At 45.3% G+C, this 922,746-nt stretch carries 937 protein-coding genes, 18 tRNA genes, 3 rRNA genes, 2 other RNA genes, 22 pseudogenes, 3 CRISPR repeat arrays, 4 riboswitches and 2 other annotated features (2 of these 991 only partly in view); of the genes and pseudogenes, 372 read left to right on the top strand and 610 right to left on the bottom strand.

Annotated features, from left to right (window positions below; translation table 11 throughout):
• Positions 1 to 679, top strand: the 3' portion of a protein-coding gene (queG, locus tag TOCE_RS07390) for a tRNA epoxyqueuosine(34) reductase QueG (protein ID WP_245523177.1). 338 nt of this gene lie to the left of the window's left edge; the window shows 679 of its 1,017 coding nt (coding positions 339–1,017); the start codon falls outside the window, past its left edge; it ends in the stop codon at positions 677 to 679.
• A 46-nt stretch (positions 680 to 725) separates the two neighbouring features.
• Here queG and TOCE_RS07385 read toward each other — a convergent pair whose 3' ends face one another.
• From TOCE_RS07385 to TOCE_RS07375, 3 genes are all read right to left on the bottom strand, one after another.
• On the bottom strand, positions 726 to 2,186 hold the full coding sequence (locus tag TOCE_RS07385; RefSeq protein ID WP_148218400.1) for an IS1182 family transposase: 1,461 nt from the start codon (positions 2,184 to 2,186) through the stop codon (positions 726 to 728).
• A 149-nt stretch (positions 2,187 to 2,335) separates the two neighbouring features.
• Positions 2,336 to 2,554: a spore coat protein gene (locus tag TOCE_RS07380; RefSeq protein ID WP_041423908.1), complete on the bottom strand. Its 219-nt coding sequence runs from the start codon at positions 2,552 to 2,554 to the stop codon at positions 2,336 to 2,338.
• Between the two features lie 23 nt (positions 2,555 to 2,577).
• Positions 2,578 to 2,787 (bottom strand): ferritin-like domain-containing protein, encoded by a 210-nt coding sequence (locus tag TOCE_RS07375; RefSeq protein ID WP_041423907.1) that lies wholly within the window; start codon positions 2,785 to 2,787, stop codon positions 2,578 to 2,580.
• Positions 2,788 to 2,980: 193 nt separating this feature from the next.
• Between TOCE_RS07375 and TOCE_RS07370 the strand changes: the two genes are divergently transcribed.
• Genes TOCE_RS07370 through TOCE_RS07350 form a run of 5 tightly spaced genes read left to right on the top strand, consistent with a single transcriptional unit; the run spans position 2,981 to position 8,273 of the window.
• On the top strand, positions 2,981 to 3,304 hold the full coding sequence (locus TOCE_RS07370) for a winged helix-turn-helix domain-containing protein (protein WP_013276248.1): 324 nt from the start codon (positions 2,981 to 2,983) through the stop codon (positions 3,302 to 3,304).
• Between the two features lie 19 nt (positions 3,305 to 3,323).
• Positions 3,324 to 4,484, top strand: coding sequence for a cysteine desulfurase family protein (locus tag TOCE_RS07365; RefSeq protein WP_013276247.1), 1,161 nt, complete (start codon positions 3,324 to 3,326; stop codon positions 4,482 to 4,484).
• A 3-nt stretch (positions 4,485 to 4,487) separates the two neighbouring features.
• On the top strand, positions 4,488 to 5,657 hold the full coding sequence (thiI, locus tag TOCE_RS07360; RefSeq protein ID WP_013276246.1) for a tRNA uracil 4-sulfurtransferase ThiI: 1,170 nt from the start codon (positions 4,488 to 4,490) through the stop codon (positions 5,655 to 5,657).
• A 39-nt stretch (positions 5,658 to 5,696) separates the two neighbouring features.
• Positions 5,697 to 6,563 (top strand): shikimate dehydrogenase, encoded by an 867-nt coding sequence (locus TOCE_RS07355; RefSeq protein WP_013276245.1) that lies wholly within the window; start codon positions 5,697 to 5,699, stop codon positions 6,561 to 6,563.
• Between the two features lie 18 nt (positions 6,564 to 6,581).
• Positions 6,582 to 8,273 carry a B12-binding domain-containing radical SAM protein gene (locus tag TOCE_RS07350; RefSeq protein WP_013276244.1) on the top strand — a complete coding sequence of 564 codons (1,692 nt, stop codon included), beginning with the start codon at positions 6,582 to 6,584 and terminating at the stop codon, positions 8,271 to 8,273.
• A gap of 7 nt (positions 8,274 to 8,280) precedes the next feature.
• On the opposite strand, the gene TOCE_RS07345 is transcribed toward TOCE_RS07350, so the two are convergent.
• Positions 8,281 to 8,982 carry a ZIP family metal transporter gene (locus tag TOCE_RS07345; RefSeq protein WP_013276243.1) on the bottom strand — a complete coding sequence of 234 codons (702 nt, stop codon included), beginning with the start codon at positions 8,980 to 8,982 and terminating at the stop codon, positions 8,281 to 8,283.
• Between the two features lie 117 nt (positions 8,983 to 9,099).
• On the opposite strand from TOCE_RS07345, the gene TOCE_RS12125 reads away from it, so the two are divergent.
• Entirely contained in the window at positions 9,100 to 9,249 is a 150-nt protein-coding gene (locus TOCE_RS12125; RefSeq protein WP_187286565.1) for a hypothetical protein, read from the top strand.
• A gap of 50 nt (positions 9,250 to 9,299) precedes the next feature.
• Here TOCE_RS12125 and TOCE_RS07340 read toward each other — a convergent pair whose 3' ends face one another.
• From TOCE_RS07340 to TOCE_RS07330, 3 genes are all read right to left on the bottom strand, one after another.
• Entirely contained in the window at positions 9,300 to 10,931 is a 1,632-nt protein-coding gene (locus TOCE_RS07340; RefSeq protein ID WP_013276242.1) for a Na/Pi cotransporter family protein, read from the bottom strand.
• Between the two features lie 62 nt (positions 10,932 to 10,993).
• Entirely contained in the window at positions 10,994 to 11,269 is a 276-nt protein-coding gene (locus TOCE_RS07335; protein ID WP_013276241.1) for a TMEM165/GDT1 family protein, read from the bottom strand.
• A 2-nt stretch (positions 11,270 to 11,271) separates the two neighbouring features.
• The gene (locus TOCE_RS07330) at positions 11,272 to 11,571 is read right to left on the bottom strand and encodes a hypothetical protein (protein ID WP_013276240.1); all 300 of its coding nucleotides are present in this window, start codon (positions 11,569 to 11,571) and stop codon (positions 11,272 to 11,274) included.
• 130 nt (positions 11,572 to 11,701) lie between these two features.
• Between TOCE_RS07330 and TOCE_RS11945 the strand changes: the two genes are divergently transcribed.
• The 4 genes from TOCE_RS11945 (at position 11,702) to TOCE_RS07315 (ending at position 15,792) form a co-directional block, all read left to right on the top strand.
• The gene (locus tag TOCE_RS11945; protein ID WP_083768490.1) at positions 11,702 to 11,986 is read left to right on the top strand and encodes a polysaccharide deacetylase family protein; all 285 of its coding nucleotides are present in this window, start codon (positions 11,702 to 11,704) and stop codon (positions 11,984 to 11,986) included.
• A 501-nt stretch (positions 11,987 to 12,487) separates the two neighbouring features.
• The gene (locus tag TOCE_RS07325; RefSeq protein ID WP_013276239.1) at positions 12,488 to 13,252 is read left to right on the top strand and encodes a polysaccharide deacetylase family protein; all 765 of its coding nucleotides are present in this window, start codon (positions 12,488 to 12,490) and stop codon (positions 13,250 to 13,252) included.
• A gap of 99 nt (positions 13,253 to 13,351) precedes the next feature.
• A complete protein-coding gene (locus TOCE_RS07320; protein WP_013276238.1) occupies positions 13,352 to 14,035 on the top strand; it encodes a response regulator transcription factor in 684 nt (227 codons plus the stop codon).
• On the top strand, positions 14,032 to 15,792 hold the full coding sequence (locus tag TOCE_RS07315) for an ATP-binding protein (RefSeq protein ID WP_013276237.1): 1,761 nt from the start codon (positions 14,032 to 14,034) through the stop codon (positions 15,790 to 15,792). The genes TOCE_RS07320 and TOCE_RS07315 overlap by 4 nt, the downstream gene beginning before the upstream one ends.
• 16 nt (positions 15,793 to 15,808) lie before the next feature.
• Here TOCE_RS07315 and ald read toward each other — a convergent pair whose 3' ends face one another.
• A complete protein-coding gene (gene ald / locus TOCE_RS07310) occupies positions 15,809 to 16,933 on the bottom strand; it encodes an alanine dehydrogenase (protein WP_013276236.1) in 1,125 nt (374 codons plus the stop codon).
• 139 nt (positions 16,934 to 17,072) lie between these two features.
• Complete coding sequence (locus TOCE_RS07305) at positions 17,073 to 18,620, bottom strand: sigma 54-interacting transcriptional regulator (protein ID WP_013276235.1); 1,548 nt, start codon at positions 18,618 to 18,620, stop codon at positions 17,073 to 17,075.
• Between the two features lie 284 nt (positions 18,621 to 18,904).
• Here TOCE_RS07305 and TOCE_RS07300 point away from each other — a divergent pair, with 284 nt between their 5' ends.
• The 10 genes and pseudogenes from TOCE_RS07300 to TOCE_RS07255 all read left to right on the top strand — a co-directional run bounded on the left by TOCE_RS07300 (position 18,905) and on the right by TOCE_RS07255 (position 30,943).
• A complete protein-coding gene (locus TOCE_RS07300) occupies positions 18,905 to 20,293 on the top strand; it encodes an alanine/glycine:cation symporter family protein (RefSeq protein ID WP_013276234.1) in 1,389 nt (462 codons plus the stop codon).
• A 151-nt stretch (positions 20,294 to 20,444) separates the two neighbouring features.
• On the top strand, positions 20,445 to 21,014 hold the full coding sequence (gene mobB, locus TOCE_RS07295) for a molybdopterin-guanine dinucleotide biosynthesis protein B (RefSeq protein WP_013276233.1): 570 nt from the start codon (positions 20,445 to 20,447) through the stop codon (positions 21,012 to 21,014).
• A gap of 86 nt (positions 21,015 to 21,100) precedes the next feature.
• Positions 21,101 to 21,475 carry an ArsR/SmtB family transcription factor gene (locus tag TOCE_RS07290; protein ID WP_013276232.1) on the top strand — a complete coding sequence of 125 codons (375 nt, stop codon included), beginning with the start codon at positions 21,101 to 21,103 and terminating at the stop codon, positions 21,473 to 21,475.
• A gap of 42 nt (positions 21,476 to 21,517) precedes the next feature.
• On the top strand, positions 21,518 to 23,338 hold the full coding sequence (uvrC, locus tag TOCE_RS07285) for an excinuclease ABC subunit UvrC (protein WP_013276231.1): 1,821 nt from the start codon (positions 21,518 to 21,520) through the stop codon (positions 23,336 to 23,338).
• 167 nt (positions 23,339 to 23,505) lie between these two features.
• Positions 23,506 to 26,466 carry a sigma 54-interacting transcriptional regulator gene (locus TOCE_RS07280; RefSeq protein ID WP_013276230.1) on the top strand — a complete coding sequence of 987 codons (2,961 nt, stop codon included), beginning with the start codon at positions 23,506 to 23,508 and terminating at the stop codon, positions 26,464 to 26,466.
• Between the two features lie 82 nt (positions 26,467 to 26,548).
• Positions 26,549 to 27,022, top strand: a complete 474-nt coding sequence (locus TOCE_RS07275) for a PTS sugar transporter subunit IIA (RefSeq protein WP_013276229.1) — start codon at positions 26,549 to 26,551, stop codon at positions 27,020 to 27,022.
• A 56-nt stretch (positions 27,023 to 27,078) separates the two neighbouring features.
• Positions 27,079 to 27,341: pseudogene (locus TOCE_RS12825) on the top strand (PTS sugar transporter subunit IIB).
• An 11-nt stretch (positions 27,342 to 27,352) separates the two neighbouring features.
• Complete coding sequence (locus TOCE_RS07265; RefSeq protein ID WP_013276228.1) at positions 27,353 to 28,693, top strand: PTS galactitol transporter subunit IIC; 1,341 nt, start codon at positions 27,353 to 27,355, stop codon at positions 28,691 to 28,693.
• A gap of 162 nt (positions 28,694 to 28,855) precedes the next feature.
• Entirely contained in the window at positions 28,856 to 29,893 is a 1,038-nt protein-coding gene (locus TOCE_RS07260; RefSeq protein WP_013276227.1) for a galactitol-1-phosphate 5-dehydrogenase, read from the top strand.
• Between the two features lie 18 nt (positions 29,894 to 29,911).
• Positions 29,912 to 30,943, top strand: a complete 1,032-nt coding sequence (locus TOCE_RS07255; protein ID WP_013276226.1) for a zinc-binding dehydrogenase — start codon at positions 29,912 to 29,914, stop codon at positions 30,941 to 30,943.
• 63 nt (positions 30,944 to 31,006) lie between these two features.
• Here TOCE_RS07255 and TOCE_RS07250 read toward each other — a convergent pair whose 3' ends face one another.
• Complete coding sequence (locus TOCE_RS07250) at positions 31,007 to 31,948, bottom strand: L-lactate dehydrogenase (RefSeq protein ID WP_013276225.1); 942 nt, start codon at positions 31,946 to 31,948, stop codon at positions 31,007 to 31,009.
• A gap of 173 nt (positions 31,949 to 32,121) precedes the next feature.
• On the opposite strand from TOCE_RS07250, the gene fsa reads away from it, so the two are divergent.
• A complete protein-coding gene (gene fsa / locus TOCE_RS07245; RefSeq protein WP_013276224.1) occupies positions 32,122 to 32,769 on the top strand; it encodes a fructose-6-phosphate aldolase in 648 nt (215 codons plus the stop codon).
• A gap of 31 nt (positions 32,770 to 32,800) precedes the next feature.
• On the opposite strand, the gene TOCE_RS12315 is transcribed toward fsa, so the two are convergent.
• Positions 32,801 to 32,968, bottom strand: coding sequence for a hypothetical protein (locus TOCE_RS12315; protein WP_013276223.1), 168 nt, complete (start codon positions 32,966 to 32,968; stop codon positions 32,801 to 32,803).
• A 165-nt stretch (positions 32,969 to 33,133) separates the two neighbouring features.
• On the opposite strand from TOCE_RS12315, the gene TOCE_RS07240 reads away from it, so the two are divergent.
• The 21 genes from TOCE_RS07240 to TOCE_RS07140 all read left to right on the top strand — a co-directional run bounded on the left by TOCE_RS07240 (position 33,134) and on the right by TOCE_RS07140 (position 54,116).
• Positions 33,134 to 34,090 carry a sugar-binding transcriptional regulator gene (locus TOCE_RS07240; RefSeq protein WP_013276222.1) on the top strand — a complete coding sequence of 319 codons (957 nt, stop codon included), beginning with the start codon at positions 33,134 to 33,136 and terminating at the stop codon, positions 34,088 to 34,090.
• A gap of 126 nt (positions 34,091 to 34,216) precedes the next feature.
• Entirely contained in the window at positions 34,217 to 34,582 is a 366-nt protein-coding gene (locus tag TOCE_RS07235) for a transcriptional regulator GutM (RefSeq protein WP_013276221.1), read from the top strand.
• A 60-nt stretch (positions 34,583 to 34,642) separates the two neighbouring features.
• Positions 34,643 to 35,167, top strand: a complete 525-nt coding sequence (srlA, locus tag TOCE_RS07230; RefSeq protein WP_013276220.1) for a PTS glucitol/sorbitol transporter subunit IIC — start codon at positions 34,643 to 34,645, stop codon at positions 35,165 to 35,167.
• A gap of 12 nt (positions 35,168 to 35,179) precedes the next feature.
• A complete protein-coding gene (gene srlE / locus TOCE_RS07225; RefSeq protein ID WP_013276219.1) occupies positions 35,180 to 36,175 on the top strand; it encodes a PTS glucitol/sorbitol transporter subunit IIB in 996 nt (331 codons plus the stop codon).
• A gap of 64 nt (positions 36,176 to 36,239) precedes the next feature.
• Positions 36,240 to 36,602 carry a PTS glucitol/sorbitol transporter subunit IIA gene (locus TOCE_RS07220; protein ID WP_013276218.1) on the top strand — a complete coding sequence of 121 codons (363 nt, stop codon included), beginning with the start codon at positions 36,240 to 36,242 and terminating at the stop codon, positions 36,600 to 36,602.
• A 63-nt stretch (positions 36,603 to 36,665) separates the two neighbouring features.
• Positions 36,666 to 37,958 (top strand): NAD(P)H-dependent oxidoreductase, encoded by a 1,293-nt coding sequence (locus tag TOCE_RS07215; RefSeq protein WP_013276217.1) that lies wholly within the window; start codon positions 36,666 to 36,668, stop codon positions 37,956 to 37,958.
• Positions 37,959 to 38,132: 174 nt separating this feature from the next.
• Complete coding sequence (pdhA, locus tag TOCE_RS07210; RefSeq protein WP_013276216.1) at positions 38,133 to 39,092, top strand: pyruvate dehydrogenase (acetyl-transferring) E1 component subunit alpha; 960 nt, start codon at positions 38,133 to 38,135, stop codon at positions 39,090 to 39,092.
• A gap of 29 nt (positions 39,093 to 39,121) precedes the next feature.
• A complete protein-coding gene (locus TOCE_RS07205) occupies positions 39,122 to 40,099 on the top strand; it encodes an alpha-ketoacid dehydrogenase subunit beta (RefSeq protein WP_013276215.1) in 978 nt (325 codons plus the stop codon).
• A 20-nt stretch (positions 40,100 to 40,119) separates the two neighbouring features.
• Entirely contained in the window at positions 40,120 to 41,418 is a 1,299-nt protein-coding gene (locus tag TOCE_RS07200; protein WP_013276214.1) for a dihydrolipoamide acetyltransferase family protein, read from the top strand.
• Positions 41,419 to 41,447: 29 nt separating this feature from the next.
• Complete coding sequence (gene lpdA, locus TOCE_RS07195; protein ID WP_013276213.1) at positions 41,448 to 42,830, top strand: dihydrolipoyl dehydrogenase; 1,383 nt, start codon at positions 41,448 to 41,450, stop codon at positions 42,828 to 42,830.
• A gap of 105 nt (positions 42,831 to 42,935) precedes the next feature.
• Positions 42,936 to 43,250 carry a hypothetical protein gene (locus TOCE_RS07190; RefSeq protein WP_013276212.1) on the top strand — a complete coding sequence of 105 codons (315 nt, stop codon included), beginning with the start codon at positions 42,936 to 42,938 and terminating at the stop codon, positions 43,248 to 43,250.
• A 28-nt stretch (positions 43,251 to 43,278) separates the two neighbouring features.
• Positions 43,279 to 45,006 (top strand): phosphoenolpyruvate--protein phosphotransferase, encoded by a 1,728-nt coding sequence (gene ptsP, locus TOCE_RS07185; protein ID WP_013276211.1) that lies wholly within the window; start codon positions 43,279 to 43,281, stop codon positions 45,004 to 45,006.
• A 53-nt stretch (positions 45,007 to 45,059) separates the two neighbouring features.
• Positions 45,060 to 45,233: riboswitch (cobalamin riboswitch) on the top strand.
• A gap of 101 nt (positions 45,234 to 45,334) precedes the next feature.
• Entirely contained in the window at positions 45,335 to 46,285 is a 951-nt protein-coding gene (locus TOCE_RS07180) for an ABC transporter substrate-binding protein (RefSeq protein ID WP_013276210.1), read from the top strand.
• Between the two features lie 13 nt (positions 46,286 to 46,298).
• A complete protein-coding gene (locus tag TOCE_RS07175; RefSeq protein ID WP_013276209.1) occupies positions 46,299 to 47,345 on the top strand; it encodes a FecCD family ABC transporter permease in 1,047 nt (348 codons plus the stop codon).
• Positions 47,346 to 47,370: 25 nt separating this feature from the next.
• Positions 47,371 to 47,928, top strand: a complete 558-nt coding sequence (gene cobU, locus TOCE_RS07170) for a bifunctional adenosylcobinamide kinase/adenosylcobinamide-phosphate guanylyltransferase (RefSeq protein ID WP_013276208.1) — start codon at positions 47,371 to 47,373, stop codon at positions 47,926 to 47,928.
• Positions 47,929 to 47,956: 28 nt separating this feature from the next.
• Positions 47,957 to 48,859 carry a GHMP family kinase ATP-binding protein gene (locus tag TOCE_RS07165; RefSeq protein WP_013276207.1) on the top strand — a complete coding sequence of 301 codons (903 nt, stop codon included), beginning with the start codon at positions 47,957 to 47,959 and terminating at the stop codon, positions 48,857 to 48,859.
• Between the two features lie 17 nt (positions 48,860 to 48,876).
• Positions 48,877 to 49,971, top strand: coding sequence for a threonine-phosphate decarboxylase CobD (cobD, locus tag TOCE_RS07160; protein WP_041424146.1), 1,095 nt, complete (start codon positions 48,877 to 48,879; stop codon positions 49,969 to 49,971).
• 13 nt (positions 49,972 to 49,984) lie between these two features.
• Positions 49,985 to 50,947, top strand: coding sequence for an adenosylcobinamide-phosphate synthase CbiB (gene cbiB / locus TOCE_RS07155; protein ID WP_013276205.1), 963 nt, complete (start codon positions 49,985 to 49,987; stop codon positions 50,945 to 50,947).
• 86 nt (positions 50,948 to 51,033) lie between these two features.
• Positions 51,034 to 51,771, top strand: coding sequence for an adenosylcobinamide-GDP ribazoletransferase (cobS, locus tag TOCE_RS07150; protein WP_013276204.1), 738 nt, complete (start codon positions 51,034 to 51,036; stop codon positions 51,769 to 51,771).
• Positions 51,772 to 51,898: 127 nt separating this feature from the next.
• Positions 51,899 to 52,522, top strand: a complete 624-nt coding sequence (gene cobC, locus TOCE_RS07145; RefSeq protein ID WP_013276203.1) for an alpha-ribazole phosphatase — start codon at positions 51,899 to 51,901, stop codon at positions 52,520 to 52,522.
• Between the two features lie 136 nt (positions 52,523 to 52,658).
• Complete coding sequence (locus TOCE_RS07140; RefSeq protein WP_041423906.1) at positions 52,659 to 54,116, top strand: IS1182 family transposase; 1,458 nt, start codon at positions 52,659 to 52,661, stop codon at positions 54,114 to 54,116.
• A gap of 47 nt (positions 54,117 to 54,163) precedes the next feature.
• Here TOCE_RS07140 and TOCE_RS07135 read toward each other — a convergent pair whose 3' ends face one another.
• A complete protein-coding gene (locus TOCE_RS07135; protein WP_013276201.1) occupies positions 54,164 to 54,388 on the bottom strand; it encodes a NifU family protein in 225 nt (74 codons plus the stop codon).
• A gap of 173 nt (positions 54,389 to 54,561) precedes the next feature.
• Between TOCE_RS07135 and hisC the strand changes: the two genes are divergently transcribed.
• The 32 genes and pseudogenes from hisC (at position 54,562) to TOCE_RS06975 (ending at position 83,581) form a co-directional block, all read left to right on the top strand.
• A complete protein-coding gene (gene hisC, locus TOCE_RS07130) occupies positions 54,562 to 55,653 on the top strand; it encodes a histidinol-phosphate transaminase (protein WP_013276200.1) in 1,092 nt (363 codons plus the stop codon).
• Positions 55,654 to 55,785: 132 nt separating this feature from the next.
• Positions 55,786 to 56,040, top strand: coding sequence for an alpha/beta-type small acid-soluble spore protein (locus TOCE_RS07125; protein ID WP_013276199.1), 255 nt, complete (start codon positions 55,786 to 55,788; stop codon positions 56,038 to 56,040).
• 118 nt (positions 56,041 to 56,158) lie between these two features.
• A tRNA-Val gene (locus TOCE_RS07120) sits at positions 56,159 to 56,234 on the top strand.
• An 11-nt stretch (positions 56,235 to 56,245) separates the two neighbouring features.
• Positions 56,246 to 56,322 (top strand) — tRNA-Asp (locus tag TOCE_RS07115).
• Positions 56,323 to 56,332: 10 nt separating this feature from the next.
• A tRNA-Phe gene (locus tag TOCE_RS07110) sits at positions 56,333 to 56,408 on the top strand.
• Between the two features lie 7 nt (positions 56,409 to 56,415).
• Positions 56,416 to 56,490: transfer RNA gene (locus tag TOCE_RS07105), tRNA-Gly, on the top strand.
• A 14-nt stretch (positions 56,491 to 56,504) separates the two neighbouring features.
• A tRNA-Cys gene (locus tag TOCE_RS07100) sits at positions 56,505 to 56,578 on the top strand.
• Between the two features lie 28 nt (positions 56,579 to 56,606).
• Positions 56,607 to 56,695: transfer RNA gene (locus TOCE_RS07095), tRNA-Leu, on the top strand.
• Positions 56,696 to 57,556: 861 nt separating this feature from the next.
• The gene (locus tag TOCE_RS07090; RefSeq protein WP_013276197.1) at positions 57,557 to 58,570 is read left to right on the top strand and encodes a hypothetical protein; all 1,014 of its coding nucleotides are present in this window, start codon (positions 57,557 to 57,559) and stop codon (positions 58,568 to 58,570) included.
• Between the two features lie 143 nt (positions 58,571 to 58,713).
• Positions 58,714 to 59,250 (top strand): hypothetical protein, encoded by a 537-nt coding sequence (locus TOCE_RS07085; protein WP_013276196.1) that lies wholly within the window; start codon positions 58,714 to 58,716, stop codon positions 59,248 to 59,250.
• A 304-nt stretch (positions 59,251 to 59,554) separates the two neighbouring features.
• A tRNA-Val gene (locus TOCE_RS07080) sits at positions 59,555 to 59,629 on the top strand.
• Positions 59,630 to 59,753: 124 nt separating this feature from the next.
• Positions 59,754 to 60,611 (top strand): putative sporulation protein YtxC, encoded by an 858-nt coding sequence (gene ytxC / locus TOCE_RS07075; RefSeq protein WP_013276195.1) that lies wholly within the window; start codon positions 59,754 to 59,756, stop codon positions 60,609 to 60,611.
• A gap of 134 nt (positions 60,612 to 60,745) precedes the next feature.
• Positions 60,746 to 61,036: pseudogene (locus TOCE_RS07070) on the top strand (transposase); the annotation flags it as partial.
• Positions 61,037 to 61,200: 164 nt separating this feature from the next.
• Positions 61,201 to 62,715, top strand: a complete 1,515-nt coding sequence (gene istA, locus TOCE_RS07065; protein ID WP_083768520.1) for an IS21 family transposase — start codon at positions 61,201 to 61,203, stop codon at positions 62,713 to 62,715.
• A pseudogene (istB, locus tag TOCE_RS07060) lies at positions 62,709 to 63,439 on the top strand (IS21-like element helper ATPase IstB). Before istA (TOCE_RS07065) ends, istB (TOCE_RS07060) begins: the two are co-directional and overlap by 7 nt.
• Position 63,440: 1 nt before the next feature.
• A complete protein-coding gene (locus TOCE_RS07055) occupies positions 63,441 to 64,688 on the top strand; it encodes an IS1182 family transposase (RefSeq protein ID WP_187286598.1) in 1,248 nt (415 codons plus the stop codon).
• A 119-nt stretch (positions 64,689 to 64,807) separates the two neighbouring features.
• Positions 64,808 to 65,431: a DUF445 domain-containing protein gene (locus tag TOCE_RS07050; RefSeq protein ID WP_245523111.1), complete on the top strand. Its 624-nt coding sequence runs from the start codon at positions 64,808 to 64,810 to the stop codon at positions 65,429 to 65,431.
• A 276-nt stretch (positions 65,432 to 65,707) separates the two neighbouring features.
• The gene (thrS, locus tag TOCE_RS07045; protein WP_013276192.1) at positions 65,708 to 67,621 is read left to right on the top strand and encodes a threonine--tRNA ligase; all 1,914 of its coding nucleotides are present in this window, start codon (positions 65,708 to 65,710) and stop codon (positions 67,619 to 67,621) included.
• 196 nt (positions 67,622 to 67,817) lie between these two features.
• The gene (gene infC / locus TOCE_RS07040; RefSeq protein WP_049817954.1) at positions 67,818 to 68,348 is read left to right on the top strand and encodes a translation initiation factor IF-3; all 531 of its coding nucleotides are present in this window, start codon (positions 67,818 to 67,820) and stop codon (positions 68,346 to 68,348) included.
• 6 nt (positions 68,349 to 68,354) lie between these two features.
• Entirely contained in the window at positions 68,355 to 68,552 is a 198-nt protein-coding gene (gene rpmI, locus TOCE_RS07035) for a 50S ribosomal protein L35 (protein WP_013276190.1), read from the top strand.
• Positions 68,553 to 68,571: 19 nt separating this feature from the next.
• On the top strand, positions 68,572 to 68,928 hold the full coding sequence (rplT, locus tag TOCE_RS07030) for a 50S ribosomal protein L20 (RefSeq protein WP_013276189.1): 357 nt from the start codon (positions 68,572 to 68,574) through the stop codon (positions 68,926 to 68,928).
• A 72-nt stretch (positions 68,929 to 69,000) separates the two neighbouring features.
• Complete coding sequence (locus tag TOCE_RS07025) at positions 69,001 to 70,320, top strand: TrkH family potassium uptake protein (protein ID WP_013276188.1); 1,320 nt, start codon at positions 69,001 to 69,003, stop codon at positions 70,318 to 70,320.
• A gap of 18 nt (positions 70,321 to 70,338) precedes the next feature.
• Positions 70,339 to 70,989 carry a potassium channel family protein gene (locus TOCE_RS07020; RefSeq protein ID WP_013276187.1) on the top strand — a complete coding sequence of 217 codons (651 nt, stop codon included), beginning with the start codon at positions 70,339 to 70,341 and terminating at the stop codon, positions 70,987 to 70,989.
• A 14-nt stretch (positions 70,990 to 71,003) separates the two neighbouring features.
• Positions 71,004 to 71,654 carry a potassium channel family protein gene (locus TOCE_RS07015; RefSeq protein ID WP_013276186.1) on the top strand — a complete coding sequence of 217 codons (651 nt, stop codon included), beginning with the start codon at positions 71,004 to 71,006 and terminating at the stop codon, positions 71,652 to 71,654.
• Positions 71,651 to 72,448, top strand: a complete 798-nt coding sequence (locus TOCE_RS07010) for a TrmH family RNA methyltransferase (RefSeq protein ID WP_013276185.1) — start codon at positions 71,651 to 71,653, stop codon at positions 72,446 to 72,448. The genes TOCE_RS07015 and TOCE_RS07010 overlap by 4 nt, the downstream gene beginning before the upstream one ends.
• Before the next feature lie 142 nt (positions 72,449 to 72,590).
• Positions 72,591 to 72,813 (top strand) — a binding site (T-box leader).
• Positions 72,814 to 72,887: 74 nt separating this feature from the next.
• Positions 72,888 to 73,883, top strand: a complete 996-nt coding sequence (gene pheS, locus TOCE_RS07005) for a phenylalanine--tRNA ligase subunit alpha (RefSeq protein ID WP_425358479.1) — start codon at positions 72,888 to 72,890, stop codon at positions 73,881 to 73,883.
• A gap of 17 nt (positions 73,884 to 73,900) precedes the next feature.
• Entirely contained in the window at positions 73,901 to 76,300 is a 2,400-nt protein-coding gene (gene pheT / locus TOCE_RS07000; protein ID WP_013276183.1) for a phenylalanine--tRNA ligase subunit beta, read from the top strand.
• A 20-nt stretch (positions 76,301 to 76,320) separates the two neighbouring features.
• The gene (zapA, locus tag TOCE_RS06995) at positions 76,321 to 76,584 is read left to right on the top strand and encodes a cell division protein ZapA (RefSeq protein WP_013276182.1); all 264 of its coding nucleotides are present in this window, start codon (positions 76,321 to 76,323) and stop codon (positions 76,582 to 76,584) included.
• A 19-nt stretch (positions 76,585 to 76,603) separates the two neighbouring features.
• On the top strand, positions 76,604 to 78,322 hold the full coding sequence (polX, locus tag TOCE_RS06990; RefSeq protein WP_013276181.1) for a DNA polymerase/3'-5' exonuclease PolX: 1,719 nt from the start codon (positions 76,604 to 76,606) through the stop codon (positions 78,320 to 78,322).
• Complete coding sequence (locus TOCE_RS06985; RefSeq protein WP_041423901.1) at positions 78,319 to 80,739, top strand: U32 family peptidase; 2,421 nt, start codon at positions 78,319 to 78,321, stop codon at positions 80,737 to 80,739. Before polX ends, TOCE_RS06985 begins: the two co-directional genes overlap by 4 nt.
• Positions 80,740 to 80,753: 14 nt before the next feature.
• The gene (locus tag TOCE_RS06980) at positions 80,754 to 83,126 is read left to right on the top strand and encodes an endonuclease MutS2 (protein ID WP_013276179.1); all 2,373 of its coding nucleotides are present in this window, start codon (positions 80,754 to 80,756) and stop codon (positions 83,124 to 83,126) included.
• A complete protein-coding gene (locus TOCE_RS06975; protein WP_013276178.1) occupies positions 83,123 to 83,581 on the top strand; it encodes a 2-thiouracil desulfurase family protein in 459 nt (152 codons plus the stop codon). Before TOCE_RS06980 ends, TOCE_RS06975 begins: the two co-directional genes overlap by 4 nt.
• A 51-nt stretch (positions 83,582 to 83,632) precedes the next feature.
• Here TOCE_RS06975 and TOCE_RS06970 read toward each other — a convergent pair whose 3' ends face one another.
• Positions 83,633 to 86,113: a transglycosylase domain-containing protein gene (locus TOCE_RS06970; protein WP_013276177.1), complete on the bottom strand. Its 2,481-nt coding sequence runs from the start codon at positions 86,111 to 86,113 to the stop codon at positions 83,633 to 83,635.
• A 162-nt stretch (positions 86,114 to 86,275) separates the two neighbouring features.
• Here TOCE_RS06970 and tyrS point away from each other — a divergent pair, with 162 nt between their 5' ends.
• The 35 genes from tyrS (at position 86,276) to TOCE_RS06800 (ending at position 118,720) form a co-directional block, all read left to right on the top strand.
• Complete coding sequence (gene tyrS / locus TOCE_RS06965) at positions 86,276 to 87,478, top strand: tyrosine--tRNA ligase (protein WP_013276176.1); 1,203 nt, start codon at positions 86,276 to 86,278, stop codon at positions 87,476 to 87,478.
• 56 nt (positions 87,479 to 87,534) lie between these two features.
• Complete coding sequence (yunB, locus tag TOCE_RS06960; RefSeq protein WP_013276175.1) at positions 87,535 to 88,188, top strand: sporulation protein YunB; 654 nt, start codon at positions 87,535 to 87,537, stop codon at positions 88,186 to 88,188.
• Positions 88,189 to 88,569: 381 nt separating this feature from the next.
• Positions 88,570 to 90,089 (top strand): 16S ribosomal RNA (locus tag TOCE_RS06955).
• A gap of 57 nt (positions 90,090 to 90,146) precedes the next feature.
• Positions 90,147 to 90,222, top strand: a tRNA-Ala gene (locus tag TOCE_RS06950).
• A gap of 28 nt (positions 90,223 to 90,250) precedes the next feature.
• Positions 90,251 to 90,327 (top strand) — tRNA-Ile (locus tag TOCE_RS06945).
• A 59-nt stretch (positions 90,328 to 90,386) separates the two neighbouring features.
• Positions 90,387 to 93,351, top strand: a 23S ribosomal RNA gene (locus tag TOCE_RS06940).
• A gap of 117 nt (positions 93,352 to 93,468) precedes the next feature.
• Positions 93,469 to 93,583 (top strand): 5S ribosomal RNA (gene rrf, locus TOCE_RS06935).
• Together the 16S, 23S and 5S rRNA genes with 3 tRNA genes alongside form the textbook arrangement of a ribosomal RNA operon.
• Positions 93,584 to 93,616: 33 nt before the next feature.
• Positions 93,617 to 93,691: transfer RNA gene (locus tag TOCE_RS06930), tRNA-Asn, on the top strand.
• Between the two features lie 343 nt (positions 93,692 to 94,034).
• Positions 94,035 to 94,721: a spore cortex-lytic enzyme gene (sleB, locus tag TOCE_RS06925; RefSeq protein WP_013276174.1), complete on the top strand. Its 687-nt coding sequence runs from the start codon at positions 94,035 to 94,037 to the stop codon at positions 94,719 to 94,721.
• A 134-nt stretch (positions 94,722 to 94,855) separates the two neighbouring features.
• Positions 94,856 to 95,494, top strand: a complete 639-nt coding sequence (locus tag TOCE_RS06920) for a YigZ family protein (RefSeq protein ID WP_041423900.1) — start codon at positions 94,856 to 94,858, stop codon at positions 95,492 to 95,494.
• A 19-nt stretch (positions 95,495 to 95,513) separates the two neighbouring features.
• Complete coding sequence (locus TOCE_RS06915) at positions 95,514 to 96,227, top strand: NAD+ synthase (RefSeq protein ID WP_013276172.1); 714 nt, start codon at positions 95,514 to 95,516, stop codon at positions 96,225 to 96,227.
• Between the two features lie 99 nt (positions 96,228 to 96,326).
• The gene (locus TOCE_RS06910) at positions 96,327 to 97,055 is read left to right on the top strand and encodes a YebC/PmpR family DNA-binding transcriptional regulator (RefSeq protein WP_013276171.1); all 729 of its coding nucleotides are present in this window, start codon (positions 96,327 to 96,329) and stop codon (positions 97,053 to 97,055) included.
• A 65-nt stretch (positions 97,056 to 97,120) separates the two neighbouring features.
• Positions 97,121 to 97,675, top strand: a complete 555-nt coding sequence (locus TOCE_RS06905) for a BofC C-terminal domain-containing protein (protein WP_013276170.1) — start codon at positions 97,121 to 97,123, stop codon at positions 97,673 to 97,675.
• Between the two features lie 95 nt (positions 97,676 to 97,770).
• Positions 97,771 to 98,274 carry a crossover junction endodeoxyribonuclease RuvC gene (gene ruvC, locus TOCE_RS06900; RefSeq protein ID WP_041423899.1) on the top strand — a complete coding sequence of 168 codons (504 nt, stop codon included), beginning with the start codon at positions 97,771 to 97,773 and terminating at the stop codon, positions 98,272 to 98,274.
• A gap of 12 nt (positions 98,275 to 98,286) precedes the next feature.
• Positions 98,287 to 98,865 (top strand): Holliday junction branch migration protein RuvA, encoded by a 579-nt coding sequence (gene ruvA, locus TOCE_RS06895; RefSeq protein ID WP_013276168.1) that lies wholly within the window; start codon positions 98,287 to 98,289, stop codon positions 98,863 to 98,865.
• 13 nt (positions 98,866 to 98,878) lie between these two features.
• Complete coding sequence (gene ruvB / locus TOCE_RS06890) at positions 98,879 to 99,895, top strand: Holliday junction branch migration DNA helicase RuvB (RefSeq protein WP_013276167.1); 1,017 nt, start codon at positions 98,879 to 98,881, stop codon at positions 99,893 to 99,895.
• Between the two features lies 1 nt (position 99,896).
• Positions 99,897 to 100,109: a DUF2905 domain-containing protein gene (locus tag TOCE_RS06885; RefSeq protein ID WP_013276166.1), complete on the top strand. Its 213-nt coding sequence runs from the start codon at positions 99,897 to 99,899 to the stop codon at positions 100,107 to 100,109.
• A gap of 13 nt (positions 100,110 to 100,122) precedes the next feature.
• Positions 100,123 to 101,493 carry a SpoIID/LytB domain-containing protein gene (locus TOCE_RS06880; protein WP_013276165.1) on the top strand — a complete coding sequence of 457 codons (1,371 nt, stop codon included), beginning with the start codon at positions 100,123 to 100,125 and terminating at the stop codon, positions 101,491 to 101,493.
• A 20-nt stretch (positions 101,494 to 101,513) separates the two neighbouring features.
• Positions 101,514 to 102,539, top strand: a complete 1,026-nt coding sequence (gene queA, locus TOCE_RS06875) for a tRNA preQ1(34) S-adenosylmethionine ribosyltransferase-isomerase QueA (RefSeq protein WP_013276164.1) — start codon at positions 101,514 to 101,516, stop codon at positions 102,537 to 102,539.
• A gap of 11 nt (positions 102,540 to 102,550) precedes the next feature.
• Positions 102,551 to 102,997 (top strand): hypothetical protein, encoded by a 447-nt coding sequence (locus TOCE_RS06870; RefSeq protein WP_013276163.1) that lies wholly within the window; start codon positions 102,551 to 102,553, stop codon positions 102,995 to 102,997.
• The gene (gene tgt / locus TOCE_RS06865) at positions 102,994 to 104,109 is read left to right on the top strand and encodes a tRNA guanosine(34) transglycosylase Tgt (RefSeq protein ID WP_013276162.1); all 1,116 of its coding nucleotides are present in this window, start codon (positions 102,994 to 102,996) and stop codon (positions 104,107 to 104,109) included. Before TOCE_RS06870 ends, tgt begins: the two co-directional genes overlap by 4 nt.
• A gap of 77 nt (positions 104,110 to 104,186) precedes the next feature.
• Positions 104,187 to 104,471 carry a preprotein translocase subunit YajC gene (gene yajC / locus TOCE_RS06860; protein ID WP_013276161.1) on the top strand — a complete coding sequence of 95 codons (285 nt, stop codon included), beginning with the start codon at positions 104,187 to 104,189 and terminating at the stop codon, positions 104,469 to 104,471.
• A 74-nt stretch (positions 104,472 to 104,545) separates the two neighbouring features.
• Complete coding sequence (locus TOCE_RS06855; protein WP_013276160.1) at positions 104,546 to 104,929, top strand: TIGR04086 family membrane protein; 384 nt, start codon at positions 104,546 to 104,548, stop codon at positions 104,927 to 104,929.
• Between the two features lie 81 nt (positions 104,930 to 105,010).
• Positions 105,011 to 105,163, top strand: a complete 153-nt coding sequence (gene scfA, locus TOCE_RS11940) for a six-cysteine ranthipeptide SCIFF (RefSeq protein ID WP_013276159.1) — start codon at positions 105,011 to 105,013, stop codon at positions 105,161 to 105,163.
• Positions 105,164 to 105,269: 106 nt separating this feature from the next.
• The gene (secD, locus tag TOCE_RS06850; RefSeq protein WP_013276158.1) at positions 105,270 to 106,511 is read left to right on the top strand and encodes a protein translocase subunit SecD; all 1,242 of its coding nucleotides are present in this window, start codon (positions 105,270 to 105,272) and stop codon (positions 106,509 to 106,511) included.
• 12 nt (positions 106,512 to 106,523) lie between these two features.
• On the top strand, positions 106,524 to 107,396 hold the full coding sequence (secF, locus tag TOCE_RS06845; protein ID WP_049817908.1) for a protein translocase subunit SecF: 873 nt from the start codon (positions 106,524 to 106,526) through the stop codon (positions 107,394 to 107,396).
• Between the two features lie 134 nt (positions 107,397 to 107,530).
• Positions 107,531 to 108,991 carry an IS1182 family transposase gene (locus tag TOCE_RS06840; protein WP_425358462.1) on the top strand — a complete coding sequence of 487 codons (1,461 nt, stop codon included), beginning with the start codon at positions 107,531 to 107,533 and terminating at the stop codon, positions 108,989 to 108,991.
• Positions 108,992 to 109,095: 104 nt separating this feature from the next.
• Positions 109,096 to 110,379 (top strand): magnesium chelatase ATPase subunit I, encoded by a 1,284-nt coding sequence (locus TOCE_RS06835; protein WP_013276156.1) that lies wholly within the window; start codon positions 109,096 to 109,098, stop codon positions 110,377 to 110,379.
• The gene (locus TOCE_RS06830) at positions 110,376 to 112,022 is read left to right on the top strand and encodes a vWA domain-containing protein (protein WP_013276155.1); all 1,647 of its coding nucleotides are present in this window, start codon (positions 110,376 to 110,378) and stop codon (positions 112,020 to 112,022) included. Before TOCE_RS06835 ends, TOCE_RS06830 begins: the two co-directional genes overlap by 4 nt.
• Before the next feature lie 71 nt (positions 112,023 to 112,093).
• Positions 112,094 to 114,658 (top strand): single-stranded-DNA-specific exonuclease RecJ, encoded by a 2,565-nt coding sequence (gene recJ / locus TOCE_RS06825; protein WP_013276154.1) that lies wholly within the window; start codon positions 112,094 to 112,096, stop codon positions 114,656 to 114,658.
• Positions 114,658 to 115,170 carry an adenine phosphoribosyltransferase gene (locus TOCE_RS06820; RefSeq protein ID WP_013276153.1) on the top strand — a complete coding sequence of 171 codons (513 nt, stop codon included), beginning with the start codon at positions 114,658 to 114,660 and terminating at the stop codon, positions 115,168 to 115,170. The genes recJ and TOCE_RS06820 overlap by 1 nt, the downstream gene beginning before the upstream one ends.
• A 24-nt stretch (positions 115,171 to 115,194) precedes the next feature.
• Positions 115,195 to 117,360: a RelA/SpoT family protein gene (locus TOCE_RS06815; protein WP_013276152.1), complete on the top strand. Its 2,166-nt coding sequence runs from the start codon at positions 115,195 to 115,197 to the stop codon at positions 117,358 to 117,360.
• 10 nt (positions 117,361 to 117,370) lie between these two features.
• A complete protein-coding gene (gene dtd / locus TOCE_RS06810; RefSeq protein ID WP_013276151.1) occupies positions 117,371 to 117,820 on the top strand; it encodes a D-aminoacyl-tRNA deacylase in 450 nt (149 codons plus the stop codon).
• An 11-nt stretch (positions 117,821 to 117,831) separates the two neighbouring features.
• Positions 117,832 to 118,452 (top strand): MBL fold metallo-hydrolase, encoded by a 621-nt coding sequence (locus TOCE_RS06805; protein ID WP_013276150.1) that lies wholly within the window; start codon positions 117,832 to 117,834, stop codon positions 118,450 to 118,452.
• Between the two features lie 52 nt (positions 118,453 to 118,504).
• On the top strand, positions 118,505 to 118,720 hold the full coding sequence (locus TOCE_RS06800; RefSeq protein ID WP_013276149.1) for a hypothetical protein: 216 nt from the start codon (positions 118,505 to 118,507) through the stop codon (positions 118,718 to 118,720).
• A 15-nt stretch (positions 118,721 to 118,735) separates the two neighbouring features.
• On the opposite strand, the gene TOCE_RS06795 is transcribed toward TOCE_RS06800, so the two are convergent.
• Complete coding sequence (locus TOCE_RS06795) at positions 118,736 to 119,908, bottom strand: S1C family serine protease (RefSeq protein ID WP_013276148.1); 1,173 nt, start codon at positions 119,906 to 119,908, stop codon at positions 118,736 to 118,738.
• Between the two features lie 207 nt (positions 119,909 to 120,115).
• On the opposite strand from TOCE_RS06795, the gene hisS reads away from it, so the two are divergent.
• The 18 genes from hisS to TOCE_RS06710 all read left to right on the top strand — a co-directional run bounded on the left by hisS (position 120,116) and on the right by TOCE_RS06710 (position 136,951).
• Entirely contained in the window at positions 120,116 to 121,387 is a 1,272-nt protein-coding gene (hisS, locus tag TOCE_RS06790; protein WP_013276147.1) for a histidine--tRNA ligase, read from the top strand.
• Positions 121,388 to 121,389: 2 nt separating this feature from the next.
• Entirely contained in the window at positions 121,390 to 123,165 is a 1,776-nt protein-coding gene (aspS, locus tag TOCE_RS06785) for an aspartate--tRNA ligase (protein WP_013276146.1), read from the top strand.
• A gap of 54 nt (positions 123,166 to 123,219) precedes the next feature.
• A non-coding RNA gene (gene ssrS / locus TOCE_RS11935) (6S RNA) lies at positions 123,220 to 123,403 on the top strand.
• A gap of 80 nt (positions 123,404 to 123,483) precedes the next feature.
• Entirely contained in the window at positions 123,484 to 123,771 is a 288-nt protein-coding gene (locus TOCE_RS06780; RefSeq protein WP_013276145.1) for a metal-sensitive transcriptional regulator, read from the top strand.
• 16 nt (positions 123,772 to 123,787) lie between these two features.
• Positions 123,788 to 124,228, top strand: coding sequence for a SoxR reducing system RseC family protein (locus tag TOCE_RS06775; protein ID WP_013276144.1), 441 nt, complete (start codon positions 123,788 to 123,790; stop codon positions 124,226 to 124,228).
• A 63-nt stretch (positions 124,229 to 124,291) separates the two neighbouring features.
• On the top strand, positions 124,292 to 126,934 hold the full coding sequence (gene alaS / locus TOCE_RS06770) for an alanine--tRNA ligase (RefSeq protein ID WP_013276143.1): 2,643 nt from the start codon (positions 124,292 to 124,294) through the stop codon (positions 126,932 to 126,934).
• Between the two features lie 85 nt (positions 126,935 to 127,019).
• A complete protein-coding gene (locus tag TOCE_RS06765) occupies positions 127,020 to 127,280 on the top strand; it encodes an IreB family regulatory phosphoprotein (protein ID WP_013276142.1) in 261 nt (86 codons plus the stop codon).
• A gap of 30 nt (positions 127,281 to 127,310) precedes the next feature.
• Entirely contained in the window at positions 127,311 to 128,258 is a 948-nt protein-coding gene (locus tag TOCE_RS06760; protein ID WP_013276141.1) for an aldo/keto reductase, read from the top strand.
• 16 nt (positions 128,259 to 128,274) lie between these two features.
• Positions 128,275 to 128,712, top strand: coding sequence for a Holliday junction resolvase RuvX (ruvX, locus tag TOCE_RS06755; RefSeq protein ID WP_013276140.1), 438 nt, complete (start codon positions 128,275 to 128,277; stop codon positions 128,710 to 128,712).
• Between the two features lie 37 nt (positions 128,713 to 128,749).
• Positions 128,750 to 129,046, top strand: a complete 297-nt coding sequence (locus TOCE_RS06750; RefSeq protein ID WP_013276139.1) for a DUF1292 domain-containing protein — start codon at positions 128,750 to 128,752, stop codon at positions 129,044 to 129,046.
• Between the two features lie 174 nt (positions 129,047 to 129,220).
• Positions 129,221 to 130,681 (top strand): IS1182 family transposase, encoded by a 1,461-nt coding sequence (locus tag TOCE_RS06745; RefSeq protein ID WP_425358462.1) that lies wholly within the window; start codon positions 129,221 to 129,223, stop codon positions 130,679 to 130,681.
• A 243-nt stretch (positions 130,682 to 130,924) separates the two neighbouring features.
• Positions 130,925 to 132,358: a menaquinone biosynthesis decarboxylase gene (locus TOCE_RS06740; RefSeq protein ID WP_013276138.1), complete on the top strand. Its 1,434-nt coding sequence runs from the start codon at positions 130,925 to 130,927 to the stop codon at positions 132,356 to 132,358.
• Complete coding sequence (locus tag TOCE_RS06735) at positions 132,348 to 133,244, top strand: UbiA-like polyprenyltransferase (protein WP_013276137.1); 897 nt, start codon at positions 132,348 to 132,350, stop codon at positions 133,242 to 133,244. The genes TOCE_RS06740 and TOCE_RS06735 overlap by 11 nt, the downstream gene beginning before the upstream one ends.
• Positions 133,245 to 133,248: 4 nt before the next feature.
• Positions 133,249 to 133,857, top strand: coding sequence for a UbiX family flavin prenyltransferase (locus tag TOCE_RS06730; protein ID WP_013276136.1), 609 nt, complete (start codon positions 133,249 to 133,251; stop codon positions 133,855 to 133,857).
• A complete protein-coding gene (locus tag TOCE_RS06725; RefSeq protein ID WP_013276135.1) occupies positions 133,841 to 134,812 on the top strand; it encodes an ABC transporter substrate-binding protein in 972 nt (323 codons plus the stop codon). The genes TOCE_RS06730 and TOCE_RS06725 overlap by 17 nt, the downstream gene beginning before the upstream one ends.
• 19 nt (positions 134,813 to 134,831) lie before the next feature.
• A complete protein-coding gene (locus TOCE_RS06720; protein WP_013276134.1) occupies positions 134,832 to 135,581 on the top strand; it encodes an ABC transporter ATP-binding protein in 750 nt (249 codons plus the stop codon).
• A complete protein-coding gene (locus tag TOCE_RS06715; protein ID WP_013276133.1) occupies positions 135,578 to 136,318 on the top strand; it encodes an ABC transporter permease in 741 nt (246 codons plus the stop codon). The genes TOCE_RS06720 and TOCE_RS06715 overlap by 4 nt, the downstream gene beginning before the upstream one ends.
• Positions 136,319 to 136,483: 165 nt before the next feature.
• Entirely contained in the window at positions 136,484 to 136,951 is a 468-nt protein-coding gene (locus TOCE_RS06710) for a Fur family transcriptional regulator (protein WP_013276132.1), read from the top strand.
• Positions 136,952 to 136,990: 39 nt separating this feature from the next.
• On the opposite strand, the gene TOCE_RS06705 is transcribed toward TOCE_RS06710, so the two are convergent.
• Entirely contained in the window at positions 136,991 to 139,720 is a 2,730-nt protein-coding gene (locus TOCE_RS06705) for a calcium-transporting P-type ATPase, PMR1-type (RefSeq protein ID WP_187286564.1), read from the bottom strand.
• 463 nt (positions 139,721 to 140,183) lie between these two features.
• Between TOCE_RS06705 and TOCE_RS06700 the strand changes: the two genes are divergently transcribed.
• From TOCE_RS06700 to TOCE_RS06475, 45 genes are all read left to right on the top strand, one after another.
• Positions 140,184 to 140,660, top strand: coding sequence for a QueT transporter family protein (locus TOCE_RS06700; RefSeq protein WP_013276130.1), 477 nt, complete (start codon positions 140,184 to 140,186; stop codon positions 140,658 to 140,660).
• Positions 140,661 to 140,674: 14 nt separating this feature from the next.
• On the top strand, positions 140,675 to 141,751 hold the full coding sequence (gene mltG / locus TOCE_RS06695) for an endolytic transglycosylase MltG (protein ID WP_013276129.1): 1,077 nt from the start codon (positions 140,675 to 140,677) through the stop codon (positions 141,749 to 141,751).
• A gap of 120 nt (positions 141,752 to 141,871) precedes the next feature.
• Positions 141,872 to 143,467 (top strand): peptidoglycan D,D-transpeptidase FtsI family protein, encoded by a 1,596-nt coding sequence (locus tag TOCE_RS06690; protein ID WP_245523110.1) that lies wholly within the window; start codon positions 141,872 to 141,874, stop codon positions 143,465 to 143,467.
• A 62-nt stretch (positions 143,468 to 143,529) separates the two neighbouring features.
• Positions 143,530 to 144,249 carry an RNA polymerase sporulation sigma factor SigK gene (sigK, locus tag TOCE_RS06685; RefSeq protein WP_013276127.1) on the top strand — a complete coding sequence of 240 codons (720 nt, stop codon included), beginning with the start codon at positions 143,530 to 143,532 and terminating at the stop codon, positions 144,247 to 144,249.
• A gap of 57 nt (positions 144,250 to 144,306) precedes the next feature.
• Positions 144,307 to 144,813 carry a YqeG family HAD IIIA-type phosphatase gene (locus TOCE_RS06680; RefSeq protein ID WP_013276126.1) on the top strand — a complete coding sequence of 169 codons (507 nt, stop codon included), beginning with the start codon at positions 144,307 to 144,309 and terminating at the stop codon, positions 144,811 to 144,813.
• A gap of 113 nt (positions 144,814 to 144,926) precedes the next feature.
• Positions 144,927 to 146,585, top strand: a complete 1,659-nt coding sequence (locus tag TOCE_RS06675) for a GspE/PulE family protein (protein ID WP_041424133.1) — start codon at positions 144,927 to 144,929, stop codon at positions 146,583 to 146,585.
• Between the two features lie 92 nt (positions 146,586 to 146,677).
• Positions 146,678 to 147,811, top strand: a complete 1,134-nt coding sequence (locus TOCE_RS06670; protein WP_013276124.1) for a type II secretion system F family protein — start codon at positions 146,678 to 146,680, stop codon at positions 147,809 to 147,811.
• A gap of 18 nt (positions 147,812 to 147,829) precedes the next feature.
• Entirely contained in the window at positions 147,830 to 148,180 is a 351-nt protein-coding gene (locus TOCE_RS06665; RefSeq protein WP_013276123.1) for a type II secretion system protein, read from the top strand.
• A 34-nt stretch (positions 148,181 to 148,214) separates the two neighbouring features.
• A complete protein-coding gene (locus TOCE_RS06660; protein WP_013276122.1) occupies positions 148,215 to 148,664 on the top strand; it encodes a GspH/FimT family pseudopilin in 450 nt (149 codons plus the stop codon).
• Positions 148,648 to 149,025 (top strand): type IV pilus modification PilV family protein, encoded by a 378-nt coding sequence (locus TOCE_RS06655; RefSeq protein ID WP_013276121.1) that lies wholly within the window; start codon positions 148,648 to 148,650, stop codon positions 149,023 to 149,025. The genes TOCE_RS06660 and TOCE_RS06655 overlap by 17 nt, the downstream gene beginning before the upstream one ends.
• Entirely contained in the window at positions 148,988 to 149,470 is a 483-nt protein-coding gene (locus TOCE_RS11930) for a prepilin-type N-terminal cleavage/methylation domain-containing protein (RefSeq protein ID WP_083768485.1), read from the top strand. The genes TOCE_RS06655 and TOCE_RS11930 overlap by 38 nt, the downstream gene beginning before the upstream one ends.
• A 22-nt stretch (positions 149,471 to 149,492) precedes the next feature.
• Positions 149,493 to 149,765: a late competence development ComFB family protein gene (locus TOCE_RS06645; protein WP_013276119.1), complete on the top strand. Its 273-nt coding sequence runs from the start codon at positions 149,493 to 149,495 to the stop codon at positions 149,763 to 149,765.
• On the top strand, positions 149,765 to 150,784 hold the full coding sequence (gene pilM / locus TOCE_RS06640) for a type IV pilus assembly protein PilM (RefSeq protein WP_013276118.1): 1,020 nt from the start codon (positions 149,765 to 149,767) through the stop codon (positions 150,782 to 150,784). Before TOCE_RS06645 ends, pilM begins: the two co-directional genes overlap by 1 nt.
• A complete protein-coding gene (locus TOCE_RS06635; RefSeq protein ID WP_041423896.1) occupies positions 150,784 to 151,335 on the top strand; it encodes a PilN domain-containing protein in 552 nt (183 codons plus the stop codon). Before pilM ends, TOCE_RS06635 begins: the two co-directional genes overlap by 1 nt.
• On the top strand, positions 151,325 to 151,852 hold the full coding sequence (pilO, locus tag TOCE_RS06630) for a type 4a pilus biogenesis protein PilO (RefSeq protein ID WP_041423895.1): 528 nt from the start codon (positions 151,325 to 151,327) through the stop codon (positions 151,850 to 151,852). Before TOCE_RS06635 ends, pilO begins: the two co-directional genes overlap by 11 nt.
• Positions 151,849 to 152,889, top strand: a complete 1,041-nt coding sequence (gene aroQ / locus TOCE_RS11925) for a type II 3-dehydroquinate dehydratase (protein WP_013276115.1) — start codon at positions 151,849 to 151,851, stop codon at positions 152,887 to 152,889. Before pilO ends, aroQ begins: the two co-directional genes overlap by 4 nt.
• Positions 152,870 to 153,940 (top strand): M24 family metallopeptidase, encoded by a 1,071-nt coding sequence (locus tag TOCE_RS06620; protein ID WP_013276114.1) that lies wholly within the window; start codon positions 152,870 to 152,872, stop codon positions 153,938 to 153,940. Before aroQ ends, TOCE_RS06620 begins: the two co-directional genes overlap by 20 nt.
• A gap of 39 nt (positions 153,941 to 153,979) precedes the next feature.
• A complete protein-coding gene (gene efp, locus TOCE_RS06615) occupies positions 153,980 to 154,537 on the top strand; it encodes an elongation factor P (RefSeq protein WP_013276113.1) in 558 nt (185 codons plus the stop codon).
• A gap of 21 nt (positions 154,538 to 154,558) precedes the next feature.
• Positions 154,559 to 154,993 (top strand): CD1247 N-terminal domain-containing protein, encoded by a 435-nt coding sequence (locus TOCE_RS06610; RefSeq protein ID WP_013276112.1) that lies wholly within the window; start codon positions 154,559 to 154,561, stop codon positions 154,991 to 154,993.
• A gap of 105 nt (positions 154,994 to 155,098) precedes the next feature.
• Complete coding sequence (spoIIIAA, locus tag TOCE_RS06605) at positions 155,099 to 156,124, top strand: stage III sporulation protein AA (protein ID WP_013276111.1); 1,026 nt, start codon at positions 155,099 to 155,101, stop codon at positions 156,122 to 156,124.
• The gene (gene spoIIIAB / locus TOCE_RS06600; protein ID WP_013276110.1) at positions 156,114 to 156,635 is read left to right on the top strand and encodes a stage III sporulation protein SpoIIIAB; all 522 of its coding nucleotides are present in this window, start codon (positions 156,114 to 156,116) and stop codon (positions 156,633 to 156,635) included. Before spoIIIAA ends, spoIIIAB begins: the two co-directional genes overlap by 11 nt.
• Positions 156,636 to 156,652: 17 nt before the next feature.
• Positions 156,653 to 156,850, top strand: coding sequence for a stage III sporulation protein AC (gene spoIIIAC, locus TOCE_RS06595; RefSeq protein WP_013276109.1), 198 nt, complete (start codon positions 156,653 to 156,655; stop codon positions 156,848 to 156,850).
• 11 nt (positions 156,851 to 156,861) lie between these two features.
• Positions 156,862 to 157,248: a stage III sporulation protein AD gene (gene spoIIIAD, locus TOCE_RS06590; protein ID WP_013276108.1), complete on the top strand. Its 387-nt coding sequence runs from the start codon at positions 156,862 to 156,864 to the stop codon at positions 157,246 to 157,248.
• A gap of 3 nt (positions 157,249 to 157,251) precedes the next feature.
• On the top strand, positions 157,252 to 158,409 hold the full coding sequence (gene spoIIIAE, locus TOCE_RS06585) for a stage III sporulation protein AE (protein WP_049817905.1): 1,158 nt from the start codon (positions 157,252 to 157,254) through the stop codon (positions 158,407 to 158,409).
• 4 nt (positions 158,410 to 158,413) lie between these two features.
• Positions 158,414 to 159,025, top strand: coding sequence for a stage III sporulation protein AF (gene spoIIIAF, locus TOCE_RS06580; RefSeq protein ID WP_013276106.1), 612 nt, complete (start codon positions 158,414 to 158,416; stop codon positions 159,023 to 159,025).
• Positions 159,004 to 159,600 carry a stage III sporulation protein AG gene (locus TOCE_RS06575; RefSeq protein WP_013276105.1) on the top strand — a complete coding sequence of 199 codons (597 nt, stop codon included), beginning with the start codon at positions 159,004 to 159,006 and terminating at the stop codon, positions 159,598 to 159,600. The genes spoIIIAF and TOCE_RS06575 overlap by 22 nt, the downstream gene beginning before the upstream one ends.
• Positions 159,601 to 159,615: 15 nt before the next feature.
• Positions 159,616 to 160,155 carry a SpoIIIAH-like family protein gene (locus TOCE_RS06570; protein WP_013276104.1) on the top strand — a complete coding sequence of 180 codons (540 nt, stop codon included), beginning with the start codon at positions 159,616 to 159,618 and terminating at the stop codon, positions 160,153 to 160,155.
• A gap of 97 nt (positions 160,156 to 160,252) precedes the next feature.
• Entirely contained in the window at positions 160,253 to 160,630 is a 378-nt protein-coding gene (locus tag TOCE_RS06565) for an Asp23/Gls24 family envelope stress response protein (protein ID WP_013276103.1), read from the top strand.
• 52 nt (positions 160,631 to 160,682) lie between these two features.
• Positions 160,683 to 161,216, top strand: coding sequence for an alkaline shock response membrane anchor protein AmaP (gene amaP / locus TOCE_RS06560; RefSeq protein ID WP_013276102.1), 534 nt, complete (start codon positions 160,683 to 160,685; stop codon positions 161,214 to 161,216).
• 11 nt (positions 161,217 to 161,227) lie between these two features.
• Positions 161,228 to 161,443 (top strand): DUF2273 domain-containing protein, encoded by a 216-nt coding sequence (locus TOCE_RS06555; RefSeq protein ID WP_013276101.1) that lies wholly within the window; start codon positions 161,228 to 161,230, stop codon positions 161,441 to 161,443.
• Between the two features lie 4 nt (positions 161,444 to 161,447).
• Positions 161,448 to 161,879: a transcription antitermination factor NusB gene (gene nusB / locus TOCE_RS06550; protein WP_425358478.1), complete on the top strand. Its 432-nt coding sequence runs from the start codon at positions 161,448 to 161,450 to the stop codon at positions 161,877 to 161,879.
• Positions 161,880 to 161,896: 17 nt separating this feature from the next.
• Entirely contained in the window at positions 161,897 to 163,129 is a 1,233-nt protein-coding gene (gene xseA / locus TOCE_RS06545; RefSeq protein ID WP_013276099.1) for an exodeoxyribonuclease VII large subunit, read from the top strand.
• Positions 163,116 to 163,346, top strand: a complete 231-nt coding sequence (locus tag TOCE_RS06540; protein ID WP_013276098.1) for an exodeoxyribonuclease VII small subunit — start codon at positions 163,116 to 163,118, stop codon at positions 163,344 to 163,346. Before xseA ends, TOCE_RS06540 begins: the two co-directional genes overlap by 14 nt.
• A gap of 2 nt (positions 163,347 to 163,348) precedes the next feature.
• On the top strand, positions 163,349 to 164,239 hold the full coding sequence (locus TOCE_RS06535) for a polyprenyl synthetase family protein (protein ID WP_013276097.1): 891 nt from the start codon (positions 163,349 to 163,351) through the stop codon (positions 164,237 to 164,239).
• A gap of 800 nt (positions 164,240 to 165,039) precedes the next feature.
• Positions 165,040 to 165,564 (top strand): hypothetical protein, encoded by a 525-nt coding sequence (locus tag TOCE_RS06525; protein ID WP_049817951.1) that lies wholly within the window; start codon positions 165,040 to 165,042, stop codon positions 165,562 to 165,564.
• An 18-nt stretch (positions 165,565 to 165,582) separates the two neighbouring features.
• Positions 165,583 to 166,377 (top strand): TlyA family RNA methyltransferase, encoded by a 795-nt coding sequence (locus tag TOCE_RS06520; RefSeq protein ID WP_013276095.1) that lies wholly within the window; start codon positions 165,583 to 165,585, stop codon positions 166,375 to 166,377.
• Between the two features lie 22 nt (positions 166,378 to 166,399).
• Positions 166,400 to 166,915 carry a PD-(D/E)XK nuclease family protein gene (locus TOCE_RS06515; protein ID WP_013276094.1) on the top strand — a complete coding sequence of 172 codons (516 nt, stop codon included), beginning with the start codon at positions 166,400 to 166,402 and terminating at the stop codon, positions 166,913 to 166,915.
• A 1-nt stretch (position 166,916) separates the two neighbouring features.
• Positions 166,917 to 167,777, top strand: a complete 861-nt coding sequence (locus tag TOCE_RS06510) for an NAD(+)/NADH kinase (protein ID WP_013276093.1) — start codon at positions 166,917 to 166,919, stop codon at positions 167,775 to 167,777.
• A gap of 20 nt (positions 167,778 to 167,797) precedes the next feature.
• Positions 167,798 to 168,250: an arginine repressor gene (locus TOCE_RS06505; protein WP_013276092.1), complete on the top strand. Its 453-nt coding sequence runs from the start codon at positions 167,798 to 167,800 to the stop codon at positions 168,248 to 168,250.
• A 17-nt stretch (positions 168,251 to 168,267) separates the two neighbouring features.
• Positions 168,268 to 169,998, top strand: coding sequence for a DNA repair protein RecN (gene recN / locus TOCE_RS06500; protein ID WP_013276091.1), 1,731 nt, complete (start codon positions 168,268 to 168,270; stop codon positions 169,996 to 169,998).
• Between the two features lie 104 nt (positions 169,999 to 170,102).
• Positions 170,103 to 171,419 carry a SpoIVB peptidase gene (gene spoIVB, locus TOCE_RS06495; RefSeq protein ID WP_245523108.1) on the top strand — a complete coding sequence of 439 codons (1,317 nt, stop codon included), beginning with the start codon at positions 170,103 to 170,105 and terminating at the stop codon, positions 171,417 to 171,419.
• 83 nt (positions 171,420 to 171,502) lie between these two features.
• The gene (spo0A, locus tag TOCE_RS06490) at positions 171,503 to 172,288 is read left to right on the top strand and encodes a sporulation transcription factor Spo0A (RefSeq protein ID WP_013276089.1); all 786 of its coding nucleotides are present in this window, start codon (positions 171,503 to 171,505) and stop codon (positions 172,286 to 172,288) included.
• A gap of 134 nt (positions 172,289 to 172,422) precedes the next feature.
• Complete coding sequence (locus TOCE_RS06485) at positions 172,423 to 173,394, top strand: tyrosine-type recombinase/integrase (protein WP_013276088.1); 972 nt, start codon at positions 172,423 to 172,425, stop codon at positions 173,392 to 173,394.
• Positions 173,395 to 173,433: 39 nt separating this feature from the next.
• Positions 173,434 to 173,661 (top strand): hypothetical protein, encoded by a 228-nt coding sequence (locus TOCE_RS06480; protein WP_013276087.1) that lies wholly within the window; start codon positions 173,434 to 173,436, stop codon positions 173,659 to 173,661.
• A gap of 326 nt (positions 173,662 to 173,987) precedes the next feature.
• Positions 173,988 to 174,248: a hypothetical protein gene (locus TOCE_RS06475; protein WP_041423892.1), complete on the top strand. Its 261-nt coding sequence runs from the start codon at positions 173,988 to 173,990 to the stop codon at positions 174,246 to 174,248.
• 123 nt (positions 174,249 to 174,371) lie between these two features.
• Here TOCE_RS06475 and istB (TOCE_RS06470) read toward each other — a convergent pair whose 3' ends face one another.
• Both istB (TOCE_RS06470) and istA (TOCE_RS06465) read right to left on the bottom strand, forming a co-directional pair.
• Positions 174,372 to 175,103 (bottom strand): IS21-like element helper ATPase IstB, encoded by a 732-nt coding sequence (gene istB / locus TOCE_RS06470; protein ID WP_013275115.1) that lies wholly within the window; start codon positions 175,101 to 175,103, stop codon positions 174,372 to 174,374.
• Complete coding sequence (gene istA / locus TOCE_RS06465; protein WP_083768520.1) at positions 175,097 to 176,611, bottom strand: IS21 family transposase; 1,515 nt, start codon at positions 176,609 to 176,611, stop codon at positions 175,097 to 175,099. The genes istB (TOCE_RS06470) and istA (TOCE_RS06465) overlap by 7 nt, the downstream gene beginning before the upstream one ends.
• A gap of 407 nt (positions 176,612 to 177,018) precedes the next feature.
• On the opposite strand from istA (TOCE_RS06465), the gene TOCE_RS06460 reads away from it, so the two are divergent.
• The 6 genes from TOCE_RS06460 (at position 177,019) to TOCE_RS06445 (ending at position 180,981) form a co-directional block, all read left to right on the top strand.
• Positions 177,019 to 178,191, top strand: a complete 1,173-nt coding sequence (locus TOCE_RS06460; protein ID WP_187286563.1) for a hypothetical protein — start codon at positions 177,019 to 177,021, stop codon at positions 178,189 to 178,191.
• A gap of 191 nt (positions 178,192 to 178,382) precedes the next feature.
• The gene (locus TOCE_RS06455; RefSeq protein WP_013276085.1) at positions 178,383 to 178,574 is read left to right on the top strand and encodes a helix-turn-helix domain-containing protein; all 192 of its coding nucleotides are present in this window, start codon (positions 178,383 to 178,385) and stop codon (positions 178,572 to 178,574) included.
• Entirely contained in the window at positions 178,561 to 178,725 is a 165-nt protein-coding gene (locus TOCE_RS12310; RefSeq protein WP_187286562.1) for a hypothetical protein, read from the top strand. The genes TOCE_RS06455 and TOCE_RS12310 overlap by 14 nt, the downstream gene beginning before the upstream one ends.
• A gap of 161 nt (positions 178,726 to 178,886) precedes the next feature.
• Entirely contained in the window at positions 178,887 to 179,342 is a 456-nt protein-coding gene (locus TOCE_RS06450) for a hypothetical protein (RefSeq protein WP_013276083.1), read from the top strand.
• 48 nt (positions 179,343 to 179,390) lie between these two features.
• On the top strand, positions 179,391 to 179,561 hold the full coding sequence (locus TOCE_RS12305) for a DUF5659 domain-containing protein (RefSeq protein WP_013276082.1): 171 nt from the start codon (positions 179,391 to 179,393) through the stop codon (positions 179,559 to 179,561).
• A gap of 46 nt (positions 179,562 to 179,607) precedes the next feature.
• A complete protein-coding gene (locus tag TOCE_RS06445; RefSeq protein ID WP_041423890.1) occupies positions 179,608 to 180,981 on the top strand; it encodes a CHC2 zinc finger domain-containing protein in 1,374 nt (457 codons plus the stop codon).
• A gap of 27 nt (positions 180,982 to 181,008) precedes the next feature.
• On the opposite strand, the gene istB (TOCE_RS06440) is transcribed toward TOCE_RS06445, so the two are convergent.
• Both istB (TOCE_RS06440) and istA (TOCE_RS06435) read right to left on the bottom strand, forming a co-directional pair.
• Positions 181,009 to 181,779 carry an IS21-like element helper ATPase IstB gene (gene istB, locus TOCE_RS06440; protein ID WP_013275028.1) on the bottom strand — a complete coding sequence of 257 codons (771 nt, stop codon included), beginning with the start codon at positions 181,777 to 181,779 and terminating at the stop codon, positions 181,009 to 181,011.
• The gene (gene istA / locus TOCE_RS06435; protein WP_013275027.1) at positions 181,776 to 183,005 is read right to left on the bottom strand and encodes an IS21 family transposase; all 1,230 of its coding nucleotides are present in this window, start codon (positions 183,003 to 183,005) and stop codon (positions 181,776 to 181,778) included. The genes istB (TOCE_RS06440) and istA (TOCE_RS06435) overlap by 4 nt, the downstream gene beginning before the upstream one ends.
• A 98-nt stretch (positions 183,006 to 183,103) precedes the next feature.
• Here istA (TOCE_RS06435) and TOCE_RS06430 point away from each other — a divergent pair, with 98 nt between their 5' ends.
• The 78 genes from TOCE_RS06430 (at position 183,104) to TOCE_RS06040 (ending at position 256,329) form a co-directional block, all read left to right on the top strand.
• A complete protein-coding gene (locus tag TOCE_RS06430) occupies positions 183,104 to 183,649 on the top strand; it encodes a hypothetical protein (RefSeq protein WP_148218395.1) in 546 nt (181 codons plus the stop codon).
• A gap of 68 nt (positions 183,650 to 183,717) precedes the next feature.
• Positions 183,718 to 184,497 (top strand): hypothetical protein, encoded by a 780-nt coding sequence (locus TOCE_RS06425; protein WP_013276081.1) that lies wholly within the window; start codon positions 183,718 to 183,720, stop codon positions 184,495 to 184,497.
• A gap of 69 nt (positions 184,498 to 184,566) precedes the next feature.
• Entirely contained in the window at positions 184,567 to 184,773 is a 207-nt protein-coding gene (locus TOCE_RS06420) for a hypothetical protein (protein WP_013276080.1), read from the top strand.
• Positions 184,774 to 185,039: 266 nt separating this feature from the next.
• The gene (locus tag TOCE_RS06415) at positions 185,040 to 185,432 is read left to right on the top strand and encodes a helix-turn-helix domain-containing protein (RefSeq protein ID WP_013276079.1); all 393 of its coding nucleotides are present in this window, start codon (positions 185,040 to 185,042) and stop codon (positions 185,430 to 185,432) included.
• 543 nt (positions 185,433 to 185,975) lie between these two features.
• Positions 185,976 to 187,763, top strand: a complete 1,788-nt coding sequence (locus tag TOCE_RS06410; protein WP_013276078.1) for a phage protein — start codon at positions 185,976 to 185,978, stop codon at positions 187,761 to 187,763.
• 17 nt (positions 187,764 to 187,780) lie between these two features.
• Positions 187,781 to 189,058, top strand: a complete 1,278-nt coding sequence (locus TOCE_RS06405) for a phage portal protein (RefSeq protein ID WP_013276077.1) — start codon at positions 187,781 to 187,783, stop codon at positions 189,056 to 189,058.
• Positions 189,051 to 189,932, top strand: a complete 882-nt coding sequence (locus TOCE_RS06400) for a minor capsid protein (RefSeq protein WP_013276076.1) — start codon at positions 189,051 to 189,053, stop codon at positions 189,930 to 189,932. The genes TOCE_RS06405 and TOCE_RS06400 overlap by 8 nt, the downstream gene beginning before the upstream one ends.
• Before the next feature lie 177 nt (positions 189,933 to 190,109).
• Entirely contained in the window at positions 190,110 to 190,712 is a 603-nt protein-coding gene (locus TOCE_RS06395; RefSeq protein WP_013276075.1) for a DUF4355 domain-containing protein, read from the top strand.
• A gap of 23 nt (positions 190,713 to 190,735) precedes the next feature.
• The gene (locus TOCE_RS06390; RefSeq protein WP_013276074.1) at positions 190,736 to 191,566 is read left to right on the top strand and encodes a phage major capsid protein; all 831 of its coding nucleotides are present in this window, start codon (positions 190,736 to 190,738) and stop codon (positions 191,564 to 191,566) included.
• A 138-nt stretch (positions 191,567 to 191,704) separates the two neighbouring features.
• Complete coding sequence (locus tag TOCE_RS06385; RefSeq protein ID WP_425358461.1) at positions 191,705 to 193,165, top strand: IS1182 family transposase; 1,461 nt, start codon at positions 191,705 to 191,707, stop codon at positions 193,163 to 193,165.
• A gap of 126 nt (positions 193,166 to 193,291) precedes the next feature.
• On the top strand, positions 193,292 to 194,419 hold the full coding sequence (gene steA / locus TOCE_RS06380) for a putative cytokinetic ring protein SteA (protein ID WP_013276073.1): 1,128 nt from the start codon (positions 193,292 to 193,294) through the stop codon (positions 194,417 to 194,419).
• 11 nt (positions 194,420 to 194,430) lie between these two features.
• Positions 194,431 to 195,144 (top strand): copper transporter, encoded by a 714-nt coding sequence (locus tag TOCE_RS06375; RefSeq protein WP_013276072.1) that lies wholly within the window; start codon positions 194,431 to 194,433, stop codon positions 195,142 to 195,144.
• Between the two features lie 10 nt (positions 195,145 to 195,154).
• On the top strand, positions 195,155 to 195,943 hold the full coding sequence (locus tag TOCE_RS06370; RefSeq protein WP_013276071.1) for an MraY family glycosyltransferase: 789 nt from the start codon (positions 195,155 to 195,157) through the stop codon (positions 195,941 to 195,943).
• A 21-nt stretch (positions 195,944 to 195,964) separates the two neighbouring features.
• The gene (locus TOCE_RS06365) at positions 195,965 to 197,116 is read left to right on the top strand and encodes a DUF3866 family protein (RefSeq protein ID WP_013276070.1); all 1,152 of its coding nucleotides are present in this window, start codon (positions 195,965 to 195,967) and stop codon (positions 197,114 to 197,116) included.
• Entirely contained in the window at positions 197,059 to 197,601 is a 543-nt protein-coding gene (locus tag TOCE_RS06360) for an NUDIX domain-containing protein (protein ID WP_013276069.1), read from the top strand. The genes TOCE_RS06365 and TOCE_RS06360 overlap by 58 nt, the downstream gene beginning before the upstream one ends.
• Positions 197,601 to 198,773, top strand: a complete 1,173-nt coding sequence (locus TOCE_RS06355) for an endonuclease Q family protein (RefSeq protein WP_013276068.1) — start codon at positions 197,601 to 197,603, stop codon at positions 198,771 to 198,773. Before TOCE_RS06360 ends, TOCE_RS06355 begins: the two co-directional genes overlap by 1 nt.
• A 60-nt stretch (positions 198,774 to 198,833) precedes the next feature.
• Positions 198,834 to 199,460 (top strand): stage II sporulation protein M, encoded by a 627-nt coding sequence (gene spoIIM / locus TOCE_RS06350; RefSeq protein ID WP_013276067.1) that lies wholly within the window; start codon positions 198,834 to 198,836, stop codon positions 199,458 to 199,460.
• A 58-nt stretch (positions 199,461 to 199,518) separates the two neighbouring features.
• Positions 199,519 to 200,406, top strand: a complete 888-nt coding sequence (gene xerD / locus TOCE_RS06345; RefSeq protein ID WP_041424123.1) for a site-specific tyrosine recombinase XerD — start codon at positions 199,519 to 199,521, stop codon at positions 200,404 to 200,406.
• 59 nt (positions 200,407 to 200,465) lie between these two features.
• Positions 200,466 to 201,638 (top strand): D-alanyl-D-alanine carboxypeptidase family protein, encoded by a 1,173-nt coding sequence (locus tag TOCE_RS06340; RefSeq protein ID WP_013276065.1) that lies wholly within the window; start codon positions 200,466 to 200,468, stop codon positions 201,636 to 201,638.
• Positions 201,639 to 201,750: 112 nt separating this feature from the next.
• On the top strand, positions 201,751 to 202,086 hold the full coding sequence (gene spoIIAA, locus TOCE_RS06335; protein ID WP_041423888.1) for an anti-sigma F factor antagonist: 336 nt from the start codon (positions 201,751 to 201,753) through the stop codon (positions 202,084 to 202,086).
• A gap of 15 nt (positions 202,087 to 202,101) precedes the next feature.
• A complete protein-coding gene (gene spoIIAB, locus TOCE_RS06330; protein ID WP_013276063.1) occupies positions 202,102 to 202,533 on the top strand; it encodes an anti-sigma F factor in 432 nt (143 codons plus the stop codon).
• A gap of 21 nt (positions 202,534 to 202,554) precedes the next feature.
• A complete protein-coding gene (gene sigF, locus TOCE_RS06325; protein ID WP_013276062.1) occupies positions 202,555 to 203,280 on the top strand; it encodes an RNA polymerase sporulation sigma factor SigF in 726 nt (241 codons plus the stop codon).
• Between the two features lie 87 nt (positions 203,281 to 203,367).
• Positions 203,368 to 203,556, top strand: a complete 189-nt coding sequence (locus tag TOCE_RS06320) for a hypothetical protein (RefSeq protein ID WP_013276061.1) — start codon at positions 203,368 to 203,370, stop codon at positions 203,554 to 203,556.
• Entirely contained in the window at positions 203,553 to 203,765 is a 213-nt protein-coding gene (locus TOCE_RS06315; protein ID WP_013276060.1) for a dodecin family protein, read from the top strand. Before TOCE_RS06320 ends, TOCE_RS06315 begins: the two co-directional genes overlap by 4 nt.
• 14 nt (positions 203,766 to 203,779) lie before the next feature.
• Positions 203,780 to 204,232 (top strand): stage V sporulation protein AC, encoded by a 453-nt coding sequence (gene spoVAC / locus TOCE_RS06310; RefSeq protein WP_013276059.1) that lies wholly within the window; start codon positions 203,780 to 203,782, stop codon positions 204,230 to 204,232.
• 10 nt (positions 204,233 to 204,242) lie between these two features.
• Positions 204,243 to 205,253, top strand: coding sequence for a stage V sporulation protein AD (gene spoVAD / locus TOCE_RS06305; protein ID WP_013276058.1), 1,011 nt, complete (start codon positions 204,243 to 204,245; stop codon positions 205,251 to 205,253).
• A gap of 22 nt (positions 205,254 to 205,275) precedes the next feature.
• A complete protein-coding gene (gene spoVAE, locus TOCE_RS06300) occupies positions 205,276 to 205,629 on the top strand; it encodes a stage V sporulation protein AE (protein WP_013276057.1) in 354 nt (117 codons plus the stop codon).
• 12 nt (positions 205,630 to 205,641) lie between these two features.
• Entirely contained in the window at positions 205,642 to 206,013 is a 372-nt protein-coding gene (locus TOCE_RS06295; protein WP_013276056.1) for a hypothetical protein, read from the top strand.
• 65 nt (positions 206,014 to 206,078) lie between these two features.
• Positions 206,079 to 207,089, top strand: coding sequence for an acyl-CoA dehydratase activase-related protein (locus tag TOCE_RS06290; protein ID WP_013276055.1), 1,011 nt, complete (start codon positions 206,079 to 206,081; stop codon positions 207,087 to 207,089).
• The gene (locus TOCE_RS06285) at positions 207,061 to 208,170 is read left to right on the top strand and encodes an acyl-CoA dehydratase activase-related protein (RefSeq protein ID WP_013276054.1); all 1,110 of its coding nucleotides are present in this window, start codon (positions 207,061 to 207,063) and stop codon (positions 208,168 to 208,170) included. The genes TOCE_RS06290 and TOCE_RS06285 overlap by 29 nt, the downstream gene beginning before the upstream one ends.
• Entirely contained in the window at positions 208,145 to 209,116 is a 972-nt protein-coding gene (locus TOCE_RS06280; RefSeq protein WP_013276053.1) for an acyl-CoA dehydratase activase, read from the top strand. Before TOCE_RS06285 ends, TOCE_RS06280 begins: the two co-directional genes overlap by 26 nt.
• 142 nt (positions 209,117 to 209,258) lie before the next feature.
• Complete coding sequence (rpsB, locus tag TOCE_RS06275; protein WP_013276052.1) at positions 209,259 to 209,960, top strand: 30S ribosomal protein S2; 702 nt, start codon at positions 209,259 to 209,261, stop codon at positions 209,958 to 209,960.
• Positions 209,961 to 210,037: 77 nt separating this feature from the next.
• Positions 210,038 to 210,652 (top strand): translation elongation factor Ts, encoded by a 615-nt coding sequence (tsf, locus tag TOCE_RS06270; protein ID WP_013276051.1) that lies wholly within the window; start codon positions 210,038 to 210,040, stop codon positions 210,650 to 210,652.
• 112 nt (positions 210,653 to 210,764) lie between these two features.
• Positions 210,765 to 211,478: a UMP kinase gene (gene pyrH / locus TOCE_RS06265; protein ID WP_013276050.1), complete on the top strand. Its 714-nt coding sequence runs from the start codon at positions 210,765 to 210,767 to the stop codon at positions 211,476 to 211,478.
• Positions 211,479 to 211,518: 40 nt separating this feature from the next.
• Complete coding sequence (gene frr / locus TOCE_RS06260) at positions 211,519 to 212,040, top strand: ribosome recycling factor (protein ID WP_041424121.1); 522 nt, start codon at positions 211,519 to 211,521, stop codon at positions 212,038 to 212,040.
• A 262-nt stretch (positions 212,041 to 212,302) separates the two neighbouring features.
• A complete protein-coding gene (locus tag TOCE_RS06255) occupies positions 212,303 to 213,049 on the top strand; it encodes an undecaprenyl pyrophosphate synthase (RefSeq protein WP_013276048.1) in 747 nt (248 codons plus the stop codon).
• Positions 213,050 to 213,874: a phosphatidate cytidylyltransferase gene (locus TOCE_RS06250; protein WP_013276047.1), complete on the top strand. Its 825-nt coding sequence runs from the start codon at positions 213,050 to 213,052 to the stop codon at positions 213,872 to 213,874.
• The gene (gene ytvI, locus TOCE_RS06245) at positions 213,865 to 214,923 is read left to right on the top strand and encodes a sporulation integral membrane protein YtvI (RefSeq protein ID WP_013276046.1); all 1,059 of its coding nucleotides are present in this window, start codon (positions 213,865 to 213,867) and stop codon (positions 214,921 to 214,923) included. The genes TOCE_RS06250 and ytvI overlap by 10 nt, the downstream gene beginning before the upstream one ends.
• 21 nt (positions 214,924 to 214,944) lie before the next feature.
• Entirely contained in the window at positions 214,945 to 215,946 is a 1,002-nt protein-coding gene (gene rseP, locus TOCE_RS06240; protein ID WP_013276045.1) for an RIP metalloprotease RseP, read from the top strand.
• Positions 215,947 to 215,978: 32 nt separating this feature from the next.
• Positions 215,979 to 217,061 carry a flavodoxin-dependent (E)-4-hydroxy-3-methylbut-2-enyl-diphosphate synthase gene (gene ispG / locus TOCE_RS06235; protein ID WP_013276044.1) on the top strand — a complete coding sequence of 361 codons (1,083 nt, stop codon included), beginning with the start codon at positions 215,979 to 215,981 and terminating at the stop codon, positions 217,059 to 217,061.
• Positions 217,062 to 217,291: 230 nt separating this feature from the next.
• Complete coding sequence (locus tag TOCE_RS06230; protein WP_013276043.1) at positions 217,292 to 217,762, top strand: hypothetical protein; 471 nt, start codon at positions 217,292 to 217,294, stop codon at positions 217,760 to 217,762.
• Complete coding sequence (locus tag TOCE_RS06225; protein ID WP_013276042.1) at positions 217,752 to 218,081, top strand: hypothetical protein; 330 nt, start codon at positions 217,752 to 217,754, stop codon at positions 218,079 to 218,081. The genes TOCE_RS06230 and TOCE_RS06225 overlap by 11 nt, the downstream gene beginning before the upstream one ends.
• Before the next feature lie 356 nt (positions 218,082 to 218,437).
• Positions 218,438 to 219,877 carry a proline--tRNA ligase gene (gene proS, locus TOCE_RS06220; RefSeq protein ID WP_013276041.1) on the top strand — a complete coding sequence of 480 codons (1,440 nt, stop codon included), beginning with the start codon at positions 218,438 to 218,440 and terminating at the stop codon, positions 219,875 to 219,877.
• 17 nt (positions 219,878 to 219,894) lie between these two features.
• Positions 219,895 to 221,364 (top strand): proline--tRNA ligase, encoded by a 1,470-nt coding sequence (locus TOCE_RS11660; RefSeq protein WP_013276040.1) that lies wholly within the window; start codon positions 219,895 to 219,897, stop codon positions 221,362 to 221,364.
• 58 nt (positions 221,365 to 221,422) lie between these two features.
• Positions 221,423 to 222,067, top strand: a complete 645-nt coding sequence (locus tag TOCE_RS06210) for a glycosyltransferase family 2 protein (protein WP_013276039.1) — start codon at positions 221,423 to 221,425, stop codon at positions 222,065 to 222,067.
• Positions 222,068 to 222,730 (top strand): MgtC/SapB family protein, encoded by a 663-nt coding sequence (locus tag TOCE_RS06205; protein WP_013276038.1) that lies wholly within the window; start codon positions 222,068 to 222,070, stop codon positions 222,728 to 222,730.
• 14 nt (positions 222,731 to 222,744) lie between these two features.
• Positions 222,745 to 226,992, top strand: coding sequence for a PolC-type DNA polymerase III (locus TOCE_RS06200; RefSeq protein ID WP_013276037.1), 4,248 nt, complete (start codon positions 222,745 to 222,747; stop codon positions 226,990 to 226,992).
• A gap of 122 nt (positions 226,993 to 227,114) precedes the next feature.
• Entirely contained in the window at positions 227,115 to 227,603 is a 489-nt protein-coding gene (locus TOCE_RS06195; RefSeq protein WP_013276036.1) for a ribosome maturation factor RimP, read from the top strand.
• Positions 227,600 to 228,655 (top strand): transcription termination factor NusA, encoded by a 1,056-nt coding sequence (gene nusA / locus TOCE_RS06190; RefSeq protein ID WP_013276035.1) that lies wholly within the window; start codon positions 227,600 to 227,602, stop codon positions 228,653 to 228,655. Before TOCE_RS06195 ends, nusA begins: the two co-directional genes overlap by 4 nt.
• Complete coding sequence (gene rnpM / locus TOCE_RS06185) at positions 228,645 to 228,920, top strand: RNase P modulator RnpM (RefSeq protein ID WP_013276034.1); 276 nt, start codon at positions 228,645 to 228,647, stop codon at positions 228,918 to 228,920. Before nusA ends, rnpM begins: the two co-directional genes overlap by 11 nt.
• Positions 228,907 to 229,248, top strand: coding sequence for a L7Ae/L30e/S12e/Gadd45 family ribosomal protein (locus TOCE_RS06180; protein WP_013276033.1), 342 nt, complete (start codon positions 228,907 to 228,909; stop codon positions 229,246 to 229,248). Before rnpM ends, TOCE_RS06180 begins: the two co-directional genes overlap by 14 nt.
• On the top strand, positions 229,235 to 231,247 hold the full coding sequence (gene infB, locus TOCE_RS06175; protein ID WP_013276032.1) for a translation initiation factor IF-2: 2,013 nt from the start codon (positions 229,235 to 229,237) through the stop codon (positions 231,245 to 231,247). The genes TOCE_RS06180 and infB overlap by 14 nt, the downstream gene beginning before the upstream one ends.
• Before the next feature lie 18 nt (positions 231,248 to 231,265).
• Positions 231,266 to 231,625, top strand: a complete 360-nt coding sequence (rbfA, locus tag TOCE_RS06170) for a 30S ribosome-binding factor RbfA (RefSeq protein WP_013276031.1) — start codon at positions 231,266 to 231,268, stop codon at positions 231,623 to 231,625.
• 4 nt (positions 231,626 to 231,629) lie between these two features.
• Entirely contained in the window at positions 231,630 to 232,601 is a 972-nt protein-coding gene (locus TOCE_RS06165; protein WP_013276030.1) for a DHH family phosphoesterase, read from the top strand.
• Positions 232,598 to 233,491 (top strand): tRNA pseudouridine(55) synthase TruB, encoded by an 894-nt coding sequence (gene truB / locus TOCE_RS06160; RefSeq protein ID WP_013276029.1) that lies wholly within the window; start codon positions 232,598 to 232,600, stop codon positions 233,489 to 233,491. The genes TOCE_RS06165 and truB overlap by 4 nt, the downstream gene beginning before the upstream one ends.
• Before the next feature lie 13 nt (positions 233,492 to 233,504).
• Positions 233,505 to 234,482 (top strand): bifunctional riboflavin kinase/FAD synthetase, encoded by a 978-nt coding sequence (locus TOCE_RS06155; protein WP_013276028.1) that lies wholly within the window; start codon positions 233,505 to 233,507, stop codon positions 234,480 to 234,482.
• 122 nt (positions 234,483 to 234,604) lie between these two features.
• Entirely contained in the window at positions 234,605 to 234,874 is a 270-nt protein-coding gene (rpsO, locus tag TOCE_RS06150; protein ID WP_013276027.1) for a 30S ribosomal protein S15, read from the top strand.
• A gap of 115 nt (positions 234,875 to 234,989) precedes the next feature.
• Positions 234,990 to 237,098: a polyribonucleotide nucleotidyltransferase gene (locus TOCE_RS06145; RefSeq protein WP_013276026.1), complete on the top strand. Its 2,109-nt coding sequence runs from the start codon at positions 234,990 to 234,992 to the stop codon at positions 237,096 to 237,098.
• A gap of 96 nt (positions 237,099 to 237,194) precedes the next feature.
• Positions 237,195 to 237,914 carry a polysaccharide deacetylase family protein gene (locus TOCE_RS06140; RefSeq protein ID WP_013276025.1) on the top strand — a complete coding sequence of 240 codons (720 nt, stop codon included), beginning with the start codon at positions 237,195 to 237,197 and terminating at the stop codon, positions 237,912 to 237,914.
• A gap of 100 nt (positions 237,915 to 238,014) precedes the next feature.
• Complete coding sequence (gene dut, locus TOCE_RS06135) at positions 238,015 to 238,464, top strand: dUTP diphosphatase (RefSeq protein WP_013276024.1); 450 nt, start codon at positions 238,015 to 238,017, stop codon at positions 238,462 to 238,464.
• A 60-nt stretch (positions 238,465 to 238,524) separates the two neighbouring features.
• Positions 238,525 to 238,785: a YlmC/YmxH family sporulation protein gene (locus TOCE_RS06130; protein WP_013276023.1), complete on the top strand. Its 261-nt coding sequence runs from the start codon at positions 238,525 to 238,527 to the stop codon at positions 238,783 to 238,785.
• A 45-nt stretch (positions 238,786 to 238,830) separates the two neighbouring features.
• A complete protein-coding gene (locus TOCE_RS06125; protein WP_013276022.1) occupies positions 238,831 to 240,498 on the top strand; it encodes a ribonuclease J in 1,668 nt (555 codons plus the stop codon).
• 520 nt (positions 240,499 to 241,018) lie between these two features.
• The gene (locus TOCE_RS06110) at positions 241,019 to 241,843 is read left to right on the top strand and encodes a M56 family metallopeptidase (RefSeq protein WP_083768482.1); all 825 of its coding nucleotides are present in this window, start codon (positions 241,019 to 241,021) and stop codon (positions 241,841 to 241,843) included.
• 212 nt (positions 241,844 to 242,055) lie between these two features.
• Entirely contained in the window at positions 242,056 to 242,751 is a 696-nt protein-coding gene (locus TOCE_RS06105) for a ClpP family protease (protein ID WP_049817950.1), read from the top strand.
• A gap of 17 nt (positions 242,752 to 242,768) precedes the next feature.
• Positions 242,769 to 242,984, top strand: coding sequence for a YlzJ-like family protein (locus TOCE_RS06100; protein WP_013276020.1), 216 nt, complete (start codon positions 242,769 to 242,771; stop codon positions 242,982 to 242,984).
• Positions 242,985 to 243,067: 83 nt separating this feature from the next.
• Positions 243,068 to 245,245 carry a DNA translocase FtsK gene (locus TOCE_RS12760; protein ID WP_013276019.1) on the top strand — a complete coding sequence of 726 codons (2,178 nt, stop codon included), beginning with the start codon at positions 243,068 to 243,070 and terminating at the stop codon, positions 245,243 to 245,245.
• Positions 245,246 to 245,330: 85 nt separating this feature from the next.
• Complete coding sequence (locus tag TOCE_RS06090; protein ID WP_013276018.1) at positions 245,331 to 246,194, top strand: helix-turn-helix domain-containing protein; 864 nt, start codon at positions 245,331 to 245,333, stop codon at positions 246,192 to 246,194.
• Positions 246,195 to 246,317: 123 nt separating this feature from the next.
• Complete coding sequence (gene rimO / locus TOCE_RS06085) at positions 246,318 to 247,643, top strand: 30S ribosomal protein S12 methylthiotransferase RimO (RefSeq protein ID WP_013276017.1); 1,326 nt, start codon at positions 246,318 to 246,320, stop codon at positions 247,641 to 247,643.
• Positions 247,644 to 247,749: 106 nt separating this feature from the next.
• Positions 247,750 to 248,262 (top strand): hypothetical protein, encoded by a 513-nt coding sequence (locus TOCE_RS06080; RefSeq protein WP_148218394.1) that lies wholly within the window; start codon positions 247,750 to 247,752, stop codon positions 248,260 to 248,262.
• A 21-nt stretch (positions 248,263 to 248,283) separates the two neighbouring features.
• Positions 248,284 to 249,771 (top strand): AAA family ATPase, encoded by a 1,488-nt coding sequence (locus tag TOCE_RS06075; protein WP_013276015.1) that lies wholly within the window; start codon positions 248,284 to 248,286, stop codon positions 249,769 to 249,771.
• A 52-nt stretch (positions 249,772 to 249,823) separates the two neighbouring features.
• Positions 249,824 to 251,056, top strand: coding sequence for a competence/damage-inducible protein A (locus tag TOCE_RS06070; RefSeq protein ID WP_013276014.1), 1,233 nt, complete (start codon positions 249,824 to 249,826; stop codon positions 251,054 to 251,056).
• A gap of 9 nt (positions 251,057 to 251,065) precedes the next feature.
• Positions 251,066 to 251,191, top strand: coding sequence for a hypothetical protein (locus tag TOCE_RS12755; RefSeq protein WP_013276013.1), 126 nt, complete (start codon positions 251,066 to 251,068; stop codon positions 251,189 to 251,191).
• A 107-nt stretch (positions 251,192 to 251,298) separates the two neighbouring features.
• The gene (gene thpR / locus TOCE_RS06065) at positions 251,299 to 251,853 is read left to right on the top strand and encodes an RNA 2',3'-cyclic phosphodiesterase (RefSeq protein ID WP_013276012.1); all 555 of its coding nucleotides are present in this window, start codon (positions 251,299 to 251,301) and stop codon (positions 251,851 to 251,853) included.
• A gap of 58 nt (positions 251,854 to 251,911) precedes the next feature.
• On the top strand, positions 251,912 to 252,943 hold the full coding sequence (gene recA, locus TOCE_RS06060; RefSeq protein WP_013276011.1) for a recombinase RecA: 1,032 nt from the start codon (positions 251,912 to 251,914) through the stop codon (positions 252,941 to 252,943).
• A 1-nt stretch (position 252,944) separates the two neighbouring features.
• Positions 252,945 to 253,949, top strand: a complete 1,005-nt coding sequence (locus TOCE_RS06055; RefSeq protein ID WP_013276010.1) for a metallophosphoesterase family protein — start codon at positions 252,945 to 252,947, stop codon at positions 253,947 to 253,949.
• On the top strand, positions 253,950 to 255,401 hold the full coding sequence (locus TOCE_RS06050) for an AAA family ATPase (RefSeq protein WP_013276009.1): 1,452 nt from the start codon (positions 253,950 to 253,952) through the stop codon (positions 255,399 to 255,401).
• A 3-nt stretch (positions 255,402 to 255,404) separates the two neighbouring features.
• Positions 255,405 to 255,641, top strand: a complete 237-nt coding sequence (locus TOCE_RS06045; RefSeq protein WP_013276008.1) for a hypothetical protein — start codon at positions 255,405 to 255,407, stop codon at positions 255,639 to 255,641.
• Between the two features lie 13 nt (positions 255,642 to 255,654).
• Entirely contained in the window at positions 255,655 to 256,329 is a 675-nt protein-coding gene (locus tag TOCE_RS06040; RefSeq protein WP_013276007.1) for an AAA family ATPase, read from the top strand.
• On the opposite strand, the pseudogene TOCE_RS12925 reads toward TOCE_RS06040, so the two are convergent.
• Positions 256,323 to 257,356: pseudogene (locus TOCE_RS12925) on the bottom strand (transposase family protein); the annotation flags it as partial. The gene TOCE_RS06040 and the pseudogene TOCE_RS12925 overlap by 7 nt on opposite strands.
• A gap of 329 nt (positions 257,357 to 257,685) precedes the next feature.
• On the opposite strand from TOCE_RS12925, the gene rny reads away from it, so the two are divergent.
• The 28 genes from rny (at position 257,686) to TOCE_RS05895 (ending at position 286,244) form a co-directional block, all read left to right on the top strand.
• Positions 257,686 to 259,218, top strand: coding sequence for a ribonuclease Y (rny, locus tag TOCE_RS06030; protein ID WP_013276006.1), 1,533 nt, complete (start codon positions 257,686 to 257,688; stop codon positions 259,216 to 259,218).
• Between the two features lie 54 nt (positions 259,219 to 259,272).
• Positions 259,273 to 260,049: a TIGR00282 family metallophosphoesterase gene (locus TOCE_RS06025; RefSeq protein WP_013276005.1), complete on the top strand. Its 777-nt coding sequence runs from the start codon at positions 259,273 to 259,275 to the stop codon at positions 260,047 to 260,049.
• Positions 260,050 to 260,133: 84 nt separating this feature from the next.
• Positions 260,134 to 260,394 (top strand): stage V sporulation protein S, encoded by a 261-nt coding sequence (locus tag TOCE_RS06020; RefSeq protein ID WP_013276004.1) that lies wholly within the window; start codon positions 260,134 to 260,136, stop codon positions 260,392 to 260,394.
• A gap of 94 nt (positions 260,395 to 260,488) precedes the next feature.
• Complete coding sequence (locus TOCE_RS06015) at positions 260,489 to 261,295, top strand: PHP domain-containing protein (protein WP_013276003.1); 807 nt, start codon at positions 260,489 to 260,491, stop codon at positions 261,293 to 261,295.
• Positions 261,296 to 261,408: 113 nt separating this feature from the next.
• Positions 261,409 to 261,651, top strand: coding sequence for a 4Fe-4S dicluster domain-containing protein (locus tag TOCE_RS06010; RefSeq protein WP_049817902.1), 243 nt, complete (start codon positions 261,409 to 261,411; stop codon positions 261,649 to 261,651).
• A complete protein-coding gene (locus TOCE_RS06005) occupies positions 261,641 to 262,789 on the top strand; it encodes a 2-oxoacid:acceptor oxidoreductase subunit alpha (protein WP_041423883.1) in 1,149 nt (382 codons plus the stop codon). Before TOCE_RS06010 ends, TOCE_RS06005 begins: the two co-directional genes overlap by 11 nt.
• Positions 262,782 to 263,600 carry a 2-oxoacid:ferredoxin oxidoreductase subunit beta gene (locus TOCE_RS06000; RefSeq protein WP_013276000.1) on the top strand — a complete coding sequence of 273 codons (819 nt, stop codon included), beginning with the start codon at positions 262,782 to 262,784 and terminating at the stop codon, positions 263,598 to 263,600. The genes TOCE_RS06005 and TOCE_RS06000 overlap by 8 nt, the downstream gene beginning before the upstream one ends.
• A gap of 3 nt (positions 263,601 to 263,603) precedes the next feature.
• The gene (locus tag TOCE_RS05995; protein WP_013275999.1) at positions 263,604 to 264,140 is read left to right on the top strand and encodes a 2-oxoacid:acceptor oxidoreductase family protein; all 537 of its coding nucleotides are present in this window, start codon (positions 263,604 to 263,606) and stop codon (positions 264,138 to 264,140) included.
• A 75-nt stretch (positions 264,141 to 264,215) separates the two neighbouring features.
• Positions 264,216 to 265,463, top strand: a complete 1,248-nt coding sequence (locus tag TOCE_RS05990; protein WP_013275998.1) for a Glu/Leu/Phe/Val family dehydrogenase — start codon at positions 264,216 to 264,218, stop codon at positions 265,461 to 265,463.
• A gap of 123 nt (positions 265,464 to 265,586) precedes the next feature.
• Positions 265,587 to 267,266 (top strand): acyl-CoA mutase large subunit family protein, encoded by a 1,680-nt coding sequence (locus tag TOCE_RS05985; protein WP_013275997.1) that lies wholly within the window; start codon positions 265,587 to 265,589, stop codon positions 267,264 to 267,266.
• A 15-nt stretch (positions 267,267 to 267,281) separates the two neighbouring features.
• Positions 267,282 to 267,683 carry a coenzyme B12-dependent isobutyryl CoA mutase small subunit gene (gene icmB, locus TOCE_RS05980; RefSeq protein ID WP_013275996.1) on the top strand — a complete coding sequence of 134 codons (402 nt, stop codon included), beginning with the start codon at positions 267,282 to 267,284 and terminating at the stop codon, positions 267,681 to 267,683.
• A gap of 15 nt (positions 267,684 to 267,698) precedes the next feature.
• Positions 267,699 to 268,628, top strand: a complete 930-nt coding sequence (gene meaB / locus TOCE_RS05975) for a methylmalonyl Co-A mutase-associated GTPase MeaB (RefSeq protein WP_013275995.1) — start codon at positions 267,699 to 267,701, stop codon at positions 268,626 to 268,628.
• A gap of 12 nt (positions 268,629 to 268,640) precedes the next feature.
• Positions 268,641 to 269,042, top strand: coding sequence for a methylmalonyl-CoA epimerase (gene mce, locus TOCE_RS05970; protein ID WP_013275994.1), 402 nt, complete (start codon positions 268,641 to 268,643; stop codon positions 269,040 to 269,042).
• Positions 269,043 to 269,060: 18 nt separating this feature from the next.
• On the top strand, positions 269,061 to 270,614 hold the full coding sequence (locus TOCE_RS05965) for an acyl-CoA carboxylase subunit beta (protein ID WP_013275993.1): 1,554 nt from the start codon (positions 269,061 to 269,063) through the stop codon (positions 270,612 to 270,614).
• 11 nt (positions 270,615 to 270,625) lie between these two features.
• Positions 270,626 to 270,967, top strand: a complete 342-nt coding sequence (locus TOCE_RS05960) for an OadG family protein (RefSeq protein ID WP_245523104.1) — start codon at positions 270,626 to 270,628, stop codon at positions 270,965 to 270,967.
• A 24-nt stretch (positions 270,968 to 270,991) separates the two neighbouring features.
• On the top strand, positions 270,992 to 271,402 hold the full coding sequence (locus TOCE_RS05955; protein WP_013275991.1) for a biotin/lipoyl-containing protein: 411 nt from the start codon (positions 270,992 to 270,994) through the stop codon (positions 271,400 to 271,402).
• A gap of 179 nt (positions 271,403 to 271,581) precedes the next feature.
• Complete coding sequence (locus TOCE_RS05950; RefSeq protein WP_013275990.1) at positions 271,582 to 272,982, top strand: oxaloacetate decarboxylase subunit alpha; 1,401 nt, start codon at positions 271,582 to 271,584, stop codon at positions 272,980 to 272,982.
• Positions 272,983 to 273,083: 101 nt separating this feature from the next.
• Positions 273,084 to 274,505 (top strand): VanW family protein, encoded by a 1,422-nt coding sequence (locus TOCE_RS05945; protein ID WP_013275989.1) that lies wholly within the window; start codon positions 273,084 to 273,086, stop codon positions 274,503 to 274,505.
• Positions 274,506 to 274,598: 93 nt separating this feature from the next.
• Positions 274,599 to 275,357, top strand: coding sequence for a uracil-DNA glycosylase (locus tag TOCE_RS05940; protein WP_013275988.1), 759 nt, complete (start codon positions 274,599 to 274,601; stop codon positions 275,355 to 275,357).
• Between the two features lie 86 nt (positions 275,358 to 275,443).
• A complete protein-coding gene (gene miaB / locus TOCE_RS05935; RefSeq protein WP_013275987.1) occupies positions 275,444 to 276,763 on the top strand; it encodes a tRNA (N6-isopentenyl adenosine(37)-C2)-methylthiotransferase MiaB in 1,320 nt (439 codons plus the stop codon).
• 28 nt (positions 276,764 to 276,791) lie between these two features.
• Positions 276,792 to 279,383 carry a DNA mismatch repair protein MutS gene (gene mutS, locus TOCE_RS05930; RefSeq protein ID WP_013275986.1) on the top strand — a complete coding sequence of 864 codons (2,592 nt, stop codon included), beginning with the start codon at positions 276,792 to 276,794 and terminating at the stop codon, positions 279,381 to 279,383.
• Between the two features lie 12 nt (positions 279,384 to 279,395).
• A complete protein-coding gene (gene mutL / locus TOCE_RS05925; protein ID WP_013275985.1) occupies positions 279,396 to 281,177 on the top strand; it encodes a DNA mismatch repair endonuclease MutL in 1,782 nt (593 codons plus the stop codon).
• Positions 281,170 to 282,114, top strand: coding sequence for a tRNA (adenosine(37)-N6)-dimethylallyltransferase MiaA (gene miaA, locus TOCE_RS05920; RefSeq protein WP_013275984.1), 945 nt, complete (start codon positions 281,170 to 281,172; stop codon positions 282,112 to 282,114). The genes mutL and miaA overlap by 8 nt, the downstream gene beginning before the upstream one ends.
• Before the next feature lie 40 nt (positions 282,115 to 282,154).
• Positions 282,155 to 282,412 carry an RNA chaperone Hfq gene (gene hfq / locus TOCE_RS05915; RefSeq protein WP_013275983.1) on the top strand — a complete coding sequence of 86 codons (258 nt, stop codon included), beginning with the start codon at positions 282,155 to 282,157 and terminating at the stop codon, positions 282,410 to 282,412.
• Between the two features lie 110 nt (positions 282,413 to 282,522).
• Positions 282,523 to 283,488: a stage V sporulation protein K gene (gene spoVK / locus TOCE_RS05910; protein WP_041423882.1), complete on the top strand. Its 966-nt coding sequence runs from the start codon at positions 282,523 to 282,525 to the stop codon at positions 283,486 to 283,488.
• 130 nt (positions 283,489 to 283,618) lie between these two features.
• Positions 283,619 to 284,140: a GTPase gene (locus TOCE_RS05905; protein ID WP_013275981.1), complete on the top strand. Its 522-nt coding sequence runs from the start codon at positions 283,619 to 283,621 to the stop codon at positions 284,138 to 284,140.
• Positions 284,121 to 284,726 (top strand): UbiA prenyltransferase family protein, encoded by a 606-nt coding sequence (locus TOCE_RS05900; protein ID WP_013275980.1) that lies wholly within the window; start codon positions 284,121 to 284,123, stop codon positions 284,724 to 284,726. Before TOCE_RS05905 ends, TOCE_RS05900 begins: the two co-directional genes overlap by 20 nt.
• Positions 284,727 to 284,978: 252 nt before the next feature.
• On the top strand, positions 284,979 to 286,244 hold the full coding sequence (locus TOCE_RS05895) for a methionine gamma-lyase family protein (protein WP_041424111.1): 1,266 nt from the start codon (positions 284,979 to 284,981) through the stop codon (positions 286,242 to 286,244).
• Between the two features lies 1 nt (position 286,245).
• Here the strand turns inward: TOCE_RS05895 and lexA are convergent, their stop codons facing one another.
• Positions 286,246 to 286,851: a transcriptional repressor LexA gene (gene lexA, locus TOCE_RS05890; RefSeq protein WP_013275978.1), complete on the bottom strand. Its 606-nt coding sequence runs from the start codon at positions 286,849 to 286,851 to the stop codon at positions 286,246 to 286,248.
• A 683-nt stretch (positions 286,852 to 287,534) separates the two neighbouring features.
• A pseudogene (locus tag TOCE_RS05880) lies at positions 287,535 to 288,677 on the bottom strand (transposase family protein); the annotation flags it as partial.
• A gap of 185 nt (positions 288,678 to 288,862) precedes the next feature.
• Here TOCE_RS05880 and TOCE_RS05875 point away from each other — a divergent pair.
• Positions 288,863 to 288,938: transfer RNA gene (locus tag TOCE_RS05875), tRNA-Trp, on the top strand.
• Between the two features lie 31 nt (positions 288,939 to 288,969).
• Here the strand turns inward: TOCE_RS05875 and TOCE_RS05870 are convergent.
• The 15 genes from TOCE_RS05870 to TOCE_RS05810 all read right to left on the bottom strand — a co-directional run bounded on the left by TOCE_RS05870 (position 288,970) and on the right by TOCE_RS05810 (position 301,562).
• Positions 288,970 to 290,106: a DUF362 domain-containing protein gene (locus TOCE_RS05870; protein WP_013275975.1), complete on the bottom strand. Its 1,137-nt coding sequence runs from the start codon at positions 290,104 to 290,106 to the stop codon at positions 288,970 to 288,972.
• 106 nt (positions 290,107 to 290,212) lie between these two features.
• Positions 290,213 to 290,419: a hypothetical protein gene (locus tag TOCE_RS12110; RefSeq protein WP_148218392.1), complete on the bottom strand. Its 207-nt coding sequence runs from the start codon at positions 290,417 to 290,419 to the stop codon at positions 290,213 to 290,215.
• A 58-nt stretch (positions 290,420 to 290,477) separates the two neighbouring features.
• Entirely contained in the window at positions 290,478 to 290,687 is a 210-nt protein-coding gene (locus tag TOCE_RS11915; RefSeq protein ID WP_013275973.1) for an FmdB family zinc ribbon protein, read from the bottom strand.
• Positions 290,688 to 290,802: 115 nt separating this feature from the next.
• Positions 290,803 to 291,048, bottom strand: a complete 246-nt coding sequence (locus tag TOCE_RS05860) for a hypothetical protein (protein WP_013275972.1) — start codon at positions 291,046 to 291,048, stop codon at positions 290,803 to 290,805.
• 87 nt (positions 291,049 to 291,135) lie between these two features.
• Positions 291,136 to 292,563, bottom strand: a complete 1,428-nt coding sequence (gene purB, locus TOCE_RS05855) for an adenylosuccinate lyase (protein WP_013275971.1) — start codon at positions 292,561 to 292,563, stop codon at positions 291,136 to 291,138.
• Between the two features lie 48 nt (positions 292,564 to 292,611).
• Entirely contained in the window at positions 292,612 to 293,811 is a 1,200-nt protein-coding gene (locus TOCE_RS05850; RefSeq protein WP_013275970.1) for a pyridoxal phosphate-dependent aminotransferase, read from the bottom strand.
• A 43-nt stretch (positions 293,812 to 293,854) separates the two neighbouring features.
• Complete coding sequence (locus TOCE_RS05845) at positions 293,855 to 294,583, bottom strand: DUF6612 family protein (RefSeq protein ID WP_013275969.1); 729 nt, start codon at positions 294,581 to 294,583, stop codon at positions 293,855 to 293,857.
• A gap of 101 nt (positions 294,584 to 294,684) precedes the next feature.
• Positions 294,685 to 295,797 (bottom strand): PRK06851 family protein, encoded by a 1,113-nt coding sequence (locus TOCE_RS05840; RefSeq protein WP_013275968.1) that lies wholly within the window; start codon positions 295,795 to 295,797, stop codon positions 294,685 to 294,687.
• A 65-nt stretch (positions 295,798 to 295,862) separates the two neighbouring features.
• Positions 295,863 to 296,024, bottom strand: a complete 162-nt coding sequence (locus tag TOCE_RS11910) for a YpmA family protein (RefSeq protein ID WP_013275967.1) — start codon at positions 296,022 to 296,024, stop codon at positions 295,863 to 295,865.
• Between the two features lie 23 nt (positions 296,025 to 296,047).
• Complete coding sequence (gene surE / locus TOCE_RS05835; protein ID WP_013275966.1) at positions 296,048 to 296,809, bottom strand: 5'/3'-nucleotidase SurE; 762 nt, start codon at positions 296,807 to 296,809, stop codon at positions 296,048 to 296,050.
• Positions 296,810 to 296,825: 16 nt separating this feature from the next.
• Positions 296,826 to 297,989: a tetratricopeptide repeat protein gene (locus TOCE_RS05830; RefSeq protein ID WP_013275965.1), complete on the bottom strand. Its 1,164-nt coding sequence runs from the start codon at positions 297,987 to 297,989 to the stop codon at positions 296,826 to 296,828.
• Between the two features lie 115 nt (positions 297,990 to 298,104).
• Positions 298,105 to 298,272: a hypothetical protein gene (locus tag TOCE_RS12300; RefSeq protein WP_187286561.1), complete on the bottom strand. Its 168-nt coding sequence runs from the start codon at positions 298,270 to 298,272 to the stop codon at positions 298,105 to 298,107.
• A 256-nt stretch (positions 298,273 to 298,528) separates the two neighbouring features.
• Positions 298,529 to 299,506, bottom strand: coding sequence for a M42 family metallopeptidase (locus tag TOCE_RS05820; RefSeq protein ID WP_041423881.1), 978 nt, complete (start codon positions 299,504 to 299,506; stop codon positions 298,529 to 298,531).
• A gap of 2 nt (positions 299,507 to 299,508) precedes the next feature.
• On the bottom strand, positions 299,509 to 300,522 hold the full coding sequence (locus TOCE_RS05815; RefSeq protein WP_013275962.1) for a M42 family metallopeptidase: 1,014 nt from the start codon (positions 300,520 to 300,522) through the stop codon (positions 299,509 to 299,511).
• Positions 300,513 to 301,562, bottom strand: a complete 1,050-nt coding sequence (locus tag TOCE_RS05810; protein ID WP_013275961.1) for a M42 family metallopeptidase — start codon at positions 301,560 to 301,562, stop codon at positions 300,513 to 300,515. Before TOCE_RS05810 ends, TOCE_RS05815 begins: the two co-directional genes overlap by 10 nt.
• Positions 301,563 to 301,875: 313 nt before the next feature.
• On the opposite strand from TOCE_RS05810, the pseudogene TOCE_RS05805 reads away from it, so the two are divergent.
• Positions 301,876 to 302,379 (top strand): annotated as a pseudogene (locus tag TOCE_RS05805) (transposase); the annotation flags it as partial.
• Positions 302,380 to 302,961: 582 nt separating this feature from the next.
• Here the strand turns inward: TOCE_RS05805 and TOCE_RS12920 are convergent.
• Positions 302,962 to 303,165 (bottom strand): annotated as a pseudogene (locus TOCE_RS12920) (hypothetical protein); the annotation flags it as partial.
• A 241-nt stretch (positions 303,166 to 303,406) separates the two neighbouring features.
• Here TOCE_RS12920 and TOCE_RS05800 point away from each other — a divergent pair.
• The 4 genes from TOCE_RS05800 (at position 303,407) to TOCE_RS05785 (ending at position 303,745) form a co-directional block, all read left to right on the top strand.
• A tRNA-Ile gene (locus tag TOCE_RS05800) sits at positions 303,407 to 303,483 on the top strand.
• A 5-nt stretch (positions 303,484 to 303,488) separates the two neighbouring features.
• Positions 303,489 to 303,564 (top strand) — tRNA-Thr (locus tag TOCE_RS05795).
• 9 nt (positions 303,565 to 303,573) lie between these two features.
• A tRNA-Tyr gene (locus TOCE_RS05790) sits at positions 303,574 to 303,659 on the top strand.
• A 10-nt stretch (positions 303,660 to 303,669) separates the two neighbouring features.
• Positions 303,670 to 303,745 (top strand) — tRNA-Lys (locus TOCE_RS05785).
• A gap of 176 nt (positions 303,746 to 303,921) precedes the next feature.
• Here the strand turns inward: TOCE_RS05785 and TOCE_RS12430 are convergent.
• The 69 genes and pseudogenes from TOCE_RS12430 to flgB all read right to left on the bottom strand — a co-directional run bounded on the left by TOCE_RS12430 (position 303,922) and on the right by flgB (position 365,958).
• Positions 303,922 to 304,176: an IS3 family transposase gene (locus TOCE_RS12430; RefSeq protein WP_281054645.1), complete on the bottom strand. Its 255-nt coding sequence runs from the start codon at positions 304,174 to 304,176 to the stop codon at positions 303,922 to 303,924.
• Positions 304,177 to 304,366: 190 nt separating this feature from the next.
• A pseudogene (gene istB / locus TOCE_RS05775) lies at positions 304,367 to 304,851 on the bottom strand (IS21-like element helper ATPase IstB); the annotation flags it as partial.
• Positions 304,852 to 305,441: 590 nt separating this feature from the next.
• On the bottom strand, positions 305,442 to 306,215 hold the full coding sequence (locus TOCE_RS05770; RefSeq protein ID WP_013275959.1) for a CheR family methyltransferase: 774 nt from the start codon (positions 306,213 to 306,215) through the stop codon (positions 305,442 to 305,444).
• A gap of 271 nt (positions 306,216 to 306,486) precedes the next feature.
• Positions 306,487 to 306,861 (bottom strand): adenosylmethionine decarboxylase, encoded by a 375-nt coding sequence (gene speD, locus TOCE_RS05765; protein WP_013275958.1) that lies wholly within the window; start codon positions 306,859 to 306,861, stop codon positions 306,487 to 306,489.
• 118 nt (positions 306,862 to 306,979) lie between these two features.
• The gene (gene fni, locus TOCE_RS05760) at positions 306,980 to 308,029 is read right to left on the bottom strand and encodes a type 2 isopentenyl-diphosphate Delta-isomerase (RefSeq protein ID WP_013275957.1); all 1,050 of its coding nucleotides are present in this window, start codon (positions 308,027 to 308,029) and stop codon (positions 306,980 to 306,982) included.
• A gap of 52 nt (positions 308,030 to 308,081) precedes the next feature.
• Entirely contained in the window at positions 308,082 to 310,100 is a 2,019-nt protein-coding gene (locus TOCE_RS05755) for a bifunctional 4-hydroxy-3-methylbut-2-enyl diphosphate reductase/30S ribosomal protein S1 (protein WP_013275956.1), read from the bottom strand.
• An 84-nt stretch (positions 310,101 to 310,184) separates the two neighbouring features.
• Positions 310,185 to 310,769 (bottom strand): lysophospholipid acyltransferase family protein, encoded by a 585-nt coding sequence (locus TOCE_RS05750; RefSeq protein ID WP_013275955.1) that lies wholly within the window; start codon positions 310,767 to 310,769, stop codon positions 310,185 to 310,187.
• Complete coding sequence (gene cmk / locus TOCE_RS11900) at positions 310,759 to 311,769, bottom strand: (d)CMP kinase (protein ID WP_245523151.1); 1,011 nt, start codon at positions 311,767 to 311,769, stop codon at positions 310,759 to 310,761. Before cmk ends, TOCE_RS05750 begins: the two co-directional genes overlap by 11 nt.
• Positions 311,770 to 311,773: 4 nt before the next feature.
• Positions 311,774 to 313,021, bottom strand: coding sequence for a BaiN/RdsA family NAD(P)/FAD-dependent oxidoreductase (locus TOCE_RS05740; protein ID WP_013275953.1), 1,248 nt, complete (start codon positions 313,019 to 313,021; stop codon positions 311,774 to 311,776).
• A 20-nt stretch (positions 313,022 to 313,041) separates the two neighbouring features.
• Entirely contained in the window at positions 313,042 to 313,503 is a 462-nt protein-coding gene (locus TOCE_RS05735) for a hypothetical protein (protein WP_013275952.1), read from the bottom strand.
• A 17-nt stretch (positions 313,504 to 313,520) separates the two neighbouring features.
• Complete coding sequence (locus tag TOCE_RS05730; RefSeq protein ID WP_013275951.1) at positions 313,521 to 314,768, bottom strand: ABC transporter ATP-binding protein; 1,248 nt, start codon at positions 314,766 to 314,768, stop codon at positions 313,521 to 313,523.
• Between the two features lie 16 nt (positions 314,769 to 314,784).
• Positions 314,785 to 315,648 carry an agmatinase gene (gene speB, locus TOCE_RS05725; RefSeq protein WP_013275950.1) on the bottom strand — a complete coding sequence of 288 codons (864 nt, stop codon included), beginning with the start codon at positions 315,646 to 315,648 and terminating at the stop codon, positions 314,785 to 314,787.
• 13 nt (positions 315,649 to 315,661) lie between these two features.
• On the bottom strand, positions 315,662 to 316,489 hold the full coding sequence (speE, locus tag TOCE_RS05720) for a polyamine aminopropyltransferase (RefSeq protein ID WP_013275949.1): 828 nt from the start codon (positions 316,487 to 316,489) through the stop codon (positions 315,662 to 315,664).
• A 385-nt stretch (positions 316,490 to 316,874) separates the two neighbouring features.
• The gene (locus tag TOCE_RS05715; protein ID WP_013275948.1) at positions 316,875 to 317,588 is read right to left on the bottom strand and encodes a pseudouridine synthase; all 714 of its coding nucleotides are present in this window, start codon (positions 317,586 to 317,588) and stop codon (positions 316,875 to 316,877) included.
• Between the two features lie 45 nt (positions 317,589 to 317,633).
• Positions 317,634 to 318,932 (bottom strand): FAD-dependent oxidoreductase, encoded by a 1,299-nt coding sequence (locus tag TOCE_RS05710; RefSeq protein WP_013275947.1) that lies wholly within the window; start codon positions 318,930 to 318,932, stop codon positions 317,634 to 317,636.
• Entirely contained in the window at positions 318,925 to 319,890 is a 966-nt protein-coding gene (locus TOCE_RS05705) for a sulfide/dihydroorotate dehydrogenase-like FAD/NAD-binding protein (RefSeq protein WP_013275946.1), read from the bottom strand. Before TOCE_RS05705 ends, TOCE_RS05710 begins: the two co-directional genes overlap by 8 nt.
• 212 nt (positions 319,891 to 320,102) lie before the next feature.
• The gene (locus TOCE_RS05700; RefSeq protein ID WP_013275945.1) at positions 320,103 to 321,386 is read right to left on the bottom strand and encodes an FAD-dependent oxidoreductase; all 1,284 of its coding nucleotides are present in this window, start codon (positions 321,384 to 321,386) and stop codon (positions 320,103 to 320,105) included.
• Positions 321,387 to 321,605: 219 nt separating this feature from the next.
• Complete coding sequence (locus TOCE_RS05695) at positions 321,606 to 322,739, bottom strand: D-alanyl-D-alanine carboxypeptidase family protein (RefSeq protein WP_013275944.1); 1,134 nt, start codon at positions 322,737 to 322,739, stop codon at positions 321,606 to 321,608.
• Between the two features lie 81 nt (positions 322,740 to 322,820).
• Positions 322,821 to 323,225, bottom strand: coding sequence for a hypothetical protein (locus TOCE_RS05690; RefSeq protein WP_013275943.1), 405 nt, complete (start codon positions 323,223 to 323,225; stop codon positions 322,821 to 322,823).
• Between the two features lie 69 nt (positions 323,226 to 323,294).
• A complete protein-coding gene (gene ytfJ / locus TOCE_RS05685) occupies positions 323,295 to 323,714 on the bottom strand; it encodes a GerW family sporulation protein (RefSeq protein WP_013275942.1) in 420 nt (139 codons plus the stop codon).
• A complete protein-coding gene (locus TOCE_RS12915) occupies positions 323,684 to 323,980 on the bottom strand; it encodes a DUF2953 domain-containing protein (RefSeq protein WP_425358477.1) in 297 nt (98 codons plus the stop codon). The genes ytfJ and TOCE_RS12915 overlap by 31 nt, the downstream gene beginning before the upstream one ends.
• A 284-nt stretch (positions 323,981 to 324,264) precedes the next feature.
• Entirely contained in the window at positions 324,265 to 324,783 is a 519-nt protein-coding gene (gene scpB / locus TOCE_RS05675; protein WP_013275940.1) for an SMC-Scp complex subunit ScpB, read from the bottom strand.
• Positions 324,783 to 325,529 carry a segregation and condensation protein A gene (locus TOCE_RS05670; RefSeq protein WP_013275939.1) on the bottom strand — a complete coding sequence of 249 codons (747 nt, stop codon included), beginning with the start codon at positions 325,527 to 325,529 and terminating at the stop codon, positions 324,783 to 324,785. The genes scpB and TOCE_RS05670 overlap by 1 nt, the downstream gene beginning before the upstream one ends.
• 22 nt (positions 325,530 to 325,551) lie before the next feature.
• The gene (locus TOCE_RS05665; RefSeq protein WP_013275938.1) at positions 325,552 to 326,166 is read right to left on the bottom strand and encodes a site-2 protease family protein; all 615 of its coding nucleotides are present in this window, start codon (positions 326,164 to 326,166) and stop codon (positions 325,552 to 325,554) included.
• Positions 326,167 to 326,252: 86 nt separating this feature from the next.
• Positions 326,253 to 327,581, bottom strand: a complete 1,329-nt coding sequence (lysA, locus tag TOCE_RS05660; protein ID WP_013275937.1) for a diaminopimelate decarboxylase — start codon at positions 327,579 to 327,581, stop codon at positions 326,253 to 326,255.
• Positions 327,582 to 327,712: 131 nt separating this feature from the next.
• Positions 327,713 to 327,902: riboswitch (Lysine riboswitch) on the bottom strand.
• 80 nt (positions 327,903 to 327,982) lie between these two features.
• The gene (locus TOCE_RS05650) at positions 327,983 to 329,032 is read right to left on the bottom strand and encodes an AI-2E family transporter (RefSeq protein WP_013275936.1); all 1,050 of its coding nucleotides are present in this window, start codon (positions 329,030 to 329,032) and stop codon (positions 327,983 to 327,985) included.
• Between the two features lie 6 nt (positions 329,033 to 329,038).
• Positions 329,039 to 329,212, bottom strand: coding sequence for a YtxH domain-containing protein (locus TOCE_RS12100; RefSeq protein WP_013275935.1), 174 nt, complete (start codon positions 329,210 to 329,212; stop codon positions 329,039 to 329,041).
• Positions 329,213 to 329,452: 240 nt separating this feature from the next.
• Positions 329,453 to 331,393, bottom strand: coding sequence for an oxidoreductase (locus TOCE_RS05645; protein ID WP_013275934.1), 1,941 nt, complete (start codon positions 331,391 to 331,393; stop codon positions 329,453 to 329,455).
• 506 nt (positions 331,394 to 331,899) lie between these two features.
• Positions 331,900 to 332,988 (bottom strand): tRNA 2-thiouridine(34) synthase MnmA, encoded by a 1,089-nt coding sequence (gene mnmA / locus TOCE_RS05640; RefSeq protein WP_187286595.1) that lies wholly within the window; start codon positions 332,986 to 332,988, stop codon positions 331,900 to 331,902.
• Positions 332,975 to 333,367 (bottom strand): Fe-S cluster assembly scaffold protein NifU, encoded by a 393-nt coding sequence (gene nifU, locus TOCE_RS05635; protein ID WP_013275931.1) that lies wholly within the window; start codon positions 333,365 to 333,367, stop codon positions 332,975 to 332,977. Before nifU (TOCE_RS05635) ends, mnmA begins: the two co-directional genes overlap by 14 nt.
• A gap of 6 nt (positions 333,368 to 333,373) precedes the next feature.
• Positions 333,374 to 334,549 carry a cysteine desulfurase NifS gene (nifS, locus tag TOCE_RS05630; protein WP_013275930.1) on the bottom strand — a complete coding sequence of 392 codons (1,176 nt, stop codon included), beginning with the start codon at positions 334,547 to 334,549 and terminating at the stop codon, positions 333,374 to 333,376.
• 26 nt (positions 334,550 to 334,575) lie between these two features.
• Positions 334,576 to 335,028 (bottom strand): RrF2 family transcriptional regulator, encoded by a 453-nt coding sequence (locus TOCE_RS05625; protein WP_013275929.1) that lies wholly within the window; start codon positions 335,026 to 335,028, stop codon positions 334,576 to 334,578.
• A 153-nt stretch (positions 335,029 to 335,181) separates the two neighbouring features.
• On the bottom strand, positions 335,182 to 336,642 hold the full coding sequence (locus TOCE_RS05620; RefSeq protein ID WP_425358462.1) for an IS1182 family transposase: 1,461 nt from the start codon (positions 336,640 to 336,642) through the stop codon (positions 335,182 to 335,184).
• A 145-nt stretch (positions 336,643 to 336,787) separates the two neighbouring features.
• Complete coding sequence (locus tag TOCE_RS05615; RefSeq protein ID WP_013275928.1) at positions 336,788 to 337,057, bottom strand: hypothetical protein; 270 nt, start codon at positions 337,055 to 337,057, stop codon at positions 336,788 to 336,790.
• Positions 337,058 to 337,067: 10 nt separating this feature from the next.
• Positions 337,068 to 338,507: a flagellar assembly protein A gene (locus TOCE_RS05610; RefSeq protein WP_013275927.1), complete on the bottom strand. Its 1,440-nt coding sequence runs from the start codon at positions 338,505 to 338,507 to the stop codon at positions 337,068 to 337,070.
• Positions 338,508 to 338,523: 16 nt separating this feature from the next.
• Entirely contained in the window at positions 338,524 to 339,261 is a 738-nt protein-coding gene (locus tag TOCE_RS05605; RefSeq protein WP_013275926.1) for a FliA/WhiG family RNA polymerase sigma factor, read from the bottom strand.
• Between the two features lie 15 nt (positions 339,262 to 339,276).
• A complete protein-coding gene (locus TOCE_RS05600; protein WP_013275925.1) occupies positions 339,277 to 339,762 on the bottom strand; it encodes a chemotaxis protein CheD in 486 nt (161 codons plus the stop codon).
• Positions 339,728 to 340,366, bottom strand: a complete 639-nt coding sequence (locus TOCE_RS05595) for a chemotaxis protein CheC (protein ID WP_013275924.1) — start codon at positions 340,364 to 340,366, stop codon at positions 339,728 to 339,730. The genes TOCE_RS05600 and TOCE_RS05595 overlap by 35 nt, the downstream gene beginning before the upstream one ends.
• 12 nt (positions 340,367 to 340,378) lie before the next feature.
• On the bottom strand, positions 340,379 to 340,831 hold the full coding sequence (locus TOCE_RS05590) for a chemotaxis protein CheW (protein WP_013275923.1): 453 nt from the start codon (positions 340,829 to 340,831) through the stop codon (positions 340,379 to 340,381).
• Between the two features lie 14 nt (positions 340,832 to 340,845).
• Positions 340,846 to 342,813 carry a chemotaxis protein CheA gene (locus tag TOCE_RS05585; RefSeq protein ID WP_013275922.1) on the bottom strand — a complete coding sequence of 656 codons (1,968 nt, stop codon included), beginning with the start codon at positions 342,811 to 342,813 and terminating at the stop codon, positions 340,846 to 340,848.
• Positions 342,814 to 342,846: 33 nt separating this feature from the next.
• The gene (locus TOCE_RS05580; RefSeq protein ID WP_013275921.1) at positions 342,847 to 343,485 is read right to left on the bottom strand and encodes a flagellar brake protein; all 639 of its coding nucleotides are present in this window, start codon (positions 343,483 to 343,485) and stop codon (positions 342,847 to 342,849) included.
• A gap of 21 nt (positions 343,486 to 343,506) precedes the next feature.
• The gene (locus TOCE_RS05575; RefSeq protein WP_013275920.1) at positions 343,507 to 344,379 is read right to left on the bottom strand and encodes a MinD/ParA family protein; all 873 of its coding nucleotides are present in this window, start codon (positions 344,377 to 344,379) and stop codon (positions 343,507 to 343,509) included.
• Positions 344,376 to 345,500, bottom strand: coding sequence for a flagellar biosynthesis GTPase FlhF (gene flhF / locus TOCE_RS05570; RefSeq protein WP_013275919.1), 1,125 nt, complete (start codon positions 345,498 to 345,500; stop codon positions 344,376 to 344,378). The genes TOCE_RS05575 and flhF overlap by 4 nt, the downstream gene beginning before the upstream one ends.
• Entirely contained in the window at positions 345,501 to 347,531 is a 2,031-nt protein-coding gene (flhA, locus tag TOCE_RS05565) for a flagellar biosynthesis protein FlhA (RefSeq protein WP_013275918.1), read from the bottom strand.
• 3 nt (positions 347,532 to 347,534) lie between these two features.
• A complete protein-coding gene (flhB, locus tag TOCE_RS05560; RefSeq protein WP_013275917.1) occupies positions 347,535 to 348,608 on the bottom strand; it encodes a flagellar biosynthesis protein FlhB in 1,074 nt (357 codons plus the stop codon).
• A complete protein-coding gene (fliR, locus tag TOCE_RS05555) occupies positions 348,605 to 349,369 on the bottom strand; it encodes a flagellar biosynthetic protein FliR (protein WP_013275916.1) in 765 nt (254 codons plus the stop codon). The genes flhB and fliR overlap by 4 nt, the downstream gene beginning before the upstream one ends.
• A 16-nt stretch (positions 349,370 to 349,385) precedes the next feature.
• Complete coding sequence (gene fliQ, locus TOCE_RS05550) at positions 349,386 to 349,655, bottom strand: flagellar biosynthesis protein FliQ (protein ID WP_013275915.1); 270 nt, start codon at positions 349,653 to 349,655, stop codon at positions 349,386 to 349,388.
• A 24-nt stretch (positions 349,656 to 349,679) separates the two neighbouring features.
• On the bottom strand, positions 349,680 to 350,444 hold the full coding sequence (gene fliP, locus TOCE_RS05545) for a flagellar type III secretion system pore protein FliP (RefSeq protein WP_013275914.1): 765 nt from the start codon (positions 350,442 to 350,444) through the stop codon (positions 349,680 to 349,682).
• Positions 350,441 to 350,992, bottom strand: a complete 552-nt coding sequence (locus TOCE_RS05540; RefSeq protein ID WP_013275913.1) for a flagellar biosynthetic protein FliO — start codon at positions 350,990 to 350,992, stop codon at positions 350,441 to 350,443. The genes fliP and TOCE_RS05540 overlap by 4 nt, the downstream gene beginning before the upstream one ends.
• A gap of 13 nt (positions 350,993 to 351,005) precedes the next feature.
• Positions 351,006 to 351,365, bottom strand: coding sequence for a response regulator (locus TOCE_RS05535; RefSeq protein ID WP_013275912.1), 360 nt, complete (start codon positions 351,363 to 351,365; stop codon positions 351,006 to 351,008).
• Positions 351,366 to 351,383: 18 nt separating this feature from the next.
• Entirely contained in the window at positions 351,384 to 352,472 is a 1,089-nt protein-coding gene (gene fliY, locus TOCE_RS05530; protein ID WP_013275911.1) for a flagellar motor switch phosphatase FliY, read from the bottom strand.
• Positions 352,465 to 353,460: a flagellar motor switch protein FliM gene (gene fliM / locus TOCE_RS05525; RefSeq protein ID WP_013275910.1), complete on the bottom strand. Its 996-nt coding sequence runs from the start codon at positions 353,458 to 353,460 to the stop codon at positions 352,465 to 352,467. The genes fliY and fliM overlap by 8 nt, the downstream gene beginning before the upstream one ends.
• Before the next feature lie 17 nt (positions 353,461 to 353,477).
• Entirely contained in the window at positions 353,478 to 353,927 is a 450-nt protein-coding gene (locus tag TOCE_RS05520) for a flagellar basal body-associated FliL family protein (protein ID WP_041423878.1), read from the bottom strand.
• A gap of 14 nt (positions 353,928 to 353,941) precedes the next feature.
• Complete coding sequence (locus TOCE_RS05515; protein WP_148218389.1) at positions 353,942 to 354,697, bottom strand: OmpA family protein; 756 nt, start codon at positions 354,695 to 354,697, stop codon at positions 353,942 to 353,944.
• Entirely contained in the window at positions 354,675 to 355,481 is an 807-nt protein-coding gene (locus TOCE_RS05510) for a flagellar motor protein (RefSeq protein ID WP_013275907.1), read from the bottom strand. The genes TOCE_RS05515 and TOCE_RS05510 overlap by 23 nt, the downstream gene beginning before the upstream one ends.
• Positions 355,481 to 355,675, bottom strand: coding sequence for a flagellar FlbD family protein (locus TOCE_RS05505; RefSeq protein ID WP_013275906.1), 195 nt, complete (start codon positions 355,673 to 355,675; stop codon positions 355,481 to 355,483). Before TOCE_RS05505 ends, TOCE_RS05510 begins: the two co-directional genes overlap by 1 nt.
• A gap of 52 nt (positions 355,676 to 355,727) precedes the next feature.
• The gene (locus TOCE_RS05500) at positions 355,728 to 356,942 is read right to left on the bottom strand and encodes a flagellar hook protein FlgE (RefSeq protein ID WP_013275905.1); all 1,215 of its coding nucleotides are present in this window, start codon (positions 356,940 to 356,942) and stop codon (positions 355,728 to 355,730) included.
• Positions 356,943 to 357,031: 89 nt separating this feature from the next.
• Positions 357,032 to 357,421 carry a TIGR02530 family flagellar biosynthesis protein gene (locus tag TOCE_RS05495; protein ID WP_013275904.1) on the bottom strand — a complete coding sequence of 130 codons (390 nt, stop codon included), beginning with the start codon at positions 357,419 to 357,421 and terminating at the stop codon, positions 357,032 to 357,034.
• Between the two features lie 24 nt (positions 357,422 to 357,445).
• Positions 357,446 to 357,835 (bottom strand): flagellar hook capping FlgD N-terminal domain-containing protein, encoded by a 390-nt coding sequence (locus TOCE_RS05490; protein ID WP_013275903.1) that lies wholly within the window; start codon positions 357,833 to 357,835, stop codon positions 357,446 to 357,448.
• Between the two features lie 15 nt (positions 357,836 to 357,850).
• Positions 357,851 to 359,074, bottom strand: a complete 1,224-nt coding sequence (locus tag TOCE_RS05485) for a flagellar hook-length control protein FliK (RefSeq protein ID WP_013275902.1) — start codon at positions 359,072 to 359,074, stop codon at positions 357,851 to 357,853.
• Positions 359,075 to 359,108: 34 nt separating this feature from the next.
• A complete protein-coding gene (locus TOCE_RS05480) occupies positions 359,109 to 359,666 on the bottom strand; it encodes a MotE family protein (protein WP_041424105.1) in 558 nt (185 codons plus the stop codon).
• Positions 359,667 to 359,668: 2 nt separating this feature from the next.
• Positions 359,669 to 360,127: a flagellar export protein FliJ gene (gene fliJ / locus TOCE_RS05475; RefSeq protein ID WP_013275900.1), complete on the bottom strand. Its 459-nt coding sequence runs from the start codon at positions 360,125 to 360,127 to the stop codon at positions 359,669 to 359,671.
• A 9-nt stretch (positions 360,128 to 360,136) separates the two neighbouring features.
• Complete coding sequence (gene fliI, locus TOCE_RS05470) at positions 360,137 to 361,456, bottom strand: flagellar protein export ATPase FliI (RefSeq protein WP_013275899.1); 1,320 nt, start codon at positions 361,454 to 361,456, stop codon at positions 360,137 to 360,139.
• Positions 361,449 to 362,216 carry a FliH/SctL family protein gene (locus TOCE_RS05465; RefSeq protein WP_013275898.1) on the bottom strand — a complete coding sequence of 256 codons (768 nt, stop codon included), beginning with the start codon at positions 362,214 to 362,216 and terminating at the stop codon, positions 361,449 to 361,451. Before TOCE_RS05465 ends, fliI begins: the two co-directional genes overlap by 8 nt.
• Complete coding sequence (gene fliG, locus TOCE_RS05460; protein ID WP_013275897.1) at positions 362,209 to 363,216, bottom strand: flagellar motor switch protein FliG; 1,008 nt, start codon at positions 363,214 to 363,216, stop codon at positions 362,209 to 362,211. The genes TOCE_RS05465 and fliG overlap by 8 nt, the downstream gene beginning before the upstream one ends.
• Positions 363,217 to 363,227: 11 nt before the next feature.
• The gene (gene fliF / locus TOCE_RS05455) at positions 363,228 to 364,781 is read right to left on the bottom strand and encodes a flagellar basal-body MS-ring/collar protein FliF (RefSeq protein ID WP_013275896.1); all 1,554 of its coding nucleotides are present in this window, start codon (positions 364,779 to 364,781) and stop codon (positions 363,228 to 363,230) included.
• A 20-nt stretch (positions 364,782 to 364,801) separates the two neighbouring features.
• A complete protein-coding gene (gene fliE / locus TOCE_RS05450) occupies positions 364,802 to 365,086 on the bottom strand; it encodes a flagellar hook-basal body complex protein FliE (protein ID WP_013275895.1) in 285 nt (94 codons plus the stop codon).
• Positions 365,087 to 365,101: 15 nt separating this feature from the next.
• Positions 365,102 to 365,545, bottom strand: coding sequence for a flagellar basal body rod protein FlgC (flgC, locus tag TOCE_RS05445; RefSeq protein WP_013275894.1), 444 nt, complete (start codon positions 365,543 to 365,545; stop codon positions 365,102 to 365,104).
• Positions 365,546 to 365,547: 2 nt separating this feature from the next.
• Positions 365,548 to 365,958 carry a flagellar basal body rod protein FlgB gene (flgB, locus tag TOCE_RS05440; RefSeq protein ID WP_013275893.1) on the bottom strand — a complete coding sequence of 137 codons (411 nt, stop codon included), beginning with the start codon at positions 365,956 to 365,958 and terminating at the stop codon, positions 365,548 to 365,550.
• A gap of 445 nt (positions 365,959 to 366,403) precedes the next feature.
• Between flgB and TOCE_RS05435 the strand changes: the two genes are divergently transcribed.
• Positions 366,404 to 367,864, top strand: a complete 1,461-nt coding sequence (locus TOCE_RS05435) for an IS1182 family transposase (protein ID WP_041423877.1) — start codon at positions 366,404 to 366,406, stop codon at positions 367,862 to 367,864.
• A 46-nt stretch (positions 367,865 to 367,910) separates the two neighbouring features.
• Here TOCE_RS05435 and codY read toward each other — a convergent pair whose 3' ends face one another.
• From codY to TOCE_RS05360, 15 genes are all read right to left on the bottom strand, one after another.
• Positions 367,911 to 368,696: a GTP-sensing pleiotropic transcriptional regulator CodY gene (gene codY, locus TOCE_RS05430; RefSeq protein WP_013275891.1), complete on the bottom strand. Its 786-nt coding sequence runs from the start codon at positions 368,694 to 368,696 to the stop codon at positions 367,911 to 367,913.
• 50 nt (positions 368,697 to 368,746) lie between these two features.
• Complete coding sequence (hslU, locus tag TOCE_RS05425) at positions 368,747 to 370,156, bottom strand: ATP-dependent protease ATPase subunit HslU (RefSeq protein WP_013275890.1); 1,410 nt, start codon at positions 370,154 to 370,156, stop codon at positions 368,747 to 368,749.
• Between the two features lie 14 nt (positions 370,157 to 370,170).
• On the bottom strand, positions 370,171 to 370,701 hold the full coding sequence (gene hslV, locus TOCE_RS05420) for an ATP-dependent protease subunit HslV (protein ID WP_013275889.1): 531 nt from the start codon (positions 370,699 to 370,701) through the stop codon (positions 370,171 to 370,173).
• Between the two features lie 16 nt (positions 370,702 to 370,717).
• A complete protein-coding gene (xerC, locus tag TOCE_RS05415) occupies positions 370,718 to 371,614 on the bottom strand; it encodes a tyrosine recombinase XerC (protein WP_013275888.1) in 897 nt (298 codons plus the stop codon).
• Between the two features lie 113 nt (positions 371,615 to 371,727).
• The gene (gene trmFO, locus TOCE_RS05410; RefSeq protein ID WP_013275887.1) at positions 371,728 to 373,041 is read right to left on the bottom strand and encodes a methylenetetrahydrofolate--tRNA-(uracil(54)-C(5))-methyltransferase (FADH(2)-oxidizing) TrmFO; all 1,314 of its coding nucleotides are present in this window, start codon (positions 373,039 to 373,041) and stop codon (positions 371,728 to 371,730) included.
• A gap of 4 nt (positions 373,042 to 373,045) precedes the next feature.
• Positions 373,046 to 375,130, bottom strand: coding sequence for a type I DNA topoisomerase (topA, locus tag TOCE_RS05405; RefSeq protein WP_013275886.1), 2,085 nt, complete (start codon positions 375,128 to 375,130; stop codon positions 373,046 to 373,048).
• A 9-nt stretch (positions 375,131 to 375,139) separates the two neighbouring features.
• Positions 375,140 to 376,219 carry a DNA-processing protein DprA gene (dprA, locus tag TOCE_RS05400; RefSeq protein ID WP_013275885.1) on the bottom strand — a complete coding sequence of 360 codons (1,080 nt, stop codon included), beginning with the start codon at positions 376,217 to 376,219 and terminating at the stop codon, positions 375,140 to 375,142.
• Positions 376,220 to 376,264: 45 nt separating this feature from the next.
• The gene (cobO, locus tag TOCE_RS05395) at positions 376,265 to 376,792 is read right to left on the bottom strand and encodes a cob(I)yrinic acid a,c-diamide adenosyltransferase (protein ID WP_013275884.1); all 528 of its coding nucleotides are present in this window, start codon (positions 376,790 to 376,792) and stop codon (positions 376,265 to 376,267) included.
• 122 nt (positions 376,793 to 376,914) lie between these two features.
• Positions 376,915 to 378,447 (bottom strand): YifB family Mg chelatase-like AAA ATPase, encoded by a 1,533-nt coding sequence (locus tag TOCE_RS05390; protein WP_013275883.1) that lies wholly within the window; start codon positions 378,445 to 378,447, stop codon positions 376,915 to 376,917.
• A 370-nt stretch (positions 378,448 to 378,817) separates the two neighbouring features.
• Positions 378,818 to 380,383, bottom strand: a complete 1,566-nt coding sequence (locus tag TOCE_RS05385; protein WP_013275882.1) for a methylenetetrahydrofolate reductase C-terminal domain-containing protein — start codon at positions 380,381 to 380,383, stop codon at positions 378,818 to 378,820.
• A gap of 368 nt (positions 380,384 to 380,751) precedes the next feature.
• Positions 380,752 to 381,552, bottom strand: a complete 801-nt coding sequence (locus TOCE_RS05380) for a methyltetrahydrofolate cobalamin methyltransferase (protein WP_013275881.1) — start codon at positions 381,550 to 381,552, stop codon at positions 380,752 to 380,754.
• A 28-nt stretch (positions 381,553 to 381,580) separates the two neighbouring features.
• Complete coding sequence (locus TOCE_RS05375) at positions 381,581 to 382,201, bottom strand: methyltransferase MtaB domain-containing protein (RefSeq protein WP_013275880.1); 621 nt, start codon at positions 382,199 to 382,201, stop codon at positions 381,581 to 381,583.
• A 102-nt stretch (positions 382,202 to 382,303) separates the two neighbouring features.
• Positions 382,304 to 382,942 (bottom strand): cobalamin B12-binding domain-containing protein, encoded by a 639-nt coding sequence (locus TOCE_RS05370; RefSeq protein ID WP_013275879.1) that lies wholly within the window; start codon positions 382,940 to 382,942, stop codon positions 382,304 to 382,306.
• 546 nt (positions 382,943 to 383,488) lie between these two features.
• Positions 383,489 to 384,889: an MATE family efflux transporter gene (locus tag TOCE_RS05365; RefSeq protein WP_013275878.1), complete on the bottom strand. Its 1,401-nt coding sequence runs from the start codon at positions 384,887 to 384,889 to the stop codon at positions 383,489 to 383,491.
• A gap of 154 nt (positions 384,890 to 385,043) precedes the next feature.
• Positions 385,044 to 385,904, bottom strand: a complete 861-nt coding sequence (locus TOCE_RS05360; protein ID WP_245523147.1) for a foldase protein PrsA — start codon at positions 385,902 to 385,904, stop codon at positions 385,044 to 385,046.
• Between the two features lie 610 nt (positions 385,905 to 386,514).
• Here TOCE_RS05360 and TOCE_RS05350 point away from each other — a divergent pair.
• Positions 386,515 to 387,185: pseudogene (locus TOCE_RS05350) on the top strand (IS256 family transposase); the annotation flags it as partial.
• 202 nt (positions 387,186 to 387,387) lie between these two features.
• On the opposite strand, the gene TOCE_RS05345 reads toward TOCE_RS05350, so the two are convergent.
• The 27 genes from TOCE_RS05345 to pta form a co-directional block, all read right to left on the bottom strand.
• The gene (locus TOCE_RS05345) at positions 387,388 to 387,741 is read right to left on the bottom strand and encodes a YraN family protein (RefSeq protein WP_013275875.1); all 354 of its coding nucleotides are present in this window, start codon (positions 387,739 to 387,741) and stop codon (positions 387,388 to 387,390) included.
• Positions 387,731 to 388,444: a ribonuclease HII gene (locus TOCE_RS05340; protein WP_013275874.1), complete on the bottom strand. Its 714-nt coding sequence runs from the start codon at positions 388,442 to 388,444 to the stop codon at positions 387,731 to 387,733. The genes TOCE_RS05345 and TOCE_RS05340 overlap by 11 nt, the downstream gene beginning before the upstream one ends.
• Positions 388,413 to 389,252 (bottom strand): ribosome biogenesis GTPase YlqF, encoded by an 840-nt coding sequence (ylqF, locus tag TOCE_RS05335; protein WP_013275873.1) that lies wholly within the window; start codon positions 389,250 to 389,252, stop codon positions 388,413 to 388,415. Before ylqF ends, TOCE_RS05340 begins: the two co-directional genes overlap by 32 nt.
• Positions 389,253 to 389,291: 39 nt before the next feature.
• Positions 389,292 to 389,633 (bottom strand): 50S ribosomal protein L19, encoded by a 342-nt coding sequence (gene rplS / locus TOCE_RS05330; protein ID WP_013275872.1) that lies wholly within the window; start codon positions 389,631 to 389,633, stop codon positions 389,292 to 389,294.
• Positions 389,634 to 389,682: 49 nt separating this feature from the next.
• A complete protein-coding gene (gene trmD / locus TOCE_RS05325; protein WP_013275871.1) occupies positions 389,683 to 390,426 on the bottom strand; it encodes a tRNA (guanosine(37)-N1)-methyltransferase TrmD in 744 nt (247 codons plus the stop codon).
• Entirely contained in the window at positions 390,426 to 390,938 is a 513-nt protein-coding gene (rimM, locus tag TOCE_RS05320) for a ribosome maturation factor RimM (protein WP_013275870.1), read from the bottom strand. The genes trmD and rimM overlap by 1 nt, the downstream gene beginning before the upstream one ends.
• A 53-nt stretch (positions 390,939 to 390,991) precedes the next feature.
• On the bottom strand, positions 390,992 to 391,219 hold the full coding sequence (locus TOCE_RS05315; RefSeq protein WP_013275869.1) for a KH domain-containing protein: 228 nt from the start codon (positions 391,217 to 391,219) through the stop codon (positions 390,992 to 390,994).
• A gap of 3 nt (positions 391,220 to 391,222) precedes the next feature.
• The gene (gene rpsP / locus TOCE_RS05310; protein ID WP_013275868.1) at positions 391,223 to 391,522 is read right to left on the bottom strand and encodes a 30S ribosomal protein S16; all 300 of its coding nucleotides are present in this window, start codon (positions 391,520 to 391,522) and stop codon (positions 391,223 to 391,225) included.
• Between the two features lie 14 nt (positions 391,523 to 391,536).
• A complete protein-coding gene (ffh, locus tag TOCE_RS05305) occupies positions 391,537 to 392,877 on the bottom strand; it encodes a signal recognition particle protein (RefSeq protein WP_013275867.1) in 1,341 nt (446 codons plus the stop codon).
• Position 392,878: 1 nt separating this feature from the next.
• On the bottom strand, positions 392,879 to 393,238 hold the full coding sequence (gene ylxM / locus TOCE_RS05300) for a YlxM family DNA-binding protein (protein WP_013275866.1): 360 nt from the start codon (positions 393,236 to 393,238) through the stop codon (positions 392,879 to 392,881).
• 73 nt (positions 393,239 to 393,311) lie between these two features.
• Positions 393,312 to 394,208, bottom strand: a complete 897-nt coding sequence (gene ftsY, locus TOCE_RS05295) for a signal recognition particle-docking protein FtsY (protein WP_013275865.1) — start codon at positions 394,206 to 394,208, stop codon at positions 393,312 to 393,314.
• 22 nt (positions 394,209 to 394,230) lie between these two features.
• Complete coding sequence (smc, locus tag TOCE_RS05290) at positions 394,231 to 397,788, bottom strand: chromosome segregation protein SMC (protein WP_013275864.1); 3,558 nt, start codon at positions 397,786 to 397,788, stop codon at positions 394,231 to 394,233.
• Positions 397,789 to 397,895: 107 nt separating this feature from the next.
• Positions 397,896 to 398,156 (bottom strand): stage V sporulation protein S, encoded by a 261-nt coding sequence (locus TOCE_RS05285; RefSeq protein ID WP_013275863.1) that lies wholly within the window; start codon positions 398,154 to 398,156, stop codon positions 397,896 to 397,898.
• A 76-nt stretch (positions 398,157 to 398,232) separates the two neighbouring features.
• Entirely contained in the window at positions 398,233 to 398,958 is a 726-nt protein-coding gene (rnc, locus tag TOCE_RS05280; protein WP_013275862.1) for a ribonuclease III, read from the bottom strand.
• Positions 398,959 to 398,973: 15 nt separating this feature from the next.
• Positions 398,974 to 400,218 carry a beta-ketoacyl-ACP synthase II gene (fabF, locus tag TOCE_RS05275; protein ID WP_013275861.1) on the bottom strand — a complete coding sequence of 415 codons (1,245 nt, stop codon included), beginning with the start codon at positions 400,216 to 400,218 and terminating at the stop codon, positions 398,974 to 398,976.
• A 71-nt stretch (positions 400,219 to 400,289) separates the two neighbouring features.
• The gene (gene acpP / locus TOCE_RS05270; protein WP_013275860.1) at positions 400,290 to 400,523 is read right to left on the bottom strand and encodes an acyl carrier protein; all 234 of its coding nucleotides are present in this window, start codon (positions 400,521 to 400,523) and stop codon (positions 400,290 to 400,292) included.
• Positions 400,524 to 400,591: 68 nt separating this feature from the next.
• Entirely contained in the window at positions 400,592 to 401,338 is a 747-nt protein-coding gene (fabG, locus tag TOCE_RS05265; protein WP_013275859.1) for a 3-oxoacyl-[acyl-carrier-protein] reductase, read from the bottom strand.
• Complete coding sequence (gene fabD, locus TOCE_RS05260; protein ID WP_013275858.1) at positions 401,338 to 402,279, bottom strand: ACP S-malonyltransferase; 942 nt, start codon at positions 402,277 to 402,279, stop codon at positions 401,338 to 401,340. The genes fabG and fabD overlap by 1 nt, the downstream gene beginning before the upstream one ends.
• 5 nt (positions 402,280 to 402,284) lie before the next feature.
• Positions 402,285 to 403,232, bottom strand: coding sequence for an enoyl-[acyl-carrier-protein] reductase FabK (fabK, locus tag TOCE_RS05255; protein WP_013275857.1), 948 nt, complete (start codon positions 403,230 to 403,232; stop codon positions 402,285 to 402,287).
• A gap of 17 nt (positions 403,233 to 403,249) precedes the next feature.
• Positions 403,250 to 404,086: a DegV family protein gene (locus TOCE_RS05250; protein ID WP_013275856.1), complete on the bottom strand. Its 837-nt coding sequence runs from the start codon at positions 404,084 to 404,086 to the stop codon at positions 403,250 to 403,252.
• 21 nt (positions 404,087 to 404,107) lie between these two features.
• Positions 404,108 to 405,094 carry a beta-ketoacyl-ACP synthase III gene (locus TOCE_RS05245; RefSeq protein WP_013275855.1) on the bottom strand — a complete coding sequence of 329 codons (987 nt, stop codon included), beginning with the start codon at positions 405,092 to 405,094 and terminating at the stop codon, positions 404,108 to 404,110.
• Positions 405,091 to 406,092 (bottom strand): phosphate acyltransferase PlsX, encoded by a 1,002-nt coding sequence (gene plsX, locus TOCE_RS05240; RefSeq protein WP_013275854.1) that lies wholly within the window; start codon positions 406,090 to 406,092, stop codon positions 405,091 to 405,093. Before plsX ends, TOCE_RS05245 begins: the two co-directional genes overlap by 4 nt.
• On the bottom strand, positions 406,089 to 406,664 hold the full coding sequence (fapR, locus tag TOCE_RS05235; protein WP_013275853.1) for a transcription factor FapR: 576 nt from the start codon (positions 406,662 to 406,664) through the stop codon (positions 406,089 to 406,091). The genes plsX and fapR overlap by 4 nt, the downstream gene beginning before the upstream one ends.
• A 153-nt stretch (positions 406,665 to 406,817) precedes the next feature.
• Positions 406,818 to 407,000: a 50S ribosomal protein L32 gene (gene rpmF / locus TOCE_RS05230; RefSeq protein ID WP_013275852.1), complete on the bottom strand. Its 183-nt coding sequence runs from the start codon at positions 406,998 to 407,000 to the stop codon at positions 406,818 to 406,820.
• Between the two features lie 11 nt (positions 407,001 to 407,011).
• On the bottom strand, positions 407,012 to 407,530 hold the full coding sequence (locus tag TOCE_RS05225; RefSeq protein ID WP_013275851.1) for a YceD family protein: 519 nt from the start codon (positions 407,528 to 407,530) through the stop codon (positions 407,012 to 407,014).
• Between the two features lie 69 nt (positions 407,531 to 407,599).
• Complete coding sequence (locus TOCE_RS05220) at positions 407,600 to 408,790, bottom strand: acetate/propionate family kinase (protein WP_013275850.1); 1,191 nt, start codon at positions 408,788 to 408,790, stop codon at positions 407,600 to 407,602.
• A 26-nt stretch (positions 408,791 to 408,816) separates the two neighbouring features.
• Positions 408,817 to 409,815, bottom strand: coding sequence for a phosphate acetyltransferase (gene pta / locus TOCE_RS05215; protein ID WP_013275849.1), 999 nt, complete (start codon positions 409,813 to 409,815; stop codon positions 408,817 to 408,819).
• A gap of 177 nt (positions 409,816 to 409,992) precedes the next feature.
• Here pta and TOCE_RS05210 point away from each other — a divergent pair, with 177 nt between their 5' ends.
• A complete protein-coding gene (locus TOCE_RS05210; RefSeq protein WP_013275848.1) occupies positions 409,993 to 411,255 on the top strand; it encodes a nucleotidyltransferase in 1,263 nt (420 codons plus the stop codon).
• Here TOCE_RS05210 and TOCE_RS05205 read toward each other — a convergent pair.
• Together TOCE_RS05205 and TOCE_RS05200 are read right to left on the bottom strand one after the other, a co-directional pair.
• On the bottom strand, positions 411,237 to 412,241 hold the full coding sequence (locus tag TOCE_RS05205) for a YlbL family protein (protein ID WP_013275847.1): 1,005 nt from the start codon (positions 412,239 to 412,241) through the stop codon (positions 411,237 to 411,239). The genes TOCE_RS05210 and TOCE_RS05205 overlap by 19 nt on opposite strands.
• Positions 412,238 to 413,023, bottom strand: coding sequence for a patatin-like phospholipase family protein (locus tag TOCE_RS05200; protein ID WP_013275846.1), 786 nt, complete (start codon positions 413,021 to 413,023; stop codon positions 412,238 to 412,240). The genes TOCE_RS05205 and TOCE_RS05200 overlap by 4 nt, the downstream gene beginning before the upstream one ends.
• Positions 413,024 to 413,119: 96 nt before the next feature.
• On the opposite strand from TOCE_RS05200, the gene ylbJ reads away from it, so the two are divergent.
• Positions 413,120 to 414,379: a sporulation integral membrane protein YlbJ gene (gene ylbJ / locus TOCE_RS05195; protein ID WP_013275845.1), complete on the top strand. Its 1,260-nt coding sequence runs from the start codon at positions 413,120 to 413,122 to the stop codon at positions 414,377 to 414,379.
• Positions 414,380 to 414,382: 3 nt separating this feature from the next.
• Here the strand turns inward: ylbJ and TOCE_RS05190 are convergent, their stop codons facing one another.
• From TOCE_RS05190 to TOCE_RS05160, 7 genes are all read right to left on the bottom strand, one after another.
• Entirely contained in the window at positions 414,383 to 414,829 is a 447-nt protein-coding gene (locus TOCE_RS05190) for an ATPase (protein ID WP_013275844.1), read from the bottom strand.
• 24 nt (positions 414,830 to 414,853) lie between these two features.
• Positions 414,854 to 415,333: a pantetheine-phosphate adenylyltransferase gene (gene coaD, locus TOCE_RS05185; RefSeq protein WP_013275843.1), complete on the bottom strand. Its 480-nt coding sequence runs from the start codon at positions 415,331 to 415,333 to the stop codon at positions 414,854 to 414,856.
• Positions 415,333 to 415,887, bottom strand: coding sequence for a 16S rRNA (guanine(966)-N(2))-methyltransferase RsmD (gene rsmD / locus TOCE_RS05180; RefSeq protein ID WP_013275842.1), 555 nt, complete (start codon positions 415,885 to 415,887; stop codon positions 415,333 to 415,335). The genes coaD and rsmD overlap by 1 nt, the downstream gene beginning before the upstream one ends.
• A 261-nt stretch (positions 415,888 to 416,148) precedes the next feature.
• Positions 416,149 to 416,373, bottom strand: a complete 225-nt coding sequence (locus TOCE_RS05175) for an alpha/beta-type small acid-soluble spore protein (protein WP_013275841.1) — start codon at positions 416,371 to 416,373, stop codon at positions 416,149 to 416,151.
• Between the two features lie 128 nt (positions 416,374 to 416,501).
• Positions 416,502 to 418,526 (bottom strand): ATP-dependent DNA helicase RecG, encoded by a 2,025-nt coding sequence (gene recG / locus TOCE_RS05170; RefSeq protein ID WP_013275840.1) that lies wholly within the window; start codon positions 418,524 to 418,526, stop codon positions 416,502 to 416,504.
• 16 nt (positions 418,527 to 418,542) lie between these two features.
• The gene (locus tag TOCE_RS05165; RefSeq protein ID WP_013275839.1) at positions 418,543 to 420,171 is read right to left on the bottom strand and encodes a DAK2 domain-containing protein; all 1,629 of its coding nucleotides are present in this window, start codon (positions 420,169 to 420,171) and stop codon (positions 418,543 to 418,545) included.
• Positions 420,172 to 420,193: 22 nt separating this feature from the next.
• Positions 420,194 to 420,547, bottom strand: coding sequence for an Asp23/Gls24 family envelope stress response protein (locus TOCE_RS05160; RefSeq protein ID WP_013275838.1), 354 nt, complete (start codon positions 420,545 to 420,547; stop codon positions 420,194 to 420,196).
• Between the two features lie 193 nt (positions 420,548 to 420,740).
• Here TOCE_RS05160 and rpmB point away from each other — a divergent pair, with 193 nt between their 5' ends.
• A complete protein-coding gene (rpmB, locus tag TOCE_RS05155) occupies positions 420,741 to 420,929 on the top strand; it encodes a 50S ribosomal protein L28 (protein ID WP_013275837.1) in 189 nt (62 codons plus the stop codon).
• 29 nt (positions 420,930 to 420,958) lie between these two features.
• Here the strand turns inward: rpmB and spoVM are convergent, their stop codons facing one another.
• From spoVM to dapF, 18 genes are all read right to left on the bottom strand, one after another.
• On the bottom strand, positions 420,959 to 421,051 hold the full coding sequence (gene spoVM / locus TOCE_RS12095) for a stage V sporulation protein SpoVM (protein WP_013275836.1): 93 nt from the start codon (positions 421,049 to 421,051) through the stop codon (positions 420,959 to 420,961).
• A gap of 16 nt (positions 421,052 to 421,067) precedes the next feature.
• Positions 421,068 to 421,226 carry a membrane protein gene (locus TOCE_RS12295; RefSeq protein WP_041423874.1) on the bottom strand — a complete coding sequence of 53 codons (159 nt, stop codon included), beginning with the start codon at positions 421,224 to 421,226 and terminating at the stop codon, positions 421,068 to 421,070.
• A gap of 78 nt (positions 421,227 to 421,304) precedes the next feature.
• A complete protein-coding gene (rpe, locus tag TOCE_RS05145) occupies positions 421,305 to 421,961 on the bottom strand; it encodes a ribulose-phosphate 3-epimerase (RefSeq protein WP_013275835.1) in 657 nt (218 codons plus the stop codon).
• 12 nt (positions 421,962 to 421,973) lie between these two features.
• Entirely contained in the window at positions 421,974 to 423,830 is a 1,857-nt protein-coding gene (gene pknB / locus TOCE_RS05140) for a Stk1 family PASTA domain-containing Ser/Thr kinase (RefSeq protein WP_013275834.1), read from the bottom strand.
• 18 nt (positions 423,831 to 423,848) lie between these two features.
• Positions 423,849 to 424,610 carry a Stp1/IreP family PP2C-type Ser/Thr phosphatase gene (locus TOCE_RS05135; protein WP_013275833.1) on the bottom strand — a complete coding sequence of 254 codons (762 nt, stop codon included), beginning with the start codon at positions 424,608 to 424,610 and terminating at the stop codon, positions 423,849 to 423,851.
• Positions 424,607 to 425,647 (bottom strand): dual-specificity RNA methyltransferase RlmN, encoded by a 1,041-nt coding sequence (rlmN, locus tag TOCE_RS05130; protein WP_013275832.1) that lies wholly within the window; start codon positions 425,645 to 425,647, stop codon positions 424,607 to 424,609. The genes TOCE_RS05135 and rlmN overlap by 4 nt, the downstream gene beginning before the upstream one ends.
• Before the next feature lie 13 nt (positions 425,648 to 425,660).
• Entirely contained in the window at positions 425,661 to 427,013 is a 1,353-nt protein-coding gene (rsmB, locus tag TOCE_RS05125; RefSeq protein ID WP_013275831.1) for a 16S rRNA (cytosine(967)-C(5))-methyltransferase RsmB, read from the bottom strand.
• Positions 426,994 to 427,800, bottom strand: coding sequence for a DUF116 domain-containing protein (locus TOCE_RS05120; protein WP_083768476.1), 807 nt, complete (start codon positions 427,798 to 427,800; stop codon positions 426,994 to 426,996). The genes rsmB and TOCE_RS05120 overlap by 20 nt, the downstream gene beginning before the upstream one ends.
• Entirely contained in the window at positions 427,790 to 428,731 is a 942-nt protein-coding gene (gene fmt, locus TOCE_RS05115; protein ID WP_013275829.1) for a methionyl-tRNA formyltransferase, read from the bottom strand. The genes TOCE_RS05120 and fmt overlap by 11 nt, the downstream gene beginning before the upstream one ends.
• A 4-nt stretch (positions 428,732 to 428,735) precedes the next feature.
• The gene (def, locus tag TOCE_RS05110; RefSeq protein ID WP_013275828.1) at positions 428,736 to 429,203 is read right to left on the bottom strand and encodes a peptide deformylase; all 468 of its coding nucleotides are present in this window, start codon (positions 429,201 to 429,203) and stop codon (positions 428,736 to 428,738) included.
• Between the two features lie 14 nt (positions 429,204 to 429,217).
• Positions 429,218 to 431,416: a replication restart helicase PriA gene (gene priA / locus TOCE_RS05105; RefSeq protein WP_013275827.1), complete on the bottom strand. Its 2,199-nt coding sequence runs from the start codon at positions 431,414 to 431,416 to the stop codon at positions 429,218 to 429,220.
• Positions 431,417 to 431,477: 61 nt separating this feature from the next.
• Complete coding sequence (gene coaBC, locus TOCE_RS05100) at positions 431,478 to 432,683, bottom strand: bifunctional phosphopantothenoylcysteine decarboxylase/phosphopantothenate--cysteine ligase CoaBC (protein WP_013275826.1); 1,206 nt, start codon at positions 432,681 to 432,683, stop codon at positions 431,478 to 431,480.
• Between the two features lie 13 nt (positions 432,684 to 432,696).
• On the bottom strand, positions 432,697 to 432,903 hold the full coding sequence (gene rpoZ, locus TOCE_RS05095; protein ID WP_013275825.1) for a DNA-directed RNA polymerase subunit omega: 207 nt from the start codon (positions 432,901 to 432,903) through the stop codon (positions 432,697 to 432,699).
• Positions 432,904 to 432,906: 3 nt separating this feature from the next.
• Entirely contained in the window at positions 432,907 to 433,521 is a 615-nt protein-coding gene (gmk, locus tag TOCE_RS05090) for a guanylate kinase (RefSeq protein ID WP_013275824.1), read from the bottom strand.
• Positions 433,522 to 433,533: 12 nt separating this feature from the next.
• A complete protein-coding gene (remA, locus tag TOCE_RS05085) occupies positions 433,534 to 433,803 on the bottom strand; it encodes an extracellular matrix/biofilm regulator RemA (RefSeq protein ID WP_013275823.1) in 270 nt (89 codons plus the stop codon).
• Positions 433,804 to 433,822: 19 nt separating this feature from the next.
• A complete protein-coding gene (locus TOCE_RS05080; RefSeq protein WP_013275822.1) occupies positions 433,823 to 434,692 on the bottom strand; it encodes a YicC/YloC family endoribonuclease in 870 nt (289 codons plus the stop codon).
• Between the two features lie 23 nt (positions 434,693 to 434,715).
• Entirely contained in the window at positions 434,716 to 435,879 is a 1,164-nt protein-coding gene (locus TOCE_RS05075; RefSeq protein WP_013275821.1) for an LL-diaminopimelate aminotransferase, read from the bottom strand.
• A 33-nt stretch (positions 435,880 to 435,912) separates the two neighbouring features.
• Complete coding sequence (gene dapF / locus TOCE_RS05070; RefSeq protein ID WP_041423872.1) at positions 435,913 to 436,755, bottom strand: diaminopimelate epimerase; 843 nt, start codon at positions 436,753 to 436,755, stop codon at positions 435,913 to 435,915.
• Between the two features lie 126 nt (positions 436,756 to 436,881).
• Between dapF and TOCE_RS05065 the strand changes: the two genes are divergently transcribed.
• Positions 436,882 to 438,636 (top strand): Rqc2 family fibronectin-binding protein, encoded by a 1,755-nt coding sequence (locus TOCE_RS05065; RefSeq protein ID WP_013275819.1) that lies wholly within the window; start codon positions 436,882 to 436,884, stop codon positions 438,634 to 438,636.
• Between the two features lie 16 nt (positions 438,637 to 438,652).
• On the opposite strand, the gene pyrR is transcribed toward TOCE_RS05065, so the two are convergent.
• The 76 genes from pyrR to yfmF all read right to left on the bottom strand — a co-directional run bounded on the left by pyrR (position 438,653) and on the right by yfmF (position 506,881).
• Complete coding sequence (gene pyrR / locus TOCE_RS05060) at positions 438,653 to 439,189, bottom strand: bifunctional pyr operon transcriptional regulator/uracil phosphoribosyltransferase PyrR (protein ID WP_013275818.1); 537 nt, start codon at positions 439,187 to 439,189, stop codon at positions 438,653 to 438,655.
• Complete coding sequence (locus TOCE_RS05055; protein WP_013275817.1) at positions 439,190 to 440,113, bottom strand: RluA family pseudouridine synthase; 924 nt, start codon at positions 440,111 to 440,113, stop codon at positions 439,190 to 439,192.
• 20 nt (positions 440,114 to 440,133) lie between these two features.
• Positions 440,134 to 440,586, bottom strand: a complete 453-nt coding sequence (lspA, locus tag TOCE_RS05050; RefSeq protein ID WP_013275816.1) for a signal peptidase II — start codon at positions 440,584 to 440,586, stop codon at positions 440,134 to 440,136.
• A 95-nt stretch (positions 440,587 to 440,681) separates the two neighbouring features.
• Positions 440,682 to 441,323 carry a TraR/DksA C4-type zinc finger protein gene (locus tag TOCE_RS05045; protein ID WP_013275815.1) on the bottom strand — a complete coding sequence of 214 codons (642 nt, stop codon included), beginning with the start codon at positions 441,321 to 441,323 and terminating at the stop codon, positions 440,682 to 440,684.
• 18 nt (positions 441,324 to 441,341) lie between these two features.
• Positions 441,342 to 441,638 (bottom strand): DUF5665 domain-containing protein, encoded by a 297-nt coding sequence (locus tag TOCE_RS05040; protein WP_013275814.1) that lies wholly within the window; start codon positions 441,636 to 441,638, stop codon positions 441,342 to 441,344.
• Between the two features lie 40 nt (positions 441,639 to 441,678).
• Positions 441,679 to 442,386: a 5'-methylthioadenosine/adenosylhomocysteine nucleosidase gene (locus tag TOCE_RS05035; RefSeq protein ID WP_013275813.1), complete on the bottom strand. Its 708-nt coding sequence runs from the start codon at positions 442,384 to 442,386 to the stop codon at positions 441,679 to 441,681.
• A 27-nt stretch (positions 442,387 to 442,413) separates the two neighbouring features.
• Positions 442,414 to 442,668, bottom strand: coding sequence for a TM1266 family iron-only hydrogenase system putative regulator (locus tag TOCE_RS05030; protein ID WP_013275812.1), 255 nt, complete (start codon positions 442,666 to 442,668; stop codon positions 442,414 to 442,416).
• Positions 442,619 to 443,257: a DivIVA domain-containing protein gene (locus tag TOCE_RS05025; protein WP_013275811.1), complete on the bottom strand. Its 639-nt coding sequence runs from the start codon at positions 443,255 to 443,257 to the stop codon at positions 442,619 to 442,621. The genes TOCE_RS05030 and TOCE_RS05025 overlap by 50 nt, the downstream gene beginning before the upstream one ends.
• A 23-nt stretch (positions 443,258 to 443,280) precedes the next feature.
• Entirely contained in the window at positions 443,281 to 443,547 is a 267-nt protein-coding gene (locus tag TOCE_RS12910; protein WP_041424096.1) for a YggT family protein, read from the bottom strand.
• 35 nt (positions 443,548 to 443,582) lie between these two features.
• The gene (locus TOCE_RS05015; RefSeq protein ID WP_013275809.1) at positions 443,583 to 444,029 is read right to left on the bottom strand and encodes a cell division protein SepF; all 447 of its coding nucleotides are present in this window, start codon (positions 444,027 to 444,029) and stop codon (positions 443,583 to 443,585) included.
• Positions 444,030 to 444,049: 20 nt separating this feature from the next.
• Positions 444,050 to 444,739, bottom strand: coding sequence for a YggS family pyridoxal phosphate-dependent enzyme (locus TOCE_RS05010; RefSeq protein ID WP_013275808.1), 690 nt, complete (start codon positions 444,737 to 444,739; stop codon positions 444,050 to 444,052).
• Positions 444,715 to 445,923: a biotin/lipoyl attachment domain-containing protein gene (locus TOCE_RS05005; RefSeq protein WP_041423871.1), complete on the bottom strand. Its 1,209-nt coding sequence runs from the start codon at positions 445,921 to 445,923 to the stop codon at positions 444,715 to 444,717. The genes TOCE_RS05010 and TOCE_RS05005 overlap by 25 nt, the downstream gene beginning before the upstream one ends.
• An 84-nt stretch (positions 445,924 to 446,007) precedes the next feature.
• The gene (locus TOCE_RS05000) at positions 446,008 to 447,432 is read right to left on the bottom strand and encodes an MATE family efflux transporter (protein WP_148218387.1); all 1,425 of its coding nucleotides are present in this window, start codon (positions 447,430 to 447,432) and stop codon (positions 446,008 to 446,010) included.
• Between the two features lie 719 nt (positions 447,433 to 448,151).
• The gene (locus tag TOCE_RS04995; RefSeq protein WP_013275805.1) at positions 448,152 to 448,724 is read right to left on the bottom strand and encodes a hypothetical protein; all 573 of its coding nucleotides are present in this window, start codon (positions 448,722 to 448,724) and stop codon (positions 448,152 to 448,154) included.
• 11 nt (positions 448,725 to 448,735) lie between these two features.
• Positions 448,736 to 449,065 (bottom strand): DUF6706 family protein, encoded by a 330-nt coding sequence (locus TOCE_RS04990; RefSeq protein WP_013275804.1) that lies wholly within the window; start codon positions 449,063 to 449,065, stop codon positions 448,736 to 448,738.
• Between the two features lie 591 nt (positions 449,066 to 449,656).
• Positions 449,657 to 450,967, bottom strand: a complete 1,311-nt coding sequence (locus TOCE_RS04980) for a phage portal protein (protein WP_013275803.1) — start codon at positions 450,965 to 450,967, stop codon at positions 449,657 to 449,659.
• A gap of 111 nt (positions 450,968 to 451,078) precedes the next feature.
• Positions 451,079 to 452,662 carry a terminase large subunit gene (locus TOCE_RS04975; RefSeq protein WP_013275802.1) on the bottom strand — a complete coding sequence of 528 codons (1,584 nt, stop codon included), beginning with the start codon at positions 452,660 to 452,662 and terminating at the stop codon, positions 451,079 to 451,081.
• A gap of 37 nt (positions 452,663 to 452,699) precedes the next feature.
• Positions 452,700 to 453,131, bottom strand: coding sequence for a hypothetical protein (locus TOCE_RS04970; RefSeq protein WP_013275801.1), 432 nt, complete (start codon positions 453,129 to 453,131; stop codon positions 452,700 to 452,702).
• 111 nt (positions 453,132 to 453,242) lie between these two features.
• Entirely contained in the window at positions 453,243 to 454,022 is a 780-nt protein-coding gene (locus tag TOCE_RS04965; protein WP_013275800.1) for a hypothetical protein, read from the bottom strand.
• A 66-nt stretch (positions 454,023 to 454,088) separates the two neighbouring features.
• Positions 454,089 to 454,901, bottom strand: coding sequence for a helix-turn-helix domain-containing protein (locus TOCE_RS04960; RefSeq protein WP_013275799.1), 813 nt, complete (start codon positions 454,899 to 454,901; stop codon positions 454,089 to 454,091).
• A 253-nt stretch (positions 454,902 to 455,154) separates the two neighbouring features.
• Positions 455,155 to 455,352, bottom strand: coding sequence for a DUF5659 domain-containing protein (locus TOCE_RS04955; protein WP_013275798.1), 198 nt, complete (start codon positions 455,350 to 455,352; stop codon positions 455,155 to 455,157).
• A gap of 766 nt (positions 455,353 to 456,118) precedes the next feature.
• Positions 456,119 to 456,352, bottom strand: coding sequence for a DUF5659 domain-containing protein (locus TOCE_RS04950; protein ID WP_013275796.1), 234 nt, complete (start codon positions 456,350 to 456,352; stop codon positions 456,119 to 456,121).
• The gene (locus TOCE_RS04945) at positions 456,342 to 456,530 is read right to left on the bottom strand and encodes a helix-turn-helix domain-containing protein (protein WP_013275795.1); all 189 of its coding nucleotides are present in this window, start codon (positions 456,528 to 456,530) and stop codon (positions 456,342 to 456,344) included. The genes TOCE_RS04950 and TOCE_RS04945 overlap by 11 nt, the downstream gene beginning before the upstream one ends.
• Before the next feature lie 124 nt (positions 456,531 to 456,654).
• The gene (locus tag TOCE_RS04940; protein ID WP_013275794.1) at positions 456,655 to 457,539 is read right to left on the bottom strand and encodes a DUF5309 domain-containing protein; all 885 of its coding nucleotides are present in this window, start codon (positions 457,537 to 457,539) and stop codon (positions 456,655 to 456,657) included.
• A 14-nt stretch (positions 457,540 to 457,553) separates the two neighbouring features.
• Positions 457,554 to 458,033: a hypothetical protein gene (locus tag TOCE_RS12290; protein ID WP_013275793.1), complete on the bottom strand. Its 480-nt coding sequence runs from the start codon at positions 458,031 to 458,033 to the stop codon at positions 457,554 to 457,556.
• Positions 458,034 to 458,090: 57 nt separating this feature from the next.
• Positions 458,091 to 458,366 carry a hypothetical protein gene (locus tag TOCE_RS04930; RefSeq protein WP_013275792.1) on the bottom strand — a complete coding sequence of 92 codons (276 nt, stop codon included), beginning with the start codon at positions 458,364 to 458,366 and terminating at the stop codon, positions 458,091 to 458,093.
• Positions 458,366 to 459,610, bottom strand: coding sequence for a GLUG motif-containing protein (locus tag TOCE_RS04925; RefSeq protein ID WP_013275791.1), 1,245 nt, complete (start codon positions 459,608 to 459,610; stop codon positions 458,366 to 458,368). Before TOCE_RS04925 ends, TOCE_RS04930 begins: the two co-directional genes overlap by 1 nt.
• 14 nt (positions 459,611 to 459,624) lie before the next feature.
• Entirely contained in the window at positions 459,625 to 459,978 is a 354-nt protein-coding gene (locus TOCE_RS04920) for a hypothetical protein (protein ID WP_013275790.1), read from the bottom strand.
• A 565-nt stretch (positions 459,979 to 460,543) separates the two neighbouring features.
• Positions 460,544 to 461,275: an IS21-like element helper ATPase IstB gene (gene istB, locus TOCE_RS04915; protein ID WP_013275115.1), complete on the bottom strand. Its 732-nt coding sequence runs from the start codon at positions 461,273 to 461,275 to the stop codon at positions 460,544 to 460,546.
• Positions 461,269 to 462,783, bottom strand: coding sequence for an IS21 family transposase (istA, locus tag TOCE_RS04910; RefSeq protein ID WP_083768520.1), 1,515 nt, complete (start codon positions 462,781 to 462,783; stop codon positions 461,269 to 461,271). The genes istB (TOCE_RS04915) and istA (TOCE_RS04910) overlap by 7 nt, the downstream gene beginning before the upstream one ends.
• Positions 462,784 to 462,933: 150 nt before the next feature.
• Positions 462,934 to 463,077 carry a hypothetical protein gene (locus tag TOCE_RS12285; RefSeq protein ID WP_013275789.1) on the bottom strand — a complete coding sequence of 48 codons (144 nt, stop codon included), beginning with the start codon at positions 463,075 to 463,077 and terminating at the stop codon, positions 462,934 to 462,936.
• A 12-nt stretch (positions 463,078 to 463,089) separates the two neighbouring features.
• Positions 463,090 to 463,314, bottom strand: coding sequence for a hypothetical protein (locus TOCE_RS04905; protein ID WP_041423869.1), 225 nt, complete (start codon positions 463,312 to 463,314; stop codon positions 463,090 to 463,092).
• Complete coding sequence (locus TOCE_RS11650) at positions 463,308 to 464,153, bottom strand: replication initiator protein A (RefSeq protein ID WP_013275787.1); 846 nt, start codon at positions 464,151 to 464,153, stop codon at positions 463,308 to 463,310. Before TOCE_RS11650 ends, TOCE_RS04905 begins: the two co-directional genes overlap by 7 nt.
• A 13-nt stretch (positions 464,154 to 464,166) precedes the next feature.
• Positions 464,167 to 465,090 (bottom strand): tyrosine-type recombinase/integrase, encoded by a 924-nt coding sequence (locus TOCE_RS04895; RefSeq protein ID WP_041424092.1) that lies wholly within the window; start codon positions 465,088 to 465,090, stop codon positions 464,167 to 464,169.
• Positions 465,091 to 465,224: 134 nt separating this feature from the next.
• Positions 465,225 to 465,301, bottom strand: a tRNA-Pro gene (locus TOCE_RS04890).
• 72 nt (positions 465,302 to 465,373) lie between these two features.
• The gene (locus tag TOCE_RS04885) at positions 465,374 to 466,237 is read right to left on the bottom strand and encodes a putative RNA methyltransferase (RefSeq protein ID WP_013275785.1); all 864 of its coding nucleotides are present in this window, start codon (positions 466,235 to 466,237) and stop codon (positions 465,374 to 465,376) included.
• Positions 466,238 to 466,416: 179 nt separating this feature from the next.
• Positions 466,417 to 467,895 carry a stage IV sporulation protein A gene (gene spoIVA, locus TOCE_RS04880; protein ID WP_013275784.1) on the bottom strand — a complete coding sequence of 493 codons (1,479 nt, stop codon included), beginning with the start codon at positions 467,893 to 467,895 and terminating at the stop codon, positions 466,417 to 466,419.
• 158 nt (positions 467,896 to 468,053) lie between these two features.
• Positions 468,054 to 469,100: an NAD(P)H-dependent glycerol-3-phosphate dehydrogenase gene (locus TOCE_RS04875; RefSeq protein ID WP_013275783.1), complete on the bottom strand. Its 1,047-nt coding sequence runs from the start codon at positions 469,098 to 469,100 to the stop codon at positions 468,054 to 468,056.
• 25 nt (positions 469,101 to 469,125) lie between these two features.
• Positions 469,126 to 470,436 (bottom strand): ribosome biogenesis GTPase Der, encoded by a 1,311-nt coding sequence (gene der / locus TOCE_RS04870; RefSeq protein WP_013275782.1) that lies wholly within the window; start codon positions 470,434 to 470,436, stop codon positions 469,126 to 469,128.
• Positions 470,433 to 471,755 (bottom strand): DUF512 domain-containing protein, encoded by a 1,323-nt coding sequence (locus TOCE_RS04865; RefSeq protein ID WP_013275781.1) that lies wholly within the window; start codon positions 471,753 to 471,755, stop codon positions 470,433 to 470,435. The genes der and TOCE_RS04865 overlap by 4 nt, the downstream gene beginning before the upstream one ends.
• Before the next feature lie 86 nt (positions 471,756 to 471,841).
• Positions 471,842 to 472,312, bottom strand: coding sequence for a DUF3189 family protein (locus TOCE_RS04860; RefSeq protein WP_013275780.1), 471 nt, complete (start codon positions 472,310 to 472,312; stop codon positions 471,842 to 471,844).
• A gap of 12 nt (positions 472,313 to 472,324) precedes the next feature.
• On the bottom strand, positions 472,325 to 472,771 hold the full coding sequence (locus tag TOCE_RS04855) for a DUF3189 family protein (protein WP_013275779.1): 447 nt from the start codon (positions 472,769 to 472,771) through the stop codon (positions 472,325 to 472,327).
• Positions 472,772 to 472,784: 13 nt separating this feature from the next.
• A complete protein-coding gene (locus TOCE_RS04850; protein WP_013275778.1) occupies positions 472,785 to 472,979 on the bottom strand; it encodes a capping complex subunit for YIEGIA in 195 nt (64 codons plus the stop codon).
• A 9-nt stretch (positions 472,980 to 472,988) separates the two neighbouring features.
• On the bottom strand, positions 472,989 to 473,882 hold the full coding sequence (locus TOCE_RS04845) for a YIEGIA family protein (protein WP_013275777.1): 894 nt from the start codon (positions 473,880 to 473,882) through the stop codon (positions 472,989 to 472,991).
• Between the two features lie 3 nt (positions 473,883 to 473,885).
• On the bottom strand, positions 473,886 to 475,055 hold the full coding sequence (spoIIP, locus tag TOCE_RS04840; RefSeq protein ID WP_013275776.1) for a stage II sporulation protein P: 1,170 nt from the start codon (positions 475,053 to 475,055) through the stop codon (positions 473,886 to 473,888).
• The gene (locus tag TOCE_RS04835) at positions 475,042 to 475,689 is read right to left on the bottom strand and encodes a DUF1614 domain-containing protein (protein ID WP_013275775.1); all 648 of its coding nucleotides are present in this window, start codon (positions 475,687 to 475,689) and stop codon (positions 475,042 to 475,044) included. Before TOCE_RS04835 ends, spoIIP (TOCE_RS04840) begins: the two co-directional genes overlap by 14 nt.
• Before the next feature lie 100 nt (positions 475,690 to 475,789).
• On the bottom strand, positions 475,790 to 476,452 hold the full coding sequence (phoU, locus tag TOCE_RS04830) for a phosphate signaling complex protein PhoU (protein ID WP_013275774.1): 663 nt from the start codon (positions 476,450 to 476,452) through the stop codon (positions 475,790 to 475,792).
• 14 nt (positions 476,453 to 476,466) lie between these two features.
• Positions 476,467 to 477,222 (bottom strand): phosphate ABC transporter ATP-binding protein PstB, encoded by a 756-nt coding sequence (pstB, locus tag TOCE_RS04825; RefSeq protein WP_041424089.1) that lies wholly within the window; start codon positions 477,220 to 477,222, stop codon positions 476,467 to 476,469.
• 97 nt (positions 477,223 to 477,319) lie between these two features.
• Entirely contained in the window at positions 477,320 to 479,050 is a 1,731-nt protein-coding gene (gene pnpS / locus TOCE_RS04820; protein WP_013275772.1) for a two-component system histidine kinase PnpS, read from the bottom strand.
• A 5-nt stretch (positions 479,051 to 479,055) separates the two neighbouring features.
• Positions 479,056 to 479,754, bottom strand: a complete 699-nt coding sequence (locus TOCE_RS04815; RefSeq protein WP_013275771.1) for a response regulator transcription factor — start codon at positions 479,752 to 479,754, stop codon at positions 479,056 to 479,058.
• 19 nt (positions 479,755 to 479,773) lie between these two features.
• Positions 479,774 to 480,592: a peptidoglycan editing factor PgeF gene (gene pgeF / locus TOCE_RS04810; protein ID WP_223156840.1), complete on the bottom strand. Its 819-nt coding sequence runs from the start codon at positions 480,590 to 480,592 to the stop codon at positions 479,774 to 479,776.
• Positions 480,593 to 480,601: 9 nt separating this feature from the next.
• Positions 480,602 to 482,302: a B12-binding domain-containing radical SAM protein gene (locus TOCE_RS04805; protein ID WP_013275769.1), complete on the bottom strand. Its 1,701-nt coding sequence runs from the start codon at positions 482,300 to 482,302 to the stop codon at positions 480,602 to 480,604.
• Positions 482,303 to 482,379: 77 nt separating this feature from the next.
• On the bottom strand, positions 482,380 to 482,640 hold the full coding sequence (locus TOCE_RS04800) for a YlmC/YmxH family sporulation protein (RefSeq protein ID WP_013275768.1): 261 nt from the start codon (positions 482,638 to 482,640) through the stop codon (positions 482,380 to 482,382).
• A 139-nt stretch (positions 482,641 to 482,779) separates the two neighbouring features.
• The gene (locus TOCE_RS04795) at positions 482,780 to 482,965 is read right to left on the bottom strand and encodes a hypothetical protein (protein ID WP_013275767.1); all 186 of its coding nucleotides are present in this window, start codon (positions 482,963 to 482,965) and stop codon (positions 482,780 to 482,782) included.
• A gap of 16 nt (positions 482,966 to 482,981) precedes the next feature.
• Positions 482,982 to 483,755 (bottom strand): RNA polymerase sporulation sigma factor SigG, encoded by a 774-nt coding sequence (gene sigG, locus TOCE_RS04790; RefSeq protein WP_013275766.1) that lies wholly within the window; start codon positions 483,753 to 483,755, stop codon positions 482,982 to 482,984.
• Positions 483,756 to 483,831: 76 nt separating this feature from the next.
• Positions 483,832 to 484,551, bottom strand: a complete 720-nt coding sequence (gene sigE / locus TOCE_RS04785) for an RNA polymerase sporulation sigma factor SigE (RefSeq protein WP_013275765.1) — start codon at positions 484,549 to 484,551, stop codon at positions 483,832 to 483,834.
• A gap of 24 nt (positions 484,552 to 484,575) precedes the next feature.
• The gene (gene spoIIGA / locus TOCE_RS04780; protein ID WP_013275764.1) at positions 484,576 to 485,469 is read right to left on the bottom strand and encodes a sigma-E processing peptidase SpoIIGA; all 894 of its coding nucleotides are present in this window, start codon (positions 485,467 to 485,469) and stop codon (positions 484,576 to 484,578) included.
• Between the two features lie 143 nt (positions 485,470 to 485,612).
• Positions 485,613 to 486,644, bottom strand: a complete 1,032-nt coding sequence (gene ftsZ / locus TOCE_RS04775) for a cell division protein FtsZ (protein ID WP_342606909.1) — start codon at positions 486,642 to 486,644, stop codon at positions 485,613 to 485,615.
• Positions 486,645 to 486,687: 43 nt separating this feature from the next.
• Positions 486,688 to 487,905 carry a cell division protein FtsA gene (gene ftsA / locus TOCE_RS04770; RefSeq protein WP_013275762.1) on the bottom strand — a complete coding sequence of 406 codons (1,218 nt, stop codon included), beginning with the start codon at positions 487,903 to 487,905 and terminating at the stop codon, positions 486,688 to 486,690.
• An 87-nt stretch (positions 487,906 to 487,992) separates the two neighbouring features.
• Positions 487,993 to 488,337: a small basic family protein gene (locus tag TOCE_RS04765; protein ID WP_013275761.1), complete on the bottom strand. Its 345-nt coding sequence runs from the start codon at positions 488,335 to 488,337 to the stop codon at positions 487,993 to 487,995.
• Position 488,338: 1 nt separating this feature from the next.
• Positions 488,339 to 489,067, bottom strand: a complete 729-nt coding sequence (locus TOCE_RS04760) for a DUF881 domain-containing protein (protein WP_013275760.1) — start codon at positions 489,065 to 489,067, stop codon at positions 488,339 to 488,341.
• Positions 489,064 to 489,759: a cell division protein FtsQ/DivIB gene (locus tag TOCE_RS04755; protein WP_187286589.1), complete on the bottom strand. Its 696-nt coding sequence runs from the start codon at positions 489,757 to 489,759 to the stop codon at positions 489,064 to 489,066. The genes TOCE_RS04760 and TOCE_RS04755 overlap by 4 nt, the downstream gene beginning before the upstream one ends.
• 153 nt (positions 489,760 to 489,912) lie before the next feature.
• The gene (murA, locus tag TOCE_RS04750) at positions 489,913 to 491,175 is read right to left on the bottom strand and encodes a UDP-N-acetylglucosamine 1-carboxyvinyltransferase (protein ID WP_013275758.1); all 1,263 of its coding nucleotides are present in this window, start codon (positions 491,173 to 491,175) and stop codon (positions 489,913 to 489,915) included.
• Positions 491,176 to 491,193: 18 nt separating this feature from the next.
• Entirely contained in the window at positions 491,194 to 492,579 is a 1,386-nt protein-coding gene (gene murC, locus TOCE_RS04745; RefSeq protein WP_013275757.1) for a UDP-N-acetylmuramate--L-alanine ligase, read from the bottom strand.
• A gap of 169 nt (positions 492,580 to 492,748) precedes the next feature.
• Positions 492,749 to 493,861 (bottom strand): undecaprenyldiphospho-muramoylpentapeptide beta-N-acetylglucosaminyltransferase, encoded by a 1,113-nt coding sequence (murG, locus tag TOCE_RS04740; protein WP_013275756.1) that lies wholly within the window; start codon positions 493,859 to 493,861, stop codon positions 492,749 to 492,751.
• Position 493,862: 1 nt separating this feature from the next.
• Positions 493,863 to 494,963: a stage V sporulation protein E gene (gene spoVE / locus TOCE_RS04735; RefSeq protein ID WP_013275755.1), complete on the bottom strand. Its 1,101-nt coding sequence runs from the start codon at positions 494,961 to 494,963 to the stop codon at positions 493,863 to 493,865.
• 15 nt (positions 494,964 to 494,978) lie between these two features.
• On the bottom strand, positions 494,979 to 496,337 hold the full coding sequence (gene murD / locus TOCE_RS04730; RefSeq protein WP_013275754.1) for a UDP-N-acetylmuramoyl-L-alanine--D-glutamate ligase: 1,359 nt from the start codon (positions 496,335 to 496,337) through the stop codon (positions 494,979 to 494,981).
• Positions 496,338 to 496,354: 17 nt separating this feature from the next.
• Entirely contained in the window at positions 496,355 to 497,323 is a 969-nt protein-coding gene (gene mraY, locus TOCE_RS04725; RefSeq protein ID WP_013275753.1) for a phospho-N-acetylmuramoyl-pentapeptide-transferase, read from the bottom strand.
• A gap of 2 nt (positions 497,324 to 497,325) precedes the next feature.
• A complete protein-coding gene (locus TOCE_RS04720) occupies positions 497,326 to 498,711 on the bottom strand; it encodes a UDP-N-acetylmuramoyl-tripeptide--D-alanyl-D-alanine ligase (RefSeq protein ID WP_013275752.1) in 1,386 nt (461 codons plus the stop codon).
• Positions 498,708 to 500,165, bottom strand: coding sequence for a UDP-N-acetylmuramoyl-L-alanyl-D-glutamate--2,6-diaminopimelate ligase (locus TOCE_RS04715; RefSeq protein WP_013275751.1), 1,458 nt, complete (start codon positions 500,163 to 500,165; stop codon positions 498,708 to 498,710). Before TOCE_RS04715 ends, TOCE_RS04720 begins: the two co-directional genes overlap by 4 nt.
• A gap of 121 nt (positions 500,166 to 500,286) precedes the next feature.
• Complete coding sequence (locus TOCE_RS04710) at positions 500,287 to 502,371, bottom strand: stage V sporulation protein D (protein ID WP_013275750.1); 2,085 nt, start codon at positions 502,369 to 502,371, stop codon at positions 500,287 to 500,289.
• Positions 502,372 to 502,397: 26 nt separating this feature from the next.
• Positions 502,398 to 502,766, bottom strand: coding sequence for a cell division protein FtsL (locus tag TOCE_RS04705; protein WP_187286588.1), 369 nt, complete (start codon positions 502,764 to 502,766; stop codon positions 502,398 to 502,400).
• A gap of 8 nt (positions 502,767 to 502,774) precedes the next feature.
• Positions 502,775 to 503,716, bottom strand: a complete 942-nt coding sequence (rsmH, locus tag TOCE_RS04700) for a 16S rRNA (cytosine(1402)-N(4))-methyltransferase RsmH (protein ID WP_013275748.1) — start codon at positions 503,714 to 503,716, stop codon at positions 502,775 to 502,777.
• A gap of 10 nt (positions 503,717 to 503,726) precedes the next feature.
• A complete protein-coding gene (gene mraZ, locus TOCE_RS04695) occupies positions 503,727 to 504,158 on the bottom strand; it encodes a division/cell wall cluster transcriptional repressor MraZ (RefSeq protein ID WP_013275747.1) in 432 nt (143 codons plus the stop codon).
• A 165-nt stretch (positions 504,159 to 504,323) separates the two neighbouring features.
• Complete coding sequence (gene yfmH, locus TOCE_RS04690) at positions 504,324 to 505,601, bottom strand: EF-P 5-aminopentanol modification-associated protein YfmH (RefSeq protein WP_013275746.1); 1,278 nt, start codon at positions 505,599 to 505,601, stop codon at positions 504,324 to 504,326.
• An 11-nt stretch (positions 505,602 to 505,612) separates the two neighbouring features.
• On the bottom strand, positions 505,613 to 506,881 hold the full coding sequence (yfmF, locus tag TOCE_RS04685; RefSeq protein WP_041423867.1) for an EF-P 5-aminopentanol modification-associated protein YfmF: 1,269 nt from the start codon (positions 506,879 to 506,881) through the stop codon (positions 505,613 to 505,615).
• A gap of 176 nt (positions 506,882 to 507,057) precedes the next feature.
• Here yfmF and TOCE_RS04680 point away from each other — a divergent pair.
• Positions 507,058 to 507,134, top strand: a tRNA-Pro gene (locus TOCE_RS04680).
• A 268-nt stretch (positions 507,135 to 507,402) separates the two neighbouring features.
• On the opposite strand, the gene TOCE_RS04675 is transcribed toward TOCE_RS04680, so the two are convergent.
• The 3 genes from TOCE_RS04675 to scfB form a co-directional block, all read right to left on the bottom strand.
• Positions 507,403 to 508,785, bottom strand: a complete 1,383-nt coding sequence (locus tag TOCE_RS04675) for an aspartate aminotransferase family protein (RefSeq protein WP_013275744.1) — start codon at positions 508,783 to 508,785, stop codon at positions 507,403 to 507,405.
• A gap of 112 nt (positions 508,786 to 508,897) precedes the next feature.
• Positions 508,898 to 509,068, bottom strand: coding sequence for an aspartyl-phosphate phosphatase Spo0E family protein (locus tag TOCE_RS11885; RefSeq protein ID WP_013275743.1), 171 nt, complete (start codon positions 509,066 to 509,068; stop codon positions 508,898 to 508,900).
• Positions 509,069 to 509,283: 215 nt separating this feature from the next.
• Entirely contained in the window at positions 509,284 to 510,675 is a 1,392-nt protein-coding gene (scfB, locus tag TOCE_RS04670) for a thioether cross-link-forming SCIFF peptide maturase (RefSeq protein WP_013275742.1), read from the bottom strand.
• A 123-nt stretch (positions 510,676 to 510,798) separates the two neighbouring features.
• Between scfB and TOCE_RS04665 the strand changes: the two genes are divergently transcribed.
• On the top strand, positions 510,799 to 511,035 hold the full coding sequence (locus TOCE_RS04665; RefSeq protein ID WP_041423865.1) for an FmdB family zinc ribbon protein: 237 nt from the start codon (positions 510,799 to 510,801) through the stop codon (positions 511,033 to 511,035).
• 97 nt (positions 511,036 to 511,132) lie between these two features.
• Here the strand turns inward: TOCE_RS04665 and rnpB are convergent.
• From rnpB to TOCE_RS04635, 8 genes are all read right to left on the bottom strand, one after another.
• An RNA gene (rnpB, locus tag TOCE_RS11790) (RNase P RNA component class A) lies at positions 511,133 to 511,484 on the bottom strand.
• A gap of 39 nt (positions 511,485 to 511,523) precedes the next feature.
• Positions 511,524 to 511,952, bottom strand: a complete 429-nt coding sequence (locus TOCE_RS04660; RefSeq protein ID WP_013275740.1) for a ribonuclease HI family protein — start codon at positions 511,950 to 511,952, stop codon at positions 511,524 to 511,526.
• A 241-nt stretch (positions 511,953 to 512,193) separates the two neighbouring features.
• Complete coding sequence (locus TOCE_RS04655) at positions 512,194 to 513,306, bottom strand: Nif3-like dinuclear metal center hexameric protein (protein WP_013275739.1); 1,113 nt, start codon at positions 513,304 to 513,306, stop codon at positions 512,194 to 512,196.
• Positions 513,233 to 513,988: a tRNA (adenine(22)-N(1))-methyltransferase gene (locus TOCE_RS04650; protein ID WP_013275738.1), complete on the bottom strand. Its 756-nt coding sequence runs from the start codon at positions 513,986 to 513,988 to the stop codon at positions 513,233 to 513,235. Before TOCE_RS04650 ends, TOCE_RS04655 begins: the two co-directional genes overlap by 74 nt.
• A gap of 50 nt (positions 513,989 to 514,038) precedes the next feature.
• Entirely contained in the window at positions 514,039 to 515,103 is a 1,065-nt protein-coding gene (rpoD, locus tag TOCE_RS04645; RefSeq protein ID WP_041423864.1) for an RNA polymerase sigma factor RpoD, read from the bottom strand.
• A gap of 1 nt (position 515,104) precedes the next feature.
• Complete coding sequence (locus tag TOCE_RS12750) at positions 515,105 to 515,236, bottom strand: hypothetical protein (protein ID WP_013275736.1); 132 nt, start codon at positions 515,234 to 515,236, stop codon at positions 515,105 to 515,107.
• Entirely contained in the window at positions 515,236 to 517,068 is a 1,833-nt protein-coding gene (gene dnaG / locus TOCE_RS04640) for a DNA primase (protein WP_013275735.1), read from the bottom strand. Before dnaG ends, TOCE_RS12750 begins: the two co-directional genes overlap by 1 nt.
• 171 nt (positions 517,069 to 517,239) lie before the next feature.
• The gene (locus TOCE_RS04635; protein ID WP_013275734.1) at positions 517,240 to 518,247 is read right to left on the bottom strand and encodes a deoxyguanosinetriphosphate triphosphohydrolase; all 1,008 of its coding nucleotides are present in this window, start codon (positions 518,245 to 518,247) and stop codon (positions 517,240 to 517,242) included.
• A gap of 213 nt (positions 518,248 to 518,460) precedes the next feature.
• On the opposite strand from TOCE_RS04635, the gene TOCE_RS04630 reads away from it, so the two are divergent.
• Positions 518,461 to 519,921 (top strand): IS1182 family transposase, encoded by a 1,461-nt coding sequence (locus tag TOCE_RS04630; RefSeq protein WP_425358462.1) that lies wholly within the window; start codon positions 518,461 to 518,463, stop codon positions 519,919 to 519,921.
• A 46-nt stretch (positions 519,922 to 519,967) separates the two neighbouring features.
• Here the strand turns inward: TOCE_RS04630 and ppdK are convergent, their stop codons facing one another.
• The 30 genes from ppdK to TOCE_RS04480 all read right to left on the bottom strand — a co-directional run bounded on the left by ppdK (position 519,968) and on the right by TOCE_RS04480 (position 549,635).
• Complete coding sequence (gene ppdK / locus TOCE_RS04625) at positions 519,968 to 522,613, bottom strand: pyruvate, phosphate dikinase (protein ID WP_013275733.1); 2,646 nt, start codon at positions 522,611 to 522,613, stop codon at positions 519,968 to 519,970.
• The gene (locus TOCE_RS04620) at positions 522,613 to 523,434 is read right to left on the bottom strand and encodes a pyruvate, water dikinase regulatory protein (RefSeq protein ID WP_013275732.1); all 822 of its coding nucleotides are present in this window, start codon (positions 523,432 to 523,434) and stop codon (positions 522,613 to 522,615) included. Before TOCE_RS04620 ends, ppdK begins: the two co-directional genes overlap by 1 nt.
• A 14-nt stretch (positions 523,435 to 523,448) precedes the next feature.
• Complete coding sequence (ccpN, locus tag TOCE_RS04615; RefSeq protein WP_013275731.1) at positions 523,449 to 524,060, bottom strand: transcriptional regulator CcpN; 612 nt, start codon at positions 524,058 to 524,060, stop codon at positions 523,449 to 523,451.
• Between the two features lie 121 nt (positions 524,061 to 524,181).
• On the bottom strand, positions 524,182 to 524,778 hold the full coding sequence (locus TOCE_RS04610; RefSeq protein WP_013275730.1) for a stage II sporulation protein M: 597 nt from the start codon (positions 524,776 to 524,778) through the stop codon (positions 524,182 to 524,184).
• A 13-nt stretch (positions 524,779 to 524,791) separates the two neighbouring features.
• Positions 524,792 to 525,547: a DNA repair protein RecO gene (recO, locus tag TOCE_RS04605; protein ID WP_013275729.1), complete on the bottom strand. Its 756-nt coding sequence runs from the start codon at positions 525,545 to 525,547 to the stop codon at positions 524,792 to 524,794.
• Positions 525,548 to 525,592: 45 nt separating this feature from the next.
• Positions 525,593 to 526,633 carry a DUF3048 domain-containing protein gene (locus TOCE_RS04600; RefSeq protein ID WP_013275728.1) on the bottom strand — a complete coding sequence of 347 codons (1,041 nt, stop codon included), beginning with the start codon at positions 526,631 to 526,633 and terminating at the stop codon, positions 525,593 to 525,595.
• 34 nt (positions 526,634 to 526,667) lie between these two features.
• Complete coding sequence (locus tag TOCE_RS04595; protein ID WP_013275727.1) at positions 526,668 to 527,063, bottom strand: diacylglycerol kinase; 396 nt, start codon at positions 527,061 to 527,063, stop codon at positions 526,668 to 526,670.
• A complete protein-coding gene (gene ybeY, locus TOCE_RS04590) occupies positions 527,060 to 527,548 on the bottom strand; it encodes an rRNA maturation RNase YbeY (protein ID WP_013275726.1) in 489 nt (162 codons plus the stop codon). Before ybeY ends, TOCE_RS04595 begins: the two co-directional genes overlap by 4 nt.
• A 2-nt stretch (positions 527,549 to 527,550) precedes the next feature.
• Positions 527,551 to 529,536, bottom strand: coding sequence for an HD family phosphohydrolase (locus TOCE_RS04585; protein WP_245523143.1), 1,986 nt, complete (start codon positions 529,534 to 529,536; stop codon positions 527,551 to 527,553).
• A gap of 117 nt (positions 529,537 to 529,653) precedes the next feature.
• On the bottom strand, positions 529,654 to 530,631 hold the full coding sequence (locus tag TOCE_RS04580) for a PhoH family protein (RefSeq protein ID WP_013275724.1): 978 nt from the start codon (positions 530,629 to 530,631) through the stop codon (positions 529,654 to 529,656).
• 18 nt (positions 530,632 to 530,649) lie between these two features.
• Positions 530,650 to 531,840 carry a sporulation protein YqfD gene (gene yqfD / locus TOCE_RS04575; protein ID WP_013275723.1) on the bottom strand — a complete coding sequence of 397 codons (1,191 nt, stop codon included), beginning with the start codon at positions 531,838 to 531,840 and terminating at the stop codon, positions 530,650 to 530,652.
• A 16-nt stretch (positions 531,841 to 531,856) separates the two neighbouring features.
• Positions 531,857 to 532,138 carry a sporulation protein YqfC gene (gene yqfC, locus TOCE_RS04570; RefSeq protein WP_013275722.1) on the bottom strand — a complete coding sequence of 94 codons (282 nt, stop codon included), beginning with the start codon at positions 532,136 to 532,138 and terminating at the stop codon, positions 531,857 to 531,859.
• A 112-nt stretch (positions 532,139 to 532,250) separates the two neighbouring features.
• A complete protein-coding gene (locus TOCE_RS04565) occupies positions 532,251 to 532,694 on the bottom strand; it encodes a GatB/YqeY domain-containing protein (protein WP_013275721.1) in 444 nt (147 codons plus the stop codon).
• Positions 532,695 to 532,717: 23 nt separating this feature from the next.
• Positions 532,718 to 532,894, bottom strand: coding sequence for a 30S ribosomal protein S21 (gene rpsU / locus TOCE_RS04560; protein ID WP_013275720.1), 177 nt, complete (start codon positions 532,892 to 532,894; stop codon positions 532,718 to 532,720).
• A 69-nt stretch (positions 532,895 to 532,963) separates the two neighbouring features.
• The gene (locus TOCE_RS04555) at positions 532,964 to 533,305 is read right to left on the bottom strand and encodes a histidine triad nucleotide-binding protein (protein WP_013275719.1); all 342 of its coding nucleotides are present in this window, start codon (positions 533,303 to 533,305) and stop codon (positions 532,964 to 532,966) included.
• 88 nt (positions 533,306 to 533,393) lie between these two features.
• Entirely contained in the window at positions 533,394 to 534,701 is a 1,308-nt protein-coding gene (gene mtaB, locus TOCE_RS04550) for a tRNA (N(6)-L-threonylcarbamoyladenosine(37)-C(2))-methylthiotransferase MtaB (protein ID WP_041423861.1), read from the bottom strand.
• Positions 534,694 to 535,464, bottom strand: coding sequence for an RsmE family RNA methyltransferase (locus tag TOCE_RS04545; RefSeq protein WP_013275717.1), 771 nt, complete (start codon positions 535,462 to 535,464; stop codon positions 534,694 to 534,696). Before TOCE_RS04545 ends, mtaB begins: the two co-directional genes overlap by 8 nt.
• Before the next feature lie 12 nt (positions 535,465 to 535,476).
• On the bottom strand, positions 535,477 to 536,421 hold the full coding sequence (gene prmA / locus TOCE_RS04540) for a 50S ribosomal protein L11 methyltransferase (RefSeq protein ID WP_013275716.1): 945 nt from the start codon (positions 536,419 to 536,421) through the stop codon (positions 535,477 to 535,479).
• Positions 536,422 to 536,438: 17 nt separating this feature from the next.
• Positions 536,439 to 537,587, bottom strand: coding sequence for a molecular chaperone DnaJ (gene dnaJ / locus TOCE_RS04535; protein ID WP_013275715.1), 1,149 nt, complete (start codon positions 537,585 to 537,587; stop codon positions 536,439 to 536,441).
• Between the two features lie 45 nt (positions 537,588 to 537,632).
• Positions 537,633 to 539,489: a molecular chaperone DnaK gene (gene dnaK / locus TOCE_RS04530; protein ID WP_013275714.1), complete on the bottom strand. Its 1,857-nt coding sequence runs from the start codon at positions 539,487 to 539,489 to the stop codon at positions 537,633 to 537,635.
• 15 nt (positions 539,490 to 539,504) lie between these two features.
• Entirely contained in the window at positions 539,505 to 540,083 is a 579-nt protein-coding gene (gene grpE, locus TOCE_RS04525) for a nucleotide exchange factor GrpE (RefSeq protein WP_425358473.1), read from the bottom strand.
• A gap of 6 nt (positions 540,084 to 540,089) precedes the next feature.
• On the bottom strand, positions 540,090 to 541,676 hold the full coding sequence (locus TOCE_RS04520; protein ID WP_013275712.1) for a TCP-1/cpn60 chaperonin family protein: 1,587 nt from the start codon (positions 541,674 to 541,676) through the stop codon (positions 540,090 to 540,092).
• 17 nt (positions 541,677 to 541,693) lie between these two features.
• On the bottom strand, positions 541,694 to 542,725 hold the full coding sequence (gene hrcA, locus TOCE_RS04515) for a heat-inducible transcriptional repressor HrcA (RefSeq protein WP_013275711.1): 1,032 nt from the start codon (positions 542,723 to 542,725) through the stop codon (positions 541,694 to 541,696).
• An 85-nt stretch (positions 542,726 to 542,810) separates the two neighbouring features.
• Positions 542,811 to 543,686: an RluA family pseudouridine synthase gene (locus tag TOCE_RS04510; RefSeq protein WP_013275710.1), complete on the bottom strand. Its 876-nt coding sequence runs from the start codon at positions 543,684 to 543,686 to the stop codon at positions 542,811 to 542,813.
• Positions 543,687 to 543,696: 10 nt separating this feature from the next.
• Positions 543,697 to 544,821, bottom strand: coding sequence for a radical SAM family heme chaperone HemW (gene hemW, locus TOCE_RS04505; RefSeq protein ID WP_013275709.1), 1,125 nt, complete (start codon positions 544,819 to 544,821; stop codon positions 543,697 to 543,699).
• 5 nt (positions 544,822 to 544,826) lie between these two features.
• Positions 544,827 to 546,629, bottom strand: a complete 1,803-nt coding sequence (gene lepA, locus TOCE_RS04500) for a translation elongation factor 4 (protein ID WP_013275708.1) — start codon at positions 546,627 to 546,629, stop codon at positions 544,827 to 544,829.
• 41 nt (positions 546,630 to 546,670) lie between these two features.
• Positions 546,671 to 547,039, bottom strand: coding sequence for a hypothetical protein (locus TOCE_RS04495; RefSeq protein WP_013275707.1), 369 nt, complete (start codon positions 547,037 to 547,039; stop codon positions 546,671 to 546,673).
• A 77-nt stretch (positions 547,040 to 547,116) separates the two neighbouring features.
• Entirely contained in the window at positions 547,117 to 548,265 is a 1,149-nt protein-coding gene (spoIIP, locus tag TOCE_RS04490) for a stage II sporulation protein P (RefSeq protein ID WP_013275706.1), read from the bottom strand.
• A gap of 62 nt (positions 548,266 to 548,327) precedes the next feature.
• Entirely contained in the window at positions 548,328 to 549,299 is a 972-nt protein-coding gene (gpr, locus tag TOCE_RS04485) for a GPR endopeptidase (RefSeq protein WP_041423860.1), read from the bottom strand.
• 9 nt (positions 549,300 to 549,308) lie between these two features.
• A complete protein-coding gene (locus TOCE_RS04480) occupies positions 549,309 to 549,635 on the bottom strand; it encodes a phage holin family protein (RefSeq protein ID WP_013275704.1) in 327 nt (108 codons plus the stop codon).
• 122 nt (positions 549,636 to 549,757) lie between these two features.
• Here TOCE_RS04480 and rpsT point away from each other — a divergent pair, with 122 nt between their 5' ends.
• Together rpsT and TOCE_RS04470 are read left to right on the top strand one after the other, a co-directional pair.
• Positions 549,758 to 550,030 (top strand): 30S ribosomal protein S20, encoded by a 273-nt coding sequence (gene rpsT, locus TOCE_RS04475; protein WP_013275703.1) that lies wholly within the window; start codon positions 549,758 to 549,760, stop codon positions 550,028 to 550,030.
• A gap of 110 nt (positions 550,031 to 550,140) precedes the next feature.
• A complete protein-coding gene (locus TOCE_RS04470) occupies positions 550,141 to 550,824 on the top strand; it encodes a hypothetical protein (RefSeq protein ID WP_013275702.1) in 684 nt (227 codons plus the stop codon).
• A 21-nt stretch (positions 550,825 to 550,845) separates the two neighbouring features.
• On the opposite strand, the gene holA is transcribed toward TOCE_RS04470, so the two are convergent.
• From holA to TOCE_RS04445, 5 genes are all read right to left on the bottom strand, one after another.
• Positions 550,846 to 551,856: a DNA polymerase III subunit delta gene (gene holA, locus TOCE_RS04465; RefSeq protein WP_013275701.1), complete on the bottom strand. Its 1,011-nt coding sequence runs from the start codon at positions 551,854 to 551,856 to the stop codon at positions 550,846 to 550,848.
• An 87-nt stretch (positions 551,857 to 551,943) separates the two neighbouring features.
• Positions 551,944 to 554,262 carry a DNA internalization-related competence protein ComEC/Rec2 gene (locus TOCE_RS04460; RefSeq protein ID WP_013275700.1) on the bottom strand — a complete coding sequence of 773 codons (2,319 nt, stop codon included), beginning with the start codon at positions 554,260 to 554,262 and terminating at the stop codon, positions 551,944 to 551,946.
• A 184-nt stretch (positions 554,263 to 554,446) separates the two neighbouring features.
• Positions 554,447 to 554,935, bottom strand: coding sequence for an ADP-ribosylglycohydrolase family protein (locus tag TOCE_RS04455; protein ID WP_013275699.1), 489 nt, complete (start codon positions 554,933 to 554,935; stop codon positions 554,447 to 554,449).
• A gap of 81 nt (positions 554,936 to 555,016) precedes the next feature.
• The gene (locus TOCE_RS04450) at positions 555,017 to 555,811 is read right to left on the bottom strand and encodes a sugar phosphate isomerase/epimerase family protein (RefSeq protein ID WP_013275698.1); all 795 of its coding nucleotides are present in this window, start codon (positions 555,809 to 555,811) and stop codon (positions 555,017 to 555,019) included.
• 37 nt (positions 555,812 to 555,848) lie between these two features.
• Positions 555,849 to 556,562: a DNA alkylation repair protein gene (locus TOCE_RS04445; RefSeq protein ID WP_013275697.1), complete on the bottom strand. Its 714-nt coding sequence runs from the start codon at positions 556,560 to 556,562 to the stop codon at positions 555,849 to 555,851.
• Between the two features lie 301 nt (positions 556,563 to 556,863).
• Between TOCE_RS04445 and TOCE_RS04440 the strand changes: the two genes are divergently transcribed.
• Entirely contained in the window at positions 556,864 to 557,400 is a 537-nt protein-coding gene (locus tag TOCE_RS04440; protein ID WP_013275696.1) for a hypothetical protein, read from the top strand.
• Positions 557,401 to 557,504: 104 nt separating this feature from the next.
• Entirely contained in the window at positions 557,505 to 557,867 is a 363-nt protein-coding gene (locus TOCE_RS04435) for a zinc ribbon domain-containing protein (RefSeq protein WP_013275695.1), read from the top strand.
• Here the strand turns inward: TOCE_RS04435 and dapB are convergent.
• From dapB to ilvE, 17 genes are all read right to left on the bottom strand, one after another.
• A complete protein-coding gene (gene dapB / locus TOCE_RS04430; RefSeq protein ID WP_013275694.1) occupies positions 557,864 to 558,619 on the bottom strand; it encodes a 4-hydroxy-tetrahydrodipicolinate reductase in 756 nt (251 codons plus the stop codon). The two genes, TOCE_RS04435 and dapB, sit on opposite strands and share 4 nt — an antisense overlap.
• A 118-nt stretch (positions 558,620 to 558,737) precedes the next feature.
• Positions 558,738 to 558,941, bottom strand: coding sequence for a hypothetical protein (locus TOCE_RS04425; RefSeq protein WP_013275693.1), 204 nt, complete (start codon positions 558,939 to 558,941; stop codon positions 558,738 to 558,740).
• 44 nt (positions 558,942 to 558,985) lie between these two features.
• The gene (locus TOCE_RS04420; RefSeq protein WP_013275692.1) at positions 558,986 to 559,969 is read right to left on the bottom strand and encodes a biotin--[acetyl-CoA-carboxylase] ligase; all 984 of its coding nucleotides are present in this window, start codon (positions 559,967 to 559,969) and stop codon (positions 558,986 to 558,988) included.
• Positions 559,970 to 560,095: 126 nt separating this feature from the next.
• The gene (locus tag TOCE_RS04415; RefSeq protein WP_013275691.1) at positions 560,096 to 560,536 is read right to left on the bottom strand and encodes an OsmC family protein; all 441 of its coding nucleotides are present in this window, start codon (positions 560,534 to 560,536) and stop codon (positions 560,096 to 560,098) included.
• 139 nt (positions 560,537 to 560,675) lie between these two features.
• Complete coding sequence (locus TOCE_RS04410) at positions 560,676 to 560,966, bottom strand: hypothetical protein (protein WP_013275690.1); 291 nt, start codon at positions 560,964 to 560,966, stop codon at positions 560,676 to 560,678.
• A gap of 19 nt (positions 560,967 to 560,985) precedes the next feature.
• A complete protein-coding gene (locus TOCE_RS04405) occupies positions 560,986 to 561,192 on the bottom strand; it encodes a hypothetical protein (protein WP_013275689.1) in 207 nt (68 codons plus the stop codon).
• 111 nt (positions 561,193 to 561,303) lie between these two features.
• Positions 561,304 to 561,780: a macro domain-containing protein gene (locus TOCE_RS04400; protein WP_013275688.1), complete on the bottom strand. Its 477-nt coding sequence runs from the start codon at positions 561,778 to 561,780 to the stop codon at positions 561,304 to 561,306.
• A 19-nt stretch (positions 561,781 to 561,799) separates the two neighbouring features.
• Complete coding sequence (locus TOCE_RS04395; protein WP_013275687.1) at positions 561,800 to 562,108, bottom strand: hypothetical protein; 309 nt, start codon at positions 562,106 to 562,108, stop codon at positions 561,800 to 561,802.
• A gap of 90 nt (positions 562,109 to 562,198) precedes the next feature.
• Positions 562,199 to 564,838, bottom strand: coding sequence for a cation-translocating P-type ATPase (locus TOCE_RS04390; protein WP_013275686.1), 2,640 nt, complete (start codon positions 564,836 to 564,838; stop codon positions 562,199 to 562,201).
• 87 nt (positions 564,839 to 564,925) lie between these two features.
• Positions 564,926 to 565,456: a spore maturation protein gene (locus TOCE_RS04385; RefSeq protein WP_013275685.1), complete on the bottom strand. Its 531-nt coding sequence runs from the start codon at positions 565,454 to 565,456 to the stop codon at positions 564,926 to 564,928.
• A 5-nt stretch (positions 565,457 to 565,461) separates the two neighbouring features.
• Positions 565,462 to 566,055, bottom strand: coding sequence for a nucleoside recognition domain-containing protein (locus TOCE_RS04380; protein ID WP_013275684.1), 594 nt, complete (start codon positions 566,053 to 566,055; stop codon positions 565,462 to 565,464).
• Positions 566,056 to 566,081: 26 nt separating this feature from the next.
• On the bottom strand, positions 566,082 to 567,392 hold the full coding sequence (locus TOCE_RS11645; RefSeq protein ID WP_013275683.1) for a L,D-transpeptidase family protein: 1,311 nt from the start codon (positions 567,390 to 567,392) through the stop codon (positions 566,082 to 566,084).
• Positions 567,393 to 567,505: 113 nt separating this feature from the next.
• Entirely contained in the window at positions 567,506 to 568,348 is an 843-nt protein-coding gene (locus TOCE_RS04370; protein WP_013275682.1) for an ABC transporter permease, read from the bottom strand.
• Positions 568,320 to 569,246 carry an ABC transporter ATP-binding protein gene (locus TOCE_RS04365; RefSeq protein ID WP_013275681.1) on the bottom strand — a complete coding sequence of 309 codons (927 nt, stop codon included), beginning with the start codon at positions 569,244 to 569,246 and terminating at the stop codon, positions 568,320 to 568,322. Before TOCE_RS04365 ends, TOCE_RS04370 begins: the two co-directional genes overlap by 29 nt.
• Before the next feature lie 4 nt (positions 569,247 to 569,250).
• On the bottom strand, positions 569,251 to 570,357 hold the full coding sequence (locus TOCE_RS04360) for a DUF4367 domain-containing protein (protein ID WP_013275680.1): 1,107 nt from the start codon (positions 570,355 to 570,357) through the stop codon (positions 569,251 to 569,253).
• A gap of 3 nt (positions 570,358 to 570,360) precedes the next feature.
• Complete coding sequence (locus TOCE_RS04355) at positions 570,361 to 570,843, bottom strand: RNA polymerase sigma factor SigX (RefSeq protein WP_041423859.1); 483 nt, start codon at positions 570,841 to 570,843, stop codon at positions 570,361 to 570,363.
• A gap of 186 nt (positions 570,844 to 571,029) precedes the next feature.
• Positions 571,030 to 571,914 (bottom strand): branched-chain-amino-acid transaminase, encoded by an 885-nt coding sequence (gene ilvE, locus TOCE_RS04350; RefSeq protein WP_013275678.1) that lies wholly within the window; start codon positions 571,912 to 571,914, stop codon positions 571,030 to 571,032.
• A gap of 659 nt (positions 571,915 to 572,573) precedes the next feature.
• Between ilvE and TOCE_RS04345 the strand changes: the two genes are divergently transcribed.
• On the top strand, positions 572,574 to 573,722 hold the full coding sequence (locus TOCE_RS04345) for an integrase core domain-containing protein (protein ID WP_013275677.1): 1,149 nt from the start codon (positions 572,574 to 572,576) through the stop codon (positions 573,720 to 573,722).
• Between the two features lie 188 nt (positions 573,723 to 573,910).
• Here the strand turns inward: TOCE_RS04345 and pyk are convergent, their stop codons facing one another.
• From pyk to TOCE_RS04295, 10 genes are read right to left on the bottom strand one after another with little or no spacing between them, the layout of a single operon-like run.
• Entirely contained in the window at positions 573,911 to 575,659 is a 1,749-nt protein-coding gene (gene pyk, locus TOCE_RS04340) for a pyruvate kinase (protein ID WP_041424078.1), read from the bottom strand.
• Positions 575,660 to 575,677: 18 nt separating this feature from the next.
• Positions 575,678 to 576,637 carry a 6-phosphofructokinase gene (gene pfkA, locus TOCE_RS04335; RefSeq protein ID WP_013275675.1) on the bottom strand — a complete coding sequence of 320 codons (960 nt, stop codon included), beginning with the start codon at positions 576,635 to 576,637 and terminating at the stop codon, positions 575,678 to 575,680.
• A 14-nt stretch (positions 576,638 to 576,651) separates the two neighbouring features.
• Entirely contained in the window at positions 576,652 to 576,846 is a 195-nt protein-coding gene (locus tag TOCE_RS04330) for a putative signal transducing protein (protein ID WP_013275674.1), read from the bottom strand.
• Between the two features lie 39 nt (positions 576,847 to 576,885).
• Positions 576,886 to 580,323 (bottom strand): DNA polymerase III subunit alpha, encoded by a 3,438-nt coding sequence (locus TOCE_RS04325; RefSeq protein ID WP_013275673.1) that lies wholly within the window; start codon positions 580,321 to 580,323, stop codon positions 576,886 to 576,888.
• Between the two features lie 9 nt (positions 580,324 to 580,332).
• On the bottom strand, positions 580,333 to 581,634 hold the full coding sequence (locus tag TOCE_RS04320; RefSeq protein ID WP_041423858.1) for a DRTGG domain-containing protein: 1,302 nt from the start codon (positions 581,632 to 581,634) through the stop codon (positions 580,333 to 580,335).
• 45 nt (positions 581,635 to 581,679) lie between these two features.
• Complete coding sequence (locus tag TOCE_RS04315) at positions 581,680 to 581,946, bottom strand: HPr family phosphocarrier protein (RefSeq protein WP_013275671.1); 267 nt, start codon at positions 581,944 to 581,946, stop codon at positions 581,680 to 581,682.
• Positions 581,939 to 582,907: a DNA-binding protein WhiA gene (gene whiA / locus TOCE_RS04310; RefSeq protein WP_013275670.1), complete on the bottom strand. Its 969-nt coding sequence runs from the start codon at positions 582,905 to 582,907 to the stop codon at positions 581,939 to 581,941. Before whiA ends, TOCE_RS04315 begins: the two co-directional genes overlap by 8 nt.
• Before the next feature lie 36 nt (positions 582,908 to 582,943).
• Positions 582,944 to 583,882 carry a gluconeogenesis factor YvcK family protein gene (locus tag TOCE_RS04305; protein WP_013275669.1) on the bottom strand — a complete coding sequence of 313 codons (939 nt, stop codon included), beginning with the start codon at positions 583,880 to 583,882 and terminating at the stop codon, positions 582,944 to 582,946.
• Positions 583,872 to 584,750, bottom strand: coding sequence for an RNase adapter RapZ (gene rapZ / locus TOCE_RS04300; protein ID WP_041424076.1), 879 nt, complete (start codon positions 584,748 to 584,750; stop codon positions 583,872 to 583,874). The genes TOCE_RS04305 and rapZ overlap by 11 nt, the downstream gene beginning before the upstream one ends.
• Positions 584,738 to 585,508 carry a PHP domain-containing protein gene (locus TOCE_RS04295; protein ID WP_013275667.1) on the bottom strand — a complete coding sequence of 257 codons (771 nt, stop codon included), beginning with the start codon at positions 585,506 to 585,508 and terminating at the stop codon, positions 584,738 to 584,740. The genes rapZ and TOCE_RS04295 overlap by 13 nt, the downstream gene beginning before the upstream one ends.
• Positions 585,509 to 585,654: 146 nt before the next feature.
• Between TOCE_RS04295 and TOCE_RS04290 the strand changes: the two genes are divergently transcribed.
• From TOCE_RS04290 to TOCE_RS04280, 3 genes are read left to right on the top strand one after another with little or no spacing between them, the layout of a single operon-like run.
• Positions 585,655 to 586,371 carry an HAD family hydrolase gene (locus TOCE_RS04290; protein WP_013275666.1) on the top strand — a complete coding sequence of 239 codons (717 nt, stop codon included), beginning with the start codon at positions 585,655 to 585,657 and terminating at the stop codon, positions 586,369 to 586,371.
• Positions 586,368 to 586,703: a YlbF/YmcA family competence regulator gene (locus tag TOCE_RS04285; RefSeq protein ID WP_013275665.1), complete on the top strand. Its 336-nt coding sequence runs from the start codon at positions 586,368 to 586,370 to the stop codon at positions 586,701 to 586,703. The genes TOCE_RS04290 and TOCE_RS04285 overlap by 4 nt, the downstream gene beginning before the upstream one ends.
• A 7-nt stretch (positions 586,704 to 586,710) precedes the next feature.
• The gene (locus TOCE_RS04280; protein ID WP_013275664.1) at positions 586,711 to 587,883 is read left to right on the top strand and encodes a class I SAM-dependent rRNA methyltransferase; all 1,173 of its coding nucleotides are present in this window, start codon (positions 586,711 to 586,713) and stop codon (positions 587,881 to 587,883) included.
• Positions 587,884 to 587,924: 41 nt separating this feature from the next.
• Here the strand turns inward: TOCE_RS04280 and mgtE (TOCE_RS04275) are convergent, their stop codons facing one another.
• The 13 genes from mgtE (TOCE_RS04275) to hprK all read right to left on the bottom strand — a co-directional run bounded on the left by mgtE (TOCE_RS04275) (position 587,925) and on the right by hprK (position 601,647).
• Positions 587,925 to 589,268 carry a magnesium transporter gene (gene mgtE, locus TOCE_RS04275; protein WP_013275663.1) on the bottom strand — a complete coding sequence of 448 codons (1,344 nt, stop codon included), beginning with the start codon at positions 589,266 to 589,268 and terminating at the stop codon, positions 587,925 to 587,927.
• Between the two features lie 13 nt (positions 589,269 to 589,281).
• Positions 589,282 to 590,640, bottom strand: a complete 1,359-nt coding sequence (gene mgtE / locus TOCE_RS04270; protein ID WP_013275662.1) for a magnesium transporter — start codon at positions 590,638 to 590,640, stop codon at positions 589,282 to 589,284.
• A gap of 288 nt (positions 590,641 to 590,928) precedes the next feature.
• A complete protein-coding gene (locus TOCE_RS04265; RefSeq protein ID WP_013275660.1) occupies positions 590,929 to 591,429 on the bottom strand; it encodes a hypothetical protein in 501 nt (166 codons plus the stop codon).
• A gap of 75 nt (positions 591,430 to 591,504) precedes the next feature.
• Positions 591,505 to 592,092 (bottom strand): hypothetical protein, encoded by a 588-nt coding sequence (locus TOCE_RS04260; RefSeq protein ID WP_013275659.1) that lies wholly within the window; start codon positions 592,090 to 592,092, stop codon positions 591,505 to 591,507.
• 98 nt (positions 592,093 to 592,190) lie between these two features.
• The gene (locus tag TOCE_RS04255; RefSeq protein WP_013275658.1) at positions 592,191 to 593,504 is read right to left on the bottom strand and encodes a histone deacetylase family protein; all 1,314 of its coding nucleotides are present in this window, start codon (positions 593,502 to 593,504) and stop codon (positions 592,191 to 592,193) included.
• Positions 593,485 to 595,173: a hydantoinase/oxoprolinase family protein gene (locus TOCE_RS04250; protein WP_013275657.1), complete on the bottom strand. Its 1,689-nt coding sequence runs from the start codon at positions 595,171 to 595,173 to the stop codon at positions 593,485 to 593,487. The genes TOCE_RS04255 and TOCE_RS04250 overlap by 20 nt, the downstream gene beginning before the upstream one ends.
• Before the next feature lie 12 nt (positions 595,174 to 595,185).
• Positions 595,186 to 596,100 (bottom strand): UDP-N-acetylmuramate dehydrogenase, encoded by a 915-nt coding sequence (gene murB / locus TOCE_RS04245; RefSeq protein ID WP_013275656.1) that lies wholly within the window; start codon positions 596,098 to 596,100, stop codon positions 595,186 to 595,188.
• A 189-nt stretch (positions 596,101 to 596,289) separates the two neighbouring features.
• A complete protein-coding gene (locus tag TOCE_RS04240; RefSeq protein ID WP_013275655.1) occupies positions 596,290 to 596,529 on the bottom strand; it encodes a hypothetical protein in 240 nt (79 codons plus the stop codon).
• Between the two features lie 5 nt (positions 596,530 to 596,534).
• Positions 596,535 to 597,932, bottom strand: a complete 1,398-nt coding sequence (locus TOCE_RS04235; protein WP_013275654.1) for an ABC transporter substrate-binding protein — start codon at positions 597,930 to 597,932, stop codon at positions 596,535 to 596,537.
• Between the two features lie 74 nt (positions 597,933 to 598,006).
• Entirely contained in the window at positions 598,007 to 598,858 is an 852-nt protein-coding gene (gene dat / locus TOCE_RS04230; RefSeq protein ID WP_013275653.1) for a D-amino-acid transaminase, read from the bottom strand.
• A 17-nt stretch (positions 598,859 to 598,875) separates the two neighbouring features.
• A complete protein-coding gene (locus TOCE_RS04225) occupies positions 598,876 to 599,625 on the bottom strand; it encodes a phosphatase (protein ID WP_013275652.1) in 750 nt (249 codons plus the stop codon).
• A 21-nt stretch (positions 599,626 to 599,646) separates the two neighbouring features.
• Positions 599,647 to 600,702: a bifunctional phosphoglucose/phosphomannose isomerase gene (locus tag TOCE_RS04220; protein ID WP_013275651.1), complete on the bottom strand. Its 1,056-nt coding sequence runs from the start codon at positions 600,700 to 600,702 to the stop codon at positions 599,647 to 599,649.
• Positions 600,703 to 600,720: 18 nt separating this feature from the next.
• A complete protein-coding gene (gene hprK / locus TOCE_RS04215; RefSeq protein WP_013275650.1) occupies positions 600,721 to 601,647 on the bottom strand; it encodes an HPr(Ser) kinase/phosphatase in 927 nt (308 codons plus the stop codon).
• Between the two features lie 96 nt (positions 601,648 to 601,743).
• Between hprK and TOCE_RS04210 the strand changes: the two genes are divergently transcribed.
• The 3 genes from TOCE_RS04210 (at position 601,744) to TOCE_RS04200 (ending at position 603,381) form a co-directional block, all read left to right on the top strand.
• Entirely contained in the window at positions 601,744 to 601,941 is a 198-nt protein-coding gene (locus tag TOCE_RS04210; protein WP_013275649.1) for a DUF1540 domain-containing protein, read from the top strand.
• Positions 601,942 to 602,259: 318 nt separating this feature from the next.
• Complete coding sequence (locus tag TOCE_RS04205; RefSeq protein ID WP_013275648.1) at positions 602,260 to 603,147, top strand: ComEC/Rec2 family competence protein; 888 nt, start codon at positions 602,260 to 602,262, stop codon at positions 603,145 to 603,147.
• Between the two features lie 12 nt (positions 603,148 to 603,159).
• On the top strand, positions 603,160 to 603,381 hold the full coding sequence (locus TOCE_RS04200; protein WP_013275647.1) for a DUF3006 domain-containing protein: 222 nt from the start codon (positions 603,160 to 603,162) through the stop codon (positions 603,379 to 603,381).
• Here TOCE_RS04200 and TOCE_RS04195 read toward each other — a convergent pair.
• From TOCE_RS04195 to TOCE_RS12905, 15 genes are all read right to left on the bottom strand, one after another.
• Positions 603,378 to 604,493: an aminopeptidase gene (locus tag TOCE_RS04195; RefSeq protein WP_013275646.1), complete on the bottom strand. Its 1,116-nt coding sequence runs from the start codon at positions 604,491 to 604,493 to the stop codon at positions 603,378 to 603,380. The genes TOCE_RS04200 and TOCE_RS04195 overlap by 4 nt on opposite strands.
• 26 nt (positions 604,494 to 604,519) lie before the next feature.
• Complete coding sequence (locus TOCE_RS04190; RefSeq protein ID WP_013275645.1) at positions 604,520 to 605,422, bottom strand: radical SAM protein; 903 nt, start codon at positions 605,420 to 605,422, stop codon at positions 604,520 to 604,522.
• A gap of 2 nt (positions 605,423 to 605,424) precedes the next feature.
• On the bottom strand, positions 605,425 to 606,153 hold the full coding sequence (locus tag TOCE_RS04185) for a Fe-S cluster domain-containing protein (RefSeq protein ID WP_013275644.1): 729 nt from the start codon (positions 606,151 to 606,153) through the stop codon (positions 605,425 to 605,427).
• A gap of 170 nt (positions 606,154 to 606,323) precedes the next feature.
• Complete coding sequence (locus tag TOCE_RS11640; RefSeq protein WP_013275643.1) at positions 606,324 to 606,908, bottom strand: LysM peptidoglycan-binding domain-containing protein; 585 nt, start codon at positions 606,906 to 606,908, stop codon at positions 606,324 to 606,326.
• 193 nt (positions 606,909 to 607,101) lie between these two features.
• Positions 607,102 to 607,641, bottom strand: a complete 540-nt coding sequence (locus TOCE_RS04170) for a 2-oxoacid:ferredoxin oxidoreductase subunit gamma family protein (protein WP_013275641.1) — start codon at positions 607,639 to 607,641, stop codon at positions 607,102 to 607,104.
• Entirely contained in the window at positions 607,638 to 608,387 is a 750-nt protein-coding gene (locus TOCE_RS04165) for a thiamine pyrophosphate-dependent enzyme (protein WP_013275640.1), read from the bottom strand. The genes TOCE_RS04170 and TOCE_RS04165 overlap by 4 nt, the downstream gene beginning before the upstream one ends.
• Positions 608,387 to 609,445, bottom strand: a complete 1,059-nt coding sequence (locus tag TOCE_RS04160; protein WP_013275639.1) for a 3-methyl-2-oxobutanoate dehydrogenase subunit VorB — start codon at positions 609,443 to 609,445, stop codon at positions 608,387 to 608,389. The genes TOCE_RS04165 and TOCE_RS04160 overlap by 1 nt, the downstream gene beginning before the upstream one ends.
• A 1-nt stretch (position 609,446) precedes the next feature.
• Positions 609,447 to 609,665 carry a 4Fe-4S dicluster domain-containing protein gene (locus tag TOCE_RS04155; RefSeq protein WP_013275638.1) on the bottom strand — a complete coding sequence of 73 codons (219 nt, stop codon included), beginning with the start codon at positions 609,663 to 609,665 and terminating at the stop codon, positions 609,447 to 609,449.
• A gap of 29 nt (positions 609,666 to 609,694) precedes the next feature.
• Positions 609,695 to 610,768 (bottom strand): butyrate kinase, encoded by a 1,074-nt coding sequence (buk, locus tag TOCE_RS04150; protein ID WP_013275637.1) that lies wholly within the window; start codon positions 610,766 to 610,768, stop codon positions 609,695 to 609,697.
• 147 nt (positions 610,769 to 610,915) lie between these two features.
• Complete coding sequence (locus TOCE_RS04145) at positions 610,916 to 611,953, bottom strand: Glu/Leu/Phe/Val family dehydrogenase (RefSeq protein WP_013275636.1); 1,038 nt, start codon at positions 611,951 to 611,953, stop codon at positions 610,916 to 610,918.
• 81 nt (positions 611,954 to 612,034) lie between these two features.
• Positions 612,035 to 612,925, bottom strand: coding sequence for a bifunctional enoyl-CoA hydratase/phosphate acetyltransferase (locus tag TOCE_RS04140; RefSeq protein ID WP_013275635.1), 891 nt, complete (start codon positions 612,923 to 612,925; stop codon positions 612,035 to 612,037).
• Between the two features lie 152 nt (positions 612,926 to 613,077).
• Complete coding sequence (locus tag TOCE_RS04135) at positions 613,078 to 614,787, bottom strand: sigma-54 interaction domain-containing protein (protein ID WP_013275634.1); 1,710 nt, start codon at positions 614,785 to 614,787, stop codon at positions 613,078 to 613,080.
• Between the two features lie 57 nt (positions 614,788 to 614,844).
• Positions 614,845 to 615,483: a thiamine diphosphokinase gene (locus tag TOCE_RS04130; RefSeq protein WP_013275633.1), complete on the bottom strand. Its 639-nt coding sequence runs from the start codon at positions 615,481 to 615,483 to the stop codon at positions 614,845 to 614,847.
• A gap of 106 nt (positions 615,484 to 615,589) precedes the next feature.
• Positions 615,590 to 615,757, bottom strand: a complete 168-nt coding sequence (locus tag TOCE_RS12280) for a hypothetical protein (RefSeq protein WP_187286586.1) — start codon at positions 615,755 to 615,757, stop codon at positions 615,590 to 615,592.
• Positions 615,690 to 615,833 carry a 4Fe-4S binding protein gene (locus TOCE_RS12905; protein ID WP_083768468.1) on the bottom strand — a complete coding sequence of 48 codons (144 nt, stop codon included), beginning with the start codon at positions 615,831 to 615,833 and terminating at the stop codon, positions 615,690 to 615,692. Before TOCE_RS12905 ends, TOCE_RS12280 begins: the two co-directional genes overlap by 68 nt.
• A 147-nt stretch (positions 615,834 to 615,980) precedes the next feature.
• On the opposite strand from TOCE_RS12905, the gene TOCE_RS04125 reads away from it, so the two are divergent.
• The 3 genes from TOCE_RS04125 to TOCE_RS04115 all read left to right on the top strand — a co-directional run bounded on the left by TOCE_RS04125 (position 615,981) and on the right by TOCE_RS04115 (position 619,788).
• Positions 615,981 to 616,811: an RMD1 family protein gene (locus TOCE_RS04125; protein WP_013275632.1), complete on the top strand. Its 831-nt coding sequence runs from the start codon at positions 615,981 to 615,983 to the stop codon at positions 616,809 to 616,811.
• 20 nt (positions 616,812 to 616,831) lie between these two features.
• A complete protein-coding gene (locus tag TOCE_RS04120; protein WP_013275631.1) occupies positions 616,832 to 618,190 on the top strand; it encodes a phosphomannomutase/phosphoglucomutase in 1,359 nt (452 codons plus the stop codon).
• 137 nt (positions 618,191 to 618,327) lie between these two features.
• A complete protein-coding gene (locus tag TOCE_RS04115) occupies positions 618,328 to 619,788 on the top strand; it encodes an IS1182 family transposase (RefSeq protein ID WP_425358462.1) in 1,461 nt (486 codons plus the stop codon).
• Positions 619,789 to 620,000: 212 nt separating this feature from the next.
• Here TOCE_RS04115 and TOCE_RS04110 read toward each other — a convergent pair whose 3' ends face one another.
• The 5 genes from TOCE_RS04110 to TOCE_RS04090 form a co-directional block, all read right to left on the bottom strand.
• Positions 620,001 to 620,246, bottom strand: coding sequence for a hypothetical protein (locus TOCE_RS04110; RefSeq protein WP_013275630.1), 246 nt, complete (start codon positions 620,244 to 620,246; stop codon positions 620,001 to 620,003).
• 55 nt (positions 620,247 to 620,301) lie between these two features.
• Positions 620,302 to 621,684 carry a glycine--tRNA ligase gene (locus TOCE_RS04105; RefSeq protein ID WP_013275629.1) on the bottom strand — a complete coding sequence of 461 codons (1,383 nt, stop codon included), beginning with the start codon at positions 621,682 to 621,684 and terminating at the stop codon, positions 620,302 to 620,304.
• A 326-nt stretch (positions 621,685 to 622,010) separates the two neighbouring features.
• On the bottom strand, positions 622,011 to 623,273 hold the full coding sequence (locus TOCE_RS04100) for a ribonuclease H-like domain-containing protein (RefSeq protein WP_013275628.1): 1,263 nt from the start codon (positions 623,271 to 623,273) through the stop codon (positions 622,011 to 622,013).
• Positions 623,270 to 625,531 carry a DEAD/DEAH box helicase gene (locus TOCE_RS04095; protein WP_013275627.1) on the bottom strand — a complete coding sequence of 754 codons (2,262 nt, stop codon included), beginning with the start codon at positions 625,529 to 625,531 and terminating at the stop codon, positions 623,270 to 623,272. The genes TOCE_RS04100 and TOCE_RS04095 overlap by 4 nt, the downstream gene beginning before the upstream one ends.
• 118 nt (positions 625,532 to 625,649) lie before the next feature.
• Positions 625,650 to 625,859 carry an FmdB family zinc ribbon protein gene (locus tag TOCE_RS04090; protein ID WP_013275626.1) on the bottom strand — a complete coding sequence of 70 codons (210 nt, stop codon included), beginning with the start codon at positions 625,857 to 625,859 and terminating at the stop codon, positions 625,650 to 625,652.
• Between the two features lie 147 nt (positions 625,860 to 626,006).
• Here TOCE_RS04090 and TOCE_RS04085 point away from each other — a divergent pair, with 147 nt between their 5' ends.
• Both TOCE_RS04085 and TOCE_RS04080 read left to right on the top strand, forming a co-directional pair.
• The gene (locus tag TOCE_RS04085; protein WP_013275625.1) at positions 626,007 to 626,201 is read left to right on the top strand and encodes a hypothetical protein; all 195 of its coding nucleotides are present in this window, start codon (positions 626,007 to 626,009) and stop codon (positions 626,199 to 626,201) included.
• A 12-nt stretch (positions 626,202 to 626,213) separates the two neighbouring features.
• A complete protein-coding gene (locus TOCE_RS04080) occupies positions 626,214 to 626,402 on the top strand; it encodes a hypothetical protein (protein WP_013275624.1) in 189 nt (62 codons plus the stop codon).
• Positions 626,403 to 626,495: 93 nt separating this feature from the next.
• Here TOCE_RS04080 and TOCE_RS04075 read toward each other — a convergent pair whose 3' ends face one another.
• From TOCE_RS04075 to TOCE_RS03985, 19 genes are all read right to left on the bottom strand, one after another.
• Positions 626,496 to 626,681, bottom strand: a complete 186-nt coding sequence (locus tag TOCE_RS04075) for a CooT family nickel-binding protein (RefSeq protein ID WP_013275623.1) — start codon at positions 626,679 to 626,681, stop codon at positions 626,496 to 626,498.
• A gap of 47 nt (positions 626,682 to 626,728) precedes the next feature.
• Positions 626,729 to 628,675 carry a corrinoid activation/regeneration protein AcsV gene (acsV, locus tag TOCE_RS04070; protein WP_013275622.1) on the bottom strand — a complete coding sequence of 649 codons (1,947 nt, stop codon included), beginning with the start codon at positions 628,673 to 628,675 and terminating at the stop codon, positions 626,729 to 626,731.
• 169 nt (positions 628,676 to 628,844) lie between these two features.
• Positions 628,845 to 629,222: a glycine cleavage system protein GcvH gene (gene gcvH / locus TOCE_RS04065; protein WP_013275621.1), complete on the bottom strand. Its 378-nt coding sequence runs from the start codon at positions 629,220 to 629,222 to the stop codon at positions 628,845 to 628,847.
• Positions 629,223 to 629,238: 16 nt separating this feature from the next.
• A complete protein-coding gene (gene acsB, locus TOCE_RS04060) occupies positions 629,239 to 631,362 on the bottom strand; it encodes an acetyl-CoA decarbonylase/synthase complex subunit alpha/beta (protein WP_013275620.1) in 2,124 nt (707 codons plus the stop codon).
• Between the two features lie 26 nt (positions 631,363 to 631,388).
• On the bottom strand, positions 631,389 to 632,174 hold the full coding sequence (gene acsE / locus TOCE_RS04055) for a carbon monoxide dehydrogenase/acetyl-CoA synthase methytransferase subunit (RefSeq protein ID WP_013275619.1): 786 nt from the start codon (positions 632,172 to 632,174) through the stop codon (positions 631,389 to 631,391).
• A gap of 18 nt (positions 632,175 to 632,192) precedes the next feature.
• Positions 632,193 to 633,554 (bottom strand): acetyl-CoA decarbonylase/synthase complex subunit gamma, encoded by a 1,362-nt coding sequence (gene acsC / locus TOCE_RS04050; RefSeq protein WP_013275618.1) that lies wholly within the window; start codon positions 633,552 to 633,554, stop codon positions 632,193 to 632,195.
• A gap of 23 nt (positions 633,555 to 633,577) precedes the next feature.
• Positions 633,578 to 634,513, bottom strand: a complete 936-nt coding sequence (gene acsD / locus TOCE_RS04045; RefSeq protein ID WP_013275617.1) for an acetyl-CoA decarbonylase/synthase complex subunit delta — start codon at positions 634,511 to 634,513, stop codon at positions 633,578 to 633,580.
• A gap of 25 nt (positions 634,514 to 634,538) precedes the next feature.
• On the bottom strand, positions 634,539 to 635,333 hold the full coding sequence (locus TOCE_RS04040; RefSeq protein WP_013275616.1) for an ATP-binding protein: 795 nt from the start codon (positions 635,331 to 635,333) through the stop codon (positions 634,539 to 634,541).
• Between the two features lie 13 nt (positions 635,334 to 635,346).
• Positions 635,347 to 636,729 carry a dihydrolipoyl dehydrogenase gene (gene lpdA, locus TOCE_RS04035; RefSeq protein WP_041424070.1) on the bottom strand — a complete coding sequence of 461 codons (1,383 nt, stop codon included), beginning with the start codon at positions 636,727 to 636,729 and terminating at the stop codon, positions 635,347 to 635,349.
• Between the two features lie 45 nt (positions 636,730 to 636,774).
• The gene (locus tag TOCE_RS04030) at positions 636,775 to 637,647 is read right to left on the bottom strand and encodes a methylenetetrahydrofolate reductase (RefSeq protein WP_013275614.1); all 873 of its coding nucleotides are present in this window, start codon (positions 637,645 to 637,647) and stop codon (positions 636,775 to 636,777) included.
• Between the two features lies 1 nt (position 637,648).
• Positions 637,649 to 638,311: a methylenetetrahydrofolate reductase C-terminal domain-containing protein gene (locus TOCE_RS04025; protein WP_013275613.1), complete on the bottom strand. Its 663-nt coding sequence runs from the start codon at positions 638,309 to 638,311 to the stop codon at positions 637,649 to 637,651.
• A 2-nt stretch (positions 638,312 to 638,313) separates the two neighbouring features.
• Positions 638,314 to 639,174, bottom strand: coding sequence for a bifunctional 5,10-methylenetetrahydrofolate dehydrogenase/5,10-methenyltetrahydrofolate cyclohydrolase (locus tag TOCE_RS04020; protein WP_013275612.1), 861 nt, complete (start codon positions 639,172 to 639,174; stop codon positions 638,314 to 638,316).
• Positions 639,175 to 639,243: 69 nt separating this feature from the next.
• A complete protein-coding gene (locus TOCE_RS04015) occupies positions 639,244 to 639,876 on the bottom strand; it encodes a cyclodeaminase/cyclohydrolase family protein (RefSeq protein WP_013275611.1) in 633 nt (210 codons plus the stop codon).
• Positions 639,867 to 640,700, bottom strand: a complete 834-nt coding sequence (locus TOCE_RS04010) for a DUF166 domain-containing protein (RefSeq protein WP_013275610.1) — start codon at positions 640,698 to 640,700, stop codon at positions 639,867 to 639,869. Before TOCE_RS04010 ends, TOCE_RS04015 begins: the two co-directional genes overlap by 10 nt.
• 50 nt (positions 640,701 to 640,750) lie before the next feature.
• Positions 640,751 to 642,430 (bottom strand): formate--tetrahydrofolate ligase, encoded by a 1,680-nt coding sequence (locus TOCE_RS04005; RefSeq protein WP_013275609.1) that lies wholly within the window; start codon positions 642,428 to 642,430, stop codon positions 640,751 to 640,753.
• Between the two features lie 186 nt (positions 642,431 to 642,616).
• On the bottom strand, positions 642,617 to 643,399 hold the full coding sequence (locus TOCE_RS04000; RefSeq protein WP_013275608.1) for an ATP-binding protein: 783 nt from the start codon (positions 643,397 to 643,399) through the stop codon (positions 642,617 to 642,619).
• A 15-nt stretch (positions 643,400 to 643,414) separates the two neighbouring features.
• Positions 643,415 to 645,301 (bottom strand): anaerobic carbon-monoxide dehydrogenase catalytic subunit, encoded by a 1,887-nt coding sequence (gene cooS / locus TOCE_RS03995; RefSeq protein ID WP_013275607.1) that lies wholly within the window; start codon positions 645,299 to 645,301, stop codon positions 643,415 to 643,417.
• 12 nt (positions 645,302 to 645,313) lie between these two features.
• The gene (locus TOCE_RS03990; RefSeq protein WP_013275606.1) at positions 645,314 to 645,730 is read right to left on the bottom strand and encodes a 4Fe-4S binding protein; all 417 of its coding nucleotides are present in this window, start codon (positions 645,728 to 645,730) and stop codon (positions 645,314 to 645,316) included.
• A gap of 228 nt (positions 645,731 to 645,958) precedes the next feature.
• Positions 645,959 to 646,861, bottom strand: a complete 903-nt coding sequence (locus TOCE_RS03985) for an amidohydrolase family protein (RefSeq protein WP_013275605.1) — start codon at positions 646,859 to 646,861, stop codon at positions 645,959 to 645,961.
• A 453-nt stretch (positions 646,862 to 647,314) separates the two neighbouring features.
• On the opposite strand from TOCE_RS03985, the gene TOCE_RS03980 reads away from it, so the two are divergent.
• Positions 647,315 to 649,075, top strand: a complete 1,761-nt coding sequence (locus tag TOCE_RS03980) for an ASKHA domain-containing protein (RefSeq protein ID WP_013275604.1) — start codon at positions 647,315 to 647,317, stop codon at positions 649,073 to 649,075.
• A gap of 266 nt (positions 649,076 to 649,341) precedes the next feature.
• On the opposite strand, the gene TOCE_RS03975 is transcribed toward TOCE_RS03980, so the two are convergent.
• Positions 649,342 to 650,157 (bottom strand): methyltetrahydrofolate cobalamin methyltransferase, encoded by an 816-nt coding sequence (locus TOCE_RS03975; RefSeq protein ID WP_013275603.1) that lies wholly within the window; start codon positions 650,155 to 650,157, stop codon positions 649,342 to 649,344.
• A gap of 464 nt (positions 650,158 to 650,621) precedes the next feature.
• Here TOCE_RS03975 and TOCE_RS03970 point away from each other — a divergent pair, with 464 nt between their 5' ends.
• Positions 650,622 to 652,394 carry an ASKHA domain-containing protein gene (locus TOCE_RS03970; RefSeq protein WP_013275602.1) on the top strand — a complete coding sequence of 591 codons (1,773 nt, stop codon included), beginning with the start codon at positions 650,622 to 650,624 and terminating at the stop codon, positions 652,392 to 652,394.
• Between the two features lie 22 nt (positions 652,395 to 652,416).
• Here the strand turns inward: TOCE_RS03970 and TOCE_RS03965 are convergent, their stop codons facing one another.
• From TOCE_RS03965 to TOCE_RS03945, 5 genes are all read right to left on the bottom strand, one after another.
• Positions 652,417 to 653,163 (bottom strand): GntR family transcriptional regulator, encoded by a 747-nt coding sequence (locus TOCE_RS03965; RefSeq protein WP_013275601.1) that lies wholly within the window; start codon positions 653,161 to 653,163, stop codon positions 652,417 to 652,419.
• Between the two features lie 19 nt (positions 653,164 to 653,182).
• On the bottom strand, positions 653,183 to 653,836 hold the full coding sequence (locus TOCE_RS03960; protein WP_013275600.1) for a cobalamin B12-binding domain-containing protein: 654 nt from the start codon (positions 653,834 to 653,836) through the stop codon (positions 653,183 to 653,185).
• A gap of 174 nt (positions 653,837 to 654,010) precedes the next feature.
• The gene (locus tag TOCE_RS03955; RefSeq protein WP_013275599.1) at positions 654,011 to 655,240 is read right to left on the bottom strand and encodes an MFS transporter; all 1,230 of its coding nucleotides are present in this window, start codon (positions 655,238 to 655,240) and stop codon (positions 654,011 to 654,013) included.
• Between the two features lie 147 nt (positions 655,241 to 655,387).
• On the bottom strand, positions 655,388 to 656,743 hold the full coding sequence (locus tag TOCE_RS03950) for a uroporphyrinogen decarboxylase family protein (protein ID WP_013275598.1): 1,356 nt from the start codon (positions 656,741 to 656,743) through the stop codon (positions 655,388 to 655,390).
• Positions 656,744 to 657,382, bottom strand: a complete 639-nt coding sequence (locus TOCE_RS03945) for a cobalamin B12-binding domain-containing protein (protein WP_013275597.1) — start codon at positions 657,380 to 657,382, stop codon at positions 656,744 to 656,746.
• Between the two features lie 597 nt (positions 657,383 to 657,979).
• Here TOCE_RS03945 and TOCE_RS12900 point away from each other — a divergent pair.
• From TOCE_RS12900 to TOCE_RS03940, 3 genes and pseudogenes are all read left to right on the top strand, one after another.
• A complete protein-coding gene (locus TOCE_RS12900) occupies positions 657,980 to 658,228 on the top strand; it encodes an IS110 family transposase (protein WP_223156857.1) in 249 nt (82 codons plus the stop codon).
• A 238-nt stretch (positions 658,229 to 658,466) separates the two neighbouring features.
• A pseudogene (locus TOCE_RS12895) lies at positions 658,467 to 658,595 on the top strand (IS110 family transposase); the annotation flags it as partial.
• A gap of 796 nt (positions 658,596 to 659,391) precedes the next feature.
• The gene (locus tag TOCE_RS03940) at positions 659,392 to 660,084 is read left to right on the top strand and encodes a DUF1638 domain-containing protein (RefSeq protein WP_013275596.1); all 693 of its coding nucleotides are present in this window, start codon (positions 659,392 to 659,394) and stop codon (positions 660,082 to 660,084) included.
• Between the two features lie 93 nt (positions 660,085 to 660,177).
• On the opposite strand, the gene TOCE_RS03935 is transcribed toward TOCE_RS03940, so the two are convergent.
• From TOCE_RS03935 to TOCE_RS03900, 7 genes and pseudogenes are all read right to left on the bottom strand, one after another.
• Positions 660,178 to 660,711 carry a folate family ECF transporter S component gene (locus tag TOCE_RS03935; protein ID WP_013275595.1) on the bottom strand — a complete coding sequence of 178 codons (534 nt, stop codon included), beginning with the start codon at positions 660,709 to 660,711 and terminating at the stop codon, positions 660,178 to 660,180.
• A gap of 20 nt (positions 660,712 to 660,731) precedes the next feature.
• Positions 660,732 to 662,012: a [FeFe] hydrogenase, group A gene (locus TOCE_RS03930; protein ID WP_013275594.1), complete on the bottom strand. Its 1,281-nt coding sequence runs from the start codon at positions 662,010 to 662,012 to the stop codon at positions 660,732 to 660,734.
• On the bottom strand, positions 661,999 to 664,050 hold the full coding sequence (locus TOCE_RS03925; protein ID WP_013275593.1) for a formate dehydrogenase H subunit alpha, selenocysteine-containing: 2,052 nt from the start codon (positions 664,048 to 664,050) through the stop codon (positions 661,999 to 662,001). The genes TOCE_RS03930 and TOCE_RS03925 overlap by 14 nt, the downstream gene beginning before the upstream one ends.
• Positions 664,043 to 664,258, bottom strand: coding sequence for a 4Fe-4S dicluster domain-containing protein (locus tag TOCE_RS03915; RefSeq protein ID WP_041423851.1), 216 nt, complete (start codon positions 664,256 to 664,258; stop codon positions 664,043 to 664,045). The genes TOCE_RS03925 and TOCE_RS03915 overlap by 8 nt, the downstream gene beginning before the upstream one ends.
• Positions 664,259 to 664,367: 109 nt before the next feature.
• Positions 664,368 to 665,895: pseudogene (locus TOCE_RS03910) on the bottom strand (IS1182 family transposase).
• Positions 665,896 to 666,051: 156 nt separating this feature from the next.
• Positions 666,052 to 666,993 carry a YetF domain-containing protein gene (locus TOCE_RS03905; protein WP_013275592.1) on the bottom strand — a complete coding sequence of 314 codons (942 nt, stop codon included), beginning with the start codon at positions 666,991 to 666,993 and terminating at the stop codon, positions 666,052 to 666,054.
• Positions 666,990 to 667,406 carry a hypothetical protein gene (locus tag TOCE_RS03900; protein WP_013275591.1) on the bottom strand — a complete coding sequence of 139 codons (417 nt, stop codon included), beginning with the start codon at positions 667,404 to 667,406 and terminating at the stop codon, positions 666,990 to 666,992. Before TOCE_RS03900 ends, TOCE_RS03905 begins: the two co-directional genes overlap by 4 nt.
• A gap of 141 nt (positions 667,407 to 667,547) precedes the next feature.
• Here TOCE_RS03900 and TOCE_RS03895 point away from each other — a divergent pair, with 141 nt between their 5' ends.
• Positions 667,548 to 668,780, top strand: a complete 1,233-nt coding sequence (locus tag TOCE_RS03895; RefSeq protein ID WP_013275590.1) for a D-alanyl-D-alanine carboxypeptidase family protein — start codon at positions 667,548 to 667,550, stop codon at positions 668,778 to 668,780.
• Between the two features lie 36 nt (positions 668,781 to 668,816).
• On the opposite strand, the gene TOCE_RS03890 is transcribed toward TOCE_RS03895, so the two are convergent.
• On the bottom strand, positions 668,817 to 669,776 hold the full coding sequence (locus TOCE_RS03890; protein WP_013275589.1) for a resuscitation-promoting factor: 960 nt from the start codon (positions 669,774 to 669,776) through the stop codon (positions 668,817 to 668,819).
• 100 nt (positions 669,777 to 669,876) lie between these two features.
• Here TOCE_RS03890 and TOCE_RS03885 point away from each other — a divergent pair.
• Positions 669,877 to 670,363, top strand: a pseudogene (locus TOCE_RS03885) (IS30 family transposase); the annotation flags it as partial.
• A 170-nt stretch (positions 670,364 to 670,533) separates the two neighbouring features.
• Here TOCE_RS03885 and TOCE_RS03880 read toward each other — a convergent pair.
• The 18 genes from TOCE_RS03880 to cooS (TOCE_RS03795) all read right to left on the bottom strand — a co-directional run bounded on the left by TOCE_RS03880 (position 670,534) and on the right by cooS (TOCE_RS03795) (position 688,934).
• On the bottom strand, positions 670,534 to 671,337 hold the full coding sequence (locus TOCE_RS03880; RefSeq protein WP_013275588.1) for a formate/nitrite transporter family protein: 804 nt from the start codon (positions 671,335 to 671,337) through the stop codon (positions 670,534 to 670,536).
• Between the two features lie 240 nt (positions 671,338 to 671,577).
• A complete protein-coding gene (locus TOCE_RS03875) occupies positions 671,578 to 672,933 on the bottom strand; it encodes an MATE family efflux transporter (protein ID WP_013275587.1) in 1,356 nt (451 codons plus the stop codon).
• Between the two features lie 76 nt (positions 672,934 to 673,009).
• Positions 673,010 to 673,104 (bottom strand) — tRNA-Sec (locus TOCE_RS03870).
• A gap of 87 nt (positions 673,105 to 673,191) precedes the next feature.
• Positions 673,192 to 675,111, bottom strand: coding sequence for a selenocysteine-specific translation elongation factor (gene selB / locus TOCE_RS03865; protein WP_013275586.1), 1,920 nt, complete (start codon positions 675,109 to 675,111; stop codon positions 673,192 to 673,194).
• Positions 675,108 to 676,514, bottom strand: coding sequence for an L-seryl-tRNA(Sec) selenium transferase (selA, locus tag TOCE_RS03860; RefSeq protein ID WP_013275585.1), 1,407 nt, complete (start codon positions 676,512 to 676,514; stop codon positions 675,108 to 675,110). Before selA ends, selB begins: the two co-directional genes overlap by 4 nt.
• Before the next feature lie 19 nt (positions 676,515 to 676,533).
• Positions 676,534 to 677,169, bottom strand: a complete 636-nt coding sequence (locus TOCE_RS03855; protein ID WP_013275584.1) for a helix-hairpin-helix domain-containing protein — start codon at positions 677,167 to 677,169, stop codon at positions 676,534 to 676,536.
• Positions 677,170 to 677,293: 124 nt separating this feature from the next.
• On the bottom strand, positions 677,294 to 679,747 hold the full coding sequence (leuS, locus tag TOCE_RS03850; protein ID WP_013275583.1) for a leucine--tRNA ligase: 2,454 nt from the start codon (positions 679,745 to 679,747) through the stop codon (positions 677,294 to 677,296).
• Between the two features lie 237 nt (positions 679,748 to 679,984).
• Positions 679,985 to 680,362 (bottom strand): ribosome silencing factor, encoded by a 378-nt coding sequence (gene rsfS / locus TOCE_RS03845; RefSeq protein ID WP_013275582.1) that lies wholly within the window; start codon positions 680,360 to 680,362, stop codon positions 679,985 to 679,987.
• Positions 680,363 to 680,376: 14 nt separating this feature from the next.
• Positions 680,377 to 681,555 carry an LCP family protein gene (locus tag TOCE_RS03840; RefSeq protein ID WP_013275581.1) on the bottom strand — a complete coding sequence of 393 codons (1,179 nt, stop codon included), beginning with the start codon at positions 681,553 to 681,555 and terminating at the stop codon, positions 680,377 to 680,379.
• A complete protein-coding gene (yqeK, locus tag TOCE_RS03835) occupies positions 681,552 to 682,139 on the bottom strand; it encodes a bis(5'-nucleosyl)-tetraphosphatase (symmetrical) YqeK (protein ID WP_013275580.1) in 588 nt (195 codons plus the stop codon). The genes TOCE_RS03840 and yqeK overlap by 4 nt, the downstream gene beginning before the upstream one ends.
• Positions 682,140 to 682,145: 6 nt before the next feature.
• The gene (gene nadD / locus TOCE_RS03830) at positions 682,146 to 682,760 is read right to left on the bottom strand and encodes a nicotinate-nucleotide adenylyltransferase (RefSeq protein ID WP_013275579.1); all 615 of its coding nucleotides are present in this window, start codon (positions 682,758 to 682,760) and stop codon (positions 682,146 to 682,148) included.
• Between the two features lie 59 nt (positions 682,761 to 682,819).
• Complete coding sequence (gene obgE / locus TOCE_RS03825) at positions 682,820 to 684,088, bottom strand: GTPase ObgE (RefSeq protein WP_013275578.1); 1,269 nt, start codon at positions 684,086 to 684,088, stop codon at positions 682,820 to 682,822.
• Between the two features lie 58 nt (positions 684,089 to 684,146).
• Positions 684,147 to 684,770, bottom strand: a complete 624-nt coding sequence (locus TOCE_RS03820; RefSeq protein WP_223156837.1) for a Spo0B domain-containing protein — start codon at positions 684,768 to 684,770, stop codon at positions 684,147 to 684,149.
• Positions 684,771 to 684,854: 84 nt separating this feature from the next.
• On the bottom strand, positions 684,855 to 685,139 hold the full coding sequence (gene rpmA / locus TOCE_RS03815) for a 50S ribosomal protein L27 (RefSeq protein ID WP_013275576.1): 285 nt from the start codon (positions 685,137 to 685,139) through the stop codon (positions 684,855 to 684,857).
• 1 nt (position 685,140) lies between these two features.
• The gene (locus TOCE_RS03810) at positions 685,141 to 685,479 is read right to left on the bottom strand and encodes a ribosomal-processing cysteine protease Prp (RefSeq protein ID WP_013275575.1); all 339 of its coding nucleotides are present in this window, start codon (positions 685,477 to 685,479) and stop codon (positions 685,141 to 685,143) included.
• Positions 685,476 to 685,790, bottom strand: coding sequence for a 50S ribosomal protein L21 (gene rplU, locus TOCE_RS03805; RefSeq protein ID WP_013275574.1), 315 nt, complete (start codon positions 685,788 to 685,790; stop codon positions 685,476 to 685,478). Before rplU ends, TOCE_RS03810 begins: the two co-directional genes overlap by 4 nt.
• A 145-nt stretch (positions 685,791 to 685,935) precedes the next feature.
• Entirely contained in the window at positions 685,936 to 686,364 is a 429-nt protein-coding gene (locus tag TOCE_RS03800) for an NUDIX domain-containing protein (RefSeq protein ID WP_013275573.1), read from the bottom strand.
• A gap of 656 nt (positions 686,365 to 687,020) precedes the next feature.
• Positions 687,021 to 688,934 (bottom strand): anaerobic carbon-monoxide dehydrogenase catalytic subunit, encoded by a 1,914-nt coding sequence (gene cooS, locus TOCE_RS03795; protein ID WP_013275572.1) that lies wholly within the window; start codon positions 688,932 to 688,934, stop codon positions 687,021 to 687,023.
• A 323-nt stretch (positions 688,935 to 689,257) separates the two neighbouring features.
• Between cooS (TOCE_RS03795) and TOCE_RS03790 the strand changes: the two genes are divergently transcribed.
• A complete protein-coding gene (locus tag TOCE_RS03790) occupies positions 689,258 to 689,893 on the top strand; it encodes a DUF3786 domain-containing protein (protein ID WP_013275571.1) in 636 nt (211 codons plus the stop codon).
• 165 nt (positions 689,894 to 690,058) lie between these two features.
• On the opposite strand, the gene TOCE_RS03785 is transcribed toward TOCE_RS03790, so the two are convergent.
• From TOCE_RS03785 to TOCE_RS03775, 3 genes are all read right to left on the bottom strand, one after another.
• Entirely contained in the window at positions 690,059 to 690,406 is a 348-nt protein-coding gene (locus tag TOCE_RS03785; RefSeq protein ID WP_013275570.1) for a hypothetical protein, read from the bottom strand.
• A 254-nt stretch (positions 690,407 to 690,660) separates the two neighbouring features.
• Positions 690,661 to 692,019, bottom strand: a complete 1,359-nt coding sequence (gene ypeB, locus TOCE_RS03780; RefSeq protein WP_083768467.1) for a germination protein YpeB — start codon at positions 692,017 to 692,019, stop codon at positions 690,661 to 690,663.
• Positions 692,020 to 692,032: 13 nt separating this feature from the next.
• A complete protein-coding gene (locus TOCE_RS03775) occupies positions 692,033 to 692,527 on the bottom strand; it encodes a cell wall hydrolase (protein WP_013275568.1) in 495 nt (164 codons plus the stop codon).
• A 132-nt stretch (positions 692,528 to 692,659) separates the two neighbouring features.
• Between TOCE_RS03775 and TOCE_RS03770 the strand changes: the two genes are divergently transcribed.
• From TOCE_RS03770 to TOCE_RS03760, 3 genes are all read left to right on the top strand, one after another.
• Positions 692,660 to 692,869 carry a hypothetical protein gene (locus tag TOCE_RS03770; protein ID WP_013275567.1) on the top strand — a complete coding sequence of 70 codons (210 nt, stop codon included), beginning with the start codon at positions 692,660 to 692,662 and terminating at the stop codon, positions 692,867 to 692,869.
• Complete coding sequence (locus tag TOCE_RS03765; RefSeq protein WP_013275566.1) at positions 692,866 to 693,204, top strand: hypothetical protein; 339 nt, start codon at positions 692,866 to 692,868, stop codon at positions 693,202 to 693,204. Before TOCE_RS03770 ends, TOCE_RS03765 begins: the two co-directional genes overlap by 4 nt.
• Before the next feature lie 130 nt (positions 693,205 to 693,334).
• Positions 693,335 to 693,709: a hypothetical protein gene (locus tag TOCE_RS03760; protein ID WP_013275565.1), complete on the top strand. Its 375-nt coding sequence runs from the start codon at positions 693,335 to 693,337 to the stop codon at positions 693,707 to 693,709.
• Positions 693,710 to 693,754: 45 nt separating this feature from the next.
• Here TOCE_RS03760 and TOCE_RS03755 read toward each other — a convergent pair whose 3' ends face one another.
• From TOCE_RS03755 to copZ, 20 genes are all read right to left on the bottom strand, one after another.
• Positions 693,755 to 695,215, bottom strand: coding sequence for an IS1182 family transposase (locus TOCE_RS03755; protein WP_425358462.1), 1,461 nt, complete (start codon positions 695,213 to 695,215; stop codon positions 693,755 to 693,757).
• Positions 695,216 to 695,351: 136 nt separating this feature from the next.
• Positions 695,352 to 697,043, bottom strand: coding sequence for an Rne/Rng family ribonuclease (locus tag TOCE_RS03750; protein WP_013275564.1), 1,692 nt, complete (start codon positions 697,041 to 697,043; stop codon positions 695,352 to 695,354).
• Between the two features lie 25 nt (positions 697,044 to 697,068).
• A complete protein-coding gene (locus TOCE_RS03745) occupies positions 697,069 to 697,743 on the bottom strand; it encodes a TIGR03936 family radical SAM-associated protein (protein WP_013275563.1) in 675 nt (224 codons plus the stop codon).
• Positions 697,721 to 699,577, bottom strand: a complete 1,857-nt coding sequence (locus tag TOCE_RS03740; protein ID WP_013275562.1) for a TIGR03960 family B12-binding radical SAM protein — start codon at positions 699,575 to 699,577, stop codon at positions 697,721 to 697,723. Before TOCE_RS03740 ends, TOCE_RS03745 begins: the two co-directional genes overlap by 23 nt.
• A 36-nt stretch (positions 699,578 to 699,613) precedes the next feature.
• A complete protein-coding gene (locus TOCE_RS03735) occupies positions 699,614 to 700,480 on the bottom strand; it encodes a site-2 protease family protein (protein ID WP_013275561.1) in 867 nt (288 codons plus the stop codon).
• 10 nt (positions 700,481 to 700,490) lie between these two features.
• Positions 700,491 to 701,204, bottom strand: a complete 714-nt coding sequence (locus TOCE_RS11635; protein WP_013275560.1) for a M23 family metallopeptidase — start codon at positions 701,202 to 701,204, stop codon at positions 700,491 to 700,493.
• 127 nt (positions 701,205 to 701,331) lie between these two features.
• Positions 701,332 to 702,429, bottom strand: coding sequence for a rod shape-determining protein RodA (gene rodA, locus TOCE_RS03725; protein ID WP_013275559.1), 1,098 nt, complete (start codon positions 702,427 to 702,429; stop codon positions 701,332 to 701,334).
• Between the two features lie 114 nt (positions 702,430 to 702,543).
• On the bottom strand, positions 702,544 to 702,825 hold the full coding sequence (gene minE / locus TOCE_RS03720) for a cell division topological specificity factor MinE (RefSeq protein ID WP_013275558.1): 282 nt from the start codon (positions 702,823 to 702,825) through the stop codon (positions 702,544 to 702,546).
• A 13-nt stretch (positions 702,826 to 702,838) separates the two neighbouring features.
• Complete coding sequence (gene minD / locus TOCE_RS03715) at positions 702,839 to 703,645, bottom strand: septum site-determining protein MinD (RefSeq protein WP_013275557.1); 807 nt, start codon at positions 703,643 to 703,645, stop codon at positions 702,839 to 702,841.
• A gap of 33 nt (positions 703,646 to 703,678) precedes the next feature.
• The gene (minC, locus tag TOCE_RS03710) at positions 703,679 to 704,287 is read right to left on the bottom strand and encodes a septum site-determining protein MinC (protein ID WP_013275556.1); all 609 of its coding nucleotides are present in this window, start codon (positions 704,285 to 704,287) and stop codon (positions 703,679 to 703,681) included.
• 107 nt (positions 704,288 to 704,394) lie between these two features.
• Complete coding sequence (gene mrdA, locus TOCE_RS03705) at positions 704,395 to 706,482, bottom strand: penicillin-binding protein 2 (RefSeq protein ID WP_013275555.1); 2,088 nt, start codon at positions 706,480 to 706,482, stop codon at positions 704,395 to 704,397.
• A gap of 18 nt (positions 706,483 to 706,500) precedes the next feature.
• The gene (gene mreD, locus TOCE_RS03700; protein WP_013275554.1) at positions 706,501 to 707,001 is read right to left on the bottom strand and encodes a rod shape-determining protein MreD; all 501 of its coding nucleotides are present in this window, start codon (positions 706,999 to 707,001) and stop codon (positions 706,501 to 706,503) included.
• Between the two features lie 3 nt (positions 707,002 to 707,004).
• Complete coding sequence (mreC, locus tag TOCE_RS03695; RefSeq protein ID WP_013275553.1) at positions 707,005 to 707,853, bottom strand: rod shape-determining protein MreC; 849 nt, start codon at positions 707,851 to 707,853, stop codon at positions 707,005 to 707,007.
• Between the two features lie 15 nt (positions 707,854 to 707,868).
• Positions 707,869 to 708,903 (bottom strand): rod shape-determining protein, encoded by a 1,035-nt coding sequence (locus TOCE_RS03690; RefSeq protein WP_013275552.1) that lies wholly within the window; start codon positions 708,901 to 708,903, stop codon positions 707,869 to 707,871.
• Between the two features lie 38 nt (positions 708,904 to 708,941).
• Positions 708,942 to 709,634 (bottom strand): RadC family protein, encoded by a 693-nt coding sequence (radC, locus tag TOCE_RS03685; protein WP_041423849.1) that lies wholly within the window; start codon positions 709,632 to 709,634, stop codon positions 708,942 to 708,944.
• A 17-nt stretch (positions 709,635 to 709,651) separates the two neighbouring features.
• Positions 709,652 to 710,230 (bottom strand): Maf family protein, encoded by a 579-nt coding sequence (locus TOCE_RS03680; RefSeq protein WP_013275550.1) that lies wholly within the window; start codon positions 710,228 to 710,230, stop codon positions 709,652 to 709,654.
• Positions 710,231 to 710,242: 12 nt separating this feature from the next.
• Entirely contained in the window at positions 710,243 to 710,491 is a 249-nt protein-coding gene (locus TOCE_RS03675; protein ID WP_013275549.1) for a DUF4321 domain-containing protein, read from the bottom strand.
• 4 nt (positions 710,492 to 710,495) lie between these two features.
• Positions 710,496 to 711,026: a Gx transporter family protein gene (locus TOCE_RS03670; RefSeq protein WP_013275548.1), complete on the bottom strand. Its 531-nt coding sequence runs from the start codon at positions 711,024 to 711,026 to the stop codon at positions 710,496 to 710,498.
• A gap of 26 nt (positions 711,027 to 711,052) precedes the next feature.
• Positions 711,053 to 711,436 carry a NusG domain II-containing protein gene (locus TOCE_RS03665; protein ID WP_013275547.1) on the bottom strand — a complete coding sequence of 128 codons (384 nt, stop codon included), beginning with the start codon at positions 711,434 to 711,436 and terminating at the stop codon, positions 711,053 to 711,055.
• Positions 711,437 to 711,574: 138 nt separating this feature from the next.
• Positions 711,575 to 711,814, bottom strand: a complete 240-nt coding sequence (copZ, locus tag TOCE_RS03660) for a copper chaperone CopZ (RefSeq protein ID WP_013275546.1) — start codon at positions 711,812 to 711,814, stop codon at positions 711,575 to 711,577.
• Positions 711,815 to 712,012: 198 nt separating this feature from the next.
• Here copZ and TOCE_RS03655 point away from each other — a divergent pair, with 198 nt between their 5' ends.
• The 3 genes from TOCE_RS03655 (at position 712,013) to cysK (TOCE_RS03645) (ending at position 715,062) form a co-directional block, all read left to right on the top strand.
• Positions 712,013 to 712,567 (top strand): biotin transporter BioY, encoded by a 555-nt coding sequence (locus TOCE_RS03655; protein WP_013275545.1) that lies wholly within the window; start codon positions 712,013 to 712,015, stop codon positions 712,565 to 712,567.
• 132 nt (positions 712,568 to 712,699) lie between these two features.
• On the top strand, positions 712,700 to 714,103 hold the full coding sequence (locus TOCE_RS12085; RefSeq protein WP_013275544.1) for a HesA/MoeB/ThiF family protein: 1,404 nt from the start codon (positions 712,700 to 712,702) through the stop codon (positions 714,101 to 714,103).
• Positions 714,104 to 714,120: 17 nt separating this feature from the next.
• Positions 714,121 to 715,062 carry a cysteine synthase A gene (gene cysK / locus TOCE_RS03645; RefSeq protein ID WP_013275543.1) on the top strand — a complete coding sequence of 314 codons (942 nt, stop codon included), beginning with the start codon at positions 714,121 to 714,123 and terminating at the stop codon, positions 715,060 to 715,062.
• A gap of 27 nt (positions 715,063 to 715,089) precedes the next feature.
• On the opposite strand, the gene TOCE_RS03640 is transcribed toward cysK (TOCE_RS03645), so the two are convergent.
• The gene (locus tag TOCE_RS03640; protein ID WP_013275542.1) at positions 715,090 to 716,310 is read right to left on the bottom strand and encodes an MFS transporter; all 1,221 of its coding nucleotides are present in this window, start codon (positions 716,308 to 716,310) and stop codon (positions 715,090 to 715,092) included.
• A gap of 194 nt (positions 716,311 to 716,504) precedes the next feature.
• On the opposite strand from TOCE_RS03640, the gene TOCE_RS12745 reads away from it, so the two are divergent.
• The 4 genes from TOCE_RS12745 (at position 716,505) to TOCE_RS03630 (ending at position 717,819) form a co-directional block, all read left to right on the top strand.
• Complete coding sequence (locus TOCE_RS12745) at positions 716,505 to 716,636, top strand: hypothetical protein (protein WP_013275541.1); 132 nt, start codon at positions 716,505 to 716,507, stop codon at positions 716,634 to 716,636.
• Between the two features lie 126 nt (positions 716,637 to 716,762).
• Positions 716,763 to 716,939: a spore coat associated protein CotJA gene (locus tag TOCE_RS11870; protein WP_013275540.1), complete on the top strand. Its 177-nt coding sequence runs from the start codon at positions 716,763 to 716,765 to the stop codon at positions 716,937 to 716,939.
• 25 nt (positions 716,940 to 716,964) lie between these two features.
• Positions 716,965 to 717,225 (top strand): spore coat protein CotJB, encoded by a 261-nt coding sequence (locus tag TOCE_RS03635; RefSeq protein ID WP_013275539.1) that lies wholly within the window; start codon positions 716,965 to 716,967, stop codon positions 717,223 to 717,225.
• A gap of 18 nt (positions 717,226 to 717,243) precedes the next feature.
• Positions 717,244 to 717,819, top strand: coding sequence for a manganese catalase family protein (locus tag TOCE_RS03630; RefSeq protein ID WP_013275538.1), 576 nt, complete (start codon positions 717,244 to 717,246; stop codon positions 717,817 to 717,819).
• 56 nt (positions 717,820 to 717,875) lie between these two features.
• Here the strand turns inward: TOCE_RS03630 and TOCE_RS03625 are convergent, their stop codons facing one another.
• The 4 genes and pseudogenes from TOCE_RS03625 to TOCE_RS03615 form a co-directional block, all read right to left on the bottom strand.
• Positions 717,876 to 718,229, bottom strand: coding sequence for a DUF2512 family protein (locus TOCE_RS03625; protein WP_013275537.1), 354 nt, complete (start codon positions 718,227 to 718,229; stop codon positions 717,876 to 717,878).
• Positions 718,230 to 718,360: 131 nt separating this feature from the next.
• Positions 718,361 to 719,822: pseudogene (locus tag TOCE_RS11865) on the bottom strand (IS1182 family transposase).
• A 193-nt stretch (positions 719,823 to 720,015) separates the two neighbouring features.
• Complete coding sequence (locus TOCE_RS12275) at positions 720,016 to 720,159, bottom strand: LDCC motif putative metal-binding protein (RefSeq protein ID WP_013275536.1); 144 nt, start codon at positions 720,157 to 720,159, stop codon at positions 720,016 to 720,018.
• Positions 720,160 to 720,173: 14 nt separating this feature from the next.
• Entirely contained in the window at positions 720,174 to 722,585 is a 2,412-nt protein-coding gene (locus TOCE_RS03615; RefSeq protein ID WP_013275535.1) for a heavy metal translocating P-type ATPase, read from the bottom strand.
• A 551-nt stretch (positions 722,586 to 723,136) separates the two neighbouring features.
• Between TOCE_RS03615 and TOCE_RS03610 the strand changes: the two genes are divergently transcribed.
• Positions 723,137 to 723,316 (top strand): YHS domain-containing protein, encoded by a 180-nt coding sequence (locus TOCE_RS03610; RefSeq protein WP_013275534.1) that lies wholly within the window; start codon positions 723,137 to 723,139, stop codon positions 723,314 to 723,316.
• Positions 723,317 to 723,493: 177 nt separating this feature from the next.
• Here the strand turns inward: TOCE_RS03610 and TOCE_RS03605 are convergent, their stop codons facing one another.
• Positions 723,494 to 724,954, bottom strand: a complete 1,461-nt coding sequence (locus TOCE_RS03605; protein ID WP_425358462.1) for an IS1182 family transposase — start codon at positions 724,952 to 724,954, stop codon at positions 723,494 to 723,496.
• 51 nt (positions 724,955 to 725,005) lie between these two features.
• Between TOCE_RS03605 and TOCE_RS12890 the strand changes: the two genes are divergently transcribed.
• Positions 725,006 to 725,212 (top strand): four-helix bundle copper-binding protein, encoded by a 207-nt coding sequence (locus TOCE_RS12890; RefSeq protein WP_083768465.1) that lies wholly within the window; start codon positions 725,006 to 725,008, stop codon positions 725,210 to 725,212.
• Positions 725,213 to 725,263: 51 nt separating this feature from the next.
• On the opposite strand, the gene TOCE_RS11855 is transcribed toward TOCE_RS12890, so the two are convergent.
• The 13 genes from TOCE_RS11855 to TOCE_RS03540 all read right to left on the bottom strand — a co-directional run bounded on the left by TOCE_RS11855 (position 725,264) and on the right by TOCE_RS03540 (position 735,980).
• Entirely contained in the window at positions 725,264 to 725,521 is a 258-nt protein-coding gene (locus TOCE_RS11855) for an SHOCT domain-containing protein (RefSeq protein WP_013275533.1), read from the bottom strand.
• 268 nt (positions 725,522 to 725,789) lie between these two features.
• On the bottom strand, positions 725,790 to 726,059 hold the full coding sequence (locus TOCE_RS03595; RefSeq protein WP_223156836.1) for a YHS domain-containing protein: 270 nt from the start codon (positions 726,057 to 726,059) through the stop codon (positions 725,790 to 725,792).
• 21 nt (positions 726,060 to 726,080) lie between these two features.
• Positions 726,081 to 726,806, bottom strand: a complete 726-nt coding sequence (lgt, locus tag TOCE_RS03590) for a prolipoprotein diacylglyceryl transferase (RefSeq protein WP_013275532.1) — start codon at positions 726,804 to 726,806, stop codon at positions 726,081 to 726,083.
• Positions 726,807 to 726,820: 14 nt separating this feature from the next.
• Positions 726,821 to 727,561 (bottom strand): cytochrome c biogenesis CcdA family protein, encoded by a 741-nt coding sequence (locus TOCE_RS03585; RefSeq protein ID WP_013275531.1) that lies wholly within the window; start codon positions 727,559 to 727,561, stop codon positions 726,821 to 726,823.
• Between the two features lie 8 nt (positions 727,562 to 727,569).
• Positions 727,570 to 728,130: a hypothetical protein gene (locus TOCE_RS03580; protein WP_013275530.1), complete on the bottom strand. Its 561-nt coding sequence runs from the start codon at positions 728,128 to 728,130 to the stop codon at positions 727,570 to 727,572.
• The gene (locus TOCE_RS03575; RefSeq protein ID WP_049817896.1) at positions 728,123 to 728,377 is read right to left on the bottom strand and encodes a DUF2933 domain-containing protein; all 255 of its coding nucleotides are present in this window, start codon (positions 728,375 to 728,377) and stop codon (positions 728,123 to 728,125) included. The genes TOCE_RS03580 and TOCE_RS03575 overlap by 8 nt, the downstream gene beginning before the upstream one ends.
• Before the next feature lie 125 nt (positions 728,378 to 728,502).
• Entirely contained in the window at positions 728,503 to 729,636 is a 1,134-nt protein-coding gene (locus tag TOCE_RS03570) for a bifunctional cystathionine gamma-lyase/homocysteine desulfhydrase (RefSeq protein WP_013275528.1), read from the bottom strand.
• Positions 729,637 to 729,638: 2 nt separating this feature from the next.
• The gene (cysK, locus tag TOCE_RS03565; RefSeq protein WP_013275527.1) at positions 729,639 to 730,568 is read right to left on the bottom strand and encodes a cysteine synthase A; all 930 of its coding nucleotides are present in this window, start codon (positions 730,566 to 730,568) and stop codon (positions 729,639 to 729,641) included.
• Complete coding sequence (locus TOCE_RS03560) at positions 730,546 to 731,610, bottom strand: uroporphyrinogen decarboxylase family protein (protein WP_013275526.1); 1,065 nt, start codon at positions 731,608 to 731,610, stop codon at positions 730,546 to 730,548. Before TOCE_RS03560 ends, cysK (TOCE_RS03565) begins: the two co-directional genes overlap by 23 nt.
• Positions 731,586 to 733,430, bottom strand: coding sequence for an ASKHA domain-containing protein (locus TOCE_RS03555; RefSeq protein WP_013275525.1), 1,845 nt, complete (start codon positions 733,428 to 733,430; stop codon positions 731,586 to 731,588). The genes TOCE_RS03560 and TOCE_RS03555 overlap by 25 nt, the downstream gene beginning before the upstream one ends.
• Positions 733,399 to 734,283, bottom strand: a complete 885-nt coding sequence (locus tag TOCE_RS03550) for a uroporphyrinogen decarboxylase family protein (protein ID WP_013275524.1) — start codon at positions 734,281 to 734,283, stop codon at positions 733,399 to 733,401. Before TOCE_RS03550 ends, TOCE_RS03555 begins: the two co-directional genes overlap by 32 nt.
• Positions 734,284 to 735,306 (bottom strand): methylcobamide:CoM methyltransferase MtbA, encoded by a 1,023-nt coding sequence (locus TOCE_RS03545; RefSeq protein ID WP_013275523.1) that lies wholly within the window; start codon positions 735,304 to 735,306, stop codon positions 734,284 to 734,286. It abuts the gene before it with no gap.
• Between the two features lie 11 nt (positions 735,307 to 735,317).
• The gene (locus TOCE_RS03540) at positions 735,318 to 735,980 is read right to left on the bottom strand and encodes a corrinoid protein (protein ID WP_013275522.1); all 663 of its coding nucleotides are present in this window, start codon (positions 735,978 to 735,980) and stop codon (positions 735,318 to 735,320) included.
• Positions 735,981 to 736,144: 164 nt separating this feature from the next.
• Between TOCE_RS03540 and TOCE_RS12270 the strand changes: the two genes are divergently transcribed.
• Together TOCE_RS12270 and TOCE_RS03535 are read left to right on the top strand one after the other, a co-directional pair.
• Positions 736,145 to 736,315, top strand: a complete 171-nt coding sequence (locus tag TOCE_RS12270) for a hypothetical protein (RefSeq protein WP_013275521.1) — start codon at positions 736,145 to 736,147, stop codon at positions 736,313 to 736,315.
• 93 nt (positions 736,316 to 736,408) lie between these two features.
• Positions 736,409 to 737,868: pseudogene (locus tag TOCE_RS03535) on the top strand (IS1182 family transposase).
• 55 nt (positions 737,869 to 737,923) lie between these two features.
• Here TOCE_RS03535 and TOCE_RS03530 read toward each other — a convergent pair.
• The 30 genes from TOCE_RS03530 to TOCE_RS03395 all read right to left on the bottom strand — a co-directional run bounded on the left by TOCE_RS03530 (position 737,924) and on the right by TOCE_RS03395 (position 762,265).
• The gene (locus TOCE_RS03530; RefSeq protein ID WP_013275519.1) at positions 737,924 to 738,961 is read right to left on the bottom strand and encodes an RnfABCDGE type electron transport complex subunit B; all 1,038 of its coding nucleotides are present in this window, start codon (positions 738,959 to 738,961) and stop codon (positions 737,924 to 737,926) included.
• 24 nt (positions 738,962 to 738,985) lie between these two features.
• Complete coding sequence (gene rsxA, locus TOCE_RS03525; protein ID WP_013275518.1) at positions 738,986 to 739,570, bottom strand: electron transport complex subunit RsxA; 585 nt, start codon at positions 739,568 to 739,570, stop codon at positions 738,986 to 738,988.
• 15 nt (positions 739,571 to 739,585) lie between these two features.
• Entirely contained in the window at positions 739,586 to 740,200 is a 615-nt protein-coding gene (rsxE, locus tag TOCE_RS03520; protein WP_013275517.1) for an electron transport complex subunit RsxE, read from the bottom strand.
• Positions 740,200 to 740,742 (bottom strand): RnfABCDGE type electron transport complex subunit G, encoded by a 543-nt coding sequence (locus TOCE_RS03515; RefSeq protein WP_013275516.1) that lies wholly within the window; start codon positions 740,740 to 740,742, stop codon positions 740,200 to 740,202. The genes rsxE and TOCE_RS03515 overlap by 1 nt, the downstream gene beginning before the upstream one ends.
• Entirely contained in the window at positions 740,739 to 741,662 is a 924-nt protein-coding gene (locus TOCE_RS03510; RefSeq protein WP_013275515.1) for an RnfABCDGE type electron transport complex subunit D, read from the bottom strand. The genes TOCE_RS03515 and TOCE_RS03510 overlap by 4 nt, the downstream gene beginning before the upstream one ends.
• Positions 741,663 to 741,753: 91 nt before the next feature.
• On the bottom strand, positions 741,754 to 743,070 hold the full coding sequence (gene rsxC / locus TOCE_RS03505) for an electron transport complex subunit RsxC (RefSeq protein ID WP_013275514.1): 1,317 nt from the start codon (positions 743,068 to 743,070) through the stop codon (positions 741,754 to 741,756).
• Positions 743,071 to 743,329: 259 nt separating this feature from the next.
• The gene (locus TOCE_RS03500; protein ID WP_013275513.1) at positions 743,330 to 745,105 is read right to left on the bottom strand and encodes an NADH-dependent [FeFe] hydrogenase, group A6; all 1,776 of its coding nucleotides are present in this window, start codon (positions 745,103 to 745,105) and stop codon (positions 743,330 to 743,332) included.
• 22 nt (positions 745,106 to 745,127) lie between these two features.
• The gene (gene nuoF / locus TOCE_RS03495; protein WP_013275512.1) at positions 745,128 to 746,921 is read right to left on the bottom strand and encodes an NADH-quinone oxidoreductase subunit NuoF; all 1,794 of its coding nucleotides are present in this window, start codon (positions 746,919 to 746,921) and stop codon (positions 745,128 to 745,130) included.
• A gap of 30 nt (positions 746,922 to 746,951) precedes the next feature.
• Positions 746,952 to 747,317, bottom strand: coding sequence for a (2Fe-2S) ferredoxin domain-containing protein (locus TOCE_RS03490; protein WP_041424055.1), 366 nt, complete (start codon positions 747,315 to 747,317; stop codon positions 746,952 to 746,954).
• Positions 747,317 to 747,877: an ATP-binding protein gene (locus tag TOCE_RS03485; RefSeq protein ID WP_013275510.1), complete on the bottom strand. Its 561-nt coding sequence runs from the start codon at positions 747,875 to 747,877 to the stop codon at positions 747,317 to 747,319. The genes TOCE_RS03490 and TOCE_RS03485 overlap by 1 nt, the downstream gene beginning before the upstream one ends.
• Before the next feature lie 5 nt (positions 747,878 to 747,882).
• Positions 747,883 to 748,371, bottom strand: coding sequence for an NADH-quinone oxidoreductase subunit NuoE (gene nuoE, locus TOCE_RS03480; RefSeq protein ID WP_013275509.1), 489 nt, complete (start codon positions 748,369 to 748,371; stop codon positions 747,883 to 747,885).
• 204 nt (positions 748,372 to 748,575) lie between these two features.
• Positions 748,576 to 748,845 (bottom strand): PHP domain-containing protein, encoded by a 270-nt coding sequence (locus TOCE_RS12580; RefSeq protein WP_049817895.1) that lies wholly within the window; start codon positions 748,843 to 748,845, stop codon positions 748,576 to 748,578.
• A gap of 30 nt (positions 748,846 to 748,875) precedes the next feature.
• A complete protein-coding gene (locus TOCE_RS12575; protein WP_245523142.1) occupies positions 748,876 to 749,016 on the bottom strand; it encodes a PHP domain-containing protein in 141 nt (46 codons plus the stop codon).
• Positions 749,010 to 749,360: a DRTGG domain-containing protein gene (locus TOCE_RS03470; protein ID WP_041423847.1), complete on the bottom strand. Its 351-nt coding sequence runs from the start codon at positions 749,358 to 749,360 to the stop codon at positions 749,010 to 749,012. The genes TOCE_RS12575 and TOCE_RS03470 overlap by 7 nt, the downstream gene beginning before the upstream one ends.
• Positions 749,361 to 749,375: 15 nt before the next feature.
• A complete protein-coding gene (locus TOCE_RS12570) occupies positions 749,376 to 749,585 on the bottom strand; it encodes a (Fe-S)-binding protein (RefSeq protein WP_049817894.1) in 210 nt (69 codons plus the stop codon).
• Positions 749,586 to 749,602: 17 nt separating this feature from the next.
• Entirely contained in the window at positions 749,603 to 749,845 is a 243-nt protein-coding gene (locus TOCE_RS12565; RefSeq protein ID WP_049817893.1) for a hypothetical protein, read from the bottom strand.
• A 79-nt stretch (positions 749,846 to 749,924) separates the two neighbouring features.
• Entirely contained in the window at positions 749,925 to 750,338 is a 414-nt protein-coding gene (locus TOCE_RS03460) for a DRTGG domain-containing protein (RefSeq protein WP_013275507.1), read from the bottom strand.
• A complete protein-coding gene (locus TOCE_RS03455; protein ID WP_049817892.1) occupies positions 750,335 to 750,988 on the bottom strand; it encodes a redox-sensing transcriptional repressor Rex in 654 nt (217 codons plus the stop codon). Before TOCE_RS03455 ends, TOCE_RS03460 begins: the two co-directional genes overlap by 4 nt.
• Before the next feature lie 98 nt (positions 750,989 to 751,086).
• The gene (locus TOCE_RS03450) at positions 751,087 to 752,121 is read right to left on the bottom strand and encodes an FAD:protein FMN transferase (RefSeq protein WP_013275505.1); all 1,035 of its coding nucleotides are present in this window, start codon (positions 752,119 to 752,121) and stop codon (positions 751,087 to 751,089) included.
• Between the two features lie 119 nt (positions 752,122 to 752,240).
• On the bottom strand, positions 752,241 to 752,492 hold the full coding sequence (locus TOCE_RS03445; RefSeq protein WP_013275504.1) for a DUF2508 family protein: 252 nt from the start codon (positions 752,490 to 752,492) through the stop codon (positions 752,241 to 752,243).
• 53 nt (positions 752,493 to 752,545) lie between these two features.
• Positions 752,546 to 753,850, bottom strand: a complete 1,305-nt coding sequence (locus TOCE_RS03440) for a bifunctional folylpolyglutamate synthase/dihydrofolate synthase (RefSeq protein WP_013275503.1) — start codon at positions 753,848 to 753,850, stop codon at positions 752,546 to 752,548.
• A gap of 39 nt (positions 753,851 to 753,889) precedes the next feature.
• On the bottom strand, positions 753,890 to 756,538 hold the full coding sequence (locus tag TOCE_RS03435) for a valine--tRNA ligase (RefSeq protein WP_013275502.1): 2,649 nt from the start codon (positions 756,536 to 756,538) through the stop codon (positions 753,890 to 753,892).
• Between the two features lie 51 nt (positions 756,539 to 756,589).
• Positions 756,590 to 756,807 (bottom strand) — a binding site (T-box leader).
• Between the two features lie 167 nt (positions 756,808 to 756,974).
• Complete coding sequence (locus TOCE_RS03430) at positions 756,975 to 757,394, bottom strand: HEPN domain-containing protein (RefSeq protein WP_013275501.1); 420 nt, start codon at positions 757,392 to 757,394, stop codon at positions 756,975 to 756,977.
• Positions 757,366 to 757,719: a nucleotidyltransferase domain-containing protein gene (locus tag TOCE_RS03425; RefSeq protein ID WP_013275500.1), complete on the bottom strand. Its 354-nt coding sequence runs from the start codon at positions 757,717 to 757,719 to the stop codon at positions 757,366 to 757,368. Before TOCE_RS03425 ends, TOCE_RS03430 begins: the two co-directional genes overlap by 29 nt.
• 110 nt (positions 757,720 to 757,829) lie before the next feature.
• The gene (locus TOCE_RS12265) at positions 757,830 to 758,327 is read right to left on the bottom strand and encodes a hypothetical protein (protein ID WP_187286584.1); all 498 of its coding nucleotides are present in this window, start codon (positions 758,325 to 758,327) and stop codon (positions 757,830 to 757,832) included.
• Between the two features lie 191 nt (positions 758,328 to 758,518).
• Positions 758,519 to 758,707, bottom strand: a complete 189-nt coding sequence (locus TOCE_RS03420) for a hypothetical protein (RefSeq protein ID WP_013275498.1) — start codon at positions 758,705 to 758,707, stop codon at positions 758,519 to 758,521.
• 883 nt (positions 758,708 to 759,590) lie between these two features.
• Positions 759,591 to 760,076, bottom strand: a complete 486-nt coding sequence (locus TOCE_RS03410; protein ID WP_223156835.1) for an MFS transporter — start codon at positions 760,074 to 760,076, stop codon at positions 759,591 to 759,593.
• Positions 760,077 to 760,450: 374 nt separating this feature from the next.
• A complete protein-coding gene (locus tag TOCE_RS11600; protein ID WP_049817891.1) occupies positions 760,451 to 761,179 on the bottom strand; it encodes a CPBP family intramembrane glutamic endopeptidase in 729 nt (242 codons plus the stop codon).
• Positions 761,160 to 761,372 carry a hypothetical protein gene (locus TOCE_RS03400; RefSeq protein WP_013275493.1) on the bottom strand — a complete coding sequence of 71 codons (213 nt, stop codon included), beginning with the start codon at positions 761,370 to 761,372 and terminating at the stop codon, positions 761,160 to 761,162. Before TOCE_RS03400 ends, TOCE_RS11600 begins: the two co-directional genes overlap by 20 nt.
• A 302-nt stretch (positions 761,373 to 761,674) precedes the next feature.
• Entirely contained in the window at positions 761,675 to 762,265 is a 591-nt protein-coding gene (locus TOCE_RS03395; protein ID WP_013275492.1) for a hypothetical protein, read from the bottom strand.
• A gap of 99 nt (positions 762,266 to 762,364) precedes the next feature.
• Between TOCE_RS03395 and TOCE_RS03390 the strand changes: the two genes are divergently transcribed.
• Positions 762,365 to 762,676: a transposase gene (locus TOCE_RS03390; protein ID WP_013275491.1), complete on the top strand. Its 312-nt coding sequence runs from the start codon at positions 762,365 to 762,367 to the stop codon at positions 762,674 to 762,676.
• A gap of 212 nt (positions 762,677 to 762,888) precedes the next feature.
• Here the strand turns inward: TOCE_RS03390 and istB (TOCE_RS03385) are convergent.
• The 8 genes and pseudogenes from istB (TOCE_RS03385) to TOCE_RS03350 all read right to left on the bottom strand — a co-directional run.
• Positions 762,889 to 763,342: pseudogene (istB, locus tag TOCE_RS03385) on the bottom strand (IS21-like element helper ATPase IstB); the annotation flags it as partial.
• Positions 763,342 to 764,145: pseudogene (gene istA, locus TOCE_RS03380) on the bottom strand (IS21 family transposase); the annotation flags it as partial. The pseudogenes istA (TOCE_RS03380) and istB (TOCE_RS03385), both read right to left, overlap by 1 nt.
• 124 nt (positions 764,146 to 764,269) lie before the next feature.
• The gene (locus TOCE_RS03375; RefSeq protein WP_013275489.1) at positions 764,270 to 764,584 is read right to left on the bottom strand and encodes a hypothetical protein; all 315 of its coding nucleotides are present in this window, start codon (positions 764,582 to 764,584) and stop codon (positions 764,270 to 764,272) included.
• A 75-nt stretch (positions 764,585 to 764,659) separates the two neighbouring features.
• Complete coding sequence (locus TOCE_RS03370) at positions 764,660 to 765,070, bottom strand: secondary thiamine-phosphate synthase enzyme YjbQ (protein ID WP_013275488.1); 411 nt, start codon at positions 765,068 to 765,070, stop codon at positions 764,660 to 764,662.
• 116 nt (positions 765,071 to 765,186) lie between these two features.
• Positions 765,187 to 766,041 (bottom strand): DUF4349 domain-containing protein, encoded by an 855-nt coding sequence (locus TOCE_RS11595; RefSeq protein WP_013275487.1) that lies wholly within the window; start codon positions 766,039 to 766,041, stop codon positions 765,187 to 765,189.
• Between the two features lie 201 nt (positions 766,042 to 766,242).
• The gene (locus TOCE_RS03360; protein ID WP_013275486.1) at positions 766,243 to 767,949 is read right to left on the bottom strand and encodes an ABC-ATPase domain-containing protein; all 1,707 of its coding nucleotides are present in this window, start codon (positions 767,947 to 767,949) and stop codon (positions 766,243 to 766,245) included.
• Positions 767,946 to 769,286 (bottom strand): replication-associated recombination protein A, encoded by a 1,341-nt coding sequence (locus TOCE_RS03355; protein ID WP_013275485.1) that lies wholly within the window; start codon positions 769,284 to 769,286, stop codon positions 767,946 to 767,948. The genes TOCE_RS03360 and TOCE_RS03355 overlap by 4 nt, the downstream gene beginning before the upstream one ends.
• A 16-nt stretch (positions 769,287 to 769,302) precedes the next feature.
• Complete coding sequence (locus TOCE_RS03350; RefSeq protein ID WP_013275484.1) at positions 769,303 to 769,578, bottom strand: acylphosphatase; 276 nt, start codon at positions 769,576 to 769,578, stop codon at positions 769,303 to 769,305.
• Positions 769,579 to 769,706: 128 nt separating this feature from the next.
• On the opposite strand from TOCE_RS03350, the gene ltaE reads away from it, so the two are divergent.
• Positions 769,707 to 770,750 (top strand): low-specificity L-threonine aldolase, encoded by a 1,044-nt coding sequence (ltaE, locus tag TOCE_RS03345; protein ID WP_013275483.1) that lies wholly within the window; start codon positions 769,707 to 769,709, stop codon positions 770,748 to 770,750.
• 25 nt (positions 770,751 to 770,775) lie between these two features.
• A complete protein-coding gene (locus TOCE_RS03340) occupies positions 770,776 to 771,519 on the top strand; it encodes a tRNA lysidine(34) synthetase (protein ID WP_013275482.1) in 744 nt (247 codons plus the stop codon).
• A gap of 49 nt (positions 771,520 to 771,568) precedes the next feature.
• Here TOCE_RS03340 and TOCE_RS03335 read toward each other — a convergent pair whose 3' ends face one another.
• From TOCE_RS03335 to TOCE_RS03255, 17 genes are all read right to left on the bottom strand, one after another.
• Entirely contained in the window at positions 771,569 to 772,531 is a 963-nt protein-coding gene (locus tag TOCE_RS03335) for an ABC transporter ATP-binding protein (protein ID WP_013275481.1), read from the bottom strand.
• A complete protein-coding gene (locus TOCE_RS03330) occupies positions 772,528 to 773,547 on the bottom strand; it encodes an ABC transporter ATP-binding protein (RefSeq protein WP_013275480.1) in 1,020 nt (339 codons plus the stop codon). The genes TOCE_RS03335 and TOCE_RS03330 overlap by 4 nt, the downstream gene beginning before the upstream one ends.
• Before the next feature lie 13 nt (positions 773,548 to 773,560).
• Positions 773,561 to 774,493: an ABC transporter permease gene (locus TOCE_RS03325; protein ID WP_013275479.1), complete on the bottom strand. Its 933-nt coding sequence runs from the start codon at positions 774,491 to 774,493 to the stop codon at positions 773,561 to 773,563.
• A 9-nt stretch (positions 774,494 to 774,502) separates the two neighbouring features.
• On the bottom strand, positions 774,503 to 775,423 hold the full coding sequence (locus tag TOCE_RS03320; protein WP_013275478.1) for an ABC transporter permease: 921 nt from the start codon (positions 775,421 to 775,423) through the stop codon (positions 774,503 to 774,505).
• Between the two features lie 128 nt (positions 775,424 to 775,551).
• Positions 775,552 to 777,201: a peptide ABC transporter substrate-binding protein gene (locus tag TOCE_RS03315; protein WP_013275477.1), complete on the bottom strand. Its 1,650-nt coding sequence runs from the start codon at positions 777,199 to 777,201 to the stop codon at positions 775,552 to 775,554.
• 322 nt (positions 777,202 to 777,523) lie between these two features.
• Positions 777,524 to 778,951 (bottom strand): Asp-tRNA(Asn)/Glu-tRNA(Gln) amidotransferase subunit GatB, encoded by a 1,428-nt coding sequence (gene gatB, locus TOCE_RS03310; protein WP_013275476.1) that lies wholly within the window; start codon positions 778,949 to 778,951, stop codon positions 777,524 to 777,526.
• A 16-nt stretch (positions 778,952 to 778,967) separates the two neighbouring features.
• The gene (gene gatA / locus TOCE_RS03305) at positions 778,968 to 780,416 is read right to left on the bottom strand and encodes an Asp-tRNA(Asn)/Glu-tRNA(Gln) amidotransferase subunit GatA (protein ID WP_013275475.1); all 1,449 of its coding nucleotides are present in this window, start codon (positions 780,414 to 780,416) and stop codon (positions 778,968 to 778,970) included.
• Between the two features lie 19 nt (positions 780,417 to 780,435).
• Positions 780,436 to 780,726, bottom strand: coding sequence for an Asp-tRNA(Asn)/Glu-tRNA(Gln) amidotransferase subunit GatC (gatC, locus tag TOCE_RS03300; protein ID WP_013275474.1), 291 nt, complete (start codon positions 780,724 to 780,726; stop codon positions 780,436 to 780,438).
• A gap of 226 nt (positions 780,727 to 780,952) precedes the next feature.
• On the bottom strand, positions 780,953 to 781,933 hold the full coding sequence (gene pdxA / locus TOCE_RS03295) for a 4-hydroxythreonine-4-phosphate dehydrogenase PdxA (RefSeq protein WP_013275473.1): 981 nt from the start codon (positions 781,931 to 781,933) through the stop codon (positions 780,953 to 780,955).
• Positions 781,930 to 783,189, bottom strand: coding sequence for a four-carbon acid sugar kinase family protein (locus TOCE_RS03290; protein WP_013275472.1), 1,260 nt, complete (start codon positions 783,187 to 783,189; stop codon positions 781,930 to 781,932). Before TOCE_RS03290 ends, pdxA begins: the two co-directional genes overlap by 4 nt.
• The gene (locus TOCE_RS03285; protein WP_013275471.1) at positions 783,182 to 784,147 is read right to left on the bottom strand and encodes a 2-keto-3-deoxygluconate permease; all 966 of its coding nucleotides are present in this window, start codon (positions 784,145 to 784,147) and stop codon (positions 783,182 to 783,184) included. The genes TOCE_RS03290 and TOCE_RS03285 overlap by 8 nt, the downstream gene beginning before the upstream one ends.
• Positions 784,148 to 784,164: 17 nt before the next feature.
• Positions 784,165 to 785,322, bottom strand: coding sequence for a UxaA family hydrolase (locus TOCE_RS03280; protein WP_013275470.1), 1,158 nt, complete (start codon positions 785,320 to 785,322; stop codon positions 784,165 to 784,167).
• Positions 785,319 to 785,621, bottom strand: a complete 303-nt coding sequence (locus tag TOCE_RS03275) for a UxaA family hydrolase (protein ID WP_013275469.1) — start codon at positions 785,619 to 785,621, stop codon at positions 785,319 to 785,321. Before TOCE_RS03275 ends, TOCE_RS03280 begins: the two co-directional genes overlap by 4 nt.
• Positions 785,622 to 785,790: 169 nt before the next feature.
• Positions 785,791 to 787,677, bottom strand: coding sequence for a sigma-54-dependent Fis family transcriptional regulator (locus TOCE_RS03270; protein WP_049817890.1), 1,887 nt, complete (start codon positions 787,675 to 787,677; stop codon positions 785,791 to 785,793).
• A 96-nt stretch (positions 787,678 to 787,773) separates the two neighbouring features.
• Positions 787,774 to 788,952, bottom strand: a complete 1,179-nt coding sequence (locus tag TOCE_RS03265) for a CdaR family transcriptional regulator (protein ID WP_013275467.1) — start codon at positions 788,950 to 788,952, stop codon at positions 787,774 to 787,776.
• A gap of 149 nt (positions 788,953 to 789,101) precedes the next feature.
• The gene (locus TOCE_RS03260) at positions 789,102 to 790,487 is read right to left on the bottom strand and encodes a GntP family permease (protein ID WP_013275466.1); all 1,386 of its coding nucleotides are present in this window, start codon (positions 790,485 to 790,487) and stop codon (positions 789,102 to 789,104) included.
• On the bottom strand, positions 790,488 to 791,636 hold the full coding sequence (locus TOCE_RS03255) for a glycerate kinase (RefSeq protein ID WP_013275465.1): 1,149 nt from the start codon (positions 791,634 to 791,636) through the stop codon (positions 790,488 to 790,490).
• Positions 791,637 to 791,824: 188 nt separating this feature from the next.
• Here TOCE_RS03255 and TOCE_RS12885 point away from each other — a divergent pair.
• Positions 791,825 to 792,295, top strand: a pseudogene (locus TOCE_RS12885) (stalk domain-containing protein); the annotation flags it as partial.
• Positions 792,272 to 792,985: pseudogene (locus TOCE_RS12880) on the top strand (M15 family metallopeptidase); the annotation flags it as partial. The pseudogenes TOCE_RS12885 and TOCE_RS12880, both read left to right, overlap by 24 nt.
• 196 nt (positions 792,986 to 793,181) lie before the next feature.
• On the opposite strand, the gene TOCE_RS03245 reads toward TOCE_RS12880, so the two are convergent.
• The 3 genes from TOCE_RS03245 to TOCE_RS03235 form a co-directional block, all read right to left on the bottom strand.
• Positions 793,182 to 793,511, bottom strand: a complete 330-nt coding sequence (locus TOCE_RS03245) for a hypothetical protein (protein WP_013275463.1) — start codon at positions 793,509 to 793,511, stop codon at positions 793,182 to 793,184.
• A gap of 664 nt (positions 793,512 to 794,175) precedes the next feature.
• Positions 794,176 to 794,970 carry a hydroxyethylthiazole kinase gene (thiM, locus tag TOCE_RS03240; RefSeq protein ID WP_041423846.1) on the bottom strand — a complete coding sequence of 265 codons (795 nt, stop codon included), beginning with the start codon at positions 794,968 to 794,970 and terminating at the stop codon, positions 794,176 to 794,178.
• Positions 794,971 to 795,098: 128 nt separating this feature from the next.
• Positions 795,099 to 795,203: riboswitch (TPP riboswitch) on the bottom strand.
• 81 nt (positions 795,204 to 795,284) lie between these two features.
• On the bottom strand, positions 795,285 to 795,623 hold the full coding sequence (locus TOCE_RS03235) for a hypothetical protein (protein ID WP_013275460.1): 339 nt from the start codon (positions 795,621 to 795,623) through the stop codon (positions 795,285 to 795,287).
• A gap of 739 nt (positions 795,624 to 796,362) precedes the next feature.
• Here TOCE_RS03235 and TOCE_RS03230 point away from each other — a divergent pair.
• Both TOCE_RS03230 and TOCE_RS03225 read left to right on the top strand, forming a co-directional pair.
• On the top strand, positions 796,363 to 796,764 hold the full coding sequence (locus tag TOCE_RS03230) for a hypothetical protein (protein ID WP_013275457.1): 402 nt from the start codon (positions 796,363 to 796,365) through the stop codon (positions 796,762 to 796,764).
• A gap of 176 nt (positions 796,765 to 796,940) precedes the next feature.
• A complete protein-coding gene (locus TOCE_RS03225) occupies positions 796,941 to 797,672 on the top strand; it encodes a pseudouridine synthase (RefSeq protein ID WP_013275456.1) in 732 nt (243 codons plus the stop codon).
• 5 nt (positions 797,673 to 797,677) lie between these two features.
• On the opposite strand, the gene TOCE_RS03220 is transcribed toward TOCE_RS03225, so the two are convergent.
• On the bottom strand, positions 797,678 to 798,475 hold the full coding sequence (locus TOCE_RS03220; RefSeq protein ID WP_013275455.1) for a Cof-type HAD-IIB family hydrolase: 798 nt from the start codon (positions 798,473 to 798,475) through the stop codon (positions 797,678 to 797,680).
• Positions 798,476 to 798,643: 168 nt separating this feature from the next.
• Here TOCE_RS03220 and ychF point away from each other — a divergent pair, with 168 nt between their 5' ends.
• Complete coding sequence (gene ychF, locus TOCE_RS03215) at positions 798,644 to 799,738, top strand: redox-regulated ATPase YchF (RefSeq protein WP_013275454.1); 1,095 nt, start codon at positions 798,644 to 798,646, stop codon at positions 799,736 to 799,738.
• A 46-nt stretch (positions 799,739 to 799,784) separates the two neighbouring features.
• Here ychF and TOCE_RS03210 read toward each other — a convergent pair whose 3' ends face one another.
• The 3 genes from TOCE_RS03210 to TOCE_RS03200 all read right to left on the bottom strand — a co-directional run bounded on the left by TOCE_RS03210 (position 799,785) and on the right by TOCE_RS03200 (position 803,193).
• On the bottom strand, positions 799,785 to 801,167 hold the full coding sequence (locus TOCE_RS03210; RefSeq protein WP_013275453.1) for a tryptophanase: 1,383 nt from the start codon (positions 801,165 to 801,167) through the stop codon (positions 799,785 to 799,787).
• 73 nt (positions 801,168 to 801,240) lie between these two features.
• Positions 801,241 to 802,263, bottom strand: coding sequence for an alpha-hydroxy-acid oxidizing protein (locus tag TOCE_RS03205; RefSeq protein ID WP_013275452.1), 1,023 nt, complete (start codon positions 802,261 to 802,263; stop codon positions 801,241 to 801,243).
• Positions 802,264 to 802,281: 18 nt separating this feature from the next.
• Complete coding sequence (locus tag TOCE_RS03200; RefSeq protein WP_013275451.1) at positions 802,282 to 803,193, bottom strand: DMT family transporter; 912 nt, start codon at positions 803,191 to 803,193, stop codon at positions 802,282 to 802,284.
• Between the two features lie 152 nt (positions 803,194 to 803,345).
• Between TOCE_RS03200 and TOCE_RS03195 the strand changes: the two genes are divergently transcribed.
• Positions 803,346 to 804,434 carry a coiled-coil domain-containing protein gene (locus TOCE_RS03195; protein ID WP_013275450.1) on the top strand — a complete coding sequence of 363 codons (1,089 nt, stop codon included), beginning with the start codon at positions 803,346 to 803,348 and terminating at the stop codon, positions 804,432 to 804,434.
• A gap of 41 nt (positions 804,435 to 804,475) precedes the next feature.
• Here the strand turns inward: TOCE_RS03195 and TOCE_RS03190 are convergent, their stop codons facing one another.
• Positions 804,476 to 805,159, bottom strand: a complete 684-nt coding sequence (locus tag TOCE_RS03190; RefSeq protein WP_013275449.1) for a copper amine oxidase N-terminal domain-containing protein — start codon at positions 805,157 to 805,159, stop codon at positions 804,476 to 804,478.
• 195 nt (positions 805,160 to 805,354) lie between these two features.
• Between TOCE_RS03190 and TOCE_RS11840 the strand changes: the two genes are divergently transcribed.
• The 3 genes from TOCE_RS11840 (at position 805,355) to TOCE_RS03170 (ending at position 808,053) form a co-directional block, all read left to right on the top strand.
• Complete coding sequence (locus TOCE_RS11840) at positions 805,355 to 805,990, top strand: cytochrome c biogenesis CcdA family protein (RefSeq protein WP_013275448.1); 636 nt, start codon at positions 805,355 to 805,357, stop codon at positions 805,988 to 805,990.
• Positions 805,991 to 806,108: 118 nt separating this feature from the next.
• Entirely contained in the window at positions 806,109 to 806,639 is a 531-nt protein-coding gene (locus tag TOCE_RS03175) for a TlpA family protein disulfide reductase (RefSeq protein ID WP_013275447.1), read from the top strand.
• A gap of 187 nt (positions 806,640 to 806,826) precedes the next feature.
• Entirely contained in the window at positions 806,827 to 808,053 is a 1,227-nt protein-coding gene (locus tag TOCE_RS03170) for a dicarboxylate/amino acid:cation symporter (protein ID WP_013275446.1), read from the top strand.
• A 45-nt stretch (positions 808,054 to 808,098) separates the two neighbouring features.
• On the opposite strand, the gene TOCE_RS03165 is transcribed toward TOCE_RS03170, so the two are convergent.
• The 7 genes from TOCE_RS03165 to TOCE_RS03135 all read right to left on the bottom strand — a co-directional run bounded on the left by TOCE_RS03165 (position 808,099) and on the right by TOCE_RS03135 (position 815,643).
• Complete coding sequence (locus TOCE_RS03165; RefSeq protein WP_013275445.1) at positions 808,099 to 808,662, bottom strand: pyruvate kinase alpha/beta domain-containing protein; 564 nt, start codon at positions 808,660 to 808,662, stop codon at positions 808,099 to 808,101.
• Between the two features lie 41 nt (positions 808,663 to 808,703).
• Complete coding sequence (gene dapG, locus TOCE_RS03160) at positions 808,704 to 809,885, bottom strand: aspartate kinase (protein WP_013275444.1); 1,182 nt, start codon at positions 809,883 to 809,885, stop codon at positions 808,704 to 808,706.
• A gap of 12 nt (positions 809,886 to 809,897) precedes the next feature.
• The gene (locus TOCE_RS03155; protein WP_013275443.1) at positions 809,898 to 810,911 is read right to left on the bottom strand and encodes an aspartate-semialdehyde dehydrogenase; all 1,014 of its coding nucleotides are present in this window, start codon (positions 810,909 to 810,911) and stop codon (positions 809,898 to 809,900) included.
• A 196-nt stretch (positions 810,912 to 811,107) separates the two neighbouring features.
• A complete protein-coding gene (gene aroA, locus TOCE_RS03150) occupies positions 811,108 to 812,394 on the bottom strand; it encodes a 3-phosphoshikimate 1-carboxyvinyltransferase (RefSeq protein WP_013275442.1) in 1,287 nt (428 codons plus the stop codon).
• A complete protein-coding gene (locus TOCE_RS03145) occupies positions 812,372 to 813,268 on the bottom strand; it encodes a prephenate dehydrogenase (protein ID WP_013275441.1) in 897 nt (298 codons plus the stop codon). Before TOCE_RS03145 ends, aroA begins: the two co-directional genes overlap by 23 nt.
• A complete protein-coding gene (gene aroF, locus TOCE_RS03140) occupies positions 813,269 to 814,282 on the bottom strand; it encodes a 3-deoxy-7-phosphoheptulonate synthase (RefSeq protein ID WP_013275440.1) in 1,014 nt (337 codons plus the stop codon). It abuts the gene before it with no gap.
• A 401-nt stretch (positions 814,283 to 814,683) separates the two neighbouring features.
• Positions 814,684 to 815,643, bottom strand: coding sequence for a DUF2935 domain-containing protein (locus tag TOCE_RS03135; RefSeq protein ID WP_013275439.1), 960 nt, complete (start codon positions 815,641 to 815,643; stop codon positions 814,684 to 814,686).
• Between the two features lie 169 nt (positions 815,644 to 815,812).
• Between TOCE_RS03135 and TOCE_RS03130 the strand changes: the two genes are divergently transcribed.
• Positions 815,813 to 816,496: a rhomboid family intramembrane serine protease gene (locus TOCE_RS03130; protein ID WP_013275438.1), complete on the top strand. Its 684-nt coding sequence runs from the start codon at positions 815,813 to 815,815 to the stop codon at positions 816,494 to 816,496.
• Here the strand turns inward: TOCE_RS03130 and TOCE_RS03125 are convergent, their stop codons facing one another.
• Genes TOCE_RS03125 through TOCE_RS03100 form a run of 6 tightly spaced genes read right to left on the bottom strand, consistent with a single transcriptional unit; the run spans position 816,497 to position 823,140 of the window.
• On the bottom strand, positions 816,497 to 817,471 hold the full coding sequence (locus TOCE_RS03125; protein ID WP_013275437.1) for an ABC transporter ATP-binding protein: 975 nt from the start codon (positions 817,469 to 817,471) through the stop codon (positions 816,497 to 816,499).
• Positions 817,472 to 817,475: 4 nt separating this feature from the next.
• Positions 817,476 to 818,465, bottom strand: coding sequence for an ABC transporter ATP-binding protein (locus tag TOCE_RS03120; protein WP_013275436.1), 990 nt, complete (start codon positions 818,463 to 818,465; stop codon positions 817,476 to 817,478).
• 15 nt (positions 818,466 to 818,480) lie between these two features.
• Complete coding sequence (locus TOCE_RS03115) at positions 818,481 to 819,632, bottom strand: C40 family peptidase (RefSeq protein ID WP_013275435.1); 1,152 nt, start codon at positions 819,630 to 819,632, stop codon at positions 818,481 to 818,483.
• 20 nt (positions 819,633 to 819,652) lie between these two features.
• Positions 819,653 to 820,549 (bottom strand): ABC transporter permease, encoded by an 897-nt coding sequence (locus TOCE_RS03110; protein ID WP_049817888.1) that lies wholly within the window; start codon positions 820,547 to 820,549, stop codon positions 819,653 to 819,655.
• A gap of 6 nt (positions 820,550 to 820,555) precedes the next feature.
• The gene (locus TOCE_RS03105; protein WP_041423843.1) at positions 820,556 to 821,476 is read right to left on the bottom strand and encodes an ABC transporter permease; all 921 of its coding nucleotides are present in this window, start codon (positions 821,474 to 821,476) and stop codon (positions 820,556 to 820,558) included.
• 59 nt (positions 821,477 to 821,535) lie between these two features.
• Positions 821,536 to 823,140, bottom strand: a complete 1,605-nt coding sequence (locus TOCE_RS03100; RefSeq protein WP_013275432.1) for an ABC transporter substrate-binding protein — start codon at positions 823,138 to 823,140, stop codon at positions 821,536 to 821,538.
• A 239-nt stretch (positions 823,141 to 823,379) separates the two neighbouring features.
• Between TOCE_RS03100 and TOCE_RS03095 the strand changes: the two genes are divergently transcribed.
• Positions 823,380 to 824,060, top strand: coding sequence for an epoxyqueuosine reductase (locus tag TOCE_RS03095; RefSeq protein WP_013275431.1), 681 nt, complete (start codon positions 823,380 to 823,382; stop codon positions 824,058 to 824,060).
• Positions 824,061 to 824,077: 17 nt separating this feature from the next.
• Here TOCE_RS03095 and lipA read toward each other — a convergent pair whose 3' ends face one another.
• Positions 824,078 to 824,938: a lipoyl synthase gene (gene lipA, locus TOCE_RS03090; RefSeq protein WP_041424041.1), complete on the bottom strand. Its 861-nt coding sequence runs from the start codon at positions 824,936 to 824,938 to the stop codon at positions 824,078 to 824,080.
• Entirely contained in the window at positions 824,938 to 825,618 is a 681-nt protein-coding gene (lipB, locus tag TOCE_RS03085) for a lipoyl(octanoyl) transferase LipB (protein ID WP_013275429.1), read from the bottom strand. The genes lipA and lipB overlap by 1 nt, the downstream gene beginning before the upstream one ends.
• Before the next feature lie 120 nt (positions 825,619 to 825,738).
• On the opposite strand from lipB, the pseudogene TOCE_RS12875 reads away from it, so the two are divergent.
• A pseudogene (locus TOCE_RS12875) lies at positions 825,739 to 826,147 on the top strand (type II toxin-antitoxin system HicB family antitoxin).
• Positions 826,148 to 826,352: 205 nt separating this feature from the next.
• Here TOCE_RS12875 and TOCE_RS03075 read toward each other — a convergent pair.
• The 29 genes and pseudogenes from TOCE_RS03075 to TOCE_RS02930 form a co-directional block, all read right to left on the bottom strand.
• A complete protein-coding gene (locus TOCE_RS03075; RefSeq protein WP_013275428.1) occupies positions 826,353 to 826,847 on the bottom strand; it encodes an arsinothricin resistance N-acetyltransferase ArsN1 family A in 495 nt (164 codons plus the stop codon).
• A 12-nt stretch (positions 826,848 to 826,859) separates the two neighbouring features.
• On the bottom strand, positions 826,860 to 827,678 hold the full coding sequence (gene arsM, locus TOCE_RS03070; protein WP_013275427.1) for an arsenite methyltransferase: 819 nt from the start codon (positions 827,676 to 827,678) through the stop codon (positions 826,860 to 826,862).
• Positions 827,679 to 828,100: 422 nt separating this feature from the next.
• Entirely contained in the window at positions 828,101 to 828,550 is a 450-nt protein-coding gene (locus TOCE_RS03065) for a hypothetical protein (protein ID WP_013275426.1), read from the bottom strand.
• 219 nt (positions 828,551 to 828,769) lie between these two features.
• Positions 828,770 to 830,266, bottom strand: coding sequence for an asparagine synthase B (gene asnB, locus TOCE_RS03060; protein WP_013275425.1), 1,497 nt, complete (start codon positions 830,264 to 830,266; stop codon positions 828,770 to 828,772).
• Positions 830,267 to 830,339: 73 nt separating this feature from the next.
• A riboswitch (cyclic di-AMP (ydaO/yuaA leader) is annotated at positions 830,340 to 830,512 on the bottom strand.
• A gap of 63 nt (positions 830,513 to 830,575) precedes the next feature.
• Positions 830,576 to 830,914 carry a P-II family nitrogen regulator gene (locus TOCE_RS12400; protein WP_013275424.1) on the bottom strand — a complete coding sequence of 113 codons (339 nt, stop codon included), beginning with the start codon at positions 830,912 to 830,914 and terminating at the stop codon, positions 830,576 to 830,578.
• The gene (locus TOCE_RS12395) at positions 830,898 to 831,269 is read right to left on the bottom strand and encodes a P-II family nitrogen regulator (RefSeq protein ID WP_013275423.1); all 372 of its coding nucleotides are present in this window, start codon (positions 831,267 to 831,269) and stop codon (positions 830,898 to 830,900) included. The genes TOCE_RS12400 and TOCE_RS12395 overlap by 17 nt, the downstream gene beginning before the upstream one ends.
• The gene (locus TOCE_RS03045) at positions 831,235 to 831,993 is read right to left on the bottom strand and encodes a DUF1538 domain-containing protein (RefSeq protein WP_013275422.1); all 759 of its coding nucleotides are present in this window, start codon (positions 831,991 to 831,993) and stop codon (positions 831,235 to 831,237) included. The genes TOCE_RS12395 and TOCE_RS03045 overlap by 35 nt, the downstream gene beginning before the upstream one ends.
• A pseudogene (locus tag TOCE_RS03040) lies at positions 831,990 to 832,397 on the bottom strand (DUF1538 domain-containing protein); the annotation flags it as partial. The pseudogene TOCE_RS03040 and the gene TOCE_RS03045, both read right to left, overlap by 4 nt.
• Before the next feature lie 71 nt (positions 832,398 to 832,468).
• Complete coding sequence (gene istB, locus TOCE_RS03035; protein ID WP_013275115.1) at positions 832,469 to 833,200, bottom strand: IS21-like element helper ATPase IstB; 732 nt, start codon at positions 833,198 to 833,200, stop codon at positions 832,469 to 832,471.
• Positions 833,194 to 834,708 carry an IS21 family transposase gene (gene istA / locus TOCE_RS03030; RefSeq protein WP_083768520.1) on the bottom strand — a complete coding sequence of 505 codons (1,515 nt, stop codon included), beginning with the start codon at positions 834,706 to 834,708 and terminating at the stop codon, positions 833,194 to 833,196. The genes istB (TOCE_RS03035) and istA (TOCE_RS03030) overlap by 7 nt, the downstream gene beginning before the upstream one ends.
• Positions 834,709 to 834,858: 150 nt before the next feature.
• Positions 834,859 to 835,161, bottom strand: a complete 303-nt coding sequence (locus tag TOCE_RS03025; RefSeq protein ID WP_013275420.1) for a DUF1538 family protein — start codon at positions 835,159 to 835,161, stop codon at positions 834,859 to 834,861.
• Positions 835,162 to 835,700: 539 nt separating this feature from the next.
• Positions 835,701 to 836,270 carry a hypothetical protein gene (locus tag TOCE_RS03015; protein WP_013275418.1) on the bottom strand — a complete coding sequence of 190 codons (570 nt, stop codon included), beginning with the start codon at positions 836,268 to 836,270 and terminating at the stop codon, positions 835,701 to 835,703.
• Positions 836,271 to 836,516: 246 nt separating this feature from the next.
• The gene (locus TOCE_RS03010; protein ID WP_013275417.1) at positions 836,517 to 837,338 is read right to left on the bottom strand and encodes a purine-nucleoside phosphorylase; all 822 of its coding nucleotides are present in this window, start codon (positions 837,336 to 837,338) and stop codon (positions 836,517 to 836,519) included.
• 55 nt (positions 837,339 to 837,393) lie between these two features.
• Entirely contained in the window at positions 837,394 to 838,569 is a 1,176-nt protein-coding gene (locus TOCE_RS03005) for a phosphopentomutase (protein WP_013275416.1), read from the bottom strand.
• Positions 838,570 to 838,587: 18 nt separating this feature from the next.
• Complete coding sequence (locus TOCE_RS03000; protein WP_013275415.1) at positions 838,588 to 839,916, bottom strand: pyrimidine-nucleoside phosphorylase; 1,329 nt, start codon at positions 839,914 to 839,916, stop codon at positions 838,588 to 838,590.
• A gap of 24 nt (positions 839,917 to 839,940) precedes the next feature.
• On the bottom strand, positions 839,941 to 840,327 hold the full coding sequence (locus TOCE_RS02995) for a cytidine deaminase (RefSeq protein WP_013275414.1): 387 nt from the start codon (positions 840,325 to 840,327) through the stop codon (positions 839,941 to 839,943).
• 12 nt (positions 840,328 to 840,339) lie between these two features.
• On the bottom strand, positions 840,340 to 841,059 hold the full coding sequence (locus TOCE_RS02990; RefSeq protein ID WP_013275413.1) for a GntR family transcriptional regulator: 720 nt from the start codon (positions 841,057 to 841,059) through the stop codon (positions 840,340 to 840,342).
• Between the two features lie 38 nt (positions 841,060 to 841,097).
• Positions 841,098 to 842,012, bottom strand: a complete 915-nt coding sequence (locus TOCE_RS02985; RefSeq protein ID WP_013275412.1) for an ABC transporter permease — start codon at positions 842,010 to 842,012, stop codon at positions 841,098 to 841,100.
• Positions 841,979 to 843,127 carry an ABC transporter permease gene (locus TOCE_RS02980; protein ID WP_013275411.1) on the bottom strand — a complete coding sequence of 383 codons (1,149 nt, stop codon included), beginning with the start codon at positions 843,125 to 843,127 and terminating at the stop codon, positions 841,979 to 841,981. Before TOCE_RS02980 ends, TOCE_RS02985 begins: the two co-directional genes overlap by 34 nt.
• Entirely contained in the window at positions 843,124 to 844,650 is a 1,527-nt protein-coding gene (locus TOCE_RS02975; protein ID WP_013275410.1) for an ABC transporter ATP-binding protein, read from the bottom strand. The genes TOCE_RS02980 and TOCE_RS02975 overlap by 4 nt, the downstream gene beginning before the upstream one ends.
• Before the next feature lie 65 nt (positions 844,651 to 844,715).
• Positions 844,716 to 845,819, bottom strand: a complete 1,104-nt coding sequence (locus TOCE_RS02970; protein WP_013275409.1) for a BMP family lipoprotein — start codon at positions 845,817 to 845,819, stop codon at positions 844,716 to 844,718.
• Positions 845,820 to 845,942: 123 nt separating this feature from the next.
• Positions 845,943 to 846,776: an ATP-binding cassette domain-containing protein gene (locus tag TOCE_RS02965; protein ID WP_013275408.1), complete on the bottom strand. Its 834-nt coding sequence runs from the start codon at positions 846,774 to 846,776 to the stop codon at positions 845,943 to 845,945.
• The gene (gene cbiQ, locus TOCE_RS02960) at positions 846,755 to 847,579 is read right to left on the bottom strand and encodes a cobalt ECF transporter T component CbiQ (RefSeq protein WP_281054648.1); all 825 of its coding nucleotides are present in this window, start codon (positions 847,577 to 847,579) and stop codon (positions 846,755 to 846,757) included. Before cbiQ ends, TOCE_RS02965 begins: the two co-directional genes overlap by 22 nt.
• Before the next feature lie 22 nt (positions 847,580 to 847,601).
• Positions 847,602 to 847,907, bottom strand: a complete 306-nt coding sequence (locus tag TOCE_RS02955; RefSeq protein ID WP_013275406.1) for a PDGLE domain-containing protein — start codon at positions 847,905 to 847,907, stop codon at positions 847,602 to 847,604.
• Positions 847,904 to 848,539, bottom strand: coding sequence for an energy-coupling factor ABC transporter permease (locus TOCE_RS02950; protein ID WP_013275405.1), 636 nt, complete (start codon positions 848,537 to 848,539; stop codon positions 847,904 to 847,906). The genes TOCE_RS02955 and TOCE_RS02950 overlap by 4 nt, the downstream gene beginning before the upstream one ends.
• Positions 848,540 to 848,630: 91 nt before the next feature.
• A complete protein-coding gene (locus TOCE_RS02945; RefSeq protein ID WP_013275404.1) occupies positions 848,631 to 848,822 on the bottom strand; it encodes a CooT family nickel-binding protein in 192 nt (63 codons plus the stop codon).
• A 15-nt stretch (positions 848,823 to 848,837) separates the two neighbouring features.
• On the bottom strand, positions 848,838 to 849,278 hold the full coding sequence (locus TOCE_RS02940) for a DUF3842 family protein (protein ID WP_013275403.1): 441 nt from the start codon (positions 849,276 to 849,278) through the stop codon (positions 848,838 to 848,840).
• 177 nt (positions 849,279 to 849,455) lie between these two features.
• Positions 849,456 to 849,962 carry a gamma carbonic anhydrase family protein gene (locus TOCE_RS02935; protein WP_013275402.1) on the bottom strand — a complete coding sequence of 169 codons (507 nt, stop codon included), beginning with the start codon at positions 849,960 to 849,962 and terminating at the stop codon, positions 849,456 to 849,458.
• A gap of 29 nt (positions 849,963 to 849,991) precedes the next feature.
• Positions 849,992 to 850,567, bottom strand: coding sequence for a Uma2 family endonuclease (locus TOCE_RS02930; protein ID WP_013275401.1), 576 nt, complete (start codon positions 850,565 to 850,567; stop codon positions 849,992 to 849,994).
• Between the two features lie 103 nt (positions 850,568 to 850,670).
• Here TOCE_RS02930 and TOCE_RS02925 point away from each other — a divergent pair, with 103 nt between their 5' ends.
• Complete coding sequence (locus TOCE_RS02925) at positions 850,671 to 851,018, top strand: cupin domain-containing protein (protein WP_013275400.1); 348 nt, start codon at positions 850,671 to 850,673, stop codon at positions 851,016 to 851,018.
• A 40-nt stretch (positions 851,019 to 851,058) separates the two neighbouring features.
• Positions 851,059 to 852,288 carry a DUF438 domain-containing protein gene (locus TOCE_RS02920; RefSeq protein WP_013275399.1) on the top strand — a complete coding sequence of 410 codons (1,230 nt, stop codon included), beginning with the start codon at positions 851,059 to 851,061 and terminating at the stop codon, positions 852,286 to 852,288.
• A 40-nt stretch (positions 852,289 to 852,328) separates the two neighbouring features.
• Here TOCE_RS02920 and TOCE_RS02915 read toward each other — a convergent pair whose 3' ends face one another.
• From TOCE_RS02915 to TOCE_RS02855, 13 genes are all read right to left on the bottom strand, one after another.
• On the bottom strand, positions 852,329 to 853,177 hold the full coding sequence (locus TOCE_RS02915; RefSeq protein WP_013275398.1) for a DegV family protein: 849 nt from the start codon (positions 853,175 to 853,177) through the stop codon (positions 852,329 to 852,331).
• Between the two features lie 14 nt (positions 853,178 to 853,191).
• The gene (locus tag TOCE_RS02910) at positions 853,192 to 853,611 is read right to left on the bottom strand and encodes an arsenate reductase ArsC (RefSeq protein WP_013275397.1); all 420 of its coding nucleotides are present in this window, start codon (positions 853,609 to 853,611) and stop codon (positions 853,192 to 853,194) included.
• A 52-nt stretch (positions 853,612 to 853,663) separates the two neighbouring features.
• A complete protein-coding gene (locus TOCE_RS02905) occupies positions 853,664 to 854,584 on the bottom strand; it encodes a polysaccharide deacetylase family protein (protein WP_013275396.1) in 921 nt (306 codons plus the stop codon).
• Positions 854,585 to 854,687: 103 nt separating this feature from the next.
• Positions 854,688 to 855,143: a 2-amino-4-hydroxy-6-hydroxymethyldihydropteridine diphosphokinase gene (folK, locus tag TOCE_RS02900; protein WP_013275395.1), complete on the bottom strand. Its 456-nt coding sequence runs from the start codon at positions 855,141 to 855,143 to the stop codon at positions 854,688 to 854,690.
• Positions 855,125 to 856,321 (bottom strand): dihydropteroate synthase, encoded by a 1,197-nt coding sequence (folP, locus tag TOCE_RS02895; RefSeq protein ID WP_013275394.1) that lies wholly within the window; start codon positions 856,319 to 856,321, stop codon positions 855,125 to 855,127. Before folP ends, folK begins: the two co-directional genes overlap by 19 nt.
• On the bottom strand, positions 856,305 to 857,090 hold the full coding sequence (gene folE2 / locus TOCE_RS02890; protein WP_013275393.1) for a GTP cyclohydrolase FolE2: 786 nt from the start codon (positions 857,088 to 857,090) through the stop codon (positions 856,305 to 856,307). Before folE2 ends, folP begins: the two co-directional genes overlap by 17 nt.
• Positions 857,071 to 857,448: a 6-carboxytetrahydropterin synthase QueD gene (queD, locus tag TOCE_RS02885; protein WP_013275392.1), complete on the bottom strand. Its 378-nt coding sequence runs from the start codon at positions 857,446 to 857,448 to the stop codon at positions 857,071 to 857,073. The genes folE2 and queD overlap by 20 nt, the downstream gene beginning before the upstream one ends.
• A gap of 69 nt (positions 857,449 to 857,517) precedes the next feature.
• Positions 857,518 to 857,934 (bottom strand): putative ABC transporter permease, encoded by a 417-nt coding sequence (locus TOCE_RS02880; RefSeq protein WP_041423840.1) that lies wholly within the window; start codon positions 857,932 to 857,934, stop codon positions 857,518 to 857,520.
• A gap of 74 nt (positions 857,935 to 858,008) precedes the next feature.
• Positions 858,009 to 858,980, bottom strand: a complete 972-nt coding sequence (galE, locus tag TOCE_RS02875) for a UDP-glucose 4-epimerase GalE (protein ID WP_013275390.1) — start codon at positions 858,978 to 858,980, stop codon at positions 858,009 to 858,011.
• Positions 858,981 to 859,045: 65 nt separating this feature from the next.
• Positions 859,046 to 859,480 carry a ribonuclease toxin HepT-like protein gene (locus TOCE_RS02870; protein WP_013275389.1) on the bottom strand — a complete coding sequence of 145 codons (435 nt, stop codon included), beginning with the start codon at positions 859,478 to 859,480 and terminating at the stop codon, positions 859,046 to 859,048.
• The gene (locus TOCE_RS02865) at positions 859,477 to 859,860 is read right to left on the bottom strand and encodes a nucleotidyltransferase family protein (RefSeq protein ID WP_013275388.1); all 384 of its coding nucleotides are present in this window, start codon (positions 859,858 to 859,860) and stop codon (positions 859,477 to 859,479) included. The genes TOCE_RS02870 and TOCE_RS02865 overlap by 4 nt, the downstream gene beginning before the upstream one ends.
• 64 nt (positions 859,861 to 859,924) lie before the next feature.
• The gene (locus tag TOCE_RS02860) at positions 859,925 to 860,821 is read right to left on the bottom strand and encodes a DUF1848 domain-containing protein (RefSeq protein WP_013275387.1); all 897 of its coding nucleotides are present in this window, start codon (positions 860,819 to 860,821) and stop codon (positions 859,925 to 859,927) included.
• A 71-nt stretch (positions 860,822 to 860,892) separates the two neighbouring features.
• A complete protein-coding gene (locus TOCE_RS02855; RefSeq protein WP_013275386.1) occupies positions 860,893 to 861,303 on the bottom strand; it encodes a PTS sugar transporter subunit IIA in 411 nt (136 codons plus the stop codon).
• A gap of 259 nt (positions 861,304 to 861,562) precedes the next feature.
• Here TOCE_RS02855 and TOCE_RS02850 point away from each other — a divergent pair, with 259 nt between their 5' ends.
• A complete protein-coding gene (locus TOCE_RS02850) occupies positions 861,563 to 861,931 on the top strand; it encodes a helix-turn-helix domain-containing protein (RefSeq protein WP_013275385.1) in 369 nt (122 codons plus the stop codon).
• 171 nt (positions 861,932 to 862,102) lie between these two features.
• Here the strand turns inward: TOCE_RS02850 and TOCE_RS02845 are convergent, their stop codons facing one another.
• The 18 genes from TOCE_RS02845 to TOCE_RS02760 form a co-directional block, all read right to left on the bottom strand.
• Positions 862,103 to 862,648 (bottom strand): BMC domain-containing protein, encoded by a 546-nt coding sequence (locus TOCE_RS02845; RefSeq protein WP_013275384.1) that lies wholly within the window; start codon positions 862,646 to 862,648, stop codon positions 862,103 to 862,105.
• A gap of 11 nt (positions 862,649 to 862,659) precedes the next feature.
• Positions 862,660 to 863,985 carry a 4Fe-4S dicluster domain-containing protein gene (locus TOCE_RS02840; protein WP_013275383.1) on the bottom strand — a complete coding sequence of 442 codons (1,326 nt, stop codon included), beginning with the start codon at positions 863,983 to 863,985 and terminating at the stop codon, positions 862,660 to 862,662.
• Positions 863,986 to 864,004: 19 nt separating this feature from the next.
• Positions 864,005 to 865,408, bottom strand: a complete 1,404-nt coding sequence (locus TOCE_RS02835; protein WP_013275382.1) for an aldehyde dehydrogenase family protein — start codon at positions 865,406 to 865,408, stop codon at positions 864,005 to 864,007.
• A 5-nt stretch (positions 865,409 to 865,413) separates the two neighbouring features.
• Positions 865,414 to 866,409 (bottom strand): cob(I)yrinic acid a,c-diamide adenosyltransferase, encoded by a 996-nt coding sequence (locus tag TOCE_RS02830; RefSeq protein ID WP_013275381.1) that lies wholly within the window; start codon positions 866,407 to 866,409, stop codon positions 865,414 to 865,416.
• A 16-nt stretch (positions 866,410 to 866,425) separates the two neighbouring features.
• Positions 866,426 to 866,710 (bottom strand): EutN/CcmL family microcompartment protein, encoded by a 285-nt coding sequence (locus TOCE_RS02825; protein WP_013275380.1) that lies wholly within the window; start codon positions 866,708 to 866,710, stop codon positions 866,426 to 866,428.
• Positions 866,711 to 866,719: 9 nt separating this feature from the next.
• Complete coding sequence (locus TOCE_RS02820) at positions 866,720 to 867,502, bottom strand: flavoprotein (protein WP_013275379.1); 783 nt, start codon at positions 867,500 to 867,502, stop codon at positions 866,720 to 866,722.
• 12 nt (positions 867,503 to 867,514) lie between these two features.
• Complete coding sequence (gene eutJ / locus TOCE_RS02815) at positions 867,515 to 868,327, bottom strand: ethanolamine utilization protein EutJ (RefSeq protein WP_013275378.1); 813 nt, start codon at positions 868,325 to 868,327, stop codon at positions 867,515 to 867,517.
• A 39-nt stretch (positions 868,328 to 868,366) separates the two neighbouring features.
• Positions 868,367 to 868,948, bottom strand: a complete 582-nt coding sequence (gene pduL / locus TOCE_RS02810; RefSeq protein ID WP_049817936.1) for a phosphate propanoyltransferase — start codon at positions 868,946 to 868,948, stop codon at positions 868,367 to 868,369.
• 96 nt (positions 868,949 to 869,044) lie between these two features.
• Complete coding sequence (locus TOCE_RS12870) at positions 869,045 to 869,500, bottom strand: BMC domain-containing protein (RefSeq protein WP_013275376.1); 456 nt, start codon at positions 869,498 to 869,500, stop codon at positions 869,045 to 869,047.
• 20 nt (positions 869,501 to 869,520) lie between these two features.
• Entirely contained in the window at positions 869,521 to 869,877 is a 357-nt protein-coding gene (locus tag TOCE_RS02800; protein ID WP_013275375.1) for a glycerol dehydratase reactivase beta/small subunit family protein, read from the bottom strand.
• Positions 869,874 to 871,691: a diol dehydratase reactivase subunit alpha gene (locus TOCE_RS02795; RefSeq protein ID WP_013275374.1), complete on the bottom strand. Its 1,818-nt coding sequence runs from the start codon at positions 871,689 to 871,691 to the stop codon at positions 869,874 to 869,876. Before TOCE_RS02795 ends, TOCE_RS02800 begins: the two co-directional genes overlap by 4 nt.
• A gap of 34 nt (positions 871,692 to 871,725) precedes the next feature.
• A complete protein-coding gene (locus tag TOCE_RS02790; RefSeq protein WP_013275373.1) occupies positions 871,726 to 872,241 on the bottom strand; it encodes a diol dehydratase small subunit in 516 nt (171 codons plus the stop codon).
• The gene (locus TOCE_RS02785) at positions 872,241 to 872,915 is read right to left on the bottom strand and encodes a propanediol/glycerol family dehydratase medium subunit (RefSeq protein ID WP_013275372.1); all 675 of its coding nucleotides are present in this window, start codon (positions 872,913 to 872,915) and stop codon (positions 872,241 to 872,243) included. The genes TOCE_RS02790 and TOCE_RS02785 overlap by 1 nt, the downstream gene beginning before the upstream one ends.
• A gap of 30 nt (positions 872,916 to 872,945) precedes the next feature.
• Positions 872,946 to 874,613 (bottom strand): propanediol/glycerol family dehydratase large subunit, encoded by a 1,668-nt coding sequence (locus tag TOCE_RS02780; RefSeq protein ID WP_013275371.1) that lies wholly within the window; start codon positions 874,611 to 874,613, stop codon positions 872,946 to 872,948.
• A 24-nt stretch (positions 874,614 to 874,637) separates the two neighbouring features.
• On the bottom strand, positions 874,638 to 875,417 hold the full coding sequence (gene pduB / locus TOCE_RS02775; protein WP_013275370.1) for a propanediol utilization microcompartment protein PduB: 780 nt from the start codon (positions 875,415 to 875,417) through the stop codon (positions 874,638 to 874,640).
• A gap of 32 nt (positions 875,418 to 875,449) precedes the next feature.
• Positions 875,450 to 875,728, bottom strand: a complete 279-nt coding sequence (gene eutM / locus TOCE_RS02770; RefSeq protein ID WP_013275369.1) for an ethanolamine utilization microcompartment protein EutM — start codon at positions 875,726 to 875,728, stop codon at positions 875,450 to 875,452.
• 202 nt (positions 875,729 to 875,930) lie between these two features.
• Positions 875,931 to 877,529 (bottom strand): response regulator transcription factor, encoded by a 1,599-nt coding sequence (locus TOCE_RS02765; RefSeq protein ID WP_013275368.1) that lies wholly within the window; start codon positions 877,527 to 877,529, stop codon positions 875,931 to 875,933.
• Complete coding sequence (locus tag TOCE_RS02760; protein ID WP_425358472.1) at positions 877,519 to 878,754, bottom strand: sensor histidine kinase; 1,236 nt, start codon at positions 878,752 to 878,754, stop codon at positions 877,519 to 877,521. The genes TOCE_RS02765 and TOCE_RS02760 overlap by 11 nt, the downstream gene beginning before the upstream one ends.
• Positions 878,755 to 878,940: 186 nt before the next feature.
• Between TOCE_RS02760 and TOCE_RS02755 the strand changes: the two genes are divergently transcribed.
• The 9 genes from TOCE_RS02755 (at position 878,941) to nifU (TOCE_RS02715) (ending at position 888,011) form a co-directional block, all read left to right on the top strand.
• Complete coding sequence (locus TOCE_RS02755; protein WP_041424030.1) at positions 878,941 to 880,203, top strand: stalk domain-containing protein; 1,263 nt, start codon at positions 878,941 to 878,943, stop codon at positions 880,201 to 880,203.
• Positions 880,204 to 880,356: 153 nt separating this feature from the next.
• Positions 880,357 to 880,680, top strand: a complete 324-nt coding sequence (locus tag TOCE_RS12865; RefSeq protein WP_425358476.1) for a HEPN domain-containing protein — start codon at positions 880,357 to 880,359, stop codon at positions 880,678 to 880,680.
• On the top strand, positions 880,656 to 880,985 hold the full coding sequence (locus tag TOCE_RS02745) for a nucleotidyltransferase domain-containing protein (RefSeq protein WP_013275364.1): 330 nt from the start codon (positions 880,656 to 880,658) through the stop codon (positions 880,983 to 880,985). Before TOCE_RS12865 ends, TOCE_RS02745 begins: the two co-directional genes overlap by 25 nt.
• 137 nt (positions 880,986 to 881,122) lie before the next feature.
• On the top strand, positions 881,123 to 883,090 hold the full coding sequence (locus TOCE_RS02740) for a BglG family transcription antiterminator (RefSeq protein WP_013275363.1): 1,968 nt from the start codon (positions 881,123 to 881,125) through the stop codon (positions 883,088 to 883,090).
• Entirely contained in the window at positions 883,080 to 883,550 is a 471-nt protein-coding gene (locus TOCE_RS02735) for a PTS sugar transporter subunit IIA (RefSeq protein ID WP_041423839.1), read from the top strand. Before TOCE_RS02740 ends, TOCE_RS02735 begins: the two co-directional genes overlap by 11 nt.
• Complete coding sequence (locus TOCE_RS02730; RefSeq protein ID WP_041423838.1) at positions 883,547 to 883,858, top strand: PTS fructose transporter subunit IIB; 312 nt, start codon at positions 883,547 to 883,549, stop codon at positions 883,856 to 883,858. The genes TOCE_RS02735 and TOCE_RS02730 overlap by 4 nt, the downstream gene beginning before the upstream one ends.
• A 21-nt stretch (positions 883,859 to 883,879) precedes the next feature.
• Positions 883,880 to 884,911: a PTS fructose transporter subunit IIC gene (locus TOCE_RS02725; RefSeq protein WP_041423837.1), complete on the top strand. Its 1,032-nt coding sequence runs from the start codon at positions 883,880 to 883,882 to the stop codon at positions 884,909 to 884,911.
• 51 nt (positions 884,912 to 884,962) lie between these two features.
• Positions 884,963 to 887,593: a glycoside hydrolase family 38 N-terminal domain-containing protein gene (locus TOCE_RS02720; RefSeq protein ID WP_013275362.1), complete on the top strand. Its 2,631-nt coding sequence runs from the start codon at positions 884,963 to 884,965 to the stop codon at positions 887,591 to 887,593.
• 46 nt (positions 887,594 to 887,639) lie between these two features.
• Entirely contained in the window at positions 887,640 to 888,011 is a 372-nt protein-coding gene (nifU, locus tag TOCE_RS02715) for a Fe-S cluster assembly scaffold protein NifU (protein WP_013275361.1), read from the top strand.
• A gap of 72 nt (positions 888,012 to 888,083) precedes the next feature.
• Here nifU (TOCE_RS02715) and TOCE_RS02710 read toward each other — a convergent pair whose 3' ends face one another.
• From TOCE_RS02710 to nuoE (TOCE_RS02700), 3 genes are read right to left on the bottom strand one after another with little or no spacing between them, the layout of a single operon-like run.
• The gene (locus TOCE_RS02710; protein ID WP_013275360.1) at positions 888,084 to 889,784 is read right to left on the bottom strand and encodes an NADH-dependent [FeFe] hydrogenase, group A6; all 1,701 of its coding nucleotides are present in this window, start codon (positions 889,782 to 889,784) and stop codon (positions 888,084 to 888,086) included.
• On the bottom strand, positions 889,785 to 891,662 hold the full coding sequence (locus TOCE_RS02705; RefSeq protein ID WP_013275359.1) for an NADH-quinone oxidoreductase subunit NuoF: 1,878 nt from the start codon (positions 891,660 to 891,662) through the stop codon (positions 889,785 to 889,787).
• The gene (gene nuoE / locus TOCE_RS02700; RefSeq protein WP_013275358.1) at positions 891,646 to 892,158 is read right to left on the bottom strand and encodes an NADH-quinone oxidoreductase subunit NuoE; all 513 of its coding nucleotides are present in this window, start codon (positions 892,156 to 892,158) and stop codon (positions 891,646 to 891,648) included. Before nuoE (TOCE_RS02700) ends, TOCE_RS02705 begins: the two co-directional genes overlap by 17 nt.
• 277 nt (positions 892,159 to 892,435) lie before the next feature.
• Between nuoE (TOCE_RS02700) and TOCE_RS02695 the strand changes: the two are divergent.
• A pseudogene (locus TOCE_RS02695) lies at positions 892,436 to 893,104 on the top strand (IS110 family RNA-guided transposase); the annotation flags it as partial.
• Positions 893,105 to 893,265: 161 nt separating this feature from the next.
• A CRISPR array of direct repeats spans positions 893,266 to 893,634; the repeat unit is 31 nt; unit sequence TGTTTCAATCCCTTATAGGTAGGCTAAAAAC.
• A 73-nt stretch (positions 893,635 to 893,707) separates the two neighbouring features.
• On the opposite strand, the gene TOCE_RS02690 reads toward TOCE_RS02695, so the two are convergent.
• From TOCE_RS02690 to TOCE_RS02635, 11 genes are all read right to left on the bottom strand, one after another.
• A protein-coding gene (locus TOCE_RS02690) for an IS3 family transposase (protein ID WP_148218371.1) occupies positions 893,708 to 894,972 on the bottom strand; the annotation gives its coding sequence in 2 pieces (ribosomal slippage) (positions 893,708 to 894,666 and positions 894,666 to 894,972; 1,266 coding nt in all).
• 97 nt (positions 894,973 to 895,069) lie between these two features.
• A CRISPR array of direct repeats spans positions 895,070 to 896,779; the repeat unit is 30 nt; unit sequence GTTTCAATCCCTTATAGGTAGGCTAAAAAC.
• A 221-nt stretch (positions 896,780 to 897,000) separates the two neighbouring features.
• Positions 897,001 to 897,285, bottom strand: a complete 285-nt coding sequence (gene crn3, locus TOCE_RS02680) for a CRISPR-associated ring nuclease Crn3/Csx3 (protein WP_013275355.1) — start codon at positions 897,283 to 897,285, stop codon at positions 897,001 to 897,003.
• 39 nt (positions 897,286 to 897,324) lie between these two features.
• Complete coding sequence (gene csx1, locus TOCE_RS02675) at positions 897,325 to 898,689, bottom strand: CRISPR-associated CARF protein Csx1 (RefSeq protein WP_013275354.1); 1,365 nt, start codon at positions 898,687 to 898,689, stop codon at positions 897,325 to 897,327.
• Positions 898,690 to 899,370 carry a CRISPR-associated endoribonuclease Cas6 gene (gene cas6, locus TOCE_RS11585; protein WP_013275353.1) on the bottom strand — a complete coding sequence of 227 codons (681 nt, stop codon included), beginning with the start codon at positions 899,368 to 899,370 and terminating at the stop codon, positions 898,690 to 898,692.
• A 5-nt stretch (positions 899,371 to 899,375) separates the two neighbouring features.
• Positions 899,376 to 900,497, bottom strand: coding sequence for a type III-A CRISPR-associated RAMP protein Csm5 (csm5, locus tag TOCE_RS02665; protein WP_013275352.1), 1,122 nt, complete (start codon positions 900,495 to 900,497; stop codon positions 899,376 to 899,378).
• A 12-nt stretch (positions 900,498 to 900,509) separates the two neighbouring features.
• On the bottom strand, positions 900,510 to 901,469 hold the full coding sequence (gene csm4, locus TOCE_RS02660; protein ID WP_013275351.1) for a type III-A CRISPR-associated RAMP protein Csm4: 960 nt from the start codon (positions 901,467 to 901,469) through the stop codon (positions 900,510 to 900,512).
• Between the two features lie 6 nt (positions 901,470 to 901,475).
• The gene (gene csm3, locus TOCE_RS02655; protein WP_013275350.1) at positions 901,476 to 902,294 is read right to left on the bottom strand and encodes a type III-A CRISPR-associated RAMP protein Csm3; all 819 of its coding nucleotides are present in this window, start codon (positions 902,292 to 902,294) and stop codon (positions 901,476 to 901,478) included.
• 15 nt (positions 902,295 to 902,309) lie between these two features.
• The gene (gene csm2 / locus TOCE_RS02650) at positions 902,310 to 902,732 is read right to left on the bottom strand and encodes a type III-A CRISPR-associated protein Csm2 (RefSeq protein WP_013275349.1); all 423 of its coding nucleotides are present in this window, start codon (positions 902,730 to 902,732) and stop codon (positions 902,310 to 902,312) included.
• A gap of 13 nt (positions 902,733 to 902,745) precedes the next feature.
• Positions 902,746 to 905,112, bottom strand: a complete 2,367-nt coding sequence (cas10, locus tag TOCE_RS02645; protein WP_013275348.1) for a type III-A CRISPR-associated protein Cas10/Csm1 — start codon at positions 905,110 to 905,112, stop codon at positions 902,746 to 902,748.
• Positions 905,113 to 905,323: 211 nt separating this feature from the next.
• Positions 905,324 to 905,686, bottom strand: a complete 363-nt coding sequence (locus tag TOCE_RS02640) for a nucleotidyltransferase domain-containing protein (protein WP_013275347.1) — start codon at positions 905,684 to 905,686, stop codon at positions 905,324 to 905,326.
• Entirely contained in the window at positions 905,640 to 906,032 is a 393-nt protein-coding gene (locus TOCE_RS02635) for a HEPN domain-containing protein (RefSeq protein ID WP_013275346.1), read from the bottom strand. The genes TOCE_RS02640 and TOCE_RS02635 overlap by 47 nt, the downstream gene beginning before the upstream one ends.
• Before the next feature lie 212 nt (positions 906,033 to 906,244).
• Here TOCE_RS02635 and TOCE_RS02630 point away from each other — a divergent pair, with 212 nt between their 5' ends.
• The gene (locus TOCE_RS02630; RefSeq protein WP_013275345.1) at positions 906,245 to 906,514 is read left to right on the top strand and encodes an AbrB/MazE/SpoVT family DNA-binding domain-containing protein; all 270 of its coding nucleotides are present in this window, start codon (positions 906,245 to 906,247) and stop codon (positions 906,512 to 906,514) included.
• Positions 906,514 to 906,843, top strand: a complete 330-nt coding sequence (locus TOCE_RS02625) for a type II toxin-antitoxin system PemK/MazF family toxin (RefSeq protein WP_013275344.1) — start codon at positions 906,514 to 906,516, stop codon at positions 906,841 to 906,843. Before TOCE_RS02630 ends, TOCE_RS02625 begins: the two co-directional genes overlap by 1 nt.
• A 56-nt stretch (positions 906,844 to 906,899) precedes the next feature.
• On the opposite strand, the gene TOCE_RS02620 is transcribed toward TOCE_RS02625, so the two are convergent.
• Positions 906,900 to 907,982: a DmpA family aminopeptidase gene (locus TOCE_RS02620; RefSeq protein ID WP_013275343.1), complete on the bottom strand. Its 1,083-nt coding sequence runs from the start codon at positions 907,980 to 907,982 to the stop codon at positions 906,900 to 906,902.
• A gap of 150 nt (positions 907,983 to 908,132) precedes the next feature.
• Here TOCE_RS02620 and TOCE_RS02615 point away from each other — a divergent pair.
• The 3 genes and pseudogenes from TOCE_RS02615 to TOCE_RS12860 form a co-directional block, all read left to right on the top strand.
• Positions 908,133 to 909,179, top strand: a pseudogene (locus TOCE_RS02615) (IS110 family RNA-guided transposase); the annotation flags it as partial.
• A 166-nt stretch (positions 909,180 to 909,345) separates the two neighbouring features.
• A CRISPR array of direct repeats spans positions 909,346 to 912,056; the repeat unit is 30 nt; unit sequence GTTTCAATCCCTCATAGGTAAGCTAAAAAC.
• Positions 912,057 to 912,525: 469 nt separating this feature from the next.
• Positions 912,526 to 913,917, top strand: coding sequence for an MATE family efflux transporter (locus TOCE_RS02610; RefSeq protein WP_013275341.1), 1,392 nt, complete (start codon positions 912,526 to 912,528; stop codon positions 913,915 to 913,917).
• A 52-nt stretch (positions 913,918 to 913,969) separates the two neighbouring features.
• Positions 913,970 to 914,161, top strand: coding sequence for an IS3 family transposase (locus TOCE_RS12860; RefSeq protein WP_083768521.1), 192 nt, complete (start codon positions 913,970 to 913,972; stop codon positions 914,159 to 914,161).
• Between the two features lie 133 nt (positions 914,162 to 914,294).
• Here the strand turns inward: TOCE_RS12860 and TOCE_RS02605 are convergent, their stop codons facing one another.
• Complete coding sequence (locus TOCE_RS02605) at positions 914,295 to 915,401, bottom strand: glycerol dehydrogenase (RefSeq protein ID WP_041424025.1); 1,107 nt, start codon at positions 915,399 to 915,401, stop codon at positions 914,295 to 914,297.
• Between the two features lie 514 nt (positions 915,402 to 915,915).
• On the opposite strand from TOCE_RS02605, the gene TOCE_RS02600 reads away from it, so the two are divergent.
• A complete protein-coding gene (locus TOCE_RS02600) occupies positions 915,916 to 916,872 on the top strand; it encodes an aldo/keto reductase (RefSeq protein WP_013275339.1) in 957 nt (318 codons plus the stop codon).
• Positions 916,873 to 917,091: 219 nt separating this feature from the next.
• Here TOCE_RS02600 and dgt read toward each other — a convergent pair whose 3' ends face one another.
• The 5 genes from dgt to TOCE_RS02575 form a co-directional block, all read right to left on the bottom strand.
• Entirely contained in the window at positions 917,092 to 918,429 is a 1,338-nt protein-coding gene (gene dgt / locus TOCE_RS02595; RefSeq protein WP_013275337.1) for a dGTP triphosphohydrolase, read from the bottom strand.
• A 109-nt stretch (positions 918,430 to 918,538) separates the two neighbouring features.
• Entirely contained in the window at positions 918,539 to 919,468 is a 930-nt protein-coding gene (gene fcl / locus TOCE_RS02590) for a GDP-L-fucose synthase (RefSeq protein WP_013275336.1), read from the bottom strand.
• A complete protein-coding gene (gmd, locus tag TOCE_RS02585) occupies positions 919,461 to 920,513 on the bottom strand; it encodes a GDP-mannose 4,6-dehydratase (RefSeq protein ID WP_013275335.1) in 1,053 nt (350 codons plus the stop codon). Before gmd ends, fcl begins: the two co-directional genes overlap by 8 nt.
• Positions 920,510 to 921,784 carry a WcaI family glycosyltransferase gene (locus TOCE_RS02580; protein ID WP_041423835.1) on the bottom strand — a complete coding sequence of 425 codons (1,275 nt, stop codon included), beginning with the start codon at positions 921,782 to 921,784 and terminating at the stop codon, positions 920,510 to 920,512. The genes gmd and TOCE_RS02580 overlap by 4 nt, the downstream gene beginning before the upstream one ends.
• Positions 921,785 to 921,882: 98 nt before the next feature.
• Positions 921,883 to 922,746: the 3' portion of a glycosyltransferase family 4 protein gene (locus TOCE_RS02575; RefSeq protein ID WP_013275333.1), read on the bottom strand. It continues 315 nt past the right edge of the window; 864 of the gene's 1,179 nt are visible here — the last part of the coding sequence; the start codon falls outside the window, past its right edge; its stop codon occupies positions 921,883 to 921,885.

Below are 922,746 nucleotides of genomic sequence, written 5' to 3'. Positions count from 1 at the left end.
GAGGTTGGTGGCGGATTATATTTTTTCGAACTGGGGCGGTAATTTCAGGATATTGGTAGATACGGGCGGACTTATGGACAGGGCCGCTGCCCGAAGGGCCGGGTTGGGCTGGATCGGCCAAAATACCTGCCTTTTTACCGAGGAATACGGTTCATGGGTCTTCCTGGGGGAGATCATCACCGACCTTGAGGTAGAGCCGGATGAACCTTCCGCAAACCGGTGCGATAATTGCGGAAGGTGTGTTAGAGCATGCCCGACGGGAGCTCTCGAAGCCCCGTACCGCATTAACCCGTTCCGTTGTCTTTCGTACGTGACGCAGATGAGGGGCTCGATCCCTGAAGAATTCAGGCCCCTGCTCGGTGTGAGGTTATTTGGCTGCGATACCTGTCAGGAGGCGTGCCCGAAAAACAAAAATGTGGGCATTCCTTCCCATGAAGAATTTATCCCCGATTTTTCCCTGGAAAGGCGCCTTATCAGGTTAATAAATATCGACAGCCGTGAATTCGAGAAGATTTTTAAGCCTACTCCCATTGGCTGGCGGGGGAAGAATGTTTTAAGAAGAAATGCCATTTTGGCGCTATCCAATGCCGGTCCCGGGCATAAAGAACACTTTGAAAAGCTCCTGGAAGATCCTTCGCCCGTCATAAGGGAACATGCACTGTGGGCGCTGAAAAGATAAGAGGCAGTCTGATGACTGCCTCTTCAGCTTGTAGACAAAGCCGCTTTTAGGATGCATAACCTAAAAGCGGCTTTTTGTTGAAGGCGAAGAAAATTTTTAAGAAAAACGAATGTAAAGCGGGGACTGTTGGCGGAAACGTTCCCCGTCTTTTCTTCCATAAAGCCAGCTTTTTTAAATTCATGCATGCGAAAAGAAGCGTGAGGTAATGTCCAACTTTCCTCAAGCCTCGTAGATTTGTATAGCGCATGCCATGCTTTTCCTTCGCATCGGCAAATACCCGCTCGATGGTCTGGCCGCGCATTTTGTATAGTTCTTTACCCCATTGGGTGTGTCTTATATCTTCCGCTATTTCTATGTAATGCTCCCATATATGCCGAGTTATGATTTTTGTGTAATTTTTACTTTTGGTGCACTGTAGGCGCATGGGACATTTACAGCATATTTGGGGGTTGCTCCTATATTCCCGGTATCCCGCCCGGTTGGTGGTGCTGTATTCTAATATTTGGTTGTTGGGGCATATGTAACAATCATAATATTCGTCATAGACGTATTCGCGTTTTTTAAAGTAGCCATCTTTGGTCATCGGCCTCTTGTAGGGCATAACGGGAAGCGCTCCTGCCTCAATGATTTCTCTGCATATCCCGGGGGTTTTGTAGCCTGCATCAACCACTACCGCCTCTATTTTAGAAAATTTATCGTTTACTTCTTGAAATAAATGGGAGAATACCTGGCTGTCATGAACATTTCCAGGTGCTATTTTGACACCAAGGACAAAGTTGTTCCGGTCACAGGCTACAGAAGCTGTGTAGGCAAAGCAGCGCTCTTTTTCCCCTTTTTGAAACATCCCACTTTCAGGATCTGTGGTGCTTACCCTGACTTTTTTAGAGCTATTTTCTCCTTTGTTGTTATCGTCATCATCATCTTCTTCTTCAAAGGGCTTTTTACCGTTTGCTTCCCGTTCGGCGTTGATTTCTTTTAAAAGTTCTTCCTTATATTTTTGAGTCCGTTGCTTAGCGACTTTCTCGATATATTTATTCTTATTGGCACTGGCTTTTATGTGAGTAGCATCGATAAATACTGCATCTGTTTTAACAAACCCGCATTCTATTGCTTCCATCAACACCCGCTCGAATATCTTTTCAAATAGATCACTTTCCTTAAACCGCCGTTCATAGTTTTTTCCAAAAGTTGAAAAGTGAGGTATTTTTTCTTGTAATCCATAGCCTAAAAACCAACGGTAAGCTACATTGACTTCTACTTCTCTGATGGTTTGGCGCATGGAGCGGATTCCATACAATGCTTGGAGCATGAGTAGCTTAATTAACACTACCGGGTCAATACTAGGTCTTCCTGTATTTTCGCTATATAGGTCTTTTACTTCATCATAAATGAAATTAAAGTCGATGCTTTCTTCTACTGCCCTAAGGAGATGGTCTTGAGGTACTAAGCTATCGATGCTTACTAATTCTACCTGCTCTATTATTTCTCGATTTTTCTTCGTTAACATTTCATCGCCCCACAATATTTTTGTATCTTCTTTAATTTTACTAAAAAGCTGATGATTTTTGTACTAGCTTTTGCAAAAAAAGACTGTCGACAGTTACTTTGTCGACAGTCTGAAGAGGCAGTCTGATGACTGCCTCTTATCTTCTTATATTATTGAGGTTTGTACCAGCCTTTCTGAACCATGAAATCGAAAATCATTTTGGCGTTCTGTTGCTCCTCATCCTGGATCTGGCGAAGGGCGTTTCTCACCGCCTCATTGGTGCATTCCATTATCGCGGTTTCGTATACTCCGGAAAGGTATTTCATCGTCATAAGTATGTCGTTCATCATATCCTTGTCGGCTATGGTGGCGGTAGCGGCCTGCTGCATATCACCAATACCTCCTCTCAGTTTTAATGGGCAGGGGGCTGTACTCCGGCCTGCTGGAGCAGGTTTGTTATCGTATCTATATGCTGCTGTTCTCTGTTTGCCAGGTTCCGCAGCATATTTGCTACTTGAGGATCCTGAGCCTGACTGGCATAATAGTTGCATTTTGTGACGCTGACCCTCTCATGGCTTAGAGTATCCTGCAGGTATAGTTTTTCTTTTTGCGTTAACTGCAAGCTGACCACCTCCACCTTTATTTTTTCCTTTAGTATTTTTTGTATTCCTGGTTAACAAATAACTTCGAAAAAAAGAGGAATATTAAATGTGAGTTCCAAAGAAGCGACGAGGCTGGTTTTGCCGGGGAAGTGTATTAAGATAGTGTTGTTAATTGAATTTCAATGTATTAAAATTGACTTAGGGTGAAAATAGATGGAAATTAAATATAAAATATGGATAGAACACGAGGGCAAGCAGGTTTTCGGCGACGGGATCTATAGGCTTTTACAGCTTGTTGAAAAATACGGCTCTATCAATCAGGCTGCTGCTGCTCAGAAGATGTCCTACCGGCAGGCATGGGGGAAGATCAAGAAGATAGAAAAAAGGCTGGGAGTTAAGCTGCTGGAGAGACATAGAGGAGGAGAAAACGGCGGAGGAGCAGTGCTGACCGAGACGGGTAAGGCTATGATGAGCCGGTATGGAGAACTGGTGGACAAAATAGAAAGCCTCCTGGCGTCTCAGATTTCGTGGAAATAAATTTTCCGAGGTGGTATTTATGGAAGAAATAAGGGAGGTATATCTGGATAACAGCGCTACTACAAAAGTGGCCAAAGAAGCGGTTGATGCAATGGTGCAGGCAATGACTTTGGCGTTCGGAAATCCATCTTCTCTTCACAGAAAAGGGATGGAAGCCGAGAGAATAGTTAGTAAAAGCCGCGAAACCCTGGCCGCCTTTCTGGGGGCAAAGTCGCGGGAGATTTATTTTACATCCGGCGGCACCGAATCCAATAATCTGGCGATAAAAGGCGCTGCCTACGCAAGGAAGCGCTACGGAAGGCACCTGATAACAACGGCCATTGAGCACCCTTCCGTACTCGACGTTTTCAAAAGCCTCGAAGAAGAGGGTTTTTCCGTCACTTACCTGGGAGTGGACGATTCCGGGCATATAAATTTGGAGGAGTTGGAGCGGGCGCTTAAACCTGATACAATTCTAGTAAGCATCATGTACGTCAACAATGAGGTGGGTTCCATCCAGCCCATTGAAGCTGCGGCGGAGATTATCGCGAAAAATAAAAATACGCTTTTCCACGTAGATGCGGTCCAGGCTTTCGGCAAAATTCCGCTTATTCCCCACCTCAAGGGTATACATCTTATGTCATTGAGCGCCCACAAGATATATGGCCCAAAGGGTGTCGGAGCGCTGTACGTCAGGGACGGAATCAAAATAATGCCGCTTTTTAACGGCGGCGGCCAGGAGGAAGGATTGCGTTCGGGGACGGAAAACGTGCCCGGCATAGCGGGCTTTAGCGCCGCTTCGGAACTCGCCTTTAAAAATATGGCCGCCTGGCAGGCGAGGATGCGGGAACTCAAGGAGAGACTAAAAGACAGGATACTGGAAGAAATACCAGATGCAGTTTTGAACGGCTCTGAAAACGGTGCACCTCACATCCTGAACATATCTTTTCTGGGCACCAGAGCGGAAGTGTTGCTCCATGCCCTTGAGTCCCACGGTATCTATGTGTCTACGGGTTCTGCCTGTTCTTCTTATAAAAAGGGCAAAAGTCACGTGCTGGCCGCCATGGGAAAGACGGCTGAAGAGATAGACAGTGCCCTGCGCTTCAGCTTTTCGCCCTTCCTTTCTCTGGAAGACATAGACTATACCGTTGAGATACTAAAGAAAGAAGTGACCGAGTTAAGAAAATTTATACGGAGGTAGACGATGGAAAATATTTACCTTTTGAGCTTCGGCGAAATCGGATTGAAAGGGGAAAACCGACCTTATTTCGAGCGCATTTTAGTAAAAAGGATAAAGCAGGCTTTGGCCGGTTTTGAAGGTGTTGACGTCAGGAAAACCCACGGGAGAATATACGTTAAAGCCGTGGGTCCTCAGGAAGAGGTGGTGGAGAGGCTGAAAAGGGTTTTTGGCGTCGTTGCCATAAGCCCTGCAAAAAGCTGTGACCTCAACATCGATTCTATAAAAGAAGCGGCCCTTTCGGCGATGCGCGAAGTGGATTACATGGGTAAGACCTTCAAGGTAGAAAGCCGGAGGACCAACAAATCTTTTCCGATAAAGTCCCCTGATATAAGTCGCCTTGTAGGGGCGCATATACTCAAGAACCTGCGAGGGTTGAGCGTTGATGTTCATAATCCTGATATAGAAGTAAACGTGGAGGTAAGGGAGAAAGGGTTTGTGTACTGCAAGAGAATTCCGGGCCCCGGCGGTCTGCCGCTGGGTTGTAACGGAAAGGCGGTACTTTTGCTCTCCGGCGGAATCGACAGTCCGGTAGCCGGCTATATGGTAATGAAACGGGGGGTCGAAATAGAGCCGGTTTACTTTCACAGCTTCCCTTTTACCAGCGATAGGGCCAAAGAAAAAGTGGTGGAACTCTGCCGCGTACTTTCAGGTTATTCCGGCAAAATACGCCTTCACGTAGTGAACTTTACCGATGTACTTAAAGAGCTGGGGGAAAAGGGTCCCAATGAACTGCTCACAATTCTCATGAGGCGCATGATGGTTAGGATTTCCCAGGAAATAGCGAAAAAAATCGGCGCTAAAGCTCTGGTAACGGGTGAAAGCATAGGGCAGGTGGCCAGTCAGACCATGGAAGCGCTGATGGCTACCAATGAAGTTGCGGAGCTACCGGTTTATAGACCCCTTATAGGATTTGACAAGGTTGAGATCATCGAGCTGGCAAAGAGGATAGGTACTTATGACATTTCAATAGAGCCGTATGCCGATTGTTGTTCGATATTCGTGCCTGAACACCCGAAGACCAGACCGAAACTTACCGATGTCCACAAGGCGGAAGAGAGGTTTGATATAGCCAAGTTCACCCAGTGGGGTTTGGAGAACATCGAAATCATTGAGGTTACGCCAGGAATCGTTTGAAGAATGTGGGCGAGCTTTTAGTCACGGAAGGGGATTTTCATGGAAATCAAAGGTGATACTAAGGTCTTAGGCATTATAGGGTACCCTGTAGATCATTCGCTCTCGCCGGTAATCCACAACGCTGCTTTTGAGGAACTAAAGCTGAGCTGCGTTTACGTACCCTTTCCGGTAAAGCCTGAAAATCTAAAAGAGGCTATTGAGGGTATAAGAGCGCTAAATGTAGGTGGAGTCAACGTAACGATACCTCACAAGGTTAAAGTGATGAATTACCTGGATGAAATATCTAAAGAAGCTGCTGTAATCGGGGCGGTAAATACCATAGTAAATAAAGGCGGCCGGTTGGTGGGTTTTAATACCGACGCTTCCGGATTTAAAGATGCGCTTTACAGGATAGCCGGAGTGGATCTAACCGGCAAGAGGGTTCTGGTGCTGGGAGCCGGTGGTGCCGCCAGGGCTGTTGTAGGCCAGTGCCTTTTATCCGGAGCGTCCTCGATTATAGTCTCAAATAGGACGAAGACCAGAGCTAAAGAGCTCGAGTTCCACTTTAAAAAGGCCGGCATGGGCTCGAAAATTTCCATCATAGAATGGGGAAAACAGCCCTGGCGCCGGGTCGCGAGCCGGGTCGACATAATAGCAAATACGGCGGGTGCGGGACAAAAAGATGACCTCGGCCTGGAGCTGGAAATACCCTGGGATGACCTGGATAAGAATACCGTTTTCTTCGATGCTGTATACGGCTCCGGGTCGACGCGTCTTTTAAAGGAAGCGCAATCCAGGGGGCATCTTACTGTTCCGGGTAAATACATGCTGCTTTACCAGGGGGTTGAGGCGTTTAAACTTTGGACGGGCCTGGATGCACCCCTTGAAGTCATGGAGGCTGCTCTGGACCGTTTTTTGAAAGGATGATGATTCGGGAGGACAAAAATGAAGGTACTGCTGGTGGGGCTAAATTCCAAGTATATTCACACAAACCTGGCCATCAGGAATCTGGCAGCGTACTGCCGGTCGGACGACGTAAAGATTTTCGAGGCCACCATAAATGACAGCATTGATGACGTGCTGGAGGAGATAATCCTCAACTCTCCTCAAATGGTGGCTTTTTCTTGTTATATATGGAATATCGACTATGTGCTATACCTTGCCGAGAATTTAAAGAAAGTAAGTCCAAAGATAACCGTGGTACTTGGAGGGCCGGAGGTTTCGCACGATGCTGGCGAAATCCTGAAAAGGTGCGATTATGTGGATTATGTCATTATCGGGGAAGGGGAATATACTTTTAAGGCGTTTCTTGACGCCTTTCGGGGTAACGGGCTTTTTTCGGAAATCCCGGGGATTGCGTACCGCCGGGACGGTAGACTTTACGTAAATCCGCAGGCAGGCTATGTGGATTTAAACGAGGTACCCTTCTCTTACGATGAGCAGGAAGACCTGAGCCACAGGCTGGTGTATTACGAGACGTCAAGGGGGTGTCCCTTCAATTGCGCCTTCTGTCTTTCCTCCCTGGATAAAGCCGTGAGAACAGCCAGCCTTGAAAAGGTGGAGCGGGACCTTTCTTTTTTCGTGAGGAAGGGGGTTGACACGGTCAAATTAGTAGACCGCTCCTTTAACTGCGATACCGAAAGAGCCATAGCAATTCTGGATATAATCCGGCGTTTAGGGGGGAATACCGTTTTCCACTGCGAAATAAATCCGGAGCTTGTAAACGACAGATTTTTAAAAGGGCTGGAGGGTATCGAAGACAGGCTCAGGTTTGAGGTGGGTATCCAGACCACCAACCCCGAAAGCCTGAAAGAAATATCCAGGAATCCGGATGTTGAAAGGGCGCTGAGGGGCATCGAACGTTTAAAGGCAGCCGGAGTGAAACTCCACGTTGACCTGATCGCCGGCCTCCCCTATGATGACTTTGAAAGTTTTAGCCGGGCCTTCGACGATGTCTACCGGCTTGAGCCGGATGAAATACAACTAGGGTTTTTAAAACTTTTAAAAGGCACCCGCTTAAGGGATAAGTCGGAAAAATACGGTATGGTATACCGCTCCAGGGCTCCCTACGAAATACTATACAACCGGTGGATAGGTTACGAAGAGCTGGCCGTGTTGAAGGGTATAGCAAAACTGCTGGACAAATACTACAATACCGGCAGGTTTAAGTATAGCCTGGCTCATCTGGGAGGCACCTTCAAAAGGCCCTTCGAGTTTTACCTTTCTTTGTACAACTACTGGAGGCAAAAAGGGCTTTTGAGAAAAGAACTTTCCCTGAAATCTCTGTACGATCATCTTTACCGTTATGCCGTTACATTGAATCTTGAGCCGGGACTTGTAAAAGATCTGATCAAGTTCGATTACATGTACTCCGGCTGCAAGGGATCTCCTCCCGATTGTATAAATCGCGAAAAGGACAGGCATCTTAAAGACAAAGTCAAAGCCCTGGCAGGTAATCAAGAATGGCTGAAGCAAAATTTACCCGGGGTCAAGGAATTATCGAACGGCAATATATGGAACAAGATTTCTTACGGGTATTTCAGCCACGACGTAACATCCGATTTTCGCAAAAGGGAGATAGGCGTGATTTTCCTGTATACCGCTAACGGAACGCATTTTGCTAAATTCGACCCGTGAGGCATCCTTACATGAGCCTGCTGAGCAGAAAGGCTGCCAGGAATCCGGCAAGGAGACCGATGTTTTCGATCTTTTCGCCTATTTTGTGAGCTTTCGGTATCATGTCGGTGCCGGTCATGAAAAGTATCGATCCGCCGGAAAAAGCCATTATTATTCCGAGCCAGGTTCTGCCTATATTTCGAAGCAGGTAATACCCGGTTAAAGCAGCGAAGGGGGTCAAAAGGGCGATTAGGAATGCCAGAGTCACCGCAGACTTGGGCGAAAATCTGCCTTCTTCGATCAGTTCGGTGGTAGAAGAAATCCCCTCAGGAATGTTGTGCAGGAAGATAGAAAGCGCAAGAACTATACCTAACTTCCCGGTATCGCTGGCAAAACCGATGCCCATGCTTAATGCCTCGGGCAAATCGTCCAGGGCGGTGCCCAACATCATCCCGATACCGGGAGCAATTTTCCTTATTAGCAGTCCTTCTATGGCGTAAAATACAAAGCCTCCCGCCATAAAAGCAACCGATGTGAAGACGGGGCCCGAGTGCCGGTATGCTTCGTGCATTAACGAGTAGGACAGAACCGAAATAAGCACTCCCGAACCGAAGGTCAGGACGAAGGCAAAAATTTTATTAGGAATCTTTTTCGTACCTAGATACCCGCCTAGAATCACCGCCAGGCCTGAAAGAGAGCTGTATAAAAAAATCTTCATAAAATTATCCATAAAATGCAATCCTTTCTGGAAGGATTTAAAGGAAAAATGGTGAAATTTAATTATTGAAGCGAAGCGAAGCGTTTTATTTAAGTTATGAGGGCTATAAGAAAGTTTGGGGGGTTTGTGTTGCCGTACTCTATATGTCCTTATTGTTCTAAGAGATCTTACTCCGCCGCAGATTTAAAAGTATGGATATGCCCCTACTGCGGTAAAGAGATAATAGAAGGGGAAAGGGCAGAGGAAAAAGAAAATGCAAAAGAAGAGCAAGGCAATTAACCTTGCTCTTCTTATTATAACCTAAAGGTAGCGATCTAAATCGCTACCTTTTACCACACAATAGGTCTTTTATAATTCTTGTCCACTTTTAGTATATATGATGCCAGGTTGAAAGCATGATCACCAATGCGTTCAAGATTGCTGATTATATCGAGGTATATCACCCCGGAACTGGGATTGCATTTTCCCCCGTTGATTCTCTTTATATGGTTGTCCCTGAGTTTGAGGTCCATTTGGTCTATCCTGTCCTCGTTCTGGATTACCCTAGCTGCAAGGTTCATATCGGATTCAACAAAGGCCTTCACTGCGAGAGAAAAACTTTCTTCCACCTCGGATGCCATTTCCGACAGCTCTTTTAACGCTTCTTTGCTGAAGGGGAGGCGGTGGTCATCTTTGTATTCTGCCAGCTCCAGCAAGTTTATGTCGTGGTCCCCCACTCTTTCAATGTCGTTGATGGCGTTGATCATATCAGCCAGCGCCCGCGACTCGTCGGATCCTAGGGGTTTCTGGGACAGCAGTGATAAGTATCTGATGTTTTCTCTAGCAAGCTCGTTTATAACCACTTCTCTTTCTCGTAAAGTTTGTGCTTCTTTTTCATTATAATTCATAAAGAGTTTGATGGATTCCTTCAGGTTTTCCAGGGCCAGCTCACCCATGCGCCCGATTTCCTTTTTAGCCTGGGAAAGGGCTATCGACGGTCTATCCAGTAGCCTATCGTCAATGTACTTTGTGCCCCGCTCGACTACGTCGGGTTTACCGGGTATTAGGAAGATCACCAGATTGACCAGCAGTACTGCAAAAGGTAATTGAATTATCGTATTTATTACATTGAAAAAAGTATGAGCATTGGCTATCTGCCTCACGGGATCGGATGATGTATGGACAATAAACGTTTGGAAAAGAGGCAGTATTAACATGAATATTACCGTGCCTATTACATTAAAGGTCAGGTGAAGAAGAGCTGCCCGGCGGGCGGTGACGTTGGTGCCTATGCTGGCCAGCATGGCGGTTACACATGTGCCGATGTTGTCACCGAAAAGTATGGGCAATGCAATTGAGATATCGACTATCCCCTGGCCGGCCAGAGCTTGGAGGATGCCTATCGTGGCGCTGCTGCTCTGGACTATGCCCGTTGTTAAAAATCCGGCTAAAACGCCAAGTACGGGGGTTTTACCGAAGTTTGCCATAAAATTGATGAATTCGGGCATTGCGGCAAGGGGCTTTAACGCCACCTCCATGGTCTGCATGCCGAAAAACAAAAGGCCGAATCCCAGAACTACCTGACCGAGGAATTTCTGTTTTTTGCTTTTGGAGAAAAGATGTAACGCTGTGCCCACCCCTATTGCCGGGAGAGCAGCTTTAGTGAGCCTAAAAGCTATGAGCTGGGCGGTGACGGTGGTACCTATGTTGGCGCCCATTATTACACCGATGGCCTGCAGGAGGTCCATGAGTCCCGCGTTGACGAGGCCGATGACCATTACTGTAGTGGCGCTGCTGCTCTGGATGATAGAAGTAACCAGCGTTCCCGTCAGGACTCCCAGTATCCTGTTTCTGGTAAATAGTTCCAGGATAGCCCTAAGCCTGTCTCCTGCGGCCCTTTCCAGTCCCTCTCCCATAAGCTTCATGCCATAGATGAAAAGCCCCAGGCCCCCAATTAAAGTCAATGAACTATCTAAAGTCAAAAACACCCTCCTCTACTTTAATGTAATTTGCCGAAAATATTATAGCATACCCGGTTATTTTTTTAAAACTTCTGAGCTAAGAGTAATATTCCGATAATTATGAAGCTGATCCCCGCGGCAGAGTGAATGAGGCTTTCCGGAAGGAACCTGGACATATACCCACCCAGGCATACGCCTATGAAACTGCTTGCAATGAGAGCAAGCGATGCACCCAAAAAGACGCTTTTTAAAGATTCATTGTGAGCAGCCATCAAAAGAGTTGTGAGCTGGGTCTTATCCCCCAGCTCGGCTAGAAATACCATTAAAAAAGTTGTAAAAAAGGTTTTTAAGTGGGACAATATTACAACCCCCTCCCATATAGTTTCTTCTTTTTACGAGGGAAAAGGCCTACAATTTTTATTCCGTTCCTGGCAAAATCCGCAATGCTGCCAATTACAAATCCCATGCCCGCCCCCAAAAGAATGCTGTAAGCGAAGGAATCGCCCCTGTTCAGTGCCAGCTCCAGATTTAACCCCAGAGCAGCAGGAATACCTATAATTCCTCGCACGGACCCTAGATAATCGGTATAATAAGGAATCCAGGCTAAGAGGCTCCAGATAATTCCCATTACAACCCCTTTTCTCTGAATGTTTGATATCATTTTACATCTCTCCCGCCCAATATTTTTTAATAAATTTTATTCTTAAAAGACCTTGCATATTCAGAGAAATATCATAAGTATCGGGATACGGGAATAAAGATAAGTAATCCATTCTGTAACCTGCCTACGAATGGGGAGCCTCTCCAAACAGGATATAATTAAGGAGATTAAAGCCATCCATGACAAGATAAAAGAGCTTACCGGTCAGGAATGCAAGGTGTCTCGACTGCCCTTTGGAGATTACAGTAACACTGATTATCACTGCCAACGAACTAGGGTATTATGTTATTCGGTGGGATTTAGATACAATTACATAAATTTTGCTACACAAAGGAACGTAAGGATAAGCAACAATGAGTGGGTATGCAGACTTAAGGTAAAAGTTGGGATAATTCAAAAAGACCCAGGGCTATGACATTTCCCATAGCCCTGGCTTTATATACAAGTACAATAAAGGTAGGGCATGGATAAGCCGGGGTATCATCAGAGATAGCTCTGTCGCCAAAGTACTATTTGATGGTAAGGAGGCAACGATTGTAGAAGCTAAAGGTCTGCGGATTTGTTATATTACAGGCAAAAAAGACCCTGACCTGGTTTGGGAACTCCTTGATGTGCAAGGTCAAACTATTAAAAGCTACGGCAAGTAACTTTATTATTCCGTAAAAGTTTAGTTATGTGTCTACAAGCTGTCCCACCTTACGGTGGTTTTTTTATTTTCTTACATTACTTAAAAATGCGCTTAGGATGCACCTGCGGAAGTCCAGCATACTGCTAATGCAAGTTTGAAGCTAATTAAGTGGCTTCCAAAATATAAGTCTGCAAACGTTAAATTTATTAGGCACAAATCAAAAATATCATAAACAACATAATGCTGGAATAAAGATAAGATGAAGTTTAAGTAAGGCGGTGGTGTTATGTGAAAATAGATAAAAAATACTTTACGACATTTTTCTGTTTGCTGACCATTTTTGCTATTATTTTGGCCTCTCACGCGACAGTTTTCAAAAGGGTTATTTACGTTTTTGCTGGGCGGGATAGATTGGTACCTATCTACAGGGTTCAGACTGAAGAAAAGAGGATTGCCATTTCCTTTGATGCGGCCTGGGGTTCGGACAAAACTCCGAAATTACTCGAAATCTTGAAGAAATATAATGTTAAAACTACCTTTTTCCTCGTAAAGATGTGGATGGACAAATACCCGGACATGACGAAATTAATCGCTCAGGAAGGCCATGAAATAGGAAATCATTCCGCCACTCATCCGCAGATGGGGAATCTTTCGAAACAGCAGATAATCGAGGAGATAAAATCCACCCATGAAAAAATAAAGGAACTCACCGGTCAGGAATGTAAAGTCTTTCGGCCACCTTTTGGAGATTACAGCAATACACTGATCGAAACAGCCAATGAGTTGGGATACTATGTAATTCAGTGGGATGTGGATTCTCTCGATTGGAAGGATTTGAGTGCAGGAGCCATATACAGCAGGGTCGTCAACCAGGTAAAACCGGGATCTATAGTCTTATTCCACAACAACGGAAAGTATACCGCAGAAGCACTAGAACCGATATTAAAAGAATTGATAGGAAGAGGATATGAAATAGTTCCCGTGTCACAGCTCCTCATAAAGGGAGACTATTACGTTGACAGAAATACGGGAGAAATGCGGAAAAAGCAGTGAAAAGAGCTGTTGACGCAAAAATCGTAAAAATTTATAATGATGTTATGGATTAAGGGTCAAGTTCGCTTGGCCTTTTTTTGCAGATAAGGAGGACGTGCATTGTCGGAAATAAGGATTCTCGTAGTTGACGACGAAGAGAAAATAGTGGATCTGGTGAAGCTCTATCTGGAAAAAGAAGGGTTTAAAGTCGACGAAGCCCATGATGGCCAGCAGGCCCTTGACATGATAGCAAAGGGAGAATACAACCTGATTATTCTAGACCTTATGCTGCCCGTCATTGACGGGTGGACTGTATGTAAGGAGGTCAGGAAAAAATCCGATATACCCATTATAATGCTGACTGCCAGAGGTGAAGAATTTGATAAAGTCCTGGGATTTGAGCTGGGTGCCGACGATTACGTAGTGAAACCCTTCAGTCCGAGGGAGTTAGTAGCCAGGGTAAAGGCTCTCCTGAGGCGCCTCGGCCCTAAAGGCCCGGAGCAGACGCTGGAATTTCCGGGGCTTGTCATAGAGCCTGAGTCCCGGACGGTGAGAGCGGACGGCAAAGAAGTGGCTCTCACCCCAAAGGAATTTGATCTTTTATACTTCCTTGCGAAAAACAAGGAGAAGGTATTTACAAGGGAAAAGCTACTGGAAGAGGTGTGGGGATACGACTTTTTTGGAAGCCTGAGGACTGTAGACACGCACATTAAGCAGCTCAGGGAAAAACTGGGGAGGAGCAAAGCCGCCTCGTATATCACTACGGTCTGGGGAGTTGGGTATAAATTCGAGGTGGTAAAGTGAACTTTCGAAAGACCATAACGGGAAAACTGTGGCTTTATATGACGCTTTTGACCATTGTAACCCTTGTTTCCTCAGGGTTCATCCTGTCCAGCTTTTTTGAAGATTTTTACATCAAAATAAAACAGAACGAGATGATAAACGAGGGCCAACAGCTTGTGGCCCTTATTATTCGCGGTATTGAGCCGGCGGAGCTCATAGATATCAGCAAGTTTATAAACGCCCACGCGGTTGTGGTAGACCGCCGGGGGCTCATCACGGCATGCTCTAATATGTTTCAATACGGCTATAGGGTGCCGATAGACGGCGGCAGGCTTGCGGACGTGCTGAAAGGCGACGTGGTGGTTTATAAAGGCTATTTGCCGCAGTTCGACACTTCAATGCTCATGGTTGCTCTTCCGATTACCCGCGATGGAAGCGTTGTCGGGGGACTTATCCTCTTCTCTCCAATGGCATCCATCCAGGAATCCATATGGCAGATAAGGCGGGGAATACTTTTTGTGGCCGCGGGAGCTGTGCTGATATCCACCGCTTTGAGTTTCGGACTCTCGGAAAATATAACAAGACCTCTGGTCAAAATGAAAAAAGTTGCGGAAGGTATGGCGAGAGGGGAGTTTGGGGACAAAGTGGAGCCCGAAACCGACGACGAAATCGGGACTCTCGCAAGGACCCTGAACTTTCTTTCCGATGCTTTAAAGAAGAATATAACCGAACTTTCGCAGGAGAAAAATCAGCTGAGAAACGTTCTCCTGAGTATGACCGACGGAGTCATAACCTTAGATTCTTCAGGCCGGGTGCTCATGGCCAATCCGCAGGCGGAGGAATTGCTGGGAAATGGGCCTCAAGGCAGCTTTGATTTAGAGCTTACGGTAGAGCAGGTGCTCGGAGAACTGGTCCAAAGGGTGAAACATAATAAAAAATCCTTGCAGGATGAAGTAAAGGTTGAAGGAAGAATTCTGAGTGTAAGGCTTGCACCGCTTCTAAACGATGAATCGGAAGTATGGGGCGTTGTTGCGGTGCTGCAGGATGTGACACGGGAAAAAAAGCTGGAGTCACTAAGAAGGGAATTCGTGGCAAATGTATCCCACGAGTTGAGGACCCCACTGACGTATCTTCAGGGGTACACCGAAGCTCTTATCGACGGTATGGTAAAACAGCCGGAAGAAAAGAAAAAATACCTGAACATTATATTGGAAGAAACTTTAAGGCTTCGCCGCCTTGTGAATGACCTACTGGACCTTTCCCTTATGGAAACCGGGCATTTAACCCTTAAAAAAGACAACATTTCTCTAAACAAACTGATAGAGAGAGTAATAAAAAAAGTTAACCCCGTTGCAGAAAAAAAGCGCGTCAATATTACTGCCGAATTAAAAGAACTGCCTTTAATCTATGCTGACGAGGACAGAATGGAGCAGGTTTTAATAAATCTCATAGACAATGCGTTGAGGTACACGGAAAACGGTGGAGAGATAATAATCGAAGCCTCGGCGGGTACCGAAAGCGTAACGGTATGCGTAAAAGACCGGGGCCCCGGCATACCCGAAGACGAATTACCATTTATATGGGAGCGCTTCTATAAAGTAGACAAGGCTAGAACAAGGGATAACGGCGGCACCGGTATCGGCCTTGCCATAGTAAAGAACATCATTGAGGCTCACGGCGGGAAGGTTTGGGCTAAAAATTTGAGAGACAGTGGAGCCGTATTTTGCTTTAACATACCGTTCGGGAAGAGATTAGACAATAAAGCCCTTCCGGAATGACCGGAAGGGCTTTTGGCTACATTTCCGAGAGGACTTCTTCCAGCGGATGGTAGGGCAGTTTATGAGCTTCGGCCACAGCCTTATAGGTAATCTTCCCGCTTACCACGTTTACGCCGAGGGCGAGAGCCTTGTTTTCCATAACAGCCTTTTTCCAGCCTTTATTCGCGAGCTCCACAGTATACGGTAGCGTTGCGTTGGTGAGGGCGAAGGTGGAAGTGCGCGGTACCGAGCCGGGTATATTGGCAACGGCATAATGGATTACTCCGTGTTTCACGAATACGGGATCGGCGTGGGTTGTGGGGTGATCGATAGTTTCCACGCAGCCGCCCTGATCTATAGCGACATCAACTATGACGCTACCGGGTTCCATGGCTTTGACCATATCTTCAGTGATCAGGCGCGGCGTCTTGGCACCGGGGATTAATACTGCACCTATGACAAGGTCCGCCTTGCTCACGGCTTTCATCAGGTTGAAGCGGTTAGAGTAGAGGGTCTCGATCCGCCCCTGGTAAATGTCGTCCAGGTAACGCAATCTGTTTACGTTAACGTCGAGGACGGTAACCCTTGCCCCCATGCCAACGGCTCTTTTAAGGGCGTTCATGCCGACGGTTCCTGCACCCACGATAACGATAGAGGCTGGAGGAACGCCGGGCACGCCGGAGAGCAGAACACCTTTTCCACCTCTAAATTTTAAAAGGTAATTGGCACCTTCCTGAATTGCGAGCCTTCCTGCAACTTCGCTCATCGGTGTAAGCAGGGGGAGGCTTCCGTCTTCCTTCTGGACGGTTTCATAGGCTATTGCGACCACTTTGTTATTCATGAGGGCTTTTGTCAGCTCGGGTTCTGGAGCCAGGTGCAAGTATGTAAATATCACCTGTCCCTCTCTAAAATACTTGTATTCATTGGGCAGGGGTTCCTTTACTTTCACGATCATTTCGCTGTTTTGCCAGACGCTTTCCGCAGTGGGCATTATTTCCGCCCCGGCGAGCTTGTAATCTTCGTCTGAAATTCCGCTGCCCTCTCCGGCACCTTTCTCGATTAATACCTTGTGGCCCGCCGCTACGAGGGCGTCCACGCCAGCTGGCGTCATGGCAACCCGGTTTTCCTGTGGCTTTATCTCCTTTGGCACGCCAATGATCATTTTTTAACCTCCCTGTCTTGTTTTTAATGTAGAATAATATCAACTAAAATACAAATGCAAGATTCATACCATTATGTTACCGGAACAACAGACGGACCTCAGCGATCAAAGGGTGGAAACATAAAGTTCCACTATGGAATCAGTCAGGAGTAAGACCATATTTTTTTAATTTTTTGATGACCGTAGTATGGGACACTCCCAGAATCTTTGCCGCTTTTCTCGCACTGCCTCCCTGGGCTAGAGCCCTAAGCAGTGCCTCTTTTTCCGTTTCCTGGACAATTTCCTTTAAATGAAAATATTTTTCTCCGGGTGAAACCAGGATCGAAGGCGTATTTATGATAATATCTTTGACTTTTATAATGTGGTCTTTGCAAAGGTTCATAGCCCTTTCCATGACGTTTTCCAGTTCCCTGATATTGCCCGGCCAGTGGTAGTTGAGAAGAAGTTCAAGAGCATCAGGAGAAATACCCTGAACCGATTTGCTGAACTTCTGGTTGAATTTTTTTATGAAGTAATCCACAAGTACGGGTATGTCTTCCTTGTGATCTCTTAAAGGAGGCAGGTAAATTGGTATGACATTTAGGCGGTAAAAAAGGTCCTCTCTAAAATCTCCTCTAACTACCATTTCTTCGAGGGGACGGTTGGTGGCGGCTATAATCCTAACGTCTACCCTTATCTCTTCCATTTCACCGAGCCGGCGGACGTTTCCTTCCTGCAATACTCTGAGCAGCTTTGCCTGTATATGGGGCGGGAGTTCTGCTATTTCGTCGAGGAAGATGGTGCCGTGATGGGCAAATTCAAAAAGACCGGGTCGTCCTCCGCGCCTGGCTCCCGTAAACGTGCCGTCGGCGTAGCCGAACAGCTCACTTTCCAGCAGCGTATCGGGGATTGCGGCGCAGTTTACGGCGACAAAGGGGCAGTCCCTCCGGGGGCTCTCCATGTGAATCGCCCTCGCAAAAAGTTCCTTACCGGTGCCGCTTTCGCCCCTCAAAAGGACCGTGGAATCCCCGGCCGCTACAGTCTTTGCCATATCCACTATTTCTTTTATTTTTTTACTTTTATAAATGATATCATCAAAGGTAACCATTACTGGTCGCGTCAGGGAGTGGGCGAGCCGCCTTATTTCCGACATCTTCATCAAAGTTATTACTGCCCCCGCCGTTTCTCCCCGATCGTCGAAAATCGGTTTTGAGTTGATCATAAAACGAGAAGGTCCCTTGGACGTCCTGATAATGACTTCTTTCTGTTCCACGGGTTTGCCTTTTTCAATTCGCTCCAAAATATCCTTCGGCAAATCCATTACATCGTAAAGGGCTTTTCCTATCGGCAGCTGATCGAACTTGAGGATCTGCATGGCGCGGACATTGCATGTGGATATGATAAAATTCCTGTTTATAGAAAGTATACCTTCGTGGACTGAATTTATTACCGTTCTCAAGTGCTGCTCTGCAAGTTCATGGGGCATCCATTCCACGGGAGTTAACTCGTAGACGTCCGGGATGCTCGAAATATCCCTGAGTATAGAATGGAGCTTGTCTTCAGGCATGGATTCTATCTGAAGGTAAATTTCGCCCTGTTTTACCGCGAGAGACGATATATTCGCTCCTCCTTTTGCCACGATTTCCGAAATATCCCTTACCATCCCCACCCGATCGTTGAATCGTATCCTGTACCTGAATTTTTTCACAGCAAACCCTCCGGAATAAGCGTTTTATCATTATATTTATTATTCTCTGTCAAAGTAAAAAAACCTTTTAAAAGTGGAAACCGTGGAATAAAAAGTTTCCACTACATAATGATAATATTGATTACTTTAAAATTTAGCCCTTTGCAGTATTTGGTTAAAAAATAGTTTTTGTAATATAATAGTGATAGAATAATCGGAAATTATAAATACATTTTGAAAGGAGGGATATGGGGTTAAATTTCGAATATAATAAGAAATTAATATGACTGTTTAGGAGGAGTCGTATGTCAGAAAAATTAACACAAATTTTAGACAAGTTATTAGAAATCAATGGTATTGTCAATGGCATAGTATGGGGTCCACCTATGCTTATTCTGATCGTTGGAACGGGCCTTATCCTTACCATAGGCCTGGGATTCATACAGCTTAGAAAATTCTCTTATGTAATGAAAAATACGTTGTTTAAAATGTTTGAAAAACAGCAGAGGGGAGAAGGAGAAGTAACCCCCTTTCAGGCTCTGGCAACGGCTCTAGCGGCGACGGTTGGAACCGGCAATATAGCGGGTGTTGCTACGGCCATTGCAACTGGCGGACCGGGAGCTGTTTTCTGGATGCTCGTCTCCGCTTTTGTGGGCATGGCAACCAAATTCGGTGAAGTCGTACTAGCGGTTCATTTCAGGGAGAGAAAACCTGACGGAAGTTTTGCCGGTGGGCCTATGTATTATCTGGAGAAGGGGCTAAAAATCAAGGTGCTAGCGGTGCTTTTTGCCCTGTTCGGTGCAATAGCTGCCTTCGGTATAGGCAATATGGTTCAGGCCAATTCGGTAGCTGCTTCCCTTGATGCGACTTTCGGGATCCCGAAGTTATATACCGGTATAGCTCTTGCAATGATGACCGCCCTTGTAATCCTCGGAGGTTTAAAGAGGCTGGCTACGGTTACTGAAAAACTGGTGCCCTTTATGGCCGCATTTTATATAGTTGGATCTGTCATAATACTTCTATTGAATATATCGCGACTGCCTTCCGCCATCGCTATGATTATAAGTCAAGCCTTCACAGGATCGGCTGCCATCGGCGGATTCGCCGGATCTACAGTTATGATGGCGATGAAATACGGTGTGGCCAGAGGTGTTTTTTCCAACGAAGCCGGTTTGGGCAGCGCACCCATAGCCCATGCTGCGGCCACCACCGACCATCCAGTCCGCCAGGGTTTGTGGGGGATTTTCGAGGTTTTCATGGATACTATCGTTATATGCTCGCTAACCTCCTTTACAATACTTACCACCGGTGTATGGACCCAGGTGGATGCTACTGGCAAGCAGCTTACCGGCGCTGCGTTGACCACCGCTGCATTTAACCAGGGGCTCCCGGGAGTGGGCGGGATTATAGTAGCCATAGGTATACTGCTTTTCGCGTACTCAACTCTGCTCAGCTGGTCCTATTACGGGGAAAAGTGTATCGAGTACCTCTTCGGCGTAGGCGCAAAGATTATTTACAGAATCATATTTATACCTTTTGTGGTAATAGGTGCAATCGGTGGACTCGAGGAACTGTGGCACCTGGCGGATACTTTAAACGGCCTTATGGCAGTACCGAACCTCATAGGCCTTTTAGGTTTGAGCGGAACAATCTTTAAATTAACCAGGGAGTTTTTCGAGAAAGAGGGCGCGTAGTTCGATCTTAACATAGCCGAAGGATATTATTTTCCCGCCCTGAAATCTCTCTCAATAAGAGAGGGGACTAGGGCGGGTATTGTTTTTTTAGAATTATTTAAGTATAATGCTTCTATACACTATCTCATTATTTATATCGCGGGTGGTGCTGTTGTCCAGCGTTGTGGGATTTGTAGGTTTTTCCGACAGCGGTAAAACCACACTGATAGCGTGGGCTGTAAGGGAATTAAAAAAGCGAGGAATTAAAGTTGGAGTTATAAAACATACTCCGCATGGTTTTGATTCGGGGGAAAAGGATACGGGCAGATTTTTCGACGCAGGGGCCGATACCGTAATCGCATCGTCGGGTAAAGAATTGCTCAAGGTAGAGCGATGCGATCGTGAGAGATCTCTTTTCGAGATTTTAGACCAACTAAAAAGTATGGACGTAGTCCTGGTCGAGGGGTATAAGGGAGAGGATATCCCTCAGATTGTCGTTTTCGGAAAGCGAATATCGCGAGATCACATAGCATTGCTTGACAATGATAAAGTTCTGGCACTGGCAATAGAGGATGCAGGAGTGCTGGATTTTTTAAGAAAACATCTCTACGGAAGCGTTGTAGAAGAAAGCGAAAGGGGAAATATCAGAATCCGGCTGAAAGATCGTGGGGAGATACCCGTTATCGGTTTTTATGATAACAAATTGTTGGATATCCTCATCCGGGGAGGTTCCCGAGTGTGAGCTCATAGGCAAAAATTTAAACGGGTGACAAATTGCCGAAAATAAGTTATAATTAGCAAAAAGAAATTATTAACAGGTGAAAGCCGATGAATGAAAGGAAAAATTCAAGCGCGGATTTATGCGATGTATTTTGTATCGACGAAGAAAAGGTAAGAACCCTGATGGGGACCGTACCCGATATGGGGGATTTGGCGGAACTGTTTAAAGTACTGGCTGATGAAACCAGAGCTAAAATCGTGTATCTACTTTCAAAGGAAGAACTTTGCGTATGCGATATTGCGGCAATACTGGGGATGACCGTATCCAACGTCTCCCATCACCTCCGGGTTCTCCGGGTGGCGCACCTTGTTAAATTCCGGCGGGACGGGAAACAGGTGTATTATTCGCTGGATGACGATCACGTAATTCAAATCATTAAAGAAGGCTTCGAACACGTCAACCATACGAGAAAGCAGCGGTGATACCCTCTCGCTTATGGTATAATAAAAGCGGAGGGATTTTTTATGTTCAATCCCGAAAGAATAGAATCATTTCCCGAAAAACCCGGAGTCTATATAATGAAGGATAAAAACGGGAAAGTCATATACGTGGGAAAAGCCGTTTCATTGAAAAACCGGGTTCGATCTTATTTCAAGGCAGGGGATAGCCTCCCTCCCAAAGTGAGTTCAATGGTTTCCCACATTGACGACATAGAGTATATCGTTACCGACTCCGAAGTGGAAGCGCTTATCCTGGAATGCAACCTCATAAAATTTTACAAACCAAAGTACAACATCCTTTTAAAGGATGACAAGCAGTATCCTTACATCAAGATCACTTTAAACGAACCTTTCCCAAGAATTGAGGTCGTGCGTAAAATAAAAAAAGACGGGGCGAGGTATTTTGGACCTTACGTAAACGCGGGTGCTATGAGGGAAGCAATAGACGTTTTGAGAAAAATTTTTCCGGTGAGGAGCTGTAAAAAGGATTTAAGCCGGGTTCCGTTAAAAGAGCGGCCCTGCCTCAATTACCACATAAACCGCTGCCTTGCCCCCTGTCAGGGAAATCTGCAAAAAGAAGAATATGGTGAATTAATTAAAAACGTTGTGATGTTTCTAGAGGGTAGGCAGGAAGCGCTTCTCAACCACCTGAGGGAAAAAATGGAACAGGCCGCCCAGTCCCTCGATTTCGAAACAGCGGCGGTTTATCGGAACCAGATTCAAGCCCTGCAAAAACTGCTGGAAAAACAAAAGATTGTGTCCACAGACATGGTCGACCAGGACGTCATAGCAATGGCCCGCGGCTTTGATACAGCCTGCGTGATGGTGTTTTTTGTGCGGGAAGGAAAGCTTACAGAACGGGAGCCCTTTATTTTAAAAAACACCGACGGTGCAGAAAGAAAGGAAATACTGACGTCTTTCATCAAACAGTTTTACGATACCGCCTCCTTTATACCAAAGGAAATCATCTTAGAAGAAGAAATAGATGACAGGGATACCATCGAAAGTTGGCTGTCCGGGAAAAAAGGCTCAAAAGTGAAGATAACAATACCCAAGCGGGGAGAGAAAAAGCAGCTCGCCGAAATGGTGGCGGAAAATGCCAGGGCCTATCTGGAACAGAGGGAAAGCGCCGAAGAGAGGGAAAGGATCAGAAACCAAAAAGCGATGGAAGAATTGAAAATAAGCCTTGGCTTAGAAGATATTCCTCGGCGTATAGAAGCCTTTGACATTTCGAATACACAAGGGTCCGAGTCAGTGGCCTCTATGGTGGTCTTCGAAGAAGGCATACCGAAAAAGGAGGACTACAGGAAGTTCAGGATTAAGACGGTAGAGGGCCCTAATGACTTTGAAAGTATGAAAGAGGCCGTTTACAGGAGGTTCAAAAGAGGGCTTGAAGGCGACGAAAAGTTCAGAGATTTTCCCGACCTGCTCGTTATAGACGGTGGTAAGGGTCAATTGAGATACGCCCGGGAGGCCTTAAGGGAATTGAACCTGGATTATATTCCGACTATAGGCCTCGCGAAAGAGTTTGAGCATATATTTATCGAAGGAAGGGACGAGCCTTTAATTCTGCCCCGAGATTCACAGGCTCTCTACCTGCTTCAGAGGGTAAGAGACGAAGCTCACCGCTTTGCTGTCACTTATCACAGAAAACTGCGCACCAGGAGGAACCTGAAATCCGTCCTCGAAGATATACCCGGCATAGGGGAAGCGCGAAGAAAAGCTCTGCTAAAAGCCTTCGGTAGCCTGGAGGCTATAAAAAAGGCGACCCCGGAGGAGCTATCGAAGGTGCCCGGGATGAATAAAAAAGCGGCTGTGGCCGTATACGAGTATTTTCATAAATAACAAGGAATATATATCGGAGCTAAGAGCCTGACGCTGCTGTCAGGCTTTTTTACAACTATGTTGAATAAGCGGCATGTTTTGTGGAAAGATGGTACCGGAATTCCGTATCAGAATGGAAATGGTACAGTTATTGCATAAAATGTGAAACTGGCGAGAGGTGTTCGGATATGAAAGAACGTCTGATGGAGCTCATCAAAAACGAAGACAAGAAAAACCCTTATACCGACGAACAGCTGGCCGGTATGCTGGGGGCAAGGCGTGACGAAGTCACAATTCTGAGAGGAGAGCTTAACATCCCCGATTCTCGCGAAAGGCGCAAACCTTACCTGATGAAGGCTATGGAAGAAGAGATGGTGAAAAACCCCAATGTATCAGACAGGGAGCTTACAAGACTCATTCAGAAACGCGGCTTTAACGTGTCCAGGTTTATAATTTCCCAGCTACGCAAGGAATTGTCCGCAAGACCTCAAAAACAACTACAGGAAACGCCTGAAAAAAAATATAAAGCCGGCTCCGAAAGTTCAACCGCTTTCGAGAGAATCATCGGTTACGATGGAAGTTTAAAGCCCCAGATCCAGCAGGCCAAAGCCGCCGTGCTTTATCCTCCCCACGGCCTTCACACAATGATTCTGGGGCCTACGGGCGTTGGAAAGAGCATACTGGCGGAAGCTATGTACCAATTTGCCATCGAGACCGGGAAACTTCCTCCTAACGCTCCCTTTGTGGTATTTAATTGCGCTGACTACGCCGAAAATCCGCAGCTTCTCCTGTCCCAGCTCTTTGGTCACGTAAAAGGGGCATATACCGGTGCGGATTCATCGAAGGATGGACTGGTGGAAAAAGCCAACGGCGGGATACTATTCCTGGACGAAGTACACCGTCTTCCTCCGGAAGGGCAGGAAATACTGTTCTACCTCATAGATAAGGGGAAGTTCAGGCGCCTTGGCGAGACGGAAGCTTATCGCTCGGCCAACGTCATGATTATAGCCGCTACGACGGAAGATATCGAGTCTTCCTTGCTTTTGACTTTCAGGCGCAGGATACCGATGATAATCGAACTACCTCCTCTTTCGGCCAGACCCATATCCGAAAGATACGAGATAATAAAGGATTTTTTCAGGAAAGAGTCGGACCGGATAGGAGTAAAAATAAAAATCAAACAGGAAGCCCTGAGGGCTCTGCTGATGTATGATTGCCCGGGAAACATAGGTCAGCTCAGGAGCGATATACAGGTAGCGTGTGCAAGAGGGTTTTTGTCGTATATAGGAAATCAGCAAGATTTTATTGAAGTGGATCTGATAGACCTGCCGGTACACGCCAGGAGGGGAATGTTGAAGGTTCAGAATCGGATCCCGGAAATTGAAACGATCCTTAAAGGGGATCTAATGGTAAACCCCGGCGAATCCGGCATTACTTTTTTACCGAAGGAAGACCTGTATATTTTGCCCGAGGAGATATACAGGTACATCGAAGAGAAATACCAGGAACTTCAGAATCAGGGCTTGAGCCAGGATGTTATAAACAGGGTTATAGGAGGGGAACTCGAGGTAAAATTCCAACAATTGGTTAAACAATTTGAGACGAAGCAAAAAATGCTGGACAAAAAGGACTTAGAGGGCATCGTAGGTTCCCATGTCGTCAATCTGGCAGAGCAGATGATGAGGGTTGCCGAAAGAAAGCTGGGCAAGGTGGACAACCACCTTTTTTACTGTCTAGCCATACACCTGAGCGCGACACTGGACCGCATCCGGCAGGGCAAACCCATAATCAACCCCCAGCTTGAAAAGGTTAAGAATGAATATACGCTAGAATACAGGCTCGCAAAGGAAATGCTGAATGTAGTCGAGTTGGCTACGGGATATAAGATACCTGAAGATGAGGTGGCTTTCGTAGCCATGTATCTTCGGACTGCTACTCGCCCTATTGATTTAAAAACGGGGAGAGTCGGGGTGGTAGTGCTAACTCACGGACATGTAGCTAAGGGTATGGTGGAAGTTGCCAACCGTCTCCTGGGGGTTGATCACGCAGTAGGCATAGAGATGGGTTTGGATGAAAAACCCGAGTCGGCTCTTAATAAAACTATGGAAGTTGTTAAAAATATTGATGAGGGCAAAGGTGTGTTACTTTTAGTGGATATGGGTTCTCTTATGACTTTTGGGGAAATAATCACCCAAAAAACCGGAATACCAACGCGGACCGTATGGCGGGTTGATACCGTAATGGTTCTTGAGGCCGTTAGGAGAGCAATTTTGCCTGATACTAATTTAGATGATATTGTAGAAAACATTCAAAAAGACGAATTAGAAATAGGTAGATTTGCGTTTAATGAGATACGTCAAGATAATGACAAAGAGTGGGTTATTTTAACTGTTTGTATAACTGGAAAAGGAGCAGCGATTAAATTAAAAGAGCTTATTAAAGAAGTGGCACCGGATATTTTTGATAAAGCTGAAATAATTCCTATTGGTGCTATGATGGATGAAGATATAAAATTGCAGGTAAAGAAAATAAAGATGGAAAAAAAGGTGGCAGCAATAGTTGGTACTGTAAATCCTGAGGATGAAGATATACCTTTTATTTCGCTAGAAGAATTAGTAAGTGGTGAAGCCTTTAACACGATAAGACAAATCATGGGGGTAACCGAAAAAGTTAAAACCTTTGATAATAAACTTTCTGGAATTTTACCTTTTACAGATCTTTTCCATGAAGATTTAATTGTTATTAATGGCGATTTTCAAATGAAAAATGATGTTCTCGATCAGCTGGGAAATCTGTTAATAAAGAATAATTTCGTCAATGAAAGGTACTTGTTAGATGTTTATCGTAGAGAACTTATGGGGCCTACCCTTTTGAAAAATAAGGTAGCCATCCCTCATGGAACCCCAGAAAATGTGTTAAAATCCGCTATAGCCCTAGCGATACTAAAAAACCCCATAAAGTGGACGCATGAAGATGAGGCAGAAATTGTGGTTATGTTGGCATTAAAAGAAAATTCGGTAGAGATTTTTAGGAGGTTATATAAGGTACTCCAAGATGTTAATTTTATAGATAAAGTTAAGTCGTTAAAGGATGTCGGTATCGTTAAAAAAGTGCTTTTAGAATATATACTGAGTTTTAATAGGAATTAATACGCCACAAAACATGGCAAAATAATGGCATGGTTTTTGCAAAAGAAATTATTGACCGTTAACTAAGAGGAGGTTCCATGCAGTGAAAATATCGGACCTTATTCGTAAAGAATTGGTAGTTACAAATTTAGAAGTAAAAACTCAAGAAGAAGTATTTAAAATTTTATTCGAAAAATTGCTCGAAAATGGTTATGTTAAGGAAACTTTCTTAGATGCAATTATTAATAGAGAAAAAACCTTTCCCACAGGTCTACTCCTTGGTAATTATAACGTGGCTATACCGCATACTGATGCGGAACATGTATTAAAGCCGGCAATCGCCTTGGCTACCCTTGCCAAACCGGTGATATTTCAAAATATGGCCAATCCTCAAGAAGATGTACCGGTTAATATAGTTTTTATGTTGGCCTTAAATTCACCACACAGTCAGGTTGAGATGCTCCAGCAATTAGTAAACCTGATTCAAAATGAAGACTTTTTGAAACGCATTCTGAACGTAGAAGGTGGTGATGAGGTAATAAAAATTATAAAAAATCATACGCTAAAAGAAGATTAAATAGGAAAAAGGAGGAATAACAACATGGATAAAAAAGCGGAAGAAAGGTTGTTTTAGTGGCTTGTGGCACAGGTATTGCTACATCTACTGTAGTAGCGGAAAGAGTAAAAAAATTATTGAGGAAAATGGGATTAATGCAGATGTTATACAATGCAAGATGTCAGAGGTGGCTTCAAAGGAGAATGAAGCCGATTTATTAGTTACAACTTCAATATTACCAAAAACTTATTCTATCCCCGTGGTCAATGCGATGGGGTATTTAACCGGGATAGGGACTGAAAATATCGACAATGAAATTTTGAAAAATCTAAAAGATTAGGAGGGAACAAAATGGATAATTTGCTAAACATTGTCCAATATATTTTAAACCTTGGCCCAAGTGTAATGCTTCCGTTAGCACTAACAATAATAGGTTTGTTTTTTGGACAAGGTTTCAGCAAAGCATTCAGATCGGGTATTACTATAGGTATTGGTTTTGTAGGTATAAACCTTGTAATAGGTCTTCTTGTAAACAATTTAGGACCAGCAGCGCAAGCAATGGTAGATAGATTTGGGTTGCAGTTACAGGTAATAGATGTGGGGTGGCCTGCAGCTGCCGCTATAAGCTGGGCTTCTCCAGTAGCAGCTTTCATAATACCTTTAGCTTTAATTGTAAACTTGATAATGTTAGTTACGCGGACGACAAAAACCATGGATATCGATATCTGGAATTATTGGCATTTTGCAGCAACGGCAGCTTTTGTATATGTCATTACGGGTGGAAATGTGGCCCTTGCACTTGTTGCTGCCATTATCCGTGAAGTTATAGTTTTGAAAATAGCCGACTGGACAGCCCCAATGGTTCAGAACTTCTTTAAGTTAGAGGGTATTTCATTGCCTACGGGTTCTACAGTCGCTTATGCTGTGCTCGGAATACCGCTAGGAAAACTCATTGGTAGAATTCCCGGGTTAAAAGATATAAAAGCTGATCCAGAAACAATTCAAAAAAGGTTTGGTATATTTGGCGAGCCGATGATGATGGGATTGATACTGGGATTAGCGTTAGGTATTTTAGCTGGTTATGATTTTGCTAAAATAACTCAAATCGGAATATCAATGGCAGCCGTTATGCTTCTCATGCCAAGAATGGTTAGAATTTTGATGGAAGGCCTTATACCGTTTTCCGAATCAGTAAGAGAATTTTTGCAGAAGAGATTTAAAAATGCCAGCGATCTTTATATAGGCTTGGATGCTGCAGTTGTAGTAGGACATCCTTCTGTAATAGCGACAGCTTTAATACTCATTCCTATTACCGTATTTTTAGCAGTAATTCTTCCGGGGAATAAAGTGCTGCCTTTTGGTGACCTTGCAACAATAGTGTTTTATATAGCATTTATAGTTGGGTCTACTAACGGAAATATAATCCATTCCGTCCTTACTGGTACAGTATTAATGGCTACGGCTTTGTATATGGCTACTGACTTAGCGCCTCTTCACACAATGATGGCGCAGCAAGCTAAATTTGCAATTCCAGAAGGAACATCTTTAATATCAAGTTTAGATGAAGGCGGTAACTTACTGAACTGGCTCATTATTAAAATCTTTGAACTGCCATGGGGTTGGGCAATATTTGGTGCAATAGTTGTTTTAGTATTATTATTTAATAGAAATAAAAAGGCCGTAGAAAGGTAAGGCTAATAATTAGATGTAAATATAATTTGACAATACAATAAAATGTTAAGCGGTACCTCCTGATACTCAATTTAAATTTGAGTTCAGGAGGTGCCTATATTTTCTTGAGGATGGAAAAAGGTTCATGAATAAAAATTCTTCTTTGGAAGGAGTATTGGTCTGATGAAAGCCGGTGTTTTATTTGGTGTTAACGATATTAGATATGTGGATTTTCCTGATCCCGAATACGGGGAAGATGATGTAATTGTTGAGGTTAAGGCTTGCGGTGTTTGCGGATCAGATCCACCAAGAATATTAAAAAAGTGGAAGTACAATTTGCCTGCCATTCCAGGTCACGAAATTTCAGGTGTCATAGTAGAAAAGGGACCAAAAGTTAAAAATATAGAAATTGGAGATAGAGTAGCAGTCGTTCCTTTTATTCCATGTGGTAAATGCGATAATTGTTTGAGAGGAAATTTTTCATTGTGTGATGACTATGATATGCTTGGTGCCAATTTGTACGGCGGTTTTGCAGAATACGTAAAAGTACCTTCATCTAACGTGCTGAATATTGGAGACATTGATTTTGAAATTGCAGCCATGATAGAACCGTTGGCAGTAGCATTACATGGAGTTTTGGGTATTAGACCTACTCTTGGTGATACAGTTGCTATAATGGGAAGTGGAATACTAGGGCAGCTTGTTTTGCTGTGGTTAAAAATTTGCGGTGTGGGAGATATTATTGCTGTTGATATTTCCGATAAAAAACTTGCCGAAGCGAAAATGCTTGGTGCTACAACTTGCATCAATGCAAAAGAAAAAGACCCGGTAGAGGAAATTTTAAAATTAACGTCTAATAAGGGCGTAGATATTGCTTTTGAATGTGCCGGCTCAACAATAACTCAAGAACAATGTTTGTTAATCACCAGAAAAAAAGGTAAAATAGCTTACCTTGGTATTGCATATTCTGATATTCACTTGTCGGAAAAGGCTTTTGAGAGCATTTTTAGAAAAGAACTCACTCTCAAAGGGTTTTGGAATTCTTATTCAGCGCCATTTCCGGGGCAAGAATGGTATAAAAGCATTAGTTATTTAAAAAATAAGTCCATTAACTTAGAATCAATGATTACCCATCGATTTGAGTTAAGTAAAATAAAAGAAGCCTTCGATATGATCGCAAATAAAAGGGAAGAATACAACAAAATTATTATTATTCCTTAAGTAATGGAGGTATTATCAATGAAGGCTCTATTAAAGAAAGAAAATGGATACGGAAATATGGAATTGGTAGAAATTGATGAACCAACCATTAATGATGATCAGGTAAAAATAAAAGTAGCGTATTCGGGTATTTGTGGTTCCGATATTCATTCATACAAAGGAGAATATAAAAATCTAAGACCGCCGGTAGTCTTAGGACATGAATTTTCAGGTGTAGTTGTTGAAGTTGGGAAAAACGTGAAAGGGATTAAAGTTGGAGATAAAGTGACTAGTGAGACTACATTTTACATTTGCGGAGAATGCGATTACTGTAAAAGCGTAGATTATAATCTGTGCCCTGACAGGAAGGGCATAGGTACGCAGGTAAATGGAAGTTTTGCTGAATATGTTGTAGCAAGGAAAGAAAGTATTCACGTTCTACCGGATAATGTTGATTTGTTGTCGGCTTCAATTACGGAAGCGCTGGCTTGTGCTGTCCATGCTGTTTTAGAAAAGACAAATGTTGAATTAGGCGATGTGGTTTTGATATTTGGACCAGGGCCTATTGGTTTATTAACTGCTCAAATAGTTAAAGCAAGGGGAGGATATGTAATTCTAGCTGGACTTACTAAGGATGAAGATAGATTCAAAGTAGCTCGTGAATTAGGCATTGACAAGACTGTAGATATAGAAAAAGAAAACTTAGAAGAAATAGTGAGCACTCTTACTAACGGGTACGGTGTGGATAAGGTATTTGAATGTTCCGGGTCTGTTAAAGCCTTGAATTCAGGAATTTCACTGGTTAGAAAAAAAGGTACAATAGTACAGGTTGGAATATTTGCGAAAGCATACAATGAGGTAGATCTTGAGAAAATAGTCCAAAAAGAAATATGTTACATTGGTTCCCGGAGTCAAAAGCCAAGCTCCTGGAAATTGGCTTTATATTTGCTGGAAACTGGAAAAGTAAATGCAAAAGCAATAATTAGCGACATTTATGATCTTGAGGATTGGTCTGAGGCTTTTGAAAAGGTAATGAAGGGTGAAGGGCTTAAAGCTGTTTTGAAACCTTAAAAAATAACTCACCGAATAATAGCGGTGAAAATGCCTTAGAGCAATGGCAGAGAATGGTAATAATTAAACCTTTGATGACATCAATTGGTCAATATAGCTCTTTATAACTTCAGCTGAATTCCGTAAAGCTCCTTTCTCTGCAGGTAAAAGAGGTGGTAGAAGCACTTTGTCAACTCCGTTTCTGTTGACCACACACGGGAGGCTTAGAAAGACGTCCTCAATTTCGTACAGGCTCCGCACGTACGTCGAGACCGTGAGTATCGAATTTTCATCCCGTAAAATGCTTTTTACTATTTTTGCAATCGCCAAGGCAACGGCAAAGCTCGTTGCACCTTTTTTTTCTATAACTTTATAAGCCGAATATTTTACTTCACGCTCTATTTCCTGTTTAATGGCTGGATCAAAGTTTTTTATATAAGTCGCGCAGAACTCGTCGAATTTTATTCCCATGATGTTGGTTAGGCTCCAGGCGGCGACCTGGGAATCCCCGTGTTCACCTATTATATAGGCATGGATGTTGCGAGCATCGACGTTAAGTTTCTTGCTCAACGCAGCTCTGAATCTCGAACTGTCAAGGACTGTTCCGGATCCTATGACCCTGTTTTCCGGAAAGCCCGAGAGTTTTAAAGTGACGTAGGAGAGGACGTCCACCGGGTTCGTGACCACCAGCAGTATGCAGTTTTCGTTGTTTTCTACAATCTTGGGCACTATTTTCCTGAATACTTTATAATTCTTACTGGCGAGGTCGAGTCTGGTTTCACCCTTTGAAATGCTCGGCCCTGCCGAGATTATGACTACACTGGCATCTTTAAGATCGCGGTAGTCACCGGCGTAAATCTCTATAGGGTTCACAAAGGACATGGAGTGAATGAGGTCTAGGGCTTCGCCTTCGGCCTTATCCCTGTTTACGTCTATCAGTACCATTTCCGATACAATTCCCTGTAGCATGAGGGCAAAAGCGGTGGTTGAACCCACGTATCCCGTTCCAATAATACCTATTTTCATAGTTATCCCCCTTTCGTCAGATCCTAGACTTAATTTTTCCGAAATCATGGTAAATTATTAATATGAAAGGGTTTTCTCCCATGAGCGTTAAAACAACGGCAGAACCCCGTATTGACTGGCCCCTGCGAGTGAAATATAATAGTGCCGAATAAAAGCTTACGGAGGTATGAAGTATGAAGTTGTTCCTGGACACGGCCAACGTGACTGAAATTCGAGAAGCCGCGGCTTTAGGAGTTATCTCAGGTGTTACAACCAACCCCACCCTAATTGCAAAAGAGGGAAGGGATTTTAAAGAAACTATTTTAGAAATAACAAAAATCGTGGATGGGCCGATAAGTGCAGAAGTTGTTAGCCTTGATGCCCAAGGAATGATAAAAGAAGCTATAGAGATAGCTTCCTGGCACCCAAATATAGTAATCAAAATTCCAATGATTTGGGAAGGTTTAAAGGCGGTAAAAGAATTAAGCAATAAAGGCATTAAAACCAACGTTACTCTGGTATTTTCTCCGAGTCAGGCCCTTTTGGCGGCTCAGGCTGGTGCAACATATGTGAGCCCCTTTATCGGAAGGTTTACCGATATAAGTCAGGATGGAATTGCTCTTATCTCGGACATAGTTGATATTTTTACTCTTCACGATATAAAAACTAAAATTATTGCCGCCAGTATCAGAACGCCTATGGATGTGGTTAACGCTGCAAAAGCGGGAGCGGATATTGCCACAGTGCCCTATAAAGTCCTGGAACAGATGGTGAAGCACCCCATGACCGATATCGGGGTGCAGAGGTTCCTCGAGGATTGGAAAAAGGTACCGAAAAAATAGTAAGGTTTAAAAGAATAAGCCCGTATTCCGATTAAGAATGCGGGCTTTTTTTGTTTTCCGGTCCTCGCTCGGGGTCCACCACCTTTCTAAGTCCGCGGATCCTGTTAAGATCCTCTTTTCGAACAGCGAGCTCCGGAGCTATCTCCTCCTTTACTCTGCCTTTTTCTTTTTTACCCGTATCTTTGTTTTGAATGGCCATTGGAAAACGACCTCCTTTAAGGTGAATTTTTATTATTATTGGTTTCTTACTAAAAAATTATTGAGTCATTTTCTGCCTATTATTGACATACCAAAATAAAAGTGGTTATAATAAATTGCACATATTCTTAAGATGTAAACAATCGATTAAAAGAGGGTGACTTTTTTGAACGTCACGAAAGATAGAAGGCTTTTGATCAAAATAGCTCATATGTACTACGATGAGAATAAAACCCAGCAAGAGATAGCCGACAAGCTCGGTATATCAAGACCCTCGGTTTCAAGGTTATTGCAAAAGGCTCGGGAAGAGGGAATAGTTGAGATAAAGATAAATTACGAAGGGAGTTTCGCCAAGCTTGAGGATACCCTCGAGAAATGTTTTAATTTAAAGGAGGTAATTATAACCCCTTACGATGAAGGAGAGGGACTTAAAAGATACCTGGCAGAAGCGGCGGCTGGCTTTCTGGTTAGGACTCTAAAGGATAAAAGTCTTGTAGGTGTTTCGTGGGGGACTACGCTGGCTTATGTGCCCGAATATATCAAAAACGCCCCCGAGCTGGATGCCACTTTTATTCCCCTGGTCGGAGGGGTAGGCCAGACCAGAATCGACCTTCATTCTAACCAAATAGTGATGAATTTAGCCCGATGTTTTAGCGGCCGCTGGCAACTCCTTCACGCCCCAGCATTGGTAGATAGTGTGGAAGTTAAAAACACCCTTCTTTCCGACAGCAATATAAGGCAGGTTCTGGAAATGGCCGAACGGGTCGATATAGCACTGATTGGGATAGGGTCTCCTTTTGGCGCCGAGTCCACCATGCTGGAAACGGGTTACTTTTCGGAAAGAGAGCTCGAAGATCTAAAAAGGTCCGGTGTCTGTTGTGACCTATGCTCGCGCTTTATAGACGAACATGGGAATCCGTGCTGTCCGGAATTAAACGAGAGGGTAATAGCCATATCTCTGAAAAAATTGAAAGAGATTCCCCTTGTGATCGGGGTTGCGGGAGGTCATGAAAAACGTAAAGCAATTCTTGCAGCTTTAAGGGGTCATTATCTGGATGTTCTCATTACCGACGAAAAAACCGGGCAGTTTTTAATGGTGAATTCAAAAAAGACTCAAATTTAGAGTCTTTTTTTTATATGCTTTAAGATATGTGACAATTATCACAATTATTGACATTAAAATTTATTTATGCTATCTTAAATTAAGAACATATGATAAAATATTGAACAAATGATTAAGAGGTTGTGTATGTGGGTTAAGATATTGGGAATAATAGGATTAATGTGGATACTACAGGGAATTTTTACCTATTTTCAGATTAAAAACCTGCAGGAGAAAATAAAACAACTAAAAAAAGTTGGCCGGGTAGGAATCGGCAGTGCTAAAGGTAAGATGACACCCGGGAACATCGTGCTGATTGCAGCCGACAAAACAGGAAAGATCCTTGAGGCTTACAGGATGAGCGGGATGACTGTCTTCGCAAGGTTTAAAGAAATTAAGGAAATGAAAGGCCTGTATTTACAGGAAGTGCCTTACGTGCTGAATGACAAGGATGAGGGTTTCAAAAAAGCCGTTGAAAATGCAGTCAAAATGCTGCAAGAGAAAAATCTATGAAAAAACATCGGAGGTGATATTTTTTTTAATCCGATTTAATCTTATGGAGGTGAATATTTCGTGGACGTTTTGGCCAACTTTGCCCAGAGTTTTATAGGTCTTTTCCAGGAAGGCGGTAAGGTGTTTTTAAGCCTTGCCGGCGGCATTTTACCCACGCTGATTACTTTGATGACCGCCGTAAATGCTTTTATTAAACTCGTAGGCCAGGAGAGGATAAACCGTCTTGCTCAGGCTGCAGGGAAATACACCCTGCTCAGATATACTGTAATGCCGGTAATGGCCGTGTTCTTCCTCACCAATCCCATGGCTTATACCTTCGGGAGATTTCTCCCGGAAAAATACAAACCTGCCTTTTACGATGCGGCGGTTTCCTTCGTTCACCCTATTACCGGTCTTTTCCCTCACGCCAATCCGGCGGAGCTTTTCGTATACATGGGCATTGCCCAGGGAATTCAGCAACTCGGATTACCACTTGGGGAGCTGGCCGTCAGATACTTTCTAGTTGGTGTCATAGTGATCTTTATACGCGGCTTAGTGACGGAGAGGCTGACCGTCAGGATGATGCGACAGAGAGAGCGTGCATAGGAGGGCTGTGGAATGAGTTATAGGGCTGTAAAAGTTGAAAAGGGCCCCGGGGGATGGGGCGGGCCTTTGATAATAAAGCCCGAAGAAGGCCGGGACAAGATTGTATCCATAACCGGGGGTGGTATCGATCCGGTAACGCGAAAAATTGCGGAGCTTACCGGCGGCGTGGCGGTGGACGGCTTCAAATCTTCGGTACCCGAACAGCAGATCTGCTGCGTGGTCATCGACTGCGGCGGTACCGCCCGATGCGGCGTTTATCCCAAAAAACGGATTCCCACTATAAACCTCACCCCGGTGGGACAGGCAGGTCCCCTGGCGCAGTATATTTCAGCAGATATATACGTCTCCGGGGTTAAGGTGGAAAATATAACCACGGTTTCCGATGAAGCGACGGGTTATGTGCCCCGCCGTGAAACCGCACCTGAATCTACCGGAGCCGGTGCAGAAAAACCCCAGAAAACCAGCAGCAACAGTAGGCAAATTGGCTTCATTGAAAAAATAGGCCGGGGAATGGGCGGAGTTGTAGGCGTCATGTATCAGGCCGGCCGCGAGACCATAGAGCAGATAATCAAGAACATTCTCCCCTTTATGGCTTTTGTGGCTACCCTGATCGGAATAATCCTGAAGTCGGGGGTAGGAAACTGGATAGCCAACGTAATCTCTCCGATGGCCGGTACCCTGCCAGGGCTTCTCATCATTTCGGTTATATGTGCTCTACCTGTGCTTTCACCTCTGCTGGGGCCGGGTGCCGTAATAGCTCAAGTTGTCGGCGTGCTGGTGGGTGTGGAAATTGGAAAGGGCAATGTACCTCCTCAGTACGCGCTTCCGGCGCTATTTGCCATCAATCCTCAGGTAGGATGCGATTTCATACCCGTAGGCCTGAGCCTTGGGGAGGCAGAACCCGAGACAGTTGAGATAGGCGTAGGCGCCATCCTGATTTCCCGGCTGATTACAGGTCCCATAGCGGTCTTAATAGCATACCTCTTTAGTTTCGGACTTTACGTATAATTAATAGTTTATGCAAAATGGCGCCTTCAGGCGCCATAGTCTCTGTCAGAAAGGAAGGATAATGATGAAAAAATTCGAAGCGGTGGTCACTGCAATAGGGGATATGGTAGAAGAATTCATAGAGCAGAAGATGATCATATTATTTGACGAGAGCGCCCCGCAGGAATTGCGGGAAATATCGGTGGTTCACAGGGGCAGGAAACTGATGGAAGATGTGGTGCCCGGCGACGTACTTTATCTTGGGCGGGTAAGTTTCAAAGTGACGGCCGTCGGTGATGTAGCCAATAAAAATTTGGCAAAAATCGGTCACGTCTGCCTCAAATTCGACGGCAAGACGACTCCGGAACTGCCGGGGAATATCCACCTGGAGGAAAAACAGATACCTATGCCCAAAGTGGGAGAGGAAATATTGATACAAGGTTATTGATGGTGATCTTGATAAATGTTAACATAATGAAGGAAAGATTTGTAAAAAAGAAAGGGGATGGCTATGCTTAATTTGAATTCAAAGCTGAGGGAATTAGATGCTAGCGGGAAAAAAATCAACGTAGGCTTAATAGGTGCCGGTCAGATGGGCCGTGGAATGGTAAGCCAGATATTTTGTATGAAAGGTATCAGGGTGGCGGCAATCTGTGACAGAAAGCTAGAGGAAGCCAGGAGAGCATATACCCTGGCCGGCGTAGCCCCCGACGACATCCTTACGGCCAAAACCCCCTCGGAGGTGGAAGAAGCTCTGGGACGGGGTAAATACGCAGTAACCGAAGATTTTGGCGCAATAACGAAAGCTATACCCATCGATGTGGTGATTGATGCCACGGGAGTGCCGGAGGCCGGTGCCCATATCGCTCTCGATTCGATATACAACGGCAAGCATATTGTCATGTTAAACGTGGAAACCGACGTAACGGTTGGACCGATATTAAAGAAGATGGCAGATAGTGCGGGAGTGGTATACACTGTTTCTGCCGGCGATGAACCCGGGGCAATAAAGGAACTTTACGATTTTGCCGATGCAATGGGGTTTGAGATATTAGTTGCCGGTAAGGGAAAAAACAATCCCCTGGATCTGGAAGCCAATCCCGACTCTGTAATGGAAGAAGCCATGAAAAAGAATATGAATCCGAAAATGCTGGCGTCTTTCAAAGACGGCACCAAGACTATGGTGGAGCTTACCGCCGTGTCCAACGCCACCGGTTTCCTTCCCACCAGGCGGGGGTTAATCGGCCCGAAAGCCACCGTGAAAGAATTACCAGAGATCTTCAGACTTAAAGAAGAAGGAGGAATTCTGGACAGATACCAGGTCGTGGAATACGTAAACGGTGTTGCGCCCGGCGTTTTCGTGATAGTTACCACTAAGCTGGAAGCCGTCCGGGAAGAAATGGCCTATCTTTCCATGGGCGAAGGCCCCAACTACGTATTTTACCGTCCCTACCACCTGACGAGCATAGAGACGCCCCTTTCCGCAGCTAGGGCGTACATTTACGGAGAGCCAACTATAGCTCCAAAGGGTGCTCCGGTGTCCGAGACTATAGCGGTAGCAAAGAAAGATTTGAAAGCTGGGGAACATCTTGATGGTATAGGTGGTTTTACGGTTTACGGCGTAATAGATACCTATGAAAATGCTAAAAGAGAGAACGCCCTGCCCATAGGGCTTGTAAATAATAATGTAGTTATGACGAAGGATGTGAAAAAGGGCGAGGTAATAACCTACGACGCGGTGAAGCTAGATGAAAATTCACTCATTTTACAGCTGCGGAGAATGCAGGAAAAGTTGATAGGCTGATATAAAATGTAGATCGGTACTGAGGGGGCTAAAGCCCCTTCATATTATCCCCAAAAGAGGCGGCATAAAAATTGCATAATATAAGCATATGATATAATCATATAACATTTGTAAATACAGAACCCGGTTACCTGCTAAACGGAATTATTAAAATAAACGAGAGGTGGTAATGTGATGGATTTAACAAAAGAAAAGAGGCTATGGATGTACAGGAAAATGTACGAGATAAGGCGTTTTGAGCTGGAAGTCGACAGGCTGTTCAAGGCCAATATGATCTGGGGTACATGCCATCTTTCTGTTGGTGAAGAAGCTACTGCTGTGGGAGCGATTGCAGCGCTGGAAGCTGACGATATGATTACCAGTACCCATAGGGGTCACGGTCACTGCATCGCGAAAGGAGGCAGGCTCCCCCAGATGTTTGCCGAGCTCCTGGGAAGAGAAACCGGATACTGCAGGGGCAGAGGCGGTTCCATGCATATAGCCGATATCGAGACCGGCAATCTTGGGGCTAACGGTATAGTTGGAGGTGGGGTACCCATAGCGACGGGTGCGGCGCTGGCATCCAAGATGAAAAAAGACGGCAAAGTTACACTGTGCTTTTTTGGCGATGGGGCCAACAACCAGGGAGTTTTCCATGAGTCTTTAAATATAGCCTCCCTGTGGAGACTTCCTGTGGTGTATTTATGCGAGAACAATCTTTACGGCATGTCCGTAGCTTTCAGCAGGTCTACCGCGGTAAAAAATGTTGCCGACCGGGCGGCAGCGTACGACATGCCCGGGGAAATTGTTGACGGCAACGACGTGGAAGCGGTCTACCACGTGGTAAAAAAGGCGGTGGAAAGGGCCAGAAGGGGCGAAGGGCCTTCTCTTATAGAAGCCAAAACTTACCGGTGGCTAGGACATTCCAAGAGCGATGCCAATGTTTACAGGACAAAAGAGGAAATAGAAGAGTGGAAGCAAAAATGCCCCATCAAACGTTACAGGCTAAAACTGGTGGAGGAAAAAATAGCCACCGAAGAAGAACTCGATAGAATAGAAAAAGAAGTGGAAAGGGAGATTCAGGACGCGATAGAATACGCCAAGAACAGCCCGGAACCTTCTTTAGAAGATATTGCCGACGGAGTATACGCATGAATTTTATGGAGAAAGGGAGGAGACATGTAATGGCTGAAAAACTTTATATAGACGCCCTGCGGGAAGGCTTAAGGGAAGAGATGCAGAGGGACGAGAGCGTATTCCTGCTCGGAGAAGATATAGGTATCTACGGTGGAGCCTTCGGGGTTACCAGGGGGCTGATAGACGAATTCGGTGAAGAACGAGTTATAGATACACCCATATCGGAGCAGGCGATCGTCGGTATGGCGGTTGGGGCAGCCTTATCCGGCATGAGGCCTATTGCTGAAATCATGTTTTTCGACTTTTTAACCCTTGCCATGGATCAGCTGATCAACCAGGGTGCTAAAATTCGGTATATGTTCGGCGGCAAGGCTAAAGTGCCGATGGTGGTACGTGCTCCGATGGGCAGCGGTACCGGTGCGGCCGCTCAGCACTCCCAGAGTTTTCCGGGTGTGTTCGCCCATTTCCCGGGTTTGAAAGTGGTTATACCTTCCACACCCTACGACGTAAAAGGGCTCATTAAGGCCGCAATAAGGGATGACAACCCCGTGGTATTTGCCGAGCACAAATTGCTATACAGGGTAAAGGGCGAGGTACCCGATGAAGATTATGTACTGCCCCTCGGTAAAGCTGATGTAAAGCGAAAAGGGCGGGACATCACTATAGTTGCCGGTTCCATAATGGTTATTAGAGCCCTCGAGGCGGCTAAGGAGCTGGAAAAGGAAGGAATAGACGTGGAGGTTATAGATCCCAGAACATTAAAACCCCTGGATATGCGCACTATAATCGATTCGGTCAAAAAGACCGGCAGGGTTTTGATAGTGGAGGATGACCCCATGAGCTTCGGTTGGGGTGCAGAAGTAGCGGCAGGCATAGCGGGAAGCGAGGCTTTCGATTACCTGGATGCACCGGTCAAGAGACTGGCGGGACTTGATATTCCAATACCCTATAACCCAAATCTGGAAAGACATGCTGTTCCTCAGGTGGAAAACATTGTTGAAGCAGTTAGAGAATTGTTGAGATAATTCGATCAAGGAGTGATAAAATGGCTGAGATAGTAAGAATGCCCAAACTGGGTCTTACAATGACGGAAGGTACGATAGTAAAATGGCTGAAAAAAGAGGGGGAAGAGGTAAAGCAGGGTGAACCCCTGCTGGAAATACAGACCGACAAGGTGAACCTGGAGGAAGAGGCGCCGGCCTCGGGGATTTTAAGGAAGATCTTGGCCCCGGAAGGGTCGGTAGTGGCTGTGGGTCAAGAAATAGCGATAATCGGCGCAGAAACCGAGCCCCTTCCGGAAATAGGGAAGAACACAGGGGTTGAGGTAAAACAAGCTGGTGTGGAACCTGAACGCCCGGCACCCGCACCGCCACCCAGCGAAAAAGTAAAAGCATCTCCAGCGGCAAAAAGGGTAGCTAGAGAATACGGCATAGATTTGAAATCGGTAACCCCCACCGGGCCGGATGGCCGCGTAGTTGAAAGGGATGTACTAGAATATATAGAATCCAGGAAGGTTAAGGCAACACCAGTAGCCAGAAAAATTGCAGAAGAAAAGGGAGTAGACCTGTCCCGAATCGGCAAGCTGGAAGGCGAGAGAATCACAAAGCAGGACGTTTTGGAAGCCCTGAAGCTGGCTTCGGTTGAACCGCGGGAAGAATACAGAGTAATTCCCTGGGCCGGAATGAGAAAGATAATTTCCGACAAAATGGTAAAGACCAAGGCACAAGTTCCTCACTTTTACCTCACACTGGAAGTTGACATGGGTAAGGCTCTGGAACTCCGGGAAAAACTTGCGCCGAAGATTCAGGAACTAAACGGTGTGAAATTATCGATAAACGACATTCTCATAAAGGCGGCCGCCAGGGCTTTAGTGGAGCATCCTCTGGTAAACAGCAGCGCGGGGGAAGAGGGAATTGTCGTAAAAAACCGCATAAATATCGGATTGGCGGTGGCCCTGGATGATGGGCTGATAGTCCCTGTGATAAGGGATGCCGATAAAAAGGGTCTTGTTCAGATATCCAAAGAGACGGCGGAATTAATAAAGAAAGCCAGAGAAGGCAAGCTGATGCCCGATGATTACCTCGATGGAACTTTCACCATCTCAAATCTCGGAATGTTCGATATAGAAGAATTTTCAGCTATAATAAATGCACCGGAAAGTGCAATTTTGGCAGTAGGCAAGATCGTGAAAAAGCCTGTGGTAGTAGAAGACGAAATAGTCGTGAGGCCCATGATGAAGCTAACCCTGTCCTGCGACCACAGGGTGATAGACGGTGCCCTGGGGGCTAAATTCCTGCGCAGGATAAAACAACTGCTGGAGGACCCTGTTGAAATGTTACTATAATACCAAGTTTACAAGAGGAGCTGGTTGTCGTGCACTACGATATTGTTGTCATTGGGGGAGGCCCCGGGGGTTATGTGTCTGCTATATACGCTGCTAAAAAAGGGGCAAGAGTGGGGCTTGTAGAGAAAAGGGACCTGGGTGGGACCTGTCTTAACCGAGGTTGCATACCCACCAAAGCTCTAAGCCACTGCGCCCAAATTTATCAAAGTCTGGGAAATGCTAAGAATTTCGGTATTCTGGCCGAAAACGTTAAGATTGACTGGCAGCTTGCCCAGGGCCAAAAAGACTCTATAGTAAGAACCCTCGGCAAGGGCGTTGAAAACCTGTTAAAAGCCAACGGCGTATCGGTTTTCAGAGGCGAGGCGAAGCTAGAAGATGAGAGGAGAATAAGAATATATTACTCCGGAGGTCAACAGGTGATAACGGCGGAAAACATAATCCTGGCTACCGGTTCAAAACCGGCTGTTATTCCTTTTCCAGGGCACGACCTTCCGGGTGTTATCACCAGTGAAGAAGCCCTCGCCTTAAGCAAAATACCCGATTCAATGCTCGTAATCGGCGGGGGAGTAATAGGCGTCGAAATGGCGTGCATATACGGTTCCATTGGTTCCAACGTAACCGTCGTGGAACTCCTTCCGCGGATACTGCCCCGGGCAGACGAAGAAATTTCCTCCGAAATCAAAAAGGTTTTGCAAAGCAAAGGGATAAAGGTCCTCACCGGAACCCGCGTGGAGTCCGTCGAAAAGGAAAAAGACCTTTTAAAAGTGAACATAATTACGCCTGACGGGCCCCGTTCCATTGCAGTGGAAAAGGTGCTGGTTGCCGTCGGAAGGAAACCGGACCTGGAAGCTTTTGAGGATTTGAATATAGACCTAGACAAAAGCGGGGTCATTGTAGATGATTTTATGAGGACCAGCCTGAAAAATGTGTATGCCGTTGGGGATATTACGGGGAAATTTCAGCTGGCTCATGTGGCGGCTCATCAGGGTATCGTAGCAGCTTCCAACGCCCTCGGTGAAAATAAAAGAATGGACTACAGAGCAGTACCCAGCTGTATTTTTACAAACCCCGAAATAGCCTATGTAGGGCTGACGGAGTCGGAGGCAAGGGAAATTTACGGGGATGACATCAGGGTAGGCAGGTTTCCGTTTGTTGCCAGCGGAAGGGCTTTGACATTGGGAGAAAGCCTCGGGTTCGTTAAAATTGTCGCCGATTCCAGGTGGAACGAGATACTGGGGGTCCACATTATAGGGCCGGGAGCCACCGAGTTAATCGCTGAAGCTGCGCTGGCTATAAGACTTGAATGCACCGCACAAGAGCTGGCGGATACCATTCATGCCCATCCGACCCTGTCCGAGACCATTATGGAAGCTGCTATGGACCTTTTGGGAACGCCGATTCACAAGATGTGATTGAAATCAATGATGTGATTGAAATCAATATTGATATTTTTTAATTTTCGAGGTATAGTATAAAAAAACTGCTTAGTATTAAAATCTGAGGGAAGGAGTTGCCCCATGACCTCTAAGATGGAGGCCGAACTCTTTTGCCTTCATTGCAATAAGGACACGCCCCACGTGGTCACTTACGTGGGGAAAATCTTAAAAAGTATTAAATGCGAAGAGTGCGGGAACGAAATCGAGATTAAGCGGGAAAAACTCCTAGAAAATTATGCAGCCGAATTTATTGAGAGAATCCTCACCAAACCCTACCGCATGACTAGAGAACTGGAAAAGGATATAACCAAGTTTATACTTTCGCTGCCGATAAGGATAATTACAAAGCCATACAGGATTGTCAAAGAAGTAGAGGATATATTAAAAAAAGATTAAAATTAAATATATTAAACGGAGGGGTAAAATGTATCAAGGCATCGCGGCTTCGCCAGGTATCGAAATCGGAAAAGCTTTTGTGCTCAAAGAGAGCGAGATAGTCATAAGGGTCACTAGTATCACCGAAGATGATATACCCGCAGAAATAGACAGGTTGGAGGGAGCGCTGGCAAAATCGAGAGAACAGCTGCTGAGGGTAAAGGAAAAGGCTGAAAAAGAGCTCGGACCGGATAAAGCGCAGATTTTCGAGGCCCACATCATGGTACTGGACGATCCGATTTTTCTCGATGAGATAAGAGAGAAAATAAAAAGCGAGAGGATAACCGCGGATAACGCGGTACACCAAGTGGTTGAAAAGTACGTGGGCATGTTTGAAAACATGGAGGACGAATATCTTAAGGAGCGGGCTGCAGATATAAAAGATGTGGGTGACAGGATTTTAAAAAATATACTGGGCGTTCCGATCCAATCCCTTGCGGATTTAAGCGAAGATGTAATTGTGGTTGCGAAGGATCTAACTCCCTCTGATACCGCCCAGATGGATAAAGAAAAGGTGAAGGCCTTTGCGACTGATATGGGAGGCAGAACGTCTCATACGGCGATCATGGCAAGGTCGTTAGAGATACCGGCTGTCGTCGGCCTGGGATTCCTTTCGAAAGAGGTCAATGACGGTGATACTGTAATAATCGACGGCAACAAGGGCATTGTCTACGTGAACCCCGATGAGGAGACCCTGCGGCGGTATCATGCCCTGAGATTAGATTACATCAGATACAGGGAAGAACTGAAAAAGCTAAGGGATCTTCCGGCTGAGACCAGAGACGGTGCTAGAAGGGTCGAACTTTCAGCAAATATCGGAACTCCGAAGGATGTCAGGGGCGCGCTGGAAAACGGAGCTGAGGGTATAGGCCTTTACCGGACAGAATTTCTGTATATGGACAGGGAAAACCTCCCCGATGAGGAGGAGCAATTCCAGGCTTACAAACAGGTAGCCGAGGCGATGAACCCCAGGCCTGTTATAATAAGGACCCTTGACATCGGCGGAGATAAAAAGCTGCCCAGCCTTGACATGCCGGAAGAACTGAACCCCTTCCTGGGATGGCGTGCGATCCGGATGTGCCTGGATAGACCTCACATCCTAAAAATCCAGTTGAGGGCTATCCTAAGGGCCAGCCATTACGGTAATATCAAAATTATGTACCCTATGATATCGGGTATTGATGAGATAAGAAAAGCTAACGCGATTTTAGAAGAGGCTAAAAACGAGCTCAGGCAGGAGGGTGTGCCGTTCGATGAAAACCTGGAAGTCGGCATAATGGTCGAGATTCCTTCGGCCGCCGTTATCGCTGATATACTTGCTAAGGAAGTGGATTTCTTCAGCATAGGCACCAATGATCTGATTCAGTACACCCTTGCGGTGGACAGGATGAACGAGAAAATAGCCCACCTTTACGAACCCTTCCACCCTGCCGTGCTTAGGCTGATAAAAAACGTCATCGACGCATCCCATAAGGCGGGAAAATGGACGGGCATGTGCGGAGAAATGGCGGGAGACCCCCTCGCCGCTCCTATCCTGCTAGGTCTGGGCCTTGACGAATTTTCCATGAGCGCCACTTCGATATCGCAGGTTAAGAAAGTAATAAGGTCATTGACGTACGACCAGGCAAAGCAAATCGCAGCGAAAGCCCTTGAGATGGAAAGCGCCGATGAAATCAAGAAAATGCTGCATGAGGTCCTTGAAGAAAAAGAAAATTAATAGCTTGTCTAGGCTAAAATTTTAAAGTATAATATTAATAAGAAAGTAAAAAAAAGTTTATACCGCCGACAGGTACCCTTGGGGTTTAATAGGGAATCAGGTGCAAATCCTGAGCGGTCCCGCCACTGTAACCGGGGATAAACTGCTGAGCCACTGGGAGAAATCCTGGGAAGGCGCAGGGAAGATGATCCGGTAGCCAGGAGACCTGCCCGTCGGCCGCGGTACGAAGCCTTCGAGGAAGGGGTGAGTACTTTACGAAGGTAGTTTGCCCAGCCTTAAGTGATGAAGGCTGGGTTATAGTTTTTTTAAAATAAAAGGAGGTTTCAAAATGAAACTAAAATTCAAAAGAATAATTCCCGCGATCCTCATTGTGGTGATACTAGCTTCATTAACCGCGTGCGGTGCGAAAAACCAAGCGGACCCCAATCATAACGACCAAAATACATACCCGGTAAAAATAAAGGACCAGATGGGAAGAGAGGTTGTCATTGAAAAGGAACCGGAACGAATCGTGTCGCTCGCTCCGAGCAATACCGAAATCCTTTTTGCCCTGAGCTTAGGCGATAAAGTCGTTGGCGTTACCGATTACTGTGATTATCCCGAAGAGGCAAAGAAAAAGGAAAAAATAGGCGGTTTTGCCGACCCGAATATGGAAAAGGTTATATCACTCAAACCCGACCTGGTTATCGCTACCAGCATGCATGAAAAACCGGTAACAAAACTGGAAGAACTAAACATCCCGGTAATTGTTCTAAATCCTAAGAACATCGACGAGATCTTTGGCGCCATAGAGCTTATCGGAAGAGCGACGAACAAGGTCCAGCAGGCCGAGGAACTGGTGTCCGGTCTTAAAAATAGAATAAAAGCCGTTGAGGACCGGGTCTCTTCAATCCCTACCGATAAAAGGCCTCAAGTCTTTTACGAACTATGGCATTCGCCCATCACAACTGCAGGGCCCGGAACTTTCGTGCACGATCTTATAGAGAAAGCCGGGGGGCGGAATATTGCCGCTGATGCGGAGAAAGAATATCCCGAGTACAGCCAGGAAATGGTAATCGCTAAAAATCCGGATATAATTATATATTCCTATCATGGCAATAACGGTCAATCATCAGAACAAGATATAAGTAACCGCCCCGGTTGGAAAAATATAAAAGCCGTCAAAGAAGGCAAAGTTTTTTACGTGGATGAAGACATACTCCAGCTCCCCACCCCAAGGCTCGTCGACGGTCTGGAGCAGCTTGCTAAGATAATTCACCCCGAAATTTTTAAAGATTGACGGTGGTTATAGGATGGACCTAAAAAACAAGACTACGAAAATATACGCCCTGCTGCTGGTATTGATACTTCTCGCAAGTTTCGTATCGCTGGGAACGGGAGCGGTAAACGTACCGCTGTCAAAGATCTTAAAGATAATAGCGAGTCAAATTCCCGGTATCGGTGCCGGAGTGGTTTCCGACTGGTCGTCTTCTCAGGAAGTAATAATTTTGAACCTGCGGCTTCCGAGGATAATACTGGCTTTTCTCATAGGAGCGGAACTTTCCGCAGCCGGGGTCATCTATCAGGGCATATTTCGCAACCCTTTAGCCGACCCTTATATTATCGGCGCTTCCGCCGGTGCTTCACTGGGTGCATCCCTTGCCATTTTGCTGTTTCAGGGAGTGAAGGTTATGGGCATGGGGTCCGTGCCCGCTTTTGCCTTCCTCGGGGCCTTCTTAACTGTAATCATCGTCTACGTCATTGCCGGGATCGGCGGAAGGACCAGTTCTCACACCCTCCTGCTTGCCGGTATCGCGATAAGCAGTTTCATTTCCGCCGTGGTGTCCTTTCTGATGTATTTCAGCGGCCAAAAGCTCCAGCATATTTATTTCTGGATGCTTGGGAGTTTTTCCTCTCAGGGATGGAAGGAGGTTTACATGAATCTTCCCTACGGCATTCTGGGATTTCTCCTGGGCATGTGGAATTTAAGGTCGCTCAACATACTTCAGCTGGGCGAGGACACGGCCTTTTTCACCGGGGTCGACGTAGAACTGCTTAAAAAATTGAGCCTAGCCGCCGGATCGTTGTTGACCGCTTCCGCCGTTGCAGTGTGCGGCATCATCGGTTTCGTGGGACTCATTATCCCTCATATAATAAGAATGCTGGTAGGCCCCGATCACCGTAAGCTCTATCCGATGTCGGCCCTGGCCGGCGGGCTGTACCTGATGCTCGCCGATACGGCTTCAAGGATCGTTATAGCGCCTACAGAGCTGCCCGTGGGGATTCTAACGGCCCTCTTTGGTGGGCCGTTTTTCCTACACCTGCTTTTGAAAAAAAACCAAAGAGATTACAGGCTGTAAAGTAGATATCGGGGGATGATCGAACTTGAGTATCGTTTTTATCACCGGAGGAGCCCGCAGTGGGAAAAGCCGTTTTGCAGAAAAACTAGCCCGCGAGGCGGGGATTAGAGTTGTCTACATAGCTACCGCCCAGGCGCTGGATGAAGAAATGGCCCATCGAATATCCATACACAGGCAAAGAAGACCCGAAACCTGGAAGACTATCGAAGAACCCCTGCATCTATCCAAGGTTTTAAGTGAGATATGCGGGGATGCGGATTTTTCAAAATACGATGCCGTGCTCGTAGATTGTATGGCTCTTTTCACATCCAATTGGATCTGTTCTGCAGAAATCGAAGGAATAGAACAGCAGGAGTCTTTAAGGAAAGCTCTGCTTCAGGAGATTGAAAACGCGATAAGTGCCGCCAGGGTTTTGGAAAAGAAAGTGATTATCGTGTCCAACGAAGTAGGGATGGGTCTGGTGCCGGAGTATCCGCTGGGAAGAATTTACAGGGACCTTCTCGGTGAAATAAATCAGATGCTTGCGGCGGCAGCCGATGAGGTATATTTTCTCGTTTCGGGCATACCTATGAAGTTGAAGTGATTCTCACAAGTTATCAGGAGGGAGAGAATTGGTAGGCGAAGCCCGCTGTCCCGCAAGCTGCGGCGAGATAGTCCAGGGGGCTATAGGCGGCCGCAATTTTCTTATTACCTGCCCGATATCCCTGTACTCAACGGTCAGGGTAGAATTGATACGGGGCTCTGGCGAAAAAAAACATACTGCAAATTCTACCGACGGAGCGGGGGACTGGCAAAAAGCCCGCGAAGCTATAAGAAAGCTGTTGGATTATTTTGGTTTTCACGAACTCGATTTTGATATCCGCATCGTATCTCAAATACCGGTGGGGAAGGGGCTATCCTCCAGTACGGCGGATATCACCGCCGCGTGCCTTGCCGCTGCCAGAGCGCTGGCTAAATCTATATCGCCCGATCTGATTGCAGACATTGCTCTGTCCATAGAGCCGAGCGATGGAGTAATGTACAGAGGGTCTGTAATTTTCGACCACCTGCACGGAACCTGGAGGGAGAGCCTGGGAGAATTGCCCGATATGAACGTTTACATAATCGATCCGGAAGAAGTAGTGGATACTGAGTCGTTTAACAGCCGGCGGGATTTGGAAGAATTGAACAGGAAAAAAGAAAATATGGTGGAAGAGGCTTTATACATGACTCGAGAGGCTTTTAGAAAAAAGGATATCGGGCTGTTGGGAAGGGCTATGATAAAAAGCGCTATAGCTCACCAGGAGATCCTTTACAAGCCTCATCTGGAGCATATCATAAACTTGAGTCTGAAGTGCGGGGCCGTCGGCGTTAATGTAGCCCACAGCGGGTCGGCGGTAGGAGTATTTTTCGAAAAGGGTCGTACTCCAGAAAGCAGTTTTTTTGAAGGCTTGAGGCGAATCATGGTCGGCTTCGGAAAAGAATACAGGGTTATAAAAACCGCTATTGACAACTCCGGGCCGCGGATTTTATGAAACTGGGGGGTGAAAAAGTGGAAAAGAGAAGCCATGGCGGCAATGTTTATGAGGTGAGTAAAAAGTTTAAATTGGATCTACGGGAGATACTGGACTTCAGTGCCAACATCAATCCCCTCGGTTTTCCTAATTCAGTAAGGCAAATTATATGGGAAAAAATTGATGAAATAGTCCATTATCCCGACCCGGGGCAGGTAGAGCTCAGAGAAGCCGCCGCCATTTATTACGGTGTAGAACCCGAAAACATCCTTCCCGGTAACGGTTCCGTGGAATTGATAAATCTAACCCTGGAAGCCCTGAGACCGTCAAAGGTGATTATTCCATCGCCGACGTTTACAGAATACGCGTTTGCATCCCGAAACAGGCGGATAGAAACCGAACTGGTGGATATGACAAAAAATGATTTTTGCTGGGACTATGATTTTATCGAATCTATAAAAGACAGGATATGCCCCGGCGCGCTGGTGATAGTATGCAACCCCAACAACCCTACCGGTTACCTTGTCGTAAAAGATGTTATAAAACCCCTTATTGAGGAAACGGAAAGAGCAAAGGCCTTCTTGCTCCTGGACGAAGCCTTTATGGACTTCGTAGGGGAAAGCCAGAGCCTTTGCGCTGAAGTTGTGAGCCGTTCGAATGTCATCGTGCTCAGGTCCCTGACAAAGTTTTTTGCGCTGCCGGGCCTGAGGATAGGTTTTGCCATAGGCAATGAGGAATTAATTAAGAAAATAGAAAAACTTAAAGACCCGTGGAACGTAAATACTTTTGCCGGAGCTGTGGGGTCCGAGGTATTAAAGGATAAGGCCTACATAGAAAAAACAAGAGAATATATTTCCCGGGAAAGGGAATTTCTGTGGGATGGTTTAAGGCAGTTTTCCTGTTTTACCCCCTTTAGATCCTCGGCCAATTTCATCCTTGTAAAAATAACGGCTGAATTCGGAGCCGGATTTCTGGCACGAGAGCTGCTAAGAAGGGGTATCGCGATCAGGGAATGCGGCGATTTTGCGTTCCTGGACGATTCTTACTTTAGAGTGGCCGTAAAGGACCGGAGGGCAAACGAAATCCTGCTGGAAGCACTAAGACAAGCAACCAAAGAAATCGGGTTAGAGTAGAGGACGGATTATCATGGATAAATACCACACGGCTATAATTATACTTTGTGCCTTCGTCCTGGACCTGCTCCTGGGTGATCCCCGGCGGCCGACGCATCCCGTCGTGCTTACGGGAAAACTTATTGCCTATTTGGAAAAGATCCTTTACGGCGCTTTTAAAACCCCGGCGGGCTTAAAGGCAGCGGGAGTTATCCTATGGCTGATCACTGTACCTACTGTATATATTTCCTCTTACGCGATAATAGCTTTGTCTTATAAATTAAATTACTGGCTGGGATTTTTCTGCTCCACATGGCTCATATACACATCGCTGGCGACAAAAAATCTGGCGGATGAAGCTTTTGCAATACTGGCAAAATTGCGGTCGGGGGATCTACAAGAAGCCAGAGCGCGACTCGGAGGCATAGTCGGCAGGGATACCCAAGATCTCCCTGTGGAAGAGATATGCAGAGCTACCGTCGAGACGGTTGCTGAAAACACCGTTGACGGAATCATTTCCCCTATATTTTACGCCTTTCTCGGTGGTGGGCCCCTGGCTTTAGCTTTTAAAGCCGCGAGTACCCTTGATTCAATGGTAGGATATAAAAACGAGAGGTATATTCACTTCGGGTGGTTCTCGGCCAGGATGGACGACCTTTTAAACTTCATTCCCGCAAGACTGGGGGGGCTTTTAATCCTCACCGCATCGTTGCTCCTTGGTCTCGATGCAAAAAGAGGGTTTAAGACGGTACTTTCTGACGCCGGAAATCATGAAAGCCCTAATGCGGGAATTCCCGAAGCGGCTGTAGCGGGTGCTCTGGGTATCCGCCTGGGAGGCTGGAACTCTTATTCCGGCAGTTTGCACTTCAGTCCTTATATGGGTCAGAAGTTGAGGGATATAAAGCCGGAAGACATAAAGGTTACGGTGGCGCTCAGTATAATCTCCGCTTTTCTGGCGCTGGTCACTGGCGAAATAATTATTTTGATATTAGCTTAAAAAGTTTTATTTGCGGTACAAACTTTTTTAACGGGGATTTTTAAAGGAAATGAATTAAGATTTTAGAAAAGGTGTGAAAGTTACTTATGGGATTATACGCTGCGTTTTTGTTTCTGACAAGAATACCGTTGCCTTATTTCGAATTGGATCAAAAACATATAGCCCGATCCCTGCCTTTTTTCCCGTTTGTTGGAGCTGTTATAGGTGTCCTCTTGGCGGGCGTTGATTTGATTCTAAAAAAGGCCGTTCCGGCTCCCGCGCTGGCTGCTTTGCTCGTAACCCTTGAAATGATAGTTACCGGCGGGTTGCACGTGGACGGTTTTGCGGATACTATGGACGGCCTTTTTTGCGGGAAGGAGAGGGAGAAAAAGCTTGAAGTGATGAAAGACAGCCGCCTGGGGGCCTACGGTGCGATTGGTGTGGTACTCCTCCTTTTACTAAAGTATTCGGCCATGCTTTCGATACTTCCGGAGTTTAGGACCAGGTTATTAATTATATTTCCGGTGATTTCAAGATGGATGATGACCTATAGCATCACCTTTTTTCCCTACCTTCGGGAAAAGGGGATCGGTAGAGTCTTCAATGAAGACAAATCATCAATGATGTTTTTTTTATCCACCTTATTCACTCTAACGATCGTTTTTATAGCAGCAGGAATTGAAGGTATAAAAATCGCGTTTTTAACTTTTGTTTCGGGCCTTTTATTTTCGCTATACATATTCAGGCAGCTTGGAGGAATGACCGGAGATACTTACGGCGCCGTCAACGAATTCTGTGAAATTGCAGCCCTCTACATTTATTTGATTTATTTTGGAAGACTATAAACTTGTGATGGGTATAGGAGTGCCTAAATACCGCCGGCTGGGAGTGGGCACTCCTGAAAGGGCGGAATACAAATAGCCCAGCCTCAAACCGCTGCATTTTTGCACAGTTTGGGTTAAAAGGATTGGCTTGGCCAGGATATTTCTGGTGAGACATGGTGAAACCCTCTGGAATAGAAATTTTTTGTACCAGGGACAGAAGGATATCCCTCTTAACGAAAAGGGGAGGCAGCAGGCAGCAAGGCTTTCACAGGTTTTAAAGCGGGAAACCTTCGATGCTGTGTATTCCAGCGACCTTGAAAGAGCTCTCGAGACTGCAAAAATCATCGCAGCACCTCACGGGCTTCCCGTAATTTCCACAAAGGATATGAGAGAGCTCAGTTTCGGGGAATGGGAAGGGCATTCATATCAGGAGCTTGAAGAAAAATACCCCGAAGAATTCCACCGGTGGCGGTGTAATCCGAGCGAAAACAGGCCACCGGGTGGTGAGAGCCTGAAGGACCTGGTGGAAAGGGTTTCAAGTTTTGTAAAGCTTGCAGCAAAAAATCATCCTGACGGCAATATTTTGATTGTTACCCACGCTGGCCCTATAAGGGTGATATTAACGGCCGTCCTCGGCCTGGATTTCAGGTATTTTTGGAAGTTTAAAATAAGCAATGGTTCCATTACCGTATTACATTACGACGGCAGCGGTGAATTGAATGATGACAATACTTTTATAGTGAAGGTAAACGAGACCCAGCATCTGGAATAAAAAAAACAGCCTGAAAGGCTGTTTCAGACTGTCGACAAAGTAACTGTCGACAGTCTTTTTTTGCAAAAGCTAGTACAAAAATCATCAGCTTTTTAGTAAAATTAAAGAAGATACAAATATATTGTGGGGCGATGAAATGTTAACGAAGAAAAATCGAGAAATAATAGAGCAGGTAGAATTAGTAAGCATCGATAGCTTAGTACCTCAAGACCATCTCCTTAGGGCAGTAGAAGAAAGCATCGACTTTAATTTCATTTATGATGAAGTAAAAGACCTATATAGCGAAAATACAGGAAGACCTAGTATTGACCCGGTAGTGTTAATTAAGCTACTCATGCTCCAAGCATTGTATGGAATCCGCTCCATGCGCCAAACCATCAAAGAAGTAGAAGTCAATGTAGCTTACCGTTGGTTTTTAGGCTATGGATTACAAGAAAAAATACCTCACTTTTCGACTTTTGGAAAAAACTATGAACGGCGGTTTAAGGAAAGTGATCTATTTGAAAAGATATTCGAGCGGGTGTTGATGGAAGCAATAGAATGCGGGTTTGTTAAAACAGATGCAGTATTTATCGATGCTACTCACATAAAAGCCAGTGCCAATAAGAATAAATATATCGAGAAAGTCGCTAAGCAACGGACTCAAAAATATAAGAAAGAACTTTTAAAAGAAATCAACGCCGAACGGGAAGCAAACGGTAAAAAGCCCTTTGAAGAAGATGATGATGACGATAACAACAAAGGAGAAAATAGCTCTAAAAAAGTCAGGGTAAGCACCACAGATCCTGAAAGTGGGATGTTTCAAAAAGGGGAAAAAGAGCGCTGCTTTGCCTACACAGCTTCTGTAGCCTGTGACCGGAACAACTTTGTCCTTGGTGTCAAAATAGCACCTGGAAATGTTCATGACAGCCAGGTATTCTTCGATTTATTTCAAGAAGTAAACGATAAATTTTCTAAAATAGAGGCGGTAGTGGTTGATGCAGGCTACAAAACTCCCGGGATATGCAGAGAAATCATTGAGGCAGGAGCGCTTCCCGTTATGCCCTACAAGAGGCCGATGACCAAAGATGGCTACTTTAAAAAACGCGAATACGTCTATGACGAATATTATGATTGCTACATTTGCCCCAATAACCAGGTATTAGAATACAGTACCACCAACCGGGCGGGATACCGGGAATATAAGAGCAATCCCCGAGTATGCTGTGAATGTCCCATGCGCTTGCAGTGCACCCAAAGTAAAAATTACACAAAAATCATAACTCGGCATATATGGGAGCATTACGTGGAAAAAGCGGAAGATATAAGACACACCCAATGGGGTAAAGAACTATACAAAATGCGCGGCCAGACCATCGAGCGGGTATTTGCCGATGCGAAGGAAAAGCATGGCATGCGCTATACAAATCTACGAGGCTTGAGGAAAGTCGGACATTACCTCACGCTTCTTTTCGCATGCATGAATTTAAAAAAGCTGGCTTTATGGAAGAAAAGACGGGGAACGTTTCCGCCAACAGTCCCCGCTTTACATTCGTTTTTCTTAAAAATTTTCTTCGCCTTCAACAAAAAGCCGCTTTTAGGATGCATAACCTAAAAGCGGCTTTGTCTACAAGCTGAAACAGCCTGAAAGGCTGTTTTTTTTTAAACCGATTGTACTTCCTTTACACCGGGCACCTCTTCTTTTAGTACCTGTTCGATTCCGTTTTTGAGGGTCAATGTTGAGAATGGGCATCCAAAACAGCTACCCGTCAGTCTCACCTTGACAATGCCCTTTTCTTCGTCGACATCTACCAGCTCCACATCGCCACCGTCGGCCTGAAGCGATGGACGGATCTTGTTTAATACCTCTTGTACCTTTTCTTTCAAGATACCGCACTTCCTTTCCAGAAGAATATATTTGAAGTTGATTTAATTATATCAGAATTAATCTTCGTTATCAATTTGAACGATAGAATAAACTCAATCCATTGACTTTCCGAACCGTTATATGTTATAGTCTCTATTAATTTAAAATAATAAATCTTCAGGGGGTATGCTCCTTGAAATCGACGTCGAAATACTTGCGAGAGGACCTTTTGAAACTATCGCCATACAAACCTGCTAAAGAACCGTGCCAGATAAAACTCAATTCCAATGAAAGTCCTTACGATCTACCCGAAGACTTGAAGATGCGCATCTGGGAGAGAGTAAAGAAAGAAAGTTTTAATTGTTATTATGACCCCAGCTGCGATGAGGTGAGACAGGCATTAGCCGGATATCTGGGGATTGAGCCCGACAAGATTTTTGTCGGAAGTGGTGCCGACGAGATAATATACGACATTGTTTTGGCTTTTGCCGGGCCTGGCAGAGAGGTTATAATACCGGTTCCCGCCTTCCCGAGCTATGAGACTTTTTCGATCATATCCGGTGCCCGCGTTATTAATATTCCTCTCCTGCTAGAAAAGTATGCGACAGGTTGGAAGTGGAGCCTGGATGTATTAAAGATAAAAAAATACTTTAAAAAAGATACACCTCAGGTGATGTTTATCTGTTACCCCAACAACCCCACAGGAGATTATTTCGAAGAGGAAGATATTATTGAATTGATCGATGGCTTCAACGGAATAGTTGCGATCGATGAAGCGTACTATGAATTTGGAGGTAGGACCTTTATAAACAGGCTTTCCGATTACCCCAATCTGGTTATAATCAGGACCTTTTCCAAGGTATTCTCTCTGGCCGGCTTGAGAATCGGTTATGCCGTAGCCAATGAAGCGCTGATAGAAGAATTTTATAAAGTCAAGCCCCCTTACAACGTGAGCCTATTTTCCCAGATAGCTGCAGTGGAAGTTTTAAAGAACATGGACTGGGTAGAGAAAGTCAGGCGAAAAATAATAAGCGCGAGGGAAAATTTGAAGACCAAGCTTGAAGGTATCCCAGGGATAACCGTATACCCGAGCAGTGCAAATTTTTTCCTGTGCAGGTTTGAAATCTCCAGGGATTACGTTTATCAAAAACTTTTGGAGAAAGGTATACTCACGAAAAAACCGGAAGGAGAAGGTGTGGAGAATACACTCCGCTTCAGCGTCGGTACCCCGAAGCAAAACGAAGTGCTGATCAGGTCGCTAAAGGAAATTCTGAAAGGATCCTAGAGCTTCCCGATAGTGTCTTGCTTCCAGCATACTGAATCCATATCTACAATACCACCCCGATTATGTATATTAATGAAAATATTGTTTATACTCTATAATAAAGTATTTGAATCGGAATTGGAGGGTTCAGGTATGTCCCGACGCAAAAATCAGGCAAATTCCGAACCTGAAAAGGAACTCGAGAAATTAAAGGAAGAAGTTGCAAAGGAACTGCATCTCGACGACGACATAAGGGAACGCGGATGGGAAAACTTGACCACACGGGAAGCGGGTAAAATAGGCGGGCATATGGTGAAAAAGATGATAAATCTTGCTAAGAGGGAAATTGACAGGGAAGACGGGAAAATAGATATTGAAGATAAAAACGATGAGTCTGGAAATAGATGAACTAGATATTTAAAGAAATAAGGCGATAATTTGTGCATATACTGCATAAACGCTTATAATAGAAGTTCATTATTTTTGACATCGGCTAAATTATCATGTATACTATGAATTGTCGCAAGGGCGGATAGCTCAGCTGGGAGAGCACGTGCCTTACAAGCACGGGGTCACAGGTTCGAGCCCTGTTTCGCCCACCAAAAAAATATGCGGCCCAGTAGTTCAGTTGGTTAGAACGCCAGCCTGTCACGCTGGAGGCCGAGGGTTCAAGTCCCTTCTGGGTCGCCATATTTTACCAGCCTTGGTAGCTCAGTTGGTAGAGCAGAGGACTGAAAATCCTCGTGTCGGTGGTTCGATTCCGCCCCAAGGCACCAGATATGTGCGGAAGTGGCTCAGGGGTAGAGCATCGCCTTGCCAAGGCGAGGGTCGCGGGTTCAAATCCCGTCTTCCGCTCCATTTTTTATTTAAATGGCGGCATAGCCAAGTGGTAAGGCAGAGGTCTGCAAAACCTTCATCCCCAGTTCGAATCTGGGTGCCGCCTCCAATTAAATAGCCTCCAATTAAATAAAAGAGCCGGGATGGCGGAACTGGCAGACGCACAGGACTTAAAATCCTGCGGGTAGCAATACCCATACCGGTTCGATTCCGGTTCCCGGCACCATCGAAAATCATAAAATTTTCAATAGAAGATGACGATGAACCGTCATCTTTATTATTTTGCTCTTTTTCACTCCTTTCGGTTTTGAGCAATTTTAAGCGTTTTATATACCGTCCTGTGGGATCCTGCCAGAAATAAATGTATAATTCACCTGTATCGGGGTTAAGTCGTAATTGACGTATAAAATTTACTGCCATTCTTTTTTCTCTATTAGAGGCCGTATAGGACGTTAAAACCGATTCTAAATTATGCAACCTCTCAAGTATTGTAGCTTCATCAATTCTTTTTGCCTCCGGTGATTCTTTCTACATTTTTTGTAATTCCTCCTCTAGAGACAGTTTTTTTTTAAGCTGATCTAAAAGTATAGGGATAATTGGTGCCCAAATGGTGCCCAAAAAGTTTATTTTTAAAGTATGGTATTAATTAGAACGGATGTTTTTGGTAATGAAAGCCTTAATTTTCATGATATATACGGAATACACTACATTAAAAAATATTATTATCAGGCTCTCATAATGCGCAGGTCAGGTTCAAATTCCACTATTAGCTTCAGAGAACAAAAGGTTTCCGGAATTTTCTCGGAAGCCTTTTTATTTAGTTCCCGTTCTTCCATAAATACTCCAGGGATACCCACCCTTTGCAATGTCTTTTTCACTTTAATTAAGTAGTGTGAACGAAACTGTGACTTATCATAATTTTAGAAAATATATACTTAACAAAAATATACATAATGATATAATTTTTACAGGAATGGAAAAATTTAATATACTATTTGGGGAGGGAATCCATATAAAATAGAATGCTAAAACCCTCTTTTTCTGAGGGTTTCAGCAACTTATTAAATTAAGAAAGGAGAGATGGTAAATGAAAAGAAAAATCTTATCACTACTCATGATCGTGGCAATGTTATTGATAAATGTAACTGCTCTGGCTGCTGAAAATGATCGTGTTCCGCTCACGGCTGAGGTGATATCTCCGGAATTCCCTGATGCCTATATCATGGTAGAAAAGGTCGCGGCAAAAGATATTGAGGTTACGATTGATGGAAATGATATTAACGTTAGAGGTACTACAAAGGAAGCGCAAGATTTTGTGCGTAAGTATATTGCCAATAATACTGAATTGAAGAAAAAGCTTGCTTCGAATAAAGGAAAACTCGTTGGTATAGTATCAGCCACAGCTTTCGTTGAAGAGACGTACGAGATAGTAGACGACAAGGTTGTCGTTACAAACAGCAGGCTCCTTTCAAAAAACGAAGTAGATGTTATCGGCATTGAAAACTTCAAGCCATTGGAGACACCAATGGTACCGCAGGCCACTTTTACTCCCAAAACCAGTCAGAGGGGCACTTTGACAATTACATTCGAATGCTTCGATCTCTCGTATGGTAGCACTGCCCACTATGAGCTCTTTGGTGATGCACATTGGGATGGATTCTACTTCTTCTACGATCCTAAGAATAATCCCGCCATTGGTGAGGATTTCTTCGGCTTCGCATGGGGAGGCGACTTTGATTATGACGATACAGATATATCCGCTACTGCTTGGTGGGATAACGGCCAGCGCCAGACTGTATACCTAGCTAATGCCGAACCTAATGCAGGTATCGTGTGGTCATTTGAGGAGTACCTGTATGTGCCTAACCTTTTTACATTGTATGTAGAAGATGTATATATACATACTTCCATCATTAAGAATAAAAAGACTGGCGACGGCAACACGACCGCGGCAATTCTCAAATATATTCACACATATCAAGACGTTACCGGCACCATTGATATTAGCGCTGGCCCTGACGGTGTAGGTGCAGGCTTCACCCTTAGTGGGACTCCTAATCAATGGAGCCTCGTTGCTACTATAAGCGGTCTTTACTACTAAAACGTTTTAATGTAATAAGTTTGCCATTTGTTTGGCAAGCAACCGTAATGATTACAGTGGCTTGCTACTTACGAAATTTAGTAACCTACAGCCTCCGAAAAATATATAATAGAAGGAGGTAATTAATAGAGGGAGGTAATGATTTGAAAAAGGGCACATTAATTTTAGTCATCGCAATCGTATGCGTTTTTGCTATTAGTATTATTTCTATATTTATAGTTAGAAATAATAATCTTTCACCATATGATTTCTTAGTGAAAAAATTGGAATATGAACATGGTAAACCAACTGAAATGCTTTATCAAGCAAATATAGATGAAGGGGAATATCTTATTTTCTATAAAGATCAAAGAGGAATTGTTGCCTGTGCCATTATTAAAAAAAAGCTTTTCTCATATAGTTTATTGACAATCAGTTCGGGAATATGGCCGACAAACAGTGAAAATCCTGCCAATTTTAGATTCACCTCATACAAGTACAATAAAGGTAGGGCATGGATAAGTTGGGGTATCATCAGAAATAGCTCTGTCGCCAAAGTACTATTTGACGGTCAGGAGGCGACGATTGTAGAAGCTAAAGGTCTGCGGATTTGTTATATTACAGGCAAAGGAGAGCCTGATGACTTGGTTTGGGAACTCCTTGATGGGCAAGGTCAAACTATCAAAAGCTACGGCAAGTAACTCCATTAGCATTCGCAATGCGCAGGTCGTGGGTTCGAATTTCACTATCAACAGAGAACATATAATGTATCAGGAAATGAATCGAGGATCATAAAAACTCCACACAAATGGCGAAAAAAGCCATTAAAGGGAGGTTTATCTTTACTAATTGTTGTTCACTTCGGTTCATTGGTCAATATTTTTTACTTTAACCTCTTGCATAAAACGAGGATAGATGCTATAATAACATCTGCAAGTTAAATTTTTGAACTTATGAGACAATCTTATAGCTTCGGGACGATTCCGGTTCCCGGCACCAGGTAGTGGGCGCTTAGCTCAGTGGGAGAGCGCTTCCTTGACGCGGAAGAGGTCGTAAGTTCAATCCTTACAGCGCCCACCATTTTTATGCCTGAAAAAAGGCTCTTTTTTTATGCCAGAATTTAGGTCAGCTCCCTTCTTTTTGTTGTATAAGGGTTCGTGGCAGGGACATATAATATTTATAAGTTAGTAAGGGAGTGACCTCAATGCGTTTTATAACCATTGGAGTTATAGAACCGATCGACGGTTTTGAACATAGATTGCGCGCGGAATTTGAGACTCTAAAGGAAAAGGGAATGGAGGCGATTCTGCGCAGGGAAAAGGTAGGAACTTCGATTTTTTATCACTGCGCAATAGAAGATGATTTATTTACTTATATCGCCGAAATGCTGGCAGACCTAGTAATCGACTTTTGGGAGCCCAAGCTTTTAAAAAGAATTATCAGGAAATATTTTTATTTTGATAAGAACGAACAAACAGCGATTTTTAATTTTGCCAGGAGGATATTAAATTTTTCTTATGGCAAGGATAAAAGCTCGCAAAATCTCTCAAAACGAAAGACGATTGTGATACATAAAATTCTGGATCACTTGAATAACTGCAACACGATAATTCTGGACGGATTTATAAATTTCAGGTTAAAAGAGTACATCGAGCATCTAGAAGAAGTCGTCGACAAGGCCATCGACGAGTACCTGATGGAAAAAGAATACCGGGAATTTATAAATTTACTCAGGTTTTTTGTGGACCTTCATGAGCCAAAAGAAGAATTGGTGCATATTCTGGTCAAAAACGGTCAATTTCTCCTACTGGATAGAGATATGAAGCCAGTGGACAAAGATAAAGGTATAGACACCATAGCAAAGGAAAACCCCGATCTTAGCCTTGACGATATCGCATTGAGCATCCTTATTAATCTGGCCCCCCGAAAGATCATAATTCACGGTTATACCGGCCTGGAAAAAAGTGAAGTTATAAGTATAATTTATAACATTTTTGAGGGCCGGGTTTATTTTTGCAATAACTGCGAAATCTGCCTGGCTTCGAAACCAAAGCAAAAGTGAAATTTTGAGCCCTACGGGCTCTCAGACTGTCGACAAAGTAACTGTCGACAGTCTTTTTTTGCAAAAGGTAGTACAAAAATCATCAGCTTTTTAGTAAAATTAAAGAAGATACAAAAATATTGTGGGGCGATGAAATGTTAACGAAGAAAAATAGAGAAATAATAAAGCAAGTAGAATTAGTAAGCATCGATAGCCTGGTGCCTCAAGACCATCTCCTTAGAGCTGTAGAAGAAAGCATCGACTTTAGTTTCATATATGAAGAAGTAAAAGACCTATATAGCGAAAATACAGGAAGACCTAGTATTGACCCGGTAGTGTTAATTAAGCTACTCATGCTCCAAGCATTGTATGGAATCCGCTCCATGCGCCAAACCATCAGAGAAGTAGAAGTCAATGTAGCTTACCGTTGGTTTTTAGGCTATGGATGTTTATTGCATAATTAAAATGGACAGAGTTGCAAAATAAAATCCCCACTTTTGCAACTCAAAAATCCCCAAATTTGCAAAGGTCATTGCAGGCACCCCTAAAAACCTTTACCCTTGTAGTTAGGGAAATCTTAACTGCAAGGGAGGATTGGAGGATGCTCACAATGACCCATATTGATAATATCAGAAAAGCGTTCTTTATGAAAGGGCAAAATATCAGCGAGATAGCCCGGGAATTCCAAAAAGACCGAAAAACTATACGCAAGTATATTTATCAAGAAGACTGGAACACCAGGGTTAAAGTTGAAGAAGTTAAACATACCTTCCCAAAACTCGACCCTTTCAAGGCGGATATAGATCAGTGGCTTGAAGAAGATAAAAAAGCTCGCAAAAAGCAGAGGCATACCGCCAAAAGGATTTATGACAGGCTCTGTGAAAAATACCAAGATAAGTTTAACTGTTCTTACCGCACCGTAGCAGGCTACGTAGCCATGAGAAAAAAAGAATTGTACCAGGACAACTCATGTCGTCTGCCGCTGGAACATATCCCGGGTGAAGCGCAGGTGGATTTCGGTGAGGCAGACTTTTACGAAAACGGGACGCTGCATCACGGATTTTATCTGAACCTGTCGTTTCCCTACAGTAACGTAGGATATACCCAGCTTTTCAAGGGAGAAAACCAGGAATGCCTGTTTCAGGGACTTAAGGACATATTTGAACACTTGGGGGGAGTACCCCGTAAGCTATGGTTTGATAACGCCAGCACTATCGTGAAACTCTCGAAAAATGGAGAGCGCAAACTAACCGACGCCTTCCTGAGGTTCAAGCAGCACTATGGTTTTGAAGCGGTATTCTGTAACCCTGCTTCCGGCCATGAAAAGGGTAATGTGGAAAACAAGGTGGGATACCACCGGCGCAACTTCCTTGTCCCGGTCCCCAGGTTTGAAAAGCTGGAGGATTTTAACCGCGAACTTTTACGATTGTGCGACCGGGACATGCACCGCGAACACTACCGGAAGGAGGCATCCATAGCCGAACTTTTTAATGAAGACCGTAAGGCTCTGCTTGAGCTGCCTACCGTTCCTTACGAGGTAGCCGGTTACATAACAGTCAAAACCAACGCCTACGCCAAATTCAGCTTGAACGGTGGAAAGCACCTATACTCTACCGCCCCCAAATACGCCAACAGCCGGGTGCTTGTAAAGATAACAGCCCATGAGGTCATACCGCTGGATGAGAGCCACCGGGAAATCGTGCGCCACCGGCGGCTTTACGGGGACAACAAGCAAGAAAGCATGGACTGGCTGCCATATCTTACCCAGCTTTCCCGCTGTCCGGGAGCCCTTAAGTATTCGGGAATATACAGCATGCTGCCGGACCCACTCCGGGAATACCTCGACGGCTTAAGCAAAAGTGAGCGCGGCAAAGCGCTCAAGGCTTTGGCTGTGCTTTGTACCAAAAGCAGTTTTGAACAGGCTGTGAACGCTGTAGCCGAGGCTCTCCTTTACGGAGTGCAGGATTTAGACAGCCTCGTAGCCATCCATAACAGGATAACGGGTATAACCCCGCAGTTGGAGCCGGTAAAGATTCCGGAAGGGGTTCCTGAACTCACTGCATTCCGCTTCAATGCAGAAGACTATGACAAAGCCTTTCTGAAAGGCGGTGCCAATTTATGCTGAAGGACGAAATCGCCGCCTGCTGTAAAGCATTAAAACTCAGCCGCAATCTAGTGGAAAACTGCGACAAGATCGAGGCTCAAAGCCATGAAGAATACCTGCTGAAGCTGCTAAGATTAGAACTGGAGCACAGAGACGCAAGCCGAAAGGACAGGCTTTTGAAAAATGCGGGCTTTTACACGATAAAGACCTTTGCCGGCTACATATTCGATGAAATCAAACTCCCGCAGGGGCTTACACCGCAGGACCTAAAAGATTGCAAATTTCTCGAAGAAAAGAAAAACCTGATCCTTTACGGCAACGTGGGAACCGGCAAAACCCATCTTGCCACCGCCATCGGTGTGGAGGCCTGTAAAAAAGGCTACAACGTAAAGTTTTTCCGCACTGCAGCGCTGGTAAACCGGCTGGTGGAAGCCCGGAAGGGAGGTGAACTTTCCGGGTTACTGAAACAGCTTTCCAAACCAGATCTTCTGATCTGCGACGAATGGGGCTATGTTCCTTTGGACCGCGAAGGAGCGCAGCTACTTTTCAGGTGATTTCGGACTGCTATGAACGTCGCAGTGTAGTAATTACCACTAACCTGGAATTCAGCCGCTGGGCGAGCATTTTCTACGATGAGCAGATGACAGCAGCAATGATTGACCGGCTAATACACCACAGTTACCTATTGATCTTTGATGGTCAAAGCTACCGGATGAGGCAATCACTCATGAGGCAATTAAGTTAACATAAAAATTCCCCACCGGTGCCTGGGGAAAAACCTTTGCAAAAATGGGGAATTTCCTCTTGCAAAAAACAGCTATGGATTACAAGAAAAAATACCTCACTTTTCAACTTTTGGAAAAAACTATGAACGGCGGTTTAAGGAAAGTGATCTATTTGAAAAGATATTCGAGCGGGTGTTGATGGAAGCAATAGAATGCGGGTTTGTTAAAACAGATGCAGTATTTATCGATGCTACTCACATAAAAGCCAGTGCCAATAAGAATAAATATATCGAGAAAGTCGCTAAGCAACGGACTCAAAAATATAAGGAAGAACTTTTAAAAGAAATCAACGCCGAACGGGAAGCAAACGGTAAAAAGCCCTTTGAAGAAGAAGATGATGATGACGATAACAACAAAGGAGAAAATAGCTCTAAAAAAGTCAGGGTAAGCACCACAGATCCTGAAAGTGGGATGTTTCAAAAAGGGGAAAAAGAGCGCTGCTTTGCCTACACAGCTTCTGTAGCCTGTGACCGGAACAACTTTGTCCTTGGTGTCAAAATAGCACCTGGAAATGTTCATGACAGCCAGGTATTCTCCGATTTATTTCAAGAAGTAAACGATAAATTTTCTAAAATAGAGGCGGTAGTGGTTGATGCAGGCTACAAAACCCCCGGGATATGCAGAGAAATCATTGAGGCAGGAGCGCTTCCCGTTATGCCCTACAAGAGGCCGATGACCAAAGATGGCTACTTTAAAAAACGCGAATACGTCTATGACGAATATTATGATTGTTACATATGCCCCAACAACCAAATATTAGAATACAGCACCACCAACCGGGCGGGATACCGGGAATATAGGAGCAACCCCCAAATATGCTGTAAATGTCCCATGCGCCTACAGTGCACCAAAAGTAAAAATTACACAAAAATCATAACTCGGCATATATGGGAGCATTACATAGAAATAGCGGAAGATATAAGACACACCCAATGGGGTAAAGAACTATACAAAATGCGCGGCCAGACCATCGAGCGGGTATTTGCCGATGCGAAGGAAAAGCATGGCATGCGCTATACAAATCTACGAGGCTTGAGGAAAGTTGGACATTACCTCACGCTTCTTTTCGCATGCATGAATTTAAAAAAGCTGGCTTTATGGAAGAAAAGACGGGGAACGTTTCCGCCAACAGTCCCCGCTTTACATTCGTTTTTCTTAAAAATTTTCTTCGCCTTCAACAAAAAGCCGCTTTTAGGTTATGCATCCTAAAAGCGGCTTTGTCTACAAGCTGTGAGCCCTACGGGCTCTTTTTTTACTGGCTATTTGACGGTATATATGTTATATTATTTTTCGAAACCAATTCTAAGGGAACAAAATGCGGGGTAGAAATGATGAATTACAACTACTTAATACTGCAGTTAATACTGATGCCTTTTATCGGAGCTTTTATAGGCTGGGAGACTAATGTGCTCGCAATTAAGCTCATATTCCGGCCATTAAAACCGGTGAGAATCCTCGGGTTTCAGATGCAGGGCCTTATTCCCAAGAGGAGAGCTGAGATTTCAAAAAATATAGGTGAAACCCTTGAAAAAGAAGTCCTGTCTTCCGACGACATAGTGGAGCGGTTGACCTCGGATAATATAAAGCGGCAGATACTAAGCAACCTTAAAAATATTGTGGAGGAAAAAGCTAATGAGAAACTGCCGGCTTTCATACCCCAGCCTTTAAGAACAGGAATAACGGCTTACTTGAAGGAAACCGTAGACCGTCACGGAGAAGATATCTTCGATGAATTGAAAGTAAACTTAGCAGCGAAGATCAGAGAAGAGGTAAAGCTCGGTCGGATGGTGGAGGAGAAAATCAATGCCCTCGACCTGGAGCAGTTGGAAAATCTGATAATAAAACTTTCCAGGAAAGAACTCAGACAGATCGAGATCCTCGGCGGAGTCATAGGATTTTTCATAGGGGTGGTGCAGGCGGTGTTCTCATACTATGTAAATTTTTTGAGGTAAAACTTGACTTTAACTTTTCATGAGTTTATAATAGATAAAAATCAAAAATATGCGGACGGTGAAGAGAAGAGTAGGCTTATGATTTCTCCCAGAGAGGGGCCGGTAGCTGGAAAAGCCCTGAGAATAGTAAGCTGAAGACCACCTCGGAGTCCTAAGACGGCATCTTTATGCCATAAAGAGTTTCAATTAGGGTGGAACCACGGGAGCAACCTCTCGTCCCTTTCGGGGCGAGAGGTTTTTCGATTTTGACCAATTAATCGGAAAGAGGGGGAAACGATGCAGGAAACGGTTAAAGTCGTGTTGAAAGGAAATGAGGAGAGGGTTTATCCTAAAGGGGTCACAGTGATGGATATAGCCCAAGACTTGGGGCCGAGGCTTGCGAAGGAGGCCCTCGTGGCTAAGGTTAACGGCGTTATCGTGGACCTGAACCATCGGATAGAAGAAGATTCAAGTGTTGAAATACTTACCTTTGAAGACGAAGAGGGAAAGGATGCGTTCAGACACAGTACATCTCACGTTATGGCCCAGGCCGTGAAGAGGCTTTTCCCGAATGTAAAGCTCGCTATCGGACCTTCTATTGAAGAGGGTTTTTACTACGATTTTGACAGAGATGAGAGTTTTACTCCGGAAGACCTGGAGAGAATCGAAAAGGAAATGGAGAAGATAGTAGCCGAAGACCAGCCCTTTATCCGGATGGAAGTATCTAGGGAAGAGGCCGTTAAAATATTAAAGGAGATGGGAGAACCGTACAAGGTCGAATTGGTTGAAAATCTGCCCGATGATGCTAAGATAAGTTTTTATAAAAACGGTGAATTCATCGACCTGTGTGCCGGTCCTCATATACCTTCCACGGGGAGAATAAAGGCCTTCAAGTTGACAAGCCTTGCGGGAGCCTACTGGAAGGGCGACTCGCGCAACAAGATGCTCCAGAGGATTTACGGCACATCGTTCCCCAAAAAATCCATGCTGGATGAGTACCTCAAGAAACTGGAAGAAGCTAAAAAGAGGGACCACAGAAAGCTCGGAAAGGAGCTAGGGCTCTTCAGCATGCACGAAGAAGGGCCGGGATTTCCGTTCTTCCATCCCAAGGGTATGGTGCTGTGGAACACGTTGATAGATTTCTGGAGAAAGGAGCACCAAAAGAGGGGATACCAGGAAATCAAAACACCCATCATATTAAACGAGGAGTTGTGGAAGCGCTCTGGGCACTGGGACCACTATAAGACCAATATGTACTTTACGCAGATTGACGGTGAAGGCTACGCCATAAAGCCCATGAATTGTCCCGGAGGTATACTGGTTTACAAGAGTGATGTTCACAGCTACAGGGAGCTCCCGCTGAAATTGGCGGAATTGGGTCTGGTTCACAGGCACGAACTTTCCGGCGTGCTGCACGGCCTCATGAGGGTAAGGAGCTTTACCCAGGATGATGCCCACATATATATGATGCCTTCGCAGATCGAACAAGAGATTTTAGAGGTAATAAATCTGGCCGACCATATATACAGAATCTTCGGTTTCGACTACCATGTGGAGCTGTCCACCAGACCCGAAAATTCCATGGGCCCCGATGAACTATGGGAAAGGGCTACTGCCGCCTTGAAGAACGCTCTGGACAAAAAAGGGCTTCCTTATAGGATAAATGAAGGTGATGGAGCTTTTTACGGGCCAAAAATAGACTTTCATTTAAAGGATAGCATAGGGCGTACCTGGCAGTGCGGTACGATACAGCTGGATTTCATGATGCCGGAGCGCTTCGACCTTACATACATCGGTCCGGATGGAGAAAAGCACAGGCCTGTGATGATTCACCGCACCATTTTCGGCAGTCTGGAACGCTTTATCGGAATACTTATAGAACACTACGCAGGAGCTTTTCCGGTATGGCTCGCACCGATTCAGGTCAAAGTGCTCCCCATAAGCGAAAAATTCATGGACTACGCCCGTAAGGTAACAGCTGAACTGGAGAACAGTGATATCAGGGTGGAACTGGACGAAAGAAACGAGAAGATCGGCTATAAGATCAGAGAAGCCCAATTGCAGAAGATACCTTACATGCTGATTGTGGGCGAGAAGGAAGCTGCCGAAGGCACGGTTTCGGTGAGGGTCCGCGAAAAGGGCGATGTGGGGATGAAGAGCTTGAAAGATTTCATCGAAGAGGTAACAACACGGATTAAAAATAAGGAATAAATACAAAATAATTGACATAGTTAAATACCGTGTGATATATTAAATAACGTGATATTAAAAACGAAATAAAGAGTACTTGAAAAGCAGAAGAATTCATCTTCTCACCTTATGGCGAAAGCCTATAAGGTCTCTATGGCAATTAGGGCAGGTGGATTCTTCCTGCCCTTTTATTTATTTATCTTTGGAGGTGAACAGTATTACCAAAGAAAAAGAACTGGAGGTCAATTACGAAATAAAGGCCCGGGAGGTTAGGGTTATCGACGTCGACGGGAAACAGCTGGGTATAATGCCGCTGAAAGAAGCCTTAAAGATCGCGCAGGAAAGACAGCTTGATCTGGTTAAGGTGGCTCCCCAGGCGAAACCGCCTGTCTGCAAGATAATGGACTACGGCAAGTACAAGTACGAGCAGAGCAAGAGGGAAAAAGAAGCCAGGAAGAATCAGAAGGTCATCAGCATAAAGGAAATCCGTATGAGCCCCAATATAGAGGAGCACGACTTCCAGGTCAGGGTTAAAAATGCCCTCAGGTTTCTAGATGACGGCAACAAGGTGAAGGTCACTATAAGATTCAGGGGTAGGGAGATCACTCACACACAGCTGGGGGAGGAAGTCCTCAAAAGGCTAGCGGATAGCGTCAAGGAAAAGGGTATAGTAGAAAAACCCCCGGTTATCGAGGGGAGAAACATGGTTATGATACTTTCTCCAAAACAAAATACGTCTAAGGAGTGAAGATACATGCCAAAAATAAAGACTCACAGGGGTGCTGCCAAGAGATTTGATCTTACGAAAAAGGGGAAAATTAAAAGAGCCAAGGCAAATAAAAGCCACCTTCTGGCTCACAAGTCCCAAAAGAGGAAGAGGCACTTGAGAAAACCTGCCTTTGTAAGCAAAGCCGACTACAAGCGCATCAAACAGCTCATTCCATACAAGTAAACTTTGGAGGGGATAGGATATGGCAAGAGTAAAAAAGGGTGTTACAGCGCGCAGAAGGCATAAAAAGATTTTAAAGCTCGCGAAAGGGTATTATGGGGCAAAAAGTAAGCGGTTTAAAATAGCCAATCAGGCGGTTTTAAAATCCCTGATGTATGCTTATGTGGGCCGTAAGCTGAAAAAGCGCGATTTCAGGAAGCTCTGGATTACGAGAATAAATGCAGCCGCCAGAGCCAACGGCCTGTCTTACAGCAAATTTATAAATGGCCTCAAAAAAGCGGGTGTCCAGATAAACCGTAAAATGTTAGCCGAAATGGCCATACACGATCAAGGTGGATTTACACAACTCGTAGAAATTGCTAAAGCTAACATAAAATAAAAAGCGGCTTCGGTCGCTTTTTAAACTTTTAGGAGGCGATCGAAAATCAAAGCGATCTCAGTTGGCCTTCGGTTGAAATTAAGACCCGCTCAAATACTCGTTCTGGGATTTGCTACGGTTATCCTTGTAGGTACCGTTCTACTTTCGCTGCCCGTGGCCTCTAGAAACGGTGAGACTGTGGGATTTTTAAACGCTCTTTTTACAGCTACATCAGCTGTGTGCGTGACCGGGCTCGTGGTGGTAGATACCTATACTCAGTATTCTCTGTTCGGACAAATCGTAATAATGCTTCTCATACAAATAGGCGGCCTGGGATTCATGACGATGACCACGTTAATATTTCTAATCCTGGGCAAGAGGATCACTTTGAGAGAGCGCTTGGTCATGCAGGAAGCGTTAAATCAGCTGACTCTCGCCGGGGTAGTGAAGCTAACCAGGTACATCATTTTTACAACCCTGATATTCGAGGCTGTTGGAGCCCTGCTCCTTTCTCTGCGTTTTTCTAGGATTTACGGAGTACCTAGGGGGATATATTACGGAATATTCCACGGGGTGTCGGCGTTTAACAACGCAGGATTTGACCTTATAGGGGACTTCAAAAGTCTTACTCCCTTTGTCGAGGATCCATTAGTAAATATCGTGATAATGGCCCTGATTATTTTTGGAGGTCTGGGGTTCTCGGTAATATACGACGTATTTACCACAAGAAATATTTACAAGCTGAGCCTTCATTCAAAAGTGGTACTAACCATGACGGGGCTTCTTCTGGTGGTAGGTTTTCTGGTTATATATGCCCTTGAGCACACAAACCCCAAGACCCTCGGTAGTCTTTCGCCGGCAGGAAAAATACTGGCAGCAGCTTTTCAGTCGGTAACACCAAGGACCGCAGGATTTAATACAATAAGTTTGTCTGATATGTCGCTGGCCGCCAAATACTTTACGATTTTCCTCATGTTCATCGGTGCTTCTCCGGGTTCTACAGGCGGCGGTGTAAAAACTTCCACTTTTGCTTTAGTTTTAATGATGATATATTCGGTAATTACATCTAAGGAAAATGTTGAAATATATAAAAGGCGCATTCCCATGGATAACCTGTTTAAGGCTGTCGTAATAATGTTAATAGCGCTTTTACTAGTCCTTACCGTTTCGTTTTTGCTCACGATTACAGAGAGGGCCGATTTTATGTCTATACTATTCGAAACTGTGTCGGCCTTTGGAACTGTAGGTTTAACCCTGGGGATCACACCGCACCTGAGCGATGCCGGGAAAGTGCTTATTATCTTAACTATGTTCAGCGGGAGGGTAGGTCCGCTCACGATCGCGCTGGCCCTGGCCAGCAAAAAGAAAACGGCTATAATGAAATATCCTGAAGAGAGAATATTGGTTGGCTAATAACAGGAGGCGACTGATTTGAAACAGTTTGTAGTAATAGGCTTGGGGAGATTCGGATCGAGTGTTGCGAGAACGCTTTACAAACTCGGCTATGATGTATTGGGGATAGACAGCAATGAGGAAATAGTACAGTCTCTGGCTGATAGTATCACGCATGCGGTCCAGGCCGATGCAACCGATGAGAATACGCTAAAAGCCCTCGGGATCAGAAACTTCGATGTCGGCATAGTTAGCATAGGCGACGATATTCAGGCTAGCATATTAATTACCCTGATTCTAAAGGAGATGGGATTGAAATACGTCGTGGCTAAAGCCCAGAACGATTTACACGGGAAGGTGCTGTATAAAATCGGAGCCGATCGGGTGGTATTCCCCGAGAGGGATATGGGTATACGGGTTGCTCATAATTTGGTTTCTTCCAATATATTGGACTATATAGAACTTTCTCCTGATTTTTCCATAGTGGAGATTAAAGTCCTGCCCGAATGGTACGATAAGACCCTGAGGGAATTAAATATGAGGGTAAAGCATGGATTGAACGTGATGGCCATCAAGCGCAATGAAGATGTTATCGTATCTCCCGGGGCCGAGGATTTTATAAAAAAGGGAGATATTCTGGTAGTGGTCGGCAAGAACAAGGATATAGAAAAGCTTGAAAGATACATTTAGCTGGTGATACTCTGATGAAAAAATTTGTGGTGATAGGCCTCAGCACATTCGGGATCAGTATAATAGCAACCCTGATGAAGCTGGGGTATGAGGTTCTGGCGGTTGATAAAGACGAAGACCGGGTGAAGGATTTATCAGAAATCATAAATAATGTCGTCATCGCCGATGCGACCAAGGAAGAGACCCTGAAGGCCCTCGGAATAAAAAATTACGACGCAGTAATAGTAAGTATCGGCCAAAACTTTCAGGCGAGCGTCTTAATCACCATGATGCTGAACGAGATGGGTGTAAAAAAGATAATCGTCAAGACCGACAACGAACTTTACAGCAGGGCTTTAAAAAAAGTCGGTGCCAACGTAGTCATCTTCCCCGAAGGCGATATGGGTTCCAGGATCGCAAAAAGCCTGCCGTATGATAATATACGGAATTTTGTAGAACTGGCCGAAAATGCCTGCCTTGCGGAAATCGGTGTTACCAGGGATATGAGAGGAAAGACCCTTAGAGAGCTGAATCTATCGCAGAGCTCCAGGATTAACGTCCTCGGTATAAAAAAGAACGGCTGGATTGAAATTATGCCTTCTCCCGACGAAGTTCTTTCGGAGGAAGATACGTTGTTAGTTCTGGGCCCCGGAGAGAATTTATGCATTCTGGGTGACCGAATATGATGCTTGAATTGCCTTCAAAAAGGCAAATTAAAATGATTCGGGCACTGGCCCAGCTTAAAAATTACAGGAAAAGGCACGGGCTTTTTTTGGTGGAAGGGCTCAGGGCAACGGAAGAAGCGTTGAATTCCGATTACTTGGTTGAATTTCTGGTGGTATCCGATGACTTTTTAGAGCGGCACAGAGAAAAAATAAAAGAATACGAAAATATAAAGGTCTATGAGGTGCCGCGAAAGGTATATGATACTCTGTCGGATACGGAAGCCCCACAGGGCATAATGGCTGTAGTCAGGATGAAAAACCATGAACTGACAAGCATTTATGAAGATAACTTCCTGATTGTGGCGTTGGATGGAATTAAGGATCCGGGCAATATAGGTACCATTATCCGGACGGCTGACGCTGCAGGTGCCAGCGGCATCCTGGCAGGCAAGGGCTGTGTCGATATATACAACCCCAAGGTAGTAAGGTCTACCATGGGTTCCATATTTCACCTGCCGGTCATTGAAGGAGTAGACCTTCCGGTAGTACTACACGAGTTATCCCAAAAAAGGGCGAAGATAGTGGTTACCCACCTCGGTGCAGAAAAAAGCTATTTTGACGCGGATTTAACAGGCCCTGTGGTGCTGGTGTTCGGCAGTGAAGCCGAGGGCGTTTCACCTGAAATCCTGAAAATCTCCACCGAAGTGGTGAAAATTCCCATGCCTGGAAAGGCGGAATCTCTCAATGTTGCAGTAGCCGGCGGAATCGTGCTGTTTGAAGCGGTGCGCCAAAGAAACCACCCCTTTCCCTTGTAAAACTAAAGCAGCTGTGTTATAATTATCGTAAACGAAGAGAAAGGGCGTGGTCTTGTGCTGACCGCCGACTTTTTTTGGAGTATTTTTGAAGCCACGGGTTCGGTAGTGGCTTACCTGATATATAGAAGGCTAATTCTGCAATAGAAAGGCTATGAAGGAGAGAGTAGGCAGGGGAACCTTTCAGGGAGAAAGAGCCGTAGACTGGAAGCTCTTTTAAGGTGAAGCTGCCCAAGTTCACTCTGGAGCCGGGAGGTTGAATCTAAGTAATCCTCTCCGGTTTTCCCCGTTAAAGGAAGAAGAGGGTTTATTGCGGATATAAACTGAAAAAGGGTGGTACCACGGGAGCGTGAGCTTTCGTCCCTGAGTGGGGGCGAAAGCTTTTTTAGTATATAATTATATTTCAGAGGAGGTAGAGGCGGTGAAGCAAGAACTTATAAATTTGCAGGAAGAAGCTCTTCGTGCTCTTGAAAGGGTAGGTAATCTGGAAGAGTTGAACGATTTGAAAATAAAATTCCTGGGCAAAAAAGGAAAGCTTACCGTTATCTTGAGGGGAATGGCAGACCTAAAACCTGAAGAAAGACCGGCGATAGGTAAACTGGCCAACGAAATAAAAGAGATGCTTGAAGAAAAATTCTCCCGAAAATCCCTTGAACTAAAAGAGGCCTTAAAGCAGGAACGGCTAATGAGAGAGACCATTGACGTAACGATCCCCTCGAAAGTGGCACTAGGGCATAAACATCCCCTTACCCTGGTATTGGACGAAATAAAAGAAATTTTCATGGGGCTGGGGTATGAGATAGTGGAAGGGCCGGAAATAGAGCTGGATTATTACAACTTTGAAGCCCTTAACATACCTAAAGACCACCCGGCCAGAGACATGCAGGATACCTTCTATATAACGGAAGATATTCTGCTGAGAACACACACATCGCCTGTACAGGTCAGGACTATGGAAAACAGAAAGCCCCCGATTAAAGTCATAGTCCCGGGTAGGGTTTACCGCTCCGACGAGGTTGATGCGACGCATTCGCCCGTCTTTCATCAGGTGGAAGGGCTTCTGGTCGGGAAAAACGTGACCATGGCCGACCTAAAGGGGACGTTGATAACCTTTGCCAAATTATTCTATGGCGAAGAGAGGATGGTGAGGTTCAGGCCCAGCTATTTTCCTTTTACAGAGCCCAGTGCCGAGATGGATATATCCTGCATAGCCTGCAATGGAAAAGGATGCAGGGTGTGCTCCTATACGGGTTGGCTGGAGATACTGGGTTGCGGGATGGTTCATCCCAATGTGTTGAAAAACGCGGGCTATGACCCGGAAGAATTGACGGGATTTGCCTTCGGAATGGGGATAGAGAGGATCGCCATGCTAAAATACGAAATTAACGATATGAGGTTGTTTTTCGAAAACGACCTGCGCTTTTTAGAACAGTTTTAGGTCAGGGAGGGAAGACCATGAAGGTATCTCTAAAATGGATGAGAGAATATGTAAATTACGACGGCAGGCCGGAGGAACTGGCGAGAAGGCTCACCATGTCGGGCTCAAATGCAGAAAGTATAGAATATCCGGGGCGTGACATAAAAAGCGTGGTGGTCGGCGAGATAATAAAAATCGGAAAGCACCCCGATTCCGATAAGTTGCTTGTCACAAAGGTTAATGTCGGGCATCGGGTGCTTCAGATAGTTACGGGAGCCCGGAACATCAAAGAAGGCGATAGGGTTGCGGTTGCCCTGCCGGGAGCAGTTATTGAAGGCGGCATAGAGATCAAAGTTCAAAGTATAAAAGGGCTGGAATCGCAGGGAATGCTATGTTCCGCGAAGGAACTGGGGCTTGATGACAGCGGATTGCCTGAAGACGTGAAAAACGGACTTTTGATCCTGCCCGAGGATGCGCCGGTAGGAAATGATATTAAGGATTACATAGGGCTGGAGGACGTCGTTATAGACTTTGAAATAACTCCCAACAGGCCCGATTGTTTGAGCATCGTCGGAATGGCAAGAGAAGCCGCCGCTACCTTCAATATTCCTTTAAATCCGCTTTCAATTAATCTGAAAGAAGAATCGGTCGAAAAGGTTCCAGACATAGTAAACGTGACGGTGGAAGCCGGGGACCTGTGCAAACGTTATATCGCGAGGATAATAAAAGATGTGAAAATAAAGCCCTCGCCTCTCTGGATGCAGAGGAGGTTGCAGGTATGCGGAATACGCCCGATAAACAACATCGTGGATATTACCAATTATGTGATGCTGGAACTGGGTCAGCCCCTTCACGCTTTTGACTATGACAAACTGGCGGGTTGTTCAATAATAGTGCGCAGGGGCAAAAAGGGCGAGACGATAACCACCCTGGACGGCAAGCTGAGGGAAATTTGCGAAGACACACTGGTAATAGCCGATAAAAAAGGCCCTGTAGCCTTAGCGGGGATTATGGGGGGAGCGGAAACCGAAGTTACGTCGGAAACCAGGACCGTACTCCTGGAATCAGCCAATTTCTGGGGGCCTAACATCCGGCGGACATCAAGAAAAATGGGCTTGAGGACCGAAGCATCCCAGCGCTTTGAGAAAGGTCTTGACCCGAATCTGGCAGCGGTAGCTGCTGAAAGAGCCTGCGAGCTGATTGAAAGGCTGGGGGCCGGTAGGGTATTGAAAGGGTGTGTCGACGTATATCCGGAACCCGTGCTTCCCAGAAAACTACCTCTGCGGGTTGACAGGATAAATGCCCTTTTGGGCACCGAGATTTCAAGACACCAAATGATCGACATACTGGAACGGCTGGGAATTAAATCTCTTGAAGAATCCGATCAAACCTTTGTCGTCATTCCGACGTTCCGCGCTGACATTACCCAGGAGGCGGATCTGGCGGAGGAAATCGCCAGAATTTACGGATACGACAACCTTCCTTCGACTCTGCCGGGTAGCATAGCTACCTGCGGTAAATTGAACCGCAATCAGAAACTTACGAACGAGATAAAGCAAACCTTGATGGGTTGCGGCTTTTCGGAGATTTACACCTATTCTTTTATAAGCCCTAGCGCTTTCGACGCTTTGAGAGCACCGGAAGACCATGAAGTCCGCAGGGCTGTCAAAATAATAAACCCTCTTGGCGAGGAGCACAGCATAATGAGAACCACACTGCTGCCCGGCATTCTGGAAGTGATAAAGCTTAATCTTAACCAGAAACGGGAAAGCATCAGGATTTTTGAATTAGGAACTGTCTACATTCCCAGGCAAATACCTTTAAAGGAATTGCCTGTTGAGAAGAAAAAGCTGGGTGTGGCTATATGCGATGAGAATTTGGATTTTTACTACCTGAAAGGTGTAATTGAAACTCTTTTGCTTAAATTAAAAATACGCGGAGCTGTTTTTTATCCCGGCGAGCATTTTTCCCTGCATCCGGGAAGGACTGCGACAATCTCCATCGACGGCGAAATCGCAGGTTTTATAGGAGAGGTTCACCCCGACGTAATGGAAAATTACGGTATGGAAGACAAGCGGGCTTATGTAGCGGAGCTGGATCTGGACCTTTTACTCGATAGATCCCAAACGGAGGTTAAATTCAAACCGTTGCCAAGATTCCCGGCAGCGGACAGGGATGTGGCTATAGTTGTAGAAGAAGGCGTAACCGCCGGTAGCATAATGGAAGCAATAAAGGAGGCCGGCGGAGAAGTGCTGGAAAATGTTGAGCTGTTTGACGTATACAGAGGAAATCAGATACCGGAAGGATATAAGAGCCTTGCTTTTTCTTTGACGTACAGGGCAAAGGACAGGACGCTGACTGATGAAGAAATAAACCGGTTGCACGGCAATATTACGGAATGCATCTTGAAGAAATTCAACGGCCGCCTGAGAGAGTAGAGTACGGGGAGGACAAACCGATGGAAAGGGAGTCCGATATAACAAGGGTAAAAGTTGAAATTAACGGGGAGAATTATTATATAAAAGGCGCTGCTTCGGAAGAGCATATTAAACAAATAGCAGCCTATGTGGACCAAAAAATGAGATCCCTTTCAAAAGCGAATCCGAGGTTGAACCGGATTAATCTGGCGGTCCTGACAGCCATCAACATCGCCGATGAATTTTTGAGGCTGAAAGCCGAGTACGACGAATTTCTAGAACTTCTGGAAGATGAAAAATCCTGAGAATCGAGGTTGTGGCGTTATGAAGAATTTCCTCGTATCGTATATATTTTCCGATATCGCCGATATGATGGAAATCAAGGGAGAAAACTTTTTTAAAATAAGAGCATACCGCAAAGCTTCTCAGGTAATTGCCAACCTGCCGGAAGATATAGAAGAAATCATGAAAACCTCATCCCTCGGCAGTATAGAAGGGATCGGGAAAGCGCTGGAGGGCAAGATAAAAGAAATTATCGAGACAGGTACATGCAGGCATTACGAAGAACTGAAAAAGGACATCCCCAGAGGCCTGGTTGAAATGCTCAAAATCCCCGGGCTTGGCGCTAAAAGGATTAAAACAATTTACGATGCTCTTAATATAACCACGATCGATGAGTTGGAACAAGCTGCAAAAAGTCATAAATTGAGGGGATTGCCGGGAATAGGCGTTAAGACGGAGCAGGCTATTTTAAAAGGAATACAAATGCTGAAGGGAAAGGCGGGCAAGATGCTTTTATCTACTGCCCTTTATCTGGCGGAGGAGATAAAGGATATGCTTAAGTTTCTGCCCGCCGTAGAAAAAGTGGAAGAGGCGGGTAGCCTTCGCAGGAGAAAGGAACTCATCGGCAATATCTATTTAGTTGTCTCATCGCAAAGTCCCGCCGAGGTCTTGGAAGGATTCCTGGATTATCCCAGGATAACCGAAGTCGTGGCCCGGGATACGGATAAAACAAGCGTAGTGCTGGATCTAGGGGTACAGGTGGATCTTCGGGTTGTCGAACCCCGATCTTTTTGGGCTGCCTTACATCATTATACCGGTAACGAGGATCATAACGTCAAACTGAAGGAGATCGCCCGAACAAGAGGTCTTGATATTAATGAAAACGGCGTTTTCAAAGAAAAAAACAATGAGGTCATCTATCCCGGGAACGAAGAGGAAGTCTACAAATTACTCGATATGCCATATATAATTCCCGAACTGAGAGAAGACAAAGGCGAGATAGAAGCTGCCATAGAGGACCGGCTACCCGATCCTGTAAAGTTGGCTGACATAAAAGGGGACCTTCACGTTCACAGCAATTGGAGCGACGGAATAAATTCGATAGAAGAAATTGCTATCAGAGCTAGGGAAATGGGGTACGAATACGTGGCCATAACGGATCACTCGAAATCTCTTAAAGTCGCCCGGGGCCTTGATGAGGAACGCTTGATGCGTCAGATAGAGCTTATAAAAAAGCTAAATGAAGAGATAACAGGCATAAGAATTCTAACGGGTATCGAGGTGGACATCTTAACAAACGAACTTTTAGATTTCGATGACGAAATACTGAAGGAACTGGATGTAGTAATTGCATCCGTTCACAGCGGCTTTAAACAGGACCGGGAAAAAATAACCCGCCGGATTGTAGCGGCTATGGAAAATCCCTTTGTGAATATAATTGCTCACCCAACCGGTAGAATACTCGGCAAGCGGGATTCCTATGACGTGGATATTGATGTGATTTTGAAGACGGCTGCCGAAACAAATACCATACTTGAGATCAATTCTACACCGGATCGATTGGATCTGAACGACCATTTGGCCATGAAGGCGAAAGAGATGGGAGTAAAAATGGTTATAAACACCGACACCCATGAGTTGGAAGGATTGAAAGACATAAGATACGGTATATGGGTTGCCCGGAGGGGTTGGCTCGAAAAGGGAGATGTAATAAATACCCTTCCGCTTTCCCAGCTGTTGGAGGTGCTGGACAAAAAGTGAAAAGACCGGAATTGTTGTCGCCGGCGGGTAATATGGAGGCACTACGGGCTGCAGTAGAGAATGGAGCCGATGCGGTATATCTGGGCGGCAAGGAATTTAACGCCAGAAGATCTGCCGCCAATTTTTCCAGAGAAGAACTGAAGGAGGCTACTTACTACACCCACCTAAAAGGCGTAAACCTCTACGTTACCGTCAATATATTGATATCCGACGAAGAGATGGAGAAAGCTGCGGATTTCGTAGATTTTCTTTACTCCATCGGTGTTGACGGAATAATAGTTCAGGACCTGGGCTTCGGAGCTTTTATAAAGAGAAATTTCCCGCATATGGAGGTTCACGGTAGCACCCAGATGACTATCCACAATGCGGAGAGTGTTAAAGCACTGGAAAATCTGAAATTTGATAGGGTCGTCCTTGCCCGGGAACTGTCTCTCGACGAAATCAGGCGTATAAAATCCAGCACTTCAATGAAGATCGAGACCTTCATCCACGGAGCTCTGTGCTTTTGCTACTCGGGACAATGCCTCATGAGCAGTTTCATAGGTTCGAGGAGCGGCAACAGGGGCCAGTGCGCCCAACCGTGCCGCTTACCTTATGCTTTAGTCGATGAAAAAGGAAACAAACTTACCGAAAAACTTCATCTGCTCAGTCCCAGGGATTTGAAATTGATAGACCACCTGCCACGGTTAATCGAAGCGGGCATTGATTCATTCAAGATAGAGGGCAGGTTGAAGAGACCGGAATACGTGGCTCTGGTCACCTCCGTTTACAGACAGGCCATGGACCGTTACCTCGAAGCCCCGGAACGTTACAATGTACCTCCTGAGGATGAGAGTAAACTTGCCAGGATTTTCAACAGAGATTTTACGACCGGATATTACTTTGGCAACCCCGGGGCCAAATTGATGAGTGTGGATTGCCCGCGAAATAAAGGTGTCTTCCTTGGAAAAGTTACAGGTTACGATAGGAAACGGGGTTTTGTAAAGATACTGCTGGAAGATCACTTGCACGTGGGGGATGGCGTGGACTTCAGGGGAAAAGAGGGATTCGGTTACGTCGTTACGGAATTTTTCGTAAACGGCCGGAAGAGGTCCCAGGCAGGGCCCGGGGAAATCGTGGAATTGAGGACCAGGGAGCCAATTCCCCGGGGCACCCCCATTTACAAGACATCGGATACCGCACTCCTCAGTGAAGTAAGAAAAACTTACACTGACCCCAAACTTGCAAGAAAAGTTCCGGTGGATGTAGAGGTGTCGCTGGAAATAGGTAAGCCCATGATGGTGAAAATGACCGACCCCGAAGGAAGTGAAGCTTTAGCGTATTCAGAAAAATTGGTGCAGCAGGCCGAAAAGCATCCTCTTGACGAACGCACTGTCAGGGGTCAGATAGACCGGTTGGGCAATACGATATTTTTCCTCAGGAACTTTACCGCCCGCATTGAAAAAGGTGCGATGCTGCCTTTCAGCTCGATGAACGATACCAGGCGTAAAGCAGTGGCGCAACTCGGACAACTGAGGCTCGCGAGACACATTAAGCCGCCGGTGGAAAAATCGTGGAGAGATTTTATAGAAGAAGTCTACCGGCATCCCGGAATCGGGAAGTCCTCAGCGCTCAAGTTGAGCGCCAGGGTTGATAACGTAGAATCCGCCCGCGCTGCTATTTTCTCCGGAGTAGACATAATTTATTTCGGCGGAGAAAATTTCTCGGAGACGAAAAAGCATTACAAAGAAGTGCGTCGTCTGGCTGATGGATGTGGATGCGAATTTTACCTGGCTCTTCCGCGGATAGTAGACAGAAAAACGATGGGGGAGTTTGAAAATTTACTGGACGAAACAAAATTGGTGCACGGGGAGGGTGTACTGGCCGGGAACCTCGGAGTCATAATCTCGGCCGTTAAAAGAGGTATAAAGGCGGTGGCCGATTTTTCGCTTAATACCTTCAACTCGGTGAGTCTCAAGGTCTTAAATGAACTGGGAGTATCAAGAGTAGTCCTTTCGCCGGAACTTTCGTTGAACCAGATCGGGCAGCTTGCAGCACCGCTACCGATTGAATGTCTTGTCCACGGTAGATTACCGTTAATGGTAAGCGAACATAATTTGATTAAAGCAAATATCGATTCAAATGAAAGAAAGGTCGGACTGAAAGACCGTATAGGGAAAGTGTTTCCGGTGGTGGTAGACGAGCGGGGGAGATCCCATATTTACAACTGTTATGAACTATGTATGATCAACCACCTGGAAGGAATACGGAATGCGGGCGTCAACGTAGGCCAGCTCTACCTGATAGGCAAAGAGGCCGGGGAGGTGGAGCGTCTTGTTAAAGCCTATAAAAACGCCCTGGTCGTCAAAGAAAAAATCGATGAGAAGACCCTGACCGGCGCCCATACTTACGGGCATTTCTTTCGAGGGGTCAAATAGAAGAGGGTGATCCTATGAACGAACGGGCTCAAAAAATTTTGGAGTTTGACAAGGTAAAACGGATATTGAGCCGATACGCCGTATCCGATGTAGCGAAAGGTCGCCTCCTGGAGTTGAAACCTGCCGCCGATGAACAGCTGATAAAGAGCATGCAGCGGGAGACCAGCGAGGGCGTCACTATCCTGAGGTCGGGGATTAATATACCCTTAAACGAACTGCCCGATATACGTACTTCTTTGAAAAGAGCAACCATGGGAGCTGTGCTCACGACCGGGGAACTGCTTTCAATAGCATCGGTTATGAAAACTTCCCGCCTTGTAAAGAATACCTGGTCTGAAAAGGGGATTGCGGAGTGCAGGATTATAGGCAGCATAATAGAGGAGATTCACATTTTTTCGTCCCTTGAAGATAAGATCCATAAAGCCATAATAAGCGAAAATGAAATAGCCGACGGGGCAAGCCCTAGATTGTCGGCCATAAGGAAAGAGAAAAGGATTCTGTTCCAGAGGGCGAAGGAAAAGCTGGAATTATATATAAGTTCGCCTCAGTATCAAAAATTTCTTCAGGAACCGATAATTACTATTAGGAACAGTAGGTATGTAATCCCCGTAAAGCAGGAATTCAGATCCAGTATTCCGGGAGTGATACACGACCAGTCGGCGAGCGGGGCCACGCTTTACCTGGAGCCCATGCCCGTCCTTCAGATCAACAACGAGCTGAGAAGGTTAGAAATTGAGGAACAAAAAGAAATGGAGCAGATATTAAGGGAGTTTTCAGAAAAGATCGCCGAAAACAGAGAATACCTGGAAGTGACCTTTGAGGGACTTGTCCGCCTGGATTTTATTCTGGCAAAGGCCAAATACAGCATGGATATTAAAGGGGTTGAGCCCGGCTTAAATTCGAGAGGTTATATTAATATAAGAAAGGGCAGACACCCTTTATTGAGAGGCGAAGTGGTCCCCATCGATATTTATCTGGGAGACGAGTTCACAGTGTTAGTTATAACCGGTCCTAATACCGGCGGAAAAACCGTCTCCCTGAAAACCGTAGGTCTTTTCGCCCTTATGGCGCAGGCCGGCCTGCACCTGCCCGCCGAAGAAGGCACTGAACTTTCCGTGTTCAATGAAGTATTTGCCGATATAGGGGATGAACAGAGCATAGAACAGTCTCTCAGCACTTTCTCATCCCACATGAAAAACATAAAGGACATTGTCGATAAAGCCGACTCGAGGAGCTTGGTGTTGCTGGATGAACTAGGCGCGGGCACCGATCCCACCGAAGGCGCAGCCCTCGCTATGGCCATATTGGATTACTTTTGCGAAAAGGGAACTCGGGTAGTGGCGACGACCCATTACAGTGAACTTAAAGCTTTTGCCTATTCCATGGAGAGAATGGAAAACGCCAGCGTGGAGTTCGATGTAGAAACGCTGAGTCCGACCTACAGGCTAACGATAGGCATTCCGGGTAAGAGCAACGCTTTTGAAATAGCTAAAAGGCTCGGATTAAAAAGAGAAATAATAGAACTTGCCAGAAGTTTCTTGAACAGAGAAAACATCCAGTTGGAGGACCTGCTCAAAGGCCTTGAACAGGAAAGAGAAAGGGCTAAACGGGAGAAAGAGGAAATTCAGGAACTAAAGAAGCAGTACATGATGAGGTTGAAGGAGCTGGAGGATGAAAAGGAAAAGTTAAGAAACCGGGAGGAAAAAATACTGGCAAAAGCCCGGGAAAAAGCAAGGAGTATTATCGAAAAGGTCAATAAAGAAGCTGAAAAGATATTGGAAAGGTTAAAAGAGGTAGAGGCTCAGGATACAAGGCAGGTTAGGGACCGAATTATCGAGGAGGTAAGAAGGCGGCTAAAGAAAGCGTCAGACGATTATTCCCCAAAGGAACCCTTAATAAAAAAAGCCGGTGCTAAAGTTGTAGCTGGTCCAATAAATCCTGGAGATAAAGTCCGGGTGGAAAGCTTAAATCAGGAAGGGTATATAGTGTCGGTTGACGAAAGGGAAAAAACGGCACAGGTACAGATAGGAATCATGAAGGTGAATTTACCGTTATCCAGCTTGGTGAAAATACAAGAGGAAGAGGATAAAGCCGATAGCGGTAACGTGAAGTATTCATCCTTAGCCATGGAGAAAACCAGAGAGATTTCAAGAGAAATAGACCTGAGGGGCCTTACTCTGGACGAGGCCTTGTTAAAAGTCGACAAATACCTAGACGATGCCAGCCTTGCCGGTTTGCCCAGTGTGGTGATCATACACGGCAAGGGAACGGGAATACTCCGCAAAGGCATACAGGACATGCTGAAAACTCGAAAAGACATAAAGTCTTTCAGGCCCGGTAACATGAATGAGGGAGGATTAGGGGTCACGGTGGTGGAATTCAGGTGATATATATAATAAGTGCATGTCTTGCAGGCTTTAATACCAGATACGACGGGAAAAATAGTTTTTCTGAGGTTTTTGAAGAGCTGGTGAGAAGGGGAAAAGCGATCCCGTTTTGCCCCGAGCAAGCTGGAGGTCTGCCCACACCCAGGGAGCCGTCTGAAATTATAGGCAAAGACGGTTTTGAAGTGATTGAAGGAAAGGCACGGGTCCTCACCCGTGATGGTAAGGATGTGACGGAACAATTTTTAAAAGGTGCCAGAGAAACCCTGAAACTTGCAAACATTACCGGTGCCGAAGCCGCCATATTAAAATCTAAAAGCCCATCCTGCGGTTGCAAAAAAATATATGACGGCAGTTTTCGCGGCGTGCTTAAAGACGGGCTGGGTGTGACCGCCGCCTACCTGAAGTCCCACGGGATCGAAGTAATAGACTCCGATGATTACCTGGAGCGGCATTGATAACAAAAAATTTATAGTAACGATAAAAGGGGAGCATTATGCGCTCCCCTTTTATTGTAAAAGCCGGTTTATTAAGTTTTCTACGTCACTTCTTCTGCGGTTGTTGTTTATGTTATCATCTTTATTTTGTTTTCGATCCTCATCCCGAGTCTGCCCTTGATCTTGATCTTGGTTTTGATCTTGGCCTTGATCTTGGTCTTGACTATTTCCTGGAGAATTATTGCCGCCGCCATTACCGTTGCCGGGGTTATTTTGGTCGACCGGTGGCACAATTACTCCTCCGGGAAGACCACCTTCATTAATGGATCCCGGGCCGTGAACATTACAGTATTCTGTAGGCGGCTGGTATTTTGCATCAAGCGGTATTTTGCCGCTTGCAGAAGCTTTATAGGGGGGGCGAACCAGGAAAACCTTACTCTGTACCTGGTCGGGAGGACAGTAAGGTGTCGCCAGCAGCCCTGTTGAGACATCAATTAATTTTTCCACGTGTACATCACAGAATTCGGTAGGTTCAGTGCCTTTTATAAAATATTCCCCTCTTATCCTTGGCCCTCTGGGGTCCCTATAACACAGTTCTGTTGGAATCTTACCCGAATCCTCGCATACAGCGATGGGACCCACTATGTTGCTGGGTTTCGGGAAGTTGACCCTGGGGAGATTTTTATGGGCGACGGTCATGATTTGCTTCCATATCAGTGCCGGCTGATAACCTCCCGCAACCCCTCTCATCGGTGCTGGTTCGTCATGTCCCATCCAGACGGCTGCGACCAGGTGAGGAGTATATCCCACAAACCAGACATCCTTATTGTCGGAAGTCGTACCGGTCTTACCGGCCACGGGAAACGGCAAACCGGCAAGTCTTGTTGCGGTTCCCTCGGTAATAACGCTTCGCATCATGTCCGTTACTATAAAGGCGACCTGGGGACTTACGGCCGCCCACCTGTCGGGATTATTTTCCAGGAGGGTTCTACCGTTTTTATCGACAACTTTTAATATGGCAGTCGGCTCCACGTAAGTGCCCTGATTTGCCAGCGTTCCGTAAGCCGATGCTAGTTCAAGGGGGGTGACGCCTTTTGTTAAGCCCCCTAAAGCTATAGAAAGTTGCCTGTCGTTTTTACGCCCCTCCAGCACCAGGCTTTTTATTCCCAATTTTTGGGCGTATTCTATTCCACGGTCGATGCCGATATCCTTCAGGACCTTGACTGCCACTACGTTGACGGAGTCGGCGATTGCTTCTCTTATAGTTGTAAGGCCGTTAAAATTATGGGTATAGTTTTGAGGCGACCAGGAGCCGTACGAAACCGGGGAATCGTCTACGACGGTAGCGGCTGTATAACCCATGTCTATGGCAGCTGTGTAGACTACTATCGGTTTGAAAGCTGATCCCGGCTGCCTGTAAGATTGAGAGGCCCTGTTCAGGCCGAGTCTTTTATAATGTTCTCGCCCTCCTACCAAAGCCTTTATATAGCCCGTATGCGGATCTATTACTACAGCAGCAGCCTGGGGTTGGGGAAGGCCGTTCTTGTCCTCCTTTGTATACGGGTAATTTTTCGGGTTGGCCAGGGCCTTCTCGGCCGCTTCCTGGATCTCCATATCAACGGTGGTGTAAATCTTCAATCCGCCGTTATATATTTTTTTGTAAGCTTCATCTTCGGTCATCCCGAGTTCCTTCTGAAAATACTGCGCTAGCTGGGTCACTACGTAATCCGTAAAATAAGGGGCTTTGTAATCGGCTTTTGCATTTTTAAGGCCGATAAGATTTATTTTTTCCTTCTTTGCATTTTCTGCTTCTTCTTTGGTGATGAATCCCATCTCGACCATAGCATTTAAAATGACGGCTTGTCTCTCTTTTGCCCTATCGAAATTGAGGTATGGCGAATAGAGTGAAGGGCCTTTCGTTATACCCGCCAGCATAGCGCTTTCCGCCAGGGTCAGGTCTTTCACACTTTTGCCGAAATAGGTTTGAGCAGCCGCTTCCACACCGTAAGCCGAATGGCCGAAATATATTTGATTGAGATAGAATTCGAGTATCTGGTCTTTAGTAAAATGGCGCTCTAACTGTATTGCCAGCCAGGCTTCCTGCGCCTTGCGTTTCAAGGTCTTTTCGTGGGTGAGGAAAGCGTTTTTTACCAGCTGCTGGGTTATAGTACTTGCTCCCCTGTGATACTCTCTGCGAATAATATCGGTCCACAGTGCACCTATAAGTGAACGAAAGTTGATACCTTTATGCTCGTAAAAGTACTGGTCTTCAATGGCTATGAAAGCTTGCTTTAGGTGTTCGGGAATTTCGCTTAAAGGGACGGGGATGCGGTTCTGCTCTCCATGAAGCTCTGCAATTACTTTGCCCTTTGTATCGTAAACAATTGAAGTTTCGCTGGGTTTTAATTTTTGAGGATCAAAAGGCGGGGTATCCTTTACGTAGTAAATGAACAACCCGAGTGCGACTCCGGAGGATGCGAGCACAAAAAATAATGCTAAAAATAACAAACTCCTATAAAGAGAGAGTTTTCTTTTTCCGGTATTATTACTCATAACTAACCTCCTTGATTTGCCATATATGTTACCCCTCGAACCGTTATGCAAAAATAATTATACCACAATATAAATCTTAATGGAAATACAAATGTTTGAACATATACTCAGACTGTGCTATAATTATGAAAATAAAAACATGCTGACGGAAGAGGGATAACATTGAGACCTGAAGAACAACTTGAAATCTTAAAACAAAATGCGGTTGAGATCATATTCGAAGAAGAATTGCTTAACAAATTAAAAAGGTCTTATGAAACCAAAAAACCTCTGAGGGTCAAACTTGGTTTAGACCCTACAGCGCCGGACGTTCACCTGGGCCACGCTGTTGTACTGAAAAAAATGCGCCAGTTTCAGGATCTGGGGCATGAGGTTATATTGCTGATCGGTGATTTTACCGGAATGATAGGAGATCCTACGGGTAAATCGGAAACCAGAAAACAGCTTTCCAGAGAAGAAATAATGGAAAACGCCAGGACCTACAAGGAACAGGTTTTTAAAATCCTCGATCCCGGTAAGACCAGAATAGCATTCAACAGCGAATGGCTGGGACGTATGAGTTTTGAAGATGTCTTAAAGCTAGCATCTAAGTATACCGTAGCCCGTATGCTCGAAAGGGAGGACTTCAGCCAGAGATTTAAGGAAGGCAGGCCTATATCAATTCACGAATTTTTTTACCCGCTGATGCAAGGTTACGACTCGGTCGCTTTAGAAGCCGACGTAGAACTGGGTGCCACCGAACAGAAATTTAATATACTGATGGGTAGGACATTGCAAAAAGAGTACGGACAGGAACCGCAAGTGGCTATGCTCATGCCCATCCTCGTGGGGATTGACGGCAAGAGGAAAATGAGTAAAAGCCTTGGAAATTACATAGGTGTCAGTGAACCACCCGACGAGATGTATGGGAAGGTTATGTCGATTCCCGACGAGGTCATGATGGAATACTATAGGCTGGCAACATACGTCGATCCTGAAGAGATAGACAAAATAGAGAAAGGCATTAAAGAAGGGAATATTAACCCTAGAGACGCAAAGATGAGGCTGGCAAGGGAAATTGTAAAGATATACCACGGAGACGAGGAAGCATTAAGAGCCGAGGAAAACTTCGTGAGAGTATTTCAGAAAAAGGATTTACCCGACGAAATCCCTGAGTTCAAAATCGATGAAGGCAAGGTATGGTTACCAAAATTGATGACCCTTTCAGGTTTATGTTCTTCTAACAGTGAAGCTTTAAGGATGATAAAGCAGGGAGCAGTAAAAATAAACGGAGAAAAAATTTCCGATGCTATGGATCTCGAAATCTCATCTCCTGTAGTCCTTCAGGTGGGAAAAAGAAAGTTCGTGAGGGTAGTCAGATCATAAAATAGATAAGGAACAAATTGATCCCCTCCTGCATATTCTAATAGGAGGGGTTTTTTATGTTTGGCCGGCCCAGGTGGTACAGACGAATCTTTACATATAAATTGATTAACTTGTACGCCATTTTGATCACCATAGCTTTAATCACTTTTCTCATGTTAATCTTCATAGAAAGACAGATAGCACCTACCGTTTTTGCCATAGCCGAGGCCCGAACTCGGATATTGGCCACGGAAGCCATAAACCGGGCGGTTAAAGAGAAGATAGCCAAGAATGTCCAGTACAAAGATCTTATCACAATCCACAAAGACGTAAGCGGGCAGATTACTCTAATTCAAATAAATACTATTGAAATTAACAGGATTGAAACCGAAACGACTTTGGAAGTAGTGAAGGCACTTAAAGAAATAACGATGGACGGTATACAGATTCCTCTTGGGTCAGTAACAGGCAGCAAAATATTTGCAAATCTGGGTCCTCCCATAAATGTATCGCTTTATCCTGTAGGGACGGCGCATGTGCATACTTCGGAAGCTTTCGAGGAAGCGGGTATTAACCAAACGAGACACAAAATCATTCTGGATATAACCGCCCAGGTAAGGGTGGTTCGGCCATTTCTGAGTTCCAGCGTGGAGGTAAAGACCAACGTACCCATAGCCGAAACTATAATAGTTGGGAATGTTCCGCAGACCATACTGGATTTCAAACAATAAGGTAATCCGGTGAAAAAAAGAGAATAACCGAGGGATAGTTGGGATTAGCCGGTAAAAATAGCAAAATTTCATGGCTTTTAAAATTGAACCCGTATCCGGCTTGTGGTATAGTATTAAACGCTGACGGTTGAACTGCTCAAAAAAAATTAACAATTGGTGTTGACAGACTCCGACACATGATGTATAATAAAAAATCGTCAGCCACATAAAGTGAATGACAGAATCGACCAAACAAACTTGACACAAGCACAGAAAGATGTTATAATGAAATTCCTGACGCAATGATCCTTGAAAACTGAACAGTGTCACGCCTGAGAGTTTCAACGGACAAAAGGTGTGTAATTGAGAAAAGGAAAGCCGAAAGGCTTAATTGGAAGGATTTAACCTGAGAGTTTGATCCTGGCTCAGGACGAACGCTGGCGGCGTGCCTAACACATGCAAGTCGAGCGGGGTAAATTGAGTGGTTTTCCACGAGATTTACCCAGCGGCGGACGGGTGAGTAACACGTAGGCAACCTACCCACCACACGGGGATAGCCCTGGGAAACCGGGGGTAATACCCGATATCTTTACTGGCTGCATGGCTGGTAAAGAAAGCGATTTAGCGGTGGTGGATGGGCCTGCGGCCCATCAGCTAGTTGGCGGGGTAACGGCCCACCAAGGCGACGACGGGTAGCCGGCCTGAGAGGGTGGACGGCCACACTGGGACTGGGACACGGCCCAGACTCCTACGGGAGGCAGCAGTGGGGAATCTTGGGCAATGGGGGAAACCCTGACCCAGCGACGCCGCGTGGAGGAAGAAGGCCTTCGGGTTGTAAACTCCTGTCACCGGGGACGAAGAGGACGGTACCCGGGGAGGAAGCCCCGGCTAACTACGTGCCAGCAGCCGCGGTAATACGTAGGGGGCGAGCGTTGTCCGGAATCACTGGGCGTAAAGGGCGTGTAGGCGGGTCTGCAAGTTGCGGGTAAAAAGCCAGGGCTCAACCCTGGAGGTGCCTGCAAAACTGCGGATCTTGAGGGCGGGAGAGGAGAGTGGAATTCCCGGAGTAGCGGTGAAATGCGTAGATACCGGGAGGAACACCAGTGGCGAAGGCGGCTCTCTGGACCGACCCTGACGCTGAGGCGCGAAAGCTAGGGGAGCGAACGGGATTAGATACCCCGGTAGTCCTAGCCGTAAACGATGGTCACTAGGTGTGGGCAGTTGTCAAGCTGTCCGTGCCGGAGCTAACGCAATAAGTGACCCGCCTGGGGAGTACGGCCGCAAGGTTGAAACTCAAAGGAATTGACGGGGGCCCGCACAAGCGGTGGAGCATGTGGTTTAATTCGAAGCAACGCGAAGAACCTTACCAGGCCTTGACATGCAGGTAGTAGCGAACCGAAAGGGGAGCGACCCGAGGGAAACCGAGGGAGCCTGCACAGGTGGTGCATGGTTGTCGTCAGCTCGTGTCGTGAGATGTTGGGTTAAGTCCCGCAACGAGCGCAACCCCTACCTCTAGTTGCCAGCGGGTAAAGCCGGGCACTCTAGAGGAACTGCCGCCGACAAGGCGGAGGAAGGTGGGGATGACGTCAAATCATCATGCCCTTTATGGCCTGGGCCACACACGTGCTACAATGGCCGGTACAGCGGGAAGCGAAGGCGCGAGCTGGAGCGAATCCCTAAAAACCGGTCTCAGTTCAGATTGCAGGCTGCAACTCGCCTGCATGAAGGCGGAATCGCTAGTAATCGCGGATCAGCATGCCGCGGTGAATACGTTCCCGGGCCTTGTACACACCGCCCGTCACACCATGGGAGTTGGCAACACCCGAAGCCGGCATAAGATGCCGTCGAAGGTGGGGCCAGCGACTGGGGTGAAGTCGTAACAAGGTAGCCGTACCGGAAGGTGCGGCTGGATCACCTCCTTTCTAAGGAGCTTGACCGGGTGTGGCACTGTTTGGTTTTGAGGGATCATGTGTTAGCGTGGGGGTGTAGCTCAGTTGGGAGAGCACCTGCTTTGCACGCAGGGGGTCAGGAGTTCGAATCTCCTCATCTCCACCAGATAAAATTGATTCCTCTAATGTGGTAAGGGCTTATAGCTCAGTTGGTGAGAGCGCACGCCTGATAAGCGTGAGGTCGGTGGTTCGAGTCCACCTAAGCCCACCATAATCTCCTGCACCTTGAAAATTACACAGTGGGTATGAAAATGAGCGTCTGAGGCTTTTGGTCAAGCTACTAAGGGCACACGGTGGATGCCTTGGCGCGAGGGGGCGAAGAAGGGCGCGGCAAGCGGCGAAACGCCCCGGGGAGCTGCAAGCAAGCGTTGATCCGGGGGTACCCGAATGGGGGAACCCACCGCAGGAGAACCTGCGGTATCCCATGCTGAACACATAGGCATGGGAGGCGAACCGGGGGAACTGAAACATCTAAGTACCCCGAGGAAAAGAAAGCAACAGCGATTCCCTGAGTAGCGGCGAGCGAAAGGGGAAGAGCCCAAACCCATCATGTGTAAAAGGCCGCCACCGTTGCATGATGGGGGTTGAGGGAGTGCCGGGCCTGACTGGCGGTAAGGCGAGGCGAGCTGAAGGGGTAGCCGAACACCGCTGGAAAGCGGGGCCGCAGAAGGTGACAGCCCTGTAGGCGAAACTCTGACAGCCGTCTGGCACATCCCGAGTACCACGGGACACGTGGAACCCCGTGGGAAGCAGGGAGGACCATCTTCCAAGGCTAAATACCACCTTGCGACCGATAGCGCATAGTACCGTGAGGGAAAGGTGAAAAGAACCCCGGGAGGGGAGTGAAATAGAACCTGAAACCGTGTGTCTACAAGCAGAGGGAGCGGAAGCGACCTCGTACTTTTTGCAGAACGGACCGGCGAGTTACTGTGCCAAGCGAGGTTAAGGTGCTAGAGCACCGGAGCCGAAGCGAAAGCGAGTCTGAAGAGGGCGATAGTTTGGCGCAGTAGACCCGAAACCGCGTGATCTACCCATGGCCAGGGTGAAGCGGAACTAACCTTCCGTGGAGGCCCGAACCACGTTGACGTTGAAAAGTCATGGGATGAGCTGTGGGTAGGGGTGAAATGCCAATCGAACGCGGAGATAGCTGGTTCTCCCCGAAATAGCTTTAGGGCTAGCCTCAACTGGACCTGCTCGGAGGTAGAGCACTGAATGGGCTAGGGGCCGAGAGGTTACCGAACCCTATCAAACTCCGAATGCCGGGCAGAGGATAGTTGGGAGTCAGACTATGGGGGATAAGCTTCATAGTCGAGAGGGGAACAGCCCAGACCGTCAGCTAAGGTCCCGAAGTAAGCCTAAGTGGGGAAGGATGTGGCACTGCTGAGACAACCAGGATGTTGGCTTAGAAGCAGCCATCATTTAAAGAGTGCGTAATAGCTCACTGGTCAAGCGGTGCTGCGCCGAAAATGTAACGGGGCTGAAGGCTTACACCGAAGCTGCGGATGATGGCCGTAAGGTCATCGTGGTAGGGGAGCGTTCCTACTGGGCCGAAGCTTAACCGGAAGGTTAGGTGGACTGGTAGGAAGTGAGAATGTCGGTATAAGTAGCGAGAGGCAGGTGAGAATCCTGCCCGCCGAAAGCCTAAGGATTCCTGAGGAAGGCTCGTCCGCTCAGGGTTAGCCGGGGCCTAAGCCGAGGCATGGAATGCGTAGGCGATGGACAACGGGTTGACAATCCCGTGCCACCCGAGACCGTTTGAGCGAAGGGGTGACGCAGGAGGGTAGGCCGAGCGCGCGGTTGGTAGAGCGCGTCCAAACCCAAAGGCTAGCCAGATAGGCAAAACCGTCTGGCGGTGCTGAAGGGTGACGGGGAGGGAAAAAAAGTACCGAAGCGGCTGAACCCACACTGCCAAGAAAAGCCTCTAGCGAGGTTGAGGGTGCCCGTACTGCAAACCGACACAGGTAGGCGAGGAGAGAATCCTAAGGCGAACGGGAGAACCCTCGTTAAGGAACTCGGCAAACTGACCCCGTAACTTCGGGAGAAGGGGTGCCCGAGTAGCTGGTAGGAAACTGCTGGTGAAAGGGCCGCAGAGAATAGGCCCAAGCGACTGTTTAGCAAAAACACAGGTCTCTGCTAAGGAGGAATCCGACGTATAGGGGCTGACGCCTGCCCGGTGCTGGAAGGTTAAGGGGAGGGGTTAGCGGGAAACCGCGAAGCCTCGAACCGAAGCCCCAGTGAACGGCGGCCGTAACTATAACGGTCCTAAGGTAGCGAAATTCCTTGTCGGGTAAGTTCCGACCCGCACGAAAGGCGTAACGACTTGGGCGCTGTCTTGACGAGGGGCCCGGCGAAATTGTAGTATGAGTGAAGATGCTCATTACCCGCAGCTGGACGGAAAGACCCCGTGGAGCTTTACTGTAGCCTGATATTGGATTTCGGCATTGGATGTACAGGATAGGTGGGAGGCAGAGAACCTGGCTCGTCAGGGCCAGGGGAGCCGCCGGTGGGATACCACTCTTCCAATGCTGAAGTTCTAACCACGAGCCGTAAGCCGGCGGTGGGACAGTGTCAGGTGGGCAGTTTGACTGGGGCGGTCGCCTCCTAAAGGGTAACGGAGGCGCCCAAAGGTCACCTCAGCGCGGTTAGGAATCGCGCGATGAGTGCAAAGGCATAAGGTGGCCTAACTGCGAGAGAGACGTCTCGAGCAGTGTCGAAAGACGGGCTTAGTGATCCGGCGGTACTGAATGGGAAGGCCGTCGCTCAACGGATAAAAGCTACCCCGGGGATAACAGGCTGATCTCCCCCAAGAGTCCACATCGACGGGGAGGTTTGGCACCTCGATGTCGGCTCGTCGCATCCTGGGGCCGGAGCAGGTCCCAAGGGTTGGGCTGTTCGCCCATTAAAGCGGCACGCGAGCTGGGTTCAGAACGTCGTGAGACAGTTCGGTCCCTATCCGCTGCGGGCGCAGGATACTTGAGGGGATCCGCCCCTAGTACGAGAGGACCGGGGTGGACGGACCGATGGTGTACCAGTTGTCTCGCCAGGGGCACAGCTGGGTAGCCAAGTCCGGAAGGGATAAGCACTGAAAGCATCTAAGTGCGAAGCCCACCCCAAGATAAGGTATCCCACCCGAAAGGGGTAAGACACCGGGGAGACGACCCGGTAGATAGGCCAGGGGTGTAAGGGTCGTGAGGCCTTGAGCCGACTGGTACTAATCAGTCGAGGGCTTGACCAAGAAAAGCATACCCACTGTGTGATTTTGAGGGTGCAGTGTTGATGCACTGAAAAAAGCAGTATTGACAAACAAAAAAAGATGTATTAAAATATGTAATGTGTGAAGCGAAAGAAAGATTTCGGTGGCCATAGCGGAGGGGAAACACCGGTTCCCATTCCGAACACACAGGTTAAGCCCTCCAGCGCCGATGGTACTGGGGGAGGTCCCCTGGGAGAGTAGGTCGCCGCCGAAGTTGAAAAAATAATATATATCACTTAAATGGTGTTCCTCGATAGCTCAGCGGTAGAGCATCCGGCTGTTAACCGGAGGGTCGTAGGTTCGAATCCTACTCGAGGAGCCATTTTATTTTTTTATTTAAAAACTTGTTTGCCCATCAAGTGTTAACTGGATTCGTGCGTGGAAAAGAGCAAATTAAAAAATTCTTTGAGGATGAGAGTCCGGTAAACGGACTTTTTTTATTGCTATTATACAGGTTTTTCTTTATATGACAGTACAAACCATAGCCGTATCACGACGAAAAAAAGATAGTATATCTTTGATATACTATCATAGAGACATAATATAGTTATTGTAAACAATATAGTAAAAGATATGATCATATATCGATTTTGCCGGAAGTCCATTGCTCATGGTATACTTTTAACGACTCTTCTTCGGTCTCTCAAAGGAAAGGAGGGGTAACCATGAAAAAAGCGGTAGTGAAAATTTTGCTGTTAACTGTTTTATGCTTATTACTCGTGATACCGCCTGTCATGGCGGCTACCCTGGGAGACCGGATACTTAAACAGGGCAGCAGGGGAGACGATGTTGCTCAGCTGCAGTACAGACTAAACACTCTTGGATTCTGGTGCGGTAAAGTAGACGGCATATTCGGACCGAAGACAAAGTCTGCTGTAATGAAGTTCCAGAGTGCAAAAGGAATCAAGGTTGACGGTATCGTCGGTCCACAAACTCTTAGTGCCATGGGGGTATACAAGGCCTCCAGATCTAGTACTGGAAGGTTCTCGGCCCGGGACATAGAATTGCTCGCAAAACTGGTTTACGCCGAAGCGAGAGGAGAGCCGTACATCGGACAGGTGGCTGTAGCTGCCACGGTCCTGAACAGGGTTAAAAGCCCTGACTACCCGAATACTATTCCCGGTGTGATCTATCAGAAGGTCAATGGATATTACCAGTACTGTACTGTACAAGATGGGCAGATATACTTAACTCCCAACGAGACCGCAAGAAGAGCAGTTCAGGATGCACTGGCAGGTTGGGACCCGACAGGGGGGGCTATTGGATTTTATAATCCTGCCAAGACTAACAACGCATGGGTGAAGTCCCGCCAATACATGACAACTATAGGAAATCACGTTTTTTATAAATAAGAAAGGTGCATCAAAGGAGGGTCTATAATAGGACCCTCTTTCTATTTTAATATATTGACTTTATACGAATAATCTATGATAATACAAATGTATTAACTACCGTTAGTTTGACGCACATAGGGGTGCCCGCGCTAATGAGCATAAATGAGTTTCTTACGGTAGAAAAAGAAGCTGAATCCGTTATTATAATAAAAAAATCGAAATTCATCGCCAGCGTTAAACCGGTTTCAACCGTTGGGGAAGCGGAAGAATTTATAAATTCCGTAAGAAAAAACCGATGGGATGCAACCCATAACGTCTATGCCTACTGTGTAGGTTTGGGCAATGAAGAAATCCAGAAATCCAGCGACGACGGCGAGCCCAGTGGGACTGCGGGCAGGCCTACACTGGAAGTTATAAGATCTATGGGACTTAAGAATGTGGTAGTAGTTGTAAGCAGGTATTTCGGGGGCATACTCCTGGGGGCTGGCGGGCTGGTGAGAGCCTACAGCAAGAGTGCGAAGGTGGGAATCGAAAAGGCTGGTATAATAAAAATGATAAAGTGCAACGAATACCTTTTAACATTTGATTACGCCCTGCTGGGAAGGCTGGAGACTGTCATGAGAAATAATAATTTTTTGATCGGAGATGTTAATTACGGAGAAAAGGTAAAGATGCGTGTCTACGTCCCGGTAGGCGAAGTCGGCAGATTCGAAAACTGTGTTAAAGAGCTTGGCGTTAATCCGGCGATGATAGATCATGTGAAAACCTGTTTTGTGAAATTTCATCCTTGAAACAAGGAGGTAAATCATTATGGAAGTAGCAAAGCTGTGCGACGCTCTTGTGGATTGGCTGAAAGAAAGAATTAACGAGGCTGGAGCAAGAGGAGCGGTTTTCGGCCTTAGTGGCGGGATCGATTCGGCTGTAGTAGGGGCGCTGTGCAAAAGGGCTTTCCCCGAAAACTGCCTTGGCTTGATTATGCCGTGCTACAGCAACAGTAAAGACGAAGAGGATGCAGTAAAGGTGGCTGAAAAGTTTGGCATTCCGCACAAAAAAATTGTGTTGGACGGGGTTTACGATGAGTTTTTAAATATTCTCGATAAAACCGACAATAGAGTGGCTGTTGCCAATATTAAGCCCCGACTGCGCATGATAACACTGTATTACTACGCTACTTTAAACAATTATCTGGTGGTGGGGACGGGGAATAAAAGCGAGCTGACGGTGGGATATTTCACGAAATACGGGGACGGAGGAGTGGATCTGCTGCCGTTGGGCAATCTGGTTAAAAAGCAGGTCCGGGAACTGGCCGTTTATCTTGGAATTCCGCGCGATATTATAGAAAAACCTCCAACAGGGGGTCTATGGGAAGGCCAGACGGATGAAGGTGAAATGGGCATAACTTACGAAGAACTGGACAACTTTATCCTGACCGGTAAGGCGAGACCCGAAATTGCAGAGAAAATAAAAAATATGAATCGGAAAAGTGAGCATAAGAGAAATTTACCTCCAATACCTGCTTTTTAGCTGGAGCTTAAAAGAATCGGAGACTATATGCCCGTATTTTAAATAAAATACTTTTATGCTAAAATATTTGAGGAATTTTTTTGCAAGGGGGAAATTCTAATGTCAGGACACTCTAAGTGGGCCAATATAAAGCACAAAAAAGCGAAAATGGATGCTCAAAAGGGCAAACTATATACAAAATTGAGCAAGATGATAATAGTGGCCGTGCGGGAGGGAGGTCCGGACCCCAACGCTAATTCCAAGCTGAGAGACATAATAGAAAAAGCAAGGGAAGCTAACATGCCCAATGAAAACATAATGAGAGCGATCAAAAGAGGTAGCGGCGAACTTGGCGGCGCAAATATGGAAGAGGTACTGTATGAAGGCTACGGACCGGGCGGTGCGGCGGTTCTTCTGGAAGTGATGACGGACAACCGAAATAGAACCGCAGGAGAGCTCCGCCATATTTTTGACAAATACGGAGGCAATTTAGGTGAAGCCGGGTGCGTTGCGTGGATGTTTGAAAAAAAGGGGCTAATAATAATAGAAAAAAGCGACGGCATAGATGTAGACGGGGTTATGATGTTGGCGATAGAAGCAGGTGCCGATGATGTGGAAGAACAGGATGATTCGATAGAAATAACGACATCTACCGAACGATTTGAAGATGTGAGGAAATTCCTGCAAGAAAAAGGCGTAAAACTGTCTTCGGCGGAGATAACTTACCTACCCAAAACCACTTTAAGCCTCTCAGAAAAAGATAGCGAGATGATGGAAAAATTGCTCGAAGCCCTGGAAGACCACGATGACGTTCAAAACGTGTATACGAATTACGAATCAGCTGAGTAAAGAAGTATAATTTTACCGATAAAGAGGCATACTATTCCTTCGAAGAGTTGCAAGGAGGAATAAGTATGCCTAAAAAAGTGCCTTTGTATACCCTTTTGATTCTGCTTGTTATCGTAATGGGGATAGGATACGGTTTTTTAGGAATGTTTCTGGATTATAAAAAAACGCAGGACATGGATAGGTCTTCCGGTAACACCGAAACCATCAAACTACCCGAAGAAAGGCTGAGCCCTGGCGCAAAGATCGTTTTCGTAACCCGCTATAGGGATTGTGGTCACGAGTTACAAAAAGAACACCCGGTAGATGACAAGTTTCTAGGGTATACTCGATCACGGCTGGAAGAGGAATTTAAGGAGTGGAAGATCGAGAGCTTCTCAAGCAGTCAGGTGATATTGAAAAGAGAAGTGGATGGTATATGCGACAATCACTACTATATTGGTATTGAAGACGGATACGTAGTCCTTTTCCAGGGAGAGCCGGGAAAAAATTCAAAGGTCCTTGAAAAAACTGATATACCGGCAGAGATTTTGAAGGAAGAGGACCGCAAGCTGCTCGAGAACGGTATAATTGTAAATAACAGGGATGAATTTTTAAAGATACGCGAAGGTCTTACTCATTAATTTCATATTTCCTTGAGATCACTTCTCGAGGAAATGTTTTTTTATTTTAGAGGAAATTGTAAGGCTTGTGTCGAAATAGACAATCGGGTGATTTTATGATTATAATGGGTATAGATCCGGGAATAGCAATCAGCGGCTACGGAGTAGTTTGCTGTAACGGGACGGAGTTTGAAGTTTTGGATTTCGGAGTTCTGAAGACTGAATCGAGCCTTTCCGTTCCGGAAAGACTAAAAGCTATTTATGAGGGTTATTTAAATTTAATTGAAAATTATAAGCCCGCAGCCATCGCTGTAGAGGAGCTTTTTTTTAATAAAAACGCCAAGACCGCCATTGCGGTGGGACAGGCGAGAGGAGTTGCCTTGCTTGCAGCGGCATCAAGAAATGTAAAGGTATACGAGTACACGCCACTGCAGGTGAAGCAGGCCGTCGTTGGTTACGGTCGTGCCGAAAAGATGCAGGTTCAGGAAATGGTCAGGGTGCTTTTAAATTTAAAAACCATCCCAAAGCCGGACGATGCCGCCGATGCGCTGGCAGTAGCCCTGTGCCATATAAATTCGTTAAATCTACAACGTTACATAACAACGGAATGCAGGTTTTAGAGAGGTTGAAAAATGCTGGACTACATTAGAGGAAGGTTAAGGGATATAGGCCCAAACTTTGCGATATTGGATGTGGCTGGGTTGGGGTTCCGCTGTTTTATATCGCTTAATACGTACAATAAAATAAAGCTTTTAAAGAATTCAAAAGTATTGCTCTTTACGTGTCTGCATGTAAAAGAAGAGGGAGCCGAACTTTTCGGGTTTTCAGAACTTCACGAGCGGGAAGCCTTTATACTGTTGAACAAGGTATCCGGCGTGGGTCCGAGGGTGGCTCTTTCGATTCTCTCATGGCTGGAACCGAAGCGATTGAAATCCGTCATAATGTCCGAGGATGTAAAAACCCTCACATCGGTACCGGGCATAGGCAATAAAACGGCCCAGAAAATTATATTTGAATTAAAGGATAAGATAAAAAACCTGCCGGTAGAAACGGTATCGCAGACCGAACAGGCAGCGTTATGTGAAGCCAGGGATGCGCTTTTAGCCCTTGGATTTAGTATCGGCGAGGTTCAGAGGGTTTTAAATGAAATCGGAACAGCTACAACCGTTGAAGAGATAATTTCCAATGCTTTGAGGCTCATTGCGAGATAGGGGTGAGGTCAACTTGAAGGAAAGACTCGTAACACCGGTGCTGAAAGGAACGGATGAATCCGAATTCGAGGTCGGGCTTCGCCCCGTAAGTTTTGATGATTATATAGGCCAGGATCAGGTTAAGGAGAGCTTGAAAATTTTCGTAAAAGCAGCCCTCAAGCGAGGTGAGCCGTTGGACCATGTCCTCCTGTACGGCCCTCCGGGCCTCGGGAAAACGACATTAGCTTACATAATCGCGAGGGAACTCGGCGTGAATATAAAAATAACGTCGGGCCCTGCAATAGAAAGGCCGGGAGATCTGGCAGCCGTTCTCACGAACCTTGGAGAGAGAGACCTACTGTTTATCGATGAAATCCACCGCCTTCATCCCGCCGTAGAAGAAATATTATACCCTGCGATGGAAGATTTTGCGCTGGATATAATGATCGGCAAGGGCCCCGGAGCCCGGTCCATCAGGTTAAATCTCAGACCCTTTACTCTTGTGGGTGCTACCACCAGGGCGGGCGCATTGACATCTCCCCTGAGGGACCGGTTCGGCATTCGCTGCCACCTGGATTTTTATAAAAAAGAGGACCTGGTCAGGATACTGCTGAGGTCAGCCAGAATCCTGAACATCGTCTTGGACGAAAAGGCAGCCGAAAGGATCGCCGCCTGTTCCAGGGGTACCCCCAGGATAGCAAACAGGCTGCTCAAACGCATACGGGATTACGCTCAGGTAAAGGCGGAGGGCGTCATAACCGAGGAAGTAGCAGTAGAAGGACTCAAACTGCTCAAGGTGGATTCTTGCGGACTCGACCAGGATGACAGGCGGCTCCTTGAGACAATAATAGAAAAGTTCGGCGGAGGGCCTGTAGGTATAGATTCGTTAGCCGCGGCTCTGAACGAAGAAGCATCCACAATCGAAGACATTTATGAACCCTATCTCATCCAGGAAGGATATATTCTTCGCACGGCAAGAGGAAGAATAGCGTCGGACAAAGCCTACGAACACCTGGGAATAGAAAGGAAAAGACCCCAAAGTGAGGAATAGGATGTTCAGCTCTTTTGGTAAAATTCTCATATTAACCGGGTTATTGATAATAGTAACGGGCGGCGTTTTTTTGCTGATTTCAAGTATGGGACTTGGAAAGCTCCCGGGAGACATAGTCGTCAGGAGGGGTAATTTCATCTTTTACTTTCCCCTCGCGACGGGTCTTATAGTAAGTCTTATCCTCACCTTGATTATGAACATTATCAGAATATGAACGGGGGTCCAGCATGAGGAAACTGTTGTTACCGTTGCTTGCTTTTTTGATGATTGTTACCAGCGTGTCGTACGACCGGGTAAGAGCCGAGACAAAATTGCCCAGCACTATCCGGGTTGGGCTATTTTACGATAAAACGGCCGGTACTTCTTATATGCTGGCGTCATCCAGCGGGTTTGTAGTCGGCATAAAAAAACATGAATCTTTTATCCCCTTGTATAGCGTACTCGATAAAAAATTAAACGTAAAGATTGTAAACGGCCAGCCCGGACCGGTGCCTGCCCCGAGCGTTATGAACGGATTAAAGATGACGGGCAAGTTTCTGGAATTTAAAGGCGACTCTGCTTCTCAGGGGTTTGTTCTACCTCTTCCGGCGGAAAGTCCTCTATATGTCGCCAGTGCCGGTGAAAACGGAATAATTTCGTTGAACGGCAGGAATTACAGGGGAAAAATAGAATTTCTGCCGGCGTCCAACGGCGGTATAACAGCAGTCAATGAATTGGGCTTGGAAGAATACCTTTACGGCGTGCTGCCCAATGAAATGCCGCCTTCATGGCCCATGGAGGCCCTGAAGGCCCAGGCTGTGGCCTCGAGGACTTATGCAGTCCACAATATATTGAAAAAACGTTATGTTTGGTTCGATGTAACTGGTAGCTTAAACGATCAAGTTTACGGCGGGTACGATTCTGAAAACGCCAGGACCAATGAAGCTGTGAATCAGACAAAAGGGCAGGTCTTGGTATACCAGGACGAGCCCATTCTGGCCTTATATCATTCGAACAGCGGAGGTATTACCGAAGACTGCAGCGAGGTCTTCGGCGGAGAGTTACCCTACTTGAAGTCTGTAAAAGATGAATTCAGTCTGCAGAGTCCTAACAGCACCTGGACGGTCAAGATTCCCAGAATTCAGGCGGGGGGTTTTGGGACGATATACGATTTGGCAATAATAGAAAAAAGCCAGTCAGGCCGCGTCAAAAAAATGCTCGTAAGAGGGAGTTCCGGAGACAGGGTGCTATCGGCAAACGATGTAAGGACTGCTTTTCAATTGAAGAGCAACCTTTTTGAAATCAAGACCGATGCGATGGTATATATAACAGGTGATGGTAAGGAGAAAAAGCCTTTGTTCCAGCTTGAAGGCAGGACAATAGTTTCCGGCGGGGACAAAGCCGTTATATATGCCGGCGGTGCAGTTCATATAGCTGGTTCCGACGGGTCCAGAAAGGTACCGGTTACTTTTCAGCATTATGAGTTCCAGGGCAGAGGTTACGGACACGGTGTTGGCATGAGCCAGTGGGGGGCCAAAGTTATGGCTGAACGGGGATACAATTACAGGGACATACTGCTTTACTATTATAAAAACGTGGATTTAGCTGCAGATTTTTAATAAGGAGAAGTGGATGGGCTATGGATGTAAAGGATTTTTACTACGAGCTCCCGGAAGAGTTGATTGCCCAGGAGCCGCTGGAAAAAAGGGATACATCGCGGCTGATGGTGGTAAAAAGAGATACCCGCATCTTCGAGCACAGGATCTTTGAGAATATAACGGAATACCTGGAAGAGGGGGATTGTCTTGTTTTAAATGATACCCGGGTTATGCCTGCAAGGCTTTTGGGTGTAAAAGAGGATACGGGCGGAAAGATTGAATTCGTGCTTTTGAAAAGGATCAAGGAAAATACCTGGGAAGTGCTGGTAAAGCCTGGCAGGAGGGCTCGAATAGGATCGGTATTTGTATTCGGAGACGGGCGATTGCGGGCAAAAGTGCTGGATTTTACCGATGCGGGTGGGCGCATAGTGGAGTTTTACTACGACGGTATATTTGAACAGGTGCTGGATGAGCTCGGCCAGATGCCGGTTCCACCTTATATAAAAAAAGAGTTAAAGGACAAAGAAAGATACCAGACCGTGTACGCGCGCAACCCGGGTTCTGCTGCCGCACCCACGGCAGGATTGCACTTTACCGAAGAACTGTTGAGAAAAATAGAGCAAAACGGCGTAAAAATCTGCTACATTACCCTCCATGTGGGTCTAGGGACCTTCAGGCCTGTTAAGGTAAGGAACATCGAAGAGCATAAGATGCACCATGAATACTTCGAGGTCGGTAGCCATGCCGCTGAAACGATAAATAGGGCAAAGGAAAGCGGCAAGAGGGTCATTGCGGTGGGGACCACTTCCACCAGAACTTTAGAAACCGTTGCCGATCAAAATGGATTCGTAAAGAGCGGTAGCGGGTGGACGGACCTTTTCATTTATCCCGGTTACCGATTTAAAGTGGTGGACGGTATGGTAACCAATTTTCACCTGCCGGAATCCACACTGCTTATGTTGGTCTCGGCCTTTGCAGGCCGGGATTTAATCATGGCAGCGTACCGTGAGGCTATCGATAAAAGGTATAGATTCTATAGTTTTGGCGATGCCATGCTCATAATTTAGGAGGCGGATAAATGAAAGATAAAGCCGGCAAATATATAGTTAAAGGTGTTTTTCTTTTAGAAGTAGCACTCGCAATATTTATCGTCTTTGGGGTAATAGTTGGTTCTGTAGATCTTTTCAGGTATATTAAAATGATATATTTAACACCTCCGTTACAAACGTTTCCACTGTTTAAAACTTTTCTAGACCACGCACTTTTGCTGGTAATAGGTCTTGAGCTGGTTATAATGCTGGTTCAGCACACACCGTCAAGCATAATCGAAGTTTTGCTTTTTGCAACGGCCAGGAAGATGATTATAGAAGCTACAACAATGTTCGATATACTTATGGGAATAGTATCAATAGGTGGATTGTTTGCCATTAATAAATTTTTTGCTCTCGGAAAGATTGAAGGAGGCATATGGTCCAGGAGTAAGCTAAAAGGTAAAGAGTACAAACTAGAGGATGGTGTGAAATGAAATTCAAAGTATTAAAATGGGCTGAAGACTGCAAGGCTAGAACAGGTCTTCTCGAAACACCGCACGGTATAATAGAAACACCGGTGTTTATGCCCGTTGGAACCCAGGCTACGGTCAAAACCTTAACTCCCGATGAACTGGAACAAATAGGTGCAAAAATCATCCTCAGCAACACCTATCACCTTTACCTTCGCCCGGGCCACAGGATAATTGAAGAAGCTGGAGGGCTGCACAGATTTATGAACTGGGAGGGCTCCATCCTTACCGACAGCGGTGGATACCAGGTATTCAGTTTGGGCGAGCTGAGAGAGATAAGAGAAGAAGGTGTAACCTTCAGGTCGCACATCGACGGCTCCCTACACTTTATAAGCCCTGAAACATCGATAGAAATCCAAAATTCCCTTGGAGCCGACATCATAATGGCTTTCGACGAATGCATTCCCTACCCCGCTACCTATGAGTACGTAAAAAACTCAGTAGAGCGGACGACGCGGTGGGCGGAAAGGTGCAAAAAGCACCACAAAAACGAAAAGCAAACTCTTTTCGGCATAGTACAGGGAGGTCTTTATAAAGACCTAAGGGAAAAAAGTGCCAGAGACCTGGTTTCTATGGACTTTAAAGGCTATGCAGTGGGTGGATTGAGCGTTGGAGAGCCGAAAGAGCATATGTACGAGGTACTGGACTATACGGTTCCCCTGCTGCCGGAAGATAAACCCCGGTACCTTATGGGAGTTGGTTCTCCCGATGCGATATTTGAAGGTATAATAAGGGGAATCGATATGTTCGACTGTGTCCTACCTACCAGAATAGCCCGACATGGAACAGTTTTTACGGCCAGGGGAAGACTGGTAGTCAAAAATGCCGCCTATGCAAGAGATTTCTCACCCCTGGATCCCGAGTGTGATTGTTACGTCTGTAAAAATTACACCAGAGCCTATATAAGGCACCTCATCAACGCCAACGAGGTTCTCGGTATAAGGCTGACCACCATCCACAATCTGTACTTCTTACTTTCGCTAATGGAAAAGATACGCCGGGCGATCGAAGGAGGTTACCTTTTAGAATTCAAGCAGGAATTCTTTAAGAAATTCGGTTACGATCAAGGTTCTTGATGGCTTCCGAGAGGATTTTTAAATTCTGTATAGAAATTAAGTATTAGATTATCTTGAAAGAAGGGTGTGGTTGAAAGTTGAATACGACGATTTTTTTACAGCAGTTCGGGCCAATTATACTGATATTCGCGATCTTTTACTTTATGATCATAAGGCCCCAGCAGAAGAGGGAAAAAGAACGCAGGAACATGCTAGACAGCTTAAAAGAAGGCGACGAAATAATTACAATAGGAGGCATTTTCGGGCGCATTTTGAACATTAAAGACGATGTGGTGACCTTAGAGGTTGGAGATAAAGTTAAAATCAAGGTGACCAGGTCCGCCATTGGAAACGTAATCAAAAGAGCTGAAAAAGAAAAGTAATAAAATTCGGGTTCCTGTCATATTCAACCTCCTACTCTAAATAAAGTAGTAATAGAAAGGGAGGTTGAATTTTTATGAAAACTCTTTCCGGTCAAAAAAAGTTATATGTTTTTAGGGTATGCAGTGGAATATTCAACGCCTACCTGCTCACCGTATTTTTCTTCCTTGCGTTGAGCGGAGTGTTGTATTTTACTACGATCTCTGAAGACATAATACCGAAAGCCGTTATTGTGATAGGTGCGTTGAGTATAGCCATTGGCAGCCTGAATGCCACAAGGGACCTGGATCACTCCGGATGGCTTCACGGGGGGCTCATTGGCCTGTTTTACGTAGGAATTCTTATGATTTTGAGGTTTTTTATCGCTCGGGAAGCAGGTTACGATGCTGGAACGTTCGTTGATTTGCTTATGGGATTCCTAATCGGAGCTCTGGCCGGAGCGATAGGAGTCAATCTTTAAGTGCCTTTTCACGGATTAAAGTTTGTGTTATAATTTATAGAGACATTTAAGGCTTATAATCAAAAAGGGAGGGAACTTGAATTGAAACACATAAAAGTAATACATAGGGGAGATCTTTGTCACGAGGATGCTCTAAGAAAAAGCGGATGCGGGGAGTGCCAGGCATCCTGTCAGTCGGCATGCAAAACCTCGTGCACTGTGGCAAATCAGGTTTGCCAGAGGGAAAAAGAGTAAGGCCTTTTCAAAAGGCCTTTTTAAATTTATTGTTTGTTGACAAGCTTATCCATCGAGGGATATAATAAAATTTGCAGTACATGACGGATTGGAGGAGAATTTTTAAATGAGTTTAAGGGCCAGAAGCTTATTAAAAATCGCAGTAATTTTGTTAATAGGCTTTTTTTTAGCTTACATGCTGTATTTCGGTATAAAGATAGGCCCCTATCAGGTAGCACCTGCTAAAAAAGCCATTAAACTGGGGTTGGACCTCCAGGGAGGAATCTACGTTCTGCTTGAAGCAAAACCAAAACCCGGCGAGACGATCACCGATGAAAAGATGAACGCAGCGAAAGAAGTTATAGCAAGAAGAGTGGACCAGCTGGGAGTGGCGGAGCCTGTCGTTGTGAGGCAGGGAGAAAACAGGATAAGAGTGGAACTCCCCGGCGTAAAGGACTCCCAGAAGGCTCTTGAAGTAATAGGGAAAACCGCTTCCTTGCAGTTTATCGGCCCCGACCAAAAGGTTATACTGACCGGCGACAACGTGAGTGACGCAAAGGCGGTATACGACAATTTAAACAGGCCTCTGGTAAGCCTTAAGCTGGATTCGGAGGGTGCGAAGAAATTTGAAGAAGCCACCAAAAAGTTTCTCAATAAGCCCATAGCTATAGTTCTGGACGGCGAAATCATTTCGGCTCCTGTTGTTATGGCTGTTATCACCAACGGTGAAGCTGTCATAGAAGGTATTTCAAGCATAGACGAAGCAGCACAACTTGCCGCGCTCATCAGGGGTGGTGCTCTGCCGATAGATCTGGAGCAGAGAGAGATAAGGTCGGTAGGTCCGACACTTGGAGCGGATTCTCTGGCTAAAAGCCTTAGAGCGGGTATAGTAGGTGTTTTTTTAGTCATGGCCTTTATGATCCTTTATTACAGGATACCGGGACTTATAGCAGATATAGCGCTGATGTTTTATATAATGCTTACACTGATAGTATTTATTATGCTCGATGCTACCTTGACGTTACCGGGTATTGCGGGCTTTATACTCTCGGTGGGTATGGCCGTTGATGCTAATGTACTTATTTTCGAGAGATTTAAAGAAGAACTGCGAAGCGGCAAGACATTAAGAGCAGCCATGGATTCGGGCTTTTACAGAGCTCTGACAACCATAATTGATTCAAATTTAACCACAATCATTGCGGCGCTGGTGCTATTTTATTTCGGTACTGGTCCTATAAAAGGATTTGCAGTAACGTTAATCATCGGTAACATCGCCAGCCTGTTTACCGCAATAGTAGTTACAAGGATCCTGCTGGTCAACCTGATAAATACCAGGCTTATCACCAACAAAAAACTTTTCAGCGCATAAGGGGTGAAGACGGTGAGAGTATACCGGATAATGGAAAGAAAATGGCTATGGTTCGGCATATCACTGGCAGTGATCGCCCTGGGACTGTTTTACCTCGTCACTCGCGGCTTAAACTGGGGTATAGATTTTACCGGAGGAGATATACTGCATTACAATATAGGCCAGCCTTACAGCCTTGACGAAGCAAAAAAGCTCATGGAAAGCTTTAATTTAAGGACTGTTGAAGTAAGAGAGGCTGGGGATGACCGCCAGGAATTAATCGTCAGAACTGTCGTGCTGACGGCCGACCAGCAGAAAAAGATAACTGAAGCCATAAGGCAAAAATGGCCTCAGGCTCAATTGATCCGGGCGGAAAGGGTAGACGCGGTTATAGGTAAAGAGCTTCAACGGCAGGCTTTGATAGCCCTTATAATCGCAAATATCGGAGTGTTGATTTACGTAGCATTTCGCTTCGAATTCAAGTCGGGTGTGGCGGCGATCCTCGCCCTTGTTCATGATGTCCTCGTAATGATAAGCTTTTACGCCATATTCTATATACCCGTCGACACCACGTTTATAGCAGCCATACTCACGGTAGTGGGTTATTCTATAAACGATACGATAGTAATATTTGACAGGATCCGCGAAAACCTGAAAATTATGGGCAAAGCATCTTTCAATGAGATAGCCAATACGAGTATAGTTCAAACATTGGCCAGGTCGATAAACACATCCATAACAACTCTTCTTTCCATAATAGCGCTCTACTTTTTGGGCGGTGAAACCATAAAAGATTTCACGCTGGCGCTCATCGTAGGAATCATGAGCGGCGTCTATTCTACAATATTTATAGCAAGCCCCCTGTGGAGTATGTTTAGGGGCCAACACAGAACTGCTCGGGCTTAAAGAGGGTTTTAAAAAACCCTCTCAGACTGTCGACAAAGTAACTGTCGACAGTCTTTTTTTGCAAAAGCTAGTACAAAAATCATCAGCTTTTTAGTAAAATTAAAGAAGATACAAAAATATTGTGGGGCGATGAAATGTTAACGAAGAAAAATCGAGAAATAATAGAGCAGGTAGAATTAGTAAGCATCGATAGCTTAGTACCTCAAGACCATCTCCTTAGGGCAGTAGAAGAAAGCATCGACTTTAATTTCATTTATGATGAAGTAAAAGACCTATATAGCGAAAATACAGGAAGACCTAGTATTGACCCGGTAGTGTTAATTAAGCTACTCATGCTCCAAGCATTGTATGGAATCCGCTCCATGCGCCAAACCATCAGAGAAGTAGAAGTCAATGTAGCTTACCGTTGGTTTTTAGGCTATGGATTACAAGAAAAAATACCTCACTTTTCAACTTTTGGAAAAAACTATGAACGGCGGTTTAAGGAAAGTGATCTATTTGAAAAGATATTCGAGCGGGTGTTGATGGAAGCAATAGAATGCGGGTTTGTTAAAACAGATGCAGTATTTATCGATGCTACTCACATAAAAGCCAGTGCCAATAAGAATAAATATATCGAGAAAGTCGCTAAGCAACGGACTCAAAAATATAAGGAAGAACTTTTAAAAGAAATCAACGCCGAACGGGAAGCAAACGGTAAAAAGCCCTTTGAAGAAGAAGATGATGATGACGATAACAACAAAGGAGAAAATAGCTCTAAAAAAGTCAGGGTAAGCACCACAGATCCTGAAAGTGGGATGTTTCAAAAAGGGGAAAAAGAGCGCTGCTTTGCCTACACAGCTTCTGTAGCCTGTGACCGGAACAACTTTGTCCTTGGTGTCAAAATAGCACCTGGAAATGTTCATGACAGCCAGGTATTCTCCGATTTATTTCAAGAAGTAAACGATAAATTTTCTAAAATAGAGGCGGTAGTGGTTGATGCAGGCTACAAAACCCCCGGGATATGCAGAGAAATCATTGAGGCAGGAGCGCTTCCCGTTATGCCCTACAAGAGGCCGATGACCAAAGATGGCTACTTTAAAAAACGCGAATACGTCTATGACGAATATTATGATTGTTACATATGCCCCAACAACCAAATATTAGAATACAGCACCACCAACCGGGCGGGATACCGGGAATATAGGAGCAACCCCCAAATATGCTGTAAATGTCCCATGCGCCTACAGTGCACCAAAAGTAAAAATTACACAAAAATCATAACTCGGCATATATGGGAGCATTACATAGAAATAGCGGAAGATATAAGACACACCCAATGGGGTAAAGAACTATACAAAATGCGCGGCCAGACCATCGAGCGGGTATTTGCCGATGCGAAGGAAAAGCATGGCATGCGCTATACAAATCTACGAGGCTTGAGGAAAGTTGGACATTACCTCACGCTTCTTTTCGCATGCATGAATTTAAAAAAGCTGGCTTTATGGAAGAAAAGACGGGGAACGTTTCCGCCAACAGTCCCCGCTTTACATTCGTTTTTCTTAAAAATTTTCTTCGCCTTCAACAAAAAGCCGCTTTTAGGTTATGCATCCTAAAAGCGGCTTTGTCTACAAGCTGAGAGGGTTTTAAAAAACCCTCTTTTTTTTTTTAATTAAAAGGCTTTTTTAGTGGGAAAATATTGTCGTAAGGAGGGATTTGGGTGAAAAGGTACTCGCAGTTAATAAGGCACGAAGGAAACAGCGGGCTTTTCGACATTATAGATGTGGCCATCCTTGCGACCCTTTCCGGGATTCCAATTCATATTCATGCTGAGGGTTTGAGGGGTACCGGGAAAACTACCATAATAAGAGCCTCCCGCAATATTTTCCCAAAAATCGAACGAATAAAAGGATGCGAGTTCAACTGCGATCCGAAAAAACCGCACTGTCCGCTTCATCGCGATCTTTCCCCTGAAGAAATAGAAAAGCTTGGCGTAGAAAAGGTCGATATGCCTTTTCTTGAAATATCAGCTTCCGCCAAAAAGGGCACCGTTGTAGGGAGTATTGACCTTGAGAAACTATCGTCCAGGGAAAACCCTCAGGCTGCACTTCTCCTCGGTACAATACCCAGGGCTCACCGCGGCGTTATATTCGTCGACGAGATAAACCGCTTGGCGGACACCGCCCCGGATATTGTTGATATTTTACTGGATGTCATGGGAACCAAACCCGGAAGGATACAGATAGAAGAAGTGGGACTCCCGGTCGTGGAATTGCCCGTGCAAGTCAGCGTATGGGCTGCATCCAACCCGGACGAAGAACCGGGGCCCTTAGAGGATATCCGCCGCCAGCTTTCCGACAGATTTGATTTTGTCGTCAATGTGGAAAGGCCAAAAGACATAGGTATAGTCCGCAGAATTCTCGAAGGCTCTGACCTGGAAGAAGACATAGATTTGGAAATGAAAAAAGTAACGGGGTTTATCGAAGCACAAAAAAGGCTAAACGAATTTCATCTTTCCGACGCTTTAAAAACCACCCTGGCATCGATATACGTTAATTTTGGACTGGAGAGCATAAGAGGTATAGAATCAATACTCCTCGGAGCCCGGTTAAGGGGAGCGCTTCTGGGGAGAAGTCCAGATATTAAGGATATAATGTATTTGACCAGGTACGCTTTGAAGCACAGGACCGATGAAAAAAATCTGGCTGAAATATTGAAAAACCTGGAAAATAATAATTCAAGAGTGACTGAACCGATACAAAAAACCTTGGCCGAACATTCCGACAGGAGTACCCAGTCGAGAGGTCTTGAGGTAAGCGCTGGCAAAGACAAGTTGAGCGCTTTACGGAGAATTTTTTCGTTTTTTCCCAGAGCTCTGGGCGGGAAAGCTTCGACCGCAACTGACCCTAAATGTATAGAGGTCAAAGCACCACCCCATAAGGCCGTCACGCTGAAGCAGCTGGATTTTAGTGAATGTGTCAAGACGGAGGATGAACTTCGGTGAATTCACCAGTTGAAAAAATGAAAATAGAATTTTCTAAAGGTAGGGGGGTCAGAATCGGCGAGGCGGCTGTAGCCAGCAGAAAAGTCCACGTTATTTCCCCGTACCGACCCCAGGTGGTACACATAATAACCAATTCCGATGCAGGGAAAGTCTTCTACAACAGATTAAATGAGGGAGAAATTTTACACGTGGACTTGTTTCACGAAATCAAAGCCGTAGACGTAAAACTTATTGCTAGGGACTTAATTAATGCTCTGGCCAAAGATAATATGGAGTTTATGGCCGATCGTATAGATATTCAAACGGGCAGCGGTGGAGGCAGGCTTTCAGGCAGCCTGAACTACGGCAAAACTGAAAGCCTTTTGAAGGACCATTTGAATCACGTGCACATTTCAATTTTGCTTGCCGACGATAAACTGGATTTCTTACTTTTTTTAATAGAGAACCTTGAGGAATCCCTGATCAGGCAAAAGGTGGAACTCAGGAGAATTGACAGAATTGTAAACGAAGTGGGTAACACACCCATCGATATGTCCCCTTATGCTACGGACTCGGATTCGTATTTAAAGCAGAGCAACTATAGTGGAAATATACTTCGCAGTAAAAAATATCAGCAGGCGCTTGAACTTTGCGAGTATATGGGCAGCTTGAGGGAACTGGAAGAGATCCTCGAGTTTTTCAATTCCACAAAACGCAGGGATCTTTATGAACTGGAAAAAAAGTACGGGGATCTGGAGCAGATCGTCGAACGCCTCGAAAAGGACAACCTAGTGTTCAGGAATTCGAGAAGCTACGCATTGACGCCTGAAGGAAAACAAATGATAGATTTTATCAGGGCAAACCGGAAAGAACTGGAATCGGGCCTGAAAAAGATCATAAAAAAGATACCTGAAAACAGAGGAGGGTTCATTAAAACCATCAATTCAGGGAGAAAGAATGTCCGGGATACGAAGGGAAGGGCTGTACAAATACCTTATACGAAAACCGATTGGCTGGAGGAAATCGAAGTTGTAGAAACTATCAAGAAAGCCCTTGTCAGGTCCTACTTTGTTGGAGAAAAATTCTCAATTCGGCGCGAAGACTTAGTAACTGTGAAAAGATATCCGGGAAGAGGACAGGACATATGCCTGATCATCGACGCCAGTGCGAGTATGGCCGGAGAGCGCTTGAGAAGTGCAAAAATTTTGGCGAAACATATTGTATTGAAATCCAACAGAAGGGTCAGCGTCCTGGCGTTTAAGGAAAGGAATGTCAGCCTTCACGTACCCTTTACAAAAAATTTCAGTACAATTGATGCAGGTGTGAGCAGTATAACATCTTCCGGGCTTACACCGCTGGCTCTCGCCTTGGATCAAGGCCTTTCATACATGTGCTCCAGGCACATGAAAAACCCCTTGATCATGTTGATTACCGACGGCATCCCCACAGTCCCTATGTGGAGCACAGATCCGGTAAAGGATGCTATCACTGCAGCAGAGAAAATCGGGAAGAAAAAAATAGACTTTTGCTGTATCGGACTGAAACCAAATAGGGACTGCCTTACGAAAATCACCCAGGCCGCCAGAGGCAAACTTTTTGTCGTGGATGAACTGAACCGAGATGTTTTGGTGAACGTTATAAACAAGAGCGGGCAACTGGTATAGTAAAAAATTCATTGATATAAAACCGCCGTTGGTTTATAATTATATGTGTTTTCAAGGATGGGGGTGCCTTAGTGATAGACGGAAACTATGTCTGGGAATTGAATCCTCCGGTAATTCCATCCTTTAGCGCCGAAAATCTCCATCCCGTGATTTTAAAGCTTTTAAAAAGCAGGGGAATAGATAGAAAAGAAGATGTGGTTCGATTCTTAAGAGCATCGCTGGAAGACATGTACAACCCGATGTTACTTAAGGATATGGACAAAGCTGTGCAAAGGGTAAAAAAAGGCCTGGCCGCAGGAGAAAAAATAACCGTATACGGCGACTACGATGTGGATGGAATTACCGGTTGCTGCCTGATGGTAAGGGCGCTTAGGGAAATGGGAGGCAATGTCGATTTTTATATCCCTTCGCGCCTGGACGAGGGTTACGGTCTGAACAAAGAAGCATTAGAAAAAATCGCAAGGGAAGGCACTACTCTGATAATAACAGTTGATAACGGGATTGCGTCCCATGACGAGGTAAGATATGCCAAAGAACTGGGCGTTGACGTCATAATTACGGATCACCACGAACCTCATGAGGTCGTTCCCGATGCCGCAGCCGTGATCAACCCGAAACAGAAAGATTGCCCTTATCCATTTAAAAACCTAGCGGGAGTAGGGGTGGCCTTCAAATTTATCCAGGCCCTTGCGGGTTCTGACGATGAAATATTACTAAAATACCTAGATCTGGCTGCCCTCGGCACCATCGCCGATATGGTTCCCTTAGTAGACGAAAATAGGATAATAGCAAAGCACGGTCTTAACGCACTAAAGAATACCGATAAACCGGGATTATCAGCTTTAATGTCGCAGTCAAGACTCGATGATGCGGAACTAAACGCAGAAAAAATAAGTTACATACTGGCGCCAAGGTTAAACGCAGCCGGGCGGCTATCCGATGCAACGACTGCGGTCCAGCTTCTGCTCACCGATGATACTGAGGAAGCCAGGGAACTCGCAATGGCTTTGGAGGACTTAAATAGAGAAAGGCAGGCTCTCGAAAACAAAATCTACAATGAAGTCAGAGAATACGTAGAAAAAAATATCGATCTTGAAAATGTAAGAGTTATAGTAGCTTCGAGTTCCCGATGGCACCCTGGAGTCATAGGAATCGTGGCTTCAAAGCTGGTACAATGTTACTGCATGCCGTGTATATTGATAGCAGAAGAGGGCGAAGAGGGAAAAGGCTCGGCAAGGAGTATACCGGGGTTCAACATATTTGAAGCTTTAGATAAACTGTCGTATATGCTCGATAAATTTGGAGGTCACGACCAGGCTGCTGGTTTTACCATCAAAGTGAGAGAGATAGGAACATTTCGTTCAAAGATCAATGAACTGGCAAGAGAGATTTCTCGAGAAAAATGGGATATCAGGCTGAATATAGACCTGGAGTTAAAGTCCGAAGACATAAACATGGAGCTGGCCGAACAACTTAAAATCCTGGAACCCTTTGGATTCGGCAATCCAAAACCGCTATTTATATGTAAAAACCTGTCTGTGGAACGGGTCCGTGCGGTGGGGGAAGGAGAAAAACATTTAAAAATATTCCTAAAAAAAAGAAGAAAAGAATTCAGCGCCATAGGCTTTAACCTTGGGGCTTATAAGGATAAATTAGAAATGGCTCCTTTCATCGATGCAGCCTTCTACCTGGAACTCAACGAATGGGAAGGAGTTAGGGAACCTCAGCTCAATCTTAAGGATATCAAAGTGCCCTATCTCAGGGACGAACTTATGATAAAGCTTGAAGAAGAGTATTATAAAAGATTTTTCAATAAAAGCGCAATGTTTGCTGAAAGTTTGTGTTCACCTCCGGATAAGGTAGCTGGTCAAAAAGATAATGCGCGGATGCTAAAATTGGTGAAGGCCAAAGACAAGCGCCAGTACGTCAAGGATTTAATTGAATCGGACAAAAGGGCTATGGTTAAGGTTAACACCCCTTATCAAGCCTGGCGCTTACTGGTTTATCTGAAGAGGTTCGATCACATAAAGTCGAACCTGGGCGTTTTTTTTAATTGGGATGAAGCTGATATAAAAAATAAAAAAAATATCATTTTGATAAATCCCCAAGCGGTGTTTCACCGGCAGGCATTGGACTTTGTTGATGAGATAGTTTTTTATGACACGCCTTTCAGTGTTGAGCTGATGGAGGCTCATATTTTTAATACTTCTTCACTCAGAGCACATTTGATTTTCAACCGGGACGATTTGAGGTATAATTATATGGTGTGCGAGAAACTGCTGCCGCATAAGGACCTTTTTACAGCGGTCTTCGAATTCCTGTACAGGACGTTGGGGAAAGGGCCGGCCAGATTTAGACTCAAAGATATAGGAGGTTTTCTGGGTAAGCCAGACTTTCGGAAAGTGAATTATATAGGGATAATCAATGTGCTAAACATTTTTGAGGAGTTGGGTATACTAAAATACACTCTGGAAGGCGACACAGTACATATAATACAATTTAACGGGCACGTTAAGGGTTTGAGTTGCCGGGTTTCACCTACATACCAAATGCTTTCAAACCTCCGTGCCAAAGTAATAGAATTTTATAACAATTTTTATAAAATACAAGAAATATTGAAACAGGAGGAGATTTAATGGACCTGAAAGAGAAAATTCGCATAATAATGGACTTCCCCAAAAAGGGAATAAGCTTTAAAGACATAACAACGCTCCTAAAGGATGGAGAAGCTTTTAGGACTGCAATTAAGAGCCTGGCGGACCTGGTTAGGGATAAGGATTTCGACCTGGTGGCCGGTCCTGAAGCCAGAGGATTTATCATAGGAGCACCTCTGGCGTATGAGCTCGGAAAAGGTTTTGTTCCCGCAAGAAAGAGGGGAAAGCTGCCTGGGGAAACGATAAAAGCTGAATACAAGCTGGAATACGGCACTGATGTGCTGGAAATGCATAAGGACGCTATTGAGAAGGGACAAAAGGTACTGGTTGTGGATGATCTTTTAGCTACCGGAGGCACAATATTCTCTACAATAGAATTGGTGGAAAAACTGGGCGGGATCGTTACCGCTGTAGCTTTCTTGATAGAATTGACCGAATTAAAGGGACGGGAATGTCTGTCTAATTACGAAGTGGTTTCGCTCATCAAATACTAGGCATGAAAAAAGGGGTGGATCCGTTTGGCAACATTCGACTCCCTGGAAGAACGCATAAAGTCGTATAACCCCTCGGCAGACCTGGAGCTGGTCAGAAGGGCTTACGAGTTTGCGAAAAATGCCCATGACGGCCAGCACAGAGTTTCAGGAGAACTTTTTATTTTCCACCCCTTAGAAGTCGCCATGATCCTTGCGGATCTTGAGCTGGATACCATCACAATCGCAGCTAGTCTCCTTCACGATGTGGTCGAAGATACTAATTATTCTCTTGAGGATATAGCAAAAAACTTCGGTTCAGAGATAGCTCTACTTGTAGACGGTGTAACAAAGTTGAGCAAATTAGAATATAAAACAAAAGAAGAGCAGCAGGCAGAGAATCTTCGAAAAATGTTCCTGGCCATGGCCAAAGATATACGGGTCATCCTCATTAAACTGGCTGACAGGCTGCACAATATGAGGACTTTAAAGTATCTACCCGAGAAAAAACAGAAGGAGATAGCCGTAGAAACCCTTGAGATCTTTGCACCCCTTGCTCACCGTCTGGGTATTTCCAAAATAAAATGGGAATTGGAAGACCTGGCTTTTAGATACCTGGAACCCAATCATTACTACGAGCTGGTGGACAAAGTCGCCAAAAAGAGAAGAGAAAGGGAAGAACATATAAACAACATGATCGCCCTTTTAAGGGAGCGCCTGACAGCCGCAGGTATAAAAGCCGAAATCCAGGGGAGACCGAAACATTTTTACAGTATATATAAAAAGATGAAGGAACAGAACAAATCCTTTGAGCAGATTTTTGACTTGACGGCCGTAAGAGTTATTGTGGATACCGTTAGAGATTGTTACGCTGCACTCGGAGTCGTGCACACCCTCTGGAAACCTATACCCGGCAGGTTTAAAGATTATATAGCAATGCCAAAGCCCAATATGTACCAATCCCTCCATACGACAGTCATTGATTCCTCAGGAGAACCCCTGGAGATACAGATAAGGACCTACGAGATGCATAAGACGGCCGAATACGGTATTGCAGCTCACTGGCGATATAAAGAGGGGAACAAAGAGGACGATTTTGACAAAAAATTATCATGGCTCAGGGAAATCCTGGACTGGCAGAGGGACCTACGCGACGCTAGGGAATTCATGGAATCCTTGAAAATAGATTTATTTGCAGATGAAGTATACGTTTTTACTCCCAAGGGCGATGTAATAGATTTACCTGCAGGCTCTTGTCCAATAGACTTTGCCTACAGAATACACACCGATATAGGCAACCGGTGTGTGGGTGCCAAAGTGAACGGTAAAATGGTTCCCCTGGACTATAAGCTGACAAACGGAGATATTGTTGAAATAATTACGTCATCGCACAGCAACGGACCCAGCTGGGACTGGCTTCAATTCGTCAAATCAACCCAGGCAAAGAATAAGATAAGGCAGTGGTTTAAAAAGGAACGCCGCGAAGAAAATATAGCTCGCGGCAAGGAAATGCTGGAAAAAGAGGCAAAAAGACAGGGGTACGATATCTACCAGCTTATAAAACAGGATTTTATGGATAACCTGTTAAGGCGGCTAAGTTTCCAGAGTATGGATGACCTTTACGCTTCGATAGGCTACGGAGGTATTACGGCAGGACAGGTTTTCCAAAAAATCCTGGAGGAATATAAAAAGAACGTAAAACCGGATAAACCGGTTCTGGAAGCGGTTAGAATCGATTCCAGAGCAAAGCCGAAAAAAGGGGTCAATGAAGGTATTAAAGTAGATGGGGTAGACAACCTGCTGGTTAAATTCTCTAGGTGCTGCAATCCTGTGCCCGGAGATAAAATTGTGGGATATATCACCAGGGGACGAGGTGTTTCGATTCACAGGCAGGACTGCCCCAATGTGCTGAACAACATGTATGACAGGGAACGCCTTATAGAGGTCAAGTGGGATGGTTTTAAAGAAACATCGTATCCGGTAGAAATTGAGGCTTCCGCTTACGATAGGCCGGGAGTGCTTTCGGATGTATTGAATACCTTAGGTGATATGAAGACCACTATAGATTCGGTTAATGCCAGATCTTCCAAAAACGGCATAGCAGTAATAGATCTAGTTCTGGAAATTACCGATAAGCAGCATCTGGAAAATATTATGCAAAAATTGAAAAAGATCAACGGTATTTTTGAAGTAAAAAGGGTGATGAATCAATAGGAGGTAGGATATGCGGGCTGTTGTTCAGCGGGTTAAGAAAGCTTCCGTCACCGTTGATGGTGAAGTCATCAGCGAGATAGGACCCGGGCTTATGGTCCTGGTAGGAGTGGGCCATGACGACACTCCGGAGGATGCGGAATATCTCGCCGACAAAGTAGCGTCACTGAGAGTTTTTGAAGACGGGGAAGGGAAAATGAATCTTTCGGTCGCCGATACCGGTGGAGAAATTCTTATAGTATCCCAGTTTACGTTAATGGGCGACGTTAGGAAAGGGCGAAGGCCGAGCTTTTCGCTTGCGGCTCCCCAGGATAAAGCCCGCGAATTATACGAAAGGTTTGTGGAATATTGCAGGCGAAAAATATCCAAAGTTAAAACCGGGCAGTTCCAGGCTCATATGCTGGTAACTATTTTAAACGACGGGCCTGTGACCATATTGCTCGATTCGAAAAAAGTGTTTTGAGGAGGTGTGCGATGTTTGTTAAGCGCTTACAGGTAGGGCCGCTTGCTTCTAACTGTTATGTTTTGGCTGACGAACACTGCAAAAAGGCAGCAATAATCGATCCCGGGGCGAATCCGGAAATTATTCTGGAAGTAGTCAATAAAGAGGGTTTTGAAGTGGATTATATCATCCTTACCCACGGGCATGCGGACCATATAGGAGCGGTCAGGGAAATTAAACAATCCACCGGTTCGAAGGTTGCCATTCACGAAAAAGACGCAAAAATGCTGCTTTCCCCTGAAGAAAACCTGTCAAGCTATATGGGGTGTGGCTTCACCCAGCCTGCCGCTGATGTGGAGCTAAGAGGAGATGAAAACCTCCAAATAGGCGATATAATACTGGAGGTAATATGGACCCCGGGACACACTCCGGGAAGTATTTGTGTAAAAGCGGGGAATCTCCTTTTTACCGGCGATACTCTTTTTGCAGGTTCTGTAGGTAGAACCGATTTTCCGGGAGGATCTTACAGGGAATTGTTAAACTCCATTAAGACAAAACTCTTGGTATTTGACGACGACGTTCGAGTTCTCCCGGGTCACGGTCCTGAATCGACTATCGGTGGTGAGAGGGCAACCAACCCGTTTTTGCGCTAAATATTTTTAGGGGCTACGGGGCATAATAGACCTGGGGATTGGAGGGATTCGCATGAAAAAGAAAAGTAAGGCCCCCAGGATGCTATTACGGCCTGAAGAAAGCCTGACGGATTATCTAGAACTGTTTGATGAGGATGTTCACGACGAGGATATCGCCAGAGCGATGAACGTGGATATAGAAACGGTCAGGAGCATTAGAGGCGAGCTGGATGATGAAAATACAAGCCCGAAGCGGATATTTTTTAAAAAAACTCGAGGGAAAAACTGATCCCTCGAGTTTTTATCAGCTGGGCTTTTTATCTACTTTTACCGGAACATAAAGTGTTCTACCGTTCCTGTAAATTACCAGAACTATTTTTTCGCCTACTTTTGTCTTACTTATTATTTCCGATACGTCGCTGGATTTTTTGATGGGGTTGTCGTTGACCTTTAGGATTATATCGCCCTGCTGAAGACCGGCTTTTTCTGCGGGGCTACCCGGAAGGACGTAACTTATCAGGGCACCATCGGTGCTGTTAAGCTGAAAATAGTCAGCCAGGTCTTTTGTAATGTCCTGTAGGTAGACGCCTATGTAGGGCCTGGTGACTCCCCCGCTCTTGATAAGTTCATCCAGGACTTCTTTAGCGGTATTAATGGGGATGGCAAAGCCGATACCCTGGGCTTCTGCATTGACGGCCGTATTTATGCCGATAACTTCTCCGCTCAAAGATATCAACGGTCCGCCGCTGTTCCCGGGATTGATGGCCGCATCGGTCTGAATTAGGTCCTTAAAAACCCTGGTCTTGCCGGTTGAACGGTCGGTTATGGACAGCGGCCTGCCCTTTGCGCTTATTACTCCGACAGTTACCGTGTGATCGAGACGGTAGGGGTTGCCGATAGCTATCACCCAATCGCCGACCCGCATCTTATCCGAATCGCCCAAAGTAAGAGAGGGGAGTTTAGTTTCGGAATTTATCTTTAACACAGCTAGGTCCAGCTCGAAATCCTTTCCAACGACGGTGGCTTTAAAAGGTTTGGCGAATCCCTTTACTGTTACGTTAACTTCACTGGCACCTTCTATTACGTGATCATTAGTCAAGATGTACCCGTCGGGACTGATGATGAAACCCGATCCGATACCTCTGCTCACCCTGTTTGGAATGCGAAAGGCGTCGCCGAAAAATTCTCTGAAAAAGGGGTCATCGAAAAAAGGATCGGGTGCAGTCCTGCTTTCTACGGTGGTCTCAATAAAAACTACCGCGTTGCTCACCCTTTCTACAATACCCGGAATGTCTGCCGGACCAATTTGAACCGGCAGGGTCGAGTTTAGGGTCGTTTGAGTTCCAACGTCCGCATTGGCGGATTTGGAAGGGAAAAAGAAATGATAGGTAAATATTCCTCCAGCCACTACGGCCGCCCCTAGAGTGAATCCCAGGAGTACAGCTATCAGGTATTTATACCTGAGAAAGATCTTCAAGCTTGTACACCTCCTCGTTATACCTAATTTTCCCCATTTCTGTACTTAATATTTTAATACACGATTTTTTAAAGTCTATGTAAAATCTGTTATGAAATTGTGAAAAAATACCTTGACATCAAAAATTAATTTTTCTATATTGATTTATAAAGACTCTACCCCGGCGTTAGCGTTTTAATTCGCTTAAATGACGAAGGAGCTGATTTGATGCTTACCAAAGCACCGAGGGGAACCCGTGATTTACTTCCCGAAGAATGTACCAAATGGGTATTCCTAGAGAATATCTTCAGAGAAATTTGTGGACAGTTTGGGTACCGAGAAATAAGGACTCCGACTTTTGAACATACCGAACTATTCCAAAGAGGTATCGGGGAAACTACGGATATAGTGGAAAAGGAGATGTACACTTTTTCAGATAAATCCGGCAGGAGCATCACGTTAAAACCCGAAGGCACCGCTCCGGTAGCCAGGGCGTACATAGAGCACAAACTTTATAATAAACCCATGCCGGTGAAACTTTTTTATATAACGCCCTGTTTCAGATACGAGAGACCTCAAGCCGGGAGACAGAGGGAGTTTCATCAATTCGGGATAGAGGCATTTGGATCGCCGAGTCCGTTAATAGATGTAGAAGTCATAACATTAGCTGTGTTTTTTTTGAAAAGGCTGGGGCTTGATTCTCTGGAAGTGCGCATCAATTCCATCGGATGCGAAAGGTGCCGTGAAGATTACAAAAAAGCCTTGGAGGATTTTCTTTTTGAGAAGGCAAACTCATTATGCGACACCTGTAAAGTGAGGCTCGGTAGGAACACTCTCCGTATCCTCGATTGTAAGGATCCCGGATGTCAAAAACTCCTAGTAGAAGCACCGGTAATCCTGGAATATCTTTGCGATAATTGTAGAGGGCACTTTGACGAAGTAAAAAAGGGCCTTTCAGCATTGGATGTTAAATATTCGGTGGACCCGGGTATAGTCAGAGGATTAGACTATTACACAAAAACGGTTTTTGAGATCATTTCCAAAGACCTGGGAGCCCAGAGCACCGTTTGCGGCGGAGGGCGGTACGATCATCTGGTGGAAGAATGCGGGGGGCCTCCAACGCCAGCCGCCGGTTTCGGCATAGGTATTGAGAGGCTGATAATGGTACTGGAGGCCAACGGCTTACTCGACATACCGCCCATACAGATGGATGTGTTTATAGCCGTATTGGATGAGACCTACAGAGATTACGGGTTAAAGTTGCTTTACAGGTTGAGGATGGCGGGATTTTCTGCTGAAACGGATTATGTGGGCAGAAGTCTTAAAGCCCAGATGAAGTATGCCGATAAAATTCCCTCCAAGTATGCCTTTATAATCGGCGAAGACGAGGTAAAAACCGGAATAATAACTGTAAAAGATTTGACCACCGGTGAGCAGGAAAAGGTGCCTTGCGAAGAAGTTGAGACATATTTAAAAAACAAGATTAGGAAGGGTTGTTAGTTATGAGCAAAAAGATAAAAAGAACGCATCATTGTGGATTATTGACCTCGGAAAATACCGGCCAGGACGTTGTCCTGGCCGGATGGGTGCAGACCCGGAGGGACCTCGGAGGCCTTATATTTGTCGACCTACGGGACAGGAGCGGAGTGGTCCAAGTTGTGTTCAGCCCCGAGTATAACCGGCAGGCTTTTGAAAAAGCAGATGAATTAAGGAGCGAATTTGTGATTGCGGTTAAGGGTAAGGTTTTTAAGCGCCCCGAGGAAAACGTGAACCCGAAGATCCCCACCGGGGAAATAGAGGTATTTGTAGAAGAACTTGAGGTCCTAAATAAGGCCAAGACTCCGCCTTTCCCAATAGAGGATGATATAAAGGTCGACGAGAGCTTGAGGTTGAAGTACAGGTATCTTGATCTTCGAAGGCCCTCTATGCTGCACAATATGACCTTCAGGCATAAGGTAAATAAGGCTATAAGGGACTTTCTGGATGAAAATGGTTTTATTGAAGTAGAAACTCCGATGCTTACCCGCAGCACACCCGAAGGGGCCAGAGATTTTCTCGTTCCCAGCCGCCTTAATCCCGGCACCTTCTACGCACTACCTCAGTCACCCCAGCTCTTCAAGCAAATTCTAATGGTGGCGGGAATGGAAAGATATTACCAGATAACCAGATGTTTCAGGGATGAAGATCTGAGAGCAGACAGGCAGCCTGAGTTTACCCAGCTCGACATAGAGATGTCCTTCGTCGATGTGGATGATGTAATTTCATTGAACGAAAAGCTCGTTAAATATGTAGTAGAGAAAACGACGGGAAGGACAGTGGAGATTCCATTCCGAAGGATCACTTACAGGGATGCTATGGAGATTTACGGTTCGGATAAACCGGATACCCGCTTCGGTCTTGAAATGGTTGATGTGACCGATATTGCTGAAAAAACCGAATTTAAGGTGTTTTCCGAGGCGGCCAAGTCCGGCGGGAAGGTAAAGGGAATTAACATCAAAAACTCGGCCGAACAATTCAGCCGCCGGCAGATCGACGAACTCGTGGAAAAAGCCAAGGAATTCGGCGCTAAAGGACTGGCGTGGATTAGCCTTTCCAGCGAAGGAATTAAATCACCAATAGCAAAATTCTTTGCCCGGGAAGTCATGGATGAACTTCTGGAGCGCATGGGAGCCCAGCCCGGAGACCTTCTCATTTTTGTGGCGGACAGCGATTCAAAGCTGGTCGTGACATCTCTAGGGCAGCTCAGGCTGCACCTAGGCCGGCAGCTGAATTTGATCGATAAAAATAAGCTCAATTTCCTGTGGGTGGTCGAATTCCCCCTCCTTGAATGGGATGAGGAAGAGAAAAGATATGTTGCCATGCATCATCCCTTCACCTCACCTATGGATGAAGATTTGGACCTGCTGGAAGAAGACCCGGGCAGGGTCCGAGCCAAGGCTTACGACCTGGTTCTTAACGGTACCGAACTGGGAGGGGGCAGTATAAGGATTCACAGGACCGAAATTCAAGAGAGGATGTTTAAAGTCCTGGGATTTACGAAAGAAAGGGCATGGAACAATTTCGGCTTTCTTCTCAGGGCGTTCGAGTACGGCACGCCTCCTCACGGCGGTATAGCGTACGGTCTTGACCGTATGGTAATGCTCCTTTTGGGGCTCAACAGCATCCGCGATTGCATCGCCTTTCCCAAAACCCAGAATGCGTCATGCCTCCTGACGGAAGCTCCGGCGCAAGTGGAACCAAGGCAGTTGAAAGAGCTGTACATCCAGGTTACCATTTAAAAACAATTGATTAAAAGCAGCTTGTGTGGTATCATTAGAATAAAGAAAAGATAAATCTCCCTGCTGTGCGCGTGGACCTGACAGAGGAAAGAGCCAACACCACGACATAGGGAGTCCGGCCTCTGGATGTGGATTGTAGGCCCTCCTTGGAGAGGGAAACATGAATCATCCAGGAGGACACCCACCTTTGAGGGCCGGGTCTCTGTTCCTTGTCAGTACACGGCATGGCGGGGTTTTTTTATATTCATTTGACGAGTATCCTACCAGGTTCTATAATGAAAGTAGATACCCCTAAAAGGTATGATGGAGGTGCTCACGATGGAGCATGAAAACAGTTGTTCCTATTGTGCAAGCAAAGAAGATATAAAAAGGCGCCTGAAAAAAATTGAAGGTCAGATAAAAGGTATACAGAAAATGGTGGAAGATGAAAAATACTGCGTGGACATACTTATACAGATCGCCGCGGTTAGGGCGGCTCTAAACAAGGTGGGACTGATCCTTTTTAAAGACCATACCCGTGGATGCGTTGCTAGAGCTATGAACACTGACCGACAGGAAGAAATGATTGAAGAACTGGTGGAGATCATACTCAAATTTATCAGATAGAAGGGGGGAATTTTCGGTGAGAGAAAGGGCTGTTGTCATTTCAAAGAAAGGCGATCAAGCTGAAGTTGAAATAATACGCACGTCTGCCTGTTCGAAGTGCAAGGGTTGCAGCCTAAGTTCTGATAATAGGACCTTGAAAGTTTGGGCTCAAAATGAAGTGGATGCAGAAGTGGGCCAGGTAGTGGAAATCGAGATGGAGTCCAAGGCGCTGCTTTCGGCTACCTTTATAGTATACGTAATTCCGCTGGTAGGTTTTCTTTTGGGAGTGGCCCTGGGAGTGGAGCTGGCGGATATCCTGAGTATAGGGTGGAAGGAGCTTTTTTCGTTCATAACGGGACTTCTTTTTACCGCGCTGGCTTTCACAGGCATATACGTTAACAACAGGTTTTTTGAAAAGAACCCCATGTTCACTTCGAAAATAGTGAATATTTTGGACGAGCACAGTAGAAAACATTGACAATGAATTATATTTTCTATATAATTCATGACAAATGTTATATAATTTTGGAGGTTTTTCGCAATGATGACCAGCAGCGAGATACGAGAAAAATTTTTGAGTTTTTTCGAAAGCAAGGGACATGTCCGTGTTCCCAGCTCATCTTTGGTACCTTATAACGATCCCACACTGCTTTTTACCAACGCAGGAATGAATCAGTTCAAAGACGTCTTCCTCGGCCTTAAGAAGTTGCCCTTCACCCGGGCTACAACCGCACAGAAATGCGTACGAGCCGGGGGGAAACACAACGACCTGGACAGCGTCGGAAGAACGGCTCGTCATCATACGTTTTTCGAAATGCTCGGCAATTTCTCCTTTGGGGACTATTTCAAGAGAGATGCCATCGCATACGCTTGGGAATTCCTTACAGAGGTTTTGCAGCTTCCAAAAGAACGGTTATGGGTCAGCATATACGAAAACGATGACGAGGCTTTTTATTTATGGCAGGAAGTTGCAAATATTCCTCCGGAGAAAATAATCCGCCTGGGTGAAAAAGACAATTTCTGGGCTATGGGTGATACCGGACCTTGCGGTCCGTGCAGCGAGATATATATCGACAGGGGAGAAGAACATCGATGCAATTCACCGGAGTGTAAAATAGGAGTATGCGACTGCGACAGGTGGCGGGAGCTTTGGAATCTGGTATTCATGCAGTACAACCGTGATGAACACGGAAACCTGACTCCCCTACCGAGACCCAGCATCGACACCGGTATGGGGCTTGAACGCATAGCTACCGTGATGCAGAACGTCTACAGCAATTACGATACCGATCTTCTCCGTCCGATCATAGCCTTTGTAGAAAATATGACAGGAAAGAAGTACTATGGGGATGAGCGGGGTTTCCCATTTAGGGTAATAGCGGATCACATAAGAGCCATCACATTTCTTATTTCAGACGGCGTTTTACCGGGTAACGAAGGAAGAAGTTATGTCCTGAGGCGTATACTGAGAAGGGCTGCAAGATTCGGTAAGGAGCTCGATCTTAACAGGCCGTTTTTATATAAGATCGTTCCGGTAGTGGTATCGCTGATGGGAGATGCCTATCCGGAAATAAAGAAAAATCAGGATTATATTCAGAGGGTAACTAAATTTGAGGAAGAACGTTTTCACGAGACTTTAAATGATGGATTAAAATTGCTCTTTGAAGGCATGGCCGAACTTGAAGAAAAAAACCAAAAAGTAATTCCCGGGGAAATGGCTTTTATGCTCTACGATACTTATGGTTTTCCCCTAGACCTAACCGAAGACGTGGCCAGGGAAAAAGGCTTTAATATAGATAGAGAAGCCTTTGAGGAACTCATGGAAAGGCAGAGAAAAAAAGCTAAAGCCGCACGAAAAGAGGAGTATCCGGTCAACGAGCTATACGAGATACTGGCGCCTATGGAGCCCACTATTTTTGTGGGTTATGATTGTCTCTCCACCGAAGCTCAGGTTGAATTGATCATATCGGGTAAAGAGCCCGTTGTTGAGGCAGATGAAAAAGCCGGAGAGATTATACTGGTGCTCGACAGGACTCCTTTTTACGGCGAAGCCGGTGGACAGGTGGGGGATACTGGTATAATCGAAAATGAAAATTTTACTTTCAGGGTAAGGGATACCCAGCGCACACCGGATGGAAAAATATACCATATAGGAAAAGTAGAGAAGGGATTCATCAGGTTAAAAGAGAGGGTAACGGCCAGTGTTGATGAAGCCCGGAGAAGGGATATAGCGAGAAATCACAGCGCCACCCATCTGCTGCATAGGGCGTTAAAGGACGTGCTTGGAGAGCATGTAAATCAGGCCGGATCCTTAGTGGCTCACGATAGATTGAGGTTCGATTTCAGCCATTTTGCGGCGTTAACCGAGGACGAGATTAAGAAAATCGAAGATCTGGTAAATAAAGCAATACTCGACGACCTACCGGTAGTCGTTGAAGAAACTACGGTGGAGGAAGCCCAGAAAGCCGGCGCGATAGCCCTTTTTGGAGAAAAGTATGGTGAAAAGGTTCGCATGGTCAGTATGGGCAACTACTCGAAAGAACTGTGCGGCGGTACCCATGTGAGTTCCACGTCAAAGATAGGCCTTTTCAAGATAATATCCGAAAGCAGTGTCGGCGCAGGCGTGAGGCGCATAGAAGCGGTAACCGGTTGGAATCTTTTGAATTACACCAGGGAGAACCTGGCTATAATAAGCGACCTGGTCTCGCTTTTAAAGTCGAAACCCCAGGATTTAACCGCCAAAGTTGAAGAATTGTTTGAAACGATAAAAAGAAACGAGCGGCAGGTTGAATCTCTCAGGCAGCGCCTGATAAATACTCGAGTGGAAGAGATAGCCGCTGGTAAAATATTGCTGGGCGATATCAACGTTATTTCTGCCAAAGTTGACGATGCATCTATGGATGACCTGAGGAATATTAGCGATGTCCTGCGCCAAAAAATAAAATCCGGCATAGTGGTGTTGGGTTCCACTTCGGGCGATAGGGTGTTTCTTGTGTGCTCGGTTACAAAAGACCTGGTTGAAAAAGGGTACCATGCCGGCAAAATAGTAAAACAGGCTGCTGAAGTTGCAGGAGGGAGCGGAGGAGGTAGGCCTGACTTTGCTCAAGCAGGAGGCAAGTATCCCGATAAGCTGGAGCAAGCTCTTAAGGTCGCCGTAGATGTAATAAAAAACTGGACTGCATAGAATTTTCCTTATTTGGTATAATAAAGGAGCACGGGAAAATCCCGTGCTCCTTGACCTCAATTTTTGAACAGCAGGGGGAAGATTAATGGTAGGAAACATGCAGGATACAATGATGTTTAAAAAAATGGAAAAGGAAGATTTAAAACCTGCAAAACAGATTTTAACAGAAGTTTATAATGCATTGAAAGAAAAAGGTTATAATCCGATTAGTCAAATCGTAGGGTATCTTTTATCGGGGGATCCCGCTTACATAACGAGTTTTAAGAACGCCCGCAACATTATAAGGAAAATCGAGCGGGACGAATTACTGGAAGAACTTGTAAAAAGTTATCTTGAGAAACAGTGATCTTGGGTATTTAAAATAGAGGGTTGCATAATGCAATATACTAACCTGGGAAAAACTGGAATTAAGGTATCACGTCTTTGTTTTGGTACGCTTACCCTCGGGCCCCTTCAGGCGAATTTTTCCGCGGAGAAAGGGGCTGATTTAATTTGTAAGGCTGTGGATCTGGGTGTCAATTTCCTGGATACCGCTGAATTTTACCAGAATTACCCGCATATATGTCTTGCGATCAAAAAGTCAGGGCGCGATCTGGTGGTTGCAACTAAATCTTACGCCTATACTTATCAGGGAATGAGAGAAAGCGTTGAAAAAGCACGTAAAGCACTGGACAGGGATGTAATAGATATTTTCATGCTCCACGAACAGGAATCCCGGTTAACACTCAAAGGGCATCGCGAAGCCCTGGAATATCTAATTGATGCAAAAGAAAAGGGAATAATAAGAGCAACGGGTGTTTCCACTCATACTGTCGAGGTTGTGCTGGCAGCAGCCGGAATGGACGAAATCGATGTTATACATCCAATAGTAAATTACAAGGGCATAGGGATCAAAGATGGAACGGTAAATGACATGATAGAAGCCATAAAAAAGGCATATGAAAACGGCAAAGGGATTTACGGTATGAAATGCCTTGGAGGGGGCAATCTTGTAGGTGTAAAAAAGGAGGCTTTCAAATTTATACTTGGGCTACCGTACCTTCATTCGGTAGCAGTAGGCATGAAGTCTGAGCATGAGATAGTGGCTAATATCCTGACTTTCGAAGGGAAGGACGTTCCTGAAGAATTGGAAAGGCTCATTTCTTCCGAAAAGAGGCGGTTATTAATTGAGGATTGGTGTGAGGGTTGCGGCCGCTGTGTGGAAAAGTGCGGATTCAATGCCCTTTCCCTTGAAGAAGGTAGAGCCGTGGTTAATTCAGAACGCTGTACATTATGCGGTTACTGTGGCGGGGTTTGTCCTGAGTTCTGTATAAAAATCGTATAAAAGGGGCATCTTTAAAATGCGTATTCTGGGTTTAGATGTAGGCAATAAGAGGATAGGGGTGGCCGTTTCCGACGAACTCGGAATAACAGCTCAGGGAGTAGGAGTGATCGAGCGCGGGGATGTAAAGAGAGATATCGAAAGAATATCGGAAATTGTAAAAAGGTATCAGGTCAAAAAGGTAATCATCGGATTGCCCCTCAATATGAACGGCACCTTGGGGCCCCAAGGCCAGTTGGTTAAAGACTTCGGGGAAAAGTTGAGACATTCCTTGAATTTAGATGTCGAGTACTGGGATGAAAGGTTATCTACCGTAACTGCCGAAAAGGTACTGATTGATGCCGATATTTCGAGGAGAAAGAGAAAGGGAGTGATAGACAAGTTATCGGCAATAGTCATACTTCAGAGCTTTCTTGATAGTAGGTCAAATATTGACACAGGTTCAAAATTACTATAAAATGGAGCTAATTCAAAAGGATTGGAGTGATTCTTTAATGATGGATGAAAGGGAAACGATAACACTGTATGATGAAGAAGGAAAAGCATCGGAATTCGAGGTTCTCGGAGTAGTCACTGTGGAAGACAATGATTACGCCATTCTCATCCCAATGGATGAAGAGGATGAGGAAACAGCCTATATTTTTAGAATCGATACTGACGAAGATGGCGATGAGGTTTTGACCGTGGTAGAGGATGACGAGGAATTTGAAAAGGTGAAAGAGGCCTGGGAAGCTTTATGTGAAGAAGATTTTGAAGAAGACTATGATGAAGAAAATCTTGAAGACGATTAAAAAACCTAGGCTTATTGAATATAAAATTCTTTGACAAAAACCGCCCTTTTATTAGGGCGGTTCAGACTGTCGACAAAGTAACTGTCGACAGTCTTTTTTTGCAAAAGCTAGTACAAAAATCATCAGCTTTTTAGTAAAATTAAAGAAGATACAAAAATATTGTGGGGCGATGAAATGTTAACGAAGAAAAATCGAGAAATAATAGAGCAGGTAGAATTAGTAAGCATCGATAGCTTAGTACCTCAAGACCATCTCCTTAGGGCAGTAGAAGAAAGCATCGACTTTAATTTCATTTATGATGAAGTAAAAGACCTATATAGCGAAAATACAGGAAGACCTAGTATTGACCCGGTAGTGTTAATTAAGCTACTCATGCTCCAAGCATTGTATGGAATCCGCTCCATGCGCCAAACCATCAGAGAAGTAGAAGTCAATGTAGCTTACCGTTGGTTTTTAGGCTATGGATTACAAGAAAAAATACCTCACTTTTCAACTTTTGGAAAAAACTATGAACGGCGGTTTAAGGAAAGTGATCTATTTGAAAAGATATTCGAGCGGGTGTTGATGGAAGCAATAGAATGCGGGTTTGTTAAAACAGATGCAGTATTTATCGATGCTACTCACATAAAAGCCAGTGCCAATAAGAATAAATATATCGAGAAAGTCGCTAAGCAACGGACTCAAAAATATAAGGAAGAACTTTTAAAAGAAATCAACGCCGAACGGGAAGCAAACGGTAAAAAGCCCTTTGAAGAAGAAGATGATGATGACGATAACAACAAAGGAGAAAATAGCTCTAAAAAAGTCAGGGTAAGCACCACAGATCCTGAAAGTGGGATGTTTCAAAAAGGGGAAAAAGAGCGCTGCTTTGCCTACACAGCTTCTGTAGCCTGTGACCGGAACAACTTTGTCCTTGGTGTCAAAATAGCACCTGGAAATGTTCATGACAGCCAGGTATTCTCCGATTTATTTCAAGAAGTAAACGATAAATTTTCTAAAATAGAGGCGGTAGTGGTTGATGCAGGCTACAAAACCCCCGGGATATGCAGAGAAATCATTGAGGCAGGAGCGCTTCCCGTTATGCCCTACAAGAGGCCGATGACCAAAGATGGTTACTTTAAAAAACGCGAATACGTCTATGACGAATATTATGATTGTTACATATGCCCCAACAACCAAATATTAGAATACAGCACCACCAACCGGGCGGGATACCGGGAATATAGGAGCAACCCCCAAATATGCTGTAAATGTCCCATGCGCCTACAGTGCACCAAAAGTAAAAATTACACAAAAATCATAACTCGGCATATATGGGAGCATTACATAGAAATAGCGGAAGATATAAGACACACCCAATGGGGTAAAGAACTATACAAAATGCGCGGCCAGACCATCGAGCGGGTATTTGCCGATGCGAAGGAAAAGCATGGCATGCGCTATACAAATCTACGAGGCTTGAGGAAAGTTGGACATTACCTCACGCTTCTTTTCGCATGCATGAATTTAAAAAAGCTGGCTTTATGGAAGAAAAGACGGGGAACGTTTCCGCCAACAGTCCCCGCTTTACATTCGTTTTTCTTAAAAATTTTCTTCGCCTTCAACAAAAAGCCGCTTTTAGGTTATGCATCCTAAAAGCGGCTTTGTCTACAAGCTGAACCGCCCTTTTATTAGGGCGGTTTTTTAAATGGATTTCCGGGGTCAATAGATAGACCCTTGTGATAAACGGCAACGTGTGCTATAATAACGAAGGTAGTTTTTTGTATGTTTGAGCAATTCCATCAGAAACCTGATTTTTGTATGTCGAAAAAATTAAAAACAATATGAAAAAAGGCGCAGGGACTCGACGAAAAGGTACAAAAGGCAGGGTGTCAAGATATGTATAAAGATTTGCAGGATTTTGTAAGGGTACTGGAACAAAAAAGTTTGCTCAAGAGAATAAAGGTAGAGGTTGACAGCGAACTGGAAGTAACCGAAATAGTAGACAGGGTGGTAAAATCGGGAGGCCCCGCACTGCTTTTTGAAAATGTAAAAGGTTCGGAGTTTCCCCTATTGGTCAATGCCTTCGGAACTTACGAGCGGATGAACCTGGCATTGGAAGTTGAAAGCCTTGATGATGTTGCAAAAGAAATAGAAGACCTGATAGATATATCTAATTACATAGGGTTGTTTAATAAAATAAGATCCGCCACAAGACTTGCTAAAATTGCAAAAATATTTCCCAAAAAAGTTAAGCAGGGCGCCTGTCAAGAAATCGTTGAAGAACCGGATCTTTCTAGACTGCCGATTTTAAAATGCTGGCCCGGTGATGGAGGAAAATTTATAACCCTCCCTCTGGTAATTACGAAGGACCCCGAGACGGGCACACAGAATATGGGCATGTACAGGCTCCAGGTTTACGACGAAAAAACTACGGGTATACACTGGCACCTCCATAAAGACGGCAGTGAAATATATGAAAAATATAAAAAGCTTGGAAAGAAAATGCCCGTTTCGGTGGCGCTTGGCTGCGATCCAGCCACGATATATGCTTCCACCGCCCCTCTCCCCAAAGAAATCGATGAAATGATATTTGCGGGGTTTTTGCGGAAGGCTCCCCTTGAATTAGTCAAGTGTAAGACCAACGATATTTACGTACCCGCCAATGCGGAATTTATACTGGAAGGATACGTGGATATCGATGAATTAAGGGAAGAAGGTCCCTTTGGCGACCATACGGGATACTATTCGATTAAAGACCTTTATCCCGTCTTTCACCTGACGTGCATGACGCGCAAGAAAAATCCAATATATCCGGCCACGGTTGTAGGGAAACCTCCTATGGAGGATTGTTTCTTGGGAAAAGCTACTGAACGGATATTTTTACCGCTTTTAAAAATACAATGCCCCGAAATCGTAGATATAAATTTTCCGCTTGAAGGTGTATTCCATAACTGCGTAATAGTGTCGATAAAAAAGAGATATCCCGGCCACGCAAAAAAGGTGATGCACGCCCTGTGGGGAATGGGGCAGATGATGTATACAAAACTTATAATTGTAGTGGACGAGCATGTAGACCCGAAAGACCTTTCGACAGTGGCATGGAAGGTATTCAACAATATAGATGCCAGAAGGGATGTAGTCATAGTCGACGGGCCGCTGGATGCTCTGGATCACGCTTCTCCTTTGAAGCATTACGGCAGCAAGATGGGAATCGATGCGACGAAAAAGTGGAAGGAAGAAGGGTACGAAAGGGAATGGCCTGACGATATTGTAATGGACCCGAAAATAAAGGAATTGGTCGACAGAAGGTGGAAAGAATATGGATTCTAAAGGCCATGCAGCTTTGCTGTTTGGCGCTATGATGAGGCGGTTGAAGACTTACGGGGATTTGGTCATGTTTTCTCATACGTTATTTTCACTGCCTTTTTCGCTCATCGCCATGTTCTGGGCCGCTGGAGGATTTCCGCCAGCAAAGGTGTTTTTCTGGGCCATGGTGGCCCTTTTCGGGGCAAGAAACGGTGCTAATGCGTTGAACCGGCTGGTGGACAGGGATATTGATGCCAAAAACCCAAGGACTGCCGGAAGGCATATACCTATGGGCATAGTTAAAGAATATGAGGCTTTCGTAATTGTTGTGTTTTGCTTTGCAGCCCTGGTGTTAGCCGCATTTGAACTAAATCCCCTTTGCGTCAAATTGCTGCCTGTGGCAATTTTTTTATTCGTAATATATTCGTACACCAAGCGGTTTACGTGGTTGTGTCATGTGATATTGGGTCTTGCCTGCGGGGGAGCTCCGGTGGGAGCATGGATTGCGGTCACCGGCCAAATACAATGGCCCGCCGTTGTTCTCGGCGCCGCGGTAATGTTATGGGTTGCGGGGTTCGACATAATCTACGGTTCGCAGGATGTGGATTTTGACACAAGCCACGGCCTTTATTCGATACCGGTAAAATTCGGCATAAAAAACGCACTTAAGATATCTGCTGCTTTTCATGGGATTTCTATGGGGCTGTTATTTTACCTGTACTTTTTGATGAATATGGGTTACCTCTATTTGCTGGGCCTTGTTATTATCTCGTGTTTTCTATACGCGGAGCACAAACTGGTTTCCCCCACGAACTTAAAGCACGTAACCATAGCTTCTTATGACATCAATCAGATAGTAAGCGTGGTCTTTTTTATATTTTCTACTATGGACATTTTTATTTTGAGGTGATTGGATGGCAAGGTTCGTAGTCGGCATAACGGGCGCAAGCGGCTGCGTATACGGAGTAAGATTAATAGAAGAGCTTTTAAAGGGGAAACACGAAGTTTACCTTTTGATTACTGAAAACGGGAGCAAAGTTTTAAAACATGAATTGGGGGTGGATACGGAGACTTTAATTTCAGATTTTGGCAAACTCGAAAAATATGGAGGTGCTCTCAAATATTATGACATAAATAATATTTTCGCTCCAATAGCTAGTGGTTCCTTTAAGGCGGATGGAATGGTAATAATTCCGTGTTCTATGTCGACCCTAGCATTTATAGCTCACGGATTGTCACACAATTTACTGCAGAGAACCGCTGATGTATTTTTGAAGGAAAAAAGAAAAATTGTCATAGTCCCCCGGGAGACTCCGCTGAATTCAATACACCTCGAAAACATGCTGACACTTAGTAAAATGGGAGCTCATATACTACCGGCTATGCCTGCCTTTTATCAAAGTCCAAAAACTATTGACGACATGGTCAATTTCATAGTGGGAAGGGTTTTAGACACCTTGAACATCCCAAATCAACTATATGACAGGTGGAAAGGAGTTGAAGATCATGAGCAAAAAAATTAAAAAGATAGCGGTGATTTTTGCGTTGCTTTCCCTGATATTTTTACTGAGCGCGTGTTCTGACAATTCAGTGCAGGAAAGCAAAGAGGAGACTGAAAGTAAAGAAGGCAGCCCCTTGGTAATCGGTGTGCTTCCCGATGTGGATTCTATACCTTTGATCATTGCTGAGGCGCAGGGATATTTCCAAGAACAAGGGGTTGAAGTGCGCCTTGAACATTTTAAAAGCGCCATGGAAAGGGACAGTGCCCTTCAAAGCGGCAAAATAGATGGAGCGGTATCGGACATTCTAGCGGCTGCTTTTGCCAACGATGGGGGTTTCAATGTTAAGATTACCTCCCTCACCAACGGGACTTACAAACTGCTTACAGGAAAAGAAAAAAATATCAATGAGGTTGCCAAGATAAAAGGCAGGGACATAGCATTATCAAAAAATACCATCATTGAATATGCTACCGATAAAATATTAGAAAAATACGGCATAGATCCAAGCGACGTAAACAAGGTAGTAGTGCCCCAAATTCCAGCAAGGCTTGAGATGCTCCAAAACGGGAAGATAGACGCCGCAACACTTCCGGACCCTCTGGCAACGCTTGCTATAAAAAATGGCGCAAAGGTTATTGAGAGCACCGATAAATTGGGGATTAATCCGGGGGTATTGCTGTTTACTCCGGAGGCATTAGAAAGAAAAGAGGATGAAATAAAGGCCTTTTATAAGGCGTATAACAAGGCTGTCGAATATCTTAAACAAAATGAAAAGTCAGCTTATATTGATGTTGTGATTGAAAAGGCCGGGTTCCCTGAAGAAGTTAAAGACACCATAGTCCTGCCGGAATACACGAAGGCGGAACTTCCGTCTAAAGAGGATTTTGACGGGGTGATGGACTGGCTGGTAAAAAAAGGCCTGATAAAGAAGGCGTATTCTTTTGACGAACTGGTGGACGGTAGATTCATAGAGTAAAGTAAAGCGGGCGTTATATATGATTACGGTTCGAAACCTCGAAGTCTTTTACAAGTCTTCACGAGGAAAATTTAGGGCTCTGGCCGGGGTAAACCTGGATGTGGAAAAAGGCGGAATCGTTGCCGTAATTGGCCCGTCGGGATGTGGAAAATCCACACTGCTTTACACGCTGGCCGGGATTATAAAGGAATTTAAAGGAGAAGTTCTTATAGATAAAACTCCTATCGATGCCAGGAAGCATCGAATAGGCCTCGTCCTTCAGGATTACGGGCTTTTGCCCTGGAAAAACGTAATTGAAAATTCGCTGCTGGGGTTAAGAGTAAAGAAAAAAATAACCAAAACAGATAGAGATTATGCCGAATACATATTGTCCCGAATGGGCCTTTCCGGCCTTTTTACTAGGTACCCCGGGGAGTTAAGTGGAGGCCAGAGACAAAGAGTAGCAATAGCAAGAGCGTTTATTTTAAAGCCAGATATTTTGCTGATGGATGAACCTTTCTCCGCCCTCGACGCAATAACTAGAGAAGAAATGCAGGACCTTTTTTTAGATGTATGGGAAAGCGATTCTATCTCAACGGTGTTTGTGACCCACAGCACCGAAGAAGCTATGTATCTGGGGAAGAAAATAGCCGTCATGACGGGACCTCCCGGTCGAATCGTTAAAACGTTCGATAACCCCTTCTTTGGTGCCCGTGAAATTAAGGACCTGGGTCTTTACAGCAGCATTAAATCTAAATTAAAAGACTTGATAAAGGGTAGACAAAAGTGAAGGTAAAAAACACCAGCCAATATATCTTTATTTTCTTTCTAATTGTTATATTATGGCATATTGCGTCCGCTGTGGTGAAAAGTCCCTTGCTTCCGCCGCCGGCTGCCGTCTTTTACAACTTGAGGGAAGTATTTTTTTCAAAAATCGCTCCTCACGCTGCCCTAAGCATATACAGGATTATCGCAGGCCTTATCTTTTCGGTACTAATAGGTTCTATTTTAGGGCTTTTAATGGGATTTTATCATTCTGTAGACAGAGTTTTGTCGCCGGTAATATATTTTATATATCCCATACCGAAAATCGCTTTATTGCCTATTGTAATGATTTTATTCGGCCTGGGTGAATTGTCCAAGATCACGATGATAGTTATTATAACGGTGTTTCAAATCATTATCACAATGCGTGACACGGTAAAAAACATACCAAAAGAAATGTTTTATTCCCTTACATCATTGGGTGCCGGCGATATAGTTGTTTTCAAGGAGATTATACTGCCCGCAGCTGCGCCGGAATTGCTGACCGCCCTGAGGCTGGGTACAGGCACGGCTATTTCGGTTTTGTTTTTTACAGAGAACTTTGGAACAGTACAAGGCATAGGATATTTTATTATGGATGCTTGGATGAGGGTAAATTACATCGACATGTATTCGGGAATTCTGGTTCTCGGCGGGATAGGATTGATTTTATTTTCATTTGTAGACGCTCTGGATAGGATATTTTGCCGGTGGAAAAAGTAGATCGTAAAGCTTGACTTTCGCCCTATAATGGCGATACTGGATGGTAGCCGAAGTGTTCTTGCATAGAGACTCCACTACTCGGAGGAGCGTGGGCTAAAGCTTGCACTGGCATTAATGCGGGTGTATAATTAACTTGGCGCATCCGTTGTGCGGGAGGGGAAAATTTTGGAAAAGACAAAAGATGAAGATAAAGTAAGGAGGCTGAAATTGCTGGAAGAAAAGTTAAAAGACAGGGAGTTGAAGCTCACGCCCCAGAGGAGAGCAACCCTGGATGTGCTTTTAGAGAATCCTTCGAAGCATATGAGCACCGAAGAAATTTACGCCCTAGTGAAAAAGAAGTTTCCAGATGTGGGGCTGGCTACTATTTATAGGACTTTACAGCTTTTTGACGAATGCGATATTATAAAGAAGTTAAACTTCGGCGATGGCTGCTACAGGTATGAACTAAGTGAGGAAGAAAAACATCAGCATCACCATCTGGTTTGCCTGAAATGCGGGCAGGTTTATGAGTTTGACGACGATCTTCTGGACGACCTGGAAGATCAGATTGAAGCCAAAAACGAATTTAAAATTATTGACCATGTTGTTAAATTTCTGGGATACTGCAAGAAATGCCAGGAAGGCAAAGAGTAAAGAAGAGCTTGTCTTGAAAGACAAGCTCTTCTTTTTTTACTATCTCTTTCTCAGGAATATTTTGCTTATCTCCGCAGCTACAAAGGGTATCCAACCAAATAATACCACGAGATCCATTTCGTAGAAAGATAAGTAGGTTGTATCGAAGATGGCCCTCAAGAACGGCACATAGATTACAGCCAGCAGCAAACTCAGCGAGATAAATGATGCTATTACCATAAAGCGGTTGGAGAAAAATCCGATTTTGAATACTGAATGGGTTTCGGAGCGGGTAGAGTAAGCCCACAAGACTTCGCAGAAAATCAGCGTAGCAAAAGCAAGAGTCCTTGCCTTTTCGATACTGGCACTATTTTTCAAAGCAAGAACGAATACTCCCAATGTAGAAAGGGCCATGAAAATGCTATTTATCGCAATTTGCCACCGCATGCGGGCATCTATTATGGGTTCTTCCGGCCTTCTAGGCGGCCGTTGCATGATATCCGGCTCTTTCTTTTCAATACCAAGAGCTAGAGCCGGGAATGCGTCTGTAAGCACGTTTATCCACAAAAGCTGAATAGGCTTCAGCGGTATGGGCAATCCAGCTAGCATGGAGGCGAATATAATGAGGATCTCCGAGATGTTACAAGAGAGCAGGAAGAATATGAATTTGCGTATGTTGGAGTAAATAACCCTGCCTTCTTCCACTGCCGAAACTATGCTAGCAAAATTGTCGTCGACCAGGATCATGTCGGCGGTTTCCTTGGCGACGTCGGTGCCGGTAATGCCCATTGCCACGCCTATATCGGCCTTCTTTAGTGCTGGCGCGTCATTGACTCCGTCCCCGGTCATTGCGACGATATGGCCATTATTTTTTATAGCCTCTACTATCCTTAGTTTATGAGTTGGTGATACTCTAGCGTAAACCGATACTTCCTTAGATTTATGGAACAGATCGTCGTCGCTCATGGAGTCCAGTTCAGAGCCTGTTAGTACACCTGCTTCGTTTTCAATCATGCCTAGATCCTTCGCTATAGCTACCGCCGTGTCTCTGTGATCGCCGGTAATCATTACAGGCCTTATACCTGCCTGTTTACATACCTTTATCGCCTCTATGGCTTCAGGCCGCGGAGGGTCAATCATGCCTATCAAACCGACAAATACGAAATCTTTTTCAATGTCTTCTGATTTCGGTTCATCCGGGAGGGTGTCAAGGGGCCTGTAAGCCAGGGCAAGTACCCTGAGAGCCTGAGACGCCATTGCTTTATTGGCCTCAATTATTGCTTTTCTGTCTTCCTGTGTTAAAGGTACCTCCTGACCGTCTTTGTAAATATAATTTGAAAGACCTAAAAGGACATCCGGTGCCCCTTTTGCATATGCTATATATTTTCCGTCAAAAGGATGAATTGTGGTCATCAGCTTTCTATCCGAATCAAAGGGAATTTCGTTAACGCGGGGCTGCGTCTTCTCTAGGTCTTCGACGAATATTCCGGCTTTAGCAGCAGCAACCACAAGTGCTCCTTCGGTGGGGTCACCGAGAATTCTCCATGTTTTTTGATCTTCTTTTTCTGTACCGCTTTCTTCCAGCTTTGAATCGTTGCAGAGAGCTCCAATTTTCAGGAGCAGTTCAAGACTCGTATCGGATTTGGGGTCGATGATTCTGGAGCCGTCAAGGTAAAATTCTCCTTCAGGCCTGTAGCCTTCTCCGGTGATTGAAATAAATCGGCCATTTGTAAAAATTTTTGTTGCAGTCATCTGGTTCTGAGTTAGGGTACCGGTTTTATCGGAGCATATAACAGTAGTACTTCCTAGAGTTTCTACAGCGTGCAATTTTTTTATAATCGCATTCCGCTTTACCATGCGCTGCAGGCCGAGTGCCAAGACTATTGTCAATATTGCGGGGAGACCTTCGGGTATAGCCGCTACCGCAAGGCTGACAGAAATCATGAACATCTCTAAAAATGGGATGTCTCTCAATAGCCCCACTAAAAAGACAATGCCGCATATGACGAGGCAGGCGATTCCAAGCGTTTTTCCCGTTTCCTCCAATTTTTTCTGGAGAGGCGTAACTTCATCCTGGTAAGACTCGAGCATTTTGGCGATCATACCTATTTCAGTCTTCATGCCCGTCGATACTACTATGCCTTTGCCCCTGCCGTAAGTAACCACAGTGCCCATAAAAGCAGAATTTGTCCTGTCTCCGAGGGGCCTCTCTTCGTTGAATACTATATCGGCGTTTTTTTCGACAGGGACCGATTCTCCGGTAAGTGCTGATTCGTCGATTTTCAAATTCACACTTTCCACCAGTCGCAGATCCGCCGGCACGTAGTTTCCGGCTTCCAGCAAGACTATATCCCCCGGAACCAGTTCACGAGCAGGGATAACCTGGACCGTGCCGTCTCTAATAACTCGCGCCTCAGGAGCTGCCATTTTCTTCAAAGCATCCAGAGCCTTACTCGCTCTATATTCCTGCACTACACCCAGTATCGCATTTAAAACTACTATCATAATAATTACAGCCGAATCTACTACTTCGCCTACCAGCATGGATATCAGGCTAGCAACGATAAGTATTAATACCAGGAAGTCCTTGAATTGACTCAAAAACATTTCAAACAAAGTCGGCCCTCTTTTACCCACAAGCTCGTTATAGCCGTGGTCCTTAAGCCTTTGTTGGGCGACTTCGGATGAAAGTCCCTTTGACAGGTGAGTACTAAAAATTTCGGCAACATTCTTTGCATGTAGAGCGTACCACTTTTTTTCCTCCACCAGCGACCCTCCATTATTATACATTAATTTATTATTTTTTTAATTATCGCTATTTATTGCTGATTTTTGTCCACTTCACCTCCCGTGTACCAAGAGAGATAAAAATGACCTTTGGCCGAAATTCCGAAAGGAATTAAGCCAAAGGTCTCGCCCTCCAGAAATAATAATCCAGAGGATAAAGCCAGGTAATCGCAATGGATTACCGAGATGATGGCTTTATCTTTCGGCTACTCCCCTTCAACGTAGAAGATAAACTAGTCTTATTTTCAATTGCGATTATATAATAAAAATTTCTATTTGTAAAGGCCGGCTCCAGTGTGGGATGTAGATTTGAGTTGACGTAGAGTGTTCTTAGCGATAAACTTAAAATGAAATTCTAATATAAATCTCGTATTAGGTGTCGGAAATCGGATATTAACTTACCGCTACTGGTTCCCCTGATTATTTTATTATATCATCTTTGTACAAGAATTGGGGAGGGAAAAATATGAAATCTATCCGGTATATCATTAGAGCGGCGATTATTGCGGGTCTTTATACTGTATTAACTTACTTTTTAAAGCCTATAAGTTACGGTCCAGTGCAGGTGCGAGTCTCCGAGGCTCTAACTCTTCTGCCACTCATAGAAAGCTCAGCCGTACCCGGGCTTTTCGTCGGATGCTTCCTGGCAAACCTGCTTGGAGGTCTGGGCCCATGGGATGTATATGGCGGAAGCCTCATAACGCTATTGGCGGCATACATAACGAGCAAAATGCCGAACCCATTTCTGGGAGCTCTGCCGCCCATCGTACTTAATGCGCTGGGAGTATCCTACTATCTAAGCCTATTGTACGGAATGCCTTACGCCATCACTGCTGCCTATATCGGACTGGGGGAATTCATCGCCGTGGGCTTACTGGGAATACCGCTAGTGTTTTTTATTAAGAGGACGGGCCTTATAAGATACTTTGATAAAACCGACTGAAAGTGGGGGTTTATGTGTTTAATGTAAAAGCATTGTGGCAGAATTTTAAAGACAGCGGGTTAATTCAGAAACTCAAGCGCTGGAAAAAAATCCTGCTTTTTGCGCCTCTTCTCCTAGTGATTTTATCAGGAGCTTTATGGTACCGGGCCATGTCGGCTCCTGTGAAGCCCGAAGAAAAAGGCAGTGTATTTTTTGACCTGGAAAAGGGAATGACGGCGAAGGTCGTGGCAAAAAATTTAGAAAGCCGGGGATTAATAAGGAATTCGCTGGCTTTTAATATATACGTCAAGGTCAACGGCCTGGATACGGAGTTTAAGAGCGGCATTTACGAGTTAAGTCCGGCCATGTCTTTGCATGACATTGTCCGTAAACTTGTACGGGGAGATGTTGTAGTTGAAAAGGTGACAATTCCCGAGGGTATAACTATTGAAAAGATTGCGGAGATATTCGAAGCTAGGAAACTCACCACCAAAGAAGAATTTTTAAAGTCGGCCGTGGCATCAAATTTTAAGGATAAATACCCTTTTCTGAAAATGTTACCACAAGGGGCTACCCTAGAAGGGTTTTTATATCCCGATACTTATTACCTGTCTAAAAATAAACCGGCCAGCTATTACGTGGATTCCATGCTGAAAAGGTTTTATGATGTATATTACAATAGCGCTGAATTTCTTGAACGAGAAAGGGATCTGGGATTAAACACATATCAGGTGATCACCCTGGCATCGATAATAGAAAAAGAGGCAAAATTGAATACGGAAAAGCCAATAATCGCCGCCGTTTTTTTGAACAGGTTGAAAAAAGGTATACCGCTTCAGTCGTGTGCTACTGTGGAATACGCTTTAAAAGAGCATAAAGAGGTGCTCACGCTGGAGGATCTGAAAATACAATCCCCTTATAACACGTATATTAATGCCGGACTGCCGCCGGGTCCTATTTCGGCTCCTGGAATAGAGTCCATAAAGGCTGTCTTAAACCCGGCTTCGGTTGATTATCTATACTTTGTGGCTAACGGAGATGGGACCCATACTTTCAGTAGGACTTACGAGGAACATCTAAAGGCGAAAAGTAAAAGCAGCCTCGCTAGATAACCCCACTATATAATATGTTCACCATCCCTATAGTCAAATACACTATCAGTCGAATCCTTCAATAAAACCCCAAGGCATAATTTGAACTAAAAATGGAAAACCTAACCTTGGGTGATTTTTGTGGGCAAAGGTACAAGGCTGGATTACTTTTTCGCCATCGTATTTTTTTTAATTATCTTAATGATTATACGTCTTTTCGACATCCAGGTTCTGTCCCATACTTATCTTTACAGGCGAGCCCTTAGTCAGTGGCAAGGCTCTTCCCGGGAGGAAATCAGAGGAGGGGTTTTTGATAGAGACGGTCGGTCCCTTCTGGATTCGCAAAAAGTAAATTACGCCTTGATTTCGCCGCGCTGGTTAAAAGAAAGCGAAATTGAATATTTGAAAAAAAATAATATACTTTCATTTGAAGACCCTTATAAGCCGCAAAGCGTAAGATTATCCCCGGAAAATATAGCAGTTATAAAAAAACTGCTCGGCAGAACTCCGGGGGTTTTCGTTTACCAGAAGGAAAAGCGCTACGGTCAGAATGCACTTGCAACCCATGTAGTAGGCTATAAGGGGAAGGCCGGAATCGAGAAAACCTTCGACAAATTTCTGAACGGAGGTAGGATAAAAACGGGTATAATATACGACGGTTTTGGACAGCCGATACCCGGGGCTTCAAAGGAAAATCTATTTACCGAAAAATGGGGCGTATGGCTGACGATTGATAGGGAAATACAGGCAGCTGTAGAAGAGGTTATGGACACGGAAATTCAAAGAGGAGCGGTTGTAGTACTGGACGCTAAAACGGGAGAGATACTGGCAATGGCAAGCAGACCCAATTATAAGCAGAGCGACCTTGATGCTTACCTTAATCAAAAGGATGCGCCCCTGATAAACCGTGCAGTAGAAGCATATATACCGGGTTCAATTTTTAAAATCGTTGTTCTCGCTGCAGCTCTCGAAGAAAAAGTCACCGATCTTGATGAGGAATTTCACTGTTCCGGGGCTATCAGGGTTGGGGGTAATGTTATCAAGTGCTATAGTCACGAAAAGGGTGGACATGGTCGGTTAACGCTTAAAGATGCCTTGGCATATTCGTGTAATTCGGTATTTATAGAGCTCGGCATGAGATTGGGAAAAGAAAGGGTTTTAGAGTATGCCGAAAAATTCGGCTTAGGAGAGAGAGTATTAAGTGATCTTAGCGAAGAAAAGACAGGGTTTATTCCTGCTTCCCGTGACGTCTACCGGGAAGATTTAGGTAATCTGTCAATAGGACAGGGAAAACTTCAGGTTACGCCATTGCAAGCTGCTCAAATGCTGTTGATAATAGCGAATGACGGGATAAAAATAAAACCTTATTTAGTGAAAAAAGTGGTCGATTCCACGGGTTCAACCGTAACGGCTGATACTCCGGCGACCCGCTTTTCGGAAAGAGTGATATCTAAAGATACCGCCAGAAAAGTGAAGGAAGCTCTGAGAGCTGTAACCCAATACGGAACAGGGATGTTAGCGGCGCCATCGAAGGTGCATGTGGAGGTGGCGGGCAAGACCGGAACCGCTGAACTCGGAGACGGGAACAATCACGCATGGTTTGTGGGGTATTATCCCGCGGAAGATCCGCGTTACATCGTTACCGTTTTTGTAGAAAAAGGGCAGTCGGGCCCCTTTAAGGCAGCTCCGATTTTCGGAAAAATAGTCGAAAAAATTTATTACCTTAAGGGTAGGTAAAACATGCACATATTCTAGCCCAAAGTCATATATTATAGGTACGCACGGGGAGGGGGATTTAAATGGGAAGTGCTTTGTCGGTACTGATGACTTTGGGCTTTTTGTTTTTTAAAGAGCTACTCACATGGATGGGATATATTATTAACAATAATACTTTCCCGCAGCCATTGACGCCCGAAGAGGAGGAAAAATACCTGGAGCTTTACAGAAATGGCGATGAGGAGGCAAGAAACATACTGATAGAAAGAAACCTGAGGTTGGTGGCTCACATAGTAAAGAAATTTGCCAATACCGGTGAAGACATGGACGACCTGATATCTATCGGGACCATAGGATTAATAAAGGCCATTACAACCTTTAATAAGACCAAGGGAAACCGCCTCGCTACCTATGCGGCCCGCTGTATAGAAAACGAGATATTGATGAATCTTCGCACGACGAAAAAAATTAAAGCGGAGGTTTCTCTGCAGGATCCAATAGGAGTGGATAAAGAAGGTAATGAGATATCCCTTATGGATATTTTAGGAACCGAATCTGATGCCATAATCGAAGAAATATCGAATAAATTTCAGCAAAAGAAACTTTACGATAAGATCCGCACTGTTCTGAAAGGTCGCGAGAAAAAAGTAATAGAATTGAGATACGGCCTTCTAAACGGCAAGGCCAGGACTCAAAGAGAGATAGCCAAATTACTGGGAATTTCGAGGTCGTATGTTTCCAGAATAGAGAAAAGGGCAATAAAAAAACTGTTCGACGAATTACATCCCGAAGGCTGCAACTAAAAAATTTATATGCTATAATATACAACGCAGATTTTATTTTTTTAATGGAGGCAGGGTATGTGGAAATTGTTTCGGCCTGATCTATATGTACAAGATATCTTCCAAATAGATTTTAAATATCTAAAACAAAAGGGCATTAAAGGTATACTGATCGACCTTGACAATACGCTTTTGCCCTGGAACTCATGTGAAATTGACGATAAGTTGATCGAGTGGATCCGGCGAGGGAGGGAGGAAGGTTTCACGTTCTGTATTGTGTCGAATAACATGGCTCGCCGGATAAAGACCTGCTCCGAAAAACTGGGGATACCTGCAGTAACCAGTGGTGCGTTCAAGCCCGGTAAAAGAGTCTTTTTAAAAGGAATGGAGATTATCGGTACATCGGTAAACGAAACGGTTTTTATAGGCGATCAGCTTTTTACCGACGTTCTGGGGGCCAAACGCCTCGGGATGATGGTTATACTGGTAAAACCTTTAGATGAGAGCGAATTCTTCTGGACTAAGATAATTCGCCGACTGGAGCGAAAAATAATAAATTTTATGAAAAGAAAGGCCTTATTTTGAATTAAGGCTTTTTTTGTTTAAAGATGACGTTACTTGAAGGAAATTGGAATAATTTGTTGAATATTAATATACGGAAAAATTTTCTACACTTAAAGTGCGGCGATGATGAGGCTGTGGAAAAGAGATTGGGCGATATATTGTTGGAACAAAACATCATAACGAAATCTCAGCTGGAAAAAGCGCTGGATATTCAGAAAAAAACCGGGAAACTGATCGGAGAAATCATGGTGGATATGGGTATTATCAGAGAAAAAATGCTGATGGAGGCTCTGGAATTTCAGCTGGGAATCCCTCACGTTGACTTAAATGTATATGACATCGATCCACAGGTCGTTAAATTTTTACCTGAAAGCCTGGCTAGGAAGTACGGTGTTTTCCCGTTAAAATATAAAGACGGCATACTTACGGTAGTCTTTAGTGATCCGTTGGATGTTTTTGCTGTAAACGACGTAAGGGTAATAACGGGGTTGGACATTCAGGTGGCCATAGCTTCAAGAGGGCAAATAGAAAGGGCAATAGATATATTTTACTCTGCAAAAGACTCTATAGAAGAGGTTTTGCGGGAAATAGGAAGCGAAATCTACGAAGAACCGCTTATTGACACTTCTTACGATGAAGACAGCGCCCCAATAATAAAGCTTGTAAATACTGTCCTGTTCAGGGCGATCAATGAAGGTGCGAGCGATATTCATATAGAACCTCAGGAAAGGGATATAAGGGTAAGATACCGCATTGATGGGGAGCTGTTCGAAATTATAAGATGGCCCAAAAAGCTTCTTGCTTCGGTCATTACGAGGATAAAAATAATGGCCGGTATGGATATAGCTCAAAAGAGGGTGGCGCAAGATGGCCGCATAGAACTTTCTGTAAACGATTCGATTATTGACATTAGGGTGTCAACAATGCCAACGATTCACGGTGAGAAGGTTGTTTTGAGAATTTTTAATCGCCACCGCATGCACCTCGACTTAAAGCACCTGGGTTTTGATGAGCGCGAGCTTGATTCGATCTCTAAGATGCTTAAATTTCCTTGCGGGATGATCCTGGTTACGGGCCCCACCGGTAGCGGCAAAACAACTACTCTTTACTCAATGTTGAATTCCATAAATACACCGGCGAAAAACATTGTGACCCTGGAAGATCCGGTAGAATACGTATTGGACGGTATTAACCAACTTCAGATTAATCCAAAGGCGGGAATTACATTTGCTGCAGGGCTTCGCTCTGTTTTGAGGCAGGATCCGAACGTGATAATGGTAGGTGAGATAAGAGACCGCGAAACGGCGGAAATAGCTGTGAGGGCTGCGCTTACGGGCCACCTGGTCTTCTCAACTTTACATACAGGTGATGCGGTAGGATCCATCACAAGATTGCTAGACATGGGCATAGAACCCTATCTTGTGGCTTCCAGTTTAATAGGTGTGGTATCCCAGAGATTGGTAAGAAAAATATGCCCGTATTGTAAAGAAGAATACCAGCCAGAAGATAGAGACCTTATAGCTCTCGGCATTAATAACCCAACAAGACTTTATCGAGGTAGAGGCTGTAAATTTTGTAACCAATCGGGGTTTAAAGGGCGTACAGTCGTGGCTGAAATACTTCTCATATCACAAGAACACCGAGAATTAATTATCAAGGGAGCCTCTACTGAACAACTTTTAAAGGTTTCTTCGAGGTTGGGTTTTAAGAATATGAAAGAAAGTGCTCTAAGGCTTGTCATGAAGGGTATAACTACTCCACATGAAATAATTAAGGTTATATTTTCCGATTGAAAAGAGGTGCCTGCTGAACATTGGCTGTTTTTTATTACCGCGGTATAAATTTTGACGGAGAAGTAATACAGGGAATACATGAGGCTCAAAATATGCAAGATGTGGCCAATTTGTTGAAAAATAAGGGATTTTTCCCTGTACGGATCCGGAAGGAGCCGCTTTACACTTTATTTTTTCTTTACAGAGATTTTATGCTCAAAAGGGGATTTAGAGAATTGGCGGTTTTTTGCCGTCAAATGGCCAGCATGCTAGAAAGTGGTATTCCTGTGATAGAGTGCCTTTCTGTAATGTGCCAGCAGAACTCCCATCCGGGATTAACAAGAGCTCTGCGCAGGGTGATCCGGGATTTAAAACGAGGTTTTACGCTGTCGGAAGCCTTCAGAAATCAACCGGGTATCTTTCCAGAAATTTTAATCTATACGGTTGAGACCGGAGAAATAGCGGGATGTCTGGAAGATATTCTTAAAAAGCTGGCCGTGCATTTTGAGACCATGGCAAAATACCGGGAAAGGCTGAAAACCTCAATGACTTACCCGGCTATTCTTGGCGCTGTGGCACTGGTTGTCTTTTATTACACTTCGAACAATATACTGCCCGTATATTCTAATATGTTTGAGGAATCGGGCGTATATCTCCCCGTTATAACGAGAATCTTTATGTCTGTCAGTACAAACATGGGGCGATATGTGCTTTATTCGTTGTCTGCATTTTTTCTTCTCTTATTAGGCCTCTATAAGCTTAAGCGTGATCCCGAAAAGGCCTATGCAATCGATAAATTCTGGCTTTCGACGCCAGTTTTAGGACCTTTGCAGAAAAAGAGCACTTCAGCTATACTCTGCAGAGTTCTTGCTATCCTTATTTCCTGCGGTATACCTCTGGTAAAGGCCATTGAAATTGTGGAGAGTGCTCAGAAAAACCAGGTTTTTAAAAGGGATCTGCAGGTAGCCCTGGAAAACCTCAGGATAGGGAAAAACCTGGCGGTATCTCTTCGGGATTCGAGCTTTCCGCCCTTGATGTTGAAAATGCTGCAGGTCGGTATAGAATCGGGAAAGCTTGAAGAGATGTTGTTTAAAACTGCCGATTTTTATGATAGCGAGGTAGAAGACATGCAGAGCAGGCTTTTATCAATAGCTGGACCGGCTGCGCTGATTTTGATGTCACTTATTATCGGTTTTGCAGTGATTTCTATAGTTCTTCCTATGTTCAACATTTATAGTTCTTTCTGAAAAAAAGGAGGGGGCTAAATGATAATTAAAGAAAATCCTGATAGGGCGAGGGGTTTTACTCTGCTGGAGTTAATTATCGTTATTGCCATAATTACATTTGTAGGAGCAATTGCAATTCCCAGCGTGTCCAAGTTAGTGGATGATTCTAAAACAAAAATAGGCGAAGCCAATGAGACCGTACTGAAAAATGCCCTTGAAATGTATTATACCGACAATGGCAAATATCCTCAAGACAACTTGGGTGGTTCCCTTGTACCGAAATATATCGACGAAAAAAGCTGGGAAAAGATGACCGAGAAATTTAACATTGATTATAGTTCTTTGGATGGTAAAAATTATACTTTAACCGTCAGTCCAAAAAATAATTAAAGCTTTCTTGGGAAACGATTTTGAGGTGCACTTCATGAGAGGGACAGTATACCGGCGAGGTTTTACTCTAATCGAGACAATAGCAGTAACCGCAATTCTGGGTATCCTGTGTATGATAACGGTGCCAAGCATCAGGACTGTATTGGACAACTTCAAATTGCAGGTTGCCACACAAAAGCTGGTACAAGACATGCGAACCGTACAGCAGCAGGCCATGGCCGAAGGCGAAAGTTATAAAATTCTGTTTGACACGCACCGATGCGATAATTATCAGATACTGCACGGTTACCGTGCATCAAGAGTGTATCTGCCTGAGGGCGTTTCACTTTCGTGGACAAATTTCCCTAAAAATACTCTGATATTTACACCTTCGGGGGCCCCGGAACAGGGGGGTACTGTTGCGATAAAAGGAGCTAAGGACAGGCTTTATGTAATCGTAACCGTTGCTACAGGTCGGGTGAGGATAAGTGAAACAGCTCCGTAACTGTGAAAACGGTTCTAGAGGCTTTACTTTAATCGAAATAACCGTCGCTGTTGCGATTATAGCAATAGTTTCTATTTCTTTCGCTGGCCTTTTCGTCCGGAGCCTCCAGTCCAGCCGGCTGAGCGGCGAACTTACCGCGGCCACCATGCTGGCTCAGGAAAAAATAGAGGAATTAAAAAGCCGTTCTTTTGAAAGCCTTTATAAAAACGATTCTTGGAATGAACAGGTACTATTAAATGGTATGGAATTTACAAGGCATACGACTCTCGAAATTCTGGATGAAGACCTGGTAAAGATTACCGTGGAGGTAAAGGGAAAAGGTGATGCCGTCGCAATCGTCACGCTTCGGGGGAAAATTTAAAACAACACAGGGGCTGACCCTTATTGAGCTGGTTTTATCTATAGCTCTGCTGTCAGTATTACTTGCAGCGGCTTTTGGACTATGCAACTCCGGGATAAAGGTGTACAAGCGTTGCCTGGAAGAGCTATCAAACATGCAAAATGCCCGTTATGCTGTCAATAAGCTTTCGACGTCAATAAGGCAGGCAAGGGAAGTCAGATTGATATCTGACAACAAAATAGAAATTAGGGCGTCGGACGGATCAAAGGTATATTATTACCTGGAATACGGGATCCTCTACAGAGAAAAAAACGGCGGAAAAAATCCGGTGGCTGAACTCAAATCCCTTGAATTTTCCCGCTCCATAGGTTCCGATTTCATTAAGATTACGGCCAAAGCAGGGGAAGAAAAATATTTTATTCTAGAAACGGCGGCTACTCCCTTTGGTTATTCCTTGATTGATTAAGCTTAAATGCGGAGGTGTCTTTGTGGAACAAAAGTTTAAGCTAAAAAACTATATGGAAGATGTGGTGTTCTCATTTCTAGACGAACTAATAAGACAAAAACAGGTTTGCACATGCGAGCGCTGCAGGTACGATATTGCCGCAATAGCTTTAAATCATCTACCAGCCAAGTACGTGGTGACCGACCAAGGGGAAGTTTTTGCTAAAACGCAACTTTTGAGTCAGCAGTTCAAGACAGACGCGGTAGTGGAACTTTTAAGGGCCATCGACATCGTTCGCAAAAATCCCTATCACTAATGCCGGGTGACAGTATGTTTTGTTCTTCGGACTATATAGGTTTGGATATAGGAAACCACAATATAAAAGTGGTTCATCTGAGTAAATGCCGCGGGAGGATAAAGGTAAAGTATTTTTTGTCAATCCCGAACCCTTTAAAAGGCAAAAGCGGTTCGAGAGAGGAAAGACGAGAAGTTCTGGCCCGAACACTTGCGCCCCTAAGAGGGCATTTAAAAAATCGAAAAGTAATCGTGGGGGTCCCGGGTGACAGGGTTCTTTTCCGTAACCTACATTTTCCCAGGATGCGGCTTTCCGAACTCAAAGAGGTGGTATACTGGGAAACCAGGGAACTCATCGGACAGTTAAACGGCGATTATATATTGGATTTTGAAGTGGTGGAGGAAAACAGGGACGATTACCGGGTGTTAATAGCCGCCGCTTTAAAGGAAAATGTAATGGACTACTTTTACCCCGTAGAAAAAGCCGGATTGTTTCCGGAAGCCCTTGATGTTTATCCCCTGGCTATTTCCCGTGTTGTCGGTTCGTGTCTTGTACGAAGTAATTTAGCAGTTGTAAATATAGGGGCCAAACGGACTGACGTTACCGTCCTGGAAGGTGGCCGGGTCTATTTCAACGGTTGTATCCCTTTTGGAAGTGAGTACATGACCAAGCTTATAGCCCGGACTTTTTCCGTGGACGAAAACACTGCAGAGTCTATAAAAATCGATCCCGGGAATCTACGATCCCCCATCATGGAGTGCCTTTACCCGGCAGTACAGCAACTGGCGATTGAGGTATCGAGATACTTAAAATTCTATGCAGTTCAGAGAAAGGACCAGCGGATCGGGGCCATTCTCTTAGCTGGCGGTGGAGGTAAGCTGTGGTGCTTACAGGAGGTCTTCGGCAATGTGATGAATATAGAGATGCTCACGGCTGAAGACCTTGATTTTCCTAAAATTACGGTAGAGGAAAAAAAAGGCGAGAGGTTCGATAAGATGGAATTTTTATGTGCTCTGGGATTTGCGTTGAGGGGAGTATGATGCATAAGCTGAACTTAATACCCGCAGAATTTCTCAATGAGAGGGGAAAAAAGCGACAAAGGTTTTTTTATGCCTTCATAGCATTTTTAACTGCGGTTCTTTTGCTGTTGGTTTTCACCCGTATTTACGGTGAAGTATGCAAGTTGCGCAATGAGCTTGAGGAAGTAGACAGGCAGCTGAATTTTTATCGCTCGGCGGTTGGTCCCGGGCGTGATTTGGAGAGGCTGTACAGCGACCTTCAAGAAAGAAGAAGGATTACCAGTAATCTGGCAACGCACAAGTCAACCTGGTCTTCATACATTCAGGAAATAATGAAATCCTCGCCGGAAAAAATACTTCTCCTGTCTATAGATATCGGCGATGGTGGTAGCGGAGTGATAAGAGGGACCTCGCCTGACAATTTATCTGTGGCCCGTATGATAGAAAATTTGCGGCGAATTGATGGTTTCGTAGGGGTTAAACTCGGTTTTATTAAACTGGAAACCGAAAAAGGTCTTTTCACTTTTGAAATTTATTTTCAGGTCCAGGGGAATGATGCTATTGAAAATTAGATTAACCAAAAGGGAAAAAGCCTTGTTGCTTTTATTTTTTGTCACCGTCGCCTTATACTTGTTTTACAGGACCGGGTATCGGCAAATTGAGGACCACTTTAAAAAGAAAATTGAGCTGGAACAAAAAAGACTGAGTCTTTCTTTATTGCAGAGGATATACGATAAAAAAAGCGGGATTGAAGATGCCGCGAAGTTAGAGTTAAAAAAGCTTCCCGACGATGATAAAATAGCGGACTACATAATTAATATCGAGGGATGGGCAAGGGCCGAGGGAGTTAGACTGGTGCTAATAAAGGCGGGAGAAGTTTCGGGGGACGAGGTAAAGGTTTTACCCGTTGAAATAACGGTGGAAGGCGACAAAGAATCCCTATTAAAGTTTTTAAAACGCATCGAAAATTTCGAAAGACTTTCCAAAGTAGAAAAGATTAATTTAGTTTATGCAGAACTATCCGGTTTTTGGACACTGACTGTTACAGTAGATCTCTATTACTTTCCTATGCAGGAGGGTACGGAGTGAAAAATAAAACTAACATAGTTCTTATCGGTTTTATGGGAAGCGGTAAAACTTCAATCGGCAAAATGCTTGCCGAAAAGCTGGGTAAGAGGTTTTTGGACACGGATGAACTTATACGACAGGAATGCGGAATGGAGATATCGGAGATTTTTCACAAATTCGGGGAAGAGTATTTTCGAAATAAGGAAAAGGAGACGGTAGAAAGAGCGGCTGCTCGGGAAGGTACGGTCATTGCTACCGGGGGCGGAGTGGTGTTGAACCCCGAAAATATGGAAAAACTAAGGCGGTCGGGTATTATAGTGTGGCTTCGGGCTTCAGAAGAGGAAATACTTCAAAGGATATCGGGAGATGCCTCCCGACCACTTGCCTCCAATAAAAGTGAATCTGAGATTCTCGAAATTTACTCCAAAAGACTAAATTTGTATGCGACATATGCCGACATCATCATTGAAACCAGTGGGAAAGATAAAGAAGCCATTGCCATAGAGATAATAAAACACTTAAAAAATAGCTATTCAAATAATGGGAAATATGGTAATATAATAGGAGAATTTCAGCGGGTGAGGCAAATGAAGGTTAAAATTATAAACGGACCAAACATGAACCTATTAGGATTGAGGGAGCGGGACATTTACGGTGAATCAACCCTTGAAGAAATAAATCAGCACCTTGAAAAAAGGGCTCGCGAAATGGGGGTTTTAGTAGATTTCTTCCAGTCGAATAGCGAAGGGGAAATAGTAGACGAAATTCAAGGGTGCATTGGCCAATATGACGGGATTGTCATAAACCCGGGGGCGTATACCCACTACAGTATTGCAATACGCGATGCCTTGGAAGCGGTCAAACTACCTGTTATAGAAGTACACATGAGCAATATCTTTGCTAGGGAAGATTTTAGAAGAGTCAGCGTTACCGGACAAAAAGCGAGCGGGATTATAGCCGGGCTCGGGGAAACGGGGTACTGGCTTGCTTTGCTGGCCTTAAAAGATCTCATTGAGAAGAGAGGAAGGGAGGGAGTCAATGAATTCGGAAAGAATTAGTAAATTACGGCGAAACCTGTCGGAAAAAGATCTGGACGGTATACTCGTAAGCAAACCGGAAAACATATTTTACATAAGCGGTTTTGACGGGGAAGGCTTTCTTGTTGTAACCCGTGAGCGCGCCCTGTTGTTTACCGACTTTCGCTACATAGAGCAGGCAAAAAAAGAGTGTCCGGATTTCGAGGTCGTCGAATTCGAGTCTGTTTCTCCTTTTAAAAAGTGTGCCGATGAAATAAAATCTATAGGGTTGAAAAATTTGGCCTTTGAAGGCCATTATTTGACGGTTAAATTCTATGAAGAACTAAAATCCTTCCTGGATGGCGTTGAAGTTATAAAAACCGACGGCCTTATAGAAGAACTGAGAACAATTAAAGATGAAGTTGAACTTGAAATCATAAAAAAAGCCCAGGAAATTACCGATAAGGCTTTTGAGCATATCCTCGATTACATCCGCCCCGGTGTGACGGAAAGTGAACTTGCTTTAGAAATAGAGTACTTCATGAAAAAGAACGGGGCTGAGGGAGTTGCATTCCCTACCATAGTTGCTTCGGGGCCGAGGAGCTCGCTTCCTCATGGGACACCTACTTCCAGGAAAATTCAACCCGGTGACTTCATAACGTTTGATTTTGGAGCAAAGGTTAAACATTACTGCTCCGACATGACCCGTACTGTGGTTATGGGTAAACCTAATAAAGACCAGTTGGAAATTTACAGCATTGTACTTGAGGCTCAAAAAAGGGCCCTGGAATATATAAAATCAAGTGTTTCTGGGAAAGATGTAGATAAGGTTGCCAGAGATTTTATTGCAGAGAAAGGATTCGGCCGCAACTTCGGCCATGCTCTGGGCCACGGTGTCGGATTAGAGATACATGAAGCCCCCAGGCTCAGCAAATTGGGGGAAACCTCTCTCCTGCCGGGTATGGTGGTTACCGTTGAACCCGGAATTTACGTTAAGAACTTCGGAGGAGTTAGGATAGAAGACCTAGTAATAATTACCGAGGATGGGTGTATCAATCTCACAAAGTCGTCAAAAGATTTGATCTGTCTATAACAACTATTTAAATAAAAATCAATGATTGGAGGTATAGTCATGATTTCCACTAACGACTTAAGACCAGGAGTTACCGTAGAAATTGACGGGGAAGTATACATGGTGGTGGATTTTCAACACGTAAAACCGGGGAAAGGTGCCGCTTTTGTCAGGACAAGAATAAAAAACATAAAGACAGGACAGGTTTTCGAACGCAACTTTAGAGCAGGGGAAAAATTAAACAGAGCGATTGTTGAAAGAAAAACGATGCAGTATTTATATCAAACCGATGATACATACTATTTCATGGATACCCAAACTTTTGAGCAGATCCCCCTAAATAAGGACCAACTGGGGGATGCAGTAAAGTATCTAAAAGAAAACCTTGAGGTTATGGTAATGTTCTACGAAGGAGTACCGATAGGCATAGAATTGCCCACTTTTGTAGAACTCACCGTAGTTGATACAGAACCCGGTTTCAAAGGCGATACCGCAACGGGCGGTTCCAAACCGGCTACTCTGGAAACCGGAGCGGTGGTGCAGGTTCCCCTGTTCATAAATAAGGGCGATGTGATAAGGGTTGATACCAGAACCGGTGAGTATCTAAGCCGCGTTTAATTTGAGGAAGGAGGAAATAACATGGGTGACTTAAAATCAAGGGTTGCGTATCTAAAAGGTCTAGCTGATGGATTAGGACTTGATGAATCAAAGGAAAAGCGGTTGATGTCAGAGATCGTAAAAGTCCTGGATGAAATGGCAGAAGCTATTGACAGTTTGCAGGCATTTTCCGAAGCCACTCAAGAATACGTGGAAAGCATCGATGAAGACCTGGAACAGCTAGAACAGGATTTCTACGGCTGTGAAGAAGACGAAGACGAGTATGAAGATGATTACGACGAGGAATACGAAGATGATTACGATATAGACGATGAGGATTTGTGCGAAATTGAATGCCCCAAATGTCATGAAGTCATATTTATGGACGAAGATCTGATCGATGATGACGGTAAAACCGAATGCCCGAACTGTAAAGCCGTAATAGATATAGAAGAGATGGAGGACGAAGAGGACTAAAAGAGGGCTTAAAAACCCAAGAGGGTTTTTAAGCCCTCTTTTTTTATATGCAGTCATAATAAAAACACCTGCAAAATATACATTTAAACAAGGGGGGGACAAGAGGTGAATGAAAAAGGAGAAAATCAGTTTCTTGTTAAATTGGAACAACATATATCCCCTATACTTCCATCAGCTATCAGGCAGATTTTTTTTAAACTGCCTCCCGATAAGTTAAATAAGGTTGAGGAGATAAGGCTGCGCCGTGGAAGACCGCTTATGGTCGTTGCGGGAAAACAAGATTATATGATGACCCCGGAGGGAGTCATTACCGATGATCCTGACAGGGCTTATATCGTTACCGGCGAAGACGCCGCTAAAATTTTTCAACTGATTAGCCGGAGTTCCGTTTACGCGTTGGAGGAAGAGATCAAAAACGGCTATATTACTTTAAAAGGTGGGCACCGGGTTGGGATAGTTGGAAAAGTAATCCTGGAAGGCGGCCAGATTAAAACTATGAAGCATATTTCCGGATTTAATATAAGAATCGCGAGGGAAGTTTTGGGAGCTGCCGACGAAGCACTCCGCTTTGTGATAGACGAGAAGGGGGAATTTTTAAACACGATGATATTATCCCCGCCCAAAGCGGGAAAAACCACCTTGCTCAGGGATTTAATAAGGCAGCTTAGCTCGGGAAATCCACGGCTAGGGCTAAAGGGTTTTAAAGTTGGGGTTGTTGATGAAAGGTCGGAGATAGCCTGCTGTTATGAAGGTGTACCTCAAAACGACGTAGGAATACGGACCGATGTCCTGGATGGTTGCCCCAAAGCCCGCGGCATTATGATGCTTTTAAGGTCGATGTCGCCGGATATTATAGCTACCGATGAAATCGGAAGAACGGAAGATGTTGAGGCTATGGAAGAGGCTCTGAACGCCGGCGTCAAATTGTTAACTACCGCTCACGGTGCCGACTTGGAGGATGTCGGGAGAAGGCCGACCCTAAGGAAATTGATAGGAAGCAATTTTTTCGACAGGTACCTTATATTAGGGTTCAGCGAAGGAGTAGGTACTATAGAAAAAGTGATTGAAGGTAAAAACCACAGGATAATTTACGACCGGAGGAATAAGGGAGTGATTTTAAATGCTGTTTAAGATACTGGGAGCTATTTTGGTGATCTTTTCATCAACTATGATCGGCTTCATAATAGCAGGTTATTACCAGCAACGGCCCAGGACGTTAAGAAACCTACAGCAGGCTCTGTCCATGCTGGAAACCGAGATCGATTATGGTCAAACTCCTCTACCAGAAGCTTTGAAAAATGTAAGCAGGAGCTGCGATCCGGAAATTTCCAAGTTTTTAGAGAGGGTCAGACAGCTTCTGTTATCAATAGAGGGTTTTACTGCGGGAGAGGCCTGGGAAAAGTCCCTTAGAGAATTTAGATCCCAGTTCCCCCTCCAGGAATCCGATTTTGAAATACTGACGTCCTTCGGCAAATATCTGGGATCGTCCGATAAGGACGACCAGATAAGGAATTTGAAACTGACTCTATCTCAGCTAAGGCAGCAGGAAGTTCTGGCCGTTGAAGAAAAACAGAAAAATGAAAAAATGTGGAGATATCTGGGAGTTTTAACCGGATTGACGGTAGTCCTCCTATTATATTAAATCGAGAGGTGTTACCAATGAATGTGGATGTTCTGTTTAAAATCGCCGGCATAGGAATTGTCATATCGATCCTGAGCAAGGTGCTGGACGAGGCAGGAAGAAAGGAACAGGCTCAGATGACTACGTTGGTAGGGGTAGTTATCGTCCTCATGATGGTTATTCAGCTCATCAGCCAGCTTTTTGCCAACGTAAAGTCAATGTTCCAGCTTTACTAAGGGGTGTAGGCATGGAGATAATCCAAATCGTAGGTATCAGTCTTGTAGCAGCTATAATGGTGGTTTTGCTAAAAGAAGACCGGCCCGAAATTGCCTTGCAAATTAGCATAGTGGTCGGGGCGATTGTATTCCTTTTAATGTTAAATAAAGTAGCGTCTGCGTTGAACGTGCTTCAGGATATGGCAAGAAGGGCCAACATAGACTTTATTTACCTGAATACGATACTCAAGATAATAGGCATAGCTTATATAGCCGAATTCGGAGCGCAGATATGCAGGGACTCCGGTTCTTCCTCCATAGCATCTAAAATTGAATTTGCGGCAAAAATTATAATCATGTTACTTTCGGTACCGATTCTTATGGCGGTTTTAGACCTTTTACTGAAAATTCTTCCTTAAAAGGTGATAGTTTTGAAAAAAGTATTGTTCAGCCTTTTGATATTTTTGATAATAATTTCGCCGGTGGCTTTGGCTGCAGACGACGTGGAAAAGCAGCTGGAAAACCTGGATACCCAAGAACTAGATAGTTTTTTGAGAGAATTGAACCGCGAATACGGTGACTATGTCCCTTCCTATGATTTAAAAGACCTTATAAATACCCTGAGGGGGAACCAAAGATACGATCTTAGAGGTTTAGTAAATGGAATTATCAAATATGTCTTTCGCGAAATCACCGCTAATTACCACCTGCTGGCAAAACTGGTTGCTCTCTCTGTGATTTGTGCGGTACTCAAAAACCTTAATAACGGTTTTGAAAAGGACAATATCGGAAGGATGGCTTACAGCGCGATTTACCTTGTTTTGGTCGTAATTGCAGTGCAAAGCTTTATAATCGCAATAAATACAGGGCGAGACGCTATTTCCAACATGGTATCTTTTGTGCATGCCTTAATGCCTACGGTATTTACCCTGCTGGCCGCCGTAGGAGGAATTACTTCAGTTAATGTCTTCAATCCGCTTATCTTTATTGGCATAACCGCTGCAAGCACGTGGATCAAAGATATCATCCTGCCGGTGATCTTTTTCATCTCGGTTTTGAGCCTGGTCAATAATATATCGGACAGCTTTCACGTGTCTCATCTTGCCCAACTGTTAAGACAGGTATGCGTATTTTTACTCGGACTTTTTTTAAGCGTATTTCTAGGCATAATGGTAGTTCAGGGGGCTGCAGCTGCTACGGTTGACGGAATATCAATCAGAACTGCAAAATTTGCTTCGAAAAATTTTGTTCCAATAGTCGGAGGAATTTTTTCCGATGCTCTGGATGCGGTGGTAGGCTATTCCTTGATCCTAAAAAATACCGTAGGCCTTATAGGACTGCTGTTCATATTTATCATAACTCTCTTTCCGGTGATAAAAATACTTTCAATGATTTTCATATACCGCCTAAGTGCAGCGATCATACAGCCGGTTGGAGAGGATTCCATAGTAAAGTGCCTAAACGACATAGGAAATTCGCTAACGATGGTGTTCATTTCGGTTGCTTCGGTGGCGATGATGTTTTTTATTGCAATAACGATAATACTGGCCTCGGGTAATCTGGCCGTAATATTGAGGTGATGCCGTGCTTGAGAATTTGAGCATGTGGATTAGACAGATAATTATGGTTGTGATGTTTACGGTATTCGTGGATTTTCTTTTGCCGAGCAGCAATCTTCAAAAATATGTGAGGGTTGTACTGGGACTTGTCGTAATGATTACAATACTAAATCCGGTTATCGTATTATTGAAAGGAGATATAGCTTTTACCAGGACGCAGCTGGAGATTAAAAATTATCTCGATCAGGATCAGCTGATGATGAAAACCGAAGAATTTAAAAAAAGAAATATTGAAATTGCGCTTGATCGGTACAAGAAAGAATTGGAGACTTTAATCGCTCAGCAAGTAGAAAATAATACACTTTTTGAAGTAGCGAAAACTGACATAAAAATAGATCAGAACGGAAAGATAGAACAAATTCGCCTGATACTTCAAGAAGCCGATGGTAGACAGGTACAGAAAGGTATAGAAAAAGTTTCCGTAAAACTAAATCAACCAGCGCAGAGTAAATCAAAATACGCTCTGGAAAAAGAGATCGCCGAACTAAAGGACTACTTGAGCAAATTTTACGAAATTCCTGAGGCCAACATTCACCTGGAACTGGAGGGGGATCCATGGAAGGGGAAATTAAACTAAAAAATCTTTTAGATCTTTTTAAAAAAAACAAAAATAAATCAATATCTACACTCATAATTTTAGGTCTGGTGGGATTTTTTCTGCTCACTTTAGGCAAGATTTCCATACAGGGAGATTACTCCCACAAAAGCGTAGACGGCAGCACAACAGATATTAAAATTCCCACCGATCAACCGTTTATTCAGCAAGACATTGAAAAAAAACTCGAGCAGATACTGGCACAGGTGGAAGGGGTAGGCAGGGTCAAAGTAATGCTTACCCTAGAGACTGAAAATCAGGTAGAACCGGCTTTTAATACTGTTGACAATAAAAGGGTTACCGAAGAAAACGACAGTGAAGGCGGTACCAGGACGATAACCGAAGTTCAGGTAAACAAACAGGTGGTTCTGCTCAATAAAGGGGGGGAGGACGAACCTCTGCTCGTGAAAAAGATGATGCCCGCAATAAAAGGGGTTTTAATAGTTGCTGACGGAGGTGAGTCTTCCGAGACTGTCGAAAGAATAACACAAGCGACTTCCACTTTGCTTGGTGTTCCTGTTTATAAGATTAAGGTATTACCTTATTCAAAAAACTGAGGAGGGATTAAGTTGATGTTCATGTTTAAGAGGAAGACGGTATTGATAATAATGTTTTTAGGCTTGCTGGTATTTTCAATATACCTCATGCTGATCGGAAACTATCCTAAGGTCATCTACAAGAACTCGGGCACACCCGAAGCTGAGGATGTAGCTGCTTTGAAAACATCGGAAGGGGATAATGCTAGTGCCAAAAATGCGGGCGAGAAAGACTTTTTTATAGACTACCGCCTGGAGAGAGATCGCCTAAGAAGCCAGGAAGCCGACTATCTGAGAGAAATTATAAATAATCCAAATGCAAGCCAGGAGTCAAAAGAAAAGGCACAAAAGGATCTCATAGCCCTGGCAGAAAAAGTTGAAAAGGAAATGATGGTCGAAAATCTTATTAAAGCCAAGGGCTTCGAGGATGCGATTATAATCATTTCAGGAGATTCGGTGAACGTCATAGTGAGATCTGATGGCCTCTCGCAAAAAGAAGTGGCACAAATAACCGATGTGGTAACAAGGGCCACCGGCTATCCCATGGATAAGATAACGATTGTCGAAAGAAAATAATGGGTGCAATTGTATTTTCTTCTGATTTTTGTTATAATTTAATCGGCCTTTTGCCTAGATTTCAATAAAGCTATAGAATTTGGAGGGTGTCATAAACATGGAAACAAACAGCGGAAAAGGGTCCATAAGGATAGCCGATGAAGTTGTAAGCATAATAGCCGGCCTTGCTGCTACAGAAATTGAAGGGGTAGCGGGTATGAGCGGCGGCATAGCGGGCGGTATAGCCGAAATGCTCGGGCGGAAAAATTTATCAAAAGGCGTAAAAGTCCAGGTGGGAGAAAAAGAGGTAGCGGTCGATCTTTACATAATAGTTAACTACGGAGTGCGAATTCCGGAAGTAGCTTGGAAAGTCCAGGAAAACGTAAAGAAAGCTATAGAAAATATGACCGGACTTTCGGTGGTTGAAGTTAACATACACGTTCAGGGAGTAAATTTCGGTCAACCCGGGAAAGAAGAAGATTCCAAAGCAAAATAAAAGCCCCCTATCTTTATTAGGGGGTTAATTTCCATTTGAAAGGGGAATTCCGATGAAGCTCTACGATAGAGTTATTATAGCTCTTATTTCTTTAATTACCGCCGTCATTTCCGCAGTGGTTATATTATTTTCTGTAAAGGCTTTTTCTTTGGATCTTTTGTGGACAAGACTCCAGTATTTTTACGGCCGCTGGGAAATCGGTATGGTAGGCGGTATTTTTTTCATATTGAGCCTCGGGTTTTTGCTTTCCGGGTTAAGGAATCGGAAAGCTGAGGAGGCTCTCATTAGCAGCGGAGAACTGGGAAATGTAAATATTTCTTTTAACGCAGTTGAAAATTTAATACTTAAGGTGACCAGGGATAAAGAAAAAATAAAGGATGTTAAGGTAAAGATAAGACAGAAGGGAGACTCATTATCCGTAGTGCTCAAGATAGTTGTCGTGCCCGATGTAAAAATCCCCGAATTGACTGCAGAACTGCAGAAAGCAGTAAAAGACTACGTGGAGTCCATGGCGGGCATCACCATAAAAGACGTATCTATAAACGTAGAAAATATTGCCGGCCAGTACAAGCAAAAAGTAAAATGAGGAGTGGGAGTATGGACGTTCTTTGGGATCTATGGCAACAACACCGGGGGAAGATTTTAGGTGCGATTTTGGGGTTTCTAGCGGGTGTTTTAATATTAGTTTTCGGTTTTATAAAAGCCATCTTTCTTATTTCTTGCGTTTTTATAGGTTATTATATTGGTAAGCATCTCGATAAAGGGGAAAGCCTGCGGGATATTCTTGATAAAATTTTACCACCGGGTAAGTAAAGGGGTGCTGCAATTGAGCAGGAAACTTGCAAGAGAATGGTGTTTCAAAATATTATTTGCCATCGATGCAGGTGGCAACACTATAGATGAAGCTATGAAAATAACGGTAAACAAGCCTTTAAACGAGGATATTAGAGAATTTATGCTCAAAGAAGTCAATGGGGTGTTGGAGAAAAAGGAGTGCATTGATGAAATTATAGACGAATACTGTGTTGACTGGGAGTTGGAGCGCCTGAATATAGCAGATAGGAATATCATGAGACTCGCAATCTATGAAATATTTTTCAGCGATGATATTCCTTTAAGCGTATCTATTAATGAGGCAGTAGAAATAGCAAAGAAATACGGTGATGAGAAGTCTCCGAAGTTTGTAAACGGGGTTCTGGGAGCCATTGCCAGGGATAGAGAAAAGCTCCGGCATCGTTTTTCAATATAAAGCCTGGAGGAAATCTTATGGCTGCGCCTGTATTGACGGTCAGTGAGCTGACGGGTATAATTAAATACTTGTTCGATTCCAACGAAATCTTGCGCCAGGTGTACGTCAGAGGTGAGATTTCAAATTTTAAATACCATCTTTCGGGGCACATTTACTTTGTCCTTAAGGATGAGAAAGCTCAAATCCGGTGCGTAATGTTTAAAAACAAGAGCGTATTACTACCTTTCATGCCGGAAAACGGAATGAGGGTTGTGGCCTTTGGATACGTAACAGTATACGAAAAAAACGGGGAATATCAATTGTATGTGGACGATATGGAACCCGACGGTATCGGTGCGCTTTACCTGGCGTATGAGAAATTAAAAGCAAAACTACAAAAAGAAGGATTATTCGATGCTAATAGAAAAAAAGCCATACCATTTCTGCCGAAAAATATAGGGATTATTACTTCGATAAACGGTGCAGCTATTAAGGATTTGCTTACCGTCATCAGGAGAAGGTTTCCCAATGTCAACATCCTTATAGCTCCTGTTTCGGTGCAGGGCAAACAGGCTGCTGACGAAATATGCGAGGCAATAAAAGACCTAAACAGGATAGGGAAACTGGATGTTATAATTGTGGCTAGGGGAGGAGGTTCCATAGAGGAGCTCTGGACTTTTAATGAAGAAAAGGTGGCCCGGGCGATATACAGTTCCAGAATCCCAATAATATCGGCAGTAGGGCACGAGACCGATTATACAATAGCCGATTTTGTGGCTGATAAAAGGGCTCCAACGCCTTCTGCAGCCGGGGAAATGGTGGTGCCCGAAAAAAACCAGCTGCTCGCCGATATAGATCAGAGGAAAAAAAGGATAATTGCTGCTATGTGCGCCTTTTTAAATACCAGGAAGCAGGGAATAGAATACATAAGAAGGTCGGTAGTCTTCAGAAAACTGAGGTCGGAAGTAGACAATAACAGAATACAACTGGATGTCCTGACTAGAAGGCTTTTGAGAGAAACTATGAACCAAATAACTGTCAAAAAGTCCGCTCTAAAGAGTCTAATGGGGAGGCTTGATGTTTTAAGCCCGCTTTCCGTGCTGGACAGGGGTTACAGTATATGCCAGACCATTGACGATCTAAGGATCGTGAAAAGGGTGGAGGAAGTATCTTCGGGCGAAGAAGTAAAGGTTATTCTTTCCAACGGTTACCTCTTGTGCGAGGTCAGAAGCAAGGGAAAGAAGGTGGTGCGCGAAAATGGCAGAGTATAAATATGAAGATGCAATCGCACGGCTTGAGGAGATTATCGAAAAGCTTGAAAAAGGTAATTTATCGCTGGAGGAATCGCTGAGCCTCTTTGAGGAAGGAATAAGGCTTACAAAGATATGCACAAAGATATTGGATGAAGCAGAGGGACGAGTTCAGGTTTTGATCAAGGATTTGAACGGAGAGATTGATTTTAAAGATTTTAACGGAGGGTGTATCTGAAGTTGAAGAATTTTGAAATCGAACTGAAGGAAGCCGGCAAAATAATTGAAAAAGCTCTTGACTTTTACATACCGAAAAGCAACGAGTATCCGCAGAAAATTCACGAAGCCATGCGTTACAGCACTTTCAACGGAGGCAAGCGAATCAGACCGGTGCTGACGATGAAAGCCGCAGAACTTTTCGGATTGCAGGGGGAAAAGGTAATACCCACAGCCTGCGGAATAGAAATGATCCATACTTATTCGCTCATTCATGACGACCTACCCATAATGGATAATGATGATTTTAGAAGGGGAAAGCCCACATGCCATAAGGTCTTCGGGGACGCCATTGCGCTTTTAGCCGGAGATGCCCTGCTTACCCTTGCCTTCAATACGATAGTTAAGAATGCACAAATCGAGGGCATATCCATGCAGGCTGTAATTGACGTCATAGGCAGGATATCTCGGGCGTCGGGGAGTCTGGGGATGATTGGAGGCCAAACCGTCGATATTCTGTCGCAGGGCGTATCGATAGATGAAAAAACCTTGTTTTATATGGATTACCATAAGACCGGCTGTCTGATTCAAGCATCTCTCTGGGCAGGAGCGAGACTGGCGGAAGCCCCCGCATCGGATCTTAATAAATTAGATATATTCGGAGAGAAGATCGGTCTTATTTTTCAGATAGTCGACGACCTCTTAGATATCTGTGGCGACGAAAAAAAGCTCGGAAAGCCGGTAGGAAGCGACGTTAGAAACAAAAAGAGTACTTTCCCGAGCGTATACGGGTATGAGAATTCCGTAAAGCTTATTAAGGATCTTTCGGAAGAAGCCAAAGAAATAATACTTGAATTTAAAAACGGTGAATTTTTCGTGCAATTGGTCGATTTTCTCGTTGAACGACAGTATTGATATTTAAATCATCCTTTAGAATGACTATAGTAAACCGCTCGACGTTTGAACGCGTGGATGGTTTTTGTTATAATAGGTTTGGCGATTTACGGAGAAACAGGTGGTGCAGTATTCTAGTCGAAATCCTCTTCTCTGAAGACGGGGCTAAAAATCCGTCAAGGGCACATCGATGAAGTTCCTTGTGCTGGCTGCCGACGCCCAGTCGGGGGTTGGTGCAGGGAGTAAGGGAGTGGGGCAACCTGCAAAGGCATGCAGGCACGACCCTACTCCCGTGGAGACCCAAGTGCGTGATGGAAGGTCACGGCCTTCCGTTACGGCTTGGGGGGTGAACCTGCATCCGATACAAACCGTGTTGGGTGCAGTGTAGCCTGCCTTGAGCGGAAAGGGTGGAAAAAGGCATAAGGCTGCATTTAAACTGGCCATTTAAATGCAGCTAAATACCTTTGAAACCTTTTCTGCAAAAGAGGCTAGGAGAAGGTGGATTTCGGTGAGGAAAACTCCTAGACTGTTCCGCAAGGAAGTGAACTGAGGATTACAGTGCGGTCTAAGTGGCAATCCAGCCCTGCTCATGGCAACATGGCAGAGAGGGGCTTAAAGGGGAACCGCCCTTGCCGGCGACGGAGGGTGCTCCTCTGGGAAATCCTGCTGGACCTAAGCCGCAAAATTTACTCAGTTCACTGCCACCTGTTTCGTTCGTTATTCTGAGGTGAACATTTTTGAGTAAAAACAAAAATAAACGATATAAAAATAAAAGGAACAACGGAGGACCAAAAGCTGGATGGATATACAGAGTTGTCTTAATGACTTTTGGGCTGTCCGTTTTTTTTAGTTTAATATCAGAAACGCTAATGGAAAGGGTAAATTTAATCGTTTCTTTTTTTATACTTTCGGGAATAGTACTGATCGGAATTATATTTGACATCATAGGGGTAGCTGTAACTTCTGCCAGCGAAACCCCATTCCATGCCATGGCCGCTGACAAAGTTCCAGGGGCGAAGGAAGCGGTAAAACTGATAAGAAATGCCGATGTGGTTTCGAATTTCTGCAACGATGTGGTAGGTGATATTTCTGGGATAGTCAGCGGCACCGCTGGAGCCTCCATTGTTTTAAAGATAATCTCCGACGGTAGCGAATTAGTAGAAATACTTATCAGCACTCTGATAGCCGGACTCATCTCTGCTATGACAGTAGGGGGAAAGGCTTTCGGTAAAAACATAGCTATCAAGAATTCCAAAGAGATTGTCGGCAGGGTTGCCTATATTCTTTTTTTGTTGAAAGAGCGTTTCGGGATCGAATTGTTTCCGGGTAAGACCGGTAGAAAATAGATTTGGGGTGAAGAAAATTTGCAGAAAGAAAGGCTTGACGTGTTGCTGGTTCAGCGGGGACTTTTTTCCAGCAGGGAGCGAGCGAAATCCGAGATAATGATGGGTAACGTCTTCGTCAACAATAAAAAAATAGATAAACCCGGGACCATGGTGGATATAAATTCAGATATTATAGTGAAAGAAAGATCCTTGCCATATGTCAGCAGGGGTGGGTTGAAACTTAAAAAAGCCCTCACTGCCTTTTCAATAGACGTTAGAGGGAAGGTTGCACTGGATGCTGGTGCTTCGACGGGGGGGTTTACCGATTGCCTGCTAAAAGAAGGTGCTACCAAAGTTTATGCGGTCGACGTGGGGTACGGACAGCTTGATTATTCCCTAAGAAACGATCCGAGGGTCGTAAACATCGAGCGGAAAAATATAAGATATATTAGATTTGAAGATATAGGGGAACTGGTGGATATAATAACCGCAGATCTTTCATTTATCTCGTTATCCAAGGTATTCGAACCTCTCTATTCAATTTTAAAAGAGGATGGAGATCTTATCACTCTTATTAAACCACAGTTTGAGGTTGGTAAGAGTGAGGTAAAAAACGGAGTCGTGCGCGACAGAAAGTTGCACGAGAAAGCCATAAGTGAAGTAATTGCTTCGGCCGAGGTTGCCGGTTTTTTTTGCAGGGGTGTCACCTTTTCGCCGATAAAAGGGCCTAAGGGCAATATAGAATTTTTAGCATGGTTTAAAAAATATCGCGATATCGATTCAAAGATAGACATTAAAAAAATTGTTGAGGAGGCTCACACGCTTCTTAATTAATTAATGCAAGAGAAGGTTTAGTATGGATTTATATGCTGTTTTCTTATTGATTATTTTAGGTGCTATTCTGGGGATACTTGGATGGAAGTATTTTCTTGACCTTAAGCTTAGGAAGCGAATGGAAAAAGCCCGTATAAGCGAACGCGGAGCTGTGAGTTTGCTAAAAAAACACGGTTTTGATATAGTAGATGTACAGAAAGAAGCTTCCTACGAGGTGTTCGTAAACGGAAAACCCCATAAAGTTACCGTAAGGGCTGACGTGATAGTAAAAAAGGATGGGAAAATATACGTGGCGGAGATAAAATCAGGCAAGACATCCCCCTCTTTAAACACATCTGCCACCCGAAGACAGCTATTGGAATATTATCTAGTTTATAAACCTGCTGGACTAATACTAGTGGATATGGAACAGAGAAAAATTAAAACCGTTGAGTATTCGATTCTTAAAAGAGATTACTTTCAAGTGCGCTATCTTTTTTACGCCGTTGTCATTTTTTTTATCGGCTTTATAATGGGTTTTTTAACCAGAGGTGAATGAGTTGAAAAAAATAGGACTTTTTGTAAACCCTTCGAAAAAAAAAGCGGTGAACCTGGCCGAGAATCTGATCAGATGGTTGAAAGAAAATGACTACGTAGTATATACCGACAAGAACGTTGCCGATAAGTTAGGTTTTCCTGTAGAGGCTAAAAGCTTGGAGGAACTGGCGAAAAGTATCGACCTGGCCATAACACTGGGTGGCGACGGTACACTGCTTGCCATAGCGAGAAAGATGGCACCCCATGATATACCTGTGCTTGGGATAAACCTTGGGCACCTTGGATTTCTTACCGAGATAGAAGTGCCGGATTTGTTCAGGGATTTTGAACAGTTAAAGGCCAACAAATACAATATAGAACGGCGAATGATGATAGAAGCTCAAGTACTGAGGGAAAATAAAATTATGGAAAAATTTTTAGCATTAAACGATGTAGTTATAACGAAAGGTCCCTTTGCAAGATTAATAAGATTGAAAGCCAGGGTTAATGACGCTTATATCGATACTTATAACGCCGACGGCCTCATAATTTCCACCCCTACGGGGTCTACGGCATACTCCCTTTCAGCAGGTGGACCAATAGTAAATCCTAATATGGAACTTTTGCTGCTGACCCCCATTTGTCCTCATACCCTCCAGAATCGTTCCATCATAATGTCAAAAGACGACGTCATTAATGTTCAGATTCTGGCGGAGCACCAGGAAATAATGCTTACAGTGGACGGACAACAGGGATACGAACTCCTGCCGAACGACAAAGTCATTGTAAAAAAATCGGATTTTTATACAAAATTGGTTCGCATCAAAAGCAGGAGTTTTTACGATATTTTACGGAAAAAATTAAGGGAGTCAAATTGCCAATAATGTTTTAGGGGGTGAATTGTTTGAAGGCGAAAAGACACATGAAGATAAGGGAGATCATCAGAGAAAAACCAATAGAGACACAAGAAGAACTGGCAGAAGAGCTTAGAAAGTGCGGATTTAATGTGACCCAGGCTACAGTTTCCCGCGACATCAAAGAACTGAGGCTGGTTAAAGTTCTCAGAGATAATAAGCATTACTGTTATTCGGAACCTGATAAATCCACTATTATCTCCGATAAATTAGTGAGGATGTTCAGGGATTCCATAGTCAGTATAGATTCGGCTGAAAACCTGGTCGTGATAAAGACACTTTCGGGGACAGCACAAGCTGCAGCAGCCGCCGCGATAGACGGCCTGAACTGGAGAGATATAGTGGTGGGTACCGTCGCAGGAGATGATACCATATTGGTTGTAACCCGTTCCAAGTCCGCGGTAAAAGAACTCGTGGAAAAATTAGAAAGCCTTATTAAATGACCATAAGGAGGCATAATATGCTCCTTAAACTAATAATTAAGGATTTTGCTCTTATTGATGATATAGAAATTGATTTCAAGCGGGGGTTGAACATACTGACCGGCGAAACCGGAGCCGGCAAATCGATTATAATTGACGCAATAGGCATGATCCTGGGGGAGCGGGCTTCTAGTGAGTACATCAGATCAGGCAAAGAAAGTTCGGTTATAGAGGCAGTATTCGAATACGATAACGAACAGGTAAGCGCTTTTTTAAGGGAATTGGGGATCGAGGAGGAAGATAATACTCTAATAATTTCCCGTCAGATTACCGATCAGGGAAAAAACTACTGCAGGATAAACGGCAAGAGCGTTCCCGTATCGGCACTGAAAAATTTAGGTAAATACCTCATCGATATACACGGCCAGCACCAGCACCAGTCACTCTTGAATCCCGAACGTCACCTGGAAATGCTGGACCTGCTCGGCGGTGACGAGATCGCAAATGTAAAAAAACAAGTAGGGCAGTATTACAGAAGGATCCTGGATACCGTTTACAGGCTTGAGACTCTTAAAAGGAGCCGTGAGGAATTTTTCAGGTACAGGGAACAGCTACAATTCGAAATCGAAGAGCTTGAAAGAGCACAGCTAAAGCCCCAGGAAGATGTGATGCTGGAGGAAGAGCGCGAAATACTAGCGCATTCCGAAAAAATATTGAAAAATCTAAATTTTAGTTTATTATTGCTTTACGAAGGCGATGAGACTACCGCCCCGGTAATAGACAATTTATGCAGAATAATAAGCGCCCTGGAAGATATAAAGGATTATTTTAAACCTGTCGAACAACCTCTAGCTTCACTGAAGAATATTCTGTACGAGGTAGAAGATGTTGTTTCCACCATAAGAGAATGCGTCAAATCTATTGATTTCGATCCCGGGCGTCTGGACGAAATCCAGGCAAGGCTCGCACTGCTGGACCGTTTAAAGAGCAAGTACAACATGAGTATCGAAGAGCTTTTAAACTATAAAGAACAGGCTGCCTCGAAACTGGAGGAGGCTTTGAATATCGACGATGAGATATCAAAATTGGAATCTTCTTTAAAAGAATTAAAAGAGAATTATATCAATTCTTCCTTAAAATTGCACGAACTGCGTAAGAAGGTAGCGGCCGCTTTTGAAAAAGATATTTTTAAAGAGCTGAATGACCTCGGAATGAAAGGAACAAAATTATCGGTGGACATTAAGTGGGTGGAAACCGATACAGGAGTAGAAATAAATGGAAAGACTTACAAAATGAATGAAAACGGTTTGGACAGCGTTGAATTTCTAATTTCCACCAATCCCGGCGAGCCGCTAAAACCGTTGGCAAAAATAGTATCCGGCGGGGAAGCTTCCCGTATTATGTTAGCTTTAAAAAACATTCTAGCAAGAATCGATAATATTCCGTGTCTAATCTTCGACGAGATAGACGCTGGGATCGGAGGAAGGATATCCCAAATAGTTGGAGAAAAGATGGCTAAAGTAGCTAGGAACCATCAAGTGCTTTGTGTTACTCACTCCCCACAGATAGCGAGCTTAGGAGACGCACATTTTTGTATAAGAAAAGTAGTAAATAAAAACAAAACCAGTACCATCGTATCAGAGATAAGAGGAGAAGAAAGAGTTAAAGAAATAGCAAGAATGCTGGGTGGAGCTGAGATCACCAGCACTACTTTGGTCCATGCCAGAGAAATGCTGAAAATGGCCGAAGACATAAAAAAGAATTTATAAGCCCATTGCGGCTTTTTTTATTTTTCCAGTATTAAAAGAATCAAACCGGGTTATCTTAAGTTTCAGGCCCGGTTTTTTTTCATTTTGAAAATGGGGAGTGAAAAGTGTTGGTTTACAGCAAAAATAGGAAATTAATCGGCGTTTTTATCGCAATAATGATAACTCTAGTAGCATTTTCCCCTCAATTTTCAGGGTTAAACAGGTTCCCCGACAGAATAAGGGTAATCGAAGGAAAAGAACATACGTTGAATTTTAGAATTCCCTTTACCCTTCAGCTCTTTGCCAAAAGCTCGGATTATTTAATAATTAACGGTGCTGCGCTTAAGGACAGGATGAATGTAAATTTAAAAAACCCCCTTTCTATCAAATCTTCACGCCTGGGAACCTATGATTTGGAGTTCAGGTTATTTGGAATAATCCCCGTTAAAAAGATGAAACTTGAAGTATTGCCGGAGGTGAAAGTCATACCTGGAGGGCATTCGATAGGTGTAAAACTGAGACCTGACGGGGTTATTGTGGTTGGCATTGCTTCGGTTATAGATGAAAAGGGAAAAACCAGCTACCCGGCCAGAGAAGCTGGTATCCAGGTGGGAGATACCATCTCCATGGTAAACGGATATAAGATTTATACTGCTGAGGAATTATCAAGAATAGTAAACAGGGATGAGGATAAAATTGTAACTTTAACGGTTAAAAGAAACGGAAAAACTTTCGAGACCCAATTAGGTGCGGTAAAAAGCAGGGACGGTATATATCAGATTGGACTTTGGGTCAGGGATATAGCTGCGGGAGTTGGCACCCTAACCTTTTATGACCCCGAATCCGGCTATTACGGCGCCCTGGGTCATATAATATCCGATTCCGATACGGGTAGGATTGTAGAGGTCGGGCAGGGAGAAATCATTAGAGCGAGCATAACCTCTATTGCACCGGCGAGAAAAAACGTACCTGGGGAAAAACGGGGGGTTTTTGTTGAAGAAGATAGAGTGATGGGTAATATATTGACTAACACCCAATTCGGTATTTTTGGAAGAATGTACGAACCTGTAAAAAATCCATATTATTCGGAAATCCCCGTCGCTCTTGCCAGCTTCGCCCATGAGGGAAAGGCGCAGATTTTAACTGTTATCGATGGGGAGCGAATAGAAAAATTTGATATAGAAATACAAAAAATTGTGAGGCAGAATTTCCCCAGTACAAAGGGAATGATTATAAAAATTATAGATCCGAGGCTGATAGAAAAAACCGGCGGCATCGTACAGGGAATGAGCGGGAGTCCCATAATCCAAGATGGTTATCTGGTAGGAGCTGTTACACACGTATTCGTCAATGATCCTACAAGGGGTTATGGAGTTTTTGCCGAATGGATGATTGAGGAAATATCGAAATTGAAAATTGAACGACAGGTATCTAATTTTTAAACAAAATCTGGTATTTAAGGAGGAATATACCATAACTTGTCGAATATATCAAAAAAGAAAGATAAAAAAGGGGGTCTCGTTAGATGAATGATAAAAAAAGGATTCTGCTCGTCGATGACAATAAAGAATTTTGCGATCTTCTGGAAGAATATTTTTCGGGCGAAGATGACATGGAAGTCGTAGGTAAGGCCTACAACGGGCTTGAGGCGCTGGAAAAAGTACAGGAGCTGAATCCGGACCTTGTGGTTCTGGATATAATCATGCCAAATCTTGACGGCCTAGGTGTGATCGAAAAATTAGCAAATTCCGATAAAAGGCCCAAAATTATAGTGCTGTCCGCTGTAGGTCAGGATAAGATCACTCAAAAAGCTATCAATTTGGGTGCTGATTATTATGTAGTAAAGCCCTTTGATTTAAAAATCCTTGTCGAGCGTATTCGTGAACTTGTAACCTCTAATACAGGGCAGAAGAAAACTAGGACTGCAAACAATACCCCCGATAAACGAAAAGATTCCAATCTCGAAATGGAAATAACCAATATCATACATGAAATAGGGATTCCCGCCCATATTAAAGGTTATTTTTATCTGAGGGAAGCAATCGCTATGGTCGTAAACAATGTAGAACTCCTTGGCGCCGTTACGAAAGTACTTTATCCTACTATAGCTAACAAATATAATACAACACCGAGCAGAGTCGAACGGGCAATCCGGCATGCCATAGAAGTGGCGTGGAACAGGGGATGTATAGAGACGATAAACAATCTTTTCGGCTATACCATTCCAAAGGACAAAGGAAAACCCACAAACTCCGAATTTATCGCGATGATTTCAGACAAGCTTAGAATGGAGCAAAAGGCAATATCGTAAGGGTTTGAAGGCATTGAAAAACCAACGAATTTTTGAAAATGGCACTAGAAAAACCAACAAACTTCCCAAAGTAAACCCAACAAACACCTCTTGTTAGTTGGCTAGAACTAAACTAACGGGAGGTGTTTGTTTTATTGACCGACATCGAATTTCAAATCGAAAATTTTCTGTTATATTGTAATGCTAAGAATCTCTCAAAACGAACAATCGGAAGTTATGAGCAAAGTTTAAGACTTTTTGCTCAATTCCTAAAAGAGAAATATGGCATTGAAGAAGTATCTAAAGTAAATACTGGACATATTAGGCAGTATTTGGACTATCTTGGAAAAAGAGGGAAATATACGGTAATTATAGATGAGACAAAAAAAGAAATAAATAACCCCGAGAATCGTCAAGATTTTGGACAACCTCTATCTACAACTACAAAAGCAAACTACTTGCGGAATCTCAAAGTATTCTTTAATTGGCTCTACGGAGAAGGTGAAATACCTAAAAATCCAGTGGCGAAAATCGAGCAGATTAAACCACAAAGAAAAGTTAAAAAACCCTTATCCGAACAGGATCTAAAGAGAATAGCCAACTGCTTTGTTAAGTCAACGTTTACTGGCTATCGGAATTACGTTATATTCAAGTTTTTGCTTGATACAGGAGCAAGGATACAAGAAACCCTGTCTCTTACTCACAATGATATTGATCTCAAATTTAGAGTAGTTACCTTGCGAAACACAAAAAACAAGCAAGAAAGAAAAGTATATTTAAGTCCAAAGATGCTTCAGGAAATGAAGAATTGGCTCAAATATAAGGAAAGGTATGTTTCATCAGATCTAATTTTTCCCACCAAAAGGGGGACACCCCTCACTGTCCACTCATACGAAAAACAATTAAGAGACGCAGGGAAACTTGTAGGAATAGACATTTCACCACACATGCTTAGAAACCAATTTGCTAGATATTACATACTCAACGGCGGGAATTTCCCTATGCTTTCTAAACTTCTGGGACATTCGGACGTCAAAGTTACGATGGATGCTTATATGGATTTGCTAGATGAAGACATAAAAAAGGACTATATGCAGCATAGCCCTTTGAATCATTTTGATTTATGAATAATTTTTTAAATAAAAATCATAGGGGGTATGGGGGAAATGCTTACGCTGGAAATTAATGAAAACAAAATTCTCGAAAGGAGGCTTATGGCTTTAAAGCAAACATACAAAACTGTCTGCGGAAAAGAAGTGTCGGAAAGATTTGAAACAATGATAAAAAATGATGAATCGCCGATTCGGGAGAGGATCACTTATATTAATTCCCTCATAGACGACATTAATAAACTGCATTTTCTCCAACAATATCTTGCCACACGACTTGATTAGGATTTTTCATAGCAATTTTTATTTTATTGAGTTTGTCCAAAAAACTCAAAGCAAAGCATAATGAGGGTTTTAGAGATTATGACTGTATAAATGATGATATATATCATGTTACATATCATATACACCAAAAATTAAAGTAGAGGCTTTAAGCCTCTTATTTTTTTCGGCGAAAATTGGTTAAAAAATGCAATTTTGTGCGTAAATAATATATATGGGAGAGAATTTTTATTTTTTCGTTGTAGAAATTGTGAAAAAGTAGAGAAAAAGCGTTAAAAATAACAAGTTTCATTCCGTTATAATATTTATAGAGAGGTTTTTCAAAGCACGTGGTAAGTATAAAACCTGTTCTAAATGTGGAAAGGTATATTTGGCAACAAGAAAATATTTTAGCATTAATCAAGATAGTAAAGATGGGTTACATAGTGTTTGTAAAAAGTGCAGAAATTTGGGCAAAATCGAGGAAAAACGCTCAAAAAAATGCTAATATTATTATGGAAGGGTATAATACAGCACGTGTACAAGTTCATTCAAAAGAAACAAAGATGGATTATATAATGTTTGCAAGAAATGTTGGAATAATTACATAAAAATCGAGGAAAAATGCTCAAAAAAATGCTAGTATATTTATGGAAGGGTAAATGTTTTTTGCAAGAGGAAATTCCCCATTTTTGCAAAGGTTTTTCCCCAGGCACCGGTGGGGAATTTTTATGTTAACTTAATTGCCTCATGAGTGATTGCCTCATCCGGTAGCTTTGACCATCAAAGATCAATAGGTAACTGTGGTGTATTAGCCGGTCAATCATTGCTGCTGTCATCTGCTCATCGTAGAAAATGCTCGCCCAGCGGCTGAATTCCAGGTTAGTGGTAATTACTACACTGCGACGTTCATAGCAGTCCGAAATCACCTGAAAAAGTAGCTGCGCTCCTTCGCGGTCCAAAGGAACATAGCCCCATTCGTCGCAGATCAGAAGATCTGGTTTGGAAAGCTGTTTCAGTAACCCGGAAAGTTCACCTCCCTTCCGGGCTTCCACCAGCCGGTTTACCAGCGCTGCAGTGCGGAAAAACTTTACGTTGTAGCCTTTTTTACAGGCCTCCACACCGATGGCGGTGGCAAGATGGGTTTTGCCGGTTCCCACGTTGCCGTAAAGGATCAGGTTTTTCTTTTCTTCGAGAAATTTGCAATCTTTTAGGTCCTGCGGTGTAAGCCCCTGCGGGAGTTTGATTTCATCGAATATGTAGCCGGCAAAGGTCTTTATCGTGTAAAAGCCCGCATTTTTCAAAAGCCTGTCCTTTCGACTTGCGTCTCTGTGCTCCAGTTCTAATCTTAGCAGCTTCAGCAGGTATTCTTCATGGCTTTGAGCCTCGATCTTGTCGCAGTTTTCCACTAGATTGCGGCTGAGTTTTAATGCTTTACAGCAGGCGGCGATTTCGTCCTTCAGCATAAATTGGCACCGCCTTTCAGAAAGGCTTTGTCATAGTCTTCTGCATTGAAGCGGAATGCAGTGAGTTCAGGAACCCCTTCCGGAATCTTTACCGGCTCCAACTGCGGGGTTATACCCGTTATCCTGTTATGGATGGCTACGAGGCTGTCTAAATCCTGCACTCCGTAAAGGAGAGCCTCGGCTACAGCGTTCACAGCCTGTTCAAAACTGCTTTTGGTACAAAGCACAGCCAAAGCCTTGAGCGCTTTGCCGCGCTCACTTTTGCTTAAGCCGTCGAGGTATTCCCGGAGTGGGTCCGGCAGCATGCTGTATATTCCCGAATACTTAAGGGCTCCCGGACAGCGGGAAAGCTGGGTAAGATATGGCAGCCAGTCCATGCTTTCTTGCTTGTTGTCCCCGTAAAGCCGCCGGTGGCGCACGATTTCCCGGTGGCTCTCATCCAGCGGTATGACCTCATGGGCTGTTATCTTTACAAGCACCCGGCTGTTGGCGTATTTGGGGGCGGTAGAGTATAGGTGCTTTCCACCGTTCAAGCTGAATTTGGCGTAGGCGTTGGTTTTGACTGTTATGTAACCGGCTACCTCGTAAGGAACGGTAGGCAGCTCAAGCAGAGCCTTACGGTCTTCATTAAAAAGTTCGGCTATGGATGCCTCCTTCCGGTAGTGTTCGCGGTGCATGTCCCGGTCGCACAATCGTAAAAGTTCGCGGTTAAAATCCTCCAGCTTTTCAAACCTGGGGACCGGGACAAGGAAGTTGCGCCGGTGGTATCCCACCTTGTTTTCCACATTACCCTTTTCATGGCCGGAAGCAGGGTTACAGAATACCGCTTCAAAACCATAGTGCTGCTTGAACCTCAGGAAGGCGTCGGTTAGTTTGCGCTCTCCATTTTTCGAGAGTTTCACGATAGTGCTGGCGTTATCAAACCATAGCTTACGGGGTACTCCCCCCAAGTGTTCAAATATGTCCTTAAGTCCCTGAAACAGGCATTCCTGGTTTTCTCCCTTGAAAAGCTGGGTATATCCTACGTTACTGTAGGGAAACGACAGGTTCAGATAAAATCCGTGATGCAGCGTCCCGTTTTCGTAAAAGTCTGCCTCACCGAAATCCACCTGCGCTTCACCCGGGATATGTTCCAGCGGCAGACGACATGAGTTGTCCTGGTACAATTCTTTTTTTCTCATGGCTACGTAGCCTGCTACGGTGCGGTAAGAACAGTTAAACTTATCTTGGTATTTTTCACAGAGCCTGTCATAAATCCTTTTGGCGGTATGCCTCTGCTTTTTGCGAGCTTTTTTATCTTCTTCAAGCCACTGATCTATATCCGCCTTGAAAGGGTCGAGTTTTGGGAAGGTATGTTTAACTTCTTCAACTTTAACCCTGGTGTTCCAGTCTTCTTGATAAATATACTTGCGTATAGTTTTTCGGTCTTTTTGGAATTCCCGGGCTATCTCGCTGATATTTTGCCCTTTCATAAAGAACGCTTTTCTGATATTATCAATATGGGTCATTGTGAGCATCCTCCAATCCTCCCTTGCAGTTAAGATTTCCCTAACTACAAGGGTAAAGGTTTTTAGGGGTGCCTGCAATGACCTTTGCAAATTTGGGGATTTTTGAGTTGCAAAAGTGGGGATTTTATTTTGCAACTCTGTCCATTTTAATTATGCAATAAACAGGGTAAAAACCCGATACAAAAGATGGGTTACAAAGTGTTTGTAAAAAATGTGATAATTACAGGAAAAAGTGATAATTTTTTCAAAAAAAATGTCTTTTAATATATATGGAGGGGTGTATTACAGCCCGTGTATAAGTTCATATTCACTAAAAACTTTTACAACCTTGGTGTTTTTTTAGGAGGCTTCATGCCTCTTTTTTATTTTGAATTCAATTGAAATTTTTCACTAAAACCAGAAAGGCGGTGAAACACATAAGCCAACACAAAACTTTCCATGATTGGGTTAGAGAATATCAGAACGCTAGCAATAAAAGTGAAGTTTTGGGAAGCTTAATAAAATTTCACGGCGATAAGTGGACATGTATTGACTGGAAAATGCAGAAAATACTGAACGAACTTATGCCGATGTATTGCAAATTTCTCGGAACAGATGAGGCTTACGATATTGCTTTATTTACATTTACCGAATGTTTAGAAAAATGTGATTTAGAGAAATATAAAGATACAACAAGTATTATCAGTTTTTTCCAGAAATCCATCAAATACGCACTCTCCAACGAAACCATGAAAATCCAGGGGAAACAGCGTGTACGTGATGGTAAAAACATGCGATATCGCCAATTCGTTGAATTTGAGCCCATCATCGAATATTTAGACAAAGAAGGAGACGTGGCTTGTACAAATGTAGATTGGCAACAAATACATGAATTCGCCGAAGGAAGCAGCGAAAGCACCAAAGAAAGAAAGTTTTGGGATGCTTTTAAGAATGTGGCAAAAAATGTATTAACACCGAAGCAATATGAAGTTTTTGAGGCAATTTGCCAGGCAGGTGTAAAAACAGATACAGAAATAGCCGAGGAACTAAACATGACATGGGACCAATTCCATAGTATAAAGCGCACTATAGTTGAACGTATTCGAGAACTCTGGAATCAATATCTTGAAGCCGAGACAAAATTAAAAACCGACAAATACCAGAAAATTGCCGGTTTCCTGCTTGAAGTGGCAAAAATCCATGAGGTAGCAGGGAATAATTTTGATTATTTTAGTTATTTAATCAATTTTCTAAAAGCAAACTACCGAAAAGGCGAACAAGATATATCCTTCGAGCAATTGCACAAAAACAAAAACATCATTAACGAAACAATTTTCGATATCCTCGTTGACAGAATACCACGTCCACAATACGAAGTGCTTTTCTCTATCCTCGAAAAAGAAGAAGCAGAAATAACCGCCAAACAGAAAGAGCAAATATTTTGGACGTGCTTTAAGGCTTTTTACGATTTTATACAAAACGTTACAACAAATCAAAAACAGATGCTTGACTACATCCTCAATAGAAACTTATCCGATATGGAACTTATTTTTTTCAGAATTGCTCGAAGAGCAAAAATATTATGGAGTCAGCAAAACTAAATACGGAGCATACCGAGCGGTGATACGAAACGGAAACAAACAACAATATATCGGAGTGTTCCCCACGGCCCTCGAAGCGGCGAGGGCCTATGATGAAGTGGCTCGAAAATTAGGCAAAAAGAAACTAAACAACGTATAAGAGGGATATTTTCAGGGGAATAAGGGGAGAGAAAAGAGGGGAGGGAAGAAGAATGAACGTTAAAGACTTGTTTATCATGGCACGGAAAAAGAAAAACATTACTCTACAGGAGATAGCGAATAGTATTGGCTGCTCGGTTTCACTTTTAAGTATGTGGGAGAGGGATAAGTGCAACATTTCACCCGAAAAAGAAATCGCTTACAAGCAGTATATATTGCAGGGAGGGGAAGGTGGCAATGGATGAATTTGCCAAGAAAATTGATGAGTTAATAGAGTTTCTTAAAGAACACATGAAAAGAATGGATAAAATGATAGATACCATTGAACAGTGCTTATTAATGCTCACTAATCATGAGATACGTATATCAAATCTTGAAAAAACAGTATATAAATAAAATTGTAACAAGAATATAATAAAGTTAAGTTTATAAATTCAAATTTCGAGAATATAATATATAATGGAGGGGAAAGTTAGCCATAAAAGGTAATATATGGCTGGCTTTTGCTTTTTTATTTTTTGGACAAAAAAATAAAAAAAACAAAGGAGAGGATGTTAATGATTAACACACTGAATGACACCGTAAGGGAAGTATTCGGAAGGGAAATGTGCGAAAAAACCAAAAATGCTATCAGGAGACTAAGCCTAAAGGATCAGAAACTTGTAATCGAAAGGTTGTTAAATTCAGTTGCGGATTATGCGGCATTTAAAAAAGGCTTTGAAGAAAAGAAAGCCATGATGGAAGAAATATTTTTTGACGGTAAAGACGAACTGGATGAAATAGCAGAATGGTTAAATTTCTACGTTGCACAATTTGAGGACGAGAGCATAGGGACACTGGAAGAAGAACTGCAAATGATAGACTACATACTGTCTGAATACCTTATAGCGCCGCTACATGAAGAAATGCTGAAACACTACGTGTATATGGATTTAGCGCTATTGAGGGCGGGACTGAATTTTGAACAGAGAAAAAGCGTCCTGGAAGGTTTAGCACAGGATGGGGTTATATAGGGCCGGTTGGCCTTACAAATACAAAATAAAAAAAAGGAGGCAAAGAATATGAAACCGACAAAAGTTATATTGAATCCTGCACTAGCAAGAAAACTGGTAAAAAAAGGATTTAAAATTGTTGACCTTAAACCTCATAAACAAAACCATTTTGCGACTGTATTTGTGTTTGAAAATAGTCCAGAACTCCAGAAAGTGCTAGAAATGTATGAAAATTTATAATGAGATTAATACGAGGAAAAAATCTTAAAAAAGGAGGAATATTTGGATGAAATTTTTAGATGACATTTTTGGGAAAAATGCACTCATAAATTTTTCCTGTATAAGAAACTATGCCATCAAAAAAAGCGGGAAATTTGAAGATTTGAAAGAGGAATTAGGAAAGCTCAATGAAGATGGTTTTAATATTTACTTTGTCGTAAATAGTGGAGGCTTTAAAGACAGTGAAATAAACAAAATTAATGCAGTGTTTATTGACCTGGACGCAGGCAAAGATTTAGATTTGAGCATGATTGATAGTTTTAAGCAAATTAAACTTGAAGAAATACATAACTTTGATTTTAAACCGAGTTACATAATAGAGACTAAAAATGGGTTGCATGTATACTGGCTTATAGAAGAAGGAGTAAGCATAGAAGAATTTAGAGAGTGTGAAGAATTATTAATTAATTACTTTAACGCTGATCCTCAAGTAAAAAATCCTGCAAGATTGATGAGGTTACCAGGATTTTATCATGTAAAGGATGTTAATAATCCTTTTTTAGTAAAAATTATTGAGGATAATAATGTGAGATATGATATTAAGACCATAATAAAAGTGTTAAGGGAGAAAAGTGGGAATGATAAAAAGAAATATATTACTATTTATCATTCCCACCAAAACCCAGAAGCCTTGACACACAAGGATTATAGCCACTTTGACTTAATCAAAAATAAAGATATTCAAACACTACAAGATATTATAAATCCAAAACCAGTAAAATTCAATAACCATGATGATGTTTACGATTACATAAAGCAACAAGATTTGAAGTTATTTTTAGGTATTGATGGCAACAAAAAAATGTTTAATTGCATATTCCATGACGACCAAAAACCTTCGGCGGAAGTTTTGATAAGCGAAGATACAGGACATCAAATTTACTATTGTTTTGGTTGTGGCTTTAAGGGCACAATAATTCAATGTGTAGAAAAAATACAACATGCAAACAGGGTTGACGCTTTACGGTTTTTAAGACAAGTGTATAAAATTGAGTATGAAGAAACCGAGTGGCAAAAAAAACAAAAGGAAATTATTGAGGAAAATATGAGATTTATTATAAGCGATGAATTTGAAAACTCTTATCCTGAAACTTACAAATTGGTTAAGCGTTACATTAATGACCTGTATTTAATTTTAGGTTATGCTAAAGACCATGTTTTGACTGAAAATTTTACAGATGATGAGGATAATGCCATATTCTTTGCTAGCATAAAGTTTTTAACTAAAATATGTGATTGTGGTAGTATGCAACGAATGAATGACAGAATCGCATTGTTTACATTTTTGGGCTTTCTTAATAAACTTCAAAAACATCAAATACCAGATTTTCTTCTTGCTGTCAATAGCGGATTTAAATTGACCCATTTTCAGCGATTTTAAATTGACCCACCCTGGCTTTTTTTAAATTTAAGCATTATTATGTTGGTTACCATACAACCCGGTCTTTAGCCTGTCCTTTAGGCGGTAGCTGTTGCCCCTTATGTTGATTATGTGGGCATGGTGTAATAGTCTATCCAACACTGCAGTAGCAAGTACAGGGTCTCCCATGAGCTCCCCCCATTCTCCAAAGCCTTTGTTGCTGGTAAGTATTATGCTCCCCTTTTCATATCGGGCACTTATTAGCTGGAAAAAGAGGTTCGAGCCAAGGCCATCTAATGGAAGATAGCCTACTTCATCGATTACAAGGAGCTTGGGCCTAGTGTAGATCCTCATTCGCCTTTCTAACCGGCTTTCTTTATATGCCTTTTTGAGGTCCTCAATGAGCCTAGAAAGACTCGTGAAGTAGACTGATATACCACAAGATAGGGCTTCTATAGCAAGAGCCACGGCAAGGTGCGTCTTCCCTACTCCAGGCGGGCCAAGAAATATTACGTTTTCTACCCGGTGGACAAAGGCCATTGTGGCAAGCTCTTTTATCAGTTTTTCATCGATGCTGGGCTGGAAGGCAAAGTCAAATTCGGTTAGAGTCTTGCGGTATGGAAGCCGGGCAAGTTTTGACCTTACCTCGATATTCCGCCTTTGCCTTTCAGCAAGTTCAGCCTCGAGCAGGTTATTTAAGAAATCAAGATACGTGCTATTTTGGCGTTGAGCTCTTTCAAGGAGGGCGTCAAGGAAAGATGCTGCGTTTAAAAGCCCCAGTTCTTCAAGGTGGGACCGAGCTTTTTCAAGGTCTATCATACTGTGCCCACCTCCAGGAGGCTTTCGTAAACCCCCAGAGAACGCTTCTCAACTTCCAGGGAAGATAACTTGATAGCCCTCGGTCTAGGATAGAACATGCCTTCGGCTTCTTTTAGACCCTTATACTGACCTTTGAGGAAAACGATGGTCCTTGAGCGATAATGTTTTTCGTGGGTTGCTATCACCTTCCCATCATAGAGGATTTCGATTTTGCCGTTTTTGTCCCTTACAACCACCTCTTTTCCGCTATATTGCCAGGGAACGCCGTATCTTACGCCGTTAAAGCTCAAGAGGCCGTCTTTGTGGACTTTCCTTACTTCTTCAAGGAATTTTTGGTATCTGTCAGAGGCAGGGAGTGGTTTGAGGTTTTCTTCCTTCAGGCGGTCAATAGGCTTTTCCCCGGTGGTGCCGTGAATCCTCCTGTTTTTCTTTTCGCACCACACTATTGCCTGGTGGTTTAAGTCACCGTAGTTTATGAACTTCCTACCCGGCAGGAAGTTGCTTTTGACAAAGTCTATTCCGCTTTCTACTTTGCCTTTGGTCTGTGGACGTCGTGCTCTGCACACTTTAGGGGTAAATCCAAGGGTTACAGCCAGGTCTTCAAAGATGGAGTTCCATATGGGCTTTCTGTTTTCTCCGGTGCCAAGTATTACGGTCTTCATTCTGTCGGTAAGGACTATGTCGGTCACTCCGCCGAAGTATTCAAACCCGCGGATCAGGCAGCGGATGAAGGTATGTATGTCGCAGCGGTTTGTGAATTCTACGTATATGGCTCTGGAGTAACCCAGTACCATGACGAAGACGTAAAGCTTACGTATTTCGCCGGTTTCCTCGTCAATGTAGGTGTATTCGCCCCAGTCGACCTGGGCCTGCTGGCCGGGCTTGGTTTCGTAGCGGCATACGGCAGGAACCTGTTTTGGGGGTCTAAATTGTCTTACATAGTCCCTTAAGATAGTGCGGCCGCCGGTATAGCCTTCTTCTTTGATTCTTTCGTAGATAACTTCGCAATTGAATATACCAAGATTTATGAGCTCTTGAATGGTATCTTTGTATGGATCGAGCTTTGATCCTCTTTTGGGATGCGGCTTCCTTTCGGGAATGCCCTCTGCCCTTAAGTATTTTCTTACCGTATTCCTTGAACGGCCTGTTTCTCGTGCAATTGCACGGATGCTCTTGCCCATTGCTCTTAATTCGTGTAACATGATAATAGATCCACTCCCTAGCACTTATTTCCCTCCGATCTTTTGGCTGGTATCAGAGGGATATTTCGCCAGGGGGTGGGTCAATTCCTTTTCGTTGCTCCTGGGTCAATTATACACCGGCGGTGACACTTGCGGAAGCGATTAGACAAGCAAAAACCAAAAACCAGAAAAACTTGACGTCATTTTACTCAATTCCTTCTTATTGTTGGGACATTATAGAACGAGCAGAAAAAAGAGCAATGACGTGGAAAGAAAAACATTGCACTATGAAAGGTATTAGTCGAGAAATGATTTTGCGAAATTTTGGCGAGGAAGAAGCAAATAGAGTATATCCGCAAATGCAAACCAAAAAAATACCCAGAAAAAATGAAAGGACAGCGTTTTATTTAGAAAAATTGATTTTGGATTTTATTAATGAAAAAGGTTATGCTACTGAAAAGGACATTTTGAAACTTGCGGGAAAAGAAAAAGAAGTAAACCTAAAGCGGATTCTTGGCGAAGTTATCGAAAAGTATAATCTAAAAAAAGTGAGAGCAAATAAAAAGTTAAAAAGAAAACTATTCATCAAAGAAAAAGGTTATCCCTATGTAATCATGAGCCAAAATTATCCCCTTGATTTTAAATATGGGGAAATCCCCGATGGAATATTAGAAGATGAAGAAAATTAAAGCAAGGGTATTTTCACCCTTGCTTTTTTTATTATCAAACAAAAAAACAAACAAAGGAGAGAAGCACTATGCGAGCAGAATACAAAGCCAAATTTCCAGAATGGACGAAAAGCGATAAATATTTTGATTTGTGTTTAAGTAATGATATTGATTCGCTATTCTCGTGTAAATTACTAGAGAAAGTAAAAGGATATAAAATCAATTACTTTTATGATTTCAATTGTCTTTACAAAACCGAAAATGCAATTAATGAAGCGATTGCAGTAGATATAGATTTAATACGTGGTAAGTGTTGGGGTAATCATGTTACCCCTTTTTATAATCCTGAAGCAGCGAACTTGAATATAATTGATAGTATTAGCCACGAAAATTACTTCGATAAGTATGCAGGAAGCACATTGCTTGAAATTTGGAGTTACTATGATATACCTTTACCCCAAAGCGAAGAAGCCAAAATGATTTTGTTGGCTATAGATTCATTTTATCTAGGTTACTATTCGCAATATTTTAATGACATCATTTCTCACGCTCATTACCTCAACGTGCTTGAAATGAAAGAATTTGAGGAAATTTTGAGTAGGTACAAACCTAAAGACTTTGAAGAAGTCAAAAAGAAATATAACCTAAATGGTAAAATTTGGATAGATAAAGATAAAAAATTAGCAAGCGATATAAGGCTTGCCGAATTAAGCGAGTTATTTGATTTAGATTTAACATTACCAGATATAGAATTCCTTCCCTATTATTATTTTATACCTCAAACCGCCAAAATATCAACCATTGGCGGTAAAATTTTTTCGGCGGCTTTAGTGGGCAGAAACAAAATAAAATATTCCGTGGCTGTATAAAAAATTTTTCAACAATGGCAGGAAATTCCCTTCTTTTGTGGAATTTTATTCCCAGAAAGGAGGGGGAGGATGTTAGTTGAAATTCAACTTAAAATTGATACCCAAAAATATGATAAAATACAAGAATTAAATTTAAGTGGCGATGAATTATTTGCTTTATTAAATTCTAATACAGTTATAATACCAATTAATGATCGGGTAAGTTTTAGACCAGTTATTGAAAGGGTATTTGATATTGATACTAGAAAATTGATAATAGTATTGGATAATAGGTGATAATATGTCCTGGAAAAAGATATTACGAAAAATTAACCGTGCTGCTAGTGTCGCAAAAGATATTGAAGCGATTGTAAGCGGTGATCCTAAAAAAATAGCGAGAAGGGCTAAAAATAAGATAAAGGGAAGATTGTTGTGGAAATTGTTTCGATGGATATAGGCAGGGGGTATGAATTTATATCCTTTGCTTTTTTTATGGATTTGTAATATACCCCTGGGGAGTATGATATAATAAATGTAAACTGTAAAGGTGGTGAAAGTTAACAATGATAATAGATGAACAGAAACGATTGTGTATTGAATATTTAGTTGCAGGCATGAGTATTACTGAAATAGCACAGAAAATAGGGAGAAGCAGACAAGCGATATATGATTGGTTGAAGAATCCTGAATTTAAGGCAGCGCTTGACGAACGCTTACAGGAAAATAAAGCTCAGGCAGAGAAGATTATCAATTCCAAATTGCCTGAAGCATTATATAAGATATGGGCCTTAATAGAAAAAAGCCAGAGCGATAAAGTTAAAGCAGACCTGCTCAAATACTGGGTTGATAGGCAATTGGGCAAACCTTCAACAAAAGTTAGCGTGGATATGAATGATCCAAATAAAGACTCCGCAGCAGATTTAAATGATCTCATTGATGAGGTTTTGGATGAATAAAACCTACAAAAACTCACATAAAAATAAATTTCAGATTTGAATAAAATTTGAGTTTTATCTAGTTTAAACACTAGAAAAATGGATAGATATACAATCGAACCTGTATATAAATGAAAAATAATTAATAATTATGATGGAAGAATATAACAGTTTCAATAAAATCAAGGATTAGAAGGCTATCGTGAGAATTTTTATCATTTAACATAGTGTTATATTATCGGACGTTGAGTCTATGATAAGGTTTATTATCATAGACTCAATTACAATTATTGGTAAATGTAATTTGTATATTATTCATTATGAGAATGTTAAGAAAATTTACCCCCCACCCTTCTTTTTTGAATTGTCAGAAAATGGGGTGGGATTATCTCTACAAATTTTTTATGTAATTTTTAACCTTCGAGGTAGCAACAGGGCCTTACTATACATCAAAACATCGGCAAGCAGCCATAAGGGTAAGTTTGGCAGTTTCTAGCAGGTTCGACTCCTGCCTCCTCCTTCCTCCAAAAAGTAAAACCGCCTGGGACGGCGAGGATTCCGTCTATGGGGAGGGGTTCTTCCCTCCCTGAACTTTTTTTAAAAGTTGGTGATAATATGGCAGTGCAACCCACAAAAGAAGATATAGAACTTTTACTAAAATACTTAACTAAAAGCATTACCGCAAAGCGAAACCTTCCTCAACAAAAAACCGAGGAAATAGCGAAAAAAATAATACAAAAAAACAAAGAAAATCTGTTTGGTTATCATGGATTGGCTTACGCTGTAGGCGCAGAAAGTATTGAGTTTTTTTGCCTTTATTTTTTGCAGGATACTTTTAGGGTTAAAGAAAATAACGATGCCAGACCATTAGCACCATTCCACCATGAGATATGGAATACACTAGAAAGAATGATACTCAAAGACGAATTTGATAAATTAGTCCTATGCTTACCTAGAGGCCACGCCAAAAGCACTGTAGTAACTTATGCTACTGTAATATGGTTACATTGCTATGGTAAAAGTTTTTATACCATAGTGCAGGGTAAAACTGAAAGAGACGCTCAAAAATTTGTGTTTGATGTGCGTTCCGCTTTAGAAAATAATGAATATATTAAGGAAACCTTTGGAGAATTAATAGACACCAAAAATTTTACGGTTAATGCTAACGAATTACACTTAACTAATAACACAAAAATTGAAGCAATATCTAGCACGTCAAGCATGAGAGGACGTAAACACTTAGGCAAAAGACCTCAATTTATTATCTGTGATGATATAGTTGGATTGGATGACTGCTTAAATGACCAGGCGAAGGATAAAAAATATGAGACCTTTCAAAAAGATGTTCTCTATGCCGGTGATACTCCTGTATATAGGGATGGCGTGAAAATAAAACCTGGCAGCAAATACGTAATTATCGGCACTGTGCTTGCCGAGAACGATTTTATTTCACGTTTGCTAAACGATAAAACATACTACAGTATTTTAAAACGAGGTATTCCGCTGGAAAATTTTGATGTGGATAACTATTTCAATCATAATCCTTACTGGGCTGAATTTAAGAAAATATACTTCGATAATAAAAATCCCTATGCTCAAATAGACGCTAGGGATTATTTTTATGCGTATGAAAAAGAAATGACATTCCCGAGGCTTTGGCCGGAGAAATATACCTGCATAGATTTAGCACTAATGTATTATTCTGATCCTATTGCCTTCAAAAGTGAAATAATGAATGACGCTACCCACATCGGGGAAAAGTGTTTCTTTACTATAAAAACCGAAACCCCAGAAGAAATAGAAAGCCATGTTTTTGAAAAGACCATGATGTGCGTTGACTGCGCTGTTAATACTGGCAAAAACAACGACTTTACCGCTATCTGTGTTGGCTCAAAAGATAGTAATGGTTATAGGTATATCAGAAAAGGCTTGCTTTTGAAGGTAGATTTTGACGAATACATAGCAAAAGTAATTGAGTTGCTCAAGCAATACCCTGATATTACTCATGTTTTTATCGAAAAAAACACCTTCAACGGTAGTGACGTAAAACGATTGCAAGAGTTAATAAGAAATGACGATGAATTACGCCATAGAAATATTACTTTTATCAATGAATACCAAAAGAAAAATAAAGAAAATAAAATCCGGGCTATTGCAGGGAAAGTAAACAATGGCTTTATCATCTTTAACCAGGAAGATGAGGACTTCTATAACCAGATTTTGGAATATCAGGGCGAAGGTATAGGGCATGATGACGCCGCTGACTGTGTGGCTGAGTTAGATTTAAGGATAGATGACATTAAAGTAGTTGAGAAAATTCAGGTATTCGACAGACGATTATTAGGTTTATAAAATAAGGTGGTGCGACAATGGAAACCTTAATAAAGTCTTGTTTGGAAGATTACTTCCTTAATTTGCCTAAGTTTCAGAAGATGTATAACTACTACCTGGGAAAAACCGATGCTATGCTTAATTATCAAATGATCACCAACCGCACTAATAATAAAGTAAACTGCAATTTTATTAAAACCTTCATTAAAGAAGAAGTTTCCTACATTGTCGGTAATAAGGTTACTTATATTTCAAAATCCGGCAACGAGGATATAATCAATGCTATAACACAAAATCTTGCACACTGGAGCGAAAAACACGACCAGAATTTATGCAAAAAAATGCTCACCTTCGGGGAAGCGTACGAATTATATTACGTGGATAAAGACGGTTTATTCTCAGCGCAGATATATAGTCCATTGAATTCTTATGCATTACTCGATGACTACGGCAATGTGCAAATGTTTTTAGTTTTATTCAAGAAAAAATTTGACGAAACGCAGTATCTTGATGTTTACTACCCTGGGAAAGTAGAACATTACACCGTTTCGGGTATTTCGGATATTAATTATATCGGCGAAGATACTCATATTTTCGATGAAGTGCCGGTTGCTATTTGCAGCATAGCGGAAGAAAAAGAATTTGATACACTTTTTAACGACCTAAAGGGGTTACAGGACGCTTACGAGACTAATTTAAGTGATATTTCCAATGAAATTTCCGACTTCCGCAACGCTTATCTCATGATTATGGGTGCAGAAATTAGCGCAGACGACCTTGCAGCCATGAAACAGTTAGGAGCAATGAAAGTTCCGCAGGGTGGAGATGTGCGCTGGCTTACTAAAAATATTAATGACGCTTTTATACAGAATACGCTAAAAACCCTTGAAGATAAAATGTATCAGATTTCAAACCATATAAATGCTAATGAGAAACTTTCTAGCAACACAAGTTCGCTGGCTTTGCGGACTAGGCTTATTTCCCTTGAAAATAAGTGCAAATTAAACGCTGATGCTTTGGCTGATGCACTGAAAACAAGACTAAAGTTTTTATTTAAATACCTGAAAATCAAAACCGGCCAGAATTTTGACTATAGAGATGTAAAAATTAAGTTTACTCCGAACATACCGCAGGATGATCTCATGACTGCTCAGATAATATCACAACTTAACGGTAAACTTTCAACAGAAACCGCACTTGCTCAATTGAGTTTTGTTGACAATCCCAAAGAAGAAATTGCAAAACTCCGCAAAGAGCAAGAAGAAGTTATGAGTATTAATTTAGATAGTATACCGGATGGTGTAGAAAATGGATAAACAAAAACAATTGCAGAAGGAAATAGAAAAAATACATATTCAAATGCAGAGGAAGGCTAATAAAGACAGTTTACCAATACTTCAGGCATATAAAAGAGCACTTAACGACATCAGGGGAGAGTTAGGGAAGATATTTGCTAAATATGCTAAAGACGGGGTTTTGAGTGTTAGTGACCAGCAAAGATATGCAGTTTTAATACAAATGCAAAAAAAATTAACTCAGATGGCTAGAGAATTAGGGCAAATTGAGGATGAAAAAACAACGGAAATACTGAAAGACATATATAAAGAAAGTTTTTACCGCACTGCAAATGTTATTGAAAAAGGCGTTGATGTAAGCATAGATTATTCTATTTTAAGACCTGAATTCGTTGAAAAAGCAGTGAAAATGCCCATTGAAGGTAAAACTTTTAGCGACCGAATATGGGACAACAAAGAAAAATTAGTGAAAAACCTCCGTAAAAACCTTGAAGATGGCATGATTCAGGGCAAATCCATTGATAAATTAAGCAAAGATATAGCGCAGACAATGGGTTCAGGTGCTTATGAAGCCAAAAGAATAATCAATACAGAAATGGCAAGATGTATGACGCAGGCACAAAAAGAAGTTTATAAAAGTTCTGGTGTGGTGCAAAAAGTTCTTTTTTCTGCCACTTTAGACGACAGGACTTCGCAAATATGCCAAAATCTAGACGGAAAATATTTTGATCTAGATGATGCGCCAAACATACCTGAAGATACTCATCCAAATTGCAGATCGACATTAGTTCCTGTTGTGGAGGGGTGGAATCCGTCACAAAGAAGGGATCAGGAAACAGGCGAAATAATAGATTATAAATCTTATGAAGATTGGCAAGCATCAAAATCGTTTTAAACGCACAAAAAGGCACTTTTTAGAGGATTTTTTTTGAAAGGTAATAGTTTTATATCCCCTCATAGAAAAAACGCCTTTAAAACGAAATTTGGAGGCGTTTTTTTTTAATTTATAAACCAAAAAATTGCGTCCAGAGGAGGATTAATCCTGTTCTGGGGGCAAAAAGGAGAGGTTAGCATGACACTAGAAGAAGTAAAGGCTTTTCTTGAGGCTAATCAAGACAAGGATGAAGTAAAATCATTCATTAGCGGGTTCATTACTTTGGAAAAAGTGAAGTCGCTAGTGAATGAAAATCCTGAATTTAAGTCTTGGTTTGATTCTGAGAGAGACAAACACCTACAGAAAGGGCTTGAGAAATGGAAAAGCAATAACCTTCAAAAACTCATTGATGAGGAAATTAAGCGTAGGTATCCTGAAAAGGATGAGAAAGACATTGAAATTGCTAAACTCAGGGCTGAATTCGAGAAGATGAAGGCAGAAGCATTGAGGAAAGATTTAACCAATAAAGCACTAAAAATAGCGCAGGAAAGAGGTTTGCCTACAGAAATAATTGATTTCTTCGTGGGAGAAGATGAACGCACTACTACAGATAATCTTATGAAACTCGAAAGGGTTTTTAATGAGGCGGTTAATAACATAGTGCAGCAGAGGCTTAAAGGCACTTATCAGCCACCGAAAGAAACAGAAACACAAACCAGAGTTTTTACCAAAGATGATTTAAAAAATATGACTGAAGAAGAGATTAACAAATATTGGGGAAAATTCAAAATTCAATATTAATTTTATGAGAGGGAGTGTTTTAAATGAGTGTACAGAATTTTATAGCGACAATATGGAGTGCAAGGCTTAATGAAAATTTAAGGAAGGCTTTGGTATATGGTAATATTGTAAACACTGATTATGAAGGGGAAATAGTTGGTAAGGGTTCTACTGTAAAAATCAATTCTATTGGTTCTATCAATATTGGTGACTATGATAAGAATACCGGCATTGGTGATCCTCAAGAACTCGATTCTTATCAGACCACTCTTGTTATAGACCAAGCAAAGTATTTCAATTTTAAAGTAGATGATGTAGATAAGGCACAAATGAATGTAAACCTTGTAGACGCTGCCATGCAGGAGGCCGCTTATGCTTTAGCGGATGCAATGGATCAATATATCGCTTCGCTTTACACTGAGGTTGCTCCTGGCAATACCATTGGCAGTGACGAAAGTCCCATAGTGCCTACTAAAGATAATGCTTATGATTATTTGGTGGATTTGCTTGTAAAACTAGACGAAGCCAATGTACCCAAAAACGGCAGGTTTGTAGTTGTTCCTTCCTGGTTTGCAGGGCTTCTGAAGAAAGACCCGAGGTTTACTTCTAAAACCGATGTGCTCATAACCGGTGAAATCGGAATGGTTGACGGTGCTACTATATACGAATCCAACAATGTTCCTAACGTTGGCGGTCAGAAATACAAGATAATGGCTGGCTATCGTGGTGCTATCGCTTTCGTAAGGGCTATCAACAGCATAGAAGCCTACAGGCCGGAAAAATCCTTCGCCGATGCCGTAAAAGGCTTGGCTTTGTATGGCGCAAAAGTAATAAAACCGAACGCTATAGCAGTTATGACCTGCAACAGAGCCTAATGAAGAAGGGGATTTATTCCCCTTCTCAGACTGTCGACAAAGTAACTGTCGACAGTCTTTTTTTGCAAAAGGTAGTACAAAAATCATCAGCTTTTTAGTAAAATTAAAGAAGATACAAAAATATTGTGGGGCGATGAAATGTTAACGAAGAAAAATAGAGAAATAATAAAGCAAGTAGAATTAGTAAGCATCGATAGCCTGGTGCCTCAAGACCATCTCCTTAGAGCTGTAGAAGAAAGCATCGACTTTAGTTTCATATATGAAGAAGTAAAAGACCTATATAGCGAAAATACAGGAAGACCTAGTATTGACCCGGTAGTGTTAATTAAGCTACTCATGCTCCAAGCATTGTATGGAATCCGCTCCATGCGCCAAACCATCAGAGAAGTAGAAGTCAATGTAGCTTACCGTTGGTTTTTAGGCTATGGATTACAAGAAAAAATACCTCACTTTTCAACTTTTGGAAAAAACTATGAACGGCGGTTTAAGGAAAGTGATCTATTTGAAAAGATATTCGAGCGGGTGTTGATGGAAGCAATAGAATGCGGGTTTGTTAAAACAGATGCAGTATTTATCGATGCTACTCACATAAAAGCCAGTGCCAATAAGAATAAATATATCGAGAAAGTCGCTAAGCAACGGACTCAAAAATATAAGGAAGAACTTTTAAAAGAAATCAACGCCGAACGGGAAGCAAACGGTAAAAAGCCCTTTGAAGAAGAAGATGATGATGACGATAACAACAAAGGAGAAAATAGCTCTAAAAAAGTCAGGGTAAGCACCACAGATCCTGAAAGTGGGATGTTTCAAAAAGGGGAAAAAGAGCGCTGCTTTGCCTACACAGCTTCTGTAGCCTGTGACCGGAACAACTTTGTCCTTGGTGTCAAAATAGCACCTGGAAATGTTCATGACAGCCAGGTATTCTCCGATTTATTTCAAGAAGTAAACGATAAATTTTCTAAAATAGAGGCGGTAGTGGTTGATGCAGGCTACAAAACCCCCGGGATATGCAGAGAAATCATTGAGGCAGGAGCGCTTCCCGTTATGCCCTACAAGAGGCCGATGACCAAAGATGGCTACTTTAAAAAACGCGAATACGTCTATGACGAATATTATGATTGTTACATATGCCCCAACAACCAAATATTAGAATACAGCACCACCAACCGGGCGGGATACCGGGAATATAGGAGCAACCCCCAAATATGCTGTAAATGTCCCATGCGCCTACAGTGCACCAAAAGTAAAAATTACACAAAAATCATAACTCGGCATATATGGGAGCATTACATAGAAATAGCGGAAGATATAAGACACACCCAATGGGGTAAAGAACTATACAAAATGCGCGGCCAGACCATCGAGCGGGTATTTGCCGATGCGAAGGAAAAGCATGGCATGCGCTATACAAATCTACGAGGCTTGAGGAAAGTTGGACATTACCTCACGCTTCTTTTCGCATGCATGAATTTAAAAAAGCTGGCTTTATGGAAGAAAAGACGGGGAACGTTTCCGCCAACAGTCCCCGCTTTACATTCGTTTTTCTTAAAAATTTTCTTCGCCTTCAACAAAAAGCCGCTTTTAGGTTATGCATCCTAAAAGCGGCTTTGTCTACAAGCTGTAACACCCCAAATTTAGGGGTGTTTTATTTTTACTGGTGGGAAATACTAAGATTAGGTAAAATCGATTCCAAAAAGCTTGAAAGCTTTTCAAAAGGTGTCTTTTATGGGTGCTGTTGGTAGAGCTGTAGTTGACAGGAAAACTAAAAAACTTTTACAGCGGCTAAAACCCGGCGAGATAGCTGTAATTTATCACAAAGACATAGATGAATTGGCCGCCAAAAACTTGGTTAAATCTAAAGTCAAAGGTGTAATTAACTTTCAACCGTCAATGAGCGGCCGGTTTTTCAACCAAGGGCCTGCAATGTTGCTAGATGCCGGAATACCGGTTGTAGATGTCTCTGAGGAGGAGTTATTTGACTCGATACGCGATGGGGATATAGTGCAAATAAAAGAAAACGGAGAAATAACAGTAAACGGCCGCTTTCTTTGTAAAGGCGTGATTTTAAGTCAAGATTTGATAAGCTCTAAACTTGAGGAAGCAAAAGCAAATTTTGAAAAAGAATTAGAGAAATTCGCCGTAAATACCCTTGAGTATATTCGCCGTGAAAAGACACTTTTATCGTCGGATTATACGGTGCCTCGACTTAAGACCGACATGCATAGAAAGCACGTTATGGTTGTTGTACGGGGGAAAGATTACAGGGAAGATCTTTTAACTTTGAGATCGTATATAGAAGAAATAAAACCGGTTCTTATCGGCGTAGATGGCGGGGCAGACGCTCTGTTAGAGTTCGGATTGAAACCGAATGTCATAATAGGTGACATGGATAGTATAAGCGATAAAGGACTCATGTGTGGTGCCGAGATAGTGGTTCATGCTTATCCCGACGGCAGGGCACCCGGGCTCGACAGGGTAAAAAAGCTGGGCCTTGATTATCATATAATGCCGGTAACGGGTACAAGCGAGGATGCGGCATTACTTTTAGCTTACCACAGCGGTGCAGATTTGATAGTGGCGGTAGGCACTCACAATAATATCATTGATTTTCTAGAAAAAGGTCGCCAGGGGATGGCCAGCACTTTTTTAGTTCGTCTAAAGGTCGGGCATATATTAATCGACGCCAAAGGTGTAAACAAGCTCTACAAAGGAGGGATTAAGATAAATTATATAGCGGCTTTATTTGTAGCCGCCTTTTTTCCGATTTTTATATTAGGTACAACGTCTCCTGCTTTTAGGCACTTGTTGAGGCTTATACTCCTCAAAGTCAAGTTAATGATTGGTTTTTTGTAGAGGTGATTTTATTGTACAACATAAAGCACATGACAATTCTTTTGATTGCGGTTTTCTTTGCCCTGGGCATAGGAATTGCCATAGGCTTTACTGCCAACAGCGACAAACTGCTCGTAAAGCAGCAGAAAATAATTATAGATCAGTTGGAAGAAAACTATAACCGGCTTAAGGAAAGTAGTAGAATGAAAGAAAGGCAACTGGCGTTATTTATCGAGCGACAAAAAAGAGAATATGAATTTCTTGATCAAAGTTTTGATATATTACTTGCTGGGCGGCTTCAAGGCAAAAAGGCGTTAATAATAGAACTCGGAAGCTCTGATAAATCAGATGAAATCGTGGACTACCTGGAAAAAGCTGGAGCTCAAATCCAACTCATTACGAAAGTAAACGAAGAGCTAGACTCTTCGGACCTTGATGTTTTTGCAGAAGCTTTCGCAACTGGAAATATCGAAAAACTTCAATATCTGAAAGAGGCTGGTTTAATAAAATTTATCGGAACTTACGATAATCTTTTTGATTTCATAGTCCTAATAAGGAACGATGATAAAAATAATCCGCTCTCTGCTGTTGGAAAATTGGTCAAGCTAAAACCGGTAGCTCTAGTTCAAACTTCGAATTTACCGAAGCTGGACTTAAAGGATAGTGATAGGTTATTTTATATCGATAACATTGATACGGCGATTGGCAAGTACAAAATGATAATTTCTTTAATGAATAACTTATGAGGTGTCGACTTTGTCAGCGATACTTTTATCTATACTGATAACTTTGTTGTTTCTTGAAAATTTCCGCACATGGGAAAAGGCCGTAAAAAAGACTAACTACAGGAATAGACAAGTTATAACCGCAGGAGGTGTAGTATTCGTTATCGTTGCAATTTTGACGAATATATTTAATGCTTTGATCATTAAATATCACCCTGTTTCAGAATCTTTAATACTTGCCGCAGCAGGTATGGGCTTTTCGGGTTTAATGGATGATGTCTACGGAAGCAACACTGCCAAAGGCCTGAAGGGGCATTTTTCCGAATTGCTTCGGGGCCGGATTACTACTGGATCCTTAAAAGCTGTATTGGGATTTGCAGTAGCCTATTTAATATCTTTAAAAAAGGGTGGTTCCCCGCTTGAAGTGGTGGTAAACGCTCTCATAATAGCTCTTGCAGCCAATTTGCTGAATCTGATGGACTTAAGGCCCGGAAGAGCCTGCAGATTTTTTTTGTGTTCAACAGGAATTTTGTGCTTATACTTTATATTCACAAATAATACGTATTTGATTCCATGGTTGTTGCCACTCGCTGCATCGGCTTTGGTGTTTTTATTTTACGATTCCATGGAAATAGTAATGATGGGAGATACAGGCGCCAACGTCCTGGGGATGAGCTTGGGTGTAATGATTGCCTGGGGTGCCTCATATAACGTAAGGATGAGTGTTCTCGCCTTGTTTATCGGAATCCATCTGCTAGCGGAATACTATTCCATTTCTAGGATAATTGAGAGATTAAGTATGATTAGAAAAAAAATTTAATGATGTATGAAGGGGAAATATATGATAAGATTAAGAGAGGGAGTAGTTCTCGACGTTCTGGAAGAAAGGCCGGGAGTACAGGAGCTTCTTGTAGAAGTAGATGGAGAAAAGAATAAAGCGATAAACTACCCGGATCTTACAGGTAACTGCCGAAAAGGCGACAAGGTCCTTCTCAACACTACCGCCCTTTTTTTGAAACTGGGAACAGGCGGGTTTCATTTTGTAATATACAATCATTCCGTTAACCGGCTTGAGGCGGGTGGACCGGGTCATATTATGAAACTCAGGTATACTCCTTTTCAGATAAAATGCCTGAGTGCGGAAGAAGAGGCAAGCCCCTTCCGGAATAAATTTATGAAAACCGAGTCGTTAGATGGTATGCCGGTGATTATAGGTTCGCTCCACAGCATGCTGGCTCCTGCATGTGCGGCTATAAAAGCAAAATCGCCCACCCTTAAGATAGCGTACGTCATGACCGATGGGGGAGCGCTTCCAATCTTTTTCAGCCGAACTGTGTACGAACTGAAGAAAAAAAAGCTCCTTGATTTAACTGTAACGTCAGGCCACGCTTTCGGCGGCGACCTGGAAGCGGTCAACATATACTCGGGTTTGCTGGCGGCTAGGGCTTCGGGATGCGATATTGCTGTCGTTGCAATGGGGCCCGGAATAGTTGGAACCGGTACTAAGTACGGCCATACAGGACTTGAACAAGGAGAAATTATAAATGCGGTCAACATTCTTAATGGGACCGCTATCGTTATACCGAGGATAAGTTTTTCCGACCAAAGAAAGCGTCATCAAGGAGTGAGCCACCATACTATAACATCGCTGCTCGAAATTGCCCTGACCAGAGCCTTTGTGGTGATTCCCAAGATGCACGACGGGAAGCTTGGTGTAGTTATGACTCAGCTTAAAAATTGCGGTATTACAAAAAAACACAGTATAATAGTGGAAGATGGCATGGGAGGGATAGAGCTGCTGAGGGCCTCGGGGATAGAACTCAGAACCATGAGCAGGAGATTTGAAGAGGATCCCGAGTTTTTTCTAGCGGCCGGTGCCGCCGGCACGTTTGCAGCGAAAATTATACTGAACAGGAGAGATGGAGGCTGGAGGGAATGGATTTTTTCGAGGTTACGATCAACTCTAGGAACATTTTTTCCGGTAAAATATTAAAATTGCGGCTGGACGAGGTTAGACTTCCCAACGGAAGAACCTCCACCAGGGAAATCGTTGAACACCCGGGAGCGGTGGCGATTGTGGCCATTGATGACGACGGTAGCGTTCTCATGGTAAGACAGTACCGTAAACCGGTAGAAGAGGAGCTCCTTGAAATACCAGCGGGTAAGCTCGAGGAGAATGAAGACGTGACAGCCTGCGCCCAAAGGGAGCTCATGGAAGAAACAGGTTTTATGGCGGAAAATCTTATACATATCACTGACTTTTTCACATCACCGGGTTTTTCCAATGAAAAAATGTCTTTATTTTTAGGGCGGAATTTGAAAAAAGCGGCAGGACAAGCCGATGAAGACGAGTATATTAAGATAGAAAAAATCCCCTTCGAACGAGCAGTAAAAATGGCGTACAGCGGGAAACTGAAAGACGCAAAGACCATCGTAGGACTTTTTCTTGCAAGCTCCTATTTAAGAGGGGAATTTTAATGGAATATTTCGCAGACTTACACGTTCACATCGGACAGGCCTGCAGCAAGCCCGTAAAGGTAACGGCTTCCCGGCAGCTGACCCTCGATGGTATTATTAGAACATGTATGGAAATAAAAGGCATAGATATTGTGGGATTGGTGGATTGCGCGTCGCCATACGTTCTTAGAGAAATTAAAAACAAGATCGATTCCGGAGAATTAATAGAGCTTTCGAAAGGCGGACTTTCTTACCGGGGGAACTTAACACTAATCCTGGGCTCGGAAGTAGAAACCCAGGAAAGGGGAGGGGTTGCCCACAGCGTCGCATATTTTCCGAGCATAGCACAGATGGAAGGATTCTCTAATATTATGAGCAAATTTATTAATAATATAGGGCTGAGTTCGCAGAAGGCCCGGCTGTCTGCCAGGGAACTGCTTTCCATAGTCAAAGATTTGGGCGGCAAGCTTGTTCCAGCTCATGTCTTCACCCCATTTAAAAGTTTTTACGGCAGCTGTTACGAAAGAATGTCCGAGGCTTTTGAAGAAAGGTTCAACGAGGTTACAGCCGTGGAACTGGGGCTAAGCGCCGATACGCAGCTGGCCGATAGAATAAAGGAACTCTCCGGCAAGCAGTTCGTCAGCAATTCTGATGCCCACTCCCTGAATAAAATAGGTAGAGAATACAACATAGTTCGGCTCGACGCACCGGATTTCGAAAATTTATTTGAAGCATTGGAAGGTAAATCGAATCGAAGAAGGATCTTGGCCAACTACGGTCTTGATCCTAGATTGGGAAAGTACCACAGGACCTGTTGTCTTTCCTGCAACTATATAGCTGAGGAACCGCCGCCGGTTAGTAAATGTCCCCGGTGTTCGAGCGAAAAGGTTGTCATGGGAGTTCTAGATAGGATAACGTTTATCGCCGATTATGATGAAGCCGTTCATCCTCGTGGAAGACCTCCTTATTACCATCAGGTACCGCTTGAATTCATACCCGGGGTAGGAAAAAAGACGCTGGAAAGGCTGTTAAAAGCTTTCGGCAACGAGATGAATATCATCCACCATTCTGATCCTGAAGAACTCCGTAAAGTAGTAGGGGAAGCTGTGACGGAAAAGGTCCTTGCCGCTCGAGAAGGGAAATTGAAACTTAAAGTCGGCGGCGGGGGCGTCTACGGCAAAATAGTGTTATGAGTTATATTGAATCTCCTCCCGGCATAAAATTTTATAAGTGGACGGGGGAGGAGATATCCTTTGAATTATTTAATTGTAAAGCTTGCGGATTACGTTAAAAGAAATTTGGGGTATTATTTAATTCTATCTTTTATTCTGGTCGCTGGGGTCATAGCAGGAAGCGTGTCGGCCAAATTACTGTCAGACCCTCAAAGGCAGGATCTTTTAAATTACATTGAACTGTTTTTTTCCAACGTGCAAAATATAGACATAAATTCATCTTCGGTATTTTATATATCGGTGCTCAATAACCTTAAAACAGCATTGGTGATCTGCCTTGCAGGCCTTCTAGTTATTAGTTTTCCTATAATATTGATAGTGATTTTTTTCAGGGGATATATTTTAGGCTTTACCGTGGGGTTTCTAGTGGTGGAATACGGTATAAAGGGGAGCGTTTTCGCCCTTTTATCCATCCTTCCCCAAAACATAATTATAATACCGGCCATTATATCGCTGGGGGTAACGGGAATACATTTTGCGGTAACAGTAATTAAAAATCGGAGAAGAATGTATTACGATGGATATTTTAGCATGCTATTAAGTTATACGCTGTCGTGCCTGTTTTTCTGCTTTTTTCTAATAATAGCGGGTTTAATAGAGGGCTATATTTCGCCCCTATTCATTAAACTTATAACACCTTATATATAAAGGATAACTTATGAAGGGAAAAGATTATTAATATGGAATTTTTATATTGGTGATCGGCATGGAGGAATTATTAAAACAATTTTTAGAATTTTTAAGTGTTGAAAAAGGCCTTGCCCGCAACACAATTGAATCCTATAGAAGGGATTTAAAAAGTTACCTAGTTTTTTTAAGATCCCAGCATATTCCGGATATCAAATTTACATCGAAGACCACTATAATATCGTATCTCTTGCTCATGCAGAAAAGCGGCAAAGCCAGTAGCAGCATTTCGCGAGCCTGTGCTGCAATTAAATCCTTTTATCATTTTTTGGTACGAGAACGTTACATACAAGAAGACCCCACCGTAAATCTTGATACCCCTAAACTGGAAAAAAAGCTACCTAGGGTATTAACTGTAGAGGAAGTAGAAAGACTCCTGGAACAGCCCGATACCAGCAATCCGCTTGGCTTCAGGGATAAAACAATGCTGGAGGTATTATACGCCACCGGCATAAGGGTTTCTGAATTGATTTCTCTGACAGTGGATGATGTAAATCTTGATATGGGGTTTTTACGATGCTTGGGGAAAGGCTCCAAAGAGAGAATCGTGCCTATAGGTTCCTTCGCCGTGAATTACCTGCGGCAGTACATAAACGACGTCAGAAAAAAGATACTAAAAGGAAAGAGCACCAATATCCTTTTTGTGAATCACATGGGCCAAGCTTTAACAAGACAGGGATTTTGGAAAATAATAAAAAAATATGCACGTAAAGCAGGGATAAATAAAGTGATAACTCCCCACACGCTGCGTCACTCTTTTGCCACACATCTTATTGAAAACGGTGCAGACTTAAGAGCGGTACAGGAAATGCTAGGGCATGCCGATATATCTACGACTCAGGTGTACACACACATAACGAGAACGAGGATAAAAGAGGTTTATGATAAAACCCACCCGAGAGCTTGAACGATGAATAACATTCCTCCCTAACGGAAAATCTATGAGTGGAAGGGAGGAATGACGTTGTGATATCGTTAGCACTTAAAAATAGATGGCGGAAAATCGCCCTGTTAAGCCTGATTTTTTTTATAAGCGTCAATTTCACGGTATATGCGCAGCCTTTGCCTGAAATTAAATCCCCTTCGGCGATACTTATAGATGCGGGTACGGGTACGGTGCTTTATGAGAAAAATGCCCATGAAAAATTGGAGCCGGCCAGCATAACCAAAATAATGACTCTGCTTGTGGCCCTCGAAGCGATCGAACAGGGGAAGGTTAAACTAACCGATAAAGTTAAGATAAGCGAGAGGGCGTGGAAGACCGGTGGAAGTCAGGTGTTTTTGGGACCGGGAGAGGAACAGACTCTAGAAACTCTGTTAAAGTGTATAACAATAGCGTCGGCTAATGATGCCTCAGTTGCCGTTGCCGAATATATTGGCGGCAGTGTCGAGGGCTTTGTAAAGATGATGAACGATAAAGCCAAAGCCCTGGGGATGAACAATACCAATTTTACAAATCCGCACGGGTTATCCGATCCCAACCATTATACTACAGCTTACGATATCGCCCTGATGTCCAGAGAGCTTGTGAAATACCCCAAATTCTTCGAATGGTCTACCGTATGGATCGATTATCTGGAGCACACGGATAAAGAGCGCGAAGCCACAATGCTGGCCAATACAAATAAACTATTGGGAAAATACGAAGGGTTGGACGGTTTAAAGACGGGGTTTCATGCAAAAGCAGGATACTGTTTTGCCGGTAGCGCAAAGCGCGGAGACCTGCGCTTGATATCCGTTGTATTAAATTCCCCAAGTTCAGCTGAACGCTTTGAAGATACAAAAAAACTGCTGGATTACGGTTTCGGGAGGTACAGCTCGGTACAGGTTGCGAAAAAAAATTCAGTTTTAAAGAGGCTTCCTGTTGAGAAGGGTGTAAAGAAAGAAGTTGACGTAGTAGCCTCCGACGACCTAAGTATTTTAGTGGAAAAGGGAAAAGAAGGAGCGATAAAGACGAGGTTGGAATTGCCCGATAAAATATACGCCCCCGTTGTAAGAGGGCAGAAAGTAGGTAAATTGATAGCAGAACAGGACGGGAAAATCATAGGAGAGGTGGAACTTACAGTTTCCGAAGAAATTGATAAAGCCGGTTTGTTCTATATCTTCAGAAGACTGCTTGGAGGATGGTTCTATTTTTAAAAACGCACGCCCGTGCGTTTTTTTATTTTAGCAGGAATTTCCTTTTTGTTGTAGAAACTTATACTTAGCTCGAGATTGATATATAAGAGCTGAGATGGGGGTATGAAATGAAATGGGGGTCGTTTTGAAATCCTGCGAAGATATACTTATAGTTAATTTAAAAGGAGAATTGGACCATCATATGGCACATTTAGTAAAGGAAAAATTAGAAGAGTACCTTGCAAAACGTGCCTTTAAGAAAATTCTGTTCAATTTTAAAAACGTTACTTTTATGGATAGCTCGGGCGTGGGCATGTTAATAGGACGGTACAAGTCCCTTCAAAGGATAGGAGGGAAAGTAGGAGCGGTTAATATTGGCCAGCAGGTGAGAAGGATTTTTGAAATATCCGGTCTTTTTAACATTATACAATGCTACAATAATGAAAAAGAAGCCATTGAGAAAATGTAGGGAGTGATTGATTTTATGGAAATGTTAAACGAAATGACCATTGATTTTTTAAGCAAATCGCAAAATGAAGCTTTTGCCAGGGTGGTTGTCGCTGCTTTCGCCTCCCAGTTGAACCCTACGCTGGATGAGTTGGCGGATATAAAGACGGCAGTATCGGAGGCCGTTACCAACTGTATAATTCACGGATATGAAAATACCGTTGGCATCGTAAGAATAAAAGCTTTTCTTTATGAGAACGAAATTGAAATATGGGTGCAGGATTGGGGAAAAGGCATTGAGGATATAGAGAAGGCGAGACAGCCTTTATGGACATCCAAACCGGAGTTGGACAGGTCAGGTATGGGATTTACTATAATGGAGAATTTTATGGATAGGCTTGAAGTTGAATCTGAGCCGGGCAAAGGTACAATTGTTAAGATGTACAAGACGATAAAAAATAAGAAATAAAACTCGTCTGGGGTAACGCCTATGGATTCCAATAAATCAATGGAATTGTTAAAAAAAGCGAAAGAGGGAGATCAGGAAGCCAAAAGCGAATTGGTTTCTTTGAATCTTGGCCTGGTCTGGAGTATAGTCAAGAGATTCACGAATAGGGGTTACGAGATTGAAGACCTTTTTCAAATTGGAAGTATCGGGCTACTAAAGGCCATAGAAAAGTTTGACTTTTCCTATAACGTAAAATTTTCCACGTATGCCGTCCCAATGATAATCGGTGAGATAAGAAGGTACATAAGAGATGACAGGCCCATAAAAATGACCAGATCTTTAAGAGATTTTTCCATCAAAATTCAGAATGCAAAAGAAAGACTGGCGAAAGAATTAAACAGGGAACCGACTATAGCAGAACTCGCTGAAGAACTGGGTGCTACTCCCGAAGAATTGGTGGTAGGACTTGAAGCTGCACAGCCCATAATTTCGTTAAATGATGTGGCATTTCAGGAAGACGGCTCTCCCATTTACTATATGGACCAGTTAAACAGCGATGAACATCACCAAAACCAGTGGCTTGACACCATCGCCCTCAAAGAGGCTTTGTCAAAACTGGATAAACTCGAGAGGCAGATCATTATACTGAGGTACTTTAAAGATAAAACTCAAACGGAAGTTGCCAAAATTCTGGGGATAACTCAGGTCCAGGTTTCGAGATTAGAGAGGAAGATACTCGCCAAAATCAGGAATATGCTTACTTTGTAAAAAGCCTTTTAGACAAGAGGCTTATTTTTTTTATGTATGAATAAAGATTCCAAAGTAAAACAAATACTAGTTTTGAGGTGAACTAAATTGAAGAAGAACTGGATTATAATAGCATTTGTTTTGTTATTAATACTTGCTGTAAGCATGATATATACAAAAAGTATAAGAGACAGAATACCCAAGAGTGCTAAACTCGTAATCGGCCACCTGGAGAATAAAGATTTTTCAACAGGAGAAAATAAAATCGAAATTAAAGTCAGGAGGTGCGAGCTATGACGGTAAAAATTATAGAAGTGGTAGGAGAATCTAAAAATAGTTTTCAGGAGGCTGTAGAAAACGCCGTTCGCGACGCCAGCAAGACTATAAAAAACATCACGGGTGTTGAGGTGCGGAATCAGACTGCTAACGTTGAAGGTGGTAAAATAGTAGAATACAAAGCTGATGTGGCCATCGCTTTCAAAGTAGAAGGCACCACAGAAGTATAAGAAGGAGAAATCCCATGCCAAAATTTACACAGGAACAAAAGGAATACCAGGAGTTTGTTAAAAACATTAGGCCCAAACCCCCCTATCTGCAAAATATCATAATGGCATTCCTTGTAGGAGGATTGATATGCGCCATCGGCCAGGGAATATTAAACCTTTACGTTTCCCTGGGTCTTGAAAGAACTAAAGAAGCCGCCGCGGCCACATCGGTTACACTGATTTTTTTAGGTGCCTTTCTAACCGGTTTGGGTATATACGACAGAATAGGCAAAAACGCTGGGGCAGGTTCAATTGTACCTATAACCGGGTTTGCCAACTCCATCGTGGCACCGGCTATGGAATTCAAAAGAGAGGGATATGTTTTCGGAGTAGCAGCAAAAATGTTTGTAGTAGCAGGCCCCGTATTGGTATATGGAATAACATCCTCGGCAATCATCGGACTTATTTACTATCTATTAAAGCTTTAGGGGGGATAAAATGGCTTTGAAGAAACTAGGCAAACAAACCGTTAAATTTGAAAATCCCCCGTCAATAATCGCAACTGCTTCCATCGTCGGGCCTGTAGAGGGTAAGGGGCCGTTAAGAGAGTATTTCGACCTCATACTTAGCGACGTTAATTTTCAAGAAAAAAGCTGGGAAAAAGCCGAGAAGAAAATGCTGAAAGAAGCGGCTGAAATGGCTATTAGAAAAAGTGGGGTCCCCGGCGAACAGATTGAATATTTTATCGCCGGTGACCTCCTGAACCAGATTATTGCCGCAAGTTTTGCCGCGAGAGAGTTGGGATTTCCTTTCTTCGGTATTTACGGTGCCTGTTCTACCATGGCGGAGGGCCTGGGACTCGGAGCAATGCTGGTGGACGGCGGATATGCAGACAATCTGGTAGTGGGTACCTCGAGCCATTTCTGTACCGCTGAAAGGCAGTATAGGTTCCCACTCGAGCTTGGAAATCAGAGGCCTCCTACCGCCCAGCGTACGACGACCGGGGCTGGAGCCGCCGTAATTTCATCTAAAGACCAAAACCCCAGGATTACTTACATGACGACAGGTAAGGTAATCGATATGGGCGAAGCCAATCCCAATGATATGGGTACCGCAATGGCGCCGGCGGCAGTTGACACCATAGTAAGACACCTGGAAGATTCAAATAGGTCTCCGGAAGACTACGATCTTATAATAACGGGGGATCTCGCCAGCGTAGGTAAAGATATTGCTGAAAGATTGTTAAAACAAAAGGGAATAGATATTTCTGACAGGTATACCGACTGCGGGCTTTTAATCTATAGTCCCCAGCAGGACGTGCACGCCGGTGGCAGCGGGTGTGCGTGCGCAGCCGTAGTTACCTGCGGATACCTTTATAAAGAAATGCAAAAGGGCAGGTACAACAGGATCCTCCTTGTTGCCACGGGAGCGCTGTTAAGCACTACGAGCGTGCAGCAGGGCGAAACCATACCGTGCATTGCTCACGCAGTTGCTTTGGAAAATTTATAAGCCTTCGGTGAGGAGATTTGCGATGGATTATATAAAGGCTTTTATAATCGGCGGTATGATATGCGCATTAGGACAAATATTGATGGATTTTACACCCCTGGCTCCGGCCCATGTACTTGTCTTGTTCGTAACCCTAGGAGCGGTCCTCAGCGGCCTAGGTTTATATCAACCTCTGGTAGATTTTGCCGGTGCCGGAGCAACCGTACCGTTACCAGGTTTTGGACATACGCTGGTGAAAGGTGTAATAGAGGAAGTTAATAAGTCTGGCCTTTTAGGAATATTAACCGGGGGTTTAAAGTCTGCTGCCGCAGGAATAACGGCAGCGGTGGTGTTCGGTTATCTAATGGCATTAATCTTTAATCCGAGACCCAAGTAAAAGAGGTAGAAAATGTTTCTGGATATTGTGGGGATGTTACTTACAATTTTAATAGTTAGCCCTGTGTACATGGGCCGTGTATTTCTAATTTGCCTTTTTGCTAATTTCCTTGACATACTTACAGCCATGGTGTTTAACACCCAGGTAACGGAGGTTATTGCGGGAGGCATTTTCAGTTCGATTAATTATTACGGCGGTAATATTTTGGTGCCGTATCTTTCCCCATTAGTTTTGATATTGATCGGAGCAGGACTTCAAGGTAGAGACGGAATAATTCTGTGGGATTTAATAAATCCGTCAGCAACATATAAAAGGCCCTGGCCTTTTCTCTTTTTAAAGGTAGGCATCGCACGAATTTTGATACTCTATTTCCTCGGAAAATGAATTCGATTGAAAAAATTCCTTTCCCGGAGCACAAAAAAACCGATACTTGTAAAGAAGGGGTTTGAATGCGAATAGGTATTCCACGAGCTTTGCTTTATTACAATTACTATCCTTTTTGGAAAACATTTTTCGAATCCCTCGGTCATGAAGTAGTTCTATCCAAACCAACCAATAAAAAGATATTGAAGGATGGTCTGGAGTCCACCGTCGATGATGCATGCTTACCCATAAAGGTTTTTCACGGTCATGTAATAGATCTAATTGAAATGGTCGATGCAATTTTTGTTCCGCGAATTATCAGTGTAAAATCGGGGGAATTCATCTGTCCCAAATTTATGGGGTTACCTGATATGATAAGGAACAGCATAGCAGGCCTTCCCAGAATAATTGAATGCGAACTTTCACTGTACCGAAAGAAAACGGGTTTTATGGAACATGCAATTAAGGTGGGACGCCTTCTGGGCAATTCCACGCAGGAAATCCTCAGGGCTTATATATTGGCTTCGAGTAAATATAATTCTTATAAAAAATTAAGAGTGAAAAACAGAAAACTTCCGATAGATAGGGGAAATAAGAGTTTTTTTGAAGCCGCTTTTGAGGATAATTCAAAATATAAAAGCGAACCCTTTAAATTTACCGTACTGGTGGTGGGTCATCCTTATAACATCTACGACTACTATGTAAGCATGAATTTAATAAAAAAATTACAGGGTTTTGGCGCGGAGATAATAACGCCGGAGGTAATTCCGGAGAGAAATATTTCAGTCGGGGCAAAAAAACTGAATAAAAAACTTTTCTGGACTCTGGGTAAGAATATCCTGGGCAGCGCCTATTACTATATGGAAAACTGTAAGGTGGATGGTATAGTTCACGTCGCATCCTTCGGATGCGGCCCGGATTCTTTAATAGGAGAACTTTTGGAGCGCAGGGTGTCCCGTGATTACAACATTCCATTTTTATATCTGAATTTGGATGAACATGCCGGCGAAGAAGGTTTTAATACGAGACTCGAGGCCTTCGTAGATATCTTAGAGAGGAGAAAATGCGGTGAAAGTTACGTTTCCTCACATGGGTAATCTTTATATACCGGTCAAGACTTTTTTTGAAAACCTTGGGGTTGAGGTGATAGTCCCACCCCCATGCAGTAAAAAAACTCTGGAACTTGGAGTGAAATATTCTCCTGAATTCGCCTGTTTGCCCTTAAAAATAAACATAGGCAATTTTATAGAAGCTCTGGAAATGGGTGCCGATACGATAGTAATGGCCGGAGGTATTGGTCCCTGCAGGTTCGGTTATTATTCCGAAGTTCAAAGGGAAATTTTAAAAGATCTGGGTTACAAGTTCAACATGATAGTGCTGGATCCGCCCCAGGGACATCTTATGGACCTGGTTAAAAAAATCGTGAGGATAACCAATAAGAAAAGTTTGAGGCAAATTTTCATGGCGGGAAGGCTGGCGTGGGCAAAAGCCCTATTGCTCGATGAACTTGATAAAATAGCCAGCAGGACAAGACCAGTAGAGTTAAACAGGGATGAGACCGATACCGTTTACAAAAACGCCCTAGAGAAAATCTCGAAAGCGGAAAGCGAGGAAGAACTAAAGGGTTTAGGGCGAGAAATTTTAGAAAAAATGGCTGAAATTAAAAAAGACGAAGACAAATTGCCCATTAAGATAGCTCTGGTAGGGGAAATATACACGGTCCTGGAACCGTTTGTAAACCTGTTCGTTGAAAAACAGCTGGGCGAACTCGGAGCCGAAGTAAAAAGGAGTATATACATAACCGACTGGGTCAGGGTAAACCTCTTACCATCTTTTTTGAAACCAAAGGAACACGGACGGGTTATTAAACTCGCTGAACCTTATGTACGCTGTTTTGTAGGGGGACACGGCCAGGAGTCGATTGCCCAGATCGTTAAATACTCCGGGGAGGGCTTCGATGGGGTCATACATCTTCTTCCATTTACGTGCATGCCTGAAATAGTGGCAAAAAGTACCATACCTTCGGTAACCAGAATTCATTCGATTCCCGTTATGACGCTGGTGCTAGATGAACATTCTGGCGAGGCAGGAGTTAGAACCCGCCTTGAAGCCTTTGTCGATTTGATTCGCCAGAGAAAGGAGGAAAAGACCTATGACAGGATGTTATCTGGGAATTGACGTAGGCTCTGTCAGTACAAACTTCGTACTGATCGATGAAAACGGTAATCTTTTGAAAAAACTTTACCTGAGGACCGCCGGGAGGCCTATTGAAGCTATTACTAATGGTCTTAAAATGATTCAAGAGGGCCTTGAAGGCGATATAAAGATACTGGGTGTCGGTACTACGGGGAGCGGTCGGAAACTAGCCGCCGTCATTGTAGGAGCGGACGTCGTGAAAAACGAAATTACGGCCCACGCTATGGCATGTATAGCTGAATACCCCGATGCCCGGACTATTTTGGAGATAGGAGGGCAGGATTCAAAGATAATTATATTAAGGGATGGGGTTGTAGTTGATTTCGCGATGAATACGGTGTGCGCCGCCGGCACCGGCTCTTTTTTAGACAGGCAGGCCCAGAGGCTGGGTATACCGATAGAGCGGTTTGGAGAAATTGCTCTGATGTCAAAAAATCCCACCAGAATTGCGGGACGCTGCGCCGTTTTTGCGGAATCAGATATGATACATAAACAACAGATGGGATATAAAATTGAGGATATTTTGAAAGGACTGTGCCAGGCCCTCGTGAGGAACTACCTGGCCAACGTGGCTAAGGGTAAGGAAATAAGACCGCCGATTGTTTTTCAAGGTGGAGTGGCAGCAAACACGGGAATAAAAAAGGCTTTTGAAGAAGAATTGGGTGTGGAAATCATAATACCCAGATATTTTGATGTAATGGGAGCGTTGGGGGCTGCTATACTTGCCAAGAAGTTCATGGCTCAAAATAAACGCGTTAAGACTAAGTTTGCAGGCTTTGAAGCAGCTTTTAGAGAGCATACGGCAGGAAGCTTCGAATGCCAGGGGTGCCCGAATTTGTGCGAAGTGGTGCAGATTTACGTAGACGGTAAGCTCGCCGCCCGCTGGGGTGATCGGTGCGGCCGCTGGTCTGCCAGCATGGCAGTCTGATTCAAATTCATATTGCATAAGCCGTTTTTTTGTGATATACTAACATCCGGTAATTCGCACGCTGGGAATATTTCAGGGAGGGTGCCGGAAGGTCTCTCTGAAAGATGAGACCAGCGGAGGAAAAAACCAAGGAGGTAAAAAAATGTCAGTCATTTCCATGAAACAGTTGCTCGAAGCCGGCGTTCACTTTGGCCACCAGACCAGAAGATGGAATCCTAAGATGAAGGAGTATATCTTCACCGAAAGGAACGGCATCTACATCATTGACCTGCAGAAGACCGTAAAGAAAATGGAAGAAGCCTACGAATTTGTGAAAAATCTGGCGGCCGAAGGCGGCAAGATACTTTTTGTTGGAACCAAAAAACAAGCACAGGAATCTATCCAGGAAGAAGCAAAAAGGTGCGAGATGTTTTACGTCAACCAGCGCTGGCTCGGTGGAATGCTCACCAATTTTAAAACAATAAAAAAGAGGATCGAGCGCCTCAAGGAACTGGAGAGAATGGAAGAAGAAGGTGTTTTCAACGTCCTCCCCAAAAAAGAGGTGCTAAACCTCAGGAGGGAAAAAGAGCGCTTAGAGAAGTACCTTGGCGGTATTAAGAACATGACTTCTCTGCCCGACGCGCTATTTGTGGTAGACCCGAGAAAGGAAAAGATAGCCGTATCCGAGGCCAGAAAGTTGAAGATACCGATAATAGCCATTGTCGACACCAACTGCGACCCTGATGAGGTGGACTACGTTATACCCGGTAACGATGATGCCATCAGGGCTGTCAAACTGTTGACCGAAAAAATAGCCGATGCTGTGCTGGAGGGCAAGCAGGGAGTCCAGATGGCTGCGGAGTAATTTTTTATGCTTATAAGGTAAGGTGGAGTTATCTTTTGCCATCCTTACCTTTAATAATCTTTCAGGAGGTTTTTGGGATGATAACTTCAGAACAGGTAAAAGAATTGAGAGAGCGCACAGGTGCGGGAATAATGGATTGTAAAAAGGCACTGGCCGAGGCCGGTGGCGATATGGAAAAAGCTATCGTTATATTGAGAGAAAAAGGTCTCGCCAAAGCTGCTAAAAAGGTTGGGCGTACCGCTGCCGAGGGCATTATTGATGCATACATACATGGCGGTGGTAGAATAGGCGTACTGGTAGAAGTTAACTGCGAGACTGACTTTGTCGCAAGGAACGAGGAATTCAGGAACCTGGTGAAAGACATTGCCATGCAGATTGCGGCAGCCAACCCCAAATACATCTCCCGCAACGACGTCCCGCAGGAAGTAATAGAAAAAGAGCGGGAAATACTAAAAGCACAGGCGCTGAACGAGGGCAAGCCCGCCCATATTGTGGACAAAATCGTGGACGGAAGGATAGAAAAATTCTTTGAAGAAAACTGCCTGATGGAGCAGCCTTTCATAAAAGATCCTGACAAAAAGGTATCCGAGTTAATCATGGAAAAAATAGCTTTATTGGGAGAGAATATAACGGTAACCCGTTTTGCCCGCTTTGAAAGAGGGGAAGCGGCGCCCAAAACGGAGCAGGAGTAGCATTTTAAAAAAGAGACACTTAAAGTGTCTCTTTTTTAAAAAAACTGAGAATAAGAGAGGAATTTTCAACAAGGATATAGAAATAAACTTTCAAAAAAGAGAGGGTTAATGGATGCAGGAACCTAAGTATAAGAGGGTTGTTTTAAAGATAAGCGGCGAAGCACTAGCTGGAGAAAAAGAATTCGGTATAGACCAGGATGTTATTAATTCTATAGCCGACGAAATAAAGGAAATAAGGGAATGCGGTATAGATGTGGCCGTAGTTGTGGGCGGAGGCAACATATGGAGGGGAAGGAATTCACCGCAGATGGATCGGGCTACCGCCGACTATATGGGAATGCTGGCTACCGTTATAAATGCCCTCGCCCTGCAGGATGCTTTGGAGAAAAGAAATATAGAGACCCGCGTACAGACGGCCATAGAAATGAAAGAGATTGCGGAACCTTATATACGACGCAGGGCTATGAGACATCTGGAGAAAGGAAGAGTAGTGATTTTCGCCGCCGGAACTGGAAATCCGTTTTTTTCTACAGATACAGCAGCAGCTTTAAGAGCCGCCGAAATAGAGGCCGACGTAATACTCCTTGCCAAAAAAGTTGACGGCGTTTACGACTCCGACCCCATGAAAAATCCAAACGCTCAAAAATTTGACAGTCTGGAGTACATAGATATACTCAACAGGGGACTGGGCGTAATGGATTCTACTGCCACCTCGCTCTGTATGGATAACAAGATTCCCATAATTGTATTCGGCATCAACAAGGCGGGCAATATCAAAAAAGCCGCCCTTGGGGAAAACATAGGCACATTTGTGAAAGGGGGTTGATCTTGTGGATAAGAAAATTTACAAAGAGACCGAGGAACGGATGAAAAAAGTATTGGGAAATTTAAAATCGGAACTGGCGGCGATAAGGGCTGGCAGGGCATCTACGGCACTTCTAGAAAAAGTTTTTGTGGACTATTACGGTGTGCCTACACCCGTAAATCAAGTGGCTACTGTCAGTGTGCCGGAACCTAGGATGATACTGATTCAGCCCTGGGATGTCAAAATGTTGAGCGCCATCGAAAAGGCTATTTTAAAGTCCGATCTCGGTCTTACTCCCACCAGCGACGGCAAGGTAATAAGGCTGATTTTACCCGAGCTGACTTCGGAAAGGCGTAAAGAACTGGTGAAAATGGCAAAAAAGAAAGCCGAGGATGCAAAGGTGTTAGTACGAAACATACGCAGGGATGCCAACGAGTTGGTTAAAAAGATGGAAAAGAACGGAGAAATTTCTGAGGACGACAGCAAGAGATCCCAGGAAGAAATACAGAAACTTACCGATAATTACATAGAAGAGATAGACAAGGCCTTTACAAATAAAGAAAAAGAAATCATGGAGGTATAGATTATTACGAAAAACGATCTGGACTTAACCGGTTTTGCACTGGAAGATGCCATGGCTTTTTTAAGAGCCAAAGGTGTTGGAATTAATGAGATCAAATACACCTTTCCTATTGTAAAAAAAGATGATTATAAAAGGGCAATGGTTTTGCGAGTAGATAAAAGCCCCGACGGCGACGGCGTTATCTTACTAGCTGCCTATTTTCGATAATTTTGTCCCCCTCCTTTGTGAGGGGGCTTTTCGACAAAATTAGGAGGCTAAAACGGTGAATAGTAAACATCTTGATTTGGTAGACAGAGTAGACAGAAAAAAACTGCCGAACCATATAGCCATAATAATGGACGGCAACGGCCGGTGGGCCCAAAAACGCGGGCTTCCCCGAATAGCAGGTCATTGGGCCGGTGCGGAAAACCTGCGCAATATAGTAGAATTTTGTTCCGAACTAAACATAAAAGTCCTGACCGTTTTTGCTTTTTCTACGGAAAACTGGAAGAGGCCCCTGGATGAGGTAAAATCTATTCTCAACCTTCTAGTATACTACCTGAAAAAAGAAGTAGACAATTTAAACAGAAATAATATAAAATTAATGATAACAGGAGAATGGCAGGAACTGCCACCCAGGGTCAGGGCGGAAATAGAAAAGTCTATCGAATTAACTTCGAGTAATACTGGATTGATACTAAACGTGGCGTTAAATTACGGTTCCCGGCGCGAAATAGTGCGGGCATGTAAAGACGTATGCCGGATGGTTGCAAGCGGACAGTTGAGCCCCGGGGACATTGATGAAAAACTGTTCGAACAGCATCTTTTTACTGCTGGACTACCGGATCCTGACCTTTTGATCAGGCCCAGCGGAGAACTGAGACTTAGCAATTTTCTTTTATGGCAGACAGCATACTCGGAATTGTGGTTCTGTGACACCTACTGGCCTGACTTTAAGAGGGAAGACCTGATCAATGCTATACTTGACTACCAGCGCAGGGAACGGAGGTTTGGGGGTTTAACAAAATAAATGGATGAAGGTTTTATAACCAGAGTCTTAAGCGCTATAGTTGGGATTATTTTGCTGTGGTTCATAATTAACAGAGGAGAAGCAATCTTTTTATCTTTTATAGTACTGATGAGTGCAGTCGCAAATTGGGAACTGCACAGGGCCTTTAAAAAATCCGGCAAAGATCCAAACATAATCTACAGTACGCTGACGGGTACATTACTAATGGTTACCGTCTATTTTCTGCCCAATGTAAATACGATATTTTTGCCGTTCTTGATTATAATAATACTGAGCTTTTTCTCAAATATGGTAAATTACGACCGAAATAGAATGGAAGATATTGTATACACGATATTTTCTTTTGTGTATACTTTCATCCCTTTTACCCATATTATCCTGATAAGAAACCTTCAGTACGGCGTGGCTTTCGTATGGTGGGTCTTTGTAACGACATGGAGCTGTGATACGTTTGCTTACATCATCGGAATGCTCATCGGAAGCCGCAAGCTTGCACCCGACATAAGCCCAAATAAAAGTATCGAAGGTAGCATAGGCGGTATATTTGGAAGCATTGCAGCTAGCTTTTTGTTCGCCAGATATGCATTGCCGCAGATATCGGCATCTGACGCAGTGATAGTGGGGTTGCTGGTTGGAATCTTTTCGCAGATTGGTGATTTATCCGCCTCTCTCATTAAAAGGTTCTGTAAAATAAAGGATTTTTCAAATTTGATCCCAGGCCACGGCGGAGTTTTGGATAGATTCGATAGCGCTCTTTTTTCTTTTCCGGTCGCATATTATTATATTATAATCGCTATTCAAAAGGGTGGTTTTCATTGGGTTTGAAGGCGGATTATAGACCTCTTGTCTACTTAGGGCTTGCCATAGCTGTAGTATCTATCGTAATCGCTATTGTCCTAAAATATTTACTACCTTTTGCAGTAGGTATGTTAATAGCTTTAATGATAGACCCGATCGTAAACCGCATTGAATTGAAACTTAAAATCAGCAGGGGCATAGTTGTTATTTTGGTGCTTAGTGCAATCTTCTCAGCTCTAGGATATCTTATAATCCTGGCCATATCCAGACTCACCTTTGAACTAGGGAAGTTGATAAACATTCTCCCGAGCTACACTGATTTCTTGAGCGCAATTTTGAGCGACATTGGTTCATTTATGTTTTCAATTTACGATATTATTCCGAAAACAGTCCTTGATTATCTATTAAAGAATTGGGGCCAGATTATCAGCTATTTGACAGGCTTTTTGTCAAACTTTTATACTTTTCTCGTGGAAAAGCTAGGTTTAATACCCAATATTCTGGTATTTCTCATTTTTACCTTTCTTTCCAGTTACTTTTTTGCGAAAGACAAAAAAAGAATAATGATATCCATAAGAAAAATATTGCCGCATAATTTTTATAAAAAGCTGGAGAACATACAATTGGAGCTTCTCATATCCTTTGTAGGTCTGATAAAGGCTCAGATAACATTGGTAATGATCTCGACACTTATTACAATTGCAGGGTTTTACATTCTAAAGGTGGACTATGCATTGACCCTCGGGATAATCTGCGGGGTTCTCGATGTACTTCCAATCTTCGGACCGAGCATAATTTTTATTCCGTGGGCTGTTTTTTCTGCAATTGTTGGGAATATAAAATTTGCCATAGCATTGATCGCCCTATATCTGGTGGTAGTCGGATGCCGCCAAGTTCTGCAGGCAAAAGTCATAGGAACCCATCTTGGGCTGGATCCCATTGTGGCTCTCATATCAATCTATGTTGGAATAAAAATTTTCGGTTTTCTCGGATTATTCATAGGGCCGCTGGTGGTGGTTATTGTAAGAGCCGTAATTCAGTCGGGTTTAATCCCGCCGCTGGTGAACAGAACTTAAATGTCTGGAAGGTGAAAAATATTGAACACTATTATAGTTTCTATTATAGTTTTCGGCGTCCTAATTTTTGTTCATGAATTTGGCCATTTTATAACGGCAAAATTGTGCGGTATAAAGGTAAACGAGTTCAGTATGGGCTTTGGACCGGGTATATTCTCAGTTAAGAAAGGTGAAACCTTGTATTCCATCCGCATGCTGCCTCTAGGCGGTTATGTCAGGATGGAAGGTGAGGACGAGAAAACGCAAGATCCTAGAGCTTTCAGCAATAAACCGGTCCCAGCGCGAATGGCGGTAATTATTGCCGGCCCCTTGATGAACCTGGTGCTGGCTGTAATTCTGATAGCAATAATAGGATTTTTTGCCGGTGTACCCACTACAAAGGTTACAGTGATGCCTGGTTCGCCTGCTGACATTTCTGGAATTAAAGATGGGGACGTCATATTGACCGTCGATGACCGCAAAGTTGGTTCGTGGGATGAAGCTGTTAACCTTATAAGTCAGAGGCCTAATCAGACATTGAAAGTGGAAGTTTTAAGAGATGGCAGGAAAATGGCTTTTAACGTCAAGACATCGGTGGACCCCGATACGAAAAGAGGTATAATCGGTATTAAAACAGTAATCACACGATATTCTCTTCTGGAGAGCCTAAAGTCGGGTATTCAGAAAACACTGTGGGTATCGAGTATGATTTTCGCCTCAATCCCTCAATTAATAGGGGGGAAGGGGGTAGCTGATCTGGTCGGCCCCTTGGGTATTGTGCATCTAGTCGGTGAAGCTGCAAAGGTTGGCGTCTTTAATGTTCTATATCTCACCGCATTTATAAGCATAAACCTGGGACTTATCAACCTTTTACCAATACCAGCTATGGATGGGAGCCGTTTGGTTTTCCTTGTGGTTGAATTCCTCAGGGGAAAACCCGTTGATCCGGAAAAAGAAGGGCTAATTCACTTTATTGGTTTTGCGTTGCTAATGATATTGATGTGTTTTGTGTTATACAGGGATTTTGTGAGATTGTACATGTAAAGGCATATAAAGGCATACAAGGGGAGTTCAAAGTGAAAGAGAAGTATTTGATAAAAAGGCGGAAGACAAAAAAAGTATATGTGGGCGGGATAGGTATAGGGGGAGACTTTCCCGTTACCGTCCAGTCGATGACGAATACAAAAACCCACGACGTCAGGTCCACTGTCAATCAGATCCTGGCTCTTGAGGAAGCAGGATGTGATCTGGTGCGCGTTGCCGTACCCGACATGGCGGCGGCCGAAGCAATAGCCGAAATAAAGAAAAATATCCACATTCCGCTGGTGGCTGATATTCATTTCGATTACCGGTTGGCGTTGGAGGCAATAAAAAACGGAGCCGATAAAGTGAGAATAAATCCAGGTAACATAGGAGGGATAGACAGGATAAAAAAAGTGGTTGAAGCCGCCAGGGAAAGATGCACCCCTATAAGGATAGGGGTGAATTCCGGTTCACTGGAAAGAGACATACTGGATAAATACGGGGCCCCTTGCGCCGAGGCCTTGGTAGAAAGCGCTCTGAGGAATGTAAGCATTCTTGAAAGTCTTGATTTTGGCGATATTGTAATTTCGATAAAATCTTCCGATGTACTAACCACCGTAAAAGCTTATGAGCTGCTAGCGCAGAAGGTGGATTATCCTTTTCACCTCGGAGTAACCGAAGCGGGAACTAAATTTTCGGGTACGGTGAAATCCTCGGTCGGATTAGGGATACTGCTTTACGAAGGAATAGGAGATACCATCAGAGTATCGCTGACCGGCGATCCTGTTGATGAAGTTAGGGTCGGCAAGGATATACTCAAAAGTTTGAACTTGATCGAAAGCGGTGTCAATCTCATTTCATGCCCGACTTGTGGCAGGTGCGAAATAGATCTAATAGGTATTGCAAGGGAAGTCGAGGACAAACTGAAAGATATAAAAAAACCTATCAAAGTGGCCGTTATGGGTTGCATAGTAAACGGCCCCGGGGAAGCCAAGGAAGCCGATATCGGTATAGCCGGCGGCACCGGTAGGGTAGCGGTCTTTAAAAGAGGGCGCATATTAAAAACCGTCCCGGCAAGCGAAGCGGTCGAAGTCCTGATTTCAGAGATACGCCAAATGTTGGAGGAAGATAAATAAGTTACCCCGGTATTTTGGACTTAAGCGGACAATACTTTTCTACTCACAATATTTTGAGAACTGAATAAAAAAGAGTGACTGTGAGAATCATATTTTTTTCATGAATCATTTCAGAAAAATCTTAAGACGCCATTTTTACTTATTTTCATGATTTTACATGGTATTGTTTATATTTCTATAGATTCATCATTGTTTAATAACATTTTAAGATTCGAAAGGCTAGTACTAAAATGAATAGGAGAATTCCTGTTTTTATAAAATTACTATTTTTACTGCTATTTATCAATGTTTTTTTGCTAATATTTACAATCTATTCGACAAATTCAACTCCTGAGAAATATTTAAGAAAGATATTAAAGGATATAGAAATCGGTAGTGTTTTAGAATACAAAGAAAAGAATAAGTTATTAGAAATAAAGAAAGTTTTTGATATGGCAAAGAAAGTCGGATTGGGAAATATAGGTTATCATATTTCATATTTAGATAGTAAGTATAGGGTATATGTTTATTTCTTGGAAGATTACAGCAATAATAGTTTTAAAAAGAAAACTCAAGCTTCGGGTAAAGCAGATGATATAAAACTTAGTAGAATAATTCTTGATTTTAAATTAAAAAGGAAATACCTACTCCTTTACGAACTTGAAGATGTTTCGGTTGTAAATTCCGATATAAACGAATTGGGGAATGTATATGGAAAATAAAAATATTTTATTATGTGAACATTGTGGAAGGGTAATAGAAAGCAAGGATGATTTAGTGGTAGTGTTTTATTTTCTTACTTTATCAGCATACCATAATGAATGCTTTGGAAAGGGAGCAAAAAATAACCCTTTTTTAAGCAATGTTCCTATAAACGGAAATATTTCCAATATCGGAACTATATTTTTGTCTTTATTGAGTATAGTAATGCTTTTAATTAGCCCTGTATATGAAACCAAGATATTATTTTCAATGATGGCAATAATATGGCTGTTGATAAGGATTTATGCGTGGTTCAAGTATGAAAGCATTTTTGATTGAGGCTTTGTACTTGCCCGGGGATTCCCAGTTCTTGTAAAAGTTGTCAACTGTTTGACAAAAAAATACATATCTGATAAAATAACTTAAAAATAAAATAAAGCTAAAAACGGGCGTTGATGGAGGCCAGTAAGAAGTCCACCCGATGAAAAGAGAGCGGTCCCAGCGGCTGAAAGGTCCGCCATCGGGAGCTTCCGAACCCACCTCCGGAGTCTGCCGGAAACGGCCGGTCAAATGTACCGTTATCTAAATGAGTAACTCTTTGCTTTCCTTTTTTAAGCAGGGTGGTACCGCGAAAAACCTTCGCCCCTTCGGTGCGAAGGTTTTTTTAATAAATTTTTTCAGGAGGAGAAGTGATTATGGAAGATAAATACGTCAAAGAAATTACGGCTAAGTCAGAGGATTTTTCTCAATGGTATGTGGACGTTATAATTAAGGGCGAACTTGCTGACTATTCTCCGGTCAGAGGCTGTATGGTGATAAGACCGTATGGCTACGCTATCTGGGAAAATATGCAAAAACTTTTAGATCGTCGTTTTAAAGAAACGGGTCACAAAAACGCCTACTTCCCTCTTTTCATACCGGAATCGCTGCTCAAAAAAGAAGCCGAACACGTGGAGGGCTTTGCTCCTGAAGTTGCCTGGGTGACCCACGGAGGGCAGGAGGAACTCGCAGAGAGGATTGCCGTCCGCCCGACCTCCGAGACTATCATATGCAGCATGTACTCGAAGTGGATAAAATCCTGGAGGGATCTGCCTGTCCTTATCAACCAGTGGTGCAGTGTGGTTAGGTGGGAGAAGAGCACGAAGCCTTTCCTTAGGACCGCCGAATTTTTGTGGCAGGAAGGACATACCGCTCACAGGACCGAAGAGGATGCCGAGGAAGAAACACTGCGCATGCTAGAAATTTACCGCGACTTTGTCGAAACTGAATTGGCAGTGCCGGTCGTAAAGGGAAGAAAATCGGAGAATGAAAAGTTTGCAGGCGCCTTAAGGACGTATACCATTGAGGCTATGATGGGTGACGGTAAAGCCTTACAAGCAGGAACGTCTCATAATTTAGGACAGCATTTTTCGAAGGTGTTTGACATTACATTCCTGGACCAGGACGGCAAACTGAAGTACGTCTGGCAGACTTCATGGGGAGTATCGACTCGCCTGATAGGTGCAATTATAATGACCCACGGGGATGACAGAGGCCTTAAGCTCCCGCCCAGAGTTGCACCAATCCAGGTGGTTATAGTACCCATTTTCGGTCAGCAAAAAGAAGAGATTCTCGAAAAATCCAGGTCGCTCTATCAAACGCTAAAGAATAATAACTTTAGAGTGGAACTGGATGACCGCGACGAATATACGCCCGGATGGAAGTTCAACGAATGGGAAATGAAAGGTGTCCCGGTAAGACTCGAAATAGGGCCTAAAGATTTAGCGCAAAATCAGGTGTTGTTGGTGAGAAGGGATACAGGGGAAAAAATATCAGTAAAGGAAGCGGATTTAATACCTTATCTGACCGACTTACTTGAGGGCATCCAGACGAATATGTATAAACAAGCCAAGAAATTCATGGAGGAAAATACAAGAGAAGCTCTCAATTTTGAAGAACTGAAAGACATAATAGAGAACAAAAAAGGGTTTGTGAAAGCTATGTGGTGCGGCAGCGGAGAATGCGAAAAACGGGTGAAGGAAGAGACCGGTGCAACCCTCAGGTGCATCCCCTTTGATCAGGAACAAATTTCAGATAAATGTGTGGTCTGCGGAAAAGAGGCGAAAAAAATGGTTTACTTTGCAAAATCCTATTGATGGAAGGTTAACGGGAAATGAGGATGACAGAAATTTTTCCAGCTACATTATTTAACCTCCCGGCCGGGATAACCGGCCGGGCGGCGAGTTACCTTTATAAGGGCGGTATTTTGCGAACGGGAGAAACCTCAACCTTGTTTACTCTAGGTGTTAAGGTACTGCGGAATATAGTGGAGTCGATAGAAGGGTATTTGAAGTCATCGGGCTTTAAGGAGGTGATTCAGAAACGTCCTTCTTACATGGATTTACAAAAAGAGGTAACTTCACCGAAACAGCTACCTCTATTTTTTTATAGTTTTTCTGCCGGTGGGCTTCAACTGGACTTATACCAGATCGGTGAAAGCACGACTACTATCAAACATACGATTAACAATATACTGGAAAGATATTCCCTAGATATTATTGATGTGGACAGTGCTGAGAATAAAATATCAAAAGTAGTAATGTTGCAAGGAGCTCCTCTTGAATTCTTTAAATGCCCTGCCTGCCGGTACTCGACAACCGGCGATTTCCCTTTAGATTACCATATTAAGGCTGCTCCCACAGAGGAAGAAAAATCTGTAGAAAAAGTTTATACTCCAGATAAAAGGACGATAAAAGATCTGTGCGACTTTCTAGGGGTAAAGCCTGAACACACTATCAAGACGATGATATATAGAGCGCTCGTAGACGGCGAAGAGATCTTTTTTGCAGCACTGGTTCCGGGTTCAAGAAGTGTTGATGAGAAAAAATTGAAAGTGGCACTCGGCGCGCAAGAACTTGATCTGGCCAATATCGAAACCGTCGAGCGGTTGACGGGAGCTCCGCATGGCTTTGCAGGGCCCTGCGGCTTAGATGGGGTTAAAATAATTGCCGACACAGAAATTTCCGGCATGAATAACGCAGTGACGGGAGCTAATGAAAAAGATTATCATCTCATTAACGTAAATCCCGGACGAGATTTTCACATCGATATACTGGCTGATATAAAAGAAACATCAGAGGGGGATCCATGTCCCGCTTGTGCAAAACCGCTGAAAAAGGGATCGGGTATTGAAGTAGCTGAATGGAAACAGATCTCCTCCGAGGGCAAAAAAATGGAAGCGGGCGCTCTTTTCCTTGAGAATTTAATTCTTGCAATCGCGGAAAAGCACTGCGACGACAGCGGCCTGATATGGCCGGATTTTATAGCGCCGTATAAAGTCGTCGTAATACCCGTCAACACTAAAGATGAAAGGCTGCTCGACCGCTCTATAAAGGTCTATGAGGAGCTTAATAAAATAATGCCGACGATTATCGACGATAGGCCCCAAAGCCCGGGGGTGAAATTTAAAGATGCAGAATTGCTGGGGTTTCCCATCAGGATAACGATAGGCCCAAGATCCCTGGAAAAAGGCGTGGCAGAAATAAACTTGAGGAGAACCGGCGAAATGGTGGAAGTTGAATTCGGCAGAATAACGGAGAAGGTATGCGAGATGTTGAACTTTCCACCTTGCAGCGGGTGTTGAATTTTTATAACAACTATGGTACATTTTTTTTGCAAACTGTTTAGAAAGGGAGATTAAAATGCCGGTGGCGGTTGTAATCCCGGCCTACAATGAGGAAAAGACCGTAGGAAATATACTTCAACTTTTAAAATCAATAGAGTTCATCGATGAAATCATCCTCGTGAGCGACGGTTCCACCGACAATACCGCTTCAATCGGTAAAAGCTGCGGCGTTAGAGTTATAGAACTCACGCAAAATAGCGGAAAAGTCGGTGCCGTCCTGCATGGTGTAAAAAGTACCGATGCAGACGTGATACTCCTTTTGGATGCCGATTTAATAGGCCTAAAAAAAGAACACGTTTACAATCTTTTAAGGCCTGTTTTGGAAGAAGGCGTAGACATGACCGTGGGAATTTTTAGAAACGGCAGAGGAGCTACTGACCTCGCGCAAAAAATAGCCCCTTTCTTATCGGGCCAGCGGGCTATCAAACGGCGGGTTTTCGATAAATTGGATGGGTACGGCGTGAAAGATTACGGCCTCGAGATGGCCCTAACCATTCTGGCAAAAAAAGAAAATTTAAAGGTACAACCGGTGATACTGAAGGACCTAACCCATGTTATGAAGGAGGAAAAGCGGGGGTTGATAATGGGTGGGTTAGCCCGGATGAAAATGTACTGGGATATTTTATCCTGCATACTGAAATTAAGGCTAGAGGTGTTTTAAGTGGGGCTAACTCAAGCGGAAATAGTATTGAGACTTTTTCTCTCAATACTGCTGGGAGGTATAATCGGTTTAGAAAGGGAGAGCATCAATAGGCCCGCTGGATTTAGGACTCATGTTCTAGTCTGCGCCGGTTCAACTCTGACAATGCTGGTTTCCTTATACATGTTTGAAAAGTACCGTGCGCTTACACCTATGGATCCAGCCCGTATTGCCGCTCAGGTGGTAAGCGGCATCGGATTTTTAGGGGCCGGAACCATCATAAGAGTAGGTCCAACGGTGAAGGGCCTGACCACCGCAGCCAGTCTCTGGACCGTGGGCTCAATCGGCCTTGCTGTGGGCAGCGGATTTTATCTGGGCGCAATCGCCGCCACCTTTTTAACCTTCGTGACCCTCATTTCTCTTTCAAGAATTGAAAACTTTATAGTTGGAAAAAAGTTTCTACAACCCCTGTCGTTAGTCGTCTACGACAAGCCGGGCCAGATAGGAAGGATAGGGACAATCCTAGGAGAGATGGGGGTTGGGATAAAAAAAATAAGGATTGAAAGTACAGAAAATAGCAGAATGGTTATTGTGCTTTTACTCCGGCTGCCATCGAACGTTAGCCTGGATGAAGTGATCGCACGACTTTCTCAAATAGAGGGAATTTACAGTATTGAAACATAAACTGGGGGATATTTATGACCAGGTTGGGTATGCTGCTTAATCTGTCCAAATTTGGCGATGAAGAAAAGCGACTGCTTGAAAGTACGACTGTGAAAAAAGTCGCCGTAATTACGAGTGAAAGAACAGTGAAAATTGAGCTTTTGCCGGAGGAAGACCTATCTCAGGATTTGATTTCTAGAGTTAAGCAGGAGTTAAAGCAAAAACTAAAAGGGTGTTGTGCGGTACAACTATGCTTTTCTGAGAAAATTCAGTGTGCAGCGAAGGATGTTACTGAAGTTATTCAGGGGAAATGGGATGAATGTTTAAAAAATCTTTTCAGAAAGGTAGCTTCCGCAAGAATATGGATGCTTAACAGTACATATGAGTACGATAGAGGTACTCTATTTATTTATATTGAGAAAAACGGAATTGAGTATCTTCAGAAGAAAAAGTGCAGCCGCATAATTGAGGAATTTTTCCAAAAACTCGGCATTAAACTGAAAGTTTTATTTAAAGAAAAAGAACAGGTAGAGTATTACGATATATCCGAAGAAGACCGGCAGCTGGTTGAAGCTTTACTAAATAGCGATGAGCTAAAAACAGAAGCCCCCTCGAAAGACGATACCCCTTCGGATATGATCTTTGGCAGAGATGTGGAGGGGGAACCGGTTCCATTAAAGGAAATAGCCGGTGAGGTTAAAGAAATAATCGTGAGCGGGTGGGTTTTTGAATTATCCTGTCGTGAAATTAAAAACGATACCAAACTGGTTACTTTTGGACTGACCGACGGCACAGGTTCCCTAGCAGTAAAAATCTTTGCCTCAAACGAAAAAAAATGCGCGGTAGAAAGAATACAAGAAGGAATCTGGGTAAAAATTAGGGGGAAAGTGGAAAAGAACAGCTACTCCGGAGAGCTGGAATTAATCCCCCTGGACATTAAGAAAATACCAAAACCTCTGAGGTCGGACAACAGCGGTGAAAAAAGGGTGGAGTTACATCTTCACACAAGATACAGCGCCCTGGATGCGGTTTGTTCCCCAAAAGAGGTCATAGAATTGTGCAAACACTGGGGGCATAAAGCCGTGGCCTTTACCGACCATGGGGTAGTCCAGTCTTTTCCCGAGGTTTATGAAGCTGCAAAAGCAACCGGGATCAAAGCGATTTACGGTTTGGAGGCCTATATATTCGACGATGAATTCCCGGTAATAGCCGAGCCTCCTGAAGGAAACATAGATGATTTTGTATACGTCGTAACCGATATTGAGACCACAGGTCTGTCCTTGGATGCGGATGAAATAATTGAAATAGGTGCAGTTAAAGTTTACAGAGGCCAAATCATAGACAGGTTTCATTCTTTCGTCAACCCCGGCAGACCTATCTCTTCTCATATAACCAACCTGACGGGGATTAACAACGCCATGGTCAGTCAAGCACCGCCCGTTAAAGATGTAATGTCGGATTTCTTGCGTTTTATCGGTAATGGTATTTTCGTCGCCCACAACGCGGAATTCGATGCGGGTTTTATCAGAAGAGATTGTAAAAAATTTGGTATGAAATTTGACAATAAAGTAATGGATACATTAAATCTTTCAGCTCTTGTTTTTCCAGAACTTAAGAACCACCGCCTGGACACCATAGCTAAAAAATTTAACATAAATATGGGAAGCCATCACAGGGCTGGTGACGACGCCAACACGACAGCGTTGATACTTATCGAGTTGCTCAAGAAACTGAAAGAACAAGGAATAGATGACCTCTCTATGATAAATCAGGTCAACAAAAAGGCTACCCAGTATCTCAATTCCTATCACGCTATTATACTCGTTAAAAACAGCCAGGGATTGAGAGATCTTTATAAATTGGTGTCGATTTCTCATCTGGAGTATTTTTACAGACATCCACGCATTCCAAAAAGCCTTTTAAAAAAATACAGAGAGGGGCTTATTGTAGGGTCAGGTTGCGAAGCTGGGGAATTATTTCAGAGTTTGATCTATCATCACTCTGACAAGGATATAGAGCGAATAGTCTTTTTTTACGATTTTCTGGAAATTCAACCCTTACAGAATAACAAATTTCTGATAGAAAAAGGCATACTTTCAAACGAAGAGAAACTAAAGGAGATAAATAAAAGGATTTACCAGCTAGGCAAAAAGTACAACAAACCCGTGGTTATTACCGGCGATGTACACTTTTTGAATCCAGAGGATGAAACCTACAGGAAAATTTTGCTGACGGTTCAGGGATATCGGGATAATAATCTCGACTCCGGGCTTTACCTCAAGACCACCGAAGAGATGTTGGATGAATGCCGATACCTGGGAGAGGAAGCCGCTAAAGAAGTGGTCATTGAAAATCCCAACCGCATCGCCGACGAGATAGAAGACGGAATAAAACCGGTCCCCGACGAACTTTATCCTCCCAAAATCGAAGGAGCCGATGAAGAAATCATTAACATGACATATAACAGGGCCAAAGAAATTTACGGCGAAGAGCTCCCTGAAATCGTAAAAAAGAGAATAGAGCGGGAACTGAATTCGATAGTTAACAACGGGTATTCGGTTATATACCTTATTGCTCACAAACTTGTCAAAAAATCGCTGGATGACGGTTATCTTGTAGGCTCCCGGGGTTCTGTAGGCTCATCTCTGGTGGCGACCATGTGCGGCATTACGGAAGTCAACCCCCTGCCGCCGCACTACCTGTGCCCGAAGTGCAAAAACTCTATTTTCCCCGACAATGTCGAAGGAATTGTGGGGCCGGACCTTCCCGATAAAATATGCCCTGTTTGCGGATGCCCTATGAAAAAGGACGGGTACAACATCCCATTTGAAGTATTTATGGGCTTCGAGGGAGACAAGGTGCCGGATATCGACCTTAATTTTTCAGGAGAATACCAGCCAATCGCTCACAAGTATACTGAAGAACTGTTCGGTAAAAACAATGTATTCCGTGCCGGCACGATTTCGACCATCGCGGAAAAGACCGCTTATGGCTTTGTGAGAGCCTACCTTGAAGAAAAAAGGATAACGGCATCCGAGTATGAGATAAAGCGCCTTGCTGCAGGTATCACCGGGGTAAAGCGTACAACCGGCCAGCACCCTGGCGGATTGATGGTCGTTCCGAAAGACAAGGAGATATTTGAATTTACACCTATTCAGTACCCTGCCGACGACAAAGAATCTGGAGTTATCACTACCCATTTCGACTACCATTCAATAAGCGAGCGGTTACTTAAACTTGATCTCCTGGGCCACGACGATCCTACGGTTATAAAAATGCTTGAGGAGGAGACAGGTATTGACGCAAAAAAAATACCGCTGGATGACAGAGCTACAATGGCGATATTTTCCTCATTAGAACCCCTGGGATTGAAACCTGAAGATGTAGGAACTACTGTAGGAACGCTGGGAGTCCCCGAATTCGGAACACGATTTGTGAGGCAGATGCTGGAAGAAACGAGGCCGACTACTTTTTCAGAACTGGTCAGGATAAGCGGTCTTTCCCATGGCACCGACGTATGGCTTAACAACGCTCAAGACCTGATAAAAAATAAGATGGCTACTCTTAAAGAAGTGATCGCTACCCGCGACGACATAATGATACACCTGATAGAAAAAGGTATAGATCATAAAACGGCTTTTACCATAATGGAAAAGGTTAGAAAGGGTAAGGGGTTAAAGCCTGAAGAGGAGCAGATTTTAAAAGAAAACGGCGTTGAACAATGGTTTATAGATTCCTGTAAAAAGATAAAGTACATGTTTCCTAAAGCTCACGCGGTGGCCTACGTGATAATGGCCTTCAGGATAGCTTACTTCAAAGTTCATTACCCCGAAGCCTTTTATGCTACCTATTTTACCGTAAGAGCCGATGACTTCGACGCAAAACTTATCCTCCAGGGCCCTAAAAAAATAAAAGAGGTTATTGAAGAAATAAATAAAAAGGAAAAGAACGCAACGCCGAAAGAAAAGAACCTGCTGACGATTCTGGAAGTTGCCAACGAGATGTATATGAGGGGAATCCAGTTCATACCGATAGATCTATATAAATCGCATTACAGTAAATTCATTATCACGAAAGAAGGTATACTCCCTCCTCTTAATGCTTTACCGGGCCTGGGACTTTCGGCGGCTCAGAGCATATACAATGAGAGGCAAAAGGGCGAATTTGCCTCCATCGAAGACCTTCGGATGCGCACAAGAGTGACGAAAAACGTGGTGGAAATCCTCCGTCAGAGCGGGGTACTAAACGGTCTCCAGGAAACTAACCAGATAAGTCTTTTTTAAATATTGTAATAAAAATCGACATATGTTATAATAGTCTAAGGTAATATTAGGATTGTAACGTTGAGAGTGGGTTAAATCCCACTCTTTCATATTAATAAATCATTTCAAAAGGGTGGAGGTAAATGCAAAAAAGTCAAATATTGAAAAAGGTATGGGATATAGGAGAACGGGTTATACACGATAGGGGCTTTGAACTGGTGGACGTTGAGTTCGTGCAGGAGGCGGGTTCCTGGTATCTTCGATATTACATCGATAAACCGGGAGGAATAACTCTGGACGATTGTCAGGAAGTGAGCGAGGAAATAAGCCGGCGTTTGGACATAGAAGATCCCATTCCCCATAGCTATATACTGGAAGTGTCGTCACCAGGTGTTGAAAGACCGTTAAAGAAAGAAAAAGACTTTTTAAAGTACATCGGTTCCGAGGTCGAAATAAAGGTCTTTGAACCCATAGCAGGGAAAAAGGCTTTTACGGGGACGCTTATAGATTATAAAGATGGATCCGTGGTATTGAGGGTCGATTCTTCAATAATTAATATACCTCATGAAAAAATATCCTCTGCTAAACTCAAATTTAAATTTAATTTTGATGGACAGGAGAGGAAAAAATGAACATAGAATTTATTGAGGCTCTCGACCAAATTGAAAAAGAAAAGGGTATTTCAAAGGAGATACTCCTGGAAGCCATTGAAGCGGCGCTGGTTTCAGCTTACAAAAAAAATTACGGCACATCGCAAAATGTAAAAATAAACATTGACCGCGAAACAGGAGAAGTAAAGGTTTATTCTCAGAAAACCGTCAAAGAAGACGTGAAAGATCCTCTTTTGGAAATAAGCCTTCTCGATGCAAAAAAAATTAATCCCCTGGTCAAAATAGGTGATATAATCTCTGTAGAGGTCACTCCTAAAAAATTCGGGCGAATTGCAGCTCAAACGGCAAAACAGGTGGTAATGCAACGCATTAAAGAGGCTGAAAGAAACATAATTTACGAGGAGTTTGCGGGAAGAGAGACAGATTTAGTCACCGGTGTTGTCCAGCGTTTTGACAAGAAAAACGTAATTATCGACTTGGGAAAAACCGAAGTGATTTTACCTCCAAACGAACAGATTCCGAATGAAACGTATACTCCCGGAGAAAGGATCAAGGTCTACATTCTGGAGGTCAAGAAAACCACCAAGGGACCGGTAATCATAGTATCCAGGTCCCATCCGGGGCTGGTAAAAAGGCTTTTTGAACTTGAAGTCCCCGAAATTTACGAAGGGATTGTTGAAATAAAAAGCATCGCCAGAGAAGCAGGCTCTAGAACAAAGGTAGCGGTTTATTCAAAGGACGAAAATGTAGATCCGGTAGGAGCCTGTGTCGGACCGAAAGGGACCAGAGTTCAAGCTGTTGTAGAGGAATTAAAGGGAGAAAAAATCGATATCATAAAGTGGAGCAAAAATGTAACCGAATACATTTCCAATGCACTTAGTCCAGCCAAAGTCATAAGCGTAGATGTTGAGGAAGACAGCAAAATCGCCCGCGTGCTGGTTTCCGACCAACAACTTTCCCTTGCTATAGGTAAAGAGGGACAAAACGCAAGACTCGCGGCAAAACTCACCGGCTGGAAAATAGATATAAAGAGTTCAAAAACCGATTCAAGAGGGGATGAAAATGAGTCCTAAAAAAATACCCCTTAGAATGTGCCTCGGGTGCAGGCAAATGAAACCCAAGAAAGAACTTATTCGTATCGTGAGAACACCGGAAGGTTTGATAGAGCTGGATCTAACGGGGAAGCGTTCCGGCAGAGGAGCCTATTTTTGCAAAGACACCAAGTGCCTGGATAAAGCTTTAAAGGAAGATCGCCTCTCCAAAGCACTGGATCACGAAGTATCCAGTGAGACGATAGAAAAATTGAAGGAGGATTTAATTAAGAGTGAGGCCCTCTGATATTCCACCCTTACTTGGCATTGCTCAAAAAGCCGGCAAGGTCGTGTCCGGTCAGGAAACGGTGGAAAGGGCAATAATTTCCGGAAAAGTTCATCTGGTTATAATATCAGAAGATGCTTCAACCAATACAAGGGACCGGTTCTGTAGTTTATGCAGGTCCCGCGGTGTAAATTGTATAATTTTCGGTCACTCTGAGATTCTGGGCAGATCCATTGGTAGGGATGGCAGGAAGGTTATCGGCGTCACCGATCGGTATTTTTCAAAAGAGATATTAAAGCGGTTTAACGCGATCAAATCAACGGAGGTGGGGAATATTGTCGAAAATTAGAGTGTACGAACTGGCAAAAAAGTTAGGAATATCCAGTAAAAAACTAATTTCCATACTCGAAGACCTGGATGTGGAAATTAAGAACCATATGAGCAGTCTGGAAGACGACATGGCCCAGCTGATAATGGATCTGGTCTCCGAAGAAAAAGGCAACAAGAAAACAAAAACCGATAAAAAAGAAATTAATAATAAAGACGTGCAAAAAAGCGCCGACCTTCCCAAAAAGTCGGAGGAAGAAAACAAACCAAGGGTTCAGAAAGTAGTACTTCCTTCCAAAATAAGCATCCAGGATCTTGGCACCCGAATTAATATTGAACCCGTTAAGTTAATACGAAAATTAATGGATTTTGGCCTCATGGTTAATATAAATGCCGAAATAGACTTCGAGTCGGCAAAAAAACTGGTAAAAGAATTCGGTTATGAAGCCGAAGAAGAAAACCAGCAGCAACTTTTAAACCAGCAGGAAGAAGAACAGGACAGACCTGAAGATTTAAAACCCAGACCTCCGGTAGTAACAGTAATGGGTCATGTAGACCACGGTAAGACGACGCTCCTAGATGCCATAAGAGAAACTAAAGTTGCGGCGTTGGAAGCCGGCGGCATTACACAGCATATCGGTGCATCTCAGATAGAAAAGGATGGAAAGACAATAGTATTTCTGGATACCCCCGGCCACGAGGCTTTTACTGCTCTCAGGGCGCGTGGAGCGAAGGTCACCGATATAGTCGTTCTGGTGGTAGCCGCCGATGACGGAGTAATGCCCCAGACTGTAGAGGCTATTAATCATGCAAAGGCAGCCGGTGTTCCCATTATAGTGGCGGTGAATAAGATAGATAAACCAAACGCCAATCCGGAAAGAGTAAAGCAGCAGCTGACGGAATACGGTCTCATCCCGGAGGAATGGGGGGGCGACACTATATTTGTCAATGTTTCCGCCAAAAACCGCATTGGTATCGATCAATTGCTAGAAATGATCCTGCTGGTTGCTGAAATGGCTGAACTCAAGGCCAATTATAACAGAAAGGCCGTTGGGGTAATAATCGAGGCCAAGTTGGACAAAGGGCGAGGTCCTGTTGCAACAGTATTAGTACAGAAAGGTACATTGAGAGTCGGAGACGCGATAGTAGCCGGTTCAGCTCATGGAAAAGTTAGGGCAATGCTTGATTCCAGGGGTAAGCTAGTAAAGTCGGCGGGCCCCTCTATTCCAGTAGAAGTAATGGGGTTTTCGGAAGTACCCAACGCGGGCGATATCCTGAAGGTAGTATCCAGCGAAAAAGAAGCTAGGGAAATTGCGGAAAAATACAAGGAAATTTATAAAGAAAAAGAAATGGTAGCTACCCCTAAGGTCTCGCTAGACAGGCTTTTTGACAAGATAAAACAGGGTGAAGTTAAGGATTTACACATCATATTAAAAGCCGACGTCCAGGGATCTCTCGAAGCGCTGAAGCAGTCTCTGGAAAAGTGCTCTACAGATCAAGTACAGGTGAAAATAATTCACGGTGGCGTTGGTGCTATAAACGAGAGCGACATACTGCTGGCTTCCGCTTCTAATGCTATTGTCATAGGTTTCAATGTAAGACCGGATTCCAACGCAAAGAAACTGGCCGAACAGGAAGACATAGATATCAGGACTTACAGGGTTATTTACGATGTGGTAGATGACATTCAGGCGGCTATGAAAGGCCTGCTGGAACCGGAATATAAGGAAGTAGTACTCGGGAGAGCTGAAGTAAGGGCCTTGTTTAAAGTACCAAATGTGGGTACAGTTGCCGGATGTTATGTAACCGAAGGTAAAATAACGCGGAACTCCACCATCAGGGTTATCAGGCAGGGAGTAGTGGTCTATGAAGGCAAGATCCTCTCTCTGAAAAGGTTTAAGGACGATGTGCGTGAGGTAATGAGCGGATTCGAATGCGGTATTGCGATAGAAAAATTTAACGACCTGAAAGAGGGAGATGTACTGGAGGCATTTATAAACAAGCGCGTCGACCAACAATAAAACTGGGGAGGCAGTAAGGTGGAATTTTCCAGGACCGATAGGGTATCAGGAGAGATAAAAAAAGCAGTTAGTGAAATAATAAACAATGACCTCAAGGACCCCAGGATTCAGGGCTTAATCTCCGTGACAAAAGTCGAAGTCTCAAAAGACCTTAGGCACGCAAAAATCTTTCTCAGCATATACGGCGAAGAATCGGTAAAACAAAATGCTTTGGAAGGAATAAAGAACGCTGAAGGTTTCATAAGGAGAGAACTGGCGAACCGCATAAGGCTGAAGTTTATACCACAACTGAATTTTAAGCTCGATGATTCCATCGAATACGGAATCCACATATCAAAACTGTTAAAAGACATAAATTCCAGCGGAAACGAGGATTAACCGTATGGATTTTTCGATGTTTAAAAACCTGCTAACTAAATACGATTCCTTTATAATCACCTCCCATGTAAAGCCAGATGGAGATGCCCTCGGTTCGGTTCTGGCTCTTACCATGGCACTGAAAAAATATGGAAAGAAAGTGTTGCCAATTATAAACGATGAAGTTCCAAAAAAATACAGATTTTTGCCACGGTGTGGGGATGTGCGCCCCTTTATCCCGGAGGTGGATAAGGCAGAAGTAATGATCTGTCTGGACTCAGGCGATCCAGAAAGGCTTGAATTTAAAAGAGACCTCCGGGATATATGCCAGCTTGTTGTCAATATAGACCATCACAGGACCAATTCTATGTACGGTGACATGAATCTGGTAGATGACAGCTATTCTTCTGTAGGCGAGATGGTATACTTTCTGTTGAAAGCCCTTGATATAAGCATCGACTACGATATTGCTGTTTGCCTTTACACTTCCATTATTACCGATACCGGTTCCGTAAAATATTCCAATACAACACCATCTTGCCTTAGGATACTTGCCGAATTAGTGGAACTTGGTGTCAAACCTGAGGTCATTAGCAGAGAAGTTTTTGAAAAGAAAAGCCTTGAATCCGTTATGCTGTTAAAAGAAGTCTTGGGGACCTTAAGGGTTTGCGAAGACGGTAAATTAGCCTACATGACTGTTACAAAGAACATGATGAAAACAACAGGAGCAAAAGAAGAGGATATTGATGGTTTTATAAATTACGCTAGGGAAATAGAGGGTGTTGAAGTCGCGATAATTTTCAAGGAACAGGAAAATTTGAAAGTAAAAGTAGGACTTAGGGCCAACGAGTGGGTAGACGTTAGTAAAATAGCTGAAGAATTCGGCGGCGGAGGCCATGCCAGAGCTGCCGGTTGTACTATAGAAGGCCCGATGCATAAAGTGCAGGAATTGGTCTTGGCATCGATCAAAAAATATCTTAAAGAGGGATTTCGGTGAACGGTATAATTAATTGTTTAAAACCGCCCGGCATGACATCTCACGATGCCGTAGACTTTTTGAGAAAACAACTCGGCATTAAAAAAATAGGTCACGGAGGAACGCTGGACCCTGGCGCAGCCGGGGTTTTACCGCTTTTCGTAGGGAAAGCCACAAAAGCAGTGGAATTTTTTGAAGAAACTACAAAAGAATACGTTGCCGAAATGACACTGGGGACGACAACGGATACGGGAGACAACCTAGGTCATGTCTTGGAAACTAAAGAAGTTGATGTTGATGTATCCTCAATACTTGAAGTACTAAGGAGGTTTGTCGGAAAAATAGAGCAGATACCCCCCATGTATTCGGCCGTACACTACAAAGGCCGTAAACTTTACGAACTTGCCCGTAGGGGCATTACCGTTGAGCGTCAACCCAGAACCGTAGAAATTTTCTCCTTAGAACTGATAAAATTCGAAAAGCCCAGGGTGCTGTTTAGGGTCAGCTGTTCTCGGGGCACATACATAAGGACATTGTGTGAGGATATTGGACGGGCTTTAGGGTGTGGTGCACATCTTTCGTGCCTTGTAAGAACTCGGCTCGGGCCGTTTCAAATATTCCGCTCATTTACCCTGGAGGATATAAGGACTTGCGTGTCGCAGGGTGAGGTCCAGAAAATCATCATCCCAATAGACGAAGCTCTCGCTCCCCTTATGCCTTCCACTAGAATATGGTTAAAAGATCAAAAATTATTTTTCAGAGGAGCATTGTTTCCCGCTAAAAAAATTTCAATGGAACAAAACGCTAAATATGCAAGAATTTACGATCAAGATAATAGGTTTTTAGGAGTTGGAGAGATACTGACGCGGGAAGATAATATCTACCTTAAAGTTATCAAATCTTTTCAATGAGGTTGAGGAACTAATGAAAGTTTATAAAGACCTTGATACATTATCAGTGAAAACCCCAGCTGCATGCGGGCTGGGAAATTTTGACGGAGTCCACCTGGGACACCAGAAACTAATAAGCGAGCTGGTAACGATTGCTGATGAAAAGGGGCTCGAGTCGTTTGTTGTGACTTTCGAACCCCATCCCTCAAAAATTCTATTCCCTGAGAAATCTTCTCCGCTCATAACCTCATTGGGACAGAAACAGAAAGTTATAGAGGCTCACGGAGTAAAAAACCTCGTGGTAATACCGTTTACCAGGACGTTTTCTGAAATGTCCTACGAGGAATTCATAGACTGTGTCTTAATCGAAAAATTGAAAGCAAAGCTGGTTGTTGTCGGTTATAACTTCCGCTTCGGCAGCGGTGGTCGGGGGACTGTGGAAGAGTTAATAATAATGGGAAAGAAAAAGGGATTTGACACTTTAATAATTCCCCCTGTGACTCTTGAGGAAAAGGTAGTTAGCAGTACTCTAATAAGGTCAATGATCGAACGGGGCGATATGGTAGAAGCAAGGGCTTTACTCGGGCGGCCTTTCAGTATAGAAGGCAAAGTGGTAACGGGTGAAGCCATCGGCAGAAAGCTGGGTTTTCCGACCGCAAACGTTTCGTTTTCGCCTGAAATAGTCGTACCAGCATATGGTGTTTACGCTGTTCTAGTTTCACTACGGGGAAAATTTTACAAAGGTATAGCCAATGTGGGAGAAAAACCTACGTTTAAAAGAAAAGTCGCCAATAACCAACCTACTCTGGAGGTCCATATTTTTGATTTTAATGAACAGATCTATGGTGAAGAAGTGGAGGTATATTTTATCGAAAGGATAAGGGATGAAAGGCTTTTTCCGGATGCAAAAAGCCTTGCACAACAGGTGAAGCAGGACTTTTTGAGGGCAAGATCCATTTTGGATAAAGTGCGAGAACCAAAACAATCGATACCCTACATGTCGCGCTTGTAATCAGATTTTTTGTATGTTATAATAATTGCTGCTAAACATCGATGAACCCTTTCTCGGTCAATCGATTCCTCCGTCGATTGACTGGGTAACAGGGGATTAGAAACAAAAAGGAGGTGAAACAAGTGGCACTAGACAAGGAAACTAAACAGAACATAATTGACAAATTTAAGGTTCACGAAAATGATACGGGATCTCCGGAAGTGCAGATAGCTATTCTGACCGAGAGGATCAACCAGCTGACCCAACACCTTAAAATACACAAAAAAGACCATCACTCTCGTCGGGGACTCCTGAAAATGGTCGGAAAAAGAAGGGCTTTATTAAATTATCTAAAGCGGAAAGATATGGAGCGCTATAAAAATATCCTTGAAAAACTCGAACTTAGAAAATAATAACAAAGCGGGGATTCCCCGCTTTAATTTTTTAGAAGCAAAGAAGGAAATAATAACAATGATGTAGAATAAAAAAAATTATGTTTTTCTACGAAAGAAAGGAGGAAAAATTTACTTGGAGGTATTCAAGACTGAGATAGCAGGTAGGCCATTTATTATAGAAACCGGAAAACTGGCCCAGCAGGCCAACGGGGCGGTACTCGCAAGATACGGAGATACGGTAGTGCTGGTTACGGCCACAGCATCTAAAGAGCCCCGCGAAGGTGTGGATTTTCTGCCGTTGACCGTAGATTATGAGGAAAGGCTTTACGCAGTGGGCAAGATTCCCGGAGGTTTTATAAAGCGGGAAGGAAAGCCCAGCGAAAAGGCCATTTTGTCAGCAAGGGTTATCGACAGGCCACTTCGTCCCCTCTTTCCGAAAGGTTTCAGAAACGATATTCAGATTATAGCCACCATCCTGTCAGTAGATCAGGGTAACACTCCCGATGTGGTAGCGATAAACGGAGCTTCCATAGCACTGTGCATATCAGACATTCCCTTTGAGGGCCCGGTTGGAGCCGTTTCAGTAGGCTTGGTTGACGGAAACTTCATAATCAACCCCACCGTTGAACAATATGAAAAAAGTCGCCTCAGGCTGGTAGTTGCCGGAACTAAAGATGCAATTTTGATGGTCGAAGCTGGAGCCGACGAAGTAACCGAGGAAGAGATGATAAATGCAATACTCTTTGGTCACGAAGAGATTAAAAAAATCGTGAAATTTCAGGAAGAGATTATAGCGAAAGTGGGCAAGCCCAAGATGGAAGTGCCCGTTATGGAAATAGACCCGGAGCTGGAAAAAGCTGTACGGGAGTATGCCAGAGACGAAATCCTAAAAGCCATAAGAATATATGATAAACAGGAAAGAGAAGCGTACCTGCAAAAGATTAACGAAGATACCCTGCTACATTTCCAGGATATCTATCCAGAAAAAGAAAAAGAGATAGCAGAAGTGTTATACAGCATTTTGAAAGAAGAAGTAAGGAACATGATAACTTACGAAGGAATAAGGCCGGACGGCAGGAAAAGTACTGAAATAAGGCCCATTTCCTGCGAGGTTGGAATTTTGCCTAGGACCCATGGATCGGGACTCTTCACCCGCGGCCAAACACAGGTCCTAACGGTAGCGACGCTCGGAGCACTGGGCGATGTCCAGATACTTGACGGACTTGAGCTCGAAGAAAGCAAGAGGTTCATGCATCATTACAATTTTCCACCTTACAGTACCGGTGAAACAAGGATGCTCAGAGGGCCCGGAAGAAGAGAAATCGGCCACGGTGCTCTGGCCGAGAGAGCCCTTGAACCCATGATACCCCCAGAAGAGACCTTCCCATATACAATAAGACTTGTTTCCGAAGTACTCAGTTCCAACGGCTCAACGTCCATGGCTAGCGTATGCGGATCAACCTTGGCATTAATGGATGCGGGTGTTCCGATAAAGGCACCGGTGGCAGGTATTGCTATGGGGCTTATAAAACAAGATGACAAGGTGACCATACTGTCCGATATCCAAGGTATAGAAGATTTCCTGGGTGACATGGATTTCAAAGTAGCGGGAACATCAAAGGGTATAACAGCCATACAGATGGACATAAAAATTAAAGGTATTGATGCAGAAATTCTTAAGAAAGCCCTTGAACAGGCAAGGGAAGGACGACTATACATCCTTGAAAAGATGCTGGCTACCATTTCGAGTCCAAGGCCCGAGCTTTCACCATATGCTCCCAGAATATTCACGACGGTGATCGACCCTGACAAAATCAGGGAGGTTATAGGCCCTGGCGGCAAGATGATCAACAAGATTATAGCGGAGACCGGAGTAAAAATTGACATTGAAGACGACGGTAGAATTTATATAGCTGCACCCAACGAAGCTGCCGGTGAAAAGGCGCTGGATATGATTAAGAATATTACCCAGGATGTGGAAGTAGGTAAAGTCTACCTTGGCAAGGTCTTGAGAATAACCAATTTCGGTGCATTTGTAGAAATACTGCCCGGAAAAGAGGGTCTTGTCCACATATCGAAGCTGGCAAAGGGGCGCGTAAAGAAGGTCGAAGATGTGGTAAAAATCGGTGACGAGATCCTGGTAAAGGTTACGGATATCGATAAACAGGGCAGGATAAACCTCTCCCATAAAGATGTTTTCCAAGAACATTCCCCGAAAAATAAAAACAAAGCAGAAGCATAAACCGAGACTTATCGGTTTATGTTTTTTTTATGTCATAAATCGATATAAGATAAATAAGATTCTATTGAACGATTTTAAGAAAATGGGGGGGTACCTGTGGGATTTTACGTATATAAGGTTCCTAAAAACTTCATAAGATTTACAGTTTTACTCTTACTAATTACTACGTGGATGTTTATCAAGACTGGGTTTGTAAATGAAAATTTGGCGACTTTCAGCGGGAAGCCGATTTATCAAGCTGAAACCAATAAAAAAGTTATGGCTTTTACCTGCAACGTAGCCTGGGGCAACGAATTTATCCCTAAAATGCTGGAAATATTCGAAGAATATGGAATAAAGATTACCTTTTTCATAGAAGGGCGATGGGCAGAGAAATATCCGGATCTTCTAAAACTGATACATTCCAAGGGGCATGAAATAGGAAACCATGGTTACAGCCACGCCCATCACTCAAAGCTATCTTTTGAGGAAAATGTAAATGAGATAAAGAAGGCCGAGGAGGCAATAGAAAAAGTTACAGGAGAAAAAACCAAGCTTTTCGCACCGCCATATGGGGAGTTCTCGGAGCAAACGGTTAAGGCTACGGATTCGCTGAACTATAAATTGATAATGTGGAGCATTGACACTATTGACTGGAAAAAACCGGGCGTAAAATATATCGTAAACAAAGTGATTCAAAACGCCGGCGGCGGCAAAATAGTGCTGATGCATCCAACGGAAGAAACGGTAAAAGCATTGCCTACCATTATACAGGATCTACAGCAGAAAGGCTATAAAATAACAACAGTCAGTGATCTACTCTTAGATAATCAATAAAGTGAAAAAGTTGAAATCCCGGTTTAATTCATGTATACTTTTAATTAATAAAAATTCACCCGACTGAAGCTGACCCTTAAGACCGAGAGGAGAATTACCATTGGAGCGTGTAAAAGTCAGAGTAAAGCGAGTTGAAGGCGCTGAAGACCTGCCTTTGCCCAGATATATGACACCTCTGGCGTCGGGGATGGACTTATACGCGAATATCCAAAATGATTTAACTATAGAGCCGGGGAAATACGAAGTGATACCTACCGGCATCCAACTGGAAATCCCTCCGGGCTTTGAGGCTCAGGTTCGCCCGAGAAGCGGGCTTGCAGCCAGATACGGAATAACTCTTTTAAACAGCCCGGGAACCATAGATGCCGATTATCGAGGGGAAGTAAAGGTGGTTTTGATTAACCACGGGACCCAAAATTTTACTATAAAGCGAGGTGATAGAATAGCCCAGCTGGTGATAGCACCTGTGTTCAGAGCCGAGATGGTAGAAACTGATGTTTTGGGGGAGACTATAAGAGGTAACGGAGGTTTCGGGCATACGGGCATATAATTTATAAGAGGTATTTTCCATAAATACCTCCCATAAAATTATTTATGGGGAGGTATTTAAATGAGACTTGGTGAATTGAGCGGCAAAGAGATCATTAATCTTAGCAAAGGCGTAAAAATGGGCATTCTGGGCTACTGTGACCTTCTTGTCGATGAAACTACGGGTAAAATTGAGTACTTGCTGATACCGGGCGGAAGAGGCAGAGTTTTTCCGTTCGGAGAAAAAAGTTACATTAGAGTGTCGTGGGAGTCCATCAAAAAAATTGGACCGGATGCGGTGATATTGAATATAGAAGATCACAATTTAGAAAAAGGAATATAATAACTACGGAACAAAATTCGGAATAATGGTGGAGGTGCTTTTTTATTGTCCAAAAATGAGCAGAAGCTTTTAATCATACCTTTGGGTGGAATAGGCGAAATAGGCAAAAATATGACAGTTATACAGTACGAAAAAGAAATATTGGTTATTGATGCCGGTCTCATGTTTCCTGAAGAAGAGATGCTTGGTGTCGACATGGTAATACCGGATATTACGTACCTGGTGGAAAATAAGGATTTTATTAAAGGAATTATCATAACGCACGGCCACGAAGATCATATAGGCGCCCTGCCGTACGTGCTACAGCAGATAAATGCCCCTTTATACGGCACCAGGCTTACAATGGGCCTCGTTGAAGTCAAATTAAAAGAGACCAAATTCAAAAAGAATATCGCCATTAATGTAATAAAACCGCCAGCATCGGTTAAAATAGGCAATTTCACCGTAGATTTTTTCAGGGTAAACCACAGCATACCCGATTCTGTAGGAGTAGCCATCTATACACCGGTAGGTACCGTCTGCCATACGGGAGATTTTAAATTCGATCAGACTCCGGTTGACGGTAAAATCGCAGACTTACACAAACTCGCCGAGCTCGGCACAAAGGGTGTACTCGCATTGTTGTCTGACAGCACCAATGCCGAACGTCAAGGGTACACCATGTCCGAAAGGGTTGTGGGAAGTACCATAGAGGAAATATTCGGCAGGGCAAAGGGTAGAATAATAGTCGCCACCTTCGCCTCAAACATTCACAGGATACAGCAAGTAATTGATGCCGCCTTTAAATTCGGTAGAAAGGTGGCTGTTGTAGGGCGCAGCATGGTCAACGTGGTCAACATTGCCCTGAATTTGGGATACCTTTCCATACCGAAAGATCTGCTAATGGAGCTGGACGATATACAGAAGCTTCCAAATGAAAAAGTCGTAATAATAACAACGGGCAGCCAAGGTGAACCCATGTCCGCACTGACCCGAATGGCAATGTGCGAACACAAAAAAGTGGAGATAATTCCTGGAGATACCGTGCTGATAGCAGCGACTCCGATACCGGGTAACGAGAAATTCGTTGCGAGGACCATAGATCATCTGTTTAAACAAGGGGCCGAAGTGATATACGAAGCTATATCCGGTGTCCACGTCTCGGGTCATGCCAGTCAGGAAGAACTGAAGCTGATGCTCAACCTGGTAAAGCCGAAGTATTTTATTCCTGTCCACGGTGAATACAGGCATCTCATCCACCACGCCAACCTGGCAAAAGAAGTGGGTATACCAGAAGGAAACATCTTTATACCCGAGAATGGAAGGATAGTAGAGTTAACAAAAGATTCGGCCCGACTGGCGGGCAAAGTTACGGCTGGAAAGGTCATGGTCGACGGCCTCGGGGTCGGCGATGTGGGCAACATAGTCCTGAGAGACAGAAAACAGCTTGCTCAGGATGGGATTTTGATAGTGGTAGTGACCATTGACAAGGAAACAACGGAAGTCGTCGCCGGGCCGGATATAATCTCAAGAGGTTTCGTGTACGTGAGGGAATCGGAGGTACTAATGGAACAGTCGAGAGAGATTGTCAGGCAAGCCTTGAGAAAATGCCAGGAAGAAGAAATCACCGAATGGTCGACAATAAAGTCTCAGGTCAGAGATACCTTAGGTAAATTCCTTTTCGAACAGACCCGCAGAAGGCCGATGATTCTGCCCATCATAATGGAAGTATGAGCAGATGACGCTTAAAGCGGAAAACCCTGGAATATAAATTTTAGTGAAAGGTATGGCCAAAATTTGGTCATACCTTTTTCTATTGAACCTCCTGTATTTTCGCTCCCCAAAATGCTATTGTTGTTCCCGAAAAATTGCAAATAGAAAGAAACGAGTTATAATAATAACAAAATACATGGTATTTTATGCGATAAAGGCTTCGAACTGCCCTCTATCGCGGGACTAAACCCACTCACCGCTTTGAACTTTGCTGCTGGCGGTATATCACAGCAAAAAGGCTATGCAGGAGCTTCCGTTTACTTTGAAATTCTGCCATATATATTGATGGCCGGAACTCTGATATTCACGGCTGTAATTCTTGTCCAGAGCTATAATCTCAACCGCCGTATTTTCAAGATCTGCCGTTTGACTGATGATATGCAGATTTTGGAGGTACTTTTCAAGTGTAAACAGCAAATGGGCATAACAAGACAAATTCCAGTATACATCTCACCGTGCATAACAACACCTTCTTTACGGCATCATAAAGCCCCGCATCGTCCTGCCGGATATTAAACTTTCTGCGGACGAATTGCAATGCGTTTTTCTCCATGAACTGACCCACTGGAAACACCGTGATGGCTGGTTGAAATTCTTGATGTTTTTTATCAATGCGATACATTGGTTCAACCCTCTAGCCTATGCGGCAAGGTTCGACATTGACCGCTTCTGCGAACTATCCTGTGACGAAAGTGTTGTGAAATCAATGAGCAATCGGGAAAGGAGGCTGTATTGTGAGTTAATGCTGAGTGTGCTCTGGAACGTTGCGGACCAAAAAGCCAAATTATTTTCCGCATTCAGCGGCAGGCGGAAACAACTGGAAAGAAGGGTTGATATGATACTGAAAGATGAAGGCCCAAAGAGCAACAAATGGGTACGCATGGTTGCAATCGCAATGACACTGGCAATCGTATTATTGGGCGCTATTTCGGTAGGTGCAGTGGAGACGTTGGCCCTCGAAAGTAAAAGCAGCAGTGAATCTGCCTTGCCAAAACCAAAAGAAATTTCGAATTATCAATATCAAGTAAATGAATATGGCGAAACCTATGGTCCAGCAATTTATGCTGAGTTTTTAGGGGAGGAGCCGGATTTAATTGCAGCCATAGGTATAGATGGAACATTCGGTTATGTAAGGTCTTCGGACCTGAAGACTCCTGATCCGCGCACCCCGGAGGAAGCCGTAGCTCAAAATAAACTTGGCGCAAGACTTATACCCCTTTATGATAAAGACGGTAGAACAGTCATTGGTCAATTTAAAGTTGGATCAGGCCCAGTTCTAGAATATAAAACTGATGAAAAAGACTAATGGTCAAAGCAAGTATATTATGTTTTTGATAGCTAAATATTGCCACGATAACTTGATTATTATGGTCTAATGCGATTGTAAAAGTATTAACGGATAAGGCCAAATTTTGGTCATATCTTATTTGTATATTTTAAATGAAAATATCCAATTATTATTACTGAACAACCAATTATACCCCGAAAGGATGAGACTTAATAATGATTTTTTCGAATATGTCCGAACAGCCAATCGATAAAAATGTACCGGTCCCGCCAATAGGAACGCTTCAACAATTGGGCCAGCTGGAATTACCCAAACCCGAGAGCAACATTCACTGTATAACTATCGTCGGACAAATTGAAGGTCACCTGATTTTGCCTCCCCAGAATAAAACCACCAAGTACGAACACATAATCCCGCAGCTTGTGGCTATAGAGCAGAATCCTAAAATTGAAGGTCTTTTGGTAATACTCAATACCATAGGCGGGGATGTTGAAGCCGGACTTGCCCTTGCTGAAATCATAGCCAGCATGACAAAACCAACTGTTTCATTAGTATTAGGTGGCGGGCATTCCATAGGGGTTCCGATAGCAGTGGCTAGCGATTATTCTTTTATTGCAGAAACAGCAACTATGACGATCCATCCAATTCGCCTTACGGGCTTAGTAATCGGCGTTCCTCAAACCTTCGAATACCTCGATAAAATGCAGGACAGGGTTATAAAGTTCGTCGTGGAGCACTCGAAAATTGAAGAAGAGACCCTCAGGAGGCTTATGTTTAATACCGGACAGCTGGCCAGAGATATAGGTACCGTGCTTGTCGGAGCTGATGCGGTCAGATACGGTCTAATTAACGAAGTTGGTGGTCTGGGGGCTGCGGTAAAGAAACTCGAGGAACTTATCAGCGAAAAAAAGAAAAATGCCCAGTAGACAGGTGGTATTAAACAATGATACTTTATACAGCAATTCCGCTGGAACTGGTTCTCGAAGGAATGGACAGAAAATACGAATTTAAAGAAATAGAAATTGACAACGTTAAACTCCTGGTGGAACCGCTGGATATAGACAAGGGAAGAATAATAAGTGTATTTAGCACCGACCCTTTAGTATACCTTAATCCAAAGTTTTACCCGGGAAACATAATAAAGTTTTTTCCCCGTTAAATTAAAAGGCTAAAAAGCCTTTTTTTATTTTAAAGGAGTTTTAAAAAAAGTGGAGAATATAAAAATCATAGAGGTGTTCTAATGTGAAAAATCCCCGAAAAAATGTACGCAGCTTACATAATGATATTCGCTGGGAAATTTACGGTATTTTGATAATTTGCGCAGGTATACTGGGAATATCGTCAATTTATACTGACACAGTGGGCACCTTTGGTCTTTTATTGAAAAAAAACCTTAGAGGAATGGCCGGCGCAGGGGCGCCCATTATACCCTCCGTCGTAATTGTATGGGGGTTATACTGCATATTGCGTAAAAAGAGCCCCGATTTTACACCTAGAATCTACGGATTATTAATGATAATGGCTATAACGCTGGTAGTTCTACATATAAGCCTCCACGTTCAATTATTAAATCTCAGCATTCTTGACAGAATAAGAAAAAGCGCAGATATGGGAGAAAAAGGAATGGGGGGCGGTTTACTTGGAGAACTGGGCACATCGATACTTTACGGTTTATTCGGACCCATTGGAACCTATGTGGTGATAGGCGCACTCCTGTGCATAGGCATAATTCTTGCCACGGGTGTCTCCATTTCTGGAATAATAAAGAGTTTAGTTGAAGCAAAAAGAGAAAAATCCGCGGTGAAAAGGCCTCAAATCGTCAATAATGCCGCTGCAGCAGTGGTAGAAAAGGCAAATAATAAAGAAGATGAAAAGGAACTTGATATGGAGAAAACTTTAATTTTAACTGCCCCCGATAGCTCAGAAGCGGACGAGAAATCCAAAACGGCAAAGACAGCAGAAACGAGCGACCTTACCATTTGTGCTGACAAGCAGTTTAATGATTCCGAATACAGCTTACCCCCGGTTAGTTTGCTCCAAAAAAGCTCATCAAAACAGGGTAGCTTTAGTGAAAAAGAACTACTAAATAATGCGCAGATCCTTGAAAAAACTCTTGAAAGTTTCGGTATACAAGCGAGGGTGGTTCAGGTAAGCTGCGGACCTGCTATTACAAGATTTGAAGTACAGCCATCACCCGGCGTAAAGGTGAGCAGGATAGTAAGTCTGTCCGATGACATTGCGTTGAGCCTTGCGGTACCTGACGTCCGCATCGAGGCCCCCATACCAGGGAAAGCTGCCATCGGAATAGAAGTACCTAACAGAGAAATCTCAAAAGTTTATTTCAGAGATGTAATCGAATCCCCGGAATTTAAAAACTCTGCTTCAAAGCTGACCATAGCTTTAGGAAAAGATATAGCCGGGAAATCCATAGTTGCTGATCTTGCTGATATGCCCCACCTCTTAATAGCCGGGGCTACGGGGTCCGGTAAAAGCGTATGCATAAACACCATTATAACCAGTATTTTATACAAAGCTTCTCCCCATGAGGTAAAATTTATGATGATCGACCCTAAAGTAGTCGAACTTACAACCTATAACGGCATACCTCACTTGTTGACCCCCGTTTTAACAGACCCCAAAAAAGCTGCTGCAGCTCTTAACTGGATGGTATCGGAGATGGAGAGGCGATATCAGCTTTTTGCTCAGGCCGGTGTAAGAGAAATAAACAGGTATAACGAGATCAGCCAAGAAAATAAACTTCCCAAAATTGTCGTAATAATCGATGAGCTCGCAGACCTCATGATGGTTTCACCTAGAGACGTGGAAGATAGCATATGCCGGCTGGCACAAATGGCCCGCGCTGCAGGGATTCATCTGGTTGTGGCTACTCAGAGGCCGTCGGTAGACGTAATAACGGGTTTAATAAAGGCGAATATACCATCCAGAATTTCTTTTGCGGTATCGTCACAGGTGGATTCAAGGACTATACTCGACATGGCCGGAGCAGAAAAATTGCTGGGAAAAGGGGATATGCTGTTTTTCCCCGTGGGCGCGGCCAAGCCTATACGAATACAGGGGGCATTTTTGAGCGAAAAAGAAGTGGAATATGTGGTAGAATTTATTAAAAAACAGATGAAACCCTGTTACGAAAAAAATCTATCGGATTTTAAAGAGCCCCAGTCAGCCAAAAGCGATGATAACGTTGACGAACTATTCAAAGAGGCAGTCTCGGTTGTTATAGAAACGGGCCAGGCTTCCGTATCTTTGCTCCAAAGGAAGCTACGAATCGGCTATGCGCGGGCAGCCCGGCTGATAGATCAGATGGAAGAAAAAGGGTTTATAGGAGGATATGAAGGTACGAAACCTCGACAGATCTTAATAACAAAAGAACAATTCGAGAAGTTTTTTGGCGAATCATAGTAAGTTATTAGTCGAAAAAATAACTAAAAATGGGAATATTGCTGTTACCTGGGAAATAATAATCCTACTATAGGGAGGGAAAACGTTGGAACCTAAGGATGTAAACAATTTAAGAGAACTCGGTGAGTATTTAAAACGAACCCGTCTTTCAAAGAATATATCACTGGAACAGGTTCAGAAAGACACAAAGATTCGGATTAAGTACTTATCTGCAATAGAAGACGGTAATTTCGAATTAATTCCGGGAGGAGAAGTTTACATAAAGGGTTTTCTGAAAAATTATGCGGAAGCAGTGGGTTTGGATTCAAAAGCAATTCTTGAGCGGTACAAAGAAATAGCGGCTCCTCCTGCTATCGAAGACGAATTACAGGAACAAATCATAAAAGAAGAAATACCTCAACAACATTTAGATGAAGAGAAAAAGCCGGAGTTTATTTTTAGTCCTCTACGAAAACATTATAAATTCTTTTTAACTGCAGCTTTAATCCTGGCAATCTCTATAGTAGTTGTGTCGGCGTTTATAAAAACCTCGACTCGAGTGCCTATTGAACCTGAAACGCCCCCACCTGTAAATAGCAATCCGGCAGTAGAAACCGAATCCGAACCGGTTCAGGCTCCTCCTGAAGAAAATAAAGAGAATACCAGCGTTATACACTTGGTCGAAGACGATGGCAGGAAGATTGTCTACACTGTGGAAGCCGATATAATAAACGTTAAATTTGAAGTCGAAAGAGATAGATGCTGGGTATCGGTAAAAAAGGATGATGCTTTCGAATTCGAAGGTACTCTGGGTGCCGGGGAATCCAAGGTATGGGAAGCAAAGGACAGCATAACCATCCGGGTGGGAAATCCACCGGTTGTCAGGGTAAACCTTAACGGTAAAGAAGTTAATCTAACGGCTAAAAATCCTACTAAAGTTAAAGATCTGGTAATAATGAGGGAACAATGATTTCCTCATTTTTTTGTGCTTTACTTATCTTTTCAATCTATTGTATACTATTATAGGTTTTATTATAACGAGAGAATTTCTCCGACGAAATATCTCAAAAATATCTCAACAGGGAGGAAAAAGGTGAAAGAAAAAATAGGTCTTGTATCGCTCGGATGCGATAAAAACCTCGTGGATTCTGAATACCTGCTGGGAGCATTATTGGAAAACGGCTATGTCATTACGAGCGATGCCAGTGAAGCGGATATTATCATAATAAATACCTGCTGTTTTATAAACTCGGCAAAGCAAGAGTCCATAGACACCATCCTTGAAATGGCCCAGTATAAAACAAGTGGTAACTGTAAAATGCTGATCGCCACCGGTTGTCTGGCCCAACGGTACGGAGATGCCATTTTAAAAGAAATACCCGAATTGGATGCTGTTATCGGAACAGGCGATTTTCACAAATTGCCGGGATTAATTGAGAAGTTAAATAATTCGAGGTTAAAAATTATTACCGAAAACAGGAGCTTTATAAATTACGATATTAAAAAGCGGGTAAGAACATCTAACTATTTTTCCTATGTCAAGATAGCCGAGGGCTGCAGCAACTGCTGTTCTTATTGTGCCATACCGCAGATAAGGGGTCCCTATAAAAGCAGGCCCATAGAATCCATAAAAGAAGAAGTAGAGCTCCTCGTATCACAGGGAGTTAAAGAAATAAACCTTGTAGCCCAGGACACCACGAGTTACGGCATGGATATATCGGGAAAACCTTCGCTTCCGGACCTGCTAAGGGCTCTCGTGGACATCAAAGGCGAATTTTGGATCAGAATACTATACGCTTACCCTACGCATATAGACGATGAGCTTCTTGAACTTATCTCCTCGAGCACCAAAATAGCAAAATATCTGGACATTCCTTTGCAGCACATAAACGACAGGATTTTAAGGCTTATGAATAGACCAATAAATTCCGAACAGATAAAGAAGTTGATCGAAAAGATAAGGATCATTGTACCCGATATAACCATAAGGACCACTTTTATAGTCGGGTTTCCGACCGAGTCGGACTCGGATTTTCAAGAGCTCATCGATTTTGTAAAAATATACCGTTTTGACCGGGTGGGAGCTTTCAAGTATTCCCGAGAAGAAGGTACGTATGCGGCTACGCTGAAGCCCCAGGTGCCCGAAAGAGTTAAGCAAGAGAGGTACGACCAGCTCATGACAGTCCAGCAGGTCATTTCAAAGATGAACAATGAGAAAATGCTCGGGTCGACGATAACCGTGCTGGCCGAAAGTTACGATCCGGCAAGAAAGATGTTCATTGGCCGTTCACAAAAAGATGCCCCGGGTGTCGACGGCACCGTAATGTTCCAGGGAGAGGTACGCCAGCTTGGCCGGTTCTACAGGGTAAAAATTACCGAAGCTTTCGAATACGACCTTATGGGAGAAGTTGTAGAGTAAGAAGGCATTTCCATAATATGCCTTCTTTATTTTTATGACACAGGTAGATCGGTGTGTTATAATAATATTATGTAAACATATATTCGATTTAACCGGGGTGAAATCGTTGAATATCGATAAAAATAAGTTGCGGTACATTATTGCGGCGTTTTTGCTTTCGCTTTTAATATTGATGGGTGGACAGCAATTATTTTCTAAATTTGTCGCATACAGGCCTCTTTTAAAGACTTTCTCCCAGAAAGAATATATAGATCAGGTAAATATTAAAAAACAGACCGGCAGCGTGATTCTCGAAATTTATCTGAAAGATGTGGACAACTTGCAGGAAACCTATGAGGATATTTACAACACTGCATTCGGCTTGCTCAAGGGGCGGCCTTTCGCTGTAAAAATATTGAACAAGCCCGACAAAAATCTTGAAAATATATATAATCGGGAAGTGCAGTTTATCGTCTACGAAGGAATAAAAACCGGTGAATTTATCAAAATGAGATCACATCTCGATCAACTGGAAGCCAAATATAAAATTGATATCTCGGTTTTTCTTGATGCCGAAAATCTCTATCTTAAAATCAAGAATGATCGGAGCGTTTTCTATAAAATAATAAAAAGGAGTTAGAATTTTTGGGAGGGGAGAAATATGTTTGTGGAAGTTGTGATAGGAATAGCTCTGGCGGTAACGGTTTTTTTGCTTATAAACGGTGTAAACGCACTGCCTTTTGCAGTTATAGGTTTACTCGCTTATGTGCTTCAAAATTATATGGACAAGTCCGGTATTATAAAAAATCCCTCCAGAGTGGCCACAGGCGGTAAATCCGTGACTTTTGAAGACATAGGAGGACAGGAAACCGCTAAAAACGAATTACTGGAAGCTCTGGACTTTATAAAAAACTACGATGAAGTCAAGCAAATGGGTATAAGGCCGTTGAGGGGTATTCTTCTCACCGGTGCTCCCGGTACAGGAAAAACATTATTGGCAAAGGCAGCATCCAGTTATATCGACTCAGCCTTTATTTCAGCTTCCGGCAGCGAATTTATAGAGATGTACGCGGGGGTCGGCGCTCAGAGGGTAAGGCAGCTATTTAAAACCGCAAGGGACCTGGCGAGAAAAAACTCGAAAAAACACTGCGTGATTTTCATTGACGAGATCGAAGTAATCGCCGGTGTTAGGGGCAAAAACACCAGCCATATGGAGTACGACCAGACCCTGAATCAGCTGCTAGTGGAAATGGACGGATTATCGGCTAAGGACGACGATGTGAATATTCTGGTGATCGGCGCCACCAACAGGCCCGATATACTGGATCCAGCCATTATGAGACCTGGGAGATTCGACAGGATAGTCAAGGTGGACCTTCCTGATAAGGAAGGCAGATACCAGATTTTAAAGCTGCATACCAAAGATAAACCTCTGGCCGATGACGTAAATCTGGAACAGATAGCAAGAGAAACTTTCGGCTTTTCGGGAGCTCACCTGGAAAACCTATGCAATGAGGCAGCTATTCTGGCTATGAGATCGCGACAGAAGGTTATAAGTCAATGCCATTTTATGGAAGCTATAGACAAAGTTATAATGGGTGAAAAAATGAACAGAAAGCCCACAAAAGAAGAGATGAGACGTATTGCAGTTCATGAATGCGGCCACGCCCTTATCAGTGAGTATTTTAGACCTAATTCCGTATCTACCGTAACGGTTACGTCCAGGGGAGGAGCTTTGGGTTACATGCGGCAAAAACAGGAAGATGATATGTACCTTTATACCAAAAATCACCTCGAGGCACAGATTGCCATCGCACTGGCCGGAGCCGCAGCCGAAGAAATCGTGCTCGGCGACGGCAGTACAGGGGCCTCCGGGGATATAGATCAAGCCGTAAACCTTGCAAAGGAAATTGTATTCTCCGGAATGTCCGATATGGGTGTCGTGGATAGAGATTCTGTTCCATTGAAAGAACTTCATAAAGAAATTTCTAAAATAATCAACACCCAGAAAGAGAAAGTGAAGGAAATCATTGAAAAACACAAAGGCGAGCTGAACACCATCATCGATTACCTTATGGAAAACGAAAAGATCGACGGAGAAACCTTCAGAAGCTTTTTAAAGGATCTAAAAAATTTTAAGGCGGCGTAATTTTAAAAAAGGGTTACGGACAAAAATGGAGAATTTTTTATGAGGTGATTTTATGAAAGCAGAAATAATTTCCGTAGGCACCGAATTGTTATTGGGTCAGATAACCAACACCAATGCCCAGATAATTTCCCGGGAACTACAAAAAATCGGTGTTGACGTATACTATCATACAAGTGTGGGAGATAACAGAGAGCGATTAATGGAAGTATTTCACACAGCCTGGAACCGCTCCGAGGCCGTTATACTAACAGGCGGCCTCGGCCCAACTCAAGACGACCTCACTAAAGAGACAATATCCGAATATCTGAATCTCCCGCTGGTATTAGATGAATCTAGTCTTGCGAGAATCAGAGAATTTTTCGAAAAAAGGGGCAGGGAAATGCCCGATAACAATTTGAAGCAGGCTCTGTTGCCGGAAGGGTCAATTGCAATCCCGAACGATAAGGGCACTGCTCCGGGTGTACTGTTGGAATGGGATGGGAGGATTGTTGTAATGCTCCCGGGTCCTCCCTTCGAGATGGAACCCATGCTTAAGGCGTATGTTATCCCGTACATATCAAAAAAGTCTTCCGGTGTGATTTTTTCGAGGGTATTGAAATTTTACGGCATCGGCGAATCAACGTTGGAAGAAAAAATTAAGGATTTGATTGAAAGCCAGACAAATCCAACGATAGCTCCTCTGGCTAAAATGGGAGAGGTAACCCTAAGGATTACAGCAAAGGCATGCAGTATAAAAGAAGCTATGGACATGATCGCTCCCGTGGAACTTAAAATAACCGAAAGAGTCGGAGAATATTTATACGCCTATGATGACGAAAAAGTGGAAGAAATAGTTGCACGATTGCTTCTAAGACTAAATAAAACTATAGCTATTGCCGAATCCTGTACGGGCGGCCTTGTGTCCCATAAACTAACTGAGGTACCCGGCATCTCCAAGAGCCTTGACAGGGCCATAGTTTCATATAGCAACAGAGCTAAGGAAGAGCTTCTCTTTGTGAAGAGGGAAACTCTAGAAAAATACGGCGCTGTAAGCGAACAGACCGCCCTCGAAATGGCGGACGGTGTAAGAAGGTCCTCCGAAACCGATTTGGGCCTTTCGATAACGGGGATTGCAGGTCCGGAAGGCGGCACAGCGGCAAAACCTGTAGGGCTGGTTTACATCGCTTACTCCGACGCCTCAGATTGCATTGTAGAAAGGCACCTTTTTTCGGGTAACAGGTCCGAAATAAAGGAAAGGGCCGCCAATGCTGCCCTTCACCTCTTGAGAAAAAGCCTTTTAAAGTAGGGTGATTGAGTGAGATTCAGGAAGGTGCTTACCCTGGTTACAGTTTCAATAGCAGGGGCCAAACTAAATGAGCTGAACCGTTATATGAACATAATGTCCGATTTCGGCAGCTCTGCTTTACTTAAAAAAGCTTGAACGTACCGGAAATGCAAGTTTAGTTCCCTTCGATGTCATCAAAGTCTCCAATTTGAAAAAGGGTTTTCAAGTTGATAGAATGTTTTTCGCGGAGGAGGACCAAAAGGTTGAATAGCATCAGGTGTTTTATCTCCATTGAACTCGATCCCGCCACTCGAAAATCCGTTTCCCAATTCGTGGATAAGCTCAAATTTTTAGAGGGCATAAAATGGGTCAGCGAGGAGAATTATCACATAACCCTTGCATTTATGGGAGAACTCCCGGTCGATAAGGTGCCTCTCGTCTGCGATACATTAAACAGCATATCCGCCAGGCACCGCCCCTTTATTCTCAACCTGCACGGGTCTGGTTTTTTCCCTAATACAAAAAATCCGAAAGTTTTCTGGATAGGAATCGAAAAAAGCGATGAACTTTACCGATTAAGGGAGGACATCGATAAGACCCTACGGGCTTTAAATATAGATTTCGACCCAAAACCCTTTTCTCCACACCTTACGATCGGAAGAATCAAGTCCCGCTTAGACCCAAGCTTAATACCCAGGGAAGCGGATTTTTCTGTATCTTTTACGGTAAAAGAACTTTATTTTATGAAAAGTCAGCTTTTTAAGGAAGGACCCGTATATACGGAAATTTTTAGGGTCGAGCTAAAAGGTCTTATTTGACACCCTAATTCCGTTGTTGTATAATCAAGAAAGAACAAATGTTTGGAGGGATTCCCCTATGATGGAAAAACAAAAGGCTCTGGAAATGGCCTTAGCCCAGATCGAAAGGCAATTTGGGAAAGGCTCTATAATGCGACTGGGAGAAGCTGAATCCAAGTTCAACGTCGAGGTAATACCTACTGGAGCGCTTCCCCTTGACATAGCTCTAGGGGTAGGCGGAGTTCCGCGAGGAAGAATAATAGAAATATTCGGCCCTGAATCCTCAGGTAAAACTACGGTGGCTTTACATATTGTAGCAGAAGCCCAAAAGGCCGGCGGCACGGCGGCCTTTATCGACGCTGAACACGCCCTGGACCCGACATATGCCCGCAAGCTGGGAGTCGATACGGATAATCTTCTCATTTCTCAACCGGATACCGGGGAACAAGCTCTGGAAATAGCGGAAGCTCTTGTGAGGAGCGGCGCGGTGGATGTAATAGTAATAGATTCGGTAGCGGCGCTGGTACCCAAAGCTGAGTTGGAAGGGGAGATGGGAGAGGCCCATGTAGGGCTCCAGGCCAGGTTGATGTCCCAGGCTTTGAGAAAACTAGCCGGTTCCATAAGCAAGTCCAAAACCGTTGCAATATTTATCAACCAGCTCAGGGAAAAGGTGGGCGTGATGTTTGGCAATCCCGAGACCACGCCAGGAGGGAGGGCGCTAAAATTTTACGCCTCGGTGCGCATGGAGGTCCGAAAGACGAGTGTAATTAAGGATGGCGAAAATGTAGTAGGAACTAGAGCATCGGTAAAAGTAGTTAAAAATAAGGTGGCACCGCCGTTTAAAAGTGCCGAGTTTGATATTATGTATGGCGAAGGCATATCAAGAGAGGGCTGTGTCCTCGACTTTGCCACAGAAGCGGGCATCATACAAAAAAGCGGTGCATGGTATTCTTATGAAAAAGAACGTATAGGTCAGGGTCGTGAAAACGCCAAACAGTACTTAAAGGAGCACCCCGAAGTGCTGAAAGCCATTGAATTGAAGGTAAAGGAAAAATTCAATCTTGTCAAGTCCGAATCCAAGAAAACAGAAGGTACCGAAGAAGGGGCGTAGTATGCGTTTTTTGTTTTTCACCGATACCCATATAAGGGGAACTATTCCTCAGAATCGCAAGGATAATTTTCTAGAAACCCTCTTCAAAAAAATAAGAGAAGTAGTAGATATAGCCCATGAAGAAGCCGTGGATGTGGTTCTTCATGGAGGAGATATATTTGACAGACCGGATGTATCACCTTCTCTCATCAGAGAATTTGTGGTTTTAATAAGAGATTTGAAGGCTCCCATTTACGCCGTTGCAGGCAATCACGATATTTACGGTCAAAATCCGGCTACTATAAACCGCACCATGCTTGGAGTTCTGGATTCCATAGGGATCGTGAAACTCATAAATCCGGGTGAAAAAATATTCTTTAACGACAACGGGATTAAAATTCAGCTAACCGGCCAGCATTATTATTATGGCTTAGACAAAGAGGGTAAAGAAGACGGTTACTGTATAAAAAAAGATCCCGGCGTTAATTTCGCAGTGCATGTGGTTCACGGGATGCTTCTCGATAAGCCGTTTTTTACCGGAGTTTCTTATACCCTGATCGAAGACGTCCTAAAAACCGAGGCTGATTTAACCCTTTGTGGTCATTATCACGCAGGATTTGGTATTATTAATATCCAAGACAAGTACTTCGTCAATCCGGGGAGTCTTTTGCGAATAGACAGCAGTCTGTCAGAACTCACGAGAATACCAGGGGTAATCTTATTCGACATAACAAATGAAGGAATCAAAATAAAAAAAAGAGCTCTAAAATGTGCCCTTCCGGGACAGGAGGTCTTTGACAGGCAGAAACTGGAGGCCGACTCTTTCAGAGAGAAAAAACTGGCCGAATTTATACAAGGCATAAATTCTGCTGGAGAATACAATTTTACTAACATATTCAACATAATCGACGAACTAGCGAAAAAACAGAACCTCAGTGCCGAAGTGGTCAAAGAGGCGCTGAGAAGGATAGGAGAAGTCCAGGAAACTATTTCAAAAAAAGACGGTGAAGACCTCGAGGTGAGCTAATTGGGCTACATAAAAAAAATCAGGCTTGAAAATTTTCAATCCCACAAAGATACCGAAATAACCTTTGACGAAGGTTTGACGGTGATACTGGGACCTACCGATCAGGGCAAGAGCGCCATAATCAGGGCATTAAAATGGGTTTTATATAATGAGCCGCGCGGTACCGATTTCATCTCGGTAGGCAGTAATTTCTGCCGCGTGTCAGTGGAGATGGACGACGGTACGGTGATAATAAGAGAAAGAGGGAACAACAAGAACAGGTACATACTGAGAAAAGACGGGAAGGAACAAATATTTGAGGGCTTCGGAAATACCGTGCCCCTTGAAATTGTCAGGGCTCACAGGATACCCAAAATATACCTGGATAGGGATTCCAGTGCCGCGGTAAACCTGGCAGAGCAGCTGGAAGGACCTTTCCTGATATCGGAAAACGCCGGTATCAGAGCAAAGGCTCTGGGGAGGCTCATAGGTATTCACATCATTGACGCGGCTCAAAGGTCGACTATAAGGGACCTTGCTGAGGCCGAGCAACGAAGCAAGGCTGTTGCTAACGAACTGGAAGAAATAAAAACCAAATTGAGAGAATACGAGGACCTTCCCCTCATCGAGAAAAAAATACATTCGCTCCGAGACATCCTGGGAATTTTAAAGGAAAAAAACCATTTGTATAAAAAATTAACCGGCATAAGAGAACAGCTCCTTTCGAGCGATAGTGAAATAAGGGTCCTCAGCGAAACTTTAAAGAAATTGGAATCCGTTTCGGATGCCGAAAACGCCTTGGAAAAAATCGAGTATGCTGTAAAAGTGAGAATTTACCTCGTCGATTGCAGAACGAGATTGCAAAACGTCGAAAGAGAAATGGAAAAGGAAAAGAGGAATATAGAAAAAACCGCCAGCTTAAAAGAGGCGGTTCTTTGCCACCAGCAGGCCTCCGCTTTATTCGCTGACCTTGTAAAATTGAAATTTTGGAGGGAAAAACTGGCGGAAGTTGATGCTGAAATATCGGCGATAGAGAAAATCTTTTCAAAAACCAAAGACTTACCTCAAGCCGTTAAGCTAATTTCCGAGCTAGAAATGCTTTACATGAAGCTCGCTGAATTAAATAGAATCAAGGAAAGGGAAAACCGGGTAAAGTCTCAAATCAACCTCATAAACCGCGAGATCCAAAGATATAAATACACAGGTGAGGTTGATTCTTACCTCGACGAAATATCGCAACTCCATTTGAGACTGTCCTCTCTCAAATCGCTTAAGCAGTCTTTAAAAGACGTAGAGTCCGTGATATCCAGAGGTCAAACCTATTTAGATCAGGTTTATAAAGAGTTGGCTAGTCTTGCCTCAAGTTATGCGGCCCTTCTAAGAAGGCTTTCTAAATGCCCTACATGTATGAATCCCATTGACGATACCAGAGCTGAAAAAATAGCAGCGGAAATATTAAAAAGCGGGGGATGATTCATGGACGCTGAAAAAGAGATACAGGAACTGAAGATGAAAATAGATAAGGCTAAGGCGATGAGGTATAAAGCTGAAGCCCGGCTAGAAGAGCTTCAGAAGCAAAGACAACAACTTCTCGACGAACTCGATAAACTGAACGTCAAACCGGAAAACCTGGATGCGGAAATTGAAAACCTTACCAGAGAGATAAATTCGCTCATCGAGAAAGCCAGGAAACTCCTCCCCGAAGAATTATAGGGGTGATGAAAATATGCAAGAATTCGAAGAAACTATAGAAAAGCTCGAGAGGAAAACCAACGAACTCGTCTTGGATTACACGGCAAGGAAAAGCATTAGGGATAAGTTAGAAGAAGATAAAAAGAACAGAATTGTACAATTAGAAGAATTAAAAAGAAAAACAGATCTATTGGAACAGGTACGAATACTGCTTCAGAAAACTTCCGAATACGCCCGCGAACAGGCGAAGCAACAGATAGAAATGTTAGTAACCCGATGTCTACAGTTTATATTTGGAGAAAATATCGAGTTTAAGATTGAGCTCAGCGAGGTAAGGGGAAGACCCGAGGCTGAGTTTTACGTCGTTTCGTCGTACGGCGACAACAGAATAACGACGAAACCTCAGGATGCTAGAGGCGGCGGTATCGTTGACGTAATTTCGCTGGCTTTGAGAATAGCTGTAATACAGTGCAGCAATACCTACATAAACGGGCCGATTATCCTGGACGAGCCGGCAAAGCACGTCAGCAGCGAGTACATTTCAAACGTAGCCCAATTTTTGAAACAAGTTAGCCAAGTATTCAGAAGGCAGATAATCATGGTAACCCACAACCAGTTTTTAAGCGAAATTGCGGATTTGGCATACAAGGTAGAGTTAAAAGACGGTAAGAGCGTTGTTACTGTCTGCAATTCCAATATTAGTCTGTAATGTGCCATAGTTTCGTTCAATAGCTTTTTATTTCTGGGCAGGTTATCCCAGGGCAAAGAAGAGATGTCAAAAAGCAAAGAAGTGTAATTAGAAAGCTGATCCAAAACAACTACAGGCATAGAACCAATTGCAGGATGATAAAAGCAGCGATAAAACTTCAACGCCTCAACAGGAGTCATTCCATTCATGTTTTTGCCAAAATGCGGCCGCCTGTAGTTGAAATATAGTATCCAATTTTGAGCCATCTTTAGGAATGAAGTCCTTGAAGTTACTTTTTTCAAGTTTAAAGCGTAAAACTCCTCATCATCAGTGCGGTGAGAGCGTTCAACGAAGCAATTTGTTTCCTTATTCCTTTCCGGGATATTAAGCAAAGATACGTTCCAATGATCGAAAATAAGTTTTTGAATGAGTTTTCTTTTACGAGAGCCGGCACTGCCTCCGAACTCTGCTCCATTGTCTGTTTGAAAGAAGAGTTGATGTTTTACACCGAAGGCTCTAAGCCAGGCTGCCACAAGCAGCATGAAAGTCAACCCATTTTTAAAATCGAGAGAATCGGCATACGCAATAAAGCGCAACCTTGTTTTAATATCAATAGCAGTGAACTGAAAAGGAGGCAGCTTATTTTTGAAAATAGATGCATAAGCTTCGGGAGGCAAAGCCGATTGATCGGCGATATGTTTTGCATCGATCTGCCAGAGCTGCAAAGGTTCGAAGGCGGAGAAATCTGTAGCAAATCGGCGGGAGCCGGTAAGCGTCTTGTGTTTACGGCTGCCAGAGTAACGACCAAATTTTCGATGTGCTCCGGAGTTCTGTTAGGCATGCGGAATTTAGGTCCTCGTTTTTTGATACAGGCCGATATATCCCCATTAGAAAGCCTGAAACGCTCTCTTAATTTATACACCCATCTTGGAGTAACACCCAAGATTTTAGCGGTTTCTTTAACGGAATGAGACTCAAGTAAAGAGATAGTGATTTGAGCAACAGCCTGGGGATTACCCGAAGCTTTAAGTTTTTGGTATAATGTCATTGGGTGGGATCCCTCCTTAGTGGGTTTCTGTTGTTCCATATCCATAATACCCCAGGGATACCCACCCTTTGCAATGTCTTTTTCACTTTAATAAAGTAGTGTGAACGAAACTGTGGCTCATCTACAATTCCAATATTAGTCTTGCTTGACATGGATATCAAAAAAGTATAAAATGAAATAGGAAGCTTTATACATTGAAGTGGCTTTAGGAGGTTTGGGGGCACGAAATAAATTAAATTAGAGTATTACTCTATTTTAAAAGCCGAGTTCCCCTCGGTTTTTTGTTTTATCTTTCCTTTTACACCAGATTTACAAGGAGGTGAACAAGTATTACTTATGTACTGATATATACAGTTGTTGGATTAATAGCTTTTGTTATTGGCTATTTTATACGAAAATACATTGCCGAAGCCAAAATAATCTCTGCCGAAGAAGCAGCTAAAAAGATAATAAAAGAAGCAGAAGACAAGGCCGAGTCGATAAAGAGGGAAGCACTGGTAGAAGCTAAAGAAGAAATCTTAAAGCTAAAAAACGATTTCGAAAAGGAGTTGAAGGAAAGAAGGAACGAGCTCCAGCGGTCGGAGCGGAGGTTGGTCCAGAAAGAAGAAGCTCTAGACAGAAAAGCCGAGATGCTGGAAAAAAAAGAAGACTCTATAGCCAAAAAAGAAATGGAAATCAACAGACTTTACGACAACGTCAATGAGCTTTACAAGAAACAGCTGAGCGAACTTGAACGAATCTCAGGAATGACTTCCGATGAAGCTAAAGAGTTCTTGCTTAACAAGGTTAAAGAAGAAATCCGCCACGAAGCGGCAATGATGATAAAGGAGATAGAAGCACAGGCAAAGGAGGAAGCACAGAAAAAAGCTAGAGAGATAATATCTTATGCTATCCAAAAGTGTGCCGCCGACTATGTTGCGGAAACCACCGTGTCGGTTGTGACTCTACCCAACGATGAGATGAAGGGCAGGATCATAGGTAGGGAAGGAAGAAATATAAGGGCTCTCGAAACATTAACGGGTGTAGATCTGATAATCGATGATACTCCTGAAGCCGTTATCCTTTCCGCTTTCGACCCCATAAAGCGCCAGATAGCAAAAATAGCTCTCGAGAAACTAATTATTGACGGTAGAATCCATCCAGCAAGAATCGAAGAAATGGTAGAGAAAGCTCAGAAGGAGATTGAAAACATTATACGGGAAGAAGGAGAAAAAGCTACCTTCGATACGGGCATTCACGGCCTCCACAGCGATCTTATCCGATATATGGGTAAACTTAAATTTAGGACCAGCTACGGGCAGAACGTGCTGCAGCATTCCATAGAAGTTGCTCACCTGGCAGCAGCCATGGCGGCAGAACTCGGAGTAGATGTGCAGATAACCAAAAGGGCCGGTTTGCTGCACGATATAGGAAAGAGCGTCGATCAGGATATAGAAGGTCCTCATGCGCTGATAGGTGCGGAACTTGCTAGAAAATACGGTGAATCTCCCGAAGTGGTGAATGCTATAGCGGCTCACCACAACGATGTAGAACCGATGACAATTGAAGCCATATTGGTTCAGGCGGCTGACGCTATTTCAGCGGCCAGGCCGGGCGCTCGCAGAGAGACCCTGGAAGCTTATATTAAAAGGCTGGAAAAACTTGAAGCAATTGCCAATTCGTTTAAAGGTGTTGAAAAAGCCTACGCTATTCAGGCAGGTCGCGAAGTGCGGATAATGGTAAAACCTGAAGAAGTGGATGATTTAGGAGCCATAGAGCTCGCGAGAAGCATCGCGAAAAAAGTTGAAGAAGAACTTGAATATCCGGGCCAGATTAAGGTTAACGTAATAAGAGAAACCAGAGCTACTGAATATGCAAAATAAAAGTGCGCAGCCTTTGCGCACTTTTTTTGCAAAATGTAAAAGGAGTTGAAAACATTGAACATAATGTTAATAGGAGACATAGTAGGAAGACCTGGCAGGAGTATTATAAGAGAAACTCTTCCTGATCTTAGAAAATCATTAAATATAGATTTCGTTATAGCCAATGCTGAAAATGCCGCAGGAGGTAACGGCATTACAAAAAAAATCGCGGAGGAACTTTTCGCATGCGGAATAGATTTTCTAACGATGGGGAATCACGTCTGGGATAATAAGGACGTATTTAACTTTATAGAAGAAGAGTTAAGAATGGTACGGCCGGCCAATTATCCACCGGGAACGCCCGGAAGAGGTTCGCAGGTTGTGGACATAGACGAAGGTTTAAGAATAGGAATACTTAATATTTCCGGAAGGGTATTCATGCCAAGCCTGGACTGTCCTTTCCGTGCCGCTGACAGAGAGCTAGAAAAGCTCAAAAAAGTTACAAATATAATAGTAGTAGATTTTCACGCGGAAGCCACCTCGGAAAAACAGGCCATGGGGTGGTACCTTGACGGCAGAGTATCCCTGGTTGCCGGCACCCATACCCATGTACAGACCGCCGACGAGAGAATACTGCCTGAAGGAACCGCTTATATAACCGATGTCGGAATGACCGGAGCTTACGATTCGATCCTCGGTATTGAACGTGAGCCCGTAATAAGAAAATTCCTGACACAGATGCCCAGCAAGTTCGAAGTGGCCAAAGGCATATCCCAGCTCAATGCCATTGTCGTTGAAATAGATAATACATCAGGTCTTGCCCGAAAAATTCAAAGGATAAATATAAAATAATTAAAATTCTTCCTAAAATAACAGGAATTTACCAAAACACATAGAATAATTTAATTAGCAAATGATATAAGGAGGAATTCACAAATGGAAGTATTAAAAGTATCGGCTAAATCCAATCCTAATGCAGTAGCTGGAGCCTTAGCCGGTGTAATAAGAGAAAAAGGAGGAGCAGAAATTCAAATAATCGGAGCCGGGGCTTTGAATCAGGCAGTAAAAGCAATAGCCATTGCCAGAGGATATGTAGCCCCTAGCGGAATAGATTTGATATGCATTCCGGCATTTACGGATATAGAAATAGATGGTCAGCAGAGAACGGCCATAAAACTAATTGTAGAACCCCGTTAATAGACCAAAAATAATGTGGTGTTGTTTGGTGGATTATTAGCATTTTAGCCTGTTTATTTAATAAACAGGCTTTTTAGATTTTGGAGGCGAAAGAATGAAAGTCGATCTTCACCTGCATACCACCTTTTCCGACGGTACCCTTACACCGGAACAGGTGGTGGACAAAGCATTCTCTTTAAATTTAAGAGCAATTGCCATAACCGATCATGATACCGTGGACGGTATAGTTCCAGCTGTGGAGAGGGCAAAAAAATATCCGATGCTTGAGGTAATTCCAGGTATCGAGATAAACACCTATTACGGCGAAGAAGTCCACATTCTTGGATATTACATCGACTATCTAGGAAATACTCTGAAATCGACATTGAGTGCGCTGCAGGAGGAACGCATCAATCGTATAAAAAAAATAATTGAGAAACTCCAACAACTAGGGATCGAAATAAGTTTTGAAGAAGTCCAAGCAAAAGCGTCGGGATCATCGATCGGTAGACCCCACGTGGCAAGAGTGCTTATTGATAAAAAAATTGTCTCCTCGGTAGATGAAGCCTTTGCCCTCTACCTTGACCAGGGAAAGCCGGCCTATGTGCCAAGGCAAAAACTTACCCCATACTTTGCTGTGGATTTAATAAAAAAATGCGGAGGAATAGCGGTTATAGCCCATCCCGGCGTTTTGAAAAAACAGGAAATAGTAAAATCCTTGATAAATTATGGCATACAGGGAATTGAAGTATATCACAAAGAACACGATGATGAAAGAGTTAAATACTATAAAAAAATCGCGATGAAATACGGGCTTCTGATGACGGGAGGTTCCGATTGTCACGGAGTTCCTCTGCTCATGGGAAGCCGACCGGTGCCTTACGAATATGTCGTCGAGCTAAAGCGATTCAAAAAAATATAAAATCCCTGCACTCGATTGTATACAATAAACCAATTTTTTGTGTATTTTTATTTTTTCCCTCAATATACAGAAGGATATTTCCCTGGAATATAGAATACATAATACATCGAAATATGTCGTACCGAAGAGATAGAGGTGATACCGTGACAGAAAAAAAGTTAGAAATTATGGTCAAAGAAAAAGTCTGTAAGGGTTGTGGCATCTGTGTTGCTTTTTGCCCGAAAAAGGTGTTTTCGTTGGAAAACGGAAAACCCGTTGTGGTTAATCTCGAAGCTTGCATAAAATGCAAGTTGTGCGAGCTCAGGTGCCCGGATTTTGCCATAGTGGTTGGAGGAGATGATGACAATGACCAGTAAGCCAAGATTGATGCAGGGTAACGAAGCCTGCGTTGAAGGTGCAATAGCTGCAGGAATGAGGTTCTATGCCGGATATCCCATAACCCCATCGACGGAAATAGCGGAAATCGCTGCCGAAAGACTGCCAAAAGTAGGCGGCAAATTTATTCAGATGGAAGACGAAATAGCCAGTATGGGGGCTGTAATAGGTGCTTCTCTCGCCGGCCTTAAAGCAATGACTGCTACCAGCGGACCCGGATTCTCTTTGAAACAAGAAAACTTAGGTTTTGCCTGCCTGACCGAGGTTCCGTGTGTAGTTGTAGACGTTCAAAGGGGAGGACCAAGTACCGGGCAGCCCACAATGCCGGCTCAGGGAGATGTGATGCAGGCTAGATGGGGAACCCACGGAGACCATCCGATAATAACACTGTCTCCCTCTTACGTGAGGGAAGTCTTCGACATGACCATAAGGGCTTTCAACCTTTCGGAAAAATACAGGGTCCCCTGCATCCTCCTAATGGATGAAGTTGTGGGACACCTGCGCGAAAGAGTAGAATTGCCCGATCCGGCTTCTATAAAAGTAATTAACAGAAAAAGGCCTGATTTTTCTAAAATAGAGCAATACAATCCCTATCAGGATTATGACGGTGACGGCGTACCTCCAATGGTAAACTTTGGCGAAGGTGTTCCTTATCACGTTACAGGCCTAATTCACGATATAACAGGATTCCCCTCGACGAGTCCAGCTGTTACAGAGTATTTAATATCCAGGCTTATGAGGAAAATCAATGACAACCTGGACGATATAATTGACTACGAAAAACTATATACGGAAGATGCCGAGACTGTTGTGGTATCTTTTGGCTCCACAGCACGTTCTGCAATAAGAGCTGCAAAGATCTTGAGAAAAGAAGGGGAAAAAGTCGGCGTGCTGCGCCTGAAAACAATATGGCCATTCCCGCATAAAGCTATACAGGAACTAGCGCCGACGACAAAAAACATCATTGTTGCTGAGATGAATTATGGCCAGTTGATAGAAGTGGTAGAGGCGTCCGCAAAGGGTAGATTTAACGTAATCGGATTGAATAAATTTAACGGAGAACTAATAAGTCCCGATGAGGTCATAGCAAAAGTCCGGGAGGTAAACAAAAATGCGTAAGAATCTAGAAAAATATTTTCGTATTGACAAATTGCCCCACATCTGGTGCCCCGGGTGTGGTCACGGGATAATAACAGGTGCAGTGGTCAGAGCAATTGATAATTTAAAATTGGACAAGGACAAAATATGTATAGTATCAGGGATTGGCTGTTCTTCCCGTGCGCCCGGATATCTTAACTTCAACACCCTTCATACAACTCATGGAAGGGCTCTGGCTTTCGCGACTGGCTTAAAACTTGCGAATCCGGATTTAAAAGTCATAGTTTTAACAGGTGACGGAGATTGCACTGCCATTGGAGGCAATCACTTTATACATGCTTGCAGGAGAAACATTGACATAACAACTGTTGTTTTCAATAACAGCATCTATGGAATGACGAGCGGTCAGTATTCTCCCATGACGCCGGCAGGAGCTTATGCTACAACCGCTCCTTATGGAAATATTGACCGGAATTTCGATCTTTGCAAATTAGCCCAGGCCTCTGGCGCCACTTACGTAGCAAGAGGAACGGTATATCATGTACCACAATTGATAAAAATTATCGAAAAAGCATTACAGCATAAGGGATTTTCTGTAGTGGAGACCGTAAGCATCTGTCCGACTTACTTTGGGCGTAAGAATAAGATGGGATCTCCCGTAAAAATGATGGAGATGTTGAGGGATAATTCTGTTACCGTAAAGGCAGCTGAAAAAATGTCGAGGGAAGAACTGGCAAATAAGATCGTCATTGGTGAATTTTACGAAGAAAATGCCCCGGAATATACTGAGGAGTATAAAAAGATTATCCAAAAGGCTCAAGGGGAGGAATAGAAGATGGAAGAGCGCTTAGAAATAAGACTTAGCGGCTCCGGGGGACAGGGCCTCATTCTCGCCGGTATCATACTTGCGGAAGCGGCCATCCTTGACGGCAAAAACGCCGTGCAGTCCCAGTCCTACGGGCCTGAAGCCCGTGGAGGTGCCAGCAGAGCAGAAGTTGTTATCAGCGACGAGGAAATTGATTACCCCAAGGTGACAAAGCCTCAAGTACTCTTAGCATTAACCAATGAGGCTCTAAATAAATTTAAAGATAACCTTGCATCTGACGGGATCATCATAATAGATTCGTCAATTAATAAGCCTGATACTCCATATAAAGTAATACAGTTACCGATTATTGAAACCGCTCGGGATAGAATAGGCAAGAGCATGGTCGCAAATATAGTGGCTGTAGGCGTTATTACAGCTCTAACTAAGGTGGTGTCCCGGGAAGCAGTAGAAAAAGCGGTTCTGAACAGGGTACCTAAGGGAACTGAAGAATTGAATAAAAAAGCCCTTTATGCTGGATTTGAATTAGGTGAACAATTATCCTGAGCAGGGGGGGGATTATAGAGATTTCAAAAAGCTCCTGTTAACTTAGCTAACAAATATATAGGAGGTAGTTTTCAAATGGCAGAAACTTTAAATCCATTTGAGATTGTTCAGAAACAGATTAAAGCTGCCTGCGACAAACTAGGACTCGAGGATTCGGTTTACGAAGTGCTAAAGAATCCCGAAAGAGTACTCGAGGTTTCCATTCCGGTAAAAATGGACGACGGTACAACAAAAACCTTCATCGGATATCGTTCTCAGCACAGCACCGTTTTAGGGCCCGCTAAAGGCGGCGTAAGGTTCCATCCGGACGTTACCATGGATGAAGTAAAAGCTCTTTCAGCCTGGATGACGTTTAAGTGCTCAGTTGTAGGTATTCCTTATGGCGGCGGCAAAGGCGGAGTACGCTGCAATCCGAAGGAATTATCAAAGGGTGAGCTTGAAAGGTTGGCCCGCGGATATTTCCGTGCGATAAGCCCTATTGTCGGTCCTGAAAAAGACATCCCAGCGCCCGATGTTTACACAAATGCTCAGGTAATGGCATGGTTCATGGACGAATTCAGCCAGCTTAAGGGGTACTATACTCCGGGAGTTGTTACCGGTAAACCCATCATTCTCGGCGGCTCTCTAGGCCGGAGTGAAGCAACAGCTCGAGGAGCTATGTTTACAATCCGAGAAGCCGCCAATAAGATAGGCCTTGACTTAAAGAAAGCAACGGTGGCCATTCAGGGATTCGGTAATGCCGGCAGCGTAGCGGCAAGGCTATTGTCCGAACTGGGCTGCAAGATCGTTGCCGTAAATGACTCCCAGGGTGGAGCCTACAATCCCGAAGGTATGGACCCCATGGCTTTAAATGAATACAAAAAACAAAACAAAACCGTTAAAGGCTTCCCGGGCAGCAAAGATATCACAGGCGAAGAACTGCTCGAGCTTGATGTGGACATCCTGGTGCCCGCAGCTTTGGAGAACGTAATTACCAGCAAGAATGCTGCCAATATAAAAGCGAAGATCGTCGGTGAAGCTGCAAACGGTCCGACGACCCCTGAAGCTGATGAAATACTGTATAAGAAGGGCATACTGGTAATACCAGACATCCTCTGCAACGCCGGCGGTGTAACGGTCTCCTACTTTGAATGGGTTCAGAACTTGATGAATTTCTATTGGACTGAGGAAGAGGTAAACAGCAGACTCGAACAAATAATGGTAAAAGCTTTCAACGAAGTATACAGCATGCATAAAGAACATGGTGTAAAAATGAGAGAAGCCGCATACATGGTAGCTATTAAGAGAATTGCTGAAGGACTGAAACTCAGAGGCAGGATATAAAAATTAAAATCCCTCCCCGCTGCGGGGAGGGATTTTAAAAAGGATTTTCCCTTTATTTGTAGAAAATAGTTAGAGGAGAAAATAATTTATATTGATAAAGTATAAAACATAGGAGGGCTGTTGATGTTTGATAAGGAATCCCTCAAAAAACTTGAACAAGAAAAGACAAGATGGGAAAGTACAACAGTAGACAAAGTCATAAAAAAGACTCCAGAGAGGCATGAAAAATTCTACACCGGCTCCAACTTAGAAGTGGACCGCCTGTATACACCATTAGATGTACAAGAACTAGACTATATGAAAGACCTGGGTTTTCCCGGTGAATACCCTTACACCAGGGGAATTCAGCCCACAATGTATAGAGGCCGCTTCTGGACCATGAGGCAGTATGCGGGCTTTGGCACCGCTGAAGAATCCAACGAAAGATATAAATATCTCCTGTCCCAGGGACAGACAGGCTTGAGTGTGGCTTTCGACCTGCCCACCCAGATAGGCTACGACTCTGACCATCCCCTAGCTCAAGGTGAAGTGGGCAAAGTAGGCGTAGCCATCGACTCGCTGAAAGACATGGAGATACTGTTTGACGGCATACCCCTGGATCAGGTCAGCACATCCATGACCATAAACGCTCCTGCTTCGGTACTTCTTGCCATGTATATAGCTGTGGCGGAAAAACAGGGAGTGAGCGCCGACAAACTATCGGGGACCATCCAGAACGACATACTGAAAGAATACGTGGCGCGGGGCACCTATATATTCCCGCCGGAGCCATCCATGAGGCTCATCACCAACATCTTTGAATTCTGCTCCAAGCACGTGCCAAAATGGAACACCATAAGCATAAGCGGCTACCACATAAGGGAAGCGGGAGCCACGGCGGTACAGGAAGTGGCCTTCACCTTGGCCAACGGTATAGCCTACGTAGAAGCCGCAATAAAAGCTGGCCTTGACGTCGACGAATTTGCTCCGAGACTTTCCTTCTTCTTCAACGCCCACAACGACCTGCTGGAAGAAGTGGCCAAATTCAGAGCAGCGAGGAGACTGTGGGCCCGTATAATGAAAGAACGTTTCAAAGCCAAAAACCCGAAATCAATGATGCTGCGCTTCCACACCCAGACCGGTGGGTCCACCCTTACCGCTCAGCAGCCGGACAACAACATAGTAAGGGTAACCATCCAGGCTCTGGCAGCAGTGCTGGGAGGCACCCAATCGCTGCACACCAACTCAAGAGACGAAGCACTGGCTTTACCGACCGAAGAATCCGTGAGAATAGCTCTGAGGACCCAGCAGATAATAGCTTACGAAAGCGGAGTAACGGAGACAATAGATCCGCTTGCTGGTTCCTACTATGTAGAACACCTCACAAACCTCATAGAACAAAAAGCCATGGAATATATACAAAAAATCGACGAACTTGGAGGCGCCCCGAAGGCCATAGAAAAAGGCTACATCCAGCAGGAAATCCAAGACAGCGCCTACAGATACCAGCAGGAAATCGAATCGGGCCGCAGGATAGTAGTGGGAGTAAACAAATTCCAGATAGAAGAAGAACCGCCGAAGAACCTCCTAAAAGTAAATCCGGAAGTCGAAAAAATACAGAAAAAGAAACTCGAAACACTGAGGGCAACCAGGGACAACATAGCCGTCCAAAACGCACTGGAGGAACTCTCCAAAAAAGCTGCCACCGATGAAAACCTCATGCCGAGCATAATAAACTGCGTAAAGGCGTATGCCACTCTGGGTGAAATATGCGACACCCTGCGCCGGGTATTCGGCGAATACAAGGCTACCGTAACCTTTTAACGAGGGGTGAAAAAAATGCAGGAAACAAAGACGATAAGAGTATTGATAGCAAAACCGGGCCTTGACGGCCATGACCGTGGAGCAAAAGTAATAGCCAGGGCTTTGAGAGACGCGGGGATGGAAGTAATCTACACCGGACTTCGCCAGACTCCTGAACAGATAGTAGAAGCCGCCATCCAGGAAGACGTAGACGTAATAGGGCTTTCGATACTGTCCGGAGCCCACAACGTGCTCTTCCCCAGGGTAATAGAACTTTTGAGGGAAAAGGGAGCCGATGATATCCTGGTAGTTGGCGGAGGTGTAATACCCCACGATGACATTCCTTACCTGAAGGAGTGCGGCATAGCAGAGATATTTACCCCGGGCACACCTATTTCTCAAATAGTGGAGTTTATAAAAAACAATGTTAAGAAATAGTTAGGGGTGTACAATTTGGACCTGGCGGAAAAAATATTACAAAAGGATAAGAGGGCTGTAGCAAGACTCATAACCCTCATAGAGCGCGAGAACTTAGAAGCTAGAGAGGCCTTAAAAAAACTGTATAAGTACACGGGAAATTCTTTTGTCATAGGTATCACCGGACCACCCGGCGCCGGCAAGAGCAGCCTTGTCAACGAGCTAGCCAAAAAAATCCGGGAGAAGGGCAAAACGGTGGGGATAATAGCCGTCGATCCCACCAGCCCCTTCACCGGGGGCGCTTTGCTGGGCGACAGAATAAGGATGCAGGATTTAACACTGGACGAAGGTATCTTCATCAGAAGTATGGGCAGCCGCGGCTCCTTGGGCGGTATAACAAAAGCCGCCTACGACGCAGTAAAAGTGCTGGATGCTTATGGTATGGATTACGTTATAATCGAAACCGTGGGTGTAGGTCAGACGGAAATAGACATTGTGAAGCTAGCTGATACAGTCGTGCTTGTACTGGTCCCCGGCCTTGGCGACGACGTACAGGCTATAAAAGCGGGGATAATGGAAATAGCCGATATTTTTGCTGTAAACAAGTCCGACAGGGAGGGAGCCGACAGGCTGGTTCACGAAATCGAAATGATGATGGAACTTTCACAGAAAGATTTCGATTTCAGGCCTCCAATCGTCAAAACCGTTGCCGTTACCGGCGAAGGTATAGATGTCCTGGAGTGCAGGATAAGCGAGCACCTCGACTATTTATGCAAAAATGGAATTCTGGAACAAAAAAGAAAGACGAGAGTAAAGGAAGAATTCATGGAACTACTAAAAGAACATATCACCAGGCTGATACTCCAGAAGAACGAATCCAAAATAGACATGCTGGTGCGTGATATATCCAATCGGACGGTTGACCCGTATACAGCCTTAGATATCCTTACAAAAGAAATATTTTAGGAGGTAAAAATCATGAAAACCTTGAAAATCGACCACATAGGGATAGCCGTAAAAAGCATAGAAGAGGCGTCGAAAATATACACCGAACTTTTAGGGCTTGAAATGCACGGCGTGGAAGAGGTGGCGGAGCAGAAAGTAAAAGTAGCCTTCATACCGGTAGGAGAAAGCGAAGTGGAACTTCTTGAATCCACCGACCCCGAAGGCCCTATCGCACGGTTCATAGAGAAAAACGGCGAGGGGATACAGCACATAGCCTTCCGGGTGGACGATATTGAAAAAGCTCTGGAAGAGCTCAAGCAAAAGGGTGTAAGGCTAATCGATGAAAAACCCAGATACGGTGCAGGGGGAGCGAAAATCGCCTTCATCCATCCCAAAGCTACGAAAGGCGTGCTCATAGAACTTTGCGAGAGATAAAGGAGAGTGAAAGGGCAAATGGAGACCATGGAGCAAAAACTCGAGATACTGAGGAAAAAGAGAAATGAAGTCCAGCTCGGTGGCGGCGAGGGTAAGATAAAAAAACAGCACGAGAGCGGTAAACTCACCGCCCGGGAGAGGATCGAAAAACTCCTGGATGAAGGAAGCTTTGTAGAAATCGACGCTTTTGTAGAACACCGCTGCATAGAGTTTGACATGGCAGATACGAAAGCACCGGGCGAGGGAGTCGTCACCGGCTACGGCACCGTAAACGGAAGACTCGTATTTGTCTTTGCCCAGGACTTCACCGTAATAGGCGGTTCCTTAGGAGAAATGCATGCCGCAAAAATATGCAAAATAATGGACATGGCCATGAAAATGGGTGCTCCCGTCATAGGCCTCAACGACTCAGGGGGAGCCAGGATCCAGGAAGGCGTCGACGCCTTAAAAGGCTACGGCGACATATTCTACAGGAACACCATAGCATCCGGCGTCATACCCCAGATATCGGTAATTCTTGGGCCCTGCGCCGGCGGCGCCGTATATTCTCCGGCCCTCACCGACTTCATATTCATGGTGGACGGCATAAGCAAAATGTTCATAACCGGCCCCCAGGTAATAAAAGCCGTAACTGGCGAAGAAGTGAGCCCCGAAGAACTGGGTGGCGGCCTTGCTCACAACACAAAAAGCGGCGTTGCCCACTTTTTAGCGGCAAACGAAGAAGAGTGCATCGAGAGCATAAAGAAACTGCTCTCATATATACCGTCGAACAACCTGGAAGACCCACCGTATGTCGAACCCAAAGACGAAGCCTTTAAAATAATAGAAGAATTGAACAGTCTTGTGCCAGCAGACCCCAACAGACCCTACGACATGAAAGAAGTCATCAAAAAGATAGTGGACGGCGGCGACTTCTTCGAAGTGCAGCCTCACTTTGCTCAGAACATGATAACCGGCTTTGCGAGAATTAACGGCAGAAGCGTGGGTATCCTGGCCAACCAGCCCAAAGTCCTTGCAGGCTGCCTCGACATAAACGCCTCCGACAAAGCCGCAAGATTCGTGCGCTTTTGCGATGCCTTCAACGTCCCCATAATAACCTTCACCGACACTCCGGGTTATCTGCCCGGTGTAACGCAGGAGCACAACGGCATCATAAGGCACGGCGCAAAACTCCTTTACGCCTACTCCGAAGCAACCGTGCCCAAGATAACGGTGATAGTGAGGAAGGCCTACGGCGGAGCGTATATAGCCATGTGCTCCAAACACCTGGGAGCCGACCAGGTATTTGCCTGGCCTACCGCCGAAATAGCCGTAATGGGCCCTGAAGGAGCGGCCAACATCATATTCAGAAAAGAAATCGAACAGTCTAAAGATCCTGCTGCCACCAGGAAAGAGAAGATCGAAGAATACCGGAATAAATTCGCAACACCGTATCAAGCCGCCAAAAGAGGCTACATCGACGACGTAATAGAACCCTCCACAACCAGAGTAAAGCTAATAAGCGCTCTTGAAATGCTGGCGACAAAAAGAGAAAAGCGGCCCGCCAAGAAACACGGCAACATGCCCGTCTAAAAGAAAGGGGGATGAAAATGACAGAACTTACATTTACAGAATCCCTAGGTGGTGGAGTTCTCGGCGCTGGAATACCCCTCATCGCGCTATCCCTCTTTTCAGACTTCATTCGGGCCGTATTTAACAGGCCTGACAAAAATGAACCCGAAAACCTGTCAGGCCCGGCACAGGAAGAAATGGTGATTAAGGAAGAAACAGAAGAAGGCGAAGAGGAACTTGTGGCCGTCATAACGGCCGCTCTTTCGGCATACCTTCAAAAACCCGCTGACCGGATAAAAATAGGGTTAATTAGGAGAATCCATCAAACGACCCCAATCTGGGGTATGGAATCAAGGCTGAATCCAATGGAGTAAAAATCAAAAGAAAGGGGAAATACCATGAAAAAATACAGAATCTCGGTAAACGGAAAGACCTACGAAGTTGAAGTGGAAGAATTAGGGGGTGAAGAAATAAAGGCCCCTGCGGCAGCACCAGCACCTGCTCCCAAAAAAGAAGCGGTTCAGGCGCCAAAAGCCGAAGCCCCCAAAGCGGCACCAGCCCCTGCAAAGGCACCTAAAAAAGCCGCTGCTGCCGGAAAACTCACGATAGACGCCCCCATGCCCGGCACAATTCTTTCGATAAAAGCAAAACCGGGCTCGAGCGTCAAAAAAGGCCAGGTAATAATGATCCTTGAAGCTATGAAAATGGAAAACGAAATCCAAGCACCCCAGGACGGCACCATCCTTTCCATAGAAGTAAGCGAAGGGGCTTCCGTCAACACCGGTGATATTCTAGCTGTTATGGAATAAACAAACTTTTTATAATAACTCTCATTGACCACAACTTTATACTAAATACTGGATGCACGCCGTGGGTCCCAACGTGGCTGCCTTTCATAGGCTCTGCCATCGTTGCAGGCGTGCTGCTTTCGCTGTACGGGGGATAATTTCAGGCCGGTATATTAATATTTTAAGAGAGGGATCTTTTGATGACGCAAAAGCGTAGAGTCGGAATTACCGATACTATTTTAAGGGACGCGCATCAATCCCTTATAGCAACCCGGATGAAAATTGAAGAGATGCTTCCGATCGCTGAAAAACTCGATGAGGTTGGCTTTCACTCCCTGGAAGTATGGGGAGGAGCAACCTTTGACAGCTGCATCCGCTATCTTAACGAAGACCCCTGGATTAGACTTAGAAAGCTTAAGGAGAAAATCAAAAAGACGCCCCTACAGATGCTTCTACGGGGCCAGAACCTGCTGGGATACCGACATTACCCTGACGACGTAGTAGAGCTCTTTGTTAAAAAATCTGTAGAAAATGGCATAGACATAATCAGGATATTTGATGCACTGAACGATATAAGAAACATGCAAAAATCCATAGAAGTTGCAAAAAAAAGTGGCGCTCACGTCCAGGGGACAGTTGTATACACCATAAGCCCAGTGCACGATAACGATTATTTCGTTTCCCTGGCAAAAAGTCTGGTTGAAATTGGCGTTGACTCGCTCTGCATTAAAGATATGGCTGGTTTACTCACACCCTACAACGCATACGATCTGATAACCAGGTTAAAGAAAGAAATTAAAGTACCTGTGCAGCTTCACAGCCATTACACCAGCGGAATGGCGTCAATGACTTACCTCAAGGCAGTAGAAGCCGGGGTAGACATCATAGATACGGCAATATCGCCCTTCGCCATGGGAACCTCCCAACCTGCGACGGAAGCAATGGTGGCAGTTCTAAAAGACACCCCCTTTGACACCGGTCTTGATATGGAACTTTTATCGCACATAGCAGAATACTTTAAAAAGGTACGCGCGGGTTATAAAATCGACAGTGTCGTGACTATGGTCGATACCGCAGTGCTAAACTATCAAATTCCGGGTGGTATGCTGTCAAACCTTACAAGTCAGCTTAAGGAACAGAATGCCCTAGACAAACTCCCCGAGGTTTTAAGAGAGGTCCCGAGGGTAAGGGAAGACCTGGGGTATCCGCCTCTGGTAACTCCTACAAGTCAAATAGTGGGAACCCAGGCGGTTATAAACGTAATAACCGGCGAGAGATACAAAGTTGTAATAAACGAAGTAAAAAACTACGTGAAAGGACTTTACGGCAGACCACCTGCTCCCATAAAACCGGATATAAAACAAAAAATCATCGGCAATGAAGAAATAATAACATGCCGCCCGGCAGACCTTTTAGAACCCGAACTGGAAAAGGCGTATAAGGCTGTTGCTTATTATATGGAAAAAGAAGAAGATGTGCTCACCTATACATTGTTCCCACAAATTGCAATGAAATTTTTCCAGGAAAGGCAGGCGCAAAAGTACCATATAGACCAGAATCTTGCAAATGAGGATAGTAAATTTAATTATTATCCAGTATAAACCTCCGAAAGGGGGTTATTTTTTTATTTAATTTTTTTGATGAATTATTTTATGGTAGCAAGATTATACATAAAAGTAGAAATTGCAAAAAGGTGATTTTGATGAAAAAAAAGTTTAACATCATTGTTGTAATTCTGCTTTTATTTATAATATGCTCCGTTTACGGTATATATTGCTATGAAAGAAGACATAGCGATGATGTTTTGGGAGGAGTATACATCGGCCAGGTTTATGTAGGAGGTCTCTTTCGCGAGGAGGCAGAAGAGAAAGTAAAAAAATACGTTGAAGAGAACTTAAATAATACAGTTACCCTGTATTATTCAGATAAAATATGGGACCTCAACCCGAAAGAGATTATCAATGTAAAACTGGAAAAAGCTATAGATGAAGCGATTTCCGAGGGAAAGAGCGGAAATTTTATATTAAGATTTTTTAACCGTTTAAAACTGTCTAGAATACCAAAAAAAATTGACCTTGCTGCAGAAATTAAAGTTGATCCGTTTAAAGCCATTATAGAAAGGATCTCTAAAGACATAGCTCGGAAACCACAAAACGCCAGATTTAAAATAGTCGATGATATAGTAATGATTGAAAAAGAAATAGAAGGAATCCAGGTGGATACAGAAAATTTAAAACAGAAAATACTAGATGCTATTTGGAGTCAGGAGAAGAAAATACAAGTTCCTGTAATTACTATAAAACCCGAAGTAACCAGCGAAGCTCTAATGAAAATGAATATAAAAGTAGAAATGGCAAGTTTCTCCACAAAATTTGATAAAACCCAGGTAGGGAGAAGTACAAACATAAAACTGGCAGCAAAAAAGCTTGATGGTTACATAATTCCTCCAGGAGAGGTTTTTTCTTTCAACGACGCCGTAGGAGAGCGTAGCAGTAAAGAGGGTTATAAAGAAGCTCCCATTTTTTTTAATAACGAAGTTATCTCCGGCATCGGAGGAGGAGTATGTCAGCTCTCCAGCACTCTTTATAACCTGGCATTAATAACTGATCTCGAGATCGTGGAAAGATCAAATCACTCCCTGCCGGTAAATTACGTACCGCTGGGTAGGGATGCAACGGTAAATTATGGACTCATAGATTTAAAGTTCAAAAACAATACTGGAGGGTACCTGCTCCTCCATGCCGAAGTTAAAGAGGACACACTGACTGTAAAATTTTACGGAAGCAAGAAGAATGATAAAAAGATAAAAATAGTGACGGAAGTGGTAAAAAAAATACCGCCACCCGTTACAGTAAAAGAGGATTATAGCTTGGAAAAAGGCAAAATAGAGATTCAGGAAGGAAGGCCCGGTTATCAGGTTAAAGTATGGAAAATAGTCTCCCATAATGGAACTCAAGAGAAAAAGCTCTTATCGATAGATACGTACAATCCCACCGCTACCATCATGTTCGTAGGTAAAAAAGAACCTCCGGCTAAAACCGACCCCACGAAAAGCAAAGAAAGCGCGAAAACGCCCGCCGACAACCATCCGCCGTCTGAACAACCGGAAACTGTAAATCAATAAAAATTATTAACGATAACCCCGAAAGGGGTTTTTTATTTAGCATCGGATTCTAATATGTTATAATAACAATTAGGACGTGCGGAGGGTTAAAAAATGGAGAATTTAGATAGACTAAAGGCGATTTTCGGCGGTAAAGAAATTACCCTGCCACATCATATTAGAATTTTAATGTCTTTAAAAAAAGAATACGGTATATCCGAAATATCTTACGGCGAAATAATTAAAATGGTTCATGATAAAGGCGAACAATCCGCTAAAATGAGGGATTTTCTCAAAAACGAAGTCCTCAAACTGCTTTACGAGTGCGGGGAATGTCCGCTTCACCTGGCGGAATGTCACACTCAAAAGGTTCCGGGTGATGGCGATTGGAATTCTCCCTTGATGCTCATAGGCGAAGGTCCGGGATTTGAAGAGGACAAACAGGGAAAACCCTTTGTCGGCCGTGCGGGGCAGCTGCTTACAGCAATTTTAAATAAGCTTAACATCGATCGCAAAAAAGTTTACATCACCAATGTGGTAAAGTGCCGGCCACCAATGAACAGAACGCCCCAGTCAAAAGAGATTAAAGCCTGTAAAAGAATACTCGAACTGGAACTTGAATTTATAGCGCCAAAGGTTATAATAACCCTGGGATCGGTTCCTCTAAACTATTTCAAGCCGAACAGCAGCATTATGCAAAGCAGAGGGCAGTGGATATATAAAAGAGGATTCTGGATAATGCCGACCTTCCATCCTGCTTATATTCTGCGCCAGGGTGGAGAAACTCTAAAGAGAGTTAAATGGCAGGTTTGGGGTGATTTTAATAAAGCTATAGAAAAGGTTCGGGAACTTTCTGATTACAAATTCAACTAAAACGTCGCATTGTTTTGCCCATAAAAAAGGGCTATAATTAAAAAAATGAACAGTAATTTTGACCGTCCATTGGAGGGATCACATAAATGCTAAAATACCACATATTGACATGGGGCTGCCAGATGAACCTTCATGATACGGAAGTTATTTCCGGCGTACTGCAGAAAATGGGATATTGCCCGGCTGGCAATTTAAAGGAAGCCGATTTGATAATCCTCAATACCTGTTGCGTCAGGGAGAACGCGGAAAGAAAGGTATACGGTCGAATCGGCCAGTTGAAGCAGTTTAAACAGCGAAATCCCAACCTGGTGCTGGGTATATGCGGTTGTATGATTCAGCAACCGCATGTCGTAGAGTACATCACAGAACACTTCCCATACGTAGACCTCATATTCGGCATACACAACGTCCATAAATTGCCCCAGTTAATAGAAAATGCAAGGCTTGCCAATATGACGGTAATTGAAACCGGCGGCGAATCTTCGCAAATAGAGGAGGACCTCCCTGTAGAGCGGGAAGATAAGATTAAAGCCTGGGTTACTATTACCTACGGATGCAATAATTTCTGCACCTACTGTATAGTGCCTTACGTTAGAGGCAGGGAAAAAAGCAGAAATCCCGAAGACATTGTAAGAGAAGTGGAAGAACTCGCAAAGCAGGGATTCAAGGAAATAAACCTGCTGGGGCAGAACGTGAATTCTTACGGAAAGGACCTAGGTGGTGCCGTTACGTTTCCGGAACTTTTAAGACGCTTAAATGATATCGACGGGATTGAGCGAATAAGGTTTACCACATCCCATCCAAAGGACCTTTCCGACGAATTGATTTATGCAATGAGGGACTGTAAAAAGGTATGCGAACACATCCACCTGCCTGTTCAAGCCGGCAGCAACAGGATCCTAGAGGCGATGAACAGGAGATATACAAGGGAACACTATATGGAATTGGTGAAAAAACTGAGGGATGCCATATCAGATATCGCGATTTCTACCGACATTATAGTAGGTTTTCCCGGGGAAACCGAAGAGGATTTTCAGGATACGCTTGACCTCGTGAGAAGAGTTGAATATGACCAGGCTTTTATGTTCGTATATTCAAAACGCAAGGGTACCCCCGCTGCCGAAATGGAAAATCAAGTTGACGAAGACGTAAAAAAGGAAAGATTAGACCGGTTGATGCGCCTTCAGGACTCTATAAGCGCAAAAAAGAATAAAGCACTCAAAGGACAGGTCGTTGAAGTTTTGGTCGAAGGCCCAAGCCGGAACAACCCAGAGAAACTAACCGGCAGGACCCGGACAAACAAGGTTGTAAATTTTGAAGGCCCCGCCGATTTGATAGGAAAGTTGGTTGAAGTGAGAATAACCGAACCCCATACTTGGTCTCTAATAGGCGAAGTGCTGAAGTAAGTTTTTTAAGGGGGTCTTAAGGCTTTCAATGGATACTCCGATGTTAAAACAGTACAGAGAGATTAAAGAAAAGTACAAAGACTATATCGTGTTTTTCCGCCTCGGGGATTTTTACGAAATGTTTTTTGACGATGCTCACATAGCCGCCCGGGAGCTAGAGATCGCTCTAACCTCAAGGGACCCTGAAAATAGAGTGCCAATGGCCGGGGTCCCTTATCATGCAGCAGATCAGTATATATATAAGCTCATCAGCAAAGGTTACAAAGTTGTAATATGTGAGCAGGTGGAAGATCCCAAACAGGCAAAGGGAATAGTAAAACGAGAAGTCGTAAAAATCATAACCCCGGGCACCATCACGGAAATTAGCGCGCTGGAGGAAAAGAAGAATAATTATCTGGTGTGCATATACAGAGAAAATAACGATTTCGGAATAGCAGCGACGGACCTGATGACAGGTGAATTTCTAACTACTGAAATACACTGTGCTTATCCCTATCAGGAACTACTTGATGAGCTTTCAAAGCTTGAACCGCGAGAATGCCTTGTCAATGCCGGATTTTTACAAGATACGTTCCTTAATAAGGCTGTAAATACAAATTTCAATATTCTCCTCACTTTTAAAGAAAACGATTACTTTCAGGCAGAGTCAGCTAGAGAGCTTTTAATGTCTCAATTCAGCGGAAACGAGCTAGAAGACATTTTCAAAAGGCCTTTTGCCACTATTGCCTCGGGTGCATGCCTTAACTACCTTAGAGAAACCCAGAGGCTTTCTTTAAGTCACATTAACTCCATTAGGTATTACGAGAGAACCGAATACATGGCTCTAGACGTAACCTGTAGGAGGAACCTGGAACTGACCCAGTCCCTCATGGACGGTAAAAAGCAGGGGAGTTTATTATGGGTCCTTGATAAGACCGTAACGTCCATGGGGGGCAGGACCCTGAGAAAATGGATTGAACAACCTTTAATAGACATCATAAAAATAAAAGAGAGGCAGGATGCCGTAGAAGAACTGTATCAAAACTATTTTTTAAGGCAGGAACTCAGGGAGCAGCTTAAAAACCTCTATGACCTTGAAAGATTGACGGGAAAGTTGGTCTGTGGAAACCTTAACGCCAGGGACCTCCTGGCTATAAAAAACACAGTAAAGCATTTTCCGAAAATAAAGGAGTTACTGGCCGGGTGCCGGTCAAAATTACTGATAACGCTATACAATGAATTGGATCTGCTGAATGACGTGTACGAACTTTTAGAGAAAGCAATAAACGACGATCCACCCATATCAGTTAAAGAAGGAGGCATAATAAAAGACGGGTTTGACTCAGAAGTAGATAGATTAAGAAAAGCTTCCACTGAAGGTAAATCATGGATAGCCGAACTTGAAAGAAAAGAGCGGGAAAGAACCGGTATAAAATCGCTAAAAGTTGGCTATAACAAGGTTTTCGGTTATTATATTGAAATAACAAAAGCTAATTTGTCTCTGGTTCCAAAGGATTATATAAGGAAACAGACTCTAGCCAACGGAGAGAGGTTTATCACCGAAGAGTTAAAGGAATACGAATCACTCATAATGGGTGCCGAGGAAAAACTGCTGGACCTTGAATACCAGATTTTCTGCAAAATCCGGGAAGACCTGATTACCAAAATCACCAGACTGAAAAAAAGTGCTCAGGTAGTTTCGGTTCTTGATGCGCTTGTATCGTTGGCTGAGGTAGCTTCCAGCAATAATTACGTCAAACCTGAGCTCACATTAAACGACGAAATAAATATAGTGGAAGGCCGTCATCCTGTAGTCGAATTGACTTTAAAGGATGAAATGTTCATACCCAATGACACTCATATAAACTGCAGCGATTCCATGATATCGATCATAACGGGCCCTAATATGGCCGGGAAATCCACCTACATGAGGCAGGTAGCATTAATCGTACTTATGGCCCAGATAGGGAGCTTTGTACCGGCTAAAAGTGCCCAAATCGGTATTGTGGACCGTATATTTACCCGTATTGGCGCTTCAGACAACCTAGCCTCTGGACAGAGCACCTTTATGGTGGAAATGACCGAGGTGGCCAATATTTTGAAGCATGCAACTCCCAAGAGCTTGCTCATACTCGATGAGATAGGTCGAGGTACCAGCACTTACGACGGCTTGAGCATCGCTTGGGCCGTAATTGAATACATACACAAAAATATAAAGGCAAAAACCCTTTTTGCCACCCACTACCATGAAATAACCCAACTCAAAAAGCTCAAGGGAGTAAAAAACTTCAAAGTGATGGTAAAAGAGCGAGGAGAAGATATCATATTCTTGAGAAAAATCGTGCCCGGCGAGGCCGATAGAAGTTACGGTATCGAAGTGGCCAAACTTGCAGGCTTACCTAAAAGCGTAATACTGAGGGCTCAGGAAATCCTGAAGGATCTGGAACAAAATGACGGCGCAAGGGCTAGAGAACCTCAAATAGCGGCAACGAAAGATACGCCTTTCGATGATGTCCAGCTCAATATTGAGAGTTTAAAGAACGAGCAGGTTATCCGCATGATAAAGGAGCTGGATATAAATACGATAACTCCGCTGGAGGCTTTGAACTTACTCTATTCAATAAAACAAAAGATTATTTGAGGAGAAAGCTTTATGGGGAAAATAAAAGTCCTGGATGAGAATATATCCTCCAAAATAGCGGCCGGAGAAATAATAGAAAAGCCCGTATCGGTGGTGAAGGAACTTGTCGAAAACTCCATCGATGCCGGCAGCAGGCACATCTTTGTAGAAATCGAAAAAGGAGGAAAAAGTTTAATAAAGGTCATTGACGATGGTGAGGGAATGGACCCGGAAGATGTGAGGCTTGCTTTTGAAAGGCACGCTACCAGTAAGATTTCCAGCTTGGATGATATTTTCAATATTAAAACCCTGGGTTTTAGGGGTGAAGCCCTCCCCAGTATCGCGGCGGTTTCCCTGCTGACGGTCCTTACGAAAACCCACGGTTCAGTGGTTGGCACAAAATGCGTGTTAAACGGGGGAGTTATCGAAAAATTTGAGGAAGCAGCTGTGGCGGAAGGCTGTTGCGTAATCGTAAGGAATATTTTTTTCAATACCCCGGCAAGGCTTAAATTTCTTCAGTCCGATTCCAGGGAAGCATCGCTCGTAGTGGACCTTGTTACCAGGTACGCCATAGGCCACCCGGATATTTCTTTCAGACTGTCCGTGGATGGCAAAGAAGTGCTTTACACACCGGGAAACGGCAACCTGAAGGAAGTTATTGCCCGAATTTACGGCTTCAACCTGGCAAAAGATTTGATCCATATAAACAAGACCTTCGATTTCGGTCGTATAGATGGTTTTATATCTCCTCCCAAGTACACCAGAGGTAATAGGTCCTGGGAAACTTTTTTTGTCAACGGACGCCTTGTTAAAGACAGAGGACTGAGCGCTTCTCTCGAAAAGGCCTACAGAACACTGCTGCCCGGTGATAAATTTCCTATAGCCTTTATAAAAATAAGCATAGACGGTTCCCTGGTAGATGTTAATGTGCACCCCGCAAAGATAGAAATTAGATTCCAGCGAGAAAACGAAGTTCACCAGGCACTGTATGAGACGGTAAAAGAAGGCCTCTTTAGCAACACCCTGGTGCCAAAAGAAGATCTGCCGATTCCTAAAACGACTTTTCCGAAACCAAAAAACTACGATGGAGCAGTGAACGAGAATTTCTTGAAAGAAGAATATTTTACCAGAACAAGTGGAAAAATAGAAAACAAACCGGTTTTTACCGAAACAGCGGTTCCAAGCGAAACGAAAAAGCACTCCGCTCCGAACATCAAAGAAGAAAAAAAAGCACCTGAAATATATTTTTCAAGAATCCTGGGACAGCTCTTTGAAACTTATATTGTGGTCCAGGGTAACGGGGAATTTTACCTTGTAGACCAGCACGCTGCTCACGAGAGGATACTTTACGAGTATTATTCCTGCGGCATGGATTTGCCGGTAATTTCTCAGGAACTGGTTTCCCCATTTATTCTGAAACTTACCTTTGAAGAAATCAATTTTATCGAGGAAAACCGCGATTTTATAAAGAGGATGGGATTCGATATCGAGGTATTCGGAAAAGATACAGTATTGATCAGATCCGTTCCGTATTTTTTCAACAAACCGGTGGAACCCGCGTCTTTACAAGAAATAATGGATGAATTAAAAGAGAACGGGGAATTTAGACTCCGTTCCCGCGAAAAGATTCTTGCATCTATGGCCTGTCACACGGCAATCAAGGCGGGGGATACCCTTTCTCCCGATGAAATGCGGGAACTCCTGGATCAGTTAATGAGAACCCAAAACCCCTATACATGTCCCCACGGAAGGCCTACGATGATTTCCATATCGCTATATGAACTTGAAAAAAAATTCAGGAGGATAAATGGTTAAAAAACTGCTTCTCGCCATCGTAGGCCCTACTGCTGTGGGGAAAACCGAAATAGCTATCGAAGTAGCACTGAGATTGAACGGTGAAATAATATCCGCGGATTCCATGCAGATTTATAGATATATGGATATCGGCACCGCTAAACCTACCCTAAGTGAAAGAAAAGGAGTTCCCCATCATATGATTGATATTGTAGACCCTGATAAGGAATTCAGCGTAGCAGACTTCCAATCAATGGCCAAGGATTGTATCGCAGATATTCACGCACGGGGGAAGCTGCCGATACTTTCGGGTGGCACCGGCCTTTACGTTAACGCGGTCTGTTATAATTACGCATTCTGCGACTTTGAAAAGGATGAAGAACTAAGACTCCAGTTAAAAAGCGAAGCCGAAAAATACGGCAATGAATTTCTCTACGAAAAGCTCAAGCAGGTAGACCCGAAAGCTGCGGAGAAAATTCATCCCAACAACCTGAGAAGGATTATACGAGCCCTTGAAGTTTACATAAAAACGGGTGTGCCTTTTTCATATTCTGAGGAGTTGACAAAACAGCAGGAGAGCCCCTATGATCTTCTGATTTTCGGATTGACCAGGCCAAGAGAAGAGCTTTATGAAAGGATAAATAAAAGAGTATTATTGATGATTGAAAAGGGGTTTGTAGATGAAGTAAAAAGGCTCCTGGAGATGGGGTATTCCGAAGACCTCAATCCTATGCAGGGCCTTGGATACCGGCAGATTATTGACTACCTGCAAGGCCGAATAACATTGGAGGAAGCCATTTATCTGATATCCAGAGATACGCGCCGTTACGCAAAAAGGCAATATACCTGGTTCAGAAAGGATAAAAATATTATCTGGCTTGACGTATCCAGAGAAGGCGAGAGAAAAATTATAGAAAATATTGTTAAATCCGTTGAAGGAAAATTGAAAAATTCCTAGAATATAATTTAATACACATAATTTAAAAGGGGGACAAAGGATGACCAAAGTTCAAATCAATATTCAGGATGGATTTTTAAACCAAGTGAGAAAGGAAAACATTCCTGTAACTATTTATTTAGTAAACGGGTTTCAATTAAAAGGGCACGTTCGGGGTTTTGACAATTTTACCGTGGTGCTCGATTCCGAAGGCAAACAGCTGCTGATTTACAAACACGCTATATCGACCATATCTCCTCAGAGGCCTGTGGTATTTACCAGTCTTTCGACGGAGAAAAAAGCAGAAGAAGTTCAATAAAAGGCAAACTCCCAAGAAAGGTCTTGGGAGTTTTTGATTTTTGAGTCCCTAAGTCACCAGGCTGAATATAATTAATTAATGTGGAATTTTGTATGACGGGGTGTGAAACAATGATCAATTTAAAGTGCAGGGTAGAAAATCCCAACCAGGTCATTGACATGCTTGCTAAGGGAACCATAACCCCTGTTGAAGCTTTTATACTGTTTAAAGAAATCGACGAAAAGAAGTCTGAAGCTGTAAAGCCTCCAACAGAAGAGAAGATTGAAGATATTATGAAAGAGCTGGACAGCCTGGTGGGACTTACTAAGGTGAAGCAGTTAGTAAAAGAGATACAGGCCTTTGTGGAGATTCAAAAAAGAAGGCAAAAGGAACAACTTGTATCGGAGCCCCTGGTGCTTCATATGATTTTCAAAGGAAATCCGGGCACCGGAAAAACCACTGTGGCAAGGTTGTTCGGTAAAATATTTAAGCAGATGGACGTGCTCCAAAAGGGCCATCTGGTAGAGGTCGAAAGGGCGGACCTGGTAGGCGAATACATAGGCCATACAGCTCAGAAAACCAGAGAACAGATAAGACGCGCTCTGGGCGGTATACTGTTTATAGATGAAGCTTACTCTTTGGCCAGGGGAGGGGAGAAGGACTTCGGCAAAGAAGCCATCGATACCCTTGTAAAGGCGATGGAGGACCACAAAGACAACCTTATTGTTATACTCGCAGGATATAAAGACGAAATGGACTGGTTTTTAAGGACAAATCCCGGATTAAGGTCCAGATTTCCGATTCAAATAGAGTTCAGCGACTACACCATAGAAGAGTTAATGGAGATAGCAAAGATCATGGTAGAAAAAAGGCAGTACAAGTTGACTCCGGAAGCCTATGCAAAGCTTGAACGAGTTTTAAAAGGCAGCAAAAACAGTGCGTATTACGATAAAATGGGCAACGCCAGACTGGTGAGAAACCTCATAGAAAAGGCCATAAGACGACAAGCGTTGAGACTGGTAAATCAAAAACACATTTCCCGGGAGGATCTAATATACATAAAGGAAGAAGACATAGCCGAAATGGAGGAAATGTGAAAGGGATAATATCTTTAAATCCAGCATATTTTTTAGCAAGAGGGAGGTGAAGTATAATCTTGAAAAAATGCGTCATAATAGGTAAACCTATTTTATTATAAATTTTGCCGAATACCTGGGGGTAAAAAATTTGGAATTTGATTTTCTATTACCCGACGGTACAAAACTCAAGAAAAAATATACATATAAACTAGCCTTTCGGCAGCTTGTAGACGGGATTCCGCATAAAACCCTCAACCTCCAAACTGTAACAGTCGAATTGCCTGTAGGAAAGGGCAAAAAAAAAATACAGCTTATAGATACAACCGGTTTAATTGACGGCATTCATAACCGGGAGGAAGTGCGCAAAGCTATGTCACAGACCCTTTCAGCGATCCTCGATTCTGACGTCGTACTACATATTATAGACGGTTCAGCAGTAAATCGTAAAGATCTTTTAAGTTCGCCCAGTGATGTGGATTACCAGATAGCTAAATTCGCACAATCGAAAAAGGGATATGCGATCCTTGTCAATAAAATGGATTTACCTGAAGCCAAAGAAGGGCTAAAAAGTATAGAAAGGGAGTTTCACGGAAACCTCATAATTCCGATATCGGCTCTGTTTAAGAGGGGGTTTAAAGAGGTGAAAACTTTTGTTGCATATAATATCTGACCCCGTTATAAAAAAAGCGCTGGCCGTGTTTTTTACGGGTATAGTAATTAAAATGACCGACGACTTTATAGACCACGAATACGATATACTGATCGGAAGGAAAAACCTAATGGATCACCTGAAAACCGGGGTCCTTCCTTATGCAATCATAATCTTTTCTTTGGCATGCCTGCTGGAACTCAAAACCTCGATAAGCTTGTTTTACTCAAGTTTTATAATAGGCATGGTCACGAATTTAAACGCAAGAATGCCGTCAGGCCTATACGGGTATCAGGAATCGCTTTTAATGTTTTTTGCTGGAATTTTTATTCTCGGTGCTTTCGAGATGTTTTCTTCAATATTAACAATCTTAGCTATACAGCTCTGGGATGACTGGAGGGATTACAGGGAAGACTCGATTACCAGAAAGAATCTTGCGAATAAACTGGGCAGGGTAGAGTGCATTCTGCTTTCAATTATATGCTTATTAGCTGCATATTACTTGGATCCCGTAAAAGCCACTGCGGCAGCTTTTTCAACCCTATCAATTGTTTACATAATAAAATTATTGTTAATACACTGCGGGGAGGTGTCGGATAATATTTAACCAGATTCTACCGATTGTAATCCTGATACTCTCGATTTTTTTATCCGGGTACGCCATCGGAAGGAGGATCGGTAAAAAGGAGGGCTTCGAAGAAGGTGGTGCCACAAAACTTCTCAGCTTAAAAAGAGATATGATGGAACACTCTCTTTGTCCCTTATGCCTTAGAGCGTTGAACAAAGAAGATTACTGTGATAAAATGTTAGATAAAAAAGATAGGGAGCAGTGATCGGATTGCACCGTAGAATATCGGAAATGCTTAAAATTCGATATGCTATAAGCGATGAGGTTGAAACTTTGGCGAATTCCGTAATGGAAGATATAAAGCCTGAATTCGAAAAAGTAGAGAGGATAGTAGAATACAACCAGCTGAAGGTTACGGCAGCAATGATAGAAAACGACCTGTGCGATTTCCACCTCACCGATTCAACAGGATACGGGTATAACGACATAGGTCGTGATAGGATCGAAGCCATTTACAGCCATATTTTTAGAGCCGAGGACGCCCTTGTAAGACCACAGATTATCTCCGGAACCCACGCCATTACTCTTTGTCTTTTTGGCATATTAAGGCCTGGGGACGAATTGTTATGCGTTACAGGCGAGCCGTACGATACCTTAAAGGACGTTATATCTGGAGAAAATTGCGGTTCTCTTAAAGATTATAATATTTCATACTCCCAGGTTGATTTATTGGATGGAAAACCGGATTACGACGGGATCCGCAAAAAAATAAATGAAAAGACCAGAATGGTATTAATCCAGCGTTCGAGGGGCTATAGTCTGAGGCCTTCCCTTGATATAGAAAGTATAAAAGGGCTTATAAAGTACATAAAAGGAATCAAGGAAGACGTCATCTGCCTTGTCGATAACTGTTACGGTGAATTTGTGGAAAGTAGCGAACCGACGGAAGTCGGTGCAGACCTTTGCGCCGGATCCTTAATAAAAAACCCCGGCGGAGGTATTACACCTACCGGGGGGTATGTAGTTGGAAAACACGAATTGATAGAGCGGTGCGCCTACCGTCTTTTCGCACCGGGATTGGGAAAAAATTGCGGACCATCGCTGCTTTTCAACCGCTTAGCCCTTCAAGGGTTGTTTTATTCCCCGATGGTAGTGGGAGAAGCCTTGAAAGGTTCCATTTTTATCTCCAGGTTTTTTGAAATGGCAGGATTTAAAGTATACCCCGCATACAATGAAAAAAGAAGCGATATAGTCACCGCCATCGAAATGGGGAGCAGGGAATTGCTTACCTCTTTCTGTAGGGGGTTACAGAAAGTCGGCCCCGTGGACGCCCGTATCGTCCCCGAACCGTGGGATATGCCCGGTTATGACCATCAAGTTATCATGGCTTGCGGCAGCTTCATACAAGGGGCTTCGATCGAATTAAGCGCTGATGCACCCATTAGAGAACCGTATGTGGTATACGTGCAGGGAGGAATCAGCTTTTTTCACGTAAAAGTAGGAGCCATGAAAGCCTTACAAAACATGATAGACGAAGGTATTTACAGCCTAAAGTAGACTAAAATTTTCTAAAGAGGCCGATTACCTTTCCCAGGATCTTAACGTCTTTTACGATGATAGGCTCCATGTACTGGTTTTCAGGCTGCAACCTTATATGGTCTTTTTCTTTAAAAAACCTTTTTACCGTGGCCTCATCCCCCAATAGGGCCACCACAATGTCGCCGTTTTCTGCGGTACTGGTTACCTTGACAATCACATAATCACCGTCAAAAATACCTGCATCGATCATGCTGTCGCCCTGAACTTTTAACATGAATACTTCCGAGTCTGGAACCATTTCTTTTGGAAGGGAAAAAACGCCCTGGATATTTTCTTCAGCAAGCATGGGCTGGCCGGCGGTTACTTTGCCTACCAGCGGCACCGGAACTATATCCTTGCCTAAAGTTTTTTTATCCATCACGACTATAGCCCTAGGCTTTTGAGGATCCCTTGAAATATATCCTTTTTTCTCAAGTTGTACGAGGTAGGAATGAACGGTAGCGGTAGATTTTAAGTTAGTTGCAGAGCATATTTCCCGCACTGAAGGAGGATAACCTCTTTTATTTAAAAAATCGTAAATATAATCTAGTATCTGTTTCTGGCGGGGTGTTAGGCTTTCATACATTATAATTATCACTCCGTAAAATAAAATTTTAAATAATTATACCACAACTTACGGTTTTTTTAAACATTTGTTTGAAAAAATGGGATAGGATGTATAAACTAATTTTCGGGATAGATACAACGTCCGATAATATATATTATGTAAACTTACAGCTAAAAAGCAAGATTAATAATAAAATAAGTCCTGCCAAAAAAGCAGGGCTTATTCATTATAGGTGTTTCTTACGACCTCTCATTCGTGAATATTTTTGAATACCTCCGATTATAAGACCAATAGATATAAGGAAAGGTATGATTAAAGATATTAAAGAAGACCAGGTAATTTCCGAAAAAATGAAAAACATTATGACAGGAACAATATTTAATACACCGAAAATAATGAGTAAAAGAGGATATTTACTCAACTTGCTCACAGGTCTCGGGACTCGGCCCGTACCTACATAGTGCCAGGGATTATACTGATGATCTAACCAATCCTGCAAATCTTCTATATCCTTTTCAAATTTATTTTTCTCTTTTAACGAATCATTTTTCAGGAACAACACCCCCCTTTTCCCGCTATTACCTGCTCCTTGTAATTTTACACCCTCTACCCTCTAACCGTTGACTCGGGGATTTCTTAACAATATTATAACAAAACAAAACCGATAAAGAGATATATAATGAGGAATGCCGAGAAATAATGTAATGTGCCATAGTTTCGTTCAATAGCTTTTTATTTCTGGGCAGGTTATCCCAGGGCAAAGAAGAGATGTCAAAAAGCAAAGAAGTGTAATTAGAAAGCTGATCCAAAACAACTACAGGCATAGAACCAATTGCAGGATGATAAAAGCAGCGATAAAACTTCAACGCCTCAACAGGAGTCATTCCATTCATGTTTTTGCCAAAATGCGGCCGCCTGTAGTTGAAATATAGTATCCAATTTTGAGCCATCTTTAGGAATGAAGTCCTTGAAGTTACTTTTTTCAAGTTTAAAGCGTAAAACTCCTCATCATCAGTGCGGTGAGAGCGTTCAACGAAGCAATTTGTTTCCTTATTCCTTTCCGGGATATTAAGCAAAGATACGTTCCAATGATCGAAAATAAGTTTTTGAATGAGTTTTCTTTTACGAGAGCCGGCACTGCCTCCGAACTCTGCTCCATTGTCTGTTTGAAAGAAGAGTTGATGTTTTACACCGAAGGCTCTAAGCCAGGCTGCCACAAGCAGCATGAAAGTCAACCCATTTTTAAAATCGAGAGAATCGGCATACGCAATAAAGCGCAACCTTGTTTTAATATCAATAGCAGTGAACTGAAAAGGAGGCAGCTTATTTTTGAAAATAGATGCATAAGCTTCGGGAGGCAAAGCCGATTGATCGGCGATATGTTTTGCATCGATCTGCCAGAGCTGCAAAGGTTCGAAGGCGGAGAAATCTGTAGCAAATCGGCGGGAGCCGGTAAGCGTCTTGTGTTTACGGCAGTGTATACCGTAACGTCTTCTAATATTTCGAATAGTAAAAGGGGAAAGTTGAATATTGAAGGTATTTTTAATGAACAATGCCAGCCTTTTAGAGCCCAGATTAGTTTCTTTTGCCAGAGTAACGACCAAATTTTCGATGTGCTCCGGAGTTCTGTTAGGCATGCGGAATTTAGGTCCTCGTTTTTTGATACAGGCCGATATATCCCCATTAGAAAGCCTGAAACGCTCTCTTAATTTATACACCCATCTTGGAGTAACACCCAAGATTTTAGCGGTTTCTTTAACGGAATGAGACTCAAGTAAAGAGATAGTGATTTGAGCAACAGCCTGGGGATTACCCGAAGCTTTAAGTTTTTGGTATAATGTCATTGGGTGGGATCCCTCCTTAGTGGGTTTCTGTTGTTCCATATCCATAATACCCCAGGGATACCCACCCTTTGCAATGTCTTTTTCACTTTAATAAAGTAGTGTGAACGAAACTGTGGCTCATCTACAAATGCCGAGAAATAACCCTTTGACATTATAATTAAGATATTATATAATATAATTGTCGCAGGGGAGTAGCTCAATTGGCAGAGTAGCGGTCTCCAAAACCGCCGGCTGCAGGTTCGAGTCCTGTCTCCCCTGCCATTTTTTTATGTACAATGTACAATGTTATTTATTACTTCAAAATTGTCTCAAAAATTATATTTCTTTTTATCTCCACCGCTTTTTCAGGACAAAGTTCGTGACAGCAATAGCACCTTATACATTTTTTTAGATCCACTACTGCTTTTTTATTTTTTATAGTTATTGCCTTAGCCGGGCAGGTAGCATAACATTCACCGCACCCCAGACATTTTCGGGTTACAAACACGGGCCTCGGCGTCAATATATCCCTCACATACTTTTCGATCCTACCCGGTAAGTAGCGTTTAAGGAAGTTAATATCCTTTCTTCGCGGTATTTTAAAATCTGAAACCATTAAGTCTTCAAGCTTTCCTCCCACCACATTTACCTTTACGTCTTCCTCTCTAAACAATCCCCTTTCCAGAGCTCTTTTTATCAGAGGAAATTCTTCGATTTTAAGGCCTATTATTTTCGCCGCAACGTAATCCGCTGCGATCCCATCTTGCGATACTATTATTATCCCAAGCTTTCGCGGGTTTCCAGCTGTTGGACCTTCTCCTTCCATAGCCCATATGCCATCTATCACCGAAAGAACCGGTGAAGTAGCAAGGTACAAATCAAGAAGCATATCCATAAATCTGAGTGGTTCCTGAAACCTGAAGTGAAGTTCTATCTTCTGCCCTCCCGGAATTAAACCGAAGAGGTTTTTCACAGCGCCGGTAAATACAGCCATTCTATGGGTTTTGAACTTTGCCATAGAAATTACACCATCGCACTCATGAAGAGGAGAAATAACGGAAATCTTTTTCAACGCAGACCCGGTATCGATACTTATTTCTCTGGACGAAAGATCAGTATTTAAATCCGTTCCTGTCTGAAGACACACGTCTTTAATTCCAGTGGTTTCGTAAACCGCTTCGAGTCTTTTTCGAGTGTACGGTCCTCCCGGGCTTTCCGCAACTAGCGGAGATATCCCCTTCTTCTTCAAAAGGTTGATCATTGCTCCGACTACTTCGGGGTGAGTTGTGGCAGCATCCTCCGGCTTTTTCCTCATAACCAGATTAGGTTTCAGTAAGATTTTTCGGTATCCGGAAAGATCTGCATCAATTGCATCCATCGCCTTTTCCAATCCGCTTTCAATCAAGGTTCTGTCATACTCGTCGCATCTGATTATAGCTACCTTCGACATAAAAATCCCCCCAGACTTATTCTATATCAACGTCGTTATTTTTCAATATAAATATAAAGTTGCTGAAACAAAAATTAACCCTGCGTTTTCTGCAGGGTTTATAAAATCACTGGCGGACGGTAGGTCTGAACATATCGAGTATGCCGAGGACTATGTGCGCAAGTCCGAAGCCGGTTATACCGGCGCCCAGAGTACCTCCTACCATTGTGCCGACTCCAGCCACGACTGCCCCGACACACGCAACTACCCAGCTCGTGGTATTGCCCTTCATAAATCCACCTCCTAAAGTTATTATTCCACTACGCTCATCCAAGATTCATAAACACGGAGGCGGACTTTTTGAAGGCTCTTAAATGCAGTACACCCTCCTATCAACAACCGCTGCAGTTGCCACATCCGCCGCTGCAGCCTCCGGATGCGGAGCCTCCAGCCCCACCTTTCCCCATATACATAAAATCAGTAAAGCGCTGTTCAACATTCCCATTGCACACCGGACATTTTACATTTTCCTTCTCTCTCAAAGAAACAAATTCGCTGAACTTATGACCGCATTTCTTGCACACAAAATCATAGGTCGGCATGCGACATTCTCCTTTGCTGTAGATCTTATTAAAAAACCTCAATAATAAATTATAAAGTTTTTTTCGTAAAAAAGAAACCCACCGGATTCATTGCTGGCGGGTTATTAGCAAAAACTTATTTGTTAACTACAGCCTCAAACCTGTGCCCGCATCCAGTGCAGAACCCCCACATTTTTTTAAAGCTACCAAAATCGTCTTTTTGGTAGGTGCAAAACAGAAAGAAAAGCTCTTCGCACTTCGGGCACCTAACCCCTAGCATCTCACCGCCCCAATCCTGTCGCCGCATTGCATCTTCACAGGTTTCGATGCCTTCGATATAAGAGGGCTTGCACTGGATTTTAAAGGCCGGCAAGGTGTACAAGATTACCCCTCCCAAAAGTTATTTTAATACTAATTATATTTACAGGCATAAGCCTAATAGTAGCTATACGAGGGGAATATTTAAAAATCATACTTTGAGATCGGCTGTAGCTCCCAGGTATTGTTTGTATTTATTTAATATCGGATCGACGATTTCATGGACGAATTCTAGCACCTGCCCCGGGCTTCGGCCTATGAAAATAGAAGGATCCATCATTTTAATGATCTCTTCTTTAGTCATTTTGAATCTGGTATCGCCGGCAATTTTGTTGATCAAATTATTGGGTTTCCCTTCCTTCACCTCAGCTGCAGCTTCTAAAGAATATATCCTCAGGGCTTCGTGGAGTTCCTGCCTGTCACCGCCCCTCTTCACCGCTTCCATCAGTATATTTTCCGTCGCCATAAAAGGCAGTTCTTCCATCACGTGTTTTTCAATAACTTTAGGATTAACCACCAACCCCTTGCTCACGTTCATGTAAATATTCAGTATAGCGTCTGCTGCCAGGAACATCTCCGGGATGACGAGTCTTCTATTGGCAGAATCATCAAGGGTCCTCTCAAACCACTGATTTGCGGCGGTAAGATACGGGTTGAGACCGTTGACTATCACATAACGGCACAGGGCAGTCATGCGCTCACAGCGCATGGGATTCCTCTTATAAGCCATAGCTGACGAACCTATCTGGGTTTCTTCAAAAGGTTCTTCGATTTCTTTCAAACTCGCCAGCAGCCTTATATCGCAAGCGAATTTATGGGCACTTTCGGCAATGGACTGCAGCACCCTGAGTACACGGGAATCCTGTTTTCTCGGATACGTCTGGCCTGTCACGGGGAAAGTACTGTCGAATCCCATTTTTTGAGCTATTAACCGGTCCAGCATTCTGACCTTTTCCTCATCATTTTCGAAAAGTTTCATAAAACTCGCTTGGGTACCGGTTGTACCCTTGGCCCCTCTTAGCCGAAGGTTCTGCTCGGTGTATTCCAGGTCCCAAAGGTCCATGACCAGGTCTTGAATCCAAAGACACGTTCGCTTGCCGACGGTAGTAAGCTGGGCCGGCTGAAAATGGGTAAAACCGAGGGTCGGCATGTCCTTGTATTTCAGTGCGAACTGCTTTAAATTGTCGATAACGTTTACAAGCTTTTTCTTTATTATATGAAGACCGTCCCGCATCAGAATAATATCGGTATTATCTCCTACAAAGGCACTTGTAGCCCCAAGGTGTATGATGGGTTTTGCTTTGGGACAATGTTTTCCAAAGGCCCATATATGTGCCATTACGTCGTGCCTGGTGATTTTCTCAAACCTTTCGGCATCTTCAAAGTTAATGTCCTCTACGTGGGCCTTCATCTCATCTATCTGCTCCTCGGTAATTGGAAGCCCGAGTTCCTTTTCGGCCTCAGCCAAAGCTATCCACAATTTTCGCCAGGTTGCAAACTTTTTATTCGGAGAAAAATTTTCTAGCATTTCCTCGCTGGCGTATCTTGCTGCTAAAGGATTCTCAAAATACTGCTTCATCCATGTCAGCTCCTTTTCTAAAATAAAAAGCAGGAAATAACGCCTGCTTTATTTCAAATCACCAACAAACTGTTGTATTCTGTCCAATCCCTTCTCTATATTCTCCATAGAAGTGGCATAGGAAAGCCTTACATAATCGTCGGCTCCGAAGGCAATACCTGGTACCACCGCAACCTTATATTTTTCAAGCAAAGCCTCGGCAAAGGTTGTGGAATCCTTAATAATCCTACCGTCTATGTATTTGCCGAAGGTTTCCGATACGTTCATCATTACGTAGAATGCCCCTTTCGGCATCCGGCAGGACAGTCCCTCTATTTTGTTTATTCTCTCCACCATATACTGCCGTCTCCTTGAAAATTCCCTCACCATAGCCTCAATGACCTGCTTTCTGGCGGGGTTCGTCAAAGCTTCAAGGCTGGCTTTCTGGGCTATAGAGTTAGGGTTTGACGTTGCATGACTTTGTAAATCGGTCATCGCCTTGATGAGTTCCCGGGGACCTGCCGCAAAACCTATCCTCCACCCTGTCATTGCATAAGCTTTAGAAACACCGTTTACTACCAGTGTCCTGTTGTAGATATCGCTGTTGAGCGATGCTATGCTTACATGGGTTTCCCCGTCGTAGACGAGCCTGTCGTAGATCTCGTCGGATATTACAAAAATATCGTTTTCCAGCGCTAACTTAGCTATTTCTTCCAGATCTTCTCTCGTATAAACGCTTCCGGTGGGGTTATTAGGACTGTTGATTATCAGTACCTTGGTCTTTTTGGTTATAAGGGGTTTTATAGCGTCTGCTTTTAACTTGAAGTCCTGCGCCTCCGATGTGGGCACCATGACCGGAGTTCCACCGCACAATTTTACGAGCTCCGGGTAGCTCACCCAGTACGGCAATGGGACCAGAACTTCGTCTCCGGGATCGCACAGGCAATATAAGGCATTAAAGAGGCATTGTTTTGCACCGTTCGATACTATAATCTGATTGGCTTCATAGGAAACGCCTATATCCTGTCTTAATACATCAGCCACGGCTTTTTTGAGCTCGGGAATGCCTGCAACGGGAGTATATTTGGTAAAGCCTTGATTAATGGCATTTACAGCGGCGGACTTTATGAAATCCGGCGTGTCAAAATCAGGTTCACCAGCACCAAAGCCGATAACATCGTACCCTTCGCTTTTGAGCTGTTTTGCTTTAGCGTCAACCGCCAACGTGGGAGAGGGACTGATGTTGCGTGCTTTGTGAGAAAGATTCATCTAGTAAGACCCTCCTTATTATTTATTATATTTTTTATAAAAATCAGGATGCCAATTCTTTCGGGTAATTTATATTTATATCATTATTGAAATCGTAAAGCAGTACCGTCATATTTATAGATTGCTCTCCTGTTTTAGCAGCATCGTATTTAATATCAATATTCATTTTGTAAATTAAAAAGTCATTTTTGCCAATCCATATCCTGTACTTTGCCTTTTTTATACTCCCGGGCTCGGTGCCTTCAAACACGATTTTTTTCAACTTTTCTTGATCAGGTATGTATTCTATTACCTTGCAGTCGATCCCGTTTACCTTTTCATCGGGCAGGTATTCAGCTTCCGATATCATGTCCTTCAAATCGTTTAAAGTCTTTTCTGGAGTTGAAATGATCTCGTTCATATCCCCGAGCCCCATTTCCTTAGTCTCAACCCATTTACCGGTAAGAGGGTTTTTTATAAAAAATTTGTCTTTCTTCTGGTAAATTTCAATTTCCATGCCTGCAAGATCTCCGGCCAAATGAACCTGATCCGGGTTCCTTACTTCTCCCGTAAGGGTAAGCTGTTGTTTAATGTCCTTTATCATCAATTCAGCATCGACATTCATTCTATAACCTGATACATTTTTTAATTTTTCGTTGGCTTTAATGACTGCTTCTTTTGGTGACAGATCTTTGAACCTGTCGCCGCAACCAGCCAAAACCATGGAAATAATTAAGGTCGCTATTACGTAAACTGCGAAATATTTTGCCGACTTTAAACTACTATATATCATCACTTTAGTCCCCCTGAAAGCAGTATCTTCATAAGATATTCTTCATCTACTTTTAGTTTTCCTTCTTAAAACAATAAAAAACAGGGGGAATCCCCCCTTTTTTACTCGCTGTTGACACTATCAATTAATTTTATGATTGCTCCGTAAGTATCTTCCATTTTTCGGTTAATTCTATTATAATCCATGTTTGTTATATAAAAACTTTCCAGTCTATCGTGCAGAGCTTTAGCTCGACCAAAACACCCGACGGCTTTATCCAACAGTTCAGCCAAAATCTTTCTATAGTATTCAACGTCGTCCACGTATCTGCTGAACTCTGAGTCGGTGAGTGCTTCATCAAAGTTTATTATCAAATCATCCGGCTTTTCCTGCGAAAGAACATGCGGTTCTACCGAAGTAATAAATCCTACATTCAGATCTTTAATTATGATATGCTCCACTCTCTCGGGAGACAAAGGACAATGGAAAATCTCAACATCAAGCCCCTTCATCAGGGCCATGTCCAGTACCGCATTGAGCAGACGGGTTCTTGCCAACACCGGCGCGCCTTTCAAAATGAAACGCTCTTTAACACCCTCAAAAAGATTATCTAAAAAATTTACCAAGCCTTCCGGTGCTATGGCACTGGCGAACAGATGCCTTTGCCTTGACACTTTCTCTTTGTTACGGACATCTGAAAATACTTTATTAATTACTTCTTCACAGGTTTGGCAAACCTTTTTTTCATCAATACTCCATGAATATATTTCCTGCATTTCATCAAATACAGTTTTGGCCGCTTTCAGATAACCAAAACCCCTCTTATAGCACCTGCTTATTTCTTCCTGTAGTGCAAGCATATCCTTTTTATGCTTTCTTATACCAGTTTCATCCCAGAAGTCCCCTAGATTTATGATTTCGTCCACACATCCAGGATACTTAGGATCAATCACGTGGGGTGCCGTTCCATCAATAAGGGCAATGCCATATCGGGGTATTACAACCCCATCCAGAGAACCACTATCGGCCGAACAGTGAAGAAATTCTATATCTATTCCTCTTTTCGAGATACGTTCTCCTATTTCCCGGATGAAGGTGGATTTTCCGACCCCGGGTCCTCCTTTTATTACGAAAATTTTACTCGCCTGTGCCCATGGCAGTATATGATCAAAAAACGACACGTACCCCCTACAAGTGCTTCCGCCGGGAAAAAATCTTTTTATACGTCCTTCCATAAAAATGCCTCCTCTAAAAAGCCTTTCATATACAGCTTATTAAAAGGAGGCACGATTGGTGTATGTCAGGTCTCATATATTGTTATCAGAGCTTTATCGCCTTCTTTTGATAGGCCAAAAATAAAACCCTTCTTTTTTAACGATTTATTAAGGAAATCCACCAGCCGATACAGTTCGTCGTTGTAATTAAATTCTTTTTTGGCCACCAATTCCAGTTTAGCTTCCATTCAAACTTTCCTTTCCAATTTTTTTATGGTTTCAATTCCCATTGTTTTATAGTATCAATTACTTCGTAATTAGTCAAATCAAAGTGAATTGGTGTAATCGAAATATAATTATTTTTGATCGCCCAAACGTCGGAACCGGTGTCATCCAGGTCCTCGACCGCCTCTCCTGCCAGCCAGTAATAGGTCTTGCCTCTCGGGTCCTGCCTTCTGTCAAAGCAGTTTTTGTACTTTCTGCTCCCCAGGTGCGTTATTAAAACGCCTGCTATGTCCTCTTCGTCTAAGGGAGGTATGTTGACGTTCAATAAAGTATCCTTGGGAAACTCCTTTTCCATTACGCTCACGCAAAGCTTTCTCGCAAAGCGCGCCGGATAATCGTACGATACGTTCTCATACGCGGCGACGGAAAAGGCCACTGCAGGAATCCCGTAAATCGCCGCTTCGATAGCGGCCGATACCGTGCCGGAGTAAATTACGTCGGTGCCTAAATTGGGGCCCCTGTTTATTCCCGACAGCACCAGATCCGGTACATCGTTGAGCAGTGCGTCGAGGGCCAGCTTTACGCAGTCCGACGGAGTTCCGTTCACCATCCAGCTTTCCACGTGGCAGTCGTGAAGATTGACCCTCTCCACCCTTAAAGGTTTGTGCATGGTTATAGCATGTGCCGTGGCGCTCCTTTCTCTGTCGGGAGCCACAATCGTCACCTTGGCAATTTTGGATATCTCCCTTGCCATCGCAAAAAGGCCTTCGGCGTATATGCCATCGTCATTTGTAATAAGAATTTTCATTACTGCACCCCTGTCCTTAAGCAATTAATGCCTTGTTGTAATATTCAACAGCTTTTTCAGTCTCTCCCATTTTCTCAAAACATATACCAAGCATGGTATAAATATCGGCCTTGTTCGCGATCCTTGTTTCTAGCTCTTTATAGCATTCTGCCGCCTCCTGATAAAGTCCCATCTTTAGTAGGCAGAAGGCCTTATTTATTAATATATCATCGCTCCTTTGTTTTTGCAAAACATCCTCCAACAACTGGAGGGCCTCACCGTATTTTTTTAAAGCCATAAGACACAACGCCATATTGTTCTTCACTACAAAGTCATCCTTGACATGCTTTTCGGCTTCCTTAAAGCAGTCTATGGCTTTTTTATAGTCCGCCAGTTTGTACAGGCAGTAGCCCTTGTTTATCAGGAGATCTCCGTTAAGAGGGTCCATAGCCAGCCCCCTCTCGCAGTACTCAAGGGCCTCATCGTAGCGCCCCGATGCGGCAAGGCATAATGCCAGGTTGTTAATAGCAATTATATCATGTGGAAATCTGGATAAAGCCGATTTATATAGATTTATAGCTTTTTCGTATTCCCCCGATTTGCTCAGTGCCAGAGCCAAATTCAACTTTGCGTTATTGTCTCCCGGTGCCCGGTTCAAACAGTCGTAAAAACATGCCTTCGCTTCTTCCAAGAGTCCCATTTCCATCAGGCAAAGCCCTTTTTTGTTCTGAATCTTTACGTAGTCAGCACTTTTGGCTTCTGTTAAAGCATCGTTGAGCAGCTTCAAGGCCTCCCTGTGCTGGTTTTTCTCAATTTTACACAAAGCAAGCCCGTACATCGCTTTTGCCTTTAATGCCGGGTTGTCCACTATCGAGGCATAATTTTTCTCCGCCTTCTCAAACTCCATCAATTCCAGGTATATTTCTCCGAGGAAATAACTTATTTCTTGGGCATCCTCTACAGAAAGAGCCTTTTCAAAATAACGCAAAGCCCCGTTCAAATCCCTCTTGAAATAGCAAATTAGCCCACCCCAGCAGAATAGATCGAATCCGGGTGACTTAAGTAACATTTTCCTGACATAATCAAGAGCGAGATCGTACATGTTTGTTCTGTACAAAATGCTCAAATAAAAGTGCGGTATAGATACAAATCTCCTGTTGAAAGCCCTAGAAAGAAGGTGCAGAGCTTCTGTTTTATTCATCCAATCCCCCCCTTCCTTTTTATTACATATTATTCTATTTTTTCTTTTATTTTCCTGCTAAGTGAGTCGTTATGTTGAGTACTCTTGTATGAAAATATGCCCATACCAGATACCTTCAAACCGGAATGTAATGCTGGCAATGGGCATCACAGAATTCGTAGGGTCTTTCAAGACATATATCCAGCAATTCGCAGGTGAACCATGTCTGGCTCGAACCCCTTAATATAAAATCCTTTCTTGGTTTTAAATACTTACAGTGCTCGCCCGCCAGTATCCAGGGCACTGTACAACCCCCGCAGGCCCATTTTTTGCTTAAGTCCTTCTGTTTTAAAAGAACCTTTCCGAGCTCGCACCTGTAAATTACACTTTTTGCATTGATGAGATCAAAAACCTTGTATTTTTTTAAAAAAGGGCAATGTATCTCCATGTTAATGTTCCCACGCCTCCCTTTCGTTTTATCAATATAAATCTATGGGAGACATGAGAATCTCGTGCATATTTTTTTTCAAATTAAAATAATCCGAGGGATTTCCCTCGGATTATTTTTCCAGAACGCGTAGCAGCAGTTCTGTTGCTTTTTCGATATCATCAATTGAAGCCACTTCCGATGGCGTGTGGATATATCTTGTCGGTATGGAAAGACAACCGGATGGAACTCCGGCCTTGGTAAGGTGAATGGCTCCCGTATCGGTTCCGCCCCATTCTAGCACTTCTAACTGATAGGGGATATTATTTTTTTCAGCGGTCTCTATCAGCATCTCCTTTATCTTCGGATGACAAATCACCGATCGGTCCATTATCTTCACAGCAGGTCCTTTGCCCAGCTCCACCGCCATTTTCTCCGCTTCGGGCGTGTCTCCGGTTGACGTCACATCTACGGCAATGGCAAGATCCGGCTCTATTCCGTAAGCCGAAGTTCTGGCACCACGCAGGCCAACTTCTTCCTGTACCGTAAACACGAAATAGGTATCGAACTTAGGATTTTTAAGATTCTGCAAAGCTCGTATCAGTACGGCGCATCCTGCCCTGTCATCCAGGGCCTTGGCTGTTACGCAATCTCCGATTATATCGCAGCTCCTGTAATAGACCGCCTTGTCTCCCAGGCGCACCTTCTTTAGCGCTTCTTCTTTGGATCTCGCGCCGATGTCGATGAACATCTTGTTGAACTTCAAATCTTTTATTGAGTCCAGTTTTTCCATCCCGAAAACACCTACGGTCCCGTTTTCAAAAATAACTCTCTCGCCTATTAGGGTAAAGGGCGATACCCCTCCGATGTTGGAAAACCTGAGAAAACCTTTGTCGTCAATGTTTGTGATTATAACGCCGATTTCATCCATGTGGGCAGCCAGCATCATCTTTTCGCCCGTCCCGGCTTTTCTTGCGATTATATTTCCCAGGACATCCACGCGAATCTCATCGACATAGTCCTTTATTTCATCTATTATAACTTCCCGGATTTTGCTCTCTTCGCCCGAGGGGCCATAAGTTTCGGTCAGCTTTTTTATCAATTCTTTCATCTTCATAAACCCCTTTCCTGAAAATCTATAATGAGGGCGTCTATTAAGGCTATTGTATTTTGTATATCCGTAAGGCTCGCCAACCCAGCAGGTGAATGTATGTACCGGCACGGCACCGAAATCACTATCGTAGGTATGCCTTCTTTTGTCGTATGTATCCTACCTGCGTCAGTACCACCAAAAGCGGTCCTGCGCAGCTGGCAGGGAATTCCCTTTCTTTCCGCAACCTGAATCACTCTATCTACCAGTCGCCTGTCGGCGATATACGTTTTGTCCATTAGGGTAACTGCAGGTCCTTTGTCTAGGGTGGTACTATAACCTTCTTCTTTGTTTTCAGGCACGTCGGCGGCAAAAGTCCCTTCTATAACGATCGCCACATCGGGTTCGATGGCGTAAGCTGCCACTGCAGAACCTCTCAGGCCTATTTCTTCCTGAACTGTAAAGGCACCAGCGATAGTAAGGTCATAATTTTTTTTCAGGATCTCGGTAATTATATAGCAGCCTACCCTGTCATCTAGGGCTTTTGCTTTGATCAAATCACCGATGCGTTCAAACTGGGAATCGAAAACGGCATAATCGCCTACTTTGACCTTTTTTTCCGCATCTTCCTTATCTTTGGCACCTATATCTATGTATAGATTCTTTGACTTTAACGCTGTTTCCCGTTCCTTAGGTTCCTGCAGATGTATGGCTTTTGCCCCTATAACCCCTTTCACCTTCTTAGGACCTATTAGAACCGTTTTTGAGACCAGGATCCTGTCGTCTATTCCACCAACAGTGTCAAACTTAAGCCAGCCGTTTTTACCTATAGACGTGATCATAAGGCCGACTTCATCCATATGGGCGGCCAGCATTATCTTAGGTTTTTTATCTTTTCCGGGTTTTTCAAAGAAAAGGTTGCCCAGGGCGTCGGTCCTCAGCTTTGCCAGACCTTCTATTTCACGTTTAAGGATATTTCTAACCTCTTCCTCTGCTCCGGAAACGCCGAAAGCCTCCGTCAATTCCTTTAATAACATCTTAACCCCTCCACAAAACCTCTATCGAGCGACGATATGAAAAGTGCCAGCAACCGTCCACTGATCTTTATATCATCAAGGTTGAGCGTTTCTACCGTAGTGTGCATGTACCTGAGCGGAATTGAAATCAACGCTGTGGGAATACCCTGCCTGGTTATCTGCATTGCCCAGGCATCGGTACCCGTTGCTGAGGGTTCGGGATTTAACTGGTACGGAATGTTGTAATCTTCCGCGATGCTTTTTAGCCTATCAAACAGCTTCGGATGGATATTGGGTCCCAGGGCGATAGCCGGACCTTTGCCCAGCTTGTGGGTTTCCTCTTCAGACACATCCGGCATATTGCCATGGCAGACATCAACCGCTATACCTATATCTGGATAGAGATGATAACTGCTTACTATAGCTCCTCTAAGCCCCACTTCTTCCTGGGCGGTAGCTACGGCATAAACTTCTGCAGAAAACTGTAATTTATCGAGTTCCTCGAGGCAATAAAGAATAGTGGCCACTCCCGCCCTGTCATCTAGAGCATTTCCGGAAAAACACCCATTCAAAAGTTCACACGGTTTTCTTTTGAAGGTAATAACATCCCCGATCCTGATCAATTCTCTTACTTTTTCTGCCGGCAAGCCGGTATCGATGAACATGTCCTCGGGCTTAAGGGCTTTATTCCTCTCTTCAGGTTCCTGCATATGAGGAGGCTTGCTGCCTATTACACCCGGAACTTTTTCCCTACCGTGAATTATTACTTCCTGGGCAGGTAATATACGATGATCTATACCTCCTATATAGGAGAAACGGATAAATCCCCTATCGTCGATCTGTTTTACCATCAAACCTATTTCATCCATATGCGCAGCAAGCATGACCTTTATTTTTGCGTCCTTTGCTCCTTTTCTTGCTATTACGTTGCCCAGCTTATCAACCGATACATCTTCGCAGTACCTTTGAAAGATTTGTACCAAGTAGTTAGATCTGTCCACTTCGCATCCGGACGGTATATCAGCTGATAAAAGTTCCATCAGCAATTCCCTGACATCCAAATTTACTCCCCCTCTCTTTAGATTATTACTTCTACAACTTTTCTAAGTTTCCTGCATTTGGGACAAAAATTTATAAGAAGCGTATATAAATATCAAAATCTTAGTCTTGTAAAAAATTTTCATTCGCTTTTCCGTTAGATCTACACCTATTTAGCACTTATTTCCTTCCAATCTTTGAGTCAGTATCAAAGGAGTGTTAAAAGTTAAGTCCATATAATTGTATAAAAAGGGAGTTTTAAAAAGGTTGAGCCACCCTCACCCCTCTGGTTAGAATTAAATTGAGACCCCAAACACCTAACTGGAGGAATGAGAAATGGCTCAATATAATATTACCATTGATTCTGAAATTTTGCACCACCTCTTTTTAAAAGGAGCTAAAGATGAAGAGATGGCCAAACTATTGGAGTCCGTACTCAACCAAATACTACAAGCACAGGCCACCGAGCAAATCAAAGCTGAACCTTATGAAAGAACCGAAGAGAGAAAAGATTACCTTAACAGTTGCCATCAGAGAAATCTTGTTACCAGAGTCGGCACCCTTACGTTAAGAGTTCCAAGGCTCCGCAACGGTAAGCTCACTACTGACATCTTTCGCCGTTACCAGAAAAGCGAACAGGCTCTCTTACTGGCATTAATGGAAATGGTGGTTAACGGGGTATCTACCCGGAAAATTGAAGAAATAACCTACGAGCTTTGCGGTACCGAGTTTTCAAAATCTACAATCTCTGAACTATGTAAAAACCTTGACCCTATTGTTACAGCCTGGAATTCCAGGCCTCTTAGAGAAAAGAAATTCCCCTTCGTCATTAAAACCGCAGGATTAACGACTGTTTTTTTTACTATCTGAACTTTATATCAAAGCATACGAGGCCATAATATTTTACATTATTAAACGAGAAAGAATCAGATAAACAAGTATCTGATTCTTCTAAAATTTTAATGAGCATGAGACTTCGACTCTACTACATTTTCAATTTCCAAATCCTCAACTTTTACTTCTTCAAATATAATCTCGATCATTTCACTTCCCTCCTTTCTCTCAGTAATTTATACAATAGATTCTTATTGATTTCAGAGATTCACGTTAAAAAACCTTTATCATTTAATACATACTATTAAAATTTTTCTAATAATAATTTAATTATATTTTTTCTCACCTATCTTGTCAATTATATTTTTCTAAAACTGTGTAGATATACCATAGCTTCATTCAATAGCTTTTTATTCTGAGTATGTTATCCCAGGGCAGAGTATATCAAAAAGCAAGAAAACGGAATTAGAAAAATGATCTAAAAGGCATAGAACCAATTGCAGAATGATAAAGGCAGCGATAAAACTTTAACGCCTCAACAGCAACAGGAATCATTCCGTTCATGTTTTTGCCAAAGCGGCCACCTGTAATTGAAAAAGGTTCAAATGCTGAGAAATCTACTGCAAAGCGGCGAGAACCGTTAACTGTCCTGTGTTTACGGCAGCGTATACCATAGCGCCTTCTTATAAAACGCTCCACTATTTTATAGATCCATCTTGTAGAAACACCTAAAATTTTAGCGGTTTCCTTAAAGGAATGGAACTCTAACAAAGAGATAGTAATTTGAGCGATAACCTGGGGATTACCAGAAGCTTTAAGTTTTTGCTATAATGTCATTGAGTGTGATCCCTCCTTAGGGTTTTTGTTGTGCCATTCCATCATAATACCCCAGGGATACCCACCCTTTGCAATGTCTTTTTCACTTTAATAAAGTAGTGTGAACGAAACTGTGGCTCATCTACAAATTTTTTTTAAAAACGTATTGACGAAAACGAGATTTTATTGTATACTTTAAATTGCGTTTCGGGAATGAGGGCCCATAGCTCAACCGGTCAGAGCAGCCGGCTCATAACCGGCCGGTTCTAGGTTCGAGTCCTAGTGGGCCCACCAATTTTGCCGACGTAGCTCAATTGGCAGAGCAGCTGATTTGTAATCAGCAGGTTGCGGGTTCGAGTCCCATCGTCGGCTCCATAAAAATGTGGAGAGATTCCCGAGCTGGCCAAAGGGGGCAGACTGTAAATCTGCTGGCGATGCCTTCGGTGGTTCGAATCCACCTCTCTCCACCATATCTAATGTGGGCCATTAGCTCAGTTGGTAGAGCACCTGACTCTTAATCAGGGTGTCGTGGGTTCGAAGCCTACATGGCCCACCATTTTTTATACCTTAATCCTCCTATAACGGAGGTTATTTTCATGACCTTTTAAAATGGATAAAATTGTGAAAAAGTCACAATTTAGGTCAAATAAAAAAACAAAATCACCCCCGGATCTGAACTGCCCCCTGTCAAGTAGACAGTGGAAATAATTAAAATTCTATGTAAGGCACCAATCAAAAATGGTTGGTGCTTTCTTTATGCTGCATACAGGCAAGATAGTTGCTATACTCCATAGGCGTCATGCATTTTAAACGTTTCTGGTATCTCCTTGTATTGTAGTAATCTATGTATTCCTCAATCGCTTTTTTCAAGCTATCATAGTCATCAAACTTATGTGAGTAATACATCTCCGATTTCAGGATTCCCCAGAATCCCTCCATAGGGCCATTATCTATACAGCGGCCTACCCTAGACATACTCTGTGTCATTCCTACCTTATCCAGTTTTGCTTTAAATGCTTTATTTGTATATTGTAATCCACGGTCACTATGAAAGATGAGTTTTGCATCAGGATGGCTGGCAACCGCTATATCAAAAGTCTCAAACATGTTTTTCGCAAGAGGAAATTCCCCATTTTTGCAAAGATTTTTCCCCAGGCACCGGTGGGGAATTTTTATGTTAACTTAACTGCCTCATGAGTGATTGCCTCATCCGGTAGCTTTGACCATCAAAGATCAATAGGTAACTGTGGTGTATTAGCCGGTCAATCATTGCTGCTGTCATCTGCTCATCGTAGAAAATGCTCGCCCAGCGGCTGAATTCCAGGTTAGTGGTAATTACTACACTGCGACGTTCATAGCAGTCCGAAATCACCTGAAAAAGTAGCTGCGCTCCTTCGCGGTCCAAAGGAACATAGCCCCATTCGTCGCAGTCAGAAGATCCGGTTTGGAAAGCTGTTTCAGTAACCCGGAAAGTTCACCTCCCTTCCGGGCTTCTACCAGCCGGTTTACCAGTGCTGCAGTGCGGAAAAATTTTACGTTGAATCCCTTTTTACAGGCCTCCACACCGATAGCTGTGGCAAGATGGGTTTTGCCGGTTCCCACGTTGCCGTAAAGGATCAGGTTTTTCTTTTCTTCGAGAAATTTGCAATCTTTTAGGTCCTGCTTTGGCGGTATGCCTCTGCTTTTTGCGACAAGCCACTTATCTATATCCGCCTTGAAAGGGTCGAGTTTTGGGAAGGTATGTTTAACTTCTTCAACTTTAACCCTGGTGTTCCAGTCCACTTGATAGATATACTTGCGTATCGTTTTTCGGTCTTTTTGGAACTCCCGGGCTATCTCGCTGATATTTTGCCCTTTCATAAAGAATGCTTTTCTGATATCATTAATTTGGGTCATTGTGAGCATCCTCCAATCCTCCCTTGCAGTTAAGTTGTCCCTAACTACAAGGGTAAAGGTTTTTAGGGGTGCCTGCAATGACCTTTGCAAATTTGGGGATTTTTGAGTTGCAAAAGTGGGGATTTTATTTTGCAACTCTGTCCATTTTAATTATGCAATAAACAAATATGCCCCCCTTGAAGTAACAGTTTTTATTATTTCAACTGTCTACTACAATGGGAGCATATCAATCTACGCCGGGATATTAGTATATTTAACATGACAGGCCGTAACGGCCTCTTTTATTTTAGACATGAAAAAAGAGCCCCGAAAGAGCTCTTGCTTTCGAATTTCTTCTCTTACTTTAATTAGCGGTATTATAACTTTATCTTTTTATAAAAAAAGCTTTTAATGCTCACAAAACCGTATTTTTGCGGCATAATAATCTGCTCCGTATTGCCGACAAAGAATACACCGTCATCGGCCAGCGAATTATAAAATTTCCTGTAGAGCCTGTCTTTAGCCTCCTCAGTAAAATATATCATAACGTTCCTGCACAAAATAAGATGGCAGTTTGCCGGAAATTCGTCTTCCAGCAAGTTGAGGTTTTTAAATTTTACCTTCCTTTTTATTTCATCATTTATCGCATACTGACCTTCTTTCACCGTAAAATATCTTTTCTTTAGATTTTCCGGTATATTCTCCACGCTTTTTTCCGAATAAACTCCCAACCGGGCCGCTTCCAGCGCCTCATCGTCTATATCGGTGGCAAGGATTTCAACCCTGTCGTAATTAATTTTTTCGAAGAGCAAGGCCAGAGAATACGCTTCTTCTCCGGAAGCGCACGCCGAACTCCATACCTTCAAGACCTTCCTGCTCGATATAAGGTATGGCAAGATGTCTTTTTCCAGCACCTGCCACTGTATGGGATTTCGAAAAAATTCCGACACGTTTATGGTTATGTAATTCAAAAATTCCTTCAGGTGCTTCTCGCTCTGCTTTAAAAGCCTGAAGTAGCTTATTAGGTCCGGCATGTTATTTCTTTTCATAAGAGAGTCTATGCGCCTTCTCATCTGCTTTTCCTTATACAAGGAAAGGTCAATATTTGTCAATCTTTTAACGCTGACGATAAATTCCTGGTAGCCGTCCAACAGCAAAACCCCCTACCACTCAAACTCATGCTATATTATATCGTACCCGATCGCAAATTTGAAAAAAAAAAGTCCATGATACACGAAATCGTGTATCATGGGGGCTAATGTAAAGGGGGTCTTCATTCAATAATATAACCCAAAACAAAAATATTTATACAGAAACGGAAAAAATGCGCGACCTATCGTCCACGCATTTTTTCCGTTACTGAAATCCGTATTCAAAGGGTTTTTCAAAAATCAACCTATCCCCTTCTTCCGTTATTAAATTTTAAAAGTTGACCACCTTTACGGGTTTTTCAAACACACCCCTTTTTACTTCGGAGGCGGTCATATGATTTGCTTTGAATTTTTCGGCAATGTAATTGCAGGCATCCCAGGGATTCACCTTGTCTCCGCACGTAAAAACGTCAACTGCAGCATATCCCAGTTCGGGCCATGTATGAACGGTAAGGTGAGATTCTGAAATCACCACTACTCCGCTGACACCCTGCGGACTGAACTTATGAAAGGCGACTTCCCTGACTTCTGCTCCAGCTTCAAGTGCGGCTTTTACCATTATTTCTTCGATTAAATCCCTGTCGTTTAGTACGTTTGGATCACAGTCGTAAATTTCCGCTAAGATGTGACGGCCCAAAGCTTTCATCTTGCTATCACAGCCCCCTTCATATAAATTAAATCAATCAAATTAAATTGTAGCAGATTATTGAAGAATGTCAATAGATTCGAGAAAAATCCTTGAAAAATTCCTCCTGTTCGCAATTTCATCGAGGTTTTATTTGAATACCTCTGAATTTCAACCATTTATACGTTTTTCCTGTAATGATTAATGGTCTTTTTCTCAACTCAGATAAATTATTGGCCCCCACCATCGCCATTGAGTATCTAAGTTCCCTTTCCACTTGGCGTAGATATTTTCTGAGGGCTACCGGGCCACCCTTCAACAACTTGTACAGGACTGTGCCGGCAAGACCCGCCGCCTTAGCTCCCAGCGCCAGCGACTTTGCTACGTCAAGTCCGGTTTTTAATCCGCCCGATGCAATTATATCGGCCCTATCTCCGATTTCGCTTATTACTTCAATAAGGCTCACCGGCGTAGGAATGCCCCAGCCCTCCAGGGTGGTTACCGCATTCTTTCTATTCCTTCGGTTTTCAATGGCTATGAAATCGGTTCCCCCGGCCCCTCCCACATCGATTATTTTTACCCCGCAATCGACCAGCATCCTGGCTTCTTCTCTGGCTATTCCGAATCCAACTTCTTTTACTATTACCGGTACCTTTACACCAGCTGCTATTCGCTTTATGTTGTCCACAGTGCCTGCAAAACATTTTCTGCCTTCAGCCATGACTATCTCCTGAGGTGTATTCAGATGAATCTGCACGGCATCGGCGTTTATCATCTCAACCACTTCGGCGACCTCCTCAAGGGAAGCGTCAGCGCCGATGTTCGCAAAAATTAAGCCTTCAGGGTTCTCCTCTCTTACGACTTTAAAGCTTGCTTGAGCAGATTTATCTTTTATAGCAATCCGTTGAGACCCCACGGCCATGGCAAGGCCAAATTCTCTAGCAATCTTGGCCAGTTCACGGTTTATGGCAAGTGCAAAAGAAAAACCGCCGGTTATGGCGTTTATAATTATGGGTTTTTCTAGCCGGAGGTTTTGGAGGTTTGTAGAAATGTCTATTTCATCGAGATTTACCTCCGATAGACAGTTGTGGAGCAATGTTATATCGGAAAAAACGTTTCGCTTCAATTTCTTTTCCAGCAAAAGGCTGTATTTTATATGTTCCATCTTCCTCCTGGATCTTTTACTCATAAAGCTCCCCTCTAAAAAAGGGAGGAAAAATCCTCCCAATTACATTTAATACTTATTGTTTTAATCCTTTTTTCAAGATATCGCCCACCACGTCACCTATGGTTACGTTAAGTTCTTCCCTGGGAAAGGATGTTTTCTCTTCTCTTTTTCCTTTTTCCTCTTTTCTCGGCGGCTGTTCTTCGTTGAGCGCCTGTTTTATGCTGAGGCTTATCCTCTTTTCTTCTGGCTTTATATCAAGAATTTTTACCTTTATGGTTTCCCCCTCTTTTAACACATCCTTCGGGGTAGCCACACGCTTTTTAGAAATCTGAGATACGTGTACTAGACCTTCTACCCCCGGTTCTAATTCCACAAAAGCACCGAAATTGGTAAGTTTTACCACCTTGCCTTGGACTACTTGCCCTATAGCGTACTTCTGTTCTATATTTTCCCACGGATCGGGGGTGAGTTGTTTTAGTCCCAGGGATATACGGCCTCGCTCCTTATCTACTTTTAATACCTTTACATCTACTTCCTGATTTTCACTCAAAACTTCGGAGGGGTGGTTTACCCTCTGCCATGACAGATCGGATATGTGAATCAGCCCGTCGTATCCTCCTATGTCCACAAAAGCTCCAAAATCGGTCAATTTCCTGACCGTCCCACGAATGACCTGGCCCTCTTTTACTTTTTCCCAGATTTCCTCCTTCAACTTCTCTTTTTCTTCCTGGAGGAACAATTTGTGTGAAAGCACAACTCTCTTTTTATCCCTGTCCAGTTCTATTACTTTTAATTTCAGGTCTTTCCCCACGTAGACCGATAGATCAGCTACGTATTTAAGGTCAGCGTGGGATGCAGGAATAAAACCTCTCACTCCCTTGACGTTGACTAGGAGACCGCCTTTTATGCTCTCTATAACCCTTCCCTCTACGGTTTGTTTCTTTTCAAAAGCCTCCTCCAGATATCTCCAAGCCTCGATTACATCGGCTCTCTTTTTTGAAAGAATCAAATTACCCTCATTATCTTCAAGTTTTAAAATTTGCACTTTGATCCGATCCCCAGTTTTTACAATTTCAGAAGGCGATGAGAAAGGTAAGTTCGACAGCTCGTTAAGGGGTATTATGCCGTCCGATTTATGGCCTACATTCACCAGAACCTCTTTGTCGCTTACCTTCACGACAGTGCCTTCAACAATTTTACCTTCTGCGAGTTCCGAAATTCCATCCTCGTAAGCTACTTCTCCTTGTTGATTTTCCATTTCTCTAGAAATTTCTTCCATTTTGGAAATAACCTCCTTTATAATCCAGTCAGGTGTAGAAGCACCTGCAGTTATTCCGACTTTTTCGACTCCCCGAAACCACTCTTTTTTTATTTCGTCTGCGGTCTCAATGTGGTACACTTTTGCCCCTACATTCTGACAGACCTGCGCCAGTTTTTTCGTATTGGAGCTGTTCTTACCGCCCACAACCAGCATTACTTCAACAGATTCCGCAACTTTTTTCGCCGCTTTCTGCCTTTGGTGGGTGGCGTTACACCGGGTATTATAAAAAAACGCCAGATCCAGTTTCTCTTTCAATATATCCATTATCTTCTTCACGTTTTCTTCGGTTTGGGTCGTCTGGACGACGACCCCCACCCTTTTATCCGTAAAGAACTTCCTGGCGTCCTCCTCGTTTTCGATTACTACCGCCTCGCCGGGGCACCAACCTTTTATACCTTTCACTTCTGGATGGTTGGGGTCGCCGATTATCACCACCGTGCAGTCCTTCTCGGAGATATCTCGAGCCAGTTTCTGAACTTTTTTAACAAACGGACAGGTGGCATCAATCACGTTTAAACCCTTTTGGCGGGCTTGTTCTATAACATCGGGCGGTACCCCGTGGGTTCGAATAACCAGATTCCCTTCGCTTATATCATCCAAGTCCACAGCTTTAACGCCCAGGTTCTCCATTTTCTCAACTACCTGCTGGTTGTGCACGATAGGCCCTAGAGTGTAGGTTTTTTCCCTTTTTTTTATCAGATCTTCCAGCAATCGCACGGCATTTTTTACTCCAAAACAAAAGCCAGCATTCTCTGCTACTATAATTTGCATAAAACTCACTTCCCAATGCTATTTTTTGCATTATTTGAATTCTATATAAATCCAATAATTCCTTCTTAAACTTAAAAAGCACGATCAATCCAATAGTAATTTTGACACTTCATTAAAAATAGCCCTGCTTATTTCGGTTAGTTTTTTCGAATTTAATTTTGCTTCTTCTTTGAGAGAAAGCCGCATGGGCCTTCCTATCCTAACGGTAATCAGACTGAAAAACCTGTAGTCCCCGGTTATGGCCACGGGCACCAGCGCCACCTCCTTCACCTTCGCTGCCAGCAGGGCAATTCCGGGTTCGGGTTCTTTTAGACTTCCGTCCTTGCTCCTGGTGCCTTCCGGAAATATGCCCAATACCTTTTTATCATTCAGAATCTCCAATGCTTTCTTTATCGCTTTTCTATCTGGAGCTCCGCGGTTAACCGGGAAAGCGTTTAGTTTCCTGAGAAGAAAGCCAAAAACGGGGATTTTAAAAAGTTCTTTTTTCGCCATAAAAAAAACCGGTCTTTTTAAAATGCAGCCTACTATAATTGGGTCCCACCAGCTTTTGTGGTTGGAAAAGACTATTGCTGCCCCTTTTTCCGGGAAAAATTCCAGACCCTCAACCTGAATTTTGAAGAGTAAATTAATTAAAAGCGAGCAGACAAACTTAGCGAAATTATAAAACATTTTTCTCCCTTCTCTTTATATGGCTTAAAATTTCATCGACGACTTCATCCAAGGTCTTGTCGGTGGTATCTATTATTATCGCATCTTCCGCTGCTTTAAGGGGTGAACACTCTCTTTCCCTGTCCTGTCGATCTCTTTCAGCCAATTCTTCCTCTACTTTTTTTAAGTCGGTCTTTATCCCCTTCTTTAACATTTCATCGTATCTGCGCTTTGCCCTTACCTTTATATCGGCGGTCAGGTAGAATTTATATTTTGCATCGGGGAGCACTGTGGTTCCTATATCCCTTCCGTCCATAACGACTCCGCAATCCTTTGCCATTTCTCTTTGCAGTTTCACCAACCTCTGCCGCACTTGTGGAATACAGGCAACCTTCGATACCTTCTCATCTACAGAGGGTTTTCTTATCTCTTCGGTTACATCTCTTCCATCGAGGTAAATACGACCCTTTTTTATTTCTATGCTGCAATTCTCGGCTATATTTATTATTTCCTCGGTCATTAGAGCGCCTTTTTCGAGAGCTTTTAACGTAATCGCTCTGTACATGGCCCCCGTGTCTACGTATGTAAGATTCAATCTGTCCGCTATTATCCTGGCTACGGTACTCTTTCCCGCACCTGCCGGTCCATCTATTGCCACGCTGTAGACGAGGTCCGGCCTTAAGACCTTTGCACCTCTCAGGTAAACGTGTTTTATATCTTTAAGACCTTTATCGGTATTGTACACCAGCAATATTCTGATGCACTTTCTCAAACCGTCCCGTACAGACATCTGCCCAACATCCAGCAAAGGTACCAGATCCAGACCCATTTCCCTTGCCGCGGATGCCGGATAAGCTGCATCTATATCCTGAGTGGCGCTGAACAAAATAAAACATATATCTTCAAGTGCTACATCGTTCAATTCCATCATCCTAGAAAGAAGCTCTCTTGTAGCATCCTTCACGGCAGCAGCCGTGTTTTCTTCAACGGTGATCGCGCCTCTGACACCTCTAACCTTCACATAATCATCCCCTTCGGTCATTCGATGCCGCATTTACGCCCGCCAGATACCCGGTAGAAAAAGCTGCTTGTAAATTATAGCCACCGGTAAAGCCGTCCACATCGATGACTTCTCCCGCAAAATAAAGGCCTTTTATTATTTTTGACTCCATTGTTCTTGCGTCAATTTCTTTTACGGAAACTCCTCCACGGGTCACAATGGCTTCTTTTTCCATACATCCTATGACGGTTACCCTAAAATCGGTTAACTTTTCAAGAATAATATTTCTCTCTTCCCTGGTCAGCTGGTTTACCGGCTTTTCTGGATCGAGCCTGCATACATCGATAAAAACAGGTATCAATCTTTTGGGTAACAAGTCGTCAAGGGCGTTTTTGATATGTTTTCGGCTGTATTTCTGAAAGTCTCTCTTCAAACGATTCTCCAGCCGTTCGCGGTCGAGAGCGGGTTTTAAATTAATTGACAGTATCACGCCTTTTTCAATATGGTCCACTACACTGCGGCTGATGGTAAGTATGATCGGGCCCGAAACGCCGTAATGGGTAAATAGCATTTCGCCAAATTCACAATACAGCTTTCTACCCTGGCAGTAAGCGGTTACCTCCACATTCTTAAGGGTCAGACCCTGAAGATTTTTCACCCAATCTTCTTTAGTTATAAGAGGCACCAGTGAAGGTCGTGGCTCCACAACAGTATGCCCAAGTTTTCTTGCAATATTATACCCGTCCCCGGTGGAGCCGGTTGATGGATAAGATAATCCTCCTGTCGCCACTATAACCCTGTCACATGGAAAAAATTCTTCGGAATCATAAAAAATTAGACCTTTTACTGCTCCTTTTTCTGCTATAACTTCCTTAACCCTCATCCCGTATCTGATTTTAACCCCGGTTTCGACCAGAGCGTTCTCAAAGGCTCGCACAACATCCGAGGCCTTATCCGATTCGGGGAAAACTCTTCCCCCTCGCTCTACTTTTGTTTTAACACCCAGACCGTAAAAAAAGGAAATGAGATCCCTGTTTGAAAATCTAGTCAAAGCGCTGTAAAGAAATTTTCCGTTTCCGGGAATATTCTGGATAAATTCATCTAAGTCTTTTGCATTTGTCAGGTTACAGCGTCCTTTGCCGGAAATTAAAATTTTCCTACCCAAGTTCTGATTTCGTTCAAACAATGTCACGTCAGCGCCGTGAAAAGATGCCTGATAAGCTGCCATAAGGCCGGCAGCTCCCCCTCCGACGATCGCTACTCTGTTTGGCATGGTTTCGATGCTCATCTCCGTTATTTTTTAAGTTTTCTTGCAAGAAGCAAAAGTTGAGATCTGAGTTCTTCACCCATTTTAAATAGTATTTTCTCCAGATCTTTATTGGTTATTATCATTTGTGTGGGCTCTAAAACTTCTATCTTCCTGAACTCTTCCCGCATTACAAACCGTATCATATCTTCGATAGAATCGGCGTTAATAGTGAGAAAAGCTGGGGCATAAGCTACCTTTTCACCTAATACGTCATCGTAAACCACATAAGGCTCCGACGATACATCGCAATCCTCGAAGGAAATACCCTGTATGGGTATGTTTCGCAGAAGCGATACCTGTTCTTCTCTGACGTTTTGGGCAACCTGCTCAATTGGCTTGCCTCCGAACAAAAATTTTCCGGGTTTATATTCGCCTTTAAAATCCATTCTCACCCTGAACTTTATTTTGCTCTGTACTACTTCGTCTCCCAGTTTAACTTTGACCATAATTGGCCCTCCATACTTTAAAAAAAGTCTCGTAATTCCTCAATGGAATTAATTACTACGGATTCCTTCAGAATTTGGGAATAGATTTTTGCGGCTAATCCGCCCGTATAATCCCTCTGTCCTATTGGAGTCTCGTGCAAAACGAAAATCTTTTTTTCACCTTTAGCAACAACATCTCTTAGTAAGATGAGGTTCTTTAAATTTCCATGGCCAAAGGGTATGTTACAAATAATAATTGCCTCAGCTCTATCCAAGTACAACTTGTTTTCTTCTGCCTTTTCCTCGGAAACCGGTGAAAAGGGCAGGTCCTCAATCACATCAACCCCGAGGTTTTTTGCTGTTTTCCAGTCGGTATCGCCGATATTCAAAACTCCAGCCGATACCTGGTATCCTCTTTCCCTCAGGTACTGCAATATCTTTTCTCCCGCTCCGCCACCGCAGACAACGTGGATTCTTTCACAGCTCCTCGGTCTTGTGTCTTTATGTACCGGCGAAATAAAAGTTATCATGGGGCGGCCGCTTTGGGGTTGTATGTTAATCTTTACATCGACGTCAAATACTTCTCGTATGTTTTGCTCCGTTATTACTTCTTCAGGCGATCCTGATTTGAAAATCTTCCCATCTTTTAAAAGAAGCAATTTGTCGCAGAACAGTGATGCCAGGTTTATATCGTGAAGGACCGCCAGCACAATTATTTTCATGTTCTTACAGAGATTTTTTAACAATTCGAGAATTTCCCATTTATAATTTATGTCCAGGTGGGATATAGGCTCGTCCAGTACCAGAACTTTAGGCTGTTGAGCGAGAGCGCGGGCTATTAAAGCCCGCTGCTTTTCTCCTCCGCTCAGTTCATTGATATACCTGTCTTTTAAATTCCATATGCCTACGGCTTTCATGCATTCTTCTATAATAGTTTTGTCCCGGGGCTTTTCCCGCTCGAAAGTCTTCAAATAGGGGTTTCTCCCCATCATAACGATTTCTTCCACGGTAAAGCTAAGGTCCAGCGAAGTTTCCTGCGGCACCGTAGCCACATATTGAGCTAAAGTCTTAGGTGAGAGACTCTCAACTTTTTGTTCTTCTATTAATATGCTGCCCTTTTGTGGTACAAGCCACCGGTTAATGTTATTTAACAGGGTGGTTTTACCGGAACCGTTAGGCCCCAGAATGCCGGCAAATTCCCCCGGATTTATCTCCAGACAGACGTCTTCCAGGATGCTTTTGTCTTTATAACTATAACTCAAGTTTTTCACTTCGAGTCCAGGCATATTAATGTTCTCCTTTTCAGCAGACTGCCAGCAACAACTCCCTTAAAATTTTAGCTGCGAGCAAGGAAGTCCTCTCGGACAAATCATTAATCGGTGATACTTCCACCAGGTCAAAACCGACTATGTTCAGTTCCCTGAAACAGGAAACCACTTCAAGGATTTCTTTTGAGCTGCAACCACCCGGTTCGGGCGTTCCGGTACCCGGTGCGAAAGCTGGATCCACCACGTCTATATCGACCGTAATGTAAACGGGATATCCTCTTAATTCATTCAAGTTCTCCATAAATGGGGCCTTTACATCTATAAGATTCATATTCGTGTACTTTTCGGCAAACGCGAATTCCTCTTTTACACCGGACCTTATGCCGAACTGATAAAGGTGGTTTTCTCGGATGCACTCACACACCCTCCGCATTACCGTAGCATGGGAAAGTTTTTCATCGAAAAAAGTATCCCTCAGGTCTGCATGGGCATCGAACTGGATGACCTTAAGTTCGGGATATTTTTTTGCCACCTGTTTTACTACGGGGTATGTTATCAGGTGTTCTCCCCCGATAAAAACGGGTATTTTCCCGTCTTTTAGTATCATCGCAGCAGCCTGCTCTATAATCTCCAGGCTCTTCCTTACATTGCCGAAAGGTATGTCCAAATCGCCCGCGTCGTAATACTTCTTGTCGTTAAGCGAATCGTCGGAATAGGGGCTGTAGTCTTCCAAACCGTACGACACTTCACGGATTTTCCTGGGCGCCATTCGGGTCCCCGGTCTGAAACTTACGGTAAAATCCATAGGAACTCCAACTATGACGGCTCTGCTTTCCTCGTAATTATCCTTTGACCGCAGAAATTTGCCCTGGTCCAGTAGTTTATCGAATCCCTTCAATTCGTTCCCCTCTCTATTTCGAAATGATTTCGTTTATAAAAGCCGGCAGATTGAAGCAACTTCTTTGAATAGACGGCGTATAATACTTTGTATCCAGGTCAGGTATATTCGAAATATCGCTGGTGAGGGGGTCGATTTGCTTGGAACCCATTGTAAAAGTCCATAATGAGCCGGGATAAGTCGGAATTGTAGCTGTGTACACAGCCGTATGCGGGAAAATACTTGAAACAGCACTGTATACATTCTTAAGCAGATCCTCGTAATAGAAGGGGGATTCGGTCTGAGCCACAAAAACACCCTTATCGGTCAAGGCTTCGTAAATGTCTTTATAGAATTCCTTCGCAAACAATCCCACGGCAGGGCCTACTGGGTCCGTTGAATCGACAATTATGACGTCGTAATAGTTCTTGAACCTTTTAACATAAGCTATGCCATCTTCGCAGAACACTTTAGCCCTTGGATCTTCAAAAGCTACACTAAGAGCGGGGAAAAATTTCTTGGAGGCTTCGATCACCCGCTCGTCGATTTCCACGAGATGAGCCTCTTTTACCGGGTGCTTCAGTATTTCCCTGAGGGTACCCCCATCCCCGCCACCGATTACCAGCACCCTCTCGGGATTGCCGTGGGTAACCAGAGGGACGTGGGCCATCATTTCGTGATAAATAAACTCATCCTTCATCGTTAGCTGGACAACATCGTCCAGAATAAGCATTCTACCGAAATGCTCGGTTTCGATTATGGCGAGATTCTGGTACTTGGTCTTTTCGGTATGTAGGACATCCTTTACCCTATAGCTCATTTTTATACTTTTAGACTGCAGTTCGGTGAACCAGAGTTCCAAATCTTTTCACTCCTCCTCTTATGGGATTACTTTTATATCGGAAAAATTATACCAAATAAAAGGCAAACATTCAAATATAAAACCTCAGCTCCTGCAACCGGTGTTATTGAAAAAATTATTTATTACCAGCTTCATCAGAACAGCGGAACATGGACAGCCTTTAAAAGGAATACCCTGCTCACACCGCGTCGATTGGCATTATTGATCAACGCCCTTATGTTGAAATTCAGGGAATACCGCTATAGACCTGAGTATAGCGGTATTCCCATATATTTCTAACCCCCCGTCGCCAGGCTGGTATGGCTCTCTTCAGCCACCATGAAATGTTCCCCAATACCTTATGTCCCCAGCACCGCTGTTTTCAGTATATTTTCGAACCCTTCGTTTACAGGTTTTTCAGGTACTTTATTTCTGCCTCTGTCATATACCGCCAGCAGCCGGGAGCCAGCCCCCTGAGGTTCAGTTTCCCTATGCGCGTTCTTTTCAGAGAAATAACCGGGTGACCTATAGCTTTGCACATGCGCCGCACCTGTCTTTTTCGACCTTCATGAATGATAATTTCCAGCACAGTAAAATCTCTTCCCGCTTTCAGTATCCTCACCTTTGCAGGGGCGGTCCTCCCGTCTTCCAGAACTATTCCGCGCCTTAGCCTGATAAAATCGCTCTCATCCGGAGTACCCACGACCTTAGCTACATAAGTCTTTTCTATTTCATGTTTAGGATGAGTGAGCCTGTATGATAGTTCACCGTCGTTGGTTAAAATAAGCAATCCCTCTGTATCTTTATCTAGGCGCCCCACCGGGAAAACCCTCTCTCTTACACCTTTTAACAAATCTATTACCGTGGGACGGCCAAAAGGATCTTTTACAGTTGTCAGTATACCTTTCGGCTTGTTCATAAGTATATATATGGGTTTATTATTGAGACGGCAAACGTTACCATCTACCCTGACTTCGTCTAGAGCCGGATCAACTTTAACACCGAGTTCTCTTACGGTTTTACCGTTAACTTGAACGCGACCCTCTAGGATTAATTTTTCGCAGGCTCGCCGCGATGCAATTCCGGCCATTGCGAGAAACTTCTGCAACCTTATCTCCAATGAACAACTCCCCTTTTGTTATTAGTTATATTATTATACGCGCTCCTATCTTTTTCCTTCATTGACAACTATATTTTCATTAAAAATTCCTGAAAGCCCTAGGCGACTAACCTTTTCCTTAATCGCCTCTTTTTCCGTGAGGTAAAGTCCCAGTTTTTTCATTCTTTCGAAATACAGGGCTCCGGCAAAAGTATAACGTCTGTATAGACCTTCGGGTTTTTTCACTTCTTCGTTGACGAAGGCTATGAAATCGCCTATGGCTAGCTCTCTGGGCAGTTTTAACATTTCAATCTTTAGCGCCTTTCGCACTGCATTGTGGCCCGCAAGAATTCCCGTACATATAGCTTCGGTGTGACCTACAACAGGGCCGGATTTCTCACCGGCGCAGAAAAGATTTTCTACTCCTTGAACTTTCATGAAATCGTCCCGGGGCGCCATTGACATGTATCGAATCGAGTTGCCCTTGCTGGCAGCATAAGGATCCTCGAAGCGGGCATTTTCAAAACCTTTTATTTTCCGAAGTTCCTCTAATTTGAAAAACGGAGTCATTAGCTTCGCATACCCTGTATCCAGCAGAATGATGCTCCTTGCGTATTCTTCCAGAGCGTACTGCTGGCAAACTTTCATCGAAAGCTTTTCTTTATGAATGAATTTTTCGGGCAACTCTATGACGACGACACCTTTTTCTTCGAGTTCCCTTCTAATTTCGTCCCCTAGAGATTCCTTATTCAACTTACATGAACCGCTCATTGCCCCGCACAGGTCCGGGGATCTTTTGCCAACCAGGTCTTCAACACCCGCTTTTTTGCTGATACTTACCCTGGGCCCGAAGGCAGGACACCTCTGTACGCACATGCAGCAACCATGCCCGTACTTTAAGCAATTACCTACTGGCCCCGACGATCCGGTGGTCTCAACGAACACATCACCCTCGACCACCTCATCGTCGGACAGAATAATGCCGGTTATGGTCTTCCCTTTCATCTTGACATCAACGGCTCGAGCTTGGAATCGTATTTCGATCCCAAGGTTCAGCAGAAATTCCCTCACCCGGGGCTCTATTTTTGTCACATCGTAAAGGGTTGCGTGGGAATGACCGGGAAAATTCACATTGTGATGTCTTGCTGTGGCATCGGCGATATCGAATAGCTCGCCTGCTCCAAGCGCAATCGCCTCCTCGGCCGCCGTATACCGGCCGTTGTTTCTCATTATACCTCCTACCAGTCCGCAGCCCAGAAGCATATCGGTTTTTTCCAGAAGTACCACATCGGCTCCTGCCTTTTTGGCTGCAAGAGCTGCACCGCAACCGGCCCAGCCTCCACCTATTATTATTACCCTAGGCATATACATTAACCCCCATTACATTGTGGATATCGGTTTGGACCTTACAGAGTCGAAGTCTTTCGCCACCGGTCAGCGTCTCACAGCTGCCGCAGACCCCTTCACCGCAGCACATCTTGGCATTATTGGAAACAGCAAGAGCTATTTTTCGGCCGCTTTTCTCCACTAAGTTCTTTATCATATTATGCTGGATCTGCGAACCACCGCTGTAAATGATTTCATAACCGCCGTTTTCAATTAATTCACCGAGGTACTTTTTGTAGGAAGAACCCGAAAACTCGAAAACATGAACTCTTACGCCAAGAGATTCTAGGAGTTCCCTGACTGGGTTACAATTTATGGCTCCCGGGTCCAGAAATGCCGTTATATCATTCCCACCTCTAACGAGGGTCTTTGCAACCAGCACCAGGGATGCCTGACCTATACCCCTCCCAATCAGCAGGCACTTTTTATTCACGCTCGATTTTATATGTTTTAACCCGAAAATGCCGTTGTAATAAGGGCCTCTTAAAAGCAATATCCTATTTTCCTGAGCTAGATTTCTTGTCTTAGGACCTATTATCTGCATGGCGAAGGTTAAAGCATTTTTATCATCATCCGTATCCATCACACAAAGGGGAAACTCAAAATAGCAGGGGGAATTTACTGCCCTTAGAAACGCGTATGTTCCGGGCTGACTGTATTCCCTACTTAAAATAGGAAAAGGGAGAGAGACTTTAAATACGATTAGGTTATTGGTAACCGTCCTTTTTTCAATTATCTTTACTTCCAGAGTTCTCCGGGGTTCTTTTTTCCTCCTGCCGTTCCATATGAATTCCTGGTAAACGCAAAATCCCTGCCATCGGCAATCACATGTCTCCTTACCCTGTACTATAGAGCAAACGATACAGCTGTTGATCTCTGCCAGATAGCAGGGGCAATAAGGTGATGCCGCATCTATGCACTGGTAATTTAGAGCCATTGCGAACCCCCCCTTGAAAATAAACATAACATTATTAATACATTATGAATGTTACAGCCGGTTGGTGATAAAAAACCGAATTCCAGGAATTGGGCCTATTTCTGGCGACCGAGCCATCAGCTTTTAAAATTTCTCGTCATCGTCGGCTATCGAAATACCCCTATTTTTGTACAAAAAAAAGAGGGCAGTAAAGCCCCTTTTTGTCCCATTTTCTATATAACTTTCCGGTTGAAGAAATCTATCATTCCAGCTTTCCGGACGCGATTTTTTATTTCTTCTATATCGGTGGTATATAACCCAAGCCGTTTCATCCTTTCGAAATAGACGGAACCCGAGAAAGTGTATTTTTTTGAAATCCCTTCTTCAGTCTTCATCTGCTCGTTTACATAGGAAATAGCATCTCCCACCGCTAAATCGGTTGGAATCTCCACCAGGTTAACCCCCGCAGCATACCTTACTGCATTCGCTCCGGCCAGGGTTCCTGTACAGATGGCTTCCGTATGTCCTACAAGCGGCCCTGCCTTTTCCCCTCCGCAAAAGAGGTTTTCAACCCCAAGGGTTTTGAGGTAGTTATCCCTGGGGGACATTGCCATATACCTGATGGAATTTCCAATATCACCTGCGTATGGATCCTCAAAACGAGCATTTTCAAATCCCGGTATTTTGCGCAACCGGTCCAGCGGAAAATACGGGGCCATCAATTTGGCGTGCCCTGTTTCCAAAAGTACCACGTTCTCAATGAACTCCTTCAAAGCATACTGCTGGCATGCTTTTTTTGTGAGTATATATTCATCTTCTCTAACATCTTTCGGGACAGGAATAACTGCAACGCCGGTAGAGTTGAGCTTATCGACTATTTCCGGAGATAATGACGCTTTGAGCAATTTGCAGGAACCACTCATAGCTCCGTAAGTGCCATCGGCTTTTTTTGCCATCATCTCTTTTACACCGGCCTTTGCGGCTATGCTCACACGCCCACCGTAACTGGGACACCGTATTATGCACATAGCACACCCGTTGCCGTATTTGGTACAATTGCTCTGAGGTCCGGCAGTGCCGGTACATTCGACAAAAACATCACCATGGAACTTTTCGTTGTTATCGGTTATAACAGCCGTTATTCTGTTTCCATCCATTTCAACATCTTTCACACGGCTTCTAGTGTGAACCTCTACTCCGGCGTCCAACAGTACTTTTCTCACCGCCGGCTCTACTTTAGCCACGTCATAAAGAGTTGCATGCTTATGACCGGGAAATTCAACGTTTTTATGCCTAGCTGCCGCGTCCGTAACATGAAATAGCTCTCCGGCTCCCATAGCAATCATTTCTTCGGTAGCCGTAAATCTGCCGTTATTTCGCATAATACCGCCTACCAGGCCGGTCCCCAGCAGCATGTCCGTCCTTTCAAGTAGTACTACTTCCGCTCCGGCTTTTTTGGCTGCCAGAGCAGCGGCACACCCCGACCATCCTCCACCTACGACTACAACTTTAGCCATTTTTATAACCCCCCAATAAAACAGTTAGTCAAGATACCAGCTGTATTTCGCAACAATTTCCATCAGCTTGACAAGAGCCTTTACAGCCCCATCGCACGCGATTTCCTATAATCTGTCCGTTTTCGTCTATGCAGGTGCTTTTCATGGGCTTTTATTAATTCGACATGCATATTTGCAATCCTTCTTATCCCAAGTATTTTTCATAGTAAAAAAAAAAGCCTATACGCCAGAGGTAACCCATTCCATCATTATCCTGTAAAACCTGTCAAAAAACGTCTTTTTCCTGATATCCTGAATCGATAAAAGTGGGACTCTGCGGACTAAAACACCATCTATGAACACCTGTATCTCACCCACGACCTGATCTTTAAAGACTGGAGCCGGTACGAAAGAAGGTATAACAAGTTTTAAATGAGCCTTTTCACCATCCCGCATGGGTAAGGCCACATCTTCTCCGGCAATAAGGACCGCCTTGTTGATGATGCCGCCTTTCAAAGGAACGGCAGCGTAAATATTATTTTTTTGGACCAACTTATTTAACCTGTAGGTACTAAAACCGTAGTTTAAAAGCTTGAGTGTATTGGAAAAGTGGTCGTGGGCGTCAAGTACTACCGATATAAGGCGCATGCCATTTCTCTCTGCTGTCGCCACAAGACACCTGCCGGCCTTTCCCGTATAACCCGTTTTCACGCCATCTATCTCTTCGGAGACCCTGAGCAATCGGTTGGTATTGTATATATGCCTCGGACGCCTTCCCTCGGTGATTATTATGTCTTTCGTTCTCACTATTTCTCTGAACTTTGGAATATTTAAAGCGTAGCGCGTAATTAAAGCCAGGTCCTTCGCCGTAGTAAAATGCCCGGGCTCGTCCAGCCCATGGGGATTTTTAAAATGGGTGTTAAAAGCACCTATTTCCCGGGCTTTTAAATTCATAAGCTCCACGAAAGTTTTAACGTCTCCTCCTATATGTTCTGCAATTGCTACCGCAGCGTCATTGCCTGATGGTAGCAACAGTCCGTAAAGCATGCTTTCCAGAGACATAGTTTCTCCAGGCTCCAGGTGAAAGGAAGAGCCTCTTACGGATGCCGCTTTACGACTTACGGTAACAGTAGAGTTAAGGTCACCTTTTTCCAGAGCCACGATGGCCGTCATTATTTTAGTAGTACTTGCCATCGGAAGTCTGATTTCAGAATTTTTTTCTACCAGAATCCTGCCGGAAACAGGGTCCATAAGTACATACGCGCGGGCATTCAAGGATAGATTTAACTCTTTTGCTTCTGAACCAGAAATAAAAAAGCCCGAAGTAAACAGTATAACAAAGACCATAGTGGCTGAAACGCACTTCTTGAACATAATAATCCCTCCAGCTAAGGTTATTTTTTGTAGAAAGCGTGTTTAAAATTCCGCAAAAAGCTGGAGGGATTTACAGTGGTTTCAATTATTTTCATACAAAATATTGCATCCGAATTCCTTGGCTATTTTCTCCGCTTCCTTAATATCCTCTTCGCTGCCTATCGACCAGCCTCCTTTTAAAATGCCGTTAACGTATATCTCCACTCTCTCTTTCTTAAATATCATTAATTTATCTTGCCGTTGTTTCATTTGATTTACCTGCCGCATGACGGCTTCGTCGGGATTTATACCCATAACCTTGAGGGCAATTAAAAGACACGACAGTGCATCTTCAAGTTCCCGCTTGGCTTTTGCCGTTTCACCCCTTAAAAGTGCTTTAAGGGATTCGGCAACTTCCTCGTTTAGGTGGCTTATGGCTTCCTTAGGGTCCGCTGTCTCGTATTTTCTGTTTTCCCATATCAGGTTCATAGCCTCCTGAAGTTCCATTCCTAAACTCCTCTCCCGGGAAATGATAATACTCGTTTTTTTTATTTTAACAAATAAATAAGGCCCAGTCTACTTTGGCTGGACCACCATGGGCTCGTGATTTTTTTTCAATACTGATTTTAACTGATCCAGTATTTGCGGAGCTGCATCTATAACCCTCTCCCACATTGCGTCTTGATATACCGGCAGTAGTCTAACCTGTCCCTGCCCTACCACCATAAAAGCAACGGGTTGCACCGAAACACCCGCTCCGCTGCCGCCTCCAAAAGGCATTTTCTGCGGTTCCTGATTTTTATCTTTATCCTGACCGTCTTTTACCGGCATCTCGCTCCCCCCTGCAGCAAAACCAAAGGTGACCCGAGATACCGGGATAATAACATTGCCGTCCGGGGTTTCCACGGCATCTCCTATTATGGTGTTGACATTTACCATGTCCTTTATGCTTTCCATGGCCGTTTTCATGAGGTTTTCAATAGGATGTCCGTCCATCTCGCTTTCGCTCCCTCACCTTTTTTGTGCTTCAACCTTGATGTCAGCAATAATAGCCCTGCGATAATAATATGACCTATTCTTGCATTTATTATACTTTCTAAATACAGCTCCGTAGTTGGATTTTCGTTAAAATCCGGCTGTATATCCAGCGAAAAACAGGAATTATACAGGCCAAAAAAGCGATATAATACAAAATGAGCTAGGCCCCAAATCATCCCTGCGGATATGCCGGTAAGAGCAGGATCACCGAATCCGTATTTTATTCGAAGCGTTATTTTTTTTTATTTTGGCGATTTTAAAAATATAGCGCAGTATTCTTTGGGACGTCATAGAATGATTATTTGACGTCGATTTTGCGGCTCCCCTTCTGGTACCTGAAGAGATTAACGAATTCCTCTGTATTACTATAAGTCCTAAAATCGATATTTTTATATATATTCTTTTTTGTGAATCTTTCCAGCTGAAAATTATATTGTAGGATACGGGAATAAACACAATAAGCAAAACGGTTAAGCCGATTACTAATAAAACCAGCACTTTAATCCCCTTATTTTACGCTTAATTCGAGTTTGGTCAATTCCTCAATAGAGTTCAAGCCGAAGTATTCCAGGCAATACTGAGTGGTGCCGTATAAAATGGGCCGTCCCGGCGCCTCCAGGCGTCCCATTTCGCATATAAGATTCTTTTCTAATAAGCTGTTTAGGGTTTTTTCCACATTAACGCCTCTTATCGCTTCAATTTCGGTTTTCGTTATCGGCTGCTTGAACATTATTATCGCCAGGGTTTCCAGAGCAGCCCTGGAAAGCTGGCTTTTTACCCTGGGTTTAAATATCGTTTCAATATAAGGATAAATGTCGGGCTTGGTAGTTAATCTAACCTTTTCACCCACCTCAGATATCATGATTCCTCTTTTTTTTGAATTATATTCCTGTTTCATGTCATTTATCAGGCGCATAACTTCCTCTTTTGGGGCTTCCAGTGCCTTTACCAGATCTTCTACCGCCACCGGGTCGCCGGCGGAAAACAATATACCCTCCAAAATCCCCATAGCCCGTTCTCTGTCCATCAGGCTTCCTCCTTTAAAACGACCGTTATCTCGCCGAATACCTCGTTCTGATACGCTTTTATTTTGTTTAATTTTATCAGCTCAAGTACTGCAAGAAAGGTAACTATTAGTTCTAGTTTAGAAGCATTTTCCCTGAACAATTCCTTAAAAGATACCTTTTTTCTCCTGGAAATTATTCCATAAACCTGTTCTATTTTTACATTCAGGGGCAAAGGTTCCTTTAATATCTTCCGGGGATTTAGATTTTCGGTAAGCTTCTGATTCTTTATAATTCGTGAAAAGGCGGATATTAGATCGTCAAAGGTTATCTTCGAGAGGACAAAATCATCTTCCCATAAAAAGGATAAATCCTCCGGTTTGCGCTTGAAAATCCTGCTCTCATTCTCCTCTTTTTCTTTCAGAATCATTGCTATTTCTTTATATTTTTTATATTCCATCAGCCTGTCCACCAGCTCAGTCCTCGGATCCTCTTCGTCCGTTACGGCGCTTATCTCCAGCTGAACATCATCGATCTTCATAGTCGGAAGCAACATTCTGGATTTGATACTAAGTAAAGTGGCGGCCATTAGCAAAAATTCGCTGGCCAGGTTTATATCTAGTTTTTCAAGTCCTTCCAGATAGCTCAGATACTGATCCGTCAGTTCCGATATGGGTATATCGTAAATGTTAATCTGGTTCTTTTCTATAAGATGGAGAAGAAGGTCCAACGGACCTTCAAAGGCTTCGAGTTTTACGTTTAACGCCACGCAATTCACCCTTTTTTGCCACTTAAAAGATCAACAAACTGGTTATAGAGTCCAAAATGTTTAAAACTACCAATATGAGGGGGTCAAGTATAATATCTATGATGTTGAAGTAAACGAGGAATATAAGGATTAATGGCCCGTAAGTCTCCAGCTGGGCAAATGTATCGCTCAAACTTCCGGGCAAAAAACCGGACAGTATCTTGGACCCATCAAGAGGGGGTAAAGGTATCAGGTTAAAAACGGCTAGGATTAAATTATAAAAGAAAAGCATCTCAATAAAGCTCGCCGAAAGTCCCGAAAAAATATCCAATTTAAGCAGTGCCAATGTTATTAAGGCGAGCAGTAAGTTCGTGAGAGGCCCTGCCATTGATGTAAGTATCATACCGGTTTTGCGGTTCCTGTAATACCCGGGGTCCACCATTACAGGTTTTGCCCATCCGAATTTAAATATCCACAACATGAGTAGTCCGATCGGGTCCAGGTGGGATAGCGGGTTTAGAGTCAATCTGCCGGTCCATTTCGGAGTAGGATCTCCTAGGGCGTAAGAGACCCTCGCGTGAGCATATTCGTGAAAAGTAATAGCGATTAAGAGGGCTGGAATTCTGATCAGCATTTCCGGACCTGAAAAATACGGCATTTTAAACATCCTTTCGCATAATATTTCCCAACAGCATTATACCATTTTTGTTTAAATGAAAAAAGTGCGCTCTCGCGCACCTAAAACTACATGACCGAAGAGATCGCTTTTTTTCCTGGTTCGAATATCTCGTTTCTGAGCAGGTCCTTGTACGTTTCCCTCTTCACTACCAGCCGGGCAATGCCGTCCCTTACGAAAACCACCGCTGGTCGCGGTATCATATTGTAATTGCTAGCCATTGAGTAGTGATATGCACCCGTGCAGAAAACTGCTAGAATATCCCCAGTGCTCACCCTCGGTAATTTTATGTCCCAAATGAGCATATCACCGGATTCGCAGCACTTGCCTGCTATCGAAACAGTCTCTTCTACAGGCATGCCGGCCTTATTGGCCAGAACCGCTGAGTATCTTGCACCGTAGAGGGCCGGCCTTATATTGTCGCTTATTCCTCCATCCACACTGACGTATTTCCTCACACCTGGAATATCCTTTATGGCTCCAATAGTATAGAGAGTAATCCCAGCAGGCCCCACAATAGCCCTTCCCGGCTCTACCAGTATCCTGGGAACGGCCACGTTCAGTTCCCGGGCCCATCGCTTCACCGATTCCACCAATGTCATCAGGTATTCTCGCGGATGGAGTGGTTTATCTTCCTCGGTATATTTTACTCCAAACCCGCCTCCAAAATCGAGCTGCCTTATTCCATGCCCGAACCGTGATTTAACCGATTTCACAAATTTCATCATGAGTTCCGCCGCCAATTCAAAGGGCTCTGTTTCAAATATTTGTGATCCTATGTGGCAGTGGAATCCTACCAGCCTTACGCCCTTAATCCCGAGGGCTCTGTCTACTGCCATCATCGCCTGACCGTTTTCAAGGCCGAAACCAAATTTGGAGTCCAGCTGTCCGGTCTTTATATAGTCGTGGGTATGGGCCTCTATCCCCGGGGATATGCGTAACAATATATTCACCCTGTGACGCAGCTTTTTTGTAAGATCGTTTAGCATTTCCATCTCATGAAAATTGTCAACGACTATATGCCCTACATTATAATCGATAGCCATTTTCAATTCCTCGTAGGACTTGTTGTTACCGTGAAAGTATATCTTCTCTGCGGGAAACCCGGCTTTAATCGCCACATATAGTTCTCCACCAGAAACCACATCGAGATATAGTCCTTCCTGTTCCACTATCCTGCACATGTTCATGGTCAAAAAGGCCTTTCCCGCATAGATCACACCGCTGTCTGGGTGTAGGGAATTGAGTGTTTCTCTATAAAGCCTGCAATTTTGCCTTATGTGGGACTCATCCATAACGTAAAGGGGCGTCCCGAATTCCCTTGCAAGGTCTACAGCGTCGCATCCGCATATTTCCAGATGCCCCTTGCTGTTAATGCTGATGTTGCCGACCAGCATCTTATTTTGCTCCTTTCATAAATGAAAAAATAAAACCGTAGATATTCACCGTATTGTAAAATAAAAAGACAACCGCAGATATTTGCCGGCTGTCTCGCTCTCCTCTAGGCAAATACCTCCTCTCTCCCCAAGAATGAAGTAGCGCTTCACCAAAAAACCGGGGAAGTTTTTTGGTGACAGTCCTATACCTGTTCGATATAGGCCCAGCACAATCCTACGAGAATCGGATTGCACTTCGGCGACGACCCCTTTCCCCATGCATCTTCGGCCTCTCGCGCCTCTACAAGGGTACTCTTGGTCTGTCGCGCCTCTACCTCAACTCATTCCGAGATGAGGTATTCGTATTTTTTGGTTAACTATAACACACGCTTTAGTCCATTGTCAATAGAAAAAATATTTCATCAGGTCTCGAGTTTCTCTAGGATGCTTATCATTATGGCTTTAAGCAGTGCCGTTGCCGGTACTGCGAGGATTAGCCCCCAGACTCCGAAAAAAGTTCCTCCTATCAACAAAGAAAGGATAACCGTAATCGGATGCAACCCCAGGTTTTCACCCACAATGTGGGGAGATATTATACCGCTTTCCACCTGCTGTATTAAAGCAAAGGCTAAAACCACCCACGGCACTTTACCGGGTTCTTTCAGTAAAGCTATGGCAACCGCCGGTACAGCTCCTATTACGGGCCCAAAGTATGGAATTATGTTCGTTATCCCCGCAAGAATGCCTATCAGTAGAGCAAAATCTATCCCCAGGCTGTAGAGAGCCAAGCTCGTCAATATCCCTACAATCAGGCTTACGGTTAACTGTCCTCTTACGTAACGTCCCAGCGTGGAATCTACTTTTCGCACCCAATGAAAAACACGATCACGATGTTCGGCAGGAATGTACCTGGTCATGCTGTTTTTCAACCTATCGAGGTCTTTCAGTATATAAAAACCAAGTATCGGTCCCAGGATGAAGCTGAACAGCCCTGAAAACCAGCCCAGCAGTATGCTCACCAGGTTTTGTAAAAGATCCAGCAGTATGCTCTCCATTTGATCAATATTCCTGTCTATAACTTCCTGGATTCCCGCAGGTAAGCTGCTCATATAGTTTTTCCTGAACTCATATACAAAATACTGAACTTCCCTGGCATAAAAGGGGACCGCATCAATCAGTAGGTTCAGCTCTGTTATAATTACCGGTACTAGGTAAATCATGGCCACCGCCAGGGAACATAAGAGTATGAAGTATATTAGTGCCACGGCTACGTTTCTCTTAAAGCCCTTTGCCGTTAAGAATAAGACCACCGGGTTAAGGGTATAGGCGATCAATATACCGACTCCAAAGGGAAGCAATACATTAGAAAGTTTGTTCCTCACCCTGTAAATGAGAATCGCCAGCAAAATTAGAACGGTAAATAAAAAAAGCCGGTATATAAATATCCGGTCATGAAAGAATTTAACGCGCATTTCCCATCACTCTCTATCTTTTACCTTTTTGAGCATTCCCTCGGTCTTCTTTTTTAAGCACCTGGAAATTTTAGAAAGCTTTTTACCTGCTCGCACCGCCGATGAAGGGCCGAATAGTATCGTCATCAAAGTACCGGCTAAAATGCCTGCAAAAAGCCCACCCATAAATCCGGACCTCATGATGAATTACCTCCGTTTATCACATCTCGAATAAGAAAAATAAACAACACACTACATCAATCTCGATAACGTATCTAACAAATTCTTAAAACTCTTCCTTTAGCCTTATTATTTCCTTATTTATAGCTTTATATTTATTAATCCACCTTTTTTGTTCGCCATGGAAGCTCAGGTGATTCAAAAAATAAAGTGGCTGCTTCCACATTTTTAAGCAGCCACTTTTTCGATAAAGCTTTCGGATTACAAGCTATAAGCTTTGCGAAAACCTTCGTGAATGGCATCCATGAACCTTCTCGGCTTGACACAGTCGCCAATGGAGTACAAAGGTATACCCTCAGCTTCGATTAGCTTTAATAAATCATCCTTAGGCTTCGATCCCACCGCAATTACGACTGTATCTATACCCGATATTTCTGTTATGCCATTTTCACCTTCTATAATGACTCTGTCCCCTGATATCTCTTTGACTTTACTCTTTGTCAATATTTTAATTTTCTTTTCAGCCATTCGATTTAGTAACAAACCTCTTGTCGGGGCCCCAACATCTGCCGCTACCTCGTCCAATATATCCACAACCGTAACCTCTTTTCCACGATCAGCTAAAAATTCTGCGGTTTCACAACCTACCATTCCACCGCCAATAACAACTACTTTCTTACCCACATTAGCCGAATCTCTAAGAACATCATGCGCTGTGATGACATTTTCTTGAACAATGCCAGGAATTTCAGGAATTACCGGTTCAGCTCCTGTGGCTACGATTACCACATCAGGTTTAATCTCTTGAATTGTCTTCAAATCTGCTTCCTTGCCCTTTACAATTATAGCGCCAGATTTTTCTACCTGATTGATAAGAAAATCAGCCAAATCATTTATCTCTTCTTTGTGAGGTGGTACGGCAGCAATTTGCATCTGCCCACCCAATTCGTCTTCTCTTTCATAAAGAATCACTTCATGCCCTCGTAAAGCTGCCACTCTGGCTGCTTCCAATCCACCAGGTCCACCACCGATTACTAACACCTTTTTCATTTTATTCGCTGGACTTCCCACATCAAATTCGGTTTCATGCCCGGTTAACGCATTTGAAATGCAGGAAATATCAAGGTCTTGGAACAAGCGATCAACACAGCCCTGATTGCAGCCAATGCATTTTCTTATTTCTTGAATCCTGCCTTCAGATACTTTTTTAGGCAGTTCTGGATCTGCTAATAACGCCCTCCCCATAGACACTAAATCAGCCTTGCCTTCCTGAATAACTTGTTCAGCCATAACCGGATCTTTGATCCTACCGACAGCAATTACAGGTACCTTCCCATTTATTGCTTTCTTTATAGCTGCCGCATTTTCTACAAAACAGCCTTGGGAAATAGCGGCGGGTTGAATAATCATTGCCGAGGATTCATAAACTCCACCCGAAACGTGCAAAGCATTAATTCCTGCTTCTACCAATTTCCGGGCAAATACTTTAGTGTCTTCAATTGTAAGTCCTCCGGTGACGTATTCTTCAGCACTAATGCGGTATATAATTGGAAAATCTGCTCCGACTTCTTCCCTCACTCTCTTAACAACTTCTAACGGAAACCTCATCCTGTTCTCAAAAGTCCCACCGTATTCGTCAGTTCGTTTATTGCTATACGGCGATAAAAATTGATTAATTAGGTAACCATGAGCGCCGTGAATCTCTATGGCATCGAACCCCGCTTCTTTAGCGCGCCTCGCGGCTTGACCGAAGGCTTCTACCAGCTCTTTTATTTCATCTATAGATAATTCCTTAGGCGTTTCATGCTTGACCGGGCATGGAATAGGTGAAGGGGCAACTACACTCATTCCAGTAACTTTCGAAGTTGTCTGCCTTCCGGCATGATAAAGTTGCACAGCGATTCGGGCGCCATACTCATGCACTGCTTCAGTTAATTCTCTAAGGCCAGCCACTAATTCATCTTTGTAAATACCAACTTGGTTCTTAAAGCCTTTACCGCTTGGATGTACATACGTAGCTTCAATAATAATTAAGCCAACTCCACCTTTTGCTCTCACCTGGTGATAAGATTTAAAGCGGTCAGTAACTGCACCATCAGCAGCAGCGTAATTTGTAACCATGGCAGGCATGACAATCCTGTTTCTAAGTTGCATTGACCCAATTTGAATTGGTTTTAAAAGCTCATTGAATTTTAAATTCATTTGAAAACCCCCTTGAGAATGTTATTCTTTTCACAAATAAGCTTTTTAAATATAATAGCTCTATCGTTTTGTTGCGTCAAGTTCGAATATATCTTTTTAGGATATTATTATTATACTCAATCACCGGTTTTTACTTTATTGCTATTTAGTGAAAAGTATTTGCAATCACAAACAAAAAATAGAGGCCTAAAAGCCTCTCTCCCTCTATCATGATATATAATATGATGATATATATAGACCATTGATACGGCCAAATTCGATTAGTTCATTTTCTCTTTTTTTCCGTAAGGTACGAGACTGCCGTCATCACTTAATTCGAAAACCATTACTTTATTTTTGTTAATTGAAAATTCCACAAAACAGTCCCAGCAATAATACTGATTGGTACCCACTTTGCCGGTAGAGTTTCCTCCGCACAAAGGACAGTTCAAGTTCTTCACCTTCTTAAACAAACTCTATCCATATTTTCTCCAAAAAAACAAAAAAATACACCTTTTTAGGGTGTATTACTGGATTCTCTCACTTATAATCCCGCCGCCCAAAACCACATCGCCGTCGTAAAACACAACCGACTGTCCTGGAGTTACAGACTTTTGAGGCTCGTCAAAAACCACCTTTACCATACCGGAATTCAAAGGCATAATTTGGGCGGGCTTTTCGTCGAAATTGTAGCGTATTTTGGCGAAAACCCGCTTTTTATCGTCCAGCACATCAAAAGCTATCCAGTTTACGTGGTCGGCGGTAAATTCCTTTGTCAAAAGGTCCTTTTCTTCGCCGACTACCACGGCATTTCTTTTACGGTCAATATCTATCACGTAAAGCGGCTTTCCGGCCGAAATTCCGAGGCCGCGCCTCTGACCAATTGTGTAAAAGGCGATCCCTTTGTGTTGTCCCAGTATTCTCCCGTTTTTATCCACAATCGGACCGGGTTTTATCCTTCCGGAGGCTTTTTCTTTTAAAAACTCTTTGTAGTCGTCGTTCACAAAGCAGATTTCTTGACTATCGGGCTTTTCAGCGACGGGTAGGCCGGCTTCCTTTGCAATATCTCGAATCTGGCTTTTTGTAAAATATCCCAAGGGCATGATCAGGTGTTCGAGCTGACCCTGTGTTAAATTGTAAAGGGCATAAGATTGATCTTTACTTTTATCTACGGCCTTTTTCAAAAGGTACCTGCCTGATGCGCTATCGTATTCTATCCTTGCGTAGTGACCGGTAGCTAGGTAATAGGCATCGACTTCCATTGCCTTCTGCAAAAGAGCCTCGAATTTGATGTACCTGTTGCATGCTATACACGGGTTCGGAGTTCTGCCCCTCAGGTATTCCTCAATAAAATACTCTATCACTTTCTGATTAAATTCTTCTTTGAAATTCAAAACGTAATACGGAATCCCGAGCTTTTCGGCCACTTTACGTGCATCATACACGGCACCTATGGAACAGCAGCCCCCTTCCCGGTAGGTATAATCTTCGGAAGGGTCCTGCCAGATCTGCATCGTTATACCTATGACTTCGTAACCCTGTTTTTTTAATAAATAAGCGCAGGTGGAGCTATCCACTCCACCGCTCATTGCAACAACTACTCTATTTTTGTTCAACGACATTTTTGCTCTCCTTTTTCTTTTTGTAATCCTCTATGGCTGCATGCAGGGCGTCGGCGGCTAAATTTGAACAGTGCATCTTGACGGGCGGCAATCCCCCCAGAGCGTCCGCCACCGCCTTGTTTGAAACCTTTAAAGCCTCTTCGATAGTCTTGCCCTTAACCATTTCAGTAACCATGCTGCTGGTGGCTATAGCAGCCCCGCAGCCGAAGGTCTTGAACTTTATGTCTTCAATTACATCATCTTTAACTTTTATATATATTTTCATCATGTCCCCGCAGACGGGATTCCCTACTTCTCCGATTCCATCCGCATCGGGTATTTCTCCCACGTTTCTGGGGTTTGTAAAATGGTCCATTACTTTTTCATTATACATCTTTCGCTACCTCCCTTCCTTGGGAAATAATGGCGACATCTGACGCAGCTTTTCTACTATGCCCGGGAGAACTTCGAGCACGTAGTCCACATCTTCCTCGGTATTATCCCTTCCTAGAGTGAGTCTCAAAGAACCGTGAGCTATTTCATGCGGCAATCCTATAGCCAGAAGAACGTGCGACGGTTCAAGGGAACCCGATGTGCAGGCGGAACCGCTGGAAGCACAGATGCCCTTCATATCCAGATTGAGCAGGAGCGATTCGCCTTCTATATACTCAAAGCATAGATTCACGTTATGAGGCAGGCGCTGGGTCGGGTGTCCGTTCAATATCACATGGGGAATTTTCTCCATAATGCCATTAATCAACTTGTCTCTCAAGTGCGATAGCTTTTTGTATTGGGCCTCGAGTTCCTGCTCGGCTAGCTCCGCAGCTTTGCCCAGGCCTACTATACCGGGAACGTTTTCCGTACCGGCCCTTCGCTTGTTCTCCTGGGCTCCTCCCGTCATGAACGGCTTGATTTTTGTGCCTTTACGGATATATAAAGCTCCTACGCCTTTGGGGCCGTATATTTTATGAGCTGAGATGCTTAAAAGGTCCACACCCAATTCGTCAACTTTTACAGGGATTTTGCCTACGGTTTGCACCGCATCGGTATGGAAATAAACCTTCTTGTCCAGCTTTTTCAAAGCTTGGCCTATTTCCGATATGGGTTCTATCGTTCCGATCTCATTGTTGGCGTGCATGATCGAAACAAGTATGGTCTCATCGGTTATGGCGTTTATCACATCTTCGACCTTTACCAAACCGTATTTGTCAACCGGGAGGTAGGTAAGTTTAAAACCCTCTTTTTCGAGGTCTTCACAGGTATGGAGTACAGCATGGTGTTCTATTGATGTTGTTATGATGTGGTTACCCCTATCTTTATTTGCATGGGCAATACCCCTGAGAGCCCAGTTGTCCGATTCGGTACCGCCGCTGGTAAAGAATATCTCCCTTGGATCGGCTCCTACAAGATGTGCTACCTTCTCTCTAGCTTCCTCAATAGCCGCCTTTGCCTCCCTACCATATGAGTATACAGTCGATGCATTACCGAATTTCTCGGTAAAATACGGGAGCATGGCTTCGAGCACTTCTTTTCTCATAGGGGTAGTACCGGCATGATCCATATATATCCTTCTCATAAACCCATCTCCTTAATTTAATTATTTTAAATATAATACATGTAATTTTGCGACTCTGCTTTGCGCTTCTCGGCTTCGTTACACATATCCTGGAGCGTTATTGAATCCATAGCAGCAATCATACTGTCTCTTATTTTCTCCCATACAATGCGCATTATACAGTTTTCGGCTTTATCACATTCCAGCGGGTCCTGTTCCAGTACGCAGTCCACAAGTCCGATAGGTCCTTCAAGAACCCTAAGTACGTCGCCTACGGTAATTTCCGCCGGCTTTTTGGCCAGCATATACCCACCCTGAGCACCCCGGACGCTTTTTACGAGCCCGGCCTTCCTTAAAATCATTATGAGCTGTTCCAGATAATGCTCGGATATATTCTGCCGATCAGCTATGCTTTTTAGGGGGATGGGACCTTCACCGTAATTGATAGCCAGGTCAAACATGGCTTTAAGTCCATACCGACCTTTTGTAGATAGTTTCAATTTAGATTCGCTCCTTAATTCCTATCGTTTTAGTTGGTTTTCTGTAAATAATATACTCCAAACACAGGTAAAAGTCAAGTAAAGAAAAAATGGCCGTTTAAAAAAACAAAAGCTTTGATTTCTCAAAGCTTCAGCTTGTAGACAAAGCCGCTTTTAGGATGCATAACCTAAAAGCGGCTTTTTGTTGAAGGCGAAGAAAATTTTTAAGAAAAACGAATGTAAAGCGGGGACTGTTGGCGGAAACGTTCCCCGTCTTTTCTTCCATAAAGCCAGCTTTTTTAAATTCATGCATGCGAAAAGAAGCGTGAGGTAATGTCCAACTTTCCTCAAGCCTCGTAGATTTGTATAGCGCATGCCATGCTTTTCCTTCGCATCGGCAAATACCCGCTCGATGGTCTGGCCGCGCATTTTGTATAGTTCTTTACCCCATTGGGTGTGTCTTATATCTTCCGCTATTTCTATGTAATGCTCCCATATATGCCGAGTTATGATTTTTGTGTAATTTTTACTTTTGGTGCACTGTAGGCGCATGGGACATTTACAGCATATTTGGGGGTTGCTCCTATATTCCCGGTATCCCGCCCGGTTGGTGGTGCTGTATTCTAATATTTGGTTGTTGGGGCATATGTAACAATCATAATATTCGTCATAGACGTATTCGCGTTTTTTAAAGTAACCATCTTTGGTCATCGGCCTCTTGTAGGGCATAACGGGAAGCGCTCCTGCCTCAATGATTTCTCTGCATATCCCGGGGGTTTTGTAGCCTGCATCAACCACTACCGCCTCTATTTTAGAAAATTTATCGTTTACTTCTTGAAATAAATCGGAGAATACCTGGCTGTCATGAACATTTCCAGGTGCTATTTTGACACCAAGGACAAAGTTGTTCCGGTCACAGGCTACAGAAGCTGTGTAGGCAAAGCAGCGCTCTTTTTCCCCTTTTTGAAACATCCCACTTTCAGGATCTGTGGTGCTTACCCTGACTTTTTTAGAGCTATTTTCTCCTTTGTTGTTATCGTCATCATCATCTTCTTCTTCAAAGGGCTTTTTACCGTTTGCTTCCCGTTCGGCGTTGATTTCTTTTAAAAGTTCTTCCTTATATTTTTGAGTCCGTTGCTTAGCGACTTTCTCGATATATTTATTCTTATTGGCACTGGCTTTTATGTGAGTAGCATCGATAAATACTGCATCTGTTTTAACAAACCCGCATTCTATTGCTTCCATCAACACCCGCTCGAATATCTTTTCAAATAGATCACTTTCCTTAAACCGCCGTTCATAGTTTTTTCCAAAAGTTGAAAAGTGAGGTATTTTTTCTTGTAATCCATAGCCTAAAAACCAACGGTAAGCTACATTGACTTCTACTTCTCTGATGGTTTGGCGCATGGAGCGGATTCCATACAATGCTTGGAGCATGAGTAGCTTAATTAACACTACCGGGTCAATACTAGGTCTTCCTGTATTTTCGCTATATAGGTCTTTTACTTCATCATAAATGAAATTAAAGTCGATGCTTTCTTCTACTGCCCTAAGGAGATGGTCTTGAGGTACTAAGCTATCGATGCTTACTAATTCTACCTGCTCTATTATTTCTCGATTTTTCTTCGTTAACATTTCATCGCCCCACAATATTTTTGTATCTTCTTTAATTTTACTAAAAAGCTGATGATTTTTGTACTAGCTTTTGCAAAAAAAGACTGTCGACAGTTACTTTGTCGACAGTCTGAAGCTTTGATTTCTCAAAGCTTCAGTTTACATACTAAATTTTCAGGTCTACATGCCGGCCATTCCGAGATTTTTCCCTATTTTTATCTTTTTCCCTTTCACGATTCTCTCTTCTGTCGGGGGTGACCTGAAGCCGTTCCGCTTTCGGAGGTAAATTTACTTTTTGCTTCATAACCCGAAGCTGTTCCTGAAATTGTGAGGCCATTATGCTTTGTCCTGCTTCACCAGCGTCTTTCAGGACTTGCTGGTTCTTAGACACCTCTGTCACTTTTGGAATAACTACCTGCAAGTCAACCGGACGCATGGCTAAAAACTCACCTGCCTTCGTACGTTCCGAATTTTATCTGACCTTCATGATTGTAAAAAGTAGCGTGTTCAACCTTATCTTTCAATTTCATACTCGCGTTGCCGATAACAATATTCACACCGGGATAAATGGCGTTATAAGCCGAAACTTTAGCTTTCACCGAACTTTTAATAATATACTGGAGTTTTTCTTTCTCTTTAATGAGATCCTCCTGCTGATGCCGGAGCATTGCTTCTGAGTCTTTCAGCTTTTTCAACATTTGAATTTTATCTGGTGTTAACGATTCTTTATTTCTCAGCTTTTCTAACACTTCAACCGCTTTCTTTATTTTTTCAAGGCTGCTTTTTATATATTCTAGGTTTTCATTAATTTCCTGAAGCTTTTTTTTGTGACTCGGGTTTATACCTACTTCAACTTCAGTATATGTAGCCATTGGGGAGCCTATGATTTTTGCAATAATTTCTTCCCCGGCTTTTGCACTGCCGCCGACCAGCTGGCCTTTTTTACCGGTTACTTCTATCCTGTTCCCTGCTGAAATATAGCTGTGCATTATCGCCTCGTAGACGATAATATTTTGCCCGGCCTCGACTGTGCTGTTTTCTATATACTTTGCCACAACATCCTGTGCGGCTTTAACAAAGCCTTTACCCATGCCCTGTATTCCTCTTTTTAATAAAACTGTCCCACCCGATATTATTTCAGCGGATTCGACGTAGCCTTCCACCTCTACGTCACCTTTGGCTTTTACTTTGTATCCACTCTTTATATTTCCATAAATCTTTACGCCACCTACGAAATCTATATTTCCGGTAGCAGGCCCTACATCTCCTCTTATCTCCATTACAGGTAAGACGCTTATCTGTCCGTCAAATATTACAGGATGCCCATCAATTCCGGAAAAAATCTTACTTTTATCTTCGGACAAAATTACATTCTTTCCTGTTCGGAATTTGACCTCTTTCCCGTCTTTTGCAGGCAGCGTTTTTCCCGTTACTGTCTTGCCCGGTACACCTTTTTCAGGGGGGATTATTTCTGCTAGCAACTGCCCTTTTGCTACATTCGTGATAAAACCGAGATCTCGAAAATCAACCCTGCCGTCTTCGGCAATTTTAGGCTTTAAATTTTTATGCACTTCAAAATAATACTTAATTTCTCCATCTCTTCCCGCTTTTGGTTCCAATCCTTTTGCAACCTGGATCCGGCTGCCAAATATACCCTTATCCAGCATCTCCTTTATTTTTTCTACGTCTATTCCATATTTAATACCCTTTTTGTTCAATTCAGATATGATATCCTCCAGACCTAGCATTTCCCCGCCTTTTGGCGGCGACAAAGAGATTACTGCACTCATCTCGTCCTTTGATATCTCGATGTTTATCTGGGAGTTAATGTTATCCTCTTTGGTATAACCAACGGATCCGCCGACACTCGCATGGGATTTTTCCACTGGCTCTAACCCCCTATTACCGGAAATAAGCTCTTTTCCTACTCAGACTACCCCTTAACCTCAAAATGGCTTTGGTATGGAGTTGTGAGATCCGGGCCGGTGACAGATTAAGGACAACGGATATTTCTTTTAAATTCAGACCCTCGTAATAGTAAAGGGCGATTACCAGTTTTTCCTTGGGTGGAAGTCTATCGATTGCTTCCCCTAGTATTCTTTTTATCTCTTCTTTTTCGACATGAGATACAGGCTCACCATTATCTTCGACCGCAACCGAAAATATTTCCTCAAGAGAAACTAAATTTGTCGCAGCTAATTCTTTATAAGTCTGGTGAAGTTCAGCTATGGTAATGTTCAACTTTCTTGCGATATCCTCATCTTTTACATTTCCATTCAATTCCTGTTCCATTTGAGAATAGGCATCTTGTAAAAGCTTAGCTTTCTCCATAGTTTTTTGAGGTATCCAATTTAACCTGCGTAACTCATCAAGCATCGCCCCTCTGATCCTGGTATAAGCAAAGGTCTCAAATCTCACTCCTTTTCCGACGTCATAGCGTTCAATGGCTTGTAGAAGCCCGATGATACCGGCACTCACCAGGTCATCGTAATCTACACAGGGCGGTAAATTTATGGCCAGACGAGCTGCTATATGCTTTACAAGAGGTATGTATTCTTCTATAAGTCTTTCCTTCAAATTTGAGTCTCCTGTATTTTTATACTCAATCCAGAGATTTTCAGCCCTGACTGCCTCCTGCACCTGACCACCTCAAATCTACAGTATTTTTATTCCATGGCCTATGGTCTTCACCGTCAGCTTGCCCGTATCACAACAAAACTCTATGGTCCTGCCGTAATTTCCTTCGACGTCTTCTGCAACTATGTCTATCTTAATCTTTGCTAGTTTCTTCTTAACTGCTTCTACGTTGCGCTTTCCTATCTTCATGATATTGTTGTCCGATTTTATTTGGAACATTTGGGCCCCACCCGCTATCTTGGCTATGAGTTTTTTAGAATTTGCTCCTGCCTTTTCAAGTTCTGCGACAAGCAGATCAATGGCTGTATCCGCAAATTTCCCCGGATTAAAATCTTTCTTGCTGCTCAGACTGCTGTCGGGAAGCATTACATGAGCCAAACCGCCTATTTTCCTGGTACTGTCGTACAACACCACTCCCACACAGGATCCCAACCCTAAAGATACGAGCAATGCAGGTGCTTTGGCCGTCTTATATTCCCCCATCCCCACGCGAATTATTTCCATCGGAAGATCTCACTCCAATTGTCTTTAAAAGTGTACTGAAAGATTTGTCATCATCGGGTATAAGGTAAAAATGAATTTTTACTCCATCCAGCCCTTCTTCGAATTCGGTTTCCATTAAAAAAGCTGTGTCTCCCATGCAGCCGTAAAGGCTTAAGGGAAAACTCAGTATGGCACCGGCCATATCTATGGCGAGACTGGGTACAGAAATCCTTAAAGCCAGCTTTGTAAAATCGGAGAGAGCTGCTATAAAAGCACTGGCAATTATGTTCCCAATTTCTTTCAAGGCTGATTCTTCCATAGCCGTCAGTTCCAGCGTTTCTTTCGATTCGTGGAGTATAATTTTTAGTAAATTTGTTGTATCACCGGCCTGCATAATGAATAAAATATTAAAGCCTAGGTCTCCTTCCACTCTTAAAAAAATCCCAGTAACCAGATTCTCAGGCCCACCTACTGATTTTGATACTTCGTCAAAGGGTAACACCTTTATTTCCGGTATTTTCATCTGTACCTTTTGAGATAACAGCATCGACAGAGCTGTCGCAGCGTTTCCAGCCCCTATGTTTCCGACTTCCTTCAGGGCATCCAGCTCAAAAGTAGAAAACATACTTATCGAACCTCACATTATGGCCCTCTGCTGGGGCTCTCCGGGCCTTAATATTTTTTCAAGATTTAATATTATAAGCAGCCTGTCGTTTAATTTGCCCACCCCTTCTAAAAACTCGGAATTGATGTTTCCCGCAACGGAGGTTGAGGGTTCGATAGCTTCCTGAGGCAGCTGTATAACCTCCGTAGCGGAATCCACAATCATTCCCACAGTTAAATCATCTACCATAACTATAATGATTCTCGTATCACCGGTAATTTCGAGCGGGGGTAGGTCGAATCTCTTCCTCAGGTCTATTACCGGAACTATTTCACCCCTCAGGTTTATAACTCCTTCCACATAATGCGGCGCTTTCGGAACCCTGGTTATAGGCATCATCCGCTCGATCGTATTCACCTGCAGTATATCCACCCCATATTCTTCCTGCCCCAGTCTAAATACCACAAACTGGCGAACTTCCTCCATGGCACGAACCCCCTTTAAATCAAAGCATTGATATCTAGAATCAGTGCAACCTGACCGTCGCCCAAAATTGTAGCGCCGGCTATAAATCTTATGTTTTTCAAAAAGTTGCCCAGTGACTTAATGACTATCTCCTGTTCTCCCAGCAGAGAGTCGACTATTAATCCTACGTCTTTCTCTCCTTTTTTTACAATAACCACCGTGAGATTTTCATTTTTCAGACAGTTATCAGGTATGTCAAGCATCTCGTGCAATCTCAAAACTGGAATTACATTTCCCCTCAGTAGTATCACTTCGTGTTTATGTACTTTTTTAAGTTCCGTATTAGGTATAATTACTATTTCTTTAATTGCACTCAAAGGTATGGCGTATTTTTCCTGACCCAGCTGGACCATTAGAGCCTGGATTATGGCGAGAGTCAAAGGCAGCCGTATAGAAAAGGTCGTACCCTCATCTTTCGCGGTCTTAATTTCTACAGAACCACCCAGGGATTCGATTTTAGTCTTGACAACATCCAGCCCTACTCCTCTTCCCGAAATGTCCGTCACTCTCTCACTGGTGCTGAATCCGGATTCAAATAGGAAACTCAGGATTTCAATTTCCTTTAATTTTTTTACCTGGGATTTATCTACCATGTTTTTTTCCTGGGCTTTTTTCAATACTTTTTCCACATCGATGCCGCGCCCGTCATCGGATACCTCTATTACAACATTATTGCCGTCGTGAAAGGCCTTCAACTTTAATGTGCCTTCTCTGGGTTTGCCTTTTTTTAACCTTTCCGATGGCGTTTCGATTCCGTGATCCAAGGCGTTTCTTATCAGATGTATCAGTGGGTCACCTATTTCATCTATAACCGTCCGGTCCAGTTCGGTTTCAGCACCCTCAATTACCAGCTTGACTTCTTTGTTCAGTTCTCTTGACAGATCGCGTACCACCCTTGGGAACCGGTTAAAAACATTTTCAATGGGTACCATCCTTACCTTCATGACCGCGTCGTGGAGGTTTGAAGTTATTCTTTCCAGATATTCTAAGGCTTCTTTTCTTTTTTGCCCCTGTTCGGTTAAATTATCCAGCTCTTCTAAACGTGTTTTTATAATTATAAGCTCGCTGACAAGGTTCATAAGATTATCCAGTCTTTCGATATCCACTCTCAGCGTCTTGCTGGTATTTCTGATCCTGTTTGTCTCTTTTGGGCTTTCTTTGACAGAGGACGTTTCCCTTGCAACCGTCAGCTTTTTCTGGAAATTTCCCAAATTAATTTCCCTTACATTAACCGATTTTAACTCTGACACAGAATTAACCGCATTTAAGAGGTCTTCTTCCGATCTGGAAGATATTATGTAAATGTAAAATTCTTTATCAAATTTTTCGTCTTCAATATCTTGAATGTGAGGTTTTGTCTTTATTATTTCTCCCAGATTCTCTAGAGTTTTGAACACCAGGAAAGCCCGTGCGGATTTAAGAAGACAGTTTTCTTCCAGTTCCACGTGTAATTCCCATGTTTTTAAGTTTTTATTAGCCGCTTCTTCCATCAGTCGAAGTTCAAATTCATTAAAACCTGTATCATCTTTTCCTTCCGACTCGTCCGCAGCTTTGCTGTCATTAGACGTATTAGACATAACTTTTTTTATTTCGGCTATGGCAGGCCGGATGTCGGTTTCTCCTTCCCATCCTTCTTTAGAAATCTGTTCTGTCATTTCCTGGAGCATATCTACGCACTTCAAGAGTACATCTATAATGGTGTTTGTGATCGATAAACTTCCGTTCCTTATTTCATGCAGCAGGTCTTCCATTTCATGGGTCAACTCGGATATTTTATTAAAACCCATTGTACCCGCCATGCCTTTCAGCGTGTGAGCTGACCTGAAAATTTCATCCAAAATTTCCTGGCTTGGCTCGCTCTCGAGAGCTAAAAGACCATTATTCAGATTCTGAATATGTTCATTTGCTTCTTCCAGAAATACATTCAAGTACCGATTATCCACTTTATATATTCACCTCCTGGCTGTAAAATTTATCTAAATGCAACCTTTTTTACGTAATTTTCTTTGTTCGCTTAAAACGAATTTTATGATTTCGTCCCTTATATGCTCCTCTATATCGATGAATTGTACCCCCATATTATACGGACTAATGCGCCTACCAGGATCTTTGGTTATCCTAACGACTTTTGCTTTCAAATTGAGTTCTTTCGAGTCTAGCTGCAATTTTATCTCAACGATCTGCCCTTTCTCTATTTCCTTTCTGAAATATATCATCGCTCCGCTGGCACTCAAATCGATTACATAAGCATTTATCCAGTTTTCTGTCCCTTCAGGTCTAATCTTTACGTTCAAAGAGACCTGTAACCTGAAATAACCCCTTCTCTGGTTTTTTTCCGGAGGTCCCAGCAGTTCGACCGCTATAATCGGAATCGGAGCATATTTTTTGTCCACAACTCTAGCTTTTACGAAATAAAAGCTAGAGTTTTTTGCGTAGTAAATTCTGACAAGCTCATCGGATTTCAGGAAAAAAAGCTTCCCCTCAAAAAAGGGCATTCCCAGCAAAATCCTGTCACCGTCAAAATCCTCCACTTTTGTGGGAAGTGTTATATTCTGATCATCCCTAATTACCTCGATCTCGACTTTCATTCCTACTTCCAAATGCATATTTTTCATAGACTTAGAAACCCCCGTTTTTTACTTCCTCATAAATGATAAAAATTTTTTTATCCAGCCCCCGACCGTTTGCTCTCTAACAGGAAAATCGAGTTCACCCTCAAGTAGTCTCCTACCGATATTCATCACGCATTTCGATGGAAGGCTACTTGGAAATCTTACATAAAAAGGGACTTGTTCCATATTTGAACGAAAAACCGTTTTATCCTCTAGTATAAAACCTAAATAATTTATGGAGGTGCTCAAGAACTTTAAAGAAGCATTCGTTAACCTTTGAGCTGTTGCCTCTGCGGTTTTGAAATTATCGGCTTTATTGACGACAAGATGTATTTTTTCGACATCCTTGTGAACCAATTTGATAACTGCATATGCATCGGTCAACGAAGTGGGTTCCGGCGTTGTTACCACAACAACCTCTTTCGAAGCGCGGACGAGGCTCATAACGTTTTTAGATATACCTGCACCGGTATCGATAACTATAATATCTAGGGGCAGATCTATATTATTAAAGGCCTTGATCAGTCCGTCGATTTCGGTCTGCGACAGATTGGCGAGATTATAAAGTCCTGAAGCGCCGGGGATTATCTTTATTCCTCCGGGTCCATCTAAAATGATGTCATTTATAGATTTCTGACCTGCTAACACATGAAATAAGTTAAACTTAGGATTTAGCCCCATTAAAAGATCGACATTTGCAAGCCCAAGATCGGCGTCAATTAATAGGACGCTCTTACCCATTTCCTGCAGCGCAATGGATACGTTAACCGAAAAATTAGTTTTTCCCACTCCACCCTTACCACTGGTCACTGCTATAACCCTAACCGAATTTGAAACCTTTACCTGATGAACCCGTCTTTTCTCCAAGCTCCGCAGTTTACTGGCCTGATCGTTCATCGATCGCTTCCCTCCAGGATGAGATCTGCTATTTTGGCAGCCGAGGCAACCTCTATATCGTCTGGAACGTTTTGACCAACCGTAAGGTATGAGGGACTGCAGTTTGTAGAATAAATAGCATTCAATATTAGTCCGTAGGTTCTGGTTTCATCAAGTTTGGTAAAGATAAGTTTTTGATAATTTATTTCCTTGTAATTCTCCAGAATTTCGTAAATATCCCCTGTTCTGGTTGTAGCACTTATTACCATATGGGTTTCTGTTGGCTTTATATTTTCTATCAAACCCTTAATTTTTTTGATCTGCATTTTATTCCTGGGGCTTGTACCCATAGTGTCGATCAAAATTAGGTCGTAACCGGAAAGCTTCTTCAATAAAATCGGGGCTTCTTTTGGTTCAAATATTACTTCTACCGGAATTTCAAGAAGGTCCCCATAGGTCTTCAGCTGCTCAACAGCACCAACCCGGTAAGTGTCGGCAGTAACTAGGGCAACTTTTTTTCCCTGGTTTAGCGTATAAAAAGCAGCGAGTTTTGCTATCGTGGTAGTTTTTCCAACTCCGGTCGGACCTACAAACACGATTTTGGATGGTTCGCTTTCCAAAAATTTTATTGGCTCCGTGGGCTTTATTATTGATATAATCTGGTTTTTTAAATAAGTCTTGGCCGCATTTTCGTCAAAGTTTTCACCGGGAAAATCTCGTTTTAAACCATCGATAAACTTATCTATTAAATCCTTATCTATTTCCATCAATTTAAGCCTTTGGTATATTTCACCCAGTGGTGACGGTAAGTCCGGCAAGGGTTTTTCTATATGTACACCTCGGGAGTACAGATTTTTCAGCATATCTTTTACTTCGTTTATCTCGTTTTTTATATCTTCCAGTTTTTCTTGGCTGTTTTCCCTTTTAGGTACCGAGTATATCACGGGGTTTGACATTGGTTTTGCCGTTGCGTTTACGTCACAGGCGGCTATTACTTCAACTTTGGTCTTGGAAAGAAATCCCAGAATCCCGCCCTTTTTAATCTGCCTTGTCTGAAGAATTATTGCATCTTTTCCAAGCTCACTTTTTACTTTGTAAAGCGCTTCCTGTATGTTATCTGCTATGTAAGTCTTAATCCTCATTTACACTTTCACCGTCCCCACTGACCTTACTTCTACATTTGGATCTATCTCCCCGTAAGACAGCACCGGTATATGTGGTAGGCTGGTTTCTATAATTTTTCTAAAATGTCTCCTGACAAGGGGATTGGTCAGAACAATAGGCTGCATCCCGCGCCTTGTGACCTGATTGATGTTGTCTATCAACGAGCTTATCATTTTTTGAACAGTAGCCGGATCGATCGAGATGTACACACCGTTCTCCGTCTGGGTAACCGAGTTTGAAATGAGCTCCTCTACATTCTTGTCAAGGGTTATTACATGAGCCTTTTTATCGGGAATAAACCGGCTGGTTATAACTCTTTTCAACCGCTGCCTTACGTATTCCGTCAGGACATCGGTATCTTTGGTTATGTTAGAGTAGTCACCTAGTGTCTCCAGTATCGTAACCATATCTCTTATTGGTACATTTTCTCTGAGTAGATTTGACAGCACCTTTTGGATTTCACCGAGGGTCAAAACTTTTGGCACTAGTTCTTCGACAAGAGAAGGATATTGCTCTTTTATATTATCCAGGATATTCTTCACTTCCTGCCTTCCGATCAGCTCGTGGGCATAGGCTTTTATTATCTCTGTCAGATGGGTGGCTATAACCGATGAAGAGTCCACTACAGTGTACCCAAGTATTTCAGCTTTTTCTTTTTTATCGCTAGTAATCCACTTCGCCGGTAATCCGAAAGCGGGTTCCCGGGTATCAATACCGTCTATTTCTATAGGCCCACCGGTAGGATTCATCACCAGGTAGTGGTCAACTTTCAGTTCCCCTCTTGCTGCTTCTACACCTTTTATTTTTATAACGTACTCATTGGGCTTTAATTGGATATTGTCTCTCAATCTCACCATCGGAACTATCATGCCCAGATCCAGCGCACACTGGCGCCTTATCATAATCACCCTGTCCAGCAGGTCCCCTCCCTGGTTTACATCGGCAAGGGGTATTATGTTGTAGCCGAATTCTACTTCGATAGGATCTACCTGCAACAATGACAGTATGTTCTCCGGCTTTCTGATTTCTTCCAGTTCCTTTTCTTTGCGCATTTCCTGCTCCTTCAAATTTTCCCGCTGGGATATCCTCTGTATGGACAAACCCATGTATCCGAATATTCCCGCAAGGGCCAGAAATGGAATATGCGGCAGACCGGGAATTACCGCGAAAAAGGCTAGCACACCGGCGGCTATCAGCAGGATCTTCGGGTAGGAAGTAAGCTGTTTTATGAGACCTTCCCCCATATTCCCTTCGCTGGCCGCTTTTGTCACTATGATGCCTGTAGCTGTAGATACAAGCAGTGCAGGTATCTGGCTTACCAGTCCGTCCCCAACGGTAAGAAGGACGTATCTGTTTAATGCGGTCATTGCGTCGAGGCCCTGGAAGACCATCCCCGTAATCAATCCACCAATGATGTTTATGGCCGTTATAATAATTCCTGCTATGGCATCGCCTTTTACAAACTTACTGGCACCATCCATAGCCCCGTAAAAATCCGCTTCCAGCTGAATTTCCATTCGGCGCTGTCTGGCTTCGGCTTCAGTGATAAGACCGGAATTAAGGTCTGCATCGATGCTCATCTGCTTGCCGGGCATTGCATCCAAAGTAAATCTTGCAGCCACTTCGGCGACTCTTTCAGCGCCGCGCGTAATAACCATGAATTGAATGATAACTATGATGAGGAAAATTATAAATCCTACCAGCACGTTGCCCTTGACCACGAAATTTCCGAAAGCCTCAATAACCTGACCGGCATAACCTTCTAACAATATCAGACGGGTTGAAGATATATTGAGAGCAAGTCTGAACAGCGTAGCCATCAGCAGTAAAGATGGGAATATGGAAAAGCTAAGAGGTTTCTCCGTATTCATGGCTACCAGCAGAATTACCAGGGAAAATGTTATATTAAATGAGAGCAGTATATCAAGTAACCCCGAAGGTAAAGGTATTACCATCATAACGATAACCAGAACCACAAAAAAAGCTACAGCCACATCGTAGGATTTCAACTACTACACCCTCCTCCCCTTCAAACTATAGACAAAAGCGAGAATTTCGGCGACGGCGTTATAGAACTCTTCGGGGATAATATCACCTACTTCTACCGACTTAAACAAGGTCTGGGCAAGCGGCTTATTTTCGACAATCGGTATATCTTCCCTTTCGGCTATCTCCTTTATCTTTTCGGCAATGGCACCGGTTCCTTTTGCCAAGACGACAGGTGCCGCATGAACCGACGCATCATAGCCTAAAGCAATCGCGATGTGGGTTGGGTTTGTAATTACCACATCGGCCTTTTTAACTTCCTGCATCATGCGCCTTCGCGACATCTGGCGCTGTACCTGACGTATTCTGGATTTAATCTGCGGATTACCTTCCACTTCTTTGAGTTCTTCTTTGACGTCTTCCTTTGACATCATCAGGCTCTTCTCGTACTCATACCACTGGTAACCGTAGTCAAGAACTGAAAGAACCAAAAGTGCAATGCCTACCTTCAATCCCAATCTAAACATCATGCTCGTAAAATATCCCAGCGATTCCGTAAAGCTCATATCCAGCATCAGTGCTACAGTATCTTTTATTTCAACGAACCCACCATAAAATATGTAAATTATCAGGATTATTTTAACTAATGCTTTTACAAGCTCGATCAGGCTCCTTTTGGAAAAAATCCTTTTTGCTCCCTCGACCGGATTTATTCTGTCGAGCTTAGGTGAAATAGGTTCGAGGCTGAATACAAAACCAACCTGTAAAAAATTTACCAGAAGTCCAACTAAAACTATGCCTACAGCCACGGGCGCTGTCGACTTTAATACAAACACAATAGAAGAATAAAATATGCCGTAAATGTCACTGATACTGAGATCTTGTCTAATTAAATTTTCTATAAAAAACTGCCTTAAAAACGAACCGGTATTTTCGAATATGTAAATCCCGAAAATTTTTAAAAGAACAAAGCTTGCGAGGAGAATTAAAGCAGAATTAAGCTCCCTGCTCGAAAAAACCTGCCCCCGCTCTCTGGCTTTTTGCCTTCTTCGGGGAGTCGCTTTCTCTGTTTTTTCCTGGGAAAATAGCTGTAAGTTCATGGTGAATTCAACATTCCTCGCAGTATTAGCTGTATACTTTTGTAACTACCGCTGAATAAAACATCCAGGGCCAACACGTACATCGGTAGCGCTATAATCAGGGCAATAAAACCGATAATTATTTTAAAGGGCAGTCCCACAATAAACACATTCATCTGGGGTACCGTTCTGGCTATAACGCCAAGGGCAAAATCCGCCAGGAAAGTTGCTGCAACAACAGGGATACTCATTTTTACCCCTGCAGCAAACATTTCAAAAAAGCTCTTAAGCATTCCCTCCAGGAAAGAATCGTGTAAGCCTGCTCCTCCTAGGGGTAATATATCATAACTTTTCATTAAGGCATTTAGCAAAACATGATGGCCGTTAATGCTCAAAAATATGAGGATAGTCAGAATGTAAAAGAAATTCCCCATTACCGGTATCTGGGCGTTGGTTTGAGGATCTATGACGTTTACTATACCGAAGCCCATTTGCAGGTCTATTATTTCACCGCATATATAAACTGCCGAGAATACTACAAATGTTATGAACCCTATTGAAAGCCCTACTGCTGTTTCCCTGATAAAAAGGATCACCGTATCCCACAGGTTATCAGGAAGGGGTATTTTATTTACAACCGGGTATAAGATTACGGCTATTAGCGCTGAAACACCCAATCTGCCCTGTACCGGAAATTCACGCCTGCCGAAGACCGGTGTTAGGATAAAAAAACCCAAAATCCTGAAAAAAACAAGCAAAAAATTTACTATTATAAATTCCATTTTTATTCACCGATGCTCAATGGATAAAATTGGGCATTTCTCTAAATAAAGTTTCGGTAAAGTTTACCATCAGATTAAGCATCCACGGCCCGAATATCAAAATAGCCATCATCACCACTACGATCTTGGGCACGAACGTCAGGGATTGCTCCTGTATCTGAGTCGTAGCCTGGAAAATACTAATTAACAGTCCCACCAGCATTCCAATGCCCAACATTGGAGCTGACACCAGTATAACCATGCTAAGGGCCTCACGGGCAAGATAAATTACGGTCTCCTGTGTCAATCAGTCATCCCACCCCGATCATTATCAATGAAAACTCGATAAAAGAGAACTTACAACAAGATTCCACCCGTCAACCATAACGAACAGCAGTATCTTAAACGGAAGTGATATCATAACGGGCGGCAACATCAACATACCCATGGACATGAGAGTGCTCGCCACAATCATGTCTATCACCAGAAAAGGCACGAATATTATAAATCCCATCTGGAAAGCGGTTTTTAATTCACTTATAATGAAAGCCGGTATTAAAACATAAGTTGGAACATCATCTAGGGTTCTTACCTGGTTTTGTAGTTTGGCATGATAGAGAAATAGGGCTAAATCCTTTTCTCTGGTTTGCCTGAACATAAAATCCCTCAGCGGTTTTTGCGCTAACTGTAAAGCTTCCTGCGTGGTTATTTCTTCTCTCATATAGGGCTGAATCGCGTTTTTGTTTATATCGTCAAAAACAGGAGCCATGACGAAAAATGTAATGAATAACGCCAGTCCTATGAGAACTTGATTTGGAGGTATCTGCTGAGTCCCGAGACCACTGCGGACAAAGGAAAACACGATTACTATTCTTATAAATGAAGTCATCATTATGAGGATGGACGGAGCCAGGGTCAGTATTGTCAGAATAAGTAGGACCTGCAACGATAAAGCCGTTTCCTGGGGATTGCGCGCCGATCTTACAAAATCCAGCATTGGAATAGGTGGCTCTGGATCAGCCAAAGCCGTTATTGGTATTGACAAGAGAATTACAGCCGCGAGAAACGCCGTGACCCATCTAATTTTTTTCTTCATAATTTTGCATCACCGTCTTTAATACTGTGAAAGCTTTTTATTTTCTTTAAAAAATTATCAAGTTGATTTGCAAAATTCCTGTTTTCAAAATTACCGGTATTTTCAGCCTCATAAATTAGTTCCGCAGTTTTTTCATCCAGCTTTCCGATAAGGCGAATCTCCTTTTCTGATGCAGCCAGTACTTGCAGCCCGATCGGAGATTTAATTATAAATACACGGTTATGGGAATCCAGATGAAGTACATCCACTACCTCCATGTACTTGCTCTTCCAGCGCGAATACGGTGTTAATCTTGCCAGCCACCGGGTAATTATAAGCGCCAGGATGCAAACAAAAACTAAAGTAATAAAATACACTGCGAACTTCAAAAAGCTCTGCCACGATGAATAATTCTGTTGTGAATCGATAGGTTTTTCAAAACTGTACTTTTTTAAATTATTTACATCTATCGGATCGCCATCATCCCCCGGCGCCGCCAAGCTCCCTTTAAATCCTAAAAACAATACTGCTAAAATGATCAAAGCATAAAAAGCGTACTTTTTTTTCATGTTGCAACCTTCTTTACGACAGAGCTTTTTTAACGGCTTCCAGCACCCTGTCTGGCTGAAACGGTTTAACGACGAAATCCCTGGCTCCTGCCTGTATTGCGTCTATCACCATTGCCTGTTGTCCCATTGCGGAACACATTATTATCCTCGCATCAGGGTCTATGCTTTTTATCCTCCTCACTGCTTCTATGCCATCCATTTCCGGCATAGTAATATCCATCACGACTAGACTGGGTTTCAATTCTTTATACTTCTCTACAGCAACAGCGCCGTTTTCGGCTTCTCCAGCAACCTCATACCCGTTCTTTGTGAGTATGTCTTTAATCATCATCCTCATGAATGCGGCATCATCGACGATCAAAATTCCTGCCATTTTCACTCATCCTCCCGGTTACTGTAAGTAATGTACTTTCTCAATAGAATTTAAAATTTCGGTTATTCTGACCCCAAAACTTTCATCGATCACTACAACCTCTCCCCTGGCAATAAGCTTGCCGTTTACAAGGATATCCACCGGCTCTCCCGCAAGTTTTTCCAGCTCAATTATTGAACCCGGTCCTATTTCCAGGATCTCTTTTATTTTTTTAACCGTCCTCCCTAATTCTACCGATATTTCGAGGGGAACATCCATGATGAGATCCAGGGAAGATTTCTTACCAGAAGTTTCAGCCTCACCGAAGTCCTCGAGTTCCACAGGTTTTACGCTAACTTTTTCTGCTTTTTTCTCATTGAAGGGCTTTTGCGGCTCGGGCGGTGCATTTTCAAGAATATGTTCATCCGTATCATCGCTTTTTGAAGTTTCGAAAGGAATTCCCTTTGATATGGACATCAACTCTCTCACTAACTTTTTTGCAAAAGGTATTGTCATGAGGAGCATGATTTCGCTTTCTATTAAGTCTCCCACCTCCATCTTAAAAGAAATCTTCACAATCTTTTCGTCCTTTTTGAAATAACTTTGGAGCGTCTCGTCGGCAAAATTTACTCGTTTCAGTGTTGGAGGGGAAATGTTGATGTTTTTTTTCAACATCGTAGAAAGCGAGGTGGCCGAGGATCCCATCATCTGATTCATCGCCTCTCCTACGGCACTTAACCTTAGCTCATCGAGTTCCACCTCGGTATTCCTGCCGTCCCCTCCCATCATAAGATCAGCGATAATTTTTGCGTCTTCTTCCTTCATTATTAAAATAGAGCTTCCCTCGATACCCTCGGTATGATCCACTATAATCGCAATAAAAGGTATTGAGTATTTCTCTTGCAGTTTTTCTACGGTGGTGAGAGCTACATCGGGGGTGGTTATAGTTACTTTGTTTCTCAAGAGGGTATAAAGGGTGGTAGCAGAAGTACCTATGGATATGTTGCCTATTTCACCTAGGGCATCGATTTCCTCCTGAGAAAGAAATTCCCCTTCATCCTGATTAGAAAGGGATTTATTCAAAAGCTCATTTATTTCCTCCTGCGACAAAATCCGATTTTCATCCATTGGCTTCATCCCTCTCACTTATAACTTTATTAATTCTTACCGCAAACCTTCCGTTTCGCTTACCCATTATACCTTTGTATTTGAGTTTATCGTATACGTAAACATCGACTTCGCTATTAATATGCTTGTCCAGCTGTATTACATCTCCTACATCCAGATCTAAAAATTCTCTCACGGTTATTTTAGCTTTGCCGATCTCAGCTCTTATCTCGGCATTTACATTTTCCAACTTTCTGGTTATGGTTTTTATAAAGCTCTCGGGACTCTCCTTTTTGCTGTTCGATAACCATATTTTGGTAGAAAGTCTTGACATTACAGGTTCAATTACTATATAAGGTATGCAGATATTTATCAGCCCATCGGTCTTGCCAATCCTCGTATTGATTGTAATTAAAGCTACAGCCTCATTGGGTGAGACCAGTTGAACAAATTGGGGATTTGTTTCAAGTTTATCAAAAACGGGGTGAATTTCTAAAATATCCTGCCACGCTTCTTGCATCAGTTTAACAAGTTTTGAATAGACCCTGTGAAGGATATTAGCCTCGATTTCGGTAGGCTCTCTGGGTTTATCTTTATATTCACCGCTCCCTCCTAAAAGCCTGTCTATGATTGAAAAAGCCATGGATACGTTCATTGCAATAATTATAGCTCCCCTTAGCGGCTGGAAATCGACAATACCTATTATGGACGGATTCGGAATGGAGGATATGAATTCCGAATACGGCATCTGGTCAACGCTGGATGCATTTATTTGAACCAGAGTCCTTAACTGGGTTGAAAAAAAAGTGATGAGCTGCCTTGAAAAATTTTCATGGATAAGGTGGAGTGTATTGAGCTGCTCTTTCGAAAATTTATTGGGCTTTTTAAAATCGTAAACCTTTATTTTCTTTTCGTTAGCTTCTTTTTTTATCTCTTCAGCTTTTATTTCACCTGTAGTTAGTGCAGCTATTAGAGCGTCTATTTCACTCTGGGAAAGAATTTCGGACAAATTACAGACCTCCTTAACTAGTTTACAATTATGTTGGTAAAAAATACATCTTCTACTTTCCCCTTCCCCACCACCGCATTTATCTTTTCTTTCAATTCTTTTTTGAGAATTTCCATACCCTTACTATCCTTTACGGAGTCATATGTCTTGGACCGAAGAATGGAATAAACTCTGTCTTTTATTTCATACTCTTTAGCCTGTATCTGTTTTTCCGTTTCCTTATCACTCAATATGCATACGATTGAAAGTTTAATATAGCCTTTGTCGGCGAGATTCGTCAAAAAATCACCCAACTGATAAGTTATAGTTTCTTTTTTTTCTTCTTTTTTTTCTCCATCTTCCGCTATTAAATTTTTTGCAATAAAATATGTAGTCGCTGTAGAAATTATCATGAATAATACGATTAATAACAGCAGGCCGAATACGGACTGCATCCTGCTTTTTGAATTGTTTGTCTCTTCAGGCATGAATTTACCTCCATTCACCTGGGCTCCTGTGCTCCTGAGGAAGAATTTAATATTATTATGTCTACACGCCTGTTCAGGGCCCTGTTTTTCTCCGAATCATTGGGTGCAATAGGGTGGTATTCTCCGTAACCCGCAGCAGAGATCATATGGGGGGATATATTATGTTTTTCAATAAAATACCTGACTACATTAACCGCTCTCGTTGTCGACAGTTCCCAGTTTGAGGGAAATTCACTGTTATGGATTGGTACATTGTCAGTATGCCCTTCAACTCTGATTGGTCGCTGGATCTTTTTCAAGATAGGTGCGATTTTATCCAGTACCTGTCTGGCATCCTCTCTCAAGTAAGCTTTACCGGAATCGAAAAGGGCTCCTTCAATAAATCTTATTGCAAGTCCCCTTTCCTCCCTTTCCACCCTAATCCCTTTTAAATTATTTTCATTTATTATCTCTTGGAAGGTGTTTTCTAAATTCTCAAATTCCCTTCTTTCTCCGGCACCCGACAAATTCCCACCGAGTGCATCACCCTCTATAAAACCTTTATTTATCATCGTTGTCCCGCCATCTAATAAACCAAAAGAGCCCTGTAAAGAAGCCATAGCCATATCGAACTTTTTGGCATCAATATTTGAAAGGGCAAATAGCAGTACGAAAAATATTAGAATCTGAGTAATAAGGTCACCGTAAGTGGTCATCCAGAGAGGAGCACCGGGAGGCTGGCTATCGCTACCCCCTCCGTTCCTTCTTCTAACGCCAGGCAAGGCTATCACCGCTCTCTGAAGAAGTGGCCCTTTCTTTTAACGTTTCTCTCACTTTCGGAGCCAGAAATGCTTTGAGTTTTTCTTCAATTATCCTGGGGTTTTCCCCGGCCTGTATGGAAAGAATGCCCTCTATTATTACCTCTTTCATCAGTATCTCCTGCTTGCTTCTAACTTTCAGTTTGCCGGCAATAGGAAGAAAAAGGAAATTTGCAAGAACAGCTCCATAAAAAGTGGTTATAAGAGCCACGGCCATCCCCGGGCCTACGGCACTGGGATCATCTATTTTATTCAACATTTGGATTAAACCTATTATGGTACCTATCAACCCGTATGCGGGAGCTAATGCGCCCATAGTTTCAAATATGCTCTGGCCTTCTTTGTGTCTTTCCTCTAGAAAAGCTAGTTCCGTTTCCAGGATATTTTTAACGAGCTCCGGATCGGTACCGTCCACCACCAGCATTATGCCTCTTTTCATAAAATCGTCTTGAACCTGAGATGCTGTATCCTCGAGGGCAAGAAGCCCTTCTCTCCTAGCTATATCCGCCAGGTTTACTATTGTCCGGATTATCTCTTCACTGCTCATCGGTTTTTCTATAAAAACAACCTTAAGTATTTTCACAACCTCTATGAGTTTTGAGAGGGGGTAATTTATCAGAGTTGAAGCCACAACGCCTCCTAATACTATCAGCATTGAAGGTATATTTATAAAAGCGCTAAGGGGTCCCCCCATGTATATGGCCCACAGGAAAATTATAAGCCCACCTATTATTCCGATTATTGTGGCGCGATCCATCAGCCTTCACTTCCCTTTACAATTCTTCTTTTATATTCGATGACCTTGTTCACCACTTCTTCGGGCGATTCCCGCACTATGTATGTCTTCTCGTTAGTCAGTTTTATTACGGTATCCGGTGTAGGCTCTATTGTCTCAATCAGCTCAGCATTGAGGTAAAACCTCTTGCCGTTTAATTTCGTAAGTTCAACCAACATCACACCTCTTTTCATCAGCCCGGGCTAAAGAGCCCGGGCTCCGAGTAAATTACCTCTTGATATTAACCAATTCCTGAAGCATCTCGTCAGATGCCGTGATTACTCTGGAATTAGCCTGGAAGCCCCTCTGGGTTATTATCATCTGGGTGAACTCTTCTGCCAGGTCCACGTTGGACATTTCCAGCGAACCCGGCGATATTGTACCCCTTCCGCCGGTGCCAGCCAGGCCTATCTGCGGTTCACCCGAATTATTGGAATAAGTATACATGTTCCTTCCGGCCTTCATTAGCCCCGCCGGGTTGTTGAAGACCGCCAGGGCCACCTGGGCAAGCTCCATAGTCTGGCCGTTGTCGAACACGCCCGTTATGGTACCGGTAGAATCCACCGAAATGCCAAGCAGGGTACCAGCCGGGTAACCGTTCTGATAGGAGAGGTCTACGGTGGTCTCTTTTGCGTACTGGGTTACATTTGAGAAATCAGGAGTGAATGTAATAGGATTGGCCCCAACTATTGTAAGTGTAACGGAGTTTATTGTACTGCCCCCCGAAAGGTTGCCGTTAGGGTCAAAGGCCAGCGTGCCCGTATCACTACCGCTGGATACAGATATGAGTGTCGGGTCGAAACTTATGTCATAGTCCCAGGTATTGTCGCCATTATTTGTAAAAGTGATCGTAAGGTTATGGGCTCTTCCTAGGGAATCGTAGACCTTGAACGGGATGGTAACTACCTGGTCAGCTTTGTTTAGATTTTTTGCGAACACAACTATATCTGTGGGTTTTGCTGGCATCAGCATGCCCTTCTGTATATTTATCGGCTTTATATCCTGCGGCGTCTTTGACGATGAATCCTGCCACCCCATTACTTTAAAGCCATTGGCTGTATTGACCAGATTGCCTTGTTCATCGAATCCGAAATTGCCGGCTCTCGTATAGTAGTAACCCTGGCCGTCGGACAGTATGAAGAAGCCGTCGCCCTCGATAGCAAGATCAGTCATATTCCCCGTGGCCTCAAGGCTGGTCGGAGTGTGTATGGTGTCAATGGCCGCAATTGTCATCCCAAGTCCTATCTGCATCGGGTTAGTTCCCCCGCGATTACCCTGTGCCGAAGACGCTCCCCTCATGGTCTGGCTCAGGGTATCCTGAAAAGTCACCCGGCTTTTTTTATAACCGACCGTATTGACATTGGCTATGTTGTTGCCTATTACGTCCATTTTTATTTGATGATTTCTCAGGCCGGTAACGCCCGAAAACATTGACCGCATCATAATTTATACCTCCCCGTTTAAATTGATGATTTCGGGGTGCCTGGACTCCTTCTGTCGTTCCGGAGCCCTGAGCCTCCTTTTGGTCCGGCTCACATTATTACGGCACCATCGATATTTGTAAAGACATTCTCTTTGAGGTTGGGCCCATCAACCGCTGTTATGATAGTCTTGTTTTTTACACTGACAATAAAGGCTATGTCGTTCATAAGTATAAGCGATTCTCTGACACCCTTTTTCTCAGCTTTTTCCACGGCGATGTTGAGTTTTTTGACTTGCTCAGGAGTCAAATTTATATTTCTTGAACTCATGCGCAGCTGCGCGTGCTTGGAAATCTTTAGCTGATTGTCCAGCTTTTCCTCTAAAATTTTTTGGAAACTGCTCGGATCGCGCGAAATTTCCTCTTTTCTTACGCTTTGCCCCGTGGGTTCAATCCTGTTGGAGTACAGAATATCAGGGGAAATTTTTATATATTCGTCCACATAACCACCATCCCGATTCCGTCTTTACCTTATTTCATAGACATCCTGCAGAGGGACCAGCTTTTCTTCATCCCCGATGATCAAATTTAAATTGCCTTTGTCGAAGGTCACACCCTTTATGATTCCTGAGACATACTCTTCTTCAATACGGGCTTTACCGGTCTTTCCTATGAAACTAACCGCAGACATCGCTGATATTTGGGAATTCAAATTCTGCAGCTGTTCCAGGGATGAGAAAGTGGCAAGCTGCGCTATGTATTCCTTGCTGTCAAGAGGTTCGAGGGGATTCTGATATTTCAGCTGGGTTATCAGCAGCTTCAAAAAGTCATCTTTTCCGAGTTGAGCTCTGCCAACTGCTGGATTGTCATCGCCGCTATATGTCTGCGACGCTGCTGTAAAATTAACCTTGTCCACGTTTTGAACCTCCCTTCATACCACATAATTTATCGTACTTGGTCCGAGGACTTCGTAATATGCGGTTCCCGACGCGTCTATACCTTCATCTCTTCCAAACCCTGTTCCCCCTATGTTCCCGTTTCCCGCTTTTTTGTAAGTGTTATGCCATTGACCATTTTCAAATTTCTGTCCCTTTTGACTCATATCGAATTGAGATGAAAATTCATAGACATTAATTTCGGTAATCGCATAACCCTGCTGTTGAATTTGATTTTTAATTTCATGAGCATTTGCCTGCAGAGTTTCTCTGAAATAAGCATTCTTTACAAAAAGCTCTGCTGTCAATTTCCCTTTGTCATCAACGATCTTTATGAATATATCGCCCAGGAATTCAGGTTTGAGCTTGATACTCATCTCTCTGACCTGGCCTTTTAAAGCCATTTGGACCTTCTCAACCACTTTATCGAATATTTCAGTTCTGAAAAATTGCTCCGGCTTTTGTTCAGCGATTTTTCCGTTTCCTACCCTTTCGGTGGTGAAGGCTTTATCATCTGCACTCATGCTTATCGCAGCGTGCTGAACGCTGACATTTAAAATTTCAGTTTTGTCTTCTAAAGCTTTGACCCTATGGCCGTCAGGTAATGATTCGTAACTGCCGGCTGTAGTTTCTGCTAGAATATTTCTATTTAAATTTAATACTCCTTCGCTGCTTGTTGCATTGCAGAGTTCCGATTTGCCATTACTTTGAACCTCGACGCTTCTTTCTCTGGTGACTACCTGGAATTTTTCAGGTGTGAAACTTTTTTGGAGAAATTGTTCCAAACGGTCTTTAAAGTCCTGCAAATCTAATGATTTTAGCTGCGGCATTGAATCACAGAGTCTTCTGTAAAGCTGCAGAATTTTAAGGTTATCTATCTTGCCGCTCTTTTCAAGTTGTATTACTATATTTTTCAATAGCGGGAGTATATCCTTATTGAACCGGTTTGCTTCGGCAAAAATCACAGGCACAATACGCTCAGCGCTTTCGGTGTTAAATGCGATTTCCCCCGTTGTTCTTAAATTCTGGTATAAAAAGCTAATAAGTTGGAGCAGAGCACTTAAAACATCGGCACTTAAATTTTTTTCGCCGGAGTCCTGTTGTAAAAGTTCCAGCAGGTTTTTAAAATCGCACCGATCTTCGTCGATATTACTTTGTCTAAAATCGACCTTCATTTGACTTGCCAGGACGGGGAAAAAGGCAGCCGATTCGGCAAACACGTTCTTCACCTCCTTTCTCTTTTTGTTTTTTATATTACTGGAGGCCCGATAGTTTCTTGGTAATTGCCGCCGCTCGCTTGGGGTCCATATTGGCCAGTATTTCAGCAACGGATTCCTTGTTCATATTACTAAAAATCTGTATTACAATTTCGTCTTCCATGGATTCGAATATTGTTGCGGCTTTGCCGGCCTCCATTAATTCGTAGTACTGGGCGATATTTTTCATATTCTGCTCGCTTTTTTCCATCTTTGCTTTTGCCAGGTTAAGTTCCTCTTCTTTTGTCTTTAGCTCTATTTCCTTATTTTTCAGCTCTTCCTGTTTTTTACTTATTTCCTCGAGCTGCGTGTTGATCTTGTCCCACTCAGCCTGTATCATGCTTCTTTCTTTTTCGATCTCCTCCAAAACATTTTTTTCTTCAGCGGTCCGAGTTGAAAATCTTGCTCCTATAAATGGAATTTTCGAGATAGCATTGCTAAACGCCGGTCCTGCCTTTCCCGCTTTAAAAAACCATAGATAGAAGATAACTCCGGCTATCAGAGTTGCGATAAGGACAACTGCAACACCTATCAAGGTATATTTTTTTTCAGCCATGTTCACAGTTTAAATCCTCCTCCCCGCCTGAAATAAGCGAGTGAGGCAATATCATCAAGAATCTTCTGTTCTTCTCTGTTAGATTCTATAAGATAAGCGCCGAATCTTTTATCTTTCAATTTCTCCAGAATCTCCCTTTCCTGCTTTGAACTTATAAAATCATCAACCGCTTTATTATATCGTTCATGAGCGCCGGCAACTTTGTACTTTTGTTTTTTTACCTTTAAATCAAGGGTATTAATGCATGCTTCGAAAAAGGGAAGTTCTGCTGCCTTTAGTGACTCCCGCATTTTTTGCTCTAAATTGACCTTTACGGCAGCTTTGCTCTCTTCCAAAATCTTCAGCTCATACTTTTCCCTTTCCAGCGTTATTATGGCTTGCATCAACTGCTGTTTCTTTATCTGTTCGATTTTCTGTTTCACCCTGAGGGGGGTGTTCAGATTGAATTTAAACCGCTTCATTGGATGCAATTACTCCTTTTCAAAGATGCTCTTTAGATTCGCTAGGGCCTCTTCGTAATCGACTTTTTCATCTACTTCCTGAACCAGAAAGTTCCTGATATCATCTATATATTTTAATGCCTCATCTATTTTCGGGTTACTCCCCCTCACATAAGCACCGATGTTTATAAGGTCTTCTGCCTCGTTATAAATTGAAATCAAGCTTTTTACCTTTGCGGCCAACTTCCTATGTTCATCGGATATAACATCGTTCATTAGACGGCTTATACTGGCCAGCACGTCAATGGCCGGGTAGTGGTTCCTGTTTGCAAGAGTCCTCGAAAGAACTATGTGCCCATCAAGTATACCCCTTACGGTATCCGATATAGGTTCGTTCAAGTCATCGCCCTCTACGAGGACCGTATAAATCCCCGTAATAGAGCCGGCGCTGGATGTCCCCGCCCTCTCCAGCAGTTTCGGCAGTATTGCGAAAACCGAAGGCGTATATCCCTTGGTTACCGGCGGTTCCCCTGCCGCCAGTCCAACTTCCCGCTGCGCCATGGCAAACCTGGTAACCGAATCCATCATCAGCATTACGTCAAGCCCCTGATCTCTGAAGTACTCGGCGATAGCGGTGGCAGTAAATGCCGCCTTTGTCCTTATCAGCGGTGATTTATCCGATGTAGCCACCACTACCACAGACCTTTTTAAACCTTCTTCTCCCAGGTCCTTCATAAGAAAGCTATTGAGTTCCCTTCCCCTTTCTCCTATGAGGGCTATTACGTTTACATCCGCTTTTGTATTTCTGGCAATCATTCCAAGCAGGGTGCTTTTCCCCACACCGCTACCTGCAAAAATTCCCACCCTCTGGCCCCGCCCGCAAGTAAGAAGCGTATCTATTACCTTTATTCCCAAGGGCAAGGGGCTGGTTATCGGTGCGCGTTCTACAGGATTTGGCGGGGAATTGAACAGGGGATAATGAATGTGGCTTTTTACGGGGCCTTTGCCGTCGATCGGAGTTCCAAGACCATCCAGTATCCTGCCCAGCAGTTGCTCTCCAACGGGTACCGTGAGCTTCTTACCCGTAGCTTCAACTTCGTCGCCGGGCCCAATGCCTTCCATATCGCCGAGGGGCATCAGGATTAACGTATCATCTCGGAAACCCACAACTTCAGCCAGCAACTTTTTAGGCTCTCTGGAAGCTTTTATTCGGCAAATCTCCCCTATCTCCGCCGGTGGCCCCTTTGATTCTATCGTAAGACCTACGATTTTTGATATTTTACCCCTGGGCTTTAATGTATCGATACCGTCTATAAGGGTTTTGTAGTAATTAAAAAATTCACTAATCATCCTCCAGTACTTCCATTTCCTTTAATGCAGTTTGAAGGTTATCCAGCTGGGTGCGCAAACCTGCATCCAGCTCAAAACAGCTCCCCTGAATTATGCAATCTCCCTCCGATAAAGTAGGATCCTTGATGAAATTGATTTTTTTATATCGAGCTTTATGCTGAATCTCCTTCATTTTTTCTTCAAGCTTCATGTAATCCTTTTCACTAATTCTAACGACAATATCTTTTTCTTCCCCTACTTTATCAAGAGCGGCGCTTACAAGGCCTAGGATATACTCATTGTCCACTTCCACGTGTTTTTTGAGTATTTTTTCCGCTATATGAATTGCGAGCTTCAGGCACTCTTTTTCCAGAGTTTTTAAATACTCCCTGTTTTGAACTAAAAGTACTTCCCTCAACTCGTTGAACTGGCGAAGGCTTTCCTCAAAAAGGCCGGTTAATTCCTTTTTAGCATCTTCGGATCCCTGCCTGAACCCGTCGCTATATCCTTTATCAAAGGCTTCCCGTTTGATTTGTTCCTCCCTTTCCTTCGCCTCATTTATCAACCTCTCGCTTTCCTTTTTGGCATTTTCAATTATTTCCATTGCTTTTTTCGTGGCATCATCGTAAAGTTTACTGGCTCTGTCTTTGTAAAACAGTTCTATGGGCAGCTGGACTCTTTCTCTTTGTATATCCGTCAGGTTGGAAATCTTTACAGGAATATCTTTTATTCTGAAAGGGCTTTCCCTTAAAACCTCCGCCTGCTTTAAAACTTTAGACAATTATCTCGTCTCCTCCCCCACGGGATATTATTATCTCGCCGGCATCTTCAAGTTTCCTTATGATATTCACTATTTTCTGCTGGGCTTCCTCCACATCTCTCAACCTGACGGGACCTAAGTACTGCATGTCTTCTTTTATCATTTCAGCCTGGCGTTTCGACATATTGGCAAAAATTTTATTTTTAACCTCATCGCTCGCCCCTTTCAGAGCTAATACGAGGTCATGGCTGTCAACTTCCCTCAGTATACGCTGTATTGACCTATTGTCCAGGGTGAGGATGTCTTCAAATACAAACATTCTTCTTTTTATTTCTTCTGCCAGATCCGGGTTCTCCATCTCTAGTGCTTCGATTATATTCTTTTCAGTACTACGGTCAACGTCATTTAATATATTTACTATAGCCTGAATACCACCCACATTTGTGTAATCTTCCATAACAACTGCCGACAGTTGCCGTTCGAGTACTTTCTCTATTTCCATGATTACCTCGGGCGATATTCTCTCCATTGTTGCTATGCGTTTTGCTATCTCCACCTGTTTTTCCGGGGGCAGTGAAGACAGGAGCATTGCAGCCTTTTCCGGCTGCAGGTACGCCATTATGAGAGCTATAGTTTGAGAATTCTCGTTCTGAATAAAGTTAACTAGCTGGGCAGGGTCGGCTTTTCTTACGAAATCGAAAGGCCTTACCTGCAGCGATGAAGTCAACTTGTTTATTATTTCAAATGCTTTCTGGGTTCCTAAAGCTTTTTCCAGGATTTCTTTTGCGTATTCGATCCCGCCCTGGGAAATGTAATCGTTAGCCTGAAGCATATGGTGAAATTCTTCAAAAACCGCCCTTCTCTCTTCTTCTCCTACTTTTCTCAAACTGGCAATATCCATTGTGAGCTGTTCTATTTCGTCTTCTTTCAAATAGCGGTATATATTAGATGCCAACTCGGGTCCGAGGGCAACAATGAGTATAGCAGCTTTCTGCCTCCCGGTGAGCTTGGATACGGGCATTTCAAACACCTCTATTCTTCGTTAAGCCAGGTCCTCAGAATTTTGGCCACATCTTCCGGCCTTTTCCTAGCAAGTTTTTCTATCTCGCTGAATACCTCCCGATTATCCGCAGAAACATCATCGGATAACTGTGAAGCAGCCTGCTGGGCCGCCGCCAGTTCGTAGGCGAGTTTTTCTTCTTCCATCCGCCTTCTTTTCATAGCAATAATTCGGTGGGCTATTATAAATAGGATTGCGGCGGCTATTGCACTGATTATTATAAGCAATCTCTGCATTTCTCTTCTCTGATTTTCTTCAGCCAGCTGTTTTGACAATATGTCGGCCAGCTGATTATTAAAGGTCATGCCCTCAACCGTTATCTGATCACGCTGTATATCATAACCTATTGCATTTCCGACCAGAGTGGCTATTTTATCTTTTTCTTCATCGTTTAAATCCCTGTTTACGACAACAGAAACCGTTAGCTTTTTAACGGTTCCGGGGGCAACCGTAACATTTTCCTTTGATTCATTCATTTCATAGTTACGTATAACTTCCGTTTTCTGATAATTTGATGTCCCGTTGGTATTGGGTTGCTGATAACCAGGTATGTTTGTACCTGTACCGGGATTCCCTGTTGGAACGCTGCCTGTCCCGGAAAAATGTTCTCTTAGTTCTTGGACGCTGCGCAAAATTCCATCTCCGGTTTCGGAGCTTACAGGTGTAAACAATCTGCTTTCTACGGTTTTCTTATCGAAATTCAACTGGGCATTGACCCTGACGGCTACATTGCCGGGCCCAAATATCTGTTCAAGCAGCGACTGCACGTTTGCCTGAAGCTGCTTTTGGAAGTTATTCTGTATTACTAGCTGTGAGTTGATTTCCTCTTTCGTGTTTTGTTCTTCCGACAAGGGGATGTTTGATAAAACCCTCCCAAACTCGTCGACTATAGTTATATTTTCGGGTTTTAGGCCTTCAACGGAATGGGCAACCAAGTTTATAATGCCCCTGATCTCTTCTTCAGCAATCTCGACGCCGGGTTTGAGCTTTAAAAATACAGCTGCCGAAGGCTCTTTTTGCGCGTTCGGCTCTATAAAAAGGCTTTCACGGGGCTGTACAATATGTACCCTTGCGGATTCCACCTGTTCCATTTCCTCTATGGTTCTGGTGAGTTCCCCTTGCAGTGCCTGGGTATACTGGAGCTGTCTTTCCCAATCAGTAGTACCTAATTTGGTCTTGTTGAAAATATCGCTGAATCCCAAGACACCGCCTTTCGGAAGACCTTCCTGGGCCAGGTTCAACCTCGTCTTATATACATCCTTTGACTCAACAAGGATGGTCTTACCTCCATCTGCTATTTTGTAGGGAATTTTCATGTCTTCCAACCTTTTTACAATTTCTCCGGCGTCCTGCATACTGAGATTTGTAAAAAGGGGCGAGTAGCTCGGCCGACTTATAAAGTATCCCAACAACCCTGCTGTTAAAATCACCAATAGAGCCCCGAGTATCAAGCTGATTTTCTGTACCTTATTCCTACTATTCCAAAATTCGCTTACCTGGTGCTTTAATTTGTTGACATATTCCATTCAATTTCCACCTTCATCTATTAAATCTGCATCCTCATTATCTCCTGGTACGCTTCAATTGCCTTATTTCTTACCTGCACCGCCAATTCCAGGGATAGCTTTGCTTTCTCTGCAGCTATCATAACCTCATGGACGCTTATGTCTTCTCCGGCTATCAATTTTTTTAACGCATCGTCGTAACCCTTCTGATACCCGTTTACTGTCTCAAAGGCTTTTGCCAGTATATCATTAAAGGAGTTATCCGCCTGTTTTTTTGACGCCCCGACAATGTTGTTTGACTCTCCACCAATACTCCTTATAATCAAAGGCGCCCCTCCTCTTTAGATTCTTCCTATTTCCAGAGCCTTGGTTATCATGCCTTTTGCCGAATTTATAGCGGTTATATTCGCTTCGTAACTTCTAGTAGCCGAAATCATGTCCACCATTTCGGTAACAATATTAACGTTCGGCATGCGCACGTATCCCATTTGATCTGCATCGGGGTGGGAAGGGTCGTATACCAGTTTGAAGGGGCTCGGGTCTTTTTCAATACTTACGACCCTGACTCCCGCCCCTGGTTGTGTAGACGACATTCCGGAAATCACATCCTTAAAAGTAAGCCCGCGTTTCCTCTCCTGAAAAATCACCCTCTGCCTTCTGTAAGGACCACCTTCTTCAGTCCGGGTTGTATTAACATTAGCGATATTATTGGATATTACATCCATGCGAAGCCTCTGAGCGGTCAAACCGGAAGCGCTTATTTCCAAAGACCTGAAAATTTCCATCTTTACCTCCTCCCTTCCGTTATGGCTGATCTAAGCAGCGAAAACTGTCTCTGAACCTGTTCGGCCATTATATTATAAGACAATGTATTTTCGACAAGCTCGACCATTTCCTTGTCTATGTCCACATTGTTTCCATCATTTCTCAAAACTCTGTCGTGCTGCATAACTATTTCAGGTTTTAAATCAAACGTGGGCTTTAAATTGGATATGTGCTTTTCACTGGTGGTCTTAAGGGGCAATCTGGAGTTACTCTCTTTAAGGTATTTTTGTAGTAGTTCTTCGAAAACCACATCTGATCTTTTAAAGTTGGGGGTATCCACATTGGCTATGTTATTTGCCAGCACCTCATGCCTCATCCACTTAGCATCCATAATTTTCTGGAGCAGGTTTGCAGTTTCAAAAAGACCTACCAATTTGCTCACCTTCTCTTTTCGACATCAATTACCATTTTCCACCTTTTGTATTCGCCAAAAACTTCTATTTTCCTTCTATCACTTAAAATTTTCGAAATATATTTAAAAAACTATCCTGACTAGGATAGATTTGCCTTTCTCCATTACCTTCAGCAACTTGTCAGGCTAACATTGAAATGCTTTAACCCTAGAGCTTTGCGACTTTCTTTTCGGATAAGTTTTCCTTTTAAGGTATATCCTGTCTATTTGTGTCAATATTATAACATACTTGGATAAAATTGCATATCATACTTTTGTACTATAAAAAAAAATGCGTGAAATTTTTTCACGCATCAGACTGTCGACAAAGTAACTGTCGACAGTCTTTTTTTGCAAAAGGTAGTACAAAAATCATCAGCTTTTTAGTAAAATTAAAGAAGATACAAAAATATTGTGGGGCGATGAAATGTTAACGAAGAAAAATAGAGAAATAATAAAGCAAGTAGAATTAGTAAGCATCGATAGCCTGGTGCCTCAAGACCATCTCCTTAGAGCTGTAGAAGAAAGCATCGACTTTAGTTTCATATATGAAGAAGTAAAAGACCTATATAGCGAAAATACAGGAAGACCTAGTATTGACCCGGTAGTGTTAATTAAGCTACTCATGCTCCAAGCATTGTATGGAATCCGCTCCATGCGCCAAACCATCAGAGAAGTAGAAGTCAATGTAGCTTACCGTTGGTTTTTAGGCTATGGATTACAAGAAAAAATACCTCACTTTTCAACTTTTGGAAAAAACTATGAACGGCGGTTTAAGGAAAGTGATCTATTTGAAAAGATATTCGAGCGGGTGTTGATGGAAGCAATAGAATGCGGGTTTGTTAAAACAGATGCAGTATTTATCGATGCTACTCACATAAAAGCCAGTGCCAATAAGAATAAATATATCGAGAAAGTCGCTAAGCAACGGACTCAAAAATATAAGAAAGAACTTTTAAAAGAAATCAACGCCGAACGGGAAGCAAACGGTAAAAAGCCCTTTGAAGAAGAAGATGATGATGACGATAACAACAAAGGAGAAAATAGCTCTAAAAAAGTCAGGGTAAGCACCACAGATCCTGAAAGTGGGATGTTTCAAAAAGGGGAAAAAGAGCGCTGCTTTGCCTACACAGCTTCTGTAGCCTGTGACCGGAACAACTTTGTCCTTGGTGTCAAAATAGCACCTGGAAATGTTCATGACAGCCAGGTATTCTCCGATTTATTTCAAGAAGTAAACGATAAATTTTCTAAAATAGAGGCGGTAGTGGTTGATGCAGGCTACAAAACCCCCGGGATATGCAGAGAAATCATTGAGGCAGGAGCGCTTCCCGTTATGCCCTACAAGAGGCCGATGACCAAAGATGGCTACTTTAAAAAACGCGAATACGTCTATGACGAATATTATGATTGTTACATATGCCCCAACAACCAAATATTAGAATACAGCACCACCAACCGGGCGGGATACCGGGAATATAGGAGCAACCCCCAAATATGCTGTAAATGTCCCATGCGCCTACAGTGCACCAAAAGTAAAAATTACACAAAAATCATAACTCGGCATATATGGGAGCATTACATAGAAATAGCGGAAGATATAAGACACACCCAATGGGGTAAAGAACTATACAAAATGCGCGGCCAGACCATCGAGCGGGTATTTGCCGATGCGAAGGAAAAGCATGGCATGCGCTATACAAATCTACGAGGCTTGAGGAAAGTTGGACATTACCTCACGCTTCTTTTCGCATGCATGAATTTAAAAAAGCTGGCTTTATGGAAGAAAAGACGGGGAACGTTTCCGCCAACAGTCCCCGCTTTACATTCGTTTTTCTTAAAAATTTTCTTCGCCTTCAACAAAAAGCCGCTTTTAGGTTATGCATCCTAAAAGCGGCTTTGTCTACAAGCTGATGCGTGAAATTTTTTCACGCATTTTATGAACGGACTTTTTTAAGTTCTTCTAATAGCTTATCATTAAGCACCTTTATATAGGTTCCCTTCATACCGAGGGATCTTGATTCAATAACTCCTGCACTTTCAAGCTTTCTTAAAGCGTTAACTATGACAGATCGCGTTATTCCTACCCTATCGGCGATCTTGCTCGCCACCAGTAGACCCTCGTTACCGTCCAGCTCTTCAAATATGTGCTGCACAGCCTCCAGTTCGGAGAAAGACAATGTTCCAATCGCCAGCTGGACAACCGCTTTTTTACGGGCTTCCTCCTCAATTTCTTCAGTTTTTGATCTTAGTATCTCCATTCCAACTACTGTTGCGCTATATTCTGCGAGCACCAGGTCGTCGTCGGTAAACTTCTCACCGAATCTCGCTAAAACGAGTGTACCCAATCTCTCTCCGCCACCGTTTATCGGTACGATTGTAACGAGCTTTTCGGGATGGGGGCACCGGGAATCACGATCAAAAACGCACTCGAGCTCATCCTGAGGTATGTTTGGCCTTGTCTCATGGATTTCCAACAATTTGTCGTTATAGTCCTTCGGGAACATTCTCTCTTCGAGAACCCGGTTCTGGAACACGTCACAATCGTAGTCGTTTAAGAGAGCATAGCCCAAAACCTTCCCCTTACGGCTGGCAACATAAGCGTTAGCATGCAGCACTTCGCTTAGGATTTTGCAAACCTCATTAAAGTCTACGGGGTATCCCGCCGATCTTTGTAATAATTTATTGATCCTCCTTGTTTTTTCTAACAAATCCCTGCTCATTATATATTTCCTCCTTTTACGATTTTTTATAAAATTAGTTATAAACTCGGTTATAAAATGTACATACTCAAATCCTTATCCTTCACTATATCCCTTAATTTTTCACTGACGTAGCTCCTGTCTATGACAACTTCACTGACTTCGGCCCTAATTTCTGAAGCATTGAAAGATATATCTTCCAGGAGCTTTTCCATGATCGTGTGAAGTCTCCTTGCCCCTATATTTTCGTTCTGCTGGTTTACGTATACTGCCGAGCTTACTATTTCATCAATAGCATCTTCCGTAAAATGGATTTTTATACCTTCAGTTTCCAATAAAGCCTTATACTGTTTTATCAAGGAATTCTTGGGTTCAACCAAAATCCTTTTTAAATCCTCCTTGGATAGGCTCTTGAGCTCAACGCGAATTGGGAATCTTCCCTGTAATTCCGGTATAAGATCCGAGGGCTTTGAAACGTGGAAGGCGCCGGCTGCAATAAACAGGATATGGTCTGTCTTTACAGGGCCGTATTTGGTTACAACTGTACATCCTTCCACGATTGGAAGTATGTCCCTCTGAACCCCTTCTCTCGATACATCGGGGCCCGTACTTTGCTCTCTGCCAGCTATTTTGTCTATTTCGTCTATAAAGATAATCCCGGTCTCTTCGGCTCTCTTTATGGCTTCGGTTACGACTTCGTCCATATCAATTAGCTTTTGGGCTTCTTCTTGCGTCATTATCTTCCTCGCTGTTGCAATCGTTAGCTTTTTCTTCTTTCTGCGCTTGGGGAGAATGCCACCAAACAAATCCTGGAAGTTTATTCCCATCTCCTCAATGCCGGAGTTTGAAAACACCTCTAAGACCGGTGGTGAATTGTCTTCCACTTCTATCTCTATCATTTCGTTATCAAGCTTACCTGATTTTATATCCTCGAGGAGAGCCTTTCGCTTTTCCCTGGCAATTTTTATCCTGGACTCGTATTCTTCATCTTTCTCATCGAAATCTACTTTCGATAAGTTTCCAAAAAGGGCCTCCAGTGGATTCCTAAAGTTGGTAGTCTTTACCGGATCCGGCTGCAGGATTTCCGCTATCCTCAAATCCGCCAGTTCCCGGGCCCTGTCTTTTACCTGTTCGATTTTTTCCATTTTCACCATTCTGATAGATGTTTCCACCAGGTCTCTTACCATTGAATCCACATCGCGCCCCACGTAGCCAACTTCTGTGAATTTCGTCGCTTCGACTTTGACAAACGGAGCGTTCACGAGTTTTGCGAGCCGCCGCGCAATTTCGGTCTTGCCCACTCCGGTAGGTCCTATCATCAGGATATTCTTGGGCATTATCTCTTCTTGTAGTTCTTTTGATAGCTTTTGCCTCCTGTATCTATTGCGAAGGGCTATCGCAACACACTTTTTAGCTTCTTCCTGACCAACTATGTATTTATCTAATTCTTCCACTATTTTCCTGGGAGTTAAATCCTCCAAGAGAACCCCCCTCCTTACAGAGCTTCAACGGATATGAAGTCATTCGTATATACACAAATATCTGCAGCTATTTTTAAAGCTTCTTCCACGATTTTCTCAGCAGGTAAATCGGTAAAGCGGGCAAGAGCCCTAGCAGCCGCCAGAGCGTACGGCCCTCCCGAACCGATAGCCGCTATGCCATCATCGGGTTCAATAACTTCGCCGTTACCCGAAATTATAAGTATGTGCTCCCTATCAGCCGCAATCAGCAGAGCTTCCAGTTTTCTCAGCATTCTATCGGTACGCCATTCCTTTGCAAGTTCTACAGCGGCCCTTACCAGATTACCGTGAAATTCCTCCAGTTTTCCTTCAAACTTTTCGAAAAGGGTCACCGCGTCGGCCACAGAACCCGCAAAACCTGCGAGTACCCGGCCGTTATATATTTTTCTTATTTTCTTCGCGTGATGCTTCATTATGGTATTTTCCCCAAAAGTCACCTGACCGTCGCCGGCTATGGCGGCTCCCTTTTTGTTAACAACAGCTACTATGGTGGTAGCGGAGAACATCCGGCTTTCCCCCTTTTCACGAGTGAGGAAAGGCTTTGTCATAGACCTCTTTCAGCCTTTCTTTTGTAACATGAGTGTAGATCTGCGTCGTAGACAAGCTCACATGGCCCAGCAACTCCTGAACAGTCTTTAAATCCGCTCCGTTATTCAGCATATGGGTTGCAAAAGTATGTCTTAGAGTGTGAGGACTGATTTTGGCGTTCAACGACAATAATTTAACGTACTTATCTATTATCCTTCTTACGCTTCTATCGGTCAACCTGGTCCCATTCTTGTTTAAAAACAAATAATCGCACGTTAAATTTTTTACAAGGTACGGCCTGCTTTTTCTCAAGTACTCTTCAAGACTTTCAGCAGCTTTTGACCCGAAAAACACCACCCTCTCCTTCGAACCTTTACCGAACACTATAATGAAGTTCGCACCCAGATTGACATCTTTGAGTTTTAGTGAAACAAGTTCACTTACCCTCATTCCGGTAGCGTACAAAAGTTCCATTATTGCTCTATCCCTGATGCCCAGCACATCCTGCCCGGGCGCCGAAAGCAAAGCCTCAATCTCAGCCGGATACAAAAAGAGAGGCAATTTTTTGGGTAATTTCATCCCTTGAACCATCTTTGTCGGGTCCTCTGAAACCAGGCCTTCTGTGCTAAGGTACCTAAAAAAGCTCCTTATGGCAGAGAGCTTACGCGCGATAGTTTTTTTGGATGCGCCGCTTTCCTTAAGATAGGCTAAAAATCCGCGAATGTCTAGATGGGTGATGTCGTTTAGGGTCTTCGTTTTAGATATTTTATTTTGTTCCAAATATTCGATAAACTGCCCCAAGTCGTTAGCATAGGCTTTTAAGGTGTTCGGCGATTGGTTTTTCGCTGCACTAATATAAGTTAGAAAACTGTCAATCGCATGGTTTTCCACATTTATCTACCTCGCGGTGAACAAATACTATACTACCACAACATTTGTTTTTATGCAAGATTAAATTCTAAATTATTTTTAAATTTTATGTTAAATTTTTTTGAATAGCCAAATTATACCATCAATTTATTAACAGCAATAAATTCCCTCAAAATCTTTATAGAGCGTTGGGCAAGTCGATGGTTTCGCTCTTTTTTCGATTTAACCTTCTCCTCTAGCGGTGGAAGTATTCCAAAATTGGCCTTCATCGGCTGGAAATTCTTGGGGTCAGCTGAAGTTATATAATGGCAAAGGGATCCCACAACAGTTTCCAAGGGAAATGTAATGGGGTCCAGCCCTTTCAACCGGCGTACCATATTTACACCCGCAACTATGCCCGACGCTGCCGATTCTATATATCCTTCGACTCCGGTAATCTGCCCGGCAAAAAACAACCCGGAGGTCGTTTTCAGCTCAAGCCAGGGCTGCATAAATTTGGGACTCATGATAAACGTATTTCTGTGTATAAAACCGTATCGGACGAATTCCGGATCTTTCAACCCCGGAATTTTGCTGAATACCCTTTTCTGTTCCGGCCATTTCAGGCTGGTCTGGAAGCCTACAATATTAAAAAGGGTACCTTCTCTATTTTCCTTCCTCAGCTGAACAACGGCATAGGGTTGTTTACCGGTTCTCGGATCTATTATCCCAACGGGTTTTAGCGGGCCGAAAAGCAATGTCTTCGGCCCTCTCCTTGCCATTACCTCGATGGGCATGCATCCCTCGAAAAATACGGGTTTTTCAAATTCCTTCAGAGGGTGAACTTCTGCGTTTATCAGTTCATTGTAGAACTCCATGTACTCTTCTTCGGTCATGGGCAAATTCACATAATCTTCATCGCCTTTGTTGTACCTGGAGCCCCAAAAAGCGATATTCCAATCTATGGAGTCCGCCGTAATAATCGGGGCGGCGGCATCGTAAAAGTAAAGGTATTCCTTGCCCAGCAGTTGGCTAATCGCTTTGGATAGGGAATCCGAAGTGAGGGGGCCTGTTGCTATTATCGCAGGAGGTTCCGGTATATGATCCACCTCTTTCCTGCAGACTTCAATCAGCGGGTGTTCTTGGATGGCAGAAGTCACAGCGCTAGAAAATTTTTCCCTGTCTACGGCAAGGGCCGCTCCCGCAGGGACGCTGTTTTCCTCAGCTTTTTTTATAATAAGCGACCCCAAAAGGCGCATCTCTTCTTTTAAAAGCCCCGCAGCATTGGTCAGTTCATTGGACCTCAAGGAATTGCTGCACACCAGCTCGGCCAGCTTATCGGTATGATGGGCAGGCGTCGACCTTACCGGTCTCATTTCGTACAGTTCAACTTTAAAGCCCATATTCGCAATATACCAGGCCGCTTCACATCCTGCCAGACCTCCGCCTATTACTTTTACTTTTTCCATAATTTCACCCCTCAACCTGGTCTTTGTAACCGCATTCCGTGTTAGTGCATGCCGTTATCTTGCCGCTCTTTGTTGACTTTACAACCATCAAACCCCCGCAGCGCGGGCACGGGGTTTCGCTGGGCGGATCCCACGTTACGAATTCGCAATTGGGATAATTGCTGCAGCCGTAAAACTTTCGCCCCTTCTTGGACTTTCTGACGACGATTACCCCTTCGCATACAGGGCATTTTACGCCGGTTTCTTCGAGTAATGGCTTTGTATTTTTGCATTCAGGGAATCCCGAACACGCCATAAATTTCCCGTACCTGCCGTGTTTTATTACCATATTTCTGCCGCAAAGCTCGCATTTTTCCTCGGTAACTTCATCTTCAATTTTCACTTCCTCAATTTTCTCTTCGGCTATCTTGAGCTTTTCCTCAAAGGGTCTGTAGAAGGACTCGATAATTTTCTGCCAATTCTCTTCTCCTGCTTCTATTTTATCCAGCTGGTTTTCCATTTCCGCAGTAAAATCCAGGTCAACTATATCGCTAAAGTACTCCTTTAATATTTCCGTCACAAGTTGCCCTAGTTCCGTCGGTTTAAACCTTCCTTTTTCTTTTTTTACATAACCTCTTTTTTGTATAGTGTCGATTATTGGCGCATAGGTGCTCGGACGGCCGATACCTTTTTCTTCAAGCGCCTTTACCAGCATAGCCTCAGTAAATCTCGGTGGCGGCTGCGTAAAGTGCTGTTCGGGCATAATTTTTAAGAGCGTAAGCTTTTGCCCTTGTTCGAGAATGGGCAGAGTCCCTTCGTCTTTTTCGGTTTCCTCATCGGCTCCTTCTATATACACGGCCATAAAACCCGTAAATTTGAGAGTCGAACCGGAAGCTTTGAAAATGTAAGAGCCGGCTTTTATATCTATCGAAACGGTATCGTATACCGCCGGTGCCATCTGACTTGCTAAAAACCTTTCCCATATCAGCTTATAAAGCTTGTACTGGTCTAAAGTTAAGGAATCCTTAATAGAGTCAGGATGGCGGAAAACCGAAGTCGGCCTTATGCCCTCATGGGCATCCTGTATGTTTTTTTTGGCCTTTTTAACCGACATGCTTTCCGCTACATACTCGGAGCCGTAATTGGCTTTAATATATTCTTTTGCTTCTTTCTGAGCCTGTTCAGAGATCCGGGTTGAATCGGTCCTTATATAAGTTACGAGACCAACGGTGCCCTCCCCCTTGATATCAAGGCCTTCGTAAAGTTGCTGGGCTATCATCATAGTCTTCTTGGCGGTAAAACCCAGCTTTCTGGCCGCTTCCTGCTGCATGGTACTGGTAGTGAAAGGAGGTGCGGGGTTGCGGCGCCTTTCGCCTCTTTTAATCTCCATGACCACAAATACCTGATCTTGCAGATCGGCCACAATTTTTTCCACCTGTTCCCTGTTCTTCAGGTTTATTTTTTCATTGCCCCGAGAATGGAGTTTCGCCTTAAAGCTACTGCCGTCAGGTCGATCTGCAAGTTCCGCCTCAATTGTCCAGTATTCTTCCGGTACAAATTCAGCTATCTCTTTTTCTCTATCGCATATCATCCTGACCGCCGCCGACTGAACCCGTCCGGCACTTAATCCCCATTTAACCTTGCGCCACAGAATCGGGCTTATCTTATACCCTACCAGACGGTCCAATATCCTCCTCGCCTGCTGGGCATCCACTAGATTCATGTTTATCTTTCGGGGGTGCCGCAGGGATTCGGAAACAGCGGTCTTCGTTATTTCGTGGAACTCCACCCTGCAAGGGGTCTCGGGTGGAATGTCGAGAAGGTGCGCCAAGTGCCAAGATATAGCTTCACCCTCCCTATCGGGGTCGGTGGCGAGCAAGACCTTCTGAGCTTTTGCAGCCTCTTTTCTCAAGTTTTCGATTATAGACCCCTTGCCGCGGATGGTTATATACTTCGGTACAAAGCCTTTTTCTATATCGATTCCCAGCTTGCTTTTCGGCAGATCCCGTACATGGCCCATGGATGCAGCAACTCTATATTCTTTCCCGAGGAATCGGCTGATAGTCTTTGCTTTAGCTGGAGACTCAACAATTATCAGAGATTTAGCCATATCATCACCTCAAACTCTCATGACATATCCTCCCGGCAGAGACGCTATCAAGTCCTTCAGCTGGAGACGGGTTATGATCGCATTAATTTCTTGAGGGGCTTTACCGGTCTTCTGGACGACGACCTCTACGTTTGTAGGATGATAATCAATCAGATTCAGCACTTCCATTTCCTCCAGGCTGATCACAGAACCTTTTTCCATATCAACTCCAGCGCTTTTTCTCAAATTTAGTTCTTCCAGGATATCGTCTACGTTTTCGACCAGCTTTGCTCCCTGTTTTATAAGCTTATGGGTTCCCCGGCTGTAAGGGCTGAAGATACTGCCTGGTACCGCAAAAACCTCCCTGCCATGATCCAGAGCAAAATCAGCGGTAATCAAGGATCCGCTTTTTTCAGCGGCCTCTACCACCAGCGTTCCTTTAGAAAGACCGCTTATGATGCGGTTTCGCGCTGGAAAATTCGAAGGCAGGGGCCTGAAACCCATAGGAAAACTGCTTATCACACAGCCCGCTTTAATTATTTCTGCCATAAGATTGTAATTTTCCGGAGGATAAACTATGTCTATGCCGCATCCTAAAACCGCCGTGGTCGTCCCCCCGGCTTCGAGCGCGCCTTTATGGGCGATGGAATCAATTCCCCGGGCCATTCCGCTGACCACATTTATTTCGAGTGATGCCAGCTCCCGCGCCATTTGTTCCGCAATCTTTCTGCCGTAAGGGGTTGGTTTCCTGGTCCCCACAATCGCTACGGCCTCGAGGTTAAGAACCGCCACTTCTCCAAGGACATAAAGTACGGGCGGCGGATCGTAAATTTCCTTTAACAGCTGTGGATATCTTTCGTCATCCAGAGTTAAAAATTTTGCTCCGAGTTTAGCTGCCCTTTTTATCTCTTCATAAGGGTTTACCCTTTTTTTGTATTCCAGAATAACGTCGCATATCTTTTCGCTTATCCCCGGGACCTCCAGCAACCGAGTTCTTGTTGCGTTCATAAAATCGGAGTAAGTTTGAAAATAATTTAATAACTCTCTGATTCGCACGGCACCCAGATTGGGTATCATATTCAGAGCCACAAGCAGCTCCAGCTCTGCCATTATAATCCCTCAATAATATTAGTATTCTTATATTCTATATCGGTATTAGTATTCGATACCAGGTTGTGCACCTATTCCTTTCTTGAAATGGTGTTTTATTTCTCTGACTTCGCTGACCATGTCAGCCTTTTCCATTAATTTTTCCGAAGCATAGCGTCCTGTTAAAACCAAGGTTGTTTTTTCCGGCTTTAAATCTATCAAGCTCAATACATCCTCTTCTGATACAAGGCCGAAATCCACAGCCACGTTGATCTCATCGAGTATGACGAGATCGTACTCGCCTCCGGCGATGACCTGCCGTGCCAGTTCAGCCCCTTCTCGGGCAAGCCTTAGATCTTCGGGATGCGGATCGCCTTTTTTGACAAAACAATCCCTTCCCTTTTGAACCAGATGAAAATTCGGCAGGTAACTTGTAGCCCTCACTTCACCGTAGTCGGGGTTCCCCTTCATAAACTGTATCATATAAACCTTCTCGCCGTGTCCTATGGCTCTTAATGCAAGACCCATAGCGGCTGTAGTCTTTCCCTTGCCGTTTCCGGTGTAAACCAGTACCAGACCTTTTTTAGACTTCATAACTATTCACTCCTTTAATAAAAAAATAATAGCACATATTGCCTTTAAGGTCAAAGTCTGTTGGATTTGCATACAAAATTGTCATTATTTGGATGTTTTTGCTATGTCCCGGGAAATAAATATCAATATCTTAAATTTTGAAAATACCTGTCTAGGTTTCTATACTGCAGAGCTTCAGCCAGGTGTCTTTCCTTTATATTTTCGCTTTGATCCAGATCGGCTATGGTTCTCGCTACTTTCAACACCCTGTTATAGGCCCTACCGCTGAGCTTCAACCTGTGGAAGGCTTCCTTCATGAGAAGTTTTTCGGCTTTGCCCAGCTTGCAGTATGTATTCATCATGGCGGGTGTGAGCTGGGAATTATAAAAAATATTTCGGCCTTTATAACGTTCGAGTTGAATAGCCCTTGCCAGTTCGACCCTCTTTCTTATCGTGGTAGAATCGGTAGAATCCACCTTTTCGAAATCTGAAAAGGTTATAGGTGAGGCTTCCACCTGTAGGTCTATCCTGTCAAGAAGAGGGCCGGAAATTTTGCTTAAGTACTTATGTATCTTATGAGGTGGACAGGAACATTCATGGAAAGGATCACCGAAATACCCGCACGGGCAGGGGTTCATCGCCCCAATTAGCATGAACCTGGCGGGATAGGTGACCGTTGCGTTTATCCTGGCTATGGTTATCTTGCCATCTTCCAGCGGTTGGCGGAGCTGTTCTAAAATCTCTCTGGAAAATTCGGGCAGTTCATCCAGGAATAAAACTCCGTGATGGGCCAGGCTAACTTCGCCGGGTTTTGGTATTCTCCCTCCACCCACCAGGCCCACAGCAGAAATGCTGTGATGAGGTGCCCTGAAAGGCCTGCTTTCAATTAAAGATGCCCTTCCCGATAAGAGCCCGGCGATACTGTAAATCTTGGTCAATTCCAGGGATTCCTCAAAGGTCATTGAGGGCAGGATCGTGGGAATGCGCCTCGCTATCATGGTCTTTCCGGAGCCGGGAGAGCCCACCATAAGCACATTGTGGTGGCCGGCTGCCGCTATCTCAAGGCACCTTTTTAGAACTTCCTGACCTTTTACTTCTGAAAAATCACCTTCAAAATCCCGGGTGATTGTACCACGTGTATTGGGTTTAAATTTTTCCGGCCTAAACTCGCCCTTAAAAAAGTCCACTGCTTCTTTCAGATTCCTCACACCGATAACTTCTATCCCATTTATGACAGCAGCTTCTTCAGCATTTTCAAAGGGCACCACGATCCCCTTCAAGTTTTTCTGTTTGACCTCTATCGCCATGGGTAGAACTCCGTTTACAGGCCTTACTCTTCCATCAAGAGATAATTCACCTACTATGGAATATCCCCGCAGGGAACCAGCCGGAAGTTGTTCAGTGGCAGCCAGAATGCCGAGAGCAACGGGCAGGTCAAAATGAGGTCCCTCTTTTTTTATGTCAGCGGGTGCTAAATTCAGGGTGATCCTTTTTATGGGGAAATCAAAATTCTGATTTTTTAAAGCTGCCCTTACCCTCTCCCGTGACTCCCTGACAGCTGTATCCGGCAGCCCCACTATGTCAAAGGCCGGAAGACCGCTTGAAATATCGACTTCCACGTCTACCAGGAAGCTGTCAAGGCCGTATATCGCACAACTTTTTAATGTGGCTAACATTTTTTCCTCCCTGCTTATATTGAACCTCCATTTGCATTCGTTTACCCAGCATTTAAAGATTCCCTTATAACCCGCCTGGTTTTGTTAAAAACGGTCTCCAAAACATCGACTCCTTTCATGTTTTATAGTTTTGTCACAACCAAATTAAAGCTGTATTAAAAACAATTCTATAACTTTATCAATCCTCCTTGATTAGAGGTAAATATTCAGCGTATTTCTCAAAATTCCTCTAAAAAGAAAAAACTGCTTTTAAAAGCAGGAATGTTTCCCTATATATTTCAAACACACAGCATGAAAATCCGAGATAACTTATATAAATTAGATATTAGCACTTATAAGGGAATTTTGCCTAAAAAGTATCTCTTTTTCATTATTTTTTATCTTTCTTTTTTTCGTAACGCTTTATTCCAAAGCGACTCGCAGAATGGTCGCGGCCCAAATAATAGTTGAGCCAGGAAGAGGTCTGATAGAGGTCCCAGTTGGGCGGCGGTATAATATTGCCATCCAGCTCGTGCTCTTTTCCAAAACGCTTCAGACGGGCGTAAGCACGGACATAAGCGCATTTTTTCTTATTGGGATAAACCTCACACCAGCCCATGTAGCTGCCTCCGCAAGCCCCGTTCCGCTGGTTTTTGGGACACTGAGACATGGGACAGACATATGCCACATCCATCAAAGCACAGTCGCCACAATTTTGGCAATCGTACAGGCAAACTTTCATGAGGTGTTCGAAGGCATGGTATGGTCTCTCTAATGAAGTCCCGTCAACCATTCTGGCTATTGCCTGCATTGGTTTCCACAGAGGTGTCCCGGGCTCAAGCATCATACGATGCGTAAATGTGGACAGGCGGTAAATAAATTCCACCGGGGCGTCAAGAGGCCTGTTTTTGCGGTCGACCGGATTGGGAGTGTTGAGACCGGTCTTGGGATCCTTTTCGTAGTAATAGAAACCGCCGGGGATCGGAAAATCAAATTCATGAATGAAGTCCATCCAGTTTTTGCTGAGTTCTTCCCCTTTTTCAATAACATACTCTACATCTTCGTATTTGACGCCGTGACCACCTATGTGCACGCCATCGTAACCCATTCCTTTCATAAAGGCATACATCTTTGCTGCTCTGTCCAGGCGGGCCTGGCGTCCTTTATCCGGAGCCTGAGCTTCTTTCTCCAACTCGGCTACCAGTTTGTCCGTAACGACGCAACCGGGAATCCTATTTTTGTTCATTACTCTTGCCGTACCTAGAGGCAGGATGTAGATATTACCGATAACCGGAATATTCCACCCCTGCTGCCGGATAAATTGAATTACTTCATGGAATTTTCGGGCATCATAACCCAGCTGGGTAACAATGAATTGGGCTCCAGCTTTTACCTTTTTCTTTAATTTATAATACTGAACCATTTGTTCTGCTTCCGTAGCTTTAAAGGGTGAAACAACAGCACCGGCAAAAAAATCACTGGGCTGATGCTTTATAGTTCCTTTTATTCCCGGATACTCAAGCCCGCGGTTCATTTGTGAAATAAGGTCGAGAACATGGATGGGGTCAACGTCAAAGACCGGCTTAGGGCGGCCCGCATAACCCGAAACGGTGTAGTCTCCCGTCATTACAAGAAGATTTCTGACCCCGGCCCGATCTAGGGCATACAGCTGGCTTTCGATCTGGTTGCGGTTTCTATCTTTGCAGGTGAAATGAACCAGAGGCTCGATACCTTTTTTAATTACTTCAGTTGCTAGATAGTCCGCCAGAATAGCCGGATTTCCACCCGGGTTATCGGTTAGAGTGAGAGCATGTATTTTTCCTCCCTTAGCTGCCTGCTCTGCTGCCATTATAGCCTCTTCCTGCGTCTTTTCCCTGGCTCCCCTACCCGGCACCAGTTCCCAGGTAACGGAAAAAACGTTTTTGTCTAGCAGGGACTCCTTAAAACGGTTCTGCATTGTTACCTCTCCTTTCACTAAATTAAAAAATAAATACTTCTCATAATCCTCAAATGTTTTTTCTGCCAGGGAATCTTATTGATGAGAAAATTTTTTTATTTGTTTCAGGAAAAGTAACCTTTTTTGTGATTACTCCCGAAAGAACATCCTATCTTTAATTATACCAATTTTGAAAATATTCCACAATAACCAAAATAAAATTTCAATAAGGTAAATAATTGCAAAATGCCTGTTTTTAACTGTTTCTCTGGAAAAATCTAGTTTTTATTTAAATCATTATTAACAGCATGACCATTTGTAAGACGTTGCACAAAAAAGGCCACGGCAGCTACTTCTGCCGCGGCCAACTAGTTACTTTCGTAATTTAATTATTCTGCCACTACTTTACCTGCACGGGATGCTTTAATATAATTCAGGCAGTGTTTATCCCGTCCCGCCAATGCTTCTGCCGCGAAGACTAAAGACATGAGGTGGCGATCTAAGGGGTCCGCGATGAGAGCATCCATACCCGCTTCCGCACACATCACGGCAAACGCCCGATTTAGAACTTTCCTTACCGGCAATCCATGAGAGACGTTAGAAAGACCGCTGATTACATGTACCTTGGGATATTTCTCCCGCAAAGCCCGTGTAGTTTCCAGCACCTCAACCGCAGCAGTACCACTGACCCCTAACGGCTTAATCAGCGGATCAAGATAGATATCCTCTTCGGAAATACCTGCCTCTACTAAGCCGGGTATTAGTTTATCAGCCACCCGCAGGCGATCCTCAACCGAATTTGGCATGCCAGCATCATCTATACACAAGGCGATGACCATGGGTTTATATTTGCTCACCAGCGGGAGCATTTCTTCCCACCGTTTTTTCTCGGCGGAAATAGAATTTATCATGGCCCTACCTTTGTGGCGGGATAGCCCGACTTCCATGGCCGCGACGTTAGGGGTATCAATGCATAAGGGTACATCCACAGCTTCCTGTATAATACCTACCAGCCATTCCATTACTTCAGGCTCTTTTTCCATGAAAATGGCACAGTTTATATCTATTATATGGGCTCCGGCCTCTGCTTGTTTTTTGGCCAGATCCTTAAGGTACGCTTCATCCCGGGCTTCTAAAGCTTGGGCGATTGATTTACGGCTTGAATTTATCAACTCCCCGACAATTAGCATCTAATATCCTCCTTTTATGCTTTAATGTCTATTTCGTCGTAGAGACCTCTAAATCATATTCCTCAGGTCTCCACTTCGTGAGATCAAGTTCCTTCTGAATTTCGTGCCAGAACTTCTCTTCATCGTCGGGTATTCTTTCAATCTGAGAACTAATGATGTCCAGCCACTTTTTCTCACGCGGAAGTACCGTCACTTCACCTTTTTCCATATCACCGCGCCTCATAAACGGCGGTCTGATCATCTCTCTGACGTCATTCGGAGTACACCTTAGAAGGCTCTTCAGGCCGTACTTCTCCTGGTACTCCCTCATCTTATCCAGTAAGATCTTATTGATCTCGAAGCCCCATTCTGGCTTCATCGTGGTCTCCGGGAGCAGCTCCACTTCCACAATGATGCCGGGAGCGTAAAGGTCCTTCGCCCTCTTGAGAATACCTTCTATCATTTCCGAATACTGCCTATAAACTTCAGAAATAGTGCTCTGATCAATTTTCATCGGTGGAAGGGTCATATTTATCTCAGGATAAACGGATCCTCCGCCTATTACCATCCCGTTTTTTGCTTTCACGGGATTGGGCGCAACCCCGTATACGAAGTCATCAAGTGATTTTATCGCCAGTTCGCTAAACGTTTTAACCGGCTTGTAATCCATATGGGTTCCCCCTCTTTTTTAAAAATCCATTTTTTATGTAGGCTCACCCTGTTTTAGGCCATCCTGCAGGCCTTACCACCCCTAATTAGTAAATCAGTCTTATTACCCAGCCAGGCATTTTCTGCAAACTTCGACTGCTGCAGCAGCATCGGGTGCGTATCCATCAGCGCCGATCTCATCGGCAAATTTTTGGTTGACGGGCGCTCCACCGACGAGTATCTTTACCTTGTCTCTCAGTCCAGCTGCAGCCAGAGCATCTATGGTAGTTTTCATATTGACCATGGTGGTAGTCAGCAGAGCAGACATACCTACAATATCCGGCTGATACTGCTTTACGGCCTCAATAAATTTGTCCGGTTTCACATCCACGCCCAGGTCGTAAACCTTGAAACCGTTGCTTTCCAGCATCATGCATACCAAGTTTTTACCAATATCGTGCAGGTCGCCCTCAACAGTGCCCATTACGACTGTACCCTTAGTAGTCACCTCAGCTCCTTGCTGGCTCTCCTTTAACACCAGCTCCATTCCGGCTTTCAGCGCCGCGGCAGACAGCAGGACTTCCGGCACAAACATCTCGTTGTTCTTGAACAGTTCACCAACCTTGTCTATGCCCGCCATCAGACCCTTGTCGATGACATCCTTCGGGCTTACTCCACTGGTCAATAAACTCTTTGTAAGTTCTACAACTTGTGTTTCATCACCATCCAATACAGCCTGTGCTAATTCTTCTAAGCTTGCCATCCTGGTAGATACCTCCTTTTAATTTTTCTTTAATAAATAATTGCATGACTTGAATCCGCTATTATAAGCGGATTTCAAGCTTAAAATCATTTTAATTTTTTCTGATAAGGGGGATGGCACAGTGTTATTGGATGGAAAAACAATAATTTTGAAAAAATTCTTTTTGCAAGGACATGGCTTTTATTGTTCCCTGATTAAGTTGAATTTGTCTAATTATGCTCACAATTTAATATATTTATGAATCCCATAATAATATAACACGATTTTTATTTTTTGTCAAACAAATCTTATTTTATCTTTATAAATTTTAACTAATTATTATTATTTTTTATGAATAGCATAAGTAGATCAAGTCCAAATATTTTGGGTAAAATTCAGTCCTTTTTTTGGATTACTCAAATTCCTCTCCCCGCTCAATCCAAAATTTGCTCATCTATAACTTTCCAGATCTTAATTGCTCTTGTCTTCCCATTAAACCTTCACATAAAAACTGGCGTTTACTCGAAAGCAAACGCCAGTTGATTTCATGAATATCTGTAACCATACCTAAGTGCTCGCCAGGTGAGTAGCATGAGATCTTCGCTTTTCTTCATTATGCAGTGCTTCCAGTTCCCTCAATGTGCCGAGCGCCATAGGAACAGCGAGCAAGAAGGAAAAAACGTCTGAAACGGACTGGCTAATTTGTACCCCAAGCAATCCAAACAAACGAGGGAGGATTATAACGGCCGGGATGAAAAACAACCCCTGCCGGGAAGCGGATACAACAGAAGCCTGGAATCCCTTTCCTATCGTCTGCAGCAGCATATTTGTCATAATAATCCAAGATGAGAGAGGAAATGTGAGGCATTGAAATCTCAGCGCCCTTATGCCTATATTGATTACCTCCAGATCTTCCTTTCGAAAAATTGATATGATCTGATAAGAAAACATAAATCCGAAAACAGCAACCGATGTCAGGAAAACAGCAGCAGTTCTAACGCAAAACCAGAATGCATTCAGTACCCGGTCGTATCTTCTGGCACCGTAATTAAACCCGCATACCGGCTGAAATCCCTGTCCAAAGCCGATTACTGCCGACATTGCAAACTGGAAGATGCGCGCTACGATAGCCATGGCGGCTATTGCCGCATCGCCATAAGGACGCGCGCTGAAATTCATGCAGATCATCGATGTGCTGCCGAGAATCTGCCGGATGAAAGACGGCAAACCGCCCTTGAGAATTTCCCTGTAGATTTCCCATTTTGGCGTAAAATTTTTGAACTTAATTCTAATATTGCCTCCTATCCTGGAATTGTAATAAAGTATGCAGAAACTGATAAATTGACTTATTATTGTAGCCAGTGCAGCTCCGCCGGTACCCATTTTAAACACGAAAATAAATATAGGATCTAGGACGATATTGAGGATGCTGCCGGTTGCTATCCCCAGCATCGCGAAAAAGGCGCTGCCCTGGAAGCGGAGAATATTATTGAGCACGAAAGATGCCATCATATAAGGCGCACCTATTAAAATATACCTAATATAACTTCTCGCATAAGGCGCAATCGTCGGAGTTGCTCCTAGAGCATAGACCAGAGGATCTAAAAATATTAAACCTAAGAAGGTAAGTACGGCACCCAAAAACAATGCGGTAAAAAAAACAGTTGCAGCCACATTAGAAGCGTATTCCCTTTTTTTCTGGCCCAGCAGGCGGGATATGTAATTCCCAGAGCCCATGCCTATTGTAAAACCTAAAGCTTGTATTATTGCCATCAAAGAAAATGAAATGCCTACCGCCCCGGAGGCACTAGTGCTGATTTTACTGATAAAAAAAGTATCCGTCATATTGTATATAGCACTAATCAGCATGCTGATTATCGTAGGTACAGCTAATGAACAAATAAGCCTGTTCACGGGTTCCTGTGTCATTATTCTGAATTTTTCATCCGCTGTCATTTTGCTATACATAACACATCATCCTTTGGCGTTTTTTTAAGATGAGCATAAGGTCCTCAACATTTTCTGCAAAATGGATGTTAAGTTGGCCATGATAATAGAAAAACAGCGCTTACTTTAATAAAGTAAACGCATGTTTACAATAAATTATCGAATTAAAAGCATATCATTTATCAGCCAATAAATTTTCTACTTCATACTGCTGGTATAGTTCCTGCATCCAGGTGCTGTATTCCTGTTGAACTTTTTGATTTAAAAGTATATCTTTTATTTTATCCTTGCTCTCTTCATAATTAGCTTCCTGGGCTTCTTTTATTTCTTCCACTTTAATGATATGGTATCCATACTGTGTCTTTACCGGAGAACTGATCTCTCCTACCTTTAAAGAAAACGCGGCTTCTTCAAACTCCTTTACCATATCCCCTCTGCCGAAAAAGCCGAGGTCTCCACCCTTTTCCTTTGTTGCCGTATCGGTGGAGTATTGCTTTGCTAATTCAGCGAAATCTTCTCCGCTCTTTAATTTTGCTATTACTTCATTAGCCTTTTCCTCATTTTCTACCAAAATGTGGCGGGCTCTCACCTGTTTTTCCCGCGCGAAATTGTCTTTGTTTTCTTCAAAATAAGATTTTATCTCTTCTTCAGTAATTGATATTTTTGGCTCCAGAAGCTTTTTAATTTTGATATCCATAGCCAGGTCCTTTTTATATTCTTCCAGCGAATAACCGCTCATCTGCAAATTCTGCGTAAAGGCTTCTTCACCGCCGTAGTATTCGTAAACCTTTTCCAGTTCCCTCTGGATATCTTCCTCTGACACATTAATATTCTGTTTTTTTGCTTCCAGATCAATGATTTTTTGTGAAACCAAATAATCCAAAGCCTCTTTCCCAACCAATTTTACCATCACATCGTATAACTCATCTTTACTGATTTCCTCACCATTTACCCTGGCCACCACTTCCTTTGAACTCCCAGGACTGCAGCCGGCAATTAGAGCCAGGATAGCAGTCGCAATTATTAAATAGGTCACTGTTTTACGTCTTATTTTCGGAAATTCCCACACTTTAAATCACACTCCACAATTTTTATTTGAATTAACCAACTACATATTATTAATGTTAACAGATATTGACCGTTTTTGCTAGATGTTATTCCGATCTATTATGCGTCTATAATTTTTATTTAAACCCGACGATGACCATACGATTGAGCCAGCCGCAGTTAGATAAGCGGTAAAAGGACCCTCCTATCCTTTGGTTAATTCTCTCTTTACGATCTCGTCGAGGATAGCGCCTGTTTGTGCTACTAACACTTATATTGGTTATTTCATCGTATTTATTAAAAATTCGGTTCATATAATTTGTAAGATTTATGGCTTCAAAGGGTTCGAATAAACCCATTTCGAGCATCTCATTATTATTTCTGAGAATTAGGTAATCCGCCATAACTCTCAAAATTAAAGCATTTTCTAAAGGGGTTAACCTATCTACCCGGCTAACTAATGAATCAAAAGTCATTTCAAAGTCTTTAATAAACAGGTCAGTTAAGTAAAAGGGAGTTTTAAAAAAGGGTTGAGCCACCCTCACCCCTTGGTTAGAATAAAATTGACAAACCCAAAAACCTAACTGGAGGGATGAGAAATGGCTCAATATAATATTACCATTGATTCTGAAATTTTGCACCACCTACTTTTAAAGGGAGCCAAAGATGAGGGGATGGCCAAACTATTGGAGTCCGTACTCAACCAAATACTACAAGCACAGGCCACCGAGCAAATCAAAGCTGAACCTTATGAAAGAACCGAAGAGAGAAAAGATTACCTTAACAGTTGCTATCAGAGAAATCTTGTTACCAAAGTCGGCACCCTTACGTTAAGAGTTCCAAGGCTCCGCAACGGTAAGCTCACTACTGACATCTTTCGCCGTTACCAGAAAAGCGAACAAGCCCTCTTACTGGCATTAATGGAAATGGTGGTTAACGGGGTATCTACCCGGAAAATTGAAGAAATAACCTACGAGCTTTGCGGTACCGAGTTTTCAAAATCTACAATCTCTGAACTATGTAAAAACCTTGACCCTATTGTTACAGCCTGGAATTCCAGGCCTCTTAGAGAAAAGAAATTCCCCTTCGTCATAGTAGATGCTATGGTTATAAGGGTTAGGGGAGATAGCGGGTTCGCCAGCGAGGACTGTTAATCGCCGTTGGTGTAAACGAAGAAGGCTACCGGGAAGTATTAGGTCATAGCTTTTTGACAGCGAATCGGAAAAGCTTCCGTGAATTCTTTTCTTGGCTCAAACAAAGGGGTTTGCGAAAAAAAATGAGGACCCCGTAAGATGTATAACCATCGACGACAGGTCCTGCTGCGACTGATCATCTCAGTTTCTTTTTAAATTGTTAGAATCACTGTATCTTGAAACAGCGCAGAAGATGCCTCACGGGAATAATGTAGCTGCACATTGCATGGCAATATGGACCCCGACATTATGATTCTGGGCATGATGCTCGCCAGCGGCCTAAAAGGCGTTTTTGAGGTGAACCAGATCCGGCAACTTCCCGGGGTTCATTTTGATGTCTATGACGTCAAACCTCAGATCACCGATGGGCCTGTTGTACTCGTTCAGGAAATTTAGAGCTGCAGCTCTGATCTTTTTTTGCTTGCTGCGATCAACGGCTTCCATACCTCTGCCGAAAGCGTCGGAAGCCCTAGTTTTTACCTCAACAAAGACCACGGTATTTCTCTCCCTGGCGATAATGTCTATCTCGCCGTGCTTGCACCGGTAATTAACCTTTATGATTTCGTATTTATTGGATTTTAAATAATTCAGGGCGTAATCCTCCCCAAATTTACCCAGTTCCTTATGATTCAACGCAATCCCAGCCCTTTATCGAAAAGCTCCTCCTGTGAATAGGGCTCAGACCGTATTTTTTAATCGACTCGACGTGTTTTTTGGTACAGTACCCCTTGTTGTTGCAAAAATCGTAATGGGGATACAGTTCGTGGTAATTCTTCATTATCCTGTCCCGTTCGACTTTGGCAATTATAGAAGCTGCGGCGATTGATGCGCAAAGCCGGTCCCCGTGGATTATATTCTCCTGCTGCACGTCAAGGCCCGGGATTTTCAGGGCATCGACCAGGACGATATCGGGCTTTACCGAAAGGCCCTGTACAGCTTTTTGCATAGCATGGAGGGTTGCATTCAGGATATTGTGCTCGTCTATGTACTTTTCGTCGACCACGGAAAAATTGACAGCCACAGCTTTTTGCTTTATCTCTTCGTAAACCGCTTCCCGCTGCTTTTCGCTCAAGAGCTTGGAATCGTTCAGCTTCAAAATAAAAACATCCAGAGGGAGGATAACCGCCGCAGCCACTACGGGACCCGCCAGCGGCCCTCTCCCGGCTTCGTCAACGCCTGCTATGTATCGGTAGCCTCTCTCCGAAAGCAACCTTTCCCGCGCAAAAAGCTCATAAACCCTTTTCTTCTCAGCCGCCAGGTTGAGCTTCACTGTATCGGCCTCCTTTACCGCATTTATATCTTTTCTACAAATCCTGCCAGAGTCCTCCTTCTTCACCCGGCTCTTCCAGGGAAATTCTCCCAAGTTTTCCTTCCTGAAATTCTTTCAGCAAGGTCTTAGCGGCTCTGAAAGTATCCGCCTTGCCGCCGGCGGCCATAAATCCTCTATTTTTGGCTATTTGCTCGAGAATCACCGGCGGATTTTCACTCGAATTTACTCCGTACCTGTTCACAAGTGTTTCCGGGAACCGTCTCATCAAAAATCCTATCAATTTAAGCGATATCTCTTCCACATTCAGCAATTCTTCCTTTATACATCCCAAAAACGCAAGTTTCAAACCAACGGCCTCTTCTTCAATCTTGGGCCAGAGGATTCCGGGGGTATCCAGCAGTTCAAATTTATCCCCGGCCTTGAGCCACATTTTACCCCGGGTTATTCCGGGTTTATTTCCAGTTTTCGCGCCTTTTCTGCCCGCAATTTGATTAATAAAAGAGGACTTCCCTACGTTTGGCACTCCGACAACTATGCCTCTTAAAGGTCTTTTTATTTTACCTGAAAGCTCTTTTGCGAATTCATTCAGCTTTTTAAATCCGACCCTCCTGCGGGAATCCACGCTCAACGAATCCATCCCGTTATCGGCAAAAAAGCTGACCCATCGTTCGGTGGTCTTTTCGTCCGCCAGGTCGGCCTTATTCATAATTATAAGCAGCTTTTTTGAGCCGATAAGGTCATGTATATCGGGAATATGGGTGCTTTTCGGTGCCCGGGCATCAACTATTTCCAGCACTACATCCACCAGTCTCAGGTTTTCCTTTATAATCCTTCGCGTTTTGGCCATGTGGCCTGGATACCAGTGGATATCCAAAAAACTTCACCTGCCCATAAATTAATAAAGGGACTGATCTCAGTCCCTCTCCTTGATTCTCGCAGCTTTACCCCTTAAGTTTCTTAAGTAATAAAGCTTCGCTCTGCGAACCTTACCTCTTTGAACTACTTCTATCTTATCAATACGGGGTGAGTGTAAAGGGAAAATCCTCTCTACTCCCACGCCATAGGAAACCTTTCTGACGGTAAACGTTTCCCGCAAACCGCCGCCTTTTCTGGCAATAACGGTACCTTCAAAAACCTGAATTCTCTCTCTGCTTCCCTCAACTACTTTGGTGTAGACTTTCACCGTATCTCCCGGCCTGAAGTCGGGTATGTCCTTTCTCATCTGTTCTTCCTCTACTGCTCTAAGTAAGTCCATGTTCTCCCTCCTTTCTTAAATATGCCAGACCCTATTATAGCACAACCCATTATTCTTGACAACCAAAACCCATTTCTTCCAGCAATTTTTTATCCAGTTCCGTCAGTTTGAGTTTTTTAAAAAGATCGGGTCTTTTTTCCATGGTACGCCTGAGAGCTTCCCTGCGCCTGAACAGCTCTATTTCCTTGTGGTTTCCCGAAAGCAGAACCTCCGGAACTCGAAGACCCCTGTAAACCTCCGGTCTCGTATAATGGGGATATTCCAGCAGGCCGTTAGAAAACGACTCCTCGCTTACCGACTCGTAGCTGCCCAGAACGCCCGGTACCAACCTAGAGGTCGCATCGACTATAGCCAGGGCAGGGATTTCACCGCCGGTCAATACAAAATCCCCCAGTGATACTTCATCGGTTATTATGGTTTTTACCCTTTCGTCAATACCTTCGTAATGGCCGCATATGAGAATTATATGTTCTTCGCAGGACAATTCCCTGGCCATTTCCTGGTTGAAAATTCTGCCCTGGGGTGAGAGCAATATTATTCGCCTCTTCCTGGCCTCAACGCTACCTACGGCGAAATCCACGGCCTCGAAGATGGGCTCGGGTTTCATAACCATACCCGCACCCCCGCCGTAAGGGTAGTCGTCCACTTTTTTATGCTTGTCCCTGGAAAAATCCCTGATATTTAAAAGCTCTATTTTTATAAGACCCTTCTCCCGGGCTCTTTTCAATATGCTCACATCCAGCGGTCCTGCGAAAAACTCCGGAAAAAGGGTAAGGATATGAAATAAGAGCACTAATCCATTCCCTCCATGAGTTTTACTACCATTTTATTATTTTCCAGGTCAATCTTTCTTACGACATCCCTTATGGCGGGCAGCAGCAATTCTCTGCCGCCTTTCAGGTCGACTACGTAAACATCATTGGCTCCTGTTTTGAGTACATCCCGAACCCGTCCGAGCAGTTCGCCGTCCTCCTCTCTGTAAACTTCCATGCCGATTATATCGCAGATGAAATAATGTCCCTCGGGAAGTTTTACAGCATCTTTTCTATGAACCATGAGGTACCTGCCCCTCAAGCGTTCGGCGGACTCTACCGTATCGATCCCCTCAAGCTTTAAAGCCACGAAATCTTTTTTGAGAAACACTACGGAGTTTACAACGTAAGATTTTAAAGCTTCGTCCTCTTCAACCAGAACCGATTTTAGCTTCCTGAACCGGTTGACGTCGTCGGTTAATGCCTCTACTTTGACCTGCCCTCTAACTCCCCAGGGAGCGAGTACCCTCCCGATGGCTATATACTCCCTCAAGGAAAGAGCCTCCCATCGTCGAATAAAAGGGTTAGGCTGGCCCCTAACCCTTATTATAGAATCTCTACAATTACTCTTTTGCCTTCTTTGGCGGCTGCTGCTTTGACAACGGTTCTGATAGCCTTTGCTATTCTTCCCTGCTTCCCGATTATTTTGCCCATGTCATCGGGGTGGACTTTTAATTCTATTATTACGGACTGCTCACCTTCCACCCGGTTCACCGATACATCTTCGGGATGGTCTACTAAAGCTTTAGCAATGTACTCCACCAGTTCTATCAAGATTTATTCCTCCTTCGCATCGGAATTTTGTTTGTTGTTTGACTTCTGGGCTTTGTACTTTTCAAGGATACCGGTGGTCTTAAATAAGTACTTTACGGTATCGGTAGGTTGGGCACCCTTTCTCATCCAGTCTAGGGCCTTTTCTTCATTAATTTTTATTTCAGCCGGATCTGTGAGCGGGTTATAGTAACCAATCTCCTCTATGAATCTACCGTCCCGCGGGCTCCGGCTGTCGGCCACAACGATCCGGTAAAAAGGCCTCTTTTTGGCCCCCATGCGCCTTAATCTTATCCTTACCGCCATTTTTTCACCTCCTTTTACAGGTTAAAAAAGGGCAACTTAAATCTCCCTTTTTTTCTGCCTTTTTCCAGTTCACTCAACTGCTTCACCATTTTCTTGGTTTGCTCGAATTGTTTTAAAAGCCTGTTAACGTCTTGAACCGAGGTACCGCTTCCCATGGCAATTCTCCTGCGCCGGCTTCCGTTTATAATGCTCGGATTCATGCGCTCTTCTTTGGTCATAGAATTGATTATGGCTTCTATGTGGACGAGTTCCTTCTCGTTAAATTCCACACCCTGCAGCTTCTGTGGCGAAAGGCCCGGTATCATGCTCAGGATCTGGTCGAGAGATCCCATTTTTCTGACTTGCTTCAGCTGTTCCAGAAAATCATCCAGAGTGAATTCTTCTTTCCTGATTTTTTCTTCCAGCTCCCTGGCCTTATTCTGATCTATAGCGGCAGTGGCCTTCTCGATTAGACTGAGCACATCACCCATGCCCAGGATCCTGGATGCCATCCGCTCCGGATAAAAAGGTTCCAGGTCCGTGAGCTTTTCTCCCATACCTACGAATTTTATGGGACATCCGGTAACGGCCTTTATTGAAAGCGCGGCCCCTCCTCTGGTGTCTCCGTCCAGTTTTGTCAGGATGAGCCCCGTGAGTTGCAACTTGTTATGGAAAGTTTCGGCTACATTTACAGCGTCCTGACCGGTCATGCTGTCCACTACGAGGAGAATTTCATCGGGGTTTACGGCATCCTTTATGTTTATGAGCTCCTGCATCAATTCGTCGTCTACGTGCAGCCGGCCGGCAGTATCTATAATGACGACATCGTTGTTATGCCGGGACGCGTATTCCACAGCGGCCTTGGAAATATTTACGGGATTCTGCTCTCCCATGGTAAAAACGGGTAATCCAATCTTTTCTCCCACAACCTGCAGCTGTTTGATAGCTGCGGGGCGGTATATGTCGGCCGCCACCAATAGAGGCCTTTTCCCCTTTTTTGAAAGATAAAGCCCGAGCTTTCCGGAGGTGGTGGTTTTCCCCGACCCCTGCAAACCTACCATCATGACAACGTTAACTTTTGAGGGTGAAATATTTAGTCTTGCTTCTTTCGGCCCCATTAACTTGGTGAGCTCGTCGTTTACTATTTTGATCACCTGCTGGGCGGGAGTCAAGCTCTCCAAAACCTCCTGCCCTACGGCGCGCTCGGTCACCTTCTGAATGAAATCCTTTACAACCTTGTAATTAACGTCGGCCTCCAGCAGCGCGAGTTTAACTTCCCGCATTGCCTGCTTCACGTCGGCCTCGGATAACTTCCCTTTTCCTCTTAACTTCTTGAATACGGCTTCCAGTTTTTGGGTTAAGGCTTCGAACGCCAAGTCATTCACACCCTTCTTTTATAAGCATGGCGAGTTCGTCGCACACTCTTTTCCACCTGGTCTTACCCTGTTCGCTGATAAAAGGCTCCAGCTCCTCGAGGGACTTCAGAACCCTTTCCATGCCCCTCGCCATACGAAGAAACCTTCCAACCAGTCCCAATTTCTTCTCGCAATCTTCCAGAAAAGCGGTAGAACGGTGTATGACATCAAAAACGCCCTGGCGGGTGACGCCGAAATTATCCGCAATCTCGCTTAAAGACCAGTCGCTGAAAAAGTGAAGCTCAAAAAATTCTCTTTGTCTTTCGGTCAAAAAAGCCCCGTAAAAATCGTATAAAAGGCTCAATCTCAAAAGATCCGGCATTTGTTTCACCTGTAAAGGATTAACGCTTTACATACTTATTTTATACAATAACCGAAACCTAGTCAACTGAAATTTAAAATATCGCATCCACAAAGGCTTTCGGGTCGAATTCCTGCAGGTCGTCCACACCCTCTCCGACCCCGACGAAAAGCACCGGCAGATTTAATTCCGAAGCGATGGCAACGGCCACACCGCCTTTTGCCGTACCGTCCAGTTTTGTGAGGATGATCCCGGAGATATTTACGGCTTCTTTAAAAATCCTGGCCTGCGCTATAGCGTTCTGTCCGGTGGTGGCATCCAGCACCAGCAAGCTCGAAATTCTCGCTTCTGGGTACTCCTTTTCGCTGACCCTGTAGAGTTTTTTAAGCTCCTCCATAAGGTTTTTCCTGGTGTGCAACCTGCCGGCAGTATCGCAGATTATAATATCCGCGCGGCGGGCTTTACCTGCCTGTATAGCGTCGAATAAAACCGATGCCGGATCTGATCCTTCCTGATGCTTTATAACATCCACACCCACTCTCTGTCCCCAGATCGAAAGCTGTTCGGTCGCCGCCGCTCTGAAGGTGTCAGCAGCGGCGAGGATCACTTTTTTGCCTTCAGATTTGAATTTAAAAGCCAGTTTGCCTATTGTAGTGGTTTTTCCCACGCCGTTTACTCCCACTATGAGTATAACCGACGGGGGAATAATATCGAACTTCGGCTCAGGAAAGACTTTTATGATCTCGTTTTTCAGGGCTTCCTTCAGTTCTTCCGGAGATTTAATCTTTTCTGCCTTTACCTTCTCCCTTAGACGAGAGATGAGTTTTTCCGTGGCATCAACACCTATATCAGCGGTTATAAGAATTTCTTCAAGTTCTTCGAGGGTCTCCTCATCAATTTTTGTTGAGAATTTCAAAAGGCTTTCTACTTTTTCGGCCAAGGAGTTTCTGGTTTTTGCAAGGCTCTGCTTTAGGCGCTCAAAAAAACCCATATTCACCACATCCTTTCTCTTTTTAATCTTCCAGTTTTACAGTTATTAATTTGGATACCGCGGTTTCTTCCATGGCTATGCCGTAAAGGGCGTCGGCCACCTCCATTGTACCCTTCCTGTGGGTTATTATAATCACCTGGGTATGCTCGGATACTTTTTTCAAATAACGTGTAAACCTGTCTATATTGGCATCGTCCAGAGCCGCCTCGATCTCGTCGAGTATACAAAAAGGCGTCGCCTTGATGTTCAATATTGAAAAAAGCAATGCAATTGCCGTAAGGGCCCTCTCACCACCGGATAGTAGCGTCAGGTTCTGTAGCTTTTTGCCCGGCGGCTGTGCGATTATCTCAATCCCGGAGTCCAGAGGGTTTTCCTCGTCGTCCAAAATTAATTCCGCTTTGCCTCCTCCGAAAAGTTCGACGAACACTCTTTGAAACTCCACTTTAACCCTCTTAAAGGTATCTAAAAACATTTCTTCCATGGTTTTTGTCAAGTCCTTTATAAGGTCGTCGAGTTTTATTTTTGCCTGGAGCAGGTCGTCCCTCTGGCTCTTTAAAAAATCATACCTGGATTTGAGGTTTTCGTAATCATCGATGGCATTCAAGTTAACCGGACCCAGGGTCATAATCATATCTTTTACGGAATAAAGCTCTTGCTTCATTCTTTCGTAACCGCCCAGATCCTGTTTTAGACCCAATGCGTCTTTTACGGACATGGAATATTTTTCCATAAGCCTGGCTTCTATATGTTCTATCTCAATTTTCAGCGAAGCCTCGCTTACACGGTATTCCCCCAGCGCATTCTCAGCCTTTTTCTCCTCTCGCTGGAGCCGCTCCAGATCTTTCTGGATTGCCTGGATTTTTCCTTCAACTTCTTCTTTTTGTTTCTTCATCTCTATCAAAGCATTGTGCAAATTTGCCTCATCTCTTGCGTTATCTTCCAACCTGAGCTGCAATTCCCGCATTTTTTCCACGGTGGATTCCAAGGCTTCTCGGATTGCATCCATATTTTGCTCTAGTTCTCTCTTCTCCTTTTGCCATTCTTCCTTATTCTGTTCAAGGTTTTGGATCTGATACTTGAGTCCGAGTTCTTGCTGCCTGAGAGAGTTCAAAACAGCTCTCAGGTCGTTTATTTCCGTTTCAAGTTCATCTTTTGATTTTTTACTTTCTGCAATTTCCCGCTGCAGGGTCTCCACTCTGGACTGGTGTTTTGCATTTTGCTCTTCTATAGAGCTTATATCCTCCTGCACTTTTAAAATCTGACGGTCTATATCTTCTATCTCACTTTCTATCTGCTTCTTTTCGAGTTTTAAGAGCCGCTGTCTTTCTAACCTTTCCTCCATCAAACCCTTTTTTTCCATTTGTTCTTTTTCAAGGCCTGCAATCTCAAGGTTGGATCTGTATATGTTTTGGCTGAGGGTTTCGATGGACCTTTGGGTTTTTTCCATGGCTTCTTCCAGGGAACTAATCCTGCTTTTCAGCGCGGATATTTCTTCTTCTACAATACCCATTTTCTCCTTGATTTCCCTGAATTCCCTTTTGCGGCTTAAAAACAGGCTGGATTTTTTAAAGCTGCCCCCCGTTATTGGACCGCCGGGGTTTATTATCTCACCTTCCAGCGTTACGACTTTTATACTAAAATCCGTTTTTCTGGCTATTGTCAGAGCGCTGTCCATATCTTCTGCAACAATGACCCTGCCCAGAAGATAAGTCAAAACCGGAGTAAACTTTTTATCGTATTCTATCAATTTGTAAGCGAGCCCTATACACCCCGGCAACGAGAGGATCCACTCTTCACCTGGACTTAACAACCTGGGTTTTACCGATGAAAGGGGTAGAAAAGTAACGCGGCCTAGGTTGTTACGCTTCAGATATTCTATCGCTTCTTTGGCGTTCTGTTCGGTATCGCAAACTACGTTTTGAAGCGCCCCTCCCAGGGCGGCCTCTATAGCAGTCTCTAATTTTCTGTCGGTATCAATAATATCAGCAACGGTACCGTATATCCCGCTTACATTAATTTTACCGCTTCTCAGATGGGAAAGGAGATTTTTCACGCCCAGTTGATAGCCTTCATAATTCTGATTTATTTCTTCCAATGCTCTGTAACGGGACTTTAATTCGTTAAGCAGGATAATTTTTTCCTGCAGCAATTTCCCGGTATTCCTGTATTCGCCGTTCTGCCCCTCGAGCACTTTATGCAGGTGTTCCAGTTTCTTGTTTAAATCGGAAAGGTTTCCCTTAAGACCCGTCAGCTTTCCGTTAATACCTTCCAATTCCCGCGACGTTAAAGAATTAGCTTCATCAATCTGGCTCAGTTCTTTATCTATTTGAGCTATGCGCTTTTGTAAATTGTCCTTCATGGTCCTGAGGCTTGTAATCATGTTTTTTATTTCTGAAGCGGAGTTCAGAAGGTCAATAACGTCACCCTTCAGATTATCGATAGTAGCCTGTTTTTCTTTTATCGACGAATCAACAAAAGTCAATGCCTTCTCTTTCTCGTATAATTTTAGCTCCACGCCGTTAATTTCTCTTATTTTATCTTCGAGTTCTTTGATCTTGCAGTTCAAATTGTTTCCAGCAGATTCCAGTTTTTCGTTTAAAGCGCTTAATTTTTGTTCGGTTATGTTTAGATCTTCTTTCAACCGTTTGAGCCTTTCATTCTGCCACTCTTTTTCCTTTTCTATTTCCTTTTTTTCTGTAGTTTTGTTGAAAAACTCTCCCCGGAGCCTTTCATACTCTTCCTGCTTCTTGTCCAGCTCCCTTTTTATATGTAAAAGCCTTGCTCCCAAATCGGCCTTTTTATTTCTTATTTGTTCTAGAGCTAAACTCCTTTCCGAGAGGTCCAAGACAACTTGAGCCAGTTTCTCCTGAAGCCTTTCCAAGTCCAGTAAGAGCAGGTTGACCTCCAACAGTTTTTGCCGTTTCGAAAGTCTCTGGTATTCCAGTGCCTTTTCCCGCTGAGAAAATAGAGGTTCCAGCTGAGATTCGATTTCTGTCAATATATCGTCAACTCTGGTTAAATTTGCCATTGTCTCTTCAAGTTTTTTTTCGGCTTCCCTTTTTCTGGCCCTGTGTTTCATTATCCCGGCAGTCTCTTCAAAGATCATGCGCCTCTCTTCAGGCCTGCTAATCAAAAATTCGTCCACCTGACCCTGGCTGATGATAGAATAGCCGTCCTTACCTATCCCCGTATCCATGAACAACTCCTGGATGTCCCTCAGCCTGCAGGGAACCTTGTTGAGGTAAAATTCACTTTCACCGGATCGGAACACCCGTCTTGTTATACATATTTCCGAATACTCCAGGGGCAGTAAATGGTCCGAATTATCCAGGATTATTGATACCTCAGCCATGCCCATGGGCTTTCGGCCATGACTGCCTGCAAAAATAACGTCTTCCAGCTTTGACCCGCGCAGCGTTTTAATACTCTGCTCCCCCAACACCCAGCGGATAGCGTCGGTTATGTTGCTCTTGCCGCTGCCGTTAGGACCGACAATGGCATTGATGCCTGGTTGAAATTCTATTTCGATTCTATCGGCAAAGGATTTAAAACCCTGTAGTTCGACCCTTTTTAGATACAAAAATGCAAACCTCCTTTACCTGAACCCTGCTCACCCCTTAGATTTTACCATATAAAGAGCTAAATAAAAATACCTGTCCGTAAAGACAGGTATTCACTCGCAAAAACTTATCGGGGTTCTACTATAAATTTAATTGCTGTTCTTTCTTCACCATCAATTTCAATTTCTGCAAAGGCAGGAACGGTAACCAGATCGATACCATTAGGAGCGACAAACCCTCTGGTAATTGCAATTGCCTTTACCGCTTGGTTGACAGCTCCGGCACCCACTGCCTGAAGTTCTGCTACCCCTTTTTCCCTCAGGACGGCTGCCAGAGCACCAGCAACGGCCTTGGGTTTTGACTGAGCTGACACTTTTAGTACTTCCATTCTACATATACCCCCTTAAATATTTTTTATTTAATATATTCTATGACTTACACAAAATTCCTTCTAAGTTTTAAATTTATATTGCCATATTTCTGTCTTTTAAGAATCGTATTGCCGCTTTTGCTGCGTTCTGTTCGGCCTCTTTCTTGCTTTTGCCGCAGCCGCTGCCCAGAATTTTATTTTTCCACACGACTTCGACGAAAAAAGTTTTGTTGTGATCAGGCCCCTCTTCTTTTATTACATTATAAGTTATCCTATCGGGCGAGATCCTCTGCAGCATTTCCTGAAGAGCCGTCTTGTAATCGGGGAACAATTTGCCTTTTTCGGCCCTTTCCATGACGGGTTTGAACTTTTCCCTTACAAAACCGGTTATCGCACCAAAACCCTTATCAAGATACATGGCGCCGATAAGGGCTTCAAAGGTATCGGCCAGTATGGAAGCTTTTTCCCGGCCGCCGGTGATTTCCTCACCTTTTCCCATTATTAAAAAATCTCCCAGAGTAAGCTCTCGCGAAAGATACGCCAGGCTTTCCTCGCACACCAGCAGTGCTCTTAATTTTGTCAGCTCCCCTTCCGTATAATTGGGATACTTATCGTAGATCCACTCGCTTATCACCAGTTCCAGCACAGCATCCCCCAGAAATTCAAGTCTCTGATTGTGTTCCTGGTGAGAAAGCCCCTTTTCGTAAGCATAAGAAGGATGTATGAAAGCCTGGTTAAGAATATTAAGATCATCAAAGTCCACACCCAGGATTTGCTGCAACTTTTTCAATTCACCACATCTTTTTTCATCTAAAACCATTCTTCTAAACCTCTTTTAATTTTTTATCTTGCCTATTATTATGGTAGCGTTGTGACCTCCAAATCCCATGGAGTTCGAGAGCGCCACGTTGATCGTTTTCTTGACGGGAGTATTCGGCACATAATTTAGGTCACATTCCGGGTCCGGGTTTTCATAATTGATGGTGGGGTGCACCTCATCGGTATATACCGTCATTACAGACGCAATCGCTTCCACCGCTCCTGCTGCCCCGAGAAGATGCCCTGTCATGGACTTGGTGGAACTAATGAGCAGTTTATATGCGTGTTCTCCGAATACTCCTTTTATGGCCATCGTCTCATATTTATCGTTCAGCGGAGTGGAGGTACCGTGGGCGTTAATGTAATCTATTTCTTCAGGTTGTATTCCCGCATCCCTGATAGCCGCCAGCATGGCTCTTTTCGCTCCTTCCCCCTCGGGAGCCGGTTGGGTCAAATGGTAGGCATCAGCCGTACATCCGTATCCCAGAACTTCAGCGTATATTCGAGCTCCTCTTTTCAATGCATGTTCCAGCGTTTCCATTACCAGGATACCTGCCCCTTCTCCCATAACGAAGCCGTCTCTGTCCTTATCAAAAGGACGGCTGGCCCTGGACGGATCTTCGTTTCTGGTAGATAGGGCCTTCATTGAAGAAAAGCCCGCCAGAGATAGTGGGGTAATTGGGGCTTCCGTTCCGCCCGTTATCATAACGTCCGCTTCGTTCCTCTGGAGTATCCTGAAGGCTTCGCCTATTGCCGTGGTACTCGAAGCGCATGCGGTAACGACCGTATAATTGGGTCCTTTGAGGTTGAAAAACATCGAGATCTGGCCTGCGGCCATGTTGGATATCATCATCGGGATGAAAAACGGGCTGACTCGCTTTAGTCCTTTTTCAATCAAAACTCTATGCTGTTCCTCCCAGGTTTCTACTCCGCCTATTCCGCACCCCAAAACGACCCCGACCCTAGTTGCATCAACGGAGGACAAATCAAGGCCTGCGTCATCTATGGCCATTTTCGCAGCTCCAATGCCGAACTGTGCAAAACGATCCAGCCTCTTCAATTCCTTCTTCTCAATATATTCCTCCGGGTTATAGTCCTTTACCTCCCCGGCGAATTTGGTGGGAAATTCATCGCAATTAAAGCGTGTTATATAATCAATTCCGGATTTTCCTTCCAGAAGGGATTTCCAGAACTTATCTTTTCCTGTTCCGACGGGTGATATCACTCCTAACCCTGTTATGACTACGCGCTGTTTTTGCATTTTTTCGCCCCCAAGCAAAGCTTTATTTAAAGTAAGTCCCGCGAAAACTTCACGGGACTTACCGATCAACCTTATGATGTACGATTTTTTATGTAATCTATCACGTCTTGAACGGTTTTGATCTTTTCTGCGTCTTCATCGGGGATTTCAAGGTCAAATTCTTCTTCAAAAGCCATAATTAATTCCACAATATCCAGTGAATCTGCCCCCAGGTCGTCGATAAAGGAAGCCTCGGGTACCACTTCATCTTCATCGACGCCCAACTGGTCGGCAATTATTTTCTTTACCCTGTCCAGAATTTCCATTGATTCACCCCCCTTCTATGGAGTGAAAGTCTCATTGCCTCCATTAGTTTATTCCTTATTTTAAGATATTATAAAGTAAGTCCACCGTCAATAGCGATAATCTGGCCGGTTATGTAGCTAGATTCTTCGGATGCCAAAAAAGCTACGAGGCTTGCCACATCCTCGGGTTTTCCCAATCTCTTAAGGGGAATTTTTTCAGCTATGACTTCCTCTGAAGTTTTCTGAATCACCTCCGACGTCATGTCGGTCTTTATGAATCCCGGGGCAACGGCATTTACGGTTATGCCTCTGCCGCCCAATTCCTTCGCCAGCGCTTTAGTAAATCCTATTATTCCCGCTTTAGCAGCAGCGTAATTTGCCTGCCCTGCATTGCCATATATACCGACTACCGAGGAAATGTTAATTATCCTTCCACACCGCTGCTTAACCATATACTTTACAACACCTTTTGTGGTATTATAAAGGCCCTTTAAATTGGTGTTGATCACATCATCCCAATCTTTTTCGCTCATACGTAGTATCAGCGCATCCCTCGTTATTCCGGCATTGTTCACAAGTACATCTATTCGGCCGAATTTTTGGTAAACGTCTTCAACCATCCTGGCGGCCTGATTGTAATCGGCAACGTTGGCCCCGTAGGCCATTGCCGTGCCGCCGAAACTTTCTATCTCGGCCACGGTATCCAGAGCTGATTTTTCATTTGTCTTATAGTTCACTACTACGTTAGCTCCGCTCCGGGCTAGTTTAATACTTATGCTCCTACCTATCCCTCTAGAACCTCCCGTAACTATACAAATTTTACCCGATAAGTCCATTATTTTCTCCCCCTAAAGAAAGCTATGGTCTTGCGCAAGGATTCCACATCCTCCACGTTTAGGGTAACCAGGCTTCTGTCGATTTTTTTGACAAACCCCGAAAGCGCTCTACCGGGACCTAACTCCACAAAAGTATCCACTCCCATTTCCTTCATTTTGTTGACGCTGTCTTCCCAGAGTACCGGAGAGCTCACCTGTTTTACCAGAAGTTCCTTTATTGTGGCACCGTCGGAAACCGGGTCCGCAGTTACGTTTGAAATCAGGGGAATTTTAGCAGATTTTATGTGGACTTTGCCCAGCTCCACGGCAAGCTTTTCACCCGCCGGCTTAAGCAGGCTGCAGTGGAAGGGTGCGCTTACGTGCAACATGACGGCTTTCCTGGCGCCCTTTCCCTTGGCGATCTCTACCGCTTTTTCGACAGCTCTCACTTCCCCGGAAATAACTATCTGATCCGGACAGTTGAAATTAGCGGCTTCCACTATCCCTGCTTCCGAAGCAAGTTCACAAACTCTGAGCACCTCCTGTTTTTCGAGGCCGATTACTGCGGCCATGGCTCCCCGACCCAGCGGCACGGCTTCCTGCATATATATGCCTCTCTTGCGCACAAGGGGCACCGCTTCTTCGAAGTCTATGGATTCTGCAGCTACAAGGGCAGAATACTCTCCCAGGCTCAACCCCGCCACCACGTTGGGGACTATTCCTTCTTCTTTCAGTAAGAAGTAGCAGGCTACGCTGTGAGTCAAAATGGCCGGCTGGGTGTTGGCGGTTTCCTTCAGCCTTTCTTCAGGACCGTTAAAACAAATTTCGGAAATTTTATAACCCAATACTTCGTCGGCCATGTCGAATATTTTTCTTGCTGTTTCAAAATTATCGATCAACTCTTTACCCATACCGACATACTGGGCACCCTGCCCGGCAAACAAAAACGCCACTTTTCCCATCAACACTACCTCCACTTTTGGCCGGTCGCCATTTCATCCAGCAGCATACTGGCAGCATTTATAATCTCTTCTATTATGTCTTTTACTGGTTTAATTTCGTTTACAAGGCCGGCTACCTGCCCTGCCATCAAAGAACCGTTTTCCGCATCGCCTTCTACCGCTGCTTTCAGTTTTCCCGCTCCGAGAGCCTCATACTCTTTCAAGTCAGCCCCCTTTTGCTCCAGCAGCTCGAACTTTCTCGCCAGTTTGTTCTTCAACACCCTTACCGGGTGCCCGGTAGACCTCCCGGTTACCACGGTACTCCGGTCTCCAGCCTTGATGATGGCCTGTTTGTAATTTTCGTGGACTGTGCATTCCTTCGAACACACGAATCTGGTACCCATTTGAACACCCTTCGCTCCCAGGGCTAAAGCGGCAAGGAATCCTCTGGCGTCCGCGATACCTCCGGCAGCTATTACCGGGATTTTAACGGCATCAACCACCTGGGGTACCAGAGCCATAGTCGTGATTTCTCCTATATGACCACCGCACTCCATGCCTTCGGCGATAACCGCATCCACACCTATTTTTTCAAGTCTCTGGGCCAAGGCGACTGATGCAATTACCGGTATTATTTTGGTCCCGGCTTCCTTCAGGCTGGCTATGTATTTGCCCGGGTTCCCGGCTCCGGTGGTCACTACTGGGACTCTTTCTTCGATGATTACCTTCATTACTTCATCCACGAAAGGAGACATAAAATATACGTTAACCCCAAAGGGCTTATCCGTCAGGGATCTGGTTTTTCTGATCTCTTCCCTTACAGCCTCAGCCGGTGCTTTGCCCGCCCCTATTACGCCTAGACCACCGGCATTGGAGACAGCCGCTGCCAGTTCGGCGGTGGCGACCCAGGCCATTCCTCCTTGTATTATCGGGTATTTTATCCCCAGCAGATCGCATATTTCTGTGTGGAACATCGGACTCCCCCTAACAACTAGTGGTAATATACGATTCCTATGAGGCCCGGCCCTGTGTGAGCCCCCAGAACGCACCCCAGAGAAGTGAGGTAAAGCTCTCTGAATTCAAATCTTTCTTCGATGAGTTCTTTAAATCGCAAGGCTTCCTCAAGGCAATCGGAATGTACAACGGCAGCCGTAAGTGGTCCTTTGGCCGCCTCCTGAGAAACTTTTTCCACCAGCTTATTGAGCGCCTTTGATTTTCCCCGGATTCTTTCCACAGGAGTTATCAGGCCGTCTTCAAAAGTAAGCATCGGTTTTATATTGAGCAGATTTCCGAGAAACGCCGCAGCTCTTCCTATCCTGCCGCCCTTTTGCAGGTACTCGAGTGTGTCCACCAAAAAATATATCCGGATTCTCTTTTTCAAACCCTCTACTTTATCGAGGATCTCACCCGGTTGTTTACCTTCCCGGGCCGCTTTGGCCGCTTCTATTGCCATAAATCCCAGTACCATCGACGCTCCTTGTGAATCCACCGCATCCACTGGAATATCAACCATGCTCCCGGCCACAATGGCGGAATTGTAGGTTCCGCTCAGTTTACTAGACAGGTGGATAGAAATTAAGTGCGTAGCATCCGTTGCCAGTTTTTCATAGCATTCGACAAACTCGGCAGGAGACGGCTGGGATGTTCGGGGATGATGGGGCGATGTCCTCAACTTTTTATAGAACTCATCGGGCGTTATATCAATACCATCCCTGTATTCTTCATCCCCGAAAAATATTTTTAACGGCACTATGCCGATTTCGTACCTCTCCACCATATCGGGCGGTAAGTCCGCCGTGCTGTCGGTCACTATTTTTACAGACCCCATAAGCTCACCTGCCAATCCATTTCAGTCGAAACTCCACTCTATAAGATTAGCTCCCCAGGTAAGGCCGGCTCCGAACCCAACCACCACTACCTTATCACCTTTTTTAATTCGTTTTTCCCTAACGGCTTCGTCCAAGGCTACCGGAATCGATGCGGCAGACATGTTGCCGTATCTATCCAGGTTGACCATAACCTTTTCTTTAGGAATGTTGAGCCTTTTTATGGCTGCATCGATAATCCTCATATTCGCCTGGTGCGGGATTATAAAATCCACGTCATCCGTGGTAAGGTTGGCACTCTCAACCACCTGTCTTGTAGCTACTTCCATAATCTTTACTGCAAATTTAAATACCTCGTTGCCGTTCATTTTAATATAGTGCTTCCGTTCCCTGACCGTTTCAATACTAGCGGGCTCCCTAGAACCACCTGCAGGCATAAAAAGCAGGTCTGTTCCCCTTCCATCGGCTCCCAGAAGGCTCTCCAGAATTCCTCCCTGTTCAACCTCGCTCACTACGGCTGCTCCGGCACCGTCTCCGAACAGCACGCACGTATTCCTGTCCTGCCAGTCAACAATTTTTGAAAGTGTTTCGGCTCCAAAGATAAGAATATTTCTGTATGTGCCGTTTTTGATAAACTGGGTAGCGATAGTCAGGGCGTATATAAAACCGGTGCATCCGGCCGACAGGTCGAACGCTGCTGCCCTGAACGCTCCTATCTTTCTCTGAACGACGCATGCGGTCGACGGAAACATCATGTCAGGAGTTACCGTTGCTCCTATGATCAAATCGAGTTCCTCTGGATCCATGGCTGCCTTTTCCAGGGCCTTGAGCGATGCTTTCACAGCTATATCGGAGGTAGCAGTATCTTCGCCGGCAATCCGTCGGTAAGAAATTCCCGTCCTGGTCTTTATCCATTCATCTGAAGTTTCTACCATCTTTTCCAGATCACTGTTTGCAAGTACTTTTTCCGGAGTATAGGAGCCCAAACCTATAATGCCAGCCCTTTTCAAGATGATATCTCTCCTTCTATATCTAAAAGCGCTTTTTTCAATTTTAAATGTACGTTACTTTCAGCAAACTGTTTTGCCAGCTTGATACCGTTGAATATCGCCTTTCTGTCCGACGAACCGTGACATTTTATAAGAATTCCGTCAAGACCGAGAAACATCGCCCCACCGTATTCGGAATAATCCATCCTGGCTTTGACGGCTTTTAAAGCCGGCTTTATCAAAAGGGCTCCTAGTGAGTATGTAAATTTCCCTTTGACTTCGGTTTTTAACAGGTCCAGCAAAAAGCTCCCGAAACCTTCAACGGTCTTGAGGAATATGTTGCCCACGAATCCGTCGCACACTACCACGTCAAAATGGCCATCGAAAAAGTCCCTGGCTTCTACGTTTCCCCCGAAGTTGATATCCTTTAATTCTCTCAATAGCCCGTAAGCCGTTTTAACGGCACTATTCCCCTTTTCTTCCTCGACGCCTATGTTGAGCAATCCTACTCTGGGGTTCTCAACGCCCAGGATCTCCCTGCTGTAGACGCTCCCCATGACGGCAAACTGGACGAGATTTCTGGGTTTTGAATCGCTGTTTGCGCCGATATCCAGCAATAGCGTCGGCTTTTTTCTGGTAGGAACCAGGGTTGCAATGGCAGGCCTGTCAACACCCTCAAACCTCCCGAGGATGAAAAGACCGCCGGCCATTAGGGCGCCGGTACTCCCGGCGGAAACCATAGCGTTACCTCGTCCTTCTTTCAGCAGCTTCAAGCCTTTGGGAATTGACGCATCCTTTTTAGTCCTGATTGCTGCCACGGGCGGTTCATCGTTACCTATAACTTCAGCGGCATTCACCACTTCGATTTTCGGCACCGGGGTCGCCATATAATACCGGATTTTTTCTTCATTGCCTACCAGGACGACGTCCACGGCCAGGTTTTTAACCGCCTCTAAAGCACCCAAAACCACTTCCTTCGGGGCGTTGTCTCCTCCCATGGCATCTACAATAATCTTCATACATTCACCTCGCCATCTAATGATACCAGGATAAACTTACCCCGAAACACTTCCCGCTGCTTTTCATACACCCTTACAAACACGAACTGTTTATTGCCCCTGACCCTAGTAACTTCCGCTTTTGCAACGAGTTTCTGCCCCGCGAATACGGGAGATTTGTATTTTATATTGGCAACTCCCGTCAGAGCTACGTTTGCATCTATTACAGCTATGGCCAGCGAGTTTGCCTGGGCAAATATGAATTCTCCCCTCACTATTTTGGTTTTTTCGAAAGTCATATCTTCAGTGGTTTCCAATACAGAAATACCCCTTTTGCCCAGTTCTAGATCTACCAGTTCCCCGACGATTTCTTTTATACCTATCGCTCTGACTTTGGAGTAGTTTTCCTGAGCTACAGCTTTTATTCTTTCACGAAGCTCCGGGATTTTAAGCTCCATCCGGTCCAGCCTTATGGTCTGGATGCTGACGTTAAACCTCTCCGCTAGTTCTTCGTCGGTTAAAAAAGGGTCATCAGCAAGCAATGTCTGTAGCTCCTTTTGCCTTTCTTTTTTTGACAACCCTTTTTTAAACAATATGATCACCCTCAATAATAGTTGCTTTTAGGAGCAGCTATTAAAAGTATATATTATTTAAAAACCAAAATCAACCTTGAAAAAATAAAATTTAACGGATAAAAACAAAAGAGAGAACATACTTCTTGAGTACGTTCTCCCTTTTACGCGTTGTTACTCGGCTTCCACTTTTACTACTTGGCGGCCTTTATAATACCCGCAGTTGGGGCATATCCTGTGAGGCATCTTTACATGATGGCAGTGAGGGCACCGGTTGATGGACGGCAATGTGAGCTTCCACTGGGCCCTGCGTTTTGCTGTCCTGGCTTTGGAAAATCTGCGTTTTGGATTTGCCATTCTAGCACCTCCTAATCATTGCTTGTATCCAGCAATTTTTGTAACACCCGCAATCTCGGGTCAATTTTTGTTTCGTTGCAACTGCATTCTCCGCTATTAAGATCTGCACCGCAGTCGGGGCAAAATCCCCGGCAATCGGGCGAGCACAGCACTTTGCTGGGCAGGTTTAATATTATTTCGTTAATTACGGGAGTTTCGAGTTTGATAGTATCTTCCTCTATTGGAAATACTTCATCTTCCTCTTCCCTGTACTTTTCAGGAGATTCACTGAATTTGAAGTTGAAATCGATCTTCAGGTTAACCTGGGTTTTTGCGAGGCACCTGTAGCACCGATCCTCGATGATGGCATGTATTACACCGGTAACCCCGTAAAGCTTTTTCCCTAGGTTCTCAACCCTGCCGCTCACCCTGAGCGGAGCCACAAATTCTATCCTCTCTCCTTTGAACTCCAGTCCTTCTACCTTCTCCTCTACATCAAAATCGTACGCTGCACCAACCCTCTGCTTTATGTCTGCGATAGAGAGTTCCAATTAAATTCACCTTCATTCGAAATACTTAACTCATTTAATTATAAAAGGACCGAAGGTTACTGTCAAGGCTTATATCAGTGCAACGGTATCCCTGGCGATCATTAGTTCTTCGTTGGTGGGTATGACGAGGACCTTTGTGCGCGCATCATCCGCCGATATATCGGCCTCCTGACCTCTGATTTTGTTTTTATCTTCATCGATTTTGATCCCGAAATATTCCATACCCTGACATATCATACGCCTTACGGTAGAAGAATTTTCACCTATGCCACCCGTAAAAACTATTGCGTCCAGACCGTTCATTGCTGCGGCATAAGCGCCGATATACTTCTTGGCCTGATATGCAAAAACTTCCAGCGCCAGCTTTGCCCTCCGATTACCCTCTTCGGCAGCCTGCTCGATATCTCTAAAGTCGCTGCTTACTCCTGAAATTCCTAGAACACCGCACTTTTTATTTAGATAATCATTTATCTTCTCTAAAGGAACTCCTTCTTTTTCCATTATGAAGAGCGGTATGTACGGGTCAATGGAGCCGCAGCGGGTACCCATGGTTAGACCCTCAAGAGGTGTGAATCCCATGCTGTTTTCTACAGACTTCCCGCCTTCAACCGCCGATATGCTGGACCCGTTGCCGAGATGAAGTGTAACGAGCTTTAAGGTTTCCAGGGGGCGGTTAAGCACTTTTGCAGCCCTCATTGATACGTACCTGTGAGAGGTACCGTGGAAACCGTATCTTCTTACAGAATATTTTTCATAGAGTTCATAAGGAATACCGTAAATATAAGCGTATTCGGGTATTGTCTGATGGAAAGCAGTATCAAACACTGCTACCATCGGGACATCAGGCAGTATCTCCCTGACAGCCTCAATTCCCCAAATGTTCGGTGGATTGTGCAATGGAGCAAGCTGTATACATTTTTTCAACTCATTCATAACATTGTCATCAATCTTTACCGAATTGGAGAACCTATCTCCACCGTGGGCAACCCGATGACCTACCGCACTTATCTCGGAAGTATCCTTAATAACTCCGTATTCTTCGTGCTCGAGGGCATCCAGCATCAATTTTACCGCAACTTTATGGTTGGGAACTTCAACCATTATTTCAACCTTATCCTTACCGGCCGGCTGATGCTTGAGCATTGAACCTTCAAGGCCTATTCTCTCAATCAATCCTTTGGCGAGTACAGTCTCATTTTCCATATTGAAAAGCTGATATTTCAGGGAAGAACTTCCACAATTTATGACAAGTACCTTCATAATTAACCTCCTCAACCGACTTTTATTTATAGATTCATGCTCGAAGCCTGGAGAGCTGTTATGGCTGCCACATTTACGATATCTTCGGTGCTGCATCCCCGCGACAGGTCGTTTATCGGCATAGCAAGGCCCTGGCTGATGGGTCCTACGGCTTCAGCCTTTGCAAGGCGCTGCACCAGTTTATATCCTATGTTGCCGGCATTGAGGTCCGGGAAAATCAGTATATTGGCACGACCAGCCACCTGGCTGTCCCGGGCTTTTGTTTTAGCTACCTTCGGAACCAAGGCCGCGTCAGCCTGTATTTCGCCGTCAACCTTTAATTCAGGAGCTTTTTCCCTAACAATCCTGGTGGCTTCCGTTACTTTTTCTACCAGTTCGTGCTGGGCGCTTCCACGAGTGGAAAACGACAGCATAGCTATGTATGGTTCCTCGTCCATAAGAGCTTTCCATGTTCTTGAAGATGCGATGGCTATTTCAGCCAGCTGCTGGGCATTGGGGTTCGGATTGATGGCACAATCGGCAAAGAGAATTACGCCGTTCGCGCCGTACTCGCAGTTAGGCACCACCATCATGAATGCGCTGGATACGACGCTGACTCCCGGCGCGGTCTTTACGATCTGAAAAGCCGGCCTGAACACATCAGCTGTGGCGGTAATGGCTCCCGCTACCATACCGTCCGCATCCCCGGCTTTAACCATCAGCGTGCCATACCAGATTGGATCTTTAACCAGCTCCCGTGCCTTTTCTTCGGTCATCCCCTTTTCCTTGCGGAGATTGTACAAAAGTGCCGCATACTCTTCGGCTTTGGGTGAAGCCACCGGGTCTATAATTTCGACACCGGAAAGGTCTACATCTGCGGCTACTTCCTTTATCTTATTCTCATTCCCCAGCAGCACCACATTCACCAGCTTTTCCTCCCGGATTATAGCTGCCGCCCGAACTACTCTCTCATCAACGCCTTCAGCGAGAACAATAGTTTTATTGGTAGATTTGGCCCGTTCCCTTATTTTTCGGATCAAATCCATAGTATTTTTACTCCTTTCCTTAAATTTTTTCACTCCATAAATAAATATAACAAAAAAAGGCCTAAATACAAGCCCTTAAAATACAAAAAGAAATTCTACATAAAAGTCATATTTCCTGCCTTTTAAAAAAATTTTTTTGTTATATAATATAAACTGCGATTCGATGGAGGTAAAAGGATGAAAATAGTAGGTGTTATTGCCGAATACAATCCTTTCCACAGCGGTCACATGTACCATCTTAGCAAAATTAGGTCCGAATTCAATCCGGACGCGATTGTATGCGCTATGAGCGGGAATTTTGTCCAGCGAGGGGAGCCCGCCGTTTTCGATAAATGGGCTAGGGCCGAAATGGCTCTCGGCGGTGGCGCCGATCTGGTGGTGGAAATTCCTACCTGTTTTGCAACATCAACAGCTGAAATATTTGCCGAAGCTTCCGTAAAGCTTTTGAGCTCAACGGGGCTGGTAAATTACCTGAGCTTCGGCATAGAAGAATATAGGATTGAAGAGTTGAATCTCATTGGAAAGTTTTTCGCTGAGGAATCTCCGCTCTTTAAAGCTTTGATAAAAAAATATTTAAAGGAAGGATTTTCTTTTCCGGCAGCAAGGGAAAAAGCCGCGCTCGACCTCTTATCTTCCCAGATCCCCTATGACAAACTTAAGCTACTATCTGGTCTTTTAAAAAAGCCCAATTTCATCCTCGGAGTTGAATATGTCAAAGCAATAAATAAATTGGGAATCGACATGGAAATCCTTCCGGTGCTGAGGAAAGGTGCCGGCTATCACGAAAAAAGCCTGCAAGGGAAATTTTCAAGCGCTTCGAGCATCAGGCATTTTCTCAGGGAAAATCGGCACAAAGAAGCTTTAAACCAACTGGTTTTCGCCTTACCTTCCCATTGCATCGAAATCATAGAAAGAGAAATTTCATCGGGTAACGGCCCTGTATTCTATGAGGATTTTGAGCTTTTGATACTGGGCATCCTGCGGCGAAGTTTTAAAGAAGATATTTCTTTAATTTTTGACATTAAAGAAGGGTTGGAGAACCGCATAAAACGTGCCGCTAAAAAAGCTTCAAGTTTAGCCGAATTAGTCAACGAAATAAAGGCCAAAAGATACCCCGAGACCAGAATCCAGCGAATTTTGACCCACATCCTGCTCAATATAGAAGGGGAACTGGTCTCCAGCAGAACCCCGCTGTACATAAGGGTGCTGGGTTTTTCTCAAAAGGGGGCCGAAATTCTAAGAAAGATTAAAGAAAAAAGCAGGCTGCCTGTCATTACCAGAACCGCCGAATACAAAAATTTAGAAAATCCCGCCCGGCGGATGTTTGAAATCGACCTATTGGCCTCCGATATATACTCTCTTGCAAAACCTTCTAAATCTAATCGACGGGGCGGTACGGATTTTTACAAAAAAATAATACATTATAATTTTTCAAGGTAGTCGAGCGCATCCTTCAGGGTTTTAACTGGTACGATTTCTATATCTAGCTTCCGGGCAGCTAAAAATGCATCCCGGGCGTTTTCCTCTGGGACGAAAAATATTTCGGCGCCGTCTCTGTAAGCAGCAGCCACCTTTTGAGCCACACCACCGATTTCTCCCACCTGCTCATCTAGGCTTATGGTGCCTGTACCTGCAATTTTACGGCCCTTGGTTAAGTCCCCCGGTGTCAGCTGGTTTAATATCTCCAGTGTAAACATTAATCCCGCCGAAGGTCCGCCTATATCACCCGTATTTATATCTATCTTCACGGGCAGCACCGGCTTCCAGTCAAGGGTCGTTATTAAAACTCCGATCATAGGTTTTCCCTTTTGGGTTTTGCTCTCTACCGTAGTTACCTTTAAAGGTATCCGCTTTCCGTTTCTCTCGATTTCTATATCGACCGCGTCTCCTACCTGGTGTCTGGTTACTATATTAACTACTTCCTCGGCAAGATTAACCTTTATCCCGTCCACCTTGGTGATTATATCGTCAGGCATAATGATGCCCCGCGCGGGGCTATTTTCCATTACTTCCACAACCCGAGCTCCCTTTCCCATTATCAGCGGCTTGTATCCCGCCCTCCTCAGCGCTACGACTTCAGCAATTTTTTGGCTTTCTTCCATCCACTGTGTCATATATTCCCTGTATTTTTTCATATCCATGCCCGGCGGAACCAGGCGCTCCTTTTTTTCTACGCTGACGTGTGGATGCAATGCGGAGTAAATTAAAAGGGGGATATTTGAAGGTCTCGTGGATACCGTTGTCAAAAAAAAGACACCTTTTTCATCATCGATGCCGTTTTCCACTCTGACGATCTCTTTAAGATTCAGCGTTACTCCAGGAGCCACAATGGTGTAATGGTTCGCTACGTAGAAATTTACTGCTAACAGAACTATTAACGTTACTACCAGTATTGATCGTCGCTTCAAAAAAGAATTTTTCGTCATCGATTGTCGACCTTCCCTTCAAGGAGAGATAAAATTTTAGGCACGACGGCTTCGGTTGCTCGGACTCCCTCTTGAATGCATCGTTCAGGCTCACCGAAGGCCATAGGATTAACACCTTTGAGGTTAGGGGTTATAAGAACGTCGCAATCATAACCTTTAAGCGCTTGAAGTTCTTCCCCCATGACCTCAAAAGTCCGAATTAGGATATCATAAATATTATCCAGTGAGCTCTTCCCGTTGAAGCCGAGCTCTACTCCTATGACTATATCTGCACCCATTGCCCGGGCCGCCTGTCCGGGAACTCTTTCCAGCACTCCGCCATCCACCAGCACCATTCCGTCCTTTATCATTGGACAGAAGATACCGGGTATGGCGATGCTGGCTCTGACAGCCGAAGCTACATTTCCCTCTCTTATCAGAACCGACTTCTTCGAGCGAAGGTCAGTGGCCACTACACCCAGAGGAATTTTTAGTTCATCGAAATTTCTGTTTCCGGTGAGAAGCTTTAACATATTTTCCACTTTATTGCCAGCTATTAATCCCATTCTGGGAAAAGAAATATCAAGCCAGTGCCTTCTTTTTATATGGTATGCCATGGACTTTATATAATCAACACTCATGCCGGAGGCGTAAAGTGCACCTATAAGGCTGCCGATACTTGAACCGGTGATGATGTCTATGGGTATTCTGTGCTTTTCTAACACTTCGATTACACCTATATGGGCATAACCTTTTGCCGCCCCCGATCCTAGGGCGAGCCCGACGACAGGTCTTGTTTTCACATCCCGCTCACCCCTTTGAAAACGAATATTAAAATTTTACCGGCAATATATATTAATATAAACCAGAACGCAAAAAATGCTTTAGGGGGCCTGATTATGAGATTCAATATACAAAAGAGCAGAGTAGCGAAAATGAGCCAGTTGATACTCCCGGCCATTGCAGTAGTTATAACTATTTCGATAATACGTTTTCCGGAGGAAGCTTTTCAGGCAGCTTTTGAGGGCCTTGACGTATGGTTTAACATCGTTCTACCCGCTTTGCTTCCCTTTTTCATAGGCTCCCAGCTCCTGATGGGATTGGGAGTTGTTCACTTTATGGGAGTGCTGCTGGAACCTTTTATGAGGCCTTTTTTCAACGTCCCCGGAGCAGGTTCATTTGTAATGGCGATGGGGCTTGCTAGCGGCTACCCTCTCGGCGCAATGCTCACGGGCAAGCTCGTAAAAAAGAAACTCTGCAATGCCAGAGAAGCAGAGCGATTAATGTCTTTTTCTAACACAGCAGATCCGCTCTTCATGGTAGGTGCTGTAGCCGTAGGTATGTTCAAAGACGTGCGGCTGGGATCTATAATATCCGTCGCCCATTATATATCCGCTCTACTTGTCGGCTTTGTTATGCGTTTTTACGCAGTAGATTCGGAAACAACCCCGCCCGTAACGTCATCTAGAAGCCGCGAGAGTATTTTGCTCAAAGCTACAAGAGAGCTTATAAGAGCCCGCCGTGAGGACGCAAGACCCTTCGGTAAGCTCCTTAGTGATAGTATAAAGGATTCTATAAATTCTCTTTTACTGATCCTGGGGTTCATAACATTATTTTCAGTAATTATCAGAATAATAACCATAGTGGGTTTTGTCAACATGCTGGCTCCCGGATTAAGCATAATTCTGAAGGTTTGCGGTCTCCAGGAAACCCTTTCACCGGCCATTATCAGCGGTATTTTTGAAATAACGCTGGGAACAAAGCTGGCAAGCACCGCCGATGCTCCGCTTATACAGAGGGTTGTGGTTGCCAGCGCTATAATAGCTTGGAGCGGACTTTCGGTACATTTTCAGGTTCTGAGCATGATCACCGACACTGATATAAAAATACTCCCTTATATTATAGCAAGACTCCTGCACGCCATTTTTGCGGGAATTATTACGTATTTCATGATGGCAATACCGATTGAGGGTTTTAACTCCTGGTCCATGCCCGTATTTGCCATTGCACCACAGAGCACTTCTCAAAGCTGGCTGAACATTTTCACGGTATCAAGCCAGGTATTCCTGTTGCTTTTCAGCCTGCTCATTCTGGTATCGATTATCATTTACCTGTTGAGGGGGTTTGAAATAATAAGCTTTAAGGTTATAAAAAAATAGAACTCACATTCTCTGATTTAACTCTTCTCTTCCCTTTTTAACCGAGGCTAATATTTTTTCCAGGTGCTTTTCCAGCTGTTCGAGCACTTCGTCGGCGTATTTGTTGGCTCCAACTCTTATCTCTCGCGCGGCTTTTTTGGAGGCCGCCAGTAATTCTTCGGACTTTTCCCGGGCAGTTTTCATGATTTCATTCTGATCTACCATTTTCTCGATATGTTCTTTTGCTTCTTTTATTATCATTTCTCCTTCCTTCTGCGCTTCAACTAGAATTCTTTGGCGTTCTTCAATAATTTTTTTTGCTTTTTTTATATCCTCTGGTAATGCCTTCACCATCTCATCCATCAATGTCAGAATTTTTTCTTGATCAACTATAACCTTGTTGGAAAAAGGTATTTTTGAGCTCTCGCTTATTAAGTTTTGTAATTGTTCAATGTAATCGTAAACCTCCATAAGAACCCTCCAGTGCACGCAAAATTATTTATTAAATTTTTCTCTTAATTTTTCGGCAACCAGGGGGGGAACCAGTTCTTTAACACATCCTCCTAAGCTTGCAACTTCTTTCACTATGCTGGAACTCAAATAAGAATATTTAGCGTTCGTCATTATAAAAACAGTTTCTATCTCTTCGTCCAGCTTTTTATTCATGAGAGCCATCTGCAGCTCGTATTCGAAATCGGAAACGGCCCTCAAGCCTTTAACGATAATGCAAGCTTTCTTTAAGCGGGCAAAATCTACAAGTAAGCCGCTGAAGTAATCTACTTCTACATTTTTTATGTGACTTACCGATTTTTTTATCATCTCGATTCTCTCTTCTACGGTAAAAAGAGGTTTTTTACTTGGGTTTCTTAAAACTGCAACTATCAGGCGATCGAAAAGTCGTGAACTTCTTTCTATAATATCCAGATGTCCGTTGGTTACTGGATCAAAACTTCCCGGATATATGGCTACATTCATTATGTTTCACTCCTATAAAAAAAAGATAGTTTTGTGATGCCGTACTTCTTTTCTTTATAACAGGTTATATTCGGAGGAGTTTTAATCACCTCAGAAACCGAGTGTTGGACCACAACAATGGAATTTGGCTTTAAAAGCTCGGAATTGTTCAAAAATTCCAGGCACGGGGAGACAAATCCCCTGTCATAGGGTGGGTCCAGAAATATTATATCAAAGGTTGTATTAGTCTTCTCAAGGCTTCTCATGCCCTTTAAATAATCAGCCTTAATTATCAAACTTTTATCGGATATCCTTAGTTTGATAAGATTTTCTCTTATTATTCTGCAAGCTAGACCTCCTTCTTCAATAAAAACGACCCTTTCTGCCCCTCGACTCAAGGCTTCAATGCCAACGCTACCGGTACCGGCAAATACGTCTAGAAAACTGCTTCCCGCTGTCTTTTCCCCCAAAATATTGAACAGCGACTCCCTTACAATATCCGATGTAGGCCTTGTTTTAATTCCGGGGAGGGATTTAATTCTCCTGCCCCTGAAGATTCCACCAGTTACCCGCATTTAATTCACCCTCTGACAAGCCTAGTATTATTCTAACATATTTAGCTAGCATTTCAATAAATTTAATAGCAATGTTTTTATGTATAATTTAAATTTAGGTTGTCAATAATATTAGTGTAAAACAAATTCCCCATAAGCTCTTCCTCCGGTTTCTCCTCTCCCAAATGCCGGTGGCTTATGCCGCCGGCATTAAATGTTAAATCGTGGTTAAAATAAAGAAGAACAGACTCTATTGACTAGAGTCTGTTCCTTGGTGCTTATTTACTGAATGTTCTGGCCGCCGCTCAAGCGCCTTTCATAATCTTCAATCATCTTGCGTACCATATGACCGCCTACAGCGCCGCAGTCCCTAGCAGAATAATTGCCCCAGTAACCATCGGCAGGAGCAGTAATTCCGACTTCTCTTGCCACTTCAGCTTTGAACTGTTCCATTGCCTTGTAAGCTTCAGGAACTACGAGTTTGTTTCTTTTCTGTCCAAGACCCATCTTTCTCACCTCCTCTTGTTTTTCTAGTCTTAATATAACCCGAGCATATTTCTATAATACTAGAACTATCTGCCTGAAAAACCAGCACATGTATAAATTAGCGGTTACTTTTTACATTTTCTAATTTTTTATACAATTTTAAATTTGTCTTCGAGTGTTCGTTTTAAGCCTTTGTATTCGTGTGTGGACAACAGGTCTTTCTCGATAATTTCGTCGGCAAGGGTTTTCGTCGTTTCCAGCAATTTTAAATCCTTTATTAGACTTGCAAATTTGAATTCCGGCATTCCGTGCTGCTTTACCCCCAGAAATTCTCCCGGGCCTCTGAGTTCCAGATCTTTTTGAGCAATCTCGAAACCGTTGTGGGTTTTCATCATAAAATTCAGTCTTGCTTTAACGCCCATATCTTTTGACCCGGAAATGAGAACGCAGTAAGACTTGAGATCGCTCCTTCCGACCCTTCCCCTTAACTGGTGGAGCTGCGCAAGACCGAATCTTTCCGCATTTTCCACCACAATTAACGTGGCGGAAGGCACATCCACCCCGACTTCGACCACCGTTGTCGCCACAAGTACGTCGATTTTTTTATCGTAAAAATCTTTCATAATACGATCTTTTTCTTCAGTTTTCATTTTTCCGTGCAGTATGCCTATTCTGAGGTGTGGAAAAGTATCTTGTAATTCCCGCCCTATTTCCTCAACGCTGGAAAGTCCTATGTCGCTCTCCTCGACTGCAGGACATACGACATAAGCCTGATTACCCTTTTTTATTTCCGATTCCATGAATTTATATACTCTGGTTCTCATACTTTCGTCTACCACATAGGTGTCAACCTTTTGGCGCCCCCGGGGCATAGTATCTATTACCGAAATATCCAGGTCAGAATATATGGTAAGCGCCAACGTCCTTGGAATCGGAGTGGCGCTCATAACCAGGACGTCGGGATAGTATCCCTTTTTGACCAAAGCTTCCCTCTGTCTAACACCAAAGCGGTGCTGTTCATCGGTGACCACCATACCTAGCCGATAGAATTTTACGTTTTCCTGAATAAGAGCGTGAGTTCCGACCACCACGTCGATGCGTCCTTTTTCAAGATCGCATAAGATTTGTTCCTTTACGGCTTTTGGCATGTCTCCTTTTAGAACCTCGACTTTTATCCCGTGCGGATTTAAAAATTTTTTTAATGTGGCACCGTGCTGTATGGAGAGAATCTCCGTGGGAACCATGAAAGCTCCCTGATATCCGTTTTTTACCGCAAGGTAAAGCGCTATACTTGCTACCACCGTTTTCCCCGAACCTACATCGCCCTGAATTAAACGATTCATTATCCTGTCGCTCTTTAAATCCGATATAATTTCCTTTATAACCTTTTTCTGCCCTTCGGTAAGAGAAAAGGGGAGATTTTTTAAAAAAGGTTTTAAATCAAAATCCTTATATGTATTTTTCCTTTTCTCTCCCATGAGATGACGCCTTGTTATCATCATAGCCAGCTGAAAAAGTAAAAGCTCTTCGAAAGCAAATCGTTCCTGGGCTTTCGTAAGTTTTTCCCAGCTTTCGGGAAAATGGATATTTCTTAAAGCGGATGCCTTCGGCATTAACCTGTACTCTTTTAACACGCTTTGAGGCAAAACCTCATCAACTTCTAAGGGATCCTGAAGTACGCTTTTTATTATTTTGCGCATAATCTTCTGTGTTAAACCCTTCGTAAGTGGGTAAACGGGGCAAATTCTGGCATAATCAACATAATCTGTTTTTTCAAATTTTTGCCATTCAGGATTCAATATTTCGTACTCACCGTAATTTTTTCTTATTTTCCCTATCAGAACCAGCTTGTCCCCTGGTTTGAAGGCATCCTTCATATAAGGCTGGTTAAAAAAAACGGCGGAGCCCTTTCGCCTGCCGTCCGTTACCGGTATTTTTACAATCCTCATCCTGGATCGGGTAAGCACTTCATATCCATAATCCGCAACAATGCACGGAAAAGCTCCGACGCTATCATCATGACCCTGTTCAAAATTCAGCGGAGTAAGATCCAGGTACCGCCTCGGAAAAAAATGAAGAAGATCCATTACTGTATTGATTCCAAGCGATCTTAGCAATTTCGCCCTCGAAGGTCCTACACCTTTGATATACTGGACTTCCGATAGTAAATTCAATCACATCACCCCGGGATTATTCCAGAGAAACTATATAATAGTACAGGCTCTGGTCGCCTTTGTAAACCTCCACCTCAATATCCGGGTATTTTTCGGATACTTCGTTCCCAACCTCTTCGGCCTCCTCCAGGCTCACTGCTTCTCCGCAGTAAATCGTGAGCACACCGGAATCTCTTTTGCTGGCCATTTTATATATAAGTTCGCGTAAAACCTCCGACCTATCGGTTCCTATTGCGATAAGCTCCCCGTCTACTATACCAAGGATGTCTCCCTCTTTTATGTCGGTACCATTCCACCTGGAATCTCGCGCTGCAAAAGTCACCTCGCCTGTTATGACATTTTTCAAAGCCTCGCTCATGTTGTTTACGTTTTCTTCCACGGAAAGGAGGGGATTATGAGCTAAAAGCGCCGAAATTCCCTGAGGAATCGATCTGGTCGGTACCACATAAACGTTTTTGTCGCTTAGCTTCTTTACCTGTTCAGCCGTAAGTATTATATTTTTATTATTTGGAAGTATTATAATGTTTGGCGATTTCTGCTCGTTTACCACCGATAAAATGTTTTCCGTGCTGGGATTCATGGTCTGGCCGCCTTCAATAATCGCGTCGGTCCCCATGCTCTTAAATATTTCTTTAAGCCCTTCTCCAGAAACCACCGCTACGATGGTAGTATCTTTTACTTTATCATCCTCTTGTTGGGGAGACGAACGCACAAATTCTTCGTGCTGTAATTTCATGTTGTCAACCTTTATTTTTGAAAGTTCTCCCCATTTCAGAGCCCTTTCCAGCACTTCCCCCGGATGATTCGTATGAATGTGAAGTTTTACGACATTATTCATGCCTGTAATTAAAAGAGAATCTCCCAGAGGCATTACCTGTGACTTTAAAGCATCAATATCTATTTCCCGGCCTTCTACTATAAGTTCGGTGCAATAAATATACTCGAGTTCCCGGATATCGGCTCTTACGGTCCCCTGCTCGACAGGGTCGGCAGATTCACCGGTTTCATCTTCTTCAATTAACGCGGGATTTTTTAAGGCCTGGAGAAACCCCTCCAGTAAAAATATCAGACCTTTTCCGCCGGCATCCACCACTCCGGCTTCTTTCAATATACTCAGCATCTCCGGAGTCTTGTCTAAAACTTTCCTGGCATGATCCAGCATTTTTTCCAGATTTTCAACTATATCTTTAGATCTCTTAGCTTCAGCCAGCAATTTATCGGCAGCCTCTCTGGCAACCGTAAGAATCGTCCCTTCTACAGGCCTTAAAACTGCCCTGTATGCCTCATCGACCCCCTTTTTGAAGGCCACAGCCAGTTCCTGAGCATTAATCCAATCTTTTCCGGCAGGCACTCCTGCGGCAAATCCCCTAAACAGCTGAGACAGTATAACCCCAGAATTTCCTCTGGCTCCCATAAGCGAACCCCAAGCAGCCGCATCGACAATGCGCTTCAGGTTATCGCCTTTAACCTTTCTAGCCTCTTCTACGGCCTGTTCTACTGTCAGCGACATATTTGTACCGGTATCCCCGTCGGGTACCGGATAAACGTTGAGAGAATCAACAACCTTTTTATTGCGCTTCAATATTCGGGATGAATGTATTAGCGCTTTCCTAAACAATGCCCCATCAATTTTTTCAACCGCCAATGAGATAACCTCCCTTTGCTCGCTATTTCACCCGCACACTCTGAACAATGACGTTTACTTTGTCCGGTGAAAAGCCCAAAAATTTATTTAAAGAGTAATGAACTTTTTCTGCAATGTTATTGGCGACTTCGCTGATTTTCGTGCCATACTGGACGGCTATATACAGGTCTATTATCAATTCGTTTTCGGTTACCTGAACCTCTACACCCTTACCTAAATTTTCCCTTCCTAAAAGTTCAACAATTCCGTCGCTCATTCTTCTAGAAACCATGCCGACAAGGCCGTAGCTCTCCATAGCTGCATTACCTGCCAGTACTGCTATTACTTCCTTGGAAATGTTAATACTCCCCAGGGAGTTTTTGATGATATTTTTCACCGTTGGACCTCCCTCACCATATTATTTTAACTCAGGGCATACGAGCATTTTTGTCGAATTACAATTTCAATTATAATATATTTTAATCTCTTATTCCACTTTTTTGGATAATCCTGCTTTAGGTTTATTGCACTCGAACTTTTTATGTGATAAAATTGTTTTGTATGTGCAAAAACGAACGGGAGGTGTAGCAATGGCCAAGTGCGAAATTTGCGGAAAGGTCCCCAGGACAGGTATGCAGTTAAGCCATTCCCATATTCGTACAAAAAGGCTCTGGGCTCCTAATGTTCACAGGGTGAGGGCCATAATTGACGGTGTCCCCAAAAGAATTTATGTGTGCACCCGCTGCATGCGGTCCGGAAAGGTCAAAAGAGCGCAATAAAAATAGCGTGCCGTTAAAGCACGCTCTTTTTATTCTTCATGCTCCCGGGAAAATAACCCCAGAATTTTTCTTACGATTTTCCCGAGCTTTTTCGGCAATTTGAACACGTATATTTTAACCATCCTCCCAGCCCTCCTTTCACCGGCTTTCGGTGAATAGCATCCATCCAAACCAGATTAAAAATCCCCCGAGAGCCATCATCCATATCCATGAAGGTAGGCGGGTAATAAGAATCGCCGCTCCCGTAATTGTCGCAATGATACCGATCACCCTTTTCTTATTAAAGCGGAGCCCCACCGGACCACCCCCAGCGGCTAATATCCTTTATGATATTTATATTCGGAAAGGCCCGGTTTTGACACAAAAAAAAACCCCCTAAAGCGGGGGTAAATTTTTTAATTTCCGGATTACAGAAGCCGGGTCCGGGGAATTATAAACGGCGGAACCGGCCACGAGTATATCGGCGCCGGCGCTTATAACTTCACGGGCGTTATTCTCGTTTATGCCTCCGTCCACCTGGATCAGGACGTCAAGATTCCTCGATTCTATCAGTGATTTTAGTTCTTTTATTTTCCTGAGCATACCTTTGATAAAACTCTGGCCACCAAACCCCGGGTTTACGGTCATCAGTAAAACCATGTAAACATCTTCCAGGATGTAGTCCAGCACATTCAACGGAGTGCCGGGATTTAAAGCCACTGCCGGCAGCACACCTTTGTCCCTGATGGACTGAACCAGGCGGTTTATATGAACCGTGGACTCCACATGGACAGTCAAAATATCGGCGCCGGCTTTTATAAAATCGTCCACGTATCTTTCCGGATTTTCTATCATTAGATGCACATCAAAGGGTAAGGAACACCGTCGTCTAAGGCTCGATATCACCGGTGGTCCTATTGTTATATTTGGCACGAAGTGACCGTCCATGACGTCGATGTGCAAAAGGTCAGCACCCGCATCTTCCACTTTTTTTACTTCATCCTGGAGCCGGCTGAAATCGGCGGACAGGATCGATGGAGCTATTTTTGCCATAATTCACCTTCCTCAAAGTTTTTGCTCGGACCAGAGGATATCGTCTATCCATACTTTTACATGGATGACTCCCATTCCTTCAATGGGTACCTCCAGCGGGCTGTCCTTCGGAGAATGTTTTTTATTGTAGACTATGCGGTCTCCGAGATCATCGGAAATTTCTATTTTTACCATGAATTTCGAGGGTTGCGGTGGCAGCTCTATCGAGAGGTTGACTTTTTTTACCGGCGGACCGCTGCTGACGACCAGGTTTACGGCGGAACCCTCTTCAACCTCTGCACCGGGCTTCGGGTCCTGCTCAATAATCGTGTTCTTTTTTGAATCGGATGGAGTGAATTCCACGTTGCCCAGGACAAGGCCATTTTCTTCAATTTCTTTCTCCACCAATTCCAGATCCTTGCCTATAAGCAACGGCATGTTGATTTTTTTAACCTCAGGGCCAAGGCTGACCGTATAGTTGATTTCGGTCCCTTCGGGCAGCTGCAGGCCTTCTCTGGGGTTCTGGTCTATCACTATCCCTGCCGGGTACTCATTAGAGTATTCCGTAGATCTTTTGCCGACTTTGAATTTGTTGCTGTTAATGATATTTATAGCCTCCGTTTCCGTAGCCCCTATTATTCTCGGAACTGTCACGGTCTTTGGGCCTTTGCTCACGGTAAGGCTTATCGGAGGATGGTTAATTTTTACGGTTATACCCCCTTTAGGGTCTTGGTCTATTACCTGCCCCTCAGGCGCGTCGGAAAAAATTCTTTCCACAACCTCAGCTTTTAGATTTCTTTCCTGGAGTATTCTTTTGGCTTCTTCCTCGCTGTATCCTATTACATTAGGAAGCACCACTTCCGGAACTTCAAAATACTTGCGGGCCAGCAACACGCCCAGGTAGGAAAATGCCGCAAAGAGTATAGCAATCAGCGAAATAATTGCGATGCCTCTGACATAGCTGTGGCCTTTCTTTTGCTTTTTCGATTCGTTTTGATGGACGGGCTCAATATTATCCATCTCAAGCACCATAGTTCGTTCGAGGTCCGAAGGTTTGAAGTTGGCTACCTCCAGATCCTTCTCAATTTTCATGAGTTCTCTTTTGAGGTCTGCAGCCCTTTGGAATCTATCCCCCGGCGACTTGGCCATACACTTCATTATAACATTTTCCAGAAGAGGCGGAAATCCGGGAATGATTTCGGATATGGGTTTCGGATCCTCCTGGATATGCTTTAATGCTACAGCTACAGGACTGTCACCGTTGAAAGGTACTCGCCCCGTTAAAGCTTCGTACAACAACACGCCCAGTGAATAGATATCTGACCTTTCATCGGTAAATCCCCCTCTGGCCTGCTCGGGAGACAGATAGTGCGCCGAACCAATCAGACTTCCGGTGTTGGTTATAGTGGAACCCGTAGAAGCTCTGGCTATACCAAAATCGGCTACCTTGATCCGCCCTTCGGGAGTTATTATTATATTGTGGGGTTTGATATCCCTGTGGACAATCTTGTTTTTGTGGGCACACTCAAGGGCGTCGCAGATCTGCTTAGCAATCTCTATGACTCTCGCCGGAGGCAAAGGCGCCTCCTCTTTAATCATCTCTTTTAAGGTTTTGCCCTCAACGTATTCCATCACAATATAATAAATACCGTCTTCATTTCCCACGTCGTATATGTTTACAATGTTGGGGTGTGAAAGGCTCGCAGCAGCCTGGGCTTCCCTCCGAAACCTCATGACAAAATTCTCATCGTTGGAATACTCCGGCCTTAAGACTTTTATCGCCACAATCCTGTTGAGGAGGGTACACCGGGCTTTGTAAACTACGGCCATCCCTCCTCCACCAATTTCTTCCAAAATGACGTAACGGTTTCCCAATGTTTTACCTATCATACCTATCACGTCCCCGTATCAAACTACCAGTACAATCTCCACGGTTATATTGTCTAAACCACCATTGCTGTTTGCGGCTTCTATTAATTTATCAGCAGCCGCATCCAAACTTTTTGCGTCTAAAATTATGTCCCTGATCTCCGTGTCCTCCAGCATATTCGTAAGGCCGTCACTGCAAAGCAGGAAAATATCTCCCTTTTTATACTCAAGTTCCATCAGGTCTACTTCAACTTTTTCGCCTACACCCAGAGCTCTTGTAATCACATTTTTCATAGGATGGCAACGGACCTCTTCCAGTGTGAGCCTTCCTTCTTCAAAAAGCTGCCAGACCAGAGAATGGTCCTTGGTTAACTGCCTTATACCTTCATCCCGCAGTATATAAGCGCGACTGTCACCCACATGGCCTATGTAAACCTTACCGTCTTTGAAAAGTGCCATTGTGGCGGTAGTTCCCATCCCGCAACATTCTTCCCTTTCAATGGATGTCCTGTATATCTTCATATTGGCGTCGTAAAAGGCTTCCTTGATTACCTGCAGGGTCTCGTTTCCGCAACAGTCTTTATTACAGGCGTTTTCCGGCACGCAAACTGATAAACTCCGGTTGATATGGGAGGATATTTCCTCGACAGCCATCCTGCTTGCAACTTCGCCGCTATTGTGGCCGCCCATTCCATCCGCCACTATGAACAACAAAGGCACATCTTCTCCCTCAGGAAGGTAAAAAGCATCTTCATTGTTGGTTCTTACCATGCCTTTATCGGTTCTCGCGCAGTATATCATCTTTTCACCTCATTCATAATGCTACGACGAAGCTGACCGCAGGCGGCCTCTATGTCGGCTCCCATCTCCTGCCTTACAGTAACCGAAATACCGTAGTGTCTTAAAATTTCTTGGAACAGCCTGATATTCTCGGGTTTGCTTCTCATAAAATCCCTTTCCCTAACAGGGTTTAACGGTATCAAATTGACATGACACAGCAAACCTTTTAAAAGACGTGCGAGTTTTACCGCGCACTCTTTCGAATCGTTTACATCGGAAATAAGAGCGTATTCAAAGGTAATCCGCCTATTCGTCTTTATTATATAATATTTACATGCATCTAACAATTCCAAAATGGGATATCTGCGGTTGACTGGAACGAGTTTATCCCTTAAATCGTCCTCAGGGGCGTGCAGAGATACCGAAAGCGTAATCGGCAACCCCTCATCGGCCAAGCGCCTGATTTCGGGCACTATCCCGCAGGTAGATACGGTGATCCTCCTGTAGCTTATGTTAAAGGCCAGTGGCGAGTTGATTATATTCAGGAATTTTATCAATTCATCGTAGTTGAGTAAGGGTTCACCGCTCCCCATGATGACGACGTGGCTTATCCTTTTTTTTATATCTTCCTGGATAACGAGAATCTGGTCGACCATTTCCCCGGAATTTAAACTCCTTTTAAGTCCGTCGATGGTCGAAGCACAAAAGGCACACCCCATCGCGCATCCAACCTGGCTCGAAACACAGACACTTACCCCGTAACTGTGTTCCATCTTTACGCTCTCAATTATGTTGTTATCCGACAGCAAAAAAAGGTATTTTACGGTAGCATCCTTGCGGGATTGAAATTTTTTGTAAATGCCGATCTTGTCTATATAAGAGAGCTCTTTCAATTTTTCCACGAGAGTCCTGGGTAAATCGGTCATTTTTTCGAAATCCGTAACCCCTTTATATATCCAGCGGAAAATCTGTCTCGCCCTGTACGGCGGCTCACCCAGCGAAACTATAAAATCCTGAAGTTCCTCTACAGTCATCCCCTTAAGGTTGGTTTTAGCCATAAAATATACCCCTTTATCGTATTCTTTTCAGTCGGGCAATGAAAAATCCATCTATACTGTGCAGGTTCGGATAAATCTGTATATACCCGTACTGTTCTTTCACATCGGCGGAGAGAGCCTCCGGTAAATGAGGCCTGATATCGTCAAGATCAAAATCGCGGTTTTCCTTTAAAAACTCCTTTACGACTTCCCGGTTTTCTTCGGGTTCGATGCTGCATGTGCTGTAGATTAAAATTCCTCCAGGCTTAACGTACTGTGAGGAAACCCGTATAATCTGAAGTTGCTCCCGTTTTAGCACGGGTATATCTTCCGGTTTCTTGGTCCATTTTATATCCGGCTTTCTCCGAATCACTCCAAGCCCACTGCAGGGCGCGTCCACCAGTACCCTGTCGAATTTGCCGAACAAGTTTTTATCAGGGACCCTTGCATCCCTCACCTCAGGGTAAACTATTGAAACGCCTAACCTTTGACATGTTTCTTTTAAAAGTTGAACCCGGTGAGGGTGTATGTCCCAGGCGTAAATTCGACCGCTGTTTTTCATCAACTGCGCAAGATGCGTAGTTTTACCTCCCGGGGCTGCTGCTACATCCAGCACGGTTTCTCCGCTTGCCGCCCCTAAAGCTCTCGCCACCAGCATTGAGCTTTCATCCTGGGGTTGAAAATACCCATTTTTAAAACTGTCAAGTTCGGTTAAAGGCGGTCCATCGTCTATATAAAGGGCTTCTTCAAGAAAAAGCCCGGGATTGTGGACAACACCTTCCTTATCTAAAAAGGCCTGCAGGCCCGTTTTGTTTATTTTGAGTTCATTTACCCGAACACACATTCTGGGTTTTTCGTTAAACGCTTTGCACAAAGATTCCGTAAACTCAAAACCGAAAAGATCCAGCCATCGCCGGATCATCCACTTAGGAAAAGAATAGTATACTACAAGATACCTGAGCGGGTCCTTTACCCGATCGGGATAATCTATGCCGTCCTTACTTCTTATAACATTTCTCAGCACACCGTTAACAAAACCCGCCGCTTTTTTACTATATAATTTTGCAATATTGACCGATTCGTTTACAGCCGCATAATCCGGTATTTTGTCCAGAAATAAAATCTGGTAAAGCCCCACTCTAAGACAGTTCAATATGATGGGATTGATATCATTCAAGCCAATTTTCGAGAATTTAGACAGCACGTAATCCAGCCTTATCCTGTGCTTTATGACACCGTAAACCAGCTCGGTTATCAGCGCCCGATCTTCCCTTGAAATTTCAGCGGTTAAATGGCGGTTTAAGGACAGGTTGGAATAAGAACCCCTTTCCACTTCGGTAAGGATCCTTACTGCCAGTTCTCTAGGTTTAAGTTTTACACTTTTCATCGGCTTTACTTCCTTTCCAGATAAAAGACGCGGTAAGACCGTAATCCAGGAAAAAATCCACAGCTTCCCGAACCATTTCAATATCCACCCGCGTATTCATGCACGGCCCTTGGGGCCTTATATTTAATATGCCCAGAACGGGGATGGGATTTGTATCCAAAATCCCTTCCGAAAGGTCTCTCTCGCAGGCGATGGCTACAATGGCTCTGGGCTTATACTCCATTACAATTTTACGGGCCAGCGTCCCCCCTGTAGCCACAGCAAGTTTTACACCTCTACTTTCGACAAGGCTTAAAAGCTTATCTATGTCGCACCTTCCGCAACGCCGGCAGTTTGACACATTGGCCGTAATTTTATAGGGGCAGTCCCAACGCTGAAGGCAATGGGGTGCCAGCACCAATATTTCGTCGGGTTTGATCCTGAAATTTCTGCTCTTGACCAGCCTGTTGTTTACCTCGATATACGAGCTCTTTATGATGTCCTTATGTATATTTAACAACCTGCCTAAAGTCAGGGCTATTGGGAAGAGCAAATTTATACAAAAATTCATCAACTTTTGAGGTCCCAAAAAGCTTTTTTCATGCCATAGAGTCAGCACAATTGCCGCGAGACCTATGCTGAGTATTGCTATAAGTACTGCCATGACGGCTATAACCACGAGCAGTATGGGCCTATAAAGATGGCTGAACTTGTTTAAATAAAGCATTACGCCGGCCACGGTAATACAAAGCAACATTATTATGCACGCAACCAAAAGACTAATAAAAATTCGCTTTTTAATTTTCATCCGCAAAAAGCTCTCCCTCATTCAGAACGTGACCGACTAAAAACTCGGTAGCTTTCATCCGCCTTCTCCCTGCTTCCTGGAGTTCGGTGATCATGAGGATCCCGTCACCCGTTCCTACTAAAATACCCCGAGTTTTGTCGATCCCTAAAATTTTTCCCGGATCCCCTTTTCGGTCAATAGAATGGATTTTTGCTCCCCATATTTTTACTTCGACGCCGCTTCTTACCGTATAGGCACCGGGCCAAGGTTGTACACCCCGTATTAGATTGTATATATCCTCAGTTTTACTCCTCCAATCAATTCTGCCGTCTTCTTTTCTCAACATCGGAGCATATGTAGCTTCAGCGTGGTTCTGGGGGATCCGAATTAAATTTTTGGATTTTATCTTATCAAGGGTTTCGACCAGCAGTTCCCCGCCGAGCCGTGCCAGTACTTCAGAAAGCTCAACCGAAGTCCACTCGGGATTTATCTCAATCTCTTTTTGTAGAAAAATATCGCCCGTATCCATGCCCTCATCCATCCACATGGTCGTAACTCCGGTCTTGGACTCACCCTTTATTATAGCCCATTGAATCGGCGCCGCTCCCCTGTATTTGGGAAGCAGGGAAGCATGAACATTGATACAACCTATCGCCGGGATGGAAAGTACCGACGCCGGCAAAATTTGACCGTACGCTACCACTACGATGAGATCGGGGTTGAGTGCTTTGAGCTGATTTACAAACGTCTTATCTTTTACTTTCTCGGGCTGGTATACTCTTATACCGTGTTTTTGCGCCATGAGCTTGACCGGTGGAGGGGTCGGGATACGTTTTCGCCCCTTGGGCCGGTCCGGCTGTGTCACGACGGCCGTCACGTTATGGCCGCGCTCCACCAGGGCGTTCAGCGATGGAAGTGCAAATTCAGGGGTACCCATAAAAACTATCTTCATATACCTATCCCTCTTTGCTGTCTTCCTCAAATATCCTCTTTGCTTTATCTATAAAAAGGATGCCATCCAGATGGTCGATCTCGTGGCAGAGAGCCCGGGCCAGCAGGTCTTCTCCTTCGATCTCCACAAATTCTCCCTCCGGGTTTTGAGCCCTGACCCGCACTTTCTGCGGCCTCGGCACTTCGCCGGTTATCCCCGGAATGCTCAAGCACCCTTCAATTTCCACCACTTCTCCCTCTTTGCTGATTATTTCCGGGTTGATAAGCTCAATTAGCCCTTCTCCCACATCTATGACAATAACCCTTTTTAATATACCCACCTGTGGAGCTGCGAGTCCCACGCCATTGGCGTGTCTCATCGTTTCCGCCATGTCGGCAAGCAGCTGTTTTAGCTTTTCGTCAAACACGGTGACCTTTTTGGATTTTTTACGCAAAACTTCATCGCCGTACTGGCGTATATTTCTGATCGCCATGATCATGCCTCCATTTACAGTAAATCTTGGGGATCCATGTCCCAGGTCAGATAAACTTTTTTGTTTAAGTTTTTAAGATTTTTTAAAACTTCCCCGGCTTCAATCAGCCTTTCCGGTTCGGTACTTTTCAGCAGTATATTATACCGGAAGTTGTCCTTTACCCGAAACCTCGGTGCCGGTATGGGCCCCAAAATTTTTACCACGGGAGAAATCCTGTGTTCCAGGATTTTCTTTACATCCTCCGCCGCTATTCTTACAAGATCCTGGTCCGCTCCCGTAAAAGTCAGGTTCATCATGTGGCAGAAAGGCGGATATTCAAACTTTTTCCTGTTCATGAGTTCTTCCCGGTAAAAAGCCTTATAGTTATAGCCACAGGCAGCTATAACGGCCGAAGATTCCGGGGAATATGTCTGGACTATTACTTTGCCCGGTATTTGACCCCTGCCAGCCCTTCCGGCTACCTGGCTTATTAGCTGGAAGGTCCTTTCCCCCGCCCTGAAGTCGGGGAGATTTAGAGTAGTATCGGCAGCGATGATACCTACCAGCGATACCCCCGGAAAGTCGAGGCCTTTAGCAATGGACTGGGTGCCAATCATAACCTGAGCTTTTCCGCTTTTAAATTCCGAGAGCATCCTCTGGAGCGAGCCCTTCCTGGAAGTGGAATCAGCGTCAACCCTCACTACGTTCACACCGGGAAAACGGATTTTAAATTCCTGTTCCACCTTTTCGGTCCCAGCGCCGAAAAAACGTATATTCCTGCTGTCGCAATCGGGACACGTATCGGGCGCCTTTACGCGGTAGCCGCAGTAATGACATCTGCCGCTCTTGTCGATGCTGTGGTAGGTGAGGGAAATATCACAGTGGGGGCATTTTAACACGAAACCGCAATCCCTGCAAAGTACGAAAGTGGAATGTCCCCGACGGTTGAGAAAAAGTATAACCTGTTCACCCCTTGACAGAGCCGCTTCCATTTCCGAGCACAGCTTCCGGCTGAATATATGCCTGTTTCCGGATTTCAATTCTTCCCTCATATCCACGATTTCGATCGGCGGCAGCGGCCTTCCCGATACCCGCCTGGTCAGTTTCAAAAATATGTATTCTCCTTTTACGGCTCTATAAAAGGATTCTACAGATGGTGTGGCACTGCCGAAAATAATCGCAGCCCCCTCGGCCTCGGCACGGAAGCAGGCAACCTGCCGCGCATCGTAAAAAGGAAATTCCACCTGCTTGTAAGATGACTCGTGTTCCTCGTCGATAATTATCAGCCCCAGGTCTTTGATGGGTGCGAATATCGCCGACCTGGCGCCTATGGTTATATCGGCGTCACCTTTGTAAATCCTGTACCACTCCAGAAACCTCTCGCTCCTTGAAAGTCCGCTGTGTATCATTGCTACTCTTCCGGGAAAACGGTTGTAAAACCTTTCCATCATCTGAGGGGTTAAAGAAATTTCCGGCACCAGCACCAGAGCCCTTTTTCCCCTTGCAAGAAGTCTCTCTATTGCCTTTATATAAACCTCTGTTTTCCCGCTTCCCGTTATTCCGAATAGCAGTACCGGTTTTCTTTCCGCCTCCATATTTTTAATTATCTCTTCCAGTGCCCTAGCCTGTTCATAAGTAAGCCTGTGAGAAACAGGCTGCGCCTCGCTTTGGGGAAATTCACGAATATCCGATTTAACGCGGTAATCCCTTTTTATAAAGCCTTTTTTCATCAGGGCTGTGAGAGCATTTCTCACCGATGATTTGGCAAGCCCCGTGATTTTCGAAATTATGTCTACCGTTGCAGGACCCCTATCCCGGATAACCCGGAAGACCTCTTTTTGAGTTCCTGACCTGATTTCTCCGATTTCTTCTACTGAAGTCGTGTAAACGGCTTCTTTCAGAATGCTGACGGAAGGGGGGAGCATCAATTTGAGAAAGTCTATTAAATTTGTAGAGTAATATGAGGCCAGCTTGCGGGCAAGCTCCAGCATAAATTGCGGCAGTATAAAACGCTCATCTACGTCGATTATCTCCTTCAGTTGAAAATCGGGTACCGCATCCCCCGGCTCTAAGAAACGTATCACCACACCTTCAACCATTGAATTGTTAAAGGGGACCTTTACCCTGCTGCCCACCCGCACTTTATCTTTCAGCGGTTCGGGGACTATATAATAATATTCGCCCTTGACCGCTGGATGCTTAACGTCAACAGCTACCTCAGCCAGTTTGGTCAAAAAATTCCCCTCCCGAAAATAACACGGCTTCATCAAACGGTGCTTTGTATCGCCATACTATCTATGAATAATTAAGATATTGTAGTATTCTATCCAAGATGGCATTGGCTACTTCTTTCTTGGGCATTTTTGGTAATTCTTCAATAGTCCCGTTCCTATGGATAATCTTGACTATATTTGTATCGACTCCAAAACCGGCTCCTTCAACCGTAACGTCGTTTACCACTATAAGATCTAGATTTTTTCGGTTTAATTTTTCCAAGGCGTTTTTTTGAATATCGTTGGTTTCGGCGGCAAATCCCACTAGAACCTGTCTATCCTTTTTCTCACCCAGTTCCTTTAAAATGTCCGGGTTTTTTTCCAGTTCCAGGACCATCTCTGCATCCTTTTTCTTGATTTTACGTCCCGAATAGTTTTTAGGCCTGTAATCGGCTACAGCGGCAGCTTTAATTACCACGTCACACCATGGGAAAAATTTCAGCACCTGTTCCCTCATTTCTAGCGCTGTCTCCACTGCCACATATTTATAAAGCCCTGCTGGTCTTTCGAGACTGGTAGGGCCTGAAATAAGTATAACCTCACCACCGCGTTCGACGGCAGCCTCAGCCAGAGAATATCCCATTTTCCCGGAGGAATGATTGGAAATGAATCTCACAGGGTCTATGGGTTCTCTGGTGGGACCTGCGGTAATGAGGATTTTCTTATTTTGAAGATCGGTCCTGGTTCCCACCAATTGCTCTATTACTCTCAATACATCCACGGGCTCGGGAAACCTGCCCTTACCTGAATAGCCGCAGGCTAAAAAGCCTTCGGCAGGGTCCATTACGAAAATTCCTTTTTCTCTCAAGTATTTGATGTTTTCCTGGGTTATAGGATTACAGAACATGTTCACATTCATAGCCGGCACCACAAGCACTTTTGCCCTTGTGGCCAGAACAGCTGCGGTCAGCATATCGTCAGCAATGCCGGCGGCCATTTTCGCAATTACATTGGCAGTAGCCGGAGCCACCACAAAAAGGTCCGCCCGGTCAGCAAGGGACACGTGTTCCACTTCCCAGTGAACGGGCTTTTCGAACATATCAGTAATAACCGGGTTTTGGGAAACAACCTGAAAGGTAAGTGGAGTTACGAATTCCCTCGCGGACCGGGTCATTACCACCTGAACCTGGGCTCCGCTTTTTTTTAAAAGCCTTACCAGTTCTACGGCTTTGTAAGCAGCAATGCTACCTGTTACTCCCAGCGCTATAAATTTATCTTTTAATAACATAAATCCACCCCACTTACTTGTTACCAACCTTGGGGCGCTCGATTTTTATCTTTCCGGCATCCAGCTCGAAAAGGGCAATAGATACGGGTTTTGTGGTCTTTACATCCACAAGTTTTGGGGAACCTTCCACAAGTTGCCGAGCTCTTTTGGCAGCTGCGACTACGAGAGCGTATTTGCTTTCGTATTTATTGGTCAGCGAATCTATGGACGGGTACATCATATATTAATCCCCTCCCGGCGCTTTAAATTGTATTAAATCCATGTTTCTCAAAACCCTGCATCTTTCTGCAATAATTATGGATTCAAGTTTTTCTACCGCCGCTTTCAAGTCATCGTTGACTACCGCATAGTCATAATTTGTTATTGCCTTTAACTCTTCTTCGGCACTTTTTATCCGCAGGTTGAAGGATTCCTCGGTTTCGCTTCCTCTCTTTTTAATGCGATTTTTAAGTTCTTCGATATCAGGCGGCAAAATAAATATAAAGACAGCATCGGGGCAATTTTCTTTTACCTGTTTTGCCCCTTGAATATCTATTTCCAGGATAACATCTTTCCCTGCTTCTAGTTGTTCCTCAACGAACTTTCTCGGGGTCCCGTAATAATTGTTGTAGACCCTCGCCCACTCTAAAAATTCGCCCTTCCTTATCATTTGTTCAAAATTTTCCCTGTCGGTAAAAAAGTAGTTCACCCCGTGGACCTCTCCCGGCCTTGGGGGTCGCGTAGTCACGGAAACGGAAAGGGCAAGTTCGGGCCTTCTTTGCAGGAGCAAATTGCACAGCGTCCCCTTACCAGCTCCGGAAGGGCCAGAAAGAACTATCAGCATTCCCTTTTTAGGCATGAGGTTTCTCTCCTATAATTCTTCTATTTCCTCTTCAACTACTTTGTCGTTCAGACGGTTAGCCACGGTTTCGGGCTGTACTGCGGAAAGTATGACATGGTCGCTGTCGGTAATTATAACCGCTCGTGTGCGCCTTCCGTAAGTGGCATCGATAAGCATGCCTCTGTCACGGGCTTCCTGGATTATACGCTTGATCGGAGCGGATTCCGGGCTTACGATAGCAATAATCCTGTTAGCGGAAACGATATTTCCAAAACCTATATTTACAAGTTTTATTTCCACGACGTTCCCTCCTGAAATATTATTCTATATTCTGTAATTGTTCCCTGATTTTTTCAAGTTCGCTTTTAATCTCGATAACTTCCTGCGCAATTTTATAATCGGAAGATTTGGCAGCGATGGTATTTACCTCTCTGAAAAGCTCCTGAGCGATAAAATCCATCTTTTTACCCGAAAGGTCTTTCGACTCCGGCATACCCCTAAGCTGAGCTATATGACTTTCTATCCTTACCAGCTCCTCGTTTATGTCGGATCTTTCGGCAAAAAACACGACTTCGGTTTCCAGCCTTTCTTCGTTCAGTTCTCCTTGAGAGATCCTTTCGATTTTCTGGCGGAGCTTTTTTCGGTACTCTTCAACGACGGCATCCGCTCGTAGTTTTATATTTTCCACTCTTTTTTGTATAATATCAAGCCTCGAGGAAATGTCTCGCCAGAGATTGACTCCTTCTCTGGTCCTCATTTGGATCAAACCGTCTACAGCTTCCTGCAAAGCACCCTTCAGCGAAGACCACATCTCTTCCTCTTCGGGAAACTGCTGCTCCACCTTAAAAAGGTCCGGCATCATCGACAGCAGGGAAAGAGATACGGGGCCTTCAAAACCAATTTCTTCCCTAAGCTCTGCTAACTTTTTATAATAACTTTCCACAGCCTTTTTGTCAATCTTTATATCGACGGGAAGCGTTTCCGAAGAGTAGTTTATAAATACGTCAATACGTCCCCGGGCTATACGTTCTTTAATAAAGCTTCTTATTCTTTCCTCCAGGAAAAGCCAGGGCTTTGGCAGTCTGATATATATTTCAAGAAAACGGTGGTTTACCGATTTTATCTCAACCTCCCAGTTTACTTTTCCGATGCTCCTGCCGCGGCCGTAGCCCGTCATGCTCCTGATCATATTAACTCAACGACCTTCCCGCGTCAAAAACTAAGGCTTTCCTTGATCCTTCTCATGGCTTCTTTCAGCCTGTCGTCCGGCGTGGTTAGGGATATCCTCACGTAACCCTCGCCGCGATCACCATAAGCGTTACCCGGGGTAACTACAACAGCCGCTTTTTCTATGAGCATTTCTGCGAAGGAGCTGGAAGTATACCCTTCCGGAACCGGAACCCAGACGTAAAACGTGCCTTTGGGAGGCTCAACTTCAAGTCCCACTTCTCTCAGAGTTTCAATCACCAGATCCCGTCGCTTTTTGAATATCTTTAACATCTCATCTATGCTGTCCTGGGGGCCTAAAAGTGCTTCAATCCCCGCCCTCTGGATTGCGGTAAACTGCCCTGAATCCACGTTGGTCTTTATAATCCCCAGGGCTGAAATTATATCTTTGTTGCCTACCGCGTAACCGAGTCTCCATCCGGTCATTCTGTAAGGTTTGGAAAGGGATCCGAATTCCACGCCTATGTCTTTTGCACCCTTTACCGATAACAGACTGGGGGCCTTATATCCGTCAAAAGTAACTTCGGCGTAAGCGCTATCGTGGCATATGATTATATCATAAGTTTTTGCGAATTCCACGGCTTCTTCAAAGAATTTTTCGTCGGCTACTGCGGCGGTAGGATTGTTCGGGTAACATAAAAACATGAGCTTTGCTTTTTTGGCTATCTCTTCGTCTATACTTGAGAAATCCGGAAGGAAATTGTTTTCCTTCAGCAAGGGCATGGTATAGGGTATGCCTCCCGCAAAAAGCGTGGCTGTTTTGTAAACGGGGTAAGCTGGATCCGGAATCAGAGCGTAATCACCGGGATCGATAAAGGCAAAGAATATATGGGCGATGCCTTCTTTCGATCCTATTAGGGCCATAACTTCGGATTCCGGGTCTAAATCTACATTGAACCTTCTTTTATAATATGTAGCAACAGCCTTCCTGAAATCAAGGGATCCCTCGTAGTCCGGGTATTTATGACATTCGGGGTCCCGGACGGCTTTTTCAAGAGCATCTATGATGTTAGGTGGTGTCGGTAAATCCGGATCACCCACTCCTAGGCTTATAACATCAATTCCTTTTTTCCTGAGTTCGGCAATTTTTTTGTCAATCTGGGCAAAAAGATAAGGTGGTATTTTTTTAATACGCTCTGCAACCTTCAAAACTATCTCCTCCATAATAATTTAAGATATTGTTTAAAGTGCGCTAAGGTCTATATATCCTGAAAACACTTCTACGGCGGGTCCCGTCATGTAAACTCTGCCGTTTTTTTCGATTTCTATAAAAAGATCACCTCCGGGCAGGCTTACAGTAACTTTGGGTCCCACGATACCCTTTTTATAAGCCGCAACCGCCGAAGCGCAGGCACCGGTTCCGCAGGCCATCGTAAGGCCGGCTCCTCTTTCCCAGACTCTCATTTTCAAACGGTCCTGTCCTTTAAATTCCACAAATTCCACATTAGTCTTTTTTGGGAAAAGAGGGTGTCTTTCGATAACCGGTCCAAAACGCTCCACAGGAAAACTTTCAACGTCATCCACAAATATCACGCAGTGGGGATTTCCCATCGAAACCCCGGTAAATTTAAATACCCGGTCGTCTACGCTGATTTCAAGGTCCACGGCTTCTTCATTCGGGTTGCCGGCCACGGGTATATCCTTTTTTTGCAGGCTGTAGCATCCCATATCCACCCTTACGCTTTCTATGCGGTCATCCTTTATTATAATCTCCGGTTTAATTACTCCTGCAAGCGTCTCGACGGTGATACTCGTCTTGTTGACCAGACCTCTGGAAAAGGCGTATCGTGCAAAACAGCGGATGCCGTTACCGCACATATCAGCTTCGCTTCCGTCGCTGTTGATTATCCTCATCTTTAGGTCACACTTATCGGAAGGTAAAACCAGTAATATGCCATCGGCACCAATGCCGACATGTCTGTCGCATATTTTTTCCGCCTTTTTGAATATTATTCGTACATCTTCTTTAAAACCGTTAACGACGATAAAATCGTTTCCAAGGCCGTGCATTTTGGTAAACTTCATCTTACACAATCACCCTCATTATTACTCCCGAAATCATTATTCATTATTATACCACCGAATTCCTCTTAAAACAATATCTCCGTTATGGTATACTAGTAGCAGCTAATCTTAAACAGGAGGATAGCCATGCCTTTTGACGGAATTGTACTGAACGCCGTTATCAATGAACTCAAAAAAAAGCTGGTCGGCGGCAGGATAGATAAGATATACCAGCCGGACAAAAATGAGATAGTGCTCTTCGTGCGGCAGTATAGAGAAGAGTACAAACTGCTTATTTCAGCCCACCCTCAAAACTGCCGCTTACACATCACCGAAAAACACAAAGAAAATCCCATCTCGCCTCCAATGTTCTGCATGCTATTGAGAAAATATCTCATAGGCGGAAGAATCAGGGAGATCAAGCAGAAAGATCTGGAGCGCTTAGTCGAAATAGAAGTCGAAAACACGGACGAATTCGGAAGGATAACCTATAAAACTCTGCTGGTAGAGATAATGGGCAAGCACAGCAACATAATACTTATTGACTCCGGTGACGGCACGGTAATAGATTCCATAAAGAGGATACCTTCTGAAATAAACCGTGTAAGGCAGGTCCTTCCCGGAGTAAAATACGCATTCCCTCCTATCGGAAACAGGATAAGTCTGCTTTCAGTTGACGATAATAAAATTATGTCAACAATTCTGGACCTGCTCTCTCGATCTGACGAACCTGCACAGGTTTACCGGTGGATCACCGAAAACTTCATGGGTGTCAGCGGAGTGGCCTCCAAAGAGATCCTTTTTAGAAGCGGTGTTGACGCTAATAAATTGGTGTCGGAATTGACCGAAGAGGAAAAGCGGAAAATTGCCGAGACACTGGCAAAGCTTTCGCTGGACATAAGGGAATTCCGCTACTCGCCGAAAATTTACTTTGATCGAAGCAGCCAGCAGCCCTGCGAATTCTGGGTCTTCCCATTACATCACCTTACCGCTTTTAAAGAAGTTTCGGCCTCTGGCGTAAACGTGACGGTCGACCGATTTTACAGCCAAAAAGAAGATTTCGAAGCACTTATAAATATCAAAAAGACGCTTGCCCTTCACGTCTCCAAACAGCTCAAAAAATTAAACCAGAGCTTAGCCTTTCAGCGGGAAAAACTAGCCGAAACTCAGGATGCAGAAAAATTCCGCATCTTCGGTGAGGTCCTGTCGGCTTACCTTTATAAAGTAACCCCCGGTCTGAAAGAGATAAGCCTGCCGAATTTTTACGATGAAGGCAAAAGTATAGTAATACCCCTGGACGAAAAGCTTTCACCGTCTCAAAACGCCCAGAGGTATTTTTCCAAATACAAAAAACTCCAAGTAACGCGGGAAAAAGTTGAAGCTCAGATGAAAGAGACGCTGCGCGAAATCGAATACCTGGAAAGCGTACTTTATAACATTGAAGCTGCAGAAACCCTTGAAGATATTGCCGAAATCAAGTCGGAGCTTTATAGTGAGGAGAAAAAAACAAAGGGTGGAGACTCCCCCTCTCACCCTATAAAATATAAATCCTCCGCGGGCTTTGTCATTCTCGTAGGGAAGAATAACAGGCATAACGATATGCTCACGCGAAGAGCGAGACCCGATGATATATGGGTTCACGTCAAAGACGCTCCCGGTTCCCACGTCATAATCCAGACGGGCGGGCGCAAAGTGGACGATGACACCATACTGGAAGCCTGTGTTCTCGCCGCATATTACAGCAAAGCCAGGAACGGCAGCAACGTCCCGGTGGACTATACTTTGAAAAAACACGTAAGGAAGCCTCCGGGAGCAAAACCTGGTTTTGTAATTTACGACCACCACAGGACTGTTTACGTGACGCCGGACCATAACCTGATCGATAAATTGACTAAAATGTGAATCCCTTTTTCGGCAGTTATTTTTTAAGAATTACAACGCAGTTTTCCCCGTCCACTTCCTCCAGTTTGACCTTTATTACTTCGTCCCTGGACGTGGGCACATTTTTGCCGACATAATCCGGCCTTATGGGGAGTTCCCTGTGACCCCGGTCGATGAGTACCGCTAGCTGTATCAGTTGGGCCCTCCCCAGGTCGGATAGCGCGTCCAGGGCTGCCCTAACGGTCCTGCCGGTATATATCACATCATCCACCAGCACTATCTTTTTCCCAGTAATTTCAAAAGGAATTTCCGTCTTGTTTACAACCGGTTGTTGCGAAAGGGTCGACAGGTCGTCACGGTAAAGGGTTATATCAAGAACCCCTACCGGCACTTCTACCCCTTCTATCTTTTTTATTTTCGAAGCAAGTCTCTTAGCAAGAGGCACTCCTCTCCTGCGAATGCCGACCAGAACCAGGTCTTCGACACCCTTGTTGCGCTCGATAATTTCATGGCCGATTCTGGTGAGAGCCCTGTCTATTGCCTTGTCATCCATTATGCGGGCTTTTTCCTCCATTTACACCACCCTTTTTCTCAAAGTATTTAATATTTCGGTTATATCTTGGGGAATGGGGGCTTCAAAGGTCATAAATTCTCCAGTTCGGGGATGGTTCAGCCCGAGCCTGTAGGCGTGGAGGGCCTGTCCGTTGATGTTAAAGGGGCTTTTTTTCCTGGAATAAAGCGGGTCTCCTACAACGGGGTGACCTATAAAACTCATGTGAACCCTTATCTGGTGAGTCCTGCCCGTCTCTATGTTGACCTCGATAAAAGTAAAATCTTCGAACCTCTCCAGTACTTTAAAGTGGGTTATGGCTTCTTTCCCGTTTTTTGCGGTCACGGCCATCTCCACCCGCTTCGCTGGGTGCCTTCCGATGGGTGCTTCAATTGTCGCTCTGTCTTCCGGGATATTGCCCCAAACCACTGCCAAATAAGTCTTTTTTACCAGCTTGTTCTTAAATTGCATGGCAAGTTCCCGGTGGGCCATGTCGTTTTTTGCTACAACTATCACCCCGGAAGTATCCTTGTCGAGCCGGTGAACTATGCCCGGCCTCATTACTCCGTTTATACCGGAAAGGTCTTTTGTGTGGTATAAGAGGGCATTTACAAGGGTGCCCGAGTAGTTCCCGGGGGCCGGGTACACCACCATGCCGCGGGGCTTGTTGACCACAATTATATCCCGGTCCTCGTGTATTATATCCAGAGGGATGTTCTCGGGTTCCAGGGAGAGGGGTTTCGGAGACGGTATATCAGCTACAATAACATCGCCTTTTTTCAGCTTGTAATGGGGTTTAACGATCCTTTCGTTTACTTTGACCCAACCCTCTTCGATTCCCTTTTGTATATAGCTCCTGGAAAGGTCGTTTATTACACCGCTCAAAAATACGTCGAGGCGCTTTTTGGCATCATCTTCTTGCACCAAGATTTTCAAAAACTTACCCAAAAAAACTGCCCTCCCGTTCGTTAATCTAGACTTTTCTTAAACAGAGGATCAAAGATTAATATATATACCAGCACGACTTCCCCTATAACAATAGCCGAATCCGCCAGATTAAATACCGGCCATATCCTGAAATCAATAAAATCAACCACGTAACCAAACCGGAGACGGTCCACCAGATTTCCTAGAGCCCCACCCAGGATAAGGGAAAGCGCCATCCTGAGTAATCTTTGTTCCGGGGGTATTCGGGAGATGTAAAAAAAGAGTGCAGCTATTACTATCAGAGACGCTGTGCTGAAAAAGAACACCTTGCCCTGTAGGATGCTGAAAGCCGCTCCCGTATTCTGGACATAAGTTAGATGAAGTACATTATTAATGACCGGAATCGACTGATGGGGAACCATTTGAGTCCGTACGATGTATTTGGTGAGCTGATCGAAGATGAAAACGGCTGCCGCCAGAATCCATGCCCTCAATATTTAAACCCCCAACTTAAGAAATTTACATCAAAATTATATACCAGGGTCTTCAGAACTTCAACGAATAAAAAATAAATACCCGAAACGGGTATTTATCTTCCCAGCTCATTTTTATCATCCTCATCGGGGTCCTCCTCATCGATTATTTGATCTGCCCAGTCAACTATGCCCCTCTTTTCGTTTCCGTCGGTGTAAACTTCGCTGTAATCCACCGCTCCCGGTTCGTCCTGGGGGCTATTGGCCGTGCCGTACCTGGCTACGTCCTGCCAGGCATCCTCGCCGTCGTATTCGTTTTGGTCAGTACCGTCGAGAAAACTCCTCCCAAACGGATACTTCAGGACTTCTTCCTCTACAGGCCTGAACCTCCTCTCAAAGGCCTTTTCTTCCTCATTATTGCAGCGGGCGCAAAGGGAAGCATACGGCACAACATCCAGGCGTTCCTCTTCTATAGGATTACCGCAGTTCTCGCAGATACCGTAACTCCCTTCTTCGATTTTTTCCAACGCCCGGTTGACTTTCATCAACATCCTTTCCGTGTTATCCCTCAACCCCAGATCCTTTTCCCTTTCGAAGGTTTCAGCCGCGAGATCTGAGGTATGATTATCGTATGAAGACAGCTCCCCCACCGATTCCTTCAAAGGATCCGATCCTCTCCTGATAATTGTAGACATCTGGTCTTCCAGTTCCCGCTTTAATTCCTGCAATTTGCGCTTGTAGTACTCCAGGTTCTTCAAGAGCTATCCTCCTTTGAGTTATTTTACGGAAAGTTCGTTCTGTACTATTCTAACCAATTCTGCAATGAAATCACCTATAACGGGGAGCTTCAAGATCACAATGCGCTGCAGGACGTATAAAATAAAAGCGCCCAAGAATGTAAACCCCATCGCCGTTCCGAAGCCTCTGGCTACTCCGGCTAAAAAGTTTATATAAAGCAGCCTTTTAGGGTTGCGCAGCACCTCCAGGTATTCCGCCAGGTTAAGCTTTTCGATCCGTATAGACAGTTCATCGATTTTTCGGCTCAACTCGCACAAGAGCCTTTCATCATCCATAATAGTTCCCCTAAATCTAATTTAACCATCTCTAGGTGTTTTATGCTCCTTCATACAATTTTATGATCCCCAGTACTATATGGGAAGAATTCCTGGCTGCCTCATCAGCAAACGTCTCGTATACACTCACCGCCTTGCCGTCAGCCCTATCCGAGATTGACCTGATGATCAAAAAGGGAACTTTATTCAAATAGCACACCTGACCTATAGCTCCGCCCTCCATCTCAACACAGGCGCCGTCAAAGAAGGACCTTAGAAATTTAACTTTTTCCTTGCTGCTGATGAATTGGTCCCCGCTCAGGATTCTTCCCGTAATTGCCCTCCTGCCTTTTACCTGCTTCCGGGCTACTTCCTGGGCAATTTGAACAAGAGTTTCGTCGGCGGTAAAAGCTTTAATCCCAAGGTTCGGAATTTCTCCGAGCTCGTGCCCGAAAGCAGTACCGTCCACATCGTGCTGAACCACGTCCCGGGATATCACAATATCACCTATGTCCAGGTCTTCTCTTAAAGCTCCCGCCACACCGGTGCAGATTATCGCGCTGGGAGCAAAATAGTCTATCATCACCTGGGTACATATTGCCGCATTGACCTTACCTACGCCGCATTTTACGACTACCGCGTCCCGACCTTCCAGCGTGCCTGTAAAAAAGGTTAGAGACGCTTTGGTTATGGTTTTTTTATCCTTTAGCTCTTCACAGAATAGGGCAATCTCTCTATCCACAGCTCCGATTATTCCGATAATAAACATCATCCTTTCCGGTCGGATTTAAGGTATTTAGGCGGTCACAGCAGATTTCACCTTTACTCCCGGCACTCTGCCCAGCTGGCCGGTAAGAGCCCCGAGTTCATCAGTAGTAGCATCCACTATAAGGGCTATAACCGAAATACCTCTTTCCCTGTACGGGATCCCCATCCTTCCTATTATCAAATCACTGAATTTTGAAAGTATCTCGTTCACCTTGGCCGCTGAATTTTCTCTATCAAACACTATTATCCCCACTACCGACAGTCTCTTTCCCCCGGTCGTCATTTTCAGCATCACTCCTTAACTTGGCTACCTTATCTCTAATGGTCCCCTCCTCTTCGGTTTCCTCATTTTCGAAATCCCGGCCCGCTGCCGCCTGCTCTATGTACTCCTCCGCTTTGTCAGGTTGTTTTTCCAAATCTTCTTCTTCGATAACTATGGCATTGATCAGGTCGATCTGTGACTGGAGAAAATTAAGAAATCTCGTCTTGAAAAGCATAAACTGCCGCTTAACCTCTTCATACTGGTCGTTTATCGCATTGTACCTCGCTTCGGCTCTACCCATCATCTCCATCGCTTTCGATCTTGCGCTCTTTAATATAAGTTCCTTCTCCCTTTCCGCATTTTTTCTGAGATCTTCGGCGGCCTTTTCAGCGAGTATAATGGCTTTTTTGAGGGTGGATTCCATTTCCTGGTATCCCTGAAGTTTTTCCTTCAAAAACTTGACCTCTTCTTTTAAATCCTGATTTTCCCTGTATATTTTCTCATAGCTTTGGGTCACCTTTTCCAGGAAGTCCTTAACTTCGTCCTCGCTGTACCCCCTAAAGGACTTCCGGAATTCTTTTTTCTGGATGTCAAGCGGAGTCAAGATCATCCAGTATCATCTCCTATCCGATATCAATATATCATTTGAATCATAAGGCTAGTGATTAGTCTCTGAATCATATCCAGGAAAAAAAGAGCTATGAAGGGCGAAAAATCTAGATAAACCCCTCCGGCCGGAGGGAAAAATCTAAAGGTCAATCTCCTGAAAGGCTCAAGGATGGGTTCGGTCACCCGGTAAATAAACCTATATACGGGCGAATAAATTGTTCCAGGTATCCACGTCATAAAAACCCTGATGATGATTAAAAATTCCACAAATCTAAAAAATAACTCCGTCACCCTAATGAGTAACAAATCGGTTCCTCCTTTTATGCTCACCGCACCGTAAAAAGCGGCTTATCTTTGCTGGTTTCGCCATCCTCCATATTGAGGCCTGATATGTCCACGTTATTTGGCGCAAAAACAAAAGTACCGCTTCCGACCTTTTTGACAGTGCCGTCCAAAGCAAAAACACTGCCGCTTAAAAAATCCAGAATGCGCCTTGCTGTCTCCTTATCCAGACTCTCCAGATTGACTATAACCGCCCTGCGGTTTTTCAGTTCTTCTGTAATTACCCTTACTTCGTCAAAGTTTGAAGGTTTAAAGACCACTACCTTGTTTTTCGGCATCTGATGAATATTAATGATTCTGCCTTTTTCGGGCCTTACAGGTATATGGAGGGATTCCTCAGGTTGAAGTACCGGAGGGTTTTCGTGGTCGTGGTCTTCGTCCTCGATTCCAAGAAAATAAAGTATTTTGTTGAACAGTTTGTTGTTGGCCATCTCTTAACCTCCTCCTTGTGTTAGCCTCTTGGTCCAAAAATTCCGGTCCCTATTCTTATCATGTTTGACCCCTCTTCAATAGCTATATGGAAATCATGCGTCATCCCCATGGACAAAAAACTCATTTCGACGTTTTCCAGCTCCTGACTTTTTATCTTCGTAAATAATTCGCGCATTTTTCTGAAAAACGGTCTTACGTCTTCGGGGTCTTCTTTAAAAGGCGCAATTGCCATCAAACCTCTGACCTTAACATGGGCAAGGGTTGAAACCTTCTTTATCAGTTCCGGAATTTCTTCATATTCTGCACCGAATTTGGTTTTTTCCCTTCCGATATTCACTTGAATCAGCACATCCATAACCTTACCCAACATTCCTGCTCTTTTATCTATTTCTGCAGCCAGCTCGTAACTGTCCACCGATTGGATCATTGAAAACAGCTTTACTGCATATTTCACCTTATTTTTCTGCAAATGACCTATCATGTGCCAGCTGATATCTCCTTTTACCAGCCCTACCTTTTGCTGAGCCTCCTGCACCCGGTTTTCTCCCAGGATCTTTATCCCGCGGTCAACGGCCGCCTGGATCGTTTCAGGTGGGATGGTTTTGGTTACCGCCACTATGTGTATATCTTCCGGACTTCTGCCCGATTTTGCGGCCGCGTGTTTGATTTTTAGTTTCAATTTTTCTATGTTTTGCTGAATAATTTCCATTGAAATCCCCTCTTTATTAAAACCCTATCGCCGGCCGTTAGGCCTTCTACTATGGTTTTCTTATCGTCCCGGGCTACCACGCGGACGGGTCTGAAAACGGACCTACCTTTATTGTACAAGAATACACCTTCCTGGCCGTTTGATTTTACGATCGCTGAATTTGGTACTCCTATACCGCGATGTACCCGCGTGATGATTTCAACATTGACCTTTCTGAGGTCCAGCAACTCCATGGGGGCTTCTTTGATGAAGAATACACCCGTCTGTTCGTCCTCACATGTTTCAATCAGATCTGCTTTAAGTTCTATGTTGAGTTGGGGAAATCTTAATTTGTATACCCTGCCGGGCTGAATATCACCTTCCAGTATTGGAGCAATAACGTATAGGGAAAAATTATCCACGATCTTAAGCACGGCTTGGTTAACCTTCACGTTTTGGGAAAGCGCAGCACTTTCCTGTCTTGAGACGACACCCTTTATCTCCTCAGATTTCAAGCACTTTAATCCCTCAGGCCGGAGAAGGTCTTCGTAACCGTCTATGTTAAAACTTACTATTCCTGCCACCGGAGAGAGAACAACCGGTTCCACTTCCTCAAGTTTTTTTTTCTGATTTTCCAGGCTTTTTTCTAAAACTTTAATGGCTTCGTTGCTCTCCGCTACGGCCTTCTGTTTCTCGCCCTTCAACCGCGATAATTCCTTTTCCAGCACCGCTACCTTTTCTGCCTGACCTTTAGACCTTGCTTCCCCGATCCTTTTTTGTACATCTTGAATGGATTTGTTCAATATCTGAATTGTCAGCGTACTTTCGCTCTGCTCTTTCAACTTATTCAATTTTTCTTGAAGTTCGCCTAAGTCTTTTTCCAGGAGCATTTTACGTTCCTCATCTGTCACAACTTTAAAAAGCGGCGAATTTACCCTTACCCTTTCTCCGGCTTTAACAAGAACTTCAAGCCTGCCGCTGGCAGGGGAATTTATAACCTTTTCGTTTTTTACTATCAGTGCTCCCGAAGTAAAAAACTCTTCTACTTTCTCTTCTCGAGCTATGTATATGTCTTTTGCGGAACCTCGCAGAAAAAGAATTAAAAAGAGAAAAAGCCCCGATAATAAAGGGAGGATCAAGCGCGATTTTTGTTTCTTTTTCTTCGGTTTGAAATTTACGACCTTTGCACCGGTCCCCTTCCTCATCCTCTTCACCTTATTTATATCTTCTCCATAAAAAGGAAGAATCCTTCCGGATTGATAATAAAATATAAAAGCATTTAATAGGCCTCAAATTTTAATACTCTTCCAGTTACCGCTTTTAAACCTGATCCAGTACAGCAACGACCTGACAGTCCAGTCAAGGAACATAGCAATCCAGGCGCCAACAAGGCCCATATCGAAGTAATTCAAAAAAATGAAAGTAAATCCCAGCCTGATCATCCACATTCCAAGAATAGTAATATAAACGGTAATCCTTGTATCGCCGGCTCCTCTGAGGGCTCCCGGTATAACCATACCCACGCATTCGGGTATCTGCGTAAAAGCGACAATGCGCAAAAGCACGGTCGCCCTGGCAATTATCTCGGGATCATCGGTGAAAATTCTTAAGAACATAACGGGAAATGAAAAAAACATCAATCCCATTATACCCATAATTGCCATGGCAAAAAGTAAGGATATACCGGCGCTTTTTTGCGCACCCTTGGCATCACCGGCGCCCAAACGCTGCCCTACCATAGCAGTGGCTGCGGTTGCAAAACCGATGCCTGGCATATACGACAGGGATTCCACATTAAGACTTATGGAATGGGCCGCATACGCCCCGGTTCCAAGGCCGGCAACCTGTCTGGTATAAACTATCTGACCGGTAGAAATGAGAATCCTCTCTACAGCCGCCGGCAACCCTATCCGGAGCATACTTGAAAATAACGGCCAATCAAATTCTTTAATTACTTTCTTCCAGTTTACAAAAAGGCGGTTGTCTTGCTTAGATAAAACGTAAATTAACGCCGCTGCAGCCCCTAAACGCGATAGCGAGGACGAAATTCCGGCTCCTACTACTTCCAACCTGGGAAATCCGAACTTGCCAAAAATAAACACGTAATTAGTGAAGATATGTAATATATTTATGACCGCATTGACCACCATGGGAGTTCGGGTATCTCCTGAACCTCTCAGCCCTCCCGCTGCTACGGAGAAAACAAACAAAAACAGCATGCCCGGCATCATCGCTCGAAGGTAATTGCTCCCCAAGAGTCTTACCGATGGCTCCGCACCCATGTATATCATTATTTTGTAGGAATTAACGTAACCCAGGTAACTGATTATGAGGCCGGCAAAAAAAGCGACTATAATAGACTGCCCGATGACTTTCCCCGCTTTTTCCAGGTCTTTGGACCCAGCTGCCCTTGCCGACAACGCCGTTGTGCCAACCGAAATTCCCATAAAAATAGCGTTCAAAAGAAAAAAAGGTTGCATGCTGAGCCCGATCGCCGCCACCGCCTCGGCTCCGAGCCTTCCGACCATGGCCATATCGGCGACCTGACTGATCATCGCCAGGGCTTGTTCTATAAGAACCGGCCAGGCCAGCACCCATGTTTTTCTCAGTACCTCTTTTACTTCATCATCCAGGTTCGGGAAAAAAACGGTCGGCCGTAATCGTCGAACCCGCTCATCTTTTAAGTCTGATAATCCCCCTCCCAAAACGATCACGCCCCCGTTATGTACTCAAATTTATTGATTGCCGCAAAGGCCATAATATCAAGGCTTCAAGGCTTTTCTAATTTCAAAAGGAACTCAACTTTGTTGAAATTGATTAATCATATTTGCAATTTTGCTTACAATCGTCGGGGTTCTCATGCGAAAGCGCCGTTTTGACTAGTAAGGATGCAGGTAAGCATATTTTTATATCATTCGACCAATCCTATAGAATTCCTTCTTTGCCAATAAAAAACACCACCGGATCTACGGCGGTACATAGGTAGTCCCATCAATTATTATTGCTGGACTTGGGGGAAGTCACTTTTTGCCCATTCAGCATGAGGTTGACGACAGAGAAACCTTATAGTTGGCCTACAAAGCCTATCAAGAAAAACGGCTACCTACGCCCCTGTGGTAGGTCCGGCCGGCCCCAAAAAATTAATGACATTCTTGAAGGAAAAAGCTGATGTTTGCAAAATGTTTGTATAGTACTTCAGAACTACAAATATAAAAAAATAACGTAGAGCTTTCAATCCTACTCTACGTTTCGTTTTCAAATGGTCTGAGTGGGGGGACTTGAACCCCCGACCTCTAGAACCCCATGCGCACTTCGTGCGTAATTGCTAGCGTCGCTACCAGAAATTTAGCCTCAAAAACTAGTCCCACTTGCTTTCGGTTTTCTTGAATTTTATAATATCATGGTTTTTAAAAATTTGCAAGTGGGATTGGGATTAAATATCTCTTTCCGCTGTTATTCTGTAAATCCCCGCTTTTGTCTTATCCACATCAATTATTTTCCATTGTTTTCCATCCGCTTCAAAAGTGGCATTTATAGCAATAGCAGGACAATCTACCGCCTGCATGATTACATTTATTCGCCCTGTAGGAAGCATGATTGTGTTACCTTCTATATCTATGGCTTTCTGGGTCATAAATATAGGCAAATCACTATATATAGGTATAATTTCGTATACTGGCTCGCCCCATTCGGTATAACCTTTTAGTATTTGTTCTTCCCCTGTTTTGATGTGCATTATAGCGTTACAACGTCTCATAAGTGCTTTATACATTTTGCCACGTGGCCCATTTATTTCACTGAGGATAATAAATTTAAAGCCATCAAACTCCACAATATCCCCTGCATGAATTGGCTCTATGGTGGCTATTTTCTTATCGTCATATTCCAGGTTTAAAGCAGTATTACTAATTAAAGCCCTGGCAGGATTTCCATTTACTAAAACATTCTTCCCTAGATATCCCAAAATATAGTCTATATCTGCCATAGAAATTTCAAAAATACTCATATTATCACCGCCTAATTAGCAAACAACATGAAATAATCGCTATTTTGGGTAGTATCAATTGCCATTTGCCTTATCTGTCGCTCTAATTGGTCTATGCGATTTTGTATATTATCGGCGAATTGAGTAATAGTTATATCGTCTGTTTTATAGTTTTTCATTCCAGAAGGGTCATTGGCAATGCTATTTAGTGCCGATAAAGCGGCCTGGTAGATTTTACGCTTGTTAGCGGCGGTGTATTCGGAATTGAAATCAAGATCGGCTTCCATTAGGTAACAAATTAATTCATCATCGGATAGATTTATGCCTTTGAGTTCTATTTTAAGACGCTCTAGGTTAGTCATTTATATTCCTCCTTTTTTTAAAAAATAAAACTGCAATATTTTGCAGTCGATTTTTGAACTGCAATTTTTGCAGTTTGGGATTTTTGGAAAAAATTTCGCACGTGAAAAATAGGGTATGCTGCACCCAATTTTTTCCAAAAGGGGGTATCGACTTCATACTTATGCATTTGTTAATAATTTCCAAAACAACACAAAATAAAAAACAACGTCCGATAATCTATCTTATGTAAACTACTTCTATCCCCCTCAAAGCCAGTCGTATCAAGGCTTTCAGGAATTGAGGTTTATTTTATATAATTATTTTATCGGTAAACGTTTATTGTTTTCCCTAATATTTTCCTAAAATCTGGTAAATTTGCTTTATAAAACGCTGATTTTATTTAAAATTTGCTTTTTATTTTTATGCTGGGTTATGAATAATTATGTTTGCCATATATTGCCATTTGTGGAATTGTCTGAATATTGATGTTAAAAATCTGTCTGAGAACGGATATATGTTGAAATTTTTTCATAGAGTAACAGGGCCGAAAGTGCGGAAACATTCAATTCCTACTAAACCTATCGGAATTATAGGATTTCTTCAAAATACCCTTATTGAGAATCATTCCTATTAACGTTCATTTTTTCATTGTTCAAACGTTCAATTTCTTGAATTGTATCATTTACGTAAGGATTTTGCTCAATCATTGTCTCAAGGCTAATAGCCCCTATACCTCTAAGGGTCTTGAGGTTATCAATAATATCCTTCTCATTCATTGGTCTTGCCGTCGTAAATACTACATTCACGCTTTCCATTTCCTCATCTGAAATATTTTCGCCATTCAAAGCCAATATCCTCCTAAATACTTCTAATCGCTTCTGTATACCCTCACTCATATATTTAGCGTTAAGCCCTGCCTTAATTTCCGCAAGGGAGAATAAAAGTTTTATAGACACTTCGCTTAAATTTGAAATATCCACGCTATTCAATGAAACCGCTGGTGTGCAGGATATGTCTAATAATGCTTGCCTCAATGTGTCGTACAGCATTTTAACCGCCTGGTGATTAAGGTTGCCACTTACAAGTTTAAAATCACTATCAGTATCAAGGTTAATCCCATTGCCTACTAAATTAGCGTCTATACCACCACTGGTAAGTTTCTGCCCTATAGCAACAGGAATGGGATTGTGATGCTTATACACTGTATCGCTAAATTTAGAAAGCAAATCCTCCATATTGTCTATAATGTTCACATAATCAAGCAAATCACTTCTTCCAAAATTCGGATCAAGTTCATTTTGATTCTTATATATTATTGGCAATCCGCTAATATTCTCTGCTTTATTCACTAAATGCAATGTACCGCCTTCATCTGTGTATTCTTCTACCCTATCATCGTAAAAAACAGTATAATAACTCACTCCATCAACAACGTAATATTCTACAAATGCAAGGTATTCATTCTGTGGCCCTATCACTGGGTAGCCATCGGCAGGATCTATTATTTTACTGCGGATTGTGCCTTCATCATCCACATAAACGTATTCATAAACCGTTCCATACTTTTGCATTTTATCGAGTATATCGAAATCAAGCCGGTAATAATCGCCCTTCTTATAAATCTTCTGGAATTTACTCACTACATTTTCATTGCCTGTTAGTGTTACAGGATTCTTCAATAAATAAGAAGTAGCAAAGTTTAGGATAGTTTTAGCGTAATTGAGAATAATTATCCTCGGATAATACTTTTTACCATTCCACACTTCCTCTTGCCTATTTAAAATTTTGTGTTTACCTGAAAGATATTCCTTTATGTCAAGTACTTCCTTAATCCTGCTTTGATGGTATAATTGTTTTACCTCGTCAGTAAACCAGAATTTGCTATTAGGATAGTATTTTTCCACGTATTCCCTTATGTCCATATTTTTATCCCCCTTAAAATTACTTTTAAAGCGTCTTTTTTTAAAAGGGGTATATAATTATACCCCAAAAATTAAAAAAGCCGTTTAAACGGCAATTTTGAAAGCGTTTATTTAGATGTCCACATAGTAGATGCCTTTAGATAAGCCTTCTACCGCAAAGCAACAAGCCATTACAAGATCATCGTGCTTGCCTTCGCCTCTTTTATTCCCTAAACTGCCTTTTTCGTTTTCCTGATAAATTTGCATTTCCTCCAATGTTTCACGGTCGTTTATTAAAATCATGCCGGTCTCGAATTGTTCTTTGAAACGCTGCACTATCAATTGTTTATTCGCTGTCGTTGTAGCAAAGCCCAACTGGTGTTTTTTCCTTCCTGCTTCGTTAAAAATGCGTTGTTTGTATAGGTTCATGTATTGGTAGTCTTCACGTAATTTTTGGAGTAATGGTAAGCCATAACCATTGCGTTCAACCACAAGGTAAGCGTAATTGTAGAAATGCCCTAAATCATTAACTATTTCGGCGAATTTATATACTGGTATATCATTGCGGTAAAATACCGCCACCTGTTCACCACTCGTATCAAATATGCTTACCGCCGAATAGTCGTTTACCCCTCCTGTTCCTGATGCAACGTCCACACCGCCATAGTAACGCTCTTTTGCTTTCGGAAGTTTATATAAAAATAATCCCTTGTTTAAGTAAGGGATTAGTGATTTCGGCAATTCTATACCCTGTAATTCTTCTTTCTGTAGGGGGAGGGGTAGATAATTCATGCGTTCTAGTATTTTTTGCATAGAAAAAACACCTACATTGGTAGAAAGGAAAGCCTCTTCTGGTGTGCTAGGATATTCTTGCTGGAATTGTTCTAGTGTCATATCCTGCAACTTCCACCGACGCCAACATATTTGTTGTAATTGTGCTCCGGCCTCGAAAAGCGGTATTTCGTCCTTTTCTAAATCTTTTCTTGAAAAACGCTGCCCATGATTTTGAGCCTTCCACCATTCTTCGGCAAGTTTGTATTCTTCACGGAATAACTCCTTATTTTCAAACCAGTTAAAGAAAAAGGCTTTATACTTACTTTCACCTTTGCTGGCTTTACGGTAAATGTTATAGAATTCATTTAATCCGTTGGCGGTACTCTCTAGAATAATCTTCGAATCAGGGTTTTTAGCCAGGGAGTTCTCCAGTCCTAACAACCCTTTTTCCTGTGCGTAATCAGTCCAGAAAGCAAATTCTGAGCAATGGATATACTCGCATGTAAAGGATCGGCCAAGTTCTTTGTTACCGGCGATTTTTACTATTACCCTTGAGCCATTCTCTAAAAATAACTCCATTTTATTATCTCTTTTTATTTTTGGTTTGTACTGGTCTGGTATTGAGTAATACATAGCCTTTAATCGCTCGAAAATGTGCTGCGTAGATTCGAGATTATATGAAAGTATCATTGTGGTAATGTTCGGTTTGTTACAAACAAGCCACAAACAATACGCTATCGAGAAGGTCGTAATTCCTAACTGCCTTGACTTAAGCACTATGTTATATTTTTCCAGCCCTTCAAGCAACCTCAATTGTTGCTCATTAAGGATAAAAGGGACTTCCTGCCCTTTATTGTCCACCATTTTCACAAAATTTTTGCACCAAAGACGGAAGTCATTGCGGATAATTTCAAGTTTCTTTTCTTTAGTTAACTTCGGCAACTGTTGTCACCTCCTTTGCAGCCAAAAAGAAAAAAGCCTAGTCTAACACTAGGCCGTCATCCTCTTCTGTAACTTCTTCGGGTTCTTCATAGTTCTGATTTTTCAGCCACCGTTTTGAAAAGAGTTTGTCCACTCCTTTTATACTTTGTTTCATCTCTTTTTGCAAAAGCAGGAATAATTTTATAGCCTTCTCATCTCCATTTTTCGCTTGTTCAATTACTTTATCGTATATCTCCTGTAAATCTTTCATGGCTCGGTTTAGGTATATCATTGTCACAATCGCTTGATAATGTGGTGTTTGTTCGAATTGTTTGTAACGTAGCATTGTTTTTTTGCCTCTAGCCTTCAGAAATTCTTCTTCACTTGCATAAACTATACCCTTGTTTGCAATGTCATTAGGAAACTTGAATTTCATATAGGCTTGTAGGTCTGGTGGAAGTTTTTTTATTGCCTGTTCTAACGTAATCATTTTCTATTCCTCCTTTTTGTTTGGTTACGTTTATTTAATTCCTTCAAATTTTCCTCTGCCTGTTTTTTCCATTGTTTGAGTAATTCTTTAAAATCAGGTTTTTTAGACAATTTAAGCCACCACCGAATATTTTATTTTGTTTCTGCCCACTAAAGCCGCCGAAAAAATTTTTCCACCGGGTGTTGATATTTTGGTGGTTTGAGGTGTAAAATAATAATGGGAGGAAAATTCTTCACTTGGTAACGTTAGGTCTAAATCGAAAATCTCACTCAATTCGGCAAGCCTTATGTCGCTTGCTAATTTTTTGTTCTCATCTATCCAAATTTTTCCGTATAGGTTATATTTACGTTTTATTTCTTCAAAATCTTTGGATTTATACTTGTATAAAATTTTTTGTAACTCTCGTAATTCTAAAACTTGCATATAATGAGCATTAGCAAGAATATCATTCAAATAATTCGAATAAAAACCGAGATAAAAACTATCAATAGCCAACAAAATCATTTTGGCTTCTTCGCTTTGGGGTAAAGGTATATCATAGTAACTCCAAATTTCAAGCAATGTGCTTCCTGCATACTTATCGAAGTAATTTTCGTGGCTAATACTATCAATTATATTCAAGTTCGCTGCTTCAGGATTATAAAAAGGGGTAACATGATTACCCCAACACTTGCCACGTATTAAGTCTATGTCTACTGCTATTGCTTCGTTAATTGCATCTTCTGCCTTATAAAGACAATGGAAATTGTAAAACCACTTTATTTTATAACCTTTAATCTTTTCTAGTAATTTGCAACTAAATAAACTATCGAGATCATTGGAAAGACACAGATCGTAATATTTATCTTCATTAACCCATTCTGGAAATTTTTCTCGGTATTCTGCTTTCATTTTGCTTCTCTCCTTTGTTTATTTTTTGTTTGGCAATAAATAAAGCAAGGGTGGAAATTACCCTTGCTAGATATTGTTAAGATTAATTACTATTGTTTCAGGTTCTGGTTCAGGTTTAGGTTTTTGTTTTTTCTGATAACTAAATTTAAAAATTTCTATTTCCTTTTCTAACTCCCACGCTCCCTTTGGTATTTCGCCATATTCGCTATCCTGGGGGGAAGGGGGGTTCGCCGGAATTTGGGGGGTTAGGGGGTTATTGATTTTTCTTTTTATTTCGTTTAATATTTTTATAGATTCTTCTATTGGCTTATTGATAAATTCCAGTTTTTTATCAATATTAATTTCATACTCATTATTTTTTCTGATATTTTTTTTGTACTTTTCCGAATATACCCATCCTTGATAATACGATTCAAGCATACCTAAAGCCTCCAGAATTTTAATAGTCTCGGAAAATGTTTTAGTACTCATTTGTGTTGCTTTTTCTAAATATTCATAACTAAAATAAGCCACTCCATCGTTTGCAAATCGTTGTATAAAACAATACACATGAAATATTTTATATCCTAATCTTTTGAGCAACTCAAAGTCATCTATATAAAATCTTGTATACGCACCTATATTTTCTGATAAAGTTATTTCTAATTCGTTATCATCAAAGACGTATTCAAGTATAAGACCATCTTTTTTAAAATATTCTAATGTTTCCAATATAAATTTTTTGTCTCTTCTTTGCCAACCTAAAGCAACAAGAATTTGACTAATTGAAATAAACACTTTGTAGTCAATTGTCCTTCTTCTGGCTAATAAAAAGTATAATGCAAGTTCTTTGCTTTTATTTGATTCAATTAACTTGTTAGGAATATTTATTTTTTTCATACAAACACTCCTTTGCTTTTAATTTGCTTTACATAAACACAATGTCCGATAGGTTTTTAATGAAACCTTATCGGTTATATAAGACTAGTATATATTTGTAGTATTAATTATTATTTATACCCTTTACTTTTGTCACATTTTTGTATCAAAAGTAAAGTGAGATGACTTTACTTTTGTAACATTTTTGTAGCAAAAATAAAGTCAACTTGACTTTATTTTTGTAACAAATTCGTATCAAAAGTAAAGTCAACTTTTATTCGTTTACACAACTTTTCTCTTTACGGTAATACTCGATAATTTTTTCTAGACCTGGTGCATTTTCAAAAATAAAAACTGTTCGTTCTGGGAGGTTTTTGTTAGGTTCAATATCCACAATCTTATAACCCTGCCTTAAAAGCATACGTGCCAATTGTGGACTTAAAATTACTCTGCATTTCTTTTGTTTTTGCATTTGGATTACCTCCTTTTGATTTTTTTACAAAAACAAAAAAGGAAAAACTACCCAAAAATTTCCTTTTTTGGGTAATTCCCCTTCCATTATTATTATATCTTCGAGATTTGGATTTATAAACATAACTTTTTGTTAAATTTTTGCGGCGATTTTACTTATAAACAGTTTTTTCCAGTGCAGTAATGCGTTTTTCATGGTCGGTCAGTTTAATAAACACACTTCAATGTAAACTCATCCATTTTTTAAAACTCTCTTTTTACCACAATTATATGGACTTAACTCAATATAGTATGTTATAATATGTTAAGAAAATTGGATATATTATATTAATTTTAGTTTTTAAGTAGTCAAATTGCCCAAAATTAATAAGTTAATCCATAAATGAAAGGAGATTACTAATGGACAAATCACGCCTTAGCCAAAAGGCATACTTGATAGGATCCATACTTTTAGGTCTTATTTTTATCGCTTACTACATCGATATAACGGATGCGTTATCAGGTTGGACTTGGAACCCTATTCGGGAATTATCAATTTAATTATTGGGGCCTGGTTTGTACTGTCGGCTATATGTTGGATTATTTATTACCTTATTGTTTTACCCACTAGATGGTTGATAACCTGGATAAAATCCGTATACGATACAAAAAAAAGAAACCAATTACAGTAAAAATTCAATGTATTTAAAAACTTCACAAATCTGCGTCTGTATTTGGTTAATTTTTATAACGAAATAAGAATTCATTCCGGTATCAATCATCTTCATCTAATTTCCATATTTTGCTATGTTTTGTAATTCGGCATAATACTTTTTATATTGCCTCAAAAATTCATCATTGTTGTATTGCGTAAGTATTTCATCGAATTTTTTGTCTCTCTCGTACACAAATATTATTTGGCGGTCAGTTATTCTTACAATTTCTTTTGGCTCTATGCCGAAAATTTTCAGATACGCAGCGAGCGAAAACGAAGAAACGCCGAAAAGGTCTCTATTTTCCATCGTTATTACCTCCTATCAAAAATTCTCTGTATCTTCTCAATTTCTCCGGCGCTATGTGACACTCTCCCCGCTCCCACCTGGACAAAAGCGAAATACTACATCCTATCGCTTTTGCTATTTCCCGAAGTTTTATGTTTTTTCTTCTTCTTTCCAGCATAAGTATTTCCCTTTCTTCCATCCTCCTCCCCTCCTTTTTGCAAAAAATTGAATGAAATTTAAAAAAAGAGAAGGGACGGCATCATCCCCTCTCCTGTTGGCGTGCTAGGGAATGTGCAGGATTGCTTATGTTGCTGTTAGTTTTATTACACAGTAAGTTCAAACATAGCGATAGCCTTTGGACTCAATACCTTCAAAGTAAGCTCTGCAACTACCTGTCCCTTGACGCTATCGCCTGTTTTCGCCAAAGGTTCGAAAACAGGTTCTCTTAAATTCGCTATTCGGAGATAAGCAGGGTCGAAAACTACCATCTTGTCAACAGGCATGTGCCTATTAAGAATAATGTTTACATTACCATAGTTTGTCTGAACACGTCTTACAACAAGTCCGAAATAATTATCCTGCATGGGTGCGATGTACTGGTATTTAGCGTCATATATAGCGTCGATGGCTTCTTTGAGATCGGCATTTACTAAAGCAACATATTCGTTAATTCCCAGTCCATTTTCCCAGAGTTTCTTAACTGTGGCTTTAAAATTGGCTTCATCAAGGTTTGCTCCAGTTACTTTGTTGCCTTCAGGTACAAATGAAATAAGTCCTCCCATTCTCCGTATGTAGGGGGTCTGGCTGCCATCATTCTTGACACCGTTTATCAACGCTTTTTCTATGTTGACCTTCATCTCTGCTAACCTGTCTGCTACTTCGCTAGCCATAAGGTCAGGTATTCCCGCTATGGAAGATGCACTGGCACTACCAGAAACTTCCACGCCTTTCAGGAATATCTCACAATAGTTCGATATTTCGGCTCTATTGCTCTGATAGAAAACAGGATTAGCACCTTCAGGGACAGAAATGTCATTTGTGGTATCCAGTGTTTTTTCACGCCATACCACAACAGGTGAGGTTGCCTGGTCTACCTGTCCTAGATTGAGAATAAGAGAATAAAGCGGCGTATCTGTCGGTGCTACTAGCCCTATTTCTGTGGCAAGAGATACTTTTTCTAGATTTGTAAAAGAATCAGTTTTTATCATTTAAATCATCCTCCTTATGAAAATAATTTTGAAAGTTTCGCCCCAATCATGCCAACGGCGTTTTTCTCGCTGGCATATCGGGAATAAGCGTCATTATTTTTGTGGTCTGAAGGTTTATAACTATTATTCAGTTTTTGGCTATCTAAAATCTTTTTAAATGCCTCTATTTTGGGTTTTAATTCATCAATAGAATTAACAACAAAGAAATCCTTAAAATCTTCAAGCCCATGTTCTTTTAAAATTAATTCCACTTCTTTTTGGAAAAGTGCCTTTTCTCTTTCCTCTAGTGCCTTTTCTGCATCGGATTTTTCAACTGGCTTATATTTCGAGAGTTTTTCCACTTGTGCCTTATATTGATTTTTTTCAGTAATTACTTCATCAAACTTGCTTTTCGGTATCCATTGCCCATTGCTTACTATATCAATTTTGTGATCACCTACCTTTGCCATTACCTGATTAAATAATTCTTCGCCAAGTAATTCTTTTAGTTCCATAATGCCTCTCCTTTCTGCTAACCTTTTTTACGGGTTGGCTCCCGCAAGCAGAAATTTTTAAACTTCTCTAGAAAACTTACCTTTTGCTTTGATTGGCTTATTATTACAAATCCCAGAAAACACGAAATATAAATCCCCTGTGCCTTCTGGGACAACATAGTCATAGAAATATTTACCAACGTCTAATTTATTAGAAGAATCAATTGTTATATTTTCTATCTCTTGTCCTTGTTCATCTAATATTTGTAAGTTTATATTAGAAGGATCAATTTTTTCATTCTCGAAATTCCGAAACTCCACATAAAGCCTTATTGTATCTCCTACAAGTGCCATTACTCTATCCACCACGCTTTCGAAAGGTTTTCCAGTTTTCCTGTTCTGGAAAGGTTTTCAATCGTACCTGCATGACTTAAATTTTCAAAATAAAATACCCTTGCTTTTCCTCCCGAAAATAGCAAAGGTAATTTTGCAAAAATACTTGAAAATATATGTTTTATATATGCAATATTTACTTTATTTGATTTTATTTTTCTTTCTATCTTCCCATTAATAGGCAAAATGTATGAAGTTAAATCAACCTTCCTTGAAATTACTGTTCTTACTTGCTTTTCTACACTGGAATAAATTGGTTTTATGAAACTTGATATATATTTTTTAGTGCTTTTACTAGTACTTGAGTAAAATTTATTAATAAAACTTTGTCCTGTTTTATTACCTTTTATTAATTTCGAAGTATCACTTGAAATTGTTTCGATAAAACTTGTAATAGTTATATTCCCACTTTTCCCCGGCACTCCAAAAATCCGCAGATACGGGTAATCGCCATTTATGCCCCATACATTTGCAAAATCCCAATTCACGTAAGTGCTTTGGTTTTTCATTTCAGCGGTTGTTTTTCCTATACCGCCAGCGGAAATGGTCTGACCGCTAGTTTCGATGTCCCAGTATGAATCAAAGACGGGTGGCGTAACGGTGTATGATCCTACTAAACCGCCATTATAATTGTTCGGATCAGGTGTTACTGTCACTAATCCGGTAGAATAGCACTTTTCTACCACTGCATTTGCACTTACACCATGTCCTAGAAGTCCTCCTACCCTGCCTTTCCCTGTGACACTAGCGCGAGAAAAACAATTGCGAATAATACCAATATTAAACCAACCTACAATACCGCCTATCCCATATTGTCCTATTATACTGCCTTTGGTATAGCAATTTTGGACTGTACCATTGTATAAATACCCTACAATGCCACCAACATAGTTTACTGCGTTGCCTGTTATGTTGCAATTTTCTAACCCTAAGTTTTGCACTATACCACCATTATTGATATATCCAAAAAGTCCAACGTTAGCGGCAGAAACGTTAATTGTTAGGTTTAAAATTTTGTACCCTTTACCGTCGAAGTGTCCAGTGAAAGGACTTGAAGAAGTGCCAATCGGCGTAAAATTACCGAAACCAGCCATATCAAGGTCATTGGCCAATTCGTAATATGCACTTAAATTATTTCGTACTGCGTTTAAATCGGCAGGTGTCTGTATTCGATAAGGGTCTGTCTGTGTGCCGCTGCCAAGCATGTTTAATCACCGCCTTAAACTACCTGCGGCACTTGTATTTCATGGATAACTGTTAATTCGTCGTTCTCGTTTTCCATCGTAAACGGCGTGAAGGTTTCCACGCTAAAAGGATTTCCACCTGTGGCTACATTGTATATAGCACTAGAAGCAAAGGTTGTGGGTAGGGTAATATCTGCATCACTGCCTTTAACTATGATTTGTAATTTTAGGGTTTGATCTCCTGCATTATGCGTCCATGTTACTCTAGGATCAGCAGGAGAAAGCCTCAAAATAGGATTTCCTGCATCATCACGCAATTCTATGTATTGCCAGTTTGCTTGCATATAGTCCCTGATATTTTGATAACCCTCTGGTCTGATTTCAGCCATGTAAATCACCTCCAATTCAAATTTTTGAATTTTAAAAAAAATAAAAAAAGAGGCATGAAACCTCCTGATAAAAACACCAAGATTGTAAAAGTTTTTAGTGAATGAGTGGGCTGCAATTCTCCCTCATATATTTAAAAGACATTTTTTTTGAAAAAATTATCACTTTTTCCTGTAATTATCACATTTTTTACAAATACTTTGTAATCCATCTTTGTTTCTGCGGTCTGGACTAAAATATTTTCTAGTTGCCAGATACACTTTCCCACATTTAGAACAGGTTTTATACTTACCACGTGCTTTGATTATACCCCTCCATTAATATAATAGCAATTTTTTGAGCGTTTTTCCTCGATTTTCCTGCAATTATCCGAAAAAATAGAGGCTTAGAGCCTCTAACCCAATCTTGCTTCTAAGTATTTGTCTTGATAGTATATCTCCATTATTTCATTGATGTAAAAATTTACTAATTCAATCTTTTCTCTCGTCGTTGGTATTGTTTTTTGCAAGAGGAAATTCCCCATTTTTGCAAAGGTTTTTCCCCAGGCACCGGTGGGGAATTTTTATGTTAACTTAATTGCCTCATGAGTGATTGCCTCATCCGGTAGCTTTGACCATCAAAGATCAATAGGTAACTGTGGTGTATTAGCCGGTCAATCATTGCTGCTGTCATCTGCTCATCGTAGAAAATGCTCGCCCAGCGGCTGAATTCCAGGTTAGTGGTAATTACTACACTGCGACGTTCATAGCAGTCCGAAATCACCTGAAAAAGTAGCTGCGCTCCTTCGCGGTCCAAAGGAACATAGCCCCATTCGTCGCAGATCAGAAGATCTGGTTTGGAAAGCTGTTTCAGTAACCCGGAAAGTTCACCTCCCTTCCGGGCTTCCACCAGCCGGTTTACCAGCGCTGCAGTGCGGAAAAACTTTACGTTGTAGCCTTTTTTACAGGCCTCCACACCGATGGCGGTGGCAAGATGGGTTTTGCCGGTTCCCACGTTGCCGTAAAGGATCAGGTTTTTCTTTTCTTCGAGAAATTTGCAATCTTTTAGGTCCTGCGGTGTAAGCCCCTGCGGGAGTTTGATTTCATCGAATATGTAGCCGGCAAAGGTCTTTATCGTGTAAAAGCCCGCATTTTTCAAAAGCCTGTCCTTTCGGCTTGCGTCTCTGTGCTCCAGTTCTAATCTTAGCAGCTTCAGCAGGTATTCTTCATGGCTTTGAGCCTCGATCTTGTCGCAGTTTTCCACTAGATTGCGGCTGAGTTTTAATGCTTTACAGCAGGCGGCGATTTCGTCCTTCAGCATAAATTGGCACCGCCTTTCAGAAAGGCTTTGTCATAGTCTTCTGCATTGAAGCGGAATGCAGTGAGTTCAGGAACCCCTTCCGGAATCTTTACCGGCTCCAACTGCGGGGTTATACCCGTTATCCTGTTATGGATGGCTACGAGGCTGTCTAAATCCTGCACTCCGTAAAGGAGAGCCTCGGCTACAGCGTTCACAGCCTGTTCAAAACTGCTTTTGGTACAAAGCACAGCCAAAGCCTTGAGCGCTTTGCCGCGCTCACTTTTGCTTAAGCCGTCGAGGTATTCCCGGAGTGGGTCCGGCAGCATGCTGTATATTCCCGAATACTTAAGGGCTCCCGGACAGCGGGAAAGCTGGGTAAGATATGGCAGCCAGTCCATGCTTTCTTGCTTGTTGTCCCCGTAAAGCCGCCGGTGGCGCACGATTTCCCGGTGGCTCTCATCCAGCGGTATGACCTCATGGGCTGTTATCTTTACAAGCACCCGGCTGTTGGCGTATTTGGGGGCGGTAGAGTATAGGTGCTTTCCACCGTTCAAGCTGAATTTGGCGTAGGCGTTGGTTTTGACTGTTATGTAACCGGCTACCTCGTAAGGAACGGTAGGCAGCTCAAGCAGAGCCTTACGGTCTTCATTAAAAAGTTCGGCTATGGATGCCTCCTTCCGGTAGTGTTCGCGGTGCATGTCCCGGTCGCACAATCGTAAAAGTTCGCGGTTAAAATCCTCCAGCTTTTCAAACCTGGGGACCGGGACAAGGAAGTTGCGCCGGTGGTATCCCACCTTGTTTTCCACATTACCCTTTTCATGGCCGGAAGCAGGGTTACAGAATACCGCTTCAAAACCATAGTGCTGCTTGAACCTCAGGAAGGCGTCGGTTAGTTTGCGCTCTCCATTTTTCGAGAGTTTCACGATAGTGCTGGCGTTATCAAACCATAGCTTACGGGGTACTCCCCCCAAGTGTTCAAATATGTCCTTAAGTCCCTGAAACAGGCATTCCTGGTTTTCTCCCTTGAAAAGCTGGGTATATCCTACGTTACTGTAGGGAAACGACAGGTTCAGATAAAATCCGTGATGCAGCGTCCCGTTTTCGTAAAAGTCTGCCTCACCGAAATCCACCTGCGCTTCACCCGGGATATGTTCCAGCGGCAGACGACATGAGTTGTCCTGGTACAATTCTTTTTTTCTCATGGCTACGTAGCCTGCTACGGTGCGGTAAGAACAGTTAAACTTATCTTGGTATTTTTCACAGAGCCTGTCATAAATCCTTTTGGCGGTATGCCTCTGCTTTTTGCGAGCTTTTTTATCTTCTTCAAGCCACTGATCTATATCCGCCTTGAAAGGGTCGAGTTTTGGGAAGGTATGTTTAACTTCTTCAACTTTAACCCTGGTGTTCCAGTCTTCTTGATAAATATACTTGCGTATAGTTTTTCGGTCTTTTTGGAATTCCCGGGCTATCTCGCTGATATTTTGCCCTTTCATAAAGAACGCTTTTCTGATATTATCAATATGGGTCATTGTGAGCATCCTCCAATCCTCCCTTGCAGTTAAGATTTCCCTAACTACAAGGGTAAAGGTTTTTAGGGGTGCCTGCAATGACCTTTGCAAATTTGGGGATTTTTGAGTTGCAAAAGTGGGGATTTTATTTTGCAACTCTGTCCATTTTAATTATGCAATAAACATTGGTATTGTTTCTAAATACTCCAAAAACCTGTCCGACACTTCCCTACCACATACATTGTGGTATGTTTCTTTTAGTGCTTCGATCCGCCTTCCTAAAATTTTTCTTTCATCAAGTTCCAGCATAAGCATACCCTATACCTCCTATTGGTTTATTTTTTGGAAAAAGTATTCAATCCTATCATATAAAAAATCCCAAAATACAACCATTTCCTCACCGTTTTTATCAATGATTCTTTTCCCTGCTGGAAATAGCGGAAAATCCTCAACCTTAAATTGGGATAAATCGAAATTTTCTTCAAGCCACTGGAGGACTTTTGTTTCGCCGCTGATCACCCTAAATATTATCTTTTCGTCAAGCTTTAACATGGGCATACCTCCATACCTCCTGTTAGTTGGTTTTTTATCAAAGTAATCCATGCCAAAGCCACTTCTTTTGACGCAGGTTTTACACTACGATAATATTCCAATTTCTGGTAAGTTTCGAGTAAGACTTTCCTTGATGTTTTTTCGATCTTTTGAGCAACAGTCATGTAATTATCACGTAAAGCACTCGCCAAAAATCCTTCGAAGTTTCGTATTAGGTGGCTTTTGGCAAACATTTCCATGTAATTTAGTTTTTCAAGGATGTAATCATAAGAATATTTTTTTAAAAGAATAACAAATAATTTCCAATTCCTTCTTCCAGTGATAGCGTGAAACTTATCCACAAGGGTGTTTGTGTTATTTTTTTTATTTATCTCAGTATGATTCATATTAGTATGATTTGGTGGTAAATTTGTCCATTCAGTTTTTGTCATATTGTCCATTCTTGAATGGACATCGCTGTCCACTCTGGAGGTGAAAAATTCTTCATCTCTGGAATATGGCTTAAGTACATAGATGATATTAGGTCTGGAAAGTCCTTGTCGCTTTTCAAGAATTAGCCCATATTCCTTGAGTGCTTTCATGTATCTTACAACAGTTTTTATACTAATTTTCATAAAATTTGCAATTTCTTCTCTAGGGTAGATTATATACACGTTTCCGTTTTCGTCCGCCCACCCATTCTTTTTGGATAATTGCATCCTTTCCAACAAGACGGCGTACAGTAATTTAGCACCGTCAAGCAAATCACGATAATTTTCGCTCGTGAAAAGCGTTTTTGGAATTATCAAAAATTGCATATTGTCAATCTCATTTATCTTGTAAAAATTAGCCTCCTGCATTTTCCTTGCTCCCTTACACAAAATCCAATTTACTGAGGGGATTATATTTCTCGTTTTGCTCTTTTAAGGCCGTCCCCCATAAAGCAACGTAACGCATAGTCATCTCTATCTTGCTGTGCCCTAAAATTTTTTGTAGCGAAAACACATCCCCGCCATTCATTAGGAAGCGGTGAGCGAATGTGTGCCTAAATGTATGTGCGGAAAGCCGAACGTCTCGAAAATTCATTATCTCTTTTAACCTCTTAAACATACACTTAACTGCATCCGCAGTCATTGGTTCATTTTTGCTATTGACAAAAACATAATCGTTCAATTTACCAAAATATCGCTCACAAAATACCTTAAACTCCGCTAATTCTTTCACTAATTTTTCGGTTAGCGGAATACTTCTTTGGATACGTTTTTTCCCAAAAATTGTCATTACTTGATTTACAAAATCTATGTGTCGCCATTGAAGGTTTACAAGTTCGCCAAGTCTTATGCCTGTGCCTAATAGTGTTACAATGATGGTATAATCTCTATAAGCCCAAAACGCTTTATCTCTGGTTTTAAGCCTTCGGTAATAGGTAAGCATTTGCCTGATTTGATAGTCGGTAAATACTTCAATTTTTACATCCTCTTTTAAATAAGGAATTGGCTTCGCTGGATTGTTTTTTTCATCGTATATTTCGATTTCTTCTAGGTAGTTAAAGAAAATTTTCAGATTGCGTATTTTGTGATTTAGTGTTACTGGATTATTGCTTCGCTCATTTTGGCAGTGGATGAGGTAATTTTTTATAACTCTAGGTGTAATATCCGAAGTGTCTATTAGGTTATTGTCGGTGCAGTAATTGTGGAATTCTTTTAGCGTAATTTCGTAACCTTTCAAAGTCTCTGGTGATAAGTTTTTAAATTTGCGATCGTCAAGAAAATCCTGAATAGCGAATTTAAATAAAATAAAAACCACCTGCCTTCGATTGTCTTTTACACAACCGAAAGCAAGTGGCTTACCGTTCTGCCTGATAGGTTTTAAAAACCTACTTTATTTTCGTTGTCCTATTATTGCCTTCAAAGCCTTGATTTTATTGGTTTTGGTCTGAGTGGGGGGACTTGAACCCCCGACCTCTAGAACCCCATTCTAGCGCGCTACCAAGCTGCGCCACACCCAGACGCTGTTCATTTGACATTAATTATTATAAGACATAATACGGATATTTGCAACCCCTGTAAAATAAATTTTTTTATTTTTTCCCGACCAAAATATCTAGATCAACGGTTATTTCTGCTGAACTCATCTTTTCTAAAAATGCCTGAACCTTTTCCTCAGTAGCAGACCATGATAAAGGAGTCATGCGAATGAGTGGTGGAATCAGTGATTTACTTAGGGAGATGTTATGACTCAACCGAAACTTATCTACAGCCTCAAAACCGGTGTTAAATCTTTGAATTATCTTTTGATTGGAATAGCTTTGCTTTTGCGGTTCATCAAAGAAAATTTCCCTCAATTCTTTTAGATAATCACTTCGAGGGATCACTTTTATGAGGATACCTTTGTCGTTCAATAGTCTCCGGAATTCTCTATAATTTGCCGGCGACAGGATATTAAGGATCACATCAAATGTATTGCTCTTAAAAGGACTGTGAGCAAGATCTGCGACGCACCAAATAATGTTTGGATGATTTTTCGCCGCTACCAAAATACCTTCTTTGGCTATATCAATCCCCACTCCCAATACTTTAACGATTTTATGCTTGATACTGGCCAAATGCGAACCTTCTCCACATCCTGCATCCAGTATTTTCAGCGTTTCCTCATCTAAATGCATTTCATTTTTTATCAATTCGCTAATCATCTTGTGTAACGGTTCAAAAAATCCATTTTCAGCAATAATCTTACGTGATTCAAATAGTTCCTTATCGTATCTAGTCGTGAGAGGACGAGTTATCAAATTTACATATCCGTATTTTGCGATATCAAAAGTATGGTTGTTAGAGCAAACTAAACTTTTAAAGGCTACAATTCGCATAGGGGACGTACAGAGAGGGCATTGAAAAATCTCTTCAAATTCATTTATGAGTTTTGCACTTATCATTTTTTTGTTCATTTTGATAAAAAGCACCCCGATTTTTTCATACTTTAGGTAATAAAAAACCCATGCTTTTTTCTTTAGCGGAATTTAGCTACCCTAAAATAATTATAGCTTTTGAACGGATATTTTCCAAATTTGTGGCACAAATAAAAAAGGCCGGCTGTACCGGTCCTTTTATTGTAATCTAATGGAGGCTATAGTATTATACATATCAGGCTTCCGCTGCCTTCGTTTACTATACGCTGCAAAGTTTCCTGCAATTTGCTCTGAGCTGCTTCGGGCATGTGCAGAAGCTTATTTTGTATACCCTCCCTTACCAAATCTTGCAGCGATTTACCGAAAATGTTGGTCTGCCATATCTTCTCGGGGTCGTTTTCAAATTCACTCATTAGATAGCTTATGAGTTCTTCGCTCTGTTTTTCGGTTCCGATGATGGGCGAAATCTCCGTCTGAATGTCCGCCCTTATCATATGAATCGAAGGAGCGATAGCCCTAATCCTCACTCCGAACCGCGAACCCTGTCTTATGATCTCGGGCTCTTCCAGGGTCAGTTCGTCCAGCTGAGGCGGCACTATTCCATATCCCACTTTCTTCACATCATCGAGAGCCTTTGCCACTTTGTCGTATTCCTTTTTGGCCTTCGTCAAATCCTTCATCAGTGACATGAGGTGGTGGTCACCTTCAATAGTGAGGCCGGAAAGTTCGCTCAGCACCTTGTAGAACAAATCCTTCTTTGCTTCCAGGTTTAAATCTGCGGTGCCGGTGCCGAGGTTCATCTCCTTTATCTCGACTCTTTCCAAAAAATCGCTCGCCCCTAAATCTGTAACAATCCTTTCGATGTCCCTTACCCTATGTATGTCTTTTACAGTCTCTTTGACAGTTTTTTCAAATTGCTGCCTCAGCCAGTGTTCCTTCTCCAGAACTTCAACCCATTTCGGTATGTGAATGTTGATTTCCATGAGCGGGAATTCGTAGAGTATTTGCTCTAAAAGGGCGTAAATGTCCTTTTGGGTCATGGCCTGGCAGTCCAGCGGGAGTACCGGTACATCGTACTTGGACTCTAGTTCTTCTTTAAGTTCAAGGGTACTTTCACTTGAGGGATTTATAGAATTCAGAACTATTACAAAGGGTTTGCCTATGGCTTTTAATTCGTTTACTACCCTCTCTTCAGCATCCACATAGTTTTCCCTAGGAATGTCAGTTATGGTTCCGTCGGTAGTCACCACAACGCCAATGGTGGAGTGTTCCTCTATAACCTTGCGGGTCCCTATTTCGGCGGCTTCCTGGAAAGGAATTTCTTCATCGAACCATGGCGTTGATACCATTCTCGGGCCGTTTTCGTCCTCATATCCGAGCGCCCCTTTCACAGAAAATCCCACATTATCGACGAGGCGCACCCGGAACTTGATGTTGTCTTTAAAAGTTATTTCAACGGCCTGACTGGGAATAAATTTGGGCTCCGCCGTGGTTATTGTCCTCCCCGCTCCGCTCTGGGGAAGTTCGTCTTTCGCCCTGACTCTGGCGTTGGGATCCTGAATATTGGGAATAACAAGAAGTTCCATGAACTTTTTTACAAAAGTGGATTTGCCTGCTCTAACGGGGCCCACAACGCCTATGTAGATGTCTCCACCGGTTCTCTCTGCAATATCCTTAAATAAATCAAATTTCTCCATCGTTTTCCCCCCTTGTAAACTTACCTTCCCCCCTTCCCGTCCGAACTTATATGTCGAACTCTTCCCCGAGGAAGGGTAGTTTGTTCACTTTTGTGTTCAATAATATATATATGATGCCGTGTCCCGAATATTACTTAAAAAAATAAAAAAACGTGGACTTACCACGTTTCTAAATCAATCCATTCTATTTCTTTCTGAACTACTTCTTCCATTTCGTGCTTGCCTTTTCTCTTCATGAGAGCATTGACGGCGTCCAGGGGATTTTTCCCTTGGTAAAGGACGTCGTAGGCCTGTTCGGTTATGGGCATTTCAACTCCGTGCTGCCGCGCCAGGTCATAGGCAGCTTTGGTGGTATGTATGCCTTCTATGACCATATTAGTCGATGCCATCACCTCGGTGACGGATTTCCCTCGGCCAATCTCGATACCCGCCCTTCTGTTGCGGCTAAATAGGCTGTTGCAGGTCACTATAACATCGCCGATGCCCGACAGACCCGAAAAAGTTGCAGGATGGGCACCCATTTTGACTCCCAATCGGGTTATCTCTATTATACCCCTAGTGATAAGGGCCGCCCTGGTATTATCACCGAAGCCCAGCCCTTCAGCTATGCCCGCGCATATTGCGATTATGTTTTTCAGAGCCCCTCCCATTTCAACCCCTATTATGTCCGGATTTGTATAAACCCTGAAGTAGGAATTCATAAAAAGGTCCTGGATCCCTTCGGCTACTTCTTTTTTTTCCGCTGCAACAACCACAGCCGTAGGAAGGCGCCTCGCCACTTCTTCGGCATGGCTTGGTCCGGAGAGCACCGCTATATTCGGCCTGCGCTCCGGCGGCAGTTCCTCTTTCATCACCTGAGACATTCTGAGGAGAGTTCCTATTTCAATGCCTTTTGCAGCGCTCACGATGATGCTATCGCTTTTTATGTATTTCCCGACTTCTCGTATAATAGAGCGCATGGACTGTGAAGGGACCGCCATGACAACAAATTCAGCATCACAAAGGGCTTCTTGCAGGTCTGAAGTAACCAAAATTTTATCGGATATTCTGATCCCCGGAAGGTATGATCTGTTTTCGCGCCATCGCCTTATTTCTTCGGACAGCTGGGGTCTTCTCGCCCATAAGGTGACTCTTGACCCGTTATCAGCTAGAAGTTGGGCGATCGCGGTGCCCCAGCTACCGGCACCGATGACAGCTGATTTCATCGGAGATGACCCCCTCATTATTACCTTATTTTTTATTTCGGCCTTTGATTACCACAGGGGTGCCTTCCAGGCCAAATCGCTCTCTCAGTTTATTTTCCAAATACCTTACATAAGAGAAATGCAACAGTTCGGTATCGTTTACAGTAAGGACAAAAGTCGGGGGCTTTACGCCGATCTGGGCTACAGAATAAATTTTCAATCTCCGCCCTTTTATAGTGGGCGGTGCCAGCATAGCGGTGGCATCTTCCACCAGTTCATTGAGTACGCCTTTTTCTATCCTGAAGGTGTACTGGTCCATGACAAATCGTATCAGTTCCAGGACTTTGTTGACCCTCTTTTTTGTTTTCGCCGACACGAATACTATGGGGGCATACTGAATGAAAGCGAATTCCTTTCTTATGTTCTCAGTGTACCTGTAAATAGTTTTGTCGTCTTTTTCCACCAGGTCCCACTTATTGACGACTATGATAACGGCCTTCCCGGCTTCGTGGGCTATACCGGCTATTTTCTTATCCTGTTCCGATATCTCCTGGGTGGCATCCAGAACCACCAGCACTATATCCGCTCTTTCCACCGCACCGAGCGCCCTGATATTGCTGTAAAATTCTATATCTTCCTTAACCCTACTCTTTCGCCTCATGCCTGCGGTGTCTATCAGCACCATTTTCTGCCCCTCGTACTCAAAGGGCGTATCAATGGCGTCACGGGTGGTACCGGGAATGTCACTGACTATAACTCTCTCTTCGCCCAGAATGGCATTGACCAGTGAGGATTTTCCCACATTTGGTTTACCCACTACCGCTACCTTTATTACGCCTTCATCGTAGTCAGGCCCCTCGTCTTCATCGATAAAGCCCACTATTTGGTCCAGCAAATCTCCCACGTTGGAACCGTGGATTGCCGAAATAAAAACGGGTTCTCCGAGTCCCAGTTGATAAAACTCGTAAAGCTCGGGTTTTGCAGCGTAATCGTCAACTTTGTTTATTACCGGAATTATTGGCTTTCCGCTTTTTCGAAGGAGCGCAGCCACCTCCTTATCGGTGGGTAAAAGCCCCTCTTTTGAATCCAGCAGGAAAAGGATGAGATCGGAACTATCGATGGCAAATTCCACCTGGCGCCTTATGTGGCTCGTCATAACATCGGAGCCCTCAGGGTCGATACCGCCGGTGTCAACGAGGGTGAATTTCTTTCCCCTCCATTCCACCTGGCCGTAAATTCTATCCCGGGTTACTCCGGGCTTATCGTCAACGATGGAAATTCTTTTACCTATAATCCGATTAAACAACGTGGATTTTCCTACATTCGGCCTTCCAACTATGGCAACAGTAAAGCTCATAGTTTTACCCCCAAATTTATTCCCGTAAGTTTTTCGAGAAAGTCTTTTCCGTCTATACCGACGACAACCACCCAGGTGCCGAGACTTCGTTCTACATCGCGAACGGTAAAACCGTCCAGAAATACTTTTCTGTCCTTTAGCATTACTTCTGGTAAAAGCAGCGCATCTTTCTGTCCCAGGTCCTTTAACTGATCTATCAAATCTCTTCCCGTTATCAGTCCAGCAACGGTGACCGATTCTCCGAAAAAGTTATTTTTTATAGGACGTATTTCAAAATCCAGGTTCTTAATTTTGCGCAAAGGCAACAAGGCCTCCTGAAGGAACCTGAAAGCCGATACTCCGGTGGCTATCACCACCCGCCTACTTTTGGGCAGTTCGGTCGGAACCCTTTCAATGTACTCTTCGAGTTGTTTTTTTAATAAGGCCACCATACCCACGCCGTTTTCCCACTGGGGAAAATCTTCATAGGATTCAAAAGGCGGGAAATCTCTCTTTGCAATTTCGTAAAATTCGTCGGCCAAAAACACCAGGCGGGTACCGAAACGTCTCAGGTTTTCACGCTGCAAGGATTCTACACGGTCAATAATCTCTTCTGCCTCTTCGCGGGTAAATCGCCTGAGAGGGTATAGGCCATCGCGGTACTTCGTCACTCCCACAGGAACCACGGCTACCGATAGAACGGAAGGCTGTAGGGAAATCAGGTCATTTAAAGTGCGGTCAAGCACCTCTTTATCGTTTACTCCCGGGCACAGCACGATCTGGCAGTGAAAAAATATACCGTTTTCTTTTAAATATTTCAACGTCTCCATTATGTTAGCTGCAGCCGGGTTTTTGAGCATGAATTTCCTCACGGCTCCGGATGTGGCGTGGACGGATATATATAGCGGACTTAACTTCATTGAAACGATCCTGTTAAGGTCTTCGGTAGTCAGGTTGGTAAGCGTTATAAAAGTGCCTTCCAGGATGGACAGGCGGTAATCGTCATCCTTTACGTAAAGAGAAGGCCTGAGGCCCTCTGGCATCTGGTCTACGAAGCAGAAGATGCACCGGTTTTTGCAGCGCCTAATGCCGTCTATCAACGGATTTTCGAATTCGATTCCCAGGTCTTCATCAAAATCCTTTTCGACGGTCAGTATCCTTATCCTGCCTTCCTTTGACCTTACATGTAAACGCAATGTTTCGTCGGTGGAAAGAAATTTATAATCGAGTATATCCTTTAAGTTTTCGCCGTTTATCATCAGAATTTCATCGCCTTTTTTAAGGCCGGCTTCTTCTGCTAGGCTCCCCCGTTTTACCCTCTTTATTAAAGCTCTCTTCAACGTCGACTGCCCCTTTAAAAAAATAATAGCTACTTTTATTACCAGCTATCAATCAATTAATATTATTGCCCAAATGCGCGGGTAAGTCAAGTTTTTGTTTTGGTGTCTGCCCTTTTTTTGACATCTTGTACCAATTTTACAAAATCAAAGTATTTCTCCCGAATTCCCTCTATCGTGAGGGGCCTGCCCAGAGAAACAAGCCCTAAGCGTCGCGAAAGAATACCCCCAATTTTTGTCTTTAAGTTTACAAAGGGGAGGGTATCTATAAAAAGCAGATTCTCCGTGTTGACTCCGCTATGCTCGAGAAAACTTGCGATTGCTCTTTTGACCAGTTCTCGCTGGCTTGTCATACCTATTATAAAAACCTCATTTTCCTTTTCATCCTTGCCCATAAAAAAAGGATATCCTATTTCGCAGGAACTGGTTTTATCGTAACGGGGCAGCCTCTCGAATTCTTCGGCATCCGGCAACCTGTCCGAGGGAAGCATGCCGAGGTGTATGGCGGCGGCCACCACCGATGAGTGTGCGCTCCCGTAGCAGCAGTAAAAAATCTTCATTTTACCACCTTTTCACTCAGATTTTTCCTTTATCTCCTCAACGAAACGCTTTATACTTCGAAAACTTTTTTTAAGTCCCAAGATTAAAAAAGCGTTGCCAAGTGTTTTTAATTTAAGCCTGTGGACTAAAAAACATCCGATGGAATAAAAGACGTTGCCGTAAGGTAAGAGGTCGGCAAAAACCACCGAATTACTATTCATATCATAAATGCCGGCTATACCTTTCAGGGCCCTTTCGACAACTCTTCCTGCTTTTTTCGACCCCATTATGTAAACCCTGCGGCCTATGTTATCGGTCCCCATATAGTATATCCTGCCAAGTTCGCATTCCGGTAATTTTCCGAAAAACGGCAATTGAAGTATACTTTTAAGATCGAATTCCTCTATGAGTCCGAGATGTAAGGAAGCAGCCACCACCGCCAGATAGCTGCCCCAATAGCAGGAATATATTATTCTCAATACCATTCCCCCATCAGTGCCTTACAATAATATACGACCCGTTTTCCAGGTCGTGAACCACGCCTGAAAGGATCCTGGCAAGAAGTGCGGCTATCCTGTCCCTTTCTGCTTCATCCCTAGCGTAGAACACAGGGACGCCGGAAGCCGGCTGATCTTTGTTTAAAGTTACTACTGCAAGTATAACTTCTTTTACTCCTATATTTTCCACCCGATCACCTCAATCCGAAGCGCTTCGCCCGGCCTTTGATTTCAATGGTTTTCTCCTGGAGCTCTCCAGCACGGGCACCAATTTGACGGCTTCTATCAGGCTCTCCATATCCTTTTCCATTGGCACGATAACAAGCCCCACCCTCCCGGTTTTCAGATCGATCCTCACCAGCGGCATGAAGTCTACTTCGTCTACATCTCTTTTTACGCCCAGGAGCGCCGCAACATCGTGGGCTATCGCTTGCCTTTGTCCTATATTTGCCAGCGTTGCCCTTGCGTCGTCGTCTTTGGGCTCAATCATTACAGCAAGGCCTTTTTCTATGAAAATTTTTCTGGAGTCGGGATGACCGACGTTCATAACTTTGATGTTTTCTATGCACAAAATGGAACCCTGAAAATGGATCTTTGCGGGCCTCACCGTTGCAATGTCCTGGATTCGCTTCCTCCTGGTAAAGTAGCTCAATGATAAAATCAGCGCTACACCTATAAAAATACCCAATACTATGTTTTTAAAATATTCCACCACCGCACTGGTTATAAGAGCCGTGAGCATAGCCAGATAGTTCCTGGACTCGAAAGCTTTGGCTATATCTTCAACGTAAGCCGCCCCCCTGGGGACCAGCTCCGTATCTTCGATATTCTTAAGGCTCTCCCGTTCCATGTCCCTTATTTCTCTGAACTGCTGGGCGGCCAAGGCGAGGAAAGTAACAGCCGTATATTCCTTCGCGACCAGAGCCGGTATAGCCACAGCCCCCAGAAAGGCTGCTATAAACCCGAGGGCCAGGTGGACCATGTAGCCCTGGGGATAACTCGGATATTGTCTGTAGTCAACGCGCAGTAGGTACAGCCTGCCCAGGGTCCCCATAGCAAGACCTACGGATACCACCGCAAGATAGTCCTGCATACATCAGCCCTCGCTACCCGTCTGGTCGCCTTGGTTGCCGTTTTTCCCTTTTCTCTTGAAGCTTCCCAGGAAATTGGCAAACTCGGAGCCCATGAATCGCCTCAGTTTGCTTGAAAGTTCTTTCCTTCCACCGGTACTAATCAGCATGTAGGCTATAAAACCTATTGCGCAGAGTGCAATTATCCAGAAGATAGCCCTAACCGCACTGCCGCCCTCGCCGGGAACCCGGGTAGTGCCACCCGCTCCCGGTGCGCCCTTTTTCTGGTAATCGGAACCGTAAAGGGTAGTCGCTATGACGTCGGCAAGGATTTCCACCCCTTCCTGGGCTTTGTCCCTGTAATTGGTATAAGTGCCCGCCTCAACGAGTATCGTCCTCGGGAAAAGATCCTGATTGTAATTGCCTTTACCGTAAAAAATACCTTTGACCAGCCCCGGATATTTTTTATCGGCTAGGGCCTTTAACTGCCAGGCGAAATTATTGATAGACTCTATCTGCGGATTCTGCCGTCCTACAACAAGTTGAACTTTAGCTATGGACTTACCGTTTATTTGAGCGGCATACTCCTCAGCCGGTACCGCATCTCTGTGCACGTCTATGAGCGCATCTGGACCTTTCTTTAAAAGTTCCATGGCTGTACGGCGCGATCTCTGGTAAGCCGCCGCATCGTGCGGATCATGGGATTGATTGGAATGGATGACGGTTATGCCCCTTCGTTCAAGGGCTTCTTTTAAGGCTTCACCTACTTTAAAAATTCCTCCCTTGTAGGGTATGCTGGATTTGCCGTCTGTGGGTAAATAGGACTCATCACTGTGGGTATGGTATATTGCCACTAATCGCCTCCCTTGAAGCACCGATGTTTTTAAAGCGCTTCCATCCCCGACGTTCTGCAAAGCGCTTAAAGATTTTTCAATATCCACCTTTTCTTTAAACCGAGCGTAAGCTTTGTCACCTTCGACCTTAATAATTTCGTAAAGGTTATTATCCTCGTCCAAATACTCATCCCCTACGTTCACAACTCTCGCGGTACAGAATATCTTTTTATTGGTCTTTTCCTCATAAATAGTGAAGTACCCATTCTTTTTTTCTTCTTCTGCAAAAGAAATCCCGGAAAAAGCGATGCTAAAAACCATATATAATATTAAAAGCGCTGTCAGAACCCTACCTGTCCTCATTTTTTTCACCTTCTTCCCGTTTCTTTTCGGCTTTGGCTGTACCTCCCTGGAGCTTTTCTCTGGTCTCACCCACAAATTCGCAAAGGGCTACTCCTATAACTCCCGCGATCACCGCCGCGTCGAATACACCCGCACCCCCAATAGTGGTACCTATAGGCCTACCAGCCGCACCAAAGGCATAGATTATATCGGAAATTAAAATACCCATCACTCCCGCGATAAAAGCGCCGCGCCTTGACCGCCCGAAAATATAAGCTATTACGCCTGCAAGTAGAGAAAAAACTATAAGCGGATCTAAATAGGTAGTTTCCGGTTCTGCGGGCAGAAGCCTACCTCCGGCGTAAACAGCAAGCCCCGCTAATGCAGCGGCACTTATGGAGCGAACTTTTTCCTCCGCGCTATCAGCGGTAACGATGAGGTAAACAACAAGTGCAATTGGCACAAGGCCCCCACCGATATTTATAGATAACCCCCTGCCGAGAGGTATGTTGGGCAGGAAAGTACCGACTATCATTGCTCCTATGAAGATAAGGGCTGTTTTGTCCGACATGTGCATCCTATCCACAACTCTTTGCAAAAGCCCAAAGTATATTAATACAGCTAGTACAAGAAGTAGAGTTACCCCCACTGGCATAAAATTCACCCCGTATTGAAAATTTTTCTTTTTTATCTTTACCCGAGGCTTTATAATTTATTCGAAACAAAAAAAGCAGCCCCTTTTGGGCTGACTGGGATCAATTGTTGAGCTCTTTCTTTTCTCCGGTAACAACGTATATTATCCATTCTCCCAGATTCGTGGCGTGATCGGCGATACGCTCGAGAAACCTAGAGACGAATAAAAGCTGGGTGACCTGTGAGATCGTCCTTGGGTCCTCTATCATAATAACCAGAAGCTCCCTAAAAATTTGAGAGTAGAGTTTGTCAATCGCATCGTCGGTATCGCATACCCTCTGGGCCGCCTTTACATCCTGATTTATATACGCATCCAGTGCATTTCTAACCATTTCACGGGTGAGCTGAGCCATCCTGGGTATGTCGATGAGCGGCTTTATATACTGCTGGTCCAGTAATCTTATGGTAGTTTTAGCGATATCCACGGCGTTGTCAGACATTCTCTCCAAATCGGTGGCTATCTTTACTCCGGTGAAGATCACTCTAAGGTCCTTTGCCAGAGGATGCTGCGTGGCTATGAGTTTAACGCACTTGTCTTCTATCAGATGCTGCATTTTATCAACTATATTGTCATCTTCGATCACTTTTCTGGCTAGCTTTTCATCTTTTTTTACCAGCGATTCTACGGCGTTGTAAATCTGTTGTTCCACCATGCTGCCCATTTTTAGAATATCCTGCTGGAGTTCTTCTAGTTCTCTGTCGAAAGCAGGTCTCATCGTCGTCATTTTCTTTCCTCCTATTAACCAAAACGGCCTGTAATATATTCTTCGGTTTTTTTATTTTTTGGATTGTAAAAAAGCTCTTTTGTTAGTCCGAATTCCACCAGCTCACCACTTAAAAAGAAAGCTGTGAAATCGGATATCCTTCCCGCCTGCTGCATATTGTGGGTCACTATTACTATGGTATAATTCTCTTTTAGCTGCTCGATTAATTCCTCTACCTTCATCGTCGATATGGGATCTAATGCTGAACAGGGTTCATCCATCAAAACTACCTCGGGTTCCACCGCCAGCACCCTGGCTATACAAAGGCGCTGCTGCTGTCCTCCGGACAACCCTAGTGCTGAATCCTTAAGCCTATTTTTCACTTCATCCCAAAGGGCCGCCCCCCGCAGGCTTCGCTCCACTATTTCATCCAACCGGTTTTTGTCCCTTATACCGTGAATCCTGGGGCCGTAAGCCACATTGTCGTATATGGACATAGGAAACGGATTCGGTTTCTGAAATACCATGCCGACCCTCTTGCGAAGTTCTATCACATTCACATCCGAATCGTATACGTCCTTATCATCCAGATATACCTTGCCGGTTATACGAGTATTTTCAATAAGGTCGTTCATCCGGTTTAAAGACCTCAAAAAAGTCGATTTGCCGCATCCCGATGGTCCTATCAGGGCGGTCACCTTTTTTTCTTTTATTTCAATATTAATGTCTTTCAGCACCCGAAATTCGCCGTAGTAGATATTAAGATTTCTGGTATAAATTTTGTTTTTTATGGCAGGTCGCCTCCCCCTCAAGCTTTAAACTTATTTTAACCTTCATTTGTTAAAAAAATTTTGTCGTGCTGTTAAGTAATTGTAAAATAAAGTAACTTTACTTGGACCTTTTAAGCGTAAATATGAATTTACTGCCTTGGTTTACTCTGCTTTCGACCCTGATATCTCCGCCGAAAGCCCTGACTATGTGTTTTACTATGGCAAGACCGAGTCCGCTGCCGCCCATTTCCGGAGATCGGGCTTTGTCAACCCTGTAAAACCTCTCAAAGACTCTAGGCAGGTCTTCCTCCGGGATACCTATGCCAGTGTCGCATACTCTAAATTCTACCACATCCCCTTTTGGCTCAGCTTCAATCCAGACCCTGCCACCACTCTGGGTATATTTAATGGCATTGTCCAGGAGGTTGATAAAGACCTGCCTGAGCCAGTCCGGGTCGGCTTTCACTTTAGGGAGATCTTTGGGAATATCCGTGGAAAACTTTAAACCCTTTTCTTTCAACCGGTTTTCAAAAATAATTATCACTTCGTTTATCAATTCCGCCGCAGAAACGTCTTCAATCCTCAGCTTCAGCTGGTTTGTCTCTATCTTAGAAAGATCCATCAGATTGTTTATCAGTCTGTAAAGCCTTCCCGCCTCTGCATCTATTATGGATAAAAACCTTTTTGCAAGGCCGGGGTCCTTGTACGCGCCCTCGAGCAGGGTCTCCACAAAGCCTTTTATGGACGTAAGGGGAGTCCTCAATTCATGAGATACATTAGCTAGAAATTCGGAACGGAGCTTTTCGAGATGCTTTAACTCCGTAATGTCTCTCATCACAATGACGCTGCCCGAAATCCTCCCCGCCCTATCTTTGATTGGGGTTATATGAACTTTTAAAATCTGCTCCCGGGGCAGCAAAACTATTTCTTTAAAATAAGGAGAACCCTCTTTTAGAGTCTTTTTCACCGCTTCATCCAGTTGGTAATTGCGGATAATGCTGATCAGCTTTTTCCCGGCTGACTTTTCGGAGTCTGCTCCAACAAGTTTGCAGGCTGCTGGGTTGATGAGCATTACCCTTCGCTGGGCATCTACCACGATAATGCCATCGACTATGCCCGCCAGCAGGTCCTCCACTCCGGCCGTCTTTTCGTTTAATTCTTCAAGAGTAATTCTCAACTTTTTAGCCAGTAGATTTAATTCCTTGCTGAGCTGCCCTATTTCATCCAGGGAATTAACATGGACTGTCCTGGTAAAGTTACCTGCCGCAAAATTTCTGCTCACCTCAATCATGGTGGATATGGGTTTAATTATATGGGTATCGACTTTTTTCAACAGTAAAACGGATCTTAAAATACCAAAAAAGACCGTAAAGAAAAACAACAGGTTTATCCATAGTATTTTATTTACTTCATCCGGGGGCAGCCCTACCACAACAGCTCCGTGAATTTTATTTTCAAACAAAATAGGAACTGCTGCGGAAAACTGGCGGGAAATCAAGATTTGAAATGCGTTTTTGTCAACGTAATTTTTGCCCTTCAGGATGCCTTCGAGCGGTAAATCTCGCTCGCGAAATTCCCCCACCTCCGCTATTCTGTTCCCGAAGGTGTTTATAACGGTGATACTTTTGTAAAACTGCCGGGATAGGTCCTGCACTACGCGCCCGACTTCCTGATACTTACCGGCCGCCATAGGCGCTTTTACTTCCGAAGCGAAAAAAACTGCATCGGCTTCCAAATCGCGTTGTATGCTTTTTAAGTAAAGGTTTTGCAGGGAAGTAAACAGAATTAATAAAATAATATAAATTGTAACGGTCATAAAGTTACTTTTTCTGAAGTGATCTTTTAGCAAAAAAATCACTCCGGCTCATTAAACTTGTACCCGATACCCCTTACCGTCTCGATAAATTGGGGCGTATCCGAATTCCTTTCGATTTTCTGCCTCAGATGCCTGATGTGAACATCCACCGTCCTGGTATCTCCAAGATAATCATAGCCCCATATATTTTCCAGGAGATATTCCCGCGAAAAAACCTTGCCTGGATTGGAAGCCAGGAGCCTTAAAAGTTCAAACTCCTTCGGTGTAAAATCTTTTCTCTCCCCCTCTACAAACACCTCGTGCCTTTCTACGTCTATGGTTATAGGGCCTGCTTTAATAATCTTATCAGACCTTTCGACCTTGTCGGCCCTCCTTAATACCGCTTTTACCCTTGCTACCAGCTCGCGGGGGCTGAACGGTTTTGTGATGTAATCATCGGCTCCCATTTCAAGCCCAAGCACCTTATCGATTTCTTCCGTCTTTGCCGTCAACAGTATAACGGGGATATCCCTGGTAGCCCGCTGCCGTCGAAAAATACGGCAAACTTCCAATCCGTCTATGCCCGGTAGCATTATATCCAGTATTACAAGATCGGGTTGTTCTTTTTGAACTAGATCCAAGGCCTGCTGACCGTCGGATGCGGTTATTACTTTAAAACCGCTGTTTTCAAGGTTGAACCTCACCAGCTCCACAATATTGGGCTCGTCGTCGACGACGAGTATCTTTTCCTTCGCCATAAGCACACCTCGATCTCGTTTACGTTTCTATTAACTCGATCACAGCCGCTAGGCTTCCGGTCTTACCTTTGTCTCGCCTGTAGGAGTAAAAAAGATCGGGCCTGCAGTGGGTGCAATATCCGCTCAGTGTAATATTTTCGGCTTTAACTCCTGCATCCATGAGCTGTCTTTTGTTAGCCTTCACCAGGTCCAGCAACCAGCGCCCGTTGCCCTTGTATTCCACGAGCTCCTCCCAATATTCGAAAGCCTCCTTAAATTTTTCGATAACCGGTTCGTCCACTTCGTAACAGCTGCCGGCAATACAGGGTCCTATGCCGACAATAAGATTCTCCACGGAAGTGCCGAATTCTTCTCTCATTTTCTCCACTGTTTTGGCTCCTATCTTTTTGACCGTACCCCTCCAACCCGCATGAGCAAGGCCCACCGCCGGAGTTGCAGTATCGAGAAAAAACAGGGGAACGCAATCCGCATAATAGGTTATCAGGGCTACATTTCTTTCCTTTGTTATCAGGGCATCTTTCTCCCGGATATCCGATTCCTTTACAATACCCTTGCCCCTGTCTTTTTCGCCGGCCACGTATACATCATTCCCATGCACCTGATGGGAAGCCACTAAATTTTCCACATTAATACCGGTGGCATCGCAGAAGGTCCGGTAATTTTTGAGCACCGTGTCTTTATCGTCTCCTTTGCTGAATCCCAGGTTTAAAGCCTCACAATGACCCGTGCTGTACCCTCCGATGCGCGTGGAAAAAGCGTGCCTCACCAGCCCTGTAGCCTCGAAAGATGGAATTATTAGAAATTTGACATTGCCTTTTTGCCTTAATTCGAAACCCATTTGCATCACCTATTTCCTGCATATTTTACATACATTGCATACTTCTTCCGTACACCTTCGCGTGCTCTCGCCCTTCAGCGCTCGTTTGTATTCTTCAACAAAATACTCCTTCTTCAGCCCTATATCTATATGTTCCCAAGGCAGCACGACATCGAGGTCGAATTCCCTGTGGGCGTAATATTCCACGTTTTTCCCCTCCACCCAGACCCGCCTGAAACGGGATAAATCTCCCCCCTCGAGGTGTACTTTATAAAGCATCATGGCGGTGGTACGGTCTCCCCTAGCCAGGGCAGCCTGTATCTGAGAAACTCGGGGACTTTCATACAACACCTTTATGCCTTTGGGCTTCAGGCTGCTTTTCAGCTTCCTTAACTTTTCCTCAAGCACCGGCACGGGCTCCATGCCAAACCACTGAAAGGGAGTAAAGGGCTTGGGAATAAATGGATTGATGCTCACCGTAAGCAGCCCGGTCTTATTGCCGCTTGATACCATCTTTTCTTTGACTCTCGTTAAAAAATCGATCATTTCTTCGATATCATCGGAAGTCTCCGTGGGGAGTCCTATGATATAATAGAGTTTGATATTTTTTATACCGAATTTCTGCGCCATATTTATTGAGTCTAGGACGTGATCCTCGGTTAGGCCTTTGTTTATAACATTTCGAAGCCTCTGAGAACCTGCTTCGGGAGCTATGGTGAGAGTTTTGTGCCCGCTCAAAGAAAGCCCTCGCAATAGCGGCTCTCTTAAAGTATCGGCCCGCAGTGATGAAACGGAAAATTTTATCCCCCTTTTTGTCAGCTCTTCCGATAATTCATCTATTCTCGGGTAATCGGACACGGCCGCCCCCACCAATCCCACCCTTTTTCCGTATTTTGACGCAAATTCCGCTCTATCGATAATCTTCTCAAGCGCCCTGACCCTCGGTACGCGGTAACAGTAACCTGCCATACAAAACCTGCAGTTCCTGCCGCAACCCCTGGAAATCTCAATGAGAAACATGTCCTTAAACTCCGTGTTCGGCGTAAGTACGGCGGTTTCGGTATTGAGGGCGTCCAGGTTTTTTATCCATCGCCTCCTGACCTTTGAGGGAGCGGGGGGTTTGACTTCGAATTTTTCTACGCCTCCCCTTTCATTATACCCTATATCGTATAGCCGGGGTACGTAAACTCCCTCGATTTGGGCCAGCTTTTCAAGGATGGTTTCCTTTGGGGATCCCTTGTTATCACGATACGCGTCTATTATTTCGTGGATCACTTCCTCGCCTTCTCCAATCACGACAAAATCGACAAAAGGAGACAAAGGCTCGGGATTAAAAGTAGCTGCAGGCCCTCCCATCATTACCAACGGACCAACTCTTTCTTGTGCAAAAAGAGGTATATTGGCGTCGTGTAGAATTTTCAACAGATTAATGTAATCCAGTTCGAAAGAAACCGAAAACGCAACTATATCGTAGCTTTCCAACGGCTGTATAGCTTCGATGGTGTGGGCAGGAAAGCCCTTAAACAGAAATGCCCTGTGGCAGAGGGAATCCTGCCTTGTATTGATTTCACGGTATATCGCCTGAAATCCAAGATTGGACATCCCCAATTCATATATATTCGGGAAAACTAAAGCCACGTTTACCGGTACTGAACCGAAGCTTTTAATAGGCAGGAGGGCGATTTCTTCTTCCCGAAGTCTCTCGATCTTCTGCCGCATCTTCCAGTGCATCTAATCTCCCCCTCTCCTCATATTATAATGTTTTTCACGCAAAATAAAAAGGCTTTTAAAAAGCCCGTCTTAAACTCTTACATTCCTTTTTTCGGTTCGGTAAAATCTGAAAGCTCTATCAGTATCACATCATTGCCTATTTTTTTTATTTTTTCCCAGGGGATCACATAGTCTCCACCTTTGCCGAACACGCTCAAAATTTTAGTCGGCGCCGGAACTATAACAGCCCGAATTCGCCCCTCTTCCACGTCGATATCCAGGTCACTTATAAATCCAAGTTTTTTCCCGTCGGCTATATTTATTACCTCTCTCTGTCTTAAATCCGAGGCCTTGAGCATGGGAATCCACCCCTTTCCCTAAAATTTACCGGTATGCTGCGTTAAAGTTTGGGTTCGATGATGCTGTTACTACTATAATTTATATTCATACACCAGAAAAAATGTAAAAAAAAATAAGGCCTTCAAAAGGCCATTATTATCAGTTTGCCTTCATTGTCATCCTCTCGATTTTTGCCTCCTCCATAACTATTTTTAGCGGCGCCTCCTGCCTTGTATATACTAGGTTTCTTGTATTGTAAGCTACTATAGCTCTCGATCCCGCATAAAAGCTGAAAAGAGATGCTACAGTCACTAAAACTACCAGCATTTTTTTGATCAAATCCATAAGGCTCACCTCGGATTTACATATATTTTTTTAGGTGTTTTAACGCGGCTTTTTCCAGTCTGGAAACCTGAGCCTGCGAAATTCCGATTTCCTGAGCAACCTCCATTTGTGTCTTCCCTTCAAAAAACCTCAGCGTCAGTATTAGCTTCTCCCTTTCGTTCAGTTTCTGCATTGCTTCTTTTATCGAAATGCTCCTTAGCCAGTTTTCGTCATTATTTTTATCATCACTGATCTGGTCCATAACAAAGATCGGGTCTCCGCCATCATGGTAGATGGGCTCAAATAGCGAAATAGGTTCCTGAATGGCATCCAAAGCCATTACAATTTCTTCAGAGGGAATATTCATTTCCTTTGCTATTTCTTCAATCGAAGGCTCCCTCGAATTCTTATTTACTAGAGAATCTCTGACCTGCAAAGCTTTATAGGCTATATCCCGTAAAGATCTGCTGACCCTTATGGGATTGTTGTCCCTTAGGTATCTTCTGATCTCGCCTATAATCATCGGCACCGCATAGGTTGAAAACTTGACGTTCTGATTTAAGTCAAAGTTATCTATTGCCTTCATCAAGCCGATGCATCCTACCTGAAAAAGATCGTCGACATACTCGCCCCTGTTGTTAAACCTCTGTATTACGCTAAGGACCAATCTCAGATTTCCGTGAATAAGTTTCTCCCTTGCTTCCTTGTCTCCCTGCTTAACTCTTAGAAAAAGTTCCTTCATTTTGCTGTTCGACAGCACCGGAAGTTTTGATGTGTTAACACCGCAGATCTCTACTTTGTTCAAATTCATAAAACTTCCCCCTGTCTTTCCAGTACCTCATTTAAATTTTTGCCACAGGGGGAAGTTTTTATTCGCTTTTTCAAATTTACATCATTCTAACTATTTCCTTTCTCAGTCTTTTTATAATTCTCTTTTCTAGTCTTGAAATGTAAGACTGAGATATCCCTAGAAGTTCGGCTACCTCCTTCTGAGTTTTTTCTTTTCCATCGTTCAGGCCGAATCTCAACTCCATGATACACCTTTCTCTCTTTGATAAGCGTTTCATCGCTGTATCCAGAAGTTCTTTTTCCACCTCTTCTTCTATACATTTATAAATCATGTCACTATCGGTGCCCAGAATATCCGAAAGTAGAAGTTCGTTCCCATCCCAGTCTATGTTCAGGGGCTCGTCAAAGGATACTTCCGCGCGATTCCTGTTGTTCCTCCTTAGGTACATGAGTATCTCATTTTCGATACATCTTGAAGCATAAGTGGCAAGTTTAATCTTTTTATGAGGATCAAAAGTATTAATAGCTTTTATAAGTCCGATAGTACCGATAGATATAAGATCTTCAATGCCCGCTCCCGTGTTTTCAAATTTGCGGGCGATGTAAACCACAAGCCGCAAATTCCGCTCTATAAGGACATTCCTTACCCCGTTATCTCCCATTTGCAACTTATCCAACAACATGGCTTCTTCTTCACTAGAAAGTGGGGGCGGTAAAGTTTCGCTCCCACCTATATAGTATATAACCCTTCTTTTCCATTTTCCCAGTTTTTGCCGGATATATAAAATTAAAACATTTAAATTTAAGTTTTTAAACATTGAGACCCCCCCAGTTTAAAATTTTTATCCAATTAAAAGTTCCGGATTCAATAAAGCCCTGTAAGTACCCTGCGGGGATAGGACCTTGTGGTAAATCCCCAGCACTGTGTTTCTTACCTCATATACTTTGTTGTCAAAATTGACTATAACTTTATCAGGCTTAAAGCCCACCATCAAACCAGTGCTCTTGCCGATCGAGCTAAACGGAATAATTCTAAGCCTCGCAGCCCAATACGAACTGGATACTGCTTTAATTATCTCTTCAAGACCTTCTTCCGGTTCCCTCACCATAAAAGACCTTATCTCCTGAGGAAACAGTTCCTTTATTGCCGAAAATTCGACTATTATCACCGGATAATTGGTAATCGGATCCCGCAGGTCATTGCCAGTGTCAATCAGCGCCTTTATTTTGAGCTGATCTTGGCCGAACATTATCGTTACCGGGACAACTAATGTTTCTTTTGACAGTATCCTGTAAATGAAAGGCCATAAAAATTTGAAAAAAACAAATAAAAACAGAGAAGAAACGAGTAATATCCACCATGGCACTGAAATATTATTTACTAGAGGCGTAAACGCCCCTTCACTGTTAATTAAGTAGAATATTGCAAAAGCGCCACCCCCGACCATAAAGGAAACAAAATAAAAGAAGCCAAGGGCCTTGATAAACTCGGAAAAACTCAGAGGATAAAAGGCTATAAGTGCCATCATTATTGATACAATTATCTTGCCCGGAATCGTTTGTAACAATGCACCTGAAGGAAAAAATACCTCAAGGAGAAATAGATTCCCTAAGAGGGCCCCTGCTGCAATTCTGAGATTTGCAGCATCCAGTTTCAGTATTAATTTTACCAGCCAGAGTATTGTAAAATTCATGAGAAAATTTATTATAAAGACCACGTCAAAGTATATTACCATAACTTTCCACCGGACTAACACCCAGTCTAAAAAATTTATATTCGTCTCCTTTGTCCTTTATGATATATTTTAACACCGCTTGTTACAAAAAAATGTCAATTTGTGATGCGAAGCAATAAAAAAAGAGCGCCATATTGCGCTCTTTATCTCCTTTTGCTTTTTCTAAGGAATGCCGGTATGTCAAAGTCTTCGTCATCGAAGGGCTCGATTTCGTAATCCTCTTCTTTTACCGGCGGCTTTTCTTTTTGTTCAAAACCTGTTGCAATCACAGTTATTCTTATCTCATCCTGTAACTTTTCGTCGATTACGGCGCCGAATATTATGTTAGCGTCAGGATCAGCAGCGGCGGATATGTACTCTGCGGCCTCGTTTACCTCCAAAAGGCCCAAATTCGAGCTGCCGGTGATATTTAAAAGCACGCCCTTTGCACCTTCAATCGATGTTTCAAGAAGCGGGCTTGAGACAGCCTGTTTAGCCGCTTCTATAGCCCTATTTTCTCCGCTGCCACGGCCGATTCCCATATGAGCAAGGCCGGCTTCCATCATTATGGTCCTGACATCGGCGAAATCAAGATTAATCAAGCCGGGGACCGCTATTAAGTCCGAGATGCCCTGGACTCCCTGCCTCAAAATATCGTCAGCGATGCGGAAGGCTTCTATAATAGAAGTTTTCTTTTCTGCAATAGAAAGCAGCCTGTCGTTAGGAATCGTTATAAGGGTATCCACACAGTTTTTAAGGCTGGAAATGCCCATTTCTGCGTGGGCCATTCGCTTTTTACCTTCAAAGCTGAAAGGCTTTGTAACCACTCCTACTGTGAGTATTCCAAGACTTTTTGATATTTCGGCTACCACCGGCGCAGCTCCAGTACCTGTTCCGCCTCCCATACCCGCGGTTATGAATATCATGTCAGCGCCCTTTAACACTTCTTCAATCTCGGTCCTGCTTTCTTCCGCGGCCTTCTTACCGATTTCAGGGTTTGCACCGGCTCCCAGACCTCTTGTCAGTTTCTCTCCTATCTGTATTTTTTTATCGGCTTTCGACAAAAAGAGGGCTTGGGCATCTGTGTTGACGGCTATAAACTCTACACCTTTCAATCCCGCTTCTACCATGCGATTTACGGCGTTATTGCCGCCTCCGCCTATGCCGATAACTTTTATATTGGCGAATTGTTCCATAGCAACGTCAATGTCTAGCACTTTACCTCCCCCTTACATTAACCTAAAAATACTCTTTCAAGAAACGCTTTGCTTTTTCAAAAATACTTAACGTGTTTTTCTCTTTAGCTCCGTTTCTTTCCGTAAAGGACCTCTGTTTGTAGCCGTAATAAATCAGGCCCAGTGCTACGGTAAACGTATGGTCATAACCGTACATGTCGGTTCTGGCGGCTCTTACGGGAATGCCCAGCATTTTTTGCGCTATCTCCAGAGCACCTCTCATATATAAAAGTCCACTACCGGACAAAACGGCTCCGGCGGCCAGTACCGCCCTGTAATCCAGGTCCTTCAGCTCCTTGTAGATCATAGAAATAATTTCCTGCACCCTCGGTTCTATTATGGCTGCCAGCTCTTTCTGGGATATTCTCCTTGTGTTTGATTCTCCAATGCTCTGTATCTCGATATCGGGTTTATCCGATGCTTGACTCACCATTGCACAGCCATATTTTCTCTTTATTGCTTCCGCCTGTGAATAGGGCAAGCGAAGGCCAATCGCTATATCATTGGTTATGTAATCGCCTCCGAGCGGGATAAGGCTATATAGAGCGATGCTGTTTCCGCGAAACACTGTAATCTCAGTGGTTCCAGCTCCAACGTCGACCAATGCGACGCCCATATCCAGCTCATCATCGCTTAAAAGTATCTCCCTTGCAGCGAGCGATTTCAACGTGATTCCTTCGACTTCCAGGCCAGCCTTCTGGACACATCTTACAACGTTTTGAATTGCTGTAAGCTGCCCTGTTATAATGCTCGCTTCAACCTCCAACCTGGTTCCCACCATACCCACAGGGTCTCTTATGCCGTCACATCCGTCAACTATAAACTGTTTGGGTAATACTTCGATGATTTCCCGGTCTGGCGGTATCGCAACTATTCTTGCTACTTGGATCACTCTTTCTACATCATGAAGGGTAATTTCTCTGTCGCTCCGCGGTATAGCCACGACCCCACGGTTATTGATAACCGTTACGTTATTTCCCGAAATCCCGACCAGAACGCTAGTTACTTTAGCGTTGGACATCTGTTCCGCCTGCTCAACGGCTTCGACGATACTGCGGACCATAGCCTCGATATTAACAATGATGCCCTTTTTTATGCCGGTAGTCGGAGCTATGCCGTAGCCTATTATATCTATTTCTCCACTTCGGGAAATTTCACCGATCATACAGCATACTTTGGAACTGCCCAAGTCCAGGCTGGCCAGGATGTTGTTTCTCCCCAAGACTCCACCTCCCCTCCCATGGGCAGGTCATGTTTAATAAATTCCACATCCAAGGTAATATTCCTTTTTTTTTCAACGAATTTTTTACTAACCCTTCTTAAATATTCGGTCCAACATCTCCCTGCGGATGATTGCAAGATTTTGGAAAATCCTTACTCCGAAGGCGAATATCGCTGCCATATAAATAGGTATTCCGAGTTTATCTCCCAGAAACGCCAGAAAGCCGGCCAGTAGTGCGTTGGCAAAAAAACCTGTTATGAAAATGTTCACATTGAAGTAACCTTCTCCCAACGCCCTGAGGCCCCCAAACACAGAATCAAGCGCAGCGAGAACGGCTATCGAGATGTACGGCGCATAGCTTATAGGTATATTTATCGGTAACATAATCCCCGCCACGATGCCTAAAATAAGTCCTATCAACGGAAACAACATTTTATTCACCTGCCTTTACAGGTTGGAAATACTGGAATTTAACCGAACCGGTATAAGCGGGCATAACTATATTATCGTGTTTTTTAATATCCACCTGTATACCGAATACCTCCAGGGACTCTATTATTCCGCCCCTCATTTTCATAGAACTTTCTAGATTTTCGGGATTTCCTATTGCTTGTATAACAAAAGGCGGTGCCATTCTTACGGAATTTATCATAATGGTGGGGCCGACGCACCTTATCTCCGTAGTTGCTATGATCCTCTGTCCATTCACCGATACAGCTTCGGCTCCTGCTGCGAAAAGTTCGTTTACAACCTTTAAAATATCCTCATCGTGGATCAAAAACAGGTTGGGGTCTTCCCCGGGCTGTTTCGGTACATTGCTGTCATCCAGGGTGATTATTATACCCGGTCCTGTCCCCTCCACAAGGCCGGCCACCATGCGGGCTTTCTCTAGCTCCTGTTTCATAGCTTCTGTAACCTCGCTGACATTCGCAGCCGAATTTTCATATTCGGCCAGCCTTTTTCTCAGCTCGGATATCTCGGTTCTCAGCTTTTCCCTCTCATCTATTACTGTCTTCAATTGTGTAGTGAGTTCCTGAATCCTCTGTAAGGACGTCATGGCACTGCCGCTTTTTTGAGTGTTCCGGAACTGTGCCACCAGCATAAACCCCAACACGAAGCATACGATCGTTATTAGAATCTGCCCCTTAATTTTATTATTCAATTATCTCTTCCCCCTTTCTCCTCACTTATATTAGGTCTGAATACCGGCATATCCTGACTTAAATCTATTAATCCCTTGCCTCTTCCGTTTTTCCTGAGGTCTTCCAGCACCTCTCGGAGCAGTGCAAATTTTCCTTCGTCGATATCAGTTTCTTCAAAGTAAACCTGATATCCATCCAGGGTATAAATAAAAAAAGCTACTCCTTCCCGATTCTTTTCTATATGGATCTCGGACAACTCCGCGTTCATCGGTGAAAATAATTTCATGACTTCCTTTAACCTCTCTAATAAGCTCTGATCTTCACTAATAACAAGAGGTTTTGCCTTTTCAGCGCGGGATATTTCTAGGCCTGTTATTACCGGAATCATCAACCCTTTGAGCTCCGGCTCAATCCTCACCACAACACCGTTCGAATCAATCAAAGCAAAACCGCCCAGATAGGACAATGCAGCAGCGATTTCCCTTTCTTCTACATTTATTACCAGTGTTCGGGGAAGTTTTAATTTTACCTTCACCTCTTTGATGGGGACGGACTGTTTAATCTCTTCACTTATCAACGCCGGTTTAATCATAAATATATTTTCACCTAGATGATGATTGACCGAATTCAATATTTCGGAATCCGGTATGCTGACGTTACCATTAATCTCTATCTTCTCCAGCTTGAAAAAAGAACTGGTGGCAGTCAACATTATTGTAATTATACATAAAAAGATCAGTACCCTCAATAGTCTTTTAATGTCAAGTTTCCTTTTATCTCCAAAGCGTCCAACATTTTTAACCGGACGATACATTTTTATTTTAATAAGGCGACTTGTCCTCCCTTCCCTCACAAAAAAGAAGAGTTATTCTATTTTTTCGATTTTGGCTCCGAGTGCCCGTAGGTTATCGTCAAACCGCTCGTATCCTCTCTCAATATAAGAGGTACCCTCCACAATTGTCTTTCCATCGGCCGCAAGGCCTGCAATGACCAGACCCGCACCGGCTCGTAGGTCTTTTGCTTCAACAATGGCCCCCGTCAATTTTTTCACACCTTTTATTATGGCGGTATTGCCGTTTATCTTTATATTAGCCCCCATCCGCCTCAGTTCTTCTGCATGTTTAAATCTGTTTTCAAAAACTGTTTCAGTAATGATTGAAGTGCCATCCACCGTGGTCAGCAGCGCCATCATAGGGGCTTGCACATCGGTAGGAAATCCCGGGTATGGGAGGGTTCTGAGACTGTCCAGGGCTCTTAAGGGCGCTTCCACCCACAATTCAACCTTGTCGTCCTCACTTCTTATCCTGCAGCCCATCTCCCTCAATTTGGCCAGAATAGGCTCGATATGTTCACGAATAACGTTTTCCAGCACGATGTTTCCTCTAGTAGCGGCAGCCGCAACCAGGTAGGTCCCCGCCGCAATCCTATCCGGGATAACTGTGTACTCTTCTACGGGTTTTAAATCAGCAATAGAACAACCTTCTATTTTAATGGTATCTGTACCAGCACCCTTAACACGGCATCCCATTTTGTTTAAAAAGTTTTGAAGGTCAACTATCTCGGGTTCTTTTGCCGCATTCCTGATTACGGTTCTACCTTCGGCCAGAACCGCAGCCAACATCAGATTTTCGGTGGCACCCACGCTGGGAAAATCCAGGTGTATGTTTGCACCTTTTAATTTTTCCGCCTCGGCATAAATAAAACCATAGCTCTCTCTCATCTTTACGCCCAGCGCTGCAAAGCCTTTTAAATGCAGGTCAATGGGCCTCGGACCTATTTCGCAACCTCCCGGATACGATACTTTAACCCTGCCGAACCGCCCGAGTAAGGGGCCCATTAAAACTATGGAAGACCTCATCTTTCTCATCAACTGTTCGGGCACTTCCCAAGTATTCACGGTGCTCGTATCTATTGTCACTTCATTGCCGTTTTGAGTGATCTTGGCCCCAAGCATGGTCAATATGCTTAACATTACCTGAACGTCTTTTATCTCCGGTACATTTTTTATGCAGCTCTTCTGAGAATTAAGAAGTGTGGCTGCGAGAATCGGAAGACTGGCATTTTTAGAGCCCTGCACCCTAAGTCTTCCTGTAAGTTTGAGGCCCCCCGTTATTACATAAGCCCCCACATAATTCACCTCCGGTATTTACCGGGTCCTCTCACACAGCACCTCCAGCTTTCCTACCGTATCATAAGCTACTTTGTATATATCTCCCGCACCGATGGTTAATACGAAATCACCGGGTACAACCCTTTCTGCTAGATAGTCAGGTATCTTTTCTTTATCGTCAATGTAGGTGACATTCTTACCGCTGCGTTTCAGAGCTTCGACTATCAGCATAGATGACACCCCGGGTATAGGTGCTTCACCGGCACTGTAAAGGCGCGTGATTATTACTTCGTCGGCATCTTCAAAAGCATTGCCGAATTCTTCCGCCAGCATTTTGGTCCTGGTGTACCGGTGAGGCTGGAAAACCGCGTACAGTTTATTTGGATTAAGCAATTTTGCAGCTTTGAGGGTAGCTTTAATTTCTGTAGGATGGTGAGCGTAATCATCTACGACCCTGACTCCGCCCACCTCACCGATAAGCTGGAACCGGCGCTGCACTCCTCTAAAGGCTTGAAGAGCACCGGCTATATCCTCCATCTTTAATCCGAGCCTGTGGCCTACGGCAACAGCGGCCGTTGCATTATATATATTATGCATCCCGGGCACGTGGAGTTCCAGCTCTCCCAAGCGCTCATTCCTATAATATACTTCGAATCTTGAATCCACTCCCTCTATATGTATGTTTTTCGGCATGTAATCCGCTGGATAATTAATTCCGTAGGTAAAGTAAGGGACATCTACGCGTTTCATCACATCTCTTACATGTTCATTATCGGTTCCCAGCAGGGCAAAGCCGTCTTTTTTAAGGTTCATTATAAATTTTCTATAGGCTTCCTTCATGCTTTCCATATCTTTGTAATGATCCATGTGGTCGTTTTCGATATTGGTAACAACGGCTATATAAGGGGTGAGTTTTAAAAAAGACCCGTCGCTCTCGTCGGCTTCAGCCACCATATACTCGCCTTTCCCGAGAGTTGCGTTTCCACCTATGTCGTTGAGTTCCCCTCCGATAACTACTGTGGGACTCATTCCGCCTTTCTCAAGGACGAGGGAAATCATCGACGTCGTGGTGGTCTTCCCGTGGGCACCCGAAACGGCTATTCCTTTCCTGGTAGCCATCAGCGTGCTCAACATGTCCGCCCGGTGGATAACCGGTATATCGTTCTTAATTGCTTCCACATATTCCGGATTTGTCGGTGGAATAGCAGAAGATACTACCACCAAATCTGCTCCTCTTATATTTGCAGCATCATGTCCGATAAAAACCCTCGCACCTTCTTCTTTTAAGCGGTTCAGCGCCTCGGAAAACTTGAGGTCAGAGCCGGAAACTTCGTATCCCAGTTCCATAACTATTTTGGCTATTCCGCTCATTCCAGTACCGCCAATACCTATAAAATGAATGCGTTTGCAATTTCTCAACAAAGCTGTTCTCTCCTTCCAACAAACCCTGTCTATCAGGTTCGAAATAAGCATAATACATACTATGCTGAAGTTCTACAACGTGTTACACTCCGGCTTTTTACAAAAAATGTAACAATTTTATATTACCACAAGGAAGAAACCCTTTAAATAGGCTTACAATCCGGAAATTTTAGTTCAATAGCAGGATAATTTCATCTAAAATTCTATCCAATGCATCAGGCTTACCTAAACTTTTGCTGGCTGCCGACATCTTTTGAAGACGTTCCCTGTCGAATACCAGATCACGGATTATGCTGTGAAGCTTTTCGCCGCTAAGATCCCAATCCTTCACAACAACCGCAGCGCCATTTTTTTTCATAAGGTTGGCATTATAATCCTGATGCCTGTCAGCCGCTGTGGGCAACGGCACAAGGATGGCGGGTTTTCCGGCTGCAGTTAATTCAGCGATAGTTATGGCTCCTGCCCTTGAAATTACCAAATCGGCTGCAGCTATGGCGTTATGCATATCGTAAACGTATGGCCTTATTTTAATATTTCCAAGGGTCCGGGGATTTATTCCTTTATTTTCCAGCTTCTGGATAAACTCTTCATAATTTTTTTGGCCGGTTATATGGAAAAGCTGAAAAGAGCTTTCGTCTCCTATTCTTTCTATAAGGTCCATCATGGCCTCGTTAATTCTTCGTGCCCCCTGGCTTCCCCCGAAGGAAAGTATGACGGGTTTTTCTGGATCTAAATCAAGCTCTTTCAGCGCTTTCATTCGGTCAGCAGAAACAATTTCCGGCCTTATCGGGTTGCCGGTTACCACCACTTTTTCTTGTGGAAAGTATTTTATGGAATCTGAAAAACTTACGGCAATCTTGTCTACAAATCTGGAAAGAATCCTGTTGGTGACTCCCGGTTTAACGTTCTGTTCATGGATAAAAGTTGGAATATTAAACAGGGCGGCAAAAAAAACTACGGGGCCTGCAACGTAACCTCCGGTGCCGATAACCAGGTCCGGTTTTTCCTTTTTCAAAAGAATAAGGGATTCAATTCCACCCATGATCACTTCTTTTATTGTTATCAGGTTATCCAACGTTAATTTTCTTTTGAACCCCTTAGCCCTGATCTTTTTCAGCGTAAAACCGGCCTTAGGCACAAGATCGTTTTCCAGACCCCTTTCGGTGCCAACAAAGAGTATTTCCGCATCGGGGAACCTGTTTTTCAAACCTCGACCTATCGCTATAGCCGGGTATATATGACCCCCTGTTCCTCCTCCTGCAATTATTACCTTTTTCAGCATTTTATTTTGCCTCCGAATACCTCGTTATATTTAACAAGATGCCCACCTCAGCCAGCGTTATTGTCAGTGAAGAACCTCCGTAACTTATAAAGGGCAGAGGCATTCCGGTGACTGGCATAGATGCGGTTACGACCGCTACATGTATCAAAAACTGAAAAGCAATGAGGCTCGTTATACCCGTAGCCATAAACTTTCCGAAGAGATCGGGAGCATGTAGGGCTGTTTTATATCCCCGCCAGATGAAAATGGTGAACATCAATATTACAAAAACTGAACCCAAAAACCCCAGTTCCTCTCCTATTATAGCAAAAATAAAATCCGTTTGGGGCTCAGGCAGATAAAAAAATTTCTGCCTGCTCTGTCCAAGTCCCACTCCGATCAATCCTCCAGCTCCCAAAGCGTACAGCGACTGCACTATATTATAACCCTTTCCCCGAATGTCTTCCCAGGGATTAAGGAAAGACAGAAGCCTCACCATTCGGTATGGCTCTATAATAATCAGCACCACTACACCGATAATCCCTATTGCTCCCAGTAAGAGCAGGTGTGACATGTTGGCTCCTGCCGTAAAAATCATAACCATTGAAATCATACCTATGAGCACAGTCGCACTGAGGTGAGGCTCTACGAGCACGAGCCCGCAGGTAATTCCGGTCACGAGCAAAACGGGTAATAAGCCCTTTAAAAAATTTTTTAGATCTTCCTGCTTGCGTTCCAGTGCACAGGAAAGGTACACCACCATGCCCAGTTTAGCTATTTCGGAAGGTTGGACGCTGAAAGCACCAACACCTATCCAGCGCCTCGCTTCATTGATTTTCATGCCGATTCCGGGGATCAAAACCAGTATGAGAAGCAAATACATGACGAGGAGTATTATTTTTTCATATTTTTTTATCTTCCAGTAATCGTAGTTCATAAAGTATACCATCGCAATAAGTCCCAACAGGGCAGATACTAACTGCCTCTTTAAAAAATACAGGCTGTCTTTGTGCATATAATAAGCCCATACGCTGCTAGAACTGAAGACCATCACTATTCCAAAACATAAGAGCACAAGAACGACAAGCAGTATGGCAAAATCAGGAGGTTTGCGGTATCTCATGATCCTCACCTCTTGTCACGCTTTCAGAGAACGTACCGCCTCTTTAAAAACCCGCCCGCGCTCTTCAAAGTTGGAAAACATATCCCAGCTGGCACACGCCGGCGAAAGGAGTACCGTATCACCGGGTTCGGCGGACCTTTTGGCAATTTCAACCGCTTCGCGCATTGATGCCGCCTTCTCTACCTCGAAAAAACCCTCCTCTCTGGCGGTTCTTTCTATTTGATCGGCGGTGGCCCCTATTAGGACAACTTTCTTCACTTTGCCAAAAAACGACCTGACGAAGGGCCTGAAATCAACTTTTTTGTCATATCCTCCGGCTATAAGGATTATAGGACCATCCACAGCTTCCAGGGCTTTTTGGGCCGCATCCGGATTTGTTCCTTTTGAGTCATTAATGAACTTTACGCCGTCGATGGTATCCACATATTCCAGGCGATGCTCCACCCCATGAAAATCCTTAAGGGTCTCAGCAAGGTTGTTCAAATTCGCCTTTGTTATCCATGCGACCGCTACGGCAGCAAGGGCGTTTTCCAGGTTATGTGAGCCCTTAATTCCCAGTTCTTTTGCTTTTAAAATCGGGTATATATTACCGTTTTCTCTTATGACAATTACGTCGTTTTTCACATAAACACCTTCTTGAAGTTCCTGTTTTCGGCTAAAAAACACAATCTTACTCCTGGCCCTCTTTTCCAGTGATGCTACAATCGGATCATCATAATTTAAAACCGTAAAATCTTCTTCGTCCTGATTCTCCAGAATTCTGGCTTTGGCTTCTATGTAATTTTCGAAAGTCTTATGCCGGTTCAGGTGATCTTCGGTTATGTTTAAAATTACGCTTATTTTTGGCTTGAAGCGTACTATATTTTCAAGCTGGAAGCTGCTTACTTCCACAACAATGTAATCCTTGCTCCCGTTTTTATCGGCTTCCTGTATCAGCGGCGTCCCAATGTTTCCCGCCACCGAAATGTTTTTTCCGTCGTTTTTTAGTATCTCGCCTATGAGGGTGGTCGTCGTCGTTTTCCCGTTGGTTCCCGTAATCGCAATTATCGGTGCCTTTGTAAACCAGTATCCCACTTCCAACTCGCTAACGACGGGGATATTCCTTTCCCTCGCTTCTTTCAAGAGTGGGATATCGCTGGGCACCCCCGGGCTTACCACGATAAGATCAGTATCATCTAGCAGCTTCAAAGGGTGTCCCCCAAGGACAAGTTCAATACCCTTGGAACTAAGCTTCTCCACGGTTTCTTCCATCTGTTCTTTAGTCTTTATATCGTTTGCTGTAACTTTAGCCCCCATTCCCGAAAGTTCAATAGCTGCAGCAACGCCGCTTCTTGCAAGTCCTACTATTAAAACTTTCTTACCCCTTAATTCCATTGTTTTACCCTCCCTATCTAGTAGACCACGGTCAAGTAAAAGAGCGCGATGCCTATTAAAGCCGAAACTGCGGCAAAAATCCAGAACACAGTAACTACTTTTACCTCGCTCCAACCTCCGAGTTCAAAATGATGGTGAAGTGGGCTCATTCTGAAAATTCTCTTTCCCGTAGTCCTGAAAAATACCACCTGCAGTATTACGGAAAGGGTTTCGAGCATAAATACAAGGCCTATAAACGCCAGGTAAAAATGAGTTCCGTTTAACACAGTGAGAGCAGATATCGCTCCTCCCAGCCCCAGAGAACCGGTATCGCCCATAAACACCCTGGCGGGGTAGCGGTTGTAAAGCAAAAATCCGAGGCAGGCACCGCTGACGGCGGCGCTGAACAATGCCAAATCATCCTTGCCCAGAAAAAAAGAAATCAGCGTATATGCAAAACCCACCACTACAACGATTCCGGAAACAAGACCGTCCAGGCCATCGGTCAAATTAACGCTGTTTACCGTTCCCAGTATTATAAATACGGTGAACGGTATGTAGAGCAGCCCTAGATCAATTCCCCCTTTTATAAAGGGGAAAAAGACTTTTGTGGTGCCGGGATAAACGGTGAGAGCAAAAAAGGCAAGTATTATTGAAAGTATTACCTGAAAAAGCAGCTTTTGACTGGCTCTGAGCCCCAATGACCTTTTCTTTACTACTTTAATGTAATCATCGGCGAATCCTATCAGGGCAAAACCAGTAGTTGATAAAAGGACCATCGACGTGTAATAAGTCCCTTTATAAAAAAACATGGTAGAGAGTATAATGGCGGGTATTATCATTATACCCCCCATGGTGGGGGTTCCTGTTTTTTTAAGATGCCTTTTGGGCCCGTCGATCCTTACCGTTTGCCCGAATTTAAGCGCAGCCAGCATCGGAATTACGAATATGCCAAACAATGCCACCAATGTAAATGCGGTTGCTGCTGCAAGAAAAGCGGTCTTCATTGTTATGACCCCCTAACCAAAAAATCTACTATTTCCTCCAACTTCATACCTCTCGAGGCTTTTACTAAAATTATATCACAATCTTCAACGAGTTCTCCGAGCCGGTCAATTGCTTCTTTATTGGTGCTGAAAGTATGGATAAAACGGGGGCCTAAGCCCGCCTCGGTAGCACCCTTTGCCAGGTCCTCCGCGTGGTTTCCTATACATATCAGTATATCGGTCTTGCCTGCAGCATACCTTCCTATTTCCTCGTGGGCTTTAACGGCGTAATCGCCCAGTTCAAGCATATCGCCAAGTATTGCAACTTTCCTTCTGCCTTCTCCCAATTCCCGCAAAACATTCAGAGCCGCTTTCATGGAATCGGGACTGGCGTTGTAGCAATCGTCGATCACTACCGCTCCGAAAGGAGTTTTTTTAAACTCCAGCCTCATTTTGGTGGGTTTTAATTCCATAAGCCCCCGCCGTATTTCGTCAATGCTAAGACCGAATTCCAACCCCACTGCAATGGCAGCGAGCGCGTTATATACATTATGAGTCCCCGCCAGTGGTATTTCAACCGAAAACTCCGGGATGTCACCGGTTACTTTGAAGATTACCCCATCACGCCCCATCGATACAATATCCGTCGCCCTGATATCGCCCTTTTCAATACCGAAATACACAGTCCTCGGCGTTAACGTTCCTCTTTTCGCGTAAAGCTCCGGACTGTCGGCGTTGAGCACCACCAGGTCATCTTTCGATAGGGGCTCGATGATCTCCAGTTTCGCTCTGGCTATGTTCTCCCTGCTTCCCAGCTTTTCTATGTGTGAGACCCCGATGTTGGTAATAACAGCTACATGCGGCTTTACAATGGCAGAAAGACGGCTTATCTCACCGAAACCACTCATTCCCATTTCAACAACCCCGACCTGGTGGTCTTCCAAACGAAAGAGGGTAAGAGGAAGACCGATTTCGTTGTTAAAATTTCCTTCATTTTTCAATACCCGGTAGCGCCTCGTTAAAACCGCCGCTATCATCTCTTTCGTGGTCGTCTTTCCAACGCTACCCGTGATTGCAACGAAGGGGATGGAAAAAAAAGATCGGTAAAATCCAGCCAGCCTGAGTAAAGCATTTTGAGTATCGTCAACAAAAATCACCGGTTTTTCAAGGGTTAAGTTCAGAACCCTGTCCCTTTTATCTTCAGCGCATAAGGTAGCCGAAGCTCCGGCTTCGAATGCGTTTTTTATAAAATCATGGCCGTCGAATTTTGCACCTACCAGCGGCACAAAAAGATCTCCATGCTTTAAGGACCTGGAATCGGTCGAGACACCTAAAACCTCCCCGGAAAACGACTTTTCCACCCGGCCGCCGGTAGCTTTAGCCACTTCTTCGTATGTTAGAGGCTTCACCGTTTTCTCCCCTTCTGTCTTAAAAATTCTCTGGCTACCTCTCTGTCATCGAAGTGTAAGACCTTATCCCCAATTATCTGATAATCTTCATGGCCTTTCCCAGCAATCAGAACCACATCACCGGGTAAAGCCATCTCAATAGCTCTTCTGATAGCTTCCCTTCTATCGATTATCTTTTCGTAATTACTCCTTTCGGTTACCCCTTTCTCTATGTCATCTATAATAGCCTGCGGGTCTTCGGTCCTTGGATTGTCGGAGGTAATTATAAAGTAATCCGAGCGTTCGGAAACCACTTTTCCCATCAGAGGCCTTTTCCCCCGATCCCGGTCTCCTCCCGCTCCAAAAACCGTAATTATCCTACCCCTGGCAAAAGTCTTAACCGTATTCAACACATTTTCCAGTCCGTCGGGAGTATGGGCGTAGTCGACGATAACTGTAAAATCCTGACCTTCATCTACTGGTTCAAACCTTCCGGGAACACCTCTTACCTTTTCCAGAGCTTTTGCCATGGTTTCCAGGTCAATCCCCAGAGAAAGACAAGCGGAAATTGCGGCCAGGGAATTGTAAACGCTGAATCGACCCGGTACTTTGTATGTGATTTTCCTTCTTTCACCACCGGCACATACTTCGTAAGAAACTCCGTCCGAACCGATAACGACGTTTTCAGCCCTCACATCGGCGTTTTTTTCGATAGCATAGGTTATTACTGGGATATTCAATTCACTACAAAGGCGCTCGCCGCTCTCGTCGTCCACGTTGATCACGGCTTTTCGCGAAAGATCGAAAAGTTTCTTTTTGGAGGCGTAGTAATCTTCAAAGCTCACATGGAAATCCAGGTGATCCTGAGTTAGGTTGGTGAAAACCCCCACTTCAAATTTTACGTGATCAACCCTGTGCAGCTTTAGGGAGTGGGATGAAACTTCCATAGTTACGTATTCCACTCCCTCTTTTACCATTTCTGAAAAAATTTCGTTCAATTCCAGAGATTCGGGCGTGGTGCGTTCGGCCGGTAAAAGCCTTTCCTTGATCCTTATGCCTATAGTACCTACAACTCCGGTGGAATATCCCGCCTCGTCGAGGATGGCTTTGATCAGATACGTTGTAGTGGTCTTGCCGTTGGTCCCGGTAACACCGATCACATTCAACCTCTCGGCAGGTTTTCCGAAAAACAACGACGATGCCTCGGAAAGGGCTTTTCGGCTGTTTTTGACTTTTATGTAAAGCACGTCTTCAGGCAAATTGATTTCTTTTTCCCCTATAACCACAACGGCTCCGTTGTTAATCGCCTGGCCTATAAAATCGTGACCGTCAAGTTTAAAACCTTTAATTGCCACGAAAAGGCCTCCTTTTTTCACCTTACGAGAATCATAAGCGATGCTGCTGATCTCGACTTCCGTCGAACCTTTCACATCTACAATTTCGCTGAGGTTTTTCAACAACTGATCTACCTTCATTGATAATTTCCCTTCCTAATTTTAATTTCACCGCAAATCCCGTTAATGGCAGGTAAAGCCTTTTTGGGCTCTACCTGCCGCTTTTTTTCTGAATAAATATTGTACTCCTCAGGAGCTATATTTATTCTTTCTTCTGAGAAGGTGGTTCAAAAAATACTTTGACAACCGTCCCGATATCCACTTCAGCGCCAGGCGGAGGATTCTGGCGTGCCGCGAAACCGCTGCCGTCTATATCAATTTTTAGACCGACGGCGTTTAATATTTCGCTGGCCTCCCTTATAGTCCTCCCCGTTAAATCGGGCACGGTAACAGGGTTTTTGTCTGTTCTGGAGTCGGAAACTTTTAGTATAACGGTAGATCCTGGTTTTATCTCAGAACCGGGAGCCGGCACCTGGTCGTAGACCACATACCCTTCTCCTTCAATCCTTACCGCCAACTTGCTCTGGACGAGTATCCTTCGGGCATCCTCCACGTAAAGGTTTCTGACATCCGGAACTTTAACCGTCTCCTTTTGCTCTTCCTGCAACTGTGGCTTTATCCCTTTATATTTCAATACGTCGGCCATAACCTTCTGGAACACCGGAGCTGCTATCTGTCCACCGTAATAAATGCCGGTGGAAGGTTCGTCTATGACGACCAGAGCTACAAACTTCGGGTCATCGGCCGGTGCGAAACCTACGAAGGATGCCACGTATTTCCCGTCCGCGTATTTTTCCGCCGTGCCGGTTTTCCCAGCCACCCTGTAACCTTCAATTTTCGCTCTGCCGCCCGTTCCGTTTTCGACAACGCTTTCCAGGAGCTTTTTCATTTCCGCGGCAGTCTCTTCCGATATAACCTGTCTCACAACCCTTGGTTTGAACTCGTAGACAACCCTACCGTCTTTATCTACAAGAGCTTTTGCAATATGAGGTTGCGGCATCTTTCCGTCGTTGGCTACAGTAGCTACAGCCGTTACTAACTGAATAGGGGTTACGGAGATTCCCTGCCCGAAAGAGACGGTAGCGAGTTCAACGGGACCGATTTTTGCCGGGTTAAAAATACCCTTTGCCTCTCCTGGAAGGTCTATACCCGTGGTTTCACCAAAACCGAATCCTTTGATGTACTTTATAAATCTTTCCTTCCCCAACCTTGAGCCCACTTCCACGAAACCCGGGTTGCACGAATTTTGCACCACCTGGGCAAAAGTCTGGCTTCCGTGTCCTCCCGACCTCCAGCATTTTATCCTGACACCGGCAACCACTATGTATCCCGGATCGTAAAAACTGTCGCCGGGCCGTACCACGCCTTCTTCTAAGCCTGCTGACGCGGTTATTATCTTAAAAGTCGAACCGGGCTCGTAAACATCGGACACTGCGGAATTCCTCCATAGGGAGGAAGGATAGTTTTTATAATCGTTAGGATCGTAATCGGGCTTATTGGCCATGGCAAGAATTTCCCCGGTTTTCGGGTCCATTATTATGATGGTGCCCTTTTTTGCGTTATGTTCTGCAAGGGCTTTTTCAAGTTCTCTTTCGGCAATGTGTTGGATTACTTTGTCAATTGTGAGTACCAGGTTTAGACCTTCCTCCGGGGGTATATACTTCTCCAATCCGAAGGGGAGTTCCCGACTCAACGCATCCTTTTCGGAAATGATCCTACCCGGGATACCCCTGAGGTATTTGTCGTATACCAGTTCAATTCCATCCAGCCCCTGACTGTCTATCCCGGTAAAGCCCAACACGTGTGACGCTAGATTTTTTTCGGGGTAAAATCTTTTGCTCTCCTCAGTAAAATAAATGCCCTTTAAGTTCAGCTTCCTCACAGCCTCGGCTTCTTCATCCGTGATTTTTCTTTTGATAAATATAGAACCCCTTTTTTTCGCTTTGGCATCTTCAAGGGTTTTTACCAGCGCGTCTTTGTCTATATTCAAGACCGGAGATAGAAGCGAGGCGGTTTTTTCGATATCCTTAATATCCGGGGGACTTGCCATCACGGAGTTTACGCTGGCGCTTATGGCGAGAGGATTCATGTTTCTGTCGTATATCGTACCCCTTTTCGGTTCTACCGGCGCATCCCTTGTCCATTGTTCTCTGGCTTTCTGCCTCAACTCATCACCGCGGACAAACTGAATCCAGAAGACCCTTCCTATAAGTGCGATGTTTAATACTAGGCACAGCAACAGCAGAAATACAAGTCTTCTCTTTATTAGTGACCCGTTGTAGGTCATGCAAAATCCCCCTGAAAAAATTCTGCTTATTTATCTAGATATATCACTTGATCCTCGCCGGGTTCCTGCATTTTTAAATCAACCTTGGCTATCCTTTCTATTCTTTCCGTCGACTTCAGGTTGGCGACCTTGACCTTTAATCTCTCGTTTTCCCCGGCGATTTTTGTTACCTCCGCCTTCAACTTTTCAACCCTGTATTGACTTTCAATTATAAAGGCAAACCGGGAAAGCAGCACAATAACCGCAAATGTCACTATTAATACGTTCAGAATGTAGCGGCCTTTTTTCCTGGGTTGTGCCTTCGTCCCCGTTCTGGTGCGTAAGGAAGGTCTCGGTAGGTACTGCTCGTTCACCCTTTGAAAGGCGGTTTTAGGAGCTACTACCACTTTATTCACTCTCCTTTTTATTTAGAACTCAGCTTCTCGCAGGCTCTCAATTTAGCGCTCCGGGCTCGGGGATTGGCATCGATTTCATCCTGTGTGGGACATACGGGTTTAGGTGTGAGTATCTTCAGAGCCCTTTCGCTCTTGCACGTGCACAGGGGGCTATCTTTAGGGCATGTACAGCCCTTTGCCAGTTCTCTGAAGGTATGTTTTACGATCCTGTCTTCCAGCGAATGGAAGGTAATAACGCATATCCTGCCTCCGGGATTCAAAATGTCTACAGCATCCTTCAGGCTGGCGGAAAGTATCTCTAGTTCACCATTCACGTAAATCCTCAATGCCTGAAACGTTCTCTTTGCGGGATGAGGGCCTCCTCTGCGGGCTCTTGCGGGAATGGCGGCCTTTATTATTTCAACAAGTTCACCGGTGGTTTCAATGGGCTTTTTCTTCCTTTTTTCGCATATAAATTCCGCTATTCTATCAGCCCACCTCTCTTCTCCGTATTCCTTGATTATTTTCGCAAGCTCCGATTTAGTCATTTTATTTACCACATCTTTTGCAGTAAGGTCCTGGTTCCTGTCCATCCTCATGTCAAGAGGAGCGTCCTTTATATACGAAAATCCCCGGGATTCCTCATCGAGCTGATATGAGGATACACCCAGGTCGAATATTACCCCGTCCACACCTTCCAAACCCAAGCTGTAGACTATGCGCTTTATATTTTTAAAATTATCGTGGACTATGGTTGCAGCCGGAGATTGGGAGAACCTCTCTCGTGCGTTTACTACCGCATCTTCATCCCTATCTATTCCTATGACGGTGCCGTTTTCGCCCACCCTTTTCAGGATTTCAGAAAAATGACCTCCACCTCCGAGGGTGGCATCGACGTAAACACCGCCGGGTTTTGGATCGAGTAAGTTTATAGTCTCTTCGAGCAACACTGGCTTATGATAGAACTCCATCCTGCATCACCTATATCCCTAAATCCACCATGTTTTCGGCTATTTCTTCGTAAGAACTTTCGGCTTCTTTGCAGTAAGCTTCCCATTCTTTCTGACTCCAGATTTCGGCTCTATTTGAAACCCCTATTATTACCACGTCTTTTTCTATGCCTGCGTATTCTCTAAGCATCGGTGGGATCAAAATTCTTCCCTGTTTGTCTATCTCGACTTCTACAGCCCCCGAAAAGAAAAACCTGATGAAAGCCCTTGCGTCCTTTTTAGTAAGCGGGAGTGTTTTTAATTTCTGCTCCAGCAAACACCACTCATCTTTAGGGTAAACAAACAAACAGCGATCTAAACCCTTGGTGAGAATGAAACTGTCCCCCAGGAGTTCCCTGAACTTTGAAGGAATGATCAGTCTTCCCTTCGCGTCCAGCGAATGCTGGAACTGACCCATGAACATTTTTATGCACTCCCCTTCGGGGGCTTTTCCTCCACTTCCCTCCACTTTATACCACTTTTACTATTCTACGGAGGACAACTAAAATCCTTCCTCACCCCCAAAAAATTAACAAAAAAAGGTGGGCCTTTTGCCCTACCTTTTTCGTCAAAAAGTGCTATTTTTTATTCAATTTTTTGGATAAACTGTCGAAACAGCCATTCTGTTAAAATCGAAAAAGCTATATAGCCTCCGGCTAGCCTCTTCAAAGGTAACCTGTTTCAAAAATCTGGGATAATCGAATATGTTTATATTCCTGTGGTAATAGGATACAAAAGAATTGGCTATGAACTCAAGGGAATTAAATCCCTGAATAAAGTCTCCCAGGTACTTCTTTTTAACCCTCTCAAAATCCTCTCTGCTCAAGCCTTTCTCCTTTACCTCGCTGATGCTTTTTACGAGCTCATCCCGGAGCTTCACCGGATCTTTAGTCTCTCCCCCGATTGTACAAAAACCGTAATCCTTTTGACCTTCGTAACTGAAACTGAAGCGGTCGTCAATCAGGCCCTCCTCATAAAGTCTCTCGTAGACAACCGAGCTCCTACCAAAAAGGACCTCGAGCAAAAGGCTTGTAGTGATTTCTTTTTTCAAAAGCTCTTCCCCGTCGTAACCCACTTCCGTATCTTTAAAACCCATGAGGAAGATAGGCTGGCTTACGGAAAGCTTTGTTTCGACCTGGTGCTTGTATATAGTGTCCGGCTCTTCCGGATAAATCCTCATGATTTCATCCTGAGGAGCCAGTTCTTTATTCTTTTCATGTTCCATTATGAGATCGAAAACTTTTTCGGGCTCTACGGCTCCGGTAACGAAAAGCACCATGTTACTGGGGTGATAAAAGGTGTTGTAGCACTTGTACAGAGTATCGACGTCGATTTTTTGAATCGATTCTACGGTCCCGCCTATATCCTCCCTCACAGGATGGCGGTGATAAAGAGCTTTTAGTAGGTTGAGGAGAACCTGCCATTCGGGGTCATCCTCGTACATCCTGAGCTCCTGGGTGATAATGCCTTTTTCCTTTTCTACGCTATCCTCGGTAAAATAGGGGGTCTCTACAAACTCCAGTAACAGCCGCAGGCTCTCTTCGAAAGCAGTCGTAGTGGAAAAAAGGTAAGTCGTATTGGTGTAGTTGGTATACGCGTTAGATGAAGTTCCAAGTTCAGCAAATTTATCGAACACGTTGCCGTAAGACATTTCGAACATTTTATGTTCAAGGAAATGGGCTATACCTTCCGGGACTTTCAGTCGCTCCCCCGTGCCCGGCACAACGAACTCGCTGTCTATGGACCCGTACCGGGTTGAATAGACGGCGTATACTTTGTTGTAATTTTTTTTGGGCAGCACGTATGCCTTGAGACCGTTGTCGAACTGCCGGTAGAATAAAGTTTCACCGATTAAATCCATCTGCATTCACCTTCCGATTATTTTTTGTTAAGAAAGTATATGGTATCCAGCGTTACCTTCCCGGCTACCCTCACCACGTCTTCTTTCGTTACGCGCTGGATTTTAGCAATAATTTCTTCTATGGACTCTTCGACGCCGTTTATTATACCGTCGAGGTAGAGGCTAATAATCATGGGCGGGCTGTCGGCGGCTTCACGGTAAGAATTGATCAGGGATCTCCTGGAGCTTTCGAATTCGTAATCGGAAATCTGCCCTTCCTTTATATCCTTTATCTGCTTTTTTATTATATCTATCGTTTTTTCCAGGTTATCAAAATCTATACCGCAGCTTACCAGCATCAAACCCTTAGTTTTTTCCAGGCGGGAAAAGGCGTAATACGCAAGACTTTCCTTCTCCCTGACATTCTGGAACAGTTTGGAATGGGGACCTCCTCCCAGGATGCTGTTAAACATAATTAGAGCGTAAAAATCTTCATCACCGTAACAGGTGCCCGTCCTGAAGCCTATGGAAAGCTTTCCCTGGTTTACGTCCTGTTTTTCTTCCACAAATTTTTCCCGATCAACATTCTTTTTTACGATAGTTTTAGGAATCTTTTTCTCCTGCCGCTCAAAAGAAAAGATGCGGTTGAACTTTTCATAAATTTGCTCTTCATCCACTTCGCCCAACACGAAAATATCTATCGGGCTGCTACTCATTACCGTTTTATAATATCCGTACAGGTTTTCGCTATTTATTTCCTGCAAATCAGAGATGCTTCCGTATTTATAAATGCTGAAGGGCTCATCCTTGCACATTTCCTGAAAGCAGCGCTCTATGGCGTAACTAAATTTATCGTTAAAAAGGGACTCGATATTCCTCTTAAGCACATCCTTTTCCTGTTCGACATAGACTTTTTTGAAACCGGAACCTTCCGTTGCCGGATTCAGGAGGACGTCTTTGAAGAGTTTCAAACCCTCATCCAGAATTCTATCCTCCGCACCCACGTGCATGGGATTTACCATCTCTATAAAAAACTGAATTATCTGCCTTTCGCCTTTTTTTAAGATATCGCCACCAAAATCTGCACCGTAGAGCTCTTCCAGGTAACGGTTGATGACCCTCGAACTCGGAAAATCGTGGCTACCTCGCTTCAGGACAAAGGGCAAAAGGGCCGTCTTAGTAGCTGTAACTTTTTCCAGACTCTGATGAATGAAGGCACAGATCGTAATCGTTTTAAATTTGTCGGTGGAACAGGTATAGAGGTTGATCCCGTTATCTAATGTTTTACGGGTAAAAAGATTATTCAAACTGCCTACCTCCTCTATATAGCTTCGCATCATTTTATTTTCTCTTTTTGTTGAAAAATTCCTCCCGAACATTTAAATAGTGCGCTACTTTTAGTTTATGCTGTAATTTTGCAAGTTAGTGATTTCGAAAAAAAATGTTTGAAAAAAATCTCGGTTTGTAGTATAATATTTGTCGTCGGGACGTAGCGCAGTTTGGTAGCGCGTTCGGTTCGGGTCCGAAAGGCCGTGGGTTCAAGTCCCGCCGTCCCGACCATTTTTATTTTTTTAGAAAAAAGGATTTTGGATATACATACATAATGATCGGAGGATATTATGTTCAATATAAGAGCATATATCCTCTTTTTTCATACTTACCAAGTTGTGCATCTATCAGGGATTTTTTAGTTACTACAATCTCGCTCAATGTTAACCCTATTATTATTTAAAGGTTTATTTACGTCATCCGTACTATAGCCCTAAAAGTAAAAAAACAAAAGGTAAGCACGTCTGGTGCTTACCTTATTTTTATGAATCATTAGGTTTTACCTTGACAGCAATGAACTGGCGGCGGTTTTCACCGCATTCAAAGTTATTCCCATAAATCCTCTGTAACGGCTGAATATGTCTTCGAGAGCGCTTAACACCTCATCGATATCCTCTTTTGAAACAACCAGAGGCGGCTCCAACCTTATAACGTTCGGGTTGTTGAGGGTGTAAGCGGTGATCACCCGGTGTTTGTTCAGCAGCTCACCGGCCACAAGCGCCCCGGTGAATTCTTCGTATAATTTGTTGATAATCCCTCCGGTTATTTTGCTCATAAACCCTTTTACCGGCGGCTCAAATTCGATGCCTATCATCAGGCCCCTTCCCCGGACCTCTTTAATAATTCCGAACTTCTCCTGTAGATTTTTCAGCCTGGAAAGGAAGTAATTGCCCAGTTCAGCGGCCCTCTCGGTCAGTTTTTTCTCTACAATGGCGTTTATTGCTGCAATGCCTGCGGCGCAGGCAAAAGTATTTCCGCCGAAAGTCGAGGTATGCAGCAGGCATTTATCCATCCCAGAATAGGCCTTGTTCCATACTTCTTCGGTTGTGATGAAGGCACCTATGGGCATTACACCGCCTCCTAAGGATTTGGCCACGCACATTATATCGGGCCTTACACCCTCCTCTTCACAGGCAAACATCCTGCCGGTCCTGCCGAACCCCGTCTGAATTTCGTCCACTATCAATAGTGCCCCGTACCTATCACATAGTTCCCGGGCGCCTTTCAGAAAACCTTTCGGCGGTATTACTATTCCACCTTCTCCCTGGATCGGCTCCACGATGAAGGCAGCAACATTACCTTCCTTCAATTTTGCCTCGAGAGCCTCCAGGTCTCCGTAAGGTACCCTCTCAAAACCCGGAACCAGCGGCAAGAACGGACCCTTGTATTTGTCCCTGCCGGTAGCTGATAGAGCGCCGAAAGTCTTTCCGTGAAACGACCCATCGCAGGATATTATTTTTTGTTTTCCTGTGGCAGCCCTGGCTGTTTTTAACGCTCCTTCCACCGCTTCAGTACCGCTGTTACAGAAGAAGCTGTGTTTCAGGCCTTCCGGTGCTATCATTGAAAGATTGTGGGCTAAAACGGCCGCATACGGGTTTAGAGTAGCCTGAAGCAAATTTGGTCTTTGGCTTACTGTCTTTAAGGCTTCCAGCACTTCAGGAGGATTGTGCCCCAGATTTAGAGCACCGTATGCCCCCAGAAAATCCAAGTATCTTTGCCCTTCGGCATCCCAAACATAGCATCCTTCGGCTTTTATGTACGTCCTGTCAAAGTTTAAAAGGCCTAGTATTGAAGTAAGCCCCGGATTTACGTATTCAGAATAGAGTTTTTTCACTTCATTGCGGTTTAAAGTTTCCACATCCTCAATTTTAAAAAGCCTCATAATAACACCCCGCAAATATTTCTTTAAGAAGAATTATATTAGACCGTGAAAGGGATGTCAAAATAAAAATGCTGCACGATAAATGCAGCACTCCCGGTAGGTCCGGTATTCCTCATTCCATCTTGAACGCAATCCTCTGGTAAGCCAAAATCAGCTTATCAAGTTCTATGCTTATGGCATATACCTCATGGGCAAGTAGATTCTTTTTCTCCAGCTTCTCGTTTAACTTCCTCTTCAAATTCCCTATTTCCGTGCTGAGATTGAGTAATGTTGAGGTCGACATGAAATTCACCTTCAAACCTGATTTTTTTCACGGTGAGATTCTATCATAAATCACACCTAGATTCAAAGACAGTGTGTTCCATTTATTCCCATTATATATGTATTATTTTAGCATTATTACCATCTTTCGGCTTTTTTTACATCTATCACCATATTACGTTCTTATTTTTATACTTTGATATAAATTGTAAGAAAATTGTCGCTTTTTGGTCGAACTTAGCACCGTAGGGCTTCGCTACCCCTTTCCTTCCCGGTTTTCGCGCTGAGATAAATTGCATATTCGATTCTCTTTTTCTGGAGCCTACAGGCTATATCGTAAGGTACATTCAGGTCTCCGTTTATTTGATAATTATTTGCGCTGCAGCCACCGCTGCACAAAAACCTGGCCCAACACGACTCGCACTCGGATTTTGCAAGCACATGGGTATTGTTTAATTTATCGATGACTTCAGCGTTCAATTTTTTCTCAAATACGTTTCCCATATAAAATTCCCTGTAGCCTATGAACTGGTGGCATGGATATATGTCGCCCTCCGGAGTAACAGCGAGGTAGTCTCTTCCGGCCCCGCAGGCGGAAAGCCTTTTATAGATGCATGGACCGTTGTAAATATCTACATTAAAGTGGTAGAACCTGAAGGGGTTTCGGCCTGAATTTTTCCTGTAAATATATTCTCTCGCAATTCTATCGTACTGTTGGTATATGGTCTCTAGATCGCCGTATCCGATCAGGTGATCCCCTTCCGATCCAACGACGGGTTCTATGGATATCTCGCCGAACCCGAGATCGGCCAGGTGAAAGACGTCTTCGGCAAAGTCTAAATTGTGTCTGGTGAACGTCCCCCTGACGTAATAATCCTTACCGTCCCTCTTCCTGAGTTTGACGATCCTCTTTATATTTTCCACCACCTGGTCGTAACTGCCCGATCCATCGGCCTTTACGCGGATCGCATCGTTTACCCGCTTTCTTCCGTCAAGACTCATGACGATGTTGTCCATATTTTCGTGAAGGTAATCGATAATCTCATCGTTGAGTATAGTGCAGTTGGTGGTAACGGTAAAATGAAATCTTTTGCCGCACCTGTCCTCGAGGCTCCTGGCATACGAAATCACGTATTTGATGGTATCAAAAGCCATCAGAGGCTCGCCACCGAAAAAATCCACTTCCAAGTTTTTCAGATTTCCGGAGTGTTCTATCAAAAAATCTACGGCACTTTGGGCCACCTTTTTATCCATTAGTCGCCTTTCCCCATTATAGTGGCCTTTGGACGCAAAACAATATTTGCATCTTAGATTACAGTCGTGGGCAACGTTAAGGCAGAGGGCTTTCACGTTTTTCTTCTGCCTCAGGCCCTCGAGGGCCCGGGTAAGATCCGCCTCTACAAAAAGGAAACCCCTTGCCTTCAATTCATCCAGCTCTTTTATCGCTTCGATTATATCCGATTCTTCGTATTTATCCTTCAACCTGTATACTATCTCCTGCGGCTTTTTTTCCCCGTAAAATTCCAGCACGTCGTAGACCAGGTCGTCAACTTCGAAAACGGAACCGCTGTTTACATCAAAAACCATTTTTGTATCCCATACTTCGAATCTATGTACCTGACCCTTCAACCAGATCCTCTCCCTTCAACATTGATTTTATCACAAAACCCTTTAGCAATAAACGGCTTGACAAACAGTAAAAACCGTTGTATATAATCTTTTGTAAATGACGCTGACGAGGAGGTGCAAATGATGCCGCTTTACGAGTACAGATGCGCAAATTGTGGGGATTTTGAAAAAGAACAGCCAATAACCGAATCTCCTTTGGAAAGCTGCCCCACATGCGGCAGTCCGGTAAAGCGCTTGATAAGCCGCAATGTCGGTTTGGTTTTTAAAGGTTCGGGATTTCATATAACCGATTACGTCCATAAGGATTCTTCTTCCAGTGCATCGGAAAATAAAGAAGCTTCCGATAAAAAGGCAGTGTAAAGCAAAGGTGGTCCGAATCCTGCTGATTCGGGCCACCTTTTTTTGACTATAAAATTTAAAAACTCAAGGCCAAAAAGCCTTGAGTTTTTATGCGGTATGAATGAGTAGGTCTGTAAGCCGAGTTCTGTCGTGGATGGTCATCTATCTAGGATGCCAGTTGCCTGACACCTCTAGCGACCACACCCGGGAGCGCGGCGGGCCACCGCATGTGCTCCCCTATTTGGTCTTGCTCCAGGTGGGGTTTACAGAGCCGGCCAGTCGCCTGACCGCTGGTGAGCTCTTACCTCACCTTTCCACCCTTACCCAACGGGAAGCGGTAGCTTCCCATCGGGCGGTATATTTCTGTTGCACTTTCCTTGAGGTCGCCCTCACTGGGTATTACCCAGCACCCTGCCCTGTGGAGCTCGGACTTTCCTCGGGCATAAGCCCGCGACCATCCGACCTACTCACCATCATTTTGCTAGATTATAAGTATAACACCGTTTTATTTAAAAGTCAATAATCTCTTCTTCGCTGACGGCAAGATCTATACCTTCGTTGGCGAGCTCATCGGCCCTCTTATTTTGTTCCCGCCTTATGTGACTTATACTGAACCTCTTAAATTCTTTTAATAACTCCATGGCCTGGGCATACAAGCGCTTTATTCCTTCATTTTTAATCTGATATTCACCGTTTATCTGTTTGACCATGAGCTCGCTGTCGGAAAAGATGCCTATCTCTTCGCAGCCCATTTCGAGCGCCTCTTTCAAAGCAGTGACCAGAGCTGTATATTCGGCAATGTTATTTGTGGTCTGTCCAATGTAATCACTTATTTCCTTTAGAGTGTTGCCGTTTTCATCGAGTATAACTATGCCGATTCCTGCATCACCCGGATTTCCCCGAGAAGCTCCATCTGTGTATACAGTAAGCCTTCTCATAATACCTCCTGTAAAGTTAGATGAGAATTCTCCTGCAATTTTCACAATATACTATGTTCCTGTAGGCGCTCACCTCCTGAATCGTAACCAAAGACACAGCTCTACCAATCCACCCTTTATTTTATCAAGTTCTCTCATATTTTTCAATCTCATTTGATTGTATTCTTTTTTCATTTTTCTGATTTGATTATATATTACCCCTGGGTTCTACCCGGGTGTCACCTTCTACCGCCACCCTTTATCAAACGATTACAAAGGGCTCGCCTTCGTCGTAGACTTCTACGCTGACATCTTCCCCCAGCGCGGAAAGCTCCTTTTTTAAATGGTCGGCTAAAAAGTTTAAAATTAATTTTTCGGTCGAGTAATGGCCGGCATCTATCAAAGCCATACCGACGGTCCTCGCTTCTTCGGCCTCATGGTACTTGACGTCTCCGGTAATGTAGACATCGGCTCCCAGAAAAGCCGCCTTTAAAACGAGATCTCCCCCCGCACCCCCGCATACCGCGACTTTTGAAACCTTTTTAGTAAGACTTCCAATTACCCTAAGGGAATTAACTTTAAGCTTTTGCTTTATGATCTCGCATAAATCCCCGAGAGTCAGGGGAGATTTAAGGTATCCGATACGCCCCAGACCGAAGACGCCTCCTTTGTTTTCCACCGGGTACACATCGTAAGCCACCTCTTCATAAGGATGAGCTTTTAGCATAGCGCTTACTATTTTTTTTACTAGAGACTCAGGAGCGATCGTCTCGATCCTCACCTCTTCCACACGCTCCAGCTGCCCTACCTCTCCTATAAATGGCTTTGCTTTCTCGAGAGGTTTGAAAGTGCCAATACCGGCAGCATTAAAGGTACAGTGGCTGTAATTACCAATATGACCGGCGCCCGCATTTCCCATCGCATCTCTTACGGCGTCTTCATATCCCCTCGGCACGAATACTACAATTTTTTTCAACGGCTCTTCCCCGGTCGTCTCCAAAACCTCCACACCCTCCAGTTCCAGGCATCTTGCTAATAAGTCGTTGACCCCGCCGGAAGCTACATCCAGGTTGGTATGGGCCGAGTAAACTACTATATCGTTTTTTACGGCGTCATAAATCATCTTCCCCGAGAGGAGATCCTTTCTTATGGATTTTAGGGGTTTAAATATGAAAGGGTGGTGCGAGATTATCATGTCCACTTTGCGTCCTATAGCGTAATTCATAACGCCGGGCGTAACCGTTAAAGCGACAAGAATTCTGTCGACCTTTGCCGAATAATCGCCGACCATCAGCCCTACGTTATCCCATTGCAGGGCCAGTTTCTTCGGAGCTAGCCGCTCTATGATATTTATTACCGTCTGGCAGGTCGGCATTTTTATACACCTCCCTCAGCAACTCGATCTCTTTCATAATGGACTCTCTGGCCTTAGCGGCCGATGAAGTATTACGGCCTTCTACTTCCTTTAACCTAAAAATCAGCCTCTCGATCCTCGTTTTAATGTAGTCCAGGACTTCCGGGGTCTTCTTTTTTTTCAAAACAGGTCCCACCAGCACATCGATTTCGTCGTAGGAAACCCAATCTCCCTTCCTTACCACGATTATTTCGTAAAACCTGTCTTCGCTTTTTACTACGCGCTCTTCGATGAAATTAAAGCCATGGTCCATGAGAGCTTTTCTGAGCTTATGCTGGTATTTCATGGGTTGAACGATGACGGCGGACATGGAGTTTATAATATCGGGGGATTTTTCTATTATCTTCCATATAGTCTCCCCACCTATCCCAGCGATTACCGCTACCTCCGCCTCTCCGGGTTTTAGAGGAGTGAGGCCCCAGCCCAGGCGAACTTCTATGAATTCCTCCAGGCCGGCTTTTTTGATGTTAGCCCTAGCTCTCTCAAAAGGCCCTTCCCTGACTTCGGTGGCGATAGCCTTCCGGGATATCCCGTTTTTCACGAGGTATATAGGGAGATATCCATGATCGGTGCCCACGTCGGCGACAGCGGTTCCCGGAGGGATTAAATGAGCTATTGCCATCAACCTTTCGCTCAACTTCATTTCCGACACCTTTCATCAAACGTAGCAAAAAAGCGGGATATCCCCGCTTTTTATTCAAGAAAATCCTTCAGTTTTTTGCTCCTGCTCGGATGGCGCAGTTTTCTCAAGGCCTTGGCCTCTATCTGCCTGATTCTCTCCCGGGTAACACCGAAAACCTGTCCCACTTCTTCAAGGGTCCTGGGTTTGCCGTCATCAAGCCCGAAACGAAGCCTCAGCACCTTTTCCTCCCGCGGAGTTAGGGTTTCCAGTACGTCTTCCAGCTGCTCCCTCAAGAGCCTGTAAGCGGCGGCATCGGCGGGAGCCTGCGCTTCTTCGTCGGGGATAAAATCCCCCAGATGGCTGTCTTCTTCCTCTCCTATTGGAGTCTCGAGAGAAACCGGCTCCTGGGCTATCTTCATAATCTCCCTCACCTTTTCCACAGGCAGTTCCATTTCTTCCGCAATCTCTTCGGGTGTGGGATCCCTGCCCAGCTCCTGCAACAGCTGGCGCGACACTCTTATTAGTTTATTTATAGTCTCTACCATGTGGACAGGAATTCTGATCGTCCTGGCCTGGTCGGCGATAGCCCGGGTTATAGCTTGTCTTATCCACCAGGTAGCATAGGTACTGAATTTGTATCCTTTGCGGTAATCGAATTTCTCCACGGCTTTTATAAGCCCTAGATTGCCCTCCTGGATTAGATCCAGGAACAGCATTCCCCTCCCTACGTACCTTTTGGCAATGCTCACAACGAGCCTCAGGTTAGCTTCGGCAAGGCGCCGTTTTGCTTCTTTGTCTCCCTTCTCTATGCGCTTTGCCAATTCGATTTCTTCTTCCGGCGTCAGGAGAGGTATTTTGCCAATCTCCTTGAGGTACATTCTCACGGGATCATCGATGGCCACTCCCTCGGGGATGGAAAGGTCCAGCTCTACTTCTGAAATCTCTTCCAAAAGGGATTCGGGTATATCATCGGCGTCATTTATAATTTCAATGCCCATATCCTCGAAGGATTCATATATCTTATCAATCTGTTCGGCATCCAGATCCTCAATATCTCCTAACGTTTCCATTATTTCCTTGTAAGTGAGAACTCCGGTTTTCTTGCCCTTTTCTATAAGTTCCTTTACTGCTTTCATCTTATCGGTCTTTTTCTCCCGGTCTTTTTCTAATCTCAATTTTTTTTTCTGAGCTTTCTTCTTTGGTCGCTTTTTCGGCTTTCTTCTCTGCCGCTGCTGACACTTTTTCAACTTCCTTTTCTTCCCTTGCCATCAGGTTCCCCCCTTCCTAGAAGAGTCTCTCTTTAATTGTTCTATTTCAAGCTTAAGCCTGTGATAGGTATTCAGAAGGCTGAAAGCTTTTTTAACCTCTCCTATTTTTTCCGCCTGGTTGATTTCATTTTTAATCTTTTTTATGGCGAGCTTCAGATAATTTTCTTTTACCCGGTTGATCAGAGCGTCCACCATGCTGTTTTCTATGTCAGCGGTTTCCATGAGAATGTTCGCGAGCTCCGCGGCGGTTTCCTGATCGTCTTTTAATTTAATAGAAATTCCATTGGGCGTAACGACTTCGTTTCTATTCACCATTTCGAATATCATTTCCGCGATTTTTCTGTGTTTTGTATCCACGAAATTGTTAGGGGTTAAGTTCTTCATGATTTTATCCCTTGCCGAATCGTCTTCTATCATCATCCTAAGGATGTCCCTTTCTGCCTTACGAACTCCCGACAGCGCTTTAAATCTTGTCAATTCTTTATTATTATCCCTTAATTGGCTGTTTTTATACTTAGAGCCAATGTTTGGCAATGTAGTTCTATCTATTATTTTATTTATCTCTTCATAAAGGGCCTGTCTGGGGATGTTTAGTTCTTCCGAAAGCTTTTGAACATAAAGTTCTCTCTCTACCCGGTTTTCGATACCCGCCAGAACGGAAATAGCATTTTTTATAAACTTTATTTTTCCGTCCCGGGTCTTTAGATCAAGGCCCCTCCCAGCCAGGTCCAGCTTATAGTCTACAAAATTGCGCGCTGATGATAGCTGCTCGGCGAAGGCATCCTTGCCTCTTGTGCGGATGAATTCATCGGGGTCCTTACCTTCGGGTAAACTCAGCACTCTGACCTTCAATCCTTCTTTTACCAGAATCTCGATTCCCCGAAGGGTTGCGGACTGTCCCGCCGTATCTGCGTCATACGCTATAATAACCTCTTCGGAGTATCTTTTTAGAATTTTTGCCTGCTGTTCTGTCAGCGAAGTCCCAAGGGAGGCCACGGTTTGGGTAAAACCGTTCTGATGCAGGGAAATACAGTCCATATATCCTTCTACCAGAATAAGATTTGAGCCTCCTTTTTTTATCATCGGCAGGCCGTAAAGCTGCTCCCTTTTTGTAAACACGGTGGTCTCCGGCGAATTCAGGTACTTGGGCTCACCCTCACCCAGAATTCTCCCGCCAAACCCCACCGTGTTGCCGGTTATATCTTTTATGGGGAAAATGACCCTGTCTCTGAATCTATCATAGTATCCTTTCCCGTCACTGCGAGGGATTACCAAACCGGCCTTTAAAAGGGAATCGTCTCTTACGCCTTTCGACCGCATAAACCTTATCAAACCGTCCCAGCGGGGTGGTGCGTATCCCAGAAAAAACTTTTCCACGGTTTCCGAAGTAATACCCCGGTTCGCCAGGTATTCCCGGGCTCTTTTGCCTTCTGCCGTTTTTATAAGGTTCTGGTGAAAGAATTCAGCTGCCAACCTATTTATTTCAAGAATTTCTCGTTTTTGTTTAAAAGCTTCCGATACCTTGCCCCAGGTTCCTTCTTCCGGCAGTCTTACACCTACCCTTTCGGCCAGCCACCTCACAGCTTCGGGAAAAGTCCAGTTCTCTTTTTTCATGAGAAATGAGAAGATATTACCGCCCGTACCGCAACCAAAACAGTAAAAAAGTTGTTTTTTCGGGCTTATGGTAAAAGAGGGAGTTTTTTCCGAGTGAAAAGGGCACAGCCCCACGTAATTTTCACCGCGTTTTTTCAACGAAACGTAATCTGACACGATTTCTACAATATCTGCTCGGTTCTGTACTTCCCTTATTAACTCCTCGGGGTAGAGGCTCATTGTGCCCACCTGCCTAATCCAAAAAAAATCTCCCCCTGCCATCGTAAAAATTCAAATTAGGGGTAAGACCTTTACTTATTACAAAATAATACAAACTTTACTGTTGCATAATGATTATTCTACATTAACCATAAATATTCCTTCTTTTTCACTAAAAATTAATTTCAGCAATCATTTCCTGCTTAACGGCCATGGTGAAGGCACGAAAATTTCCCTGAACTTGTATGTAGCAAAGCTGTCGGTCATTCCCGCAATGTAATCGCACACTCCTCTTTCTACACCCTCCCTTTCCGCGATCCTGATAAATTCGGCCGGTAGGGAATCTACATTTTTTATAAAGTATTCGAACATCAGCTCCAGCATTCTCTGGGCTTTAATTTCCTGCGATTTGGCGCTAGAACCGATGTAAACCCGCTCGAACATGAACTCTCTTAATTCCACCGTGGCGGAATAAACCTCCTGGCTCATTCTGACGAAGGGCTTTCCGAAACTTTCGTTAATTATGTCTTTTATCATCGTATCTATACGCTTAGCGTGTTTGTCGCCAAGGATTTTTATAGGGGCTGACGGCAGGTCGGTTTCCCTGAGTATCCCCGCCCTTATGGCGTCATCTATATCGTGATTTATATACGCTATCCAATCCGCTAATTTGACGACCTGTCCTTCCAGTGTACTGGGGTTACCGCGGCTGGTATGATTCAGGATGCCGTCCCTCACTTCCCACGTGAGGTTTAAGCCATTCCCCTGTTCGAGTACTTCGACTACCCTGAGGCTCTGTTCTTCGTGCCTGAAGCCGTTCTTCATGAGCCTGTTTAAGACCACTTCTCCCGTGTGACCGAAGGGCGTGTGGCCGAGATCATGTCCCAACGCGATTGCTTCGGTGAGGTCCTCATTGAGCCTTAACGCCCTTGATATCGTCCTCGCTATCTGCGCTACCTCCAGGGTATGGGTTAATCTTGTCCTGTAATGGTCACCTTCAGGTGTGATGAAAACCTGGGTCTTGTGTTTCAGTCGCCTGAAAGCCTTTGAGTGGAGAATTCTGTCTCTGTCCCGTTGAAATTCGGTCCTGACGGTACACTTTTCTTCCGCTACTTTCCTGCCCCTTGTTTTGCTGCTCAGCGTCGCATAAGGAGAAAGCATCCGCTCCTCCAGTTCTTCGGTAATTTCCCTGATATTCATAAAAAGCCCTCCGCTGCGAAGAGATATTTTACATGTAGAATATATTTTTAATTATACTAAAAAATTCCGCAAAAAAAGAGAGGCAATCAATTGCCTCTCTTCAGACTGTCGACAAAGTAACTGTCGACAGTCTTTTTTTGCAAAAGCTAGTACAAAAATCATCAGCTTTTTAGTAAAATTAAAGAAGATACAAAAATATTGTGGGGCGATGAAATGTTAACGAAGAAAAATCGAGAAATAATAGAGCAGGTAGAATTAGTAAGCATCGATAGCTTAGTACCTCAAGACCATCTCCTTAGGGCAGTAGAAGAAAGCATCGACTTTAATTTCATTTATGATGAAGTAAAAGACCTATATAGCGAAAATACAGGAAGACCTAGTATTGACCCGGTAGTGTTAATTAAGCTACTCATGCTCCAAGCATTGTATGGAATCCGCTCCATGCGCCAAACCATCAGAGAAGTAGAAGTCAATGTAGCTTACCGTTGGTTTTTAGGCTATGGATTACAAGAAAAAATACCTCACTTTTCAACTTTTGGAAAAAACTATGAACGGCGGTTTAAGGAAAGTGATCTATTTGAAAAGATATTCGAGCGGGTGTTGATGGAAGCAATAGAATGCGGGTTTGTTAAAACAGATGCAGTATTTATCGATGCTACTCACATAAAAGCCAGTGCCAATAAGAATAAATATATCGAGAAAGTCGCTAAGCAACGGACTCAAAAATATAAGGAAGAACTTTTAAAAGAAATCAACGCCGAACGGGAAGCAAACGGTAAAAAGCCCTTTGAAGAAGAAGATGATGATGACGATAACAACAAAGGAGAAAATAGCTCTAAAAAAGTCAGGGTAAGCACCACAGATCCTGAAAGTGGGATGTTTCAAAAAGGGGAAAAAGAGCGCTGCTTTGCCTACACAGCTTCTGTAGCCTGTGACCGGAACAACTTTGTCCTTGGTGTCAAAATAGCACCTGGAAATGTTCATGACAGCCAGGTATTCTCCGATTTATTTCAAGAAGTAAACGATAAATTTTCTAAAATAGAGGCGGTAGTGGTTGATGCAGGCTACAAAACCCCCGGGATATGCAGAGAAATCATTGAGGCAGGAGCGCTTCCCGTTATGCCCTACAAGAGGCCGATGACCAAAGATGGTTACTTTAAAAAACGCGAATACGTCTATGACGAATATTATGATTGTTACATATGCCCCAACAACCAAATATTAGAATACAGCACCACCAACCGGGCGGGATACCGGGAATATAGGAGCAACCCCCAAATATGCTGTAAATGTCCCATGCGCCTACAGTGCACCAAAAGTAAAAATTACACAAAAATCATAACTCGGCATATATGGGAGCATTACATAGAAATAGCGGAAGATATAAGACACACCCAATGGGGTAAAGAACTATACAAAATGCGCGGCCAGACCATCGAGCGGGTATTTGCCGATGCGAAGGAAAAGCATGGCATGCGCTATACAAATCTACGAGGCTTGAGGAAAGTTGGACATTACCTCACGCTTCTTTTCGCATGCATGAATTTAAAAAAGCTGGCTTTATGGAAGAAAAGACGGGGAACGTTTCCGCCAACAGTCCCCGCTTTACATTCGTTTTTCTTAAAAATTTTCTTCGCCTTCAACAAAAAGCCGCTTTTAGGTTATGCATCCTAAAAGCGGCTTTGTCTACAAGCTGAAGAGAGGCAATCAATTGCCTCTCTTAAGAGTTCTTTTTATTTTTTAAGGCGGCTTGAGCCGCAGCAAGCCTCGCTATCGGAACCCTGTAAGGCGAGCAGCTCACATAGTCGAGACCTATCTCATGGCAGAACTCTACGGAACTCGGTTCTCCTCCGTGCTCGCCGCATATACCTACGGTAAGGTTTTCTTTGACCCCTCTTCCCAGGCCTACGGCGGTTTTCATAAGATATCCCACACCCCTGCGGTCCAGAACTATAAAGGGATCTTCCGTCAGGATTTTATGGTCTATATAATATGGTAGGAACTTGGCTTCGGCGTCGTCGCGGCTGAAGCCATAGGTGGTCTGGGTGAGGTCGTTGGTGCCGAAGGAGAAAAAGTCTGCGTAACGGGCCAGTTCATCGGCGGTTATGCACGCCCTTGGTATTTCTATCATCGTACCTATGCTGTAATCGACTTTTATCTCCTCTTCTTTCATTACCTGGGCCGCGATGTTTTCTACAAGTTCTCTCAGCAGCTTCAGTTCGTTATCGTTGCTCACAAGAGGGATTTCCACTTCGGGATACACCTTAATGCCCCTTTTAGCCAGGCTGCACGCTGCCAGAAAGATAGCCCTGACCTGCATTTCGTAAATTTCCGGGTATAGTATCCCCAGACGGCATCCTCTCAGACCAAGCATAGGATTAAATTCGCCGAGAGCCTTTACTCTTTTGAGGATTTCCTGCTTTCTCTTCAGGGTTTCCTCATCGCCCGCTGCCTTAAGCTCCGCAATTTCCTGGATGAGCTCTTCCGCGTTGGGCAGGAATTCGTGAAGCGGTGGATCTAAAAGCCTTATCGTCACCGGCAGGTCCCGCATCGCTTCAAGAATGCCTTCAAAATCCTGCCGCTGGAAATCCAGCAATTTAGCCAGCGCCTTCTCCCTCTCTGCCTTGGTCTCGGCCATAATCATCTCCTGTACCACCGGCAGGCGGTCCTGACCCATGAACATGTGCTCGGTCCGGCACAAACCAATACCTTCAGCGCCGAAATCCCTGGCGACCCTTGCGTCCTCCGGCGTATCAGCATTTGCCCGCACGGAAAGCACCCTGAATTCATCGGCCCATCCCAGAAGTTCTTTGAACTCCGGCGAGAGAACGGGGTCTATCATTGGCACCTGTCCCAGTATTACCTGACCGGTTGAGCCGTCTATCGAAATTATATCTCCCTTCTTTACGACAAGATCTCCAACCCTAAACTCTTCTTTTTCTAAGTCAATAGAAATAGCATCGCAACCGCACACACAGGGTTTACCCATTCCCCTGGCCACTACCGCGGCATGGCTGGTCATACCGCCACGGCTGGTTAGTACACCCTGGGCCATGACTATGCCGTGGATATCATCGGGGGTGGTTTCGGTTCTTACGAGGATGACCTTCTGGCCCTGCTGCCCCAGAGTTTCAGCCTCGTCGGGGTCAAAGACAATATGACCCCAGGCCGCTCCCGGCGAAGCAGGCAATCCCTTTGCAATAACTTCCACTTTAGCTTCGGGGTCTATCCTCCTGTGCAGCAGAGAAACTACATGCTCTGGCGAAACCCTCAGCACGGCCTCCTCTTTGGAAATCAGGCCTTCCTTTACCATATCTACGGCTATTTTAACCGCGGCTGCTGCCGTCCTTTTTCCGTTGCGGGTCTGGAGTAGGTACAGTTTACCTTTTTCTACGGTGAATTCGATGTCCTGCATATCCTTATAGTGCTTTTCTAAAAGAGCGCAAACATCCGTCAGCTGCCGGTAGACGTCGGGCATAAGGGCAGCCATATCTTTTATATTTCTCGGGGTCCTGATCCCCGCCACTACGTCTTCGCCCTGAGCATTGAGCAGGAACTCTCCGTAAATTTCCTTTTCTCCCGTCGCGGGATTTCTCGTAAAGGCTACTCCGGTTCCGGAATCTTCTCCCATGTTTCCGAACACCATAGCCTGGACGTTTACTGCAGTTCCCAGTTCGTCGGGTATTTTGTTTATTTTTCTATAAATGATAGCTCTATGGTTGTTCCAGGAACGAAATACTGCTTCGATCGCCATCACAAGCTGCTCTCTTGGGTCCTGTGGGAATTCCCGGCGGGTATGCTTAAGCACCAGGTTCTTATATTGCTCTATGACATCCTGCCAGTCTTCGGCTCCCAGTTCAGTATCAAGGGCAAAGCCCCTCCTTTTCTTGACGCCGCTTATGATATCCTCGAATCTCTCGTGTTCTATGTTCAGCACCACATTCCCGAACATCTGTATAAACCTGCGGTAGCAGTCATGGGCAAAACGCCTGTTACCCGTCGAACGGGCAAGACCCTCGACCGTTTCATCATTCAAGCCTAGATTTAGTATGGTATCCATCATGCCCGGCATGGATATCGGCGCTCCGGACCTGACGGAGACCAGCAGCGGGTTATCGGGATTTCCCAGCTTTTTACCGGTCTCCTGCTCCAGTTCTCGAAGGGCATCAAAGGTCTGTTCGAGGATATCTTCGGCAATTTTTTGTCCTTCTTTGTAGTATCGCGTACACGCCTCGGTAGTCACCGTAAAGCCCGGAGGTACAGGAAGGCCTATATGGATCATTTCTGCCAGGTTGGCACCCTTGCCGCCCAGCAGATTTTTCATTGAAGCTCTTCCCTCTTTAAACTGAAAAACGTATTTTTTCATCAGTCTTCTCCCCTCCTGATGATTTCCAGGATTCTGGCAGCGACTTCCTCGACTGCCTTGTTAGAAACGTCGATCCTGGGGCAGCCGATTTTTTTCATTATACCATCGGCATACTCAAGCTCTTTTAAAATTCTCTCCATACTGGCATACGTAGCATCGCTGCTAAGTCCCAAAGCTTTTAACCTCTCCCGCCGAATCCTATAAAGGATTTCAGGGTTTATTGTAAGGCCTATGACGGTCCCGGGAGGTAGTTGAAACAGCTCCTCGGGAGGGGAAACTTCAGGCACGAGAGGCAGATTGGCCACCTTAAGCCTTTTATGGGCAAGATACATAGACAGCGGTGTTTTCGAAGTCCTGGAAACCCCCACTAGAACCACATCGGCTTTGGCAAGGCCCCTCGGATCCTTACCGTCGTCATATTTTACCGCAAATTCTATCGCCTCTATTTTTTTGAAATAGTCTTCGTCGATCTTCCTCACCAGACCTGGCTCGAGTTTTGGCCTGGCGCTGGTTATTTTAGAAACAATGTCCATCATTGGTCCCATAATGTCTATAATAGGGATATTGTTGGCTTCAGCGAGCTCTACTAAGCTTTTCCTGATTTCAGGCAGCACTATTGTACAAACTATTGCGCAATTTTTTAATTTCCTGGCTTCCTCTATTACTTCCCTGGCATACTCTAGGTCTGTCACGAATGGATATCTTCTTATCTCCACGTGCCCGGAATTGAACTGCACCGCAGCAGCCCGAGCAACCAGCTCAGCCGTTTCCCCTATAGAGTCTGATACGGCAAAAATTACAGGTTCACCTAAACTAACTATTTTGAATCCCCCCTTTAACCTCTTCCCAATTCAACAAAAAGCCTGGTTATTGTGGTCTTGGTAACCTTGCCTACAACTTTGTATTTTACTTTCCCTTCAAACTCTTCCGGCTTAACCACAGGTAGGGCGTCTACCTGATGTTCGACTATTTTTCGAGCTGCATCAAAAGCGCTTTCCTCCATCGTTACTGTGACCAGATTCGGCATTCTGGTCATAATTACGCTCACGGGTATCTGCCTTATATCGGCGTTTCCCATCGCTATCTTGAGCAGGTCTTTTCGCGAAACCACACCGCACAGGCTGCCGTCCTCCTGGACAACAAAAAGCGTACCGACATCCTCCAGAAACAGTGTCACGATAGCATCGTATACTGATGTTTCTTCTTTTATCACAACAGGCACAGCCTTAATGTCGCTGACCTTTATGCTCCTTATCTTTTCAGCCAGCAGGCTCTTCGTATTCTTGCCGGCATAGAAATAACCCACCCGCGGCCTGGCTTCGAGGATACCCGCCATGGTAAGAATGGACAGGTCGGGCCTTAAAGCGGCTCTTGTAATATTGAGCTTTGCCGCTATTTCTTCACTGGTTATTGGTTCGTGTTTTTTTACAATGTCAACTATCATCATTTGTCTAGGTGTTAATTCTATTTGTCCTCCCTCCCTTCCACAACATGCCAAAAAATGTGCGGCATATTTGGTTATTCAAGTAATAAGTATATCACATTTACTCAAAAAAGTATACTATATTTCATAAAAAAGGCCTAGCTACCAGAGGCGTAATTATTGCTTCTATCAGGGCTGCCAGGAGAAGGACAGGAATCAGAATTCCGAGGGCGAGAATGCCATCCTTTAAGTTTTCCTTCAGCACTTCAACCCGGGTTTTACCGCGAGGTGAGAAAAGCTCGAATCCTATTTTCAAACCGAAAGCGGCGCCCACCAGAATTGCCGGCAGTTCGAGAATCCCATGGGGTAGGATAGAGGCGAGGAAAAATGAAAGGGACTGCCCCGAATAAAAGTTGAGAGCAAGTATCAACCCTACGACGAAACCGTTAAACAGTACCGTAAAGAGCGGCACCAGCCCGAAAGCAACGCCGCCGAAAATCATTACGAGTAAAGCTCTTACGTTGTTCTGAAATATCAACCCAAAAACGTAAAGCTTATTCGCATTCTCTACCGCATCGCTAATCTTCAGAATATTCCCCAGTATCCTGTCCAGGTTCGCCAGGATTACCCTGGGGTCCTGCCAGAACACTGCATAACCCAGAACCGCCCCAGCCGCGAACAGAACTATCGAGAAGAATATATATTTACCCTTCCCCCTGAATGAATCAAAGATGACTTTCAAATTTTTTCCTCCTTCATTTATGCGATATTTTGGCGATGTCATCCAGAAAGCGCAGGGTGCGAGGCTTGCGTTCCATGTGGTGCAGCACGAAACCCGTAAGCACTGCTTTGAGTTCTTCCTTCACGCCATCTTCTACTTTTAGTTTTGCAAGGTCTTCGAATTTCCCTTTGAGCATTCTCCTCATCATCATCAAAACCGCCCGGGAAATCACAACGGACTTTTCATCGCTTCCCCTGCATTTTTCGCACAAAATTCCTCCCAACGCGTGGCTGAACCTGATTTCTTTCAACTCATCATTCCTGCAATTTACGCAATGTGAAAGCTGGGGCGTATATCCTTGAAGGGCCATCAACTTTAACTCGAATATACGAGCCATAAATTCCAGGTCTTCCCATACCTGTAGCAGGTATAAAACTTTCATGAAAAACCGGAAAAGTTCCTCGCTTTTTTCGGATTCACGGGTTGAAATGCGCAAAAGCTCGGCAAAGTAAGATCCGTAAGCCATCCTGTCCAGATCTTCCCTTATTCTAAAAAAGGATTCCTTAAGCTCACACTGGCTTATGGAATCCAAATTCCTCCCCTCTACCAGGAGAAATTTACTGTAGGAAAAAAGCTGCGTGCCGGCCATCAGAGGACTCCTGGGCCGACGGACGCCCCTTGCCACAGCGTGGATCTTACCTCTTTCGGGCGAAAAAAGCGTCAGTATCCTGTCGGCTTCTCCCAGATCCCGGTAGCCAACCACCACAGCTTCTGTCGTATAAAGTCCCATGCGCAATATACCTCACTCAACCGGAAAAGTTATATATGGCGAAGTTCAGGTGCCTATTTTAAATTTATCCCGAGACGGTAGTATCTGAATCCAGGTATTTCCCGGATTTAATTTTAACTGGCCGCCCCCTTCAAGGGTGTACTCGGTCTTCTTGAAACGCCCGGGTTTGTGCCATTTAATACGGGTATAGCTTCCGTTGCTTATATAATAACCGGTGCCGGACCCGGTGGTCTTTATGGCAAGTCTGCCTTCCGAATCGATCACCCGGGTGTCCATGAATTGAAGGATGATATTTTTTACAACAATGGGATCCCCGGTCTTTCTGTCGGTATGGGGTTTTTCGTTTATGTACCTAACATAAGCCTTTTTTTCTTCATCGTAGACGTACTTTACCGTATAATTTTTATAGTAGACCAGCTCGAATTCCTCAAGGGGCTCACCCGCAACGGGAGCTTCCCCTTCGTTGAATTCCCACCTCTTGAGGTAAACCGGTTTAAGGTATCCGCGCCTTCGGGCGGTCTCTAGGATATTTTCTGTGCTGGTGTAAGCGTTGTGAGGCGCTTTCCGGGTTTTGTCCCTCCAGAAGGTGACTCTATCGTAGATCCCATCTATACCGTATATATTTTTGTTTTTTTGAAGGTCCGAATAGGCCGACTGGCTTGCCCCATAATGGACGTAAACGGGATCGTATTCCATGGCAAAGTCTATGAAGTAAGGCCTTGCACTTCTCACGGGTCCTATCTCACCCGCATCTTCCCCCAGGTAAATGGCGAGGAACCTGGTGATGCCCCCTTCGGCTAGGACCTCGTATACCACATCAGCCTTGTTTAAGCCCGACTGAGGTCTTGCGCTCTTTTCGTTTTCTATCATTACGGCCAGGGGCCTCCTGCCCTCCTTGTCTTTATCCATATTAAGACCCGTCAGAGGGTTTTTAACTACAGGCTCCTCTACCACCGGTTGGCTCTGCTCGTTCGGTGTCAAGACCGGTGTTTTGTCTACGGGCGTTTTATTACCGCCAATTATTCTCCCGCAGCCTGCTGCCAAAAGGAAAAAAAACGCCAGCACCGCGACGTAAATTTTTTTCACGACGTGCACCCCCAGTTCTCAACGCAAACCGCTTTTACCGGCCAAAGAGCACCTTTTGCAGCGCGGTCATCAGCGGCCGGATCCTGTTAAAAAAAATCAGGTAGCCGATTACAACGGCGTTCAGGGCCGCAACCAGCACAGCACCTGCCGCTACATTTTTGGATATTCTGGCCAGCGGGTGGTATGTTTCGGTTATCATGTCGACCGTAGTTTCCACGGCCGTATTTATCATTTCTGTAACTATCACCAAAGATACGGCGAAAAATACAGCCGCCAGCTCCAGGTGATTTAAGCCTAAATACCTACTTGCTGCCATTACCAAAAAAGCAGCAAAAAAATGAAGCCTGAGATTTCGCTGGGTCTTCAGGGAGTAAAGAACCCCCGAAACGGCGTAAAAGAAACTTTCGAGAAGCGTTCTGGCTTTCTTCATAGCTGAAATTCCTCACGAGTAAGCCTGAAGGCTCGGAGCACCTCTTCCTCCTTTTCTCTCATTATTTTTTTATCCCGCTCCTCTTCGTGGTCGTATCCCAGAAGATGCAGAACCCCGTGGACGACGAGATATCCAACTTCCCTTTCGAAGGAGTGACCGAAGGCGTCCGCCTGTTCCCGGGCTTTTTCCAGAGAAATCACTATGTCCCCGAGCATCCGCTCCACTTCTTCATTGCCGTCAAAGGCCTCATCAGCGCTTGTTTCCCTCATGGAAAAAGAAAGCACATCCGTTGGCATATCTTTTCCCCTGTAAGACCTGTTCAATTCGCGAATATAATCATTGTCCACGAAGACCACGCTGACTTCTACCTCGCCGGCTACCCCCTCGAAGTCCAATGCGAACTCAACGATTTTTTTGACCAGTTCCTCCATTTTTTCGTTGACGGTAATCCTGTTCTGCAGGTTGCTTATCAGCACTGTAGCCAAAATCAACCCTTCCTTTCCAGTTCCTTCAGCTTTTCCGGATATTCGATTCGGGTGTGGAATATGCCCGTCAGCACCTTCGAAAAGGCCGAAGCTATTTTGTCGAGGTCCTTCAACGTCAAGTTGCTCTCATCAAGCTGACCGTCAGCCAGTTTTTCTTTAATTATTTGCCTTACGAGCCCTTCTATTTTCCCCGGTGTAGGCTTGGTCATTGACCTCACCGCTGCCTCGGCGGAATCGGCCAGCATTACTATGGCGACTTCCTTTGTCTGCGGTTTAGGTCCATCATAGCGGAAGCTGTTCTCTTCCGGCTTTTTCTCAGCGTCGCTGTCCAAGGCTTTTTTGTAGAATAACGTAAGCAGCGAGGTACCGTGGTGCTGAACGATAAAGTCTTGGACTATAGGAGGCAGATTGTACTGTCTTGCTATATCTAAGCCGTCCTTCACATGGGAAGTAATTATCAGCGCACTCAACGTAGGATTTAGTTTGTCATGGGGATTTTCAGAAGCCAGCTGGTTTTCGATAAAAAAGTACGGCCTCTTTAATTTCCCGATATCGTGATAGCTAGCACCTACCCGTGCCAGCAGCGGATCTCCACCCACGGCTTCGGCTGCAGCCTCGGCGAGATTCCCTACGATTATGGAATGATGGTAAGTTCCCGGAGCTTCCAGCAACAACCGGCGCAACAAAGGCTGATTTGGGTTGGAAAGTTCCAGAAGTTTGACGGAAGTTGTTATGCCGAAGGCGTTTTCCAAAAAGGGCAGTATGCCCACTGTTAAAATCGAAGATAAAAACCCGTTGGTTATGCCCCAGAAGCTTTGCCTAGCCACGTCCCACATAGAACTATAGTTTAACAGCCCCAGGCTGAGGATTACTAGAAAGTTCACCAGGCCTACAAGGCCGCCCGCCTTGGTTAAATCGTTTCGCTGGGAGACTCTTTTAGTAGAAAACACTCCCGCAAGCCCGCCGAGCAAAGCTACAAGGGAGCTTATAAAATCATTATCCAGGATTACCCCCACGGCAATCGACATTATAAAGCTGGCAATAAGCGCCAAAGACGGGTTTATCAATATCGAAATCAGCATACTCCCGGCTGCCAGAGGTATTAAAAAGTTCGATATGGTCTTAAAAACAGTGGCGATGAAAAGGGTTGATACTATAATCAGAGCCAGTAATCCCAGATATGATACGTTTTCGTAAAGGTCCCGGTGGAATAAATATACGGCAATAATCAATATAACCTCTAAAATCGCCACAAGTAGGATGACGCCCAGAATCATCGAAAAATACGAAGACTTGTCCTTAGCTAAAAGCCCAAGCTCCTTTAAGAGTTCTATCTGTTCGGCCGTCACCGGTTTGCCCTTTTCGACCAGCACCTGCCCCTTTGTGATCTTGACGGGGGCGACAGCTTCCATGGCCGCCTTTTGTTCCCTCTGGGTAGCTTCCTTGTCGAAAATCATATTAGGCTTGAGTACTGCAAAAGCAATATCCTCACCCGCGTTTTTAACGGGTTGGGGGAGGCTGACAGCCTTGAATTCCTCTATTATAAAAGCTTTCGCCCTGTCTATGGATTCTTCCTTAACCCCGTCGTCCATCACGGTTTCTATAACCGCTTTGGTAACTGTCTCCAGTTCTTTTAAGTCGGGACCGCTCATATTTACCAGGACAGAGTAAGTATCTTCGGAAAGCCCGTCGTGGATCATGAGCTTTAAAGTCTTTATTTTAGCAGCATTGTCCGAAAAATCCCTGGACTGAACATTTCTTACCGCATTGAAAATTTCCGTTACCTTGCCTTTAACTTCCCTGGTGATATTCTGGTCGAGGGTGTACTTTTCTGGGACAGAATTAGCGGCAGCCATCTGCAATTTACGGGTCGCAACGGTATCTATAGCGTCCTTCCGCGCAACGATGTCTTCCTGGACTATATCCCCCACATTTAGATCGTATTTTCTTGGAAGTGTATTCGCCAGTATCAGAGCTGTTATCGCCAAAAAAAACGCGGCCCCCACCATTGACTTCTGGAAGGCGCGATTGGACAGGAGTTTTTTATTTCTTTTTAGTATTTTTGACCAGCCGCGTCTAAGATAACTAGACACAACACCAGCTCCTCATTGGGGTTTACGGGTTTCTTCGTACCTTTCGTAGGCTTTTATTATTTTTTGAACAACTTCGTGACGCACCACATCTTTGTCGCTCAGGTAGATAAATTCAATCCCCTCGATGCCTCTCAGTATAACCTGAACCTCTTCCAGGCCTGAGTACACTCCCTTTGGGAGGTCCACCTGGGTTATATCACCGGTAATCACCGCCTTTGAGCCGAATCCTAGGCGGGTCAGAAACATTTTCATCTGTTCGGAGGTAGTGTTCTGAGCTTCGTCGAGAATTATAAAGGAATCGTCAAGGGTTCTTCCCCTCATGTAAGCCAGGGGAGCCACTTCTATTACTCCCTTTTCCATATATCGCTGAAAGGTCTCCACACCGAGTATATCGTAGAGGGCGTCGTAAAGGGGTCTGAGATAGGGGTCCACCTTTTCCTGTAGATCCCCCGGCAGAAATCCAAGTTTTTCTCCCGCTTCCACGGCCGGGCGCGTAAGTATAATACGGCTGACTTCTCTTTCTTTAAGGGCGGTAACAGCCATAGCCATCGCAAGATAAGTCTTACCTGTACCTGCCGGGCCTATGCAAAATACGATGTGATTTTGTTTGATAGCCTTTACGTACAACTTCTGCCCTATCGTTTTCGGTTTGATCTGTTTTCCCCTGTGGGTGATGCATATAACGTCGTCATAAAGGTCGGTGATTTTTTCTTCATGTCCCTCTTTAGTAAGCGTGGAGATATACCTGATATCCGATGAAGTCAAAGAATTTCCTCCCTTTAAAACGTTTATCAGCTGGTAAAGGAGCCTTTCAGCCGCTAACACATTTTCCTTGTCGCCAAGTATGATAATTTCTCCGCCCCTGGTTATTATCCTTACATTAAACTCTTTTTCTATAAATCTAATATTCTCGTCTCTGCTCCCGAACAGATTAACCATATTTTTGATATCGTCAACGCAGACCTTGGCTTCCGCCGGATTTTTGCTCAATAAAAACTTCCTCCCTGTTTAGTTAATTTTTTGTTCCACCCCGATGTCCTCTATAACCTCCAACATCAGGGTACCTATAACAGCCTGTTTTTCCTGATTCAAAGTAAATTCCATTTTCTTTTGGACAACCTGAAGGTCCTGGGGCAAATCCCGGAGTTCCTCCGAAAGCTTTTTTCTCGCCTCTTCCGCAGCACCTTCCACACCCAAAAAACGCCTTTCTTCCTTTACCTCCCGGTAGAGAACCACATTGAACTTCAGATTCCCGAAATTGGCAGGCAGTATTTGCTTCTCCTGCAGGTTCTCTTCAACATAGGCGGGGAATTTCACGTCTCCCCACTGGATATCGATCTCACGGTTCCCCAGCTTGAACCTGTACGCTTTTTTTACCCTTCCTGTATAAGACTTTTTAAGTTCAACCAGTGGGACTTCTACTGATTTCCGGTACCATACCCTTGCCTTCACAATACCTTTCGCTCGGACGAGCATATGGTCTTTAGTATTATCGCTTCCAACCAGAGTTACGCTACCCGAAATCAGCACATCCCCCTTACTTACCGTATCTCCCGGCTTTACAACAGCCTCACCTCTAAAAGGAATCACTTCTTCGATTACTCCATCTTTTGAAGCTACTATATTGCACGGAGTGTCGTCTTCGATCCGGGGCGGCATCTCTTTACTTACTAGATCTATTATTACCCTGGTGCCCCTTATTTCAATTTCCGCCCAGGCTATATTTTTATAATTAAAAAGTATTTTATCAAGATAATATTTTTTGTCAATATTATGCTTAAAAACACCCGGCTTTAAACCCCACTCTTCCAGGTCTTTGAGAATTGAAAGCTTCAAGGTTTCATCCTGGGTATTTACCTGCACGCTCCATACAATCGACGAAAGGATGTACATTATTGCTATAAAAAACAGAACCCCACCTATAAGCGCCTTGCGTCTCTTCAACCTGTATAAAGAGAAGAATAGCCCACACCTTTGCAATACATAGATCCTGCACCTTGTTTTTCTCGCAAGGGGGCGAAGCTCGAAAAATCCGTGCACGCTTATCTTGGCTAAAAGTACATCTTCATCGATCCTTTTTATGTCCCAGAGGTAAAGGCCGTGCAATGCGGCCTGATTTATAAGCCTTTCACCGTACGGCCCTACTATCTTTATAATAACATATCCCCGTAAACAATTCCATAGTTTAATGAGCAGCATCTAGCTCCCCTCCGGGTTATTCTTCAAACTCAAGGCTCTCGATCTTCCCCTCAACGACAATCTCGTCGGCTACAATCGACTTTAAAATGAGTTCCCGGCCTTTAATCACCAAAAGGCCTATATTGGTGTTTACGCACACCTTATCCGTGCCGTATTCCAGTATACCCTTATGATTTTCAATAAAAACACTGATCTTCCCGATGACGGTAATGCGGGGAAGGTCCAATACAATGTCTTTGGGGAGTTCCAGAGCATCGGAAATCCTTGCCCTTAGACTCTCCTGGTTGGTCCTCTTCATAAGCATCCTCTTCCCTATTAAGTTCTTTTTTAAATTTATTCCCGAGCACGCAATTTCATTACAAAAAGGAACTTCAAAAAAAACAAAGCCCGGCAAATGCCGAGCTTTTCGGTTACTGGAGTAGTTTTTTTACAATGGCGTTGACAGCCCTGCCGTCAGCCCTGCCCTTTACCCTGGGAAGGACTGCACTCATAACTCTGCCCATATCCTTAATGCTGTTTGCACCGACCTCAAATATGGTCTGGCGCACGATTTCTTCAAGCTCTTCCTCGGTAAGTTGCAGAGGGAGGTAACTTGACAGAATGTTAATCTCCCTTTCCAACTCCTCCGCCACATCCACGCGGCCGAGCCGTTCGTATTCCTCCTTAGCATCCCTGCGCTTTTTCACTTCTCTGGCCAGAACCTCTATAACTTCTTCGTCGTTCAGTTCGTGCATGCGGTTCTTTTCTTCATTAACTATAGCCGCTCTAGCCATCCGGATTACGGAAAGGCGTTCTTTCTGGCCTTCTTTTAAAGCCCTTTTCATATCTTCATTCAAAACGTCCTTTATGGACAACTGCCCATACCTCCTTGAGATCCTTACCTGTGCTTTCTGCGACGCGCTGCTTCGGACTTTTTCTTTCTTCTTACGCTGGGCTTTTCATAGTGTTCTCTCTTGCGAAGCTCAGAGAGCACGCCGGCTTTCTGACACTGGCGCTTGAACCTTTTTAAGGCACTGTCTATCGACTCGTTTTCCCCAACGCGCACTTCTGCCATCTTTATTCCCTCCCCCCGCATCTACTTTTAATGTAACAGATGTATATAAATTGAGTTATTGGCAAAGCATTATCCGGGAGGCCATGTCATAAACCTGCCGCCTAACAGATGAAAATGAAGGTGGTGAACCGTCTGGCCTCCATCATTTCCCGTGTTGACCACTAGTCTGAAGCCTTTGTTATCTATATTATTCTTCCGTGCCAGATTTTTTGCCACTAATAATATTTTTTTCACTATGTCACCGTTGCTATCGTCGATATCCATTATAGAAGTCAGGTGCTGTTTTGGAATAATAAGGAGATGGATGGGGGCCTGGGGATTTATATCCTTAAAAGCCAGGATATCGTTGTCTTCGTAAACTACAGCAGCCGGTACTTCTTTGCGCACAATCTTGCAGAATATGCAGTCCACTTTTTCCACCTCCTTTTCGACGCCTAAAGATATTTTTCGAAAGTTTATTAGTTTTATTCCACACAGGGCAGAGATTTTCCTGCTTGAGTTAAAATTTTTTAATTTCCCCAAAAATGTATTCGTCCCTGTTTTCGATCAGTCGTACCGGCAGTAAACGATTGTGTAGATCCTGGTCGGACCATACCGCCACCCTTATGTAATTGTCCGTCAGGCCATGGTACAGTCCTCGATTATCCCTTTCTTCAAAAAGCACGTCTAATACTTTTCCGGTTAAGCCATCTCTGAAGTCCCTCTCCAACCGCCGGCTCAAACGTATAAGTTCGCGACTCCGCGATTCCTTTACAGGACCGGGGATTTGATCGGGCATCTCGGCCGCCGGTGTGCCTTTTCGGGGTGAAAATTTGAATACGTGAAGCCTGCTAAAAGCCGCTCTTTCAATAAATTTACGGGTAATTTCAAAATCCTCATCGGTTTCACCGGGAAAACCAACTATCACATCGGTGGTTATGCCTACATCGGGCATAATATCCCTGATGAACCGGAGCCTCTCTTCGAATTCCGCTGTAGTGTAGCGGCGATTCATGAGCTTCAATATCCTATCGCTACCGCTCTGAAGGGGGATGTGAAAGTGATGGCAGAAGTTATCCAGGGATGCGAGCTTTTTTATTAAGTCATCGCTCAGTTCCATGGCTTCGATGGAACTCAGGCGTATCCTCTTAATGCCCTCTATCCTGGATAACCTTTCAATCACGTCGTAAAGTGTAGGGCCCCCTTTAAAATCCGCGCCGTACAGCCCCAGGTGTATTCCGGTAAGCACAATTTCCTTAAATCCGTCCCCCGCCAGGTTTTCAGCTTCCCTGATGATACTCTCCAGCGTTCTGCTGCGAACTGGTCCGCGCACGTAAGGTATTATGCAGTAGGAACAGAACATGTTGCAGCCTTCCTGAATTTTTAAAAAAGCCCTGGTCCTCTGCCTGTGTCCTCTGAAGGCTATTTCCTCAAAGTTCCTTGTCTGCATTATATCTTCCACTTCTATGATTTTTTCGTTGTTTTTCCCGGCCTGTTCTACCAGATCCACTATCTTATGGCGATCTTTTGTTCCCACCACTACGTCGACGCCGGGTATGCGCGAAACCTCTTCCGCTTCGAGCTGGGCATAGCATCCTACTACCGCTATTGTGGCCTCGGGATTCCTTCTTGCAGCCTTTCTGATTATCTGCCTGGATTTCCTGGCACCTTCGTTGGTTACCGTACAGGTATTGATGACGTAGACGTCGGCCACATCGTCAAAACCGACGAGTTCATAGCCCCTGTTTTTAAAAAGTTCCGCCATTGCATCGGATTCGTATTGATTGACCTTGCAGCCCAGGGTGTAAAAAGCTACTTTTTTAGGCATGATGACTTCCCCGATCACCTCCCAGATCACCTAATTCGTACATTAATACAGCCGTTACAACAAAACCCGCGGTTTCGGTCCGGAGTATTCTCGGACCCAAACTTACCGTAACAGCCCCCGATTTTCTAGCCCTTTCGATTTCCTGTACGGAAAAACCACCTTCGGGCCCGATTAGAACGGCTATATCCGGCACATCCGGGGGAACATTAGACAAAATTGATTTTAAAAATACTTCCCTTTCCCCTTCCCATGGTACCAGTACAATCCGGTAATTTTTTAACAATTCAAGGCATCCGTCAAAAGACACCGGTTCCCTGACGACGGGCAAATCCGGCCGCCGGCACTGTTTTGCGGCTTCCTTGGTTATCTTCCGCCAGCGCTCAGCCTTTTTTGATTTGCTCTCCCCCTCTATCTCCACCACCGTCCGCTCTGTGATGACCGGTACAAACTCCGATACGCCCAGTTCGGTGTTTTTCTGCAGTATCAGGTCAAATTTTTGCCCTTTTGGAACGCTCTGAAATAAAGTTATGCGCGGGCGTCTCGGCTCAAATTTATTTTTTTCAATTACCTTAACTTTTATTTTGCGATCTTCAGGGAACAATTCCAGTATCTGACCGGTGCCCAGGGCGTCCAAGCCGTTGGATAAACTTAATAGATCGCCTTTCCCCATCCTCAAAACCCTGGCGATATGGTGGGCGTCTTCACCGGAAATCTCCACCACTTCTCCTGGATTCATCTTTCCATGAATAAAAAAAATGGGCATACGGCATCACCCTCATCCATCGCCCGATAGCGTTTTCCGGGATACCAGGGCCACCCAGTCTCCCTTTTCAGCTTCCTCTATTACAACCAGTCCGGCCCTGTCCAGGGCCTGACAGACAGATTCCTTTCTACTTTTTATAATACCGGACGAAATGAATAAGCCTTCCTGCTTTAATTTTGACGCCGCAACTCCGGCCAAATCTATGATCACATCGGCGATTATATTTGCGACAATAATATCGGCCTTAGCGTCAACACAATCCAGTCCTTCTCCTTTTATAACCTCAACCGCTTGCGTCGTATCATTCCTCTTGATATTCTCCCGGGCTACCTTTACTGCCACCTCATCCTTGTCGATGGCCAGTACTTTCCCCGCACCTAGTTTTGCCGCTGCTATGGAGAGTATACCCGATCCACACCCCACGTCGATTACCGTCTCACCGCCCTCGATATATTTTTCCAGAAGTTCGAGACACATGGCCGTGGTTTCATGGGTTCCCGTACCGAAGGCCATACCGGGATCGAGCTCCACAACCACTTCACCTTTTTCGGGCTCGTAATGTATCCATGAGGGTCTAATGACCAGCCTCTTTCCTATGTGTATCGTTTTGTAGTAAGCTTTCCACGCATTAGCCCAGTCGCTTTCGTCGACGGATGATACCTCGACCTTGCCGCTGCCCACGTCTAGGCCGAATCGCGGAAGTTCCGCTATTCTCCGTTCGATTACCCGTAGAATATCATTCAGCCCCTCAGATTCAGGCAGATAACCGGTAACCATGGCCTGTTCAAAATCGATATCCTCGGGTATCTCTACGTACTCCCATGCATCTTTGTCCCGGTTGAGTAGGTCTTTAGGGTCCTCTATAACCACTCCTGCAGCTCCAGCTTCATATAGTATATTAGCTACAGCTTCTATGGCTTCGGTAGACGTCTTTACCTTAATCTCGATCCATTTCATTTTTTTCCTCCCGCCATTCATACGCCAAAGGCGTCTCTCATCTTATCAAAAAATCCCTTAGACTGTTTTTTTATATCCTCACCGCTGATCTCAGCAAACTTTTTCAATAGCTCTCTCTGCTTGTCGCTCAGTTTTCTGGGGATTACCACATTCACCTTTACATGCAAATCACCGCGCCCGTAACCCTTAAGGTGAGGCATTCCTTTACCCTTGATCCTAAATTTTGTACCCGGCTGGGTTCCTTCGGGGATTTTTAATTTTACCCGGCCGTCAAGGGTGGGAACTTCTATCTCATCGCCGAGAGCCGCCTGGACGAAAGATACCGGAGCCTCATAAATGAGATCGTCCCCCTGGCGCACAAAAAGCCGGTGAGGTTTCACGTGAATGATTACATAGAGGTCCCCGGCCGGACCGCCCCTGATCCCGGGCTCGCCCTCGCCGCTAAGTCTGAGGCGCGAGCCCGTATCGACTCCCGGAGGTATTTTTACCTTTATCTTGCGTGCTACTCTGACATGGCCCGATCCGCGGCACTCGGGGCAAGGCTCTTCTATCACGGTACCGCTGCCGCCGCACCGTCCGCAGGTAGTAATGCTGATATACCTGCCGAAAGGCGTGCTCTGCATTTGCTTAACCTGGCCCGTCCCACCGCAGGCGGGACAGGTCCTGGAGCCCGTCCCCGGCTTTGCCCCGCTGCCACGGCACTTGGGACAGGTTTCGGTACGGAATACTTCGATCTCCTTTTCGACTCCGAAAGCGGCCTCTTCCAACGTGATTTCAAGGTCGTACCTCACGTCGGCTCCGGGCACCGGACCCTTTTTGTGGGTCTGGCCGAAACCACCGCCGAAAAAGCTCTCAAATATGTCACCGAAAATGTCCCTGCCAAAATCGAAATCGCTGAAATCTCCGAAGCCTCCGCCGCTGAACCCACCTTGCGCAGCATTCGGGTCCACCCCGGCGTGGCCGAATCTATCGTACATAGCCCTTTTCTGGGGGTCGCTCAGCACCGCGTAGGCTTCGTTGATTTCCTTAAACTTTTCGGCCGCATCGGGGCTTTTGTTAACGTCCGGATGGTACTGCCTGGCGAGTTTCCTGTATGCTTTTTTAATCTCGTCTTCCGTGGCTTCCCTGCTTACCCCGAGAATTTCGTAATAATCCTTCTTGCTCAACAGGTATCACTCCAATAAAAGTCAGCCCAAAAAAGGGCTGACTGCCTACTTTTTATCATCCTCGTTTACAAACTTGTAATCGGCGTCTACCACTTTTTCGTCATTTCCCCCGCCTGTGGCTGTTCCCGCCTGAAAACCACCGGCGCCGGGGCCGGGGTTGCCCTGGGCTTCCTGAGAGCCGTAGAGCCTTGAAGAAATATCATAGAACGCTTTGGTAAGGTCATCGGTGGCTTTCTTAATCTTTTCTACATCGTCACTTTCTATTGCCTTTTTCACGTTTTCGATTTCTTTTCTCACCTTTTCCGCTTCTTCCGGTTTTATCTTATCCTTAAGTTCATTGAGCATCTTCTCTGACTGATAAATAAGCGAGTCGGCGTGGTTCTTCGCTTCGACTTTTTCCTTTCTCTTTCTGTCCTCTTCGGCGTATTTTTCTGCATCCCTGATCATTCTCTGTATTTCTTCTTCTTTTAAGTTGGTGGAAGAGGTAATGGTGATCTTCTGTTCCTTGCCGGTACCCAGATCCTTTGCCGAAACGTGCACTATACCGTTTACGTCTATGTCAAACTTGACTTCTATACGCGGTACCCCTCTGGGAGCCGGCGGAATACCCGTAAGCTGGAACCTGCCAAGAGTCACGTTGTCGGCCGCCATAGGCCTTTCGCCCTGTAACACGTGAATATCCACGGCAGTCTGCCCATCGGCAGCCGTCGTGAAGATCTGGCTTCTGGAAACCGGAATCGTGGTATTTCTCTCGATTATCTTTGTAAACACACCGCCGAGCGTCTCTATACCCAGCGAGAGGGGCGTCACATCGAGGAGAACCACGTCGCGCACTTCTCCGGCCAGCACGCCTGCCTGGATAGCGGCACCCATTGCTACTACTTCGTCAGGATTGACGCCCTTATGCGGCTCTTTACCCAGGAATTGCTTTATAGCTTCCTGCACTGCCGGTATACGTGTTGAACCACCCACCAGGATAATCTTGTCGATATCCTCCGGTCTCAATCCGGCATCCTTGAGCGCTTGTTCTGTGGGCCCCATTGTAGCCTCGACCAGATCCCTGGTTAGCTCTTCGAATTTTGCCCTGGTAAGCGTCATCTCTATATGCTTGGGTCCGCTGGCATCAGCTGTAATGAAGGGTAGGCTGATAGTGGTCTCGAGTACGCTGGAAAGCTCTATTTTAGCCTTTTCCGCTGCCTCTTTCAGTCTTTGCAGCGCCATGCCGTCTTTCCTCAGATCTATACCGTGTTCTTTGTAGAACTCGCCGGCTATATAGTCGATTATCCTCTGGTCGAAATCGTCGCCTCCCAGGCGGTTGTTGCCGCTGGTCGCCTTTACTTCGAAGACTCCGTCTCCGAGTTCGAGGATGGACACATCGAAAGTACCGCCGCCTAGGTCGAAGACCAGAATAATTTGGTCATCCCCTTTATCCAGGCCGTAGGCTAAAGCGGCCGCTGTGGGCTCGTTTATTATTCTCAATACTTCGAGACCGGCTATTCTACCAGCATCTTTGGTAGCCTGCCGCTGGCTGTCGGTAAAATACGCCGGCACTGTAATTACCGCCTGGGTTACCTTTTCCCCCAGGTATGCTTCCGCATCCTGTTTTATTTTCTGCAAAATCATCGCTGAAATCTCCTGGGGGGTATAGAGCTTGCCGTCTATGTTCACCTTGTAATCGGTCCCCATGTGCCTTTTAATCGATATCACGGTTCTCTCCGGGTTGAGTATCGCCTGCCTCTTGGCCATCTGACCGACCAGCCGCTGACCGTCCTTGGTAAAAGCGACGACCGACGGGGTGAGCCTTGAACCCTCGGCGTTGGGTATTATCACAGGCTGGCCGCCTTCAATGTAAGCAGCGACAGAGTTAGTCGTACCAAGATCTATGCCAATAATCTTACCCATGAGATGCCACCTCCGTTATTTTTTTGCAACTTTGACCAAACAGGGTCTTATAACCTTAGAATGATAAGTATAACCCTTCTGGAAGACTTCTACAACTGTATCGGTTTCGTACTCGTCGCTTTCAACCTTCATCATTGCCTCGTGGAAGTGCGGGTCGAAGGGTTTACCTTCGGCCTCTATTTCCCGAACCCCGTACTTGTTCAACACGTTTTTCATCTGATTATATATGAGTTTTACGCCATCGTATGTAGAGCTTTCGGTGTCCTTGATGGAATTTAAGGCCCTTTCGAAGTTGTCCAACACGGGGAGAATATCCTTTATCAGCTGTTCTCCCGCATAAAGGTGTATTTCCTCGATCTCCTTCTGGAATCGCTTCTTTAAATTATCGTAATCGGCCAGGGCCTTCATCCATCGCTCTTTATATTCAGCCGCCTCCTTTTCCTTTTCCTCCAGGGCTTTTTTCAGTTCTTCGGTTTCCGAGACGTTTTCATGCTCCGAATCCGAAATCGCGCCTTCCTGACTTTTTGCTTCATCGTTCTCGGGTGCGCTTTCGCATTCCAGGTTTTCATTGGGTTTTTCAGTCAAAAGAATCACCTCTCATCAAAAGTCCATTTCTCCCATGCCGGCTACCGATTCTGAAGCTCCCTTTGCTGCAGGCCCCTCGTCCCGTTTTTTGATAATAGTATCGATCCTCAGTATGGCTTGTGCTATTTCTCCCGCCGCTTTAACGGCATGGGTTTTTACCAGCGTCGGATCGATTACGCCGAGCTGTAACATATCCGCAAGCTCCCCGGTATCGCAATTGACGCCTATTGCATCGCTCGCTTTTTCCGCTTGGGTATAAATTACCTCTTCCAGTTTTTCCAGCGGGTTAAAACCAGCATTGTAAACTATCTGAGCCAGCGGCCGCTTGAGTGCTGCGATAACGCAATCGATGCCGTAGGAGGCCATTCCCTTTACCTTCTCCCTCTCTTTTTCCAGCTCCCTGGCAACGGCCACCTCCACAGCTCCACCCCCCGGCACTATGCCGCCTTTTACGGCTGCCTGCAGAGAAGAGGCCGCATCCTTTGCAATCCTCTCCCGTTCGCCGACTATTTCGGCGGTGGCTGCACCCACGAGGATGGTAGCCATGGGTTTGCCTTTGCCTCCCACGATCCTTATGTGCTCCAGCTTTTCGTCTTCGTAGGCCCTCTCCGCCTCTCCTATGTAATTTCTTATCTCTTCGACGGGCTTTTTAAGACCCATGCGCTTGATTATCCTGGCCCCGGTATGTTCCGCCACCTTTTCCAGGTCTCTGGTTGATACCCTCTCCAGGGCTATTACACCTGCGTCGGTCAGCATCTCCTGGGCCTCGTCGCAGATGCCCTTGCCCACCAGGACCAGGTTGACCTTAAGATCTATAAGTTTTTGTATATTTTGTTTGAACTCTTCCCTCAAGGCCAGGTAACGGGCAAAACCGGCTTCGGTGCCCAGGGCTTCCTCCTCTATCTTCTCCGGCTCCAGGGCATCGTCTATAACCATCACCCTAACGTCGTTAATCTCCTTGGGCATCTGTTTATTGACCTTTTCCTTGTCTACGATAATACCGAGAAAAACTTCGTTCTCGGCTCCCTCCCTCGCCATTACGATATCTCTTAGTTTGAAGTTCCTCTCCTTTAGCTTTTCTTCGCCGATGAGCTTTGCGGCCTGAGTGACCAGCTCCGCAATGTCTTCGTGTTCCCTGCCGGCAATAAAGGCGATATTTTTTAGCGCAGGGTCATCCATGCCTTTTACAGGAATGGACTTAGACTGGAGAAGTTCTTGAGCCCTCCTTACCCCGTATTTAATTCCCTCGATGACCCTGGCTACGGGAACTCCTCTTATTATCTGGTTGACTCCCTCCGAAACCATAGCACCGGCCATTATAGTAGCGGTGGTGGTTCCGTCCCCAACTTCTTCCTGCTGGGCTTTGGCTATGTTTATCAACATTTTTGCAGCAGGGTGGTTAATATCCATGAGCTTCAATATGGTTACACCATCGTTGGTTATGGTGACCTCTCCGAACCGGTCCACCAACATGATGTCAAGGCCTTTGGGGCCTATGGTGCCTTCCACTGCCGAAGATACCGCTCTTATGGCATTGGAATTCGTCAAAAAAGCGGCGAACTTTTCGTCGATTTCCTGGCTGTTGTTGTTTTTAAAGCTCAATATTACTACCTCCCCGGTTAAATCAAAGTAGAAAGGGTTTCGTTCAGGTAATCCTCCACTTTGTTCAGGATGGATACGACTTTTGAGTAGTCCATCCTGGTCGGACCTATAACGCCGAAAATGCCAAGACTCTTGCCGCCAACCTTAAAATTGGTGGTTATAATGCTGAACTCCTGGAGCTCCTTCCATGGGTTTTCGTTGCCTATGCTGATCGTGATTCGGTTCGGCTTTGAGGTAGATTTTAACACTCTTATTATGAAGTCTTCTTCTTCGATGAGAGACAGAAAGTTCCTCGCTTTTTCTACGTCCTTAAATTCAGGAAAGTCCAGCATCCTTGAGCTCCCGCTGGAAAACACTTTGCCGCTTTCCTTGACCTCCTGGAGTCTCTCAATCAATACTTGGATAAAGGATTTTAGTGCTTCCTCATATTCCCTCATCTCGTTTTTTATGCGATTCATGTAGTCCGGGGTTATTTCTTCCACGGTCTTTTCCACCAGGTATTTGTTGAACAGGTTAGAAATACGGGTAAGGTCGGAATCCTTTAGGTTTTGGGGCAGCTCGATAATCTGGTGCACGATAGTGCCGTAATTGGTCACCATAATCAAAAGGCCCTTTCCTTTTTCCAGCCTGAGAATCTCAACGTGCTTTAACCGGCTGTCGTGCAGCTGAGGCCCCAGTATGACCGTGGTGTAATTGGTCAGGTTTGATATAACCCGGCTTGTTTCCTCTATTAAGTCTTCCAGTTCCTTTATCCTCTTTTTGAATATTTGATGTATTGCATTGATTTCATTTTCGCTCAGATTAACTACGGGCATTAAAAAATCCACATAAAACCTGTATCCTTTATCGGACGGAATTCTCCCCGCCGATGTGTACGGCTGGGCTATATACCCGAGTTCTTCCAGGTCGGCCATTTCGTTCCTTATTGTAGCCGGACTTATCCCCATATGGTATTTTCTGGCGATAGTCCTTGACCCTACGGGCTCGGCGGTGGCGATATAATCAACCACTATAGCCCTCAGGATCTTTATTTTCCTATCGTCCAGCATACGAAAAGCACCTCTTTAAATTAGCACTCTCGTTCCGAGAGTGCTAAAATCCTACTTAAATAAATATCACTTCGCATTTCCTTTGTCAAGAGAACCTTAGATACGGAGTGGAATTTATGAGATTAACCATATCTTCCGGTAAAGGAGCTTTAAAGGATAAATAAGTGCCCGTTACGGGATAAAAGAAAGTCATCTCGGCACAGTGAAGGGCTTGCCTCTTTATTCTATCGTTTTTACCTCCATAAAGAGTATCCCCTGCTACCGGATGACCTTTGAAGCTTAAATGCACTCTTATCTGATGCGTCCGGCCAGTAACCGGTTCTATATCCAGTACAGTCAAATCTTTTAGTCTCTTCACTACTTTAAAACGCGTTATAGCTTTTTGCCCTTTTTCAGAAACGCATCTTTCGATCAGACTTCCTTCCCTCCGCGCAATCGGTTCAACAATTACTCCTTCGTTCTCTTTTACAACACCTTCAACAACGGCGATATATCTTTTTTTCATCCTGCCATGGGTTTGTATGAGGTTGTGCATATGCTGGCTGAGGGCTATTATCAAAACCCCCGTGGTATCCCTGTCCAAACGATTTACCGGGTGAAAGCCTCCCTTCTTGCCTTTTTGGTTTAGGTAATAGATAACGCCGTTGGCAATCGTATCGTTGTAATGAAATGCCGTTGGATGTACAACAACTCCGGGTTGTTTATTTAATACAATTATATGATCATCCTCGTATAAAATGTTTATCGGTACCGGTGAAGGCACTATACCGGATTTTTCAGTCAAATCTACCTCTATCACATCATTGCAACTTATCCTCGTATTTGTATATGCCGGAACACCGTTTATTAAAATTTTTCCTCCGAGTTTTAACCTTCTTATTGTTCTACTGGAAAACCCGTTGGCTTTGAGAAATTCTCCAACCGTTAACCCCTGCGAAGTTTCGTCTACTACAAATTTCATGCTACGTCCCTCACAAAAATTCCACAAAGGCTTCATTGGCCAGGTCAAGGCCCCTTTCGGTAAGTCTTATATATTCCCCATCTTCGGTGACAAGTTCCTTCTTTTTTAACAACTCCAGGACGCTGCCGTAAACCGAATCCGGATCCTTCCCGAATCTTTTGTAAAATTCGGCCTTTCTAACGCCCTTAATCAACCTCAGTCCGAGTATCATGAATTCAGATTGCTGTTCCTCCAGCGAGAGGGACTCCTCTCCTTCCACACCCTTACCCCTGCTTCTTACTCTTTCGGCATAATCTCTGATACCGTAAGCGTTATAAAACCTTACACCGTCCATAAAAGAGTGGGCCCCGGCACCGAGGCCCAGGTATTCGCCGTAAGTCCAGTACACTAAATTATGCCGGCACTCCCTGCCGGGCTTTGCAAAATTGGAGATTTCGTAATGCGAATATCCCCGCTCCTTCAAAATCTCTCTTGCCGTATGGTACATCTTCCTTTCCTCGTCCTCGGAAGGAAGGGGGAGCCGGCCCTCTTTTTGTAGCCTGTAAAACTCCGTCCCTTCCTCCACGGTGAGGCCGTAACAGGACACATGTTCCGGGGATAAATCCGCCAGCCTTCCCAACGAATACCTGAAGTCATCCACGCTCTGATTGGGCAGCCCAAATATCAAATCCACGTTTATGTTGTCAAACCCCTCTTCCCTGGCAATTATAAACTTTTCCTCAAAACCCTTTGCGGTGTGAATCCTGCCCATTATTTTCAAGAGCTCGTCCTGAAATGCCTGCAAGCCCATACTCAGCCGGTTAACCCCTGCATCCCTCAATACCGCCAGTTTCCTCCGCGACAGAGTCTCGGGGTTGGCCTCTACGGTGAATTCAAGAGAGGCACTTATATTAAAAGCTCCGTAGATGGTTTCTATGATCGAGGTCAAATCCCCTTCACTTAAAACGGTGGGAGTCCCACCGCCTATATAAATACTGGTAACGATCCGATTTATGCCCGAGTAAAAAGAAATTTCCCTTTTTAGGGAATCCACATAAAGAGGTATAGATTCTGTTTCAGCATAAGAATTGAAATCGCAGTAAGCACATTTTTTTACACAAAAAGGAATGTGAACGTAAAGGGCCAATTCTTTCATAGCATTTACCCCATTTTTAACACCGACATAAAGGCCTCCTGCGGCACTTCCACCTTACCCAGCTGCCGCATCCTCTTTTTGCCTTCCTTCTGTTTTTCCAAAAGCTTTTTCTTCCGCGTCACATCCCCACCGTAACACTTGGCAAGCACGTTCTTCCTGAGCGCTTTTATAGTCTCCCTCGCGATTATCCGGCCGCCGATGGCTGCCTGTATCGGAATTTCAAACAGCTGTCTTGGGATTACATCCCGCAGTTTTTCCACCAGCAGCCTTGCCCTGGCGTAGGCTTTATCTTTATGGACTATAAAGGAAAGGGCATCCACGATCTCTCCGTTTATGAGGATATCTACCTTACAGAGCTCGGATTTTTTATAACCGGTAAATTCGTAATCCAATGACGCGTATCCTCTGGTGCGGGATTTAAGCTGATCGAAGAAATCGTAAATTATTTCGGCCAGCGGTACATCATAGCGCATTATAACCCTTTTTTCGTTTATATACTGCATATCTTTGAAAATGCCGCGCTTTTCCTGGCAGAGTTCCATAACCGCACCCACGTAATCCGATGGAAGCATAATGGAAGCTTCTACGTACGGTTCCTCGATGTATTCTATCTTCGAAGGGTCGGGGAAATTCGTGGGGTTGTCCACCGTTATTTCTTGGCCGTCGGTTTTCTTTACCCGGTATACAACGCTCGGGGCCGTTGTGATCAGATTTATACCGTACTCCCTCTCCAGGCGCTCCTGAATGACCTCCATATGGAGCAACCCCAGAAATCCGCACCGGAAACCAAAACCAAGGGCCGCCGAAGTCTCGGGTTCGAAAAACAGTGCCGCATCGTTCAGCTGCAACTTCTCAAGGGCTTCTCTTAGCTTTTCGTAATCCTCTCCATCGGCCGGATATACGCCGCTGAAAACCATAGGCACCGCTTTTTTATACCCTGGCAGCGGTTTTTCCGCTGGATTTTCCGCATTGGTGATGGTGTCTCCCACGCGGGTGTCCTTTACATTTTTTATACCCGCCACCACGTACCCCACTTCGCCAGCCCGCAGGCTATCGGTGCTTACCATATCGGGACTGAAAATACCCACCTCGGTAACTTCGAAGGTCCTTCCTGTAGACATCATCTTTATCTTCTGGCCGGGTTCTATTCTACCTTCCATCACCCGCACGAAAGCTATTGCACCTTTATAGGAGTCGTACAGGGAGTCGAAGATCAACGCCCTGAGCGGTTCATCTTCCGACCCTTTAGGTGGAGGAATCCTCTTTACGACCGCTTCCAGAACCTCCTTTATGCCGATTCCTTCCTTGGCAGAAACGAGAAGCGCATCATCGGCCGGAAGACCGATAATATCTTCGATTTCCCGTTTTACGCCATCCGGATTGGCGCTGGGGAGATCTATTTTATTTATCACGGGCACTATCTCCAGGTCGTGCTCAAGGGCAAGATAGGTATTTGCTAGAGTCTGGGCTTCTATGCCTTGGGATGCGTCTACCACCAGCAGGGCTCCTTCACAGGCGGCCAGGCTCCTGGATACCTCATAATTGAAATCAACATGTCCGGGGGTATCTATCAAATTTAAAAGGTAATCCTTCCCATCATCAGCTCGATAAATCATCCGGACCGCCTGAGCTTTAATGGTGATGCCGCGTTCCCTTTCCAGATCCATCCTATCGAGTATCTGATCTTCCATCTTTCTCTCCGGTATGGTGCCTGTATATTCCAAAAGCCTGTCGGCCAGGGTGGATTTGCCGTGGTCTATATGAGCGATAATACAGAAATTTCTGATCCTCTCCTGCGGTATTGTCATGGAGGTTCCCCCTCTTTTAATGCGAAAGCTTTTCGATAAGTTTAATTATACATTCTGGGATATTTTTTATCAAGATAAATCCGCAGGTAGGAGAGATTTGCAGGATCGTAAACGCGAACCATATTTGGGATAATGATGTTCATGCCGGCGAACTTTATATCCACCCTTCGACGGTCGGCATAAAAATCGCCTATTTTTAAAAACTGTCTTATTGAAAATCGCCTGTCGAGAACGCAGAAATCGTAAGTTCTATCGGGCAAAATTTTAAAATCAAAGGTAATGGGGGCAATATCCAGCCCCATCGTGGAATATACCCTCACCTCGGCGAAGCGGAGTGTCAGGACGAGAACCACTGCGAATATTAAAAAAAGAGTAAAGAGATCTTTGATATACGGATCTTTGGTATACATAGAATACTCCTTTTTTTACCTCAGAATTGAAAAGTCGTTGGCACCTTTACAAATTATTTTTAACCGGAGGCAATTTTTTATTCAGGCTGGGTTTTGCTCAGGTCTTTTATGACCTCAGCCAAAGTTTTCGCAAAAGCCTTGGCCGATTCTATCGATTCTTCCATAGTGTTGCCGTGGCTACCTATTTCCACAAGTAACGCTTTTTTCGAAACGTGCTGGTTGAACCTCTGTTCCCGGAGGTCGATTTCTCTAGTTATACCGGGGTATAGCTCTTCCAGTTTTTTCTGTAAGACAAGCGCAAATTTATAGTTTTCCCGCCAGTAGGGATGCGGGAATACTTTATCTGTACCTACTACAAACATTATCCTCGAATAATACTTGTTATCTATCTTTACGGTAGTCACTTCCCTTGCCTTTTGAGGATCCGGCGCGGGAGCATCCCTGTGAACATCCAGCACTATCTGAATTGAGGGGTTTTTCTTAAGTACTTCCTGTACCGTTTTCAGCGAATTTGAGTAGGAATACATATAAGTGGGCACGTCATGGACGGTCTTGTTATGTATAGTCGGTATCCCGAGTCTGTTCAATTCGGACGTAAGTACCTCTCCCACCCTGGCGACTGTGAAGTTAAGGTCGTTGGTGTGAAAGGCCTGGTCTCTGGGCTTGTAATTGTATGCTTTAGAAGGCATGTAAGATTCCGTAGTATGGGTATGGTAGACGAGCACCAGAGGCTTACCGGCTACCGGCGTGACCTTTTCCACATCGCCGCCCTCATCCTCGGGGGGTGCCGGCGGAGGGTTACCGGATGACGTGTGTTCATTTTCTACAACCCCCGGTTCGGGCAATTCTACACCCGGAGTTAAAACCGCTTCTGTCTTGACCAAGTTTATAAGCGGTATCTGAAAGCTAAGGTAGCCCTTCGGCTGAAAAAGACCTAAACTCTCGGTCTGGAATTTTGAAAGGGATTCACCGAGGTTAAAAAAAACGACGTTTTCCGATGTATAAGCCCCGGCGGCAGGTATCGTCCACAATAAAAACGCACGGAACACCCGGGTATCAAGATCTCCAACTATCTTCACACGGTCAGGGTCTTTCAAATTGCCGAAAACCGGAGCTGACTTTGCCATAACAGTTTTCACGCTCAACACACCGACTGCGAAAAGCAGTACAACCGCCACTATGTATATTATTGTTTTTTTAATGCGTATTATCCTGAAGTTGATCAAAATTATCCCCTCCGGTTAAGCATATTCACCGGAGATAAAAAAAATGAGGCTTTTTTTAAACCTCACTGAAGAAAAGTACTGACCTCTTCGTAGGATATTCCGGGATGAAGGGCGAGATTTAAGCCGCCGGATAGGGTTTTGGAAATATTTTCTATAAGCGAATCTATTTCCTTGGGCGTTACTACCAGTTCACCGACAAATGGAGAAAGTACTTCCCGGATTAGCTGGTATTTTTCCTCCCTGTTCAAAGTCTGCAGCATTTTATAAAATTCGGATCCGGGTTTAGCCTGGCGTTCAAACTCCGCTATCAACATTTCCAGTGTATCGCTGGCGACAGTCGCTGCATCGACAACCGTCGGCACTCCTATAGCTATTACTGGTACGCCCATGCCTTTTTGCGTAATACCCATGCGCCTGTTGCCGACGCCGGAACCGGGATGTATGCCGCTATCGGAAATCTGAATCGTAGTACTTATTCTCTCCAGGCTTCTTGAGGCCAGGGCGTCGATCACGATAATAAGTTCGGGCTTTACCCTTTCCACGACGCCCTTTATTATTTCACCCGTCTCTATTCCGGTAATTCCCAATACTCCCGGTGCCAGAGCACATACCGGCCTTATTCCGTTTCGGGGGCTGAATCTTTCCGGTATAAGCTCCACGAGATGTTTTGTGACGATAAGTCTTTCAACCACTTTTGGACCTAGGGAATCGGGGGTAACATTCCAGTTACCCAGGCCTATGACCAGTACTGTCGATTCTACCGGGAGATTTATCATAAATTTTAATTCTTCGGCTAAATTTTTACTGACCTCTTCGGTTAACTTAGGATCCTTCTCTCTGAGCCTCGGTACTTCCAGTGTAACGTAGTATCCTTTTGGCTTCCCCAGGGCTTTCTCGCCATCTTCATTAATAATCCTCACGCGGGTTATCGCTATTTCCTGAGATTTTTCTGTTTCAATAAGCACGCCCGGGATCTCTTCTTTTCCGGTCATCTCCCGGGCTTCTATTGCAAGGTCAGTTCTAATGTTTATAATTTATCCCCCCTATCGTAGTTCCGTAGGTACGAAAGCGTCGACTATACCGATCACCAGCGAAGCAAGAAGAGCTCCCCACCAGGTTACTTTCATAGCCGGTACCAGGAACTGGGCAAAATATATTACGACCGCTGCGGTAATAAAACCCACAATTCCCCGACTCTGAGGTGAAATCTTTTCTCCGAGTATGCTTTCAACGATAAAGCCCATTATAGCGATTACGATGGCTGCGATTAGAGCTCCCGTAAAACCTGCAACCTGAAAACCGGGTAACAAAAAGCTAATGAGCATCAAAACTAAAGCTGATACGATAAACCTGATAATCATTCCCACCATATCTTTCCCTCCATTAATTTTGTTCTTTTTATATCTTCCCTCGATATTTTCATAATATACGGGTTGCATTTTAATAAATGAAATGATAAAATAGGTTTAGTGTTTTTAAGGGGGTGAAACGTTTGCCAAATACAGCTTCTGCTAAAAAGAAGATGCGCCAAGCCAGGAAGAGGACGCTGCGGAACCGGCTCGTAAAGTCAAAGATTAAGGCTGCGATCAAAAAATTCAACGAAGCGCTGAAATTGCAGGATGTTGAAAACATAAAAAGCGCCCTCATTGGTGCCGTTAAAGCCCTTGATAAGGCCGCTTCAAAAGGTGTAATCCATAAAAACGCGGCAGCCCGCAAAAAGTCCCGTTTATATAAAAAATTAAAAGAACATAGCATTGCCATTTAATTCCACGCGTAAGCTGTAGCCTTACGCGTTTTTTATTTCCAGGGTAATCTTAAATATTCGTGGGAACATAAAAATGTAGGATTTTAAATTTAGCCTTGGAGGTGGGTGCCGTGGACGGTAGAATCCTACAGCTTGAACAGCAGCTTCAGCAATTCCAGCAGAACCTCAACACCTTAGCTCAGATGGTCAACAATTTGCAGCGGGCGGAAAGCAATAACTCCAACCAGCTGGCACAGTTGATTGCCGCGGAATCCAATACAGCCCAGAGGTTACAGCAGCTTCAGCAGGCTGAACAGAGGGCTACCGAGCAGCTCAATACAATGCATAAGATGTGCAACGATGTCACCAGACAGTTGCAGCAACTGTCTTCGTTGACCCGTGAAGTCGCCAGCCAGATGACTCAAACGAACCAGCAGACCATGACCGCCGCCCAGCATACGGCTCAAACGGTAACCCCGGCCGGAGCCAATTACCAGCAGTACAGGGCCCAGGCCTACAACCGGGAATTCGGCCAGCATACTGCACAGGCGGTAGCACCGGCCAGATCGAACTACAATCAGTACAGGAATCAGGCTTACAACCAGGAATACGGGCAGCATACCACTCAGGCGATGACACCGGTCAGGTCGAACTATAATCAGTACAGGAATCAAGCTTACAACCAGGAATTCGGGCAGCATACCGCTCAGGCAGTTGCGCCGGCCAAGGCAAACCAGGAACAGTATAGGGCATCCGCTTATAACCAGGAGTTCGGCCAACACACGGCCAATTACGTTGCACCGGCAAAAAAATAAGAGCCTCCGAGGTACTAAATCCTACAGGTCACCCTCAACTCTTCCATTCCGAGGGTGACCTTTTCTCATTTCACCTATTTTAGTTAGCAGCATTTCAAGCCCTTTTTTTTCTTCTATGCGGCCCTTTTTCAAATCAATATCAAGCTGCTGGCAAAGAGCCAGAATATTTATTATTTGTTCTGTTGTAAAATTTTTCGCTTGTAGTACCATTTTTTTCAATGCAAAAGGATGCATGTTGAGAGCGTTCCGGAGTTCCTGAAAAGCAAGACCCTCGTTAGCCTTAACCGCCAGCAGGTTCATGAAATGTCTGGATACCATGAAGAGGATCACCAAAACCTTTTCGCCGGAATAGATAAGCTCATTTAAAATTTTAACGGCAGCGGGAACTTTTCCCTCGGCCAGGTAGTCGATGAGCTCGAAGATGTTTGCTTCTGTTGACTTGGACATTATAGCATCCAGGTCCCTTTTTTCGATTTCATCCTTGTCAGTAACATACGCTACCGCCTTTTTTATTTCTCCGTCCGCGTGGTAGAGATCGGCGGTAAACTGCGCCATATAAACAGCCGCCGATTGATCCATGGGTTTACCGTATTTTGCCGAACGGGCCTGTATCCAGCGAACTTTGTCTTTGAAGCTTAAAGGAGAAAACTCCTTTGCGGCGCCCTTTTGCTGTATGGCTTTGTAAATTTTTTTGCGCTTGTCTACTTTTTCTGCCGAAAAAATAAGGCATAAATACGGTGGGATGTTTTCCAAAAATTCAATAAACCGCGCCTCTCCGCTCCCGCTTTTTTCGGCCTTTTTTTTGCCTTCTTCGAGAAATACGGCATTGTAAATCACCACAACCCTTTTTTCAGCCAACATCGGCATAACCCTGCAAACATTCACTATCTCGTCGTAAGTTACATCCTCCCCATCAAGCGCCTGAAAGTCTACCACCTCATACGCCTCGGGAACATATTTGCTTTTTATCTTCTCGATAGCTTCCCTTATAAGGAGCTTCTCCTGGCCGTAAAACAAATAAAGTTCTCCCATTTTCGTATCCTCTTTTCAAAAAATAATTTCGCAATATATTTTAACATCCTTATCCATGGTTTAAAAGTGTCTTTTGTCTTTTGAAAATTAATTGATTTTTTTCTGTGTGTACAGCCTTACGTTATTTCCCCTTATTTTAAAGCTGATGGCTCCGTGAATGTCTGTTCTAAACACTTTAATCTTACTTTTTTCCAAAAGTTCGATAACTCTAGGTGATGGATGTCCAAAACTGTTATTTTTCCCCACTGAGATCACCGCAAAGTCAGGGTTTACTTTATTTAAAAATTCTGGTGACGTGGAAGTGTTACTTCCGTGGTGGGCAATCTTAAGCACATCTGCTTCTACGTCGCATTCGGCCATCACATCCTTTTCCCCTTCAAAGCCGAGATCTCCGGTAAACAAAAACCTGAATCCCCTATAGATCATTTTTAGCACCACCGAATTGTCGTTATCGTCCTCAAAAAGCTCGTGCTTTTTCGGGTTTAAAACGTGAAAAACCGCTTCCCCAACACGGAAGATATCACCCCTTGAAACCGTAAGGACCGGTATTTTCTTTTTGGCCGCGACCTCCACCATCTTCCGGTAAATCTCAGAATAATCCGGATGGCCGATTACCACCGCATTTACATCCATTTCCTCAATTATTGATAAGAGTCCTCCGGCGTGGTCGGAATCAAAATGGGTGAAAACCACCACATCCAGCTTTCGAACACCCTGCTCGTAAAGATACGGCAAAACCACATCTTCTCCGATGTCAAAACTGCCCTTATAGTACGCGGGCATCCCGCCTCCGTCTATTAGGACCGTCCCCCCATCTTTTGTTTTTATAAAAATGCAGTCCCCCTGGCCAACGTCCAAAAAAGTCACTTCAAAGCCGGGTTTGACCCAAAATATGCTCCACGCTACGATTAAGAAACAAAGGCCGATAACGGCAAATTTTTGCCTTCTTTTTATCCCTAAGGCTTCCACTGGTGCAAAAACCGCGGCAATCAGGGCAAAATATGCCAAGACCGCAAGAGGTCCTAAAGAAGGAACCGAGAAGGTAGCAAAAGGCAGCCTTGACGCCAAGGTCGTTACCCAATCCATCAAAAAGACCAGCACTCCGGTTATTTTTACAATCGGGACAGCAAAAAACGGAAGGAAACTCACGATACCCGTCAAAAATCCTCCTAAGAGGGCTGCTCCAGCCAGCGGCACTATAATGAAGTTTAACAAAAAGCCTGCTAAGGATATTTTGTGAAAATAATATGCTAAGAAAGGAAAAAGCAGCAATTGAGCGGATATGAGGACTGCCAGGGAATCACGGAAGAAAGCGGGAATTGAAACGAAAAATCGCTGTAAAGGCTTGAAAAATAAGATTATACCTAATGTCGCAGCAAAGGAAAGTTGAAAGCTAGCCGAGAAAATATTGAAGCTGTTTGCCAAAAGCAGCAGAAAACCGGCAAAACCGAGGCTGTTTAGCGGATCGCTTTTCCTTCCGATCAACCTTCCGAGCATAACCACTTCCAGCATTACCGCCGCTCTCAAAACCGGCGGCGACATCCCCGCCATTAGCGAATAAAATAAAACAGCGATGTTGCCAAAAAAGAAACAAGCCCTCGGGGAAAGCTTTAAAAATTTCAATACCCCTTCCACTGCGGCGTAAACTATGCCAACGTTCAATCCCGAAGCCGTTAGGACATGGAGAACTCCTCCATCGCTAAAAGCTTTTAAAACATCTTCCGGGATATCCCCTTTAAGACCCAGCACGATTCCCGAAAGCAGGGATGCTAGTTTAGGTGAAAGCGCGCGCCGGTAAAAATTTTGTATCCTTTCCCTAAAATCTAAAGCGGATTTTACCAGCGGGTTTACATCAGCCCTGCCCAAATATTTCATTTCCCGGGAAAACATCGTAGCCGTTATGCCCTTTTGCACAAGATATGCCCTGTAATCGAATCCACCAGGATTTTCATAGTTGGTTGGTATACGAAGAAACCCAGAAAACTCCGTCGCATCGCCGTAATTCAATAATTCCGCTGAATCTTTACGGGCTACCGATACACGAATTTTGCCCGGAGCTTTAATGTATTTACCGTCCTGTAAAATATATAAAGTCTTGACTTCGTAAGTTACTTTTGTTTCATCAACCTCCGGCGGCGAAACCACAACGCCAACTACGGTTCTATAATTTCCCGCATAATTTGCTATGGTGCCTTCCAAATTGGTAGACCAGAAATTGTGGTATAAAGCCCCCGCAGTAAATACAATAATTCCCAGAAAAACCGTCTTTCGAAAATCCCGTGCAAAAAAATAAAATCCAAAACCTGCTATAAGCGCCAAAGCAAAGGGCCATAAAATTTTTATGTATTCTCCAGCAACAATGCCCGCAGCAAAGAATAAAAAGACAAATAAGAACGGGCGATACATAGCCCGACCTCCATAACTGTCATTTAGTTAATTTTACCATTTAGGATTGGGAAAGACAATCACCCCGGACCTTCATTCGTTTAAAATTTTAGCAACTTTTACTATTCAGGTAGATTGTCGATACTTCTTAAATTAGTCTTTTTTCTATAATAGTCTTGAACGCTTTTTCTCTGCGGCAAAACAGTCATATCGGGGTCACCCTCATAACCCCGCCACAGCCCTTGCTGTTATTTACCGGCTGTTCAATCGTCCCCATCCTGCCGCTTGATAACGCGGAAAGGCACGTGCTCCCCGGCCCGCGTCTTGCGTAAAGTTCCTTTACAGTTATCAACAACCCATCATAAATAAAGTCCTTTTCGGAGTCTTGGGGGTAGCCTTGAGTCTGAAGCCACCGAAGGTACGCATGATAGACTACAGAATGTAGGTGGCAGATTCCCTTCTCCCTCCCTCTAGTTTCGGCTCGCAGTAAGTCCTCTGCGGTGAATAAAGTTATTTGAGTATCATCGGTAATTCCTGCCTTGCCGTTTATGTCCGTAATAAGGTCAGTTATACCGTTTTCTCCATATTCCTTCTTAATTTCATTTGGTCTTAAAAACTCAACAGGCCGGCCTAAGGCATCACCGGTGGCTTCACCCAAAAGGCAGCCTCTAAAATGTTCTTTAGTTCTTTTCACAGAAACTTACCACCTTTCTTGGAATTGTACCCGGACACCAAGGAAAGGATAGAATAGCATGCAGAAAAGAGGGTAGGAGCTTCACCGGAAAAGCTTTTTAGCCGCTTTAAGAGCACGAGCCAGATAAGATTCTGGCGATTCGCAGCTGGCGTCTTTTATATCGGGGTGCCATGGTGCGCAACACTCCAGCGTAATTGGGCCGCTGTAGCCTACCGCATCCAAGTGGAGCCTAAGGTCTTCCCAATCGATGTTCCCTTCACCCGGCACCAGATGCTGATCTTCCGATCCATCATTATCGTGAAGGTGAAGAGCTCTGAGCAGATGTCCGTATCTGTCAAGTAGTGAAAGTCCGCCGGATACCAAAAAGGCATGACCACTATCATAGCAAAAGCCCAAATAATCAGAGCTAATGTTACAAAAAATGTATTCAAGGTAATCTGGCCGCTGCAAATTTTCAAGCGCTAGTGTAACCCCCAATCGTGAAGCTTCCTCCAAAAGCCGTAAAAGTCTTTGAATACCCGTATTTCCTACCGGAAACGAAGGAGAAGGGCCACCTGTTGGATGAATGACTAGAGTCGGTATTTCACAAGCCGCACAGGTCTTGATGCATTCGGAAAGCAAAGCTTCATAAGCGTCACCGTTCACGCCGTCGTCCCAAAGATAGTCTGCATGCTCATACGGTGCGTGGGCATTTACAACATTGAGTCCGTACCTTCGCGCAAGATCAACGTGTCCTGTTTTTTCCCCATCCGTATCGTAGAATTCGTCCCCCCACCACAGCATAACGCAATCGAAGCCCGCCTCTGATATAAGGCGGAGCCGCGTCTCCATCGGGAGCAGGTATCCAAACCATGCAAATATGCCGTATTGTTTCATGCTATCTCCTCACTTAATGTTTCGGGCGATATATAGATTATATAAGTCCTTCCAAGAACTGCTGCCTTAATTCCGGTTCAAACTTTTCTATGGCATAGCGCAGCATAGTCCTGGGCATAACTTTGTAATTCTCCTTAAGAAATTCGTATTCAACATCAAAGTTCCTATTCCCGATTTCCCTGAGCATCCAGCCTACCGCCTTATGTACTAGGTCATGTTCGTGGTTCAATAATATCCGCGCAACATTTAATGCATCATCAAACTCGCCCTGTTTTATGAAATAAAATGTTGACATTATGGCGATTCTTTGTTTCCACAAATCCGGTGTTCGGGCCATATCATACAGTATGGACTTGTCCTTATTAAAAAGATAGGGCCCTAAAATCTTCGGTGCGGAGGAGTCAACCAGGTCCCAGTTATTAACCGCCTTAATATTTCTGAGGTATGTATTTACTATTTCTTCCCTTTCCCGTTCATCTTTAGCCTTTTCGAATTTATAGACCAGCATGAAAAGCGCGGTGAGCCTATACTCATGAACCGGTTCGTTAAGCAATCTTTCAATATCTTTTATGTCGATAGAATTAAAATACCTTTTGGCAACTTTCCTTTGGTTAGGTACGGAAACTCCTATAAAACGATCTCCTTCCCCGTAACCTCCTTCAAAGGCACGGAAAAATCGCGGCAGAAAGGCAGCCTTTTCATTATCGATGTATTCACTCAACTCTTTTTTTATCTGGTCAATAATGCTCAAATACTTCACTCCATTCTTTTCTGTTTTTCAACCCTATTTGTCATATAGGTGATTATCACCGCCAGTAAAACAGGGACTATTTTCCCACCATCCGTCCTCCTTTTAAGCTAAGTTATGAATTAATTTCCAAATCCACTTAAAATCCTGGTAAGGACGGTATGGATTCTGCATAAGTAAAGCCCGAAAACCATAGCAGAAGTCCGTCGTCAAATTAAGTCGCGGTAAAAGCGCAAAATGCGGGGCGCAAAATCTTAACCGCCGAATATTATATAGAAAGCTCCTTTTCAGGGAGGTAGCCAAAATGACAAATGTCGCTGTCGCCGTCTCTGCTCAAGGGTACGGCCACGAAGGCGCTTTCGATTACAGGGCTTTCAAAACTGGCCACATAGTGATAAAACCCCATAACGGCAAGGAATTTTTGAAGATGCTTTCAGAAATTTCCAAAACCTCTGGGCCTATACACCTCATGAAGGTCTTCAGCCATTCTTACCCGAGGGGGATTATCATGACCAACTGGAGCGGCTTTTACGATGAGCCCGGCCCGAACGACACCCCGAACGCCGCATATATAAGCGACCTGGCCGAGCTCATTGATAAACGGGAGATCTTGTTCTCTGCAAATCCGCAAATAATGCTGTTTGGCTGTAACCTGGCCGGCAACTTCGCTGAAAAACTTTCAGCTGCGGTTTCGGGCACCGTTATAGCGCCGAGAGGTGACAGTTACCCCAAGATCCGGGGAAACCAAGAGACCGGAGTATTCATTGCAGTAACTCAATGGGAAGTTTATATAAGAGGAAGGTATGCTTATAGCGCCGGCAAGAGGCTAAGGGCCTGGTAACTCCTGAGGGCTACCAATCACCAAAAATAAAAAATTGTATAGCGAAAGCAATACGGGTATATTATAATTAAATTTGTGACAATTAAGGTGCGGGGAGGAAGACTATGTTCTTTTTTGGCATCTTCGGAATTCAAGACAGGGAAAAAATTATCAAAGAATTCGATGCGGTAATTTGTCCATCGTGCGGCAGGCTGTCCAGGGCTGAATTAATAGAAGTTTTTACCTATTTTCATTTCTTTTTCATACCCATCTTCCAGTGGAACAGGAGGTACTTTGTAAAGTACAGGTGCTGTCCCGCCGTTTACGCTATAGAAAAGGATTATGCCGAGGAACTAAAATCCGGAGCAAGTTTAGATACAAGCCGGCTGCATAAAGTATTCGGCCACGGCAATTACTGCCCGGATTGTGGAAGTTACGCCGATCCCTCCTTTAATTTCTGCCCTTACTGTGGAAGAAAAATCGATTAGCTTTCAAGGCTTTTTACCAGATCTGCCATCGTATAATACCCGGGTGCCTGGGTTATTATAAACCTCGCGGCTTTCAGGGCACCTGCCGCCAGCACCTTTCTGGAAGTCACTAGATGGCTTATTTCGATCGTTTCATCTTCTCCTCCAAAAATCACCCTGTGCTCCCCTACTAGATTGCCGGCTCGGATGGAATGAATGCCTATTTCGTTTCTGTCCCTCTTTTCCCTCCTGTCAGCCCTGCAGTAAACGTAATGGGCTTCATTTCTCACCTCTTTTATAGCGTCGGCTATCATGAGGGCTGTGCCGCTGGGAGCGTCGATTTTCTGGTTGTGGTGCCTTTCCACTATCTCTACATCGAAATCGCCCAGGATTCTGGCGGCCTGCTTGGCAAGCATCACGGTAACATACACGCCTAAAGACATGTTGTGGGACACAAACACCGGTACATCCTTCGAAACCTCAACCAACATTTTCTTATGCGATTCTTCAAAGCCGGTAGTTCCGACTACCATAGGAATTTTGCGGGAAGAGGCGTAACTGCATAAGTTTTCCAGTGCTCTGGGATTTGAAAAATCAACGATCACGTCGGCCTTTTCCTCTATTTTGATTATGCTGTCGTATATGGGAAACTTCCCTGATTCCGCCACAGTGTCGACTCCCGCCGCTATCTGCATGTCCTCTTCTCTTTCAACCAGTTCCGCTATGGTCCTCCCCATCTTACCTCTGGCACCGTTAAGGATTATTTTAATCATAAAAACCCTCCTTCACAGAAAAAATATACATAGTTCTAGTATATTCTATTGTCGTTCAAAAAGTTCCTGCAAAAAAATAAAAGCCTTCCTTGGTTAAGGAAAGCTTTTTTCTCCTAATTTATTTTATCATATAGTAAAAAGATTCGAGTTCTTCGTCATCCGCTCTGGGGAGTTTCACCTTCAATTCTCGTATTACCTCATCGTCGACTCGCACAAATTTATCTCCCAGCACACGGGCGCAGATATTGATGCTGGCAAGGGAATTTTTGTGGTGACTTACAAAATCCACTATTTCTTCTATCTGCCTTTGTCTGTCATCCACTACTAACACACCTCCACTATTATTTTTGACATCCGGGAGGTGATTTATGCCCTAAGCGAAACGTCCCCGCTCAGAATTCTCTCCACCCGGCCGTTTTCGCTTCGGACGAGGAGAGCGCCGTCGTCGTCTACGTCCAGGGCAATCCCTTCTACGGTAAAGTTCCTGCCTACAACCCGGACCCTCCTGCCCAGGTTACAGCAAAGCAGCCTCCACTCTTCAAGAATCTTTTTAAATTCTCCTGCCTCGAGGCAATTATAGTAATCCTCGAAACGGAAGAGAAATCCCGTCAAAATATCCAAGCGGTCTTGCGCCTCACCTTTGGCAATTTTAAGCGAAGTTGCGATTTCTTTTAATTCGCCGGGAAAGTCGTCGTTGTTAACATTGATTCCAATGCCCATTACGACATAATTAATGCCGTCTATATCGGCGCTCATTTCTGTCAAAATGCCGGCAACCTTTTTGCCCTCCACCAGTATGTCATTAGGCCATTTTATATGGCAGGTGACCCCCGTTCTTTCTCTAATGGCCTTTGCAGCAGCTACAGCGCCCGTCATGGTGATTCTGGGGGCTTCGTAGGGCTGTATAACGGGCCTGAGGATGATCGACATCCATATGCCCACCCGCGGAGGAGAAAGCCACACCCTTCCCATTCTCCCTTTTCCCCCGGTCTGCTCTTCCGCTATAACCAGTGAACCATGATGTGCACCCTCTCCCGCTAGTTTTTTCGCTTCTTCGTTGGTAGAAGCCGTTGCCGGGTAATAATAAATCTTGCGGCCGAGAAACGTAAGCTTGCTTTTAGCTATAATCTCTTCCGGCAAAAGAAGGTCCGGCGATTTTTTCAAGCAATAACCGACTCGCGGCAGAGAATCTATTTCGTACCCAACCTGTCTCAAATGGTTTACTTGCTTCCAAATAGCGGTACGGCTAACTCCGAATCTCGCGCTGATTTCCTCCCCGGACACGTACTGGCCTTTTTTCGAAAGGAGCAGTAATAAAAGCTCATTTAAAGAACCGTCCTTTGATATCATAAGCAAAAATCCACCTTTTCACCAAACCGGTATTTATGCTATATATATAGTTTAATTTACCGGACGTCTCTGCGTCAATGGCAAAGGAAAAACTGCCGGAATAATACTCCGGCAGTTTACACGACATTATTTTTCAATTATCATTTCGCCGCTAACGGGTACGCCCTGAAGGGTATCCTTGACAGGACACCTTTCTTCTATCATTTTGTACAGTTTCTTTATGTTTTCCTCCGGGGAATCGGAAACTATGTACATCCTGTAGCGTATCTCGGAAAAGCCTTTTCTAACATTCGGATTTTTCCCTAGAAATCCGTCGGGATCCAGGTCTCCCTCAAGTTCCACGGAAAAACCCTTCAATTCTACGCCGCACATCGGCGCGAAAGCACTGGCTGCGATGGTCATGCAGCCCCCCAGAGAACAAAGGAGCATCTCAACGGGGTTCATGGCAGTATCGGTTCCGCCGAGGTCTTTGGGTTCGTCGAGGGTAACCTTAAAACCCCTGGCGGTTGCTTCGGCTACCAACCCGCCTTTCCAATCCGCTTTAGCTTTGAAGGTCACTTTTGCCATAATGATACCTCCCAGTTTAAAATTGATTTCAATGCATAAGGATTAATAAGCGGCAGGGAATACCTGCCCTGCCATAAATGGACTTTCCAGTGAAATCTTAGATTTCTTCGCCGGCGTGTGTCCGGCGTTTTACACACTACTACTCATCCATCGCATCGTCCGTATAATACTTTGGTTCTGTCTTTTCGTTGCCCAAATAATGGAGATTGGCATAAATGTTTACGGTATGGGCGTTTTTATTGTGCTCGATTCTTACATCGCTCGGAACCGCATCGTCCTGGTGGTAATTTAGGTACTGTTTCAGGATATCATGAGCGTTTTCCTCGCTGATGGTTTCATAAAAGGTCAGGTAATCCTTTTCGGGAATTTCCAAGATTATGTTGTGCAGACCATCTTTTACCGCCCTGGTCTCCCTTATAGAATTCAACACGTGCAAACAACCTCCTGCTTCATTCTTTTTCCTTTTTTTCTCTGTTCTTCACGGTAAGATTATTGGGCGGCGTCTTCATAGGATTTTCCCGCTCGAACTCCTCGGATAACTCATAATTTTCCGGCCTTTCGTCGTCGACAAGCTCGCCCCTGAATCTTAGCCTATCCATCGGAGGCACGGGTTTTTTTATGATGATATTTTTTTTATCTTTCCTGGGTCCGGTCATGCCAATTCCTCCTTAATCTTATTTCAATTTTAGTATTCTCAATCGAAAACACCCCTATTAATGGGATTAATAAGAAAAGAGGCCCTTTATATAAAAAGGCGTCTTTTAAAATTATCCTTCGAGATATTTGATGAAATCCCCGCTTATGTCCATAACCGTTATGTCTATATCCTTTACTTCTCCCAGGATCTCTCTGTAAACCCGGGCTACATCCTTTTTGGGAACACCTCCGACACCGGTGGCCAACGCCGGCAAAACCATGGATTTTATTCCCATTTGCCTGGCCTTTTCAAGCAGCGATTGGAGGCATTTTCTAACGATCTCTACACTGGAGGGCTCTGCAGGTCTTTTCATCGTAACCGCATGAAAAATGTATTTTGCTCTTAAGCCCCCGGCGGTAGTGACGTAAACGTCGCCCGGCCGCGGGTCCGTCTCCTTGCAGATTCTTATAGCCTCATCTTCTATGACCTTGCCGCCGGCCTTTTTAATGGCGAGGGCGACACCTCCGCCCATCGGGCCCAAACCGTTGGCAGCATTTACGATAACATCCGCCTCGGCCTTGGTTATATCCCCTATAACGACTTTCACATTACCACCTCCGATCAGATTAACTGTGGGAAACGCAGGCAACCTCTTCCAGCTTTGTTTTCCAGTAGTCGCGCTTCTCTTTCAGCTCTTTTATTATTTTAAGGTCCTGTTCGATATGGAGGCCTTCTTCCACCTTGTTCTCTGCAACAAGAATGGCCTCCTCAAAAGTGTCAAGAGCTCTTTTAAACAATTCCTTTGCATATACCGCTCTTTCCCTTTCGTGAGGCCATTGGGACTTTTTCGAATCTCTTATAATGGTTTTTAAGACATCGAAGAACTTCTCCCCTTCAGTGTAGAGATTTATGCTGAACTCTAGATCTTTAATCATATTATAACAACCTCCTGGCCGCTTTTACTATATAATTTCCACAAAAATTTTAAAATTCCTTTTCATTTTCTAAAAAAATTTATATTTTACTCATAAGACAGCGCCTAAACCAGCCAAGGCCAGGATCAATAGCCACACTTCCTCATTAAGGGGTACGGTCCGGAATATAGCCTGCAGCTCTGGTATGTATACAACCCCGAAAAGCATCGCTGCCGAACATACGACAGCCAGCGTCAGGTACAGGTTAGAGAACGGATTCTGTTCCCATACGGCTGCGCTCTCCGACCTGCACTCGAAAGAAAAAATCAGTTGGGAAACTATCAGGGTACAGAAGGCAACGGTCCTGGCAAACGACAGATCCCCATGCCCGTAATGATTGGATATCAGGTATGCGGCTATGGTAGCCAGGCTTATCAAAAATCCCCTGTAAAATATCCTGCGCCCCATGCCCCTCGAAAAAATGCTCTCGTTTTTTTGCCGCGGCTTGCGGCTCATGACATCCTTCTCCGGCGGGTCAGCACCCAGGGCTATTGCCGGCAGTCCATCGGTCATAAGGTTCATCCAGAGAACCTGTATGGGAAGTAGGGGTATGGGAAGTCCAAGAAGCGACGCCCAAAGCATTGTCAGAACTTCTCCGGTATTGCACGAGAGCAGATAACGTATGAATTTACGGATGTTATCGTAGATTATGCGGCCTTCTTCCACAGCAGCGACGATGCTGGCGAAGTTGTCGTCCATTAGGATCATGGCCGAAGCTTCCTTAGTCACATCGGTACCGTTCCTGCCCATCGATATGCCTATATCGGCTTCCTTAACCGCAGGGGCGTCGTTTACTCCATCGCCGGTCATCGCCACCACGTGGCCTTTTTTCTTCAGAGCCCGCACAATCCTGAGCTTATGCTTCGGGGTCACCCGGGCGTATACGGAAACGTCGTCAACGCAATTTAAAAAGTCGGTTTCGGACATATCGTCGAGCTCCTGCCCGGTAAGAATTTTACCCCCTTCGCTCGTTATGTTGAGCTCCCGCGCCACTGCCAAGGCCGTGGCCCGATGGTCACCGGTGATCATCACGGGTCTTATACCAGCCGAAAAACACTTTTCTACAGCAACTTTCGCTTCAGGTCTTGGAGGGTCGATCATGCCGATTAGACCTACAAATATCAGGTTTCGCTCAAGGTTAGTATCTGAAGTCTGCGCCAGATTCACCTTTTTGTAAGCAAAGGCGAGAACCCTGAGAGCTTCTCTGCCCATATCCTCGTTGATTTCTATGATTTTCTTTTTATCGGCATCGGTAATTTCCTTTAGCTTTCCGTTTACCTCAATTCCATCGCATAAGCCGAGCACTACATCGACGGCCCCTTTAGTAAATAGGAACAGTTCTCCCCTCCTCGACTTTACGAGTACCGACATGCATTTCCGTTCGGAGTCAAAGGGAATTTCTTTAATCCTTCGATAGGCTTTTTCCACATCGCTCTTTAGTATATTCGCCTTGGCCGCTGCCACCAGCAGTGCGGCTTCCGTGGGGTCACCGGAAGGGATAACTTCCCTGGATTTTAAAAACTTTCCTAAAAGACCCGCTTTGGGTTCGGTCAGTTCCGCGTTATTACATGAAACCGATATTTCGAGCAGTTTTTTAAGTCCGTGCGGCAGGTCCCGGAGCAGCCTGCCATCCTGTGTCACAAAATCGCCTTCGAGCCTGTAGCCGCTCCCCGTAACCGTCAGTATCCCGTCATCAACGTATATTTTTCTAACGGTCATCTTGTTTTCAGTTAAAGTACCGGTCTTGTCGCTGCAGATGACCGTGGCGCATCCGAGAGTCTCCACAGCTGTCAGCTTCCTGATGAGCACATTCTTTTTAACCATTCTCTGGACGCCCAGCGTGAGAACCATGGTCACCACGGCCGGGAGCCCCTCGGGAATCGCAGCTACGGCAAGACTCACGCCGAACAGGAACATGTCATACAGGTTTTCCCCTCTTATAACCCCGAGCAGGGCGACTATAACGCATATAGCAAGGCAGATAACCACCAGCTGTTTGCCCAGGTGATCCAGGCGCTTTTGAAGGGGCGTCTGTTCCTCTTCTATCTCTTCTATCATTCCGGCGATTTTGCCCATTTCGGTACCCATACCTATTTGGGTCACCAGCATTTTACCCCGGCCGCTCACTACCATAGTCCCCATAAATACCAGGTTGGACCTATGAATTTTCAGACCTTCCTGGTCCCGGCTTTCCGCTGACTTCTCCACCGGCACTGATTCCCCGGTCAGCACCGACTCGTCTATTTTGAGATTTTCCGCCTCGAAGAGTTCTCCGTCGGCCGGTACTATATCCCCGCTTTCCAGAATCACTACGTCTCCGGGCACCACGTCTCTGGCGGGTATAACCGTGATTTTCCCATCTCTCAGAACCCTGGCGGTCGGCGCCGTCATTTCCCTGAGGGCCTGGAGGGATTTTTCGGTCCTGTACTCCTGGACGAAACCCATTATGCCGTTTAAGATTACTATTGCCGTGATGGCTACGGCATCGGCTATTTCCCCCAGATAAGCGGATATTAAAGTGGCACCCAACAGCACCAGGGTTATCGTGTCCTTAAACTGGTTTAAGAAGATGGCAAGCGGTGGAGTTGTCCTGAATTCCTTTAATTGATTTTCCCCGAATAGTTTTTTCTTCAGAGGTATTTCCCGACTGGATAAACCTCTGCTAAGATCTGTGCCCAAAGAGTCCAGCATTTTTCACCCTCCATCAGGTAACTTATACACTTTAAAATTTATTCCCGAGTCTTGGGGTTTATGTCTTAATAATATCGCGTAAACATTTTATCCGAACACCTTTCTGACTATGTACACCGATGCCACAAAGCTGACGAAATCCGCAAACAGTCCCACGGGAATAGCATACCTCGTCTTTCTGATCCCCACGGAACCGAAGTAAACTGCTATTATGTAAAAGGTAGTGTCGTTGGAACCGACCAGCGTCGATGCAAGCCTTCCTATAAAGGAATCAGGACCGTGGGCATCGAAGGTCTCCAGCATCATCCCCAGTGCAGCCGGTCCCGAGAGGCTTCTAACTATAGACAGTAAAAGAGCGTCAGCCGGAACTTCGAAAAAGGAGACCATTGGGTAAAGGACTTTTACCATAAGGTCGACGGCTCCTGACTCCCGAAATATGCCGATGGCTACATATATGCCTATCAAGTAAGGAATGAGCTTTATGGCCATTAAAATACCTTCCCAAGCTCCTTCCACGAACACTTCGAATACCCTTACCTTCCTGATGATCCCGTGGAGAAAAACCGCAGAAATTATAAAGGGGATGACCCACGAAAACCCCGACATTTCACCCGTCACGCCGTTCACCCCCAAAAGCTTCTTTTCCTGTTTAAAATTCTCATGACGTAATCTAGGGCAATTGCAGCAAGAGTTGAACATATGGTGGCGAAAAGGATCGTCCCTACTACCTCGGACGGATTCTTGGAACCTGCCGAAGCCCTAAGGGCAATTATTGTGGCGGGTACCAGAGTTACGCCGGATGTGTTAATTGCAAGAAAGGTGCACATGGCTTCCGTAGCCGTATCGGGGTGGCGGTTGAGTTTTTGCAGTTCTTTCATTGCTTTGAGCCCGAAAGGAGTGGCCGCATTGCCGAATCCCAACATGTTGGCGCTCAGGTTCATCAAAATACAGCCTAAAGCCGGATGTCCCTTGGGTATCGATGGAAACAACCAGGCGAAAAGTGGTGCTATAATCCGGCTCATCCGGTCTATTAGGCCGGAGGCCTCCGCAACCCGGGCCACCCCCAGCCATAGGCTTACAATACCCATAAGGCTTATAGCCCTTTGAACGGCGCTTTCTGTCGAAGCCATGACAGCGGGAGTTATCGAGTCAAGCTTTCCATTTAAAGCCGCCACAAATATGCCTCCGAGTATGAAAAAAGAAAAAACCCCGTTCACCGGCCTACCTCCTTTTTTAAATCTAATCAATCGTGGATTATCACGAGGGCGCCTTCCGGGATGTTTTCGTAAAACCACTTGGCATCTTCGTCCTTTAACCTTATACAACCGTGGCTGGCAGGTATACCCAGCTTTTCGTATTCTTCCCGGATGAGATTCCAGTCCCTGTCCCTGGGCATCGAATGAAAAAGATAATTGTCTTTTATCCTCACCCAGTAAAATGCCCCTTGGCCGAACCTCTCCGACCAGAAACGGACTCCCCTGTCTTTTATAGTAAAGTACCCCAGCGGTGTCTCCGTCTCGGGTCCAGGCCTACCCCCCGAAGCCAGCATCGTCTTTACTATTTTGTCGCCCCTGTAAACCATTACCTTCTGCAGGCTCCTCAGGTTCACCTCCACCCATAATCTATCTCCCATATCCTTTGTGACAAATTTGAAATTATAGGGTTTCAGCTTTTCACCGTACACAGACTTACCCTGAACCGTGACTTCGTAACTTCTCCCCGGCATAAAAACCGAATGTGGCTTAAACTCGGCAGTTTTGCCGTTCACCCTTACATCGCCGGTCATATTGCTCACTTTTATGCTGACCTCTTGCATTTCCTGATCAAAGTTGACGGTAAGAACCGTATACGGCATAACATCGTTCTCGCCGTCACGGGGCGCAGTAGATACCACTTTCGGAATTCCAGCCACCTCGAACCACTTGTTAAAGCCGGTTATCCCGCTCCGGCCCCCGTCAAATCTTATGCCGTATCTCCTGCCGGGTTCCAGAGGCTCCCGCGGGATCACCTGCCACCGGCTGTTATCCCTGAATAGTTTTTCTATTGCCAGCGGTATGTAGCAGGGCCTTAAGGTAAAATCGAAATCGGCTCTGAGATATTTTGAAAGCTCCTCGCCGCTGACCGGGGTACTGAAACTCAAAATAACGGGACCTTTGCTGGGAACCGGTGAAGAAATCTCTGTTAGAAATGGTCGTATATTTACCCTGTAATAAACTTTCACGCTCTTGTAAATTCCGGGTATCGCGGTCTTCAGCGGCTCGATATAAAGCATTGTCTTAAATCCCCGGGGAAGTCCCTTTTCCAGAGCATATATCTCGAGAGTTTTATCGTCGATCCAGCGGATGGTCTTTAAAAACTCCATCCCCGGCCTTTCGGACTCAAGGTTAATTTTGTCTTCCACATCCCTCTGTATTACGGGCACGTAAAAATTTACGGTTATCCTGACCAACCCGGTGTCGTTGAGCTGTTCAATCACAACGCCGTTTAACCGGGATATCATGATCCAGACGGTGATTACCAGCATTACGACCAAAAGGTAATATCGCGCTTTCACCAGCCCACCCCCTTATTAAACTATTTTTATGACGAAAAAAAATGAATTTTGACCGAAAAAGTAAAAAAGGATGCCCGGATAAGGCATCCTTTTAAACGTCATTTTTTATTATTCTAGATATCCCTGAAAGAAAATCGCCTCACGGCCATCCATAGCATGAAAATCGGGTAGACCGCTGAGTAGATCATCATTGCGATGCTGGGCTCATACCCTCCACCCAAAATATTATTGACCGTGAAGCTCAATCCGTCCGTTGTAAATAAGAGCGAGTTCATCTTCCGGTACAGCACATCGATGGGCAGTATCAGGCTCGATATTATACCCGCATTTATAAGCCCCTGGGCGCTCCCCCCGTTGCGGGAGAGCAAATACCCTATCTGCTCCATCCAACCCCCGATTAGCGCAAACCCGTAAAGCATAACCACCATAATGCCCGTATTGAGTGTCGACATCCGGGAACTTCCCCATAAAGAAACCGAAAGCAGAATAATGGGACTTAAAATGAACAAAAGCGCGCTGTAAAAAAGATTTGAAGGGGAAAAAATCATCCTGGCTCCAAAGAATTTATTTAAAAAGATTATAGCGAAGAAAAGGACAATGCCGTAAAGGGAGATCATAGCCCCTATCCCTAGGAATTTCCCCACAACTATTTCCCATCGCTTTACCGGTTTTACCAGCACCGCCTGCATTACACCGCTTTCGATATCGGCGGACAGCGCCCCAACCGACGATAAAACTACCAGGAAAGCGATTATGAGTCCGGCGAAATAAAGGCCTATGGAAATGAGTTGTGAAGAAAGTGTAACCGCAATAACGGGAGACCGGGGCAAATCTTTATACGCCTCCTTAAGCCCGTACCCGTAAAGGGTCAGGAAGACCAGGGTAAGAACTATTACTAGCAGCAGCGCCCTTTTATTTAACATTTCTTTAAACGAATACTTCATTACCGTTATCACCGGTCTTCCCTCCCCGGAGCAAATTCACAAAGAGTTCCTCCAGAGATCCCCCGACAACCTTCAATTCGTATAAGGGTGTCCCTGATTCCACGATTATCCTGGCGATTGTTGGTATATCCTCCCTGTGCTTCACCTTCAGCGATATAAATTCACCTCTCTGTTCGATCTCTTCGGCAGCAACCGACAGAGCCTCGATGAGTCCTGCCGCAGGAGTTCCCGTTCTTATCACCACATGCGAACTCGAGTAGAGCATATCTTTGAGACTGCCCTGGGTGATTATTCTACCCTTGTTGATTATTGCCACTCTGTCGCACACCATTTCCACTTCGCTCAAGAGGTGACTGTTTAAAAAAATAGTTTTCCCGCGGCTCTTCAGTTCCCTTATTATCTCGCGTATCTCTACCCTCCCGACGGGATCAAGGGCCGAAGTGGGCTCGTCGAGAAATACGAGCTCCGGGTCCGGCAGAAGGGCTACCGCAAGTCCCAACCGCTGCTGCATTCCCTTGCTGTAACCGGCCACCCTTTTTTTCTCGTGCCCGGCAAGCCTTACAAGTTCCAGCAGCTCTGTTATTCTTCTCTCGGGCCTTGGCATTTTATAAAGCTCGGCGTGAAACCTCATAACTTCAAGCCCAGTCATCCAATCGTGGTACCTGAAATTTTCGGGCAGGTAGCCGATTCGACCTTTCACCTCTGTATTCCCCAGGGGCCTCCCGAGGATGGTGGCGGTGCCGGAGGTGGGGCGCAAAAGCCCCACCAGAGTTTTTACCAGTGTACTTTTGCCGGCACCATTCGGCCCCAGGAATCCAAAGATTTCCCCTTGCTCGACTTTTAGGTTTATATCGACGCACCCGCCCTTTCCGCCGTATTGTTTTGTAAGCCCAAAGGTTTCTATGACCATGGCTTCACCTCAGAAGACTTGCTATTTGAAGTAATTCCTGCTGCGACAGGTTACCCTCTATGTTGAAAATCGTCTCACCGTCGATCCATATAATGGCGTTGTAGCCCCACGATTTTTTCATCAAAAGACCGGGTTTACCGTTAACAATTATCTCTTCCGTATCCACTTCTTCTGCAGGTACGGGCAGCGGTACGGTGGTGTTCCAGTCCTCGATACCGTAAAGCTGCTCCCTCAGGTTATCCGGCAGGAAAGGAAGCGCCAGCACCGCCTGCCTGACGGCCTCCAGGTCCACGCCCTCCGGAACCTGTATATTCGGAGCTCCCATCTGGGTTAAAGAGAAGGATTTATATTCTTCACTTTTAGCAGTATTTTGGATAAAGTACTGCTGTACAGTACCTTTGGTGTTTATGACGAAGGTTTTTCCATCCAGTTCCTCCGGCAACAGTTTGGTGCCTCCCAGCGTTGATATCAGCTTGTTCATGTTGGCCACGTTTGGAGTAATTTCTATGCGCATGGGTTTCTCCAGCGCAGCAGAAGCCAATTTAAAGCCTCCGGGAGCCTTCAGCGACCTGAAATTAAAGCCAACTTTCTCAGGAAGTAAACCTATCTCCTCAGGTTTGACTTCTTCAAAGCCACCACCAGTGGCTTTAACTCTACCGTACTGTTTTAGATCTATATCTCTTATCCCTCTTCCATTTAACTGTTGCTTAATGTGCTCTAGGTCTTCCAGAGTGATTTTAACAGCTTGGACCTTCGATATCCTGAATATGCTCAGAAAATCCGCCGCCGCATCCCTGACGGGAGCAAACCATAGCGTCGACGAAACCAGCAATGCCGCCGCAAAACCGGCGATGGCTCTTCCGTACTTTCTCACCAAATCCGACACTCCCTTCCTCATCATTACGTATTTAAAGCGCTTTTTGATATATTCCTCGCCGGGGTTAAAGCCTACGGCGAGTTTGCTTCGGGCGAAATCGTTTAGGGCCTTCAATTCACCCACCTGTTGTGTACAGGTCTTACAGGTTTCCAGGTGGACTCTTATCTCATTTTCTTCTTCCCGACTCAATTCACCGTCCATAAATGCCTGCAATACTCCCTCATCATAACACACAGGTTACACCCCCTTTTCATAAAGTTCTTTGAATCTCCTTTGAGCCCTAGCTATGAGAGTACCCACCGAAGTCTTTTTTACTCCCAGAACTCCTGCTATTTCCTCGTAGCTGTAACCGGAAAGTTTCAGGATCAATATGGTCCTGTCTCTTTCATCCATCCTCTTCAGCACCTGCCGGACGTAGATCTGCTCTTCCTGCGCGTATGATGGAGAATACATTTCTGTTCCCTTAAAAAGACAGGCTTTTATCTCCCTATGTATCCGGTTGTTTTCACCTCTTATATGATTATAAGCCACATTTTTTGCCACCTGAAAAAGCCACGCTCCTATACATTCTTCTTTTTCGGGGGGATTCCGGTAAAATTTCAAAAATACCTCTTGCGCAAGGTCTTCTGCAAGAAAAGGATCGTTTAATATATATAGCAGCTGTTTATATACCTTACTGTAATAATTGGTAAACACCTCTACGTAGTCCAGAAACAACACCCCCGTCCCGAGCTCGGGCTTCCGTATATATAGACACAGCAAAAGCAAAAAATGTGACGGGTTCAATTAAACCTTAACTCTACCAGCGCTTCTCCATATATAACTACTTTTATCGTACTTTATCCTTTAAGGCAATTTTTTAAAAAGCCACCAAAAAACCCGGCTATTTTAAGCCGGGTCGCCGATTCAGTCTTCGAGGTAAATTTTTTCGCCGTCGGTCCTAACCAGTTCTTTAAAAGCTTCCAGGAGCCGCCGTGTTATTGTTCCGGGCTTGCCGTCGCCAATTACCCTGCCGTCGACTTTCACTACAGGGATGGCTTCAGCGGCCGTGCCGGTTAGGAAGCATTCATCCGCCGCATATACTTCGTAACGGGTGAAAAGTTTTTCCTCCACCTTTATACCGAGCTTTTGCGCCAGCTCGATTATAGCATTTCTTGTAATACCTATGAGTATTCCGGAGTAGGTCGGCGGAGTAATCAGGACACCGTCTTTGACTATGAAGATATTGTCCCCTGTACATTCGGCCACGTAGTCATCGGTGTTAAGCATAAGGGCTTCCATAACTCCCGCCTGGTTTGCCTCTATTTTCGCCATTATATTATTTAAATAATTCAGGGTCTTCACCTGGGGATTTACGCCTTCCGGCGTATTCCTGCGCGTGGCCGCAGTTATTATTTCGAGCCCTTCCTCGTACATTTTCTGAGGGTACAGCACGATTTTATCCGTTATGCATATGATGGTGGGTTTACTGCATTTCCTGGGATCGAGCCCAAGGTCCCCCTCCCCCCGTGAGACAACCAGCCTGATATACGCGTCTCTTAAACGATTCCGCCGCAGAGTCTCCAGTACCACCTCTACCATTTCATCTTTGGAAAGCGGTATATCGAGCATTATCGCTCTTGCTCCGCTGTAAAGTCTATCGATATGCTGTCTTAACCGGAATACTCTACCGTCGTAAGCCCGTATGCCCTCAAAAACTCCATCACCGTAAAGGAAGCCGTGGTCAAATACCGAAATTTTTGCTTCCTCCTTCGGAAAATAACTGCCGTTGATGTAAACCTGGATACTCATTTTTAAAACCCCCTGATTTTTATTATTTTTATCAAAAAATTAATCCCCTCAGCCCCTGAGATACACGTCATATCTCAGGGACGAGGGGAGTTTTCCACGCGGTACCACCCTGATTTACCCGAACCGTCATTAAAGGCGGGCCTCGTTCATTTAACGCTTTGATGCGGCTCCGGACTACTCAAATTTCGCCCGGGCTGTTCCGGAGTGATTAGAAATCAATGATCCGGTACCGGCTTTCACCTTCCCCGGCTCTCTTTGACCGTGATCATTAATTCCGTCTCCTTCATCACATTTTTGCGGTTTTTGATTATAAAAAAACAGCGGTTAGTTCTTTTAGGAACTTGCCGCTGGAGCCTTTTATGCTCACGGTGTTCCGGGTTTCCCCGGATTGTACCGCTCGGTCGCTGACGCCTTATGGCCGGAACCCTAAGGTACACTTCCTAATTATGCTTTAGACTGGAAAATTATTCGGATTTGATATGTATTTTAACACCAGCTTTTTGCTGTTGTCAAGGGGGCTGACATAAAATTTTGTAGATGAGCCACAGTTTCGTTCACACTACTTTATTAAAGTGAAAAAGACATTGCAAAAGGGTGGGTATCCCTGGGGTATTATGGATATGGAACAACAGAAACCCACTAAGGAGGGATCCCACCCAATGACATTATACCAAAAACTTAAAGCTTCGGGTAATCCCCAGGCTGTTGCTCAAATCACTATCTCTTTACTTGAGTCTCATTCCGTTAAAGAAACCGCTAAAATCTTGGGTGTTACTCCAAGATGGGTGTATAAATTAAGAGAGCGTTTCAGGCTTTCTAATGGGGATATATCGGCCTGTATCAAAAAACGAGGACCTAAATTCCGCATGCCTAACAGAACTCCGGAGCACATCGAAAATTTGGTCGTTACTCTGGCAAAAGAAACTAATCTGGGCTCTAAAAGGCTGGCATTGTTCATTAAAAATACCTTCAATATTCAACTTTCCCCTTTTACTATTCGAAATATTAGAAGACGTTACGGTATACACTGCCGTAAACACAAGACGATTACCGGCTCCCGCCGATTTGCTACAGATTTCTCCGCCTTCGAACCTTTGCAGCTCTGGCAGATCGATGCAAAACATATCGCCGATCAATCGGCTTTGCCTCCCGAAGCTTATGCATCTATTTTCAAAAATAAGCTGCCTCCTTTTCAGTTCACTGCTATTGATATTAAAACAAGGTTGCGCTTTATTGCGTATGCCGATTCTCTCGATTTTAAAAATGGGTTGACTTTCATGCTGCTTGTGGCAGCCTGGCTTAGAGCCTTCGGTGTAAAACATCAACTCTTCTTTCAAACAGACAATGGAGCAGAGTTCGGAGGCAGTGCCGGCTCTCGTAAAAGAAAACTCATTCAAAAACTTATTTTCGATCATTGGAACGTATCTTTGCTTAATATCCCGGAAAGGAATAAGGAAACAAATTGCTTCGTTGAACGCTCTCACCGCACTGATGATGAGGAGTTTTACGCTTTAAACTTGAAAAAAGTAACTTCAAGGACTTCATTCCTAAAGATGGCTCAAAATTGGATACTATATTTCAACTACAGGCGGCCGCATTTTGGCAAAAACATGAATGGAATGACTCCTGTTGAGGCGTTGAAGTTTTATCGCTGCTTTTATCATCCTGCAATTGGTTCTATGCCTGTAGTTGTTTTGGATCAGCTTTCTAATTACACTTCTTTGCTTTTTGACATCTCTTCTTTGCCCTGGGATAACCTGCCCAGAAATAAAAAGCTATTGAACGAAACTATGGCACATTACAGCTGACATAAAATTTTGTAGATGAGCCAGAGTTTCGTTAAGTAAAAAAGACATTGCAAAGGGTGGGTATTCCCGGGGTATTATGGATATGGCAAACCAAAAACCCATTAAGGAGGGATCCCACCCAATGACATTATGAGGCTATCGCTCAAATTTGAAGTGTTAAGGTTTTATCGCTGCTTTGAAGGTATCACCTACTTTACGTCAACTATACCCCTGTACACCAGACCCCTCTGGCAGTCGACCGTGATTTCCTCGCCCGTCACCAGCCTTTCGGTGGCCCCTTCGGCACCTACGATAACCGGGATTCCGAGTTCAACACCGACGATGGCAGCATGGGATGTAAGCCCTGCTTCTTCGGCAACTATTGCTGAGGCTCTCTGTATTGCTGGCATGTAATCCTTATCCGTGGAATTCACTACCAGTATAGAACCCGCTGGCATGGCCATCGCCTCCTTCAGGGTTTTGGCCACATATGCTACTCCATGTACCGATTTTGTCCCGATACCTGTACCTTTGAGGATCACGTCACCCACCACCTGGACGCGTATGAGGTTTGTCGTGCCGCTGACGTAGAGAGGAACCCCGGCGGTGATAACCACCAGGTCGCCCTTTTTTATAATCCCGGAATTTAATGCACCGCTCACGGCTTCCCTGAACATCTCATCGGTAGATTCGGTCTCATTAATTTTTATGGGGATAACGCCCCACACCACCTGTAGTGTCCTTGTTACTTTTTCCCTGGGCGTAACGGCTATTATGGGAACGGGTGGTCTGAACTTGGCCACCATGCGGGCAGTATATCCGGATTTTGTAGAGGTGATTATGGCACTGGCTGCCAGATCCTTGGATATAGTGTACGTGGCATGGCTTATGGCATCAGTGACGGTCCTTATACTTGTCTGCCTTTTGCATGCCGTTATGTCAAGGGAAATGGTTTCTTCGACCTTCTCGGCAATTCGAGCCATCATCCTGACGGCCTCCACCGGAAAATCGCCAGAAGCGGTCTCTCCTGACAGCATTATAGCATCGGTGCCATCCAGGATTGCGTTGGCCACATCGGTGGTCTCTGCCCGGGTTGGCCTGGGGTTTCTTATCATCGACTCCAGCATCTGGGTGGCTGTGATCACCGGCTTACCGGCCCGGTTACACTTTTCGATGATCATTTTCTGTACGATGGGCACCTCTTCGACGGGTATCTCTACTCCCAGGTCTCCCCTTGCGACCATCACGCCGTCAGCGACTTTAATTATCTCATCCAGGTTCTGGACTCCCTCTTGACTTTCGATTTTGGCTATTATCTGTATATCCTGGCCGCCGTTGTTCTCGAGGATTTTTCTTATCTCTATAACGTCGGAGGCCTTCCTTATAAAGGAAGCGGCTATAAAGTCCACTCCCATTTCAATGCCGAACAGTATATCTTGCACGTCCTTTTGGGTTACCGCCGGAAGGGGGATCGATTTCCCGGGGATGTTAACCCCCTTTTTATCGCTCAGATCTCCATCGTTCATAACGGTGCACAGGATTTCTTTTTCCTTTACCTCTTTTACTTTAAGTTCGATGAGGCCGTCGGCCAATAAAATCCTGTCACCGTCCCCCACCACTCGGGGCAGGTCTTCGAAATTCACGAAAGCCCTGTTCTCATCGCCCTCGACCTGATACGTGGTAAGGGTAAATTCTTGTCCCTTTTTAAGGCGTACCTTCCCTCCGGCAAAGGTCCCCAGCCTAATCTCAGGACCCTTTGTGTCGAGCATTATCGCAACGGTAGCACCTAACTCCTTTTCGACCTGGCGAATAGTCAAGATTCTGGCCCTGTGTTCCTCATGATTGCCGTGAGAAAAGTTGAGCCTCGCTACATTCATTCCGGATTTAATCAATTCTCGCACGATCTCTTTTTTTTCGCTGGCAGGTCCGATAGTGCATATTATCTTGGTTTTTCGCATATTCAACACCTACCCTCTTCAAATAGAGAGGATGTTCGCCAGTTCATATAGTTCCATATTAAACGGTTTATTAGTTGTGAGTATTTGTTCCAGATCCGTCACCAGCAGTTCTCCTTTAACCCATCCCACCATCTTGTTGCTCACACCGCTTTTCAGAAGTTCCACAGCTTTACCGCCCATCTGGCTGGCCAGTATGCGGTCAAAGGCTGTTGGCGTACCTCCTCTCTGAAGGTGCCCAAGGACTATTATCCTGGTCTCAAAACCCGTTATATTCTTTATCTCCCGCCCTACATCGAACCCTTGACCGGCCCCTTCGGCCAGGATTATAATGCTGTGCAGTTTTCCCCTACGGAAGCCGCTCATTATTTTCTCGCAAACATCTTTTATCGTAAAAGGCATTTCGGGGACGAGAATGGTTTCAGCACCGCAGGCGACGCCCGAATACAGGGCGAGATTGCCGGATTCCCTGCCCATAACCTCGATTATAAAAGTCCTCTCATGGGAAGTAGCCGTATCCCTTATCTTGTTTACGGCTTCTACCACGGTATTGACGGCGGTATCAAAACCTATCGAATAATCGGTAAAAGGGATGTCGTTGTCGATGGTACCCGGAATGCCTATTGTGGCCACGCCTCTTTTGGATAGTTCGATTGCCCCTCTAAAGGAGCCGTCTCCGCCTATAACGACCAGTCCTTCCAGGCCTAGGGCTTCGATGTTTTTTAACGCCTTTTCCATGCCTTCGGGAGTTTTAAATTCTTCAGAACGGGCGGTCCTCAAAATGGTACCGCCGCGGTGTATTATATCGCCCACCGAGCCCAGGTCCATTTTTACAAAATCGCCGTTTATCAGTCCAGCGTAGCCTCTTCTAATGCCGTAAACCTCCATATCATTGTATATGCCACTTCTGACCACCGCCCTTATGGCGGCATTCATCCCGGGGGCATCTCCACCACTAGTGAGAATTCCAATCCTCTTCACGTTCTTCTCCCCTTCTACAGATTTTTTTCCAGAATTATTTTTTGAGCTTCTTCCGCTTCTGATTCCGGCACTAGGATTTCTATATAGCACCCTCGCTTTTTGCTCTTCATGACTTCCTTCATTTTAACAAGAACCCCTTCGCTCTGCAGGGCATTTACCACTTTTTCAGCATATTCTCTATCGGTTGCCATATAAACTACAGTCCACACTTCCGGGGCCTCCTTTTATTTTATTGTAATTTAATACTATTAAAACGCCCCCACTGTTGTTTCCATAAAGAGGCAATTTTCAGCTCCAACCATGCTGCATATTCTCCCCAGAACTTGCTCCGAAAGGTTTATATAATAGTTCTTGTCGACCAGGAGGGCTTTCGAATTATTCTCAACATAAATTGTAACAGGAATGCTCCCCGGATGCAAAAGGAAAAATTCTTTGAGCTGCTCCAAGAACTTATCGGTGTCCTCCTGCCTCTCAACCATAATGACGAGAACACCCTCCTTACTCTCCTCAAGGGGCCTGATCTCATCAGCTATTATTTTCGGGGCTTCCTCTTCTTTTAAGTTTATCCTCCCTTTAATTATGACCTTTGCATCCTGGTACAGGTTGCCGGAGTACCTCTCGTAAACATTCGAAAAAGCTATAACTTCCATAACACCCGTCAGGTCCTCCAGCGTTATGAAGGCCATGAGTTTGTTATCCTTAGTGGATTTCAGTTTGATTTCCGATATAATGCCACCCACGACCACGGCCGAGTTATCTTTAAATTCTTTTTCTTCATCGGCTAGATCCTTGCTGCAGAGGGTTGTCGTTTTTTCGAGAAGATCTTTGAATTCCCTCAGGGGGTGCCCGCTCAGGTAAAGCCCCAGAACCTCCTTTTCCATAGCCAACAGCTCGTTTTCCGGGTATTCGGGAATATCGGGCAATTCGTCCTCAACAACATCATCCACCCGGATCATCTCAAATAAGGAGAGCTGGTTTTTCCCCTGTTGCTTTTGCTTCTTCTGCACCCGGTTCAGCACATCCTCGTATACCTTCAAGAGCTGGGAACGCCTTGCACCTAGTGAATCAAAAGCACCGCTTTTTATCAAGCTTTCGACAGCTTTTTTATTGATTTCTGTCTGATCCAATTTTTCGCAAAAATCGCTGAACGAGACGAATCTACCCTTTTCATCCCTGCATTTTATTATAGCTTTAGCCATACCTTCGCCCACATTTTTTACCGCCGTCAGACCGAACCTTATTTTACCGCTGACTGCGGTGAAAACCTCAAAACTCTCGTTGATATCCGGCGGCAGCACCTCAATGCCCATGTGCCTGCATTCGGCGATATACTGGGCCACTTTGTCGGTATTGTGCCTAACGCTTGTAAGAAGGGCCGCCATAAATTCCACCGGGAAATGAGCCTTGAGGTAGGCCGTCTGGTACGCTATCATGGCATAAGCCGCAGCGTGGGACTTGTTGAAACCGTAACCGGCGAAATAAGATATTTCCTCGAAGATATTTGCGGCGGTTTCCTCATCGATGCCGTTTTCTACGCATCCTCGGATAAAAGCAGCCCGTTGAGCCTCCATGACACTTTGCTGTTTTTTGCCCATTGCCTTTCTCAGGATATCGGCCTGGGCAAGGGTGAATCCAGCCAGGTCCTGGGCTATCTTCATTACCTGCTCCTGGTAAAGTATGATACCGTAAGTTTCTTCAAGGATTGGCTTAAGCCGGGGATGCAGGTATTTAATGCTTCCCTGGTTGTTCTTGTTTTTTATAAACTCGTCGGCGGCGCCGCTTCCAAGGGGACCGGGTCTGTAAAGACCTATAACCGCGATTATGTCTTCAAAGCGCTCCGGCCTTAATTCTCTGAGGAGGTTCCTCATGCCGCTACTTTCAAGCTGGAAGACGCCGGTGGTCTCCCCTCTGCTCAGTAAATCGTATACCTTTTCGTCGTCAAGGGGAAGTTCATCCAGTACCACGGAAATCCCCCGCGTCTGCTCTATCAACCCCAGCGCATCCCTTATTACCGTTAGGGTTCTGAGGCCTAAAAAGTCCATCTTCAAAAGGCCGAGTTCTTCCAGGGCCGTCATTGTGAATTGGGTAGATACATTGGAGTCGCCTACCTTGTGCAGAGGCACCAGTTCCACCAGTGGTTCGCTGGATATCACCACCCCGGCCGCATGGGTAGAAGCATGTCTGGGGAAACCTTCCAGGCCTTTTGCCGTATCTATCAACCTCTTGATCCTCTCGTTTTCATCATACAGCTTTTTTAATTCCGGGTTGAGGACCAGCGCCTTTTCTATAGTCATACCCGGTTCCATAGGAACCATTTTAGCGACGGTGTCGACTTCACCGTAAGGGTAACCCAAAACCCTTCCTACATCTCTTATAGCTGCTCGGGCTGCCATTGTGCCGAAGGTGCCTATCTGGGCGACCCGGTCCTCCCCGTATTTTCTAACGACATAATCGATGACCTCCTGCCGCCTCTCGTAACAGAAATCCACATCTATATCCGGCATCGTTACCCTTTCCGGGTTGAGGAATCGCTCAAAAAGTAGATTGTATCTCAGCGGGTCCACATTTGTTATATGCAGGCAGTAAGCCACCAGACTTCCTGCGGCGGAACCCCGGCCCGGACCGACCATTATGCCGTTTTTCCTTGCGAAATTCACAAAATCCCATACGATCAGAAAATAGCTGGAATACCCCATCCTCTTTATCACATCCAGCTCGTAGTCAAGCCGGGCTTTAATTTCGGGAGTTATCCGGCCGTACCGCTCTACGAGCCCTTCATAGCAGAGTTTTTCCAGGTACGAGTCCTGAGTAAAGCCCTGAGGCACTTCAAAATGGGGCAGGTGGATCCTACCGAAATCAAGTTCTACGTTGCACCTCTGGGCTATCATCACGGTATTTTCAAGAGCCTCCGGTATGTGTGAGAAAAGCCTCCACATTTCTTCCTGCGACTTCAGGTAAAGTTCTGCAGAATTAAACTTCAAGCGGTCTTCATCTTTTACAGTCTTTCCGGTCTGAATACAAAGCATGGCGTCATGGACCGGCTCATCCGATTTCAATATATAGTGGACGTCGTTGGTAGCCACCAGAGGAATGCCGGTTTCTTTGCTTAATCGGCAAAGATTGGCGTTTACCCTTTTCTGCTCAGGAATCCCATGATCCTGAAGCTCCAGGAAGAAATTGCCTTTACCGAATATCTCGTTGAGTTCACAGGCCGCCTCTTTTGCCTTTTCGTATTCGCCATTCTCGAGAAAGTACGGTATCTCTCCGGCAAGGCAAGCGCTCAGAGCAATTAGGCCCTGGCTGTGCTTTTTGAGCACCTCTTTGTCTACTCTGGGCTTATAGTAAAAACCCTCCAAAAATCCCAGAGATACCAGTTTAACCAGGTTTTTATATCCGGTTTCATTTTCCGCTAACAGCACCAGGTGATACTGGTCGTCGTCTATACCGGGTTGACGATCCGCCATGGACCTTTTCGCCACGTAGACTTCGCACCCTATTATGGGTTTTACGCCTTCGGCCTTCATGGTTTTATAAAAATCTATAATTCCATACATAACGCCATGGTCTGTTATGGCCATGGCATTCATCCCGAGTTCTTTTGCCCTTTTTGCGAGTTTTGAAATTTCGCAGGCTCCGTCCAGGAGACTGTAATTTGTATGAACGTGCAGGTGGACAAAATCGGCCATAGAGGTCACCTACCTGCTCAAAACTTTCACAGACATTATCGCCTTTGCCACCAGGTTTCCCTTGTGGAAAAGATTTATTTCTACTTTGCCGGACTTCCTGCCCATCTCAATAATATCAACGTTGATTTCTATTTCCTCCTCCAACTGCACCGGCCTTGAAAAATATACTGTGAAGCTGTCCGGAATGATTTCCAGGCGCTTTTTGCTTCTGAAGGCTTCAAAAGCGGCATTAGCCATAGCGGTTAAAAGGGAGCTGTAGCTCGTTATTCCGTACGGGCTCAGCATTATGGGGCCTGTCTTTCCGTGGAGCTTTACACCGCTTTCTGTCTTCGACACGGAAAAATGGCTCATAATGAGGCTATCGACGGTCTCGGCAACCTGGGGCTGAAAACTTAAGCTTCGGAACGCCCTGATCGCATCCTGACGGCTTATAACTCCTACCAGCTTTCGGCCCTCCACGACCGGTATTAGCTCGATACCTTCCCATACCATTAGGTGAGCGGCGTGGGCTACCGGTGTATCAGGGCTTACCACAATAGGGTTCTTTGTCATGATCTCCACTATCGGCAACTCGTCCTTCAGGTCGGCGACGTCATTGGTCGTTACTATTCCGATAACTTCCCCATCGCTGTTCACCACCGGGAACCTGCTGTGCCTGGTTGCCCTCAGGAGCTTTCTCCAGTCGCCCACCGTCGACTTTACGTCAAGATAGTAAGAGTCCCGAACCATTATATCCTTCACTCTGATAACGTCTTTTCTGAGCAACCGGTTAAAAATGGCTCTGTTAATTATAGTTGCCACGGTAAAGGTATCGTAAGGCGATGTGATGAGGGGCATTTCTTTTTCATCGGCCAACCTCACCACATCGTCGTCGGCATGGAATCCACCGGTAATCAGCACGGCAGCACCCATATTCAGCGCCAGTATCTGGGCCTGCTTTCTATTTCCGACAATCAGAAGGTCACCCTGCTCCACGTATTGTTGCATATCCCGTAGTTCCATGGCTCCTATCAGGAACTTTTTAAGCGGTTTGTGAAGGCCTGCGATTCCTCCTAGCACGCTGCCTTCTACTATATTGACAACTTCCGCATACGTCAATTTCTCTATGTCTTCTCCTTCGGCCTGCTCGATTCGAATGGTACCTATCCTGGGTATTGTGGAGACAAGACCCCTCAGCTGGGCATCTTTTATGGCCCTGTAGGCCGTACCCTCGCTGACCTTCAGGTCCTGGGCCAGCTGCCTTACCGATATCCTGGCCCCGACTTTTAAATCCTTTATATATTTCAGTATCTTCTCATGCTTTGTCATGATAACCCCCCGTCGGAGGATGAAGCTGAGTCGCGGCAGCCTCGGCCCTTATTCCTCGCCGAACTTGCTTTCTATCAATTCCACCAGCGCTTCTACCGCTTCTTTTTCGTCATCTCCCTGAGCCGAAATAGTTACAGTGGTGCCCTGGCTTATAGCGAGCGACATTACGCCCATGATGCTCTTTGCATTAACCTTCTTCCCTTCTTTTTCCAGGAAGATCTCGGATTTAAACTTGTTGGCGGTCTGTACAAACATGGCCGCCGGTCTTGCGTGAAGTCCGGTTTTATTTTTTACAACGACTGTTTTCTCAAACATTAAAATCTTCCTCCTTTTTACATTTTAGCTTTTCTGCAATTGCTTCTATCTTTTTTAACCGGTGATTCACACCGGATTTGCCTAAAGGAGGCGTCATCATTTGGCCCAGTTCTTTGAGGCTCAAGTCCGGATGTTTCAGCCTTAATTCGGCCAGTTGCCTCAACCCCGGGGACAAATGTTCGAAAACTCCGCTCTCCTTCAGCAAATTTATCATTTCAATCTGGCGGATGGCTGTATTAACCGTTTTGTTCAAGTTGGCGGTCTCGCAGTTTACCAGCCGGTTTACGCTGTTTCTCATTTCTTTTAAAACCCGGATGTCTTCAAACTTTAAAAGACTCTCGTTGGCACCCATGAGACCCAAAAGATCCCTGATATCGTCGCCGTTCTTCAGGTAAACTACAAAGGTACCCTTTCTTTCTGCCACTTTAGCGTTCAATCCGAAACTGTTGATTAGCCTCGCCAGAGACTCAGCCTGTTCTTTTCCGGCGGCGACAAATTCCATATGGTAAGGTCCCTTAGGGTCACTAATTGACCCGCCACCCAAAAAAGCGCCCCGCAGGTACGCCTTTCTGCAACAACGCTTTCTGATTAAAGCCGACTTAATAGTATCCTTTATTTGAAATCTGTCCCTATTGACAAGCAGGACGCCAATTTTCTCGAGAAAGTCGCCCATCTCCGGTGAACTGGCGGTCACTACGTACAGATTGTTCTTTTTAAGTTTTTCCTTGGTTACAACTATCTCTACTTCCGCTTCTATAAATTTCTTTAAAAGGTGTATAAATCTTCTGGCGGTAGAAGCGCTTTCAGTGTGAACCTTGATTTTGATATTAACCGGATTTCTCCCGCCGGTTATGTGAATGCTGCCGCTCATCCTCAAAAGCGCAGTGAGTTCCGCCAGTTCGCAATATCTTTCGGCCGATATTCTCGAGAGCTCCTCCTTTACCTCCGAAGAAAAGGACAAACCGGCCACCCGCTTTCGGTTTATGGTGCTTGTTCATTATTTTATTATATCCATTATTACTTTGGCAAGCTTTATCGGATCGTGGCGTATCACATCGGTGTGGCTCAAGAGCTCTCCAAAAATCACATTACATCCTAATTTTCTTATTTTTTCACCATCGCACACAACGGGGCGTGCCCCATCAAAGAGATATTTTAAAAGCAGGTGTTCGGGGATTTTTTCCACATTGATAACCACATAGTCGATCAAATTGTCCCCTGCATGCTCCAGTATCGTCTTTACATGGTCGTAAGCGGTATAGCCGTCGGTTTCACCCGGCTGCGTCATCACGTTTACAATAAAAATTTTCCTGGCCCTGGAGGCCCTAACCGCATCGGCCAAATCTTTTATGAGCAGGTTGGGTATTATGCTCGTATAAAGGCTTCCCGGCCCGAGAATAACGGCATCAGCCTTTTCAATAGTCTCCACAGCCTCCGGAAGTGGGGTGGCATCCTCGGGGATGATCCTAATTCTTTTTATCTTCCGTCTGGCCCCGGGAATTTGAGACTCTCCCTTTACTATGGTGCCGTCCTCGTATTCGGCCACCAGGACTATATCGCAGAGGGTTGATGGTAGGACTTGTCCGCTCACTGCCAGGACTTTACTGGATTCTTTTATCGCCAGTTCAAAGTTCCCCAGTATATCGGTCATGGCCGCCAGAAACAGATTGCCGAAGCTATGGCCTTTCAGCGAACCCGCCGTGAACCTGTACTGAAAAAGTTTTTCCATCAGAGGTTCGGTATTGGCCAGAGCCAGAAGGCAGTTCCTTATATCTCCCGGCGGTAAAATTTTGAGCTCGTCTCTTAGAATACCTGAACTTCCGCCGTCGTCAGCTACGGTAACAATGGCGGTGATATCCCTGGTATAGTGCTTTAATCCCCGCAGCAGATTAGGAAGCCCCGTGCCCCCTCCAATGGCTACAATTTTAGGGTTCACTTTTCTCACCCCGGCTATCGTTTTCGTCCCTGTGATCTATTATTACTTTATGCCCCTGTTTCTTCAAAAGTTCTGCGAGTTCATTGGCCACTGCCACCGACCTGTGCCTTCCGCCGGTACAGCCTATGGCTATTACAAGCTGGGATTTACCCTCGCGGATATAATATGGTATAAGAAACTGTATGAGGTCTAAAAGTTTATCCAGAAATTCCTGGCTTTCCGGCCACTTCATGACAAAATCTTTCACCTGCGGATCGTTGCCTGATAGAGGCCTCAGTTCATCTACATAAAACGGATTGGGCAGAAATCTTACGTCAAAAACCAGGTCTGCATCCAGGGGAATGCCGAGTTTGAACCCGAAGGAAACGATGTTAATTAATAGGCCCGGTTCCTTTTCGGTTTCTATGAATCTTCTGACTATTTCTTCCTTCAGCTGGGCGGGAGTTTTATGGGAAGTATCTATGATCACATCCGAATTGGCCTTGAGGGGGTCTAGCTTCTTCCTCTCCAGGTTTATTCCTTCTATTATCCTCCTGTCCAGTGCCAGCGGATGGCGCCGCCGGCTCTCCTTATACCGTTTTATTAGAACTTCGTCGGAGGCGTCGAGAAACAGGATCTCATAAGTGTATCCCATACTCTTAAGGGTCTTAAGGCTTTCAAAAAGGTGGTCGAAAAAGCCTCCACCTCTTATATCTATAACAAGCGCTATCTTATTTATTCTCCTTATGCTCTGGCTGCATAATTCCGCAAATTTCGGGATGAGCGCCGGCGGCAGGTTGTCGACGCAAAAGTACCCGTGGTCTTCGAATACCCTGAGCGCAAGGGTCCTCCCGGCACCCGATAGACCCGTAATTATTATAAACTTGATATCTTCCTCCACAAGCTCACCTCCTGATTCCTGCCGGCGTTTAGAATATCCAGCTCACTAAGTCCTGCTTCAAGGGCTATTTCAATGCCCCTTTTTAGCTCTCCCACCTTTTTGGGGCTGTGGGCATCGCTTCCTATGGCGAATTTTACACCGTAACTTTTTGCTATTTTCACGTATTCCTCGGTCATATACCCGTGGCCGGCGTTTATTTCCATAGCCGTACGGCAGCTGGCCGCGGCTTCGGCCAAAGCTCCAGTGTCTATCGGAAGGTGTAGTCCCGGATGGGTTATTATGTCTACCCTATAATTTTTTATGGCGTTGATCAGAGCCCGGGTATTCTGTTCCAGAACTTTTGGTTTAATTTGATCCAGGTACCTTGCGACAAAATTTTCAAAAAGTATACGGTAGCCGTCTTTAAAGGTCTTGGTCCATACCAGCGGATGTAACCCCACCATCACATAATCCAGCTCATCCAGCACCCTTTCCGGCATATCGAGCCTTCCATCAAGGCTTATCACATTCGCCTCGCAACCGAGCAATATGGTAATATTTTTGTATTCCTCCTTTAAACTTTCAATTTCTTCTCTCATTTTTTTAAAATCATCAAGATCGGGGCCTACCCCTATAGTTGCCGGACCGTGGTCGGATATGCCGATAACCCTCAGGCCTTTTTTAACCGCTGCTTCCACATTGTCCCTTATGGTGCCGCTTCCGTGACTGTAACGGGTATGGGTGTGAAAATCGGCCCATATTTTCAATCGACTAACCTCCTCTGTAATAGTATAATATAATTTGTAATGGTGTCAAAATCTATTTTTTCACTACATAAGTAAAGTTTTTGCAGTGAAATAATTTTTAATTAATAAAAATGTAAAGCCGCATTAACAACACAGGAGGAATATAGATGAAGACGCTTCTTTTTGACCTGGACGGCACTCTGCTTCCGCTCGATACCGACGAATTCATTGAAAACTACATGAAAATGCTCTCCCATGAGATTAATGACCTCATTCCGGCCGAAATTTTCGTAAAAAAACTCTTGGATTCAACTTACGCTATGATCAACAACCTGGACCCTTCAAAGACCAATATGGAAGTTTTCTGGGAACATTTTTTTGAAGGCCTCGATTGCGACAAAACTGCGGTGATGTCCAGGATAGATGAATTTTATATTCGAAAATTCCCGGACCTCCGTAGAGTGGTTAAAGAGAACCCCTTACCCTACCGTATTTTAAAAGAGGCTGAAAGCCTGGGCTACGAACTGGTCATAGCCACCAACCCAATCTTTCCCGAAATAGCAATACGCGAAAGACTTCGCTGGATAAACGCCGAAAATTTCCCCTACAGGCTCATAACGACGTATGAGAACATGCATTTTGCCAAACCCTACATGGAATACTATGAAGAAATTCTGAGCATCATCGGTGCCGAGCCTGAGGAGTGCGTAATGGTGGGCAACGATGTGGATGAGGACCTTATCGCGGGAAAGCTGGGCATAAAAACGTTCCTGGTTACCGATCACATGATAAACAGGAACAACCGGAAGCCAGACCCCGATTATTCGGGGACTCTGGAAGATTTATTAAGTTTCGTAAAATCTCTGGGGGGTGTTTTGCGGTGAACGCATATGACGCCGCTCATGAACTGGCCCGGGCGCTGTCCTGTTCTCCCGAATACCTGGAATTTAAGGCCGCCAGAGAAGAGTTGAAAAAAGATCCCGAAGCGGAAAGGATGCTGAAGGATTTAAGGGCAAAACAGCTGGAGGTGGAAGCCCTGAGGCTTTCCGGTAAGTCCTCCGAAGAAGCAGAAAAACAGCTTGAAAACCTTTTTAATGTCGTTTCCTATCACTCGGGTATAAAAAAGTATCTTGAAGCGGAAAGCCGCTTCCTGGTCCTCATGGCCGATATCCAGAGGATAATCGCCAGAGCGGTGGACCTGGACGACTGGAGGTAACGGAGAATTGACCAAAGTTATTTTAACCAACAACCGCAGCAAGCGAATAGAAAAAGGACATCCATGGGTTTTCAGAACTGAAATCGAAGAAATTCAGGGTAATTTCAGCCCCGGGGACATCGTCGAGGTATACGACCACCGGGGAAGATTTGTGGGTAAAGGCTATATAAACCCGAGATCACAGATCACCGTAAGGTTTTTAACGAGGAATAAAAACGAGACAATCGACAGGGATTTTTTTAAAAAGAGAATACTAGATGCCCTGTCGTACAGAGAAAAACTGGGGTTTACCGGGAGCTTCAGGCTTGTTTACGGCGAAGCCGATTTTCTACCGGCACTTATCGTAGACAAATTTGAGGACGTATTTGTAATTCAAACCCTAGCACTAGGTATGGACAGGTTTAAAAGCGTTATAGTGGACATTCTCAAGGAAATTTTTGAACCACGCGGCATCTACGAGAGGAACGACGCCCCAGTGCGGGAGCTGGAAGGCCTTCCCCAGGTCAAGGGTTGCCTTTACGGAGAGGTGCCCGAAAGGATAATCATAGAGGAGAATGGCCTTAAACTGTATGTCGACGTCATCAATGGCCAGAAAACCGGATACTTTTTTGATCAGAAGGAAAACCGGCAGGCCATCGCACCTCTGGTGAAGGGAGCCGAGGTGCTGGAATGCTTTTGTTACACCGGCTCTTTCGCTCTTTCCGCCGCCCGTTACGGAGCCAAAAAAGTACTTGCTTTTGACTCGTCTAAGGACGCCGTGGAGCTTGCTAGAGAAAACGCTGTCTTAAACGGACTCAACGATATTTGTGAGTTTCAGGAGGGAAACGCCTTCGACGTCCTGAGGCAGTTTTACGATAGCAGAAAAAAGTTTGACGTAGTTATACTGGATCCGCCTGCCTTTGCCAAAAATAAAAAGGCGCTGGAAAGCGCCATCAGGGGCTACAAGGAGATAAACCTGAGAAGCCTTAAAATCCTGAAGCCCGGCGGTTTCTTGATAACATCGTCGTGTTCCCATCACGTGGATGATGCCCTGTTCTGGGAAATAATAGAATCTGCTGCCTGGGACGCCCGGGTTAACTTGCGGATCATAGAAAGCCGCACCCAGGCAAAAGACCACCCGATTTTGGCGGCTTCGGAGGAAACCCGTTACCTGAAATTCCTGATGCTCCAGGTGATGTGAATAAACCCCCTTCCTCTTTTCGAGGCAAGGGGGTTATCTACTTACAGCTTTAAAATCCACCGGGCAGTGCTGAAGTATACGAAAAGGCCTATTATGTCGAGGAGTGTCGTCACAAAAGGACCAGAAGTTACTGCAGGATCGCGCCCAAGTTTATTCCACATCAGCGGCATGAAGGTGCCCAGAAAGGCAGCGATGGTCAGGTTAAGCACCATGGATATGCCCACTACCAGTCCCAGGGCCGGCATGCCCTGCCATATATACGCTATGCTCCCCACTATCGCACCGTTTATTATACCCAACACAACCCCAACTCGGATCTCCCGGAGCAAGTTCTTCCATATATCCCAGGGTTCGATTTCGCCTGTTGCAAGCCCTCTGACGACTATCGCCGCCGACTGGGTGCCAACATCGCCTCCCATATCCATCAACAGCGGTATAAAAAAGGACAGGGCAACCAGAGCCTGAAGGGCTTCGGAGAAGTTTTTTATAACATTTCCTGAGACTATCTCACCGAAAAGGGCCACCAGTATCCAGGGCAGCCTCCTGCGCGCGCGGTACCACGGCGAACTTTTCTCCGGATCTATTTCTTCTTCGGTACCCGCCATTTTAAGGATATCCTCCGTGGCCTCTTCCTCCACTACATCCATGACATCATCGACGGTAATTATACCTAACAGGACCCCTTCCTCATCTACCACCGGCAAAGCTAGAAAACCGTATTTCTCCATGAGTCTCGTTACTTCCTCCTGGTCCTGGCTGGCCAGTACCTTTTTTACATCGGTGTACATTATCCTATCTAGAGTTGTGTCCGGGGCGGAAAGCACCAGGTCCCTGAGGGAAAGAACTCCTATCAATTTTCCTTCATGGTCCACCACGTAGACGTAATATATCATCTCCGCATCGGGTGCCAGTTCCGCCAGCTTGTTTAAAGCCTCCTGGGCATTCATGTCCTTAGGAAAAGCTATGAAGTCCGTGGTCATTCTGCCGCCGGCGCTGGTTTCTGGATATGAAAGCAGTGCCCTTATGTCCTTCTGGTCCTGCTGTTTTAAAAGGTGCAGGAAATTCTGGCGGGCACCTTCGGGCAGCATCCCCAAATAGTCGGCCACTTCGTCGGAGGACATCTCCCGGATTAAAAGAGCCGCATATTTAGGTTTTATGTTAGTCAGTATGAAGGTTATTTTTTCCTGGTCCAGTTCTTCAAGTACATCCCTGGCGGTACTGAATTCAAGGTGCTTAAAGACATTAAGGTATTCCTGAGGCTCCAGTTCACCAAAAAGCTCGGCTATGTCGACGGGGTGGCTGTCTTTTAGCATCTTAGAAAGCCCTGTATAATCGCCCTTTTGTATTAGTTCCCTGATTTCATCTACATGAAAGTGCAATGCCACGACGCCCCACCTCCTATACTACTGCCTTCAAGCCCAGGAATTTCATGGCAAGGGTAAAGTAAATCAAAAGTACTATTATATCTATTAACGTCGTTATAAAGGGGCCTGAGGCTACGGCGGGATCCACTTTCACCGAGTTGAACAATATTGGAATTAAGACCCCTACAAAGGCTGATATCATAAGGGCTATTCCCATAGAAGCCCCCAATACAAAGCTCAGGTAAAAATTCTTCTGCCAGACGGCTGCGATAAGTGCCAGAATCGCGCCGCAGGAAAGGCCTACCAACACTCCCGCCATAGCCTCTCCGCCCAGAAATTTTATAACGTTCTTCCTGTTTATTTCACCGGTGGCAAGACCTCTGACGGATAGAGCGAGAGACTGAGTGCCCACGTTACCGCCGGTAGCCATGAGCACGGGTATGAAGAAGGCCACCGCCACCACGCTTTCAAGGACTCTAGAGTAGCCGTCTATGACCATGCCGGCGAGCAAGTTTCCCAAAAGGCTCACCACCAGCCATGGAAGCCTCTTTTTTACGGCCCCCCATATGGTTGTGGTGAGAAGTATATCTTCCTCCGGCGATATACCGGCCATCTTGTGGATATCCTCAGTGGTCTCCTCTTCAAGAATGTCCAGAGCGTCATCGACCGTTACTATGCCCAGGAGGCGGTTTTCTCTGTCCACTACCGGCAGCGCCAGAAGCGAGTATTTGGACATCAGTTTAGCCACTTCTTCCTGGTCTTCATCCACCTGTACGGAAACCACTTTCTTATGCATTATCTCGTCGATTTTTTTATGCCTCGGAGCTGCTATGAGCTCCCGCAGGGAAAGCACGCCGATGAGGTGTTTTTCCTGGTCGACGACATACAGGTAATATATGGTTTCGGCTTCGCGGCCGAACTTCCTTACCACATCTATGGCTTCCGCCACCGTTATGTCGTGAAAGAGGTAGACGTAATCGGTGGTCATGATGCCGCCGGCGGAATCTTCGGCGAGTTTTATGAGAGATTTCAGCTCTTCGTAGTATTCCGCGGGAAGTTTAGCGAGGAGTTTCTCAACTTTTTCGTCCGGCATTTCCTGAAGGAGGTCGATGATTTCGTCGACGGACATATTTCCCAGTATTTTTATAACCTGGGCTTCGGGTAGGGCTTCAATATACGGTATCCTGTCTTCCGGTTCCAGCTCTTCAAGAACTTCCGTGGCTTTATCCGAATCGAGCAGCTTAAAAAAGACCTCTTTATTCTCATCTTTTGTCTCTTCAAGGATTTCCGCTACATCCGCGGGGTGCAATCTTGAGAGTATGTCCTTTATTTCGTCGGTCTTCCTGGCGAGAATAAGCTGCTTTAGCAGCACAATTTCCCTTTCATTTTTCATCCCCTTCCCTCCTTAAGAGGCCGGGGGGTATATCCTACCGCCGGGAACGGTAAGATGGTCCACCCGGCAAATTTTAAATTTTAATTTTAAACACTCATTACTAGGATCGGCGTCCATCTTACCGCCCCCCCCTTTCAAAAAAAAATCCCTTCCTGATGCGAAAGGGTATAATAAAGAAGGATCATTCGCACGCTTTGGTCGTATTGACTCTGTATTTCAATTATATTTTACTAAATATATATGTCAAGAGCAAATACAAAAGAGAGGTTGCGGCACAACCTCTCTTTATTACTGCAGCTGCTGCTGACGCTGCTGGAGCTGTTGCTGTAACTGCTGAATTTGCTGCTGGAGCTGTCCCGCCTGCTGACCGGGCTGCTGCGCCAAAGCCTGCATGTGTTGGGCCTGATTGCCCAAAGCTCCCACGAATTGCTGGTTCAACTGCTGGAGCTGTCTGTTGAACTGGTCGAGCAGCTGGTTCATCTGGTAGAAGACCTGGTTCGCCTGAATGCTCTGCTGAGCCTGGGTAAGGGCATTAATCGCCTGCTGGATGGCCTGACTTGCCTGGTTATCGGTCTGCTGTTGCTGGCTCTGAGCCTGATTCTTCAACTGGCTGAGGAGCTGCTGGAACTGCTGGGCTACCTGCTGCGCGTTCACTTGCTGCTGTTGATGCTGACCATAGGACTGGTTTTGCGCATGGTTCCTATCCAATCTATGCGCCACTTCTTCGGAGACTTCCGCCTCTATTTTCTTCTCCTGGAGATACTCATTCAGGTCCTTTTTATGATTCATATTTAATCCCCCTTTCAATTTATTTTCTTTTTTAATATTCCCGGGGGATTATGATTTAATTAATTAAAAATATGGTTATTGCAGCAAGTTATCGATGGAACTGCTAATATGGCTAAATATTCTGTTTTGGGCAATATTTGCCTGGGCGGTATTGAGGGTGTCCAAAGCCTGCTGAATGGTCTGCTGAACTGATAATAACGGATTCAGATCCGGCTGGGACACTACTGCATGCTGGTTATTCATGTTATTCATGCCGTTTTTCAGCCGGTTTTCTAAGTCTTTGAAAACGAGCGTCAGCTGCTGGGAAGAAGATGTAAAAGTTTCCGTTTCGCTTGTCAAGGTGCTGATTAGCTGTTCGACGGCGTTTTCAAGATTATTTAATTTCTCCAATATTGCTATCCTTCGCTGGGATACTTGCTCCTGCTGTAATTTTGTGTTCGAGCCGGCCAGCCATTTGGCAAGCAGGCCCTGGTTCTGGGAAAGTTCCAGCTCTAATTCTTTTAAACTGTTTTCCACATCGCTTTTAATCTGCCGTAGATTGTCCTGGATGTCTTTTAATGTATTGGTATAATTTGTAAAATTATCCTTCATTTGGTTAATAAAGGTTTCGAGCTGTCTGTTGTTTTCCGAAAACGCCTCAGGTATTTCCTGGATGACGTCCAAAAAATTCACCTCCCACGGTTTGTCATCAATAAATATTCTTGCCAGCTACAGCGCCTTTTCTTCATCCATATTTTGCCTTAAGCTTTCTTTTGTCGATATTACATTTTAGCGCAATACTCGTCGTTTACCCTGTCCTGCAGGTATACCCCGGAGTAATCTCCTGAGTCTGCGGTTCTATAAGCCCTGTAGCCTTCATCGATGCACCGTGGGCAGGCATCCCGGGGTATGGTAACCGCCAGGATCGAATAACCCAGATCGCACTCGGATTTTATAGTAATGAGCCCCGAACACGCCGAACATACTCTTATAGTCTCGATCTGTTTTTCCAAAACCCCTATTGTATCGTAATATATCCTCTTTTTGCGCACCACGGAGTCCTTTCCCTCGAACATCTTTTTTGCAGCGTCCTCTTTTTTCATCCACCGCCGATAGATTTCTTCACAGAGCCTCTTTAAGTATTCTGAAATCCAGGTTGGCTGTTTGATTTTTTCCGGATCATAGTCGGGCTCTTTTACATGAGAATAATCAAGACCGGCCAAAGCCAGGATTATCCCCAGATTGACATAGGGGAGAGCACCTTCGATTGAATAGCCTCCTTCAAGCACCGCAATATCGGGATTCAACCGTTGGGTCAGCCTGGCGTACCCTTGCGCGGTAAAGTTCATGTTGGTTATTGGATCCGTATAATGGTTGTCCTGCCCGGCCGAATTTACGATGAGATCGGGGTTGTAATCCTTTATTATTGGGAGCACCAGGTTTTCAACCACGTAAAGGAAGCCTTCCTCTCCGGTCTGGGGAGGAAGGGGGATGTTTATCGTATAGCCGAAAGCACCGGGACCTCCGAACTCTTCCGGAAAGCCCGTGCCCGGATAAAGAGTCCGGCCATCCTGGTGCAATGAGATAAAAAGGGTATCCCTGTCGTTCCAAAAGATATCCTGGGTTCCGTCGCCGTGGTGGCAGTCGGTATCCACGATGGCCACCCTACGCTTGCCGTACCTCTGCCTTACGTATTCGAGCATGACCGCCTCGATATTGATTATGCAAAACCCCCTGTCGCCGTAAACCACCCTGTGGGCGTGATGCCCGGGAGGTCTGACAACGGCGAAGGCTTTGTCAACTTCACCCTCCATTACCGCGCGGGCGGCTGTAATAGCCCCACCAGCCGACACCATGTGGGATTCGGTAACGAGGGACGATACGTCGGGAACGCAAAAATGCACCCTTTCTATATCCTCTTTTTCAGCCACAGACGGGTTATAAAATTTGATCCCCTCAATATCGGCTATTCCTTCCTCCTGTACCTGGTCCAGCGTATAAAGTAGCCTTTCCTCTCTTTCAGGATGTGTAGGGCTTATAGCCCAGTCGAACGCCGGAAAGAATACGAGCCCCAATTTATTTACGGCCTTCATCATCCATCTCTCTCCCTTCTCCGCCGCAACCGGTTATTCCGGGTTTTACCTGGGCTTTTACCCGTATGTTTTTTCCCACGGTGTAAAAACCTCTAACCATGTTAAAACAACTTTCTTCTATTATTTCAGCCTCTATATCCTCCGGTGATGCTCCCAGAATCGCCGCCCTTTCCTCTACAAGCTTCACGGCCATTGACCTTGCCTGTTTTAACGTAAAACCGCTGTCTATTTTTTGGCGGATTCCCAGCTCCGGAACCGTAATATACCCTCGTGCTGTATCGGCAATGAGGGTTATCTCCGCCGTAGTCCTGCTTAAGGCCGCCCCGATGGCATTGGCCACCTGGTAATTATCGGGAACCGCACATGGAATATTGAGCTTTCGCTCGATTACGGGAGCCAGCACCTTGGCGGGGCCTCCTATGATCCTGACTTCCCGGGGTTGTATTCTCTTCCCGTAAAGGAGCTCCCGGACGGTATAAACCGGCCTGCTGTTTAGTTCCAACAGAATCCCGTCCACGGCATTTTTGATCATATCCCCCATTTTCTCAAGTATTATTTCCGCGACGGACTCCGGGTCCATCCCTAGAACGAGGCCCAGTTCTTTCATAGCAAGGTAAGCTTTTTCCCTGCTGCCAAAATGAAGCATCCCTTTTACGATCATTGCATCGCTGGGTGTTGGCATAGGACCGCCCAAAGCTGCAGGCGGTCCTTCCCGGCGTGGACCTATGACTACCCGGCCGTCTTCAACCTTTACGGCACTGTCACCGCCTAAAGCTATGGAATTAGAAAAAATAGCCCTCACCAGCGTGGGATATTCCCCAATCTTTATACCCTGCGGTTCCAGGAGCGGTACGCCCCCGGCGAGGAAGGAGATGTCGGTGGTGGTACCTCCCACGTCCAAGAGCACGGCATCTCCCGAAGCGGGGGAAAGAATACACCCCATCACGCTAGCAGCGGGGCCGGAAAGAATTGTATGTACCGGCAAAGAAGTCGCCTGTTCAAGACTCATCGTACCCCCATCGGCTTTCAGCACATTGATAGGGGCTTTTATGCCCATGTCTTCAAAAGCCCGCTTGATGGCGGAGGTAAATGTATTAAAGCGTTCGTATACAGCCGAGTTTAGATAAGTCGTAAAAACCCTCCTCGGAAAATTTAACTTCCCGGAAAGAGCATGTCCCATTGTTACCGGATAAAAATCGCTACCCAGCAGCTCCTTAACCCTTACTTCATGGGACGGGTTTCTTACGGAAAACTTGGTCACAATGCCGACGGCTGAAAGGCCTCGTTTTTTGAAATTCCTCGAGGCTTCGTGAACCAGACCTTCCCTGAACGGAGCTACTTCGCGCCCCCGGTGATCTATGTAACCATCGAGAAAGACGTTTTCTTCGCCACACGCTAGAGATGAAGGTTCAAGACCCGGTCCGCTCTCTATGATCATTCCTACCGGTGATGTCCTGCCTTCCAGTACGGCGTTCGTGGAAATGGTAGTGCTCAGGTTAACCCTTTCAATCCGTGAAAGATCCTTTTTATCGATCAACTTTTCGATTGCCGTACAGATGGCTTCCAGGGTATCTGCCGGATTATAAGGGATCTTAACGTTTTCAAGGATATGCCCGCCGCGTAATAGCACGGCATCTATATGGGTACCGCCGACATCGAGTCCAATTATCACCTTATAACCCTCCTATTCCTCACCAACTACCTTTATTTCGGGCTCGAGCAAAATTCCGAATTCCTCTTTGACTTTTCGCTGTATAATCCCGATAAGCTTGAGCACATCTTCGGCAGTGGCATTTCCGGTGTTTACTATAAAGCCAGCGTGGAGGTCGGAAATCATTGCGCCGCCCACCTTGAATCCCTTCAGCCCTGCCTTCTCTATCAAAGCACCGGCGTAATTTCCGGTGGGGCGCTTAAAGGCACTGCCAGCGCTAGGCATATTGAGAGGTTGTTTCATCCTGCGCTTGGCTGAAAGCTCCTCCATTTTTAGCTTAATATCCTCGTAATTCCCGGGCTTCAGCTCGAGTTCGGCCTCCAGAACAATTTTCCCTCCCTTCTGCAGATTGCACCAGCGGTATCCGAACTCCAGCTCTTCTTTTTTCATAGAAAAAATCTCTCCGTTAAAGTCCATCACCACTACTTCTTTTATCACATCTGCCATTTCTCCCCCGTAGGCTCCTGCGTTCATTATTATTGCACCGCCTACCGTTCCGGGAATACCGGCAGCGAATTCCAAACCGCTGAGATGGTTTTCCAAAGCTATTCTTGCCACAACCGACAGAAATACCCCGGCTTTGGATCTTATGGTATTCCCCTTTACTTCGACATCATTAAAGTTCTGGGCAATTTTAATCACTACGCCCCGTATTCCTTTATCCCTGACCAGCAGGTTTGTACCGTTCCCCATTATAAAAACGGGAATATCCTTTTGTCTGCACAGCATTAATGCCTTTTTGATTTCTTCACTGCTTTGGGGCAATACCATAATATCCGCCGGCCCACCTATACGGAAGGACGTATGGTGCTTCATGAGCTCGTTCATTTTCACTCTATTTGAAGGTATAACCTTGCATATATCTTTGTAAAAAGCCTGTATGTCCATACTATCTTTCCTTTCTGTCAGATGCTTATTTTATTTCTGCATTTTAGACTCTATTTCCTGCCGGATGTAAAAGATCCTACATATATTATACATTAATCTCCTATAGTACTTTTACGCAAGCGGAAAGATATTAATGATACGTATAAAAACTTTTCTCAAACGCGGGACGCGGCGGATGTCGCGTCCCTTTCAGTTTTTTAAGGCATCTTCTGCCCGGAAACTTTCCTTCAGCGCATATACACCCATTACGCCCTCTTTGTCCATAATTATCACGGCCTGCAGGGATATATTTCCAAAAAACAACAGACTATTTTCCCCGGTAAAACCGTTAATAGTCACATCGATAACAGGTATAAAAGTAAAATCCTTGTGGGACACGGGAGAACCTATAAACACCGTACTGCAAAATTCTTCGGGTCTTACGTTCAAATCCTTCACTCCCCAACACCATAAGGGCCTATAATCGCAGGTTCTTTATTAGAATCCCCAATTTTATTGGAATTCTGCATGGAGCCCTCCTGCAGTTTCCCGATCTCCTCCGCTGCGTCATCAAGAGCCTGGGCGGGAGTCTTTCTGCCGAGAATTGCCTGGCGCACCTGAGTCGTTATAATTTCATCCACTTTGGTGAAATTCCTTATTTTTGGGAGAAACTCGGCGTCGTCGAGTATTTCTTTCATGCGCTTCATATGCCTATCCTCGCTAGCTTTTTCCTGAAGGTCTTTAATAGCCGGAAAAACTCCGTACTTCATGAGTTCTTCCTGTTCTCTTTCCGATGTAATAAATTTTAAAAACTCAGCGCACATGGCCCTTTTCCCCGGATCCTGCTGCTTGAAGATTGCGTAACCTGACGCGAAGGCGATCGATTTCGCTTTACTCGAGCCTGAAGGATAGCGGGCTATTTCAAATTCAAAGCCTTTACCTTGCCGCTGCTTTTCTTCAAGAATTTTTATAGCCCACGGACCCGCCGGACACACGGCAATCTTTTTTGTTTCTATGAAATCACTCCACACCTGTTTTTCATCGCCAGTACCGAAGTCTTCGGGCACCACCCTGTACTTTGCCGAAAGGTCTACTATTTTAGTAAGGGCCGATTTCCCTTCAGGGCTGTTAAGAACGAAGCGCCCGTTTTCATCGAAAAGCCTGGCCCCATCCATGGTAAGGAACCCCCACATCTGGTAGCTGCCCGGATACAGAAAACTGTTAAAACCGAAATAGTCGTGTTTTCTATCCCGATTTTTATCATATGTAAGTTTTTGAAGAGCCTCTACAAATTCCTGATAACTCCATTCTCCATCAGTAGGAATTCGGGCGTTTCTGGAACGAAAGGCATCGGCGTTTAAAAAAAGGCCGTATGTAGTAATAAACCACGGAAACCCGTAGAGCCGGCCGTTGTGGCTCAAGGCTTTTAAAACTCTTTCATCGTACCTTTTGAGCTCTTCCGGTGTAAAAAACTCGTCAACGGGTTCCAGATAACCTTGCAGGATAAAGTCTATGTCTCCCGCTACGGGGGCTATGTCAGGGTTTGTCCCCGTAGAAGCAGCTGCTCTCAGCTCTAACATCCCGTATTCCCATTTTAATTTTCTAAGATGTATGAAAACTCCCGGGTGGGATTTTTCAAATTCAGCGATTTTCCTCTCAATCCATCCGTACCTGTTTCCGTTTTCATCCTCCCACCTGGGAAAATCCCACAGGGTTATAACCCCCTGCCAGGTCTTTTGCTCTCCTTCATCGCGCCTCCGTAAGTCTTTTTTTGTACCGCATCCCACCGAAGAAAGCATCAACACCATAGCGAGAAGAAGGCAAAAAAATCGGGTAAAAGGTCGCCAGCGCATATTTCGCCCTCCCATGACCTTTTACCCTATCTATATTACACCGAGTCGAAAATTATTCGGTTGGATTGTCAGGCTTACTCGTCAACGGTTTCGGTAAGTTTTCTGAATTCCCTCATTATGTCCCTGGTCATCTCGCCGGGAACACCGTCGCCTATCATTTTGCCGTCAACCTTTACGATGGGCATGACTTCTGTCATGGTCCCCGTAACAAAGGCTTCGTCGGCGTCGAAAAGTCTATCAAGGGAAAAAGCCTCTTCTACCACATCAAAGCCCAGTTTTTCGGCGATTTCAAGCACCACGCTTCTTGTTATACCGTGTAGAATCAGGTTGTTTGCCGGGTGGGTGAAAAGCTTCCTATCCTTAACTATGAATAAATTGCTGCTGGATCCTTCCGTTACTATCCCACCCCTGTGGAATACGGCTTCGTACGCTCCTGCCCTCTTGGCTTTTTCTTTCGCTATACAGTTTGCTATAAGCTGCACGGTCTTTATATTGCAGCGAGTCCAGCGCTCATCGGGGACGGTGATGACTTTGACACCGTTTTCGTAAAATTCGTCGGGCTGGGGTTTGGCTTGGCGCACTATCACGACCCACGTACAGGAACTTTTCTCCGGGAAAGCGTGCTGGCGCGGCGCTACGCCCCGGGTAACCTGGATATAAACGGAAGCATCTTTAAAACCACTTTCCACCACCGCTTTTTTGCATACATCCCTTAACCTGTCGAGGCCGAAGTCGAGCTCCATGTATATCTCCTCGGCACCTTTCTGCAGCCTCTTCAAGTGGCGGTTCAAATAAAAGAACCTTCCGCCGTACACCCGGACAACTTCGTAAAGGCCGTCGCCAAACTGGAACCCACGATCTTCTACGGATACTCTGGCATCCGCGTAATCAACCCTTTCCCCGTTTAAATAAACCACTGCTTCCATAATGAAAACCCCCTTGATTACATTTTTGAGCCTGGGTCCTGTTTTGGTAGTATCTCTCTCCCCTTGGCCTTCAAATAAGTTAATACTTTCTCAGCCGAGGTATTTAAAACGTTTTCCTCGGAAACGCCGGCTTCCCGGATGATCCGGAGGGCTTTATCGAAATTGCCCACATCAAAGCAAATATGTGCGTCACTGCCGACAACGATTTTTGCCCCTAAACTTGCAGCTTTCCTGGCTATAAGCATGCAGTTTTGTTCACTTCCTCGCCGGCTTACTGTAAAGGAACTGTTGTTTATTTCAATGTGCACCCCGTATTCCACGGAAGCTTCTACTACTTTATCGATGTCTATCGGGAACTCAGGATTTCCCGGGTGCACCAGTATATCGACGTACGGGTTTTTCATGGCGTTAATGGCCGCCCGGGTGTTTTCTTCCACATTACCTCCACGGTAACAATGGGTATGAAAACCGGCTAGAACTATATCCAGGTTCCGTAGGTAACCTTCCGGCAGGTCTAGGGTGCCATCATAATCCAGGATGTTAGCCTCGACACCTCTCAGTATGTATACGCCTTCGATCTGCCTGGGCAAAACCTTCAAGTTGCCGAAGTGGTAAAGGTGAGGGCCTCCCGGCATAGAAGGCCCGTGGTCAGTTATGGCGATCATCCTAAGCCCTTTTTGAGATGCGGCTTTCGCATTTTCAACAACCGTGCTGTAAGCGTGGCCGCTGGCGACCGTGTGGCAGTGGGTGTCCACTTCCAGTTTCAAAAGGATCACTCCTTCAAGGTATTACCCCTTCATCCGCTCTTTTAATATATTGATGAAGTCTATTTCCGTCGGATCCTTTTCGTTCAGTACTGCAAGGTAAGCGCTTACGTAATCCCCGTAAATCACGTGATACATTATCCTTTCTAGCCGGGTGTCTCCGGCGGGCCAGACTTCATTGATTCCAGAGACTTTATCTCGGATTAGACTAGAAGTGATTTCTATCCTCTTTTTCACCCGGTCGTTTTCTTCGGGCGACCTCAATATCACTATTTCCATTTCCGCAAGGAGCCGGGGATCGCCCTCAAATCCCATTATCTCGTTGTGATTCAGTTCAGGAAAAACGTTGTAAAAAGCCGGGTGTTTTCCGTTTTCGTTCATCTGACCCTTCCAGCGAACCGCTAGTGCATCGGTTACCCCCTGAGAACCGTATATTACCGGCAGTTTGCCGTGTATTTTTCTTGCAAGGGCTTTGGCCGGGTTCTTATCCCCGGGGACCTCCGGGGCCAGCTCATCCCTAACCCTTCTCAGAAGTTCGATGGCTCCGGGTATCTGGACGGCACAGTTATGGATAATGCCCAGTTCTTCAAGAAGCACCAGAAGCGGGAAGAAAGAATATCCGATAGCTGCGCGGGGCGGAAGGCCGGACGGTATCGTAATCACCGGAATTTCATCCGCCATTGCCTTTTTCTTGAGTTCGCCACCAGTGGTTATGGCTACAAGCCGAGCCTTTTTCTTCATGGCCTCATCGTAAGCTGCAAGGGTCTCTTCGGTGTTGCCCGAATAACTGGACGCTATCACCAGCGTCTTCTCATCCACAAACGAGGGCAGGGTGTAATCCCTATTAACGAAAATGGGCAGGCTAGCCTTATCGCCGGCGAGCATCTTCACCAGGTCACCGCCTATGGCGGAACCGCCAAGACCGGTGATAACCACGTTGACGATGTTGTGAAACCTTAGGCCTTTTACCGATTCCCGGGCTATTTTAACCGCTTCTTCGCACTGGTCGGCAAGGTTGTAAATAAGGTCGAACATGCCGTATTTATCCAGCTGCCTAATATTTTCCAGTTTATCTAGCATAATTTTCCCTCCTTTTTATCAATCATTTTTTCCTTCCTGTATTTTGCTGGATAACTTCTGAGTAAATATCAGGGCCGCATTATGACCCATGGCTTTAAGCCTGTGATCCATGGCCGCTACCTCTATAATAGCGGCAAGATTTCTTCCCGGTCTTATAGGAATGGTCTTTTTGGGGATGGAGGATTCAAGAATAGTCATTCTTTCGTCCTGAAGACCTAACCGGTCTCCTTCTTTATATTTTTCCCACTCTACCAGCTCGATCACCATATCTATTCTTATATCGTCCTTGACCGCCCCAGCTCCGAATACCGTCTTAACGTCTATTATTCCCAGGCCTCTTACTTCCAGGTAATAGCGTATAATTTCCGGTGCCGTACCTATGAGGACGTTTTTTGCAACCTGCTTTATCTCAACCGCATCGTCGGCTACCAGCCGGTGACCGCGTTTTATCAGTTCTATAGCGGTCTCACTTTTCCCAATGCCGCTTTCCCCCAGGAGCAGCACCCCCACACCGTATATGTCCATGAGCACTCCGTGGACGGTGGTCATGGGAGCCATTTCGCTCTCCAGAAAATCGGTCAACTTGCTTATGAGCCTCGTGGTAGCTTCCGGGGTCCTTAATATACACCGGCCGTACTTTTCAGCCAGGTTCAAGAGCTCCTCCGGTGGGTTCAAGTTCCTCGTGATAATAATGCAGGGCAAATTGTAGGAAAGGAGCGTCTCTAGGCGTTCCCGCCTTAGATCCGGAGGTAGGCTATTCAGAAAGGAGATCTCGGTCATGCCGAGGATCTGTATTCTCTCAAAAGCAAAATGGGCAAAGAAACCGGCAAGCTCGAGCCCCGGTCGGTTAAGATCGATCACGTCGATATCAGGTAAATTATCAACCTTTACTAAAGTTTCCAGATCAAATTTATCAATGATTCTGCTTAAATTTATTTTGCGCAAAGTTAGCACCTCGTAGAATAAATTCTACAAAAAAGAGTGAATTCCTCCCTGGTGGAAATACTAGTAATTAGAAAGATTTAATACGGAGGTGATTTTATGCCCAACCTTAAATGCAATGTCACCACATGTAAGTATAATAACAACAGCGAATGCTGTGCCGAAAACGTGATGGTCAACGCAATCAGGCCCACCTGTACCTCAAAAGAAGGCACCTATTGCGACGCTTATACCAGAAAAGACGATCAGGCGGGCAAAACGTGTATAACCACCGACGGCAGGTCGTGCTGGGATTAACAAATCCGGATCAAGGGTTAGGGCTAATGCCTTAGCCCTTCTTTTTTGTTTTTATATTTAAACCTAGACCCATCTTTTGTAAGCACCATATTTTAGCAGTATCTTTAAGGATTGACTCCAACAACTAAATAGTCATTTGAATAAATAGCCCGTGGATTACCGGAAATCTTTAGTTTTCGGTAATATGTATCTTAAGCAAAGAATAACTTAAATAAATGATAGGATTGGATCGACTTCCGAAAACTCCTGCCTTGCCCTTGAAGGATAAAATCTGTTAAAATATCGTAGTCGCTAAAAAACAGGAGGAGATATGACGCCATGAAAAAAGCCTTTAGGAACAAACCAATAATTATTCTGCTTTTATTGGCCATCTTTATAGCAGCTTTCCTGCCGGGATGTGCCGTCGAAAGCGGCTTTGATCAGGAAGGAACCGGCCCTTCCCGCGGATTTTTGGAGGTGAATTTCCTGGACGTAGGCCAGGCCGACAGCATTTTTATAATATTCCCCGGGGGCAGTACCATGCTCGTAGATGCCGGGAATAACGACGACGCAAAAACGGTTATAAATTACATAAGGAAAAAGGGCATAAAAAGAATTGACGCCGTCGTCGCCACCCATCCCCACGAGGACCACATCGGGGCCATGGACGATGTCATCCATACTTTTGACATAGGCAAAATATACATGCCCAGGGTCACCACGACTACAAAGACCTTCAGGGATTTCATGCAGGCAGTCTCGGACAAAAAGCTCAAAATTACCCCCGTAAAGGGCGGGATGACCATATCACTGGATGAGGATGTCGACATCCGGGTTCTGGCTCCCAACAGCACAGGATACGATGAGTTAAACAATTACAGCGCCGTGCTTAAAATAACGTACAAAAACAACTCCTTTATCCTGACCGGTGACGCTGAAAAGCTCTCCGAACAGGAAATGTTGAAGAAAAAATACAACTTAAAGGCCGACGTATTGAAGGTGGGCCATCACGGCAGCAGTTCCAGCACTTCCACGGAATTTTTAAAATCAGTGTCGCCCCGTTATGCGGTGATAAGCTACGGAAAGAACAACGACTACGGCCACCCGCACAGGGAAACATTGGAAAGGCTGCGGAAATATAATGTCATAGTGTACACTACCGCCAAAAACGGCCATGTAATAATGGAAAGCGACGGTAACACAATAAAAGTAACAACTTCCAGGTAACCGGAGGTGAAAATGGTCATGGGCAAAAAGGGAGTTATAGACCGCTTTGAGGGCGAGGTTGCCGTCATTGAAACCATGGACGGAAAGATTGTAAACATAAAAAAACATCTCCTTCCCGAAAAGGCCAGGGAAGGAGATGTAATAGACCTCGAAAACCTAACCATCGACGAACCGGAAACCCGGCGCCGCAAAAGAGATATCGAAGAAATGGCAAGGAACCTATTCGAAGATTAGACGAGGTTTTCGGGGTTGAGGCCCTGCAGTTCCTCGGGCACAAAAAGCCCGTCTTTTCTCACGAGCACGTCGTCGAACCAGATTTCTCCGCCACCGTACTCGGGCCTTTGGATGTACACCAGGTCCCAGTGAATGGCGGATTTGTTACCGTTGTCGCATTCCTCGTAAGCCCTTCCGGGAGTAAAGTGGATGCTCCCCGCTATTTTCTCGTCAAAAAGGGTGTCCTTCATGGGCTTTAATATATGGGGATTTATACCGATGGCAAACTCACCGATATACCTTGCCCCTTCGTCGGTGTCGAGGATCTTGTTCAACCGCTCGGTATCGTTGGCGGTGGCCTTAATGATTTTACCATCCTTAAACTCAAACCTTATATTTTCAAAAGTATATCCCTGGTAGAGCGCTGGAGTGTTATAAGTTATGTAGCCGTTTACTGAATTTCGAACGGGTGCCGTGTAAATTTCACCGTCCGGGATATTCTTTTTACCGTCGCATTTTATCGCATTGATTCCCTCTATGGAAAATTCCAGGTCGGTGCCCGGGCCGACTATCCGGACCTTTTTAGTCCTGTTCATGAGCTCCACCAACGGGTCCATGGCCTTTGACATCTTTTCGTAATCCAGGCAGCACACTTTAAAATAAAAATCCTCGAAGGCTTCCGTGCTGGTGTCGGCCAGCTGTGCCATGGAAGCATTGGGGTACCTTAAAACACACCATTTGGTACGGGGTACCCTTATATCCCCGTGAACGGGTTTTACGTAAAGCTGCATGTAAAGGGATTTTTTATCGTGAGGCACGTCGGAAAGCTCCGCCACATTGTCCCCGCCGCGGATTCCTATATAGGCGTTCATATCTTTCATCCGCTCGGAATCGTAACGGGCCATCATCGCGGCAGCCTCTTCGCTCAAATTCATCAGTATCTCCCTTTGAATTTCCTGCATGGCCAGTGACACGAAAGGCCTGCCTCCCACCCTGTAAATTTCCCGCACCAGTTCTTTCACTAGAGGAGCTTCACCGGGGCCGGCCTCAATCAGGATATTTTCCCCCTCTTTTAACTCCACCGAATAGTGGATCAGAATCCGGGCAAGTTTTTCGTATCTGGGATCTCGCATAAAAAACCCCTCCTACTTTTTGTATCTTATGGAATTCCTTCCAGGTCGAAATCCGGTACGTACTTTGCCGAATTCGCCCCTTCTTCCTGGGCAAATCCGTTTTCAAGGCCCAGTTCGAAAAAATAATCTATTACTTCCTCGTATTCCTCTATTGAAAGAACCCTGTTGATTTCGGGAAATTCCCCGGCTCTATAGCATGGCATGTACTGGGACATGAGGCTGACGTAAACACCCCCGGGTAGATTAGATTTTATCCATTCGAGTATTTTCTTTGAATCTTCTTTCAGACCGGGTAGAACCAGGTGCCTTATAATAAGGCCTCTTTTTATAATACCTTTATCGTCAAATACCGGCTCCCCCACCTGCCGGTACATCTCCAGCACCGCCGGTGCCGCACGATCGAAATAATCACCGGCTCCGGAATACTTCCGGGCGGCGGCACTGTCGAAATATTTAATATCCGGGAGGTATACGTCCACCAGTCCCTCCAATATCTTCAGAGCTTCCGGATTTTCGTAGGAATTGGAATTCCATATCACCGGTATAAAAAGCCCTTTTTGCCTTGCTTTTTTCAGCGCGCCGGCCAGCTGCGGGGTATATATCGTCGGCGTGACCAGGTTGATGTTGTGCACTCCTTTTGCCTGGAGATTGAGAAAGATCTCCACAAGGTCGTCTTCGCTGACAGCTTTTCCGAACCATTCCTGGCTTATCCTGTAATTCTGGCAAAAAACGCATCTCAGGTTGCACCCCGAGAAAAATACGGTCCCCGAGCCGCTGTCTCCGCTTATGCACGGCTCTTCCCACCGGTGGGCGAAGGCCTTTGCCACCACCACCCTGTCCGAAGCGCCGCAAAACCCGCACTCACCCTTTAGGCGGTTAACTCCGCAGCTCCTCGGGCAAAGCCGGCAGTTCTCAAGTATATCCAGCATATCTAAAATTCCCCAGCCTCCCCCGGGTTTCTTATTTTGATCTCTATTTCTCCTTCTTCGAAGCCTTTCAGCGGAGAAAGCACCCCTTTTACAACCGATGCCACCATGTTTCTGACAAAGGGAACCATATCCAGCTTCTTACCGTTTATTTTTACTTCAACTAAATCCTTACCGGAACTCTTACAGTCCTTCCTGGATGCCCGGCCTTTCAGTATATCCGCCGCCATTCCGTAGCAATCCCTTCCACAAAGGCCGCACCCCCCTCCCTCAATGTCGGGCAGCTTTTCAAAGACCTTTTCCTCTACAAAGTCCACCAGCCGTTTAATATCTTTCGCCTCTACCAAGGGTAGGCCGTTAAAGCAAGAGGGAGCCTTTCGGAAGCGGCCGGTTACGGCAAACACCAGGTCATCGGAGCCTATGAGGTTTTCTTCCCCCTCCACCCATAAAATTTTAGGGGCTGCAACCCTCTCAAAGCCCTCGAGTATTATGTAGTCCTGCCTGTATAAACGTAGAAGTTCCTCCAGTCGAAATCCGCTATTTATGTAAATTGCGGTACTTTCGGAGCTTGCCCGGGATACTGCTTCGAAGGGGCCGGCTTCTACGCCGGCATCATCCCCGGCCTTAATAAGTCCAACGGTATAGCCTCGTCTTTTCAGTTCCCCGGCAATTTCCACGGTTACAGGAAAGCTTTTTGCCGATCTTGCCGGAGAGTAAATGGCAAAAACTCTCATAAAGCAACTCCCCCGATACTCGGCGGATTCCCACCGTCTGTATTCCACGTCGGCACTTTTTTATTTTATCACATTTAATGGCCGCTTTCATCCTTTGCCATGAGTACACGGGGACGGCTGCACAGAGGGAATACGGTGCGAGATGAAGGAAAGCACGGGAAAGATAAAAATTACAAATGACAGCTACCGCCTCGAATCGTTGCATCCAATATAATATCGCCGGATATGCCGGTATTTGAATTAGCAGGACGTATTACTACTCTAGAGTTAGGTGCAATTGCTGCAGCAGTAGGAAGATCTATTCTAGTAGCCCAGGTCGGCGGATCCTGATCATTCGGAAACAACTGATTGCCAAATCCTCCAATGTCAGGAATGTAAATTTCACCCACATAGATATCAAAATTGCCAAAGGCGGAAGGTTGGGGGAGGGTTGCTAAAAAGCTCACTGCTTGACCACCTTGAGGAGCAAAATTAATAAAAGCTACTGCTCCTGATCCAAAGGGCAACCGAAATTGAGATACGGGCCTTAGAACAATACAACAGGGGTAAGGAATAAGACCAGGCACGCAAAGGACATCACCAGGGTTTATAATATTGGGATTTGTGATATGAGGGTTATTTACAGCAAGGGCCTCTAAGCGCGTTCTGAACATCTGAGCTATATTGAAAAAGGTATCACCGGGCTGAACAGTATATCGTCCTTGAAATGCTGTGGGACAGGACCGGGGAACTCTACGGGGTTGCTGATTAGACATAACTAAACCTCCATTAAATATATTTGCAATATATTAATATGCGGCCCATTGCGGGCGGGTGAAAACACCCCATTGCGATAGGCCAGAATTTTTATAAAACGGAACACGGGAGAGTTGACGGAGCTGGAGTAACTATCCGGCAAAAAAAAAATACCCAGAAAACTGGGTATCAAACACATCATAAACTCCGCTCTTATTTCTTTACTTCTTCGATCCCCCTCATGAGGGCCTTTTCGTTTATTTCAAACATGTTCTTCCGGTGTTCGGGGAGAAAATGGTCTATCGACTTTAAGACGGTCTCCGGCCTCACGACCCCGGTTCTTCCCACCAGAACGCCTAACGCCACCATGTTCGCAACCTTCATGTTCCCCAGCTCATCGGCTATTCCGCTGGCATCCACTTCAATGACCTCTATATCCTGTCTTGCCGGTTTTTCGTCTATAAGGGCTTTGTTGAGGATCACTATTCCGCCGGATTTCACAATCGGGGTAAATTTGTCCATAGAAGGTTTGTTCATTGCGACGAGTATATCCGGTGAAGATATAATAGGCGAGGGGATCCTCTTATCGGAGACAACTACCATACAGTTGGCGGTACCGCCCCTCATTTCAGGGCCGTAGGACGGTATCCAGGAGACTTCCCGCCCTTCGAGCATGGCACTGTGGGCCAGGATTTCTCCCATAAGCATGATCCCCTGACCGCCGAAACCTGCCATAATTACTTCCACCTTCATACATTACCCTCCTTCGGTTCCTTGAATACGCCCGGCGGAAATACCTTTACCATTTCATTCTTTACCCAGTCAATGGCATCCGCAGGTTTCATACCCCAGTTGGTCGGACACGGTGACAATATCTCCACAAGGGAGAACCCCTTTCCGGCCAGCTGAATCTCAAATGCCTTCTTAATATAGCACTTTGCCTTGTTTATATTTTTCACGTCCGTAAGCTCGACCCTGGCCAGGAACTGCGGACCATCCAGCGTTGCCAGCATTTCACAAACCCTTATCGGGTATCCTGCCAGCTTGGGATCGCGCCCATAGGGACTGGTTTCCGTGCGCTGGCCTATCAGAGTCGTCGGCGCCATCTGGCCGCCGGTCATGCCGTATATGGCGTTGTTTACGAAAACCACCGTTATATTCTCGCTCCTGGCTGCAGCATGAATAATTTCTGCGGTACCGATGGCGGCCAGGTCCCCGTCACCCTGATAAGTGAATACAACCCGGTCGGGCAAAGCCCGCTTTATACCTGTCGCTACTGCCGGCGCCCTTCCGTGGGCTGCCTGCTGCATGTCGCAGTCAAAGTAATTGTAAGCTAACACAGCGCACCCTACGGGAGCAACGCCTATGGTTTTGTCTTGGATACCAAGCTCATCAATTACCTCGGCCACCAGCCTGTGTATCGTACCATGACCGCATCCCGGGCAGTAATGGGTCTTGGTCGGCTGCAGGGATTTCGGCCTTTCGAAAACCACCTTCATCAGGAATGCCCCCTCATTTTCTTTATTTCCTCGAAAATCTCCTCGGCGGTCGGTACCATACCACCCGTTCTTCCGTAGAAATATACCGGCACCCTACCTTCTACCGACAACTTCACATCCTCCACCATCTGGCCGCAGGACAATTCAACGGTTAAGAAAGCTTTTGCTCTCGAGATAACCTCTTCGAAGGCCTTTTTAGGATAAGGCCATAGGGTTATGGGCCGTATAAGTCCTACTTTTATGCCTTCCTGCCTTGCCATTTCAACGGCTGCATGCGCAATACGGGCACAGATACCGTAGGCCACCACGAAGTATTCGGCGTCATCGCCGTTCAGGACCTCCCACCGGGCCTCTTTTTCCTCTATCTCCTGGTATTTTCTTTGGAGCTTGCGGTTGTGCTCTTCAAGCTGCACGGGGTCGAGATAAAGGGAATTTATCACATTGGGCTTTTGCCTGCCCATTTTGCCGGTAGTAGCCCAAGTCTTGGGCGGCAATTCCCTCGCGGGCCTTTCCTTGAATACGACCGGCTCCATCATCTGGCCCAGTATTCCATCGCCCAGGATGAGCACCGGGTTCCTGTACATATCCGCCAGATCGAAGGCATCGTAGACTAAATCAACCAGTTCCTGTACCGATGCCGGCGCGAGTACAATCGTCCTGTAGTCGCCGTGGCCTCCACCGCGGGTAGCCTGGAAGTAGTCCGACTGGGCGGGCTGGATATCTCCCAAACCGGGGCCTCCCCTCATAATATTTACTATTACGCAGGGGAGTTCCGCTCCGCACAGGTACGATATGCCTTCCTGCTTCAAGCTTATACCGGGACTGGACGAGGATGTCATAACGCGGACCCCTGCCCCGGCGGCACCGTAAACCATATTTATAGCTGCAACTTCACTTTCCGCCTGTAAAAAAACTCGGCCCCTTTTGGGCATCTCTCTTGCAAGGTATGCCGGAAGTTCGCTCTGCGGTGTTATAGGATAACCGAAGAAACACTGACACCCGGCCCTTATTGCAGCCTCGGCCAGGGCTTCGTTGCCTTTCATCAGTACCTTTTCCACTTTATTTCCCCCCTTTTTCCTCTTTGTATATTGTAAATACCACATCGGGGCATACAGTGGCGCAGAAACCGCAGCCAATGCATCCTTCTTTAGCCTTTACAGGATGATAGCCCAGCGCATTTACCACATCATCGTCAAAACACAAAACTTTTTTCGGACATACTTTGATGCAGAGGCCGCAGCCCTTGCATCTATCCTTATCGATGATAATCCTTACCAACTCCGGAGCCTCCTATCCTTTAAATTTGGTTATAAATACTCCTTTGGCTTTTCCTGGCCGGTCAAAACCCGCAATGCGCCTTCGGCAAGAGCTCTAAGTTCGTCTTCTCCTGGGAAGACGTAAACAGGAGCTATGAAAGAAACCCTGTTTTTTATCCAGTCCACCAGCATTTCGTCATGAGCGAGACCACCGGTAAGAACTACCGCATCCACCCGACCGCAAAGCACTGCTGCGCATGCTCCTATTTCCTTGGCTACCTGGTAAGCCATGGCTTCGTATACCAGCCTTACTTCTTGGTTGCCCTCTTCTATCATCTTCTTTATAACCCGGGCGTCGTTTATCCCGAAGTGGGCTACAAGGCCCCCTTTGCCGGCTAACATTTTCTTTATTTCGTGAATGGTCAGATTTTTAGAAAAAATGAGTTTCGCAAAATCCATTGCCGGCAACTGCCCTGCCCTTTCCGGTGAGAACGGACCTTCACCGTCCAGTCCGTTGTTTACATCGATTACCCTGCCCTTTTTATGGGCACCGACGGTGATTCCTCCGCCCAGGTGGGCAACGATCAAGTTAAGCTCTTCGTAACTCCTGCCTAGAGTCTTTGCCACTCTTCTTGCTACGGCTTTCTGGTTCAAAGCGTGGAATATGCTGCGCCGTTCTATTTCCGGCAACCCGGTAATTCTGGCGACTGGTTCCAGTTCGTCTACCACCACCGGGTCTACTATGAAAGCGGGCACTCCCAGTTCCCGGCCTATTTCGTAAGCAAGGATTCCCCCCAGGTTGGACGCGTGTTCCCCCTGCACACCCTTTTTGAGGTCTTCCAGCATCCGTTCGTTGACGGTGTAGGTGCCACCCTCCAGAGGTTTAAGCAGGCCTCCGCGGCCGACAACAGCCTTCAGCCTACTCAAATTATAACCCTTTTGTTCTATTACTTCAAGAATTAACTTCTTTCTGAACGGGTACTGAGCCAATATGCTGTCGTACTTTGAAAGTTCCTCGGTAGAATGGCTGATTTTCTCCTCAAATATTAGTTCTTCGTTTTCAAAGACGGCGATTTTCGTGGATGTTGAACCCGGATTAATCGCCAGTATCCCGTAAAACGTCACAGACCTCTTCCTCCAATCCTCGAAAATGTTCTTGCTAAATTTTCCTATTGACAGCAAGAGCAGGACTTGTGCTGGATATGTTAAATAAAATCCTGCGTCCTGCCCTTGCCCCTTAATTTCCGTTGAGGAGTGTATTGATTTCGGACGTTATTTTTTCATGAAAATCTTTTCGGCGATTATGTCGGCAGCCCTTGCAGTGGTGATTCCTTCTTTCTCGGCGAACTGGAATACTTCCTTCAATCTCTTGGGAATTATCTGGAGTTTTTCATTGACGAGTTCTCTGCTGTAGGCCTGTCCGGACACCTCTATAGAGACGTTGATTACGCCGCCGCCGTTGATGACGTAGTCAGGTGCATACAGAATACCCCTCTGGGCCAGTTTTTCCGCAAAACTTTCTTCTTTCAGCTGGTTATTGGCACAACCGGCCACTATTTTGCACTTAAGCCTGTCTACGGTATTTTCATTTATAACGGCACCGAGGGCGCACGGAGCAAAAATATCGCAGGGAACGTCATAAATCTTTTCGGGCTCGACTACCTGGACACCGTATTTCTCTTTAGCTTCGTTGATCCTGTCGGCATATATATCGGTCACGACTAGTTTAGCTCCGGCTTCAGTCAACAGCCTTACAAGTTCCATGCCTACATGGCCCAGACCCTGAAGTGCAACGGTCTTGTCCTTCAGGTCGTCACTACCGTAAACCCACTCGCAGCAGGCTTTTATGCCTAAGAATACACCGAGGGCGGTAATTGGGGACGGGTCACCGCTCTTGCCGTCAAGGCCTGCTACGTGGGAGGTCTCCTGAACAACGATTTTCATGTCTTCCGGAGAGGTTCCCACGTCTTCAGCTGTAATATATTTTCCACCCAGGCTGTTTACGAATTTACCAAACGCCCTGAAAAGCTTTTCCGACTTATCCTTGCGGGGATCGCCTATAATAACCGATTTCCCTCCGCCGAGGGGCAGGTTCATCATGGCGTTTTTATAGGTCATACCCCTGGAGAGACGCAGAACGTCTCTTATAGCATCTTCCTCGGAAGCGTAGTTCCACATGCGGCAGCCGCCCAGGGCGGGGCCCAGATTCGTGTTGTGAACAGCGATTATAGCCTTCAGTCCAGACTCGGGATCGTTGCAGAATACCACCTCTTCATGGCCCATCTCGCCAAGCACTTTAAAAAGTTCCATATTTTTTCCCTCCGTTTAAATTTTATATTAGTAGGCTGAATAGCCATTGGGAATCCCCGTTTTAAATCGCTTTTTACTAATCTAACCCATAAGCACGCTCAGAGCTATCGAATAGGTCTTGCTCTCGTCAGAATCGGCGCGGGAAGTGAGCACTACAGGTACCTCGGCACCGGCCACAATACCGGCTACCTTCGCCCTTGCGAAGTATACCAGCGATTTGTATAAGATGTTACCGCTTATCAGATCGGGCACGAGCAGGATATCGGCTTCGCCACCCACGGCCGAATCGATACCCTTATGGATACAGGCTTCTTTTGAGACGGCATTGTCCAGCGCCAGCGGACCGTCCACTACAGCCTCCAACCGCTCCCGCTGTGCCATTTTTGATATAATAGCCGCATCCATCGTCGAGGGAATCGATGGGTTGACCACTTCTACGGCAGATAAGATCGCTACCCTGGGATTCTTTATTTGGAGGCTCCGGGCTACCGACAGGCTGTTTTTCATTATCTGGTACTTCTGGGATAAATCGGGCGAAATGTTCATAGCAGCATCGGTCACCAGCACAAGCTTTTTCATATGCGGCACCTGAAAAACCGCCACGTGGCTCAGCAACCTACCACCGGTGAGGGATTTGTCGCCCGAAACTATGCCCTTTAGAAAATCCTTGGTTTGAAGAAGCCCCTTCATCAGGACCTGTACTTCACCCTTTTTGGCCAGCTCCACCGCTATACCTACGGCCTGTGAGGTATCCTGTTCGTCTATGATCTCAATATTCGTCTTTTCCATTCCAAGGGTATCCATTATCGACTCGATCTTCTTTTTGTCGCCGATCAGAACACTTTTTACAAGCCCGAGTTCCTGAGAGGTCTTGACGGCTTTTAAAACATCGTCATCCTCGGCTTTTACCACAGCCATCACTTTCGGTTTTGACTGGCGGGCTTTTTCCACTATCTCTTGAAGGGATTCCACATAACCACCTCCGAAATTATTAAATAAAGCAAAAATCGTACCAAATATCCGCAATATAGAAAATCCTTAATTTCGGCGTTTTTCTACAAAATTTAACTGCAAAAAATAGCACTGTGTGCAGAATATTACATGCAAAAAATTGCAGTATAACTTCACAAATTGAACTTTTTTAGTTTATAAAACAGGTTCCGTACCGAGATTCCGAGAATCCTTGCCGCCTCATTCCTATTGCCGTCAACCTTTTCAAGAACGCTTTTTATAGTCTTTTTTTCAACGTCCTTCAGTATTTCCTTCAATGGCATTGAATGTTCGGTTATTGCTATGGATTCGGATTTATCTTCGTTTTGGTTGAAATAGAGTCTTGGCAGGTGTTTTTTACCGATTACCGTTTCGCCGAACTTCATGTTTATGATGGCTCGGCTTATCACGTTCTCCAGTTCCCTTATGTTACCCGGCCAATCGTAATCCATGAGGACCTCAAGGGCTTCTTCGTCTACGGCTTCCACGGCCCTCCCGTATTCCTGGTTGCACTTCTTGATAAAATGCTCCGTCAGCAGCGGGATATCCTCTTTACGTTCCCTCAGTGGAGGGATGTATATCGGTACAACATTGAGCCTATAATAAAGGTCCTTCCGGAAGCGCCCTTCCTCGACGGCTTTCTCCAAGTTTATGTTTGTCGCGGCAATAACCCTGACGTTTACGGGTATGGGCTTACTTTCTCCTACCCTGATAATTTCTTTTTCGTTCAGTACTCTGAGCAGCATTGCCTGGTGGTTTAGCCCTATTTCCCCTATTTCGTCCAGAAAGATAGTTCCGCCGTTAGCTTCTTCGAAAAGCCCCTTGCGCCCGCCTCGCCTGGCTCCGGTAAAAGCCCCGTCAGCATAGCCGAAAAGCTCGCTGCCCAGAAGGCTGTCGGTCAATGCGGCACAGTTCACCCTGATGAACTGATTGTGTCTTCTTTCGCTGCTGTTGTGAATGGCATGAGCAAAAAGCTCTTTACCCGTACCGCTTTCGCCCCTCAGCAGCACGGTGACGTTGGTGCCAGCCGCATTTTTAGCAGCCTCCATAGCTTCTCTTATAGCCCTGCTCTTGCCTATGATATCGTCGAAGGAGTACTTGGCCTCCAGGTGCCTCATCCTTCGCTTTACGTAATCCAGCTCTTCGGTGAGTCTTTTTATCTCAGATACATCGTGTATTACGGCGACACTGCCCTTCAACTTGCCCCCCACTATTATCGGCGCGGCGTGAACTATTACCTCCTTCCTGTTCGGGCCGACCCTCATCGGCACACCCTTAATGGGCTCGCCCGTCCTCAGTACCTGATAGTGCACGCTCTCACCCTCAGCTATATCCACGGTGGCGGGTTTACCTATCACGTCTTCCTTGGTGAGTCCCACTATCCTGGTGTAAGCTTTATTTATGAGGATACCCCTTCCCTCGGAATCAACCACCGATATTGCATCCTGGGTAGAATTTATAATTGCTTCCAAAAGGCTGTGCAGCTCCCGCAGGTTGGTCACCTCTTCAGCCAGGTGCTTTACCTCGGTAATATCCCTGAAAACCGCCACCGCTGCCGTTATTTTCCCTGAGCTATCGAAAACCGGCATGCGGTTCGTTACTATGGTGGTATCCTCCAGTTGCTGGAACTGGTTCAGTTCCGGCTGGCCCGTCCTGAGCACGACCGGGAGCCCGGTATTGGGTACCACATCTCCCACGGGCTTACCCAAGGCCGCGTCCCTGTCAATTTTAAGCAGTTTTTCGGCGGAACGGTTGATTATTATAATCCGTTCCGCCAGGTCTACGGCAATAATACCGTCTTGGATGGAATCGATTATAGCCCTGAAGACATTCATAGAAAGCATAATATTCCACCTTTTCTTAATATTATGTATAAAAAATGAGTCCCAGGGCTCGTCTCCTTAACACCCGAGCACCTTAACGGCCAGCAACAGGCCTTGCTCAACCTTCACCACGGCCCTGTCTTCGGTGAAGACGTTGCTAATCCCCCTAGATGCCCCCATCGGGATGGTCTCACCCCTGAGAGGGTAGTACAAACCGGCGGTCTTGATACCTCTAACCTCGGGAGTGAGCGGTATTAAGGAAAGGATCTGGCCTCTTTTACCCTCGATTTCCCTCACGCCGTCTATTATGAACATCTCCCAGTTTACCCCGGCTAGCATGAGGTCAATTCCCTTTTTTTTGAAGTTGACCATGAGAAAAATATTTGCCAGACTGTGATCGGGTCTGTCACCCAGGCCGCCCAGCAGCACGGCCTCCCTCACACCTTTTTTCAAAGCCGCTTCCAGTGCTAGTTCGGTATCGGTAAAATCCTTTTCCTTCGGGAATGTATATAGTTTTATATTATATTCGCAAATTTTGCCCCGGTCTTCTTCAGTGACGGAATCCATATCTCCCACTACCAAATGAGGTATGACTCCCATTTTCAGAGCATGATGAATACCGCTGTCAGCGCAAATGATAAGATCTTCCTGTTTTACGTATTTTTTAAGAGGTTCGTAATCCTCGATACGCCCTCCCGTAAAAATAACGGCCCTCATAAAATCCTCCGCCGGTGAAAAGTAATATTTCAGCTTTATTATAACATACTAATAAATCCTACCGCAAAGTTTCGGTAAAAAGGATCGCATAACACGGTCCTCGTTATTAAGCACAAATCTCTCGGGTACTCTGTGATTCGGTTTTAACTTCCAACTTCAGCGCCGTCGCCGGGCAGGACAAAACGCACACTCCGCATTTCAGGCAATCAGGATTTTTTAACAAGCTGCGGTATGCGCCGGTTTCTATCGCCCAATCTGGCCAGCACATGGTCAAAAAAACTCCCCCTGGGGCAGAATCTTCCGCACCACATCCTACCCTTAAAAAAGGCCGTAAGCACCGGAGGAATCATACACGCTACAGCCAGCAATCCGAATGCGGAATTGTACGCTCCAAGGGCGCTGTCAATAATATAAGCGAAATCATCTGTACGATCCGCCTTTTCTTGTTACAACCCTGGGAAAATGGTATAATTTAGTTGTTGGGAGGTTTGATTATTTTGAGAAGCATAAAGTTGCAGGCAGCTTCTCTCTGCAACGAAATAAATATAAACCGCCTGTCGCTTCGCTTTGGCATAGAAAAGAAATACCAGTGGGACGAACCTCTGGTGCTGTCGGAGGAGCAGCTCAAAGGCATAATCCGGATGCCCGAGGGCAAATCCGCATATATCTTTTCTTTCGGCTCCATGGTCTTTTTGAATTTCGAACACCACGAGATAATGGACCTATTGGATTACCTAAAGAAAACAGAAAAAAATATCCTTCCCGTAACCTCCCTTGATTACACCGACGATTACACGGTAATGATAAATCCCGGGAAAGAACTCGCGGTCAGCCACGAGTATACTATCATCCCGGAAATCAGGGAAATGTACCTGGAAATAATAGCTACAGTACTCGCCAAATCCGTAGCTCTAGCCCGGATCGAGGACGAAATTGACAATTTAATGGATGCCATCGAGGATATAATAAATTATCTGGAAGCGGGTAGGCTTAACATATCGGACGAGAAACTCGCCAGGATGTCCGGCAAGATCCTTGGCTTCAAATACAACACCCTGTCGTATATAATGCTTTTGGATAAACCGGAAATAACGTGGATCAACGAGGAAAGTGAAAACCTTTACATACAGCTGGAAGAACAGTTCGAACTGGGCGACCGGTACGAGAAAATCCGGCATAAGACCGAAACGCTGCTGGATATCACCGAGGTATTTACAGGCCTGGCTCACGCCAAAAGGGGAACAAGGCTGGAATGGATGATCATAATTCTTATAGCCTTTGAAATACTTCTCAGCATAATCATGTCAGCGCTGGGAATACACTATTAAATTTCAAGGAGGTGGATCACGTGAAGAGGATAAACCCCAACATTTTCAGGCAGTACGATATAAGGGGCGTTGTAGGCGAAGAGATAGATGAAGAAGTGGCCCAAACCCTCGGGCGGGCTTTCGGAACCTTCGCTCTGAGAAACGGCGAGAAAAAGGTCGTGGTGGGCAGTGACAACAGATCTTCATCGCCTTCTCTAAAACGTGCTTTGATAGAAGGGCTGATGTCCACCGGATGCGATGTAGTGGACCCGGGGACGGTGGTGACTCCTGTATTCTATTTCTCCAGAATACACTACGGCATCAATCCCGGTATTATGGTAACCGCCAGCCACAACCCCCCGCAGTATAACGGTTTTAAGGTGGCCTTCGGGCACGCCACGCTCTACGGCGACGACATCCAGAAAATAAGGGTAATGATGGAAAAGGGGGAGTTTGAATCAGGAAAAGGTAAACTATCTTATATAGACCCCACCGAAGACTACATTTCAACAATATGCGATAAAATCGAGTTATCAAAATCCCTAAGGGTGGGTATCGACTGCGGCAACGGCACTGCATCTTTATTTGCAGAAAAGTTGTTCAAACGGCTGGGAGTTGAAACACACCCGATCTACTGCGAGTCGGATCCCTCCTTTCCCAATCACTTTCCTGACCCGGTGAAGCCCGAAAATTTAAAAGACCTCAGAGAGCTGGTGTTGAGGGAAAAGCTTGATTTGGGCATCGGTTTTGACGGCGACGGGGACCGCATAGGCGTGGTAGACGACACAGGAACCGTCATATACGGGGATATGCTCATGATCCTTTACTGGCGGGAGATACTGCCTAAACATCCCGGCACCACAGCTATCGTTGAAGTAAAGTGCTCTCAAGCCTTGGTAGAGGAAATCGAAAGGCTTGGCGGGAAGCCAATGTTCTACAAAACTGGCCATTCTCTGATTAAAGCCAAGATGAAAGAAATCGGCGCCGTTTTCACCGGCGAAATGTCGGGGCACATGTTTTTCGCCGATGAATATTACGGTTTTGACGATGCCCTGTACGCAGCCGCCCGGCTATTAAGAATTCTCTCCCGAACCGGTAAAAAATTATCAGAATTACTATCCGATGTACCGAAATATTATTCAACGCCGGAAATACGGGTGCCCTGCCCCGACGACGAAAAATTCGCAAAGGTGGAAGCGATAAAGGAGTACTTCAGGAAAAGATACCCGATGATTGACGTGGATGGTGCCAGGGTGCTCTTTCCCGATGGATGGGGCCTGGTCAGGGCCTCCAATACCGGACCCGAGCTCATCGTGCGCTGCGAAGCCAAAACCCCCGAAGGCCTGGAGAGAATAAAGGAAGAGATGCAGAAGGCCTTAAACCCTCTCAAGGCATTTTAAAAGCCGCTCCTTTCTGGAGCGGCTTCAGACTGTCGACAAAGTAACTGTCGACAGTCTTTTTTTGCAAAAGCTAGTACAAAAATCATCAGCTTTTTAGTAAAATTAAAGAAGATACAAAAATATTGTGGGGCGATGAAATGTTAACGAAGAAAAATCGAGAAATAATAGAGCAGGTAGAATTAGTAAGCATCGATAGCTTAGTACCTCAAGACCATCTCCTTAGGGCAGTAGAAGAAAGCATCGATTTTAATTTCATTTATGATGAAGTAAAAGACCTATATAGCGAAAATACAGGAAGACCTAGTATTGACCCGGTAGTGTTAATTAAGCTACTCATGCTCCAAGCATTGTATGGAATCCGCTCCATGCGCCAAACCATCAGAGAAGTAGAAGTCAATGTAGCTTACCGTTGGTTTTTAGGCTATGGATTACAAGAAAAAATACCTCACTTTTCAACTTTTGGAAAAAACTATGAACGGCGGTTTAAGGAAAGTGATCTATTTGAAAAGATATTCGAGCGGGTGTTGATGGAAGCAATAGAATGCGGGTTTGTTAAAACAGATGCAGTATTTATCGATGCTACTCACATAAAAGCCAGTGCCAATAAGAATAAATATATCGAGAAAGTCGCTAAGCAACGGACTCAAAAATATAAGGAAGAACTTTTAAAAGAAATCAACGCCGAACGGGAAGCAAACGGTAAAAAGCCCTTTGAAGAAGAAGATGATGATGACGATAACAACAAAGGAGAAAATAGCTCTAAAAAAGTCAGGGTAAGCACCACAGATCCTGAAAGTGGGATGTTTCAAAAAGGGGAAAAAGAGCGCTGCTTTGCCTACACAGCTTCTGTAGCCTGTGACCGGAACAACTTTGTCCTTGGTGTCAAAATAGCACCTGGAAATGTTCATGACAGCCAGGTATTCTCCGATTTATTTCAAGAAGTAAACGATAAATTTTCTAAAATAGAGGCGGTAGTGGTTGATGCAGGCTACAAAACCCCCGGGATATGCAGAGAAATCATTGAGGCAGGAGCGCTTCCCGTTATGCCCTATAAGAGGCCGATGACCAAAGATGGTTACTTTAAAAAACGCGAATACGTCTATGACGAATATTATGATTGTTACATATGCCCCAACAACCAAATATTAGAATACAGCACCACCAACCGGGCGGGATACCGGGAATATAGGAGCAACCCCCAAATATGCTGTAAATGTCCCATGCGCCTACAGTGCACCAAAAGTAAAAATTACACAAAAATCATAACTCGGCATATATGGGAGCATTACATAGAAATAGCGGAAGATATAAGACACACCCAATGGGGTAAAGAACTATACAAAATGCGCGGCCAGACCATCGAGCGGGTATTTGCCGATGCGAAGGAAAAGCATGGCATGCGCTATACAAATCTACGAGGCTTGAGGAAAGTTGGACATTACCTCACGCTTCTTTTCGCATGCATGAATTTAAAAAAGCTGGCTTTATGGAAGAAAAGACGGGGAACGTTTCCGCCAACAGTCCCCGCTTTACATTCGTTTTTCTTAAAAATTTTCTTCGCCTTCAACAAAAAGCCGCTTTTAGGTTATGCATCCTAAAAGCGGCTTTGTCTACAAGCTGAAGCCGCTCCTTTCTGGAGCGGCTTTTTAATATCTGAACTTCAAATAGCTCCACGTCATTGGATCGGGCACCGGTAGTTGGAGATAACCATTGTATCGCAATAGCGCGACCATTGAATCAAAATTGGCCTTCTTGTGGTGAAAGTGCCCGGGTAGTAGAAAGGAATTTACAGTACACAGCTTGCCGCGGCCTAAAAGTCCGTAGTAGCACCTGTCGCAGGTAAGCGAATTTTTTTCTTATTGATTATCGCATAAAATTCCAGCAAACCGCCTTCCCTGTAAGTCCCGGGACACACCATCGGAAGCTTCAGACTGAAAAGGGTTATGCGGTCCTTTCTCTCCCTTATAAAGCAGTTGTCAGCCATCTTCATTATTCTTTCGGTAAGCAGCCCCTTCGTAAAATCGAGGATGTCACCGTCATACCTGTAATAATGCATAACCGCCCACTCCTTCTCTTATATAGAGTGGGCGGTTTTTTCTAAATGTATACGGCTAAAAACCTAGTTTATCCCTCAGATAATCCTTGATATTGTCAATTCCTATCCGGTCCTGCTGCATGGTATCCCTGTTTCTAATCGTCACCTTGTGGTCATCGAGGCTGTCGAAGTCCACGGTTATGGCGTACGGCGTTCCGATCTCGTCCTGACGGCGGTAGCGCTTGCCTATGCTGCCTGTATTGTCGTATTCCACCACATAGCATTTTTTAAGGTCGTGGTAGATTTTCCGCGCCAGCTCTTCCAGCGGCTCTTTCTTGAAGAGCGGAAACACGGCGCATTTGATGGGAGCGACGTCCGGGTGAAATCCAAGCACCACCCGTGTCTCGCCCTCCACCTCTTCCTCCCTGTAAGCATCGCAGAGGATTGCCAGCATTGCTCTATCGACGCCCAGCGAAGGCTCTATTACATATGGAACGATATGTCTTTTTTCCTCCTGGTCGAAATAGGTCAGACTTTTCCCCGAATACTCAATGTGCTTCGAAAGATCGTAGTCGGTCCTGTTGGCGACTCCCCAGAGCTCGCCCCAACCGAAGGGGAAATTGTATTCCAGGTCCGTTGTGGCTTTGGAATAATGGGAAAGTTCTTCCGGTGAATGATCCCTGAGGCGCAGGTTTTCCTTTTTCACCCCCAGCGACAGGAAGAAGTCCATAGTGAACTGCCTCCAGTATTCGAACCATTCCATATCTTCGCCGGGTTTTACGAAAAATTCCAGTTCCATCTGCTCAAATTCCCGCGTTCTGAAGATAAAGTTTCCGGGGGTGATTTCGTTTCTGAAAGCTTTGCCTATCTGCGCTATTCCAAAAGGAAGTTTAACGCGGCTGGTGTCCAATACGTTTTTGAAATTCACGAATATGCCCTGGGCAGTTTCCGGTCTCAGATACACTACCGAACTTGAATCTTCGACAACCCCCTGGTGGGTCTTGAACATAAGGTTGAATACCCTGGCATCGGTCCAGGCAACCTCGCCGCATACCGGGCATTTTATTTGGTTGTTATGGATTATCTCCGTAAGTTCCTGGACGCTTTTGCCTTCCGCGTGAATACCCAGGGTGTCTTCGATGAGGTGGTCGGCCCTGAACCTGGATTTGCACTGCTTGCAGTCTACGAGAGCATCGTTAAAGCCGGCGACGTGTCCGGAAGCTTCCCATACCCTCGGGTGCATCAAGATGGCGCTGTCAAGGCCTACCACGTCATCCCTTTCATATACGACCTTTTTCCACCATATTCTCTTTATATTCTGCTTAAGCTCGACCCCCAGCGGGCCATAGTCCCAGGTATTCGCAAGGCCTCCGTATATTTCGGACCCCTGGAACACAAAACCCCTTCTTTTACAAAGGGAAACTATTTTGTTCATAATCTTTTCTCCGTTATCAGCCATGTATGCTTCTCCTTTCTGCCAAATAAACTTGTAAAATTAAAAACCCCTAGACCGGTTAATAGTCTAGGGGTCCTGATGCCGGACGGTTCCACCCTAGTTGCAGGCTTAGCCTGCCGCTTTAAAAAAGACCTATAAAATTTTCATAATATAACCCCTCCGGCTGCCACATGCCTTCTGTGCCGCGGAGCTCCCACTATCCTCCGCTCGCTGCAGGCAGGGAGAAAGCACTTATCCGAAGGTATCCGTTTAAATTTTTAATATATTATAGCACAGCGCATGATGCGATACAAGTATATTTACAAACAAACTCATGTCGTATCGCACCTTCATACAATTTCCATTTGCTCTCCCCGCGTCTTTGACATTTTTGATAATATACGGTTTAAACGCTTTTTTATTTCCTCTATCTCGGTTCTGTGGCATACTCCCAAAAGTCTTTTTTTGCTGTAGGCAAGTTCAAGGGCCTGCTGAGCCGCCCGGGCAGCCCTCTCGTAATCCTTCTTCCTGTGCTCGTAATACTTTGAAAGTTCCAGCAGAGCAAAGAGTAGGTTAATTCCTTCTCCGACCATTTGTATCCATATTTTTTCAGCCTCGTCCCACCGGCCCATCCTTTTATAGAGCAAAGACAGCTGCCGGTAAGCCCTATCCCTCACACCGGGAACGTCGAGGGCCCTCTTGTAACATTCCACGCTTTCTTTATACATCCTCATATCCTCGTAAAGGCGGCCAAGGCAGTAGTAGTCCTGGCCGTAGCAGGTACCGGATCGAAATGGATCCCCCAGGGCATGACCTATTTTGGAAAGAAGGCTCACCAGCGAGAGGATGTCCACCCGGTTGTGGTGCAGCACGGGTATCAAAGGGAGCGGGTCCTTTTCTCTAAGATACCTGAAATATATCGATGGAATCTCAAAACCGGGTACGTCATCCTTCCTAGCCATATAAAAAAGAGATTGTTCAAGCGACGACAGGCTGACGCTCCGGAGGCGTTCACGGAATATGCGCCTGGCGGTATGGAGCAGGTCGAGGTGGGCCAGGGATTCCAGGGGATTTTCCATCCTGTTTATGAGAAATCTTGCGGACAGGAGCGGTATATCGTAGGCTTTTCCGTTAAAACTCACCACACCCCGAAAATTACCCAGCAGGTCCTTCAGGCTGTGGAGCACTGCGGGCTCTTGGTCGAAATCGCTCATAAAATACTGCACCAGTTTGAACGAGTCCCCGTCGAAATAGCCGACTCCTATTAAAAAGGCGTAGGTCCCGGAGCCGCCGGCAAGGCCCGTTGTCTCAGTATCAATGAAAGCCGTCTTTTTAAAGTCAAGTTCCGCAAAATCGGCGTTTTTAGCAATGAGCTTTATTATTTCCGGGGAAATATCCAGCACCGAGCGCAGCATTACACCGGCGTGGCAAAAATGCCCGTCAAAAACCCTCTCTATGGCTATGTGCCTCCCGTAAGGAGTCCTCAGAAGTTCACCGCCGAGCGCGCGGGAGATACGGCTCAGCTCATCGCTGTCATCTCCTGCCGCTGGTTTATGTGAATCTTTTTTGTCCCTTCCGGCAATGAAGGCTTTCAATTTTTCTGAGAGGTTCAATCGAAAAGCACCCCTTGAATCAGTTTTAAGGCAGAAGCTTTGCTTCCGGGACCTACTTCTTCCAGGGGCCCCACACACGAGGGACATCCGTCGTCGCAACCGCATTCGAGGATGACCTGCCGGGCGGCTTTTAAAAGTTGCGTGTCCATCTGGTAAAGCCTTTCGGCAAAACCCACTCCCCCCGGATACGCGTCGTATATGAAAATCGTCGGTTTTTGGGTAAAGGGCGACCTGACCTGGATGACGCCGCGGATATCCCTGGGATCGCACATCAGATAAAGGGGGGCGATGTTGACCAGCACGTTGCACAGGCCCGCAAGCCCTGACCTTAAGTCTTCTGCCGTAAGGCCGCGGACGGTTTCCGGAACCGTGAACCAGAAAGCCGTGGTGTGCATCTCTTCCGGCGGCAGGTGTATGGGGCCGGAACCTACGTTTTCATGGGTAAAAAATTTTATTTTCTTAAACATAGTAGCGAGCGAAGTAACCAAAACCTCTCCGAAGTACTTGGCGGTTTCTTCCCGCCGGTGCTGCTCCTTTAACACATCCAGTACCTTTATTTCCACCGCCAGGTTCGCATCGGTATAATAATCCACATCGACCTTCCTGACGTAGGCTTTTTTCTCCTCGTAGTCCAGCTTTTCCACCTGATACTGCTGACCGCCGTGTATGTAAATGGCTTCTTCATGGATGAGCATCGGGGCGCTGGCCCTGTCCACTTCTCCGATAACCCTGGGCTCTTCGGTGATGTCCACCACCACAAAATTCTCGGTCGAAGCACTCCGCAGACTTATCTCTTCGGCGGGGAAGGCGTCAGCCATCCAGTGCCATCTTCCCCCTACGTGGCGCAGGATTTTCTCGCTCTCCAGGAAGGAAAGTATTTCTTCAGTTGTCTCCACGCCGAATTTTTCACCGTCTTCAAAGGGCAGCTCAAAAGCCGCACACTTTATATGGCTGACTAGGATGTAAAGGTTGTCGGGATTTATCAGGCCGCTTTCGGGCGGTGAACCGAAGAAGTAGTCCGGGTGGTTTATTATATACTGGTCAAGGGGGCTGCTTGAGGCCACGAGTATCGAAGCCGATACTGCAGAACGCCTTCCGGCGCGCCCCGCCTGCTGCCAGGTGCTTGCTATGGAACCCGGATACCCGGTGATTATGCTGACATCCAGCCCTCCTATATCTATACCCAGCTCCAGGGCATTGGTGCTGACTACCCCGAGAATCCGGTTCTCCCTCAGGCCTTTCTCTATCTCGCGTCTTTCCCGGGGCAGATACCCACCCCTGTAGCCCCTTATGGAATCGGAACCCTTGAGTGTGTCTCTCATTCCCTCCTTAAGATACGTGAGCATCACCTCTACGGCCAGCCGGCTCCTGGCAAATACTATCGTCTTAATACCGTTTTTTAAAAAATCGAGGGCAAGGTTTTTTGCCTCCAGAAGGCTGCTCTTCCTGATACCGAGCTGCCGGTTTACGACCGGGGGATTGTAAAAAATTACGTTTTTTTCGCCGGATGGCGCTCCGCTCCTGTCGATGAGCACCATTTGCCTGCCGGTGAGTTTTTCAGCCAGTTCCTTCGGATTGGCTATGGTGGCCGAACAGCATATGAATACCGGATTTGAGCCGTAAAACCTGCATATCCTGTGGAGGCGTCTTAGAACGTTAGCGGTATGGCTGCCGAAAACCCCCCGGTAAGTATGGACTTCGTCTATCACAACGTATTTCAAGTTTGAAAAAAGTTTTATCCACTTAGTATGGTGAGGTAATATACCGGTGTGCAGCATATCCGGATTGGTCACAATTATATGGCCGTCCTTGCGTATGGCCACCCTGGCCGAAGGCGGAGTATCACCGTCGTAAGTAAAGGTCTTTATATCTTCTCCCATAGCCTCTACCGTTTCCATGAGTTCGGCTACCTGATCCTGGGAAAGTGCCTTTGTAGGAAAAAGGTATATGGCCCTGCTGTTTTTATCCTGCAGGATGGCGTTGAGGACAGGCAGGTTATAGCAGAGGGTCTTTCCGGAAGCGGTAGGTGTCACTACCACCACGCTGTTGCCCTTCGTGACCTCATCTAAAGCTATTGCCTGATGGGAATAAAGGCTGTGAATGCCCTTTTTATTCAAGGCCAAGATGAGTCTTTTATCGAGATAGTCGGGAAAGGGTTCGTATTCCGCCGCTTTTGGAGGAATTACCTCCCACCTGGTTACGCATCTTTTAAAACGGTCCGAATGCTTTAGTTTCTCCAAAAGCTGTTCGAGATTCATATCACCGACACTCTCCCCTCCCGAAGGTCATTTCTTTTTATTTTAGCAAAAGCCCTTTCCATCTACAAGATCGACCAAATATGAAATGACCCCCCGCCGGGGACAGTTAAAGCGGAGCTCACCCGAACTTTGAGCCCCCGGGGCAACCGCAGGAACCGGACGATCCGTAACAGCCGCTGCTTATTCCAGTCCCGAAGGGCGATACCTCCCTGCGGGTGTTGCCGCTTCTGCAATCGGGGCATTCAATAGGCTCGTCCCTCTCCTGTAACTTCCTAAGTACTTCAAATCGGTGTCCGCGGTCTACACATTTATATTCGTAGACGGGCATTTGCTATCCTCCTTTTCAAAATGTCAAAACTTTTTTTCAATCATCTTGAACTATATTATATAACTGTTGGATTTGAAATGATAATATTTTATCTTAAATCGCCCAAAAATAATATCAGAGCAAACAACTCGAACAGGAGTGAAAAAAATGGTAAGCAAAATGCAACTTCATGCGGTAGGGGAAGCCTGCCCCGGATATACCTACATCGGTGATGATGCGGTGGGCAGCTCTTTCGAAGACGCGGAAAAGATAGTTAGCTGCGAGACATGCATACACTGGGTCCGAGGGAGGTGCAATATAGACCTCTTCGATAAGGTGCTATCCAGCCTGGACCAGACGTGAGGAGGGATTGTTTTGTCTTTGAAGAAAAAGTTGTTTGCCCGTAGAAAGACCTTTGCTCGCACCGAGATAGGTTCAAATATATATAAGCCTGCGGGCAGGCCCAGTCCACGGGAGATCAAATCACAGAAAGCCCAGTTGGAGAGCAACCAGCCGGGCACACGGAAAGATATCAAGCCGAAGATGCATGACAAGCAGAATTGAAAGATAAAGAAAGGTGAAACGTCTCGTTTCACCTTTCTCATCATTATGCGGTTTTCTGAAAAGGAGCGGAAGTTCTGACTTTACCGGTAACTATTACTTCTCCAAAACGATCTCATGATCGAGGAGCTTAATTTCCTTAATCCTGGCCTCCACCGTCATTTCTCTCCCGAGAAAGTCGCGCAAAAAGATACTGCCATTTCGGGGCTCAAGGTAAATGACATTTTCCATTAGTTCCTTTTCCCGACCATCTTCAAGCATAACTGCCCTAGATTCGCACATATTTCTTCACCTCTTTAGAGTTTGCGTAGGTTTTTTAAAAGATGTTTTTATATCCCCTTTCTCCGGCTGAACTTCTTCATAACGCCCGGAAAAAGTCCCATATCGGTGTGGGGCAGAAAACAGGCCCCTAAGAATTCTTCCATATAACCGGGAAAAGCGCTGAGTTCCACATAGGTTATAGATTCCGCTATCTGTTTTGCTTTTTCTCTTGCCCCCCTGCTGGTGAGACAGAGATAGGATCCGATCAGGGAACTGTTGCCAATGTAAGTAAACTTTTCTTCCTCTACTTCCGGCAGCAAGCCTATATTTATGGAATTTTTAATATTAAGGCCTCTACCTATGCCGCCGGCTATTATTATTTTATCTATGTCCGTGACCTTCATCTCTAGGATTTTAAGTAACGTACTTATCCCGGAATAGACCGCGCCCTTTGCCCTGATGAAATTATCCAGGTCTATTTCGTTTATGGTTATATCCCGGCCGTCTTCAGTCTCGTCCTTGGATGCTATCACGTATTCGTAGACGCCCAGGATATCGTCGAATCTTATTCTTTCGGATTTCAAACCGGTATTTATCTTCCCTCTCGGGTCTAATATTCCGGTCATAAACATGGCGGCCACGATATCTATCAAACCGGAACCGCATATCCCGCGGGGCTTGGTGCCACCTACAACGCTGTAGCGGGGCTCTAAAGTCCTGTCGTCTATCGTCACCTGGTCTATGGCTCCCCGCATAGCCCTCATTCCGCAGCTTATTTCCCCGCCTTCAAAAGCAGGGCCTGCCGAACACGCGCAAGCAACCATAACTTCCCGGTTCCCGAAGACTAACTCACCGTTAGTACCGAGGTCTAGAAACAGCACATTCTCGTCGCTGTTCCAAATGCCGGCCGCCAAGACCCCTGCAACAATATCCCCACCAACATAACTCGCCACACTCGGCACAATAAACACCGGTGCATCGGGATTGATACGAATTCCCACATCCCCAGCCTTAAGCGGCGGATGGTTCCTAAAAGCCGGTATATAGGGTTCCAGCCGTATGTTTGCCGCTTCAACCCCGAGAAGAAGGTGAGCCATTGTGGTGTTGCCCGCAAAAACCCCGAAAACTATATCCTCCGGGTGTATATTAAGCCTCTCGGTCATCTCTTCAACCAACCGGTTTACCGTACCCTCAACGACTGCATGTTTGAGAGCGGCAAGGCCGCCTTTCCCGGTTGAATAAATGATCCGGCTTATAACATCGGCGCCGTACTGCATCTGGAGATTTCCGGCACTGGCCGACTCCTTTATCTTTCCGCTTTCAAGCTCCACTAAATTTGCCGCTACGGTAGTTGTCCCCACGTCAACACATATTCCGTAAAGGGGTTTATCCTCACCGGAACCCCTAACCTCTATTATCTCATAATCGTCATTTTCTCTTGTGAGTATAACGTTTATATCAAAATCATTCCTTCGAAGAGTTCCCGGCAGCCTTCTCAACACATCCAGGGAACACCTAACAGATCCGGAACCGCACTTAGTCGCAAGTCCCCTGCAAAGGCGCTCCCAATCCTGGACATTGTCGTCTAACGTTGGCGGGTCGAGAGTTAGCCTTATTTTTTCAAACCCGCTATTAATTTCTATCCCCGAATCTTCCAGCATCTTTCGAGCCTTATTTATCCAACCCTCTTCTTCTTCGCCGGGATCCACATCCTCCACCAGCACCTCGTTTACCACCTTAATTTCCTGGGTCTCTACAACCAGGTCGCTCAGTGCGAAAGTGAGACACGCCAGACGTATCCCTTTTTCAAAATCAGCATCGGGAAGAGCGAGAGATTTCTCAAACCTGTAATCTCCTTCGAGTATCCTTATCCTGCATTTTCCACAATGACCACTGCCGCCGCAGGGCGCGTCGATGAAAACCCCGGCCTTGCGGGCGGCTTCCAGTAAGCTGGTGCCTTTTTTTACTTTTATGGTCTTGTTTTGGGGTTTAAACAGTATGGTGCACCCATCCATATTTTCACCTTCTCTTTAAGTGCTTAAATCCTCTTTAAAAACAGCGGAAGTTTTTAAACGTATAAATATTCGCTCCAGGGTCTTTGAAGGCAAATTTGAAGCAAGAAAGCCGGACCCTGGAGCGCCGGATAATCACAAAGTTAAGGAGAATTTTACCGGTAACCGGAATTTACTTGAGTATCTTTGAATATTCGACGCTTTCCAGCAGTTCTTCCAATTCGGATGGATCGCTCATTTTCACCTTAATCATCCAGCCCTTTTCATACGGGGACTGGTTCACGAGCTCCGGGCTGTCTGCCAGTTCCTCGTTAACCTCTACCACTTCTCCGCTTACCGGTGCATAAAGGTCCGAGGCAACCTTCCCGGATTCCACGGTCCCAAAGATGTCATCCTTTTTAATATTATCGCCGACTTCGGGAAGGTCCACGAATAGCACTTCTCCCAATTTATCCTGGGCATAGTCGGTGATGCCGATGACAGCATAATCTCCTTCTACTTTCGCCCAGGTATGTTCCCTGTGATACTTTATACCAGAAGGCAGATTCATAAAATTACCTCCACTATTACATGATCGGATCCATCGTCAAAGCGGGATGACCTACTTTGTTCAGGAACTCTAACACAGAATCGGGGTCTGTCCCCACGGTTTCGTCAGCGATCATATCGGCGAAATTCTCTATTCCGATTTCTTTACCCCTTTGATTCAGTTTATCTCTGATGGCATCTTTTAACTCCTTCGGCATCCAGACAAGCCTCTTGATCCCACCTTCGGCGAGGAGAAATTTCTTGCTCGTTATATACTGCCTGCCCATACCCATAAAACCGGGTGTCTGGACGCCTCCTCCCGTGGTAGATGCCAGTTCTCCGAAGGTCATGCCGAGGGGAGTCATGCCCGCATATTCCCTGTTGACGATTATCACACCGTTGGCTTCCGGCATTATGCCGCAGATGCACTCGAAGCAACCGCAGGAGGTCATGGGGTTCTCCAAAATTGAGTAGATGGTTACTTCCTTGACTCCTCCGTGGGAAAGTTCCTGTACCGCCTTATTTACCGAATCCCATATACCTTTTACCTCATCCTTACATTCGCCTTTGACTATCGGTTGGCAGGGGCCGGTAGGATTAATCTCCTTCGTTGCCTTGGCGTCAAGCCAGCTTACAGCTCCGCAGAGCCCCAGCCTTTCCGGAGTTACTATGCAGACGTGGGAAGGCGCGAAGGACTGGCAAAGCAAGCAGGAGTAAAAGGTATCCACACTTTCATCCGTAAGTCCGGCAAGTCTTGCATCCCTAGCCTCATATTTGGGCTTTGCGATTTCCTCGCCAAGCTTTTCAACCTTTTCTCCGTCGGTATAAATCTTTACCTGTATCTTATCGATAATGTTGCCAAACTCATCCAGCATCTTGGCGTAGAGTGCTTCCCCGATGTGATGCAGCCTGAAGCCGGCTTCGTAGGTAGACTTGCTGATTCTCAGCCACATTATGTCCCTCTGGCCTATGTGCATCACGCCCTCTATATAGTTGAGGAAGTAATGGATCCTGCGCTCAATAACGGGTTCGAAGTCTTCCTGCATATTTTTACCCGCTACTTCCACCAGAATGGCCAAAGGTAGCTTGCCGCCATCGGGGCCAAGGGTATCTATGTCGGGACCAATTACCTCTATCTTATGATCCTCCACCTCAGCCAGGTCTCTCTTCCGTACCAGCTCCCACGCAGGAGTCCTTCCGCCGCCGAATTCGGCAAACATATCTTCCTTTCTTACCCTTTCACCCTCAAAGGCAGCTGCAAATCCTACAGGTATCGGAACTTCGGTTATTTTTATCTTTATGCCCCTTGCTTCCAGGGAAGTGGGCACTATTTTGTCGTAGTCCTTCTGGGTGATCAGAAAGTGAGGTACTTCCTGTACATCCTGATCGGTTATTACCGGGAATCCGAGGGCTATGGCACCGGCTCCGGCGGATACGACCAGCTCGCTCAACGGACCAAGGGCGTTTACGAAAGCCGGCACCCTTTCCCTTGTGTACTTGAGCAGCTCTTCCAGATTGCCAGGAGGTACGGCGCCGAATATAAGTGCTGCCCTTATAGCGACCGTCACCACGTGGATTACGGAAGTTACATCATAGCCCAGAGGTACAACGCGGAGTTCAAGCCCTACCTTTACTTTGCCTTCTATGGCCTGATCAATTATTTTTCCTACCAGGCAGACAAGAAGGCCTTTATTCTGGTAATTCTTGATAATTTTTGCTGCTTCCTCTACCGACGGTGCCTCGCCGATCACCACCGCGACACCCGGTATATCACCGGTAACTAGTGGTACGCCGAGGGAACGGATTACGGCATCGGAAATGAACCCGGCGCATGGCTCGCTGTAAGGTTTTTCTTCAACCGCATATTTGCATGCTTCTATTATTTCTGCTGAGAGTGCGGTAGCAAGCCCTGCGTTTAAAGCTTTTTCTAGGTTTTGTTCCGGCACGATAAGGCTTTCAACGATGGATAGGACATCCCGGAGTTCACCCAAGTTCCCAATCTTTTTCCCGGTTGCCGCATAGATGGTGGGAAGGCTGTATGCGGTCTCGGGAAATGCCACCTTGGCGTCGCTTCCCTTTTTCTCGATTGCTGAATCAACAGCAGCCTTTGCGGCTTCGAGGGCCTGTTTGGACCCTGTGAAAATAATGTCAAACAGAGTCATAGCTCCTCCTTCTTTTTATATCTCAACTATAATTCAAGATAAGAATCACAATATAGAGTCCATCCCTTGATGACTTCGGCCGTCTTAATTACATCCATCAGTAGCTTGTTGAGGGGATTAATGATGGCGGAGGTTAACCCGCACTGAATCGCCATTGCACAGATTACTGTCTCGATAAGGCCTCTTACCTCTTTGGGGCAGCCGTTGGCTACATTGCTCAAGCCACCGGTGGTCTTCAGGCCCATTTCGGAGATCTGCCTTACAGCCTCAAGCACTTCCTGCTGTTTTTCCTGCATTCCCTTTACCACGACGAACATAGGATCGAAGAGAATATCTTCCGGGTTCAAGCCCACAGCAACAGCTTTATCAAGGATTTCGGTGCAGTAAGCTATACGCTCTTCATTATCCCTCGGTATACCTTCCTTAGCGCATAGCCCTATAACCATCGCCCCGTATTCGGCAGCCACCTCAAGCAAGCCTATCCTGGAACCGGCGTCGGCGGAATTTATGATTGCCTTGCCCGGTTTCGGGTCGTAAACCTTAAGCCCCGCCTCGATGGCCTTCATATTTGTAGTGTCTAGGCACAGGGGAGTATTCGGAAATTCGCTTTGCAGGAGTTTTACCACCCAGGTCATTAGTTCTTCTCCGTCCCGTTCGGCAGGTCCGATGTTGACATCGAGGTAATGAGCTCCGGCTTCAACCTGTTCCTTAGCCCTTGCAAGGATGGGGGCGGGATCCCTCTCCTGGAGAGCTTTTCTAATCACAGGGGAAATAACATGAATTCTTTCACCTATTGTTAAAAATCTGGCCATACCTACACCTCCATTAATTTAGGACACTTTTTTGTCCGTATAATCTCTGAGGAACTTGGGCAGTAAAGCCGCTTCCTCAGGCCCCACCACGACTTTCCAGCCGGGTAGCTCATCTTCGATGTCGGCTTTGAGCACTGCCACTTTTCCGGGTATTATAATCTCCCTGGTCTTCAGTTTCTCTTCTACGGTAAAATCTTTTACTGCTTTTGCTATGGTCTTACCGGATAACTTGCCGGCTGCCCATGCGGTAAGCACCGAATATCCACCGGCGTCAGGAATGAGCACCCAGGCCGGTACTTTTGACCTTTCAACTTCACCGGAGACAATAAAGTATGTAAGCGCAAAATCAACGGTGACAAGCAGAGGAGCATTTTCATCGGCAGAACCTATCTTGTAGAGGCCCTGCTCGACCTTCATCGGCCTCTGCGGGTCGGTGTAAATGTTTTGTCTCAGGGCGAAAAGCGGTAAAGCTAGAGAATAGTCTATATCATCCAGTACGATGACCGATCCATATTTCTCTACGAAGAGCGTAGCTATAGCCAGCTGCATCATTTTTTCTTTTGCAAGTTTGTTGGCGAAAACTACCGTGGGGTAACCGAAAGTCCTGTCCTGGGAAACCAGAGCGGTCCTCCTTATATTGACTACATCGTCAAATACCTGTTTAAGGCTCGTGCTCTCCGTGCTCAACAGCAGTTCCCTGTAACCCAGGTTCTGGATTTTCTGGACTAGTTCGTAAAGCTTTTCCTGGTCGGGTGCAGTTACACCGAGCAGCAGGTTGTATTGCTTTGCCAGGTTTACCATAGCCTCGTAATTTTGTTCGTTAGCCCCAAAGAGAATCGGACCTAACTCCTTGCATTCCTCAACAGCTGCTTTTGCAATTTCGGGATCCGAAGTTATGATCATGGGAACGGCCTTCTTGCAACCATCCTTTACCCGCTTTATCAAGGATAGGAATGTGTCTTTATTGCCGCTCTTGCACTCCACTGCAGCAATTTCCACATACATTTCTTCGCTAATTCTTATATAATCGACCGTATTCATGTGCTCTATTTTGCTTTGAATTTCCTCATCGCTCATGGTGTCGGAAAATGCGACCGCAAACCTGGTCCTGTTGACGAAGGTTTTTTCGTGTCTGAAGAGGACCGTCTCTCCTCCAAGACTATAGCACCTGTCTCCGGCACCGAATTTGACCGTCCTCATCGGTGGGGCTGTTGCTTCGGAAAGCCGCGTCTTAGCGTCTTCAGACATGTAAGGGCATTTTTCCGCTTCCACACCTCCTTGGGCCAGCTTCATTGCAAAAGCCAGGCAGGTGGGAAAACCGCATTCCTTACAATTTTTCTTGGGTAAAAGTTTGTATATATCCATTCCGGTCAAAGCCATTTTTATCTCTCCTTCCCTATTTACTAGATCAAGTTATTTATAAACTCCCTGACAACTTCCAGGGATCTGGGATGCCTTAATACAACGGCATTTGCCCCTGCTGCCAGAACTCCTACTGCTGTAGAAATTTCCATTGCGATTCCTCTTTCTTCCCGGTCTCCCCATTCGGGTGCATCTTGCTCCGTAGCCACGGATTCTTTGACCTTCCAGGTATCAAAGGATATCGGCATAACCATTGGCAACTGAAGGGTAGTATCGTTCTGGTCCAGGGCGGCGAGTCTTATTCTGTCCATAGTAGTTATAACGTACTCGAAGCCGTAGCCTACGGCCGAGGTTCCGGGATTCATCAGCATTTTTTCCCACTTCACGCCGAGCTGCGTCAAAAGTATATTCAGCTGCTTTGCCAGGTTAAGGTCCACTGAAGATTCGGCTACCACTATGTTACCGTATGCAAGCCCTACTGCTGCACCGACTTCCTTGTAGTTCGCCTCCACCGCCGACAGAAAAGCGTAATTTTTATCTGCCAGCGCTTCTGCGACTTTAGTAAAGATCTTTCCGTTTTTCTCGTTAGAGTCGCATCCAGCTATTACCAAAGGAAGCTTTACAGCTTCGGCTACTTCTTTGGCAATTTGAGCGCATTCCTCCGGAGTTCTATCCCCCATGTCCTGATTCGCACCTACGAACCGCAGGCAGATAAAATCGGGCTTGTATTTTTCCTCACAAAATTTTGCCCATTCAGCGGGTTTCTTGGCCTTATCGCCCAGCTCTTCCATAATTGTGGTCGGCCAGTCTTCGGGGTACACGTCCCAAATCTCTAATCCTATTGCGGGCTTATTGCCAGTATCCCCGTCGAAGCTGTAGAACGGAAGTACCGATTCACCTCCTAGTTTCAGGTTTTCTCCAAGGGTGATTTCTTTAATTTTTCCTGAAAACTTCTGAACCGGTTTTTTGTATGTCATATCCTTCGCCTCCATTTTCGGCCTTTCATTGGCCTTTTTTGTTATGTATCTCAATTCTTGGTAATAGAATATTGTCAAGTATTTTACGGTATTCTGACAGAGCTCTGTTTTCCCGGGGAACCTTCACAAGGGGGACCCCTCTGTTATCGTAATCATAAATCTCTTCATCGAGGGGTACGGTGCCGGCAAGGGTAAGTTTGTATTTTTTTACTGTGTCCAAGATTTCCTCGGTAAGCCCCCCCTCCGGGACCCGGTTTATTATCAGGAAAAGTTCTCCCACATCCAATTTAAGTTCTCCTATGAGGTCCTTAATTCTGTTTGCGGCATCAATCCCCCTCTTGGAGCACTCGCTGACCGCAAACATTAGGTCGACTTTTTTGGTGGTTCGTCTGCTCAGATGCTCCAAGCCAGCCTCATTATCTATCACCATAAAGTCATAGGAGTCGGAAAGTTTATCGGTGGCTTCCCTTAAAACACCATTTGCAAAACAGTAACATCCCTGACCCTCCGGCCTTCCCATGACTAAAAGATCATAGCCTTTCGCCTCTACCAAACACTGTTGCAGCCGGAAATTCAGGTATTCGGCCTTGGTCATGCCTCCGGGGAAAACCCCCTCTTTATTGTTCTTAACTTCTTCTCTTATCTCACCCAGCGTAAAATCTACTTCAACGCCGAGAACCGAGTTGAGATTGGAATTGGGGTCGGCGTCCACCGCCAGTACCGTTCCCAGTTTTTTTTCCACCAGGTAATCTACGGTAAAACCGGCCAGCGTCGTTTTGCCGGTGCCTCCCTTGCCCGCAAATGCTATGGTGTATGCCATATCATCATCTCCGTTACGCATTATGTATTGATTGGCCGTGCACATCGTGCAGCGCTTCCATAACCGCCTCGCTGAATGTCGGATGCGAGTGGATTAACTTGCTCATATCCTTTACGGTAATGGCGCACTTTATGGCCGGTACGATCTCGTGGACCAGGTCTGTGGCGTTCGGTCCAATTATTGAGGCGCCGAGTATTTTGTCCGTACCTTCTTCGGCGATTATCTTGGCGAAACCTATAATTTTCCCGGCAGCCTGGGCTCTTCCCAATCCCCTGAAATAGAACCTGCCCGTCCTGATCCTGAATCCTGCATTTAGAGCTTCTTCTTCTGTCATTCCCACCGCTCCAACTTCTGGGTCTGTGAATATCCCTCTGGGTACCGCGCTATAGTCCATGCGGCTTTCAATCCCCATTATGTTTTCTGCGGCACAAATACCTTCAAAAGAAGCCACATGGGCTAACTGCAGTCCGGGCACGATATCCCCTATGGCATAAATCCCCTTTACGCTAGTCTCCATGCGATCGTCGACGATTATCCGGCCCTTATCCGTCTTTACACCTACAGTCTCTAAGCCCAGGTCATTAATCTCGGCTCTTCGACCTGTCGCCACCAGCATTATTTCGGCTTCCAGTTCTTTACCGCTGTCCAGCACGGCTTTAACACCGTTCTCTTTAATTTCAACCTTTTCTATTCGGGATTTGAGGTGCAGCTTTATCTTCTTCCTCTTCAGCACCTTTTCCATTTCTTTGCCCAGATCGGAATCTTCGGTGGGGAGAACCCGTTCCATCATTTCAACCATGGTTACCGCGCTTCCCACCGCGCTGAAGAAGGTGCCAAACTCGCATCCTATAACGCCGGCGCCGACTATGATTATGCTTGAGGGCACGTAGTCTAAATCCAGGATTTCATCGCTGGTGAGCACTCTTTTCCCATCGAAGGGAAACACCGGGATTTTTGCCGGCGATGAACCGGTAGCGATTATAATATTATCAGCTTCCAGTGTCTCGCAGCCGCCCTCCTCCAGTTCAACCTTTACCGCTTTATTGCCAACCAGCGTTCCCTTGCCTTTCACCAGCCTGACATTATTTTTTTCGAATAAAAATTCTATTCCTTTATTCAGCCTTTCGACCACTTTGTTTTTTCTGGCGATTATGAGCCCCATATCGGGTGTAATTTTGCCTTCAACCCTGATCCCGTATTCCTCCGCCTCCTTTATGGCGGTGAGTACTTCCGCTGAGGCCAGAAGGGCTTTCGTGGGAATGCATCCCCTGTTCAGACAGGTTCCCCCTACTTTGTCCTTTTCTACGACCGTCACCTGAGCACCCAGCTTTGCAGCTTTCAGGGCAGCTACATATCCGCCAGGACCTGCTCCAATTACGACAATTCGCTTTGACACTTCCCTTCCTCCCCCAATACTTATTTCGTCCACCAGCAGCAACACCTAAAATCCACACATATCCAAAAGTACTGGTACATTTTCTTCAGCACCTATTGCCATTATGTGAACTCCATCACAAAGCTTCTCCTCTTTTGCCTGCATTATAAATTCCGCTGCGATCTTTAGCCCTTCCTTTACCTTGTCTTCTGAATTCCTGAGCCTTTCTATGACAACCTCAGGCACGAATATGCCGGGCACATTTTTGTTCATGTAATTGGCCATCCCAGGTGATTTTAATGGAATTACACCTACCAGCACCTTTGCATCGAGGTGGGCCGTCTTCTCCCGGAACCTTTTCAGCACTTCGATATCGTATACCGCCTGAGTTTGAAAGAATTTGGCCCCGGCTTCTATTTTCTTTTCCATTTTCAGCACCTGTAGCTCCAGCGGATCAAAAAGCGGTGTTACGCTGGCTCCCAGATAAAAGTCCGGGGCACCATCGAGGGGGTTGCCCGCCAGATCCTTCCCTTCCATGAGGTGCGTTGCGACCTGGAGGATATTGACCGAATCCAATTCGAATACAGGCTTTGCCTGCTTGTTGTCACCGAATACCGGATGGTCACCGGTGAGCGCCAGGATATTCTTTATGCCCAGCGCTCCCGCGGCCAGCAGTTCTCCCTGGATTGCTATGCGGTTCCTGTCCCTGCCGGTCAACTGCATTACCGGCTCGATTCCTTCTTCCAGCAATATTATTGCGGCTCCCAGTGAGGATATTCTCACTACAGCACTCTGGAAATCCGTGACGTTAACTGCATCCACCCGGCCCTTTACTCCCCTGGCGCATTCTCTGAATCTGGATGTATTTACCCCTTTGGGTGGCGCCATCTCGGCGGTTAGCGCGAATCCGCCGCTCTCCAGCTTTTCCCTGAGTCCCACATTATCCCTCCTTCCTGCGGGCGAGTACAATCTTCCTAGGATTATAAGCCCTGCTGTAATCCTTGGGAGCTCTTATCTCCTTAATATTTTCCAGCCGGCCCATTTTCTTCAGTCTATCATATATGAGCACCCATGCACATTCATTTTCCCTGTCCAATTCGCACTTCCCGTCTCTCGAACCGCCGCAGGGACCATTTAAAAGCCCTTTAGCGCACCGCGTCACAGGACAAATGCCGGCTGTCCACCCCAGTTCGCACTCCCCGCAGGCCCTGCACATCTCGGAGAAATGACCTATGCGCTCAACCTCGCCTATAAATAAAGTGTCATTGGCGGGGTATACGGGAATATCTTCCAGGACTCCAGCTACGGTCTGGGCCCCATCTCCACATGCCATACAAAGGACGGCCTGAGCTTTCCCCAGTTCTTCCTTTTTCTTTTTCAGCGCCGATCTCACCTGAAGCCTGTTGCAAGATGCTTCAAACACTACAAAGCCTGTAACTTCCTTACCTTCATTTTCAAGCCTTTCTTTCATTTCTATAATCTGCTGTTCTCCACCGGCCATACAGAATGTGGCACAAAGACTGCACCCGGTGATGAATACCTTACCTACATCTTTTAGCATTTCTAGAATTTTCTCAAAGGGCTTGCCCTGCATGATAATCATTTTTAAGCCTCCGAATCTATCAGCATCCGGCAAGCGCGGATAACGTGTTTTGCCAGCACCGTCGACGTGACGGAACCTACTCCCCCTGGGACCGGGGTTATTTTACCTGCCACGTCCTTTACGGCTTCAAAATCCACGTCTCCGCACATCTTGCCGTTTTCGTCAAAATTGATTCCAACGTCTATAACCACCGCTCCGGAGCCCACCATATCCTTTTTTATCATTCGTGCTTTGCCAGCTGCAGCCACCAGGATCTCAGCTCTGGAGGTCTCCTTCGCCAGGTCAACGGTTTTTGTATGGCAAATGGTTAAAGTGGCATTTCGCCTTAACATCATCATGGCTAGCGGCCTTCCGACCACCATACTGCGGCCGACGATCACGGCCCTTTTCCCGCCGAGTTCGATGCCGTAATGATCCAGGATTTCCATGACGGCTGACGGTGTACAAGGAGCAAAGCCTCCTTCTTCACCGCTCATAACTTTGGCTATATTCGCCGGGTTGAAACAGTCCACATCTTTCAGCGGCGAAATCTCGTATTTTACCCTGTCTTCGGATATATGTGCGGGAAGCGGCCTCATGACGAGTATTCCGTGTACGTTCCTGTCTTCATTGAGTTGGTGGATTTTCGATACAAATTCTTTTTCCGATAGATCCTCCGGCAGTTGAACCAGCCTGCAGTCGATGCCTATTTCGCTGCACTTTTTTTGTGCGCCTTTTATATAAGACATTGAATCGGGCCTGTCTCCGACAATGACTATTGCAAGCCCGGGAACAATTCCCCTGGACTTTAACTGGTCAACCTCCCCTTTGAGTTTTTCCCCTAAAGCCTGTGCTACTTCCTTACCACTCAAAATATCTGCCATCTACCCACGCCTCCAATATTTATTTATATTTACATATTTACAGGTGGCAGCAGCCTTCGCCCGCCGGTTTTATTTATTTTTTAAAATCCTTTCAACTTTTTCGTAGGTCTCGTCGGCGATTGATAAGGCTTCAGTGCAAATTCTTTCCATATAATCGGCGGTATTTTTTACAAATTCCTCATCGGTGATGCTGTTCAGGTTTATGAGCACATTCATTCGACCGCTCAATAGTGCGGCTTTCAGGCACAACACACCGACGCCTACGTCACTTATAGCAAGTCTCGAACCGATATCCGCCAATCTCCTGTGGAGTTTTATAGCGTCATAGGATAGTTCTATGATTTTAAGCGGCACTCCACATGCTTCCTTCAGAGCCTTCTGCATCGCCTCATTTCTCTTTCTCTTTTCTTCCTCTGTAGCTTTCGGCATTTTGTATACTTCAGCAACTTTGCCGAATACCCTGGCGTCTTCATCAACAAGATCCAGCAGTTTAGCCTGCAGGTTTCCTGCGCTCTCCAGTATCCCGATTATCTCTGCTTCCACATCTTTATACTTTTCTTTACCAACCGTGAGATTTCCAACCATGCTGCCCAGCGCCATACCTATGGCACCGATCAGGGCGGCTGCTCCTCCTCCTCCCGGTACGGGTTCCTTGGAGGCCAGCACCTCAACGAATTCGTGAACACTCTTTTTTACCAGCACATCATACCCTCCTGATTCGCATTTTCAACCGCTCTTTTGGCAACGACCAAATTAATCCGGGCTGCAATGTGCATTATCGAATCACCGAGGTCCGGATCTATTATGCTGCTTGCAAGGCACGCATGACAGTGCCAGAGCTTATTCGCCGTTTCTACAGCCTCTTGTTTTTTCATTCCGATAAGACCTGCCGCCACATAATACGTGGCGCCGCATGGTGAGGAATACCTGACCGAAACATCCTGAATAATCCCGTTTTTGTTCAATATAATCTCATATTCGGGCTTTCCGATACCAAAAGCTTCGAGAAATTCATCAATAAAGGCAAGCCCGCTTTTCTGGAGGGCGCAGAAGGGGCGGGGAAAAACGCATTCGATCCCGAGACCTGCACATAACGCTCTGATCTCTTTTTCAAGTACCGAATCGATCCAGCTCGGGTGTTCTCTGGGAGCTATAAGTGCCCGGCAACCGCTATCCGCAGCCTTTTTAATAAGCTCGATCATCAGATCGGGGTGAACTCCTGCAGCTATTAGAATATTGTGTTCCGGTATTTCAGGAGGTATATATTCACCCGGTTCGTCCACAATCTGCGGCATGATCCCCGGAAAAACTATTAGGCCGGCAATATACTTGGAATTATCAAGATCAAATCTTCTTCTATACTCTAGACATCTTTTATCAACTATACCCTTGCCGCTTTTATAGTCCGTCAGATGCGGCAGCAATCGGCGCAGTACGTACTCACCGCTGTATTTTACCTGAAAGGGCCCGGGGGCGGCGGGTTCATCCGCCCCCGAAGCTATTAAGATTCTAAATTTCTCCTTCATCGATTACTGCCCCTTCTCCCCCGATCAAAGTCCGTTAGTAGCTTCTCTCATTAGAACAGGCCGCTTATCCTTCCGTTTTCATCAACATCTATGTTTTCCGCAGCGGGCCGTTTGGGCAGTCCCGGCATTGTCATTATCTCACCGGTCAGGGCCACGGCAAACCCAGCGCCCGCGGAAATGCGCACATTTCTTACCGTTATCTTAAATCCGGTGGGTCTTCCCAACAAAGCAGGATTGTCACTCAGGGAGTACTGCGTCTTTGCTATGCAAACCGGTACATTTCTGAAACCGATTTTTTCGATCGTCTCTATCTCCCTCTTAGCGGCTGCGGTGAATTCAACACCATCCGCGCCGTAAATCTCTCTCGCTATGGTCTCGATCTTCTCTGCAATACCCATTTCCAGCGGGTAAATGGGTTTGTAATTGTTCTTGCCCTCGTCTATGATGCGGAGCACTTCTTTGGCCAGATCAATACCACCCTCACCGCCTTTTGCCCATACTTCAGAAAGAACCGCATTTACTCCCAAAGCCTTGCATTCTTCTTTTACCAGGTCCAGCTCCGCCTGAGTATCGGTGGGGAAGCGGTTAATAGCAACCACAGCCGGCAGTCCGAATTTAACCGTTATGTTTTCCACATGTTTCAGAAGGTTCGGTAGACCCTTCCGGAGGGCTTCCAGATTTTCTTCATTCAGCTTTTCCTTAGGTACGCCTCCGTTGTATTTCAGAGCCCTGATCGTGGCTACGATTACCACCGCATTGGGTCTTATGCCCGCAAATCTGCACTTTATGTCCAGGAACTTTTCGGCACCGAGGTCGGCACCGAATCCCGCCTCGGTTACTACATAATCGGCCAGCTTCATCGCCATTTTAGTGGCTATAATGCTGTTGCAGCCGTGAGCTATATTTGCAAAAGGACCTCCGTGGACGAAGGCAGGAGTACCTTCAAGGGTCTGGACCAGGTTGGGTTTAAAGGCGTCCTTCAAGAGAGCGGTCATGGCACCTTGGGCTTTCAGGTCGCCGGCGGTAACCGGTTTCCCATCATAAGTATATGCAACCACTATTCTGGAAAGACGATTCTTCAGGTCTTCCAGATCGGTAGCCAGGCAGAAAACGGCCATGATTTCGGAAGCGACCGTTATATCGAAGCCGTCTTCCCTCGGAACCCCGTTAGCCTTTCCTCCCAGGCCGTCCACGACAAACCGCAGCTGCCTGTCGTTCATGTCTATACAACGCTTCCATACGACGCGTCGCGGATCAATACCCAGTTCATTTCCCTGGTATATGTGGTTATCAACCATTGCCGCCAGCAGGTTATTGGCTGCAGTTATTGCATGCAGGTCTCCGGTAAAATGCAGGTTTATATCTTCCATGGGTACTACCTGTGCGTAACCGCCACCGGCTGCTCCGCCTTTTACACCGAAGACCGGCCCCAGCGAGGGCTCCCGGAGAGCGATGACGGCGTTCTTACCCAATTTCCTCAGGGCATCGCCCAATCCAACGGTGGTGGTGGTCTTACCTTCGCCCGCAGGCGTGGGGTTTATGGCCGTGGTTAGTATCAGCTTTGCGTCCTTTTTGTTTTCCAACCGCTTCATTATGTTGTAATCAACTTTCGCCTTGTACTTCCCATAGTATTCGATGTCGTCTTCGGATAGACCAATCCTAGCAGCAATGTCCCTAATGGGCTCGAGCTTTGCCTCTTGAGCTATTTCAATATCGCTTTTGAATGACATAATTTGACACTCCTTTCTTCTTTTTTAATTTTATATTAAATTTCAAATATTTTAATCCTACGAACTATAAAAACACCTTAATCCATGGCGGTTCAGAGAGCGGATAGAGAAACTGTTTTAAGCCCCGGGGCAAAGCCGAGCTTTGTCATAAAATCCGCTGCTCCGACCCGGGTGACTTTTCTCGAATTAACCGGCACATACCAATTTGTCAATTTCGTCCTTGATAGCGGCAACAGCTTGCCTCACTTCCTCGCTGGTGTAATAGGGTGAAAGACCATTCCGGTCGGCTTCAGCAATTCGTGGGTCATATTTTATCATACCAAGGAGTTTTTCTTCCCCCACGCTGCTTTTTATGAACTTTTCATCATCGATGTTTCCTATCTTGTTTCCTACCACCAGCACCCGAGGTATACCTATATCTGCGGCAAGTTTTTTTATCGAGTGATAGGTATTGATACTCCTCAAACCGGGTTCGACCACGACTATGAAGGCATCAACCGCATCCGCCGTGGCTCTCCCCAAATGTTCGATCCCTGCTTCCATGTCCACTATCAGTACATCTTTGCTCTCAAGTAGCAGGTGGCGCATTATAGCCCGTAAAAAGGTGTGTTCCGGGCAGGCACAACCCGAACCACCCTTTTTTATACCGCCCATTACCAGCAGTCTCACGCCCTCATGCTCGGCGCAAAATCTTTCAGGTATATCTTCCACTTTCGGATTCAGTGTAAACATCTGGCCCATAAGACCGGGCTGAGCTCCGGTCCTTTCCGCTATGAGATCTCTCATCTCAGAAAGAGGTAAAATTTTATTCAGCTTATCCTCCGGGAATCCTAGCGCAGCTGCCAGGTTAGCATCCGGATCCGCATCCACAGCCATAACCCTGTAGCCTTCTGCAGCATAAATTTTAGCGAGGACACCGGCAAGGGTGGTTTTGCCGACCCCGCCCTTGCCGGTCACAGCTATCTTCATACCTCTTAACCTCACTTATATTCCAAGCCTTTTCCGTTTGTTTTCGATGTGAGCTGCAATTTTTTCTGCAGCTTTGACTGGATCACTCTCTATTTCGAACCTACCACCAAAAACGCTCTCAATGTCTTTAGTCAGGTAGGTTGCAACGTTCTCCGAACCGGTTACAGCAGGTGCCACACCCAGTAAAACGTACACACCGGAGGCTACAGCATAAAGCCCTATAGCCTGAGCCTTCTCCGACATCCATTCTGGAGCCGCCGCAGCTACCGGTAGATCGCTGATGTCCCCTCCTATATATTTCGCAACTTCAGATAGCAGTACCAAAATACGACTTATATCTACACAGGATCCCATGTGGAGCACGGGAGGTATGTCGAGTAGTTCGCACACTGTGGCGAGTCCTTTTCCACAATATTTTCTAGCATCATCGCTCATTAGGCCCGCTTTAACGCAGGCATGGGCACCGCACCCCGTCGTCACAACAAGTATGTCCCGCTTAAGAAGCTCCTTTGCAAGGGTGACGTGGCACGAATCGTGTGGCTGCTTGTGGTTATTGCAGCCTACTATCGCTACCGCACCCCTGAGTACACCCGATTTTATCGCATCTACGAGGGGTTTTACCGTTCCGGAAGGATGGGCGTGTGTATTCGTTACCCGATCGAGGGTTTTGATTATCGCCTCAAGGCTGTATCCTATTCTCCCCTCGCTTTTTTCATCGGGAATATGAACTTCTCCTTTTCTGTTTTTGAAATTCATTACCGCTTCTTTTACGATTCTCTTAGCAATCTCAAAACTTTTTTGTTCGTCGAATTCTATATGTGTTGCTCCCGGGATCTTTGCCTTCGGAGAGGTAGTAATCAACTTCGTATGGTAGCATTTAGTTATTGTGGCTAGGGAGGGCATTATGCACTGCACATCAACTATCATAGCCTCAACGGCGCCGGTCATAATCGCCAGTTCTTGCTGGAAGAAATTACCTGCCATCGGGATTCCGTGCCTCATGGCAATCTCGTTGCCCGTGCAGCACATACCCGCTACGTTTATACCTTCTGCTCCCTGTTTTTTCGCAAGTTCCACGAGTTCCGGGTCTCTAGCCGCCACTACGATTGCCTCGGACAGCGTCGGCTCGTGGCCATGTACCACTATGTTCACATATTCCTTCTTTAAAACGCCCAGGTTGGCCTCTACTTTCTTCGGCATGGGAGTACCGAACAGAATGTCGCTCAACTCCGTGCCGATCATGGAGCCTCCCCATCCGTCAGTCATGGCGGCCCTTATAGCTTGCCTGATAATATTCCTGTAGTCCGCATCACACCCCATATGAGTAGAGTGCAGGACCCTTACTATTTCTTTATCTATAGCCTCGGAAGCTACCCCTGTTTCTTCCCATAATTTAATTCTCTTTTCAGGAGCCCTCTTTAAAAATAGCAGGTTTCCAAATACTTTGCCGAACTCTCCAAGAGCCTTTTCAGCGACTTCTTTAGCGACCTGTACGGTATCTTTCCCTTCTACCGTAATCCCCCACTCATCGGCTAATTTAAATAGCTTTTCTTCATCCTTTATCCGGGCTTTATCATCGACGTGGTAAAGGGCTAGGGCAATATCCCTTCCATGATCGGAATGGGCCGCAGCACCTGCAGCAACCGATCTAGCAAAGTTTCTCGCTACAATGGTGTCCTCGGTTGCCCCGCATATTCCCGCTTGGGGGCCATCCTTCGAAACCTTTACGATCCTGCATGGCCCCATGCCACAGTTGGTGCAGCATAGTCCCATCTCTCCGAAGCCGCATTGGGGTTGCATAGCGCGAGCGCGGTCCCATACCGTCTCTATTCCCTCATTCTTAGCCTTTTCGTACAACTCTTTTGTCGCTGCATCGCATGTGATGCACCCACAGTTTTCCATAAATATACCTCCCTAGACAGCTTTTATCTTTAGCGCCCTCGTTGGGCATGCTTTTACACAGGAGGGTTCATCCAGTTCTACACAGCGATCGCAAACGGTGGGATAATCGGTTAAGGCGATGGCACCGAAGGGGCACGCATCCTGACACATACCGCACTTATTGCATGAGGGGGTATCTACTTTGATGATACCGGCTTCACTCCTGCTCAGGGCACCGGCCGGGCAGGCACTAATACACTTGGGGTTACTGCAAAGGGAACATTGCTCTACTCTAAGCTTACCGTTTTTGACCTTTATTCTAATTCGGGAAACCGCTTTTTCTTTTATAGCACCCAGCAAAGTTCCGGCCTTTGAATGGGCAGCAGCACAGGCAAGTTCACACGTCTTGCAGCCCAGGCATTTATCCTTCTCGAAAAGGATTTTAACCATATCATTTCTCCTCTCGCACAAATTTGTTAATATTTTCACAAGCTTGCTATTTTTATAAAAATATTTTGTTAAAATATTATCAATTTTTACCGAGTAATAACAATATGTAGAAAAGTTACAGCTATCTTTCGTATTGGTACTGAAAATAGTAGGCGTGTTTGAACCTAGAAGAGGTATGCCATGGACATTTTGTAGATCGCGGAAAACCGAATAGTTCACAAAGTATTATCAGTTTTCCAACAATTTTAGTTCAGAGTGCTTTATACCCAAAGCTTTTATTCCATTTACAAAGGCCATCTTCAATACTTGATTCTCAGGAATTCCGCACTTTTTTATATGTTTTACTTCATCGAAAAAACCCTGAGAATGATACACACCGAATGAGCCCGAATCACTTCCGATAGCAATTTTCACCCCTAGATCAATCGCTTTTTTGACAGCTTGTAAATGTTCATTATAGATCCTTCTAATGTTTTGAATCTGATTAGGATATCGATATCCCAAATCCTCGTTTTCAATAATATTACCCAGAGGTGACAGTGTCGGCACCCATATTACATCTCTTTCAGCCATCATGTGCAGCTCTTCATCGGTGATGAAATACCCGTGCTCTATCGTATCGGCTCCAGCTTCGATGGCCATTTTGACCGCCGCAGATGAGTTCGCATGTACCATTACGGGTAATTCCTTATCTTTCGCCCATTGAACAATGTAATACAATTCTTCATAAGAAAAAGAGACTCCGCCAAATTGTCCGTACGAATCAAAATCCACAATTCCCGTTAATACAACCTTAAGGTGGTCGGGCTTAACTTTCAATAGTTCATCGAACATATTTTTGAAATCGCTAATATCGGCTACCGGTCTGCCTATGAAACTTCCATACCTTCCTTCTTTGTAAATCGCCCATCCGGGAGTTTTATAAATGATACCCATTTGCCTGGCCATTTCCCTAGCGGCTAATGATGCTCCAAGATTGTCACCGCCATCGCGAAGTATCAGGATGTTTTTGCTTTTGTATAAATCTAATATTTCGATTATTGGCTTAAAGCTACCTTCTACCAATACTCTGCGCCAATCTTTTGAATTGATGCCGTTTAAAGATATATGTATGTGAGAATCTATAAACACTATATCATCCCGCATATTTAGAACCGATCAAACCCCTTCGATATGCATCTTCCGCTTGTTTTTCTCCCCTGCTATTGCCTTAAAAGCCCTATTATCACAAGTAAGCCCAATGACTGCCATTAGGTACCTTTTACTATAACTGCTATATGGTTTTAAGATTTGGGTGTGAATACATAAAGTTTATAATAGATCCATATCATTCATTCATTTTTAAGTTAACACATTTTTAAATATTTGTCAATGTTCTTCATTTTTAAATCGAAACTATTCTGCGATAGTTTTCAGCAAAAAATGCCGGATCACTCTATAATGAAAAAATAATAATTTTGACTTTCGGCTGAAATTTGATAATATTAGAGTAAGATTGTAAAAATAAAAAGTATCTGTCCGAAAGGGGAGATTCTTCTGGCTAAAAAGGTCAGGGTCCATTTCCCAAATCTAAACAAAACAATTATGATTGGCGAAAGCGAAACAATTGCATCCGCTTGCGCCTTTGCAGGTTTTCCACTGGATCAGGTTTGCGGAGGCAGGGGGACCTGCGGAAAATGCAAAGTGGAAATTGTCAAAAACGGGGAAACAAAAGAGGTTCTAGCATGCCAGGAAAAAGTGAGCGATGAGCTAATAATACTGTTGAAGAGAGATCAGATAAATAAAAAGGTCAATATTCTGACAGAAGGCGATCTTATACCTGTCGAATTTGACCCTGCCGTAAAAAAAGTTTATATAGAAAAAGAATCCCTCAAAACCCCTCCCTGTTCGGGTGATTGGGAAAACATAAATAATTTATTGAATGTCGATATAAAAACTCCTTCACTGGAATTGCTTCAAAAATTATCAAATATTTTGCACAAGCAGGATATAAGCGGTATCACACTCACTTATTGGCACAACGAGCTGCTAGACCTGGACGTAAACAACACCGAAAAAGACTTATACGGTTTTGCCATAGACGTTGGCACCACAACGGTAGTAGCATATTTATACAATCTTCACACGGGAGAAAGGATGGGTATTTATTCGGCATTAAACGGTCAGGTTTCCGAAGGTGCCGATGTAATTACAAGAATCCTCGCTTGCATAAATAATCCCGGTGGCCTGGCAAAACTTCAGGAGAAAATCTTAGACACGATCAATCAATTAGTCGAACAGGCCGTGAACGAACACCATATCGATAACGGTGATATTTATTACGTTGCTCTCTGCGGAAACTCTACGATGCAGCACTTGTTTTTGGGTTTAAATCCCGAGTTTCTTGGTAAATCCCCGTTTACCAGCACCACAACGAGCGGTGTCGTTACGAAAGCAAAACAGCTTAATATAAACATAAATCCTAACGCAATCGTATACTTCTTGCCCCTGATCGGAGGTTTTGTAGGCGCTGATACTTTAGCAGTATTACTTTCTCTCCCCGAAACCGATCATCTCGGATATCGATTGATAATAGATTTGGGAACAAATGGCGAAATCGTCATCGGAAACAAAGACAGAATGCTCGCCGCTTCAACGGCTGCAGGACCGGCTCTAGAGGGAGGCGGGATACAGTTCGGTATGCGGGGAACCACCGGGGCTATAGAGAGGGTAAATCTTCAAAACGGAAACATTGCCATTAAAGTAATAGGCGGTGGTAAGCCCACCGGTATCTGTGGTTCCGGATTAATCGACGCAGTGGCGGAAATGCTGAGGGTTGGTATTATTACGGAGACTGGAAAACTGCTGAAAAAAGAAGAATATCTCAATACATGCCCTCCGGAATACAGAGGACTGGCAGACCGGTTGGAAACAATAGACGGTATAAATTGCTTCATTCTCGCTACCGAAGAACAGTCTCAAAACGGCCAAAAGATATATATCACTCAAAAAGATATTCGGGCTGTTCAGCTGGCAAAATCAGCCATATACACCGGGTGTAACCTTTTAGTTCAGGAATATGGAATTAAACCGGAACAGCTCAAGGAAATTCTCATTGCCGGAGCTTTCGGCAATTATATCGACATTGAAAAGGGGCAATATATTGGCCTTTTGCCTTCTTGGGGCGTTCCGACCCGTTCCATAGGCAATGCAGCAGGGGCTGGAGTACAACTTTTCATGTTGTCTAAAGAAATTCGCGAAAAAACCTACGATATTCAAAGAAAGGTAACGCATATAGAGTTAGCTACAAATCCATATTTCCAAAATGAATTCGTTAGAAATATGAAATTCTCAAGAAAAAGTTAAATAAAAACTTAGCGAGCCATCCTCCCCATAATATTACACAGCGGGGAGAATATGGCTCGCTACCGGATATCTTAATAAAGTTACAGGAGTGAGAAACCGGTGAAAACTTACAATATGAGCAAACCAACTACCATACACTAAAGCTCTCTCTTTAAGGGTTCTACCCTTTAATGGAGCCAAGGAGTCAGCCCCGGGGGAGGCAGCTATTCCTCCCCCGTTTCTTTAATAATCCTTTTCGATTACACATACCTTGCTTTTAATTTACATCAGCGTGCAGCGTCTTTATTAGGACCAATCAATCCTTTTCGATACGCATTAGAGAATTTTCTGCAATGTCTATCCTGGCCTGCTATTGCTTCGGCCGCCAGCAGCGTTGTCATCATTTCTCTATTGCACGGATCCATGATGGCTGAATCCATTCCTGCAAAGATCGCTACAGTTAAGAAGGCTTGATTGATCACTTTTCTCAAGGGCATGCCGAAAGAAACATTGCTTAATCCCGAAGTGACCTTGACGTTTGGAAAGATCTTTTTTATACTGACCAATGTTTCGACAAACTTCTGCACCGATTGGTTATCAGTCGCTAGTGCCATGACCAGGGGATCTATATGTATCCGCTCGGGGCTAATATCATATTTTTGGGCCTTTTCAACAAGTATTTTTGCTATATCTATCCTTGTCTGGACGTCCGAAGGAATTCCTCTATTATCACAAGTAAGCCCGATGACCTGCCATTGGGTACCTTTTATCAGGGGGTATATAATTTCGCATTTATTCCTTTCTTCGGATACCGAATTTATTATTCCGGGCTGCTGCGCATATTTTAATACATGCTCTATGGTTTTAGGATTTGGGCTGTCAATACATAGAGGTTTGTCAACCGCATCCTGGACAATTTCCATCAGCCATTTTAAAGTTTCTTCCTCTACCTCCGGGGCTGTCCCCGCACACACATCGATGTAATCGGCGCCTGCTTCTGCCTGTTTAACGGCAAGATCGCGAATAAAAGCTTCATCTCTTTCTTCTATAGCCTTTTTGACACGCGGAATTGTACCGTTGATTTTTTCTCCAATTATAATCATGTTTGTTCTCCCCCTTTTTATATTAAATTTTTATAATTTGCTGTTTTCAGAACGGTCCCCTCCGGGCACCTTACATATTACAGCCAGAAGATTTATCCGCCAGACCTGCGCAAAATGCACCCTGATAGAAAATAAACCAAACTAGTATATACATGTATATTCTTTGATTTAAGTTAACACATTTTTTAATATTTGTCAATGTAATTCATTTTGAAATTGTAATTATTCTGCTATAATGTTCTAGATTAAATGAAGGGTCCGAAATTTTTTCTACATTGCACTAACGGATTTTAAGCACTTTTTAATTATCTTTCTGGAAAAGCAAAAAATAATAATTTTGACTTTCGGCTGAAATTTGATAATATTAGAGTAAGATTGTAAAAATAAAAAGTATCTGTCCGAAAGGGGAGATTCTTCTGGCTAAAAAGGTCAGGGTCCATTTCCCAAATCTAAACAAAACAATTATGATTGGCGAAAGCGAAACAATTGCATCCGCTTGCGCCTTTGCAGGTTTTCCACTGGATCAGGTTTGCGGAGGCAGGGGGACCTGCGGAAAATGCAAAGTGGAAATTGTCAAAAACGGGGAAACAAAAGAGGTTCTAGCATGCCAGGAAAAAGTGAGCGATGAGCTAATAATACTGTTGAAGAGAGATCAGATAAATAAAAAGGTCAATATTCTGACAGAAGGCGATCTTATACCTGTCGAATTTGACCCTGCCGTAAAAAAAGTTTATATAGAAAAAGAATCCCTCAAAACCCCTCCCTGTTCGGGTGATTGGGAAAACATAAATAATTTATTGAATGTCGATATAAAAACTCCTTCACTGGAATTGCTTCAAAAATTATCAAATATTTTGCACAAGCAGGATATAAGCGGTATCACACTCACTTATTGGCACAACGAGCTGCTAGACCTGGACGTAAACAACACCGAAAAAGACTTATACGGTTTTGCCATAGACGTTGGCACCACAACGGTAGTAGCATATTTATACAATCTTCACACGGGAGAAAGGATGGGTATTTATTCGGCATTAAACGGTCAGGTTTCCGAAGGTGCCGATGTAATTACAAGAATCCTCGCTTGCATAAATAATCCCGGTGGCCTGGCAAAACTTCAGGAGAAAATCTTAGACACGATCAATCAATTAGTCGAACAGGCCGTGAACGAACACCATATCGATAACGGTGATATTTATTACGTTGCTCTCTGCGGAAACTCTACGATGCAGCACTTGTTTTTGGGTTTAAATCCCGAGTTTCTTGGTAAATCCCCGTTTACCAGCACCACAACGAGCGGTGTCGTTACGAAAGCAAAACAGCTTAATATAAACATAAATCCTAACGCAATCGTATACTTCTTGCCCCTGATCGGAGGTTTTGTAGGCGCTGATACTTTAGCAGTATTACTTTCTCTCCCCGAAACCGATCATCTCGGATATCGATTGATAATAGATTTGGGAACAAATGGCGAAATCGTCATCGGAAACAAAGACAGAATGCTCGCCGCTTCAACGGCTGCAGGACCGGCTCTAGAGGGAGGCGGGATACAGTTCGGTATGCGGGGAACCACCGGGGCTATAGAGAGGGTAAATCTTCAAAACGGAAACATTGCCATTAAAGTAATAGGCGGTGGTAAGCCCACCGGTATCTGTGGTTCCGGATTAATCGACGCAGTGGCGGAAATGCTGAGGGTTGGTATTATTACGGAGACTGGAAAACTGCTGAAAAAAGAAGAATATCTCAATACATGCCCTCCGGAATACAGAGGACTGGCAGACCGGTTGGAAACAATAGACGGTATAAATTGCTTCATTCTCGCTACCGAAGAACAGTCTCAAAACGGCCAAAAGATATATATCACTCAAAAAGATATTCGGGCTGTTCAGCTGGCAAAATCAGCCATATACACCGGGTGTAACCTTTTAGTTCAGGAATATGGAATTAAACCGGAACAGCTCAAGGAAATTCTCATTGCCGGAGCTTTCGGCAATTATATCGACATTGAAAAGGGGCAATATATTGGCCTTTTGCCTTCTTGGGGCGTTCCGACCCGTTCCATAGGCAATGCAGCAGGGGCTGGAGTACAACTTTTCATGTTGTCTAAAGAAATTCGCGAAAAAACCTACGATATTCAAAGAAAGGTAACGCATATAGAGTTAGCTACAAATCCATATTTCCAGAAGGAGTACCTTAAAAATTTGAATTTCTCAAAGTGTAATAATTCATACCGTTAAAACTATTTTTTATCCAATTTTATCAAGTTTCAGCCTGGTTTTTGTATTTTTCACTTATTTTGCTTTCAGAAAAATACGATTCGGCATACAGCTTGCAGTAATCCCCCCTGAAATACGTTATTCCCAACCCGATCGGCTTTCCTTCTCTATTATAGAGTTTCTGCTCCACCACCATTAAAGGTAACTCGTTATATATATTGAGATACTTTTTCGTTTCCTCGTCAGGAATTTGAGCGTAAATTATAAGCTCTTTTTTTATCGCAAAAAGCGAGGTGTTTTTTGCAACCATCTCTGGAAAAGTTGCATACCGTATTTCTTTTTCGACAATCGGCAACCCCTTACAATAAGGCAGGTATTTTACATCGTAAGCTACAGGTTCTCCCTCAGTAAAAAAGAGCCTCCTGATTACAACTACTTTCTTATTCTTTGTGATCTGTAAACTATTCATTAATTTATAGTTAGGCAAAATTATATTGACTTCCAAAAGTTTTGTTTTATCAACACTGCTGATAAAATTTTTCATTTCATCGTAATACAGTGTATAGATATTATTATCCGGCTCTCGAACAAAATTTCCTTTCCCGGGAATAGAATATATATAACCTTCATTGGCAAGCAATGCCAGCCCTCTCCTGACCGTCATACGGCTGGCTTTATATGTCTTACATAAAGTATTTTCGGAATAGATAGCGTCTCCCGGCTTAAGTTCGCCGTTTTTTATTTTTTCTTTAATATCTTTGGCAATTTTAAGATAGATAGGCAACCGCATATTATCCCACCGCACCCCATCATATTTTCCCAAGCATTTGTTTACACAGTCTGACACCTTCAGAAGCATCATTTGTGTAAAAATCAGCACCTATATAATCGCAGGCTTCCTTCGTTAAATGACTTCCACCCAAAATAATCTTAACATCGTTTCTTACTCCAGCTTCAACCAATGCATCTACAATCTCCTTCATCGAGTCTATAGTGGACGTTAGAACACCGCTTAATGCTACAATATCGGGTTTGTACTTAATGACGCTTTTAGTGAACACCTCTTTCGATACATCTACCCCCAGGTCAATGGCTTCAAACCCGTTCGCCTTCATCAGGCCTTCAAAAATTTCTTTCCCAATATCATGCAAATCACCCTTGACCGTTCCCACTATCACCCTTCCCAATATCTCATTACTCTTTCTCTGGAATTTTAATTTCATTTTTTCCAATTCCAAAACCTCTTTAAAAATAAGACCGGCCATAATTAAATCAGCTATAAAATATTTTTGATCCTCATATAATTTCCCCACTCTTTTTACGCCTTCTTTTATTAAATCTAGCAAGAACAGCGGATCCATGCCTGCATTCAGCGCTTTGCTCGCCAACCTAATAACTTTCGTTTCATTCAATTCTTCTACCGCCTTTATTATCGATTCTTCTACACTTATTAGATTCTTCATAAAGTCCCCTCCCTGTACAATTATATACTTTTAATTTATGTTCTTCAATTCCGCTGGAGAATTAAGTGCGTATAATTGTGTAAAAAGGAAATTTTAATAAAATTGAGCCACTCCCCACCCTCTACCAGAAACAAGACCTAACCGGAGGGATGAGAAATGGCTCTTTATATATACTTAAGCAGTGCGAGAGGAACCGGCAGCGGTTTTGCAGCGGGCCTTTATACCGAGTTCAGGAAGGAACAAAAATACAACTGCAGCCAATAAATAGCACATAGCAGCCAAACCGAACATAAGTTTAAAATTTGTACCCGCCAGTGGAGCGATGACAAATGTCGGGATGCAAAAAGCCCCAATCAGCTGCATGGTGGCAATGAGTCCACCGGCACTGCCGGCGTAAACCGGACCTATTTCGGGAAGCAGCATGGGAAAGGACATCAGCATCGGTGATATAGATGCGTTCATAAAACCATTAATAATGAACAGCACCCACATGATGGCGCCCAGAGGCGTCTGCCAGGCGTAGAACATGCCCGCAGCCGATAAAAGGGCCGCTGTGATCAGGAAAGGCTTCATATAGCCCAGGCGGTCGCAAATAACGGGGCCGAGTATACTGCCCGCAAATCCCCCTATGGTTCCAAGGGAAGCTATAAAACCGGCCTTAACGGGATCTATCCCCCTTACGGCGTAAAGCGCATTGGGGAGAAAACCTGAAAAGGCCATCATGGCACCCATTATGAACATCATGGCAAAACCCACCAGCCATATACTCCTGCTTCTAACAGCGACACCCAGGTAATTGATCACCGGCATGGCCGGCAAATCCGGTGCTCCTTCGGGCTTATCCTTCATGAACAACACCCAGAGGGCAGCGATTACCGCACATATCACACCAGCGGTAATGAATGCGCTCTTCATGGACGGGAACATCGCCGATGTAGCTGTACCGATGGCCATTGCGCCAGTAGCGGAAGCCAATACCACTCCCATAGCGCTGCCGATTTTCTCCGGAGGAAACCATGCTCCCAGCAGTTTTGAGATATTGGCGTTCAGGAAAGCCGAGCTGCACCCGGCCATAGCCATCAGGATTAACATCTGCCAGTAGTTTTTCGCTGTAAAGCGAAAGGTGATCCCCACTATCGCGAAGAGAAAACCTACGGTAACGACCCTTTTCACTCCGAATCGGTCAGCCAATGCCCCGACAGCAATACTAAAGAAGATAGACGGCAGCATGGGCGCCGACAGGATGCTGGCGTACTGGGAAGGTGTTAGATTGAGGTCGGGGATAAGTTTATACGCAAGGGACGGGATCTGAAACTGGGCATAGCATCCGATAAATGTCGCCAAACACGTAATGGCGAGAATGACCCACCGGTACGAAGAGTGCGGCTTTATATTATCACCCATCAACCACATACCCCTTTCTGAGAATTTTGTTTGTGAAATCAAAGGAATAAAATACCATCACGCTCATGCACCGAGCGTGATGGCACTCCTATTCTTTGGTTATGTATTTTTCTATCTCAAGCCGCAAAGTACCGCCGTAAATCGCTTTTATACGAGAAGGAACATCAAATAATGGAAAATAGTTTCTTCAAGGTTCTCAAGTTTCGGCCTGCCGAAATCCGAAACTTCTGGGTTCAACGCCTTGTATTGCTCCCAGGTCTTATAGTATTTGCTTTCGAATTTTCTTGAAGGTTCCACTTTATAATCTTCTTTATTAAATACCATACCGGCAGTTTCACCCGCATTGCTGTAAACGGCGTAATCCCTTACGGTTTCGGCCACCGCACACAGGCATTCTAATTTAATATCACCATACAGCAGAGGAGTCTTATCGAAGTTAAATATATATTTGCCGCCCGGAGCAAGGATATCGATGTACCTCTTGACTTCCTCTACGCATTCTTCCTTCGTTTTGGTCTTAAGATTCATTACTGGATAAAGACCCGTAATTATGTGCTTCTTGCCCAGCTTTTCTTTTATAACCTTCGGATCACCGTATTCGAACCATAGAATCGTATCGGTCGGAAGTTCATAAAGATAATCAAGGTATCTCGTCCAATCGTGCTCACAGAATAAGATGCAGTGAATACCCATTGATGCATATTCATCCAGCAGCCTCTTGAAACTCGGCCAGTATAATTTTTCAAAATCCTTTTCCCTCATAAATGGCGGCATGTGCAAGGGGATAAATATCTGGTTTGAATTTGCCGGTGGTAAGCCCATTTTGAATACTATCGGATAGAGAGCGTCGCAGGCTGCCGCCACTTTATCGGGCATTCTCCTTATATCCATGCTGATTCCTTTGAAACCCCTTAGTTGATCTGACAAAAAATCAAATGGAGCTTCCGTAAAACCGCCCGAAAATAATCCCCCGGGATAATATCCGTATTTTTCTTCCATTTTCTTTATGATTATTCCCGATTGCATAAAATCGTCGTTGTACGCCAATATACTTTTAGCTAAATTAATTGCGCAATTTATGGGATCTTCCGGATTAAACGCTTTGTACTGTCTCGGAATAACCCTTTCGAGAAGGCAGTCATAAGGATTTTCAATTAGATAGTCATAGTCTTCCGGAAACATACCCGTTACTTCGGGATGCTGGATAAATCCGTTTGAAGCCATTCGAAAGGACTGGGACTTTAGTATTTCATAGAAAGAAGGATATCTCATAGATCCCATAAAGACGCATATGTCCGAGTATACCGTCTGGCATATTTTGTCAACGGCTTCTTCAACAATGGCCGGATTCCACTGGGCTTCACAAAGGTCCAGACCGCCGAACTGGGCTATAACCTCAAATGGAAGGCCTATATTTACAGGCACTCTCTTTGGAATTTTATCGTTGTAGACATCTTGATATATGCTTATTCTTTCCTGCTGCAATGCTTTCACATCTGTCATTTATTTCACCCACCCCTGACATATTTTAACGCCTTCCGCGGCGTTGGTCGTAAAGGCATCGGCTCCTACGTATTCGCAGGCTTCTTTTGTCACGGGATTGCCCCCGATTATAATCTTGACTTTATCTCTCAAACCGGCTTGCTTTAGCCCTTCCACCGTGGCCTTCATGGATTCTATGGCGAGCGTGAGAACCCCGCTCATTCCCACTATATCCGGTTTGACTTCCTTTACCTTTTCCACAAAGGCGCTCACCGGCTGGTCGATCCCCAAATCGTACACCTCAAATCCAGCAGCCTCGGCCATACTGCGGAATATATTTTTGCCGATGTCGTGCAAATCGCCGTGAACCGTGCCCAGTACTATTGTGCCTACCTTCTGCGCACTTTTACCACCTATGACAGATTTTAGGACATTGATGGCTTCCGTAAGCAGTTCTCCGGCGAAAATAAGGTCACCCACAAAGTATTCGCCTTTTTCGAACAGGTCTCCTACTATTCCCATTCCTTCCTGACATGCGACAACTATTTTCTGTGCTTCCTCTTCGGTGGGATTTGATTCAACGAACTCCGTAAGCATTTGCTTTACCTTTTCCTCATCCAATTCGCCGACTGCCTTTTTTAACTCATCTAAATTTATCATGATTTATTCCTCCTCGTTAAGACTGCAAAATGCTAATTTCACAATTACTGTATTTTTTTAATCCTCATAAATACATAATGCCCTTCAACTTTATATTCGCTTTTACCGACCTATGTACTACTATCGCCCCCTTCAAGGCCCCGTTATTAAAACTTCAGAAAAAAGATGTATATACATATCTTAAGCATATACTAGTTCGACCGGATTATCAAGTATTTTCAGTATTTGATTTATTATTATTTTTATTTGAAGAATCAAAATTGCCTATTATATCTATTTCAGGTGCCATGAAAACATGTTCCGTGCCTTGGCGAAAATTTTAAATTGGGTTGGTCTAGGGTCACTCTTATCACCTCCTGTAGCCCGTGAAAACTGGTGACTACTCAGAAAAGAGTAAGACCCCTGCGGTGCAGCACTGATTTCTTACGCATGAGCTGAGCCAACAGGCCTTCCGGCCCCTGGGATCAGCAGGCCAGGGGTGCACCCACAGTTGCCCTGTCAAGCTCTTATCGCGCCGCGTGGTTGTTAGGTGTTGCACTCGCAGGGCACGCCCCTAATCCTGGGCAACTTAAGGAGGTATCTACCTTGGCTTAGGTTATCTTTGCGTGTATCGATGTCAGCGCTTCTAAGCTGGATTTAGTATGCATTGATGAACAGGGTATTCAACTTTCTTCTTCCAGATCCCTTCCCAATAATCTCGAGGGTGTCAACACCTTAGTTCAGGCATTGGATTCCATCGCTAATAATGTCACTAAGATCAATATAGGTCTGGAAGCTACTTCAGTTTATGGTGTACTTCTTAATGGATTCTCCTCATTTGAAGCCTTATTCGGTCGAGGTTTTTGAAATTAATCCTTCTCTCGTAGCCGGCTTAAAAGAGCATTTGGATCAAAGTTCCTTAAGACATTTATTGACGCTTACATAATCCAGAAAAGATACGCTTCGGGCATCTTACGTTACAGTCATGAGCCTTCTGTTACAGAACCCCTGCGTCAGCTCACCCGGCTTAGAGTGCGCCTTGTCCACCTTATAGTGGAGGAGAAAAATCGAGCTCTGAATCTTCTTGCTTTGAGGTTCTCTAACATACTTGGTCCTGGCTGCTAACTCGTTGCCGGTGCACAACGAGGAATATAGAGCTTATTATCAGACTAAGTATCAAGAGGTAACCAAGCACCAGCATGAAAGAGTGCTGGTATTGACTGACCGCTTGTTGGCCAGCGACGCAAGCCTTCCGACGCAAAAAGCGACCCGTTGGATGTTCATATTTTGGCGGAACTGAGCAGAACGGATATTAACCGCTTGATTTCTTGCTTAAAGAATATTTTCTGACTAGCCTCGTGCTTTTTTCTTATCCTACTTTGCTTGTTGTTAAGGAAATAGAGCGGCTTTTAATTCTCCATTCCGCCAGCAAATTGTCCGCCCCAGTCTGTCTGGAGCGGCTTTGTAGTACGTAATACTTTCCAACTTTAAAATTGTCTTGTCGATCCTAATGTACACTATCGCCCCCTTTGCGGAGACTTTTAGTAAAAATTCTTAAAAAGATGTATATACATGTTTTAATACTAGTATATACGAGTTCGACTGAATTGTCAAGTGTTTTTGAATTTTAATTTATCATTATTTTTGATTGAAGAATACAAAAATATATTTTATTGCTATTTTTAGTGTGGCGAAAGCATGCCCCATATCTGGCGCTGCTAAGCTTGAAATATATAGGCATCTGACATAATTTTTAAATATATTTATTTCTTTAATTTTAATATTTTTTTAGTTATAATAGTATCAGGATAGTATAATGTGTAAAAAAAAAGTTAAGTAAAAATTAAAGAGCCAACCTCCCAACAAGACCTTTCACAACGGGGAGAATATGGCTCGCCCAAAAAATGTAAGAGCAAGACTTTTATTGAAGGAGATACCATTTATCATCGTAAGTGCCTCCGTCGTAAATAATTGCGAGAACAGCCGTGTAAAGAGCAGGATAACCTAAGAATTTAAGGAGTGAGAAACCGGTGAAAACTGTCGTCCTAGCTTGTCAGACGATATACGATGAATTAAACCTGGCAATTAAGGAAACGCGCTGTGAATATCCCGTCATCTGGTTGGACTCGGAATACCATTTAGACCCCGATCGTTTGAGGTCAAAGCTTCAGCAGGAAATCGACTCTCAAAAAAACGTCGACAACATAATATTGGCATATGGTTTTTGCGGCAATGCAATATTGGGTTTGACAGCCTCTACCGCAAATTTGATTTTTCCGAAAACCGATGATTGTATTTCCCTATTATTGAGTAAACCGGGAGAGCTTAAACGTTCAAAAGATGCTTATTATCTTACCAGAGGCTGGATAAATAGTCCCAGAAGCTTCATGATGGACTACAAGTATGCTTTAGAGCGTTATGGGGAAGAAAAGGCCATAAAAATTTTCCGGTACATGCTAAAGAATTATAATAAACTTATACTTATAGATACAGGAGCGTACAACGTGGCAGATTGTTTGAATGAAGCTCAAAAAATTGCCGAAATTGCCGGGTTAGAGCTAATCATAGAAAAGGGTGATTTGTGGTTGCTTAAAAAAATGTTAACAGGCCCTTACGATGATAATTTTTGCATTGTCAATCGAGGAGAAAAAGTGAATATCGCGCATCTAGGATATAATTACAATGCGCAAACCAACTACCAAACATTGAGGCTTTCTCATTAAGGCTTCTACCTGAAACGGAGCCAATGTCAACCCCGGGGGAGGTAGCTATTCCTCCCCCGTTTTCCTTTTCATTTCCTAGGAAATAGCTTCCCTTTAATTTTTTGAAAGTACCGGATTAAAATTTACTCTCTTTAAAAGAATTCTAGCAAATGCTGTATATATAGGTATATGAAAAGCCTGGCCTATAATTGCTGAGGGAATTTTGTAGACTAGCGGAACACCGAACAGTTTATAGAGGAAATACGGGACGAGTATAATCGATGTTATTATCTGCGTTGTTGCAATAGCTAAAAACAGCTGCCAAAAAGCGGGTTGTTTAGTTTTAAAAATTCGTAGTACCAGCGCGGGTATTATACCGTCTAATGCTGCTGTTAACGTAAAATGCGGCATATAAGCCCCCATGGGGTTTATCCAGTAACCGATCAAATCCCCCACGGCACCCACTATACCACCCGCAACCGGTCCCATTGCAATGCTCGCAAATATAGTAGGAAATCCTCCAAATCCAAACCTTCCAAACTCCACTCCTCCAAAGCCTATCCGTATACTACCTATCCTCGTAAGCACTATGTTGAGCACGATGAACATGGCAATATAGGTGATTTTTCTCGATTTAAAATAATTCATTTTATATCCTCCTTCCGGAATTAACCTTTACCAGAATGTACCACATGCAGGAGCTCATGCGACTTCTCGGAAAGGGGTCTGCCCAAAAATTCCGCATATAAAGCCTTAATGGAGGGGTTATCTCCGGCCTCTATTTTGGGCAGGCCCAGTTCGTAGAAGTATAATGCCTCCTTTCTTTTTCTCACCGTTTTTTGCCTCAAAGACCTTTTTGGAATTCGCGGCTGGCCTCCTCCGCCGATACAACCGTCCGGACATGTCATCACTTCTATAAAATGATAATCCGAATTTCCTTTTCTGATCTCTTCCAGGACCGGTATTATGTTCTTAAGGCCGTGGACCACCGCGATTTTTACCTTCTTATTCCCGATATCTATAACGGCTTCTCTGAACGCTCCGCCTTTCCTTAACGGCTCAAAGGCAATGCTTTTCAAGGGTTTGCCGGTGAGTTTCTTTGCCACGGTCCTCAGGGCTGCTTCCATCACGCCTCCACTGGTTCCAAACAGCGCTCCGGCACCGGTGTACTCTCCAAAGGGAATGTCAAAATCCTCCTCCGGCAAGTCAGCTAGCTCCAACTGCCTGTCTTTGATCAATTGCGCCAGCTCTCTCGTAGTCAATACCGCATCCACGTCTCTTGCCCCGGACGAATTCATCTCGGACCTTGCAGCCTCGAATTTTTTGGCAGTACACGGCATAGCCGAAAGCATAAAGATCCTCGCCGGATCTATACCCTCTTTTTCCGCCATATAAGCCTTTACCACGGCTCCAAACATCTGCTGGGGCGATTTGCAGGAAGAGAGGTGATGCACAAGATCGGGATAGTTTTTTTCCATAAAGAATACCCATGCCGGGCAACATGACGTAAACATTGGAAATGGTCCGCCCTTTTCCATTCGTTCCAGAAATTCATGCCCCTCTTCCATAACGGTGAGGTCTGCAGCAAAGCACGTATCGTACACCCTGTCAAAACCCATCTTCCTGAAGGCTGAAGCCATCCGGCCCGGAACTATCGTACCGGGTTCCATGCCGAACTCTTCACCCAGGGTTACTCTCATAGCGGGAGCGCTCTGGACGACTTTAATTATACTGTCATCCTCAAGGGCCTCTTTAACCCTTTCCAGATCTGACCGATCTCTTGCTGCGCCGGCGGGGCAGGTTACTACACACTGACCGCAGTTAACGCAGCGGCGTTCGTCAATCCCATGCGGTATTAAAGGTTCGCCGGAACAGGCCTCCACGCTGCAAACCTGTGAACATAACGTACATCCCTTGCAAAGTTCCTGATTTATTTCAATTATCGCCATGTTTTTCACCCCCGGCGGAGATATTCACAGCACAAGCCTTTAATTGAGGCGTCTTGGCTTCGGGATCCAGTACATCGATAGTCAAATAATTGGCAGCAGCTTCAGCGAAGTGGAAGGGTACAAATACGACACCCTGTTTTATTTTTTCAGTAACCCTGGCGGGGGCTTTTATCCTTCCTCTTCTTGACTTTATATAAACCATATCGCCGTTGGAAATCCCAAACTTTTGCGCATCCACAGGATTTATCTCAACAAAAGGCCCGGGACATTTTTGGTTGAGGAAATCGATTTTTCTCGTCATAGTGCCCGTATGATAGTGATAAAGCACTCGCCCGGTTGTAAGCACGAGCGGATATTCTTCATCGGTCTTTTCAGCAGGGGGCGTGTACTTTACCGGGATGAATTTTCCCTTTCCTCTTGCAAAGGAGTCCTTATGAAGGTAAGGTGTCCCCGGATGATTCTTATCAGGACATGGTACCTGAATGCCCGGGCCCTCCAACCTGTCATAGGATATTCCTCCGTAAGATGGGGTCAGGCTTGCGATTTCATCCATTATTTCGGAAGGATGTTTGTAATTCATGTTATAACCCATGCGTGCAGCGAGCTCTACTATGATCTGCCAGTCCGGTTTGGAATTTCCCAAGGGTTCAATGGCCTTCCGCAGTCTCTGGACCCTGCGATCGGTCGTTGTGAAAGTCCCATCCTTTTCTGCGAAGGAACAGGCCGGGAGCACCACATCGGCAAATTTTGCAGTTTCCGTTAAGAATATGTCCTGAACCACCAGGAATTCAAGGCCTGCAAGCGCTTTTTCTGCATGAGAGAGATTGGATTCACTCACTGCAGGGTTTTCGCCTATTATATACATAGCCTTGATTATTCCTTCTTCTGCGGCTTTAAACATTTCAGGCACAGTCAATCCCGGAGTATCCGGAATTTCAACACCCCAGGCTCTCGAAAATTTTTCGCGGACCTTCGGGTCTGTCACTTTCTGGTAACCGGTGAGGACATCGGGGAGCGCACCCATATCGCAGGCTCCCTGGACATTATTCTGGCCCCTCAAGGGGCAAAGACCCGTCCCGCGCCTTCCCACATTGCCCGTGAGCAACACCAGATTTGACAGGGCGATTACGTTGTCGGTGCTGCAGTTATGCTGTGTTATTCCCATGCAGTAGAGAATCATAGCCCTTTCCGCCCCGGCGTAAATGCGAGCAGCCCGCCGTATATCTTCCGCCTTTACACCCGTTACCTTTTCTGCCCTTTCGGGCGTCCACTGCAGGACATCCTGTTTCAGCTCTTCAAAGCCTTCGGTTCGTTTTTCAATGAAATTTTCATCAAAAAGCCCGTCTTCTATTATCACATTCATCATGGCATTTATTAGAACCGTATCGGTACCGGGCGAAAGGCAAAGGTGAACATAGGCCCTCTCGGCAAGGTACGTCCTCCTTGGATCTGCCACTATTAACTTTGCTCCGTTCTTTACGGCTTCAATTATGCGGGAACCTATTAACGGATGCTGTTCCGTAGTATTCGAGCCTATCACAAATAAAACCTGGGTTTCTGTTATCTCTTCTATCGAGTTTGTCATCGCTCCAGCACCCATTGTCTTGGCCAGACCGGCCACAGTGGGGGCGTGTCAGAGGCGGGCACAGTGGTCTATGTTGTTGGTAGCCAGAACGGCTCTCGCAAATTTTGACATCAGATAATTTTCTTCACATGTGGCTCTTGCCGAGCTTAAAACGCCAATAGCGTTACCGCCGCTTTCTTCCTTTATCTTGCGGAATCTATTGGCGACAATGTCCAGGGCTTCATCCCAGGTCGCTTCTCTGAAATCACCGTTTTCTTTGATAAGCGGAGTTTTCAGCCTTTCAGGGGAATGCACGAATTCATGGGCCAGCATTCCCTTAATGCAAAGCGTCCCCTTGTTTATTGAGTCTTTGACCGCCGGAGATGTCCGGACAATCTTGCCGTTTTTCACGTGAAGGTTTATCCCGCAACCGCATCCGCAGTAAGGGCAAACTGTTTTAACATATTTAAACAATAGCACCACCGCCTTTTAAAACACCTTCTTCCCAATTTATCGCTCTAAGCGGGCAGGCTTTATAGCACAGCGAACATTCCATGCACATCTCATCGTTGATCTCATATACCTGCTTTTCTCCGCCCTCCTTTTCCCCTATGGCATCGAAGGGGCACAGCTTGTAACACGTACCGCAGCCGATACATTCGGTCTTGTCTATTACAAACAATAACCCGACCCCCCGTTTTAAGTTTGTTTATTACATTCACAATTTTATCCCTTTGTTATATTTTTTGTCAATACATCGTTAATTGAAAAGTGATAATATTTCAGAATTTTTAGGTTAAGAAAAATAAAAAAAGCATGAAGCAGTACTTCATGCCCAGCTTGTAGACAAAGCCGCTTTTAGGATGCATAACCTAAAAGCGGCTTTTTGTTGAAGGCGAAGAAAATTTTTAAGAAAAACGAATGTAAAGCGGGGACTGTTGGCGGAAACGTTCCCCGTCTTTTCTTCCATAAAGCCAGCTTTTTTAAATTCATGCATGCGAAAAGAAGCGTGAGGTAATGTCCAACTTTCCTCAAGCCTCGTAGATTTGTATAGCGCATGCCATGCTTTTCCTTCGCATCGGCAAATACCCGCTCGATGGTCTGGCCGCGCATTTTGTATAGTTCTTTACCCCATTGGGTGTGTCTTATATCTTCCGCTATTTCTATGTAATGCTCCCATATATGCCGAGTTATGATTTTTGTGTAATTTTTACTTTTGGTGCACTGTAGGCGCATGGGACATTTACAGCATATTTGGGGGTTGCTCCTATATTCCCGGTATCCCGCCCGGTTGGTGGTGCTGTATTCTAATATTTGGTTGTTGGGGCATATGTAACAATCATAATATTCGTCATAGACGTATTCGCGTTTTTTAAAGTAGCCATCTTTGGTCATCGGCCTCTTGTAGGGCATAACGGGAAGCGCTCCTGCCTCAATGATTTCTCTGCATATCCCGGGGGTTTTGTAGCCTGCATCAACCACTACCGCCTCTATTTTAGAAAATTTATCGTTTACTTCTTGAAATAAATCGGAGAATACCTGGCTGTCATGAACATTTCCAGGTGCTATTTTGACACCAAGGACAAAGTTGTTCCGGTCACAGGCTACAGAAGCTGTGTAGGCAAAGCAGCGCTCTTTTTCCCCTTTTTGAAACATCCCACTTTCAGGATCTGTGGTGCTTACCCTGACTTTTTTAGAGCTATTTTCTCCTTTGTTGTTATCGTCATCATCATCTTCTTCTTCAAAGGGCTTTTTACCGTTTGCTTCCCGTTCGGCGTTGATTTCTTTTAAAAGTTCTTCCTTATATTTTTGAGTCCGTTGCTTAGCGACTTTCTCGATATATTTATTCTTATTGGCACTGGCTTTTATGTGAGTAGCATCGATAAATACTGCATCTGTTTTAACAAACCCGCATTCTATTGCTTCCATCAACACCCGCTCGAATATCTTTTCAAATAGATCACTTTCCTTAAACCGCCGTTCATAGTTTTTTCCAAAAGTTGAAAAGTGAGGTATTTTTTCTTGTAATCCATAGCCTAAAAACCAACGGTAAGCTACATTGACTTCTACTTCTCTGATGGTTTGGCGCATGGAGCGGATTCCATACAATGCTTGGAGCATGAGTAGCTTAATTAACACTACCGGGTCAATACTAGGTCTTCCTGTATTTTCGCTATATAGGTCTTTTACTTCTTCATATATGAAACTAAAGTCGATGCTTTCTTCTACAGCTCTAAGGAGATGGTCTTGAGGCACCAGGCTATCGATGCTTACTAATTCTACTTGCTTTATTATTTCTCTATTTTTCTTCGTTAACATTTCATCGCCCCACAATATTTTTGTATCTTCTTTAATTTTACTAAAAAGCTGATGATTTTTGTACTACCTTTTGCAAAAAAAGACTGTCGACAGTTACTTTGTCGACAGTCTGAGCATGAAGCAGTACTTCATGCCGTAATTAAACATCAAAAACAACTATACGGGCAGGTCTTTTTTGTAATAAAGGCCGATTTCGCTGCCCACGTTTCCCAGGCGCTCCCTCAGCGCTTTTACCTTTTCGAGCTCGTAACCGAGAAGCTCTGATATTTCTTCATCCTTTAACCCCAGAGAAACAGCGTCGAGAAATAAGTAGGGGTCAATGCCGAACTCCCTTTTTACTTCATCGGTGCTGACGCCCAATTTGCTGTAAAACCCGTCGTGCTTTTTTGCCCTTCTGCTCTGACCTTGATCGAACCTGTCGATTTCGAGCTTGCCCTCTTCGTCGACCCAGGCCGCCTTAATCTCCGACAGGCGATTGATCCCCTTTTTCTTCAATTCCACCAGCAGACGGTCTATACCCACACCGAGGGTATCGAGGTTGTTTTGTTCAACTTGGCCCTGATGGACCACCACCGTGGGGAAAATACCCTGGGACGGCTCTAGTCCCAGATCTTTTGGGGTAACGGGCTCCCTGTCCTTTTTCTTCAATATGCTCAGCTTGCCGTTGGGCTCGATGGTGGCCTCTTGAACTTCATTTATGTCGGTCACATTTTTTTCCCTCAACAGAATCAATAGGTCGGCGATGGTTATGCGCTCTTTTTTAAGATTTTGTACTATGACTTCTCCGTCCTTGACAAGTACGGTGGACGTGCCCTGGAGTAAGTTTTCTAATTTCCTGTTTTTCATTATAAGTATTGCCAAAAGATAATTCAGTACGGATATCACGATTACAGGTATGATGCCGAAACTCAAAGGAATCTGAAAATCCTCTAGCGGTATAGCAATAGCGGAACCCATTATGATTATGAGAATGAGATCAAAAGGAGAAAGCTGCGCTATGGTTCTTTTACCCATTATTCTGACGAGCACGAGGCTGGTGGTAAAAAGTATCACCGATCGGTAAGCAAGAAGCATAAATTCCTTCAGCAGGGCATTCATTCCTGAATCGTCCTTTCCAATTCTTGTAGATTTTTAAGGAAAGCGCCGAATTTGCCGATCATCAAAAGCCCGTTTCCGGCATCATTTAGGGCTTCCACTGCCTTCAAGGTGCTCTTTTGGACCTGGAAGACCACAAGCCCTATGCTCTCGTAAACCCTCTGCCTTAAAGCCCGTATTAGATTTTTTACCCTTACCGCATCCTCACCCCTGCCGTATTCCTTGAGAAATTCCGCTATCAATTCCATTTCGCCCAGTTTTTTGCTCAGCTCGATATGACCGGACGATTTGACCAAAAGCTGCTGCAGGGTTTCGTCGAGGTCCGTTTCAAGAGCTTTCAACTCGTTCAACAACGCTTCCATTTGGGCTTGCAAGTTCATGATATCGCCTGCGGTTTTGACACACGTTCTTCCCATAACGCGCCCTCCGACTCGATTTCCTATCTCTTTTATTTTTCAGGATTTTAACGGTTTTTATTCAGGACATGGACTTTGCTTTTTCGACTATTTTTGCTATACTAAAAAAAGGTTTATATTCTCGGGACCAAGAGGTGTATGATGAAACGGTTAATATGCTGTAAACTGATTCTTATCCTGATCCTATTAATAGCTTCAACCAGTAAAGTCACCGCAGCACCTTCCCCGCCTTCTATTGTTGGCACTGCCGGGATTCTCATGGACGTCAAAACCGGCAAGGTGCTCTATGAGAAAAACGCCCACCTAAAGCTTGAACCCGCCAGTACCACCAAAATAATGACCACAGTTATCGCTCTTGAAAAAGGTAAGCTTTCAGACACGGTTGTCACCGGCAGGGAGCCGACTCTGGCCGATGGAACTCGAATTTATCTGGAGGAAGGAGAAAAACTCACACTGGAGCAGATGCTCTACGGCATGATGTTGAACTCCGGCAACGACGCTGCAGTAGCCATAGCCGAGCATATAGCCGGCAGCGTCCCCGAATTTGCAAAGCTAATGAACGAGAAGGCGAGAGAAATAGGGGCCAAGAACACCAATTTTGTAAACCCCAGCGGTCTCCCCGACAAAAACCATTACACGACGGCCTACGACCTGGCTCTCATATCTCGATACGCCCTGCTGAATCACCCCGAATTCAGGAAAATAGTATCCACCAAAACCTTCAAAATACCTTGGCAGGGCAAGGAATGGGACAGGCTCCTGATAAATCACAATAAAATGCTGTGGAGGTATGAGGGAACCGACGGGGTAAAAACCGGGTATACCCGTTCAGCCGGGCAGACTTTCGTCGCATCGGCAACCAGAAACGGGTGGCAGCTTCTTGCAGTAGTACTTAAATCCCAGGGCAGAAATATTTACAGCGACGCTCAAGCACTGCTGGACTACGGGTTTGACAACTTCGAAAAGAAAGATGTGATAAATAAAGGTCAGATCATCGATAAGATCGACGTAAAATACGGCACTCCAGTGGACCTGTTAGCCGCGTCGGACTTTACTGCGGTTGTAGAAAAAGGAAGCGGTCCCATAGATGTAAAGAAAAATATATATCCCGGCGTAAAGGCGCCTGTTGTAAAGGGGCAGGTGCTGGGGAACCTAGATTTTTACCAAGGCGGCTCGAAAATCGGAAGTGTAGCTCTTGTCGCCGCCACCGATGTTCCCCGCAAAATTTACACCAGGTGGTGGTTCTGGACCTCGGCTTTAATAATGCTGACTTATGTTCCCTTCAGGATCTCCGTGGGGATAAAAAGATATAAAAGACACAAACAGAGAGCCAATTATCTTTACTATTATAAACAAAGGAGAAAAAGGTGGTAGCAAAAAAAAGACCGCACCAAAATGCGGTCTTTATTACTATTTCTTTAAAATATACACGGTCACCCAGCGCCTTCCGAACCGTCGGGCTGCAGCTTCGGTATCAAAGAAGAGGTCGATTTTATCTCCCTTTATGGATCCGCCGGTGTCTTCCGCCCGGGCAAAACCGTAGTCGTCGATGTAGAGCTCTGTTCCAAGAGGTATAACTTTCGGATCGACGGCAACTACGCCGACTCGCGGTTTCGTACCCAGCGCAGTAGGGCTGCCGGTATGCGTGTAGGCCGTAGCTAGCATTCTCAGTTTTTTCGTGTAGGCGAATTTAACCCCGCCGCGGGAAGCGACCGTCAGTCCTCCTTTTAACACAATCTCCGGTTTGGCAGGTTTCACTACCACACTCTCGGTGGTCTTTTCGACAACCTTTCCGTCTTCCAACCTAATCCTGGTTATGAGTTTTTCCTGTCCCTCTTCACCTTTCTGGACCAGCTTTTTTTGCCCCAGGGGAAGGTTATAGTCCACCCTTGTAACCGTTTTAAAGGGAATTTTCTTGATTTCTTCTACGACTTTTTCTTCGATCCTGATAACCTTTATATCCGCGGGCCTTTCTATGTATGCAGTCCTGGAAGGTTGGATTTTGTCTTTTTCTTTAAGTTTTATACCGGCTTTTTTTACTATGTTCTCCACTGTATCCGGCTGTGTCTTCACGGTGACTTCTCTGCCGTCGGCGATTACTTTTACCTCAAAGGCCCGTTTTATGTATATTATACTGCCGTCACTAAGCTTTGACGAAATATCCGGCGTTACCACGTCCTGGGCTGAAACGGATATATTCTTTTCATCTAAAAGATCTTTTACTGTAGTGCTGAAGGTCTTAACTTCGATTTTTTTCCCGCCATCTATAATACTTACACTTTTTTCCCTGTTATAGTATCCCCACAGGGCTGCCGCAATTCCTGCAGCGACAACCAGGATCATTATAGCCCATGGAGATCTTTTTAGCAATAAAACTCCTCCTTTAGAACGTAATTTTAAAAAAACCCCTTTTTATATTATATAATATGTGTCAAGCCACATACAATTTCCGAAATTGCGATATAAATTTTTGGGGTTAATTGTAAAATTAAATGCGACAATAAAAAATTCTCGAAATCACAAGCGTCTTTACGGCAAGAGCATTAGCGAGCGGCCTGACAGCATCGAAAAGCGCGAGGAATTCGGCCACTGGGAAATCGATACTGTCCTTGGAAAACGCTCTAGTGATAATGTTCTGCTGACCCTAACGGAAAGAAAAACTCGCTATCATCTGCTTCTCCCATTGGCAAACAAAACTGATGAGGCAGTGGATGAAGCGTTAAAACGCCTAAAAACTCAGTATGGCTCTATCTTTTCCCGAGTGTTTAAAAGCATTACTGCGGATAACGGTAGCGAGTTTGCTAATTTGAATGTCCACGGAATTATCGTTTTCACAAATTGAACGGGTGCAGAATTGGTGTAATACCCTACCCCGAAAAATCCTGGGCTACCGGCAACCAGCAGAACTCTTTTTCCGGGAAATAGAGCGACTAACTTACGAACTTCAGCATTCATGATTGAAAAACCCAACATCATTCGGGTTTCCAAAAAATGTGTCGCATTTAATATTGCATTTTACGAAAAAAATTTCTACAACAAGTTACAAAGAACTTGTTGTAGAAATTTTAATGTGCATTGCATTTTACAATACTATCCAGCAGGCTTCTCAGCTGCTAGATCATCTCATTTATCCATTTAATCTTATTTTATAATCCTTTTTCTCCTCAGCAAAGTAAGCATGGAAATACATAAAAGGTATGATAATAGCTCCGCCGACGATATTCCCCAAAGTAACGGGAATAAGATTGTTTAAGAAAATCTGCGCCCAGTTTATATCCATTCCACCGAATTTAGCTAAAGATAGGAAAAACATATTGGCTACGCTGTGTTCGTAACCCGACAGCACAAAGAGCATTATAGGAAACCAACACGAGAATATCTTCGAAGTTATATCCAGAGACGCCGTTGCCATGAACACTGCTAAAACCACCAATATATTGCATAGAATACCTCTTATAAAAGGTGCTATAAGATCTTGAAAAATTTTATTTTGTGCAATTGAAAAAGTTAAATATAACACATTTCCTTGCAGCAGGCCGCTTTTATAAACTAAAAACGCAAGAATTACCGACCCTAAAAAATTCGCAAGATACACGGTAGCCCAATTTCTAAAGAGAGCATTTACCGTGATTTTCCTCCTCAGCACTGCAAACACCATCAAGTTGTTGCCCGTAAAAAGTTCCGCGCCGCAAACCATAACAAGCATTAGTCCTACGGGAAATACCATTGCTCCAACAAATTTCATTAACCCTGCATCAATGTTCTTCATAGTCTGCATAATGATAATACTGGCAAATCCCCCAAATCCTATATAAACTCCCGCCAAAATACCCAAAAACAACATCTGTTCAAAAGATAATGCTGCTTTTTTAACTCCATTGGATATGGTTAGATCGATAGTCTCTTGTGGTGATAAAAATCTTTTCTCCACCGCAAACCCCTTTCTATTGTGTTATATAATACCATAAATACGCATTTTATTTTGTACTATACTATACTTTCTGTAGTTTGTCAATTTTTACAATACTTTTTGGTAAAAAAATTCCTTCCAATAGGAGGTACAAAGTAAAAGTACTTCTTTGTAGAAGCATTTTAAGGTGCACTCCTATTGGAAGGAACATCAATTGATATCTAAAACAATCGCTTAGACTCTGTAGGTTTAGGCGGGAAATCACAGCTCTATTTTTTTCCAGTAGCCCTTTTTAAACTTGTGCGCCATTAAAAGGGCCTCCACAAAATACTGTATAACCGTTGCTACCCATACGTATTCAAGTCCGGCCCTCAATATAAACACGACGGTAAAAATCAGAGGAAGCCTTACCAGCCATAAAGTTACAAAGGTAACTGTAAACGGGCCCTTCGTATCCCCAGCCCCTCTCAGTACTCCACCAAAAGTCATCGCCACCGCTATGGTGGCTTGCTCAAAGGCGCCTATCCTCAAACATCGGGCCGCAAGATCTCCAACCTCAGGTATATTGGTGAAAAGGCCAGTGATTTGCCCCGGTATTAGAAAGAACACCGCTCCGACAGTGCTCATGAGGAAAACGGAGAGCCTGGCGGCTTCCCAGGCAGCCAATTCCGCCGTTTTCTCATCCCTCGCCCCGAGGTTCTGCCCCACCATCGTGGAGGCCGCCACGGAAAAACCGTACCCCGGCATGAAGGACATGGATTCAGCACTCACCGCCACCTGATGGGCAGCAAAAGCGGTGGTACCAAGGCGGTTGATCCATATAGCAGAAATCAACCTGCTAGCGCTATAGGAAAGTTCTTCCATGGAAGCCGGTAGGCTCAAGGAGACAATGCGGCCCATCAGTTTCAAATCGATACGGGAAAGTTTTCTAAAATCGAGTTTTATAGGGCCGAATCCCGAGCTTACATAACCGAATGTGACAGCCGCTGCGACGATCTGGGCAAAGGTCGTGGCTATGGCCGCCCCCTTGACTTCAAGCCTCGGGAACCCCAGATTTCCGAATATCAGGGCATAATCCCCTATAATGTTGAGTATATTGCCCGTCGCGGCCGAAATCATCGGAATGGTGGTGTTTCCCGCTCCCCTGAGGGCCGAATTCATAACAAGGGTCGGCACCATGAACGCCACCCCCACAGCCACAATTTTTAAATAATCGGCGCCGAGGGAAGCTACCACCGGATCCCTAGTGAGGGCACGGAAAATGGGAACCGCCCCCAGATTATATAGTAACCCCAGTATTGCGCCCAGAACCAAGGATATCAGCAAAGCCTGCCCGGCTATGTAATCCGCCCGCTTGTTTTCACCGGCACCCACGGACCTTGCCACCATAGCTGAAGTTCCTACCCCCAGGGCGCCGAAAACGAAAGTTACGGTAAAGGCCAGCTGTGCTCCCAAACCTACCGCACTCAGGGCTCCGGCGCTCAAACGCCCGACCATGGCAGTATCGACAGTCCAGACGATCGTGCCCGATATCATTTCCAGTATGGCGGGCCATGCAAGGCTCATAATCCGTTTGCGCAATAAGTAACGATTTCCAGCTTGGGATGCCTGTTTCATAAACTCCCCCGAAAACTATTTGAAGTATAAAAATAGCTTTCAGGTAAAACCCTGAAAGCCCTGGATTTTCTCTAACTGGCGGGAGTATGTGGGAATCGAACCCACCTCGGAGGTTTTGCCCCCGATGCTGGTTTTGAAGACCAGAAGGCCCACCAGGGCCTATCTACTCCCGTACATAAGATTATGATAGCAGAAAATATTACTTTTTTCAACAGTGATCGTCAGATAATCGACAATCCGCATGGTTGAGCATCTTTTTTATTCATATAACTTAATACCGGCGGCCCTGGTTTCCTTTAAGCGCCTTGTAACCTTTATCCCGTCCATATATTCCAAGAGGGGCAACGCGTACTTGCGGGTGGTCCCCAGCATATCCCTGAACTGGGCCACCGTGAGCTCGCTGTTTTTTGCGAAAAACTCCTGCAGAAGGTGCCGGGCTTTCTCAACCCACTCCCTGGCCATATATATTTCCTCGTTAATTTTTATTATATCTCCTCTGGAAACCAGCCAGTTTAATACTTCTTTCACGTCTTTGGCTTCCTCCGAAAAGGATGCCATCAGCTCATTGAGGGTTGGAGGAGTCCATCCTTTTTCCCTGAACTCCCGGAGCAACTTTTCAATAGTCTCCCGCTGCTTTTCGCTCACCTTTACGGTAAACCCTTTCAGGTTAACGGTTTTGCCTCTGCTTTCCAGCAGCCCTCCGGCCACCCATCTTTCCAGCATGGCTTCAAAAACTTTACCGTCCAAGTTGAGCCGGCTCCGCAATTCCTCCTTTGCCATTCCTTCGCTCAGCGGGAATTTCCTGTGGTAGTTTTCAAGTATATCCCTTACTTCGGCACTCTTATCCTCGTAAAACCTTTTGTCAAACACCTCGTCTTCCGGCCCGACCCGGAGCACCAGAGCTTCTCCTTTAGCAGAAAGGTTTTCGGCAGCGACCCTGATCCTGTCAAGGCTCCTTGAAGTATACGGAACAAGACTCCTTAGGGGAATATGCGCCCGGCCGAAAACCGACACAAATCCGAGGATAAACTCGCCCAGATCCCCTTCTTTTGCCCTTCGAAGAGCATCCACCACCCTATCCCTCATGCTGCGCTTGAATCTACCAGGGTTTACGAAGAGAATTTGTCCGCCGCCTATGGTGGTTATGGGTGAATAGCTTCTCACCACGTAATAGTCTTTATACGAAACGGCCACGGGTTCTTCGAAATCTATGCTCACAAAGGCCTCCTCCCCCGGCGCGAGTTCATCCACATCGATGAGAGTTACCCTTGCCATTACTTCTCCCGTACCGGCATGAAACCTGATCCTATCCCGGTTTTTGAGAGGCCTCGGCGCATCCTTCAGGAGCCTGAACGAGCCAAGAGCCCTGCTCACAGGCAGCATGGCCTCTACCCGGGAGACCACGTCCCCCCTTGATATATCTTCGGGCTTTACATCGCTGAGGTTTATCGCCGTTCTCTGACCCGCCATGGCCGTCTGCCTGCTTTCACCGTGGATTTGGATGGACCTCACCTTGCACATCAAGCCTTTGGGGAAGATTTCTACATTTTCCCCAACGCTTACCAAACCGCAGAGAAGGCTACCGGTGACCACGGTGCCTATACCCGGGAGGGAAAACACCCTGTCGATGGGGAGGCGAAACGGTGAGTCCAGATCCCTCTCAAAGGTTTCTTCCGTCATGCGGTCTATCATTTCAACCAGTTCCTTTATTCCCTCCCCGGTAACGGATGATACGGGTATGATGGGCGATTTTTCCAGAAAGGTACCCTTTAGCTCTTCGCCGATATCTTCCTTTACCATCTCCAACCATTCTTCGTCTACCAGGTCTTTTTTGGTTATGACTACGATACCCCTTTTTACGTTAAGTAATTGGAGGATGTTCAGATGCTCCCTCGTTTGGGGCATTATGCCCTCATCGGCGGCTACCACCAGCAGTACCAGATCTATACCGCCGGCCCCCGCCAGCATATTTTTTACAAATTTCTCGTGCCCGGGCACATCGACTATACCGACTCTGCGGCCGCTTGGGAGTAAAAGATGGGCAAAACCGAGGTCGATGGTGATACCCCGTTCCTGTTCCTCTTTCAGCCGGTCGGTATTTACGCCGGTCATGGCCTTTATTAGAGTGGTTTTCCCGTGGTCTATATGACCTGCGGTACCTACGATTACGTTGCTCATAACACGCTCCCCACCATCTCTACAGCTGTCTTCAGGTCTTCTTCCGACATTGTCCTCACGTCAAGCAGGAATCTATCCTTCTTTATCCTCCCTATTACGGGAATCCGGGCCTTTCTCAACCTTTCGGCCAGCTCTTCCGGTCCCGTTTCCCGAAGGCTCAGGGCTACGGCTTTAGTTGGAAGTTCCGCTCCCGGCAGCGATCCTCCACCCACCTGGGATACATCGTCTATAATTTCCACCGTTCCGCGCTCCCGGACCACCTTTTGGAGCTCCGCTGCAAGCTGCCGTGCATCCTTTTCCATATCTTCCTGAGACTTCGAAAGCATTTTTATCACCGGAATCCGGTCAAGACTTTCGCTTCTATAAAGCTTCAGCACCGCTTCCAGGGCGCTCAGGGTAAGCTTGTCTATGCGTAGGGCCCGGGTGAGAGGGTGTCGCTTGATCCTTTCGAGAAGCTCCTTCCTTCCCACTATTATACCTGCCTGGGGACCGCCCAGCAGTTTGTCCCCGCTGAAAGTAACAATATCCGCCCCTGCCCGAATCGATTCCTGCACTGTAGGCTCCGGGGGAAGCCCAAATTTTCTTACATCTACCAGGACTCCGCTACCCAGATCTTCCATAACTGGTATACCGTATTTTAACCCCAGTGCTTTTAGCTGTTCGATTGCCACTTCAGACCAGAATCCCACAAACCTGAAGTTGCTGGTGTGGACCTTCAAAAGAAGGGCGGTGTTTTCGTTGATGGCCCTCTCGTAGTCCTCAACATGAGTTTTATTGGTGGTGCCCACCTCCACCAGCCTCGCACCGCTCTGGGCCATTACGTCAGGTACCCTGAAACTGCCCCCTATCTCCACCAGCTGGCCTCTAGAGATTATCACTTCCCTGCCTGCGGCCAAAGCAGAGAGCGTAAGTAAAACCGCTCCGGCGTTGTTGTTGACAACCATGGTGTCTTCAGCACCGGTTATTTCGCATAAAAGTTCTCTTATGTGGGCGTAGCGCTCACCCCTGGAACCTTCCATCAGGTCGTATTCAAGATTGGAGTAACCCGAAGCCACATCCAGTATATTTTTCAGGGCCTCTTCCGGAAGCGGTGCTCTACCTAGATTTGTATGCAGCACTACCCCGGTGGCGTTGATAACCTTTTTAAGGTTATAGGACCGGTACTCGTCGACGAGCCTGAGCGCCCGCTCTACCGCTATTTTTTTCATGCCTTCTTCCTCTACAACATCGACAAAGCCCCTTTCCAGGGACTCTTCCAGCGAGCGCCTGATTTCATCTATACTTCGCCTTACGGCATTTACCACGGCCCACTTGCCGTACTTTTCCATCAAATCTTTGATTGGAGTTTCATCCAGGAGATCGCCGACTTTGGGCAGTTTTCTTAAAACCTGATTTTTTTCCAAAAATCAAACCTCCTTAAAACTAATTTACCTTTACGAGATCTTTCAGTTCCTCAAATTTCTTTTCACCTATCCCCGAGACGTTTTTAAGCTCCTCGACGGATTTAAAAGGTCCGTGCTGGTTTCTGTAATCGATGATTCTCTGGGCTAAAGCAGGACCGATTCCCGGCAGTTTGTCCAGTTCTTCAAGCCCTGCTGTGTTTATATTTATCCTCCCATCCGCTGCGGAACTTGCGCCGCCATTCGCCCCGGCCGAACCGGCAGAACCTGTAACGGGAAACTCTCCGATCCGGGGAACGTAAAGCTTGTCTTCATCGCGCAGCTTCCTGGCCAGATTGAGACTCGCCAGGTCAGCTTCGGAAAGACATCCGCCGGCGGCTTCTATGGCATCGATCACCCTCCGGCCTTCGTCGAGCTCGTAAACTCCGGGCCTTTTCACAGCTCCCGCCACGTGAACGACGATTTTCGCGGGCTGAGCCGGGTCCTGCAGCGTATCCCCGGCAGGCTGGAAAACCGTCACGGCCGGCCCGTTCTCAAGCCTGAAGGCTACATCGGGACTTTTCGCAAAAAAAGCCCAGTAGGCGGACACGGCGGCAAAAACACTCACCGCTGCTAAGAGCATAAGGAGTATCTTTTCTCTTTTTGTAAATTCAGGCATACAATTCATCTCCCCGCGATGGGGTCCGGGGCCTATTTAGGCAAGTTGGCCGGCCCCAATAACTTTTCGATCCACATTTATTTTATATTAAATTCCAGAAAAAATAAACGGTCGCGGGGACCGTTTATTTTACAACTATATTTACGAGCTTTTTGGGCACCGTTACCACTTTAACCACGTTTTTTCCCTCAAGTAGCGGTAAAACCCTATCATGGCTTAAAGCGGCCTCTTTCATTTCCTCTTCGGTTACACCGGCCGGCAGCATTAGTTTCCCTCTAACCTTGCCGTTCACCTGTATGACCACTTCTACCACTTCTTCCGCCATAGCTTCTTCATCAACCTCAGGCCATGGCATCAGGTGAATGCTTTGCTTATTGCCCAGCCGCTCCCAGAGCTCTTCGGTAATGTGGGGAGCAAAGGGAGCCAGCATCACAAGCAGGTTTTCCAGAGCTTCCTTTATCACAGGCCCGGAAATCGATTCCTCTTTGCGGGAATTGAGGGCGTTTACCATCTCCATAATAGCGCTTATTGCAGTATTGAAGTTGAATCTCTCTTCGATGTCCTCGGTCACTTTTTTAATAGTTTTATGCACAAGACGCCTTACTTCCCTGTCGAGCCTTTCGTCGGCGACGGGGTCTTTCACCCTGGGCCCCAGTTCCTCCACAAGCCTCCACACCCTCTGGAGGAACCTGTGGCATCCCTCAACTCCCTGGTCGCTCCACTCCAGGTCTTTTTCCGGCGGTGAGGCGAACAGGATGAAGAGCCTAGCCGTATCGGCTCCGTACTTCTCGATGATCTCTTCCGGACTGACTATGTTGCCTTTGGATTTGGACATCTTGGCGCCGTCCTTCAGCACCATGCCCTGGGTAAGCAGGTTTGCGAAGGGCTCATCTACATAAACAAGCCCTGCATCCCTCATGACCTTGTTAAAGAACCGCGAATACATCAGGTGGAGTATGGCGTGCTCCACGCCGCCTATATACTGATCAACGGGCATCCAGTATTCCAGCTTTTCCCTGTCGAAAGGTTTCTCTTCGTTTCTCGGGTCGGTGTACCTGTAGTAATACCAGGATGAGCACATGAAGGTGTCCATGGTGTCTGTCTCGCGCCGGGCGGGCCCGCCGCACTTCGGACAGGTGGTGTTCAAAAATTCCTCGCACTCAAGCAGCGGAGAAGTGCCCTTCGGGTTGAATTCCACGTCGTCGGGCAGCATAACCGGCAGCTGGTCTTCAGGCACCGGCACTATGCCGCATTTGTCACAGTAAACAATGGGAATAGGGGCGCCCCAGTAGCGCTGTCTCGATATGAGCCAGTCCCTGAGCTTATAATTTACCCTGATTTTTCCTATTCCCTTCTCCTCCATATACCTGCCTATGGCTTGAATGGCATCTGTGTTTTTCATGCCGTCAAACATACCTGAATTCACGAGGATACCCTCGTCCACATAAGCCTGAGTCATATTTTCGGGGCAAAGCGACTCTCCCAGCGGGTTTATTACCACCTTCAACGGCAGACCGTATTTTCTTGCGAACTCGAAATCCCTCTGATCATGGGCCGGGACTCCCATCACGGCGCCGGTACCGTAATCCGGGAGCACGTAATTTGCAATCCATACGGGGATCCTCTCATTGGTCACGGGGTTTACGGCATAGGCCCCGATAAATACGCCTTCTTTTTCCGTTTCCGTCGAAGTGCGCGTTATTTCGTTCAGTTTCTCCATTTTTTTCTGAAATTCCCGGACTTCATTCTCATAAGGCGTACCGGAAGCGAGTTTGTCGACCATGGGATGTTCCGGGGCCAGAACTAAATAGGTCACCCCAAAAATCGTATCCGGCCTCGTTGTAAACACCGGGATTTTCTCTCCGGTCTTTTCCGCAGTAAAATAAACTTCTACCCCTTCGCTGCGCCCTATCCAGTTTTCCTGCATCACCTTTACCTTCTCGGGCCAGCCCGGCAGCTTTTTAAGGTCCTCCAGGAGCTGATCGGCATATTCGGTTATTTTAAAGAACCACTGCTCCAGATTTTTTTTGCCCACTTCGGCACCGCAGCGCTCGCAGCGCCCATCGACCACCTGCTCGTTGGCAAGAACCGTAGCGCAGGACGGGCACCAGTTAACGAAGGATTTTTTGCGGTACGCCAGCCCCATCTCGTACAGCTTTAAGAAAAACCACTGGGTCCACTTGTAATAACCGGGATGGCACGTGGCGATTTCCCTGTCCCAGTCGTAACTTAGACCGAGCTGTTTGAGCTGTTTCCTCATGTTGGCTATATTGTCCCAGGTCCACCTGGCCGGGTGAACACCGTGCTTTATGGCCGCATTTTCCGCAGGAAGGCCGAAAGCATCCCAGCCCATTGGATGAAGCACGTTGTACCCCTTCATCCTCTTGAACCGGGCCACCACATCGCCTATGGAATAGTTCCTTACGTGGCCCATGTGGAGTTTACCGGAAGGATAGGGGAACATTTCCAGGCAATAGTATTTGGGCTTTTTGTCGTCTTCGTTGACCTTATAGAGCTTCTGTTCTTCCCACCTTTTCTGCCATTTGAGTTCTACAGTCTTAAAATCGTAATGACTCATGCCCAATGCCTCCTTTCGTTAAAATTATAAAAATAAAAGGCCTCTCGTCGATTTAGGGACGAGAAGCCTCTTTCTCGCGGTACCACCCTAATTGGCAGAATGCCCGCTCTTCGCATTTTAACGCCTGCCGGCAAGGTTACCAAGGCGAGTTCGAGGTTTCGTCCTCCGGATTCCCACCAAGCCTCCGGTCTCTGAAAGGACTACCTCCCCTACTACTCCTTGATGCCCTCTATTAATTTATTGTTTATTATACGCAAAATCCATATCACTGTCAATATCCACCTTTACGGCATCGGCCCAGAGCCTTTCAAGGTCGTAATACTCCCTTGCCTCTTCATCGAAAATGTGCACGACCACATCGGCGAAGTCGAGCAAAATCCACCTGGCTTCCTCGTAACCTTCTTTGCCCATTATTTTGAATCCTTTTTCAGAGAGCTTTTCTTCCACTTCGTCGGCCAGAGCCTTGACGTGAATTGAAGATCTTCCCGTTGCTACTACAAAGTAATCGGCGATAACCGAAATGGAACTTATATCGAGTACAACTATGTCTTCAGCCTTTTTGTCGGAAAGAATTTTTGCTGTAAGTAAAGCCACATCCTTGGGGTTTTTTATCATCCATTTCCCCTCCATTAATCACTTTGAGCATCTTTACCCACAATTATTGTGGTTAGATTTTCTTCCGGGGATTCTTCTTCCTTCATCTGGGCGTTTGCGAAAACTTTTGCGATTTTTTCGGCATCTTCGCGCTTTTCCCTCGGGTATATAATTGTAGTGGTATCGTAATCGAAGCTGTCAGCGTTGGCCACCCTGACTACGGTAAATCCCATCGCCTCCAGCTGCTCAGCCACCTTTCGAGCGATGCCCGCATAACCGCTGCCGTTCAGCACCGCCACCTTTACATTTGCGTTTTCGCCGTAAAACACTTCTTTTACGACTTCGGCCATCTCGGACTCATAGGGAATGAAATAGCTGATCCCGCCTATATACCGGCCCTCACCCGGAAGGATGTACATCTTTACGTTGTCTTGCTGTATCTGCCTGGCCAAATTGGCCAGTTTCATCATCTGCATCGGTTCTATATCGGTCTTAACACTTTCCTGGACGGCCTGCGCTATCTGCGGGAGCCTCAGCAGCGTAGAAGGCTTCAGGAGGGTCTTGAGTGCCGCTTCTATAAACTTTTGCTGGGCCTTCATCCTACCCAGGTCACCCTCCGGATAGTGGCGGAATCTGACAAACTGCTCCGCCTTTTCGCCGTCCAGCACCTGAAGGCCCGGCTGCAAGTCTATATGAAGCCCGCCGGCGTTGTCGTCGTATTTCAGCCTCTTTTCTATGTTTATCTCGATGCCGCCCATGGCGTCGACTATCTTGCGAAATCCACTGTAATTAACAGTTACATAATGGTGTATGGGAATACCGAGAAAGTCCTCTACGGTTCTGACGGCAAGCTCCGGCCCTCCGTAAGCCATGGCGGCGTTGATTTTCTGGAAACCTACTCCCGAAATCCTAACCCTGGTGTCTCGGGGAATTGAAAGTACGTTAACCTTTTTTTCCTTGGGGTCTACGCTGAAGACCATCATCGTGTCGGACCTGTAGCGGTTGTGCTCCTCATCGGCACCTATTGTACCTGCATCCAGCCCCAGCAACAGTATGTTCATCCGCTCGCCCGGATACTCATCAGTTTTAGAATTATCTGGCAATGTATTTTCGCTGCCTCTATTCAGTCTGAGGAGGGTTAAATAAAAACCGCTTCCAAAAGCCAATGCAACGAAAAGCATGGCAATAAGCGCATATTTAATTACTCTTCTCATCGACCTTCTCCCCTTTTTCCTCTCTGCATGAGAAGATAATTTCTCGCGTCGACCGTCCTCGGATGCAGTAACCCTCTATTATCCAGCACGTACCTGATGGTCGAATCAAAAGCCATTATCACAGCCTCATCCAGATCCTCAAAGGATACTTTTCGCAGTTTTTCAACGCCGGGAAAATCCCTGCCCGGTTCTATATAATCCGCCAGAAAAATCACCTTGTCCAGCGCGCTCATCTTTATATCTCCCGTGGTATGAATGCTTACCGCCCTAAGTATTTCCGGATCTTCCACGCTGTATTTTTTTCTCGCCAGCACTGCCCCAAGCGGACCGTGGATCAGCGCTGTCTCTACCCTGGAAATTTCATCTAAAAGTATACCAAACTCAATGGCCAAATTCAACTGCCGGTCTGCCGGGATGTCCTTGGCGCAGTCGTGGATCAGGCCGGCAAGCTCAGCTTTTTGCTCATCAACCCCGTACCTTCTCGCGAGGGCAACCGCCGTCTCCATCACACCGAGGGAATGAAGAAACCTCTTTTCCGTCAGGTTTTTTTTCAAATCTTCTAGTATTAATTTTTTAGAAATCACGCATAATCACCTGTAAAGGCCGTTTTTTATAATATACGCTTCAACATTCTCGGGAATGAGGTATTTTATAGAAATACCTTCCTTAATGCGCCTTCTTATTTCCGTCGACGATATGGCCATTGCCGTCACTTCGAGAAGATAAACATGCGTGCCGTAAAGCTCCTTAATTTCCGCCAGTTTCTCTTTAAGCCGGTTTACCGGATACCCGGGCCTTGTAGCGGCGATAAAGTTACAGTAGCTGAGCACGTCCTTTACATCCTTCCATGTCAGGATGTCCAGCACCGCATCAGCACCCGTAATAAAAAACAAGGAGGTGTCCCGGCCGTAAATGTCGACAAACTGGCGCAGGGTGTCCACCGTATAGGTGTAGCCCGATCTTTCTATTTCAATCCTCGAAACTTCAAAATAAGGGTTGCTGTTTATTGCAAGAGCTGTCATAAGATACCTGTGCTCTGCGTCGCTGACTTTATAATTCTTTTTGTGGGGAGGATTTCCCGCAGGGACGAAGACGACCTTGTCCAGCTTAAAGTTAATCCTGGCCTCCTCCGCCGTTACCAGGTGGCCGAAATGAATAGGATCGAAAGTCCCCCCCATTATCCCCACCCTATTCGGCTTCTCCAATAGATCTCCCCTCCACCCTTTAATGGTCTGATTATATCATTTTACGATGTTGTTTTCAATTACTCGGTATAGTAAAACTCTGCATTACCGATCCTCACCGTATCCCCTTCTTTGATTCCTTTTTCTTTGAGAAGTTCGTCAATACCCATGCGTTTAAACGCCTGCTGCAACCTCTTAACCGCCGATTCGTTATCCAGGTCGGTCATCACCACCAAGCGCTCAATGACTTTCCCCTTTACCTGGAAAACATCACCGACCCGCTCCACTCTGATTTCATCCTCTTCCTTAATGGTGTATTTTTTCACCTCGACAGTTTCGAGCGCTGCGTCTCCTACTTTGTCCAGATACTGGATTATCTTATATATCAGTTCCTTTACGCCCTCCCCTGTGGCCGCCGATATAGGGACTACCTCATAGCCTCGGGGTTCCAGCTGGGATTTTATCCTATCCAGGTTTTCCCTGGCCTGGGGAAGGTCCATCTTATTGGCCGCCACTATCTGGGGTTTTTGAGCGAGCTTTTCGCTAAAGGCTGCCAATTCCCTGTTTATAATATAAAAACCCTCCACAGGATCGTTCTCCAGGCCTGCCGCATCTATTATGTGAACCAGTACCCTGGTTCTCTCCACGTGCCTTAGAAACTCATGCCCCAGCCCCAGGCCCTCGTGGGCCCCCTCTATAAGGCCGGGTATGTCGGCGACCACGAAGCTCCTACCTGTAGGACCCATATCTACGACCCCAAGGTTGGGCGTAAGGGTGGTAAAGGGGTAATCGGCTATCTTTGGCCTCGCCGCCGTCATACGGGAAAGGAGGGTGGACTTACCCGCGTTCGGAAAACCTATCAGGCCTACGTCAGCCAGCAGCTTTAATTCTAACAGTATCCAGCGTTCCTCTCCAGGTTCTCCCTTCTCGGCAAAATCGGGAGCCTGGTTTACCGGTGACACGAAGCGCGCATTCCCCCTGCCTCCCCTTCCTCCTCTGGCCGCAATGAAGGTCTGGCCGGGTTTAACCAGGTCCGCCAGTATTTCCCCGGTTTCGGCATCCTTTACCACTGTTCCGGGAGGCACCTTTATAACCAGGTCCTCGCCGCTCTTACCTATCTTGTTGGAGCCCTGGCCGTTCTGGCCGCGCTGGGCTTTGTAGTGCGCTCTGTATTTGAAATCCTGCAAGGTGGAAAGATTGGAGTCGACCATGAGCACCACGTCCCCGCCCTTACCGCCGTCGCCCCCGCTGGGACCACCCCGGGGGACGTATTTTTCCCTTCTAAAGGCAACGACCCCGTTGCCTCCGTCGCCTGCTTTAACGTAGATTTTCGCCCTGTCCACAAACATATTTCATCACCTTTTTGCATTCCCTTTTAGTTTTAATTATATCATTTCTACATGGAGTTCAGATTACGATAGTTCTGCCTTCAAGGGCGTTTGAAGATATCTTAACCTTACCCGGCTCCGCAAAGCTTATATTCAAATCCCGCTTCCCGGAAACGCCCTTCAATTCTGCCATAAGGGTCCTTGTGCGTTCACTCAAAGATTTTATGGTATTTTGACTTATATTTTCTGGGCTGAAATCGCCGGGTATATCAAGGATAATACTGATACCCTCCTGTCTTGCGGAGAGAATGATGTCAGAAACCTCACTTATGATCCGCGGGTCTTCTAGCCTGCACACGGCGGAAAAAACCTCATTGTCCCTTTTTACATTATTCATGTATTCCAGCGCTTTTTCGTGCTTACCCAGCTGGATCATGGTGTAGATTATCTGAAGGTGGTTGTTGAAATCGTGGCGCTGAAGCCTCCAGCAAAGGAAGATGCTGTCCCAGTCCTTTTTAGGTACATATTCAAAAAAACCCCGTACCAGGAAAACAGTGCTTAAAAAAAGCACCGCGCAAAAGGTCGCCGATAATGCGGCTATACCCGTGTAATGGGTTTCTGCGATCAACATACCTAAGAGGATAAGGCAAACGATAAGTTGGCCGCCTGAGGTCAAATAGATAAGCTCGCGCCTTTTCAACACCATCATACCCTTCCGGAATATTAACAACCGTTAATATTCTTCACGTATTGCTGGATTTCCTGCATTATTAAAAAAGCTCCTCGCTTATCCGAGGAGCTGCATTTCGGGGTAAACGCTCACGAGTTTTTTATCCTTACCCTTTTGCTCGAACTTCACAAAACCGTCGATCTTGGCAAAAAGGGTGTGGTCCACTCCCATTCCTACGTTCTTGCCAGGGTAGATTCTGGTGCCGCGCTGGCGCACAAGGATGCTTCCGGCGCTCACGAACTGACCGTCAAACCTCTTGACTCCCAGGCGCTTCGACTCGCTGTCCCTGCCGTTCCTGGTGCTGCCTACTCCCTTTTTGTGTGCAAAAAGCTGAAGATTCATCCTACACACCTCCTCTTTTCGTTTCGACCTTTATATGCGACGGGTAGGTCTTCGCGATATCCTTCAGACCTATAACTATGGTATCCAGTATAATACCGACCCTCGCCAATTTATCTTCACTCTCATCCTCGGGGATAGTTAAATGAAAATAACCTTCCCTCTTAACCGGTGAAACATTTACCCCGGCAACTTCTTCAATGCCGAGAACCGCGGTCTCGGCCAAGGCCGAAACCGCCGCACATACTATATCTTTGCCGTATTCGGCATATCCCGCATGCCCTCTGATCAAAAGTTCCCGCACTCGTCCGCGGGCATCCAGGACAACGGTAGCCTTAATCATGACAGCAAGATGCTTTCAATCCTTATCTCAGTATAGGGCTGACGGTGTCCCTTTTTCCTGCGATAATTCTTCTTGGGCTTGTACTTGAAGACGATGATTTTCTTGCCCTTGCCATGCTTCAGCACCGTTGCGGTGACCTTGGCATTTTCCAGCACCGGCTGTCCGACCAGCAGCTTGTCACCGTCGGATACGGCCAGCACCCGATCGAGCTCGATCGTCTCCCCTTCAGCAGCATTCAATTTCTCGACGCGAATCACGTCGCCTTGAGAAACCCTATACTGTTTTCCGCCGGTCTCTATAACAGCATACATCCCTATCATCCTCCTTACTTCTCGCCGAGATCCAGGTAATAATTTTTCAACCCGTCCCGTGCGGTGGCCGGCGCAAAACCACGTAGTTTATTTTAGCACAAAGTCCGAAGCTCTGTCAACTTCCCGCTGCTTTGCCTGGACATCTCTACTTAAACACCTTCGTCAAAAGGATGTTTCGTATATCATCGTGAAGCGTTTCATATTTTGGGTTATTGAGATCTTCTTTGGTAATCCAGGCCAACTCGGAATGTTCGTCATTAAGTTTGAGCGAAGAAATATCACCGTCTTTAGGTTTAACAAGATACGTAAACACGACCCGGTATATATCTTCATCTCCACTTTTACTTTTTAAATTCCTAACTGACAGCTCTTCCAACAATTCCACATCTAAATTGATTTCCTCTTTTGCTTCTCGATACAAGCCTTGAACGGGAATTTCATCATATTTTATCTTTCCTGCGGGGACATTCCAGACATTCGGAGCGACCTTGCAATGTGGCGCACGTTTGGTTAAAAGGATCTTTCCTTCATGCAATAATATGATTTCAACAGAAATCCGATAATTTGGATACATAAGAGCCCCTCCCGCTTCATTTATTTAACCCAATTTTAACCCATGTCATCCTCATCTTATAATCAAAATTATCATTATTCAAATATTAATTTCTATATCTAATTTACCAATTTTATTTCATAAGTCAATTTTTCATTCGACATTTGCGATCATAAGATTGGCCGTATAAAAATAGCCTTCGCCGCTGACACCATCAAACACCGCGTGGGTAGGTTTAACATAAATGGCTGTAAAATTTTAGTGGGAGATGAAGTATCTAACGCCTTAGAGGTAGCTAAATTGCCTAATTCCTCCGGAGAGTAACCAACTAAGCTACTTCTACCAAGCGAATCCTGCGTCTTTGCCCTTCCCGCTCATTATTGCTATCACATTTTTTATGCGATTCAGCTCACTCTTAGAGACTTCTTCTATGCCACCGGCAGTGGCTACAGCTTCCTCCCGACTTTTTTCGTTGTTTATTGTTTTGTTTTAATCCATCAAAAACACCCTTCCTTAATTTTATTTGTCAGAATAAGATTACTTTTTTAGTAGATGAGTAAGACTTAATTCAGCCTTTTTTAAAAAAATGCATTGCAAAGGGTGGGTATCCCTGATATGGAGTATCAAAACTCCGGAAGTAGGGAACCCACCCAAGTATTTTACTGCTTTGAGCTTTTTCATTTCAGGCCCAAAGCTTTTCTCTTTTCCATAATGTGGGATTCAATTTTATCGGCTGCTTCTTTCGGGTCATCCCCAAGGGCTACCTTACCGCCGGTAAGTTCCTCCAGATCCTCCGTAAGAAGTTTTACAAGCCTTTCGGCTCCCGATATAAACGGAACCGGGGAAATGTGGGTAAGAGCGCCGTATGCCAGCGCGAATACTCCATCGATGGTGGCTTTCTGCTCCATCCACTCGGGAGCGGTAATCGCAATGGGAAGGTCGGGTATATCCAGGTCCATGTGGTCCGCCAATGCAGTCACCAGCATCGATATTCTTCCGGTATCGGTACAGGTGCCGAAGCTCAGGACCGGAGGAATGTTAAGTGCTCTGCACACCTCTTTTAGTCCTTCGCCGGCTAGCTCGACGGCATCCATATTGCAAAGACCCGCTACTTCCAAGCCGTGGTTGCCGCAGCCAGCGCTTACTACCAGGATATCCCTTCCGATAAGTTCCTTCGTTAAGTTGACCGTCATCCAGTCCTGCGGGCCATTTCTCAGAGTAGAGCAGCTCGCCAGTGCCGCTATACCCTTTATCTTTCCGTCGGCTATCACCCGGACCAGTGAATCCAGATTGTTTCCAAGTGCTTCCAGGACAGCCTCTGTGGAAAAACCGACAATCGCCTTCGTTTTAAAAGGCGGAACTTTCGGCGTTACCTTGCCCCTTCTTTTTTTGAAGTTTTCTATACCGAGCTCGATTAATTTGTCGGCGATGAAGCTCGCCTCGGGCGGCTTGTAGTCGAAAATGTACTGCAAATCAGGCAACCGGACGATATCGTTGATACTGACCAGAGTCACCTGATACTCATCGGCATAAGGTCCCAGAGCCGGGGGAGAGCAGTTTTCCTCCATCGCAAACACATCGACGGTTCCGGTGGCCAAAAGCGGTTCTATGGCGAGCCAGTTCCCGGTCAATCCCACAAAGACGTCATCCGTGTTAAATCTCTGTATAAGCTCCTGTCCCGTTTCAATACAGCCCACAACCCTAAGCCCTTTCGCGCCGGCGGCTTTTGCCTTCTTCTGGACCTCCGGAGTCCTAGCTTTTAAAAGGGTTGCCACACCGACAAAAGGCTGGTGGCCGTTAAATACGATATTCACGTAGTCCGGGTCCATAATGCCGAGATCCACATCGACCTCGTGTGGTTTCGGCGTCCCGTACAGTATGTCCTGGGCTATTTCAAGGCCGATTTGGGCGGTGTAAATTGTAGCAAGCCCGAGTCTCAAGGCTTTCTTTGCCAGTGAAATATAATCGCCGTCCACGTTGGTAAGGCAGCTTGCAACGGCGTCCCTGATTTCGCTCATCACCCCTGTCGGGTAAATGGCGAGCTTTCTCCAGACTTCCTTCCTCTTCTTCGGAGCAAAAACTTCTACCATTATGCTGGGATTTTCATCGCTTCTTTCCATCTCGGCCTGTAAAAAATCGGCAAGCTCAACGGCCATGCTATTGATATCCTGATTGGTGTTTATGCCCACCTTTTCGCACATCCACTTTAACTTGTCGACATCGGAGATGGTAAAAGGCGTTTTACCCTCTCCGGTAGCTTTGAGGGTTTTGAATGCCTGATAGGCATGATGGGCGTAAGTGGCGGCCCCCATAGCATTTTGAAGTAAGAACTTCCTTATGGCCATGGCATCGGCATCAATGCCGCAGACGCCGCGGGTCATTCCGGCTTTGTCGTTGATGCGGCAGGGGCCCTGAGAACAAAGCTGGCAGCTCAATCCCTGAAGGCAGAACTTGCACCTTGCCTTTTCCTGCAAGGCCCAGCGGTCAAAGACATTCGTAAGCCCGTCTTCCCGAATTCGCTTTAACATTTCTTCAACCGAATCGTGGTAGCTTACGCGTCCTTCGGATTTTTCCAGAATGGTTTCAGCCATGGGCTAACCTCCTCGGGAACTTTTTATGCTATATCAAGTTTGTTCATAAATTTTGGTTTATATGCAAGAGGTGCCGGATAATTGATTTCGTGTCGTAATACCATTACAAAATACTTCAGCATTTAGGAATCACTTTAGAAGGTAACCCTTGACTAAAAGAAGGTCTGCTCCAATTATGTATCGAATATATACATATTAGACCTCTCATTTCTTTATGTATTAGTTTTTTGTGGCCGTGAAGGCTCTTTTCCATCTTGGCCTTGAGAATTTCTGCCGCTAAAACTAAAGCCGGATTACGGCTTTAACCGGGGGGGTGTATTCTTATGGATAATAAAAAAAACGAAGGAGCATATTTTTCCGCTTTTTCAAAAAGCAGGGATAAGCTTGCACGCCTTGCTCCTCAAGATATTGCAAGATCGGCTCTTTGTGAATACGATGGTTCCAGGATGTGTTTTTACTTGAAAAGCTTTAACCATAGCTTTCAGATATCGTATCCGGAGGGTGATATTTTCTTTTTGGACTCCGGCAATAGGCCGCCGCTGGAATGGAGGCTGATATTGCTCAATTACCTTTCCGGGGCAAAAGATATACCTCTTAGTAAAAAATGGGTAAGTTATAGAGAATTACCCGATGGCAACGTATTTTTTCCGTCGATTAAAACCTATGTTTTAGATGTCTTAAGCAAGTATTATGCTGTTTGCGATAAAGATCGACTTTACGGGAGATTGGTGCATTTAGGCTTCAACCCTGAAAAAAACAAAGCCGACTTATCTGCCGAAGGGCTTTTCACCCCCAGGATACCAATCAAAATACAATTTTGGGAAGGTGAAGACGTTATACCTCCGTCATGCCAAATTCTTTTTGATACCAGTATTTCCTGTCACATGCACATAGAAGACATTGTTGCACTGTGCGGCTTGATTAGGGATTTGCTTATTAGCGCTAAACATTCGGTATAACTCTTCTTTGCTTGTCCGAAAGGAAATACCTCTTGCAGACAGTAGGACAGCGTTATTTTGAGCACTCAGAACTCATTAAGAAGACGATTAAGGTAGATAGGGTACCAACCTTCCGGCGAGGTTTTGAACGGACATGGATTGGAGCCAGATCCGGCCGGACCCAATTCAATTATTGGGGAAGCGCCACACCAGCGGTTTTGACCGGACTTTTTCAAGATCTATCACTTTGTCTTTTTGGGGCTTCTCGGCCGGTTTTTCCGGGACGGGCACTTCGATACCGCCGCTTGCGGCAGCCGCCACGGCTCTTTCCAAGGGCTGTTCAACCGGAGGATTGTTCGAAATAGCAGGCTTTTCCCTTTCACCGGCGTTAAACTCATCCGACACGGATTTTAAGCCAGCATCTTTGGACAAAAAAACCGCAAGGCTCAGCACGTTCGTCATAAGCAAAAGATAGACTAGAGAATACTTATCCTGCCGGTATAGGCCGTCGACAAGGTCCCGGGTAAAAGACACAAAAGATCCCCCCAAAAAAGTTAATCTTTTTATATAATATTCACCTTTGCCTGCTTATGTGCTTTTACAAAAAAATTTAGTAAGCGGGGGGTACCCCGCTTAATCTGCCAGGAGCAACAGTATCAATACCAGAAAAACTATAAAAGCATCCCTTTTGGTCTCGTGGGACAGAACCAAAAAGACCCCCTCCTTCCAGCCCCTTAAGTTTCTAATAATAGGCTATTCAATTCAAGTACAATTTGTTCTTTTACCGGCTACATGGTCATGGTCCCGTTTTCGGTCTCCACTACTTTCAGTATCTGCTCCTCTCTGCCGTTCTGGGCGTTGATATAGATGAGGTAGCGTTCATCGTCCAGATTTGCGTCTACTTCATAGCAGAACCTTTCCTTCAATGCCGGATCGGGGATAATCACCTTGCGTATTCTCCTGACCTCTAAGCTTTTGTTCAAGCTATCCCGGACATGTTTTTCGCTTATACCGGGTGAGGGGATTTTCCTCATCGTATGGTGTGTAAGATAGCCCATGGCATCGAAACCTACCACCTGCCCGTCGTCAAGAGCCACCTCTACTTTTACAAAATCCGGATACACCAGGACGTCCCCCTGTTTATACGCGAAGGTGACCGTCAAGGAATTGTCTTCCCTCAGGGACCCGGTAGGCTCCATATTCGCGTATCCCCTGGCTTCCAGGAATTTTCTGGCTTTGTCAACGGCCGTCTTTATGTCAATTTTTTGCTCTCCGATGTCCCTGGTGTTTAAAAACCAGATGACATGGCCTCCCTGACGGCTTACGTCCATCACGATCTCAGCCCCATCTGCTCCGGGCCTTGTAAATTTTAGAGAATATGCGTTTACCGTCCCCCGGGTGCGGCTGTAAACCGAAACATCGTAGCGAACATTTGCCGGGTTATCTATAAATTTCTTGCCTTTTTCAATAGCCTGCTGTTCGTTGACGGCGGAGCCGGTAATCGCTTTCGGCGTTATTTCTTCCACATGGTCAGAGAAAGGCCCGTCATAGGTAATACTCGGCGCTTCTTCTTTTAGCCTCTGGTCGATAGCGGCGAATCTGTCCGCCAAACCGGGCTCAATCCTTTTGCTAAGACCCGGAGCAAAAGAACCGCTTTCCCACCTTATCCTGCCCGTGGCTACGCTGTCCTGCAGTTCCCTCAATCTCCTGCTGAGATTCTGGGTATTTTTTTTGAACTGCTCCAGCGTGTCCCATTCTTTATCGGAAATCTGCTCACCCAGAGAAACTTTTTTAGCTAGGGTGTGGGAAAAATCTCCCATCTGTGCGAAGAATTTCTGCAGGTTGGTCATATCCCTACTGCCCAGCGGCAGGGAGGCCAGGTTTGACCGGGCGTTTTCGGCTTCATGCCATATGCTTGTCAAAATTATTATCCGCTGGCTGTCCGATGATGTTACAAGGCTTTTTGACAGAAGTATATTTAGGGTGTTCACATCATCGACAAGGTTGAAAAAACCCTTCTGGTAATTGGCTTCCAGGAGGTTTTCGGCCGAATACGCCCTGCTGCCCATGGACCATAAAGCCAGAGCGATTAAAACTATAGTAAGTACACCCAGACCCCATGTGACATACCTGTTTCTCAAAAACATCACTCCTTTTCCATTACTTGCCGAAGACATGGTCCCCAATCTGGGTAATTATCCTGCGGGTCCATATCCAGGGATTCACCCTTTTTGAGGGATTCCAGAAGAAAAGGCTGCCGTATGTGGGGTCCCACCCGTTGAGTGCGTCCTGGGCTGCTTTAAAATTAGTCCTGCTGGGATAGCGGGCCCATATCTGGCCGTTGCTCACCGATTCAAAGGCTCCGGGCTGATAAATGACCTCGGCAATCGTATTGGGAAATTTTGGGCTTTTCACCCGGTTCAAAATCACCGCCGCAACGGCCACCTGGCCGACATAGGGTTCTCCGGCTGCCTCGCCGGCTACAATCCGGGCAAGCAGGACATAGTCATTGCTCCGCGCCGAAACGGCATAAGCCCCCGCTTCTGCGCGGGCTTCTGCAGCACGGTGCTGCCGACCAAAAGCAATTCCAGCAGCAAGGATCATTACCAGTACCAGAGCCGTTACCAGCCGTACGTTTCTAACAAATCTGTCCACAGCACCACCACCTTTTACATTTATTGATCATTTTTAGTTTTACTGATTTTCATACACCTTATTCCTGCACTCCCGGAAGAGATGAGTCATATAATAATCTAGAAAAATTTATGAAAAGCAGGGTGATGGACAATGACCGGCTATGACGACAACAAAAAACACGATAACAAAGAAAATGAAAACAAAAAGAATGAAAACAAAAAGAATGAAAACAAAAAAAATGACGTCAGAAGAACCTCCTTTAACCCCTTTACACTTTTCCTTATATTAATTTTACTCATCAAGTCCTCTGAAGCGTCGGCATTATCTAGAAAAAAGAGCAACGGGAGGGAGGCATCGTGAGACTGCTTTCAGTATCCGACAACGATTTAAGACTTTTAAACGCGTTGAAACCCTTCCTGAGCATAAGAGGGCAGGAAATAGTAGAACTTTTCTCAACGGTCGTCGATGTTTTTCGCCCGCAGGACCCGGAACAAAAAATTAATATCGAAGCGCTGAGCACGCTGCTTTCAATAGTCGCCGAACCGCAGGAAACTGAAAAGAACGAAAGCGAAAGCGAAAAGGATAATACCGAAGAGGATAAAACCGAACAGGAAAACAGCTCAACAATGCCCGACAAATCTCAGGAGCTGGAAAATCTTTTAAACATACTGGCCGATAAGGAAAAAGACGCTTAAAAGAGAGTCACCTGATGAGCAACGGGGCTGAAAGGCCCTGTTTTTTATTCTTTTTTACTTCTCACGAGCATATATTAAATTAACGAAAACAGCTGGTGATTATCCGGAAGTTCTAAAGGAGGCGGTGCAATTGTCTGACGGAAACAACGGCAGGCCTGACTTTGGTTTGATGGAAATGGTAGTAGATGTAATCCAGGGGAGGCGGGGAAATAATTTCAACGAACTCATCAGCCTTCTCGCTTTGAGCAATATCCTGGGGATAATTACGTATCTGAATTCGCAGGAATTAAAAAACGATATAAAAGTCTCTTCCCCCTCTAAATTGGGGTCCTCGGACATTAAAGAACTGGCAGCAAGCCTCCTGGGAGCGCTCGGAGGCTCCTCCGATAAGAAGATAAATCCTGCAACGCTGTTAAACCTGGTTAAAACCTTTTCTTCCGGCGAAGGTTCACCTTCGGAGGCCAAAGGCGGTAAAAGTGGTGATGAAAAAGCAAAACATACTTAAAGCCGTGCTTTTTGCACGGCTTTCAGCTTGTAGACAAAGCCGCTTTTAGGATGCATAACCTAAAAGCGGCTTTTTGTTGAAGGCGAAGAAAATTTTTAAGAAAAACGAATGTAAAGCGGGGACTGTTGGCGGAAACGTTCCCCGTCTTTTCTTCCATAAAGCCAGCTTTTTTAAATTCATGCATGCGAAAAGAAGCGTGAGGTAATGTCCAACTTTCCTCAAGCCTCGTAGATTTGTATAGCGCATGCCATGCTTTTCCTTCGCATCGGCAAATACCCGCTCGATGGTCTGGCCGCGCATTTTGTATAGTTCTTTACCCCATTGGGTGTGTCTTATATCTTCCGCTATTTCTATGTAATGCTCCCATATATGCCGAGTTATGATTTTTGTGTAATTTTTACTTTTGGTGCACTGTAGGCGCATGGGACATTTACAGCATATTTGGGGGTTGCTCCTATATTCCCGGTATCCCGCCCGGTTGGTGGTGCTGTATTCTAATATTTGGTTGTTGGGGCATATGTAACAATCATAATATTCGTCATAGACGTATTCGCGTTTTTTAAAGTAACCATCTTTGGTCATCGGCCTCTTGTAGGGCATAACGGGAAGCGCTCCTGCCTCAATGATTTCTCTGCATATCCCGGGGGTTTTGTAGCCTGCATCAACCACTACCGCCTCTATTTTAGAAAATTTATCGTTTACTTCTTGAAATAAATCGGAGAATACCTGGCTGTCATGAACATTTCCAGGTGCTATTTTGACACCAAGGACAAAGTTGTTCCGGTCACAGGCTACAGAAGCTGTGTAGGCAAAGCAGCGCTCTTTTTCCCCTTTTTGAAACATCCCACTTTCAGGATCTGTGGTGCTTACCCTGACTTTTTTAGAGCTATTTTCTCCTTTGTTGTTATCGTCATCATCATCTTCTTCTTCAAAGGGCTTTTTACCGTTTGCTTCCCGTTCGGCGTTGATTTCTTTTAAAAGTTCTTCCTTATATTTTTGAGTCCGTTGCTTAGCGACTTTCTCGATATATTTATTCTTATTGGCACTGGCTTTTATGTGAGTAGCATCGATAAATACTGCATCTGTTTTAACAAACCCGCATTCTATTGCTTCCATCAACACCCGCTCGAATATCTTTTCAAATAGATCACTTTCCTTAAACCGCCGTTCATAGTTTTTTCCAAAAGTTGAAAAGTGAGGTATTTTTTCTTGTAATCCATAGCCTAAAAACCAACGGTAAGCTACATTGACTTCTACTTCTCTGATGGTTTGGCGCATGGAGCGGATTCCATACAATGCTTGGAGCATGAGTAGCTTAATTAACACTACCGGGTCAATACTAGGTCTTCCTGTATTTTCGCTATATAGGTCTTTTACTTCATCATAAATGAAATTAAAGTCGATGCTTTCTTCTACTGCCCTAAGGAGATGGTCTTGAGGTACTAAGCTATCGATGCTTACTAATTCTACCTGCTCTATTATTTCTCGATTTTTCTTCGTTAACATTTCATCGCCCCACAATATTTTTGTATCTTCTTTAATTTTACTAAAAAGCTGATGATTTTTGTACTAGCTTTTGCAAAAAAAGACTGTCGACAGTTACTTTGTCGACAGTCTGAAAGCCGTGCTTTTTGCACGGCTTTTATATTGGGCGGGCTTTTGCATAGGTGCGGTGGGTCTTATATATTTGTACTTTCACTTTTTCACCGAGAAAGTTCGCCCCATCCTCTATATCTATAACATATCCGTCTACCCGCGCTATTCCGTGGTCAGGTAAAGTGGCATGGGTTTCCTCTATTACAACTTCTATAACCTGCCCCTCCCTTACCGGTACCGCTAGGTTTTCGAGTTTGGCTTTGCTGCCGACGGCTCTTACCTTTATTTCTTCCGGGTGAAGGGAGGCATTACCCTTTATGAAAATATACTTTTCGTACCGCTGTTCCAGCAGCGAAAGCCTGCTGCCCCCCGCTCCGATCACCGACGATGCCACCGACGGGTGGACCTCAATCAGCACCGCTTCCCCCCGGTTGTTCCTGAAAATCCGCGAAAGTTCCCGCTCTACTCTCTTTGCCATGGCCTCTTCTGATAAGATCCTGCCTTTGCCTTCACAGTACGGGCAGACTTTTTCCATAACTTCGTCAAGGCTTTGCCTGACCTTTTTTCTGGTCATCTCCACAAGCCCGAGGGAAGTTATGCCAAGTATATGGGTCCTGGTCCTGTCCTTTTTCAGTTCGGACTCGAGCGCATCGAGCACCATCTTCCTGTGTTCTGGGGAATTCATATCTATAAAATCGATAATTATGATTCCGCCGATATCTCTCAATCTCACCTGTTTTGCGATTTCCCTGGCAGCTTCCAGGTTGGTTTTCAAAACTGTGTCTTCCAGATCTATGCTGCCCACAAACTTACCTGTATTTACATCGATCGCGGTCAGGGCTTCGGTGCGATCGATAACGATATATCCCCCCGACCTCAGCCATACCTTGCGGCGCAGTGCCCTTTCTATTTCCTGTTCAATGTTAAAGTACTCGAATATTTCTTCCTGTCCCCTATATAGGCTTATCCTGTCCTTTAAAGAAGGGGATATCATCGATACGAGTTCCAGTAATTTCTCATAACCCGAAGGGCTGTTTATATAAAACCGGCTGACTTCGGGAGTGAATACGTCCCTTACTATTCTGGCCAGGAGGTTCATATCTTTGTAAATGAGCCTCGGGGCGTTGCCTCCCCTCTGCCTGAGCTGAATGTCCTCCCAGAGCTTTTTAAGGTAATCAATATCCGCCTTCAGTTCATCTCTACCTCTCCCCTCGGCGGCTGTCCGCACTATCACTCCCATGCGAGGCGGTCGCAATTCCTCTGCAAGGGCCTTCAGGCGATTTCTCTCTTCTTCCTTTTCAATCCTCCGGGAGATTCCCACATAATCAACTCGCGGCATAAGAACCAGGTACCTGCCGGGCAGGGTTATGTTGGTCGAGACCCGCGCACCTTTTGACCCCATGGGTTCCTTGACCACCTGGACCAGTACCTCCTGGCCGACCCTTAAAATATCCTTAATCGAAAGTTTCCTCAAACCCTCCAGGAGGTCCTTCTCCTCCGGCCCTACCGAGTCAATATTTATATCGCCCACGTACAAAAAAGCATTTTTCTCAAGACCGATGTCCACAAAGGCAGCCTGCATGCCCGGAAGTACGTTGGTCACCCTGCCCTTATAAATATTTCCCGCCACCCGCTCCTCGAAATTCTTTTCGATAAAAAATTCCACGAGCTCCCTGTCCTCTAAAATTCCCACCCTTACCTGATCTCGCCCTACGTCGGCTATAATTTCTTTTGACATTAGTACTCCAGCTCCCTTAAAACCGTTAAATAGGATCGGTCCTCTTTCCCTCGCGAACCATGAAAAGTTCATCCCGGTTCATGCGGCGCACTGTAATAGACGGGATGTGCTCCTGGAGAGCCTTGATAACCAACGGCGGCGTAACATTCCCTTCCTGCCCTGCGGAAAGTTCCATCCTGATCTCGGCACGACTTCCCTCGACGCCCGTTATTTTTATCCCGTGAATCAGCGGCGCGATATTGACATTTTTCACCTTACCCTTGGACGTCTTTGGAACCGTTATCTCCGGGCGGGAAAGCATCTCAGTTACAGCCTTATCCAGTAGTTCCGGCTCTATATCGCTCCCGGTATCGACCACCACCGTGTAAACAGCCCTGTTAACCGATGAAAGGGGAATCTTGCCTTCAGCAGTATCTATCTTTAATACGGAAATCCCCGGGGGAAGGTGTGAGTTTAACCGGGCAAGAATCCGATCCAGGGGCAGGACACTTTCGAATTCCACGTCCATGTATTCGGCATCACTGGTAATTCCCACTGGAAGCGCTGGTGCAAAGGAGATCCTGGGTCGGGGATTGAAGCCCTCGGTAAATTTAACGGGCAGTTCGGCTCTCCTCATAGCCCGCTCTACCGCCCTCATCAAATCAAGCTGTGAAATAAATTTAACTTCCTCTCCTTTTTTAATCTTCATTCTTACTATCACAAATGATCCCGCCTTTTAACTTCATAATTCCGCAGCCATGACACCTATTGAAACGGCAATCGGGGGTGGGCTTGGCCTCCCTGGCTTTTTTTAGTTCCGTGATAAGAAAACTCTTCTCAACCCCGGGGTCGATTACCTCCCACGGAAAAACCTCGTCCTCAGGCCGGGAACGGTTGGCGTAAAACTCGGGGTTAACTCCTGCCTCCCTGAAAGCCTCCATCCATTTGTCGAAGGAAAACATATCGCTCCATCCGTCAAACCTGCATCCCCTCTCGCGGGCTTTTTTGAGCACCGAATTGAGCTTTCTGTCGCCTCTTGAAAACACCGCTTCCAGGAAGCTCAACTTCCCGTCGTGCCAGTTATATGAGATGTTCGGGCCTTTGAGCTTTTTCTTCAGGAACCGCTGGCGCTCTTTGATCTCATCAAGAGGTATTTGGGCTTCCCACTGAAATGGGGTGAAGGGTTTTGGCACGAAGGTCGATGTACTGACGGTGACCTTTAGGCCCTTTGTATTGCCCCGCACTTCCCTATATGCATCGACCACCCTGTACGCCAGCCTCGCGATTCCCTCCAGGTCTTCGTAGGTTTCCGACGGCAGACCTATCATAAAATAAAGTTTTACCGTATTCCACCCGGCCTCAAAAGCTCCCTTCACTGAATTCAGGAGGTCCTCTTCCGTGACCCCTTTGTTTATCACATCGCGGAGCCTCTGGGTACCAGCCTCGGGAGCAAAGGTGAGACCGCTCTTTTTTATCTCCTGGATCTTACGGGCCAGATCCAGCGTGAAGGAATCGATCCTGAGCGACGGAAGCGAAAGGCCCACCATGCACTGCCTGAACTCATCGGTCAGGATTTCTACAAGCTGCTTTAAAGCCGAGTAATCGCTGGTGCTGAGAGAAGCAAGGGATATTTCTTCATACCCGGTCGACTTTATCATTTCCCGGGCAATGTTTGTCAACTTGTCCACCGATTTTTCCCTCACCGGCCTGTATATCATGCCCGCCTGGCAGAAGCGGCAACCCCTGGTGCAGCCCCTGAATATCTCCAGCACAGCCCTGTCGTGAACTATGTCCATATAGGGAACTATAAGTTTCGTAGGATAATACACCCTGTCGAGGTCTCTTATAATCCGCTTTTGAACCCTTTCGGGTATTCCCGGTTTTACAGGAAGGATTTCCTTTACGGTGCCGTCCTCATTGTAATTTACCCGGTAAAAGGCCGGTACATAGACCCCCGGAATTCGGGCCGCCCTTTCCAGAAATTCTATCCTGCCCTTTGAACTTTTTTTGTGGTCAAGGTAAAGGTTCACCAGCTCCAAGATTACCTCTTCGGCCTCGCCTATGACGAAAAGGTCGATAATTTCTGCCAGGGGTTCCGGATTATAAGCGCACGGGCCGCCGGCTATAACGATGGGATCCCGGTCGGTGCGATCTTTTGAAAAAAGCGGTATACCGGCCAGATCCAGCATGTTCGTCACATTGCTGTAACTCATCTCATACTGCAGGGAAAAACCCACAAAATCAAATTCAGAAAGGGGACTCTTGCTCTCCAGGCTGAAGAGCGGTATCCCCCTTTCGCGCATAATTTCCTCAAAATCAACCCACGGTGCAAACACCCTCTCGGCGTAGACGTCTTCCCGCTCGTTCAAGAGGTGGTAGAGTATTCTGAGCCCCAAATGGGACATCCCGACCTCGTATACATCGGGGAACGCCAGAGCGATGCGAACTTTAACTTTACTCTTGTCCTTCTGTACGCTGTTTAGCTCATTGCCTGTGTAACGCGTCGGTTTTGAGACTTGCGGCAGAACTTCATCCAGGATTTGTTTTATTTCCAAGTCTTTTGCCTCCCTGTTTTTCTTATACCCTTTATATTATAACAGGTCTTCCACCTTAATATCCAATCCCTTGTCTATAATAGTGTCAAATATTTCCGTTTCGGTCAAGCATTTTTTTAGCTTCCACCTGTTGTCCACCACATATACGAGATAAAAATTCTGCGGGTTGAAGCGATACAGGATCTGCTTTACGGGCACTCCCGCCAGCGCCACCAGCGCTTGCATCGGCAGCAGTCCCCTTTTCAGCAGATTCTCCTTTTTTCGTGCGATATGACTGATAAATAATATGGAAGCATGCTTTTCTTCCCCGGCAGCGGAGAGAAAAAGAAAAATTCCGGCGACAAGGAAACTTAAATTGTATCTGGCTTCAAAGGCGGTTGCAACAAATAACGACAACAAAAAAAGCGCCAGCGCTTTACCCGCTCTGGCCGCAATCCTTACTGCCGAAATAAAGCTCACCATTTGGCTGAGCCAGAGCATGAATATCCTTCCTCCATCCAACGGTAGGGCGGGGAGTAAGTTAAAAAGCCCCAGGGCCAGATGGTATTTGATAAACAGGTACCCCGTTTCCCGGGGGATAATGTTCTGAAATATCATGGAAATAAAGAGTGCCGCAAAAGCCAGGTTGCCCATGGGGCCTGCGAGAATGATCATTATTTCCTCCTCGCAGGTGGAATAGTAAAAATATTTCAACTTCATCCGGCCGCCGAAGGGCAGTAATTCCAGCTCATCCACGGCAATGCCGAGCATTCGGGCGGTGAAGATGTGAGAGGCTTCATGTACCGCCAAAGCCAGGAGGGCAGCTGCAACTTCCGCGAAAAAACCCGAAAGTATACCCGCTGTAACAACAAGGAGAAATAAAAAATGCAATTTTACTTTAATCCCCCAAATCAAAAAGGCCATAGGTCTCCCCCTAGGGCTTTTCGGGAATTTTTATCCAGCGCTCGGGGTCTGTTGCTGCTCCCTTTTCCCAGACCTCAAAATGTAGGTGTGGATTTTCCGCAAGGCCGGTTTTTCCAACCGTGCCGATAATCTGCCCCTTCCTGACCTTATCGCCTGCTTTTACGTAGACGTCTTTGAGGTGGGCGTAAAGCGTAACCAGGTCACCTTCATGCCTTATCTTGATCAGGCGGCCCATTTCCGCGTCTTCTGCTGCCAGCATCACCGTACCGTCCCCTGCAGCTTTTACCGGACTGCCCTCAACCTGTTCTATATCTATACCGTTATGCATCCGTTCTACCTTCAGGAGGGGGTGGAACCTTCTCCCAAATCCCGAGGTCACCCTTCCGTTAACGGGAGCAATTAGAGCTCCGGAACGTACCGGGGGAGATTCCCCTTCCCTTAGAAGACTCTTAAAAACCGGGACCTGCTGATTTAAAAAAGAGAGTTTATGCAGGCCGTCCCCCAGTTTGTTTAAATCCCACTCGTAACTTATGACTTGATTTACTCTGGAAAGTGCGGCAGAAGCCATGGGAAAATCAGCCTTTTTAATGAAAAGTATCACGCATAGTATTATTAACGAAATTAACACCTTATTCAGGCTCATAAAACGGCTAAAGTCCCTTTTTTCATTAGAACCGGTATAATACGTGTAGTAGGGATCCGTATCCTGCCTGTGCCACCACATGAAATGACCCCTCCCGAAAAAATCCTTGGTATATATCTATTTTAGGGAGGGCTCGTTTATTACATAATATTCAGCTATAACAAATAAATAGCCAGGGGCTATACTAAATCTTATGCCCCTGGCAAAATCAAAACAATATTTTTTGTCTTCGCATCCCTATATTCAGTACCAGGCCTACGGCCATCATGTTCATTAATAACGAACTACCTCCGTAACTCATGAACGGCAGGGGGATACCCGTAACGGGCATAAGCCCCATGGTCATGCCTACGTTTACAAGTACCTGAAACGCCCACATCGACGCAACCCCGGTTGCCATATAAGTGCCCAGGACGTCCCGTGACCTGAAAGCTATCCGAATAGTGCGGTATATCAGGGTGAAAAAGAGTATAAGCAGAAACATACCGCCGATAAATCCCAGCTCTTCGCCCAAGACGGCAAATATAAAGTCGGTCTGCTGCTCGGGAATAAAGTCCAGCTGGTTCTGGGTGCCCTGAAAAAGGCCTTTTCCGAGGAACCTGCCGGAACCGATGGCAATCTTGGACTGGATCACGTGATAACCGTACCCGAGTGGATCAAGATTGGGGTTCAAAAATATAAGAATTCTCATCTCCTGATAATCGTGAAGAAACTGCCACAATACCGGTAAGGACGCCACTCCAGCTGCTATGGTTCCTAACAGCAACCTTGGGTTTGTTCCTGCCACAAAAATCATGCCGAACATTATAGCCAGCAATACCAAGGATGTGCCCAGGTCCGGCTGTTTCATGATAAGCAGCATGGGTGTTCCCACATGGACGAATACCAGTATCAGGTCCTTTAAAGAGTTAATCGTCTTTTTCTTATCCAGGTACTTCGCCAGTGTTATGATGACGGCAAGTTTGCTGAATTCCGAAGGCTGAAAACTAAAAGGGCCTATCGGAATCCAGCGCTGAGCTCCCATTGTGGTCTTGCCCATGAATAATACCACTAAAAGCATGACCAGATTGACTATATATATAGCGTTAGAAAGCATGGCTATAGTATGATAGTCCATCATCAGTACTGCCGCCATCATCAAAAGACCCAGGAGAAACCAGATAAACTGCATCTTGGTATAATGGAAACTTCCTCCGGGGGCGGTAGCATGGGTGGCGCTGCTTATTGTGAGTATGCTCAGAGCGGCTATCAGCACAATTACGATTATTATTTGGTATTCAAGATTTTTTAAAAGCTTCGGCTCCATAAAAAACCTCCCGAAAATCCGTAACCATTATACCATACTTTGACGGCTTCTATAATGTTTTTTTTAAAAGGCTTTTCCAGGAACATTTTTCCGTTAACCAGCATTTACTCCTTTTCATACCCGAGCAACGTGCTTGATCCTTCTAATCGGTATATTGGCCACCAAAGCGGGCACCGTTATTTCTTCGTCTTTTTTCATCCTGGTAAGTTTTACTTCAAGCCCCTCTTGTTCGATGTCTACGTAGTCGGAAATTATATTTATTATCTGGCTCTTTATCATTTCTAGAAACTGCGGAGAAACGTTGGCCCTATCATGGACGAGAATGAGCCTCAGCCTCTCTTTGGCTATATCCTTGCTGGATACATCCTCCCGGCCGAAAAGTTTCAGAAAATCCATATTTAAGCCCCCCTTACCTTCTGGGTTTTAGTCCGAATAGCATTTTCAGTCTTTCCATCAGGGTCGGCTCCACGTCTAAGGACATTATGGGTACATCTTCTCCCTCTATTCTGCGGGTCACGTTTCTGTAAGCCTGCCCTGCTTTGGAATTTTCATCGGCCACCGCCGGTTCTCCCCTGTTGGTGGATATTACTATCCTTTCATCCTCGGGGATGACGCCTAACAGGTCGATAGCCAGTATATCTATAATATCGTCTATATCCATCATATCGCCGCGCTTGACCATGTCGGGCCTTATCCTGTTTATAATTAGCTTAGGCTCTTCGAAGCCGGCGGCTTCCAGGAGCCCTATGACCCTGTCGGCATCTCGTACGGCGGAAACCTCGGGTGTCGATACGATTATCGCTTTATCGGCGCCGGCTATGGCGTTTTTGAATCCCTGCTCAATACCGGCCGGGCAGTCTACCAGCACGTAATCAAACTCCTCTCTCAGCTGGTCGCATAGTTCTTTCATCTGTTCGGGGGATACCGCGTTTTTGTCCTTGGTCTGGGCTGCCGGCAAAAGGTATAGGTTTTCAAAGCGCTTGTCCCTTATCAGAGCCTGTTTGAGCCTGCATACACCCTGTACTACGTCAACCAGATCGTATACGATGCGATTTTCCAGGCCCATCACCACATCGAGATTTCTGAGGCCGATATCGGCATCTATCATGACCACCTTCCTGTGTTTTAAAAGCGAAAGACCCGTTCCGATGTTGGCGGTAGTGGTGGTTTTTCCCACTCCTCCCTTTCCGGAAGTAATAACGATTACCTGACCCATTGGTACCCCTCCTGTCATCTTATTATAACGTCGTTAGATTAAGAAATAAGGTTCGATAATTATGATCCCATCTTTCAAACGGGCCATTTCCGGGACCTGAGGTATGTCGCTTTTTTCTTCGGGAGGTCTCGATATAACATGGGCTATTCTGAGCTGGGTAGGTTGCAGTCTGAAAGCTACCACTATCGAATTCTCGTCGCCTTCGGCTCCCGCATGAGCCATACCCCGTAAAGCCCCAAAAACGAGTATGTCTCCTTTTGCTATTATTTCGCTCCCAGGATTGACGTCACCCACAACTACTACATTTCCGCTATACGCGATCCTCTGTCCGGAACGCAGTGTCTTTTTAAGGATAAGGGTATCCGGTTGTGGTGGGCTGGGAAAAGGGATGGTGCGCACGGGTTTATCCTTTCTGAGGTGCAAACCAAAATCCCGCAGAATTGTTTCCAACTGCTCGAATTCGTCCTGGCTTATATTTCCATCTTTGACAAGCAGGCGTGCCTGGCCACCCTTAAAAAAACCTCCGCCCCTTTGAAGTTTTTCGAAGATCGTGTTTTTTATCACTTCAAAGTTTGATTGGTGGTGTAAAATTATAGATATGCCGTCTCTTGTGCCCTTTATTACCACCGGTTCTTGATTCATGTATGTTCCCTCCGAAGCCTCGTCTTTTATCAATATTCTTCAAAAAAAAGCCGATTCCTTCTTCCCGAAATAAAAAAAACCAGAATCTGTAAGATTCTGGTTCGCGATCAATCCGTTATTTCAAGGGAGTTTTGGTTTGACTCTTCGGTATTTTCTTCTATGTTAAAGTAAGCGCTCAGTATGGCCTTAGCCACTGGCCCGCCGGTGGCTCCGCCGGACCCGGCCTGCTCTATGAACACCACTACAGCCACTTCCGGATCTTCAAAAGGTGCAAAGGCCACAAACCAGCCGTGCGGTGTTTTTTTCAAGTCCCACTGAGCCGTTCCGGTTTTGGCCCCCAGGGAAACCGGAAAGTCGGAAAAGACTGAGTAAGCGGTACCCCCGGGGGAGACAACCCCCCTCATGCCTTCTTTTATAATCTCGAAGGTTTTTTTAGAGACCGGGACCTCGCCGGCAACCTCGGGTTTTCTTTCATAAATCACCCGTCCTTCGGCATCAACGATACTCTTGACAAGATACGGCTTCATCCAGCGCCCTTCATTGGCTATGGCGGATATATAGCTTGCGATCTGCAGAGGGGTATACTGATGGTAACCCTGCCCTATTGCCGCATCGAGGGTTTCCGCCGGGTACCATATCTTATCCTCCGGCCTCTTGAAAATTCTGGCCTTGTATTCCCTGCTTGCCACATTACCTTCTCGTTCTCCGGGCAGCTCGATCCCGGTAATGTTTCCAAGGCCGTACATGCGGGCGTATTTTTCAATAGCATCTATACCGAGGCGCCTGCCCATTTCATAAAAGTATATATTGCAGGACTCCGCAATGGCCTTAACCACATCGACAACACCGTGGCCGCCCGGCTTCCAATCCTTTTTCCGGGCTATGGTCCAGTAGACCCCTGGGTCGCGAATTTTTTCCTTTTCATCGGTAACCTTTTCCTCCAGGGCAGCCGTAGCCGTGACCATTTTGAACACGGAACCGGGCGGATATGCTTCCGATATGGCTATGTTGACCATCGGTTTCAGCGGGTTATTGGCCAGGCTTTCCCACTCCTTTTGGGTAATTCCCCGGGCGAACATGTTGGGGTCGAAGCTGGGAACGTTCGCCATGGCCAGCACTTCCCCGGTCTTTACGTTGAGCACCACCACAGCTCCCCGCTTGGCATTGGGAAAAGGGTTTCTCCTGTCGGTCTGCAGCTTATGCAGCTGTTCCTGGAGGGCCTGTTCTGCCACCTGCTGCAGTTCGGCGTCGATAGTTAGATTCACGGTAGCCCCCGGTATCGCCGGCTTTTCTCCCAGGGTCCGGATAGGCTTCCCAGTTGCGGTAACCTCCACCTGTTTGCCGCCGTCTTGGCCCTTCAGGTAAGGTTCCAGCACTTTTTCCAGGCCCATTTTGCCCACAAGGTCTCCCGGCCGGTAGCCCTTGTCTCTAAGAATTTCGAGCTCTTGCTGGTTTATCTCACCTACGTACCCGAATATGTGAGCTGCCATGCTGCCGTAGATATAATTCCTTATAGGCTCTACCTCGATATATACACCCGGAAGGCGGCGCTCTTCGATTTTAGCCACCGTCTCCATGTCCACATTGGTTTTCAACCTGACGGGCATGTATTTTTTATATCCCTGGTCCCTAATCTTGTTTCGAAAGGTGTGAAATGCATAGGATACGAGAACCGGAGTGTCAGCGGGAGCATCTACTATAATTTTCCCGGTGTTACCGTCAACGGTTTTTATTTCAAGCGCCTCTCCGGTCTTTTCATGGACTACCTGGATATCACCGGAATCCACTTTTCCATCGGCGTCCACGTCGTATAACGGCGGCTTTTCAAGGAACACCTCGCCCTTTTCGTTTACCGTGTACCTTTCCTTAACCACATGGGTTACTTCGGGCATGTTTAGGATCTGGCTCAAAGTCTTGAAGACCTTTTCCTGCTCTTCATAAGAGGAGTTCACGTTCATGTACGAAACCGTATAACTCGGCTTGCTGTTCACCAGTTCCTTACCATTTCTGTCTTTAAAAACACCCCGGGGAGCCGTCACCGGGATGATCCTTATTCGATTTTCCTGGGCAAGCCTTTCGTATTCAGCGCCGTTGACTATCTGGAGCATAAAAAGCCCTATACTTAGAAAAACAAATATGCCAACCGTTATCCACGTATAGATATGGAGTCTTCTTTCCATTTTCCTGGCATTCACGGGTATTCTCCTCTAGAGTTAATATTTGATGGCGAAATAATAATCAAGGAATTTTTCCAGCCTCAAAATAGCGCTGTACATCACAGGGCCTATAACCGCATTGTAAAGCGCTGAATATACGACTACGGGCACAAAAAATCCTATCTTGTATTCGGGAGTAAGTACCAGCGCAGTCATAAAAAATATAAGGTTGTAAAGCAGCGTTCCCGCGAAAACAAATCCTATGGTAAACATAATTGGACCCTTGAATAAGTCCCTGGTCCCATAACCTACAATATACCCGGTGAGGAACTTTACGAGCGCGCTGAATCCCAGAAATTTACCGTAAACTATATCCTCTATAAGCCCGCTAATCAAACCATAGGCGGCTCCCAAATTCTCGCCTTTTATTAATGCCACACACATTACAAACGTCAGCACGAAATCGGGCTTTACGCTCCCTATTTTAAAAAGCACTCCCAGGGTGGACTGCACGATGATCAATAAAGTTACGATCATCAAATAGATAAACAGCCTCAAAGACTATTCCCTCCCCGGGTCAGCGTTTGCATTTTTTATAACGAAAACTTCTTCCAGTTTGTGAAAATCCACAGCTGGCTTCACTATTGCGTACTGGGTCAGATTATCCGTTTCCTTTTTCACTTCGACTACCTCACCTATGATTATTCCCTTGGGAACTATGCCCCCCATCCCGGAAGTTATCACCACATCTCCCTTAACTATGGATGCATCAGCGGGCAAAAATACCATTTTGGCGTGGCCCGGCGGCGCCGGAGCTATATTCCCCTTAAGGATGCCGTTATCCCTGGTCCTTTGTATCATGGCGCTTACCGACATCCTGTTATCCAGGAGCATAAGCACCTTAGCCCAGTTGTTTCCCACATCTACGGTATAACCCACCAATCCTCGTTCGGTGACGACCGCCATATCCTTCGTGATACCGCTATTCTTTCCTTTATTTATTATTATTACGTTAAACCAGTTGCCCGGGTCTCTGCCGATTACTTCGGCAGCCACCAGGTCGTACTGGGGATTTTTTTCCTTAAATTCCAGCATCCGGCGAAGCCTGGCGTTTTCATCTCTATATTCCAGAAATTTGTGCCTGTATTCCTCAAGCTCCGCCAGCTGTTTTTTCAAGGCCTCGTTCTCCCTCTTCAGGTAAAACACTTCAGCAACCGATTCAATACCATTCCTCACACCGCCGGATATCCAGGAAAATAACTCCTGGGCGGGTTTCAGCAATGAGATGGCGGGACTTTCGATTTTGTTAAATAACAGGCTGTTCCGGGCCGTAATATTTGCGGTAAAGCCCAGAGCAGCCACCACCAATACCAACAAAAAGCTTTTTTTATAACGCCCAAGACGCAGCAAAAATCACCACGTCCTTTAAACGACTTTTTTGGATGATACCTGCACGCGCTTTAAAAGATCCAGTTCTTCAAGGACTTTACCGGTCCCGAGCACGACGCAGTCCATCGGGTTTTCGGCTATATGGACCGGCATTCCCGTCTCCTGGTTTACCAGTTTATCAAGCCCGTAAAGCAGAGCGCCGCCACCGATCATTACTATACCCCGATCCATTATATCTGCGGCCAGCTCCGGAGGAGTTTTTTCCAGCGTGAATTTTATCGCATCTAAGATGCTGCTGACCGGTTCCATGAGAGCTTCCCTTATCTCTTCGGAAGTCACCTTTATGGTCTTCGGCAGGCCCGTTACCAGGTCCCTACCCCTTACATCCATCGCCTCCTCTTTGGGCTTTGGAAAAGCAGACCCTATAGCGATCTTGATTTCTTCCGCCGTGCGTTCACCGATCATGAGATTGTACTCTTTTTTAATGTAATTTACTATTGCTTCGTCGAACTCGTCACCGCCTATGCGGATAGATTTGCTCGTCACTATCCCTCCGAGAGAAATGATAGCCACTTCGGTAGTACCGCCGCCTATATCCACGACCATATTGCCGGTGGGTTCCTGTACTTCAAGCCCCGCGCCTATGGCCGCCGCCATGGGCTCCTCTATAAGGTAGGCCTCTCTGGCTCCGGCCTGAAGGGTCGCATCTATAACCGCCCTCTTTTCTACTTCGGTGACGCCCGAAGGGATGCCGACGACAACGCGAGGCTTCACGAAAGACCGGGTCTTTAAAGCTTTTGATATGAAGTGCTTAAGCATCGTCTGGGTTACGTCGAAATCGGCGATTACCCCATCCTTCAGCGGTCTAATGGCAACTATGTTCCCCGGAGTGCGGCCTATCATGTGTTTGGCCTCTTCCCCTACGGCGAGAATATCCCCCGTATCCCTCTGAATAGCCACCACCGAAGGTTCTCTAAGTACTATTCCCTTTCCCTTAACGTGCACAAGAGTGTTTGCCGTGCCCAAATCTATTCCTATATCTTTCGACAGCGCCCTGAAAAGCCCTAACATGAAAGTACTCCTTTCCTTTTGTTGTTGAATTTATCTATTCATAACAGTCCTTTTTCTTTGAAGCTAACGTAAGACGGATTTCCGATAATTACGTGATCTAAGACATCTATCCCGAGGATCCTCCCTGCCTCCACCAGTCTCCTTGTGATTTCTATATCCTCCCTGCTCGGTGTTGGATCGCCGCTCGGATGGTTATGTACCAGTATTATTGCAGCACTGCTCCTTTTAATGGCAGGTTTAAAAACCTCCCTTGGGTGGACAATAGAAGAGTTGAGGCTACCGATGGAAATATCCTCTACTGATATTACTCGATTTTTCACGTTGAGCAGGATGACCTTAAAGTGCTCCTTTTCCAGAAATCGCATTTCTTCCATTAATAATTTTTTCACATCGGCCGGTGACGATATTACGATGTCATCATTTCTGCAATAGGCGGAAATCCGGCGCCCTAGCTCAACTGCTGCCTTGATCTGTACCGCTTTTGCCAGACCAATGCCCTTTATTTTTGACAGCTCTTCTACGCCGGCCCGGGCCACAAATTCCAGTCCCGCTTTGCCGCCATCGCCCTTTAAGATCCTGTGAGCCAGCACCAGAGCCGATTCGGAAACTGTACCGGTCCTTATTAAAAGGGCCAGGAGTTCAGCATCGCTGAGCACCTCGGCCCCGTAGCGCTGGAAGCGTTCTCTAGGCCTTTCTTCCCTTGGCAAATCCTTAATCGTCAAAGATGACACCGCAATATCCTCCCCGATCACAGCACTTCGACACCAAAGTGTGAAAGCATGGCGCCCAGTTTAAACAGGGGTAAACCCACAATATTATAATAACATCCTTCTATTTTCTCTACAAGCAAAGCCCCTTTGCCCTGTATGCCGTAACCACCGGCTTTATCCATGGGCTCTCCTGTTTTTATATAATTTTCAATTTCACGCGGCGAAAGCTTTTTAAACTTCACCCGGCTTTCCTCGTAATCCGAAATTTTTCCCCCCGAAGCGGTATGTATAACGGCAATGCCGGTATAGACACGGTGCCACCTGCCGCTCAACCGGGTGAGCATCTTTCTCGCGTCGTTTTCGTCCTTCGGTTTTCCCAGTATACTGTCGTCCACCACGACTATGGTGTCGGCACCTATAACAATGCCTTCGCCCGCACGCATAGCCACATCCGCCGCTTTCTGCTCGGCGAGGCGGACAGCTACAAGCTCAGGCGGTCCTGCGGTCAGTGATGTCTCGTCGATGCCGCTGGGAATCACTTTAAAATCAAGCCCCAACTGCGCCAGGAGTTCCCGCCTCCTTGGTGAAGCCGAGGCCAGGATTAACTTTTGAGCCATCTTTATCCCCCGTTACATCCTCTGGTATAAAAGGGCTGCAAGTGATACCCCAAGGACTGCCGCCAGATTGAGGTTCAAATAAAAACCGAAAGTAAGGCCTGCTACGCCCATGTCGAGACTTATCATATCTAAGCCCAGCTTTTTACCATACGAAAGCAGAGGAACCACGCTTTTCAGGGCTTCGCCCAGAACGCTCCCCACAATAGCCCCGGCTAACAGCAGTATTATTAGCAGCGCCGTACTGCGGGTGCGCTTCTTCATGGTTTCATCTCCTTTTTCCGGTCGTCTCAAGCTGGCCAAGATTGATCGCCAGGTTATTCCTGGCAAAACCGGCCGCGAATCCGGTAAAAACTCCAGTCAGCAGGCCGACTACCATAAGGAAAGGCAGGTAGGAAAAAAGACCGAAAGTAGAAAGAATTAAGCTCGCCACCGTCACCTGGGCGATGTTGTGAGTTACTCCTCCGATGATACTGATACCAACGAGGCTGAAAGCGTTTTTAAAATACGTGTAAGCGATTCCCATCATGATAGTGCTGGAAACGGCTCCCGACAAGCTGTAAAGCAGGCTTGACATGGAACCGCCCAGCAGAGACCCTATGAGGCAGCGCAGGATATTTACCTCAAGACCTTCTCTCGTGCCGTACAGAGCTATCGCCAGAAGAGATACGATGTTGGCAAGACCAAGCTTTGCCCCGGGAACGGGAAAAGGTATGGGGATCAGGCTCTCCACTAGGTGAAGCGCCACGCCGCCGGCCACAAGCAGTGACAAGTATATCATTTTCCTGTTTTTAGTCATAATACATCATCCTCAAAAAATCAGCCTCAGAAACTCACGACATCCGGTCCTTCCGGCGACTTTTCGCTTTCTATCTTAACTACAACCCGGTTCGGAAGGCACACGAGCATCTGCCCGGGCCGGGACGCCCACCCCTGTCTTATGCAATCCTTATCGGGACAGTCGGCGGAAACTACCCTGACCCTGTCCCTGTCAACTTCTATGATAAGTTCTCCCAGCACTCCCGGCACCTTCAGCTGAAGTTTCGGTCCATCGCTGCCGAGGGAAATCTTCTGATACTGTCTGCCGTCCACCTCTATCACGGCATAAGTCCTGCCGCCGCCGAACCCATAAATCTGAAAACCGGTAAAAATCGCGACGGCAAACACTAGTACTGATGCAATTAAAATCTTGTCCCCTCTTGTCAGCATAAAAATCGCCTTCCCTAACAATATTTAGTGTACCATTTTATTTAGGTCAAGACAAGTGGAAAATCCCTCTACTCAAAAGACAAAAAAAAGATTTTATGGGGCCTTTTTCAGACCAAGACCCGCATAAAATCTTTAATTTTACCTTTGCACCTCGTAACCGGCATCTTCAATAGCTCTCGTGATCTGCTCAAGAGATACCTTAGAAGGGTCGAAGGACACATCCACCTTGCCATCCTCAACCCTTGCATCCACCTTCTCAATGCCCGGCAGAGCCTTTACCGCGGATTCTACCGCGTGCTTGCAGTGGGAGCACGACATGCCCGATACCTTTAGCGTGATATCAGATCTCCCCGGCCCGTGATTACAGCAGTGAGGCATCTACATCCCTCCAAAAAAAATTTATAAACTACAAAAAGCTTCCTTTTCTATTCTATCTTATTTTATAAAATTTTATAAAGCCAGTCAATAAAACAACCGAACGGAATTGTAAACTTCTTTTATATTTATGGTTGACATTCAATCCCGGTTGCTTTAAAATAGCACTTAGCAATATTCACCTGCGAAAGGAGTCAGTTTATGAACAAAAACCTCGACGTCAGAGAAATCGCCTCCATAGCGCTATTTGCCTCGATTACAGCTCTTTTCGGCTACATTAGTATTCCTCTACCCTTCAGCCCCGTACCCATCACGTTGCAGACCCTTGCTGTCATGCTGGCGGGAAGTGTGTTAACCCCCAAGGCTGCATTTTGGAGCATGACTGTGTTCCTCTTTATGGGAGCTATAGGGTTACCCGTATTCAGCGGTGGTACCAGCGGTCTCGGGATCCTGTTCGGCCCCACGGGAGGCTATCTCATGAGCTGGCCCGTAGCTAGTTACCTAATAGCTTTAATCCTGAAAAAAGTAAATCCCAATCTTGCTACGCTTTTACTTGTAAATATCCTGGGTGGTATAGTAATTGTATATGCCGTTGGCGTTTCATATTTGGCATATATGACCAATATGACCTTAACCGCCGCTATAATGGCCGGAGCACTGCCGTTCATTCCGGGTGATCTTCTGAAAGCAGTCGTCTCCTCGGTACTGGCACTGTCGCTCAGAAAGGCGCTTCAGTGGAAAATTTCCTCGATGTGATTCCCCCCCTAGAAAAAGGACCCATAAAGGGTTCTGTTTTTTTAATTGACACGGCCGGTTTCGAAGTGTAAAATCAAAGTATCATAATCCTATTTGTATACAAGGAATTAGCCCGGGAAGGGGTGAGTTCGGTTGATCCTGCCTAAAGAACAGCTATACAGGTACCTCAGGCACATAATAATGCCCGAGATCAGCGGGCCCGGCCAGAAAAAACTCATCGAATCCACGGGTCTTGTAATTTCTTCGTCTCTTGATTGCGCTTTGCCCTTGCTTTACTACCTCACGGCTGCGGGCATAGGACGTATTTACGTTGCTGCGGAAAAATTTAATCAAGAATTTTTATATTTAAAGGAGAACCTCGAGGACTTAAACCCGGACTTAAAAATAGAGTTTCTAGAGGACGCAACCGCCTTACCAACCGGAGAAAAACTCGACTTCGCAGTTTTTATCAACAATTTTAAGGCTGCAAAGTACTTAAAAGAAATTCCCGCAATCTTGGCAGCAACGCGGCCGTGGAAGGGGTACATGAGGACGGTTAAAAGAGCGGACCTCCTCGACGATACATTACCCGAAACGATAGATGGTGATTATTCAGAGCGTGGTTCAGCCGGAGCCGCCTTTTCCCGCTGCCTCGCCGGAACATTATGCGCCATAGAAGCCGTAAAGCTGTGCCTGAATATGGGCCGTCTGCTCGAGAGTCCTCTGTACTTTGACCTTGACGATATGGAGTTTAAAACCGGTGTATCTTGGAACGAATTTATAAAAGCCGATATTCCGGAACACCCGCTGGAAAAAGAGAAGCTTTCGCGCTCCAAAGTGCTAATAGTCGGAACCGGAGGTCTCGGCTCTCTTGCAGCGCTGGCTCTTACCCTGGCCGGCGTGGGAACCATCGGACTCGTGGACATCGACACCGTGGAAATAAGTAATTTAAACAGGCAGATTCTGCATACCACTTCCAGAATCGGTATGCCTAAAGTTGAATCGGCAGAGATTTTCTTGAAAAAAATAAACCCAGAAGTGAATGTTGTAAAATACCACACCAGATTCGACAGGGAAAACGCTTTAGAAATAATCAAGGACTACGACGTGATAATAGACGGCGTGGACAACCTACCTACCCGCTATCTCTTAAACGACGCTTGCGTCCTGGCCGGAAAACCGCTGGCCGAAGCCGGTGTACTCCGGTTCGAAGGCCTGGGTATGACGGTAGTTCCCGGCGAAGGTCCCTGTTACCGCTGCGTTTTCCCCAAAATGCCACCACCGGGCAGTACTCCCTCCTGCTCCGAAACGGGCGTACTCGGTCCCGTCCCCGGAGTCATGGGGTCCATAGAGGCGGCCGAAGCGGCCAAAATCCTGACCGGGCGCGGTAAGCTTTTGAGCGGAAGACTCTTAATCTTTGATGCAATGGAGCTGGATTTCAAGCTGCCCGATTTAAAGAAGGATCCTGGCTGTCCCGTGTGCGGCCAAAGTCCATCCATAAGAGGCCTTAGCGGTGAATACGATTTTGTCTGTGAAAGAAAAGAAAATAATCTGTGAGAAAGGGGATTGATGTCATGGAAAACAAAATTTCCCGCATAAATGATTCCATTCTCGATCTGATAGGTATGACCCCGATGGTCCGCCTGTCCAGGCTCTCACCCGAAGGCGGCGCCGCCATCGCGGCAAAGCTCGAATCTTTTAATCCCGGAGGCAGCGTAAAGGACCGCATATCCTACAGCATGATCCTGGACGCCGAAAAGAGGGGAATCCTGAGGCCTGGTTCAACTATAGTGGAACCAACTAGCGGCAACACCGGTATAGGTCTTGCCATGGTATGTGCCGTAAAAGGATACCGCCTGATACTTGTCATGCCGGCCTCAATGAGCATAGAACGGCGCAGGCTTTTAAAGGCATACGGTGCTGAATTCGTTTTAACTCCTCCGGAGCTGGGCATGAAAGGAGCAGTAGAAAAGGCTTTGGAACTCACGAGGGAAATAAAGGACTCTTTTATGCCCCAGCAGTTTGAAAATCCGGCCAATCCGGAAATCCACGAAAAAACTACGGCTATTGAGATACTAGAGCAAACCGGAGGCAAGCTCGACGCCTTTGTGGCCGGGGTCGGCACCGGCGGAACCATAACCGGCGTCGCCAGGGTATTGAAGAAGGAAATGCCTCACGTCAAAATAATGGCCGTGGAGCCGGCAGCGTCTCCCGTGCTGTCCGGCGGTAAACCGGGGCTTCATAAAATCCAGGGTATCGGTGCCGGCTTCATACCAAGAGTGCTGGACCTCAATTTGATAGATGAAATAATAACGGTAAGCAACGAAGACGCTTTTTCTACAGCCCGTGAGCTTTCCACAAAAGAGGGAATCCTCGCCGGCATATCTTCCGGAGCCGCGGTGTTTGCTGCCCGGAAGGTGGCAAAAACCTTAAACCCAGAAAACCTTGTGGTAACGGTGCTCCCGGATACCGGCGAGCGCTACTTGAGTGTGGAGGGCTTGTTCCCTTCGGAATAAAAATTATTCAGCAAAAAAAGAGGGACGTTATCCCTCTTTTTTGTTTTCTTTATCCGAAAGTATTTTCTCGGGCACCAGGAGGAACATGGCAATAATAAGGGCTATCAGGCTCAACGAACCCGCTGCCAGCACTACCGGTAAAATACCGTATCTTTCGGAAAACGCATAAATGGGAGGGCCTACCGCCACGCCAAAAAATCTGAGGCTACCGTAGATGCATGTAATTATGCCCCTTCGCTGGACACTGCACGAACCCGTTACCAGAGCATTTACGGGGGTCATTATAAGGCCGACGCCGGCCCCAAGGATTAAGACGGAAAAAAACAGCGGCCAGAACTCCTTGACGAGCGAAAACTGTATGTGTCCCGATACTATCAATATAAGCCCCGCCAGTATAAAGATTTTTAAGCCTTTGTTTTTCCGCTTTTCAAGCAGTATACCCAGTGCATAGGAAAACGAAGCCATAACGAGCACCGGGCCAGCAATAATCAGGCCTTTTTTAAAACCCACCGCATCAAAATTCATTTCAAGTATATCCGAGTAAAGGGAAAGAATGCCAAAAAGCGAAAACAAAGCCGTCATTCCGGCAAAAAAACTGGTAAAGAGGCCTGCAGCTTTTTTATCGAAGATTGCCTTCACTGCGCTGATGTAGTTTTGTAAGGACTGCTTTTTGAATTCGGCCTTTTCTTTAACAAAAAAATAGAGGATAATGCCGACCGGTATGGCAAGGATACCGTAGGCGAAAAAGGGAAAGTACCAGATAATCATTGCTATGCTGGCACCGAGGATGGGGCTTACCACCTTGCCCAACCCGTTGGACGCTTCCAGCAGGCCGAGAGCCTTGCTCCGCTCTTCAGAACTGAAGGTATCACCGACTATGGCCATGGCCAACTGGTAGGTACCCCCGGCACCCACTCCCTGAATTATCCTTCCTGCAAGGATTCCCCAATAGGGATTTTTAAGCAAAATTGAACTCAGCCCCGCCACTATCCCGCCTATACCGTAAATTATCAGGGCAGGAGCCATCACTTTTTTTCGGCCTATCTGGTCGGAAAGCATTCCCGCAAAGGGGATCACAAGGCCTGCTGGTATTGAAAAAGCCGTTATAAAAAGGCCCACCTGAAACTGGTTAATACCTACGGCTTCTTTTATGGCCGGTAATACCGGAATCAACATGGAATTACCGAGAACCATTATAAAAGGAACGAGACATAAAAGGGCAAGCTGGATGCCGGTACTCTTTTTCACTTTTCCTCCGCTCCTTTCAAAACAAACGCCCCTTTTATCATAAAAATTAAATACGGGGCTGAGCTAATTTTCCGTAAAAACCTTTCTGAATAATAGTATTGATAAAAAATGGGGCTGTTATTATTATTTGTTGTAACCCGTTAAATATTGTCTACATATACTGGTATTGAGAATGGCGATAAGGAGGGATTTGAATGAGCGATGTAACCGGAGGCGGCGGCTTCTTCGGCGGTGAACATGATCGTGACCGTGATTGCCGCCGCGACCGCAAGGCTTTTATCGTATTTCTGATATTAATACTTCTCCTGCTGAGCGACTGGTGTTAAAGCCTTAGAGCCGTGCCTTGCGCACGGCTTTTTATTTTTAATATGTAACTGAAATAAACTAGTTTTCATAGTATATTACTGAGACATTTAACGAATTGAAAAATTCTCCCTGGGGGGTAATAATAAATGACAAGACCCGAAAATATGTCAAAAGGCTGTGATGGCATGAGGCTTGCAGAGGCTTATATACCCATGCAGACCTACGGGGAAACTTTCGACCCGAGAACAGCCCTTATGTACGGAACCATATTTCCTGAATTATATAGGCCGTATCGTCCTAAACACGGAAAATCTCATAAGTAAGAATATTTCGGCGAGGTGATATGCGATGCATGATTACGCATCGATGGTTGATATGTTAAGAGAGATCCAGGCATTGGAGTTTGCTGTTTATGACCTGGCCCTTTTCCTTGACACCCATCCCTGTGATAGGAGGGCCCTGGAAGACCGCAACAAACTGGTGAACAGGTTAAGCCAGTTGAGAAAGGTGTTTGAGGATAGATACGGGCCGCTTCGCCTTGACTCCTTCGAATCTCAATTCCCCTATCGCTACATCAACGACCCGTGGCCTTGGGAAATCCACTATTAAGCGGGAGGTGGAAAAAAGATGTGGTTTTACGAGAAAAAACTTCAGTACCCTGCTAATGTAAGGGGCTGCGATTTAGGCATGGCAAAATACCTGTTTGCACAGTACGGCGGTCCGGACAGCGAACTTTCCGCTGCGGTGAGATATCTCACCCAGCGTTATACGATGCCCATACCTCAGGCCAAGGCACTCCTGACCGACATCGGTACCGAGGAAATGGCCCACTGGGAAATTATCGGTACGCTCATATATAAACTGACCGAAGACGCCACACCCGAGCAGATGAGGGAAGCCGGACTGGGGGATCATTTCGCTCAACATGACAAAGCTCTGTACCCCCACGATGCTGCCGGAGTGCCCTGGACCGCAGCCTATATCCAGGCTACCGGCGATCCCATAACCGACCTCCACGAAAATATGGCGGCCGAACAGAAAGCCCGCACCACATACGAACATCTCATTTCCCTCACCGACGACGACGGAGTCATTGCAACGCTCTCCTTCCTCAGGGAACGGGAGGTAGTTCACTTCCAGAGGTTCGGCGAGGCATTGATGCTGGTCAAGGAACACTATGAGCATAAACACATCTTTTACTAACACTCACTTTTATAAAAAATGACCTCTTTTGCCAAAAAGAGGTCATTTTTTAATGCCTATCTCGTTATCAGTCTTAAATTCTGTAGATAGCTGTGAAACATGAATTCTCCCACCAGTATTGTGAAACCGTAAATCAGGAGAGTCATGGGGCTTGTTGTAAATTCCAGCACCAGTTGGTCCATAACCAGCGCCGTCAGTACCCCTAAAAAGCCGTCCCCCACCGAAGCTACCGTGTTACCGTATTTCGGCAACACAAAAAGGTCCCCCAAGACCAGATTGATCACCGTGGTTGCAATTCCCAGGATAATAACGTAAGTCAGAGGGTTCCTCCCTATAATCCCGAAGGCTACCCATGCAAGCACTATATTCATAGCCAGCTTGAAAAGTAATGCAAAAACGTTATTTTTCATATTCATACCTCCCGTTCCTATTTTATCCAGCTAGGATTCTTGATATACAGACCATGTATCTCTTATAACAGACACAAAAAAGAGCCTCTTTTTTTGGTAAAAGAGGCTCCAGCTTGTAGACAAAGCCGCTTTTAGGATGCATAACCTAAAAGCGGCTTTTTGTTGAAGGCGAAGAAAATTTTTAAGAAAAACGAATGTAAAGCGGGGACTGTTGGCGGAAACGTTCCCCGTCTTTTCTTCCATAAAGCCAGCTTTTTTAAATTCATGCATGCGAAAAGAAGCGTGAGGTAATGTCCAACTTTCCTCAAGCCTCGTAGATTTGTATAGCGCATGCCATGCTTTTCCTTCGCATCGGCAAATACCCGCTCGATGGTCTGGCCGCGCATTTTGTATAGTTCTTTACCCCATTGGGTGTGTCTTATATCTTCCGCTATTTCTATGTAATGCTCCCATATATGCCGAGTTATGATTTTTGTGTAATTTTTACTTTTGGTGCACTGTAGGCGCATGGGACATTTACAGCATATTTGGGGGTTGCTCCTATATTCCCGGTATCCCGCCCGGTTGGTGGTGCTGTATTCTAATATTTGGTTGTTGGGGCATATGTAACAATCATAATATTCGTCATAGACGTATTCGCGTTTTTTAAAGTAACCATCTTTGGTCATCGGCCTCTTGTAGGGCATAACGGGAAGCGCTCCTGCCTCAATGATTTCTCTGCATATCCCGGGGGTTTTGTAGCCTGCATCAACCACTACCGCCTCTATTTTAGAAAATTTATCGTTTACTTCTTGAAATAAATCGGAGAATACCTGGCTGTCATGAACATTTCCAGGTGCTATTTTGACACCAAGGACAAAAGTTGTTCCGGTCACAGGCTACAGAAGCTGTGTAGGCAAAGCAGCGCTCTTTTTCCCCTTTTTGAAACATCCCACTTTCAGGATCTGTGGTGCTTACCCTGACTTTTTTAGAGCTATTTTCTCCTTTGTTGTTATCGTCATCATCATCTTCTTCTTCAAAGGGCTTTTTACCGTTTGCTTCCCGTTCGGCGTTGATTTCTTTTAAAAGTTCTTCCTTATATTTTTGAGTCCGTTGCTTAGCGACTTTCTCGATATATTTATTCTTATTGGCACTGGCTTTTATGTGAGTAGCATCGATAAATACTGCATCTGTTTTAACAAACCCGCATTCTATTGCTTCCATCAACACCCGCTCGAATATCTTTTCAAATAGATCACTTTCCTTAAACCGCCGTTCATAGTTTTTTCCAAAAGTTGAAAAGTGAGGTATTTTTTCTTGTAATCCATAGCCTAAAAACCAACGGTAAGCTACATTGACTTCTACTTCTCTGATGGTTTGGCGCATGGAGCGGATTCCATACAATGCTTGGAGCATGAGTAGCTTAATTAACACTACCGGGTCAATACTAGGTCTTCCTGTATTTTCGCTATATAGGTCTTTTACTTCATCATAAATGAAATTAAAGTCGATGCTTTCTTCTACTGCCCTAAGGAGATGGTCTTGAGGTACTAAGCTATCGATGCTTACTAATTCTACCTGCTCTATTATTTCTCGATTTTTCTTCGTTAACATTTCATCGCCCCACAATATTTTTGTATCTTCTTTAATTTTACTAAAAAGCTGATGATTTTTGTACTAGCTTTTGCAAAAAAAGACTGTCGACAGTTACTTTGTCGACAGTCTGGAGCCTCTTTTTTTGGTAAAAGAGGCTCTTTTACACGTCGTAAAAAATTTTTTATAACTTACAGCTCCAATACAATGTAAGTCATTTTGTATTCTTCTTATTATTATTCACCGGGCGTTTTTCCTGAGTTCGGTGTAATTCACAGCAATCCATCTTTTTACCGCCAAATTCTTTTTCATTGACCTTAGCTAAATTCTCCAGAAACCTTTTAAGCCATCCAGCCATTATAACACCCTCTTTCAAGGTTTAAATCTCTTCAACCTCAGGGCGTTGGTCACCACCGAAACCGAGCTGAAAGCCATGGCGGCTCCCGCTATTGCGGGGCTTAAATACCCGAGAGCAGCAAACGGGATACCAACAGTGTTATAGATAAAAGCCCAGAACAGGTTTTGTTTTATATTTCTCATGGTGGCTCGGCTGAGTTTTATGGCAGTCACTATCCCTTTCAAATCACCGCTCATGAGCGTTATATCCGCCGCCTCGATAGCCACGTCGGTGCCTGTGCCGATGGCTATTCCGACATCAGCAGCCGCAAGCGCCGGGGCGTCGTTGATGCCGTCCCCAACCATGGCGGTGATTTTACCTTGCTTCTTTAGCTTTTCCACCTCTTCTGCTTTATGCTCGGGAAGTACCTCGGCCAGGACATTTTCTATTCCCACCTGCCGGGCTATGGCCTTGGCGGTGCGCTCGTTGTCGCCGGTTATCATCCAAACTTCGATACCCATTTTCTTCAACTCGTCGATGGCTTCTCTAGAATTTTCCTTTACAGTATCGGCTACTGCCACGATGCCCTCGAGAACCCCATCCATGGCCATTATCATCGCGGTCTTGCCTTCGTTTTCAAGCTTCGACAGCAGGTCCTCTATGCCTTCCGTCGGAATATTTTTGGTTTTCAGGAGCCTGCGGTTACCCAGGATAACTTGCCTACCTTTTATTTTGGCATATATGCCGTGGCCGGGTATAGCCTCGAAACTTTCAGGATCGGAAAGTTCAAGCCCGCTTTCTTTGGCTTTATTTACGATGGCCTCACCCAGAGGATGTTCGGAATTTTTCTCTGCTATAGCCGCAAAACTTAAGATTTCCTCTTCCCCTAAATTTCCGGCCGGAATAATATCGGTTACTTCCGGTTTTCCTTTGGTAATGGTTCCCGTCTTGTCGAGTACGATCGCCCTGATCCTATGGGCCCTCTCCAGATGTTCACCGCCCTTTATAAGCACCCCGAGTTCGGCGCCCTTTCCAGTTCCCACCATAACTGAAGTGGGCGTCGCAAGCCCCAACGCACAGGGACACGCTATTACAAGCACCGCTACTGCGTTTATGAGTCCTGCAGTAAAGTTGTCAAATACAAAATACCAGACCGCAAAAGTGATAAGGGCAATGGCGATAACGGCGGGAACGAAAACCCCCGATATCCGGTCAGCAAGTTTTTGAATCGGTGCTTTCGACCCCTGGGCTTCCTCCACCAATTTCACGATCTGGGCAAGCACGGTGTCCTTGCCAACTTTAGTGGCTTTAAACTTGAAGGTGCCCGTTTTATTTATGGTAGCACCTATTACTTCGTCCCCTACCCTTTTCTCCACGGGGATACTTTCGCCTGTGAGCATGGATTCATCCACAGAAGAATAACCTTCTATGATAACACCGTCCACCGGTATCTTCTCACCGGGCCTTACCACTACGATATCCCCTACTTCCACCTGTTCCACGGGTATCTCCATTTCTTCGCCGTTTCTTATCACCCGGGCAGTCTTGGCCTGCAGGCCCAGTAATTTTCTGATGGCCTCCGACGTTCTGCCTTTGGCTACGGCCTCCAGGTATTTGCCCAGGGTAATGAGAGTGATGATAACCGCCGACCCCTCAAAGTAAAGGTAGTTGTGAATCATTTCCATGGGAAGGGTAAAAACATTATACAAGCTGTAAAAATAAGCTGCCGTAGTGCCCATGGCTATCAGCACATCCATATTTGCGGACCCGTTCTTCAGATTATGATAAGCCCCCCTATAATACCTGTAGCCTATTATAAACTGCACGGGGGTAGCAAGCACTACTTGTAACCATGGATTTGCAAGGATACCTCCATGCAAGCCCATGACGCTGAAAATCATCGTCATGAGTAGGGGGGTCGTAAGAATAGCCGAAATTACCACCAGCCTGCCTAAAGACCGAATCTCTTTCTCTCTTTCCTGTTTTTCCCTATCCACATCCATTTCTGTCTTTTCGTAGGCGTCGTAACCTATGTCCCGAATAACTTTGATGAGGTTTTTTACATCGGTCAAACTGCTTAAATACTCGATCGTAGCGGTCTCGGCTGCGAAATTCACCGATGCTTTCAAAACTCCCGGAGCCCGGGATAGTACCTTTTCGATGCGGGCTGCGCAAGAAGCACAGGTCATATTCTTCAGCCCCAGTTCCACTCTGTCGGCTATGACGTCATAGCCCAAATCCCTTATTTTCTGTACAAAGTCCGCAATCGAAACCTCTCCGTGATCATAGGTGATGCTCGCCTTTTCAGTCGCAAAGTTTATATTTACTTCCTGCACTCCATCCATCTTTGAAAGGGCTTTTTCAATACGGGCTGCGCAGGAAGCACAAGTCATCCCTTTTATAGTTAGCGCTATATTTTGCGCTGCTTTCTCAATAGCTTCCGCCATATTTTATCCCCTCCTCACTTCCTTGAATAATATACCCCATAGGGGTATCATAATTCCATTATATTCTTCAGTGAATAAAATGTCAACATTTATTTATAGTATCTGCTGATTAAAGAAAGTAATGCTCCCGTCACATCCATATATCCCGGATGAAGAAAGTTAATAGAAAATAAGCGGTAGCGCTTAATAAAAAAGAATAAGTAAAACCGAAAAGCCCCGCAATTCCAATAGCTGAGGTAGAACCCAACAATGAAGCAACGCCGTTTATCCCCCACATCAACGGTTTTAATGAAGGTTTACCAACTGCCGGACCCTTTCTATTCCCGCTAGGAAGAAAATGCCCATAGGAAAACCGATGGGATCAAGATTAAAGCTATAATTGCCAGCTTAAAATAAAAGGATTCCCCGAGGATACCTGGAAAACACAGACTTCATAACATTTTTGTCGGGGGTCTTTTTAACAGGATATTGACACATAGAGACAAAAATGATAAAGTAAAAAAGACGTTATACCCCATAGGGGTATATTTACTCGTGAAGGAGGTGAAAATATGGCTATCGATCCGGTATGCGGTATGAATGTAAATGAGAATGATGCTGTTGCCACATCTACTTACAATGGCCAAACCTACTATTTCTGCTCCAAACACTGCCAAATAGCTTTTGACAAGAATCCTGAAAAATATCTGAAAAACAAAGAAGATAAAGGTCATCATCACTGCTGTTGTTAGTTTTAGTGATAATCGATGAGAATAGACGGAATGTGAAAAATACACAGACGACCGGCTATGTGATGGGCACAACTTTATGGCAAATAGTTGCCATTGATGAACTTTGTTCCTAATAAAATAAGCACCAAAAAAATAAGCACCGATTCTAGGTGCTTCAGCTTGTAGACAAAGCCGCTTTTAGGATGCATAACCTAAAAGCGGCTTTTTGTTGAAGGCGAAGAAAATTTTTAAGAAAAACGAATGTAAAGCGGGGACTGTTGGCGGAAACGTTCCCCGTCTTTTCTTCCATAAAGCCAGCTTTTTTAAATTCATGCATGCGAAAAGAAGCGTGAGGTAATGTCCAACTTTCCTCAAGCCTCGTAGATTTGTATAGCGCATGCCATGCTTTTCCTTCGCATCGGCAAATACCCGCTCGATGGTCTGGCCGCGCATTTTGTATAGTTCTTTACCCCATTGGGTGTGTCTTATATCTTCCGCTATTTCTATGTAATGCTCCCATATATGCCGAGTTATGATTTTTGTGTAATTTTTACTTTTGGTGCACTGTAGGCGCATGGGACATTTACAGCATATTTGGGGGTTGCTCCTATATTCCCGGTATCCCGCCCGGTTGGTGGTGCTGTATTCTAATATTTGGTTGTTGGGGCATATGTAACAATCATAATATTCGTCATAGACGTATTCGCGTTTTTTAAAGTAGCCATCTTTGGTCATCGGCCTCTTGTAGGGCATAACGGGAAGCGCTCCTGCCTCAATGATTTCTCTGCATATCCCGGGGGTTTTGTAGCCTGCATCAACCACTACCGCCTCTATTTTAGAAAATTTATCGTTTACTTCTTGAAATAAATCGGAGAATACCTGGCTGTCATGAACATTTCCAGGTGCTATTTTGACACCAAGGACAAAGTTGTTCCGGTCACAGGCTACAGAAGCTGTGTAGGCAAAGCAGCGCTCTTTTTCCCCTTTTTGAAACATCCCACTTTCAGGATCTGTGGTGCTTACCCTGACTTTTTTAGAGCTATTTTCTCCTTTGTTGTTATCGTCATCATCATCTTCTTCTTCAAAGGGCTTTTTACCGTTTGCTTCCCGTTCGGCGTTGATTTCTTTTAAAAGTTCTTCCTTATATTTTTGAGTCCGTTGCTTAGCGACTTTCTCGATATATTTATTCTTATTGGCACTGGCTTTTATGTGAGTAGCATCGATAAATACTGCATCTGTTTTAACAAACCCGCATTCTATTGCTTCCATCAACACCCGCTCGAATATCTTTTCAAATAGATCACTTTCCTTAAACCGCCGTTCATAGTTTTTTCCAAAAGTTGAAAAGTGAGGTATTTTTTCTTGTAATCCATAGCCTAAAAACCAACGGTAAGCTACATTGACTTCTACTTCTCTGATGGTTTGGCGCATGGAGCGGATTCCATACAATGCTTGGAGCATGAGTAGCTTAATTAACACTACCGGGTCAATACTAGGTCTTCCTGTATTTTCGCTATATAGGTCTTTTACTTCATCATAAATGAAATTAAAATCGATGCTTTCTTCTACTGCCCTAAGGAGATGGTCTTGAGGTACTAAGCTATCGATGCTTACTAATTCTACCTGCTCTATTATTTCTCGATTTTTCTTCGTTAACATTTCATCGCCCCACAATATTTTTGTATCTTCTTTAATTTTACTAAAAAGCTGATGATTTTTGTACTAGCTTTTGCAAAAAAAGACTGTCGACAGTTACTTTGTCGACAGTCTGAAGCACCGATTCTAGGTGCTTATTTTTTAACTCAAAAAAATGCCTGCGCCAGAGAGTGCAAAATGTTTAAAGATGCCCACTGTCAGCAGTGTGCTGATACCTGCCGCCAATGTGCTCAAGAATGCAAAAATTTAGCGAATATGTAATAACAAAGAGGCGCCTCAAAAAAGGCGCCTCTTTAATCGTTCTCCATAAAATCAGGTCTTGTTCAGATCTTCCTTTATCTTTTCAAATTCCTCTTTCGTTATTTCTCCCGCGGCATAGCGTTTTTTGAGGATGTCCAGCGGTGTTTCAGTGAAATTTCGCTTTTCCGATGCCCCATTGATGGGAATTAACTTTATTAATCTGAATATAAAGTATATCACTGCCGCACAAAACAATACCCACAGGAACATCCCCAGATACATTATCAAGCCTCCATCGTAACCCCAGCCGGGGTAAAACCAGTGCATCATTTATGCTACCTCGCTTCCGTTCGAAATAGAGCAAAAAGATTTAAGATAAAAATGAAGTACATTTTGACTCAGGATTATTATTCCCTAATATACATGATAAATATGTTGTGGAATTATCTAAGCTAATCCCAGGGATTTACATGCTTTTCTTCTTTTATACGCCAAAATCCAGGTGTGAGTCCGAACTTAATCCCTCTTAAGCGCATAATCTCCTCCTGCTTTCTTATCAGACATTAAGAAAAAGGAGGCTTAACAGCCTCCATTTTGTCTACCCTCTGAAAGAATTGGCACACTCTTCACAGCAAAAATAATAAGTTTTTCCGTTTATCTGCCTGGTGATGGCGTTCTTTTTCGATACTCTCATACCGCAAACAGGGTCTACGGCATATTCGCCATTACCATCTGTCCTGTGATGGTTATGACCACCGGCATAGTAACCTCCGTGCCCGCCATGGCCTCCGCAGCACCCGCCTCTTCTTATCATGAAAAAAAGCAGAGCTGCTCCGATCAACAGCAATATAATATCCGAAAAATCCAAATTAATCTCTCCTTTCGCCATTTATGATGCATTCTTCGTCAACTTCCCGGCACTTATAAAATGGCTAACCAAAGAGCTGCCCAATATAAGAATCAAACTAACCCACTGGGCGATGGACAGGGGACCAATCATTATACTCTCCCTGAAGAATTCTATAAAGAACCGGTAAACGGAATACAGCAGCATGAAATTCAAAAACAGTTCCCCATCGTATCGAATCATTTTTCGGCGCTTCCAGAGAATATAAAAAATGATTAAGGCGGATAATGCGGAATAAAACTGTACCGGATGCCTGGGTATCCCGTCCACCGTCACCGCCCATGGTACTTTTGCAGCCTTTCCATAGATATCGCATCCTATACGTCCTATGGAATACCCGAGAGCCAGGCCGGGAGAAACCACGTCAGACAGCTTAAAAAAGGACACCTTTTTGTATCGGGCGTATATTATCCCAGCCAGCAACCCACCGAGTACTGCTCCGTGAAAAGAAAGCCCCCCTTCGGATATATGCCAAATCATGCTCGGATTTTTTATATAATATGGCAAGTCCAGCAACACGAAAAGGAGCCTGGCACCCACAAATCCTGCAATGACTATTACCTGGACAAAGTTTATTATTTCGTCTTCTTTTATCCCCTTTCTACGGGCCTCTCTCATAGCTATATATAACCCCGCCAGAAGGCCCAGAGCTGTAAAAAATCCCAATTTATAGATGTTAAAGGGGCCTATTCTGAAAAGTACTCCCATTTATCTCCCTCTTTTCACATGCCCACAGGCAACCTGAACGGCAGAATCTTGTATAAAATCCCCGTTATCTTTGTAAAGTTACCGGTCAATATGGCAATTCCTAAAACTGCCATTGTAACTCCCAGTACCATCTGCGGAATTCTGGTCTTCATAAAACCCTTCAATTTATCAAAGTATTTTTCAAAGGCCAGAGCCAGGACAAGATATGGTATTGCAAGTCCTATGGAAAAGATAAACATCAGCATCATTCCCTGTCCGGCGGCGGTCATAGTTCCCGCCAGCATCAGAAACGAATAAAGAGTTGGTCCTATACAGTGGGAACAGGCTACGGCAAAAAATATTCCCACCAGGAATGCCCGCAAATAGCCCAGGGGTGGTAGTTTCAGGTTTAAGAGTTTGGGGTTGATATGAAAGGACGGCATATTCGTCGAGCCGAGCATTCTAAGACCCACTAAAACTATAAACGCACCGCCCAAAATATTTAAGACTCTTATATTTTCCTTTATCAAACTCCCGATTGTACCAGATGCCCCACCGGCCAGGGTAAACACCAGCGTAAAGGCGGCCACAAAAAAGAGGGTGTTTGTTAATATTTTTTTCTTCAGATGCCTAGGATGAACCGATTTCAGTTCTTCTACGCTCATCCCGGTAATAATCGAAAAATATACGGTCACCATGGGGATCAGGCACGGGGAAAAGAAGGATAAAAGACCTCCCAGAAAGGACAGGCCGTATAAAGTAATCAGCGAACTCATGTGGTACTCTACCTTCCCCAGTCTGTTTTATCCCACCGGTACTTCCTGTCCGGGACTGCAGCAATGCCTCTGAGGTTCAACTCAATATAATCGGTATTTTTGTCAAAGATGCCGTTGTTTTTAACCCTTAAAATTCCGCTCCGGTGATGTCCGTTCTCCTCAATGGGCTCCCATTTAAATCCATTTTCTACAGTTATCTTACCGTTGGTCAGTACAGACAGTTTTTCAATTTCGTAAGAAGTCAGATCTACGGTGTGAGTATTTAAAGCGACGTAAAATAGAAGATCCTTCTCATCGGGTTTCAGTATGTTCAGGAAAGCCACATCGACGGTCACGGCGCCTCCTTCGGTGCGCCGGGTTATGGTAAAGAGCTGACTCTCGGATATACCCTCCAACGGATCTTCTTCGGGTAAGGGTTTTGATTCGGTTAATTCTTCGGGTAAGGGGTCTGATTCGGTTAATTCTTTGGGTGAGGGTTTTGATTCGGTTAATCCATTTTTAATATAAAAAAAAGCTAATGCCGCAAGAATCACAGCTAAGACCACTAGCCAGGTGCCGTATTTACGCATCTTCCTTCAGCCCCCCCACTTTATCACTGTTTGATTTTCCGCCCTCGTGGCACGAACGGTCATGCCCGCCGAGGATGCCCATCATCATGAATACGTGCATCAGCGGACACAGCAATATAAATGCATAACTGAAAATATTTCCGGATGCGCCGAACTTCCTTGCCAAAAGTGCAACCGCTACGAGCATAAGAACGCAGCACAACGACATCATTAAAGCGTGAAGCAGACCCCGATTATTTTTGTTCATAAAACCACCAACTTTCACATACCCCTACGGGGTTTAGGTTATTTCTGTATATATTTTAGTTTAAAAAAACCTTAAAAGTCAATTGCTTTTAGAGCATTTTCATAAAATCCTCACAAATCTCCGGCTTATTGTATCGCCGACAGGATATCTTCTTTTAAGTCCTCTACATTCTCTATACCCACGGAAAGTCGCACCAGGCTGTTTTTTATGCCCCGTTTTATGCGCTCCTCCTCGGGTATGGAAGCATGGGTCATGAGGGAAGGTATACTAATAAGGCTTTCCACTGCTCCCAGACTTTCTGCCAGGGTTATGAGCTTCAACTTGCGCACCATCCGTTCGGCCATTTCCCCCGACTCCATCTCGAAGGAAATCATACCGCCGAACCCACCGGCCTGATTTTTGTGAATTTCATGGCCCGGATGCTCGGGAAGGCCCGGGTAATAAACTTTTTTCACTTGCGGTAGGGTACCAAGCCAGCGGGCGAGTTCGTTTGCATTTCGCTCGTGGCGTTCCATCCGGACTCCCAGCGTCTTTATCCCCCTCATCAACAGCCACGAATCGAAGGGGCCTAAAACGCCACCGGTGGAATTTTGGATAAAGTGAAGCTTCTCCGCCAGGTCAGGGTCCTTCACTGCCACAAGGCCTGCCACTACGTCGCTGTGCCCGCCAAGATATTTTGTGGCGCTGTGGACCACAATATCGGCCCCCAGCACCAGCGGCTTCTGCCAATAAGGCGTCATGAAGGTGTTGTCGACGACGAGCAGAAGCCCCCGGTCTTTGCACAATTGGGCCACAGCTTTTATGTCGGTTATCCTGAGAAGGGGATTGGTAGGCGTTTCAATAAATACAGCCCGGGTATTTTTCTTGATTGCTTTTTCTATATTTAATACATCCGAGGTATCGACGTAGGAAACCTCAAGGCCCGATCTGGAAAAGACTTTGCTCAACACCCGGTAGGTCCCTCCATAGACGTCCTCCGAGACCACCAGGTGATCTCCTGCGGAAAAAAGCGACAGTACCGCTGAAATGGCGGCCATTCCTGAAGAAAAGGCAAATCCCCTCATACCTTCCTCCAGGCTCGCTATTATGTTTTCCAGAGCCTCTCGGGTCGGATTCCCTGTGCGGGAATACTCGTACCCCAGGTGTACCCCCGGACCTTCCTGCCTGTAAGTTGAGGTCTGATAAATCGGAAAGCTTACAGCCCCGGTCCTTTCATCCATTTCAAAACCCGTATGGAGAACTTTTGTATCGGGCTTCACGGTTAAATTCCCCCCTCGTAAATTTTCTTGCTCAGGTACCTCTCGCTGCCATCGGGAAAGATCGTAACGATATTAGCTGGACCTTTTATTTTTTTCGCGATCTGATACGCCGCAAAAAAGGCTGCCCCCGAGGAACTGCCCACCAGCACTCCTTCCCTCCGGGCAAGTTCCCTCACCATTTCAAAGGCATCTTCGTCCATTACGGTGACCACTTCATCGATTAAGTTCACATCGAGTGTTTTTGGTATAAATTCCACACCGATTCCCTCGGTCTTATGCGGTCCTTTTGGACCTCCACCTAGGATAGAACCCTCGGGCTCTACAGCTACGGCTTTTACCTCCGGGTTTTTCTCTTTGAGGTACCGGGCCACACCGGAAAAGGTGCCGCCGCTCCCTACCCCGGCCACGAAATAGTCTATCTTCCCTCCCAGCTGCTCATAAATTTCCGGGCCCGTTGTTTTGTAGTGAGCCATGGGGTTTGCCCGGTTTTCGAATTGGTTTGGTATAAAGGCTCCATCTATTTTCCGGCCCAGTTCCAGGGCTTTCTCAATGGCGCCTTCCATGCCCGCCTCAGTAGGCGTGTGAACAATTTCCGCCCCCAGGGCTTTCATAAGCTCCTGCTTTTCCACGGAGAATTTTTTCGGCACCACTAATATAACCCTGTAACCCCTTTCCAGCGCGGCCATTGCAAGACCAATACCGGTGTTGCCTGCCGTAGGTTCTATTATAGTGCCCCCGGGTTTTAAAAGCCCCGCCTTTTCAGCTTCGTCCAGCATAAAGATGCCTATCCGGTCCTTCACACTTCCACCCGGATTAAAATACTCCAGTTTGGCGTATACGTTAACACCTTCCGGCATTGGAAAGCGGGTTATTTTCAAGATCGGAGTATTTCCTATAAGCTGTTTTATATCATCGACTATCGGTCCCGCCATTTTTCTTGCCTCCTCTATTTTCCAATTTTTCGAAGGCGCCGTGCCCGACGGCCAGGAATGTCTTTATATTTTCGAGAGGTGTATCCGGCGATATCTCGCAGCCGGGCATCAATAAGAACTTGCGGTTACCGGCTTTCTCCAGACACTCCAGAGCCTTCCTTTCAACTTCTTCCCTGCTCCCGTATTCCATTACCTCCGACGGGTCCACATTGCCGGCGAGGCAAATCTTCTCGCCTAAAACTTCTCCGGCTTTTTCTAAATCCACCTTGTGGTCGACCGACATTATGTCCGGGTCGATTTCCCTGATAAGATCAAGGCGATCAATGGTATCCCCGCAGATGTGGAGTAAAACCGGAATTCCAAGCCCCTTGATCTCCGTAACGATCTTTTTAAGGCATGGGTAAACGTATTTTTCGAAATGTTTCCGGGATATGAGGTCACCGGAAGCCGTGGGATCGGAAATATAGATCATTTCCGCACCGCTTTCTATAAAGGGAAGCCCGTACTCCAAGAATATTTCCGTAGAAATTTCAAGAAGCTCGAGTACAAATCTTTCGTCCCTATACAAAAGCCTCAAAAAATTTTCAGGACCCACCATCTGGGCAGCCTGAGTAAAAGGCGCCCTTATATTTACAGCCACCAACGTCCTGTCCTTTAAAGCCAGGGTTAACTCCGCCGACGCCTGCCAGAGTTTTTTCACCCTCACATCACCGGATATTTTCTTAAGGTCCAGATTCTTAAGTTCTTCCCTACTTCTAACGAGAGGCATTTCAGCAACTGGTGGTCCCTTTTCGGGGAATTTATACATTGCCCCCAGAACCATCAAAGGCACACTAGTAAGGCCTGCCAGAAAGAAAAATATATCCGAATCGATTTTTTGCACTTCTTCAGCAATAACGGACAGCAGCCCTTCAGGGTCTTCCAGAAACTTTTCTATGGTATATCCTCTTCGATTTAAAGCCCAGAACTCGGTGGCGAAAACGGAACAGGCCCGAACCGGTTCGCCCTTTAACATCTTTAAAACCCGCTGTTTTCCTTCCATGACCTATCTCCTTCCGGAAATTTCAAACTTTCCGCAAACAAGCGGTCAAAACCTTCCATTGTAGAAAGCTCCAGGTACCTCACCATTCCCGCTATATTCTCGGCTTCTTTTCTCTTCGCTCCGGAAAGCAGGCACATCGTAGCTCCGGCTATAGAGGTATTTCCCGCGAATGTGAGGCGTTCTGTCCATTCCCCGGCTATCATACCTATCCTCGAAAGGCTTTCAGGGCGCAAGTGTGCTCCGAAAGCCCCTGCCACGTAGACCCGGCGTACATCTTTTGGAGAAATTCCTTTTTCCCTGAGCAAAGCCCTGATACCGGCCCAGATGGCCCCTTTAGCCAGCTGCACCTGGCGAATATCTCGGGATGTTATAAAAACATCGTCCTCCTGTTCCCCGCCGTAGGCTATGATAAAAGCGGTCGATCTTTCTTTTTCAACCAGGCGGGCCGCCAGGTTCGGGCTGGCGATTTGCCGCGCTTTATCGGGGAATACCATTCTGCCGCTGGGCTCTACAAAACCTATCTTTAAAAGCTCTGCCACCAGGTCCACTATGCCGCTTCCGCATACTCCCTTGGGCTTGTCATCGCCTATCGTCCTGATAAATACATCTTCACTTATCCTGACCTCTTCGACGGCACCATCGGCTGCTCTCATACCGCAGCTGATGTTGACACCCTCCAGGGCCGGTCCTGCAGCGCATGAACATGCAACCATTTCGCGACCGTCAAAAAAGACTATCTCCCCGTTGGTACCTATGTCTATGAACAGCGCGGTATCATCTTTCTTGTAAAACCCGGTGGCAAGAATCCCGGCAACTATATCCCCGCCCACATACCCGGAAATTGCGGGCAGGCAGTAAACCCTACCGAAGGGAGAGATAGAGATTCCCAACTCTTGCGCTTTTATGTCGATACCTCTTTTGAGCACCGGGTAATACGGGGCGGAACCTATGGATTCGGGATTTATGCCAAGAAACAGGTGGGTCATAGTGGTGTTTGCGGCAACCGTCATTTCGTAGATGTCTTTTTTGTCGATACCCGCCTTCTTAACGGCTTTTTCGAGAAGGTCGTTTATAGAGTTCACTATGGATTTCTGAAGTTCGGAAAGAAACTGCTCCCCCTTTTTAGCATGGGAAATGCGGGACAGTACATCCTGACCGAATTCTTTCTGTGGGTTTAAGGCGGAAACCACCGCCTCTTCCTTTCCGCTTACCATATTTACTAAAGACAGCACCACTGTCGTTGTACCTATATCGAGGGCGGCTCCGTAAATTTTCCCGGTTGTATCGCCTTCTTCAATACCGGCTATCATGTTATCTCTGATTACTGCGGTCCCTTCCTCAGGCAGGCCCCGGGATATCGACCGGAGTAGCTCCAGCCTGCACTCCGGATCTACTGGACAGCCAACCGCCAGAGTCAGCCGTTCTTCCAAAGACAGGGCATCCTTCGAATCCTTTGCGAAAAACCGCCGCTTTTTTACCGGCGGATCCATGGTAAAGCTGCCCATGATACCCCGTTCCAGCACTCTAGCTTCCTCATTTTTGAATACCACTTCTATTTCCATATCGGAGGCCACCGTATAAAGGCAGGCCAGGCGAACGCCTTCCTTTAATTCTCTTTCCGGGATTAGCTTTATCTCTTCCTCTTTTGGGGGCTGGACCTCAGATGTTATTTTTACCCTGCATTTGCCGCAGGCGCCGCAGCCTCCGCAGGGAAAATCCATTCTTATTCCGGCTCTTCGCAACACTTCCATCAGATTTACTCCGGTTTTCGCCTTTATTATCCTGCCGTCAGGCCGTAAAGTTATCGTGACTTCTGACATTTTCTCCCTCCCAGAACTGGTGAAAATACTGATACAGGGCAACCAAATTTTCAATGGAATCTGGGGTAAAGCCGCCGTCGCTGGAGAATATATAACCGCTTTCTACAAAAAGTTCCATGACACTCCTCAGGTTTGCCAACACGGATTTTGCGTTATTGGCTTTAAAATGGAGATTAAAATTGCCCATAAAGGCTGCTCTGCCGTGGATAATCTCTTTTATCTCCTTCAGAGATTCAAAGTCCAAACCGTCAAATCCGTGAAGGACGTCTACTTCCAGGTCAAGCAAATCCGGCAGAATGGGTTTTATTAATCCGTCCGAGTGAAAAAAAACCGGTTTCCCCAGCTGTTTTATAATATTTACAAGCACTTTAAGTTCGGGAAATATAAATTCCCTTAAAGCTTGAGGGGAAAACAGGGGCCCGTTCTTTCCTGCCAGGTCATCCAGAATAAATATACCGTCTACCTCAAATTCCTTAAGCCGCTCCAAAAGGGATTCGCGCCTTTTTCTTATCTCTTGAAGAACCCGGCGGTATTTTTCCGGCTCCTTTTTAATCATCCGGGCGGCCACTTCAAGGGTGAGTTCTGCGACGCTCTGCCAGAATACTCCCGGTATACCTGCTATTACGAAATAATCCGATCCTTGAAAATACCTCAGTTCATCAAAACCGGAAGATAGTCCATCATTTCCCGAAAAATCGGGATTTAGATGCACCACCACCAGGTCGGCCCCGAGGAGCCGGAGAAATCTCCTTTTGTCTTCCTGGGATAAACCCGGGAGCGTCATCTCACCGCAGGGGGGTCTGTCCAGAATTCTTCCTTCAAGCGCGGCCGTTACCCTGTCCTTTCTTTTCAATCAATCCCTCTCTCCCTTCGCCGCTCGAACCATTGCCCGTATGTTTTCAAGAGGTGTCCTCGGACTTATGCCGCAAGCAGGGGCTAGTATCCCGGCACCCTGTTTAATGGAGGTCACCGCAGCTATCGCCACCTTTTCCGGAGTCCCCTTTTCAAGCAGGAAGGTGCTCACGTTGCCCATAATGACCTTATCGGGCAGGCTTTCCTTCACCTTTCGAAGGCCAGTAAGAGCATCGATGCTGATAACGGGCGATTTCAATTTACCGAGTTCAGCCAGCACCGATCCCAGCCTGCCGCAGATGTGCACCATGGCATACCCCGAAGAAGCCTCCACCGCATCCGTTATTTTGTTGATATACGGTACGGCCACTTTCGAAAAAGCCCAGGGCCCCAGGATCTCACCGGTACCGCTAGGATCGGCTATGTTGATTATATCCGCTCCCGCTTTCAGCATTGCCTTGGCGAAAAATATCAGGTTGTCGGTGACAAAATCGAGAAACCTCAAAGCAGTGTCCGGCTTTCGCCTTAGGGCTCTGTAAAAATCCATGGGCTCGATAAGGGAAGTGGCAAGGCTTATGGGGCCGGTGATATTCCCAATAACCGGGGTCTCGGGGCATTTTTCTTTCAATATCCTTATTGCCTCCAGAACGATCGAAACCCGGTAATGGTCTTCGGTGATTGATGGGAGGTTCTCCCATTCTTCAACTCTTTTCAGCGGGTATTCTGCCACTCGCGGTTCGGTAGACTCGGTGCCTATAAAGACTCCGGCGCCAAGGGCCTCGGCCTCTACCGTCATACAAAAAGGCACGCCCACATTTTCAATTCCCCCCAGGTGCTTCACGCCCAGAGAAAGCATGGCCATATCTTTCGGGTCGATATGGGCCCGTGGCCAAGTGCGCCCTGTGGCCGTCATTACCTCCCGAACCGCCATATTCATCATACCCCCGGGGCATATCACGGGCACCCGGTCTACCGGTTTGCCTTCCAGCACGTTTATGAGCCTCGTCTTTTCGCTGTTAGTCATCGTTCTCCCCCTTATAACGACTTGGCCTGCATTATACCCAGCAGCTTTTTTGCCATCCTTACGGCGCCGGTGGCATTTTCGCCGTATCCGTCGGCACCTATGGAGCGTGCAAAACTCGAGGAAATGGGCCCGCCGCCCACCAGAACCTTTACTCTTTCCCTCATGTTTTCTTTTTCCAAAAGGTCGATAACTTTTTTCATTTCATCCATGGTGCTCGTCATGAGGGTAGAAAGGCACAGAAGGTCGGCTTTAACTTCCCTAACCTTATCTACAAAAGCCTTCGCCGGCACATCTCTGCCCAGATCGTACACGCGAAATCCCGACGCCTCGAGCATCACTTTCACCAGGTTTTTCCCTATATCATGGGTATCTCCTTCCACAACACCGATCACGACAGACCCGAGGTATAGATTTTCCTCTTTTTTAATGTGCGGAGTTACCACATTGAGCCCCGCGTACATGGCGTCGGAACAAAGCAGCAATTCGGGCACGAAATACTGGTTTTCTTCGAAAAGCTTCCCGGCCTGGTTCATACCAACTATTAGACCTTCGTTGATTATCGCCATCGGATCTATGCCGGCGTCCAGCGCTTCTTTTGAATATTTGGCTGCGCCTTCTTCATCCATGTTCAAAACGCTGTCGGCAACGGCTTTTAATAATTTTCCGGAATCCAAGAAAAACCCCCCTAATTCCTAGTATTTCGATACGATTTGTAGACTTTACTATTATGATATAAAAACGCATTTTTTTTGTCAAGCGGATATATTGACCCCAAAAAAGATAGTTTTATAATCAATTGTGAATATTAAAAACCGGGAACATAAAGGGAGTTTTTTCGATGGACAGGTCGCGGACGGAATCTATAAAGCACAGATTTGAAAGGATCGTTCCCTTTTATGATCTGGTAGTGGAAGGCCTTTTCGGGCATACCTTGAGGAAGTGGAGGAAAAGGCTCTGGAAAACAAAAGCGGGAGGTTTATCCTCCCGCTTCAGACTGTCGACAAAGTAACTGTCGACAGTCTTTTTTTGCAAAAGCTAGTACAAAAATCATCAGCTTTTTAGTAAAATTAAAGAAGATACAAAAATATTGTGGGGCGATGAAATGTTAACGAAGAAAAATCGAGAAATAATAGAGCAGGTAGAATTAGTAAGCATCGATAGCTTAGTACCTCAAGACCATCTCCTTAGGGCAGTAGAAGAAAGCATCGACTTTAATTTCATTTATGATGAAGTAAAAGACCTATATAGCGAAAATACAGGAAGACCTAGTATTGACCCGGTAGTGTTAATTAAGCTACTCATGCTCCAAGCATTGTATGGAATCCGCTCCATGCGCCAAACCATCAGAGAAGTAGAAGTCAATGTAGCTTACCGTTGGTTTTTAGGCTATGGATTACAAGAAAAAATACCTCACTTTTCAACTTTTGGAAAAAACTATGAACGGCGGTTTAAGGAAAGTGATCTATTTGAAAAGATATTCGAGCGGGTGTTGATGGAAGCAATAGAATGCGGGTTTGTTAAAACAGATGCAGTATTTATCGATGCTACTCACATAAAAGCCAGTGCCAATAAGAATAAATATATCGAGAAAGTCGCTAAGCAACGGACTCAAAAATATAAGGAAGAACTTTTAAAAGAAATCAACGCCGAACGGGAAGCAAACGGTAAAAAGCCCTTTGAAGAAGAAGATGATGATGACGATAACAACAAAGGAGAAAATAGCTCTAAAAAAGTCAGGGTAAGCACCACAGATCCTGAAAGTGGGATGTTTCAAAAAGGGGAAAAAGAGCGCTGCTTTGCCTACACAGCTTCTGTAGCCTGTGACCGGAACAACTTTGTCCTTGGTGTCAAAATAGCACCTGGAAATGTTCATGACAGCCAGGTATTCTCCGATTTATTTCAAGAAGTAAACGATAAATTTTCTAAAATAGAGGCGGTAGTGGTTGATGCAGGCTACAAAACCCCCGGGATATGCAGAGAAATCATTGAGGCAGGAGCGCTTCCCGTTATGCCCTACAAGAGGCCGATGACCAAAGATGGTTACTTTAAAAAACGCGAATACGTCTATGACGAATATTATGATTGTTACATATGCCCCAACAACCAAATATTAGAATACAGCACCACCAACCGGGCGGGATACCGGGAATATAGGAGCAACCCCCAAATATGCTGTAAATGTCCCATGCGCCTACAGTGCACCAAAAGTAAAAATTACACAAAAATCATAACTCGGCATATATGGGAGCATTACATAGAAATAGCGGAAGATATAAGACACACCCAATGGGGTAAAGAACTATACAAAATGCGCGGCCAGACCATCGAGCGGGTATTTGCCGATGCGAAGGAAAAGCATGGCATGCGCTATACAAATCTACGAGGCTTGAGGAAAGTTGGACATTACCTCACCTTCTTTTCGCATGCATGAATTTAAAAAAGCTGGCTTTATGGAAGAAAAGACGGGGAACGTTTCCGCCAACAGTCCCCGCTTTACATTCGTTTTTCTTAAAAATTTTCTTCGCCTTCAACAAAAAGCCGCTTTTAGGTTATGCATCCTAAAAGCGGCTTTGTCTACAAGCTGAAGCGGGAGGTTTATCCTCCCGCTTTTTAAAAACTATTTTACCGCAGCGCACGCGTCACAGTTACTGGTTTTTCTGTCGCCTTCACCCCGAACCATCGTTATTGCGCCCTTGGGGCACTTTTCCTCGCAGATGCTGCAGCCTATGCAGAGCTCCGCATTAACCTCGTGTTTTTTCTTAACCTCGCCCGATATGGCGTTCACCGGGCAGTTTTTGGCGCAGATGGTGCATCCGATGCAGTTGTCATTGATGACTGCCTTCTTCCTCTCGGCGAAAGCCGAGGTAATGGCCTTAGTCGGGCACTTCTCGACGCACTTCATGCAGTTGCGGCACTTTTCGTAATCTATTATCGCCACGTTGTTCACCACGTGGATGGCGTCAAAGGGGCATGCCTTTTCGCACTGCTTGCAGGCTATGCAACCTACTTTACACACGTCTCTGGTGTCCTTAGCCTTCAAAGTGGCTCTGCAGCGCACGTGCACTTCGTTTTTCGCCGAAGTGAGCGCTATCACCTGTTTGGGGCATTCCTTTGCGCAAAGCCCGCAGCCGGTGCATTTTTCTTCGTCTATTACAGGCAGGCCGTTCTCACTCATGGTAATGGCACCCACAGGGCACACCTTTGCGCAGTCGCCGAACCCGATACATCCGAAGGTACACCCCTTCGGTCCGCCGTTCACCATGGACGCGGCTCTGCAGGATTTTACGCCGTGATACTCGGCTTTTAGTTTAGCCTCGTTTTTACCTCCCTGGCACAGGACCCGGGCAATTTTTCTCTCCGCGGATTCACCTGTATCCGAGACTCCCATTATTTCAGCAATTTTTTTTGCCACAGCAGGGCCGCCTACCAAACAGGCATTGACCGGCGCTTTTCCTTCCACTATCGCTCCCGCAAGACCCGAACAACCGGGATAACCGCAGGCACCGCAGTTTGCTCCCGGTAGCGCCTCATTAATGGCATCAACCCTGGGATCCGTTTCTACAGCAAATTTCTTTGACGCATAGGCAAGCCCGGCACCAAGCAGGAGGCTCAAGCCTCCCATGCTCATCAGCGAAATCAGTATTACGTTAGCCATGATTTCACCTCCTCAACGCATTAACTACATCGGAATTAATCCGGAAAATCCGAGGAACGCCATTGATAGAAGTCCAGCTGTAATCAGTACTATGGCTGTTCCCTGTAAAGCTTCGGGGATATCGCCGAACTCCATTTCTTCCCTGATACCCGCCATCAAGGCCATGGCCAGCGTAAAGCCGATACCGGCCCCGAGACCAAAAGCAACGCTCTGTATGAGGTTGTAACGCTTTATAGCGATCAACAGCGCAAGGCCCAGCACCGCGCAGTTAGTGGTGATAAGTGGCAGGTAAATTCCCAGAGCCTTGTACAGAGCGGGGCTTGTCTTCAGTATTACCATTTCCACCAGCTGCACCAGTGCCGCTATTACCAGAATGAAAGATACGATCTGTAAAAACCTGGATAATCCGAAAGGTTCCAGAATATAAAACTGTATGAAATAGGTTGCCACCGAGGTCATCGTTAGCACGAAGGTAGTGGCAACACCCATGCTGATAGCGGTTTCCAGCTTTCTAGAAACGCCCAGAAACGGGCACTCTCCGAGGAACCTCGATAACACAAAATTATTAACTAAGACAGACCCGGCAATTATAAAAAACAGTTCCTTCACCCGACTCACCCCCTATCAATGGCATTGGGTATTCTTTACGCTTTTGCGCGTAATTACATTCATTATTCCGAGCAAAATACCCATGGTGAAGAAGGCGCCCGGTGGCAGAAGCATTATAACCCAACGAGTTGCATTTTCGCTCAGCACATGATAGCCGAAGACTGTACCGGACCCCATAAGTTCCCTTACGGCCCCTATCATGGTAATAGCCCAGGTGAAACCGATACCCATACCCAAGGCGTCAGCTATAGCCCTGAGCGCTGATACCTTTGACGCAAAAGCCTCAGCCCTTGCCATTATTATACAGTTCACTACAATCAGCGGTATATAAAGTCCCAGGATTTTATACATCGCCGGAAAATAGCCAGACATAAAAAGATCTACTACGGTTACAAAAGTGGCTATCACGATTATATAACACGGTATCCTAACCTTAGCCGGGATAATATTCCTGAGCAACGAAATCAGAAGACTTGAAAATACTAGCACAAAAGTCGTAGCAAGCCCCATGGCTATGCCGTTCATAGCGGCGGTGGTTACCGCCAGCGTAGGGCACATACCTATTATCATCCTGAATGTGGGGTTTTCGTTCCATAGCCCGTTCAGAAAGTCTTTAACCAGCTGGTACATCAATAGTCACCTCCGACCGGGTATATTTTAGTGACCTTTTCCAGAGCGGTTTTTATGCCGTTGGCCACTCCCGCCGGGGATATGGTTGCACCGGTAATTACCTGAACGTCCTCTTTGGGTACAAACGGGTCATTTACGGACTTCCCTTTGAACTGATCCGTAAACGCCGGTTCCTGTATCCTAGCGCCGAGGCCCGGAGTTTCAGCCATTGAAAGGATTTGCAGGCCGGTCAGCTTGCCTTCTTTGGGGTCATATCCCACCATCATCTCGATAGGACCACCGAACCCCTGACCGGTGGATTTAAAGGCAATCCCTTTTTTATTGCCCTGATCGTCAAGGCCGATATAAAAAGTCATACCTTCTTTTTCTACCTGTTCGTACCTAGTTATACCTGGAATCACATTTTTTATAGAAGCTTCCAGGTCTTTTTGGGCCTGTTCCTGAATTTTGGGAATGGTTACCTCGTAAGAAAATGCCAGCACCGCACCGGACAGCACTGAAAAAATGAACAGTACTACTATCATTCTTACATACTGGTTCATCTGGTCTTCACCTCCCCGTAAATCCTGGGAACTGTAAGCCTGTTTATTATAGGAGTAAAGGCATTCATCAGCAGGATCGAGAACGATACACCCTCGGGATATCCTCCATAAAACCTTATGAGTACCACGAAAATACCTGCACCGATGCCGAATATTATTCTCCCGAGCCTTGTCACGGGAGTCGTCACCATATCGGTAGCCATGAAGAAAGCTCCCAGCATCAACCCTCCGGCCAGGAGGTGGAATATCGGGTCCTTACCGAGGACCAGAGATAACACTGCAATAGTGCCTAGATAGCTTGCGGGAATTCTCCAGTCCACATACCCTCTGTATATCAGGTAAAGGCCGCCCAGCAGAATCATCAGGGCGGAGGTCTCGCCTAAGCTGCCGCCCACATTACCAATAAAAAGCTTAACATAATCGGTTGATACCCCCTGCATCTTCATCAGAGCAAGAGGGGTTGCACCCGTGGTGCCATCCACCGGGTTGATCCAGGTGGTCATCTCCACGGGGAAGGTCACCATGAGGAATACACGCCCGATAAGAGCCGGGTTGAATGGGTTTGCGCCCAGCCCGCCGTAAATCATCTTGCCGAGGGCTATAGATACGACGGAGCCGACTACAGCCATCCAGAGCGGTAGGCCGGGTGGAAGATTCAGAGCAAGTAGGATACCCGTTACAACGGCACTTCCATCCCATACGGTAATTGGTCTGCCCCGCAGTTTCTGGAAGATAGCTTCGGTGAGTACCGCCGCCAGTGTAGTGGTTACCACAAGAAGCAGGGCTTGTAGCCCGAAAAAGTAAACTCCCGCTAACGTGGGCAGGAGCAGTGCTCCGGCCACGTTGAACATTATCCTCTGCACGCTTTCCCCCGAATGGATGTGCGGGGAAGACGCTGTTAAGAATCTATATTCTCCCATCGAAAAGACCTCCTGAATCCAGCTTATTTTATATGCGCAATCCTAGATCGAAATTGCCGTTAAATCTTTGCATTACACTATATATTCCTACTTACTTCTTTCTAGAAGCCATTATTCGGTTTTTGGCAAGCCTTATAAGCTGGGTAAGCGGAATATTCGCCGGGCAAACATAGGCGCAGCAGCCGCACTCGATGCAGTCCAGCGCGTGATACCGTTCGGCCTCAACCCACATGCCCCTTTCCGCTAACTTGCCCAGGTAAGTGGGCAGGAGGTGAATGGGACAGGCGTCCACGCACCTTGCGCATCTTATGCACGGCATCGGTTCGAACAGCTTTACTTCCGATTTCTTAAGCACCAGTACTCCTGAAGTGCCCTTGATTACCGGCACCTCCAGCTGAGACTGGGAAACCCCCATCATCGGCCCGCCCATGATTACCTTGCCGGGTTCACCGTTGAATCCGCCGCACTGTTCGATGAGTTCTCCAACGGGGGTACCGATCCTTACCATCAGGTTCTTGGGTTCCTTAACCCCCGAACCGGTGACCGTGGTTATCCTCTCGATAAGAGGCATGCCGGTTTTCAACACGTTCGCAATTGCGGCGCAGGTACCGGCATTATCCACGATCACGTGCACGTCCATAGGAAGTCCTCCGGACGGCACCTCTCTTCCGGTTATGGCGTAGATGAGCTGTTTTTCGCCGCCCTGGGGGTACTTAGTAGCCAGGGGAACCACTTCTATGCCCTTAAAGCCCTTTACCGCGTCGTTCATTGCTTTAATAGCATCGGGTTTGTTGTCCTCGATGCCTATATAGGCCTTTTCCACTCCCGTGGCCTTCATTATCGCTCTGAGGCCCAGCACCACATCGTCGGGCCTTTCCACCATAAGGCGGTGGTCGGCGGTAAGGTAGGGTTCGCATTCGGCCCCGTTGACTATAATCGTATCAATGGTCTTGCCGGCCGGCGGCGAAAGTTTCACCTGGGTCGGGAATCCGGCGCCGCCCATTCCGACAATCCCCGCTTCCCTTATGAGGTTTTTTATCTCATCAGGCGTCATCTCATCGAGGGATTTCGGGGGTTTTACACCTTCGTATACCTCATCCATGCCGTCGGATTCTATGACGACAGACATGACCGGCGTTCCGGATGAATGGGGCCTCGGTTCGACCGCAACAACCTTTCCTGAGACACTAGCGTGGATGGGGGCCGAAACAAAGGCCTTCGCCTCACCGATCTTCTGGCCGACCTTAACATGGTCCCCCACTTTTACCACCGGTTCGCAGGGCGCGCCCACGTGCTGGCTCATCGGTATGACGGCCAGCTTCGGCAGCTTTGCCCTTTCAACCGGCTTGCGTTTGGTTAATTCTTTATTATACGGAGGATGAATACCTCCTTTAAAAGTTTTTAGCATTGTTTCACCTCTCCTTCCGGTATAAAAACCTTTAAACCCGATCAAAAACTAATTTTTTAACGCATAAAGGAAATATTAGTTTGTATATCTGGTTATCATATACGATTATACAACAAAAATCTGCTTTTTTCTACAATAATAATATTATTGTAACCTGTTAAGTTAATACTGATATACCTTAATTTTCTTAAAAAGTAACTTAGATTAAAACCATCGTTGGTTGAAAGTACAAGCTCCGGAAGGTACTTTTTGTGAAAATTTACGCGGTAACCCCGTCAAGCTTTTTTTCGGCTTCGGGATACTTGGACCTCCTGGTATAATGGGTGTGCAGCAATTCATGAGATTTCTCGCTTAGAGGTTTGCCCAGGAATTCCCTGTATAGCTGCTGTACAGCCGGGTTCTCGTGGGATTTCCTCAGCGGCATACTGCGATCTACCTCATATATGGCGCTACCGCGCACCTCACGGTAGTCCAGCTCCCAACGCTCACCGGCGCTCAGAATGGGCTGGCCACCGCCGCCCACGCAGCCGCCCGGGCAGCCCATGATCTCGACAAAGTGGTAGCTGGCTTCCCCGCTCTTTATCCTGTCCAAAAGTTTCCTCGCATTGCCCAGACCGTGAGCAACCGCCACGTTAACCTTCACGCCGTCAATGTCTATGGTGGCCTCTTTTATGCCTTCGACACCGCGCACCTCAGTGAATTCTACATCTTTGAGCTCCCTGCCGGTCATAACCTCGTATACGGTCCTGAGAGCAGCCTCCATCACGCCACCCGTTGCACCGAATATAGCGCCGGCACCGGTGGAAATTCCGAGCGGATCATCGAAATCCTCATCGGGCATTGCAGCGAGGTTAATCCCCGCTTCCTTCAGCATCCTGGACAATTCCCTGGTGGTCAATACCACGTCCACATCCTGGTAACCGCTGGACCTCATTTCAGGCCGCTGGCACTCGTACTTCTTGGCGGTGCAGGGCATGATGGATACTACGAAAATTTTAGACGGGTCGATGCCGACCTTCTGGGCGTAGTATGTCTTGGCCACAGCACCGAACATCTGTTGCGGTGATTTGCACGTGGAGAGGTTCTCCAGGAATTCCGGATAATAGTGTTCGCAAAACTTTATCCAGCCAGGGCTGCAGGAGGTGATCAACGGCAGTTTACCGCCGTGCTGCAGCCTCTCAATGAATTCGTGACCTTCTTCCATTATGGTAAGGTCCGCTGAAAAATCGGTATCGAAAACCCTGTCAAACCCCATTCTCCTCAAGGCTGCAGGTATTTTCTTTGTCACAATGGCGCCTCTCCCCAGGCCGAACTCTTCGCCGAGGGATACCCTCACAGCCGGAGCAATTTGAACGATGACGTGTTTTTCGGGGTCTGCCAGAGCCTTCCACACCCTGTCGGTATCGTCCTTCTCCTTCAGGGCACCTACCGGGCAGGCCAGTATGCACTGTCCGCAATTGACGCAGGCCACATCGGCTAAACTCATGTCAAAGACTGGAGCTACCATCGTCTCAAACCCCCGGTGGTTGGGCGAGATAACGCCGACACCTTGCACCTTGTGGCAGGTGCTCACACAGCGGCGGCAGAGTACGCATTTTGAAGTGTCCCTGACTATCGATGGCGAAAAATCGTCGTATATGGACCGGTGTTTTTCGCCTTCAAAGTGGATCGACTTTATGCCCAGTTCCTCGGCCAGCTTCTGGAGCTCACAGTTCAGGTTCCTGATACAGGTAGGGCATTCCAAGTTATGATCGGACAGTAAAAGTTCTAGCGTAATTTTTCTGGACTCCCTCACGGCCGGGGTGTTGGTGAATACCTCCATACCTTCCGATACGGGATACACACAAGAAGCCTGGAGGGCTCTCGCGCCCTTCACTTCTACCACACACATCCTGCACGCCCCGATCTCGTTTATCTCCTTCAGAAAACACAGGGTGGGAATTTTTTTGCCAATCTTGCGGGCGGCCTCAAGTATGGTGGTGCCTTTCGGAACCTGAACTTTTTCGCCGTCTATCGTCAAAGTCACCATCTCCATATTTATCCTCCCCCTCTACCCTTTATTTCTTCTCTATAGCACCAAACCGACACCTTTCAAAACAGCTGTTGCACTTAATGCATTTTTCCCTGTTGATTGCATGCGGCTGTTTTCGCTCACCGGTAATTGCTCCGGCCGGGCATACCTTTACGCACAATCCGCAGCCCTTGCACTTATCCACGGTGATTTCGTAGGTTATCAAAGCTTTGCATGCTCCCGCAGGACATTTCTTTTCCCTGATATGAGCTTCGTATTCATCCCTGAAATAACGGAGCGTGGAAAGCACCGGGTTCGGTGCCGTCTGCCCCAGACCGCACAGGGCCGAAGCTTTAATATTTTTCGCCAAGGTCTCCAACAGCTCGATATCTCCCTCCCGGCCTTCGCCGTTCGTTATCCTCTCGAGGATTTCCAGCATCCTCTTTGTACCTATACGGCAGGGCGGGCACTTGCCGCAGGATTCGTCCTGGGTAAATGTAAGGAAGAATTTAGCTATATCGACCATGCAGGTATCTTCGTCCATGACTATCATACCACCGGAGCCCATCATGGAACCGGCCTGGGTCAGCGTATCGTATTCTATGGGCATATCCAGCAGCGACGCCGGTATGCACCCGCCCGAAGGGCCGCCGGTCTGTACCGCCTTGAATTTTTTGCCGTTAGGAATCCCCCCGCCGATATCGTATATTACCTCTCTGAGCGTGGTTCCCATCGGGATTTCCACAAGACCGGTATTGTTTATTTTACCGCCGACGGCGAACACTTTTGTCCCCTTGCTCCTCTCGGTCCCTATGCTGGCAAACCAGTCGGCTCCGTTGAGGATAATCGGCGGGATATTGGCGAAGGTCTCCACGTTGTTGATCAGGGTCGGTTTGCCCCACAATCCCTCAATTGCCGGGAATGGCGGTCTGGGCCTCGGTTCACCTCTACGTCCTTCTATAGATGCCAGTAATGCAGTCTCCTCACCGCATACGAAAGCTCCCGATCTGAGGCGCAGGAAAATGTCGAACTCGAAGCCGGTACCCAGGATATTTTTCCCCAGAAGGCCCCTTTCCCTGGCCTGCTCTATTGCTATCTCTAGCCTTTTTACCGCCAGCGGGTATTCGGCTCTAACGTAAATATAGCCTTCCTTTGCTCCTATAGCATAACCGGCAATGGCCATCGCTTCTAGCACCGTATGAGGATCTCCCTCGAGAATGCTCCTGTCCATGAAAGCGCCTGGATCCCCTTCGTCGCCGTTGCAGACGACATACTTGACGTCACCGGGCGCATCCTTGGCAAACTGCCATTTCTTGCCGGTGGGGAAGCCTCCGCCTCCCCGGCCCCTCAGCCCCGACCTGGTTACCTCGTCGATCACCTGCTGGGGGGTCATTTCGGAGAGAACCTTTGCCAGCGCCCTGTAACCGTCATTGGCGATGTATTCCTCGATATTTTCAGGGTTGATAAGACCGCAATTTCTGAGAGCAACTCTTTTCTGCCTCTTGTAGAATTTGATGTCGGTAAGGGCCCTCATCCTTTCTTCAACATCACGTTCCTTGTAAAGCAGTCTTTCCACGATGCGACCCTTCACCAGGTGTTCTTCCACGATTTCCGGCACATCTTCGGCTTTGACACGGCAGTAATAGGTTCCCTCGGGGTATATGATTATGTTGGGCCCCAGTTCGCATAGCCCGAGGCAGCCGGTCAGCAGGACCTTTACCTCTCCGGAAAGGCCGTGTTTTTCTATTTCTTTTTCAAAAGCATCCATAACTGATTCGCTGCCTGAGGCTGTACATCCCGTTCCCCTGCACACTAGAACATGAGCCCTGTAGATCTCCATGTCTACACCTCCAAACTGCTAAATGTTAGATTATATATTCGGTATTACCCATTCGTCGATAACCTGGTTGTTTACAATATGCCTTGCCACAATCTGCCTGGCCTTGTCGGCATCCACGTTAACGTAAGTGACCTTAGGCTGGTTGGGCTTTATGACATCCACCAGCGGCTCGAACCTGCACATGCCTATACAGCCGGTCTCTGTAACTATTACGTCAGAAATATTGCGCTTCTTCAATTCATCAAGAATCGCCAGCAACACCTGACGGGCTCCCGCTGATATACCGCAGGTGCCCATACCTACCACGATTCGCGTCTTGTTTTCATTTTCTTTCCTTAAATTTATCAATTCGCGCGCCTGCTCGCGGATTTTTTCAAGTTCTTCTATAGACTTAATTACCCCCATCCTTCGGCACCTCCATTAATTTCCTTTAAATTGTCGCTTATGAATTTTCTTATCCAGTCAACTACCAGGGGGTTATTTACCGGCACGTCTTGAAGTCTTTTTCTTATTTCCCTTAAATGGAACCGGAACAACCTACCGTCTATCACGTGCCTGTAAATAAAATCAACATCCGGATGAAGCGCCACCAGTGACGCCACAGTGCCGGCCATATTTCCAAGAGGCTGCAGGTCTATATGGCTTTTTTTAAACCACGCCTTTACCACAGTCCCCTCACCGGGGCGTGAATGTACTGTCACGTCACCTCCGGCGGTTTTCGCGGCTTGAGCCAGCAGCGGAAGGCCGAGACCCACCTTTCTGGTAGTTCTGCTTGTGAAAAACGGGTCTAACGCTTTTTTTGCGGTTTCTTCATCCATTCCCATGCCGTTATCGCGTATCTCGATTGCTAAAAGATCCTTTTTCGAGTCTTCCACTATCTTGATCTCAACCACCGTTGCACCGGCATTTAAGGAATTTTCTACTATGTCCATTACATGCAGGGATAGTTCCTTCATGGCCGTTACTCGTAGTTTTTCAGTATCTCCGGTACTCTGTCCGGCGTTAGCCTTCCGTAAACGTCGTCATTGATCATCACTACCGGAGCAAGACCGCATGCGCCCACGCACCGGCAGGCTTCCAGAGAAAATTTCAAATCTTCGGTCGTTTCCCCGACTTTTATCTTCAGCTCCTGCTCAATCCTGTTAAGAACCTTATCAGCCCCCTTTACGTAACACGCGGTACCCAAACATACCCTTATCTGGTATTTGCCCCGGGGTTTCAGGTTGAAGAACGAGTAAAAGGTAATGGTGCTGTAAACTTCGCTCAACGTGACATCGAGAGCCTCGGCTACCCTTATCTGCACTTCGAGGGGGAGGTATCCTACAATCCTCTGAGCTTCCTGCAGGACCTGTAACAGCACTCCCTTCTGACCTTTATATTTTTTCAACATTTCATCGACCTTCTGGAGTTTTTCTTGAAACTCTAGGTCTTTTTTTACAGCGAATTGCATATTGACCAACCCTCCCGTGATACAATGAATTTGTTAAAAATTTCACAAGTTTTGTATATTAAAAAAGCTACTCCTTTGCGACAACCCTCCTACCATCTATGCCCATAAAGGCTCTTTTTATTTCCTTAAAAGTTGGCTTCTCCAAAAGGAAATACGTCTTTTGGAAAATCATATCCTTCAGACAGTGAGCATCGGAAGAAAAGATCACCGGGTATCTACTAAATACACCGGGGAATTCACTCTCTCTTCTTTAAGGGCAATGTTCCTTGAAAATTCCACAGCATCGGGTTTAAGGTATTCGGGTATAAACCCCAACTGGCCAAAAATGCTGAAAGCTCTTCTATCCACATGGGCGGGTATGAAAATTCCTCCGAGCTCTATTACCTTTTTTGAGATTTCATCTACCGAGAGGGTAACTGACGCTAAGAGTAGCTTTTCTACTTCATCTGTTACGTTTCCCCGGAAATCGACCACATGCTGGTGGCAAATATTCCGGCCGTTTTTTCATTTGGAAGATAGCGCACCTATAATCTTAGTGCCCAAAAGTTTTGCCATGTTGAGGATGTTGGGAGGAACCATCTCCGGATCGGCGCACGGCGAAAGGCATGTATGCACGTGAAGGTCTGCGGGAAATTCCTTCAGCATTTTTTCCTGCTCCTGGACAGTAAATTATATAACATGCCACATATTTCGTATACCGGTTTCTCCGAAGAAAATACGGGTATATTTTCCTCTTCAGCTTTCTTTATGGTATTTTCCTCTATCTCAGCGCCCTCTGCCACGATAATCCCGGAAAGTCCCAGGAGTGAAGCCACTGCAACTATATTAGGATGACTCTGTATGGTAATCCATACCTGATTTTCCGTGGCATGGCCCATGACCCAGCTCAAGAGATCCGAGGCATAACCGCCTACAACGGGCCTATCTAGAGTTGTCCCTCTAGTTACAAGTTTTAGCGATAATTCCTTCTGCAGATCACTCAAGGTCACGCTTCCTCACCCCTCTCACTCTTCCATTGTAGGAGGTAATTTCTGCATCAGATCCAGGACTTCCTCCACCAGCTGCCTGACCTTTTCTCTGAGCTTGAATATACAGTCGGTTTCTTTGGCCCGTCCCTGCACTATGTCTTTTGCTAGAGATCTGCAGTTAGGACACCCGCAGCTGCCGCAATCGAGCCCGGGTAATTCTTTCAGCGTTTTTTCGAGAATCTCCATCTTCTGGATGGCTTTGGCTATGTCTTCGTCGAGTTTAAGAGACGGTGTAGGCTTATCTCTTCTTCGAAATCGTAATATCCCTTTACAAAATATTTTACCACAGATGTCTCATCGATTCTGGTATTAGTTCCAAGTTTTTCAACGAGCTTCCTTAATTTAACCTTTGCTACAAAGCGGTTTTCGACGGTCAGCGCTCCGCCTATGCAGCCACCGCTGCACGCTTGTAGTTCTAAATAATCTATATCAGAAAGTTTGTTCAATTCTATTTCTTCCAGGACGTCGATGCAATTGTGTATTCCATCAACCGCTAGAAGATTACCGATCCCGAGGGCTGTATTCTCACCCCTCTATATATGAAGGGGTTATGTTGAAAAACATTTTCCCCCTGTAGGCGTGAATCACTATATTCATTTCGGCTTTTAATCCGGCCTCGTACAAGAGACCGCAGCTTTCGTAAATGGGATATTCGGAGCGAAGGAGCCGAAGGCTATTTTCCCTCGCCAGCTCGATTACGTCCCGGGTCGGGCACTTGCCCCTTACAAAAATTATAGCGGCAAATTCGGACATACTGGCTGTCTGTATTATCTGCTTATGAGTGAGACCGGTGAGGAGAACCGCGTTCTTCTTGGTATCCGCCAAAATATCACTTATCAGGTCAGCACCGCAGGCGTTAGTCACCTCCGCCTCAAGGTCCCCGTCATCTCCCATTAGCACTTCGGCCCGGAGAATTTCCTTTATCTTTTTCAGCTTCATCTGGTTTCCCCCAGATGATACGTCAGATACTCAAGCTGGGACGCCAGGTCTACACGCCTGAGCACCACATCCTCAGGCACCGTTACATTTACCGGTGCGAAATTTATAATGCCCTTTATGCCGGCTTTGACCATCAAATCGATCACTTCCTGGGCTGCAGCAGCCGGCACCGCCACTATCCCGAGCTCGATGTTGTATTCCTTTACCTTTTCACTGAGTTCCTCCATTGACCGCACTTCCAGGCCGGCAATCTTTTTGCCGATTTTCTCCGGATCCGCATCGAAAATACAGGTTATATCAAAACCTCTCTCCGCAAACCCCTTATAAAGTGAAAGAGCGGTTCCGAGATGCCCGGCACCTACTATTGCAACGGACCAGCGTCTATCGAGGCCCAGTATCTTCATTATATAATTGTATAATTCTCTAGGGTTGTATCCTACACCTCTGGTACCGAACTCCCCGAAATAAGCCAGATCCTTTCTTACCTGAGCGGGAGTAACACCTGTAGCCTTCGCTATCTGCTGGGAAGAGACCGTTGTGACTCCTTTTTCGTCAGCTTCTTTCAGAAATCTCGAATAAGATGTAAGCCTTCCGATAGTGGCCTCAGGTATTTTGAACTTCTTGAACAAATTTAACCACTCCCTATACATTGATTCTAGCACGATGAATAGATTTTTTTCAATATTTTTTAGTGAAAAGAATCACATGTTTATTGATTTTTTTTGCAATTTTTTTAATAACTTTTCGCCTACTGCTGTTTTAATACAAAATCCTCGTTGATTATCTGGAAATTATATTTTTCCACCCCGGAGGTAATGTATACTTCCCTGTCGGCCGTTACAAAAATCGCCTCAATACCAGGAAGGTTTTCCACCAGCCTCATTCCATCCTTCAAACCCAGTGAAAAAGCTGCGGTGGAAAGGGCATCAGCGTCAATCGAGCTATCGGAAATTATAGTTACACTCACTAGCCCATTTTCAACGGGATAACCCGTAGATGTATCGAGAATGTGATGGTACCTTTTCCCTTCTTCCTCAAAAAACCTTTCGTATACACCGGAGGTAACCAGGGTCTTGTCCCAAACTTCCACAGTCGCAAATATATCACCCCTTGTCTCGGCAAAAGGATCCTGGACACCTATCTTCCACGGCTCACCGTTCGGCTTTTTGCCGAGCACGTATACGTTACCCCCAAGGTCAGCAACCGCGCTCCTTACCCCTTTTTCCTTTAATATTCGAATAACTTCGTCGGCAGCGTAACCCTTGGCTATGGCTCCCAGGTCTATTCTCATCCCGGGCCTTTTCAACATCACGCCATGATTTTCCTCATCCAGTAAAACGTCCCTGTAGTTGATAAGCGAAAGAGCACTTTTAATCTCTTGTTCTTCGGGGACCCGGGCATTTTCCGTACCTATACCCCACAGTTTTACAAGAGGCCCGACGGTTATATCGAACCTTCCTCCGGAAAGCTCTGAAAAGTAAAGTCCTCTTTTTATAACGTAAAAGGTGTCAGGACTAACTTTGAAATATTCCCTGCCAGCCGCCTTATTTATACCGGTAACCTCGCTGTCTTCAGCGCTGGCATTCATTTTCTTCTCGATTTCGCTTATCCTGTCGAAAGCCGCGTCGATGGCTTCCGATGCGCCGCTTCCGTAAGCTGATATCTTTATCATCGTATCCAGCATAAAATTTGTTTTCACAACGGGCTTGTCCTGACTCCTGCTACAAGCTGCAAGGAGGATAATAGCAGCAAAAAGAAAAACTGTTATTTTAAGTTTTTTCATCTGACCTGCGGCAAATTTGCCGCCCCCACCTCCCTTTCGAATTTCTTACATTCATTATATCAATAAATCGACGCCCTATAAATATTTTTTTAAACAAAATAATGACTTCTAATAAATTGCTATTGCAGCAGCTGACTGTACATTGTGATTTTGTCAATTGTTATCCTCATAGCTTTGGCCTGTCTGATGAGAAAATTGTAACGGGCAAGGGCGGCTTCCATCCTCGAAAGGGCGGCATCTACCTCCTCGGGGTCGTTTTGCACCCACTGAAAAGCTTTTTCAGCCAGCTGCATTTCCTGTTTGGCCTTTTCGATTTCCTCGAGGAGAATTCGCTCCAGTTCGGCGGAACCGCCGTTAAATCCTTTTTTCATAAAATGCCCCCTCCTATTTTATGTATATTCAATAGAGGGGGCAAAACTTTAATCTATTTTTTCAATAAACTCCTGACCTTTCCGATTAAATACAGGGAGCCCGCGAAAACTATCACATCACTGGCCCCGGCGATTTCATAGGCCGTATCGATGGCCTCCTCTACCTCTTCTCTGACATAAATTTCGGGCATTTTTTCGAGATTCAAGCTTTTAATCGATCCTTCCAATTCATTCGGCTCCAGTGCTCTGGGGCTGTCGGGCCGGGTGGCGACCACAGCATCCGCTACCGGGATTATCTCTTCCAGCATCTTCAAGTAATCCTTATCTTTTAAAATACCTATTACAAGAATCACTCTTTTTCCCGGGAAATATTTTAAAATCGCGCTTTTAAGCACACCAACCCCTGAAGGATTGTGGGCGCCATCGATAAGCACATCAGGGTTCCGACCCATGATTTCCAGCCTACCGGGCCAGCGGGCTTCTAAAAGGCCTTTTTCTACCGCTTGCCTAGTTATATTTATACCGTAATGCTCAAGAGCTTCTACTGAAGCCACCGCCGTTGCGGCGTTATCTAGCTGGTGGTCTCCCAGCAGTTTTATCTTCAGGTTATCGTAAGTGTTTCTTGACGTCTGAAGGCTGAAAACCTGACCTTCAAGCCCCCAGTCCAAAAGGCGGTATCTCGTTTTTTCTTCTACCTTCACCAGCGGGCAGTTTTGTTCACGGCAGGTGTCCTCTATAACCCGCATCGCTTCCGGTTCCTGTGGGGCGGTGACCACCGGCACCCCCTGTTTGATTATGCCGCATTTTTCACGAGCTATCTCTTCCAGGGTATTCCCCAGGTACTGCTGGTGGTCGTAGCTTATAGAAGTAATTACGCTGACCAGAGGGGTAACCACGTTGGTGGCGTCGTACCTGCCGCCCATGCCCACTTCCAGCACCAAAAAGTCCAGGTTCTGCTCTTTGAAGTACATAAAGCCGAGAGCGGTCACAACCTCAAATTCGGTGGGTACACCCCATCCCCTGGCCTCCATTTCACGAATTGCTTTACGGACCTTTTCGGTGAGCCGGGCAATGTCCTCGTCGGGTATATTCCGGCCGTTCACCCTTATCCTCTCGTTAAACACCTCCAGATACGGCGAAGTATACAAACCCACCCTGTAGCCGGCGGCCCTCAGTATGGAATCTATCATGGCGCAGGTGGACCCCTTGCCGTTGGTGCCCGCCACGTGAATTATTTTGATACCCTCATGGGGATTACCCAGGAGTTGCAGGAGCCTCGTAATTTTTTGAAGCCCCAGCTTTATGCCGAATCTGTTCATACCGTGGATGAACTCCAGAGCTTCACGGTAACTCAGCATAGGGTTAGCTCCCCTTCCCATATCGTTATATAACAAAGATTATCCAAGTTCGGTCAGTGTTTTCAGCCGTTCCTCCACCCGCTTCAGCATCTCGATGTAATCCTTTTCCTTCTGCTTTTCCTTTTCGACGACTTCCCGTGGAGCCTTTGAGAGGAAACCGTGGTTTGCGAGTTTTTTCCTGACGGTGCTAATCTCCTTCTCGAGAGACGCCCTTTCTTTCTGAAGCCTTGCGATTTCCGAATCCAGGTCCACGAGGCCTTCCATTGGGATAAAGATTTCCGCTCCCCTTATGACGCAGCTCATAGCTTTCCCGGGCGCGGGGTCTTCCTCGGAAATGAAATCCGTTTCCGAAACCCTGGCAAGGGTGTGGATAATGTCGATGTTTTGCTTTAAAAGTTTCAGCGTCTCTGAATCCCCCGCTCTTACCACGGCCTTGGCTTTCTTAGCCGGCGGTACGTTCATCTCAGCCCTGATGTTTCTAATACCCCTTACGGCCTCCATGAGGATCTCCATGTCGCCTGCATCTTCAAACTTCCATTCGGGCCTGAATTCGGGCCAGGCCGACACCATTATACTTTCGCCTTCGTGGGGCAGGTGCTGCCATATCTCTTCGGTGATAAACGGCACGAAGGGGTGCAGCAGCCTCAAAACCCTCTCCAGCACGGTATAAAGGACTCGCTGGGTCCTCTTTTTCGCGTTTTCGTCGTCCCCGTAAAGGTCTATCTTGGCCATTTCGATATACCAGTCGCAGAATTCGCTCCAGAAAAAGTCGTAGACCTTCTGGGCCGCTATGCCCACTTCAAATTTGTCCAGGAACTCCGTAACTTCTGAAGTCACATCGTTTAGCCTGGACAGGATCCACCGGTCTTTAAGCGATAGATTTTCCAATTCCGGTTCTCCGGGCTCGAAGCCCTCCAGGTTCATCATGACGAACCGGGAGGCGTTCCATATCTTGTTCGCAAAGTTGCGGCTGTGCTCTGCCTTTTCCCAGGAGAACCTTATATCGTTTCCAGGAGTGTTGCCGGTGCACAGAGCAAACCTGAGGGTGTCGGCGCCGTACTTTTCTATGACCTCCAGGGGATCTATGCCGTTGCCCAGAGATTTGCTCATCTTGCGGCCTTGGGCGTCCCTGACAAGGCCCGTTATAGCCACGTACTCGAAGGGCTCCTCCTTCATGAACTCCATAGCCATGAATATCATGCGGGCTACCCAGAAGAATATTATGTCGTAGCCGGTAACCAGCGCGGAAGTCGGATAAAAATACCTGAGGTCCTCTGTGTCGTCGGGCCAGCCCAGCGTCGAGAAAGGCCAGAGGGCCGAACTGAACCAGGTATCGAGCACGTCCGGGTCCTGTTCCAGGGAACTTCCGCCGCATTTTGAGCATTTTACGGGCGTTTCCCTCGCCACGATGGTCTCTCCGCAATCCTGGCAGTACCACGCGGGAATCCGGTGGCCCCACCAGAGCTGCCTCGAAATGCACCAGTCGTGAATGTTTTCCAGCCAGTTTATATATATTTTGGTGAACCTGTCGGGGACGAACTTCACCCTGCCCTGCTTTACCACTTCAATGGCAGGCTCGGCCAGAGGCTTCATCCTGACAAACCACTGCTTGGAGACCATCGGTTCCACCACGGTGTGGCAGCGGTAGCACTGGCCCACGCTGTGGGTCAGGTCTTCGATCTTTTCCAGTAAACCCTTTTCTTCCAGTTCTTTAATTATGGCTTTCCGGCACTCGTACCTGTCGAGGCCTTCAAACTTTCCGGCGTTTTCGTTCATGCGCCCTTCTTCGTCCATGACCTTGATTATCGGGAGTTCGTGGCGCAGACCCATCTCGAAATCGTTGGGATCATGGGCGGGAGTTACCTTCACCGCGCCTGTCCCGAATTCCATATCCACGTAGTCGTCGGCGATGATCGGGATTTCCCTGTTCACCAGCGGCAGAACGACGGTCTTGCCGATGTATGCTTTGTACCTTTCATCCGCCGGGTGCACGGCCACGGCCGTATCGCCCAGTATGGTCTCGGGGCGGGTGGTCGCCACGGTTATGTGGCCCGAGCCGTCGCTGAAGGGATACCTCACATGGTAGATCTTATCATTTCTCTCCTCGTGCTCTACCTCTATGTCCGAAAGGGTCGTCTTACACGTCGGACACCAGTTCACGATGTAGTCGCCGCGGTATATGAGGCCCTTTTCGTATAGCCTTACGAACACTTCGCGCACTGCGCGGCTGAGCCCCTCGTCCAGGGTGAACCTGAACCTGGACCAGTCGCAGGAAGCGCCTAGTTTTTTCAGTTGGTTCACTATGGTGTCGCCGTACTTTTCCTTCCAGGCCCACACCCTTTCCAGGAACTTTTCCCTGCCGAGATCGTACTTGGACAGCCCCTCTTCTGCCAGCTGCTCCTTCACCTTGGCTTCTGTGGCGATTCCCGCGTGATCGGTGCCGGGTAACCACAGCGTCGGGTAGCCCTGCATCCTCTTATACCTTATCAGGATGTCCTGGATGGTGTTGTTGAGGGCGTGCCCGATGTGGAGGTGACCGGTTACATTTGGCGGCGGAATAACTATGGTGAAGGGTTCCTTCTCCGGATCAATTTCCGCGCGGAATAAATTCTGTTCTTCCCAGAATCTGTACCATTTATCCTCCACATTTTTTGGGTCGTAAACGGAAGGGATATTGGTGAAATCCATTCTTCCTCCTCCTTTAAAAAATGTAAAAACTTAAAAGGCCTTTCGCCCTGATTTAAGGACGAAAGGCCTTTTTCGCGGTACCACCTTAGTTCCCGGACTTTCAAATCCGGGCTCTCGAAAATATAACGGAAAAACCGGCCCCGGCTACTTTTTCACCGGGACGGCTCAGGGGCGACCTTCGAAAGCTACCCTTAAGAAGGCTTTCACCCGGCGGCCTTCCTCTCTTTTATAAGGGTTGGCTTTCTACTCCTCCCCGTCAACGCCTTTGCACTCTCTATTTTTATGTATATTTTACCTTCAGGCTATTGCTTTGTCAAGAGCGCCAAAAGAAGAACTTGTCCGTGCAAACGCTGAGCCAATTCATAGAGTCGGGCACCTACATGCTGGACTCCGTTCTTGAGGCTTCCATATATGCTGAGCTACCGCTGCCTATTGTTCAAAAAGCCTCTAAATCATTCATTATTTCTTCCATAGTATTAACCACATCTTCAGCCAAATCTACGGCTATAGTAGCTATTTCCCTGTTGTACACTCGTGCAGGAATACTGTCCGGCAGGCCGTTAGGATACCTTGTTGGAATGTAATAACCGTCTAGTATAGACCATTTTTCGCACTTTTCTCCTATTTTTTCATTATACTGGGCGGCTCTTCGGGCTAATACGTTCACCGAATGGCCCAGGACTATAGTTTCCCCCATAGCATATAAAAGAGCTTTAATGGCTTTTTCAGCCACCTGCTGGGCTAAAAAGCACGCGATATGATAGCCACCTTGTTCGGCCAGGACTCTGGCCCACTTTAAGTCTTCTTTTGCCTGTTCCAGCCATCTCTTACCCTCTTCCATTCCCGACCTTCTCATACAGCACCCTCCCCTCGGCAGCGGCTTTTTTGAAAAAAGGCTTTTTCTTAACAGTTTGCCATTCTTCAGGCGTATAAACCAGTATATCCGCAGCTACTCTAGGAGCGACTTTTCTATAGATAAAACCTATCCGCTCGATAAATGGTAGATCGCTCTTTAAAACCACTATGATGTCGAGGTCGGTTAAAAGGTCTTTGCGCCCCGCAGCATAAGAACCAAAGAGCAGTATTTTTTCCGCACCGAGCTTTTTAAGCTCTGCTGTAATCCTTTCTAGTTCACTTTCTAACAAAGCTTTGTATTCTTTTTCCGCCCTTTTTATGTCCATGCACATCATTCCCGAAAGAAATAATTGTGGGGCTAATTATGTTTCATATTAGCATAATAACGATTTTTTGTAAATAAAAGCCTTTTTTCTGCTATCCTTATTTTTTTTAGTCAATTTTTGGGCAGCCCGATATCCTTTGAATGAACATATGTTATCGATAAGATGAAATGTAATAACCCCGGTAATGAAGTTACGAAAGAAATTAAACCCCTCAACCTTATTGAATAAAAGTCTAATGCATTCAGGGAGAATAAAAAGACCATTATATAGATCAATAAAACCATGGAAATCTTAATTGCTTTTTTTAACTGTTTAGATAAAGTTAAAAGGATGAAGGAAGGGAAGGAGAAAAACAAAATAAAAAATGAGGGAAGAAAAAGCAGGATGGTAGTAATGTCCGTAAAAAGAGGAAACATATTATTTTCATATTTGGGCCAAAATTTGTAGACTAAAAGAGAGCAAATCAAAACGGAAATAGTGTAAAGAACTTTCAAGCAATTCCCTCCAAGTTTTGCAGTGTTTGGATTAATTCCCCTTCTTAAATATCCGGTTAAAAAATCCCAGCAGTTCATCGCCGGAAATTTCGTATCTATATCTTTCGTTTTCATCCGAAATAACCCTGAACCCCAGCCTACGATGAAGCAAAACCGAAGATTTGTTGTTTTTATGGGCAGAACTGAAAACTTATTTCGGATGATTCGATAATATTTCTCTGTAGCCTTTTTGTAATATCTCGCGCAAAATTGAGCTTCTTTTGTACGCAGGATGTACCTGTATCGACATCACATTCCAGCAGTCTTCAGAAAGAGGCATATACTCCAGATAAGCAGCCAGAATATCGCTCCCCAGACCAGGATAAACCTAGCCCTTTTTCAATTTCTCTGACAAGGTCATTCTTTCGTCTCTCGGGATCAAACTCTATGCCTAATTCCTTTAATATCGGGCTCATGTTTATCCTATCAAGCTCCACTATTTTTCCCAGATTCATGAGGTAAAATTCCCTTCCACTTTAACAAAAAAAGAGCAAAAATTGCAGCAAAGGAATCTACAAATTCATTGTCTCTGCTTCCATAGGCTATTTCTGCCAATCTTTTCTATATTCCACTTCATTTTTATAAATCGGAATATCGTTAACAAAAGCTATTATTTCATCACCTTTTTTCATTCTCAACTCTTTTTTTCTTTCTTATAGCTACCTATTCTGGTCTTTAATATAAACCGCCATTTCAATCCGCCCGAAAAACCAACATTTTTAATTTCTTCGACTTTAAAAGAGAAATAACGGCAATCAGGCATAAGAAACTCAGCGGCATTACGAGATAGGTATAATATATACCCGATCTATCCGTAAAAAACCCCAGCAGAGGGGCCGAAGCGGCTACAAAAAGGCCCATCAATAAATTGTGAAAAGAGAGTATCGTGGCACGTATTTTCGAAATAATGGACTCATTCAGGCGTCTGAAGATATAAGGGGAAGCTATACCTCTAATTGCATAGAAAACTAAAAGCAAAGGCAAGCTGAAATACAAATACTTAATTTGACTCATCAATATTATAAACAGGAACAATGCTATACATATATAAAGCTGGCCTTCATTTTTAAACAAATCGGTTATCTGCCTGCTTTTTCTGGAAAAGAATCATGCAGTCAAATTGAAAATACATACCAGCGCTCCGAAGTATTGCGGCGGCACTTTATTTAAATATAAATATGTCTGTTCGATGTTTTTGGCCAAATGTATAAAGGATAGAATTCCAATAGAAAAGAGGGACAAGAATAATATGTCGGCGTTTTTAAATATAAATTTTCCGCTTTCTTCGATGATTTGAGAATAGGACAACTTGGCTTCCGGTTTTTTCGCCTTCCAAACTTATATTTGCCAGACCGAGCGCCAACAATGATGGAATATTAGGAATATAAAGGTGAGATATAAAGGATAATAGATGCTTTTCGTATATAGAAAACCTGCTGTCAGAGAAGTAATCGCCATAGCGTAATAAACCCATGACATTATGCTGCCGTCAATTTGTTGAAACTTATCTCTCATATTATTTTCATTTAAAAAGTCATACAAATAAGCGTTGTCCGCACCCGATATAAAAGTAGCTCCAATCGAAAATATCACTATCCCGACAACAAAGAATAGATAATTTTGACCGATTATAAAAAATATGACTGCAATCGCTTGGAAAAATGCTCCAAAAAACAAACTGTATTTTATGCCAAACTTATCCGCTACAGCGCCACCCGGAACCTCAAAGAAAGTTATGGTTAAAGCTGAAAAGGTCTCCAGGAACATTATTTGGGTAACGTTCAAACCGTGTGCGAACAAATAAAGTATAATAATAGCATCCATGAATAACGCCTTCGTAAAAACACTGTACAGGGTAAATTTCATTATGTGTTTCTTTCAATCCCCATTTAATACCCCCTTATGTTAAAGATTGGTTTTTAAATTTCGGCACAAATCTGTAAATTCCTTTTTTAGGTAAGGGAAATTTTATCACAGATTGTTTTTTTCACATTGTTGTAAGCTCCTCTTTTGGTAAAAGCTCTTCATGAGTCCCAACTTCAACAATTTCTCTTTTATGTAAGACCATCACTTTTGTCACAATTTTCAAGGTCAAAAGTCTGTATGAGCAATTATCAAAACGGTTTTGTCAGCCGGCAGGTTATAATCGTATTTTTTCGAATTTTTTATATATACCAATTCCCAATGATTCTCTAAAATCATAAAAATATCTTACCCAATATTCCAACAGAAGCATGCCACAGCATACCGGGAATAACACTCCTTGTTCTTAAATATAAATATCCCCATATAAGACCTGTAGGCTGTTCGAAGCTAAACACATCCAATAAAGCGTGCCAAAGACTGTAATTGTATTGTATGACCATAGAAGGAACATGGCTTGCACTAAAAATTATTGAAGAAATAACTAAAGCATTGAGCGAATTCTTTAATATAACTTCTAATCGCGGAAGTAAAAAACCTCTATAAAACAATTCTTCGGGTAAACCGTTTATAAATATATGAATAAGATATACAGCTATAAGCAACTTATAATCAGATATTTTAAATCCTTCATAGATACCTAACAATACACTTAATGCCATAAGCACAAAGGTAAGCTTCCAGTACCCTCTATTAAAACCCATTTCTCTAAGTTTATAGCCCATTAGTAGGTAGATTAATATAATGGGAATTGTTATCAATATTGTAACTGTAATAGCATTCATGAGTTCTCCAGATAGAACTGTTAATGTTTTATAATTCAATAAGAAAATATTTCGCATAAATTCTCGAAAATTATGTACTTTACTTGCAAAAGCAGCATTCTTGACGTAATTATGTACCAAAACAGCTATTATTAACTCATATACAAAAAATATAAATCCGACACATAACTCTAATTTGGGATTTTTTATCTTAACAGACTTAGGTGAATCTTCGGTCATAATCCTGATTATTTAATAATACAACTAAGTTCTTCAGGGCTACAACCAATCCCTGAAAACCCTTCAAACCAAATGTTACTGCTAATCCTACGATTATATAACCCAAAAGCAACGGTGTTTCTTTTAATCTCTTATAAAAATGAAGCATAATATTTAATACTTTTCCATCCAATAAAGAAGAAATATTATTCACTAACCTTCCTCCTAAAACAGCTTCTTAATTTTAAATTACCATCACCAAAGTAAAGCATTACTTATGGAACAGGACGAAAAACGGGGACGGGCTCTATTGATAACCGCTGGAGGCCTCGATGTCAAGGGGAGGCAGAGCCCGGCGATAGTGTATCCTTGACACCTAAAGGGCCGGAGGCGGTATAATAGGCCAAGCGATGGTGATAGAATCACCTGGTTCTAGCCAGAGGGATTTTTACACAAAAAAATTGGACTTGATCATCATAGAAGGATGAAATTTGCATGAAATATTTTGCAACCTCATTAAAAATTATCAAAATAATGTTTTTGATTTTTAGAATGACGGGACAATTCTAACATAGTTTCAACCCAATAATTATCATGTATGTTTCCTAGCTCTTCTGGACTTTTACCTTCTATAGTGTTATTGATAACTGACGTCCAGAGTTCACTTACTTCTTTTGCATATTGAAACAGCTCTGTATTATCCTCATTTAAAGAAACAGAATAATTGCCGTTTGCATGCCTTTTTATATTCAGTAAGTAATACTGAATTCTCTCGGCTATATATGCTGTATAATCATTTATTTGTGAAGACTTTGCTCTACCCAAGGTTCTAACAAAATAATTTGCTTCCTGAGAATAGTTAATAATATTAGCGTAATTATAAATAAGCTGATCAACTTCCGATTCGGTAAAATACTTTTTGCTAAAACCTGATTGGAGAATTTCATTATTACTGAGTATTGAGGAAGATAGTAAATACATCGTTGTATATAGTTTATCGGAAAATAAATTTTCATATTTTATGTTCTCCTGTCTTTGATTATAAACAAAAAAGCCTAATAGAATAGAGATAATTATTAACATAATTATGAAAAAATTTTTGTTCATTAATGCCTCACCTAATTAAATATAGCATTCTATTTAGCCCCCTAATAGAATTGGAGAAAAAGTTTGATAATGTTACAATGTTAATTAGGGGGTATGAAATTGAAAAAGAAACGTTATGACCAAGAATTTAAGGAGCAAGTTGTAAGAGAATGCCAGGAAGTTGGTAATATTGCGTTAGTGGCTAGAAGACATGGACTCTCCAAAAATACGGTATATAACTGGCTTCAAGCAACAAGAAAGAATGGTTCTGTTATCCCTCTGCCACGCGATGTAAACCAAAGGCTTTTAGAGGCAGAAAATAGGCTAGAAAGTTTAGCTAGGGAGAATGACCAGCTAAAAAGACTTGTGGCGGAAAAAGAACTAGAACTGGCTATTTTAAGAGAATTGCGGGATCGAGTAAACCCTCAGTAGCCGACAAAGTCGCAATTGCCAAAAGGTGGGTGGCGAAAGGATATAGTTTCTACTAACGTTCTTGCTTTTCGTCAGCCTTACACCATCCACCTTTTACGCATATGTAGCAAATATGTAGGCACCGACTATAACCGCCGATGTTGTTTTTTGCAAGAGGAAATTCCCCATTTTTGCAAAGAGTTTTCCCCAGGCACCGGTGGGGAATTTTTATGTTAACTTAACTGCCTCATGAGTGATTGCCTCATCCGGTAGCTTTGACCATCAAAGATCAATAGGTAACTGTGGTGTATTAGCCGGTCAATCATTGCTGCTGTCATCTGCTCATCGTAGAAAATGCTCGCCCAGCGGCTGAATTCCAGGTTAGTGGTAATTACTACACTGCGACGTTCATAGCAGTCCGAAATCACCTGAAAAAGTAGCTGCGCTCCTTCGCGGTCCAAAGGAACATAGCCCCATTCGTCGCAGATCAGAAGATCCGGTTTGGAAAGCTGTTTCAGTAACCCGGAAAGTTCACCTCCCTTCCTGGCTTCTACCAGCCGGTTTACCAGTGCTGCAGTGCGACAAAAACTTTACGCTGAATCCTTTTTTACAGGCCTCCACACCGATGGCTGTGGCAAGATGGGTTTTGCCGGTTCCCACGTTGCCGTAAAGGATCAGGTTTTTCTTTTCTTAAAATCCTCCAGCTTTTCAAACCCGGGGACCGGGACAAGGAAGTTGCGCCGGTGGTATCCCACCTTGTTTTCCACATTACCCTTTTCGTGGCCGGAAGTAGGGTTACAGAATACCGCTTCAAAACCATAGTGCTGCTTGAATCTCAGGAAGGCGTCGGTTAGTTTTCGCTCACCATTCTTCAAGAATTTCACAATAGTGCTGGCGTTATCGAACCATAGCTTATGAGGCACTCCACCAATATGTTCAAATATGTTCTTAAGTCCCTGAAACAGGCATTCCTGGTTTTCTCCCTTGAAGAGCTGAGTATAGCCCGCGTTACTGTAGGGAAACGACAGGTTCAGATAAAAGCCGTGGTATAGCGTCCCGTTTTCGTAAAAGTCTGCTTCGCCGAAATCCACCTGCGCTTCACCCGGGATATGTTCCAGCGGCAGACGGCATGAGTTGTCCTGGTACAATTCTTTTTTTCTCATGGCCACGTAGCCTGCTACGGTACGGTAAGAACAGTTAAACTTATCTTGGTATTTTTCATAGAGCCTGTCGTAAACTCTTTTAGCTGTATGTCTCTGCTTTTTGCGAGCTTTTTTATCTTCTTCTAGCCATTGGTCTATATCCGCCTTGAAAGGATCGAGTTTTGGGAAGGTATGTTTAGCTTCTTCAGCTTTAACCCTGGTGTTCCAGTCCTCTTGATAGATATACTTTCGTATCGTTTTTCGGTCTTTTTGGAACTCCCGGGCTATCTCGCTGATATTTTGCCCTTTCATAAAGAAAGCTTTTCTGATATTATCAATTTGGGTCATTGTGAGCATCCTCCATTCCTCCCTTGCAGTTAAGTTGTCCCTAACTACAAGGGTAAAGGTTTTTAGGGGTGCCTGCAATGACCTTTGCAAATTTGGGGATTTTTGAGTTGCAAAAGTGGGGATTTTATTTTGCAACTCTGTCCATTTTAATTATGCAATAAACAACAAGTATAACCCCGATAGACAATTCTATTTTAGGATTTTTTATTTTAACAGGACGAGGAGAACCTTCGGTCATAACCCTAATTATTAAGGCCCAGATTAATAGTAAAAACAGGTTTTTCAAGGCTACAATCAATCCATGAAGACCATACAAACCAAATGTCACTACTAACCCCACGATTATATAACCCAAAAGCAACGGTGTTTCTTTTAATATCTTATAAAAATGAAGCAAAATATTCAGTATCTTATTTTCTGGCAATCTAACATCAATCATGAGCCCCCTCCTTTTTCTTATTCCCACATTTTTCGAAGGAACAAGCTCATATTTTTTACGCAATGCAGAGTCAAACTACTGCTTAGAATCTTCAGCGTTCACACACTTGACAAATACCTTCCTCTTCCTTGGTCCGTCGAATTCGCAGAAAAGCACGCCCTGCCAGGTGCCGAGAACTGGCCTGCCATCTTCTATCGCCAAAACTACGGAGCTTCCCACAAGCGTCGCCTTTATGTGGGCATCGGAGTTTCCCTCCACGTGCCTGTAGTCACCCCTCTGCGGGATCAGTCTGTTCAGGGCGTTTATTATATCGGTCTTTACATCGTCATCGGCGTTTTCGTTTATGGTTACTCCTGCCGTGGTGTGGGGTACGAAGACAAAGCACAGCCCGTCCTTCACCCCGAATTCCGATATAGCCTTCCGGACCTCGTAGGTTATATCCACCATCTGCGTCCTCGCGGTGGTTTCTACATTGATGATTCTCATAACATCTCCTCCCGCCTGATATCTCTAAAGTTAAAGCCCCCAGTCTTTAAAGACAAGGGGCTTATGGTGCCACTGATTCGAATTGTATAATGCTTTTTATACCGCCTGATGAAAACCTATGCACCCTTGCCGGTATTTTTCTTTATATACTTTAAATATACGATTGCGAAAATACCCGCAAGAACGATGTACGGCGACAGCCAAGCCAGAGTTTCAACTGCAAAAATCAATACATTGAAAAATGTTATCCATCCGTCTTTCAGTCTATAAAGAATACTCCCCATTGCATTCCCGGTCTCAGGATAAGCCGTCACCAGCTGATTTATTCTGATAGTGACCGTGGAATAACCGGTAGCCCTGTCAAGATAATTTATCCTTCCCTGCAATTGCTCGATATCGCTTCTCAGCCTGGTAAGCTCATTCTCTATCCTAAGGATATCATCTATTTTTTCAGCTTTGGCCAAAAGGCTAATGAGCCTTTCTTCCTGTGCTTTCAGGACTTTAATCCTTGCGGAAAGGTCTATGTATTCCTCGGTCACATCCTGGGTGGAAATGTTGTCGTAGTTTACTCTCCCGAGCTGTTTTAGCCTTCCGAAAAATTCTTCGAAGCGATCAAACGGCACCCGAGCAACTATTTCACTCCAGACTTCCCGATTTTCGTTTCTTGACGAGGAGCTCTGGATAAACCCGCCGTATTCTTGAATCAGATTGTAGACCGCTGTTTCCGTTTCTTTCAAATCGTTGACTCCAAGATGAATGGTGCCGTTTTTTACTATTTTCCTGTCAATGGTACCCGCTAAGTTTTTATTGCTTTCCTGGTGCGCTTGCGTTATTGCATCCTGTACGATCATATTGTTCTGCCCGTAATCGGGTGCAGCCCTTTCATTCGCGCCGCTCCTTTGCGCGGGTTTTACGCCGCAGCCCGCAAGGATAAAAGCGGCTATTAATAACACGACAAATATCTTTTTCATAAACTTTCGGCCCCCATTTTAATGTGATAATATATTATTTCGCTAAAAAATATATACTTCCTCTAATTATTTGGTAATTCCGAGATTTTTTTACCTGAAAACAATTATTACAAAAGACTCATCAATTATTTTAAAAAGAGGAAATGATAAAAAAAGGCCGGACGGGTAAAGGACAATAAATACCCCGTTCCGGCTGTGAATCTATTTTACCCTGAGTCCCCGGTACCTGTTAAGGCCCGCCGCCACTTCCTGGGGCCTCGGCAGGGCCAGGTTCCCGGGGTGTTTCCCGTAAAAGGGCGATACGACGTCGATGCCGTATTTTTCTATATCGGCAAAGACCATTTCCACGATTTCTTTGAACGTTCTCCCGCCGTCCACATATTTTTCCACGGCGTACCTGATGATTTCGCCTACGGCGCTGGTCTGGCTGCGGTCCACCAGCTGCTCCACGTAATCCATCTCTATATATTCGCCGCCGTACTGCAGGGTATCCACGTCTCTGGACTTAACTTTTTTCTTCCCCCGAAGCTCCAGGCCCTCTTTTAGAATAACCCTCGGGGTTACCGAGATGGGGCCTTCCGTTCTTTCTATCCTGCGGTCTGTCTTTATCTCTGCTGCTATCCGCCGGGCCTCCTCCGTTACGTCGTAGGGGCGGTAATCCTGCATCTTTATAACGCAGTCGGCCATATCAAAGTAATCCCCGCTCCCGCCCATGACCAGCACCGTTGATATCCCCAGTTCTTCGTAAAGCTGCCGCACCCGGTCTATGAAAGGCGTAATAGGTTCTTTCTCTTTAGCGACTAGCTTTTGCATTCTCGCATCCCTTATCATGAAATTGGTGGCACAGGTGTCCTCATCCAAAAGGAGCAGGCTTGTACCAATTTCGACGGCTTCCATGATATTGGCCGCCTGGGAGGTGCTGCCGCTGGCGTTTTCGGTGCTGAACTTCCTGGTATCCTGCCCGTCGGGCAAATTGGTTATGAACGGGCTTATATCCACCTTTTCCACCCGGCGCCCGTCTTCGGCCCTGATCTTCACCGCGTCCTTCACGGTTATCACGAATTCCCTGCCGTCACCGGGGATATGGTTGTATACCCCTCTCTGCAGCGCCGACAGCAGGGTGGTTTTCCCGTGGTAGCCTCCCCCCACGATCAGGGTGACGCCTTCGGGTATGCCCATACCCCCAACGACACCGGCATTGGGAAGCTCAAAGGATACTTTCAGGCTTTCCGGGGATTTGAAGGGCACCACCCTGTCCCCCCTCATGGGCCTGTCGCTTATTCCGCTTTCCCTGGGCAGGATTGAGCCGTCGGCGACGAAAGCCACAAGGCGACTCTTCTTCAGCTGATCCCTCAGGTATTCCTGGTCTTCGGCAAGTTCCACCCATTTTCTCGCGGATTCGGCATCTATATTCCGGTAAAGGAGGGCTTTTTCCGCTATCTCGGGTAAATTGGAGAAAAACAGCGTTTCGGCTCCCCCACCGTTGATCCTTCGCCCGAAAGCAGGAAGTCCCACACTGAGCCTTGCCTCCACGTAATCGGAGCACACCTTCACGGCGGTGCGCTTCAAAATCTCCTGCCCGCCTTTATCAATATAGATTTCTCCGCTGCCTCCGGTGCCGTTCACCCGCGGCAATTTCCGGATGACAGCCGCCGCCTGCCTTGCCAGAAAATCCTCCAGGGCGGTGGTCCTGACGGAGGTTTTATAAAGTTCCTCCGGAAAACCGGCCCGTTTCATATCAACCCAGAGCCTTACCCTAGAGGGTGAGGCGAAGGGGTCCCCCTGGACGTGGTCTATGTAAAGCACAAAACCGCCGAAATCGTAGTCCCCCTGTATTTCTTTATAAGCCTTGTATCCCTTGCCGTTGATCCTTGCGATGATTTTTTTAAGGTCTTCTTTCGATCTCATCGTCCCACCTCTTTTTTCTTCAATTTTTCCAGCAACTCCTTTCGTTCCTTAAAATTCTTTTCCATGCCCTGTTCTGTGGGGATGTAATACTGCCTGCCCCTTAAATTGTCGGGCAGGCACTCCATATCGGCTATTTTATCCTCGAAATCGTGGGCGTATTTGTAACCCCTGCCGTAGCCAAGCTCTTCCATGAGCCTTGTGGGGGCGTTTCTCAGATGGAGCGGTACTCCCTGAGCCAGGGTCTCCAGGGCGTCTTTTTTGGCCCGGGCATAGCCAGTATAGAGGGAATTGGATTTCGGAGCCAGGGCGAGATACACCGCGGCCTGAGCGAGATTCACGCTGCATTCGGGCATCCCAATAAAATGGGCAGCGTGGTAGGCCGCCACCGCCTGCTCTAAGGCCCTTGGATCCGCAAGGCCCACATCCTCGGAGGCGAAACGGATCATTCGCCTTGCCACATAAAGCGGGTCTTCCCCCGCTTCCAGCATCCGGGCCAGCCAGTACAGCGCAGCATCGCTATCGCTGTTCCTCAGGGACTTATGAAAGGCCGAAATCAGGTTATAATGCTCCTCTCCCCCTTTGTCGTAAAGAAGGGTTTTTCTCTGGAATGCCTCCTTCAGCACCTCGTCGGTTATTCGTATTTGCCCGCTATCGTCGGGTACTGAGCTCAATACTGCAATTTCCAGGGTGTTCAGGGCAACCCTGGCGTCGCCGTTGGCAAAAACCGCGATTTTATAGAGCTGTTCGTCTTCAACCCGAACCTTAAACCTCCCGAGTCCCCTCTCTTCGTCCCGAAGAGCCCTCTTCAGTAATACCATCAGGTCATCCGGGGAAAGAGGGTTCATGACGAAAACCTTCGAGCGGGAGAGCAGTGCTGAATTAAGTTCGAAGGAAGGATTTTCCGTGGTGGCGCCGATGAGGATTATATCGCCTTTTTCCACGTAAGGCAGGAAGGCGTCCTGCTGCGATTTGTTAAAGCGGTGGATCTCATCTATGAAAACAAGAGTCCTCTGGCCGTACCTGCGGCGTTCCTGGGCCTCTTTCATAACCTCCTTCACCTCTTTTATCCCCGAGAGAACGGCGCTGAAGGTGACGAATCTGGCTCTTGTCATTTCCGCTATTATCATTGCCAGCGTAGTCTTCCCCACCCCCGGGGGACCCCAGAGTATCATGGAGGTTATCAGGTCGTTTTCTATCAATTTTCTAAGAATCTTTCCCCTGCCAAGCAGGTGGTCCTGGCCGACGAATTCGTCCAGATTCCTGGGCCGCATCCTGTCGGCCAGCGGAGCGCTTTTTTTGATCTCGCCGTCAAAAAGCGAGCTCTGCTCGAAATCCATGGTTTCACCCTCTCGGTTAAAAGGCTATTTCAAAGCCGCGGTGCTTTCCTTCGTACTCCGACCAATCTACATCGATTCTATCGACCCTTGCCCACCGGAGACCGGTCTTTATGTATTCGAGAAGATCTTTTATCAAAGCCTCGTCCCCTTCGACCACCAGCTCGACGCTTCCGTCGGGCAGGTTTTTGACGAAACCCGTCAGTCCAAGTTGGGAAGCTTTTCTGTGGACCGAGTACCGGAGGCCTACCCCCTGCACCATACCGTATATTAGAGCGCGGGCCGATCTTTTCATGAAATCCCTCCACAAACATCTTTTGGATAGATTATACATAAACGGCGCGGATATTGCAAGAAAAAGCAGGATTTACGGCATGCTGGGAGAATTATTTATTTATAAACGTGTTTGGGGAGGAAATCAGTATGGCGAAATATATTGACCTCAGGAGCGATACCGTAACGCTTCCTACTCCTGAGATGCGAGAGGCCATGTACCGGGCTGAAGTGGGCGACGATGTGTACGGCGAGGACCCGACCGTCAGAAGACTTGAAGAGATGGCCGCAGAGATCACGGGGAAGGAAGCGGCCATGTTCGTCACCAGCGGGACCCAGGGCAACCAGGTGTGCATAATGACCCATACCCGGCCCGGCGATGAAATAATCCTTGAAGAAAAAAGCCATATCTTCACCTATGAGGTGGGCGGCATCGGTTATCTTGCAGGCGTGCAGGCACGCCTCATCCCCGGTAAAAGGGGCGTCATGGACCCAACCGATATTGAGGCCGCTATTAGGGAGGACGACTTACATTTCCCGAGAACCAGCCTCATATGCGTTGAAAACACCCACAACAGAGCAGGCGGCACTGTAATCCCGATGGATACGCTGGAGAAGACCTACGAGGTTGCAAAAAAACACGGCATTCCCGTCCACATGGACGGTGCCAGGATTTTTAACGCCGCCACCTACCTGGGAGTGCCGGTGCGCGACATAGCCCGGTACGCCGACAGCGTCATGTTCTGCCTTTCCAAGGGCCTTTGCGCTCCCGTGGGCTCCATAGTCGCCGGCAGCAGAGATTTCATCAACCGGGCCAGGAAATTCCGCAAAATGCTGGGCGGTGGGCTGCGCCAGGCTGGATTTTTAGCCGCCGCCGGAATAGTCGCCCTCGAAAAGATGACGGAAAGGCTTAAGGAAGACCACGAAAACGCAAGGCTCCTGGCCGAGGGCTTGAATAGTATTCCGGGAATTTCCATAGATATGAAAACGGTGCAGACCAATATTGTCATATGCGACATTTCGGGCCTTGGCATCAGCGGAAACGAGCTTGCAGGGCGGCTGCTTGAAAAAGGCATAAAGATCAACGGCGGCTCGGGTTCGCTGGTAAGATTCGTAACCCACTACGGCATAGACAAAAATGATGTATTGAGGACCGTGGAAGCGGTGAAGGAAATAGCCGCTGAACTCAACTAAAAAAGTGTCTCGACAGGGGGTAAATATGAACAGGAATTTCGGCAAATGGTTTCTCACAAAGGTCAAAAAAGCCATCATCGATTACGGCATGATAGAAAACGGGGATAAAATAGCCGTTGGAGTTTCCGGAGGTAAGGATTCTACCACTCTTTTATACATCCTGGACCTGGTGCGAAAACACTCTCCTTTAGATTTTGACATCGTGGCTGTAAATATTGACCTGGGATGGGAGATGGATCTTACACCTCTTGAAGATTTCTGCCGGAACCTCCAGATACCGCTCAAAGTAGTCAAAACCGACATAGCCCGGGTGGTGTTTGAAATAAGAAAGGAGTCCAATCCCTGTTCCCTCTGCTCCAGGATGAGGCGCGGCACCCTGGACAGCGCCGCCGTCGAGCTGGGGTGCAACAAGGTGGCTCTGGCTCACCACGCCGACGACGTAATCGAAACCCTTTTGTTAAACCTCATCTTTACCGGGCGATTTGACACTTTTGAGCCCAAAACCTATCTCTCCCGGAAAAACGTGACTTTAATCAGGCCACTCATATACCTCAGCGAGCGGACCATAAAGACGATAGTAAAATCTCGGGGCCTGCCGGTCATCGAAAGCCCGTGCCCGGCTGACGGCAGGACAAAGCGGGACGAGATGACAGAGCTCCTCGACCGGATGGAGCAGGTGTTCCCCAGAGCAAGGGAAAATATTTTAGCCGCCATAAAGCGCAGAGATTTTTTCAGGGAGAAAAGTGAACATAAGGAAGAGCTTCAATAAAAAAGCCGGCCGTCAGCTGATAAACGCTGTCCGGCCGGTATTATTTTTTCTAAAACAGGTGACATGCCACAAAATGGTTTTTCTCCACTTCTTTGAACTCCGGCTGCTGTTCGGTGCAAACGGGTTTGGCATGCCTGCACCTCTTGGCGAACCTGCAGCCTTCCGGCGGATTGATGGGGCTCGGCACGTCTCCTTCCAGCAGGATCCTCTTCTTCTTCCTCTCGGTTTCCGGGTCGGGAACCGGTATGGCTGAAAGCAGCGCCTGGGTGTACGGATGCAGGGGCCTTTTGTGCAGGTCTTCGGAGGTGGCCAGCTCCGCCACAACTCCCAGGTACATAACCGCTATCCTGTCGGATACGTACTTTACCATGCTCAGGTCGTGCGCGATAAAGAGGTAGGTCAGCTTCAGCTTCTGCTGAAGATCCATGAGCAGGTTTATTACCTGAGCCTGAATGGATACGTCCAGGGCGGAAATGGGTTCGTCGCACACTATAAACTTGGGCTCCACGGCGAGAGCTCGCGCGATGCCTATCCTCTGCCTCTGCCCGCCGGAGAACTCGTGCGGGAACCTGTTAGCGTGCTCCTTGTTCAGGCCGACAACATTCAAAAGTTCGTATATTCTCTCAGTGCGCTCTTTGTTCTTGTATAAGCCATGGATATCTATACCCTCTCCTATTATATCCCCGACCGTCATCCTGGGGTTCAGCGACGCATAGGGGTCCTGGAATATCATCTGAGCCTTGCGGTTGAATTCCCTCAACTGCTGACCTTGCAGCCTGTGCACGTTTTTGCCTTCGAAAAGCACCTCTCCGGAAGTGGGTTCGTAAAGCCTTATTACGGTCCTCCCCAGGGTGGTCTTACCGCAGCCCGATTCACCCACGAGGCCCAGAGTCTCGCCTTCCATTATCTGAAGATTGACGTTGTCGACGGCCTTTAACACCGAACCCCTGTCCACATTGAAGTACTTCTTTAAGTTATTTATTTCTATGAGAGGATTCCCGGCAACCGTCATGATAACGTCACCCCTTTTCCTACAGGCGGTTTCACTTTTGGAGCCATGGGATGCAGCAGCCAGCAGGCGGCACTGTGGCCGTCGCCCACCGTGAAGTCCTCAGGATACCTTTCGTAGCATATCTTCATGGCGTATTCGCACCTGGCGGCAAATGCACAGCCCACCGGAGGTGCGAACAGGTCCGGCGGCGTGCCGTCTATGGAAGCCAGCTTTTTACTCTTATCCAGCTCGGGAGTGGGGACCGACATCAGCAATCCCCAGGTGTACGGATGACGCGGATTGTAAAATATATCGTCAAGGCTGCCGCGCTCGATTATCTTACCCGCGTACATGACCAGGACCCTCTCGGCCAGGTTGGCCACGACGCCCAGGTTATGGGTGATTATTATTATGGATGTATTCAGCTTTTTCTGCAGATCCCTCATCAAGTCCAGTATCTGCGCCTGTATAGTAACATCCAGGGCCGTCGTAGGTTCATCGGCTATAAGCAGTTTGGGGTTGCAGGCCAGCGCGATGGCTATCATCGCCCTCTGCCTCATTCCGCCGCTGAACTCGTGGGGATACTGGTCCACGCGCTTCTCCGCATTGGGTATCCCTACCAGTTTCAGCATTTCAATAGCCCTTTCCCTGGCCTGTTTGGGGTGCATTTTCTGGTGCTTTATAAGACCTTCGGCGATCTGGGCACCCACTCTCATGGTCGGGTTCAGGGATGTCATGGGGTCCTGAAACACCATGCTCATCTCGGACCCCCGGACGTGTTCCATTTCCTTTTCCGAGAGTTTTGTTATATCCTTGCCATCGAAAATAATCGATCCGTTTTTGATAATTCCCGGGGGCATGGGGATCAGCCGCATTATGGTCTGTACGGTGACGCTCTTGCCGCAACCGGATTCGCCCACTATCGCTACCGTCTCTCCCCTGTTCACGTGGAAGGAAACCCCTCTTACCGCCTTTATCTCTCCAGCGTAGGTCTTAAACGAAACTTCCAGGTCCTTTACTTCTAACAGCTTTTCCATTTCCGCCTACCTCCTAACTGCGAAGTCTCGGGTCAAGGGCATCCCTTAATCCATCGCCGAGGAGGTTAAGGGAAAGCATAGTCGTGCTTATGAAAAACGCTGGTATGAAGAGCTGGTACGGATATATTCTGAAAGACTGGGCACCATAAGCTGCAAGCTGCCCCCAGCTTGACTGCGGGGGAAGAACTCCAAGGCCTATAAAGCTTAAGAAAGCCTCGCTGAATATGGCACCCGGGACAGACATGGTGAGGTTTACTAAGATCACTCCCATTGTATTCGGTATCAGGTGCCTCAGAATTATCCTTGCGTGACTTGCTCCGAGCACTTTCGCCGCCAGCACGAATTCCTGCTCTTTTAACTGGAGAACCTGCCCTCGTACAAGCCTTGCCATACCAAGCCATCCGCCAACAACCAGTGCCAGGATAAGTGTCATAACACCCTGACCGAGGACTACCATCATCAGGATGACAATTATCATATACGGAATGGCATACAAAATATCTACAAACCTCATTATTACCAGGTCAACTTTACCGCCAAAGTAACCCGAAATGCCCCCTACAAGTACACCTATTACCGCATTCAAAATCGCAGCCACAAAGCCGATCATCAAGGATACCCTTGCGCCCATCCACGTGCGCGCCCACAAATCTCTTCCCAATGTATCCGTCCCGAACCAATGCTTCGCCGACGGCGGCTGGTTAATTTCGGACGGGTTTGTAGTCCTGTAGTCGTATGGAGTCATGTAAGGCCCAACTATTGCCAGGAGAGTATAAAGTATAATTATTACTAACCCCAGCATTGCGACTTTGTTCTGCTTTAGCCTTCTCCACGCGTCCTGCCAGTAGGTAATGCTGGGCCTCGCTATGGCCTCCATTTCCCTTATATTTTTGCCTACATGGGTAAAGAGCTCCTGAGAAAGTTCTCCTAAACTATTCTGCATCATCTTCACCTCCTACTTTCCTGCTATCCTGATCCTCGGGTCTATAATACCGTAGATAATGTCAACTATAAAGTTCGCTGCAATTAAGAAGAGGCCGTAAAAAACCGTCATCCCTAGTACCAGCGAATAGTCCAGGTTTTGAGTGCCTAAAATATAGTACTTCCCAAGCCCGGAGATTGCGAAAATCTGCTCTACGACAAAGGTACCTGTAAGAAGTGTGGCTGTTACAGGACCGAGGACGGTAACCACCGGCAAAATGGCATTTCTTATTTGGTGTTTCCACACTATTTGCACTGGTGAAAGGCCTTTGGCCTTTGCAGTCTTGATATAGTCCTGATTTACCACATCGAGCATACTGGCCCTCATAAGTCTTGCCAGCAGCGCAATAGAACTCAAGCTTAACGCAAAAGTCGGCATTATTGTATAAGCGAAACCTTTCCACTGGGCAACAGGCAGAAGCTTTAGTTTTATAGAAAAAATATATTGAAGCAGAGGCCCAATCACAAAACTCGGAACAGAAATGCCCACAATAGCGATAAACATGCTGGCATAGTCCAGGGGTTTATTGCGGTTCAAAGCTGCAATTATTCCTAAAGTAATACCCACTATACTAGCAAAAATAACGGCGCGAATTCCCAGGTCTGCAGAATAAGGAAATGCATCTTCTATAACTTGATTTACCGTTCTATTTTGATACCTCAGGGAATACCCCAAATCGCCTTTTAAAAGGTTTGAAATATACCTTATATACTGGATGTGGAGCGGTTTATCAAACCCGTAGTATTTCATCATGTTCTGCCTGATTTCGGGAGTAACTTTTTCACTCAAGAACGGGTCCCCCGGAAGGAGCCTTACCAGGAAAAAGACTATGGTCACAAGGACTAATGCGGTGACAAGCGAAACGAGAAGCCTGTTCAATATATACCGGGCCATTTTCTTACCCCCTTTTATACACAGCATTCAAAAAAGAAATTATTGCTTGTCAAATAATAAATTTTTAAATTATCATAAACGGAGGTATATGCTTACATATACCTCCGTTATGAACAACCTAAGTTTAATTAGTTTTTCCCTTCGACATCAGCATAGATGAAATCCGGATCACCACCGACAAAGTTCCTGACGAGGCCTGTTACATAGTCTCTTTTGGTCCAAGCCCTCTGCCTGAAGTAGAGAGGTACGATCGGCCCTTTGTCGAGGAGCAGCTTCTCCGCTTCGAACATCTTGTCAGCACGTGCCTTGAAATCTGCAGTGGTCTTTGCAAATTTTATAAGCTCGTCATACTCCTTGTTGCTCCAGCCGGTACTGTTGAAGCCGCCGTCAGACGTCCACAGGTCGAGATAGGTCATCGGGTCGTCATAGTCAGGTCCCCATAGCGCAAGCACGACATCGTAGTCCATCTTGTCCCTGCGCGTAAGTTCAAGCCTCTGCTTGAAGGGAACCTGCTTTATGGTGATCTCGATGCCCAGGTTCTTCCTGAGCATATCCTGGATTGTTTCTGCACTTATCTTAGATGTGGCGTTGTCGTCGGTTAACAGTTCAAAAGTCATCTTGGATGGATCGCTGATATTGAGCTCCTGCATGGCTTTATTCAAGTATTCCTTGGCTTTTGCGGGATCGGCCTTCTTCGAATAGTATTCATACGGGTATTCTTCCACGAATTTCTTTTCAAGGCCGGAAAGGAGCGGCAGTACATATCTCGTTGCGGGATCGGATACGCCTCTCAGCACAGTCTTTATATAGTCTTCCCTATCGATCGCAAAACCTATAGCTTTCCTGAAGTTCTCATTGGCGAGCCAGGGCTTGCCTTCCCTCTTTCCGTTGAACTGCAGGTAAGCTTCTGCACCATCGTAATAGAAGAGTGCCTTGCCTTCATTTTTCAGCTGCTCAACAAAATCTGGGGGAATTCCTACGAAATCGAGTTCGCCGTTTTCATACATCTGATACGCAGTGTTAGTATCGTTCACTACCAAGATCCTTACCCTGTCAAGCTTTATGGCATCTTTGTTCCAGTAGTTGGGGTTCTTTTCCAAAATGAGTTCCTGTTCGTGCTTCCATTCCTTTAAGACAAATGGGCCGTTGAAAAGCAGCTTGTCGGCGTCGGCGGCAAAGGCATTGCCATGCTGCTCTACAACATCCTTCCTAACCGGCATGAAGGATATGAAGCTCATGAGGCTATCAAAATATTTTACAGGGTTTTCTAATTTTATTTCCAGGGTCTTTTCATCGAGAGCCTTTACTCCGACCTGGCTGGGATCGGTTATCTCACCCTTGTTGAACTTCTCGCCGTTGAGAATGTAGTAGCCCTGGTAGGCATACTCGGAAGCGGTATTGGGGTCGAGCAGCCGCTTAAAGGCGTACTCAAAGTCATAAGCTGTGACCGGCTTGCCGTCGCTCCACTTGGCATCCCTCAGTTTGAAAGTCCAGGTCTTCTGGTCTTCCGATACTTGCCAATCTTCAGCCATTCCTTTCTCAACTTTGCCATCGCGCACCCTCACGAGGCCTTCGAAAATGGCATTACTGACCATTATGGCGTAAGTATCGGTGGCTTTCTGAGGATCAAGGTTTGGAACCTCTGCGCCAATCGCAAAAACCAATTCTTTTTCCCCTGTCTGTTCTGCCGCCTGCTGGTCGGTCTTCTGGCCGCAACCGGCAACGGTGCCAAGAACCAGCAGCAGAACGATAGCCAGGGCTAAACTTTTTCTTAACATTTAATCTAATCCCCTCCTGAATAATTTTTAAGAATGTTTATATTAAAACCTGTCCGGATAGCCCCTTAAGCGATCCCCCCCTTCAAGTAATACTATATATACTATTTATAACATTTAAAATATTATCCATATTTTTAATACAAATGCAGGTAGGTTTGTTAACAATGTGTTCTCCAACAGGTCCCATCTTATTAAAATATTTATATTCTACAACAAATACAAAAATCCTTCTTTTTTTTAGCGAACTAAAAACTTTTATTATAATCGGGTCCAGCCAATATAAAAAGCCCCCTGCCGCGGAAGGGACGGGGGCTTTTTAAGCTCATTTCAGGAGCTCTTTCAGTATTTTATTCACAAGCTGCGGGTTGGCCTTACCCCTGGTCTCCTTCATAACCTGGCCGACAAGAAATCCGATGGCTTTTTCCTTTCCGTTCCTGTAATCCTCCACCGATTTCGGGTTTTCCTCGATGACCTTCCTCGCCACTTTCTCCAATTCCGCTTCATCCGAGATCTGGACGAGGCCTTTTTCCTTGACGATTGCCTCCGGGTCCTTACCGGTATCGAACATCTCCCTGAAGACTTCTTTTGCTATCTTGCCGCTGATTGTGCCGTCGTCGATCATCTTCAGCATTTTCACCAGGTGTTCGGGACCAAGGGGTATATCCTCGACTTCCCTGCCGGTCTCGTTGAGTATCCCCATCATCTCGGACATTACCCAGTTGCTGATGGTTTTGGGGTCATGGTATAGTGAAACACATTGCTCGAAGAAATTGGCGAGGGCTTTGGAAGCCGTAATGACCTCCGCGTCGTAGGCCGGCAGGCCGTACTCTTCCACGTATCTTTTTTTCCGGGCATCGGGGAGTTCGGGAAGTTCGGACTTAAGTTTTTCCACCCATTCCCTTTCTATAACTATCGGAACCAGGTCCGGGTCAGGGAAGTACCTGTAGTCGTGAGCCTCTTCCTTGCTTCTTAAGGATATTGTAATACCCCTTGCTTCATCCCACCGGCGCGTCTCCTGGACTATGGCGCCGCCCTGCTCGAGGATCTCCCTCTGGCGCTTTTCTTCATATTCCAGGCTCCGCCGGACAGCCCTGAAGGACCCCAGGTTTTTCAACTCAACCTTTGTCCCGAACCTGTCGGACCCTTTTGGCCTTATAGAAATATTGGTGTCACAGCGCAGCGAACCTTCTTCCATTTTGCAGTCGGATACTTCGATGTACTGGAGTATGGTCTTCAATTTGTTGAGATATAGCCAAGCCTCCTCGGGGGAGCGTATGTCGGGCTCAGAAACTATCTCGATCAGAGGTACACCGGTGCGGTTCAGGTCCACCAGCGAATAGCTTTTGCCTTCCTCGTGGACGAGTTTCCCCGCATCCTCCTCCAGGTGAACCCGGTTTATACCGATGCGCTTCACCTTGCCGTCGACTTCGATCTCTATATAGCCGTTCCTGGCGAGGGGCAGGTCGTACTGGGAAATCTGGTAAGCTTTCGGCAGGTCGGGATAAAAGTAGTTTTTCCTGTCGAACTTGGAAAACTCAGCTATCTCGCAGTTCAACGCCAGAGCCGCCTTTATGGCGTATTCCACCGCCTTTTTATTGGTCACGGGCAGAACCCCGGGCATTCCAAGGCATACAGGGCAGCAGTGGGTGTTTACTTCGCCCCCGAATTCCGTGGTACACCCGCAGAATATCTTGGATTTGGTGTGAAGCTCTACGTGAACCTCAAGGCCTATAACGGTTTCAAATTCCATCTTTGCACCTCCATCCTTAAAGCACGGGCTTTTTTCTGTGGTAATCGGTAGCCTGTTCAAAAGTGTAAGCCGCCCTTATTATTGTGGCCTCATCGAAAGCCTTTCCTATTATTTGAAGTCCTACAGGCATCCCGTTCGAGAAACCGCAGGGGACGGAAATAGCCGGTAATCCCGCCATGTTCACGGGTATCGTGCAGACGTCCGACATGTACATCTTAAGCGGGTCGCCGGTCTTCTCCCCTATCCTGAAGGCTGCTGTCGGGGCGGTGGGTGAAATTATCACGTCGTACTTCTCGAAAGCCATGTCAAAATCTCTTTTCACCAGGGTTCTTACCTTCTGGGCCTTGAGGTAGTACGCGTCGTAATAGCCGGAACTCAGCGCATAAGTGCCCAGCATGATCCTCCGCTTGACCTCGGGCCCGAAACCTTCGCTGCGGGTTTTCTTGTAAAGGTCTATGAGATCGTCGTAATCTACAGCCCTTACGCCGTACCTTATGCCGTCGTAACGCGCCAGGTTCGAGCTGGCTTCCGCCGGGGCTATTATGTAGTAAGCCCACAGGGCATATTCGGTATGCGGAAGGGAAATTTCCTCGCAGACGGCCCCCAGGCTCTCGAAAGTGCGCGCGGCGGCCAGAACCGCTTCCCGGACCTCCTTGTCTATTCCCTCTCCCAGGTATTCTTTGGGCAGTCCGATCTTCATGCCTTTGACATCGGCAACCAGGCTTTCGGTATAGTCCGGGACCGGCATGTTCACGGAAGTGGAATCGCATTCATCCCAACCGGAAATCGCGTTGAGCACGATGGCGCAGTCCGTAACATCCTTCGTTATGGTGCCTATCTGATCCAGTGAAGACGCATAGGCCACCAGGCCGTAGCGGGAAACCCTGCCGTATGTAGGTTTCAAGCCAACAACGCCGCAGTATGAAGCCGGCTGGCGGATGGAACCTCCCGTATCGGAGCCCAGGGCGAATATGCACTCACCCGCCGCAACGGCGGCCGCCGAACCGCCGGAGGAACCTCCCGGCACCCTTTCCAGGTCCCACGGGTTCCTGGTGATGAAAAAGCCCGAGTTTTCGGTGGATGACCCCATGGCAAACTCATCCATGTTGGTCTTGCCGAGAATTACCGCATTGTCGGCCTTTAACTTCTTCGAAACTGTGGCGTCATAAGGCGGTATGAAATTACCGAGAATTTTTGACGCACAGGTGGTTTTCAAATTCTTAGTGCATATATTGTCCTTAATAGCCCCGGGGATTCCGGCTAAAGTCCTGGAAAAATCGGCTTCTTCATCTATTTTTCTGCTCATTTCCAGGGCGCCTTCTCTGTCAATTGTTAAAAACGCCCTTATCTTTTCTTCAACTTGATCGATTCTTTCAAGTACTGCCTTTGTCAGCTCTTCGGATGAAATCTCCCTTTTTGAAAGGAGTTCGCGGGCTTCATGGACGGTCAATTCGTACAGCTTCAACGCCTTTACCTCCGTTTCGTTAATCCTCTATGATTCTCGGAACCTTGAAGAAACCCCGTTCCTTATCGGGGGCGTTCCTCAGGACCTCTTCCCTGGGGAGGCTTTCCCTCACCGCATCCTCGCGAAATACGTTTTTGATAGGAATTATATGGGCGGTGGGAGGGACGTTGCTCGTATCAAGCTCGTTCAGTTTATCCATGTAATCCAGGATGGAGTTGAGCTTTTGTGCCATTTCAGCTTTTTCGTCTTCCGAAAGATAGAGCCTTGCTAGATTGGCCACATGCTCTACGGTTTCTATCGTTATTTTCACGCTTCCACCCTCTTCAAGTTATTTTTGTTTACACCTGTCCAACGCATATAATTTTATCATTTTGGTCTTAAATCTACAACATTTTAACAGGTTCAAGATCGAATTATTCGGTGAGTTCGCTGGATATGCAGGCCGTTGGAATGGATAAATCATTAGATTCTCTTTTATAAAAAAATGAGGATATATGTTCAGTGAAGAACATATATCCTCAGGCTGGACGAATTCGTTATTTTTTGGCCATCTGGGCCGCGAGTTTTACCGCTTCTACCATACTTCTTTCATCGGCTATGCCATTCCCGGCTATATCAAAAGCCGTACCGTGATCTACTGATGTACGGATTATAGGCAAGCCTACAGTTATGTTCACTCCTTTTTCGAATCCCGCCATCTTTACGGCTATATGCCCCTGGTCGTGGTACATGGCTACAACGACGTCGTACTCGCCCCTGGACGCCTTTAAAAACACCGTGTCGGGGGAAAGCGGGCCATAAACGTCGAAACCCTGCTCCCGGGCTTTTTCTACGGCGGGCACTATCTCCTTTATCTCTTCGTCGCCGAAAAGTCCTTTCTCCCCCGCATGGGGGTTCAGCCCCGCAATCGCTATCCGGGGATCGCGTATCCCCAGGGAACCGGCGGCTGCAGCCGCCATAGTTACGGTCTTATAAACTCTTTCTTCTTTGACCAGATCGCACGCCTTTCTGATTGCCACGTGGGTGGAGACGTGGATTACGCGCAGATTCCCCGCAACCAGCATCATGGCGTAATCCTTAGTCCCCGTCAGCTTCGCCAGTATCTCGGTGTGACCGGCGAATTCCAGACCGGCTCTGTGAAGGGCCTCTTTGTTCAAAGGAGCTGTAGCAATGGCAGAAACTTCGCCCCGGAGGGCCATTTTTACGCCGGCCTCCAGATACTCGTATGCCGCCCGCCCGCAGAGGGATGAGACCTTTCCCACCTCAAAATCGGTCAGGGAAAGATTATTCACGGGTATATAATTTACAAATCCATCCAGGTAATCCTCCGGTGAATTTATGCTTCGCAGAGGTACGGATAGTTTAAGCAGGTCAGCGTAATACCGGAGTACCGGACCGGAACCAAGAATCAAGGGCCTTGCAACTCCGGAAACGTCTACCGACGCCGCAGCTTTCAGGCTTATCTCCGGGCCGACCCCAGCCGGGTCCCCCATTGTTATCGCTACAAGAGGTCTCATCTTCCATCTCCTCTCAAAAATTTTACCGAATTCAATATCGATTCATCGCTCCCAAAAGCCCCGGCCTTGGTTACAGCTCTAAGGCCGTTGACAGCCCCTCCAATCAGCGCAAGCTCCGGTATGCCCGGTTCCAGTTCGGAAGTTATCCTGCACCCTGCGGCGGCAAGCCTCTTCACCACATGTATGGCCGTATCTCCGCCGGTGAGCACTAAACCTGCCGGTTTTTTTGCCGCCACTATCGAGCAGGCGATTTCGCCCAGGACCTGTGCCAGGATCTCGCTGGTTTCAATGGGAGACAGCCCCTTTTTCATCCCTGCCGCAATTGATTCGGATACCGCATCCTCCTCAACTGCGGACGCTATAATTACGTCCCTTGCTGCGCTCATGTGGTCCAGGGCGATTTTCCGAACCCGATCTATTTCCTCTTGGGGATGCGATAAAGCCCTTTTTGCGTCGAGTTTTACCAGGACGATACGGCTGTCTTCCAGTGCCTTAAATACCTGCCTTCTGGTTACCTGGCTGACGCTCCCCGCTATAATCAGCACAGGTTTCTTCCCCTCTTTTTTTTCAAGAGAGGCCATTAAGGCCTCGGCTAGTCCGGCAGAGCCAACCCAGAGCGTTTTCCTGCCAAGGTTCAGCACGACGGTAGCTATTTTTATCAGATCGTCGTCGGTTTTTGCATCGAAAGAAAATACATCGTATTCTCCCAGCTCTTTTTCCATGTTTTCTTTTAGATCTCCGTTTATTTCTTCCAGGACCTTGTGCTTAACCGGAACCCCCAGACCTTCTACCAGGATTTTTTTAACATCTGCCGTGGTAACGGGGTTTTTCGGGTCCCTGGCAAGTTCGGTTTTATCTATGGGCACGCCTTTCAAGAAGTGAACGCCCCTTTCCGTCGTGCGCCCGTTTTTGGGGAAGGCCGGTGCGAATACCGTCAGGTCAGGCTTAAGTCCCTCGCGCAGCGCCCTGATCTCGGCTCCGATATTGCCTCGAAGGGTGGAATCGATTTTTTTATAGACCACCGCCTCTTTATACTCACCTACAATTTTTGATATTTCCTTCAGTTTTTCATAGGCGCTTGAAGCCGGTACGCCCCGGGTCTCTGTATCTATCACCAGGGCGTCGGCAACATCCTCGTATTTTTCAGCTAGGGCTGTATCGGTCAGGGTAATCGCAAAGTATCCGTGCTTTACCAGCTGCACCCCAGTATCGTTGCTTCCGGTAAAATCATCGGCTATTACTATGACTTTATACAACTTTCTCTCTCCTCAAAGAATTGTCATTTCCCCGCTCAATTTTATCCAGATATGATACCAACAGCGGGCAAAGGATGGCCGTGATTATAACCGATGCCGCAACCTGAGCGGTAGCAGCGGCAACAAGAGGTGCCAGAGTCGGGTCCGCGGCAGCCAGAGCAGCAGGAGTCGCCACGGCATTGCCAGCGGTGTTGCCGATAGCCGCTCCAACGCCCTTCTTCTCGCGAAAAACGTACTTTATCGTTAGATAACCTCCTAATCCGGTGATTGCCACCGTTAAAAGTCCCAGCAGCACTCCAGGCAGGCCGGCCTTTAAAATCGTCCTGAAGTCCAGGGCTGCCCCCAGCGGAAAAGCGAAAAACGGTATGAGAAGTTTTTGTCCTGGTTCGAGAAAATTTTTCCAGTCCTCGTCCAGATTGCCCAGCACCATACCGACCAGAATCGGAACCACGACCGCCACAAGGGCTATAAAGGGGATGTTGGCAAGCCCGGTAGCCCCCATAGCTACCATGGTGAGGAAGGGGCCGTCGTTTATGGATAGCACCGCAATAGCTCCCACATCGGTCGGATCGCCGTACTGAGAGGCAAGGGCCGTGTAAAGGCCGCCATTGGAATTGGTGACGGCGGCTATAATAGCAAGAGAGGAAAGACCTAGTAAGCCGGATGGACCCATGAATTTCCCCACAAACCACCCGAGAACGGCGCCTATGAAAAACTTCACGGCCGTTAGTGCGACGCCTTTGCCCAGAGAAACTCCGGCCTGTCTGATCGTAATCTGCGCACCGTTGCACAATAGGAAAAGAGCAATCAAGGGCATAGCCCCCTGTTTAAAAAGGGCTGTTGTAAAACCACCTATTTGCAGGACCTGCGGGAAGAAAGTGTTTATTATCGCCCCCAGTAAAAGGGGAACCACCATCAAACCACCGGGGACCCGGTTAATGGCTTTTAAAATCTTCACTAACTTCACCCCTTCTTTCAAAAAGTCGATATGAGCTTATACATGCCGAATTCTCTGTGCTTTAATACCTCGGCTTTGGTAAGCTTGCCGTTGCAGACTTCTACCATCTCATTGAATAGCCGTTCCCCGGCTTCTTTTATAGTTTCATCACCCTCCACTATGGTGCCAGCGTTGAAATCGATGTTATCCTCCATCTTTTTATACGTATCGGGGTTAGCGGTTATCTTTATGACCGGGGCAATCGGCGAACCGGTTGGCGTGCCCCTGCCGGTGGTAAAGATCACCACCTGGGCGCCGCCTGCGGTCATACCGGTTATTGATTCTATGTCCTGTCCGGGGGTATCCATTATATAAAGACCTTTCCCCGCCGGCGGCTCCGCATAATCCAGGACTCCCTGTACCGGCTTCGTACCGCCTTTATATATACAGCCCAGGGATTTTTCCTCTATGGTGCTTATACCACCTTCGATGTTGCCCGGAGTAGGCTGTCCTCCCCGCATATCCACTCCCATCGTCTTGGCCTTTTCTTCGCACCTTCTTACGATCTCCAGGAGCTTATCTGCCACTTCCCTGGAAACGGCGCGCTTTGCCAGCAGATGCTCGGCACCTATTATCTCTGTGGTCTCCGAAAACATGGATGTACCGCCTAGTTCGATTAATTTATCCGAAACGTAGCCCGCCACCGGATTCGAAGCAAGTCCCGATGTGGTATCGGAACCTCCGCATTCCACCGCAAGTATTAAATTGGATATATCCACTTCTTCCCTTTTCAGCAGTGTAGCTTCCTGCGCCATTTGCCTTGCTATCCTGGTCCCGATCTCTTCTGCTTTCAGCGTCCCGCCGCAATCCTGGATTATTATATGCTCCACCCTCTTGCCGGTCTTTGCTATTTCTTCAGCCACCTTTTCTGTGGGAACACCTTCACAACCCAGCCCCACCACCAGTGCTGCAGCCACATTCGGATTTTTACCGAGCCCGATGAGGGTATTGGTTACGAGCTCCATGTCGGCACCGATCTGGCAGCAGCCGTGCTGGTTGGGAAGAGCCACCGCTCCTTCCACATGGGAAGCTATGCGCATTGCCACTTCGCTGGCACAGACCGAAGAAGGTATTATGACTATGTGATTTCGGATACCCACTCTGCCGTCGGGTCTGACATATCCCATAATTTTCATTTTTTCTCACCCTCCCAATCGCCCCTGCCTCGCAGGCTCTCTATGTTGTGGACGTGGACGTGCTCTCCCGTTTTAATGGACCGGGTAGCCCTGCCGATAACTTCCCCGTATTTTATCACATCCATATCAGCTTCAATGTCTTTCAACGCAAACTTGTGGCCGAAGGGTATATCGACCAGCAGTTTCACCCGCATCTCATTACCGTCTACGTCCACACGTACCTCCTCCCCTTTACTCAAATTCTGCACTGCGGTGGCTACATTGTCCTTAGGATGAGCCACCACCGCTAGTTTTTTCATTAAAATCACCTCCGCCAAACAGTCAAGCAAGGACCGTGCCATATATTTTTGAATTGCACTATCCGCAAAAAACCTGCTCCGAGCTTTCGTATGCCTAATATTTTGCAACATGTAGTGTTACAAAAATAAAACCGTTGCTGCATTTTGCATCAACGGTCTTTACTGTCGATTATTCCGGAGCCCGATTCTTTTTTAACTTTCTCCAGAGGGTCGTCCTGTTAACGCCCAGCTTCCGAGCGGCTTCCGATAAATTACCTCCCGTCAGCTTTATAACTTTTACAATGTATTCCTTTTCTACCTCCTCCAGCGGTTTTATACTCTCATAACTTTCCTTTTCCGGCGGTGTATTGCTCTCTTCCCGGTAATAAAACTTTATATCCCCTACGTCTATTAAGGTCCCTTCACAGAGGGCGCATGCCCTTTCTATAATACTTTCCAGCTCCCTTACGTTTCCCGGAAAGTTGAGGGTTTTCAAAAGCTCCATCGCCCCCGAAGTTATGCCCTTTATATACTTTCCGCAACCTAGCGAATATTTTTTTATGAAATAAGGCACAAGTACATCCAGATCTTCTTTTCTTTCTCTGAGAGGCGGTATATTAATTTGCAGCACGTTTATGCGGTAAAACAGGTCTTCTCTGAATTTGCCCTCTTTTATCATTTTAACGAGGTCCCTGTTGGTGGCACATATTATCCTCACATCCACGGGGATCAACCTGTCATCCCCTATCCTCATAACCCTTCTTTCCTGAATTACCCGGAGCAATTTCGACTGCAAGCCCGGAGGCATTTCTCCGATCTCGTCGAGAAAAATGGTCCCCCGGTGGGCCAGCTCGAACAATCCGGCTTTTCCTCCCTTCCGGGCGCCGGTAAAAGCGCCTTCCGCGTAGCCGAAAAGCTCGCTTTCCAGCAGGTTTTCGGGCAGTGCGGCGCAGTTTATGGCTACAAAGGGACCGTTTTTCCTCCTGCTGGCATTGTGAATGCTCTGAGCAAAAAGTTCCTTTCCCGTGCCGGTCTCCCCGAAGATGAGCACCGTCGAATCGAGCATCGCGTATTTTTTGGCCTGGTTTATCGCATCCTTCATCTTTTCGCTCAAAAAGACAATATCATCGAATTTGTATACAGCTACCAGGCCCTTGTCGGCAAGCTGCCTCCTTATTTTATGTTCCACTTTCTGGAGCATGGTTACGTCCTGGAAGGTAGCTACCGCTCCCACGACCTCGTTGCCTACCACTATAGGTACCCGGTTGGTGGCGATCATGGTATCCGAAACTTCCTGCAATTCTCCTATCTGAGGTTTTCCTGTTTTCATCACCTCGTAAATCTTGGTATTGGGTACCACCGCTTCGATTTTCCGGCCTATGGCTTCGGCCGCCGGTTTTTTGAAGATTTTCTCGGCCATCCTGTTGTAAGTAGAAATTACGCCCTCTTTATCTACGGCGATTATTCCGTCATGCACGAAGTCAACTATGGTTCTGATCTGTTCGGCTTTTTCCTTCTCCGCTTGAAGGGCATGGGCCAACCGGAAGGCCTCGTTTACGGCGGCAGCCACCGCCTCCTTTCCGGAAGTTATGAGCCGGCTCTCCAGGCCCAATTTTTTTGCACTGTAAGCGCCGATCGTATCGCCTATAATTAAACTAACACCTTTTTCTTTGGCTGCGGCAACCTGCCGCGGACCTTCCTCTTCCTTTTCGATGACTACTTTGATCAAATTTAAATTCAATATCTCTCCGATAACTTCACATCCGTATATTACATTTTTGTATCCGGCTACACCTATAATTTGCTGGTATCCGATCAAACCCTTAAATTGTCTCAAAATATCGAAAGCACTCACCTTAATTTCCACTACGGGCGCGGAAATTGATTCTTTTATAAGCTGGTACGTGCCCCCGCGGCTTACTATTACGTCAGCGCCTTTTTTCTCCCACTCCCTGGCTAACTTGACGCCTTCGCTCAAATCCCCCAGTTCCAGTTCGATATCGACATCCAGGTCTTTTTTCACTTCCATTGCGATCTCCAGCAAATCTTTATAAGGAGCAATAAGCACGATTTTCACTTTAAAACCCACCCTCGTCGACATAATCGCTTAGGCCTAGGGTTTCCTTTTCCGCCGAAATTTTCTAATAGAGTACCGTTCGGGATTTATATCTTTTTATTTATCCAACTCGCATATCAAAAGCAGCAATTTCAGCTTAAGTGCATCGCAGAGTTTCCGGGCATTAAGGCCCGTTATTTCTTTTATCTTCTCCAGGCGATTTACTACGGTGTTTCGCGATATTTTCAATCTCCTGGCCGCCGTGCTGATATTCAAATCGCTCTCAAAGAAAGCCCTGAGCACCTGAAGGAACTTAGGCTTTTTTATAACCTCCAGAACCTGACCGCCGGGTAAAAGGTTGTCGAGAAAATTTTCTAATACTTCTTCAGGTATGCTGTCAATCAAAATTTCCAGGCTGACGTCGGCTACAAAAAGGACGCTTAAAGGATTACCCGCCTTTTCACCTATCAACAGCGCCCGAATTGCTTCGGAATAGGACTTTTTCAGTCCTCTCAACCCCTGATGAAATTTCCCGATCCCGGCTCTGAACCGGAACCGATCCTTTTTTAGCAGAGATTCAAGCCTTCCAACATACCCCAGCACCTGTCTTTTAATTTTCCGGGTATCAGTCTCACCTACGACGCAGAACACCGTAAAACTGCTGCTACCGCTGTAGCCTATAATATTCTGGGGGTTGTCAAAAGCCGTCTTTATGCAATTTAAGAGGTACTCCCTCTTTTTCTGCAAAATCAGTTCCCCAGCATAACTGTTACTCGCATTCAGATCCTCCACCTTAATCGCGACGGCGACCCTGGGGAGGTTCATATCGAACCCGAGAGCGGCTCCTCTTATCTTGAATAACTCCTCGTCATCGAAATTTCCCATAATAAGGTCGTACATATAAAGATCCCTGGCATTCTGGTGCGCTCTGAATTGCTCGGCGAGGAAAGCCTCCTGCAGCATGGTCTCCACCGATACCTTCAGGAGTTCTCCAAAAGGGCGCACCTGAGCAGGTTCCCCTGTAATCCCGACAACCCCTACTATCCTGTCGTTCAGGTAAATGGGCAGGTTGACGCCCGGCTTTACCCCTTCCAGGTTTCGAGCCATATCGGAAGTTATCTCTACGGGTTTCCCGGTTCTGATTACTTCTGCGGCACCCTGGTGGAAGGTATTTATTCTCTTTTTATCTCCGCTTCCCACTATAATTCCCCGGCTGTCCATTATATTTATGTTATAGCCGAGGATCTTCATGGTCCTGTCGACAATGGTCTGAGCGTACCGATGGGTGATTTCCAATTTACCACCCCGATCATAAAAATTATAATTATGTAATTCGCCTTACATTGATAAAATCCTTTTAAAAACTTTAAGGAGATTTACATCCTCCAGAAGAAAAAGCCTGCGCTGATACTTGCGCAGGCTTTTTAGATTTTCCCTATTTGTGATCAATGGAGTATTACGAAAAGTATCAGCGTGGTGACAAAAGACACCAGGCCTTCAAGAAGAGTGCCCATCGTCTGGGCTTTGTAAGCGTCGGTGATCTTTAATCCCGAAAACTGCGATACGACCCAGAAGTAGCTGTCGTTAACATGGGATACCGTCATTGCCCCTGCCCCTATAGCCATCACTGTTAAAGCAAGATCCATGGGAGACGTCAACCCGAGCTGAGGCAGCATGGGAGCTATTAAGCTGGAGGTGGTGACCAGAGCCACCGTGGAGGACCCTTGGGCTGTTTTCAGCAGTGCAGCTATTACGAACACCAGAATTAACCCGAAAATGCCGCCGGATACGTTCCCTCCAGCCAACGTCTTAATGTAGTCGGAAATAGGAGTTGCCGACAGCACGGCTCCTAGGGAACCACCCGCTCCGGTTATCAGCAGGATAATCGCCGAGTCCTTTATTCCCTGTCCGACCCAGTTCATGAGGGTCTCTTCGTCAAACCTCGGAAGTAGAGTCAGAGAAAGCAGCATACCTATCATGAGTGCGTTGACCGGCGTACCGAAGAATACTATAAATTCGCTGCCCGGACCGGCATATTCCGTAAACTTTGCCACCGAAGCAAAGGCTATAAGTAATATCGGTACTACAATTGGTATAAAAGATTTGACTGTTCCCGGAAGTTTGTGGAATTGTTTTTTCAATTCATCATAGCTTATATTCGTCTGATCCATTTCAGATTCTATATTTCTTCCAAGCCTGTAAGCCCACCAGAGTCCGGTAAGAGCCGCCGGTATCGATACCACCATGCCTACCAGGATTACAAGGCCGAGGTCCGCGCCGACGTTCCCTGCAGCCGCTATAGGCCCCGGTGTAGGCGGCACCAGCGTGTGCGTGGCATAGAGTCCTGTCGACAGAGCAACGGCCATTATGGCCATGGGGATTTTGGCTCTCTTGGCCAGAGCTTTGTTGAGGGGAGTTAGTATCACGTACCCCGAATCGCAGAAAACCGGGATGCTGGTAATATAGCCAATTATGCTCATAGCCAGAGGCGACCTCTTGATTCCGACTACATCGAGAACCACCTCGGCCATTTTCAGAGCCGCTCCCGATTTTTCCATTATGGTACCTATTATGGTGCCGAAAACTATGACAAGTCCTATATTTGTCATCAAGTTGCCGAATCCCTGCGCTATTACCGGGCCTATAAATTCAACGGGCATTCTGCTCAAAAAACCTACACCGTATGCGGCGAGCAAAAGCGCCATAAACGGGTGGATCTTAAGCTTTGCGGTAGCAAAAATGATAAATAGTATTGCAAGTACCACTATGATAATCAACAGGGGACCGTGAACCATCACCGCCTTCGCGGCAGCCAGCTGTTCCGGTGTCATTTATCTTACCTCCCGACTCAAATATAGTCTGAATACGTTCTCGGAAACTTTCTCGAGCAGCTCTTCCCCCCTTTCCATGGCCTCTTCCAGCGTCATGGGTCTATTTATTATGCTGAACAATGCCGTGATTCCCGCATCATAAAGTTGCTCATAATCTTCTCCAAGAGAGCCGGAAATGCATATCACCGGCTTATTAAACCTTTTCGCAACCTGTCCAATTCCAAAGGGCACCTTGCCGAAAAGGGTCTGGTAATCCGTGCAACCTTCTCCTGTAATTATCAGGTTCGCGTTCGAAACTCTATCAGAAAAATGCGTTATATCCATCATAATCTCTATTCCCGGCCGTAACTTTGAATTTAAAAAAGCCATTAAAGCCGCCCCGAGGCCACCCGCTGCACCGGAACCGGGGACTTCAGCTATATCCTTTCCAAGGTCCACTTTTATCACTTCTGCAAGGTGTCTGAGATTCTCATCCAAAATTTCGACCATTTCCGGCGTCGCGCCCTTTTGAGGTCCGTAAACCGCCGACGCACCTTGCGGACCGCACAGCACGTTTTTCACATCGCACGCTACAACTATATCGGCTCCTTTTACCCTGGGGTCAAGTCCCGAAATATCAATCCTCTCTATTTTTGAAAGTTCACCACCTCCAAAACCTATATTCTTACCTTCGGCATCCAGGAACTTTACGCCAAGGGCCTGAGCCATGCCTACGCCACCATCGTTGGTAGCGCTGCCGCCTATGCCTATTATGAGTTTTCTGCACCCGTGATCAAGCGCCGACCTTATAAGCTGGCCGGTGCCGTAAGTGGTGGTCACCATGGGGTTTCTTTCTCCGGGTTTCAAAAGGTTCAACCCCGAAGCCGCGGCCATCTCTATTACGGCGGTACCGTCCGAGAGCACGCCGAAAAAAGAATTGATTGTCCTCCCCAGCGGGTCTAAAACCCGGGTTTTTACGATTCTCCCACCCGCGGCACAGATTACTGCCTCCACGGTGCCCTCCCCGCCGTCGGCCATCGGGATTTTATATACCTCCACAACCGCATTGGCGCTGAACGCTGCTTTCAAGACGCCCCTTTCCATAGCATTTGCCGCCTGAAGTGAAGTAAGGCTTCCCTTAAAGGAATCAGGTGCAATTAGTACCTTCATATAGACCTCCGATTCCGCTTTTTGTTTAATTCTATCCCAATATTAATAAAATTGTAATATTCACTTTGCTCAAATTCCATCAAATTTATTTCTATTTTTTGAGCAAAATAACATAAAGAAAATTTTGTGCAAAAAATATTTTTAATTTTTTAATCAAACCATAGTAAATCTCAAGTTTCTGGTATATAATGTTAGTGGACAGGTTTCACGGTCAGAACTGGTTTTTTGAAGCCGAAGTTCTAAGCAGTATTGGGGGTAAAAAAGTGAAAAAAAAGATTTTGATTTTACTTATTGTAGTATTCGTACTGTCCATCTCCAGCTTTACGTTCGCAGTAAGTTCACTTCATTTGGGATCTAGCGGGGTCAGCATAGAACTGGATCCGGCCTCCAAAGCCGATAGCAATAACCGTTTAGTCCCCATCCGGTTTATTTCCGATATGGTGGGGGGCAGTCTGCAATGGAATAGCGCTACCGACACCAGTATATTAACCGGCAAAGGATTTAAATTGCAGGCCAAAAATGGTGCAAATTATGTCTTGATAAACAACACCCCCGTACATGCAGGCGCTGTGCGGATAAAGAACGGCCAAATGTATGTATCCCTAGCAGTTTTAAACTACGTGCCCAGCGAGTATATTTCCGTTGATTCCGCTACCGGCAGGATAACTATAGGAAGAAAACAGAATTGGGGGACAGAGCGTTCGCTCAATGCTGCTAAAGCCACATTTAAGTACATAAATAAAGGCAATTTAATACTGGTAAATCAATCTTATCCCGCGGGAAAGGGCTACTCACCTACATCTCTGAGCAAGCTGGACGGTAAAGTACCAGGGAACAAGTCCGATCTGAAATTAACCGCTGAAGCAGCAAACCAGCTGGTTCAAATGTTTAAAGCTGCTAAAAAAGAAGGCGTTCCAGGACTAATAGTAACGAGCGCTTACCGTCCTTACAGCTATCAAAGCACCCTGTTCAATAATAAGGTAAATACATACAGAAAACTGGGTAAAACAATGAGCGATGCAAAACGTCTGGCGGGAAGAGTGGTAGCGGTACCCGGTACCAGTGAACATCAGACAGGCCTTGCGGTAGACATTTTTTCAAGAACATTGCTGCAGCGTACCAAAGGGCTTGAAGAAGTGTTTGACCAAACTAGAGAGGGTAAATGGTTAATTAAAAATTCTTACAAGTACGGGTTTATTTTGCGCTATCCAAAAGATAAGCAGAATATCACCAAGATAATTTACGAACCCTGGCACTACCGTTATGTAGGTAAACCCCATGCGGAAATCATAACAAAAAAGAAGATGTGCTTGGAGGAGTATATAGAATACCTCAAGAAGAACCGGCGGATAGAATACACTTCCGAAACCGGTGAAACTTTCCGGATCTATTACCTGGGGAACGCCGGTTGGCTATCGGATATTGATGTTTTTACAACCAATGGACTAGCTGTCGATGCGTCTTCGGATAATACCGGCGGCCTTATTGTAACCGTAAAGATTGATAAAAAGCCTATAATGGCAAAAAAATAAACGGGAAAAACCTTTATTTCAACGTCTTCCATCTGCCGGGAGGTATGTATATCCGGTGCTTAACCGTGATATCCCGAAGATTGTAGCAGAGCAGGTGCCAGCTGCCCATTGCTAAGGTGGTGACTAGCAATCCGTTCAAAAAATACAACGGTAGATTGATTATCCCGAAGTTCCCCCTTGCAATGCTCGTGATTATAACTATCATTTCCGATACAGCAAACACCACCCACCGGGTGGGTATTTTTTTTATAGGACCCAGTTCTTTTAAAAATTCCACCACGAGTACCGTTGCGGTTACCGTCCCCGTCAACGTGCTCAGAAAATCGTAAGTAAACATTTCCACGGAGTGCTCCTCCTTTCATCGTATCTTCTCTCTATGTATAAAAAGAGGACATAACCGGTTCAAAATATAACCGCATTTTATTAAAAATTAATTGTATAACCAGCGTGTGATTTGAGAAAGTACCTTCCTAAATGTTTATAAATAATAAGTGGGCGTAAAACGCCCCTTTTATTTCCATATAAATTGCGCCCCGTTATATGGGAGGCGATTAACGTCGTTTGAGTTTATGTTTTACCGGGATGCTTCGCGTACCTGCCTCGATAGTTCTTCTTCAGTAAAGACCATGGCACCAAGCCAGCTAAACCTTTTTAGCGAATCTTGTACCCAATCTAATCACTCCTTAAGTTAAGATCTTACGGATAACATACAAAATCGTTCCTATAATTATTCCCGATATAATCCCGCCAACAATTGCCCCAATAAAATCCAAAGCTGTGGGTTCATAAAGGTTAACGGTAAACAAAATAACAAATATGATTGAAGAAAATAAAACAAATTTGTTAAAAATAAACCTCATTTTTGTTCTCCCCTTAAATAAGATGACAGTATTCTGTCTTCCCCTAAAATATACAAAAATTTTACGAAAGTCAATGAATTTTTTTATTCCTTCCACACAGTCTGTATCTAATTAAAGAAATAAAAAAGAGCGGGGTTTTCCCGCTCCTTATGCAAGCGAATATTTCATTCCCGCTCGTATCTTTTCTTTCGTTAAATTGTAAAGTTCGTCGAAGAAGCACACCTTAAAGCTCGCCGGGCCGCGGACTTCCGGTCTTTCCGCCGCCAGTTCTCCGGCAAGACCGAAGGCGACCAATGCTGCAGTGGAAGCTTTGAAGCAATCCCTTTCCACACCGCAGAAGCTGCCGATCACCGACGCCAGCATGCATCCCGTGCCGGTTATGGTTCCCATCCAGCGGTGACCGTTGTCCACATACCCTACCCTATCCCCGTCGGTAACTATATCTCTTACTCCCGATATCACAACAGTAGACCCTAAGTCTTTAGCCATTTTCTTTGCCGCTGCCAAAAGGTTTTCGCTGCTGCCGACGGCTTCGACCCCCCGGATCTTTCCGCCGGCACCGGCAAGCACTCCGATTTCAGCGCTGTTGCCCTTTATCACGGATACTTTCACCTCTCTCAGTATCCTTTTGGCACTTTCGGTCCTGAGGGGCGTGGCTCCGGCCCCCACCGGGTCCAGCACAACGGGTACCCCCAGCTCATTCGCCTTTTTTCCGGCCTTGATCATGGCTTCCACCTGCTTTGGCGTAAGGGTGCCGATGTTCAGCACGAGGCTCGACGCCGCCTTTACCATGTCCTCAACTTCTTCCAGCGCGTGAGCCATCACGGGCAATGCTCCAATCGCCAAGGTCACGTTGGCGCAGTCGTTGACCGTCACAATATTGGTGATGTGGTGGACAAGGGGTTTTTGACTCCGCACTTTTTCAAGCAGACCCTCAATCATCATGGACTCCTCCCCCGATCTTTAATCAGCATTTCACCACGCCTTTGGCAGTCAGGGTTTTTCTCGCCCGGGCTTAGTAAACCCTCCTCTCCAAAAAATAAAAAATTCGTACCAAGGAGGTACGAAACGCCTAAAAACAACTACCCTCCCTCCGCTGGCATTACCCAAACAGGTTCAAGGGTTCGGGAAAATTCCCGTCTCAGCCGCTCTTCGCAGCACCCCCGGTAGTTTTATTCAGCTTTGGTAGAATTATATACAAAAAGCCGCCGGGTGTCAACGGGAATAAAAAAATGGAGCCGCGGGGGACGGCTCTCTCAGCTTTTGTTTTTTAGTTCCCTAATTTCATCATATAGATGATTTACCAACTCTTTTAGTTCCTTGATTTCTTCTAAATACTGGTTTCTCTCCTCTTTCAGCCGCTCCAGTTCTTCATAATAGCCAAGCTGGTCCACCTGTTCTCCTTCATCCATCACTTTTTTAGTCATCATGTGCTTAATTTCTACCACTTTTTCCTTTCCCTTTTCGGTCATGCCCGATACCTTTTCCATGCCCTTTTCAACCATAGGCCTGACCCTTTTTTTGACTTGAGGGCTCAGGACATAAGCCATTGCGGCGGCAAAAACGCCTGCCAAAAAAGGCCTGAAAGACCGCATAAAATCACTCCTTTGCCATCAAAAGGCACAATTTTTCTTTCACTCTAATATTTAAAATAACCTTAAAGGAAATCAATATGCTGATAAATTCTCGTAACGTTGTTTTTAAATGGCAAGATATCTACATATTTATAAATTTGTTAAATGTTGTCTGAAACAAAGAACGTCTTTTTATTCCCTCAATTCACACATGAATATCCCTTGAATACTATATCAGTAGAAACGTAAAAGGAGGTGCCAAGATGCCCGACGTTGCAAAGCCCCAGAGAAGCTTTAACTGGTGGTGGTGGCTGTTCATTCCCATTATTATAGTAGTATTCTTCTTCCCGATCATAATAATAGTTCTGGGTCAGGCGGTCTAAAATTAGTAAGAAGGCTCCGGGGAAAAAGCTCCCGGAGCTTATCGCAGTTTTTTGTCTTAGCACCCTATGAAGTTAAAGCATATTATGAAAGTAGGAGAGACGGTAGAAGGGAGGTGCAGCAATGGCTGACTTGACCCACATACAGTGGTGGTGGTTTTTCCCCATCATTATATTAGTATTCTTACTGCCGGTGGTGATAATAGTTCTGTGCTCCTAAAATTAGAATACATCGCAGCAAATCCCTGGATGTAGTATATACATCCAGGGTTTTTTTTGATACTTGCAGGGCTTTACTATTACGCCACAAGGGCAAGGTTTTAGGAAATTTCATATTATATATTAGCTCAAAAAGCCAATAGGAAGAAGGAGGGTTATCCATGGCCAAAGAGGAACTTGAAAATGCTTTTAAAGAGCCTGAGGAACAGGAAAGTTTAATTAAAAATGAGGAAAGTGAAGCAACGCAAACTCCCGAAAATGAACCTGTTTCATTCACCACTGTCGGCAAAAAGCTGCTCCGGCAAGCCATAACCACGGGAAATCTAAAAGAAGCTCTGGATAAGATTTCAAATTCCATAGACCTGACGAAGTGCGCAGTAGAGTGCTTTACTCAAATCACTGAAAAAGCGCAGATGAAGCTAGAAGGAAAGACCCTCGAATTCACTGACCGGGGCGGTACCGTGCAGCCTACCGACAAATGGGTTCCCATGTTTTTAAGCCTTATGAAAACCGAAGAATTTCAGCACCTTATGGCAAATTTCCTGTACACGATTGTTAAGTAATATTGAGCACAAGGGTACCGAAAGTACCCTTGTATTTTTTAACTAGACGCTTCCGAGATACTGCTTCATTTTTTTAAACTCTTTGTATATAAAAATTGTGAGAAAAAGATTTTGCCTTTTATTGCAGGAATGATATATTATATAAAATGTAGAAATCATCAAGCGAGGTTTGTGAAATGGCTGAAAAAACAGAGCGTCTTGACAAGGTCCTCAGTATGGCAGGTTACGGCAGCCGCAAGGATGTGAAGAAAATAATAAAGCGGGGAGAAGTAGAGGTGAACGGCCGGGTCGTCACCGATGCCGGTACACCGGTGGCCCCTGCCGTTGATTCCATAAGCGTTTCGGGCGAGCTGCTGATTTTCAAAGAACATATCTACATCATGATGAACAAACCCCAAGGAGTTATTTCCGCCACCCACGACAGGCGAGAGACCACGGTAATAGACCTGCTGGAAGATGAATTCTCCCACAGAAATCTATTTCCTGTAGGAAGGCTTGACAAGGACGCGGAAGGACTGCTCCTTCTCACCGACGACGGCCAACTCGCCCACAGGCTGCTATCCCCCAGAAAAAAAGTCGAAAAGGTCTACTACGTGGAAGTAAAAGGTCGCCTTGTAGAGGAAGACGTCAAGGCCTTTAAAGAAGGCGTTTTCCTTGGGGATTACAGGGCGCTCCCGGCAAAACTGGAAATACTGGAAGCCGGAGAGGTTTCTTCGGCTCTGGTAACAATATACGAAGGCAAGTTCCACCAGATCAAGCGGATGATGAAAGCCAGAGGCAAAGAAGTGACTTACCTGAAGCGCCTTTCAATGGGGCCTTTAAAGCTGGATGAAAACCTGGAGCCGGGTGAGTGGCGCGAACTCACCGATGAGGAGATAAGGATTTTAACGGAGGCGGTAAACCTGTAAAAATGTCAGGTAATATCGCCTTCGATAATCTTCTTTATTAAATAGGCCACGCCGTTTTCCGTGTTCGCTGGTACAATCAACCCCGCTGCCCTTTTTATCTCTTCCTCGGCATTTTCTACGGCAACCCCTAAGCCGGCGAATTCTATCATGGAAAGGTCGTTCATGTTATCCCCTATCGCTACAACGCTCTGCCGGTCAATCCCCAGGATATCGCACAGCTTTCTCAATCCCTCCGCTTTTGAAACCCCATCCGGTATTACCTCCAGGTAAAACCTGTCCGACTGCACGTGATTTATACGGATTCCTGCTTTTTTCTCGAGCTCGGCCATCATCTTTTTAGCGAGGGGCACATCGCCCACCAGCAGGATCTTATTAACTTCGTCTACTTCCTCCGGGTCCTTCAGCCTTTCAACTTCCACCTTTTCCCTTTTAAGATAAAGGTCATGGGACGGTTTTAAATCGGCTATAAATATCCGGTCGTGATGGAAGGTCACTATTCCCATTTCGCTGTTCCTGAAGTGGTCTATCACCAAGTGGAAAACATCTTTTTCCAAGTAACTGGTGTAAACCGGCCCTCTCGAAGGGTCATAAATCTCACCGCCGTTGAAAAGGACCGCCGGCATGTCTATTCCCAGCAGTTTTATGAAAGGCCCTGCGGCTCTTTCCCCCCTGCCGGTGGCTATTGTAAACATGATACCTGCTTCCCTTAATCTTTTTATAGCTTCGATATTAGCGCTTGATACCCTTTTTTCGTTGTCAAGCAGCGTTCCGTCCAGGTCCGTTACGACAAGCCTGTACTTCATTTCATCTTCCTCCAATAGTTCAAAATTTACGGGTTCCCCGGTATTATTTCTATATCCCGGCTCAAAAATCCTGCCTTGTCCGCAAACTAATGAGCGCCGTGTTTACAGTAAATTTCCGTGCTGGTATAATACAAAAAGTGGGACAAATTCTCGAAAGGAGTAAAGAAAATGGAGATCGGTATAGTGGGGCTGCCCAATGTGGGCAAAAGCACCCTTTTTAATGCTATAACAAAGGCGGGAGCCGAGTGCGCCAATTACCCCTTCTGCACCATAGAGCCCAACGTCGGAGTGGTGGCGGTGCCGGACCGCAGGCTGGACGAACTTGCAAAACTTGAGAATCCTCAGAAGGTGACACCAGCCACCATCAGGTTCGTAGACATTGCAGGCCTGGTCAGGGGTGCCAGCCGCGGCGAAGGCCTCGGGAATAAATTCCTTTCTCATATTCGGGAAGTGGACGCCATAGCCCATGTGGTAAGGTGCTTCGAAGACCCCAACGTGGTCCACGTGGACGGTAGCGTCGACCCGATAAGGGATATCGAAACCATAAATCTGGAACTCATATTCGCCGACCTGGAAACCCTGGGACGCCGGATAGATAGAGTCAGCAAGCAGGCCAAGTCAGGAGAAAAGCAGTACCTGGAAGAACTTTCGGTGCTGGAACGCTTGAAGGAATCTCTGGAGAAAAATTTGCCCGCCAGGGCTGTGGATTTAACAGAAGAGGAGCAGAAAATTGTAAGGCAGCTCTGCCTGCTCACTGCAAAACCGGTGCTATACGTGGCTAACATCTCCGAAGACGATCTGATTGCCGGCGGGGAAAACGAATTGGTCAAAAGAGTGAGGGAATACGCAGAAAAAGAAGGTTCCCAGGTTATCTCCTTATGCGCCAAAGTAGAAGCCGAACTGGCGGACCTGCCCGACCCGGAAAAAGTCGAGCTCCTTTCGGCCTACGGGCTTGACGAGCCGGGTCTGAACAGAGTTATAAGGGCGGGATACCGCCTGCTGGGTCTCATAACCTTTTTCACCGCCGGTCCCAAAGAGGTGAGGGCCTGGACCATACGGGAGGGCACAAAAGCACCCCAGGCCGCCGGCAGGATCCACAGCGATTTCGAGCGGGGTTTCATTCGGGCCGAAGTGATTTCTTACGCCGACCTGATGGCCTGCGGCAGCCAGCAGGCAGCAAAAGAAAAGGGCCTCGTCCGGCTGGAAGGTAAAGATTATGTGGTGCGGGACGGGGACGTGATTTTCTTCAGGTTCAATGTATAAGTTTAAAGGCGGGCAATCACCCGCCTTATTTTTATGGTCCAAAGCATTACTCTACCGGTTCGAGTCTGGCGGTAAAGTGCCTCAGAATCGGAGGCTCATAAACGAACCTCAGCCCTTTGATGCTGTCCCTTCTGGCATAGACCCTCTTTACAGCCTCGGCCACCACATCCATGTGGCTGTTGGTATAAACCCTTCTCGGTATGGTGAGTCTCACGAAATCAAGTGCGGGAAGAATCTCCTTTCCGGTTACCGGGTCCCTTCCCGCCAGGAGTGCTCCGACTTCAACGCCCCTGATGCCCGCTTCTATATAAAGCTCAACGCAGATGGCCTGGGATGGAAACTGTTCCTGAGGCACGTGGGAGAGGAATTTTTTTCCATCGATGAACACTGCATGGCCGCCGGTCGGGTACTGGATGGGTATCCCGGCTTCCCTGAGCTTATCGCCCAGGTACTTCACCTGGTTGATCCTCCAGTGCAGGTAATCCTCGCTTAACCCTTCCTCCAGACCCCTTGCCATGGCCTCCATATCCCTGCCGGCAAGGCCCCCGTAAGTTACGAATCCTTCAAGAGGCACGACCATGTTCTGCACTTTCCTGAAGAGGTCCTCGTCGTCCTTTATCGCGATCATTCCTCCGATGTTCACCAGTGCGTCCTTCTTGGCCGACATGGTGAAGCCTTCGGCGTAAGAGAACATTTCCCTTACGATTTCCTTAATCGACTTATTTTCGTACCCTTTTTCCCTCTGCTTGATAAAATAAGCATTTTCGGCAAAACGAGCCGCATCGATGAAGAACCTTATGCCGTATTTGTCAGCGACCCGCTTCACTTCTTTTATGTTCTCCATAGAAACGGGTTGGCCGCCGGCGCTGTTGCACGTAACGGTAGCGAGTATGAAAGCTATGTTTTCGGAACCCTTCTCCCGGATGAACCTCTCCATCCGCTCCACGTCGAAGTTGCCTTTGAAGGGGTGGTAATTTTCGGTATCCTCCGCTTCCTTAATTACCATATTGACCGCAGTGCCGCCCGCCATCTCGATATGAGCTTTGGTCGTATCGAAGTGCATGTTGCCGATAACGTACTGTCCCTTCTTTATAAGCAGCGGGAACAGCACCCTCTCGGCACCCCTGCCCTGGTGGGTGGGTACCATGTAGTTGTAGCCGAAAATGTCCTTTACCGCTTCGTAAAGGTGGATGAAGTTCCTGCTGCCGGCGTAGGCTTCGTCGCCCATTATCATTCCGGCCCACTGGTAATCGCTCGAAGTGCCGCTGTCGGTCAGAAGGTCGATATAAACGTCCTCCGACTTCAACAAAAAGGTATTATAGCCCGCTTCTTTTATCTTCTGTATCCTTTCCTCCCTGGATAACACCCTCAGAGGTTCCACCATCTTGATGCGGTATGGTTCCGCCATTTTCGTGAGATCGTCCGGCATTTTATAACCTCCCTGTAAATTTTGATCCAGCCAAAGTTTTGCTTTTACCCCCCCCCTCCTGATTCTAACGCTGTTATTGGGGCTTATAAATGACATGATCACCTATCGAAGCTATATCGTTGCACCCCGTAAGTATCATCGCCTGCTTGAGTTCCTTTGCCATTGTCTCCAGTACCACCTTTACCCCCTCGGCACCCCCGCCGTAAGCGCCGATTATTACCGGCCTTCCCACCAGCACGGCGTCGGCCCCCAGGGCCAGGTATTTCAGCACATCCACGCCGGACCTCACGCCACCATCAGCCAGGATGGTGATCTTCCCCTTCAGCTTTTCGGCAATGGCCGGCAGGACTTCCGCTACTCCCGGTGTGCTGTCCAGTATCCTGCCTCCGTGATTGGAGACAACTATAGCTTTTGCGCCCACCTCGTAGGCCAGCTGGGCCTCGTCCACCGTCATTATCCCCTTCAGAATGAAGGGCACACCGACCTTCGATATGATTTCTTCCAGCTCTTCCCGGGTCTTGGGCCCTACCGGCTGGCCCATTAGAGCCATGGTGATAAGTCCGGCTCCATCCACATCCATACCTACGGCAACCGCTCCTATAATTTTCGCCCTTTCCGCCATCCGCAAGGCCACGTCGTTCTCCCTGGGCTTCATCACGGCTATACCGTGGCCACCTTCTTTTTCGATGGCTTTCAGGCCGGAATCGTAAAACAGTGGATTTCCTCCGTCGCCGCACATACCTATGGTACCGGCTGCCTTACTTCCGGAAATGACCATCTGTATGAATTCCTCTTCCGGCACGGCGCCTCCCATGTTGTACTCGGAGCCGGTTATCGGTGCGGCCAGAATGGGCATCGAAAGCTTCCTGCCGAAGAGTTCAACGGTGATGTCCGGGTCTTTCGCACCGTGAAGGGTCCTCATGTTGAGCCTGACCCGTGCCAGGGCCTGGACGTTGGCCCTGAAGGACGAACCGGTGCCTGTACCTCCCATCCCCGGCACTTCCCCGGCGCAGGCCACTCCGTCGCAAAACCTGCATACCCGGCAGTACCCCTTCATCTTTTCCCTGGCGTTTTTCTTTATTTCGTTAATGTTCATGTAAACACCACCCCCGATTCAGCTTTTATTTTTTATAAGAGCTACCTGCCCGCCCTTTAACGAAGCCACGTATACTCCAAGCAGGATCGCGGCTCCGCCGACCAGGGTGAACAGGTTCCATGGTTCCTTTAAAAACAGAATCCCTATGGTAACCGCAAAGAGAGGATTAACATAATTAAAGACGGCCGTCCTGGATGCTCCCAGGACCCTTACCCCCCGGTACCACATGTAATACCCGAAGACCGAACAGGTCAGAGCAAGATATAACGCGGCCAGCCAGGTCTCAAGCCCGATGCTCATGAGCAAATTGAGAAATGTGCGCGAAAAAGCCAGGGGCAGCATGGTGATGGTGCCGTAGATGTTTATGTGGGCTATTACCACAAAGGGATCGTAAGCGTCCACCAGTCTTTTACCCATCACGGTAAAGAAAGCCCAGGCCACGGAGTTGCACAGGATGAGAAGGTCCCCCCTTAGAGTCTCGCTACCGAAGGATACGCCGGTGCCACCCGCAAATATCAAAAATATGCCGGTAAAACCCATCAAAATTCCTAAAAGTTTATTTAATGAAAGCCTCTCCTGGCGAAAAAGCAGGGAAGACAGCAATGCGGTAAATATCGGACTCGTAGCTATTATTATAGCGGTGTTCACCGTCGTAGTCAGGCTCAACCCCGTGTACTGTACATAAAAATAAGAAGAAATGCCGAGCACGCCGAGAAACCAAAGAAGAGGTTTATCCTTTTGCCGAATCTTGTAGCCATAATAGTTTTTTCTGAGCAGTGCATAAAAAATTATAGAAGCGATGGAAAACCTTAGAATTGCAAGATACATTGGCGGTAGACTTTTAAGGCCTATTTTTGAAACGGCAAAGGAAGTCCCCCAAAAAAAAGCCACCCCCAGCAAACTTACGTATGCCTTTGTCTCTGCTGTCAAGCTAACACCTCCATTACATTTTCATTATACAATAAACCGGAAAATTCATTAAGCTTTTTAAAGGCTTTTATTCTCGGAAACGAGGGAATTTTTTCCTATATATAGAATAATTTTATAAAGAAAGCTCTTTTTTAAAGGGTTGGGAAGCCGAAATGATCAGGAAGGTCTTCGGAATTCTGCTGACAATCATTTTTTTAACCTCAGTATTCACCAGCAGGTTTACTATAATCTCCGCTTTCCCCATGTACTCACAAAACGAGACGGAGCAGGGGATTATTGAGGAGATCCTCAAGCTGGATTCCAGAATTCATGCCCTCGCCCGAAAGATAAATGAACTTTCTTTCCAGAACGGTGAATTAAAAAAGGCCCTCGCCGCCAAGCGCCTGGAATTAAACCGCCTGGACGGCCAGCTGAAAGAGCGCAAAAAAAAGCTGGCCCGCTGGGTGGTATTCAGCTATAAAGGCGGTATGGGGACTTTCCTCGCTGTGCTCGTCGGCGCTGAAGATTTGGGCGATTTTTTAAGGCGATTCGACAACATTACTCGAGTGCTGGAATATTATAATAATATAATTTCGGAGACCAGGAATCTCCTACTTTATAAAAAGCGGGAGGAATCGTATATTATGGAAAAACAAAAAGAGATCCAGGCTCTGGAGGAAGAAGCCCGCAAAGCTCTTAAAGAGCTTCAGGAAGCCCTAGCTCAGAAAGAACAGGAGCTCATTAGAGCTAAAAATATATTGGAAAACACCGTAAATTTGGAAAAAATAAGCAAAAACTGGCAGGAAGCCCTACCCTCCCTCGATTATCTTTTAAAAAATCTATCTTCCCTACCGTGGAGCAGCATCAGTCCTGACAGCCTGAAGGTAAACTATCTCACCCTGACGGCCAGAGCTGAATTTATAGATAAAAGCATCACCGAGAAACTTTTCTCCGGCAACGATAAGCTCAAAAACGCGTATTTCACGTTCAGTCCGGAAGGCATTACCTTATCCGAAAAAGGCCCCGACGGAAAACCGCTGTACTCGATTACCTGCAGGCTGGAACTGGAGGAAAATAACAAGATAAAAATAATTCCCATCAGAGTGGAGTTTAACGGCGTGTTGCTTCCTCCGGAGGTAATCCACGATTTGACGAAAGGCCATGACCTTTCCTTTACCCCACCGCCCTTGCCCTACGACCTGAAAATTACCTCGATCTCTACCGAAGAGGGTAAGCTGATCCTATACCTCAAAAAATACTAAATAAAAAAACAACCCCGCCTTCAGGCGGGGTTGCCCGCTTCTTACACCTCTGGATTTACTTCCTGCTGATTTTCCAATTCGGCTCCTACATCATCGTCCCCGGCTTGATCCTGGACCCAGTCGTCATCATTTTCTTCTCCCAATTCTACTTCTTCTTCAACATCCAGCCTTTCCTCTATCTCTATATCACCGGTGGTTGCGTCATAATTTACCTTATTACCGAGCACCTCGCTTATAAACCTCAAGGGCACGAAGGTCCTGTTACTGATCATCTGGGCCGGAACGTCTAAAGTCACCTGTTTTTCATTGACATATATCGTGTTGCTCCCGACAAATATTGTAATTTTTATATCCTGTTTTACCAGGTAAACCGCCTTTGATACCTGGTCCCAGGTCACCGTTGCTCCGAAACCGTTCATAATGGCTCTCAGCGGGATCAACGTCCTACCGTCCTTTATTACCGGTGGCACATCGCATTTCATTTCCTTTTTATTTACCATTATCTTTGCTTTAAACTCCTTCATGTTACTCATTTTTTCTTTTATGTCGTTCTTAATTCGTTCTTCCATTTTATAATTTTTATGTTCCTTTTTCTCTCCTACCTTGACCTCGCCCCTGACCTTGTCTGGGTTGCTGTACTTTCCGGGCAGTGCAAAAGCTACCGTCGATAAAGTCAAAAGCATGATGAGAGTAAGGCATAGAACTTTAAATATACTCTTTTTCATCGAAACCCCTCCTTATTTTTTTATTACAGAAATACGATAACACGTCTTGCTTTTTTGAGGTATCGTCCTAATGTCTTAGAGGAATCATACTTGAGTCCTTTTACAACACCAACTCGAGCTGTTGAATATTTTATCATCCGGTTTAATATAAATATGTTATAATTTACTTACTTAAATCGGAAGGGAAGCGGAAGGATGGCGCAAATCAGCAACCTGAGCATAGGAACCGCATTCCTGGCAGGTATTCTGACCTTTTTCTCCCCCTGCACGCTACCTCTGCTGCCCGCGTATCTTTCCGTTCTGGCCGGCGGTGGTATCAGCAAATTCGAAAAAAGGGCGGTCCTAATCACCAACAGCATATGCTTTATTACCGGTTTTTCCCTGATTTTCACCTCACTTGGGCTTTCGGTAACCGCCTTGGGTCAATTCCTACTGGTTAACCGAATTATTCTTTCGAGAATTGCGGGTATTTTTGTAATAATTTTCGGGCTGTTCCTCGTCAGCGCCCTGAAAATCCCCTTCTTCATGAGGGAAAGGCGGGGCCACCCGCATTTTCGGAGAGTAACGCCGCTCTCCGCTTTTATAATGGGGTGCGCCTTTTCTCTGGGCTGGACGCCCTGTCTGGGGCCGGTACTGTCGTCGGTTCTCTTGATGGCCGGCAGCACACAGGATTTTAAAGCCGGCGCTGTATTGCTTCTCATTTTCTCCGCAGGCCTCGCTCTACCTTTTTTCTACTGGCCCTGGCCGCCGAAAGGGTCAACGCCATCGCACCCCGGATCAACCCGTACCTCACCCTCTTTCAGAAAGCCGCGGGAGCCATCCTTATATTGATGGGAACGCTACTTTTTCTTAACTGGCTTTAAAATTCGCGGACGGCAGGACTCTCCCACTTGTACTGAAATGTCTTCCTTTTGTCTTCCATGAATAAGTTTCCGTTAGGAGGTAAGTGATGAGGTCGTTTCCGGAAAAGTCTAAGACCTTTGGCCTACTGACTGTTATCGTATTTATAACGCTTTACCTTGCAGGCTGTGGGAAAACGAAAGTCGAAACTGCCAACCCGGAACCCGAAATAAAACCCTATGAAGGCTTTTTAGCCCCGGACTTCGAACTCCCTGACCTGTCCGGCAGGAAAGTAAGGCTCTCAAACTTCCGTGGGAAAACGGTAGTCCTGAACTTCTGGTCCCTCAACTGTTCTTACTGCCTCGCCGAAATGCCCGACTTCGAAGAATTCAACGCCACCAAACCGGAAAATGTAGCGATCCTTATGATAAACCTGGACAGGGATGCCGGAAGAGTCGCAACCTACATCAAAAACAAGGGATACACTTTCACGGTTTTAAAGGATGATAGTGCCCAAACCGTAAGGTCCTATCTCATAAGAGGGGTCCCGACCACGGTGGTAGCCGGCGGAGACGGGGTGATCAAGGCTAGAATAGAAGGGCAGGTTACCAAACAGATTCTGGACTCCCTGGTGAACTAACCCCGGTAGAGATAAGACCCACCTCACTATCATTGTATAAAAAACCGTAGAAATTAATATTTTTGCAATATTACTTTACTTTTCTTGGGAAGGATATTATAATAATTTTGTCATTATTTTATTTTAGTATTTATTTTCTAACAAACATCCAAATTATTAACATACAAAATCCAAGGGGGGTCATCTAATGAGGATTAACGTCACGACCAAGATTTTAATCGGTCTTATTCTGGGTGTCTTTGTAGGCCTCTTATTTACATCGGCTCCCGGCGCGGCCACGACATACATTAAACCTTTCGGGGACCTTTTCCTCAACCTCATCAAAATGATAATAGTGCCCCTGGTTCTTTCATCGCTGGTGGTGGGAGCGGCCAGCACCGGTGATGTAGGGAAACTGGGGAGAATCGGTGCCAAGACTCTAACCTATTATCTTCTCACCACCGCTTTTGCTGTAGCTCTGGGCCTCATTCTGGGCAACATCCTTGACCCCGGCATGGGCATGACCCTGCCTCCGGATGCCAAAGTAGAAGTCCAACAGGCGCCATCGGTGGTGGAGACGCTCCTTAACATCGTCCCGACCAACCCGATTAAAGCCATGGCTGAAGCCAATATGCTTCAGATCATAGTATTTGCCATTTTTCTGGGTATAGCCATTACATTTGCCGGTGAGAAGGGAAAACCCGTTCTAAATTTCTTCGACAGCCTTGCTGAGATCAGCTATAAAATAGTCGGGATAATAATGGAGTATGCACCCATAGGCGTTTTTGCCCTTATAGTCCCCGTAGTCGCCGCAAATGGACCTTCGGTGCTGCTTCCCCTGCTAAAGGTAATAATAACGGTTTACCTTGGATGCGCCCTCCACGCCGTTCTGGTATATTCCTCTCTGGTCTTTTTATTTGCCAGGATGAGCCCGGTTAAATTCTTCAAAGGCGCCGCACCGGCTATGCTTGTAGCCTTTACCACCAGCAGCAGTTCGGCGACCCTTCCGGTTTCCATGGAAGCAACCGAAAAGAACCTGGGAGTGTCCAAGTCAATATCCAGCTTTGTATTGCCGCTGGGCGCCACCATCAACATGGACGGTACCGCCCTTTACCAGGGGGTCTGCGCGCTATTTGTCGCTCAGGTTTTCGGTATTAACCTGACATTGTCAGAGCAGATAGTAATAATACTTACTGCCACCCTGGCTTCCATAGGAACTGCCGGAGTTCCCGGCGCGGGCCTCATAATGCTAACGATGGTGCTGCAGTCTGTAGGGCTGCCTCTGGAGGGCATAGCCCTCATAGCGGGAATAGATCGCATACTCGACATGGTCAGGACGTGCATCAACGTGACGGGTGATATAGCCGGATCGGTGGTGGTAGCAGCCACCGAAAAGGAGCTCAATCAGGATACTACTCTTGAGGTAAATGTGTAGCAAAAGCCCCATTCCCTTTTCGGGAATGGGGCTTTACATTTTTCACTATGCTCCCCTTTTTCTCTTCGCCGGTTTGCACAGTATCTCCGAAATCCAAGTGTTAAATATGCTTGCCGCGTGGGACGGGCGCATGATGACTGCGGTATCCGCCCCGGTGCCGCTGCCGCCCACGGCTATAATGTCCTCGCCGTATGGTATCAAACCTGCATCGAGGGCCATCGTCGCAACTTCGACGCATACCTTGACTCCCTGGCCGAACATCCTTAATGTATTCGCTATTATCTCCACGGGGTATACCCCGCCGAACTTCCGGCTTATACCCCGCTCGGCTCCCGACAGCACGTGAGTTGTGGTTAAAACCTTTACCCCGGAGGCTAAAAGCTTTTGCCTGAGGTCCTCGGGAAATTCCATCTTCCCCGGCTCAGCGTAGCCGCAAACATGGGTCACGATCACCAGGTTTACCCCCAGGTTCGCCTCGAAAAACAACTTGGCCGTATAGCCCCCAGTGGACGCCACCACCACATGCTTTATTCCTCTCTCGCTTACAGCCTCCTTTACAACGGCCAGGGTGTTCTCCGTGTTTTGCTTTCCCGGCAAATCCCAGTACATTACTTTGACCTCCTGTTGTAAATTATAGCAATTTAATTTTATCACAACTCGAACTTCTTATGGAGCGCCGTTATAGCCCTTTCCGCATCCTCGTCTCTCACCAGACAGGATATCGTCGTATGGGAGTCGGATGTCTGAAGGATTTCGATATTTTCGCCTTCCAGAGCCTCGATTATCCTGGCCATTACACCGGGTACACCCCGCATTCCGGCCCCGACCACCGTAACCTTGGCAAGTCCGCGCACCACCTCGGGAATTACGCCGATCCCCTCGAGTACCCCGACCGCTTTTTCCACAAGCTCTTCTTTAATGGTAAATACCTTCAGATCCGGGAATAGATTGATCAGGTCTATGCTTATGCCTGCATCCGCCAGCATCCTGAATATGCGGACCTCCACGCTCCTGTCATCGGACGGCACTTTTATGCAGATCTGGGCCAGGTGCGGAATGTGTGCTATGCCGGTAATTAGCCGTTCGGGCCCGCAGGTGATCAGGGTCCCCGGTGAATCGGAAAAGGTGGACCTGACCCTCACCGGTATGTTGCGCTGCATGGCTATCTCCACAGCCTTGGGGTGTATCACCCTGGCTCCGTTGTAAGCCATTTCGGTCACTTCCCGGTAGGTGACCGTATCCAGAATGTGTGCTCCCTTGACGATCCTGGGATCCGCCGTCATGATTCCTTCCACATCGGTGAAAATATCGACGCACTCGGCGCCGAGAGCGGCACCTAAGGCTACAGCCGTCGTATCGCTGCCGCCCCTACCCAGGGTGGTGATGTCGCCGTTTTCGGTAATACCCTGGAACCCGGCGACGACAGGGATGTAGCCCTGCTTGACAGCGTCTATCAGAACGTCGGTCTTAATTTCCTTTATCGCGGCGTTTCCGAAGCGGTCGTCGGTTATGATGCCCGCCTGGCCTCCGGTAAAAGCCTTGGCCGGATGTCCCTTGGCGTTAAGCAGAGCAGCCACCAATGCGGCGGAAATTATTTCGCCGCAGGACATCAAGAGGTCCCTTTCCCTGGCCGGTACCTCTCCCCCGACCTCCTCCAGCAGGGAAAGCAGGGTATCGGTGGCGTAGGGGTCACCCCTTCGCCCGATGGCCGAAACCACAACCACCGGAGAATATCCTTCCCGTTTCGTCCTTATCACATGCTTTAGCACCATCTCCCTGGACTTGGGAGTGGCTACCGACGTGCCCCCAAATTTCTGTACAACCAGTTTCATATCAAAGCCACCTCATACCAACTTGTTTCTCACCAGGTATTCGGCTATCTGCACCGCGTTATAGGCCGCTCCCTTTCTCAGGTTGTCGGCCACGATCCACAGGTTCAAACCGCACGGCACCGTAAAATCTTCCCTTATCCTGCCCACGAAGACCTCGTTTTTACCCGAAAGGTATGCCGGCATCGGGTATACTTTATTTGCAGGATCGTCCATCACCACGACGCCCGGAGCACCGGAAAGAATCCGACGGGCTTCTTCGGGGGTAACCTTCTCGTAAGTTTCTATGTTTACCGATTCCGAATGGCAGTTCAGCACCGGCACCCGAACGGTGGTGGCGGTCACAGCTATGTTTTCATCCCCCATTATCTTCTTTGTCTCCCTGATCATCTTCCATTCTTCCATTGTATAACCCGTATCGTCGAAAACGTCTATATGCGGAAGGAGGTTGAAGGCTATCTGGTGGGGATAAACGCAGGGCTCCGGTTTCTCTCCTTCGAGGACCTTTTTTGACTGAAGTTTCAATTCTTCTATGGCCTCAAGGCCGGTCCCCGATACCGCCTGGTACGTGGAAACTACTACCCGTTTTATCCGCGCCCTGTCGTGGATGGGTTTTAGAACAACCACCATCTGAATGGTCGAACAGTTGGGGTTGGCGATAATGCCCTTGTGCTTATAGAGGTCCTGAGGATTGACCTCCGGCACTACTAGGGGAACGTCGGGGTCCATCCTGAAGGCGTTGCTGTTGTCGATCACCACCGCTCCCCTTTTTACGGCTTCGGGGCTTAAAGTTAGGCTTACGTCCTTTCCGGCGGAAAAAAGCGCTATATCTATACCCTCAAAGGACGAGGGTTTTGCTTCTTCAACCCTTACTGTACTGCCCATGAACTCAACGGTCTGACCCTCGGAGCGCGAAGAAGCCAGAGGCAAAATCCTTTTGACAGGAAAATTGCGCTCTTCCAAAATTTTCAGCATCGTTCGGCCTACAGCACCGGTAGCACCCACCACGGCCACATTGTAACCGTTCATTTTTCATTCCCCCTGGATAAAATCTTTTGATAAACATTGATGAACGGCGCCGCTCATCAAGGTATGCATTAAGGATAATTCTATTTAAAATAAAAAAACCTGTCAATACACATTTTATGCGATCTTTATTCCACTTGACATAACAGCTAAAAAATTTTAGCCCTCTTTCGCCAAAAGAGGGCTTTTAATAAAGCTTTTAACATAAGACTTCCTCAAGAGTTTCAAAAAAACCGGGGAAGGATATTTTTACACACTCGGCGTTTTTAATCCTCGATGGCCCGGGGATCGCCAGCGCCGCCACCGCCATGGCCATGGCGATCCTGTGGTCGCCAAAGCTTTCAAACTCGGCGGGCTTCAAGAACCCGCCGCCCCGGATTATCATGCCGTCTTCCAGTTCCGTCACTTCAGTTCCGAATCTCCTCAAATTCACGGCTATTGCTTTTATTCTGTCGCTCTCCTTTACCCTCAGCTCTGCCGCATCCCTTATTATCGTCTCGCCTTCTGCAAAGGCAGCCGCAACTGCAATCACCGGAATCTCATCGATGAGCCTGGGTATTATTTCACCCTTTATGGTTATCCCCCGAAGCCCTTCTCCTTTGACGAGCACATCGGCGACTTTTTCTCCATTCCAAATCCTCTCGTCATAAATCTTTATATTGCAGCCCATTTCCCGGAGCACATCGATTATACCCGTTCGAGTGGGGTTAATGCCCACATCCCTTATCAGAAGTTCTGAACCTTCCGTTACTGCGGCGGCCGCCATGAAAAAGGCCGCCGACGATATATCCCCCGGCACCGTCACCCGCTCGGCGCTGAGTTTATCCACGGGGGTCAGCCTGACCTCACCGTCCGATGTTGAAATCCTGCCTCCGAAGTGGGCCAGCATAATTTCGGTGTGGTCGCGGGTTTTATGCTTTTCTATTACTGTAGTTTCGCCTTCGGCGTATAGCCCCGCCAGCAGTATGGCCGACTTTACCTGGGCGCTGGCCACCGGAAGCTCGTACCGGATTCCTTTAAGACGTCCCCCCCTTATGGTGAGGGGGGCGTACCTGCCCCCGCCGGCCCCTTCGATAACGGCTCCCATCATGGTCAGGGGCTCCACCACCCTGCCCATGGGCCTTTTCAGGATGGACTCGTCCCCGGTAATGGTAGCTTCAAAACCCTGGCCCGCCAGTATCCCCGAAAGGAGTCTTATCGTCGTCCCGGAGTTGCCCGCGTATAGGGGTCCGTCGGGTTTTTTCAACCCCCTGAGACCCCTTCCATTTATGATTACTTTATCCGGCGCCTCAAACAGTATATCCACTCCCATTTTCTTAAAACAGTCAACGGTCCTGAGGCAATCGTCGGCCGTAAGAAACCGCTCCACCCGGGTTATGCCCTCCGCGACGGCCCCCAGCATTACGCTCCTGTGGGATATGGATTTGTCTGGGGGAGCAAAAATCTCCCCCCTGAGTCTCCTTTTACCTTCTACCGTCACATCCAAAGTCTTCATTCCTCCCGTTTCCGTATTCTCGTGCCCTCTCGAAGATCCTTTTTATGTCCGGAGCGCTGGAGGCTTCTATTGCCCTCTGCAGTTCGCCGAGCTGCTTTTTAAAAATCGATATCATGTTTAGAACTTCATCCCTGTTAGTAAGCAGTATATCTATCCATATTCCCGCGGCGGAGGATGCTATGCGGGTAGTGTCTTTATATCCCCTCCCAGCAAGTTTTAAGTATTCCCCGCTAGTATCGGATTCTCTCACCGCATTCACCAGGCTGGTTGCTATAACCTGCGGCAGGTGGCTTACCGCAGCCGCCATCCCGTCATGCTCTTCGGGGGTCATTATATGTGGAACCGCACCGATCTTAAAAACCAAGGCTTTGAGGGTCTCGACAGCCTCCAGAGGGGTTTCCTCCGCCGGCGTAAGTATATAAGGGCTTTTTGAAAAAAGGTCGGCCCGGCTAAAACCGTAGCCGCTGTACTGGGAACCGGCCATGGGGTGGCCGCCCACAAAAGCCACACCTTCAGGCAGCACCTCCTTCACGGAATTCACCACGACCCTTTTGGTGCTGCCCGTATCGGTCACCACGGCACCCCTTTTAATAAAGGGCGCCAGCCTTTTCACGACCGGCACTATGCTAAGCACCGGCGTACAGATGAATATTATATCCGCCCTCTTTAATGCTCTAAAGCTGCTTTCGTCAGCGCTATTTATATTGAAGCTGTCTTCGGATACGACCCCTTCGCTTGCAGCCGCTGAAAGGGTTCCGTCATCCGAGTCGATGCCCAATACTTCCAAGCCAGCAGCTTTAAAAGCCCTGGCCAGCGACCCTCCTATAATTCCCAACCCCACTACCGCCACTGTGGAAACGCTCAACTACATGCTCCTCCCGACTATTGGGGCGATTTTTTTGAGTTCCTCGCAAAGCAGCATGAAATTCTCCGGTTTCAGGGACTGTGAACCGTCGGACAATGCTTCCTGGGGATTGGGATGGACTTCGATGATAAGGCCGTCGGCACCGGCGGCCAGTGCCGCTCTGCTCATCGGGGTCACCCAGCGCCAATGGCCCGTGCCGTGGCTGGGGTCCACTATTACGGGCAGGTGGCTTATGTTTTTTATTATCGGCACTGCGCTCAGGTCCAGGGTATTCCTGGTCATCGGCTCAAAGGTCCTTATTCCTCTTTCACACAGGATTACCTGAAAATTGCCCTCGTTCATGATGTACTCGGCGGCGTTCAGCCATTCCTCGATGGTGGCGGACATACCCCTCTTCAGGAGCACCGGCTTTCCCGTCCTGCCCACAGCCTTGAGCAGCTGGAAATTCTGCATGTTGCGGGCTCCTATCTGCAGTATGTCGGCGTACTCGGCGACCGTATTTACAGCTTCCGTGCTTGTAACCTCGGTTACAACGGGAAGGCCGGTCCTTTCTCTCGCCTCGGCCAGAATTTTCAGCCCCTCTTCGCCCAACCCCTGGAATGAGTAAGGCGAAGTCCTGGGCTTAAAAGCACCTCCCCGGAGGATTTTAGCGCCGCACTTTTTCACCATCTCGGCGGTCTCCAGGAGCTGTTCCCTGCTCTCCACAGCACAGGGGCCTGCCATGACGACGAACTCGTCGCCCCCTATCGATACATCCCCCACTTTTATCACGGTAGGTTCGGGATGAAAAGTGCGGCTCGCGAGTTTATACGGTTCCATGATGGATACCGTCTTTTCCACACCGTCCATGCGCTCTATAGGCTTATCGGCCAGCAGCCGGCGGTCTCCTATAACCCCGATTATGGTTATATCGGTACCTCTGGAAAGGTGTACCCCTAGCCCCGCATTTTCGACCATCTCGCATACTTTCTTTATCTGATCCTCGGTGGCGTTTTTCTGCATCACTATTATCAAGGTCAATCCCTCCATTATACGATGTCAATAACGTGCTTTATATATTGTGCCGTTTACAAACACCCTGTAAATATCCCCCCGGAGGGGGGATAGATCGCCCGCCACCGGGAACAGCATACAAAAGCTTCGGCGTTACCGGCAGTTTCCTTAAGAAGGTTCCCTTCCGAATTGTCGTCAGGAATCGGCCCGGGATAACTCGTTCTGACAGTCACGCCATACCCCTCCCGGCTTATGTAAAAAACCTCCCGCACCCCGTCAGGAGCGAGAGGTTTCCCGCATTACGTTAGAAAGTATTATATTATATACTAGAATTTATGTCAAGGCCGTCAGCATTTGCTGTGGTTATTTTATGATAAGGTATCATCATCAATGCAATATCAAAAGCCATAAAAAAAGGCGTTTTAAGCCTCATCGACGCCGTTAGAGGAAATATCAAACATATGCCTTTGAAACATTTTTAAAAGTCGCAAATAGTGATTTGCTTCACGTAATACGTGGTCACCAAGTAATGGTAAAATTATCGACCTGATATTGCATTCAAGCAAACCCTGAGTTCCCTGTGCCTTGAAATCCCTAATTGCTTTTGTTGCCCTGAGACTATCATCCGTGACCTGTTCCGGAGGTACAGTCATATCAATTGCAGCCTTCGCCTCTTTGGTCAAACGGTCAAATTCATTCCCAAAATCATTTGCTGTTTTGATTAATTCGTTTTCTGTCGGATCAAGCAACCCGCGGATGAATTTTGCATGCTCAGCCATAATCCTGTTCCAGAATAACTCCTGTTCAAGGACTTCCCTCTTAATATCTATATTCTCTCTACCCTGAATCCTCTGAATAATACGTAAATAGAGCTCTGTTTCTCTCCTTATATGCTCTATCAGCAGGGGATAGTTGACAGTAAACATTTTGCAGGATAAAACATTGGATAAAATAGTGGTTTTAAATCGTATTAATTCGATGAGTAATTCCATGGCCCTTTGATTAAGCATAAACACTTTCCGTTCAAGCATCGGATTATTTATCCTAGAATCTGAGCCTGACAATTCATCTTCAGCTTTTGTTAATTCAGTTGGTATCCTAACCCCTGTAAAAAACGAAGAAACTTCTTCTGCTTTAAGCGTGTATGGCGTTATTACTTCTCCTGATTGAAGTACTTCGGGGCTAACAACACCATTAGCAAGAAAGATCACTTCTCTTAATAATCCGTCAAAAGCCCTCCTGAAATCATCTGCTCGCCGGATAAAATTTACATTTTTAGGCATAAATCCTATTTCAAGAAAAAAAGAATGTTCTTTCATGATCCTTGCAAAAAATAGATGTATATCCAGGGACTCACGAACAAAATCAATATTTGAAGACACTGCTTATCCCTCCTAAAAATTCCCTTCTAATGCTACTAGTATATGTTGCTTTACATAAGAAGTTACAATCATAGGCACTTCGCTTGTTCTGTTATTTATTCCCACCTGTGCTATAATCTTAATATAATGTTAATGCAAAGCTAACAATAAGAAAAACGGAGGGTTTAAGATGTTTCCAATCAGGGACAACATCCCGAGCAGGCGACCGCCTCTCGTTACGGTCCTGCTCATAATAATAAATTCGCTCATATTTTTTACTCTCTCGGACACTCCATACAGGACCTTCGTGGGGTTCACCCACAAATACGGGTTAATACCGGTGAAAATTACGAAACTGGTGGTATCCGGTGCACCGTTTTCCCTAGGCGACCTTTATCCATTTATTACCAGTATATTTCTCCACGGGAGCACACTCCACTTAATCAGCAACATGTGGATACTGTGGCTTTTCGGTGACAACGTAGAAGATAGGATGGGCCATATAAGGTTCCTGCTCTTCTACCTCCTCAGCGGTGTAATCGCAGGCGTGTTTCACCTGGTTTTCAACCCCTTATCACGGGTACCGGTGGTGGGGGCTTCTGGAGCTATCGCGGGCGTAATGGGCGCGTACTTCGTGTTATTCCCATCGGCGAGGATAATCACCCTGGTGCCGACCTTTTTCCTGGTTCCAATCTTCATCCAGATACCCGCCGTGGTCTACCTTTTCCTGTGGTTCCTGGCCCAGCTCTATTCCGGCACGGTCTTGTCCGTCATCGGCGGTGCGGCGGTTTCAGGAATTGCATGGTGGGCACACATCGGAGGGTTTGTCAGCGGCGTGCTGTTAAATAGATTTTTCCTCAGAGATCGGTATTAGTCATCGCCTATAAAGATGACATGCCACCTTATGGCCGGGAGCGCATTCAAATAGTTCCGGTTCCTCCCGCCTGCATATATTCACTGCGTGTCGGCACCTTGTCCAGAACCGGCACCCCTCCGGCGGATTAAGGGGACTGGGCACATCCCCTTCCAACAGTATTTTTCGCCTCTTGACTTTTGGTTCCGGTAAAGGTATGGCCGAAATGAGCGCCTGGGTATAGGGGTGGAGGGGGTTTCGGTAAATCTCGTCGCTTTCGGTTATCTCTATTATTTTCCCCAGGTACATTACACCCACCCTGTGGGATATGTGTTTTACCACGTTAAGCCCGTGGGCTATGAAAAGATAGGACACCCCAAGGCGGGCCTGCAGGTCCTCCAGGAGATTCAGAATCTGGCTCTGTATGGAAACATCCAGGGCCGATACCGGCTCGTCGCACACTACGAGGTCCGGATTGGTAGCTAGGGCCCTGGCGATACCTATCCTCTGCCTCTGGCCCCCGGAAAATTCGTGGGGGAACCGCCTCATATGGTGCGGAGCAAGGCCCACCATCTCCAGCAGGTGCTTTACCCTTTCCTCCAGTTCCTTTCCCCTGGCGATGCCGTGAAAGGCCAGTGCTTCGCCTATTATTTCTTTAACGGTAAGCCTGGGGTTGAGGGAACTATATGGGTCCTGGAATATCACCTGCATCTTTGGCCGTAACTTCCTGAGCTCTTCACGGTTAAGTCTCATTATATCCCTACCGTTAAACAGTATTCGGCCTTTTGTGGGTTCTATCAGCCTCAGCATGCACCTGGCGGTGGTGGTCTTGCCGCAGCCGCTCTCCCCCACCAGTCCCAGGGTTTCTCCTCTTTTTATGCTGAAGCTCACGCCGTCGACGGCTTTGATGTAACCCACCACTTTTTGGAATACTCCGGCTTTCACCGGATACCACTTTACAAGCCCCTGCACTTCGACTATGTCCTGCAGGTTCAAACGCCTACACCTCCTCGGGGTGGGAACCCCTTAAAAAACACCTCACCCTCCGTCCGTTTCCCATCTCCAGGAGGGCGGGGGACTTTTTCCTGCATACGTCCGCGGCTTCGGGGCATCGGGGGTTAAACCTGCAGCCCGGGGGCATGTTAAGGGGATTCGGCACAGTACCTTCGATCACGTGGAGGCGGCCTTTTTCACCTCCCAGGCTGGGTATGGATTTCAAAAGCCCCGCAGTGTAAGGGTGCAGCGGACTTTCAAAGAGGTCTTCGCAAGCAGCTTCTTCAACCACCTGTCCCGCATACATCACCACAACCCTCTCGGCTGTTTCCGCGACGACACCCAGGTCGTGGGTTATTAAAAGAACGCTCATGCCTATCTGGTCCTTAAGCCGGTTTATCAGATCCAGTATCTGGGCTTGAATTGTCACGTCCAGGGCTGTAGTGGGTTCGTCGGCAACCAATAGTTTCGGACTGCACGAAAGGGCCATGGCTATCATCACTCTCTGGTGCATGCCTCCTGACATCTGGTGCGGATACTCGTGATACCTTTTTTCGGGGTTGGGTATCCCAACGAGCCTGAGCATCTCGACGGCCCGTTCTACGGCCTCCTTTCCGGACAGCCTCTGATGGAGCATTATCGCCTCGGAAATCTGCCTGCCGACGGTGAATACCGGATTCAGGGAAGTCATCGGCTCCTGAAAAATCATCGAAATCCGGTTTCCCCTTATCCGCCTCATTTCCGCCTCGGACTTTGCCAAAAGATCCTCGCCCTCAAACAATATTTTTCCGGAGGTGATTTTGGCCGGAGGAGACGGCAAAAGGCGCATGATGGCGAGAGACGTCACCGATTTGCCGCAGCCGGACTCACCGACCATCCCCAGGGTCTCACCCATCTTTATGTCAAAGGACACCCGGTCCACCGCCGTCACGACCCCGTCGTCGGTGAAGAACTTCACCGTGAGGTCCTTAACTTCGAGTAAAATCTTTCCTTCCACATACGCCACCCCCGGTCAAGGGATAATCCTGCGCGCACCCAGGTACTTTTTGTCAAGAACCGGTGAATACGTAGGGTCCTTGGGGTCGAAGCTGTTTACTGTAACACCGGAATTGCCCGCGTGAATGAATTTCATATCCCCTATATAAATCCCCACGTGGGAGGGGCCGGGTTTGTAGGTCTCAAAGAATACCAGGTCTCGGGGTTTAAGGTCCTTTCTATACCGGACGGGTTCTCCCTGCTCGAACTGCATATCGGCGTCTCTTTTCAAAAAATACCCGCCCATCCTGAAGCAAAATTGCGTAAAGCCGGAGCAGTCGTAACCGTAAGCGGTGGTTCCGCCCCATAGGTACGGCAGGCCTATATACTGTTTTGCCACGGCGATGACATAAGAAGCGCCTTTTTTCTCGGAAAATATTCTTTCCCTCGAGGGAAATTCCCTGATGTCTTCGGTCCTGACGTAGACCTCACCTCCGCCGGGCAGCATGAGCCGGGCCCAGTCCCCCTCTATCGAAATCAGCGGGAGTGTTGTACCCTGCACCAGGTCCCCGTCGAAAACCCTCCCGCCTCCGATACCCAAGAGAGGTACAGTTTTTTTGGAAACAACCAGAGCAAACCTCCCGGAAAGGTAACCGGAAAGGGAAGGTTTATCGGCAATCCACAATTTTGACCCGTCGGCCCATCCCAGGTAACCGTCTTCCATCCGGACCCGGTACCAGCCGTGCTTTTCCTCAAAAAGCTCTACCACGTCGCCCATCCTGGCCTGGGTGACCGTGCCTTTACCTTCGGCCTTTCCGGGCTCCATTCCCAGATTAAGCACCGGCACTTTCACGACGCCGTAAACCCTGTCTCCCAAGGATTTGGACGGTAAAAGTTCGATCTTATCCTCAACGGTCACTCCCCTAATTTTGGAAAGCCTATAGATCAGTTCATCCTTCACGCGTCCGTCGCTTACCCTGCCTTCCAGCACCAGTTTGCCGCCGCTTACCGTCCTCGTCACTTGAAAGACCGTTTCCCTGGGATCAAGTTTGAACTCTTTCTGAAATTCGGCTATGATTTCCTCCACCCGCTGAACTATTTGATCGCCGCTCAATTTTACACCACACCCCCACATCGACACCGCCGCCACTGTAATAAAAAGGAGCGCAAGAGCGATCCTTTTATACATAAAAGCCACCCCGTGCGTCTTCAGCGTTTGAGCTTGGGGTCCAGAGCGTCGCGAAGGCCGTCCCCAAGCAGGTTAAAGGAAAACACGGTTATCATTATGGCAACGCCTGGCCAGACCGAATACCACGGATTCGTCAGCATGTAACTGCGGGCGGCGTATATCATGTTCCCCCAGCTCGGCCTCGGGGGCTGAACTCCAAGGCCCAGGAACGAAAGCGTCGCCTCGGCCAGTATGGCCCCGGGTATCCCCATCGTCACTGAAACGATGATGGGCCCCATGCAGTTGGGCAGGATGTGCCTTAATATTATCCTGGCGTCGGTTAAACCCTGAGCTCTGGCCGCTTCCACGTACTCCATTTCCCTGAGGTAAAGCACCTGGCTCCGGACCAGTCTCGCCATGCCCGCCCAACCTATCAGGGCCAGCGCTATGAAAACGTTGTAAATACTGGGCCCCAGGGCGAACATGACGCCGATATAAAACAAAAGGTCCGGAAACGCGAAGAGGATGTCGGCGATGCGCATTATAATCATGTCGACCTTCCCGCCGTAATAACCGGCGAGTGCGCCCATTGTTACGCCTATGACTGTGACAAAGAGCTGGGAAATAATGCCGACGCTGAGGGATACCCTGGCGCCGTAAAGGATCCTGGAAAGTATGTCCCTGCCGAACTCGTCGGATCCGAGGATATATACGCCGTTACTGCATATTTCGGAAGGAGAACCGGGGGGCTTCAACCTGTTGGAAAGGTCGGTCTTCAAGGGGTCCGCGGGGGACAAAAGCGGCGCGGTTACGGCAACGGCGCTGAATATTATTACCACCGCGAGCCCGAACATGGCGGGCTTATTTTTCTTAAGCCGGCGCCACGCATCAGCCCAGAACGAGGCCCCTCCGGAATCAAAACCCTGCGCCACGCTCATACCCCCTCACTGCAGCCTGACCCTGGGGTCCAGGAAGGCGTAAGATATGTCCACTATCAGGTTCCCGATCACGAATATCACCGCTGTAAAAAGCACGATCCCCTGCACCAGCGGAAAATCCCTGTTCGAAAGCGCCCACAGCGAAAGCCGCCCCAGGCCGGGGATCGCGAAAATGGTTTCGGTAAGGATAGAGCCGGTCAAAAGACCGCTGATCTGCATGCCTATTACGGTTACAACCGGAATCAGGGCGTTTTTCAGGGCGTGGCCGAATATGACCGCTCTTTCCGCCAGCCCCTTGGCCCTGGCCGTCCTGATGTAGTCCTGCCTTATGACGTCCAGGAAGGTGCTCCTGGTGTAGCGGGCTATGGAAGCGGCGAATCTTATTCCCAGCACTACCGCCGGCAGTATAATATGTTTCGGCGTAGAATAGCCGGATATCGGAAGCCACTTAAGGTGAAGGCCGAAAATCAGCTGGCCCACCACCGCAACCCAGAAAATGGGCGCACTTATCCCGGCCAGGGCGACTATCATCGAAGCGTGGTCGAAGAATGAATACTGTTTAACCGCTGATATTATCCCAACAGTAAGGCCCACCACGATGGCCACGAAGGCCGATGACAGGGCAAGCTTTACCGTCGTCGGGAAGGTGTCGAGAATCATCTTCGTTACGGGCTGCCCGGTCTTGAAGGATTTGCCCAGGTCTCCCCTACAGGCGTTCCACAAAAATCTGCCGAACTGGATGTAAAGGGGGTCGTTCAGCCCGAGCTGGTTCCTGATCTTCTCTACGGCAGCAGGGTCCGCGTGCTTTCCCAGCATTTCCACCACCGGGTCCCCCGGCACCACGTTTAGCAATATGAAAGTGATCAAAGACACTCCGAGAAGCACCGGCACGGCGAAAATAAGCCTGCGTATTATGTAGTCTATCAACATTCCACCTCCTCAAATGGCGGAAGATGCGCCGTGCGGCGCATCTTGCAACCTTCGAGTTACTGAATTTCCTTATACGCATAAGTATAGATGTTGATACCCGTCGGGTGCATAATAATACCCTTGACGTTTTTCTGAGTGGCAAGCAGGCTCTTTATGTGGAAAAGGGGTATTACCGCCACGTCTTCCCGGATAATGATGTCTTCGATCCTTCTGTAGAGCTCCTTTCTCTTCTCGGCATCCACTTCCGTCCTGGCCTTTTCAAGGAGGTCCTGTACCTTTTTGTTGTTGTAGCCGGAGGACATCTGGTTCGTCCTTGCGAAGAAGGTGTGCAGGTAGTTGTCCGGGTCGGGGATATCCGCCCACCAGTTGCCGTGGGTGGCCGGTATCTTGCCCTTGCTGCGGGCGTCGCCGAAGGCGGCCTTTTCCACGATGGTTATCTCCAGGTCAATGCCTACTTCTTTAAGCATAGCCTGGATGGCCACATTGGCGTCGGAAAGGCGGTCGCCACCCCTCTGCCAGGCCTGAAGCTTGCCTATGTTGCCCAGTTCCCGGATGAGTTTCTTGGCTTCTTCGGGGTTGTAATCATAAGCCGGACCCGTGCCCTCCTCGTAAGCACCGGGTATGCCCGGGGTGACGAAACTCTTTGCTACCGTTCCCCGCGGGCCGTACAGCGCCTGCACCAATTTTTCTTTATCTATGGCCATGGCCACGGCCTTCCTGAGCCTCACGTCGGACCACATGGGATCGCTCATGTTCATGAGGAAGTAATAGGTATTAAGGGCCACCCCTTCAAGCACTTCGTACTTACCCGAATCCTTTATCCTCTGGTATTCGTTGACCGGTATAGTGCACACATCCAGGGTGCCGTTTTCAAATTCCATCAGGGCCGTAGTAGCGTCGGGCACTATCCTGTAGTGGATGCCGTCCAGGTAGGGGAGTCCGGGCTCAAAATAGTAGGGGTTCTTTTCCAGCACTATTTCTGTGTTCGGCACGTAGCTCTTGAGCCTGAAAGGCCCGGTGCCGATAGGGTTGAGCCTCCAGTTGTCACCGGCGGCTTTTACCAGTTTCTCGGAATATATGGACGCGGCGGGAACCGCCAGGTTGTGGAGGAAGGGCGCGTAGGGTTTTTCCAGTATTATCTGAAACCTGTAATCGTCTATTTTCTTAAAGCCCTCAAGAGAAGTGGCCTTGCCCTCCATGAATTCCTTTGCACCCAGAATCGGCTCGAACAACCACGTGCTCATTCCCCTGCCGTTTGGGTTGAGCATGCGCTCTATGGTGAACTTTACGTCGTCGGCTACGAGCTCGGTGGTGCCGTCGTGGAACTTGACGCCCTTTTTGAGTTCGAAGGTGTAGGTCCTGCCGTCGGGAGAAACTTCGGGCATTTTGGCCAGCAATTCGGGCTCCAGTTCCAGGGTGTCGCCTTTATACCTCAAGAGTGTGCTGTAAAGGTGGCGCGCCAGTGTGTACGTGACTAGTAATGTATTTTCCTGCACGTCAAAACCGTTGGGGTCGTCCTCCAGGTAGTCGTTCAGAACCCCGCCCTTTTTAATCTGACTGCTCTCGGGTGGCTCTGCCTTATCGGCGGACCTAGAGCATCCGGTAAGCACCGAAGCTATTATTAACATGACGAGTAAAACGGACAAAACTCGCTTTTCCACAGCGGAACCCCCTTCTGAAATAACGGCTTATCTGTTAAATAATATTCCTGTCGTATTCGCGGTATGCCGGGCTCCGCTTCCCAGGAAACAAAAAAATCCAGCCGTACACGATAAAAAGTGTACAGGCTGGATCATGCCACCTCACGGGGTAACAAAGTTTGACCACCGGACAAAAATGTGAAATAATTAACTCCAGGAGGAAATCCTACACATCAATTTGCTTATCTGGGGGTCATCAAATGGAGAGATGGGAAGAATTAAAAAATAAAATAATCGAATGGGGCGGTTCCGACGTGGGTTTTTCCAGAGTGGAAGACTTTCTGCCCGAAAGCCACAAACACCTGAAATGGGCCGTCACCGTTGTTTTCCACCTGTCGGACCAGATAATGGACGATATTTCCGACGGTCCCACCCTCGCCTATTTTCACCACTACCAGACCGCAAACGCCCTGCTCGACCACATAGCCCTGCGGGCTTCATCGCTCATCCAGGAATGGGGGTACAGGGCTATGCCGGTCCCGGCGTCTCAGATCATAGACAGTAAGGAGTCGATAGGATTTTTCCAGCACAAGACGGCGGCCACCAGGGCCGGATTGGGATGGATAGGAAAGAGCGCCCTACTCGTAACCAAAAAGTTTGGACCCAGGGTGAGGCTTGCGACGATCCTCACCGATATGCCTCTTCCCGAAGGAACGCCCGTTGAAGAGAGCGGGTGCGGCAGCTGTATGGTATGCGTAAAAAGTTGCCCGGCCGGGGCCATTAAAGGCGAGAACTGGTTCCCGGGCATAGAAAGGTCGAGGCTCTTCGACCATGAGGCGTGCAGTGCTTGTATGAAGGAAAAATTCGGCCACATAAGCCCGGGCAAGGTTTGCGGCATATGTGCCTCCCGATGCCCCAGGGGAAGGATTCATAAGCGATAATAATCGGGCTTCCGCTTTTAACGGAAGCCCGATTCGTTTACCGTATCCATCCCCTCTACCGCATTGTAAGAGCTGCGGACCAGCGGGCCCGATGCCACGTATTTGAATCCTAGATCGTAGCCGATCTTTCGGTACCTCTCGAACTGCTGTGGGGTAACGTATTCCACCACCTCTATGTGGCTCGAGGAAGGCCTGAGGTACTGGCCTATCGTCATCATATCGCAGCCGACCCCGACCAGGTCTTTCATGAGGTCGACCACCTCTTCTTCGCTCTCACCCAGGCCCACCATGATCCCCGATTTGGTGTAGATGGCCGGGTCGAGTTCCTTTATCTTTTTCAAAAGGGAAAGAGACCTGTCGTAATCGGCCATCGGCCTTACCGCCGGGTAAAGCCTCGGAACGGTCTCCAGGTTGTGGTTTATAACGTCGGGCCTGGATTCAACTACAACCCTTATGGCTTCCTCATCGCCCCGGAAGTCCGATACCAGCACTTCCACGGTGAGGCCGGGGATTTTCTTAAGCTCCCTCACGGTCCTGGCGAAATGCGATGCGCCGCCGTCGGGTAGGTCGTCCCTGGTCACGCAGGTTATCACCGCATGTCTTAAGTTCAGTGCCCTGGCGGCTTCGGCCACCCTTCTGGGTTCATCCTCATCCAGGGGCGCCGGATGCCCCTTTTCAACCGCGCAGAACCTGCAGTTTCTCGTGCAGATATTCCCCATTATCATGAAAGTGGCGGTTTTGCGGGAAAAGCACTCTCCAATATTGGGACAGTGGGCGCTCTGGCATACGGTGTTCAGTTTCACCCTTTTTAAAAATTCCTCCATGTGCTTCAATTCCACCGGGTTTATCTTGACCTTCAGCCATTCGGGTTTGTTCATCATGCCGATCCTCCCGCCATCGATTCAAGCCTGTTCTCGTCGATTTCTTCAAACCTGACGCCGAACACTTCCTCGAATTTTCCTATGAGTCTCTCCCTCACCCTCTCCGGGTCTTCTTTAATCCCCAGTTTCTCAAGGGAGGTGACGCCGAATTCCCTTATTCCGCATGGGAATATCCTGCCGAAATACGTAAGGTCGGTGTTAACGTTGAAGGCGATGCCGTGCCAGGTTACCCAGCGTCTAACGGCGATGCCTATCGCGCATATCTTCTCGTCACCCACCCAGACGCCGGTGTACTCCGGCTTCCTGCCTGCCATTACGCCGTAATCGGCCAGCAGCCTTATCACGGCCTCTTCCAGCCTGTCCACAAAAAGGTGGACATCCCTCTCCCACCTGTTCAGGTTCACCACCGGATAGGCCACGATCTGGCCCGGCCCGTGAAAGGTGATATTGCCGCCCCGCTCCACTTCGTGCACTTCAGCGACCTTCTTAAGCTCCTCCAGCGGCACCAGCAGGTTTTCGTAACCGCCGGCCCTGCCTATGGTGTAAACCGGCGGGTGCTGAAGGGTTATCAGGATCATGTCGGCAAGCCCTGACTTTACGGCCTTGACGGCTTTGAGCTGAAGCTCCTTGCCTTTTAGATACGGCACAAGGCCCTGTTTTAGCAATAAGGCTTTCATACCTAGTTTCATCCTTCCATCATTGTCACGTATTTCAATACGCGCTATGATATAATTACAAAGGGGAAGTAATAAGATGAAATCAAACCCCCGCTTTACTTCTTAGAATGGGGTGATATAGTGAAAAAAGACGTTTATGTTTATCCCGCTATCTTTACTTATGCGGAAGACGGAATTTCCATCGAGTTCCCCGACCTGCCCGGCTGCTTACCGTGCGCTAAAACAACAGAAGAAGCTATTAAAAATGCTAAGGAAGCAATGGCTTTACACCTTTGGGGCATGGAAAAAGACGGAGATCCTATACCCGAACCTTCGTGTAGATAAAATTTATGTTAAAGAAAATCAAGCCATAATGCTGATCGAAGTTTATATGCCTGTTTACAGAGAAGCCATCGAAAATCAGTCGGTAAAAAAGACCTTAACTATCCCACAATGGCTAAACAGATTGGCTGAAGAAAAGAAAGTCAACTTTTCCCAATTACTTCAAGCAGCTCTAAAAGAACATCTAGGTATTCATGATAGGCCGTAATGGCCTTATTTATTTACACCGCACGTCCTTCAGCTTGATTCCCTGTAATACCATGCAACTAATCTTTTAACAATTATAATACTAGACATTCTTTAAAGGTCGTATGGCCTTACTTTTTCAATTTCCTTAATTATTATAACATAAGTTGAAGGTATGCGGTATCTATAACTTTTAACCTTTTTGACACAGCAGCTTTTAAAAATTTTTATAAAAGCCTTTCCATTATAGTTATATCAACCCATTTCCCGTCTAAAAGACCGTGCTTTTCATAAGTTCCGACTTCCCTGAAACCTAAAGACCTGTACAAACCCTTGGCTATTCTATTTTCCTTAAACACGCTTAATACCATCTTATGAAACCCCTGCTTTCTCGCCGTTTCTATAAGCGAACCTAGAAGAACCTTCCCCAGTCCTTTTCCTCTCATCTCTCTTTCTATATAAATGGATATATCCGACACACCGCTGTAGCAGCATCTGGCATTAAATACGTTCAATGAAGCCCATCCGTGAACTTTACCAGCATCATCTTCTATTACCAGAACCTTATATCTTTCGCCTCTTTCCAGAAGCCATTTTCTCATTTCGTCTTCGGTCCTTGGCCTTGTCTCCAGGGTTGCAATCCTATCTTCTATCCCCTGATTATATATTTTTGTTATTGACGGGATGTCCTCCAGAGTGGCTTCCCTTACCCCATATTCCACTGGTCATTCCTCCTATTTGAAGGCCTTTATATAGGCACCGGCGAAAGCACCGTCCACTGAATTCAAATCTATTTCCTTCACTAATTCCATAATTCCTTTTTTATCAATCAATAATTCTTTGATTATATCCTTTGTATATATATGGACGGGATCAATCTCTATATTCTTAAATCCTACCTTTTGCAGTATTTCTCTATACTCTTCAATTTTAATTGTTCCGGCTATGCATCCGGCCCAAAGTTCCACCTGCTTTTTTATATCTTCGGGAACATCCTTCAAAGCGACGATGTCAGCTATAGCCAGCCTTCCGCCTTTCTTTAATACCCTGTAGGCCTCCTTCAATGCCTTTTCCTTATCTTCGCAGAGGTTGATAACGCAGTTGGATATTATAACATCTACCGTTTCGTCACCCAAGGGAATATCTTCTATATATCCCTTTATAAATTCTACGTTGGTTACTCCCATCTTCTCCTTGTTCTTATTTGCAAGAGCTAACATTTCATCGGTCATATCGAGCCCGTATACTTTTCCGGTATCGCCAACATATTTTGAGGCAATTAGGACGTCTATTCCTCCTCCGCTACCTAAGTCAAGAACCGTCTCGCCTTCCTTTAGATCGGCTAAAACTATGGGATTTGCACACCCCAATGAAAGATTAACCGCTTCTTCGGGTAATCCTTTTAAATCCTCTTCATTATAAAAGGTAATATCATCTACATCTCCGCAGCAAGATGAACCGCAGGAACAACAGCTAGACTTCGAACCCTTCTCCGCTTTTTTAGCTATATTACTATAATATTCCTTCACCTTCTCCTTTACATTAAATTCCATTTTCTAAACCCCTTTCTTTGAAATTTTAACACCCTATCCCCTTGACTTTACATTATTATTGTATAATAAAATAATTGTATATTGCAACTATCTATTAAAAAAAATAATATAGGTAGACACCCAGGAAGGCTCAGCATTTTTTAATAACCATATATAAGCGTTGTAAGCTAACCCTTTTTCTACTGCATCGGATGCACTAACGATCCCGCCCGATCGAACTCACCAGCCAGCGCCCATCCACCTTCTCGAGTGTCAGCTGCTCGATATGATAGCGATCATCGCCGGCCGGCAGCACTTTAACCTGTACAACTGCCCGATTTCTGGAAACTTGAGCACCATCCGTCATACACCCGCATGTTTCTCAATTCCTTTCGAGAGGTTCGATCTTCGTAACTATAAGCGTGACGACGCAGCAAAGACTCCTATGAGCGACTTTTGTAATACCATACAACTAAGCTTTTAACTAAGCTTTTGATAATTATAATACCTTCTCCAACCAAATACAACGGCCAATAAAGAAGTACCGCTATCCCTACTGCATGCATATCCCCTCCGGGAAAGTAATAAACCGGCAAAAAGTAAAGAACCAGAAAATTAATCATAAACAAAACCACGAGCATTACAACACCACAAAGGACATTAAATTCTGAGATAAAAAAACCTAATAAGATAGTAATTACTGCCAGGATTCCGCCAGCCATTAAGAGAAAATCTTTATACTCAAGGTTCAGCAGAAAGGAGAATCTCTCATATTCATGTTCCGGAGTTACTAACACATTAAAATACGACCTTCCGATAATTAGAACCAAGAGTAGGATTGCTAAATATAGGAGAGCTAAAAAAGGTAAAAATCTCTCCGCAAAACGTTCCAAGGCGAATCACCCTTTTTTTTAAAGCGCTAAAAGAAAATTTAGCTAATGATAAAGGCCGTAATGGCTTTATTGTTTAAATTTCCTTAATTATTATAACATGATTAAAGGTCTGCGGTATCTATAAATATAGCTATGTAATTTACCCAAGAATCGGACCTCTGTTTATGATATACTCCAACAAACACTAAGTGGGAGCATGCCTGCTCCCACTCCATTTACCTAGACTATTTCTTTAGGAACTATACTTCTTGTCCTTCCTATTAACTCCAAGTTTTTCAAATTAGGGAAATGCTTTTTAAAGATGCTGAAGTAAACCCTTTCTTCCCGGCTGGGTATTTTGGCTAAATCAGTATCTATCGCCTCTTTCACGACTTCATCGTTTTTTACCCATTCGGATAATATTCCGCTGGTTCCCGTTCCGTGTGCAAATTTGGCCTTCTTTCTCCATGCTATCTCTTTAGGCAGGTACCTTTCAGCAACTTTGCGCACAATCCACTTTTCAATCTTTTCTTCTCCATATATCTTATACTTTTCATCTAGAGAAAAAGCGTAATTTATAACTTCCCTGTCGAGGAACGGCGCCCTTGCTTTAATCGAGTGGGCTGCGGTGATGCGTTCTACTCTTTGAAACCCCGTATTATGCAGGCTGTTTATCAAAGTAAGGAGTTCCTCCGTTAAATTAGTAACTGAAGGCGCCTTTAGATATTCGTATCCGCCAAAAAGTTCATCGGCGCCCTCGCCGATTAAAACTACCTGCACGTACCGGCTGGCAAGGCGGGCGGCAAAATACGTCGCCACCGAGCCCCTTACCAGGGCGGGATCAAAGGACTCTAAATGGTAGATCACGTCCGGCAAAATATCTATGACATCTTCTTTACTATATTCTTCAACATGGTGAGTTGTACCCAAGAAATCGGAAACCATTTGCGAATAATATAGATCATCGGAACCTTTTACGCCCACCGCAAAAGAGTGAAGCTCTCCTTTGACGTATTGTCTTGTAATTGCAGCGATAAGGCTGGAATCAAGGCCGCCGCTTAGAAACACACCTACGGGTTTGTCCGACATCAGCCTTTTCTTCACGGCTTCATTTAATCTCCTGTCTAAATCATCCACCAGTTTTTCTAAATTCGATTCTTTTACTTCTGCGGCACAAATCCTATCATACTGAAAAAAGCCCTCTTTATCGGTATAATAATAACCATTCGGAAATTCCCTTATATTTTCAGCTATATTCAATAAGGCTTTTATTTCAGAAGCAAAATACATTTTTCCACTCTTGTCTTCACTGTAATACAAGGGCCTAGCTCCCAACACATCTCTGGCTGCAAAAAAACCCTCCGGACCCGATATCGCAAAAGCAAATACACCATCAAGTTTGGACACCATATCGGAGCCCAATTCTTCATAAAGATGGATCAATACTTCACCGTCGTAATCCGTTTTAAATTCATGGCCTCTGCTCAAAAGCCACGCTTTCAGTTCATCGTAATTATATATTTCTCCGTCAAAAACTAAGGCTATAGTATGATCTTCGTTGAACAAGGGTTGATTAAAGTCGCCTAAATCTTTCATTGCTGATTTATTGCAGCCCAAAGTAACATTATTCGATGTATATAACTTTTTTTGATTAGAACCCTCTTTTAACATTCCTTCCAGCATATTGTCCACTTTTTCGGTATCGCAACCACCCAGACACCCGGCTATCCTGTACATGACACCACCTCCGGAAGAAAAATAAAAAGCTATGAAGACTCATAGCTTTTTAGCAATAGTATTTAAGCTATAAATCTCCTCTCGGTACGCTTACGAGGTTAGCTGACGGGTTCGGGTTGAAGAGGTAACCCTACCCCTTCTTAATACGGGTTTTGCCCCTCTTAAGAAGGAGATTCACCCCATAAAGTTGGGTCCCCCGCTTCTTTCTATGGCTAGGCCATAGAAAGAACTCAGCGATTTAGATTATAGCAACTTTATTTAATTTGCCTTATATTATAACAGCAAAAGAATCTAATGTCAAATAACGTTCTAACCTTTATTTATCAGATGGTATATTCCTACTGTTTTTTCGACTTCCAGAACAAATGCTATACCCTTGCCCGGCTTGTCAAGCTCTGCAGCGTTTGAAATAGCTTCCAAAACCTTTTCCGTTTTTGTCCTGTCAATCAAGGTTAAAACTATTTCTTTTTCCGGCTCGATCGGTATGCCGAACAGCTTTGCATTTTCATGTATTCCCGTTCCACGCCCGTCTATGATTGTACCGCCCTCGGCTCCGGCCTTTTTTGCGGCTTCAACCACTTCTTCCGCAAAGCCTTTATTTACAATCGTTACAATTAGGTCAAATTTAATATTACAATCCTCTATCATTTAAATTCCCTCCTGCATTTTTCAACAAATGAATAACCCCTAGGAGTTCTTTAATATTTATAACAAAGCCTATCCCGTTTCCAGGCTTATTCAGCTTTACCTCATCCGTAATCGCTTGCAGGACATCTTTCACCTTATCCTCTTTGACAAGGGTAAGTATGATTTCCTTTTCCGGCGCAAAATTTATCCCCAGAAAATCAAGAAAAGACCTTTTGGCGGTCCCCCTTCCAAAAAGGATCGTCCCACCTTCAGCTCCAGCCCTTTTGCTGGCTCCAACCACCTTGCTTGCTTTACCCTTATTTACAATTGTTACGATGAGTTTAAAACTCTCGTCCACTGTAAGTCCGCCTTTCATCACCGAGCTTCTCCTTCCTGCTGTATAAAACCCCAAGGATAAGAATTGAAAGTATCGGTGTCAAAGCCACAAGGGAAACCATTCCGAACCCATCCATCAGAGGATTTCTGCCTTCGAGCTGCTTTGCCACTCCAACGGTCATCGACAATATAAACGTGACCGTCATCGGCCCCGTTGCCGCGCCTCCCGCATCAAAGGCGATAGCTACAAACTCGGAAGAGACATATTTTGTCATCAACAATGCTATTATATATCCCGGTACGATAAAATACCAGAGTGAAATTCCTGTAAGGACTCTAATCATCGACAGCGCAACGGAAAATGCTACGCCAATACATAAGGTATAAATCATTATTTTTTTATTAATATGCCCGCTGGAAGCTTTTTCAACTTCTATGGCTAGAACCTGTACTGCAGGCTCGGCCATAATAACTGCGAATCCCATCAGAAACCCAATAGGGATTAAAATCCAGTTATAATCTAACGAGCCTATAGTCATACCCATCAATTCGCCTACGGGTAAGAAACCAACGTGCACTCCCTGCAGGAATAGAGCAAGCCCCGCAAACGTCAGTATGATCCCTTTGACTATTTTTATTAAATGCCGTTTCGGCAGTTTTAACAAAAAAATTTGAAAAAAGACAAACACGACGACGAGGGGGGTCAATGCGACGGCAACATCCCTCAATACAGCGGAAAAACCTTCAAACAGTGCGCTTATCATTTGTAAAACACCCCCAATAATAAAACTGCCAAAATCGGCCCTATGGATGCCAAGGCGATCAATCCAAAGCTATCGCTGGACGATGTCCTTTTCCCGGTGACCGAAGCCACACCCACCCCGAGGGCGAGTATAAACGGCACCGTCATGGGACCTGTGGTTACTCCTCCGGCATCGAAGGATACGGCTACGAATTCCGGTGCAGTAACCAGCGCCAGCAAAAATACTAAAGCGTATCCGATAACCAGCAAATAATTGATTGGGATTCTTAAGAATATGCGAAGCAGGGCTAAAGAGACGAAAATGCCCACTCCACACGCCACCGCCGTTACGATGATGAACTTATTTATGGCTCCGTCCGAGACCGCATCAACCTGTGCTGCCAATACCTGAACATCGGGCTCAGCTGTTTTTTGCAAGAGGAAATTCCCCATTTTTGCAAAGGTTTTTCCCCAGGCACCGGTGGGGAATTTTTATGTTAACTTAATTGCCTCATGAGTGATTGCCTCATCCGGTAGCTTTGACCATCAAAGATCAATAGGTAACTGTGGTGTATTAGCCGGTCAATCATTGCTGCTGTCATCTGCTCATCGTAGAAAATGCTCGCCCAGCGGCTGAATTCCAGGTTAGTGGTAATTACTACACTGCGACGTTCATAGCAGTCCGAAATCACCTGAAAAAGTAGCTGCGCTCCTTCGCGGTCCAAAGGAACATAGCCCCATTCGTCGCAGATCAGAAGATCTGGTTTGGAAAGCTGTTTCAGTAACCCGGAAAGTTCACCTCCCTTCCGGGCTTCCACCAGCCGGTTTACCAGCGCTGCAGTGCGGAAAAACTTTACGTTGTAGCCTTTTTTACAGGCCTCCACACCGATGGCGGTGGCAAGATGGGTTTTGCCGGTTCCCACGTTGCCGTAAAGGATCAGGTTTTTCTTTTCTTCGAGAAATTTGCAATCTTTTAGGTCCTGCGGTGTAAGCCCCTGCGGGAGTTTGATTTCATCGAATATGTAGCCGGCAAAGGTCTTTATCGTGTAAAAGCCCGCATTTTTCAAAAGCCTGTCCTTTCGGCTTGCGTCTCTGTGCTCCAGTTCTAATCTTAGCAGCTTCAGCAGGTATTCTTCATGGCTTTGAGCCTCGATCTTGTCGCAGTTTTCCACTAGATTGCGGCTGAGTTTTAATGCTTTACAGCAGGCGGCGATTTCGTCCTTCAGCATAAATTGGCACCGCCTTTCAGAAAGGCTTTGTCATAGTCTTCTGCATTGAAGCGGAATGCAGTGAGTTCAGGAACCCCTTCCGGAATCTTTACCGGCTCCAACTGCGGGGTTATACCCGTTATCCTGTTATGGATGGCTACGAGGCTGTCTAAATCCTGCACTCCGTAAAGGAGAGCCTCGGCTACAGCGTTCACAGCCTGTTCAAAACTGCTTTTGGTACAAAGCACAGCCAAAGCCTTGAGCGCTTTGCCGCGCTCACTTTTGCTTAAGCCGTCGAGGTATTCCCGGAGTGGGTCCGGCAGCATGCTGTATATTCCCGAATACTTAAGGGCTCCCGGACAGCGGGAAAGCTGGGTAAGATATGGCAGCCAGTCCATGCTTTCTTGCTTGTTGTCCCCGTAAAGCCGCCGGTGGCGCACGATTTCCCGGTGGCTCTCATCCAGCGGTATGACCTCATGGGCTGTTATCTTTACAAGCACCCGGCTGTTGGCGTATTTGGGGGCGGTAGAGTATAGGTGCTTTCCACCGTTCAAGCTGAATTTGGCGTAGGCGTTGGTTTTGACTGTTATGTAACCGGCTACCTCGTAAGGAACGGTAGGCAGCTCAAGCAGAGCCTTACGGTCTTCATTAAAAAGTTCGGCTATGGATGCCTCCTTCCGGTAGTGTTCGCGGTGCATGTCCCGGTCGCACAATCGTAAAAGTTCGCGGTTAAAATCCTCCAGCTTTTCAAACCTGGGGACCGGGACAAGGAAGTTGCGCCGGTGGTATCCCACCTTGTTTTCCACATTACCCTTTTCATGGCCGGAAGCAGGGTTACAGAATACCGCTTCAAAACCATAGTGCTGCTTGAACCTCAGGAAGGCGTCGGTTAGTTTGCGCTCTCCATTTTTCGAGAGTTTCACGATAGTGCTGGCGTTATCAAACCATAGCTTACGGGGTACTCCCCCCAAGTGTTCAAATATGTCCTTAAGTCCCTGAAACAGGCATTCCTGGTTTTCTCCCTTGAAAAGCTGGGTATATCCTACGTTACTGTAGGGAAACGACAGGTTCAGATAAAATCCGTGATGCAGCGTCCCGTTTTCGTAAAAGTCTGCCTCACCGAAATCCACCTGCGCTTCACCCGGGATATGTTCCAGCGGCAGACGACATGAGTTGTCCTGGTACAATTCTTTTTTTCTCATGGCTACGTAGCCTGCTACGGTGCGGTAAGAACAGTTAAACTTATCTTGGTATTTTTCACAGAGCCTGTCATAAATCCTTTTGGCGGTATGCCTCTGCTTTTTGCGAGCTTTTTTATCTTCTTCAAGCCACTGATCTATATCCGCCTTGAAAGGGTCGAGTTTTGGGAAGGTATGTTTAACTTCTTCAACTTTAACCCTGGTGTTCCAGTCTTCTTGATAAATATACTTGCGTATAGTTTTTCGGTCTTTTTGGAATTCCCGGGCTATCTCGCTGATATTTTGCCCTTTCATAAAGAACGCTTTTCTGATATTATCAATATGGGTCATTGTGAGCATCCTCCAATCCTCCCTTGCAGTTAAGATTTCCCTAACTACAAGGGTAAAGGTTTTTAGGGGTGCCTGCAATGACCTTTGCAAATTTGGGGATTTTTGAGTTGCAAAAGTGGGGATTTTATTTTGCAACTCTGTCCATTTTAATTATGCAATAAACAGCTCAGCAATGGTCACGGCAAAACCTATTAAAAACCCGAAAAACAATATGAGCCACAGTTTGCCCTTCGTGACCAGCGAAGAACCTATCATTTCTCCTACGGGCAAAAAACCCACCTTAGCTCCGATCAGAAAAAGGATAAGCCCCAGCATGACCAAAACGGCACCGCCGATGAAATTCACAAAAACCTCGGTCGGAAGTTTGGCTACCGTAAGCTGCAATATCGTCACCAATACGGCAATCGGGACGACTGCGCTAATAACTTCTACTACCGTTTCTTTAACGTTCAAATGGACCCCTCCCTTAATAGACGATCATGACGTTTGCGATGAATGATTATAAGATCCGTTATACCGTGGTTTCTTTATATTTGCTCCCGTGGAAATAGTTAGGAATGATTTTTCGAATGTATTTACGAGAATCATAAAAGGCTGCGGTAAGAAAAGGGTTGGTTTGCGAAAGTTTAGAGTCCATCTGAACTGTAAAACCGATATGAAATTCCCCCGGCACCAAAGGACAATCTATTTTCCGGTTATCTGCGAAGGTAAGAGCAACGGACGTGTACGCAGAGTCGATGGAAAAAATAAAAAGGTATTTATGAGGATGAGCATCCGGGGGATTCAGGTCTGAAAAGTCGGCAGGTATTAATTGAAATATTAAAAATATTATGAATAAACTCGCCGCTATATACCTTCTAACCTTTAACGGCATTTAAACCTCCCTAAACATATGATTTTACTGTCCTCTATAAAATTATAGCATATTAAACCCTTATTATGAAACCTTCTTTAAGACAAGCCGGTTCTTATTTTTAAAAAACTGAGTTAAATTATTTATCCACATAGTTTTCAATAATTATTTCAGAAGAATCTATTAATAAATATTCCACCCCGCTATCATAAGAAATTTTCACTTTTATGGGTTCTTTCAATATTTCCATCATCTCTTCTTTTTGTTCTTCAGTAAACGCATTGTAATTTGGTATATTGGTAATTTTCGTGACATATAAAGCATAGGGAATTTTGCCCGGAATCAAATTAACTGGATTGTCTTTTACATTACCAAAAATATTAAAAGGAGTTGACAAATATTTTCTTATTTTATCGGATAAAAATGCCGTTACTACTATATTATAAATCGGTTGATCGGTCTTATTTTCTATATATAGATCGAAAATCAAATATGGTGATTCAACTTTTTCTGACGGCTTTATCATAATTTTGGGCGTAACTTTAAAGCGTTTACTTTCCTCTAATTTTATCCATTTAACGCCGCTTTCTATTGTCATATCAAAGGCGTTGTCTATATTCGACTTCAAGGGAAAATGAATAATAAAAAAGAATAAGATAACAAATGCAACTATTGCAATACCAGATAAAACCGTCCTTTTCTTTATCATAAAGCAATCACCCTCATTTCGAACTCCTTCCAATCTTCAAAACCCGCAGGTATTCCCATAGCCCATCTACATTTACCATAAAAACCGATCTCCCTTCCTGAACTTGAATTCCCCTCTCTCTAATATATTCGTTTTAGATTGCCAAAAGGTTCCCTCAAGAACAAAATTTTTTAATATCTCAGCCAGGATTAAGCTCAGTTAAAAATGCGTAACACCCCTTCACAGAGGGGTGTTTACGGCTAGTAGTTAATCAATCTTTTCGATAATACTGCAGAGGACCCTCACGAATTTCTCCTTCACTTTCTCGGATACTTCCAGGACTTCGGCGTGGGACAGAGGTTTATCCAGAATTCCTGCCGCCATATTGGTGATGCAGGAAATCCCGAGTACCTTTATTCCCATCTGCCTGGCGGCGATCACCTCCGGAACCGTGGACATGCCCACCGCATCGGCCCCGATTGTTTTCAGCATCCTTATCTCCGCCGGAGTCTCGTAGGACGGGCCTTTCAGGAAGGCGTACACCCCATCCTTATATTCCAGTCCGGCCTCTTCGAAAACCTGCTTTGCTTTTTTTCTAAGTTCCGCGTCGTAAGCGAAGGTCATATCGAAAAACCTGGGCCCCAGCTCGGGGATTTCTTCCCCCGCTGCGGGGTTTTCCCCAGTCATATTGATATGGTCCTTTATGACCATAAGGTCTCCCGGACTGAAGTTTTCGTTAATTCCACCTGCGGCATTGGTCACTATCAGCGCCTTTATGCCCAATAGTCCCAGTACTCTGGTGCCGAAGACCACCTTCTGTATGGGATACCCCTCGTAAAGGTGAAACCTGCCCTGCATCACCGCTACTTTTCTGCCACCAGCCCTGCCGAAGACCAGATTTCCCCTGTGCCCCTTTACCGTTGACACCGGAAATCCAGGAATTTCGGCATAGGGTATCCCGATCCTGTCCTCCAGCCCGTCGGCAAAATCCCCCAGGCCGCTGCCCAGAATTATTCCGATTTCCGGCCCCGGTACCCGGCGGGATTTTATATATTCCACGGCTTTTTTGAGTTCATCGTAATAACTCAAGTTCGACACCTCCCGGAAAGCTTCTATTGGAGCCGGTGAGACCTTATCTTCCCCTTTAAACCTCCATTATTTTGGACTTAAAGCTCTTCCCGTTGGGGAGTTCCTCGCACCCCAGAAGGTCCGCCACCGTCTGGCCTATATCCGAAAACGTGGAAAGCACGCCAAGATTCGTACCCTTCCTCACCTTTTTACCCGTGACGAGCACCGGCACGTACTCCCGCGAATGATCGGTACTCGGGGTGGTGGGATCGCACCCGTGGTCCGCGGTTATAATAAGCACATCGTCACTTTTAAGTTCCGCCATAATCTCCGGCACCCGGCCGTCGAAATCCTCCAGTGCCCTTGCGTACCCTGCCGGGTCGTTCCTGTGGCCGTAGAGCATGTCGTAATCCACCAGGTTTGCCATGATGAGCCCCCGTTCCATCTGCTGCATGGCAAGGAGGACCTTGTCGACCCCGTCCATATTCCCTTCGGTATGGTATTCCCTGGTTATTCCCTGCCCGGCAAAGATGTCCCATATCTTCCCTACGGCGTATACATCCATGCCGGCTTTTTTTACCTTGTCCAGCAGGGTCTCCTGCGGCGGTTTCAGGGAAAAATCCTTGCGGTTGTAAGTTCTCACGAAGTTTCCGGGAGTACCGACAAAGGGCCTTGCTATGACCCTTGACACCGCATGGTCGCCCTGCAGTATTTCCCGGGCAATCATGCACATCTCGTAGAGCCGTTCGAGCGGTATGACCTCCTCATGGGCGGCTATCTGGAAAACCGAATCCGCCGACGTGTAAACTATAGGGTAGCCGGTCCTCATGTGCTCTTCTCCGAGCTCTTCTATGATCCGGGTGCCGGAAGCGGGCCGGTTCCCCAGCGTTTTTGTCCCTATCTTCCTTTCGAATTCTTCTATTACCTCAGGCGGAAAGCCTTCCGGGTAAACCGGAAAGGGCTTTTCCAGGATTATACCGGCTATCTCCCAGTGGCCGGTTGTCGTATCCTTCCCGGCGGACCTTTCCGCTGCCATGCCGTACGCAGCTTCGGGCTCCGGGACCGGCGGCACGCCCTGGATTTTTATTATATTCCCCAGGCCCAGCTTCCGGAGGTTGGGCAGGTTAAGGCCTCCAACCGCTTTTGCCGTGTTGGCCAGGGTATTGCTGCCTTCGTCGCCGTAGAGGGCCGCGTCGGGGAGTTCCCCTATGCCGACGCTGTCGAGAACTACGATTATTGTCCTTTCTACCATATTTACCTACCTCGCTCTTCAAAACTCTTCTATATTTTCTGCAGTTACCCTTGCCCTTATCAGCTTTCTTTTTTCCACCTTTTCCCGCGCAATCCGGAAAGACCCTTTGACTTCTTCAACCGCCCACGAAAGTTTCCCTTCATCGTTGGCGTGTACAATGGCCAGCGGTTTGCCCTTTTCCACCCGGTCCCCGACCTTGCCGCAGAGCCATATGCCCACGGAATGGTCTATACGGTCGTCCTTTTTCTGCCTGCCGGCACCCAGCTTCATGGCGGTAAGGCCCAGCCTCAGAGCGTCGATCATCTCTATGAAGCCGTCCTCCCACGCCTCAACTTCCCGGCTGAAGCGGGCTCTGGGCAGCAGGGAATAATCTTCGAGGGCATCGGGGTTACCCCCCTGGCGCCTGACGATTTCCTTGAACTTTTCGAGGGCTTTACCGCTCTTTATGTTTTCGAGGAGTTTTTCCCGGGCCTTTTGTTTGTCCTTCTCTAAACCTGCCAGCACCATCATCTCGCACCCGAGTTCCAGGCAAAGGTTCAGCAGGTCTTCATGGCCCCTTCCTTTCAACGCCTCCGCCGCTTCGATAATTTCCATAGCATTGCCTACGGCAAGGCCCAGCGGCTGATCCATATCGGTCACGTAAGCCACAGTCCGCCTGCCGGCCAGTTTGCCGATGTTGACCATTATTCTCGCAAGTTCCAGGGCATCTTCATACCTCTTCATGAAGGCGCCGCCTCCGAATTTTACATCCAGCACGATCCTGTCGGCTCCGCCCGCTATCTTTTTGCTCATGATGGAGGCGGCGATGAGCGGAATCGAGTCAACGGTGGCGGTCACGTCCCTGAGCGCGTAAAGTTTTTTGTCCGCCGGCACCAGGTCTTTTGACTGGCCGGTGATGGCCGCGCCCACCTCGTTGACGATCTTTATAAACTCGTCTTTTGAAAGTTCGGTGGAAAAACCCGGAATCGACTCCAGCTTATCTATCGTTCCGCCCGTGTGGCCGAGACCCCGGCCGGACATCTTGGCTATTTTTACCCCCGCCGAAGCGGCAAGGGGCAGCAGCACCAGGGTGGTGGTGTCGGCTATTCCGCCGCTGGAGTGCTTGTCGACCTTCACGCCCTCGATCGCCGAAAGGTCCACCATTTCTCCCGACCGGGCCATTGCCATGGTGAGCTCCGTTGTCTCCGCTTCGTCCATACCCCTGAAGTACACGGCCATTAAGAAGGCCGAAATCTGGTAGTCGGGAATTTCTCCCCTCACATAGCCGTCTATTAAGTAGTGGATCTCCTCACCGGAGAGCCTTCCGCCGTTTCGCTTTTTCTCTATGATTTCGGGGACGAAAAACATCTAAACTCGCCTCCCTTCGCTGCATCAGAGTTTAAACCCGTACGGTAATAGTTCCCCGGGAGTCGTCCGCATGACCCGGGAACCGTCCCTGTTGGAAAGAATCACCACGGCATTACCCGCCAGCTCAAGAATAACCTGCCGGCACGCACCGCACGGGGAAACCGGTTCCTCGACCTCGGCGGCTACCGCCAGAGCGACTATATCCCTTTTCCCCTCCGAATATGCTTTGTAAAGCGCCACCCTCTCGGCGCAGATGGTGAGTCCGTAAGACGCGTTTTCTATATTGCAGCCGGTAAATTCGCTGCCGTCGGAAGCCAGCGCACAAGCTCCCACCCTGAACCGGGAGTAGGGGACGTAGGCGTTCTTCATGGCCGCCACGGCTTTTTCAACCAGCCTTTTTTCGTCAATCATTCGATCCCCTCCCTAAATCCTCCTGCGCACTATATAGAATCTGAACTTCTCGGGAGAAAAGAAATTTGAGGAATAGAAAATCGGTTTATCTTTTTCATCGTAGTGGAGCTGCTCTAAAAGCAGCACCACGCCGGATTTGGACCTTAAATTCAGCTTTTTGTACACACCCGCAACTTCCGCCTTTACCGGTATTACATCCGATACTGCATAGGAGATGTAGATGCCCAGGTCGTCCTGCAGGTAGTCGAACAGCGACTCTTTATCCAGCTTGAACTCCTTTTTCACGAATCTTGCGGGTATCCGGTCTATACAAAAGAGCACCGGGATTCCATCGGCGGTCCTAACCCTCTCGACCCTGTAAATCTCCTCGTCCTGGAAAAGTCCCATCATGGATGCTTCCCGCTCGCTGGGGCGAACCCTGGTTATTACCACGTCTTTGGTCCCCGGCTTCATGCCCTGATTTTCGATGAGCTTGGTTATGCTTGCGAGCTCTTCCATCCCGCTTTTTATAACCGGTATTTTCGATACAAAGGTGCCCACACCGTGGTATCTCTTTATGAGCCCCTCGTCCTCCAGAATCCTGAAGGCTTCCCGAAGTGTGGCCCGGCTCACGCCGAGCTTTTTCGAGAATTCTATTTCGGAGGGCAGTTTATCGCCCTCCTTCAGTTCCCCGTTCATTACCATTTCCTTGATTCTTTGAACGACAATTTCGTATCTCGTGCGAAAAAGCATCGGCGAGCAACTCCTTCGGCGGAATGTAGCTTTATATATCAGTTCATCCCTCTCTCGTACGGTACGCCGTCCGCGGCGGGAGGCGTGGACTTTCTAACCACTCCGGCCAGCACCGCCAGGGTGAGCACATAGGGGATCATCTTGATGAACTGGTAGGGTATCGCGCTCCCTTCTACCACCCTGAAGCTCAGGGCTTCGGAAAAGCCGAACAGGAGCGATGCCCACAGTGCACCGACGGGTTCCCAGTTCCCGAAAATCATGGCTGCCAGTGCAATGAAGCCTTTACCCTGGGTCATGCCTTCCACGTACATACCGGTGTGTTCCAGGGCAAGATAAGCACCCGAAAGCCCCGCCAGCATGCCGCTCAGGAGCACGCCGGCGTATTTCATCCTGAATACGTTTATGCCCAGTGTATCCGCCGCCAGGGGATTTTCCCCCACCGACCGGAGCCGCAGTCCGAAGACCGTACGGTTAATGACGAACCTCGTGAGAGGAACCAGCAGCAGCGCCAGAATTATAATCGGGGACAGGCCCGAAACCACGGGCTTTAAAAAATCTAGACCTGCGAGCACCGGAATATCGATTTTGGGGAGGCCCGCTACGTGGGGGCTGGTGGTGGCCATCTTGAAAATAGCCTGGCTCAAGAAACGGCAGCTTCCGTACGCAAGAATGTTTATGGCGACGCCGCTGACGATCTGGTCAACTCTGAACGTAACCGTAGCGGCCGCGTGAATCAGAGCCATGAACATGCCCGCCGCCATAGCAAGGAGCAGTCCGAAATACGGCCCGTAATAATACGATCCCAGCGCTCCCCAGAAGGATCCTACCATCATCATGCCCTCGAGGCCTATGTTTACAACTCCCGCTCTCTCGGTGAACACGGCTCCCAGGGCTGTAAGAAGTATTGGAACGGCCATCCTCAAGCTTGAAGCGATGAGCTCTGTGAGGAACATACGCGCACATCCTCCTTTTTCTCCAGGCGCTTAATATAATCGTTCATGACCTTTGTAATTACTACGATAGATAATATCATGACGGCCTGGAGGATGACTATTGTATCCATCGGCACACCGAGCAGTGTCTGAATGCCCTCCGCGCCCCTTCTCAGGAAGCCGAAGAGCATCGCCGAAACGATTATGCCGAAGGGGTTGTTCTGACCGATCAGAGCTACGGCTATACCGTCAAAGCCGTAGTTCCTTGGAAAATCCAGGTCCATGTAACCGAAATACCCCAAAAGGTCCGAGAGCCCCACCAGTCCGGCCACGGCACCGCTCAGCAAAAATCCAACCATATATACCCGCTCCGGTTTTATACCCGCGGTCCTAGCCGCCTCCTGGTTTTGGCCTACCGCCCTCAATTCAAAGCCGAAGGGTGTATACATTAAAAGGTAATACGTGAGGCCGGCCAGCAGCAGGCCCAGCGGGAAAAACCAGTTCAGGTAAACGTGCCTCGGCAGTTCTATGCCGAAAAGGCCTAAAAATCCGTGCAGTTTCGGCATCAGTGCCGACGGGGGCAGTTTCGGCGTCCTTGCGAGCATGCTGCCCAGGCCTTCTAACAGCTTCTGGGATCTGTCCATAAATACGTCGGCGATGAGGTAATGAATGAGGGAAAAGGATATGTAGTTCAGCATTATGGTGCTTATTACCTCATGAACGCCTCTTTTTACTTTTAGATATATGGGTATAAAAGACCATAACATTCCTCCCAGGGCGCCGCACAGTATAACAAGGGGAAGGTGAATGACAGCCGGCAATCCCTTCAAACTAAATCCGGCCAGGGCCGCAAAAAACGCCCCCATGAGATACTGGCCCTCCACGCCTATATTGAACAGCCCCATGCGGAATCCCAGTGAAACGGCAAGACCGGAAAAGATAAGCGGCGTCGCGTTATAAAGGATGATGGCCACGCTGTCGAGCCTGCTGAAGCTGAACTGGAAGATGGTATAAAACACCTGTAAGGGGCTCTTGCCTATGGCCAGAATCACAATAGAACTTATAAGGACCGAAAGTACGATGGCCAGAACCGGTGCCAGAACCCTCAGCACCGTTATAAGGTATTTTCTCTTCATGCTCCTTCACCCGCCTTTACTCCGCCTCCGAGCATGTACACTCCCACTTCTTCGGGGGTCACTTCTTCGGGCCTGAATTCCGCCGTTATCCTCCCGTTGTACATAACACCAACCCTGTCGGAAAGCGAAAGCACCTCCTCCAGGTCGGCGGATATTAGGAGGATCGCTTTCCCTTCTTCCCTCTTTTTCAGCAGCTCTTTATGCACGAATTCCGCAGCCCCTACGTCGAGCCCCCTGGTGGGCTGGGAGGCTATTATAACCCTGGGATCGCGGGAAAGTTCCCTGCCCAGTATTACCTTCTGCTGATTACCGCCGGACAGCCCTTCAATCGGCTGGTCGATGGAGGAGAGCCTCACCGAATATTCCTTCGCCCTCTTTTCCGTGAATTCCCGCACAGCCTTGAGATTCAGGGATGGCTTTTTCGAAAACTCTTTTTTCCTGTGATAGCCCAGGATCATATTCTCCCACACTTTCATGGACAGCACGAGCCCCTGGCGGTGCCTGTCTTCAGGAATAAAGGCCACACCGAGATCCCTGATCTCCCTAATGGAAAGCCCGGTCGCCGTCCTGCCGCATATCGTCACCTGCCCCGCTGAGGCCCTTCTGAGGCCTATTATCGCTTCGGCCAGCTCCTTCTGGCCGTTTCCTTCGATCCCGGCGATGCCGTAAATTTCACCGCCTCTGATTTCAAGGGAAACACCGTTGACCGCCGCCTTACCGGAATTCTCCCTCACCACCAGGTCCTTTACAGAAAGGAGTATTTCCCCGGTGGGAACCGGTGTTTTTTCCAGCTTCATAAAAACGGGCTTGCCCACCATCATCCTGGCCAATTCTTCCTTAGTAACCTGTGACGGCAACACGGTGCCAACCACCCTGCCGCGCCTCAGCACGGTTATACGGTCAGCGATTTCCAGAACTTCGTCCAACTTGTGGCTGATAAAAATTATTGTCTTGCCCTCTTCTTTCAACCTCCGCAGGTTGGCAAAAAGCTCCTTAACTTCCTGGGGCGCCAGTACCGCCGTGGGCTCGTCCAGCACGAGAATTTCGGCTCCTCTGTACAGCACTTTCAGTATTTCCACCCTCTGGGCCTGGCCCACCGATATCTCTTCTACGCGGGCGTCCGGGTCCAGGGAAAAATTATAAAGGGAAAGGAGCTCACCGATGACCTTGCGGCACTTCTGCTCGTCGATGGCCATACCGGCTCTCTTTTCCGCGCCCAGGATTATATTTTCCAGCACCGTAAACCTGTTGACCAGCATGAAGTGCTGGTGAACCATTCCAATTTTAAGTTCAATTGCCCTGCCGGGAGAAGTTATCCTCTCCTTCTTCCCGAAAATATGTATCTCGCCTTCATCGGGCTGGTAAATGCCGGCGAGAATCTTCATAAGAGTGCTCTTACCGGCCCCGTTTTCACCCACAATAGCGTGGACTTCTCCCTTTTCTATTTCCAGGCTTATACCGTCATTGGCCACTATTCCGGGAAATCGTTTGGTAATTCCCCTCAAGACAACGGCTTTATCCAAGGTCACACCTCCGTTCGGGGATTGTAAAAACGGGGGTGACAAGGTTAACGCCACCCCCGAAGCTGTTACTTAAAGTAGCTCTTTAGATATTCATTGTATTCCTTTTTGTCAACCGGCACTTTTATTTCGCCCTTTATTATCTTGTCCTTGATTTCGTCGAGCTTGGGCTGTATGTCCGAAATCAGCTCTTTGTTGTAGTCGTTCACGGCATAGCTTACGCCGTTCTCGGCAAGGCCGAATATCGAGTATCCGCCCTTGAAGTTGCCCTCTATCAGGGCTTTGATGGTCTCGTAAACGGCCACATCGACACTTTTAACCATACTGGTGAGTATGTACGGCCTCTGGTCTTCTTTGGCAGTCAGGGACTGATCGGAATCCACTCCTATTGCAAACTTCTTTTCTGCTGTGGCGGCTTCAATGACACCTATACCGGAAGCGCCGGAAGCGTGATAGATCACATCGGCACCGTCTTTAAACTGTTTCAGAGCCAGTTCCTTACCCCTCACCGGGTCTTTGAAAGCTTCACTGGTGGTACCTATGTAGTCCGAGAGGATCTCAATATTCGGGTTGACGTACTTGGCGCCCGCCATATAGCCGGCTTCAAACCTCTCTATGAGAGGTGTCTTCATTCCGCCCACAAACCCTATCTTACCGGTCTTGGACTTCATGGCTGCGGCGGCTCCGACCAGGAAAGACCCTTCGTGCTCTTTGAAGAGCAGGCAGGTCACGTTGGAATTCTCGTCAAGCCCGTCTATAGCACCGTCGATAAGCGCGAATTTCACATCCGGGAACTCCTGGGCAACTTTCTGGATGTGATCCGTGAAGAGGAAGCCCACGCCGAAAATGAGGTCAAAACCGTTCTCGGCGAGAAGTCTCAAAAGCTGCTCCCTGTCCTGGCCGCCTCCCGAGGGCTCTCTGTACTCCACTTCAATCTTATCGCCAAAATCCTTCTTGGCCTTTTCAAGGCCTGCGTAAGCGCTGTCGTTGAAGGAAAGGTCGCCGCGTCCGCCCACGTCAAATACCAGGCCGACCTTTATTTTCTCCTTCCCCTGTTCCTGCTGCCCCTGCTGTTGTTGCTGGGCCGGCTGCTCCTGCTTGGAACATCCCACAAGCAAAGCTGCCACCAGCATAAAAATCAGGCCCAACGCTAAAATTTTACGGACCTTCATGAAAAAAATCCCTCCTAAAGATTTAGTGGTTTAAACTTCCAAACACCGGATGCAGGTTTTAATCCACCCCGTCCCCCCTCTCCCTCCGGTTGCCCAGATGTCTGACATCCTACATTTGTTATTTTAGCAATTTTCAGCAGAATGTGTCAAGAGTGAATTTAAAAGCATCCTGGCGCTCTGGACATCACGGGGTAACCTGCTTTGCTCCGGAATAAAGCCATGGAAGACCTGGGCTATCAGAGGCAAACGCAGTCCGGCGGCGGCTACCACGTTTTCATCCAGCAAGAGCTCGGGCCCGCCATAGGCTAGCACTCGACCTTCCTTCAAAATAATTATTACCTCAGCCCATGAAGCCGCAAAATCCACATCGTGGGTAGCCACAATGAGGGTCTTGCCCTGCCGGTGCAATTCGTCCAGGATTGTCCTAACACCGGCCTGTCCTGCAGGGTCAAGATACGCCATAGGTTCATCCATTACAATAATTTCGGGAACCATTGCCAAAACCCCGGCGATAGCCACCCGCTTTTTCTGGCCGTAACTGAGGTGATACGGAGGTTTATGCCTGTAGGCCTGCATGCCCACTGCATCCAGAGCAGCCCGCACCCGCTCCTCGATCTCGGCGGGCGCAAGGCCTAGATTTCGCGGACCGAAGGCCACATCTTCCTCCACGGTTGAAGAAAAGACCTGATCATCCGGGTCCTGAAATACCAAACCTACCCGCGAGCGCACCCAGTACTCTGTTTCCGCAGTAACTTCGCGGCCCGCCACATATACTCTGCCCCGCTGCGGGAGGTAGATACCGTTAAAATGCAGCAGTAGAGTGGACTTACCCGCTCCGTTAGGCCCGAGCAACGCTACCTTCCTTCCGCGCTCGATAAATAATGAAAGGCCCCGCAGGGCTTCTGTACCGTCTTTATACCTGTAGTGCAGGTCTTCTACCTGTATGATATGATCCACGTCAATCCCCCCAGTTCTAACAGCCGTAAGCCCAAAGCGGTACCGAGGATGCCCAAGCTCCACGCGAGATCGCGCCCAGCCGGCCGGGTGGAATGGCCGGGCACACGATAGCTCCCCGTAAAGCCCCGGGCCAGCATGGCAAGGTATATACGTTCGCTCCGCTGCCAGGAACGCAGGAAAAGGGTTCCTATAAGCTGGCCTAAAGTATAAAAAGTGTATGTTGCCGCCAGGCTACGGCCGGCTTTAAAACAACGGGCCCTGCGGGCAATATACATGCGATTCAATTCATCGCCGATGACGAATAAATATCTAACGGCCAATTCTATCAGTTGTACAAGCACCGGTGGTACTCGCAAACTCTTTAAAGCCAGCATTATTTCGCTAAAAGGAGTGGTACCTACAAGCAAAATAACGGCTAGAAGAGCGATAATCAGCCGCAAGATTAGCAGAAAGGCCCGCTGCACTCCCTGCCTTGTCAATATAACCGCCCAGGGCCCTAAAGTCACCTGCATCCACAGCTCGCCGGGGGTTACAACCGGCAGCAGCAGGATTAAGCAGGCGGCCGTGGGTACCACCCATGCCAAACGTCCGGCCAACCACCTCCACGATAAGCCGGACAGGGTTATTAATATTCCCAGAAAAGCGGCACCTATAATAAGGAGCGAAAAGGAAGAAAGACCGGTCACCAGACATATAAATCCAATTATAGCTATTAATTTGGCTCTGGGTTCCATTTTATGTAGGGGGGAAAGGCCATTATCCTGCCGGAGCGAAAACCGGCTTTCTGCTCGATGTAGATTCATCTCGTACACAGGAGGCACCTACCTATTCTTGTCTCGTTTTAACAAAAGACCTGCTCAACAAAAACATAACCCCAAAGGTAAAGATGGTACCGGTTACCCCCGCCAGGGCGGTGGCCAGTGCTTCGTTCCCGATTCCCGGAAATATGTAGTCCGGCATTAAGCCGGCAATCACTTCTTTACCTTCCGCCAGATGTATAAACCCTTGATCTTCTGCCACGCGTTCCAACCCGTCGGGGTCGGGAGAAGCTAAAGGTGACAAAAAAGCCCCTATCGCCAGAGCAATAAGTAAAATGACTGAGATGTTGCCTTTCATTTTGGCCGCCATCATCTTTTCGCCTCCGCTCCGTAGTATCTAACCGCAGGTTCCAGCAAACCGTTGCGGGTAATAAAAGCGTATACCGCACAGGTTATTAAACCTTCACCTATACCGATTAACGCGTGCCACCCTGCCATAGCCGGCAGCACCACCGAAAGGGGAATTGTACCCGAGAGGGCCAGTTGCAGCGCAACAGCTATAGCAGATAAGAAGATAGAACACCAGCTGCCGAGGAAAATAGCCAGCGGCCGTCCGGCACCGAGGAATTTATAAATCAAATGAGACACCAAAGGTGCTATCACCGCCATATTTAATATATTTGCTCCCAGTACCGTAATGCCGCCGTCGGCAAAGAAAAGAGCTTGAATAATAACTACCGTGGCTAAGACAAGGCAGGCTCCCCAGGGACCCAGCAGAGCTGTAGCCAGGGCAGCACCTAAAAGGTGCCCGGAAGTCCCTCCCCCCACCGGGAAGTTAACCATCTGAGCGGCAAAAATAAAGGCAGCCATTACCCCCAGAGCCGGCGCTTGCCGATCCCCGAGGGAATCCCGAGTTTTTTTAATGCTGTAACCCACGGCAACGCTGCTTAAAGCCGCAGCGCTCATCCAGGTTTTTGCATCTAGAAAACCGTCCGGAATATGCATATTACCACCTCTTTAAAAAAATAATCCACGAGAAGCTTTTACAAAAGCCTCCGTGGCTTTTTCATACCTCCATGGTAAGGTTTTCACGCTCTCATTTAATTTCTTCCAGGATTATTCTATGATTCACTAAAGCCATCTCTTTAATCCGAGCCCGCACTAATTTTCTTTTGCCAAAAATGTCTTCCAGCAGAATACCCTCTTCTTGAGGAATTACCTTATCCACGCTCTCTAAAACCAATTCTTCCCTGTCGTCCTTTAAAATATAAACATTGGCTTCGCACATACCGACTCCTCCTTGCTACTCGCCCCGGCCATCTACCCTGTCTTTCGCCTCGACCAACTCCTTTAGCCGGTCTACAAGGGAATCTATTAGGTGAGGCAAGGGCTCATTGGCAACCCCGATCACTTCTACCCCCGAGCGGTTGATGGGAAGGAGCAATTTTAAGGCAGGACTGGCTGCTATACTGGCCGCCATTCGAGGCGTAACTTCGCCGAGCATGCTCTCCGCCAGCACAATAGCCAGCGGGCCTACGATCACATCCACGCGGGGAACATTCCTCACAATAGCGTTTTCTCCCGTAGCCCCTTCATTGGCCCCGGCTTTAAGCATGGCCGCCGTGGCCATAGCGTTAGTGCCTAAAGCCAGGATTTCCACCTCCGGGGGCAATTCCTTGCGTATCTTGGCAGTAATATGTTTTCCGATACCGCCCCCCTGCCCATCAATCACAGCGATAAGCAAAAACATCTCCCCCAAAAACTATTGCCTTATTTATATGGCTACAGCATCCATTGCCGGCCTATTTTCCGTCTGGTGACCTCCTCACGGTCGGATACTTAACGGCCTCCGATGGCCGTTTATTAAAATATTATTCGACATTTGTATGAAAAATCCTGCTTTTTCGTAAGAAATTAAATCTCATTCCTGCATGAATTCTTTCGCCCATTCCACGTAGTCTTCGGCGTTCTTTTTTATCTTTTCTATCTGTTCCCGGGTGAGCTGCCTTACTACTTTCGCCGGTATCCCTATGGCCAGGCTGTAAGGAGGGATTTCCTTGCCCTCGGGCACCAACGAGCCGGCCCCTACCAGGGCTCCCTCGCCTACGACGGCACCGTCAAGCACGATGGCGCCCATGCCGATGAGGGCGTTGTCCTTAATGGTGCACCCGTGAAGAATGGCACTGTGCCCGACCGTCACGTAGTCTCCGATCGTCACCGGGTGCTCTTCGGCGACGTGGATTACAGTGCCGTCCTGGATATTGGAATTGGCCCCTATCTTTATGCTGTTGATGTCTCCCCTCAGCACCGCCCGGTGCCAAACGCTGGAGTTCTCCCCCACCGTAACATCCCCTATGATGTCGGCGGTGGGCGCAATAAAACAGCTTTGATGGATATCGGGTCTTTTCCCTTTGAAGTCTTGTATCACCTTTGAAAATCCCCCTTAACTCTTGTTTTTTAATCGAATATTTCTCCTAAATTCACTGAAAACCCTTCTAGGACAGCAGACCTGATCTCACCCCGGTCGGGGCAAATTTCCGGTACCCCGTATTCTCCCTCGCTGTTGAGCCTGTATACCATTACGGTCCTGTTTTCCGGATTGGCTATCCAGTATTCCTTTACACCATGCCTTTCGTATAAATTCAGTTTTTTAATGTAATCCATCGATGCGGATGAATGTGATACTATTTCGATTATCAGATCCGGCGCCCCTCTGCATCCTTTTTTATCTAGTTTTGATCTATCGCAGACTACCAGTATATCGGGCTGGACTACCGTCCTTACGTCTTCGTCTTCTTCATCTCCTTCCGGCAACCTTACATCAAAAGGCGCGCTGAATACTACGCAGTTTTTGCCCGTAAGAAAAAGATCAAGTCTTACAAGCATCTTCCTCAAAACTCTCTGATGCTCCAGCGAAGCGGAAGGGCTCATATCGTAGGCAATCCCGTCTATCAACTGCCACCTGCCGTCCCCGGTCCAGGTAAGGTAATCCTTATAGGTGTATTTCCCCTTTCTATCGCCGGCGGGTTTCATAAAAACACCCCTCCGTCCTGTAAAATGTGATAAATGTCATACATATTTTATCACAAATTGATAGAATATAGAAAAGAAATCGGATTATCCGGAGGTATATAAAATGGAAAACGCCAAAAACCTTATCAAAAACATAACCCATGCCGAAGTGCATGATATCGGGGACCTTGTCGATTATAGGGAGGGCAGGGTCGAAAGCCGCACCCTGGCTCAGGGCAAAAATGTGACTCTCACCCTGTTCGCTTTCGACAAAGGAGAAGAAATCAGCGCTCACTCCTCTCCCGGTGACGCCCTGGTTCAGATCCTGGACGGCGAGGCCGAAATAACCGTAGGAGACAGAAAGTTCCGCCTGAAGGCCGGCCAGATGATAGTGATGCCCGCAGGCATTCCCCATGCCCTTTATGCGGTGGAAAGATTTAAGATGTTCCTTGCGGTGGTATTTAACCCTTAAGGGAACCAGACTTTAACAGCGATTGCAGGAGGTGATCTGTGTGTCGGAACTTATACATAACCGGGAATACCGCATTAAAGCCCTGAAGGAACTTATAATGGACCTTCACAGGGGAAAAAGCGCGGATGAGGTGAAGCAGAGGTTTAAAGAGATCATTAAGGATGTATCCGCCGAAGAAGTCTCTGCCATGGAGCAGGCGCTCATACAGGAAGGCATGCCGGTGGAAGAGGTCCAGCGGCTCTGCGACGTGCACGCGGCCATTTTCAAGGACGTCCTGGAGCAAAAGCCCGAGCCCCACGCCATCCCAGGGCACCCGCTCAATACTTTCTTTAAGGAAAACCGGGCTATCGAAAAGCTGATCGACGCCGAGATAAACCCGCGTCTCGAAGAATTTAATAACGCTCCGGCCGAAAGCGAAAGAGAAGCCGCCCTGTCACTTCTGGAAAAGGTAAACCTTCTTTTTGACGTTGAAAAGCACTACAAGCGGAAGGAAGAACTCCTTTTTCCTTACCTGGAGAAATACGGCATTTACGGACCGTCCAAGGTAATGTGGGGTGTGGACGACGAAATCAGAAACGACCTCAAACAGGTAAGGGATATGCTTTACAACTACCGCCCGGGCTCGAAGGCCGAGGTAGTGGAAAAGGTAACGGCCCTCACAAATAAGATCAAAGAAATGATCTTTAAAGAGGAGAAAATCCTCCTGCCCACGGCCGAACAGAAGCTGACCGAGGACGAATGGTACGAAATATATAGGTCCGAGGACGAGATCGGCTATTGCCTGGTGGAGCCCGAAGCCGAATGGAAACCCCAGAGGGTGGACCTCGATAAAATGGGCGACACCATCGCCGATGACACTACAAAAGGGTTCGTTAAGTTTCCCACAGGCATGCTGACTCCAAAAGAAATCGAGCTCATTTTCAACCACCTGCCGGTAGATATAACCTTTGTGGACAAGGACGACACCGTCAGGTACTTCTCGGCCAGCAAGGAACGCATCTTTACAAGGCCAAAGACCATAATAGGCAGGAAGGTGCAGAACTGCCATCCGCCCGCCAGCTTCCACATCGTGGAAAAGATCCTCCGGAACTTCAAAGAGGGTAAAAAGGACGTGGAGGAATTCTGGATAAACCTCCATGGAAAGCTGGTTTACATCCGCTACTTTGCCGTCAGGGACGAGGCCGGAAACTACATGGGTACTATCGAAGTCACCCAGGAAATCAGCCGTATAAAGGAACTTCAGGGAGAAAAACGACTGCTGGAAGACTGAAATAAAACAAGCTGCGCCTTATAAAGGGCAGCTTGTTTTATTAAGCATTCTGGAAAAACAGGGCCAGCGTCCCCGGGCCTGCATGGGCCCCGATTACCGGCCCGATCCAGGAAATTACGATTTCCCGCGGATTGAACCTCTGCCTTACGGCTTCCGCCAGCTCTAAAGCCATTTCCTCGTCATCCGCGTGGCTTATACCCACCACCTGATTTTCCACATCCTTTGCCCTCTCTTCCATTATCTCCAGCATCCGGCGAACGGCGTTCTTCCTGCCCCTCACCTTTTCCAGGGGATGAATCGCCCCGTCCACAAAGTGCAGGATCGGCTTTATGTTAAGCAAACCGCCCACAAAGGCTTGGGCCGCCGATATCCTTCCTCCCCTTTTCAGGTGGTCCAGAGAATCCACCGTAAATATGTGCTCCATGTGGTGGGCGTAAGGCTCGACGACTCTAACGATCTCATCGGCTTCCCGGCCTTCCGCGGCCATCCGGGCAGCTTTGAGCACCACAAGTCCCAGACCCAGGCTTGCGCATTTGGAGTCGATGATTTTTATCTTATCCCCATCCGGCATGCTGTTTCTGGCTACAAGAGCGGCTTCGAAGCTTTTCGTCAGTTTGGAGGAAAGCCCTATAACTATGGGGGTTTGTCCCTGTTCCAGGCACTCTTTAAAACATTCTATGAATCTCGCCGCGTTGACCTGGGAAGTGGTGGGCATGATTTCGCCCTTTTGCATGAGGTCGTAAAATTCCTTTATAGAAAGATGAGAGATGTCTTTTTCAGGATTGTCTTTTAAGGCCACCGGCATAGAAAGCACCTTTACCGGCAGGCCTTTTATGATATCCTCCGGAAGGTCGCTGGAGGTATCGGTAATTATAACAGCACTCGCCAATTTACACTTCCTCCCTAAACAGATTCTATTAGATCCTTTACTCTGATTTTTATCTCATCCCTTACCTTTCTAAACGCATCCAGCCTCTGTTCCTCGCTACCTTCGGCTCCGGCGGGGTCCGGGAGCCCCCAGTGCCTTACGTCCTTTCCGGGTACGTGCGGGCAGTTTTCTGCCGCATTCCCGCAAAGGGTGATTATTATATCGAGGTCTTGGTAAGGTACGTCGTCCAGGGATTTGGACCTGTAGCCGGAAATGTCTATTCCCACTTCCTCCATGCATCTTACTGCCAGAGGATGAACGAAACCCGCCGGGTTTGACCCCGCCGAGTAAACTTCTACCTGCTTACCCAATTTTGCTGCAAAGTACCTGCCGAAGCCTTCCGCCATCTGGCTTCGTGCCGAATTTCCCGTACAGATGAACCCGATTTTTTTCAATATAAGCACTCCCTGTCCTTTTTCAGGTTTTTACCGTTATAATTTAATTTTATCACAGTTTGGTCCTGTTGATCGCATCGATATTTGCCATATTTTCATCTATTACCCCGAATTCATAACCTTCTTTTCTCAGGTATTCGATTATCCAGGGCAGTATTTCGAGGGTGCTTTTCTTTGAGTCCATGTCGTGCATGAGCAGCACCACCGTGTCTTTGCCTTTGGTCGTTTGCTTAACGTAGTTCATCATCTCTTCCTTCGAAGGTGGCGGCTTTAGGGCGTCGCCGGTAATGGCGTTCCAGTCCACGTAGGTATACCCCTCTTTCGTGATCCGATCTATGATTTTTTTCATAATTTCCGGCCCGCCAAACCTTATGCTCACCCTGTTGTCCGAACCGCCGGGAAAGCGGATGATCCGCGGCCTTATTCCCACCGCCTCGTAGATCAGCTCCTCCTCTTTTTTAAGGTCCGCCATGAAGTTTTCCACCGACGAGTAGATCAATTCATACCGGTGGCTGTAGGTGTGATTGCCAAGCCCGTGGCCCGCCGCGTAGATCTTCCTGTACATTTTTGCGTAATCTTTCTTCATCCAGCCGTTTACGAAAAAGGTAGCCTTTACCCCGTACCTGTCCAGCACTTCCAGTATTGCATCGGTATTGGCGCTGGGACCGTCGTCAAAGGTAAGGTATGCTATCTTCCTTTTTTTCGATCCCCGTAAATTAGAACTTTCCACCCCGAAATACCTTCTCGCGAGCAGCGTGTTTAGCTCGCCGGTATAATACTCCTCGCCGGTGACATCGGTGCTTTCAGAAATGACCTGTTTCGTTTCTCCGGTGCCGGAACCATATACCGCTCCCATTACCCAGGGGAGGTAACCCTCCGTCAGGAGAGCCAGCATTAACCCAAAAACCATCCCAAATACCATCGTTACGAGGACAAGGATAACGACAAGACCCCTTTCGCTTTTTGACCCCATCAAAATCAGCTTCTCTCTATAATTTCTTTTACTTTGGATTCATCATATCAGTTACGGGTGTTTTTGTAAATAATATTATCTTTATAATTTTATTACAATATTATTACAGCAACGTCCTGTATATTTCCCCTACGCTTTTTTTCAAGACGGGGTGCCGGTAATCGGGGTCTATTTCGGCAATCGGCCCCATTACGAACGGCCTGTTGTGAGCATCGGGGTGCGGTATTGTGAGGCCTTCTTCCCTTATCACCAGGTCCTCGTAAAATATCAGGTCCAGGTCTATGTTCCTGGGCCCCCAGCGGATTTTTCTTTCCCGGCCCATGTCGTTCTCTATTTCCAGCAGGGCGTCCATCAGATCCCGGGGGTTGAGTTCCGTTTCAACGAGGCAGGCAGCGTTCAAGAATTTATCCTGTTTTGTATACCCGTAAGGCTCCGTTTCAATTATCCCGGACATCTTCAGGATTTTTATCCCCCGCCGCTTCATCCGCTCGATGGCTTCCACGATGTTCTTTTCCCGGTTCCCCAGGTTGCTGCCCAGGGCTATGAACGCCCTTGGCATTTTACCGCCTCCAGTAGGTCTACCACTCGTCTGTTTTCCTTTACATCGTGCACCCTTACTATATCAACGCCTTTCATGACGCAAAGAGCCGTGACGGCAAGGGTGCCTTCCAGCCTTTCTTCGGGTGGTACATCGCCCAGGGCCTTCCCTATAAATGTCTTCCTGGACGCTCCTATGAGCAGCGGTTTTTTAAGGCTTTTGAACTCTTCCAGCCGCACCATGATCTCCAGGTTGTGCTGGTATTGCTTGCCGAAGCCAATCCCCGGGTCCAGGATGATCTTATCTGGGTCCACGCCGGCAGCTTCGGCAAATTCCATCCTTTCCAGGAAGTATTCGGCTATCTCCCTCACCACATCGTCGTAATGCGGGTCCTTCTGCATATCCTTTGGTGTGCCCTTTATGTGCATCAGCACCAGGGGAGCCCTGAACTCGGCGGCCACCTTAACCAGGTTTTCATCAAACATGAATCCGCTTATGTCGTTAATTATATCGGCCCCGGCCTGCAGCGACCTTCGGGCCACCTCGGCCCTGTATGTATCTACCGATATGGGAATCTGTGGAAAGCTCTCCCGTATAGCTTTTACTGCAGGAAGGACCCGGGCCAGCTCTTCTTCTTCCGTGACTGGGTCGGAACCAGGGCGGGTTGATAGCCCTCCGACGTCGATGATGTCGGCGCCGCTTTCCACCATATACGAAGCGGTTTTTAGGATCTCCTTCAGGTCCTGCTTTCTCGAGCCGGAATAAAACGAGTCCGGCGTCACGTTTATTATCCCCATGACCAGGGTACGCCCGAAGGCTATTCTCCTGCCCCAGGGGCTGTCAATATATTCTGCTTTTCGCCTTTCCAGGTAATCCTTAAGTGCTTTTCTTACCCGCGTCAGACCGAAATAATTGGCAATTTCCAATTTTTTGATCAGAGCTTCATAGTGCTTTCTCGTGCCAAGGAGTATCACATCCGACTCGGGCACCTTACATTCCACCGCATTTTTATGGACCACCGCATCCCCGCCCAGCGAGAGCATCTCCTGCTTCAATATGTTTGCTCCCGGTGAAGGGACGCCGTAGATTTTTAAAAGGATAATCCTTGATTTTCTTTCAAAAATAGGAAACGACGCGGGATGGGCTTTTACCCTTTCCATCTCCGCCCGAAAAAACTCGGGACTAATCTCGAGCAACATCCTCAATCCACCCCTTTTCAACGCATGCAAATGCGTCATGGTTGTGTATGCTCTCGAAACTGGTCACCTGGACCCTATACCACTCTATCCTCTCGTCCCTTTCCAGTTCCAGGGCTACGTCTCTGGTTACATCCTCCACAAACTTGGCGTTTTTATACGCCATTTCCGTCACGAATTTTTCATCCGGCCTCTTGAGCAGTGTATATATGGGACAGCTGGCGTTTTTTTCGGCGATTTCAACGAGGTCCTCAAACCATATCATTTCGCGGGACCTTACGTATATTTCCACTACCGCTCTCTGGTTATGGGCTCCGTTTTCGCTTATCTCCTTGGAGCACGGACAGAGGGTATGAACCGGCACCCTAACCCCCATCGTTATGACAGGCTCGACACGTTTTTCGGCTTCGATCATTGCTTCGATCTTAAGCGGGGACTCCAGCCCGGACACCGGCGAAACCTTCCATATAAAATATGGAAAAGAAATCTCCAGGTGGCTGTTCTCGGCCTTCAACCTTTCCTTGATGTCTGTGAGGATGTCATCCAGCGCTTTCGGGCTCAGCATCTCAAGGTCGTTCAGCACTTCAACGAATCTGCTCATGTGGGTTCCTCTTATATAATGCTTTAAATCCACCGAAAGGCTCATCCTGGCGACGGTATGCTGGTAACCCTTACTTTTGTCCAGCACCTTGAGGGGCCATTCGATATTTTTCACACCGACCTTTTTCAGCGGCACCCTTCTTTCATCCCGTTCACTCTGAACGTCCTTCAAGCGCTTCACCCCTGTAGACGGCCCCGCTGGTGGCGGTCTCCCAGACCTGCACCTCGTAAAGCCTGCAATTTTCCCTCTTTACCCTTTCCTCCAACCGCCTCCATACCCACACCGCTATGTTTTCCGCGGAAGGTTGTTCGATGTAATCATTGATGTACGAGTGGTCGAGGAATTTCAGCACGTTTTCCTCGACAATGTTTTTGAGCTCCAGAAAGTCCATTATCATGCCCTCAGCGTCGGGGGTTCCTTCCAGCACTACCACCAGCCTGTAAGTATGGCCGTGCAGTTTCTCGCATTTGCCTTTATACTTTACCAGGTTATGGGCCGCATCGAACTTGAATTCCTTTATCAAAAACAAAATTACCACCTCATATATACCGGTGTTTGTTCTATCATAACTCTTAAATCCTATTTTTGTCAATTTAATTTATTTTCTAGCCTCCACTCTATCCAATAGGTCATGCAGCCTTTCAAACAACAAGCCAACTACGTACCAAAACGGCACGTAATCCAGCCTTATGAGGCCGTCCACTGCAAAAGCACTTTTCCCGTAATCCCAGGGGCATACACCCACAAGCGTTCTTATGGTAAAACCGCTCAGATACTCGACAGCAATTATGACGCCGGCCCAGAATATTCCCCTAATCCAGAGGGGCACATGCCTTATCATATCGTGCACGGGTTCTAGCATTACCGCAGAACCGTATATCGGAAACATCCAGAGGTACGTCCATCCCGTAAGCCTAGGATCCCCCCTCAGGATGGACCCTATTCCCGTAAAGGCGATCTCCATTATCCACCCCGCCGCACCGTATATCAGAAAGTGACGAATCTTTGCCTTCATAGTCTTATTTTTTCACCGCATCAAAATAAAAAACCGCCTCCAGGCGGCTTTAACTTTCATCGTCAATATAAGGTTTATCGTTTCTTTTCCCATTCCCAGGCGGTTTTTATGATAAACCCCAGGTCGTCATAGAGAGGCTTCCATCCCAGCTTTTCCCTTATCTTTCGGGAATCGGCCACCAGCTCCGGCGGGTCCCCCGGCCTCCGGGCCGTGTACTCCACCTGGAAGTTCACGCCGGTCACCTTCTTTGCCTCGTCCACGACCTCCCGCACCGAATAGCCCCTGCCGTATCCGCAGTTGAACACTTCACTTCGCCCCCCGGAAAGCAGGTACTCCAGGGCCAGGATGTGGGCATCGGCCAGGTCCATTACGTGGATGTAATCCCTCACGCAGGTCCCGTCGTGGGTGGGGTAGTCGGTGCCGTAGACGTAAAGCTTGTCCCTTTTGCCACAGGCGGTTCTCACGCACATGGTTATGAGGTGGGTGGCGTCCTCCTTCATCTCGCCTATCTTACCCTCGGGGTCCGCCCCGGCCACATTGAAGTACCTGAGGGATACGTACCTGAAATCCTCGGCCGCCGAAATGTCCTTCAATACCGTCTCCACCGCGGCCTTGCTCCTCCCGTAAGGGTTTACGGGGTTGAGGGGAAAATCCTCGGTTATGGGCATCCTGGCAGGCTCGCCGTAGACTGCCGCCGTGGAAGAGAATATGAGTTTGTTCACACCGCACCGCCGCATGGCCTTCAGGAGGTTCAGCGCGCCGCAGGTGTTGTTCTCGTAGTATAAAAGCGGCTTTTGCACCGACTCGGGCACGACGATCTTTGCAGCAAAGTGCATCACAGCGTCGGGCCTGAACTCGTCCATAGCCCTCTCGAGGGCTTCGTGATCCAGTATGTCGCCTTCCACCAACTCCCCCGCCAGCACTGCATCCCGCCTGCCCGTAGAGAGGTTGTCGAAAACCATGACTTCGTAGCCTTTTTTTGTAAGGAGCTTTACCACATGGCTTCCTATGTATCCCGCTCCTCCGGTGACGAAAACTTTAGCCATGAATTTTCTCCTTTCTCCCAATCCGTAAATTTACGGTTAAAGTTCTTCTAGAAAATTGCAGAATGCTAGTTTTCTGTTTTGGAAAAAACTTCCTCAATATCCTCTAAAAGCATTCTTATCCTGTCTGCCTTGAAGTTATGAGCGTAAACATTTCTCACAATATGCCTGAAAGCTCTGTACTCATCAAGTCTCTGTCTTAATTCCTGTGATATAATCGCAGGTCGTATCTTAGGTATTTCAGTGGCCATCTGCCTCAACAATTCCTGATGCCAGCTGCTCCCCGAAGGCTTGGTTTCATCAACATTCTCCGCAATAAGCTCAAATATCCTTTCAAGGCCGCTGTAAAAATCGTGAAGGTTTAAAGCTACACTATCCAGGTAAAGGGGATCTGAAGATTCCTGAGCCCTGGCCCAGGCTATCCGGGCCCTCTCTATGCTAATTTTAATTTCCGACAGTTCCTGTTTTATACGTCCCGAAAGTGTGAGGTATTTACTGTTCACATCCGCACCCCCTCCCGATCAATTCTTTCTTTCAGCGAAGCAGCACAGTTATCGAGATCTATTAAATCTATTTTGAATTTGCTATCCAGAGAAGTAACCTCGGCAACGGCTTTAAAAAATATTTCATCGGCAAGGCCTGAAACGGCTATATCTATGTCCGACCATTTGTTAAACCTTGATCGGTCGGTAAGGGAACCGAAGACTAAAACCCTTTCTGCTCTGAATTTCGTGTATAATAATTCGGCTGCTTTTTTGGCCGAATTCCAGGCCTCTTCATACCTTTCTTCGAGAGCCTTCTTTTCCAAAATGGATTTTTGTCGTAAAAATTTTTTGTATATTTGACGTTCTTCAGAGGTCATGTCTTTGGCTGTCCTCGCCACTTTTTCCACCTCGAATAAATCATACCAAGTTTGAAATTTTTTGTCAAAATAATCTGGGAGTACCTTATTTGTTTGCCATTTTTAGCTCCCGGTTTACCAGAAAGTCCGAACAGGGGTTGTGGGACCTGTAATTTTCAAGGGCTTTCTTCGCGTCGTGATTTGCGTAGCAGTAGCGGCAGCCGTGGGGGCAAGTGTTGTATACGCCTATGTCCACGCTCTTGTAACAGCCGCACCCGGGTCTTGTGGGATGTAGCGGCGATTTTATCTCGGCGGAATAAAGCTCATTTATCAAGTTCACATCCACACAGCTTCCCCGCTCCACGTATTCACCAATGAGAAATTCGTTGCAGCAGCTGTAAACCCTGATGCCGTAATCGCGGGCGATGCTTCCCAGGCGGTTGGCAAAATCCCTCTTTTTGTCCTCGTCCCATTCCGTCAGGCGGATACCCCTTTCCCGCTCGAGCACGGCAAAGTTTCTCTTCACCTTGTCGTATATTGTCGCAAAGCTGATATAACAGCGCCGGGTATAGCCCTTGAGCTTGCGGGCGATGGATTCAAACTTCTCCAGGTAAAAATCCTCTCCGGTGACATTGGTAATGACTATCGGATCGAACCTCCACTGGATGTGGCCGGGCGAAAACTTACGGGATATTTCGATAAACTGTTCTACAGCTTCATCGGCGGGTATAACGTTATCCTCCAGTATGCCGTGCAGCCCCGTGATGGTGAATAAAAAATAAAGGCGGTATTTTTCTTTCAGCTCATCAAGGGCTGGAAGGAGGGGCCCGAAGTTTTTGCTCCAGAACACTACAGCGTCCACGTCTTCGGACTTGAGCGACACTTCCCACCCTACGCCGTTGAACGGATTATAGACCACAACCCTGCCCTTTCGCACTTTATCCATGAACCAGCCGGCATAAAAGGCCGGAATGTCGGTCCTTCTACTCGCAGATATTATCATTCACCATCACCCAAATTTATTGTAATATAAATGGGGTAAAATAAAAACACCCGCTTTTACGGCAGGTGGCTTCACTTCATCAGCATATCCGAATAGCTCATTACGCTGTCCCTGGCGGCTTTTTTTACGATATCGACCAGTTCCTTCAGATTTTTTGCGCAGCTCTCCCGGCAGGCCTGCACCGCCATGGGCAGGTTCAAACCCGTGATAACGTCTATCTTCGCATTCTTAAACTCCGACCCCATAAGTTCAAAGCAGGCGTTGCAGGGCGTCCCCCCAAACAGGTCGGCCAGGATGAGCACACCGTTTCCGCTATTCACCCTGGATACAGCCTCCGCCACTCTGAGTTTAAAATTTTCCTTGCTTTCTCCCGGGTGCAGCCCAACGGACTCAAGGTTCTGCTGAACCCCCATCACCGTTTCCAGGGTCTTATGTAGTTCTGGAGCAAGATTGCAATGGGATACCATGACGATTCCGACCATCGACGACCAACTCCGTGGCGGTATTATTCAAGAAACCTTGACATGTACCTGAGAAATTTGTAACATATTCTGAAGAGGATTTAAAATTAAATAGGCAACATTTTAATTATAGACAAATTGTCTATTTTAGTCAATTTGTCGTTTAGGGTAAAATCAGCTTATTTTAAGCAATTTAGACAAAATACCTCGGTTTATATCTTTTTTTCGACGATTTTAGACTTTTTGTCATTATCCTAATTCTGATTAATGGAGAGATCCTATGTCTGAAATGAGTAAAAAAATAGGCTTGATTAAGGGAAACCTGTCCTATGCGGAGCTGGCCGATAAAATTTATGAAAAAACGGGCTACAAAATTCACTATACGACCCTGCAAAAGTACGCCACCGGGAAGCGCGAACCTTCCAAAAAGGTGCTCAGGGTGCTTTCCGCCTATACGGGTAAACCGGTCAGCTGGTTTCTGGAAGACGAAGACCAAGAAATCTCCGGAAACTTTTTGGTAAAGGAAAATGAGGAGATCCCATACGAGTATCAAGAGGTCTTCAAAAAAGCCAAAGATAAAAAAATTCCTCCTTCCAGCCTGAAGCTTTTCATAGAAGCTGTAGAAAAGGCGCGGAAGGAAAAAACATAACAAAGCCGCTGGTGACGATCAGCGGGTTAATATTGTTTAAATTCCAATGCTACTTTGCGGAAACCCTGCTTACCACAAATCTCCTGCTTCAAGACTACAACAGTTGTTTTGATAAATTTAGAGGAAGTATTTATTTATGAAGAATGAATACCTGCCGAAGAGGAAGGTATTTTAAATCCATTCTCTCAACAGCTGTTGATTTACATTGCTTATTACCGCATGGCTGACCAAAAGCCCTTCTTCCACAACCCTTACACCGTTTTCCACGGCGGTCTTTACGGCACTAACTTCACCCAGAATTACAACGACCGATTTTCCACCCATTCCTCTTGCCAGCCTTACCTCCGCGACCACCACGTTGGCACCCTTGGCCGCCGCATCCGCAGCCTTTATCGCCGAAGCTACGCTGAAAGTTTCAATCAGGCCGAGGGATTGTCTTTCCATATTCACGTCCGCAGTACCCCACAGGGCGGAAAGTAATGATTCATCGGGATTGGGTATAAGCAGTTCGTCGATAACTCCTTCGTTGAAAGACTCCCTTCCCGTCTTTAAGGCGCTCTTGACGGCGCCTACCTCGCCGGTAATCAAAACGATGAATTTGCCGGGGCACACACTGGTGGCGGTAATCAGTTCTACCGGAGCCGATTTCAGCATGCTGTCCGAAGCCACCAGCCCCCTGGTTATCTCGCAGAACTCCAACAGTCCGAGTGCTTTCATGTCGACCCCCCTCATCCTCTTCTTATCACGATCGATGATCCGTCAATACCTGCGACTACCCCGTCAATGCTGGCGTGAAGATTTATGCCGGGTTTTCCCTCCGGAGCCTTTGCTATCAATTCCCCAGCTTTGACTTCGTCTTTTTCCTTCACCAGCGGGACGAGCTCGAGGCCGGCGTACTGCCGCAGCATCAATTTCACTTCTTTTGCGTCAATCCTTACATTGGCGTATTGTATTTGGTGGGAATAATTGTACAGGCCAAGCCTCGCGATGAGCTTTTTTGTGGGATACTTCCTGCTTTCCCTCTCGGGCCTTTCCCTTTCTACATTCGACTTGGGAAACCTTATCCTTTTTTCCTGCAGAAGCCTTTTTAACCTGGAATTTATCCTCCTTGGGCTGAGGCCCATCGGACACGTAATTTCACACAGCCCGCATTCCGAACACAGCAAAGAGTTCTTGACCGCTTCAGTATCCGGTAGACCGTAGGAGACGGTGCGCATTATCCTGTGGGGCTCCAGGCTGTGCCCCAGAAGATACCGGGGGCACATGTCGGTGCAAATCCTGCACTGGCAGCAGGCAGCCTTGGCCCTCTTCAGCAGCACCTCCATCCTGGCTCTCCTCGAAATATGCGGAAAAGCGCCATCCGGGATTACCAAAAGGGCTGAAGTGGTCTTGGTCACCGTGTCGCCGGCGTCTACTTCACTGCCCATCATGGGCCCGCCGTGGACCAAAATATAATCTTTTACAGCAGGCCCTCCGGCAAGATCAAGAAGCTCGGAAAACCTGAGGCCTATTGGGACTTTAACCACCAGGGGATGCCTTACGGCACCGGCAACGGTCACGAATTTTTCGGTGACGGGCTTTCCATCGCGGTAGGCTCTTTTAATGTTGTAAAGGGTTTCTACATTATGGACCACCGCCCCCACATCGGAAGGTATGCCGCTCATGGGTATGGTCCTTTTCAAAACTTCTTTTACCATAACATGCTCATCACCGGCGGGGTAGAAATCCTCCAGTTCGTGAATTACGATATTTTCGTAATACCCTATTTTCCCTTCCAGGGATTTTCTGCAGGCTTCGTATTTCTTTTTTAGGGCAATCACACCTTTTTTCGCCCCTGTAGCCTGCATTGCTATCTGCAGCCCCTGCAGCACTTCATCGGGGTGATGCTGTATCAGCGCCTGATTCGTAAAAAGCAACGGTTCGCACTCGGCCATATTCGCTATTACTACTTCACACTTTGCATTTAACTTTATATGGGCCGGAAACCCGGCTCCTCCGGCCCCCACTACTCCTGCATCCTTTACCGCTTCAATTATTTTTTTCGAGACATCCATAGCAATCATTCCTCTTCCCCTATATGATTCGGAAGGCATCGACCAGCACGCACCTTCTCTGCCGCGTGAAGGTTCTGGCGGAAGTCAGCCCTTCGCCGGTAGGTCCTGCTATGGTAAAGGTCGCATATCCCTCCCCGCCGAAACCTATCCCCGCGTATGAAGGCGCATTTTTCACAAAGATCGTGGTCTGTATGGCTCTGGCGAAATTTGTCATATTATCCACATTTTTGGAATGCATTACGGCCGTATGCCTGTTTCCGCCCTCAGCCCTGACGGCCAACTCTACCGCCTCCTGGATATTGGGGACCCGGACGAAGGGCAGTACCGGCATAAGCTGTTCGTGATGAACCAGCGGGTGCTCCGGATTCACGGGAACCACTACCAGCCTCACATCCTTACCGACCTGGATGCCGATCTGCTCCAGGATAAACGAGGCATCTTTACCCACCAGCTTTTTGTTTATCCTATGATTTTCATCGAACACAACTTCCGTTATTTTTTCTACATCCTTCCCCCTGAGTATATATGCTCCTTCCCTGGCCAGCCGCTCCAGAAGCATGTCGGCCACGGCCTCCACCGCTATCAGTTCTTTCTCGGCTATGCAGGGGAGGTTATTGTCAAAGCTGGCGCCGCAGTAAATATCATGGGCGGCCTTTACGATATCCGCCGTCTCGTCGACGACGACGGGGGGATTGCCCGCACCGGCTCCTATGACCTTCTTGCCGGACCTCAAAGCCTCGCTCACCACCGCCTTGCCCCCGGTCACGCTGACGAGATTGACCTTGGGGTGAGCCATCAGGGCTTTTGCGGTCTCTATCGTCGGCTCGGCGACGGAATTGACGAGGTGCCTCGGGCCTCCCACTTTCATGATGGCCTCGTTTATTATCTCCACGGCCTTGTTGGAACTGCGCTTGGCCGAGGGGTGCGGATTGAACACCACAGCGTTCCCCGCCGCCAGCATGCTGATCGAGTTATTGATTACCGTGGCCACCGGATTCGTAACGGGAGTTATAGAGCCAATGACTCCTACAGGGGCCATCTCGACAAGGGTTAGCCCGTGGTCCCCCGTCCAGCAGGAGGGTCTTAGGTCTTCCGTCCCCGGGGTCTTTTTCGCGGCCAAAATATTTTTTACAATTTTATCCTCGACACGCCCTATCCCCGTCTCATTCACAGTCAGCTCGGCAAGGTACCTGGCGTTGTTCAGGCACGCTTCCCTTATGGCCTGAATAATCTCCTCCCTCTTTTCAAGGTCCAGGGCAGCGAACCTCTTTTGAGCCTGAGACGCCGCCTCTACCGCATCGTCCAGGTTATCGAAGATCCCAAGCTCTTCTCTTGATTCTCCTCCAGAAGAGCCGGATTCGCACAAATTCAATTCCTCTATGATTCTCTTTGCTATGGCCTCCACAACCTTTTCGTCGACCATTGATGTCACCTCCCAAGGTTGGTTACCGCCGCGAGGCCGGCTTTGGCTATAATTTCGTCCTCCTCTACCGTCCCACCGCTTACGCCGATGCCTCCGGCCAGTATTTTGCCGTAAAAAACGGGAATGCCTCCACCGAAGGTCACTATTCTCCCGCCGCAGGCTGTGTTAATCCCGTACAATTCTCCTTCAGGCCGGGCAAGCTTCGAGAGCCGGGATGTCTCCATCCTGAGCATGACGGCCGTAAAAGCTTTGTTTACAGCGAGTTCCGCGCTTACGGGCAGGGCACCGTCCATCCTGTGGAAGGCTACCAATCCGCCCCCCGCATCCACAACAGCCACGCACACCGGCCTTCCTATTTCTTTTGCCTTCTTTTCGGCTTTCTCGATCATTTTAAGGGATGTCTCCAGGTCCATACTCCCCACCTTTCCCGCGCTGCAAAACTCCCCGCCCGCCAGCCTGTCTTTCAATTCTTCCACAGACCTTCGGATCACCTCTCCCATCTCTTCGTACAGGGAGAGGATGTAGAGAAAATCGGACAGCCTGTTCAGGTACCTTAAAATCACAGGCCTTATTCTTTCTTGCGCCGAAAGCCCGACAACCTGCCTTTCGGCCCTTCTGACCACCGTTCTCGCCATATGCAGCGACGACGAAGACGCGTATGGCCCGGGCAGTACAAAGTCGTTTTTAAAGCTGATTTCCCCCGAAATTTCATCGATGGTCCTCTCCAGCCACGCTACGTCATCATCTGAGATGGTCTCTTTCAAAATCTCCTCCGGCTGGGGGCAGGCCAGTTCAGCCGCCAATTTGAAGAGTTCCCCTTCGACTTTCAACAGCAAATCCCTGGTCCTTTGAGTGCGGGCGTTGCAGCGGGCGAAAGCGATGAAAGCTACCGCTTCGTCAACGGTCCCGTAGGCTTCTACCCTGATGTTATGTTTTGCAACCCTTCCGCCCCCCAGAAGGCCGGTCTTTCCGCCGTCTCCCGTTTTCGAGTAAATTCTCATGTAAATTCCCTCTTTTTCAATGCATTTCGATTTCATCGATAATGCCAATTATCGCGGCGTCCACCGGGGCGTTTTTGTGTTCTATAATTTTAGAAGCAGTGCTCCCCGTCACCAGAAGCACCGTTTCGCCTATCCCCGCCCCCACGCTGTCCACAGCCACGATCAGGTTTTCCTCTTCAATTAGTGACCAGCCGTTCTTGTCCTTCCTCTTGATGGGGTTTACTATCAGGAGTTTTTCTCCAACGAGGCCTTCGTTTTTTTTTGTCGCCACCACGTTTCCCACCACTTTTGCTATTATCAATTTCCCACCTCATTTTCTATAGACTTTAACGCCGTTTTCCCTGATAAAGTCCACAGCGAGCGGGGTAAGGATCGCATTTTGCGGGATACATATTTCATCGCTTTTTCCGCGGAAAGGTATCAGGTCCTGAACGGTGACTATATTTTTTTCTATATACGCCCCGGATGAAGCCACGCCCCGCACGCCGTCAGGGGCTTTTGCCTTCGGCTGCCATAAGACCGCTTCAAGCTTTTGTTTTAACTCATCCGAATCGCACAAAACCACGCCGTATTCCTCTACCTTTTTCAAAACGTCTTCGTAGGCCTTCCGCAGAGCGGTCCCCATCCAGATAAAGCCCAGGTCCCGCCACACTTCCGAACAGGGGTCCGCTGCATCCCTTGCGGCTATCACCGGGATGCCCAGCATCAGAGCATCGATAATTACTTCGGCGGTGAGGTTTTCCGAAAAAAGGTTTGCTATTTTGGATGCGGTGTTTCTGCTTAAGGCCGCCACGACTACGGCTTTAAAGGGTTTTAGAAACTTCCTTATGCACTTTATTTCTTCTCCGTCGATTACTACCCTCTCCGGCTCAAGCTGCCGCGTGACCGCCTTCACATCGTGGATCTTAGCGGCATTCCGGCTGAAGAGCAGAGTATAAGATATCTCCCGCTCTCTTTTCAGTGCAGCCAATTCCCTCAGCGATACATCGAAGTTTACGATGCCCCCTGTGACGACAACCAGGACTTTCTCGGAATAATATTTTTTTACGACTTCCATCACGATTTCCCTTATTTTTTCCTTCAGGTCTTCCAAGTTCACCCCTCCTTACGGGCATGAAAGGGCAATGCCCAGCGGAGTAACGTAAAGCGGGTACCTGGGGACGACCACCTCAAGGCCGAGGGCATCGGCCATCACGTCCTTGAGGCCGTACAGGGCGCTGGCACCGCCCACCAGATAAACTGCTTTTACGTCAAAACCCCGTATATGCCTCCCGGTTATATCCGTAACCTTCTCCATTGTAGGCTTGAGTACGGGAAACAGCCTTTTCTGATTTTTTTCATCCAGCTTAATATTTTCGGCCTCATCGAAAGGCAAATTAAAATGTCCCGCCAAAACCAGGGTGAAATGGGTGCCTCCCGTCGGCTCGTCGGCGGTGTATACCACCTTACCCCCTCTTAAGACCGATATCCCCGTGGTGCCGCCGCCTATGTCCACTACCGCCCCGTCGGTTATCCCCAGGACTTTCGCTGCAGCCGAGGGCTCGTCGACTATGTTTCTGACTTCCAGGCCGCTTGCTTCGACCACGTACATGGTCGCCTTTGAATCCGCCGCTCCCGTTCCGGGGGGAACCGCACACGCAGCATCAACCAGCTCCTCCCCCAATTCCTCACAAAGCTCCCGTACCATCTTGGTGAGTATGTCCCTCGCCCCCACGAAATCCACCACGAGGCCATCTCTTACCACCTGGGCCCTCTTTAATTTTCCGGCCACCGGCCTGCCATCCTCATCCACGACCGCCACCACCACGTTGGCTGTACCCAGGTCAACTCCCACCCTGTACCTTGCAGCCCTTTTCAGGGGCCTTGAATTCACGCAGGAAGCAAATTTTTCGCAGAGCTTTTCACCGGTCAGGTCCATAAGAATATCTCCTTCCGTCCCATCGCGCACCGGGTGGAATCATTCCAGAAGTATAAAACCCTTGTCCCCGCTCCTGACTCCGGCAGCGTTGGCTTCGTCGGTATCGATGTGCATCTCGAGGGCGAAATTGTCGGAAACCCTGGCAAGCACCCTGTCGAAGACCACCTTCCTTTCGCCCTCCACCAGAACCTTTAAAAAACTCCTGTCCTTAATCCCGTACTTTTCCGCAAACTGAACCGGCATGTGTATGTGCCTCATGGCTGCTATGACTCCTTCCTCGATCCTGACACCGCCGGCGGGCCCCACCAGGACGCACCCCGAAGAACCCTCATGATTTCCCGAATCCCTCACGACAGGGTCGATCCCCAGGACAAAACCATCGGTTTTTGAAATCTCCACCTGGGTCTTTTTTCTAACGGGGCCCAAAACCCTCACGTTCTGAATAATCCCCTTGGGGCCTACTATTATGACCGTCTCTTTGGCAGCGAATTCCCCGGGCTGCATCAGTTCCCTCAAGGGGGAAAGCCTATAATTTTTGCCGAACAGTATTTCCAGGTGCTCACTCGAAAGGTGCACATGCCTTGCCGAAACATTGATGGTGACTTTTGGATATCCGCTCATCTCCGATAACTTTTCCTTGACCTTTTGCACTATTTCCTTTAGGTCCAAATCGTCCAGCACGCCTTTCACCTCACCGGCAAGAGTTTAGCCGGAATCTCATCTTTTTTTATAGTGGATGCAGTAGCTGCGGGGTTCCCCTTTTTTCCTGGGGCAGGCGGGGTCTTTGCAAATATTGCAGCTGGATTCGCTGGAGCCCGGAATATCTTCATGGGATTCCCGCTCACTCGATCCAGCCGTCTCTCCCGGCTCCCCGCCCTCTTTTTCTTTTTCTATATTTCCCCCGAATAACGGCCTGATCTGGTCCGCGGGCCTCGATATGACGTGGACGGCGTAGACGCGCCCCACTCTCTCGGCCGCCGCTTTTGCCGCGTCCACCGCCGCTTTCACCGCCGCCACATCGCCGGCGAACTTGATTGTAGTCAAGCCCCCACCCCGGGCCATTTCATAACCTATTATTTTCACATCGGCAGCCTTCGAGCCCGCATCCGCCGCCTCTATCGCGGCTACAAGCCCCACGGTTTCCACCAGACCAAAAGCTCCGTCTCCTTTCAAGCTCTCCCCTCCCTCGCCGATTAAAAGCTTAACGGCACGTTCTTGGCGAGCCGCGCTGCATTCGCCCCCAACCGCCTGTAATCGCCGGCTGATGCCAATCTCCCGTGAATTTTCATTACGGGCATGTTGTAGGGCATTTTTGTATGCTGCAGAAGGCAGGTTCCGTCCCTGCCGAGAAAAATGCCTATCCCTATCCTGGAGTCCCTGGCAGCGTTCTGGGCCATAAACTCCGGCTCATCCCCGGATTTTATTACTACTTCAAAGGGAACTCCTTCTTCCTCCAGACCTTCGCATATCCGGTTCAAGTATGCACTGCCGGCGTTTTCGTCCTCGCAGTATATGACCACCGCGGGCTTTATCTCTTCGTAAGCTCTCATGGCTTCCCTTCCCACCCCGAGAGCACCAATCCGGTCGCCACCGCATTCCTCGGCCCTTCACTGCCTCTTATCTCTCCCCTGCCGGCAACGATACCGTAACCGGCCAGGGCTTCCGAAATCATCTCGGGGATCTCAAAGTCCAGGGCGGAACCCCCTACCATTATTACGAAATCGATCAGCCGGAGATTGCCCGAAGGCGCCACTTTTGAAAGAGCCCGCACCGCATTGGACACAAAAACCTTCTGCTTTGCCTTCCTCCTGACTTGCCTCACTTTCTCCAGCTGCAAGTCCGGAGGAAGCGGGACCAGACTTCCCTCCTTCAGCAGGCATACTCTCGCAAAAGTCTGCGGGTCCAGGGGTTTTTCGAAAAAGCGGACGGTGCCGTCTTCCATCCTTATGGAAAACAGGCTCTCCACCTTGGCCACCGGGTAGCGCTTGATGTCTTCCGCCAATTGCCTGTCGGAAAGTCCCAGTTCCGCGGCTATTATCATATTCACCATTTCCCCGGCCCCCGCCATGTGGATGCTGACTACTTCCTTTTTCCTGTTCATGAAGGCCGCATCGGTAGATCCTCCACCGAGGTCCAGAACAGCTACAGGAACATCGGTCCCGGGCGTAGTCAGGGCCCCCAATACGGCCATATTGGCTTCGACGCCTGCTATTTCTACAGGAATATTCAATTCTCTTTCCACTTTTTCAGCTATCTTCTCCATGGGTAGTTTCGAGCTTTTCACCATGGCCGCCACGGCCACCGCATCCTCGGTGAAAAACTCCTCGGCTATCCCACCCGTCACCCTCTGGGGCACCAGCACATCCACCGCCAGTATGTCCTGAATTTTGATTTTCCTCATATCCTGGTAGGTGACCTGCCCCATCACTTCTTTAACCCGGGCTATAAGGCCGCCCACATTGGTGGAGGGAGTCCCTTCCACATCGACCAAAGGCCAGACCTGCTCCAAAGCCTGCATGACTTTGTCGGCGCCTTCTTCCAGATCGACCACCAGTGTGCCGTTTCTGCCTTTCAACTTTATCTGGCCTGCAGGGATCTTCCTCTCCTTTACGTCGCCCCGGGGTGTCTTTATGACCACAGCCGAGCGATTGCCTATCAGCGCCCTGGCGATGGGGATTATATTTTTGGTCTCTTCAGGGGTTAAGTTGAACACCGAGGCTATTCCGTAAGGGTTCGAGAGGGTCTTGATAGTAAATCCCGGTTCGGCCACTTCGATGCAGGCCGGCATATTCAGAGGAACCTTTTCGATGAGCGATACTTCATCGACGATAGGGATTTTTTTGGTCAGCCTGTTGGATATCAATACACCGTCGTCCTTTTGAACAATAGCGCCCTGGACATCGACGCCTCTCAAAAGGGCATCGTTTATCATTTTTGCAGCATCCTCGAAATCCACGTTTTTAGGGATTACCGGGATCACCTTTTCGCCGGGGTGCCTGGAGTTCAGACCGAATATGGGGGTAGTGATACCTACCCCCACCCCAACTCCCCCCGGTGTCGACGGATTATGCCCTATCATGGTCGATTCGGTAATCACCGTTTCGGTGATGGCCTCCATGGCGACATCGGATATCACCGGCGTAGCCTCGTTCAACCGCAGCAGTTTTACTTCTTTCATATCTATCCCGGCCTTTTTGACGGCGCTTTCCAGGGCGAGCCTGATCCCCAGGATGTTGTCTTCCGTACCTTTAATCCCGGTGGTCTTTGCGATGCCGCTGGCTATAAATTCCGGCCTGTTATTTACTATCCTCGCCAGGGCTATTTCCGTGGTGCTGTTGCCGATGTCGACACCTGCGATAATCATGGCACTGCCTCCATTATCTTACCTTATTGCAATATTACTCCATCCCCTTTAACCTTCTCCTGCGCTCGTACACTTCGGCCGCTTCCCTCACAAAGGCGGCACATATGGGGGCATCATACTTTTGCTGCAGTTCATCGGCAATGGCCAGAAGTTCTTCTTTCGTCGACCTGTAAGGTCTCAGGGCGTTATATATCTCCAGTATCCTCTCGTCGGGCACCCGAGTGAGCTCCGCTGCCCTCCTCAAATTATTGGCGAACTGTTTTCTGCCGACCCTTTCCGCGATCTCGGCCTGTATCAAAAGGGTATCAGGCGATATTCTAAAATCCTCCGCCCGGACATTTCCTCTGAGGGCTTCCTCAAAGGTTATTTCCGTGAACTTCTTCCCCGTTGCCGATTTCAGAAGCTCCGGCCTCTTTTTAGACAGCGGAAAGTCGAGCTTGGGGTCCAGGCCTTCATCCTTTTTTATTTCAGCCTTTACTTGCTTTTTATGGCTGCCGAGCTCCTCCAGAACCTGCCGGACTATTTCCTCCAGCGCCTTTTCGTCTATCATCAGCTGGTACCTCCTTTGCTGAAGCAAACTTTCAGCTCCACTGGCTTTAAGCCGGGTTTCACGTACTGGGTCTCGAAATTATGCATGACGGCGGCTTTGGCCTGAAACTTGGGCCTGGCCATCTGGTCGTTCATCACCGGCACCGGCGTGGGAGATTCTCCTTTGGCATACAGGGCCGCATTCTTCCCTATGGCCCTGTAGGTATCGAGCGTCATCACGGGGCACTGCGGGAAAAGCTCAAGGTTATTTAACGGCTGCAGGTCTTTGTGGTGTATAACGGCGGTCCCTCTTGACTGTATCCCTATCCCCACACCCGAACCGGAAAGTTTTGCCGCAGTATGGCCTATAAAAGCCACATCAGCAGTGTGTCTTACGCGGATCACCCTTGAATTCAGGCCCTCTTCAGCAATGCCCGCCATTATTTCCCTCAATATGTCCGCCAGAGGAATGCCGTTGATGTTTTCCTTAAATTTAACCCCAAAGGCAGGGGAAACACCTATTACCACTTCTTCTTCCCTGGCCCCCGGCTTTGCTTCTCCCATTTCCTCCAGAAGGAGTTCCTTGCCCGCGGGGTTTCCAACCGCATAATCTTCCGCGACTTTTTCCCTTTCTCCGGCCAGCCTCTTCAGGACCTCTTTAACTACTTCCTCGACGACCATTTCCGTATTTATCATAACATCATACCCTCCTTTCCCAGTCCGGTATTATTTGTTGAAGTCTTCCGGTCTTAACGCCTGCGGGATATTCTTTATTTCTTCCCATCTTTCCGCAGACAGCCTGTAGCCCGTGCCGGGACCCATATAGTCATTGGGGTTATTCACGGCAGAATCGATGTTGAAGTCTTCGTCGAGGACCGCGGAAGTATGCAAATAGTCGCCGGCAACCCTCTGTTTCAGCATGTTAAATATGTTTTGTGCCACGTCCGTAAAACCGCTTTCTGCAAGGGCTTTTACGATGTCAAGGCCGTGTATTCCCCTGTTCATAATTTCCGTTGCAGCCTTTAAATCTTCGTTTACGTCCCTCAAAGGCATATCCTTGGAGCCGTGGGCATACGTCGCGGCTTCCACTTCCTCGTCGGTTATGGGCGGCAGCCCCAGCTTCTTAAACACAGCCTGTAAAGCCCTGGCCGCTTTATTCCTCACCGCTATGACTTCCTCTTCGGTGACCGGCCTCAGGCCGCCATCCACCATCAAATCCCTTTGGAGGGCAAGATAGTCGTCCACGTCCTCAATATCAAAATTGGAACCCGCAAACATATTGTCGTAGTTGGGAACGGCGCTGTAGCCGGAGAAAATGAGGTCCGTACCCGGCAGCATCAGGAGCAGGGTCCTGGCCGTACGCCTTATGTCGGAGTGGGAGAAGGTCTGATCGCTGCCCGAAGCCACCTCCAGATCGAGCATGGTCGTTATCAGGTTTTCGCCTGCCACTATCCTTATGCCGGAAGGCACGGCTCCCGGGACACCTATACAGCTTATAGAGCCGTTTTGCAGTCCCTGCACTCCTGCGCCCTTCGCGATCATAGCACAGCGGGTTTCCAGATAAAGCATCGATTTCCCTTCGGCGTAACCCATCTGAACTTCGGACCCCGTGCCCGACGTAAACCTCATCTTCAAACCCCTTGAGGCGTAGGCGGAAGCGAGAAAAGCCTTGGACCATGGCGTGTCGTCCCCGTCCACAAAAACCTGTTCCGTGCCGTAGACGGAGATGGTCTCGGCGTAGGACGTAAATCCCCTCATGCCGATGGTGAGCTCGAAGGCTTCCTCCAGTGCGCACTGGGTCAGCACGCCTCCCCGCCCGGTCTGAGAGCCGATGAGAAGAGCCAGCGCGTTGAAAGGCGCATACCTGGTGATACCCACGGTGGTCTCTTCTTCGTCAAAACCCCTCAGCGCCGCTTCTGCGGCGTCGGCTGCTATCAATACAGGGTTGTCCCTCAGGTTTGTCACATGGCACTGGTTGCCCGGCCTTTTCCTGGCCCGCATCTTTTGAATTGCCATCATAATTTCTACAACGTTGAGCATTTTAACAACTTCAACGATCTTGGCGGGCGTGAGGCCGCTGGCTATCTTTACCACTTGTTCCCTGGGGACATTTATATCCACCAGCATTCTGGCTATTTCCAGGCTATCCATTTTCATGGCCTTTTCGGCCATTTCGACATCTATGGCGTAGTCCGCTATGAACTGTTCTATCATATCGAAATCTTCTCTTTTTTTGCCGTCCATCTCGACGATTTTACCGTTTTCAATTTTAATGCCGGGCTTGGGATCGTTGGGGCTGTCTACAGCTACTAGCCCAACTTCCGGCCATTCAGCGACAAAACCGTCTTTGTTTACCGGTCTTTCGGCCAGTACCTGGAAGCGTTTTGACTTCATCCTCGGTTTCCCCCCTTTCCCGGATTAGATGTACGGCGTGCTCAAGGGCTTGGGCTCTTCGCCCAACGTGGCCAGCAGTTTTTTGCCGATTTCGCGGGCGGCTATCAAAGCCTGCCTTACAGCCCCAGAATCGCCGGAGATAAATAGAATGGCCTCATTGGTAAAACTGGTGCCCTTGGCCGGGCTGGCGTACCCGACTATATCAACTTCCGCTGCCTTTACGGCTGTGTCGCAGCACACCACGCCGATGGCCGCCGGCGCTCCGACTATGAGCCCGAAGGCCTTGCCCAGTGGGGCTCCGAAGGCCTTTTCAACGGCATAACTCGCCCTGGCGGTATATTGAAATTCCAGGTGCCCTGCGTCATTGGCGTAAACGTCACCGAAGGTCCTGGGCAATTCCTTTAAAGCCACTTCCACAGCTCTCCGCGCGTCGGACACCTCTTCGGCGCCGAAAATTATGAGCGAACCGTGCCCGGCACCGCCTTTTGTGTCCCTGGCCAGTTCAACAGCAACTATTTCGGTATTCGTGGCCTTTACAGCTTCATCGGCGGCCATTATTTGCGGCCCCGCCCCGGTCCTGCTTCCCAAAATGCCTATTGAGCGGAACCTCTTATCTAACCCCGTTTTCTCCAGCAACTTGGAATCAATGTTTGCAATAACAAGGCCTATGGTGTCGCCTATAGCCGTGCCCACAAATTCCGTGACTCCCGGATTCGTTATAGCGGGACATGCCGGCTTTTTCTCTTCCGCATCCACCTTACCGATTATCTCTTTGACCAGCTTTTTTATAGTCAATTCATCCACTTTATGCCACCTCCTTATGCGGCACTATTTTATTACTCTGATTTCGGCAGGATTTTTTCCACATCGCTGTGAGGCCGCGGAATGACATGGACCGAGACGACCTCTCCTACTTTTCTGGCCGCAGCCGCACCTGCATCGGTAGCCGCCTTGGTCGCACCCACATCGCCCCGGACCATCACCGTCACCAGACCGGAACCTATCTTTTCATACCCAACGAGCTTGACGTTTGCAGCCTTCACCATTGCGTCCGCCGCCTCTATAGCGGGGATCAATCCTTTGGTCTCTACCATGCCCAGCGCTTCTCCGTTCATTGAAATAAACACCTCCGAAATTAAAATTTTTTTATAAGATATTCTTCTGCAGTCCCCTCCTCATACCTCTGGATTAAGTCGACCTGAGGACTGCATTTTCTTGAACCGCGATATTTCTCTTTGAAAATTAGTGCAAAAAAATCAATGAAATGAGTCATATTTTTTCAGAGGAATTTGAGTAAAATAAAAACGAACAGCCCTGCTAAGCGAGGGACTGTTCGTTTTGCGTTATGCCTAAACTTACTCTATATTCTGTGGGACTTACCCCAACTGCCTTTTTAAACACTTTGCTGAAATAATTCGGGTCATGATAGCCGACTTTTCTTGCCACATCGGCTACCGTGAGTGCGGGATTTGACAGGTATTTCCTGGCAGCCTCGACTCTAACCCGCGTGAGGTATTCCGCATAGGTGCACCCCACTTCTTTCTTAAACAAGCGGCTGAAATATTCCGAATTCAGGTAAACCATCTTCGTTATATCCTTCAGCTTCAAATCCTTATCATAGTTTTCATTGATATACTTGACCACCGCATTGACAATGCCGTTTCTCTCTTTGAACCTTTTGTTCAGCACAAAAAGGTCGCTCAAGTAATTCCTGCAGCATTCGGTAAGCGCATACAGGGATTGGGCCTTCGACAATTTTTTCAGGTAATTGAAATAAAGGTGAGAACTGTTGTTGTCGACCCACCCCAGCTTCCTCACACTCCTCCAGATGAGCAGCATTATCTCGGCGATCCGGGTCTGACAGAAAAGCAGCGAACCCCTGCTCTTTATGACCAGATTATTTATTATTTCTTCGAATAATCTCAAAGCCTCCTGGTAATTGGCCATCGTAACATAATCCAGCAACCGGCTTTCCATTTCATCGTCGGCTTTTTCCGAAGACTTCATTAACTCATCCATTTCCTGTTTATTAACCACTTTTCCTCCGAAGAAGAACCTCCCCAGGCGGGCGTTGGCTTTTGTCTCCTCATAAATGGTCTTGTTTATGATATCCGAAGCTTCGCCTATGCTAATGGTGACGCAAAAGTCCGTATTCTCTTCGACCTTTTTTTGTATAGCGGAAGCCAGCACCTGAGGATCGATGTTATCCTTTTGTATGCCGATGACGAGGCTCTCCCCCAAATTCAGTAAAAACACATCGTTCAGATCGCCGATCAGTTCCTCCGCAATTTTAAATACTTTATACCTTTCATATACCGCACCGGTGTTCAATTCATCGATATTGGGCTCTACTATCAAAAGGGCATTGGGGAGGGAAGTGATATCCAGCAATTGGGCCTGCTTTAGCAATATATCCCTTTCCTCGTCTTTCTCCGCCTCTCCCATGATGAGACTTGCGAGGATGCCGCCTTTTATCATCTTTTCCGCTTTTTTAATGGCCTTCTTCAGCTCTTCCTCCTGCTTCCTGCTCATCATTTCTCTTTCAAATAGATTCAATAGTTTATTTAAGACGGCTATAAATTCCTCGGGCCTTATAGGTTTCAGTAAATAGTCTATGCTCCCCAGCCTCAGCGCCTCTTTGGCAAATTCGAAATCATCGTAGGCCGTCGTTATTATCACCTTCATCTGAGGCAGGATATCCTTTATCTCCGCGGTGGCCGTCAGCCCGTCCTTCCCCGGCATTTTTATATCCATAAAGATCACATCGGGTTTTAATTCCCTCGCCTTTTCCACCGCTTCGTAGCCGTTTCTAGCTTCACCCACCGTAAGAAAGGGGAGCCCCGACTTTTGAATTATCAGGGAAATCACTTCTCTTTCCAGCGCTTCATCGTCGCATACCAGAACCTTATAACTCATGACCAATCCCCCTGTTGACGACTTTCGGGATTTTCAACGTTACCTTTGTCCCGACTCCAACTTTGCTCTCTATCTTTAAGCCGTAATTATCGCCAAAATACTTTTTTATCCGCAAATCTACATTATGAATACCCAGTCCTGTGGTATGGCCTTCCAGCGCAATTTTCGGTTTATTGATGTTATTCAACACTTCCTCCTGAATGCCCACGCCATCATCTATAATGTCGATAAATACGCACGTATCCTTCTCATATCCGACTACCCTCACCTGACCCCCCTCCTTCTTCTTTTCCAACCCGTGCACTATTGCGTTTTCCACGAGGGGCTGCAGGCTCAACACCGGAATAAGGTACTTTTCCAGCTCTTTTGGAAACTCGATCTCGGCTCTGATATGGTCTTTATACCTGAACTGCTGAATATAAAGGTAATACCCTATACACGAGATTTCTTCTTTTAATGGTACCAGTTGGTCCAAATTTTTCAGCGAATACCGTAAAAGATTCGCCAGGGAATAGATTATCTCCGCGGTCTTTTCGGCGTTCTCAAGGTAAGCCAGCCTTGCCGCCGTATTTAAAGTGTTAAAGAGAAAATGGGGGTTTACCTGGGACTGAAGGGCCTTTAATTCCAGCGTTTTAATGGCGTTTTCGTATTCCGAACGCCTTTTTGTCTCTTCCAGGAGCCGCTTTTGATAAAGAGAATTCACTCCGAGCTCGATGATGTAGTTTGAAATTATGTGGAGCATCTCTCCGGTGGTATAAATATGTTTTTTCGGAACCGTCTCTATCTCGAGAAAGGCCTTGACATAAAGGTCGGGGTCCAGGCCGAAATCGAGAGCCCTCTTCCGCGCCCTTTCTATTTTTTCTTCGTCGGGCGGCCTTAAAAACACCTGGCCGCACAGTATATATCCCAGGCAGTGGCCCTCCACGACCAGGGGTGCCGCAAGATCCACAATCTCGCAATAGCACAAGGATGTGGCCGGTCCCCCTTTTTTTAAAGACAGCCGGCCGAGTTTTGCGTCGGAGAAATAGCAGTATTTTCTCCCTTTTTCGGTGCTTCTTACCAGATTACAGTGCTTCGTAAAATTGCTCGGTTCTGTGATATTCACACCGCTCCTGTCGGCAATAATTGCAGCAAGGCCGGTGGCTTCCGAAAATTTTTTCAGTATTTCTTCGAGTTTTTCCTTGTCGATAACGTCCTTCAGCATGTATCTGGTCAAGGTGGACACCCTCTTTTTTACTTGTTTTATAAATTTTAAATTTAGATACTTAATTCTATAATATTTTTAAAATTCCTGCCGAGTTTTTCATGGACTTGTATTCAGCTGCTCACTTTGATAGAATTTTTATGAATTCACAGACAGGACGTAACCTAGAAAAAAGAACATATTGGGGGGCTTAAATTGCAAAAACTAATGCGCCTGCTTTTTCTAACCCTTTTACTGTTTGAAACCCTGACCGGAAGCATCAGCACACCGGCTTTAGCCCAGGAAAAAGGCATCTCGGTCCTGATCGATGGGCTGCCGGTATATTTTGACGTTTCTCCGATTATCAAAGATGGGCGCACCCTGGTCCCCTTCCGCGCCATATCCGAAGCTCTAAACGTTCCGGTGGTCTGGAACCAAAAAACAAAGACGATTACCGCCAGCGATGGCCATATAAACCTTCGCCTTCGTATAGGCGATAAGACAGCCTACCGGAACAACACACCCGTTAAACTGGACGTTCCGCCGCTGATTGTAAACGGAAGGACGCTAATACCCCTTCGCTTTTTCAGCGAAGCCTTCGGATGTAAAGTAGAATGGGATGCTGCCGCATCCACGGTAAAAATTACTTCCGGTCCTAAAGAAATGACGGTTATCGGGTTTTACGCCCTAGGCGACAGCAAAACCAGCAGCTGGACCAACCTTTTTGGCAAACCCTATCCGGAACACTCAGCCGGAAATACGGGTGCGATAAACGAGCTGGCTCTCGGCTGGTACAGCCTGGACAAAAACGGGAACCTTCTTACTATGAGCACCACGGGATGGCAAAGGCCTCCCGGCTGGGAAAACGTGCTGCAAGCCGCATCGCTTTATAACCTGCGAACGGAAATGGTAATCCACGCCACCGATAGCGGTGGGGACATAACTGGCCTTTTTTCTTCAAAAGAGGCCATGGAAAAGCTGGCAGCAGCCATCGCCGAGGAGTCAAAACTTTATTCAGGGGTCAACCTGGATTTGGAAGGCCTGGGCCTCAATGAAAGCCAGGAGGTCCTTTTGCAGACCCGACAAAACTTTACCTACTTTGTCCGGATACTTTCCGAAAGGCTTGATCCCTCGAAAACCCTTACCCTGACCCTGCACGCTCCAAACAGCGCCTATAAAGGGTATGATTACAGAGCCCTGGGTGAGATCGCGGACCGTATCATAATAATGGCGTACGACTACGGAACCTCTCCGGAGCCGGTGAATCTGGTACTTCAGGCAGTAGAGAAAGCTAAAGCCGAAGTTCCACCCGGCAAATTAATACTCGGTATTTCCATACCCAACGAGACTGCACAAAGCATGATCGCAAAAATAGGTATTGCAAAGCGACACCGGTTGGCGGGTATCGCTCTCTGGAGGCTGGGACTGATTTCGAAGGATGAATGGGAATTACTTAGAAATACAGTGGTACCCGTTGCTTTTCTTAGATGACTTAGTAACTTAAGATTTAACTCGCCAATAAGTTTTTTACGATTTTATGATATAATAAGAATGGATTATAATTAATAGGGGTTGTTTTTATTGCGCCAGGAAGTCTTAGATTGGGTAGAAAGTTCCGAATACGACTTTGAAACCGCAAAAGCTATGTTTAAAGCCGGAAGATACAATTATTGCATCTTTATGTGCCATCAGGCGGTTGAAAAACTTTTAAAGGCGCTCATAATTTTTTTACATAAGGAGTTCCCGCCGAAAACTCATAACTTGATTACTTTGCTGGAAATGATCGATCAAAACCCCGAGAAAGAAATGCAAACTATAATATTAAAGTTAAACCCGCATTATATGGTTTCAAGATCCCCGGATGCCGCCGGAGGACCCAGTCATAAAATGTATAACGATCAAATCGCTCGGGAGTTTTTAAAAGAAACCGAGAGGGTATTGCAATGGTTAAGACAAAAGATGAAATAATGAAGATTGTAAGAGACTATATATGCAATCTCGGAAAGTATATTAAAATAAACAAAGTCATCTTATTTGGATCGTATGCAAGAGATGAAGCGCTAAAATCCAGCGATGTCAACCTAGCAATAGTCTCTGAAGACTTCGGAAAAATGAGCTTCTTTGAACGGCTGGAATTACTCTATAAGTGCTGGAATTACGACATTGGCGCAGATCTATTGGGATACACACCTGAAGAATTTGAGGAATTGGCAAATAAAATAAGTTTTGTATCGGAAATAATAAAGACGGGAATTGAAATCACGCCAGCTTAAAAGACATCCTACCGCGGAAAGTCCGCGCTGCAGGATGTCTTTTTTGTTTACTATTTCCGCATCCGATGAGGAAAATAGATAAATTTTAATATACTAAATTATGCATTATAATCAAAGTCGAAAGAGGTGAAACAAATTTGGATCTTGATGCGCGCAAGAAGAAGATCATAGAAGAACTCTTGATATCAAAGGGACCGGTCACCGGAGAGTACCTTGCAGGAGTACTTGGTGTATCCTCGAGGACCATAAGAAGCGATATAAAGATCATTAATGAACAATTAAAAGAAAGTGGTATAAAGATCATTTCTTCGCCGGGAGTCGGATATTCCCTCGAATATGACGACGAGGAAAAACTCTCCGGAATATTGAGAGAGATAATGAAGGAAAGCCAGGGGTATATAGTGCCCACCCTTCCCGAAGACAGGGTAAGGTACATCAGGGGGAAACTGCTTGCCGCCGATGGCTTTATTACGCTGGAGTCTCTCGCGGATGAACTGTATGTGAGCAAGTCAACAGTTGAAAAAGATATGGAAAAAGTGGAGGAATGGTTTTCAAGCCATAATATCAAGATTTTCAAAAAGCCGAATTACGGCATGAAGCTCCAGGGAAGCGAAATGGATTTGCGCTTTGCCATGTCCGACCACCTGAGGAGTTTAAAGGATGAAAAGGTCTTTGCGGTCGATTTGCCGGACATCGGCGATATTGTAAAGGATGTGGATATTGAGGTAATAAAGGATGTCATAGATGAGGTACTGGAAAGGATCCCGTTCAAGCTATCCGATGTAGCCTACACCAATCTAATAATTCACATCGCAATTGCTGTAAAGAGGATAAGGGAATCCAAGAGTATCGAGCTCCCACCCGGAGAAATAACTAATCTCAAGGACAAGATGGAATACTCTGTTGCCGCCGACATGGTTAAAAGCCTTGAAAGCAAATTTAACATATCCATACCCGAGGCTGAGATAGGTTATATAACAATGCACCTTATGGGCACCAAGGTCCTTGAGGATGGCTCGCTATCCAAAGAAAAAATAAAAAAGGCCGTAGGTGAGGAAATCTACCGGGTTGCAACCAGAATGATTGAAGAGGTAAAAAGGGTATACGGGATTGATTTCACCGCGGACGACGAGCTTATATACGGCCTGGCCCTGCACCTTAAACCTACCATCACAAGAATAAAATACGGGATGAATCTTAAAAATCCCCTTCTAAAGGAGATAAAGGAAGAGTATCCGCAGGCCTTCGAGCTGGCTGTGGTAGCTTCCAGGGTGCTGGAAGATGTCTATAAAATAAAGGTCGATGAAAACGAGATGGGCTATATCGCCGTATATTTCGGTGCAGCCATAGAGAGAGGAAATTACAGGGAAAGTAACCAGATAAAAAGGGTAGCGGTGGTATGCGCTTCGGGAATGGGAACGGCGCAGTTACTTGCCACAAGGATAAGGAAAACATTTCCGAATATAACCATTACGGGGGTATACCCTGCCTTTAAAAGTTCGGAGATTATAAAGCAAAGACCGGACTTTATACTGAGCACCGTACCTTTAGAAAATATGGATATACCCGTAATAGAAATCAGCCCGCTGCTAAATAAAAATGACCTGAGAAGGCTGAAAGCAGTTATCTTGTCCGAAGATGAAGATGTCGACAGAAGCATACTTTTAAAGTTCATGAAAGAGGACCTGTTTTTCAAAGGCATAAGTGCAAGCGATTGCTTTGAGGTTATTGATAAGATGAGTGACAGCCTTTATCAAAAGGGGTATGTCACCAAAGGGTTTAAAGAGTCTGCCAAGCAAAGAGAAAAAATATCTTCTACCGGCATTGGAAACCTTGTAGCTATCCCCCATGCCATGCTGGGACATGCTATAGGTTCACATATAGCTGTAGGAATTTTGGAAAAGCCGATAAAATGGGGGAGCAGCCAGGCCCAGCTCATCTTTATGATAGCGCTGGAAAAATTGAGCGACCGGGAATTCCAGCATATATTCGAAGCGTTATATGACGTCGTGGATGACCCATCTTTGGTTGCAAAGCTGATTAAAGCAAGGGATTTTAACGAGTTTGCCAGGATACTCAAAGGGAGAGGTAGATATGATAATTAAAGACATACTAAAAAGAGAACTTATTGAGCTTAATATGGGGGCAAAGACAAAAGAAGAAGTTATAAACGAAATGGCCGACATGCTGTTTAAGAGCGGTGCCATAACATCAAAAGAGGCCTTCGTAAAGGACGTGTTTGAAAGGGAACGAATAGGTACAACCGGTGTCGGGATGGGGATAGCCATACCTCACGGCAGGTCCGGCAGCGTAATAAATACCTCAGTAGCCATAGCAAAGCTAAAAGAGCCGGTAGACTGGGACTCTCTGGATGGCAAACCGGTAAGCCTGGTATTTTTGCTGGCAGTGCCCAAAGACGGGGGTGAAAATATACATTTAAAACTGCTGTCCGGCATAGCCTCGATGCTGATGGAAGAGGATTTCAGAGAAAAGCTCTTTAAGGCCAGTGATAAAGAAGAAGTACTCAATATAATGGGTTTCGTAAAGGAGGATGATTTAAAATGAAAATTGTTGCTGTTACTGCATGTCCTTCAGGTGTGGCGCACACCTATATGGCGGCTACGGCTCTGAAAAAAGCGGCTAAAGCCAACGGAGCCCAGATCAAGATAGAGACCCAGGGCGCCCTGGGCATAGAAAATGAAATAACCGAAAAAGAGGCAAGAGAAGCAGACGCCGTAATTTTGGCTATAGAGACGGCCATAGCCAAGCCCGAAAGGTTTAAAAACAAACCGGTAATACAGGTGCCGGTATCGGAAGCCATAAAAGATGCGGATGCCATTATTAAAAAAGCCATGAGTTTAATAAGCAAATAATAAAATGAGGAGGTCAAAGATATGAACAACAAAATATGGGAAAATGCAAGAAGGCATCTTATGACCGGGGTTTCCTACATGATCCCCTTCGTGGTTTCGGGTGGTCTCTTGCTCACCATAGGAATACTCATAGGTGGTGGCAAGGTAATCCCGGGTATGTCCAAGACACTGGTGGACTTGGGAGTTACCGCCTTTCAAATGATGGTTCCTATCATGGCGGGATACATGGCGTATTCGATGGCGGACAGGCCTGGTATCGCTCCGGGTATTGTAGGCGGCCTCATAGCCAATAAGATCGGTGCAGGCTTCTTAGGCGGTATCGTAGCAGGTTTTATTGCAGGATGGGTTGTAAATCAACTGAAAAGGATTCCATTGCATCCGTATATTGCACCTTTAAAGCCCATAATAATTATCCCGTTTTTCGGTGTGGGTATAGTTGCAGGCCTCATGCTAATTATAGGTCAGCCGATTAGTGCACTATCGAAGACTCTGGAGGCATGGCTGAATTCCATGACCGGCGCCAATGCGGCCCTGCTAGGCTTCATAATAGCTGCTATGATGGCGTTTGACATGGGAGGCCCGGTTAACAAGATAGCATTCGCATTTTCCGCAGGCATGCTCAGCCAGGGGGTCTATGCCCCGATGGCAGCATGCTGGGTTGGGATAATGGCACCGCCCATGGGCCTGGCTCTGGCAACCTACCTTGCTCCCAAAAAGTTTACCGAAGTCGAAAGGAAAAACGCCATACCGGCGGCCATAATGGGAGCTACGGGTATTACGGAAGGAGCTATACCTTATGCTGCAGCCGACCCCTTGAGGGTAATCCCATCCCTGGTGATCGGCTCCGGCTTCGGCGGTGCGGTGGCACTGCTGCTGGGCGCTCAGGCACCGGTGCCGAGCGGCGGGGTATTCGTGATACCTTTCTTCATAAAACCTTTGATGTTCGTAATTGGATTCGCCGCTGCTATAATAGTAACTGCACTTATAACCGTAGCATTAAAGAAAGAGGTCACTGAAGAAGAAAATAATTTTGAAGGATTGAATTTAGAATAAAAACATGCAAAAAGGGCTCAATGCCCTTTTTGCTTTTGGGAGGGGTTTTAAATGAATCTGTATGTGGTATGTCATACCCACTGGGACAGAGAATGGCATAAGACCTTTCATGAATACAGGGTAAAACTGGTTGAGTTCATGGACGATCTAATAGATCTCCTCGAAAGGGATGAAAACTATACATCTTTTCTTCTGGACGGGCAGACGGTGGTCCTGGAAGACTATCTTGACGTAAAGCCATATATGAAAGAAAGGATAAGAAGGCTGGTAAAGGCCGGGAGACTCGTAATAGGCCCCTGGTACGTCCAGCCCGATGAGTTTCTGGTAAGCGGCGAGTCATTAATAAGGAATCTTTTAATAGGGCATGAAATAGGCAAGGATTTCGGCAGGGTTATGAAGGTGGGCTACCTCCCAGATTCTTTCGGCCAGGCCGCCTGCATACCCCAGTTGCTGAAGGGATTCGGCATAGACAGCGCCGTCTTCTGGAGGGGGGTTACCGATGAGGACCTGGACAAAACCGAGTTTTTATGGGAGTCCCCGGACGGCAGCAGGGTATTTGCCGTACACCTTCCGCTCGGATACGGCAACGGTGCGTCACTTTCAAAAAATATGGCTATGAGCTTCGAGACTGTTGAGGAGAATTTGAAAAAATTAGCTTCCAAAGCCGCAACAAATAACATACTTTTAATGTGCGGCTTTGACCAGAGATTTGCCGACCACGATATACCCGAAATAATAAAAGAGCTGAATTCGTATTATAAAGAAAACGGAAAAGATATAAGGCTGATCCAGTGCAGCATAGAGGATTATATCGAAAAAGTGAAAAGCGAAGAGCCCTCCCTCAAGGTACTGAAAGGTGAATTCAGAAAGGGCAAGTCCATGAGGGTGCATGTGAGTATCGGCGGCACGAGACTTGATATAAAAAGGGACAACTTCAATACTCAGCTTCTATATGAAAGGTATTTGGAGCCGATATCCACTATGGCCTACATCCTGGGCCATAAATACGACAACGACATAATAAACAGAGGCTGGAAGTATATAATACAGAACCACGCCCATGACTCTATATGCACCGTATGCACCGATGACACCCACAGGGAAATGAAGATAAGGTTCGAATTTGCAAAACAGATAGGACACACCCTGCTGAATGAAAAGATAAGTGAAATATCGGGAGACATTGCGTACAAAAAGGAAATGGGCAAGCCCCTCATTGTTTTCAATACACTTATGCGCAAGAGGAAGGAACCGGTAGAAGCTACAATATATCTCGATACCGAGGAATTCTCGCTGACGGATAACGAAGGAAGAAAAATACCGTATCAGATAATGTCCGTAAAGGATGTAAACCTGGCCGAGAAAGAGATAGAAATAGGCGTGAAAAACCCCGACCGCTGGGTGAAAGAGATAAAGCTAGTATTTATTGCAGAACTGGATGGATTCGGGTACAGGACATACTATGTAAAGGAACACGCCAAAAGTAATCGGTACACGGGCTTTATTGGCGCCGGCAATATCTTGGAAAATGAATTCTACAGGGTATCGGTGGAAGATGACGGGTCTTTGTGCATAACTGATAAAGAGACGGCGAAAACATATAGAGGCCTTAATATATTCGAAGAAAGCGGAAATGCCGGTGACGAGTACGACTTTTCCCCGCCAAAAGAGGATGTGGTGATCACAACCCGGGGCTCGAGGCCGGAAATTGCGCTTGTAGAAAACGGCCCCTTATTTGCAAGAATCAGGATTTCTCATATACTAAACGTGCCCATGGATACCGATAGTATGAAAAGGGCGGAAAAAACCTGTCCCTGCCCTGTGGATTGTTTTGTCACCCTTTACAGGGGTATAAAGAGGGTGGATATAAAGACTGTGATTGACAACAGGGCGAAAAACCACAGGATAAGGGTCCTCTTTGATGGAAATGTAGAAGCTCACACCCATATAGCCGAGCAGCAGTTTGGCGTGTTGAAGCGGGACAACTTCTTAAAGGAACAGGAATGCTGGGATAAAGAAGGCTGGGAAGAAAGGTATTACCCCGTATATCCCCAGAGGTCTTTTGTAGATGTGTCGGACGGGCAGTACGGCCTGGCTATCTTGAATAAGGGACTTCCGCAGTATGAGATATTAAATAAGGATAAACCCATCATAGCACTTACCCTTTTGAGCGGCACCGATTACATGGGTAAGAATGACCTCCGGTACAGGCCCGGCAGGCGCTCGGGACTCCACATCGCAGTGCCCGACTCACAGCTGCTCGGTGTGCATGAGGTAGAATACTCCATCGTTCCCCACAAAGGAGATTATATAGCAGGCGACATCATAGAAAGCGCCCATAGCTATATAACGCCGCTTTTGAGTTTTATGCCCTTGAATGAAACCCAAGGCGAATTAAATGATGAATTGTACTTTATTAAAACCGAAAACAAGGGTATAATTGAAAGCAGCATTAAAAAAAGCGAACACGGCCCCGCAGTTGTCCTGAGAATATATAACGGCACGGACTTGCCCCTGAGAAATATAGTTTTGAAACTGGATGACAGGTTCAACGCGGTAGACATTCTTGACCTCAAAGAAGAAAAGATAAAGAATAATAATAAGGTAAGTTTTGTCGAGAATAAAATAAACATTCCCCTGTTAAATGAAAATGAGATAATCTCCCTGAGTCTTGGAAGATAGCTAAGCAGCAGATTCTGATACCACAACAGAAAGGGTGAGCGTAGAATTGTATAACGAAAAGGTGCTGGACCATTTCTCCAATCCGAGAAACGCCGGGGAAATCCCCGATGCCGATGGAATAGGCCATGCGGGAAATCCGGTGGACGGCGATTCAATAACAATATATATTAAGGTAAAAGATGGCATTATCGATGACATTAAATTCAAAACCTTCGGCTGCGGTGCGGCCATTGCGGCAAGCAGTATGCTCACAGTACTGGCAAAAGGCAAAACCCTCGATGAAGCTCTTAAGATAACAAACGATCAGGTAGCCGAGGCCCTGGGCGGCCTCCCGCCCCAAAAGTTAAATTGTTCAAACATCGCAGCCGATGCTCTTCACGATGCAATTGCGGATTATAAGAATAAAATTTCACGATAAGGCTTATTCCCTCAAACCTGTCACTCGGTAAAGAAAAAGAGACGACCCTTTTCGGTGTCGTCTCTTTTTCATTTAAACTTCGGTCCGGCGTCTCGGCCTGTAATGGGTATGGAGGTATTTGTGGGCAACCTCTGAACCCGGGCTGCCAAGCCATTTCTCGTAGAGCATTTTTATCATGGGGTTTTCATCAGACCGTGCAAGCTGCATCCTGTTGTCGATGTTGTAGAGGCCTTTCGCCCTCTCTTCCCTTACTCCGGTGCTTGCAGGTGACGGCTGTCCAGCACCGCCGACGCAGCCTCCCGGACATGCCATAACCTCGACCATGTCGTACTTCACACTGCCGCTCTTTATCTTTTCCAGAAGTTCCCTGGCGTTTTTCAGGCCGTGAACTACCGCGACTCTGATCTCTTTACCGTCCTTCACTATCGTCGCTTCTTTCAGACCTTCACTACCTCTTACCTGTTCGAAGCGCCTGTGCCCGCCGTCCAGCGTTCTCACCACGGCTTCGGCCACACCGCCTGTTGCGCCGAAGATAATACCTCCGCCGGTGGAGAATCCGAAGGGCATGTCAAAGGGTTCTTCCTTCAGATCTTTAAACACGATGCCGGCTTCTCTCACCATTCTGATGAGTTCCCGGGTTGTGAGCACTGCATCCACATCCGGGTTGCCGTCCACTCCCAGCTCTTCCCTGGCCGCTTCCGCCTTCTTGGCGGTGCAGGGCATTATCGATACCACGTAAACATTTTCCCTTGAAACGCCCAGCTCCTTAGCATAGTAGTTCTTTGTAAAGGAGCCGAACATCTGATGCGGTGAACGGCAGGAAGACAGGTTATTCAAGAACGAGGGGTAATTGAATTCCACGAATTTTACCCAGGCCGGGCAGCAGGAGGTGAAAAGGGGCAGGTTTTCTCCCTTCTCCAGCCTCTCAAGGAATTCATGGCCCTCTTCGATGACCGTGAGGTCCGCTGCAAAGCAGGTGTCGAACACCATGTCGAAGCCCATGGCCTTTAGAGCCGAGACGATCAGGTATTCGGTGGATTCTCCGGGCCTGAGGCCGAAGGCCTCACCGAAGGCCACCCTAACTGCCGGGGCTATCTGGGCTATTACGACTTTATTGTCGTCGTTCAGGGCGTCCCATACCTTATCAATATGGGATTTTACCACTATGGCGCCGGTGGGGCATACCGCAGAGCACTGTCCGCAGTCTACGCATTCCACTTCACAAAGATTTTTGTTGAAAGCCGGTGTTACGACAGCCTTGGCTCCCCTGTGCGCAAAACCGATAACTCCAATGCCCTGGACTTCCTCGCACATCCTCACACAGTCGCCGCAGAGTATGCACTTGTTCGGATTCCTTACAATGGCCTCGGAGCTGTCGTCAATGGGCAGGTAATTTTCCTTCGTTCCGAACCTTATCTCTTCTACGCCCAGGTCGTGAGAGAGCTTCCTTAGCTTGCAGTCGCCGTTTTTACCACAGGTGGTGCAGTCCCTGTCGTGCTCCGCCAGTATGAGCTCCAGGGTCATTCTCCTCTGCTTCAGCAGTCTCTTGGTGTGGGTCTTGATTTCCATTCCTTCACGGGGAGGGGTGCTGCAGGCGGCAATCAGGTTCCCCCTCTTATCTTCCACGAGGCACATTCTGCACGCCCCGTATGTGCTGAGTTCCGAATGGTAGCAGAAGGTGGGGAGCTCGATGCCCGCCTTCCTTATAACTTCCAGAAGGTTTTTCTCATCGGAAAATGCGACTTCTCTGCCGTTTATCTTCAGCGTCTTCATTTATTTCCCCTCCTTTACGGCTTTGAAAGGACACGCTTCTACGCAGGCACCGCATTTGATACATTTGTCAGGATTTATCGTGAAGGGCTTTTTGATCTCACCCGAAATGGCACCGACGGGGCATACTCTGGAGCACTTGCTGCAGCCTTTGCAGACGGTTGCGTCTATTGCGTACCTCTTTAGTGCCTGGCAGACGCCTGCGGGGCACCTTTTCTCCCTTACGTGGGCCAGGTATTCATCCCTGAAGTACTTGAGGGTCGTAAGCACCGGATTCGGAGCCGTCTGGCCCAGACCGCACAGCGAGCCGTCCTTCACCGTTACAGCCAGCTCTTCCAAAAGCTCTAAATCTTTTTCCGTTCCTTTGCCGCTGGTTATTTTTTCGAGTAATTTCAGCATCCTCTTGGTGCCTTCCCTGCAGGGGACGCATTTGCCGCAGGACTCACGCTGGGTGAAGCTCATGAAGAACCTTGCCACTTCCACCATACAGGTATCCTCGTCCATTACTACCATTCCGCCGGAACCTATCATGGCCCCTACGGTGCCCAGCGTATCGAAGTCCAGGGGTAGGTCCAGGTGTTCTTTCGTAAGGCAGCCGCCGGAAGGACCACCTATCTGTACAGCCTTGAGCTCCTTACCGTTGGGTATACCTCCGCCTATCTCGTAGATTACCTCCCTGAGGGTCGTCCCCATGGGCACCTCGATAAGCCCTGTATTCACGATATTTCCTGTCAGAGCGAAGGCTTTGGTCCCGGGGCTGGTCTCGGTGCCGATGCTCAGGTACCAGTCCGCACCATTTAAAATTATCATAGGCACGTTGGCGTAGGTCTCAACGTTGTTGAGCACCGTCGGCTTGCCGAAAAGTCCCTTTTCAACGGTTCTTGGCGGCCGGGTCTTGGGCATGCCTCTTTGTCCTTCTATGGATGCTATGAGAGCGCTACCTTCACCGCATACGAAGGCTCCTGCACCCATGTTTATTTTTATGTCGAAGTCGAAACCAGAGCCCAGTATGTTCTTGCCCAGAAGGCCGAACTCTCTCGCCTGCTCTATTGCTTTCTTGAGCCTCCTGACCGCCAGGGGATACTCCGCTCTCACGTAGATGTACCCCTGTGTCGCTCCGGAAGCGTACCCGGCAATGATCATTCCCTCAATCACTCTGTGGGGGTCGCCTTCCATGATGCTCCTGTCCATAAATGCTCCGGGGTCACCTTCGTCACCGTTGCAAATCACGTACTTCACGTCGGATTTCTGTTTCCTCACGGAATCCCATTTAATACCTGCCGGGAATCCGGCACCGCCCCTACCTCTCAGTTTCGCCTTCAGCATAACCTGGCATATCTCTTCGGGGGTCATCTGAAGGGCCTTGGCCAGAGCCTGATATCCCCCGGCAGCGATGTATTCCTTAATATTTTCGGGGTTGATCTTACCGCAATGTTCCAGAACGATCCTGCTCTGCTTGCCGTAGAAGGGGATGCTATCTTCGGTCATGAAGGCCTGTCCGTCTTCGTGGGATTTATAAAGCAGCCTTTCGACCGGCTCTCCCTTTTCCACCGTCTTCTCCACTATCTCCTGAGCGTCTTCTTCCTTTACTTTCACGTAGAAATAACCCTGGGGTTCGACCCTGACGATGGGGCCCATCTGGCAAAAGCCGTGGCAGCCGCTGGGTGAAACGTTTACCCCTTCTTTGTCCTCGGTGTACAGGTCTATATCGACGTAAAGGTTTTTTTCCTCGAGAAGCTTTTTGATGGCTTCGTATACCTTCAGCGACCCGCCGGATATGCAGCCGGTCCCCGCGCACACCAATATCTTCATCTTCTCTCCGGCGAGGGCTTTACTGCACTCATCCTTCAGCTTATTGAGCTCTTCAACGCTCTTTATCATTTTGACCCCTCTCCTTGTTTATAATTTCGTCGATTATCTCTTCGGCTTTTTCGGGAGTCACCTTACCGTGGACCTCCTCGTTTACCACCATAACCGGAGCAAGTCCGCAGGCTCCGAGACAGGATACCGTCTCGAGAGTGAAAAGCAGGTCCTCGGTAGTCCGCTGTCCTTCTTTTAAACCGAGTTTCTTGGTGAGAGCGTTCAAAAGGGCAGTGGAGTTCTTTACGTGGCATGCAGTGCCGTCACAAATACGGATTACATACTTCCCTTTAGGCTCCAGAGAAAAGTTTTCGTAAAAGGTCGCAACACCATAGACCTTAGAAGGAGATATGTTCATAGCAGTGGCGATGTAGTTTAAAACATCCTGAGGCAGGTACCTGTACTCGTTCTGCACTTCCTGTAAAATGCTGATGATGTTTACGGGATTCCTGCCGTGGGCTTCAATTATTTCATCGACCCTTTGAAAACTTCTTCCGTGCCCCGTGGCTGTGGCCATAAGCCCTTCCCTCCTATGTTTCGTTAAATTTTTCACAATATTTAACAAAAATAATAAATGTGAAATAGAATCTGAAATACAAAAACAATATACATTATACATAATACGTACAAGATATGTCAACATTAGACAGAATGCTTTTAGACAACATATTAGTCAAAATAGCACCGGCGGTTTTCCATGTTCGTTTTTTGCGGATTAAAATAATAAATGGCAGGTTTCTGTTAATTATGAAGAAGAAACCTGCCTTTTTGGCCATCGAATTTTCAAGCGAACCCTGGCAGAGCTTTCTCATGGTAAGTTAAAGAATAAAAAGGAAGATCTAAAGCGCGCTTTAAAAGGGTTGATCAATGATCATCAGAGAAAGATGCTGGAAATAAAGCTAAAACATATTGATTACCTCGATGAAGAAATAGAAAGATTGGACGAAGAAATTAAAAATCGAATGCTCCCTTTTGAAGAGGACCTGGCACTGCTGGATACGATTCCCGGAGTGGGAAGAAGGACTGCCGAACAGATAATTGCTGAAATCGGAACCAATATGGAACAGTTCCCTTCCGCCGCTCATTTGTGTTCATGGGCGGGGCTGTGTCCAGGTCAGAATGAAAGCGCCGGTAAACGAAAGTCCGCCAGGACCCGAAAGGGAAACAAGAAGTTGCGTAGCGCTCCTGTAGAAGCTGCCCGGGCCGCCTCCAGAGCAAAAGATACTTATCTTTCAAGTCAATACCACCGCATCGCTGCTCGAAGAGGATCGAATCGAGCAGCGGTTGCGGTGGCTAACAGCATCCTAACTATAGTTTATCATATTCTCAAGCGTAAGCAACCTTATATTGAATTAGGTCCGAATTTTTACGAAGAGAAAAGGCGCAATATGGTCATCCGCCAGTCTTTGAAGAAGCTTGAGTCTTTAGGGTTGAAGGTTACGGTCGAAACGATGGTATCTTAACTTTTTTGAGATTTGTTATTACGCATATATAGCTTCATATTTATCCCATATTTTTACATTATGTATGGGCTTAGTTTTTTATTGCCTTTTTGCGGATCATTATTTTCAGGATAGGTAGGCTAAAAACTATGTGGCACAAATCGATATCCCTGCAAGAGAATAGTTTCAATCCCTTATAGGTAGGCTAAAAACTTCGATTTTGTCCCTCGAAAAAAGAATATGGATTCAATGTTTCAATCCCTTATAGGTGGGCTAAAAACTATTGCAACCTCTGCCACTTGAGATACCGCCATATCGGTTTCAATCCCTTATAGGTAGGCTAAAAACGTGAAGAGAAAGGCTCTGCTAGAGCCAAAGCCATTGACTGTTTCAATCCCTTATAGGTAGGCTAAAAACGTAATTTCCCCATTCTGAAGTCTATAAATCTTATCCATGTTTCAATCCCTTATAGGTAGGCTAAAAACTCGACCAGTTTCTTGCTATTGTCGCCGCTACGATCTGTTTCAATCCCTTATAGGTAGGCTAAAAACTTTATATAGAATAGGCAAAAACACCGCCCCTTTTTCAGTGTTTCAATCCGCCTTGACCCCCTAATTTTGGAGATTATGCTACCAAAGATTTAGGTTTTATAGAATTACTTATAATAGCTTGATAATATTTTTGGGGAGCCATATTGTTAAGACTCCCATGACGGCGGCGATTATTGTAATAATCCATATACCAAGCAATCTGTTCATAGGCTTCCGCGTAGCTTGCAAATTGATGTCGGCTATAGCATTCATCTTCAAGAATTGAATGGAAGGCTTCAATATGAGCATTTAAGTTTGGGGTTTTTACCGGTATTCGTTCATGAACGATGCCAAGTTTCCGACAGGCTGCAGCAAAAAGGTTAGCAATGAATTGAGGACCATTATCCGTTCTTAACCTTGGCATTTGCATTCCTGGTTTAATACCACGCTTCTTTAAGGCATTACACAGCACCCTACGGGCGTCTTTGGCTGTACAGGTTAAACCTAAGTGGTAGTCAATCACACAACGATCAAATACATCAATAAGCGAAAGCTGAAAAAAGAATCTTTCTTCTCCGTGTATGTATCCGTATTTTACATCCATTTCCCAGAGTTGGTTAGGCCCGGTTACTTCAATGCGTTGAGCTAGGCGCCTTGGATGCTTTGATTTACAAATTCTTTGCGGCTTAAGAATATCCAGTTCCTTACATAGCCGGTAAACTTTTTTATGGTTGATGACAAGGCCATAGTCCTCTACTAAAGCTGCCGTAAGCTTCTTATAGCCATAAGGAAAACCATCTTGACAAACCAATTCACATAGCCATTCTTTAATCTGCTCATCGGCAACCTTCTTGCCATCCAGAGTATAAGAAAACTGCGTTTTTGGCCTGCCCGCTTTAGCTTTAGCTTGGTTATCAGCGGTTACAGTCGGTTCTTTTTTACTTTCATATGCGTAAAAGGTGGATGGCGCAAGGCCGACAAAGCCCAGAACGAGGTAGAGACTATATCCTTTCGCCACCCACCTTTTGGCAATTGCGACTTTGTCGGCTACTGAGGGTTTACTCGATCCCGTAATTCTCTTAAAATAGCCAGTTCTAGTTCTTTTTCCGCCACAAGTCTTTTTAGCTGGTCATTCTCCCTAGCTAAACTTTCTAGCCTATTTTCTGCCTCTAAAAGCCTTTGGTTTACATCGCGTGGCAGAGGGATAACAGAACCATTCTTTCTTGTTGCTTGAAGCCAGTTATATACCGTATTTTTGGAGAGTCCATGTCTTCTAGCCACTAACGCAATATTACCAACTTCCTGGCATTCTCTTACAACTTGCTCCTTAAATTCTCGGTCATAACGTTTCTTTTTCAATTTCATACCCCCTAATTAACATTGTAACATTATCAAACTTTTTCTCCAATTCTATTAGGGGGCAAAATATTCTTCTTGACACTCCGAGCATATTGTTGTTTCAATCCCTTATAGGTAGGCTAAAAACCCCGGACCAGGAATAAGACGCTTGAGCTTATTCCTGAGTTTCAATCCCTTATAGGTAGGCTAAAAACGCTACGAACATCAGAAACCCCCATTAACCAATCTAGGTTTCAATCCCTTATAGGTAGGCTAAAAACTATACCTATATGTTTTAGTAACCATATAAAAGCACAAACACGTTTCAATCCCTTATAGGTAGGCTAAAAACTGTTTTTGATGGCAATGATAAATATAAAATAATGGCAAGTTTCAATCCCTTATAGGTAGGCTAAAAACCGTCTACGCCTGCATTTTTAGCTAGGATGTTTGCAGGTTTCAATCCCTTATAGGTAGGCTAAAAACAGAAGCTAGCTTCACCATATCTGCACCCGATCCCTGGAGTTTCAATCCCTTATAGGTAGGCTAAAAACCTTGCTCAATGCGTCTTACGCTTGTAATTGTAACCGCGTTTCAATCCCTTATAGGTAGGCTAAAAACGATCACAGCAGCAGAAGCAGCACGGCGGTGGGGTTTGAAGTTTCAATCCCTTATAGGTAGGCTAAAAACCCTCGCTTATGTCCATTCCTGGAAGGGGATCCTCGTGTTTCAATCCCTTATAGGTAGGCTAAAAACTCGAAAAGATTATTCACTTTTGTAAACGGGATGCCAGTTTCAATCCCTTATAGGTAGGCTAAAAACATGGTTCCATGGATCTTCTTACCGAAAGGGAGCTTTTGTTTCAATCCCTTATAGGTAGGCTAAAAACACCATCTATTTTCTTTAAATACCAATAATAAATCAATGTTTCAATCCCTTATAGGTAGGCTAAAAACTCTAATCTCTCCATATTCCTATAAGTCAAAACTAAAGTTTCAATCCCTTATAGGTAGGCTAAAAACACTAGGGCCACAGGGCAGCCCCAGTCGACTACAGTACGTTTCAATCCCTTATAGGTAGGCTAAAAACTATCACAACACAAAACGAACTTATCCATAAGACCTAGTTTCAATCCCTTATAGGTAGGCTAAAAACCTGGGTATAAAGTGGAGAATTTATATCGATTACGGTGGTTTCAATCCCTTATAGGTAGGCTAAAAACCTAGTAATGCAAGATATTGTCCTATGTGCGGCAGCAGTTTCAATCCCTTATAGGTAGGCTAAAAACTTTTTGTTTCTTCGGATAAAGTGGGGAAATAAATTTGTTTCAATCCCTTATAGGTAGGCTAAAAACGAGATGGAGATGTAGAAAGACCTGATCAGCCGGAATTGTTTCAATCCCTTATAGGTAGGCTAAAAACCTATGGCATACAGAATTATTTTTACGAACGTGTGGATGTTTCAATCCCTTATAGGTAGGCTAAAAACTATAATCAGGTTTGATAAAGTTATTCTGTTGAGTCCCGTTTCAATCCCTTATAGGTAGGCTAAAAACTATATTCCGTGTCTTCGGCTCCTAAATAATCAATCAGGTTTCAATCCCTTATAGGTAGGCTAAAAACCCGAAAAACCAGACCTACGCAAATACGAGAAATGTCTCGTTTCAATCCCTTATAGGTAGGCTAAAAACCGAAGGACTACTTTTTTGCGGGCTTTCTCGTCATTTCGCCGAGTTTCAATCCCTTATAGGTAGGCTAAAAACCCGCGATAGGCAGGGGAATATATATCAAGTAAATCTGTTTCAATCCCTTATAGGTAGGCTAAAAACCCGTGAAAAAGAGAAAAAATTGAAGATTAAAGCCGAAAAAAGATTTTATCAATTTTCTATAAATAATTCGCCACCTACTTAAAAAATCCTCTTTCCCCAAGAGAAATTCCAATTTAAGGCACATTTTGCTTTTGTCGTCGACCTCCAGGGGTTTTTGCGCTATTGGAGGTCGACGACAAAACTTGATTCGATTCTTATTTAAGATTTTCCATATCAACCTCTTAGAGCATAATAACATTTCCTGGTTTGAACTCGGGAATATGAGATTCTACTATAACCGCTCCGCCCAACCTTGGGTCAAAGGTAGCGATAAAAACTGTAAAGTGGTAGTAATGGACCAAATAGCAGTAAAGCCATATAGGACCACGTCCGCTTATTATCAGGCCTTTTGTGCTGTTTACTTTGGGAGGGCATATGTCTTTTAAGATCTCCGGGTTTATAGGCCCTTCCAATTCAAAGTGTAGGATGGTATATTTTCCGTATTCAGCCGTATCAAATTTGACCATTCCTTACAAACCTCGCAATCGCTTATGTAATATAACGCTTTAAGCTTCTTCCTTCAGCCACTCTCTTATTAGGTTTTTAACACTCTTTTTGTTGCCTGATTTATCCGTATATTCTCTCGTATAACGAACGAAAAACTTGTCTTTTTCTTTTTTCATTTCCGTGACCAGGCCCTCTAAACCGGAGTGAGCAAAGAAATTCCTTTTATCCGGCGTCCTTCCCTCATATTCCTTGTTATGGAACTTTATAAGCAAATGCCATGTTGAATCTTCTATATTAATTTTTCCCATTATCCTTTTTGTATTTGATATCTCATTGCCAAGAAAAACATTATTTGGTTTTAAGCTAAATAACGAATATAGGTCATCAAATATCCTTTTTAATTCATCAAGGTCTATTCCGTCGTCTTCATCGTGATTTTTAATCTGATAATGCCAAAAAACTTCTGCTATACCTGAATAAAAAGCAAGCGATAAAAGGCCTTTGGAATAGGTGTTCTTGTCCAAATTGGGAGATGCGGCATAAGAGTCATATAACTTCTTTTTCATATCTTCTATTAATGTCCTCGAAGTTTCATCGATTACTTCCCCATCCTCATATCCAAATAGATAAACCGCAAGAGGTATATTATTCTTAATCGCTGAAAAGATAACAAGGAAGTTCTCGAGCAATGAGGAAAGTTTGCGCTTTTTTGACCTGTCATCTTCATAAATTTTCTTTGCGACGTTGTTTATGTCCTCTTTATTTATAGGTGATGCGAAAAAGGCTTTGAATTCCAATTTTTCTCTATGAAGTTGGTATTCCGCCGCTTCATTGTCCAAAATCGGATCAGAAAAAGTGATCCATATTTCTGGCCTTTTGGCTTCGGGAAGCCAGTTTTTCAAAGTAGCCCAGATACTGAAAAACCTCACCGCCTCCAGGAGCGCAGAAACATAAATATTAAGTCCACTGGAAATATCCACATAGATCCTTTCTATTTCTTCATTATATCTCTCTATCATATCAAGAGCGATTTCAAATACAATATCGTTGAATTTACCTTGAAAATTAATTCCGGCATATTCACCGATTGAATGAATTACGATAAAATCATCCACTTCACTAGAATACGGCATATTCGAAAAAAAGTTTTTCGGATTAGACAGGTACTCTTCTTTCGGATTTCTTAAAACAGCTTTTAAACTCCTGGAAAAATCGCCAAAATTTGCGTTTTCCAGAGTCCTGTTAAACGGCAGGCTTACGGGATATACTAGGATTACTTTTGCTTGCTCGCCGTTTTCTTTTAAATGCTCTTTTAGGGCAAAGGATGAAAGCTGTTTAGATCTAGTTTTCCCTTCTATTGTGAATTTCTGTTTTTTTATTATATTCCTATCCAATCTCCCGATTTGGTATATTAAGCTATTCATCTAGATTCCCTCCATTGTTTCCGGCTTTTTCCACAAATATAAATCCGGGGAGGCCATTCCGTATCCCATGGCATTAAAACTCCCTAATCCACAAAGATAGGAAAGCATTACAAGTTCTTCCGAACTGAATATCTCAAATTTGCCCCGGTAGGCAATGACTCCAGAATCTAGTTCCTCTTTTACAGGTCTTCCCCTGAAGCGAAAAAGAAAGCGGTCGTCAGAAGGCCTTCTGCCGTAAAGTCGAATGTATTTATCTACCAGCATCTGCCTTAAGGCTTCGCTGAAACGCTCCGGCCTTTCTTCCCACAATAAATTTTCTCCTGCGGGCAGTGCCACCGCCACCGGAGACAACAAATACCCAGTCCTCTCCAATGGTACCCTTTGGAAAATTGCTTTAGAAAATGTAAGTCTGCCGTATCTGAAATCCACTGGGGTGTTCATAATCTTTAAAGCAATATCGGGCAAAAGCTCCTGAAAAGCGGTGTTTAAAATCAAAGCCGCACGATCTAACGCCCAAAATCCATCCTTCGCCGGTTTCTTTTTCGATGGGATTATATCGGAGAAAACAAAAAACTGGTTTTTTATAACTTCCCTAAAATAAGAAGAAAGATTAATTTTATATCCTCTATCAAAAAAGAAAGCGTCTTTCTTAAAATATATTTCTAACCTCAGCCTGAACACATTTATTAAACCTCTCTAAAAGTAATTTTTACCCACCCCGGGACAGTATCGGGGTTTCCGTTTGCGAAAATTATACGCCTCGTTTTAGGGAATAAATTAGCATCTGAAATGCGCACCCCTTGCTTTGAAAGCTTCTTTAAATCTTCTGCGGAAAGAAAACAGCCTATAGTCTTTGAAAGATACCCGGTTCCAAAACCTATTTGGAGTAATATCTCATTTTCCCCCAATTTCCCATTTAGTTCTTCCAGCCTCTGATAAAAATTCGCCACCTGGTCCAAACCGTATTCTTTATAAAAATACTTTTCGCCTTCTATGTACCTTTTCGTGTCATTTCTTATTGCATTAAAAGCATTTTTCAAAATCCACACGTTTTTGATTATACGGTAAATCTCTTCATTTTTGGTTCTTTGTTTTATTTCAAAAAAACCTTCAGCTCTGATGCCGGGTTTTAGCGCTTCAATATAAATAGCCGTAGCATTTTCACTTTCTTCTACATTTTCATTTTTCTTAAACCATTTTGCTTTCCCGTGGCATATATTCAAAATCTTCATTTCATAAATTCCCAAGGCATCCAGCGGCAATAGTGAAGAATCAGAAAACCTCACAAACTTGAAGGGCGAATAATGAGGTTTGCCAAAGGTTTCTTCTTCTGGGTAATCGTCAATCTCTTTTAGCTTTTTATCTTTCTCCCGCAAGGTATCATCTAATTTTGCTTTATACTCCTCTTCTATAGAAGGCCATACGCCTCTCATAAGTCCCGTTCTGAAAGAGCCTTTCAAGCTTGAACCCGGTATATAAGGATATCCGGTGGTTTTAATAAAGGATACTATATCTCCTTTTACGCGTGACGCACCGCAAGGCTTAACTTGATAGCTTATAAATTCGCTAATATCGATTTTAGGAGCGTATTTTAACGCATCCTGCCAGCTAAAGCGAAAAGAATCAATTGATCGATAAAAATAATCAATAAAACTTGTGTTATCTTTATTGGATTTTAGAAGCTTTATCACATCGATAAAACCTATTGAGTCACCTTCAATAATGTATTCAAATTCTCTATAACGATTCCCATCCCCAATATTCACAGGCGATATTATCTCTACTTCATACTGAAAAGGTTTCTCCAAAATTTTTTCACCTCACTTTCTGTTAAAAATCGGCACAGTATAGGCAAGGCCATATTTTAAAATTTTATGACCGACATCCTCACCTGGCGAAACGTCAACCACCATCCCCTGAACATCCTTCTTAAAAACACTACCCTCCGCCAGCATTCTGACTTTTTTCTTTCTCGCTTGTTGATTAAAAGGAGAATATGAGTACCCGGCTCTCTCCAAAAGCGAAAAAGCTTTAATTATATCAGCTACCTTTTCATCCATGCGTGGGTAATATAAGGAAAGCAAAAGCCAATCTCCAGAGCCGTTTCCTTTCTTCTCATTATATTCTTCAATACCGGCTTCAAAGCTTCCGAAACCGTAGGTCCTTTCACCACCAATACCCTCGTCGCCCAAAAGCCTTATGGCTGCTTTGACCTTTTCTTCTTCAGAATCATCGTATATATCGAGGAAAAACCACAGTCCTGCCCCTTCGCGAAAATAGCAGCCACTCACATAGTAAATTTCGGTGCTGAAATCACCGCGGTCTATTTTCACTCTTGGCCTTTCGGAGATTACATAGGGAGTATCCATATCCTTCCTCGCCAAGATGCCATGTTCCACTCTGTAGTCCTTATTTGCTTTTCCGCCGCCATCCCTGGCGAGGATAAAATCTAACGGAACGTATTTTACCTTTTTTGCCTTTTTATAATCGCCGGTAATGGGCGTCAGGTCCATATTAAGGGGCCTTGGCACAAAAAATTCGTCATTCGCGTACAAAAATGCCGAAGATATTTTAAAAGGCGGATTATCGAAGAACATTTCGACAAGATTATCCGCGGCAGCTTTGCCGTAAAGCAGGGAATAGCAGTTGACAATGCCGCTAAAAAGCGTATCGGAATGGGCAAAAGTTTCGGTTAAATTATAGGTCTTTTCTTTGTAGCCGAAATGAACGGGTCCTTTGAACTTAAGTTTTACCCTGTATCTTTTCACGCCAGAATCCATAAGCTTTCATCCCCGCTTTATTTTCCCAAGGGCTTCCCTTAGGCTGGGACAATTCTCGACTATTACCTGTTCTTCTTCTCGTCCTTCGTAATATCCTACACTCCTAAACGCTATACTTACTTTTTCAAAAGCTATGCGGCCGTACCCGCGCGTGCCCTGACCCCCTAGGTAATCGTCTTCCAAAAGCAGCATGGCTTCGAGTAATTTTTCAATGTATTTCGTTCCTTCACCTTGAAATACGGTTAAAACCATCTCCGATTTAAACCGGGCCCCTGCCGGAACCCTTTCGGTCTGGCGAGGATTAGCGGCAGAAGTTACCCTATCTAGGTTGTTTTCAAATTTTACCTCAGTCCATTCAAAATCCATATTTTCCTTCATTTGTTCTGTGATGCTCTCTTTTATTAACGTCGCATCCCGAACTATAAGCCTGGTGGGAGTAACGGCATCGGTAAAATCTACTGGCCTATAACCCCGGGGATCATTCCCATCAACAACTTTGTGTTTGCCGTGATTCCTGCCGAAAATATTGCAGACGGCGCAATCTTCTTTTTTGCACATGTGAATACGCGTATTGGAAGATTCATTCCTTTCATTATGTACAACATATACCATGGTAATCAGACCTTCCGCATACTCCAGTAACGCCCTCATTTTGCCTTTTAAGGAACTCCCCGGGATATAAGGCCTACCTAAAGCATCTTTCACTACCGAATTGTCCACACCGCCTATTTCAAGGGTGTTTGATGAAGTCCCTATATGAAGTCCCGTTAGTGCGACAATTTCGGATGTTATTATATATTTGCCGGCGAGTTTTAAATCCTTCACAAAATCCACCTCCATTTATTCTCTTCCACCGTAAGATCTGTGGTAGGCGACTACCGCCTCGAAAAATTGCTTAAATCTCTTGAGATTTTCTTCGCTTTTTTCAGCAATTTCGATGGCCTTTGTAAAAATCCCCTTGAACTCCTTCATGTTTTCGGGGAATCTCCCCGCTGTATAAGCAATTACGGCTTTCAGCATCCTAAGCTCGAAAATCCCATTTTCTTCGTATTTTATCCTTCTTGCTTTATTAAAAATTTTTCTTATTTGAGATACGCTCACGCGCTTTGTAGCCAGCAGCTTTCCCGTCTTCTCGGCGCAGTAAAAGAAGTCATCCCCATTTGGATCTTTATTTTTATCTAGGGCTGAAGGCAACCTTTCTTCTATTTCTTTCACGTCATTGAAAGAATCGGATTTCCCTTTTCTATTGCTCTCCCAAGCCATTCAAAAAACCTCCTCATTTCCTTGTCTCAAATTCCGCCCACCGGGCCGATTGGAAGGCATATTTATAGAGCTTGTTTCCCTTTTCAATCAATAAATAGATCAATTTATCCAATATGTCTTCAGCCTTTTTGTTTCTTTCTTTCAGGCGAGCGACATAGTAAAAGAGCCTCCACGATCTGAACATCTTTCCATCTTCGTTAGCCGAAACTTCATATTCCCTACAAACCCTGTAAATAATCCCAAGCAGCGACCGCGACACTTTTAATTCATCCAATGCCTTGAACAATTTTTCTTTAACATCTTTAAACTTATCAAAATCCTCCCACCCGATAGGCACACCCGCAAAGGCAAAGCAATTTTTCTCTTTTTTTCTTACTGGATCCTTGAAGTGCTTCGCATTTTCCAGATTTTCGCCTGCGGTTTGCGCGACCCTGTATAGAGGAAATTTTTTGTCGGGTGCAATATCAAAAGCCATGGACACTGTTATCGCAGGGTTGTGCCCCGTATATCTATAAAATTCTTTTTTTATCTCCTCCGCCACATAGGGCATGGCATCCCACGGGCCTACCAGGAAAAAGTCATCGCCGCCCGCATAAATGACGGCACAGTTTTCGTAACTATGGGATTTATCGCAACTGCCCAAACGGTTTAACATACGCTCCAAACTCGGGCCGAAAAACTGGGCCATTTCCTGGGACAAAGTCATAATCCTTGCAAAAGAGCGATTCTGCCCCAAGCCCTCCCTAAAAATTCTTCCTAGGTTGTCCACATCCCCCCGCAGCACTCCCCATACCTTTATTCCCTTAGCAGAATCCGAAATTTCATCGAAGGTGATGATATTGCCTTTCTGGTCTAGCTTCATCCCAACCGGAATCTTCATGTAGCCGCAGCATTTTTTAAAGTCCCATTCTTCTCGTTTTACTGCAAAAGAGTAGTCTTTTTCTAAAGCCTCGTCGGTGAATTCTACCGAAACGCCCAATCTTTTGAATATGTCTTCAACTTTTTCAATACTCCCCTTTTGCCTCTCGCTCTTTTCCTTCCATTCTTCTACGAGGAATTTTTTCTTTATTAAGTTCTCGCCCAACCTTTCAAAGCTTCTGCAGAAAGGGCATTCATCTTCTTTTACCGGATTTCCGCAGTGAGGGCAAGGCTCGCCCTTCTCTTTAAAGGGACCGAAAACCATTTTTTGGTCTTCTTTTAATATGCTATAAAACTTCCTGTTTTTCTCCTCCTGAAGGAGCTTGCCCAGTTCCTCAAATTTTTCCGGAAGCTTTCCGTCTTTGACTCTAAAATCCGCGGGCTTTAGCGTAACTCCCTTCAGCAGCAAAGCTAACTCGCCGTGGTGGGCGTCTAAAAAAAGGCCGTCTAGTTCTTTTTGATACTCATCTAATTTTTGCAAAAATCTTCCGTGCATAATCAAGTAAAAGTGTCCGCCACCGCTGTAAAGAAGGTTAGTTATAGGAAGCCTTTCTTTCTTCAAAATGTACTTGGGAATTACCGTCATGAGGTAAGACAAATAAAAGGATTTCCCCCTCAAAGCTTTTGTAGCCCCATCCATTTTTGTGTCGTAGACAAAGTCCTGAATACCCGAGATGTCGCCTTTTACCAGGCAAAAAAGGTCTTCCTCCACGGCAGAAGGACGCCTTATTATACTATCCAGCTTGCTTATTACATGCTGATTTGGTTTTCCTTCCAATTCCCTGTAAAGCGCAAAGGCTATAGCAGCTGCTGTTTTAAGATGAGCCCAAAGGGAAATGTCGGGCATGGAATAGTAGTAGGCAGAAGGTATATTGAATGTATATTCTTCCAGTATACTGTAAAGTTTTGTTAACTCTACGGGGTCATCGAAATTTTGGATGCTATTAAACGCTTTTATAAAAGCATCCCACAACTCTTTATAACCTTGCTTCGGATTTGGCGAAGGCTCCTCTTCAGGTACGCAATATTCACCAAGCGGGACCAGTTTTTTATAATAAGCCTTTTTCGACCGTAGGCCATCAAGTTCAATGCAGGAGAGGATCGAAACCAGCTGCCTTATTTCCCCGCCTTTTTCCTCAGCGATATCTAACCTTTCCCCGGCAGAAAGGCAATCTCCTGCACTAACAAAATAATGAAGTCTTTCTGAAGGACCGTGATGGTTTATTACCGCGTTCGTTACTTCCCGGATTTTCACAAAGGTTTCGCAAAAATACGCACTCCAATCCTGGTGCCCCGGAGAGCTATGGTTCCTTGCTTCATAGAACGCCCTGTAATTTTCGCTGACAATACGGCGCATCGGTTCATCCTGTGTTCTCTGCCAGAATTTACCTATATCGTGGAGCAAGGCGGCGAGCAATAAATTTCTTTCTTCGGCGGTAAAATCATTGAATAAAAACGCCAATACCCCTTCCTCCTTTGGAATAATTTACCTTGCAAAACGCTTGTATTATATTTCAACAAAAAATTTTAAATTTCCTTCTTATCTAATAAAAAAGTAAAAAGGGCAAAGTTTTATGCCTTGCCCTGTCTAGTCTGGTGAAAATCTTTATTAAAAATACAACAAATGACCCAAGCTCTTCTAGCCTTTCGAAATAAAAATAAACCTAGGGCTATCATAAAGGATAAATCCATACAACTTCCTTTTCAATCGATTTACTAAATCCCGAATTCATGGCTTTCATATTTTCATACTCTTCTACCGTATAAACCAACAGATCCACAGGAATGGGTATGCCTTTTGTATCCCATTCTGCAGAACGGTTATTGAAAGGAATGTCCGATTTTTTTACTATGATTATTATATCGAGATCACTTCCTACCCCCCAATCTCCCCGGGCATAAGAACCAAAATATCCGATTTTAACGATGTCATTTCTATTTTGGGTGATCTCTTTAACCCATTCCAAAAGCGAATAAACAACAGTTTCCTTATCCGGCCATTTGAGAACGGACGAATTCAACGATCTCACTGGCATATTTTATAGCCTCCCCGCTCTGTAATGAACCGTAGTGTTCAAAAGGCGCTCCATCAGGATGACTATCAGGATATCTTGCAGGTATATAGAAATTATCAAGAACTTTTGCTTTTTCTATAAGTTCTTCCTTGACGCAAATTCCCTCAGGTAGATCTTTTAGAAGTCTAGCTATCACATGCCCCCACGCTTCCTGGCCTAGATAAAGGTGCAGAGCTTTAACAGCTTTTTCCCCAGCCTGATGAGCGGCGAAACAAGCCCAATCATGATCTCCGTTTTTTCTAGATACTTGCGCATGATTTAGGTCTTTCAACGCTTGTTTCAACCGATCAAAAGCTCTATTTGGCACGTAGCTCACTCCTCTTATCGTGTTCGATTACCATGATATCAATTTTCAGATATTCTGTAAACTTTTATTCTTTATACATAAACGAGATATGCACATATTAAAGTTTTTCCAAATCACGCAATCGTGATATATGTTAAAAAAGCGGCTGCATTAATCGTTTTTTAAATTTATGTATAAACTATGTATATACAAAAGAAAAGTGAGGTGGTATAATGGAATTAAACGAACCAAAAGGGGTGCCTCTTATGACAGCAAAGGTGCAAAAATGGGGAAACAGCCTTGCGATCCGTATTCCAAGCGTGGTTGCTGAACGGCTTGGGATTCACCAAGGTTCAGAAATGGAAATGATTATTGAGAATCAGGCGATCAAGTTGATCCCAAAAAAGAAAAAACCGACATTAGAAGAACTTTTGGCCAAAATAACGCCGGAAAATCGCCATGCTGAAATTGATTTTGGAACAGAAGGGAATGAATTGTTCTGATGCAAGCGCCGGATCGCGGGGATCTCGTTTATGTGAATTTCAATCCACAATCAGGGCATGAACAAGCAGGAAGAAGGCCGGGGATTGTTCTATCACCGAAACCATTTAATCAATTAACAGGATTTGCGGTTTTTTGCCCCATCACCCGGCAAAAAAAAGGCTATCCGTTTGAAGTGGAATTACCAGTAGGCTTGGCTGTTCAAGGCGTGATTTTAGCTGATCAGGTCAAAAGTTTAGATTGGCGCGCTCGGCAGCTTCAAATAGTAGGACGGGCATCCAATGAAATTGTTTCGGAGTGCTTGGATCTGATTCATACTTTTCTGTCGTGAGTGCATTCCACAAAAAGGCCACCTATAAAACTTTTTCTCTAAACTATTAAGAAGTATTACCTTTCCCTCACCAACTCCAAAAATCTTTCCACCGGCAAAAGCGGGGCCTCATGGTAGTCCCTTCCGACTATTCTTTCCGCTGTAAACATGGAGTCCCATACGGCCTCTTCAACTGCTTCTACCGCGGCCTGAAATATTTTGTTTATATCCTCCGAATGGGGAGAAATTGTGTTAACTTCAATTACCGGCCTGCCGTAATGGTAAATCCTGTTGGCCGTGGAAAAGGCAACGGCAATATCCCCGCTTCCGTTTCCCATAAACGACCCCGTCCTCGCAAGACCCAGGATTCCCCTTTTCGCCACCCTCTCCAGGCCGTGGGCGTCGAGCGGAGCATCGGTGGCAATTACAACTATGCAGGAGCCTTCGTCTTTTTCTCCGACCCTTTCCCTTCCCCTTATTTCTTCCTTCAATATCCTGCCCACATTTTTCCCGTTGAAGATAAGGTCCTCCATTCTCCCGTAGTTGGTGAGCAAAAGAGCTCCGACTGTATAGGCTGTCGCATCTATTTCAATCCGCCTAGAAGAAGTGCCGATACCGCCTTTAAACCCGTGGCAGATCATGCCGGTCCCCGCACCTACGCTTCCCGTTTCGAACGTTTTCTTTGCACCGCTTATGGCCGAAAATACATGTTCCTTTTTTACATGCCTTCCCCTGATGTCATTGAGGTGGCCGTCGTTACACTCCAGGACCACCGGATTTACAGTGCCAGTAGTAATTCCGATATCATCGTTGGAAGAAAGCATGTATTCGATCAAAGCGTCAACGGCGGTCCCGACGGATAGGGTATTTGTGAGGATGATGGGCGTCTCTAGCGTCCCCAGTTCTTTTACCTGTACCAAGCCAGCGGATTTCCCGAAGCCATTGCCGACAAAGCAGGAAGCGATTAGCTTTTCCTTAAAGATGTTTCCGCAGTGGGGGACTATTGCGGTTACCCCCGTCCGCACGGGTCCCTTTCCCGAGATAAGACTGCCTTCACCGGAAATTAAAGTAACATGCCCCACTGTAACACCTTCAACGTCGGTTATCGCATTCAAGGGACCCGGCGGCAGCAAGCCTATAGAAAGGCCCCATTCCCTCATTCTCTTTCGAATCTTTATCCCCTCCCAAAGTCATTTCTTGAAACGACTTTATCAATGTAAAATCCCCAACCTTATCCTGATTTGCAGGGGTGAAAATATAGGAGTTAGGCAAAAAGCCCACCTTTTTTGCGGCTATTTTATTTGATAGTAAGCACCGGTTCTTTCTGGAAGCCCATCTATAACCTGCTGGAGCTTGAGAATATTAATATCCTCCTTGTCAATGCAAAGCATATTAAAAATGTGCCTGGCAGAAAAACCGATGTCAAGGATGCTGAATGGATTGCTAGTCTACTCCGCCACGGCCTTTTAAAAGGCAGCTTCGTCCCCGACAGAGAGCAAAGGGAGCTTCGCGAACTTGTCCGTTACAGGCACAGCCTTGTTGAAGAGCGCTCAAGGGAACTTAACCGCATCCAGAAAGTGCTCGAAGGAGCCAATATCAAGCTGTCTTCGGTGGTCTCCGATATTAACGGCATGTCCAGCCGTGCTATACTGGAAGCTCTCATCAGCGGTGTAGATGACCCCGAAATCCTGGCAGAGCTTTCTCATGGTAAGTTAAAGAATAAAAAGGAAGATCTAAAGCGCGCTTTAAAAGGATTTATTAATTATCACCAGAGAAAGATGCTGGAAATACAGTTGAGACATATTGATTACCTCGATGAAGAAATAGAAAGATTGGATGAAGAAATTAAAAATCGAATGCTCCCTTTTGAAGAGGACCTGGCACTGTTGGATACGATTCCAGGAGTGGGAAGAAGGACTGCTGAACAGATAATTGCTGAAATCGGAACCAATATGGATCAGTTCCCCTCCGCCGCTCATTTGTGTTCATGGGCGGGGCTGTGTTCAGGTCAGAATGAAAGCGCCGGTAAACGAAAGTCCGCCAGGACCCGAAAGGGAAACAAGAAGTTGCGTAGCGCTCTTGTAGAAGCTGCCCGGGCCGCCTCCAGAGCAAAAGATACTTATCTTTCAAGTCAATACCACCGCATCGCCGCTCGAAGAGGATCGAATCGAGCAGCGGTTGCGGTAGCTAACAGCATCCTAACTATAGTTTATCATATTCTCAAGCGAAGGCAACCTTATATTGAATTAGGTCCGAATTTTTACGAAGAGAAAAGGCGCAATATGGTCATCCGGCAGTCTTTGAAGAAGCTTGAGTCTTTAGGGTTGAAGGTTACGGTCGAAGCGGTAGCGTCTTAACTTTTTAGGCGTTTTGTTATTACGCACATTAAGCTCAGGATTTATCCCATATTTTTACATTATGTATGGGCTTAGTTTTTTTTTGCCTTTTTGGGGATCATTATTTTCAGGATAGGTAAGCTAAAAACATGGATCGCACGAAAAGAACAGGTGTGGGACAGGGCCAGTTTCAATCCCTCATAGGTAAGCTAAAAACGTGGAAGCCCACGTTCGAGGAGATGGGCCTTGGCGAGTTTCAATCCCTCATAGGTAAGCTAAAAACTCTTCCAGGAGCTCCTTAACGAAGGCGGAAAACCTCGTTTCAATCCCTCATAGGTAAGCTAAAAACAGGAGAGATAAAAAACATACTAAATAATCTATTAGGGTTTCAATCCCTCATAGGTAAGCTAAAAACCCATATTATGCCTCCTTTTCTAATAAGACTTTTCCTAGTTTCAATCCCTCATAGGTAAGCTAAAAACGACATTTCTGGCTATGTGCCAGAGTGTCGGCCTTTTGTTTCAATCCCTCATAGGTAAGCTAAAAACGCCGCCTATGCGTGCGGTCGTAATGACAAACTGTATAAGTTTCAATCCCTCATAGGTAAGCTAAAAACCTCCCTAATAAAGTCGCAAATTTCAATTGCTTTTTCCTGTTTCAATCCCTCATAGGTAAGCTAAAAACCCGATCCGGATTTCCCTTTTGTCATTGTTCGATTGGTGTTTCAATCCCTCATAGGTAAGCTAAAAACTCACCGGGCAGATCCATGTTGTTGGCGATGGAGTAGAGTTTCAATCCCTCATAGGTAAGCTAAAAACATCTATAATTTTAGTCGAGGTAATTTCTATACGTAGCTTGTTTCAATCCCTCATAGGTAAGCTAAAAACTTTTGGTTTCCTGCCTGGCGAGGGACAATTGGATAGCCGTTTCAATCCCTCATAGGTAAGCTAAAAACCAGGACGGGCGTCACGCTGGTGTCGGTTGTCGAGAGCGGTTTCAATCCCTCATAGGTAAGCTAAAAACTTTGTTTGGTGGAGGCAGAAAAAAGACTACTGTTGAAGTTTCAATCCCTCATAGGTAAGCTAAAAACTCGGGTGTGGATACGGCAAAATTAAGAACCGGAAGATGTTTCAATCCCTCATAGGTAAGCTAAAAACAAACGGCACGAACCGGTTCCATCTGATGGGAGGGGCGTTTCAATCCCTCATAGGTAAGCTAAAAACTCAGCCTGGCATGAGCCACAGTCATAGGCTCATCCAAGTTTCAATCCCTCATAGGTAAGCTAAAAACAGGACCAATACGGCGCACTACTTCGGAGATTCTTGGCGCGTTTCAATCCCTCATAGGTAAGCTAAAAACATAGCAGCCAGCAAGGTTTTAGTGTTATAGATGGTCGTTTCAATCCCTCATAGGTAAGCTAAAAACATGAAGTATCCTTTGGTTAGCGGTGAATATTCTTGCCTGAGTTTCAATCCCTCATAGGTAAGCTAAAAACAATAAAGACAAGAATCTATGTAGGAGGGACAAGCCTAGTTTCAATCCCTCATAGGTAAGCTAAAAACCACGTCGTTGGCATTGTCCCCATAGCCTGAAGTATATGTTTCAATCCTCATAGGTAAGCTAAAAACTTATTTTCGATTTTTATTCTTGCGTGATGTGGCGTATGTTTCAATCCCTCATAGGTAAGCTAAAAACACAGAAGGCTATAACATAGGACGCGTATAAATTGTCTAGTTTCAATCCCTCATAGGTAAGCTAAAAACTTTTTTATTGCGTAGTTCTTTAAGCCTATCCTTAAGCAGTTTCAATCCCTCATAGGTAAGCTAAAAACTCGTAGTTTGTGGTCTCTGCTATGGCCCGGACTATGGTTTCAATCCCTCATAGGTAAGCTAAAAACCTATATACGGCGGAACAGTAAAACTGTGTACGATACCCGTTTCAATCCCTCATAGGTAAGCTAAAAACGAGAGAGAGGATAAACTGAGCCGGCAATTGTGGCAGTTTCAATCCCTCATAGGTAAGCTAAAAACGGAGTAGCTCCCGTTATATCAATGATTAAACAGGTAGAGTTTCAATCCCTCATAGGTAAGCTAAAAACTGAAAGGTGGTTTTTGCGTCTAATATGGAATATATTGTTTCAATCCCTCATAGGTAAGCTAAAAACAAGTTCATTTAATTTACACTCAATCTTTTTCTTTCGGGTTTCAATCCCTCATAGGTAAGCTAAAAACGAAGTTCGGGACCTCGAAACGGTAGACGGAGAACTAATGTTTCAATCCCTCATAGGTAAGCTAAAAACATAAAAAATGTGTCTTTGTCCGCACCGTAACTAAATGTTTCAATCCCTCATAGGTAAGCTAAAAACGGTGCCGTCCAGCACCCAGGAGCCGTCCAAGCTGGGTTTCAATCCCTCATAGGTAAGCTAAAAACGACGAGATATACGAGAAACACCTTACTAACACGGAATGTTTCAATCCCTCATAGGTAAGCTAAAAACGTAGCGGAGTGGACTGCGGATACGCAGCATCCAATGTTTCAATCCCTCATAGGTAAGCTAAAAACCCAGTATCGGTAACCTTCGATGAGATTGATCCGGATGCCGGTTTCAATCCCTCATAGGTAAGCTAAAAACTTTTGATATGGTGATAATAGACGAGCTTTCCAGTTTGTTTCAATCCCTCATAGGTAAGCTAAAAACTGATCACTGCCGCTTTTGCAGGGCTCGATATACCTGGTTTCAATCCCTCATAGGTAAGCTAAAAACATTCGACTGAAGTATATTCCGGTTGCTACGGACGGGGTTTCAATCCCTCATAGGTAAGCTAAAAACTCTTCAGTATTTTTTATTTTACGCCATGGAAGATCCCCGTTTCAATCCCTCATAGGTAAGCTAAAAACCCGTTAAAATGAGAAATAATTTAAGCTTTTGGCTGGAAAAATATTTTATTAATTTTCTATAATTAATTCGACACAGAATAAAAAAATCCTCTTCATCCTAGAGAAATTGCGAATTTAATGGCACTTTGTTTTTGTCGTCGATCTCCGGGGGTTTTTGCACTATTGGAGGTCGACGACAAAAATCAATAGCGACAGCACCGCGTCAAAAAATTACAATTTTCTCCCGCAGTCGTGATATAATCTAAATTAACTGGGTAGATTGCCTTACCTATGAAAAAGGTTGAAAGTTTTGACCTCGGCCACACTAAGGTAAGCTCCTTACGTAAGATTGGTAAAAAGAGTCTTGGAAAAGAGTATATCTTCGGTTGATTTTACGGATTTTCGGCTGTAAACCTATCTTTTAATAAAGGTAATACATAAATAAAATTATGAGTGATAACACACTTTAAAGAGGAGTTGAAATACAAATATGGCAAGGCTTGCGGATCTTTTTTCACCGAAAGATATGACTGTGGGAACGCCATGGAAACGAATTGTTGAATTTTCAATTCCGATGTTGATCGGCAACATCGCTCAACAGCTTTATAATACTGTAGACTCCATCGTGATCGGCAGATATGTGGGCGATAATGCTTTGGCTGCTGTCGGCAGCGCTTTCCCGGTGCTTAACTTTTTACTTGTACTTTTCGTGGCTGTGGCTAGCGGAGCGAGTATAATGGTCGCCCAGTATTTCGGTGCAAAGGACCGGGAAAGGCTTTCCCGATCTATTGGTGTATGCATAACGCTCACGGCTATAGTATCGACGTTAATCATGGTAATATCACCGTTTGCCATTCGTCCGATGCTAGTGTTCATCAACACGCCGGAATCAATTTTAGATTGGTGCGAAGACTATCTTTTGATATTATTAGTAGGCAACTGGGGGTTTTCATATTTTAATATACTCTCGGGAATTTTGCGCGGGCTTGGAGATTCATTTTCCGCGCTGGTATTTTTGCTCATTTCTACCGCTCTTAATGTGGTTTTAGACATATGGTTTGTCGCGGGTTTAAATATGGGAGTACCCGGGGTAGCATTGGCAACTGTAATTGCCCAGACGGTTTCGGCAGTCCTTTGTATAATTAAACTTAAAAAGATGGATGATTTATTTGATTTTAACTTAAATATGATGAAACCTATAAAAGAATATGTGCTACAGCTTTTAAGATTGGGGCTGCCATCAGGTTTGACTCAGGTCATATTCTCGCTTGCGATGATAACCGTACAATCGCTCACAAATACCTTCGGGGAAATGATCATCGCATGTAATGTTATCGTGATGCGGGTAGACGGGTTTGCTATGATGCCAAATTTCACTTTTGGCATAACCATGACCACATTTGCAGGACAAAATGTTGGGGCAAAAAAGATGAAAAGAGTAGAACTGGGAACACGTCAAGGTTTGGCGATAGCAGTGGGAGTTTCAACGGTCATAACAATAATCATCTTGATTTTTGGCAGATACCTTATGAATATTTTTACCGATACAGCTGAGCTCGTTGATTTAAGCATGCGAATGATGCGCATTCTTGCCGTGGGGTATATTGCGATGGCGGTGACACAGGTTCTTTCAGGAGTCATGCGCGGTGCAGGAGATACTGTGACTCCTATGTGGCTTTCATTGATAACTACAATTTTCCTGCGGGTACCCATTGCTTATGGTATTGCCTATCTCACGCGGAGTGCAGAATACCCTAACGGTAGGCCGGAGTCAATATTCGTTTCCCTTTTAATCGCCTGGGTATTTGGAGCTATAATAACCGTCATTTTCTTCAAAAAAGGCAATTGGAAGGAAAAAGCACTCCTAAAGGATGTACGATAGGACAGAAAATTGCTTAAAAGCGCCCCATGGGTGTTAATGCCCATGCGGGCTTATTTTTTACCTTATTCGGGTTACTATTTTCGGTATATGCAGGCTAAAAAGAGCAAAAGGCGATGACTATGAGGAATACATAGATTACTACAATACAAAAAGATACCAGAAACGTTTAAAATGCATGACGCCAATGGAGTATCGCAACTATCCTGCCGGTATACAGCATAAAGAAAGCACCAACCATTTTTGATTGGTGCCTTACGCAGAATTTTAATTATTTCCACTGTCTACCTGACAGGGGGACTTCACGCATAACCTAAAAGCGGTTTTTTGCTAAGCACTCTTTGGCTAGTTCAGGCAATTATTTTCTATTTCAACCGGAACTATCTTATATATTGATTCTTTAAAGTTCTGCCAAGAGCGTCGGCGCCCAATATGGCGTTATATACATCCTCCGGCGTCACTTTAAAAGGCATGTTGTGGATGGTTTCGCCTTCGGCGCAGGAGGCTTCCGCGACCTTTCTTATATCCGCCTCTTTTACTTCCTTGATTCCCAGGTCCTCCAGAGTGACGGGGAGCCCTACATCCAGGCAAAAACCAACCACTTCTTCCAGTTCTTCCATCGGGCTGTTTTCGAGCACCAGCTGCACAATGGTGCCAAATGCTACTTTTTCGCCGTGATACATGTGGTGGCACTCTTCGAGAACCGTAAAACCGTTATGGATGGCATGGGCGGCAGCAAGTCCCCCGCTCTCGAAACCTATGCCGCTCAGGTAGGTATTTGCCTCCACAATGTTTTCGACAGCCAAAGTGCACGCGTTGTTCTCCACGGCCAGCTTCGCCTTCAAGCCATCCTCCAGCAAAGTCCTGTAGCACAGTTCAGCGAGGGCCATCGCAGCTTTGGTGCTTTTACCGCCGGCCAGAGTTGTAGCGTTGGACCTGAAGCACGCCCTTGCCTCAAAGTATGTGGCGAGAGCATCACCCATTCCGGCTGCCAGCAACCTAGCCGGAGCTTTGACTATAAATCCCGTATCCACCATAACCACGTCGGGATTTCGCGGCAGGATCAGATACTTACTGAATACGCCTTCGTCAGTATATATTACCGAAAGCGCACTGCACGGGGCGTCCGTGGACGCTACTGTTGGAACTACCACAACCGGCAGCTTGAGAAAATAGGCTATGGCTTTAGCGGTATCAAGAACTTTTCCGCCTCCGATTCCCACTATAACCTGGGAATTATTTTTTTCGGCGAGACCTTTAAGCCTTTCAATTTCATTTTCGGAACATTCACCATTAAAGGGTTCAAATACCAGTTCCACTTTCTCCCCGGCAAAACTTTCCTCTATCACGGGCTTTGTCCTTTTAATGCCATTTTCGCTGGCGATTATGAAAAATGAGCGGCCCAGTTTCATGGTATGTTCCTTAATATCTTTCAAAACCCCGTTTCCCTGAACGTATTTACCGGGACCTATAATTGCTCTTGTCACGGTAAATCTCCCCCCCAAATATTTTATCAAGATAACCCCAGGAACAGGTATTCTCATCGCATCCTCTTCGACAGAATGTTCATCATTATATCGCGGTCACTTCCCACCCCCTAATCTCTGCGGGTATAAGAGCCAAAATATTCGTTTTTCACAATATATTTCTATATTGTGAATCCTTTTAACCCTGTTATAGATAAGTGCGAGGCCTCAGTTTCAATCCCTTATAAGTCATAAAAAAATTTACGTTGAAAATAATGCATCGAATTTCTTTTAAACAATTTCGACACCAAACTTCAGAAATCCTTCAAAAAACGATTTTAATTTTAATTTTGAGTATAATCGTCGATCCCTGGAGTTTTTGCACTACCGAAGGTCGACAACAAATTTTCGTTTCCGCACCTCTTTTCATACCGATATGCTCAATCGCTTAATATAATTTCCCCCATAAAAAGGGTTATATAAAATTTAGTAGAAATATATTTACTAAAATATTACGTTAAAGGTGGGGGTTTTTATGAAAAAGAACGTTCTCGGCATGACGGGCATAGAAGTTACAGAGCTTTGTTTTGGAGCCCTTCCCATGGGGCCCCTTCAAAAAAACTTGGACCTTGACTCATGCGTTGAAGTTACGGCATACGCGTTAAAAAAAGGCATTAACTTCATCGATACGGCCCAGATGTACAAAACCTACGAACCCATAAGGGAAGCAATAAAACTGACGGGGATAAATCCCGTAATTTCCACAAAATCCACGGCATCGACTTACAGCGATATGGAAAAAGCCATCGACGAGGCATTGAGAGCCCTCGACAGAAACTACATTGATATTTTCTTCATGCATGCCGCAAGGGTGGGAGAAGATGTCTTTGACGTAAGAAAAGAAGCCTTAAAGTGCCTTCTTGACTATAAGAGCAAAGGATACATAAAGGCGGTCGGCATTTCCACCCACAATGTAAAAGTCGTCGAGCTTGCTTCACAGAGGGACGATATAGATGTGGTATTCCCAATCATAAATTACAAAGGTGTGGGAATACTTGGCGGAAGTGTAGAAGACATGAAAAAAGCTATCGAAGTATCAAGCAGCAGGGGAAAAGGCGTCCTCCTTATGAAGGTCCTCGGCGGAGGGGTCCTGCTAAATGAGTACAAAAAATCCATGGACTTTGCAAGGAATCTAAAAGGCTACCACTCTATCGCGGTCGGCATGGTGAGCAAGGAAGAAGTGGATTTTAACGTAAATTACTTTAACGGAATCTATGACGAGGAAAAATCACCGGTGCTTGGGAAAAACCAAAAGAACTTTATCGTCGTAGACTCCCTCTGCAAAGGATGTAAGACATGCCTTTCAGCGTGCCCCAATTACGCGATGGAATTCGCTGAAGAAAGAAATAAAGCTTATATAAATAGGGAAAAATGCCTCACCTGCGGTTACTGCACGGCTTCATGCCCCGAGTTTGCCATAAGAGTGATATAAGGAAATTTTGTAATACCAACAAGATCTTTTCTCCGACACTGACGAATCCGCAACCTTCAGCTTGGGAAACCGTTCTTTCTTTTCTTATGCCTTTAATAGTAAGAAATGAAAAAATGTACTCCTTAAAGAGCAAAAGCCCGCTTCTTATGCGGGCTATTCTATATCTATTTGCAAAAGATCTACTGAGGTAGACTTTCAATTTTTTAATTAATAGAGCATTCACCAAATCTCCGGGGTAAATAATTGTCGATATTCGTTTAAAAGGTACTGGTCGGTCATACCGGCTATATGCTCTACTATAGTCCGAACAAAAATAGGATCATTTTTTATCTTATCTTTAAACTTTTCAAGATTTGAGCGTTTGAGTTCCTCGCTCTCTGAAGCCCCTTTCGCGTCATTATATTTGCGGTAAACATAATCGGGCATACGTGATGGATGATCATAATAAGCTTTAAATATACTTTGTATGTACAGGCGTGCTTTGATATCTCCCCGCGAGACTTCGTACGATGCATAAACAGTTTCTCTAAGTAGCTTTTGCAGATTTTCAACTTGCTTGGCCACGTCAGCACTAAAATCAACAATTTTAGTGCTGAAGGGCTGTTTAACAGGATCAACCTCCCCACACTCGAGAATACATTTTTTTATACGCTCTTCAGTTGCAGAAATTAAATCTTCCATTAACAGGTTAATTAAATGCCTGATGAGCCTGCTTCTTAGATTGGTTTCATCATAAAATCGCTCCTGCCTAGCTCTTTCTAGAGCTTTACTAAAGATCTCAATTTCACACCAGGGTGAAGCCTCTTCACTAAAGTCACGAACTATGCCGGCCCGTCCCGCATCTTCCAGATCGTGCGTAACTTGTGCAAGTTCATCACAAACAGCAACGATTTGTCCCTCAAGGAAGCTGGGTACACCAACTTCTAGCCGTAGTTTACTCATATCAATTGTTGGATCATGGACTTGCAGACCATCTTTTTTATCATTTAAACCGGTATGCTTTAAAATTCCCTCACGCGTCCAATGGGTAAGATTGAGACCAGGAAACTCGGCATAAGCACGTTCAAAATAATCCACTATTTTAAGGCTATTTATATTGTGCTTAAATCCGCCAATATCACAAGTCCATAGTTTTGTTCTACCACGTAAAATATCGTTTAATTCTTCTTCAGCTGCATGCCCAAAAGGTGGGTGACCAAGATCGTGTCCAAGGGCTATAGCTTCAGCCAGGTCTTCATTAAGGCGCAAAGCCCTCGCAACTGAACGGGAAAGTTGAGCTACCTCTAGTGTGTGGCTTAAACGGGTACGAATATGATCATTCCGGGAAACGGTAAAGACTTGAGTTTTACCTTTTAAGCGACGAAATGCCCTTGAATGAATAATTCTGTCTCTATCATGTTGAAAAGGATTCCGATTATCATTGGGATCGTACTTTTCTGGATATAACCTTGCTTCTTTCCCATATTTATGTTTCACGGCATAATTAGCTAACTGATTATCTAGAAATTCTATCAACTCATCACCACGCAAGACTACCCCGTCTCCATAATTCGACATACCTCCTTCTAATTATAATTTTAGTAAAACTAAAATTTATGGTATCAAGCCCTATAGTTTTCTTATATTCCACAGAAATTAAAATTAATGTTCCTAATTCATAACTTCATTAAGTGTAATTTTGCATATACCATTCGTACGTGGAGCGAATCCCATCTTCCAGACGAATTCGCGGCCTCCAGCCTAAATTGAATAACTTGCTAACATCAAGCAGCTTACGCGGAGTTCCATCAGGTTTGCTTGTATCAAATACGATTTCGCCTTTATACCCTACTATCTCCTTAATCAAATTAGCAAGCTCCGCGATAGTCAGGTCTTTGCCAACCCCAATGTTTATAATTTCAGAAGAATCGTAATTATTCATCAGAAACAGGCAAGCATCGGCCAGGTCATCCACGTGTAGAAACTCACGGCGCGGGGTGCCCGAACCCCAGACAACGACGTGCGGCGCCCCGGCGACTTTTGCCTCATGGAACTTACGGATCAAAGCCGGCAGAACGTGCGAGGTTTCAAGGTCAAAGTTGTCCCCCGGGCCGTAAAGGTTGGTCGGCATCACGCTGATAAAATTTGTACCGTACTGCTTGTTATAGGCCTGGCACATCTTTATACCCACTATTTTGGCTATGGCGTAAGGCTCGTTGGTTGGCTCCAGGGCACCGGTAAGGAGGTGCTCTTCCTTTATCGGCTGCGGTGCAAATTTAGGATAAATACAGGAAGAACCAAGGAAGAGAAGCTTTTTAACCCCGTAACGATAAGCTGCATCAATAATGTTGGTCTGGATTAGTAAGTTTTCGCGAATAAAAACGGCTGGATAAGTGCTGTTAGCGAGAATCCCACCTACCTTAGCTGCAGCCAGGAAAACGTATTCTGGCCGCTCAGTCTCGAAAAATCGGTATACTTCCTGCTGATTCGTAAGGTCTAACTCCTGATGAGTCCGGGTAACTATATTCGAATAACCTTCTGCCTGAAGCTTTCTTAAAATAGCTGAACCTACCAGTCCCTTGTGCCCTGCCACGTAAACTTTGGCTCCTTTATGCATTAGCACTTGCCACACCCCTTAGTGCAACTGCATAACCCGCGTCCTTCAATGTCTTTTCTTGATGCGCAAGTAAAAGGTCATGTTCCACCATCATTTTTACAAGGTCCTTAAATGTAACCTTAGGCTTCCAACCAAGCTTCTGTCGGGCTTTAGTAGAATCTCCTAGGAGAAACTCAACTTCTGTCGGGCGAAAATAGCGGGGATCGATTTCTACGTACTGCCGCCAATCCAATCCCAATAGACCGAAGGCTTCTTCCAAAAATTCGCGTACTGAGTGAGATTCCCCCGTAGCAATCACGTAATCATCCGGTTCATTCTGCTGGAGCATAAGCCACATCGCTTCCACATAGTCTCCCGCATATCCCCAGTCCCTTTTAGCATCAAGATTCCCTAGGTAGAGCTTATCCTGCAAACCTAGCTTGATCCTGGTGGCCGCTCGGGTGATCTTACGGGTAACGAAGGTTTCACCCCTCCGTGGCGACTCATGGTTAAACAGAATGCCGTTGCAGATGAACATGCCATAGGCCTCGCGGTAGTTCACAGCGTACCAATAGGCTGCCACCTTAGATACAGCGTAAGGGCTGCGGGGATAAAAAGGTGTTTTTTCATTTTGAGGTGGAGGAGAGGCCCCGAACATTTCCGAAGAACCGGCCTGGTAGAACCGTACTTCTCGCCCGGAGACCTTAATGTAATCTCTGAGGGCCTCCAGTAAGCGCAATGTTCCCGTTGCCACTACGTCCGCAGTGTACTCGGGCTGCTCGAAAGAAACTTTGACATGGGATTGGGCTGCCAGGTTATATACTTCGTCGGGCTGCACCTTCTCCAGAATACGCCGCAAGCCCGTGCCGTCAGTCAAATCGCCGTAATGGAGAAAAAGTCGCGCCTCCTGGTCATGGGGATCACGGTAAATGTGGTCGATGCGGTCGGTGTTGAATGTAGAGGCACGGCGTATGATACCGTGAACTTCATAGCCTTTATTCAATAAAAATTCAGTTAAGTATGAACCGTCCTGTCCTGTGATTCCAGTGATTAACGCTTTTTTCATCTTTTCCTAACCTCCCTCACTAAGGTAATGAGCTTGTCCTCAAAATCTTTTAGGATCCGCTCCTTATCTAAGTAACGCTCCGCATAAAGTCTTGCATTACGTCCCATTTGCTCCCGTAGGATTGCCGATTCTGCTAAAAGCTGCAAGGCATCTATAAACGCTTTTAAGTCTCCTGGAGGAGTAACTATACCTGCTTGGTAACTCGTAAGTACATCATGAAGAGCCGTGCCCGAGTCAGCTGTAGCCACTACAGGCCGCCCAGCTGCTAAAATATTAGTTAGCTTCGACGGCATAACTAAATCCGCAGCCTCGCTTTTCTGGACTACCAAATGCACGTCTGCTGCTGCTAACATTTCGGGAAGGCGCTCTAGAGGCTGCACTGGCAGAAATGTCACATTAGTTAGTTTCATCTCCTCCGCCATCTTCTCCAAACGTTGCTTTGCTACCCCAGCTCCCACTAGCACAAAGCGAAGCTGAGAATAATAACGTAGGTGTTCTGCTGCCTGGAGCACCAACTCCAATCCCTGTTTTTCTCCCATATTTCCCGCATACATGAATAAAATCTGATCCTCAGCCACTCGAAGTTCTTGACGAAAGGCGTTATTCCGTGGCATAGGACGAATAAAAGTAATGTCAGACCAATTAGGAAAAAGCCAGGTATTTTTTTCTGGAACACCTTTGGCAATAATTCGACGCCTCATAGCCTCTGTAATAGTGGAAACTCTAGTAGCGCGTCGTAACAAGAAATTCTCAACAGTATATAACACCTTGCTCAATTTGCCGTTTAGTAATCCCAGCCGCACTGCTACATCAACCTGAAGGTCCTGTATGTGAAATATCCAGGGCACACCTCTGAAAAGACGGTACAACCATGGGTAGACTCCCACCTGCATAGGTGGACAGATTGCAATTACGGCATCATAACTGTTGTTCTGCAATAAAAACAGTAACCAGTAACGCAGAGCCTTAAGAGAGAAGCTGGATTCCAAACGAATGCGTTCGATTGCTCCTATGCGTTCCGGTGAGGGTACAAAGTGAGGAACCCTCAACACTCGTACTCCTTCTATTATCTCTGTGTGAAACCCTTTGTCCTGGTAAGCAGGGTCAACTTCCCAAGACGGGTAGTGTGGCAGTCCTACTATTGCATCAACTTGGTGTCCCCGAGCCGCCAGCCATGCCGCCATCTCACCAGTGTACTTGCCGGTTCCGGTGGGCTCAGGAGTATAATTAATACCATATATCAATAACCTTAGACCCAAAGTACCGCTCATCTCCTCGAATATTCATTTAATTATCTATCCTAATAAGTTTAGTCACGTTTTAAAAAATAATGGTATCCAACGCCTTCGTAAAATGTAACCGTACTCCATTATCCTCGCCCCTTTGCCCGTGAAATAGCCAGTTGGTAGATATTCATCAGCATCTCATAATTTTTCTCAGCCGTGTACTTCGCCTCGTACTCCGCCCGAGCCTCTCGGCGCATCTCCATCAATTGACGAGTATGTGCCCAGGCCCACTCTACCTTTGCTGCCAAATCTTCTGAATCGCCAGCGCGGAAGTGGAAACCAGTGCGACCCGGATCGATCAGGTTCGACATGTTACCAATATTACTTGCGAGAACCGGGAGTCCTACGGCAAAAGCCTCGACAATAGTCATGGGGAAGCCCTCATGCGAAATCGATGGAAAGATTAGAAAACTGGCCTCTTTCATAAGGGCCAATACTTCTTCTCTTGATCTTCGCCCCAACCATTCCACACCTATTAGCCGTTGAGTCGCCTCGATTACTTTTCCGGCTAATGGTCCATCTCCTACTATTTTTAATGGCAATTTTCCTTCTAATCGCTCCCAAGCTACAAGTAAAGTATCCAGCCCCTTCTCCGGTGAAAGACGCCCAACAAAAAGAGTAAATCCTGCCTTCCCCTCACCAACCCCTGGATCGGGATAAACGAAATTAGGCTTCACAACAATTTTTTCTGCCGGAAAACCAGCTTTAATGAATTTCTGTCTAGCAAACTCGGTAAGGGCAACGTAGACATCCACCATACGTTTCCAGGTTCCTAAAACTCGATGAAACGTGAGCATGGTAGCAACTACACCTGAAGCTGCAATACTTCCCCGGTAACAGCGGCGTAGCACCCCCGGCCAGGGAACAAACCGACCCAGACAGTCCTCGCAAACATGTCCTGCACGAAAGAAAAGAGCGTTTGGACAAAGCAGCCGGTAATTGTGCAG

Origin of the sequence: Thermosediminibacter oceani DSM 16646 (assembly GCF_000144645.1) — a bacterium.
In the GTDB taxonomy this organism is placed as follows: domain Bacteria; phylum Bacillota; class Thermosediminibacteria; order Thermosediminibacterales; family Thermosediminibacteraceae; genus Thermosediminibacter; species Thermosediminibacter oceani.
Note: the sequence above shows the minus strand (reverse complement) of the source record. Positions and strands in the feature narration are given on the sequence as shown.

What these genes read in the sequence shown, in the direction of transcription:
- TOCE_RS07385 (WP_148218400.1), bottom strand. Translation starts at nt 2,186, where the DNA reads ATGTTAACGAAGAAAAATCGAGAAATAATAGAGCAGGTAGAATTAGTA.
- TOCE_RS07380 (WP_041423908.1), bottom strand. Translation starts at nt 2,554, where the DNA reads ATGCAGCAGGCCGCTACCGCCACCATAGCCGACAAGGATATGATGAAC.
- TOCE_RS07370 (WP_013276248.1), top strand. Translation starts at nt 2,981, where the DNA reads ATGGAAATTAAATATAAAATATGGATAGAACACGAGGGCAAGCAGGTT.
- TOCE_RS07365 (WP_013276247.1), top strand. Translation starts at nt 3,324, where the DNA reads ATGGAAGAAATAAGGGAGGTATATCTGGATAACAGCGCTACTACAAAA.
- thiI (WP_013276246.1), top strand. Translation starts at nt 4,488, where the DNA reads ATGGAAAATATTTACCTTTTGAGCTTCGGCGAAATCGGATTGAAAGGG.
- TOCE_RS07355 (WP_013276245.1), top strand. Translation starts at nt 5,697, where the DNA reads ATGGAAATCAAAGGTGATACTAAGGTCTTAGGCATTATAGGGTACCCT.
- TOCE_RS07350 (WP_013276244.1), top strand. Translation starts at nt 6,582, where the DNA reads ATGAAGGTACTGCTGGTGGGGCTAAATTCCAAGTATATTCACACAAAC.
- TOCE_RS07345 (WP_013276243.1), bottom strand. Translation starts at nt 8,982, where the DNA reads ATGGATAATTTTATGAAGATTTTTTTATACAGCTCTCTTTCAGGCCTG.
- TOCE_RS07330 (WP_013276240.1), bottom strand. Translation starts at nt 11,571, where the DNA reads ATGATATCAAACATTCAGAGAAAAGGGGTTGTAATGGGAATTATCTGG.
- TOCE_RS11945 (WP_083768490.1), top strand. Translation starts at nt 11,702, where the DNA reads ATGGGGAGCCTCTCCAAACAGGATATAATTAAGGAGATTAAAGCCATC.
- ald (WP_013276236.1), bottom strand. Translation starts at nt 16,933, where the DNA reads ATGATCATTGGCGTGCCAAAGGAGATAAAGCCACAGGAAAACCGGGTT.
- TOCE_RS07300 (WP_013276234.1), top strand. Translation starts at nt 18,905, where the DNA reads ATGTCAGAAAAATTAACACAAATTTTAGACAAGTTATTAGAAATCAAT.
- TOCE_RS07290 (WP_013276232.1), top strand. Translation starts at nt 21,101, where the DNA reads ATGAATGAAAGGAAAAATTCAAGCGCGGATTTATGCGATGTATTTTGT.
- uvrC (WP_013276231.1), top strand. Translation starts at nt 21,518, where the DNA reads ATGTTCAATCCCGAAAGAATAGAATCATTTCCCGAAAAACCCGGAGTC.
- TOCE_RS07280 (WP_013276230.1), top strand. Translation starts at nt 23,506, where the DNA reads ATGAAAGAACGTCTGATGGAGCTCATCAAAAACGAAGACAAGAAAAAC.
- TOCE_RS07265 (WP_013276228.1), top strand. Translation starts at nt 27,353, where the DNA reads ATGGATAATTTGCTAAACATTGTCCAATATATTTTAAACCTTGGCCCA.
- TOCE_RS07260 (WP_013276227.1), top strand. Translation starts at nt 28,856, where the DNA reads ATGAAAGCCGGTGTTTTATTTGGTGTTAACGATATTAGATATGTGGAT.
- TOCE_RS07255 (WP_013276226.1), top strand. Translation starts at nt 29,912, where the DNA reads ATGAAGGCTCTATTAAAGAAAGAAAATGGATACGGAAATATGGAATTG.
- TOCE_RS07250 (WP_013276225.1), bottom strand. Translation starts at nt 31,948, where the DNA reads ATGAAAATAGGTATTATTGGAACGGGATACGTGGGTTCAACCACCGCT.
- fsa (WP_013276224.1), top strand. Translation starts at nt 32,122, where the DNA reads ATGAAGTTGTTCCTGGACACGGCCAACGTGACTGAAATTCGAGAAGCC.
- TOCE_RS12315 (WP_013276223.1), bottom strand. Translation starts at nt 32,968, where the DNA reads ATGGCCATTCAAAACAAAGATACGGGTAAAAAAGAAAAAGGCAGAGTA.
- TOCE_RS07235 (WP_013276221.1), top strand. Translation starts at nt 34,217, where the DNA reads ATGTGGGTTAAGATATTGGGAATAATAGGATTAATGTGGATACTACAG.
- srlE (WP_013276219.1), top strand. Translation starts at nt 35,180, where the DNA reads ATGAGTTATAGGGCTGTAAAAGTTGAAAAGGGCCCCGGGGGATGGGGC.
- TOCE_RS07220 (WP_013276218.1), top strand. Translation starts at nt 36,240, where the DNA reads ATGAAAAAATTCGAAGCGGTGGTCACTGCAATAGGGGATATGGTAGAA.
- TOCE_RS07215 (WP_013276217.1), top strand. Translation starts at nt 36,666, where the DNA reads ATGCTTAATTTGAATTCAAAGCTGAGGGAATTAGATGCTAGCGGGAAA.
- pdhA (WP_013276216.1), top strand. Translation starts at nt 38,133, where the DNA reads ATGGATTTAACAAAAGAAAAGAGGCTATGGATGTACAGGAAAATGTAC.
- TOCE_RS07205 (WP_013276215.1), top strand. Translation starts at nt 39,122, where the DNA reads ATGGCTGAAAAACTTTATATAGACGCCCTGCGGGAAGGCTTAAGGGAA.
- TOCE_RS07200 (WP_013276214.1), top strand. Translation starts at nt 40,120, where the DNA reads ATGGCTGAGATAGTAAGAATGCCCAAACTGGGTCTTACAATGACGGAA.
- TOCE_RS07190 (WP_013276212.1), top strand. Translation starts at nt 42,936, where the DNA reads ATGACCTCTAAGATGGAGGCCGAACTCTTTTGCCTTCATTGCAATAAG.
- ptsP (WP_013276211.1), top strand. Translation starts at nt 43,279, where the DNA reads ATGTATCAAGGCATCGCGGCTTCGCCAGGTATCGAAATCGGAAAAGCT.
- TOCE_RS07180 (WP_013276210.1), top strand. Translation starts at nt 45,335, where the DNA reads ATGAAACTAAAATTCAAAAGAATAATTCCCGCGATCCTCATTGTGGTG.
- TOCE_RS07175 (WP_013276209.1), top strand. Translation starts at nt 46,299, where the DNA reads ATGGACCTAAAAAACAAGACTACGAAAATATACGCCCTGCTGCTGGTA.
- cbiB (WP_013276205.1), top strand. Translation starts at nt 49,985, where the DNA reads ATGGATAAATACCACACGGCTATAATTATACTTTGTGCCTTCGTCCTG.
- cobS (WP_013276204.1), top strand. Translation starts at nt 51,034, where the DNA reads ATGGGATTATACGCTGCGTTTTTGTTTCTGACAAGAATACCGTTGCCT.
- TOCE_RS07140 (WP_041423906.1), top strand. Translation starts at nt 52,659, where the DNA reads ATGTTAACGAAGAAAAATCGAGAAATAATAGAGCAGGTAGAATTAGTA.
- TOCE_RS07125 (WP_013276199.1), top strand. Translation starts at nt 55,786, where the DNA reads ATGTCCCGACGCAAAAATCAGGCAAATTCCGAACCTGAAAAGGAACTC.
- TOCE_RS07090 (WP_013276197.1), top strand. Translation starts at nt 57,557, where the DNA reads ATGAAAAGAAAAATCTTATCACTACTCATGATCGTGGCAATGTTATTG.
- ytxC (WP_013276195.1), top strand. Translation starts at nt 59,754, where the DNA reads ATGCGTTTTATAACCATTGGAGTTATAGAACCGATCGACGGTTTTGAA.
- istA (WP_083768520.1), top strand. Translation starts at nt 61,201, where the DNA reads ATGACCCATATTGATAATATCAGAAAAGCGTTCTTTATGAAAGGGCAA.
- TOCE_RS07050 (WP_245523111.1), top strand. Translation starts at nt 64,808, where the DNA reads ATGATGAATTACAACTACTTAATACTGCAGTTAATACTGATGCCTTTT.
- thrS (WP_013276192.1), top strand. Translation starts at nt 65,708, where the DNA reads ATGCAGGAAACGGTTAAAGTCGTGTTGAAAGGAAATGAGGAGAGGGTT.
- rpmI (WP_013276190.1), top strand. Translation starts at nt 68,355, where the DNA reads ATGCCAAAAATAAAGACTCACAGGGGTGCTGCCAAGAGATTTGATCTT.
- rplT (WP_013276189.1), top strand. Translation starts at nt 68,572, where the DNA reads ATGGCAAGAGTAAAAAAGGGTGTTACAGCGCGCAGAAGGCATAAAAAG.
- TOCE_RS07015 (WP_013276186.1), top strand. Translation starts at nt 71,004, where the DNA reads ATGAAAAAATTTGTGGTGATAGGCCTCAGCACATTCGGGATCAGTATA.
- TOCE_RS07010 (WP_013276185.1), top strand. Translation starts at nt 71,651, where the DNA reads ATGATGCTTGAATTGCCTTCAAAAAGGCAAATTAAAATGATTCGGGCA.
- pheT (WP_013276183.1), top strand. Translation starts at nt 73,901, where the DNA reads ATGAAGGTATCTCTAAAATGGATGAGAGAATATGTAAATTACGACGGC.
- zapA (WP_013276182.1), top strand. Translation starts at nt 76,321, where the DNA reads ATGGAAAGGGAGTCCGATATAACAAGGGTAAAAGTTGAAATTAACGGG.
- polX (WP_013276181.1), top strand. Translation starts at nt 76,604, where the DNA reads ATGAAGAATTTCCTCGTATCGTATATATTTTCCGATATCGCCGATATG.
- TOCE_RS06980 (WP_013276179.1), top strand. Translation starts at nt 80,754, where the DNA reads ATGAACGAACGGGCTCAAAAAATTTTGGAGTTTGACAAGGTAAAACGG.
- TOCE_RS06970 (WP_013276177.1), bottom strand. Translation starts at nt 86,113, where the DNA reads ATGAGTAATAATACCGGAAAAAGAAAACTCTCTCTTTATAGGAGTTTG.
- yunB (WP_013276175.1), top strand. Translation starts at nt 87,535, where the DNA reads ATGTTTGGCCGGCCCAGGTGGTACAGACGAATCTTTACATATAAATTG.
- sleB (WP_013276174.1), top strand. Translation starts at nt 94,035, where the DNA reads ATGAAAAAAGCGGTAGTGAAAATTTTGCTGTTAACTGTTTTATGCTTA.
- TOCE_RS06920 (WP_041423900.1), top strand. Translation starts at nt 94,856, where the DNA reads ATGAGCATAAATGAGTTTCTTACGGTAGAAAAAGAAGCTGAATCCGTT.
- TOCE_RS06915 (WP_013276172.1), top strand. Translation starts at nt 95,514, where the DNA reads ATGGAAGTAGCAAAGCTGTGCGACGCTCTTGTGGATTGGCTGAAAGAA.
- TOCE_RS06910 (WP_013276171.1), top strand. Translation starts at nt 96,327, where the DNA reads ATGTCAGGACACTCTAAGTGGGCCAATATAAAGCACAAAAAAGCGAAA.
- TOCE_RS06905 (WP_013276170.1), top strand. Translation starts at nt 97,121, where the DNA reads ATGCCTAAAAAAGTGCCTTTGTATACCCTTTTGATTCTGCTTGTTATC.
- ruvC (WP_041423899.1), top strand. Translation starts at nt 97,771, where the DNA reads ATGATTATAATGGGTATAGATCCGGGAATAGCAATCAGCGGCTACGGA.
- ruvA (WP_013276168.1), top strand. Translation starts at nt 98,287, where the DNA reads ATGCTGGACTACATTAGAGGAAGGTTAAGGGATATAGGCCCAAACTTT.
- TOCE_RS06885 (WP_013276166.1), top strand. Translation starts at nt 99,897, where the DNA reads ATGTTCAGCTCTTTTGGTAAAATTCTCATATTAACCGGGTTATTGATA.
- TOCE_RS06880 (WP_013276165.1), top strand. Translation starts at nt 100,123, where the DNA reads ATGAGGAAACTGTTGTTACCGTTGCTTGCTTTTTTGATGATTGTTACC.
- queA (WP_013276164.1), top strand. Translation starts at nt 101,514, where the DNA reads ATGGATGTAAAGGATTTTTACTACGAGCTCCCGGAAGAGTTGATTGCC.
- TOCE_RS06870 (WP_013276163.1), top strand. Translation starts at nt 102,551, where the DNA reads ATGAAAGATAAAGCCGGCAAATATATAGTTAAAGGTGTTTTTCTTTTA.
- tgt (WP_013276162.1), top strand. Translation starts at nt 102,994, where the DNA reads ATGAAATTCAAAGTATTAAAATGGGCTGAAGACTGCAAGGCTAGAACA.
- TOCE_RS06855 (WP_013276160.1), top strand. Translation starts at nt 104,546, where the DNA reads ATGAAAACTCTTTCCGGTCAAAAAAAGTTATATGTTTTTAGGGTATGC.
- secD (WP_013276158.1), top strand. Translation starts at nt 105,270, where the DNA reads ATGAGTTTAAGGGCCAGAAGCTTATTAAAAATCGCAGTAATTTTGTTA.
- TOCE_RS06840 (WP_425358462.1), top strand. Translation starts at nt 107,531, where the DNA reads ATGTTAACGAAGAAAAATCGAGAAATAATAGAGCAGGTAGAATTAGTA.
- TOCE_RS06820 (WP_013276153.1), top strand. Translation starts at nt 114,658, where the DNA reads ATGGACCTGAAAGAGAAAATTCGCATAATAATGGACTTCCCCAAAAAG.
- dtd (WP_013276151.1), top strand. Translation starts at nt 117,371, where the DNA reads ATGCGGGCTGTTGTTCAGCGGGTTAAGAAAGCTTCCGTCACCGTTGAT.
- TOCE_RS06805 (WP_013276150.1), top strand. Translation starts at nt 117,832, where the DNA reads ATGTTTGTTAAGCGCTTACAGGTAGGGCCGCTTGCTTCTAACTGTTAT.
- TOCE_RS06800 (WP_013276149.1), top strand. Translation starts at nt 118,505, where the DNA reads ATGAAAAAGAAAAGTAAGGCCCCCAGGATGCTATTACGGCCTGAAGAA.
- hisS (WP_013276147.1), top strand. Translation starts at nt 120,116, where the DNA reads ATGCTTACCAAAGCACCGAGGGGAACCCGTGATTTACTTCCCGAAGAA.
- aspS (WP_013276146.1), top strand. Translation starts at nt 121,390, where the DNA reads ATGAGCAAAAAGATAAAAAGAACGCATCATTGTGGATTATTGACCTCG.
- TOCE_RS06780 (WP_013276145.1), top strand. Translation starts at nt 123,484, where the DNA reads ATGGAGCATGAAAACAGTTGTTCCTATTGTGCAAGCAAAGAAGATATA.
- alaS (WP_013276143.1), top strand. Translation starts at nt 124,292, where the DNA reads ATGATGACCAGCAGCGAGATACGAGAAAAATTTTTGAGTTTTTTCGAA.
- TOCE_RS06765 (WP_013276142.1), top strand. Translation starts at nt 127,020, where the DNA reads ATGGTAGGAAACATGCAGGATACAATGATGTTTAAAAAAATGGAAAAG.
- TOCE_RS06760 (WP_013276141.1), top strand. Translation starts at nt 127,311, where the DNA reads ATGCAATATACTAACCTGGGAAAAACTGGAATTAAGGTATCACGTCTT.
- ruvX (WP_013276140.1), top strand. Translation starts at nt 128,275, where the DNA reads ATGCGTATTCTGGGTTTAGATGTAGGCAATAAGAGGATAGGGGTGGCC.
- TOCE_RS06750 (WP_013276139.1), top strand. Translation starts at nt 128,750, where the DNA reads ATGATGGATGAAAGGGAAACGATAACACTGTATGATGAAGAAGGAAAA.
- TOCE_RS06745 (WP_425358462.1), top strand. Translation starts at nt 129,221, where the DNA reads ATGTTAACGAAGAAAAATCGAGAAATAATAGAGCAGGTAGAATTAGTA.
- TOCE_RS06740 (WP_013276138.1), top strand. Translation starts at nt 130,925, where the DNA reads ATGTATAAAGATTTGCAGGATTTTGTAAGGGTACTGGAACAAAAAAGT.
- TOCE_RS06735 (WP_013276137.1), top strand. Translation starts at nt 132,348, where the DNA reads ATGGATTCTAAAGGCCATGCAGCTTTGCTGTTTGGCGCTATGATGAGG.
- TOCE_RS06730 (WP_013276136.1), top strand. Translation starts at nt 133,249, where the DNA reads ATGGCAAGGTTCGTAGTCGGCATAACGGGCGCAAGCGGCTGCGTATAC.
- TOCE_RS06725 (WP_013276135.1), top strand. Translation starts at nt 133,841, where the DNA reads ATGAGCAAAAAAATTAAAAAGATAGCGGTGATTTTTGCGTTGCTTTCC.
- TOCE_RS06720 (WP_013276134.1), top strand. Translation starts at nt 134,832, where the DNA reads ATGATTACGGTTCGAAACCTCGAAGTCTTTTACAAGTCTTCACGAGGA.
- TOCE_RS06705 (WP_187286564.1), bottom strand. Translation starts at nt 139,720, where the DNA reads ATGTATAATAATGGAGGGTCGCTGGTGGAGGAAAAAAAGTGGTACGCT.
- TOCE_RS06700 (WP_013276130.1), top strand. Translation starts at nt 140,184, where the DNA reads ATGAAATCTATCCGGTATATCATTAGAGCGGCGATTATTGCGGGTCTT.
- sigK (WP_013276127.1), top strand. Translation starts at nt 143,530, where the DNA reads ATGGGAAGTGCTTTGTCGGTACTGATGACTTTGGGCTTTTTGTTTTTT.
- TOCE_RS06680 (WP_013276126.1), top strand. Translation starts at nt 144,307, where the DNA reads ATGTGGAAATTGTTTCGGCCTGATCTATATGTACAAGATATCTTCCAA.
- TOCE_RS06670 (WP_013276124.1), top strand. Translation starts at nt 146,678, where the DNA reads ATGCAAGATGTGGCCAATTTGTTGAAAAATAAGGGATTTTTCCCTGTA.
- TOCE_RS06665 (WP_013276123.1), top strand. Translation starts at nt 147,830, where the DNA reads ATGATAATTAAAGAAAATCCTGATAGGGCGAGGGGTTTTACTCTGCTG.
- TOCE_RS06660 (WP_013276122.1), top strand. Translation starts at nt 148,215, where the DNA reads ATGAGAGGGACAGTATACCGGCGAGGTTTTACTCTAATCGAGACAATA.
- TOCE_RS11930 (WP_083768485.1), top strand. Translation starts at nt 148,988, where the DNA reads ATGCCGTCGCAATCGTCACGCTTCGGGGGAAAATTTAAAACAACACAG.
- pilM (WP_013276118.1), top strand. Translation starts at nt 149,765, where the DNA reads ATGCCGGGTGACAGTATGTTTTGTTCTTCGGACTATATAGGTTTGGAT.
- TOCE_RS06635 (WP_041423896.1), top strand. Translation starts at nt 150,784, where the DNA reads ATGCATAAGCTGAACTTAATACCCGCAGAATTTCTCAATGAGAGGGGA.
- TOCE_RS06620 (WP_013276114.1), top strand. Translation starts at nt 152,870, where the DNA reads ATGAATTCGGAAAGAATTAGTAAATTACGGCGAAACCTGTCGGAAAAA.
- efp (WP_013276113.1), top strand. Translation starts at nt 153,980, where the DNA reads ATGATTTCCACTAACGACTTAAGACCAGGAGTTACCGTAGAAATTGAC.
- TOCE_RS06610 (WP_013276112.1), top strand. Translation starts at nt 154,559, where the DNA reads ATGGGTGACTTAAAATCAAGGGTTGCGTATCTAAAAGGTCTAGCTGAT.
- spoIIIAB (WP_013276110.1), top strand. Translation starts at nt 156,114, where the DNA reads ATGCTGTTTAAGATACTGGGAGCTATTTTGGTGATCTTTTCATCAACT.
- spoIIIAC (WP_013276109.1), top strand. Translation starts at nt 156,653, where the DNA reads ATGAATGTGGATGTTCTGTTTAAAATCGCCGGCATAGGAATTGTCATA.
- spoIIIAD (WP_013276108.1), top strand. Translation starts at nt 156,862, where the DNA reads ATGGAGATAATCCAAATCGTAGGTATCAGTCTTGTAGCAGCTATAATG.
- TOCE_RS06575 (WP_013276105.1), top strand. Translation starts at nt 159,004, where the DNA reads ATGGAAGGGGAAATTAAACTAAAAAATCTTTTAGATCTTTTTAAAAAA.
- TOCE_RS06570 (WP_013276104.1), top strand. Translation starts at nt 159,616, where the DNA reads ATGTTCATGTTTAAGAGGAAGACGGTATTGATAATAATGTTTTTAGGC.
- TOCE_RS06565 (WP_013276103.1), top strand. Translation starts at nt 160,253, where the DNA reads ATGGAAACAAACAGCGGAAAAGGGTCCATAAGGATAGCCGATGAAGTT.
- amaP (WP_013276102.1), top strand. Translation starts at nt 160,683, where the DNA reads ATGAAGCTCTACGATAGAGTTATTATAGCTCTTATTTCTTTAATTACC.
- TOCE_RS06555 (WP_013276101.1), top strand. Translation starts at nt 161,228, where the DNA reads ATGGACGTTCTTTGGGATCTATGGCAACAACACCGGGGGAAGATTTTA.
- xseA (WP_013276099.1), top strand. Translation starts at nt 161,897, where the DNA reads ATGGCTGCGCCTGTATTGACGGTCAGTGAGCTGACGGGTATAATTAAA.
- TOCE_RS06540 (WP_013276098.1), top strand. Translation starts at nt 163,116, where the DNA reads ATGGCAGAGTATAAATATGAAGATGCAATCGCACGGCTTGAGGAGATT.
- TOCE_RS06525 (WP_049817951.1), top strand. Translation starts at nt 165,040, where the DNA reads ATGACTTTTGGGCTGTCCGTTTTTTTTAGTTTAATATCAGAAACGCTA.
- TOCE_RS06515 (WP_013276094.1), top strand. Translation starts at nt 166,400, where the DNA reads ATGGATTTATATGCTGTTTTCTTATTGATTATTTTAGGTGCTATTCTG.
- recN (WP_013276091.1), top strand. Translation starts at nt 168,268, where the DNA reads ATGCTCCTTAAACTAATAATTAAGGATTTTGCTCTTATTGATGATATA.
- spo0A (WP_013276089.1), top strand. Translation starts at nt 171,503, where the DNA reads ATGAATGATAAAAAAAGGATTCTGCTCGTCGATGACAATAAAGAATTT.
- TOCE_RS06480 (WP_013276087.1), top strand. Translation starts at nt 173,434, where the DNA reads ATGCTTACGCTGGAAATTAATGAAAACAAAATTCTCGAAAGGAGGCTT.
- istB (WP_013275115.1), bottom strand. Translation starts at nt 175,103, where the DNA reads ATGCTGAAGGACGAAATCGCCGCCTGCTGTAAAGCATTAAAACTCAGC.
- istA (WP_083768520.1), bottom strand. Translation starts at nt 176,611, where the DNA reads ATGACCCATATTGATAATATCAGAAAAGCGTTCTTTATGAAAGGGCAA.
- TOCE_RS06455 (WP_013276085.1), top strand. Translation starts at nt 178,383, where the DNA reads ATGAACGTTAAAGACTTGTTTATCATGGCACGGAAAAAGAAAAACATT.
- TOCE_RS06450 (WP_013276083.1), top strand. Translation starts at nt 178,887, where the DNA reads ATGATTAACACACTGAATGACACCGTAAGGGAAGTATTCGGAAGGGAA.
- TOCE_RS12305 (WP_013276082.1), top strand. Translation starts at nt 179,391, where the DNA reads ATGAAACCGACAAAAGTTATATTGAATCCTGCACTAGCAAGAAAACTG.
- TOCE_RS06445 (WP_041423890.1), top strand. Translation starts at nt 179,608, where the DNA reads ATGAAATTTTTAGATGACATTTTTGGGAAAAATGCACTCATAAATTTT.
- istB (WP_013275028.1), bottom strand. Translation starts at nt 181,779, where the DNA reads ATGATAGACCTTGAAAAAGCTCGGTCCCACCTTGAAGAACTGGGGCTT.
- TOCE_RS06425 (WP_013276081.1), top strand. Translation starts at nt 183,718, where the DNA reads ATGCGAGCAGAATACAAAGCCAAATTTCCAGAATGGACGAAAAGCGAT.
- TOCE_RS06420 (WP_013276080.1), top strand. Translation starts at nt 184,567, where the DNA reads ATGTTAGTTGAAATTCAACTTAAAATTGATACCCAAAAATATGATAAA.
- TOCE_RS06415 (WP_013276079.1), top strand. Translation starts at nt 185,040, where the DNA reads ATGATAATAGATGAACAGAAACGATTGTGTATTGAATATTTAGTTGCA.
- TOCE_RS06410 (WP_013276078.1), top strand. Translation starts at nt 185,976, where the DNA reads ATGGGGAGGGGTTCTTCCCTCCCTGAACTTTTTTTAAAAGTTGGTGAT.
- TOCE_RS06405 (WP_013276077.1), top strand. Translation starts at nt 187,781, where the DNA reads ATGGAAACCTTAATAAAGTCTTGTTTGGAAGATTACTTCCTTAATTTG.
- TOCE_RS06400 (WP_013276076.1), top strand. Translation starts at nt 189,051, where the DNA reads ATGGATAAACAAAAACAATTGCAGAAGGAAATAGAAAAAATACATATT.
- TOCE_RS06395 (WP_013276075.1), top strand. Translation starts at nt 190,110, where the DNA reads ATGACACTAGAAGAAGTAAAGGCTTTTCTTGAGGCTAATCAAGACAAG.
- TOCE_RS06390 (WP_013276074.1), top strand. Translation starts at nt 190,736, where the DNA reads ATGAGTGTACAGAATTTTATAGCGACAATATGGAGTGCAAGGCTTAAT.
- TOCE_RS06385 (WP_425358461.1), top strand. Translation starts at nt 191,705, where the DNA reads ATGTTAACGAAGAAAAATAGAGAAATAATAAAGCAAGTAGAATTAGTA.
- steA (WP_013276073.1), top strand. Translation starts at nt 193,292, where the DNA reads ATGGGTGCTGTTGGTAGAGCTGTAGTTGACAGGAAAACTAAAAAACTT.
- TOCE_RS06365 (WP_013276070.1), top strand. Translation starts at nt 195,965, where the DNA reads ATGATAAGATTAAGAGAGGGAGTAGTTCTCGACGTTCTGGAAGAAAGG.
- TOCE_RS06360 (WP_013276069.1), top strand. Translation starts at nt 197,059, where the DNA reads ATGGATTTTTTCGAGGTTACGATCAACTCTAGGAACATTTTTTCCGGT.
- TOCE_RS06355 (WP_013276068.1), top strand. Translation starts at nt 197,601, where the DNA reads ATGGAATATTTCGCAGACTTACACGTTCACATCGGACAGGCCTGCAGC.
- xerD (WP_041424123.1), top strand. Translation starts at nt 199,519, where the DNA reads ATGGAGGAATTATTAAAACAATTTTTAGAATTTTTAAGTGTTGAAAAA.
- spoIIAA (WP_041423888.1), top strand. Translation starts at nt 201,751, where the DNA reads ATGGGGGTCGTTTTGAAATCCTGCGAAGATATACTTATAGTTAATTTA.
- spoIIAB (WP_013276063.1), top strand. Translation starts at nt 202,102, where the DNA reads ATGGAAATGTTAAACGAAATGACCATTGATTTTTTAAGCAAATCGCAA.
- sigF (WP_013276062.1), top strand. Translation starts at nt 202,555, where the DNA reads ATGGATTCCAATAAATCAATGGAATTGTTAAAAAAAGCGAAAGAGGGA.
- TOCE_RS06315 (WP_013276060.1), top strand. Translation starts at nt 203,553, where the DNA reads ATGACGGTAAAAATTATAGAAGTGGTAGGAGAATCTAAAAATAGTTTT.
- spoVAC (WP_013276059.1), top strand. Translation starts at nt 203,780, where the DNA reads ATGCCAAAATTTACACAGGAACAAAAGGAATACCAGGAGTTTGTTAAA.
- spoVAD (WP_013276058.1), top strand. Translation starts at nt 204,243, where the DNA reads ATGGCTTTGAAGAAACTAGGCAAACAAACCGTTAAATTTGAAAATCCC.
- spoVAE (WP_013276057.1), top strand. Translation starts at nt 205,276, where the DNA reads ATGGATTATATAAAGGCTTTTATAATCGGCGGTATGATATGCGCATTA.
- TOCE_RS06295 (WP_013276056.1), top strand. Translation starts at nt 205,642, where the DNA reads ATGTTTCTGGATATTGTGGGGATGTTACTTACAATTTTAATAGTTAGC.
- TOCE_RS06290 (WP_013276055.1), top strand. Translation starts at nt 206,079, where the DNA reads ATGCGAATAGGTATTCCACGAGCTTTGCTTTATTACAATTACTATCCT.
- TOCE_RS06280 (WP_013276053.1), top strand. Translation starts at nt 208,145, where the DNA reads ATGACAGGATGTTATCTGGGAATTGACGTAGGCTCTGTCAGTACAAAC.
- rpsB (WP_013276052.1), top strand. Translation starts at nt 209,259, where the DNA reads ATGTCAGTCATTTCCATGAAACAGTTGCTCGAAGCCGGCGTTCACTTT.
- tsf (WP_013276051.1), top strand. Translation starts at nt 210,038, where the DNA reads ATGATAACTTCAGAACAGGTAAAAGAATTGAGAGAGCGCACAGGTGCG.
- pyrH (WP_013276050.1), top strand. Translation starts at nt 210,765, where the DNA reads ATGCAGGAACCTAAGTATAAGAGGGTTGTTTTAAAGATAAGCGGCGAA.
- frr (WP_041424121.1), top strand. Translation starts at nt 211,519, where the DNA reads ATGAAAAAAGTATTGGGAAATTTAAAATCGGAACTGGCGGCGATAAGG.
- TOCE_RS06250 (WP_013276047.1), top strand. Translation starts at nt 213,050, where the DNA reads ATGGATGAAGGTTTTATAACCAGAGTCTTAAGCGCTATAGTTGGGATT.
- TOCE_RS06230 (WP_013276043.1), top strand. Translation starts at nt 217,292, where the DNA reads ATGAATAGGAGAATTCCTGTTTTTATAAAATTACTATTTTTACTGCTA.
- TOCE_RS06225 (WP_013276042.1), top strand. Translation starts at nt 217,752, where the DNA reads ATGGAAAATAAAAATATTTTATTATGTGAACATTGTGGAAGGGTAATA.
- proS (WP_013276041.1), top strand. Translation starts at nt 218,438, where the DNA reads ATGGAAGATAAATACGTCAAAGAAATTACGGCTAAGTCAGAGGATTTT.
- TOCE_RS11660 (WP_013276040.1), top strand. Translation starts at nt 219,895, where the DNA reads ATGAGGATGACAGAAATTTTTCCAGCTACATTATTTAACCTCCCGGCC.
- TOCE_RS06210 (WP_013276039.1), top strand. Translation starts at nt 221,423, where the DNA reads ATGCCGGTGGCGGTTGTAATCCCGGCCTACAATGAGGAAAAGACCGTA.
- TOCE_RS06200 (WP_013276037.1), top strand. Translation starts at nt 222,745, where the DNA reads ATGACCAGGTTGGGTATGCTGCTTAATCTGTCCAAATTTGGCGATGAA.
- TOCE_RS06195 (WP_013276036.1), top strand. Translation starts at nt 227,115, where the DNA reads ATGCAAAAAAGTCAAATATTGAAAAAGGTATGGGATATAGGAGAACGG.
- nusA (WP_013276035.1), top strand. Translation starts at nt 227,600, where the DNA reads ATGAACATAGAATTTATTGAGGCTCTCGACCAAATTGAAAAAGAAAAG.
- rnpM (WP_013276034.1), top strand. Translation starts at nt 228,645, where the DNA reads ATGAGTCCTAAAAAAATACCCCTTAGAATGTGCCTCGGGTGCAGGCAA.
- TOCE_RS06165 (WP_013276030.1), top strand. Translation starts at nt 231,630, where the DNA reads ATGGATTTTTCGATGTTTAAAAACCTGCTAACTAAATACGATTCCTTT.
- TOCE_RS06155 (WP_013276028.1), top strand. Translation starts at nt 233,505, where the DNA reads ATGAAAGTTTATAAAGACCTTGATACATTATCAGTGAAAACCCCAGCT.
- TOCE_RS06130 (WP_013276023.1), top strand. Translation starts at nt 238,525, where the DNA reads ATGAGACTTGGTGAATTGAGCGGCAAAGAGATCATTAATCTTAGCAAA.
- TOCE_RS06105 (WP_049817950.1), top strand. Translation starts at nt 242,056, where the DNA reads ATGTCCGAACAGCCAATCGATAAAAATGTACCGGTCCCGCCAATAGGA.
- TOCE_RS06100 (WP_013276020.1), top strand. Translation starts at nt 242,769, where the DNA reads ATGATACTTTATACAGCAATTCCGCTGGAACTGGTTCTCGAAGGAATG.
- TOCE_RS06075 (WP_013276015.1), top strand. Translation starts at nt 248,284, where the DNA reads ATGTTTGTGGAAGTTGTGATAGGAATAGCTCTGGCGGTAACGGTTTTT.
- TOCE_RS06070 (WP_013276014.1), top strand. Translation starts at nt 249,824, where the DNA reads ATGAAAGCAGAAATAATTTCCGTAGGCACCGAATTGTTATTGGGTCAG.
- recA (WP_013276011.1), top strand. Translation starts at nt 251,912, where the DNA reads ATGATGGAAAAACAAAAGGCTCTGGAAATGGCCTTAGCCCAGATCGAA.
- TOCE_RS06055 (WP_013276010.1), top strand. Translation starts at nt 252,945, where the DNA reads ATGCGTTTTTTGTTTTTCACCGATACCCATATAAGGGGAACTATTCCT.
- TOCE_RS06045 (WP_013276008.1), top strand. Translation starts at nt 255,405, where the DNA reads ATGGACGCTGAAAAAGAGATACAGGAACTGAAGATGAAAATAGATAAG.
- TOCE_RS06040 (WP_013276007.1), top strand. Translation starts at nt 255,655, where the DNA reads ATGCAAGAATTCGAAGAAACTATAGAAAAGCTCGAGAGGAAAACCAAC.
- TOCE_RS06020 (WP_013276004.1), top strand. Translation starts at nt 260,134, where the DNA reads ATGGAAGTATTAAAAGTATCGGCTAAATCCAATCCTAATGCAGTAGCT.
- TOCE_RS06015 (WP_013276003.1), top strand. Translation starts at nt 260,489, where the DNA reads ATGAAAGTCGATCTTCACCTGCATACCACCTTTTCCGACGGTACCCTT.
- TOCE_RS06010 (WP_049817902.1), top strand. Translation starts at nt 261,409, where the DNA reads ATGTCGTACCGAAGAGATAGAGGTGATACCGTGACAGAAAAAAAGTTA.
- TOCE_RS06005 (WP_041423883.1), top strand. Translation starts at nt 261,641, where the DNA reads ATGACCAGTAAGCCAAGATTGATGCAGGGTAACGAAGCCTGCGTTGAA.
- TOCE_RS06000 (WP_013276000.1), top strand. Translation starts at nt 262,782, where the DNA reads ATGCGTAAGAATCTAGAAAAATATTTTCGTATTGACAAATTGCCCCAC.
- TOCE_RS05995 (WP_013275999.1), top strand. Translation starts at nt 263,604, where the DNA reads ATGGAAGAGCGCTTAGAAATAAGACTTAGCGGCTCCGGGGGACAGGGC.
- TOCE_RS05990 (WP_013275998.1), top strand. Translation starts at nt 264,216, where the DNA reads ATGGCAGAAACTTTAAATCCATTTGAGATTGTTCAGAAACAGATTAAA.
- TOCE_RS05985 (WP_013275997.1), top strand. Translation starts at nt 265,587, where the DNA reads ATGTTTGATAAGGAATCCCTCAAAAAACTTGAACAAGAAAAGACAAGA.
- icmB (WP_013275996.1), top strand. Translation starts at nt 267,282, where the DNA reads ATGCAGGAAACAAAGACGATAAGAGTATTGATAGCAAAACCGGGCCTT.
- mce (WP_013275994.1), top strand. Translation starts at nt 268,641, where the DNA reads ATGAAAACCTTGAAAATCGACCACATAGGGATAGCCGTAAAAAGCATA.
- TOCE_RS05965 (WP_013275993.1), top strand. Translation starts at nt 269,061, where the DNA reads ATGGAGACCATGGAGCAAAAACTCGAGATACTGAGGAAAAAGAGAAAT.
- TOCE_RS05960 (WP_245523104.1), top strand. Translation starts at nt 270,626, where the DNA reads ATGAAAATGACAGAACTTACATTTACAGAATCCCTAGGTGGTGGAGTT.
- TOCE_RS05955 (WP_013275991.1), top strand. Translation starts at nt 270,992, where the DNA reads ATGAAAAAATACAGAATCTCGGTAAACGGAAAGACCTACGAAGTTGAA.
- TOCE_RS05950 (WP_013275990.1), top strand. Translation starts at nt 271,582, where the DNA reads ATGACGCAAAAGCGTAGAGTCGGAATTACCGATACTATTTTAAGGGAC.
- TOCE_RS05945 (WP_013275989.1), top strand. Translation starts at nt 273,084, where the DNA reads ATGAAAAAAAAGTTTAACATCATTGTTGTAATTCTGCTTTTATTTATA.
- TOCE_RS05940 (WP_013275988.1), top strand. Translation starts at nt 274,599, where the DNA reads ATGGAGAATTTAGATAGACTAAAGGCGATTTTCGGCGGTAAAGAAATT.
- miaB (WP_013275987.1), top strand. Translation starts at nt 275,444, where the DNA reads ATGCTAAAATACCACATATTGACATGGGGCTGCCAGATGAACCTTCAT.
- mutS (WP_013275986.1), top strand. Translation starts at nt 276,792, where the DNA reads ATGGATACTCCGATGTTAAAACAGTACAGAGAGATTAAAGAAAAGTAC.
- mutL (WP_013275985.1), top strand. Translation starts at nt 279,396, where the DNA reads ATGGGGAAAATAAAAGTCCTGGATGAGAATATATCCTCCAAAATAGCG.
- miaA (WP_013275984.1), top strand. Translation starts at nt 281,170, where the DNA reads ATGGTTAAAAAACTGCTTCTCGCCATCGTAGGCCCTACTGCTGTGGGG.
- hfq (WP_013275983.1), top strand. Translation starts at nt 282,155, where the DNA reads ATGACCAAAGTTCAAATCAATATTCAGGATGGATTTTTAAACCAAGTG.
- spoVK (WP_041423882.1), top strand. Translation starts at nt 282,523, where the DNA reads ATGATCAATTTAAAGTGCAGGGTAGAAAATCCCAACCAGGTCATTGAC.
- TOCE_RS05895 (WP_041424111.1), top strand. Translation starts at nt 284,979, where the DNA reads ATGCTTAAAATTCGATATGCTATAAGCGATGAGGTTGAAACTTTGGCG.
- lexA (WP_013275978.1), bottom strand. Translation starts at nt 286,851, where the DNA reads ATGTATGAAAGCCTAACACCCCGCCAGAAACAGATACTAGATTATATT.
- TOCE_RS05870 (WP_013275975.1), bottom strand. Translation starts at nt 290,106, where the DNA reads ATGTCGAAGGTAGCTATAATCAGATGCGACGAGTATGACAGAACCTTG.
- TOCE_RS11915 (WP_013275973.1), bottom strand. Translation starts at nt 290,687, where the DNA reads ATGCCGACCTATGATTTTGTGTGCAAGAAATGCGGTCATAAGTTCAGC.
- purB (WP_013275971.1), bottom strand. Translation starts at nt 292,563, where the DNA reads ATGAAGCAGTATTTTGAGAATCCTTTAGCAGCAAGATACGCCAGCGAG.
- TOCE_RS05850 (WP_013275970.1), bottom strand. Translation starts at nt 293,811, where the DNA reads ATGAATCTTTCTCACAAAGCACGCAACATCAGTCCCTCTCCCACGTTG.
- TOCE_RS05845 (WP_013275969.1), bottom strand. Translation starts at nt 294,583, where the DNA reads ATGATATATAGTAGTTTAAAGTCGGCAAAATATTTCGCAGTTTACGTA.
- TOCE_RS05840 (WP_013275968.1), bottom strand. Translation starts at nt 295,797, where the DNA reads ATGGAAGGACGTATAAAAAGATTTTTTCCCGGCGGAAGCACTTGTAGG.
- TOCE_RS11910 (WP_013275967.1), bottom strand. Translation starts at nt 296,024, where the DNA reads ATGGAAGCTAAACTGGAATTGGTGGCCAAAAAAGAATTTAATTACAAC.
- surE (WP_013275966.1), bottom strand. Translation starts at nt 296,809, where the DNA reads ATGAAAATTCTTATTACAAATGACGATGGCATATACGCCGAAGGCCTT.
- TOCE_RS05830 (WP_013275965.1), bottom strand. Translation starts at nt 297,989, where the DNA reads ATGAATAAAACAGAAGCTCTGCACCTTCTTTCTAGGGCTTTCAACAGG.
- TOCE_RS05820 (WP_041423881.1), bottom strand. Translation starts at nt 299,506, where the DNA reads ATGAAAGAATTGATAAAAAAGCTGACCGAAACTTATGGCCCCTCGGGC.
- TOCE_RS05815 (WP_013275962.1), bottom strand. Translation starts at nt 300,522, where the DNA reads ATGTTATTAAAGGAATTGACGGAGGCTTTCGGCGTTTCCGGAGCAGAG.
- TOCE_RS12430 (WP_281054645.1), bottom strand. Translation starts at nt 304,176, where the DNA reads ATGACACAGAGTATGTCTAGGGTAGGCCGCTGTATAGATAATGGCCCT.
- speD (WP_013275958.1), bottom strand. Translation starts at nt 306,861, where the DNA reads ATGAAAGCTTTGGGCCGTCACATCTTAGCGGAAATTTACGACTGTGAT.
- fni (WP_013275957.1), bottom strand. Translation starts at nt 308,029, where the DNA reads ATGAGTAAAAGATCCAGGAGGAAGATGGAACATATAAAATACAGCCTT.
- TOCE_RS05755 (WP_013275956.1), bottom strand. Translation starts at nt 310,100, where the DNA reads ATGCAAATTATAGTAGCAGAGAATGCTGGCTTTTGTTTTGGAGTAAAA.
- TOCE_RS05750 (WP_013275955.1), bottom strand. Translation starts at nt 310,769, where the DNA reads ATGTTTTATAATTTCGCTAAGTTTGTCTGCTCGCTTTTAATTAATTTA.
- TOCE_RS05740 (WP_013275953.1), bottom strand. Translation starts at nt 313,021, where the DNA reads ATGCCAAACAGAGTAGCGATCGTCGGAGGGGGAGCTGCCGGCCTTATG.
- TOCE_RS05735 (WP_013275952.1), bottom strand. Translation starts at nt 313,503, where the DNA reads ATGGTCAAAGTTAAACTGGGAGACGAAGTAGTACAGAGCAAAATAAAG.
- TOCE_RS05730 (WP_013275951.1), bottom strand. Translation starts at nt 314,768, where the DNA reads ATGCCTGGACTCGAAGTGAAAAACTTGAGTTATAGTTATAAAGACAAA.
- TOCE_RS05710 (WP_013275947.1), bottom strand. Translation starts at nt 318,932, where the DNA reads ATGCCTAGGGTAATAATAATAGGTGGAGGCTGGGCCGGTTGCGGTGCA.
- TOCE_RS05705 (WP_013275946.1), bottom strand. Translation starts at nt 319,890, where the DNA reads ATGGCTCTAAATTACCAGTGCATAGATGCGGCATCACCTTATTGCCCC.
- TOCE_RS05700 (WP_013275945.1), bottom strand. Translation starts at nt 321,386, where the DNA reads ATGGCTAAAGTTGTAGTCGTAGGTGGAGGATGGTCGGGGTGTGCCGCT.
- TOCE_RS05695 (WP_013275944.1), bottom strand. Translation starts at nt 322,739, where the DNA reads ATGTTCAAGAAGTGCGTTTCAGCCACTATGGTCTTTGTTATACTGTTT.
- TOCE_RS05690 (WP_013275943.1), bottom strand. Translation starts at nt 323,225, where the DNA reads ATGGAACTTCAGGAGGCTATGAACCTGATATGGGAAAACAGAAAATAC.
- ytfJ (WP_013275942.1), bottom strand. Translation starts at nt 323,714, where the DNA reads ATGGACGGACATCCTATTGAAAACCTCATGAAAACGGCCATGGAAAGC.
- scpB (WP_013275940.1), bottom strand. Translation starts at nt 324,783, where the DNA reads ATGGACAGAGAACGGGCTATGGGGATTTTGGAGGGTATATTGTTTTCC.
- TOCE_RS05665 (WP_013275938.1), bottom strand. Translation starts at nt 326,166, where the DNA reads ATGCCGTATTTTTCAGGTCCGGAAATGCTGATCAGAATTCCAGCCCTC.
- lysA (WP_013275937.1), bottom strand. Translation starts at nt 327,581, where the DNA reads ATGCTGGTCGGCAACATCAGCATTAACAGCAAGGGGCATCTGGAAATA.
- TOCE_RS05650 (WP_013275936.1), bottom strand. Translation starts at nt 329,032, where the DNA reads ATGCGCGTTAAATTCTTTCATGACCGGATATTTATATACCGGCTTTTT.
- TOCE_RS12100 (WP_013275935.1), bottom strand. Translation starts at nt 329,212, where the DNA reads ATGAGGTCCGGATTTATGGGTGGGCTTTTTGCAGGCATTTTAGCCGGT.
- TOCE_RS05645 (WP_013275934.1), bottom strand. Translation starts at nt 331,393, where the DNA reads ATGAATTTAAAATTCAATGAGCTTTTAAAACCAATTCAAATTGGGTCA.
- nifU (WP_013275931.1), bottom strand. Translation starts at nt 333,367, where the DNA reads ATGTATAATGAAAAAGTAATGGACCATTTTACAAACCCCAGAAACGTG.
- nifS (WP_013275930.1), bottom strand. Translation starts at nt 334,549, where the DNA reads ATGAGAAGGATATATATGGATCATGCCGGTACTACCCCTATGAGAAAA.
- TOCE_RS05620 (WP_425358462.1), bottom strand. Translation starts at nt 336,642, where the DNA reads ATGTTAACGAAGAAAAATCGAGAAATAATAGAGCAGGTAGAATTAGTA.
- TOCE_RS05615 (WP_013275928.1), bottom strand. Translation starts at nt 337,057, where the DNA reads ATGCGTCCGGTTGACTTGCAGGTAGTTATTCCAAAAGTGACAGAGGTG.
- TOCE_RS05600 (WP_013275925.1), bottom strand. Translation starts at nt 339,762, where the DNA reads ATGGAAATAATTCGCGTGGGGATGGGGGAATATAAGACGGCCAAAGCA.
- TOCE_RS05595 (WP_013275924.1), bottom strand. Translation starts at nt 340,366, where the DNA reads ATGTTTTCTACTTTTGAGCTGGATGCCCTGAAGGAAGTCGGAAACATA.
- TOCE_RS05590 (WP_013275923.1), bottom strand. Translation starts at nt 340,831, where the DNA reads ATGGAGGAAGTTCGCCAGTTTGTGGTATTTAGACTGGGGCAGGAAGAA.
- TOCE_RS05580 (WP_013275921.1), bottom strand. Translation starts at nt 343,485, where the DNA reads ATGAAAAATATGCATTTGGAAGTAGGAATGAAAGTCGAGATCGAGGTA.
- TOCE_RS05575 (WP_013275920.1), bottom strand. Translation starts at nt 344,379, where the DNA reads ATGAACGATCAGGCCAGTAAACTGCGGAGCTTGGAGAAAAGACGGGTT.
- flhF (WP_013275919.1), bottom strand. Translation starts at nt 345,500, where the DNA reads ATGAGGATTAAGACTTACATAGCAGATAACATACAGGAAGCGCTTTAC.
- flhB (WP_013275917.1), bottom strand. Translation starts at nt 348,608, where the DNA reads ATGAACTTACAGCTATTTTCCCAGGAAAAAACAGAGAAAGCGACTCCC.
- fliR (WP_013275916.1), bottom strand. Translation starts at nt 349,369, where the DNA reads ATGGAATTTATAATAGTAAATTTTTTGCTTGTTTTTTTCAGGATTTTG.
- fliP (WP_013275914.1), bottom strand. Translation starts at nt 350,444, where the DNA reads ATGAAGAAAAAAATTAGATGGGTCACGGCGTTTCTCGCGGCTGTAATT.
- TOCE_RS05540 (WP_013275913.1), bottom strand. Translation starts at nt 350,992, where the DNA reads ATGAAAAAAAAGTACGCTTTTTATGCTTTGATCATTTTAGCAGTATTG.
- TOCE_RS05535 (WP_013275912.1), bottom strand. Translation starts at nt 351,365, where the DNA reads ATGGCAGGAATTTTGATCGTCGATGATGCCGCATTCATGAGGATGATG.
- fliY (WP_013275911.1), bottom strand. Translation starts at nt 352,472, where the DNA reads ATGGATGAAAATCGGATTTTGTCGCAGGAGGAAATAAATGAGCTTTTG.
- TOCE_RS05520 (WP_041423878.1), bottom strand. Translation starts at nt 353,927, where the DNA reads ATGCCTGAAGAGACAAACAATTCAAAAAGCAGGATGCAGTCCGTATTC.
- TOCE_RS05510 (WP_013275907.1), bottom strand. Translation starts at nt 355,481, where the DNA reads ATGGATCGCGCCACAATAATCGGAATAATAGGTGGGCTTATAATTTTC.
- TOCE_RS05500 (WP_013275905.1), bottom strand. Translation starts at nt 356,942, where the DNA reads ATGATGCGGTCAATGTTTTCGGGCGTTACCGGCCTGAGAAATCATCAA.
- TOCE_RS05480 (WP_041424105.1), bottom strand. Translation starts at nt 359,666, where the DNA reads ATGGCTGAAAAAAAATATACCTTGATAGGTGTTGCAGTTGTCCTTATC.
- fliJ (WP_013275900.1), bottom strand. Translation starts at nt 360,127, where the DNA reads ATGAAGCGGTTTAAATTCAATCTGAACACCCCCCTCAGGGTGAAACAG.
- fliI (WP_013275899.1), bottom strand. Translation starts at nt 361,456, where the DNA reads ATGATTAGTGAATTTTTTAATTACTACAAAACCCTTATAGACGGTATC.
- fliG (WP_013275897.1), bottom strand. Translation starts at nt 363,216, where the DNA reads ATGCCCGTATCCAAGCTCACCGGGAGGCAGAAAGCTGCTATACTCATT.
- fliF (WP_013275896.1), bottom strand. Translation starts at nt 364,781, where the DNA reads ATGGAATATGTCAACAAATTAAAGCACCAGGTAAGCGAATTTTGGAAT.
- flgC (WP_013275894.1), bottom strand. Translation starts at nt 365,545, where the DNA reads ATGGAAATTTTCAGGTCTTTGGAAATAAGCGCTTCCGGTTTGACCGCT.
- TOCE_RS05435 (WP_041423877.1), top strand. Translation starts at nt 366,404, where the DNA reads ATGTTAACGAAGAAAAATAGAGAAATAATAAAGCAAGTAGAATTAGTA.
- codY (WP_013275891.1), bottom strand. Translation starts at nt 368,696, where the DNA reads ATGAGCAGGGATTTGTTAGAAAAAACAAGGAGGATCAATAAATTATTA.
- hslV (WP_013275889.1), bottom strand. Translation starts at nt 370,701, where the DNA reads ATGTTCTCCGCTACCACCATAGTAGCTGTTGTTAACAAAAAGGGAGCC.
- trmFO (WP_013275887.1), bottom strand. Translation starts at nt 373,041, where the DNA reads ATGGAAAAAGTAAAAGTAATAGGCGGAGGTCTGGCAGGATGTGAAGCG.
- topA (WP_013275886.1), bottom strand. Translation starts at nt 375,130, where the DNA reads ATGGCTAAATCTCTGATAATTGTTGAGTCTCCAGCTAAAGCAAAGACT.
- dprA (WP_013275885.1), bottom strand. Translation starts at nt 376,219, where the DNA reads ATGGCAGAGCTGGAGCTGCTTGTGGCTCTGAATATGATACCCAATCTG.
- cobO (WP_013275884.1), bottom strand. Translation starts at nt 376,792, where the DNA reads ATGAAGTCTAAAAAAGGTCTGGTACTGGTTTACACCGGAAACGGCAAG.
- TOCE_RS05390 (WP_013275883.1), bottom strand. Translation starts at nt 378,447, where the DNA reads ATGTTAGCCACATTAAAAAGTTGTGCGATATACGGCCTTGACAGCTTC.
- TOCE_RS05385 (WP_013275882.1), bottom strand. Translation starts at nt 380,383, where the DNA reads ATGCAGAACCGTTTTAAGGAGTCCCTGCTAGACAAAAACGTTTTTTCC.
- TOCE_RS05380 (WP_013275881.1), bottom strand. Translation starts at nt 381,552, where the DNA reads ATGCTAATTGTCGGGGAGTTGATAAATTCAAGCCGTAAATCAATCGCC.
- TOCE_RS05375 (WP_013275880.1), bottom strand. Translation starts at nt 382,201, where the DNA reads ATGGATTACAAGCCGGTTAAAACGTTTAGCGAACTGGCGATAAAATCA.
- TOCE_RS05370 (WP_013275879.1), bottom strand. Translation starts at nt 382,942, where the DNA reads ATGGCAAGCTTAGAAGAATTAGCACAGGCTGTATTGGATGGTGATGAA.
- TOCE_RS05365 (WP_013275878.1), bottom strand. Translation starts at nt 384,889, where the DNA reads ATGTATAGCAAAATGACAGCGGATGAAAAATTCAGAATAATGACACAG.
- rplS (WP_013275872.1), bottom strand. Translation starts at nt 389,633, where the DNA reads ATGGACTTACTTAGAGCAGTAGAGGAAGAACAGATGAGAAAGGACATA.
- rpsP (WP_013275868.1), bottom strand. Translation starts at nt 391,522, where the DNA reads ATGGCGGTAAGGATAAGATTAAGGCGCATGGGGGCCAAAAAGAGGCCT.
- ylxM (WP_013275866.1), bottom strand. Translation starts at nt 393,238, where the DNA reads ATGCCGGATCTTTTGAGATTGAGCCTTTTATACGATTTTTACGGGGCT.
- ftsY (WP_013275865.1), bottom strand. Translation starts at nt 394,208, where the DNA reads ATGGGTTTTTTTGAGCGCCTAAAGCAGAGCCTTGCAAAAACCAGAAAC.
- TOCE_RS05285 (WP_013275863.1), bottom strand. Translation starts at nt 398,156, where the DNA reads ATGGAAGTACTAAAAGTGTCAGCTCAGTCAAAACCCAAGGCCGTTGCT.
- rnc (WP_013275862.1), bottom strand. Translation starts at nt 398,958, where the DNA reads ATGGTTTTAGATGAAAAAAGATGTGGTGAATTGAAAAAGTTGCAGCAA.
- fabF (WP_013275861.1), bottom strand. Translation starts at nt 400,218, where the DNA reads ATGCAAAAACAGCGCGTAGTCATAACAGGGTTAGGAGTGATATCACCC.
- acpP (WP_013275860.1), bottom strand. Translation starts at nt 400,523, where the DNA reads ATGGAAATTCTGGACAGGGTAAAGAAAATAATTGCCGACCAGTTGGGC.
- fabG (WP_013275859.1), bottom strand. Translation starts at nt 401,338, where the DNA reads ATGGACTTATCGGGTAAAATTTGTATAGTTACGGGAGGTTCTAGAGGG.
- fabD (WP_013275858.1), bottom strand. Translation starts at nt 402,279, where the DNA reads ATGGGAAAAGTGGCGTTTTTGTTTGCCGGGCAGGGTGCCCAGTATGTC.
- fabK (WP_013275857.1), bottom strand. Translation starts at nt 403,232, where the DNA reads ATGTTCCACACAGAAATATGCGATCTGCTGGGGATAAAATACCCGATA.
- TOCE_RS05250 (WP_013275856.1), bottom strand. Translation starts at nt 404,086, where the DNA reads ATGGGGTCTGTAAAAATAGTGACCGACAGCACGGCGGACTTACCGCCC.
- plsX (WP_013275854.1), bottom strand. Translation starts at nt 406,092, where the DNA reads ATGAAGATTATTGTAGATGCCATGGGAGGAGACAACGCCCCGAAGGAA.
- rpmF (WP_013275852.1), bottom strand. Translation starts at nt 407,000, where the DNA reads ATGGCAAATCCAAAACGCAGATTTTCCAAAGCCAGGACAGCAAAACGC.
- TOCE_RS05220 (WP_013275850.1), bottom strand. Translation starts at nt 408,790, where the DNA reads ATGAAGGTACTTGTCATAAATTGTGGAAGTTCTTCCCTGAAATATCAG.
- pta (WP_013275849.1), bottom strand. Translation starts at nt 409,815, where the DNA reads ATGGATTTGATCCGAAAAATAAGGGAACGGGCCAAATCTACCAATAAA.
- TOCE_RS05210 (WP_013275848.1), top strand. Translation starts at nt 409,993, where the DNA reads ATGAAAATAGTAGGTGTTATTGCCGAATACAATCCTTTCCACAGCGGT.
- TOCE_RS05205 (WP_013275847.1), bottom strand. Translation starts at nt 412,241, where the DNA reads ATGACGAAAAATTCTTTTTTGAAGCGACGATCAATACTGGTAGTAACG.
- ylbJ (WP_013275845.1), top strand. Translation starts at nt 413,120, where the DNA reads ATGAGATTCAATATACAAAAGAGCAGAGTAGCGAAAATGAGCCAGTTG.
- TOCE_RS05190 (WP_013275844.1), bottom strand. Translation starts at nt 414,829, where the DNA reads ATGGAGGTTTACGATTACATTGAACAATTACAAAACTTAATAAGCGAG.
- coaD (WP_013275843.1), bottom strand. Translation starts at nt 415,333, where the DNA reads ATGAATGTAGCCATATATCCGGGAAGTTTTGATCCAGTAACCAACGGA.
- rsmD (WP_013275842.1), bottom strand. Translation starts at nt 415,887, where the DNA reads ATGCGGGTAACTGGTGGAATCTTCAGGGGCAGGAGAATTAAATCCCTC.
- TOCE_RS05175 (WP_013275841.1), bottom strand. Translation starts at nt 416,373, where the DNA reads ATGGGTCTTGGACAGAAAAGAAACAAACTCGTAGTTCCTGAAGCTTAC.
- rpmB (WP_013275837.1), top strand. Translation starts at nt 420,741, where the DNA reads ATGGCCAAGTGCGAAATTTGCGGAAAGGTCCCCAGGACAGGTATGCAG.
- spoVM (WP_013275836.1), bottom strand. Translation starts at nt 421,051, where the DNA reads ATGGTTAAAATATACGTGTTCAAATTGCCGAAAAAGCTCGGGAAAATC.
- rpe (WP_013275835.1), bottom strand. Translation starts at nt 421,961, where the DNA reads ATGGCAAAAATAGCTCCATCGATCCTGTCCGCCGATTTCAGCCGGCTC.
- pknB (WP_013275834.1), bottom strand. Translation starts at nt 423,830, where the DNA reads ATGATAGGTAAAACATTGGGAAACCGTTACGTCATTTTGGAAGAAATT.
- TOCE_RS05135 (WP_013275833.1), bottom strand. Translation starts at nt 424,610, where the DNA reads ATGATATACTGCGCGAGAACCGATAAAGGCATGGTAAGAACCAACAAT.
- rlmN (WP_013275832.1), bottom strand. Translation starts at nt 425,647, where the DNA reads ATGGCTAAAACCAACCTTAAGGGGATGACTGTAGAGGAACTTCAGGAT.
- rsmB (WP_013275831.1), bottom strand. Translation starts at nt 427,013, where the DNA reads ATGAAAAGTGTAAAACTTAAACCTAGAGAACTGGCAGTAAGGATCCTT.
- TOCE_RS05120 (WP_083768476.1), bottom strand. Translation starts at nt 427,800, where the DNA reads ATGAAAATTAAAAAGCGAATTTTTATTAGTCTTTTGGTTGCGTGCATA.
- fmt (WP_013275829.1), bottom strand. Translation starts at nt 428,731, where the DNA reads ATGAAGATAGTTTTTATGGGTACCCCTGAATTTGCACTTCCATCGCTG.
- def (WP_013275828.1), bottom strand. Translation starts at nt 429,203, where the DNA reads ATGGCGATCAGAAATATACGCCAGTACGGCGATGAAGTTTTGCGTAAA.
- coaBC (WP_013275826.1), bottom strand. Translation starts at nt 432,683, where the DNA reads ATGTTATTAAAAGATAAATTTATAGCGCTGGGAGTAACAGGTAGCATT.
- rpoZ (WP_013275825.1), bottom strand. Translation starts at nt 432,903, where the DNA reads ATGATGTACCCGTCCATAGATTCGCTGACCAATAAATACGAAAGCAAA.
- gmk (WP_013275824.1), bottom strand. Translation starts at nt 433,521, where the DNA reads ATGCCTAAAAAGGGAATGCTGATAGTTCTTTCTGGCCCTTCCGGAGCT.
- TOCE_RS05080 (WP_013275822.1), bottom strand. Translation starts at nt 434,692, where the DNA reads ATGATCAGGAGCATGACGGGCTACGGCCGCGGCAGGAGCATCGGAAAA.
- dapF (WP_041423872.1), bottom strand. Translation starts at nt 436,755, where the DNA reads ATGAAGTTTACCAAAATGCACGGCCTTGGAAACGATTTTATCGTCGTT.
- TOCE_RS05065 (WP_013275819.1), top strand. Translation starts at nt 436,882, where the DNA reads ATGCCTTTTGACGGAATTGTACTGAACGCCGTTATCAATGAACTCAAA.
- pyrR (WP_013275818.1), bottom strand. Translation starts at nt 439,189, where the DNA reads ATGGAGGAAAAAGCCCGCATAATGGATGACAAGGCAATAGACAGGGCT.
- TOCE_RS05040 (WP_013275814.1), bottom strand. Translation starts at nt 441,638, where the DNA reads ATGGATGATGAAAGGCTCTTGTGCGAGTTGAGCCGAAAAATCGATGAA.
- TOCE_RS05035 (WP_013275813.1), bottom strand. Translation starts at nt 442,386, where the DNA reads ATGTTTATTATCGGAATAATCGGAGCTGTGGATAGAGAGATTGCCCTA.
- TOCE_RS05030 (WP_013275812.1), bottom strand. Translation starts at nt 442,668, where the DNA reads ATGACGACCGGGGGAAAGAGACTGTCGGTAGTGGGGATAATAGTGTTT.
- TOCE_RS05025 (WP_013275811.1), bottom strand. Translation starts at nt 443,257, where the DNA reads ATGATCTTGACTCCGCTTGACATCCAGAAAAAAGAATTCCGGAAGTCC.
- TOCE_RS05015 (WP_013275809.1), bottom strand. Translation starts at nt 444,029, where the DNA reads ATGGCCAACAACAAACTGTTCAACAAAATACTTTATTTTCTTGGAATC.
- TOCE_RS05010 (WP_013275808.1), bottom strand. Translation starts at nt 444,739, where the DNA reads ATGGAAATTATTCAGCAAAACATAGAAAAATTGAAACTAAAAATCAAA.
- TOCE_RS05005 (WP_041423871.1), bottom strand. Translation starts at nt 445,923, where the DNA reads ATGAGGAAGGGGACCGGTGCAAAGGTCGTAAATTTCAAACCGAAGAAA.
- TOCE_RS04995 (WP_013275805.1), bottom strand. Translation starts at nt 448,724, where the DNA reads ATGAGTATTTTTGAAATTTCTATGGCAGATATAGACTATATTTTGGGA.
- TOCE_RS04990 (WP_013275804.1), bottom strand. Translation starts at nt 449,065, where the DNA reads ATGACTAACCTAGAGCGTCTTAAAATAGAACTCAAAGGCATAAATCTA.
- TOCE_RS04980 (WP_013275803.1), bottom strand. Translation starts at nt 450,967, where the DNA reads ATGGACATAAGGGAATACGTGGAAAAATACTATCCTAATAGCAAATTC.
- TOCE_RS04970 (WP_013275801.1), bottom strand. Translation starts at nt 453,131, where the DNA reads ATGATTACGTTAGAACAGGCAATAAAAAAACTTCCACCAGACCTACAA.
- TOCE_RS04965 (WP_013275800.1), bottom strand. Translation starts at nt 454,022, where the DNA reads ATGAAAGCAGAATACCGAGAAAAATTTCCAGAATGGGTTAATGAAGAT.
- TOCE_RS04960 (WP_013275799.1), bottom strand. Translation starts at nt 454,901, where the DNA reads ATGAAAAAAATAAATATTCCTAACAAGTTAATTGAATCAAATAAAAGC.
- TOCE_RS04955 (WP_013275798.1), bottom strand. Translation starts at nt 455,352, where the DNA reads ATGCAAAAACAAAAGAAATGCAGAGTAATTTTAAGTCCACAATTGGCA.
- TOCE_RS04950 (WP_013275796.1), bottom strand. Translation starts at nt 456,352, where the DNA reads ATGGAAAATAGAGACCTTTTCGGCGTTTCTTCGTTTTCGCTCGCTGCG.
- TOCE_RS04945 (WP_013275795.1), bottom strand. Translation starts at nt 456,530, where the DNA reads ATGGAAGAAAGGGAAATACTTATGCTGGAAAGAAGAAGAAAAAACATA.
- TOCE_RS04940 (WP_013275794.1), bottom strand. Translation starts at nt 457,539, where the DNA reads ATGATAAAAACTGATTCTTTTACAAATCTAGAAAAAGTATCTCTTGCC.
- TOCE_RS12290 (WP_013275793.1), bottom strand. Translation starts at nt 458,033, where the DNA reads ATGGAACTAAAAGAATTACTTGGCGAAGAATTATTTAATCAGGTAATG.
- TOCE_RS04930 (WP_013275792.1), bottom strand. Translation starts at nt 458,366, where the DNA reads ATGGCACTTGTAGGAGATACAATAAGGCTTTATGTGGAGTTTCGGAAT.
- TOCE_RS04925 (WP_013275791.1), bottom strand. Translation starts at nt 459,610, where the DNA reads ATGCTTGGCAGCGGCACACAGACAGACCCTTATCGAATACAGACACCT.
- TOCE_RS04920 (WP_013275790.1), bottom strand. Translation starts at nt 459,978, where the DNA reads ATGGCTGAAATCAGACCAGAGGGTTATCAAAATATCAGGGACTATATG.
- istB (WP_013275115.1), bottom strand. Translation starts at nt 461,275, where the DNA reads ATGCTGAAGGACGAAATCGCCGCCTGCTGTAAAGCATTAAAACTCAGC.
- istA (WP_083768520.1), bottom strand. Translation starts at nt 462,783, where the DNA reads ATGACCCATATTGATAATATCAGAAAAGCGTTCTTTATGAAAGGGCAA.
- TOCE_RS12285 (WP_013275789.1), bottom strand. Translation starts at nt 463,077, where the DNA reads ATGCTTATGCTGGAACTTGATGAAAGAAAAATTTTAGGAAGGCGGATC.
- TOCE_RS04905 (WP_041423869.1), bottom strand. Translation starts at nt 463,314, where the DNA reads ATGTTAAAGCTTGACGAAAAGATAATATTTAGGGTGATCAGCGGCGAA.
- TOCE_RS11650 (WP_013275787.1), bottom strand. Translation starts at nt 464,153, where the DNA reads ATGCAGGAGGCTAATTTTTACAAGATAAATGAGATTGACAATATGCAA.
- TOCE_RS04885 (WP_013275785.1), bottom strand. Translation starts at nt 466,237, where the DNA reads ATGAACAAAAAAATGATAAGTGCAAAACTCATAAATGAATTTGAAGAG.
- spoIVA (WP_013275784.1), bottom strand. Translation starts at nt 467,895, where the DNA reads ATGGAGAAATTTGATTTATTTAAGGATATTGCAGAGAGAACCGGTGGA.
- TOCE_RS04875 (WP_013275783.1), bottom strand. Translation starts at nt 469,100, where the DNA reads ATGAAATCAGCTGTCATCGGTGCCGGTAGCTGGGGCACCGCGATCGCC.
- der (WP_013275782.1), bottom strand. Translation starts at nt 470,436, where the DNA reads ATGAGCTTTACTGTTGCCATAGTTGGAAGGCCGAATGTAGGAAAATCC.
- TOCE_RS04860 (WP_013275780.1), bottom strand. Translation starts at nt 472,312, where the DNA reads ATGAAGATTTTTTACTGCTGCTACGGGAGCGCACACTCATCGGTGGTG.
- TOCE_RS04845 (WP_013275777.1), bottom strand. Translation starts at nt 473,882, where the DNA reads ATGCAGGACTATCTTGCGGTGGTATCCGTAGGTCTTGCTATGGGGACC.
- spoIIP (WP_013275776.1), bottom strand. Translation starts at nt 475,055, where the DNA reads ATGAGGACAGGTAGGGTTCTGACAGCGCTTTTAATATTATATATGGTT.
- TOCE_RS04835 (WP_013275775.1), bottom strand. Translation starts at nt 475,689, where the DNA reads ATGCCAGTGGGGGTAACTCTACTTCTTGTACTAGCTGTATTAATATAC.
- phoU (WP_013275774.1), bottom strand. Translation starts at nt 476,452, where the DNA reads ATGACGACGATGAGACCTGCTTTCGACAGAGAACTAGAAGAACTCCAG.
- TOCE_RS04815 (WP_013275771.1), bottom strand. Translation starts at nt 479,754, where the DNA reads ATGGCGAAGGAAAAGATACTCGTCGTCGACGACGAGCCCAATATTGTG.
- pgeF (WP_223156840.1), bottom strand. Translation starts at nt 480,592, where the DNA reads ATGGGTTTCGAATTAAGGCAAAAAGGCAATGTCAAATTTCTAATAATT.
- TOCE_RS04805 (WP_013275769.1), bottom strand. Translation starts at nt 482,302, where the DNA reads ATGCACTGGAAGATGCGGCAGAAGATCGAGAGACTTCGGGAAGAAGAA.
- TOCE_RS04800 (WP_013275768.1), bottom strand. Translation starts at nt 482,640, where the DNA reads ATGCTCAAGGCCTCGGATTTAAGACAGAGAGAGGTAATAAATATAGCC.
- TOCE_RS04795 (WP_013275767.1), bottom strand. Translation starts at nt 482,965, where the DNA reads ATGGATTTGATCAAAAAAATGCTGGTAGTTTTAGTGACTGTAGCATCT.
- sigG (WP_013275766.1), bottom strand. Translation starts at nt 483,755, where the DNA reads ATGAATTTGAACAAAGTAGAGATCTGCGGTGTTAACACATCAAAACTT.
- sigE (WP_013275765.1), bottom strand. Translation starts at nt 484,551, where the DNA reads ATGTTTAAAAACTTAAATTTAAATGTTTTAATTTTATATATCCGGCAA.
- spoIIGA (WP_013275764.1), bottom strand. Translation starts at nt 485,469, where the DNA reads ATGGTAATATACTTTGACGTGGTCTTTATAATAAATTTTCTCATGAAT.
- ftsZ (WP_342606909.1), bottom strand. Translation starts at nt 486,644, where the DNA reads ATGGAACAATTCGCCAATATAAAAGTTATCGGCATAGGCGGAGGCGGC.
- TOCE_RS04765 (WP_013275761.1), bottom strand. Translation starts at nt 488,337, where the DNA reads ATGTTGTTTCCGTTGATAGGACTTATTTTAGGCATCGTGGCGGGGATT.
- TOCE_RS04755 (WP_187286589.1), bottom strand. Translation starts at nt 489,759, where the DNA reads ATGTTGACTGCCACCAGTTCTTTTTTCAAGCTGGAGAAGATAGAGATT.
- murG (WP_013275756.1), bottom strand. Translation starts at nt 493,861, where the DNA reads ATGCTGAAAAAGGTAATAATTGCAGGAGGAGGAACAGGGGGTCATATA.
- spoVE (WP_013275755.1), bottom strand. Translation starts at nt 494,963, where the DNA reads ATGAGATACCGCAAACCTCCTGATTTTGCCATACTGCTTGTCGTTCTT.
- murD (WP_013275754.1), bottom strand. Translation starts at nt 496,337, where the DNA reads ATGGAATTAAGGGGTAAGAAAGTTTTAATAGTAGGACTTGCAAGAAGC.
- mraY (WP_013275753.1), bottom strand. Translation starts at nt 497,323, where the DNA reads ATGAAGACCGCTTTTCTTGCAGCAGCAACCGCATTTACATTGGTGGCA.
- TOCE_RS04715 (WP_013275751.1), bottom strand. Translation starts at nt 500,165, where the DNA reads ATGAAGGTAGATCAGTTGTTGAAAAACCTCAGCGAAATTGTAGATGTG.
- TOCE_RS04710 (WP_013275750.1), bottom strand. Translation starts at nt 502,371, where the DNA reads ATGACCTACAACGGGTCACTAATAAAGAGAAGACTTGTATTTCTGCTG.
- rsmH (WP_013275748.1), bottom strand. Translation starts at nt 503,716, where the DNA reads ATGGAGTTCTATCATAAGCCAGTGTTGCTCGAAGAGACTATAAACTTA.
- mraZ (WP_013275747.1), bottom strand. Translation starts at nt 504,158, where the DNA reads ATGTTCATGGGTCAGTTCCAGCATTCGCTGGACGCGAAGGGAAGACTG.
- yfmH (WP_013275746.1), bottom strand. Translation starts at nt 505,601, where the DNA reads ATGCAGATGGATTTAATCGGTGAAACTTTATTCTACCGGCAGTTCGAC.
- TOCE_RS04675 (WP_013275744.1), bottom strand. Translation starts at nt 508,785, where the DNA reads ATGAGGCTTTTTAAAATTGAGGATGTGGAAACTTTAAACCGCAATGAA.
- TOCE_RS11885 (WP_013275743.1), bottom strand. Translation starts at nt 509,068, where the DNA reads ATGTCGACCTCAACATTACTCAATCTCAGCACGGAAATAGGGAATTTG.
- TOCE_RS04665 (WP_041423865.1), top strand. Translation starts at nt 510,799, where the DNA reads ATGCCGCTTTACGAGTACAGATGCGCAAATTGTGGGGATTTTGAAAAA.
- TOCE_RS04660 (WP_013275740.1), bottom strand. Translation starts at nt 511,952, where the DNA reads ATGAGAAGGCTTACTGTATACACAGATGGAGCTTCTCGGGGAAATCCG.
- TOCE_RS04655 (WP_013275739.1), bottom strand. Translation starts at nt 513,306, where the DNA reads ATGCCGACCTGCCAGACGGTAATAAATATCATAGAGCGGCTAGCTCCG.
- TOCE_RS04650 (WP_013275738.1), bottom strand. Translation starts at nt 513,988, where the DNA reads ATGAAGTTGAGCGAAAGGTTGATGGCAATAGCTCATTTAATCCCTCCG.
- rpoD (WP_041423864.1), bottom strand. Translation starts at nt 515,103, where the DNA reads ATGAAAGCAGTAAAGGAACTTATAGAAAAGGGCAAGAAAACCGGAGTT.
- TOCE_RS12750 (WP_013275736.1), bottom strand. Translation starts at nt 515,236, where the DNA reads ATGGCAAGGGAAGAAAAGGAAGTTGAAAAAGTGTCAGCAGCGGCAGAG.
- dnaG (WP_013275735.1), bottom strand. Translation starts at nt 517,068, where the DNA reads ATGAGCCTCTACCCCGAGGAGTTAATAAGGGAAGTACAGAACCGAGCA.
- TOCE_RS04635 (WP_013275734.1), bottom strand. Translation starts at nt 518,247, where the DNA reads ATGAATATCAGGGAAATTACCGAAGAACTGGAGGAGCGGATGCTTTCT.
- TOCE_RS04630 (WP_425358462.1), top strand. Translation starts at nt 518,461, where the DNA reads ATGTTAACGAAGAAAAATCGAGAAATAATAGAGCAGGTAGAATTAGTA.
- ppdK (WP_013275733.1), bottom strand. Translation starts at nt 522,613, where the DNA reads ATGAAAAAATACGTTTTTCAGTTTAAAGAGGGAAGAGCTTCAATGAAA.
- ccpN (WP_013275731.1), bottom strand. Translation starts at nt 524,060, where the DNA reads ATGATGATAGTTGACATTGTAAAAAAACACGAACCAATAACCAGTGAA.
- recO (WP_013275729.1), bottom strand. Translation starts at nt 525,547, where the DNA reads ATGGGACTTTATACGACAGAAGCTGTGGTGGTTGGCTACCGGGATCTG.
- TOCE_RS04595 (WP_013275727.1), bottom strand. Translation starts at nt 527,063, where the DNA reads ATGAAGAAAGCCAGAACGCTTCTCGAAAGTTTCTTTTACGCCGTTTCG.
- yqfD (WP_013275723.1), bottom strand. Translation starts at nt 531,840, where the DNA reads ATGCTGCTCATTAAACTATGGAATTGTTTACGGGGATATGTTATTATA.
- yqfC (WP_013275722.1), bottom strand. Translation starts at nt 532,138, where the DNA reads ATGAAGAGGACCAACCAGGAGAGTCTAAGGGCAAGGATTTCCGATGCT.
- rpsU (WP_013275720.1), bottom strand. Translation starts at nt 532,894, where the DNA reads ATGGCAGAAGTGCGCGTTGGGGAAAACGAGTCGATAGACAGTGCCTTA.
- mtaB (WP_041423861.1), bottom strand. Translation starts at nt 534,701, where the DNA reads ATGCCTAAAAAAGTAGCTTTTTACACCCTGGGCTGCAAGGTCAATCAA.
- TOCE_RS04545 (WP_013275717.1), bottom strand. Translation starts at nt 535,464, where the DNA reads ATGCCCATTTTTTTTATTCATGGAAAGATGAATCCAGGAGAAGTGGTG.
- prmA (WP_013275716.1), bottom strand. Translation starts at nt 536,421, where the DNA reads ATGAAATGGATCGAGATTAAGGTAAAGACGTCTACCGAAGCCATAGAA.
- dnaK (WP_013275714.1), bottom strand. Translation starts at nt 539,489, where the DNA reads ATGGGTAAGATTATTGGCATAGATCTTGGTACGACTAACTCTGTCGCT.
- hrcA (WP_013275711.1), bottom strand. Translation starts at nt 542,725, where the DNA reads ATGCTGGACGATAGGAAAATAAAGATCCTGAGGGCTATAGTGGTTGAT.
- TOCE_RS04510 (WP_013275710.1), bottom strand. Translation starts at nt 543,686, where the DNA reads ATGAAATTTGTAGTAGACGAAACTTCGCAGGGGTTAACGGTTGGAGAA.
- hemW (WP_013275709.1), bottom strand. Translation starts at nt 544,821, where the DNA reads ATGAAAGAATTGGCCCTTTACGTTCACATTCCTTTTTGTGTAAAAAAA.
- lepA (WP_013275708.1), bottom strand. Translation starts at nt 546,629, where the DNA reads ATGACAATACCGCAGGAGAGGATCAGAAATTTCTGTATTATCGCTCAT.
- TOCE_RS04495 (WP_013275707.1), bottom strand. Translation starts at nt 547,039, where the DNA reads ATGTATACCAAAGATCCGTATATCAAAGATCTCTTTACTCTTTTTTTA.
- TOCE_RS04480 (WP_013275704.1), bottom strand. Translation starts at nt 549,635, where the DNA reads ATGGTGGGAATGATTATCAGGTTTATCGTATCAGCTTTAGTTTTGATG.
- holA (WP_013275701.1), bottom strand. Translation starts at nt 551,856, where the DNA reads ATGGGAGAACTTTATTTGTTTTACGGCCAGGAGAAGCTCCTTATAAGG.
- TOCE_RS04460 (WP_013275700.1), bottom strand. Translation starts at nt 554,262, where the DNA reads ATGTATCGCCCGTTCTTATTTGTCTTTTTATTCTTTGCTGCGGGCATT.
- TOCE_RS04450 (WP_013275698.1), bottom strand. Translation starts at nt 555,811, where the DNA reads ATGAAACAATACGGCATATTTGCATGGTTTGGATACCTGCTCCCGATG.
- TOCE_RS04440 (WP_013275696.1), top strand. Translation starts at nt 556,864, where the DNA reads ATGACAAATGTCGCTGTCGCCGTCTCTGCTCAAGGGTACGGCCACGAA.
- TOCE_RS04435 (WP_013275695.1), top strand. Translation starts at nt 557,505, where the DNA reads ATGTTCTTTTTTGGCATCTTCGGAATTCAAGACAGGGAAAAAATTATC.
- dapB (WP_013275694.1), bottom strand. Translation starts at nt 558,619, where the DNA reads ATGATTAAAATAATCCTTAACGGTGCCAGAGGTAAGATGGGGAGGACC.
- TOCE_RS04420 (WP_013275692.1), bottom strand. Translation starts at nt 559,969, where the DNA reads ATGATATCAAAGGACGGTTCTTTAAATGAGCTTTTATTACTGCTCCTT.
- TOCE_RS04415 (WP_013275691.1), bottom strand. Translation starts at nt 560,536, where the DNA reads ATGGCAAAAGTGACCTTCAAAGCTAAAGCGGATTGGAAAGGCGGGTTG.
- TOCE_RS04405 (WP_013275689.1), bottom strand. Translation starts at nt 561,192, where the DNA reads ATGACCGGACCCAGGAAAGATAAAAAAAATATCATCATAAAAAAACCC.
- TOCE_RS04395 (WP_013275687.1), bottom strand. Translation starts at nt 562,108, where the DNA reads ATGATTAAAGATCTAGAGTTCAGCATAAATCTCTACACTGAAGGGGAG.
- TOCE_RS04390 (WP_013275686.1), bottom strand. Translation starts at nt 564,838, where the DNA reads ATGCTGGACTCTTTGGGCACAGATCTTAGCAGAGGTTTATCCAGTCGG.
- TOCE_RS04365 (WP_013275681.1), bottom strand. Translation starts at nt 569,246, where the DNA reads ATGGTCATAGAAACCTTTGGGCTTACAAAACAATACGGCGGAAAGGGC.
- ilvE (WP_013275678.1), bottom strand. Translation starts at nt 571,914, where the DNA reads ATGAGTATCCAGGTTTACATCAACGGCAGTTATTTTCCGAAGGAGGAA.
- TOCE_RS04345 (WP_013275677.1), top strand. Translation starts at nt 572,574, where the DNA reads ATGACATTATACCAAAAACTTAAAGCTTCGGGTAATCCCCAGGCTGTT.
- pyk (WP_041424078.1), bottom strand. Translation starts at nt 575,659, where the DNA reads ATGCGAAAAACCAAGATAATATGCACTATCGGACCTGCCAGCGAAAAA.
- TOCE_RS04325 (WP_013275673.1), bottom strand. Translation starts at nt 580,323, where the DNA reads ATGGCCGATTTTGTCCACCTGCACGTTCATACAAATTACAGTCTCCTG.
- TOCE_RS04315 (WP_013275671.1), bottom strand. Translation starts at nt 581,946, where the DNA reads ATGTTTGAGAAAACAGTCGTTGTAAAAAATAAAACCGGACTTCACGCA.
- TOCE_RS04290 (WP_013275666.1), top strand. Translation starts at nt 585,655, where the DNA reads ATGAAGACGCTTCTTTTTGACCTGGACGGCACTCTGCTTCCGCTCGAT.
- mgtE (WP_013275662.1), bottom strand. Translation starts at nt 590,640, where the DNA reads ATGAAAAATGAAAGGGAAATTGTGCTGCTAAAGCAGCTTATTCTCGCC.
- TOCE_RS04265 (WP_013275660.1), bottom strand. Translation starts at nt 591,429, where the DNA reads ATGAATCATAAAAAGGACCTGAATGAGTATCTCCAGGAGAAGAAAATA.
- TOCE_RS04255 (WP_013275658.1), bottom strand. Translation starts at nt 593,504, where the DNA reads ATGATGAAGGCCGTAAATAAATTGGGGCTCGTATTCTTTCCGGCGTTC.
- murB (WP_013275656.1), bottom strand. Translation starts at nt 596,100, where the DNA reads ATGGACATACAGGCTTTTTACAAAGATATATGCAAGGTTATACCTTCA.
- TOCE_RS04235 (WP_013275654.1), bottom strand. Translation starts at nt 597,932, where the DNA reads ATGCGCTGGCGACCTTTTACCCGATTTTTTTGCCTTCTTCTCGCTATG.
- dat (WP_013275653.1), bottom strand. Translation starts at nt 598,858, where the DNA reads ATGGAAGCAGTGGTTTATTTAAACGGGGAAAGGGTTGATTACGCGGAT.
- TOCE_RS04220 (WP_013275651.1), bottom strand. Translation starts at nt 600,702, where the DNA reads ATGCTAGATAAACTGGAAAATATTAGGCAGCTGGATAAATACGGCATG.
- TOCE_RS04210 (WP_013275649.1), top strand. Translation starts at nt 601,744, where the DNA reads ATGCCCAACCTTAAATGCAATGTCACCACATGTAAGTATAATAACAAC.
- TOCE_RS04205 (WP_013275648.1), top strand. Translation starts at nt 602,260, where the DNA reads ATGAAAAAAGCCTTTAGGAACAAACCAATAATTATTCTGCTTTTATTG.
- TOCE_RS04200 (WP_013275647.1), top strand. Translation starts at nt 603,160, where the DNA reads ATGGTCATGGGCAAAAAGGGAGTTATAGACCGCTTTGAGGGCGAGGTT.
- TOCE_RS04195 (WP_013275646.1), bottom strand. Translation starts at nt 604,493, where the DNA reads ATGCGAGATCCCAGATACGAAAAACTTGCCCGGATTCTGATCCACTAT.
- TOCE_RS04190 (WP_013275645.1), bottom strand. Translation starts at nt 605,422, where the DNA reads ATGCTGGATATACTTGAGAACTGCCGGCTTTGCCCGAGGAGCTGCGGA.
- TOCE_RS04185 (WP_013275644.1), bottom strand. Translation starts at nt 606,153, where the DNA reads ATGAGAGTTTTTGCCATTTACTCTCCGGCAAGATCGGCAAAAAGCTTT.
- TOCE_RS11640 (WP_013275643.1), bottom strand. Translation starts at nt 606,908, where the DNA reads ATGTCTAATCAGCAACCCCGTAGAGTTCCCCGGTCCTGTCCCACAGCA.
- TOCE_RS04170 (WP_013275641.1), bottom strand. Translation starts at nt 607,641, where the DNA reads ATGAAGGTGGAAGTAATTATGGCAGGTTTCGGCGGTCAGGGGATCATG.
- TOCE_RS04165 (WP_013275640.1), bottom strand. Translation starts at nt 608,387, where the DNA reads ATGAAGGTGGTTTTCGAAAGGCCGAAATCCCTGCAGCCGACCAAGACC.
- TOCE_RS04145 (WP_013275636.1), bottom strand. Translation starts at nt 611,953, where the DNA reads ATGGAACTTTTTAAAGTGCTTGGCGAGATGGGCCATGAAGAGGTGGTA.
- TOCE_RS04135 (WP_013275634.1), bottom strand. Translation starts at nt 614,787, where the DNA reads ATGCTTTCTATGAATGTCTTCAGGGCTATAATCGATTCCATCCAAGAC.
- TOCE_RS04130 (WP_013275633.1), bottom strand. Translation starts at nt 615,483, where the DNA reads ATGAGGGCCGTTATTTTTACGGGAGGGCGTATCGAGGATTACGAACCT.
- TOCE_RS12905 (WP_083768468.1), bottom strand. Translation starts at nt 615,833, where the DNA reads ATGATTCCTCCGGTGCTTACGGCCTTTTTTAAGGGTAGGATGTGGTGC.
- TOCE_RS04115 (WP_425358462.1), top strand. Translation starts at nt 618,328, where the DNA reads ATGTTAACGAAGAAAAATCGAGAAATAATAGAGCAGGTAGAATTAGTA.
- TOCE_RS04110 (WP_013275630.1), bottom strand. Translation starts at nt 620,246, where the DNA reads ATGCATTATTACAGGTATGACGGTGACATCCTCGATTTTACGAAGGGG.
- TOCE_RS04105 (WP_013275629.1), bottom strand. Translation starts at nt 621,684, where the DNA reads ATGGCTGATAACGGAGAAAAGATTATGAACAAAATAGTTTCCCTTTGT.
- TOCE_RS04095 (WP_013275627.1), bottom strand. Translation starts at nt 625,531, where the DNA reads ATGAATCTCGAACAGCTTTTGGAGAAACTAAAGCATTCGGACCGTTTT.
- TOCE_RS04090 (WP_013275626.1), bottom strand. Translation starts at nt 625,859, where the DNA reads ATGCCCGTCTACGAATATAAATGTGTAGACCGCGGACACCGATTTGAA.
- TOCE_RS04085 (WP_013275625.1), top strand. Translation starts at nt 626,007, where the DNA reads ATGGTAAGCAAAATGCAACTTCATGCGGTAGGGGAAGCCTGCCCCGGA.
- TOCE_RS04075 (WP_013275623.1), bottom strand. Translation starts at nt 626,681, where the DNA reads ATGTGCGAATCTAGGGCAGTTATGCTTGAAGATGGTCGGGAAAAGGAA.
- acsV (WP_013275622.1), bottom strand. Translation starts at nt 628,675, where the DNA reads ATGGATGGGTGCACCATACTGTTTAAACCCCAAAACAAGACCATAAAA.
- gcvH (WP_013275621.1), bottom strand. Translation starts at nt 629,222, where the DNA reads ATGAATCTGCCTTCTGGTATAAAGTATCACAGGGAACATACCTGGGCG.
- acsB (WP_013275620.1), bottom strand. Translation starts at nt 631,362, where the DNA reads ATGACTCTGTTTGACATTATTTTCACAGGGTCCAAACAGGCCCTCGAA.
- acsE (WP_013275619.1), bottom strand. Translation starts at nt 632,174, where the DNA reads ATGGCCAGATTTTTAACAATAGGTGAAAGAATTCATGTTATTTCCCCT.
- acsC (WP_013275618.1), bottom strand. Translation starts at nt 633,554, where the DNA reads ATGGCTTTGACCGGAATGGATATATACAAACTTTTACCCAAGAAAAAT.
- acsD (WP_013275617.1), bottom strand. Translation starts at nt 634,513, where the DNA reads ATGACATACAAAAAACCGGTTCAGAAGTTTTCAGGAAAAATTAAAGAA.
- TOCE_RS04040 (WP_013275616.1), bottom strand. Translation starts at nt 635,333, where the DNA reads ATGGCATACACCATAGCATTTGCGGGCAAGGGAGGCACCGGCAAAACG.
- TOCE_RS04025 (WP_013275613.1), bottom strand. Translation starts at nt 638,311, where the DNA reads ATGATTATCATGCAGGGCAAGCCCTTTGAGAAAATTCTAGAAATGCTA.
- TOCE_RS04020 (WP_013275612.1), bottom strand. Translation starts at nt 639,174, where the DNA reads ATGGCAGATATTTTGAGTGGTAAGGAAGTAGCACAGGCTTTAGGGGAA.
- TOCE_RS04010 (WP_013275610.1), bottom strand. Translation starts at nt 640,700, where the DNA reads ATGAAGGAGAAATTTAGAATCTTAATAGCTTCGGGGGCGGATGAACCC.
- TOCE_RS04005 (WP_013275609.1), bottom strand. Translation starts at nt 642,430, where the DNA reads ATGTCATTCAAAAGCGATATTGAAATAGCTCAAGAGGCAAAGCTCGAG.
- TOCE_RS04000 (WP_013275608.1), bottom strand. Translation starts at nt 643,399, where the DNA reads ATGAAGATAGCTGTGACCGGCAAGGGCGGGGTCGGCAAAACCACCCTT.
- cooS (WP_013275607.1), bottom strand. Translation starts at nt 645,301, where the DNA reads ATGGAAAACTGTGGGTGCATCACATGCGATGCAGCGACAAAAGAGTTG.
- TOCE_RS03990 (WP_013275606.1), bottom strand. Translation starts at nt 645,730, where the DNA reads ATGGTTAAAATCCTTTTCGAGAAGGATAAATGCCTGGGCTGCAAGACG.
- TOCE_RS03980 (WP_013275604.1), top strand. Translation starts at nt 647,315, where the DNA reads ATGATTGGCGAAAGCGAAACAATTGCATCCGCTTGCGCCTTTGCAGGT.
- TOCE_RS03975 (WP_013275603.1), bottom strand. Translation starts at nt 650,157, where the DNA reads ATGATTATAATTGGAGAAAAAATCAACGGTACAATTCCGCGTGTCAAA.
- TOCE_RS03970 (WP_013275602.1), top strand. Translation starts at nt 650,622, where the DNA reads ATGATTGGCGAAAGCGAAACAATTGCATCCGCTTGCGCCTTTGCAGGT.
- TOCE_RS03965 (WP_013275601.1), bottom strand. Translation starts at nt 653,163, where the DNA reads ATGCGGTTGCCTATCTATCTTAAAATTGCCAAAGATATTAAAGAAAAA.
- TOCE_RS03960 (WP_013275600.1), bottom strand. Translation starts at nt 653,836, where the DNA reads ATGAAGAATCTAATAAGTGTAGAAGAATCGATAATAAAGGCGGTAGAA.
- TOCE_RS03955 (WP_013275599.1), bottom strand. Translation starts at nt 655,240, where the DNA reads ATGGGTGATAATATAAAGCCGCACTCTTCGTACCGGTGGGTCATTCTC.
- TOCE_RS03950 (WP_013275598.1), bottom strand. Translation starts at nt 656,743, where the DNA reads ATGACAGATGTGAAAGCATTGCAGCAGGAAAGAATAAGCATATATCAA.
- TOCE_RS03945 (WP_013275597.1), bottom strand. Translation starts at nt 657,382, where the DNA reads ATGATAAATTTAGATGAGTTAAAAAAGGCAGTCGGCGAATTGGATGAG.
- TOCE_RS03935 (WP_013275595.1), bottom strand. Translation starts at nt 660,711, where the DNA reads ATGAATTATTTTAAATCGAGAAAAATCACCTATATTGCCATGTTCATC.
- TOCE_RS03930 (WP_013275594.1), bottom strand. Translation starts at nt 662,012, where the DNA reads ATGGCGATAATTGAAATAAATCAGGAACTTTGCAAGGGATGTACGTTA.
- TOCE_RS03905 (WP_013275592.1), bottom strand. Translation starts at nt 666,993, where the DNA reads ATGAATGCCCTGCTGAAGGAATTTATGCTTCTTGCTTACCGATCGGTG.
- TOCE_RS03900 (WP_013275591.1), bottom strand. Translation starts at nt 667,406, where the DNA reads ATGGGAAGAACGTGTGTCAAAACCGCAGGCGATATCATGAACTTGCAA.
- TOCE_RS03895 (WP_013275590.1), top strand. Translation starts at nt 667,548, where the DNA reads ATGAAACGGTTAATATGCTGTAAACTGATTCTTATCCTGATCCTATTA.
- TOCE_RS03875 (WP_013275587.1), bottom strand. Translation starts at nt 672,933, where the DNA reads ATGAAACAGGCATCCCAAGCTGGAAATCGTTACTTATTGCGCAAACGG.
- selB (WP_013275586.1), bottom strand. Translation starts at nt 675,111, where the DNA reads ATGAGCAACGTAATCGTAGGTACCGCAGGTCATATAGACCACGGGAAA.
- TOCE_RS03855 (WP_013275584.1), bottom strand. Translation starts at nt 677,169, where the DNA reads ATGCCTGAATTTACAAAAAGAGAAAAGATACTCCTTATGCTCTTAGCA.
- leuS (WP_013275583.1), bottom strand. Translation starts at nt 679,747, where the DNA reads ATGAGTCATTACGATTTTAAGACTGTAGAACTCAAATGGCAGAAAAGG.
- rsfS (WP_013275582.1), bottom strand. Translation starts at nt 680,362, where the DNA reads ATGATAAAAAACCCCAAGGATGTGGCTTTACTTACAGCAAAAATTCTT.
- TOCE_RS03840 (WP_013275581.1), bottom strand. Translation starts at nt 681,555, where the DNA reads ATGAGAAGAGTAATTAAATATGCGCTTATTGCCATGCTTTTCGTTGCA.
- obgE (WP_013275578.1), bottom strand. Translation starts at nt 684,088, where the DNA reads ATGTTTGTGGACAGGGCGAAAATCTACGTTAAAGCAGGCGACGGAGGC.
- rpmA (WP_013275576.1), bottom strand. Translation starts at nt 685,139, where the DNA reads ATGAATCTTCAGCTTTTTGCACACAAAAAGGGAGTAGGCAGCACCAGG.
- TOCE_RS03810 (WP_013275575.1), bottom strand. Translation starts at nt 685,479, where the DNA reads ATGATTAAGGCTACCGTTGTCCTGGATGCCCGCGGACGAGTGCGGGAA.
- rplU (WP_013275574.1), bottom strand. Translation starts at nt 685,790, where the DNA reads ATGTATGCTGTTATAGAGACCGGCGGAAAACAGTATAGGGTTTCTCAA.
- TOCE_RS03800 (WP_013275573.1), bottom strand. Translation starts at nt 686,364, where the DNA reads ATGTATCCAAATTATCGGATTTCTGTTGAAATCATATTATTGCATGAA.
- cooS (WP_013275572.1), bottom strand. Translation starts at nt 688,934, where the DNA reads ATGGCTGAAACCATTCTGGAAAAATCCGAAGGACGCGTAAGCTACCAC.
- TOCE_RS03790 (WP_013275571.1), top strand. Translation starts at nt 689,258, where the DNA reads ATGGATAATAAAAAAAACGAAGGAGCATATTTTTCCGCTTTTTCAAAA.
- ypeB (WP_083768467.1), bottom strand. Translation starts at nt 692,019, where the DNA reads ATGTTTTTGAGAAACAGGTATGTCACATGGGGTCTGGGTGTACTTACT.
- TOCE_RS03770 (WP_013275567.1), top strand. Translation starts at nt 692,660, where the DNA reads ATGACCGGCTATGACGACAACAAAAAACACGATAACAAAGAAAATGAA.
- TOCE_RS03755 (WP_425358462.1), bottom strand. Translation starts at nt 695,215, where the DNA reads ATGTTAACGAAGAAAAATCGAGAAATAATAGAGCAGGTAGAATTAGTA.
- TOCE_RS03750 (WP_013275564.1), bottom strand. Translation starts at nt 697,043, where the DNA reads ATGTCAAAAGAAATTATAGCCGACGTAGGGCGAGATCAGGTAAGGGTG.
- TOCE_RS03735 (WP_013275561.1), bottom strand. Translation starts at nt 700,480, where the DNA reads ATGGCCTTTTTGATTTGGGGGATTAAAGTAAAATTGCATTTTTTATTT.
- TOCE_RS11635 (WP_013275560.1), bottom strand. Translation starts at nt 701,204, where the DNA reads ATGTGGTGGCACAGGCAGGATACGGATCCCTACTACACGTATTATACC.
- rodA (WP_013275559.1), bottom strand. Translation starts at nt 702,429, where the DNA reads ATGGAGCCGAAGCTTTTAAAAAATCTTGAATACCAAATAATAATCGTA.
- minE (WP_013275558.1), bottom strand. Translation starts at nt 702,825, where the DNA reads ATGGATTTTCTGAAACTTTTCGGCCGGGAGGATGTATCCAGCAAGGAT.
- minD (WP_013275557.1), bottom strand. Translation starts at nt 703,645, where the DNA reads ATGGGTCAGGTAATCGTTATTACTTCCGGAAAGGGAGGAGTGGGAAAA.
- minC (WP_013275556.1), bottom strand. Translation starts at nt 704,287, where the DNA reads ATGAATCAAGAACCGGTGGTAATAAAGGGCACAAGAGACGGCATATCT.
- TOCE_RS03690 (WP_013275552.1), bottom strand. Translation starts at nt 708,903, where the DNA reads ATGTTAGGGCTTTTCAGGGCGCTGTCGAAAGATATAGGAATAGATTTG.
- TOCE_RS03680 (WP_013275550.1), bottom strand. Translation starts at nt 710,230, where the DNA reads ATGGCTCAAAAGTTAATCCTGGCCTCGGCTTCACCAAGGAGGCGGGAA.
- TOCE_RS03675 (WP_013275549.1), bottom strand. Translation starts at nt 710,491, where the DNA reads ATGAAGAAGCGCACCCGCAGTACGGCGCTGCTAATAATACTGCTGTTA.
- TOCE_RS03670 (WP_013275548.1), bottom strand. Translation starts at nt 711,026, where the DNA reads ATGACTAAAAACAGGAAAATGATATACTTGTCACTGCTTGTGGCCGGC.
- TOCE_RS03665 (WP_013275547.1), bottom strand. Translation starts at nt 711,436, where the DNA reads ATGCTGACAAGAGGGGACAAGATTTTAATTGCATCAGTACTAGTGTTT.
- copZ (WP_013275546.1), bottom strand. Translation starts at nt 711,814, where the DNA reads ATGCCTCACTGCTGTAATCACGGGCCGGGGAGATCTGATATCACGCTA.
- TOCE_RS03655 (WP_013275545.1), top strand. Translation starts at nt 712,013, where the DNA reads ATGAACAAAAACCTCGACGTCAGAGAAATCGCCTCCATAGCGCTATTT.
- cysK (WP_013275543.1), top strand. Translation starts at nt 714,121, where the DNA reads ATGGAAAACAAAATTTCCCGCATAAATGATTCCATTCTCGATCTGATA.
- TOCE_RS12745 (WP_013275541.1), top strand. Translation starts at nt 716,505, where the DNA reads ATGAGCGATGTAACCGGAGGCGGCGGCTTCTTCGGCGGTGAACATGAT.
- TOCE_RS11870 (WP_013275540.1), top strand. Translation starts at nt 716,763, where the DNA reads ATGACAAGACCCGAAAATATGTCAAAAGGCTGTGATGGCATGAGGCTT.
- TOCE_RS03635 (WP_013275539.1), top strand. Translation starts at nt 716,965, where the DNA reads ATGCATGATTACGCATCGATGGTTGATATGTTAAGAGAGATCCAGGCA.
- TOCE_RS03630 (WP_013275538.1), top strand. Translation starts at nt 717,244, where the DNA reads ATGTGGTTTTACGAGAAAAAACTTCAGTACCCTGCTAATGTAAGGGGC.
- TOCE_RS03625 (WP_013275537.1), bottom strand. Translation starts at nt 718,229, where the DNA reads ATGAAAAATAACGTTTTTGCATTACTTTTCAAGCTGGCTATGAATATA.
- TOCE_RS12275 (WP_013275536.1), bottom strand. Translation starts at nt 720,159, where the DNA reads ATGGCTGGATGGCTTAAAAGGTTTCTGGAGAATTTAGCTAAGGTCAAT.
- TOCE_RS03615 (WP_013275535.1), bottom strand. Translation starts at nt 722,585, where the DNA reads ATGGCGGAAGCTATTGAGAAAGCAGCGCAAAATATAGCGCTAACTATA.
- TOCE_RS03610 (WP_013275534.1), top strand. Translation starts at nt 723,137, where the DNA reads ATGGCTATCGATCCGGTATGCGGTATGAATGTAAATGAGAATGATGCT.
- TOCE_RS03605 (WP_425358462.1), bottom strand. Translation starts at nt 724,954, where the DNA reads ATGTTAACGAAGAAAAATCGAGAAATAATAGAGCAGGTAGAATTAGTA.
- TOCE_RS12890 (WP_083768465.1), top strand. Translation starts at nt 725,006, where the DNA reads ATGATTTTTGTACTAGCTTTTGCAAAAAAAGACTGTCGACAGTTACTT.
- TOCE_RS11855 (WP_013275533.1), bottom strand. Translation starts at nt 725,521, where the DNA reads ATGATGCACTGGTTTTACCCCGGCTGGGGTTACGATGGAGGCTTGATA.
- lgt (WP_013275532.1), bottom strand. Translation starts at nt 726,806, where the DNA reads ATGGGAGTACTTTTCAGAATAGGCCCCTTTAACATCTATAAATTGGGA.
- TOCE_RS03585 (WP_013275531.1), bottom strand. Translation starts at nt 727,561, where the DNA reads ATGAGTTCGCTGATTACTTTATACGGCCTGTCCTTTCTGGGAGGTCTT.
- TOCE_RS03580 (WP_013275530.1), bottom strand. Translation starts at nt 728,130, where the DNA reads ATGCGTAAATACGGCACCTGGCTAGTGGTCTTAGCTGTGATTCTTGCG.
- TOCE_RS03575 (WP_049817896.1), bottom strand. Translation starts at nt 728,377, where the DNA reads ATGAACAAAAATAATCGGGGTCTGCTTCACGCTTTAATGATGTCGTTG.
- cysK (WP_013275527.1), bottom strand. Translation starts at nt 730,568, where the DNA reads ATGGCGGGACCGATAGTCGATGATATAAAACAGCTTATAGGAAATACT.
- TOCE_RS03560 (WP_013275526.1), bottom strand. Translation starts at nt 731,610, where the DNA reads ATGGAAGGAAAACAGCGGGTTTTAAAGATGTTAAAGGGCGAACCGGTT.
- TOCE_RS03555 (WP_013275525.1), bottom strand. Translation starts at nt 733,430, where the DNA reads ATGTCAGAAGTCACGATAACTTTACGGCCTGACGGCAGGATAATAAAG.
- TOCE_RS03545 (WP_013275523.1), bottom strand. Translation starts at nt 735,306, where the DNA reads ATGACTAACAGCGAAAAGACGAGGCTCATAAACGTGCTGGAAGGCAAA.
- TOCE_RS12270 (WP_013275521.1), top strand. Translation starts at nt 736,145, where the DNA reads ATGGACAGGTCGCGGACGGAATCTATAAAGCACAGATTTGAAAGGATC.
- TOCE_RS03530 (WP_013275519.1), bottom strand. Translation starts at nt 738,961, where the DNA reads ATGGCTAACGTAATACTGATTTCGCTGATGAGCATGGGAGGCTTGAGC.
- rsxE (WP_013275517.1), bottom strand. Translation starts at nt 740,200, where the DNA reads ATGTACCAGCTGGTTAAAGACTTTCTGAACGGGCTATGGAACGAAAAC.
- TOCE_RS03515 (WP_013275516.1), bottom strand. Translation starts at nt 740,742, where the DNA reads ATGAACCAGTATGTAAGAATGATAGTAGTACTGTTCATTTTTTCAGTG.
- TOCE_RS03510 (WP_013275515.1), bottom strand. Translation starts at nt 741,662, where the DNA reads ATGGGAGAATATAGATTCTTAACAGCGTCTTCCCCGCACATCCATTCG.
- rsxC (WP_013275514.1), bottom strand. Translation starts at nt 743,070, where the DNA reads ATGCTAAAAACTTTTAAAGGAGGTATTCATCCTCCGTATAATAAAGAA.
- TOCE_RS03500 (WP_013275513.1), bottom strand. Translation starts at nt 745,105, where the DNA reads ATGGAGATGGTGACTTTGACGATAGACGGCGAAAAAGTTCAGGTTCCG.
- nuoF (WP_013275512.1), bottom strand. Translation starts at nt 746,921, where the DNA reads ATGGAGATCTACAGGGCTCATGTTCTAGTGTGCAGGGGAACGGGATGT.
- TOCE_RS03485 (WP_013275510.1), bottom strand. Translation starts at nt 747,877, where the DNA reads ATGAAGGAACTATCCCTGCATGTAATGGACATAGTAGAAAATTCCTTA.
- nuoE (WP_013275509.1), bottom strand. Translation starts at nt 748,371, where the DNA reads ATGCAATTCGCTGTAAAAAAAGACCTAGAGTTTCAAGAAAAACTCCAG.
- TOCE_RS12575 (WP_245523142.1), bottom strand. Translation starts at nt 749,016, where the DNA reads ATGCTGAAGGAATTTCCCGCAGACCTTCACGTGCATACATGCCTTTCG.
- TOCE_RS12570 (WP_049817894.1), bottom strand. Translation starts at nt 749,585, where the DNA reads ATGGAGATTCTCGAAAAAACGCTGAAAGAATTACCCGGGCTCGATTGC.
- TOCE_RS03460 (WP_013275507.1), bottom strand. Translation starts at nt 750,338, where the DNA reads ATGAAGCTGAAAAAGATAAAGGAAATTCTCCGGGCCGAAGTGCTAATG.
- TOCE_RS03455 (WP_049817892.1), bottom strand. Translation starts at nt 750,988, where the DNA reads ATGTATAGGGAGTGGTTAAATTTGTTCAAGAAGTTCAAAATACCTGAG.
- TOCE_RS03450 (WP_013275505.1), bottom strand. Translation starts at nt 752,121, where the DNA reads ATGAAAAAACTTAAAATAACAGTTTTTCTTTTTGCTGCTATTATCCTC.
- TOCE_RS03445 (WP_013275504.1), bottom strand. Translation starts at nt 752,492, where the DNA reads ATGAAAAAAGGATTTAACGGCGGTTCCGCCGAACTGGAGCGAATTCTC.
- TOCE_RS03440 (WP_013275503.1), bottom strand. Translation starts at nt 753,850, where the DNA reads ATGCTGAGTTACCGTGAAGCTCTGGAGTTCATCCACGGTATGAACAGA.
- TOCE_RS03435 (WP_013275502.1), bottom strand. Translation starts at nt 756,538, where the DNA reads ATGGATTTCACCAATATCCCTTCCGTTTACGACCCAAAAAATGTGGAG.
- TOCE_RS03430 (WP_013275501.1), bottom strand. Translation starts at nt 757,394, where the DNA reads ATGAGAAGGTCGGGAATGGAAGAGGGTAAGAGATGGCTGGAACAGGCA.
- TOCE_RS03425 (WP_013275500.1), bottom strand. Translation starts at nt 757,719, where the DNA reads ATGGACATAAAAAGGGCGGAAAAAGAATACAAAGCTTTGTTAGAAAGT.
- TOCE_RS12265 (WP_187286584.1), bottom strand. Translation starts at nt 758,327, where the DNA reads ATGAAAACGAAAGATATAGATACGAAATTTCCGGCGATGAACTGCTGG.
- TOCE_RS03420 (WP_013275498.1), bottom strand. Translation starts at nt 758,707, where the DNA reads ATGAATCTGGGAAAAATAGTGGAGCTTGATAGGATAAACATGAGCCCG.
- TOCE_RS03410 (WP_223156835.1), bottom strand. Translation starts at nt 760,076, where the DNA reads ATGGATGCTATTATTATACTTTATTTGTTCGCACACGGTTTGAACGTT.
- TOCE_RS11600 (WP_049817891.1), bottom strand. Translation starts at nt 761,179, where the DNA reads ATGACCGAAGATTCACCTAAGTCTGTTAAGATAAAAAATCCCAAATTA.
- TOCE_RS03395 (WP_013275492.1), bottom strand. Translation starts at nt 762,265, where the DNA reads ATGAACAAAAATTTTTTCATAATTATGTTAATAATTATCTCTATTCTA.
- TOCE_RS03375 (WP_013275489.1), bottom strand. Translation starts at nt 764,584, where the DNA reads ATGATTGATGTTAGATTGCCAGAAAATAAGATACTGAATATTTTGCTT.
- TOCE_RS03370 (WP_013275488.1), bottom strand. Translation starts at nt 765,070, where the DNA reads ATGAGAATCATCAATGTAGAAACCACCGCGAGGACGCAGATGGTGGAT.
- TOCE_RS11595 (WP_013275487.1), bottom strand. Translation starts at nt 766,041, where the DNA reads ATGAAAAAGATATTTGTCGTGTTATTAATAGCCGCTTTTATCCTTGCG.
- TOCE_RS03360 (WP_013275486.1), bottom strand. Translation starts at nt 767,949, where the DNA reads ATGAGATCGAAAGAAGACCTTAAAAAAATCATCGCAAGGATCAACGGC.
- TOCE_RS03355 (WP_013275485.1), bottom strand. Translation starts at nt 769,286, where the DNA reads ATGGATTTCGAGCAGAGCTCGCTTTTTGACGGCGAGATCAAAAAAAGC.
- TOCE_RS03350 (WP_013275484.1), bottom strand. Translation starts at nt 769,578, where the DNA reads ATGAAAAGATCGGCCCGCGCTCTAATATACGGTATGGTGCAGGGGGTA.
- ltaE (WP_013275483.1), top strand. Translation starts at nt 769,707, where the DNA reads ATGGCGAAATATATTGACCTCAGGAGCGATACCGTAACGCTTCCTACT.
- TOCE_RS03340 (WP_013275482.1), top strand. Translation starts at nt 770,776, where the DNA reads ATGAACAGGAATTTCGGCAAATGGTTTCTCACAAAGGTCAAAAAAGCC.
- TOCE_RS03335 (WP_013275481.1), bottom strand. Translation starts at nt 772,531, where the DNA reads ATGACGGTTGCCGGGAATCCTCTCATAGAAATAAATAACTTAAAGAAG.
- TOCE_RS03330 (WP_013275480.1), bottom strand. Translation starts at nt 773,547, where the DNA reads ATGGAAAAGCTGTTAGAAGTAAAGGACCTGGAAGTTTCGTTTAAGACC.
- TOCE_RS03325 (WP_013275479.1), bottom strand. Translation starts at nt 774,493, where the DNA reads ATGATGCAGAATAGTTTAGGAGAACTTTCTCAGGAGCTCTTTACCCAT.
- TOCE_RS03320 (WP_013275478.1), bottom strand. Translation starts at nt 775,423, where the DNA reads ATGGCCCGGTATATATTGAACAGGCTTCTCGTTTCGCTTGTCACCGCA.
- TOCE_RS03315 (WP_013275477.1), bottom strand. Translation starts at nt 777,201, where the DNA reads ATGTTAAGAAAAAGTTTAGCCCTGGCTATCGTTCTGCTGCTGGTTCTT.
- gatB (WP_013275476.1), bottom strand. Translation starts at nt 778,951, where the DNA reads ATGGAATTTGAAACCGTTATAGGCCTTGAGGTTCACGTAGAGCTTCAC.
- pdxA (WP_013275473.1), bottom strand. Translation starts at nt 781,933, where the DNA reads ATGAGACCTCTTGTAGCGATAACAATGGGGGACCCGGCTGGGGTCGGC.
- TOCE_RS03280 (WP_013275470.1), bottom strand. Translation starts at nt 785,322, where the DNA reads ATGAAAATTATGGGATATGTCAGACCCGACGGCAGAGTGGGTATCCGA.
- TOCE_RS03275 (WP_013275469.1), bottom strand. Translation starts at nt 785,621, where the DNA reads ATGAAAAAACTAGCGGTGGTGGCTCATCCTAAGGACAATGTAGCCACC.
- TOCE_RS03260 (WP_013275466.1), bottom strand. Translation starts at nt 790,487, where the DNA reads ATGACACCGGAACAGCTGGCTGCCGCGAAGGCGGTGATGGTTCACGGT.
- TOCE_RS03255 (WP_013275465.1), bottom strand. Translation starts at nt 791,636, where the DNA reads ATGAAGGTACTAATTGCACCTGATTCCTTTAAGGGAAGCCTTACTTCA.
- thiM (WP_041423846.1), bottom strand. Translation starts at nt 794,970, where the DNA reads ATGATTGAGGGTCTGCTTGAAAAAGTGCGGAGTCAAAAACCCCTTGTC.
- TOCE_RS03235 (WP_013275460.1), bottom strand. Translation starts at nt 795,623, where the DNA reads ATGCGGTCTTTCAGGCCTTTTTTGGCAGGCGTTTTTGCCGCCGCAATG.
- TOCE_RS03230 (WP_013275457.1), top strand. Translation starts at nt 796,363, where the DNA reads ATGGCCAAAGAGGAACTTGAAAATGCTTTTAAAGAGCCTGAGGAACAG.
- TOCE_RS03225 (WP_013275456.1), top strand. Translation starts at nt 796,941, where the DNA reads ATGGCTGAAAAAACAGAGCGTCTTGACAAGGTCCTCAGTATGGCAGGT.
- TOCE_RS03220 (WP_013275455.1), bottom strand. Translation starts at nt 798,475, where the DNA reads ATGAAGTACAGGCTTGTCGTAACGGACCTGGACGGAACGCTGCTTGAC.
- ychF (WP_013275454.1), top strand. Translation starts at nt 798,644, where the DNA reads ATGGAGATCGGTATAGTGGGGCTGCCCAATGTGGGCAAAAGCACCCTT.
- TOCE_RS03210 (WP_013275453.1), bottom strand. Translation starts at nt 801,167, where the DNA reads ATGCCGGACGATCTCACGAAAATGGCGGAACCATACCGCATCAAGATG.
- TOCE_RS03205 (WP_013275452.1), bottom strand. Translation starts at nt 802,263, where the DNA reads ATGAACATTAACGAAATAAAGAAAAACGCCAGGGAAAAGATGAAGGGG.
- TOCE_RS03195 (WP_013275450.1), top strand. Translation starts at nt 803,346, where the DNA reads ATGATCAGGAAGGTCTTCGGAATTCTGCTGACAATCATTTTTTTAACC.
- TOCE_RS03190 (WP_013275449.1), bottom strand. Translation starts at nt 805,159, where the DNA reads ATGAAAAAGAGTATATTTAAAGTTCTATGCCTTACTCTCATCATGCTT.
- TOCE_RS11840 (WP_013275448.1), top strand. Translation starts at nt 805,355, where the DNA reads ATGGCGCAAATCAGCAACCTGAGCATAGGAACCGCATTCCTGGCAGGT.
- TOCE_RS03175 (WP_013275447.1), top strand. Translation starts at nt 806,109, where the DNA reads ATGAGGTCGTTTCCGGAAAAGTCTAAGACCTTTGGCCTACTGACTGTT.
- TOCE_RS03170 (WP_013275446.1), top strand. Translation starts at nt 806,827, where the DNA reads ATGAGGATTAACGTCACGACCAAGATTTTAATCGGTCTTATTCTGGGT.
- TOCE_RS03165 (WP_013275445.1), bottom strand. Translation starts at nt 808,662, where the DNA reads ATGTACTGGGATTTGCCGGGAAAGCAAAACACGGAGAACACCCTGGCC.
- dapG (WP_013275444.1), bottom strand. Translation starts at nt 809,885, where the DNA reads ATGAAACTGGTTGTACAGAAATTTGGGGGCACGTCGGTAGCCACTCCC.
- TOCE_RS03155 (WP_013275443.1), bottom strand. Translation starts at nt 810,911, where the DNA reads ATGAACGGTTACAATGTGGCCGTGGTGGGTGCTACCGGTGCTGTAGGC.
- TOCE_RS03130 (WP_013275438.1), top strand. Translation starts at nt 815,813, where the DNA reads ATGTTTCCAATCAGGGACAACATCCCGAGCAGGCGACCGCCTCTCGTT.
- TOCE_RS03115 (WP_013275435.1), bottom strand. Translation starts at nt 819,632, where the DNA reads ATGTATAAAAGGATCGCTCTTGCGCTCCTTTTTATTACAGTGGCGGCG.
- TOCE_RS03110 (WP_049817888.1), bottom strand. Translation starts at nt 820,549, where the DNA reads ATGAGCGTGGCGCAGGGTTTTGATTCCGGAGGGGCCTCGTTCTGGGCT.
- TOCE_RS03095 (WP_013275431.1), top strand. Translation starts at nt 823,380, where the DNA reads ATGGAGAGATGGGAAGAATTAAAAAATAAAATAATCGAATGGGGCGGT.
- lipA (WP_041424041.1), bottom strand. Translation starts at nt 824,938, where the DNA reads ATGAACAAACCCGAATGGCTGAAGGTCAAGATAAACCCGGTGGAATTG.
- lipB (WP_013275429.1), bottom strand. Translation starts at nt 825,618, where the DNA reads ATGAAAGCCTTATTGCTAAAACAGGGCCTTGTGCCGTATCTAAAAGGC.
- arsM (WP_013275427.1), bottom strand. Translation starts at nt 827,678, where the DNA reads ATGGAATTTAATGTAAAGGAGAAGGTGAAGGAATATTATAGTAATATA.
- asnB (WP_013275425.1), bottom strand. Translation starts at nt 830,266, where the DNA reads ATGTACAGGATAGCCGGGTGTCTGGGTGGTTGCGATACCGAAAAAGTG.
- TOCE_RS12400 (WP_013275424.1), bottom strand. Translation starts at nt 830,914, where the DNA reads ATGATAGAGGATTGTAATATTAAATTTGACCTAATTGTAACGATTGTA.
- TOCE_RS12395 (WP_013275423.1), bottom strand. Translation starts at nt 831,269, where the DNA reads ATGAAAGGCGGACTTACAGTGGACGAGAGTTTTAAACTCATCGTAACA.
- TOCE_RS03045 (WP_013275422.1), bottom strand. Translation starts at nt 831,993, where the DNA reads ATGATAAGCGCACTGTTTGAAGGTTTTTCCGCTGTATTGAGGGATGTT.
- istB (WP_013275115.1), bottom strand. Translation starts at nt 833,200, where the DNA reads ATGCTGAAGGACGAAATCGCCGCCTGCTGTAAAGCATTAAAACTCAGC.
- istA (WP_083768520.1), bottom strand. Translation starts at nt 834,708, where the DNA reads ATGACCCATATTGATAATATCAGAAAAGCGTTCTTTATGAAAGGGCAA.
- TOCE_RS03015 (WP_013275418.1), bottom strand. Translation starts at nt 836,270, where the DNA reads ATGATAAAGAAAAGGACGGTTTTATCTGGTATTGCAATAGTTGCATTT.
- TOCE_RS03005 (WP_013275416.1), bottom strand. Translation starts at nt 838,569, where the DNA reads ATGGTAGAAAGGACAATAATCGTAGTTCTCGACAGCGTCGGCATAGGG.
- TOCE_RS03000 (WP_013275415.1), bottom strand. Translation starts at nt 839,916, where the DNA reads ATGTTTTTCGTCCCCGAAATCATAGAGAAAAAGCGAAACGGCGGAAGG.
- TOCE_RS02995 (WP_013275414.1), bottom strand. Translation starts at nt 840,327, where the DNA reads ATGATTGACGAAAAAAGGCTGGTTGAAAAAGCCGTGGCGGCCATGAAG.
- TOCE_RS02990 (WP_013275413.1), bottom strand. Translation starts at nt 841,059, where the DNA reads ATGCTTTTTCGCACGAGATACGAAATTGTCGTTCAAAGAATCAAGGAA.
- TOCE_RS02985 (WP_013275412.1), bottom strand. Translation starts at nt 842,012, where the DNA reads ATGTTCCTCACAGAGCTCATCGCTTCAAGCTTGAGGATGGCCGTTCCA.
- TOCE_RS02980 (WP_013275411.1), bottom strand. Translation starts at nt 843,127, where the DNA reads ATGAAGAGAAAATACCTTATAACGGTGCTGAGGGTTCTGGCACCGGTT.
- TOCE_RS02970 (WP_013275409.1), bottom strand. Translation starts at nt 845,819, where the DNA reads ATGAAGGTCCGTAAAATTTTAGCGTTGGGCCTGATTTTTATGCTGGTG.
- cbiQ (WP_281054648.1), bottom strand. Translation starts at nt 847,579, where the DNA reads ATGAATCTACATCGAGCAGAAAGCCGGTTTTCGCTCCGGCAGGATAAT.
- TOCE_RS02955 (WP_013275406.1), bottom strand. Translation starts at nt 847,907, where the DNA reads ATGATGGCGGCCAAAATGAAAGGCAACATCTCAGTCATTTTACTTATT.
- TOCE_RS02950 (WP_013275405.1), bottom strand. Translation starts at nt 848,539, where the DNA reads ATGCATATTCCGGACGGTTTTCTAGATGCAAAAACCTGGATGAGCGCT.
- TOCE_RS02945 (WP_013275404.1), bottom strand. Translation starts at nt 848,822, where the DNA reads ATGTGCGAAGCCAATGTTTATATTTTAAAGGACGACAGGGAAGAATTG.
- TOCE_RS02930 (WP_013275401.1), bottom strand. Translation starts at nt 850,567, where the DNA reads ATGAAACCCGCCGGCGATAGAAAGGGGAAATACACCTATAAGGATTAC.
- TOCE_RS02925 (WP_013275400.1), top strand. Translation starts at nt 850,671, where the DNA reads ATGGAAAACGCCAAAAACCTTATCAAAAACATAACCCATGCCGAAGTG.
- TOCE_RS02905 (WP_013275396.1), bottom strand. Translation starts at nt 854,584, where the DNA reads ATGGGGTCAAAAAGCGAAAGGGGTCTTGTCGTTATCCTTGTCCTCGTA.
- folK (WP_013275395.1), bottom strand. Translation starts at nt 855,143, where the DNA reads ATGCCAAGGGCGTTCATAGCCCTGGGCAGCAACCTGGGGAACCGGGAA.
- folP (WP_013275394.1), bottom strand. Translation starts at nt 856,321, where the DNA reads ATGTTGCTCGAGATTAGTCCCGAGTTTTTTCGGGCGGAGATGGAAAGG.
- TOCE_RS02880 (WP_041423840.1), bottom strand. Translation starts at nt 857,934, where the DNA reads ATGAAGGCAAAGATTCGTCACTTTCTGATATACGGTGCGGCGGGGTGG.
- galE (WP_013275390.1), bottom strand. Translation starts at nt 858,980, where the DNA reads ATGGCTAAAGTTTTCGTCACCGGAGGAGCGGGATACATAGGAAGCCAT.
- TOCE_RS02860 (WP_013275387.1), bottom strand. Translation starts at nt 860,821, where the DNA reads ATGATAATATCTGCGAGTAGAAGGACCGACATTCCGGCCTTTTATGCC.
- TOCE_RS02855 (WP_013275386.1), bottom strand. Translation starts at nt 861,303, where the DNA reads ATGGTCGGAATCGTCATGGTATCCCATTGCAATCTTGCTCCAGAACTA.
- TOCE_RS02850 (WP_013275385.1), top strand. Translation starts at nt 861,563, where the DNA reads ATGTCTGAAATGAGTAAAAAAATAGGCTTGATTAAGGGAAACCTGTCC.
- TOCE_RS02845 (WP_013275384.1), bottom strand. Translation starts at nt 862,648, where the DNA reads ATGAAAGCACTCGGACTGTTGGAGTTCTGCGAGATAACCAGGGGGCTG.
- TOCE_RS02840 (WP_013275383.1), bottom strand. Translation starts at nt 863,985, where the DNA reads ATGGATGTCTCGAAAAAAATAATTGAAGCGGTAAAGGATGCAGGAGTA.
- TOCE_RS02835 (WP_013275382.1), bottom strand. Translation starts at nt 865,408, where the DNA reads ATGGTCGACGAAAAGGTTGTGGAGGCCATAGCAAAGAGAATCATAGAG.
- TOCE_RS02830 (WP_013275381.1), bottom strand. Translation starts at nt 866,409, where the DNA reads ATGAGAATTTACTCGAAAACGGGAGACGGCGGAAAGACCGGCCTTCTG.
- eutJ (WP_013275378.1), bottom strand. Translation starts at nt 868,327, where the DNA reads ATGGACCTGACCGGTGAAAAGCTCTGCGAAAAATTTGCTTCCTGCGTG.
- pduL (WP_049817936.1), bottom strand. Translation starts at nt 868,948, where the DNA reads ATGAGCGGATATCCAAAAGTCACCATCAATGTTTCGGCAAGGCATGTG.
- TOCE_RS02800 (WP_013275375.1), bottom strand. Translation starts at nt 869,877, where the DNA reads ATGAGAGCTTACGAAGAGATAAAGCCCGCGGTGGTCATATACTGCGAG.
- TOCE_RS02795 (WP_013275374.1), bottom strand. Translation starts at nt 871,691, where the DNA reads ATGATTATCGCAGGTGTCGACATCGGCAACAGCACCACGGAAATAGCC.
- TOCE_RS02790 (WP_013275373.1), bottom strand. Translation starts at nt 872,241, where the DNA reads ATGATAGACGAAAAGGCGCTGGAGGAAATAGTCCGGCAGGTTCTGGAG.
- TOCE_RS02785 (WP_013275372.1), bottom strand. Translation starts at nt 872,915, where the DNA reads ATGATAAATACGGAAATGGTCGTCGAGGAAGTAGTTAAAGAGGTCCTG.
- TOCE_RS02780 (WP_013275371.1), bottom strand. Translation starts at nt 874,613, where the DNA reads ATGAAGTCAAAACGCTTCCAGGTACTGGCCGAAAGACCGGTAAACAAA.
- eutM (WP_013275369.1), bottom strand. Translation starts at nt 875,728, where the DNA reads ATGAACGGAGAAGCGCTGGGCATGGTAGAGACCAAAGGATTGATCCCC.
- TOCE_RS02765 (WP_013275368.1), bottom strand. Translation starts at nt 877,529, where the DNA reads ATGAGTTATAAGGTTCTGGTATGCGACGATGAAGCGCTGGAAAGAGAA.
- TOCE_RS02755 (WP_041424030.1), top strand. Translation starts at nt 878,941, where the DNA reads ATGCGCCTGCTTTTTCTAACCCTTTTACTGTTTGAAACCCTGACCGGA.
- TOCE_RS12865 (WP_425358476.1), top strand. Translation starts at nt 880,357, where the DNA reads ATGTTTAAAGCCGGAAGATACAATTATTGCATCTTTATGTGCCATCAG.
- TOCE_RS02745 (WP_013275364.1), top strand. Translation starts at nt 880,656, where the DNA reads ATGGTTAAGACAAAAGATGAAATAATGAAGATTGTAAGAGACTATATA.
- TOCE_RS02735 (WP_041423839.1), top strand. Translation starts at nt 883,080, where the DNA reads ATGATAATTAAAGACATACTAAAAAGAGAACTTATTGAGCTTAATATG.
- TOCE_RS02730 (WP_041423838.1), top strand. Translation starts at nt 883,547, where the DNA reads ATGAAAATTGTTGCTGTTACTGCATGTCCTTCAGGTGTGGCGCACACC.
- TOCE_RS02725 (WP_041423837.1), top strand. Translation starts at nt 883,880, where the DNA reads ATGAACAACAAAATATGGGAAAATGCAAGAAGGCATCTTATGACCGGG.
- TOCE_RS02720 (WP_013275362.1), top strand. Translation starts at nt 884,963, where the DNA reads ATGAATCTGTATGTGGTATGTCATACCCACTGGGACAGAGAATGGCAT.
- TOCE_RS02710 (WP_013275360.1), bottom strand. Translation starts at nt 889,784, where the DNA reads ATGAAGACGCTGAAGATAAACGGCAGAGAAGTCGCATTTTCCGATGAG.
- TOCE_RS02705 (WP_013275359.1), bottom strand. Translation starts at nt 891,662, where the DNA reads ATGATAAAGAGCGTTGAAGAGCTCAATAAGCTGAAGGATGAGTGCAGT.
- nuoE (WP_013275358.1), bottom strand. Translation starts at nt 892,158, where the DNA reads ATGGCCACAGCCACGGGGCACGGAAGAAGTTTTCAAAGGGTCGATGAA.
- crn3 (WP_013275355.1), bottom strand. Translation starts at nt 897,285, where the DNA reads ATGGTCAAATTTGATACGGCTGAATACGGAAAATATACCATCCTACAC.
- csx1 (WP_013275354.1), bottom strand. Translation starts at nt 898,689, where the DNA reads ATGAATAGCTTAATATACCAAATCGGGAGATTGGATAGGAATATAATA.
- csm4 (WP_013275351.1), bottom strand. Translation starts at nt 901,469, where the DNA reads ATGGATTCTGGCGTGAAAAGATACAGGGTAAAACTTAAGTTCAAAGGA.
- csm2 (WP_013275349.1), bottom strand. Translation starts at nt 902,732, where the DNA reads ATGGCTTGGGAGAGCAATAGAAAAGGGAAATCCGATTCTTTCAATGAC.
- TOCE_RS02640 (WP_013275347.1), bottom strand. Translation starts at nt 905,686, where the DNA reads ATGCCAGTGAGATCGTTGAATTCGTCCGTTCTCAAATGGCCGGATAAG.
- TOCE_RS02630 (WP_013275345.1), top strand. Translation starts at nt 906,245, where the DNA reads ATGGAATTAAACGAACCAAAAGGGGTGCCTCTTATGACAGCAAAGGTG.
- TOCE_RS02625 (WP_013275344.1), top strand. Translation starts at nt 906,514, where the DNA reads ATGCAAGCGCCGGATCGCGGGGATCTCGTTTATGTGAATTTCAATCCA.
- TOCE_RS02620 (WP_013275343.1), bottom strand. Translation starts at nt 907,982, where the DNA reads ATGAGGGAATGGGGCCTTTCTATAGGCTTGCTGCCGCCGGGTCCCTTG.
- TOCE_RS02610 (WP_013275341.1), top strand. Translation starts at nt 912,526, where the DNA reads ATGGCAAGGCTTGCGGATCTTTTTTCACCGAAAGATATGACTGTGGGA.
- TOCE_RS02600 (WP_013275339.1), top strand. Translation starts at nt 915,916, where the DNA reads ATGAAAAAGAACGTTCTCGGCATGACGGGCATAGAAGTTACAGAGCTT.
- dgt (WP_013275337.1), bottom strand. Translation starts at nt 918,429, where the DNA reads ATGTCGAATTATGGAGACGGGGTAGTCTTGCGTGGTGATGAGTTGATA.
- fcl (WP_013275336.1), bottom strand. Translation starts at nt 919,468, where the DNA reads ATGCATAAAGGAGCCAAAGTTTACGTGGCAGGGCACAAGGGACTGGTA.
- gmd (WP_013275335.1), bottom strand. Translation starts at nt 920,513, where the DNA reads ATGAAAAAAGCGTTAATCACTGGAATCACAGGACAGGACGGTTCATAC.
- TOCE_RS02580 (WP_041423835.1), bottom strand. Translation starts at nt 921,784, where the DNA reads ATGAGCGGTACTTTGGGTCTAAGGTTATTGATATATGGTATTAATTAT.